Below are 912912 nucleotides of genomic sequence, written 5' to 3'. Positions count from 1 at the left end.
CCGCCCACCAGATCCCGTAAAGCGCTTCCAGATAGCGGGTCGAGTTGCCGGCAAACAGCGCCACCCGGTCGCCCCTGGCGACACCCTTCCCGGTCAGCGCCCCGGCGATCGCTGCCGCCCTTTGCGCAAACTCCGAGTAGGTCGCCCGGCGCTCGGTGCCTTCCAGCAACGCGGGCGCCTCGGGTGTCCGTGCCGCGGTTCGATAAAGCCATTCGGCCGGGTTCATGTCTCTCTCCCCTTTTTCAGCGCACCGGTCCGGTACGGGCCTCGTCCGCCTCCTCGCGAACACGTTGAAAGGCCCCACGCTCGATCCAGGCGAGGAAATGGACGGGTGGCACGTTCCGGACAGGCCGCCCGTCTCCCAAGACGCGGACAAGCCCGCCTCCCGGCCTGTGGCACGGCAACGGGGAGCACTGCTGCAGCACCCCGGCACCCGCTTCCTCGAACTGGATCGGGGCCGTCTTCCTGATGTTTTCGATTTTCGGGAAATCCGGCCGGTCCGATGTGGCCATCAGATACTATCCCGGGCCGGTGGCGGGATATTCCGGCAAAACACGTAACGGGCGGCGGCTATCCGCCGCCGCCCGAAGCGGTTTGCGCTCTTGCCTCGTCTTCCTCGGGGGCGTTTGTCAGCCGAACATCACGCCGGGCAGGAACAACGAGATCTGTGGGAAGAGAAGCAGCAGCAGCACGACGCCGAAAATGGCGATGAAAAAGGGCAGACTTTCACGGACATAGTCCTCGAGCCTGACATTCATCAGGCTGCAGACGGTGTACATGGCCACACCCACGGGCGGGGTCATCGAGCCGAGCGTGACGATGGTCATCATCAGGATGCCGAAATGCACCGGATCGACACCGGCCCGTTCGACCACGGGCACGAGGATCGGCGTCAGCAGCAGCACCAGGATGGTGCTTTCGATGAACAGGCCCGCCAGAAACAGGCCGATGAGGATGACCGCGACGACGACGACCGGATTTGACAGCCCCGACAGCAGCAGGCCGGCAACGTCCTGCGGCACGCGCAGGAAGATAATCGCAAAGCCCAGCATGCCGGACATCAGGATGATCAGCATGATCATGCCGATATCGGACAGGGCGTGATCCAGCCCCTCCTTGAGCCGGTCGAAGGTGATCGCCTTGTGGGCCAGCGTGCCCACCAGCAGCGCATAGACGACCGCGAAGGCGCCGACTTCCGACGGTGTGAAGACGCCGCCCCTGATCGAGATCACCAAGAGGACGGGAAACAGCAGCGCCCATTTCGCGTCCCAGGCAGCGGCTCCAAGAGCCCGCACGGTCGGCGGTTCGGCCTCGGCCGAGACGTAACCGCGCCGGCGCGCCACAATCCAGGCGGCGACCATCAGCAGCGTCATCATCAGGAGGCCCGGCAGGATGCCGGCAAGAAACAGCCGGCCGATCGAGACCTGTCCGACATACCCGTAGAGGATCAGGCCGATCGAAGGCGGGATCGTCGCGGTGATCAGCGAGGACAAGGCGATCACGGCTGCGGAATACCCCGGACCGTAGCCGTTTTTCAGCATCTGCGGACCGACCACGCGGCTCTGCATGGCCGCGTCCGCGACCGCCGAGCCGGACACGCCGCCCATCAGCGTCGACAGGATGATCGAGACCTGGGCAAGCCCGCCGCTCATCCAGCTGACCGCCACATGCGAAAACCGGAACAGCCGCTCCGAGATGCCGCTCTCGTTCATCAGGTGGCCGGCCAGGACGAAGAACGGCACGGCAAGCAGCGGAAAACTCTGGCTGACTGTGGCGATCTTCTGAACCGCAATGGACACCGGCATGATGTCGGAGGTCAGGAAGAAGGTGAAACCGGCCATGCCGATGGCGAAGGCGACAGGCAGACCGACAACCAGAAAAACGAGAAATACGAGCGCGATCAGTCCCATGTCAGGAGGCCCCAACTTCTGTTTCGGTCTTTGTTTCGGTCCCCGTGTCGCCGGTTTGCGGGATTTGCATCCCGTGGCCGCTGCGCTCGAAAACCAGTGTCTCGGTGGATTTCCAGGATTGGACCAGGTTGGCGATGATCGAGGCCGACAGGAGGACACAACCGGCCGGCACGGCGATGGTCACCCAGGCGTAACTGAGCCCGCTGTCACCGAACTGGCGCTCGATGTTCTTCATGGTCAGGCCGTATCCCTTGACCGCGAGCACACCCAGAAATGCGAGGACAATCAGTGCGAGCCCCGTTTCCAGCCACCGGCGCATGCGGAACGGCAGATGCTGCACAAGCAGGTCGACCCCAAGATGGGCGCGCCGGCGCAGGGCACGGGTGGCCCCGATGAAACAAAGCCAGATGAACAGGAGCTGGGCCAGGTCCACCGACCAGATCAGCGGTGTTCCGAAGAACCGCATGACCGCGGCAATGAAGACCAGCCCGGTGATGATCAGAAGAATTGCAGCGCCAAGTATGAATTCGATCCGGCTGTAAAGCTGCAGCATGTTCGCCCTCCCCGGCGCAGCTGGCCCGGACGATGCCGGGCCAGCCTTCTTTTACATTTTGTCTGGCTCAGTTGCCGGCAGCAATGCCGCGAACGGTATCACGCAGTTCGCCATAGCCAAGCTCGTCATAGACCGGTGCGGTTGCCTCGCGGAACGGCGCCGTGTCGATCTCCGTGACCGTGACACCGGATTCTGTCAGTTTGGTCTCGATGGCTGCCAGGCTGTCCCGGGTTCCGTAGGACGCAACGTCACCGGCGGCAAGCGCCTCGTCCCGGAGGATCTTCTGCAGGTCTTCCGGCAGGCTGTTGAACCATTCGGCCGACGTCACCAGCCCGGTGATCAGGTTGATGTGGCCGGTCTTGGTCACGTGCGAGATCACCTCGTCCAGCTTTGCGCCGACAATGGCCGGAAACTGTGCCTCGGCGCCGTCGATGACGTTGGCGCTGAGCGCGGAATAGACTTCTGCCCACGGCAGCGGCGTCGGCGTGGCGCCCATGGCCTTGATGGTGCCCATCCAGACCGGTGCGCCCGGCGTGCGCATGCGGATGCCTTCCAGGTCGGCCGGACCGCCGATCGGCTTGTTGGTCAGGAGATGGCGTTCGCCCTGCCACCAGTTGAAGCTGAGCACCTGCAGGCCGGAGCCCTCGGCCATGTCGTCGACCCAGCCTTCGAAAATGTCGGAGGTGACAACGCGGCGGATGCCGTCATAGCCCGACGCCAGGAACGGCGCCCCCAGAATGCCCATTTCCTTCTGGTAGACGGCCAGACGGCCTCCGTCGACAACCACCGCGACGGGTGCACCGGTGCGGGCCTGCTCCAGGACGTCCTCGTCCGGACCGAGCTGCGAATTCGGGAAAAGCTGGACTGCCAGCCGCCCGTCGGAGGCCTCGACAATCTTGTCGCGCAGTGACTCAAGCCCGGCATAAAGCGGGTCGGAGGTGGCAAGCGCTGTGTTGATGTTGAGCGTGTAGTCCTGTGCCGAAGCGGTGCCGGCCGCCATGATGGCGGCGAGCGAAACCGCAGCGCCCTTGAGTATCCAGTTCATCATTTTTGGTCTCCTCCACTGGTGATGCTGGTTGCGACTATTCGAAATGGTCTGGTTGTTCGGCGGCGATCACGGGAAGATCGTCGACGATCGTGTTCAGGTGGCGCCGCATGGCGGCTTCCGCCTGTCCCGGGTCCCCGGCCCTGATCGCCTCGATCACTGCCGAGTGCTGTTCGATCAGCTTTGCCTTGGGGAATTGCTGGAGAGACAGGTATCTCACCCGGTCGAGCTGCGCCTTCAGCGCCTCGATCACATTCCACGCGTGCGCACGTCCGATGCCATCGGCCAGGCCCCGGTGGAACTGATCGTCCAGTTCGATGAACTCGTGCACATCTTTTGCGCGCTTCTGATGCTCGAGAAGCTGATCAAGCTCGGCAACCTGGCCACGATCGAACTTGGCTGCGGCATGCTTGACCACGTCCGCCTCGATCGCCTCGCGAATGAACCTGGCGTCCTCCACCATCCGGGCGGAAATCCGCGGCACGATGGTTCCCCGCTGCGGGCGCACTTCAAGAAGTCCCTCTTCCGCAAGCCGGATGAACACTTCACGCACGGGCTGCCGGCTGATGTCGAACTCGGAGGCGATCCCCGCCTCTGACAGCCTTGTCCCGGGTTGAAGCTCATTGCGGATGATCCGCCCGCGCAAGATCGAAACCAGCTGCGCACCGATCGGCTCGGTGGTGCTCAATTTCGAAACTGGTTCCGGCGTGACTTGCATCTGAACTCTCCTCTTGTGCACACTGCACCATTCTACCATACTAGTCAACAATCAACACGATCCGTGCTGTCGACCTTGGCGGCGTAACAGGATTGGCAAGGGAGAGAAAGGCAGATGCGCGAAACTTGGCGGTGGTTTGGCTCGAGCGACCCTGTGACGATCGAAAGCCTCAGGCAAACCGGGGTATCCGGCATCGTCTCGGCCCTGCATCACCTGCCGCCGGGCGTCACCTGGCCGGCTGAGGAGATCGCGGCACATCAGGAGAAAATTGCCGGCACGACCGGGTCGCCTACCGGCCTGACCTGGGAGGTGGTCGAGAGCCTGCCCGTCTCGGAGGACATCAAGCGGCAGTCCGGCGCCTGGCGCGATCACGTCGCCGCCTGGAGCGAGAGCCTGGAAAACCTCGCCGCCGCCGGGCTGAACACCATCTGTTACAACTTCATGCCGGTGCTCGACTGGACCCGCACCGCGCTGTATCACCCGCTCCCCGACGGCACGACCTGCATGCGCTTCGACCTCACGGATTTCGCCGTGTTCGACCTGCACGTCCTGCGCCGTCCGGGAGCGGTCCATGCCCCGGACATCGTCGAAAACGCCGCTTGCAGGGCCGCAGGCATGAGCGATGACGCCCTGTCCGCGCTGAGCGGTGCGATCCTGTGCGGCTTACCGGGCGAACCCGAAGGCCTGTCACCCGAAAGGCTTCTGACCCATCTCGAGCTTTACCGGGACATCGGCCCCGACCGTCTGCGCGCCAATCTCACCGACTTTCTGGAACTGGTCGCACCTGTCGCGGAACGCCTCGGTCTGCGCCTGTGCTGCCATCCGGACGATCCGCCCTTCCCGCTTCTCGGACTGCCCCGGATCATGTCATGCGAAGCCGACTACAGGGCCGTCATGGACGCCGTCGATCTGCCCGCCAATGGCATCACGCTGTGTTCGGGGTCGCTTGGTGTACGGCCGGACAACGATCTTCCCGGCATGATGCGGCGCCTTGGCGACAGGGTGCATTTCCTGCACCTGAGAAATGTCCGCCGCGAAACGGAAGGTGTGCCCAATTCCTTCCACGAAAGCGGCCACCTGACCGGCGACGTGGACATGGTCGCGCTGATAGCGGAAGTCCGCGCCGAAGAGGCGCGCCGGCGCATCGCCGGACGTGCCGATGCCGAAATCCCCTTCCGTCCGGATCACGGCCCCGATACGGTGGACGACCGGAAGCGCCTCGGCCAGCCAGGTTATCCCCTGGTCGGCCGTCATGTCGGCCTGGCGGAACTGAGAGGGATCAACGCCGCCCTGGAGCAGTGCGGGCGCGAGCAGCCTCCCGGCACCAGCGGCGGCGAAGCGGCCCGCCGTTTCCCCGCGCACGTCTGATCCGGGCCGGACATCCCGACTGGCCTTACAGCCATATGGTATTATCCGGCCTCTTGCCGTTAGATTTCGGTAAAGACATGCCGGGGGGATCATGGACGAATTGGCGGTGCTTGCATTCGAGAACGCTCCGATAGGACTTGCCTTCACGGAGAACCGGGACATTCGGCGCTGCAATCCAAGGCTTGCGGAGATGTTCGGCCATGCGCCCGAAGACCTCACCGGCGCGTCGCTCTCGATCCTCTATCCCTCTTCGGAAGAGTTTCAGTACATTGGCCGCATCGGCCAGGAGATCATGCGCGGCACCGGACGCTATCGGGACGAGCGCATCATGCGCCGCAAGTGCGGCCAGCTGTTCTGGTGCCGGGTACGCGGCCAGTCGCTCGACCCCGACGCCCCCTTTGCCCGGGCCGTCTGGAGTTTCGCCGATATTTCCGAGGACCGGCCGCTCGCCGAGATGAGCCTGCGCGAACGCCAGGTCGCCAAACTCCTGGCGGAAGGCAACACGACAAAGGAAATCGCCCGCCTGCTCGACCTGTCCCCGCGCACGGTGGAGGTGCACCGGGCCCGCCTGATGAAGAAATTCAGCGCCCGCAACAGCCTGGAGCTCGTCGCCCATATTGCGGGAATTCCTCTTTAGGGCCAGTCTTTCCGGAGTCGCATTCGGGGGAGACTGCAAGATGGACAAATGGGTGCATGACGCGATCGCCAAAATCAACGCGGATGCCCACCGTTCCGCCGACACGCATCTGTTCAAGCTGCACGGCCTGAGCTGTGAAGGTGTCGACATCTACCTGAAGGACGAAAGCACTCATCCGACCGGCAGCCTGAAACACCGCCTCGCCCGCTCCCTGTTCCTCTATGCGCTGTGCAACGGCGGGATCCGGGAGGGCACTCCGGTGATCGAAGCCTCGTCGGGCAGCACGGCGGTATCGGAAGCTTATTTCGCCCAGATGATCGGGGTTCCCTTCATTGCGGTGGTGCCGCGATCAACCGCGCACAGCAAGATCGAGCTGATCCGGCTTTATGGCGGCGAACCGCACTATGTCGGCTCCGCCCCGGAAATGCATGACGCCGCCGCGGCCCTGGCCGCGGAGATGGGCGGCCATTTCATGGACCAGTTCACCTATGCCGAAAGGGCAACCGACTGGCGCGGCAACAACAACATTGCCGAGAGCATCTTCGAGCAGATGGCCTTCGAGCCCCATCCCGTCCCGCGGATGCTGATCATGAGCGCCGGCACCGGCGGCACCTCGGCCACGCTTGGCCGTTTCATCCGCTACCGCGGCCACGACACCGAACTGACCGTGGTCGATCCGGAAAACTCGGTCTTCCACGACGCCTTCCGGACAGGCGACCGCAGCCTTGCCGCCAATTGTTCCAGCCGCATCGAGGGGATCGGCCGGCCGGCGGTCGAGCATTCCTTCCTGCCGGAGGTGATCGACCGGATGATCAAGGTGCCCGACGCGGCCAGCGTCGCCACCATGCTGTGGCTCGAAAGGCTGATCGGCCGCAAGGCAGGCGCTTCCACTGGCACCAATCTCTGGGGCACGCTCAAGATTGCCCGGGAAATGATCGAGCGGGGAGAACGGGGCTCCATCGTCACGGTCATGTGCGACAGCGGCCAGCGCTATCTCGATACCTATTACAACCCGGACTGGGTGGCGGAAAAATTCGGAGATCTTTCGGATTACACCCGGGAGCTGGAAGGTTGGTGCGCATAAACCGGAAGGCAGGGCTTCAACTCAGTAAAGCGTTCTCTTGTAGGTCGCCTCGAGCTCCTCGTCGATCCGGCGCATCTCGTTTTCATCCTCCGGCATGCCGTTGGTCTGGTCCAATATGATCCTTGCAAGACTGGGCATTCCGCCGCGATCCTGAAAATGCTCCGGATCCCAGAGGTGCGAGCGCCGGAACGCCTTGGCGCAATGCAGGAACACCTCGCGCACCTCGACAAGGATGGCAAGCCTGGGCTCGCGCCCTTGAACGCTCAAGTCCGCCAGCAGGTCCGGGGTAGTCACCAGAGTTGCCGTGCCGTTCACACGCAGCGTGTCGTCAAACCCCGGGATGAGGAACAGCAACCCGACATTGGGGTTTGCGATGATGTTGGCAAGACTGTCCAGACGGTTGTTTCCGGGCCGGTCCGGTATCGCCAGCGTCTTGTCGTCCAGGATCCTGACAAAACCGGCCGGATCCCCGCGCGGACTGACATCCGCCTTGCCGTCCATATCCTGCGTGCCAAGGCAGAGGAAAGGGGAACGGCGAATGAAGGCTTGCGCATGCTTGTCGAGCACATCCTGACATTTCTGAACCGCCAGGGGCGTGACCGCCGGAAACAGGCCGCGAAGGGCCTCTTCATCCCCGATGATATGTTCGGGATCAGACTTGTACTCCGTCATGCGATTGCCTCCTCAAAACGCAAACCGGCCCACGCTCGCCTGGGTGATTGCGGATGTATCGCAAGTGTGGGCACATACGGCAAAACCCCGGCATGAAAATATGAGGTACGTACCTCATAGTTAAGTGAATAGCCTCATTTGAGGTTGCAATCAACCCTGAAGAGCAACCTCATGCTCCGGCCCGGCTGCGCGAGGAACCATCCGTGGTTTGTTCGATCGGGCGGATCAGGCCGTGCCGGCATCGCCGATGCCGGGGTCGGAAATCGCGGCCGGACTTCCCGTCTCCCTGCCGCGCGGCTCCCTCCGGGCCGGACTGCCCTCGGCCGGCGGTGTGCCGGCCATGACGCCGAAATTGAACCAGGCGCCGAGTTTCCGGATCAGTTTCGGAGGCCCGTCGACGGTGAGACGGCCACTGTCGACGGCAACGTCGAGCGGCAGGTCGCCGCGATAGATATGGATGAGGTCCGGCAGGCTTGCCGACAGATAGAGATCCGTTTCTCCGCCGGGGTCGGAGACACAAAGGTCCAGGGTACCGTCCTCGCAGACAAACCAGTAGCGCCGTTTGTGCTCCGGCTGGTCGGTGACCGACAGTTTGACGACCCGCCGTGGTGTCCCGAAAACCCCCGGATTGACGGAATATTCCAGGCCCCAGATCAAGAGCCCGAGATCGAGTTCCCCGTCTTCCAGGTCCCGGCGGGTCCAGCGCTGTCCCCATACCGCCAGCGCACCGACCAGTGGCAGGAACTCGGCACCCGCCGCCGTCAGGTGGTAGGTCCAGCTCTTGCCGCTGACACTGCGTTGCCGTTCCACGAGGCCCTCGGCTTCCAGCTGGCGCAGGCGCCTCGTAAGCAAGGTGGCGGACATGTGCGGCACACCGCGATGAATGTCATTGAAGCGGCTGGCGCCCGCCCCGAGGTTGCGCAAGACCAAGGCCGTCCAGCGTTCGCAAAAGATCTCAGCGGCCTTGGCAATCGGGCAGAACTGGCCGTAGCTCTTCATCGGCACCTCCCATGATTGCGCCGATCATACCAGCCCGACCGGAACGCGAATACTCCAGTTCGTGGAGTAGCGCCGGGCGGTGTCCGCGCGCAGGTTGAAGATACAGCGAACATGGAGGACAAAATGGATATTCAGGTCCACGACAATCCGGCAGCCGCGATGTGGGGCAGCACCGGTGCCGCCTATGACGGCATCTCCTTCGGCCTTTCGGACACGATTTCCCATTGCGTGCAGATGCTCTGGCCGCGGCCGGCGGAACGGATCCTGGACATCGGCACAGGCACCGGCTGGGCCGCGCGCCTCGCGGCGCAGCGCGGCGCCAGGGTCACGGGTATCGACATCTCTCCGGGGATGCTTCACGCCGCGGAAAAACTGTCAAAGGGGTTGGATCCCCTGCCGGACTTCCTGAAGGCCCCGGCAGAAGCCCTGCCCTTCGAGGACGGTGAATTCGATGGCCTTGTTTCCACCTACGGGATCATCTTTTCGGGCGTGCCGGACAATGCCATTGCCGAAATGATGCGCGTTCTCAGGCCGGGGGGCCGGTTCGCCCTTGCCACATGGGCGGACGAAACGGAGGGATACATCCCGCGTTTCTTCCGCCTGATCGCCTCTTTTTCAAGTGCGCCGCCTCCCCCGGTCTCGCCCTTCGCATGGGGCAATCCGGACTGGCTGGCCGCGGCCCTTGGCAGGGATTTTGCGATTGCCACCCGGAAGCAGACGACGGTTCTATACGCGCCGGACGCAGAGACGGTGTGGCAGGAATACCTGAAAGGCTTCGGTCCCGTTGCCGCCACCCACGCCTCTCTTGACGGCACGGGACAGGCGGCCTTCAGGGACGCCTTCATGGACATGCACAGGCAATACGCGACAAATGCCGGTCTGGTTGTCCCAAGGCAGGCAGTGCTGGTGAAAGGAACGAGGCTCTGAGGACCGGAAAAGGCTCCCCACAGGCGCAACAAAGGCTGTCAGCTCGCCACGCGCATCCGGAAGCTCTTGTGGGTCATGACGTTGGCGCCGCTTTTCTTGGCCTGATACATGGCCTGGTCGGCACATTTGATCAGGTCTGCCGCGGTATCGGCATCGTCCGGGAAATAGGAAATGCCGATGCTGACACTGATCTGGATCGACTTGCTCTGGATCTCCGTCGGCTTGGAGATTTCGGAATAGATGCGCCGGGCACAGGAGACAACATCGTCCTCGCCGCAATAGTCGCCGATGATGACCGCGAATTCGTCTCCGCCGATCCGGGTGACGATATCGCCGTCCCGGGTGCATCTCTTGATGGTTTCGGCCACAGACTGCAACAGGGCGTCACCCACGGGATGGCCATGGCTGTCGTTGACCGGCTTGAACGTGTTCAGGTCCAGCATCATCAGCGCGAACTTGCGCTGTTCCCGATCCGCGATCCGGACATTGTCCTCCAGGCACTCGCTGAAATGAGCCCTGTTGGAGAGCCCGGTCAGATAGTCGGTCATGGCAAGACGCCTGACTTTTTCTTCGGTCTGCTTCAGCCGCGTGATGTCCGAATGGGTGCCCGACATGCGCAACGCTTTGCCGTCGCCGGTCCATTCGACCACACGGCCGCGGTCCAGCACCCAGACCCAGTTCCCGTCCTTGTGCCGCATGCGGATCTCGCAGTCGTAGGCTTCCTTCTGGCCGGAGAAGACTTCCTCAAGCTTCATCCGGGACTTTTTGACATCGTCCGGATGGGCAAGGCGCTCCCAGGTTGCCGGGGTGACGGGCTCCAGTTCCTCAAGACTGTATCCGACGATGTCCGCCCAGCGATCATTGTAGATTGCTTCGCCGGTCTGAACGTTCCGTTCCCAGGTACCGACATTGGTTCCAAAGATGATTTCCCGAAGCCGCAATTCGGATGACCGTAACTTGCGATGTGCGGCACCGCGTTCCAGCAGCAGGAAGAAGACGGCAACGAGCGAGACACCCAAAGTGACAATCAGAGCCAGCATCCACTGGTTGCTCGCCCGATAGGCGGAGGCCAGCTCCGCACTCTTCCGGTCGACCATCTCCTCAAGACGGTTCTTGTAGTGCCAGAGTTGCTCCTGGCGGTCCACGTCGGCAGAGATGTCGTGCACGATCGAGAGCAAAGCCGGTTCGCCCCGGTAGTTCACTGGTGTCGAATGCACTTCCACGCTGCGCACGGAGCCATCGGCGCGCTTGTGACGGAAGATGAAATAGTTCCGGTTTTCGGATTTCGCCAGCTGGCGCTCCGCCTTCACCTGGTCCGGCGTCAACTGATTGATGTCCTGGATGGCCATGTTCCGCAGGGTGGCTCGGTCGTAGCCGTAAAAAGCCTGCGCCGCCTTGTTGGCGTCGAGGATCGCACCTGTGTCCGGATCGATCAGCAGCATGCTGGCACTGTGATTGAGAAAGGCCTGTGCATAGGACAGGCTTTCCTGTGCGCAGGCAGCGGAAAACTGCAGCAGGAGCACCGAAGAAACCATAGCTATTTTTAACAGTATTTTGCTAAAAATCATGCGTAACCACCGTATTTTTACAAGTAAAAATCGAACTGATTAAATTTCCTGAAACACTATCGAATAAACTCACTTAACGTGACGCAGGGCAATTGCCTGCCGCTGGTTACTCCTGCCTGGGCGTCGCGCCCTATTGCCGACGCAGTCCATCCGTATCGATTTGCTCCCACAATGGAAGGAACGGTATGAAGCGGCGCGTTTTCCTGATCGGTACCGGATTGCTGACATGCGGGAGCATGCTCGGCACTGCGGCCACTCCGGCAAAAGCCATCGGGCAGGAACCTGAACCCTGGGCCGGGAAACTGATTGCCGCCGCTGAAAACCAGATCGGCATCACACTGACCTACGATCCCGCCTATGTCGGACTCGCCTTTCCGAACGGAGACATTCCCAGGGAACGCGGGGTTTGCACCGATGTCGTGATCCGGGCCTACCGGGACGCCTTCGGCTTCGACCTGCAGCGCGCGGTCAACCGGGACATGAAGGCGCATTTTTCCAGATATCCGAAGATATGGGGCCTGAAGGGTCCGGACCGCAACATCGACCACCGGCGCGTGCCAAACCTTCAGACGTTCTTTCGCCGCAAGGGCGCCGCCCTGCCCGTCAGCGACCGTGCGGGTGACTATGTGCCCGGCGACATCGTCTCCCAGATGCTGCCCGGCAACCTTCCCCATATCGCCATCGTCACGCACCGGATGTCCGCCGACGGAGAGCGCCCCATGCTGGTCCACAATATCGGCGCCGGAACACGGCTGGAGGACCGGCTGTTCGATTTCGAGATCACGGGCCGGTACCGGTTCAAGCCGGCATGACAGGTCTTTTCGCGTTCAGCCGTCCGTGAGCGTCATCAGGATATCCGCGTACCAGGCACAATTGAGGCCCAGCGCCTCGTCCAGCACCAGGTCGCGGGTGCCGACATCGAGCCTGGCGGAATGCACACCGAGAAGCTTCCAGGGCAGGTCTCCGGGCAGTCCTTCCAGTTCGCGCGCCCTCAAGACCACCGGTGCGCCGCTGGTGCCGCGATGGGTACGCGCATCGGTCAGGAAGTAGCCGAGCCCCTGGAACCGGAAACCGAAAGACGAGGCGACAACCGCGTGCCGCACCACCGGCATGTGATGCAGCGTGTCGTGAAAGCCCAGCGGAAAGCCGACCACCAGGATGGAACTGCCGATCTCGACGTGATCTTTCGGATCACACAGGTGCTGAGGTCCGAACGCCCTGTAGACAACCGTTTTGTCCAGCACGTCCCGGTCGATTTCAATCACCGCGACGTCGATTTCTCCCGCCGCATCCGTTCCCTGCCGCCAAAGGCTCTCACCGTTGCGATACAGGGGAATGGACAGGTTGACCGCGGCGGCCAGGTTCCGGGCATCGCTGTGCAACTCGATCTCGATCCTGTCGGGAAAGTGTTCACTGGCGGCATCGGCCATGACGTGACGGCTGGTCACCAGAAACAGCCGCTGGCCGCGCTCGAAGAAGAAGCTGCTGGCGGTCGTCAGCAGGGTCTGCCCCTGAAATGTAGAAATCCGCGGCGATGTCAGAAGAACGGGATCGATCATCCGCGCACCCGGCTCACGGCCCAGGACCGGCCTGCTGGTCCGGAAACAGTCATTAGCTGCGGCAATTCATTCTCCAGTTCAGCCGGAAGTCTTGTGGCGACAAACGCTAGAATGAAATGCCCGGCTGGACCAGTCGTTCCCGGTCATATGCGCAAAAGTGAGGCAGACGGACCGGTGCAGCGAGCCGATCAGCAGGCTTTCGGTGAAGATGAGGTCGCCGGACTGCCGGCGGAACGAGACCTGCCGAGCTTCAGTACCAGCGGTCTTCCATGGATGATTTCCTGCGCGCGACGAACTCCGTCAGCCGGTCGGCGATGCCGGGATCCAGTGGCGGCGCCTGGTAGGCGGCAAGCGTCTCCTTCCACGCCCTGTTGGCCCGGGTCGCGGCATCGACCGAGCCGTTTTCCTGCCAGGTCTCGAACGGCGTGTTGTCGGCGGCAGCCGCGTCGAAGAACGCGGTTTCGTAATTGCGCAGGGTATGCGCGCAGCCGAAGAAATGGTTGCCCGGGCCGACTTCGCGGAACGCGTCCAGCGCCAGCGTGTTGTCGTCGACGACAACGCTGCCGAGATAGGTATGCAACGCGCCGCAGAAATCCGCGTCCATCATGAATTTCTCATAGGACATGGACAGCAGGCCATCGAGGAAACCGGCCGAATGCAGGATGAAGTTGGCGCCGCAATGGATCGCCGACAGCATCGACATGGTGCCCTCGTTCATTGCCTGGGCATCCGGCAGTTTCGAAGTGGTGAAGTTGCCGGCGCAGCGCAGCGGCAGAGCGGCACGGCGCGCGAGCTGGCCGACCACCAGCGACCCGGCCGCCGGTTCCGGCGTGCCGAAGGTCGGCGAACCGGAGCGCAGGCTCATCGACGACAGGAAATTGCCGTAGATCACCGGCGCGCCCGGCCGCACCAGCTGGGTCAGGGCGCAGCCGGCCAGTGTTTCCGCATGGGCCTGGGCGATCGCCCCCGCCGTCGTCACCGGCCCCATGGCCCCGCCCAGGATGAACGGCACCAGCACGGTTCCCTGGTTGGCGGCCGCGTAGGCACGCAACACGCTGGTCATGGTGCCGTCCCAGACCAGAGGCGAATTGACGTTCAGGTTGCCCATGATGACGCAGTTGTTTTCGACAAAATCCGCGCCGAACACCATCCGGGCCATCTCGATGGAATCTTCCGCCCGTTCCTGCGCCGTCACCGACCCCAGGAACGGCCTGTCCGACAGGGTGACATGGGCCAGCACCATGTCGAGATGGCGCTTGTTGACCGGCACGTCCACCGGTTCGCAGATCGTGCCGCCGGAATGATGCAGCCAGGACGAGGACTGGGCCATCTTGATGAAATTTCGGAAATCCTCGATGGTGCCGTAGCGCCGCCCCTCGTCGAGATCCATCACGAAAGGGCTGCCATAGGCGGGGGCGAAGACGACGTTGTCACCGCCGATCTCGACGCTGTTGGCCGGATTGCGCGCATGCTGGGTGAACCGGCTCGGCGCGGTTCTCAGGAGTTCGGGGATGAGCCCCTTCGGAAAGCGGACGCGGACACCGTCCAGCTCGGCTCCGGCCCCCTTCCAGAGTGCGAGGCATTCCGGGTCGTCGCGGAACTCGATGCCGATCTCTGCCAGAAGCGTTTCCGCGGTTGCCTCGATGCGCACGAGACTCTCTTCGGAGAGAATGTCGTGGGGTGGCAACTGCCGCACGATATAGGGCCTGCCGAGCGGCGCGACGCTCACCGAACGCTTGGCCCGGCGTCCGGCGCGCCCGCCGCCGCGCCCGCCACGAACCGGTTCACCGACCTCTTCCCGGCTGGAAACATCTGAAACCGCAGCCATAACATCCTCCCAGAGCCATATCCTTTATCGATGCTAGGCGCTGGTTTTCGGTTTGTGACGCTTGAAAATTGTCATGCTTCGCATAAGGTTTGTTCATGGCAAACCTGCGCAGACTGCTGCCCTCCTTTCGCGGACTGGTCGCCTTTGAGGCCGCCGGACGGCTCGGGTCGTTTACCCGGGCGGGCGCCGAACTCGGCATGACCCAGTCGGCTGTCTCCTATTCGATCAAGGCCCTGGAAGAGGAGATCGGCCAGCCGCTGTTCCAGCGCGGTCATCGCGAGGTCCGTCTGACCGGCGCCGGCGACAGGCTGCATGCGGAGGTAACCCGCGGCCTCTACCTGCTGGCGGATGGCGTCCATGCGGTCCGGACCAGGCCGGCGGACGACGTTGTCACCGTCTCGGTCTCCACCGCCTTTGCCACCTTGTGGATCGCTCCGCGCCTTCAACTCCTGCGCACCGACCTTGCCGATATCGAACTGCGCCTGCACACGGCTGACCGGGACCTCGACATCGTTGCCGAGGACATCCCGCTCGGCATTCGCGGCGGCCGGCCGAAGGATTGGCCGGGCTACGCCAGTGCCCGCTTCGAGACGGAAGAGATCATCGCGGTCGCCTCTCCCGCCTATCTGGAAAAACACGGCACGCCGGAGCGGCCGCGGGACCTGCTCGACCATCACCTCGCCCATCTCGACGAGCCCTACCGCTATGCCGCCACCTGGAAAGACTGGCTGCGCTCGGCCGGTGTTCCCGGCACCGACAGGGTGCGCGGCTCACGCGCCAACGAATATGTCGCGGTGGTGCAGATGGCCCTCGACGGCGACGCCATCGCCCTCGGCTGGCGCCACCTGGTCGAAGCCTTCATCGACAATGGCCGTCTGCGGAAAGTCACCGGCCACACCTTCCGGACAGGCAACGGCTATTACGTCGTCTGGCCGAAGGATCGGGAACTGGACGACAATGCCAGGGAGGTCCGCGACTGGATGCTCCGGCAGAACCCGGAGGCTGACGCTTTCAATGACTTGAGCCGGTTGAACGTGATCCAGGACGGCTCCGGCGGGACGCGCTGACGGTCAGCCTGCCGGAACTCTTGCCCCCGCCCATTCGCCTGTGTCGCGCAGGCCGATAATCACTTCCTTGAGAAGGTCCCGGACCGCACCTTGCGCACGAGGCACGGGCCGGCCGGTGCGGGACATGAGGTGGGCGCCGCGCCACAGGCCGGGTGCCGCGATGTGGCTGACGGTGAGCGCGCCCGAGGCGACTTCTTCGCTGACCGCATAAAGCGGCAGGATCGACGGGCCGAAGCCGGCCGCGACCAGGCGCTTGATGTTGTTGAAGGAGTCGATCTCCATGGCGATCTCCGGAGTGAACCCAAGCTCCCGGCAGGTCCGGTCGATCAGCACCCGGAGCCCGTGTGCACCGCTCGGAAGGACCATCGGCTCGCCGTCCAGCGCAGCCAGGTCCAGCGTCTTTGGCGGGGCACTGCCACCGGGCCACAGCACCACCAGTTCCTCCTCCAGGAGGAGATCCGACAGGATATGCGGATCTCCTGACCTGCTGTAGAGCACGGCCAGGTCGACCTTTCCCTCCGACAGCCACTCACCGACGAACCCGCTCATCGCCTCGGTGATGTTGAGCGTGATCCTCGGATAACGCTCGCGCGCGGCCAGGATCAGCGGCAGGGACACCATCGCGCTGATCGTGCCGGGAAAACCGAGACGCACGATCCCGGCCGGGTCGCTGTCCAGATTGCGGATATCGTCCTCGGTGCGGGCCAGGTCATCCAGGATCCCCCGTGCCCGGCGCATCAGCAGGTCACCGGCTTCCGTCGGCCGGACGCCGGAGCGTCCGCGGGTGAGCAGTTTCGTGCCGAGCTGCTCTTCCATGTTTTTCACATGCAGCGACAGGGCCGGCTGGGCCACGTGCAGCCGCTCCGCGGCCCTTGTGAGAGATCCCTGCTCGGCGATTTCCAGAAAGTAGCGCAATTGCCGGAAGTCCATGTGAGCCTCGAAGCGAAATTCGTTTCCATACATTTTCTATATATCAAAGATCCAAAACATATATTTGTTTAATGCCATTCAAACGGCTTAACTGCGGTCAGTTCCCTTCCAGACGAAAAGACGCCATGACCGCCCAGCCAGACACATTTCAGGACATTCGCGACGGCATAAGGGCGCTGTGCGCCGGGTTTCCCGCCGAGTATCACCGCAAGATCGACGAGGCCCGTGGCTATCCGGAAGAGTTCGTTTCCGCCCTCACGAGCGCAGGCTGGATGGCGGCCCTGATCCCGGAAGACTATGGCGGCTCCGGTCTTGGCCTCACAGAAGCGTCGGTGATCATGGAGGAGATCAACCGGGCCGGCGGCAATTCCGGCGCCTGTCACGGGCAGATGTACAACATGACCACGCTGGTCCGGCACGGTTCCGAGGAGCAGCGCCAAAAGTACCTGCCGAAGATCGCCACCGGCGAATTGCGCCTGCAGTCGATGGGCGTCACCGAACCGACCACCGGCACGGACACCACGAAGATCAGGACAACGGCGGTGAAGAAGGGCGACCGCTATGTCGTCAACGGCCAGAAGGTCTGGATCAGCCGGGTGCAGCATTCCGACCTGATGATCCTGCTGGCGCGCACCACACCACTGAAGGACGTCCGGAAAAAGTCCGAGGGCCTGTCGATCTTCCTGGTCGACATCAGGGACGCCATGACGTCCGGCATGGAGGTGCGGCCGATCCCCAACATGGTCAATCACGAGACCAACGAACTCTTCTTCGACAATCTGGAGATCCCGGAGGAGAACCTGATCGGAGAGGAAGGCAGGGGCTTCAAATACATCCTCACAGGCCTCAACGCGGAGCGCACGCTGATCGCCGCCGAATGCATCGGCGACGGCTACTGGTTCACCGACAAGGTCACGGATTACGTGCGCGAACGCGAGGTCTTCGGCCGGCCGATCGGCCAGAACCAGGGCGTGCAGTTCCCGATCGCCGGGGCCTTCATCGAGGTCGAAGCCGCAAACCTGATGCGCTACAGGGCCTGTGAACTCTACGATGCCGGTGCGCCCTGCGGCACGGAGGCCAACATGGCCAAGTATCTGGCCGCCAAGGCCAGCTGGGAAGCCGCCAATGCCTGCCTGCAGTTCCATGGCGGCTTCGGCTTTGCCGCCGAATACGATGTCGAGCGCAAGTTCCGCGAGACCCGCCTCTACCAGGTGGCACCGATCTCCACCAACCTGATCCTCTCCTATGTCGCCGAGCACGTGCTCGGCCTGCCGAGGTCGTTCTGATGGTCTTGCCGCTCGAAGGATTGAAGGTCGTCGCCGTCGAACAGGCGGTCGCCGCTCCCTTTGCCTCTTCGCGCCTTGCCGATGCGGGGGCGCAGGTCATCAAGATCGAGCGCCCCGAAGGTGATTTCGCCCGAGGTTACGACGATGTCGCCAGGGGTCAGTCGAGCTATTTCGTCTGGCTCAACCGGGGCAAGGACAGCGTGACGCTGGATCTGGCCTCGAAGACAGGCAAGGCCGCGCTTGGCGAGCTGATCGCCGAAGCCGATGTCCTGATCCAGAACCTGAAGCCCGGCGCCCTTGCCCGGCTCGGGTTTGATCCCGACAGGCTCACGCGGGAACATCCCCGCCTGATCACCTGCTCCATCAGCGGCTTCGGCGAGAGCGGCCCGATGGCGGACCGCAAGGCCTATGACCTGCTGATCCAGGCAGAAACCGGCCTTTGCTCGATCACCGGCGGACCGAACGAGCCGTCCCGCGTCGGCATTTCCGTCGTCGACATCGCCACCGGCGCCACCGCCTATGCCGCGATCCTGGAAGCCCTGATCCAGCGCGGCATCACCGGCAGGGGCTCTCAGATCTCCGTCTCCATGTTCGACGTGCTCGCCGACTGGTTGACCGTGCCGCTGCTCAACCATGAGGGCGGTCACAGCCCGAAACGGGTCGGGCTGGCCCATCCCTCGATTTCGCCCTATGGCGTTTTCACCGCCAAGGACGGCACGCCGATCCTGATCTCGATCCAGAGCGACCGGGAGTGGCGGACGCTCTGCAGCGACTTCATCGGCCGGCCGGAGCTCGGCACCGATCCCCGCTTTGCCACCAATGTCGCCCGGGTCGGCAACCGGTCCGAGACGGACGGCGCTGTTGCCGAAGCCTTTGCGCGTTATGACGCGGAGACTGCCATCGCGCGCCTGACCCGGGCCGGCATCGCGCTGGCCACCGTCAACGACATGGCGGGCCTCTCCGTCCATCCGCATCTGCGGCGGATCACCGTTGACAGTCCGTGTGGTCCGATCTCCTTCCCTGCCCCTGCCGCGATCTTCAAGGACGCTCCGCGCTCCTATGGCCCGATCCCGGCCCTCACCCCGCTGGAGAGCTGACATGAGCCTCGACATCGACCATCTGCGCGGCTGGATCGGGCGTCAGGACAGCGCCTCGGAAACCTTGAGTCCCGCGCTTGTACGCCAGTTCAACGCCACCTTCGACCGCGCCTCCGGCGAAGACATGGGAGACGTGGCGCCGCTCCTGATCCATTTCTGCCTGGCCCAGCCGAGTGTCCCGACAGCCGAACTCGGCCCGGACGGCCATGCTGCCCGTGGCGGTTTCCTGCCGCCTGTGCCCCTGCCCCGGCGCATGTGGGCAGGGGGCGCCTTCACCTTTTCCGGTGACATCCGGATCGGCGACGAGGTCACGCGGCTGTCGACGGTGAAGGATGTCGTCCTCAAGCAGGGCCGCACCGGCCCGCTCTGCTTCGTCACCGTGGAGCATGCGGTCACCGCCAACGGACGGCCCGTCCTGACGGAACGCCAGGACATCGTCTACCGGGAGTCCCCTGCAAGGGACCAGCCGCCGGCAAAGCCCGCAACCGAGCCGGCGCCACCTGGTGACCGGTCGCAAAGGATCACCCCGTCCGCCGCCTATCTGTTCCGCTATTCCGCCATGACCTTCAATGGTCACCGCATCCATTACGACAAGGATTACGTCCGCGAGGTCGAGGGCTATCCCGGACTGATCGTGCACGGCCCCCTGCAGGCCACCCTGCTCTGCCAGTTCGCCGCCGACCTGAAGGGGCGCCGCCCGGACCGCTTCGGCTTCCGCAGTATCGGCACGATCTTCGACACGGGCGACTTCACCGTGAACGCAAGTGAAGGCGAGAACGGCAGCCTGCGCCTCTGGACCGCCCAGGAAAACGGTCCGGTCGCCATGGAGGCGAGCGCGTCATGGTGACCTCCGTTCAAGCCCCGCTCTTCGTGCCCGCCAACCGGCCCGAACGCTTTGCCAAGGCGGCCTTGAGCGACGCGGATGCGGTCATTCTCGATCTGGAAGACGCGGTTCCAGCAGCAGAAAAGGACAGCGCCCGGGCAAATCTTGCGGCGGATTTCACGGACAAGCCTGTGCTCGTCCGGATTAACGCTGCCGGCACGACGTCCTTTCAGGCGGATGTCGATGCCCTGAAGGCGCTCGACGTCGCTGCGGTCATCCTGCCCAAGGCGGAAGAAACAACAAACGTCACGGCACTCTGGACGGCCCTCGATGGCCGGGTGCCTGTCATCGCCCTGATCGAGACCGCCGCGGGTCTTGCCAATGCCCGCGCGCTGGCGAGCCTGGAAGGCGTTGTGCGCCTTGCCTTCGGGTCGATCGACTATTGCGCCGATCTCGGCTGCGCCCACAAGCGCGAGGTGCTGCTGCCGGTGCGATCCGAACTGGTGCTGGCCTCCAAACTCGCCGGCATTGCCGCCCCGATCGATGGGGTGACTGCGGACCTCGCCGACCCTGAGGCCGCCTACACAGACGCTGCTCATGCCAAGGATCTCGGCATGACCGGCAAGCTCTGCATTCACCCGAAGCAGATCGACGAGGTCCGGCGGGCTTTTGCTCCAACCAAGGCAGAGTGCGATTGGGCCGGCCGCGTTCTGGCCAGCGGCGACGGCGCCGCCACCGTCGACGGCGCAATGGTCGACGAGCCGGTCCGCATCCGGGCACGGGCGATTCTTGCGGCAGCCTCACGGGGAGAAGCGCAATGAGCCTGCCACAGATTGTCCTGATCCCGGGCCTGATGAACGACGCCGATCTCTGGCGCGACCAGATTGCAGGACTGGAAGACATCGCAAGGCCGCGCGTTGCCGACATCACGCGGGGGGACACGCTGGCGGTGCTCGCCGAAATGGTGCTGGCGACCAGCGCCGACACGTTCGCGCTGGCCGGCTTTTCCCTCGGCGGCCTTGTCGCCCAGGAAATCATGCGCCGCGCACCGGAACGCGTCACCCATCTGGCGCTGCTCGACACGACCATGCTGCCGGACACGCCGGAGCGCACCGCCGAGCGCGAAGCCCTCGTCGCCCAGGCGAAGAAACCCGGCCGCTTTCATGGCTTTGGCCGCAAGCTCGCAAGGTCCTACCTTTCACCGGACAACCAGTCCAATCACGTGCTGATCGATCGGGTGCGCGCCATGACCGAACGGCTCGGCCCGGACGTGTTCATCCGCCAGAGCCGGGTCGACCGCCCGGACAGCCGTTCGTCGCTCACCCGGATCAGCTGTCCCACGCTGGTTTTGTGCGGCCGCCACGACGTGTTGACGCCGCCGTCCCTGCACGAGGACATGGCGCGCCGCATTCCCGGCGCGGAGCTGGTCATTCTGGAGGAAAGCGGCCACCTGACGCCGATCGAGGAACCGGAGAAGGTCACGGCAAAGTTGAGACAGCTGCTGGGGCGCACAAGCGCCTCCGGCACCCGAACTGCCGAAGCGGCATCAGAGTCTTGACCGCATTTTCTGAATCAGTTTGCCACCGATTTGAATCAAGCTCTTAACACGCGACTGGACAGCCGACCTGCCGCTCCCCTCAAATCTGCGACAGCAGTACCCCGCCGAGCGCCGAAGCCAGCAGCACCCAGATCAGCCCGAGATGGAAACGCAGCAGCAGGACACCGCACAGGACGGCCAGCACCGGCACGCGCCAGTCGAGGCTGGACATATTCGGCAGCCATAGCGTCAGCCAGCCCCATTGCTCCGACCTGACATCCTGGAAAAAGACGTGCAGCGCGAACCAGACCGACAGGTTGAGGACAACGCCGACCACGGCCGCGATGATCGCGGAGAGCGCGGATTTCAGGCGCGGCTGCGCCGAGATCCACTCGATGTAGGGCGCGCCGGCGAAGATCCAGAGGAAACAGGGCGCGAAGGTCGCCCAGAGCGCCACGAGGCCACCGGCAAGACCGAGCAGCAGGCCGCCATTCTTGGCGGCAGCCAGGAAGCCGACAAACTGCGTCACCAGGATCAGCGGACCGGGTGTGGTCTCGGCAAGGCCCAGACCGTCCATCATCTCGCCGGCGCTGAGCCAGCCCTGGATGGTGACGACATCCTGCGCCATGTAGGCAAGCACCGCGTAGGCACCGCCGAAGGTGACCACGGCGAGCTTGGAAAAGAACCAGCCGAGATCGCTCAGGATGGGCAGGCCGGTCACAGCTTCAAGGAGCGCGAGCGGCCCGAGCCAGATGAGGAGCCAGACGGCAATCGTCTTCAGCGTTCCGGCCAGCGACACGCCGACCGCCACCGGCGCGCCTCCCCCCGCCCCTTTGTGCGCGGCGGAAAACACGGCGCCGAACAGCCCGGCCGCGAGCACGATCAGCGGGAACGGCAAGGCCAGAAAGAAGATCGCCACGAAGGCAAGGCCTGCGATCACCCATTGCCGCCGTTCCGTGAGTGCCCGCCTGGACAGGCGCAGCAGCGCTTCCAGCACCACAATCAGCACGGCGGCCTTGATGCCGAGGAACAGCTGGCTGACCAGCGGCACATTGCCGAAAAGCGCATAGACCGTCGCCAGGACAAAGATCGCCAGCGCCCCGGGCACGACGAACAGGAGACCCGCCAGCAGCCCGCCGGCGGTGCCGCGCAATTTCCAGCCGCAATAGGTCGCAAGCTGCATCGCTTCCGGTCCGGGCAGCAGCATGCAGAAACCGAGCGCGTTGACGTAGCTGCGCTCGGTGAGCCAGCTGGTCTCGTCGACCAGCTTGCGGTGCATCAGCGCGATCTGCGCCGCCGGACCGCCAAAGGACAGCAGGCCGATACCGCCGAAGACGGCAACAAGCCTCTGCCAGGACGAATCCGGTACGCCCCCGGGAGCGGCACCGGGAGCGGCACCGGACATTTCCGGCGCCGTATGCTGATGTGCGGTCACGGCGTCAGCCCTTCCTGCTCGCGGATGGCCAGTCATGGCCTTCCTCTACCGCATCCCGGGCCCAACGGTAATAGGCATCATAGAGAAGCATACCCGCCTCGAGCTGCCTGAGGTCGTCCTTGTACATGCGCGACAGGCCGAGCGAAGCAGCCAGAAGACCCGCCGCTTCGGGGGCAAGGTCATGCCGGTTGGTATCGGCGCCGCGCACGATCGTCGCGAGGCGTTTGAGCGGTTTCGTCGTCAGGCCGAATTCCGCCACCATCGTATCAAAGCTGCAGGTCTCGCCGCGGTGGCTCCAGAAGACATCCTCGACATCGAACGGCGTCGCGCCGTAGCGCTCGGCCACGCCGGTCACTTCCGATGGCGCAACGAACAGAAACCGGGCGGAGGGATCGACAAAGCGCCGGACCAGCCAGGGACAGGCGATCCGGTCGATCTTCGGCCGGTGCCGGGTCACCCAGACGGTCTGACCCTGATCGTTGCGAGCGGGAATGCTGGCAGCCGGCACTCTTGGCAGATCCGCCTCCTTCCACGCTGTCGTTCCACCCTCCAGGACTTCCGCGTCGACGCCGGCGGTGCGCAGAATTGCGGCCGCTCCGGCGCTGAGCTTCAGGCCCTTCCAGCAGACCACGACAACCTTCCGGCCCGCGAGTTTCGGCGCCAGGGCATCGATTTGTCCGAACGGGTGACGAAACGCGGATGGAATGAACCAGGGATCGGCGTCAAAGTCCTCGTCGATGCGCACATCGACAAGGACCGGCGCATCCGGCAGGCCGACAAGACGGTGAAGCTGGGAAACGGTGATCGTATTCGGAGACGGCATGGCGCGTCCTCCCTTGAGCTAGGGGATTCAAGAGCGCTTCGCTCCAACGGGAAGCGCTCCAAGGACACGAAACTTCAGCTGACGCCTCACGGGGTGTTCGCTCGCCCCATGGGGTTTAAGTGCCAAATTGGCCGGGGACTGTCAAGATTGCCGCCAGCGCCCGGTCCATGAGCTGTCCCGCAATCACCCCCGGATCGGATAGCGATCGGGTTCCTCGAACACGTCGATCACCTTGGTACCGGCCTTGATCACCGCACCGTGCTCGGCCCCGCTGGGAATATCGTAGATGGCGCCCGGTCCGAGCGTTTTTGTCTCCCCGGCGATGGTAAACTCGATTTCGCCGCTCAGGACCGTGCCCCATTGCGCCAGGTGCGAATGCGGCGGCAGTACCATGTCCTTCACAAAGTCGAAGAAGACCACGAGCCCCTGGTCCGAACGCACCGCGTAGGATTTCACCACGTCCTCCGGGAACGGGATCTCCAGGGCTGGAAATTTGCGAATGAAGTCTGGCAGTTGCATGGTTTTCTAGCCTCCGGAAAAACGCTCACATCTCCAGTCTGGACCCGTTGACGCTACCCGTTCAAGACATCCTTCACGGTGGTCGCCAGCTGCTTCAGGGTGAACGGCTTGGGCAGGAAGAAGAACTGTTCGCCTTCCGGCAGGTTTTCCTCGAAGGCGTCTTCCGCGTAACCGGAGACGAAGATGATCTTCAGGTCCGGACGGGTCTTGCGCAATTCGACCAGCAGCGTCGGGCCGTCCATTTCCGGCATGACCACATCGGACACCACCAGATCGACCTCGCCATCGGTCTCTTCCATGACCTCCAGCGCCTCGTTGCCGGAACCCGCCTCGTGGACCGTGTAGCCGCGCGAGGCGAGCGCACGGGCGGCGAAGGCACGCACGGCCTCCTCGTCCTCCACCAGAAGGATCGTGGCGGAGCCGGTCAGATCGGTGACCTTTTCCGGTTCGCTTTCCTTCGGCTCCTTCTTTTTCTCCTCGACCACCTGCGGAATGTGCCGCGGCAGGAACAGGCGGAAGGTGGTGCCTGCATCCACTTCGGACGTGCAGAAGATGAAGCCGCCGGTCTGCTTGACGATGCCGTAGACGGTCGACAGGCCCAGGCCCGTGCCCTTGCCGACTTCCTTGGTGGAGAAGAACGGGTCGAAGATCTTCTCCATGACGTCCGGCGGCATGCCGTGGCCGGTGTCCTCGACCTCGACCAGCGTGTATTCGCCCGGAGGCATGCCGCGGGTGTTGTCGAACTGCGTGCTTTCGGCCTCGGTCACGTTGCGCGTGCGGATGGTCAGCCGGCCGCCGTCGGACATGGCGTCGCCCGCATTCACCGCCAGGTTGACGATCACCTGCTCCAGCTGGTTGAGGTCGGCCATGACCGGCCAGAGATCCCGGCCGTGGATCACCTTCAGCTCCACCTTCTCGCCGAGCAGCCGGTCGAGAAGGATGGACAGGTCCGCCAGGACATCGTTGAGTTCCAGCTGCTGCGGCCGCAGCGTCTGGCGGCGCGAGAACGCCAGCAGCTGCCGCACCAGGCCGGCGGCCCTGTTGGCGTTCTGCTTGATGTTCATGATGTCCTGGAAGGACGGGTCGGTCGGACGGTGGCTGGCGAGCAGCAGGTCGGAGAAGCCGATGATCGCGGTCAGGACGTTGTTGAAATCGTGGGCGACGCCGCCGGCGAGCTGGCCGATGGCCTGCATCTTCTGGCTCTGGGCGAACTGCGCTTCCAGCGCGCGCTGCTGCGTGGTTTCCAGCGCGTAGACAATCGCGGCCTCGCCGTCGCCCTCGCCTTCCTGGACCGCGGACACGTAGAAGGTTGCCGAACGCGGGTCGTTGCCTTCCACAAGCGGAATGTCGATCGGCGCGATCTCGCCGATGCCGTTGGCGGCCGCCTGCAGGGACTTCGACAGTTCCTCGCGCCCGCTCTCGGCCACATAGGCTTCGAGCTTGGGCGATTCATCATCCGTATCGACCGCCCCGAACAGCTTCAGGAACGGAGCGTTCGTCCTGAGAACCCGGCCTTCCTTGTCGAGCGATGCAATCGCTATCGGCGTGTTGTTGAAGAAGCGCGCGAACCGGACTTCGGCCGCCCTGAGCGCCTCGGACGCCTCTTCGCCGCGTGACCGGTTCAGCACCAGCGTGCGGCTGTCACCCGGCTGGCCGTTCTCGCCGAAGGGAACCCGGTGCAGAAGCCGTACCGGCAGGCCGCGGCCGTTGCGGGTGACGAAATCGAGATCGAAGGTCTCGCTCTTGACCTCGCCGGCCTGGCCCTTGAGAGAGCGGATCAGCTCGGTTCCGTCGCCGCGCACGATGCTGGACAGGTCGAGGTCGCCGGCATCGAACTGGGCAAGGTCGTAGCCGAGCCAGTCGGCGAGCGTCGCGTTCAGGTAGACAAGCCGGCCCTCGGCGTCACAGGAGAAGAAGCCGGCCGGCGCGTGATCGAGGAAATTGATGACGCGTTGCAGCTCCTGGAACGAGTTTTCCTGCTCTGCCCGGTCGCGGGTGATATCGGCCAGCTGCCAGACCGCCATCGGCTTGCCGCCGCCGCGCTCCCTGGACACCTGGAGCGGACGCACGGAGACCCTGTACCAGCGCGCAGTGCCGTCCGCGCGGCCGAGCGGAAACGGCATGCGGATTTCTTCCTGCGCCCGGCGCCCGTCGCGCATGGCCTGGGACAGGCGGAAAATGGCATCGGCCGCGTCCGGATCGGAGGAGAACACGCGTTCGACCACACGGATGTCGGCGGCGGTTTCCGCGCCGGTCAGATCGGCATAGGCCTTGTTGGCATAGACGAGACGGCCGTCCAGATCCGTGATCAGGGCACCGTCTTCAAGCGTGTCGACAAACGCGGAGGCAAGTGGATTGGCTTCACCGGGACGTGCGGACAGGCGCAGAAATCCTATGGCGCCGGCGAAAAGGCAGAACACGCCGACAACGGCCAGGATTCCGAGCAAGGCAAGGATGAACGGCTGCGCGACTTCGCGATCCATGACCGCAAAGGCAGCAGCCGCGCCGACCAGCAGCAGGGCCAGGCCTATCAGAAGACCTATGTTGCCGGACCGCTCCGGGCGACTGATCATCGGCCCGCTCGGCGCTCCGTCCATGTCATTCATCCATCCTGTCTCCCCGGCGCGATTCGCATTTGAACGGGCCGTACATAAGCATTCTGTGCTTAATAGCCGATTTCAACTGATATGCGACCAAGTCCTGTTGAAATTCACCTGTTATACCAACCGCAATTAATAGGAACCCATCTGACCGCGTTTGGAGACTGTTCGGCAAGGAGCAGATTGCAGATCGATACGGGGTATCGTCCAAAATCTGCGACGCGGCAGAACAGCCTCCAAACGCGGCCTTCGGTGGCCTGTTCCGGCCCGCCGGACGGCGTTGCGCCGCTTGAACGGCCAACCAGGCCGTCCTGCGCAACGCGCCTTGCCGGCAAACCGGAACAACGACATCAGATCGGTTCCTATTAATTGCGGTTGGTATGAGCCCCGGCCGATTGTGCAGAAGCGAATTCCGGGAAAGGTCAGTTCGACCGCCATTTTGCGCGTTTGCGCATGCGGAAGACGAAGCCGATGACCTCCGCAACTGCCTTGTAGTGCTCTTCCGGAACTTCCTGGTCGATATCGACTGTCGCATAAAGTGCCCGGGCAAGTGGCGGATTTTCGACCACCGGCACGTCGTGTTCCTTTGCGATCTCGCGCATTTTGAGCGCAACGGCATCCGTCCCCTTGGCAAGGCACAGGGGCGCGCCCATGCCCTCCTCGTATTTCAGTGCAACAGCAAAGTGGGTCGGGTTGGTCACCACGACGGTTGCCGCCGGAACTGCCGCCATCATGCGCTTGCGCGACCGCTCCATTCTGAGCTGACGGATCTTGCCCTTGACCTGCGGGTCACCTTCCGTCTGCTTGAACTCTTCCTTGATCTCGCGCAGCGACATCTTCTGTTTGTTCCACCACTTGTTCTTCTGGTAGATGAAGTCCGCGGCGGCAACGACCGTCATCACGGCCAGGATGGCTGCAAGACACTGCAGGATCAGCACCCGCGCCTCTTGCAGGATCACGCTCGGATCCGCGAAGATGATGACGTCCGCCTCATCCTTGTGCGGCCACATCACGGCCACCATCACCGCACCGACAATCATGATCTTTGCCATGCCCTTGGCGAAGTTCACCAGACTGTCTGCGGAAAACAGGCGCTTGAAACCGGAGAGCGGCGAGACCTTGGACAGTTTCGGCTTGATGGTCTCCGTCGTGAACAACGGCTGGTGCTGCACAAGATTGCCGGCGACCGCCATGATCACCAGCGCCAGCAACGGCACAGCGACGATGATGGCGACCGATTGCCCGGTGTCGCGCCAAAGAACCCTCAGCGCATGGCCGTCGATGGGCATCTGATGCGCGTGTTCCAGATAGCCTTTCATGAGGTCGCCGAGCGCGGTCGCGGCGCCCGGAGCCAGAATGGCGATCATCAGCGTCGCCCCGGCCAGGGTAAACCAGGTGCTGACTTCCTGCGATTTCGGTACGTCCCCCTTGTCATGCGCTTCCTTCAAGCGCTTTTGCGTGGGGTCCTCGGTTTTCTCCGATTGATCGGTCTCGTCAGCCATTGTGCTGTGTCATCCCACAATGAACTTGCCGAGCGACTCCTGAAAATGCTCCAGATAGAACATCATCAGCGTCGCAACCAGCGCCATGAGAAGGAAAAACCCGATCGCGATGTTCACGGGCATTGCGATGAAGAAGATCTGCATCTGCGGCATCAGCTTGTTCAGCAGGCCGAGGCCGAAATAGAACACCAGACCGACAACGAGGAAGGGTGCGCTCATGCGCACCGCGATCGAAAACACGTGAGCGACCGTTTCCGCCGCATTCTGGGAAAAATCGCCGACGGACGGGGCCATGCCGGGCGGAAAGATCGTGAAGCTGTCATGCAGGGCGGCGATGACCAGGTAATGCGTGTCCGTGACGAACACCAGCGTGATACCCAGGATCGAGAGGAAATTGCCGTAGAGCGCGCCCTGTTGCCCCTCGTTGGCAATGTCGGTCCCCAGCGCGAATGCAAGACCCGACTGGTTGGCCATGACGACGCCGGCAATCTGAAGGACGGCGGTGATCATTTTCCCGCACAGGCCGATGCCGAACCCGATCGCCAGTTCGCCGAACAGCAGCATCGCCAGACGGGGCGCGTTCTCGGTCAGTCCGTCGGGATATTGCGGCGCTGCCACGGGATAGAGCACGAGCGTCAGTGCCAAGGCGATCGTCAGCCTGAAACGTGTCGGGATGGTACTTTCCCCGAGTGCCGGCAGCAGCATGATCATCGTACCGAGCCGTGCAAACATGAGCATGAATGCAGCGGCAACATCGGGCAGGTAATCAAGCTGGATCGTCATGCGTACCGCCGCCCTAGCCGGAGGCCAGGATCATCTCGGTCACGCGCCCCATGAACGACTGGAGCAGCTGCGCCATGAAAGGCAGCGTGATGAGAATGGTAACGAAAATCGCGAGAATCTTCGGCACGAAGACCAGCGTCATTTCCTGGATCTGCGTGAGCGCCTGAAACAGTGCGATCACGACGCCGACAAGCAGACCGACGATCATGATCGGTGATGCCACGAAGATCATGGTCCAGACCGCCTCGCGGGCGACGTCCAAAACCTCACCGCCAGTCATGTCATGCCCCTTTCAAAGGCCCGGTCAGATCGGCATCCGCATGATTTCCTCATAGGCGGAAATGACCCGGTCGCGTACCGCAACCATGGTTTCCAGGGCGATCTCGGTCTCGGCGACCGCGGTCACCACGTCAACGACATCGGCCTTGCCTTCCACCAGCGCCACCGCCTTGTCGTCAGCGACGCGCCCCTTGTCGACGACCGTGCCGACAGCCTCCTGCACCATCTGGCCGAAATCGACCGTTTCCGCCTTCGGAGCGCTGTCCTCCATTGCGCGGGCCTGCTGTTGCAGCTTCGCGGCCATCTGGTAGGCGTTGTTGGCGATCGATGTGGTGGACATGGCTCAGGCTCCCAATTCGGTACTTTTGGCTTACGCGCGCAGGATATCGATCGTCCGCTGCAGCATCTTGCGGGTGGTGTCGATCACGTTCAGGTTGGCCTCGTAGGACCGCTGCGCTTCGCGCATGTCCGTGGTTTCTATGAGGGTGTTGACATTGGGCTGCTTCACGAACCCCTTTTCGTCGGCGGCCGGATGCCCGGGCATGTGCACGGTCTTGAACTCCGTCGTGTCTTCCGCGAGCTTGCCGAGTTCCACCGTGTTTGCCTGGAGCTCCCTGTCAAAATGCGACTTGAAGGTCGGGATCTTGCGCCGGTAAGGGTCCTCGTCGGGCGTCCTGGCCGTCGAGTTCGCATTGGCGATGTTCTCTGCGATCACACGCATGCGCCCGTTTTGGGCCTTCAGTCCGCTCGCGGAGATGAACAGCGATTTGATCAGGTCCATGATCCTAGTCCTTTTTCTTCTGGTCCCAGGTTTCAGACGCTCTTCGACAGGGCCTTGCGGATCAGGCCGAGCCCCTTGGTGTAGAGGGTGGTTGCGGCCTGATAGTCCATCTGGTTGGCGGTGATCTTCATCATCTGCTCTTCCAGGTTGACGCTGTTGCCGCTCGGCGTGATCTCGAACGTTTCATGTTCTTCCGCCTCGACCTTGCCCTGTCCGGAAATCGTCGTCGCGATGTGCCCGGCCTTCGTTGTCGCCGTCTCGAGCCCGAATGACTGCCGCCCGATATGCTCCTGGAAGGAATAGGCCTTCACGTCGCGCGACTGGTAGCCGGGCGTATCGGCGTTGGCGATGTTTTCCGCAAGCACGCCCTGGCGGGCCTGATGCCACTGCATCTTCGATTTCAGCGCCTGGAACAGGGGCAGATCCGTCACGGCCATGCGATTCACCATTCGTTAACCAACCCGGCAATGATTGCCGCCCAAATGGTTAATGATTGGTTAACGCCAAATCTTCGCGTGGGGCGCAAACCGCTCAAAAACCGGTGGAAGGAGAAACTTTCCTTTGCATTTCGCAAAAAGAGCAGTCCCCTCAACGGGCAAATTTTGCCTGCTTCTGTTAACTTTAAGCCCTAGTGAGATTCGAAGCGGCGCGGCAAGAAACAGATGCGGACATTCAGGAAGCCTGAACTCGGCCGCTGCCCGGAAAGGCAAGACTTCAAAGAGTGTTGCGGCTAAGAGACCGCCCCGGGAACATCGGCTGGATTTACTGGGGATAAAGGCGCACCTCCCCAATTGGGGCAAAATGCCGGGATAACCGGCAAGGGCAATCACACCGCATGCGGGGCGGCACGAGGACACGATGTACAACTGGATTGAAACGACATTCAACGTGAGCGGAGGCGTCACGCAGGCCATAGCCGTCATTCTGGCGCTTTCAGTGGTTCTGCTGCTTTTCGGTCTCTTCATTTTCGTCCTCAAGCGCCTCATGGGCGGTCAGACATCGCAGAACCGTAACCGGCAGCCGCGCATAGCCGTGATGGACACCGCGTCCGTCGATACGCGGCGGCGCCTCGTCCTCATTCGGCGCGACAATATCGAGCATCTGCTCCTGGTCGGCGGCCCCAGCGACGTCGTCGTCGAGCAGAACATCATTCGCAACACGCCCCTGACGCAGGCCCGCCCGGGCCACCCGGCGCCAGCCGGTCTCGCAGGCACGGCTCCGGTCAGGGGACCGATGGCACCCGGCCCCGACATTCCGGTGCGACCGGATGATCTCGTCGCCCAGAGCGAGCCCGTGCCGCCGCCGGCCGCACAGGCAAGGCCACCTGCGTCTCCCGCACGGTCGACCCCGTCCATGCAATCGCCGTCCGCTTCGGCCCGGCCACAAACGGCGGAGCCGGATCAGCCCTCCGCCCCGGCATCGCGGGACAGACCCGACCTCGCCTCGCCCGGCCTCAACACGCCGTCGCCTGCAATGGCTCCAGCCGAAGCACCGGTCAAAAGCGCCGATGCCGGAAAGGCCGCGGCAACCGTGCAGGCGGATGCCCCCCATCGCGGTCCCAACCGCGCTGCGGACCTGCTCCGGGCAGCGACCCAGAACGGTTTCGGCAGAAACCCTTCAAAGGCCCCCGCACTCGCCAGGGAAGAAGATCCGAAGCAGGCCGAAAACGCACCTGCTGTGCGTCCCGCCGCCAAGCCCTCAAGCCTGTCCCAGCCGGCGGAGAGCGGAAAACCCGTCTCAAGGCTGAGTTCCCTGGCACGGCCGTTTTCACCGCGCGACCGGCCCTCCTACGGCACGCAATCGATCACGCCGCCCGCGTCCGGCCCCGCCGCCCGCGCCAAGACAGCCTTGCTGAAGCCTCTCGAGAGCCCGCAGCAGCAGAGCAAGGTCGAACCGGTTTTGGCGGCTGCACCGGTCAAGGTCGCGGCAGAGGCAGCCGACCCCGTCACCGGTGCCGAAGTCACTCAAAAAAGCGACTCGCAATCCGAAAGGACATCGATGTCGCCGGCCGTTTCACTGCCTGCCACCGACACCGCGCCGTCAGCAGTATCCGTGGACAACGCCGGCGCGGAAAACGCGGACGGTGAAGAGCTGCCGGCCGCACCCCTCGACGGTCCATCGCAGGCAGGGCAAGGGCAAGTCCACGGGACCGAAGCCTCGACGCCCGACCAGGATGAGCCGGGCAACATGCCGGCCCAGCCGGCCTCGGAGCCGCATCCGGACATAGCCGCCGAAAAATCCCCGGCGCCCGGAATAGAGCTCGACATGAGCGACCTTCTGGAACCCCCTGCCGCCTCGGCCGAAGCGCAGGTGGAAACCGCGGAACCCGCCAGGACCGAAGGAACCGCTCCCGTCCCGGCTCCCCAGGAAACCGAAGCACCGGGGAAAGAACCCGAAGAGCCGCACTCCCCCCTTGGGGATGCCTCCCCCGTTGCTGGAGAAGGTGAGATCAAAAAGACGGTCGAGCCGGTCCGGACAGCTCCGCGGCCGACCACCGGTCTTGGCGACAAGAACCCGATAGAAGATGAGATGGCGAAAATTCTCGATGAATTGGGCGGGCAGCCAAACTGATGTCCCGCGTCGAACGACTTTCGCGTTCCGGCTGGATCATGGGGCTCGCCGCCTTGGCGACAGCGCTTCTTGCCGTTCTGGCCGGACCGGCCGCGGCGCAGGAGATTTCGGTCGGCTTTGGTGATGATGCCAGCCTGACGGAACGCGCCGTTCAGCTTGTCATCCTGCTGACGGTCCTTTCCCTGGCACCGTCGATCCTGATCATGGTGACAAGTTTCACGCGAATTGTGGTCGTCCTGTCGCTGCTGCGATCCGCGATCGGCCTTCAGACCGCCCCACCCAACATGGTCATGGTCAGCCTGGCACTGTTTCTGTCCGCCTTCATCATGATGCCGACGCTCCAGCTGGCCTATAACGAGGGCGTGCAGCCTCTCGTCGACGGCGATATAGAGATCGAACAGGCCTATGAGCGCGTATCCGATCCGTTCCGGAGCTTCATGCTGTCCCAGGTGCGAGAGAAGGATCTGGCCCTGTTTCAGGAACTGTCGGGGCAGGACGCCCCCGAAGGCCCGGAAGACCTTTCCATGGCAACCCTTGTGCCGGCGTTCATGATCTCCGAGCTGCGGCGCGCCTTTGAAATCGGCTTTCTGCTCTATCTTCCCTTTCTGATCATCGATCTGGTGATCGCTTCGGTGCTCATGTCCATGGGCATGATGATGCTGCCACCGGTCGTGATTTCCCTGCCCTTCAAGCTGATCTTTTTCGTTCTCGTCGATGGCTGGAACCTGGTGGCCGGCTCGCTTGTCAAGAGTTTCGGCGGCGGCTGACCGCATCCTCGGAACTCGGAAAAAGTAGAAGAAAATTAAGATCGAACTGTAATAGTTTCGTTTCAACGCGGGATAATTGAATCCCGGAGTAAATAGCGGCAGGTCAGTGTTACGAGATCAACTTGAACAACTCGCCAGGATTAGGGAACCGGAGGCGAGATCGAAGCTCATCCGGACACTCGTCGGCGAATATGCGCGGTCGGAAGACCACGATCCGTCGGAGACGGAACGGGAACTTTTTTCAAGAATTGTCTTGTCCGTGTTCGACCAGCTTGACCGAGCCGCGCGGTACGAGCTGGTGGTCCGCCTGGCCAAGACCGACCGCATCATCCCCGATCTTGCGGACCGCCTCGCACAGGAAGACTACGAGCTCTCGGAACCTGTCATCGAATGTTCTCCGATGATCAGCCAGGGCGCCCTCGACAAGCTGGCCAAGAACGGCGGCAACGACAAGCGCCTGTCCGTGGCGCGCCGCGCGGACCTGACCGAAGAGATCACGGACACGCTGATTGCGCGCGCCAGCCGCAACGTGGTCCATGCCCTGCTCGACAATTTGGAAGCTCCGTTCTCGGTCAAGGGAACCCTCGCGCTGCTGATCTTCGCCAACACGGAAGCCGAGGTTCTTGCCGGCATCGCGCGGCGCGCCATGAAGGATGAAGAGTTCCTGGAAACCCAGATGTATGTTCTGGAGACCAACTGTCCCCTGATCCCGGTCCCTCTCAAGAAGGCATTGGAATCGGGTGACCTGGAACGGCTTGCCAAGTCGATCGACGAACTCCAGCGGGACGGCGACATCGAACTCGACGGCGTGCACTACTCCCGGCATGAGGCCAGCATCCAGATCGCCAATGGCGAATTGTCCTTCGACGCCATCTTGCGCACCTTGTTCGAACAGGACCGCATCGACGCCGCCATCTGGCTGATCAGCCGCAAGATCAACCTTGCGGATGACGTGGTCGCGGACACCCTGAAGTCGGACGCCGACGGCGCAATCATGCGCCTCATGCTGCAGACGGGCATTCACGAAAAGACCTATCGCGACTTCCTGAAGGCCCGCTGCGAGTGGCTCGACCGCAGCACGAGGTCGATCCCCGCACTGGTCATGCGCTACAAGGCCGAACTGAAGAAACCGCGTCAGACCGCGATTCCCGTTACGGAAACCCAGAAGGCCGTCAACTGAAGCGCACACTGACGCCCTTGGGCCTGGAGCGGTTCTCGTGAACCGCTCTAGGTGATGGTCTCATAAATGAAGAAGAAATGGTTTGAGGCGAATTGGTCTTCATCAAGGAACGAAAGCGCAGGAAATGTGGTTCATTTTCAAGCCTTTCGCGACGCTGAGGAAGCCCAATTCGGTCAAATCCGAAGGACATGGAAATGGCTTCACTCCGCGTCGTCAGCGCGCTCGACCGGGCAAAAAGCCCGCTCCACGCACCCTTCCTGGCGGCGTTTCGCCATTTTCCATGCCATTTCGTCTTCATTTATGAGTCCGTCACCTAGCCTGCGACGTCCGGAACAGGTGCGGCGGCGGACTGATCGGGGCTCCGGTCAGGCGACATGTATTGCCTGCGGTATTCCTTCAGGAATGTCTCCAGGGAATCGATGTCGGCGAGGCGATTCGCCACTTCCAGAAACTCGACACCCTGCGCCTCGATCGGGCGGGTCACGATCTCGAAGGCGAGCGCTTCCGAGCTGTCGGCCATCTTGGTCATGTATTTCGTCTGCAGGCGCTCCAGGCTGAGCTGGTCCCCGGCCAGGGAATAGGCAATTGCGGCCCGAAGGATATCGCGGCGTTCCAGTTCATCGAGCGGAATATTGTCGGACCAGCGGGACCCGTGCATGGCTTCCAGCTGCTCGCCGGCATCCCGCCAGCTCTCCGCCGCCCAGAACGTGTCCGCCCGGAGCCGGTCGACATCGGAGCCGCGCATGTTGCGAACCAGCTCGAGCGCCAGGTCGGGACGCCCGCTTTCCGTCAACGCCCGCGCTTCGACAATGTTGCGCTGGCGCTCCAGCGTGGACGGCAGGCTTGCCTGGCGGGTCCGGTTGAGCACCCTCAGCGCTTCGTCCGCCTTGCGGTCCATCAGATAGATGGCGGCTAGGTCCGCCGCAATCTGGGCCCGCGCGGCGCCCTTCAGCCGGTTGTCGACCTGGTGACGCAGCAGCTCGGTTGCCTGATCCAGCAGGTCGACCTCGACGAGCCGCTTGGCCAGAAGCCGTACCATCTCGTCACCCTGTCGCCCGATCGGCGTCATCTCGCGAAAATCGTAATAAAGCGCCAGGGCCTTGACCGGCGGCATTTCGTCGGCCTTGTCGTCCAGGAACAAGGCATTGAACAACCCGTTCATTTCTTCCTGGAGCAGCCGCGTGGTGTCCGCGTCCGGCTCGGCCTGGACGGCGGATTTCATGGCCTCGAACGCTTCCCGGTACTGGCCGCGCTCGGCATGAAGCTGCGCCAGGAAACGCAGGGTCTTCAGCTCGATCTCGTCGCCCCGCCAGGAGGTCGCAAGGCCCGCCAGCCGGTTGATCGTCTCGTCGACGGTCAGTTCGCCGTCACGGTAACGGATCCTCAGGGCCCTGTATTCGGCTTCCGCTGCCCGTGGCCGGTCATCGGACCGCGTCACCAGGTCGAACACCGTCAGCGCTTCCTGGGAGCGCCCGGACGCATCCGCCACGCGCCCGCGCAAAATATCGTAGCGAGCCGCCTGGGCACCGGTCACCTCGGACGGTTCGATTTCTGCCAGAATGCCGTTGGCGACGCCGAAATCATTGACCTCGACCATGGCCTGGGCGGCGGCCAGCTTGAATTCGGTCTGAATGGCCGGCGGGTAGTTGCCCACGACGGCGCGCCCGCGCGGCATGGCAATACGCGCAGCTGTCCAGTTCCCGAGCTTGACGTCCACAAGGGTCTGCCAGACGGCCGCGTCCGGGCTGTTCTTCAGGTCCGGCCGGTTCAGATAGCCGTAGGCCTCGTCGGGCCGGTTCGCCATGGTCTGGGCCGCACCCATCATCAGGTTGAAGGAACTGTCTTCCGCGAGCGCAGGCTCTTCTTCAAGCGCCAGCTTCATCAGCCCCAGCGCCTCCTGGGCAAACTGGTGAGCCAGATAGAACCTGGACAGCGCCATGAGCGGCTTGCGGCGGCGCCCTTCCGGTGCCTTCGACAGCTTGTCCTGAAGTTCCAGTAGCCTGGACCGGTAGGCCCCCGGCCCCTCCGTGCTCAGCGACACGAACTCGACGTAGTTGCCGTCCTCCGGATCGACGATGGAGTTCAGAGCGCCCGTCCCTCCCCTGAGATACTGGTTCGACAGCGCAAGCCCGCCTTCCTTTTCGATGATCACGTCGTCGCCCAGGATCTTCATCTTGACGCCGTCGGCCTTCGACACGATCGCAATGCCCTGGGCCGAACTGAGCGCATCCAGATCGACGAAGCTTTGCGGTTTCAAGAGGCCGCGCGGCGGACCGAAGCCGGTCACCAGCGAAATCGCGTCGCCCACGAACGGGTCGCTGACCTGTCGGATGTTCTGCGGATCCTGATAGAGTACCCTGAGCACGGAGCCTCCATCGCCCCTGACGGTGCGTTCCAGCTGCAAGGGCCTGGACGGTTCCAGGATCAGGTCCCCGATGACCAGCGACCAGGCGTTGCCGTCAACACCCACCGTGGCCAGAACGGGGTCGTTCATGTCGAGACGCAGGATCTGATAGTCGTCGAACTGCTGGACCTCGATGGTCTCCGCGGTCTCGGCAAGCGCCGAAACCATGCCTCTCGTATCGATTGTCGCATCGGTGTCGAACACCAGCCAGATACTGTCGTTGCGGCGGAAAACCGCGCTGGAGACCGGTTCGGAGAACGGGAATACGACGCGCACCGTGTTGCCGATCCGCCGCGCCTCAGCGGAGACAAAATTGCGCACTTCCTGGGCGAAACTCGCCGGCGGCGTTTCCGGAGACACCTGCGTCTGTACCTGATCGCTGCCTCCCTTGGCGCGCCAGGCCTCCTGTTCGACCTTGGGCTGGGACGGCAACTGGATGCCTTCCGGCACACCGCCACTGCCAAGGGACGGCGTGGTCTGGATCTGCACGGGCGACACCGCTCCCGGCTCTTCGGTTTGCGGACCGCTGTCAACCGCCTCGACCGGTTCCAGGGTTGGAATACCGTTGTTGTCAGGAACGGCCGTGTCCTGTGGCCCGTCGATCGGCTGCTGGGACAGGTCGAGCATCGGCGCCTCGCGGACGATCTCTTCCTCCGGCATTGGGTCGCCAAGCGGCATCGCGCCGGGCTCGGCCTGGGCAACGACCAAAGCGTCCTGCATGGGCGGCACGGATGCTGGCCCCTGACCCGCGAAGGCGTCCGCGCCTCCCGGAATTGCGGCCGTCGTCAACTGGTCCTCCGCAAGGCTCCCCTCGGCACCCGGCTGCGGTTTCGTGGACGCGGCCAGTTCAGGCGCAGGAAGCGTTTCGACCGCCGGAGCGGTCGTCGCATCATCAGGGCCTGGCGCGGCGATCACGGTTCCGGCGGGGCCGGTTTCCCTCCGATCGTCCAACTCGCCCGGCGGCCCGGCTGCAATCTGGCCGGGCTTTGTTCGCGGGATCATCGCGGTCTGTTGCTGCGGTTCCGTGCTTGCCCGTCCCGTCTCGGGATCCGGCTCTGCGGACAATGCCGCGGCGTGTTCCGGCCCGCCGGCGCCTGTCGCCGGGGTCTCCGGAGCACGGGCGCCGTCATTTCCGCCTGCCCCGCCGAGCGGAATCACCGTGTAGGCAGGCGATTCATCCGCCTTGGATTCCTTCAGGACGCCACCGCCAACCGTCGTTGTCGCATTGGTCGGCGGCAGGCCGCGCGGGTCCTTGACCTCCCGCGTGTCCCTCAGTCCCGGAGCGGAGATCATGTCCTTGCGGTTTTCGTTGTCGGCGACGGACAGTTCCTTGTTGATCAGCGCGTTGGCGGGATCGTTGACTTCCATGTTTTCCGGCGTCACGTCGATGACATAGGTCTGTTCCTCCCGGAACGCCCGGATATCGACGGAGGGCTCGACCCGCATCAGGAATTTCAGCTTGCCCTGGTCGAGGAAGGAGGTCGCGTCGATGACGCCTTGCGGCAGATGCGCCCTCAGGTGGGCGATGTCGAGCTGCGCCGGGTGATTGAACGTCACCTTGATGATGTCGTTCTCACGCACGAAAGCCGTGTCGAACTTGATCGACCAGTCGAACACAAGCCGCGTGAATGTCGGATGCTCGCCGACATGCAGCGTCACTTCCGGGCCTTCCTGCGCCTTCAGCCGGGCCTGTTCCAGCGCGCGCACCTTGCGCATCGCCTCTTCGGCGCGTTTCGCGAGATCGCGCACGACATCGTCGGGCAGCCCGGGCGGCAGGCCCTGCCAGGTCATCGGCAGAATGTCGACAAACAGTTTTTCACCGGCTTCCAGCGTGTTGATCTGGTACTGGCTTTTCAATGCGAAACGTATGGCGCTGCCGTCCGGGTCGCGCCGCGCAATGGTCACGTAGTCGCCGAGATCCAGCGGCACGTCGTCGACATTGATATCGATCGGCTCCTCGAAGGATATCCGCAGAACACCGCCGGTGATCACCGCGTCGTAGATCGGCAGCAGCGTGCGGTCCTTGAAGGTCAGCACGATGCGGCCGTAGCCTTCTTCCTCGGATACATCCAGCTCGACCGGTTCGAGGGGCTGCGCCCGGGCGGAATCCGCTGCGGCCAGGCCCAAAACCATCAGGCAGACGAATGTCAGGTACACGAACACCAGCCGAACGGCGGCAGGCAGCCGCGACGGAAGGTCCACACCGCCCGCAGGGGCGGTCCGGCAGCTGATCAGAGGTGTCAGGAACGGTCCTGGCAAAGTGTTCTGTCCTTGGGTGACGCCAACGCAATATTATTAGTCAGGTGTTCTTAACGTGCCCTTACGCCATGCCGTCAATTCCGCTCTGTTCCGTCAGTTTGAAGGAATTTTCGGCAGCGTGTCCTGCGCCGGCGCCTGTGCCTGTACCGGCCGCGCCGGCTGGGCGGGCGCGGTGGAGTTGCTGGCGATCGCGACAGTCAGTCTTTCCGCTGCCTCCGGGGACATCTTGGCCAGAACATCCGCCATCTTCCTCGGCTTCATCTGACGAACGACCTTCAGCAGGATCGGCAGGCTCAGCCTGTCGAAGATCCGCGCCGCGTCCTTCGGCTTCATGTTCTCGTACATGGTCACGAGACCGGCGATCTCGTTTTCTTCCTGCTGCTTCTTCTCCTCGACGGCCGCCTCGATCCGCTCTTCCAGCTTCTTCAGCTCTTCGACCTGTTTCTTGATGCGCTCTTCCGTGGCCTGCAGAAGCTTCTCGCGCAGATCCAGCTGGCCTTCCTGCTGCTGCAGGGACTCGCGGCGCTTGCCCAGGCTCTCCAGAACCGCCCGCTCGGCGGCGGATCCGCCGATCTCCAGGCTGTCCGGCAGAACAGGCTGATCCGGAACATCATCGCCGGGCGGTGGCGGCGGCGGCGGTCCGCCGTCTCCATCCGCCATTTCCGGCATGTCCATCGTCTGCTCGTCAGCGCCCGCGGGTGTTTCCTGCGCAATTGCCCCATTGATCGGAAATTCGGCGTTGTCCGGCCCGAGAGTCAGGCCAAGCAGCTTCAGCGCAAGCAAGGCGCTCGCCGAAATTCCAAGCAGTGGCAGCAATCTCACATTCATGCAGCGGCACCATTCCGTTTGCGGAATTGCTCAAGGCGCGCGGTCGCTTCCGCGGCAGCGCTCCGGATATCGGAGGTCCGGCTGCTGCGCCGTCGCTCCGGTTCGACCGCCGGGGCCTGTCGCGCAGGTTCTTCCGGCAAGGGCGCGTAATACTGGGGCTCCAGCGAAGGCTGGGGCGCGTGCATCCCGTTCTGCGGCCCGTTTTGCGGCCCGTTTTGCGGCCCGTTTTGCGGCATGGCTTCACGATGAGGCGACGCCGACCGGGCAGCATCCGCAATCTGCGATATCTTGGTAAAGACTTTCTCTCCCTCACCGAGTTGGGAAGCAAGCGTGTGAGACATGGTTTCCGCTTGCTTAAGACGACTGCCCAAAGTCTTGTCGGCGTTGGCCGCGGTGGTCTTCAGGCCCAGTATCGCGCGCTCGGCGATTTCAGTGGCCGTCATCAGCTCCGAAATCGTGGCCCGCAGCACTTCCTCGTCCGCACGCAGCCGCTGCAGCCTGCGGTTCAGCGTCCAGCAATAGCCGATCGTGATCACGAGCAGGACCGCGACCAGCCCTTCGATGATCATCCCGAGTGGCAAAGTGCTCATTGTTCCCCCATTTCGCTCTGCATGGCTCGCTCGAACGCAGCCAGCGTCATTTTGGGCTTGCGCAAGTTCTTTGCGACCCGGATGGCAATGGAATCCTCCACCTTTCCGAGGGTGCCCTCGGTCAGCGGAACATTGCCGCATTTGATCATCACCGGATCGGTCGGCTCCTTGTCGAACACAAGCGTCTGGCCGACATCCAGACTGAGCACCCGGCCGAGCGGCAGGTATGTTTCGTAAAGAACGGCGTCGATATCGACCTCTGCCGCATGGATCTCGGTTGCCAGGTGCCCTTCCCAGATCGGATCACGGCCGAACTTTTCGCCCATGAACATCTGCAGGAGCAGATCACGGATCGGCTCCAGCGTGGCATAGGGCATCATGATCTCGACCGACCCGCCCCGATCCTCCATGTCGATGCGAAGCTCGACGAGAATGGCCGCATTGGCCGGGCGCGAGATCGCCGCGAAACGCGGGTTCGTCTCGAGACGCTCCAGATTGAAATGCACCGGCGACAGCGGCGCGAAGGCGTGCTCGGCATCCTGCAGGATCAGCGCCACCATCTGCTGCACGAGACCGGTTTCAATGGTCGTGTAGGGACGCCCTTCGACCCGCACGGCTGATGTGCCGCGACCGCCGCCGAGCAGAACGTCGATGATGGAATAGATCAGGCTGGATTCAACGGTAATCAGGCCGAATCCGTCCCATTCCTCGGCCTTGAACACTCCGAGAATGGCCGGCAGCGGGATGGAGTTCAGGTAATCGCCGAAACGGACGGAGCTGATGGAATCCAGTGACACTTCGACGTTGTCGGAGGTGAAGTTGCGCAGGGACGTCGTCGTCAGTCGCACCAGGCGGTCGAAGACGATTTCCAGCATCGGCAGGCGCTCGTAGGAGACCATTGCCGAGTTGATCAGCGCCCGGATACCACTCTGGTCACCCGCGATCGTGTCTTCGATATTGAAGCCCAGGAGGTTGTCGATTTCTTCCTGGTTGAGAACGCGGTCGGCGCCGCGGGTGGCGTTTTCCAGGTCCGGCTCGCTGTCGTCGATCATCGCCGCCCATTGGGCCGCCATGTCGTCGGAACTTCCCGCACCCTGCTCTTCCAGGGCAGCACCCCAGGCCGCGGCGAGATCTTCGTCCTCGTCGCCTCCGGCGCCCTGCTCCGCGAGAGCCGCGCCCCAGGCGTCGGCCATGTCCTCTTCGGACAGATCGTCGTCTTCGTCGTCGATGTCAGCCATTCAGTACCTCACTGTACAAGGATTTCCTTGAACAGGACCCCTTCAACCTTTGCCGGATAGACCGACAGATTGATCCGCCTGAGCAATTCTTCCTTCAAGCGGAACAGACCGGCAGACCCTTCCAGGTCCGCGGGGCGTAATTCGCGCAGATAGATCTGGAACGCATCCAGGATCCGCGGCAGATACGGCTGGATCTGCTCGATCATCGCGCGGTTCTCGACTTCCAGGGCAATCCTGACCTTCAGGTACGTCGTGCGCCCGTCCGTCGCCAGATTGACCGTCATTTCCGGCAGGTCGTAAAACACCACCGGCTTCTGGACGACCTGCGGGGTATCCGCCTCACCGGGCGCCGGCGCCGGTGCGCTGTCGCCCATCATGAAGAAATAATACCCCGCCCCGCCGGCCGCGAGCAGAAGCACCAGCCCAAGGCCGCCAAACAGGAAGAGCTTCTTCCCGCCTAAACCGGCGCCCCCGGCTTCATCGTCGCCGTCTTCGTCGGCTGCGGCGTTTTCGTCTGTCATTCCGCACTCCGCTTACAGCCAGGCGCTCGCGCGCGCCATTTATTACTAAAGAGTTAATGGTTAACGAAAGGTTACCGAACCATTAACGCGAGTCACCGGGCAAAAATTGCCAAGTGGTTAACTTCTGCCGGAAACTCTTGCCGCACGCACCCGTCCCCTTCGGCTTTTACCCAGATTTCCCAAGGATTTAAAAACTGGCACGGCACATGCATTAACCTTAACGAGCCAGCGGATCTGGGGAGATCAGCCGGCTTTTCGGGGAGCATGAAGGGAACCGTTCACCATGGAGAACGCGCAATTAATCGCCTTGTCACGGCAGACTGCCTTGCGAAATCAGCTGGATGTGGTCGCAAACAACATGGCGAACATCAATACGTCCGGCTTCAAGTCAGAAAACCTGCTGTTTGAAGAATACCTGATGCCGATCGCGGAAGCGACCGAATTCCAGTCGCAGGATGAAACGCTGTCCTATGTGCTGGACTACAAGACACACACGGATTTCGATACCGGCAGCTTCAAGCTGACGGGCAACGAACTGGACCTTGCGCTCGAAGGCGAGGGTTTCTTCACCGTGCAGCTGGACGACGGCACACAGGCCTATACGCGCAATGGCGCTTTTCATCTCGATTCGACGGGGCAGCTCGTGACCTCGGAAGGAAGGCCTGTTCTGACCAGCGCAGGCCCCCTGACGTTCACCCGCGAGGATGGTCTGATCGAAATTGCCGAGGACGGCACCATTTCAACCAAGCTGGGTGTACGCGGACAGGTCCAGGTGGTCGCGTTCGAGAACAACCAGGACCTCGAGAAGATCGGCGAGACGCTCTATCTGGGAGAGAACCCGGGAGCGCCGGAGCGTGTGCGCGTGGTTCAGGGCGCCATTGAGCAGTCCAACGTGGACGGCATCTACGAGGTGACCCGGCTGATCGAGATCACCCGCACCTACGAAGCCGTCGCAAAATTCCTGAAAGACTCGGACGAACTGCGCCAGCAGGCGATTTCGTCGCTCGGCCGGTTTCAGGCCTGATCGGCAATAGGGGAACACAGACATGAAAGCACTCCATATTGCCGCGACGGGCATGAAGGCCCAGGAACTGAACGTCGAAGTCATTTCCAACAATGTCGCCAACATGCGCACGACGGGTTTCAAGAAGCAGCGTGCGGACTTCCAGGACCTGCTTTACCAGAACCTGAGACGCATGGGCACGGAGACGTCCGACAACGGCACCATCGTCCCGACCGGCATTCAGATCGGCTCCGGCGTCAAACTGGCCTCGACCACCCGCATCATGTCCCAGGGCTCCCTGGAACAGACGGGCAAGGCCCTGGACGTGGCGATCCGCGGCGAGGGTTTCTTCCAGATCGACTTGCCGGACGGCACCACGGGATACACAAGGGACGGCTCCTTCGAGCGCGATGCGGACGGACAGCTGGTGACGGTCGACGGCTACACCGTCAATCCCGGCATCACGATCCCGGAAACGACCCAGGACATAACGATCTCCAACACCGGCGTCGTTCAGGGTGTCGACCAGGCGGGCAACACGGTCCAGCTCGGCCAGGTCCAGCTCGCCAGGTTCGTCAACAAGGCCGGCCTTGAAGCCATCGGCGACAACCTTTTCCTGGAGACCGACGCCAGCGGCCAGGCCGAGACCGGCAACCCCGGCGACAACGGCTTCGGCTCCGTGCAGCAGTATTTTCTCGAAATGGCCAATGTGGACGCGGTGACGGAAATCGCCGACCTCATTTCGGCCCAGCGCGCCTACGAGATGAATTCGAAAATCATCCAGGCCGCCGACGAGATGTACTCCACGACCACCAACCTTCGCTAAGACTGGTAGGCTCGACATGATCAAACACCTGCTGAAAGCCGCCACCGGCCTGTTGCTGGTGAGCCTTGCCGCCTTCCAGGCGCTGGCGGACGAACGTCCGGTTCTGCGCTCCCAGGTCATGACCCTTTCGGACATCGTGACCATCGGCGACTTTTATTCCAACGCCGGGATGCTGGCAGAAAAGCCGCTGTTCCGGTCTCCCGACATGGGCACTTCCGGAAATGTCTCCGCCACGCTCGTCGCCGAACGCGCCCGCGCCGCCGGCCTGACCGCCGCGGGAACCGACGGGCTCAGGACCGTCGCGGTCTTTCGCGGTGCCACCAGGTTCAATCGCGACCAGCTCGCCGGGCTGGTGCGCAACACACTGGCGGAACGCAATGCCGGGCTTGATCCCGCCAAGCTCGACATCCGCCTTCTGCAGGCGCCGGACCAGGTTCTGGCGGATCCCAAAGTCCACGACCCCATTCGGGTCGACCGGGTCGAGTGGTCCGAGACCAGTGGGCATTTCACATTGCACGCGACGGTCGCCGTCGAAATCGGCACACAGTCGCTGACATTGTCCGGCATCGCCACGGAGATGATCGACGTGGTCGCACTGCTTCAGCCGCTCCGCCGGGGCGACATCCTCAAGGAAGAGGATCTGGACGTGATCCGGCTGGCCCGCAACAAGGTGCCCGCCGGCGCCCTCACCGAAGCGGACGACATCCTCGGCAAGGAAGCGCGCACGAATATCCGCGCCAACGCACCCCTGGCGCGGAGGGACTTCCAGCGCCCGATGCTGGTCGAACGCAGTGAAAAGGTCACGGTCGTCTACGAGATGGCCGGCATGAAACTGACCTCCCGCGCCCAGGCCATGGAAGATGGCGGCAAGGGTGACGTCATCGATGTCAGAAATCTGCAGTCCCGGCGCATCGTTCCGGCGACTGTCTCCTCCCGCGGCCAAGTACGCGTTTATGCCGCCAATCCCATAGTCGCAAGCTTGAACAGCGAGACCGATTAATGCTGAGCACCTTCCCCAGACACCTGTTGGCAAGCATCGCGCTGAGCGCTCTTGTCGCGGGATGCGGCACCGCCGACAAACTCGCCAATGTCGGCCAGCAGCCTACCCTGAACGCGATTCAGGATCCGACAACGACACCTGGTTACCGCCCGGTGCAAATGCCCATGCCCGATCCGGTGCAGGCACATTATAATCCGAATTCCCTGTGGCAATCGGGCAGCCGCGCCTTCTTCAAGGACCAGCGCGCCAGCCAGGTCGGCGACATCCTGACCGTGGTCGTGACCATTGACGACGAGGCGGAATTCGACAACGAGACCGAACGCAGCCGCACCGAAACCAGCGGCGCAGGCGTCGGCGGTGCGCTCGGCACAGCGATCGACACGATCTTCATGCCCGCGAGCACCGCCGCCAGCGACCTCGCCAATGTCGACAGCAACTCCAGTTTCTCAGGTTCCGGCAGCGTAGACCGCAACGAAACCCTGACAACAACCGTTGCCGCCGTGGTGACCCAGGTCCTGCCGAACGGCAACATGGTCATCGAGGGCCGCCAGGAAGTCAGGGTGAACTACGAGGTCCGCGAGCTGATCGTCGCCGGTATCGTCCGGCCGGAAGACATCACCGCCAACAACCGCATCGCCAGCGAGCAGATCGCCGAAGCGCGCATCGGCTATGGCGGCCGCGGCCAGATCACGGACGTCCAGCAGCCCCGCGTCGGCAACCAGGTCCTGGATATCCTGCTGCCGTTCTGATCCCCACCCGATACGGTCCCCCGGCCAAGACCCGGCAACGTGTTCTAGAAGCGTTGCCGGACCTGGCTGACGACGGGCACGGCATCTCGCTCCCCGAGTGCCGTGCCCGTTCTCGTTTTCAAGACGGGGCCAAGCCGGTTAGAACCGACTGGCACACAACTCGGACGAGGACCGCGCCGGCATGACCACCACCCTGATCGTACTCTCCCATCCGGCGCAGACTTCCTTTAACGCCGCCTGGGCGCGCGCGTCCGAAACAGCGTGCCGCTCCTTCGGCGACGACGTGCTCCTGTCCGATCTCTACAGGCTCGGCTTCGATCCGGCCGAACGGGCCGACCACTATCCGCAAGGAACGGCCACGGACCCGTATGACGTCCTGAAAACTCAGCAAGTTGCCTCCGAGACGGACCGCCTGCCTTCTAGGGTTCAAGCCGAAGTGGACAAGCTTCGCGCCGCCGACCGCATCATCTGCCATTTTCCGCTCTGGTGGTTCGCACCGCCCGCGATGCTCAAGGGCTGGTGCGAGCGGGTGCTTGTGAATGGCGGCATGCATGACACCGGCAACCGCTTCGACACCGGCTTTTTCCGCGGCAAATCCGTTCTGTTCTGTGTGAGCACCGGCTCGAAGGCCGCCGAAAGCGCGCATAACGGCAAGGAAGGCGACGTTGAGATGCTGCTCTGGCCGCTGGCCTACACCTTCCGGTATCTGGGCTTTGACGTGTTGCGGCCCCGGGTCGTTCACGGAGTGCACGGCTATCACAAGGACACCGCCAAAGAGGCGCTCGAGAACCGGCTGCGCGGCGAACTGGCTGGGCATGCCGGTGTCCTGTCCCGGTATGCAAGCCTGCCGCGACTGGCGTTCAATGCCGACAGCGATTTCGAGGACGGCCGGTTGCGCGACGGTGTTCCCGGCCAATCGCTTTTCATAAGGCAGAATCCATAGCCCGCTCGCGTGTCTCCATCGCCGGGCAGGGGAAAATCCGCCTGACCTTTTCCGGCATGCCAGGATGAAGTCGGGCCGTTTTGAGCTGGAACGCCCCAGGCTGAAGTGACACTTTGTCGATGGGCAGCGCCGCAGGAACGATCCTGACACCAACGATGCCATTCGCTAATGTGTCGCTACAGCCTGGGCTCAATTGCGATTCTGCGGAGTTTCCATGCGTATCCTGTTCGTTTCCATTGTGTCATGTCTGCTTGTTGCCTCCTCCCCTGCCCTCAGCGCCAGATGCGGCAACGGCCCAGGCGGGTTCGATGCCTGGAAGCAGGCTTTCATCGCCAATTCATCCGGCTACGGTCTCAAGCAGCGGGTCGTGAGGAATGCCCTGCAGAATGTCAGCTACGACCGCAAGGTCGTCCGGCTGGACCGCAACCAGAAGTCCTTCAAGCTGAGCTTCGAGCAGTTCTATGGCAAGCGGGTCAACAACGCGATGATCCGCCGCGCCCGGAAACTCGGCAAGACCTATGCCCGCATCTTCCGGGGCATCGAACGCAAATACGGCGTGCCCGCCCCGATCCTTCTGGCGATCTGGGGCCTGGAAACCAATTTCGGCAGTTTCTCCGGAAACATGTCCGTTCTCCGGTCGCTCGCCACGCTGGCCTATGACTGCCGCCGCTCCAAGTTTTTCACCAACGAACTGGTCAATGCCCTCAAGATCGTGCAGCGCCGGGACATGACACCGGCGGAAATGAAGGGCGCATGGGCCGGCGAAATCGGCCAGACCCAGTTTCTGGCCTCGTCCTACATGAAATACGCGGTCGACTATGACCGCAACGGCCGCCGTGACCTGATCCGATCCATTCCCGACGTGCTTGCGTCCACCGCCAACTACCTCCAGAAGAACGGCTGGCGCCGCGGCCAGGGCTGGGGGCCCGGCACCGCGAACTACAACGTCCTGAAGAAATGGAACAAGGCCAGCGTCTATGTGCAAACCATCTCGGTGATGGCCTCCAGGATCGCGCAGTAGGCACCCTTGACAAAATTGGCCATTGAGGCAGCCTGACCGTCATAAGGTTGCAACAAAAGGGTTTCAAAACCCGCCGGCGGCCATGCGGTCGAACAGGAGCCTCTCATGTCCAGTATCAAAGACGTTTCACTCTCACGGCGCGGCCTGCTGATGGGAGCCGCGGCGACCGGTTTCGCCGCCGCGCTGCATCCCTATTCCGTCCTGGCAAAGGAAGGCACCGCCCATGTCCGGCTGATGGAAACCACCGATCTCCATGTCCACGTGTTTCCCTACGACTATTACGGCGACAAACCGGTCGACACGGCGGGCCTTGCCCGCACCGCCACACTGATCCGCCAGATCCGCGACGAAGCCACCAACTCGGTGCTGGTCGACAATGGCGACTTTCTTCAGGGCAATCCGATGGGCGATTTCATCGCCTATGAACGCGGCATGCGCGAAGGCGACGTCCATCCGGTCATCAAGGGCATGAACGTGCTGAACTTCGATGCCGGAACGCTCGGCAATCACGAGTTCAACTATGGTCTGGACTTCATGATGAAGGTGCTGTCGGGCGCCAATTTCCCGGTCGTCTGCGCCAACCTGGTCAAGGGCACCACGCTCGCCGGCAACGCACGCGACGACAGCCTGTTCCTGAAGCCCTACGTCATCGTCGACAAGGAGATCACCGACGGTGCCGGCAACACGGCTCCCATCAAGATAGGCTTCATCGGCTTCGTGCCGCCCCAGATCATGAACTGGGACCGCCGCCACCTGGAAGGCAATGCCAATGCCCGCGATATCGTTGCGGCGGCCAAGGCCTTCGTTCCGGAAATGCGCGAACAGGGATGCGATCTCGTCATTGCCCTGTCGCACTCCGGCATCGACGCCAACGACTTTTCCGAAAACATGGAAAACGCCTCGCTGCACCTGGCGGCCGTCGACGGCATCGATGCGGTCTTCACCGGCCACCATCACCTGGTCTTTCCCGGCCCCCAGTATGAAGGCCTGCCCGGCATCGACAGCCAGAAAGGCACCCTCTTCGGAAAGCCGGCCGCCATGGGAGGTTTCTGGGGCTCGCATCTGGGTGTCATCGACCTGATGATCGAACGCGACGGCAACGGCTGGCGGGTTGCCAATTTCATGACCGAGGCCCGTCCCATCTACGAGAAGGAAGGCCGCAAGGTGACACCGCTGGTCGACAGCCAGCAGGACGTGCTCGATGCCGTCAGGGAAGACCACGAGGCAACGCTTGAATATGTTCGCCGGCCCGTGGGCAAGACGTCGGCGCCGCTGCATTCCTATTTCGCCCTGGTCGCCGACGACCCGAGCGTCCAGATCGTTTCCAAGGCGCAGACCTGGTATATCGAGCAGATGATGAAGGGCACCGAGTGGGAAGGCCTGCCGATCCTCTCCGCCGCCGCGCCCTTCAAGGCCGGCGGCCGCGGCGGCCCCGCCTATTACACCGACGTGCCGGTCGGCGATGTCGCCATCAAGAACGTCGCCGATCTCTATCTCTATCCGAATACCGTGCGTGCGGTCGCCATCAAGGGCGGCACGGTCAAGGAATGGCTGGAGCGTTCCGCAGGCATCTTCCTTCAGGTCGAACCGGGCAAGGCCGACCAGCCTCTCATCAATCCGGAATTCCCGAGCTACAATTTCGACGTCATCGACGGCATCACCTACGAGATCGACCTGACCCAGCCGTCGAAATACGATTCGAAGGGCGAGCTGATCAACCCGGACGCCAGTCGCATCGTCAAGCTGGAGTTCAACGGCAAGCCGCTGAACTTCGACGACACATTCATCGTGGCCACCAACAACTACCGCGCCGCAGGCGGCGGAAATTTCCCCGGCATCAGCGACGATGTCGTGGTCTTTGTCGGCCCGGACACCAACCGGGATGTGCTGGTGCGCTACATCGTCGAACAGGGCACGATCAACCCCTCCGCCGACGCCAACTGGCGTTTCCGGCCCGTCCCGGAGACCACCGTTCTGTTCGAAACCGGCCCGGGTGGCACCGACCACGCATCGTCCGTCGAAGGTGTGCGGATCGAACCTGCCGGCGACGGCGCCGACGGTTTCGCCCGTTACCGGATCACGCTCTGATTGCGACAGCCGGGAATACACTATGGGGGCCGTTTCTGTTGAGCGGCTCCCAAAACAAAAACCGCAACTTGAGGAAACGCGAATGCGCTTTCTTGACTGACCGGCCGCTTGTTCGAACATGTAGCCGATCCTTCGAGACGGACCTGACGGTCCACCTCAGGATGAGGTTGTTTTGCAGCATCGATTTTGAGCGACATAAAAAAACCTTCCCGCGACGGGGAAGGTTTTCAAAGTGATCTGGACCCGCCTGTTGCCGGCGGATTGGCCGTTTTCTGGAAATCAGTCGTCGCGGTAAACCTTTTCCCGGCGCTCATGCGCTTCCTGGGCTTCGATGGACAGGGTCGCGATCGGCCGTGCCTCGAGGCGCCGCAGGGAGATAGGTTCCCCGGTCTCTTCGCAATAACCGTAGCTTCCGTCGGCGATCCGTTCCAAAGCATCATCGATCTTTGAAATCAGCTTGCGTTGACGGTCCCTGGCCCGCAGCTCGATCGAGCGGTCGGTTTCAGAGGAGGCCCGGTCAGCAAAATCGGGGTGGTTCTGACTTTCCTCCTGAAGGTTGGTGAGCGTTTCCTTGCTCTCCTTCAGGATCTCTTCTTTCCATGCAAGCAGCTTGTTTCGGAAATACTCCCGCTGCCTGTCATTCATGAACGGCTCGTCTTCCGAGGGTCGATATTCAGACTCAATTTCAACCGTCATCGATAGCTCCGGATTACCGTTATGCCGGGCGCAATATATAGGTGGTTCCCTCAGCCGACAACGGTTCATTTCTTAAAAATAGTATCAAGAAAAGTTTATATCTTTCAAATCGTTGCGTAAGTTTCACTTCAATTTTAGACAAACTGCAGCTGTTTCCCTAACCGCTCATTCAGGGAATCGGCCGAGCTTGGCGAGCTCAACTTTGACACGCAATTCAATCTCTTCCAGCACCGAATCGATTCTGGAATCGCCGCTCTGGGGGCGTTTCGAGACCTGCTGGGCCAGCAATTCCAGCCGCTCTTCGGAAACCTGGCCGGCCAGCAGGTCGGTCCGGACGGATTCGAGTGCGTCGAGCAGCTTGTTGCCGTATCTGGCCGCGCGCGACCTGCGTTCGGCGCGCTCATCCACTTCCTGAAGCGCCAGGAGCGCATCCATGCCCTGGATCGATGCACCGCCGGCCGTCTGCGAGGACTGCACCACTTCACTTCCGAGGTCCGGGGCAAACTGCTCGGAACTCGAACTGCTGCCTTTCTTGGCGCTTTTCCCCTGAACGCCGGTGACGGGTTTGTTGCCTGTAATGCGCATGATCGATCTTTCGGTCCGACTGACGGCAATCCTGACGCAAACGAAGGCCTTGCCTGTCAGATTCTGCCGGTAAGGGTAAATGAGTCCTTATCAAGGAGGCAACATTTGCCGGGCAGCAAAAGCAATTCCCCACCCGCCTCAGTCAGTTTTACGTGGATATACCCGTCATTCTACCAGCAAATGGCGCGGAATCCGGGCAATTTGCGGAAAAGACCCGTTGCGACCTTCAAAGTGGCACGACTCTCGCATTGCGCAAGCCGAGACAATTGCACCGGCCTGCATGCCGGATCCTTGAATGGCGGACCAGAAACAGTAATGCGACATTTCAACGACAGGATCTTCAAGAGGTTTGCACGGTTCGTCCTGGCAACGGCGGCCATCGCCCTGTGCGTGTCATCCTTGGCGCCCGCTGCATACGCCGCCTCGCGCATCAAGGACATCGCGGATTTCGAAGGCATTCGGGAAAACCAGCTGATCGGCTACGGCCTGGTCGTTGGCCTGAACGGGACCGGTGACTCGCTGAACAACTCGCCCTTCACGCAGCAGAGCCTTCAGGCCATGTTGGAACGGCTGGGCGTGAACACACGAAACGTCGATCTCAACACCAACACGGTGGCGGCCGTCATGGTGACGGCAAACCTGCCGCCCTTCGCCACACAGGGCACGCGGATCGACGTCAATGTCAGCGCTCTCGGCGATGCGGATTCCCTCCAGGGCGGCACGCTACTGGTCACCCCGCTCGTCGGTGCGGATGGTGAGGTCTACTCCATTGCGCAGGGCTCGGTCGCCATTGGCGGTTTTTCCGCCCAGGCGGACGCGGCTTCGGTGGTGCGCGGTGTGCCGACAGCCGGGCGCATTGCCAATGGCGGCCTTGTGGAGCGCGAGCTTGAGTTCAAGCTTGCCTCGCTGACGACCATGCGTCTGGCGCTGCGCAATCCCGATCTCACCACGGCCCGGCGGGTCGCCCTGTCGATCAACGAACTGATCGGCATGCCGACCGCCGAACCGCTCGATCCGGGAACCGTCCAACTGGAGCTCCCAAGGCAGTATGACGGCAATATCGTCGATCTTCTGACCGACATCGAACAGCTCATTGTCGAACCCGACCTGGCGGCGCGCATCGTCATTGACGAAAACTCCGGCATCATCGTGATGGGCCAGGACGTGAAGGTTTCCATGGTCGCTGTCGCACAGGGCAACCTGACCGTGACAATCGCGGAAACACCGCAGGTGTCTCAGCCCCTGCCCTTCGCCAACGGCCAGACAGAAGTCGTGGATCGTTCCGAGATCACGGTGAACGAAGACGGAAACAAGCTTGCTATCGTTCCAGAGACTGTCACACTCAAGCAGCTTGTCGACGGCCTCAACGCCCTGGGCATCGGGCCGCGCGACATGATCTCCATCCTGCAGGCCATCAAGGCATCCGGTGCCCTGCAGGCCGAAATCGAGGTGCTGTGATGTTGCAACAGATTACACCGCAGATTTCACCGGCATCGGTCCAGACCAGCCCGCAGGACGCCTTGCGCGGTGTCGACCGGACGGACAAGACCGCTGTCCGCGAGGCTGCGGAAGAATTCGAGGCGGTTTTCCTGAACACCATGCTCCAGAACATGTTCACCGGCCTTGAAGACGGCGGTGCCTGGGGTGGCGGAACAGGATCGGATGCCTGGCAAAGCCTTTTGATCGACGAGTATGCTCGTACGATCGCGGAGGCCGGCGGTATCGGTCTTGCCGACAGCGTTGAGCGCGAACTGATCGCATTGCAGGAGGGGGCACAATGACCGCACAACCGAACGCAACCACATTTCCGTTTTCCCTGGAGCGGCCCACAAGCCAACAGGACGCGGAGAACTTCTGTTCCGCCCTGTCCGGCACCATGGAAGCGCTGTTGTCCGTCATAGAGATGGAAACAGATCTCGTCCGGGCGGGTAAACTGAAGGAAGCGGGCGAACTTCAGGCGGACAAGGCCCGCCTGATCCATGAATACACCCGCGGCATGATGACGGCGAAGGAACACGCGGTTGCCCTCGGCAACCTTGCGCCGGCGGCGACCCAGAGCCTTCGGCGTCAGCACGGCGAGTTCCAGCCCGTCCTGCGCATCAATCTGGCGGTGCTTTCCACTGCCCGCGATGTCGCCAACAACATCGTTTCGACGGTGGCCAAGGTGGCCGGCGCCAAGAACGCGACGGCTCCGACGACCTATGGCCGCAATGGTACGGCACCGACCGGACCGCAATCGGCGCGCGGTATTGCCGTCAACCAGTCTCTTTGAGGAAGGCGCGGCAAACCGCTCCTGGCAACGCCAACAATGAAGGCACAGCCCCCGCGGGAAGGTGTCTTTTCCCTTTCCTCCGAAATGCTGCCAATGCTGCCTAATACTGGCTTTCAGGTGCACCGGGACCGAATCAGGAACGGCCGCAGACGGATAGATCCGACACCCTAAAAATCTAATCATTCCGTTAACAGAAGATTCATTCCCTTACGTTATATTCCTCCGTCAACGGGTGTTTGTATCGAGTGACCCGGAGGGAAAGATGTTGGACACGGGATTGGCCCGGCCGCCATCGCCGACGTATACGGCGATCACGCCGGCTACGCGGGCCCCGGAACAGAACGAGTCGTCCGCCAAGACGGATTTGCCGGCCGAAGAGACTGTGACCCCGTCCACCGAGACGGAAACCAGCCAGAGGTCTGCCAACAACGAACGGGATCGGCGTTCGCTGCTGGAGCGGTACACGCCGACCGTCGAGCGTCAGAACGTCATCGACGAAGACAGCGAAAGCCTCGTTTACATCGCAACCAACACGGAAACCGGTCAGGTTGTTCGGCAAATCCCGAGCGAAACCCTGTTGCGTCTGCGCGCCTATGCTGAATCCGTCGATACGGTACAGACACGGCAATTCACGCAATCCATCCGCGTCTAGAGCATTTTCCGATCAATAAGGGTCCTTTGACCGAGACGGTTTGGCGCGGAGGAAACCCTCAGCCGCATCCGGGCGTTCAAGTTCGTTTGAGGCGCAACTCCTCTCGACACAAGATGATTTGTCATCGCGGCATGACGCGAAAGCGGCAAGACCGGGCCCCGGAAGGAACACCTCTCCATCCTCGTCATCCCATGGCTTGACCCACTGCTGTCCGGTTTAACGCGGCTCAGTTACAACAGGTCATTGATTCATTGTCGATATTTACGCTTCTTCTAGTCCGGGACACGCAGTGCCTTACCACTTGCACCCCTCTCCCCCCTGGAGGGGGAGATGTCCGGGAACCGGACAGAGGGGGGCGCAGCGGTTCCTCGTATTCGGAAAAGGCCTTGTATGCTGAGAGGTTGAGCCCCCCCTCTGTCTCCTTCCGGAGACATCTCCCCCTCCAGGGGGGAGACTGGTACAAGCGGCAAAACCTGTTTGCATACAGAGGCTCCTGCTTAACCGGACAGCAGTGGGCTTGACCATGGGATCCATGCCGTTCCGTATCCAATTGCAAGGTCTCGGGACTGTGCGAGGTCACGGCATGGATTGCCGGATCAAGTCCGGCAATGACGAACGAGTGGGGACTCCCGCCCCCTAAGCGATGGACCGCCGGCGTCCTGACACAAGAAATGTCTGCGCGACTTTCCCGGCAACGGCTCCGTCTGCGCGTCCCCTGCCGGGATGTTCTCGTTCGAAGCTGACACCGCCCATCGGCTGTCGTGATCTCAACGCAATCGCTGACCGTTTTGCTGCCTCTGCCGCCAAACTTCCCCCGTCAGCCCCGGCGCAAGTTAACAAACCTGCCCCGATCAACGTCGCCCGGCCCGCAATTCCGGCAGATGCGGCATCATTTTCCTGCCCCTCGTCCGTTCAAGGAATCGAGGCTGCCGTCGCGCCCGTCACCAGGTGTTCCCGCGCAAGCCACTCAAATAAAACGACTTCAACCAAAAACGGAAAAATGTTTATTTACAAGGGTTTACCTCTAGTTAAGGTTAACACGCGCTAACCAAGTTTCTTTAGAATTTGTTTCGGCGATCCGCGCATAGATGTGGGCCGGATCCAGGAAGGATCCTTGTAACTTGTACTCCTAGAAAGGACACATCATGGCTGACATTACTCTGTCCAGCGCGGTTCGTGCGAACCTCAACACCCTTCAGTCCACCGCTTCGTTCATGTCCGACGTCCAGAACAAACTGGCGACCGGTAAGAAAGTGAACTCCGCACTGGACAATCCGAACAGCTTCTTCACGGCTTCCGGCCTGACTTCCCGTGCAAACGACCTGTCCACTCTTCTGGACGACATGGGCCAGTCGGTTCAGACCCTGAAAGCTGCGGATGAAGGCATTTCCAGCATCACCAAGCTGGTTGAGTCTGCCAAGGCGAAAGCCAACCAGGCCCTGCAGACGCAGAGCCAGTACGAGCGCAAGCAGTTTGCGTCCCAGTACAACGAACTTCTGACCCAGATCGAAGACCTGGCGAAGGATGCAGGCTACAAGGGCAAGAACCTTCTGGCCGGCGACGGCAACGACCTGACCACGATCTTCAACGAAGACTCCACGTCCAAGCTGACGATCGACGCGGTCGACTACACCGACTCTTCCCTGTCCACCGGCCTGAACCTCTCGGATCTGGCAGAAGGTCAGGGCGCGACCACTTCCTTCACCCTTCAGGGCGGCAAGACGACCATCACGCTGACCGACGGCACCACGACGCTGAACTCCAGCTCCGCGCTGTCCGACTCCAACGTGATCTCGACCACCACCACCCTGGAATTCGTTGACGCCATCGACAGCCCGAACGCCATCATCTCCGGTTCCGATACCGTGACCGCCGGTGCCACCGTTCAGGACCTGGTCGACAGCCTCAACAGCATTTCCGGTGTTCGTGCAGAGTTCGACGACACCAGCGGTGAGCTGACCATCTACAGTGACCAGGATTTCCACATCTCTGACACTGTCGACACGCACTCCGCAGCCCTGTCCACCTTCGAAGTGGCCGCAACGGCTCTGGCTTCCACCGGCGCCCTGCTGTCTGACACCGGTTCCTTCGCTGTCGGCGACACGCTGACCCTGACGGACGGTAACGGCTTCGAACTGGGTTCGCTGGAAATCGAGGACGACACGTCCGTCGATGACCTGACGAACTTCGTCAACGACTTCCAGGGCGTTTCCGCTTCGTTCAACACCTCTTCGGGCCGTCTGGACATCACCTCTGAAGTTGACCTGTCGCTCACCAGTGACAATGCCGACTTTGCAAGTGATGCATTCACTGCAAACACCACCGGTGTTTCGCTCTCGGCGATCTCCGACAGTGGCTTTGCGACCGATTCCGACATCAACCGCGTTGTTGACCGTCTGAACACGGCTCTCGGCTCGCTGCGGACCCAGGCCTCCGAGTTCGGTACCAACCTCTCCATCGTTGAAAACCGTCAGGACTTCACCAAGAACCTGATCAACACGCTGGAAGAAGGTGCAGGTCTCCTGACCCTGGCCGACACCAACGAAGAAGGTGCAAACCTGCTGGCCCTGCAGACCCGTCAGAGCCTGGCCTCCACCTCGCTGTCCTTCGCGGCACAGGCGGACCAGAACGTTCTGCGGCTCTTCTAAGCCACAAGCGCATCGCGATCATGGGGAAAGCGGGCTTCGGCCCGCTTTTTCTTTTGTCCTTGCCCGGTCCGCGATTCTCGCCGTCAAAGTATTAACGGCGCATATGTGCACGGCGGCGCCTGCGGCCGGAACGCCCTCGCCGGACAGGCTGCCTCCTGCAGCCTTTTTGCCTTCCCTCTCCCGAAAACCGGTTCGAACGCGCCCCGGACGCGCCATCTCGGATTTTTTTTCGCGCGCCTTCCGGCCGGCAACCGGGAAGGCCGGTCATGCGCCACCGAAATGGCTGTTTCCCGCGGCTTCCAGATGGTCCCCGCAACTGCCGGCAATTGACCAGCCAGATATCCGTCACTTTTTACGGTGCCACTTTTCTCATTCCGGACTCCCCCGCCATCCAGATTCCCTCTCGAGATTCCTGGCAAGCCCCGTCTCGGCGTTTACGCTCAGTTAACCCTAAAATTCAAGCGTTTAACCATTGATTAAGGTTAACGAGGAATGATCCTAGGCAACCTGCTCAGGACGAGCAGATGAATTTGTGACCCAGGAAAGGGATAGTCAGATGCAGGATATTACCCTGTCAGCTGCCGTACGGCAGAACCTCCTCACGCTTCAGTCCACCGCGGATCTCATGTCTGGTGTCCAGAACAAACTGGCGACCGGTCTGAAGGTCAACTCCGCCCTGGACAATCCGAACAGCTTCTTCACGGCGTCCGGTCTCAACTCCCGCGCAAACGACCTGTCCACCCTTCTGGACGACATGGGTCAGTCGCTGCAGACCATCAAGGCTGCCGACAAGGGTATCCAGACCATCACGGACCTGGTCGAAACCGCCAAGGCGAAAGCCAACCAGGCGCTGCAGACACAGAGCCAGTACGAGCGCAAGAAATTCACCGAGCAGTATAATGACCTGCTCGAGCAGATCGAAGATGTCGCGAAGGACAGCTCCTACAAGGGCAAGAACCTCCTGGCCGGCGACGGCAACGACCTGACCACGATCTTCAATGAAGATTCCACGTCCAAGCTGACGATCGAGGCGGTCGACTACACCGACACCGCTCTGTCCACCGGCCTGAACCTCTCGGATCTGGCGGAAGGTCAGGGTTCCACGACCTCCTTCACCCTTCAGGGCGGCAAGACGACCATCACGCTGACCGACGGCACCACGACGCTGAACTCCGCGTCCGCCCTGTCGGAATCCAACGTGATCTCGACCACCACCACCCTGGAATTCGTTGACGCCATCGACAGCCCGAACGCCATCATCTCCGGTTCCGATACCGTGACCGCCGGTGCAACCGTTCAGGACCTGGTCGACAGCCTCAACAGCATTTCCGGTGTTCGTGCAGAGTTCGACGACACCAGCGGCGAACTGACCATCTACAGTGACCAGGATTTCCACATCTCTGACACTGTCGACACGCACTCCGCAGCCCTGTCCACCTTCGAAGTGGCCGCAACGGCCCTGGCTTCCACCGGCGCCCTGCTGTCTGACACCGGTTCCTTCGCCGTCGGCGACACGCTGACCCTGACGGACGGCAACGGCTTCGAACTGGGCTCGCTGGAAATCGAGGACGACACCACCGTCGATGACCTTGAAAACTTCATTGACGACTTCAACGGTGTCGAGGCGACCTTCAACGCTTCTTCCGGCCGACTGGACATCACCTCCGACGTCGATCTGGCTCTCACCAGTGACAACTCGGACTTCGCCAGCGACGCCTTCACGGCCAACACCGCAGGCGTGACACTGTCCGCGCTGTCGGACAGCGGCTTCGCGACGGATTCCGACATCAACCGGGTGGTCGACCGTCTCAACACGGCCCTGAGCAACCTCAGGTCCCAGGCCTCCGAATTCGGTACAAACCTGTCCACTGTCGAGATCCGTCAAGATTACACCAAGACGATGATCAATACTTTGCAGGAAGGTGCAGGTCTTCTGACCCTGGCCGATACCAACGAAGAAGGTGCAAACCTGCTGGCTCTGCAGACCCGTCAGCAGCTCGCCTCGACATCCCTGTCCTTCGCCTCCCAGGCCGACCAGACAGTGCTATCCCTCTTCTAATTCTAGGAGAATCAGTCGGACGGCTGATTCACTTGAGAAGACATGGAAACGGCGGACATCGAGTCCGCCGTTTTCGTTTCCAGGCTCGAGGCCTAATTAGGCGTGACAAAATTTCTCTTTATTTTTCAATACGTTAAAAGAAAGCTTTTGGTAACTTTTATTTACGGTAAGTTAACCGGTGCATCAGTGATTAACTTTCCATTTAGATTTACGGCGAGGGCGCGGACTTAACTTGCATGTCCCGCAAAAACCCTCGGCGCGTACTGAACAGGAAAAGCGGTGAAGACTGATGCCTGATATTGTTCTCTCCAGTGCCGTCCGGGACAATCTCCTGTCGCTGAAACAGACGGCGGATTTGCAATCCATCACACAGACCCGGCTGGCGACCGGCCTGAAGGTCAATACGGCTCTCGACAATCCCAACTCCTTCTTCACGGCACAATCGCTGAACGACCGCGCGAGCGATCTCACCAAACTGCTCGACAACATGGGCCAGTCGGTGCAGACGATCCGGGCGGCCGACAAGGGCATCACGTCAATCACCAAGCTGGTCGAATCGGCCAAGGCGATTGCCAACCAGGCGCTGCAGACTTCCAGTGAATACGAGCGCAAGCAGTTCACCAGCCAGTACAACGACCTTCTCGAGCAGATCGAGGACATGGCGCGGGATTCCAGCTACAAGGGCAAGAACCTTCTGGCGGGGGCCGGCAACGAACTGGAAGTCATCTTCAACGAGGACAGCACCTCCAACCTGACAGTCAATCCGGTCGACTTCACCGACACGACACTGGATGACGGCCTCAATCTCGATGATCTTGACGTCGGCGGAACCGGAACCTCCGCGTTCAACCTCTATGGCGGCACCACAACGCTGACCCTGACCGGTCTGCAGGCGTCCTCCAACCTGACGGATCTCGGCGACTGGGCGGCCGGCGATGTTGTCACGGTGACCGATTCCTCCGGAACCACGAGTTTCACCGTGGGAACGGACATCACCACCGTGCAGGATTATGTCGATGCGCTGAACGACCTGAACGGCGTTCACGCAAGTTTCGACGAAGCCACGGACGGCATCACCATCGTCTCGGGTCTGGACAATTCCCTGGCGATCTCGAAGGACAATGCCGGCGGCGGGACCGCGACGGACGGCGGTGCGACCGGCGGAACGACCACCACATTGACGGTGTCACCACTCAGTTCCACGGCGACGCTGATCTCTTCCGGCGGTTTCCAGGCCGGTGACACGATCACCATTACCGACGGCAACGGATTCGAGCCCGCCTCGCTGGAAATCGACGACGAGACGACGGTCAGCGACCTGGTCACCTTTATCGACAACGTCAAGGGGCTCGACGCCACCTTCTCCGGCGGCAGCATTTCCCTCATCGGTGAAGTCTCTTTCGACATTTCCAGCAGCAATGACGACTTCAACCGGATGACGCTTGGCAGCGGCGTGGGCACGGTCGCACTTTCGGCTGCCGCTTCGGAATTCAAGACCGATACGGATATCGACCGGACGCTGCAGGCGATCAACGCGGCACTGGATGAACTCAGATCCGCGGCAAGATCCATGGGTACGGCGCTGTCGACGGTTGAAATCCGCACCGATTTCACCGAAAACCTGATCAACACGCTTGAGGTCGGCGCAGGCGAACTGACCATTGCCGACATGAACGAGGAAGGCGCGAACATGCTGGCCTTGCAGACCCGCCAGCAGCTGTCATCGACGGCTCTGTCGCTTGCAAACCAGGCCGACCAGAGCGTCTTGAGCCTGTTCGGTTAACACCGACGGCAATTATCACTAAAGTGTCGGGGGTAATCGTTAACGCTTTCGTTAACGTTTCATGGCGATACTTACGCGTGGAGGTCACGGAATGGCGCTCAAGGTCGAGCTGAAACCGGGCGAACGGATTATCATCGGGGACAGTGTCATCACCAATGATAACCAGCGGACCCGTCTCTTTATCGAAGGCCAGGCTCCCATTCTGAGAGAAAAGGATATTCTCACGCCGGCCACTGCGGATACGCCAGCCAAACGTGTCTATCTGGCCGTGCAGCTGATGTATCTGTCGACGGATATCGAAAGAATTCAGGAGAATTACTTCACCCTCGTCAACGACATTGTGAAGGCCGCGCCGAGTACGATCCCCTACGTTACAAGGATCAGTAACGCCATCCTAACCGGCGCCTTTTACAAAGCACTGAAAGAAGCACGTAAGCTCATCGAGTATGAAGGGACGCTGATCAGTCATGTACAAACAGGCAGCGCAGGCTTACCAGAAAACGAGCCAGGTGGCAGCGGTGTCACCTCGGGAGCTGGAAGCGAATCTGCTGATGAAAGCCGCAGCCCGGCTTCAGTTGATCAAGGATGAGTGGGAGGAATCTTCGCTCGCCGAAAAGGATGATGTGCTGGTCTATAACCGCAAGCTCTGGACAATTCTGGTAACCTCGGCCACCAGCCAGGAAAGCGAATTGCCTCAGGACATCAAGAACAACATCGCCTCCCTGGGTATTTTCGTCTTCAAGCAGACCATGTCGATCATCACGTCCGACGACAGCAACAAGATCGATGTTCTCATCAACATCAATCGTTCGATTGCCGAAGGATTGCGGTCCAAACCTGCGGAAGCCGAGTAACAACTCCAGACAGTCAGAAAAAAGGCCGGCGCATTCGCGACCGGCCTTTTTTGTGCGTGGTTCCGATGGCTGCGCCGATACCCTGTCCCGGGAAATCAGAGATAGTCGGACAGCGTCAGATTGAAAACGATGGACGACGCCCGGTAGGAGACCTCGATATTGGTCTGCAGCTGCAGGATCTCCGCGGCAACCAGGTCCTGGTCGATCCCCTCGATGTCCGTGATCGTTCCTTCGTAGGTGTTTTTCATCTGGAAGTGACGGTCATCCGTCAGGGACACGGTCCGGTGGGTGATCGCAATGTCGGTGGCAATGTCCACTATGCCGGACTGTTCGACACCGGCCGGCTGCAGGGTGGTTCTGAGGTTGGTCGACAGCGCGTTGTAATATTGCTCGTCGATCTGGGTTCCGCCCGAAAAGTCGGCCGCCACGAAGGCCGCCAGCGACTGAACAAGTTCCTGAAGCGGCGTTTCATTGGCGCGCACGCCGTAATTGACGGTCAGGTTGCTGTCGATCACGGCATTCTTGTCGTTGCGCGGGTCCGTCGTGGTGTCGTTGCGTCCCGTGTACCATTCAACCGTCGTCGATCCGCCCGCCATCAGCGCCGTGGCCGTATCAAAGGGCGGACCGTCGATCCGCTGCGGCTCCTCGCCGTTATAGGTGGTGAAAAACTCTTCGGCGGCCCACTCGTCGGACACGGCCCGCAGAGTTGTCTGCGCCTGTTTTTCGATCTCCGCTTCAAGAGCGTCCCGCAGGTTCTGGGCGGTTTCCTCCAGATCCGCGCCGATCGCGAAGGTGCCTTCGCCTTCAGCGGTCGCCGCGGCGGTGAATTCGATCTCGATCGTGTCCGTGTGATCGGGCGGCAGGGTCAGCTCGAGAGTGATCGTCTCGCCAAGCTCCGGCTGGCCGGTAAACTGGACATCGAAACTGTCGGGATCGGCGGCCAGCGGCCCGGTGACCGTGACATTGGTGAGCGTCGACGTCACCGCGGATATGTCGAAGCCGAAATCGTGAGCTCCGTCCTCGGCAACCGTGAAGGTCGAATCCGTCGGCACCGCCCCCGCATAGTTGGTCACCAGCGCCGATGTGTCCAGGCGTCCGTTTTCGTTGGTGCCCAGATTGGCCGCGGCGAACTCGCTCAGGTAGGTGCGCAGGCCGTCAAGCCCGTTTTCCCCGTCCAGAATCGCATCGATGGTCGCCACCGGGTCGTTGACCGCGTCGGTGCCGCCAAAGACATAGTAGCCGGCGATCTCGGTGTTGAGAATGTTGAGCGTCTCGTTCAGCAGCAACTCGGCCCGTGATTGCGTCTGGGTCTGACCGTCGTCCTGAATGATGAAGTCATTGGTATCGAGCGCCGATTTTGCGTCCTGGCGGATCTCCTCGAGCCTGTCGAGCGACATGCTTCCGGTCTGCAGGTGCAGATCGGCAATGGTGATGGTCTGCTGATAGGTCTCGATCATGCTGACCCTCTGGGTCAGCTGGATATCGAGCAGGCGGCGGTCGCCGATTTCGCCATAGGTCGTTCCGACCTTGCCGCGAGCGAGCTGCGTGGTCTTTTCAGACAGGGTGTCGTTCAGCTGGCCCAATTGCTGGATCAGGTAGGTCCGGGATGTGGTAACTGACGAGACGGGCATGACGCACCTAAACCTTATACGATGTTCAGAAGCTCATCGAAGAGCTCCTTGATGGTCTGCATGACACGCGCATTGGCCGCGTAGGCGTTCTCCAGCTGAACCATGAAGGCGAGTTCGGTATCCAGGTCGACCGCGTAGCTCTCCTCGTAGCGGATCGCCAGGTTCATGGTCAGGGTTTCCTTGGAGTCTGCGTAGGTTGCCGCATCCTCGGCCTGGTTGCCCTGGAAAGCGACGGTCTGGTTGACGAACCCGATCACGCTGCCCTGGAACGGCGTCGAGGAGCTGCCGATGCCCGAGCCCGGGTCGAAATAGGTCTCAGCTGATGTCAGCGCCTCGGAAAGGTACTGTGCCCTTGCCGGATCGTTGGCCGTGTTGGCGGTTGGCGTCGTCTGGTAGTTCACCAGAAGCGCGCTGTCGGCAAGCAGGTCCGGATTGACCGCGATCGCGTTGGCATAGCCCACACGCTGGCCACCGTCCTCCAGGGAATCGGTGAACAGTTCCGGCGCGTCCCGGCTGTCGACGAAAATCGCGAGCCCGAGCCCCTGGTCCGTATGCGCGGTCACCGTGACGTCCGCGGTCAGGCTCTCGACCGTGGTCGGCCCGGTATTGTCGCCCAGGACCCGCAATTCGTCGGAGCCGTTGTTGCTGACCTGCAGCCCGGTTCCGCCCAGCGCGGCGATGATGTTGGTGATATAGGTCGCCGGAGTTCCGCTCGAGATATCAATTCCGTAGACCGTGTCATTCGGATTCGAGGTGGCGCTGTCGTCGAGCGGCAGCAGGGCCGCGTCCTCGACCGCCACCAGCGTCACCGTTTGGGCAATCCCGCCGGTATCGGTGTATTCCACCGTTATGGTGTTGCCGGGCTGCAGGGCGGACACGTCAAGATCGAAACCGTCATCGAGACCGACCGTCACATCGGTGCTTTCCACGGTCACGTTCGAAAAGGCCAGAGAGATCTCCGCCGCGATCGTGTCCAGCTGGGTCTGCGCCTCTGTCAGGATATCGTCCCGCAGCTCTGCCGTCGCAACCATGGCACCGGATCTGGACCCGGCGATCAGGTCATAGGTGGTGCCGCCCTGTGTCGTTACCATCACCGAGTTGCCCGTCTGTCCGGGCTGCAGGGAATGGGTCGGCGAAAAGCTCAGGGTTGCGGCCTGGTTGTCCGCGTAGAGCTGCTGGCCGTCCGCCGTCTGGATGAACAGTGTCTCGTTAGCGCCCTTGGACACGTTGATGTCCAGGTAGGCGGAGAGCTGTTCGATCAGCCGGTCGCGCTCGTCTTCCATGTCTGCGGTCGAAACGCCAGACTGGGACGCCTGCAGGATCGCCTCGTCGATGTCCTCGATGCTGGACAGAAGGCCGTTGACCGCGTCCGTCTGGCTCGCCAGTGCATTGTCGGCCTCCTGGCGAAGATCCGCGATCTGCTCATAGGAGGCATTGAGTTCGCGGGCAAAGGCATCGGCAACCGCGACCACATCGCTCTGGGCGGCATAGTTGCCGGGATCGTTCACCAGGATGGACAGGACCGAGGAAAGTTCGCCGGCCAGGGTCGTCAGGCCGCTCTTGTCGCCGAGCGTGCCGAAAATGTCGTCGAGCCGGTCGGTAAAGTCGGCGATCTGCTTTGCGTAATTCGTGTCTGCAAGGGAATTGAAATAGTCGGCCTGGATCTGCTCGTCCACAATGCGGCGGACTTCCGTCGCGTTCATGCCCGCAACGTTGCCGAGGCCGTCGAAATAGACTTCGGCGGAGATTGTCTTTTTGGAATACCCGGCCGTATCGGCGTTGGCGATGTTCGTCGCCGTCACGTCCAATTGGCGCTGATTGTAGGCGATTCCAAAAACCGCTGTGTTCATGGCACTGGTCAGACCCATAGCGGCTTCTCCTTCCTGTTACGCGACTTGGCCGAAAGCGCCGGCGGGTCGGGACCCGCCGGCTACGCTCTCATTACCGGACCATGTTCAGGGCATCGTCGAGCATCTCGTCCGCGGACGTGACGATCCTCGAGTTGGCCGAATAGGCCTGCTGGGTGATGATCAGCTTGGAAAACTCGTCCGCGATATCCGCGTTCGACAGCTCCAGCTTCTTGGCCAGGATTTGCCCGCCACCGGACAGATCCGGATCGCCGGATGAGGCGGTGGCAGCGAACGCCGCCCCGTCCACACGCTGCAGGTTCTGCTCGGCCTCGAACGTTGCGAGCGGGATCTGGTAGACCGCGCGCTGCTGGTTGTTGGAATAGCTCGCCACCACACGGCCGGCATCGTCCACGGCAACCCCGGTCAATTCACCGGCCGGGTAGCCATCCTGATCAAGCGCAACGGAGCTTGCGGTTCCGTCCGGATCGGAAAACTGCGTCAGCGAGCCGTTGGCGAAGGAGAACTCGACGCTTGCGGCCGTCGTGCTGCCAATGGTCAGGTTGGTGATGGTGAAGCCGTCGCTGGTGCCGTTGACCGCGGTTCCGGTCATGGCACCCGCCGTCAGGGCAGTCATTTCACCGGTGGTATCGAACTCGATATCGCCGACATCATACCAGGCGTCGGTGGCGTCCCCTCCCGTGCTGATATACATCGACCATTCGTCATTCACCGGTCCGACGGAATCGTAGTTCACTGTCTTGGCGTAGCGAACCTCCACATTCATGGCGGTACCATTCTGGTTGTAAATGGTGATCGATCCGCCGGAGATGGAGCTGTCCAGGAAATCCTGCTCGTCGGCGACGGCAATGTTGCCTGTACCGACCCCGACATCCAGCAGCGCCGTGTCTTCGTCCGTGCCGTCATAGTTCGTGGTATCCGGAACGCGGGGCAGGTTCGCCTGATAGTCGACCAGCGTCGTCGCCGATGCGGCCAGCGGCTGGTTCTCGATCTGGATCACCGTAGGATTGTCGCCAATGGCGTTGCCGGTATCCGGATCAAGCGGAAAGCCTTGCAGATAATATCCCGACGCATTGATCAGGTAACCTTCCTTGTCCCGCTCGAAGTCACCGCCACGGGTGTAGTAGGTCTCATCGGCAAAGGTCGTGGAACCGTCAACAACGTCGGACGCCTTGGTAACGACGAAATAGCCTTCGCCGTTGATCGCCATATAGGTGTCCACGTCGACGGACGTGATGTCGCCCTGCACGGTGTTGGTGGCACGGGAGGTGGCGAAGGTCGTTCCGGACACCTGCTGGGCCTGGATGGATCCGCCACCGGAAACGAGATCGGAGAAGGTCGTGTCGAGCCGCTTGAAGCCGGTGGTCTGCGAGTTGGCAACGTTACCGGAAATATTCTCCAGAGCCGTGGCCTGCGCTGCCAGTCCGGAGACGGCCGAGTTGATAGCCCCATAAATACCCATTGTCGGTCCTCTTGATAGATTGGGCACTGCTACGCGGGCTTACGCCCAATGTCGGCCCTACTCCGCAAAGGACGTGCCAATTCGAGGAAAACAAATTTTACCGTTCAATTTCAGATACTTAAAAAAATACCCCGAACAACGGAGGCAAACTTCACCCCGGCAAGCCAGGCTCTGCCGGGCAATTTATTCCCCGCAGGATGGGCAAGACTGTCCCCTTTTGCCGTCCCCGGCTTTGCCTCATTTTATTGGCTTGCGTCTCTGCGCAGGGCCTGCCACCTTGCGCCGGATTGACGAAGGACGGACCGCATATGCGCTTTGAAGGAACTGACAGTTACATTGCCACGGAAGACCTGAGGGTCGCGGTCAATGCCGCGGTTGCCCTCGAACGGCCGCTGCTGGTCAAGGGGGAACCCGGTACGGGCAAGACGGTCCTGGCACAACAGGTGGCCGCCGCCCTGAAGGCTCCGCTGATCGAATGGCATGTCAAATCCACGACCAAGGCACAGCAGGGCCTTTACGAGTATGACGCGGTTTCGCGCCTGCGCGACAGCCAGCTTGGCGATGAACGGGTCCACGACATCAACAACTACATCCGCAAGGGCAAACTCTGGGAAGCCTTCGACGCGCCGGAAAAGCCCGTCCTGCTGATCGACGAGATCGACAAGGCGGATATCGAGTTCCCGAACGATCTTCTTCTGGAGCTCGATCGCATGGAATTCCACGTCTACGAGACCGGGGAGACGGTCAAGGCCAGGCAGCGTCCGGTGGTGATCATCACCTCCAACAACGAAAAAGATCTTCCGGACGCGTTCCTGCGCCGGTGTTTCTTCCATTTCATCAAGTTTCCCGACGCAGACACGATGGCGGAAATCGTGGACGTGCACTTCCCGGGGATCAAGCAGCGCCTGCTGTCGGAAGCCCTTCGGCTGTTCTATGACGTGCGCGACGTGCCCGGCCTGAAGAAGAAGCCGTCCACATCGGAGCTGATCGACTGGATCAAGCTGCTTTTGAACGAGGACGTTGACCCTGAAACACTTCGTCAACAAGATAGCTCCAAGCTGATTCCGCCGCTTCATGGCGCATTGCTCAAGAACGAACAGGATGTCCACCTGTTCGAAAGGCTGGCGTTCATGGCGCGCAGGGAACGGACCTGACTGCACGGGAGACCGTCTTGGGGCGACAAGCCGCAAAATACATCTGCCTCGCCTTTGCGGGCCTGCTTGCCGGCGCCGCCGGGTTTGCGCCGGCCCGGGCGCAAGTGCCGCCTGAAAAGGACGCCGGCTGGCAGAGCGACGTTGACGGGCTGCGCCACTTCACGGGGCTGCGGTGCCCGGACATGATCGGCGCCTTCTACAGGATCAAGGTCATGGAAGGCGACGAGGTCAGCCAGGCCGGCTGCATCTATACCGGCCGCGATGGCATAACCGCCGTTCTGCGCAAGCACCTCGAAGGCACGGGGCGGCGCGAGGCCCTTGCCTTTTCGCGAAACTACAAGACGGCCGGCTTTGAACAGATCAAGCTCAGCGGCGCCGCCGCCTCAGGCATATCCTTCCGCACCCGAAGCTGGACGCCAACCAGCCTGTGTGAAACCCTTTGGTACTTTTCCGGCACCGGGGCCGATTACACGCTCTGGCTCTCCTATACGCTGCCGACGCAGGAAATTGATATCGGCCCCGCGGTCGCAGCCTTCACAGAGGCGCTCGCCAACCAGAACTGACCCAGGCAGCCGGATCGATGCTGCGGGACTTGTCCGCGACCTGCGAAACACTTGGAACCAACCATGCGGCTTCTCCTTCTCAGACATGCCAAATCCGACTGGGGCGACGCCGGTCTTGCCGACGTCGACCGTCCGCTGAACAGCCGTGGCAAGACAGCTGCCGTCAAGATGGCCCGCTACCTCAACGACCAGGGACTGCTGCCCAGTCAAATCCTGTGCTCGACATCGCTGCGGACCAGGGAAACCCTGGCACGGGTCCTCGTCTGCCTGCCGCAGGAAGCGCAGATCCATCTGTTGTCCGACCTCTACAGCCAGAGCGAGGACGATTATCTGGGCCTGATCCGCAAACACGGCGGCCGGGCGCAGAATCTGATGGTGATCGCGCACAACCCGGCCACGGAAGACACGGCGCTGACCCTGGCGGGAACAGGCGATCCGGCGGCCATGGCGGACCTGGGCGAAAAGTACCCCACCGCGGCGCTCGCCGTGATCGATTTCGACATTGCCGACTGGGCCGAACTCCAGCCCGGCACCGGACACCTTGAACGCTTCGTCAAGCCCCGCGATCTGCGCGACGCCAACGGCTGAGCGCAAGGGCATCGCGCCGGCCTCAATTGCACTCTGCCGCTCATGCGCTTACATGAACGCGCTGGAGGCGCAAGTGAACCCACTGACGACACTGACGGAAGAGGCCAGGCTGACCCTGGCCAACCTGGCCGATGCGGCGACCGACCTGACCGTGCCAAGCATCAGGCTGGGCGTCACCGGCCTGGCGCGTGCCGGAAAGACCGTTTTCCTGACCGCACTCGTTCACAATCTGGTCCATGGCGGACGCCTGCCAATGTTCGCGGCGGCGGCCGGGCACCGGATGACCGGGGCACAGCTGCAGCCGCAGCCCGACGACGCTGTGCCGCGCTTCGACTACGAGGCCCATGTCCGCGCATTGGTCAAGGACCGTATCTGGCCGGAGTCCACCCGCCAGGTTTCCGAGTTGCGCCTGACCATCGACTATGAAAGCGCGTCCTACTTCTACCGCAAGCTCGGTCCGGGACGCCTGCATCTCGACCTGATCGACTACCCCGGTGAGTGGCTGCTGGACCTGCCCCTGCTGGGCAAGGACTACGCCACCTTCTCCGCCGAAGCCCTGCGCAATGCCCGGGCCGCGACCAGGACCCAGATTGCCGGGCCCTTCCTGAAGGTCCTGGGCGGACATGATCCGGAGGGTCAGGAAAACGAACCCGCCGCGCAGCAGCTGGCGGCCTGTTTCAAGGAATACCTGGCGGCCTGCCGCGCCGATGCTCACGCACTGTCCATGCTGCCGCCCGGCCGCTTTCTGATGCCCGGCGACCTGGACGGCTCCCCTGCCCTGACATTCGCGCCTCTCGACATCCCCGCCGACGCGCCGCCCGCGCGCGCCGGCACGCTCCGCGCCATGATGGAGCGGCGCTATGAGGCCTACAAGACCCATGTCGTGCGCCCCTTCTTCCGCAATCACTTCGCCCGCCTGGATCGTCAGATCGTGCTTGTCGATGTGCTGCACGCGCTCAATGCCGGGCCTCACGCGGTTGCCGACCTGGAAGTTGCCCTGAGCGAGGTGATCGGCGCCTTTCGCCCGGGCAGGCGCAGCTGGCTGTCCTCGATCCTGACCCGGCGGATCGACCGGATCCTGTTTGCCGCCACCAAGGCCGATCACTTGCACCGCACGGACCATGACCGTCTGGAAGCTATCCTGAAGCGGCTTGTCGCCCGCGCCGAGGACAGGGCCCGTTTCAAGGGCGCCGAGGTGGAGGTGCTGGCCCTGGCCGCCGTGCGCGCCACCCGGGAGGCAACGGTGAAACACCGCGGTGAAGAACTGCCGGCCATCCTTGGCACGCCGTTGCCCGGTGAAAGGCTGAACGGCGACACCTATGACGGAAAATCGGAAATCGCCATGTTTCCCGGTGACTTGCCGCAAGATCCTGAATCACTTTTTGGCGAAGTTGAATCGGTTTCTGAAGACCTTCGACCAAGTTTTCAATCGGCTCAGAGCGAGCTTCAGTTTTTGCGGTTCCGCCCCCCGGAGCTCGACACGACGGCAGAAGGACTGACCCTGTCTTTGCCGCATATCCGGCTGGACCGCGCCCTTGAATTCCTGATCGGAGACCGACTGGCATGACCGGATCCAGACCACCTTCGGGCCGCAAGCCGACGGCCTTCCGGCTCGACGACGCCAAGGTGCGCATGACCGATGACGAAGACCGGATGCCGTCCGCCGGCGAGGCCTTGGTCACCAGGGCCTTTGCGGAGGACGAGGAGCCGCGCCTGCCACGCGCCGCCAGCACGCCGAGAACCGGCATCCGCTTCGGCAGGTGGCTTCTGGTCGGGCTGACGGGTCTGGCATCCCTTGCCGTCGGCCTGGCGGTGGACAGCCTGGTCCGGGACCTGTTTGCCCGCAACGACTGGCTCGGCTGGCTGGCAATTGCCCTGGCCGGAATTGCGGCGCTCGGCCTTCTCGGCCTCGTTGTGCGCGAGATCGCCGGACTGGCGCGCCTTGGAAAGATCGACCACCTGCGCGAAAACCTGAAAGTCGCGGCGGACGCCGACGACGCCAAGGCGGCAACGGCGGGCCTGAAAGACCTGATGGCGCTTTATGCAGACAGGCCGGAAACCGCCCAGGGCCGCAAACTGCTCGGCGGACATATGCGCGAGGTCATTGACGGGCGCGACCTGGTCAAACTGGCGGAGCGGGATCTCCTCGGCCCGCTGGACCTGGAAGCGCGCCGGATCGTCCTCAACAGCGCCAAGCGCGTGTCCGTCGTGACCGCGGTCAGTCCACGCGCGCTGGTGGATCTTCTGATGGTGCTGTTTGAAAATCTCAGGATCATCCGCAGGGTGTCGGCACTGTATGGCGGCCGGCCCGGGACACTGGGTTTTCTGCGCCTGGCCAGGCATGTTGCCGCCCATCTTGCCGTCACCGGCGGCATGGCGGCCGGAGACAGTCTGGCGTCCGAAATTCTCGGCCATGGCCTGGCTGCGCGATTGTCGGCAAGACTGGGTGAAGGCGTCATCAACGGATTGCTGACCGCCCGCATAGGAATCGCCGCCATCTCGGTATGCCGCCCGGCCCCCTTCGTTTCCGGATCGGGTCCGAGCGTGAAGGAATTCATGGTCGAACTCACGTCGCTCGCCAACAAGCAGGAAGCCGAGCAGAACAATTAAGTCGTTGAGATATAAAGATTGAACCTAAGTTTAGCCGCTTTTGCACCTTGTCATATTGCACAAGGCATCAGGACACCGTAGATCTTGTTCGGCAACCGGCTCTCGATACGTCACTTTGACAGGGCCGGCAATAATAACAACGGGGCGGCACAAAGTGAGATCCAGCAGCGACAGGCCGGGCCTGCGGGCCAGCCAGATACGGCGCCAAGCGCTGCTGGCAAGCTGCGCCTTATGGCTCGTCTTGCCGTCTGGCGCGCTGGCCGGTGACATTACCATCCCGTCCGGCACGACAGTCACCACGACACAGACACTGACCGATGTCGGCGACACGGGCACGGTGGACAACGGCGGCGCGATCGACGTCACCGACGAGGACGGTCTGGTTCTCGACAATGACGACCAGACCGCCGTCAACAATGGCGACATCGACGTCGAATATACGGCCGGCCCTTCGCTGGCCGGCATCGGTTCCCTGGGTGCCAACTCGATGATCACCAACAACGGCACCGTCACCGGAACGGGTGGCGACATTTTCGGCATCGTCACGATCAATGACGGTGCGACCATTCTCAACAACGGTACCGTTGACATGTCGGGCGATTTCTCGATCGGGATCGAAATCGACGGCGACAATTCCAGCATCGAGAACGGCGGCACCATTATGACCGACGGATTCCTGTCCGATGGTATCTATGTGTTCGGTGACGACGGCACGGCAACCAACAACGGCACGATCGAAACCAGCGGCGAAGATTCCTTCGGGATCTATTCGGACGGCGCCGCCTCGATGCTCATAAACAACGACACCATCACCACCACCGGCGACTATTCCTACGGCATCGGTGCCGACGGCGACGACGCGACGATCACCAACGACGGTTCGGTTTCCACCGCGGGGGACGAAGCGGACGGCCTGAATGCGTCGGGGGACGATTCCAGCGTCACCAATTCCGGCACGGTGACGACGACGGGAGACGACGCCCACGGCATCGATGCCGACGGAGCCAATGCCGTCGTCCTCAACCGCGGCACGATTACGACCACCAATGACGACGCCACCGGAATTGATTCCGACGGCGGCGCCACCAACGCCGTCATCACCAATAGCGGAACCATCTCCGTGCAGGGCGACAGTGCCCTTGGGATCGAGTCCAAAGGCGACGGCAGCACCATTACCAATTCGGGTTCGATAACCACTGCCGGCAGCGGCGCTCCGGCCATTGGTTCCCAAGGTGACGATTCCACCATCACCAACTCAGGCACTCTTACCACCACCGGCTTCAGTTCCTTCGGCATCGGCGCCCTAGGCGCGCGCGCGGATATTACAAATTCCAGCACGATCACAACCGCGGGTGAAGATTCCGACGGAATCTTCACCTCTGGAGAAGGCGCAACCGTTCGAAACTCAAGCACAATCACCACAACCGGTGAGGATGCCTTCGGTATCGGATCGACGGGGGACGACTCCGAGGTGACCAATACCGGCACGATCGTGACGGAGGGCGAGGATTCCGACGGGGTCAATGCCGACGGCGACAGATCGACGGTTCTGAACTCGAACAAGATCACTACCGGGGGGTTGGACGCGCACGGTATCGATGCCGACGGCGACAACACGAACGTCACCAACAGCGGAACGATTACGACCACCGGGGTCGGCGGCCACGGCATCGACGCCGACGGCAACAATGCGACCATTGCCAACACCGGATCGATCCATACGTCAGGCGCGGAAGCGCATGGCATCAGTGCCACGGGAAGTGGCGCAACCATTTCCAACACCAGCTTCGACACGATTTCCGTGAGCGGCAGCAACAGTTTCGGTATCCAGGTCGACAACGACAACGCCGATGTCAACAATTCCGGCAAGATCACTGCGTCGGGCGAAGACGGCAACGGCGTCGAAGTCACGGGCAACAGTGCAATCGTCACCAACACCGGCACCATCGACAACAGCGGCTCGAGAACCGGCACGCTCGCAGCCTCGGGGCACGGCATTGCCATTGTCGGCGACGACGCGACCGTGACCTCGTCCGGGACGGTGTCCTCCGACAACGGATCGGCCATCTATATCGATGGCGCCAACGCAATGGTAACGCTGCAGGACGGATCCCGGACCGTCGGCATCCTGACCTTCACCGACTCCGCCACTGCCGCCTTCACCTATTCGGGCAACCGGACCGCGATCTTCGGCTTCTCGAGCGTCCCGGGCACACTGGGCACGGGCGATCTGGTCTTTCGGACAAGCGGCAACACTGTCACCTACCTCAATCCGGACAATTTCCAGCTGCAGACCACGGCCCCGACCTTCACGGCGCTGACACGTGAGCTGGCGGATGGCCTTGAGCGGCAAATGGATCTGAACCGCCTTGGAGAAACCGGGTTTGTCGCCACCAACGGTACCCCGGCCGAGACCGTGGCGGACCGTTGGGCGGTCTGGGCAACGCCCTATGGCGGTGTCCTGAATCGCAGTGGCGGTGACGGCTTCGACCACAGGTTCGGCGGCCTGATGGCCGGCGCGGAACGCGGCTTCGCCCCAGATCTGCGCGCCGGCGTGACCGGCGGCTTCTCATTCGGCCAAACCGACAGCGACAACGACATCCATTCCGCGGACACATACAGCGTCTTCGCCGGCGGCTACCTGAACCGGAACTGGCAGGCCACCTTCGCCCAGGTCAGCGTGCTGGGCGGGTACCTGGGCAGCGACGAAGAGGTCACCGTGCTTAACAACATGGTCGCCGGTGGACTGCAGGACCTCTCGATCGATTACGGCTATGTGTTTGTCAGCCCGACCGCGCGCGTCGGCCACGCCTTCGCGTCGGCACAGGGCACATTCACACCCAGTGTGCGGGCGCGCTATTCCGGCCTCTGGCAGACTGGCGACGCCACCGAGACCTCGACCGGCCTGACCGTCTCCGGCCGGTCGCTGAACGTCGTCGAGCTGCGCGGCCAGACCGAATTCGATTTCACACCGATCATCCGGGACAGCGGCGCGTTCCATTTCGGTGTCGCGGCGGGTGTCGACGGCATCTTCACCTTGTCCGACAGCATCGACGGCAACCTCTCCGGAACCGCCCTGAACCTGTCCATCGACAATGACGATACGGTTGTACGCGGCTTCGCCGCCGCAAATGCCGTCTGGCAGACCAATGGCGGCGCCAGTTTCCTGGCCGGCATCGAGGGCGGCTATGACAGTGCCGAAACCCTGTCGGCGACCGTCCGCCTCGGCGGCAAGGTCGCCTTCTGATCCCGGTCTCGTGACGGGATTGACCGGCACCGCCGCTCATTTGCCATCTCGACAGGCCCGAAGGGCGCCGCTACCTTCGCCCCATGTTCATCACCTTTTTCACCGAACTCAAATCCGCAGGCATTCCGGTTTCGCTCCGGGAATACCTGAGCCTGATGGAAGCGCTCGATAAGGATCTCGCGGAGAAGAGCGTCGAGGATTTCTATTATCTCGCGCGCCTCTCGCTGGTGAAGGACGAGAGCAACCTCGACAAGTTCGACCGGGTGTTCGGCCAAGTCTTCAAGGGCCTGGAGCTGATGAGCGACGTGCCTGTGACCGACATTCCGGAAGAGTGGCTGCGCAAGCTTGCCGAAAAACATCTCACGGACGAGGAAAAGGCGCAGATCGAGGCGCTTGGCGGGTTCGAGAAGCTGATGGAGACCCTGCGCGAGCGCCTGAAGGAACAGGAAAAGCGCCACCAGGGCGGCAACAAGTGGATCGGGACGGCCGGCACCTCGCCTTTCGGTGCCTATGGCTACAATCCCGAGGGCGTGCGCATCGGCCAGAAGGAGAGCCGGCACCGCCGCGCGGTCAAGGTCTGGGACAAGCGCGAGTTCAAGGATCTCGACGACACCCAGCTTCTCGGCACCCGCAACATCCAGGTGGCCCTGAAGCGCCTGCGCAACTTTGCCCGCACCGGCGCGGCCGACGAACTGGACCTGGACAACACCATCCGCGCGACCGCGCACAAGGGGCTTCTTGACATCAAGATGCGCCCGGAGCGGCACAACGCGGTGAAGGTATTGCTGTTTTTCGATATCGGCGGTTCGATGGACGATCACATCCGGGTTTGCGAGGAACTGTTTTCAGCGGCACGCTCCGAGTTCAAGGTGATGGAGCATTTCTACTTCCACAATTGCCTTTACGAATATGTCTGGAAGGAGAACCGCCGCCGCCACACCGAACGCATTTCGACCATGGACGTGCTGCACAAGTACCCCGCCGACTACAAGATCATCTTCGTCGGCGACGCCTCCATGAGTCCTTACGAAATCGCCTATCCGGGCGGCTCGGTGGAACACTGGAACGAAGAACCCGGTGCCGCCTGGATGCAGCGGCTGACCGGCCTTTACAAGAGCGCTGTCTGGCTCAACCCCGTGCGTGAACAGCACTGGCACTACACACAGTCCATCCAGATGCTGAACGAGCTGATGGAGGGCCGCATGTTCCCGATGACCGTGGAGGGCCTCACCGAGGCGATGAAGGAACTGGCGCGATAGCGCAGTGTTTTCCGATCGACCGTCCAGGCCAGGAAAATCCGGGCGCGACCGCTGGAGCGCCCGGTTTTCAGGAGAGACGTTCAGGTGCAGGTGGCCGGCCCCAGCCGGTCCAGACAATCAGCTTGGCGATGATCCGGTCACTGCTCGCGGGAAGCCCTTTTTTGACTCAGCGCCCGACAGTAGACCTTCACAACGTCGCTGTCTTTCACGACGCCGGAAGCGGCGGCGAATTGCTGTCCGTGGATCATGCAATAGGACAAATCATACGTACCCGGTGCAACCATCCAGTTGAGCGCGGTATCCTTGTTGCAGTCCTGGACCGGTGTGGCTGCAAGACACACGGCCACATAGGCGGTGTATAGCATGTGCTCTGGTCCTTTTATTTGGCCCCGCCCGGGAAGTGTGCGGTGCAGCAAAATTCGATTGTAAGATAAAAATTGGCGAAGTCGACCCCAGAGCAAAGGAAACTTCAAGAAATCGACAAAAAAACCCTACGTTAGAAAGTCATTTCGAGACATCAAACGATACTACACGTCTGTTTTACGTAATGCGAACCGGTATTTTTTCAATCGTTGATTGAACACCTGAGAAACATTTCAGGCAAAGACAAATCGTGCGCTCACCTGAACGCACGATATCCCTTTGTATCGAAAAGCGATCACCTTCTGGAAGGCCAATTGATTCCCTTGGACCGTCCGGTGATTGAGCAGCCCCGGTCAGCTGCCGCGCAGCACCATCACCGAACAGGGTGCATGCCGCACGATATGGGCGGCGTTGGACCCGACGAAATAGGTCGACAGGCCCGGCTTGTGCGAGGTCATCAGCACCAGGTCGCATCCCGACCGTTCCGCTTCCTCGATCACTTCATGATAGACGGAGCCCATGCGAACGGCCTTGTCCACCGCGCCTTCGGGCGCATCAAGGCCGGCGGCGATCGTGTCGAGGATCTTGGCCGTTTCCTGGAACTCCGCTTCCTGCCAGCCTTCCGGGAGCTGGCTGGCCACGAAGCTCTGAACTTCCGGGCACACTGCCAGAAGATGGATCTTGGCACCATAGTCGCGCGCCATCTGCGACGCCTTGGCGAGCGCGTCTTCGGCAAAGCCGGTTTCGGCCGGATCGACGGGTACGAGGATTTTCTTGAACATCACAGGTCTCCCCAAAATTGGTTCTCACCTGTTTTGGGCCGAGACGGATCTGCTCGCCATGAGAAAGATCAATCGGCTGCGCCGCCGAAATAGCGACCGGGCGTGACCCCGAAGGCCTTCCTGAAGGTCGACACAAAGGCGCTCGGGCCTTCATAGCCAAGCTTGTGCGAGACATCGGAGACGCTTCGCCCCGACGCCAGAAGCTCCAGTGCCCGGAACAGCTTCACCTGCCGGCACCAGGTCCGGTAGCTAAGACCCGTTTCCGCCTTGATCCGCCGCTCGAACGACCGCACGGACGTGGTGCAGCGGTCCGCCGCCTCGCTGAGCGAAGGTATATGCGCCGGACAGCGCACCACGTCCTCACACAGGTTGCGCAGCTTCGGGTCCTGCGGCATGGGCAATTGCAGCGGTGCGGCGGGCAGCAGCTTGAGCTGATCGAGGATAACGGCCGCAATCCGGGCCGCGGGCCCCTCCACTGTTTCGGCACGCGGATAGGACATGAACTCCAGGATCAGCGACCGCAACAGCGTGGTTACCTGCATCACCTGCGGTGTCTGAGGCAAGTCCCGCGTGTGGTCATATTGCACGTAGATGTAGCGCAGTTCCGTATCGGTCAGATAACGGGTCTGGTGGCTGACCCGGGGTGGCAGCCAGACGGCGCGCTCCGGCGGGACAAAATAGGTGCCGAGATCCGTATCGATGGCAATCGATCCCTTGACCACGTGGAACAACTGGGCCGCGTCATGGGCGTGCCAACCGTTGTTCCGGCCCTTCAGCTGCGTGCGCGCATAGCCGATGATCGGCGCGGCAATCGCTTCCTTGGGAAATTCGGCAAGTTCGGGATGAATGCTCATGGGCGCATGGTACCCGGTCCGGTCGGCAAGAGACAACACGTCTGCGCTCTGATTGGCCCCTTCATACCGCGCTCCTCCCAGAACAGCGGCTACAGATCATCAGGTTCGAAAAGTTTCTCGATGGGAAGACCAAACACCCGCGAAATCCTGAAAGCCAGGGGCAGACTTGGATCGTACTTGCCCTTTTCCAGGGCAATGACCGTCTGCCGGCTGACATCGAGCCTCTCCGCCAGATCCGCCTGGGACCAGCCTTGTTGGCCTCTCAAGCTTTTCAGGTGATTGCGCATCAGACCTTCCAGCGCACCGCAACCGTTGCCAGCGACCACATGACGAACAGGAAGGCCGCGTAAAGATTGAGATCCACCGTCAGAAACGCTTCGAGCTTGGCAAGGAAGAAGGCAACCGATACGCCGATCAGAAGCGTGATCGATCCGGCGACAGCCATGATGTGCCGCTCCCGCTCGTCCACCCTGCGGAAGTACCTGACCATGGCCCACAGCGCCAGCAGCATGGGGACCGTTGCCACAAGGGAAACCAGAACATTGATCGCCAGGCCTGGCTTGTCCGGGAGATACTCCCGCGCAAACCAGCTTGCCGCGACAAACAACGCCGTGGCGCCGAGTGTTTCAGCGACATACTGATAGGAAAGCCGGTCGAACCTGTTCATCCTCATCTCCAGCACTCAATCTCCAGCACTCAACGAATGTAAAGCTTACTTTACATTTCACAAAAAGCCCGACATGTAAAGCCTGCTTTACTTTTCGCGCCGGCGCGGTCTCTCCATAGGGTGATGACGCACTGCATCGAACAACAGTATAAATGGCGTGTCAGAGACATATCCTGACAAAACAGCGCTAACACGCAAATCCGTCTTCGGAATAAAAGCGTTGCACAGCGCTGTCGGACTGTTTCTCTTATCTGGCTTTGGAATGACCTACTTCACGCAAAACGCCCATCCGAACGAAATGACAGGCTGGCGCTCGCCGGCGGTTCTCCTGATGATCATGGCAGGCGCCATGCAGCTGTCCTTTGCGGCCTGGTGGAACCTGATGAACAATTTTGCGGTCCAGGAGCTGGATTTCACCGGCCGCGAAATCGGTATCCAGCAATCGATCCGTGAAATTCCCGGGTTCCTGAGCTTCCTCGCGATCTACCTGCTCTTGCTGATGCGCGAGCAGACGCTGGCCTATGTCTCGCTGCTGCTGCTGGGCGTCGGCGTCGCCGTCACCGGCTATTTCCCGACGGCAATGGGCTTTTATGTGACCACCCTGATCATGTCGATCGGGTTCCACTATTACGAGACCATGGCCCAGTCGCTGTCGCTGCAATGGCTGCCCAAGGCAACCGCCGCCGCGAGCATGGGCAAGATCATCTCCGTCGGCGCCTTCGCCCAGCTGGTCGCCTACGGCGTCATTTTCGTGGCCTGGAAGACCTTCGACCTGTCCTTCGCCACGGTCTTTGCCATTGCCGGCGGACTGACCCTGGTGGTGCTCGCCTTCCTGATGATGGCCTATCCGCATTTTCGCGAGGGCGTGCCCCAGCGCAAGAAGCTGGTCCTCAGGAAACGCTACTGGCTTTATTACGCCCTTACCTTCATGGCCGGTGCCCGGCGGCAGATCTTCACGGTGTTCGCCGGCTTCCTGATGGTCGAGCGCTTCGGCTACGACGTCCACGAGGTGGCGCTGTTGTTCCTGTTGAACGGCGGTTTCAACATGTTGCTGGCGCCGAGCATCGGCAAGCTGATCGTCCGCTTCGGTGAGCGCAAGGCCCTGATCCTGGAATATATCGGCCTGATCATCGTTTTTGTCAGCTACGCCTTTGTCACCAATGCGACCCTGGCGGCCGGCCTCTACGTGATCGACCACGCCTTCTTTGCCATCGCGATCGCGATCAAGACCTATTTCCAGAAGATCGCCGACCCGGCGGACATCGCACCGACCGCGGGCGTCGCCTTCACGATCAACCATATCGCGGCGGTGTTCATCCCGGTCCTGTTCGGCCTGATCTGGCTGATCTCCCCGGCGGCCGTCTTCCTGGCCGGTGCCGGCATGGCCGTGATCAGCCTCCTGCTGGCAAGCCTGATCCCGAGCAACCCGGAGGAAGGCCACGAGGTCGACTTCTGGTACCGCAAACCGGCAGCCCAGCCGGCGGAGTGAGACCGTCCCTTCAATCGACCGGCTGCAAATGTGCAAAGGGGCGATCAACCGATCGCCCCTTTTGCGTCAACTGAACTCACCGAACAAAAAAGCCTCATCCTGACAAGGACCGAAGCCTCTCAAACAACATGCAAGGATGGGTCTCGATTTGCTGAAAGTTCTTAGAAAACTTCGGCTTACGCCTGGCGTTCCGGGATGTGCACGACCAGACCGTCCAGCTCGCCGGTGACCTTGATCTGACAGGACAGGCGCGAGGTCGGCTTCACGTCATAGGCGAAGTCGAGCATGTCCTCTTCCATGGGCTCCGGAGACCCCGTCTTGCCGCTCCAGGCATCGTCGACATAGACGTGGCAGGTCGCGCAGGCGCAGGCCCCGCCGCATTCCGCCTCGATGCCCGGCACCATGTTCTTGATGGCGTTTTCCATCACCGTGGAGCCCTCGGCGGCGTCGACTTCGGTTTGATTTCCGTCGGCGGTAACAAATGTGATTTTCGGCATATGTCGCGTCCAAGCCCTGAATTCTGAAGATCTCACGGACCGACATAAAGATTTAGAGCAAAAGGTCAAGGACCGTGCCGTTTCCGCGCGGCAATCTGCCACCGAAACAATCGCAATCAGCTTTCAAGAAGGTCCCGGATATAGGCGTTCACCTCGTCGACCGCCGCCGTGAGACCGCCCGTCTCCGCGTCCGGGTGCGCCGTCATCATCTGTTCCAGGCTTTCGCAGACCACGGCAACCCGTTCCGCTCCGATGGCCCTTGCCGACCCCTTGAGCGTATGCACCAGGTCCAGCCGGACCGAAGTGTCGCTTTCGCTCATCAGCCGGTCCAGCGTGCTGGAGGACTGCGATTTGAACAAATGCAGGACCTGGACCTCAAGATCCCGGTTACCAAGCGTGTTTGTGGCCAGCTGCACCAGATCGATCGGTGCTTCCGGACCGGTCCGACCGGCGACGCGGGCCTGGGACGCATAGGCCATGGGCTGCTCCAAACTGCTCAACTCTTGCCTGACGGCACCCTGCCGCAAGCTCTTGCTGGGCATCAGAGTGAGCCTGAACCGGCAAACACCGGGTTAAGCAGATCGTTCAAACCGGTCGATCACGGCAAAGTCCCCAAAAAATTGAATTCTTGGTTAACGCGTGTTAACGCGGCTTTCGAATCGCGTTTGAAAAAGTCCTTGCGTTTCCGCCGGTTTTTTGAATCGCTAAAATTTTAATGATCTGATTCGCCGTTAACTTTTTTTGTCTTTTTGGCTTGCGGCGAGAACCTTGATGGCGGCAGGCGTGAGCTTGCAGACCAGCCAGTCGGGCTTGATAGGGTTGGAAAACCAAGGCTCTGCCCAGCCTGCGTCGATACACGCCCTGATGGTCCGCGCCGGAATTTCGCGTCCCTGATCATCGAAAAGAGGCAGCTTGCCACCCGGCTGATCGAGCCCCTTCCGCAACCAGCGCTTTTGGGGTGCAGACAATTTACTCGCTTTGAGCGCGGCGGTTACGGTTGCAATTTCAGCGCCTTCCGTTACGTCGCCCCTCTTCGATTCTGGCATTCGGACCGCCCCCTAAGTGACTCACGCTATTGCCGTTTCTTGTTCGTTAGGAGAGATTGTGCCATTACAGTTACTGATGCGGCAAGGTGGGGAGTGTACCGACGAACGAAAAGTTCGCGGTCGGTCAGCGGCGGCCCTCTCTGCGCACAGGTTTTGCCACGCTGTCAGGTGGGCGGCGGGCAACAAGGACGCATCCGGTAGATAACTGTAACAGGCTGCGCCAGCGGCCTGGCATTGATACCGATGTGTAATGAGTACGGATGTGAGGCGACCCCAAATGGCAAATCCGACAAAGGCGAAAGATCCGGCGGAAGCGGCCCTGTCAGCAGTTGAAGAAGCGCTGAAGCTCGATTTCGGCGGCCCTGAGGCTGCGGCATCGGAGCCCGCTGCGCAGTCAAATGCGGCAGAGGCTGAACCGGAACGTCGACCTCAGGCGGAAACACGGGACACGAACAAGCGCGAGGAGCGCCAGTCCCGCCGGCGCGGCCGTGGCGGACGCCCGCCCGCGGCCAATGACGATCGCCGCAACATCGGCAACCTCATCTACGCCTTGCAGCGCCGTCCCTCCTCCGCGCCCTTCTGGGGAGCCCTGGCCTTGAGCGCAGTCTGGGCCGCGCTCGGCAGCAGCCTCTTCATGAGCGCCTTTTCCGACAAGGTTACCTCGTTCACCGATCCCCAGGCCCTGCTCTCCTCTCCGGAGATGATCCTGGCCGCGGTCGGTATCGTCGTGCCGATCATCTTCTTCTTCGTCATGGCCATGATGATCTGGCGCGCGCAAGAAATGCGCATCGTCGCCCGCGGCATGACCGAGGTCGCCCTGCGGCTGGCAGAGCCGGAAGACATGGCCAAGGAAAGCATCCTCAGCGTCGGCCAGGCGATCCGCCGCGAAGTCGCCGCCATGGGTGACGGCATCGAGCGCGCCATCGCCCGCGCCAGCGAGCTGGAAGTGCTCGTCCACAACGAAGTGTCCTCGCTCGAACGGTCCTACAACGACAACGAGCTGAAGATCCGCGCCCTGATCGAGGAACTGGTCAGCCAGCGCGAGTCCATCGTGATGAACGCCGAGCGCGTGCGCGAAACGATTGCCGGCGCACACGAGAATTTCGCCTCCCGCCTGTCCAGCACGTCCGGCGAGCTGGGCAACACGGTCGACCTGGCCACCCAGCGCATGATCGACGCCGTCAACAGCCGCGTCGAGGAACTCACCTCGACCGTCGACAGCCGCATCGAGTCTCTCGGCGCAACCCTGAATGCTTCCGGCAACGAACTGGTCGACAGCCTGACCGTCCGCGCCGAGGACTATGTCGCACGCCTGTCCACCACCGGGAACGACCTTGTCGACAGCCTGTCCGAGACCGGCGCGACCATGTGGGAGACGCTGACGGCCCGTGGCAACGACGTCAACGAGCGCTTTGCCGACACGGCCAACACCTTCGTGGAATCCCTGTCCGCACGCAGCACCGAGATCAACGAAACGCTCACGACCTCGAGCACATCGGTGATCAACACCCTGAGCCAGAAGGCGGACGAGTTCCGCCTGACGCTGGAAAACACCGGCGCCTCGGTCGGCGACATCATCACGGCGCGTGGCGAAGAGATCAACGCCAACCTCTCCCTCACGTCGGGCCGCCTGATCGACACCATCACCTCGCGCACCGAGGATCTGGTCATGACCGTCGACAGCCGGGTCACATCCCTGGACGAGTCGCTGGCGGAAACCGGAAACCGTGTCGTCGAAAGCATTTCCGAAAAAGGCCAGACGGTCACCGACACCATCTCCATCCGCGGCGCGGAAATCGTCGAGACCCTGTCCAGCCGTTCCACGGAAGTTGCCGAGATCCTGCGCGGCACCGGCGAGAGCATCGTGGTCGACCTGTCCTTGCGCGGCGGCGAAATCGCTTCCAAGCTGGACGAGACCGCCGGTTCGCTGACCGAGACCATCTCGGTCCGCGGCGGCGAGCTTGCCGAGAAGTTCGACAACATCTCCGAGCGCATCTACACCGCCATCTCCATCAACGGCAGCGAACTGGACGAGCGTCTGGCAGCCCGCAGCAACGAGATGGCCACCATTCTGGAACAGCAGACCATCGACTTCCGCGATACGCTGGAAAGCGTCTCCGGTCAGTTCTCCGCCAGTCTCGGCGAGCAGACCGGCGCGCTTACCCAGAAACTTGCCGAAACCGGCACCCAGCTTGCCGAGCTCATCGGCAGCCGCGGCGACCGCGTTGCCGGCGACATCAACCAGATCAGCGGCCAGATCGCCGAAACACTGGAAGTCCGCGGCCAGGCACTGCAGGAAGGCCTGTCCTCGCGCCTCACGGAACTGGAGACCATCGTCACGGATCGCGGCGGCCAGCTGATCGATGCCTTCGACACCAAGACCCTGCTCCTGTCCGAAGCACTCGACTCGCGACTTGGCACGCTGGACACCACCTTCGCGGCCCGGATCGACGCCATGGATGCCTCGCTGGGTGACCGTATCAGCACCATGGACACCTCGCTCGAGCAGCGCTTCTCCATGATGGATGCAACGCTCACCGACCGTATCAGCACCATGGATTCCTCGCTGGAACAGCGCTACACCGCCATGGACACCTCGCTGAGCGAGCGGATTTCCACGATGGATTCGTCGCTCGGCAGCCACATCAACACCCTTGATCTGACCCTGGACCAGCGCACCGCCGCCTTCGAGGCAACGCTGGAAGCCCGCACCCAGATCCTGTCGGACGCGATCGAGAACCGCACGACCGGCATCAGCGACGCGCTGGAGGAGAAGACCCGCAACATCACGGATGTTCTCGCGGACCGCTCCGACGCGATCACGCTTCAGCTCGGCCAGCGGATCGAAGCCGCCGGCAACACGCTGGCAGAACGGGCCGAAGACATCGGCAAGTCCCTGTCCGAGCGCGTGGATGGCGCCGCCACGTCCATGGCCGAAAAGGCCGAGCTCCTGTCCGTCTCCATGACCAGCGGCACCGACCGCATCGACGAGACGCTGGATGCCCGGGCCCGCCAGATTTCCGAAACGCTGATCAGCCGCACCAAGGAAATCGCCAAGGCCTTTGTCGACGGCCAGGACGAAATGACATCCGCCCTCGACAACCGTCTCGCGGAAGCCGGCAGCGTGCTCGGCAAGCAGAGCGAACAGCTGACGGAATCCCTTTCCGAACGCATCGCCGAGATCAACGTCTCCCTGGGCGCCAAGGTGTTCGAGGTCGCCGAGACCCTCGACAGCAGGGCCACCCAGCTGGAAACCCTGCTCAACGAGCGTCTTGAAAGCATTTCCGGCACCCTCACCGGTGAGAGCGAGCGCGCCCGTGACATTCTCACGGCCGTGATCTCCGAAGCCGGCGCGACGCTGTCCACCGAAAGCACCCAGTTGCGCGACGTGATCCAGGAGGCCGTCTCCGCGGCCGTCCAGACGCTGGCCGACGAGCGCACCAAGACCGTCGAGATCGTCGACGGTGCCCTCTCCCAGGCCACGGAAAAGCTCACCGGCGAAGGCGATCGCATGCGCCAGATCGTCCTCGGCTCCGTTGGCGAAGCGCGGGGTGTGCTGGTGGGCGAAAGCCAGAAGGCGGCGGACGCGGTCACGGCTGCGATGCAGCAGGCGACCGGCACCATGTCCGGTGAAAGCGACAAGATCCGCGATCTTGTCCTCAGCGCAGTCGGCGATGCCGCCCGCGCGATGGCCGCCGAAAGCGAAAACGCACGCACACTTTACGCTGGCACCCTGGCCGAATTCACCGGTTCGCTGACCGGCGAAAGCGAAAAGGTCCGCAACGAGCTGTCCGGCCTGATCGCCGAAATCTCCGGCAACCTGTCCGCGGAAAGCGAGCAGGCCCGCATGACGCTGGCCAAGACGCTCGAGGAAATCCGCGGTCAGATGTCGAGCGAAGCGGGCATGGTCCGCGCCCGGGTCAACAGCGCGGTGGCCGAAGCCGCCGACCTGCTGGTCGGCCGCGGCAACGAGGTTGCCAACGAGCTGCTTGAAAAGGCCACCAGCCTCAACGAGGCCTTTGGTGCCCGTTCCGGCGAGCTGGCCAAGATCGTCGGCACCGACGGCAACGAACTGGTGAACGCCATCGAGATGCGCGCCAACGACCTGACCGGACGCCTGTCCGAGGTCCACACCGCCATCCTGGAGGCGATCACCGTCAAGGGCCGCGATGTCACCGACACCTTCGCCCATACCGGTCTGGACGCGACCCGTTCGCTGGTCGAGGCCGGCGATCGCATCGTTGCCAGCATCAACGAGCGCAGCGAGCAGGCCACCACCCTGCTGACCGACACCAAGCAGCGCCTGGAGGCGGACGTTACCGAGATCCTCAACAAGATCGAGGAAAGCAACTCCAACCTGCAGGGCATCGTTGCGACGGCCGGCGAGAACCTCACCGAAGTGGAGGGCAACCTGGCCCGCCGCGCCGGAGAATTCCGCTCGGCGGTCGACCGCGCGGTTTCGGAAACCAATTCGACAACGTCGCTGATCACCGAGCAGGTTTCCAACCTGCGCGATGTCACCGACACGACGCTGGCCGACATCCAGAACCTGACCAGCCGCTTCGGCGACCAGTCGGAGGAACTGACCAAGGCCGCCCGGCACCTGGAGGACACCAACCGCTCCGTCGAGGGCCGCGTCGCCGAGCGCCGCACGGCCATCGAGGAAGTCGCCGAAACGCTTCTGTCCAAGACCGAGGCCGTCGACTCGCTCATGCGGTCCTTCACCCAGACCCTGTCGGAAACCCTGGAATCGGCAGACGACAAGGCCCGTGACGCCGCCAACATGCTGTCGGCCGCCGCGGAAGCCGCCTCCAAGCAGGTGGCGGAGCAGTTCGAGTCGATGCGCCTGACCGCCGGCATGGAGGGCCAGAAGGCCCGCGAAGCCATCCGCTCGGCCCAGGACGACATCATCGCGGAAATGTCGCGCACGGTCAGCGACGCCTCCGAGCGCTTCAACGATGCGGCCACCCGCATGCGTGACGTCGCCCGTGAGGTCCATCGCGAGCTGGAAGCGACCCGCAGCGAACTGAAACAGGGCGTCCTGAACCTGCCGGACGAAGCGGAAGAATCCTCCGCAGCGCTGCGCAAGGTGGTCAACGAGCAGATCCGCGCGCTGACCGAATTGTCGGAAATCGTCGCCAAGCAGTCCAACACGCTGGACATCTCCCGGCCGCAGGCCCAGGCAGCGACGGCCAGTGCCGCCCCTGCCCCGCAGCAACCGGCGCCCCAGCCGGCGCCGGCAAGCTATGCCCCGGCCAGTGAGCCGCGGCAGCAGCAGGCGCGCCCGGCCGAGCCCCGCCGCCAGCAGCCCGCTGCGGCTGCACCGGCAGGCGCCTCGGGCGGCAAGGGCTGGGTGGCGGATCTTCTGCGCCGCGCGTCCCGCGACGAGGAAGCCGGTGCGGACACCGACATGAGCCGGACCCCGCTGCAGACGGTGGAAAGCCTCAATTCGCTGTCCGTGGACATTGCCCGTGCCATCGATCACGAGACCTTCGTCGATCTGTGGAACCGCTACCGCAACGGTGAACGGCACGTGTTCACACGCCGCCTCTACACCCTTCAGGGCCAGCAGACCTTCGACGAGATCCGTCAGAAGTACTCCCGCGACCCCGAATTCCGCACGGCGGTGGAACGGTATGTCGCCGACTTCGAACAGCTCCTGGCCCAGGTGGCACGCAACGACCGTGACAACATGCTCGGTCAGACCTACCTGACTTCGGACACCGGCAAGGTCTACACCATGCTGGCCCACGCCAGCGGCCGCCTCGACTAGAGGCGGACTGCAAGGGCACACGAAAAAGGCGGCCCCGGGCCGCCTTTTTTTTGATGGTGGTTCGGATATTCAGCTTCGGGAAGCTCAAACGACGTCGGACACCGCCCCCGATGTCACCCCGGGCGAGCAACGCGAGACCCGGGGCCCACTCGTTTCCAGAGTTCCCTTACCTGGGCACGGCAGTGCCATCACAAGGGCCTCTTCAACAAGCGGCCTTGCGAGTAGGCCCCGGCTCGCGCTGCGCTTGGCCGGGGTGACACCGGGGTTAGGGGACGGGCAAATCCAGCCACTCGGGATTGGAACGCTCGATCAACTGGATCTTCCAGGCGCGGTGCCACTTCTTCAGACGTTTTTCCGTTGCGATCGCTTCGTTGATCTCTTCAAAGCCTTCCGCAAAAACAAGCCTGCCAACCTTGTGCTTTTTCGTGAAGCTCCTGCCTTCGCCGAGGCGGTGTTGCTCGACCCGCCTTGCGAGGTCATTGGTCACGCCGACATAAAGCGTGCCGTTTTTTCGGCTCGCAAGAATGTAAACATAATAGGTCAAGACACACCTTTTGAGTGTATCCATTTCTAAAACACCCTACCCCTGGTGTCACCCCGGGCGAGCATCGCGAGACCCGGGGCCCACTCGTTTCCAGAGCGCCTTGATTTTCGGCGCGGCAGGGTCGCAAATTAGCACCGCTTCAACAAGCGCCCTTTCGAGTGGGCCCAGGCTCCGCGCTGCGCTCGGCCGGGGTGACACCAGAAAGTGCCGCGGAGAACAGCGCTCCACGTCCGGTAAACGCTTGCCCTAGTCACTCACGCCTTCCAGCTCGCCGGCAAGGTTCTCCCGGATGCGCCGGGTTACGGTCAGGAACCCTTCGATCTCCTGTTCCTTGAGCCCGCTCAGCATCCGCTGCTCGACGGCCTTGAGCTTGGGGCCGAGATCCTCATAGACCGCCCTGCCCTCTTCGGACAGCTTCAGCAGAAAGCTGCGTCCGTCGGCGGCGTTGCTCTCGCGCACCAGGAAACCGCGCTCCTCCATGCGTTTCACGGCGCGGCTGACCACCACCTTGTCCATGCTGGATCGCGAGACGATCTCCGTCGCCTGAAGCCCGGACGTGGCCGACCCGAGAATGGCCATGGTGCGCCACTCGGCCGGCATCATGCCGTAGTCGCGTTGATAAACCGCCGACAAGGCACGGGTGACATCGGAATAGAACACGCGCACCAGGTACGGGAAAAAAGTTTCAAGCTCGAAATCGGAGTGCGCTGCATCCTGGTTTTCTCGCGTGTTTTCAAAAGGTTCCGATGTTCCGTTTCCCGGGTCAGTCAGCTTTTTCATCTGGGGTCCATGGTGTCCGTTTGGCTAGGATACGCGATTTTACGATTGACTTGGTTTCAGTTGCAACTATTTTGTTTCAAATGAAACTATCTATGGCGTCACGTTTCTGGCACGGATGATACCGGCAAGAGCGGCCATCATAAACGTTGGGGAGGAGAAACCCTTGAATCAGCTGAAATGTCTTTCCATTCTGGCAGGTGTCGCGGCAGGCGCATTGACCGGGCTGGTCTCGGCCGCAAGCGCGGATGAACTCGTGCTGTCGTCCTGGTTGCCGCCGAAACACCCGATCGTCACGGGTGTGATCGAGCCTTGGGCCGAGCAGGTCGCCGAGGCCACCGAGGGCCGTGTCACGGTGCGCGTCCTACCGAAGCCGGTCGGCTCGCCGCCGGAGCATTTTGACCTTGCCGCCGAAGGCATCGTCGACATCACCTACGGCCTGCACTCCTTCACCAAGGACGACCGTTTCCTGCGCTCGCGCATCGGCCAGTTCTCCTTCATCGCCGACACGGCCACCGAAGGTTCCAAGGCCTATTGGGATGTCTATGCCGGCACGCTGGACGCGCAAGGAGAACACCAGGGCACCAAGCTGCTGGGCCTGTGGGTGCACGGTCCGGGCATGTTCCACAACAACCAGCGCAAGATCGAGACGCCGGAGGACTTCTCCGGCCTGAAGGTCCGCACACCCGGCGGCTACATTGCCGGCCTCGCCCAGGATCTCGACATCATCACCCAGTTCATGGGCCCGGGCGAGGTCTATGAAAAGCTCTCCCGTGGAGTCATTGACGGCGTCACCTTCCCGATGGAAGCGCTGCAGGCGTTCAACCTGACCGACCACATCAAATACTCCATGCGCATCCCGGGCGGCATCTACAACACCTCCTGGTTCATGGTCATGAACGAGGACATCTGGGACGGCATTTCCGAAGAGGACCAGGCTGCCATCGAAGGCGTGTCCGGTGCGGCGCTTGCCGAGCTTGCCGGCAGTGTCTGGGACGGTGCCGACACGCGCGGCGCGGCCTATATCGCTGACAAGGACATCGAGGTCTATGACGCCCCTGCCCCGGTACTCGAGGCCATCAGGGCGCTGGCTGCCAAGCATGAAGCCACCTGGGCCGACGCGGTCCAGAAAACCGGCTTTGACGGCACCGCCGCCCTTGCCGCCTTCCGTGACCAGACCGGCATCCAGCCCTGATCATGCTGTCTCAGCCGCACACGAACGCTCCGGGCCGGATCGCAAGGATCCGGCGCGGGGCCGCCTTTTTGCTCGGTCTTGCCTGCCTGTTGGTGCTGGCCGCGCTGATCGGGCTGACCTGCGTCGACGTCATCGCGCGCTATGCCTTCAACAGCCCGGTCACCGGCGCCTATGAGCTGACCGAGATCCTGCTGGCAACCCTGATCTTCCTCGCCCTGCCGCTGACGACCGCCGCCGGCGAACATATCGAGGTGGAACTGCTGGACGGCATGAAGAGCAGCATCCTCAAGCGGCTCGGTACGATGGCGGCGGCGATCTGCACCATCGGCGTCTTCGCCGTCATCGCGCTGGAAATGGCCGATCATGCCGGCAAGCTGGCCCGCCGCGGCCGGGTAACGGATTCCCTGGAGATCCCGCTCTCGCTGGTCGGCTGGCTTGGCGCGGTATCCTTCGGCCTGTCGGCGCTGGCCGCCCTTTACTTCTTCACCAAACGTTTCCGCGAAAAGGCCTGAGCCCGTGCTTGAAGCTCTGATCGGATTTGGCGCGCTGTTCGCCCTCGTGCTGGTGCGCGTGCCCATTGCCATCGCCATGATCATCGTCGGCACTGCCGGGTTTGCCGCCCTGCGCAACTGGAATGCGGCGCTGAACCTGCTCGGCAATGCCGCGTTCGACACCGGCCTGTCCTTCACCCTTTCGGTGATCCCGCTGTTCATCCTGATGGGCAATCTCCTGACCATTTCCGGGGTCAGCCAATCGCTGTTCTCGACCGCGCATCACTTTCTGCACAGGATGCGCGGCGGCCTTGCCATGGCGTCGATTGTCGCCTGCGGCGGCTTTTCCGCAGTGTGCGGTTCGTCGCTGGCCACCGCCGCCACCATGTCCAAGGTGGCGATGCCGTCCATGCGCGAGGCGGGTTATGCCGACAGCCTCGCCACCGGTTCGATCGCGGCCGGCGGCACGCTCGGCATCCTGATCCCGCCAAGCGTCATCCTGATCATCTACGGCCTTCTGACCGAAGCCGACATCGGCAAGCTGTTCGTCGCCGGCATCATTCCGGGCCTCCTCGGCGTCCTGTTCTACCTCGGCGCCGTCTATGTCACCGTGCGCCTCAAACCGGACCTCGCCCCGCAGGACGCGGAGGACCTGCAGCTCGAAAAGAAGGATGTCTGGGGCGTCCTGGCCGTGGTCGGCCTCTTTGCCATCATCATGATCGGCATCTATGGCGGCTTCTTCACGCCCACCGAAGCCGCGGGCATCGGCGCTGCCGCCGCCCTCCTCATCGCGCTGGTCTCCGGCGGCCTGACCTGGGAGAAGCTTTACACCGCCGGTCTCAACTGCGCCCGCACCACCGCGATGATCTTCGCGATCATCATCGGCGCGGAGGTCTTCTCCAATTTCATCAGCTATGCCGGGGTTCCCGACGCGCTGCTCGCCTTCGTCCAGTCGCTAGACGTCAACGCCTATGTGGTCATTCTCGTGCTGGTGCTGATCTACGTGGTGCTCGGCGCCGTTCTGGAGAGCCTCTCCATGATCCTCCTGACCGTGCCGGTGTTCTTCCCGCTGGTGACCTCGCTCGACTTCGGCACCGGTCTCCTGTCGGACCCCGAGATGGTGCTGATCTGGTTCGGCATTGTCGTCGTGGTGGTGACTGAGATCAGCCTGATCTCGCCGCCCATCGGCCTGAATGTCTTCGTGCTGCGCTCGGTCCTGACCGACGTGCCGCTCCGGACCATGTTTGCCGGCATCCTGCCCTTCTGGCTGGCCGATATCCTGCGGCTCGCGCTTCTGATCGCGGTTCCGGCCCTGTCGCTGCTGCTGGTGTAGGGCGGAGTTTCCGGCTGTCGCCCACGATCACCGGCCATGGACAAGGCAGCCCGCTTCTGCTATATTATCAAGTCATCTGATGACTTGGTGATATGTCGATGCAATCCCTCAACAAGACCAGCCTCACCGACCGCGCTGCCGAAGCAATCCGGAACGAGATCGTCTCAAACCGCTGGCCCGTCGGCGACAAACTGCCCAATGAGGCGCAGCTTTCGCAGCAGCTCTCGATCAGCCGGGGAACCGTACGTGAAGCGGTTCGCATCCTGGTCTCCCAGGGCTACCTGGAAACACGCCAGGGATCCGGAACCTATGTGCTGTCGACGGCGGACGCGACCCGTCCGCTGACCATGGCCCGGCGGGCCGGCCTGCGCGACCAGTTCGAGGCGCGCCTCGCGCTGGACGTGGAAGCGGCAAGGCTCGCGGCTCTGCGCCAGACCCCGGCGGTCATTGCGGAATTGCGTGACCTTCTCGACAGGCGCGGCCATTACGACGGCAGCGACAAGGCCGGTTTCGTCGCCCGGGATTTCGCCTTTCACCAGGCCGTGGTGGCCGCCTCCCGGAACAAGGTTCTCGCGGACATGTACGCATTCTTCTCGACGCTCATCAGCGAAACCATCGAGGCGACGCTGGGAAAGGACCTGCAGGAACCGGACATGGCCGCACACGCGTCGATCATCGACGCCATCGAGACCGGCGACCCAGACAGGGCAGAAGCCGCAGTGCGCCACTTCATGGCACCGGTTCTGCGGGATCTGGAACGGTTGCTCGGCTCATGAGAGAAACAGAACAAATCGATCCGGGCTCCATCGAACTGATCGACGCGGAAGCGGCCGACGCCGTCAGCGTACCCGTGCAGATGCCCGGCACACTTGTCCGCTTCGTGCTCGGTGCAAGTCTCGTCCTGATTGCCTTCAATCTGCGCCCGGTCTTTTCAAGTGCCTCCGCGCTGCTGCCGGAGATAACCGAAAGTTTCGGCCTGTCGGCCGCCGGGACAAGCCTGCTGACGACCTTGCCGGTTGTCTGCATGGGCCTGTTCTCGCCGCTTGCCCCGATCCTGGCGCGCTGGATCGGCACGGAACGCACCCTGCTGGCCGTCGCTTTCCTGCTCGCGCTCGGAACCGGCGCGCGCGGGTTCGGCTCCGTCCCCCTGCTCTTTCTCGGCACGGCCCTCGCCGGGGCCTGTATCGCCGTGGGCAACGTCCTGCTGCCGGGTCTTGTGAAACGGGACTTTCCCGACAAGGCCGCGCTTCTGACCGGCTGGTACACAATGGCCCTTTGCGCGGGCGCTGCCGGCGGCGCCGGCCTGACAATCCCCTTGCAGTCGGTCCTCGACGGTTCTGTCAACGCCGCCCTTGCGGTCTGGGCCCTGCCCGCGCTGCTGGTCGGCATGCTGTGGTTCCCCCAGGTGCTGGCGACACGCAACGTCGCGAAAAGGGACCGCTATGCCGTCAGGGGCATGTGGCGTGACAGGCTGGCCTGGAACGTGACGCTCTTCATGGGCCTGCAGTCCGCGCTCGCCTATTGCGTTTTCGGCTGGCTCGTTCCGATCCTTCGGGCGCGCGGGCTCGACGGCGTCACGGCCGGCGCGATCGTGTCCGTCTCGGTGATGGTCCAGGCGGCTTCCTGCCTGGTCATCCCGCATATTGCGGTGCGCGGCAGGGACCAGCGGCTGATCAATGTGGTTCTCGCAGGTCTCGCCGTTGTCGCTCTCCTGGGCCTGCAGTTCGCACCGCTCTCGACCGTCTGGATCTGGGCCATCCTGCAGGGGGTCGGCCAGGGCGGCCTGATCGCGGTTGCGCTCACGGTGATCGTGCTGAGAACAAAGGACCCGCATGCCGCCGCCCAGCTCTCCGGCATGGCCCAGTGCGTCGGCTACACGCTCGCCGCCATCGGTCCGCTCGTGGTCGGCTTCATCCGTGGCTGGACAGGCAGTTTCGAGTGGAGCGCCGCCCTGTTCGTGGCGCTCGGCCTCGGCGTTGCCGTCAACGGCTGGTACGCGGGACGGGCAATCCATGTCGAGGCTGAGACGGTGAAGATCGGGACCTGAGCCCTCACACGTTCCGCAGTGTCCAGGCTGCCATTTCGCCGAAGACCCGGTCCGCGGAGGCGTTCATGGCTTCCACCGCCTTGTCGACCGCGGTGCTGCCGGACGGGGTTTCGGCCCGGAAGACCTTGGTGGCCACCGTGCGGCCATTGCGATCGTTGACGACGCGGGCGGAGATTTCCACGAGCCCCCGGTCGGTGCCGTCGACCCGAAGTTCGAACGCCCGGATTTCGGTCTGCAGCTGGTAATCGATCAGGAGGCCGTCACCCGGAACGCCGACGCCGCGCAGGCGGCCGGTGTTCTGCAGCGTCTCGACCAGTTTCAGCTGAACCACGTTGGGAAGCGTGTCGGCCCAGGCGCTGTCCGGGAAGTAGCTGTAGACGGGGCCCTTGTCGACGACGGCGATATAGCTGCTGTCGAGTGCCTTCAACGCCCGCGGAGCGGCAACCAGGACCTGGACACGGCTGGACCTGCCGCCAAGTCCGGCGGCATCGGCGGCGCGGACGCTGTAATAGGCCGAAGGTGCGGAACTCGCGCAACCGGAGACGAGCATGCCGAGCCCGAGCGCTCCGAGAACGCCCCGGCGGGTCATGTCTGTGCCTGTCTTCGTCATGCGTCCTTGCCTTCTACGTGTCTTTTGTCATCGCCGGCGCCCACCCCGGTAGGTCGGCACGTCCTCGCCCCCGAAGATGACACGGTTGGGACTGCGTTCGAAACTCTCTGCCGCGCGCTGGATCGAGATCAGCGTGCGGTTGACCTGTCCCAGTGCCGACGTGAAATCGGCCGACCCCTGGGTGGCGAACTTGGAAAGGCCCCCGGCAATGGAATCCGCCCGGCTTTCGAAGGCCACCGCGATCTTGCGGATAGCCTGGGCGGCGAGCGTCGCTTCCTTGATCAGGCCCTCGCCGTCGCCGTCCACCATGGTGGAGACTTTCTCCACCAGGCTTTCCACACGCACGGACGTGGAATTCAGCGTCGCGGTCATCTGCTTGGCATCGGTAATGATCTGGTCGACATCCGGGGTGCGCTGCTGCAGGTTGGCCGTCATCTCCTGGACATTGTCCGCCGCCTTGCGGGCGCTCTCCAGGATCGCCGGGATGCCGTCTTCCGGATTGGCGAGGCCCGAAGCCGCCGTCTCGACCGAGCCGACGATGTTGGCAACCTTTTCCGGGTCGACCGCCTGCATCAGCTCGTTGGCGGTTTCAAGCGTGGTCGCGAAGCGCTCCGCGGCGGCCTGCACATCGGTGATCAATGCCGCGATCCGGTCGTCCTGCCCGCGAACCGTCGCCGAGACCGCCTCGAAATTCTGCACGGTCGACTTGGTGGAGGCGATGATCTCGTTGATCTGGCCCTGTTGCTGGTTGAAGTTGTCGACGATACTGGAAACGTTGTCGACGGTCTTGCCGATGGTCTCCGGGTCGACACTCGCCAGGATTTCGTCGACGCGCACCAACGAGGCATTCATGCCCTCGGTAAAGGTGCTGACGGAAGCAACCACCTGCTCCACTTGCAGCGGATCGATGGCGGCGGCGATTTCCACGCCCCGGCTCATGATCGTGTCGACCTTGGCAACCACGTCACGGCTGCCTTCCAGGATCTCGACGACGGTTCCTTCGCGCTGCTGAATCACTTCGACGATCTGGTTGACACTCTCCATGGTCTGGCTGGTGGAGCTGATCAGCGTGTCGATGTCGCCTGTCCGCTTTTCAAGAACCTCGCCAAGCGCGGCGGCCCCCGCCATGACCTTCTCGATGTCTTCCGGCTTCACCGCTTCGACAATCTTGTGCACGTTGTCGAGGCCTTCGTTGAGGTTCTTGGTGAAGGTTTCCAGTTCCTTGGCGGCGCTCTGCGCATCGGCCATCAACAGGTCGATGTCCTTGCTGGCCTTGCCGAGACTTTCGGAGAACTGGCTGAAATCGTCGACGATTGCGGTCACCTTGTCGGACGGCACCGCAGCCATCAGCCGTTCTCCCTGGTCGACAAGCTTCTCCAGCCGGCCGGACAGACTGGAGAACGCGTCCGATGCCTTGCCGATGCTGGCCATGAAGTCCTTCACACCATCGGAATTGGCGGCCAGCGCATCGGAAAAGGTTTCCGCGTTGTCGATGATCTTGGTGATCGCCGGACTGTTGTCCTTGAGGAGGTCATCGACCGTCTTCATGGTCGAATCGGCGCGTTTCAGGACATCCCGCGCGCCATCGACAATATCGTCGAAAAAGGAACGCTCCGCCTCGATGACCGGTATCTTGCCGTCGTCATGCCCCAGCAGCAGCGGAGAATCGGAGGTGCCGCCCGTCAGGTCCACATAGGCAACGCCCGTCAAGCCGGTAAAGTTCAGGGTTGCCTTGGTGTCCTCGCGCAGCGGGGTGGAAGGCTTGATGCCCACCGTGGCGACCACCTTGGTCGGGTCATCGGGGGCGAAATCGAGTGACTTGACGTCACCGACCTTGATTCCGTTGAACAGTACCTGCCCACCGACCGGCAAGCCGGTCACGGGCCCGGGATAGAGGATCTTCAATTCCACGTTCTGGCGCGATTCCGCGGTCACCGCGAGCCAATATACAAATCCGAACGCGCCGACCAGGATGGCCACCATGAAAGCGCCGATCAGAATGTAGTTCGCCCGGGTTTCCATTCAGTCCAACCTATGCTCGACGCAACGCCCGCTCTCCGCGGAAGTATGACTTGATCCAGGGATCGTCGTTTTTCATCATGTCGTCCAGTGTTCCAATCGCCAGAACATGCTTTTTCCCAAGAACAGCTATGCGATCGCAAATGGAATGCAGGCTGTCGAGGTCATGTGTGACCATATAAACGGTCAATCCGAGAGTCGAACTCAGGTTTGCAATCAGCGAATCAAATGCAGCCGCCCCGATCGGATCGAGACCGGATGTCGGCTCATCCAGAAACACCAAATCCGGATCGAGCGCAAGGGCGCGGGCCAAACTGGCCCGCTTGACCATGCCACCGGAAAGCTCCGAGGGCAGCTTGTCCGCGGCATCCTGGGGCAGACCCACCAGCTCCAGTTTCAGGCTTGCCAGTTCATCCATCAATTGCGGTGACAGCTTCAGGTGCTCGCGCATCGGCACCTGGATGTTCTGCTTGACCGTCAGGGACGAGAACAAGGCGCCCTGCTGGAAGAGGACCCCCCAGCGGCGCTCGATCGCCTTGCGTTCCTTCTGGTTCGCCGTGGACATGTCGTGCCCGAAGACGGAGATGAAGCCGGCGCGCTTGGGCGTCAGGCCGAGAATGGCGCGCATCAGCACGGATTTGCCGGTGCCGGACCCGCCAACGAACCCCAGCACCTCGCCGCGGCGCACGTCGAGGTCCAGATCCTGCAGAATGATCTTCGAACCGAAACCGACCGTGACATTTCGCACGGAAAGCACATGTCCCGCATCATCACCGGTCGCCAGGGGCGCGGCGTCGGGTTGTGTCGCGGAGCTTTCTGTCATCGGATGGCTCAAACTCCAATCGCAGCGAAGAACATGGCAAAAAAGCCGTCAACGACAATCACCAGGAAGATCGCCTTGACCACGGACATGGTCGTGTGCCGGCCGAGCGACTCCGAGGAGCCCTCAACTTTCAGGCCCTCGACACAGGCGATCAGGCCCACGATGAGCGCCATGAACGGCGCTTTTACCAGCCCGACCACCAATGTCTCGATCGTGATCGCGGCCTGCAACTGGGTGAGAAAGGCCGCCGGGGGAATATCCAGGTAGGCCCAGGTAACCAGGCCGGATCCGAACAGCGCCGCAATGTCGGAAATGAAGGTCAGGATCGGCAGCGCGATCATCAGCGCCAGGATCCGCGGCAGCACCAGCACTTCCGTCACGCTCAGGCCGATCACGTGCAAGGCGTCGACTTCCTCCTGCATGCGCATGGACCCCAGTTCCGCCGTGAATGCCGACCCCGACCGGCCCGCGACCATGATGGCCGTCAGGATGACGCCGATTTCGCGCAGGACAAGGATGCCTGCGAGATCGACCACGAAGATGTCAGCGCCGAACTGCCTGAGATAGAAGCCGCCCTGCTGGGAGATGATCGCGCCGATCAGGAAGCTCATCAGGGCGACGATCGGCACCGCGCCGATGCAGCTGCGATCGAACTGCACCGCGATGGAAATGCTGCGCAGGCGCTTTGGCTGCAACAGCACCGTCGACAGGACAAGTCCCAGAGAGCCCAGGATGTGCAGCATCGCGGTGGCGTCCTTGCCGGCATCCACCACTTGCCGGCCGGTCGCTTCCAGAAAGCCCGCAATGGAAAAACCGGAATGCTCCGGCTTCCAGCTGGGCGGGTGATGGTTCTCGATCTCGTCGAAAAGGGACTGGCGCACCGGCGTGACACCGGCCAGACCGACCTTGCGGCCTTCGAATTCCAGGCGTCCCCGCGTCCGGTGAATAAGCCAGGCGCCGCTGGTGTCCAGATGCTCAATTTTCGAGATATCGATGCAGGTCAGGCGTTCCGGGGCAACCTCCAGGCCGGACAGGTCCTTTTCGGCCTCGCCGATGGTGCTCACTGTCCAGTCACCGGCAAGGGACAGGAACTGCCTGTCAGGACCGTCTGCTTCCAGACCAATCGACGGTGCCGTGTTTTTCTCCAAGAATGCCATTCCGGCTGGCTGCCCTCTTGCCGCTGGTTCCTCATCCCCCGTATACCTGATGGAGAAGGTCAATACCAACCGTGATTAAGCATGATTCTGGTTCGAAACCGGAAGCTACCTGAAAGATTTACCATGGAAATTGCCCACCCCTACCTGTTGTTTCTCGGTGATGTTCCCGATGCCCTGGCGGCCAAGACCGCCATCGGCATTGTCGACTGGCGCAAGGACTGGTGCCTGGGCCAGGTCCGCCTGGACGGCTGCGCCGCCGATACCGGACTGGAAGACCTGTCGATCGCCGAAGGTGCCGCCGCCGGCGCGAAGACCTTTATCATCGGTGCGGTCAATGCCGGCGGACGCCTTCCCGAGCACTGGGTCGACTCGGTCGTCGAGGCTCTCAATGCGGGCATGGATGTCGCCTCCGGCCTGCATGTCCGCCTGGCCAGCATTCCCGCCATCAGGGACGCGGCGGAGAGCAACGGCCGCCAGCTGCATGATGTGCGCCACAACAATGAGACCTTTGCCACCGGAAAGGGCACGAAACGGCCGGGCAAGCGCATTCTGGCCGTTGGGACCGATTGTTCCGTCGGCAAGAAATACACCGCGCTTGCCATGGACAAGGCCATGAACGAACGCGGCTACAAGAGCTCCTTCTGCGCAACCGGCCAGACCGGCGTGTTCATTTCCGGGCGCGGTGTCGCGCTGGATGCGGTGGTCGCCGATTTCATCTCCGGCGCAGCGGAGTGGCTGTCTCCGGCAACGGAGGACGATCACTGGCAGATCGTCGAGGGTCAGGGCTCCCTGTTCCACCCGTCCTTTGCCGGTGTCACCCTGGGTCTCCTGCACGGCTCGCAGCCGGATGGCTTCATCGTTTGCCACGAGCCGACCCGCACGAAAATGCGCGGTGTGGAAACGCCCCTGCCGACGATCCAGCAGGTGATCGACATGACCATCCAGTGCGGCAAGCTCACCAATCCGGACATCCGCTGCGTCGGTATTGCCGTCAACACGACCGCGCTCGATGATGACGAGGCGCTGGCCTACCTGGCCAAGGTTGGCGAGAAACACGGCCTGCCGGCAACCGATCCGGTCCGCTACGGCATGGAAGCGATCGTCGACAAGGTGTCCGCCGAGTTCGGCGCACCATGAGCCTTTCGGTTGAGATCGAGGCGGAGCGCTTCGAAATCGCGGGCGGTTTCAGGATCTCCCGCGAAACCCGGACCCATGCCCAGGTCGTGGTCGTCACGCTGCGCGACGGCGGCCATGTCGGCCACGGCGAATGCGTGCCCTATCCCCGTTACGGCGAGACCCTGGAAAGCGTCCAGACACAGATCGGCGAAATCTCGGAACTTCTCAAGGAAGGCCTGTCCCGGGAACAGTTGCTGGAGATCATGCCCGCCGGCGCGGCCCGCAACGCCGTCGATTGCGCCCTGTGGGACCTGGAGGCCAAGCGCACCGGCAAGCGGGCTCACGAGTTGGCCGGCATTGCCACGCTCGCACCGGTCACGACGGCTTTTACCATCAGTGTCGACACGCCCGACGCCATGGCCGAAAAGACGCGTGCGGCCGCGCACCGGCCGTTGCTCAAGATCAAGCTGGCGGGAACGGGCGACGATGCCCGCATCGCCGCCGTGCGCAAGGCCGCCCCCGACAGCACCCTGATTGTCGATGCCAACGAGGCCTGGGACGAGAGCTGTTTCGAGGTCAACATGGCCGCCTGCGAGGCCGCCGGTGTCGCCCTCATCGAACAGCCGCTGCCGTCGAAAAACGACGGTCTTCTCGCGGGCCTCGAGCGGCGCGTGACCCTGTGTGCCGATGAAAGCCTGCACCCGGGCAAGAGCATCGACGGACTGCGTGAGAAATACGACGCGGTCAACATCAAGCTCGACAAGGCCGGCGGACTGACCGCCGCGCTGAAGCTTGTCGAGGATGCGAGAGCCCAGGACCTCAAGGTAATGGTGGGCTGCATGCTCGGCACCTCGCTGGCCATGGCGCCCGCCGTCGTCATCGCGCAAGAGGCCGACTATGTCGACCTCGACGGGCCGCTTCTGCTGGCCGAGGACCGCTCTCCCGGCCTGCGCTTCGAAGGCAGCACCCTCTATCCCCCCGAGCCGGAGCTGTGGGGGTAGGTGTGAAAGCTTCGCAAAGAGACCGAGTTCAGAGATGGAGCCTTATCTGCAAAGACATCAAAGAAGATTTCAACACAGGGCGAACTAAATGTGGTTTTTTTGGCTTGGTGCAAGCATTTTCTCAGTTCCCGTCTTGGATTGGCCCTCCCCGTAGTCTTAAGCGCCGTGCATCCTGATTGAGAAATGGAGTGAAAGGCGAACGCATATCACGACTAAATCGCGTGTACCTATGTCTTTTAAAACGGCGAAATATACTTTAACGTGTTGCAGTGATAGGAACACAATTTTGTTTTGAGAGATAAACCTTGAGCACTCGACCTGAGATTGACCTTATTTCCGAAGCTGAAAGCTCTTCCCCGAATAGATCGGCTACAAAGCTCTTGGAACGAGTATTTGATGACGTGTTGGTTTCGTACAAATCTCAGGCTTATCATAGCGCCTACCACTACCATGTTCGTCTACATGGATATCCTTTGCCCAAAAACCTTTTAGAAAACAGCTTCTATTTACCGCGAACAAAGATCGAGGGTGACCTAAGAAAGCAAATTAATAACAATAACAATATTGTCGTTTTGGGGTGTGAAGGCAGTGGCAAAACCACCTTAATTCACCGAGTGGTGGGCACGTACCAAGATTTCGGTCGTTTTTTGTACGTTGATACAAGTGATCTAGAAGTTCCAGTCGGTGAAGAATTCTTTTTGACTTCGTTACTAAATCGTTTGGTCGAGGCAATTAGCATCTTACTGAATGAGAAAGAAAATCGACAATTTGAAGAATGGATAGTAGCCACGCAAAAAAAAGATAGTTTATCGAGAGCCCGATTTGCAAACGAGAGACCCGAAGAAATATTTCAGAATATCGTATGCTGGCTGAATGTTGTTAAGAATAGAAAACTATACTTTATTTTAGATAATATTGACAGCTTGTCAGTAGACGCCGGTCGAATGGTGTTTGTTTACCTAAATCAATTGAATACCGCACTTGACAAAAAGGCCACCGCTTTGGGCGAAGAAAGGATTTCGCCTCTAAGGTACATCGTGTCCTGCCGAACTACCACGTACCGGCATGTGTCTTCGATATCAACGGGTATGTTTGTCAATTCGAAACCCAAGTTGGTCTTAGCTGAAGACGATACAAGAGATAAGCTAAGCGTCCCAAAACTGATGCATCGGTTTTTAACATTTGAGAACGACTCGGAATTTCAAAAAGTCAGACATGATCCTCAGCAAATTCCCATTTTTCGGCGCGACGCCACTATGCAGGTATCTTTCTCGAATTACGTTGAGACGATAAGTAATTGGTTGCTAAAGTCCGAGAAAGAGGTCAACTCTGTAATTAAGCCGTTTTGCGGCAGATCGATTAGGAGGATGAAAATCTATGGTTTGCGTGCTTACGCAAGTCCCATAATCGCCATGCTATCTTATCTTGAAAAAGAGAACGTCGTAGGAATCACAAAAAACGATCCCAAATACCTTCGTCGTCGATTGCTGGAAAGTCTTTTTGATTTTCGGGTCGCCGGAAATATAGACAATGCCATCTCGGTTGGATTTCCAGTGAACATTTTTAGAGTCGTCTCAGAGGACGATGAGTTCCGTCGAAACCCACTTCTTGGTGTTATAGCCATTGCTCAATTATCCGAGAATTGGGAGGAGTTTGCGGCGGATGACGTTCACTTTGCAAAGTGTATGTACGCCGAACCGTTCGTGAAGAAATTGCGGAAGATAGGATACACAAGCGGCGGCGTTCGTGACTTGTTTGAAACCTTTACTTTAGCTGGAATCTTAAGGGCCGTACCGAGTAGTGGCGTTTTGTTGCAAGGCGACGGCGACAGCCGTGAGCTTCGAGAACAGTATATAGTTGATGACCGCTCCGTTGCTGCATATTTTTCTTTGACATGCTGTGACGACTTAGAGCGTTCAATTCAGTACTTCAATGCTTCCGTTCGGCTAAAATATGGCTGTGGGTATTACTCTAAGTTGGATTCTTTCAAATATGAGTGCCTCCTCAATCTTGTGTTCATCAAAGACATCCTCAAGCGAGAAGAGCAGCTCGCCGAAATGAACAGATCGAGCGGTGTTGCGTTAAAACCATTTTCAAGCCGCTTTAAACCGAAGTTGATTCCCTTCTGGCGACGACGCATTGCACAAGATCGCGAAGATCTCACTGATCGTCGTAGTGGCGGCAGCATTCCAAACCAATCCATGGGAGAGCGGCTACACGTTCAAAATGAACAACTATTCAAAAGTGTCTCAAATCAAATTTCAAAAATAGAGTCAGTGATATAGTGTTTAAGCCGATATTAACCCGTGCTGGTTTGCCGACTGCAGTCAATGAGATATCTCTAGACAAATTCCTGAACGGCTGCCTACTCGGATGTGAAGAGAAATTTGTTTTTCGGGGTCAAGCAGACTCAACTTGGCGTCTCGTTCCTTCGGGCTTTCGTACGAGCACAGGCGACATTGCCTCAGAGACGGAACGAAACTCTCGTATTCGCATGTTTCAAAGTGACGATTTCTTAGCTGAATGCAAAGAACTTCGTATGATCCTGAAGGAGCGCGAAAACGTACGCAGCCTCAAAGGTGCTGACTACAAGCGATTGCAGCTTATGGTAATTGCGCAACACTTTGGTGTTCCGACACCACTCTTGGACTGGACCAAAAGTCCGCTAATCGCAGCATACATGGCGACGAATTTTAGAAGATCGCCTGGAGTGATTGGAATCTATCGGCTTGATCGAAGCACAAATCCTGACGACGTTATTTTCACAGATTATTCTGAAGTATCATTTAATAGAATCCGTTCGCAATTAGGCGGTGTCTCTTGTTTTGGAAAAATGGATGCGGGTAATCTTCAGCTTTCGACAGATACCTTTGAGCAGTACCTCCAAGATAAGAAGTCCGAAATTCGGTCCGGTTCGTTGGATTGTTTCATCTCGAAGGTTGACGTCCGAATTGAAGCTAGCGACTTTTCTCGTCTGAAAGAAGTCTTACGTTCAAATGGTATTTTAACTGATTTGTTGTTCCCGCGAAGTGGCTACTGGAAAGCCCAGTCAATCAGAGAAGCATTCTCACTTTAGCTAGTGACTTTGGAGTGCTACCCCATCCGCCGCCGCAGCATCGGTGTCATCACCAGCGTCGCAAGGGTGCCAATCGCCGCCACCATGGACATCAGGTAGAACGGCCAGTCCGGGTTGAGTTCATAGAGCGCACCGGAAATGCTGAGGCCGATGGCCATCTGGATGCCGACGGATGTGGCAAGGAGGCCCTGGCCGGTTCCGGCCCAGCGGCTCGGCACCACCCGCGCCAGGATCGCGACCGCGCCCAGATGCGCCGCGCCGAAGGACAGGCCGTGCAGGGTCTGCAGCGCCGCCATGGCCGGCAGCGTGCCGGCGAAGGGAAACAGCAGCCAGCGCACGGTTGCCGCCGCCCCTGCGGCCAGCAGGAAGATCGGCGGGTCGAACCGCTGCGCCAGCTTGCCCGCGATGGTGAACAGGGCAATCTCGGCCGCAACACCCGTGGCCCACAGAACTCCGATGGCAAAATCGGGGACATCCATGGCCTGCCAGTAGATCGTTCCGAACCCGTAGAAGGCCGAGTGGCTTGCCTGGTAGAGGCCGAGCACCACAAGCAGCGGCCAGAACCAGACGCTTCGGAATGGTGTGCCCCTGTCCGCGTCCGCCAAATCGGCGTCGGTCGGCTTCGCGCCGCGTTTCTGACGCGGCAGCGACATGGCAACCGCTCCCGTCGCCAGCGAGGCAAGACCCACGGCAACCACCAGCAGCCACGACGTTCCCTCCGAGGCAAGCGTTCCGCCAACGATGCTGGCAACGACGAAGCCTGCCGATCCCCACAAGCGCATCCTGGCATAATCCGCGCCCGTGTTGCGCTGGACATCGAGCGCATAAGCATCGCTGAGCGGCACCACCGGCGCATTCATGACCATGTATCCGACAACGGCAATCGAAAGAAAAACGAGGCCGAAGGGCAGGAAGTAGAGCGCTATGAAAGCGGCTGCCGCCAGTGAGTAGATCAGGATCGACAGGCGCCGCTGGCCGGTCCTGTCGGAGAGGTTCGACAGAATCGGGCTGGCACCGATTCGGGCGATCGTGCCGATCCCCAGGACAAGTCCGATCTCGGTGGCGTCAAGCCCCCGAAACCCCAGGACGACAGGAAAGAACGGCAGAAACAGGCCAACTCCGAAGAAGTGGCTCGCAAACAGGCCGGAGACACGGGCACTAATACTGGACATGTTGACGGACATGAAATCCCGGGCAAGGCGGATTGCTAAAAAGGATGTTAACGATTTTCACCTTACCTTGGAGGAGAAGTTGTCCGTGTTACGGCAACAAACGACCCTTAGGCAAGTTGAGATTCGCGTCCACATGAAAGCGGAAGCTAGACAGGAAGAACCGGAGCTGATCGGCGAAGCCGAGTATCAGACTCTCGAACAGACCCTGATGGAATCCGACCGCGGCCGTCGGTTTCTGAGGGAATTCCTCAATCGCAACAAGACCCCCGAAACCACGGAAATCCTTGGTGCGATTCATCGGCTCGAAAAAGTCGTCACCCGCCAGCGCAAGGTGCCCGATCTCGACAAGATCCGTCTCGATATTGCCGACATGCACGAGGCGATCGAGCGGACCAAGGCCGAGATCGCAAACATCAAGCAGGAAGGCGACGAGAGCAACCGCTTTGTCGATGCCTCCCATGAGCTGGACGCGATTGTCACACAGACCGAAGGCGCCACCCAGTCCATTCTGGAAGCCGCCGAGCAGATCCAGGAAAAAGCCTGGGTCCTGCGCGAAAACGGTGCCGACGACGCGACCTGCGATGATATCGACGCCAAGGCAACCGAAATCTTCATGGCCTGCTCCTTCCAGGATCTGACCGGCCAGCGTACCAACAAGGTCGTTCAGGTGCTGCGTTACCTGGAAAGCCGCATCAACCTGATGATCAACATCTGGGGCATCGAGGAAATGGAGGCCGAAGACACGGCCGGTCCCGTGGACAGCCGTCCGGACGCCCACCTTCTGAACGGTCCGCAGCTCCAGGGCGGTGTTTGCCAGAACAGTGTCGACGAACTGTTTTCCGCCAGTGACGACGTCTTCGACGCCGCGATGAAGGAAACCAGGGCTGACGCCGCTGTCGAACCGCCGGCGGCTGCGGAGACCCACGCGAGCGACGCAGATGTCGATGCCATCATGTCCGGCGGCGACGAGCCGATGGACGCCGCCGCAATCGACGACATGTTCGCGGCCGCGCCGGCCGCGGAAGACGATGCCGCCGCGGACATTGCCGGTTCCGATCCTGACGCGACCATGGACGAGGCTGCCATCGACGACATGTTCGCTTCCGCGCCCTCAGCAGATGCGGAGGAAGCGGCCGTTGAGGACAGCGACCTGGCAGGCGCCGACCCGGACGCAACCCTCGACGAAGCGGCCATCGAGGCCCTGTTCGACAGCGAGGTCGGCACCGACACCGATGAAGCCGAGGCGGAAGCCGACGCGGACTGGGAGCTGACCGAAGAGGCAGCCGAGGAAGACGGAGAAGATCCGCTGGAAAACCTGTCGGAAGCCGAGCGCCAGGCTCTCTTCAACTGAACCTGGTTTTTCGAGTTTTACGGAAGGGCGCTGCCGGCTGGCGGCGCCCTTTCAGTTTGGACGAGCGTCAGCCGCCATTGCGACTGCACAAGACGGCCTTCCGGTCATCCGAAACGCCGGCAGACGGGCTCTGACGATGCGCTCGCACGTTATACCAATCGCAATTAATAGGAACCGATCTGATGTCGTTGTTCCGGTTTGCCGGCAAGGCGCGTTGCGCAGGACGGCCTGGTTGGCCGTTCAAGCGGCGCAACGCCGTCCGGCGGGCCGGAACAGGCCACCGAAGGCCGCGTTTGGAGGCTGTTCTGCCGCGTCGCAGATTTTGGACGATACCCCGTATCGCCCTGCAATCTGCTCCTTGCCGAACAGTCTCCAAACGCGGTCAGATGGGTTCCTATTAAGTGCGGTTGGTATTACCGGTTCAGCGCCGTCATCAGCATCTGGGGATCGATATTGCCACCTGTCAGGACGATCCCGACGGTCTTGTCTTCAAGCGGAAGTTTTCCCGAAAGCAGCGCCGCGAGCGCAACGGCGCCGCCGGGCTCGACGACGAGCTTCAGTTCCGTAAACGCGAACGCAACCGCGGCCAGCGCCTCGTCGTCTGTCACCGTGACGGCTGCGCCGGCCAGTTTGCGCAGGATGGAAAAGCCCAGTTCTCCCGGTGCTTCGGTCAGGAGCGCGTCGCAGACCGATCCGGATTTGACGGCGTTTGTCCGGATGGTCCCGCTTTCCAGGGAGCGCTTGTAGTCGTCGAACAGCGCCGGCTCGGCTGTGTGAAAGCAGGTCCCCGGTGTTTTATGCGCCAGGGCCAGGGCAACGCCGCTGGCCAGTCCGCCGCCGCCGGTACAGGCCAGCACATCGTCGAGCCGGACCCCGAGCGCAGCTGCCTGCGCGGCCAGCTCAAGGCCGACGGTCCCCTGCCCTGCGATCACGCCTGGATCGTTGTAGGGATGGACGAATGTCGCACCGCTCTCGTCGCAAAGCGCGCGGGCTATGACATCCCGGCTTTCGGTTTCCCGGTCATAGGTCACCACCCGGGCTCCGTAGCCCCTGGTGCGCGCCAGCTTGATCTGCGGCGCGTCCTCCGGCATGACGATGGTCGCCGGCATGCCGAGCAGCTTCGCGCTTGCGGCAACCCCCTGGGCATGGTTGCCCGAGGAACAGGCGACAACGCCTCTCGGGCGGTCCTCCGGCGGGATCATGTTCAGGCGGTTGAACGCGCCACGGAACTTGAAGGACCCGCTGCGCTGCAGGTTTTCCGGCTTGAGCAGCACCCGGGCACCGGTGCGTTCATCCAGAAGAGGATGCCTGAGAACAGGAGTCTTCACCGCGTATCCGTCGATGCGCGCGGCAGCCGCCTCGATGTCCTCGATGGAAACGGCAAATCCGGAAGGGTCCGCCGCGCCGGCCGGCATGGCGTGAGATTGGGTATCCGTCATCAGATGTCGCTTTTCAAACCAGACAGTTTTCCTGATGCATCCGCGCTCGAGACGTGCATGGGCACGGCCGGCAGGGACTGCTTTTCGTCCCAAGTGTTTTCACAGGAAAGCTGCGCGATCCAGCAGGATTTTGTGCCGGTGTCAATTTAGCGGAGACAGCGTCGGAAGCGTGAACGCTATTCCGCCGTCAGGAGTTCCGCGGCGAAACCGTGATGGCTGTCCCGTGCCTCGATGCAATTGTCGAGGAACTGGCGCGCACTGGCCGCCCAGGTGTAGTTCATGGCGATCTTGCGGCAATGTTCGCGCGGAATATCCAGCGCCGTTTCGGCCGCTTCCCGAAGGTCTTCGGAAAGAACGCCCGCGCCCGTGTCGCCAATGACATCCAGGGGTCCCATGACGGGAAAGGCCGCCACCGGCACACCGCTGGCCAGCGCTTCCAGCATCACGTTGCCGAATGTGTCGGTCAGCGAGGGAAACACGAACACGTCCGCATCCGAATAATGCCGCGCCAGCTCCTCGCCGGATTTCGAGCCGGTGAACAATACATCCGCATGGTCCCGGCGCAGGCTGTCGAGCTGCGGCCCGTCGCCCACGACGACCTTCGAGCCGGGCAGCTCGAGATCAAGAAACGCCTCGATGTTCTTTTCCACCGAGACCCGGCCGACATACATGAACACGGGCCGCGGCAGATCTGCAGGCAATATGGAGCCCTCGTAGGGCTTGAAGAGCTGTTCATCGACACCGCGCGACCAGCGCATCAGGTTTTCAAAGCCGCGTGCGCGCAGATCCTGCTCCAGTGACCGCGTGGCCACCATGCAACCGTTGCCGGAATTGTGGAACCGGCGCAGCCAGCCATAGGACCAGTTGAGCGGGACCGGCAGCCGGGCCGAGACATATTCGGGAAACCGCGTGTGGTAGCTGGTCGTGAACGGCCGGCCGCTCTTCCTGGCAACGCTTGCCGCCAGCAGGCCGAGCGGCCCTTCCGTGGCAATATGCAGGTGCTCGCAGCCATGGGCTTCGATCCTGCGCCGAACCATGCCGCGATGGGCCAGGGACAGCCGGATTTCGGGATAGGTCGGACAGGGCAGGGTCTTGAAGTCGAGCGGCGAAAGAACCTCTATCCGGATCCCGATTGCCTCAAGCTCTTCGGCGGTGCGTTCCAGCGAGCGGACAACGCCGTTTATCTGCGGACGCCAGGCATCCGTCACGATCAGGATGGAGCTCATGCGGCGATCGACGCTGCCTTGGGCCTGGCCGGAACATCCTTTGCCTGGGTCCTGTCCACCCATCGGATCACCTCAAACGTTCCATCATGGTGCTCGGCAACGGCCGTGCAGCTCTCCACCCAGTCACCCGTGTTAATGTAGTGAATGCCGTTCATGTCGCAATCGGCTGCATGGTGAATGTGGCCGCAGATCACGCCGTCGACGCCTTGCCGGCGCGCTTCCTCGGACAAGGCTTCCTCGAAGCGGCCGATAAAGCTCACGGCGTTCTTGACCTTCAGTTTCGCCCAGGCGGACAGCGACCAGTAGGTCAGGCCGAAGCGGCGGCGAGCGACGTTCAGCCAGGTGTTGACGGTCAATGCCGTCACGTAGGCCTTGTCGCCGAAAAAGGCGAGCCATTTCGCGTGCCGGATGACGACATCGAACTGGTCGCCGTGGATCACCAGGTAGCGCTTGCCGTTCGCGGCCTCGTGCACGATGCTGTCTGCCACTTCCACCCCGCCGAAATGGGTGCCGATGAAGTCGCGCAGAAACTCGTCGTGATTGCCCGGGATGTAGATGACCCGGGCGCCCTTGCGTCCCTTGCGCAGGATCTTCTGGACGACGTCATTGTGCAGCTGCGGCCAGTACCAGGCCTTCTTGAGGCGCCAGCCATCGGCGATGTCCCCGACCAGATAAATGGTCTCGGCGTCATTGTCCTTGAGGAAGTCGAGCAGCAGGTCGGCCTGGCATCCGCGCGTGCCAAGGTGAACATCCGAAAGAAACAAGGCCCGGTAATGCCGCGATGCCTCGGCGGTCGACATAGCATTTCTCCAAATTTCCGTTGGGTCGCTATAGACGCGATTCAGGTATCACTATTATGACAACGGGCCGCAATGCTCCGTCCGGCCGTTTGACAGGACCACGCGCGGGCGCCACATAGGCACGGGCACCACAACGGGAGATCTCTCATGGACCTTGGCCTCAAAGGCAAGAAGGCAATCATCTGCGCGTCCAGCCGCGGGCTGGGCAAGGGCTGCGCCGAGGCTCTGGCCGAAGCCGGCTGCACCATCGTGCTCAACGGGCGCAACGAGGAGGTTCTGGCAGCCACCCGTGCAGCCATCGAGGACCGCTACGGCGTCGCCGTGACGGCCGTTGCGGCCGACGTGTCGACACCCGCGGGGCAGGAAGCGCTGCTGGCGGCCTGTCCGGACCCGGACATTCTCGTCAACAACAACGGCGGCCCGCCGCGCAAGGACTATACCGAACTGGACCGCACAGCGCTGCTGGACGGCGCGATCCAGAATTTCGTCACGCCGATCGAGCTGATCCAGGCGGTCGCGCCGGGCATGCGCGAGAGAGGCTTCGGGCGGATCGTCAACATCACCTCGCTCTCGGTCAAGATGCCGATCGAGGGCCTGGACCTGTCCAGCGGCGCCCGGGCGGGCCTGACCGCGTTCCTGGCCGGCGTCTGCCGCCAGCTCGCCCCGCACGGCATCACGATCAACAATCTCCTGCCAGGCAAGATGGACACCGACCGCCTCAAGGGCGGCTTCACCCGCACTGCCGAACAGACCGGCAGGAGCGTCGACGCGGTTCGCGCCGAACAGGCCGCCGGCATCCCGGCGCAGCGCTTCGGCAACGCCGGGGAATTCGGCCAGACCTGCGCCTTCCTGTGCTCCCGCCACGCCGGCTACATCACCGGCCAGAACATCCTCATGGACGGCGGCCTCTACCCGGCGGCGTTTTGACATCAAACGGCGGTTGAAATTCCAGGACCCGGCGACGGATTTCCGACGGTCGCGCACGAGGTGAATTCCGGGCGGCCTTTCGGCATCCGCCCGACAGCCGCGTCCAGCCAATACTGCTCGCTCCATTCGAAGTCCCGCAGCACATGCCGTGACACACGTCTTCCCGGCAACCGGCCGGGATTGAAGGGCGGTGGACAATCCAACCGGTTTCAAGCGGCCAATCGCGTGAGCGATTTGGTTGCGTGACGGTTTCGGTCTATCATGAGGGTTGAGCCATCTCCCATCGCGACGGGCAAGGGAGCTTTCATTGGTTAGCCGGTACCCGCTTCGAAGCGACCTTGGCGGAGTTGTTCGCATCACCTCGACACGCCTGCGCACGCGCGGAATTCCGCAAGGCGCCGTGGAGCTGATTTCCGCAGCCTCGATCGAGGAAATCCTTGCGGTTGATCATACAAAATACTTTCCGGTGTTGCAGAAGACAGACGGCACGGCCATCGCCAAACCCGCGCCGGGTTTGGGACGGATCCCGCCCGAAACCGTGACCGGTCACTACGATTTTCCCGAGGGATCCTACCTCGCGCTGCGGATCAGGCCGAGGGATCTCGACGGCGTCAGCCTGCCGGCCGACGCGCAGGTTTCCCTGGACCTGAAACTGGCGGAAATGAGCGCTGTCGGCGGCCTTGCCATGCTCGGGCATCCTTACCTGCCGCGCGATCCCGTCAAACTGGGTTCGGATTTCGGCTTGCCCAGGGAGGTCGCCGTCGCCGCGGCCTCGGACCGGTATGCACGTTTCATCGACGCCGAGGCAAGCTGGACGGAGCAGGTGGCGTTCGGGTCCGGGACGATCCGCTTTGTCCAGCCGCCGAAGATGCACACCGACCGGCTGATCGTGACCCTGAGGGACCTGCCGCTGTTGCCGGTCACGATCAACTGGCCCGGCGGCCAAACGGAAATGAAGCCCGGTCTGCTGATCGCGGCGTTGTTCGTCTACCGGTCCGTGCAAGGGGTCCGGCACAGACCCGTAGCCGCTGCCGGTCTCGCGGCGGCACATGCGTCCGAGGTACCTCCCGCCGAACAGGGACCCGACGGCTGGAAGGCCTTTCACCTCGGTGCCGACGTGATTGCACCGCTGAACGATCAGCCCGGCGGTCAGGACTATTACCGGATGCGGACCGTCGCTGCGCCGGTTGCGGGACCCCGGCTGATCGGGGGCGAACCGGAACACTGGCACAGTCCGCCCCTGAAAACCGATGCCACGATTGATCTTTATGTCGCCCAATCCGAGGAATATGACCGCACGCTTGCGGGTGTGACACTGGTTTTTGGCCGCCAGCCCGCCGGCGCGGGTCCAAAGCCCAAGCTGAAGGTCGAGGTCTGGTCCGTGGACCCGGCCCCCGATCAACCGCGCATCGCACCGCTGAATGCACCTGGCAGCGCCCGCGCCCGCGTCCTGCTCGCCACGGAGGTCATCACGCGGGGCGCGCGCACCGCGCTCCTGAGGTTCCGGCGTCCTGCGGCAGCCAACACGCTTGTGGTGCGCTTGACCAACCTTTCCGCCAACGGTTCGCTCTTCGCGCTCGAGCGTCTGACCCTCATGTGCAGTTCCGGGCCCGCCCTTTCGGCGCGGCCGGTCTACAGCCAGCGGGTCGAGACCATGCATTACCGCATTACCGGCCCCGGCCTCGCGGACGATTACGGCCGAATAGGGCCGCGTTCAGCGACGCTGACGGTCGAATACGAAGACGGACGCGGCGGAACCGCGAATTTGTTTCGTGCCGAGAGCCTTCTCGATCTTGTACAGGGCGGCGCACAGCTTTTGGCGAATTCGCGGCAAGCGCACGACACCCGCACGGTGCAAAAGGAACGCTCGGTGGTTCTTCACTCTGACGAGACAAGGGAAACTGGTACGGGGCGGGAAGCCTGGCGCGCCTCGAAAATGGGAGACAAGGTCAAGTGGCCGACGCGGGACCGCCCACAACCTCCCGGGTTCAAGGACAGCCCCCCGGACCCGTTCCAGAGCTTTGGCAGCAGTGAGACCCGCACGCAAACGGAGCTTGTCGGCCACGAGACGGCCGGTCGCGAACTGGCGGCAGTGGGCGGTATTTTGAACATGATCGGGCTTCCTGCCGAACGGATGGGTTTCAGGCAGGCCTATGACGCCAGCGGGACCAATCTGATTGACAACCTGCCGCCGAGGCTCCTCGAAGAAGACGGCGGTCACGCGGTCAGCTGGAACGATGCCTGGGGCGGCATGGCCGGTCTCGACTACATCGGGACGGTCAAGACCTTCTCCTTGCCGGCCTATTACTATCACATCGATGACGTGAGCGACGCGATATCCGGCATCGGCGCGATCGTCGGGTTGCCGGGCGGCATCCAGGCCGCGCTGGAGGACCCGATCGCCGCATCGGGCCAGTTGGCCGGCGAGCTGCAGCCGGTTCTGGAGTACATGGCCGGAGCCGTCGGTGCGACGCTTGGTTCTCTCAGCTTCAGCCTCGGGGGGCAGATGGTTGCCGGAGGGTCTGTTTCGGTCTCTCTCGGCGGCTTCATGCCGTCGTTGTCATCGTCCAGCGCCGAGGGCATGACCGGTTCCGTCGCCAAGACGGCCAATCGCTCGGTTCATTCGCATTCACAAAGCCTGGACACCGGGTTCGATCATACGATGAGCCGGACACGGGTAACGTCGGCGGACACCACACGGCGGGTTGAGATCGAACGGGACGAAGATCAGACCCGGCAGGCACGGCGGCGGGGTGTCGAAGTCCATTGGCAGGGGAAACGAAGCGATATCGTGACCGGGGCTCTGTCCCTGGGGATCGGATTTCCCGCTATTGCCGACGAGGTCTACGACACTCTCGACCGGTTGCTGAGGGTGCGGATCGATCTGGACCCCGACGACGACATCGAAATCGATGTCTGGTTCGACATTTCCGAAACATTGGTCGAGGAGGATATCTGATGCCCGCACCCGCCGCTCCCGCCGCCGCAGGCGGCGTCGCGCAGGCCATTGCCGAGATCATCAAGGCGCTCGGCGAAATCGAGAGCACAACGGGCAAGATGCCCCGCCCGCCGGGAAGCTGACATGCCCCTGCTGCCATTGCCTGTCGCCGTCGATAACCTGATGGAGACCATCGGCACCGCCGCCGACGGCCTCATCGGCGATACCGCGGCGTTTGCCCAGGATGCGTCCGATGTCTTTGCCGGTGCCGTGCAGTCGAGCGCCGCCGAATGGCAAACTTTCATCGAGGGATTGACGGATACGCAGGCCGACGTGATGGCCCGTCTTGTTGAGTACATGGCACGGCTTGCGGTGCTGTCCACCCAGTTGGGGACCGTGCGGAACGCGCTCGCCTCGGGAACACAGCCCGCCGGCATGAGCCCGCCGCAGCTCGTTCGCTCTTCTGTCGAACTGATCGAAGTCGGCGCCTCGCTCCTGGCCGAGATGCGCGATGCCTTCGGCCCCGACGGCATCGACGCGGCGATCCGGGACGCTTCGCCGTTTCTTGCGCGCAAGATGCGCCTTCCGGACCACTGAAGAGGCAGGAGGACGACCCGATGATCATCGACAGCATGGACCTGTCCCCCCGAACCGGACGCCTGTTCAGCCCGGCCGGCCGAATTGACCTTGCTGCCGAGAAACTGGGGACCTTCGGGCCGGTTCCGGAAGGTGTCGTCTATGAAATCAGCGGACTCCACGTCTATTTTGAAATGGCTGACATCGAGGCGCTCCTGGCGACCGGCGACGGGCCGTTGTTTCAGCTTCTGACCCGCAAGGAGATCGTGCCCGGATTGACGCTGGATCCCTACGCGCACCGCATGCACACGATCGCCGGTCGCGAAGACTTCACCGCCGGCAGTCTGAAAGGCGGCCGGATTGAAGCGGTGGACGGGCGCGACGCCCTTTGCGCATTCGACGGCAAGGAACTCGACTGGGTGTCGGCGGTTTACACGCTTCGGCAATCGACCGAGTTTTCCGCAGCCTATTGGGATCTCCTGCCTTCCCGGCACGCGGGCGGGTTTCGTTACATGCTTGCCGTCGACGTCTGGACCTGTGGCGCGGACCCCGCGCCGTCAACCGGCCATCCGGTTGTGCTGGCCCCGGAATGGACCACGCCCGACCAGGCCCGCGCCAATGATGCCGCGGCATGGCCTGAGGACATCACCAGCTACCGTCTGCGCTTTCGCGCGCAAAGCAGCGGTCAGGGACGGCTCTCGGCAAGCTCGCGTCTGGGGCACCGGGACGGTATCAGCCGGGCGCTGCTGCGCTCCGTCACCCTTGCTGAAACGGTCGATCATTCATTCACGTTCCATTCTCTGCTGGAGCTGGCGGCCGCGTCGGTCGACGGCGGCTTTCAGCCACCGCACGGCCCGGCCCGGGGATATTCCGCCGGCATTGCCTATGCCGCGACGCTGGAGGAAGGTGACGGACTGAGCATGAGACTCGGCTCGGCGTTCAGCCCGGACCTGTTTCAGGCCCATCTTGTCGGCGTCGAGCACCAGCGCCCCGGTCACAGGTCCGAGGGATGAGCGAGCCCGAAACATCTACGCCGACGTTCCACGCGGCCGCGCCCACCAAGGAAGGCTGGTTTTTTTTCTACGCAAATTCCGAGATGCTTCCGGAAGATGTGGTCGGCGCGGTCCATATCCGGCCCGGCGTGGATATCGACATGGCCCGCAAAGCCTGGTCGCAGGACGAGATCCAGGCGGCACAGGGCACCTTTGACGGCATGGTGGGGCTGCGTTTCGGCGATGACGGACAATCCCTTGAAGCGGCACGGGCGATGATGTTTGCGATCGAGTTGCGCTCCTACCTGCGCAGCCGTGGCACGCAGGGCGCACCCGCCCCATCCCCATCCCCATCCCCGTCCCCTCCCCGGCCCAACCCTGGTACGGGCACGCGGCGGACAGGGCCGCCGCCCGGCGCGAACGCCACGGAGCGGGCCAAAACCCGGAAACGCGGTCCCGGCCAGACCCGTGCGGGCCGCAGCCCGGGCCACCGGGCGGGCACGCCGCGCGGATCGCAAAAAGGCAAAGACGATGGCGTCCTGGAAAATGACCCGGTCTTTTTCTTCGCCGGGCTCGCGAAAGCGGTGATCGACGGCATCGGTGAACTGGCGTTCATGGCTTACGACGCTGCGGGAACCGGTATCGACAAACTGAGCGACGACTACGAGCACGATTACATCAGTCTGGCCGGCCGGGCGCTGGCGGAACAGAAAATGACCCCGGGTGAATTGATCGAGGGGGCGATCCAGGGCGCAACCGACAGCACCGTCAACATGCTGCTCGGCCTGGCCCGCAAGGACTATTTCGCCTCCGGAATCGAAGCCGCCGGAACCCCGCTGGTGGCAGGTATGACCGCTGGCACGGGCGCGGCGGGTGGGGCCTCGACCCTGACCAAGGTCGGCCGGGCTCTCAAAATTCGGCGATCCGGCAAGACCGGTATTCGCGGAGCCAGGATCGCGACGGAAGAGATGCGTGAAGCGGCTGCGGGTTTTGGCAGATTGAAGGCCGAGGATTGGGGCGACCTTGGCCGCGACCTGGGTCTCGACGCGCCCGGCACCCATGCCGGAAAATTGAAGGGCGCGCCCAAGATGTCCCGTGCCGAGGAAGTCGCCGACGCCGTTCGAGCGGCCCGTGAAATGGGCTGGGTCGACGCCGAAGGCGGCGGGTTGGGATCGGTTGGCGGCGCCCTTCAAAGACACAGCGACGCAGGCGCCGTGCGCAAGGCACTGGACCTCGCCGGCGATCAGTCGGAATCGGCACATCTGGGCGCATCCGTGTTCCTGCGCGGACTGCCGGACTACAAACGGTCACGGGCCTTGACGCAGCTGTTGCCCAAGCCGCTTCATCGCGGCACACGAAAAACCGGAAACCTGCGCGGCTACGACCCCTACTGGAAACGATGGGCGCGACTTCAGCACAGGAAATTGCGCAAGCGCATCACCCTCAAGTCAGCCATGGACGCCGAGTACTCGGCGCTGGAACAGGCCGGAAAGCCCTTCAACCCCAACATGCCCCTGACCGGTCCGGGCTCCGACTGGATGACCCCGCGCCGCCGCGACACGCTGAGTTGGCAGATGACCCGGGAGTATCTTGAAAAGGCCGCCGAAAGCGGTGTCTCGCTGTCTCACAGGGTGAAGACACCGATGAAGCCGCGAGCCCGCAAACGAAAATAGGGAAACCGGCTGCGACAACGCGCGGTCACCGCATGCCCAAAACACCAAAGGCCGGAGCGTGCTCCGGCCTTTGCATACGGTTTCCCGGCACCGTTTTTCAGAACTTGTAGCGCAGGGACGCGGAGATGATGTTGACGTGGCTGTCGACATCGGCGGTGTAGGTCCCGAACGCCGCGTTGAAGTCCTGGTGGTTGCTGTCGATGTTGATCTTGGTCGATTCCGGAATGATGTGGGTGTAGCCCAGATCGAAGGACATGTGCTTGTTGAAATCGTAGCTGGCGCCGGCCGACAGCCACCAGCGATTGTTGTCCGGCAGACGGGTGGAGCGGATCTCCTCGTCGATCGGCGAGATTTCGTAGCCAAGACCGGCCCGGAACGTCAGCTGCTCGTTGAAGTCATATTCACCGCCGAGCGAGAAGAACCAGCCGTCGTCGTAGTTGAAGTGCAGGGTCGTCAGCGCGGCACCGGTCGCGTCGGAGATGGCCCGCGGCGATTTCAGCCGGCTCCAGTTGGTCCACTCGACGGTTCCCAGGACGCGGATCTTGTCGGTGATCTTCTGCTTTGCGGAGATGTTGACCATGTCCGGCGTCACCACGCCGAGGCCGATGGCGCTGGTCACGCCGCCGACGATCAGGTCGCCGTCCAGGTCATGGCCGACGCCGGAGCGGTAGCCGATCCCGATTTCGGTGCCTTCCCAGGGTTTCACCGTCACACCGGCCGTGACACCGAAGCCGATATCGTCCCCCTTGATCTCGTTCGACCGGGGGAAGCCGGCCCCGGAGGTCGCGTCCGCGGATTTCAGGGCGACATCGAGATACTGGACCTGAACGCCGACCGCGATCGCGACCATGTCGTTGACCTGCAGCGCGACGGCCGGATTGACGTTCAGGGAGAACACCGAGGACGAACGGGAGTAGAACTGCGCGGCCCAGTTGAAGTCCGGCTTGGTGGACAGGCCGAAGGGCGCGTTGACGCCGACGCCGAAGATCAGCTTGTCGTTCAGGCGATAGGCCGCATAGGACGCCGGGATCCAGGCATCGGACGCCAGGTCACCGCTGCCGACGGTGGATGTTCCGAAGAAGCCCCCCGAGAGCGTCCCGTTGACATCGGACACCGGGAACAGTCCCGTGTTGTGCGCCTCGACCGTCAGGCCCTGCTGCGCTCCCATCAGCGACGCCGGGTTCCAGAACATCGACGAGATGCCCCCGCCCGTCGTGCCGTACCCGGCAAACGACATGCCCTGATAGTAGGAGCTCTGCTCACGCAGCGCAAAACCACCCGCGTGGGCGGCGCCTGCAACCATTGATAGAGCCACCGCGGTCGTCGCAAATAGAATTGTTTTGTTCTTGGCCCACGCCATAGTGTTTCCTCCCATCCCCTCCCGCAGGGGCTTCATGACAACTATTGACAGTTTTTTCGGAGACCACACCGGGTTTCAATACAATATTGGCAGTGCGCGGCAGGGCGGATAATCATGCTGCAGCGCGAAATGCAAGGTGTTTTTCTGCAATGTTTCTGCGACAAAACACTCAAAGGCAAGATTTCGTCAGATTTCAGGCACGTTTGTCACGTCACCGACACGCACTCACACGATTGCCTAAAAAACAGGCAATTCAGCACAAGGTTTCCGATAACGTAAATTGACCCTGGAGAGTTGCGGCATTGCCACACGTTTCCCTAGGGAACATGGTGAGTTTGTTGGACAAATCGCCGGTGAGCCATCGGTAAAATGCACCAGGATTCGACATCGTTCCTGGCAGCAGAACGCGGCCAGGCAAGTCTTCCTGCGCCGTGAAAAGTGCCGTTTCGGACCGGCTGGGGCGGTACAACCGGGATCGGGTGCGGGGCGCCACCCGCTCCGGCGAAAGACGTTCCCGCGGCACAGCAGGGCGATTGGCGCCGGCCTTGAGGCCGGCAGCCTGACTGCCGGGCGCTGGATCAGCCGTCCCTTGCCGCCATGAAGCGGCGCATGGCGACATCGCTCCACGGCGCCAGGCGCGCGCGTGCCGCCTGGTGGCTCTCGTGGATGCGCCTGGCAAGCGCATCCTTCTCGGCAAATTCGGCCAGCACCTCCGCCGCCGTATCCCTCAGGGCCTCCAGCACCTCCTCGGGATAGGGCAGCACGGTGACGCCGTCCTCTTCCTGAAGCAGCTGCAGCGACCCGGCATTCTCCCAGTCGCTTTCGGCCAGCGCCCGGCCGTTCTCCGCCTTGCAGGCTTCCAGGACGATGGCCTTGAGATCATCGGGCAGGCCGTCCAGCGCCACCTTGTTGAACAGCGCTTCGCCGGTGCCGTTGGGCTCGTGGAACCCGGGCGAATAATAGCTCTTGGCGACCTTGTGGAATCCCATGGCGCGGTCCGACCAGGGCCCGAGAAATTCCGTGGCATCCAGCACGCCGCTTTGCAGGGCCTGGAACAACTCGCCCGGCGGCAGGCTGACCGGGGTCGCGCCGAGACGGCGCATGACCTCGCCGCCAAGCCCCGGCATCCGGATCTTGAGGCCCTTCAGGTCGTCCAGCCCATGGATGTCGCGCTTGAACCAGCCGCCCATCTGGACGCCGGTATTGCCCGCCATGACCGGCTTCAGGCCGAAAGGCGCATAAAGCTCGTCCCAGAGCGCCTGTCCGCCCCCCTGTTCAATCCAGGTGATGTGCTCGTGCGGCAGCAAGCCAAACGGCACCGCGGTGAAATAGACCGATGCCGGGATCTTGCCCTGCCAGAAGAACGACGCCGTGTGCGCCATTTGCGCCGTACCGGCGGACACCGCATCGAAGACGCCGAGCGCGGGCACCAGTTCGCCGGCGGCGAACAGGCGGATGCGCAGCCGGCCGCCGGACATCAGCTGGATCCGCTCGGCGATCCGCCGCGCGGTCACGCCGGGTCCCGGCAGGTTCTTGGGCCAGGAGGTCACCATCTTCCATTCCAGGGTCGCCTGCTCCTGGGCGATCGCGGGCGTTGCCAGGGCCGCCCCCGCGCCTGCGCCCGCCCCCAGAACCGCCCGGCGGCTCAGCGCCTGCGTCTGTCCTGTTTTCTCTTTGCTCATATCACTTGCTCCAGAGCGCGTGAAAATGGTGGACCGGCCCGTGCCCTGCGCCAATCTCGAGCCGGTCGGCAGCGGCGATCGCGGCCTGGATATAGGCCTTGGCCGCCCGGACCGACTGCGCCAGCGTCTGCCTGCCGGCAAGGCCGGCGGCAATGGCAGACGACAGGGTGCAGCCCGTCCCGTGGGTGTTGTCCGTTTCGATCCGCCGGTCCCGAAGCCAGACGGCGGCGCCGTCCCGGTCCAGGAACAGGTCCGCGCTTTCCGGCCCATCGCCGTGCCCGCCCTTGAGAAGCACGGCTTTGGCACCCAGTCCGAGCAGCCGCTCCGCCTGGGCGTGCATCTCCGTCTCGCTGCCGGCGGGACCGGTCTCCAGCATGCGGGCGGCTTCATGAAGGTTCGGCGTGATGATGTCGGCCAGCGGCACCAGCGCGGATATCAGCGTCTCGACCGCGCTGTCGGCCAGGAGCGGATCGCCGGAGGCGGCAACCATGACCGGGTCGAGCACGACCGGCCCGGTGTCATGCGCTTTCAGCCCATCGGCAACCGCCTCGATTGTCGCAACCGTCGACAGCATGCCGATCTTGGTGGCCTTGACCGCAAGGTCCGAATAGACCGCGTCGATCTGCGCGCGGACGAAGTCCGGCGGCACGTCGTGGATCGCGCTGACACCGAGCGTGTTCTGCGCCGTCAGGGCGGTCAGGACGCTGGCACCGAAGACGCCGTTGGCGGAAAAGGTTTTCAGATCGGCCTGTATGCCGGCACCGCCGCCGGAATCAGATCCTGCAATCGTCACCGCTATGGCGGTCATGTGGGTCTCCTCAAGTGAAACAGGGACTGCCGGTTCAGGCCGTTTTCAAACGGATCTCGATATCCCGCAGGCTGAGGCCGTAGAGGGCGTCCAGCAGTTCCGGCACGAAGCTCCCGGGCCCGCCGGAGCGTTCCGCCGCGATCTCTCCGGCAATGTTGAAGACGCTGAGGCCACAGGCGGCCGCCAGCGCCTTGTCGGCCTCCACGGCGGCAAAGGCGGCCAGAACCGCGCCGCCGGCACAGCCGGTCGCGGTGACCCGCCCCATCAGCTTGTGTCCGTTGGAAAGGCAATAGTCCTCGCCCTGGCTTTCGATCTTGTCCTCCGCGCCTGTCACCGCAAACACCGTGCCGGTCGCGATCAGGGCGTCCGCCTGTTCCCGGTCGGGGAACAGGGCCTCCAGTTCGGCCAGGTTAAGCCGCACCAGATCAGGCTGTGCTGCCAGCAGGTCCCGCGCGAACTCGCATCGCAAGGTCGAACGTTCGACAAAGACCGGATCGATACAGACGGGGCGTCCCGCCTTCTGCGCGGCCGCGACCGCAAGCGGGATCGCGCTGCGGCGCGTCTCGTCCAGCGTGCCCAGGTTGACGAGCAGCGCGTCGGACCCGGCGGCAAAGCCCGCGACTTCCTCCGGCGCCAGTGTCATCGACGGCACCGCGCCAAGCGCCAGCAGCACATTTGCAGTGAAATTCTGGGCAACCGCGTTGGTGATGGCATGAACGCGCGGTGTCGTCTGCCGGACCCGCTCCAGCACCGCATGAACGGTTTCCGGAGAAAGGTCCCGTGTCGAGGCCACCAGGGAAAGTGTCATGATCTCAAATCCCTCCGCCGGTATCATCCGGATCAGGTTCAAGGAGTTGGCGGGCCGCCTCTCAGCCCGGACCGGTATGGCCGGGCACCCCCATGAGATGACTTGACTGCTAGCAAGAGGGACATCCGAATGCAAGTCCCGGGGCATTGCGCGCCTCTCCGCGATTGACTGATACGGCGAGATGGGCGATGTCCATGAACACATTTTGATTGAAGCACTGTCCGGAGCACCGCATGACCCCGTTTTTCGTGATGATCAAATGCCAGCTGGGCAAGACCTACCAGGTCGCCAACGCGATCGCCGACGCGGAGATTGCATCCGAGGTCTATTCGACCAGCGGCGACAACGACCTCCTGGTCAAGTTCTACATCGATGACGGCGCCGATATCGGCCATTTCGTCAATGAGAAGGTGCACCCGATCGACGGCATCCAGGACACCAAGACCATCATCACCTTCAAGGCCTTTTGAAACACCTTTCCGGCCACCTCATCCAGGAGGAGCTTTCATGCAGTTTCTGAAATCGACGGCCCTTTGTCTCGGCCTCGCCCTTGCCCCCATGGCAACATCCGTGCCGGTCTCCGCCCAGGGCATGCCGCCGGAACAGATCAAGCAGATCCTTGATCTGACCAAGGCCAACTGGGTTGCCTTCCGCGACTGGCAGGGCCAGGAGCTGGTCTATTTCACCCATCTGGAATCCTGGAAATGCGGCATCGACTACGTTTTCTACGGCATCAATGACGGCCCGATCGACCAGGAATGGCAACTGGATGAATGCGATCCGGACAACCCCAACGCGGTTCTGAAGGACAAGCCCTATATCGAGCGCCCGCCCGGCTCGACCCAGTCGATCAGCGTCCAGCTGATTTTCCCGGACGGCACAAAGAGTGCTGTCGAGCGGTTCGAGTACAAGCCGCAGTAAGCGGTACCGGGCCTTCCGTCCCTGTGCCGCTATGAGCGAGACGGTGTCGAGGCGCGGCGGGATTTGGTGCGGTCGAGGCCGAGGCGGTGCTCGCGGTAGATGACGAAGATCCCCGCCGCGATCACGATCAGCGCGCCGAGCACGACTTCCGGAAGCGGCACTTCGGAAAACACCACCCAGCCGACGATGATTGCCCAGAGCATGTTGACATAGTCGAACGGCGCGATGGTCGACGCGTCGGCATAGCGGTAGCTCTGGGTGAGCAGGATCTGCCCGACCCCGCCCGCCAGTCCGATCAGCACCAGAAGCCCGGCGGTCGGCCAGTCGGGAATGACCCAGGCCTGTCCGGGCAGGACGAGGCCGAGCGGCAGGGTCAGCAGCGACAGCAGGGTTGCCGAACCGGCAAACCAGGTCACGATGGTCGAGGTCCGCTCCGTCTCGCACAGTTTGCGCACGGTGATCATGGCCAGTGCGGCAAAGCCCGCCCCGGTCACCCCGATCAAGGCCCCGAGCGTGGACGGTCCATCGAGATGCCCCTCGCCCAGATGGGGTGAAAGAACCACGAGAATACCGACAAATCCCACACCGACCGCGCTCCAGCGGTAGATCCGGACCGCCTCGCCGAGCAGCAGAAACGCCAGCACGACAACAAAGAGCGGCGTCGCGAAACCGATCGCCGTGGCATCGGGCAACGGCAGCAGGGAGAGCGCGGTAAAGCCGCACACCATCGCCGTCAGGCCGATGGTGGCACGCGTCAGGTGCCCTTTCGGATTGTGCGTCCTGAAGGCAAGACCGAGTTCGCGGCGCATGCCGACCATGATCAGCACCGGAAACAGGCCGAAGAAGTTGCGGGCGAACACGAGCTGTCCGATCGGCACGCTCTCCGCCGCAATTTTCAGTGCCGTCGCCATGACGAAGAACACCAGCGTGGACGCGACCTTCAGCGATATGCCCAGGAGCGGCGCCTGCCGGGTCATGCCCGTCGGCGCGGGCGGACCGGAAAAGCGGGACTTCAGGCTGGAAACCGTCATGGAACAATTCCGTTGGCCGGCACGAGAAGCACGATCCGCGGGACGCCGGGCCGGGTCCCGCGAAGATCACAACACCCGGCGCGCAACCGGGACAACGGCCGTGTCGCACGGCCCGGTCTGTAAAAGACGGATGTCAGGCAGGGTTTGATCAGTAAGGAGCGCCAGTATCGAGGCAACACGCCGCCTTTGCAATGCGCAAGCAGCCCGAATTGACGCTTTTGCGCGCATGTCTGCCTTGTGAAAACGGCACGGCAGTCAAAATCTCTTCACAACATCCTCAATAATCGCGTGCGCTCTCCTAATTGCCGGACGGGCACCTATAATCCTTGGAAATTCCGATTCGAGAGGCAGATCGCCATGTTCCGTTCGTTTTTCAAAACCCGAAAATGGTTCTTGTGGGCCTGGGTGGGCTCCGTGATCATTCTCTGGGTGACCTGGTACAAGGTGCAGCTGGACGTCCGGATCAACGAATGGTTCGGCTCCTTCTACGACACGATCCAGAAGGCCCTGTCCGAACCGGGCACCGTGACCATGGACGAGTACATGGCGGAACTGATGACGTTCTTCTGGATCGCCGCGCTCTATGTCGCCATTGCCGTGGTGCTCGATTTCTTCATCAAGCACTTCATCTTCCGCTGGCGCACCGCCATGAACGACTACTACATGTCGCACTGGCACGTGGTGCGCCATATCGAGGGGGCCTCGCAGCGCGTCCAGGAAGACACGATGCGCTTCGCCCGCATCATGGAAGGCCTGGGCGTGTCCTTCATGCGGTCCATCATGACGCTGATCGCCTTCCTGCCGCTCCTGTGGGAACTCTCCAAGAACGTCACCGAACTTCCCTGGATCGGCCCGGTCGAGCATTCCCTGGTCTATGTCGCCATCCTATCGGCGGCATCTGGAACCGTGCTGCTTGCCGTTGTCGGCTTCAAGCTGCCGGGTCTCGAGTTCAACAACCAGAAGGTCGAGGCGGCCTACCGCAAGGAGCTGGTTTACGGCGAGGACAACGAGGACCGGGCCTCGCCGCCCTCGGTCGTCGAACTGTTCGGACATGTACGCCACAACTATTTCAGGCTGTTCTTCCATTACCTTTATTTCGATGTCGCCAAATGGTCCTACCTGCAGGCCACGGTGCTGGTGCCCTATGTCGCCCTGGCGCCGACAATCGTGTCGGGCGCCTTCACGCTCGGTGTGATGCAGCAGATCGTGCGTGCCTTCGGCCGCGTGGAGAGCTCCTTCCAGTATCTGGTCAACGCCTGGACGACCATCGTCGAGCTGATCTCCGTCTACAAGCGTCTTCGCGCTTTTGAGGAAAACATCTGGGAATATGAACGCGGCGGCGGCGAGCCCGTGCCCCTGCCAGCCGAATAGGTCCGGCAGAGACGAAAAGGGCCGGTGCTGGTGCACCGGCCCTTTTTTGTGCCCGGACGGCGGAAGTGCGAACCGCCTATTTGGCGGCCTGGATCGCTTCCCAGACCCGGAGCGGCGTTGCCGGCATGTCGAGCAGCTCCGTGACCCCTGCCCCGTCCTTCAGCGCCATCTGAACCGCGTTCATGACCGCGGCGCAGCCACCGATGGTCCCGGCCTCGCCCGCGCCCTTGATGCCCATCGCATTGGTCGTGGAGGGAACGTTGCGGGTCTCGAAATGGATGTCCGGCACGTCCTCGGCCCGCAGCAAGCGGTAGTCCAGCAGGGAAGCGGTCAGGAGCTGCCCGTCGTCGTCATAGACCGTCTGTTCGCACAGCGCCTGGCTGATGGCAGAGGCCGCGCCGCCATGGACCTGGCCTGCGAGCAGCAGCGGGTTCACGGTCACGCCGAAATCGTCGACGATGACGTAGTTCACCAAATCGACATCGCCGGTCTCCGGATCGACCTCGACCTCGCAGATATGGGTGCCGTTCGGATAGGTGTTTTCTGTCTGCTTGACCTCTTCGGCCGCGGACAGTGTCTCACCCGCACCGGCCACGATCTCCGCCAGCGTGACCTGCTGATCGGTTCCGACCACCCGGACGACACCGCTGTCCAGTTCCAGGTCCTCGACACCGGCTTCGAGCCGGTCGGCGGCCAGTTCCTTGACCTTCTTGACCAGCGTGCGGCCGGCCTCGCGCACGGACGGCAGGCCGATCGGGATCGACCGGGAGCCACCGGTGCCGCCGCCTTTCCTGACCCGGTCCGTGTCCCCCTGGATGACATTGACATCCTCGATGGTCACGCCGAATTCCTCGGCCACGACCTGGCTGTAGGCGGTTGCGTGGCCCTGGCCGTTGGTCTGGGTGCCGATCAGCAGCGTCAGGCTGCCATTGGCGTCCAGTTCCAGCGTGGCCTCCTCGCTGCCTGCAAAGGCACAGGCCTCGATATAGGAACAGATGCCGATGCCGCGGTATTTTCCCCGTGACGCGCTCTCCTGCTGGCGGGCCTTGAAGCCGGCCCAGTCGGCAACCTCAAGCGCCTTGTCGAGATGCCCGCCAAAATCGCCGGTGTCGTACATCCGGCCGGTCTGGGTGGTGTAGGGCAGCTGATCGGGCCTGATAAAGTTGCGCTTGCGGATCTCGATCGGGCCGAGCCCGGTCTCCTCGCCCGCCTTGTCGATCAGGCGCTCGATCAGGTAGGCCGCCTCCGGCCGGCCGGCGCCGCGGAAGGCATCTGTCGGCACGGTGTGCATGTAGACACCTTCCACCTTCGCAAACACCGCGGGAATGTCGTAGAGACCGGACGTCATCGAGGTTCCGACAAACGGAATGAACGGTCCGAACTGGTGCAGGTAGGCCCCCATGGCCGCCTTGACATGAACCTTCAGCCCGACAATCCGGTTGTCGCCGTCCAGCGCCAGTTCCGCATGGCTGAGATTGTCCCGGCCGTGGGCGTCGGTGACAAAATGCTCCATGCGTTCGCCCGCCCAGCGCACCGCGCGGCCGAGTTCCCTGGCGGCGATCATCGTCAGCGGGTATTCCCGGTAGCAGAACATCTTGGTGCCGAAGCCGCCGCCGACTTCCGGCGTGATCACCTGCAGCCTGTCCTGTTCCAGCCCCAGGATGGAGCAGATGACACCGCGCACACCGTGACCGCCCTGAGTCCCCAGTGTCAGCTTGAACCGTTCCGTTTCCGCGGAGTACTCGGCAACGCAGCCGCGCAGTTCCATGTAATTGGCAACGACACGGTTGTTGACGACGTCAATGGAGACGGTCTTCGCGGCACCGGCAAAGGCCGCGTCCGCCTTGGCCTGATCACCCTGGCCATAGGTGAAGGCGACATTGGAACCGAATTCCGGCCACACCTTCACCGCTTCGGGAGCAAGTGCGTTCTCGATGCCGATGACCGTTTCGAGCGGATCGTAGTCCACCTCGAGCATTTCCGCCGCGTTCTTGGCGGCATTCACGTCATCGGCGACGATGAAGGCGATCGCGTCGCCGACGTAACGCACCTCGTCCGAACACAGCACCGGCTGGTCGGGTGCCTGGAAATCGGAGCCGTCGATCTGCTTGGGCCGGGCCTGGCAGGGCATGATCTTGCCGGCAAGCTCGGCGCCGGTCAGGACCAGATGCACACCGTCCATGGCACGAATGTCGTCGACATTCTCCAGGCTGATCTTCGCATGCGCCATGGCCGAGCGCACGACCACACCGTGGAGGCAGCCCTCCGGCATGTAATCCGCGGTATAGATGCCCTTGCCGGTGATAAGCGCCTGATCTTCCTTGCGGCGCAAAGGTGCGCCAACACCGAATTTCGGAGTGACCATCTGGTTCATGAGAATCTGGACCTGCTTGTTTGGGAAGGAAATCCCGAGACAATCTTCAAGCACCGTGGCGGTGTCTTGCTTCAACATAGTGCGCCGCGGCAACCAACGCCAGAGCGTGCCGCCGCTGTCGACTTCAGATAATACCTTAAATGATCTCGTCCTCGTCGAACAGGGGATCGGCCTCAAGTTGCGAAGTGAGGCTGTCGAGCGTCAGTTCGGCATCGTATTTCTCGCTGACATCCGCGATGTGGAACAGGCCATCGCCTTCGTTGACCACCGGCAGGTTGGTCCGTCCGACCACAAGACCGCCATAGTCCGCGACAACGTTGCGCTCATTCTCGCCGAAGGGGTCGGAAACGATGCCGAGCAGCATCTGCGGTTCGACCACATCGCCGATATACTTGAACGGCCTGAGCAGCCCGCCGGCGGGCGAACGCACCCAGTAGCTCGACTTGGTCAGGATCGAGCGCGCCTTCGGCTTCGTGATGCCTTTGGCGCCGACCATCTTCAGGGATCGCATCACCCGCAGGATACCCGACACGCCGGCGCGAATCGCCATCTCGTCGAACCGGAGCCCCTCACCCGCCTCGAAGACCAGCACATCGGTGCCCCTGGCCTGTGCTGCCTCGCGCAGGGAGCCTTCACGCACTTTCGATGTCAGCACCACCGGCGCGCCGAAGGCCTTGGCCAGGATGAGCGTTTCCGGCCGCGACGGCGACACGCGGATCTGCGGCAGGTTGGTCCGGTGAATGGCAGCCGAATGCAGATCGATACCGTAGTCCGAGCGGTTGACGATCTCTGTCATGAACAGGTTCGCCAGCCGGCCGGCCAGGGAGCCCCGCTGGCTGCCGGGAAAGACCCTGTTGAGGTCGCGCCGGTCCGGCAGGTAGCGCGAATGGTTGAGGAAACCGAAGGCATTGACGATCGGGATGACCAGGACCGTACCTTTCAGTTTTTCAAGTTCCGGCGCCTCGAGCTGCGGCGCCTTCAAAATGCGCCGGGCAATCTCGACGCCAATGACCTCGTCGCCGTGAATGGCCGCGCTGACGAACAGCACCGGCCCGGGACGGCGCCCGTGCAGCACATGGACGGACATGGTCACGGGCGTGTGGTCGGACAGGACACTGACCGGCAGGTCAACGGTGCGCCGTGTGCCCGGGGCGATGGAATGCTCGCCAATGACAAACGGCTTGACGGACGTACTCAACCGCGCCCCTTCGTCTTGGTCTTGCCGACTTGCGCGTTCTTGGCCATGAAGTCGATGATCTTGCCGGCCACGTCTATCCCGGTGGCCTTCTCGACCCCTTCCAGGCCGGGAGAGGAATTCACCTCCATCACCACCGCGCCGTGGTTCGAGCGAAGCATGTCGACGCCGCACACATTGAGCCCCATGGTCTTGGCCGCCCGGACCGCGGTGGACCGTTCTTCCGGGGTGATCTTGATCGCCTTGGCGCTGCCGCCGCGATGCAGGTTGGAGCGGAATTCGCCTTCCGCACCCGTGCGCTTCATCGCGGCAATAACCTTGCCGCCGACAACGAGCGCGCGAATATCCGAACCGCCTGCTTCCTTGATGAATTCCTGAACCAGAATGTTCACGTTGGCACCCCGGAAGGCCTCGATCACCGACTTGGCCGAGCGCTCGGTGTCCGCCAGAACCACACCGATGCCCTGGGTGCCTTCCAGGAGCTTGATCACAACCGGCGCACCGCCGGCGGTCGCCAGGACCTCTTCGGTCTGTTTCGGATCGTGGGCAAAGGTGGTGACCGGCAGTCCGATGCCGTCGCGGGCCAGAAGCTGCATGGAGCGCAGCTTGTCGCGCGAGCGGCCAATGGCCACCGATTCATTCAGCGGGTAGACACCCATCATCTCGAACTGACGCAGCACCGCGAGGCCGTAATAGGTAATGGAGGCGCCGATCCTCGGAATCACCGCGTCGAAACCGGTCAACTTGTTGCCGTTATAAAAAATCTCCGGCCGCCGGGAGGCGATGTTCATGTAACAGCGCAGCGTGTTGATGATCTCCAACTCGTGCCCGCGTTCTTCCGCAGCCTCCTTGAGGCGGCGATGTGAATAGAGCTCGGCGTTGCGTGCCATCATTGCAATTTTCATTGATCTTCGTCCCCTGGTCTCGGTCTTGTGTATGACCGGTGCCTGACATCGATGTTTCAGTGATTTTTGCCGGTTGTCCGGCCTTCAGTGTTTTGTTGCCGGTGCGGGTTTGCCGGCCAGAAAGGACCGTCCGGCATTCACCAGGACATTGTGGCGACGGATCGCTGTCCGTCCCAGGATCATGTCGAATCCCATGTTGGACCGGTCCGCCAGCGAGACATCCACATGCCAATTGTGAAGTCCCAGATGCAGCAGCGTCCTGATCACGATCCTGCTTTCCGGCACACCACTCGTGTTCTTGATATCCCGTTCATCCAGTATCGGCACTTCCACGCGGAAATCGCTGTGATGCCGGGAAGCCGGAACACGGAAACGGACCCACCGCTGCCCGTTCAGGTCGAACACTTCCTGGTCTTCTGCATGCAGCGCGGACGTGCGGGCACCGGTGTCGATCTTCGCACGCATGTCGAAGACGCCCAGTTCCGGCAGACTTACGATTTCACGCCACCCGATGATGTCGGCGGCAATGGCCGGACGCCCCTTCTTAGCCCTTGTCATGCACCGAAATCCTGGCCCTTTCCAATCCGGAATCTGTAGCCTGTCCAATCCGTTCCGGGGAGCATTACACGCCGTACAGTGGAGCGCAATACGGGTTGCAATGCGCACTGTCTCGCGTGCCCAGTCCCCCTTGTTAACGCTTATAGGGGTTCTTTGGTTCCCGGTCGTCCGACAGGCTGCGCCGGGTTTCCCTTGTCAGCTTCTCGATCGCGTCGGCCAGATGTATTTCCTGGATGTTGTAGTCACCGCGCGCGACGCGAATGCGGTGCGCCTCCAGCATGACCTCGCCTATCAACACGCCGGCCGGAGGAACGAACCGGTAGCTGGCCAGCTCGATCAGGAAGCCGAGCGGATCGCGGAAATAGATCGAATCCATGAAGCCGCGGTCCTTCGGGCCGCTGTGCTCGATGCCACGCTCCTCCAGGCGCTCCGCGACCTGGCGGAACGTCGCCTGGCTGACATCCAGCGCCAGATGATGCACGCAGCCTATGGTTTGCGGCGCCGGTTCAGGATCGGGCTTTCGGTCCTCGTTGGTGAAGATCGTGATCAGCCGGCCGTCGCCCGGGTCGAAATAAAGGTGGCTCTGGTTGGCGTCGTCCAGATTGGGCTGCTCGAACACGAACGGCATGCCGAGCACGCCTTCCCAGAAATCGATGGATGTCTGCCGGTCGGCCCCGACCAGCGTGATGTGGTGAATGCCCTGTGTCTGGATCTTTTCCATGTTCCGCCTCCCAGCTCTTTCCAACAAGTATGGCGCGGCTTTGCCGGAAGGCAAACACCAGTGTCAGGACACCGCCCTTCCCTTCTCGGAGAAAAACGCTAATCTTGTTGCAACCGCAACCAACAGCCCCATCCGCGTCTCGCCTCGGCACCGGCTTGCAAGAGCCGCTGCATGCGCTTGCCGTTCGGCCAGGAACATCTATGGACATGCCCACCAAGGACCCGGCCCCTTCCGAGGCCGCGGGAAACCGTCTCCCGCGCAAACTGGCGAGCCTGACGGAACAGCTGCCGTCCAACACCATCGGCGCGCTCTGGATCCTGCTGGCCGCCTTCGGTTTCTCGATCATGGTCACCCTGATCAAGTTGCTCGGCCAGGACCTGTCCGTGTTCCAGATCCTCGTCGTGCGGCAAGGCGTCATGCTGGCCATCGTCGCCCCGAAGATCCTCAGCGGATTGCCGACCTCCCTGGAAACCAAGCGCCCGTGGCTGCAGCTCACCCGTGTCCTGTTCGCGGCAACGGCCATGCTGTGCGGCTTCACCGCCGTCATCGAAATGCCGCTGGCCGACGCAACCGCGATCAGTTTCTCGAAGACCTTCTTCATCACCATCTTCGCGATCTGGCTGCTGGGAGAAACAGTCGGTGTGCACCGCTGGGGCGCAACCATCGTCGGCTTTCTCGGGGTCGTCCTGATGCTGCGTCCGGATGGCGACGGGCTGATCGACCCCTTTGCCCTCCTGGCCATCGCCGGCGCCGCCTGTGCCGGCATGGTGATGATCGTGGTGCGCATGCTGACCCGCACCGACCCTCCGGTCACCATCCTGACCTACCAGGCCTTCGGCGTCGGCCTGATCATGCTGGTCCCGGCGGTCCTGACCTGGCAAACGCCGACGCTCGGTCAATGGGGTCTTCTGGTCGTGATCGGGATCATTTCCTGGGCTGCTCAAATGGCCAATATCCGCGCCTTCAGGGCCGGCGAAGCCACGGCCATCGCCTCGCTCGACTATACCAGGCTGCTCTATGCCACCATCTTCGGCGCGCTGATCTTCAGCCAATGGCCGCGGGTGGAAACGCTTGTTGGCGCCGCCATCATCATCCTGGCATCGATCTACACCGTCCGCCGTGAAGCCAAGCGCGGCCGGGAGCTGGCAAGGGCCTCCGACGGGCGCGGGTACAACAGCTGAGGAAAGTTTCTACCGCTGACTTCAGGCTTTGCGCCCGTGTCCAGGCAAATACCATTGTCATCCCCGCGCAGGCGGGGAACCGGGAAGCCTCATAAACTGCCGGAAATCTCAGGCCCGGCCACCGGGAGGCCTGGGTCCCGGGTCTGCGCTTCGCTCCGCCCGGGATGGCAACTGGAAGCTGGCAAAAAGACGAAACGCGCTCAAATGAGCGCGTCTCCAAAAAAGCCTGGCGGACAATCGACCTCAAGCGCTCCTGACTTCCGCCATCGCCCGTTTCTGCGCCTCTTCCTCGACCAGTTCCTTCTTGGAAAGCTTGCCCACCATGGTCTTGGGCAGTTCGTCGCGGAACTCGTATTCGCGCGGCAGTTCGATGGTCGACAGATGGTCCTTCAGGAAGGCCTTCATCTCCTCGGCGGTCATCGAATAGCCTTCCTTCAGCTTGATGAAGGCTTTCGGGGACTGGCCGCGATACTCGTCCGGCACCGCGATCACGATGGTCTCGTCAACGGCCTCGTGCTGGTAGATCGCTTCCTCGATCACCCGAGGATAGACATTGTATCCCGAACACAGGATCAGGTCCTTGATCCGGTCCACCAGGTAGATGAAGCCGTCCTCGTCGACATAGCCGACGTCGCCTGTATGCAGGTAGCCATCGGCGGTGATGGTTTCCGCCGTGGCGTCGGGCCGCTTCCAGTAACCTTTCATGATCTGGGGCCCGTGCAGCAGCAATTCGCCCTTTTCTCCCGCGGGCACTTCCGTCACCCGGTCCTCGATGCTGACAAAGCGGGCTTTCGTACCCGGAGCAAGACGCCCGATCGATCCCGCACGGCGGCTTTCATCGAGCGGATTGACCGCGGCAACCGGCGAGGATTCCGTCAGGCCGTAGCCCTCCACCAGAAGACAGCCGGTGATCTTCTCGAAATTCTCCTTCACCTCCACCGGCAACGGCGCGCCGCCGGACAGGCAAAGCCGGATGCTGGTGAGATCGTATTTTTTGGCCATGGGCGAATTGTTGATCGCCGTGTAGATGGTCGGAACACCCGGGAACAGGGTCACCTTCTTGCGCACGATCGCGTCCAGCAGCGCCTTCAGCTCGAAACGCGGCTGCAGCACCATCTCCGCACCCAGGATGATCGACAGGTTCTGGGCCACCGTCATGGCAAAGACGTGGAAGAACGGCAGCACGCACAGCATGCGCTCCTCGCCGGGCCTGGCCTTCTCGAAGATGCAGCGCATCTGCTCGATATTGGCCGCCAGGTTCCTGTGTGTCAGCATCGCCCCCTTGGGAACGCCGGTGGTGCCGCCGGTATATTGCAGGACGGCGATCGACTCGTTGACGTCGATCTCGACCGGCTTCGGCCGGTCGCCGCTGGTCTGCAGGTCGTCGAACCGAATATGCGCATCGTCCTTCGGGATGTCGGCCAGTTCCTTGCGCTTGAACAGGCCGAACAACGCCTTCTTGACCGTCGGCAGGCAAAAGCTCATCGGGCAGACAATGATCTTGTCGAGGGTCTTCTCGCGCCGGACGTCCTCAACCTTGTCGTAGATGACCTTCAGATCCATGGTCACCATGATGCGCACGTCGGCGTCGCGCGCCTGGAAGGCGATTTCCCGTTCCACGTAAAGCGGATTGAAGTTGGCGACGGTGCCGCCGACCTTCAGGATCGCGAAATAGAAGATCGTGTAAAAGGGTGTGTTCGGCAGGCAAAGCCCCACATGGACACCGGGGCCCACGCCCATGGCCTGCAATCCGGCGGCGGTCCGGTCGACCAGTTCGCCGATCTCGGCGTAAGTCCAGACCTTGCCCATGAAATCGGCCGCCGGGCGCGCGCCAAAATTTGCTATGGTCGTTTCGAGATACTCGTGCACTGGACGGGGTACAAAACCCGCGTTCCACTCCTCCGCAGTCGTCATAAAGTTCTCCAACGCGTTTTATTGCACTCACTGCGCGGGCGAGCCTTCAACCTGAAATTCCGGAAAGTGCCTCCACACACCTCCTGAAAATCCCTCCCGTCAGGCCCTGGCCGCCAGTGAGGCGTCACCTCTCTGGGTTCCTCCTGACATGACGCAACCTTACGTTCACGTCAACTCGCGACGTTACGACACCCTAGCATTTTTTTGAGACCGCGCCGTCATGCAAATTAGATAAGACAGCCGAAAAGGTTGGCAATAGCATTGCCAAATCAGAAACTTATCGGGGAGATATGCTCACGCGCAGCTAACGCTTCGGCCAGGTCCATCTGGGTGTATCCACACCATCCACAACTGTCTCGCCCAGCTCCTTGCGCAGATCGTAGCGCAGGCAGGCTGGCTCGGCGGCCAGTTCGGAAACCAGCGCCTCGGCATGGGAAACGACGATCACCTGGGTCTTTTGCGCCGCCAATGCAATCAGCCGCGCCAGAGGCTCCAGCAGGGCGGGATGGAGGCTTGTCTCCGGCTCGTTCAGCACGATCAGCGGCGCCGGCCTGGGAGACAGCAACGCCGCGGTCAAAAGAAGATAGCGCAGCGTGCCGTCGGACAGTTCGGTTGCCCGCAGAGGTCTCAGCAAGCCCTTCTGGCGCATCAGCAATTCGAAGTAGCCGTCATTGACGGAGATCTCGATGGCGGCCCCCGGAAAGGCATCGTCAATCGCGTCCGCAAGCTCGCGCTCGTCGCCGATCTCCAGGATGGTCTGCAGGGCGGCGGCAAGATCCCCGCCGTCGCCGCTGAGCACGGGCGTTCTGGTGCCGATTTTCGGAAATCGCGCCGGTGCGTCCCGGTCCGTTCGCAAGTGGTCGTAAAAGCGCCAGGCCCGCATGCGCTCGCGCATCACCAGGAGTTCCAGCCCGTCCTTGGGATCCGCCGCATGGGTCATCATGCTGTCGAAACGGGCGAGATTCTGGAACACCGGGACCCGCTGCCCCTGACCGTTCAGGACCCGCACGGTCGGGCCATTGCGGCCGGCAATCTCGTTGGAGCGCGACAATGCCTCGCCGGCCCACAGCACCTCGGCCTTGATCTCCGGATCCATGGAAAACAGCGAGCGGCCCGCGTCGGCGGGCAGACCGAGATCGATGGCGTAGCCGTAGTCCTCGTCGGCAAAGCCGAGCCTGAGGCTGACCACATTCTTGCGCAGCGTGCCCTGAACCGGCACGTCACCCTTCTTCATCGCCCGCGAAAACGCTTCCGGTCCTGCCCAGAGCGTCGAGTTCAGCCCGCCCTCGGCGGCAAGAGAGGCGATCGCCTGGCCCTGGGCCACCTCGGCCAGCAGCCGGATGGAACGATAGAGACTCGACTTGCCGCTGCCGTTCGCCCCCGTCACCAGAGTGATCCTGTCCAGCGGCAGCACGAGGTCACGCAGGGAGCGGTAGCCGGAAACTGCAAGGGTGAGAATCATGAATTCACTTTGAAACTATGGTAAATTCGGTGGGTTTTTGGCAGAATTGCAGCCTGTGCACGTCAGGCCTCAGACGTGCCCGGGTGGAGTTCGACACCATGTATAGTCCGAAGGAAGCGGAAGAAGATACCCACGCACTCAATCTCGCCATCCTGTTTTTTGCCGTGCTCGCCATTGCCGTCACCCTGTATCTGCACCATGACGGCGCATTGAAATACTGGCTTCTGGAGAATTTCGGCGAGCGGACGACCGGCACAGTTCTGTCGCTGGAACACGCCCCCGACAATGCCCTCGACCTGCAGGCGCGCATGCGCGAGAACCCGCGCAACTACCTGAAGAATTCCAGGAGCTGGATCCACGGCCAGAGGCTGCACATTGAATACAAGCCGGACGGTCCCATTCCACTTCTGCTGACGATGACGCTCCCTGATGACATGGTTGGCAAACCGGTGACGGAGACCCTCCCGGTCTCCTTCCTGCCCATCAATCCGCGTATCGCCTATCCGACCGACTATCTGTCGGACTTCGCACTCGACAGCAAGATCGTGCTCTGGGCGCTTGCCATCGGAGCTTTTCTGCTGATCTTCAGCTATGACGCCATCCTGGCCTGGCTCGGTTTCCGGCGGAACATGCAGCGCTACTAGGCAGCCCCGCTCAAGACCCCTGATCGATCAGCTCGAACCTGTTGACGTCGAAGACACCGAAATCGGTGATTTTCAGGTGCGGGATCACCGGCAGCGGCAGGAAGGCGACCTGCAGGAAGGGTTCGGCCAGCGTGCAGCCGAGATCCTTCGCCGCCGCGCGCAGCTCTTCCAGATGTTCCTTGACCGTCTCGAACGGCTCCAGGCTCATCAGGCCGGCCAGCGGCAGGGCCAGCTCCGCCTTGACCCCGTCCGCATCCGCGACCGCGAAACCGCCCTTCATCGCGATCACCCGGTTGACCGCATGGGCCATGGCATCCTCGTTCGCGCCGACCACACAGATATTGTGGCTGTCGTGACCGACGGAGGAGGCAATCGCGCCGCGCTTCATGCCGAAGCCGTTGACGAAGCCGAGGCCGATATTGCCGGTGCCCTTGTGGCGCTCGACGACGGCGACCTTCAGGACATCCTGGTCGAGATCGGCCAGCGTCTTGCCACCGGTCACCGGCAGGGTGCGCTTCAGGTGTTCGGTGATGATCCGGCCCGGCACCACGCCGATCACGTCGGCCTCGCTGTTGCGGGCCGGAATGTCGAATTTCGCGGCCGTCACCGGCGCAACCTTGACGCTGTCGAGGCCAACCGGGGCGACAATGTTTCTGCGGGCAAAGGCGGCGTCGTCGGCAACGACCCCGCCGCAGATCACCTGCGCGACCCGGCAATCCTCGAAATCGCTCAGGAGCGCGATGTCCGCCCGCTTGCCCGGGGCGATGGCACCCTTGTCCTTCAGCCCGAATGCATTGGCCGCCGACCAGCTGGCGGCCCGGTAGGCATCGAGCGGCCTTGTGCCCTTGGCGATCAGGCGCCGGATCATGCTGTCGAGATGGCCTTCCTCGGCAATATCCAGAGGGTTGCGGTCATCGGTGCACAGCGCCACGAACGCAGAGACGTCCGGCGTCAGGATCGGCGCCAGCGCCTCCAGGTCCTTCGACACCGAGCCCTCGCGCATCAGGATGGTCATGCCCTTGGCGAGCTTTTCGAGTGCCTCTTCGGCCGAGGTCGCCTCATGATCGGTGCGAATGCCTGCGGCGAGATACCCGTTGAGGCCGAGCCCGCCGAGCAGCGGTGCATGGCCGTCGATATGACCGTCCTGGAAGGCGGCCAGCTTGGCGAGCACTTTCGGGTCGCGCGCCAGGACGCCCGGAAAGTTCATGAATTCCGCCAGGCCGATCACCTTGGCATGACCGCGGAAAGGCAACAGGTCCTCGATCTCCAGGCAGGCTCCGGCGGTCTCGAAGGCCGTCGCGGGCACGCAGGAGGACAGGTTGACCCTGAGATCCATCACCGTTTCCAGGGAACTGTCGAGGAAATACCGGATGCCCTCGGCACCGAGGACATTGGCAATCTCGTGCGGATCGCAGATGGCCGTGGTGACCCCGTGCGGCAGGACGCAGCGGTCGAACTCGAACGGCGTGACCAGCGAGGATTCCACATGCAGATGCGTGTCGATGAAGCCCGGCACGGCGGTCAGCCCGCTGCCGTCGATGTTCCGCTCGCCTTCATACCGGCCATGGGTGCCGACAATCCGGTCGCCGACGACGGCAATATCGGTGTCGACGGTGCTGCCGTCGACAACACTGAACAGGCGGACATTCCTGATCACCATGTCGGCGGGTGCCTCGCCTGCGCCCGCTGCGATCGCACGCGCCAGAAACGCTTCATCGTGATTGACCGGCATGCACTCATTCTCCGAATCTTGTTGTGCACCGACAATACAGAGCCGCCTGCATTCCGTAAAAGCCGATTCAGCGTTGACGTCATGTCATGACACAACTTCGGGGACCGGTAAGCTGCCGTTTGAACGGTGGGGCGGAAATCTGTCGGCCGCGCCCTATGTCCTTCGGGAAGCGAGGCGCCTTCCGGCAAAGACCGAAGGCCTGCACTGCTGTGGCAAGCGGAGTCGCAGAGAGTCAATCCCTGCCGCTTCACCTAAAGGAAATACCGTAAGGTAATCGGCATCAATTTTTAATGCTGATTTTTCCTTAAGTCCTTCAGATGCTTACCGCATTACAAAACGGTTTCCTTGCGCCGCAACAGCAAATTGGAATTGACAGATTGGGAGAACACGCGAATAATTTCATCAAGATAAATTATTCCGGATCGCCGCAAACAGATAACAAAGGCGGCCGGAAACGGGAGGAGCGAGAAGGGTGGAGGAACCCCGCAAAAGCGGTCGCGGCTCGAATTCCGCGCAGTTACGGCGCTACAACGAACGCATTGTCCTGCAGATCCTACGGCGCGCAGGCGAAGCTTCCAAGGCGGAACTCGCGCGAACCGTGCAATTGACCAACGCCGCCATCGGAGCGATCATCCAGAACCTGATCGAGGAAGGACTGATCGTCGAGGCCGGCAAGCGGCACGATGGCGGTCGTGGCCAGCCCGCGACGATGCTGCGCCTGGCCCCCGGGGGTGCCTACTCGTTTGGTGTCCGCCTGGACCGGACCAACATGGAAACGGTCCTGATGGATTTCTCCGGCCAGCTGGTCGACCGCCGCCTTCACGACCTGATCCTGCCCGCACCGGAGCAAGCCCTTGAGATTCTGACCGAGGACCTCCGGATCCTGAGGGCCCACCTGAGCGAAGAGGAACAGACCCGTATCACCGGGATCGGATTGGCCCAGCCGTTCAACCTCGGCGCATGGTTGCATGAGCTCGGCCTTCCCGAAGCGGACTTCAAGAAGTGGGACGCATTCGACCTCGCGGAAGCCCTTGAGACCGCAACCGGCCTGCCCGTCTTCAGTGAAAACGACGGCACGGCCGCCGCCGTCGCGGAACTGTTCTACGGCCTCGGCCGTCAGAACGACCACTTCCTCTATCTTTTCCTCGGCCCGGCGATCGGCGGAGGCCTCGTCCTCAAGGGCGATGTCGTTCGCGGCGAGAGCGGCAATGCCGGCGACGTTGCCATGATGCTGGTTCCCCCGAGCAGCCTGCCGACGGCCCCCAGGGCGCGCCACCAATGGGACCTGCTCCTGACGCGGGCGTCGCTCGTCGCCCTTGCCCGGCACATGGCACCGGAGACCTTCGCAAAACTGAACCGGGCCGATCTCCAGAAAGCCGTTGAGGAAGACGCGCCCGAATACAGGGAATGGATGGCCGATTGCGCCCAGGCCCTCGGCATCGCGCTGCGGTCCGCCTATGCGCTTCTCGACGTGCCGCTTGTCGTTTTCGACGGCGACCTCGGCGGCCCCTTTCCGGACGTTTTCAGGACGGCGCTCAAGGAGGTGGTGGAACGCACCGCCCCGGAACGCCGGCAATCGCCCGACATCAAGATCGGCAGTTTCGGCCATGACGCCGGCGCCATCGGCGCGGCCAGCCTGCCGCAATTTTTCAACTTCTCGCCCAGGGCCGCGATCCTGACAGGCGGGAAGGACACCGGACCCGCCGGCGCTGGCAATTCCGAGGACAAAGCCAGCTTTCCGGCACGGGCAGCACGATTGGGGTCACATCTGGCCGCACCCGATCGTCGCACTTGAAATCAAGGCCAGGGAGGAAAACCGCAATGATCCGCAAACTACTCGCGACCGCATCCGTTGTTGCCACCATGGCAGCCGTACCGGCAGCCGCAGCAGATATTTCCGCGTGTCTGATCACCAAGACGGACACCAATCCGTTTTTCGTCAAGATGAAGGAAGGCGCCACCGCCAAGGCTGAAGAACTGGGCATCGAGCTGAAATCCTTTGCCGGCAAGATCGACGGCGACCACGAAACCCAGGTGGCGGCAATCGAAACCTGCATCGCGGACGGCGCAAAGGGCATTCTGCTGACCGCTTCGGACACATCGTCCATCGTGCCGGCCGTGCAGCAGGCTCGCGACAACGGCCTGCTGGTGATCGCACTCGACACGCCGCTGAGCCCGATCGATGCCGCGGACGCAACCTTTGCCACCGACAACTTCCTGGCGGGCGAGCTGATCGGCAAATGGGCAGCAGCAGCCCTCGGCGACGAAGCCGCGAACGCCAAGATCGGCATGCTTGATCTTGCCATCAGCCAGCCCACCGTCGGCGTCTTGCGCGACCAGGGCTTCCTGCAGGGCTTCGGTATCGACCTCGGCGACCCGAAGAAGTGGGGCGATGAAGACGATGCCCGCATCGTCGGCAACGACGTCACCCAGGGCAACGAGGAAGGCGGCCGCCGGGCCATGGAAAATCTCCTGGCCAAGGATCCGATGATCAACGTGGTCTACACGATCAACGAGCCGGCCGCCGCGGGAGCCTACGAGGCCCTGAAGGCCATCGGCCGTGAGAATGACGTCCTCATCGTTTCTGTCGACGGCGGCTGCCCGGGCGTGCAGAATGTCAAGGACGGCGTCATCGGAGCCACCTCTCAGCAATACCCGCTGCTGATGGCATCTCTCGGCATCGAGGCCATCAAGAACTGGGCCGACAATGGCGAGAAGCCGGAGCCGACCCCGGGCAAGGACTTCTTCGACACCGGTGTTGCGCTGGTGACGGACAAGCCGGTTGACGGCGTGGACAGCATTGACACCACCAAGGGCACCGATCTCTGCTGGGGCTAAACCTCGAAATGCATGAGACGGAAGGGGGGCATGGGCAACCTTGCCCCCTTTTTCAAAGTGGTACAGAGGGATAAAACGGGCATGACCTCAGACACCAAAACGGCAGGCGGACAGGTGGATTTCGAATCCGCGGCAGCGTCCGGTCCGCAGGCTGTCGCCTCGTTCGATGAACACCATCATGGGATCGGGCACAAGATCCAGCACACGCTGCATCAGACACCATCGCTGGTTCCGCTGATCGTGCTGCTGCTGTCACTCATTGTCTTCGGCATTCTGCTGGGATCGAAACTGTTCTCGCCATTCGCACTGACGCTGATCCTTCAGCAGGTCCAGATCGTCGGCATCGTCGCCGCCGCGCAAAGCCTTGTCATCCTGACCGCCGGCATCGACCTGTCGGTCGGCGCGATCATGGTGCTGTCTTCCGTGGTCATGGGCCAGTTCACATTCCGCTACGGCCTGCCGGTGGAACTGGCCATCGTCTGCGGCCTCCTGTGCGGCACGCTTTGCGGCTACATCAACGGTTTCCTGGTGGCAATCGTCAAGCTGCCGCCCTTCATCGTGACGCTCGGCATGTGGCAGATCGTTCTGGCGACCAACTTTCTCTATTCGGCCAACGAGACCATCCGGTCCCAGGAAATCTCCGAGCTTGCGCCCCTGCTGCAGTTCTTCGGCAACAAGGTCAATATCGGCGGCGCGATCTTCACCTACGGTGTCATCTTCATGGTGGTACTGATCCTGGTGCTCGCCTATGCGCTCCGGCAGACCGCCTGGGGCCGCCATGTCTATGCCGTAGGCGACGATCCGGAGGCCGCGCAGCTGTCGGGCGTTCAGGTGAAGAAAGTGCAGATCTCGGTCTACATGCTCTCCGGCCTGATCTGCGCCTTTGCCGGCTGGGCCATGATCGGCCGCATCGGCTCGGTCTCGCCGACCACCGGCCAGCTCGCCAACATCGAATCCATCACCGCCGTGGTGATCGGCGGCATCTCGCTCTTCGGCGGACGCGGCTCGGTTCTGGGCACGCTGTTCGGGGCGCTGATCGTCGGTGTGTTCACGCTCAGCCTGCGCCTTCTCGGGGCAGATGCCCAGTGGACCTACCTGCTGATCGGCATTCTCATCATCGGCGCGGTCGCCATCGACCAGTGGATCAGAAAGGTGTCAGTCTGATGGAACCTGTTCTTCAAGCACGCAACCTGATCAAGCGCTACGGCCGTGTCGTGGCCATGGACCAAGCCGATTTCGAGCTCTATCCGGGCGAGATCCTGGCGGTGATCGGCGACAACGGTGCCGGCAAGTCCACCCTGATCAAGGCGCTCAGCGGCGCTGTCCTGCCGGATGACGGCGAGATCCTGCTGGACGGCAAGCCCGTCCGCTTCTCCTCGCCGATCGATGCCCGGGAAGCCGGCATCGAGACGGTCTACCAGACCCTCGCGATGTCGCCGGCCCTCTCGATCACGGACAACATGTTCATGGGCCGGGAGATCCGCAAATCGGGGTTTCGGGGCAACTGGCTGCGGCAGCTCGACCGCAAGAAGATGGAAGAGATCGCCCGCGACAAGCTCAACGAACTCGGGCTGCTCACGATCCAGAACATCAACCAGGCTGTGGAAACGCTTTCGGGCGGTCAGCGCCAGGGGGTGGCGGTTGCCCGGGCGGCGGCCTTCGGCTCCAAGGTGGTGATCATGGACGAACCGACGGCCGCGCTCGGCGTCAAGGAGAGCCGGCGTGTTCTGGAACTGATCAAGGACGTCAGGGCCCGCGGCCTGCCGATCGTCCTGATCAGCCACAACATGCCGCATGTCTTCGAGGTCGCCGACCGGATCCACATTCACCGGCTGGGCAAGCGCGCCTGCGTGATCAAGCCGGCGGACTTCTCCATGTCCGACGCGGTCGCGATCATGACCGGCGCCATGGACCCGCCCGACAGCCTTGCGGCCTGACGAAGAGTCTGAAAAGTTAAATTCAGGCGGTCCGGCCCCGCCGGGCCGCCTCACTCGAACCTGACAACGATTTGGACCATTGATGTATCTGATTTGCGGTGAAGCGCTGTTTGACCTGTTTGGCGAAAACTCCTCCGGCGACAGTGTCGCCTTCGACGCCCGCATCGGTGGCTCGCCCTTCAACGTCGCCATGGGTCTGGCCCGCCTCGGTGAGGACGCCGGCTTCTTCGGCGGCATTTCCAGGGACGCACTCGGGGAAAGACTGGTCCAGAAGTTTCGCAGCGAAGGCGTTTCGGAACGCTATATCCTGAGAACCGACTACCTGACGACCCTGAGCCTGGTGCAGAAGGATGACCAGGGGTCGCCCGCCTACACGTTCTACGGTGCCAACGCCGCCGACCGCATGGTCACCGAAGAGGACCTCCCGGACTTCGACACCCCACCCGCCTATCTCCATATCGGTTCCTACACGGCCCTGGTCGAGCCTGTCTCCAAGGCGCTCAAGGCGCTGATCGCGCGGGAAAAACACCACACGCTGATCTCCTTCGACCCCAACATCCGCCCGACCGTGGTCCCCGACATGGGCCTTTGGCGGCAAAACACCGAGGCTCTGGTGCCCCTTACAGACCTGATCAAGGTCAGCGACGAGGACCTGGAGCTGATCGCCCCCGGCGAGCCTGTCGAGCAAATCGCACGCAAATGGCTCGGCGCCGGCGCCGGGCTTGTGATCGTGACACGGGGTGGCGACGGCGCCACGGCCTTTGCCCCGGGCATTGAAGTGGATTGCCCCGGGATCAAGGTGACCGTAGAAGACACGGTGGGAGCCGGCGACACGTTCCAGGCCGCCCTGCTGGCCGGTTTAAGGCAACTGGGCGTCACGGACCGGACCGCCCTCGACAGGCTTGAAGAAGACGCCCTGCGCCGCCTCGTGGGGTTTGCCGTCAAGGCGGCGGCGATCACCTGTTCACGGCGCGGTGCCGACCTGCCGCGCAGGGCCGAACTGGAAAAAGAATGGGCGGCCTTGAATTGAGGGGCTGACAAGAGAATTAAATCGATTTAAAAGCCTCTCGGACTGGTGCAGTGCAAAAAGACGGCATCAACGAGGTTCCACGGGACAGACACGCTGTTGAGAAGGGATGAAACATGGCGGTACGCGTCATTGAAGTAGATGAATTCGACCTGGTCGTGTTCGGAGCATCCGGAGACCTTGCCCATCGCAAGCTTCTGCCAGCACTTTATCACCGTGACGCCGACGGCCAGATGCCGGAGAATGCGCGCATCATCTGCAGCGCAAGGCGCGACTATTCCGACGACGACTACCGGGACTACGCGAAGAACGCCCTTCAGGAACACGTCAGGGACCTGGACGACGAGCACCTGCAGCAATTCCTCGGGCGCATCCGTTACGTCAAGATCGACGCCGCCTCCGGCGCCGGCTTCGAAGACCTCAAGACAGTTCTGGACGAACGCCCCGACGTCATTCGCGCCTTTTATCTGGCGGTCGGTCCCGATCTCTTCGGCACGATCTGCGAAAATCTCGGCCGTGTCGGCGTGGTCAACGACCATTCCCGCGTGGTCATGGAAAAGCCGATCGGCAAGGACGGCGCGTCCGCAAAGGCGCTCAACGACACCGTCGGTGCGGTCTTCAACGAACACCAGATCTTCCGTATCGACCATTATCTCGGCAAGGAAACCGTGCAGAACCTGATGGCGCTGCGCTTTGCAAATGCCCTGTTCGAGCCGCTCTGGAACGCCGCGCATATCGACCATGTCCAGATCACGGTCGCCGAGTCCCTCGGCACCGGCGGTCGCGCCGGTTATTACAACACGGCCGGTGCCCTGCGCGACATGGTCCAGAACCACATCCTGCAGCTGCTCTGCCTGGTGGCCATGGAACCGCCGGAATCGATGAACGCCGACAGCGTGCGCGACGAAAAACTGAAAGTGCTGAAGGCACTCGCGCCCATCGATGAACAAGGCGCGGAAAAGCTGACCGTACGCGGCCAGTACCGCGCCGGTGCCTCCGCCGGCGGCGCCGTGCCGGGCTACCTGGAAGAGCTCGGCGACGACGAAAGCCGGACAGAAACCTTCGTGGCGCTGAAAGCCGAGATCGCCAACTGGCGGTGGGCCGGTGTGCCCTTTTACCTGCGCACCGGCAAGCGCCTCGCACAGCGGGTTTCCGAAATCGTCGTGCAGTTCCGCCCGATCCCGCATTCGATCTTCGACGAAGAGGCCGGCGTCATCACCGCCAACCGCCTGATCATCCGCCTGCAGCCGGACGAGGGCGTCCAGATGCAGGTGATGATCAAGGACCCGGGCCCCGGCGGCATGCGCCTGCGCCAGGTCCCGCTCGACATGAGCTTCGCCGAGGCCTTCAAGGTGCGCAATCCGGACGCCTACGAGCGCCTGATCATGGACGTGATCCGCGGCAACCAGACCCTGTTCATGCGCCGCGACGAGGTTGACGCAGCCTGGGCCTGGATCGATCCGATCCAGGCGGCCTGGGCCGCCTCCAAGGACACGCCCAAGGGCTACACCGCCGGCACCTGGGGCCCTTCCGCCGCCATCGCCCTGGTGGAGCGCGACGGCCGCACCTGGGCCGAAGACGACGGCGTATGATCAAGGTTCACGGGGCCCGGCCCTGTGAACCTTTTGCCCTCTAAATCGATTAGGTGGCTGCACCGGGCCAATCGCGCCCTATGTGCCGGAGAGAACACCAGCCAAGCCAGCACGGCTAGCAAAGGATTTGAAGCAATGACCATCCAGGATCGCATTGGCGACGTCACCGAACGGATCGTCAAACGCAGCCACGACAGCCGGTCTGTCTATCTGGACCGCATCGGCAAGGCCGCCGACAAGGGCCCGCAGCGCTCGCGCCTGTCCTGCGGCAACCTCGCCCACGGCTTCGCCGCCTGCGGCCTCTCCGACAAGCAGGCCCTTTCCGGCGACGTGGTGCCCAATCTCGGCATCATCACCGCCTATAACGACATGCTCTCGGCGCACCAGCCCTATGAGACCTACCCGGCGCTGATCCGCGACGCCGCCCGCGAAGTCGGCGCGGTCGCCCAGGTCGCCGGCGGCGTGCCGGCCATGTGCGACGGCGTTACCCAGGGCCAGGACGGCATGGAACTGTCGCTGTTCTCGCGCGACATCATCGCCATGGCTGCCGCGGTCGGCCTGTCTCACCAGATGTTCGACGCCGCCGTGTTCCTCGGCATTTGCGACAAGATCGTTCCGGGCCTGGCGATCGCAGCCCTCTCCTTTGGCCACCTGCCGGCGGTGTTCGTGCCTGCCGGCCCGATGACCACCGGCATTTCCAACGACGAGAAATCCAAGATCCGCCAGCTCTACGCCGAGGGCAAGGTCGGGCGTGACGCGCTGCTGGAAAGCGAATCCAAGGCCTATCACTCGCCGGGCACCTGCACCTTCTACGGCACGGCCAATTCCAACCAGATGCTGATGGAGATCATGGGCCTGCACATGCCGGGCGCCTCTTTCGTCAATCCGGGCACACCCCTGCGCGACGCGCTCACCAAGGAAGCCGCCAAGCGCGCCCTGGCCATTTCCGCGCTCGGCAACGAGTTCACGCCCGCCGGCGAGATCATCGACGAGAAAGCCATCGTCAACGGCGTTGTCGGCCTGCACGCCACCGGCGGCTCGACCAATCACACCATGCACCTGGTCGCGATTGCCGCGGCCGCCGGCATCAGGCTGACCTGGGACGACATCTCGGACCTTTCCGACGTGGTGCCGCTGCTTGCCCGCGTCTACCCGAACGGCAAGGCCGACGTGAACCACTTCCAGGCGGCCGGCGGCCTGCAGTTCCTGATCCGCGAGCTGCTCGGTGACGGCTACCTGCACCAGGACGTCAAGACCGTCTTCGGCACGGACCTTTCCGGTTACACGTCGGAAGCGAAACTCGACGCGGACGGCAATGTCCTGCGCCAGGAAGTGCCCGAAACCTCCGGCGACGAAACCGTTCTGGCACCGGTCTCAAAGGCCTTCCAGCCGACCGGCGGCCTGAAGATGCTGACCGGCAACATGGGCAAGGCCGTCATCAAGATCTCTGCCGTGGCCAGGGAGCGTCACGTCATCGAGGCCCCTGCCCGCGTCTTCCACGACCAGAACGACTTCCTGACGGCCTTCAACAACAAGGAACTGACCGGCGACGTCGCCGCCGTCGTCCGCTTCCAGGGCCCGAAGGCGATCGGCATGCCCGAACTGCACAAGCTGACGCCCTGCCTCGGCATCCTGCAGGACCGCGGTCACAAGGTCGCGCTGATCACCGACGGCCGCATGTCCGGCGCGTCCGGCAAGGTCCCGGCGGCCATTCACGTCACGCCGGAAGCCGCCGCCGGCGGACCGATCGCGAAGATCCGCGACGGCGACATGATCCGCGTCGACGCGGTCACGGGGACGCTGGAAGTCCTGGTGGACGAGGCCGAGTTCAACGCCCGCCCGCTTGCCGAAGCCGACCTGAGCGAACACCAGTTCGGCACCGGCCGCGACCTTTTTGCCGCTTTCCGCGGTGCCGTCGGCGCGGCCGACACCGGCGCCCACGTGTTTGGTGCCTGAACGGAACAATTCTAGGAGACGCCTGTGGCCCAGGACATTGAGAAAATCGAGAAAGTGATGTGCGCCGCGCCGGTGATCCCGGTTCTGGTGGTGGAAGACCCGAAAAAGGCGGTGCCGATGGCCGAGGCGCTGGTGCGGGGCGGCCTGCCGGCAATCGAGATTACCTTGCGCACGCCGCACGCGCTGGAAGCCATCAACGCGGTCAACGAACATGTCGAGGGCGCGATTGTCGGCGCGGGCACGGTTCTGGACGCGAAGCAGTATGACGCCGCCGTCTCAGCCGGCTCCCGCTTCATTGTCTCCCCCGGCGCCACCGAGGCCCTGCTCGATGCCGCCGACCAGCACAGCGTGCCGCTGCTTCCCGGTGCGGCAACGGCCTCGGAAGTCATGTTCCTCATGGAACGCGGCTATCGGCGTCTGAAGTTCTTTCCGGCCGAACAGGCCGGCGGCGCGGCCTATCTGAAGTCCCTGTCCTCACCGCTGGCGGCGGCAAAATTCTGCCCGACCGGCGGCGTCTCGCTGGACAAGGCTCCGGACTATCTCAAGCTGCCGAATGTGCTTTGTGTCGGAGGATCCTGGATTGCCGACGCCAAGGCCATTGCGTCTGACGACTGGAGCGGGATCGAGGAACGCGCCCGGGCGGCCGCAGGCCTGAGAGGCTGACGAGACGCAGACAGAGCAGCCGGGTTCGCCTCAGGCGGTCGGCTGCTCTGCCGTGTCTTCACCGCCGTCCTCCACGGGCACGCCGGCATCTTCCTCATCAGCCTCGTCTTCGTGTTCAAGTGTTCTGTGCCAAAGAAGGCGAAGTCCAGCGGATGTTTCATTGCGCCAGGCGAATTCGGCAATCACCGGCTTGTCGAACTTGCTCATGGTCAGCACCACTTCCTCTGGCAGGGACGGCAGGCCTTTCGCCGAGATCTTGCACCCGTTCTTGCCCGCGTCGATGATCGTGCCGGTGATCTCCGTGATGCCGTCAAGATCCGCGATCTTCACGGGAATGCTGACATTGTTGCGCTTTTCGCGGCGCTTGTCGGCGACACTCTTCTCGGCCTTGGCGAAAACCACCGCCGCATCGTTTCCCTTGACCGAGGTGACATGCGCCTTCACCAGCGTGTCGGCCGCCTTCGGCCAGATGGCGATATTCTTGTAGAGCCTGCCAATGTCGACCGAAACCAGCCGGCAGCCCCATTCACTGACGTTGGACACGGTTGCATTGACCACCGCGAGATTGTCGAAATCGACAACGACGACTTCTTCTTCCGCGTCCGGTTGGTCCTGCAGATGGCACAGCCCATGTGATTGTGTTTCCGAATTCATGGAGCCAGATTACCTAGGGGCCGGTTTCAATTCACTTAAGACCAGGCGCACGCGCCGGGCCTTTGCAAGTATTCAATCAGAACAGGGATACGGCGTACACATTGAAATTGCATTTGCCGTTAATTGAAATCGCTCCAATGACGTATGGTTAACTCTGAACGGTATAAGGCACCCTTCGCAGTAATTGCGACTGGTTCCCTAACATCAAACATGGTTCAGATGTGAGGTTCGAAAGCACACGCGGTTCCGTTTCCAGAATTGCGCTCAAGAATACACCTCTTCGACCCCGGAGGAGACTTTGATGACAACCAGATTCGGATTTCCCCTTGCAATCCTTCTTGCAGCCCTGCCCTTTTCAACCAGCGACGCCGAAGAACTCTGCGAAGGTTACGGGCCTCAGACCCCACGTGACATATCCAGCAAGGAAGGCCTGAACGCTGCAACGGTCGCCATCGCCCCGGCCCCCGACAAACTGAACCTGTGCAACATCCACACCCACACCAACGCCGAACACAAGGCTCCCGGTTTTGCCATCTTCGCGGGAGAAGGCGAGCATGGCGGCTACAAGTGCAACGGCACGGAGGAACTGACCGACGCGGAGCTGGCCGAACCCGCGGGCGACGCCTTTCGCGGCGTCAAGCCCGGCGACACGATCGAAGTGCACTGGGTGTTTTCATCCTGCAACATCCAGCCGGGCAAGGGCCTGGGCGCCTGTCTCAGCGACGCCTGCGCCAATCCGCAGCTGCGCGTCGAGGCCCAGTCCTTCCTGGTTGTGAACGATGCCAACGCGCCCAGCTTCCTGGATTTCGTCTATGACGGCAACCTCGTCGACGGTCGGCACCAGCCCAAAGCCCTGCCTGCAGGAACCGGAGACCCGGTCACCTTCATCGGCTCCACCACCGGTCCCAACTTCGATCACGCCGTCTGCTCCCCGCTTCAGGTCACCTGGAGTGTCAGGCCGCAATGCACCAAGTTGGACATCAATTCGCTGCATGCCTGGGCGGAAAAGGGCAATGTCTTCGAGGAAGACCATTCCCATGGTGTGCGCCAGCTGGTGACCGCACCGGAGCTGCTCGCACCGATCACAAACTGACAGGCCGTTGCGGTCGGGAACACCGCCGGATCCCGGTTTCGGCGGTGTTGCACGGAATTTTCTCTCCCCCTTGAAACAAGGCTGTGCTATCTGAGGCCCGACGCTAAAAACAGCGCGAAAACGGCGCTTAAATCGATTTAGGGAACTCGTTCATGGCTCTTGAAGCAGCGTTTGAAGCTCTTACCCGGCAGGCCGACACTTTGCAGAAGACCAATCTGCGCACGCTGTTCGCTGCCGACCCGGACCGGTTCACAACCTTCTCCGCAAGCTTTGACGACCTGCTGCTCGACTATTCCAAATCGAAGATCGACGGCAAGGCCTTCGACCTGCTGCTCGACCTTGCCCGGACCGCGGATGTCGAAGGGCGGCGCGCGGCGATGTTTGCCGGCGAGAAGATCAACGCCACGGAAAACCGCGCAGTCCTGCACACGGCTCTGCGCAACCGCTCCGACCGGCCGGTGATGGTCGACGGCAAGGACGTCATGCCGGACGTGCGCGCCGTGCTCGATGCCATGGCGGACTTTTCCGAGGCGGTCCGGTCCGGAGAGCTGACGTCGTCCAGCGGCGACGCCTTCAGCGACGTGGTCAATATCGGCATCGGCGGATCCGATCTCGGCCCGGTCATGACAACCCTGGCGCTCAGCCCCTATCACGATGGTCCGGAGCTGCATTACGTTTCCAATGTCGATGGCGCCCATATCGCCGACACGCTGGAAAAACTTGATCCCGCGACAACGCTGATCATCGTCGCCTCGAAAACCTTCACCACCATCGAGACCATGACCAACGCGCAGACCGCGCGCAAGTGGATCGCCGATGCCCTGGGAGAGGACGCCGTCGGCGATCATTTTGCGGCCGTTTCCACGGCCCTCGACAAGGTTGCCGCCTTCGGCATCGACGAGGCCCGGGTGTTCGGTTTCTGGGACTGGGTCGGTGGTCGTTACTCCGTCTGGTCCGCCATCGGCCTGCCGCTGATGATCGCCATCGGCCCGGATGCCTTCAGCGACTTCCTGGAAGGCGCCCACGCGATGGACAGCCATTTCGCCGACGCCCCGCTGGAGAAAAACCTGCCGGTGCTGATGGCCCTGATCGGCGTGTGGAACCGCGATTGCCTTGGCCTCGCGTCCCGCGCCGTGCTGCCCTACGACCAGCGCCTGTCGCGCCTGCCAGCCTATCTGCAGCAGCTCGACATGGAATCGAACGGCAAACGCGTGCGAATCGACGGCAGCAGCGCCCCGCAGGAAACCGGTCCGCTGGTCTGGGGCGAGCCGGGCACCAACGGCCAGCATGCCTTCTATCAGCTGCTGCACCAGGGCACGACCGTGATCCCGTGCGAGTTCCTGATCGCGGCCAACGGCCACGAGGATGACCTCAAGCACCATCATGAGCTGTTGATCGCCAATTGCCTGGCGCAGTCCGAAGCCCTGATGCTCGGCCGCACGCTCGACGAGGCCACGGCCCAATTGAAGGCATCCGGGCTTGCCGATGACGAGGCCGGGCGCCTAGCACCGCACAAGGTGTTTCCGGGCGACCGCCCGTCCCTCACGCTGGTCTATGATTCGCTGACCCCCTTCGCACTCGGCCGCCTGATTGCCCTTTACGAACACCGTGTCTTCGTCGAAGGCGTGATCTGGGGCATCAACTCCTTCGACCAGTGGGGCGTGGAACTCGGCAAGGAACTGGCGACAGCCCTGCTGCCGATGGTCAAGGGGGATACGGCCGCAGATACCAAGGACGCCTCGACAAGAGGGCTGCTGCGGGCAATTCGCAGCTGACCTGCCGAACTCCAGCGGCCGGATACGCGTTAACACGTTGGGCAAACGCCTTACTTTTGCCCAACCGGCGCATTCTGTATCTTGATTGAGGATGACTCTGTCCACGCGGGGACGGCCCCGGCCGGTTGTGCGAATTGACACATTGCCCCCGCGTGTAAAGCAGCTTAACCTCGGTGAGACTTTATTCTTTGCAAATTCACCGCGTTAGGCGGAACGGAAGGGAGATACCTTTTATGAAAAAGCTTGTTCTGCTTGCAGCTGTCGGCCTTGCTCTGGCCGGTTGCCAATCCGACAGCTCTCGTGACCGCGCTCTTGTCGGCGGTGGCCTCGGCGCCGCGACAGGTGCTGCCATCGGTGCCGCGGCAACAGGAGATGTCGGCGGTGCGCTCGTCGGCGCAGCCATCGGCGGTGCCGGCGGTGCCATTGTCGGCGGAGCCACCACACCGAAAAACTGCGTCGCGTATGACCGCTACGGCAATCCCTACCGGGTCGCCTGCCCCTAAGACGGTTTGACGGTTTTCCGCGTCGGTCACCAGCCGGAGGAGGAAAACGATGAAAACACGCATCCTGATCACTGCAACGGCGCTCGCCCTCCTGGCGGGTTGCCAATCCGGCGGTCAACAGGGTTCAGCACAGGTCGGAGGCGGCGCGGCAGCACTGCAAAACTGCGTTGCCTACGATCAGAACGGTAATCCTTACCGGGTAGCCTGCCCGTAACCGTGCGGGGCTTGTCCATATCGGTTTCGTGACCGCTGGGAAGAATGTCATGAAGAGACTATATCTGATTGCTGCGGCAGCAGTGTTTCTGGCGGGCTGTCAGTCCGACAGCCAGACGGACCGGGCGCTGGTGGGCGGCGGTCTCGGTGCCGCCACGGGCGCCATCATCGGTGCCGCTGCCGGCAACGGCGCAGGGCCGGCCCTCGCCGGTGCCGCCATCGGTGCTGCCGGTGGCGCGATCGTCGGCGCGGCAACGACGCCGAAAAACTGTGTCGCCTATGACCGCTACGGCAATCCGTACCGGGTCGCTTGCCCTTAAGACTTGCAGATAGCTTCAAGACCGGCAACGGTCCGGGGGAAAGACGTGATGAAGAAATTGTTCCTGGTGGCCGTGGCCGCCGTGCTTCTGGCCGGGTGCCAGTCCAGCAGCTCCCGTGACCGCGCCCTGATCGGCGGCGGTCTTGGGGGAGCGACCGGTGCCATCGTCGGCGCTGCGGCCGGAGCCGGTGCCGGACCGGTCCTCGCCGGCGCCGCCATCGGGGCCGCCGGCGGCGCGCTGATCGGCGCGGCGACGACACCGAAAAACTGCGTCGCCTACGACCAGCGCGGTAATCCCTACCGGGTCGCCTGTCCTTAGGTGACGGCCCCATAAATGAAGACGAAATGGCATGAAAGTGGCGAAACGCCGCCAGGGAGGGTGCGTGGAGCAGGCTTTTCGCCCGGTCAAGCGCGCTGACGGCGCGAAGTGAAGCCAATCCATGTCCCTCGGGTTTGACCGAATTGGGCGTCCTCAGCGTCACGAAAGGCTTGAAAACGAACCACATTTCCTGCGCTTTCGCTCCTTGATGAAGACCAATTCGCCTCAAACCAGTTCATCTTCATTTGTGGGTCCGTCACCTAGGGTCAGCATTGGATAACCAGGTTCCGGTAAGGTTCTGTTAACCATAAAACCCCACCCTTGGCGGTCAGATATTCCGCCAAGGACCGCTCCCATGAGACCTGTCTTCGCCGCAACGCTTCTCGCCGTTTTCCTGGCCGGCTGTGCCAACACGGAAAGCCAGCGTGACCGCATGCTGATCGGCGCGGGCCTTGGCGCGGCCACCGGCGCCACCATCGGTGCGGTCGCGGGATCCACAGTCAACGCCACACTGGCCGGGGCCGCGCTCGGCGCCGTCGGCGGTGGGCTCATCGGCGTGGTCACCACGCCGCGAAATTGTATTGCCCATGATGAATACGGCACGCCTTACAAGGTGCGGTGTCCTTGAATGGCGAACCGACGCCACGCGTGGCGTTTCACAATTTGTAAATTGTGCCGCAAGTAGGCCTGAGGTTTCGTATCAGCGGTACCCTTGAGACCGGTACTTGTCCCGCAGGCGAAGCAATGTCGCTCTTGCCTTGGCTTCCTGCCAGGTGCCGTCTTCGGGAGTACCCAGCTTGCCATCTTCGGCCATCTTGACCAAATCCTGCTCTGCCTTTTGAAGCGCCGTGTATTTCCATGCATCTGGCGGCCTATTGGCACCCTCTCCAGTTGACTGACAACCGGCGAGAAGCGCTACAGGGAAGAGAATTGAAACGATGACCAGAAGGTCTCTCAAGCGTAGTATCATCAAGAAGGAACGCCCTTGCTAAGAGTTGTTCGAGACTCTTCAACACATATCAGATTCTTGCTCGCGCCTGGAACCATCGGCGGCGGTATCGTCGGCGTGCCCCCCCGAAACTGATTTGCCCGCGACCAGGACGGCACGCCCTACAAGGTCAGGTGCCCGTAAGCGCGAGGCTCAAAGCCCTCGCCCCAATGCGGAATCGTCATCTGCGCGCCGCTTGGCGCTCATCAGGAGAGTTTTCCAGACCTTGAACGTTCAAGGACCGCCACCGGTCGTGCTTCGATTGCCCGGCTGATTGCCCGGCTTCAGGGCAATGTGGCCCGTCTCCGCCTCAAATCACGCCGGCCTTCTTCATGTCGGCCATGGTGTTCAAGGCAAACAGGGCGATCCCGAACAGAACAAACGCGGCACCTGTGATCGTCAGAAGAAAACTCCGCTTTTGCCAACCCTGTCCGAGCAGAACAACACCGGCGCCCACGATTGCGGCCAAAATGACTGAAACGAACATGTTTCAACTCCAGTGACATAAAATCCGACATCACTATTTTTGATATAAATTAAGGAAAGGCTTCCAAACCGGACACGCCGCGTCATCGCACCGTTTTTAGATCGGCTCCTCAAGACAGATCTCCCGACCGTATCCTTGGTCCTGGCGGCAGTTACCGCGAGCCTTGGCTTCGACTGCACCCGCATGGGACAGGCATAGCCCCCCTTGAAAGAACAAAAAGCCGGCTCGAGGGCCGGCTTTTCGCATTTCAGGCAACAATGGTCTGCCGATCTCAGGCGGCGGCGCTTTCCTTGGCCTGCTCCAGGGCCACTTTCGGATCGACATAATCGTAGCCGAGAGCCGTCGCCACGGCTTCACAGGTGACCTGCCCGCCGATGACGTTCAGGCCCGGCAGGAAATGCGGGTCGTCGAGCAGCGCCTTCTTGGCGCCCTTGTCGGCCAGCGCCAGCGCGAAAGGCAGCGTGGCGTTGTTGAGCGCGTGGGTGGAAGTCTTCGGCACGGCGCCCGGCATGTTGGCGACGCAGTAATGCACGACCTCGTCGATGATGTAGGTCGGGTCGGAATGGGTGGTCGCCTTGGAGGTCTCGAAGCAGCCGCCCTGGTCGATGGCGACATCCACCAGAACCGAGCCCGGCTTCATGCGGCTGACCAGATCGCGCGACACCAGTTTCGGCGCGGCGGCCCCAGCCACCAGAACGGCGCCCACAACAACATCGGCGTCCAGCACGTATTTCTCCAGCGCCGCCTTGGTCGAATAGACGGTGGTCAGAGCCGGTCCGAAGGTCTGGGCCAGATTGCCGAGCACGGCGGTGTTGCGGTCAAGCACGGTGACGTCCGCGCCGAGGCCGATCGCCATGGTGATGGCGTGGGAACCGACGACACCGCCGCCGATGACGACGACCTTGGCCGGCGCAACACCCGGCACGCCGCCGATCAGGGTGCCGGAGCCGCCCTGGGCCTTTTCCAGTGCCTTGGCGCCGGCGATCACCGCCAGGCGGCCGGCAACCTGGGACATCGGCACCAGAAGCGGCAGGCCGCCGCGGGCATCGACCACGGTTTCATAGGCAATGCAGGTGGCACCGGACTTGACGAGGTCCGCGGTCTGGGCCGCGTCCGGGGCCAGGTGCAGGTAGGTGAAGAGAATGTGGTCCGGGCGCAGCATGGCGCGCTCGACGGCCTGAGGCTCCTTCACCTTGACGATCATGTTGGCCGCGTCGAACACATCCTTGGCGGTCGGCAGGATCTTCGCGCCTGCGGCTTCATAGTCGGCATCGCTGGCACCGATGCCGACGCCGGCATTGGTCTCCACCACGACCTCGTGGCCATGGGCCACCATTTCATGAACACTGTCCGGGGTCAGGCCGACCCGGTATTCATGGTTCTTGATTTCCTTCGGCACACCAATGCGCATGTCCACGTCTCCTCTGGAAGCGTTTTGATTGCCTTTAAGTCTACGCCCGATTGCCTCGCATGTGCTTGCGTTCCCGGGGCCTCCAACGCCATTTAACGCAAGTTTGTTGCGTAAATTGGACAAACACTCAAATTTCTTGCTAGGTATTATCTCAAAGCCAGCAATATGTGCGGTGCAGCATAATGAAACTCGACCGTCTCGACAAAAAGATCCTCAATGTCCTGCAAGCCGACGGCCGCATTGCCAATGCGGATCTCGCCGAAAAGGTGGGCTTGTCCGCGTCCGCCTGCCTGCGCCGCATGCGCGCGCTGGAAGAAGCCGGCATCATCGACAAGTATGTCGCGCTCCTGAACCAGAAGACGCTCGGCCGGCACATGGATGTCTTTGTCGAAATCTCGCTGACTGGCCAGTCCAAGGAGACATTGGAGAATTTCGAACGCGCCGTCGCCCGCTCCGACGAGATCATGGAATGTTTCCTGATGGCGGGCGACGCAGACTATATTCTCAGGCTGTCGGCCCGGGACCCGATCGATTTCGAGCGCATCCACCGCGACCACCTCGCCCAGCTGCCCGGCGTGTTGCGCATGAAGTCCTCCTTCGCCATCCGCCCTATTGTCCGCCGCACGGCGATCCCGCTGGGTCAGGATTGGTAATGAACAACGTATGTCCCCACAAGAAAGAACCGTAGATCTGGAGATGAGGTGTGTCATGCAAGCGTTCTGGATGAGCAAATTCAAAATCTTTGCAATAACGGCAATGCTAAGTCTCACAACATTACCAGTAGCGTCGGAGGACTATGTAGAACTAAGCGATTTTCACAAGAAGTTATTTAAGGATCTCATTGATCAATTAGACGCACCGCCACAGATAGTTAGTTACGTTGAGGAAAACAAATTTCATTTACGTATTAAAAGTTTCGACATGATCCTGAAATACAATCACATTTCACTAACCTCAAATATTGACTGCATAGAAAATCGCTGCTTCACGATTATCTTCCATGTGGATTATAATACCACTGAGAAACCTTGGAAATTTGCGTTGGCCACCTACGCAGTTGATCATTCCGGTCTAGAAGACGAAGTAAGATTCCAAGAAAACCTCGACCCAAACGATTGCGAGCTCCAGTTTCGCGGTGAATGCCTGAGTGTTTTTTCAGACGAATTCCATCCTCCAATTCGTCCAGGCAACGGCCTGGGAAAGCAAGCCGACAATCCGGGTTGAATTCTCGTTAATCTGACAAGGTGCTGGACCACAATCAGCAATCCAAGACGGTCGACGTTGGCCGCAACCCCCGCTATAGTCCGCCTCCATTCAAAGGATTGGCTTTTCAAGGAATCACGTCCGGTGACCCACACGATCACCCGCTTTCTCGACACGACCTACCAGCTTGCCGAATGCCCGACCTGGGATGACAGAAAGAACCGCCTGCTGTGGGCCGACATCCAGGGCCGCACCATTCAGTCGATGGACTGGCAAACCCGCGACATCACCACCTGGCATTTCGACAACGAGGTCGGCTCTTTCGGACTGACGGACGACGACCGGCTGATCGTCAGTGTCTGGGACAGGATCCTGCTGTTCGATCCGGCGACGGAAACAAGCGAGGTCCTTGCCGAAGTCCAGGCGGACGAGCCGCGCACCCGTCTCAATGACGGCAAGGTCGGTCCGGACGGTGCCTTCTGGGTGGGCACCATGGACACCAGTTCGCCGCGCGAACCGATTGCCGGTCTCTACCGCGTCGATGCCAGCGGCGAGGTCGCGGAGATCCGCGACGAGCTGCAGTGTTCCAACGGCCTCGCCTGGACGCCGGACGGAACCTACATGTACCATTCCGACACCTCGCCCGGCTGGATCGAGTATTACGCCTTCGATCCCGCGACCGGAGCGCTCGGCTCCAAGATGCTCTTCGCCCAGCAGACCAACGCGACCGGACGCCCGGACGGGGCCGCTGTCGACACGGACGGCAATTACTGGAGCGCCGGCGTGTCGGCCGGTGTGCTGAACTGCTTCAGCGAGGACGGCAACCTGCTTCACGCCATCAAGCTTCCCGTCGACAAGCCGACCATGCCCTGTTTCTGCGGTCCGGAGCTCGATCACCTGGTGGTCACCAGCATCAAGCAGCCGTCCGACCCGACCGCGGTCGAGCCGGACACGCTGTCCGGCGGGCTGTTCCTGGTGGAAGGACATGGCCGGAAAGGCCTCAAGACCTACCGGTTCGGGTCCTCAGGCGGCTGATCTGTCGAGACGGGACGTGTGCGGGACCGCAGTTTGCCCGAAAGGATGCAGCGGTCCCATGGGAACCAGTCCACCGGGGTTGAGCGCCTTGATCGAATAATATCCGGCCTTGATGTGATCGGGATGCACCGATCCGCCAAAGGCCGGATGCCCATACAACCTCTCGAGATAGCGGCTCAGGAACACATGTTCCCGGATCGTCTTGAGATTGCACTTGAAGAGATCGACATAGGCGAGATCGAAGCGGGCAAGCGTCACGAACAGCCTGATATCGCTTTCAACGATCTCGTTGCCGGTCAGATAGGGCCGCCCGTCCGACAGCCGCGTTTCAAGCGCATCCAGTGTCGCGAACACGTCAACCACCGCTTCCTCGTAGGCGGACTGGCTTTTGGCAAATCCCGCCTTGTAGACGCCGTTGTTGAGCCCCTCATAAAGAAGCTGATTGAGCGCCGCGATCTCCGGACGCAGGGCATCGGGCCGCAAGCTCGGCCCCTCGCCCGTCAGGCTTTCGAAGCCCTTGTCGAAGATGCGCAGGATATCGGCCGATTCGTTGTTGACGATGGTCTGCCTTTTCCTGTCCCAGAGCACGGGGACGGACGCCCGTCCGGAATATCCCGGATCCGCCTTCGTATAGATCTGATGCAGATACTGCGCGCCGGTTTCAGTGTCCGGCCCGGAGGCTCCGGGAAAAGTGCCGAACCGCCATCCCTCGGAACTGAGAACCGGCTCCAGGACCGAAACCGAGACGATGTCCTCCAGCTTCTTCAGGGACCGTGCAATCAGTGTCCGCCCCGCCCAGGGGCAAATGTAGTTGACGAACAGGTGATAGCGCCCCGCCTCCGCCTTTTCGCCCGGCTGGCCTTCCGGCCCCGGCTCACCGGTTGGCGTGATCCAGTTCCGGAAACTGGAGGCCTGCCGGACAAAACGGCCGTTTTCGTCGGACTTCTGAAAAGGATGCCAGTCGGCACTCCACTTGCCATCGATCAGCATGTCGTTCTCCGCTCACAATCAATTGGGTTTCTCGGTGGGACAAGCGCCGGTTCAGGCCGTCGGCTGCAGCCGGGCCGCTTCTGTGCCGCCAAGGCGCAATGCATAGGCGCCGCTGCCGAGAAGTGCCTGAACACCGAGGGCCACTGCCCAGAACGCGGGGAACTCCCAACCGCCGTTGTCATTTGAAAACAACCAGCCGTTCTGGGCGTGAACAAACACGATCGCCCCGATGAGAACGGGCAGGAGCACGAGGCTGACGGCGCGAACGAATACCCCTGCCAACAAAAGCAGCGCACCGGCCACTTCGGCAAAGATGGTCAGATAGGCCAGGAAACCCGGCAGCCCGAGGGACTGGAAGAACCCGGCTGTCCCGGCCGGCGTGAACACGAAAATCTTGAGCCCCGCATGGGCCAGGAACAGCAGGGCGAGGGAAACACGCAGCACGAGCGCTGCATAAGGGGCGGTCCTGGTATCGATCATTTCAATCTCCATCATTCGGAACAAGGTTGTCCTGACGATATAATTGATGAAAATATGCCGATAAATATTCGTATCGAGCACGCTTTGTATCAAAAAAGGATACAATATGAATCTGATCGACAGCATGCGCGCCTTCGCCGCCGTGGTGGACAGCGGGTCTTTCACCCGGGCCGCCGAGAAACTGGCGAGTTCGAAAACGCTGACCAGCAAGAAGGTCCAGGCACTTGAGAACCATCTCGGAACGCGCCTGCTCAACCGCACCACGAGAAGCCTGAGCCTGACCGAGGCCGGCCGGCTGTTCTACGACCGGTGCCAGCCGATCCTCGAGGATGTCCTGGATCTTGAATCGCTGATGCAGAACCAGCTTGCCGCACCGCGCGGACGGCTCGTTGCCACGGCTCCGACGACTTTCGGGGAAATGTACATCGCGCCGCTTCTGCCTGTCTTCGTGCAGCGCTATCCGGACGTCGAAATCGATCTCAGCCTGACCGATCGTCACGTCGACATCGTCGAGGAAGGCTTCGACATGGCGGTTCGCATCGCCGATCTGCCGAGTTCCGCGCTGATCGCCCGAAAGCTCGCTGCCGCGCCGATTCATCTCTGCGCAACGCCGGAGTACCTGGACACCCACGGGCGTCCGGATCATCCCGTCGACCTGGCGCAGCATCCCTGTGTCATCGACACGAATTTCAGCAATCCCAGGGCCTGGCCGTTTCGCGACGGGCCCAAAAAGCTGTCTGTCCCCGTCAAGGGGCCCCTGTCGGTCAACAGCGCAAGGGCGGTCAGGGACAATGCCCTGGCAGGCTGCGGCATTGCGCTTTGTCCGGGTTACATGATCGCGGACGAACGCGAGGACGGCCGGCTCGAAACGGTTCTGGCGGACTACAACGCTTTCGACATCAGCGTCTTTGCGGTCTACAGCTCCAGGCGCAATCTCGCCCCGAAAGTAAGAGCTTTCGTTGATTTTCTGGCAACGGAACTCGCACGGGCAAGCGAACGCTGGTGACAGGCGACGTTGTGTACGGTCCAAAGACCGGTTGGCGTTCTATCATTCCCCTGCGCGGCGGCAGCGTCTGAGTGCCTCGACGATCTGTTCCGCCATCACTCCGGGTACCTGTATCTTGGTCTCCCCGAAAAGGTGTACGACGGCGTGTTCACCGTCTGCGGACTGTTCGTTGTAGATCCGGACCGACTGGTTTTCCGGTATCAGGACCGCCATGGAGCCACCCTCGACACTCAGCAGGATCGACGACGCCACCAGTGTGCAAATCATGTTTCAGCCCTCGCTGGTCGTCTCATTCAACCGTCTTTTGATCCACAGTCCTAGTAACGGCAACCGCGTACCCGGACCGGTTTCCAGACCTGCTGCGCCGGCTGGACCAGGACCTGGCGGCTGACCGTCGTGTAGACGGCCGGTTTCTGCACCCGGTAACTGGAAGCGGGCTGGACCAGAACCTTCTCATTGACCGTGCTGTAAATGGCCGGCTGGCGGACGGCCACCTTCGAGGCCGGCTGGACCAGCACCTGTTGGCTGACAGTCTTGTAGACGGCCGGATTCTGCACCTTGCACAGGATCTTGCGGCCCTTGATCACCCGGTACTCCCAGCCGACGCTGGCCGGCTGCACCAGGACGCGGCTCTGTCGTGTCTGGTAGACCGCCGGGCTGGTTCGATAGCTGACCCTTTCGGGCTGCACCAGCACCCGGCGTTTCTGATAGCCATAGACGGCGGGCTTCTGCACCACGTAGCTGGAAGCCGGCTGAACCAGCACCTTCTGGTGAACCGTCCTGTAGACGGCGGGAACGGTCGCCTGTTCGTAACAGGACAGGGCCCGGCCGCCGGCGACGGCGGAAGAGGCAAGAACCGGTGTAAGAACCAGCGCGGCGGCCGCGCTCCAGAACCTGTGACGCATCGACTTTCCCCCAGTCTGGCGCAGAAAAATGCACTGCACTCCTGACCTTAGGAAAGTTCTCCAGGGGGTTAAAGGGAAAAAGTTAACAATCGTTAACGATTGCCGTGCCGGATCGGGACGCGTGCGGGATCAACCGGCCCTCGACGGTGCCTCGACATCGTCATCGGCCCGTGCACCTGTCTCGTAATCCGTGTCCTCGTTGATGATGTGGCGGGCCTCTTCCGGGATCCAGGCGCCCCAGCGCGGCTGCAACTGATGGTCGACGGACACACGGTCGTCGAAGACGAAACACTCGCCCTTCCACAGGCTCTCGCCTTCCGGCACCTTTTCCAGGTAGTTCAGGATGCCGCCCTCCAGGTGATAGACATCCTTAAAGCCCTGTTTCAGCATCCAGGCCGTGGCCTTCTCGCAGCGGATGCCGCCGGTGCAGAACATCGCCACCTTGGGCTTCGTCTTCAGGGTCTCCTGGCCTTCGACCCAGTCCGGGAATTCCCGGAAGGACTGGGTCTCGGGGTTCAGTGCCCGCTCGAACGTGCCGAAGGCGAATTCATAATCGTTGCGCGTGTCGATCACGACGACATCCGGATCGGCGATCAGGGCGTTCCAGTCCTCCGGCTTGACATATTCGCCGACAATCTCGTTCGGATCGATACCGTCGACGGCGAGCCGTACGATTTCCTGCTTAAGGCGGACCTTCATGCGCTTGAACACATGGCGGTGGGTCCAGGCCTCCTTGTGTGTCAGGTCTTTCAGCCGCGGATCGCTGCGCAAATGCGCCAGAACCTCGCGCACGCCCGCTTCCGGGCCGCAGATGGTGCCGTTGATGCCCTCCGAGGCCAGCAGCAGGCTGCCCCTTACATCGCGCGCCTCACAATAGGCCTTGAGCGGATCGCGCAGCGCGTCGAAGTCATCGAGCGGCGTGAACAGATAGAGGGCGGCAACGAGAAATTCGTTCATCTGGCTTTTCTTTTCCGGGCAAACAACCGGCTGTGACCAGGCGCACGGACGCGTCGTGATCATGATCCGGTCAATTGGCGCCCTCTATACAGCCACAGGTCCCGGACTGCAAAGTCCGCAGTTTCTCGGATCCCGTCACCGCGAGACACTAAAGCGGCACCGGCACGGGCTGAAATGCGGCAGATCCGTCAGCATTTTGGAAACGCGCGTCAAAAATCAGTAAAAATGCTTATATGTCAGAGCATTAGAGTATAAGTATCTTTACATGCTTTATGGATAATTAAGTTCAGGCGGTTAGCTTCTGCCCACGATACCGATTCCGAGCGGGCACCAGCAGGATGACACATTACAAAGTCGCCCCCACGGGGGTGGAGCGGTTCTTCTCCGAACGGGACCTGATTGTCTCGAAGACCGACACGCGTGGACGCATCACCTACGCCAACAATATCTTCCGTGACATTGCCGGTTTTACCGGCAAGGAACTGGAAAACGCACCGCACAGTCTCATCCGCCATCCGGACATGCCGCGCTGCGTGTTCAAGCTGCTCTGGGACACGATCGAGGCAGGCGGCGAGATCTTCGCCTATGTGATCAACATGTCCGCCAACGGCGACCATTACTGGGTCCTTGCCCATGTGACACCGAGTTATGACGGCACAGGAAAGATCATCGGCTATCACTCCAATCGCCGTGTTCCCAACCGGCGGGTCGTCGACGACGTGATCATCCCGCTCTACGCCCAGCTTCTGAAGACGGAGCAGACGGCGGACAACCGCAAGACGGGCATGCAGGCCGGCCACGACCAGCTGGTATCGATCCTTCAGTCAAAAGGCATGGGTTATGACGAGCTCATTCACACTCTATAACGCTGCCCTGGGCGCGGCCCTGGTCGGTCTGGCGGGCGCGGGAGCGGGTCTTGCCGGGCTCGCCGGCTGGACACTCGCCGCTTCACTGCTTTGTTCCCTCACCGTCCTCGGTGCGATCTTTGTCCTGATCGCCGTGCACCGCGCAAGACAGGGGCTCACCGCGGCCACCGAGGTTTGCAGCAGTGTCGGCTGGGGCGACTTCGAGGCCAGGGCCAGGGACTATGTCCATCAGGGCGAAATCCGTGACCTGATGATCGCCATGAACCACATGATCGACCGGACGGACGCCTTCCTGCGCGAGGCAGCCGCATCGATGACGGCCATTCAGAACAACCAGTATTACCGCCGCATCCAGCCGGGCGGCCTCAACGGCAGCTATCTCCAGAACGCAGGCATCATGAACGATGCCATCGAGACGATCAAAGGCCGCGTCGGTGCCTTCCGCCAGTCGACGGACTCCTTCGAAAGCCAGATCGGCCAGATCGCGCAGAGCCTGATGACTTCGGCCGGCAGCATGACCGGAACCGCCGGCGACATGGAAACCTGCGCGGTTTCCAACGCCCGGGTTGTCACCGACATTGCGGACGCGGCATGCGAAACCTCCGACAAGGTCAACGCGGCTGCGGAGGCGGCCGATCACCTCAGTGAGACGACGGCGGAGATCAGCGGCCAGATCGAACGCTCCCTGGAAATCGCCCGGGCCGCCGTTGCCCAGGTCGCCCAGGGTCAGGACAAGGCCAACTCCTTGCGCACCTCCGCGGAAGCCATCGGCGAAATCATCAGCCTGATCTCGTCCATAGCCGACCAGACCAACCTTCTGGCCCTCAACGCCACGATCGAGGCGGCCCGCGCCGGTGAAATGGGCAAGGGTTTTGCCGTCGTTGCCGCCGAAGTCAAGGAACTGGCCACGCAGACCGCCAAGGCCACCCAGGAAATCACCCAGTCCCTGGAAGAGGTCGACAGCGCCAGCCAGGAAACCGCCCGCTCTTTCGACACCGTGTCCAGGACCATCGCGGAGATCGAGGAAATCACGGGCATGATCTCCACGGTTTCCGCCAAACAGGCCGAGGCGACGCAGGCCATCCGGGAAAATGTGGCCCACACGGTCAAATGCACGGAGAAGGTTTCCGGCATAGTCGGGGGCGTTTCCGAAAACGCTGCAACCACCCAGGCCGCGTCGAAGACCGTTTTGGACTCGGCGCAGTCCATGAACGCCAATGCCGGTCAGCTCACAGACGCAGTTGCCGCCTTCTTCCGTTCGCTGAAAAAGGGACCGCTCGAGCAGCAGGATGAAAGCCGGGCCGCCTGAGTGGCGCCCCCGATGCTTCAGACCGTACCGAAACCGCCGCCGCGCCACTCTCCCCGGAATTCGCCCATTTGCGTGCCGGTTGTATCCTCGTCTGCGTATCCGTCTGTTCTCATGTGAAGGATAAAGCTGCACAGGAGCTCGCGTATCTGGGCATCGTAGACCGGATAGCCGTGGTCGATCGCCTTCCTCAGCCAGGTGTCAACCATCCGGATTGCGTCGTCCGTCGGCGTTGCTCTCGAATATGTGGACCTGATGTGGTCCTGCATTTGCTCCGCCCAGTCGCCCGCGCGAGCGCTGGTATAGGTCTGTACACATTGATTTGTGTAGCTCGAGATCTGCTGTTGTGTTCCCGGATTGAGCAAGGGGTCGTAGCGCGGGTTTCTCACAACAACCTTGCCGTCGTCCCGGAACACAGCACCCGGTTCCGCGACGATTTCCAGGCTGGGTTTTGCCCGCGCTGCCTGATTCAGCCTGTTCAGTGCGTGTTTGAGGGGCAACGTTGCCCGGTTGTACTGATCCCGATTCAGAAGCGACTTCATCCCAGCCTCCCAAGGTCAGAATGTCAGAACCACAACCATAACTTCATAATTATGCAGAAGATACAATTTTAAGTATTTCGTTTCCCTCCGGCTGCTCGAAGCCGGTCTGAACGAGGCGGGAAGAAAATCCGGCAGCTTGAAATGCCACTGCCGCCGAGGGGCCTCTCCCTCCTTTGGACAATTGGGGGAGCGACTCTCAGCCCTTATGTTCACAGGAGAAACTCAGGCAAGTCCAACGACCGTCCCGGAGAGTTCCATGTCCATTTTCGGTGATCTGCTGTCGACCATCTTCGAGCGCCGCCCCCTCACCTTTTCCCCGGGCCGGCAAGACACCCGGCCGATGGAGGACCTGATCAGTGCCTTGGTGAGCGCGGCCGGCGAAATCACCGGCCTGTCGGTCGCCACCAGCATCCTGCAGCGCTACCAGGAGATGGACGACGACGGCAAACTGGCCTTCTTCCGGCATCTGGCCGGCGGCATGAACATCGACCCGGACAAGGTCCGCGCGACGCTGGCGGCCTATGAGGCCGATCCGAGCAAGCAGTCCTACCGCGCCTTCATGGCAGCGGTCGAACCGGACCGGCAGGAGCTGATCCGGCGGCTCAACCAGATCCCGGGCGCGACCGAAATGCTGGTGCGCATGCGCGCCGACCTCTTGAGGCTCGGCGCCGGCGACAATGCGTTGCAGGCGCTCGACCAGGACTTCCGTCACCTGTTCCTGTCCTGGTTCAACCGCGGCTTTCTCGTGCTGCGGCCGATCAGTTGGGAAAGCCCGGCCCACATCCTGGAGAAGATCATTGCCTACGAGGCGGTTCACGAGATCGCCAGCTGGGACGACCTGCGCCGCCGGTTGGTGCCGGGCGACCGCCGCTGCTTTGCCTTCTTCCACCCATCCATGCCGGACGAGCCGCTGATCTTCGTCGAGGTGGCCCTGACAGCCGAGGTCCCCGGCTCGATCCAGGCCCTCCTGGCCGAGGACCGGGAGCCGATCACCGCGGAGAAGGCCAGGACCGCGGTGTTCTATTCGATCTCGAACTGCCAGGAAGGCCTGGCGGGTATTTCCTTCGGCAATTCCCTGATCAAGCAGGTTGCCGCGGACCTTTCCAGGGAATTGCCGGGCCTGAAGACCTTCGTCACCCTGTCACCGATCCCGGGTCTGACCAAGTGGCTGGTTGCCGAGGATATTGCCTTTGCCGAGGCCGACGAGAAGCGGCTGCGCCAGCTCGCGGCCCATTACCTCGTGTCTGCCAAGCGTTCGGACGGCCAGCCGCTGGATCCGGTGGCGCGTTTCCATCTGGGCAACGGCGCCCAGGTGCACGCGGTCCATGCCGAGGCCGACACGTCCGAAAAAGGCAGGGTCCAGTCGGCCGGCATGATGGTCAACTACCTTTATGACCTCGGCAAGGTGGCGCAGAACCATGAGCGCTTCGCGACATCGGGCGATATCGCCGCCTCTTCCGAGATCAGGGGACTGGATGCGGCTGCGCGAAAGCAGGATCTCAGGCGGCCGGCCAAGGACGAGGTCTCGGGCTGACGAGACTCTTCCCCGGCGCCAGCGTCACCGCATGCTTTCGGGCAGGAGCTCCGGCCGAGAGGCAGACATCGCGATCCCGCCCGACGGCTTGCGGTTCAGAAAAATGGCGTCAAGACCGCAATCCCTTGCCTTGGCCAGCCCCTGATCCGGTCCCATGACCATCAGCGCGGTTGCCCAGGCATCCGCTTCCATGCAGCTCCCGGACAGAACGGACACCGACAGAAGTCCGTTGTCCACCGGCACGCCGTGCTGCGGATGCATGGTGTGCGACACCATCGTTCCCGAAGCGTTGCGGACCTTCCGGTAATTGCCCGAGGTCGCCACCCCCGCGCTGGCGAGTGCAAGCGTGAAGGCTTCGCTTCGAACGTCCCTCTCCGGGCGCTCCAGCGCCACGGACCACGGCGCACCACCGGGCTTGCAACCCGAGGCGCGCAGCTCGCCATCAATGGAGACCAGGTGGTCGCATAGCCCCCAGCGGGACATCACCCGGCTCAGGCAATCGGCGCCGTAACCCTTTGCGATGCCGCACAGGTCGAGCTGGCCTTCGGACAAACGCCTGAGGCGCCTGCCGTTCCGGTCCAGTTCAACCTCGCGCCTTTGGTGCTGCCAGGTCTCCTTCAGGCGGGCGGCCATCGCCGTGTCGACGGTTTGCCGGTCGGGGCCGAAGCCCCAGGCGGCCACCAGCTCGCCGACAAACGGATCGAAGGCACCGTCGCTTTCCACGCAGATCCTGAGTGCGGCGTGAACCACCTCATAGGTTTCGTCCGGCAGGTCGACCCAGGTGCCGGGCGGTTCCCGGTTGAACCGGCACAGGATCGAATCCCGTTGCCACGGCGACATTTGCAGATCCACCCGGTCGACGGCGGCCTGCAGGTCTGCCCGAAGCGCCGCCTGTTCAACCGGAAGATCCGAATAGAACACCACGCCGTAGCGCGTTCCCATCGTCGCCCCGTTCACGACATGCCGGTCCGGCAAACTGGTCGAGACCGGTGTGGCGGCTGCAAGTTCGATATGCATCAGAAGACGTCCTCCAGATAGCGGCCCTCGGCCCGCAACGCGTTGACGGAAAGGCCCAGCGGCGCAAGCACCTCGCCAAAGGCATCGCGAACACCCTCGGCCATGTCCCTGCCGCCGCAAATCATGACACGTGCGCCGCTCAGAACGGCCCGCCGAAGCTCCCCGGCATCCGCGCGCACACACTCCTGCACATAGGCGCCGCCCGGCACCCGGGAAAAGCTGAACCGGGCCTTGTGCAGCCTGCCGGTCCTGACCAATTCCGCGATTTCGTCCCGGTACAGAAGGTCGCTGTCCGGATCGCGGTTGCCCGCAAACAGATAGACCGGTCTCGACGGGCGGTTGCCGCGCGCCATGCCGACCAGGGGTGCCACGCCGGTACCGGCGCCGACCAGGATCACGGGAGCCTTGCCGCGCGGAAGGTGGAAACGCGGGTTCGGCCTGATGAAACCGGAGATCCGGTCACCGGGCTCGAGGTTGCACAATTGGCCGGAACAGAGCCCCCCCGGCTGTTTGCTGACGGCGATTTCCAGAAAGCCGTCGGGTGAACCGGAGGCAAGCGAATAAAAGCGCGGCACGTCCGAGCCCTTCGGCAGAATGCCGATCAGATCGCCTGCCTTGTATTCCGGAATTTTCCGCTGCCCCCGGCCGCCTGCGGCGGGACGGAAGCGCAGAACGCTTTTTGGCGTCTGGTACGCCTGTCCGTAGTCCTTGCGGCCGAGGCATTCCCAGGTTGTCAGCTCGGGCAGTTCCGTCCTGTGCTCAACCTCCAGGTCGATGCCGGCCACCGCGCCGAAGGCACGGCTCCACGCGGCAAAATCCTGTGCGGATTGCCGGTCGACGGTTGCCATCTCCAGAAGCGGGCGCAGTCCCCTCGCCTTCAGGTCCCGCTCCACCTGCCCTGCGTAGGCGCAATAGGCGGCAAAACCGCGGTCGCCGAAGCCGACGACAGAGAAGCCAAGCGCCGGCCCGGCTTCGAAATTCGCCAACCGGGACTGGAACCCGGTCGCGGAAACCGGTGCGTCGCCGTCGCCATAGGTCGCCGCCAGCACGATCAGCCACCTGGCTTTCGGATAGTTCCTGGCAAGATCGTTCATGGCAGCTGTATGGACGCACAGCCCCTCGGCTTTCAGCGAAGCGTGAAGGCTTCTCGCAAAGCCCCAGGTGGAATTGCCTTCGCTGCCGACGAGGATCACGGTATCGGCGTGTCCGGCCGGATCATTGCCGGCGATCCGGGTGCCTCCTCGCACGCGCACGGTCCAGGAGGCCAGGCCGGAAACGAAGAGGACCGGCACGGCGAGCCCGGACAGGCCGAGAAACAGCGCATACGCCCAGGATCCCTGGCCCGCGTGCAGCGTGAAAGCCAGTTGATAGAGATCTTGCGCGAGCGTGTTTGCGGTAAAGTCCATGGACCTGCCCGTGCCCTGATCGATCCAGCCCGATCCGTCGGCAATTGTCAGGGAAAAGACGTCAAGGGGGTCGCCTTGCGCCGGAAAGGTCAGCTCCCGCAGGCCGGTCACCGGAAGGTCTTGCAAGGCCGGCATGTCGCCCACGACCATGGCCGGACCGCCGGAGGACTGAGGGAAGGCGAAGAAACCGTCTTCCTGCGATGCCCCGATCACGCCGAAAGTGGTCAGCGACATGTAGACGCCGGAAACGGCGAGAAGGCCGATCCCGGCAATCGCGAGCCGTCCCGCATGCACATGAAGGCGCTGCGCAAGGCTTCCCTGCGGCGCCGTCAAGAGGCGATGCCAGCCGCCGCAGCGCCTGGCCAGCAGCAACACACCACCGGCAGCAAGCAGGAGCATCACGGCAGCTCCGGTTCCACTCGCCAACCGGCCCGTCTCGCCGGCAAGAAACGAGCGATGCAGCTCCGTCACTGTCAGGAAGAACGGCGAAGGCGCGTAGGGTCCGAGACTGGCGCCGGTTTGCGGGTCAACCAGATCGGCAGAGATCCCGGTTCCGCCGGCATGATAGACCACGACCGCACCGTCCGCCTTCTGCACGATCCGCTGCGGTTCGGCAAAATGCGCGGCCACGCCGGAGACAAGTCCAGCCACGGTCTGCGTCGGCGCAGCGCCTGATGCCGGCGATGTCAGGCGGGTGAGCACGGGTTCCAGTGACAGGACACTGCCGGTGACGGCCATGACCGTGACCAGGACACCCGCAACAAGGGTGGGCCAGGAGTGCAGGGATCTCAGCATCGCAGTGCTCCGATCCTACATCTTTACCGAAAGCGTGCGGACAAAACCCGAGCCGCCCGCGCTCGCGCCGGGGGCAAGGGGCACCGCCGCGTCGCGCGGCTTGTCGCCCCAGTCCTCGACGGAGGCATCGACCACCACCTGGTAGCCGGCATCGATCAGGGCATCGGCAACATTGGCCCGTACTGTCAGGGTGCGGCCGCTGCCGACGCTGGCACCCGTAAGACCGTCGATCGCGCCGCCCGCGCTCGAAATGCCCCGGGCCCAGCCCTTGAGGTGGCGGTAATATTTGGACTTGCCGCCGGCCACCCAGAGGGTCTGCCGATACCGGCCGGCCCCGTCGACCAGATAGACGGCGAGATAGGCGCCCGGTCCCCGGTAGTCCTTCATGTCCACGGTGACGGTCACGTCCTTTGCCATCGCGGCCCCCGGCGCGATCAGCGCGGTCGAAAGCAGCAGCGCGCAAGCTAAATTCTTCATGGCGAGTTGATCCTCGTTGCGTTAGACGCGACAAGGAAACGGGAGCAAGCTGTCAGGCACCTGAAGGGAATCGGAAAATCCGTTCAGCCCAGTGTCAGGTTTCAGTGTCAGGTTTCAGTGTCGGGTTCCGGTGTCAGGATTCAGTCTCATGTATCCGGCCCGGGGTTCCGGGTCAGGCAACTCCCTGGCAAATTTTAGTCTGGAGGACGGATTGCGGGTCTTGCTGATTGAGGACGATGCCATACTGGGCGAGGCGATCCGGGACCACGTTGTCATGCAGGGCCATGGCGTCGACTGGGTGACACGCCTCGACGAGGCTTCGCTTGCCATCGATGCCGTGCCGTATGAATTGCTGCTGCTCGACCTGAACCTGCCCGACGGGCTGGGCCTGACCTTCCTGAAAACGCTCCGCAAGACCGGCAACGAAGTGCCGGTGATCGTCGTGACCGCCCAGGACCAGGTGGCCATGCGCATCGAGGGCCTCGACAGCGGCGCGGACGACTACCTGGTCAAACCGTTCGACCTTGCCGAACTGCGCGCAAGGCTTTCCGCCGTTGCCCGCCGCTATGCCGGCACGCCCAATCCGGAAGTTCGGATCGGGGACGTCACCGTTGATCTCACCCGCAAACGGGCGGAGCGCGGTGGCAGGCCGGTCGACCTGACCGCGCGCGAATGGGCCGTGCTCGAGCGGCTCCTGCGCCACAGGGGCAGCATCGTCTCCAAGCCGGACATCGAGGAAAGCCTCTATGCGTTCGGCGCCGAGGTGGAGAGCAACACGGTGGAAGTCTATGTCAGCCGCCTGCGCAAGAAGATCGGCGCCGGGGCGATCACAACCGTGCGCGGCCTCGGCTACAAGGCGGACGCATGAAGACGCCCCTTTCCATCACCTGGCGGCTCTCGTTTCTGCTGGGCGGGTCGACCTTGCTTCTGTGGCTCGGTGCCGCCGCCATCGCCATCGTCGTGCTGAAGGCCGAACTGACGGAAACCTTCGACGAGGCGCTCTACCAGAGCGCCTTGCGCCTGCTGCCGCTGGCAGTCCACGACCTCCATGAGCTGGAGGAAGACGAGGCACCGGACGAATACAGGATTCCGGGGCTGGAAGGTGGTGACGGCGCGAATTTCGGATATCTGATCCGCGACCGCCGCGGCCGCACCCGCCTGGCCGCGGGAGATCTGCCGCCGGAAAGCGCCTTCCCCTCGCCCGTGCCGCGGGGATTTTTCGAAATCGACGGTCAGCGCGCCCTGTCCCTGCCCGACGAACGCAAGGGCTTCAGCATTATCCTGGTGGAAACGGGAGATCACCGGCAGGACGTGCTTCTGAGGGCGGCCGGTGCCCTGCTGCTGCCGCTGGCCGCGCTGCTTCCGCTGATCGGTTTCGGCATCTGGGCGACGGTCCGGATCGCCATGCGTCCGGTCGGCAGACTGCGCCGGCAGATCGCCGAACGCGGCGAGAAGAACCTTGCCGACATTCCCGGCGGCGACCACCCGAAGGAACTGGCGCCGATCGCCGAGGAAATCGCCAGCCTGCTGGCGCGCCTGCGTGCCGCGCTTGACGCCGAACGGGCCTTTTCCGCCATGAGCGCCCATGAGCTGCGCACGCCGATCGCCGGCGCGCTCGCCCAGGTGCAGCAGCTCAGGGAAGAACTCGGCGACCTGCCTCAGGACGCCCGCGCGCAATCGGTCGAGGACGCGCTGAAAAAGCTTGCCGCCCTGTCTGAAAAACTGCTTCAGCTGGCCCGGCTGGAGGCCGGCTTTGCGCGTGCCGGCACCCGCACGGACATGATGCCGGTTTTGAAGCTGCTGCTGCGGGAGGCGGGAGACTGCGCGCTCGACCTGAAGCCGTCGGCCGACCTGACCCTTGAGATCAACCCGGATGCGTTCAGCATCCTGGTCACAAATCTTCTGCAAAATGCCCGCGGGCACGGAGGGCCGGACCCCGCGATCACCGTCACGGCCGGACCGGACAAGCGCCTCTCCATCGCCAATTCAGGCCCGGTCGTCGCGCGGGAGACCCTGCACGGACTTGGCCGCAAATTCGTGAGGGGAGAGACATCCGCGCGCGGCACCGGCCTAGGCCTGGCGCTGGTCACGACCATCGCCGAGCAGACCGGCGGCACGGTCGAGCTCAAGTCGCCGCGCAGCGGCCACACCGACGGTTTCGAGGCCATCGTCAGCTGGACATCCGCATGAGGCGCGGTTCAGGCCCCGGCTTCGGCATGGTAGCTGTCGATCAGCTCGACCTCGGATTTTGAGCCCAGGATGACCGAGATCCTTTGGTGGTGCCCCGTCGGCTGCACATCGAGAATGCGCGCCGTCCCGGTCGAGGCCCGGCCGCCGGCCTGTTCGATGATGAAGCCCATAGGATTGGCCTCGTAAAGCAGGCGCAGCTTGCCGCCCATATGGGCATTGTCCGCGTCCTTGGGATATAAAAACACGCCGCCCCGCATCAGGATCCGGTGCACCTCGGCCACCATCGAGGCAGTCCAGCGCATGTTGAAACTCCTGCCGCGCACACCGTTTTCACCCGCGATGCACTCTTCGATATAACGCCGGATCGGCGCGTCCCAGCTGCCGAAGCGCGACGCGTTGATGGCGAACTCGCTGGTTTCTTGCGGCAGCCTCATGTCCGGGAAGGTCAACAGGAATTCCCCGGACCCGATCTTGTGGGTGAAACCGTTGACGCCCTGGCCGGTCGACAGGATCAGCGAGGTCGACGGACCGTAGAGCGCGTAACCCGCGCAGATCTGCCTCGCGCCCTTGAACAGCACCACGTCGTTGGAAAGGTCGGTAATGTCCTCGTCCAGCTCGACCACCGAGAAGATCGACCCCACCGACAGGTTGACATTCAGGTTCGAGGAGCCGTCCAGGGGATCGAAATAGACCAGGTAGTCGCCCTTCTTCGGCGCGTCCTTCAGCCAGATGACGTTGTCGATCTCCTCCGACACCAGCGCGGCGACACGGGCGCAGTTGGAGCAGTGGCTGAGGAAGATGTCATTGGCGATCACATCGAGCTGCTTCTGGGTCTCGCCCTGGATGTTTTCCGTTTCCGCCGCCCCCAGGATATCGAGAAAGGGCCCGTTGCGGATCTGGTGGGCGATGATCCGGCAGGACGTCGCGATGTCCTCGATCAGGAGCATCATGTCCTGCCCCAGGCCGTGCTTCTCCTCTTCCTGAAGCAGAAATTTGCGCAGCGTCTGGCGGTCGATGGTCATGGCGGCAATCCTGTTTGTCCGGTCCTGAATTCCAGGAGCGTTGATCGTGACCCGCCGGCAAGGCGTACCGTCATGAGCGGCGGAAACGCGCATCGGACGGGCCAGGATCAGCACTCCCCGGTATTAGTGCCACAGTTCTATATTGCAGTGCAAAAAGAAAGGCCGGCCCGGGTAAGATCGTTCACCTTTCTGCCTGCGTCCCCTCCTTCGATGTCATCAACTCATTGCGCTCATTTCGTCTCTGATTTTTGCATTTAGGATGACGATGATCTTTCTCATGAGTGCGGAGATGGCTACGATAGGCTTCTTTCCGTTTTCAATAAGCCTTTGATAGAAGGCACTTAACGGTCCTTTTGCTCGCGATCCAGCCAGTGCGGCCATAAAGACGCCTTTGCGAACTTCGGGTCGTCCTCCCCGCATTTTGCGGTAGCCTTTTAGGGTTCCGCTGTCTCTGGGGTGCGGCGCCAGCCCCGCGAGGGAAGCAGCCTGCCTTCGGGTTAGGGTACCCAGCTCTGGCATCGTTGCGAGCAAGGCAATGGCTGTCCGTTCCCCCACACCAGGCAAAGAACAGCAGATCTGCATGCGTCGTGACAGGGTCTGGGAGGAGGCGATCAGGTCTTCGATCTCCTCGTCGATCCGGTCGATTTGCCTCTGCACACAGGCAATGACGGTCTTGAACGATCTCACAAGTCTCCTGTTGTTGGCAGGGGCCTTCAAGCGATTGGTCTCGGCTATCTTGATCGCCATGAGCCCCTCCCGCCGGCTTACCAACGCAGCCAGCTCCCCTTGTGCCTCGTCTTTGGGTTGGAGCAGCGGGAGCTGTTTCCAGCGTTCTTCGCCATATTGAGCAAGTGCCTTGGCATCGATGGCATCGGTTTTTGCCAGCCGGCCGAAAGACTTAATGAACGCCTGGACCTTCAGGGTGTCGGCCCGGTGGCAGGCAACGCCTTGCGCTATCAGCTCACTCACCAGGAGAGCCTCGTGTCCGCCAGTGGGCTCGCACACAACCAGTGCGTCCGGACCAAAAGAGGCGACCAGTTTGGCGATCGCGTCCCGATTGTTGTCGATACTCGTCAGTCTCTGCTGTGTCTGATCAAAGACCACCAAAGTGTCTTTGGAAACATCAATACCGACCACATGGGACGGTGCACATTCAAGAACGCTCATGAAGATGGTATCCTGTTCATGCTTCGGATTGTTTGCGGGCGTGCGACCAGCGGCCCATCCAACTCTCCAAGCGGGAAAAGGAAGCGACAGAGAACCTTGATGACAACGGGTGAAAACCCTATCCCGGCTCGGTCGTCTGTCACTGGTCTCCCGGAATTGCAGTCCGGGAGACCAACCCCACTATAAAACCTCTTCAGACAAACAATCCCGGACGCAGCGCAGCGGAGATCCGGGACCCACTCGCGGATCCGCTTGTCAAAGCATGGCTCGCTTCGTCAAGGGGGTGCCCTCACGCCAAGGCTCTGGAAATGAGTGGGCCCCGGGTCACGCTTCGCTTGCCCGGGGTGACACCAAGGTGTGCCGCATGTCCTCACCGCATTCCTCCACGCCCCACCCGGCAATTCTTGCCGACCTCCCCGGTGGCCTGTGCATATCGTCAAAGGAATCGCCTGGCCAAGTTGCTGCTGTCACGGGTGAAGCGCAGGGTTGAGCTGTTGTATTTCCGCTTTGAGAGGATGCGATGGCAACGCGGGACAAGATGGCGGGCCAGCGGCAGCTGGCTCTGGACGAGCAACCGGAGCGCTCCCTGCCGCCCACCTATGCAAGCTATGAATGGACCGGCGAAGGCCTGAGCGAACGCTCGGGAAGCGACGCCGTCGTCTATGCCTACTGGGACCGTCCCTTTGCCTGCACCCTGCGCCGCCAGCACCGTGAAGCGCAGGACATTCTGCCGGACTGGCCCGTGCTGGATGCGCCCGATTACGGGCGCGTTGCGGGCGACAGGAGTGTGCTTGCCCATCATCCGCGCACGCTTGGAACCGGCATTGCCGCCGGCCCGGGTGCGGAAGCCGCCATCGACGACTATCTGGCCACGCTGCCGCGTTTGCTCACCCGCCTTGCCGCCCCCTTCGGCGCCCAGCAATGGCTGCTGCTCGATCTCTTCCGGCGCTCCGGCGACCTGTGGAAGCTGGTGCACCGCCAGACGGCGCTCGGACGGCTCGGCACCCTGTCCCTGACCCTCGAGCTGTTCTGCGCCGCCGGACGGACGGCGCCGAGGTCGCGGCAGAATTTCGCCGAATTCCTCACCCTCTCGACAAGGGAATTCGTCCTGCACCGCTTTCTCGGCAAACAGCCCGCGCCCGCCCTCCTGGCGAGCCTGGAGCGGTTCCCGCCGGGCACCCGCCTCCTGGACGAAGGCGCGATCAAGTCGGTGGTCGCCCAGGGCACCGGGTCGCCGTCCTCCGACGCCCTTTGCCGGCTCGAGGACAAGCTGACCCGCGCCATCCTGTCCGACACCGGCTGGACGGAGAGGACCGATGTCCATTCCCTGATCGACAAGGGCGTCGCCCTGCCCCGGCTGATCGCGACGATCAATGCCGGCTTGCGCAATCTGACGGCGTCGGAGCGCCCGGCGGCCCTGAGAAGCCTTCGCCAGGTCACCGCGCCCCAGGCGCTGCAATGGTGGCTGGCGCACTGGACCACGCTGGCCAGCCGCAGCCGCGGCTTCCCGGCCCCGCCCATCCCGCCATCGCCCCTGCTGACCCCGCTGGAGACCGCGGCAGCCCTCAGCCAGGAAAGCCGGCGCATGCGCAACGGCATCGACCGGTACCTCGCCGATGTCCTCGCCGGAGACCTTTATTTCTACCATTTCGACGGCGCCCCGGCGGCCACGCTCTGCCTCGCCGCAACCGGCAAGGACGACTGGCTGCTTCTGGACGCGCTCGGAGAAGACGGCACACGGCTTCAGGACGAGGCCTTTCAGGAGATCCTGCCGAGTCTGGTGCCGGGGCAGGCGGTCTCACACGGCTGAACACGCAGCGGAGCCAAACGCATCTTTGCGATGAGTTACCGTTTGAGTTTCAAGAAGGGAAAATGGTGGGTGAGTGGGGGCTCGAACCCCAGACCCGCTGATTAAGAGTCAGCTGCTCTACCAACTGAGCTACACACCCATCAACAGCGATTGACCGCTTAAGATCAGCGGCGCGCCGGATTGCGGGTGTATATACCGCTCCCTTGCCTGGTGCAATGGGTTTTGTGACAAATTTTTCTCAAGACGGCCATGCGGTTAACGCATGTCTTCGGTGAAGAGACCTGTGCGGAACGATTGCACAAATGCAACGCGCCTCACGTAACTTTCAGAAACATCGGCAATGTTTTGCGCAATAAATGAAATTAAGGCTTGACCGGTCCGGGAGGCCTCACTAGGGTGCGCCGCATCAAGCCCGGACGGATGTGACGGGCCTGTGCCGGTCCCGAGGGAAGCTGCAGCAGGATCAACACCTTGCCGGCAGCGCTTTAGACAGGGAACTGCGGGGAGATCCCATCACACGTCCAGGGCCTTTCGGCCTGCAGCATCAAAGGACCGGGACGACATGTCGATGTCGCTCATTCTAATCGTAGTAGGAAAGCGCGCCTCCGCGGCGGGATGATCCCGTTCGGACCAGCTGGCGCGCGACCAAGGCTCCCTGAGGGGCCTTTTTTTGTACCCGCCACCTGACACCGCTTCACACCTCGCGAGCCGGATCTTTGACGCCGCAGACGCCGGGCCGATACCAAATGACGAGAGCCAAGCCTGACACTCCAGGCGAACTGCAAGGACGAAAAGAATGACACGGGAAATGACCGGCGCCGAAATGGTCATCCAGGCGCTGAAAGACCAGGGAGTTGACACGATCTTCGGCTACCCGGGCGGTGCTGTGCTTCCCATTTACGACGAGATCATTCAGCAGGACGGTCTGGAACACATTCTCGTGCGCCACGAACAGGGCGCCGGCCACGCGGCCGAGGGCTATGCCCGCTCCACCGGCAAGCCGGGCGTCGCCCTGGTCACCTCCGGCCCCGGCGCGACCAACATGGTCACCGCGCTGACCGACGCAATGCTGGATTCGATCCCGCTGGTCTGCATTTCCGGCCAGGTGCCGACGCACCTGATCGGCAACGACGCCTTCCAGGAATGCGACACGGTCGGCATCACCCGCCCCTGCACCAAGCACAACTGGCTGGTGCGCGACGTCGACGATCTGGCACGCGTGCTGCACGAGGCCTTCTATGTCGCCACCTCCGGCCGTCCGGGCCCGGTCGTTGTCGACATCCCGAAGGACGTCCAGTTCGCCACCGGCACCTACCAGGGCCCGACGCCGAACCCGGCCTCCGCTCACAAGAGCTACCGCCCGCAGTTGAAGGGCGATGCCCCCGGCATCCGCCAGGCCGTCGAACTGATGGCCGCCGCCAAGAAGCCGGTACTCTATACCGGCGGCGGCGTGATCAATTCCGGCACCCAGGCCTGCCAGCTGCTGCGCGAACTGGTCTCGCTGACCGGCTTTCCGATCACGTCCACGCTGATGGGCCTCGGCGCCTACCCGGCCTCCGGCGACAACTGGCTGGGCATGCTGGGCATGCACGGCACCTATGAAGCCAACATGGCCATGCATGACTGCGACCTGATGGTCTGTATCGGCGCCCGCTTCGACGACCGCATCACCGGCCGCACCGACGCCTTCTCGCCGGGCTCGCGCAAGATCCATATCGACATCGACCCGTCGTCGATCAACAAGACCATCAATGTCGACCTGCCGATCATCGGCGATGTCGGCCATGTGCTGGAGGACCTGGTCCGGATCTGGCGCTCGTCCTCCAAGAAGGCGGATGACAGCGCGATGAAGGCCTGGTGGCAGCAGATCGACAAGTGGCGCGCGCGCAACTCGCTGGCCTACAAGCCCAATGACGACATCATCATGCCGCAATACGCGATCCAGCGGCTCTACGAACTGACCAAGCACCGCAAGACCTTCATCTCCACGGAAGTCGGTCAGCACCAGATGTGGGCGGCCCAGTTCTACGGCTTCGAGGAGCCGAACCGCTGGCTGACCTCGGGCGGCCTCGGCACGATGGGCTACGGCCTGCCGGCGGCGATCGGCGCCCAGACCGCGCACCGCGACGCCCTGTGCGTCGACATTGCCGGCGATGCCTCGATCCTGATGAACATCCAGGAAATGTCGACGGCCGTTCAGTTCGGCCTGCCGGTCAAGGTGTTCATCCTGAACAACCAGTACATGGGCATGGTGCGCCAGTGGCAGCAGCTGCTGCACGGCAACCGCCTGTCCCATTCCTACACCGACAGCCTGCCGGACTTCGTCAAGCTGGCCGAGGCCTATGGCGGTGTCGGTTTCCGGGTGGAGAAGCCGGGCGACCTGGACGGCGCCATCGAGGAGATGATCGCCGTCGACAAGCCGGTCCTGTTCGACTGCCGCGTCGCCAATCTCGCCAACTGTTTCCCGATGATCCCGTCGGGCAAGGCCCACAATGAAATGCTGCTGCCGGACGAAGCCAATGACGAGGCGGTCGCCAACGCGATCAGCGCCGAAGGCAAATCCCTCGTTTAAGCGCCAGGCACAAGGATAGAAAAGTCATGAACGCCCAGAATGTTGATGCGCCTTCCGCCTATTTCCTGGCCGAAGTCAGCAATGAAATCGAAACCCACACGCTATCGCTTCTCGTCGACAACGAACCGGGCGTGCTCGCCCGCGTCATCGGCCTGTTTTCGGGCCGCGGCTACAACATCGACAGCCTGACCGTGTCGGAGACCGAGCACGAGAAGCACCTGTCGCGGATCACCATCGTGACCACCGGCACGCCGATGATCATCGAGCAGATCCGCCACCAGCTCGACCGCCTGGTGCCGGTGCACCGGGTGACCGACCTGACGGTCCGCGCCAAGCGCATCAACCAGGACAAGCCGCTGGAGCGGGAACTGGCCCTGGTGAAGGTCGCCGGCACCGGCGAGAAGCGCCTGGAGGCCCTGCGCCTGGCGGATGCCTTCCGCACCACGGTAATCGACGCCACCACCGAGCATTTCGTCTTCGAGATCACCGGCCGCACCTCCAAGATCGAGCAGTTCATCTCGATCATGAAACCGCTCGGCCTGGTCGAGGTCTCCCGCACCGGCGTCGCCGCCGTGCAGCGCGGGCCGGAGGGGCTTTAAGTCCCTCACCTGTGACGTTTTGAAAGACCCGCCGCAGGGATGCGGCGGGTCTTTTTTTACGTTCGCCGCCTTCTTTGCGTTTGGCACGGCCACAAGTTCAGCGTCATCCTGAGGAGGGCCGACAGGCCCGTCTCGAAGGATCCGCCGCTTGGTTCCGGAGGCAAGTTGCCGCTCCTTCGAGACGCCGCTCACGCGGCTCCTCAGGATGACGCTGTGGTGTGTGGTGAGCTTTTCGGGGTACACACTCTACCTTCTTCTTCAAGGCAAGCGGCCGCGCCTGCATTTGTGGCACCGCCTCCCCCTCCACCGTCATCCCGGCCTTGAGCCGGGACCCAATCCACATGTCCACCAGAGAAGCGGGCGCAAGAGGCAGTGCCTGCCCGCACAGCCTTGCCCCTTCGCACGGCTCTGCAAACGAGTGGGTCCCGGATCTCCGCTGCGCTGCGTCCGGGATTGTTTGTCTGAAGAGGTTTTATAGTGGGGTTGGTCTCCCGGACTGCAATTCCGGGAGACCAGTGACAGACGACCGAGCCGGGATAGGGTTTTCACCCGTTGTCATCAAGGTTCTCTGTCGCTTCCTTTTCCCGCTTGGAGAGTTGGATGGGCCGCTGGTCGCACGCCCGCAAACAATCCGAAGCATGAACAGGATACCATCTTCATGAGCGTTCTTGAATGTGCACCGTCCCATGTGGTCGGTATTGATGTTTCCAAAGACACTTTGGTGGTCTTTGATCAGACACAGCAGAGACTGACGAGTATCGACAACAATCGGGACGCGATCGCCAAACTGGTCGCCTCTTTTGGTCCGGACGCACTGGTTGTGTGCGAGCCCACTGGCGGACACGAGGCTCTCCTGGTGAGTGAGCTGATAGCGCAAGGCGTTGCCTGCCACCGGGCCGACACCCTGAAGGTCCAGGCGTTCATTAAGTCTTTCGGCCGGCTGGCAAAAACCGATGCCATCGATGCCAAGGCACTTGCTCAATATGGCGAAGAACGCTGGAAACAGCTCCCGCTGCTCCAACCCAAAGACGAGGCACAAGGGGAGCTGGCTGCGTTGGTAAGCCGGCGGGAGGGGCTCATGGCGATCAAGATAGCCGAGACCAATCGCTTGAAGGCCCCTGCCAACAACAGGAGACTTGTGAGATCGTTCAAGACCGTCATTGCCTGTGTGCAGAGGCAAATCGACCGGATCGACGAGGAGATCGAAGACCTGATCGCCTCCTCCCAGACCCTGTCACGACGCATGCAGATCTGCTGTTCTTTGCCTGGTGTGGGGGAACGGACAGCCATTGCCTTGCTCGCAACGATGCCAGAGCTGGGTACCCTAACCCGAAGGCAGGCTGCTTCCCTCGCGGGGCTGGCGCCGCACCCCAGAGACAGCGGAACCCTAAAAGGCTACCGCAAAATGCGGGGAGGACGACCCGAAGTTCGCAAAGGCGTCTTTATGGCCGCACTGGCTGGATCGCGAGCAAAAGGACCGTTAAGTGCCTTCTATCAAAGGCTTATTGAAAACGGAAAGAAGCCTATCGTAGCCATCTCCGCACTCATGAGAAAGATCATCGTCATCCTAAATGCAAAAATCAGAGACGAAATGAGCGCAATGAGTTGATGACGCCGGAGTGTGGCAGGCATCCTTGGCAACACCTCTGCTCCGTCCTACATCAAGCGTTCCCAGCCTTTCAGGAGCCGTCCATGCCTTTCGACCTCCCCGCCTATCTCACGCGCATCGGCCTTGAAACCTGCTCTGCCGATCTTGATGGCCTGAGGTCGGTTCAGGCAGCGCAGATCAGCGCGATCCCGTTCGAGAACGTGCTGCCGTTCCTGGGCCAGGTGCCGGAGCTTGGCGCGGACAGTCTCTGGCGGAAACTCGTCGTTGAGCGTTGCGGCGGCTACTGTTTCGAGCTGAATTCGCTGCTTGGCGAAGCACTGGAAGCTCTCGGGTTTTCCGCGCGCCAGGTGCTCGCCCGCGTGCGCCAGGGCGCGGCGGAAGGCGGCGCCCGGTCTCACCTCGCCTTTGTCGTGACTTTGGACGGCGCCGAGTGGCTGGTCGATGCCGGCTTCGGCGGCCAGGCGCCGGCCGAACCGGTCCGGGTCTCGCAAGAGCCCCAGCCGATCCGCGACCAGAGCTACCGCATCCGCTTCGAGGCCGCCTCCGGCGAACATGTGCTGGAGCGCCTGACGGCGGACCGCTGGTTTCCGCTCTATGGCTTCGACCGGGTGGACGTGCGCCGCGCCGATATCGAGGGCGCCAATTTCCTGTGCGCGGCTTCGCCGAAAATGCCCTTCGCCCGGAGCCTGAAATTCTACCGGCTGACGGAGGAAGGCTTCTTCAGTTTCCTGGACGGACGCGCGCGGCTGGTGGGGGACGGCGAGGCCCGCGAGTGGCAGATCCGGGACGCAGAAGAGCTGACGCGGTTCCTGCGCCGGGATCTCGGGCTCGGCTATGATGACGCGGTCCTTCGGGATCTGGCCGGGCGGTTAGAGGACCTGGCCGCCACACCTACCGGCACAGCCTGAGGGATCAGCCGACCAGCCCTCCAATCTTCAAGGCTCCCCATCGCCTCCCCACCACGGTCATCCCGGCCCTGAGCCGGGACCCAATCCACATGTCCACCAGCGAAGCGGGCGCAAGGGGCAATGCCTGTCCGCGCAGCCTTGCCCTTTCCAACGGCTCTGCGAACGAGTGGATCCCGGATCTCCGCTGCGCTGCGTCCGGGATGACGCCGGGGGGGGGGGGGGGGGGGGGGGGGGGTGCTGACGCGGCTCCTCTGGATGAGGTCCGAGTGTGCAGCAAGCACAGACCGCCCTACCGGTAAAACCCCTCGCGCAGGTTCACGCCGTGCTCCAGCCAAGCCTTCAGGGCGCAGAGCATCTGGGTCCAGCCTTCGCAATTGCCGTAGGAGGCCTTCACCGCGCCCGGGGTCTCGCGCCAGCCCTCTTCGCTGATGGTCACCAGCGTGCGGCCGTCCTCGAGCGCTTCGAACGTCATCGTGACGGTGGTGTCGTACCCCGCCGCCTCCGGCATCTTGCCGGTGGAGCTCACCTCGCCCGCTTCATGGGCGGCCCAGCTGAGAACGATTTCCCTGTCCTTTTCGACCCGCGCGACCCTGACGGGGAACCTTCCGGGAAAGTCGGCAAAGTCCCAGTGAACGGTGACGCCGGTCTCCAGCCGTCCGTCCGCGCCGCCGGTGGTGAAATAGGCCGACAGCCTGTCCGGATTGACGACGGCCTCGAACACTTCGGAGACCGGCTTCGCGATCCGGCCCGCGATCCGGAATGATGGCCTGGTCATGCCCCTACCTCGTCTTTCAGTGTTGAGGATCGTTGCTCGGCGCAGGCGACCAGATTGCCGAGATGATGGTTCCAGCCGCCGCGATGATCGTCCAGAAGTCCGGCCTGACGGGGCTCCGGTGCCGCCTGCCAGCCCGAATGGCACATCAGGATCCGGCTGCCTTCCCCCTTCCCGGACAGCGAGAAGCGCACCTGCGTCCCGAAGTCCCAGTCATCGTCGCGCCAGCTCAGGCGCAGCAGCCGCGGCGGTTCGATCTCAAGCACCTTGCCGCGTGTGTGATGCTGCCCCTCCACATCGCGCCAGGGCTCGTGAAACAAACCACCGGGGCGCGGCTCCAGAAGCACGTCCTCTCCCCACCACAGCGCCGGCCGGACGAGTGTCTCCCAAAGCCGGTCCACCGGCGCCTTGCTCGTCCTCTCCAGCCGGATCTCCGGATCGCTCATGACCTGGCACTTTCGCTGCTTCTTGCCTGGACGCATTTAATGTTATAAAAATATAACATGTCAAGCACGGACGATTCGGACAGGATTTTCAAGGCGCTGGCCGATGGCCGGCGGCGGCGCCTGCTCGATCTTCTGAAGGATGCGCCGCAAACCACCGGTGCGCTGTGCGCGGCCTTTCCCGATCTCGACCGCTGCACGGTGATGCAGCACATGAAGGTGCTGGAGGCGGCGGACCTGATCATCGTCCAGCGCAAGGGCCGCGAGCGCTGGAATCATCTCAACGCCCTGCCGATCAAGAAAATTCATGATCGCTGGATCGGCGACTACGCGGAAAATGCCGTCAATTTGCTCGACCGGCTCAAAACCGATCTCGAAACGCCGCCGAATTGAAACCAAACGCTTTTGTTGCGCGCGCGGTCAGGCCTTTCCCTCGTTCAACCCTAGACGCGACACGGCTGAGCGCGTATACGACACGCGCGTCAAAGGCGCTGAATCAGCGCTCTCCACACCAACAGATCAAAAGGCATTCCGCCATGATGCACGGTCTCTCCCGGCCGAAAAACCAGATCCGCTGGCTGCTGCTGGAAGGCATCTCGCCGACCGCGCGCGCGGTTCTTGAAAAGAACGGTTACACCAATGTGGAAGTCCTGGCCGGCGCGCTGGAAAAGGACGCGCTGATCGAGAAGCTGCAGGGCGTACAGATCCTCGGCATCCGCTCGCGCACGCAGGTGACCGAGGAAGTCCTGGAAGCCGCCAAGTCGCTCGTGGCCGTCGGCTGTTTTTCCGTCGGCACCAACCAGGTCGATCTCACCGGCACCCTGACCCGCGGCATTCCGGTCTTCAACGCACCGTTTTCCAACACCCGCTCGGTTGCCGAACTGACGGTCGCCGAGATCGTCATGCTGATGCGCGGTGTCTTCCCGAAATCCTCCGCCGCCCATGAGGGCCGCTGGCTGAAGACGGCCACCGGCTCGCACGAGGTGCGCGGCAAGACGCTCGGCATCATCGGCTACGGCAACATCGGCACGCAGCTCTCCAACCTGGCCGAGGCCATGGGCCTGCGGGTGATCTATTTCGATCTGGTCGACAAGCTGCAGCACGGCAATGTCATCCCGACCGAGAGCCTCGACAGCCTGCTGGAGGCCTCCGACGTCGTCTCGTTGCACGTCCCGGACACCGAAGCGACCCGCAACATGTTCGGCGCCGATGAAATCGCCAAGATGAAGAAGGGCAGTTTTCTCATCAACAACGCCCGTGGCAAGGTGGTCGACATCGACGCCCTCGCCGCCGCGCTGAAATCCGGCCACCTGGCCGGCGCCGCCATCGACGTCTTCCCGGTCGAGCCGAAATCCAACAAGGACGAATTCGTTTCGCCGCTGCGCGGTCTCGACAACGTCATCCTGACGCCCCATGTCGGCGGCTCGACGGAAGAGGCCCAGGACCGGATCGGCGAGGAAGTCTCCAAGCGGCTGGTGGAATATTCCGATGTCGGCTCCACGATCGGCGCGGTCTCCTTCCCGCAGGTGCAACTGCCCAAGGGCACGGAGGCGACGCGCTTCATCCAGGTCCACCACAACGCACCGGGCGCCATGCGCACGCTGAACGACCTGTTCACAAGGCACAACCTCAACATCTTCGCCCAGTACATGCAGTCTCACCAGGACATCGGTTACGTCGTCCTGGACGTCGACAGCCGTGTCGAGGACCCGGTCAGCATCCTGGAAGAGATCCGCGCCCTGCCGAACACCATCCGGGCACGGTTGCTGAACCGGGTGTGAGCGATCAGCCTCGCAGAATAGAAAAGCCCCGGCCATCGGCCGGGGCTTTCACGTTAAGACGCCGAAGCCTGGTCAGGGTCAGGCGACTTTCTTGCCCGACATTGCGTGGACGTCAGCTGCCCCGAGGCGCTGGCCGCCAATGGCCCAGTCACCCTGCTCGACTTCCATGATGCGGACCCAGGTCACCGGGCGCATGGCTTCGCCTTCCACGGCAACCATGGCTTCGGTCACCTTTTCGATCAGGTCGTGCTTCTGTTCGGGGGTGAAAACGTTCTTGATGACATCAATCGTTACGAGAGGCATTTCAAATCTCCTGGTTGGTGTTTCAGCGGTGCAAGCCATGATCGGCTGTCTCCGATGACCAAGAGATACGCCCCCTCTTCCGGCAATGCTTGACGGAGGCATGAATATAACTGACCTTTTCATGAAGATTTTCGGTGAAAGGGGAACATGTGCCGCGAGCCGATGCCTTGGTGTTCACCTTTGACGGATATGAACTGGACGGCGCACGTTTCGAATTGCGCCACAACGGCGAACGTGTGGCGATTGAGCCGCAGGTGCTCTCCCTCCTGCTGCTGCTGGCGGAAAACCGCGACCGGATGGTCAGCAAGGACGAACTGATCGAGCATGTCTGGGACGGACGGATCGTCTCCGAAACCGCGGTGGCTGCGCGGATCAAGGTGGCGCGCAGGGCCGTCGGGGACACCGGCAGCGCGCAAAAAGTCATCCGTACCATCCATGGCAAGGGGTTCCGGTTTGTCGCGGAAACCGGGGTAACCGGTACTCTGGAAAAGCCCCGCCCGGCGAGGTCCGGCCTGATGACCGAAGAGCAGGCCGCCCCGGCAATCGAGGACGTGCTCAAGAGCGCGCGCGACGGGCGGCCATCCATCGCCGTCCTGCCGTTCCAGTATTTTGGCGAACCGGGTCGGCATGAGATTGTGGCGGATGCCCTGCCCGCCGACATCATTGCGGATCTGTCACGCCTGCACTGGCTGTTCGTCATCGCACGCGGATCGAGCTTCCGCTTTCGCGGCCACGATGTGGACCCGCTGTCCATTGGCCGGCAGCTCGGCGTGCGCTACGGCCTCACCGGCACGGTCGAAGTATCGGGCGAAAGCGTCACAATCGGCGTCTCGCTGATCGACATGACCAGCGGCGGCACGATCTGGGTGGAACAATACCGCGGCAACCTGACCGAATTGCACCAGCTCAGGCCGGAAATCGAAAGCCATGTGGTCGCCAGTCTGGCGGTGCAGATCCCGCAGAACGAAGTGCGGATCGCGCGCAGACGCGCTCCGGGAGAACTCGACGCATGGGCGTGCTTCCACCTGGGTCTGGATCACATGTACCGCTTCAATCGGCAGGACAACGCCCGCGCGGCTGCGCTGTTCACACAATCGCTGGAGAGCGACCGCTATTTTTCCGGCGCCATGGGCGGGCTGTCCTTCACGCATTTTCAGTCAGCCTTCATGCGCTTCGGCGAAGACCCCGAGGCGGAGGTGGAACAGGCCCGCACACTGGCTCAGCAGGCCGTGGAGACCGACCGTCTCGATCCCTTTGCCCATTTCAATGTCGGGCGATGTTCCTGGCTCGAAGGACGGCTGGAAGAGTCGATCGCCTGGTTCGACCGGGCGACGAGCCTCAGCCCCAGTTTCGCGCAGGGCGTCTACACACGCGGGCTGGTGAGCGTGATGGCGGGCAAGGCGGATGAGGCCGATACCGATCTCACGCTGGCCCTGGACCTCAGCCCGCTCGACCCGCTCGCCTATGGCATGGTGTCGGCACGCGCGCTGGTGCAATTGCAGCTCGGCAACAGGGACAGGGCACAGGAACTTGCCGTGAAAGCCGCGCTGATGCCCGGCGCACACAAGCATATCGCGCTGATCGCGGCGCTGACCTCGCACCTTGTCGGCAAGGATGCCGACGCACGGCGATGGCTTGCACGGGCGCAACAGGCGGATCCGGCAATCAGCTCGGAAGTTTTCTTCGCGTCTTTCCCCTTTGCCGAGAACAGCGCCCGCGAAACGCTCGAGAAAGGCCTGCGGGACCTGGGGGTCTGAAGCGGCCAGTCCGCTTCCAGCCCCTCACCGCCCCGCCGGCGCGCACCTGATACGGCTCTGTGTCTCCGTCACTTCAGTACCTAACGGTCACCGCATTTGGCCTCCGCACAGGCCGCAACGCCCAGCAGGGCGGCGTCGCTGTCCGTTATGATATGGACCGGCATGTCCATGAGCAGGTGGCTCAGCCGTCCCTTGTCGGTGAACGCGTGCAGGAAGTGCCCCTCTTTCAGCAATTCTGCAATATGGGGCGCAATTCCGCCACCGATGTAGAGCCCTCCGGTCGACAAGGTCTTCAACCCGAGATTACCGGCTTCGGCCCCCAGGGCCGACACGAACATCTCCAGGGTCTTCTCACAAAGGGCGTTTCTTCCCGCGTTCGCCGCAGCTGTTATGACGGCATTGCGATCCTCGGAGGCGGCCAGTTCGTCCGAGAGCCAGCCGGGTTCCTCCATGCGCCGCTCGTCCCGCAAGAATGCGTAGATATTCGCAAGGCCCAGGCCGCTGACAACTCGCTCGACACTGACACGGCCGCCATACTTGCGCCTCAGGTAGCGCAGCAAGTCGATTTCGTCATCGTTGCGGGGCGCAAAGTCCGCATGACTGCCTTCCGAGGGATGCGGCACATGCGCCGTGCCGTCAAAGGTCAGGAAGCTTTCTCCCAGTCCGGTTCCCGCCGCGATCAGGGCCACGGCGCCATGGGGGCGGCTTTCGCCCCCGTTGAGCGTGACCAACTGGCCGGCCATCAGTTTGCAAAGGCCGTGGCCGGCCGCCTCAAGATCATTGACGATGCCGACCTTCCGAAGACCAAGCTCTTCTTGAAGAGCACGTCCGTCGACCGGCCACGCCAGGTTCGCCATCCGGGCCCGGCCTTCGCTGACCGGCCCCGGCACGCCGAACCAGGCGCCTGAAACCGTGGCTCCCCCGAGAAACCGGCGGACCACCTGGGTTAGCCCGTCATACTCCCTGACCGCGAAACGGGCGTCACGTACCGCCCGCAGCCCGCCGTCGCTTTCCCGGTACAAGCCGAGATGGACCTTCGTAGCGCCGATGTCCCCTGCAAGGATCATGTCGATGACTGGCTTTTCTAGGCTGTAGTGAGAAGTTAACGACTGGCATCGTTGGGGTCAGGATCGTTCCTGAACAGGCGGAAAGCGCAAGGAAGTGCAGCGCACTTTCGAGCATTTCCAACGCCTTCAGGGACGATCCTGAACCAACCCCGAAGGGGCCGTCCGAAAATTGCGTCATTTCTGCGTCGCATGTCGTCGGATATACCCCGCATGTCCGTCCTCCATGCTCCTTGAAATGACCCGATTTTCGGGCGGCGCTGCCAATCGGGAATTTGTCACTACAGCCTAGCGTGTCGGCGCTTCGGAGAAGCGCGCGTCCATCGCCGAAAGGCCGTTCGGGTTCGGCTCGGTCAAGGCACCGTAGAGTTCCGGCCGCCGTCCACGCAGCCAGCGCTGCCCCGTGCACTTGTTGAGCAAATCGAGGTCCAGATCGGCGGTCACGATGGCGTCGGCCGCCTCCCAGGTCTCGGCCACAATCCGTCCGTAAGGGTCGAGGATCATGGCGTTGCCGGTCCGAACCTCGTCTTCGTCCTGGCCGATGCCGTTGCTGAAGACCAGAAACATGCCGTTGTCGTGAGCCCGCGACGGCAACCACCTCATGAACCATTCCCGGCCGTTGGGTCCCCGGATCTCCGCTTCCATCGCTTCGGGATCTTCAAGACGCCGTATCCATTTTTCGACGGGAATGCGTTTCATGGCATGCGGGCTCGCGGACTGCCCGCCACCTGCCTGGTGAGGGGCGATCAGCATCTCCGCGCCCAGCAACGCGGTCGCGCGGGCATTTTCGATGATGTTGTTGTCCCAGCAGATCAGGATGCCCGCCCGGATGCCCCAGGGTGTGTCGAAGACCGTATAGGTGTCACCGCTCGACATGAGGCGATGTTCCCAGGCATGCAGTTTACGGTGCCGGTGGATCCGGCCATCGGGCATGCAGACCGCATAGGAATTGTAGAGCCCGCTGTCGTCGCCGAGTTCCAGAAACCCGGCGCCGATCGCCATGCCGAGCTCCCGGGCCAATCGCGCGACAAACGAGATCGCCGGGCCTGCCAGCGGTTCCGCGAGCAGGCGCAATGCCCCTTCATCGAGTTTCGGGACATGCCAATAGCCGCAAATGCACATTTCCGGAAAGGCGACAAGCCGGCTGCCGGCCCGGGCGGCCGAGCGCGAAAGTTGATCAATTCGCTCCAGATTATAGGCCTTGTCGCCCGCCCGATGCTGAAACTGTACGGAAGAAACCCTCAACGTCATCATTCTGCTCCTATGGTTCCAGGTCAGATTGACAGCCGGCAATTCTTTCGTAAAATGAAATTTTCTACGATAAAAAGTCGATTTTGGAATGGAAGTGAAACTGCTGCACGCGTTCGTCGAACTCGCCGAAACCGGTCACTACGGCCGGGCGGCGGAGAAACTGCATGTCACGCAGTCGACGCTTTCCAAGCAGATCAAGGCTCTGGAAGACAGCGTCGGCGGGGCCGTCTTCGAACGTGGGCGGCACGGTGCCTGCCTCACTTCGCTGGGCGAGCTGCTCCTGAAGGAAGCACGCCCCTTTCTCAGGCACGGCGATGAACTTGGCGCAAAGATGCGCGCTGCCATGGCGGGCCGTACAGGTCACCTCACCATTGCCTTCGGCATCTCGACCCTCGCGACCGCGCCTCGCCTGATCACCCGTTTCCGGCAGGCGGTTCCCGATTGCCAGATCACGCTGAACGACATGTCGTCGACCACGCAGCATCAACGCATCCTTGCCGGCCGTCTCGATCTCGGTTTCTGCAGGGCACCGGAAAATACGGACGACCTGTCGTTTGTGCCTGTTCTGACGGAACACCTGGCGCTCGTCGTTCCCCCCGGCACCACCATCCCCCCGCAAGACCGGCTGTTTGAATTGAACGACCTCGGCTTTGTGAAACTGTCGTCCCCGCGCGGACCGGGCCTCGACGCGCAGATCGGTCTCTGGTGCGGGCACAACGGCTTCAAGCCGCGGATCATTCAGCAGGCCGACGACATCCTGACCGTGCATTCCGTCGTCGCCGCCGGGCTGGGAGCAGCCATGCTTCCCTGGCACGGAGCGGCGGCTCTCGGGGGCCGGACGGATCGAAAGAAGCTGGATGGCCCCGCGTCGCATTGGCCGGTGGGCCTGTGCTGGCGGACAAGGGACAGCAATCCGCTGCTGCTCCACTTTGTCGACCATGTCACGCAGGCAACAGACCAGGCACGCGAGCCTGCGTCATGAGTGACCCCGGAAAGGCATCCAGCGGCAAGATGCGCTTCGTGAACCCCCTGCCGTTTGTCACCGACATGGAGCGGTCCAGGCACTTCTACCGCGACATGCTCGGACTTGAGATCATTGCCGATCACGGCAACTTCGTCCTTTTCGCCGGCGGTTTCGCCCTGCATGAGGGAACCTCCCTCCTCGCGGCAACGTACGGGGCCGCGGCGGCAGACAACACTAGGCGCCACGCCGAACAAGAACCGGGGCCCACAGGCTTCGGAAGGAACAATCTGGTTCTCTATTTTGAAGTGGAGGACGAAGACAGCCTGGACGCGGCTTTTGCCCGCCTCCGGGACAGGGTCGACCTCATCCATCCGCTGCGCCGCGAACCCTGGGGAGGCCGTGTCTTCCGGTTCCGCGATCCCGACGGCCACATCATCGAGGTCGGAGAACCGGACGCTCAGGGTGACCTGTCCTGATCGATCATGGTGTTTCAGGCAATCTGATCAGGGAACGGGCACGGACAGGCCCCGTTTCATCCAGGTCCACCAAAACGAACGCGGCGCCATGCGCACGCTGAACGACCTCTTCCCCCGGCACAAGCTCGACATCTTCGTCCGGAACTGCAGTCCCACCATGACGTCGGCTTTGTGGTGCTCGACGTCGACAGCCGCAACGAGGACCCGGTCAGCATCCTGAGGGAGACCCGGGCCTTGCCGAACACCATTAAGGGCACGTTTGCTCAACCGGGTGTGAGGGAACGAAGCTTTTTGCTGAATTGAAAAAACCCGGTGGAGACGCCGGGGCTTTTGTGTCCCGCAATCGGGATCACCAGCCCGATTGGCTTGCGAACCCGCCTCGAAGTGCGACAAGGCCAGTGGTTGCATTCGTCGCCGAGGCTGTCGTTCGTAGGATTTTGGCCCAATCTGCAAAGCTGCCGTTCGTTGCACGACGTGCGAAGGTCATGAAAGGGCGGGAAGTGTGAATTCGCTGCAAGTGCTCGGGGTATGCCTCAGCAGGGCAAAAGCAGCCATTCGTAGACCAAAACACCCTTCCAATCATACTGCGCTCTGCCTGACGCCATAGCCTCGAGTGTTGGCCATCACGTCCGTCTCAGTACCTCTTACACATATCGTCTAACCTGAATGAGGTGCCCAACGCCTGTACCCGCGTCGGATAGATCACCTCTGCAATGCGCAGCACGCAGAGACCAACCTGTGCGGTCATTTTCAGGCTGAAGTCCAGAAGCAGTTGATTGTCATGCAGATATATCGCGAGCCACTGCTTCCCACCGTTAGGCAGGTCAACGATGTCGGAACTCATGGACGCGCCCCGCTCGTTGGGATGCCCTCCATAGTCAATCGTCTGGTCGTAGAGCTGCGTGTATGTGCCGCCCAGTGTAGCATCGGCTGCCGTTAGGTGACGGGACACGGCGCCATGCGTGAATTCCTTCTTCCACTTGTCCTGCTGGCTGCGACTGCGCGGTTCGTGGCGGTCCATCCACCGCTCCCACCGGGCTTGGTCGTTGCCGATGAAATGTCCGTACCCTGCCTGCTCAAGACAGGCTCGGAGCAGCGGCTGCAGCTCGTGTAGCTGCCCTGCCATGACCGCACCCACAGCGGTCAGGTATGCGGAGTGCGCTCGCAGTAGAAACCCCATCGGCAAGAGCGGCTTGGGGTCGATTCCCCCGTTCAGTAGCTTGCGGAACATGCCGTCGATGTCGATTAGATCTCTGACCACAGGCCGCCGATTAGCGAACGTGGCGAACTGGTTCCGGCGAGCAGCGTCGAGGTACTGCGTGAGGGGATCGTTTCCCCATTCGGGAGGAGGCGGTTGAGTGTTCATCGTTTAGCGTAAAATGTAGCGAATTGCATTTATCCGCGGCTCGGATTGCAATCATCCCGGATTTTCGCTCGAACTAAGTGCATCTACCCGGGTTGGTAAACTCACATTAATTGCGAATGAAATCAGATTACTTGCAACGGGATCGCAATCATCCGGATCGGCTCACTGTTGGTCACTGCGATCTAATTTGACCTCTCTTTGACAACGATTTGCGCCCGTTTCACAGCTTCGCGAAACCGCCACTCGTCCGGATTGCCAGTGATAGCATCTTCGAGGTCATGAAACGGTTTCTTTTCGGTTTTGAGCCGGTTCACATCCGCACGGAAGGCGTGCTCAAAGGCCTGTTTGATCTGACCGGCGGGCCAGAGCTTGCTGTCGGCATCCTTGGAGTTGTCAAGCCAAAGCGCCGCGATCAGTGTGTTGATCGCCCCCGTCAGAACCTTAGAAAAGGTTTTGAACTCGTCTGTCACTTCTTCTTGCGACAGCATCCAGACCGGCAGCTTGTCGATTAGCTCTTTCAGATTGAGCCCCAGCCATGTGGACAGCGCCGTGGTCAGGGCAATCAGGCCAACGGGAAACATGACCTCCCCCTGCCAGATCTGCACCGCAAGAACCGGGTTCTCTTTCAACTGGACTTCAGCTGCCGTTGAACACCCCCAGCCAAGAAGGCCTAGAACCAGACAAATCGCAAAGATTGCGCCGCCGCTGAGGCTTGAGAACAACAACCCGAGGCCAAGCACGACGCCGAGAAAAACCGGAACAGATTCCGCAAGGGCTTTCATGGCGGGCCTCAGACGTCGATTTCGAATTCGTGCGCGGGTGTATGCTTGCAGCGGAAGACCACCTTGCCGTCGCGATAGCGCGGTTCCATGGGGCTGGGCGGATCGGTGTCGCTGTCGTCACACATCATCCCGCTTTGCATCATCACGCTTGCCAGCCCCATTACCGCTTGTGCGACAGCCACTGTCACCGCCCCGCCTGACGAGCGTTTGATGACCGCTGTGATGGCCTCTAGCAAGAGATCAGTTGAGTAGTCGGTGTCCGGCTCAAGCTTGGGGAACCGGAAGGTTTCAGCGACTTTGTCGAGGTCAATGGATTTGACCTTGAATTCGTCGGCCATGGGCGCGTCTCCTAAAAATACGCAATTAAAAGTAGAACAAAGATCCTGCAACTCTCAATTTGTGTCAATATTCTGAATGGCCGAGTGACGTTCTGGCAGACGAGGGAATGGGGCATCCGTTGAACCCATGCGCCACAAACTCACGACAAAAATTGCCCAGAGTTTTCTCTCGTTTTTGACTGGATCATCTAAAGCTTCAATTTGTGCAGCGCGCAGGCGCGATGCTGTGATTTGTTGCACCAAGCACCAAGGGCAACATTGGGCCGTTTATGACGACCAGGCACCAGCCAAGTCAGGACTGGAGCGCCGTACCGCGTCAAGGCCGCTTAGAGCTCATTGACCGTTCACAAATGCGGTGCCTTTTCGAACATGCGAACCAAATCAGAGTTGCCAAGGTTCATTCGACCAGCAAGCTCGGCAATGATCGGACACAGATATGGTCTGTCGTTTGCCAAACGGGCGGAGAGATTTTGCCAGCCGCTGTCCGTGTGGATCTGTGCGATAAATTCCCGCCCGGCATCCTCGGCTGCGATTGCCAGTGCGTCGGCTAGCTTCAGCGCATCGGCAAGCTCCGTATGAGACTGAATTCCCGTTCGGTGGTCGTGTGCTTTGATCGCTTCAAGCGCCTCTTCTGGCAATCTGTCTTCTAACCACCTTGCGGTGACAATCCCGTGTAGCTGCCGATTGCTCTTGGTCACATCGTCATCGAGATCGTGACACAGCCCAACGACTTCCCACAGCTCTGCGTTTTGTCGCTTGGTTTCGGCGAGGTTCTTCATCAAATGTGACACGATCTGCGAGTGCCTTGCTTTCCGGCTCCCCGCTAGATGCCTATCCAGTTCGTTTTGCGCCTGAGCAGTGGTCATCATTTGCATAGCCTTCAGCTAAGACAAATTCGAATGGACCCGCAAGAGGCAACAAAGCCCGCATTGCCGGCATCTGGCAGCCAACCGTCTTCGCAGATGCAATGAATGGCGGATCCGGCAGGTTGCGTCGCGGCATCATTTCGTCAGGTGGAGGTCGAGAAAGGGCCGATGCTGCGTCTCCCTCAAACGTCGTTTAAGAGGTGATCTCTTTTATTCTTGAAATGCATTCGTCGATACGACTTGGTAAAAAATCTGAAATGTCTAGTTCTTGTGCACCCACAGTGATCCACATTTTGTCCGATGACGAACTTTCAAAATACAGCAAATCGAGCGATCCTTGCTGCAGATAAAAACGCTTGCCTTTCTTTACATTTTGCGGAGCTCCCCAACGGTAGTCTCCTCTGAAATCCTCCCCAATATTTAGCTTGCTAACAAGTTCGTCGAAAAAAGCAGAGCGACTCTGTTCTAAAGAAAAATTTGGCGAATATTCCGCCTTGATACGGCAAAGAGCCTCTTCTAATTCCTTGATAAATATCAAAAATTCTTCACCAGATACACTGGATCCTTTTCGAAGCTTCATGTTTTGTTCAAATTCTTTTACAGCACTCTCAAACTTCGATAGAAGGCCCTCATATTGTGAAATGATATAAAGAGTTTCATCCTTTTTTTTCGGTGAAAAGCTATCAGGAATTATTGTGACGGGATCTATCTTTACTTCCCTGCCAAACGTGTTTGCCAAAGAAAAATTGTAGCGGCCAAAACTTCGTAGCGCCTGATTTAACGGGATCTTTCGCCAATTTTCTTCCCTTCTAAAGCGTCGAAAATCTACAAGTGCATACACAACGAGAGCCAAAATTGCGACTAGTAAACCTTTCCAGCCAAAAGTAAAAAAGATAGCAAATGGGGTAGCCATCAAAGATATTACTGCTAAAATTTTGGACATGGCTCAACAGCATCATTTGTCTCTGAATTAAGAAAATCAGCAAAGCACATTTGTTTTAAGAGTTTGTATGCGTCATGCCAGTTTAATTCCAATTGCAAGGGCAACTGTCATCAAGTTGGATATTGGTACGAGCAATCGCAACGAATGGTGGCTTCGTCGGGCTGCACCGCAGCATCACATCAGCGTGTGAATGTCGGCTATGGGCCGAAAACTACCGCCGAAATTGTCCCAAAGAAAGTCGGCTCAGGTGCACTGACACCCGCAAGCAGCCAGTCCCCTCGCGTCCCCAATCCGCCCCTCACCGCCCCGCCGACGACAACCTAATATGGCTTTGCGTCTCCGCCACCTCCGGCAAGGACCGGATCTCGTCCAGCGTCTTGTCCAGAAGCTTCAGCGAACGCACCCTGAGCTCCGCGACGAGGTCGAACGCGCCGCTCAAGGTATGGATGTCGGTGATTGCCTCGATGCGGCGGAGCGCGGCCTGGGTGGCGCGGCCGTCGTCGGCGGTGAGGCGGATCAGGGTGAAGGCGCTGATCTGGTGGTCTTCCTCCGATTGGCCGAGCTCGACCGTGAAGCGGTGAATGACCTTCTGATGCTGAAGCCGGTCGATCCGGTTCTGCACCGTGCCGCGCGAGACGCCGAGCCTGTCGGCAAGGTCGGTCGCGGACATCCGTGCGTCCCGGGTCAGAAGGTGCAGCAGGCGGTGGTCGAGATCGTCCATTTCGGGTTTCCAATGCGGACAGATGGGCGGCGGCAATGATTTGTCAATTTGTCATATTATTCCCGATTTGCAAAATTTTCTGCCGTTTTGTTTGACGCCAAATCAGCTCCTAATGGGATCGACAGGCACTTCAGGCGGGAACGGCGACGCGGGCCTGAAGTAGCCGACAGGGGAACCATGAGGCAGGGACAGACCGGGCGGAGTTCCGAACCCTGCCGAGGAGAACAACATGAAGAAAATCGCGGTCCTGGGTCTTGGCAAGGTCGGAGCGCTGGCGGCGCGCCTTTTGCACCAAAGCGGCTTCGAGGTCATCGCCCATGACCAGCACGCCCCGCGCGAGGACCTGCCGTTTGACGTTCAATCGACAGACCTGACGGCCTATGACAGCCTGGAAAAACTCGTTCACGGCGTCGACGCGGTGCTTTCCTGCCTGCCCTATCAGCTCAATGTCGGCGTCGCGACGGCGGCCCATGCCGCCGGCATCCACTATTTCGACCTGACCGAGGACGTGCCGACCACCAGGGCGATTATCGAGATGAGCGCCACCTCAAAAGGCCTGATGGCGCCGCAATGCGGCCTGGCGCCGGGTTTTGTCGGCATTGTCGGCGCCAAGCAGATCGGCGACTTTGACGAATGCCGGTCCTGCCGCATGCGCGTTGGCGCCCTGCCGCAGAACCCGACCGGGCTGATGGGCTATGCCTTCAACTGGTCGCCGGACGGGGTCGTCAACGAATATCTCAACGATTGCGAGGTGATCGAGGACGGCGTGCGCAAATGGGTCTCGCCGATGGAATGGCTGGAGGCCATCTATATCGACGGCATGAAGCTGGAGGCCTTCACCACCTCCGGCGGCCTCGGCACCATGTGCGAGACCTATCTCGGCAAGGTCGCCAATATCGACTACAAGACCATGCGCTATCCCGGACACGCGGCGCTGATGAACTTCTTCTTCCACGAACTCCTGATGCGCGAGCGGCGCCGGGAGGCCGGCGAGATCCTGGTCCATGCCAAGCCGCCCACCGACAACGACGTCGTTTATGTGCATGTCGCCTCCGAAGGCACCATTGACGGGCGTCCGCGCCGCGAGGAATTCGTGCGCGCCTACAAGCCGATCGAGATCGGCGGCAGGAGGCGCACGGCGATTGCCTGGACGACATCGGCCTCCGTCGTCGCCGTCATTGAAATGGTCCGCGACGGCAAGCTTCCCGGCCACGGCTTTCTGCGCCAGGAAGACATCCCGCTGGAAGCGTTCCTGAAGACGCAGACCGGGGCGCTCTACGCGGCAGAGTGAGGGACGACAACACGCCTCTCCCCGTGTCGTCCCGGCCAGCCGAAGCGCAACCACGGGACAAACGTCTCACGGGACTGTCTGTCTGGTGACGTCACGCCCACTGGTGTCCGGTTGGGCAGGATCCTCTGTGCGCAAACAGGCTTCGCCACTTGTTCCAGTCTCCCCCTCCAGGGGCAGGGCAATCGCATTTGGCAAAGCATGGCTCCCTCTCCCTGTGGGAGAGGGTCGGGGTGAGGGAACAAACGCCTGTGACCTGCAGAAAAGTCTGCCCCCTCACCCGGACCTTCGGTCCGACCTCTCCCAGTGGGAGAGGTAAATTTGGCGACTGCGGAGAGGACGTTGGTCAAATGCGATTGCCCTGCCCCTCAAGGGGAGAGAGGGGTGCAAGTGGTAAGGCGCTGCGTGTCCCGGATCGGGAGAAGCGTAAATATCGACAATGAATCAAGGACCTGTTGCAACCGAGCCGCGTTCAACCGGACACCGGTGCGTCACGCCCGGCCACCGTTCCGGCCTCAGGCCTCGACGCGCGGCCCGACCACCCAGTTGCGGCCCTTTTCCTTGGCCTCGTAAAGCCGGCGGTCGGCGGTCCTGAACAGGCCCTCGAGCGTGTCGCTGTCGTCCGGCGCCGAGGAGACGCCGATGCTCACCGTGATCGTTTCCGGCAGGTAGATCTTGCTGAAGCGTTCCATCGCCCTGCGCAGCCGCTCGGCCAGCGAGGTCGCGCCATCGGCCGGCAGTTTCTCGCACAGAAGCACGAATTCCTCGCCGCCGACCCGGTAGAGGTGATCGTCGGTGCGCAGGTTTTGGGTCAGGAGCCGCGCGACGGTCTTCAGCACCTCGTCGCCCGCCTGGTGGCCGTGCCGGTCGTTGACCCGCTTGAAGTGGTCGATATCGATCACCAGCATCGACACCGGCCGGCCTTCCTGAAGGTTCCGGGCCAGGATCTTCGGCGCATTCTCGTCATACTGGCTGCGATCGAGCGCCCCGGTCAGGTGATCCCGGATCGAGGCCTCCAGAAGCTTGTGATAACGCTCCCGGTAGGTCAGCACCTGGAAGACGTCCCGCAAGGGCCGGTTGGTCAGCCAGCCTTTCTCGGTGTCGAAATATTTCAGGTAGACGATGAACAGCACCGTATAGACGGCGGTCGCCACCATCTTGGCGGCCCAGCCGCCGAAGAAGACATGCCCCGGCGCGCCGGACACGTAATGCAGCGCCAGGAAGAACCCGGCCTGGTCGAAGGTCAGCACGACCGCGCCGCAGATCAGGAAGCGCAGGCCCAGATGCCGCCCGAGCCAGTCGCCGAGCCGCTCGTAGAGAACAATGATCAGGATGCTGTCGATGAAGAGCAGGAGCGTGCCCCAGACCATCAGGAGCCCCATCTCGTCGATGAAGGCGAAGTCCGGGCTGTGGCCGTTGGTGACGTCGACCGTCTCGTGGTTCCTGAGGATCATCACCAGGGCAACGATCAGGAAATTGCCGATCAGCAGGCCGTAGATCGGCTGGCGCACCACCAGGGCATCCTCGCGCACATAAAGCAGCAGGATCATCAGCAGCTTGCCGGAGAAGAGCACCGTCGAGCCGGGCGAGACGATGCCGAAAGGCAGCTGGATGTAGAAGACACTGGCGAGATAGGTCTCCAGGAAGTGCATCACGCCCAGCGCGCACATGAACACGCCGATGCCGATCGCCTTGCGCGCCCTGAGCAGGCTCATCATGACGGTGAAATAGACGGCTGCCTGGGCGAACAGGAGAAGGACGTTGGAGGTGGACATCGACATTCCGGAGTTGAGCTCTGACTGCAACGTATGCATTGATTCTGAAAGACACGACACCAAAAACGGTTTCGTGTCCCGGCAACTGGACCCGAGGCGCCCAGCAGCCTTTTAAGGCAAACTTCGCCGCCGGGAAATTCCGCATAACTACTGTACAGGCCCGCAGTCCCCGGCCTCAAGATATGCGCGGTTTTCGTTCGCCCGCAAACAGGGCGTGAAGCACTTTCACCTGCTCTCGCCGTTGCCGGCATCGAGTTCGGGCGGCGTTGCCGGCAACCCGAGGCACCGGACGAAGCCACACAATCGTGATCGCCCGCCAGCCGTTCCCTGCTTGATCGCCCGGTTCGGGCATGTGTCTATGGCCGCCCCCTGGACGATACGGACACGAGACACATGACCCCCAAGGCCTCCGGCCGGATCGACTTCCGCCGGTTGACGGACATCGCCCCCGAAACACTCCTTGCTCACATGTCGGACCCGCGTGTGGGCGAGCACCTGCCGCTGCAGACCTTCACCTGGGACCGCGACATGGTGGCAAAATTCGTGGCCGCCAAGGAAGCCTGCTGGCAGCGTGACGGCCTCGGCCACTGGGCCATTTTCTGCGGCGAACGCTATGTCGGCTGGGGCGGTTTCCAGAAGGAGGGCCCGGAATGGGATTTCGGGCTGGTGCTGACGCCCGACGCCTTCGGCCTGGGCGCCCGCATCGCCCGCCAGGCGCTTGCCTTTGCACGAACCGACGACCGCATTCCTTATGTCACCTTTCTGCTGGCACCCAGCCGAAAGCATTTCGGCGCCCTGGCCAGGATGGGCGCGGAGCGCATCGGCACGGTCGAGCATGCGGGTGCGGAATTTCTGAAATTCCGGCTGGAGACCACCTGAACACCGCCGCCGCTGTGGCAAATTGCGGCCTCGCGGTTTCACAACACCAGGGTCATCATGACCTGTCTGGTTCCCCGCCATCCGGAGCACACCATGTCCACGACGTCCGACAGCTCGCCCGCGGAAACGGATGCCGCCGCAAAAGACCTGCCGGAGGGCAACCTGATCGTCTTTGACGGCATCTGTGTCTTTTGTTCGGGCTTTGCCCGTTTCATGGCGAAACACGACAGAAAGGCCGGTTTCCGGTTTGTCGACGCCCATTCGCCCAAGGGCCGCGCGCTCTATCGGCACCATGGCCTCGATCCGGACCGGATGGAAACCAACATCGTTCTTTTCGAGGGCCGCGCCTACACCAGGATGGCGTCCTTCACGGCTGCGATGCGCAGCCTCGGCTGGCCCTGGCGGGCTCTCACCCTGCTGGACCTTCTGCCCGATGGTCTTGCCAACTGGATCTACGACCGGATCGCCCAGAACCGGTATCGCCTCGGCCGGCGCACCTGCCCGCTGCCCTCAGCCGACCTGAAGGAACGCCTGCTTGACGGATGAAGGCCGCCACGACGCCCTGTTTCGGCAGGCCCTCGGCCCGGATTTCGACGCCTTGCCGGAACCGGTCCGGGCACTGCATCGGGTTCAGGGCAGGCATGTCTGGTCGGGTGAGGCCAGGGTCACGCGCGGCTCTTCTTTCCTGGCCAGGCTGCTCTGCGGGATCTTCGGCTTTCCGCCGCGGGCGGAACGAACGCCGGTCAACGTGACCATCGAACGGTGCGGGGACATCGAAGTCTGGCAGCGCAATTTCGGCGGCAAGCGGTTCGAAACGGTGCTCGGCCTTGCTGGCGCGCCCGGATCCGGTGTGGTCCAGGAACGCTTTGGCCTGATGGCTTTCGACATCTTCCTGGAACGGCAGGACGGCGGCCTCGCCTTCCCGGTCGGCCGCAGCTATCTCCTTAACGTCCCGCTGCCGCGCCGGCTGCTTCCGGTCAGCGAGACTCTGGAATTCGCCGATAACGGACGGTTCCGTTTTGACGTGAAGGTCTCGGTGCCCGGCGCGGGCATGCTCGTCCATTACCGGGGCTGGCTGGAACCTGTCGCCGCCTAGAGACTCCCGTCAGACGGGCAGCCCCCGGATAACACAGACTTCATGAAAGAGCGGGGTTTCTGGGTCCTCGTCGAGGAGAGCCTGCGCGGCGCGCGCCGAAAGCGGCTTCCTGCCGTCCTTGTCGGCAAAGAACGCGCAGACGAAATCGCGCTCGAGACCGGTGCCCTTCAACGCCTCTTCCAGCATGACGAAGAAGGAAATATCGGTTCCGGCGTCCTGGCGCACGATCTGGGAATAGAGTTTTTCCGGCTTGTAACCGCAGGCCTCGAACAGCTGGAACAGGATCGGCACACCGATCCGGCAACCGAAATTCATCACCACCTGGGCGCCTGGTGCCTGTTTGCGCACGCGCTGAAGCAAGGCCTCGTTGAGACCGAGACCGACGGAGTTGAACGGGTAGCTGTCAAAGGCGGCCCAAGGGTAATAATGGGCGATGTGATCATCGGCCTTGTCGTCCGCGCCTTCCGTCAGTTCCACGGATTGCGCTTCGCGGAAGGCGGCCAGGCGCTTGTCGCCGGGGTCGCCGACCTGGGGCAGACAGCCGATGACGACATCCGTCTGCGCGATCTGCGCCATCGCCTCTTCGGTGTCGATCAGGCTGACGGCGCCGCGTATCGGATGGAACAGGTCGGCCTCCTCCGGTGCCAGGCTGCGCACATTGCGTTCTGCCAACTCGACAAGCCTTGGATCAAGGTCGCTGCCCGAGACCAAAGCCGCTTTGCACAGCCGCAACAGGAAAGCGACATTCGTACCGGTGCCGATCCCCACCTCGTAGATCCGCTTGCCCGCAAGGTCTGCGCGTTCCAGTCCCCTCTGGAAGGTTTCGGTCCAGGGGTCGGTCGGATCGAACGCGAAGCTGGGAACCTCCGGCGTCAGGACGTAAGCGGCATCGGGGGCCACCTGGGGCGTTCGGGTGTCCGGTTCTGCTGTTGCAGTCATGCTCTTTCTTTCTGGCCCGGCTGCACATTCGGCAGGATCCGGGCCGGACTGTCATTGTTTTGATAATTCCGCAGGGCACTGCCGGCAGCGGCGTTGCCCTGTCTTTGAAATCCGGTTCAGGAAGGTTACGCCGAAGGCGCCACGAACCGGATGTCCTTGGCCAGGGTGCCCAGGGAAGCCGTCAACCGGTCGCAGTCGCAATCCGCCCCGACCAGAATGTCGATAGGAAGAGCCTTGTCCTCCTGCCCCACCAGCGCCTGCTTGATCCGCAATACGGTCGGCGCTTCCGAAAGGCCGTTGCAATCAATCGCGTTCGAGATCTGCATGTCGTGTCTCCTTGGCTCACACACCCCGTCCCAGGTCGCAACGCGCAACATCAACAAGACGCACGCGGGCTTCACGCTGCGCCTGCAGACACAGCGATCCGGTGCCGGACCTGATTGGAGCGGCTGTTGGCTGCCGGTGAAAACGCTCCGGATGACCGGAAATTCCACCGGAAAGGTGTTTGTCTGGTTGAACCGGCCACCAACGGGTGTGGCCAGCCGGCGGAACCCCTGCCATGAATGACCGGTGCATCAGCGCACCGACCCGGCATGCGGCCCTGCCTGTTACCCCGGCCCGGCGAAACGGTACGCCGTTGAGAACCGGGGTGACGGTCCATGAACGCCGCCCCTTTCAGGATGAAAAGACGGCTCCTGCCACGTGCGGCAGGCTTGTGAATACCAAAATGCTATGCAGCGGACACGGCCCCGTCAAGCACCGGCCCGCTCATATATTAGGCAGGAGTACCAAATAATCATCGATTTTATTGCTGCTTCGCACCATTCACATCAAAGCGCAAAAATGCCCGAAGCACCCCATTTTGCTCGAATAAAACAGTGGCAGACGCTCCGTTTTTCTGGCAGCGCAACACTGCTTTTGATCCGCGCATTCGCCTCTTGGACTCAATCCCTGAAACCGGGATCGAGCCGGTCCGCGAGCCGCATCTGGGCATCCCATTCCAGCACGAGATCGCCGTCGTCGACCGCCATCTGGTCGTATTGCGCCGTCACGTGCCTGGCCAGATCGTCTTCCACCACCAGAGGCGTCAGCCCCATGGCCAGGGTGCTTTCCTGGATCTCGCAGGCCCGGTTCAGATAGAACATGTTGGAAAACATCTGCCCGGCACTTTCCCCGACCGTCAGCAGACCGTGGCTCCGCAAGATCAGCGCGGGATGGGCGCCGAGGCTCTTCGTGATCCGGTCGCGTTCGTCCAGGTCGAGCGCAATCCCCTCGTAGTCGTGATAGCCGGTACGGCCGTAGAATTGCAGGGCGATCTGGTTCAGCGGCAACAGGCCCTCCTCGACACTGGAGACCGCGACACCGGCGCGGGTATGCGTGTGCATCACCCAGGCGGCATCGTGCCGGCTGCGATGGATCGCGCTGTGAATGGTAAAGCCGGCCGGGTTCACCCGGTTGGGACTGTCGCCGACCTTGTTGCCGTCCACATCGATCTTCACCAGGGACGTCGCCGTGATCTCCTCCCACAGGTAGCCATAGGGATTGATCAGGAAATGTCCCGGCTCGTCCGGAACCCGGGCGGTGATGTGGGTGTAGATGAGATCGGTCATCCGGTAATGCGCGGCCAGCCGGTAGCAGGCGGCCAGCTCGACCCGCGCCTCGTATTCCGCCGGGCTCATGCCCGCCAATTTGCCGGCTTCCAGCATCGCTCCACCTCTTGCCTGATCTTGCCCGGCAGCTTGGCGAAATTGCCACGACGACCACCGGACTTTACTCGTTGATATACACCTGTATAACTAAAACAAAAGGGCAAATGCAAATTCCTGTCCCGGGCGGCCGGGAGCCTGGAAGCCGAACCCGGACCAAAAGGACAGCAATGCAAAAGGACAGCCATGCAACGGACTGAAACCATCAGCGGCGTTCTCCTCAGCAGCAACATGGACCTGAAATCCTTCTACGGCCTGGAGACCAGCGGCCGGGACGCGGACGTGCGGCTGTTTGAACCGGAGGAAGTCAGCGACCCGGACGCGATCCGCTTCGCGGTCTGCTGGCTGCCGGACACGGACGCCTTCGCTCCCTATCCCAACCTGCAGATGGCCATGTCGATCGGCGCCGGCGTCGACGCCCTGCTCGGTCACCCGGGCCTGGACGAAACCGCCATGGTGTGCCGGGTGCGCGACCCGCACCAGGCCGAGCTCATGGCAGGTTATACCGCCCATGAAGTGCTGCATGTCCTGCGGGATTTCGCGGCGCTCAAGGAGAGCCAGGACCGGCAGGACTGGGCGCCGCTGCCGATGGCTCCCCCAAGAGACACAACGATCGCCGTTCTGGGCAACGGCACGATGGGCAAGTCGGTCACACGCGCGCTTGCCGCGCTCGGGTTCACGGTGCGGGTTGCCTGCCGGACAATTCCCGACGATCCGCTCGCCGGTGTCGGCTATGTCGCCGGCGCGGATGCCGTGTTGCGGGCCGCCGAGGGCGCGAACATCGTGGTCAACGTCCTGCCCCTGACACAGGCAACCGAGAATATCCTGAACGCCCGCCTGTTCGGCCGGCTTGCCGAGGGCAGCTGGCTGGTGCAGATCGGCCGGGGCGAGCATCTCCACGAGATGGATTTCATGGCGGCACTGGACAGCGGACGCCTCGCCGGTGCCAGCCTCGATGTTTTTCGGCAGGAACCCCTGCCCGCCGATCACCCGTTCTGGAACGACAAGCGCCTGCGCATCACGCCGCATATTGCCAGCGACTCCACGCCGAGCATCGTCCGCGAGCAGGTGCTCACGAGCGCGAAGGAACTTCTGGGCGGGAGCGTCCCGAGCCTCGCCATAGACCGGCGGCGCGGTTACTGAGCCTGCTTGTTATCTATTTGTATAACTAACCTCGAGGCATTTCGAAGACCCGCTATGAGCCGAAAAGACTTCCAGCGCCTGTCCCAGGATTTCCGCCGCAGCAGCCTCATGGAGGCGACGCTGGTCTGTATCGCGCAATACGGACTGACCGGCGCGACGGTCCGGCGGATCACGGAAGAAGCCGGCGTTACACCGGGCATGGTCCGCCATTATTTCGGCAGCAAGAACGAGCTGATCACCAATGCCTACGCCTATCTGGTCGGCCAGCTGACCTCCGGGGCCGGGGAACGGGCGCGGCAGGCGAGCGGCGAATCCGGCCTGCAGCTCCGGCAGTTCCTGCTGGCCAACCTGACCACGCCCAACCTGTCGGAGGACAAGGTCTCGCTCTGGGCGACCTTTATCGGTCGGGTCAAGTACGAACGCGAATTTGCCGACATTCACCGCGAAGGCTACCGGGATTTCCTCAACCTGCTCGAAACCCTGATCGAGCCTGTGCTTCAAGAACACGGCCTGCCCCATGGCGGCGAGGTCTGCCGCCGCCACGCGATTGCACTCAACGGCCTCATTGACGGCCTGTGGATGGAAGGTTCGCTCGATTCCGGGCTCTACAGCCGTGCCATCCTGCCCGGCCTGATCATCGAGGCCGGCGAGCGCCTGCTCGGCCTGCCCGCCGGCAGCCTCGCCGGCCCCGTCACAGCTCCAGACGAACAAGGATGACTCCATGCGTTATGCCGCAATCACCGATCGCCTCGCGGATCTGGGGGGAGAGAAATGGGCCGTGCACAATGCTGCCCGGCAAAAACAGCGGGACGGGACGGAGATCATCGAACTGACCATCGGCGAGCCGGACATTCCGGTCGACCCGGCGCTAATCGAAGCCTGCCACGCCTCCATGCTGAGGGGCCGGACGCATTATTCCAACGGCCGTGGTGAACACGGCCTGCTGGAAGCACTGGTGGAGAAATACCGGCCACGGTTTCCGGAGATCACCACGGACAACATCCTGTGTTTCCCGGGCACCCAGACCGCGCTCTACGCCGTGATCACGGCCTTGGCCGATGCCGGTGAAGGCGTGCTGGTCGGCGATCCCTACTATGCCACCTATGAAGGGGTCATCAGGGCCTCCGGCGCGGTTCTCCAGCCGGTTCCGCTCGGCATCGATACCGGCTTCGTCATGCGCCCCGAGGACCTGGAGAAGGCCGTCACCGGAAACAGCCGCGTGCTTCTGCTCAACACGCCGCACAACCCGACGGGCTCCCTTCTCGACAGGGAGACCATCGCGCAGCTCGGCCGGATCGCCCGGACCCACGACCTCTGGATCGTCTGCGACGAGGTCTATGAAGACCTCATCTTCGACGGCGAGTTCGCCTCGCCGATCGAATTTCAGGACCTGCGGGACCGCACGGTCGTCACCTCGTCGATCTCCAAGACCTTCGCGGCAACCGGCTTTCGCAGCGGCTGGGCCGTCGGGCCGGAAGAGTTCTGCACCCGGCTCCTGCCGATCTCCGAAACCATCCTGTTCGGCAACCAGCCCTTCATCGCCGACATGACCGAGGCCGCCTTGCGCGGCACGTTCGACACCGCCGAGCGCATGCGCAAGAGCTACGCCGCCCGCGCCGGCATGATCGCTGCGGAACTGGCCGGCTGCCCGGCCCTCAAGCCCGGCCGGCCGACCGGCGGCATGTTCATCATGATCGACGTCGCCGCAACGGGCCTTTCCGGCGAACAGTTCGCCTGGAAGCTTCTTGAGGAACAGGGCGTTGCCGTCATGCCCGGAAATTCGTTCGGCGAAAATGCCCCCGACCTGATCCGGGTTGCCCTGACCGTGCCCGATGAGGACCTGCGCGAGGCGATGCGGCGCATTCATACCTTCGCGGACGCCCGCGCGGCGGCCTGAGAGAAGATGGACCGGGACGCGGAAACGGCGCGAAAAACATTGTCTCTAGTGACAATATCCTGTTTGACTTCAAGGGTTTTTGGAACAATCTTGCGATCCTGACCCAACCCCTTCAAGTTTGATCGCAACCGCTTCCACCGGATCCTCAGCCATGTCCGCCGTTTCGCGTCTCTCCGTCAACGTCAATGCCGTCGCCATGTTGCGCAACCGCCGCGACTTGCCCTGGCCGAGCGTGACGGGCCTGGCCGCGATCGCCATGGAAGCCGGGGCCAAGGGCGTCACCGTGCATCCTCGCCCCGACGAGCGCCACATCCGCAAGAGCGACGTCTTCGAACTGTCCGACCTGATCGAGGACCGGTTCCCGAACAAGGAACTGTGCCTGGAAGGCTATCCCGCACCCGACTTCCTGAGGCTCGTCGAGGACGCCCGGCCGGAACAGGTGCTGTTCGTGCCCGACGATCCGGAGCAGACAACCTCCGACCATGGCTGGGATTTTTCCAAGGACACCGGCGCGCTCGAAACGGCGATCGCAGCGGCGAAGGAATGGGCCGTCACGGTGTCTCTGTTCTGCGACCCGGATCCGGCCTCCCCGGAGCATGCTGCCCGTCTCGGCGCGGAACGGATCGAGATCTACACCGGGCCCTATGGCGCCTGTTACGACGACCCGGCCAGGGCGGCCAGGGAACTCGACAAGGTGGTCGCCACCGCGGAAGCCGCACGGGACTGCGGCCTTGGCGTCAATGCCGGCCATGACCTGACGGTCGAGAACATCCCGCCGATGCTGGCCCGCGCGCCCTTCATCCGGGAAATGTCGATCGGCCATGGCTTTACCGCCGACGCGCTGATCCACGGCTTCGCAGGCAGCGTCGCCCGGTTCCGCAAGGCGATGGGCGAGATCTGAATGGACGACAGCTTCACACGTCAGATTTCCTTTCTCCTGGAAACGGACAAGCTGAAGGACGTTCTCCGGCTCAATCACCTTGCGGACGGCAATCGGCGGGAGACCACGGCGGAGCATTGCTGGCACGTCATCCTGCAGACGCTGACCCTCGCGGACCATGCCCCCGCGGGTACCGACATTGCCCATGTGGTGCGCCTGCTCGCGGTGCATGACCTGGTCGAGATCGATGCCGGCGATCACTGGGTGACCGACGACAACCGGGAAGGTGTCAAGGAACGGGAACAGGCTGCCGCCGAGCGCCTGTTCGCCTTGCTGCCGGAGACACAGGCCCGGGAGTTTCACGACCTGTGGCTCGAATTCGAAGCCTGCGAGACAACCGAAGCCCGCTTCGCCAATGCCATGGACGCACTGCATCCGATGGTGCTGGTGTTCGCGTCCGGACAGCCCGACCCGACCCACGAACCGCTGTCCGCGGAAACCATGCGGCGGACCAAGGAGGACCGCCTCGCCCCCTTCCCAACGCTCTGGGCCTATGCACGCGACCTGCTCGACAAGGCCGTTCGCGACGGCCGTCTCCTGCCCTGACATGCGCTTGTAACCTGCCCGGCCAGCCCCGCCTCTGGCCACTTCTTTGAGGATTGCCCGATGCCCGTCGATCTCTGGCTGCTGTTCGTCGCCGTTTCCCTTCTGCCTGCGATCAGTCCCGGCCCCGCCGTCATGCTGGCGCTGTCCAACACGCTGCGCTTCGGCCGCAACGCGACGCTTGCTTCGGCCAGCGGCAACGCGCTCGGCCTGGTGGTGCTCGGCTTTGCCGTCGCGCTCGGCTTCGGCGCAATCATGGCAACCTCGGCCATCGCGTTCACCGTGCTGAAGATCATCGGCGCCGCCTACCTGATCTTTCTCGGGATCAGAATCTGGCGGGACAAGACCACGTTTCAGCTCCAGAACGGTGTTCTGACCGCCCGGAAAAGCGGCTGGAAACTGTTTCTCGAAGCCTTGCTGGTCTCGGTCACCAATCCCAAGGCGATCCTGGTGATCACCGCGCTCTTTCCACAGTTCATGCGCACGGACCGCATCGACCTCGCGGAGATCACGATCCTGTCGGTGACCTACGCGGCGCTCTGCTTTGCCAATCATGCGGCGATCGCCTTTGCCGGCGGCCACATGCGCCGGTTCCTGACCTCTGCCAGGCGGATGCTGTGGGTACGGCGGGTGACCGGCACCCTGTTTGTCGGCTTCGGAACGGCTTTGGCGGCCGCGAGCCGGTAAGGCGGCTCCCAGAGCCTGGCGAATCCGTTAGGCTCGGTCTCCGCCGCCCAACCGGAACCGCAATCCATGCCCGTCTCGCTTCTCACCTTTTGCGGCAGCCTGCGCGCCGCCTCGTCCAACCTGGCTTTGCTGACCGCCGCCGAACGTCTGGCGCCGGAGGGAGTGTCCCTCGAGCGCTATGACGCCGTTGCCGACCTGCCGCATTTCTCGCCGGACCTCGACGCGGACGAGTTGTTGCCGGAACGCGTCCGGGACCTGCGCGACCGGGTCGCGGCAGCCGACGGATTGCTGTTCGCCGCACCGGAATACATGCATTCCCTGCCCGGCAGCTTCAAGAATACGCTCGACTGGATGGTCGGCTGCACCCGCTTTCCCGGCAAGCCGGTGGCCCTTGCCCATGTCAGCGACCGGCACGCTTTCGCGCCCGGCCAGCTGGAAGAGGTGCTCAGGACCATGGCCGCCCGCATCGTGCCCGAGGCATGTTTCAGCTTGGGTCTGGCGACCAACAGACTGACTGCCGAGGAGATCTGCGAGGATGCCCGGAGCTCGGCCCTCATCAGGCAGGCCCTGACAGGGTTCCGCAAGGCCTGCGGCGGCCCCTCCTAAAACTGGAGCGGTGCGTTGTCGGTCACTTCCTTCATGACAAAGAATGTTCGGGTCTGGCGCACGCCCGGAAGCGCGATGAGCTTTTCGCCGTGCAGCTTGTTGAAGTCGGCCATGTCCCGTGCCCGGATCTTGAGGAAATAGTCGAAATCGCCGGCCACCAGATGGCAGTCCAGAATGAAGTCGGCTTTTCGGATGACCTCCTCGAATTCGGCAAAGCTCTGCGGCGTCGAGCGGTCCAGCACCACGCCGACAATGACGAGAGCCGAGCGATCGACCTTGACCGGATCAACCTGTGCCCGCACGCCCTGGACATAGCCATGATCGAACAGCCGCTGTGTCCGCCTGTGGCAGGTTGCAGGGCTCACATTCACCTGCTCGGCAAGATCCGCATTGCTGAGACGGCCATCCGATTGCAAGAGCCTGAGAATTTTCCTGTCAATCCTGTCCAGGTTTTCCGTCATGAAAGATTCTTCCATATTTGCGTTCTATTTCCAAATATCATCTCATCATACAGCACGCAATTCCCTGAAATGAGAGATCTACCACACAAATAAGAGAGCACCTTTCACCCGAATTCTGCAAGGCTCAAGGCGTCATCAATCAACACGGTGTGCTCCATGAACCTCGACAAGTTTGACCGTTATCCGCTCACCTTCGGTCCGACCCCGATTGAACATCTTCCCAGACTGTCCGAGGCACTCGGCGGCAAGGTGGACATCTATGCCAAACGGGACGACTGCAATTCGGGTCTGGCCTTTGGCGGCAACAAGCTGAGAAAGCTGGAATATATCGTGCCGGACGCCCTGGCATCCGGTGCGGACACGCTGGTGTCCATCGGCGGCGTCCAGTCAAATCACACACGCATGGTCGCCGCGACGGCAGCAAAAATCGGCATGAAATGCGTCGTCGTCCAGGAAAAGTGGGTGCCGCATTACGATGCCGTCTATGACCGCGTCGGCAACATCCTGCTGACGCGGCTGATGGGGGCCGACTCCCGCCTGGTGGAGGACGGTTTCGATATCGGCATCAGGCAGAGCTGGGAAGACGCGCTTCAGTCCGTGCGTGACGCCGGCGGCGTTCCCTACGGCATTCCGGCGGGCGCCTCCGTCCACAAATACGGCGGTCTCGGCTATGTCCGCTTTGCCGAGGAGGTCAGGCAGCAGGAACAGGCCATGGGCGTCACCTTCGACTACATCGTCGTTTGCGTGGTGACCGGTTCCACCCAGGCCGGGATGATCGTCGGCTTTGCGGACCAGGACCGGGCAGACCGTGTCATCGGCATCGACGCATCCGGCACGCCTGAGCAAACACGGCAACAGGTCCGGCAGATCGTCGACAGCACGGCGGATCTCGTGGAACTCGGGCGCCCGGTGCAGGACGACGAGATCGTGATCAAGACGGACTATGCCTACCCGGCCTATGGCGTGCCTTCGGAGGAAACCAACGCCGCCATCCGGCTTGCCGCCAAGACCGAAGCGATGATCACCGACCCGGTCTATGAGGGCAAATCCATGCAGGGCATGATTGACCTGATCCGGACGGGAGACATACCGGCCGGTTCAAAGGTCCTCTACGCGCATCTTGGCGGCGCGCCTGCGATCAACGGCTACAGCTACTATTACAAGGACGGCTGAGGAGGCCCCTTCGTCTCTTGCGAAACCGGACAGGACGGGGCGGCGGCGGACAGCAGCCGGCACGCGTGCGGTGCCTCCCCCTCCCGCCAATAACAACCCTGAAAGGCATTCAACCCCCGTTAACACGTCTCGGTATAATTGACTGACGCCGAGGAGGGTCGACATGGAAGCCTTGTTCAATCCGGTTTGCGGCACGATCGGCAGAGGTCGCTGGTGGCTGTTTCAGCTGGTGATTTTTGGTGTCGCGATCGGCGGACTGCTTGCCACGATATTCCTGTTCGCCGACCTCGAGGGGGGAGCAGGCGGCCGCAATCCCATGGAGAATGTCGGCTTGGGCCTGACGGCGCTCGCCATGATCTACATGAACCTGTGCACCTGTCTGAACCGGCTACGCGATTCCGGCCGCAGCGGGTTCTGGTACCTCTCGTTCCTGCTGCCGAGCGTTGGCACGGGCCTGATGGTCTATTTCTGCGGCATCGAGAAAGCGCCGGGCCGGTTCACCTCAGGCAGATCAGATCCCCCCGCACCAGGCCCGGTCTCAGCCGCGCCGGCAGCTTTTTCCGCCCCCGTCCGGCCACAGACGGTGAGACAACGCGAGTTTGGCCGCAGGAACCGCGCGACACGCTAGGTGACGGCCCCTGGGACCTGGCGGCTACCCACGCACCTTGCAATCGAACTCCGTGCCCTGCGGCCAGTCGACCATGGCCTCGTCGCCCTTGATCCAGAAGACGATGCCGAAGTCGCCTTCGTAACGGGCCCCCGATCCGCTCAGCCCCTGGACGACGATTTCCGTGGTGTCGCCCCGCTCCAGCCGGGCCGAGGGCGGTTCCGTCGGATAGAAGGTCGCGACGATCTCGTCCGCCGGATTGCCGTTACAGGTGTAGAACACCGGCGCCTGGCCCTTGATCAGCTGGTAGCGGGCGGTGAGTTCGGCGATGCGGCGCTGATACGTCGCCTTGATGCAGGCAAGCTCATCCTCGCCTTTCCAGCACTCGTCCCGGCCCTTGACCCAGCCGCGCTGGTAGGCCTTCAGGGTGTTCAGTTCCTCCTCCGCACCTGCGTCAAGCGACTTCACCACCTCGGCCGCCTTGCCGTAGACCTCCCCGAGCGTGCGGTCGAGTGCGCCCAGTTCGTCGTTGGAGCAGATCAGCTTTTCGGCGGAACTCTCCGCCTTGGCGCAGTCGAAGGTCGGCTCCGCTGCAAGGGAGACGCCGGACCAAAGCAGACCACCGGCAAGACCGGCAAGGAAAAACCCGAAAACGCGCATGAGAAGATCTCCTGAAAACGGACGGAGTATCAGTCTAAGCGCGAAGGCGTGGCGAGAATTTGATGGTGGCCGGGCAAGGAACGAATAATGAAGTTCAAGTTTCTCAACTTCGTCATCCCATGGTTTAACCCACTGCTGTCCGGTTTAACGCGGCTCAGTTACAACAGGTCATTGATTCATTGTCGATATTTACGCTTCTCCTCGTCCGGGACACGCAGTGCCTTACCACTTGCACCCCTCTCCCCCCTGGAGGGGGAGATGTCCGGGAACCGGACAGAGGGGGGCGCAGCGGTTCCTCGTATTCGGAAAAGGCCTTGTATGCTGAGAGGTTGAGCCCCCCCTCTGTCTCCTTCCGGAGACATCTCCCCCTCCAGGGGGGAGACTGGTACAAGCGGCGAAACCTGTTTGCATACAGAGGCTCCTGCTTAACCGGACAGCAGTGGGTCAAGCCCTGCAATGACGGAGAGTGGAGAAGCAAGTGGTCCGTTTATGGCGCCCTGCCATTGCTTGGGCAGGCAGGAGAAGACCCAAGTCAGTTAAACCACCGTTGCGCCTTTTATGCCGCTTCCGCCCGTTTCATCTTCTGGTGCTCGTCCTCGACCAGGCCGATCTTCCAATAGCCGGAAATGTAGGTGTCGGCCTTCGGCACCCGCCGCTCGTTGTGGAGATGGTCTCTCAGAGCCCGGATCACGGAGCTTTCCCCGGCAATGCAGGTCTGAACGGACCCGGCCGGCCAGTCGAGGGCCTTGACCAGGTCGACCTGGGCGGTTGACGGCCTGTGAACGTCCGGCTGGATCAGCCAGCGGACCTCGATGCCCTGAGGCGCCGTGATCTCGCGGATGTCCTGGTCGGACGGCACTTCGAAAACACACAGCCCCCTGGCTTCCGCGGGCAGCATTTCCAGGGTCGCCTCGACAACCGGCATGGCCGAGAGATCGGCGGCCAGCAGGTACCAGTCGGCATGGAATTCAGTGAGCTTCGGCTGGCTGGGACCGAAGAACCCCAGGAAGGACCCGGGCTTCGCGGCCTGAGCCCAGCGGGTCGCCGGTCCGTTGTCACCATGAGCGACGAAATCGATGTCCAGCTCCAGGCTGTCTGCGCGATAGGCCCGCACGGTGTAGGTGCGCACCGGATGGACCTTTTCCTCCGGCGCGTCGGGTGCGAACCAGGCCTCGAAATCCGCCCGGCTTTCCCCGTCCCGAGGCAGAACAAGCTTGCAATTGGCGCCGTGGTGGCCTTTCGGAAAACCCTCCAGCTCCGGCCCCGCAAACGTGACTCGGATCAGGTTGGGACTGAGATGGAAGGCGGTCTTGACGGTCAGGAACCGGGGACGGCGTTTGGGAAGTCGGGCCACGGGCACCTCTTGAATGCTGACTCAATTATTCAGGATTTAGCATCGCAGGCGCCGGATTTGAAGGGGCAACAGGAGGAAAGGTGGAATTGGGTACGACGACGCATATTTCAGGGTCACCCCCGACAAGCGTAGCCTGATCGGGGACCCGTTGGCTCCCGGAGAAGAGGAGAGATGCGCAGACATTCGGCTCGGCACGGATCAATCGCAACATAGCATTTGCGGAAATGTGGATTGAATCCCGGCTCGGGGCCGGGATGACCGCAGAAGGCGTGGCGAAACCAGACATTAACATTCCGAGCGAAGAGAAATCCGTCCTCGGTCTTGGCATCTGATGCGAAAGCCCGCCGGACGGCGGGCTTTCCGATTCTTCTGAAAGGGCAGCACCCTCAATCCCGGATGATCGGTTCCTTCAGGTCCGACGGATTCTTGTCCTTGATGATGTCCCAGTTGAGCGTCGCCTTGCGGATATAGCCCGGGACGTCTTCCTCGAAGCGCTCCTGAACCTTCAGGGAGTTGTTGAGGTAGAGTTTGCCGTCAACGATGGACCAGGCGTCCGGCACCACCGGCACCTTGAAGCCCATGGCGGCGCCGAAGGCACAGAAGCCGCCATATTGCGGCGCGTATTTGGCCGGGTCGGCGGCGAAGGCATCACGATTTTCCGCGGACGCGAATTTCCAGGTCACGTCGTCATACTCGAACGTGTAGTCGTCGGAGCCGGCAACCGGTTTTCCTTCGGTGAAATAGGCGACCGGGTCGGTGCCGCCGATCGCGGCGCCGCCCTTGGTGAAGGTGGTGATTTCGTCGGCCGAAGCGGAAAAGGCGGCGGCGGAAAACAGGGCTGTCAGGCCCAGAAGAACGGATTTGGACGTATAGAGCGGCATCGACGTCTCCCTTGTGGTGTGAGCGGGCAGGCGCGGCCGGTGCCTCCCTGCACCGCGCTCGACGCCAAGATGTCGCCTGCTGCCGGAGAACACCAATCACCCTTGATCACAGAACTGACAGCAACGGGCGAGCGGAATGTGATGATCGAGACCGTCACATTCCCGGGAGGCCCCGCAACCCTGCCGGATCTCTCGGCGCGACCAGGCCCAGCACCAGGTAGATCGCCGTCTCGACATCCGCCTCGCTGATCGTTTGACCGCGCAACACAACGCCGAAATAGACAAGCCCGAGCAAGAGATCGATCCGGGCCTCCATGTCCGTTTCAAATGGCGTTGCCAGAAAGATCTGGCGCAGGACGAGACGCCGCGCGGCCTCCGCTTCCTCGAGCACAGCCGCCAGCGCGGGCCGGTCCCGGTACGGCACCAGCGCGCGCAGCGCACCGCCGAGCAGGGTCTCCTGAAACGCCCGCACGGTGCCCAGAAGACACTGACGCAGGTCTTCGGCGACGCTGCCGCGTTGCGGCGGGCCCGGATGGGCTGCGGCCAGAGCGCGCCCGACCGCCGCCGCGATCAGGGCTTCCTTGTCCCGGTAACGCCGGTAGACCGCCTGTTTGCTGGTCCGCGCCCGCGCGGCCACGGCAGCGATGGTGGTTGCCTCATAGCCGTTCTGGGAGAGTTCCCGGAGCGCCGCCTCCAGGAGAGCCGTCGTCACCCTGTCGTCCTGCGGCCGGCCGGACATGCCGCCCCTTTCTAATTACGGTTACAATCAGAACCGGAATAACTTCAATTCCGTCCGCCCGCAAGCCGAAGCTCTTGAATTTGCCCGTGGCCGGCCGCAAACAGGTCCGGACCCGTGCGGCTCCGGATCCTTCCGCCGCCCGCACGCACAGCCAGACCAACGGGGACACACATGTCAGTTGATACCGATACGGTGAAACGCGTCGCGCGGCTCGCGCGCATCAGGGTGAGCGAAGAAGACGCCACCCGCATGACCGGCGAGCTGAACGCCATTCTCGGCTTTGTCGAGCAGCTCGACGAGGTCAATATCGACGGTGTCGAGCCGCTGACCTCCGTGGTCGAGCAGACCATGAAGAAGCGCGCGGACGGTGTCACCGACGGCAACAAGGCCGACGACATCACGCTGAACGCCCCGGCCTCGGAAGACAATTTCTTCATGGTGCCGAAAGTCGTCGAATAAGCGGGATTGCCGACGGGATGAGCCAGCAACCGAACGTGGAAATCGCGGTCGAAAGCCCCCTGACTGAGGACATGCGCGCCATGATCCTTGAGCTGAACGCGATCCTTGGCAACCTGACGCCGGAAGAGGCCAATTTCAGCATGAGCGCGGAAGACATGGCCGGCCCTGAAACCACGGTGTTCGTTGCCCGCATTGACGGCAAGGCCGCCGCCTGCGGCGCCCTTCACCGCCACGCTGACGGCACCGGCGAGCTGAAACGCTTCTATGCCCGCCCCGACTACCGGGGGATGGGCCTGGCACGGCGGATCCTCGCTCATGTCACCGACCGCGCCGTCGAGGAAGGCTTCGAGCGGCTCGTACTCGAAACGGGCCACAATTACGATGCCGCCCGGCGACTTTATGAGGCGGCCGGTTTCAGACAATGCGGCCCTGTGCTCGATTATCCCGACAGCCCCTATTCCGTTTTCTATTCCCGGCCGCTCGCGGCCCATCAAGAGACCTGATCCATGACCGATCTGACCAAACTCACCATTGCCGAGGCCCGCGAAGGCCTGAAGAACAAGGACTACACGTCCCTGGAACTGACCGACGCTTTCATCTCCAACATCGAGGCCGCCAACAGCCAGCTCAACGCCTACGTGACCGTCACCGCCGACCAGGCTCGCGAGATGGCAAAGGCCTCCGACGAGAAACTCGCCAAGGGCGAAGGCGGCGCGCTGGAGGGCATTCCGCTGGGCATCAAGGACCTGTTCGCCACCAGGGGCGTGCACACCCAGGCCTGCAGCCACATCCTCGACGGCTTCAAGCCGCCCTATGAATCCACCGTGACCTCGAACCTGTGGGCCGACGGCGCCGTCATGCTCGGCAAGCTCAACATGGACGAGTTCGCCATGGGCTCCTCCAACGAGACCTCCTATTACGGCCCGGTGATCAACCCGTGGCGCAAGCAGGGCTCCAACCAGGACCTGGTACCCGGCGGGTCCTCCGGCGGCTCCGCCTCGGCCGTCGCCGCGCGTATGTGCATGGGTGCGACGGCCACCGATACGGGCGGCTCGATCCGCCAGCCTGCCGCCTTCACCGGCACCGTCGGCATCAAGCCGACCTATGGCCGCTGCTCCCGCTGGGGCGTCGTCGCCTTTGCCTCCTCGCTCGACCAGGCCGGGCCGATCGCCCACACGGTGCGCGACAGCGCGATCCTGCTGAAGTCCATGGCCTCCGTCGACCCGAAGGACACCACCTCCGTCGACATCGAGGTGCCGGACTACGAAGCCGCCATCGGCAAGTCGGTAAAGGGCCTGAAGATCGGCATTCCGGCCGAATACCGCATGGACGGCATGCCGGGCGAGATCAACGAGCTGTGGCAGAAAGGCATTGACTGGCTCAAGGCCGCCGGCGCGGAAATCGTCGACATTTCCATGCCGCACACCAAGTATGCCCTGCCGGCCTATTACATCGTCGCTCCGGCGGAAGCCTCGTCCAACCTCGCCCGCTATGACGGCGTGCGCTACGGCCTGCGCGTGCCGGGCAAGGACATTGTCGAGATGTACGAGAACACCCGCGCCGAAGGCTTCGGCGAGGAGGTCAAGCGCCGCATCCTGATCGGCACCTACGTGCTGTCGGCCGGTTACTATGACGCCTATTACCTCAAGGCCCAGAAAGTGCGCACGCTGATCAAGCGCGACTTCGACCTGGCATGGGAAAACGGGGTCGATGCCATCCTGACCCCGGCAACCCCGTCGGCCGCCTTCGGCGTCGCCGACCAGGACCTGCATTCCGACCCGGTGAAGATGTACCTGAACGACATTTTCACCGTGACCGTGAACATGGCCGGCCTGCCGGGCATCTCCGTGCCCGCCGGTCTCGACAAGTCCGGCCTGCCCCTCGGCCTGCAGCTGATCGGCAAGCCGTTCGACGAAAGCACCCTGTTCCAGGTCGGCCAGGTCATCGAGGACGCCGCCGGCTCCTTCGAACCGGAAAAGTGGTGGGGCTGATCCGCACCTGCCGGCGTTCGGGGCTGGGTTCCCCCCACCCCTGTCCCCTCCCCACAAGGGGGAGGGGGACCAAACGTTTCACCATCGTGGCAAAAGAACTGAACGTGATCTGCCAACTTCATTGATGCGTTCGATTGCAAGCCGCAGCCAGCCCCCTTCCCCCTTGTGGGGAAGGGTTGGGGATGGGGGTAATCGGCGAAGCCGACCCGTTCCCATTCCGATGAGAAGCCGGAGAAAGCCATGCCTGACATTGAAACCCTCGTGATCGGCGCCGGTGTCATCGGACTGGCGATCGGCCGGGCGCTGGCGCTCAAGGGCCGCGAAGTGATGGTGCTGGAGCGGCACGGGCTGATCGGCTCGGAGACCAGCGCCCGCAATTCCGAGGTCATCCATGCCGGAATCTACTATCCACCCGGCAGCCTGAAGGCAAAGCTGTGCCTGCCCGGCAAGCACATGCTCTATGACTTCTGCGCCGACAACGGCATCGCCCATGAGCGCATCGGCAAGCTGATCGTCGCAGGCAACGAGGCGCAACTCCCCGAACTGGAGCGCCTGCACCAGCAGGCCCTGGCGACCGACCTGACGGATCTCGTCTTCTACGACCGCAGGAAACTCGAGGAAATCGAACCGGAACTGGATTGCGCCGGCGCGCTGTGGTCGCCCTCGACCGGCATCATCGACAGCCACGGTCTGATGCTCGCCCTTCAGGGCGGACTGGAAGCCCATGGCGGCCAGGTCGTCCTCAACAGCCGCGTCAAGGAGATCACGCCTGGCCCCGAAGGCTACAGGCTCGTGGTCGAGACCGCGGACGGTGACACCACCGCCCTCACCTGCCGGGAACTGATCGTCTCCGCCGGCCACGGCGCGCCCGGGCTGATGGCGGACCTGCCCGGTGCCAACGCGCCGAAGGCCTATCTGGCCAAGGGCAACTATTTCAAGCTGCAGGGCAAGGCGCCGTTTTCCCGGCTGGTCTATCCGGTGCCAGAACCGGGCGGCTCGGGCGTCCACATCACGCTGGACCTGCAGCACCAGGCCCGTTTCGGCCCGGATGTCGAATGGGTCGAGCACATCGACTACGAGGTCGACCCGTCGCGCGGCGGCAAGTTCTACGCCGCGATCCGCAGCTACTGGCCCGGCCTGCCTGACAAGTCCCTCGTTCCGGACTATTGCGGCTTCCGCCCGAAGATCTCCGCCCCTGGTGAACCCGCAGCGGATTTCCGTATCGACGGGCCGGAGACCCATGGCCTCGAGGGCCTCGTTGCCCTTTACGGCATGGAATCGCCCGGGCTGACATCCTGCCTCGCCATTGCCGACGAGGTCGCAGGCCGTCTTTGAGACCATCTGAATTTTTTTGATTTTTCGGGCAACCATTCGCTGTCTTCGGTGTTTTAGGAAGAGCGAACAGATGCAGCTTTGCTGCGATGCACAGAAATGCCGTTTTTTGGTCTGGATTTCTCCCTAAAATTGCTGCAGTGCACGTGCTCACTCATTCTGTGACCCAAAAAGAACATTAATTTCAACATGGTGGGCTAACGTCGTGATCAATCGACGCGTATTTCTTTCGGCAACAGCGCTTGCCGCCGGAGCCTTGTCCGCGAGCGGGTTCCCGGGCGTCGGCCGGGCCGAGACCTCCTCGCCGCAACCGTCCCAGGCAGAAAGTCCCGAGGGCGAAGCATTCGACTTCGAGTCGCTCGTGACGCGCATGAAAGACAAGGCCGGCAGGGCATACGAGCCGGACGAGGCGTCTCTGCCGGAAGTGCTCGCCAAGCTGACCTATGACCAGCACCGCGCCATCCGGTTCAATCCCGACCGGTCTCTCTGGAAAGATCAGGGCGGCCAATACCGGCTGCAGGCCTTTCACCCCGGCTGGCTGTTCAAGGATCCTGTAGAGCTCTTCGAGATCGTCGACGGCAAGGCCCACCCCCGGCTCTTCACCGGCACGGATTTCATCTATGGCGAACCGCTCGTCCCGTCCGACTTCAAGGACATCGAGATGCCCGGCATTGCCGGCTTCCGCCTGCATCATCCGCTCAACACGCCGGATTATTTCGACGAGCTGATCGTGTTTCTCGGCGCCAGCTATTTCCGGTCCCTCGGCAAGGGCAATGTCTACGGCCTGTCCGCAAGGGGCCTTGCGGTCGACACCGCCATTGCCGGGCCGGAGGAGTTCCCGCGCTTCAACCGGTTCTACCTGGAACGCCCCGCGCGCGGCGCCTCCGAAATGCGGCTTTACGCGGAGCTGGAAAGCGAGCGGGTGACCGGCGCCTACCAGTTCACCATCAAGCCGGGCATCAACACTGTGGTGGAAGTCGATGCGCGTATTTTCCTGCGCGACGATGTCGAGCGGCTGGGCGTCGCCCCGCTGACATCCATGTTCCTGTTCGGTGAAAACGACCGGGTCGGCTTCGACGACTACCGCCCGGAAGTCCATGACAATGACGGTCTTCTGATCCTGCGCCAGAACGGTCAACGCCTGTGGCGGCCCTTGCGCAATCCGGACAGTCTTGCCCTCTCCTTCTTTTCGGAAGACAATCCGGCCGGTTTCGGCCTGCTGCAGCGCGACCGCAGTTTCGATCACTACCAGGACACCGAGGCCAAGTACCAACGCCGCCCATCGCTCTGGATCGAGCCGGTCAACGACTGGGGCAAGGGCCAGGTGATGCTTGCCGAAATTCCGGCAGACAAGGAAATCCACGACAACATCGTTGCCTTCTGGGTTCCTGGCTCCGAAGCCGCCGCCGGGTCCGAGCATCGCTTCGCCTACCGGATGATCTGGGGCCGGGACCCGGAACCGGGAACCGAACTGGCAACAGTGATCACCACAGGCACGGGCCACGGCGGAGCCGCCGCCTCGGACCCTGACCCCAAACTGAGGAAATTCGTTGTCGAATTCGCCGGGCCCTCTCTCTCCGGTCTCGGTGCAGACGCTCCCGTGAAACCCCGCCTGTCGGTTCAAAAGGGAACGGTCAAACACAGTTTCGTCCAGCGGCTCGAAGGCGGCTCCTGGCGGGCGGTGCTCGACATCGAACGGGACGACCAGGAAATTCCGGTCGAATTCATCCTGGCGCTTCAACTGGACGGGACCGACATCACCGAAACCTGGATGTATCAATGGAGTGGGCGCTCATGAACAGGCAGGCAGGGATCCATCCCGGACACCCGTCGCGCGCCGGCGGCATGTCTCACGATTACGACGAAATCCGGACGGTGCTGAACCGTCCGGACCTTTCGGACGAGATCCTGCGCGAGGTACTGGACAGCGGCCGGCACGCTGCTCCCGTTCGCGCCCTGCCTGTGCCGCCGCCGCGCCACGGGCTCGACATGCCTGCCCATGACCTGAACCCGCCGCTTGCCGTTCGGCTGGCGCCCCAGCTGCGCGCGTGGCAGCGGGCTCTGCAGCTGCTGCGCCCCCGGATGAAACGATCTCCCGTCACGGCGCGGAGCCGCTGACATGGACCGGATCGCGTCCATTGCGCTGTCCGCCTTTTTCCGGCGGCTGGCCATGTTCGTCATCGCCCTGTCTCTCACCACCGCGGCGTCCTACATGTTCGCAACGGTGGTCCAGGCCGACGGCTTTGACTGGCTTGACGTGGTCCGGATCACCCTGATGGCGATTGCCGCCTTCTGGCTCGCCTGGGGTGGCTGCATTGCCCTGTTCGGTATCCTGTTTCCGACGGAAGCCAGGCCACGGGTCTCGTCATGTCCCGAGAGCCGCACGGCCATTCTGCTGCCGATCTACAACGAAGCGACAGGACCGGTCTTCGCGCGGCTGGAGGCGATCATGCTGTCCGTCCGCAACTCGCTTGCGAGCGACCGGTTCGACTTCCACGTGCTGTCCGACACGACCCGGCCCGAAATCGCGCAAAAGGAGCTGGCGGCCTATCAGAACCTGCTGGCACGGCTTGGCGCGGGCGGTCATCTTTTCTACCGCCGCCGCGAGACAAACACCGGCCGAAAGGCCGGCAACATCGCGGAGTTTCTGACGACTTCCGGCGGCGCCTACGATTACATGCTGGTGCTGGACGCCGACAGCCTGATGGAAGGCGAGACCATTCTGGAGATGGTCCGGCGCATGGAAGCCGACCCGAAACTCGCTCTCCTGCAGTCGCTGCCGCAGATCATCGGTCTGCAAACCCTTTTTGGCCGATTGCTGCAGTTCGCAACCTCGCTCTACGGCCCCTATTTCGCGCGCGGCCTGGCCTCCGTCCAGGGCCGGGAAGGCACGTTCTGGGGACACAATGCCCTGATCCGCACGCGGGCCTTCGCCGCCGCCTGCGGCATGGCGCCCCTTAACGGAAAACCGCCCTTCGGAGGGCATATCCTCAGCCACGACACCGTCGAGGCCGCGCTTCTGGCGCGCGACGGCTGGACGGTCAGGCTCGACCCGGACCTGACCGGTTCCTACGAGGAAGCCCCGGCCAACATGGTCGACTATGCCAAGCGCGACCGGCGCTGGTGCCAGGGCAACCTGCAGCACAGCCGTATCCTGGCCGCGCCCCGGTTCCGCTTCTGGAGCCGGATTTCCATCCTGCAGGGAATCTTCGCCTACCTGGCCTCGCCGATCTGGCTCATCTTCCTGCTGGCGAGCCTCGCCGCGCCGCTGGTGGCCTCGCCGCCCGTCTATTTCGACGGCCGGTCGCTGTTCCCGGTCTTTCCGCACCCGGAAACCGCGACGGCGCTGGCGCTGCTGTTCGGCCTTGTTGCCCTCCTGATCCTGCCCAAGCTGCTGTTGACGGTCAGGGCGCTGTCAGGCGGCAGCGCCCAAGGCTTCGGCGGTCCCGTCCGCCTGTTCTGCAGCTTCGTGCTCGAGATCCTGCTGACCTCGATCCTCGCGCCGATCCACATGATGTTTCATTGCCGCTCGGTGTTCCAGGTCCTGACAGGCGCCGACAGCGGCTGGCCGGCGGCGGACCGCGACGACGGATCCCTGCCGGTCAGCGCCTCGCTTTCCGCCACATGGTGGATGGTGCTGACAGGCGCAGGCGCCATAGCCTTTTGCCACGAATACGTGCCGGAGCTGTTCTACTGGCTGTTGCCGGTCGCCCTGCCGCTGGTCGCGGCGCCCCTGCTGGTCTTCATGACCGCGTCGGTCAGGCTGGGCCGGGTGACGCAAAAACTCGGACTGTTCGTGGTGCCGACGGATACCAGACCGGTCATCGTCGCCGACGACATGCGCAAGGCGCTGCAGGAGACGGTGATCGCGTGACGTTGAGCGCCGCTACCTTCATCTGAGCAACAGTCCGCTGTCATCCCTGTCAAGCGCAGCGAATGCCAATTGTCCAGCATTAGTAAATCACCTGACAGTTTAGCCATTTGAAGGGCCCGAAGGGCAAGAGTCGAGCACGTCCTTTGAAAGCATGATCTAGTTGCGCAAAGTCTTGCGTGCATCTCAAACAGAAGCTGGCTTTTGGCGCGGTCTAGATCATTGTTCCCTTTGTAACTCACATCAATAATGAAACTGATTGCAGAAACGCTGAAAAGAAGAGCGCACCAAGGGAAAGCCAACCGAGGAAGCCGTATAGCGTTTCCTTTTGCTCACTCTTTTTGCTTCCATTTTCTAGCAGTAGGCTACTCTTGCCTTTTTTGGGGACATGAAAAGGCATTCCAAATCGAAAAAGACCGACTACACCTGCAAAGCCTAGCCAGATCGCAGCAAGTGCGAAGTAGTCAGAAATTGCCATCGTTCAGGTCCCTCAAATTTTATTCTTCTCGTCCAGTCAATACTGGACGCAAGACATCAATCCAAAACCAACCGAAGCCAATCGCAAGCAAAAGGCCAACAGCCATGAGCGCCAGTCCGTGTATATAACCCCACACAATCAGCTGCATATACAAGAGCCATAAGCCGGCAAATCCTAAGGAGAGCGATACGATTGCAATCAGTACTTTTCTCATGTCAGCACCTTACGAGCCGTGCAGAACCATTTCGATTTTCAGCCCTCACGGCCAAAGAATAGCTTGGACAGCATAGCCGAGAACTCGTCAGCTTCGATCGCGTCTGCGATTACTCTGAGAGTTTCAGGAGCTTTTTCCCGAAAGCAGACATGCATATCAATATTGATGTTTTCGACACCTTCCGCCGCAGTCCCGGCGCCTTAATGCACCCGCCCGCTCTCGGCCTCCAGGATGCCGTCGGCATCGAGGCCCGCGATCGGCAGGCGGGTGTCGGAGGGCACGTCACCTGAAAGCTGCAGCGCCAGGTACCGGCCGCAGCACACACGCAGGAAACTGGTGAAGTTGCCGAGATCATGGCCAGCATCGATGCTCTCGTGATGCAGCCTGGTGATCAGCTGGACCACATTCATGCCGTCGCGCCCGGCGATTTCGTCGAGCACCTTCCAGAAAAAGGTCTCCAGGCGCACGGAAGTGACCATGCCGTCGATCCGCAGGGACTTCGTCGTGCTTTCCCAAAGCGCCGGATCCGCATCGATGAACAATTTGCACATGTCGTATCCTCCGGGCTTTCCGTATTTCTGTCTTTTCACACGCTTTTCATGGCGACGGGCACGTATGCCTTCGACACGCATTCAACCTAATCCTCTTCCCCCTTGTGGGGAAGGGTTAGGGTATTCGTAAACGGCGAAGCCGTAACCTTGGCAGAAGCGGTAAAGACCCCCACCCCGATCCCCTCCCCACAAGGGGGAGGAGAAGCACCAGTGGCACCGCCTTCACTACAAACTCCGCCTCATCCCGAGGAAGCGCGTCGGCGCTGCCTCGAAGGATGAGGCTGTGGTTGCAGCAGGTGCTGCTTGCCCTGCCTTACGCCGCCAGCGACCCGGCGGCCTCGCCAGTCAGCACCGCATTGAACTGGGCGAGCCAGGCCGGATGGGCCGGCCAGGCCGGGGCGGTGACCAGATTGCCGTCGGTGACGGCACCGTCGATGGCGATGTCGGCATAGGTCGCACCGGCAAGTTCCACTTCCGGGCGGCAGGCCGGATAGGCCGAGACGGTGCGGCCGTCGATGACCTTGGCCGCGGTCAGGATCTGCGCACCGTGGCAGATCGCGGCGACCGGCTTGCCTTCGGCCATGAAGTGCTCGACCGCGGCCAGAACCCCGGCATCGAGGCGCAGATATTCCGGCGCGCGCCCGCCCGGGATGACCAGCGCGTCATAGGCGGCGACATCGACCTCGGCGAAACTCGCGTTCAGCGTGAAATTGTGGCCGCGTTTTTCGGAATAGGTCTGGTCGCCCTCGAAATCGTGGATGCAGGTGGCGACCGTCTCACCGGCCTTCTTGCCCGGGCAGACCGCGTCGACCGCATGGCCCATGGCCAGCAGCGCCTGGAACGGCACCATGGTCTCGTAGTCCTCGGTGAAGTCACCGGTGATCATCAGGATCTTTTTCGCACTCATGCTCTGTCCTCCAGCTTGGCAAAAAGCGATAGAGGAACGCTAGCAGGCAACGGATCCGAGCGGGTATTAGGCGGGTACTACAGGCGTTAATTGCCAGTTTCCCAAGCTCCAGCGTGACTTTCGGGATCTCGGACGTGCAATACCCTCGGTGTCACCCCGGACAAGCGCAGCGCAGATCCGGGGCCTACTCGCAAATCACCTTGTCAAAGCCGATGATGGTCGGAAAATCCTGGTCGCCACATGCTGTTCTCTCTGGAAACGAGTGGGCCCCGGGTCTCGCGTTGCTCGCCCGGGGTGACACTGAATTTGTGTTAGCGCCATCGCCCTCTCCCCCTGCCATCAACGCGAAATGTACAGAAAGCCGGGTCCCAGGACTCCCGGGCGGCGGCTTTTACGCAAAAAAGGTTGCCGATGAGACATCCTGGGTCTCCGCTTTCGCGGAGATGACAGCGGTGTGCGCGGTCAGGTTTTTCTATTTTTCCTGCAATAGCAGCAGAGAGCTGCCTTTGTCGTGATTGCGAACTCGCATCCGCCGGATTCCGGATCAGCGCACAGCTTGCACTGCGCTCGCCCGGACTGACACCGGAAGGGATGCAGACGAAGGGACGCCAGTCCTTCAGTCCCTGTAATCCGGCTCGCTCCGGTCCAGCTGCCGCTTCCAGTGGTCGAAATGGGCAAAGCCCATGCCCTTGTAGGGCTCCCACTCGGCGGCGGTCTTGGCGGCAAGGTTGTCCGACATGACCGCCAAAGGCCGGCCGGAGCCATAGGCCCTCAGGAGGGTCTCCGCCGCCCGCTCGAAGAAATAGAGATGTTCGAAGGCCTCCGGCACGGTTTCGGCGGCAATGGAGACGCCGTGATTGCCCATCATCAGCACCGGCCTGTCACCAAGGGTCTCGGCAATACGCCGCCCCTCCTCCGCCTCGTCGGCCATGCCGCCGAAGCCGAGATCGACGGCGACCTTGCCGAAGAACCGCGCCGTGTTGAGATCGACCGGCTTCATCGACGGGTCTGCGAGGCAGGCCAGCGCGGTGGCATGCGGCGGATGGACGTGGAACAGCACGCGCGCCTTCGGATTGGTCCGGTGCACCGTGCCGTGAATGCACCAGGCGGACGGGTCCGGCGCGTTTTCCTGCTCCATCACCTCCTCGTCATTGGCGTCGAGCAGAAGAAGGTCGCTGGCGCGGATTTCGGAGAAGTGCCGCCATTTCGGGTTCATCAGGAAGCTGGCGCCATCCTCCGAGACCGCGGCGGAAAAATGATTGCCGACGGATTCGTGCCAGCCGAGCCTGACCGCGATCCGGAACGCGGCCGCGAGATCCTCGCGCAGTGCCTGCTCGCTCTGCCGTTCCGTATTGCCGAAGGCAACCTCCGTAACAACGCTCATTTGAACCGCCCTTCCCCCGACAGGATCCGGTATGTGGAGCGCAATTCGCCCCGGTCCGTGTAGCAGCCGCGCAGGTGCCGGTTGCCGCTGGTGGCCGAATAGGCGGCGCGGCCGTGCACGATGCGGTGATTGTCGAAGACGATACACTCGCCCGCGTTCAACCGGAACCGCATCAGGTACCTGTCGTCGCGCATCATCCTGCCGAACCGGCAGAAGGCCGGATAATAGCGGTCGAGATCTTTCTGCGGCATGTCGAAAATGTCGGCATGGTGCTGGCTGATGGTGACGCCGGAGATGGCGCCGTGCTCGTCCAGTTCGATCACCCGCTGGCGGGCGCGCATGTCGAACGTGTCGTGCTCGCAGTAATAGGGTACGTCGATGTCGACCAGCAGCTCGAAGTCCTCCGGGTACAGCGCCCGGAAATCCTGGGCAACCGCCAGCCCGTCGGCAAAGATCGAGTTGCCGCCTTCCACCGAATTCGCCCGGCAATGCAGGAACTGGACGCCGGGTGCCAGGTCCTCGTCCGGCAGGTCCGTGTGCAACGGCAGCGCCTTGGAGGTGAAGGCGAGATTGGTCGGCTTGATATGGGTCTTGACCTCGAACACCTGGCCGAAATAGCTCGGCCGCACATGGCCGATCAGGCCGGCCGTATCAAGCAGGGCCGCGTCCGTGTCCGGCAGGCCGGTCAAAAGTGCAATCCCGTCGGTCAGCATGGCCCTGGCCCAGTCGCGCACGTTCGTCTTGTCGGCCATCAGGTCGTCATGGGCGAAACGCGCGATCTTGCCGTAATGATCGGCATGCCAGGGCACACGCGGCAGGTTGGCGACATCCGCCCGCTTCTGACCGCTGGAGAATTGCACCAGCCGGTCCAGCGGCATGCGGGTGACGTGGTTGCTGCCGGTCCAGGCAATCTCCAGCGCCCCGTTGGAGATGACCGCGCTGGCGGCTTTCGGCGCCGCGTTCATGCCGAAGACGTCAAACACCCGTTCGCGGGTTTCCGGGTCGAACGAACTCGGGCAATTGTCGCGCAGCCAGTAGTAGTTGAAATAGGCCGTCCGGCCGTCGCCGAGCGGCACGTCGAGGCCGTTTTCCTGAAGCAGCACGCCCGTTTCACCGGTTCCAAGCATGGTCTTGCCTTTAAGTTAAGCCTGCTTTCGCAACGAAATCGAGTTCCAGGGAAAGCGGAAGCGGTTGCAATTCATGTTCTTACGGCAAAATTGCGCTTGTGTCCCTGATTTGAAAAGGCGATAAAAACAGAAGTTAACTTAAGCGTTTGATTAACTTGTGAGATCAACATGCACCGCCTGCCGCCCCTTCGGCTTCTGAGCGTCTTCGAAACCGTGCAGCGCGCCGGCAGCGCCAAGGCGGCGGCCGCCGAGCTCAACGTGTCGCTGTCCGCGGTCAGCCAGGCCTTGAAGCAGCTGGAAGACCATGTCGGCGCCGCTCTGGTCGATCGCAGCACCCGGCCCGCCGGTCTGACCGAGGCCGGTCACATTCTTCTGAAGGCGGTGACCGAGAACCGCGAGCGGCTGACGGGTGCCCTTGACGACATCCGCGCACTGACAGATCCCGGCGGTGCCTCGGTAACCCTTGCCTGCACCATCGGCTTTGCCACCTACTGGCTGATGCCTCGTCTCGAGGCGTTCTATCTCGACCATCCCGATGTCGCGGTGAATGTGCAGACCACCCAGCAGGAAGTCCCCCGCCTCGGTCCGGGCACGGACATCGCCATGCGCTACGGCGACGGCCGCTGGGATGACGGCACGGTCGAGCTGCTGTTTCAGGAGCATGTCGAGCCGGTCTGCGCGCCCTCTTACGTCCGCCGTCTGATGGAGACCGGCGGCAGCCTTGGCTCCGCCTTCCTGATCCACGTGGAGACCAATGACAGGCGCTGGATTTCCTGGCCGGAGTATCTGACCCGCACCGGCCAGAAGGCGGCCGGATCGGCCAAGGGCCTCAGGTTCTCCAACTACGTCCAGGCCAGCCAGGCGGCCCTTTCCGGTCACGGCGTCATGCTCGGCTGGCGTTCGATCACCGGCGACCAGGTCGACAAGGGCCTGCTGATCCCGGCCGGCCTGCCGCCGCTGACGCCGAACAACGCCTATCACGCGGTCCTGTCGCACAAGAGCCGCAACCGGGCAACGGCCGAGGTGGTGGTGAATTGGCTGAAGGAGGCGGCTGGGAGCGGAGGTTGATCAGTCTGCGTTTTCACCATTCAATTCGGCCCTACGCTGTTCCTTCCACGCATTCCAAATATTTAATGCCTCATCCTCATCAAGTGCGGCCGGTGACCAATGTGAGGGCCTCTTCAAATTGTCAGGAAGTATGGTTTCGGCATCACCGAACGCCAACTCAATCTGTTGCTGTGTTAGGTTTTCTGTATCAGATAGGTCAGCAGCAACTAGTGAAGCCAATCGAAAATTGGTTCCTTTCAGATCCGCATTTCTAAAATAAGCTTGTTGAAGATCTGCATATTCGAAATTGGCGTTACCGAGATTTGCATCTTCAAAGTCAGTGCAGATACACTGCGTATGGCTAACGTTAGCATTTTTAAGCGTCGCATTCCCAAAGTTAGAAAAACCTAAAAAAGATGAAGACAAATCTGCATCTTCAATAATAGCGTGTTTCAGCTCGCAATATTCTAAATCAACCTCAAATAGGTTTGCACCTTCTAGAATTGTCTCATTCAATTTTGCGAACCGAAGATCCGCACCTATAATTGTAGAAAAGAACATCAGCGCACCATTAAGATTAGACCCACGTAAATCAGAATAGCTCAACTGCAATGACGTTAAATCAGATTGTTCCAGCTCGTCTCCTGGTCTAGTGAAATCAATCCCTGAAAGTAGCATTCTGTGCGGATGAAGAGAGCCATTTGTAACATGCAACATATCTAGGAATCTTCGCGCCGATAATTCTTCAACCCACTCGATTTTTAAAACAAAATTCTGATCATATGTTTTTTGAAAATGACAAATTGCATTCAAAACTGCAAGCAAAGAACCTGATGCATTACGCTGACGCGCTTCAGCATCCCTCCACGTTCCTTCAATACCGTCAGCATGCGCTGGCAACCCATTCCTAACCACCCAATTCAACAAATCAGTAAGAGAATCCCCTATCCCTGCTACCGTTTCTAATTCCAATAGTCTCACTTCATCTCTCAAAAACTCAATTATTTCACGACTAATTTGCGCAACTCCCGTTCTCTTCAACCATTTTGCAGCTAATTCTTCATTAGGGTCTTCTGAAACTGCCAAAACTGCAGCAACTCGAACAAGAGCACAGGCTGTCAAATATTCTCCGAAGCTTTTATGAATGAACTCAAATCCGGCGTCGCTCCCAATTGTCTCCTTGCGTGTATAGAATTGTAGAGCTACGTTTTTAAGTGACGCGCCTTCAAGACTGGCTAGCTGTTTCTTTTCGCGGCCCGCATGCCAATCTCTTATCGCTTCGAATTTTTCGTCTGACCCGGTTCGCCCTCCTCCATGCCAGATGGCCAAAGCAAGACATTCCATCAAGACGAAAAACTGATCTTGAGTTATTTGCTCATCTCCGCGTGAAGCCCGTTTTTCTGCGTCACGTGAATGAACATCTTCAAAAATCTTACGATATATTACATTCTTGTTTTCTGCGGCTTGGTCTGGTTCTGTGGCATATCCGGACAAGATCAACAGGAAAAAAAGTAATGGCTCGGCTGTAAATGCGTTTAGTTGTTTAACTTCAAGCGCACCAGGCAAAGCAGCTTTTTCCTGCTTTGTGCCTTTGCACCAAATGCACCAAAACTCTGATCGCTGATCTCGATCTACCAAATCGAGTCGATCAATTATCTCCAACTCATCGGCCATACCCATTGATTTTAGATATTGGAGATCTCGCAAGGAGCATAACGGCATCATTTCCAGCAGTACCCTGGAGTTCAAATGAGCGTTGTTTAACGCTATTGATACAGCCCCTGGTCGCCCGGTCACTAAAGCGCATGCGCGGGCTTTACCCCGGTTGACGTCTCGAAGGAAGTTTCGCACCTTCTGAAAGAAGTCGCGGCTAATGTCTTCGTCGAGTTTGGCGTGATTAACCAATTCGTCCAATCCATCAAACACAAAAAGGATCGGTCGTTCGTCAAATTGATCTTGCCACTTGATAGGGTCTTCTCCAAGTCCAACGCCTTCGCGTGCATGCGTCATTTCCGACACTAGGCTGGAACGCAAATCACCGGAAAGATTGAGATGCTGTAGTTCTATGAAACAGACATTGACCCTTTCTTCATGGGCAACATCTGTCGCAAAAATTCGCGCGACCGTGGATTTGCCACTGCCCGGTCCGCCCGACAGAACCCGAAGCGTGTCGTCACTGTCGGTGCCTGCGGTCCTCTCCAGCCAGGTTTTCAAAGCGTCTTCCAGCCAATCGACGTGAACGATGCGTTTGCGCCGCCTGCCAGGCCTGTCGCTTCGGCGCGGGTCCTCTTCCGTCGCGCCCGGGATGTCTTCAATCTCCTCCCAGGCGCAGCGCAAAGGCGTATAGACGCTGCGCACCGTTATGCCGCTGTCCTCTGGCTGGCCGAAGAGGGCCTTGCCGCTGAGTTTCTGTTCGATCCAGTCGTAATGCCGCCGCCATTTCCGCCGCCGCATCAGACCGTCAAAGACCGGGTCGGTTTTCAGCGTCGAGATATAGTCCTGAAACGCGCTGAACCGTTCGTCTGACCAGACCTTGTAAAGGCTAGCCCGGAGACTGAGGTCCAGCTGGTGTTTTAGATCGTCTTCCGAGAAACCCGAAGCGGGTTCCAGGGCGAAGACAATGGCGGGAAAGCGAGGCCGCAGGTATTCTTGGTAGAGCGCCCAGGTGGTTGGCTCTGTCAAGTGTGAGAGGTCGAACGTTTCTGGATTGTCTGGGCTAAACACCGTTTGCAGAAGCCAGGTGGCGTGACTTTCGATCTGATCGGGCGGCGCCATCCGTGCCAGCCGGTTGCGGGTCAGCGCATCGGTGATACTCAGGAAAAAGACGGCCCGCCAAAACATAAAGGCCATCTGTTCCCGGCTCGGGTCTTTTGGCGCATAGGCTTTATATGCATCGTAAAACCCGAAGGCCGTGCCGATCATGTCGCCCTTGATGATCTTGACGGCCGTCTTCGCCAGGGCCTCCACGGCTTTTTTGGACGCCATCTCCGGCGAGGAACAATCGAGCTTGAGCATCTGAAAAGGCCCTAAATCAAACGAATAACTTGACAGTTCAACTCTAAATCACGGCATCAAAAATACACAAATTAATGTTTCAAAATTCGACTGACGTAGCCTCCAAAAGACTTAGCAAGATGGCAAATCACTCACCGCGTGACCACCACCCGTGCGTTGCCGCGGCCGACCTGGCGGACAAGGTTGAACAGCCGCGCGGCGTTTTTCGGATGCAGTCGGATGCAGCCGTGCGAGGCCGGGCGGCCGAGGTTCTTGAGGTCGGTGGTGCCGTGGATGGCGTAGCCGCCGTAGAAGAACACCGAATAGGGCATCGGTGCCCAGTTGTACTTGCGCGAATGCCAGTCGCGCTCCAGCCGCGTCGGACGCCAGCTTCCCGTCGGCGTGCGATAGCCCTTGCGGGCTGTCGACACCGGCCATTTGCCGCGCAGGCGGCCGTCAACATAAAGATAGAGCCGCTGCTCGGACAGGTCGATCTTGGCCGTCACCTGCTGCGCGGCTTCCGCACGGGGAACACCGGCAACAACAAGCGCCAGGAGCAACGGCAGGAATGCAAACCTTTTCCATCTGAACATGTTAAGCCACCCAACGAACTCTTGCGGTTATTATTTTGATTGAAAATGGACACAGAACGATATTCTGAAGGTCCAACCCCGATCAAGGGCAAACCCTGTCGATACTTAACGCAAACGTCAGGGCTCATATGAAATCTGCGGCTCTCCCCGCATGACGCCCGATTTCAAAATGACCTGAAAATCCCTCTTGACCTGCCGCTTCAGCTTTGCCATAACCCGAACCGTACCGTACGGTTCACCAACAATATCCGCTCCACAACCGACCGATCAGACCGACATGCCCGCAGCCGCTTTCGACATTGCAACTTCCCGCCCGGACGCCGCGCCCGAGTTCTCGCCGCGCCAGCAGGTGGTTTTGCAACATGCGCTGACGCTGCTGGTGGAAGGTGGCGAGAAGGCGCTGACGACGGCCGGCCTCGCCCGCACGGCGAGCTGCTCCAAGGAAAGCCTCTACAAGTGGTTCGGCGACCGGGACGGGTTGCTCGCCGCGGTCGTCGCCTTCCAGGCGAGCCAGGTCCAGTTCCCCTCCGAAGCAGGCGCGACCGCAGATGCGGAGACCTTCCGCGCCCATGTCAGTGCCTTTGTCGAAGCGCTGCTCGGAGTGTTGTTCTCGGAAACGTCCCTGGCACTGAACCGGCTCTCCATCGGCCAGAGCAACACCAATTCCAACCGTCTCGGCCAGCTCCTGCTGGTGCGCGGCAAGCACATGATTTCCGCCCGCGCCCGCGCCATGCTCGACAGCGGCCGCCGCCACGGGCTTCTCAAGTTCGACGACTCGGAAGACGCCTACCAGGTGCTTTACGGCCTGGCCATCCGGGACGTTCACATCCGCCTGCTTCTCGGCGAGGCCGCCAGTCCGGCCGAGAAGGATCTCAAATCCCAGGCTGAAACGGCCGTCGACCGCTTTTACCGGCTGTTCGGGGCGTAGGTCCCGCCGCCGGATCCACCGGGGAACACCTCAAACAACAACGACCGGCCGCAGGGCCGGCCCTTGAAAAGACAGACTGCAGACGGGAGAAAGGATACCCCATGCGCGTTTATTACGATCGTGATGCTGATCTCAACCTGATCAAATCCAAGAAAGTCGCCGTCATCGGCTACGGCTCCCAGGGCCGCGCCCATGCCATGAACCTGAAGGACAGCGGCTGCACCGAGATCGCCGTTGCCCTGCGCGAAGGGTCCACCACCGCGCTGAAGGCCGAAGCCGACGGTTTCAAGGTCATGACCGTGGCCGAAGCCGCAGCCTGGGCAGACCTGATGATGATGGCCACCCCGGACGAGCTCCAGGCCGACATCTACAAGGACCACATCGCCGCCAACATCCGCGACGGCGCCGCCATCGCCTTCGCCCACGGCCTCAACGTCCATTTCGGCCTGATCGAGCCGAAGGCATCCGTCGACGTCCTCATGGTCGCGCCGAAGGGTCCGGGCCACACCGTGCGCGGTGAATACCAGAAGGGCGGCGGCGTGCCGTGCCTGGTCGCCGTCCACCAGGACGCCTCCGGCAACGCGCTCGACCTCGGCCTCAGCTACGCCTGCGGCGTCGGCGGCGGTCGCTCGGGTATCATCGAGACCACTTTCCAGGAAGAGTGCGAAACCGACCTCTTCGGCGAACAGGCCGTTCTGTGCGGCGGTCTGGTCGAACTGATCCGCGCCGGGTTCGAAACCCTGGTCGAAGCCGGCTATGCCCCGGAAATGGCCTATTTCGAGTGCCTGCACGAAGTGAAGCTGATCGTCGACCTGATCTACGAAGGCGGCATCGCCAACATGAACTACTCCATCTCCAACACCGCGGAATGGGGTGAATACGTCACCGGCCCGCGCATCGTCACCGACGAGACCAAGGCGGAGATGAAGCGCGTCCTGACCGACATCCAGACCGGCAAGTTCACCTCCGACTGGATGCAGGAATACCGGGCCGGCGCCGCCAAGTTCAAGGCCACCCGCCGTCTCAACGACGCTCACCAGATCGAGGAAGTCGGCGAAAAGCTGCGCGGCATGATGCCGTGGATCAAGTCCAACGCCCTCGTCGACAAGACCAAGAACTAAGCCAAAAGCCCCATCGACCAGACGAAAAGGCCGGGCAACGATGCCCGGCCTATTTGTTCGGCAGCTAAGACGGTCACTGTTGAATGCCCAACCTTTTGAGCGCCGCGATTGCGTGCTGGTTTTCCTTCTCTGCGGACACGATATAGAGCTCTACGGCTTGCTCGTGGTCCTGCGGAACCAGCACACCTTCTTCCAGCAGCTTTGCGAAATAATAGGTGCCGAAGTAATCCTCATTGTCGGCGGCTTCCTTGATCATGCGAAGCCCGGCTTCTTTGTTCTCAGGGACACCGAAACCGTTAATCAGCATCCATCCGACACTAGCAGCACCTCCCGGTAGATCGAGCTCTTTGGCCCTACGAAACAGACGGTTTGCTTCGTGATAGTCACGTTCTACGCCGTTGCCATCGCAATACAGCAGCCCGAGTGAAATCAAGCCGGGAAAGTACTTGCCCTCTATTGATGCCTTGTACAGCCTAGCGGCTTTGAAGTAATTCCTTTCCACGCCAAGTCCATGTTCGAACATTTTGCCCAGTTCATAGTTGGCGACGACACCTCCGCTCTCAACAGACTTCTCAAAATATTTCATCGCCTTGGCATAGTCGGGAGCGCCATTGTTCCTGTTTAGGTAATAGTCTCCAATCATCAAGAAGGCGAAATCCGGAATGGTTTCCGTTGCTTTATGCAAAAGTGCCAAACCTTTTTCTTCGTTTTGTTCGATCCATTCACCTTCGATCAATGCCAGTGCAAGCGTCATTACTGCGCTTGGGTCGCCCGCATCGGCTTGCTTCCTGAGTTCCATGAATGCTTTTTCGACCTTATCCGCTTGGAAGTCCTTGGGATGGTTGACATACAACAACACCAGATTGTGTTCGGTTTCCCGGTTCCCCAGAGCAATCGTTTTTTGAAACCAGCGCTCCGCGGCAAAAAGATCCTGTTCAACGCCAAGGCCAAATTCATAGAAAATTGCTAAATTATGCGCCGCCCCTACATGACCTGCCTCAGCTCCCTGACGAAAACTGTCATAAGCTTTTTTGTAGGAGTGATTTTTTACTGCCGCCGAAAAATGCAACATACCTATTTCATAGAGCGCGTCTAGGTTTCCCGACTCTGCGGCTACTTCATACCAATGAAGCGCTGAAGCAGGATTGTAGTCCTTCACGTCCGCTTGATTGTTGAAATGTTGCGCCAGTCGATAAGCCGCGTAAGAGCTCCCTGCGTCGGCCAAGACCCCAAGAACAACCGGACTGCCGGCAACACTTGCGACCAGGATTGCTGCCAGTATTGCGAGGCAAATGGAAAATCGATAAATGTATGTCAACGCCTGAATACCCAGTCCATTTGGACAAGTTTCACCGCCCAACTGCCTACCAATCTCAGCGAGCACCCGGCGGCTGCAATACACCAGCACTTGCGGCAGATTCCAAGCACATTTACAACCGCGACACAAAAAATATTCTTGAAAATGAATGAGATCTGATCAGCATCTTCCTCGTTGGACAAAATTTTCTTGAAAGCAGATGCCGGGATTGCAACGATTTTTTCCATTACTTCACAGCGTCATTTTCGAGACAGGATGTCTTTTCGGGAGACTGCCCTGATAGATCCGTCGAGACTTTATTTTGCAAATGTGCTTCCGTTGTCGAGCTTTGCCATCTGCTGCCTTGCCGTTGCATTCCAAATCCCCTCGCACAGCCACGAGCTCAGCCGGGCTGTGGCCGGTACCCTATGCACGCCGCCCACCTGTGCTTCGTCCACGACCGGCACCTGCCCTTCCTCACCGCCTAACTGCTACACAACACACTTCTCTTGACGAGGTCAGTTGCCATCGGCATGCCGCCCATCAGCTTGTTCAGCCTTACAGCGGGACCAGTCATGTCATCGCACCGGTTTGTTCCTATTCCCAGCCAGCCCTGCCTCCGCTCACGGCGGACGTAATCCACATCAAACTGGGGACATCTGCCGCCAATCGGGCCGATTTCGCGCCCTCGCCGCAATTCGCAAAGGTGGTAAACAAAAGTTTGCTGACAAACCTCCCATTTTAGTGAAAGTTTTTTTTCCCGAACTAACCGGATAGCAAGACCTGCTTCCGTAAGGTGATACGACGTTTTTCAGAGTTGTGGGCAACGGCCCGGAGATTGCCCTGATGGATCCATCGACGCTCTTTTTTGCAAATGTGCTGCTCCTGTCGATCTTTGCCATCACCTTCCTGGCGATCTCCTTCCAGGTTTCTCCGCGCGGCCACTGGCAGAGCTGGGCCGCTGCCAACGCCTTGCTGGCCGCCGCCCTGCTGTGTTTCGCGCTGGACGCACATGTGCCGGTCCTGGCCGCTTATCTGCTCCCCAACTCCCTGCTGCTGCTCGGCTTTGGATTTCACCTGCGCGCTGCGCGCCAGATCGCGCAACTGCCTTGCAGCCTCTCCAGCCTCCTGGCGCCGTCTGCCGCCTATCTGGTGCTCGCGGCTGCGGCGTTCATGCTGTCCAACTACGCGCTCGCCTACATCGCCTCGAACGTCATCTTCACGATCGTGTCGATCGCAACCATCAGCGCTTATGCGTCCGGGCCGTTTCGCGGCTTGCTGTCGCCGGTCGGACTGATCCTCGCGTTTTTCTTCCTCGGCACCGAAGGCGTCCTGAGAACCGTACACGGCCTTGTCTCCGGCGGACCGCAGGGTCCGGGCATGATCGCCGACATGATCCTCGACATTCACCTGATGTGCGCGCTGGTCTTCGTCACGCTGACCGGAGCGTTCACCCTGGCGCTCTCCTTCGAGCTCGTCGCCCGCCGCAACGAGGAAGCCGCCCGGCGCGACCCGTTGACCGGCGCCTTCAACCGGCGGGAGTTCCAGGCACGCCTGGAAAGCATTCTCGACGGCACGAACCGGGAGGATTTCGGTTTGATCCATTTCGACCTGGACCATTTCAAGCAGGTCAACGACCGCTTCGGTCATGTCGCCGGCGACGAGGCCCTTGTCAGGATCTGCTCGGAAATAAGGGCCCATCTGCGGCAGGACGACTGTTTTGCGCGGCTTGGCGGCGAGGAATTCGCCGTTCTCCTGCCCTGCGTCTCCCGAAACGTCGCCTGCAAGGTGGCCGATCGCCTGCGCGAGCACATTTCAAGTCTGCGTTTCGACTTCGCCCCGGAGGATTTCCGCCTGACCGCCTCTGCCGGCGTCTATCATGGCGACGGCAAGGATCTCGCCTCGGCGGATCTTCTGAAGACGGTCGACAAGGGGCTCTACCAGTCCAAGAAGGCCGGCCGCAACCGTGTCACCATAGCGGACGCGGCCTGACGGACCATCGGCCCGGCCGGCGCTCCGGCGGCCCGATCAGGAATAGGCCTCGATCAGCCGCGTGACTTCCCTGTCGCGTGCGGCTTCGCTCTGCCCGCCCATGACGACCACGACCAGGCGCTTGCCGCCGCGATTGGCCGTGGCCACGAGATTGTAGCCGGACATGCGGATATAGCCGGTCTTCAGACCGTCGACGCCGGCGACCTTGCCGATCAGGTTGTTGGTCGCCCGGAAGGAGCGGCCGTTATAGGAAAACGACTTCGCCCGGTAATAGCTGCCATATTGCGGAAACCGCCGCTTCAGCGCGAGACCGAGCTTGGCCATGTCGCGCGCCGAGGTCACCTGGGACGGATCGGGCAGCCCGGTGGCGTTGACGAACCGGGTCCGCGACAGGCCCAGCGCCCGCGCCTGCTCCGTCATCTGGCGGGCGAAGGCCGCCTCGCTACCGGCAAGGTTTTCGGCAATCGCGAGCGCAACATCATTGGCCGACTTCACGGCCAGCGCACGGGCGGCCTGTTCCACGGTAATGGTGGAGCCTGCCTTCAGACCGATCTTGGCCGGCGGCTCGGCGGCCGCCTTTGCCGACACGGTCAGCGGCGAGGACAGGGAATAGCGTCCCTCGGAAACGGCTTCGAACAGGAGGTAGAGCGTCATCATCTTCGACAGCGACGCGGGATAGCGCGGCGCGTCGGCGTCGACGGCGTAGAGTTCCTCGCCTGTCGCGGCATTCAGGACAAGCGCCGAAAAGCCGCGCTCGACCGCCGTGGCCGGGGCATAGCTGATGACCGGCAGGGAGGCACTTTGAACCGCTGGCGTTGCGGAGGCCGAAGCCGCCGTTGTGGCCGGTCCCTGCGCCGTCTGGCAAGCCGCCAATGCAACGGCCAGAAGCAGGACGGAGCCGCGTTTCAAAGTGGAAATCCAGCGCATTCCAATCCCATCCCGCGTCCGGCGCGCCTCACGGTTTCAGGCGGTAACCGGTCTTGAATATCCAGTGCACCACGGCCAGTGACGCGCCGAGGAAAATCGTGGTTGCCAGCAACGACAGCCACAGGCTGACATCGGCCTGGCCGTAAAAGCTCCAGCGGAACCCGGAAATCAGATAGACGACCGGGTTGACCAGCGTGACCTTCTGCCAGAATTCCGGCAGCATGTTGATGGAATAAAAGCTGCCGCCGAGAAAAGCCAGAGGCGTGACGATCAGGAGCGGCACGAATTGCAGTTTTTCGAAATTGTCCGCCCAGATCCCGATGATGAAACCGAGCAGCGCGAACGTGATCGCCGTCAGCATGAAGAACGCCACCATCCAGAACGGATGCTGGATTTCCAGCGGCACGAAGAAGTTCGCCGTGATCAGGATGATGACGCCGACGATGACAGACTTGGTTGCCGCCGCGCCGACATAGGCAATGGTGATCTCCAGGAAGGACACCGGCGCGGACAGCACCTCGAAGATCGTGCCGGTGAAGCGCGGGAAATAGATGCCGAAGGACGCGTTGGACAGGCTCTGGGTCATCAGCGACAGCATGATCAGTCCCGGCACGATGAAGGCGCCATAGCTGACACCGTCAACTTCCGAAATGCGGGAGCCGATGGCCGCGCCGAAGACGACGAAATAGAGCACCGTGGAGATGACCGGCGAAATCACGCTCTGCATGATCGTGCGCCGGGTGCGGGCCATCTCCGCAACATAGATCGACTTGACTGCCTCGAAATTCATCTGCCCCGTAGCCCCGTCTCAAAGTGCCATCTGCATCCGGGGCAAGGTGCGCCCCGGGATCGAACCGGACGGTGTCCGGCCCACTGTCTCAAATCCCATGCGGGCGTAGAACGGCTCGGCGAACGGATCGGCATCCAGCCCGATCCGGGTCAGCCCGAGGTCCCTGGCGCGGCCGTGCAGCGCATCGAACAGCCTCTGGCCGATCCGTTGACCCTGCCGGTCCGGATCGACGAAACAGGTTTCCAGTTCGCCGGTGACGCCATCGGTCCCGGTTGAAAGCCGGATGCAGCCGACAAGCGCGCCCTCTTCCGTCTCCGCCAGCCAGAAATCATCGTCGAGGATCCAGCTGTCGCGAACCCTCAGTTCCCCGGTACACATCGCCATGAAGGCATCGTCATAGCCGTTGGACTGCTTGGAGCGCATGCACAGGTCCGTGAGCGCATCCCTGTCGCTCAGCTCCGCCCTGCGGATGGTATAGGCAAGGGGCCGTGTCATCGTGCTATCCCTGCCTGACGAGATCGACGAAAATGTCCTCGAGCGAGGACTGGTCGGTCTGGAGGTCCTGGAAGCGCACCCCGGCCTTGGAAAGGTCCGTCAACAGCGACGTTATCCCGGTCCGCTCCGCCTGGCTGTCATAGGTGTAGACCAGGCTTGAGCCCGTGTCCTCCAGGCTGAGGTCATAGCCGGAAAGTGCAGCCGGCACCGCGGCCAGCGGTTCACTCAGATGCAGCCTCAGCAACTTGCGGCCGAGCTTGCGCATCAGTTCCGCCTTGTCCTCCACGAGAATGATCTCGCCCTTGTTGATCACCCCCACCCGGTCGGCCATTTCCTCGGCCTCCTCGATATAGTGGGTGGTCAGGATAATGGTGACGCCCTTCTGCCTCAGCTCGTCGACGATGCGCCACATGTCGTGGCGCAGCTCGACGTCGACACCGGCGGTGGGCTCGTCCAGGAACAGGATCTGCGGCTCATGCGCCAGCGCCTTGGCAACCAGCAGCCGCCGTTTCATGCCACCGGACAGCGCCATGATCGGATTGTCGCGCTTTTCCCAGAGCGTCAGGTCCTTGAGGATACCTTCGACCAGCTCCCGGTTGGGCGGGAGGCCGAACAGGCCGCGGCTGAAAGCGACCGTGTCGCCGACCATCTCGAATGGCGCCGTCGGCATTTCCTGCGGCACCAGCCCGATCAGCTGACGCGCTGCGCGATAGTCCTTCAGCGCATCGTGCCCGCCGACAAAGATGCTGCCGGATGTCGGTGTCACCAGTCCGCAGATCGTGCTGATCAAGGTGGTCTTGCCGGCCCCGTTCGGTCCCAGCAGTGCGAACACCTCGCCCTGGTGGATGTCCAGCGACACGGATTTGAGTGCCTGAAAGCCACCGTCATAGGTCTTTTCCAGGTCGCGTACGGACAATATCGGAGACATCAGATCCAACCGGTTTTGAAAAGGGGTTTTGACCAGACGGGCAAACGGGCGAGCACACTCGCATGTGGGCAGAGCCGCCGCAAGTTGCAAGGCAGGCCGGTCTAAATCGGTTCAGCAATGCCCGTGTGGCAAAAAAACATTGTTTCGGACCGGGAAACAGAGCGTTTTCCGGCCTGCGGCTGGGTTTCGCGAAAAGAACCTCTATCTTTGCGGTAAAGCCAGTCCCGCAAAGGAAACACCATGTCCATTCGTCCCGTCACCCATATCGGCTCGACACAGCCAACCCTGGAAGGGGCCGGTGTCCGGCTCGAGCGTGTCTTCGGCTTCCAGGACCCGGAGATGCTGGATCCGTTCCTGCTGCTCGACGATTTCCGCAACGAGCGGCCGGAGGACTATCTGAAAGGCTTCCCCTGGCATCCGCATCGCGGCATCGAAACCATCACCTATGTGCTGGCGGGAACGGTCGAGCATGGCGACAGCCTGGGCAACACCGGCAATCTCTCCGCAGGCGACGTCCAGTGGATGACCGCGGGCCGGGGCATCATGCACCAGGAAATGCCCAAGGGCGACGACAGCGGCCGCATGCACGGCTTCCAGCTCTGGGCCAACCTGCCCTCCTCGCTCAAGATGACCGAACCGCGCTACCAGGACGTCACCTCGAAGGACATCCCGGTGGTCGTGGACGACGACGGCACCTCCGCCCGGATCATCTGCGGCAGCTTCTGGGGCAAGAACGGCCCGGTCGACGGCATCGCGGCCGATCCGCAATATCTCGACATCCTTGTTCCCGCGGGGAAGAAAAAACGTTTCAAGGTCGACACCTACAAGCAGACCTTCGCCTATGTCTTCGAAGGCTCGGGCAGCTTCGAGGGCGCGTCCGACCCGTTCGGCGTGCTGACGGAAAAGGAGTTCGGCGGCGAGGAACTGAAAATCCGCGACGAAACCGGCAACCGCTCCCTGGTGATCTTCGGTTCCGGCGACGAGATCGTCGTCCAGGCGGGTGACGAGGGCATCCGCTTCCTGCTGGTTTCCGGCGCCCCCATCAAGGAACCCGTCGCCTGGCACGGCCCGATCGTCATGAACACGCGCCAGGAACTGATCCAGGCGGTGAGCGAATTGCAGAACGGCACGTTCATTCGATAGCAGCACTGCCTGCCTTGTAACTTTCACAAAGTCTGGCTAGGGCTGTCCGGAACGCCAACCGTCCGGACCGCCCATGCCGCTCAAACTCCGTCCAGCCGTTGTTTCCGACGCGCCTGCCCTTACCGAGATCCTCCACCGGGCCAAGGCGTCCTGGGGCTATCCGGATCACCTGATGGCGGAGTTTCGCAAACACTGGCAGATTTCCGAAGCGACGATCCGCTCGCTGACCATGACCGTCGCCGAGCGCGGCGGGACCCCGGTGGCCTTTTCCGGCGTCACCAGACAGGACGCCACCACCCTGCTGATCGACTTCCTGTTCGTGCAGCCCGAGCTCCACGGCCAGGGCATCGGCGCGTTGCTGCTGACCCGCGCCGAAGACCGGGCCCGGCAGGAAGGCCTCACCCGGCTGTATCTTGAATCCGATGCCCATGCCGCGCCCTTTTACGAAAGGCGCGGTTTCCGGACGATCGCGACCCGGCCCAGCGAGATGTCCCCTGGCAAGGACATCCCTTTGATGGAAAGGCCGCTGTCTCCCGGCGTGCACAAGGTCAGCGCCCTGAATATCAGGATCTCGAAAACGCCCTGGTCCTTCGAGGCTGCTCATGAACGGGAGATCCTCGACCATTTCGAGGAAGCCAGGAAACGGATCGCGCTTCTGTGGAACGGGCGAACGCTGAAACTGACCGGCTACAGGTTTGAAGACGGCGTTTTCAACGGCACCTGCACGGAATGTTCCTTCGCCGCCTATCTCGCCTGGCGCGACTGGGGCGCCCCCGACAGCTCCGCATTCAACCTGTTCGGCTCCGCGATCCTGCGCGCCGCCGACGGCGCGCTGCTTTACGGTGTCATGTCCGACCGCACGGCCACGGGCGGGATGATCTACCCGCCGGGCGGCAATCTCGACCCGACCGACCTGCAGGCCGACGGCAAGGTGGATGTTGTCGGGGCGATTTACAGGGAACTGGAAGAGGAGACGGGCCTGACCCGCGACGACGTCGAGGCGAGGGATCTGCTGGTCGCTTTTGACGGCCCGCGCATTTCCGTCGGCCTGGTCATGGAACTCGACCGGTCCGCCGAGGATCTTCGGGACGCCATCATGCGCCACTCGACAGCATCGCCGGAACAGGAACTGGCCGATGTCAGGATCATGAGAACCCGCGCGGACCTCGAGGACCCGGCCGTTGTTCCTTATGCACGGGCTGTCGGCCGCTATCTGTTGTCCTGATGGAGCCGATTGTCCGTCCCCAAGACAACAAGGATTTGTTCACCATGTTCGCGCACTAAGCACTGGCAGGACGTGTCCTAACATGCAAAAGTCCGCTCACCCCGCACGGGTATATGGGTAATTCGTGAGAGCATATGCGGTTGGTCCAAACGCGACGGATGCTCTAACAGCTTGCGACCGATCGGTTTTCTGTGTTCGAGCACCACGTTTCGAACGCAGGCCGATCCAGGGAGAAACAAAATATGAGCCGCCGCTACGCGATCCTGGATGTCTTCACCAACACCAGCCTGGCCGGGAACCCCCTGGCGGTGGTTCTGGACTCAGAAGGCCTCAGCGACGCGCAGATGCTGAAAATCGCCGGCGAGTTCAATCTCTCCGAAACGGTCTTTGTGTTTCCCCCGGAAAACCCCGGACATTCCGCCAACATGCGGATCTTCACGCCCAAGATGGAGCTGCCCTTTGCCGGCCACCCGACGGTCGGAACCGCGATCCTGATGGCCAAGGAGCGGTTCGGCGACATCTCCGGAGAGCAGGATGCCGTGGTCGTCCTGAAACAGAAGATCGGCACCGTGCGCTGCGCCGTGATCCTCAGGGAAAACGCGGCCGCCTTCGCCGAATTCGACGTTCCCAGCCTCCCGGAACCCGCAGGCCCGACACACAATGCCGAGCTGATCGCCGCCGCGCTCAACCTGGAACCTTCCGACATCGGCTTCGAGAACCATGCCCCGTCGACCTTTCGTGTCGGTCCGCCCTTTACGTTCGTCCCGGTGCGCGATCTCGATGCCCTTGCCCGCGCCAAGCCTGTCCAGTCCATGTGGAAGGCCGGTTTCGGCAAGAACGGGCACTCGGACGCCTATGTCTATTGCCGGGAAACCCGCTCCCATGACAGCGCCTTTCACGCGCGCCTGTTCGCCCCCGACATGGGCATTCCCGAAGACCCGGCCACCGGGTCCGCCGCGGCCGCCTTTGCAGGTGTTGTCGATTATTACGACGACCTGCCCAACGGCACCCACCACATCCGCATCGAGCAGGGCTTCGAGATGGGCCGGCCGTCCCTGATCGACCTGGAAATCGACATCGAGAACGGCGGAATGCATGCTGTTCGCATCGGCGGCCAGGCAACGCTGGTCGCACGCGGCGAACTGTTTCTCTGACATATCGGCAAGACGGCGGCCCGTCATCGGGGCCGCCGGCTTGCGTGCCGAAGGTCTCAGGCCGCTTCGGACAAGATCTTGGGCGCCGTTGCCGCCCAGGCGGGCAGCGCCTCCAGGCGCAGATACCAGGCCTTCACGTTCGGATAGGCGTCCAGCGGCACCTGCGAGGCCGGGTGCAGGGCAAGAGCCGACGGGCCACCGACTGCGAAATCGACCACGGTCACCGTGTCGCCCAGAATGTAGTCCCTTCCCTCGAGCTGCGCATCCAGAACGGCGGCGAAGCGGTGGAAATTGTCCATCTGCTTTGCGATGATCTCCTGGTCCGGCGCTCCCATTCCAAACTTCGCCTTGGCGATCGTTTCCCAGAGAATGTCGCCCAGAGCCCGGTTGTAGTGCTGCAGTTCCCAGGACATCCAGCGCAGGATCTCGAACCTTGTCTTGGCGTCCGACGGGCAGAAGTCTTCGGCACCGGCCTTGTCGGCCAGGTAGATCATCGTCGGATTGGATTCCCACAGGCTCATGTCGCCGACGACCACCGTCGGCACCTTGCCGTTCGGGTTTGCGGCCCGCAGGTCGTCCCGCTGGTGTTCGCCGGTCGCCAGGTTCAGCCGGATGACATCAACCTCGTCGTAAAGGCCCAGGTGATGAAGCGTTGCCTCCACGCGGCGGCAATTGGGTGAAAGATCCGTCGTAAAGAGTTTCATGTCTGTCTCTCCTGTCATTCGATTGGGCCCGGGCCGGCCGGATCCGGGGAAAAGCCGAGCCGTGTCGCGCGCCACACTTTTACTCAACCAATCAGTTGACTATAATAGCTTCAGATGATAGTCAACCAAAAGGTTCACTTTATATGACTGTGCAGGACATGCCCCAACTCGATGCCACCTTTGCGGCCCTCAGCGACGGCACCCGCCGCGCGATTGTCGCCCGCCTTGCCGACGGCGAAACGCCGCTGTCGGAGCTGGCGGAACCGTTCGACATGTCGCTGACCGCGGTTTCCAAGCACCTGCGGGTGCTGTCGGATGCCGGCCTGGTCGACATCGAGAAACGCGGCCGCACACGCCACTGCCGCCTGCGCGGCGCACCGATCAAGGAAGCCGTCGACTGGCTCGGCAAATACGAGAGCTTCTGGATCGACAGGTTCGACGCTCTCGCCCGACATCTTGCCAATGAGGACAAAGACACATGACCGTTCAACAGCCTTCCCGAGAGTTTCTGAAGTCCGAGCCCGGCATGGAACCGGTCATGGTCGAGGGCCTGTTCCGGGCCTCCCCCGCCCGTGTTTTCCGGGCCTTCACGGAGCCGGACCAGGTCCGCTGCTGGTTCGTGCCGAAGGGGGGCAGCCTGGTCTCGGCGGATATCGACCTGAAGGTCGGCGGCCGCTGGTGTTTCGTCATCGAGAAAACGGAAGACAAGCAGATCCATTTCGAAGGCGAGTACCTTGCGATCGAGGCTCCGAACCGGCTGGAATTCTCGTGGCGTCACGTGCAGGAATTCGCCGACGGTACGCGCGAATCCACCGACAGCTCGAAGGTCACCGTCACCTTTGCGGAGGCCGGCAAGGCGACGGAGGTCAAGCTTCGCCACGAGGCCATCAGGACCGAGGATGCCCGCCGCGGCGTCGGCGGCGGCTGGAACGGCTGCTTCGGCCGGCTGGCGGATCTGGTGGCCGAGTGAAGTGCGGCAGATCTCCTTTGGGACGCGGGCTAGGCACTTGCGCCCTCCTCTGTCCGGAAGAGCAATCGCCTTGTGGCAAAGCCTGCCCCCTCTCCCGGTGGGAGAGGGTTGGGGTGAGGGAACAAACGCCCGAGTAATGCGGCGAGGTCTGCCCCCTCACCCGGACCTTCGGTCCGACCTCTCCCAGTGGGAGAGGTGACTTTGACGACGGCAGACAAGGCGCCGGTCAAATGTGAGTGCCTGGCCTCAAGGAAGAGGAGAGACGTGTGAGGCGCGGCCTTCAGAAAAAGGTTTCGGCCTCGACAAGCTGAAATGCGAGTGGGCCCCGGATCTGCGCTTCGCTTGTCCGGGGTGACACCGGTTCAAACCGAAAGCAGGGAGATTACCATGACCAATCCGAAGATTGTCAGCCGCGAGGACTGGCTGGAGGCACGCAAGGCGTTTCTGGCAAAGGAGAAGGCCTTCACCCGCGAGCGGGACGCCCTTGCGGCCGCACGCAGGGACCTGCCGATGATCATCGTCGACAAGGACTATGTCTTCGACGCACCGGACGGCCAAAAGACCCTCGCCGACCTGTTCGGCCCGCACAGGCAGCTGCTCGTCTACCATTTCATGTTCGGCGAAACCTGGGAGGAAGGCTGCCCGAGCTGTTCCTTCTGGGCGGACAATTACGATGGGCTCGACGTGCATCTGGCCGCGCGCGATACGGCCCTGGTCTCAATCTCCAACGCGCCTCTTCAAAGGCTTGTGGCCTACAAGAATCGCATGGGCTGGAGCTTTGACTGGGTGTCCACGGCCGGCAATGGTTTCGGCGAGGATTTCGGCGTGACCTTCCCGGACAAGCAGGATCCGGCGGGCGAAGGCTACAATTTCACGGGCAGGGTCTTCGGCGAGGAAATGCCGGGTGTCAGCGCGTTCCTGAAGCTCGACGACGGACGCATCGCCCATACCTACTCCACCTACGGGCGCGGCCTCGACATGCTCAACATGGCCTACAACCTCCTCGATCTCACCGCCATGGGACGTCACGAAGACGGCCTGCCCTGGCCGATGGCCTGGCTTCGCAGACGAGACAGGTATGGGGTGGAGGGGTGAGCCCTCCACCATCTTTTCGGCCGCACTTCATTGTCCAGGAGCTTGAGTGGAGTTTTCGCCACATCTGCAAGCTCCGCAAAAGCCGGTTGCATCATTCTTCAACCTGACTTATGAACAGAACCCGTTAACCGTCGGGTCACGCTTTTGCGCCACCCTTGACGGTAGACAGAATTGAAGACGACCAAAGGCCCAAGTCGAAACCATGATCGCGGCACGCGACATTTCCGGTTCTTCTGCGACCGCGCTGACCCAGCGCGGCGGCCTCATCCTACTTGGCGATCTCCTCCTTCTTAGATGCCCCTGAGCGTCGGCTGTTCCGCGTGATTTTCTACGGAACGGGCACTTAGGGGAGAGTTTTCAATAACCGCATCACGACAATCGGATCGCGCCTCTCAAGCCCAAACCGTTTCACGGCGCCGATCCAAGCCAGGGACGAAACATCATGACGACCACGCCCGAGAAGGACCAGATCCGGATCTTCGACACCACCTTGCGCGACGGCGAGCAGTCGCCCGGCGCCTCCATGACGCTGGAAGAAAAGCTGCAGATTGCAGAAATCCTCGACGACATGGGTGTCGACATCATCGAAGCCGGCTTTCCGATCGCCTCCAACGGCGACTTCGAAGCCGTCAGCGAAATCGCCCGCCGGTCGAAGAACTCGGTCATTGCCGGTCTGGCCCGCGCCATCCATGCGGATATCGACCGGTGCGGCGAAGCGGTGAAACACGCCGGGAAAGGCCGTATCCACACCTTCGTGTCGACCTCGCCGATCCATCTGAAATTCCAGATGAACAAGACCGAGGAACAGGTCCTGGACATCATCACCGACACGGTGACCCGTTCACGCAACCTGATCGACGATGTCGAATGGTCCGCCATGGACGCCACCCGCACGCCGATCGACTACCTGTGCCGCTGCGTGGAGGCCGCCATCAAGTGCGGTGCCACCACCATCAACCTGCCGGACACGGTCGGCTACGCGACCCCGGACGAATACAAGACCATGTTCGAACAGATCCGCGAGCGCGTGCCGGACAGCGACAAGGCCATCTTCTCCGTACACTGCCACGACGACCTGGGCCTGGCGGTCGCCAACTCGCTGGCCGGTGTCGCCGGCGGCGCACGCCAGATCGAGTGCACCATCAACGGCCTCGGGGAACGCGCCGGCAACGCGGCCCTGGAAGAGATCGTCATGGCGATCCGCACCCGCGGCGACATCCTGCCCTACGCCACCCAGATCGATCCGAGCTTCATGGTGCGCGCTTCCAAGATGGTGGCCGGTGCCTCCGGCTTCGCCGTCCAGTACAACAAGGCGATCGTCGGCAAGAACGCCTTTGCCCACGAGAGCGGCATCCACCAGGACGGCATGCTGAAGAACGCCGAGACCTACGAGATCATGCGTCCGGAAGATGTCGGCGTGAAAGCCACATCGCTGGTCATGGGCAAGCATTCCGGCCGTCACGCCTTCCGCGACAAGCTCAAGGAACTGGGCTTCGAGCTGGGCGACAACGCCCTGCAGGACGCCTTCCGCCGTTTCAAGGACCTGGCCGACCGCAAGAAGCATGTCTATGACGAGGACATCGAGGCGCTGGTCGAGGACGAGATCAACATCCTGGGCGAAAGCACCAAGGTGATCGCGCTCACCGTCATTGCCGGCACCGGCGGCCCGCAGAAGGCCATCCTGACCATGGATGTGAACGGCCAGCACATCACCAAGGAAGCCACCGGCGACGGTCCGGTCGATGCCACCTTCAACGCCATCAAGGACATCGTGCCGCATGAGGCGACCCTGTCGCTCTACCAGGTACATGCGGTCACCGAGGGCACCGACGCGCAGGCGGAGGTTTCCGTCCGCCTGGAGGCCGACGGCCGCATCGCCAACGGCAAGGGTGCCGACACGGACACTCTGGTCGCTTCGGCCCGCGCTTACGTTTCCGCCATGAACAAGCTGGCCCTGCGCCAGCAGACCGGCAACCCGGGCGCCCTGCAGGCAGTGTAATACGCCGCCCTTCCCGTCTTGCACGGCAGACCCCTGGAACAGACCTCATCGCTGGATCCGTTCCGGGGGTTTTCTGTTTTCGGCTCTGAATTCAAGATTTCGCAAATAGAGAAATTTGCCGCCTTACATCTCAGGTAAAGAGGCAAGTTGGCTTGTGAAAAGGAAAAGTACAATCAGCCCCAAAGACATGAACAAGAATTAACAGTTAATTTCTATTTCTGAAGTTTTCTTCCTCTTGAAAAAAACTCCGGCGATGAGCAAGTGAATTGTTACCAGTTGGTGGCAAGTTCTCGAGCCGCCGTCATATGCCGATACGACTGCCTAAACGAAGGATATATGTACCACCCGGCCACCGGGTGGCAGATTGGACGCCATCAGGTGTTTTTACGTCCGGGCCGCAGGATGCCCATGCTTTGGCGGAATCGGACGACATGACCCCCGCCTGATTGGCGCGTCGGAAGCGAACCGGACGTCCCGTAAAGAGCCTGCCCTCCACCAGCAGGCTCAACCAAACCCGAACGTGGAGAACAACCATGCCCCCGCATTCTCACCGTCACAACGCGCCTGCTGCAAGACGGACCGTTTTTTACCTGGTCCCGTCCGGCAGCCCGTCCGCGACGACCGACAATGTCGGGGCCTTTCTGCGCCTCGGAGAATATTCCGACGTGGAACACAGGGTTTTCGATCACGGCCACCAGGACGACCTGTTTCCTGCGCAGCATATTTCCGATGAAGGCGACGACAGTTCCGTCTACACCAATGCCGCGGGCGGCTCCGAAGGCATCATGATGTCCTGCGACGGCCGCATCCTGGTCAGGGCGGCGGAGAAAATGTACCTGGAATCGGGCGACTATCACCAGAAGACCAACGGCGATCACACGCTTGATGTCGATGGCGACCTGAAGACCACGGCCGAGAAAAAATACGATCTGAGCACCGAAAAAGGCGACATGACCATCACCAGCGCCAGCAAGCTGAAGGTCACCTGCCAGAAGGAAGAGCGCAAGATCAAGGACAAGTCCGAGCACACCTACGACAAGTGGCACCTGATCAAATACAAGGACTCCTACGAGAGCCACAAATACGGCTGGGACTTCAACAGCATCTATGGCTTCAACATGACCTCCTACTACGGCGGCATCATGGAATCCGTTTATGGCGTGCGCATGCAGTTCGACAAGTTCAACTTCTTTTCCGACTGGGTGTGCCTGAACTGGAAAGGCACCCAGATAGATCTCAAGGCCATCGTCATGAAAAAGGTGACGGCAAAATTCGGATCCACCGACTGCACGGCCGAATGGAACCAGATCATGGTTGGCCTGGAGAGCTTGAAAGTCGAAAACAGCCAGATGAAGGGCATGTGCAGCAACCTTCAGGTCGAGACCGTCCAGGCCGATCTGAAAAGTTCCGGCTGTGATGTCAAACTCGGCAACCTCACCTGCTACGTCTGACCCGGTTCCGCCCCAGGGGTACCGACTTCATGGCCGGATGACAAAGCGCTAACAGCCGGCATCCGGCCCAAAGACAACACACGGTGAGAGAGCAACTTGCCAGCAATCATAAAACCATCGCGGATCTCGGTGGCTCACCAGACGGAGCCCTCCCGGAATGGTGCGCTGACCACCGTCTCCGCCCATGCCCTGTTTGATTTTTCAGACCCGAAGCGCTTCCTCACGGAACAGGCGCTTTGGCCGATGGTGGTCGAACAAATGCCAAATGGGGCCATTTTCGACAAGGGACAGCTGAAACCGAAAGCGGAGCTGATCATCGCCGGCTGCGCGCTCTCGCCTGGAGACACTCCCGTCGAGGGCATTGAAGTATCCGCCCGGTTCGGATCGTTTCACAAGCGCCTGGCCGTCTTCGGCGACCGCTTCTGGCAAATGACCGATCAGGGCGTGAAGATGAGCCGGCCGGTGCCGTTCCTGAAGATGCCGATCGGCGACTGCCAGGCCTTTGGCGGACAGTCCTTTCCGCAAAACCCGCGCGGCAAGGGCTTTGGCGCGCGGCAACTGGTCGACGCCGGCTATGACGCGCCGCTGCCGAATGTGGAGGATCCCGCGCGGCTCATCAAATCGCTCGACGATCAGCCGCGCCCGGCCCATTTCGGGCCGATCCCGGCCGACGACCCGGCCCGCCTGAGATATCTGGGCACCTATGACCAGCATTGGATCGACAACGTCTCTCCGCTCAAGCCTGAGGACTTCAATCCGCTTTATCACTGCGACGCACCGCTGGAGCAGCGTTTCGACACGTTCTTTGAAGGCGGCGAAAGCTTTATGATCACCGGCATGTCGCGCGGCGCGGCATCGGTCGGTGGCGTGCTCCCGCGCCTCGTCGCCCGTTGCTTTTACAAGTTGGCGCGGAACATCGACCTCGTGGAAACCGACATGCGCTGCGACACGGTCACCCTGTTCCCGAATGTCGAGAAGGCGGTGCTCACCTTCCGCGGCCTGATCCGCGGCAGCAACCGTTTCGCCGAGGACATCGAAACACTGATGCTGGCGTTCGAGGAGACCGACGCTCCCCGCCGGGACGGCGTCTACTACGCGGATGTCTTTCAAAAGCGCACGTCCAAGGACGACGCATACAAATATGCGCTTGCCGATTACCAGCTGATGCCGATGGTCGACGCCGCGATCCTGAGCGCCAGGCGGCAGGCCAAACTGGACAAGGCGGCCGCGGATCGCCAGAAATTCCAGGACAATCAGACCTGGGCCACCCGCAAGATGCTGGAAGACGAGGGCATTCCCCCCGATCTGCTGCCGGATCGGGACACCAGCATCCTCGACGACCTTCCGCTTGTTCCCCAGCCGACCCAGGAAGAGCTGGAGAATGGCGACCTCGATATCGCCATGCTGCTCGACGACATCCAGGCGGTGGAAGATGCGCTGCTGGAAAAGCGGGACCGGGAAATGGTCAAGGCCGAGCTGCAGCGCAGGGCGGTGCTTGCCGTGACACCGCCGGATCGTCTGCAGCCGAACATGAAGACACCGATTGCAGACGACGAGCTGATGGCCCGGTATCCCGATATCGAGCTCGACCCCGAACTGGCCCGGGGTCTGGAGCAGATCAGGACCGATCTGGCGGTGGTCGAGGAGCAAAAGACCGGTCTGCCGGCCGCTGCGGATGAAGGCGACGGTTCTGCGGCCCTCGGCCGCCTCGATGAGCTTTTCGGCGCGGACGAAGAAGCCGTCGAAACCGCCTACCGAAAGGCCGTTGCCCGGGCGCTGCGGCAGCCGGAAGGCAGCCTTCTGGCCGAATTTCGCAAGGCCGTCGAAGAGATGGATCTTTCGGGCCTTGCCCATGCCGTGCCGGAAGATACCGAAGATACCCCAGCCGAGGCTCTCGGCAGCGAGGACACTCCGCCGAAAACGATGCTGACCGAGCGCCTGGAAAAGGAAGCCGCTCAATCCGGTTCGCCGATTGTCCGGAAGGACACGTTCGGCGACATGCTGGACGAGCTGATGGCGCATGTCGACAGCGCCGAGACGGAAGGGAACCAGCCGCCGGCGCCCCGTCCGCCGTCCGAGGCCGCCCCGACCTCCATCGACATGGTGATGGACCGGCTTGAGGAAGCCCAGGCAACCGTCGACGACAGCATGGTGATGGCGCGCCAGCACGCGCCGACAGCGCTGTTCCCGATCGAGCCGCTGCCGGACGGCGTCGCGCTGCGCCTTGGTACGCTCGTGACGGAGAAGCTCAGGGAGCGGCATGATTTCAAGGGGGCCGACCTGGCCGGCGCCGATCTGCGCGGCGCCGATTTCAGCGGCCGGGATCTCTCCGAGACCTTTTTCGAACAGGCCGACCTGACCGGCGCCCGCTTTGCCGGCTGCAACCTGACGGGCGCCGTCTTCACCGGAGCGACCCTCGACAAGGCCGATTTTTCCGGCGCCGATCTCACCCACGCCAATCTCAGCAAGGTCAGCGCCAGGGAACTGCGCCTCGACAAGGCACTCCTGCGCGATCTGCACATTTTTCAGTCCGACTTCTCGCAGTCGGCCGGCAGCCAGGTCACGCTGGAGCAGGTGCGTTTCATCGAGACGACACTGGTCGGACTTCGCCTCAAGCAAAGCCGCGTAACCGATTGCCAGTTTCTCTCCGGACGCGCGGACGGATTTGCCGCGACCGCATCGAAACTTCAGCGAAACATGTTCGTGATGCTGTCCATGGCGGGCATGGAATTCTCGTCAAGCGATCTGGAACGTGTCGCTTTCATCGAAGTGAACGCGCCCGGGGCGGATTGCCGGAACGGCATATGGAACTCTGTCGGCTTCATGGGCGCATGCGACCTGACCGGATCCAGGTTCGATGCGCTTGAGGCCACGGATAGCTCCTTCAACATGGCGAAGATGGCGGAAAGCTGCTTTCTGCGGGCCAAGGGAAAAACCTGTTTCTTCAATACCTGCGACCTGGAGGCCAATGACTTCAGGCTCGCCTCGTTCAAGAATTCCCTGTTCGGACGCTCGAATTTCACGGGCAGCGATTTCTTTGGCGCCAACCTGTTCATGGCGGCCATGACCGGCGTCGACCTGCGTCATTGTTCCATGCGTGCCGCCAATCTTTATGCCGCCGATCTTATGGATGCCAAACTGGCTGCCTGCGACTTTTCCGGCGCCAATCTCGGCCTGACACTGCTGGAGCAACCCACCCATGCTTAAGGCAGACAGGAAACCGGTGAGCCGGGAAGACGTTCTGGCGTTCCGGGACCACGAACAGCCGGTCATACTGCGGATCGCCACCGGACACTCCTTTGCCGGAGAGGACCTGTCCGGGATCCGCTTCATCGAATGCGATCTCTCCGGCTGCGATTTTTCCGGAACGGATCTCGGTAACGCCCAGTTCGTTTCCTGCAAGCTGACGCAGGCCAGGTTCAACGGGTCGAACCTGAAAAACACCCAGATTATCCGCTGCGACATGAGCGGCACCGAGATGCGCGAGACAAAGGTCGAGCGGCTGCAGATCGTCGGCGGCGATGCCAGCAACAGCAGCTTTGCAGGCAGCACGTTCAGCGATTTGTCCGTGGCGCAGCCGAAGCTCGCCAATGCCGATTTCTCCGGCACGACATTCGACCGCGCCGCCCTGCTCGCCCCCGATATCAGGAACGCGACATTCGCGGATGCGGTCCTGTCGAATTTCATGCTCACCGAAGCCGACCTGCGCCCCGTCGACATCACCGGTGCCCAAATCGACATCGCGCTGTTTGCGGATGCAAACCTGTCGGGCCTCGACCTTGCCGGCCAGTCCTGGCAGCATTGCACCTTCTACCAGGGCAGCTTCAAGGGCACCCTCATGGACGGCGCCAACCTGACCGCTTCCGTCTTTGCCGAATGTGATTTCGAGGGCGCCAGCCTCACGGGCGTGACGGCAAACACCACCTGCTTCACCAAGTGCCGGCTGGACGGGGTCGACCTTTCGGGCGGCCAGTTCACCATGGCCAACTTCGCCGGTGCAGGCCTGTCGGGCGCCCGCTTCACCAGCTCCCAGCTGTTTTCGGCCGTGTTCCTGGAAGCCGATTGCCGGGCCGTCCTGCTGGACCGCTGCGATCTGCGCCAGACGGAGTTTTCCCACGCGGACCTGTCCGGGGCCAATCTCGGCGCAAGCCACTTCTTCAATACCAAGTTCCACGGCGCCAAAATCGAGAAAACTGTGATGCTCGGCACAGCCGGCAGCCGGATCGAGACCGACACTGAACGCCTGAAAGCGGAACTGTACAATCCGGACAAGATCGCCCTCCACAGCGATTTGCCGATCAACAAGGGGGCAGCCTGATGTGCTTTGTCAATTCACAGGGTCCGTTGCCCGGTCTGGATTTTTCGGTTCCCGACATCTACCTGCAAACGACACCGGCCGGCCCCGTGCCGGTTCCGCTGTTCTCCATGGGCTACCGGTCCACCGAAATCCCGACCTGTTTCCGCACCTATGCCCAGTGCACGCCCGTGCACAACATGACCAGCGTCGCCCCCGTGACGGTCAGCGGCCCCGGCCCCGGCGTCGTCTCCGCCATGGTCTGCTCCAACAGCCGCAACATCATTGGATCGTTCAAGCTCTTCTTCCAGTGCATGCCGGCGACCCGCGCCCTCGTGAACCCGACGGCCCAGAACGGCCTGTCCCCGAATTCCGTCGGCACCACCCTGGTTCCCTCGCAGGTCCGCCTTTTAAGCCTTACCTGAAGGCCGTGGCAGCCCGGATCTGATATGATAACGCAGCAACGCGAAACGGTAAGCCGAGCATGATGGTGAAGAAAGACACAAACACAGAGGCCCTGGTCAACACGACTTCCAACCCTGCGCCGGCGGCAAACGGCCTCGACACCGGAACCGTCAAGGCCTTGGTGACGGAGCAGGAAGCCATGGTGACGCTGGCGGACGGGGACCAGATCCACGCGGTTCAGGCGACCAGTTGCCTGCTCGCACCGGTGATCGGCGACACCGTTCTTGTCTTTCGCGGCCCGGACCAGTCCTTCATGCTGTCGGTCCTGACCAGGAACGCGGACGTAACGGCCGAGATCGGCGTGACCGGAGCCAAGGATGTGGCATTGAAGACGGACGGCCGCCTGGCGCTGTCCGCGCCTGATGTCCAGGTCAGCGCCCGCCGGATGACGATCCTGACCGACAGCCTGATGCAGACCGGCAAGAAGCTGGTGAGCAATTTCAGCCGGTCGCTAGAAACCTATGTCGACAAGATGCTGAACGCGCGCACGATCACCACCACGGCACAGAGCCGGAGCAGCGCCATCAAGGAGACCGAGACGCTGAAGGCCGGCATCCTGGTTCAGAACATCGACAGCATCGCCACCCAGAACAGCGAAATCTCGATGATCACGGCGGAAGAGGACGTTCGCCTCGACGGCAAGCGCGTCAGCGTTGGTTAGGCACTGTTGAATGCTCCTGGTGGATGACAGGCTGAAGGCAGCCCATGACCATGCCGCAGCTGGCCGGCACGACAATGCGGCGCTGCTTTACGAAAGCATTCTGGACCTGTCTCCGGGCCATCCGGAGGCGCTCTGCGGACTGATCGAATCCCGGCTTGCCCATGGCGACATGGAGGCCGCGCAGGCGCTTATGGCCAATGCGACAGCCAGCAGCGAGCGGGATCCCGGCTTTCTGACGCTGGCCGCCAGGATCGCCCTGTTGAACGACGACAGCCGCCAGGCGGAACAGCTCACGGAGCGTGCGCTGGCGCTTGACCCGCTTCATGTTCAGGCCGCCCTGCTCAAGGCCGAGTTCCTGGCCGCGACCGGGGAGCTTGCCGAGGTCGAGGACCTCCTGAACGGGATTCGCGCCCGCAAGAGCGACCCGGATCTGCTGCTCGGCATCGCCCGTCTCTATTTTGCCCACGGGCTGCTTGGCCCGGCACTGGTGAACGTGCAGGAAGGGCTCGACCTGGCACCGGACAATGCCGCCCTCAATGCCCTGGCAGGCCGGATCCTCACCGCACTCGGCGACCATGGCAAGGCGGCGCCTTTCCTGGAAACCGCGCATCTGCAGTTTCCTGCCAATCCGGATCACCTGATCGCCCTGGCGAACAACGCCGCCGCCACCGGACAGCTCACGGAAGCCCTGAGATATGCGGAGCGGGCCCGGACCCTCTTCCCCGACCTCATGCCCGCCTGGCTCTGTTACATCAAGGTCAAGGCCAACCGCGGCGAGGCCACGGACGCGCTGCGCGCATTTGCGCCGGTCGCCAAATCCGCGAAAGACCGGACCGACGCGATCCTGACCCTGGGCACCGCCTATGCTCTTGCCGGAGAACCGGACAAGACCTTGCAGCTACTGGAACCGCTCCTGGCGGAAACGGCGCAGCTCAAGCCTCCAGAAAAGGCCCGGCTCTTCGGTGTCCTGAGGGACGCCTACCTCTCCACCGGTCAGATCGACAAGGTTCCGGATCTGGCCGGCCCGTCCCTCCACCCCGGCGACGGCGACCTGAACAGAACGCTTGAAACGGCTGCCATGGTGATCGACCCGGACCTCGGCAATCTTGAATTCATGGTCCTGGCCCGTTTTCTCGGCGCAACGGGACGGGGTCTGTCGACACCCGTTGCAGGCTCCTCCGCAATCTCTGGGCTGCCCCGCCTGTTCGGGTATGACACCTATTTGCCCAATGACGCTCCCGGCTCGACCGAGACCCTGCCGGAGATTTCGGGCGGCTTTCCCGTGTCGCAGCTTCTCGGCCTGCCGGCGCAGGTGAGAGGCGGGCTCACCGGCAAGGTTCCCTATCTGCCGGTGCGAGAAGACCTGCGCGAACGCTGGCTGGATGCCCTTGCCGAATTTCCCCGCCCCTGGATCGGCCTTGCCTGGAACGAGACCGCACCGGGCCTGACGCTGGAACCGCTTCTGTCGGCGCTGCCGATGCTGCCCGGCACCCTGGTCAGCACGGTCTGGGACCACAGCAGGACCCAGTTGAGCGGCAGAAACGGGATCATCGACGCCGGCCGGCATATCCGCCAGCTTGAAGACCTCGCAGCGCTTCTGAGCGTCCTGGATCTTGTCATCGCCCCCGATGGCATGGTGCTGCATGCAGCCGGTGCGGCCGGCACTCCGGGACTGGCACTCATCGCACATGTGCCGCCCTGGTACTGGTACGCCGAAGACGGCAGGAGCCTCTGGTATCCAAGCCTGGAGGTAATTCGCGCGCCCCATTCCGGACATTGGGCGATGCTGCTGCCGGACATGGCTGAGCAGATAGGCACTTCTCTGCGGAACCGGCTTGACCCGACCGGTTTGCCGGAGTCCTGAAAAAAGCAGCGCTGCCGGGAAAGGCAGCCCGCGGCAGCTGACACAGATCAGATAGCCGGTGACGCCGCATGGACAGAACAGCTCGGTCTCCAACACGGGCTTGATCGCAACAGATGTCTTTCAAAAAAAAGAGGGCCGTGGCTGATCACGACCCCCTATCATTGCCCGATCGATTTTGGTTCCCGGGGCGCCGGCTAGGCGCTCATCAAATAGGACTGCATGGAGGGGCTGAGCTGCTGGAACACGTCTGCCTGCATGCCCTCGATCACCTTGCTTTCACGATGATAGAAGCCGGCTTCCAGAACGACATCCCGCATGGTGCGATTGTCGGTGCGCACCACCGCAACAAGGTGCGAGAAATAGGTGTTTTCGAAGAACCAGTCCGAAAGCGCAAGGAAAAGCCGCTTCGGCAGATCCGGATCGTTGTCCAGGACATCATTGCGCAGGCAGTAATTGACGCTGATCTCGGAGGTTTCCGCAAGCGGCGTGAATCCCGCCCAGCCAAGAAAATCGCCTTCCGGCGACACGGCTTTCCATTTCGCAAAGCCATGATCGTTCTGGTGCTTGAGCGCGGAGCGCACCAGCTCGGCTGCATCGACCACCGTGCAATTGGTGGAGTATTCGGAACACTGGTTTCCAAACGGGTCGGAATGAAGGCCCTTCACGAGATTGATATCGCTGGGCGAAAAAGGGACAAGCCGCACTGCGCCGCATTCGAGGTAAATCGTCTGCACCGTGTCCTCCCGTTTTAGAATTCCTGTTTGCCGGTTCTATGCTGAATCGACAATTGCTGTAGCCGGGATCCATGTAACCCTGAATTGTGCCAACCCGATGGCAGACCAAAGTATAGGTACAAATTCCGAAAAAATAAATTCGTATTTCCAACGAGTTAATGAGATACCCGGCGCTGCACCGCACACCCCAGAGGTTGATGCCTTCCGGTCAGCAAATCTTCAGAAACTTTTCCAGATTGATTTTGTCCGACGGATCAACCCGTTGCCAGTCACTCATCTGGTTGCGAAACCAGGTCTCCTGACGCTTTGCGTATTGCCGCGTTGCAACAGTCAGCCTGTGGAGCGTTTCTGCATAATCGGCCGTTTCCGCCAGAAACGCGGCGATTTCCGGTACGCCGATGGCCCGCATGGCCGGAAGTTTGTCTGAAAGTCCCAGTGCGAGCAAGGCGCGGACCTCCGCGATGCCTTCATCCGCCAGCATCAATTTCGCGCGCTGCGCGATCCGCTCGTGCAGCCAGGGCCGCGGTGGCGCCAGGACGATTTTCAGGCACCGGTCCGGCGCCAGCAGAGGCGACGACTGGTGCTCCTGCTGCCAGCGGGCAAGCGGCCTGCCGGTGGCCATCAGCACCTCCAGGGCACGGGCCAGGCGTTGCGGGTCGGCAAGATCTCGGGCCGCCTGCGGATCCCCGAGATCAAAAATCGCCTGTCTGAGCCCGTCGAGATCCTGCCGGTCGGCCATTTCCCTGGCCTTGGCGCGCACCTCCACGGGAATGTCCGGCAACTCTGCGAACCCTTCCGTCAGTCCCTTGAAATAGAGCCCGGTTCCGCCGACAAGGATCGGCAGCCGGCCGTTGTCCCGGGCCATGTCGAGCTCGCGTTCGGCCAGGCGCAGCCAGGCGCCGGTCGAGGAGGCAGTCGACGCCGGCAGGATGCCGTAGAGCCGGTGGGGAACTTGTGCCTCCTCGTCGCTGCCCGGACGCGCGCTCACCAGCCTGAGATCCTTGTAAAGCTGCATGGAATCGGCATTGATGATGACGCCGTTCATCGTTTTTGCCAGGTCCAGCGCCAGGGCGGACTTGCCGCTGGCGGTTGGCCCGGCTATCAGGATGGCGCGATTGCCCGAAGCCATGATCCCGTCTTTATCCAAGGAACCGTCCATGTCGCTTGTTGCCACTCTGGTGTCCACTCCTACTGCGCCCGCGGTCGACGCGGAGTTGATCGGCCGGGCATCGGACGCGCTCGGCGTATCCGGCACGGCGACCGTACTGATGTCCGGTGTCGCCGCGGATATCCGCTTTGACGGGTGCGACGCAAGCACCGCCGACAATATTCTGCGCGAAATCGTCGGAAATGCCCGCGTGGATGTCTTTGTGCAACCGGAAGCCGGCCGCCGCAAGCGCCTGCTGATCGCGGACATGGATTCCACCATGATCCGCCAGGAATGCATCGACGAACTCGCCGCCGAACTCGGCCTGAAGGACCGGATCGCCGCGATCACCGAACGGGCGATGCGCGGAGAGATCGAATTCGAACCGGCCCTGCTAGAGCGCGTCGGCCTTTTGGCGGGCCTTCCCGTTTCGGCCATCGACACGGTTCTGAGCAACCGCATCCAGCTGATGCCGGGTGGACGCACGCTGGTGCAGACGATGAAGGCGAACGGCGCCTATTGTGCCCTGGTCTCCGGAGGGTTTACCCATTTCACCAAGGCCGTCGCCAACATGATCGGCTTCGACGAGAACCAGGCCAACACGCTGCTTGAGGCGGATGGCAAGCTGACCGGCAAGGTCGGACAGCCCATATTGGGCCGGGAAGCCAAACGGGCCCGCCTGGAGTATCTCGTTGCCGAGAAAGGTCTTGCCTTCGAGGAAACCCTGGCCGTCGGCGACGGCGCCAATGACCTTTCCATGATCGAACGCGCCGGCACCGGTGTCGCCTACCGCGCCAAGCCCGCTGTCGCGGAAGCCGCCGACATCCGGGTCGACCACGGCGACCTCACGGCGCTGCTTTACCTGCAGGGCTATGCGGAAAGCGACTTCGTTCTGAGCTGACCCTGAACGAAACGAAGGGTCGGGTCGGACCGCACCGCATAACGGCTCGGAGACAAAACAGCCGCCGAGCTGCCTCCCCAACCCCGGGCGATGGCGGCACAAAACAGGGGCATCAACCTGAGGAGGACCGTCAGGTCCGTCTCGAAGGATGACGGTTGAAGGTGGGGATTTGTTACAAGAAAGGCGCCGTTACCGGCGCCTTTCTCATGTCATTCTGCCAGCTGGGCGGCTTACTCGTCCTCGATCCGGACCGGTACGAAGCGGACATCGCCGGTCGGGTTGGACAGAAGCAGCAGCGCCGAACGGCGGTTGTCTTTTTTCAGCTTCTCGATCTGCGCCTCGACATCGGCCGGCGTCTCCACGGGTTCCTGGGCGACTTCCTTGATGACATCGCCCGCCATGACCCGCTTTTCCTCGGCGGATGAGCCGGGCGTGACTTCCGTGACGACCACACCGGTCACGTCCTCGTCGATGGAGAACTGTTCTCGCAGGCTGTCGTCGAGTTCCGCGAGCATCATGCCGAGAACTTCGCTCTTCTCCGCAGGTTTGTCTTCGGGCTCGCCTTCCGTGGTTTCACTGGCTTCGGTCACCTCGTTTTCCAACAGGCGCTCGAGGGTCACGGTGATGTTGACTTCCTCGCCCTTGCGCAGGACGACGACTTCGACTTCCTTGCCGATGTCGGTTTCGGCGACCATGCGCGGCAGTTCCCGCATGGTTTCGACCTCGTTGCCGTCGAACTTGATGATCACGTCACCCGGCTCGATCTCCGCCTTCGCCGCAGGACCATCCTCGGTCACGCCGGCGACCAGCGCGCCCATGGCCTCATCCATGTCCAGGCTGAGGGCGATTTCGTCGGTGACTTCCTGGATGCGCACGCCGAGCCAGCCACGGCGGGTTTCGCCATACTCGCGCAGCTGCTCGATCACGTTCATCGCCGTCTTGGCCGGGATCGCGAAACCGATGCCGATCGAGCCGCCGGACGGCGAGATGATCGCCGTGTTGATGCCGACCACGTTGCCTTGCATGTCAAACAGCGGGCCACCGGAATTGCCCCGGTTGATGGACGCGTCCGTCTGGATGAAGTTGTCATAGGGTCCGGAATTGATGTCGCGGTTGCGCGCCGACACGATGCCGACCGTCACCGTGCCGCCAAGGCCGAACGGGTTGCCGATGGCCATCACCCAGTCCCCGACGCGGATCGCGTCGCTGTCGCCGAAATTGACGTCCTTGAGCGGTGTCTCCGGCTCGACTTTCAGGACCGCCAGGTCGGTCTTTTCATCGGTGCCGATGATTTCCGCCCGGAGCTTGGTGCCGTCATTGAAGTTCGCGGTGATCTCGTCCGCACCTTCGATGACGTGGTTGTTGGTGATGATGATGCCTTCCTTGCCGTCCACGACAAAGCCGGAGCCGAGCGACTGAACCCGCCGCGGCTGATCGTTGTCCCGGTTCTGGCGATTGAAGAACTCCTCGAAGAACTCCTGGAACGGCGAGCCGTCCGGCACTTCCGGCATCGGAACCGACCGCCGCCCCTGAACGGTCTGGGCCGTGGAAATGTTCACCACGGCATCGCCGAGTTCCTCCGCCAGGTCGGCGACGGACACCGGGCCTTGTGCATGGGCCACGTCGACAGGCTGAAACACAACCATTCCGCCAAGCAGGATACCCGCCGCAGCAGCTGCGACCCGGGTCATCCGACGGCGAACAAAATCTGGAGCCATAGGGCTTTCTCCTCATCCCGGCCGGGTGGACCGCCAGCCAATGTGTTCCACGGCCGGCAGCCGATGGGTTATTACTTACTGGTCCTGAACCAGAATATAGAACGGGCGGGACGTTTTTGCGCCTCCCGCCCGAAAACTTTTCGTTATCCGCGAATGATCCACACAAGAAATACGCCGATCACCGCGGCAAGCAGGCCGGTCACCCGCAAGGTCTGGTCCGATGTGTCCATCACGCTGCGCATGATGGCCTTCATGCCACCGGGCACAAGTGCGTAGAGCACACCCTCAAGCACGAGCACCAGACCCAGCGCCGTTACCAGTTCGCTCATTGAGCGGCGAGCGACGGCGACCGGTCGGAGACACCCTGGCTGCCATTGCCGTCGGCAGCCGGCGGGAGCACGCCTGACGGATCCTTGAAGAACCGGAAGAAGCTGGAATCCGGTGACAGGACGAGGCTTGTATCTCCTGCCTGGAGCCCGGCTTCATAGGCCTGCATGGACCGGTAGAAAGCGAAGAACTCCGGATCGGCTCCGAAAGCCTCCGCGAAGATCTTGTTCCGCTCGGCATCGCCGTCACCACGGGTGATTTCAGAATCCCGCCTTGCTTCCGCGACAAGGACCGTGGCGTCACGGTCTGCACGCGAACGGATCCGGCGGGCGACTTCCTCACCCTGTGCGCGGATTTCGGTCGCTTCCCGCTGACGTTCCGTCTGCATCCGGGCGTAAATCGCCTGGGAGTTGGCATCCGGCAGGTCGGCGCGGCGGATCTTCACATCGATCACCTCGATGCCGAGTTCTTCCGCATTGGCGCTGACGTCACGGCGGATCGCCTCCATAACACCGGAGCGGTCGTCACGCACAAGCGCCACGAAACTGGTCCGGCCGAGTTCCGAACGCAGCGACGACTGCAGCAACGTCGACAGGCGCCGGTTGGCGGTCTGGACGTTCGAGACGCGCTGGTAGAAGAGCACCGGGTTGGAGATCCTGTACCTTGCGAACGCGTCCACAACGAGCCGTTTCTTGTCCGAGGAGATCGGCTCCAGAGGCGGCATGTTCAGGTTGAGGACACGCTTGTCCATGTAGACCACGTTCTCCACGAACGGGTACTTGAGATAAAAACCGGGTGTGGTCTTCGGCTCCTCGACGATCCGGCCGAGCCGCAGGACCAGGGCCTGCTGGGTCGGATTGACGATGTAGATCGACATGTAGCCAAGCACGGCCACGACGATCAGGATGATTGCGAGAATTCCGCTACGCATGATCAATTTCCTCCGGTCCGTGCCGTCGCGGCGGCGCCGCCGCGCGGGTTCAGGTCATTGAGCGGCAGGAACGGCAGCACGCCAGATCCGGAGGACTCGCTGTCAATGATGATCTTGTTGTTGGAGCCAAGAACCTTTTCCAGGGTCTCCAGGTAAAGGCGCTCACGGGTCACGTCCGGAGCATTCTTGTACTGTTCGTAGATCTTGGTGAAACGCTGGGACTGACCGGTCGCCTCCGCGATCGTCTGCTCCTTGTAGGCGTTGGCTGCTTCAAGAACGCGAGCCGCTTCACCGCGCGCTTCCGGAACGATCCGGTTGGCATAGGCTTCCGCCTCGTTTCGAATACGTTCCTGATCGGCACGGGCCGCCTGGACGTCACGGAACGCGTCGATGACCTGGGAGGGCGGGTCAACGCGCTGCATCTGCACTTCGGCGACCTCGACGCCCGCACGGTAGGTGTCCAGCGTCGCCTGCATCAGGGTGACGACGTCGTTCTGGATGGCCACGCGGTTTTCCGTCAGGATGGCGTCGATGTTGGAACTGCCGACGACTTCGCGCATCGCGCTCTCGGCGACAGCCTTCACGGTGCCTTCCGGATCCTGGATGTTGAACAGGTAGTCGCTGATGCCTTCGCGGGTGTTCTTGATACGCCACAGGACCTTGAAGCCGACATCGACGATGTTCTCGTCACCCGTCAGCATCAGGCTTTCTTCCGGCACGTCGCGCGCACGCACGACGCCGGAGCCGCTGACGGTTTCATCGACCCCGACCGTGGTTTCACGCTGCTGTTCGACCTTGGGCTTGTAGACTTCACCGACCGGGTAGGGCCAGTTGTAGTTGAGGCCCGGAGGCGTCTGATCGGTCACTTCACCGAGCACGAGCTCGACACCGACCTCACCTTCGTCGACGACATAGAAACCGGTCGCCAGCCAACCGATCACGACGACACCAAAGACAATCAGGACACCGATGGTGCCGAGACCGCCGCCGCCACCGCCCGGGAGAACGGTGCGCATGCGGTCCTGCGTGCGTTTGAGGAGCTCTTCCAGGTCCGGCGGGTTGTTGCCGCCCCTGTTCGGACCGCCTCCGCCCCAGGGACCGTTGTTGTTTCCGCCGCCGCCCCAGGGACCGCCGCCGTTTCCGCCACCCTTCCAGGGGCCACCGCCGCCTGACTGATTGCTCCAAGGCATCAAAAATTCCTTCTTCGAGATCCGGCGGAACCCGCCGGACATGGGCATTCGCCCGTTCTGACTCATGGTTGGTTATAGGGAGGTTACCGACCGCTTTCAACGGATAGACCGGCGCCGGAACCTCCTAAAACCCATATGATTTCCCGCGCCGGAGGTGGGTCCTGAAACGGTCACTGTCAAGCCCCGGCGCACATTTGGCCGCACTCTGCCAAAGAGCCTGCCCGAATATCAGGGCCGGATCATGTCGATATGCGGAATTCCGTCCTCCACAAAGGCTTCGGAAACGGTCTCGAATCCGAGCGAGCAGTAGAAGTCTTCAAGGTAGGCCTGTGCACGAACATGGATCCTGCAACCCGGGGCCATTTCACGGGCCTTGTCTATGCCCGCCTGCATCATGGCCCGGCCGAGACCCGAGCCACGGGCTTCGGGCGCGATCACAACACGTCCGATCCGCGCGGTGCTCACCTCCGGCTCGACAAAGATTCGGATGGCCCCCGTTACGGCTTGCGTCGCCGGGTCCTGGATCAGGTAATGCAGCGCCTGCGGATCCTTGCCATCGATATCGGCATAAAACGATGCCTGCTCCAGGATGAAAACATCCTGCCGCAGTTTCAGCAGGCCATAGAGCTGCTGAAGGCTGAGTTGGTCGAAGGCCGCCCATTGGGCAGTCATTGCATCTGGAATGGTCATCGCGTCCGGGTCACGTCCCATCCGCCTTGCGGCGATAGCTGACAAAGGTGAAATCCGCGCTGTCGCGCTCCGTGCGCGCGCCCGGCACCCGGGACGTTTCCTGCCAGACCTGCGGGCTGATTTCGGGAAACCGCGTGTCGCCCGATGGCGCCGCATCGACCTCGGTAATTTCAAGCCGGTCGGCCCGGGGCATGGCCTGGGCGTAGATCTGGCCACCGCCGATGCACATGATTTCGCCGACGCCGAGATCTGCCGCAAGAGCCGCTCCGCGCTCAAGAGCCGCGTCGAAGGACAGCGCACGCTCGGCTCCCTCCGGTGCGTAGCCGGGATCGCGCGAGATCACGATATGCGGCCGTCCGGGAAGCGGCTTGCCGCCGAAGGACAGGAACGTCTTGCGTCCCATGATCACGGGTCTGCCGAGCGTGAGGCTCTTGAAATGTTTCAGGTCGGACGACAGCCTCCAGGGCATGTCATTGTCCGCGCCGATGATCCCGTTGCGTGCCACGGCGGCGATCAAGACGAGTTCGGGCAAGCAGTCCTCCGAATCCGGTTTTCTTTCCTCAACGGGCCTCCTAGCATGAATTTGAAGCGCGATGGCAGTGCATGCGATTTTCTTTTGGCCCTGCTGTCGGTTTTTGCCGGTCTGGAACGTCCTGGAAAGGTGATCACGAACTGAAGGGAGTATTGCAACCCATGTCGGACTTGATGGACACCGTTCTGATCGAACGCACCCGTTCGTTCATTCCCGATGGCAATGTCGAGCAGAAACGCATGTTCGGCGGCACCTGTTTCATGGTCAACGGCAACATGCTGGTCTGCGTGTCGAAACGCGGTCTCATGGCCCGCGTCGGCAAGGACCAGGAAGCCGCGGCCCTGTCGAAACCGCACGCCTCGCAATGCCGGCCGACCGGTCGGCCGATGCCCGGCTTCATCCGGATCGAGCCGGACGGCATCGAGACGGACGAGGATCTGAAGGACTGGGTCGAGATGGCCCGGACCTACGTCTGCGCCCTGCCGCCCAAGGCCGCGAAGCCGAAAAAGACAAGAACCGGAAAGGCCGCCCGATGACATCCGCCGGATTTCAGTCGGAGACCTTCCGCTTCCTGGAAGACCTCGCCGCCAACAATTCCAGGGACTGGTTCGAAGCCCACAAGGCGGACTACCAGCGGTTTGTCAAGAAACCGGCCGACGCGTTCCGGCCCGCGCTTCTGCATGCGCTTGAAGAGGTCACCGGACACGCCCTTGCCTCCAAGCAGTTTCGCATCAACCGGGACCTCCGGTTCTCTAAGGACAAGACGCCCTACAACACCCACATCCGCATGGCCTTCTGGCCGAGCGGTGCCACCTTCGCAGGCAAGGAAGCGCAGCCACCCGGATTCTTCCTGTCCGTCGAACGCGATCACCTGCGTTTCGGGACCGGCTGCATGGCCTTCTCCAAAGCGGTTCTTGGCGCTTACCTGCACGCCCTCGAGACAGGCGACGGCGAAACGATCGCGGGTTTGCTAACGGACCTGGAAAGGCAGGGTTTCGAGATTTCCGAACCGGATCTTGCCAGGATCCCGCGCGGTTTCCCAAAGGATCATCCTCACGCGGAGCTGGCCAGGCACAAGGGCCTGGCCGTCTGGAAGTCGCTTCCGGACACCAAGGCGGTTCTCGGCGACGGGGCTGTCGCGACACTGGTGGAAAGCTGGGCGCCGAGCCTGCCCTTCTGGAAATACTTTCTGAGCCTGCAGGAAAAAGCTTGATCCAAAGCGCTTTGAAACCTATCACCTCGGCATGCTCCCACGACCATGAGACGAGATTCGATGGTGTCCCCAAAAGACCTTGCAAAGCGCTTCCCCGATGATTTCCAGTTTGGCGTGGCGACCGCCGCCTACCAGATCGAGGGCGCTGTGGCCGAGGACGGCCGCAAACCGAGTATCTGGGACGCGTTTTCGAAGATGCCGGGCCGGGTCTACAAGGGCCACACGGGTGACGTCGCCTGCGACCATTATCATCGCTGGGAAGACGATCTCGACCTGATCCGGTCACTGGGCGTCGACGCCTACCGCTTCTCGATTGCCTGGCCGCGCATCCTGCCGGACGGCCGTGGCCAGGTGAACGAAAAGGGGCTCGACTTCTACGACCGCCTGATCGACGGCATGGTCGCCCGCGGCCTCAAGGTCTACCCGACGCTGTACCACTGGGACCTGCCCCTGATGCTGGCGGGTGACGGCGGCTGGACGGCGCGCAGCACGGCGGAGGCCTTTGCCGACTATGCCGCAATCGTGGTCCGGCGGCTCGGCGACCGCATGGACGCGCTGGCGACCATCAACGAACCCTGGTGCATTTGCCACCTCAGCCATCTCTACGGCATCCATGCGCCCGGCGAAAAGAGCCCGGAGGCATTTGCCGCCGCCGTTCATACGCTGAATCTCGCCCACGGCCTCGGTGTTCAGGCCGCCCGCTCTGAACGCGCCGACCTGCCGATGGGCATCGTGCTCAATGCCTATTCCATCTATCCGGCCACCGACCGGCCGGAAGACAAGGCCGCCGCGCAGCGGGCCTTCACGTTCCACAACGGGGTTTTCTTCGAGCCGCTCTTCGAAGGTGCCTATCCGGCGGACTTCCTGACGGCCTTCGGCACCTCGATGGACATTCGCGAAGGAGACCTGGACACGATCAGCCAGCCGCTGGACTGGTGGGGCCTGAATTACTACACCCCCTGGCGGGTGCGCGAGGACAGCGACCTGGAGGCGGACTATCCGCAAGCCGTGGCGGTGCCGCCGAATGAAGCTGTTCCCGTGACGGATATCGGCTGGGAGGTCTTTTCGCCAGGCCTTTCCGATCTCCTCAAGGACCTCCACGCGCGCTATTCCCTGCCCGACTGCTACATCACCGAGAACGGTGCCTGCTACAATGACGAGCCCGTTGACGGCGTCATCGACGACAAGGGCCGGATCGACTATCTCGCCGCGCATTTCGGCGCGATTGCCGACGCCCGCGAGGCCGGCGTGCCGGTCCGCGGCTATTTCCTGTGGAGCCTGATGGACAATTTCGAATGGGCCGAAGGTTACCGGATGCGCTTCGGCATCGTCCATGTCGACTATGACAGCCAGGTGCGCACCCCCAAGGCCAGCGCGCTCTGGTATCGGGCGTTGCTGGTGGCGCGGTAGGTTTGGCCGGACTAAGGCATCCTGCAGCGTCTGCACCCAATTCAGCGTCATGCTGAGGAGCTGCGTTAGCGGCGTCTCGAAGGACGACCGCTTGCTCTGTTGCCAGGCAGGCGCCTGAAGCCGCTCCTTCGAGACGGACCTGTCGGTCCTCCTCAGGATGACGGCGGAGTGTGTGGAGAGGCCGTTCTGCAGGTTTGCCGCAAAGGCATATCTTTTTTGAGCCGGCCCCTCCTTCAGCGTCATCCTGAGGAGCCGCGTTAGCGGCGTCTCGAAGGACGAGCTGCTTGCTCTGGTGCCTGAGGCCACTCCTTCGAGACGCGCGCTAGCGCGCTCCTCAGGATGACGACGGAGTTTGTGGCAGATTCAGTCACACCCTGACCAGGTTCGCCAGGATGATCTCGCTCCACACCCTGGTCGGCGGGATCCAGGCGTTCCAGTTGTTGTAGTTGCCGGAAAAGATGACGGCGGCCACGTCCGCCTTCGGGCACAGGAACAGCCGCTGGCCGCCATTGCCGAAACCGGCGAACCAGGGCACCGGCCCGCCGAGCGCCGGGACCGGCGCCTGACCGCAGAACCAGAAATAGCCGTAATCCGGCCCCTCCCCCGTCGCGATCACCGGCCTCAGGGAGGCCGTCAGCCAGGCTTCGGGAACGATCCGGTGGTCCTGCCAGAGCCCGTTGCCCAGTACCAGACGACCGATCTTCAGCAGATCCGGCGCGCTCAAGCGCAGGCCGGAAGCCGGGGAATGGGTTCCGTCCGGACCGGCGGCCCATTCGAAGGTTTCGATGCCGAGCGGTGAAAACAACCTCTCGCGTGCGAAATCCGGCAGTTTTCTGCCCGTGCCGCGCTGCAGGATCTCGCCGACCAGCGCTGTCGCGCCGCCGCTGTAGATCCAGCGCGCGCCCGGCTCGGCCACAAAGGGGCGCTCCAGGATATAGCGGTAGCGGTCCGGTGCCATTTCCATGGCAATCTCGCTGTTTTCCGGATCGGTATAGGGACGGGTTTCGTCCCACTCCATGCCGAGCGTCATGGTCAGCGCGTGTTCGATCGTCAATTGCTGTCTTTGCGGATCGGCGGCGAGATCCGGATAGTCCGGAAACAGGTCGAGGATCGGCGTGTCGAGACGCGGCACCTCGCCCCGTTCCAGGGCAATCCCGTAAAGCAGGCTGACGATGCTTTTCGATACCGAGCGCAGGTCGTGCAGCGTGTCCGCGGCGAAGGACACGTCACCGATGGACCGGCCCCAGTTCTCATCCGGGCCGCTGCCGTAACTTTCCAGGACCGTCTCGCCGCCCCTCTCCGCCAGCACCACATGCAGGTGCGGCAACAGACCGGCCTCGGCGCCTGCGCAGAGCCTGCGGCCGATCGACGTGTCAAAGCCGCGCCGCTCGGCGGCGAGCGCATGCGGTGAAAGGGAAAGCCCGCCAGATGAAACCATTGCCTGAAATTCCTGAAGTCAAATCCGGAAGTAGAGTGCGCAGTCTCGCGCCGAATTGCGAATGTTTTTTGACCAATTGCAAGCAGTTTCCATCTTGACCTTCCCCCAACTGGAACCATCATGAGTCCTGAAGGCGGCGGCAAAGGCACTCCGGGAGTTCAATGGTGAATCGCAGATCGTTTCTGAAAACGTCCTTGGCCGGATGTGCCGCAACATTGCTGCCGAAGTTTTCCCTGGCAAAAACCACGGACGGTGTCCTGGAGCTGACCGCGCAAAAGGGCCAGGCCCGGCTCTATGGCGAGGACGGCGGCCTCTCCGACCTGTGGCTCTACAACGGCAAGCTGCCGGGTCCGGAAATCCGGGTGAAACGCGGTGAGCGCGTTCGGGTCCGGTTCCGCAACCAACTGGACGAACCGACCTCCGTGCACTGGCACGGCATCCGCATCGACAATGCCATGGACGGCGTCGCCGGCCTGACCCAGGCGCCGGTGGAGCCCGGGGAAAGTTTCGACTACGATTTCATCGCGCCCGACGCCGGCACCTACTGGTACCACGCCCACACGATGAGCTGGAACCAGGTGCCACGCGGCCTTGCCGGCCCGCTGATCGTCGAGGAAGACGAACAGCTGTTCGATCTGGAACGCGACATCACGCTGATGCTGAGCGACTGGCGCCTGGATGAAGACGGTACCCTGGAAACCGCCAGCTTCGGTGCCATGCATGACTTCTCCCATGCCGGACGGCTGGGCAACTGGCTGACGATCAACGGCGTCTCCATGCCGGAGATCCCGCTGCAGCAGGGGCGCTGGCACCGCATCCGCCTGATCAATTCGTCCGCGTCCCGGGTGCTGGATCTGGCCCCGTCCCGCTTCGGTGCCAAGGTGATCGCCCTGGACGGCCAACCCTTCGAGACCCCGCGCGACATGGACGGCACGCTGCAGCTTGCCCCGGCGCAGCGGATGGATCTTGTCATGCGACCCGGGGAAACAGGGGACATTCCCTTCGAGACCATGACCGGCAAGCCGTTCACCTTCGCCACCTTCAAGGTCGGCGACGGCAAGGGAGACGACCTTCCACTGAAACAGCCCGCGATCAACAGGCTGCCGGAACCTGACCTGGAGGCCGCCTGGGAGATCCCGCTGCTGATGGCGGGCGGAGCCATGGGGGGCATGCGTTCGATGATGGACGGCCGCACGCGGGAAGAACTCAACCAGATGATGCAGGACGGCCTGTTCTGGGTCCTTAACGGCAAGGCCGGCATGGGCGACGAGCCGATGTTCAAGGCCAGCCGCGGCGACACCATCCTCATCGAAAGCCGCAACGACACCGCCTTTGCCCATGCCATGCATCTGCACGGACATCATTTCCGTGTGCTGGAACGCAACGGCAAAAACCTGGAGCATCCGGACTGGCGGGACACCTTCACCACGGTGCCGGAGGAAACGGTCAAGATCGCCTTCGTCGCCGACAATCCCGGCAAGTGGCTGCTCCATTGCCACATGCTGGGCCATGCGGCCTCGGGCATGACGACCTGGTTCGAGGTGGCTTAGGCAATCTCCGGGATCACACCGCGATCGGCGCCGCGATGTGCGGGTGCGGGTCGTAACCGGTGAGCTCGAAATCCTCGAATTTGAACGCGAACAGATCCGTCACATCCGGATTGATCTTCATTTCCGGCAAAGCGCGCGGTGTGCGGGTCAGCTGCTCGCGCGCCTGGTCAAAATGGTTGGAATAGAGGTGGGCGTCGCCGAATGTGTGCACGAAGTCTCCCGGTTTCAGGCCGGTGACCTGGGCGACCATCATGGTCAGCAACGCATAGGAGGCGATGTTGAAGGGCACGCCCAGGAACACATCCGCCGAGCGCTGGTAGAGCTGGCAGGAGAGCCTGCCGTCGGCGACATAGAACTGGAACAGGGAATGGCAGGGTGGCAGGGCCATTTCGTCGACCAGCGCCGGGTTCCAGGCCGAGACGATCAGCCGGCGACTTTCCGGATTGGTGCGGATCATGGTGAGCAGATTGGCGATCTGATCAATGGAGCGGCCATCCGGCGCCGGCCAGGAGCGCCACTGGTAGCCGTAGACCGGACCGAGTTCGCCGTTCTCGTCGGCCCAGTCGTCCCAGATCCTGACGCCGTGCTCCTTCAGGTAACGGATGTTGGTGTCACCGGCGAGGAACCAGAGCAGCTCGTGAATGATCGATCTCAGGTGCAGCTTCTTGGTCGTGACCACCGGAAAGCCTGCCGACAGGTCGAAGCGCATCTGATGGCCGAAAATGGAGCGCGTGCCCGTGCCGGTGCGGTCGCCCCGGTCGACGCCCTCCTCCAGGATTTTCGACAGGAGATCGAGATACTGCTGCACGTGAGAGGCCTCTGCTCGCCGGGTTTCTGCTGTTGGGGTTAATGTGGCAGATTTTCGTAAAAACACAGCCCTTGGCGCCGACTTTCCCCAGCTTGCGTCCGCCTTTGTGGATCAATCCGCCGTGAGCCGGCAAACAGGAGCGAAAAGCGAAAGCCCCTTTCAATTCAAACGCAGAACCCCTATATCAGGCGTGCTGGTTCGCCAGCTATGGCAATAAACTGTCAGTGCAATAAACCTATCGGACCCGGGGGCGGTACCCGGCGCCTCCACCCAAGCCCATGAGGCTTAAGCTTTTGGAACCTCATGGGTTTCGGCGGGGGCGAAATAGGATCGACGAGGGCGTAAAGACTGTGCTTTTGCTCGGCATTGTACCACCGTTATCGGGCTGTTCTAATAGTTGCAAATGACAACTATGCTATGGACAACGCTGTCGCAGCGTAATGCTGCGCCGGTAGTCCACTAAGTCCTGTTGGGTAGCACCATCGGGCGGGGTTCGGAGGCACCTGGCAACAGAAGCCTCCACTGATCTTTCCACTTTTTTCAAGTGTCCTAGTTTGTTCCGGTAGGCACACAGCAAATCCGGAGCGAAGCGGCACATTAATCTGGGTTCACCGGGAAAAGAGCCTTTTCTTTTTGATCCCGTCCCGTCAATGTGCTGCAGAGAGACAACATTCCCAGCGAGATTCGATCAATACTGATGTCTGAAGACCTTCTGCGATACGACATTCTGATCCAGGACGCGCTGCGTGGCGCGGTCAAGAAAATCCTTGCCGAAGTCGGACGCACCGGGCTGCCCGGGGACCATCACTTTTATATCGCCTTCGACACCAATGCCCCCGGGGTGCGCATTTCCCAGCGCCTGAAAGAGCGCTACCCGCAGGAAATGACCATCGTGCTGCAACACCAGTTCTGGGACCTTGCCATCGGTGAGCACGCCTTCGAGGTCGGCCTGTCCTTCGGCGGCGTTCCGGAAAAGCTGCTGGTCCCCTTCTCGGCCATCAAGGGCTTCTTCGATCCTTCCGTCCAGTTTGCCCTGGAGTTCGATCCGGGCAAGACGGCCGAGGAACTTCCCGAGGAGCTCCTGGAAGCCGTGGAAGAGCTCGCCAAGGCCGAGCAGGAGCATGCGGACAGCCAGTCCAAGGCCGGCGACCAGGACGACAGCAAGGAAGCGGCCAGCGCGGCCCCCGACAACACGGACGACGTAACCACCAAGACACCTGCCGGCGAGGGCGGCGGCGAAGTGGTTTCGCTGGACGCGTTCCGCAAGAAGACCTGATCCGAAGGCACTTTTCGGGAGAGACCCATGAGCGCGGAGATCATCAATCTGCGCATGGCGCGCAAACACAAGCAACGTCAGGACAAGGACAAGGCCGCGGAAGACAACCGCCGCAAGTTCGGCCGAACCAAGGCCGAACGTGAGGCCGCCCGCAAGCGGCGGGAGGACCTTGAACACCACGTCGACGGTCACAAGCTGGGCCAGGATGATCCGTCCGGCAACGACACCGGCAGCTGAAGTCTGATGGCGCTGATCAAACGCTCCCTCTCCCTGCACGGCCACCGCACAAGCCTTGCCCTCGAACCCGAATTCTGGGACGTCGTTGACGGGTTTGTTGCCTCGGAGAGGCGGTCCCTGGCGGGGCTGATCGCCGAAATCGACGACAACCGCGATCCGGACGATCCGTTGTCGTCGGCGGTCAGGGTCTGGGCGTTGAAGCGGGTAAAAACATCAGCAATGAACTGAACCGGAGCCTACTGTGCCCCGGGCAGCACCAGCGGTCCGCCGACATCCTGGGTGATCAGGTCACCGATGGAAACGGGCGGCTCGAGCGGGGGCAGGCTGTTGGCCGGTTTGGCGGCCGGCGCCGCCGCCGGGGCTGATATGGCATCCGCGCCGGGTGTTTCCAGAAGCGCCCGGATGCGATCCGCAAACGGTTCGGCCGGTTCGGCAGGTACCACGCTGCCCTGTTGGCTAGGCTCCGGTTTGGCCGGCACCTCGGTGGTGACCGCCGCTGTATCAGCCGCCGGTGCGCTTTCTTGCGGCAAAGCCGAATTCTCCTGCTCCTCCTGAGCGGGATCGGCATTGCCGGACTGTTCTTCCTCGAGACGCAGGCGCTCTTCCTCGGCCTTGCGCGCCGCCTCTTCGGCCAGGCGCACGCGGCGGGCTTCCGCTTCCCTCTGCCGTTTCAGTTCGCGCATCAGGCGGTCCCGCTCCAGGATTTCCGCCTGCAGCTTTTCCACCCGCTCAACCTCCTGTTCGAAGGCGCGCAGGGTCAGGTAGGCGGTGAACGGCGCGATGTCTACCCGACGGGCGGGCACGTCGACCGGCCCCTGGAACAGCAGCCCGACCTGGGGTTCCGCCCCGGTGACCGCGTCCTCGCCGGGATCGACCTTCAGCGAGAAGTCCGCATCCAGATCATATGTGCCGAGATCCACCTCGGCCGACCCGAAGATTTCGGCACGCTCGGAATCGACCACCACATTGCGGGCACTGAGGCGTCCGCCGACCATGGTCAGCGTGCCGTCGACACGCTGGAACGGCAGGCTGCCCGCGGCCATGTGACTGACAAAGACTTCGCGGATCTTGTCATCGGCCAGTTCCAGTCCCGCGTCCACGGCCCGGGTCACCAGCGGGAAGGCCTGCGGATTGAGGCCCCGGAACTCGCCGTTTTCCATGACGAACGTGCCACCGCCGGTGAGCCCGGTCACGATGGCGGAGATCGACCGGCCGGCACCTTCGAATTCCAGGAACAGGTCGAGCGTGCCGGAAGCGACCGCCCGGCCGCTCGGCCGCCAGGCGACCTGGCGCAGATCGGCGCCGTCGAGCTTGACCCGTCCCGAAGCCGCCGCCTCCGCCTCCGTGCGGCGGATCGACAGACTGCCTTCCAGGCTGCCACCGGCAAACGCGCCTGAAAGCCCGTCCAGACGCAACAGGGTGGGTGACAGGCGCAGCTCGGCGCGCGGCCCGGTCACTTCGGTTTCCTCGTCAAGGCGCAACCGGTCGGCCTCGAAGGCCAGCGTGACATCGACGCCGTCCATAAGCGGCGCTCCAAACGGCGCAACCGGCCAGATGCTGGAACCGTCCCCCGCCCCGAACCACTGGTCTGGGCCAAGCACAAGTTCGGTCAGGCCGCGCAAATCGGCCTGATTGACGGAAAGTTCACCGGAAAAGCGGCGGTTGCGTTCTCCGGGTGCTGGCTCCAGGTCCCCTTCCAGGCGGGCCTTGAAGCGGGTTTCACCAACCTCGCCTTCGGCTCTGGAAATGGCGAGCGCACTGCCGACCCCTTCCAGATCGACGGAAAGCTCTGCGGGGATCGTGCCGGTCATGACGGGCATGACCCGCCCGGCCATCAGCGCCAGCGGTGCGAGATCTCCGGTTTGTGCCTTGAGCGCCAGGCGGTATTCAGGCTCTGCGTCCTCGGCAAGTGTCAGGGAACCGGAGCCGTCAAGCCGCGTGTCCCCCACGGCCGCGGCCAGTTCGACGGACAGCCCCTCTTCGGGCCTGCCGGATGCGGAGAGCGACAACTGTCCCGTTCCCGCCGTCTCCACCGGGATCACGTCAAGGCCAAGCTGCTGCAGCATCTTGCCGCCATCGGGGCCTTTGAGGGCGAGCGACAGGTCGATATCGGCGGCATGCCAATCATCGACACGCCCCTTCAGGGCCGCCTGCAGCGCGGTTTCCGCCCCGCCCGCCGTGCCGTCAAGGCGCAGGGACATGTCCGTTGCATCAGCGGCGGCGGCCGCCTTCAGCTCCGCATCGAATTTCGCGGGAACAAGGCTGGCCGCGGCCTTTTCCAGCCGCTCGGCGAACACCGTTTCCGGAAAGAGACTGCCGGTCAGCGCCACAAGCCCTGACAGGTCCCTGGCGTCAAGCGTCCCGGCAACGGCCCCTTCGGGTGCCGAGAACAGGTTGCGGATGTCACCGGAAACATCCAGCCGGGCACCGGCCAGGTCATCGGCGAACAGGCGGTCGATGCGCACGCCGCCATCGGAATATTCCGCCTCCAGCGTCAGCCCCTCGCCCTCGACGCCGCGCGCGACGACTTCCCGTGCGCGCAGGCGGACGGATACATCCAGCCCGGTCGGATCCTGCGTGTTGCCCGCGGCATTGCGCTCGGGCCGGATCAGGGCGGCAAGTCCCTCGACCTGGTCGAGATCAAGACGGTCCGCGTCAAGGCTGAGCGAAAACACCGAATTGCCGTTGCGCGGCTTGCGATAGGCCATGCCGCCGCGCGCCTCGGCGCCGGCAAGCGTGACACGCAGATTGTCCAGCGCCGCCCCTTCCGGCACGAGGTTCAGCCGGCCTTCCACGGACACCGGTTCCATGGTGCTGACGCCGATATCCTTCTGGCGCCACCAGCCCAGGAGCGAGCCCGGCTGGTCGGAACTGACCGAAACGGCGCCGCGATAGGTCATGGCCGGCTTCAGTCCGAGATCGCCCTGGGTCGCGACGGTGGTGCGCCCGGGCAGACGCCCCGCCAGCCGGGCGATACGCCAGCCGCCCAGCATGGTTTCCAGGTCAAGCCGCACATTCTGGATGATGCCGCCCCCGGCTACCAGCGCCGGCACATCCATCGATATCGCGCCGTCGATGGACGGCAGCGGTACGGCGCGCAGGGCCGCGATCAGTTGCGCACCGGCGGATTCAATGTCGACCGGCGCCTGGGGACCGCCGCCTAGCAGCCTGTCGAGATCGATCTGCTTTGACTTGGCCCGGACCACAAACCGCTTGTCGCCCGCATAGACGAGGTCGGCATTGCCGCTCATGCTCAGGCGCCGGTCCTCCGGACCATAGCGGAACTCGAACTCCGGGACGGACACTTCGGCGATGTCGGCGGCAAACGTGCCTTCCGCCAGCCAGATGTTCTCTGCATCCTCCTCCAGGGCGACGGAGGCAATGCCAAAGTCGCCTTCGAAAGCCGGCGCCGCGTCGACTTCCTGCAGCACGCCGTCAAATGTGAAATTGACCGGCATGTCGGTCGGTGTGACTTCACCCTTGATACGTATGCCGGTCTCGTCCCGCGCCTGCCCCGTCGCAAGGCTCACCATGTAGGGCGCGTCATTCAGCGTCAGGCTGCCCGATGCCTTGAACGGCCCGGCCAGCGTGCGGGCGGAAACCGACAGATTGCCGTTGTCGATCCGGTGGGTTTCACCCGACCTGGCATCCACGATCGTCAGGGCGCCGTCACGGATCGACACCTTTTCAAAGGCAAGGTCCTGCGGCGCGAGCTTGGCCAGGGCGCCATCCGACGTCATCGCTGTCAGCCAGTCCAGCCGGCCGTCCTCGTCCAGCGCAAGCGACAGGTGCGGACGATCCAGTTCCATTTCGAGGACCCGGATCTCGCCTTTCAGGAGCGGCGGAAGCTCTATGCGCATGTCGAATTTGGAGACCACCAGAAGCGGGTCCTCCGCTTCCCCGACACGAACATCGGAAAAACTGATCGAGGGCGCCGGCAGCAACCGCAGATCGGCCTCTCCCAGAACGGTCACCCGATGTCCGAGCGCACGCTCCGCGTAGGTCTCGAAAGTGGAGCGGTAATTCGTCCAGTCGATAAAATACGGCCCCACCAGTGCTGCCACCAGCACCAGGATCACGGTTATTCCCAAAGTGATGTAGACGGAGTTCAGGCCTTGTCTCCTTGTTCTCCAAAGTCACCGGAAATCAGACCGGATAGCTGTACCTGATGACTGCTGCACTGCAAATACGGAATTGTTTCCGGCAGGCAACCTGTCGCAACTCGACCGGAGGTCAGCCGGATCGAGCTTGCCGGTCTGATTCGATACAATATCACGACTGCGGCAGGATCTTGCCGGGATTCATAATATTGTGGGGATCCAGGGCCTGCTTGACCGCCCGCATGACCTCCAGTGCCTCGCCGTGTTCACGCGCCATGTATTTCTGTTTTCCCTGCCCGACGCCATGTTCGCCTGTGCAGGTGCCGCCCATGTCGATGGCCCGGAGCGACAGGCGTTCGACAAATTTCTCGGTCCGGTGCTTTTCCTCCGGATCGTCCAGATTCACCAGGACCTGGACGTGAAAATTGCCGTCGCCGACATGTCCGACGATGGGAGCCAGGAACCCCTCCGCGCGAATATCCTCGGCGGTTTCGGCAACACAATCCGCCAGGCGCGAGATCGGTACGCACACATCCGTGACCATGATATCGGCGTCCGGTTTGAGTGCCTTGCCGGCCCAGTAGGCGTCGTGACGCGCCGTCCAAAGACGGGTCCGGTCCTCCGCGGCCGTTGCCCATTCGAACGGACCGCCGCCGAACTCCTCGGCAATCGAGGAAAACATCTCCGACTGCTCGCGCACACTGGCTTCGGAACCATGGAACTCGAGAAACAGGGTCGGCGTCTCCGCCAGGCCGAGCTTCGAATAGATGTTGCAACCGCGGATCTGAACCTCGTCGAGAAGCTCGATACGGGCCACCGGCAGCCCCATCTGGATGGTGGTGCTGACCGCGTTGCAGGCCGAGGCGACATCCGGGAACGGGCAGATCCCGCCGGAGATCGCTTCCGGCTGGCCATGCAGGCGCAGGGTGAGTTCCGTGATCACGCCGAGTGTCCCCTCGGACCCGACAAAGAGGCGGGTGAGGTCGTAGCCGGCCGACGACTTTTTCGCGCGCCCTCCTGTCTTGATGATGCGTCCGTCCGCGGTCACCACGGTCAGTCCGAGCACCGCGTCCTTCATGGTGCCGTAGCGCACCGCGTTGGTGCCGGAGGCTCGGGTCGCGGCCATGCCGCCCAGCGACGCGTCGGCGCCGGGATCGATGGGAAAGAACAGGCCCGTGTCGCGGATGTAACTGTTCAACTGCTTGCGCGTGACGCCGGCCTGAACCCGGCAATCGAGGTCGGCCGCATTCACCTCAAGAACCGCATTCATCCGAGACAGGTCAATCGACACGCCCCCGAACGGCGCGTTGACATGGCCTTCCAGGGAGGAGCCGGCACCGAAGGCGATGACAGGCACCCCGGCATGCGCGCAGATCTTCACGGCATCCGCCACATCCTCGGTCGATTCGGCAAAAACGACCGCTTCGGGCGGCTGGTTCTTCAGCCAGGTGGTGGTGTGCCCGTGCTGTTCGCGCAGCGCCGCGGACGTGGAGCAGCGGTTGGCGAACCTGTCCTTCAGCTGGGAGATAACGGCGGCAATCCCGCTTTTTCCATCAACGGTTTGGGTGTTGTCCGTCGTCGTCGCCAATTCCGGCATTTTCTGTCCTCCAGAGCGCACGGCTTTGGCTGTGCGGTCAAAATCTGAATATGTTAGCGCGAGCCCGAAAGGTCAAAGCCAAACCGGGCACCGACGCTCAACGTTCTGATACCACCCGGAGGAAATGTATGACAGAGACCTGGAAGCCGGAACCCGTCGAAAGCAGCCTGATGACGGTCAGGTCGGACTGGATTGACTATAACGGCCACCTGAACATGGCCTACTACAATGTGCTCTTCGACACGGCTGTCGATGAGGTTTTCAACCGTCTGGGACTCGGTCCGGACTATGTCAAAACCCGTGGGGCCTCGTATTTCAGCGCCGAGGTCCATGTCTGCTACGTGCGTGAACTGAGCGAAGGCATGCCGGTGATCGCGACGCTGCAACTCATCGATTTCGACGGCAAACGGGCCCATTTCTACCAGGAACTGCGCCACGCGGAAGAGCGGTGGCTGTCGGCGACCTCAGAGCAGATGAGCCTTCACGTCGACATGAACGCCCGCAAGGTGGCGCCCTGGCCCGAAGACATCCTGGCGAACCTGACAGCGCTCGGGAAAGCCCATGCAGGCCTGCCCCGTCCGGAACGCGCTGGCCGGCATATCGAAATCCGGAAAAAGGGCTGATTGCGCGGTCAAACCGGCGCAAAACCATGTGAACAGGCCGGCTTGCCCGATCGCCGGCCTGTTCTTTCGAACCGACTCGGGCACAATGGCTTCCACAGCAAACCGCACACCGCACGTGACCGATGCGCAAGATACTGCAAACAGCCGCACAGCTTCCCTCCATCCTCGTCAGCTGGATCACACCGAATGTGCGCCAATACCGCTCGAGCCGGCTGCATGTCGTCTGGGGGCTGTCCATCTTTGTCGGGGCGCTGGTTGCCCTGGCCGCCATTGCTTTCCGCACGGCGATCGGCCTTGTCCAGTGGCCCTGGCTGCAAACGACGACGGAACGCACCTGGCAGGCGGCCGCCGAACAGCCCTGGTGGGTGATTCTGCTGGCGCCGGCTGTCGGCGGACTGCTGGTCGGCTGGATCCTGCACAAGTTCCACCCCCAGCAGCGCGCCGGCGGTGTCGCCGACGTCATCGAGGCAAGGGCCTATGGCGGGCGCGGCCTGCCGCTGAAGTCCGGCCTTTGGTCGGCCCTCGTGACCACCCTGTCGCTCGGAAGCGGCGCGAGCGCCGGTCGCGAAGGGCCCGTCGTGCATCTCGGCGCGACGCTCGGAACCGCGGTCTGCAGCTATTTCCACCTGCCCGATTCCGCCCGGCGCATCCTGCTTGGCTGTGCGGTCGCCAGTGGCGTCTCGGCCTCGTTCAACGCCCCCATCGCGGGTGTGCTGTTCGCCCATGAAGTGATCCTCGGCCACTATGCCGTCTCGGCCTTCGTGCCGATCGTTCTGGCCTCGGTGATGGGAACACTTCTCTCGCGGCTCTGGTTCGGCGATGTCGCCGCCTTCGAGATCCCGCAATACGAGATCACATCCTATCTGGAGATCCCAGCCTTTGCCTTGCTGGGACTGACCTGCGCGGCGGTTGCCATCCTGTTTCAGTTTGCCCTGATCGGCACGGACTGGACCGCCCGCAACATCACCATGCCGCTCTGGCTGAGGCCGGTGATCGGCGGCCTGGCGGTCGGAGCGCTTGGTATCTTCTTTCCCGGCATTCTGGGCGTGGGCTATGAGGCAACGGACCTTGCCCTGAAACATTCCCTGCCGATCACTACCCTGCTGACGCTTCTCGTCGTCAAGACGGCGGCCACCGCGATCACGCTCGCCTCGCGTTTCGGCGGCGGCATCTTTTCCCCGTCGCTCTACATCGGCGCCATGACGGGAGGCGCGTTCGGACTGATCGCCGCATCCGTCTTTCCGGAAATGGCTTCCAGCCACGGCCTCTACGCCATCCTGGGCATGGGCGCCGTTGCGGCCGCCGTCCTGGGCGCGCCGTTTTCGACAACCGTGATCGTGTTCGAGCTGACCGGTGGCTATGCCCTGTCCATCGCCCTTCTCCTGGCCGTGTCGATTGCGACGGGCCTCACGCAGGCGGTCCACGGAAAATCATATTTCCACTGGCAGCTCGGCATGCGGGGCTGTTTCGTCAATGAAGGGGTTCACCAGTTCCTGAGCGAAACCGTGAAAGTGCGCGACTTCATGGATCCGCCGCCGGACGCCGAGGAAGACCGTGCTTTCAATCCGGGCGAGGACGGCCCCTATCTGCATGACACGGACACGCTGGAAAGCGCGCTGAAAAGCTTTGACAGTTGCGGCAGGGCGGCCCTTCCCGTGGTCGCCAAGGGCGACGCAAGCCGGATCATCGGGATAGCCCGCCACGTCCGCGGGCTGCGGTACTTCAATGCCGCCCTGATCAACGCGACCAAGGAAGAACATCACTAGAGCATGTCGCGATTATTTGGGTTCATTTGATGGCGCAAAACGGTTCACTCGGCAAGGTGCGTCGCGCAGCGCGATGCAATGCATCAGGCAAGCGGCGCAACGCTGACGATGGGCCGTTTCGCGCCACCCGGATAGGTGCGAAACTCTTGGCGTTGGCCCTAGAATGGGCCGGACAATTTTGGCCACCTGCGTCGTTGGCTTGCCCTTGTGGTGGGCGGCACCACGGCGCGCAAACCGCCTCGCCGGTGACCAAAATTGTCTCGGTCAAATGAACCCAAATAAACGCGACATGCTCTAGGCTGTCCGGTCCCGGCTCCCCCGTCAGAACCTTGACGGTTCGGTTGCGGGGATCTTGCCGGCATACTTGTGCGACGTCCGGCCTTTCAGTCGTTTTTCAAGATCTTTTTGCGCCATGTGTATCCGGGCCTGCCGTCCTTTCAGCCCCGGCAGGTTGAACGGGTCAAGGCCGGTCCAGGGCAGGAAGGGATTTCTGCGAAGCGACCCGTAGAGCCCCACCCTGACGGACGGTTGCGTGCTCGTGGCCCGGGCGTGAAACCCGTGGGTGTCAGCGACAACCAGGGTGTTTCCCGGCACCGCGAACCGGACGGGTTCCGGATAATTCAGCCGGCCCAGTTCACTGGCCGGAAGCCGGAACGAACCGCCCGCGTGATGGCTGTTTTTCGCCGTCGAAGCCGCCAGGCTCTGCTCGCGTTCCCAGTCCAGCCTTTCCCGTGTCAGCTTGTGCGAACCGGGAATGTAGCTGAACGGCCCCGAGGCATCGTCGATGTCATAGAGAAACAGCCAGCACTTGGCCGTCGGGTGGAACGTATCGGAGTGAAAGGCCGTTTGCGGGTCCGCCTTCTGCTTTCCGTCCGGATTGGTCATCACGATGTGCAGATACATCAGCGGGTCGCCGTTAGAGGACCCGACATAGCGCAAACCGTTCTGGATCTGCTGGTGCCAGACGGCGGCTCTCAGGAAAGGGAGGTCTTGCAAGACGGAAGGCGGAAGGGGAATGAAGCGCGTCACCGCATTGCCCTGCCGCATGTCCCAGGCGTGGAAACGCGTTGTTTCGATTTCCCGGCGAACGCCTTCCAGGTCCGTTTCCGTCAACAGGCCGGGCGAGGCGATGAAACCGTCGCGCTGATACGCAAGCCGGTCTTCCTCGCTGACAAGATGTTCCAGGCGCTTGCGCCGGCTATCCGCGAGTTTTTCTGCCAGCTTGATGCGTTTGACATGCAGTCCCGCTTCATTCAGCCGTCGGCTGCCGATCAGAGGATTGTTGCGAAAGGACTTGGCTCCGCTGGCCAGTTCCGCCGCGTATAATGGCATCTTGAGAACATCAACCGTGCGCATTCAAACCTCGAAGCAATTCGTTACGAGACCCATGTCCACCGGGGAACCGGCAACCAAAGGCTCTGCGCTTTCTTCTAAATCTCTTTTGTCGCCTGTTCCAGCCAGATCCGTTCCCTTGCGCCGACCAGCGGACCGATTTCCGCCCGCACGCGCTCATGATACCGGTTCAGCCAGTCCCGTTCCGGCCCCGTCAGGAGCGCAGGCTCGACAAGACGCAGGTCCATCGGTACGAGCGTGATCGTCTCGAAGCCGAGCATCGGCCGCTCGCCGCCCGGAATGTCGCGCGCTTCGGTCACGATTTCCAGGTTCTCAAGGCGAATGCCGTATTCGCCGGCCGGATAGTAACCGGGCTCATTGGACAGGATCATGCCGGGTTTCAGCGGCACCGTGCCTGTCTTGGCGATGCGCTGCGGACCTTCGTGGACGCTCAGATATGCCCCGACGCCATGCCCGGTACCGTGGTCGAAGTCGAGCCCGGCCTTCCAGAGATCGATCCGGGCAAGCGTGTCGAGTTGCGCACCGGTCGTTCCGGCGGGAAATTTCGCGATCGAGATCGCGATATGCCCTTTCAGCACCAACGTGAAGTGCCGTTTCATCTCCGCGCTCACCTCGCCGACCGCGATGGTGCGCGTGATATCCGTGGTCCCATCCTCATATTGCGCGCCGCTGTCGATCAGGAACGGCTTGCCGACCGGGATCTTCAGGTTGCTGGTCCGGCTGACCCGGTAGTGGCAGATCGCACCGTTCGGGCCCGCTCCTGAAATCGTGTCAAAGGAGATGTCCTTCAGGACGCCGGTCTGCCTCCGGAACTCCTCCAGTTTTTCCGCGGCGCCGATCTCGTCCAGATCCCCCTTCGGGGCAACCTCGTCAAACCAGCACAGGAAGTTCACATAAGCCGCCGCGTCGCGAATATGGGCCTCACGCGCGCCCTTGAGCTCGATCTCGTTCTTGATCGCCTTGGGCAGAAGCACGGGGTCCTGGGCTTCGACCAGGGTTCCCCCGGCACCGGTGATCGCGTCGGCGATGCCGATCCCGGCGAGCGCAGGATCGATCAGGACTCGTGCGCCGGCCTCCCCGAACGCCTTCAGCCCAGGCATGAAACCGTCGGATTCACCCAGGTCGGCCAGGTCCGACAGGGCGTCGCGTACGGAATTGGAAAGCTTGCGGCCATCGATATAGAGCGCCGGCTTGCCCTCGCGGGGCACCGTCGCAAAGGAAAGCGGCAACGGCGTGTGGTTGACGTCGGAACCGCGGATATTGAACAACCAGGCGATGGAGTCGGGCTGCGTCAGCACACAGGCATCGGCTTTCTTGTCGCCAAGTGCGGCCTGGATCTCGGCGATCTTGTCCTGCGCATCGCGGCCGGCAAGAGTAACGGGATAGAGCGAGACGTCTCCGAGCGGAGGCTCCGGACGATCGTCCCAGACATCGTCGACGGGATTGTCGCCAAGCGTCACCAGCTCTGCGCCTGCGTCCCGGCAGACCTCTCGAAGGCGGCGAACCTCTCGCACGGTGTGCAACATGGCATCGATGCCGAGTTTCTGGCCCGGTTCGAGATGTTCGGCCAGCCAGTCCGTGACCGGTTCATTGATCAGATGGCGCGCCGGGAACACGTCCAGGTCGACCTGCTCGCGCACCTGGATGGTGTAACGCCCGTCCACGAAGATCGCCGCAGCGTTGCCGAGCACCGCCGCCATGCCGGCCGATCCGGTAAACCCGGTGAGCCATTGCAGCCGGCAGTCATGCGGCGGCACGTATTCGCCCTGGTGGGCGTCGGCACGCGGCACGAGAAAGCCGTCAAGGCCGCGGCGGGCCAGTTCGGTCCTGAGAAGCGCTGCATGCGGCGCTCCGCAGGAAGGATCGCTGAGATCGTCGAAAGTCTGGAACATGCGCTGCACGGTAATTTGGCCGCAAGCCGGGATCAAGACGGATAATTATTCCGGATCAACCTCTTCAACGAAAACAGGCATTCCGGATATCGCAGCGCAACAAGTCATTTCGCATATGCGAAGAGTGCAAGGCTGTCATGCGTCTGGAGGCCTACCGGAGAAGGGCGGGAAGGCGCATATAAGGAGCACACAAGAACAAAGACGTTTCTCCCTAGGGAAGCTCTTAAACTTCAAATGGGATAGATCACGATGACCCTGAAAACGACCACTTCGACCCGCGCCGGCAGCACTTTCATGCGCCGTGCATTCGACCGCATGATTGAAGCCCGTTCGGCCCAGGCCCGCCGTTATGTCAACGGCTACCTGCTGTCTCTGGACGATGCCACCCTGGCGGCGCACGGCTATGACCGCGACCAGTTGGAACGCGAAGGCTCCACGACCCGCGGTTTCTAAGGGGCTCAGGACGTTTTACGACGAAAACACTGTGCACTGGAAAAGGCCCGCCGCTTCAAGCGGCGGGCCTTTTCGTTTGTTGCCAACTCGCTCCGTCATTCCGGGTGTCTGCAGCGTCGCTGCACTTGTCCGGAATGACCGACCGAGGACTTTTTCACGCCCTTCTCACGCCGCCTTGCGGCCGCGCACCAGCGTCAGCGTCAGCCAGCCGTCCTTTTCACGGCGCCGGTCCAAAACAAATCCCTGGCAGCGATAGGCGAACAGGATTCGCGGACCGTCCTCGACCCTGAGGCCGGACAGGACGAGCGTCGCCGTTCGCGTCATGTGTTCTCCGATGGACCTGGACATCCTCATGAGCGGCCGCGCCAGGATGTTGGCGATCACCAGGTCGAACGGCCCGTAGACCCGGAACCGCCGGTCTTCCATGCCGTTTGCGGTAAATCCCTTCACCAGGTGGGACGCGCCGTTGAGCCGGGCGTTTTCCAACGCCGTCTGTGTCGCGACCGGATCGATGTCGGTCGCCAGCACGCTCTGGCGGCCCTTCAAGGCAGCCGCGATGGCCAGAACACCCGTGCCCGTCCCCAGATCCAGGATCCTGTCATATTCGCGCAGGGACAACAGCCGGTCGATTTCCTCCAGGCAGCCTGCTGTGGTGCCGTGATGCCCTGTGCCGAAGGCCAGCGCCGCCTCGATTTCCAGGCCGATGGCACCCGGGACGACCTTGTCCCGGTCATGGCCGCCATGAACGATGAACCGGCCGGCCCGGACCGGTTTCAGGCCTTCCAGGCTCTTTTCCACCCAGTTGATATCCGGCAGCTCCTCGGCTTCCAAAGGGGCTGCGAAAGCGTCGGCCCCCACCCGGTCGCGCACAAGGGTGGCCGCTTCGTCCGGTTTCATGCCGAACAGCAGAATCTCGGCCGACCAGATTCGACCGTCCGGCGACGCCTCGTAGATGGTTACCGGATTGCCGTCATCCTCGAAGGCGCGCTCCAGGATTTCGGAAATCCGTTTGGCTTCCAGTTCTTCGGCTGTGATCCGCACCCGGATGGTATTCATGACCGCAATTGCTTTCGCTTGTTGGCTTCAAAGCGTGCGGTATAACGGCAAGACGGTCAGCAAACCAGCGTCTTGAGGTCAAAAGGCTGGGCAAATCGGCGCCGCGCCCCATTTCTACATCCAGCAGAAAGGAACAGTGCCATGTCGCCCCTCCCACCCCTTGCCCGGCTTTGCAGGAGCTTGCGCCCGGCCGTGCTTGCCTTGTTCGGTCTTGCTGTCCTGATGTCGCCTGTTTCATCCGCTCCCGACAGGGAGCCCCTGTTCGAGGCCCTGAAAAACGCCCCGAACGAGCTTGAAGCAGAAAAAATCGAGAACGAGATCTGGAAATCCTGGCTGGAATCCGCACCGACACCCGAAATTCAGGCCAAGCTCGAGCAGGCTATGGAACGGCGAAACGTCTATGACTTCCAGGGTGCAAGGGACTTGCTCGACGAGGTCATTGCGGAAGCGCCGGACTATTCCGAAGGCTGGAACCAGCGTGCCTACGTGCTGTTTCTCCAGGGCAATTACGAAGCCAGCCTGGAAGACATCGAGCGGGCGCTGGAACTTGAACCGCGCCATTTCGGCGCCCTCTCCGGCAAGGCCATGATCTTCATGACCCTTGGCCGCGTGAAACTCGGGCAAAAGGCCCTGCGCGAAGCTGTCGAAATCCACCCCTATCTGAAGGAACGCAACATGCTGATCCAGCCCAGTGGCGTGGATCTTTAGTCGGCCACCTTCGGGTGGCCGGTTCCTGTCAATTCATCGGTTCAATGCCGCTCGACGAAGCTGTCGATGACCTTTTTCACCCCGGCCTTCTCAAAATCGATGGTCAGCTTGTTGCCCTCGATCGACTTGATCGCGCCATAGCCGAACTTGATGTGGAAGACCCGTTCGCCAAGGGAATAGTCCGACGGGGTGTCACTGACCGACTTGGCCACCAGCTCGCCCTCAATGGTCAGCGGGCCCTGGCGTTTCTGGCGCGCGGACTGGTAGCCGCGTCCGCCGCCGTCCGAAAAGCCGTCCGAGGACTTGCGGTTGCGCTGTGCCCGCTTCCAGCCCGGTGTCGAATAGCTGCCGCCTTCGAAGGGATCGTGGCTGTCGAAACGCGAGGGGCCATAGCCGCCACCGGCATAGCCGCCGTAATTGGAGGACGGCTCGGCGATCTCGACATGATCGGGCGGCAATTCGTCCAGGAAACGTGACGGCACGGTCGATTGCCAGAGCCCGTGAATGCGCCGGTTGGAGGCGAAATAGAGCTTGGCGCGCTTCTTGGCACGGGTGATGCCGACATAGGCCAGCCTGCGTTCCTCTTCGAGGCCGGCCCGGCCGCTCTCGTCCAGGGCACGCTGATGGGGAAAGAGCCCCTCTTCCCAGCCAGGCAGGAACACCGTGTCGAATTCCAGGCCCTTGGCGGAATGCAGCGTCATGATCGAGACCGCATCGCTGGCATCGGCGCTGTCCCGGTCCATGACCAGCGAAATATGCTCCAGGAACCCGGCAAGGGACTCGAACTCCTCCATGGAGCGGATCAGTTCCTTCAGGTTGTCGAGCCGGCCCGGCGCTTCCGCCGACCGGTCCAGGCGCCACATTTCCGTGTAGCCGCTTTCATCCAGGATGATTTCGGCAAGTTCGGTGTGCTTGATCTGGTCGAGCTGACGGCGCCAGCGCTCGAAATTGTCGAGCACGGTCTTGAGCGCATTGCGCGGTTTGGGCTTGAGCTCTTCGGTATCGATCAGTTGCGCGGCCGCCTGCATCAGCGGAATACGCTCGGCGCGGGCAAGGCCATGCACCAGTTTCAGCGTGGCATCACCAAGACCGCGCTTGGGCGTGTTGACGATGCGCTCGAACGCCAGATCGTCGGCCGGTTGCGCGACACAGCGGAAATAGGCCATGGCATCGCGGATCTCCATGCGCTCATAGAAGCGCGGACCGCCGATGACGCGGTAGTTCAGGCCGAGCGTGACGAAACGGTCTTCGAACTCGCGCATCTGGAAGGAAGCGCGTACCAGCACCGCGATCTCGTTGAGCGCGTGGCCCTTGGACTGCAGCGCCTCGATCTCGTCGCCAATGGTGCGGGCTTCCTCTTCCGAGTCCCAGACCGAGGCGACCGAAACCAGGTCGTGATCCGGTTCGTCGAAATCGGTGAACAGCGTCTTGCCGAGCCGGCCCTCATTGAAGGCGATCAGGTGGGAAGCGGCGGCCAGAATGTGGCTGGTCGAGCGGTAGTTCCGTTCCAGCCGGATTACTTCCGCGCCCTTGAAGTCGTGCTCGAAGCGCAGGATGTTGTCGACCTCCGCCCCGCGCCAGCCGTAGATCGACTGGTCGTCATCGCCGACACAGCAGACATTCGGATTGCCCTGGGCGAGCAGCCGCAGCCACAGATACTGGGCGATGTTGGTGTCCTGGTATTCGTCGACCAGCATGTAGCGGAAGCGGCGCTGATAGTCCTTCAGCACATCCGGGTGGGTCTTGAACAGCGTGATGACATGCAGGAGCAGGTCGCCGAAGTCAGCCGCGTTCAGGATCGACAGGCGCTCCTGGTATTCCTCGTAGAGCCTGCGGCCCTTGCCGTTGGCGAAGGCCCGCGCCTCGCCTTCCGGAACGTCCTTCGGCGTCCACGCCCGGTTCTTCCAGCTGTCGAGCATGCCGGCGAAGGCCTTTGCCGTCCAGCGCTTGTCGTCCAGCCCCTCGGCCTGGATAATCTGCTTGATCAGCCGGATCTGGTCGTCGGTGTCGAGGATCGAGAACGAGGATTTCAGGCCGACCAGCTCGGCGTGTTTCCGGAGGATCTTGACGCAGATCGAGTGGAACGTGCCGAGCCAGGCCATGCCCTCGACATTGCCGCCGACAAAAGCGGCAATACGCTCCTTCATCTCGCGCGCGGCCTTGTTGGTGAAGGTCACCGACAGAATTTCCGACGGCCGTGCCAGCCCGGTCGCAAGGATGTGGGCGATGCGTGTGGTCAGCACCCGGGTCTTGCCGGTTCCCGCACCGGCCAGCACCAGGACGGGACCTTCCGTGGTTTTCACGGCCAGCCGCTGTTCAGGGTTGAGACCGGTCAGATAATCCGGCGCCCGCCGCGCCGCCATGGCCCGCGCGGCAATCCCCCCCTGCGGGCGCTCGGGCACTGGCGCGGGCTCGGCCCGTGTCCCGACAGGCTGAAAGGGATCGTCAAATGGATCGTCGTACCCGTCCGGGTCGGTCATGGTTTACTGGTCCGGTGTATCTTGAGCGCTCTTGGAAAAGAACAATATAGCAACAAAGCGGCGCTGGCGAGGCGGGATCAGGGGATTTGGTGGGGACAAAAAACCCGTTTTCCGGCCTTTACGGCACCATACCGGTGACAGCCCCGGACAGAGCGGTCTCAAGAACAGCCTGCAATCCGGCAACATCCCCGACATCATCCTGCCGTGTTCCGATCCGCCCGTCAGGCCGAATCCACATCGCACAGCGCTCGATGATGCCAAGGCGATTATGGGCTTTCAACTCCAGATCCGTCAGGAGGACAGCAGGCTCATGGCCGAGGACGGTCCTGGCTGCGGCACCTTCGATGCTCCTGGCAACGACGCGGAGCGAAAGGCGCTCCCCGGATGATCGGCAAAGCTCGATCGCCGACCTGACAAGCCGTTCCGCTTCCACGCCGCCATCGCCGATGAACAGTAGGATGGTCTGCCCGACCGAACCAAGATGGCCTGTCAGGTATCCGTTCTGACCATCCACGCCGGACACCCGGACATCCGTGGGCAACAGTTCGCCCGGGCCCGGCCCGAACTCGGGCCTGGGACCGGCGACCGCCGGGCTCTCGCCATAAGTTCCCAGAACGGCCTCGTACCCCGTGCCGCCATTTGCAAGATAATGTGTGAGCGTCACGGCAAACCTGCGGAATGCCCGGGACCGTTCAGCCGGGTCCGCAATGGAGAAAAGATCGTCATTTTGCTGGCTGAGAGCGATTGCCGCCTCCGCGGCGGGGCGTCGCTCGCTCTCATAGGTGTCGAGCAGCTCGTCGCCGGCCTCGCCCTTGACCGCCGCGGCCAGTTTCCAGCCCAGATTGAGTGCGTCCTGGATACCGCTGTTCATTCCAAGGCCGCCGCTTGGTGACATGGCATGGGCGGCGTCTCCCGCAAGGAACAGCCGTCCCTGGCGGAACCTCTGCGCCAGTTTCGCCACGCTGTGGAACGCAGTGTCGTTCAGGGCGGGCCCCAGGTGCACGGATGGCAGATGCTCACGGAAGAAGTCCCTGATCCTGCCCCAGCTGTCCGAACTCGGCCCGGCGGACAACGAATAGATCCGGAAGACTTCCCTGGTTCTATACACCGCAACAAGAAGAGATTCGAAATACAATATCCCCTGCGTGTCCCTGTAGGGCCATCCCTCGATCTGGACGTCCAGGACGTGCCAGTACAGTGAGCGCTCGTGCCCCTCAAAACCGATACCCGCATCCCGCCGCAGCGAACTGTGGACACCGTCGCAGGCGATCAACCAACCGGTTTCAACATTCTCCTCGCGCCCTGCCCGGTTCTTGAGCGTAGCGCAAACCCCGTTTTCCGATTGAACGAAGCCTGTCAGATCAAGGCCCCGTTCCACAACGGCTCCGAGCGCTTCCAGCCTGGCCGTCAGAAGCGGCACCAGCCGGTCTTCACCCAGATTCATGTGCCACGGCCAGCGCTCGCTTGGCGACATGGCGGTTGCCAGGATCCGGCCTTCGAAGGAGTAGGACATCGCTTCGACCGGAATGCCTTCGTCAAGAAGCTGTTCAAGAAGGCCCATCCGTTCGGCAGCGACAAGGGTGGAGGGTTTCAGAACAAAGGCGCGCGGGTTTGCCGGCGGAAGCGGATCCCGGTCGACAACGCGGATCCGGATGCCGCGGCGGGCAAGTTCAATGCCGAGGGCAAGACCTGTCGGGCCGGCTCCACAAATGAGAACATCCGTCAATCTTGACCTCCAGCTTCGACACCTCGCAACGACATGCAGTCAAGGGCGATATCCCCGTAAGGAGCTCACGCCCCGACAAGCTCGAACCAGTCGTCCTCGGAAATCACCTCGATTTCCAGTTCCTGGGCCTTCTTCAATTTGGAGCCGGCACCCGGACCGGCGACCACGAGATCGGTCTTTTTCGACACGGATCCTGAGGTCTTGGCGCCGAAGCGTTCGGCCATGGCCTTGGCCTCGTCCCGCGTCATGCGTTCAAGTGAACCGGTAAACACAACGGTCTTGCCAGCGACCGGCGACCCGGAGGCGTCGATCTTTTCCGGGTCCTTCGGACGGACTTCGGCAAGCAACGCGTCGAGCTGATCACGGTTATGCTGTTCGGCGAAGAATTCCACCAGCGCCTCGGCGACGATATGGCCAATGCCGTCAATGTCGTTGAGCTCCGCAAAGGCCTCGCCGGCCTCGTCCTGGGCGGCCTGCATGGCCTTGTAGAAGGCGTCCCAGGACCCATAGGCGCGCGCCAGAAGCTTGGCGTTGCCCTCGCCGACATGGCGGATGCCGAGCGCGAAGATGAAGCGGTGCAGGTCGATGTCGCGGCGGGCGTTGATCGCCTCGAACAGGTTCTTCGCCGAAACCGCCCCCCAGCCCTCGCGGTTGCGCAGCTTGGTCAGGGAGCGCTTGTCGCGCTCCTCCAGCGTGAAGATGTCCGCCGGGGCCATCACCAGGCCGTCCTGGTAGAACGCATCGACCTGCTTGTCGCCGAAGCCCTCGATGTCGAAGGCATTGCGGGAAACGAAGTGTTTCAGCTTCTCGGTCGCCTGGGCCGGGCAGATCAGGCCACCGGTGCAACGGCGCACCGCATCCCTGCGGCCGGTCTTTTCGTTTTCCTCGCGCACCGCGTGGCTGCCGCAGGCCGGGCAGACGGTCGGGAATTCGAAAGGCTCCGCCCCCTCCGGGCGCTTGTCCAGATCGATATCGACGATCTGCGGAATGACGTCGCCGGCGCGCTGGATCTTAACCGTGTCGCCGACCCTCAGATCCTTGCCGCCGCGGATCGGCTCGCCGTCCTGGCCGATGCCCTTGATATAGTCCTCGTTGTGCAGGGTCGCGTTGGAGACGACCACGCCGCCCACTGTAATCGGTTCGAGCTTGGCGACCGGCGTCAGCGCGCCGGTGCGGCCGACCTGGATCTCGATGTCGTTGAGGATGGTGTAGGCCTGTTCGGCCGGGAACTTGTGCGCGATCGCCCAGCGGGGCGAGCGGGAAACAAAACCCAGCCGTTCCTGCAGGTCGAGCCGGTCGACCTTGTAGACGACGCCGTCAATGTCGTAGTCGAGCCGGGCCCGGCTTTCCTCGATGCCGTGATAGATCCCGAGCAGCTCCTCGACGCTGTCGCAGCGCTTCATCAGCGGATTGACCTGGAACCCCCAGGCCTCCAGCCGCTTGACCATGCCGAACTGGGTGTCTTCCGGCAATGCGCTCATCTCGCCCCAGGCATAGGCGAAGAACCGCAAGGGCCGGGAGGCGGTGATTTCCGATTTCAACTGGCGCAGGGACCCGGCGGCGGCATTGCGCGGATTGGCGAAAACCTTGCCGCCATTGGCGGCCATGCGCTCGTTCAGAGCCTGGAAGTCCTTGTGCGCCATATAGACTTCACCGCGCACTTCCACGACCTCCGGCACCGCTCCATTGAGCTTCACCGGAATGTCCTTGATGGTGCGGGCATTGGCGGTGACGTTTTCACCCGTGGTGCCGTCACCGCGGGTGGCGGCATGCACCAGCGCGCCGTTTTCATAGCGCAGCGACAGGGACAGACCGTCGATCTTCGGTTCCGCGGTCACCGCCAGAACACCCTGCAGCGGATCGAATTTCAGGAAACGCCGGACACGGCCGACAAAGTCCTGGACATCCGCGTCATCAAAGGCGTTGTCGAGCGACAGCATCGGCACCCTGTGGGTGATCTTGCCGAAACCCGAGGCCGGGGCCGCGCCGACATTCGCGGACGGGCCGTCGGCGAGGATCAGGTTCGGGAACCGGGCCTCGATGGCGGAATTGCGCCGGCGCAGGGCGTCATAATCCGCGTCGGAAATGACTGGCGCGTCTTCCTGGTGATAGCGCCGGTCGTGTTCGGCGATCTCCGCCGCCAGCCGTTTCAACTCCGCCTGCGCTTCCTCCTGGGTCAGCGCGGCAACATCAATCTGGGCGGTCGAAGTGTCGGTCATGATCTCTTCACGGAATGTGTCAGCGGCAGGCACCGATTTGAACACCGGTCTCATCCCGATAGCGGAACCGGGAGACGTGCTCAAGAGTTGATACCACAGACCGGCATCGATTCACGCTGCCGATGGTATGCAATGAAGGAGACAAAAATGGCCTACGATGACCACAAGCGCTACCAAGACAAGGCCGCGTTCAGCAGCGCGGGCTGGTTTGTCGCCGGAGGCCTGGCCATGGCCCTCATTGCCGGTGCCTTGCTCTACACGGAAGGCTATTTCCAGGAAGACAACGACCTCAGCATCGAGCTGAATGTGCCGAACCTCAATGCAGACAAGATCCCGCTGCCGGAAACGCCGGACCAGCCGATCGTTCCCAACGAGGGCAACTGATCGGCGCCAGACAGATTTGAGGAAGGTATTTGCAAGGCGGAGGCTACAGCTTCCGCCTTTGTTGCGTTCCGTCCCTACTCCGCCGCGGTCAGCAGCCTGCGCGCCGCGGCCCGGGCTTCCTCGGTGATGACACTGCCGGCCAGCATGCGGGCGATTTCCTCGCTGCGATGGTCTTCATCGATGCGCTGGACGCGGGTTGCGACCCGGTCGGGTTTCAGGGCTTCCTTGGCGATCAGGAAATGGCCTTCCGCGCGGGCAGCCACCTGCGGCGCATGGGTCACGGTGAGCACCTGGACGCTCGCGGCCAGCCGTGCCAGGCGCAGGCCGATCGCCTCGGCGACCGCACCGCCGACGCCAGTGTCAATTTCGTCAAAGACCAATGTCGGCGCCGAGCCCTTGTCCGCAAGGGACACTTTCAACGCCAGCAGGAACCGGGAGAGTTCGCCGCCCGAGGCGACCTTCATCATCGGCCCCGGTTTGGTGCCCGGGTTGGTCTGCACATGGAATTCCAGCTGATCGATACCGCTGCGACCCGGGCTGTCGGGATTGCTCTCCATTTCGACAATGAACTTCGCACGTTCCAGCTTGAGGTCTGGCAGTTCCTTTTCAACGGCCTTTTCCAGCGCCTTCGCGGTCTTTCGGCGTTTCTCCGACAGGGCGGCCGCTTTCTTGTCATAGGTGCCGCGCGCCTTGGCCGCGGCCTCGGCCAGAGCCGCCAGCTTGTCCTCACCCGCGTCAAGATCGGCGAGATCCCCGGCCATGCGCTCGCACAGGGGCGCAAGATCCTCGACGGGAACGGAGTATTTTCGCGAGGCCGCGCGCAGCGCGAACAGGCGCTCCTCGACGCTTTCCAGTTCACGCGGGTCGAATTCCGTTTCACGCAGTGCGCTTTCCAGCCCGCCCCGTGTCTCCTCCAGGTGGTCCAGAGCCTCGGCGAGCGAGCGTACCGGCTGCCCAAGAAGCTGTGGCACCTGGTCGGCCTTGCGCTCCAGCCGACGCAGCAAGCTGGCCAGCTCGGGGATCGGCGACGCGGAGCCGTTGAGGGTTTCAAAGGCCTCGTTCAGATCTCCCGCGATCTTCTCCACGGCCATCATGTCGGTGCGGCGCGCGGCAAGCTCCTCCTCTTCGCCGGGCTGCGGCTTCAGGCCGGACAGTTCCTCGACAGACGCCTTGAGATAGTCTGCCTCGTTGCGGGCCGCCTCGATCCGGCGTTCATGGTCGACCACCGCCTTTTCGGCTGCCTTGAAGGCGGCATACGCGGTTGCCACGGCCTCCACGTCGCCTGTCAGCCCCCCGAACACATCGATCAGCGTCCGGTGGCTTTCCGGATCGACCAGCGCGCGGTCGTCATGCTGGCCGTGAATTTCCACCAGCAAGGCCCCAGCCTGGCGCAACAGTCCCGCGCTGACCGGCTGATCGTTGACAAAGGCCCGCGTGCGGCCATCGGCGGTCTGGATCCGGCGCAGGATGATGTCGCCGTCATCGTCGACGTCGTTTTCCCGAAGAAACAGGCGCACCGGATGATCGCCGGCAACGTCGAAGACTGCGGTCACCTGGCCCTGCGCTTCGCCGTGACGGACCAGATCCGCATCGCCGCGCGCCCCGAGCGCCAGCGAAAGGGAATCGAGAAGGATGGATTTGCCCGCGCCGGTCTCGCCTGTCAGGACCGACATACCGGCGGCAAAATTAAGATCAAGTCGGTCGATCAGGACGATGTCACGGATAGACAGCGTGACCAGCATGAAGGGAAGCTCCTTAAAGTTCGGCCCACCATATAGGAGGACCGAGACGTCTTGAAAGAGCCTGTTTGGGCATTTCAACCTCATTTATGAGGCTGAAAGCCAATATCAGATTTTAAGGGTCAGATGCTCTTGAAGGCGCGGCTGATCCAGCTGCCGCTGTCTTCCGACGGCTCGTAGCCGCCCTTGTTCAGCAGCGAATAGGCGTCCTTGTACCACTGGCTGTCCGGGTAGTTGTGCCCGAGCACCGCGGCCGCCGTCTGGGCCTCGTTGACAACGCCAAGCGCGTAATAGGCTTCCGTCAGGCGGAACAGCGCCTCTTCCACATGGCGCGTGGTCTGGTAGTCGACGACCACCGTCTTGAAGCGGTTGATGCCGGCAATGTAGTTGCGCTTTTTCAGATAGTAGCGGCCGACCTGCATTTCCTTGCCGCCGAGCTGGTCCTCGACAATACGCAGTTTCTGCTCCGCATCCGGAACGTATTCGGATTCCGGATAGCGCTGGATAAGCTCGGCAAAAGCGGACGCGGCCTTGCGGGTCACGGCCTGGTCCCGGGTAATGTCCGGCATCTGACGGAAGAAACTCTGCCCTGCCAGATAAAGCATGTAGGCGGAGCTCTCATCTCCCGGATACAGCGTTACGAACCGCCGTGCGGCTGTGACCGTTTCCGTGTATTTGCCGCGCGAGTAGTTCAGGAACGCAAGGTTGACCAGCGACTTCTTGGAATATTCCGAATAGGGATAAAGCTTGTCCAGCTCTTCGAACTTTTCGGTCGAATCGCGCAGTTTGCCCTGCGCACGCAACGCCAAGCCTTCATTGAAAAGCACTTCCGGCGGCGTGTCGTTGAGCGCAAGTTCGTCCAGATCGTCCTTGCCGCCACAGGCAGCAAGCGCAATCGGCGCTGCCAGAATGGCCATCCTGAGGAAAATCTTCATGCGATTGGTTCCGCTCACTTCAGAACCGGTGTCCATTCCGTTCACGCCTATGCTCCCGGACCGTCCGGCCCCACAGGCCACGCGCTGGCGGCCTTTATATTTCGTCGACAGGAGTGTTTAGCGGACTTTGCCTGCCCCCGTCACGTCCTGATCGGCCATGTGACGTTTTTTTTGAGCAATTTTATGGCAACAGCGTCATTTACGGCTGCATTCCGCAAAATTGAAAACAGCAACCTGGGGCGTGCGACGTACTTTCCCCGCTCAGGAGACGTCCGGACCGAAGGCCGCTGCGGCCGCAAGCCCACCCTTGTCGACCTGACCGACCTGCCGGAAGGCAGGGGCTTCGACAATCTCGAAACTGCCCGGATCTTCGAACAGCTTGACCAGGACCGCGTGATTCATCTTGTGACCGCCCTTGTAGGAGCGGTAAAGACCGAGGATCGGCAGACCGGCCAGGGCGAGATCGCCGACCGCGTCCAGCGCCTTGTGACGCGCGAATTCATCCGGCCAACGGGTGCCTTCCGGATTCAGGACCTTGTCCTCGGCAATCGCCACGGAATTCTCCAGCGACGAGCCGAGCGCAAACCCCATCTTCCAGAGCTGCTCGACATCCTTTACGTAACCAAAGGTGCGCGCGCGCGCGAGTTCATCCCGGAAAACACCGGGGGTCATGTCGTCGGTAAATTGCTGGCGGCCGATCAGTGGCGTGTCGAAATCGATGGTGATGTCGAACTTCGTGCCCTGATAGGGATGCAGCTCGCACCAGGCGCTGCCATTGTCGACGCGCACGGTCTTCTTGATCTTGAGATACCGGCGGCCACGATCCAGCTTCTTCAGGCCGACCTGCTCGATCGCCTCGACAAAAACGGCACTGCTGCCGTCCATGATCGGCATTTCCGGTCCGTCGATCTCGACGATCAGATTGTCGACCCCCATGCCGAACAGGGCAGCCATGAGGTGTTCGACGGTGGCAACGCCGTCTTTTGCAGGATCGCCCAGGACCGTGCAAAGTGCTGTCTGCGTGACCTTGTTCCAGAGTGCAGGAAGTTCAGCGGAGTCTTCCTGGTCGGTGCGGGTGAACACAATCCCCACACCAGCTTCGGCAGGTACCAAGGTGATCGACGCCGGTTTGCCCGAATGAACGCCCACTCCGGTCAGGGTCACCTGATCGGCAAGCGTTGTCTGTCGGTCAACATGTGTGGTCATAAAGCCCTGCCCTTCCGCTGAACGGGGCGTAAATGTCCGTGGATTCGAGGAAACGAGGTTACGGACTTTTAACGATCCCGCGTTGGCTGGAACATAGTCCCGTTCCTTCGGCGAGCGAAATAAAGCTTTATTACGGTTTGTAACGATTCACAGGCAGGCAAGGGATTGAAGAATAACAGGAAATCAGTGCCGTTACGGAAACAGCCCGAAGCGTGAGCTTCGGGCTGCGGCGATCAGGGAAGAAGATCGCGTCTCGAATCAGTTGGCCTGGCGGCGCAGGAACGCCGGAATTTCCAACTGCTCGTCATCGCTTGCGCTGACCGGCTTGGGTGCGGCGCGGCCGGTACCGTCCAGCTGGCCCGTAGCCCCTTGCGCGGCAGGGCGCTGCTGCGGCGCACGCGGCGCGGGCTGCTGCATCTGCGGTGCCGGACGGGCAACGGGTGCGGACACCTCCTGCTCGTCTTCCTCCTCACGGCGGCCCAGGCCGCTGGCGAGCCGGCGCAGAAGCCCCATCGGACGACGATCCTCGTCATCGTGGTCCTCTTCGTCATATCCGGCAACCGGGGCTGCCGTTTGCGGCTGCGCAGGTGCGGCAGGCTGCTGTGCTCCGGCCGTCGTCTGCTGGGCCCGGATCTCCCGCTGCGCGATCGGCGGAAAATCTTCCACCCTCGGCATGCGCGGCGACGGCGAATGCTCTTCGGCGACCGGCGGGATGTAAGGCTGGCTGACCGGTGCGTCCTCGACCTGCTTGGCCGGGGTTTCATCCTCGATGTCCATCATCGGACCCTTGGCAGCCAGTGCGCTGCTAGAGGGTTGCACCCGCTTGATTTCCACATCCGGATCGCTGGCAACGGAAACCGGCTGCGGGTCCGGAATGGCGAGTTCCTTCTCGAGGTTGGCGACGGCCTTGGCGGCCGCGTCCTGCGCGTTGGCCTTTTCGAGAGCCGGTACCGGCTTCGTCGTGGCGATTTCAGGTGTCCGCGGAACTGCCTGTGTTTCCGGCTTCAGAGGCTGTGCTGCAGAGGCTGGAAACGGAGCGGCCGCAAGACCTTCCTCCCTGTCAATGCCGGTGGCAACGACAGAGACGCGGATGATACCGTCCAGGGTTTCGTCGAAGGTCGCGCCCAGGATGATGTTGGCATCGGCATCCACTTCCTCGCGGATGCGGGTCGCAGCTTCGTCGACCTCGAACAGCGTCAGATCGTTGCCGCCGGTGATCGAGATCAGGAGGCCCTTGGCACCCTTCATGGAGGATTCGTCGAGCAGCGGATTTGCAATGGCCGCTTCGGCCGCCTGCTGCGCGCGCTTCTCGCCACTGGCTTCGCCGGTGCCCATCATCGCCTTGCCCATGCCACGCATCACGGAGCGGACGTCGGCAAAGTCGAGGTTGATGAGACCTTCCTTCACCATCAGGTCGGTGATGCAGGCAACGCCCGAATACAGCACCTGGTCGGCCATCGCGAAGGCATCCGCGAACGTCGTCTGTGCATTTGCAATCCGGAACAGGTTCTGGTTCGGAATGACGATCAGCGTATCGACATTGCGCTGCAGCTCGTCGATGCCGCTGTCGGCGATCCGCATGCGGCGGGCGCCTTCGAACTGGAACGGCTTCGTCACCACGCCGACGGTCAGGATGCCCTGCTCGCGCGCGGCCCGGGCGATGACCGGGGCCGCACCGGTGCCGGTGCCCCCGCCCATGCCGGCGGTGATGAACACCATGTGCGAACCGGACAGGTGGTCGTTGATTTCGTCGATCACTTCCTCGGCCGCGGCAGAGCCGACTTCTGGCTGAGACCCGGCGCCGAGACCTTCCGTGACGGCGACGCCCATCTGGACGAGCCGGTCGGACTGGTTCATCGCCAGTGCCTGGGCATCCGTGTTGGCGCAAACGAAGTCGCACCCCTGGAGGCCTGCAGTGATCATGTTATTGACGGCGTTTCCGCCCGCGCCGCCGACGCCGAAGACCGTAATGCGCGGCTTCAGCTCCTGAATGTCGGGCATCTTCAGGTTGATGGTCATATTATCCTCGCGACCCACTGGCGCCCCCGATACGGGAGAACCCTCTTCTTCCCTAAGTTCCTCTGCCGAGATCGGCAGCTCAATTTCCTGGATGTCGTCTTCTTGGCTCATGTCGTCAGAAGCTTTCCCTGATCCATTGGCCCACACGGGCCAGGTAACCAGATTGCCCGCCCCACCCCGACCGACGGTTCTTGTGTTCGAACTGTTCGATCTGGGCGACCTGCGGATAAATCAAGAGACCAACCGCGGCGGCGAATGCCGGACCCTTGGCGGCCTCGGGAAGACCGGCGACGCCTAGTGGCCGGCCAAGACGGACGTTGCGCCCCAGGATGTGACGCGCAACTTCTCCAAGACCCGTGAGCTGACTTGCACCCCCGGTCAGCACGATCTGCTTGCCCACGCGTCCGGCAAATCCGGACGCCGTCAGCCGATCTCTCACGAGTTCGAGGATTTCTTCCACGCGCGGACGGATGACCCGGGTCAGCGCCGAGCGCGGGATCTGGTTGGGCAGGTCGCTGTCGCTTTCCAGCGGCGGCACCGTGAGCAGGTCACGGTCGTCCGAACTGGAGGCCAGCGGCGAGCCATAAAGGGTTTTCAGGCGTTCCGCGTCCTGGAGACGGGTCGCAAAGGCACGCGCGATATCCATGGTGACGTGATTGCCGCCCACGGCGATCGCATCGAGATGCACCATGTGGCCGTCGACAAAGACCGACAGCGTGGTGGTGCCGCCTCCCATGTCGATACAGGCCACACCCAGCTCGGCCTCGTCGTCGACAATCGTCGACAGGCCGCTGGCAAAGGGTGTTGCCACCATGGTCTCGACATGCAGATGGCCACGGTTGATGCACAGTTCCAGATTGCGGACCGGCGGGACTTCCGCGGACACCACCTGCATCTCCACGCCGAGCTTGTGCCCCATCATGCCGCGCGGATCGCGAATGCCCCGGCTTCCGTCCAGCGAATAGGAGATCGGCAGCGCGTGCGTCACCGCCCGGCCCTCGGTGACCGAATGGCTGGACCCGGCGGACAGGACACGCTGGATATCGGCTTCCGACACGCTGTCACCGGCGAGCGGCACGTTGGCGCTGTAGATCTCGCTCTGCAGCCGGCCGCAGCTGACATTGGCGATCAGCGACTCGACCGTGACGCCGGCCATGCGCTCCGCGCTGTCGACGGCCAGGCGGATGGCATGTTCCGCCGCATCCATGTCGACCACGACGCCGGACTTGATGCCGCGCGAACGCTGGTAGCCGTACCCGAGAACCTCGACCTTGTGAGACCGGCTGGACAGGACGGTCTTGTCCTCCCGCGGCACCAGTTTGGCGATCAGGCAGCAGATCTTGGTCGATCCGACATCGAGCACAGACATGATGACGGCACGCCGGCTCGGCAGCGGGCGCATCTTGGGAAGATAGAGATGGGATCCGGAACGGCTCATGTATCCCGCTCCTTTTTCCCTGCCCGGCCCTGCCCCCCGGTCATGATCTTGCGCTCTTCGGCCGCTTCGTCGGACAGGCGCACCGTGACCCGGTCGGCCAGCCGCATGTCGATGGCTACGATATCGCGCGACAGCAGGCCGCTTTCCTCATCCATTTTCACAAGATCGGCCAATGCCGCATCGATATTGTCCTCAGGCAGCCGGATCGAGATGCCGTTTTCAAGTTGCAGGTCCCAGCGCCGGTCCGAGATCAGGAACGCGGCGCGCACGCGCGGGCGCAGTTCCGGAACCGTTTCCAGTGCGATGTTGATTTCCGAGGCGCGGCGCTGTGCGCCATGATTGACCACCAGCAGCAGGTTCGCGTAGCGGCCGTCGACCTCGTCCGTGATGACGTCGCCTGATTCGTTGACGATCGAGACCAGATCGCCCCGTTGCCACAGGACATAGGGAACGCGTTCCTCGATATTGATCTGCAGCGTGCTCGGATAGAGTTTCATCACCGAGGCGTTCTTCACCCAGGCCATCTGGCTGAGGCGGTCCCGGGCGCCGGCCGCATCGAACAACGCCAATGACGTACCTTCGTGGATCTCGAGCGCTTCGAGGATCTGGAATTCGTTGATTTCGCGCTGTCCGGAAAGCTTCACCGCCTCGATGCCGAAGCCGGCCGCCGACAGCAATGCATCGGACACAAGGCGGCCATGCCCCCCTATGACTATTCCATAACCAATTGTTAAGGTTAAGAATCCCAGCGCAGCAGCAGACCCGGTCCAGCGCGGAAGATCGGCAAGCCGTCCGGCGGAGCGCCAGACCGGCTGACGATGCAAACGCGCGACGCCGCGCCCGCGCGGGGCCAGTTCGGCCTCAAGCGGGGTCAGCAAATCCCGGTTCTGTTTGCGTGCTAACGACAGCAACTCGCGTCCTCAACCATCCAACTCACCAGGTCCTTGAAGCTCATTCCCTTATGGGCCGCCATTTCGGGCACAAGAGAGGTCGGCGTCATGCCTGGCTGCGTGTTCACTTCGAGGCAGATCAGGTTTCCGGACCCGTCTTCGCGTTCATCGAATCGGAAGTCGGCCCGGGAAACACCGCGGCATCCCAACGCCTGATGCGCCTTCACCGCTAGTGTCTCTATGGTTTGGTAAACAATCGGTGAAATTTTTGCAGGAAGAATGTGTTTTGAACCGCCTTGTGCATATTTTGCATCGTAATCGTAGAAGCCATGCCCCAACGGCACGATGTCGATGACCCCGAGGGCCCGGTCATCCATGACGGCACAGGTCAGTTCCCGCCCCGCGATGAATTTCTCGCACATCAGGACATCGGGGTAAGGCCAGTCCGCCCGACCCAGCTCCTGGGGCGGAAACTCTTGATCTTCCTTGACAATCAGCACCCCGAAGCTCGATCCCTCATTGATCGGTTTCAGGACATAGGGCGGCGCCATCGGGTGTTCGCGCCGGATGTCGTGGCGGTTCACGACAAGGTGTTCGGCCACCGGAATTCCGGCCGCCTGCATCACCGCCTTGGCCTTCACCTTGTTCATGGCAAGGCTCGAAGCCATCACTCCGGAATGCGTATAGGGGATGTTAAGAAACTCTAATATTCCCTGAACGCAGCCGTCCTCGCCAAAGGGGCCGTGCAGCGCGTTGAAGGCCACATCCGGCTTCAGTTTCTCAAGAACCGAGGACACGTTCCGGTCCACATCGATGCGCGTGACCTTGTATCCGGCCTCTTCCAGAGCGTCGGCGCAGCCCTTGCCGCTTGCAAGAGAGACCGGGCGCTCGTTGACCCAGCCGCCCATCAGAACGGCGACGTGTTTTCCGGCCATCTACGCAGCCTCCCCTTTTTCCCCAAGAAACGGTTCAATCGCGCCTTCCGGCCCGAACGCCCCCAGACGCTTGATTTCCCATTCCAGGCGGATACCGCTGTGTTTGAGCACGCGCGCGCGCACGGTTTCCCCCAGAAGCTCCAGGTCGTGACCGCGGGCATTGCCCGTGTTGATCATGAAATTGCAGTGCATGTCCGACATCTGCGCGCCGCCGACGGTGAGGCCGCGGCAACCGGCGGCGTCGACTTCCTTCCAGGCGGAGGTGCCGGGCGGATTCTTGAAGGTCGATCCGCCGGTCTTTTCGCGGATCGGCTGGGCCTTTTCCCGGTGCGCCACCACATCCGCCATTTCCCGGCGAATGGACGCCTCGGCCTGCGGCACGCCCTCAAACACGGCAGAGGTGAATATCAGGTCCCCGGACGCGTCGGAATGCCGGTAGGCATAGCCCATGTCGGCGTTGCTCAGAACATGGCGCTTGCCGTCCCGATCGATGGCCGTCAGCTCGACCATGCGTTCGCGGGTTTCCGTGCCATGGGCACCGGCATTCATCCTGAGCGCACCGCCAAGCCCGCCCGGAATGCCGGTGTAAAACGCAAATCCTCCCAGCCCCGCCTTCGCGGCTGCTTCGGCAAGGCGCTTGTCCGGCACCGCCGCACCGGCTCGCAGCCGGTTGCCGCCGATTTCCTCGACCGCGCCGAACCCCTTCGCGCTCAGCCGGATGACAACGCCCTCGAGACCGCCGTCACGAACGAGCAGGTTGGACCCAAGACCGACCGGCAGCACCGGGACCTCGTTGGGCAGTTTTTCCAGGAAGGCTGCCAGATCGTCTTCGTCAGCGGGCTGAAACATCAGCTGGGCCGGCCCGCCGGTGCGGAACCAGGTGACCGCCGCCAGCGGCTGGTTGGCGGTCAGGCGGCCGCGAACGCCCTCTGCGAGATCCGGATACCTCTCCAGCAGGTCGGGAAACCCCATGCGCCGTCTCCTTCAGAGCTCTTCGAGTTGTTTCGGCAGAGCATAGGCCCATTGGGTGATGTTGCCCGCGCCCAGGCACACGACGAAGTCCCCGGGTTCCGCAATCTCCTTGATCAGGGGAGCAATTTCCTCAGGTCCCTCGATGGCCTGCACGTTGCGGTGTCCGCGTGTCTTCATGCCCGACACCAGGTCGGTGTGCAGGGCGCCTTCAATCGGTTGTTCGCCGGCGGGATAGACCGGGGCGATGATCACGTTGTCCGCATCGTTGAAGCAGTTCGAAAAATCGTCGAACAGGCTGTGCAGGCGGCTGTAGCGGTGTGGCTGCATGACCGCGATGACCTTGCCCCTGGTCGACTCGCGCGCGGCATGCAGGACGGCCCGGATCTCCACCGGATGATGGCCGTAGTCGTCGAAGATCTGAACGCCGTTGACCGTGCCGGTATGGGTGAAACGCCGCTTGACGCCGCCAAAGCCGGAAATGCCCTTCTTGATCTCTTCCGGACCGACGCCCAGCTGCGCGGCCACCGCGATCGCAGCGGTGGCGTTCGAAACATTGTGCAGGCCGGGCATGGGCAGCACGAGATCCTCAAGTTCCGTGACTTCCTGGCTGCGCCTGTCGCGGATGGTTACGGAAAAGGTCGACTTGCCGCCATCCATCGAGACATCCGTGAACCGCACGTCCGCCTGCGGATTGGTGCCGTAGGTCACCACCCTCTTGTCCTCGATGGTCCCGATCATCGTCTGGACTTCGGGATGATCAAGGCACATCACGGCAAAGCCGTAGAAAGGCACGTTCTCCACGAATTGCAGGAAGGCGGCGCGCACACCGGCAAAGTCGCCATAGTGATCCAGGTGTTCCGGATCGATGTTGGTGACGATGGCGATGTCCGCCGGCAACTTGATGAAGGTGCCGTCGCTTTCATCGGCTTCGACAACCATCCAGTCACCCTCGCCCATGCGGGCATTGGTGCCGTAGGAATTGATGATGCCGCCGTTGATCACCGTCGGGTCGAGACCGCCGGCATCGAGCAGCGCCGCGACCATGGAGGTCGTCGTCGTCTTGCCGTGGGTGCCTCCGACCGCGATTGCCTGCTTGAAACGCATCAGTTCGGCCAGCATCTCCGCACGGCGCACCACCGGGATGAGCCTCTCTCGCGCGGCAACCAGTTCCGGATTGTCCTTCTTGATCGCCGAGGACACCACAAGTACCTCGGCGTCGCCAAGATTTTCCGCGGCGTGGCCGACCGTCACCTTGATGCCGTGCGCGCGCAGGCGCTGGACATTGGCGTTTTCCGCCATATCCGACCCCTGGACTTCGTAGCCGAGGGTCTTCAGCACTTCGGCAATGCCGCTCATGCCGATGCCGCCTATCCCGACAAAGTGAACCGGTCCGATATCCTGCGGCATCTTCATGGCCGTTCTCCTTCTTGAAGGGCAATCTTTTCAACGAGGTCCGCCAGGCGTTTCACCGCGTCGGGCCGTCCGACACTTCGCGCATTCCTGGCCGCGTCCTTGAGCATCTCCGGCGCGTTCATGAACCGGACGATCTCCTTGGCCAGCCGTTCGGGATGCAGGTCCGCCTGCCGGATCGGCCAGGCACCACCGACCTTTTCCAGCACCTTGGCATTCGCCGCCTGGTCCTGGTCTATCGCTCCCGGAAGCGGCACGAGGATGGACGGCCGGCCCAGCACGCCGAGTTCGCTGACGGAGGACGCCCCGGAACGGCACAGCACCAGATGCGCATGGGCGATACGCTGCGGCATGTCCTGGAAGAACGGCGCGCATTCGGCCTGGACACCGAGCGTGTCATACGCCTCCTGCACCCGCTCCATGTCCTCGGGCCGGCACTGCTGCACGATCTGCAGGCGTTTCCGCAAGTCCGGTGGCAACTTTTCGACAGCAGGCGGCAACAGATCGGAGAAGAAACGTGCTCCCTGCGAACCGCCGAATACCAGCAGCCGGAACGGCCCACCGGACTCCGGCGTCGAATAGAAGATCTCCGAGGCGTTCAGGACCGCGTCGCGGACCGGATTGCCGGTTTCCACCAGCTTCGCCGTCAGGTCCGAGGGAAGGTCGTCCATCGGCACGCTGGTCGCGATCGCGTCGACGCCCTTGGCGAGCAGCTTGTTGGCCCGCCCCATGACGCCGTTGGCCTCGTGCAGGATCGATGGCGTGCCTGTCAGGCGCGCGGCAAACATCGGCGGAAAGGTCGGGTAGCCGCCGAAACCGGCGACGACATCCGGCTTCAGCTGTCTGATGACCTTGCGGGCCTGGACCGTTCCCCAGAGCAGTTTCAGCCCCGTCTTCGCCAGCAGCAGCGGATTGCGGCCGCGGATGGTTTCCGAGGCGATGATGTGCACTTTGCGGGCCGGAAAGGCGCTGCCGTATTTGTCGGCCCGCTCGTCCGTCGCCAGTTCCACCGTCCAGCCGCGCCGGATCAGTTCGCTGGCCAGCGCCTGTGCGGGAAAGAGGTGGCCGCCTGTGCCGCCGGCTGTCAGTAATACAGTCTTGTTCATGAAACCGGGTACGGACTTACATTAGGGATGAGGGGGACAGCCGGCTCACGGTCACGACGTCGCCGCGTGACGGCTGTGGCCGCCGGCGCGTGAGCGCCAGGATCGCACCTGCCGTCATCGCGGAGGAGAGCAGCGACGACCCGCCATAGGAAATGAAGGGCAGGGTCATGCCCTTGGAAGGCATCAGGTGAAGGTTCACGGCCAGATTGATCGTGGCCTGAAGACCGAACAGCACCACCAGCCCCGCGGTTGCCAGGCGGCTGAAGGCATCCTGGTCCCGGCTGGCGTGCTTGAGCCCGCGCAACACGATGAAGGCGAAGATCGACACCACGAGCAGGCAGACGATCACGCCGAACTCCTCCCCCACAACGGCAAAGATGAAGTCGGTGTGGCTGTCCGGCAGGATCCGCTTCACGGTTCCCTCCCCGGGCCCGCGCCCGAACCAGCCGCCGGCGAGGAAGGAGTCCCGGGCAGTATCGACCTGGTAGGTATCGCCGGAGGTCGGATCCAGGAACCGGTCGACCCGGTTGGTGACGTGCGGCAGGAAGGCATAGGCCGCCAACAGGCCGGCAATGCCCACCAGCCCGAGCGCCATGATGATGATCCAGGAAATGCCGTTGAGGAAAAACAGCCCTGCCCAGACCAGCCCAAGCAGCATGGTCTGGCCGAAATCCGGCTGGGCGATCAAGAGGGCCGCACAGATGGCAAAGAGCACGAAGGCAAAGAGGACGCCGGGAACTTCGCGGCGCCGGCCGCTTTCCGACAACAGGAAGGCAATCAGGATCACGAATGCCGGCTTGAGGAATTCCGAAGGCTGCAGGGAAAATCCCGCAATGTAGATCCAGCGCCGCGCACCCTTTGCCTCGAACCCCAGAAACAGGGTCGCGATCATCAGGATCAGCGATACGGTGAACACAATCAGGGCGGCGCGGCGGACCATGCGCGGTGTCATCAGGGAAGCCGCCAGCATGATGACGATGCCCGGCACCAGGAACATCGCCTGCCGCTTGACGAAAAAGAGCGTCTCGACGCCGAGGCGCTCGGCCACCGGCGGACTTGCCGCGAAGGACAGGACCACGCCGCCGACCATCAGAAGTCCGAAGGCCGCAAGCAGATAGTGGTCCACTGTCCATAGCCATTCGGCAAAGCGGCTGCGATCGGCGCGCGATACCATCTTACGCTACCTCCTCCTGCGTGAGTGCATCAGGCAAGGCACGCACCGCATCTACAAAAGCAGCGCCCCGCAGTTCGAAATTCGGGAACTGGTCGAAACTCGCACAGGCGGGAGACAACAGGATGGCGATTTCCTCGGCACCATCCTCCGCCGCCTCGCCGGCCGCGTCCTTGACCGCCTGCACCAGAGTGCCGCTGATCGTGTGCGGCACCCGGCCTTCGAGCGTCTTGGCAAAATCCCGCGCGGCCTCGCCGATGAGAAAGGCCTTCGCGATCTTCGGGAAATACTCGTCGAGCGAGGAGATCCCGCCCGACTTGGCACGGCCGCCGGCAATCCAGTAGATCCGGTCGAAACTGGACAGCGCCCGGGCAGCCGCGTCCGCATTGGTCGCCTTGCTGTCGTTGATGAACAGCACCCGCCCTTGCCTGGACACCACTTCCATCCGGTGATGCAGCCCCGGGAAACTGGCCAAGGCAGCGGCAATTTTCGCCGCCGGCAGCTCCAGTGCCCGCAGCGCGGCGAAGGCGGCGGCCGCGTTCTGGCCGTTATGATCGCCGCGCAGACTGTCGATCCCGCCGAGAAGCGCCACTTCCGACTGCGCTCCGTCATGGGCCTCGATCAACCGGCCGTGGCGGGCATAGATGCCGTCGGTCAGCTCCCGTTCGCCGGCAATGCGGCAGACCGGCTTGCGCGCCAGTTCGAGCCTGTCGGCAATGGCCGAGGACAACCTGTCGTCCACGCCGACGACCGCCACCTTGGACCCGGCCACCAGGCGTTCCTTGATGGCGGCGTACTGGTCCATCGTGCCGTGGCGGTCGAGATGGTCCGGCGACAGGTTCATGTGAATGCCGACGGTCGGATCGAGCGTCGGTGCCAGGTCGATCTGGTAGGACGAACACTCGATCACGTAGTGCCGGCCCGGCTGCGGCGGCTCCAGCTCCAGGACCGGCGTGCCGATATTGCCGCCCATCTGCGTGTCGAGGCCGAGTTCCGTCAAGAGATGGCTCACCAGCGCGGTCGTCGTCGACTTGCCGTTGGTCCCGGTGATCGCGATCAGCGGCGCTGCCGGGCAGAGCTTGCGGCGTTCACGGCAGAACAGTTCCACGTCGCCGATAATCTCAACCCCGGCTTCCCTGGCAAGGTCAACCGTCCAGTGCGGTGCCGGATGGGTCAGCGGCACGCCGGGCGCCAGCACGAGGGCCGTCACGGAAGCCCAGTCCAGATCCCGCAGGTCCTGCGTTGACAGGCCTTCGCCCGCCGCCTGTTTCACCCGGTCTTCGCTGTCGTCGAAACACACCACATCCGCCCCGCCGGCCGCAAGCGCCCGTGCGGTCGCAAGGCCTGAACCACCCAGTCCGAACAGGGCGACCTTCTGGTTCTCGAATGTGGTGACCGGGATCATCGCTTACCTCAGCTTCAAGGTGGCAAGGCCGAGCAGGGCCAGAACGACGGAAATGATCCAGAACCGGATCACGACCTGGCTTTCGGTCCAGCCCATGATCTCGAAATGGTGGTGGATCGGCGCCATCCGGAACACCCGCTTGCCGGTCAGCCGGAAGGAGATCACCTGTACGATCACGGACACGGCCTCCAGCACGAACAGCCCACCGATGATCGCAAGCACGACTTCATGCTTGGTGGCAACCGCGATGGCCCCGATCATGCCGCCGAGAGCCAGCGAGCCCGTGTCCCCCATGAAGATGGCGGCGGGCGGCGCGTTGAACCACAGGAAGCCGAGGCCCGCGCCGATGACCGCACCGCAGATCACCGCAAGTTCGCCGGTGCCGGCGACGTGGTGGATCTGCAGGTAATTCGCGAAGACCGCGTTGCCGGAAAGATAGGCGATCAGGCCGAAGGAAGCGCAGGCAATCATCACCGGCACGATCGCCAGGCCGTCGAGGCCGTCCGTGAGGTTGACCGCATTGCCGGCGCCGACCATGACGAAAGCCGCAAAGGGGATGAAGACCAGCCCGAGATTGAGCGTGAACTCCTTCAGGAAGGGAAACGTGATGGCTTCGGAGAATTCAGAGGTATCCAGGAGCGTGACCGCGAAGGCGGCGGACGCCGCGATGATGAATTCCAGCCCGAGCCGTGCCTTGCCGCCGAACCCCTTGTGTGAGGATTTGGTCACCTTCAGATAGTCGTCATAGAAGCCGATGCTGCCGAACCCGAGCGTGACGGCGATGACCACCCATACATAAGGGTTCGACAGATCCGACCACAACAGCGCGGCCACGAGCGCGCCGGACAGGATCATCAGCCCGCCCATCGTCGGCGTGCCCTTCTTGGTCAGAAGATGGCTTTCCGGCCCGTCCGACCGGATCGGCTGCCCGTGACCCTGTCGGATCCGCAGGCTTGCAATGATTTTCGGTCCGAACAGAAAGACGAAAAACAGCGCAGTCATGATCGCGCCGCCGGTCCGGAAGGTGATGTACCGGAAAACGTTCAGTGCCGAAACCTGATCCGCGAATTGCCCCAAAAAGTAAAACATCAAGTGCCCCTCATGCCGCTGCGGTGTCATCCACAGGCGGGTATTCCTTCTTCAGGGCCTCGACAAGCGGGCCCATGCGGGTTCCAAGCGATCCCTTGACCATAACAACATCACCGGCCCTGACATCGTTCAAAAGGACCTCTTCCAGATCTTTTGCGTCCTCGCAGTAGTGGCCGCGAAGATCATGCGGCAGGTCCTGCCAGAGCGCGCGCATGTGTGGCCCGGCGCAGTAGACGGCGTCAATGTCGGCATCGGTGATCGGCTGCAGCAGCTCCGCATGCAGACGGTCGGCGTCGGCTCCCAGCTCGCGCATGTCGCCGATCACCGCGATCCGGCGTCCGGGACGGGTCACGGGCGCTTCTCCGAGCACAGCCAGCGCGGCACGCATGGACGCCGGATTGGCGTTGTAGCTTTCGTCGATCAGGTTGAGCTCGCCGTTTTGCACGGGCAGGCGGGAAACTTCCCCCCGGCCCTTCGGAGCCCGCATGGTATCGAGGGCAAGACCGGCCATGGCGAGATCGCCCCCAAGGTCGGAAACTGCCGTCAGAACCGCGAGGCTGTTCTTGACGTGATGCTTGCCGGGCGCGCCGATCTTGTAGGTGATCTCCTGGCCCAGGATGGACGCATCCACACTGGAGCCCGCCGGATAGCTGACCACTTTCTGTGTATGGCTGTCGGCGGCCGGATTCTCCCCGAAGGTGTGGATCGTGGCGATGCCCTTCGTTGCCGCCAGGAATTTCAGGAGATCGAACTGAAGGTTGTCCCTGTTCAGAACGGCAATGCCACCGGGTTCCAGACCGTCGAAGATCTCCGCCTTGGCCTTGGCGATCTGCTCGACACTGTCGAAGAATTCCAGATGCACCGGCTGGACCGTGGTGATGATCGCCACGTGCGGACGCACCATCTTGACCAGCGGCGTGATCTCGCCGGCATGGTTCATGCCGATTTCAAAGACACCAAAGTCGGTATCGGCAGGCATGCGCGCCAGCGTCAGCGGCACCCCCCAGTGATTGTTGAAGGACGCGACGGAGGCATGCACCTTGCCCGAGGGCTCCAGCGTCAGCCGCAGGGCCTCCTTGGTTCCGGTCTTGCCGACGGAACCGGTGACCGCGACAATGCGCGCGCCCGTGCGTTCGCGCGCGGCAATGCCAAGATTGCGCAGCGCCTCGAGCGGATCCTCCACCACCACGTAGCGACCGTCTTCCGGCAGGTCCCCGATGCGGCTTTCGGCGACCAGCGCCAGGGAAGCACCGGCGTCCAGCGCCGCGGCGACATAGTCGTGACCGTCGAGCCGGTCGCCCTTGATGGCGACGAAGGCGTCGCCGGGCTCCAGCGTGCGGCTGTCGATGGATATTCCGGTAATCTCAGCGCCAGCGTCGCCCTTGATGCTGCCGCCGGCAGCGTCAACAAAGGCATCCAGGGTCCAAAGCGGGTCGCTCATGTGTTTCCTTCAAGGCTGATGGCGCGCGTGACGGCATCGTGATCGGAAAAGGGAATCACTGTGTCGCCAACAATCTGGCCCGTTTCGTGACCCTTTCCGGCAACACACAGGATATCGCCCTGCCGCAGGCGGCGGACGCCTTCGGCGATCGCTTCGAAGCGGTCGCCGATCTCCAGCGCCTCGGGCGCGCCGCTCAGCACCGCCTTGCGGATCGTGGCGGGGTCTTCGGAGCGCGGGTTGTCATCGGTGACGATGACGAGATCCGCATGCCGCGCCGCCGCCGCGCCCATGAGTTCGCGCTTGCCGGGATCGCGGTCTCCGCCGGCGCCGACGATGACGGACAGCTTGCCTTGCGCGAACGGTCTCAAGGCAGACAGTGCGTTGTCCAGGGCGTCGGGCTTGTGGGCATAGTCGACAAAGACCAGACCGCCCTGCCCGGTTCTACCCGCCAGCTCCAGCCGGCCCGGCGCCCCCTTCAGGTTTTCCATCGCGCGCATCACGGCACCCGTGTCCAGACCCGCCGCCATCGCGAGACCGGCCGCGATCAGCGCGTTGGAGACCTGGAACCGTCCGATCAGGGGCAGGGTCACCTTGTATTCGCCGCGCGCGGTCTGCAGCGTCAGCTCCTGTCCCGCACCTGACGGACGCAACCCGGTCAGCTTCAGGTCCTTGCCGGTTTCGCCGACGCTCAGGACCGGAAGACCGCGCTCTTGCGCCACAGCCAGCACCCGGTCGGCATATTTCTCGCCGGGATCGACGACCACGGTGCCGCCCGAAGGCAGGAGCTCGGAGAAAAGCCGCAGCTTGGCCTTCAGATAATCCTCGACGGTCGGATGGTAATCCATGTGGTCGCGGCCAAGATTGGTGAATGCCGCCGCGGTCAGGCGGACGCCGTCGAGCCGGTATTGATCCAAACCGTGCGAAGACGCCTCCAGGGCCGCATGGTTGACCCCTTCCTCCTCCAGCGCCGCCAGCTGTTCGTGCAGGAAGACCGGATCCGGGGTAGTCAGTCCGCCGTAGCTTTCACCATTCGGCTTGACGATGCCGAGCGTGCCGAGGCTTGCCGCGGGATGACCGGCGGACTGGAAGATCTGACGCACGAAATGGGCGACGGACGTCTTGCCGGCTGTTCCGGTGACCGCGACGACCGTGTCCGGCTGCGCGCCGTAGAACCGTGCCGCCATCCGGGCAAACGCCTGGCGCGGTTCAGCCGCACCGAGAACAACGACACCAGGCGGGCAGGCAGCCCGGACGCCGTCAACGGCCTCGTCCGCGCACAAGATGGCAATGGCCCCGGCCGCTGCAGCGTCCGGGGCGAATTTCGTACCGTCGACAGAAGCCCCCTTGAAGGAGGCGAACAGAAAGCCGGGCCGGACCTTGCGGCTGTCCGCCGTGAGCCCCGCGATTTTCAGACCCTTTGCCGTGTCCGGCACGGAAAGGCCGGCGGCCAGATATTCAAGATCCATCTCTTCCGATCATCTTTATGCGTCGTCTTGTTCTTGAACCTTGCGTCACCGGTATTCGGCTGCGACCCCGCCGGCGACACAAGTCCGTCACGTCTCCTTAATAGGAAATCTCGATTGGTTCATCCCCCTTCCCGAACCTCGGCATCACTCCGAGCATCGGTGCGGACCTGCGGATGATCGCCGCGGTGGTCGGCGCGGCATTGAGACCGGCGGTCGCGCCGATGCCGGCCCGCTCCGGTTTCGGCTCGTCAATCACCACCAGAACCACGTAGCGCGGGTCATCCATCGGGAAGGCCGACAGGAACGAATTTCGGCGCTTGTTGCTGACGTAGCGACCGTTCTCGATCTTTTCCGCGGTGCCGGTCTTGCCGCCCACCGTGTAGCCAGGCACGTCCGACCGGCGGCCGGATCCCGACAGGACATTGAGGCGGAACAGGTAGCGCATCATGCGACTCGTTTCCGGAGAAACGACCTGTTTGCCAAGGCTTTGAACCTCATCCTGACTGCGCGGCAGGAATGTCGGCGGCAACAGGGTGCCGCCATTGACCAGCGCGGCGGCGGCAACAGCCGTCTGCATCGGCGTCACCGAGATACCGTGCCCGAAGGATATGGTCATGGCCGCCAGCTCGTTCCATTTCGGCGGCAGCAGCGGCGCGGCATTCTCCGGCAGTTCCGTCTTCAGCCGGTCCGTCAGATGCAACCGGCCAAGGAACTCCTTCTGGCGGGCAATCCCGGTCGCCAGCATCATCTTCGCCGTGCCGATATTCGACGAATAGATGAAGATTTCCGGAACGGAGAGAATGCGGTTTTTCCCGTGGAAATCGGTGATCGTGCGGCCCGCGGCCCTGATCGGGCGGGTCGCGTCGAAGCTGTCATTGATCGAAACGGACCCCGAATCCAGCGCCATGGCAGTGGTGAAGGTCTTGAAGACGGAGCCCATTTCAAAGACGCCGCCGGTCGCCCGGTTCAGCCGGTCCTTCTCCAGCGCCTGGGACCGGTCGTTCGGGTCATAGTCCGGCAGCGAGGACATGGCGACCACTTCGCCGGTCTTCGCATCGAGCACGATGCCGGCCGCCGCGATCGCCTTGTAGCGTTCCATCGCCTTGACCAGTTCGTCGCGCACGACGTGCTGTACCCGCAGGTCGACCGAGAGACGGACCGGCTCCATGGACCGGTCGGCGGTGAAGCCGAGGGACTGCAGGTCGGCCAGCCAGCTGTCGTCGATGTATTTCTCGATCCCGGCCAGTCCCTGATTGTCGACATTCACCGAGCCGACAATGTGACCCGCGGTCGGGCCACCCGGATAAAAGCGCTGGTTCTCGGACAGGAAACCGATGCCCGGCAGGCCGAGGTTGTGAACGTCTTCGGCCTGTTTCCGGGTCATTTCCCGCTTCAGCCAGACAAAACCGGCACCGCTTTCCAGACGACGGCGCACAAGCCCCTCGTCCAGTTCGGGCAGCACGCGGACAAGCCCTTCAAGAGCCTCGTCGACGTCCAGGATGCGGCGCGGCTCGGCGTATAGGGACGCGGTCTTGATATCGGTCGCCAGGATCTCGCCATTGCGGTCGATCAGGTCTGGCCGTGAAGCCGACACGGAGTCCTGCGCCGAGATGAAAGCCCCTGACGTCGCCTCTTCCATCTGCGCCAGCATGACCAGCCGGCCGGCAATGGCCACATAGACGCAGGCAAAGGCCAGCATCGCCACATAGACGCGTGACTTGACCGCGCTCGAGGAAACGGAGCCCCGCACCGCTCTCGGCTGGGCTCTCCGCACCTGAAGGAAACTTGCCGGTTCGCTTACCATGGTCATGACCGGATCCTCACTGAATAACCGCCGACGAGCCGGCATAGCCGCCCATCTGATTGCCGCCGATCGGCTCCAGCATCACCGGACGCGCCGGAAGGTCTTCCGGCGTCACGATCTGTTTCACGTCGAGCGGTTCCAGCAGGAGATAGTCGTTGTAGCGCGCGACCAGGGACTGCAGCCGGTCCGGCTTGTTGAGCAGGCTCCATTCCGCTTTCAGGTGGCGGATGGCATCGCGTTCCTCGTCGATCCGACGCTGGAGCTCGGCAACCTTCTCGGCCGACTTTGTCGCCGCAAGCTTCATGTCGTATACGGTCGCGGCGCCGATCACGACCGCCAGAATGAACAGGATGTTCAGCGTTCGAACCATTTTCAGCCCCCTAATCCATGAAAGTCCGCAAGACGCGGCACGCCCGCCTCATGGATGTCCAGTTTGCGTGCCGGCGCCTCGGTCCGCCGCCCGGCCCGAAGCTTCGCGGAGCGCGCCCGCGGATTGATATCCGTTTCACCGGCAGCCGCCTCGACCGCCTTGCGCGTCAGCATTTCGAAAGTCGCCGGCGGAACCTCTTCCTCCGGCATGTGCCGCGACCCGCCGCCACGGGTCCGCGTACGATCCTGGAAGAACCGCTTGACGATCCGGTCCTCCAGGGAATGGAAACTCACCAGCACCAGGCGCCCGCCCGGCTTCAGGATGCGTTCCGCCGCACCCAGCGCCTCGGCGGCCTGGTGCAATTCGCCGTTCACATAGATCCTGAGCGCCTGGAAAGTCCGGGTCGCCGGATGGATCTGCGCCTTTTTCGGTGACCGGCCCAGAACCTTCTCGATCAGGTTGGCCAGCTCCAGAGTGCGGGTGAAGGGCTTTTCCTGGCGCGCACGCTCGATCGCATGCGCCACGGATGCCGCCCGCTTTTCCTCGCCGAGCAGGCCGATCACGCGGATCAGGTCCTTGACGGGCAGCTCGTTGACCACGTCCGCGGCGGACGGACCTGCCTGTTCCATGCGCATGTCGAGCGGGCCATCGCGCAGGAAGGAAAATCCCCGTTCAGCCTCGTCAAGCTGCATGGAGGACACACCGAGATCGAGAACCACGCCGTCGACGCCGTCAAATCCGCTGGCCCTTGCATGCCGCTCCAGTTCCGCGAACTGGCCGGGCACCAGGATCAGGTTGCCGGCGGCTTCGCGGACAAGGTCCTGGCCGCCTGCGATTGCATCCGGGTCCCGGTCGATACCGATCACCTTCGCGCCTTGCGCGAGAATGCCGCGGGAATAACCGCCGGCGCCGAACGTACCGTCGATGATCACCTCGCCCGGCTGCGGCGCAAGCCAATGGAGAACCTCCGTCAGGAGAACCGGCACATGGCGCTCGGGTCCGCCAGCGGCAGAAGCAGCGTCTCTGTCGCCGAGCGCCATCATACCGGCTCTCCCTGAGAGGGTGCGGGGACCTGCCCCGACAACATCGCGAGTGCGCGCCTTTGGGCCTCTGCGCGGTACTCGCGAAACTTCTCCGGCTCCCAGATCTGGAACTTGTAGTTCATGCCGACGAAAGTGACCTGGTCGGTGAGACCGGTGTGATCGCGGATCATGTCGGAAATGGTCATGCGGCCATCCCCGTCGATCCGGGGGTTTTCACTGGCACCGAACAGCGCCACGGCGAGAGCATCGTGATCCGGAGACAGCTTTGCAAAGGCCTCCGAGCGCTTGTTGATCTCGGCCAGCAGGTCATTGCCGCCCGCGTCGACCGCGGCGCAATGAGGTGAAGCGATGCAATAAAGACCGTCAAATCCATCTCTCGCCAGAACCGCACGGAAGGGCGCCGGGATCGACACGCGACCCTTGGCATCCAGCCGGTTGGTAAAGTGAGAAACAAAGCCGGCCATCAATCCCCTCGAAACGGGTCCCCACCCGCCTAAATCCAAAGGAGCACCCTGCATTCAGCCAAATGCCGACAAGGCGCCCCACCCCTTTAAGACCGATCAGCTTGCGAACCGCTCTCCAGCCACGGCCGGCGGCGCACCGATCGAAAACCCGACGAATGAAAGAAAGGCCGGCGACTTGCCGGGACATGCAATTTGCGAAAGCGGCAATTGCCGAGCCGTTAAACCGATGTCCCAAGCCCTATTGAAATGGGCCTGCACTCCCCATTCTGGGTTCTTATGGGATACCATGGGATTTCATGGGCGGTCAATGGAATCTCATGGATTCCGGCTCGATTTGATCGCACACGACCCCGTCGAGCGACCTTATGACGAACATACTTAATGAACCCTTGACACAAATGAAGAATCGGATTCGCAGGAATACGGAGGTTTTCACAATTCAGGCCGGATGAAGCGGCAAAATATGCCTAGTTGCAAAGACTTGTGGAGAATGACAAGGCCCGTCGCCGCGCGGTGCTCCCGGCGGCACATGGCACGCCCCTACCGCCCACATCCGGGCGGAGCAAAGCGCGAGCTGAAATGAAATGAGTGGGATAGAGACCGGATGCCCCAGGCAGAAACGCCGCGGAAGCGCGCGGCGTTTCTCCGTCCAAAGGCCTTGTGCCCTTGCACTTACACAAGCAGATCCTGGTTGCCGAGAGCGGCCAGCTGGTCTGCGACGCCGCCGCCTTCGGTGACGACCGCGTTCCAGGTCGCGGCTGTCAGATTGGCAATAGACAGGTCCTCCGCCTGCAGGCCTTCCAGCAGGTAGCCATGGCCGCCATTGTTCTCCACGGTGATCAGGAGATCCCCGCCCGACTCCTCAAGGGTGACATCAGATACCGACAGGTTGCCGAAGTCGAGAATGTCCTCGGCCGGATCGAAGTTCCGGACCGCAAAAACGCGGCCCCAATCCCAGGTAACCTGAACCGTGTCGGCTCCGGATCCCAGGACAATGTCGTCATCGATTGCCGACGGCACCACGGGATCTTCCGGCGTGTCGGGCACTTCGGGGTCGGGAGACACCCCCGCTCCCTCGCGCACCTGGTAGCCGTCCGTCGTCTCGCCCGGAGGCGCCTCCGGGGTCAGGAGGGCTTCACGCGACACCAGGGAGACATCGTTCTGGTCGAACCCGAAGGGGGCTTCCAGATTGTCCTCCATGACCTGGTCATGGTGAAATTCCAGGTTTCCCGCAACCAGGTCCGCCTTGGAGACGCCGCTGAACAGGAACCCCTGCCCGCTCGGCAGCGTACTGATCATCATGCCGTCCGGCGTGTCCTCCACGCTCAGGCGCTCGCGCGTGCCGAAATAGAGGAAGCTGATCTTCTGCGTCGCCGGGTCGAAACCGTCGATCACCTCGAAGGCACCGTATTCATGGGACCGTATATAGACCGTGTCCGCCTCACGAGGACCGGCACCCGTTTCCCAGGACAGGATCCCGCCAAGGTCCTGGCGCAGATGCTCGTTGCCGACAATGCCGAAATTCTCGATCGCAAGATCGGAGAGCAGGACTCCTTGCAGGATCTGCATGTCCGGGCCCCAGGGATTGTCGATCACGGGCTCGCCGGCAGGCGTCATGGTCAGGATCAGCCCGTGCACCGAGGCGTTGCCGAAGTCGATCTGGTCAGCAGCCGGGTTGAAGCCGACAATGTCGTCGGCGCCGAATTCCGCCGCCCAGGTGACCCCGCCAAGATCACTTGCACCGGTCGGCACCGGCGGATTGGAGCCGTCGCTGTCATAGATGACGTCAAAACCACCTGTTTCGGGTGTGACCACGGCCGTGCCGAGCAATGTCGCGACCTCGTTGAGCGCGGATTGCTCGGCCACCATGAAGTTGTTCATGGAAAGCTCCGACACGTCCACGCCGACAAGCACCGTTTCGCTGGCAATTTCGCCGGTTGCGGTCAGAACGCGGATCGTCAGACCGGCAGACACATCAGCGAGCGTCTCCGGATAGTCCGCGAATTCCAGCCGCTCCGCGATGACACCGGCTTCCAGATGCACCATGTCGGTGGCCGGATTGAAATCAGCAATCACGCGGGACGGGCTCTCCGGCGTGATCAGGATCATTTGCGGGCTGTCCGGCGCGTCCGGTGTGTCGGGTTCATCCGGCTCATCAGGAGTGTCCGGTTCGTCCGGCGTATCGGGCGTTGCGGGCCCGGCACCGACCAGTGCCAGCACTTCAGCCGCCGCGCCGCTGTCCAGAATGGTGAAATTGGCTTCGCTCAGATCCGGGAGCCGGACGCCTGCCAGGGTCGTGGTCTGGTTGTTGGAGGGAACGGCAAACATCACGCCCACCGCCGTTTCGGTGACCTCCAGATCGGCCGCACCGATCCAGTCGATGAAGATGGTGCCCGTTGCCGGGTCGAAACCGGTCACGACCTCGTCCTGACCCCAAGCCCAGGTGATCACCACATCGGCATCGGCTGCGCCGACCCCGGCAGAGCCGTTGCCACCATTGCTGCCCGGATTGACAGTGCCGGGCAGGCCGTCACCGTCCGGTGTGCCGAGGCCTTCGTCACCGGTCAGGCGGTCTTCGTAAAAGGCGATCTGCTCGGCAATCGACGGTGCGTCGTAGCCGCCGAACTGGCCGATATATTGCAGGATCGAGGTGCCGTATTCATCGGTGCTGACCGCGCCGTTCTGGAGCAGTGTCGCCGTGCCCCAGGCACCGCGCAGATGCGCCGCAGCCAGGATACCCGTCAGCGTCAGCTCCACGGTGACCGTCTGGCCGTTCTGGGTGTAGCCGGCCGTCTGGCCAATGAAGTCGTTCAGGGATTGGCCGCTGCCTGCCAGCTGGCCCTCGAGGACCTGCAGATTGTAGCCGAAGGCCTCCTGGATCGCGACGGTCTGCGCCTCCTTGGTCATGAAGTCCTCGAGGGACTCCACGCCGTTCTTGCCGGTCCAGGTGCCATTCCAGGCATTGGTCGCTGCGCCATTGCCGTAGAAGACGTCGGCGTCGTAATAGCCGAGATCGATCAGCAGCGCCTCGCCGAACTGGAAACCGACAAATCCGAGCGAATTCATCGACCGGTAGGCCATTGCCTCCCATTCGCCGTCGCTCAATTCGGACCAGCTGGAATAGCCCGGATAACGGGCCTGGACCGGCCCGCCGGCCCATTGGTCCAGTTGCCAGTCCTGGATGATGCCGGCGTTGTACCGGTCGCGGTCCCACCCCGATTCAAAGGCCAGCAGAGCCGCCATGAAATCCTCGAACGTACCATCCATCTTTCCATCCCACCTTGTTTTGTGAAGAACAAGGCAAGGCTAGGCAGGCAGACGGCCCGAAAAATGGACGCCAGATTAAACTTTCAAGGTAATACTGTGGCAGAAATACCTATTTTCGCCCGATTTACTTGAGTGAATTGATTCAGGAATAATAAAACACACGACCCGCCGATTTCTTCCGCCAAATCAGCCGCGGTTCAACCAAAAAGCCCGGCACGTTGCGTTTCGCGCGGTGACTCTCCGAAGCGTTGTTTGTAGGCGACTGAGAAGCGGCCGAAATGCCTGTGGGCCGAGGCTTCCGCGATATCGGCGACCGGGCGGTTGCTCCCCTCCGCCTGCAGCAGGTGCCGTGCGTAGGCCAGGCGCATGTCGTGCAGGTAATGCACGGGCCCGGTTCCGAACTCCCGCTTGAACAGGAGTTGCAGGTTGCGCGGCGTGGTCCGGGCATGGGTGCAAATATCGAGCAGGCTGAGGTCTTCCAGGAACCGTTCACTGATCAGTTGCAAGGCCCTTTTGAGAATGGCGGGTGCCGCGCGCGGATCGGGCCGCTCCAGCAGGGCGGACACCGTATTTGGCTGGCACTCCAGGAGGGAAACGATCAGGCTTTCCTCCAGGGCCCGTTGCCGGTCATCCTGTGCCGCGCCGAATACAAGCCCGTCTTCAGCGGCGCCGAACACGCCGCGCAGCCTGCGTGCCCAGGCCGCCGGGCCAGGCTTTTCCAGATCGAAACCGGAAGCGAAGCGAACCGAACCGACCGGAACGCCCGTCAGCCGCCTTGCCACGTCCCGCATGAAGCCCTGCTCGACCTGCAGCAGCACCTGTTCGCAGCCCGTGTGCCAGCGCATCCTGGTGTGCCGGTCGGGGTTGAGGATGCTCGCCATCCTCGTGGTGGAGGCAACCTGGCGGCACCCATTTGCGATCTCTGCCGTCCCCCTGATCGGGATCTGGATCAGGTAGAACGCGGTCAGTTCGCCCGGATCGATGGTCACGTCGGCGCCGTAGCGAATGTAGTTGAGCGATAGCTGCCTGCCGGGCACCCGGTTCTGGCAGGCGTCGAAGCGGTCGAGCGCGGATCCACGGTCGAGGCCGTGACTGCAGAAATGCGCGGCCACGATCTGGCGGGCTTCGTCGACATCACTCGTTTCGAAACATCGGAACCGGTCGAGCGGTGATCTGCGGTCTGCCAGCGTCTCCATGGGGAAAGCATGCCGCCGTTGCGACAATCTCGCAAGCGCCCGGCCCCCTTCACCTGCGGCATTTGACTGCACCGGCGCAGGAAATTTCGTTTTCCGGATAAAACTTTTTCTGCATGCCCGCTTAGCCTTTCGCCGTCATCCGAAAAGCATGAGGGGAACAAAAATGCAGAACGGAGCAGGCATCACCGCGGCAGACGCGGGCCTCGACAACATCAGCTGGAACGTGGTCGGACACACCTACACGCCCAAGCTGCTCAGCGGCAACGCCTTCGTCTGGCACGCCGTCATTCCGGCCGAAACGTTTGTGCCGCCGCATATCCATCCGACCCAGGACGAGTGGATCGTCATGCTGGAGGGCGAGCTGGAAGTGGAAATGGGCGGCACGGTCCACAAGGCCGGCCCCGGCGACACCGTGCGCATGCCCATGGGCGAGGCCCACGGCATCTTCAACCGGTCCGGCAAGACGGCGACCTGCGTCTTCGGCGTCGCCCCCAGCCGCAAGCTGTTCGATCTCTTCGGCGCACTCGACGGCGTCACGGATCCGGCGGAACTGGTGCGCCTGTCGGCGCTCCACGAGGTCGATTTCCTGCCGCCGCCCGACCAGGCCTGAGCGCGCGGCACCAAGAGGAGACATTTCATGACGAAACGCAAGACTGTCGCCGTGATCGGCGGCGGCGTGAGCGGACTTGCGGCCGCCAAAGCCTTCGACGAACGCGGACACCGCGTTCTCGGCATCGAACGCAGCCACGATTTCGGCGGCGTCTGGGAACCCTCACGCTCCTATCCGGACGTGCAGACCCAGTCGCCGAAGGATCTCTACCGCTTCACCGACCTTGCCATGCCGGAGGACTATCCGGAATGGCCGAAGGGACCACAGGTCCATTCCTATCTGCATGCCTACGCGAAGAAGCACAATCTGGCGCGGCTCTACCGGCTCAACACCAACGTGGTCTCGATGAACCGCCGGGCGGACGGCCAGCCGGGCTGGTCCCTGACGCTGGAGGCCGCCGGCAGGACATGGGTGGAGGATGTCGACTTCGTCGCCATCTGCACCGGACAGTTTTCCGAAAAGAACATCATCAGCCATCCGGGCCAGGAGGAGTTCGTGGCAGCAGGCGGCCAGGTGATGCACAGCTCGGAATACACCGATCCCTCCCTTGCTCAAGGCAAGCACGTGGTCGTGCTCGGCGGGTCGAAATCGGCGACCGACCTGGTGGTCAATGCCGCCAGGAACGGTGCGAAATCCGTGACCATGGTCTACCGCGAACCCGTCTGGCGGGTGCCCTATTTCGTCGGCGGCATCAATTTCAAGCGGCTCCTTTACATGCGCGCCCAGGAGCAGCAGTTCAACGGCTGGGGCGGCAGTGCGCTCGGCAAGGCGGTCCACACCGCCTTCAAGCCGCTGATCTGGGCGAATTTCCGTGGCCTGGAAACCCTGCTGAAACTCCAGCTCAAGCTGAAGAAATGGGACATGGTGCCCGATGTCCCCATCGAAAAGGACGCGTCCTGCTCGCTGCCGATCGTCACACCGGGCCTGTTCGAAGGGTTCGAGAGCGGCAAGATCAAGCCGGTCCGGGGCACCTTCAAGGCCTACGAGCCGGGCCATGTCGTGCTGTCGACCGGTGAAAGGATCCCCTGCGACCTGGCCGCGCTCGCCGTCGGCTGGAAACTGGGCATTCCCTATCTCGCGCAAGAATACCGCGACAAGCTGATCGAGGCGGACGGGCAGTACCGGGTCTATCGGCTGACTGTGAACCCCGACTTGCCCGACATGGGCTTCGTCGGCTTCAATTCCAGTTTCTGCACGGTGCTGTCGGCCGAGATGATCGCCAACTGGCTGGTGCGCTACGCCGACGGCCAGCTTGCCAACCAGCCCAGCGCCGCGCAGATGCGGAAAAACATCGAGGATATGCTGCGCTGGCGGCGTCAGGAGCGTCCGGCGGCCAAGGTCTATGGCGGGCTCTGCTCCGCGCCGTTCCACTTCCGGCATTTCGACGAACTGCTGGCCGACATGGGGGCAACGAAACGCAAGCGAGCCAACCCGCTTGCGGAGCAGTTCTCCTATCCGAATGCGGACGCCTATGGAAGCTTCCTGCAAAGCACGCCGCAATATGCGGCGGGCTGAGACAGGAAAAAAAGCCAGCCGGCCTGTAAGCCGGGTTCTGTATGGCCCGGCCAGATACGAGATCCGGCACGGACGCGACAGCCATTCATCTGGGACGCCTGTTGCCAGACGCCTCACGCAACCAACCCGGACAGCGGGCCTGGAAACCGGCCTGGCCCGGATCGCTCCAGGCCGTGCTGTCCCTATTCGGTCTTGCTCCCGGTGGGGTTTACCATGCCGCCGCTGTTGCCAGTTGCGCGGTGGGCTCTTACCCCACCCTTTCACCCTTACCCCGGGCAGGTCTTTCGACCTGGCCGGGGCGGTTTGCTTTCTGTGGCACTTTCCCTAAGGTCGCCCTCGCCGGGCGTTACCCGGCACCGTGTTCCCATGGAGCCCGGACTTTCCTCCCCCGCGGCCTTTCGGCACTTGCGGCAGCGGCTGTCCGGCCGACTGGCGCCTGCGGACTTAAGTGCGTTTGCCTGTGAGGTCAAGCAACACCGCCCAGGCGGTCACCGCTTTCCATGGAAACCAAGGGGCAGGAACTATGACGCTTTCAGCACCCGGTAGGCCAATTCGGGCCAGAGCCGGTGCAGAGAGAACAGTTTTCCGACACGTCCAAGGCGGATGTCGTCAGCCCCCTGGTCGAGACCGGCCACGATCCTTGTTGCGGCCTCGGAGGCCGACAGGGCCTTGTCGCCGCGCCCGGCGGCCATTCGGGTCAGGATCAGGTCCGGCACCACATCCGTGACACCGATTCCGCTCCCCTCCAGCTGGTAGCGCAGGCCCCGGGCGAAATTCGACACGCCCGCCTTGGTCGCGCAATAGACCGGTGCCGATTTCTTCGGGACCCTGGAGAGCGCCGACGAAACGAACGCCACCCGCGCGGAGCCCGCCTGTCTGAGCAACGGCAGGAGGTCGATGGTCAGTTCGATCGGCGCCGTCAGGTTGACCGCCAGCTCGGTCTCGATTTTCTCCGCCAGCGTGCAGCCGCCCAGAAAGTCATGAGCATATTGCACAGCGGCGTTGTGAATCAGGAGGTCGATGGGCTGGTCGAGCTCGTGCAGCCGGTCCACCAGCAGCTTGCGGCCGGCCGCGGCGGCCAGGTCCGCGCAGACAGGCACGACCCCGGCAAAGAGCGCACGCACCTCCTCCAACGCGTTTTCCGTCCGCCCGCAGATGACGACGCGATGCCCGCGCTCGCTGTATAGCCGGGTGAGTTCCCGGCCCAGGCCGATCGCGCCTCCGGTGATCACGATGGTTTTTCCGCTCATGCTTGTGTTTCCCGTTTTCAGTCGGGAAGGTCCTAGCGGCCCGGACCGATGCCGCGCATTAACCCGGGTTAAGAACGCCATGGCCCGCGCGACGGGCCCTGATCCGGGACAGGGCCACAGGCGTGATGCCCAGGTAGGAGGCGATGTGGTATTGCGGCACGTGCAGGGCGATCTCCGGAAAGTCGGTCAGGAACGCTTCGTAGCGAGCCATTGCGCTGTCCAGCAAAAACGACGCTTCACGCCGCTCCTTCTTCAGGGCCAGTTGCGTGATGAACCCGTTGACCAGCCGCTCCCAGACGATGTCGGTTTCCTTCAACTGCCGTGCCAATTCCATGGGATAGGTCACGAACACACAGTCTTCGAGCGCTTCGGTGAAAAAGGGTGACGGGCTGCCTTCCAGAAAGGATCCAAGGCTGGTGACCACGCTCCCGGAAGCCACGAAGTTCTTGTTGAACTCCTTGCCATCCGGCGTCAGGTAATAGAAACGGACGAGGCCGCGGACGACGAAATAGAGTGTATTTGGCACCTCTCCCGCCGCGAACAGGCGTCTGCCGGCCGCGTGCGGCACGACACTTGCGTGTTCCAGGAGCCGCTCGGCAGAGTCCCGCGGAACGCCACGCCCCGATAGCCAATCGGCAAACTCGCCGAGAACCGCCCCCTCCGACATCGCGTCCGATTGTGGAACCGCTCCCTTCACTGCGCTGTCCAGCCTCCATCGATCGGCAGGGAGATCCCGGTCACATTGTGTGCGAGCGGACTTGCGAGCCAGATGATCGCTTCCCCGATTTCCGAAGGATCCGACAAGCGCATACTCGGCTGTTTTTCGGAAAGGAGGCTGGCAATCCCCTTGTCGCGATCTCCACCGAACTCCTCCGCCCGCGCCTCGACTTGCGGCCGGATCAGTTCGGTCTCGGTCCACCCGGGGCATATGCAGTTCACCGTGACACCACCACTGTCCCTGCTGCCGGCCGCGGCATATTCGAGGGCGGCAACCTTGGACAGGCCCACCAGTCCAAATTTCGAAGCGACATACGGCGCCTTGTTTACCGAAGCCACCAGCCCGTGCACGGACGCAATGTTGATAACACGGCCGTAGCCACGCTCCGCCATGCCCGGCAGGGCCCGCCTCATGGTGTGGAACGCCGCACTCAGGTTGACCGAGAGGATGGCGTCCCATGTGACCTGCGGCATCTTGGCGATCGGCGCGGTCTGCTGAATGCCGGCGTTGTTGACGAGAATATCGGGCCCGCCCCATTGCTCGACTTTTTCCATCATCGCGTCGATGGCATATGGATCGCGGAGATCGGTCTCAAAAAACCGCGTTTCGGGGGCACCCGCAGCCTTGACGGCCGCCAGCGCGCGCGCCTTGTCCTCAGCCGACGCGAGTCCGTGGACCGCGACCCGGCAACCGGCCTCGGCAAGTTTCAGAGCAATCGCCAGGCCGATCCCCTGAACCGAACCTGTTACAAGAGCGGTACGCCCCTTCAAGTTTCCATTGGCCATTTCGTCCCCCTCGCTCCGGGCTTGGCTCCCGGCTTGTCCAGTCGTGCATGTGTCAATTGCATGCCGGGTGTGCCCCGGCCGTCAAGTGACGAACCCCCTCAAGCTGTTCCGGGAGTGGAAAACCTTGAAACCGCGGGCCCATGCCGCGCGGCAGCCCGACCATTCACGCAAGACATTCCGAAAATAATACCTAAGGGAAATCACCTATACCAAAAAGAGACTCCTAAAAAATGACAGGTATAAAACTGCTTATTAGTTTTTTTTGAGTATTAAACCAAGATTAATCTCAAGATGCCAAGTTTAGCTCCACAATCAATGGAGCACACAATGGCCCGATGGCGTGTCTTTTTCCCCGCCCTGTTGCTGAGCGTTTCTGCGTTTGCCGCAGAACCGGCACCGGATCCCAAATCCGTGATTACGGAAGATGCGATCAAGACGGTTGGCGCATGGCTGTCCAACCCGATCGTCGCGCTCTCGATCAATACCCAGAATGACCTGCGCGGCTCCCTGTCCCAGGCGGATATTGACGCACTTGACAAGCAATGGCGCAGCGAACGGGAAGCGTCCGACAAGCCCCTGATTTCCGCGACACTCTCCGCCCCGCTGTCCGTTTACCTGCTCCGCGTTCAGGCCGGATCGCTCGGGCTTTATCCGGAAATATTCGTGATGGATGCCAATGGCCTGAATGTCGGGCAAAGTTCGATCACAAGCGACTATTGGCAGGGCGACGAAGGCAAGTTCCAGAAAACCTTCCCCAACGGAGCGGACGCTGTCTTCATCGATGAAGCGGAATGGGATGAAGACAGGAAGATCTGGCGCGCCCAGGTCAACATGACCGTTACGGATCCGGATACCGGAAAGCCGATCGGCGCCGCCACAATTGAGTTCAACCTGACCGAACTCATGCGCCGCCAAGGCCCGCATTCTTGAGAAGAAGAACCATGTTCAACAACATCTCTGTCAGCAAAAAAATCGCCGCGGGTTTCCTGACCCTTGCCCTGATTGGCGCCGTCGCCGGCGGTGTCAGCGCGTACCAGACCCACTCGGCTCTTCAGGAAGTCAAGACAGCCAGCGCCCTGTCCGATCTCAGCGCGGAAACCGCGACGCTCACGGAGCGGATCGCGGGACAGGCACTTGCCGTCAAGTCCTTTCTGCTGACCGGGAACCGGGACCTGCTGACAAAATCCGAAAACCTGAATGGCGAAATCCAGGATCAATTTGCCGAGGTCGATGCCCAGGTCAAGGCAAGCGTTCCGGAATTCAGCGATCACGTCGCGGCTCTGAAGAGCAGCTGGGAAACGTGGCATTCCAGGATTGCGCAAAGGCAGATCGAACTGATGCGCACCCCGGAAACGGTCGACATGGCAAGGGCCATCGACCTGACGCCGGACAGTTCCGGACTTCTGGCGGCCGTGCAACAGAAAAGCAATGAACTTGCTGCAGCGGTTGGCGCGGAACGCGAGCAATCCATGATCGCCCAGAACGCTGCCATGAACACGGTTCAGGTCGTTGCCATCGCCAGTGCTCTCGTGCTGGCCGTGCTGGCCGCCATTCTCGGTTTCATCAATCACGTTGCCGTTTCGGCCCCCCTTTCGCGTCTTGCGACCGTTACGGAAAAACTCGCCACGGGAGATACCTCACAGAGCATCGAAACCGGCACGCGCGGCGACGAAATCGGACTGTTCGGCAAGGCGCTCGCCGTTTTCCGTGACAACCTGATCCGCACCAAGGAACTTGAAGAGGCCGCAGCGGCCGAACGGGAAAACGCCGAGCGGATGAAGCGCGAGGAAATGGAAAAAGTCGCCAACGAGTTCGAATCCACCGTTCTCAACATCTGCAACAGCATGATCTCGAGGCTGGATGAACTTCACGGTTCCGCCGGATCGCTCTCGACCATCGCCAACAACACCACGGAGCAGGCGCTGTCCGTTTCCGCGGCGGCCGAGCAGGCCACCACCAACGTCAACACCGTCGCGAGCGCAACGGAGGAACTGTCCGCCTCCATCCGTGCGATCACGGAACAGGTCAGGTCCTCCTCGGAAATCGCCCAGGCCGCCGAGACGGAGGTGGGACGCTCCAACGATGCCGTGGAGACCGTGCAGCAGGTGGTCTCCCGCATCGGCGATGTCACGAAGCTGATTACCGATATTGCGGAACAGACCAATCTTCTGGCCCTGAACGCGACCATCGAGGCCGCCCGTGCCGGGGAAGCGGGCAAGGGATTTGCGGTCGTGGCGTCCGAAGTCAAGGCCCTGGCCGAACAGACGTCGAAGGCAACCGAAGAGATCGACCGTCAGATCAGTGAAATGCGCCAGGCGGCCGACGCGTCCACGGAAGCAACCGGGTCCGTCGCCGGAATGGTCCAGAAGATCTCGGAAAACACCATGGCCATGTCGGAGGCCGCCGAGGAGCAGAACCAGGCAACCACCGAAATTGCAAGCAGTGTTTCCGAAGCCGCTCAGGGAACCGAGGGCGTGTCCCGGTCCATCTCGGAAGTCAGCACGGCCGCCGGCGAGACCGCAAGCCTGAGCACCGAAATGAACAGCGCCGTCAGCGAATTGCACGACCAGTCCAACACGCTTCGCGTCGCCATGCAGGACTTCCTGACCAAGGTGCGGGCGGCCTGATCCCGCACTGAATGAACGGATCACGGGGCCGGGATGGTAAGTCATCCCGGCCCCGTTCGTTTTTCAGCCGCGTCGCCGAACCACTGTCCGTTATCCCGTGACATGCCGCGGCAGGAGAGCCGCCAGGGCATCGGCACCCCGGTCGATCTGGTCCCTGGTGGCTCCGGCAAACCCGACAATGAGTCCCGCCTTGCGGGTTTCACCCAGATAGCAATTGCTCAGGGCGGACACCGCGAATCCCTTCTCCTGCATGGCTTTGGCGACGGCAATATCGTCGACGGGCTCACGAAAGGTCATGGCAACCTGGACATTGCCTGTCGGTGGCACGACTTCGAGCTGGTTGCCCAGGCGCCGCTTGAACACGTCGACAAGCAGGCTCCCGCGCTCCTGGTAGATTTCGCGGATCTGCTTGAGATGTTTCCGATAGGCGCCGCTGTCCATGAACCAGGCCAGCGCCGCCTGCGCCTGCACATTGGCCGAGCACCCCATGTTGCGCATGAGCTGCGTCAAGGGGGCCGCCAGATGCTTGGGAACGACACAATAGGCGATCCGCAATCCCGGCAGCAGGCTCTTGGAGAAGGTGCCCAGATAGATTGCCTGCCCTTCTTCGACAAGGCCGTAGAGTGCGGCGACGGGCCTGCCGGAAAACAGGAATTCGCTGTCGTAGTCGTCCTCCAGGATCACCGCACCGGCCGCCCGTGCCGCCTTCAGGAGAGCAAGCCGGCGGGAAAGGGGCATGCGAACGCCCAACGGATATTGATGAGACGGCGTGACATAGATCATTTTTGGCGACGGCAAACCGGCCGCCATTGATGACGCATCCGCCCCCTCGCCGTCCGTCGGCAAGGGCCTGATCTTCAGGTCCGCACCATGGAACGCCGTCCGTGCTCCCAGATACCCCGGATCCTCGAGCCAGACCTCGTCGCCGGGATCGGTGAGCACCTGCACCAGAAGAGCCAGGCTTGCCTGCGTGGCACTGGTGATCAGAATCTGTTCCGGCGTGGCGCGCACGCCCCGTTCGGAGGCGAGACGGCTCACGATCTGCTGTTTGAGGATCTCAAGACCGCTGTAGTTGTGGTACAGCAGGTCGTTGCTGCGCTCGTGCCTCGCTGCGCGCCGCAGGCATCTCGCCCACTCCTCATAGGGAAAGCTGTCCAGGGCCGGGGCGCCCGGTTGCAAGGCGCCGGGTTTCAGGTACCAGCCCTCACCGCGCAAATTGGCGGATATCAGCCGCCCCCGCTTCGAAAGTGCGGGACCGGCGGCACTGGTTGCCGCGACCGTCCCGGCTCCCTCCGGAAGCAGGCCTTCCGCGATCCGCGGGGCAGCACCGCCCCGGATCGTAATGACACCTTCAGCCTGCAAAAGGTCATAGGCGGTGTTGACGGTGTTCCTGGCGACTTCCAGCGACTCCGCCAGCCGCCGTGTCGACGGCAGCCTGGTGCCCGACGGCAAAAGCCCCGCACGCACCGCCTCGCGAAAACCACGGTAAATCTGCTCGGTAAGCGGCACGTCACCTGACCTGTCGAGGGTCAGAATGCCTTCCGGCGCAACTGGATCTGTCATTTTTTCAAAACCGGCTCTTTCATGGAACCAATTTATCGCCGAAACAGCAAAGCACAAGTCAGATACCCGAGCGGAGACAGTCATGTCCTCAATTGAAAAGCGGCAGACAGCGGACCTGCCGCGTTATGCGAAGATCCGGCAAATGAGACGGGGGAACTATGACCGCAGCCTCGCCTATGAAATCCTGGATGCGGGCATGGTTGCGCATGTCGGTTTCATTCACGAAAACCGGCCCATGGTCATTCCCATGGCCTATGCGCGGATCGACGACCAACTCTTCATCCATGGCGCGAGCTCCACGCGGATCGTCAAGGCCAATGGCGGCGGCGTGCCGGCCTGTCTGGAAGTGACCATGATCGACGGGTTTGTGGTCGCCCGTTCCGGCTTCCACCATTCGGTGAACTATCGCTGCGCCATCGCGCACGGGACTGCCCGTGTGGTCGAAGACCCGGACTTGCAAACCAGGGCCCTGGCCGCGATCACCGATCATCTTCTGCCGGGCCGCTGGGACGAATGCCGGCAGATGACGGCCACGGAGCTCAAGGCGACCGGCGTGCTGGTCTTCGACATCGAGCATATCAGCACCAAGGTGCGCACCGGAGGCCCGGTGGACGACAAGGAGGACCTCGGGACGGATGTCTGGGCCGGCGTCGTGCCCGTTGTCACCGCACTTGGCCAGCCTCTCGCCGCTCCGGACGTTCCGGAGAAGACGCCGGTTCCGGCGTCTGTTCCCGCTGCGCGCAGGAAATTCGCCTGAGCGGCGAGGTCACGCAGGCAACAAAAAACCCCGCTGGAACTCCAGCGGGGTTTTCCGGCCCACGACACGGACCGCCTTTTGTCGTTGTCAGCGGGAAGCCAGGATCCGCTTGACCTTGGAGCAGTAGCGCCGGCTCACCGGGTTCATGCGCTTGGCGTAGTGACCGGCATTGTAGCGCAGGATGGTGCCGCAAAGATCACCGCCTGCGCGCTTGTGCGCACCGGCAAGATATTTCATGCCCCATTCCAGGTTGGTTGCCGGATCGTAGAGGGCCCGGGTGGAGCCACGATAGCCGATGCCCCGCGCCGTCGCCGGCTTGATCTGCATCAGCCCGACTTCACCGGCGCTGCCACGTGCACCCGGATTGAAGTTGCTCTCAACTTCAACAACCGCCTTGGCGATCTTGACCGGCACACCGTGCTTGGCCGCGGCCTTTCGGATCAGCGACACGTATTTGTCGTTGCTGACGGCCTGGGAGCGCTTGCTCGCAGACCTGGAGTTCTTGGCCGATGCCTTGCGCGTCACAGCTGCCGTTTTCGAATTTTTGGCAGGCTTGGCCTGCTTGTCGGCATCAATGACATGCAGGATCGGTTCATTGCCGGTTCCGACCGACCGTTTCTCGTCGGCTGCCTCGGCCTGTTTGCTCGTGTCGATCACGTGCAGGATCGGATCGGATCCTGATCCAACCGCCATGGCCGCCGGTGCGGCAAGCGTCGTTGCATAGGCGAAAAGGCAAAGCGCCCCAGTCAGTTTGTTCAATGACCGTAACATTCAGTCCAGCCCTTTTTGGTTTTGGTTACGTTGAAGTCGGGGCGGAGAAATGACGGAGCTATGGGACGAAAATGGGCGCTATACAATCACGAATTATTTCAATTTATTACAGAACATTACCGGAATTTCATGCGAATAACTGTCAGAAACTGTAGTTTATGGCGAAATAAGGCAGGCAATTTGACGATTGATGGGCCCTCCCGAGAAAGACTGTGGCCCCTGCCGGCAAATCATTCGACGAATATGTTGCAGTGCGGGAACAAAATCTCCGGACCGTGCGTATTCACGGCCAGCTGTTAGCGGAATACCGACAGCACAAGGCGGCAATCCGGGCCGGCAACAGGCGCAGAAGTCGACAGACCGCATTTGCTGACTAAGACCGGGACCCCAGAGTCGGCAGACTTCTGAGCAGGGTGTTCAGCGTCTCGATGGTGGATTCGTCGACGACTCCATCGACCTTCTCCTGCCGGAAATGCCGTTGAAACGCGGTTACGACCTGCCGGGTCCTGAGATCGAAATTGCCGTTGATATCGATTTCGTAGCCATACAGTGCCAGCATGGACTGCAAAGCCTCCACCGGCTGGCCGGCATCACCTTCCTGCATCAGGACCCCTCCGCCCAGCGGAAAGGGCTCAACCCACAGACCGATCCCTGCCGCCGCCAGCCGGCCCCATGGAAACAGCTCGCCCGGGTCGTCCTTGCGGTCCGGGGCGATGTCGGAATGTGCGAGGACCATCCACGGATGAATGCCGTGGCGGTCGCAGATGTCGCGCACAAGCGCGATAACGGCTTCAACCTGCGCGTCCGGAAACGCACGGTAGCCGTGTTCATGGCCCGGATTGACAATTTCGACGCCGATGGAGCGGGAGTTGACATCGCTCTCGCCCTTCCAGAAGCTCCGCCCGCAATGCCAGGCCCGGCGCGACTCTGGAACGCATTGCAGGATGGATCCGTCCTCGTCGACGAAATAATGGGCCGAGACTTCCGTGCGCGGGTCGCACAGTCTTCGAAGCGCTTCTTCCGCGGTCGGCATGCCCGTGTAGTGAAGGACAACCATGTCGATCGGTGCGCCCTGGGCCCGCTGGCCATGATTGGGCGAAGGATGAATTCTCGCTTTTACGCCCGTATCGGTCGCTACGCTCATAGGCCTCTTTCCGCACAGATCTTTGCCCAGGCTTCGTTCAGTGCGGCCAGACGATCATTGGCGATCCGGACGAACTCCTCCGGAACACCCCGCGCAATCAGCCGGTCAGGATGGGTTTCCTGGACCTCGCGCCGGTAATGGGCCTTCAGTTCCGCATCACCGGCCTCCGGCCCCAGGCCCAGCACCTCGTACGGATTTCCGTCCTTGCGCACATGCCTGGCCAAAACCTTCGCGAATTCGCGATCGTCGATCCCGAAGACCTCGGCCACCTTCGAAAGGTAGCCTATTTCGCTTTCGTGGACGACTCCGTCAGCTTTCGCAATGTGAAAAAGGCCATCCAGGATGTCGAACAGGGTCTTCCGGTCGTAGGGAAACAGATCCGCAAGTTTCTTGGCATAGACGTCAAAGCCGGCAATATCCTCCTGAGCCAGGTTGAACAGACGGGCAACATTGCGCTCTTCATTGGGCGGAACGTCAAACAGCTCCCGGAAGGCCAGAATTTCGTCGGTGGTCACCACGCCGTCGGCCTTTGCCATCTTTGCGGACAAGGCAATCATTGCCACCGTGAAGCCGACGCTGCTGGTTCCTTCCGGCCGCGCAAGCACAAGCTGCACCAGACGATCCACCATCTGGGCGCCACCGGTTCCGATCGAGCTTACAATAGCCCCGAGATTGCTCCAGACACTCACAAATCAGCTCCATCCGGGCCGCGTGGAAAATCAGGCAGGCGCCTGCCGTGAACACCGTGAATCATCAATTGCCTAGACTTTTATCGGGCTGTCTTGGGTTTGACTAGGCCGCAGCGTGTCTTCCACCAGGCTCCCAGGGACCTGTCCGGCAGTCCTGAACGCCTTCCGGACCCTCGAATTTAAGCCGCGATTCATGATGGTTAAAGGAATTAGACCTACCTTCTTCGGACATGTGTTCGCAAAATGGCGCCTCACCGGATGGCAATCCCCCTGGTCAGAAGCAACATTGTTATTTTTTTCATATCCATGTCGCTGGTCCTGATGCTGGCGCTGGGAGTTTTCGCGAGCAACCGCCTGTTGACCCATTGGCTGGTCGTCAGGGGACTTGAACAGGACTTTCTGGCCCATGAAACAGCGCTGGACGAAGCACTGCATGCCGCGGCAAGCCGGGCGGCACCTCTGCAGAGCGTACCCGGACTGCGTCTGACGCACGACAGGGATGAGCAAGCGGCTTTCCCCCGGCAGGAGCTCGACGCCCTGAAAGCCCTGTTCAACCGGAAGAACGAGATGTCGGCGATCGTGGATGCCGCCATGGTCCTCCCGTCGGGCGGGACCGACAAGCACCCTGGCGCCACGCCCCTGGAGGACATCCCCTGGAACAAGACCGGCCTGCTGCGTTCACCTAAAACTGTTGCCCTCGCGAATGCGGCCTTGAACGAGGGCAAACCGCTTGTGGCGATCCCGGACATGACCCTATTGGGCACATTTGGCCCCAATGCGCTCGTTGCCTATCGGCCGGCAGAAGCGGAGGCAAATTTCCCGGGCCTGCTGCTGCTGGTGACCCAACGCGACATACTGATCAGCCTGAGGCCGCTGGTCTGGTCGATCAGCGCGGCAATCGGCGTTCTCTGTCTGGTCTCGTTTGTCTTTGCGGGGATCCTGCTCTGGATGCGGTTCTACGACCAGGTCCGCACCAATCGCGACATACAGTTTCTGGCCCATCATGACACGCTCACCGGCCTGCCGAACAGGGCGGTCTTCAATGCCCGGCTGACGGAAGCCCTTCGGCTGGCCCAGGCAAAGGCTTCCAATATCGGCGTCATGCTGATTGACGTCGACAAGTTCAAGGACATCAACGACACCCACGGCCACGGCATCGGCGATGTGTTTCTTCAGATCGTCGGCGAACGCTTGAAGGCCGTGTTTGGCAACCACCTTGTTGCCCGGCTGTCCGGCGACGAATTCGCGGTCATGCTGACCTCCGTTTCCGATCCGGGCCGAATGACCCGGCTTGCCGCGGACATGATCGCGGCAACCGACGCCCCCTGCACGATCGACGGCAAGGACATCAAGATCTCGCTGTCCATCGGCATTGCGCGCGCGACGGACGGGTCCTGGCGCGCTTCACGTCTTTTGCATTGCGCAGACCTGGCTCTTTATCGAGCAAAACACAGCGGGCGTTCGACCTTCTCCTGGTACACGCCCGGCCTTGACGCGGAAGCTCAGAAACGCAAGGAAATCGAGGAAGGTCTGGTCAAGGCGCTCAAGTTCGACCAGTTCAAGCTCCTCTATCAGCCGCAATATGCCCTGAAGGACGGAACCCTCAAAGGCTATGAGGCCCTGATCCGCTGGAACCACCCGACAAAGGGCATGGTCCGGCCGGATGTTTTCATTCCGATCGCGGAAGACACCGGGCTCATAGAGGAAATCGGGACATGGGTACTCAACCATGCCTGTTTCGAGGCCGCGCTCTGGCCGGACACAAGCCGCCGCGTCGCGGTCAATGTCTCACCGGCCCAGTTCATCGCGGGTGAGACCCAAAAACGCGTGGCCCAGGCCCTGCAGACCTCCGGGCTCGATCCACATAGGCTTGAAATCGAGATCACCGAAAGCCTGCTGATCTCCAACACCGAAGCCGTGATCGAGACGCTCAGGCAGATCCGGGACATGGGTGTTTCGATCGCCATGGACGATTTCGGCACCGGATATTCGTCCCTGAGCTATCTGAGCCTGTTCCCTTTCGACAAGATCAAGATCGACAAGACATTCATTCACAATCTTGGCAAGGATACGAGCACGGATGCCATCGTGACATCGATCGTCGGCCTCGGCCGCTCTCTTGACGTCACGATCACCGCGGAGGGGGTGGAAACCGAGGCACAGGCAATCCTCTTGAGCGCTGCCGGCTGTGATCTGGTGCAGGGTTACATGTTCGGCAAACCCGATTCCGTTGCCAAACACGAAAACGCCTATCCGGTTTTTCCGCTGAACACCTCCGGAGGCCGCTGGTTTCCGCAACTTGGAAACGCGTCCAAAACGGTGACCACGCCGCCAAAGATCAAGCTTGCCCCAAAGCTCGCCCAAGGCGCCAGGGCCATGGGCGAAGAGCCGGACCAGGGCTCCGTCGGCAAGGAGGCTTCCCCGGAAGCCGGAGCACCTGCTCCCTTCAGATCGACAGGCTGAGCCGAGCAGACGTCAATTGCTTGCCTCGAGGACGGATTCGCGCGCCTCCTGCTGCTTCAGGCGATCCGCCTTGCGTTCCGAATAACGGTCGACCAGATGCTCGGACCGGCCGCGCACCAGAAGCGTGAATTTCATCAGCTCTTCCATGACATCCACGACACGATCATAGAGCGCGGATGGCTTCATGCGGCCGTCGTCCTCGAATTCCTGGTAGGCCTTGGGCACCGAAGACTGGTTGGGAACGGTCACCATGCGCATCCAGCGACCGAGGACACGCATCTGGTTGACGGCATTGAAGGACTGCGACCCGCCCGAAACCTGCATCAGCGCGAGTGTCTTTCCCTGCGTCGGACGAATGGCGCCGACGCTGAGCGGGATCCAGTCGATCTGCGATTTCATCACGCCCGTCATGGCTCCGTGCCGTTCCGGGGAGCACCAGACCTGACCTTCTGACCAGGCACACATTTCCCGCAGTTCCACGACCTTGGGATGGTCGGCGCCGGTGTCGTCCGGCAAAGGCAGTCCCGCAGGGTCGAAGATCCGCGTCTCCGCTCCGAAGGCCTCAAGAAGGCGCTGTGCCTCGAGAACCAGAAAGCGGCTGTAGGACCGTTCGCGCAAGGATCCGTACAGCAACAGGATGCGCGGCGGATGGGAAAGATCGTCCGGTGCCTGCACACGTTCGCCGGTTATCGGCCGCAGGTCCTCCGGGGAAACATTCCTCAGGCCGCTCAGATCCAATTCTGCGTCACCCATTTGCAGACCCTGAAGCGACGACCTCGCCGTCTTCCTTGGTGAAGGAACCGATATCGCCCGGCAGGAGATCCATGACCCTTTCAGACGGCCGGCACAGGCGCACGCCCTTGTCCGAGACAACGATCGGCCGGTTGATCAGGATGGGATGCTCCACCATGAAGTCGATCAGCTCGTCGTCCGACCATTTGTCCTCGCCAAGTCCCAGGTCGTCGTAGGGCGTCCCCTTCTGCCTCAGCAAATCGCGCACGGAAATCCCCATGCGGCCGATCAGGTCGACCAGCTCGTCCCGGCCTGGAGGTGTCTTCAGGTATTCGATGACCTTCGGTTCCTCGCCGGTCCTGCGGATCATTTCCAGCGTGTTGCGGGACGTGCCGCATTTGGGATTGTGGTAGATGGTGATGGTCATGGTTGTGTCCTGTCTAAAGCCCGCAGGCTTGGAAAATACGTCTGATGGGAAGCCGCAAACAGCGGGATTGTTGCCACAGCAGTCCTCGACCAAAAAGGCGAGCAGATGCCTCATCCTCTCATGGTCGACCGCATAGTGGATGTGCCGTCCGTCCCTGCGTGTGCTGAGCAAACCGGCACGTTCCAGGGTCGTCAGATGAAACGACATGCGGGTCGGAGGAATATCGAGGCGCTCGGCGATGGTTCCGGACGGCATGCCCCGCGGTCCCGCGCTCATCAGCAACCGGAACGCCGACAGACGATCATCCTGTGCGAGCGCGCCGAGCACGGCAATGGCATCCTGATCCTTCATAATTCGATACTACAAGAAATCTTGTAGCATACAACGCAAAAAGGATGCCCCGCACTCGAACGGCTACATGGCGGCAGCGGCCCTGGCGGCCTGGTCGTAATTGCCGGAAACAAGACGCAGCGTCGCGGCCAGCCTGGACAATTCGCCCTCATCAAGGCCCAGCGCCTTCATCGGCTTCACCAGAAGGGCTTCCCGCAGGCGCCTGTATTCCAGGCAGGCCGTTTCCCCCTCAGACGTGATTTCCGCGGTCTTTTCCTTGCCCCGGCGCCCGGACGAAATCAGTCCCGCCTTTTCAAGCTTCTTCAGGGCGTAGGTCACCGTGTGGGTGTCCTCGATGTTGAGCACCAGGCAGATGTCGGACAGGGTCTTGGCGCGGCCCCGATGATTGACCGAATGCAGCACAAGCACATCAAGCGGGCCCAGGCCTTCCGAGCCGCTGGCTGCCATGCAACGCACCATCCAGCGGTGATAGGCATTGACCATCATCGTCACGGCGAACTCGATCTCCGAGAGCGCCGGCATGGCACCGGATGCCAGGTGCGCGGCCGAGACGACAGGACCGATGGGAAGTTCGGCATTCTTTTCCGTCTTGTCGGTCACATCCAGTCTCCAGAACGATTGGCGAAACCACCCGGCACATGCGCTCCGTTTGGATTGCACGTGCCAGGCGGACATTCAAGTTCAGAGCACTTAGTCCGGACCGAGGCCGAACGCAAGTTGCGCTATCCGCCCTGCATGGCCTGCGGAAGCCAGAGGGCCAGATCCGGGAACGCCACGATCAGCACAATAGCCACGATCATCAGCAGGAAGAATGGCAGGGCCATCTTCGCGACCTTGAAGATGTTGTACCCGGTCATGCCCTGCAAAACGAACAGGTTGAAGCCGACCGGCGGCGTGATCTGGCTCATTTCCACCACCAGAACCAGGTAGATGCCGAACCAGATCAGGTCCATGCCGGCCTGCTCGACCATGGGCAGGATGACCGAGGTGGTCAGAACCACGACCGAGATTCCATCCAGGAAGCAGCCCAGCACGACGAAGAACAGCGTCAGCGCGATCAGCAACGCGTAGGGCGAAAGGTTCATGGAGCCGATCCAGGCCGCCAGTTCCCGCGGGATGCCGGTATAGCCCATGGCCACGGTCAGGAAAGCCGCTCCGGCCAGGATGAACGCGATCATGCAGGAGGTTCGGGTTGCGCCCATCAGCGCTTCCGTAAAGCTCTGCCGGTTGAGTGTACCGCTCGCCCAGGAAAGCAGCAGGGACAGCATCACGCCGATGGCGGCAGCCTCGGTCGGCGAGGCAAGCCCGGCATAGATGGATCCGATGATGCCGATGATCAGGCCAATGACCGGAAGCAGCCGCAGGGTCGCCCGGAGCCTTGCCCCATAGGGCATGGTGTCTTCCTGCGCGGGCATCTTCTGCCTGTTCAAGAGGGCCCAGATCGCAACATAGCCCATGAAGAGAACACACAGCATAGCACCGGGCAGAACACCGGCCATGAACAAACGTGCGATCGACTGCTCGGTTGCCGCGCCGTAGACGATCAGGATGATCGACGGCGGGATCAGCAGGCCCAGCGTGCCCGATCCCGCGAGCGTGCCGATCGCCATGCGCTCGTCATAACCGCGTTGCTTCAGTTCCGGCAGCGACATGCGGCCGATGGTGGCGGTCGTGGCCGCCGACGAACCGGAAACGGCCGCAAAGATGCCGCAACCGAGAATGTTCACGTGGAGCAGCCGGCCCGGCAGATTGCGCATCCATGGCGACAGGCCGGCGAACATGTCCTCCGACAGACGTGACCGGAACAGGATCTCGCCCATCCAGATGAACATCGGCAGGGCCGTCAGGTCCCAGGAATTGGCGGCTCCCCAGACCGTGGTGGCCATGACGGTGCCGGCGGGCACGGAAACCAGCAAGATCATCGCAGCCAGCGCAACGGAGAAAAGTGCCACGGCTACCCAGATCCCGGTGGCCAGCGCCGCCAGCATTCCCAGACCCAGCAATATGGCGATCACAGAGAGGTCCATTATTCTTTCCCCTCGATCGCGTCGGCCTTGACGACCGTTTCGAAACTCGGTTCCCGACCAGTCAGCGCAACGATCAGATCATCGAGCAGGGAAATGGTGAAGACCAGCAGTCCGAGGGTCATCACCGCTTGCGGGTAGACCAATGGAACAGGAATGACGCCGTAGGACGTTTCGCTGAACTTGTAGCTGTCGAGTGCAAGCTGAGCCGCGTTCCAAGTGAAAAACGACGCCAGTGCAAAGGCGATCGCAATTACCCAGATGTTGAGAAGGCGCGCCACCCCGGCGGGAACCGCCTGAAGCAGCATGGACACGCGAATGTGGTCGTTGTTGCGCAGCGTTCCCGCCAGAGCCAGAAAGGACGCCCCGACAAGCAGGAAACCGGCGATTTCGGCAAGCGATGGCACCTGAAACCTGAACGGTTCAAGCCCCGCAGATGTCATCAGGTAATCGACAATACGACCGAGCACCTGCAGCGCTACGAGCGTGGCGATGATTAGCAGACAGCATGCGGCAAGGGCCGTGGCCGCCTGATAGAGAGTATTCAAAGCCTTTCGCATCGGCTTCCCCCACCGGTATGAGCAAGTTTTATGTGTAGTTGATCGTTCGACCGGTCCGCAATCGCCTGCCGTCGGGGCAGCGCATGCATCGTCCTTCACCAGCGGCGGTCGTAGGCCTTCAGGCAGGTGGCGAAGGTCCCGGGATGACCGAAGAAACGCCTTTTGTCATCCACCTTGCACGCGGTCCTGAGACTGCCGCCAGGTAGTTTGGTCCGGGTCACGCTTGCTTTCAGCAACTGATAAGAAGACGCCGGGCATTTGGCCCGGCGTCGTTGTTTCAGTTCTTGTAGGCTTCGAGGACGGCCGCGCCGGTATCGCCGGCTTCGGCCTGCCACTCGGCGGCCATGGTTTCACCGATAGCCGCAAGTTCCTCGATCAGCTTGCTGGACGGCTGGACGACAGTGATGCCGTTTTCGGCCAGAACTTCCGTCTTCGACTTGGTTTCCACCTTGGAGGCTTCCCAACCGCGCTTTTCAGCAGTTGCCGCAGCTTCGAGAACGGCCGCTTTTTCCGCATCGCTCAGGGCATCGAAGGCGGACTTGTTGACGAACACCATGTTTTTCGGCAGCCAGGCCTGCGTGTCGTGATAGTGGCTCACAAAGTCCCATGCCTTGGAGTTGGCACCGGTGGAAGGCGAGGTAATCATGGCATCGACACGACCGGTCGAGAAAGCGGTCGGAATGTCCGGGGCTTCGATCTGAGCCGTCACGCCGCCGGCAAGAATGGCCAGGCGCTCGGTTGCCGCGTTGTAGGCGCGGATCTTCAGACCGCTGAGGTCACCGATTTCGGAAACCTCCTTCTTGGCATAGATGCCCTGGGGCGGCCACGGCACGGAGTAGAGAAGCTGAAGGCCCTGTTCGCCGAGCTTTTCTTCCATGGCCGGTTTGGCTGCCTGGTAGAGCTTCCAGGCCTGGTCGTAGGAGGGCGCCAGGAACGGCACGGAGTCGACGCCGAAGACAGGGTCTTCGTTGGAGAGGCGCGACACGAGCACTTCGCCGATCGGCGCGAGGCCCTTGCGCACGGCATTCTTGATTTCAGGATGCTTGAACAGCGAGCCGGCGGAATGAATCTGGATCACCAGGGAACCGCCCGTCTTTTCCTTCACTTCGTCAGCGAAGGCGGCGATGTTCTGGGTATGGAAGTTGCCGTCACCATAGGGAGTCGGCATGTCCCACTTGGTTTCGGCGGATGCAGCGGTAAAGCCTGCGAGGCTGAAGGCGGCGGCAGCTGCCAGGCTCAGGCCGGCGCGGGTCAGAATACGTGATTGCAGCATGATAGTCTCCTCTAGGAAGCGGGTCTTGCCCGTCGGGATGCGCCTCCAGGTGCGTTCTTTCGGCCCCTTTGGGAGCGCATCTTCGAAAAGAGTAGACTCAAAATCCGAAAACATCAACAATTTATCGATAAATTGTGATTATAGCTTTCTCTACGAAAGTTTCTTTCTTCTGTCCGGGTCATTGGCTAGCGTTTGCGCAACCAGGCGGAGGGACGGGAATTGCGGAAACATGATCTAGAGGGGTTTCGGGCCAGGCACATGGTCCCTGTTCTGCTCCTGCTACTCCTGCTGATTGTTGCCGCCCTGCTCAGAGTGCACGACCTCGACCGGACCAGCCTCTGGTATGACGAGGCCGTCAGCTGGAGCCAGTCCAGCGGGAGTTTCGGCGCGCTGTTGAGATCCGTTGCCGGAGACAACTATCCGCCGCTGCACAATGTCCTCCTCTGGGCATCCATGCCGGTGCTGGGTGACAGCGAAACCGCTCTCCGGCTGCCGTCTGCTGTGCTCGGTGTCGCCGCCGTATTGCTGATGTATCCCATCGGCATGATGCTGGCCGGACGACCCGCCGGGTTGCTGGCCACCGCGCTGCTCGCGGTCTCTCCGTTCCACATCTGGTATTCGACCGAAGCGCGCATGTATGCGCTGCTGGCGGCAACCGGCCTGTTCTTTCTTCTGGCGACGCTGAAGGTGCTGCAGCATCCTTCCGGCCGCTGGCTGCTTGCACTCGTGGTCGCCGGGGCGTTGTTTCTCTACAGCCATATCTATGCCCTGCTGGGATTTGCCCCGGTGGGACTGGTCTGCGCCGGCATCGTATTCCTGGATTTCCTCCGCAAGAAACCGATCCGGGGGTCAAATGCGTTCCGGGCATGCCTTGCCATGGCCGGCAGCACGCTCCTGTTTGTTCCCTGGCTGATCATATTGGCGAACCGTGCGCGCTCGGTCGCGGAGGAAGGCTTCTGGATCGCCTATCCGGATCTTCCTTTCCTGAAAGGGATGGTGTTCAGCATATCCGGATCTCTGACCCTGTTCTGGCTTCTGTCGGCGATGGCGCTCGTCTGCCTGCTGGCGCTCCTGCCGCGCAAAGACAAGGATAGCGCCACCACCTTCATGCGCCAGGCAAACCTCGTGTGCGCCGCCTATGCTCTCGGCCCGCCGCTACTCGCCTATCTCTATTCCGTCCTCGTTCAGCCAATCCTGTTCGACCGCTACCTGATTGCCGCCTGGCCGGGCCTTCTGCTGCTGGCCGCCGCGGTTGCGCAGCGCCTTCACCCGGTATTCGCGCCAATCGCCGTGCTGGCGGCAGCCGTGTTCCTGTCCTATCCGGAACTCAGGTTCACACTGACGGAAAAGATCCGGCCCGAGTGGCGCCTGATTGTCGAGGACTACAAGTCAATCCGTCAGCCGGAGGACCGTCTGGTGCTCTACAAGGGGTTTGCGGCACCTGCCCTCGCCTATTACCTGCGCGACCCGGAGGCGTTCACGGCAGCCACAAGACGCGAAGACCTGAACAATGCTGCTTCGCGGGATCACTGGCTTCTGATCGTTCACAGCAATGAAGAGGAAACCGCTTCGGCGATCGAGGCCTTCAATGCGGACGAGGGCAGCCCCGTTGCGCAGCGATTCGGCTGGGGAGCAAGCGGGCTGAGGCTGCTAAAGCGGACAACGGCATACTGACGCCTGCGGCTTTAGAGACCGGATTCCCACCACGAAATCGACGCCATTCGCGCGGTGAAACAGGAAGGGCTCCCGTTCATCGGATCCCTGGCAGCCTGACACAAGCCCCCCAAGTTTCGCGATTTCCCTTTGTTCTCAGTGCCATATGGTATCGCTCCGGCTGATAAAAAGTTCGAATAACCGGGTATTCAGATTTTTTCATCGACATTTTATCGATAAAATGTCAGCATAATGCCATCTGTTATCAAAAACACGCAGCACCGGCGGAGAATCTCGTATTCCTCCAAGTCGGCAATATCAGAGGGAAGATCATGACAGCCAAGTGGGATTTCTGGGTCGACCGGGGTGGCACCTTTACCGACATTGTTGGCCGGGCACCGGACGGAACCCTTCATCCGCACAAGGTTCTTTCCGAAAACCCGGAAGCCTACCGGGACGCCGCCATTCAGGGCGTGCGCGAACTGCTGGGCGTTGAAAAAGGCGCACCGATCCCCTCCGACAAGGTCGCGACAGTCAAGATGGGCACAACGGTGGCAACCAATGCCCTGCTGGAACGCAAGGGTGAGCGCACCGCTCTTTTCATCACGAGAGGGTTCCGGGACGCTCTTGAAATCGGCTACCAGGCCCGGCCGCATATCTTTGCCAAGGAAATCATCAAGCCGGAACTGCTGTACGAAAGCGTCCATGAAATATCCGAACGCGTTCGCACCGACGGTACGGTGGAAACAACGCTCGACCAGTCCCAGGCGCGCACCGAGATGCAGGCAGCCTGGGACAACGGCATCCGTTCGATCGCCATCGTGCTGATGCACGCCTACGCCTATCCGGTCCACGAACAGGCCCTGAAACAGATCGCCGAGGAGATCGGCTTCCCGCAGATCTCGGTCTCACACGAGGTCTCGCCGCTGATGAAGCTGGTCGGGCGTGGAGACACGACGGTGGTCGATGCCTATCTCTCGCCGATCTTGCGACGCTACGTGGACCAGGTCCAGGAGGAACTGGGCGAAGGCCCGCGGCTGATGTTCATGCAGTCCTCCGGCGGCCTTACCGCGGCGGATCTCTTTCAGGGCAAGGACGCCATCCTGTCCGGGCCGGCCGGCGGTGTCGTCGGGGCGGTTGAAACCTCGCGCATGGCGGGCTTCAACAAGATCATCGGCTTCGACATGGGGGGCACGTCGACCGATGTCTGCCACTTCGATGGTGAATATGAACGCGCCTTCGAAACGGAAGTCGCCGGCGTGCGCATGCGCGCCCCGATGATGATGATCCACACGGTCGCGGCAGGCGGCGGCTCGATCCTGCATTATGCCGACGGCCGTTTCCAGGTCGGTCCGGACTCTGCGGGAGCCAATCCGGGGCCCGCCTGCTACCGCCGCGGCGGCCCGTTGACCGTTACCGACGCCAACCTGATGACCGGCAAACTGGTGCCGGAGTTCTTCCCGAAAATCTTCGGTCCCAACCAGGATGAAGCACTCGATGGCGAGATCGTCCGCAAGCGTTTCACCGATCTCGCCATGCGAATCGGCGACGGTCGGACGCCGGAGGAAGTCGCCGACGGTTTTCTGAAGATCGCGGTTGAGAACATGGCCAATGCCATCAAGAAGATCTCGGTCCAGCGCGGCTACGACGTAACCGAATATGCCCTCACCTGCTTCGGCGGGGCCGGCGGCCAGACCGGTTGCCAGGTGGCCGACAGCCTCGGCATGAAGACCGTGATCCTGCATCCCTTCTCCGGCATCCTGTCGGCCTACGGCATGGGCCTGGCCGATATCCGGGCGGACCGTCAGAAGGCCGTGGTCAAGACCTTGACCGAGGACCTGCTGCCGGAGCTCGCCGCCTTGCGCAAGGAACTCGCCGCGCAGACGGAAGCGGAACTCGAGAAACAGGCAATTCCGGAAAGCACCCGCCGGACGACGGCAACCGCACACCTTCGCTATGACGGCACCGATACACCCTTGCCGGTGCCGCTCGGTTCGGTCGCCGAAATGCGCGGAGCGTTCGAAAAGGCACACAAGAAGCAATTCGGCTTTGCCTATGACAACAAGCCGGTGGTCGTCGAAGCCCTGGAAGTGGAAACAGCCGGTGGCGGAGCCGGTCTCACCGAACCGGATCTGACGCTGGCCTCCAGCAATCCGTCCCCGGTCACGTCGACCAGCGTTTATTCCGACGGCGGCTGGCACAAGGCAGGCGTTTTCAAGCGAGAAAGCCTGAAACCCGGCATGAAGGTGACCGGCCCGGCGGTGATCATCGAACCGCACGCGACCATTGCCGTCGAAGACGGCTGGCAGGCGGAAATCAATGCCAAGGATCATGTCATCCTGAAGCGCATCGTGCCGCTGAAGCGCACCGAGGCCATCGGCACCCATGCCGATCCGGTGATGCTGGAGGTGTTCAACAACCTGTTCATGTCGATCGCCGAACAGATGGGCGTGACGCTGCAGAACACGGCCTACTCGGTCAATATCAAGGAACGGCTCGATTTCTCCTGCGCCGTCTTTGACGCCGGTGGCGCCCTGGTTGCCAACGCGCCGCATATGCCGGTGCATCTCGGCTCCATGGACCGCTCGGTGGAAACGGTGATCAAGCTCAACGAGGGCAAGATCAAGCCGGGCGATGTCTTTGCGCTGAACGCACCTTACAACGGCGGCACGCACCTGCCGGACATCACGGTGGTCTCTCCGGTGTTCGATGATGACGGCAAGGAGATCCTGTTCTGGTCCGCGTCACGCGGTCACCACGCCGATGTCGGCGGCTCCGCACCGGGCTCCATGACGCCACGCGCGACCACGGTCGACGAGGAAGGGGTGCTCTTCGACAATTTCAAGATTGTCGATCAGGGACGGTTCCGCGAGCAGGAACTGGTCGAGCTCCTGACCAATCACCCCTACCCGGCCCGGAACCCTCACCAGAATGTCGCCGACCTGTCCGCCCAGATCGCGGCCAATGAGAAGGGCATTCAGGAATTGCGCAAGATGGTCGGCCATTTCGGTCTGGATGTGGTCCAGGCCTATATGGGCCACGTTCAGGACAATGCCGAGGAAAGTGTCCGGCGCGTGATCGAGGCGCTGAAGGACTCCGAATATGAGTACCCGACCGACCAGGGCTCCGTAATCAAGGTCAGGATCACGGTCGACAAGGACAAGCGCGAAGCGACGGTCGACTTCACCGGCACCTCGAACGTGAAGCCGAACAACTTCAATGCTCCCGAACCGGTGACCCGCGCCGCGATCCTCTATTGCTTCCGCGTCATGGTGGACGGCGACATACCGATGAATGCCGGCTGCCTGAAGCCGATCAACATCGTCATTCCGCAGGACTGCATGCTGCGGCCGTCCTACCCTGCAGCCGTCGTTGCCGGCAACGTGGAAACCTCCCAGCATGTCACCAACGCGGTCTTTGCAGCTCTTGGCGCCATGGCAAATGCCCAGGGAACGATGAACAACCTGACCTTTGGCAACGACACCTATCAATATTACGAGACCATCTGCTCCGGCTCACCGGCCGGCCCGGGATTCAACGGCACGGATGGTGTCCACACCCATATGACCAACTCCCGGCTGACGGATCCCGAAGTTCTGGAGTTCCGCTTCCCGGTGCTGCTGGAAGATTTCCATATCCGCAAGGGATCCGGTGGCAAGGGCAAATGGTCAGCCGGGGACGGCACAAGACGGACGCTTCGTTTTCTGGAGAAGATGGACTGCGCCATCCTGGCGTCCCACCGTACGGTTCCGCCAAAGGGTCTCGACGGAGGCGGTGACGGTGAACTGGGCCGCACTGAAGTCCGCAGGCGGGATGGACGGGTTGAAGAGCTCGAAGGCTGTGACCAGACCATCCTGGAAGCCGGAGAGGCGGTAACCGTCATCACGCCGACGGCCGGTGGCTGGGGAACGGCCGGCTCCTGATTTTCAGGAAAGGTCAAAACGAAAAAGCCGCGCCTGCAAGCGCGGCTTTTTGCAATCTTGAGCCAGAAACCTACATCGCTTCACGCCGGCTGGTCGAGGACAGGCGATCCGCCGGCAGCTTGAAACAGGTTACATCTGCAGATGTGAATAGACACCCTGACATTTCTACCTAAGCGCGAATTATTTAATCTTCAAAGGGACCATATTTACCAATTCTTCAACCAGATCACACCTAAACTCAACTCAACGATGTAGGGAGGTCGTCCAGAAACACCGTACTCTCGGGAAATCTAAAATGACCATGTCAAATCCGATTGCGACCTCCGTCGCGGGCAAGATCCTCGCACTGGTTGCTTTCTTGTCTCTGGGCCTGGTGATCGTGGCCCTGGTCGCCGTTTTTCAGATGAATGCGATCGGCAAGGAACTTGCCAACATCGCGGAAAAAGACATTCCCCTCACGGAAGCGATCAGCCATGTGACCAATCACCAGCTGGAACAGGCCGCGCTCGTCGAGAGAATCATGCGTCTCGCTGGCGTGCATTCGGACGATGAAGCAGATGCCATCCAGTCGTTGAGGACCAGCTTGAAGAAACTGGAATCCCAGGTCGGTGACGAAATTCTGAAAGCCGAGGAACTGGCTCGAAATGCTCTCGACCAGTCCACTTCTGAAGGGGAACGCCGGGAATTTCTCAAGACCGTCGAACAGCTCAAGCGCATCGAAGCCGAATATGCGCAATACGAGGCTCACGTCGACGAAATCCTGCAACACGTTTCGGAAAATGATCTCGTTTCCGCCGGTCGATTGCTTCTCCAGCTGGAAGAGGAACAGGAACGACTTGATCACGAGCTTGTGGCCTTGCTGGAGGAGATCGAACGGTTCACACTCAGTGCCGCATTGACAGCCGAAACCCATGAGAAGCAAGCCTTTCAACAGATCGTCTTCTCAGCCATTGCAACCTTCGTCCTTTGCGGACTGGGAGCCATCCTGTTCTCGCGTTTCATGATTTCCAAACCGCTTGACCAGGTTGCCGGTGGATTGCTGGAACTGGCCAAGGGCAACACGGATGTTGAAGTCCGTGTCCATTCGAGAGACGAAATCGGTAAGGTTGCCGGTGCCTTCGAAACCTTTCGCCTGAACACGATCGAAATGAAACGCTTGCAGGATCAGGCACGCGAAGAGGAATTGCAGGCGGAAGTGGACCGCAGGGATACCCGGCTTAGACTGGCAGACCAGTTGGAAGGCCTGTTGATGACGAGCTGCGACTCGGCCGTGAAAGCCCTGGAGGATCTTGCGGAGGGGGCAGATCAGCTTGCGCGGAACAGCCGGGAAACAGAGGAGCGTTCCCACACGGTTGCCGCCGCTGCGAACCAGGCCAGCGCCTGCGTTCAATCCGTCGCCTCGGCTTCTGAGGAACTGGCAAGTTCCATCCAGGAAATCAGCCGTCAGGTTTCGCTGGCCAACACATCAACAGAACAAACGTCCCAGCAGGCCGGAGCATCCAGTGACACCGTCGGCACACTTTCGACCTCTGCCGAAGAAATAAACGAAGTGCTGAAGCTCATAAGTGACATTGCCGCGCAGACAAACCTGCTCGCCTTGAACGCAACCATAGAAGCTGCAAGAGCAGGTGAGGCCGGCAAGGGATTCGCGGTGGTTGCCTCAGAGGTCAAGGCACTCGCGACCCAGACCGGCCATGCTACCGACCAGATCGGGTCGCAGCTGAGCGGCGTGCAATCGGGCGCCGTGAGCTGTTCCCAATCGATCATGACAGTTGTCAAATCCATGTCCGACATCCGGGAGCAGATTTCGGGAATTGCCTCCGCCATCGAGGAACAGAACGCGGTCACGTCCGAAATAGCCAAGAACGCGAATGAAGTTGCCCTGGGCAGTGCGGATATTTCGGTGAATATCGCCGAAGTCAACAAGGCCGCCCAAACGTCTGGTGACAAGGTCAGGGACGTTGTTGACCAGATCCAGAACGTCTCCACACAGATCAGTACGATCCGGGTGGGACTGGACGATTTCCTGGGGCACTTGCGCGCCGCATGACCTGTTTGCCCCCGGGCCCGACGCACCGGCGCTTGTGGCGGGTGCTACGTCAAGATTGCCCGCAGGAATGTTCACACCTGTAGAAATCCGGACAGATCAAGTTTTAAAATCTGAAGACAACAATAACAGGTTGTATAAAAAAACAAATCACACCCGGAAAGAAAAGAATATTCAAAGAAAAATATCTATTTCTTGAGCCAGGCAATTGTCGCTGGCAAGATCCATACGTAAGAACTCAGACGGCTCTTGTTTTTCAGTTGGATAGGTCAACGCTCATAAATGATACCGACACAGACCAAAAAACAGGAAGAAACAGCCAGACAGCTGGACACAATGCTGAACAGCCACAGGAACTGGGTCTACCGCCTGAACAAGACGCTGATATGCGGTCTTGAACCCACACGGGAAATGATTGCCACCGACGCGCATATGCATTGTACGTTGGGAAACTGGCTGGAAACGCGTGCAAGAAAGCTCGATATCGACCCGGAAACACTGGAACACCTGATCAGCCTGCACAAAAGTGTCCATGACCTGGCCCGCAAAATGGCGACGACTGTCCAGGACGGCGCAACAATCGACGTACACCTCTACGATGAATTCTTGTCCTCGTCCGAGCGTTTTGTAGTCCTTATGGAATCTGCCTACGACGCGTTGGTCGCTTCGATCAACGCCACGGATCCCCTGACGGGAGCGGAAAACAGGTCACTGATGACCGTTCGTCTTGAGGAACGAAGACGTGTGGCAACCACCAGGAACAGACGGGCATGGGTCATCATGATCGACCTCGACCATTTCAAGTCAGTCAATGATGACCATGGCCACGAAGTTGGTGACCGTGTCCTGAAAGGGTTTGCCGCTTTGGTCAGGGATCATATCCGTGATGATGATCTGTTCTTCCGCTACGGCGGTGAAGAATTCCTGCTGTGCATTAGCGGTGTCAGCCAACCCACCGTCACGCGCGTCGCCGAGCGGCTTCGAAAAGCCTGCGCCGGAAGGATTTACAACATCAAGAACGACCTGAACCTGTCGGTGACCGCTTCGTTCGGCATCGCCGAACTGGCCGTACATGAACAGGTCGCCGACGCTATCAACGCCGCTGACACAGCGATGTATGCCGCCAAAAAGGCAGGTCGTAACCGGATCGTGTTCGACCGCGCCGGAGAAACCGTTACATAGGCGGATTGCCGCCTTCAAAGCGCTGCTGCACACCGCCTAATCAGGCATGCCTCGCAGGAATTGCAGGACCTCGTGTCCTTCAATGGCATGACATTCGATCGCCACCACGGCGGGCGTCAAACGCCGAAGGACCTTCGGAGATGCGTTCTGGACGCGAAGGACGCCACTCTCCACCAGATCGAGCACATCTTTCCGATTCCTCCGAAGCCCCCGAACCAGAACCTTGTCGAGCCGGACACGCGCAAGATCCGGATTGCGGATAACAAGCAGGATCGGACAGTTCTCCGCTCCTGAATTGGGGATACTCTTCCTGGTCAGGGTGAAATCACCGTCAGGCGACGCCCAGCCGCCCCCACCTTTGAAAGGCGCGCGCGCGATACGCTCGGCGTATTCGGGATCGTTGGAGTGCAGGGCGCGAAAATCCCGAGATGTCATGCTGCTGACTGGCCTGCGTTCAAAGATCGAACGATTCCAGGATTTGCGGCATATCCTGCAGCTGTAGACGAGCCAGGCATCCAGCCTGCTGCCATTGGCATTGAGCCGAAATCTACCTGTTGAAACAAACGATCGAGTTGTAGCGCAGCGTGCGCATGGACGAAGAATTGCGGGCGGAGCGGAACAGCGAATGGTCCACTCGACGTTGAAAAGGGACGACATGCCAATGGCCTTCCGGAAAAGGAAGTCCGTCAACGGGCTGCCGGGACGGTCCTCCCGACGGGTGAGACCACGGGAAGACACTCAGTCTGGCTGACTGAAAACAAGAGAGGCGTATCGGAAAGGTCAGATACGGTTTGGCCAAGCCACACCGGTCCCGATCCGCCACCATGACGAACAAGTCAGATCAAGCATTTGGAGAAATGCCGGGTGGGATCGAAGACCGGTCAGCGCGTAGGCAATTCAATTGTCCTGATTGAAATCAAGAATCATGCTTACCCGCCGGCAATGTGCGGGGCAAGTGACGATGCCGCTTCCAGACGACCTGTCGAAACTTTTCGGTCAGTTGTTGCGCGCTTGCAAGGCAAGCGCGACCAGAGTTGGTCGCAGATCTTGCGGATCCGTCAGTCGCTCTGAAAACCACAGCCGTTTGGTACGGTCTCCAGCAACAAGATCCAGCCCATCAGGATCAAGACAGGCCAGTCGCCAGTTGGCGCTTCCGGCCTTGAGCAACACCTCTGCATAAAGCCTGACGGCTTCGCCATGGTCTTCGTTCATATGGGCCACGGCGCCGTCCTCCATGGCGGCCCATTGCTCGAGATCAGCGACGGGCGTGAGCAGGTCCGACTGTTCGAGCGCAAACGCCTTGCCAAAACCGCCATTCAGGCTTGCCCGGTTGAGCTCCAGCCGAAAAAAGGCAAAGTCGCCGAAGTCGACATAGAGTTCAGCCTTGGGATGACGCGCCAGATAGCGTCTACGCACCCGGGTGTGATCTTTGCTGCCTCGCTCGATTTGCCGCGCTTCGCAGAAAAGCGACACTCTTGGATGAGCAAGCGGATCGCCCTTTCCCGGTTCCCCGACAAGCAGGGAACAGGCTGGCGTTTCCTTGATGGCAGCCGTATGGCCCGACAGGGTGCTTGTAAGAATGACCGGTGTCCCGTCAAGATCCGTGGCGACCGCAACCCGGCTGGCGAGAGGATCCCCGCTCCCTGCTTCAATGGCGGCAAGCGCCCCGAAACGGGCAGCGCGGACAAGGCCTTTGGCCAATTGGCGTGCCTGGTCGTCCGTCGGACGAATAACCGATTTTGGTTCCTGCCTGTCTTCACCCGGGTTTGACACAAGGGCCTCCGATCGCGTTGCCATTTCAAGGTCCGGCTAGGTTTGTCCGAACCGTGCCGAGCCCACAAGAGAAATCTGAACGAGAGATGAACGGCAATCTCAGAACCGGTTCAGGGCGCATGTGTGATCTTCACATCATCAGCTACGGCGCCACTTGAAAGGCGCGGCCCAATGGAGAGAGAACCGATGAACATCACCAGCAAACGCCTCATTGCAGCGGCACTGACAGGCGCTCTTCTACTTCCGACGGTCGCAACCGCCGAGGCAGGTCCACGGCATGGTTGGAACGATCGGGGCGACAATCAGCATTACCATCGCAAACATCGCAAGCACCGCCGTCACAAAAACAATGACAATCTCGGCGCCGCCGTTGCGGCAGGCGTCATCGGACTGGCTGCCGGCGCAATCCTTCTTGGAGCGACCAGTCAGCCGACTTATGCGGGGCCGCCACCTGCGAACTACTATCCTCCGGCTCCCTATCCCGGCCGCATCGACGGTCCTGTTGGCTATCAGCCATGGAGTCCGGCCTGGTACCAGTATTGCTCCTCGAGATACCGGTCCTTCAACCCGTCCACCGGCACTTTCACGACCTATAGCGGCGTCCAGAAATTCTGCCAGTAAGGTCAGCCACGTTTGGACATGAGCCCCGTGACCTCGCGGCGCCAGGCAACAGATCAGCCGAACTGGTCCCCTGCTTGTCGCCGCGTTTTTTCCGGACTAGTCCGCCATCGTCTCGATGGAAGCAAACCCTTCCGGCGCAGCGCCCGCATCAAAGGGCGTTTCGACCTCAATGACCTTGTCAGGATAGAAGCCGTTGAACCGCGTGCGCAAGGAAAGGCTGTAGGCCCCGATATGGCCGATTTCGATCCAGTCACCGGTATCGACGGTTTCCGGCAGCCAGAACGGACGAGAGAGAATATCGACGCTGTCACAGGTCGCGCCGCACACCTTGAACGGTACGATCTCATCCGGTCGGCCGGAGCGGGTCTTGCGGGCCGGATCCGGAATGAAGCGTGCGGGCAAGGTGATCTTGCCAGTCCAGCTGTCCGACAATGATGCCCAGATGCCATCGTTGATATAGAGGCGGCGCCCCTTCTTCAGAAGCACCCGCACAATCAACGAGATCGACCTCGCCACGATCACCCTTCCCGGCTCGGCGACAAGTGGCAGAGTGTCAAACTCCCAGTCCGCAATATCGGCCTTCAGCTGCCCCATCAACTCTTCGAGTGAGGGCATTTCGCGCACCTTGCGGCGAGGATCGTGACCATAGACGGCAGGAAAACCGCCGCCGACATCCAGTTCGACGATCGGCACTCCTGCGCGCGACCGGATCCAGTCCGCGGAAGCAAGGGCACGTTCGTAGGTTTCGGGTTCCTCGACTTGGCTGCCGACGTGAAAACACAATCCGCATCTGAAACCGATACGGTGGATCCGTTGCAGCAGTTCCACCGCATGTCCCGGCGCAGCTCCGAATTTCTTGGACAATTCGTAGGCTGCATGGCCCTTGGTCGCAATTCGGACGAACAAGGTGATCTTGCCTGGATCGATGTCCAGCGCGCGAACGATGCGCAGGATCTTGGCGACCTCGTCTTCATGATCGAGGGAAAGTGTCCGGATCCGATAGTCTTCCAGCGCCAGCCTGATGTCGGATTGTGCCTTGATCGGATGCATGTAGAGCATCTCCGCTTTCGGAGCAGCCTGGCGCACCGCGGCGAACTCCGCCGGCGAGGCAACATCAAAACAACCGATCCCGGCATCCGCGAGCGTTTTGAGAACAAACGGCTCTCCGTTCGTCTTCACGGCGTAAGCCGTTTTCCCTGGAAACAGGCTTTGAAACTGTTGTGCATCCTGCTTCAGAACTTCGGGGCGGAAGCAGTAGACAGGCTGATCCGGACGAAGATCGAGAGCAGCCTCAACGGCGGTTTCGTAGCGTTCCATGCGCAGCCTGTCATTTGGAGTCAGTGCCTCAAGGGAACAATCTTCAGGATAAATTGCAAGGTGAGATAAGTTTATTGGCAGATAAGATATGTGCAGTCACGGCCATGGCAACCGGTATCGAGATGGATGTGGGACTTGTGGTTGGGATCTGCATTCGGGCCGAGCACCGTTGGAAATCGATTACAGGCCGCGGCGTGAATTGCTTCCAGGAAGCGGCCCTTCGCTGTGTCTCCGGACCAATCGTCCCTTATTGAAACTCTGGATCCGTCACGAAACTCAAAATGGGAAATATCCAGTGCCGTGCCCAGGGCATGTTCGGACAGTTTGCCGTCAGGCAGGTTGTTTCGGCGGCGGCACTGGTATCCCGGTCCACTGCCGATCCCGGACAATTCGCTGTCCAGATGTTTCACAGCTGCCGGAACGACATCCTGCAGCAGCCATTTCGTGACCGTGCGGGCAAAATCACAGGAGACGATGACAGATGCAGGCAAGGTCACCTCGATCCGTCCCTCTACAACACTTCTGAAAGCAACCGGTTCCGCGATACCGCAGGCCTCGTCATCGAGCAGGCTGCCTTCGAGCCCACCCGTGAAAGGCTCCTTGTGCACGATCCTGGCGCCAGGTATGACACATGCCGCTTTCGACGCCGGACCCTGCCTAGGGAGCACGGGGTCAACTGACGGAACCGGCGGCTTTTGTCGGGGAACGTCCACGCCCGCGATGAAGGGCACAGGCCGGCTCGGGACCAGCGGCTCGGCAGTGGGAACAGGTTCCGCGGCACTTGCGGACAGTGTCAGCAGGCAAAGGCCGGTCAGCCAGATACCGTATCTCAAGTCGCGTTTTTGCATCCGGTCCCGTCCGTGTAGCCGTCCTGCTCGACATGATTGAACATTCGGCAGACCGGGTCTATCGTTTCCCCGCAATTCGAAGGGACAGCACATGACACTTGAGCTCTATCTCGCGTATGTCGCGGCCACGCTTGTCGTATTGGCCATCCCCGGTCCCACGATCATGCTTGTGGTCAGCTATGCGCTCACCCAGGGGCGCAAATCCGCCTTCGCCAGCGTGATGGGCGTCGGTCTTGGGGATGCGACGGCGGCGACGGCCTCTCTCATGGGCTTGGGAGCGATCCTGGCTGCGTCCGCGACTGCGTTCAGTGTTCTGAAGTGGATCGGCGCCGCTTATCTGGTTTGGCTCGGGATCAAGTTGTGGCGCAGCCGTCCAATGGCGCTTGGCCCGCAACAGGTGGCTGACATACCTGCGAAGAAGATATTCTGGCATGCCTATGTTGTCACGGCATTGAATCCGAAGGGCATTGTGTTCTTCATGGCATTCCTGCCGCACTTCATTGCACCGCAGGCACCGGTCATTCCGCAATTGACCTTGCTGGGCACCACCTTCGTGGTACTTGGAATTGTCAATGCCGCCTTCTATGCACTCGCCGCGGCGGCTCTTGGACAGAAACTGCGCAGCCCGTCGCTTCTGAGGCTGGTCAACAAGATCGGCGGGGCCTTTCTCGTGTCTGCAGCCGCAATGACCGCGACTTTGCAGCGTAGCGCGGGGTGAGCCAACTCAGCGGCTGGACGCAAACGGAATGTTCTTTTTCGACGAGGCCGCTTCTGCGGGGGCCTTGCCGCTTCCGGTGTTCAGTCCGAAAACACCGCTGGAATTCTTGAGCGTCTCGAGTGAGCGCTTGGCCCCCTCTTCACTCAGGGCGGAATAACGCTGGATGGCGGCGTTCAGCTCAAGCCCTCCCATCCGAAGCCGGCGCGCCCGCATGGTCAACACGTCCTTGTAGGCGTCGGATGTAACGCCATTGGCCTTGCAGAGAATGATCAGCGGCTTGTCGCTTTTGCTGAACAACAACTGGGAGACGGCCGCCGGCGGCAGTTCACTCACCTTGGCCAGCAGCATGCCGAGTTCCGCGGTCCGATCGGCTCTTGCGAACATGGTGACCGCATCATCGATCTTCGTTTTCTTGTTGATCACGTCCTTGATGAGGGCATTGGACTGTTCCCGTGCCTCTTCAAGCTTGTGCGCACGTGCGGCAACTTCGGTCGCGGCACGTTCGGCCAGCAATTGAACAAGTGTATTGTCCGCCCCCAGAGAGCTGATCCGTTCTTTCAGTTCTTCGGTCAAAAACGGTAGCAGGGCCTGTGCGGCTTCTTCCGGCAAGTCCGGGCGATTGATCAGCGCGGCCTGGATCTTCTCGTTGGAACGGGCTTTTTCGACCAGCTTCAAAAACGAACTGTCAGCGAATTGGGCGCCCTTGTTCTCAGCGACCTTGCTCAATACGGCGCTGTCGCCCCTGTCGACAAGAACCGTTGTGACCGCCACATCAACGGTTTCGCGCCCTGCGATCGCGCCAAGATGTTCCATTGATGCGGAAGAGGCAATCGCCACAAGGTCATCCGAAGTCAGGGCGGGCGACTTTTCCAGGACAGGTTCGGCAACCGTGATCATGTCGTTGGCCAGCTTGACCATCAACTCGCGCGGTGCGTCTTTTTCCCGGCACACGCGCTTGGACAGAATGATCCGGGTTTCCTCCTCCAGCTGCCCCAGAACCTTCAGCACGATGTCCCCGAACAACAGGCTGATCTGCTCGTCCCGATCATCGCCGGAATTCACAAAAAGATCCGTGAGCGCGCCAACAAGGCTCTTGCGGCCTGCGGCACTGGGATCCCTTGCCAAGTCGGCAAGTTTCGCAAGGTTGATCATTGACACTCCGGCGCGCTGATCGCGTGACCTTGGAATGTATCAGCAGGCCCTTAACATTCACCTACTACAGGACGAGGGCGTTCAGGAAGCGGCAAGGCCGGACAGCCACCGGGATCACCCGCATCCATCGGAACGACGGCGACCTGAACATGGGTTCTGTCAAATTTAGCCGGAGAAAAATTGTCGCACGGCGCCAAAGGCACGTTTCTTTTGGGATCAATACCTTACTTAACAAACCCTCAAAAAACACAACCAGTGACTGCACGGCATCGCTGCGTTGCAGCATCTTTTTCGCTTCGTTTCACGAAAAGGCTGACATAGTATCGCCCGGTCAGAAAGAGGTGATCGGGAGTGGAAAAATGACTCTTGCGCGGAACCTGAATATGATTGCCTTTCTCGCAGCCTTTGCTTTTTTGGCTGCAATAGTTGTTGGCGTCATCTGACGCTAACCGGAAAACGGCAAGAAAACAGACCTGCTGTCCTGCAAGCGGGCTATAAAAATCAACAATCAGAGTAAAACTTGCAATGAGCCTGCCGCACCAGAAGGTGCGGGAGGGTAATTGTTGTCATGCAGTTCCAAGTTTCACACGTCACAGGCAATTCGCGCCTGCAGGATCAGTTTGACCTTACGGATTTTTACCGGCTCGGAAAATCGCAGCAATACGCAATCAGAAATTGCAGGCGGTGTCGGTGATGCCCCGCTGGCGTCGGAACCCGGATATATTACATCCCTGTTCCGACATCTGCCTCAGGCTGCAAGCTGCAGCGTTTCTGCCAAAGCCAACTCTCGTTTGGCTGGGTCCATCATCAGTTGGTCGGCGGCGACAAATGTCACATCCGAAATACCGATGAAACCGAGCACGTGTCTGAGGTAATTCGATGCGAAGTCGATTTCGGATCCCACTTTCGTGCCTCCGGACGCAACAATCACATAAGCCTTCTTGTCCTTCAACAGTCCTTCAGGACCGTTCTCCGTGTACCGAAAAGTCTCCCGGGCACGGGCAACAAGGTCGATCCAGGCCTTGAGCGCCGCCGGCACGGAAAAATTATAGATCGGTGTCCCAATGACAATTGTGTCCGCAGCCTTCAGTTCGGACACGAGTGTATCGGACAGAGCCAGTTTCATACGCTGCTCGGCGCTTCGATCCGCTGTATCCGTGAAGTTGGCGCCGACCCAATCCTCGTCGAGAAACGGCAATCCTTGCGAAACATCCCGGCTGATCACCTTGGCGTCCCGGGACTTCGCCAAGAGCCGTGTTACCAGGGTCTCGGTCAACTCACGTGTCACCGAGCCGGCCTTGCGCGCCGACGCGTTGATCTGAAGGATTGCGGTTACCGGGTTGCTCATCATTCACTCCATCCAGTTCCAACCGAAGACCGGTCATTGTTCATGATGAAGAGGTAATTTCACCATATACGATCAACTAGCCTTGTAATTGTGAACAGTGTGTCACCATCAGGCTCTTCCCGATCATCGCAAGGCCGAACCGGCCACAGGTTTCGGCAGTATCGCCAGGGCCAACCTAGCCGCCCCACTTGAAACCTGACAAAAGCCTGTAGAGACCGGCAAGGGCCAACGCGCCGACGATTGTGTTGATGATCTTTCCCTTGACGCTTGATGTCCCTCGCCGCAAGTCCCTGAGAAAATGCATGTCCTTTTGCGCTTCCAGCGGATGTTCGGTATCGACACCGAGCGCGCGCAGCACTTCGCGTGCCGCTTCCCGCCCGCCTTCTTTTCCGCTCTTGAGCGCGAGCGCGCGCAACTCGTTTTCAGTCACGTTGTTCCCTCGAAAATTCGGATTTGATCGTGTCGTACCACCGGGAGCATCTGCTCACCCTTGCATTTGCGCGACCGAGAGCCTGATCCGTCCGGATCAGCGCCACATCCAGGGGTTCTCCCGCGCGGACCCGTGATGTTTCCCGTTTCCGGCAGTCAACGGGATAGTCGGGCAAAAACGCGGAGGCTGCCAAAAGGCCGGTTTTCCGCCCCGCCTGCTGCAGCCGGCTGTCAGCGGTCGCGCAGGCGCTCAACAAGGTCAGGATGAACAACACAATTGTCCTCGACTGCCGAAACATAATGTTCCAACTCCTCAACGGCGGCTTCGGCTTGCGCGTTGGCCTTATCGATTTCGGTTTGAAGCTGACGTTTGGCGCTATCCGACACCCTGTTGCGACGCTTGAGCTCGCTCAGTTCCACACGGATCGCGGTCAGTTCCGCATTTGCGATATATTCCGCGACGGCCCGGCGGACCGCGCTCGATCTGTCGATCGTGTGCCAGACAAGAAAGCCGCCCAGAACGGCGGCCACGGCAAGCAGGACACAGGATGTTCGGCTTCGCAGCAGCAGGCTGATCATGTCAGTCCCTCCAGGCACAGCCTGTGTTCCCCCCGGCGCCGGTTGATCAGGCCGCGAAGAGTTCGCCCACCGGCCTTGTTGAACCAGGCCGCGGCATCGCATGCCCCCTTCAGATCGCCGAGATCGAGACGACGCCGCGCGGTTGAGCGGCAAAAGGCCCCGACGCCGATATTGTAGGTCAGGCTGACAAACGCGACATAGGACTTGGCAGGCAGAGCATCCGGCCGTTTCAGGCAGCGGCGCATGCCCGCTTCGTGCCGCTTGAGTGAAACAAGCAGCATGCGGTCACAATCGGACTTGTTGTACGTGTCCCCCAGCCGGACGCCACGCGTCTCCCCGTAGCAAACGGTCGGAATGCCGACCACATCCCTGTACGCAGTCAGCCGAAGGCCCTCCCAACTACCGACGAGCGCAATTGCTGCCGCTCCGACCACCCCCGCAAGGCGCGTCTTACGTCCCATGGTCCAGATCCTTTTGAACGAGAATCCGGGCGACGACGGCACCGGTCGTTGCCAACGCGGAAACCAGGGCCAGTTGCCCCGGAGCCAGCACCCCACCCAAATGCGGCGAGACCGCTTCAACCGCACTCAAGAGTGCAGCCAGCCCCATCAAGCGCACACTCCAGGCCCAGCGCAGAACCTGCCGCCAATCCTTGATAAATTTCATGAAACCTCCACAACCATAAAAAAAACCGCCTCGGAGGGCGGTTTTTGCGAAATGAACTAGATAAAAGGCCCGTCTTAAACCTTATGGTTTAATCAACACTCCGGACCCAGTAGGAATGGTCAGAACCGAACAACCTTTGGATGCGGCAAATTCATTCCACATTTCATACTGCTCTTCGTTTGACTGAAATGCGTAGTCATCGATAAGAACGATAGCAGATTGAGAAAGCCGGTCCCAAAGTTCCGTGATCACTTCTTTCTCATATTTGGCGTGATTTAGATCGACAGATAGATAAGCGATCTTTTTGATTGGCGCTTGCTCAAGAGTTCCTGGAAGAGCGCCTTTTATTAGTTTTGCGTTGGGAAATGGCGAGAAATTTTTCTTAGCAATATCGAAGCAATCAAAATAGACTTCATTCTGCTTCTTGATCATCTCCCTGCCATCGTCTGGTATCCCATCGAATGTATCAAACAGATAAAAACTCCTGGGAATTTGTTCAAAATTCAGGCTGTGGCAAATTGTCAGCGATAGAAGTCCAAGGAAGACTCCGCATTCCACGAAGTCACCATCAAGCGTCAGTCCATGTTTCGCTGCCCAGACCGCAGTGTGCGCTCTCCAACGAATGTCTTTATAGCGACCTCCCCAAGCAGGTCTGTTTCCCTCAACAGCCTTTTCCCAGGCTTTGGAAAACTCTTCATCTTCCATAAAGGATAGGTTCTTCTTCCGGACGCCTATGTTGTCGCCAACATATTCAAATTGCTCGGCCTTTTTAGACTTAATCTTCTTCTTGATTGTGCGGCCAATCCCGAATGCCATAGACGCCTCTTTCGCTCTGCGGTGGTTCATCGCGACATAGCACTTCGAGACAAGTTCCGAAATAAATTTTTGAGTTCAACCTCGCAAGCTAGAGATGTTTGTATTCCAATAAATCTCATCGCGCTGCCCGAATAATAATACTGAACAACTTAAACAAATAGAATCCAGAAACAGTACTCAACAAATTGAATTTCAATAATATTAAGAAACCCTAGTATATATTGCGTATGATTCTGACAGCAGACCGTTTGAACGATATGTGCCAGTTAACGCAGAACCTTTAGGTCCAGAATGAGTATTGTCCACGTACTGGTCATTGTCACCACCATAGATATATATTGTCCTACTGGAACGCCTGTCAGGCCTTGAGCCAAACGCAGCAGGCAAAGTATGCCCAATCGGAAAATTTGTTGTGCTGGTGCTCGTGTCGGAAGAGACCAGAGCAACCCTGTGCTGGCCGCCGTCGTTCTCTTCCAGGACAAAACTGTTCGAACTGTCATCCCAACCGAAACTCCGCCACTGGTTGGAATTGTCGTCGTAGAAATAGTGCCAGCTGTCGCCACCACCGTTTTTTCCGCTGTACATGTTCCCGTGGACGGAGAGGTTGCTGGTCACCGTATAGCTGCCCGACATGGTGTCGGACGTATCGGCACGAACGAATTGCGAACTGTCCAGGCCGTCGAGCGTGCCCGCATTGTAGCTCGTGGACCCCGCCGGTCCCTGTGGCCCCTGCGGCCCGGTGGCGCCGATCGCTCCCGTGTCGCCTTTTGACGACAGCAGACCCCAGTCTTCCGTCGAAGTGCTCGGGTTCTTGCCTGTATTGACTGTCAGCGAGATATAGGATGACCCGTTGTAGGTAACCGTCTCGTCGGAATTGTAGGTCACGCTCGAGGACCACATGCCTCGATACACCAGTCCTGGGTCGCCCTGCGGTCCCTGGGGACCTTGTGCACCTGTCGGGCCTTGCGCACCGGTGTCGCCCTTGGGTCCCTGAAGCCCCTCGGGTCCCTGCCCGCCTTGGGGACCTTCGGGTCCCTGCAGGCCCTGCTGCCCTTGAAGGCCTCGCTCGCCCCTGGATGCAACCAGGTCCCATTCCGCGGCCGAAACATCAGGCTGAACTCCCGTATGACCGGCCTGGCAGATGAAATAGGACCCGTCGTGGAACACCGTGTCGCGCGCCGCATAGGCGATTGAACTCGTCCACGTCCCGCGATGGTTCAGACCGATCGGACCGGCAGGCCCCTGAAGGCCCTGAGGTCCCTGAAGGCCTTGCGGGCCGCGTCCGAAAGGAACGCCGGCCGACCAGGTTCCCACTTCGTTGGACAGCTTGAAATAGACGGTTCCGGTTTCCACGTCGAGGAAGGAGAAATTGGCGGGTTCCGCGTTGTAGGCGGCCCGATCGGCCGTCAGGCCGGAAGCGTCGGGGTCAAACGACTTGCCGATCGGACCTTCCGCACCCTGGGGCCCCTGGATGCCGATCGGTCCCTGGGCTCCCGTCGGGCCGGCCGGACCTTCGGGTCCTCTCGGGCCTTCTGGTCCCTGCAATCCGGTCGGGCCTCTCGGGCCTTCGTAGCCGACAGGACCGCGCTCTCCCTGCGGCCCCTGCGGCCCCTCCGGCCCCTGCGCCCCGGCGGGTCCCACCGGCCCCTGGTCGCCGAGCGGGCCTTTGGGCCCCTGTATCCCGGGAAGTGACGCGATCTCGAGCACCTGCTGCAATGTCGGCAGATCGTTGTTGTCCGCCGCCTCGAGACCGTTCACGATCCGACGGCCTTCCAGGTCGTAGCCGCCGTTCTTGTCGAGCAATGCGCGGGTGGCGACAGACTGCATGTTGATGGCCGTCCGGTCCATGGCCCTTTCCATCACCGCGGGGTCGATCTCCCCGCCCGCCAGGCTGTAGGGCTGCTGGAAATCACTGACGAGAAGTACAGTAAGCATCTCCCCCGGCTGCACGGCTCCCGCGTCGAAGAAAACCGTGCCGGCGGCGAAGTCGCCCCCAGTGAAGAACCAGTTCCCAGGGTCCTGCTGGTACACCCAGACCTCGGTGTTGCCGTCGAGATCCGTATGAACGACTTCAAGGTTGGTCTGGTCGACGAACTGAAACGGCAAGTCGACACGGTCCGTCACGCCGTCGCCCAAAATCTGGACGCGGCCTTCCGATAAAGCTGCGATTGTCATGAATTGACCTATGTCTGGCTGATGCCGGCGAGCCCTGCCGCCCGAACCGCCGCCAGCAATGACGGAAGCGCGATCGCATTCGAGACCCTGCCGGCCAGAAATATCTTGATGTTCTAAGTGAGTTCTCTCGTGAACCGTCAACCGGCCTGGCCAGAGGGCAGCCTCGTCGCCATGCGCTCAAGAAGATCAACCGGTTCGACGGGCGGCAGTCGGCCGGCCTGGCGTCCGGATGCCAGCTGATCCATGACAGCGGCTCTCACCGCCGGATCGTTCACCTTGGCGAGTTTTACTGACGCCTCATCCGGTCCCAGTCCCTGCACTTCCGTCAGGATTCGCCATTTTGCAAGTTCATCCCACAACCGTCCTCCGAACCGTCCGCCGCGGAGGGAAACCGGATCGATTTCACTGGCCACCGCCAGCTTTTCAAAACCGTTTCGTACGCTGTCAGGTTCGCGGCTGCGCAATTGCATCAACAGACCGGCAGAATAGGCGTCCGGCAGCAAAGCCTTGTTTCGCAGGAGTGACCGGGCGATCCGATCCGGATCGCCCCCCTTCGCGGTCAAGCGGCTGAAAGCACGGTCTGCAAATACCTGGTCCGACTTGGAATTGGGATCGCCATGCGCCGGTTCTTGCACCCAGTCCAGTGCAGCCAGGCTGGCTTCCTCCTTGCGAACCTGCCTGTCCAGCAGGTCCAGAAAGTGTTTTTTGCGGGAGGGCGCCAGATATCGGCTCGCATGAATGACTTCCGGGTCGAAGCCACTTCCTTCAGCGGCAATCCGATCCGCGATTTCCTCGCTTTCTCGGATTTCCTCGACGGCCATCTCGTCACGTGCGGATCCCAAAAGACGTGCTCGCGCTCGCGACGACAGGCCTTGCATCTTGCCGCGCATTTCCTGCCCGGCCGGGAACGCCAGTGCCTGCGACGCCAGGGGATCGGTTCCATCGCCTGAACTGCCTTCGTCTAGCAGCGCAAGAACTTGCTCGGGCGGGAGCGTCTTTGCCCAGCTTTCAACAAGCATGTCTGTGCTGGTGTGAAGCAGCCTCCTCCGTTCGTCCTCGGGCAAGGGCGAATGCTCCACAAGCTCTGCAATCGACCCAAGCGCCGTTTCTAGCGCACCCGGATTTTGTTCGATTTCCGCTGCCTGCGCCTGCGCGGTTTCTGCGATGCCGGCACGGAAATACTTGAGGGTCTCTGCATATTCGAGCGCTGCGAACCGGTCCGCATAAAGGTCACGCTGCGTTTCGAGATCCTTTGCAAGCCGTGCCTGAAGCCGTTTCGGCTGGGCGACGATAACTTGCTCGCCGTCCTGCTTGAAATGCGCAAGCATGGTTTCGGTAAAGCCGGCTGCGCCGGGCTGGAGCGCCTGCCGCTCGGTCGTTTCTTTCTGCTTGAGACCGGCATCCAACTGGCGGACCGCCCTGCTCACTTCCAGACGGTCAATCTGTTCCTGCCGCCTGCGCAGCAATTGCCCCAGCTGGCCCGCCTGCCCGGCTGATTGCCGGATCTGCCGTCCCAGGGTTTCCGTGGCGGCGCCGACAGCGGTATCAGCGACAACCGGAGGCCTTCGAACCTCCGGCAGGGTGCCCGTTCCACTGAATTTTACAAGTCTAGCCAAGAGAGTTCACCCTGTCTGTCAGCGGATGGATGCGGCGCTGCTATAGAAGGCATTGCCGAGTGTCGTCGCTGCGCTTGTAAGGCCACCCAGGATCGCACTTCGAGCGCCGATCCGGCCCGCGGCACGATGTGACTGCGCCCGTTCCCGCGCCGTCGCGGCTTCGAAGGTGAGGTTGCCCCGTTCGCCTTCCGCCCGATAGCGTATGGCCTCGATATTCTGGGCGGCTTCATGCGCATTGTCGTTCAGGACGTCCGTCAGCGATCCGGATTCGGAAAGACCGCGTTCCGCGCCCGAAGCACGATTGTTGCCCAGCACGCGGGCATAGTGTTCCAGCGTGCGTCCGCGCTCGTAGGAAGCGCGTGCCTGGTTGACTTCACGCTGGCGCTCGGCGAATTCGGCGCGACGCTCTTCTGCCTTTGCGTTCGCGTCGGCCTGCTGCCGGATGCCGCTTGCCTGGGTGGCAGCCCCGGCGAGAGAGCCGGCGACGGAAACCGCCGCCAGAATTGCAGGATGGCACATAGTCAAGGTTCCCCGTCTCGGCCGAAATTGATGGCCAGAATGGTTGATGGTTTGCCGCCGCCGGCTTCCAGCGTAAGCTGTCCGCCATCTTCCCAGCGTGTCTCGACCGCCTGGTCGAGAACCCCGCTGCGCAGCGGAGCAGGTTCGCCCGACGGATCACCCGCGCGATATTGGACCAGCTGATCCAGGTAGGTTTCCTCCGCCCCCGCCTTCAGCGTTCCCGTGTCCAGCACCGCGATACGGCAGGTGTCGGCCCGCAGTTTCCGGCCCAAGGAAGCACCGTCCTGCGAAGCCACAGGATAGGGCAACGTCCTGGCCCGGGCTCGAACATCCAGGCCAACGAGGATCTTGGTTGCCACCTGCCCGTTGGGAAGACCGGCCTCGCCACCGGTTACGGTGGTGCGATAGTCGGTTCCGTCGGCATAGAGGATCACGTCCTCGCCCTCCAGGTAGCCGAGCCCTGAAAGGGTATTGGCGGGAGCTCCTTCATATTTCGAGGCGCAATCGAGATGCCAGGCGTCCGCGATGTCATCACCCGCGAACGGTGTCTGCATGATTTCGATATACCGCCGGGTCTGGCCGTTGATCGTTCGTTTGACAATCATCCAGACCTCGTCTGACAGCTCGCCGGAGAGATCCGCCATGCATTCGACCTGGCCGCCGAAATCATGACGATGCATGCCATAGACCTGTTGCTGGCGCTCGTAGGTGAAACCTATTCCACGCCCGGAACGGTCCCAAAGCCAGATAATGCTGTCCGGGTATTGCTGGTAACAGGCACCGACGATGCCTGTTCTGAAAAGATGCGACTGAACTTCGCTCACCGATTGCGACACCCGCCCGTCGGCGGCGTAGTCATAGGCCATTTCGCGCATGTCGGTGCCGTAGGCTCCGAAATACAGCAGAACGGATCCGACCTTGATCGGGTTGACGCTGTTCGCCCCGAAATTGGTTTCCGGCCGCTGATCGACATTTTCCGGGCCATATGGATCCTGCTCCGTTGCCTTGCCGACAGCGCGAACCGCGCGGGATGTGCCGACAATCAGGTCATTGTCGTCCACGAGCCACTGGATCCGGTTGACCTGACCGGACAGGATGGCCGCGGTCACCGCGTCAGAGGCCTGGAGAGTATGGGAGACGGAGAAATTCGTGTAATCCTCGGTCTGGCTCTCCCAGATTTTCTGCGGTTCCTCGCGGGTTCCCGCAAAGGCCAGCCGGCTCTTGTGCCAGCCGATGGTTTCCGGCCAGCCGGACGTGCCGGACCAGGCACCAAGCCGCCAGGATGTCTGGGCTTTCAGGTCGAGCAGCGCCTGCCCGTAGAGCCGGACATTGACCCGTGTCGTCGACACCACGCTGGTGATCTTGAACCAGCGCCAGAAGCCATCGGAGCCGCGAAACCGGATATGGCGGCCGGTATCTGAGAACTGGAAGCCGGTTCCCCCGTTGATCCCGTCTGTGCCGGAGGCCGTCAGGCTGAACGAAGTCTGGTCGTCGCCGGCCTGATGGAAGACGATCTGCCCGATCGCCGAATTGTCGCCGTTGGCCCCGCCTCCCTGGCTGAAACTCAGCCGGTAGTGGGTGTAGGCGGTCTCATTGTGAAATGCATATTGCCGCCACTCGTTTGACGCCCAGGTGTCCTGCCCCTCCTGTGTATCCAGGACCGTCCAGTTCAATCCGTCGCCGGAAGCCTCGATGTTCCATTGCCAGGGCATGTCGTCATTCTGGCTGTTGTCGTTCGGCGCCTGCAGCATGTAGGCGTCGATCACGACAGCGTTCGGAAACTCGTATTGCACCCACCCGGTGGCGCCGCTGGAAAGCACCACCTTGCCCGACGACCGGTCGAACACTTTCCAGGCCGACGTGCTGTTGTTGAAGGCGGTGACGGTTCCGGTCGGGGCCGTGTTCGACGTCATGTCGGGCACGGGATTGCCAAGACCGGAGGGTTTCAGGTTCGTTGGCGAGATGTTCACGTCCAGATAGGGACCGTCCTTGAACTCCATGGGCTCCAGGGTCCAGGTGGTTTCTCCCAATCGCTTCAATGCATGTGGGGCCGCCCCGCCTCCTGTAATGAACAGTGTGTCGGTTGACTGCACGACCTTGAGGCCCGGCAGGTCCGAAACGCTGTAGGGAGTGGCGACTTCAACGCTTCCGACGCGGCCGGACCGTGTATAGACCCTGAAATAATGGTCGCCGAATTCGAGCATGTAATACTGGCCGTTGCCGAATTCGAACGGGATCAGCCAGCCGGCATCCGCGCTTTGTTTCATCTGGCCGACGAACTTTGTGCCGCCACGCCGGCGCAGCCCGCCCCGCTTGAGCGTGACAAAGTTTTCACACTCCGCGAGCGAGGACCGGAACAGTTCCAGATCGGAGCGATAGATCAGCTCGGGATCCAGTTCGCCCCGGCTGAAAGTGGCTTGAAGGTGATAGCTCATCGGTCGGTGATAATGTCCAGGTCAATCATCGGCAGGGGTGTCCCCTGCTTGGCATCTGCGGCTCCGGCCCTGTCAAAGGCTTCCCCCGCGGCTTGCTGCAAGGCTTCCGCGCGGCTGTTCTTGCCGGTGATGGCATGGGCACAACCGGCGGCCAGGAAGAGCGAAAATCCGTGCACGAAAAGCGGTGAAAGCTCCGCCTCTCGCACGACCCTGCGGACGAACCGCAAGGGAAAGGGCGGCGCCTGGTTGCTCAGGATCCTTTGTCCGGCCACCTCGAAGGGGATCAGCGTGCCCCCCACCTCACCGTTCACGCTTTGCAACGGCATGCGCAGGCAGGAGGCGGGTTTCTTGTATTGGTAGGCCCAACGGAAAGGAGGTCTGACTGTCTCTGCAGGCAACCAGGTCAGTTCCATGGCAAAATCCCAGTCATGCATGGCAAGATAGGCATCGCGGTGAGCCGCATAGTGATTGCGGAACCATCGTGACGCGACGGAGGAAAAGTCGAAATCGCGAATGGGCGCTTCCTTCAGATGCGCAAGCGCCAGATTCGCCATTTCAACGGGTGTGTTGACGGTGCCGGACATGAGACCTCTCTGGTTGGAATGGCTCAGGCCGCGGGCGGCAAGGCGGGGCCGTTTTCATAGGCTTCGAGTGCCTCGACGGCATCGGCCTTGGTCGCCGCGCGCACGCCGGCATAATCCGCGGCCATGACCTGCTGGGTTTTCCAGTGTTCCTTGCGCCATCCCCTCGGCAACGGTCGGGGAGCCGTGAGCGGGGCCGCCGGTGCCGAGCCGCCGTCTTCGGCTTTCTGTTTCCGGTTCCAGTCGGCGCACATGGCATCTGAAAGACGAAGCACATTGGTGTCTGCATCGAGGGTCTGGTTGCCGAAACGGCTCCAGAAATCCCGGTTATGGTTGGCTTCCAGTTGTTTCAGGTGCCGTACCCTGCGTTCGGACAGCTCGGTCATTGTGTTCTCCAGAAAAGAAAAAGGCAGCCGAAGCTGCCTGGGATCACTGAAATTGGGTCTGGGGTCTCTTCCGGCTCAGATGTTCACCTTCAGACAGGCAAGCTTGACATTCTTCCGGTTGTACTTGCGGTCCCAATTGGCCGCATCGCGCAGTTCCGCGAGGGTCGCGCCCTGTGACTTGGCGAGCACGGCACCGGTAAAGTCCATGCCGGCCGGATGGATCAGCTCATGACGGCGCGTGGTCAGGTAATCCGCCCCGCCTCCATTGCCGATATCGGGATCCCGGGTGATTTCCGTACCCTCGTTGCCGTAGATGGTCGGCCGGTTCGGCACCTCGTCGATATGCATGAAGGCACCAGGCGCGAACAGGAAGCACGAATACTCGTCTGAGTTGGCACCCGTGGCCACCGGCATCATTTCCGAATGCACCACCATCATGCCCGCGTAGTAAGGCACCTCGAACGGGGCCTCGGACGGCTTCTTGAACTCGATCTTCTCGTCGTCCAGCAGGGTCCCGTAGACGAAACTGTGCATGGCGATCGCGCGCAGGTCGTCCAGGTTCTCACCCATGGTCAACCGGGCCCGGTTGATCGCCTGGTAGCTGATCCGGTTCGCGGCGGTCGGCGATCCCACGTCGGAATAGATCGAGTAGACCATGTCGCCGCTGTCATTGGCGACATTGTCGGCAATGACGCCTTCGGCAGTCGCAATGATCCGTTCTTCCTTGCGCCGTCCCCAATAGGCGCCGATCCGTTCGGCAACCCGGTTCATGGCGCTGTCGCCGCGCCCCGTGGCCGCGTAGCTGGCAACGGTCTTGGCGCCGTATTTCTTGGCCAGGCGATGCTTGTAGGCCTTCATGTCGCTGGCCGTGATCTTGGACACCGCGATCTTGCTGTCGCTGTCATCGATCACCGTCGGTTCCGCGTCGTCCAGATCCTCCCAGTAGGGCACTTCGATCTGGTTGCCGCCTGTCTTGAAGCGCTTGGCGATCTCCGGCGCCGGCGCCGCCAGGATGCCGGATTTTTCCAGAAGGATCAGTTTTGCCGGCTTGTTCTCCGCCATGTAGGGCGTAAAAACGCGCGGCACGACGATGTCTGAAATTGTAGAAGTCATTGTATTTCCTTCGGTAAAAAATGTTTGATAGTGAGAGCCCACGACGGGTTCGCGGCGACCGTGATGCGTCTGGAGCGCACTTCGGCATCGACCGGTCCAAGGCAAGCGTGTTCGGCCGGTTACTCCCAATCCGGCTGTTCACAATCTGATGGGATGTCTTTGAAAGAAGGCTCTTTTCAGAGCCTGAAAAGAGCCGGGTTACGGCCGGCGGCAGCAATCAGCCGCTTGGCCAGTACCGGACTGGTTTCCAGCAATTCGGCTTGCATTTTCAGGTTGGGCCGTTTCAGGTCGAACGGATTTGCTGTGCGTGCGCCTGTCCGCAACGAGGACACGCTCTTCGTGCCCCGTCTCGGATCGGCTGTGACTTCGCCTCCTGATGGACCAGCGTCCAGCGCATGCGATGCGTCTGATGAAGGCTGCGTTTTGTCCGTTTTTCCTGATGGACGCTGATCAAACGGCGTTTCCCCTTGCGTGTCGGGAGCGTCAGGGGTTCGCCGCAGCGGGGGAGCCTGCCCCGGAGCCCGGCCCGGTCCCGGGTTCTCGACACCATCCCTTGCGGGATTGGTTACTTTTTCCCCGGGTCGGATTAGTCCGTCCGTGTCGCCCAGCAGATTGCTTGTGAACCCGGGCACGGGTTTGACAAATTCGTGTTTCGGTGAATTCAGCAACTGCTGCGGTTGAATTCCAAATGACCTCAGGATTGTTCCGGCGAAGCTGTTGCTGTTCTGGATATCGACCTTGTAATCGAGATCACGGGCATTAACGCCTTCCATGACCTTTCTTGCCCTGCCCTTGAAGCTTTCAATCTCCTCCGGCGTGCCGATAACGATCGTTGTCTGGTTGACGACCTTGTCGCCCATCACGGGATAAAAGGTCAGATAACCTTTGATCGTATCCCTGGAATTCCAGGGCATGCCGATGCTTTTGGCGCGGCCGTTTCTGTCGGTCGCAAGGCCGTTCAATTCCCAGATCTGGGCACCGGTCTCATCATGTCCGGTAATGACAAGATGCGACGCAAGTCCAAAAAGCTTGTATTCACCTATTCGTATCGAGTGTTTGGATTCATCAGTCAAAAACAATACCTACCTCGGGTCAGGCCTCATTAATTTGATTGAAATGGCGCAACACACGGCGATGAGCTGCAAGGAAAAGCGTGACAAGCGGGCTTCCTGCCCGGTTGAGCGGTTTGACGCAGCAGGTCGAAGCCGTTTTTGCGTCCCCACGGGATAGGATGAATTTGCCCGGCAACGTCGTTGCAAATCTTTGCAATCCGGACGGTTTGCTGCAGACTTGCGCCTCGTATCCGATCAAATTCATCCCCACCATTTCATTCAAATTGGTGGGTCCTGACCCTATATCTTGTCGACCCAACCGGTCTTTTCACAATACCATTCAGGTGCGGAAACCAGGGCCGATTCCATTCCCTTTCGGCTGAGACACAGCTCATTGCTTGCCGATACACGTTGTTTATATGTGTAATCTGGAAGCTCCGGTGTACCGATCAGTCTGCTGAGAAATTTGTCCGCCCATTCCAGCTTCACGGTAAAATCCAGGTTTCCGGTGGTTTCACACTGCCGCATCACTTGAAAGAATGCGTCATAGAGACCAGCCATCTCTGCAGCGTCCGCTCCCGTCAGGCTGAGATCCCTGACGACAACCAGCTGATCCATGACTTCACCGGCGGCGCAGGTACTCGGGGCGCCCACACCGGTCGCTTGCACAGGCGCACCAGGTGCAAGGATGGCAGCAAGCAAAAGCATCACGCCCAGCAATTTCTCCAGAAACCGATTTGCGCTCACAAGGTCCTCCATTGAGTGATCAATTCACCAGCAACATGTTCCCTTTATGTTCCAAGATCAACCATAAACTGTCAAGCGCCTGAGCCAGATGATCTCTGATTGCATCACAGCCGAAAGAGCCCGGGATCCCGACCGGCGGACAGGATAAGCCTCCGGGCCTGCGCAGGATTGCGTTCCAGCAAGTCGGATTGCCTCTTGAGATCTGGATTTCCCGTTTCAAACGGATTTGCATCTGTGTCCATGCTGGCGATGCCATCCAGGCTGTCTTCCGCAAACGCCCGGTCGTGGATAAAGGCCAGCAGCTTGACGGCTCTCGGATCAGACACCTGTTGCAGACCGTCACCGTCCGCTTGTGTCAGGGCTCCCCTCCCGACGAACCAGTCGGTCAGATCGACACCAGCGGACTTGAGACCGGTCAGCGCCCGGTCAGCTCTTGCAACGAGGTTCTCGTAGCCATCGCTCCCTGGCTCGCCATATTCTCCGACAAGCGCCTTGTGAGCCCGCTCGACAGCCTCGTCCCGGGCAGCACTTGCCTTTCCCGCGGCGGCCTGTTGCTCGGTATAGTGATCGGACATTTTGCCAAGCCAGCGGTCATGCAGTTTTTGCGCGGCTGATGGGGGAAGGCCGGCCTCCTGAAACCAGCCGCTGACTTCTTCCGCAAAGGCCTGATCATAGGGGAATGCGTCAGGCAGCGTATCCGGCATTTTGAACCGGTAGCCGTCTTGCGGCGTCCAGCGTGTGGCAAGTTCGCCATAGAACGCTTCCATTTCCTCCGGGCTGGCCGTTTCACCCGGAACGAGCACCGATTGTGCCAATTGCTCCTGCAGGCCGCGATAACCGTCGATCACGCTATTTGCGCTCTCCCAGCCGTTTTCGGCGGCAAACGCCAGATTGTCTTCGCTCACGCCAGCCAGGAGGGTCTGCGTTTCCAATCCGGTACCGCTCCCTTCTGCGGACTGACCGTCTTGCATTTCATCCATTCTCAAACGTCCTCATTGGTATCGAACTCCGGGAGTGTTTCCAGCCGCGCCGCTTCCTGCAGGGCGGCATGTTCCTCAGGAGACACTCGGATCATCGACAGGATCCGCGCAAAGAGTGCTTTGCGCCCATCGAGATAGCCCCCTGCGCGAACGCCAAGTTCAACGGGGGCGGCCTGGTAGATCCCGCATTCCGCGGCGAGGTCCGCCAGCACCAGCTCACCGTCGGGGCACAAAAAAACGGACCGATAGGCCCGTTCAACCACTGCAGGTCTCTGCTTGCGCCGCCACGCGGCGCGCTTGAGGCTACGCCAGATCATTGCCACCCCCGTTCTGTCCCTGAAGGGCCTTCAGCATGGGCGCGCCGTCCTTTGCCATGCGCGCCAGGCTTTCAGCGGAGGCGATCTGCTGCTGCTGTGAAGCCTGGGCCGCCCGCTCCGACCGCAGCGCCTCGACTTCCTCCGGTCGGCGCTTCAGTTTCGCCGGCAGGCCGAGTGCCCGCCTGGTCAGGTCGTATTCCGCGTCGCGGTCGTGCAGATCCAGGATGGATGGATCCGCGGCGGTGGCCACACCCAGGTAGTCCTGGAACCCCATGATGGCCTCGAAATGCCCGGCCTCGCGCATTTGGTCGATCGGTGCCGTCGACGTCAGCGTGATGTCCCCCTCCAGAACGGTCTCGGGCGGTTCCAGCGGCGAACCGGTTGCAAATGCACCGCGTCGCCCGAGAATGCCGATTTCCCGCTCGAACAGGTTTTCGTTCCCCGCGAGGATATTGGTGGAGAACGGTCCGATCATGTCCGCCATTTCCTTGCGGCGAATATTGGTTTCCGTCGCCGTACGGCCATTGCCATCCAGCAATGTCTGCCAGAGGTCGCCATAAAGCCCGACACGGAGCTTTTCCCGGATGTTCTCGATCTGGCTGTCGGCTGCGCCCGGATTGACCGTTTCGATCATCGGGCGAAACAGTGGTCTGCCCTGTTCGTCGATCAGCCCCGGATTGGTTCGCCCCGGGTTGAGGTCGAGCTGACGCTCTTCGCGGTGCGTTGCGATCGGCGGGCGCACGGCCTGCGAACTGGCGATCAGGCCATCCCGAGCCAGCCCCTGCAGGCTCTTGATGTCGCTCATCAGCTTGGCCTGCGGCGGGGAGCCGTAAGGCGAAAGCCCGTCCCGGTCCCAGCGGCTGATCACAAGCGGATATTCGAAGAAACCTCCCCTGCGGCAGATATGCCCGCTCTCTTCCTCGAAATGCACGCTTTCGAAGCTGGATTTCCGCAAGTCCGCCGCACTGGCATGTCCGCCCTCGCGCAGGAAACAGGCCTGCACGAAGACATGCTCGTTGGTTTTCCGTTTCGGGTCCTCGGCATCTTCCTTCACCCGCCGCGAAACCTTGCCATTATATTCCTTCACCGCCTGCCAGGCAGACAGCCTGCGAACCCGAAAGAAGCCGCAATCGTTCCCCTGGGCGTCAACGAGCAGGAAGATCTCGTAGAGCGGCACATAACGATAATGCACCGGCGTCCGGATATCGGCGAGATTGCCTTCGTTTTCGACCGGATAGAGCACGCCGGTGCCGAGTTTCACCGTGGACAGGATCCTCGATCGGTTGGCCAGCGCGAAACCGGACCGGCCCGAATAGCGCACACGAAACAGATGATCGCGAACGAGCTCGAAGAACTCCTCGTCCGCCTGAGTCGGCGGTGGCGCAAACGGATCACCAAACCCGACCCCGTGCCAGGGGAACCCCTCGGGCATGGTCAGCGAACCGACACCGGAGGCCAGGCGGTCGAGCAGCCAGACCGCCGTCGGATCGTACAGCTTGCGCGACCGTTCCCTGGCCGCCGATTGTCGGAACGCGCTCATGCCGTTCGCAGCGGCGACACCCGAAGGCCGGTTGAAGGCACGCTCCATGTCCGGCGCCGTGTAGGTCACGTAGTCCTGCCAGTCCGCCTCGACCCACTGCCGCTCCGCACGGGCGGCCTGCAGTTCCGATTTCAGGTCGTCAACGACACCCATCAGGCCCGTCCCAGGAGCGTTACACCGGGACGCGAGGCGGTGCCGAAATCGGCGACACCCAGCGGGCTGGTCAGGTTTGTTGCCCGCGAACCATAGGCGGCCGCCCGGCGACGGCGGCTGTTTTCCTGCAGGTTCCTTGCCTGCCTCTGCGGATCGGGTTCCCGCGGTGGCGGCGGCGTCGGTTCCGGGGCCGGCTGCTTTGAGCCGCCCCCACCAAACATGCACATGAATAGCTCCTTTCGAATTTGACTGCCCACGCAAAAACGCGCCCGTTCCGGTGCCGGAGCTTGCCGCTCCTGCACCGGGACAAAAGGTGGTTTCTGTTTCTGGGACTTGGCAGTTCCCGGGCCCGTTCAACGCCGGTCGAATGCGGGTCGGGCCCTATCGGGCACACGTTTCCAAGATAACGTTATGCGTTTGTTTTTAGGCCTGTTTTGACGAAACGTCCAGCATGAGAAATTGTCTGAAGGTGTTGTTTAGAATGAAGTTTCTCAAAACCAATTGGCAAACAAGGGGCACTGGCCCAACTCTCCTTGAGCGCGCTGGCGACATTGATTTCAGGAACCATCTGCCGGTTGTCAATGCGTCGCGGCGGTATCGGCCCGTTCCCCGCCACCGGTCTGCGTCATCTGATGCGCCGGAATTCGGTCCGGCTTCCGGGTAATCGCGGTCCCGGTTTTGCTGATCCTCGCCTGAAAGGTCTCACTCAGGAGATGGCGGACGCCTTGGTCGTCGTCATAGGACAAGGTCATACGCGGACCATACCCGGCTTCGTCGGTCCAACCCTTCCGCCAGTCACGTCCTGTATTTTCATTCGGCGACAAATACCACCTGGCTGCATCGATACCGTGGGAAGCCAGGTGAGCCTGCACCGCCTTGGTCAGGTAGCCGTGCCCGTCGCGATCCAGGTCCGGATACACGTTTTCAGCCGGATGCTTGATCACGATACCGTCCGCTTCGGGTGCAAAAGCCGACGTGTCCCACGTCTGAGCGAAACGTTCGACGGCCAGGCTGGCCGCGGCTTCCCGGTCACCGCCCATCTGCAGAAGGCTCTCTTCATGGAGTGCATTGAAGTCCCTGAGGGCCTCGGCTTCTTCCTCCGGCGTCGCCCCCAGCTGCCTGTACCGGTCATAGGATGTTTTCCGGCCGAGGTCTTTGCCGGTGTCGCCTGCCGGCGCCTGCTCCCGCACGCCTTCAAAGCCCGTTGCCAAGGCATCAGCTTTTCCGGACGGAATGGGCATACCGGGCGCCACCTCCGTTTCCGGACCGCCCCCGGTTGAAAACCCAGAAGGCAAGATCGGGTCAGAGCCCGCGATCGATGGCCAATTTGTCAAGGGAACAGCCGTCTGTTCGTTGCCGGCAACGGTCATCGAGGTCAGGGATCCCGTGAGCAGGTCAGCGGATGCATCCTCTTCCACGCCCCTGGCAAACGCGCCGTCCGGATGGTTGATGGCGCTCCGCAAGCCGTTAAGTTTCTGACCGATCTCCGCGTCACCGGAACTGTTGCCGAAGACCCGGTCGATGGCACTGCCAACAACACCGACCATCGCATCCCGCCCGCCGACATAGGTCGCGAACGCATCCGAGCGTTCAACGTCCCTAGCAATGCCAGCCATTTCCTGGATCGCCCTGTTCTCGGGATAGGCCTCGCCGTATAGCTGGGTCAGCGCGACAATATCATCGATATTCCCCAGGACATCCCACGCCTTCTTGAGGGCTCCGACGGGTGTCAATGTTACCGCAAGATCCACACCTACATCTGCTGCAAGCGACTTCAGATCGTCCTCGGTGAATTCCAGCCCCAACTCGCCCGCCGCTTGCACGAAGGAAACATTTCGTTCCTCGGCCCGTGCCTGAACCATGGAAATGACGGGAACGGCGGCAAGCCCGAGAACAGCAACCGGCGCGCCTTTGCGGGCCAGCTTTGAGAAACGCCCTCCAATCCGCCGCAATCGAGCCGTTTCCTGGAGTATTTGAGCCTGTTTGTAGCTCTCCGGAAACGCAAGTGTCCCCTGGCGAAACCCTTTTGCATCGCCAAAGCCTTCTTGCCATTTGTCTCGGATGTTCATGAATTGTTCTTCAGAGAGGTTGAGATCGGGGTCAACGACCAGCTCCCCCATCAGCTTTTTCATGGTCGTGAAGCGGAAGTCGGTATCGACGATCCTGGCGTGGGTGCCGGCGTCGGCGTTCCATTTCGCCCTGTTTCGGTTTTCGTAAAAATCCTTGTCCCGCGAGATGACCTCGAAATCATAGTCCGGGTTCAGCGCCATGAATTTGCGCGCACTCATGTCCCACCGTTCGGCGCCGCCTCTCTTTGTATGGCGTTTGCCGTTTGGATCATAAATGTCTTCTTCATCTGGAAGAACGGGGTCGACGCGCAAAATGCGCCCGTCTTGCCGCAAGTCCGCAATCCACGCGTCAAAGGCCGCCCGGTTGTCCCCCTTGTACCAGGCGCCGTTTCTGAGTTCGGTATGGGTGTCTTCGCTGAAGAAAAAATAGTCTCCACGCTTCACGACGGCCGAAAGACCCTCAAAGCCGGAATATTTCACGATCGCATCGACCTGCGAGGCATCGAGAACAACAACCTTCGGCTTCATTGGTCAGGGTCCTCCGCGAAGGAGATCAGTTTGGAAAGCTTGCTCTTGGCAAAGTCTCTTGTTTGCTCGGATCGCAGGGAGGGAAGCTGCCCGGTTTCGACGTATTTCAGCAGCCACTCGCCGTAGAGCAGTTTTGCGGAGTCAAACGGGACCCGCGTTTTCATTCCGTACCAGAAGACGAACTTGAAAAGCGTGTCCGTGGCATCTGTCGGATTGTTGTCCCAGAACGCATCGGCTTCCTGGTCGAGTTCGGGGTGCTCATCAAGAAATTTTTCCCATGCGACGATCCTTGTCACCGCCTGGTGCAGCTCTTCGTGCCGCTGCATCAATTCACCGACATGCAACACGGTTTCAAAGGGCAGCTTGGGAGACGGTTTCGCACCATATTCCCCGAAATAGGCTTTGCCTTCCTCGGTCCTTTCGAAGGCCGCCAGCTCCTCGCGCCAGCCTGAAATATCTTCAAAGTCTGCCATTGTTTCCTTCCTGAAACCCGACCAATATGTTCATGAATTGTTCCTAGACGGAACTGTGCACGATTAATTCTGCTGCTGCAACTTGAAGCAGAGGATTTCCATTCGATTGCAACGCCCCGGACAAGCGCGCAAGGAATGCCGAGGCGATCTCTGGTGCGAACATCCCCGGGCCCGGTGCGCCCTTCCGGCCCCATGGAGGGATCCGGCCAAGGCCGGCCGGATCCTTTCGACTTGAACCGCGTCCCGCTGGCTGCCAACCCCACCCCTCTCAGTCCATGCCGGTGGCAAGGTCGAAACCTTCGTCGACCCACCCGGTTATGCCGCCGGCCATGATCTTGACCGGACGCCCGAGTTCCGCCAGCCGGAGTGCCCCCCGGGCCGCGCCATTGCAATGCGGTCCGGCGCAGTAGGTCACGAACAGGGTGTCTTCGGACCACTTGGCCAGCTTGGACCGGATAATCTTGCCATGCGGCAGATTGACCGCGCCGGGCACATGCCCCTTCTCGAACAGCGCAGGGCCTCTGACGTCCAGAAGCACGAAACCCGGCTCGCCGGACAGCGCGTCATGCACGTCCCAGCAATCGGTCTCGAAAGTGAATTCCGAAGCAAAATGCTCCATCGCAAGATCGCTCGGGGCTGCTGGTATCTTGGTAACATTGTTGGTCATTGGATGCTCCTTCGAACCCGATCTGACCTGCCTGGAACCCAGTTGGCAATTGGCATGGAAGACGCTATACGTAAAAATCATGCCAAATTCTTCTGCCTCAGCACATTGCCCTGCCACCGCGCTGACCGGACCGCTGGTGGTCGCGCTTGTCTATGACGGCCTGTGCACCTTCGAGTTCGGCATCACCGCGGAGATTTTCGGACTGCCCAGACCCGAATTCGGGGCAGACTGGTACCGTTTCGCCAGCTGTGCGATCGAAGACGGACCGCTGCGCGCCCAGGGCGGATTGCGCGTCTTCGCCGATCACGAGCCTGCGGTGATCGACCAGGCCGACATCATCGTTGTCCCGGGCTGGCGCGGCGCCGAGTCCGAAGTGCCGGCCCATCTCATAGAGACGCTTCGCCGAGCCCATCGGCGCGGTGCCCAACTCCTGTCCATCTGCTCCGGCGCCTTTGTTCTCGCAGCCACCGGCCTCCTCGACGGGTGTTCGGCGACCACACATTGGCGCTACGCCGAAAAACTGCGCACCCGCTTTCCCGACGTCACCGTCGACGAGACCTCCCTGTATCGCCTGGAAGACCGCATCCACACATCCGCCGGCAGCGCGGCAGGTATCGATCTAATGCTCGAGATCATCCGCCGGCACTACGGAGCGGACAAGGCCAACCGCGTGGCCAGGCGTCTTGTCGTTCCCTCCCATCGGGCCGGCGGCCAGTCCCAGTTTCTGGAACGCCCTGTCGCCTGTCGCACAGGAAATCCCATCGCGTCACTGCTTGAAGAGGTGCGTGGCCGCCTCGCGGAAGACTGGACCGTTGAACGCCTGGCCGCGCAATGCCCCATGAGCCCGCGCACGTTTCAGCGCCGGTTTTCGGAGGCCACGGGCATGTCGCCGGGCGACTGGCTCACCTGGGAACGGGTCGAGGCCGCCAAGGATGTTCTGACCACCGGGCAGGACGGCATGGAGACCGTCGCGGCCCTGGTCGGTTTTGGCAGCGCCCATGCCTTGCGTCACCATTTTCGCCAGAAACTGGGGCTTAGCCCAACCGAATATCGCGGCTTGTTCAAGAAGGAGTAGCCCGACCGGATCTGGCTGCGAAACGTAACGCAAGGTAATCGTCAACTTTCCCGAAACGGGAAATGTTGCTAGGATCTCCCTGACTTTTGCTGGCTTTCCCTTTCCGGGGAAGGAAAGTCAAATCTGACGAGGGGACAGATATGCCAGACAAAAAATTCCATGTTATTCTTATTCGACCGTCCAAATATGACGACAATGGCTATCCGATCCATTGGCACAAGACTTCCATTCCCGCGAATTCTCTTTCCTGTCTCTCCGGCATCTCACTGGATTGCAAGCAGCGTCAGGTACTTGGCCCGAATGTGGACATCGTCATCCATGCATATGACGAAGGCAACACGCGCATTCGCCCCCAAAAGATCATCGACGAGATCCGGGACAGCGGCGCCGGCGCACTGATCTGTTTCACCGGCGTGCAGAGCAACCAGTTCCCGCGTGCCGTCGACCTGGCTAAGCCGTTTCTCGATGCCGGCCTGCCCGTCTCCATCGGCGGATTTCACGTCACCGGCTGCATGGCGATGCTGTCAGAGATGCCCGCCGAGATGCGCGACGCACTCGATCTTGGCGTTTCCTTTTTCCTCGGCGAGGCGGAAGGCGGCCGTTTTGACCCGGTCTTGCGCGACGCCTATGCCGGTCAGCTGAAGCCGGTCTATGACCACACCAGGGACCTGCCTTCCCTGCCCGGCCAGCCGGTCCCGGTGGTCGACAGGGAACAGGTCAAGCGGTCCACACTCGGTTACGGCAGCTTCGATCTCGGCCGTGGCTGTCCGTTCGAGTGCAGCTTCTGCTGCATCATCAATGTACAGGGCCGCGGCAGCCGCTTCCGCTCCACCGAGGACCTGGAAAAGATCATCAGGGACCATGCCGCGATTGGCGTCACCAAGTTTTTCGTCACCGACGACAACTTTGCCCGCAACCGCAACTGGGAAGCGTTTCTGGACACGCTCATTCACCTCCGCGAGGAGCAAGGCCTGAAGTTCACCCTGATCATCCAGGTGGACACGCTGTGCCACAAGATCCCGAATTTCATCGACAAATGCGTCCGGGCCGGCGTCGACCAGGTCTTTATCGGACTTGAAAACATCAACCCCGACAATCTCGCCGGTTCCAAGAAACGCCAGAACAAGATCACCGACTATCGGGAAATGTTCCTGGCCTGGAAAAAACACCCGGTAATCCTGACCGCCGGCTATATCATCGGCTTTCCGAACGACACGCGCGACTCCGTCCTGCACGACATTGACGTCATCAAGCGCGAACTGGCGGTCGACATCCTGTCCCTGTCGATCCTGACGCCCTTGCCTGGCTCGGAAGATCACAAGAAGGCCGTCGATGCCGGCACATGGATGCATCCGGACCTGAACCGCTACGATCTCACCCACAGCGTCATTCGACACCCGAATTTCCCCGGCAACGCCCTGGATGAACTCTATCTGGAAGCCTGGACACGCTTCTATTCACCGGACCATTGCCATACAATCCTGCGCCGTGCCGCGGCACTGGGCAGCAACAAGAAGATCGCCACGATGAACCGGTTGCTCGTCTATGGCACTGCCGCCCGACTGCACAATGTCTTCTCTCTCGATGGCGGTTTCCTGCGCCTGAAATACAGGCGCGACCGCCGACCAGGCATGAAACTCGAAAACCCGTTGCTCTTCTACCCGGCCTATTATGCCGCAACTTTCCGCAACATCCTGGTGCTCGCGATCAAGCGGTGGCGTTTCCAGAGTTTCATCAGGAAGCTCTGGGCCGATCCGAAACGGTTCGATTACACCGACGCGGCCATTGTCCCGGTCGGCACCGGCGACTTCGAAACCTTCGAACTCTACACCGCCACCCGGGGCGGCAAGGAAGCTGTTGCCAGCCATCGCAAGATGGAAGGCATCAAGAAACGGGCCAAGGCAAGGGTGGCGGCAAGCGCTTGAGGCGCTTCCGCATTCACTCCCATGACGCCTTGCGACCGTCCTGGCCAGACGCGCCGGGACACCCTGTTGTTTCCGTCACTGCATGTCTGCGCACCCAAGCATAGATCCAGAAATCCTCGCCGCCGCGTCCATAGGACCTGAGCAACCCCTCCCGCCTTGCCCCCAGGGCCTCGATCCAGCGATGGGCGATGTCATGGTCTTTCAGGGTTATCACCTGCAGCCGCCGGCAGTCCCGTTCGATCCGGGACCTGAACCCGAGGACATGCCGGGTCAGCTGCGGCACGCAGCGGCGGAACCTGTCCGTCCCGAACGCCCAGGCCTGCCAGTGCTCCGGATCGAAAGCCGACGCACGGCTGAAACCGAACGCGGCTGCCGGCTGGCCGTCATACCAGACCGACCAGGCCATGCCGGGCACGGCTGTTTCCACGGCACAGACCCCGAGCGCGCGGGTATCCCAGTGTTTCCAAAGGCAGGCAATTTCCCGAAAATCCTCGGCACGCATATTGGCGGCAATATAACTGGCGTCGCGCACGCACAGCTCCCTGATCAGAAGCCGGCGAGCGGATCGTCCATTGGCACGACACTGCGGCGCGTCTCGGTTTTCAGAACTTTTTTCAAGTCCGCCCGGTCTTTCCATCCCCATGCCTCGACAATGGCATCGGCCTCGTCCGGAGACGCGCCGAGCCTTTCCTTGATGTCTTCCTTGCTCTCGATCAGGATCTTGCCGCCCTTCATCTTCCAGCGATGGGCCGTCAGCTGTGCCTTGACGGTGGCGGAGCGCTTGATGGCGAGCCCGGCTCCGCTCTTCGGGTGCAGCGCCTCGCGCAACCGCCAGTAAAGCTGGGCCCTGAGATTATAGAAGGGAATGCGGCTGTCCTTCGCGCATTCGCCGGACTGGCCGGAAAAGACGCATTTTTCAACCGGGATGCCATTCTCCCTGGAGAGAAACCCGACCGTGTCTCCTCCCCAGCCGCCTGTACAGTCCACCACGATCAGGGCATTGTCCCTGCGTTCGCGGATGATCAGGGCACCGACATCCGAGCCGTCCCTTGTGTCGGCCCCCTTGCGGACGATGCTCTGTTCAAAACGCCGGCCATGCAGGGGTTGAAGCACCGTCTTGTCCTTGCCGCCCTGGGCGACGTCCACCGCAAGCACGTCCATCGGCCGGTCCTTGTCGAGACCCGCGTCATATCGCTGAAACGCAAGGTCCACCCACTCCGAGGGGATCACCTGCCAGTCATGGTCCCGGCGTGCTGCCAGGAAATTCCCGGTCTTCAGCGCGGTGCGCATGGGTTCGGGCATCTGGTCGAGCTGCGCATCATAGGCCGCCCCCAGATACCTGTTGTCCTGCCGCCTGGCCGGAATGAAGGTGCGGCTCTTCGGCGTGCGCATGTCCCCCTCGATCTCGACCGGTTCCGGTCCCTCCACCCAGACGGTGCGGATGGCATCGCCGTCGTCAATGAAAACCGCCCAGAGCAATTCCCCCGGCTTCACCGTTCCAAAAAGTGGATGCAGCGGATCGAGCCAGGGTCCGAACCAGTCGCTCAGGAACTCGCCCTGCCCGCCGATCGGAGGATTGGTGGCGATCAGGCCACGGCACCGCTGGCCTTGGCGCGTCGAGCGCAGCCAGCCCAGCACGAAGATGATCTTGCGCGGGTCCATCTGCGCGCCCTCGTCGAAGGCCTTCAGGTCATGGTCCCGGCCCTGCCAGTCGTCCTCCGATCCGGGCAACCCGAGATGCCCGAATTCGATCATGCGTTCATCCGGGCCGATCCATCTTGGCGGGTTGCCGGAAATCTTGCCCATGCCCGCCTCCCGCATCAGGCTGTTCATGCGTTCGATCAGACCTTTGAGCGATTTCAGGGATTGCCGGAAGATCGCCGCCTTGTGATGGGCAAACAGGGACAATCCGGCGATCAGGTCGGTCTTGCCGCCCCCCGCCGCTCCGCCATAAAGCGTCAGGTCCGCTTGGCTGAAATAGCCTTCTGTTTGCGGGCCGGGCTGCGGCCGCCAGACCTCGAACTGGTCCAGAACACCGGCTTCGTCCAATTGTTTTTGTAAGGATACGCGTTTCGGCGCGTCCAGCTCATCGATTGCTTGGATCAGGGTTTCCAGGGCTGTTGCCATCGATCGGCATTTCCTCGCGTGAAAGCAGGGCCATCACACCCAGGGCAATTTCCTCCGGGCTGCGCGGCTTGAGGGTTTCTATTTCCGTTGCGTCACCCGGCCCACCCAGGATGTTCCAGGCCTCGACTTCTGAACGGTCGCGCCATCCCGCCCGGTTTTTCATGTTGAAACTCCAGGCACTGGCGTTGAATTTGGGCAGATCTCCCTTGGCGCCTTCCTTGCCGATCCGCTCCCATTCCAGCAGCCCCTGGCGGAAGGCCGCCTCGATCTTCACGGCCGGAAAGTCTTGCGGAAACTGCTCGGCGTAATACCGGATGGTCCTACGATCCGCGGCAGGGAAACTGTCGATTGAATATCCGGCCGCTATGTGGGCGCAAAAATCGTTGCAGGCCCGGGCCCGGTCCTGCGGGGTCGGCCACAAACGCGCGGCTTCACCATCGCTGCATTGAGACATTCTTTCACCTTGATGACGGGACATGGCCTGCCGGCCCAGCCCAAGGGAGCACGGCCTAAGTGAGCCCGGCCAATGGGAGCCCGGCCCAATTGAGTCCGGCCCAATTGAGTTCTGCCCAATTGAGTTCTGCCCAATTGAGTTTGGCTGGACTTTTTCTCGGATGCTGGAACAGTCACCCCTGGGGAACGCGTACCAGATGTCGGCCGCACATCCCCAAGGTGCCTTGATAAGTCCTGTTATAAGCCGTTTTTGCCGAAGAGATCCAGCCCGCGAACTGGACTGAACCTGTTGTTTAGACAAGGAAATATTGATTTCTTCACGGCATCAGACAGTTGCACGAACAAGGCCTTGAGCGCCTGTCGTAAATTTTTTTGCCGACGCGAATTCTTGACCCGTGCGGCCCTTGGAAAACTCTGTCCAAAACGCCAGAGGCGGCATGTACCGCCCGGCGCGAGGCTCTGCAGAATCCTTCGAGGAAGAAGAACTGGATGCGCCGCTGACAGAGGAGACCCTCGCCATCCTGATCCTCCGTCATGCACCTGATCGGCCTTCCACCTTTCCCGCCTCCACCATCTTCTGTGCTTCGGGTCAGCAGAACGGTGCGTACGGGCTGACAGAGTTCGGCATGGACGGGATCGCCTCGGTGATCACCGGGGTTTCCGCGCGGGCCAGCGGCCCGCGCGGACAACACGTTCAGATTTTGCCTAGAACGGAATCGTGACGTTGAGGGTTGCGCCATAGGATCGGAAGTCGTCCGTGCCGATCCCGTCAAAAAAGCCTTCACCGGAGATCCTTATGCCCCGGCCTGGCACCAGCAGCCCCGCCCCGGCTTCCAGTCTGGCACGCAGATCCTCGTCCGAGGAGGCCAACGTCGCATCGGTCGGGGTCGCATCCTGAAGCTTGTTGAAATCATAGATGCCGGAAAGGGACAGGAACGGCGAGAACAGCAGATCGTTCAACTGAAGGTCCCACGACACTTTCGGACCGAATTCCAGCCTGCCGAGATCGAAATCCTGTGATGGAATCAGGCGCCCGAGCGTGTCTGTGTAGCTTTCCTGTTCTTCGTAATAATAGGTGATCCGGGCGAACGGGCTGACACGGGTCGTTTCGTTCAGCTTGAAGTCGCCCGTCAATCCGCCTTGCAGCAGGAAACGCTGTGTTCTGAAATCGTCTTCGAACAGTCCCAGCGCATTCACGCTGTTATAGGATTGTCCGTAGGTCACAATTCCATCCAGATAGAAATTCTGGTGCACGCGCAGGACGCCATAAGGCCCGGCCATCCAGCCAACTCCGTTCGCGGAAGTGTTGGCGCTCCCATTGTTTTCTTCGGTAACGTCAAGCTGCCCCATAAGGCCGACGACGGCCCGGTCCTTGTACCGGTAATCGACACCGGCAAAAAGCAGGCCCGTGTGACTGTCGCTGTTGTTGTTGTTCGTGATCGCGAAGGTACCCTGCGCCCAGAAGTCCCAGCCGGACTGATACGAAGAGCCCGTCGCGGCTGTGGGAGCATCGCCATTGGTTCCGCTCAGGATTGCCAGCGTGTCTTCTTCGGCAACCTGGGGCGCGACCGCGGTGTAACTCATGGTTCCTGTTGAGGAGAAGCTGTCGAAGGCAGCGTATCTGTCCGGCGCCGCCACGCCCGGCTGACGGTCACCGGCATCGGCCGTCGCCTCGGCTGCCCCGCTGCCTGCCCCTCTCCGGATTGAGTTGGCAAACGCCCTGAGAGAAAACTGGAAATTTCCCGATTGCGAATAGGGCGTGACGTTGAAGTTGAAACCGTTGCGGCCCGACTGCTGGCCGAACGGTCCGCTTGTCAGGCGCGAGACGATGTCCGGCTGACCGGACACAATCGTGTTGGCGCGGTTGGTCACGAAGGAAGCAATCACTTCCTTGGTCTTCTGGATATCGGCCTCTGAATCGCGCTCGTTGGTAAGCGAGAAGGACACGCTCGTCAGGCCGGAGGCGCTGGCCGTCACCGAATAGGGGGTCAGGGATCCGCTTCCGCCATAGGATGACGCGGTGGAATTGGCCGTCATTGCCGAACTGCTCGCCGTGCCGTCGCCTGCGGTCGTCACCGTTTCGGACGTCGTTCCCGTGCTTGCGAAGGTGAGCGAAGCCCCGGTGGAGGGCGCGGTGAAGGTCACGTCCACACCGGCAACGCCGTTGCCGTTGTTGTCTGTCACCGTGGCGACCAGAACAGAGCCAAACTGGGTATTGATTTCCGTCGCCTGCCCCGAACCCGAAGTCGCGCTGAGGCCGGAAGCGGAGCTCATGGAACTGCCGCTGACGGTGATGTTGAACGGGTTCTCGTCCGCGTCGTCATTGACGAAGTTGAAGTCGAACCCGAAGCTCCCTGCGGCTGTTGTCGTGTAATCCACTTCCAGCGTTGCGGTACCTCCACCGCTGGAGACGCTGGTGGAGCTCAGAGTGAAGCTGTTCACCGTCGCGTTGGTCGTGCTGGTGACATTGGCGCCAACTGTCGGCGTCGTGACGGAAAGCGCGCCCGTGCCGTTGTTGGTGATCGTATAGGTGATCGTGGAAGAGACACCCGGCGAGACAGATCCGGAAACCGTGTCGGTACCGCCATCGGCGATCGAGCCGCTTTCGGAAGAGGATACATCGATTTCCGGCGTTCCCGCGCTGGTTCCGCTGACCAGGATGTCATAGGTGCCCTCGTCGGCGTCGTCGCTGATGATGTCGAGTTCGAACGAAAACGCCCCGACCGCCGTGGTCGTGTACAGAACCGTGAAAGTCGTCGTAGCGCTCCCGGCGAGGGAACTGGATCCGGGCGCGGAAATGGAATCGACAGTAACGTTGCTGGCCGCGGAACCGGTCGGTGTCCCGGTGATCGTCAGGGTCGCTGTACCCGTGTTCTCGATCGTGTAGGTCAGTGTCTGCTGCACACCGATCGTGACACTGCCCTGGCTGTCCGTGCCGCCATCGGCAATCGAGTTGCCGGCCGGCCGCTGCACGTCGATCTCGGGCGACGACACGGTCAGCGTATCGGCGGACGTGCCGGAATTGCCCAGGCTGGACGTCAGATCACCCGTTGTATTCACATAGGCACCGTCGCTGGAGGCGGTCACGTCGACATCTACCGCACAGGTCGAACCAGCGCCGACGGTGCCGCCGGTGTAACTGACCACGCCTGATCCGCTGACCGCTGTAAGTGTACCGCCGGTGCAGGTCGTCGACGCGTTCGCCGGTGTCTCCACTGTGACACCCGCCGGCAAATTGTCCGTGAAGTCGAGCGATGTAGCGGCGGAGGCATTGGCCGTGTTGTCGATTGTGAAGGTGACCGTCGATGTTCCGCCGATCACGATCGTGTCCGGGGCGAAGGCCTGGGAAAAGGTCGGAACAGAGGTTGCTGTCCCGCTAACAGTGAAGTTGTAAGGGTTCTCGTCGCTGTCGTCGTTCACGAATGACAGGTTGAAGGAGAAGGCACCGGCTGCCGTCGGCGTGTATTGAACTGTGAAGGTCTCGGTTCCACCGCTTGGCGCAACCGTTGTGCTCGACGGCGCACCAATGGAATTGACCGTCACATTCGTAAGGCTGGAAGACGTCGCCGTGGCGATCGTCAGGTCATCCGTACCCGAGTTGGTCACCGTGAACGTTAGCGTCAGGGCCGAACCCGCGGCCTGGCTGCCTTGCGCCAGCGTGCCGCCGTCCGCCACCGCACCTTGCCCCTGCCCGGTTTCGGACACCGAGATTTCAGGGGTGCCCGTCGCTGTCCCGCTGACGGTGAAATTATACGGGTTTTCATCGGAATCGTCGTTCACGAACGACAGGTCAAAGGAAAAGGCCCCGGCAATGGTCGGCGTGTATTGAACTGTAAAGGTCTCGGTGCCGCCACTCGGCGAAACCGTCGTGCTCGATGGCGCACCGATAGAGTTGACCGTCACGTTTGTCAGGGACGAAGAGGTCGCCGTGGCGATGGTCAGGTCATCCGTGCCCGAGTTGGTCACCGTGAAGGTCAGCGTCAGCGCCGAACCGGCCGCCTGGCTGCCTTGCGCCAGCGTGCCGCCATCGGCCACCGCACCCTGGCCCTGGCCGGTTTCAGCCACAGAAATCTCGGGAGTTCCTGTCGCCGTGCCGCTGACCGTGAAATTATAGGGGTTCTCGTCACTGTCGTCGTTCACGAAGGAAAGATCGAACGAGAAAGCTCCGGCAACGGTCGGCGTATACTGGACCGTGAAGGTTTCCGTGCCGCCACTCGGCGAAACCGTCGTGCTCGACGGCGCGCCGATGGAATTGACCGTCACGTTTGTCAGGGACGAAGAGGTCGCCGTGGCGATGGTCAGGTCATCCGTGCCCGAGTTGGTCACCGTGAAGGTCAGCGTCAGGGCCGAACCGGCCGCCTGGCTGCCTTGCGCCAGCGTGCCGCCGTCCGCCACCGCACCCTGGCCCTGGCCGGTTTCAGCCACAGAGATCTCGGGTGTTCCCGTCGCTGTCCCGCTGACGGTGAAATTATACGGGTTTTCATCGCTGTCGTCGTTCACGAACGACAGATCGAATGAAAACGCCCCGGCAATGGTCGGCGTGTATTGAACTGTGAAGGTTTCCGTGCCGCCACTCGGCGAAACCGTCGTGCTCGATGGCGCACCAATGGAATTGACCGTCACGTTTGTCAGGGACGAAGAGGTCGCCGTGGCGATCGTCAGGTCATCCGTGCCCGAGTTGGTCACCGTGAACGTTAGCGTCAGGGCCGAACCCGCGGCCTGGCTGCCTTGCGCCAGCGTGCCGCCATCGGCCACCGCACCTTGCCCCTGGCCGGTTTCAGCCACAGAGATTTCCGGCGTTCCCGTCGCCGTGCCGCTGACCGTAAAATTGTAGGGATTCTCGTCGCTGTCGTCATTCACGAACGACAGGTCGAATGAAAACGCGCCTGCAATGGTCGGCGTATACTGGACCGTAAAGGTTTCCGTGCCGCCACTCGGCGAAACCGTCGTGCTCGACGGCGCGCCGATCGAATTGACCGTCACGTTTGTCAGGGACGAGGACGTGGCCGTTGCAATCGTCAGGTCATCCGTGCCCGAGTTTGTCACCGTGAACGTCAAGGTCAGGGCCGAGCCGGCGGTCTGGCTGCCTTGCGCCAGCGTGCCGCCATCGGCCACCGCACCCTGGCCCTGGCCGGTTTCAGCCACAGAGATTTCCGGCGTTCCCGTCGCCGTGCCGCTGACCGTGAAGTTGTAGGGATTCTCGTCGCTGTCGTCATTCACGAACGACAGGTCGAATGAAAACGCCCCTGCAATGGTCGGCGTATACTGGACCGTAAAGGTCTCGGTTCCGCCTCCGGACGAGACGGTCGTGCTGGACGGTGCACCGATGGAATTGACCGTCACATTCGTCAGGCTGGAAGACGTCGCCGTGGCAATTGTCAGATCCGCATCACCGGAGTTGGTAACGGTAAAGGTCAGCGTCAGGGCCGACCCGGCGGTCTGTGAGCCCTGTGCCAACGTGCCGCCATCTGCAACCGCCCCTTGGCCTTGACCGGTTTCCGCAACCGCTATTTCAGGCTGGGAGCCGACCGATCCCGAACCGAAACTGACCACGTTCGACCCGGCGGCCTTGACGACGTTCAACTCGACGGGATCGCTGCCGTCAAAAGTTGCGTTGAAAGTAAAGTTACAGGCATCGGCCGTGAAACATTCCACATCGTAGAACGGATCCGCACTGACAACGGACGGGTATGTCCCGGTGAAGCTCACGCTGGTCACTCTGGTATTGTCGACGTAAAATGTGATTCCGTTGCCGCTGACGGTATCGTTGAGAACGATGATTTCTTCAAGCGCCCCGTTTTTCACGCATGCAGGTGCGTCGAGATCGATATCGGCCTGGTCGCCGTCACTCAGGGTAAATCCGCACGTGATGTCCGCCGCCTGAACCGGTGCACCGGTCAATAACAGCGCAAATGCAAAAAGGCAGAACGGTAATACGGTCAGGAGACGACGCAACACATCAGCCTCGCATGTTCTCGATCGAATAACATCTCCGGAAAGCCACTCCCCCCTCCGGCTCGGCACCCCTGGGCCGGCCGGTCATTGCAACCATCGACAGCACTAACGCTAAGAAACCCAACCGTAAAGCGAGAACGAAAAGATTCCCTAGAGTTGTAAATTTTTCTCATTCATGTTGCCGTCACACAACAATAGATTGAAGCCGAGAACGCTTTGCCTTAATTCAATTTCCGCCTTCTATAGAGATACTTGACTGGTATCTTTGCATTTTTTTTCAAAAATCGATTTCGATTTTCGCTCCGACTGGCCACTCAAGCACCAACGGAAAAAAATGAAATATTGGATTCTCGATTTCGGAACAACGACAATTTCAAGACAAATTGAGACAAATAACAATGTTGTGAAAAAAAGATTCTGACTAATTCTTACAATTTGCAAAAAATTACACCCTTCGCGCCATGAGACCCTTTTGAGTTGCATATGATGCAAATAACATCCTAGTGTGAAGCGATTGCAATTTGCATCGACACAAGTTCAGGGGGGAGGAATGTCGGAACCGTTTCTCGCGGAAATCAGACTGATCGGCTTTAATTTCGCGCCTCGCGGATGGGCCTTTTGCGACGGTCAGATCCTGCCAATCAACCAGAATCAGTCGCTCTACAGCCTATTGGGAACGACCTATGGCGGAGATGGGCGGACGAGTTTCGCGCTCCCCGACCTGCGCAGCCGCACACCGATCCACCGCAGCAGCGGCCATTCGCTCGGACAGAAGAGCGGAGCCGAAACGGTAACACTGACGGCGGCGCAAATTCCGGCCCATACCCACGCGGTCAAGGCTAGCTCGCTGGCCGGCAACTCCAACCAGCCGATGGGAAGGGTGCTCGCGGCCCCCTCCTCGGCGGCCAACCTGACCTACCGCGCACCCGAGGCTGCAACGTCAACCCCCATGCGCTCCGGAACCGTGAGCAATGCCGGCGGAAGCCAGGCGCACAACAACATGCAGCCTTACCTCACCGTCAATTTCTGCATCGCCCTGCAAGGGCTCTTCCCGTCCCGCAACTAGAGAGGCGTCCCATGTCTGAACCTTTCGTGGGCGAAATCCGCATGTTTGCCGGAAACTTCGCTCCCCGCGGCTGGGCCTTCTGTGACGGTCAGCTGCTCGCGGTGTCTCAAAACGACGCCTTGTTTTCCCTCCTCGGCACCATCTACGGCGGTGACGGACGCACGACCTTCGGCCTCCCGGACATGCGCGGACGATTGCCCCTGCATGCGGGCACGGGCCCGGGCCTCAGCCCCAGGCGGCTCGGCAGCAAGGGCGGTGCCGAGAAGGAAACCCTGACGACAAACCAGATGGCAAGCCACGGACACACCTTCAATGCCAACACGGCGGTGGCGGACGAAACTGCGCCCCAGGGGCGCGTGCCCGCTGAAGTGGCCGGCTACCGGTTTTACAGGGCGCAGGACCCGACGGAGAGCTTTTCCAGTGTGGCAATCGCCAATACCGGCGGCAGCCGGTCGCACACCAATCTCATGCCCGCAATATGCGTCAATTTCATTATCGCATTGGTCGGCATCTATCCGAGCCGGCACTAGGAGGCAGACATGTCGGAACCCTTTGTTGCAGAAATCCGCATCTTTGCCGGAAACTTCGCCCCTCGCGGCTGGGCATTCTGCGATGGACAACTCTTGCCCATTGCCCAGAACACCGCTCTCTTTTCGCTGATCGGCACCACCTATGGCGGCGACGGTCGATCCACCACGGCCCTGCCGGACATGGAGGGCCGCGCGCCCATGCACCCGGGTCGCGGCCCGGGCCTGACCAGCCGCCGTCTCGGTGAAAAAACAGGTGTCGAGACCGTGACCCTGACGGAAGCCCAACTCCCCAGCCACTCCCATACGATGCGGGGCGCCGGGGCGAGCGGGTCAACCGCGACCCCGGGGACGACAACAGCCTTCGCCGAAGGTTTCCCGACCCAGACCTACCAGAACACGACAAACACGGATCTGGTCGATCTGGCGAGCGAAGCCCTATCCGTTACAGGCGGCAGTCAGGCGCATGACAATGTTCAACCCTTTCTGGTGCTGAATTTCATCATTGCGCTTGTCGGCCTCTACCCGTCGCGCAGCTAGCCCCGCCATGCTTCGTCGCGAGGGCCGCCTCGGCCCTCCCGGGTGAGACACGTAGAGCTGAAGGACACAAGGCAATGTCAGCTGAAGACACCATTCCTGAGGAATTTGAAGGCGTCGTCACGACGGCACCAAGCTTTTTCCGGATCTTTTTCGCCGCCATCACGCCCGGCGGCGCCCTGGAATACAAGGAACAGACGCAGGAAAACGGAGGTTATGCCGCCGATTTCACGCAACTTACCCAGACGACTTTCAAGCCGGCGCCGCTCAACGCGTCCAGCACCCAGGAAGGCTATGTCGCGCTGCTCGCGGCCGACGGCACCACGGGCAACCTGACCTACATCCGGGAAAGCCGGAATGAGGACGCACCCGAGCGATTTGCCCCCCCTCAGGATCTCGGCAAGCCGGACGGCGTGCCGGATTTCCTCGACACGGTGTTGATCAACGGCGTCACCGGCCGGCAGAACGTGTTTGTTACAAGCTCCGCGGCAGGCAATGCCATCTGGTGGAAATTCCAGAACGTCAACACCGTCAAGAAGGAAACCGTCACTGTGGTTCCGCCGGGCACAGAAACCCCGGTCGAAATTACAGTGCCTGTGGAAGTCCCGCCAAGCCAGCCCTGGGCTGACTGGCAACAGCTTCCTGGCGGCCTGTGCAGCATCACGGCCTGCCAGAACGCCGATGGGCGGATCATCCTGGCGGGCATCAATGCCGACAGCGTGCCCTATATGAACATGCAGTCCAGCGACCGCCCGCTCCTGCCGGAAGGCTGGCTCGGCTGGAAGGATATCGCCGGTGGCCTGTCAGGGTTCGAACAGCTGGTCTGCGGCATTGACGGCAACGCGCTGGTACATGTCTTTGCCCGGATAGGCAGCAAGATTTACATTATGTCCCAAACCGAAGTGGGGGCATATGACTTCACCGGCTGGGCCTTGTTTGCGTCCTTCGACGCTCCTGTTCAGACCATGACCGTTTCCGTCTCTTCAAACGACGGCCTCTATCTGGCGGCCCAGGTCGGCTCGGGAGCAGACAGCCCGGTCTATGCCAAATACCAGACCGGAGGCGCGGACAACAATTGGTCTGCACCTCAGATCATTGCCCATGTGGCCAATGACAGCGCGCTCGTCCTTCAACCCAACGCTGACACAACTCTCAGCCTGTTCGCGCTCGAAACCGGCACCGGCGACGCTGCTGTTTTGAACCAGATTTCGCTCGCGCACTGGTCGGCCGCCTGGACGCCGCTCGGGGGGCCGCTCGCGGCAATCGCCCTCACCCAGGACGTCACGCCCAATCCGTCATGACGAGCCTCATGGCCAATGTCCGGACGGTCACAACAGACCTGCCGCCGCGCACCCGCGCGGCGGCGGTCGGCATTTCGTACCGGCCGATGACCGAAAATGACCTGCCATTCCTTGCGGCCCTCTACAGGTCGACGCGGGAAGCCGAGTTGGCGCGGGTCCCCTGGTCGGAAACCGAAAAGCATAATTTCATCGGCATGCAGTTCCAGGCACAGCACAGGCACTATCAGGAGCACTATCCGGACGCCCTCTGGCTGGTGGTCGAACGGAGCGACACGCCGATCGGACGCTTGTACCTGGAACGCTGGACCAGCGAACATCGCATTATCGACATCGCGCTGATGCCGGAGGCTCGGGGTCAGGGCACCGGCCGGGCCATCCTGGAAGACCTGATCGACGAGGCCGCCTCGGCCGGCAAGCCCCTCAGCATCCACGTCGAAAAGGAGAATCCGGCGATGCGGCTGTATCTCCGTCTTGGGTTCAGGAAGCTGGAGGACAAGGGGGTTTACGACCTGATGGCGCATCCCTGCACCTGACAGCCGCCCATGCAGGTGGCGCTTCGCTCAGGTAAACACCGCCTCATACTGAATGCCCGCATCCTTCTCCGCGACGGGTACGAGAAAGTAGTCCTGTTCGCCCAGGTCTGCCTGAAACAGCGTATAGATCGACTGCTCGAGCACGGGTTCGGACGGCCCCTGCCAGAGCAGTGAAAACGCGCCCCCCTCGCGTTCGCCCGACCCCATCGCCTTCACCTCGACCAGCGACAACTCCAATGCCGCCGCGGTTGTCCGGACCTCGAAAGCCGCGTCCACCAGTTTCTCGAAATCCTGGATGGTCAAGGTTTTGATGTCCGTCATGAGTGTCTCCAAAGATACGGTAGCGCCAGCCGGATCGGGCGATCCAAAAAAAAGTTGTAAAGCAGATAAGCTTCAACCGCAAAAGGCTTTTCTGTAAGACAGCCGGCTTCCCGCAGCGCCGTGCGGCCAGGGATCAGAGCGGAGCGCGCAGTCGCGTCAGGGAACCGCGCACGCCGTTTTCGAGGCCGACCCACACCCGCAGAAGGCGTCAGGGCGCCTGCGGGTCTACAAGGTCCGGAGAAGCCTGGACCCGTTCAGCCAGCGTCTTGAGAACGGCCCTGTTCCGGCTGGTCACCGTCGACCGTTTCCAGCCGTACTTGTCACAGATACGGCTGAATTTTCCGGCTCCCGCCTTGCACATGACCTCGAACTGGAGCGCGCGTCGCGCCTCCGGGTCCTCAACAAGAGAAAACCAGGTGATCGCCTCCTCTGCCCGGCTGATCTCCCGGGGCGAATACGTTCGCTGGCGTCTGGCGGTCTTGCGGCGATAATCGGGCCAGGCGGCTAGAACAGCTTTCGGGCCGTCCCGTTTGCCGGTCGCCGCAATCACATCGACGGCTTCAATGAGCCGGTCCATCACGATCTGAGGGGGATTTGCCGTCATGTGCACTCCTTGGACAACACGCTGCGGCGCCCGGCGGGAAACCGTGCTGCCGCATGGGGTGGATAGCTTTCGATGAAAAGAGAGGCAGTTCGCCGGCCTAATTGGACCGGCCGCCCTGCTGCTTGAGATACCCCTCTTCCCACAGGCCGTAATAGTCGGCCTGCGGAGGATAGGGATTGTCTTCCCGCGACTTGCCGGCCCTGCAGGCCTCTGCGCCGCGTTCCAGGGCGTGCAACTGTGCCTTGGTGAGATAACCGTTCATCCTGCCGAACCCCAATACCCTGAAATATTCGCCCCTTGCCAATCCACCGCACGGCACCCCGAAATAGCGGAGCGCCGATCGTCCGACACGCAATACAGCCGAAGATTGACAAGTGCAGTGTAATCAACCGGATTTGTCTGACAACCGGTTTCATGCCGCCTGCCCCTGAAAGCCACCACCCATTTGCCGATCGAGTTCATAAGACAGGAGCACCGACATGGTCACCGTCGGCGCGGCTGGATTGAGGCTCTTGGCGACCGTCAACAGGGCCTGGAGGTCAATCCTGTCGAAATGGTCCAGGAACCCCTGCCGGTCGACCCAATCCGGTTTGTTCAGCACCAGCCAGGAGACCGCGGTGAAACAGGGCGCCGACCAGTTGCCGCGATTTTCCGCCGTGTTGATCAGGCCGAACACCAGGCGCAGGTGATCCGGGCCATGCTTTTTCAGCAGAGTCTGGCAGGTGCGCCGCGCCTTGGACTGGTGACGCCCTTCGGTGCGCCGCGTGTGGGCGATGAAATGCACACCGTACTCCGCCGCGATCCGGTCGACCAATGCGCCTGACGCCATTACACCACCCCCTGTTTGCCGGCCTGCGGTTTGCGCAGCGTGGCGAAAGCCTCTTCGGCGCGCTCGCGGGCCGACCTGGGTTTATGTTCACTTTTTGTTCCAATTTTTTCATATCCGGTACTCCGTCCGGGCCTGCCCCGCGGAGAAACGGATAATCCGCTGCGCGGCGACGGTCTCTGGTCCTGTCCCTGCTTCAGCTGCCGCAGTTCCAGGGTGAGCAACCGGTTGCGGGCCTTTTCAAGCGCGAAGTCGTCCTCCAACCGGGAGCCGGGCCGTTCCGCACGAATCCGGCACTGGGCAACCTTCGCACGGGCCGCATCGATTTCGTCCTTGTAGTCTCTCACCAAAAACCCTCCTGCACCTTGCACTGCTGCAGCACAGCCCTGTCGGTCTTTGTCCGCACCCTGTTTGCGGGGATCCGTTCGGTTTCCATTGTCGCTCCCACACTGTTACTTTCGACAGACTCATTCGTACGCTTTTTGCGTACATCAGTCAACGTGGACTCCATATAAAATTGATGCTAATACGTACGAGAATGTCTCACTGGATCAATCGCGCCATGGATACGAATGCACAACCCGTCGTATCGGGTCAGCTGGTGGAGCTGAAGGACCGCAGTGGCCTGTCGATCCGTGCGATCGCCCGGGCAATGGGTTATCAGAACGCGTCCTCGATTCAGAGATATTTCAGCTCCGACTACGTCAAACCGGCTCTGCCGTCGGACTTCGTGGCCAAGCTGCTGCCCGTTCTGGTCGGCAGGGGTGACCGGCCGATCACCCGTGAGGAGGTTCTTGCCCTTGCCCCCACGGCCCTGACCGATCTGGAAGCCGCAAGCGCGCCGATCCGGGCGGCCACCGCACTCGATCTCAAGGGCCAGGTGGCGGCAGGCCTATGGATGGAAGCAGGCCTGTTCGAAACAGACGCTATCAGCAGCACCACAATCGCGGGTGATCTGCGTTTTCCGAGCAGAAGCCAATACCTGTTGGAAATCAATGGGGAAAGCCTCAACCGCATCGCTCGCGACGGCGATTTCATCCTGTGTCTCGACTACCTTGAGGCCGGAATAGAAATCAAGTCCGGCGACCTCGCCGTGGTGGAACGCTCGCGCGACGGCGGTCACACGATCGAGCGCACCGCCAAGCGCATCGTCCGCCGGAACGGCATGATCGAGCTGCAGCCTGAATCCGACGACCCGCGGTTTCAGGAACCCGTCATCTTCAACGAACATGACGAGGAAGCCACCGAAGTCCGCATCATTGCCAAGATCCTGAGCGTCATCCGCCAGATTGACTAGAACCATCCCGGTCGGCGCGCCTGCAACGGCCTCCCTTCCGCAGGTCGATCATCCCCCGCCGATAGCCCGGGCTGGCTTTCAATAGTATTTTTTGCCTTTTGCCGAACGTTCCGGCGCTTGGTTTTCCGGATACGCATTCAGGATCCAGACCATACGCAAAACTTGCATCATACGTATTTTGCGTATATATTCTTCCGGCTATTTGGGAGACTGTTTATGAGTTTGAACCTCGACAGGACATTCTATTCCGTCATTTGCGATCTTGGAAAATGCCTTTACACGCCAGAAACGGATCTTGCGGACATGAACCTCGGCCGGATCATCAGGGATGTTCAGGCCGGCCAGCTGGAAGACGTGCGCGCCGTGCTGGAATTCAATCCCGCGGAAGGTTGGTGCAACGACGTTACCGACGATGTCCTCTCGGCCGCGTTCCCGGAAGAGGACGACGCGCAGGAAACCGGCTGGTCGGACTACGGGGGCGAACGGCTGGATGGTCGTCTCACCGGCGTTTCCGTCCGGGTTGCCGCCTGAGTGTCGGCCCGGCGGGCTGAAACAGGCCGGGCCGGCATCCGGGATCACGTCCTGTGGGCGCGCGGCGGCTGGCCGAATTCCTGGCGGTAGGCCCGCGTCATGGCGCTGGCATTGTGATAGCCGCAGCGTTCGGCGATTTCCGCGATGCCGAGCGTGGTCAGCTCGACCAGACGCCGCGCCTCGCGCAGGCGGATCGCCTTGTAGACGGCAAGTGGCGTCATGTTCATCTCACTGCGAAACTTCTCTTCAAGCGAACGCTGATCCACTTTCAGCTGACGGGCAAGCGCCCGGATCGGCATGGGGTCCTCGATCGTGCGCCGCATCAGCGCCGTGGCGCTGCGCACCAGCGCATCCGCCGACAGCCGCTGGTAGGGATCATGCAGGTCGAGCTTGTCGCCATGCATGAACAGCGCGGCGACCTCAAGCGCGAACATCGGGCTGTGATGCCGCTTGATCAGGTCGAGCGCCAGCTCGAACGTGGTCGAGGCCCCTCCGCAAGTGCAGATGTCGCCGTCCAGAACGAAGCGGGCTTCAACCGCGTCGACGTCCGGAAAGCGTTCGGCAAACCCGCTGAACTCGTCCCAGTGCAGCGTCGCCTTGCGCCCGTCCAGCAAACCGGCGGCGGCCAGCAGCCAGGCCCCCATGTCCATGCCGACCAGGGTTTTGAACCGCTGCCGCGCGGCCCTCAACAACCGGACCATTCGCGGACCGGCATGGTCCCGGAACCCGTAGCTCGGCATGACGAACAGGAAATCCCCCCGAGGGTCCGCTTCGTCCCAGGAGGATGTTGCCACGGGAAGGCCGCTGGAGGAGGTCACCGTGCCGCCGTCCAGGCTGATATGTTGCCAGGAATAGAGCGGCCTGCGCGCGATAGAATTGGCCGCGCGGAAAGGTTCGATCGCATTGGCCAGGCAATGGTTCGAGAAGCTCTCGAACAGGAGCACACTGATCGTCCTGTTACCTGTAGATTTTTGCGAAAGCTGCATGAATTCTGACCAAAACAGCATGGTGGCACCCCGCAACTTGTCTCACTCTCCAAGCAAAGAGGCAAGAGGAGGTCCCGATGCAGTTTGGTCTGACCGAGGAGCAGGAGATGATCGTCTCCACGGTCCGCTCCTTCGTGGAAAACGAGATCTATCCGCACGAGGACATGGTCGAAAAAAACGGCCAGGTGCCGGCGGAACTCGGCGAGGAGATCAAGCGGAAATGCATCGATCTCGGGTTCTATGCCTGCAATTTCCCCGAAGAGGTGGGCGGCGCAGGTCTGAGCCATCTCGACTTCACGCTGGTTGAACGCGAGCTCGGCCGCGGTTCAATGGCCCTCAACCACTTTTTCGGGCGGCCGCAAAACATCCTGATGGCCTGTGAAGGCGACCAGCGTGACCGGTACCTGCTGCCGGCCGTGCGCGGCGAGAAGATGGATGCGCTTGCCATGACCGAGCCCGATGCCGGCTCCGACGTGCGCGGCATGAAATGCCAGGCCGTCCGCGAGGGCGGCGATTGGGTCCTCAACGGGTCCAAGCACTTCATTTCCGGCGCGGAACACGCGGATTTTTTCATCGTCTTTGTCGCAACCGGAGTGGATGACACACCCAAGGGACCGAAGAAGCGTATCACCTGTTTCCTGGTCGACCGCGGTACACCGGGCTTCGAGGTCCGGGACGGCTACAAGTCCGTCAGCCATCGCGGCTACAAGAACTGCATTCTTTATTTCGACAATTGCCGGCTGCCGGACGCCCAGGTTCTGGGAGAGGTCGATGGCGGCTTTGAGGTCATGAACGAATGGCTCTATGCCACGCGGATCACGATTGCCGCCATGAGTGTCGGCCGTGCCCGCCGCTGCTTCGACTACGCGGTGAACTACGCGGCGGAACGCAAGCAGTTCGGCCAGGCGATTGCAAGGTTTCAGGGTGTCAGCTTCCAGGTCGCCGACATGATCACCGAGATTGATGCCGCAGACTGGCTGACGCTTGCCAGTGCCTGGCGGCTCGACCAGGGCCTGCCCGCCAACCGGGAGATCGCCAGTGCCAAGGTCTACGCCTCGGAAATGCTGGCCAGGGTCACGGACACGACCCTGCAGATCTTCGGCGGCATGGGCCTGATGGACGACTTCCCGATCGAACGATTCTGGCGCGACGCCCGCGTGGAACGCATCTGGGACGGCACCAGCGAAATCCAGCGCCACATCATCAGCCGCGACATCTTCCGCCCGCTCGGGGCCTGATCCATGCGCTCCCTGGAACGATTGCTGCGGCCGAAATCCATCGCCGTCATCGGTGGCGGCACCTGGTGCCGGAACGTCATCGGTGAATGCCGCAAGGCGGGCTTTGACGGTGCGCTCTGGCCGGTCCACCCGAGCCGGGACGAGATCGGCGGGGTCAAGGCTTTGCGCTCCGTGGAAGACCTGCCGTCCGCCCCTGACGCGGTTTTCGTCGGCGTCAACCGCAACGCCACCATCGACGTCGTTGGCATCCTTGCCCGCCTTGGTGCGGGCGGGGCGATCTGCTTCGCCTCGGGCTTCAGCGAAGCCACCCGTGAACTTTCCGACGGCGCGGATCTGCAGGCGGCCCTGGTCGACGCTGCCGGGGACATGCCCATCCTTGGCCCCAACTGCTACGGCTTTCTCAATGCCCTGGACGGCGCGGCCCTCTGGCCGGACCAGCATGGTCTGACCCCGGTTTCGCGCGGCGTCGCGATCATCGCCCAGTCCTCGAACATCGCCCTCAATCTGACCATGCAGACCCGTGGTCTGCCGATCGCCTATCTGATGACCGCAGGCAACCAGGCGCAGACGGGCCTGTCGGTCATCGGCAACGCGCTTCTCGACGACGACCGGGTAACCGCCATCGGCCTCTACATCGAGGGCCTTGATGACCTTGCGGCGTTCCAGGCCTTTGCCCGCCGGGCGCACGCACTCGGCAAGCCGGTCGTTGCCCTGAAGATCGGTCGCTCGGAAGCCTCGCAGGCTGCAACCGTATCGCACACCGCCTCGCTGGCCGGCAGCACGGCCGGCTCCGACGCCCTGTTCAGACGCCTCGGCATTGCCCGGGTCGGCAGCCTGCCGGCGCTCCTTGAAACCTTGAAGCTGATGCATGTCGCCGGGCCGCTCGCCAGCGCCAACATCGCGTCGATGTCCTGTTCGGGCGGCGAAGCCAGCCTGATCGCCGACACCGCCGTTGGCCGCGATGTGACCTTTCCGCCGCTGACGGCACCCCAGCGGACGGCTCTGGCCGAGGCGCTTGGCCCCAGGGTCGCCCTCGCCAATCCGCTCGACTACCATACCTACATATGGGGCGACGAAGCCGCCATGAGCCGGTGCTACACGGCCATGATGCAAGGCGACATTTCCCTCGGCCTCGTGATCCTGGACATCCCCCGCCAGGACCGCTGTGCCGCGGATGCCTGGCTGATGGTGTTCGATGCGGTCGAGGCCGCCCAGAAGGCCACCGGCAAGCAGATGGCCATCCTGAGCTCCCTGCCCGAATTGATGCCCGAGGCGATCGCCACCGACCTCATGAGCCGGGGCATCGTCCCGCTCTGCGGTTTTGACGAGGCCCTCACATCCATCGAAGCCGCCGCCCTTCTTGGAAAGCCGTTGTCGCCGGCCCCGGTTCACTTGCCCGGTACGGTCAGCAATCCACGCCGGCTTGAAGAGATGGAGGCGAAGGCCCTGCTGCAACGCTACGGTTTGCGGATCCCGGCAAGCCGGTCCGCAGGCACTCCCGAAGCCGCCGCCCGTGCCGCAGAGAAGATCGGCTTCCCGGTGGTTCTCAAGGGCATGGGCATTGCACACAAGACCGAAGCCGGCGCCGTCGTGCTCAACCTCGCGTCCGCCTGCGAGGTTCATCGGGCCGCCGACACCATGCCGGCAAACGGTTTCCTCATCGAGCAGATGATCTCCGGAACGCTTGTCGAACTGCTGGTTGGCATCGTCCGCGACCCCGCCCACGGCTATGTGCTGACGCTCGCGGCCGGCGGCACGTTGACCGAGCTTCTGGAGGACAGCGCCTCGCTGATCGTTCCCGTCGACGAGCCTGACATCCTGCGGGCGCTCGAAAGCCTGAGGATCGGCCGTGTGCTCAAGGGCTATCGCGGACAGCCGGCTTGCGACGAGAGTGCGATCGTCGCTGCCGTGCTGGCGGTCCAGGACCTTGCTCTCGGCGCGCCGGTCGAGGAAGTTGAAATCAATCCCCTGCTCTGCGGCAGGGACTTTGCAATCGCCGCCGACGCGCTGGTGAGACTGGGAGGAAACTGATGGAAAATCCCATCAAGACCGAAAGACGCGGTCACATTCTGGCCGTTACGCTGGACAGGCCCAAGGCCAATGCCATTGACCTCGCCACCAGCCGGATCATGGGCGACGTCTTCACCGGCTTCCGCGATGACCCGGAGCTTCGGGTCGCCATCATCACGGGCGCGGGCGAGAAATTCTTCTGCCCCGGCTGGGATCTGAAGGCGGCCGCGGATGGCGACGCCGTCGACGGCGATTACGGCAAGGGCGGTTTCGGCGGCCTGCAGGAGCTGCGCGGTCTCAACAAGCCGGTCATCGCTGCCGTCAACGGCATCTGCTGCGGTGGCGGGCTGGAACTGGCGCTCTCCGCGGACATCATCCTGGCAGCAGACCATGCCACGTTCGCCTTGCCGGAAATCCGCTCAGGCACCGTTGCGGACGCCGCCACGCTCAAGCTGCCGAAACGCATCCCCTATCACATCGCCCTGGAAATGCTGTTCACCGGACGCTGGCTCGAGGTGGAGGAAGCCGCCCGCTGGGGCTTCGTCAATCATGTCTATCCGGTCGCAGACCTGATGACGGAGGCCTGGAAACTGGCAGAACTACTCGCCTCCGGCCCACCGCTTGTCTATGCGGCGATCAAGGAAATCGTGCGCGAGGCCGAGGACATGAAATTCCAGGACGCTCTCAACCGCATCACCGGGAGCCAGTTTCAGACGGTGGAAACGCTCTACCGCTCGGAGGACCAGAAGGAAGGCGCGCGCGCCTTCGCCGAAAAACGCGATCCGGTCTGGAAAGGCCGCTAGATCATCCTGCGTGCGCTTGAACGCAGACAAGATGATCTGCCACTTAAAACACAATCAGCTTTTGGCAGTTCAATCGCTTTCGAGTGAATTGCCGCTGATTTAGGAGTTTAAAAATGCCCCTTCAAATGAACCGCGACGTCTTCATCACCTGTGCCGTCACCGGCTCCGGCGGCACCCAGGCCAAGTCCCCCCACGTGCCGCGCAGCCCGAAGGAAATCGCCGACAGCGCCATCGACGCCGCAAAGGCGGGCGCCGCCATCGTCCACTGCCATGTGCGCGACCCGGAAACCGGCGCTCCGTCCCGCCGCCTGGACTATTACCGCGAAGTCACCGACCGCATCCGCGATGCGGATGTCGACGTGGTTCTGAACCTCACCGCAGGCATGGGCGGCGACATCACCTTCGGGTCCACCGAAGCCCCGCTCCCGGTCAATCAAGGCGGCACCGACATGGTCGGCGCCACCGAGCGCATGGCCCATGTGCGCGAATGCCTGCCGGAAATCTGCACGCTCGACTGCGGCACCATGAATTTCGCCGAGGCCGACTATGTCATGACCAACACCCCCGGGATGCTGCGTGCCATGGGCTCCATGATGACGGAACTCGGCGTCAAGCCGGAAATCGAGGCCTTCGACACCGGGCATCTCTGGTTCGCCAAGCAGCTGGTCAAGGAAGGCACCCTCGCCTCTCCGGCACTGGTGCAGCTGTGCATGGGCGTGCCCTGGGGCGCCCCGAACGACCTCAACACCTTCATGGCCATGGTCAACAACATTCCGGATGACTGGGCCTGGTCGGCCTTCAGCCTCGGCCGCGACCAGATGCCCTATGCGGCGGCAGCCATCCTGGCAGGCGGCAACGTCCGTGTCGGGCTGGAAGACAACATCTTCCTCGAAAAGGGCGTTCTCGCCACCAACGCCCAGCTGGTCGAAAAGGCGGTCGGCGTGATCGAGGGCATGGGGGCGAAGATCGCCGGGCCGGAAGCCGTGCGCGAGCGGCTTGGCCTGACCAAGCGCGCTCCGGGAACGGCCTGATCATGAGCCGGAAGGTCCTCGTCACGGCAGGTGCCTCGGGCATCGGCCGCGCCATTGCCGAGCGGTTTCTCGGCGAGGGCGACGAAGTCGCCATCTGCGATGCCGACCCTGCTGCCGTGACTGCATTTTCCGATGCCCACCCGCAGGCCGTCTCGGCCGTGGCCGATGTCACCTCCGATGCGGACATGTCTGCCTTTCTGGATGATCTTGAGCGGCGCTGGGCCGGCGTGGACGTGGTCTGCGCCAACGCCGGCACCGGCGGGCCCGCCGGGGCGATCGAGACGCTGGATTATGGCGAATGGCAGCGGTGCCTGGCGACCAATGTCCACGGTGCCTTCCTCACCTGCCGCTGGGCCGCAGGCGTGATGAAGGCCCAGGGCCACGGCCTGATCGTGCTGACCTCCTCGACCGCGGGCCTTCACGGCTATCCGTTCCGCTCCCCCTACGCCTCTGCCAAATGGGCCATTATCGGCCTGACCAAGACCCTCGCCATGGAACTTGGTCCCCACGGCATCCGTGTCAACGCGGTCTGTCCCGGCGCGGTTGAAGGCGAGCGCATGGACCGTGTCGTTGCCATGGAAGCCAGGGCGCGCGGCCAGACCGAAGAGGCCATTCGCGAGAGCTACGTCAAGGGCGTCTCGCTCAGGACCTGGGTCACCGCCCGGGATGTCGCAAACAGCATCCACTTCCTGGCGTCCGAAGCCGGCGCCCGGATTTCTGGACAGATACTGGCCATAGACGGCCACACGGAGACACTCGCACCATGACCCAAAAGGCATGTATCGTCGGCGGCGGCGTGATCGGCGGCGGCTGGGCCGCGCGCTTTCTTCTGAACGGCTGGGACGTTGCCGTCTTCGATCCGGACCCTGAAGCGGAGCGCAAGATCGGCGAGGTCATCGCCAATGCCCGCCGCAGCCTGCCATCCCTTTATGACAAGTGTCTGCCCGTCGAAGGCACGCTGACATTCCACGCCGACCTGGCCGAGGCGGCAAATGGCGCTGACTGGATCCAGGAAAGCGTTCCGGAACGGCTGGAGCTGAAACACAAGGTGCTCGGCAGCCTGACCGGGCTCGCCTCCGAGACCACCGTCATAGGCTCCTCGACCTCCGGCTTCAAGCCGTCGGAACTGAATGCCGACGGCGCGCGCGCCCTCGTCGCCCACCCGTTCAACCCGGTCTACCTGCTGCCGTTGGTCGAGCTGGTCGGCGATGCCGGTGAAACGGCGCGCGCCGCGGACATCCTGCGGTCAATCGGCATGTTCCCGCTGACAGTGCGCAAGGAAATCGACGCCCATATCGCCGACCGGTTCCTGGAAGCGGTCTGGCGCGAGGCCCTCTGGCTGGTCAAGGACGGCATCGCCACGACAGAAGAAATCGACGAGGCCATCCGCATGGGCTTCGGCCTCCGCTGGGCGCAGATGGGCCTCTTCGAGACCTACCGGATTGCCGGCGGCGAAGCCGGCATGAAGCATTTCATGGCCCAGTTCGGCCCCTGCCTCTCCTGGCCCTGGACCAAGCTGATGGACGTGCCGGAATTCACCGAGGAGCTGGTCGACCTGATCGCGGGCCAGTCGGACGCCCAGTCCGGACATCTTTCGATCCGCGACCTGGAGCGGCTGCGTGACGACAACCTGGTCGGCATGATGCGCGCCCTTAAGAAAAGCGGTAGCGGTGCCGGCGGTGTTCTCGTTCGCCACGAAAAGGCCTTGCCGAACCCGGAACCGGCGGAGCTGCCGGTCACGATGGACCGCCAGATCCCGCAAAGCTGGACGGACTACAACAACCACATGAACGAGGCCCATTACCTGGAAGCCGGCGCCGCCGCCACCGACCGCTTCATGGAACTGATCGGCGCGGATGCCGATTACATCGCCTCAGGCAAGAGCTACTTCACCGTGGAGAACCACCTGCGCTACCTGGACGAGCTGAAGGCCGGCGAGCGCCTGACCATCTCCACCCAGGTGCTCCAGGGCGAAGGCAAGAAGATGAAGCTGTTCCACTTCCTGAAGAAAGGTGACGGCGCCGTCGCTGCCACCATGGAGACCATGCTGCTTCATGTCGACCTGACCACCCGCGCCAGCTGCCCGCCGGAAGCTGAAGTCGAGGCAAGGCTCACCGCGTTTGCCCAAGCCCACGCCGATCTGCCGCCACCTGACGGCGCGGGCCGGGCCGTCGGTCAACGGGGTTAGGCTCACGGTTCTCGTGGACACGGCAAGCCCCGCCTCCTGAAGAAGGAGCGGGGCATCGGCAACCGGTCCTGGAACGGATCGGCTGGATTGGCTTATTCCGTCTCTGTCTGGCCGTCCTCCGGCCCAATGCCTTCGGCGGCAGGCGCAACGGTCTCCAAAATCGGGGCTTCGACAGCCTGTACCGCGACTGGAGCTGTTTCAGGCTCTGCAGGCGGAGCTTCGACCGCCGCGGCGACGGGGGCCTCGAGTTCGGCGGGGGCCTGCGCGGCTGCGGGAGCCTGCTGAACGATCGCCGGCTGGTCCGGTTGGGTCGATGCATCTGTTCCGGCTGCGGCCGCAGCCTGTTCCGGAAGATTGCCGAAACCATCGGCCTGCCCGTCCGTTCCGCCCTCCGGGCTCGCGCTGTTGCGGACACTCTCCCGCAGATTGCCGAACCGGTCGCGTTCGGATTGACCGCGGCCATCGAGCTGTTCCTGGAACAGCTGCTCCGGTGCGTCCTGCCGGTAGTCTGCGAAAAGCTCCAGCCGTTCTGCCACATAGGGCGACAGGCAATCCTTGCGTGGCCCGTGATAGGGCTGGAAGGTGTTGTCGCTTCGGCGATAGGACCTGTAGCGGTCGTAACACCAGGCAAGGTGCGGGTTGTTGCCGTTATAGGCCCGCCGGTACACTTTCTGGCGCACCGGTCTGTGGCTCTGGTAACCACCCCACGAATTCCCGCTGCCATAGCCGTATCCGCCGGCCAGCGACGGAGCGGAAGATGCGAGGCCTGCCGTCGCTGCGACCATGACCAGGGCCAGCGTCGTTGCCATCTTTTTGGCGATCATCTTGATAGTCCTTTCAATCCGGTCCGGATCGGGGCACACGCCCGCATGGCCCGGCAGGGCACACGGTTGCTCCCGTCCGGGTGAGCTTGCGGAATGGCAATGCCGGAAACCGGGTGGTGGAGGCGTGTTGCGCCTGTATCCGAGAGGAAGGAGAGACGCGGGCCTTTAAAACAGACCCGCGCTGTCGAAGGAGATCGGCCGGCTTAGCGGGCGATATAGGGGGACCAGCACTGGGCGCGCGGACCGCTATAGGGCTGGTAGGTATTGTCGTAGGTGTTGTAGGTCCGGAAGCGGCCCTGGCACCAATCGACATGCTGATGCCAGATGCGGTCCTGGATGTGGGCGAACGGGCGGTTGACGATGACCTTCTTGACAACATGGCCTTTGTTGTAGGAGCCGTGGCCGTAGCCGTAACCGCCTGCGGAAGCGGTGCTCACACCGGTTGCGGCAACGGTCGCGGTAATGACGGCCAGGGCGGCAGTTTTCAAAATGGTCTTGCGAAACATGAGTTGAATTCCTTCTTGGGTTTTCGGTATCGGCGGTAATTTCGTCCGCCGATGACCTATACCTAGGAAGGAACGCGGCCCTGCACCTGTGACGCGCGGCACGCGGCAAACAAGGTGTCACAATGTCTGGCTCTCCACCCCGGCCAACACAAGAACGCTTGAAGCCTTCGGGCGGTGACCTGTCCACGCATATTGCCCTCCCCGGAGGAGGCTCCTCTGCGCATCTTGGGAGAGTGTCGGCACGGTATTCAGTCTGCTGGATCCAAAAGCCCGGCTTCCGGTGAATTGCTCACCCCCGCCGGCAGCCCTCCACGACGATTTCACTCACCATAGGCGAGCGCTTCCAGACGATCCCGGTCCTTTATGATCAGCCAGCCGCTCTGGAGATTGATCAGCTCCGCCTTTTGCCATTTGCGCAGGCACCGGTTCACGTTTTCCCGGGAATTGCCGATCATGTCGGCAAGTTCGGACTGGGACTGGGACAATTTCGATGCCGGCCTCTCCTCGGAGGCGGGCGCCGCCACCGTCAGCCGGAGCAACAGCTTGGCGAGCCGCACCGGCAGATCCAGGAAGGCAATATCGATCATGCGCTCATCGGAACGGCGCACCCTTTGGCACAGCAATTCGATCAGCTTGATCGACAGGCCCGGATTGCGCTGCAGGACATCGAGCAGGGCGCGCCGTTCGAGCACGACAAGCGTGCAGTTGGTCAGGGCCTTGACGCTCGCCGACCGCTCCTTGCCGTCAAGCATGGCGATTTCACCGAAGACATCGCCGGCCTGGAGGTCGTTCAAGGTGACTTCCCGGTCGCTGGGTGTGAACATGGTCACGCGCACAGTGCCCTCTGCAATCGCCATCATGCTTTGCCCGGGCTCTCCCATCGTGAAGATGGTGTCGCCCGCGGTAAACCGCTTGATATAGGAGAAATTCGCCAGGTCCTGACGGGTCTGGTCGTCGAGCGCGTCGAAAATGAAGCTTTTGCTGAGCAGCTTTTCTTTTTTAAGGTCTCCGTCAGCGTTCATTTTCTTTTCGCTCCGCAACATTTTGACAATACAACGCTAGTGACAACGGTCACACTCATTAAGCTGGAATTTCTGATGTATCAGGAATCCGGGGGCGATTGAAAAGCCTAATTTGGGAAATTGACGATGAAAAAACTTGAAATTTTCACGATCCTCTCCCTGCTCACGGCCCTGGCGACACAACCGCTGGCGGCACAGACGTTGAGCGGATGCAGTAAAACGGATCTGCAGGACCCGCCTCGCAGTGTCTATCAATGCGCCGGCGGCATAACGCTGGAAGCGGAGGCCGCGACGGCGCTGGGCATTGTCGAACGCGAGCCCGACGACCGGCCGACGGATGTCGAGGTTTCCACCGACGGCCTCTATATCGAAGTCACACCCGGAAGCGGTCCCTTCCAGGTCCGGACGCCGCATGCCATCGCCGCCGTGCGGGGAACCGTCTATGTCGTGGACGTGACCGACACCATGACCGCGGTTTTCGTGCGCGAGGGTGAAGTCAGCGTCTCGCACACAGACGGGTCCGATGCCGTGCTTCTGACACCCGGTCTCGGGGTCGAGGTCTCACCCGGCGAACCGCTCGAAACCAGGCGCTGGCCGGCGCAACGGGTCAACAACCTCTTGAACCGCTTTGGACGATGAAACTCAATTTGCCTGCCGCAATTGTCGCGCTGGCGCTGGGAGTTGGCATTCTCTGGACGGGATCGCTCGTGCGCACCCACCTGGCCGGCAGCGCCAGCGTGGTCGACCGGTTCGAGACCGTTCTGCTGGATCTCCGGATTGCACTGGTGGGGGAAAGGCCCGCGCCGGAAGACCTTGTCATCGTGGCCATCGATGACAGGACCATCGATGCCATCGGTCCCTATCCCCTGCCCAGGGACAGGCTGGCGGAGCTGATCACCCGGATCGGCGCTGCCGGCGCGAGGGCCCTCGCAGTCGATATTCTGCTGTTCGGCTCGTCCGACCCCGCGGCGGATGGATCGTTGGCTGAAGCGCTGGGTGCCTTGCCCACGGTGATCGCCGGCGCCGGGCAGATCAACGAGGAAACCGCTTCGCAAAACGCTGTCCCGCTTGTACGCACGCAGCTTTCGCCCACACCGCAAATCGCGAAGGTCACTTCGGTCGGCTTGGCGAACATCGCCGCGGATATCGGCGGGACACCGCGTCATGTACCAATGCTGTTTCTGACGGAAACAGGTCTTCAACCTTCGTTTGCCCTTCAGGCCGCCGGTCTGTTTGAAGGCGGCGCGGCGCATGTGACCGAAGGGGGGCTTCGCTTCGGAAGCCGGACCTTGCCCACGGACCTGGGTTGGCATCTTGCGCTCAACTATTATGGCCCGGCCGGCACCATTCCGACCGTCAGCGCCGGAGACCTCCTGCAGGCGGTGCCTGGACACACCGGCGATCCGGAGAACCTTCTGAGCGGCCGCATGGTGGTGCTCGGCGTGACCGCCACCGCTGTCGGCGACCGGTTCTCCACACCCTTCGACCCGGTCATGCCCGGCGCGGAAGTCCAGGCAACCGGTATTGCCAATCTCCTGGACGGTGCACCGCTGGTTCGCGACGCCTGGACCAGGCGGTTCGACGCTGCCGCCGCCGTCTTCATCACCCTTTGCGCCATGCTCGCGGTCATCCTGCTGCCCCTGGCACCAGCCTCGGTGTTCTATCTGCTCCTTCTCACCACATGGCTCGGCGTCTGCATCTTCTTCTTTTCAGGCGGCACCTGGCTGAACGCCGCCCTTCCCTTCGCCGCCAGCCTGCCTCCCGTCGTCGGGCTCATCATCACCCGGCAGGTCGCCGACCGGATCCAGTCGCGCCGACATTTGCAGGCACAGGAGGCCTTGAGCCGGTTCCAGTCCCCAAGGCTGGCCCGCCGGATCGCCGAGAACCCGTCCTTTCTGGCAACGCCCAGGGAACAGACCGCAGCCATCCTGTTTGTCGACCTCTCAGGATACACCAGCCTCAGCGAACGCCTCGGCGCCGCGAAGACGCGGGACTTCCTGAAGGAATTCCACACCATCGTGGTTGACGTGGTCAGCGGCAGGGACGGTGTCGTGCTCGATTTCATGGGCGATGGCGCCATGCTCGGTTTTGGCATTCCTGAAGAAGACGGCACGGACCCGGTCCAGGCGATCCACTGTGCTTTCGAACTGGAAAAGGAAATCACCGCCTGGCTGGAATCCACCGGCCGCAAGGCCGACATAACCACAGTCCGGGTCGGCGCGCATATCGGCAAGGTCGTGCTGTCGCGCCTCGGCCATGACAGCCAACAGCAGATCGCCGCGACGGGTGACTGTGTCAATGTCGCCAGCCGGTTGCTGGAGGTCGCCAAGGACCATGCGGCCTCCATCGTCGTGTCGTCGGACCTGCTTCAGGCGGCAGACCCAGTCGGCGGATTGGGCTGCGACGTGCCGCGAATGGCAACGGTTGTCATCAGGGGCCGCCGGCAGGACATGCAGGTCGGTCTCTGGAAATCCGGCGAAGCCGCCACTGAGGCGAAGAAGAACACCTGACCGACTCAAACAAGGAATTCGAACATGAAGAGACAGGCACTCCTGGGAGCCTTATCCGTCGTTGCGGTCTCGCTTCTGTTTGCCCGCCCACCTGTCGCCGATGCCACTTTACCGCCACCGCCGGAACGACCGGTCGTTGTGATCCCCGGCATCATGGGTTCGAAACTGTGCCGGATCGAAGAGGATGGCAACCGGACTGTGATCTGGGGAACGCTCGACTCGATTCTGCGGTTTTCGGACCTCAGGCTGGATGACCGGGCAGAGCCGACAGGGTCCTGCGGCCTTATCCGGGAAATGTCCTATCTCGGCCTCTATACCCAGGAGATCTATCGCCCGATTTTGGAACGGCTCAAGGCGGCGGGATACCGGGAAGGAAGCACGCTGCTGACCTTCGATTACGACTGGCGTCAAAGCGTCTTTGACAATGCGGCCCGGTTCAAGATGTTTCTCGAGCGCTCCGTACCGAAGGATGCCAAGGTCGATATTGTCGCCCACAGCATGGGCGGTCTTGTCGCCAGGGCATTCATCCTTCAAGAAGACGGTGCCCGCAGGGTCAACAGCCTGATCACAGCCGGCTCGCCGCTCCGCGGGTCCGTGCGCATCTTTGAGATGCTGGAACGAGGCTGGGGTGATGCAAGTGTCGTCGTCGGCGGTGTGGAGGACTTCCGCCGGATCATGCTCAGCTTCCCCTCCATCTTCGACCTCATGCCTTCCTATGAAGGCTGTTGCGAGGGCGATTTCCTGGCGACACAGGCTTTCGACGTCGCCCGGGAAGACGCCTGGACCAAGCTGAACTGGGACGGCGTCGACCCCGCCAGCCTGCCCGATCTGGTGGAAGTGAAGCGCCGCCGCACGGCCCTTGTCGACCTTGCGGAAACACCTTTGCCGGCCGGCATCGGTGAAGCCCTGGTTGTCGGCGTAGACCAGCACACTACCAGCAGCTACCGGTTGACCTCCGGCGAGGGCCCGGCTCGGCTGGACTATGAAACAAGTTGGAATGGCGACGGGACGGTCATGACAGACAGCGCCCTGCTGCCGGACCGGATCACTTTCCGCACAAGCTTCGCCTCGCACGGCACAATCCTCAACGAGGCCTCTGTCCAGGACTTCATTCTGACAGCCTTGAAGAAGGGCGCAGAACAGGCCGTCATGGAAGTGCCGGAGCGAGAGCGCTCCGGCATTCTGACAGCGCTGGGCCACGCCGTCGAACTGGTCGGTGTTGATCTGGTGACGGATCAGCCGCTTTACCGGGCCGGCACCCGGGCCCGCGCGATCGTTCACATCCGGCTTGGCGATGTCGTCCCGCTCGATCCGGCCCGTTTCGACCTGCGTCTCATCCGGCCGGACGGCACGGTCGTCCCCCTGCCCCTGTCACCAGACCCTGCTCAGGCCGCGCCAAACCGGCCCGAGGAACAGGCGTTTTCGACCGGTTTTGAAACCGGAGACCAGACCGGCGAACTCAAGCTCACCCTGTCGCTCGAAGACACCAACGGCACCCCGCGGGTAGTCACCCAATCGGTTCCCGTTGTCGCGCGGTGATCGCCTGTCGTGGTGAAAGCAACGCGGCCTGGTCAAAATGGCAAGGTGGCATCACCGTGATAACGGGGCCAGGAGACCTCTCTCCGTTTCGCAGTTCCGGCATGACATCAACAGGGCATGGGCTTGCTTCGGCGGCACGCCGGCAAAGAAAAACGGCCGGCATCCGAAGATGCCGGCCGCGCGATGTTCCGGAGCCTGGCAGGACAGGCTTACAGCATCCGGAACAGCGTCTTGTCCCTGCGGATGACATGGTGAAACAGCACCGCGCCGAGATGGAGACCCAGAAGGCCGAGCAGGATCCAGGCGCTCCACGCGTGAATTGACGACAACGTCCAGGCAATGTCGGGGCTCTTGCCGAGTGGACTCCAGATCTCGACGAGACCGAACCACTTCAGCGGAAAGCCATGCGCGTTGGTCGCCAGGAACCCGGAGACCGGCATCAGGATCAGGAAGGCATAGAGCAGTCCGTGAACGCCTGTTGCGGCCAGCCGTTCATGCAACGGCCCTTCCGCTTCGGGTGACCGCGCCAGGAGCTTGTTGCCCACCCGGATCAGCATCAGCCACAGCACCAGGAACCCGAACCCCTCGTGCAGCAGATAGAAATCCATGACCACGTCTTTTTTTGCAAAGCCGATCATCAGCCCGAGCGGCCAGGTTACAAGAACGAGCGCAGCCACCGCCCAGTGAAGCAGGCGCGCCGGGCCGCCGTGACGGGCAACTGGTTGCGCGGGATCCGCATAGAAACTTTCCTGGGTGTCGGTCATCGAGGTTTCGGACATGGGAAGCCCCCTTCGGTCGGTCCGTTGAAGTGAAGTCGTCAAAGCGCGAACACCAGCCGTTAGCCCGGCCTGTTGTCCTTGCCCTTTTTGGAGGTCCGGCAAATCCAGTCATTGAGCTCCTGCCGCGACATCGGACCGTCTTCGCCCGGCGGAACGACCACGTCCAGCAGGCTGAACTCGTCGCGGGAGACACGCAGCTGCTCGCGGGCCTTGCGGATCATGCAGCCGAGACTGCCCAGCCCGGACCGGACTTTCGAAGCGGCACGTTTACCGGTCTTGGGAACGGGAGCGGCGGTCTCGTGTCCGCGCGAAGTGAAATCTGGTTCGGTCAGTCTGGCAATCATGGCGCTTCCGCTCCGGCATCTGTGTTTCTGCTGGGATCTGTGCGTCCCCGATGAGAGACAGATAGATCGGGGCCGCGTTGCCTGCCTGTGACGCCCGGCACTGCCAAAACGGAGAGCAATGCTGTTTAAGGCTGTGTCAGCCGGTTGATGCGATCTGCGTACCGTTGTTTTCGGGACCGTTGCAAGACTAAATGGACCGGCACGGTACAGGGAGGCAGTCAGTGACATCGGAGTTTTCCGGAAAAACCATTCTCGTTACGGGGGCTGCCAGCGGCTTTGGCAGGCTGCTGTCCGAACGGCTGGCGGCTTTCGGAGCCAACCTCGTTCTCGGCGACATCGACACGGCAGGGCTCAATGCGCTGGCCGCAAACCTGCGCGGCTCCACCGAGCTTCTGCGCTGCGATGTCTCCCAGGAAGAGGAAGTTCAAACCCTCTGCCAACGGGCAGGAGATGCGTTTGGCGGTCTCGACATCGCCGTCAACAATGCCGGCTTCGCACCACCCATGACGAGTCTTCTGGAAACCACCGAAGACGATCTGGACCGGTGTTTCGCCGTCAATACGAAAGGTGTCTTCTTCGGCATGAAACACCAGATTCCGCTGATGCTGGAGCATGGTGGCGCCATCTTGAACGTCGCCTCGGTCGCCGGCCTCAACGCCGCTCCGAAACTCGCCGCCTACGCGGCCTCGAAACACGCCGTTGTCGGCCTGACCAAAACCGCGGCCGCCGAATTCGCCCGGCGGGACATCCGCGTCAACGCAATTTGTCCGTTCTTCAGTCCGACGCCGCTCATGACAGATAGCGGCTTCGCGGACCGTGAGGCGTTTCTGGCGTCCGGCGTCCCCATGAAACGCCTCGGCAACCCCGAGGAAATCGTCGAGACCATGCTGTCGATCCTGCGCCCGGCCAACACCTATCTGACCGGCCAGGCGATTGCCGTCGATGGAGGGGTCCTGGCGCTCTGAACACTGTTACGGCCGTCGGACCGCCTGTGTGAGACATCCCGGTTCTGACAATCCCTTGATTACGAACTGCAACCAGTATGAACATAAAACCAAGTACTCAACCAACAAATCTCGCAAACTACCAATAACAAAGCTACCTACGGATTGACTGGTTCAATAGAGAAACTCACTATTCAATATTTATCGAAACAACACTCAGAAAAATTAAAAAAATTTGGACAATGCCGACCATCGGGAGGAACGATTTATTTCCATCTGGCCTCCCGGAAATGCCGATTTAAAAGGTAGGACGACATGGCAATTGTAATTCGAAGTGGCGGATCGAAGTCCGCCCAGCAACGCTACAAATCAAGTATCGAGGCAGTGCTGATGGAGGTCCGGCAAACGCGGACCGGAAGGATCGTTCTTGACCGGCTTGCCCGCGCTCCGTTCGATGTGATCGTGGAACCGAACCTGGCAGCAGATGGTTTCGACAATGCTATGGAAAATGCGGCGAGCCACGTTCATTCCGGCAACAACGACCTTGGGAAATCCGCAAGAGGATCACGGTCGATGGTGGAATTTTCCCCGGGCCGGGTCGGCAAGAAACAGCTGTTCGGCGCCCCCCACGAATTCCTTATCCATGAATTGAGCCACAGCTTGCGCACCGTCTACGGGGCCAGCCGGTTGACCAAGTCCGGAGACCTTCTGCCGATGAGCGGGGACTTCGGCAATGTCGAGGAATTCTTCGCCACGATGGTCACGTCCGTGCACTCGTCCGAACTGGGCAGAGCGATTTTCGGAAATCATGGCAACTGGAAGCTCCCTTCCGTGGACCACCTGCGCAAGCCGCCCTTCGACCGGCGCCTGCGGGAGTTCAATGTCAGCATGCCCGACTTCTGCAAGGAAATGAGCACGATTTCTCCCAAGACGGCGCCGTTCAACCCGTTTCGGGATATCTCGATCCTGCCCTGATGGTCTCCCGTACAGGAGACCGGGTCATGCCGGATGGCATCTCCGTCAGCCCGTCACCTGGCGTGTCCGTTTCATCAAACGGACCGTCTCTTCAGTTGAGGTCCTTGAGCAGCCGCCCGTGCTTGCGCGTCTGTTCAACGACAGCGCCGAAGGTGTCATGGCCAAGTGACGAGAGGATCGGCAGCAACCTGCACAGGGCCTCGGCCGTGGCATAGGCGTCGCCGAGGGCCGTATGCCTGAGCCCGGCTGGAATGGTGACCCCAAGACGGGCACACAACGCGTCAAGGGTATGCTCTTCATTGGTGCCGAACACCACGGCCGACAGGAGCACCGTATCCAGGATCGGATGATCGAAGGACAGGCCGGCCCGTCTGCCATGCTTCTGCAGGAAAGCCATGTCGAACGGAGCATTGTGGGCCACGATAACGGCATCGTGGGCAAAGTCGTGAAACTGCGCAACCGCTGTGGCCGGATCCGGTGCATCGGCCACCATCTCGTCGAAGATCCCGTGAACCTTCGTTGAAGCCGGCGGGATCGGACGGCCCGGATTGACCAGCTGGTCCAGCACCTCTCCCTCCACGAGCCGGCCGTTGACAACGCGGACGGCACCGATCTGAACGATCTCGTCCTTGTTCGGCATCAGCCCGGTCGTTTCCGTGTCGAACACGGCGAAGGTCAGGTCCTTCAGGGGAATCTTCATGAGCGCGCGTTCGCTGCTACGCTCCGACAAGTCGAAATCGTAAATGAGCGGCCGGGAGGCTTCCGGCGACATCCTCGCACCAGCGTCGTCGATCAGGATCATGTAGCCGGATGCTTCGCTGAGTTTCTTGAGACGCAGCTGAAACTCCAACCTGTCACGTGTCCCGCTCACCCTGACATCGATCTCCTTACGGCTACCATCAAGCTGGTGAAAAGCCTCAAGCAGTTCGGTTTCAGAAAAATAGTCGAAGATCGATGCACTCAGTCTCGGCACCTGCACCTGGCCGAGAATGTCCGCGGCCTGCCCGTCATAAAGCATGATACGGTGAGCTGGGCTCACCAGAACGATCGCGACCGGGATCTCCGTCAGGAGAAGGGCCAGATGCGCACGTTCGGCCATCAGGCGCGACGTTTCCCTGGCCGCGGGGCCGTCTGCTTCACCCGAAATCTGCGACAGCCGCCCGGTCACCGCCTGCAATGCCGGCGCAAGATCACCGAGATAGCGCGCTTCCTCAAGATCGAGGCCGGGTGCCGCGTCGGCATGCGCGCGGGTACGCATTGCCGCCGCCAACCGGTTGATCGGCTTGGCAACGTTTTCGTCGAAGAGGAGCCAGACCCCCGCCAGGATCGCCAGCAGACCGAAGCTGGAGAGAACGCCGGCAAACAGGAAGCCGGACAAAATGTCGGTCTCACCGGTTCGCCTGTAGCCGAAATAGAGCGCCGCCAGAACAACGCAGCCGCTTGCGGCGGCAACGCCGGCAAACATCAGGAAGATACGAAGCCGCAGGTTGAAGCCGGTCAGCATCACCCCGCCCCGCAAATCGTGGAAACGATGGCATCCTTATCGGAAACAGGTGTCCAGGTGATCCCTTTGACGGCGCCATCAGCCTCGAAACTGACACCATCGACCAGGGCAGCGCGTCGCAGCTCTACGCAATCCGCGATCACGGGCAGTTTGTTGACCGGCGACCAGCGTCCGAAGAAATAGGCGTCGACCAGACGCAACCCAGGTTGCTCCGGATGGGTCTGAAGCGAGGCCATGTCGATCGCGACAAATCGTTCGACAAATGGCACGACATAGGTCCACGGACGGTAGAAAGCCCTGCTTTCAACGGTTTGGGCAACGACCACACTTTCGGGCAACGTCTGCCGGGTCCGGTCATACCAGCCGTATTCACTGGCGATTGTGGTCAAAAGCATGGCCGCACCGGCGGCAACAGGCGCGAACCAGCGCGGCAGCCGCCCTCCCAATAACCGGTTGAGCAGCATAACCAGCCCGGCGCCCGCCACACCGGCAACCAGCGTTGCGATCAGTTCCACGAACATCGTTTCCTCCCGGCAGTTTCGACCCGCGGCTCCAACGCTGGCCTCTGCCTGTTTCAATCAGCTCAGCATGCCTCGTCCATGCCCCACCGCCGATTGCATCGTCTTGACCACAACAAAGGCGTCCCGCAAATGGCTCCGCTCGAAATCCGAAAGACTGGAGGGCTGCAGGAAATTGTCCGGTGCGGATCCGTGTTTCACCAGGTTCGCCTGATGCAGTAGGCGGGTTTCGGCAATGAGGTCATAGGCATCCAGAAGATCGCCAGCGCCCGACAGGCTGAGCTGCCCCCTCTCACGCGCTTCTTCCAGGCGAGCCCTTGTGTTGACCTCGCCGATCTGCCCGCGCAAGGCATAGATACGCGCGAGATCGACCACCGGCACCACGCCGTTGTGTTTCAGGTCCAGCGTGTTCTTGTTTTCCCCCGAGCGGATGGTTGCCAGGCCGCGCAGAAGATTGAGCGGAGGTGTGTGTTTCAGCGAATTGCTGATCATGTGGGCCACGAAAATCGAGTTTTCGCTTGCCGCTTTCAGCGTCTCCCCTTGCAGATCCTGAAAGAGGCTCTTGTCGCCACCGATAGGCCTGAGGTCAAACATCACCGAGCTGAGCATCTGGGCTTCCGGATTTGGCTTGGCAATCCAGCCGTCAAAATAGCTCTTCCAGACAGCGACCGGCTGGCACCAGCGCGGATTGGTAGCCATCATCTCCCCGGGGCAATAGACATAGCCACAGGTATTGAGGCCATCCGAAACGAACCGGGCCAGGTCGGCGAAATAGCCGGTCCTGTCTTCCGGCCTGACCTCGTCATCCAGGAAAAGGCAATTGTCCTGATCGCTGACGCCGGTCTGTTCCTGCCGGCCTTGCGATCCGCAGGCGAGCCACAGATACGGCACGGGCGGCGGCCCGAGCTTCTCCTCGGCGAGCACCAGCAGGCGGCGGGTTGCCGTGTCGGCAATGTCTGTAATGAGCCGGGTCACCACTTCGTGCCGGCTGCCACCGGCCACCAGCTGCACCAGCAGCCTGGGGATCCGGGCCGTGACCTTGGCAATCTCTTCCGCATTGCCACAGCGGGAAATCTCGGCAACCAGCTCTGCGGAACTGATGGCCTGGAAGGCGGTCAGATCGGTCTGCGTGACAATGCCCGCCAACCGGCCTCCTTCGACAATGGGCACATGCCCGATCCGCCTTTCCATCATCAGATGCAACAGGTCGGACCCGATCGCGTTCGGGGTCAGGGTAACCGGATCGGCCGTCATGATGTCCCCGACAATCGTGTCCGAAGGGCGGCCTTCTGCGAGGACCTTCCCCGACAGATCCCGGATCGTGACGATCCCGACCAGCCCGCCGTCCTTGTCCAGCACACATAGTGAGGACACGTGATTGTCGCGCATCACCTGTGCCGCCTGCTGAACCGGGTCGTCAGGCCGGCAGGTGAGCGGAGACGTCGACATCAGCGTCTTTGCACGCGTCAGCGCCAGCTCATTGCCGCTCGCCTGCGTCTTGCGGGCCCGGTCGAAGAAGCGCGCCACGCAATGCTGCGTCGCGATCAGGTCGTGGAACACGTCGGGCGGCACCACCAGCAGCGTTGTATCCTCGCTGGTACGCGCCGAGGTGACCGCAATGCCGTCCAGCATCAGGCCGCGTTCGCCGAAACTGTTGCGTTGACGGAGCTGGCTGAGAACCTCGCCGTTTTCGTCCCGGATCTCGACAGCTCCCTCGAAAATCAGGAACAGCCCTTTCAACCGGTCACCGAGATCGTAAACGACCATGTCTTGCGCCAGCCGCCAGGCTTCGATCCGACGCGACAACACTTCCTGTGCCGCCTCGGGCATCGCATCATAGGGATGCACGGATTTCAGGAACTGCAGGATCTGATCGGATGACAGGGGCATTTGGCTGACCTGGCTGTTAAAACCGAAAGATCCTGCCCGGTATAGACCGGGCAGGACAAGTCTGGGAGGTTGGGGGAGCCGTCAGCCGCCTCCCCCTTGAGCTTGCGTCAGTGCGCCTGGGCAGCGCTTGCGCCGCGCGGAACCCGGACACTTTCAACCAGGTCCTTGATCTCCTGCGGTGTTTCCTTGGTCATGCCGGAGACAACATATGCCACCACGAAGTTGACCAGGGCTCCGACCGCGCCGAACGATGTCGACTTGATGGTGCCGAGCAGCGGGTCCGCGTCGGTGAAGCTGTTGGTGTCCGGAATGAAGAACCAACCCTTGTGCAGGAAGATGTAGACAAGGGTCACGACCAGGCCCGCCAGCATGCCGGAGACAGCGCCGGTGTTGTTGATGCGGGTCGAGAAGATCCCCATCATCAGCGCGGGGAAGATCGACGCCGCCGCCAGCCCGAAGGCGAGCGCCACCGTCTGCGCCGCAAAGCCCGGGGGATTGAGCCCCAGATAGGTGGCGACGCCGATGGCGACCGCCATCGCGATCCTTGCGGACAGAAGTTCTTTCTTTTCCGAGATGCCCGGATTGATCGCACCCTTGATGAGATCGTGGGACACGGCCGACGAGATCGCCAGGAGCAGGCCCGCCGCGGTCGACAGGGCGGCCGCGAGGCCGCCGGCGGCGACCAGACCGATCACCCAGCCGGGCAGGTTGGCGATTTCGGGGTTGGCCAGGACGAGAATGTCACGGTTGAAGTTGGTGAGCTCGTTGCCTTCCCAGCCTTTCTCCGCCGCCTTGGCCTGCATGGTTTCGGACTTGTCGTTGTAATACTGGATCTTGCCGTCGCCGTTCTTGTCTTCCCAGCCGAGAAGACCGGTTTTCTGCCAGGTTTCCATCCAGTCGTAGCGGGCATCGTTCTCGATCATTTCCACCGAGACCGCGTCGCCGTCCGTGCCGTTGGGCCACATCATGTCGGTGATGTTGAGGCGGGCCATCGCACCGACGGCCGGCGCCGTGATGTAGAGCAGCGCGATGAACACCAGGGCCCAGCCGGCCGACCAGCGTGCGTCGGAGACCTTCGGAACGGTGAAGAAGCGCATGATCACGTGCGGCAGGCCTGCGGTGCCGATCATCAGCGACAGGGTGAACAGCACCATGTTGAAGGTGTCGCCGTGGTGAGCGGTATAGGAGGCAAAGCCGAGCTCGGTGACCACCTGGTCGAGTTTGGCCAGCAGCGGCTCGCCGCTCGCAACATCCGTACCGAAAAGGCCGAGACCCGGGATCGGGTTGCCGGTGAGCTGCAGCGAAATGAACACGGCCGGGATCGTGTAGGCGGTGATCAGCACCACATACTGGGCGACCTGGGTGTAGGTCACGCCCTTCATGCCGCCGAACACCGCATAGGCGAACACCACACAGGCACCGATCAGCAGGCCGGTGGTGTTGTCGACTTCCAGGAACCGGCCGAACGCGACGCCGACGCCGGTCATCTGGCCGATCACGTAGGTCGTCGAGGCGACGATCAGGCAGATGACGGCCACGATGCGGGCAGTCGGGCTGTAGAAGCGATCGCCGATGAACTCCGAAACGGTGTACTTGCCGAACTTGCGCAGGTAGGGCGCAAGCAGCAGCGCCAGCAGCACGTAGCCGCCGGTCCAGCCCATCAGGTAGGTGGAATTGTCATAGCCGGTGAAGGCGATCAGACCGGCCATGGAGATGAAGGAGGCCGCCGACATCCAGTCCGCGGCGGTCGCCATGCCGTTGGTGACCGGATGAACGCCGCGTCCGGCGGCGTAGAACTCGGAGGTCGAGCCCGCCCGGGCCCAGATCGCGATGCCGATATAGAGCGCGAACGACGCGCCCACGAACAGCAGGTTGATAGTGAACTGATCCATCTTGCCCGGTCCTTACTCTTCGTCGACGCCGTGTTCGCGGTCGAGCCTGTTCATGCGCCAGGCGTAGAAAAAAATGATCGCCAGGAAGACGATGATCGAACCCTGCTGGGCGAACCAGAAGCCCAGGTCGGTTCCGCCCACGCTGATGCCGCTGAGCAGCGGACGCAGCAGAATGCCGAAGCCGAACGAGACCAGCGCCCAAATAATGAGGCTGACGACGATGATGCGCATATTGGCCGACCAATATGCGTTGTTGGATGGTTTTTCGGACATGCAGTCTCCTCCGCCCTAACCCGTTACCACCAGTCAGGCACGACTTTGCTCACGGCCTGATTGCTGCAACGCAGTGTAGTAACAGCGAAGTCCACCCGTTCAAGACTACTTATGTATGCCCTACTTCCGTATAGCGATACTCAAGTCTATAGTCACATTGGATACTGCATAGGTATTTCCCCTAAGGGGCAGGAGTAAAAAACTCCCTGAAATCAGTCCATCAAGCCCAAGAACTTCAGATCTCCGGACTGGCTTTACGGTATACGACAATAATTCGGAACAAAAACGGACCATCGGAAAGACCGAAATTGCCGAGAATTCGATCTTGTCCATATCCGTTCTAGGGAAATGGTTTTGAGAAGGATTTGTCGCACTTGGCCGGACGGACAGTAAAACTGGCCATGGTCTTCGCTTCCACTCGTCTTTTAGGCGAAACGCGTCACGGCAAGGACAACTCCACTGGTGTCCGGTTAAGCAGGAGCCTCTGTGCGCAAACAGGCTTTGCCGCTTGTTCCAGCCTCCCCCAGGAGGCAGGGCAATCGCATTTGGCAGAGCATGGCTCCCTCTCCCGGTGGGAGAGGGTTGGGGTGAGGGAACAAACGCCTGAAAACAGAAAAAAGTCTGCCCCCTCACCCGGACATTAGGTCCGACCTCTCCCAATGGGAGAGGTAAATTTGGCGACTGCGGGCAGGATCAACGTACAAGTTGCTGCCTCCCGTAGAGGAGCAGCATGCCGATGATGACCATGCCGAACACCACCTGTCTGAAAGTGTCCGCGGGCAGGTCCAGTCCGGCCTGTGCGAAAAAACGCTGTGGCTGGACCACCGAAAGCATCGACTGCAGGATCGTGATCAGGATGACACCGGCAACGGTGCCGACATATTTCCCCCGGCCTCCCAGAACATTGGTCCCGCCAAGTATGACGGCCGCGATTGTCGGCAGCAGATAGGGATCTCCCATGGCCTGATAGGAGCGATTGGCCCATCCGGCCAGAAGAATGCCTGTCATGGCGGCACAGGCACCGGACAGGATGAAACAGATCAGGATCACTTTTCGCGTGTCGACACCGCTCAGGAAGACCGCGCGCTCCTGGTTTCCGATTGCATAGATCCGGCGGCCCAGGGTCGTGCGGTTCAGCATGTACATGATTGCCGCGCCCAGGACGATCCAGATCAACAGGGGATTGGGAACGCCCGGGACAAGATGGCCGACCGCCAGCTCCCGCATGAAGGGCGTTGCCCGGTCCTGGGGCGCAAAGCCGCCGGTGTGATACACCATCAACCCTTGTGCGACCGCATTCACGCCAAGCGTGAAAATCATGGCAGGTGCCCGCAGGTAGGCAACACCCAGCCCGTTGACGGTGCCAATCAGCGCACCGCAGAAAACACCGAAGGGAACCGCCAGCGTTATTCCCCACTCCGGACCGAAGAAACCGGTGGCACCGGTTGCCATCATGGCCCCCACGGCAATGCTCCACGGGATGGACAGGTCGATATATCCCAGCAGAATGACCAGCATCACGCCGGACGCAACGACGCCCAGAAAGGACGCCGTGTGCAATTGCTGCAGCAGGTATTGGGGCGACAGGAAAGCCGGTTCGGCAATGGCGCCGATCACGAGGAGAATGACGATACAGGCGAACGCGATCAGCGTTGCACGATCGAACTGTTTCAGGATGACGTTTGCAGCGTCCATGAGCGTGCCCTACCGATACAGGTCAAGTTTGTTTTTGATCCGCAACACGCGCAGCGATCCCAGGCTGACGGCAACCAGCAGAACGATGCCGACGAAGAGCGGCTGCAAGACGGGATTGATGTCGAACACGATCAGAAGATCGCCGACGGTCCGCATGACGAACGCACCGAAGATCGAGCCGATGGCACTTCCCACGCCGCCGAAAAGCGAGGTGCCGCCGATCACGACGGCACCGATGGAATTGAGCGTGTAATCGTTGGCGATCGATATCTTCGCGGCACCCGAATAGGTGATCGCGGTCAACAGCAGCCCGGCGATTGCCGCGAACAGGCCCGACAGGGCATAGGCAAGGATTTTCGCCCGGTCGACCGGTACACCGGACATGTAGGCTGCCTGTTCCGAAGAACCGATCGCGAAAGCGGCCCGGCCAAGCACCGAGCGGCGATAGGGAACCCAGATGAACAGGACGACAGCCAGGAGAAGCAACACCGAATGGGGTATCGCGTGGGTCGAGCGCGTCATGAAGTCAGCCAGTTCGAAATTCACCGATCCTCCTGGCTGGGGACGGATCGCCAGGGAAATGCCGAAATAGACGGCGCCCATCGCCAGGGTCACGATCAGCGGCTGCAGGCGGCCGTAAACGATGATGGCGCCATTGGTGGCACCACACAGCAACCCCACCAGGAGAACTCCGACAATGCCGAAAGCGGTCGAGACGGGATCGCCGGTGACGATCGTCGATGCCAGACAGTTGGACAAGACGAAGATCGCGCCGACGGACAGGTCAAGGCCGCCAGTCAGGACCGGCAATGTCTGGGCCATGGCAACCAGCGCCAGGAGTGCCCCCTTGTTCGCCGACGTGTTGATCACGTTGGCGGTCAGTCCGACGGGCTGTTGCCAGCCGTAGACGGCGAACATCGCGGAGAAGATCAGCACGGCAAACAGGATGCCGCGCTGCGCCTGCGAAAGGTGCAGCCTGAACACGCCCTGAAGGTAGCGTGTCTCTTCGGCTGTTGACTGGGTAAACAGGCTCATAGTGCGGCCTCCCGCGTGTGTGCAGCCATTGAGGTTTCATCGGCACCGGCAGGAAGGTTCAAGGCAGCCGACACGAGGTTCTTTTCGTTCAGGTCACTGCCGCTGAGTGTGCTGACAACCGCGCCGTCATACATGACCAGCACCCGGTCGCAGCATCCGATCAGCTCGTCGTAGTCGGTCGAGTAGAACAGGATTGCGGCGCCGTCCGAAGCGAGCTTCTGGAGAAGCTGGTAGATTTCCTGCTTGGTTCCGACATCGATACCCCGTGTGGGATCGTTAAGCAGAATGATGCGCGGCTTGGTCATCAGCCATTTGCCGATAACCACTTTCTGCTGATTTCCGCCTGACAGGGCGCCAACAGGACCATCGATGCCGTCCGCCTTGATCTTGAGCAGTTCGACAATCTCGTCGATGGCATTTTCTTCAGCGCGCAGGTCGACAATTCCGAAACGGCTGACCTTCTCGACCGCCGCAAAGGAAAGGTTCTCGCGAACCGTCATCGGCAGCATCAGGCCCTCGTGCTTGCGATCCTCCGGCACCAACGCGATGCCGAATGCGTCGGATTTTGCCTGTTGCGGGCTTTTCAGTGGGGCCGACCGGCCATCGATTTCGATTGACCCGCTCGCACCGATCAGCGTGCCGAACAGACCGAGCAGCAACTGGCGCTGCCCCTGCCCGTCAAGGCCGCCGAGTCCGACGATTTCGCCGGGGCAGATGTCGAGATCGATACCCTTGAGTTCGTTGCCCCAGCTAAAGTCGCGCATCCTGAGGATCGGTGCCACGCCGGACTTCCCGCCCGCCTTGCCGGGGAAGACACTGTCGTATTCCCGGCCGATCATCATTTCGACGATGGCATTGTCCGACTTGCTGCCGGCCTTGAAGGTTTCCACCTTGCGGCCGTTTCGGTAGACCGTGCACATGTCCGCCAATTCGGCGATCTCGTGCATGCGGTGGGAAATGTAGATGATCGCCATGCCTTCGGCGCGCAACCGATGCAGCATGCTGAAGACCTTCTCGACATCGGCAGCGGTCAATGCGGATGTCGCCTCGTCGAGAATGAGGATTTTGGGTTTGCGGGCGAGGGCCTTGGCGATTTCCACCATCTGCCTGCGCGACAGTGACAGGTCCTTGACCGTTGCCCGGGGATCGATGGTCTCGCCACCAACCCGGGCAAGCGCTTCCTCCGCGATGCGCCGCTGGGCACGATAGTCGATCAGCCCGAAACGGCCGGGCGGACGGGTGATGCTGATATTGTCGGCAACCGTCAGCTCGGGCAGCAGGGAAAGCTCCTGGAAGATGCATGAAATTCCGGCATCGTTCGCTTCCTGCGGATTGGAGAAACAAACCGGCTCCCCATCCAGTTCGATCGTGCCGGAATCCGGCTGAACCACGCCCGACAGAACCTTGATGAGCGTCGATTTTCCGGCACCGTTTTCGCCAAGAAGCGCGTGGATCGATCCTGGCCGGACCTCGAAATCCACGTCCTGGAGCGCCCGCACACCGCCATAGCGCTTCGAAATGCCCGTCATGCGCAACAGCGCTGATATTTCCGTGACCGTCACTTTGCCATCCCCAACCAGAGCAGTGTTCGCCGGCGACCGGAACGTCGCCGGCGAAACTGCATTTTCAGGCCTCAATTGTTCTTGCCATCCTGCGCCGCGATTTCCTCTGTGGTGAAACCGATGTTGCAGGCCGGGAAATTGTTGCCGGTGAAGGCACTGCCCGGCAGGTCCGGAAAGACCTCGACACCTTCTTCGTATGGTGAGAAGGAGAACGAGGTCGGCAACGCGATCTGCTGCGGAATGACTTCCCCCTTGAGCGCCGCCAGGGCAACCTTGATCGTCACGGCGGATTGCGCGGGGCCGGTGCCACCGGACTGACATTCCATGCCCTTGTCGTGATATTCGTTGCACAGGAGACGGAAGGCGTTTTCATCCTCGCCCACGACGGGAACGATGAATTTGCCGGCATCGATCATTGCCTGTGCCGCCCCTTGCGAACCGGCCTCGACATAAATGCCGTCGAACATGCCCCCCGCCGCGATCGCGTCTGCTGTCACTTTCTGGGCGTCGCCCGGGTTCCAGTTGCCGACAACTTCGGTCACGTTGAATTTGCGTCCGGTGTCTTCAAGCGCCGCGTGAAAGCCTTCCGCGCGTGCAATATCGACCGGCTGGCCCGCAGGACCACGCACGAACAGCAGATCGGCCTCGTCGCCGCCGGTCTTGCCCGCAAGGAATTCACCGGCCTTGTAGCCAATGCCCTTCTGGTCGACATTGATCTGGACGTTCATCGGATCGTCGATGACATTGTCGAAGCTGAGCACGATGACGCCGGCTTCATTGGCTTTGCGCACGACGCCGCCGAAGGCCGCCGTGTTGTTGGCATTCACGATAATGGCGTCGAATTCCTGATCGATGAAGTTGTTCGCCGCGGCAATCTGGGCGGCGATGTCCTCCCCGACGGAGATCACCTTGAACTCCTCGATATCGGCCGCGACCTCGTCCTGTTCGGCATAGGCCTTTGCCACGGCAATCATCTGCACGCGCCAGTCATTGGCGATGAAGCCGTTTACCAGGGCAATCTTGAAGGGCCCTTCGCGTGCCGGCCACTGGAAGTACTTGGTGTCGCTCGAGACAGATGCGAAGCAGTCAGGATCGGCGCCAGGACCGGAAACGGTTTCAGGCGCCGCAACGGCCATCTGGGCAGTCAGCGCCAATACCGCGGCGGCAGTCGGCAATTTCAGTATTTTCTTCATGACATTCCTCCCTTGAGACGCGCCTTCGTTCGTTTCGTTGGCAGGACGGCGCCTTCCTGCCTCCATTTTTCAGGGCGCCTTGCGCCCTCGGTTTCAGCGGGAGCCCTCCAACTCGTCGCTGAAATTCCGGAAACCGATCATGAGGTGGTTGCGCAGCTGAAACTGGAAGCCGAGGCGGTCCCTGGCCGCGAGCGCCGCGATGACCTTCTCGTGCTCGAGACAGGTTTCGGTCTCGAAGGTCCTGCGGGTCTTGCCAAGTTGCATGATCCGCAGGATCACGGGCTTCATCACGTTGTAGACATCGAGAATGGCCGCGTTGTCGAGAATGCTGATCAGGCGGACGTGAAACGAAAAATCGACCTCCGAGGCTTCGGCGATATCGTCGATCTGCCTCAATCCGGCATTGATGCGGCGCAGGTCCACGATGTCGCTCTCCTGAAGCCTGTCGAGGATCTGTTCCGCGGACCCGACTTCAAGCAGATCGCGAAATGCCTGCACGTCACTGAACGTCTTCCGGGACACTTCCATCGTGTTGAAGGAAAACAGCTCGAACGCGCGCGACATCCGGTTGTCGGTGATGGTCGCTCCGACCTTGGGCCTGACTTCGACCAGTCCGTAGGCTTTCAGGATCCGCATCGCCTCGCGCACCGTATTGCGGCCTGCGCCGAACCGTTCACACAGCTCCCGTTCGGTCGGCAGACTGTCGCCAACCTTCATTCCGCCCTTTGTAATGAGACCGCGGATCTGTTCGACCATCACGTCAACGGCAGACCCGCCGATTGACGGCACGCCGGCGGAAGACGTCTCTAAATCCGATTGCGAGCCCATGCCTGCCTCATCGATTAATATTATTAGTAATATTATTTTGTTGGGCCAATTCTTGAATTACTCAATAAACGTTGTCAACGGCATTCCATCCATCGCCCTAAGGGATTCAAAATTTATCTCTTATTTTCTGATGCTTAGATGAAAACAAAGAGCTTCCGGCATTAACGGCAGAAAGGTTCCAAGAGATCATTTGTCCCATGAAATGCGTATTTGCGGTGTTTTGGACGACGGGCCGCCAGCAGGAAAGCTCCGCAGTCCGATGGTCTCGACCGGCATTGCGGACCTTCAACGCTCGCCACGATGTTTCAAGCTGACTTCGGGTTCGGCCCCGATCACCCGGCCCCTGCCGGACGGCGATGACCACGCCCATATCCCGAAGGAACGACCCGGCGGCAACTTCTTGCTTGGCGTAGGCGGAGCGACAACGATCCGCCGCGGCATTGTCACAGACACTGTTTTTGACAATGCCATCCTGCCGTTCGGCGCGGCATGCCGGGGGAATGGGCATGAGGATTTCCCGGCCAACGCTCGAGCCGGCTCGATACTCTGCGGCTTCCGGCCGTTATCTGACCGGGCGCAGCGGCGGCAACCGGTTTTCAAAGATAGAGGATTTCACGATCGATGTGTGCGTTTCGGCGCGCTCGTGGAAAGGCAGCAAGATGTCGTCCAGCTCGGCCACGTCGGCAAGGGCCAGGCGCGTGACATAGCAGTCGTCCCCGGTGACACGATCGCAGGACATGAAGCGGGGCTGTTCCTCGATCATCCGTTCGACCACATGAAGCTGCCCGCTGCGCGGCTTGATCCGGACCAGCGCCTGGATCGTATAGCCGAGCGCACGCAAATTGATCTTCGCACCGAAACCGGCGACATACCCCTGGTCGCGCAGATTGCGGAGGCGCTCACCGACAGCAGGACCGGACAAGTCGACCTCCTTGCCGATATCCGCAAGGCTCATGCGCCCATCGGCTTCGAGGATCTCGATGATCCGGCAGTCCGTCTGATCCAGCGTTTTCGACATGAAGGCAACCACCTCTCAACAGTTTTGATCTGAAGGCGATTTGTGCGAAACACCATCACCACCGCAGGGACAGAAGCCTAGGCCCGCCCTAAAATCCTGTCAAACAAGCACAGGAGTTTCCGATGAACATTCAACGAATTGCAGCCTTCAGCCAGGGATCGGCAGGAGGCAATCCCGCCGGGGTCGTCTTGCTTGAGGAAAGCGCCGACGAAAGGGACATGGCCCGCATCGCGGCCGAAGTCGGCTATTCGGAGACGGCCTTTGCGGTTCCGCAGGACGACACCGGCAAGACCTGGCGTGTCCGCTACTTCTCGCCCGAATCCGAGGTCCCCTTCTGCGGGCATGCGACCATCGCCCTTGGCGCGGCATTGGGACAGCATGGCGGCCCCGGCACTTTCGCCCTGACCCTGAACAATGCGTCGATCTCGGTCGAGACCCGGGAGACCCCGGACGGCATGCTCGCAACGCTGCAGTCCCCGCCGACGCGGAGCCAGGCCCTCTCGGAGGAGGAACGCAAGGAGGCCTTGTCATTGTTCGGTCTGGAGGAAGAGGATCTCGACCCGCGCCTTGCACCGGCACGCATTCATGGCGGCGCGGATCACATCGTGCTGCCCCTGAAGGACCGCGCCCGCCTCGCCGCCATGACCTACGATCTCGACCAGGGCCGCGCCGTCATGCGCCGCCATGGGCTCGTCACGATAATGCTGGTCTTTATCGACGCGGATCAGGCCTTTGTCGCGCGAAATGCCTTCGCCTCCGGCGGCGTGCTCGAAGACCCGGCGACCGGTGCCGCGGCGGCCGCCTTTGCAGGCTATCTTCGTGATACCGGCTGGCCGCATGGCGGCAGTTTCACCATTCGTCAGGGCGAGGACATGGGCAGCCCTTCGCTGATCAAGGTGGAGCTGACGGAAACGAAGGGGGCGCCGGTCCGTGTTTCCGGTGGAACCCGCGAAATCGGCTGACGCCACCCGGATTGGGACAGATCACAGGACACGAGGCATCAGGCATACAGTTGCGCCTGATGCCTCGTGTCGTTCCGGGTTCTATCCCACGATCAGCTGTTTCAGCTGAAGTGCCTCGTATTCCAGCTCCGTCAGCCGATAGTTCACCACGTCGCCGATGGTGATGATGCCGACCAGGCCGTCATCCTCGACAACCGGCAGGTGGCGGAAGCGGCCGTCCGTCATCTTGCGCAAGACCGTGATCAGGGCGTCTTCGGGATGGCAGACCTCGACGGCGGTGGTCATGATGTCCTCGACCTTTTGCGGCAGCGTCTGGCCGGGAGTTTCGGCAAGCCGGCGCACGATGTCGCGTTCGGACAGGATGCCTTGCAGCTTGCCTTCGGAATCCTTCACCACCACGGCGCCGATCCGCTTGTCGCGAAGCATCACGACCGCTTCATGCAGCGTGTTCTGCGGGCGGAGTGAATAAACATCCGATCCCTTTTGATCGAGGATCTTCCGCACGGTCGCGGTTTCATGCTTGAGATTCGTGTCGGGAGTCTGGCTATGCGTGGTAGCGTGCATCTTGTCTTTTCGGCTGGGCGCCTGATAAGAGCTTGGCATGAAAGTGGCTCCTTACTGAATGACCGCCTCGGGCAGTAAGACACAGCTTAACCGAAACTGGTCAGCCTAAGGAACTCTCCAAATTGGCAGAACTATTTCTGACGCCCCTGACCGCGACGATATTCTTCGTGCTCGCCTGCCTGGCGGGCTACCAGTATCGCCGTGTCTGGGTGAAGGAAGGGCCGCGCTGGCAATTGTGGCTGTTCGGCGTGATCGCGGGCGCCTGCCTGGCGCTCGTCGCCTTCATTCCGGTGACCGCGCCAGGTTAGCCGGCACGGTTCTCCTGAGCTTCCATCTCGGAAAGCATCTTGCGGGCCCGCGGACAGGCAAGGCGTTCCCGCAGCGGACTATTGGGATCGATTTCCTTGTTGCAGACCAGGCAATGATCCGCGTCGGCGATCGCGTTCAGCCCACCGCAGCTGCCCTTGATGGTCCGGCCGGAAAAGATCACGCCGACCGCCATCCCGACGATGACGGTCAACAAAAGCGCGAAAGCCAGAACAAAGGTCAGCACGGTTTCGGTCCGTTCGGGTTAGGCCTGAAGGGCAGCAAACGTGTTGCTGGAGGTCGTCACGAAGCCTTTTTCGCCCGCATCGGCATGCCGGTCAATGAACAGAACGGCGAGGTCACGCTGATTTGCGATCTCGAGACCGCGCTCCGTCCCATGTACGAGCAAGGCTGTGGCCCAGGCATCGGCGAGCATGGCATTTTCCGCCAGCACGGTCACCGAAGCGGTCCGGTGGGTGATCGGCCGGCCGGTCTTCGCGTCGATAATGTGCGAATACCGCACGCCGTCCTGCTCGAAATAGTTCCGGTAGTCGCCCGACGTTGCCATGCCCAGGTTGGAGGCGCTGGCGACCTGATAGGCCTGACGGTTGCGGGCATCGGGGGATTCGATGCCGATCTGCCAGTCGAGACCGTCGGCATTGTGGCCGGACACATAGAGGTCGCCGCCAATCTCGACCATGAAGTCATTCAAGCCAAAGCCTTTGACCGCATGTGCCATCTGGTCGATGCCATAGCCCTTGCCGATGGACGGCAGGTAGATCTCGGTATCGGGACGGCTCTTGCGCAGCTGTGTCCCGCTCACTTCCAGACCATGGCTCTGTCCTGCGGCCGTCACCGCCGCGGCCAGCTTGTCCGCTGCGGGTGCGTCATGCCTGCGGCCGCCTTTGGCGCCGAAGCCCCAGGCCTCGATCACCGGGCCGAGGGTGATATCGAACTGGCCATCGCTTGCCAGGTGAACGTCCTTGGCCGCGCTGACGACCCTGGCAAGGTCCTTCGAGACGGTCATCGGCTGGGTCGAGGCATGAGCGTTGAACCGCGACACTTCGGAAGAAGCGTCCCAGTTGGACATCTGCGCGTTGACTTTCAGCAGGCTGTTTTCGATCGCCTGACGCAGGGCGGCCTTGTCCACGATCCGATCATGGTCTAGAGCCGTGACCGAATAACTCGTTCCCATCGTCGACCCTGAGAGTTCGATCACGTCCGCGCCGCCTTTGCAGGCAGCCACAGTGAGCGACATCAGGATGAAACTCCGCCGGGAGAATTTAATGTTAGTTGGCACGATACCAGCCTCCGATCGATCACCTGCGACTTGCGCCGCCATTCAGTCGCGCTTTTCATTGGTTCCGATGTCTGATTCAACAAAAAAATGTCACAAATTGGCAAATTAGTTCTTTTTCGCGGCGCAAAAACGTAGGATACGGCGTTTTGTCGAAATCTGGAGGCCAGATGCGTGCAAAGCTTTAAGCTCAAAAAAGGTCTTGATCTACCGGTGCTGGGGGCACCTGTGCAGGAGATCAAAGAGACCCGGGACACAGAAACCGTAGCGGTGCTGGCCGCGGACTATGTCGGCCTGAAACCGAGACTGGTGGTCCAGGAAGGCGATGTCGTCGGCCTCGGCGCCCCTTTGTTTTTCCACAAGGACACACCGGATGTGATGATCACCGCGCCGGCTTCCGGCCGCGTCAAGGCGATCAACCGTGGTGCACGCCGTGTCCTGATCAGCGTCGAGATCGAAGTCGACAAGGACGCCGCCGCACCCCTGGATTTCTCCGGCATCGGCGATACCACCACTGCATCGGGTCTCGTGGAGCGCCTGTGCGCGTCCGGCCTGTGGACGTCTTTCCGCACCCGCCCCTATTCCAAGGTGCCCGACCCGGAAACCCGTGCCGCAGCCATCTTCGTCAACGCCATGGACACCGAACCGCTGTCGCCCGATCCGGCCGTGATCCTTGCTGACAGCGCCGAGGATTTCACACGGGGCCTTGAAGCGGTCGCCTCGCTCAGCGGCGGCAAGACCTATCTGTGCCACGAAACCGGCGCGGCCATTCCGGGCCGCGATGTTGCCGGGATCGAGACCGCGGACTTCTCCGGCCCGCATCCGGCAGGCCTCGCCGGCACTCATATCCATTTTCTCGAAGCACCCGGCGCCACGAAGACCGTCTGGACCATCGGCTACCAGGACGTCATCGCCATCGGCCGCCTGCTTCAGAGCGGCCAATACGACCCGGCAAGGGTGATCGCCCTCTCCGGTCCCCGTTGCGCCAGGCCGCGCCTGATCCGCACGGTCGCAGGCGCTTCCATGGAAGAGCTTTCCCGGGGTGAGATCGAGGGCGACGCACCGGTGCGTCTCATATCGGGGTCGATCCTCAGCGGCCGGCTCGGCGAGGGATCGAGCGCCTATCTCGGTCGCTACGCCCGCCAGCTCACCCTCATCGAGGAAGACCGCAAGCAGATCCCCCTGGGCTGGATCCGCCCGATGGCCTCCAAATTCGCGGTCCAGCCCGTGCTCGGTTCCGCGTTTTCCAAAAAACTCTATGCCCTGACCTCGAACCTGAACGGCGGCCGGCGGGCCATGGTGCCGCTCGGCACGTTCGAGGAGCTGATGCCGCAGGATTTCCTGCCGACACAGCTGCTTCGCGCAATGCTGGTGATGGACACGGACCAGGCCCAGGCGCTCGGCGCGCTGGAACTGGACGAAGAAGACCTGGGCCTGGTTGGTTTCGCCTGCCCGGCCAAATATGAATACGGCATGGCGCTGCGCGACTGCCTCACCAAAATTGAGAAGGAGGGCTGATCTTGGGCCTTCGCAACTTCTTCGACCGTACCGAGCCTTATTTCGTAAAAGGCGGCAAATACGAAAAGCTCTTCCCCGTCTACGAGATGGTGGAAAGCTTCATCTACACACCGAAAGCGGTCACAACCGCCGCGCCGCATGCCCGTTCCTATGTCGACATGAAGCGGATCATGACCTACGTGGTCATCGCCACGATCCCCTGCATCCTGGTCGGGCTCTACAATGTCGGTTTCCAGGTGAATTCGGCCATCGCGGTTCACGGCGCTTCCGGATGGCGCGCCTGGATCATCGAGGCCTTCGGCATCGGCTTCGATCCGGCCAATCCCTTCGCCAACTTCATGCACGGGCTACTCTATTTCCTGCCGATCTACATCACCACGCTGGTGGTCGGCGGCATCTGGGAAGTGATCTTCGCAACCGTGCGCGGCCATGAGGTCAACGAGGGCTTCCTCGTCACCTCCATGCTCTACGCCCTGATCCTGCCGCCCTCGGCTCCGCTCTGGCAGGTCGCCCTCGGCATCTCCTTCGGCGTCGTCATCGGCAAGGAAGTCTTCGGCGGCACGGGCAAGAACTTCCTCAACCCCGCCCTCACCGGCCGTGCCTTCCTCTATTTCGCCTATCCGGCACAGATGTCCGGCGACACGATCTGGACACCGGTGGACGGGTTCTCCGGCGCGACCGCGCTGTCCATCGGCGCGTCCGACGGCTACCAGCAGCTCGCGGCCCACGGCGTCACCTGGATGGACGCCTTTGTCGGTATCCTTCAGGGCAGCATTGGCGAAACCTCGGCCCTCGCCTGCCTGATCGGCCTGGCCTTCCTGCTTGTCACCAAGATCGCCAACTGGCGCCTGGTGGTCGGCTGTCTGGCCGGGATGATCGCGTTTTCGACGCTGCTCAACCTGATCGGCTCGGACACCAACCCGATGTTTGCCATGCCGTGGTACTGGCACCTGGTGATTGGCGGTTATGCCTTTGGCCTCGCCTTCATGGTCACAGAACCGGTCTCGGCCTCGCACACCAATCTCGGCCGCTACATCTATGGCGCCCTGATCGGCTTCATGGTGGTGATGATCCGCGTCATCAACCCGGCTTTCCCGGAAGGCATGATGCTGGCCATTCTCTTCGGTAACGTTTTTGCACCCTTGATCGACTATTTCGTGGTGCAGGCAAACATCAAGCGCAGGGCGAAGCGAAATGCCTGAAGACAGCGGAAACAACAGCAACAAGGGCTTCATCCGGCGCTTCCTGGATCTGCCGCCGGATTCCGTGCCCAAGACCATCTTCGTCGCCGTGTCGCTTTGTCTGGTCGCCTCGATGATCGTGTCGGCGGCGGCCGTCGCGTTGCGTCCCGTCCAGGAGATCAACAAGCTCCGCGACAAGCAGATCAACATCCTGCAGGTTGCCGGCCGCTATGACCCGCAGGAAAACGTCACCCAGGCGTTCTCGCAGTTCGAACCTCATGTCCTCGAACTGGCCACCGGCAAATTCACGGACCGGTTCGACCCGGCAACCTTCGATGAACGCGCCGCGGCGGACGATCCGGCGACCTCGGTCGCACTGGAGGACGACCCGGCCTCGATCGGCCGCAAGTCCGAATTCGTCACCGTCTACCTGCTGCGCAAGGACGACGGCAGCCTCGACAAGGTGATCCTGCCGATCCACGGCTACGGTCTGTGGTCGACGCTTTACGGTTTCATCGCCCTGGAAGCGAATGGCAACGACATTTACGGGCTTCAATTCTACAGCCACGCGGAAACGCCGGGTCTCGGCGCGGAAGTCGACAATCCCCGCTGGAAGGCGCTCTGGCGCGGCAAGAAACTGACGGATGACAGCGGCGACCTCCTGATCACCGTAGCAAAATCCGCCCCTCCTCAGGGCGAGGAGTATCACGTCGACGCGCTGGCCGGAGCCACCCTGACATCGCGCGGTGTCGACAATCTGGTCAGGTTCTGGATGGGGGAAAACGGCTTTGGCCCGTTCCTGGACAACCTCAAAGCGGGAGAAATCTGATGGCGCAGACCAAAAGAGAAATGCTTATCGATCCGTTGGTCGATAACAACCCGATCACTCTGCAGGTCCTGGGTATCTGTTCGGCCCTTGCCGTCACCTCGTCACTGAAGGTTGCCTTCGTCATGGCCGTCGCGGTGACGCTGGTCACCGCCTTCTCGTCCATGTTCATCTCGATCCTGCGCAACCAGATCCCTGGCGCCATCCGGATCATCGTGCAAATGGTGATCATCGCCTCGCTGGTGATCCTGGTGGACCAGATCCTCAAGGCCTATGCCTACGAGATCTCGAAGACCCTGTCGGTCTTTGTCGGCCTGATCATCACCAACTGCATCGTGATGGGCCGGGCGGAGGCCTTCGCCATGAAGAACCCGCCGATCCCCTCCTTCATCGACGGCATCGGCAACGGCCTCGGCTACGGCCTGATCCTGATGCTGGTCGGCGTGATCCGCGAGTTGCTGGGCTCCGGCAGCCTGTTCGGCATCACCGTTCTGCCGACCGTCAACAATGGCGGCTGGTATCTCCCCAACGGTCTGCTTTTGCTGCCGCCCTCGGCCTTCTTCATCATCGGCCTCTTGATCTGGGCGTTCCGGACCTGGAAACCGGAACAGGTCGAAGAGCGTGAGTACAAGATCCAGACGGTGGAGGCGCATTGATGGAACAGCTGATTTCCCTCGCCGTCAAAGCGGTCTTCGTCGAGAACCTGGCGCTGTCCTTCTTTCTGGGCATGTGCACGTTCATCGCCGTTTCGAAAAAGATCTCGACCGCCATCGGCCTCGGCATTTCCGTGATGATCGTGCAGGCCATCACCGTGCCGGCCAACAACCTGATCCTGACCTACCTGCTGGCGCCGGGCGCGCTTTCCTGGGCGGGTTTCAGCGATGTCGACCTGACCTTCCTCGGCCTGATCTCCTATATCGGCGTGATCGCGGCACTGGTTCAGATCCTGGAAATGGTGCTCGATAAGTATTTCCCGCCGCTCTACAACGCGCTGGGCGTGTTCCTGCCGCTGATCACCGTGAACTGCGCCATCCTGGGCGGCTCCCTGTTCATGGTGGAACGGGACTACAATTTCCCGGAAGCCGTCACCTATGGCGTTTCCTCCGGCTTCGGCTGGGCGCTGGCAATCACCGCCATGGCCGGCGTGCGCGAGAAGCTGAAATATTCGGACATCCCGGAAGGCCTGCAGGGCCTGGGCATCACCTTTATCACCGCAGGTCTGATGGCCCTGGCCTTCATGTCCTTCAGCGGCGTCAAACTGTAACGGGAGCGCCCAGTGACCACATTTGGACTAGGCATACTTCTCTTTACCCTGATCGTGCTCGGCCTCGTCACGATCATTCTCGCGGCCCGCTCGAAGCTCGTCTCGGTCGGCAACGTCAATATCAGCATCAACGGCGAGAAGACCATTTCGGTCCCGGCGGGCGGCAAGCTGCTGCAGACGCTGGCCGAACAGAAGCTGTTCGTGCCCTCGGCCTGTGGCGGCGGCGGCACCTGCGCCCAGTGCCGGGTGAAGATCTTCTCCGGCGGCGGCTCGATCCTGCCGACCGAGGAAAGCCATATCACCAAGCGCGAGGCCGCCTGCGGCGACCGCCTGTCCTGCCAGGTTGCCGTGAAGCAGGACATGGAGATCGAGGTTCCCGAGGAGGTCTTCGGCGTCAAGAAATGGGAGTGCACCGTCCGTTCCAACGAGAACGTCGCCACCTTCATCAAGGCGCTGGTGCTGGAACTGCCCGAGGGCGAGAACGTCAATTTCCGCGCCGGCGGCTATATCCAGATCGAGGCCCCCGCGCACAAGCTCAAATACACCGACTTCGATGTCGAGGACGAGTATCGCGGCGACTGGGACCGCTTCAATCTGTGGCAGTATGCATCCACGGTCAGCGAACCGGTCGAGCGCGCCTATTCCATGGCGAACTACCCGGAGGAAAAGGGCATCATCATGCTCAACGTCCGCGTCGCCTCGCCGCCTCCGGGCACGGAGGGCATTCCTCCGGGCAAGATGTCGAGCTACATCTTCAACCTGAAGCCCGGAGACAAGGTCACGATTTCCGGTCCCTTCGGCGAATTCTTCGCACGCGACACCGACAAGGAAATGGTGTTCATCGGCGGCGGCGCCGGCATGGCGCCGATGCGCAGCCACATCTTCGACCAGCTGAAAAGGCTTCATTCCAAGCGCAAGATCAGCTTCTGGTATGGTGCCCGTTCAAAGCGCGAGATGTTCTTCGTCGAGGATTTCGACCAGCTCGCCGCGGAAAACGAGAATTTCGAGTGGCACGTGGCCCTGTCCGACGCGCTGCCGGAGGACGACTGGACCGGCTATACCGGCTTCATCCACAACGTGCTCTACGAGGAATACCTCAAGGACCACCCGGCTCCGGAAGACTGCGAGTTCTACATGTGCGGCCCGCCCATCATGAACCAGTCCGTGATCAACATGCTGCTTGATCTCGGCGTCGACCGCGAGGACATCATGCTCGACGACTTCGGTGGCTGACGGGACAAGGTCCTGAAACACCCGTTTGCAGGAAGCCCGGCACCGGTTCAAAACCGGGCCGGGCTTTTTCATGGATATGACGCCGGCAAGCCTGTCAGCGCGGCAAGGCGCCGACGGCATTCCCCCAAGTGTTGCCGAGAGCTCAGGAGAAACTTGTTCGACGGACGACATGTTCGGCTCACCAGCGACCAAGCCTCATGGTCGGCAGTATGGTCGAACCCGGTCGTGGTTCACCAAACCGGGCATCCGCCACCACGCGCTTTCCAATACCGTTTTGATGACAGAAAATGGCGGTGAGGGACTGACCACCCAGGCGCCCGCAGACCTTATCATCCGGAACAACTTCTCAATCCCCTTGCCCGACCTGAGGACGTTGGAAAAACAATGACGCGATTTTCAGCCTGGAATGTCTTCAGAAACGGGCTCTCCGGTCAGAAGGGATGGAGCCGGCAATGGCGCGATCCCGAGCCGAAGCCCCACTATGACGTCGTCATCGTCGGCGGCGGGCTGCACGGGCTCGCCACTGCCTATTATCTTGCAGCCAACCACGGCGTAAAAAACATCGCCGTCCTGGAAAAAGGCTGGCTGGGCGGCGGCAATGCCGGTCGCAACACGACGATCGTCCGCTCGAACTATTTTCGCCCGGGCAATCGCGAGTTCTATGAGCATTCCCTGAAGCTCTGGGAAAATCTCAGCCATGAGCTGAACTACAATGTCATGTTCAGCCAGCGCTCCCACATCTCCCTGCTGCACAGCCCGGGCGCGATCGATGCCGCCGCGCGCAATTACAACATCATGCGCAGGACAGGCACGCCGGATGCGGAAATCTGGGACCTGGCCAGGCTGAAACGCGCGGTCCCGCATCTGAACTATTCCCCGACGGCACGCTTCCCGATCATGGGCGCGGCCGTCCAGAAACGCGCCGGCACCGCACGGCACGACGCGGTCGCCTGGGGCTATGCCAGGGGCGCCGACACACGCGGTGTCGACATTCTCCAGCAATGCGAAGTTCAGGGCATCACCCGCGAGGGCGACGCCGTTAGTGCGGTGGAAACCTCACGTGGTACGATCCGGGCCGGCAAGGTAGCCTTTGCCGTGGCCGGCAGCACCTCGCGGCTCTGGACCATGGCCGGACTCGGCAGATTGCCGATTGAGTCGCACAAGCTGCAGGCCTTCGTCTCCGAGCCTCTCAAGCCCCTGCTCGATCAGGTCGTGGTCTTCGGCATCGGTGGATCGCATTTCTACATTTCGCAATCGGACAAGGGCGGCATGGTCTTCGGCGGCGACCTTGACTGGTACAAGTCCTATGCCCAGCGCGGCAACCTGCCCATCGTCCAGGACACGGCCGAGGCCGCGATGTCGATCCTGCCCTGCCTCGGCCGGGTCAAGCTGCTACGCCACTGGTCGGGCCTGGTCGACATGTCGATGGACGGCACGCATTTCATCTGCAAGACGCCGCTCGACAATCTCTACCTGAATGCCGGCTGGAACTACGGCGGCTTCAAGGCGACCCCGGCCTCGGGCTGGTATTTCGCCGACCTGATCGCCAATGACAGGCCCCACGACAAGATCCGCAATTTCGATCTGAAACGGTTCGAGCGCGGCCTCCAGATCGACGAACGGGGCGCCGGCCCCGACCCGAAGCTGCACGGATAGGGAAAGCAAGTATGATCCGAATTAATTGCCCTTTCTGCGGCACGCGAGACCACAGCGAATTCACCTATGGCGGTGACGGCTCGATCGACTATCCGGCGCTCGATGCGCCGAAGGAAGACTGGCACGACGCGGTGTTCCTGCGGGACAACATCTGCGGCGTGCAGCTTGAAACCTGGCACCATGTCCATGGCTGCCGCATGTGGCTGAAGATCGAACGCGACACGCTGACCCACGAGATCCATTCCGTCCGGCCCGCCCACCCGGGTCTCGCAGCCGCCCTTGGCACCGAACACGGGGTAGGCAAATGACCGTGCGGCGCCTGGACACCGGTGGCCGGATCGACCGCTCCACCGAGATTACCTTCCACTGGGACGGCAAGGCCTTGAGCGGTTTTGCCGGCGACACGCTCGCCTCCGCCCTGATGGCGAACGGCGAACAGGTTCTTGGACGCAGCTTCAAGTATCATCGTCCTCGCGGGATCATGTCGGCCGGCGTCGAGGAATCCGGTGCCATCGTCACGGTGGGCGAAGGCGTGCGCCGTGAGCCGAACGTCAAGGCAACGCTGCAGGAGCTCCACGAGGGCCTGAAGGCATCGGGGCAGAACGCCTGGCCGAATGTGCGGTTCGATCTTGGCGCCGTGAACGGTCTCTTCAGTCGGTTCTTCGCCGCCGGTTTCTACTACAAGACCTTCATGGGCCTGCCCCCGTTCGAATGGGGCCATGGCACCGGCCTCTGGATGCAGTATGAAAAACTGATCCGCAAGGCGGCCGGCATGGGCACCGCCTCACGCGACGCCGACCCGGATGCCTATGACCACGCCCATGGCTTCTGCGACGTCCTCGTGGTCGGCTCCGGTCCCGCCGGCCTGAACGCGGCGCTGACCGCGGCCGAGGCAGGCCGCGACGTGCTGCTGGTCGAACAGGATTTCGAACTCGGCGGCGACTACCTGAACGATCCCGCGACCGAAGCCCGGCGCAGCGAACGGGTTGCCGCCCTGGAAAAGGCCGGTGCCCGGATCATGCCGCGCACGACCGCCTTCGGCCTCTACGACGACGGCACGGCCGGTCTCCTGGAAAAGGTCACCGATCACCAATCGCAGCCCGACCCGCACCTGCCACGCCAGCGTTTCTGGACGGTACGGGCGGGTGCGACCATCCTTGCAACAGGGGCGCTTGAACGCTCGGTCGCCTTTGGCAACAACGACCGGCCCGGCATCATGACGGCGGCATCGGCCCGTGCCTATCTCAACCGCTACGGTATCCTTCCGGGCGAGCGGATCGTGATCGCCACGAACAATGACAGTGTCTACGGCACGGCAGCCGAACTCGCCCGCGTCGGCGCAGATGTGACGGTTGCCGACAACCGGTCGGAACGGGCTGCCGAGGCACCGGCAGGTGTCACGGTCCGGGCTGGCGTTGTGCCGCTCAAGGCCCTTGGCAGGTCCGATGTCCGGGGTATCGCGCTTGCGCGTGATGCCGGCGGCCACTGGCAACCGGCGGAGAAGCTCGACTGCGACCTGCTGCTGGTCTCCGGAGGCTGGTCGCCGGTGGTGAACCTGTCCTCGCACCGCGGCGCGAAGCCGGTCTGGAGTGCCGACCAGGCCTGTTTCCTGCCCGGTGAGACCGGCGAGCCGATCTGTCATGCAGGCTCCGCCGCAGGCATCTGGAGCCGCGAAGCCTGCGAATCCTCCGGTGTTGCCGCGGCCCGCAAGGCGATGGGCCAGGAAAGCGACAGCAATGCCCTCGGCGGCTGGTTGACGCCGATCAAGCCGCTTTACGAGGTCCGTCTTCCGAACCGGCACGCAAAGGCCTTTGTCGATTTCCAGCACGATGTCACCGGCGATGATGTCCGGCTCGCCCACCAGGAAGGCTTTGTCTCGGTCGAGCACCTGAAGCGCTACACCACGCTCGGCATGGCGACCGACCAGGGCAAGATGGGCAATATCATCGGCCTGGCGCTGATGGCCGATGCGCTCGGCAAGGACATCCCGGATGTCGGCACCACCCGCTTCCGCCCGCCCTATACGCCGGTTGCGATCGGCGCGCTCTCCGGCCGCAACGTTGCCGGTCACTTCAAACCCTTGCGGCGCACGCCGCTGCATGACTGGAACTTGCAGCACGGCGCGACCATGACCGAGGCCGGTCTCTGGCACCGGCCCTGGTATTTTGCCAGGTCAGGCGAGACCATCGACGAGGCGTATGTGCGCGAGGCGGCCACCGTCCGCGAGACGGTCGGCATCTGCGATGTCAGCTCCCTCGGCAAGATCGCCGTTCAGGGACCCGACGCGGCGGAGTTCCTCAACCGGGTCTACACCAACGGTTTTGCGAAGCTGCCCGTCGGCAAGGCACGCTACGGCATCATGCTGCGCGACGACGGCATGGTCATGGATGACGGCACCACCTGGCGGCTCGGCGAGACCGAGTTCCTGACCACCACCACCACGGCCAACGCCGGCAAGGTGATGGTCTGGTTCGACGAGCTGCTGCAGACCCGCTGGACCGATCTGAAGGTGCATGTCAGTTCCGTGTCGGATCAATGGGCGGGTGTCTCCATCGCCGGACCGAAGTCCCGCGAGACAATCGCCGCCTGCCTTGAAGCCGGCGATGACATTTCCAACGAGGCTCTGCCCTTCATGGGGGTCGCCCGGGTGACGCTCATGAGCGGCGTCGAAGCCCTGATCGCCCGGATCAGCTTCTCGGGCGAGCGGGCTTACGAGCTTTATGTACCCGCCGCCCAGGGCGAAGCCATGATGGACATGCTCTGGCCGGCGGCCGAGGCGCTTGGCGGATGTCTTTATGGCATGGAAGCGCTGGGCACGCTCAGGATCGAGAAGGGCCATGTCACCGGCGTCGAACTGGACGGCCGCGTAACCATCGACGATGCCGGCCTCGGCAAGATGGCCTCGACAAGGAAGTCCTTCATCGGCAGCGCCCTGCGTCAGCGGCCGGAACTCCTGCGCGGCGACCGGCCGCAACTGGTCGGCATCTTCCCCAAGGACCGCGGCCAGCGTTTCAAGGGGGGCTCCATCCTGTGCCAACCGGGAGAAAATTCCGGCTTCGGCGATGGCTGGATCACGGCGGTCACCCACTCGCCCGCACTCGGCCACTGGATCGGTCTCGGCTACATCTCCGGAGGTGCAGGTGCCTGGCAAGACAAGCCGCTGATCGCAAGTGACCCGACCCGTTCGGGTGATATCGAGGTGGAAATCGTGTCACCCCACATGTTCGATCCGGAAGGAGTGAGAATGCATGGCTAAGGCAAGATCCGCCCTGAAAGGCCATCTGGTGCCCGGCCATTTCGGACGGGAGGGCACCACCGGCGTCACCCTGTCGGAGGTCGGCTCATTTTGCCTCGTCCAGGTGTCCGCCTGGCCGGAGAGCCTGCGGTCGGTCGGCAAGGAGGCCGCCCGTCTGGCCGGTTGCGGCGAAGCGCCGGGCCCGGGACAAGCGACGGCCGGGGCGAACGGAACCCTGTTGCGTATCGAACCGTTGAAATGGTGGCTGATCAGCCGGCAGGCACCGTCTTCCCAGCTCTCCCTGACCGCGGGGGACGGCGCCGTTCTGGACCTGTCATCGTCCAGAACGTGGGTAACCTTGAGCGGCGCCGATGCCGCCGGTCTGCTCAACCGCTTCCTGCCGCTCGACCTGTCGGACAGGGCCTTTCCGCCCGGCTCCAGCGCCTCCACGGCCTTTCACCACATCGGCGTCACGCTCTGGCCCGACGATGAAGGCTTCAACCTCCTCCTGCCCCGCAGCTTCGCGGCCTCGCTCTGGGAGATGCTGACGGAAAGCGCCGCACAATTCGGTTACGAAATCAGGTCGGCATAGAGAGAGTCGGGAGAAGCCTCGCGTAGCAGGATGTCACGAGAGGTCACCAGATGTTTCCCGCCGCACGCCATATCGGGAAAGGTGTCAGGGAATTCGGTCCGCGCTGTCAGATCGTCATGGTGACCTTGTACGTCCCTGCCGCCTGGGGCTGGTTCCGATCCAGGATCTGCTGCAGCCGCGAGGTGCTTTCGATCACTTTCATGCCCTCTTGCGAGAACGTGCCGGCGTTGAACGCATGCTGGGACAGGAGCGGATTGGTCAGCGCCTGAGAAAAGGCATCAAGCGCGACCATTCTCCCGATCAAGGGCGGAACGGCGGAACGAGGCGCCACGTCTTCCGCAAACAGGCCGACAAACAGTTCGACGTTGTCAACCGAGTCCTTGTAGAGGCGCGACAACGCCTTGATCCTGCGGGGATCCCCCGTGATCTGCTCGAACGTCTTGACACGGCCATAGCCGAAGGCCTCCCGGTAGTCGTTGTAGCTGGCCAGATGGTTGGCGCGTCCCTGCTGCACCGACGCCAGTTCGACGGATACAAGAAAGTCGGGTGTGTTCATCAACCCAATGTTCCAGGCCTTTTGCTGACTGGCGCTCTCCATGGCCTTGCCCAGCCCGATGCCTGTCAGGTGGCTGTTGTCGTAGATGAACTGCTCCCCGGCGACGGATTTGCCCGCGACCTTGAAATAGTCGGGTGTCAGGCTGTGCCAGCGGTAAAGCAGGTTGAACTCGATCGGTATCCAGTTCGGCTTGTTCCACTCCGCCTTCCAGCACACGGAGGGATCCGCGCTGAGCTGAAAATAATACGGCGAGATGTGGTTGATATATTCCTCCACGACGATCTTGATCAGCAATGCGATGTTGATATTCCGAGCGGTCTGGAAAACCCGCTCGTCGTCCCAGCTCGGATGCGCCTTTTCCAGGATCCCGCACAACCGGTTGTGCTCGCGAAGGAAGAGCGTCGTCAGCATGGCCGTGTATGGGGTCGTGTTGGCGCGTTCGCCCGCGAAGGCAAAAATGTGCTGCCGGATCGCGTCGGCGCGCTCCTTGCCTTCGTTGCGTTCCACGGTTTCAAGAAATTCCTTGAGGCGCAGCGGCGGCAACAGGTCCTTGAATGCCGGCTTGACCTTGCCGTTTGCCCCGAAATACCGGGGAGCATATTCCTCGCCGGTGTCGGGATCCGTTTCCGATTTGAGGCGCCCCTTGCGCCCTGTCTCTTCCAGCTTCAGACGAATGGCGTCGCTATGCGCACGGTTGAGCCCGTAAAGCGTGTTGAAGTCGATATGGTGGGACGTATGTGTCTTGCGGTTCTGGTAAATCCGCTTGCCGTCAACTTCAACGAAATCATCCGACGACGTCATCAGAAAGCCGTCGGTGAACCATTGCGCGAAGGAGAGAAACAGCACACTGCTGTCTTCCGAGAGCGTTTCTTCGCCTTCTTTCACCTCGTAGAGTTCACGAAGGTCCTCAAGCGGCGGCAGATCCTTGAGGTCCTTCTGCGGAAGATGCCGCTTGAACCAGTCCCTGTCCGTCATCGACTCCCAGGATGTATAGCCCGCCATCGGTTTGTCGACGTCCCCGTGCACGGCCATCGAACTGTAGGGCGACGGACGGGAGCGCGCGCGCATCACCGCGCTGTTGATGATGTAGGTGTTGACGAGGCGGCGCAGCGGCCCGATCGCCATGACGATCTTCCAAAGCCAGGGAAAGTGGCTGAGGACGTAGGCTTGCAGACGGTTGGTAAACCCGTCGGCGCTCTGGTCGCGAGGCGGATGGTCGCGAAGGGGTCTTGTCATGGGGCAGTCCTCGGCTTGATGAGATGGAATGGCTGCGCTTGGTCCGGTCAGTTGTTCTGGGGGCGCTGCGAAGCCGCACGCACCGCGCGCGCGCCCGGATAGACGAGTGCACGGGCATGCCCGAGCGAGGCATACTGGTCCGGCGACGTGGCCAGCGGGATGCGGATGCAGTGCGGGCTTCGGTTCGGGTTCATGTCGAGCCGGCTCACCACCTCGTTGTCGAGGATCGGTTCGTCGATCTCGATCTCGCACAGGTCCAGCCAGGGAAACTGGCCCTCGTTCCAGGCGCGGGCCGGGTTCAGCACCTCGTGATGGGGATGGACGTCTTCGGGCTCAGGATGCACCTGTCCTTGAAGGACATAGCGGACCTCGGAATTCTGCACCTGGTAGATCCAGTCCTGGCGGAGAAAATCGGGGGCCCGGGGATCATCGGGCAGCGGGTCCATCGAAGGCGCCCCGTTTGCGCGAAAGTCCTTGCGCGGCAAACCACGCTCCGGACCGCGATCTCCCGGAATGAGCCGGAACCGGATGTAGGAGCGCACACCGCTCCGGTCATGGAACTCGAAACACTGCCAGGTGTGGTAGCGGCTGTTCAGGAACGAACCGCGGATCCGGTAGGCCTCGATCAGTTCCGGCTCCATCATGATGCCCTGTTTGACCAGGTCCTTGCGCTGCTCCGCGCTGGCATGAACGAAGGTGCTGAAATCCCGGATGGTGCGCACGAAGAGCTGGCGCCCCGCATTCATGAGAATATCCAGCACACCCGGCCCCTCGTATCCTTTGTCCTCGTCGAAGAACTTGAGCGACGCGGCGACGCCGTCGCGGGCACGATCGTCCTCCCTGGCTCCGGGCGAGGAGTGCCGCAGGACGACCGGCAGGGTCCGGCCTGCAACAAAGAAATCGTTCTCCGGAAACCCCTCCGGCACAATGAACCGGGCCCGTCCCCGGCCCGCGGCGCCATAGGTGTGTGTGCCGCGGCCGCGCTTGGTGTGGGACAGGTAGCCGAACGTCCGCGACAGCGTGTCGAGCACCTCCTTGAAATCGTCGTCGATGCCTTCCCGCAATTCGGCCTCGGAGAGCCGGAGGTTCTCTCTGCCCTGGGCCGACATTTTCGCACGCTCTTCCTGGCTGGCCACATAGACCGCCTTCCTGATCTCGTTGACCTGGCCGACCGGCCGGTGGTCGGCAAGGCTTTGCCAGGGCGAGTAGCGCAACTTCTCCCCGAACGACCTCCTCTCGGGGGTGTCGAAGGTTTGCGGCGGGATCGTGATGCTCGCAACGGTGACGAAAGGCAGGTCCCACTCGACGGTTGGATTGTCGATGACGCCGTTGTCCGCGTCCGGATGGATCTGGACCTGAAAGTCGAACATCACCGGCTCGGAGCCCTCGGCTAGACGGTCGGCCATGCGTTCGCGCAGGTAGTCATGCGTCGGCCCTGCGACGACGTCCTCCGCCTCATCCGACGGCACCACACGGTAGCGGCAGGCAGCCTGTCCGGGGGCACTGCCGAAGGCATACGGCACCTGGCTCCAGTAGCGGCTCTTCACCGGGTTTTCCTGGATCTGTTGCCGGAACCCCTGCAGAACCGCCAGGTCCTGCGGATGGGTCTTCATCAGGTAGGCGATGAATTCCTCCGGGGGCTTTCCCCTCGGCGCACTCTGGGCGAAATCCTTCATGAACAGCACATAGTCGGCCGCCGTGCGGATGAAGAACACCGGATTGTCCGCCAGCACGAAATCCTGCTCGCCGTCGGCCGCTCCTGGCAGGGCCGCTTCGCCGGGGACGTCCAGAAGCTTGATCGCCATGCCGTGAATATCCGGCTGACGATCGTCCTTCTGGGCCCCGTTCGAAAACCGGATATGGGCGTTATATCTGGAGGGCGTGCGGAACAGTCCGACCCTGAGCGCCTCGTCGATCCCGTCGAGAACCTCGAATTCCGCCTCCAGGCAGCCATGCATCTTGAAGTGCTGCCCCCGCAGGTGCGGTTGGGTCGCTCTCATCATGGCGATCTGGATATTGAGGACGGCCTGGATGTCTGGTTCGATGGTGCTCATCATGGTCTCGCTCGGTTTCAGCGGCAGTCGGGAAGGTGTGTTTCGGATGGCATTCTCACGGGTCCCGCTCACAGGGTCTTGAGATATTCAAGAAGGTCTTCGAACGCGCCGGAGTGTTCCGGTGCCGACCAGTCGAGGCGCAGCAGCTTTCCGTCGACGACAAGGTTCCGGTCATGCCCCCGGTTCGTCCAGCCGTCCCGGGACGTGTCGTGCACCGAAACCGTCGGGTAGCGGGCCTTCAGCTCATCGAGCCGTTCCGCTTCCCAGGTCCAGCCGAGTGCCGTCTCGTCATAGGAAATGGCGCCGCGCAGGAAATTCACCGGCCGGTCGCCGGGCTTCAGCAACTGGGCGAGAGTCGGCACCGAGCCGTTGTGAAGATAGGGAGCCCGCGCCCAGATGCCGTCGAGGGGCGGCGCCAGATATCCCTGGTTGGCGACTTCGGTCGTGTCGCGCAGAATCCGGTAGTCCGGCGTAACGCAGGGCCTCGTTTCCCGGCCGTCCCGGTCGAGATAGGTAAAGTCGGGGTCGTGGCAGGCCGCCTTGAATGCGGACAGGAACACCTGTGCTCCCGCGGGGTTCAGCACCTGGGCGCGGTTCATGTCCGACCCGATTTCCGGGTAGCGCCGATTGTTGCGCGGCCGGTGGCACGTACCGCAATTGTCCGCAAAAAGAGCTTCCCCCCTGGCCGCCTTTTCAAGGTCGACATCGAACGGGTAGGGCGCCGGCGGCAGGCCCAGCAGGTACTCGGCGACAATCGCGGCATTCATCAGGTCGACATCCTCGGGCCTGCCGATGATCGGCAGCTGCGCCGCGATGTTTCTCCAGAACCGTTCCAGCACACTGCCATCCCATTGCCCGGTGGCCCTGTCGGCCTGGTTCCATACGGACGGGGCGTCGGTCACCGTTGCGAAACGTGGCAAGGCCTCCGGCAAGGGACCGGTGAGCAGATCCTCGAGCTTGCCCTCACCTGCCGCTTTCATGGCAAGCAGGTCGGCCAGAAGGTCGCCGCTTCCGTCCGACTGGCCCGCGCTGTGTCCGGCCAGCCCCGGCGACTTTTCTCCCTGTCCGTAACTGGAGCCCGGACGCGTCTGAAGCACGACGGCGGCGGAACGCACGGCGGAACTCCGGGCAAGTCCCTCCAGAAAACGCACGGCATTCTGCGCAAAGATCGCGCGCTGGACGGCATCGACACGGTTGACGTCGCTTGGCTCGATCTGCGGCAGACCCTTCGCGAAATAGCCTTCCGGCTTGGCGGCCGCCAGTTCGAGCAGGGCTTTTGTTGTCTGCCCGGGGGCCTCGATCGTTCCGATCTGGTCCGGCGACAGGTATCCGCTGCGCAGCGACGAAAACGCCCCCCGCCACTTGCGCACGTCGAATTGCGTGTTCGGGGCGCCTTCCAGGACGAGCCGCTCCTCGCCGAGGTCGACCTGACCGGTGTGGCAGGCGCCGCAGGCAAGCGTCACGAAAAGCGGTTGGGCGATCGAATAGTCGATTTCACCGACAGGGTTGCCCTGTGCATCCACCGGGCGGCCCTGGCTGCCGGTGATCCCGAGTCCGCGCGGCAGGATCCTGTCCGGAAAATCCGGATCCCGGAACAGTCCGAAACGTGCGAACCGCTCTTCGGGTCCCCCCCAGATTTCCGGTGCAAGATCCGGCAGGAGTTTCATCAGGACGAGAGGGGCTCCGACGAACCCGTTGCCCGCGTTGACGAACCACGCATGCCCGATCGGATCGGCCAGTTTCGCCCGGCCGATATCCGCCTTGCACTGGTCCCGCAGTTGTGTCCACCGAAGGTCCGGATTCGCTTCCAGCGCTTGTGCGAGCGCCACGCGGGACGAACACGTCACCTCTGCTTTCACCTGCGGGGACACAAGGGCCGCCATGGCCGTCAGCAACACCGCCAGTGCGGCGACGCGTGCCTGCTCAAACAGATTGTAGGCCATGACCTTCCTCCCTTGAACGTCATCGGATGGCTTTGCATCCGGATACCGGTTTGCAGTCTCGATCCTGCCTGGAGCGAAACCGGCACTTTTCGTTTTGGCGCTTGTTCAAATCAGAACGGGGCCACCGCGCGCACCGGCAAGCGGTTGACGGCGGAACCTGCCCTCAGGCCAGGCTGATCGCCCTGCTGATCGTGTCGTGGAACCGGTCCGCGATCCTGGAAAAGCCGGAATTCGTGGCATGGATCTCGTCGTTCCAGTCGCTGACGTTGGGCAGCGCGCCCCGGCAGTTCACGACCCAGATCCTCGTCTTTGAGGACTGCCCCGCCAGACTGGTCAGCATGAAGTAGAGCTCGTCCACCAGGTACTTGATGATGTCGCGCCGGAGGGTGTGATCCGTGATGCCACGGCTGTCCAGCGGCTCTCCGAGCCATTCGTTGTTCGCCGCGTAGCTCGGGTCGCGCCTGTCGTCCGGTCCGAAAGGATACGGAAACGCATAGTCGTAGCCGTGGATGATGATCGGCAGCCTGGCGAAATCCGGATCGGACCTCACATCGGAAATCATCTTGCGATAGGCTTTTCTAAGAAAATCCAGCCGGTCTTCCAGAGCCCCGTGATTGATGTGCCCCTGCACGTCGTTCACGTCTCCGTTGAAAGGGCGCACGAGTTCAAACAGCGCCGCCACGCCGGTCTGCGGGTCTTCGCCGATGATATCGTTGCCGGCGGCCGAGAACAGAAATGCCCGGACGTGCTGCCTGACCTCGCCCAGGGCGCTCATGTATTCATAGCCGCCGCTTTCGGCCGGTCCATGCACCATGTTCTGAGCGGTGTCTCCCGCCGCCCCGACCGAATAGATGCGGTACCTCGACCCCAGCTGGTCGATGACTTCCTTGATGAGCACCGGAAACTGGAACCAGCTGTCGCCTTCGGACACGAGGACGGGAAGCGTCTCGTCCGAGTTCAGACGGTTCATGAAGACACGCCGCCGGCGCCAGCGCGCAAGACCGTTGCCGATGCCCATGGCACTTTCAAGCTCTTGCATGCCATCGCCCATATCGACCTTTTCCGGGTCGGGCGCCAACTTGAAGTCGAAACCTCCGGAGCCACGCACGACCCTGGAATAGGCCAGGATCTTTTCGTCGCTCGAATTCAGGTCTGACATCATCTCAAAATATTTGGCCAAGGAAATTTTTTGCACTGTCACCTCCACCTAAAGACAGTCAAATAAATAAATGCGATCTATACGTTCAATATAAAACTTTTTTAACCCATGCCTTTAGGGAATGCAATCAGTGATATTGTTGCCTTGCCCCAGGAACCTTCAAGGCGAAAACACGCGACCTGCCGGCCGAATTGCACGCAGGCAATCGACAACCCGTTCGGCACGAGGTTGCAACCCATGTCTCCGGTACAAACTGTCACCTATGTCTCCGGATCGGACAAAACAGGAAAAATGGTGGGCCCGGAGGGACTCGAACCCCCAACCAATCCGTTATGAGCGGACGGCTCTAACCAATTGAGCTACAGGCCCACGGCAGGGCCGCCCGTGGCGGAGCCTGCGCTGTTTTCCCTATACCATGGCGGGAAAGCTGGGCAAGGGATTTGCGGCGGCAGGCGCAAAAAGGTCTGGAAAGAGGGGCGCCGCCGCGGCTTTAGCGGCAACGGGACGGCAAAAACGGTTCCGTTCACGTGCCGCATGCGCTCTAAATGGGGCGTTGCCCCACCTGCCGCACCCCGGAGCCCGCATGCGATCGCCGCTTCTGTCCGTTACGATGAGTGTCCTGCTTGTGTGCATGATCGGCTGGTTGCTGGTGGTTGGCCGCTCCCTGATCCTGCCCTTCGTGATCGCGCTGATCGTCTGGTACATGATCAACGCGCTTGCCCATGCCATCCGCGCGATCCCGATCGGCCGCTGGCATTTGCCGGGCTTTGTCTCCTTCACGCTGGCGCTGCTGGTGATCTTCACCGCGGCAACCATGGTGCTGGACATCGTCACGGTGAACCTGACCCAGCTGGCCCAGGACGCACCCACCTACCAGAAGCGCCTCGAGGAACTGTTCGACCAGATCTCTTCCCATCTGGATCTCAACGACCCGATCGAACTGCAGGACCTGTTGCCGGACTCCGTCGTGCCACGCATGGTCACGGCCGGCGCCAGCCTGGTCACCACCCTGGCCGGCTCGGCCAGCCTGGTCTTCATCTACATTCTCTTCCTGGTGCTCGAGCAATCGACCTTCGACCGCAAGTTCGAGCGCCTGTTCGCATCGCCGGACCGCGCCGAGGCCGCGTTTGCCATGCGCGCGGAGATCAACCGCTCGATCATGCATTATTTCTCGATCAAGACCGCGGTCTCCGTCGCCACCGGAGCGCTTACCAGCCTGGTGCTGATCGTGATCGGCCTGCCCTACGCGGCGCTGTTCGGCTTCATCGCCTTCCTGCTGAACTACATCCCGACCATCGGCTCGCTGATCGGCGTGATCTTTCCGAGCCTGCTGGCAATCGTCTATTACGACAATCTGGGGCCGTTCATCGCGATCGCGACAGGTCTCGGCCTGATCCAGTTCGCCATCGGCAACCTGATCGAGCCGCGGCTGATGGGCTCGAACCTCAACCTCTCCGGCCTGGTGATCATGCTGTCGCTGGCCTTCTGGGGCGCGATATGGGGCGTTGTCGGCATGGTCCTGTGCGTTCCGCTCACCGTGATGATCGTGATCGTCTGCGCCCGTTTCGACGGCGCGCGGCCGATCGCCGTGCTCTTGTCCCAGACCGGCGAGGTCGGCCCGCTGCCGGCGGAAAAATCGCCGGCGAACTGAGACGGCCTGCCAACCAGTGTTACGGGATCCGCCCCTGCGGATGAGGTCACGCCCTGCCGGTCCCGTCGGAAGGCAAGACCTTCGTTTGAAGAGGTGCAGAACCGTGAACGCCCGGCACCGGCGACAGGCAACGCTCGCGTTGGATGATCCAGGTCAATGCACCCGAGCTCGCGCTCCGGCGAAATCGAGACTTGGTCTCAACAGTCAACGAATTGCCATGCGCCGTATTCTTGTAACGCTGTCTTGCCTGCTGCCGCTCGCCCTCGGTGCGGCCGGCGCGGCGTTCCCCCAGAGCACGGCTGAAACCGTCTTCTGGGACAGCATCAGGAACAGCTCCGATCCGGCCGACCTGAAGGCCTACCTGAGAGCCTACCCGGAAGGCCGGTGGGCACCACTCGCGCAGACCAGGCTTGATGAACTCGATCGCCCCGCCGCCGGCGGCGGCGAAGGGCCGGTGACGGCTTGCGATCTTTGGACGTCCCATCCGGCGGACGCACGGAAGGTCTCCGCAGGTGTCGAGTTCGACTGGATCGATGCGGACAGGGCAATTCGGGCGTGCGAAGAGGCGGTCGCCCGCTATCCCGGCGTCCTGCGGTTCCGGTTTCAGCTGGGGCGTGCCAAGGTGAGGGCGAAGCAGGAAGACGAGGGCAACCGCCTGATCCGCTCGGCCGCGGACGACGGCTATCCCGTGGCAATGCTTCTCGTCGGATTCAACAACCGCTTCGGGCAAACCGTGCCGCAGAACACGACCGAAGCCTTGCGCTGGTTTGAAAAGGCCGCCGATGCCGGCAATCCGATGGCAGCCACGGTCCTCGGCACTCTCTATCTCGAAGACAGGGAAATTCCGAGGAACCTCGGCAAGGCCCTTCACTGGCATCTGAAAGCCGCCAACGCCGGCGAGGCCCAGGCGATGTACAATCTCGGCTTCATGTACCTGAACGGCGACGGCGTATCCAGGGACACCGCAAAGGGCATCGCCTGGCTGCGCAAGTCCGCCGAGAACGGCTACGCCAACGCCGCCCTTGAACTGGCGGACATGTACGAAAACGGCCGACATGTCAGAAAGGACCTCCGGGAAGCCCTCGATTGGTACCTCGGGGCTGCGGACGGCGGTGCGCCCTTCGCCAGTTACCGGCTTTCGGACCTGTTCCGGCAGGGAGCAGGCATCTCCCGGGACGACAGGGCCGCCGCCGAATTTCTCTTTCAGGCGATCGAGGACGGTTACGTGATCATGCCCGAGCAACTGGCGGCGGACGCGCGCGGCTGGAGTATCGCCTTTCGACGGGCGCTCCAGGAGGCGCTGAAGCGGGAAGGCTTCTACGAAGGCGCCATCGACGGCAGTTTCGGGCCGCAGACACGGCAAGCGATCCAGGCACTTTACGACGCCGGCTTCGCGGACACCGGCCGGGACCTGCCGGGCGACACCGACAACAGGCCGATGCAAGTCAACATCCCGGAGCTGAACGTCTTTTCGCGACCGAGCGTCACCGCAAACCGGCTGGGATCCCTTGTCTCGGGAGATCCGGTGACGGCCCGTCGCTGGACGCGCGATCACAATGGAGACCGCTGGGCACGCATTTGCGGCTACCGCTTCTGCGGATGGAGCGCTGCGGAGTTTCTGGTCGACCTGCCCGCAGCACCGGCAGATTCTCAACCACAGCAGAGCGCCCGGCCCGAGGCGGTCACGGAACCGGAGGTCGCGCCACAGCCTTCGCCTGAGGCACCGCCCGATCCTGAGGAAGGCCTGGGTACGCTGGATTGACAGGGCAAGCAAGCGGGAGGAATCTGATGTTGTTGCGGGCCCTCAAGCCAAGGATTGCAGCGTGTTTCATCGCCAAGGCCCTCGTTCTTGGCATGGGTGCGTCCGGCATCCTCCCGGTCTCCGCTGCCCCGGTGACCGAATATATCGAGCCGCTGCGCGCACAACATGCAGGACTGGTACGGCTCAACACCTTGCTGGATGAAATGGTCGCCGGCGAACGCCTGCAGAACATGGATGCGTGCAAACGGGACCCGGCCATCGACGCCGCGATCATCGGCCGGGGTCTGCATGTGCAAACACGGGAATTCTATGAGCTCCTGCGTGCCTACCGGACGTCCCGGACGCGGCGTGGCCTGACCGAGGAACTGGATCTCATCGGACAGAACGGCAAGCTGATCGATAAAATGCTCGACAAGCACCGCAATCTGAAGGGCGTGAAGTTGCCGCCTATCCCGGATGAAGGCAAGGAGCGGATCCGCCGGGAAATTCGAAAGGCGGTTCTCGACTATGTCGAACGCAAACTCTCGGGAAAGCTGGAAAGCCGGGGCCTGAAGGACCTTCTCACGAGCCGGAGCTGGCAGGAACTGCACGACAAGGCGGTATTTCATGTCGAACGCAGGATCCGCGAGGAGATCGAAGAGGAAACCGAACGGATCTTCGGCCTTCGGTTTCACGACGAAAAATCTGCCATCAGCGCCCTGCGCCGTCATGCAAGACGCAAGGTTGAACAGGCTGTTGCAAAACTCCTGGTCAAGATCACGTCCAATGAAATCCTGCTCGAATTCGCCGGAGCAAAAATACTGGAATGGCTGGAAAACGACATCTGGCCGAGGATCCGGGAAGGCCTCAGGCACAAGGGCCACCTGGAGGAGCGGACCGTTCGCTCGAAGGCCACACTCGAAGCCGCCGCCCTGCGTCTCCAGGGCCATGCCGGCAGCGCGCGGCTGGACGACGTGCGCGGATCGCTGCAGGCCGCCGCAGCGGCGGTCCATGCCACCCGCTACCTGCAGCGCGACCTTGTCCGTGCCGGCCGCGCCGACCTGAAAGCCGACCTGGATGGTGCGATCGCCGCTCTCGACCACCGGATGCTGCGAACGGAAGAACGCTTTCTCCTGCAATGGGAAGAAGACATCGGCTCCCTGGAAGATCTTGAACTGGTTCTGAGGGACGCGGTGAACGACCTGCAGAAGATCACGGGCCGCAATCCCGACGGCACCCCCGGACCGGCCAGCGCCTTCTTTGTGGTCAAGGTCGCGGGTTCGGGTTTCATCCCGCACTGGGCCGGCGGAAGCTACGAAGTCACCGGATCCGATCAATTCGTTTTCGAGTTGAAGCGGGACGAGGATCTTCAGGGCAAGCTCGGCACCTACCTTTCCTCGATCATGTTCGACGTCTGCGAGATCAGGAATCCCGGCGGCATGATCGCCAAAAACGCCAGACCCGGGATCTGGAATGCCGGACCGCAGCTCTCCGTGGTCTGCGGCCCCTTTTTCGACACCGTCCACATCGACAAGTCCATGATCTTCTCCCAATGGAAGAACCTTCGCGATGATGCCCCTTCCCTGGGAGAGCTGAAAGAGAGGGCGGGCTGTGAGTAGATCCGGCAACCGTCTAACGGCCCATCCGGACCGCAGGGGCCGCGTCGCACCCCTCGCATGCGCCATGCTTGTTTTCGTGGCCGCCCCGATCGCGCCGTCGTTCGCACAGGACATCGGCGATCCCTGGCTGGACTCCTTGCGCGGCGCAACCGGTACCGTGATCGGCGACCTCAACCCACGCTTTGACGACGGCCCGTCTTCGTCAAGCGCACCGCCGGGCGACGCGGCGCCCGGCACCGTCAATCCCTCGGACCGCGAGACGGCCCGCCTGATCCGGGAGTGGATCGACATTGCGGAGCCGCCGCAAAACGTCACCGAAGGGGCCCGGCTCCACTATACCTATGGCGGCAACATGGTCGGCACGACCGCCGACGGCGGCATCATCGCCTCGCCTCATGAATCCGGTGCATTCGATCCCGTTTTCCTTTGGCAGAACCGGCGCGGCCTCGATTCAGTCGATCACTGCACCATGGAGGAGTATGTCGTCGCCAGGCTTGCGGAGGAACCGGTCGATGGTTGCCGCGGACGCTACCGGCCAGGAGGTCCCGTCGCCGGCAACGGTAATGACGCATCCGGCGACACTGGAGACCGAATAGAGGATGCGATCTCCGCCTGCCGGTTCGACGAGGCCAGGACGCTGATCGACGCCATCGGCGACGGCTCGGTTCGAGCGCGCCTCGAACGCCGGTACACCGAGGCCCATGAACGGGAAGAAAAAACGAAGGCGCTCTTCGCCGAGGGCGACGCAGCATACCGGAATTGCGATTTCGACGAGGCTTCTGAAAGCCTCGACAAGGCGGCAGCCAACACGAACTGCGACAGGTACCGCACACGGATCGCACAAGCCGCGAGCAAGGTCGCCGCGGCTCAGGCGCACGAGGAAAAGACAAGGGCGCTCTTTTCGGAAGCCGACCGCCTGTTCAGGCAAAACGACTTCGAGACCGCGCGCTCCCGGCTCGAGACTGCCAGAGCTCATACCAGGTGCCAACGTTATGTCACCCGGATCGACGAGGCTCTTGGAAAGGTGGTCGAACGCATCGCCCAGGCGCCCCCCGCCTCCCCTCCGCCCGTCGAGGCACCCGCTCCGCCTGCGCCGGCAGTCTCCGCGGGAGCGGACTATTTCATCGGCGTGTGGGCAATGTCGCCGACGGCCTGTTCCGGCCCCTACAAGCCAAGGCCGCGTGACAACAGCGAAACAGCCGGCTCGATCGCGGGAGCGATCGAACAGGGCGTCGAACAGGGCCTCGAGATTGCCGCACACGCCCTGAGGTACGAATTCAGGTCTAACGGCGTCTTCTACGTTCGAGACATTCGCCAGCCGAACTCCCGCTTCGTGCCCTTTGCCGACTGGAGCGTCCGCGGCGATGTCATGACCTTTCACACCTACGACGATGATGAAACCGACACAGCTAGAATTCTTCGGAAACTTCCGGACCGTTTCGAGATAGACAGCGAAGTGGAAGGTGAGAACGCTTCTTTCTACCGCTGTACGGAAGAGCCGAACTGACATCCCTTTGCGGCTTGCTGTTCCGTTACGGTTTCCCGGGTCTTCTGGCGGTCCTCCGAGACGTCAAACCGGGCCGTTTATCGCGATCTCAACGGGTTCGGCACGTTCCGGTTCGCCATCGGCGACCCGAGGAGACCTGCCAAACCCAACCGGGAGATCTCCCATCACGGTTGAATTCCCGCGCCGGCCACCCCATCAAGAGACAAGGCCTTCGCCTGAAGGGAGGCCGGATCATGAATGCCGAGTGAACGGCCGGGTCATCACCACGCCGCATTCACCGCAGAGGATCCGGCATTGAATTTAGATTTTGCATCAAGGATGACGTCTCCATGAAAGTCCGCTATTTCCTCCCCGTTCCGCTGCTGCGCAAGGCTGTTCTGGCCGCGGGCCTGAGTGCAGCCCTGGTTGGCGCCGGACCGGTTGCTGGTCCGGCCGCCGCGCAAGACACCGCGGCACCAGCCGGCAGCATCACCATGGAAGGCCGCGGCACCGTCGCGGTTGCCCCCGACATGGCCGTCATTTCCGCCAGCGTCGTCACCACCGGAGACAATGCCGCGGACGCGCTCGCCGGCAACAGCGCTGCGGTCGCCAAGGTGATCGAGGCGATCAAGAGTGAAGGCATCGTGGCGAAGGACATTCAGACCAGAGGCTTCGGCATCTACCCGCGCTACGATCACACCAAATCCAGTGGCCGCCAGCCGGACATTACCGGCTACGAGATCCGCAACGGCGTTGAGGTCAAGGTCCGGGACCTTGCCAAGCTCGGCGCGCTGCTGACGCTGACCGTGGAAAACGGTGCGAACGCGGTCGACGGCATCCGCTTCGAAGTCAGCGACCCGGAAGAGAAACTGGACGAAGCCCGCCAGAAGGCCGTCGCCGCAGCCCGCCACAAGGCGGAAATCTTTGCCGCCGCCGCCGGTGTCGACCTTGGCACGATCGTCTCGATCACCGAAACCGGCGTTGAAATGCCGCGTCCGGTGATGATGCGGGCCGAAGGCCTGATGATGGCCAAGGCGAGCCCGGTGCCGGTCGAGGCCGGCGAGGAGGTCATCGGAGCGAATGTGACCATCCGCTGGTCTCTGAAGTAAAACGTCCCCGCGAGAGGTCCCGTGTCACCCGGCGGGAAGTCCGCCGGGTGACATGGGCCAGGCTGTAGTGCGTTCCTGTCGAAAACAGGTCAATGGCGGGTTGGCGTCGCCTCTCCGCAATCGCAGGCCAGGGGCCGGCCATGCGGGCAGTCACAGCTTCCGGTACCAGACCTGCATGGGCTTCCCGGTCTCTTCCGTCTCGCCGACATCCAGCCATGGAAACGTCACGATGGCGCCTGTGAGTTTCTCGTAGCCGCGCTTGCGCCAGAAGGGATCGAGCGGTGCGTAGTCCGCCGGCCGCATGGGATGGTCGTCCGGGCGGATCACTGCGCAAAAGACGGCTTCGTCAAATCCGAGCGCGCGCGCGTGAGCCTCACGTTCCTCGAAAAATCGATGACCGAGTCCCTGGCCGCGATAAGCCGGATCGAGCACCGACTCGGCCATGTAGAAGATCTTTCCGACATCAAGGCCGCGCGCTTGGAGCGGTGCCCGGAATTCCTCCAGCCCTTCGCCGAGCGGCTCGCCCGTTGCCGCGCCCACCAGCCGGGTGCCATCAAAGGCCCCCACGATGACGGCTCCGTCCGTGTCGGCATAGCGCTGAAGGTACTTGGCCTCATAGGCGCGTGTGCCCTGGTAAAGATACGGCCACGCACGGAACACGGAAATCCTGAGGCCGGCAAGGTCGTCAAGAGCATGTCTCAGGTCTTCGCCTGTCAGGCGTCGGATGTCGATCGGCATGTCGCGGGCCCCTCCTGATCTATTGGTGACGCGACGGATGGTGGCACGCCCCGCCCGCCGGAGGACCCCGCCTTGCCACATTTTCATGGATGATGCCATTGACGTCGACGCGATGCCGACCTTCCCATACCGATCACGCGGTGCCGGAGCGGCCCTTCATAACGGCTCCGGTCATGATGCATTCGATCTCCGTGGCCCAACCCGGGATCGGGATGACATGGCGTCAACCCGCCGGATCCTCCTTCCACATCAAGGCAAAGCCGTTACAAGCTGTTACCAATTCGTACAAAATCCGAATTCATTCATCCGCGCGAACATGACAGGATCGTCGGGCATATCTTTCCAGAGCAAGGAGCCAGAGGTCGCCATGTCCCGGACCCAGCCCGTTTCCTACAGCCCGCTCCACATCATCCTGCATTGGGTTATCGCGGCGCTCATCCTGTTTCAGATCATCTTCGGTGAAAGCATGGAAGCGCTTGAGCGGGCCCTGCGCAACGGGGGCACGCCTGATGCCGGTGTCTCGTTCATGGGCAACGCGCATATCTGGGTCGGTATTGCGATCCTGGCACTGACCGCCGTCAGACTGCTTGTGCTGGCAATCCACGGTATCCCGTCACCGCTGCCCTCTTCCAGGCTGCAGGAGCTTGCTTCCAGGGCGGTTCATGGCCTGCTCTATCTGGCCATGATCCTTGCTCCGGTCACCGGTCTGCTCGCATGGTATGGTGGCATCCACACCTTCGAGGAACTGCACGAACTCGCTAAACCGCTCTTTATCGTGCTGGTGGCGCTGCACACGCTGGGCGCACTCTATCACCACGTTGCGTTGAAGGACGGCAGCCTCACGCGCATGTTCTCGACGCGGACACGATAAGGGCGTCAGTCCCTTGCCTCCAGCCAGACCCGCGCAGCTTCCATATCTTTCCGGACGACCCCCTCGGCCAGTTTCTGCCCGACAACCGCCCCGAACTTGTAGCCGTGCCCCGAACAGGCCGACACCACCGTGACCTTGCCGTCGGTTTTGACGAAGAAATGCTCGTCAGCGGTAAAGGTGTAGGCGCAGGTGACGACGTCGTCGACACGGTACTCGCCGATCCGGGCAAAGGGCGGTGAGAAATAGTCGCGCAGGGTTTTCCCCTCGCCGGCCTTGGCGATGCGGTCCTGGTCCGGAGCAGCCTTGTATTTGTGGATGCCGGCACCGAACTTGAGGCCGGTACCGGCCACCGGCGGCAGGATGTAGCCGTCGACCGGCCCGCCCGGATCGAGGATCGCCGGCGCGCGTTCCCAGGCTTCGCGCAGGTCCGCGGGCGGTGTCAGGTAGACGACAGCGGTGCGGTAGGTGGTCAGGCTGATGTCGAGCCTCGGGAACAGGCCCAGCGTCCAGGCGCCCGCGGTCACGATGACATGATCCGCGGACAGGACCGACCCGTCACCCAGTGTCACGGAACCGGACGCGGCATCGACCGCGGTCACGCGGGCGTTTTCGCGCACATCCGCACCGGCCGCCACCAGCCAGTCCCTCAGACCGGCAGCGATCTTCTTGCACAGGAGCACTCCACCTTCCGTGCTGGCTGCGGCATAGCGGATGGTCGCCGGATCCACGAACGGGTAACGGGCCGCCGCCTCTTCCGGCGTCAGGTCCTCGAACGGATAGCCGCCCTCGATCAGACCGTCCCGGTAGACATCGCCGCCATCACCTTCCTGTTGCGACATCAGCAGAAAGCCGGTTTCCGCCAGATGTTTCTCCCCCAGGTCCGCCCACATCGCGTCCCAGGCATCATAGGCATCGCCGATGCGGCGCTGATACCCGCCCTGGCCGCCATAGGCCCGGCGGATGATGCGGTGCTGGTCGCCTGACGCGGACAGCGGATTCGGGATCGGTCCCTGCTCCAGAAGCGTGACCGGAACACCCCGTTTGGTCAGGGCCCAGGCGGTGGAAAGGCCGGAAATACCGGCGCCGACAATCAAAACAGTCATGGGAATCGTCCTGCGGTATGAACCGGCAGACTATCGCTCTCGCATGGCCACGCAAGATATCTTGCACGGTGCTCAGCGCATGACGGATATGTGGTTCCGGTTGCCGCCCGGAAACCAGCCGCTAACCCGCGCGGATATACCTTTGCGGCGTTCGCTTGTGAACGTGAGGGAATGGCATGCTGGACACAGACAATCCGGGCCGGGACATCCTGGCGCAGAAGCGGCTCTCGGACTATCCCGACTGGGGCTACCTGCTGCGGGAAATCTACGAGACCTATCGTCACCTGTCCTCCGGTGGCAGCGACAAGATCCGCGCCCACCAGCGGGCCGTGCGCGAGGCGATCAGCCGGGTCAAGAAATCCAACGCCGAGGTCCGATTCGATGCCCCGGCGCACAAGCCGGTGACCGCTCATCTGAGGCGCGCGCTGGACGAAGGCAAGCAGGAACGCACCGTGCCGCTGATCCGGTCCGTTGAAAGCGTGCAGGAACACCTGATCTGGCAATATGGCTACGAGAAGGTCCCGCGCGGGCTGGACAGGACTTATGCCTATGCCGAGATCTGCGGTCCCAACGGCCCGGTCCTGACCACCGAAATCATTCTGGGCCTGGTGCTGTTCGCGCCGGGCTGCACCTATCCGGCACACGCCCACAGCGGGATCTCGGAAAGTTATATCTGCCTTTCAGGAGCGGTCTCGGAAAACCACCAGGGGGTCTATGCCCCCGGCTCGATGATCTTCAATCCTCCGGAGCACACGCACAGGATCACCGTTTCCAAGACCGAACCGGCCCTGCTTGCCTATGCCTGGATCGGCCCGCAGGACCGCCTCGCCAACCAGAAGATGGTGTTCAGCCGCAAGCGGGGGTGAGCTTGCGCTCCGTTTCCCGATTCGTCATTCGGGACGCGTGCAGCGAAGCTGCGCGGCGGTCCGGACCCCAGCGGATCGGCGAGAGCGAAAGCGAACACCGAAATCCTCCACCCCTCACTCGGCCGCGGCCCTCCGGCCGACGATCTCGCGCCGGATCGTCACCTCGGCCTGTTCCAGCCGGCCGTCAATACCGACCCAGGCCGGTTCGCCGATCAGTTTCTCGCAGTCGATGCCGAGAGCCGGAAAGGTCAATCCCATCGAGTGAGCCACCGCGACCCGGTCGCCGGGCTTCGGATTGAGGCCGCACCGGACCGCGCGCGTGCCCATTTTCAGGTGGTGGGCAATGTCCCATTCCTGCACCTCACCGTCATGGCGGGTGACCACCCAGCAATGCATGTCCTCGCAGCAGCCGTTCTTTTCCTTCGGAAAGAAATAGCCGGTGACATAGCCCGCTTCAAAGCCCGCGGCGCGCAGGGACGCGATCAGGTAGGTGTTGATGTCCACACAGGAACCTTCGGTCAGGCCGCAGGCGAGATAGGGCACTTCCTCCCGGCCGTCATTGAAGCGCACCTCCGGATGCGCATAGCGGAATTTCTCCGCCGCGGCATTGACAAGCGCCTGGATGGCGGCCCGTCCGTCGGGCTGGGCATCGGCAATGTTGATGGCATCGAACACCAGCTCCTGCGCCGCATTCGTATAGCGGTTCCGGTGCGGGCGAAACAGCTCCTCCGGATATCCCGGACCGCCCTCCAGGAAACTGTAGCGGATCTCGACGGGTTGCCCCGGCTCCGTCGTCACCAGGGCGGAGATCTGTCCTGTTGCACTCTCCCCGGTGAGGGTGAATTGCCCGCCCGCCACCTCGAAACCAACCGGCAGCTGATGCGGCGTCGGCAGGCCGACCGGCACAAGCAGCCTGCCTGTTTGAGCTTCCTGCGGTGCGACGGTGACCGTGACGTTGGTGCGCATCATCCGTTCCTTACACTGCCAGCTGGAAGATCAGGCCAGAGAGCACAGCGCCGACGAAGCCCAGTCCGAGATAGGTGGCAAAGACCCGCGGCTTGACCAGCGACCAGACAGCGGCCATCGCCGGGATGGAACTGACCGCACCCGCGATCATGAAGGCCATGGCCGCGCCCGCGCTCATGCCCTGGTCCATCAGGCCGGCGAGCAGGGGCGGCGCGACGTAACTGTTGAGATAGGCGGGCATGCCCACCAGCGCGGAAATCACGATGGACCCGAGTCCCTCGCCGCCGACCACGGTGGCGATCAGGTCGGCCGGCACATAGGTCACCAGCGCGGCTTCCAGCACATAGGCCAGCGCCAGCCACTTCACCAGGAACAGCGTATTGGCCTTCAGCTCCGCGCCGAACTTTTCCCTGCGGTCAATTTCGCGCCAGAACTGCCAGACCGGCCGACCGGTCTTGGGCGACGCGCCGCAGCCGCAGCCACCGACGGAAGATCCGGTCTTCACCGGATTGGCGAAGACACCCGTGCGCAGCAACAACGAAACCAGGAAGCCGCCGAACAGCCCCAACCCGACCGCAAAGACGGCCTTGCCGATGGCAAACGGCCAGCCGAGCGCTCCCGCCGTGATCAGCAGCGTCGGCGGATCGATCAGCGGCGACGACAGCCAGAACGCCATGATGGCGGAAAGCGGAGCCCCGACCGCCAGCAACCCGGCAATGAAGGGAATGACCTCGCAGGAGCAGAACGGCGCCAAACCACCGAACAGAGCCGCGAGAACAATCGCCTGGGTCTCGCGCCCCTCGAAGGCCTTGCCGACATAGGCCTCGGCCCCGGACGCCTTCAGCCAGGCAATCAATGCGACCGCAAAGGCGATATAGGGCAGCGTGCCCCCGAAGGCCTTGACCGCAAAAACGACAAACGGAACGAATTGCGCCCGGTCGAACAGCAGCACCAGCACAGGCCCGGCAAGCACGATGGTCCAGGTCGAGAACAGATAGTCCCTGCCCGGGAAGCTCTTCCAGGACCATTTCGGTTCCGGGGCCGTGCAGCAACCGGTCTTCGGCGCGCAGCAGCTCGCGCCTGATGGTTCCAGATTGTTCAGCGCATCAGTCATGAACCCGCTCCTTTCGCGTCCGGCCCGGCAGCGCCGTTTTCGTCGGCGCAGCATTCCTTGAGGATGTATCCGGCGAGATCCTCCAGATGGTCGAAGGCGGCCCGGTTGAACACCGACCGGCCGTCCTTTTCCTGGAGAACAAGACCGGCGGAGGCGAGGAATTTCAGGTGATGCGCCAGGGTCGAGGCCGCCATGCCGGTCCGGGACTGGATATCCCCCACCGTCAGACCGCCCTGCCCCGCCTTGACCAGGGTCAGCACCACCTGCAGCCGGGCTTCCGAGCCCAGCGCCGCGAAACCTTGCGCCGCAATTTCCAGATCCATTCGCGCCTCACAAATATAACTACATTTCTAGTTATATAGTTTTTTTAGGCGCTGTCAAATGACACTTTCTGATTGCCAGGCCGAACTCCCGGGAAATGTCGGGCAAGTGGCATGCCCCTCACTTCGAATAGAACCGCTTACGAGGATAGCCTCGACACGCTCTCCAGCATCATCCCGGCCTTGAGCCGGGACCCACTCGCAAAGCCGCTAGCCCAAGCCTAAGCGAGTTCTCTCAAACATCCCCGCTTCCTCTCTGCAAACGAGTAGGCCCCGGGTCTTCGCTGCGCTGCGCCCGGGGTGACATCGGAGCTCTCGCCGCGCGAAAGCTTGTCCGGAATGACGGAACAGAGCGAATAAGGCCCCTACTCACACCGCCACGAACCGCAGCACGCTCTCCGAGACATCACCCTTCAGCGCCGCCTGGCCGGCCTCGCCTTGAAGCTCCGGCCCGAACAGCATTGAGAAGGTGGTGGCGTTGGAGACGTTGAAGAAGCTCATCGCGGAGATCAGCCAGTGAATGCGCAAGGGAGCCAGCCCTTTGCGGAAAACGCCCGCAGCGACACCCTTGCGATAGACAAGTTCGATCTGTGAAATCGCCGCCTCATTGAGGCTCTTGATCTTTGCCGACTGCTCCAGGTAGCGGCCGTGATGGATGTTCTCGATCATGACGAGACGAATGAAGGCCGGGTTGTTGCGATGGTGATCGAAGGTGAACTCCACCAGCCGCGCCAGCGCGTCCCTGGGGCCGAGATGCTCAAGGTCCAGCTGTTCCTCGCCCTGGCGCACCTTCTTGTAGGCTGATTCCAGCGCCCTCAGGTACAGCGTCTCCTTGTCCCCGAAATAGTAGTAGATCATGCGCTTGGACGTGCGGGTCTTGGCGGCGATTTCGTCCATGCGCGCGCCTGACAGTCCGTTGGTGGCAAATTCCTCCAGCGCAACGGCCAGGATATTGGCCTTCACTCCTTCCGGATCCTGCTTCCAGCGGGCACGCGCTGAACTTTTTTCGGATCGCTCTGACTCATTGATCGACATGCCTTTTTTCTAGCTCAGCTTGGCGTTCCGCGCCACCCCAATTTAACCGTCTGGTACATTTCGCTTGACGGAATTAACTGACTGGTACATTTTGACCCCAAGGAGACGCGATCTCCATTGGCAACACCCCTTTGAAGGGGCGGACAAAAAAGGTTTCTGGGAGGAGCCTGGGTGAAGGCAGACGGCAACATCTTGCTGGCCGGTTTGATCGGACGCGGCATCGCGCGCTCCCGAACACCGGAAATGCACATGAGCGAAGCGGCCGCTCAGGACATGCGCGGCGTCTATCGCATCATCGATGTCGACACGTTTCCCGCGAACCGCCAAAACCTGGAAGTCATTGTGCAGGCAGCGGAAATGACCGGTTTCTGCGGTCTCAACGTCACTTACCCCTTCAAGATGGAAGTGATCCCTTTCCTCGACCAGCTGTCGCAGAACGCTGCGGCAGTCGGGTCGGTCAACACCATCGTCTTCCGGGACGGCAAGCGGATCGGCCACAACACCGACCTGTGGGGCTTCGCGGAGAGTTTCCGGCAAAACATGCCGGACGCGTCCCTGGAGACGGTGTTTCTGATCGGCGCGGGCGGCGCGGGCGTGGCTGTTGCCCATGCCCTGGCGGATTGCGGCGCCCGCCGCCTCAGGATCTTCGATCTCGATCCGGCACGCCGCGACCAGCTTGCGGCCCAGGTCCGGGAAAATCGGCCGGGTGTCTTCGTCGAGACGGTGGCCGCGATTGACGAAACTGCGACCGACGGTCTGTCGGGCCTGGTCAATGCCAGCCCCGTCGGCATGGCCAAGACGCCGGGAACGCCATTCCCGCTCCCTCTTCTGCGGCCCGACTTGTGGGTCGCCGACATTGTCTATTTCCCGCTGGAAACGGAATTGCTGGCGGGCGCGAGAAAGCTTGGATGCCGTGTCCTGCCCGGATCGGGCATGGCGGTCTTCCAGGCCGTACGGGCCTTTGAGCTCTTTACCGGTCGGCGAGCCGACCCGGATCGGATGAAGGCGGCCTTCGATGCCTTCGACACCAGACCGCAGGCAACTGTGGATGCCTAAACGCAATCGGGAGGATATCATGCGTTTCAATTTCTCTACCCTGGCAGCAACTGCCGTACTCACGCTCGGCCTCGCCGCCACGGCCCAGGCCCAGACCATCCGCGTCGCCCATGTCGACCCGGATGAGTGGACCGCGTCCAAGAAGGGTGCCGCCGCCCACATCTTCAAGAACATCGTCGAAGGGGAAACCGACCTGACGGTCGAGTTGTTCCCGGCCGGAGCGCTCGGCAACGAGGACGAACTGGTCGCCCAGGCCCAGGACAACCTGACCCAGGTCGTACTGGTCTCCGGCGCCATGTCCAAGGCCTGCCCGGCGGCAGCCGTCCTGGACATTCCCTACACCTTCTCCTCGGCCACCCTTGCCTGGGACGTTCTCGACGGTGACTTCGGCGACGCACTGGCCGAGCACTGCCTTGCCCAGACCGGCCTCAGGACGCTCGCCTATGGCGAGACCGGCTTCCGCAACTTCACCAACGGCACCCGCGAGATCCGCTCTCCTGCCGATATGGAAGGCCTGAAATTCCGCGTCCAGCCGATTCCGCTCTACGTGGAAATGGTCAAGGGCCTTGGCGGTGAACCGACCCCAATCGCCTGGACTGAACTGCCGAACGCACTCTCCACCGGCGTTGTCGACGGCCAGGAAAACCCTGTCGGCGTGATCTACAACAACGGCCTGCACAAGCTGCAGAAATACATGACCCTTGACGGCCACGTCTATGCCGCCGACTTCATCCTGATCTCTGACGAGTTCTTCCAGTCGCTCAGCCCGGCCGAGCAGGCCGTGGTCGCCCGCGCCGCACGTGTTGCCGGCAACATGGGCCGCTCCATCCAGCAGTGGAGCACAGCGGACGGCGTCAACAAGGTCCAGGCCGAAGGCATGCAGGTCTATTCCCCGACCGCCGACGAAATCGCGGCCTTTGCCGAAAAGGCACAGCCGGCCGTGGTTGAATACCTGCGCGGAGAACTGGGCGAGGATGCCGTCTGGATCGACCGCCTTCAGGAAGCTGTCGCTTCCGAGAGCCAGTAACCCCAAACACGGTCTCCCGGACCCGGCGCGGCCCGGGAGACTGCCAGGGCCAAAGACATGAAAACGCTCAATGCACTTGCCGGACGCCTGTTCGCGTTCGGCGCCGGACTTTCGATGGCTCTTGTCTTCGCCATCATCTTCGTCAATTCGCTGCGGCGTTACACGGTCGGCCAGTCGGTTGCCTGGGGCGAGGAACTGCCGATCTACCTGACCATCTATGGTGTCATGTTCGGCCTGGCTCTGGCTTATCTCCAGGACAGGCACATCCGCTTCACCATCCTGACCGATTTCCTGCCTGAAGCCGCGAGAGACAGGCTCTTTGCCGCCGTTGATCTTGTGAGCTGCATCACCGGCATCGCGCTTGCCTTTTCCGGTCATGCCTTTGCGGTTCGCCGCGGCCATATCGACGCCTCGGGCCTCAAATCCGCCGGCAACTGGCTGGTCGACACAACCGGCATTGAAACCCTCATCTGGGTCTCGAAGGTCGGCACCTGGCAATATGCCATCACAATCGGCGGCGTGCTCCTGGCCGTTGCGGCCTTTCTGAAATTCATCGAGAGGATCACGTCCTCCAGGGCGGTGCCGGCATGATCTACGCTGTTCTTCTTATCGGCCTTGCCACCGGCGTTCCGATCGCCCTTGCCATCATCGCCGCCCTGCTGGTCTTCATGGGCACGGGCGAAGCCCCCTATTCCCTGCGTGTGGTCGCCACCGAAATGTTCAAGGGAATGAACTCCTTTCCCCTGCTGGCCATTCCGCTCTTCGTGCTGGCAGGCGAGGTCATGAACGAAAGCGGCATCACCGGCCGCATCATCGCCTTCGCAAACGTTCTTGTCGGGCGCCTGCGCGCCGGCCTCGCCCTGGTCAACATCTGGGCCTCGGTGATCTTCGCCGGTCTCTCCGGCTCCGCCGTCGCCGACACGTCCGCCATCGGCCGGGTGTTCATTCCCGAAATGGAGAAACACGGCTATTCGCGCCCCTTCGCGGCGGCGCTGACCGCGGCCTCCTCGGTGATCGGTCCGATCATCCCGCCGTCGATCCCGGTGATCATCTATGCCCTGATCGTCTCTGGCGTCTCCGTGCCTGCGCTGTTTCTCGCCGGCATCATCCCCGGCATCCTGCTGGCGATCTTCCTGTCGGGTTTTGTCATGCTCACCGTCAAGATCGACCATGGGGATCAGGCCGATGACCTTGTTCACGAACCGGCCAGCAAGGCGCTTCTCGGCGGCATCCTGCCGCTGTTGATGCCCGTCTTCGTGGTGGGCTCGATCCTGCTCGGCATCGTCACGCCGACGGAAGCCGCCAGCTTCGCCGTCGCCTATGCGCTGTTTCTCGGCATCTTCGTCTATCGCAACATCAGGCTCTCGGCCCTCCCGCGGCTCTTTGCCGAAGCCATGCGCGACAGCGCTGTCATCCTGATCATCATTGCCGCCGTATCCGCCGCCAACTGGCTGCTCACCTACAACCGCGTGCCCAACATGCTGACCGACTGGGTGCTGACCAATGTCGACAGCCAGACGGCCTTCTTGCTCGCAACGATCCTGCTGTTCCTGTTTGTCGGCCTGTTCCTGGAAGGCATCGCCGCCATGCTGGTGCTGGTACCGATCCTGCATCCGATCGCGGTCGGCCTCGGCATTGACCCGGTCCATTTCGGCATCCTGGTGATCTTCAACCTGATGATCGGCCTGATCACCCCGCCTCTCGGACTCTGCCTCTTTGTCGCAGAGGGCATCGCACAGGTGGGCATGGCCCGGCTGACAGCCGCGATCCTGCCGTTCTTCGCGGTTGAAGTGCTGGTTCTCCTGATCCTCACTTTCGTACCGGAGACGGTGATCTGGCTGCCAAGGGTGATGGGCTACTAGCCCGAGAAAGAGGTCCTCATGAAAACCGCCATCGCCACCGTCTCCATCGCAGGCGACCTCGCCGAGAAACTCAGCGCCATCGCAGCCGCCGGTTTCGACGGCGTCGAGATCTTCGAAAACGACTTCCTCGCTTTCGACCGCAGTCCGAAGGAAGTCGGCCAACTGGTGCGTGACCACGGCCTGGAGATCTCCCTGTTCCAGCCCTTCCGCGATTTCGAGGGCATGCCGGAACCGCAACGGACGCGGACCTTCGAACGGGCGAAGCGGAAATTCGACCTGATGCAGGAGATGGGCGCGGACCTGGTCCTGATCTGCTCGAGCGTGTCTCCGATCGCGCTCGGCGGCATCGACCGTGCCGCCGACGATCTTCGCGAACTGGGCGATCTGGCCGCCGGATACGGCATCCGCATCGGCTATGAGGCGCTGGCCTGGGGCCGCTTCATCAATGATCACCGCGACGCCTGGGAAATCGTCCGGCGGGCCGACCATGCCAATGTCGGCCTGATCCTGGATTCCTTCCACACACTCGCGCGCAAGACCGACCCGGACACGATCCGGGCCATCCCCGGCGACAAGATCTTCTTCGTCCAGCTGGCCGACGCGCCGGCCTTCAACATGGACCTGCTCTACTGGAGCCGCCATTTCCGCAACATGCCCGGCGAAGGCGATCTCGACGTCACCGGCTTCATGCGCGCGGTCGCGGCAACTGGATATGACGGCGTGCTGTCTCTGGAAATCTTCAACGACCAGTTCCGCGGCGGTTCGCCGAAATCCATCGCCGTCGACGGATACCGCTCCCTGCTCTACCTGATGGACCAGGTGCGGCGGACAGAGCCCGGTGTCAAGATTCCCGTGCCGGACATGCCGGAGCGTGTCCCTGTCGGCGGCATTGAATATGTTGAATTCGCCGCTGACCGGAAGGAAGCCGGGGACCTGACGGCCATGCTGTCGACGCTTGGGTTCCGGAAGGCGGGCCGGCACGTCTCCAAGGACGTGGAACTGTGGCGCCAGGGCGGGATCAACATTGTCATCAACACCGATCCCGGCGGTTTCGCGCACGCATCCTATATTTCCCATGGCACCAATGTCTGCGACATCGGCCTGAAGGTGGCCGATGCGGAAGCGACCGTCGCCCGTGCGGAAAGCCTCGGCGCCAAGACTTTTGAACAACCGGTCGGCCCGGGCGAGCTGAAGATCCCGGCGATCCGGGCCCTTGGCGGCAGCGTGCTCCATTTCATCGACGGCAGCCGGGAGCTCTCACAGGTCTGGGAGACGGAGTTCATGCGCGTTGAGGAAGGCTCGGGGACGACGGATGCCGGCCTCACCCGGATCGACCACATCGCCGAGACGATGAACTATGACGAGATGCTGACCTGGCTGTTGTTCTACCGGTCGATCTTCAACACCGACAAGACCCCCATGGTCGATGTCATCGATCCGGCGGGACTGGTGCGCAGCCAGGCGATCGAGAACGCGGACGGCACCTTGCGCATCACGCTGAACGGCGCTGAAAACCGCAAGACGCTTGCCGGACATTTCATCCAGGAAGGTTTCGGCTCCGGTGTCCAGCACATTGCGTTCGAGACCACCGACATCTTCGAAACCTTCAAGGCGCTCAAGGCCAACGGTTTCACCCCGCTCGCCATATCGCCCAATTACTACGATGATCTCGACGCCCGGTTCGGCCTCGAGGAACAGTTTCTCGAGGCGCTGAAATCTTCCGGCATTCTCTATGACCGGGACGAAAGCGGCGAATATTTCCAGCTCTACAGCCCGACCTACGGCGAAGGGTTCTTCTTCGAGATCGTCGAACGGAGGGGCGGCTACAAGGGCTATGGCGCCGCAAACGCGCAGTTCCGCATCGCAGCCCAGAAACGCCATTTCCGGGCCAGGGGCATGCCGGTGCGCTGATATGCTTTGAAAAAAGCGGCCCGGTACGAAACACGGTCATGCGGTTACCCGCAACCGTCGGCCGTGTTCGTACCGGGCGCATTTCCGGAGCTCTCGCCGGCAAGCGGTGGGCTTTGCCGGTTCAGTCAAGCAACGGAAATAAGGTGGGAGAGCGGCCACGTCCCGCCTGTAAGAACCAGGAGCCCTGGCCCCGGCAAGGTACGCGTTCGGTGCCGCGTCTCCGGATGTGCGGCGCCCGAAATACCTCCTGCAGACGAATTCGCAAGCGCAAAAAAAGCCTGTAGGATTTCAACTCGCCAAACCGGGGAGTATCCAGGGGGACAACATGCGCAAACCTGTCAAGGTGCACACGCCCAACGAGGTTGACGAGCGCCGGCTGCTGCGCGCCAGACTGTTGATCCATTTGCACGCGACCATCACCAGGATCCTGATGGATATCTCTCCGGGCCTGACGCTCGACGAAATGCTGGTGCGCGAGGCGGTGTATCTCGCCGACTACAAATCCGAGGAATGCGACCTGGAATATGTCGCGAGAAACGTCGGGATTTCAATGACTTCTGCCACGCGAAAACTGGCGAAGCTGGTCCGGATGGGTTTGATCGAGAAAACCAGGCGCGGCCGGAAGTTCGTCTATGGCACGCCACAGAAATATCTGGGAGCCCGCTACGAATACGAGGACGGCCGTCCGGTCATCGACAACGCAATCGATGAAGTCATCGGTCTCGTGGACAAGTTGGTGCGGTAAGCGAACTCACCAGAAAAGTGAGTTCGCCGCTGGCCCTGCAAAGTCCCGGCCCGCCTTATTGGCAGCATCCTGAAGCTGCCGCCGCGTTCGCCCCGCAGCAGCCGGCAGACGTGCCGCTCGCCATCGCCATGTCCAGCGCGGGCTTGCAATGCGCACGGGTGTTGCGCAGTGCGACGACGATCCGGCCGTCCCGCAGTTCCGGCGTCGCGAGCTGGTAGATCCGCTTGCCCCTGTTGCCGTGATCGAACTCGACCTGCAACGGAACACTGCCCAGGCCTGTTACCCTGGCCATGCTCTGTTTCAGGATTGCCGCGAACTTGCCGGCCTGCATGTGTCCGCCGCCCTCGCCATCCAGCAGCTGCAGCGTTGCCTCCGTCCAGTTGGACAGGCGCGCACCACAATCGATCCCGGTCACGTGCGCGAGCTTGAGCTCGGTGACATGATAGCCGTCGCCGATATCGCCCTGGTCGGTCGAAAATACCAGGGGCGCTTCGCCCGGCAGGTCTTCAAGGGTTTCCAGCAGGGTTTCGCAGGTCATGATCCATCCTTTCATTTCAAAATTAGTTGAAATATCTTGATGACACAAAACCGAATTCATTTCAAGAAAGTTTGAAATATGACTGAAGCCGATGCCCTGGCGGCGCTGTCCGCGATCTCCAGCCAGACACGTCTGCGGATTCTCAAGAAGCTCGTCGTGGCCGGCCCGGACGGTCTGACGGCCGGTGAAATCGCGGCGGATGTCGGCGCCACGCCGTCGCGGGCTTCCTTCCACCTGTCAAACCTCGCAGAGGCCGGGCTGGTAACGTCAAGCCGCCAATCGCGGCAGATTACGTACCGGGTCGATTTCGAGGCGATGGGCGGTCTGATCCGGTTTCTTCTGGAGGACTGCTGCAACAACAATGCAACAGTCCGGGCCTGCTGCCAGCCGGGTAGCACATGCTGACTCTCACAACCACCTTATGCCCGACCGGTCGGCAACTCCGCACCGCAGCATGCTGTCAGAAAACTTTTGCAAAAAAATTAGACTTTACAAAACAATAACTTGAACTCGCTTCCTGTCGAAAATAACACCCATTCTCCTTGCCTGCTGTTGTAATGACTCAGGCGTTTGTTAAGGTCCCGCCACCTTATGGCCGATGGGCGCGCCCTGTCTGCCGGACCGGATCGACACAGATCAATCGACCGGTTCATTCGCGGCCACCATGAGCTGCTGCGGCGCGCCTCTTGCCAAATGGTCCGGCACCCGGCCCTTCGCGCAAAGGGCTGTCTGAACACCGTCCCGTGCACCGCTGCACAATTTCGCCGGGCCTGAAACTGAACAGTTCCGAACCACGCCGCCCTAAACCTGGGCGGTGCATGAGCGCGTGCGCTCTTCGGCTCATAACGAGCCGGTTAAACCGACCACAAGGGAGAATGAATCCATGCAGGCACAGCAGTTGGCGACAAATGCCGAGTTGCAACTGGACGAGCAGGCGTATGGTCAGGATCCGATCGCGGACCGTGAAACGGACCTTTATCGCGGCGAGTACATCATGTCCTTCGTCGAGAAATGGGACGAGCTGATCGACTGGGACGCCCGGGCCGACAGCGAGGGCCAGTTCTTCATGGACGTCCTGCGTGCCCGTGGCAAGGAGACCGTCCTGGACGTGGCCACCGGCACCGGTTTCCACTCTGTCCGCCTGACCAGGGCCGGCTTCAACGTCACCTCCGCCGACGGCTCGGCCGCCATGCTCGCCAAGGCCTTCGAGAACGGTCAGAAGCGCGGCATGATCCTGAAAACCGTGCAGGCCGACTGGCGTTGGCTCAACCGCGACATCCAGGGCAAGTACGACGCCATCATCTGTCTCGGCAATTCCTTCACGCACCTGCATGACGAGAAGGACCGCCGCCGGGCGCTGGCCGAGTTCTACGCGGCCCTGAAACACGACGGGATCCTGATCATCGACCAGCGCAACTACGACGCCATGCTCGACAACAAGGACTATTCCAACAAGCACAAGTACTACTATGCCGGCAAGAAGGTGAAGGCCGAGCCGGACTACCTGGACGAAGGTCTCGCCCGCTTCAAGTACAGCTTCCCGGACGGCGCCGAATACACGCTCAACATGTGCCCCGTGCGCAAGAACTATATGCGCCAGCTCCTGTCGGAAGCCGGTTTCGAACGCGTCCGCACCTATGGCGATTTCCAGGAAACCTTTGCCGAGACCGACCCCGACTTCTTCATTCACATCGCGGAAAAATCCAGCCTGCACCTGGTGCGCTGGGGCGGTGCGCAAGCAGAGGACGGCAAGCAGGACATCCGCGAGGTCGCCGAGACCTATTACGACAGCGACGATGCCGACACGTTCTACAGCGTGGTCTGGGGTGGCCAGGATCTTCACATCGGCCTCTATGACACCACCAGCAACATCCGCGAAGCCTCCGACCTGACCATCGACGAAATGGTCAGGATGCTGCCGAACCTAGATGACAGCGCCAAGGTGCTCGACATCGGCTCGGGATACGGCGGCGCCATGCGCAAGGTGGTCAAGGAGACCGGTTGTGAAGCCGTCTGCCTGAACATTTCCGATGTCCAGAACGACACCAACCGCCACCGCAACGTCCAGCAGGGCTTTAAGGACAAGATCCGCGTCGTGCATGGTGTCTTCGAGGACATTCCGGAAAAATCGGAAAGTTTCGAGGTCGTCTGGAGCCAGGATGCGATCCTGCACTCCGACCAGCGCGATCAGGTCCTGAAGGAAGTCCACCGGGTGCTGAAGCCGGGCGGCCATTTCATCTTCACCGATCCGATGCAGGCCGACGATGCCGACCCCCAGGCGCTGCAGCCGGTTTACGACCGCCTGCAGCTCAACAGCCTTGGGTCCTTCCGCTTCTACCGCGAAGCGGCACAGGCGCTCGGTTTCGAGATCACCGAACAGCGCGACATGACCAACCAGCTTCGCAACCACTATAACCGGGTTCGCGAGGAACTGCTGGCCAACTACGACAAGCTGCGCTCGGAAGGTGCTTCGGTGGAGTATCTCGACAAGATGACCGCGGGCCTCAAGAACTGGGTCGACAGTGCCGATGCCGGCCAGCTCGCCTGGGGCATCCAGATGTTCCGCAAGCCCGAGTGACACCCTTGAACGGACACCGCCTCGAACGGGGCGGTGTCCGGCCTTTCCCGACAACCCGGCTTTTCCCCTTCCCAACAACAAGGAGTGCGCAATGACGCAGAAATCCTGGCTGTTCACCAGTGAATCCGTTTCCGAGGGCCATCCTGACAAGGTCTGCGACCGGATTTCCGATACCATCCTGGACGCCTTCCTCGCCGAAGAGCCCAATGCCCGCGTCGCCTGCGAGACGCTGACCACGACCAATCACGTCACCGTCGCCGGTGAAGTGCGCGGTCCGCAAAAGGTGCTCGACAGCGTCGAGGACCTGGTGCGCGAGGCCGTCAGGGACATCGGCTACGAGCAGGACGGTTTCCACTGGAAGACCATGGAAGTGGTCAACCGCCTTCACCAGCAGTCCGCGGACATCGCCATGGGCGTTGACGAAGGCGACAAGGGGGAAGAAGGCGCCGGCGACCAGGGCATCATGTTCGGTTACGCCTGCAACGAGACCGAAGAGCTGATGCCGGCTCCGATCCTGCTGTCGCACAAGATCCTGCGCACCATGGCCGAGGCCCGCAAGTCCGGCAAGGAACCGCGCCTTCAGCCCGATTCCAAGAGCCAGGTGACGCTCCGCTACGAGAACGGCAAACCCACCGGCATCGACGCGGTCGTCGTCTCCACGCAGCATGGCGAAAATGTCAGCCAGGAAGAGGTCCGCGAAGCGGTCCTGCCGTTCATCCTGCACGCCCTGCCGGTGGGCTGGACGGTTCCCGAAAACCGCATCTTTATCAACCCGACGGGACGCTTCGTCATCGGCGGCCCGGACGGAGACGCCGGCCTGACCGGCCGCAAGATCATCGTCGACACCTATGGCGGCGCGGCACCGCATGGCGGCGGCGCCTTCTCCGGCAAGGATCCGACCAAGGTCGACCGCTCCGCCGCCTATGCCTCGCGCTATCTGGCCAAGAACGTTGTCGCCGCGGGTCTCGCGGACAAATGCCTGATCCAGCTCGCCTATGCCATCGGCGTTCCGGAGCCGGTCGCGGTTTATGTCGACACCCAGGGCACCGGCAAGGTGGACGAAGTTGCCCTCGGCAAGACCCTGCGCGACATGGTGCGCCTGACACCGCGCGGCATCCGTGAACAGCTCGGCCTGACCAAACCGGTCTATGCCCGCACCGCCGCCTATGGCCATTTCGGCCGCGCACCGGATGCCGACGGCGGCTTCGGCTGGGAAAAGACGGACATCGCCGACGACCTCGCCAGCCACTTCGGCGCCCGCGCCGACGCGGCCGAGTGAACTGACCATGACCCCCGGCGCGGCCTGTGCCGGGGGTTTCTTCACTCGGGCCTAAGGTCAGGACTCATTAATTTGATTGAAATGGCGCAACAAACGGCGATGAGCTGCAAGGAAAAGCGCGATAAGCGGGCTTCCTGCCCGGTTGAGCGGTGTGACGCAGCAGATCGAAGCCGTTTTTGCCTCCGTCCGGGATAGGGTGAATTTGCCCGGCAACGTCGTTGCAAATCTTTGGAAACCGGACGGTTTCCTGCAGTTTTGCGCCTCGTATCCGAACAAATTCATCCCTACCATTTCAATCAAATTAATAGGCCCTGACCCTAGAACCGCTCCACATGCGGCCTGAGTTCAACCTCGTTGGTCCAGGCGCTGCGGTGCTGGTTGGCCATGGCCAGATAGGTTTCGGCAATCGCATCCGGGTGCAGGGTCTTTTCCGGATCGTCATGAGGCGCTCCGCGGGCCGGGTTGTGGATCGCTCCGTCGATGACGAAATGCACCACGTGGATGCCCTTGGGGTGCAGTTCCCGAGCCAGTGACTGGCAAAGGCCGCGCAGGGCGAACTTGCCCATGGCGAACGGAGCCGATTGCGCAAATCCCTTGATCCCGGCAGACGCACCGGTAAAGAGCATCGTCCCCTCGCCCTTCGGTTCCATCCGTTTTGCCGCCTCGCGGGCGACGAGGAACGCCCCAAAGGCCGTCACGTCGAGTGCAGCGTGAACGGCCGCCGGATCCAGCTCGGCAACCGGCCCGCGCACGCGGCCGCTCGGATTGTAGACAACCAGGTCCGGCGTCGCCCCGTCCTTGTCGAGAGCCTCGAACAAGGCCGCGACACTATCCGTCTCCGAAGCATCGCAGGCATGCGCCTTCGCACCAGTTTCCGCGCACAGGTCGGCCAGCTTGCCGGGATCGCGCGCCGCCAATGCAACGTCGTAGCCATTGCCGGCAAAAAGCCGCGCCAGCGAGGCACTGAGCCCCGCCCCCGCGCCGACGATGAGAGCGTTCCTTGTCATGTTGCAGCTCCTGTATAAACGGGTTTCAGCATGGTCATCAGCTGGGCCTGGATCGGCGCGACGGCCTCGTTGACCGCGCTTACCCCCATGTCGTGACCGACCTGCGTACGGATCGGCCGCGGCGCCGCCATCTCGACGAGGCTGGCGACCGCCACCGCGACATTGTTGGCGTCCGTGAGCTTTTCACCCTGTTCGAACATGCCCTGGAACATGCCGAGCAGCCTGTCACGCCCCCGGGAGAGATCGCCGTACTGCCCGACGGTCTCCGCGTCGGCCGGTGCCGGCGCGGTTGCCACAAGCTCGGTGCCGTGCCCGCTCGGTTCGACCAGAACCGATTCAATGCCGAATGGCTCCAGTTCGTAGTGCAGTGCCTCGCAATAGGCTTCCATCGCCCATTTGCTGGAACAATAGAGACCGAAATACGGCATGCCGAAACGGCCGGCCGCCGAACTCAGGCTGATCACCAGTCCGGTCTTGCGCTGCCTCATCGCCGGAAGAACCGCCCGGTTCATGCGCATGATGCCATAGACATTGACATCGAACAGGTCCCTGGCCTGTTCCAGCGTGAACCCTTCCGTGAGGCCGACCGGCATGACCCCCGCATTGTTGACAAGGACATCGATCGGACGCTGCGCCTCGATCCGCGCAACGGCCCCTAGAACGCTGGCGTCATCGGTCACATCAAGCTCCACGGGCAGGACCGTCCCCGGCCGGGAAGCCGCATGTGCGGCAAGCGCCTCGGCAGCCGCGCGATTGCGTGTATCAAGGTCGCGCATGCCCGCGAAGACCGTGTGTCCCCGATCGATCAGCTCCTTGGCGGTCAACAGGCCGATGCCCCGGCTCGCACCGGTGATCAGGACGGTTTTGGAAGACTCCATACTCAACTTCCTTCGTTCTTGAAGATTGTGCGCATAAACAGCGCCAGGGGTTCGTCGCTGCGGCTGGCCTTCATTCTGGTCAGCGCGCCGCTCCACGAATTCATCAGCCAGTCGGCAGCCTCCTCGTGAGAAAGATGCCCCAGCCCGATCCGCGACAGATCGGCCTGCCGCAGGCACGAGCACAGTTCCCGGGTGAGATTCTGCCAGTGGCGGTCAAGTTCGGCCTGGAAGGCGGGCCGGCCGCCGGCAAGTTCGGTCGACAGGTTGCACATCAGGCAGCCTTGTGCGTAACCGCGCTCCCTCATCATTGCGCGGGCCCCTTCAAAAAAGGCCTTCAACCGGTCGAGCGGATCGAGGGAGGTATCGGAAAAACAATCCCGGGCAAAGGCGAGTTGCTGCTCGTGATAGTGCTGCGCAACCGCGATCCCGAAGTCTTCCTTGGTGTCGAAGTAGTGGTAGAACGACCCTTTCGGCACGCCGCATTCCTTCAGCACGTCATTGATGCCGATCCCGTCGAAGCTGTTTCGCCGGATCAGGGTCATGCCCGCCTCCAGAAGGCGGTCTCTTGCCGCCTCGTAGGCAGCATCGTTGCGAATGCGCGCCATTCCTCTCACCCTCTCTGCCAAATCCAACCCCCGCAGCGGCACCGCCCGCTTGCATACAAGCGGCTCGCGGCCCCGCCTTTTTTGCGTGCATGCAGCTCTCGGTCCGGCCGTTCTTTCCGGTGGTCCCGGGAAGGGGCCGCCACCAGCCGGCCCAAGTCCCTTCCTCTGCCTCAAATTAAAAATAGACCGGTCTAATATTTATCGTCAACACCATCGGCTTCACAGATGCGTGTGCAACCCGAAAGCCGACAGCCCAGGCTAGCTCGGCTGCCTTTCCGGCAACAAAAAACCCCGCGCTTTCGCACGGGGCCTTGATGAAACGCTAAGGGATCGAACAGCTTCGGCGACCCGCGCAAGGAAGGTGCGCTCAGGCCTCTTCGGGCATTTTCTCGCCACTTCCTTCCTTCACCTGGTCGATCCAGTTCTGAAGATTGTAATAGGTGGTGATGCGGGCGATCTTGCCATCGCGGATCTCGAAGAAGCTGCCGGCCGGTAGCTTGTAGGTCTGGCCCCGGGCTTCCGGCAGGCCCGTATCGGTGTCGATATAGCTGCCGTTGACGACAAACTCGGCTGCCGCCCGCGTGCCGTCCTCGTTGACGAACAACTCGATATCGGTGAGCCGCTCCTTGTAGCAGCGGGTCATGTGGACGTTGAAGGACCAGAACTTGTCCTTGCCGACACGCCGTTCGCCCTGGTTGACATCATGGATCAGATCGTCGGCCACCAGGCTTTCCATCTTCTTGGTGTCGCCAGCATTGAAGGCTGCGAAATAGGTATCGATCAGAAACCGGGACTGCTTGTTGGGCATGGATCCTCGCTGCGGCAAGCTGCAATTTGGCGGCGAGTGTGCCTGTGAGCCGAACCTTGCGCAAGAGGGAGAGAGGATTGCGGTTTACGGTTCTTCACCGAAACCGCTTCAAAAACAGACGGACTCCCGTCAGCCGGATCTCCGCCCAGCCCCTGATCGTCCTCCTTCAGACATCTCACCAGCCTGATTGACGTCCCCGCACCAAGGCCACGAAACCTTTGCCCGGCCCTGCCATCGCCTTTAAAGTTTCCAAACTGCAACACACTGTTACTCAAAAGCACCATTTTAGTTCTATCGCTAAATTGCCAGTTGCAAGCACCCCCGGTTTGGCGTTATCACCTCTTCACCGGTCACCTCACCGGAGCAGACATTGATGGTCGGCCATTTTCGCCACCCGCATGATCCGGCCCTGCCGCTTCATGTCCGCATGCTGCCTCGGAAGATCGGACTGTCGCGCATGAAGTTCAACGGTTGAACGCCGGGCACTGTAGCCCGGAGGCAACAGGTTCGACTCCTGTGATGTGCTCCACGGATAGCTCAGTTGGATAGAGCATCGGACATTTAATCCGACGGTCGCGGGTTCGACTCCCGTTCCACCTCCCGGTTAACACCCGGACTGGCCTGATACGCCAGCAGCTTTCCAAGCTGTCTCAAATGCGGGCCCTGAAGAGTGCTTGCGGAAATGAGTGGGGATATCGCTTTGGCGCGTCTCTCTCATGGATGCCAGGCCGCCTCGCCCGGCCTTCGGTGAAGGCTGCGCCGCGATTGCGCCGGAACCGCCTGATTTCGATCGGGCGCGCCTCGCCCTTTCGCCGCCAGTCCCTCTGGCCCAAGGTCCGACGGGAGACCTCGTGCTCTCTTCAGGTCTCAAAGATTTTGATTTTTCGCCCCGGCGGCTCCATGGGAGTAGCCGGATCCCTCAACCTCCAACCGACATCAACCCGAAGAAAGGAACCCAAGTGCCTTAGCACCAAGGAAGGATTATCGACATGACGACTTTTCTCGACAAGATCCGCGGTCGCACCCGCGTAGTGATTTCTGAAACCGAACGGGCCCTGCACATCTGCAAGGGCGAGCTCCGGGGCATTCTCGGACCGGGGGAGCACAGCCTGACAAACGGCCGCGGTACCCTGGTGGTCGAGCGCCACGCCCTGGCGGGTGTAGAGTTTCGGTCGACCTTCGAGAAGGCGCTGTTCGATAAGCTTCCGCAGGTTGCTGACCATCATCTGACGGTGATCCGCACCAACCCGGGCGAAGTGGCCGTCGTGGAACGGGACAACCGGATCCACACCGTGCTTGGCCCGGACCAGCGGTATGTGGTCTGGACGGACGCTGGCCCCTGGACCTGGACGACCATCGACGTGGACGCTGAGCCGGAGCTGCCGCAGAAGCTGAAGCGCCGGCTGACCGATGCCGGTCAGACCCGGCAGATCGAGACCGCAACGGTCGCCGAAGGCCAGGTCGCCCTGCTGTTCACCGACAGCGTCCTGACCAGGGTGCTCGAACCGGGTGTCTACGCATTCTGGAAGGCGGGCCAGAGCGTGACCAAGAAGGTCATCGACATGAAGCGTCAGGCGCTCGACGTCACCGGCCAGGAAGTGCTGACCCTCGACCGCGTCACCATCCGGATCAACCTTTCCGCGGACTACCGCGTGGTCGATCCGGTGAAGGCAGCGACCGAGGTCAAGGACTTCGCCGATACGCTCTACCGGGCGCTGCAGCTTGTGTTCCGCAAGCAGCTCGGCGCGCTGAAGCTTGACCAGATCCTTGAACGAAAGGGTGAGGTCAACGCGGAAGCGGCCACAAAGATCCGGGCCGACATGGCGGAAATCGGCGTCGAGATCTCCGATATCGTCCTGAAGGATGTGATCCTGCCGGGCGAAATGCGCGAGATCCTCAACAAGGTGGTGACGGCGGAAAAGGAAGCCGAAGCCAACGTGATCCGGCGCCGGGAAGAAACGAACGCAACCCGTTCGCTTCTGAACACGGCCAAGGTCATGGCCGAAAACCCGGTCATGCTGCGGCTGAAGGAGCTGGAGGCGCTCGAAGCCATTGCCGGCAAGGTGGACCGCCTGACGGTCCACAACGGGACCGGCGGGCTGATGAACGACCTCGTCCGGCTGCGCGACAACAGCGCCGAGTGAAGACGGGACGGCGCGGGGACACCCGCGCCGTTTCCGTTTACGGTCTAACAAACCCGGTGTTGGCTCCAAACTGCAGCGTCATCCTGAGGAGGACCGCCAGGTCCGTCTCGAAGGATCGGAAACTTGTTCTTGAGCGCGCCGCCCACCCTTCGAGACAGCGCTGACGCGCTTCCTCAGGATGACGAGGTGATTGGGGTGGCGGATGACCAAATCCTTTGTCGTCCCGCATACGCGGCGCGGCGCTATATTTCATTACGATTGCCTTTGCACCTTTCAAGAAAAGACAATGAAAACAGACATAAAGATTTCCAAACGCCTGTCTCTCTGGCTGCGACATCAGCCGGCGGACGCGGGGCTTGTGCTTACTGGCGACGGCTGGGCAAGCGTCCCCGAGATCCTGAACGCCTTCGAGCGCAAAGGCCTTGCCTGCACCCGCGAGCAGTTGCAGCGGGTGGTCGACACCAACGACAAGAAGCGCTTCGAGCTTTCCGGAGACGGCACCAGGATCCGTGCCCGCCAGGGCCATTCCGTGGCGATCGACCTGGGCCTTGCCCCGCTCGCGCCGCCGCAATACCTGTTCCACGGCACCGCCACAAGATTTCTGTCGCCGATCCTGAAGGACGGCCTGAAGCCCATGAACCGGCACCACGTGCATTTGTCCGCGGACACTGCCACCGCGACCAGGGTCGGCTCCCGCCACGGCAAACCGGCCATCCTGAATGTGGCGGCCGGGTCCATGCACGCCGCCGGGCATGTCTTCTTCCGGACTGAAAACGGGGTCTGGCTGGTCGAACACGTTCCGCCGGCCTTTCTGGAACTGGTGCAAAGCTGAGATCGGCTATTTTTTATGCAACCGCTTCCGGCTCCTCCAGCCCGCGCGTCAGCCGCTTGATCACGGCGGAGGTCAGCACGGCGTCCTCGCCGTTCTTCAACAGCGTCAACGCCATCTTTTTCTCGCAGAAGGCTGCCAGCGGATCCGGCAGGCCGGAAAGGTCTTCGCCGCCCTCCGCATCGACCGCCAGCAGCGCCTCGGCGAGCTCCGGATCGCGTGTCAGCTCGTCGGCAACCGCCGGATAACATTGTTCCAGGATGGTCCAGCGGGTCAGCACGTCATAATCGAGCGCCTGACGCTCCAGGATCGCGGTGGCGACCGCCATGCCGAAGGCATTGATGATCCGCTTGATGCCGCGAGGATTGTCGGGCAGCAGCTCAAGATAGCGGAACAGGAAATGCTCCGCTTCCTTGCGCGCGGTTTTGGAGGTCGTGTATTCCAGCGCCAGCGCCGCCTGGTAGGCCGGATTGTCCTTCGCCTCGCCCGAGGACAGGGTTCTGACCGTCTCGTGGGTGAGCCCCTCGGGCTGGGACGAGCGGATGACACCGCGAAAATTTTCCACTTCGCGGTCTTCGGCAGCCTCGGCCTCTTCCGAGACGGCGTCGTCTGCAACGGGCTCCGCCGCTTCTGCGGCAACCGCAGGCCGCACGCCGGCCGGAGCGCTCTCGCCGGCAAGCCCGAGCCGCGCCTCAAGATACCGCTTTTTCCACGCCGCCATGCCCGGCAGCGGCACGTTGAACTGGAAGATCTTTTCCAGGAACTGGTAGCCGAGCGGCTGTGTCCGGTCCGCCGTCTTCTCGCAGAAGCTCGGATATTTGTCCTCGAAACTGGTCTTGATCCAGAACTTGTCCGCCGCGATCACGTAAGCGACTTTCCGGTGCCGGAAGGAGGTTTGCAGCCCTTCCAGAAATTCGACCACGAACTCGTTCTGGCAACGGTCGAGATCGTCGACGAAGATGCAAACCGGCGCATCCGCCGCCTCGATCATGTCCCGGAAGAGAACGGACAGTTTCTCAAGCGGATCACTGGCATAGTCGTGGTAGAGGGTCGCGCTTTTCGTGGAGCCGAAGAACACCTTGCGGGAATAGAGCGTCGCCGCCGTGATCACGGCAAGCACGCCGCCGACACCGCTGAGGATGCTCTTGGCGATATCGCCGCTGCCCGACCAGATCAGTGTCAGCACCAGCGACACGACCAGGAGCCCCGCCAGATAGGGCGGCGCTTCGGCCCTGAGCTGCCAGGCGCGCCACTCATGCCGCACCTCAGCGGCCCGCGTGCGGCGTCGCTGTTCGCTCAAGCGGTCCGACAGCTGGCTTTTCAGCGTCTTCAGGAAGGGCCACCAGGGCGGCCGCCGGTGTTCGTGCTGCCAGGCATTGAAATCGATCACCACCCAGCGCTTGCCTTCGGGCAGGTCCTCCGCCTCCAGGAACCCTTTCATGAAATGCAGGACCGTGGTCTTGCCCGCGCCCCAGGGCGCATGAAGGTTCACCGCCAGCCCGTCCGGCCCGCCGCCCTCATGCAGTTCGCCGATCCTGGTTGCCAGAACCTCGGCAAAGCGCTTGCGGCCAAGCTCGTCCTTGCGTGCATATTGGTCGAACTGGACGGAAACCTCGATCTTGGCGGGCGCTTGACCGGTCGCGCCAGGATCACCGCCCTCCGTCCGGGCTCCCTCGTCCTCAAGGCCTGCAAGCGTGCGGCCCTCGTCGGCCTCGAACGGACCTTCCTCGCCGTCATCCGCCTGGGACGACAACTGTCCTTCATCGACAATCTCGATGTCTTCCAGGGCCTCGACCGGTTCGCCCTTCAGCAGCCGGTCGATATCCTCCCAGACGGCCTCCGCGCTGCGATCCTCGGTTATGGCCCAGAATTCGTCCGGCTGGGACGCGATGGCGATATCCCTCCCTTCCCCGAAGGCACTGCGGGACTCGTCGCCCTCGAAGGGAACAAGCTCCTGGTACCAGCTGGCGATGATCTGCCCCGCAGCGGTCTTGATCCACTCGCTGTTTACAAACGCGTCGAAGGCACGATAAGCCCAGTCGGGCTGATTGGCGGCAAACTCCTTCGACCGCATTTCCTCCGGCCATAGCGGCTGGCGGATCAGTTCATCCGGCTTCATGCCGCCGAGGAGGCGCTGGCAGTCTGATGAGACGGTGCCGATCAGTTCAATCTGTATCTCCACAATGTCTGTATCATTTGGTAGAGCAGCTGCAGAGCCAGAGGCAGCCGTGGAAGCAGCTGCCGCAGCTGCAGCTGCGGCTCTGGCTGCAACTGTTTCGTCTCGCGCAGCTGCGCGCGCAGAAGAAGCTGCTCGCGCTGCAGCCACAGCCGCGGAAGCGTCCGACGTTGAAGCTTCGGTGTAAGCAGCGAAATCAGTCGCCACATATCCAAGCGCCGAATCTATTTCTTTCGATGAGTACTTGCGCGCCGCCCAAGAGATAAAACATGCACGGAAGGTCACCAAAAGCAGATTACTTACAAGACCATCAGGTAAATTGTTGTGAAGGTTCACCACACTCAGTGTGGCCGGAAACCCACGCAAAGCCACCCGAATAGCAACCACCTGCGCCCATTCAGGCGGCTTTTCTGCCAGAAACCTGCCGACATCATCCGGCTGTTCAAACGTCAGAGAGTCCACAGCGTCCGCCCCCAATTCCGGCCGACGACCAGCTTGGCAAGCCAACCCGCCGACGGCAACCACAAATTGGCACAACTCGGATACAACCACCCGCGCACAACAGACGCCCCTGCAGACACAGAGGGGGCTGCTGCGCATTGCTCCCTCCTCCTTCCGGGTCATCCCGGACCCGATCCGGGATCCACTCGTTGCCAGAGCCCTGATGCGTCTTTCCGGAAGAGGCGCGAGGCCCGAAGTCCCAGGACACGCCACCTTGTGCGGCGCGGCCAATGGATCCCGGCGCAAGGCCGGGATGCCCCAGGAGGCGGCACGAGAAGGCGTTTGAATGGGTTCATTCCGCTCAAGAACAGGTCGCTCAGGCAGCCCCCCCCAATAGGGAAGGTCCCACCCACGGCCTCATCCTGAGGAGGACTGCCAGGTCCGTCTCGAAGCTTGTGCCCGCGAAAGCGGGTAGGTCAGCCACTTGCTCCGGAGCATGTAATCCATCCTTCGAGACAGCGCTAACGCGCTTCCTCAGGATGACGACAGGGGTGAAAGCGCAGTCGTTGCTGAATTAAGAAATATTTTCCTTTCTTTATTTCCCGTCCCAGCATATAAAAATAAAAGACTTTCCTTATCGAGGTTGCCATGTCCGTCGTTTCGCCAGCGCGCGTGCCCGCCAGCCCGTCCCTGTTCGCGCCCGAACGCGCTGCCGGCACGCTGGCGCTGATGCTCGGCGTCGGCTCCCATGCGATCAACGGCTTTGTTACCACCGCCGTGCTGCCGGACATCATCCGCGACCTCGGCGGGCAGGACCGGGCCTTCTGGGTGTTTTCCTCCTTCGAGATGATGGCAATCCTGGCCGGTTGCCTGACCGGCGCCGCCAAGGTGCGTTTCAGCGCCCGCCTGCCCTTCCTGCTGGCAACGCTGCTTTTGGCCGGCGGCTCGGTGCTTGCCGGTCTGTCGACCTCCCTGGAAGGCCTGATCGCCGGGCGCGCGCTACAAGGTTTCGGCGAAGGCATGATCATCGCCCCCTGTTATGCGCTGATCCCCGATCTCTTCCCGCAGGTTCTGGTGCCGCGGGTGTTTGCCATGCTGGCCGGGGTCTGGGCGATGGCGGCCGGGTTCGGGCCGGTTTCCGCGGGCCTGCTGGCGGACCTGTGGTCGTGGCGCGCCGCGTTTCTGATCAACCTGCCTTTGGTGTTGCTCCTGTTCATCCTGATGAACACCGCCCTGCCCTCGCATGCCGCACGGCCTGCGCCGGACAACGTCACGACAGGCAGAAGCGGCCGTTTCGGCCTGCGGCTTCTGCTGCTCGTCGTCAGCATCTTCCTCCTGACCGTGATCGGAGAGCTGCACGAACCATTGCCCCTGGCGCTGACAACGCTCGCCGGTCTCGCCGTTGCCGGCCTTCTCTTCAAGGTCGATGCCGGCAGCGCCAGGCGGCTCTTCCCCAGGGACGCTTTCCGGCTACGGACCATGATCGGCCTCGGCACCTGGATCGTCATCCTGATCTCGGTCGCCGCGGCGGTCCGCGCCATCTTCGTAACCACCATCGGGCAGGTTCTTTGGGGCCTCAGCGTCACCGAGGCCAGCTATGTCACCGCCCTGCTTGCCCTGTCCTGGTCGGTCTTTGCCTTGATATCCTCGCGCGCGCCCACCAGACAGCGCGAACTGGCCTATCTCGGAACCGGACCGTTCCTGGTTGCCGGCGGGCTCGGCCTGACGGCAATCGCCATTGACGTTGATGACCTGTGGGTGTTTGCCGCGGCGTCCATCGTCACGGGCGCCGGTCACGGCCTGTGCAACCAGATCCTGTTGCGCTCGCTTATGTATTCCGCGGACGGCGAAGACCGGAACCTTGTCTCCGGCATCCTGCCGACCATCTCCTCCGCGGGCATTGCCATCGGCGGCGGCCTGACCGGCCTGCTGGCGATCATGACCGGACTGGTCGCGCCGGGCGACACGGCCCTGCTCGGCAAGGAGGCGGTGATCCGGTCGGGAGCCTCGGTGTTCTACATCAATGCCGCGCTCACATTGCTCCCGGCCTTCGCGATGCTGGTCCTGCGCCGCCGGCTGATGCGGCAGGAGGTCTCCGATCCCTGATCCCGACGCCAGCAGGATGGTGGTCATCACCGTCTTCCCGACGACCACTTTGGCTGGTCGCAGGTTCTCAGCGAATAGTCGCTCCAGACCAAAATCAATCTCGCCCAATTGAGCGCAACCCCACTTGCAGTCACTTTCACTACAGTTGAAGTGGCTCGGTAAGACTGGACATGCGGCTTTCTCGGATACCGAAAGGTAATCTGTTGCAAAATAGCAACGCCGGCACCGGAACCTTCCGGAGACAAGGAACCACACCCTTCATAAGCGCATCGGTTGCAGGAAGTGACTTGTATCCTGCCCGAAAATTGGCATATTAACGAAAAATTAAGCAAAACTCGGCTGAGCCAACATTTTAAGTTATTGAGAAGCAAGATTTTTTTGAGTACTCACCTTCAGATCAAGCGATTTCAGAACCAGCTGGGCTCACAACCCCCGGGTTTACCTTGCGGAATCAGTCTGCTCACAATTGACCGCACGCAGACGCGCCCATGAGTAAAAATATCAATCCTTTCCCGAACGCTTTTTCAGCGGTCGCCGACTTCGGCGCCGAAAGTCGTAAAAGTGTTTTTCATACTCCCGCCGATCGCATTCTTGGCCACGAAGCCCCGGACGCACTCTTTCGCGGGTCGAATGACGCTTTCCCGGCGGCCAATGGCGGCGGCGACAATCTGCATGGCGATGCCGCCGCGGAAGCCATGTCTGGCGACAGTCCCGAAGGTGAAGGCGACCGGCTCAGCGGCGGCAACAGCACCGTGCGGGAAGGCCGTGGCGGCAAATTTCTTCGCCATCGCAAGGCGGGAAATGACACACCGCGCGGTGTCAGCGACACCCTGATTTTCACGGCCGGCGAGGACAAGACGACGGCGGGCCGGGGCGCTTGCCCCTTCCTGCTCCGTGACCTCGCCTCCGTGACCGCAAACCACTTCGATTTCTTTCAGAGGAGCAGCGCGACGAGACTGTATGTGGCCCCCGAAACGGGCAGCGACCACCCGCAATCTCGGCTGAGATAAAAGATGTGCAACTTCTGTAGCCCGGATTCTCTTGGCTGCTTTGACCGGGATATGGTCATCGGAGCCCAGAACACGACGGAAAATGCCGGTATTTTTGAGGCGACGGGCGTTACGGACAATGACCGGACCGGCGATAACAATATCGATGGCCTCCTGATTGGCACCAAGTGGAACAGCACCAATCTGACCTTCTCGTTCCCGGATTCGTCGACCTACTACAACACGCCCTACGAGATTTATCCCGGCGGTTATGACGACGGATATGTCGACAATTTCGTCGAGATGAACGCCTATTGGAAGGGCGCGATCCGGATCGCTCTCGATCATTTCGCCTCGGTATCCGGTCTGACCTTCACGGAAGTTTCATCAACCACGCAGGCGGACCTGGTCTTTGCCCAGACCACGGACGCCAGCCTGCCGACGGCCAGTGGACGGTTTCCGGGCTGGAACAACCAGGGCCATGCCTGGTTCCAGCAATACAATTATGCCGGCCGCCCGGAGCATGGCACATACACGTCGCACACCATTCTTCATGAAATCGGCCACACGCTTGGCCTGGCACACGGCCATTCTCCCGACAGCATTACGTCAGTTCCTGGCGTTGCCATGGATTATGATCGCGATTCGATGGAATTCTCGGTCATGACCTACCGGTCCTATGTCGGGCATTCCCTGACCGGTTACACCAACGAGTATTACGGCTTCGCCCAGACGCTGATGCAGTATGACATCGCGGCGCTGCAGCAGCTTTACGGCGCCAATTACGCTTTCAACAGCGCCGACACCACCTATCACTTCTCGCCTGTCACGGGTCAGATGTTTGTCAACGGCACGGCGCAGGCGGACGGCCCCAGCGAAAACATCTTCCGGACGATCTGGGACGGTGGCGGCAACGACACCTACGATTTCAGCAACTACAGGCCCCAGCTTCTGATTGATCTGGAGCCCGGAGGCTGGTCAGAGCTGGACTCCCAGAACGCACTTCTGGGTTCCGGAGCGGTTGCCTGGGGCAACGTATTCAACGCCCAGCTCCATGACAATGATCTGCGTTCGATCATCGAAAACGCGATCGGCGGCCAGACCCACGACAGGATCTTCGGCAACCAAGTCAGCAACATGCTGGAGGGCCGGAATGGCAACGACCTGCTCTACGGCCGTGCCGGCAACGACACGCTGTTTGGCGGTGCCGGCAATGACACGTTGCGCGGCGGCTCCGGAACCGACCGGATTGATGGTGGTAGTGGCTTCGATATTGCCGATTATCTGAATTCCGCCGCCGGGATCTTCGTCAATCTCAGCAGCAGCCGGACAGAAAGCGGTGGCGACGCGCAGGGCGACAAGCTGGTCCGGATTGAGGGCGTCTGGGGGTCGCACCACGACGACGTCATCACGGGCTCGGCAGCGTCCAACAGACTGGAAGGCGCCGGCGGCAACGACTGGCTTGCCGGCTGGCACGGTGTTGACACCTTGCGCGGCGGCGCCGGCAACGATTTCCTGCGCGGCGGTGAAGACAATGACCGGCTGGATGGTGGCGACGGCAATGACACCGCCGATTACGCACAGTCGAAGTCGAGCGTTTTCGTAAATCTTGCAGACAGCCGCGTGGAACGAGGCGGTTCGGCCGAGGGCGACCGCCTGATCAGCATCGAGAACATCAATGGATCCAGTTTCAGCGACGTACTTGACGGCGACGGCAATGACAATTTCATTTTCGGCGCCGCTGGAAGTGACATCATTCGCGGGGGCGGCGGAAACGACACCCTTGAAGGCGGACTGTCCAATGACGTTATTGCCGGAGGCACAGGCATAGACACGGCCATCTACGAAGCCTCCTCCGCCTTCGTATTCATCAACCTGTCAGACAACAGGACGGAAAGCGGCGGCGAGGCCCAGGGCGACAAGTTGGTCTCAATCGAGAACATCGTCGGTTCTTCCCATGATGACGTGATCACCGGTGACGCCAATGCCAATACCATTGAGGGTGGGGCAGGCAACGACATGCTGTATGGCTGGCACGGCGACGACATTTTGCGCGGAGGTGCGGGCAATGATGTGATCCGGGGCGGTTTCGGCGGGGACATGATTTACGGAGATGCGGGCAACGACACCGTGGACTATCAGCAGTCCAACGCCTCCGTCACCGTCAACCTGACCAGTTCCTCGACCCTTACGGGAGGCTCGGCACAGGGTGACCGGCTTTACGGTATCGAGAATATTATCGGTTCCGCGCATACCGACTACCTGACCGGCGACAATGGCGCCAATGTCATCGACGGAGGCGGCGGAGACGACACTCTCAGGGGACTTGGTGGTGCCGACACGTTTCGCTTTACGACCACCGGCAGCCACAAACTCATTATGGATTTCCAGAAAGGCGTCGACGTCGTCGAAATCACGATCGGCGCCGACGCGTTTTCCGACCTTGTCATTGCCGACTATTACGGCGAAGCCATGGTGATTTATGCAGGTGGCAGCATTCTCCTGAGCACGCTGACGCAAGCCCAGGTTACCGCAGACGATTTCATATTCACCTGATGCAACAGGACAGGCGCTCCGCGACGCCTGTCCATTTCACCAAAAGCCTTTAGGCCGCCAGACCGCATCGGAGGCGATCCGGGCACATCCGCCTTAGCAGATCCCAGGTATCGCCAGATCTCCGCTCCAACCGCCGGCTTTGCCGCAACTCGGCGGCCAGGACCGGACCCTGACGATCACTCCAGAGCGCTCCCACGCTCTCACCCCCTCACGTTCACGATCACGACGCGTCCGTTTCCGACGGGACCATATCCAGGGGCAATGTTTTGACATTCCGTTGGCGGCGGCTTGGAAAGCGCTCTTGGGTCCGTCACCTAGCGCCCTGAGACTTCGTTGCCGATCTTGAAGGCAAAGCTTTCGACCCGCGTGACATCGCTGTTGGTCTCGCACCGGAAAGAGAGATCAAACCAGCGTCCCAGGCTCTTGAACGCAACTCCGCGCAAGTCGACGACTGTGCCCGATACCCTTCGCGGCACCGGAAAACTCTCCGGTGGAACCGCGCTCACCGCGGAAAGCTGCCTTTCCAGTTCCGACACGCACAACAGCTTCAGACGCTCATTGGCACTCAAGCCGCGCATCGCGGAAAGGACGCGCGGATCCTCGTTCGAAAACAACTCCCGCGCTGCCTGCATGCCCGCCGGCCGACCGGAATTGCCGGTTTCCCGCGGTGCCTGCCTTCGACCGGAATCAGCCCGGCGCGCCGGTTTGGGCGCAGGCGTTGTATTTGTCGCAATCGGCCCGACAATGCCGAAATCCTCGGCCGGTTCCTCGCCGTCGGGACCTGTATCGACCTCCGCACCGGTGCCCGCGGTTTCTTGCGTTGTGTCCTCTTCCGATGCCGCTTCGGGTTCCGGGACAGCGGTATCATCCGCGAGCTCGGTGGGGGCAGCTTCGTCCTGGTCTTCGCCAGTCTCTTCCCCGGTCTCTTCTTCAGCCTCTTCCGGGACAGCCGGCTCGCCGGCTTCCGTCTCGTCGGTCGCGACGTCCTCGGAAGGAGCAGCCTCATCCGGCGCGCTCTCGGCGGTATCCTGGCCAGGCTCTTCCTCTTCGGGCGGTGTCTCTTCAGCGATCTCCTGATCAGCTTCAGCCGTCTCCGGTGGCGTGTCCTCGGCGGTCTCCTGCGGCCCGCTGTCCTCCTCGCCGAATTCCTCCACGGACGGCAGGATGGCCGTTTCCGCCGGAGGCTCGGCTTCGGCAGGCTCCTGGGGAGCGGGCGGAGGAGGTGGCGGTGGAGGAGGAGGTGGCGGTGGTGTTTCTTCCCCCTCCTCCTGCTGTTCTTCCGGCTGTTCTTCCAGCTGTTCTTCCGGGGGCGGCTCCGGCGTTTCCGGTTCGGGCTCGGCCTGTTCCGGTTCGGAAAACGGCACCAGGGTCACCTCGATGGGCGTTTCCTCGGGCTCCGGCAGCAATTCCACGACATCCGTGAAGAGATAAAGCGCGAGAAGGCCATGCAGCAGCAACGAGAGGCCGAAGCCCCAGCCGAAGTGCAGCTTGTCGCTGAACCGGTCGTCATCCATGGGCCGGTCCCTATCCGCGATTATGGCCAAAACAATGTCCCTGGTTCGAAGCCGTCCGTCGCGAGGACGCATCATGGACCAAAAAACCCGGCGTCGCCGCCGGGTTTTTCACTATCAATTCCGCAATCGGTCTCGAACCAGCCCTCAGCTGTCGAGGAACGAGCGCAGCTTGCGGCTCCGGCTCGGATGCTTCAGCTTCCTGAGCGCCTTGGCCTCGATCTGGCGAATACGTTCGCGCGTGACCGAGAACTGCTGGCCGACTTCTTCCAGTGTGTGATCGGTGTTCATGCCGATGCCGAAACGCATCCTGAGGACGCGTTCCTCGCGCGGCGTCAGCGACGCCAGGACGCGGGTCGTGGTTTCGCGCAGGTTCGACTGGATGGCCGCATCGATCGGTAGGACCGCGTTCTTGTCCTCGATGAAATCTCCGAGATGGGAATCTTCCTCGTCGCCGATCGGCGTTTCGAGCGAGATCGGCTCCTTGGCGATCTTCAGGACCTTGCGGACCTTCTCAAGCGGCATCTGCAGCTTCTCGGCAAGCTCTTCCGGTGTCGGCTCGCGGCCGATCTCGTGCAGCATCTGGCGCGAGGTCCGGACGATCTTGTTGATCGTCTCGATCATGTGCACCGGAATACGGATCGTGCGGGCCTGGTCGGCGATCGAACGGGTGATCGCCTGCCGGATCCACCAGGTCGCATAGGTGGAGAACTTGTAGCCGCGCCGGTATTCGAACTTGTCGACCGCCTTCATCAGGCCGATGTTGCCCTCCTGGATCAGGTCCAGGAACTGCAGGCCGCGGTTGGTGTATTTCTTGGCGATGGAAATCACGAGACGCAGGTTGGCCTCGACCATTTCCTTCTTGGCGATGCGTGCTTCGCGCTCGCCCTTCTGCACCATGGCGACGATGCGGCGGAACTCGGTGATCTCGAGGCCCGTCTCCGTGGCCAGCGTCTGGATTTCCTGACGCAGTTCGCGGACGGTTTCCTTTTCCTTGGCGATGAAGTTCTTCCAGCCGCGGGTGGACAGGTTGGCGACCTTGCGCAGCCAGTTCGGATCGAGTTCGGCGCCCTGATACTGTTTCAGGAAGTCGGTGCGGTCGACATTGTAGCTGTCGGCCAGGCGCAGCAGACGGCCTTCATAGCCCATCAGGCGCTTGTTGATGTCGTAGAGCTGGGCCACCAGGGCATCGATACGGTTCTGGTTGAGCGACAGGCTCTTCACATCGACGATGATGTCTTCTTTCAGCTTCTTGTAGCGGCGCTCCTGGCTCGGCGACAGGGTCTTGTTGGCCAGCTTGTTTTCCACCAGCTGGTCCTGCAGGCGGCGAAGCTTCTTGTAGTTGTCGGCGATGTTGTCGAAGGTTTCCAGGACGCCGGGTTTCAGCTCGGCTTCCATGGCGGAGAGGGAGACGTTGGATTCGAACTCGTCGTCATCGTCCTCGCCGTCTTCGTCGCCTTCCTCGTTCTCGGTGTCCTCGGAAGCGCCTTCCGTTTTCTCGGCAGGCGTGCCGGCCGCCGGGGCAACGTCGTCATTGGCAACCGCGGGACCTGCCTTGGCATCCGGGCCGGCATAGGTTGCTTCCAGATCGATGATGTCGCGCAGCAGAACCTGGGCTTCGTTCAGCTCGTCGCGCCAGATGATGATGGCCTGGAAAGTCAGCGGGCTTTCGCACAGGCCGGCGATCATCGCCTCGCGGCCTGCCTCGATGCGCTTGGCAATCGCGATCTCGCCCTCGCGGGACAGCAATTCCACCGATCCCATCTCGCGCAGATACATGCGCACCGGATCGTCCGTTCGGTCAGCCGGTTCCTTGGTGGTGGTGGTCTTGGCAACGGCAGTGGTGGTGGCCGCGACCAGTTCACCGCCATCGACCTCTTCCGGACCGTCCTCGGCTTCGTCGGAATCGATCACGTTGATGCCCATGTCAGAGAGCATCGACATGGTGTCCTCGATCTTTTCCGAAGACACCTGCTCGGAGGGCAGAACCTCGTTGAGCTCGTCATAGGTGACATAACCGCGCTTCTTGGCGGCTTTGATCATCTTTTTGACAGCTGCATCCGACAGGTCCAGGAGAGGACCGTCAGGGCCGTCCGTGCTCTGTTCCTGAGTGTCGTCTGCTTGTGTCGCTTTGGCTACCATATCGTGCTCCAGTTCGTGGCCGCTTTGGCCACGCCGCGCCCATAGTTTGGCTTCAACCCAATGTGTTCTCAGCGCGCCAGCTTTTCATCAGCGGCGGCGTCCGGAAGAATCATTGCGGATAGGTTTGTAAGCCGTGTCCCTTAAGTCCCAATTAACCGTACACTTTTCGACATTGACAAATATCAGCATCAACGCAGCACACGGTCTTTATTGTCCACATTCGAAGAACGAATGCCGAAGTGGTGTTCAAACGGGTTGCAGCTTGATTAAGACTATTGCCGCAAGCAGGCTCATAAGGCTGCGGCGCGATAAAGGCTGCAAAGGTTCTATTTAGCTCGGCACACACGATTCGCAAGTGTGATTCGTCACAGGTCAATCGGAAAATGCGTTTTTTGAGCGATCCGAGGCCTCAAAACGTCCCGGGAAGGCCCCGCAAGTCTGTCTGCGCTATGAAACCTGCTGTGCCACAGCCGCCACGGGAGGCGCGGTCCGGATCTTCTTGGCGCGCTCCGCGAGGTCGCCCTCGTCACGCGCGCATTCCTCCCGCCGGCGGCTCAGGTCCTGGGTCAGCGCCTGGATGCGCGACCAGGAATGCTCGTCGAGCTGTTCGTCCGCAAGCGCGAGTTCCCCGGCCAGTTCCTCCTCAAGGGCGTTCAACTCGAGCACATCCAGGAAATGGAGGAACGCGGCCTCTATGAAATCCTCCGGCGGATTGGATTTGAGCAGCGGGAAACGGTGGATCAACGCGGAGAATTCCGCCCCCTTTTGCTCCTGAAGCCCGATGGTCTCCAGCATCATCTCGTACATGATGTCGCGGAGCGGCTCGTCGAAGGCGCTGGTCAGGTCGGCAATCGGCGTCGCCTCCAGATCGTCGACGATGCGGCACAGCACGTCCCGCAACTGGCGGTGCAGCTCGTTGGAAAAGGGCAATCTGGAGAACCGCTCGAAATTCCGGTCGAGAAGATGCGGAAACCGCATGCTCACGCCGAGCACCAGGCGTTCGGTCCCGAAATCGTCGCTGGCGGCCACCCGTTCGCGGGCCGCGCCAAGCGAAGTGACGGTGTCCGCCCCCTTGTTGCCGCCTTTCCGATTCTGACGGGCCTGTTCGAAAAACAGGTTCGAAAGCTTGAACTTGAGATCAAGCTGGTAGCGGCGGCGCACGCGTTCGTCACGGATGGTGCCGATCAGATCGTCAAAGCGCTTTTCCAGCGCGGCCTTTCGCTCCGGCGTGTCGAGACGGGCAACCGAGATTTCCCGGTCCCAGACCACATCGAACAGCGACTTGGCCCTGGAGACTTCCGCATGGAACCCTTCAACACCGCGCTGCTTGACGAGATCATCCGGATCCATGCCATCCGGAAGAAAGCAGAACTGGAATGAATAGCCGCTTTTAAGCACCGGAAAAATCCGGTCGATCGCCCTGTGCGCCGCCGAGATCCCGGCCGCGTCTCCATCAAAGCAGATCACCGGTTCGGGCGCGAATTTCCAGAGGCGCAGCACCTGGTCCTCGGTGAAGGCGGTGCCCAGCGAGGCAACCACGTGGCGGATACCGGCCTGCCACAGGGCAATCGCATCAAGATACCCTTCGACCACCACCGCCTCGCCCGACTTGAAGGCAGGCTCGCGCGCCCGGTGGGCGTTGAACAGCATGACGCCCTTGTGAAACAGCGGCGTTTCAGGAGAATTGAGATATTTCGGCTGTCCCTCCGGGGACAGCGTCCGCCCGCCAAAGGCAACCACCCGGCCGCGGTCGTCCTGGATCGGGATCATCAGCCGGCCGCGAAACCGGTCATAGGACGGACGGCCGTCGTCTGGCTTGATAATCAGCCCGGCCTCGATCATCGCCGCCTCGGGGATCTCGCGCGCGGCCAGATAGGATTTCAGCGCATCGCGGCTGTCGGGCGCAAAACCGAACCGGAATTCCCTGAGGGTTTCGGCAGAAAGGCCTCGCTTGCCGCAATAGGCCCTGGCCGCCTCCCCGCGCGGCCCCGCATATTCGTTCTGAAAAAACTGCGCGGCCATTTCGCAGATATCCGCCAGGCCCGCCCGTTTCTTCTCCCGCCTTGCCGCCTGCGGGTCGGGTGCCGGCAACGCCACCCCCGCCTGGTCCGCCAGCCGCTCGACCGCCTCCGGGAAGCTCAGGCCTTCGGTTTCGCAGACGAACGTGAAGTGGTCCCCCGAGGCACCGCAGCCGAAACACTTGTAGCGGTTGCGCCGGTCATCGACGTGAAAACTCGGACTTTTTTCCTGATGGAACGGACAGCAGGCCCAATAGTCGCCCTTGCCCGGCTGGGTCTTGCGCCGGTCCCAGCTCACCCGGCGCCCGACGAGATCCGACAGGGTCAGGCGGGCGCGAATTTCATCAAGTAGGCGCGGTTCGAAACGCATGAAACACAAACAGCCCGGAGTTCAGTGAAAATGCCAAGGCGCGGGGCCTCACGTAAGGCGGCACCGTCAGCCTGTCAAAATAGAGTGTCTTCAGGCGGGATGCCAGTGGCAGCACGCACTCCGTATCCCGGACTGGAAAGCCTGTGAACAAACCATCATTGGCAAAGGGGCTCAGGTGTCGCCGGTACCCTCGGACCCGTTTCCGGTCTTGTCGTTGCCGTCGGTCCGCAACATGTCCTTGACGACACAGGATGCCTGGACGAAATCCATCTGCCCCGGATAGCGGGTTTTCAGTTCGCTCATGCAGCGGCCGATGTCGCGCAGGCCTTGCGCGTCGATCTCCTTGACCGTTTCCTCGCAGATGGTGCGCACTTCGTCTTCGCTCAACTGGACCGGCAGGAATTCGCGGATGATGTCCTGCTCGGTGCGCTCCTGTTCCGCGAGGTCGAGCTGCCCGCCGCTTTCGAATTCAACCGCGGACGCTTCCCGTTGCCGGATCATCTTCTGAAGGATTTCAACCACTTCAATCTCGTTGACGCCGTCCTTGCCGTTTTCACGGGCCGCCGCCTCGCGGTCCTTGACAGCGGTCTGGACCAGACGCAGCGTCGCGCAGCGGCGCTTGTCACCATTGTCCTGAGCCGCCTTCAAGGCCACGTTGATTCTCTCGCGCATTGCTGTGCGCATGGTTCACCCCACCCCTGCCGTGCTGAGGAGCGACGCATTTCGGCGCCCGTTCCCTCACCCAGTCAAGCTATTGATTTTTAAAGATCTTTTTTCAGAGGATCAATATTGACGATCCAAGCCGCTTCCCATAGAGTCCCGCGCTTAATGCAGACGGCTTATGCAGGCTCGAAAGCCTGCGCCAGACGCCTTTCCTGCAGCGCATGATGTCACCAACAAGATCTGGAAACAAGACATGACGACTGCAGACGCATGGTCAGAGACCCCGGCGACCGCCCTGCTTGTGCTATCCGACGGCAGCATTATCGAGGGACAGGGCCTCGGCGCCACGGGCCAAGCCGTTGGTGAGATTTGCTTTAACACGGCCATGACCGGTTATCAGGAGATCCTGACCGACCCGTCCTATTCCGGACAGATCATCACCTTCACATTTCCGCATATCGGCAATGTCGGCACCAACGACGAGGACATCGAGACGGTCAACATGGCGGCCGACAGCGGCATCCGCGGCGTCGTGCTGGCCGCCGCGATCACCGAACCGGCCAACTACCGCGCTGCCAAACATCTCGATGCCTGGCTGAAAAGCCGCAACATGATCGGCATCAGCGGCATCGACACACGCGCCCTGACCGCCCTGATCCGGGAAAAGGGCGTGCCCAACGGTGTCATTGCCCATGCTCCGGACGGCAAATTCGACATCGAGGCCCTCAAGGCGGCCGCTGCCAACTGGCCGGGACTGGTCGGCATGGACCTCGCGAAGGACGCCTCCACCACCCAGTCCCATCCCTGGTCGCAGACCACCTGGAAGTGGGATCAGGGCTACGGCGAAGCATCAGGCGGCACCTTCAAGGTCGTTGCCATCGACTACGGCATCAAGCGCAACATCCTGCGCCTGCTGGCCGATGCCGGTTGCGACGTGATGGTTCTGCCGGCAACCGCGAGCGCGGAAGACGTTCTCGCTCACAAGCCCGACGGTGTCTTCCTGTCCAACGGTCCCGGCGACCCGGCCGCCACCGGCAGTTACGCCGTCGACATGATCCGCAAGGTTGTCGACAGCGGGGTGCCGACCTTCGGCATCTGCCTCGGGCACCAGATGCTGGCGCTGGCTCTTGGCGGCAAGACCGTGAAAATGCACCAGGGTCATCATGGTGCAAACCACCCGGTCTTCGACCACACCACCGGCAAGGTCGAAATCACCTCCATGAACCATGGCTTTGCGGTCGATGCTGACAGCCTGCCCGGCAATGTCGAGCAGACACATGTATCGTTGTTCGATGGATCCAACTGCGGCCTGGCCATGAAGGACAAGCCGGTCTTTTCCGTGCAGTATCACCCTGAAGCTTCACCGGGACCGCGTGACAGTCACTACCTGTTCAAACGCTTCACCGAGCTGATGGAAAGTGCCCGCCAGGGCTGACAGCCCGGATATGGCACCCGAACATCTACACCCTTCGCGCCGGCCTTGTGCCGGCGCTTTTTTGTCTGGCGAATGCTGCTCCAACATCGTCGGCCAGAACCATGCTGACATCACTGAAACCGGTTCGGCAGGGCACAGGCCGCCCCGCGCGACACGGAACATCGCTCCAGACCTGCGGCGCCTGCCCCGGATCGGCATCCGGAACAAAGCGCATTGGAACGGTCATAAAGGCCCTCGCAACAAAGTCTGAATATGAAATTGATACACATTTTCCCAAACCGGAGCGTTCCGAACCGCCGCATCCGGGAGAAGTTGAACCACGGCCGACCGCAGTTCGGCAACGCTACGGCCTGCTTTAGGGGATGGGCATCCTCCGGGAGAGGTCAGGATATGCCATGGCCCAGGACCGTGCCGGGCGCCGTCATTGCCCAGTTCCCGGATCGCCACGGAACCTGCAAACACAAAAAACCCGGCATGGAAACCATGCCGGGCCTTTTTAAGCGCACTGAGAAACGGTTCAGCCGACCAGTTGGTCGAACGCACTCAGAATCTGTTCGACTTCGGCAATCTGCTCGTCAAGCATCTGCTTCTGCTCGACCAGTATGTCCTGCTGTGCACGGCAGATTTCCTGAAGTTCCTTGTACTGGTCGTCGCGTTTGGTGCTGCCTTCGACCAGCTTGATCACCCGTCGGATCTCGGCAAGCGTCAGGCCGATCTTCTTGGCCTGCAGGATCACCCGCATCCGCGACACGTCCCGCGCTCCGTAGAACCGGCGAGCCCCCTTGCGCACCGGATTGAGAAGTCCTTTCTCCTCATAGAAGCGCAGGGTGCGGAGCGTGACATCGAACCGCTCCGACATTTCGGAAATCGCCAGAGCGCGATCTTCGAGAACCACTTCCTGTCCCGGACCAGCTATGTCCGGAACCACGACCATTTTGGTTGCTACATTGTTCATTCTGTTAAGCCCGATCTTGTCTTTCTTGTTCCAAGTCTGGCTGGGTCTTGCAGTACTCCCGACCTTCCGGTCCCACCTCCGGTCAATCGGGTCCCACTAGCACGGCAAAACAGCTTCCGCAGCTTGAAGCGCAATGCTTGTCGCTTGAGAAGCCCCCGGCACAAAACTCATAGGAGACTAAGCACCAGTCTAATACACCGGATCGACAGTTAAAATCCACGAAAAAATTGGATTTGCTGAATATTTTCCGCAGAAGATTCAGTCTTGTGAAAAATAAATCCTGAATCGACGCAAAATGAACACAGAACCGGGAATGTTCAATTGAAAGAAATAGAGCCATTACCCAAACAAATATTAATTATCGATAATCTGAACCTAATAAATAGACATTTACAAATTCAGGATTTCCCATGCAAGTTTTCTTAACTTCACGGCAACCCACAACGGAAAATTACTTAAACTTCCTTTTCATTACCCTGACAATTATTACAGGTAACCATTATGCCTAAGGCACTTGGCACAGCAAATTGATACACTCCACCCGCAAGTTGCCGTCAAAACCTTGCGCGGGGCAGCCGGCGCCTGAACCGAACACGGGTGCCAACACCCTCAGCCAGCCGAGATAACATTTTTGACTGTTCGGTCAAGTTTTATCGGAAAGTCAGCCGTTCAACGGCCCACAAGAAGAGCACATTGTGCACTTCTTGATTGACAATTCAGCGGCCAGGTTATTTTTGTCAGGGAAACGGTACGTGCGCTGCAACACGCGGCGGAACGAAACCAAGCTGTTCCGGAATAAGAAAAAATGGCCGATTCGAAACCCAAAGACACCGCGCCCGGCATGACACCGCAACAATTCCGTCACTGGCGGCGTGCACTCGGCCTGAAACAGAAGGATGCCGCGGAGCGGCTAGGCCTGAAGAAACGCATGATCCAGTATTACGAGAAGGGCAATCGCGACGGAAGACCCGTTGAAATTCCCAAATCCATACGCCTGGCCTGCTTCGCGCTGTCGAACGGCATTGGCGACTTTGACGGTCAAACCACCGTTCCGCTTCCTTCTGAATCCAAAGAGAGCGAATAAAGTCGCAATTCTGCTCCGGAAAACGTCGTCAACCGGTCCGGGCGGGGTTCCCTAGCGCGCCGCTTTTCCCTATAAGACGCGCTCAGCCAACATTGTCATTCACCTCAAGTCCGAGTCAGACCGAATAACGGCACCCGTTATCCGGACTGGCCGCTGCGAGCCGCGAGCCGAGATGCCCAAACGCACAGATATCTCTTCCATCCTGATCATTGGTGCCGGTCCTATTGTCATTGGGCAGGCCTGCGAATTTGACTATTCCGGCACCCAGGCCTGCAAGGCACTGCGCGAAGAAGGGTATCGCATCATCCTGGTGAACTCGAACCCGGCGACGATCATGACCGACCCGGATCTCGCCGACGCCACCTATATCGAGCCGATCACGCCCGAACTTGTCGCCAAGATCATCGAAAAAGAACGCCCAGACGCCCTGCTGCCGACCATGGGCGGCCAGACCGCCCTCAATTGCGCACTGGACCTTCAGGAGATGGGCGTTCTTGAAAAATTCGGTGTCGAGATGATCGGTGCCCGCGCCGATGTCATTGAAAAGGCAGAGGACCGGGAAAAGTTCCGCGCCGCCATGGATGCGATCGGTCTCGAGAACCCGCGCGCGGCGATCGCCTCCTCCCCGGCCATTCGCAACGAGCAGGGCAAGATCGCCGGATATGACCGCAACGCCGGTTATCTGGAAGCCATGCGCGCGCTCGACGAGATCGGCCTGCCGGCCATCATCCGCCCCGCCTTCACGCTGGGCGGCACCGGCGGCGGCGTCGCTTACAACCGCGAGGAATACGAGACCATCGTGCGCTCCGGTATCGATGCCTCCCCGGTCGGCCAGGTGCTGATCGACGAAAGCCTGCTCGGCTGGAAGGAATATGAAATGGAAGTGGTCCGCGACAAGGCGGACAACTGCATCATCATCTGCTCCATCGAAAACGTCGACCCGATGGGCGTGCACACGGGTGATTCCATTACCGTCGCGCCGGCGCTGACCTTGACCGACAAGGAATACCAGATCATGCGCGACGCCTCGATCGCCGTCTTGCGCGAGATCGGTGTCGAGACCGGCGGGTCCAACGTTCAGTTCGCGGTCAATCCGGAGAACGGCCGCCTCGTCGTGATCGAGATGAACCCCCGCGTGTCGCGCTCCTCCGCGCTTGCATCGAAGGCAACCGGTTTCCCGATCGCCAAGATCGCCGCCAAGCTCGCGGTCGGCTATACCCTGGACGAGCTGGAGAACGACATCACCGGCGGCGCCACGCCCGCCTCGTTCGAACCGAGCATCGACTACGTGGTCACCAAGATCCCGCGCTTTGCCTTCGAAAAGTTCCCGGGATCGGAACCCACGCTCACCACGGCAATGAAGTCGGTCGGGGAAGTCATGGCCATCGGCCGGACCTTCAACGAAAGCCTGCAGAAGGCCCTGCGCGGCCTCGAGACCGGCCTGAACGGCCTCGACGAGACAGAGATCCCGGGCCTCGACCAGGGCGACGATCGCAATGCCCTGCGCGCGGCGGTCTCCACGGCGACACCGACCAGGCTCCTGAGCGTTGCACAGGCCATGCGCCTCGGCATGAGTGTTGAGGAAGTCCACCAGGCCAGCGGCATCAACACCTGGTTCCTGGAACAGATGGCCGACATCCTGGCGATGGAAGCAAAGGTACGCAATATCGGCCTGCCGCGGGACGCGGCCAATCTGCGCAAGCTGAAATCGATGGGCTTCTCGGATGCCCGCCTGGCTAGCCTTGCCGGCAAGGAGGAAAGCGACGTGGCCCGGCTGCGCGCGGATCTCGGCGTTCATCCGGTCTACAAGCGGATCGACACCTGCGCGGCCGAATTCGCCTCGCCGACGGCCTATATGTATTCAACCTACGAGGCTCCGTTCATGGGGGCGCCGGCCTGTGAGTCCGATCCGTCCGACAGGAAGAAAGTTGTCATTCTGGGCGGCGGTCCCAACCGGATCGGCCAGGGCATCGAGTTCGACTATTGCTGCTGCCACGCGGCCTTTGCCCTGGATGATGCCGGGTACGAGACCATCATGGTCAACTGCAACCCGGAAACCGTCTCCACCGACTATGACACGTCCGACCGGCTCTATTTCGAGCCGCTGACGGCGGAGGATGTTCTGGAGATCATCCGCAAGGAACAGGAAAACGGCACGTTGCATGGTGTCATCGTTCAGTTCGGCGGCCAGACACCGCTGAAGCTGGCTCAGGCACTTGTCAAGGCAAACGTCCCGATCCTGGGCACGTCCCCGGACATGATCGATCTTGCCGAGGACCGCGACCGGTTCCAGAAGCTCCTGATCAAGCTCGACCTGAAGCAGCCTGAAAACGGCATCGCCTATTCGGTCGAACAGGGCCGCCTGATCGCCGGCCAGCTCGGCCTGCCCCTGGTCGTGCGCCCGTCCTACGTGCTCGGCGGCCGCGCCATGCAGATCATCCGCGACGAGGAAGCGCTCAACTCCTACCTGCTTGGCACCCTGCCGGAACTGGTGCCCGCGGAAGTGCGCGCCAAGTATCCGAACGACAAGACCGGCCAGATCAACACGGTGCTCGGCACCAACCCGCTGCTGTTCGACCGCTATCTCGATGGCGCCATCGAGGTCGATGTCGATGCGCTTTGCGACGGCAAGGACGTCTTTGTCTGCGGCATCATGGAACACATCGAGGAAGCCGGCATCCACTCCGGCGACAGTGCCTGTTCACTGCCGCCCTTCTCGCTCGGCGAGGACATGCTGGACGAACTCAAGCGCCAGACACGGGCCCTTGCCCTGGCGCTGGAGGTCGGCGGCCTGATGAACGTGCAATATGCCATCAAGGGGGGCGAGATCTACGTGCTCGAGGTCAATCCCCGCGCGTCCCGGACCGTCCCCTTTGTCGCCAAGACCATCGGTGTGCCGGTTGCCAAGATTGCCAGCCGGATCATGGCAGGTGAAAGCCTGGCCTCTTTCGGCCTCAGCGACCGCAAGTTCGACCATATCGCCGTCAAGGAAGCCGTGTTCCCGTTTGCGCGTTTCCCCGGTGTCGATACCATTCTCGGTCCGGAAATGCGGTCCACAGGCGAGGTCATGGGTCTCGACACCGCCTTCGGCAAGGCCTTTGCCAAGTCGCAGATCGGCTGCGGCACGGGTGTTCCCAGCGAAGGCACGGTCTTCGTCTCCATGCGCGACGAGGACAAGGCAGGCGTGATCGACGCGGTGCGCAGCCTGGAATCGGCCGGGTTCCGGATCATCGCCACGGGCGGGACCCAGAAATTCCTCGAGGAAAAAGGCATCGCGGTGCAGAAGATCAACAAGGTGCTTGAAGGCCGGCCGCATATCGTCGATGCTATCAAGAACGGTGAGGTTCAGCTCGTCTTCAATACAACCGAAGGTGCGCAGGCCATCTCCGACAGCCGGTCGATGCGCCGGGCAGCTCTTCTGAACAAGGTGCCGTACTACACCACCCTGGCAGGATCGGTTGCTGCGGCGAAAGGCATTGCCGCCCACAAAGCGGGGAGCCTTGAAGTAAGACCTTTACAATCCTACTTCGGCTAAGGCTAATATACTCATTGACCGGCCGGGAAAGCGCGCCTTTCCCGGCTTGGTTTGTTTTTGTTAAAGCGCGGTCCTTGAAGAAGAGCAAGATAAGGACCCAATAAGTTGAAGGTCTGAGACCCATGGAAAAAGTTCCGATGACCTCCGCCGGTTACAAAATGCTTCAGGATGAACTGAAGGAACGTACCGCGGCTGAGCGTCCGCGCATCGTCGATGCCATTGCAGAAGCACGCGCGCATGGCGACCTGTCGGAAAACGCCGAATACCATGCGGCCAAGGAAGCACAGAGCCTGAACGAGGGCCGGATTGCTGAACTGGAAGACAAGCTGTCGCGAGCGGAAGTGATCGACGTGACCAAGCTCGACGGCGACACCGTCAAATTCGGCGCGACCGTGTCCCTGATTGACGAGGATACGGAAGAAGAAAAGAAATACATGATCGTTGGGGACGTTGAATCCGACGTGAAACACAACAAGGTCTCGATTTCGTCTCCCATCGCCCGCGCCCTGATCGGCAAGTCGGTCGGCGACAGCGTCGAAGTGGCGGCACCCGGCGGCGCGCGCTCCTACGAGATCGTCGAAGTCCAGTTCATCTGATCGGCCAAACGGCCCAAAAGACATCGCTTAAGCCTTTGACCCGAGCCTGCTGACCGCTAAGGTGGCAACCGGTTCGAGTTGGAGGTTGGCGATGGTATTCCATACAATCGCGATTTGGTTGCTCATTCTGTCGGTCCCCCTTTGGGCTTACCGCTGGGTGCTTTTCTCAAAGCTGAACGGCCAGGAACGCACTGTTTTCAAGAGAATTGTCCGCAAAAGGCACGAAAGCGCGTTCAAGTTCGGTGCGCGCATCTTCGGCTTCCTCCTGGCGCTGGTGGTGGGCGTGCTGGTCCTTGTCTACGGGCTGGGCTTCTTGAAGCAGGGGGCGGTAAATGTTGTCCCATACAAGGACGTCATCAAGAACCGCCTGTACTCCGGCGTCGAACCGATTGACCAGACCCTGAACACCATCCACTACGAACAGCCGCTGCCCGTCGCCATCGTCATCACGTGCTTTATACTGAGCGTGGTCTTTACCCTCGTATCCGCAGCCATCAGGGACATCTCCCTTCTCCGGCGATTGCGCCGGAAACTGGAACGTGTCGGCAAGGAAACGGGGGACAGGAAGCCGGCCTAGCAGCCGCGCTCCGGAGCCGTCCGGTTCAGTCGATCGGCACCACCGGCTCGTCCTTGGTCCGTCGGATCGTCAGGGCCGTGCGCACACTGTCGACGTTTGGCGCAGCGGTCAGTTCCCGGATGATGAAGTTCTGGAAAGTCTGCAGGTCCGGCGAAACGCATTTCAGGAGAAAGTCGACTTCGCCGGACAGCATGTAGCTCTCGCGAACAAGCGGCCATTTCTCCACCGTCTGCTCAAAGGCGATCAGGTCGGCCTCCGTCTGGCTGTGCAACCCCACCATCGCAAAGGCGGTGACATCGTAGCCAAGCTGCTTTTCGTCGAGCAGCGTGCGATATCCCAGAATGAGCCCGGCCTCTTCAAGAGCACGGACGCGGCGGAGACAGGGTGGAGCGGAAATACCGACCCGGCGGGCCAGCTCCACATTGGTCATGCGACCATCTGCCTGCAATTCTTTCAGAATCTGCCAATCGATGGCATCGAGCCGCGCTTTCAAACCTGTCTCCTTTAAGCTGCGCCTTGGGCCTTCAGGTTCGGACCAAGATGTGGATGGTTCATCCGGACCGCATCGGCACCTTGCGGGATCAGAGAAACCCACGCTAACGTGTGTTGCCGGTGCCGAGTTATGATTTTTTGCGCGTTTGTGCAAGACTATAACAAAATTGCGCACGATTTCGAAAGATTACGATAGGGGAAGTTCTCCGGACATGCCGAAGCCACGGGAGACCGCCCCGTCAACCGTCTGGGTCCTGACCGATGGCAAGGCCGGCGATCTGGCGCAATGTATCGGTGTTGCGGAAGCCCTTGCCAGCCCATTCGAGACCCGGCAAGTCGCCCCCCGTCCACCCTTTTCCTGGTGGCTGCCGTTCGGACCGACCGATCCGCGTGAATGGGAAAGCCGGCCGGGCAGCCCGATCGCCCCGCCCTATCCGGACATCGCCATTGCCTCCGGCCGGCGGGCCGCAGGCTACCTGCGCCGGATCAAGCGCCTATCAAACGGCCGGACATTCACCGTGTTCCTCAAGGATCCGAGGACCGGCCCGGATGCCGCCGATCTCATCTGGGTGCCGGAACATGACAAGCTGCGCGGCCGCAATGTCCTGGTGACGCCGAGCTCTCCCCACAGGTTTTCCGCCGCAAAGCTCAAAGGTCTGCGTGCAGAAAGAGTGCCGGAGATCGATCGCCTGAAAACACCGCGCGTGGCCGTGCTCGTCGGCGGCGACAGCCGTCATCACAGGTTTACCGAAGACGACCAGCACCGGCTCCTGAACGGGCTGCGCACCCTGGGACAGGATGAGGGGGCGTCCCTGATGATCACGTCGTCACGCCGGACACCCGCTGCCCTTGCCTACGGGCTTTCGAGCCTGGCCAAGTCGGGCGGCCATCTCTACTGGAGCGGCAGGGACCCCAACCCGCTCGGGCATTACCTGGCAAAGGCGGACGCGATCATTGCCACGGCCGATTCCACCAACATGATCGGCGAGGCCACGGCGACCGGGAAACCCGTTCATGTGTTCCATCCAAGCGGCGGTCACGACAAGATCACCCGGTTTTTGGGGACTTTGGAACGGATCGGCGCAGTTCACCCCTTCCCAGGCCCGCTGAAAACCACTACCTACGAGCCGATAGATGCCACGCCCGTGATCGCGGACCGTATCCTTGCGGATTACGCGGCCTTGCGGCGGCAACAAGGACAGGAGCCCTAGCAACGGGCCACCGGTCGCAGGAACCGGACGAAAACACAGGAAAAGGTGCGCCCATGAGCACGGAACACAGCAAACTTCTGATCATCGGCTCCGGCCCCGCCGGCTACACCGCGGCGATCTATGCCGCCCGTGCAATGATCGAACCGACGCTGGTTGCCGGCATTCAGCCGGGTGGTCAGCTGACCATCACCACCGATGTCGAGAACTATCCCGGTTTCGCAGACCCCGTCATGGGCCCCTGGCTGATGGAGCAGATGCAGAAACAGGCGGAAAACGTCGGCACCAGGATCGTCTATGACACGATCACCAAGGCGGATCTGTCCCAGCGCCCGTTCCGTCTCGAAGCCGACAGCGGCACCGTGTTCACCGCCGATACGCTGGTGATCGCCACCGGCGCGCAGGCCCGCTGGCTTGGCCTGCCTTCCGAACAGGACCTCATGGGGGCCGGTGTCTCGGCCTGCGCAACCTGCGACGGCTTTTTCTACCGCAACAAGGAAGTGGTCGTGGTCGGCGGCGGCAACACGGCGGTTGAAGAGGCGCTCTACCTTGCCAATCTCGCTTCCAAGGTGACCCTGGTGCACAGGCGCGACAGCCTGCGTTCGGAAAAGATCCTGCAGGACCGGCTGTTCCAGAATCCGAAGATCGAGGTTGTCTGGGACAGCCAGGTCGACGAGATCCTGGGCGGCGGCATGCCCAAGGCGGTCACCGGCGTGCGCCTGAAAAACACCAAGACCGGGGAGCTGTCGGAACTTTCCACAGATGGTGTCTTCATCGCCATCGGCCATGCGCCGTCGGTGGAACTGTTCAAGGATCAGCTCACGCTGAAGCCGAACGGATACCTGGAAACCGCGCCGGATTCGACCAAGACCTCGATCCCGGGTGTGTTCGCGGCAGGCGACGTGACCGACGACATTTACCGCCAGGCGGTTACGGCTGCGGGCATGGGCTGCATGGCGGCGCTTGAAGCTGAGAAGTTTCTGGCCGAACATGAAGCCGCCACGACCAAACAGGCAGCCGAATAAGGCTGCCTGCAACGTCCTGCGGAGGGGCTCGCATGGATTGGGACAAATTGCGCATCTTTCATGCGGCTGCGCAGGCCGGCAGCTTTACGCATGCCGGCGACACGCTGCACATGAGCCAGTCCGCGGTCAGCCGGCAGGTCAGCGCTCTCGAGCATGACCTCGGCGTGCCCCTGTTTCACCGCCACGCGCGCGGTCTGCTCCTGACCGAACAGGGCGAACTGCTCTACCGCACCGCCAGCGACGTGCTGATGAAGCTCGAGGCCGTGCAGTCGAGCCTGACCGACAGCAAGGAAAAGCCGTCCGGAGCCTTGCGCGTCACGACCACCGTCGGGCTTGGCTCCACATGGCTGACCTCCCGTATCAAGGCCTTCATTGATCTCTATCCCGATGTCGACCTGCATCTGATCTTCGACGATGACGAACTCGATCTGGGCATGCGCGAAGCCGATGTCGCCATCCGTCTGCGCCAGCCGACCCAGCCGGACCTGATCCAGCGCAAGCTCTTCACCGTGCATTTTCATGTCTACGCCGCGCCTGAATATCTTCAGCGCTTCGGCGCGCCGGTCTCCATCGAGGATCTCGACAATCACCGCATCGTCGCCTTTGGAGAACAGGCGCCCGCGTATCTGCGTTCCATGAACTGGCTGGAAACCGCAGGCCGGGTCGCCACAAGCCCGCGCCGGTCGGTGCTGAAAGCCAACAACCTCGTCGCGATCAAGCGGGCGGTGCAGAGCGGTGTCGGCATTGCCATGCTGCCGGACTATATCATCGACAAGTCGACCAACCTGGTGCCGGTCATGACGGACCAGGAAGACAAGGTGCCCTCTTTCGACACCTATTTTGTCTATCCCTCGGAACTGAAGAACACCGCCCGTGTCACCGCTTTCCGGGAATTCCTGCTGACCAACGCGGAAAACTGGGTGTATTGAGACAGGCACCGGCAACCGCGCCTTGCCCAAAATTTACCCAGAAAAAAAAGCGCCCACAAAGCAGGCAGGCCCGTTCCCTGCAGGAAATCAAAACTTTTTTTCGCCGTCTTAGAAGAATTTTGCACGGAAACGCCAATAACTTCACATGATCAAGGTATTGGAAAAAAACATGTTTCCCGGAACCTTCTGACCGGAAAGTCAAGCAATGCACAAAATGCATAGCAGGTGTGCGGCACTGCCTCTTGTTTAATCGGCTTGTGCACCGCATATAAGCATCACTGTTGGTCACACGGACATCACGTCCTCCTCCCAGTGATGTTCAGACCAGCTGTTCCCCTCTGGAAGGTGATTCCACTGTTTTCAGTGAATCAAAATAAACTGCCGGGTCCTTAAAGACCCGGCTCTTTTTTTGCCCAGTTCATATTGCGGCGCAATAATCGCCGCCAGGCGCTACATGAACAGCTGCTCGCCCTTCATGTCCTTGTAGAGATGCGCCACCTGCTCCTCGTATCCATTGTAGAGCAACGTCTCGCGGCTCTCGTTGGTTCCAAGAATTCTCTCGGAGGATTGCGGCCAGCGCGGATGCGGCACGGCCGGGTTCACATTGGCCCAGAAGCCATATTCCTTCGCCTGGATTTCTTCCCAGAAGCTGACCGGACGCTGATCGGTGAAGGTGATCTTCACGATCGACTTGATGCATTTGAAACCGTATTTCCACGGCGTCACCAGGCGCACGGGTGCCCCGAACTGTTTGGCGAGCGGTTTTCCGTAAACACCGGTTGCCAGGAAGGCCAGCTCGTTGGTCGCCTCTTCGATCGTCAGCCCCTCCACATAGGGCCAGGGATACCAGGACTGCTTCTGGCCGCTGGCGACCGAGGGGTCGTGGAAGGTTTCGAAGCGCAGGTATTTTGCTCCGTTCTGGGGACCCGCCAGCTTGACGAGGTCCGCGAGCGCGAACCCGGACCACGGCACGGACATCGACCAGGCCTCGACGCAGCGGTGCCGGTAGAGCCGCTCTTCCAGCGGCATCTTCACCAGCAGGTCGTCGATATCGATCGTCTGCGGATTGTCGATCATGCCGTCGAGCGTTACCGTCCAGGGGCGGATCTTGAGATCCTGGGCCGCCGGCCAGATCTGCTTGTGAGAGCCGAATTCATAGAAATTGTTGTATTTGGAGGCAACATCCTCGGCGGTCAGGGGCCGGTCGAGCTGATAGGCTTCATTGCGCTTGACCGGATAAAGCCCCGCGCTCGGGTCTTCCTCGGCAAAGGCAGGGCGCAGCCCGAGGCCGCTTCCGACAAGCGCGCCGCCCCCGGCAAGACCTGCCAGGATCTGCCGACGGTTCAGGAACACGGCTTCCGGTGTTGCCTCTCGTTCGGGAAGGTCCCAGCTGCGTCTTTTCAAGATGTTCATGCTCTCACTCCGTTTGTCCCGAAGGAAACCGGAATCGGCCTTCAATGGCAAATAACGCCCTGGTGACCGGCAGCAACGAAATGGTGAAGTCCCTCGCCCCCGACGACGGGAGGGGCATTTTGCCCCTCCCGTTTCCTGCCGGCAGCCTTTCACTCAAGCCGCCTGCTTGCCGGACCTCTGCAGGGCCTGGTCGGCCGCCTTGCCGGAGAGTTCGGCCATGTGGTCGAACTCCGAGGTGTAGCTCGCGACCCCGGCCGTGGCCGAGCGCAGCTCGACGATCAGGTCGCCGATCTCCGCTTCCGGCATCAAGGCCTGCACCTCGTCCCAGCCGGGCCAGTCGGGCCGGGCATCGAACCCGAGGAGTTGTCCGCGCCGCGCGGACACGATGGCGTTGACCTTGGCCGTGGCATCGCTCGGGCAGGCGACCACCACCTTGTGGATCGGCTCCAGCAGGACCGGCTTGCAGTCCGGCAAGCCTTCGCGGATGGCCAGGATCCCGGCCATCTTGAAAGCCTGGTCGGAACTGTCGACCGAGTGATACGAGCCATCCGTCAGGCAGACGGACACATCGACCACCGGAAAGCCGAGGGGCCCCTGGCCCAGGGCGTCCAGAACGCCGTCACGGACCGAGGGGATATACTGCTTGGGCACCACGCCACCGGTGATGGTGTCGGTAAACTGGACCCCCTCCCCGCGCGGCAAAGGCCCGATCTCCAGCACGACGTCCCCGAACTGGCCGTGCCCTCCGGATTGCTTCTTGTGGCGGCCCCGCACCTTGGTACCCGACCGGATGGTCTCAGCGTAGGGCACATGCGGCTTGTGCGCCGCTATGTCGAGACCATACTTGCCGGCAAGCCGTTCCTGAGCGACCCGCAGATGCATCTCGCCCTGCCCCGCCAGAAGGGTTTCCGCGGTGGTCTGGTTCTGGCTGACGATCAGCGAGGGGTCTTCTTCGGCAAGCTTCGTCAGCGCCGAGGACAGACGCACCTCGTCCTTTCTCTGTGTTGCCGCGATGGCTGTCGCCAGCACCGGACTGCGCGGTCCGTTCTCCTGCGTACCGGCGGCCCCGCCGGCCTCAAGATAGAGAAGATCACCCGTCCTGACGTCATCGAGCCGGCCGAGACCCACCAGGTCGCCCTTGCCGGCGGTCGCGATCTTGCTCGCGTGCTGTCCGAAAATCGAAAACAGCCCGGATACCTTGATTTCCTGGTCCCCGTTCAGGAACAGGCTGTCGCCGTCGGAGACAGTGCCCTCCAGGATCCGGGCGATGGACAGCTTGCCGCCATGCTGGGTATGCAGCGTCTTGATCACCTGGAGCGCAGTCCGGTTCCCGCCATCGAGAATGCGGCGCGACAAAAGGTCAACTCCGGGAACCTCGTGGCGCAGGGCCTTCAGGAGGCGGCTGACACCATTGCCATGCTCGGCGGATCCGAAAAACACCGGACAGATCAACCCGTCGCGCATTTCGTTCACCAGGTCCGAAAACACCTGATCCCGGTCGGGTGCAATATCCTCAAGAAGAGCTTCCATCAGATCGTCGTCATGATCGGCCAGATGCTCGAGCATGGTGAAGCGGGCCTCATGCTCGCGGGTCCGGTCCGCGTCGGACATGTCGATCTGCGTGCTCTCTTCCTTCTCGTGATAGACATGTGCCCGTTCGAGGGCCAGGTCGATGAAGCCGGTCGCCTGGCCGTCTTCCCAGATCGGAATCTGTCGAAGCACCAGCGGCACGGCGGAAGCCGGTTGCAACACGCCAAGCACATCGCGCACGCGCCGCGTGCTCTTGTCGATCTTGTTCAAAAACAAAACCCGCGGGATGGCGCGGGCTTCTAGGGCTTTCAGGATCAGCTGCAAGGCGGGAACCTTGCGCTCGTCGTCCTCCGCGACAACCACCGCCAGATCCACGCCGCTCAGCGCTCCGTCCATTTCGCTCAGGAATTCAACCGATCCCGGACAGTCGACAAAGACGAACCGGTCCCCCAGAAAATCCGCATCCGCAACATTCACCTCCACGCTCATGCCATGCGCACGCGCTTCCGGGGACCCGTCACCCACCGTGTTGCCGTCGGAGACGGATCCCTGCCTGGCGACCTTGTCCGTGCGTGCGAGCAACGCTTCCAGCAAGCTGGTCTTGCCGCTGCCGAACGGTCCCACAAGGGCGATGCAGCGCGGCGCGCCGCCGGCAGAACTTCCCTTTCCATTTGTCGTGATTGCCATACTGAGCCTCCCGTTTGCTCGAGGATAACCTCGTGACAACGCGGCTCGGCCGGCGAAAAGAACGGGTGACCGAAGGACTTGCCCAGCGGCTCAGCCCGCTCCAAAGACGCGGGCCCGCCGCGTCTCGCCCGGATGGGATCGAAGGCCTGTGATCCGGCACCTCGGTGCCTTGAAACCGCATAGACGGCCTTGCGACCAGGGGCGGTCATTCATGGTCGCGCCGATGCCTGTCCGAACGCAAGGGAAACTTACGCGGCAGCGCAGCAATTCGGGAAAGTGCATGAAGGTTCCCGCGTCAATGGAATGGACACCAATCGACGACGCGCTAATGTTCTAGGCATGACATTCGCCTCGTTGAAGGACACAATCATGAGACGTCTCCGGCCATTGATGACCGCTGTCCTCCTGTCGGCGTACCTGGTCGCCCCGTCTGCCGGGCAGACCAACACCCTGCGCGGCCTGTCGGATTCCACCCCCAACAGGCTTCCTTCCGCCCAGCAGCAACTCAACCAAAACCTCAATCGCCAACAGTCGGACTTCTCGACCCGGCAGCAGATCGACAGTTCGAACCGGCTTAACCGGACAGACCAGATCAACCGGCTCAACACCCAGCCACGCAGCAGCGACTCGCCATGCGCCGGCGCCAATGAATCCTGCCGGGAAGCGGAAGAATAGCCTCCGGCGTGAAACTCGGTTTCAACGGACCGCCGCCACTCCGGGCTGCCTGACCGTCCGGCCGCAAACTCCTCAGATCAATACGTGTCGTTGCAATTCGAGGGCGGAGCGCGCTCGAAAGAGCGCCTGCACATGTTAAGGGCAACATTGGCAAAAATTTGCGCATTTCTTTCGACAAAATTCTCAATATTATTTTCGAGATTTTTTTCTCATTCGTTTTCGACAATTTTTATCTTAAGAAAACAGGCACTTATACCAAATGCTTCAAGAAAGTAATTTCTTGGCACAGCGTTTGCGATCCAGGATTTCGACAACGTACCAACACAGTCGCATCTCGGCCGCCTCGCCCCGTTCAATCAGGTCCGACCAAAACGGTTTTCCCCGTTCCTGTCGAAAGGGAGCCTGCAGGCCGGCTGACCAGCGCAATTTGATTTCTGGGAGCTTGCCTCATGTTAACCGCCCAAAGCGGACCTCGCCTCGAAGCCCTTCTCGCGGATTTCCAACCGGACTTTGAGTTCACGCCGCCGCCGCTCTTCCCCGAGGAGGAGTTTTCCGAAAGGCTCCGGCGCATCCGGCGCGAAGCTGTCATCGCCGGTCACGACGTGCTCGTTGTCCACACCGACATGATCGGCTGGTTCCACACGTCCAACGCCTATCTGCGCTACATCTGCGACTGGATGAGAGAAGGCGTCCTGATCATTCCCACCGACAGCGACAAAGACCTCACGCTGCTGTCCTTCTTCACCCAGTCGGTCGTTCTCCCCCCTGCGGGCGAGCCTTTTCTGGTCGACCGGATCCTGCAGATCGGCGCCATCGGACGCGAATATTCGGACAGGCCCGGCTCTTCGGACGTCAAGACGGCCGAAGCCTGCGCCAAGGTGCTATCGGATCTTGGCCTGTCGAAGGGACAGATCGGCTGCATAGGTGATCCGGCAGGCACGGTTTTCTTCAAGACGCTTGAGGATCTCCTGCCCAAGACCGGCCTTGTAAAGGATCATGCCATTGTCGACCGGATGCTGCGGGTGGCCTCGCCCAGGGAAAGGGACATGTTCCGGGCGGCCGCCCAGCTCATCTCGATCGGCCTGCAGGCGGCATATCATGTCACGCGGCCCGGGGTTACCGACGCCGAAATCTATGCGGCCTTCACCTACGCGCAACTGGCCCGCGGCGGCGAGACCGGCGACGGCTACCAGATCGGAGTCAACGAATACGGCACGCATTGCGGCAAACCCTACGGCCGCAAGGTGCGCGCCGGCGACCTGATCAACCTGTACATCTCGAATGTGACCTATCGCGGATACAATGCCCAGGCGGCCCGCATGATCGGCGTGGGAAACCTCACGAAACGACAGGAAGACATTCTCGCGGTCTGCACCGAGGGCGTGAAACGGGCGGAAAAACTGATCCGGCCGGGCACCCTGGTCCGTGATGTCAACAATGCAGCCTTCGAACCCTATATCGAGTTCGGCCTGCTGGACTCCGCCGAAGCCAGAACCATGCCCTACAACTGGTCTCCCGGGCCCGACGGCGGGCCAATCCCGGTTCCGCGCCTGGAGGTTCCAGACAGCGACTGGGAGGCGCAGGGGGGCCGGCTGAGGCATGTCTACCCGGCGACCGATGGTCCTCACAATCCCAATCTCGGACATTCGGTCGGCATGGCCGGCTCTCGCACGAGCTACAATATCTCGTCCCACAATTACGCCCGGCTGGAGGAAGGCATGGTCTTTGTGCTTCACACCCAATGGCTGGAAGCCCAGTCGGCCGGCTGCAATGTCGGGGACTGTTACCTGGTCACCGCCGACGGCTTTGAGAACCTCAGCCGGCACACGCCTTTGGAAACACACCGGATCGCGGCGGACTGAACCCCTTGCATGCCGTCCCGCACAGCTTGCGCCCGCCTGGTTTCATGCGGGTGCCGGCAGCCGCCGGTCAGCTCGCCGAGTAGGACTTGAGCACATTGACGAAGCTGTCCAGGTCTCCGTGGTTGGGGGTCAGGCGCACGCGTCCTTCAAGATCCGCAAGATGTTCTTCCATCAGTCTTTGAGCGTTTTCCAGGTCGCGGTTTCTGATGGCCGTCAGAATGTTCCGGTGATCGCCGCAATTGTCGCGCGGCTGGACCTTGTAAAGCTCGTTGACCAGAGCTACGCGTGCCAACACCTTGCCCAGCATCTCGGTCAGGACATCGTTTTTTCCAAGTTTCGCGAGCTCTATGTGAAACTGCGGCGCCTGACCAAATCTTGCTTCTCCGCCATCCGTATTGTCCGGAAGGTGCGCTTCCTCCTCGTTCAGCTGCTCCAGGCGATCGAGGCCCTCGGCATCCGCACGTTCGACGACGAGCGCGAGAATGTCGCGCTCCAGCGCATAGCGTGCTTCGAAAAGCTGTCTGGCTTCCGTCACGGACGGCTCGGCGACAAAGGCCCCCCGGTTCCGTTTGCGTTCCACAAGCCTGTCACGCTGGAGGATGTCGAGCGCTCCGCGGACGACTGTCCGGCTGACACCGAAATGATCGGCCACGACATCATCCAGGATCTTTGACCCGGGCTTCAACGCTCCCCCGCTGATCGCGGTTGCCAGCGTGTTGCAGATCCGGACGACCACCTCTTCGGCATCATCGGCGCGACCGCCTGCTGCCGGCGTGTTACGGGCTTTCAACTTGCTGGCAGCGCGGGTTCGCTTGGCCATCGTCAGATCTCCGATTCTCAAAAATTGAGTGCACAGATAGCGCAAACTTTCCTGCTCATAAATAGGGCAACGTGTCGAAAATTATGCGCATTTCATCTCGACAAGTTTGTCGATAAAAGTCTCGAAACTTTTTTCGAGTTCAAAATTACCAGAATAAATCGTTCTTGTCCAACAGGTTATGAGAAAAACTCCTCAAAGAAAAAATATTGGCACGCAGATTGCGAATCAATCGCCATGTACCATTCATCAAACAGGCTGTACGTGCAAAACGGAACAAACGCCCTCGCGGTCCGGGGACTGACCCACTACTACGGCAACACCGCTGCCGTGGAGGATGTAAGCTTCGAGGTGGCAGCCGGGGAAGTGACGGCTCTCCTTGGGCCGAGTGGATGTGGCAAGACCACTGTTCTCAGGGCAATCGCCGGTCTTTTACCGGTCAAGCCAGGTGTCATCAGCCTGGCCGGCAAGGACCTGGCACCGCTTTCCGGCCGCGCGCGCGGCATCGGCATGGTGTTTCAGAACTATGCCCTGTTTCCCCACCTGACCGTTGCCGAAAACATTGCCTATCCGCTGACCTGTCATGGCTGGTCAAAGGCCCGCAGACGAAGCCGTGTCGCCGAGCTCCTGTCGACTGTCCAGCTGGAGGGCTTTGAACGACGCCTGCCTCGCGAACTTTCGGGAGGCCAGCAACAAAGGGTCGCCGTTGCCCGGGCGATCGCTGTGGACCCCGCCCTCCTGCTCCTGGACGAACCCTTCGCGGCCCTGGACCGGGCGCTCCGGATGGACTTGCAGATGGAGCTTGTCCGGCTGCAGCGGACCCTCGGCATCACCACGCTGATCGTGACCCACGACCAGGAAGAGGCCCAGTCGCTCGCCAGCCAGATCGTTCTCATGAACAAGGGGAACGTCGAACAGATCGGCTCGCCGTCGGAGGTCTATGACGACCCGTCAAGCCTTTTCGTGAACGGCTTCATGGGCCACGCCAGCTTTCTCAAGGCCAAAGTGGCGTCGCGTCCGCATGAAAACGCCGTCCTGACGCTTTCGACGGGTGAAACGCTGCAACTCTCGCGCCCCCTGTCCATGGTCTCTGGCTCCGACGTGGTGGCAACCGCCCGGCCCGAAGGGGCGACCCTGTCTTCAACAGCAGCGGAAAACAGCCTGAAGGCGGTGCTGCTGATGAGCATCCCGCATGGCCCCAACGTCATTCACAACCTTGCCCTGCAAGACGGCACGGAAATCAAGGTTGTCGAAGCCCGTGACACATCGAAGGTCACCGGCCCTGCCTCGGCTTCGGTCTTCGTCACGTTCGACGTCCAGAAGCTACATGTCTTTCCGGCTCCCGAGAAGCATCAAGACTTTCCGGCCGGTTTCCAACCGAAAACCTGAAGGAGAATGCGCATGTCTGTCCTCAATAACAAACGCCGGCATCTCGGCAAACTTGCAGCCGGAGCTCTCGCGCTGACACTGTTTGCCGGACAGGCGATGGCCGAGGGGTCGATCGTCGTCGCAAACTTCCCGAACAACTGGGAAGACGCATACCGCAAGGTCATCAAGCCCATCCTGGCCGAGCAGGAGATCGATCTGACGATCGCGCCCGCCCTGACCACGCTCCAGATCGGCAACACGCTTGCGGCGAAAAAGGCCGGCGCACCGCCCCCTTACGACGCGCTTCTCCTGTCTCCGGGTGACACGGCTGTCGCAATCGACAACGACCTGATCATGAAGATCGATCCGTCGAAGCTGAAGAACTGGGACAAGCTGGACCCGATGTTCCAGACCGAATACGGCCCGGTCGTCACCGTGGAATTCTGCGGCATCGGCTACAATCCGGATCTGGTTCCCGCCCCCTCCGGCTACAAGGTTCTCTTCGAGGATCCGGCCTACAAGGGCCTTGTCTCGCTGGGAGGCCTGTCCAACACCGAGATCATGGCTTTCAGCGAGATCGCGCGGATATTCGGTGACGGTCCCCTCGACATGGACGCGGTCTTCGAACTCATCAAGGAAAAGAAGGATCACCTGGGTCCGTTTGTCGACACGACGACACACCAGATGACCATGTTCCAGCAGAACGAGATCGGTGTCTTCATGGCCTGCACCAACAACGTCGCCAAGCTGCAGTCGCTTGGTGTCAACGCAGAGTTCGTGGCGCCGGAAACCGGCATGCCGGCCGTGCCTGTGGTGATCCACATGACCAAGGGCAATGCGGATCCGGACGCGGTCTATGCCTATATGGACGCGGCGATCTCCGCCCAGGCGCAGAGTGAACTGACGGCGCCTCCCGTCGAACTGTTCCCGACCAACAGCGATGTCGAGCTCACCGACAGCATCAAGCGCTTCGTCACCAAGGACAAGGTCGGATCCTTCGTCTATCTCGACTGGGTTTCGGTCGCCAAGAACCGGGATGAGTGGACCAAGGCATACGATCGCGCCGTGAAACAATGATCCAGTCGCTCAAGACAGGCGGTCTGCCGTTCCTGATACCGATGTTGCTGCTGTCCTTTGGCGTCTTCATCGTGCCGTTCGGAGTGCTGACCGCCTACAGTCTGACTGCCGGAGAGGCCCCTGGCCTCTTCGGCAACTACATCGTTTTCTTTTCCGATTCCTTCAATGTCAGGGTCGTGCTCGACACCATCAAGCTGGCGGTGCTGGTCACGGTAGGCGTGACAATCGCGGGAACGCCGATCGCTCTTGTCTACTGGCACGGCAGCCCGCTGGTCCGCCAGACCGTGATCTTCCTGACCTTGCTGCCGCTGCTGACCAGCAATGTGGTCCGGACATTCGCCTGGATCGTGTTGCTCGGCCGTGAAGGCCCCTTGGTCGCGATGACCAACGCCCTTGGCATCACCGAGGCGCCAACCACGTTCATGTTCACCGAAGCCGGCCTCATTCTCGCGCAGACGCAGATCGAACTGCCGCTTCTGGTCCTGCCTTTGATCGCGGTCCTCTCGCGCGTTGATCCGCGCCTCGTGGAAGCAGCCCAGGTCGCCGGGGCCGGTCCCTGGCGGATCCTCGCAACGGTGCTCCTGCCGCTGTCCCTGCCCGGCTATATCGCGGGCTGGATCCTGTGCTTTGCCAGCGCCACGACAAATTTCGTGACCCAGACGTCAATCGGCGGTGCAAGGCAAATCTATCTGCCGCAGTTCGTCTATCGCGAAGTCAGCACCCTGTTCGACTGGCCCAGCGCGGCGGCCATTTCGCTCATTCTCGTCATCTCAACCGGAAGCGTCATGCTCGCCCTTGCCATGCTGGCGCGCCATCCGAGGCTTGTTGGACATGTCTGAATCCCGGAACCTGAGAACCTCCTCGCTCTCCTACGGCGCTTTCGTCGTCGGCGGAGGCGGCCTGTGCCTGATTTTCCTGATCGCCCCCGTGGTCGTCGCGATCCTGCTGTCCTTCACCTCCGGAAAGACACTGCAATTTCCGCCCCCGGGACTGTCCTTGCAGTGGTACGAAAGACTGATCGACCCGGTCCTGTCCGAACGAATCCACGTCGCAGCCTGGAATTCGACGAAAATCGCCCTGCTGGCGGTGTCGCTGTCTGCGCTGGTCACGGTTCCCGCGAGTTACGGGATGGTCCGGATCCGCACCCGGCTCGCAAACGGCCTCGAGCCCTTCCTGCTTGCTCCCCTGGTGCTGCCGAGCCTCGTCTTCGGCATCGCCCTGCTGATCACCGCCTCGCTCCTGGGGTTCCGGCCGTCTGTGCTTCTGGTCGTGGTCAGCCATCTTGTCGTGTTCGGACCACTGATGTTCCGCACCACCGCCGGGATCGCGGGACGCCTCGATCCGGGCCTGGAGGAAGCCTCGATGCTCCTGGGGGCGTCGCGGTTCGCGACCTTCCGGCGCATCGTCCTGCCATTGCTGGTTCCCGGTGTGCTCGCCGGTGCCTTTCTGATTTTCGTGCAATCGCTCGACAACGTGTCCATGACGCTGTTTCTGGCACCGCCGGGGACATCGGTCTTGCCGCTTCGCATGTACGCCATGCTCGAACAGGAACTCGACCCCAGGATCGCCGCCATTTCCGGTGTCCTGATCATCGTCTCCTTCATCGCGCTCGTCGCGGTCCAGAGATTTGCCCCGTTGCTTCGCGACAGGGACGACACCGGGAGCAACGCGGATGAGTAGCGCGCCATCTCCCCTTGTGAAGGACGCCAGGACGCTGACCCTCGCGGGAGGCCTCGCCGTCCTCGAGGCCGCCATTCGAGAGGCGGAGCGGATCGGGCAGCCGATGTGCATCTCGGTGGTCGACACCGGCGGCAACCTGCTGGCCTTCGGGCGCATGGACGGGTCCAAGGCCTTGTCCGAGATCTCCACCAAAAACAAGGCGGTCACCGCCGCCCTGTCGAACGAGCCCACGGGCGGCGCCCACGCGGATGTCGAACTGCAGGTGACGCTCGCGCAGGAGAACAAGTGGACGAACCTGATCGGCGGCCTTCCGATCCGCGTCGACGGCTACGTGCTGGGCGCCGTCGCCTCGGGTTCGGGAACCGGAACGCAGGACCTTGCGGTTGCCCGGGCCGGCGCCGCGGCGATCGAAGGGGCGGACATGTTCGAGGACTTCGTTCCCATGGGCGCAGAGGACACGGGCATTATCCGGGGCAGTCATCCTGAAAAAGTGCGCGGGTGAGCCGGTGGGGCTGTCGGAACAGGAGCGCTCACCCGGCGCCGCGCAGATCGCGGCACGCGTGAGAGCCGGAACCCTGTCCGCGCGCCAGGCAACCCGGGACGCACTTGCCAGGATCGAAACCCTTGATGCGTCCCTGAACGCCTTCTGCGCCCTGGATCCCGAAGCGGCCCTGGAACAGGCCGACGCCGTGGACGATCGCCTGGCGGCCGGAGACCCGGCCGGTCTCCTGGCTGGTGTCCCGGTGGCGGTCAAGGACCTGATCGCAACCCGGGGACTGCCAACGACCTTCGGCTCGCCGCTATACGCGGAGCACATCCCGGACGAGGACGATGTTGTCGTGGAACGCCTGCGGCAGGCAGGCGCGGTCATCATCGGCAAGACCAACACTTCCGAATTCGGCTACGGCGCGGTCGGACACAATCCGGTTTTTCCCACGACCCGCAACCCCTGGAACCCCGGGAAGACACCCGGCGGTTCGAGTGCGGGGTCGGCCGTGGCTGTCGCCAGCGGGATGGTGCCCCTCGCCCTGGGAAGCGACGGCGGCGGCTCCGTCCGCATCCCGGCGGCCCTGACGGGGACCGTCGGCTTCAAACCCTCCTGGGGGCGCCTGCCGCTCTATCCGGGATGCCGCGACGAAACAATGCCCGGAGCGTCGGGCTGGGAAGCGCTTGAGCATATCGGACCGCTGACCCGCACCATCGCGGATGCCGCCCTCGCCATGACGGCTCTGTGCGGCCCTTCTTGCAAGGACCGTCACTCCGTCCCCCTGGAGGATATCGACTGGTCGGACTTGTCGTCCCCGCATCTGCCGGAGGCCCGGCTGGCCTTCACACCTGACCTCGGGTTCGCAAAGGTCGATCCCGAGGTGGCCGCCATGGCCGAAAGGGCGGCGCGGGATCTGGCTGATGCCCTCGACTGCCAACTGGACCTCGCATCGCCCGGGACCGGCGATACCCAGCCGGCCTTCGAAGCGCTGGTCGCACTCGATACCGACCGCAAGGGTCTGACCGACATGGCCCGTCAGTCAGACCACAGGTTTGGATCTCCGCTCCGCGACCTTCTCGAAAGGGAGTGGACCGCGGACGAGTTCACCTCGGCCATTCTTGAACGCAAGCGCATCGCGAACGCGATGTGGCGCTTCATGGCAACCAGAAACTTCCTGCTGACCCCGAGTGTCGCGGTCGGCGCGTTTGGGCTGGATGTCGACGGACCGGCGGCAATTGCGGGCACCCAGGTCCCGGCAACGGCCTGGACCCCGTTTTCCCCCCTCGCCAACCTGACCGGCCAACCCGCCGTCTCCGTACCCGCGGGTTTCACGGCCGAAGGCCTGCCGGTCGGCTTGCAGATCATCGGCCGGCATCTGGATGACATCGGAGTGCTGCGCGCCGCCGCGGCCCTCGAGCGTGTCCGTCCGTGGTCTCACCAATGGCCAACCTGAGAATTCGGCATCAGGCCGGTTGCCGCCATGCCCGTCCCGGGGCAGGTTCACCGGAAGGCAGCTGGATCGGTCCCTAGTTGATCCGCTCCAGGGTCAGCTTGCTCACCCCGAGGGTCAGATTGGTGCCGGTCTGGCTTTCCAGGCTGAACGGATTCAGCGCGATGGAGCGGTCGAACCCGCCGATCAGTGCGTTCGCCTTGATCCCGGCACCGACGCTGGCTCCGGCGGTCAGGCCGCCATAGGTCCCGGCAAGCAGGCCCGGCTTGCGGTTGGCGGACGGCGCCAGGACGCCCCAGACCAGCGTGCCGCTGTCGGTCTTGCCGATATCCAGACCGTAATCGCGCACCTTGCCGCGGTAATATTCCACGGCGCCGCCGTCGGCCGGGTCAAAGCTGCATCCGAGGGTCGCCGAAGACCCGACGATGAAGCTGTGCTCGCCTTCCACAAGGCATTTGAGCGTACCGATCTCGACCGTCGGGCTCTCATCCGAGGCAAGTACCGGCGCCGCTGTGGTGAAGAGGAAAGCGGCAAGGACTGGTTTCAGAAATCGCATGTCAGGAAACTCCCGGTCTGAAAGGCAAGGCGAACCGTCGGCGCGTTCCACCTTGCCTTGATATGGTCCGTCATCACGTCAAAATCACGGCAACGGCGCTTTCAGGCGGACAGTTCCACGTGTTGGGGCGCGCCGGATACGCCTGGCGCAAGCAGGACTGCTGCGGCTGTGTCGTCCAGCCAGCGGGCCAGCAGCAAGCGCCGGCCGATAATCAGCACAGTGAGTGTCGCCACGACCGGCAGAAGCGCCCTGCCCGGCACCGCCAGCGCCCAGGCCGCCCCCGCAGCGGACACGCAGATCATCGACAGCGAGAGGCGCGTCCGAAGCCGTGCCGCGAGTTCCGGGACACCGGCAAAGCCGGCAGGCGTAAACAGCGTCAGCGCCACACCGACAAGCGTCACCGTCAACAGCACGGCGCCATGGGAATAGGGCACCAGCAGTTCGGCAATGCTCCTGTCGCCGAACCGGAACATGCCGACAATCAGCGGCGTGACAACAAGCATGTGGCAATTGACGCCGAGCAGCACCGGATGCATGCGTCCCTTCAGGATCCGGAAAACGGCAAGAACGGCAAACGCAAGGCCGCAGCCGATCCATCCGGCGAGTTCCAGATCCCCCGACTGCCGCCAAGTCAGGATGAACGCAATCGACGGCAGGCCCTCGAGAACTTCAAGAATGATCCGGGTTTGACGGGAACTGGCCATGCGGGGTCCTGAGACGCTTTTCGGGAGGATTAGAGTACGGATTCATAAAGACCGGCTCCGCGCGTGTAAACAGGAAGCGCTCAACACATGCGTGTCCCGGGGAGGTTTCCCCAGCCGACACATGGACGCTCTGACCAAAAAAAGGGCGGCCGAAGCCGCCCTTTTTCGAACCACCTGAGGTCCGGTTCTATTTCAGATTGCCGCAAAAGCGCTGGATACGGGTGCAGGCTTCTTCCAGAGCTTCGGTGGAGGTCGCGTAGGAAATCCGGAAATTCGGGCCGAGGCCGAAGGCCGAGCCGTGGACGACGGCGACGCCTTCGGCTTCCAGAAGTTCCGAAACAAAGTCCTCGTCGCTCTCGATCACCTTGCCGGAAGGAGCCGTCTTGCCGATCGTGCCGGCGCAGGACGGGAACACGTAGAACGCACCTTCGGGAACCGGGCAGCTGATGCCGCTTGCCTGGTTCAGCATGGAAACCACCAGATCGCGGCGGCCCTTGAAGATCTCGTTGTTCTTCGGAATGAAATCCTGGGTGCCGTTCAGGGCCTCGACCGCCGCCCACTGGGCGATGGAGCACGGGTTGGAGGTCGACTGGGACTGCACCTTGGCCATGGCCTTGATGAGATCCGCCGGGCCACCGGCGTAGCCGATGCGCCAGCCGGTCATTGCATAGGCCTTGGAGACACCGTTGACGGTCAGCGTGCGCTCGTAGAGCGACGGCTCGACCTGGGCCGGCGTGGTGAACCGGAAGTCGTCATAGACCAGGTGCTCGTACATGTCGTCGGTCATGATCCAGACCTGCGGATGCCTCTTGAGGACCTCGCAGAGCGCCTTCAGCTCGACCTCGGTGTAAGCGGCACCGGACGGGTTGGACGGCGAGTTGAAGATCAGCCACTTGGTGCGCGACGTGATCGCCGCCTCGAGCGAGTCCGGCGTGATCTTGAAGGTCGACTTGTCGGCTTCCACGATCACCGGCTCGCCGCCGGCCAGGAGAACCATGTCCGGGTAGCTCACCCAGTAGGGTGTCGGGATGATGACCTCGTCGCCCGGGTTCAGCGTCGCGATCAGGGCGTTGTAGAGCACCTGCTTGCCGCCGGTTCCGACGGTGATCTGGTTGGTCGCGTAGGTGAGGCCGTTTTCCCGCTTGAACTTCTCGACGATGGCGGCTTTCAGCTCCGGAATGCCGTCGACGGCGGTGTACTTGGTCTTGCCGTCGTTGATTGCCGCGATCGCGGCCGCCTTGATGTTGTCCGGGGTGTCGAAATCCGGCTCGCCAGCACCCAGGCCGATAACGTCGCGGCCTGCGGCTTTCAGCTCGCGTGCCTTGTTGGTGACGGCGATGGTCGCAGAAGGTTGTACACGCGCCAATGCGTCAGCAAGAAAGCCCATAATGTCCTCCAGGGGAAACGGGAATAACAGCGCGCGGACCGTAGATCCGTGCGCTGCGGAAAACAAGAGCCTGTCGCGCCATGCAGGACAATATTGCGTAGATTAGCTGCCAAAACTGGTGTTCGCACCGAGCCGTCGGCAGCATTTCGTCACTCCCAGTCTTAGTCATACGTGGAAAGAACGACTTACGCATGTCGATGATTGATCACAAGGCAAACTGCGAAGACGAAAAACGGACAGACAAAGATGTTCTTAAACACGAAGTTGACGCGGCGGGTCTTCGAAAGCAAGCCTACGACAACAGACGTATTTCAGCCTGGAGACGAGAGGTATGAACGGACGCTCTTCTGCCTGATCCAAAGCACCTGGCCCTGCCTCAGCTCCGCAATCGCGGCCTTTGGCTTGACGCAAAGGACGCCCAGGCCTCATAGTAATTAAGACAATATCTTCATTTGTCTCTAAGCTTATCTTTGCAAGCGTAACGGGGGAACGCATGCGCTATTTTCTTTTCGTTCTCTGTTTTTTCCTGACCGTTTTCAGTTTCTTTTCGCCAGCAACTGCGCAAGACAAGCGGGTCGCCCTTGTAGTCGGCAACAGCAGCTACAGACACGCCGCACCGCTGGACAATCCAATCAATGACGCCAACCTGATTGCAAACAAGCTGACGGACCTTGGTTTCCAGGTGCATTTGGTCCGCGACGCAAGTTTCTCAGGTTTTACGGACGCGCTCAGGGCATTTGAAGAGGACTTGCAGTCCGCCTCGACCGGCATGTTCTATTTCGCCGGGCACGGCATGCAGTTTCGTGAAGAGAATTACCTTTTGTCGACCGACGCAAAGATCATTGACCAGCAAGACGTCGTCACCAGCGGTAAGAACCTGAACAGCATCATCCAGATGATGGAAGCACGCGTGCCTTTGAGCCTCGTCTTCATCGACGCCTGCCGGAACAATCCGTTTGCTGACAATCTCCGAAAGAAGCTTGCCAGCAGAGCCCGCGCCCTGGGGCTCAATCGGGGTCTGGCCGTGCCGGAAAGAACCGCCAATTCTCTTGTCGCCTTTGCCACGAAACCAAACGAAGTTGCCTTGGACGGCGACAGCGACAATTCCCCCTTCACCATCGCGCTGGCCAAACACATCACTACCCCGAACATCGAAGTTTCGACCATGTTGAAGCGGGTGACGCGCGACGTTCTTGATCTCACCGGTCAAAAACAGCGGCCTGAAGTGGTCGCGTCGATGTCCTCAGAATTCTATTTCTTTCATAACAGCGCGCTGATTGCCCCGGTGGTCACCTATGACAATGACGTCGAACGGGAGGCCGCTGCGACGCTGGCGCTGAGGGAAGCGGTCGGCAACAACACCATCTTGGGTTATCGCACCATCATTGAGCGCTTTCCCAAAACGATGGCGTCCGACGTTGCCGATAAATTACTGAAGGATCTTCAGAAACAGACGATAGAACAGGGCCAGGCCGCGCAGTCGCAGCAGGGCAGCGACTTGTCTGTGTCGACACAGACCCTGCTTGACCGCATCGGCGAGGCGAGCCGCACCGGCGCAACCGTCACCGTTGCCAGCGCGTCTCCTGAACAAATCGAAAGAGGGCTCGGCCTCGGGGCCGAAGGCTACAAAAAGGTTCAGGCCGCGTTGAACATGCTGGGCCACGATGCCGGCACGGCGGACGGGGTTTTCGGAACAAAGTCCCGGTCGGCGATGCGTGAATTCCAAGTCGCGTCCAGGATCGAGGACACCGGCTTTATCGACCAGGAGACCTTGGTCCAGTTGATCCGCGTTTTTGAAGAAACACCAAAGGCGTATGATGGGATCTGGGCCCTGGAAGTTCACCGCTTCAATCCCCATCCTGAAGACCCGTACCAGATCAATGGTAGAACCCTGCTCTCATCGGCGCGGCTTAGGTTTCGCGAAGACCAGTTTTTTCTTTTGGACTGGAAGAACTATGCCGGGGAGTCGCGCAACGATGACAGAAACCCATTTGCCAATTTCAGGGGCGTGGTCTCGAATGGCAACAAGCTAAGCATGCGCCTGGAAGCGGACTTCCTGTTCCAGAAAAAGAAAACCAGAACTGTCGAAATCAGGGGAACCATGCCGCAGTTTGTGGCTTACGATTCTCGGTTGAATTTCAACGGGCCGCGCCTGGAACGTGTTGGCCCGAAAGACGAAACCTGGGTTCGCCTCGAACTAAAGCGGCTACCGCCTGAAAACCAACAGTGACAGTTGGCGTCGACGCAGTGCTTGATGCCTGCTCACATGCGAGTTTCCAGGATCAGTTTCGGCTCTTTCGTATCCTCGTCGATCAGGCTGCACTTGAACCGCTTCTTTTTGGTCTGACCGTTGAGGATCGTTACCGGCACCGACACGGGCACATCCGCCCCCTGCTTGGCCGAACTCAGCAGCTCCGTATAGTTGCTCGGATGCAGCAAGGTTTCGGTGATCGGCTTGCTGTCGATGACTTCCGGGGTCAGATGATAGGTCTTCATGGCGGCGGCATTCGCGGCAATGATCATGCGCGACTTGCCGTTGACCACGAGAATAGGCGAGCTGCACGCCTCGAACACCTTGGAAAAATCGACATCGCCGCCCATGTGGCCGGCGGAAAACAGCACGCCGCCCACGGTGCCGCCGATGCGGAAATACATGGCATCATATTTGAGATCGATGCTGTCACCGCTTGCAAGCAGGAACTTGCCACGGCCAGTCGCGCTCGCGCGGCGTGTCAGCGAAGCCAATGCCAGGGAGACGATTGTCCGGCCGACGCGGCCCTGGATATGGGCAATATTGCGCCCGAGGATAAGACGGGCATCCTCGATCTGGAAGGTTTTCAGAAACCCGTTGCTGGCGAAACGCACATAACCGAAATTGTCGACCAGAAGCACCACCCGGGTGGACGAGGCGACAAAATGCTGCAGGATCGGCGCCAGGCCGAGTGCGACCCGGCCCGGATTGTCGTCGTTTTCGCCGATCGACGGAAAACAGATGGCAAGGACGCGGCCGTCCGGCAACTCGTAGCGGTAGGAAACGATCGGAATACCGGGGATGCGATGGTCGGGGCCGCCGCCGACGTCGAACGGTCCGGCCTGGCCCTCGCGAATGGCGCCCTGCACCAGATGCAGGATTGTCTTGCGGTCTTCGGGAGACAGGTGGCGCAGCGCCTGGTTGGACGGCGCTTCCTGGAGATCCTTGACCTCGCTGTTGAAATTCTGCGAGCCGACTTCGTGCCAGATAATCGTCTTCTTTGCGATATCGGCAATGAAAAACTGAAGGCCCGCCAGCGACAATGCCGGCAGCTCTCCCTCCGCTTTTTGCGGTATATCCGGCTGAGCCGCAGTGTCTTTGGGCTTTTCAGCCATGGCGCTCTGCGCTGCGTTGATTGTCATTCAAAGCCTGATCTGTTTGAAACGGCATTCCCTGCCAGCAAGTATCCTTGCCAAATGCAAACAAACACTAAAATCGCGCTTTAAAATCCCTGACCACTGTCAATTCCTGCGAGAGATTACCAGTAGATTTTAATTAAAATTGGAATTGTTATTGACAGTTCCGACAGGGATGCACGGCGGACACTTCCAGATTGCTTTTACAATACAACCATTTCGATGGCCCGCCCGGATGACCATTGCTTTGCCTGGCGTCAGGACCCAAGCGACACGCCGCCTGCCGCCCGGTTTTTTGGATACATGGCCGCAGGGAAATCGCGAACGCCGCAAAAAGGTCATGAAAACACACGGCGCATGTCCAATTCACGTCCGCGTGCCGGCGCAATTGCAACCGACATTGAAACCGTCCAAAGCGGATGGAGGTTCCCATGGAAGAGCACAAGACCGACCGGCAGCCGCAATCGTCTCAGAACACAAGCTTCCCACCGGCTTTGCTGTTCATGATTTCGGCGGGCCTCCTGATGCTGATGTCCGCAATGGATCCGTCCCTGGCCCTGCCATTGGTGGCCTTCGCGGCCATGGCGGCCGTGACCCGTTTGCTGGGACAGCGTCTTTACAAGGACCTGACCGGGGCCTCCGGACAGGTCAACTGACCAGCGCTTCCCTCAGGATGCCAATTGGTTTCAACAGGTTGAACTCGCAGATATCATCATGTCCCGCGCCGATAACACAAAGCCTCGCAAGCCTTCTTCGCACAAGACCGACCTGCATGAGGCTCGCCCGCTGCTCCAGGCCATTTTCCTGGGCATTGTCCTGGCGAGTGCTCTCGTGGCCGCGGCGGCCATGGCAACCCCTCGGGACATGGGCGGCACGTCCCCTCAGTCCCCGGCGGTGCAGAGCAGCCTGCCCACTTCACGCGGCGGATAACGGCACCGGCTTCGTTCGACAGGCGTTGCCCTTGGAACGACGGTCCCGGACATACCGTGACAAAGCCTGAGGCCCGGCACCTGCGCATCGCACATGTGCCAGGCCCCAAGTGCCCGGTCCGCCCCCGGATTGGTACACGCTGCGCTGGCCGTGTCTGTCGCGGCCCCTGTCTGTCGCGGCCAAAGGCAAACGACCCGTCATATAAACCAGGTCCCACCTCAACCGCGATGCGGCTCCGGCGCATCGTGTTCTGATTGCCTTTGATCCCGCTCAAGGACAGGCAAGTGTTTGTCGGACAAGTAAAGCAACATGGCGCAACGCCCGCAAGTCAGATGACGCGGCGGCGGTGACGCCGCGCCGCGGATTAACCGGCAGCCCGTTTACGGCCGTTGAATTCCGGGGATAACCTGGGGAAAGCCCCGCCTGCAGCGGAGAGGGAAATCGCAACATGACCATTGCCAACGGCCAAAAGTGGATCGATAAAGAAAAAACCGGTTTGTCGGAGGCAGCAATGGACATCAACCTCACACTTTCTGCGGACACGATCCGCCTGCTCGCGCAAAAAGCAAGGGCCGTGGCGTCCTCCCTCGGGGACAGCTTCGAGGACGGCCACGAGGGCGATGTGGAATTCGATGCCGACTCCCTGGAGGAAGGCCACAACCACGATGGTCTCGCCGAGGAGGAAAACGACGACCTTTCCGACGAGGAACTGCGCGAACTGATCGAAGACCTCAATGTCGACGAATCCGCGGAACTTGTGGCGATCACCTGGATCGGTCGCGGTGATTTCGATGCGGAAGATTTCGACCAGGCAGTGGAGGAAGCCCGCGAACGCGCGGTCGGCCCCACCGCCAAGTATCTTCTCGGCATGCCAATGCTGGCGGACTACCTGGAAGCCGGACTCGACTCCCTGGATCTCTGACCCCGCATTTTCTCAGATTTTTCATCAGGTTCGGAAAGGTCAACCGATGCCGGCAAACTTTGCCGCTTCCTCCACAAGTTGACGCTTTCCTTGGGAAAACCGGTTAGGAACTGATTTACCATCTTTCCGCCGCCGGGCATTTGCCGCAGTCTTGCCCTGCTTTTGGTTGGGATCGGGAGAGCGCTGCATCGATGGCGATGCACACAGGCTGCTCTCTCGAAATGGGAAAGTTCAGCGGTTTGCCGGTCGGGTTCGACAGGGAGCCTGCTGATCACAGGAGTTTAAGGGCAATGCTGCAAGACCCGGCGAACCAGGATGTGTTTTCAGCCCATCGTCCGTCACCCTGGCCATTCGTGGGTGGCATGATCGCCGCCACGGCCTTGATTACGGCGCTGGTTGTCGCGTTCGGCAGCTAGCTCTATCCCTAACGGAATACCTCTTCCTGCACCGGGCTCACGACTTGCCGGCCCGCGGACCTGGTTTCCATCGGAAAGAACCTTGGATGCCTACAACGCGTCTGGCCGTGATCGATCTCGCCCGCGGCCTCGCTGTTGTCGCCATGGCGGTCTATCACCTGTCCTGGGATCTGTCCTGGTTCAGTCTGGTTGACTGGCCGGTCGCGCAAGGGCCTGGCTGGCGGCTGTTTGCCGGGTCGATTGCCGGCAGCTTCCTGTTTCTGGCCGGTGTCAGTCTTGACCTCGCCCACCACAACGGCATTCGCTGGCAGGCCTTCTGGCGACGCCTTGCCATGATCATCGCGGCGGCCGCGGCCGTGTCTCTTGCGACCTATTTCGCCTTCGGCAGCAGCTTCGTCCGGTTCGGCATCCTGCATTGCATCGCGCTGTCCAGCCTCATCGCGCTGGGGTTTGTGCGCTTGCCGCTGTGGAGCGTCCTTGCAGCCTCCGCGGTGTTTCTGACCCTCCCCCTTTGGGGCGCCTCGCACGCGTTCGACGGCGAAGTCTGGTTGTGGACCGGTCTCGGCACCCCGACTTTCGGCAGCGTGGATTACGTGCCGGTGGCACCGTGGACCGGCGTAACGCTGGCGGGCCTGGCACTGTCCCGCGCCTTTCGGGTCCTGAAGACCTGGCAAGGGCTCTCGCGGTTCAGCTTCTCCAGCAGGATCGGCCGGGTTACACGCCTGGCCGGCCGGCATTCGCTCGCCATCTATCTCCTGCACCAGCCGGTGCTTTACGGATTGGTCTGGATTGCCGTGCAGGCAAGCCCCGCGGCGGATCGGGTCGGCGCCGCTTTTGTCAGCAACTGCACGGCGGCCTGCCAGGAGACATATGACAGGCCTGAAATGTGCGAGAGCGCCTGCGGCTGCACGCTGGAACGGCTGAAAGAGGACGGCATCTGGACCGATCTGACCGCACAACCGGACAACGCGTCCCTGCGCAACCGGCTGAACACCCGATACGCCCAGTGCCTTGCCGATCCGGAACAGCCTCCCGCGGTCAATTGAGCATGTCCTGCAGGCGACGCAGCGCCCTGTCGTGCCGCGCGGCCGCAAACGGCCTGTAGATCTCTTCTTCGCGCCCCGCCGCCAGCTGTTCCAGAGCCCAACAGGCCGATACCGCGTCGCATTTCGCCTTCATCACCTCAAGCCGTGCCGGGGTCGGACACAGGGCTCCCGCCGCGCGGTATCCTTCAAGAAGGTGACCTTCCCGGTCCCCGGTGAAACCGTGTTCCAGGATGGCGTAAGCGAGGTCCCAGGCCGGATCCGCCATGGCGGAATATTCCCAGTCGATCAGCCAGAGCCTGTCTGCCGTGGCAAGGAAATTGCCAGGGGACGGGTCCCCGTGACTTGGCACCCGGACGAGCGTTTCCTCACCGCCCCCGGCATCTACGAGCGCGCGCTCCAGCAACGCGAAGTCCCGCAGCAACCCGGGTTGGCCGGACAGGCTTTGGCGTTGCGTCGCCAGAACCGCGTCCGGGCTGAGCACGTCCTGAAACACGGCGCCCGAGGCATGCAAACGACCAAGCACCGCTCCGATCCGCCATGCCAGGTTCGCCGGCGGCCGGTCCGCGACGATGAGGGCCCGGGTCAACAGAATGCCGCTCGACACATCGCAGAAGAGGGCAGGTACTGCCAGGTCAAGTTCCACCGCAAGCTTCAGATTATGCGCCTCGGCCATCCGGTTGACGGTGCCGGCACTGCCTGGCGCCGGCAGACGCAGGAAAAAGTCTCCTAGCTCCGCTTGCAGCCGGAAGACCCGGTTGGTCAGGCCCGGCTGCAACACGGCGGCGTGCGGCTCGCCGCACAGGTCCTTCAGCTGTGGAAATGCCCGGAACGCCTCAACAAGTTCGGCGGCGGCGACATCTGGTGTTTCGGAGGTGAGCTGTGGCACAAGCGGACAGGGACCCGGGACAAGACCGAAAGGAGAGAGGTGACCATGACGAATGTTCCCTCGCCGCATATCATCATTACCTACTGCCGCCAATGCAACTGGCTGCTCCGCTCGGCCTGGATGGCCCAGGAAATCCTGTCCACATTCTCTGAAGAGACCGGTGCCGTGACGCTCGTTCCCGGAACCGGCGGTGTCTTCACCATCACCTGCGACACCAACACTGTCTGGGACCGCACCACGGATGGCGGGTTTCCGGAAGCCAAGATCCTCAAGCAAAGGCTGCGCGATCTGTTGTGGCCCGACAGGGACCTGGGACACAGCGACAGGCCCAAGCCGGGGAAATGAGTCCTGCACACCCAAACCATTCTTAAACATGTGCGGGGATACAATCGGTGCGTGGATACAATCCCGGCCAGGCGAATCGCCTGACAAGACGAAAGGACTGTCCCATGAGCCGCGCTTTGTCCGCACTTCTTGCGGGACTAATCTTGTGCACGGGAACAGGACCGGCCACGACGCTCGAGAATACCCAATCGAGGGTTGTCGTATACACGGAAGACTACAAACCGCTCTATTTTCAGGATGAAACCGGCCGGATACAGGGCACCGCCACCGAGTTTCTCCGGCAAATCGCCGGCAATGCCGGTATCGAGCTGGAACTGCACATCCGTCCGTTCAAGCGCGGCCTGAACGCCGTACGGAACAACGCCGACCATTGTTTCCTGGCGCTTTGGCGCACCGCCTCGCGAGAACCTGATTTCACGTGGGTCGGTCCCCTGGAAACGGACGGATATGGATTGTTTGCGCTCAAGGACAGCGACATCAGCCTGTCCACCGTGGAGGACAGCTTCGCCTTTGCCACCGGCGCCGTTGCCGGCTGGACAAGCACCGAGGAACTGCAAAGGGCCGGGCATGACAAGCTTGTGCTCGTCGATCAGGACGGGCTCAACGTCAACATGCTGAAAATGGGCCACACCAAGCTCTGGCTGGGCGGACTGATCTCCGCCCCCTACGTCGCCGCGCAGCACGGTGTTGAAATCAGGAATGTGCTCACGATGCAGGAAGTGGAGCTGTCGCTTGCCTGCAATCCGCGCATCAGTCGGCACCTCACGGACCGCCTGCAAGCCTCGCTCCAGGAGTACAGGAAGCGTGTTCCGGTCAGGAACCCAAAGAAACTGACACAGTAGTTCGGCCTGAAACGTCCGGCGCGCACGAGATGAACGAACACCTGCGGGCCTTGACGGCATGGCCCCGCATCCGGCCACGGCCTTTGCCGCAACGTAAGCAGAAACAGCGAATTAACTTCGCCACCCACCTGCATTCAAGTCACATCTAGAATATAGACTTAAATTTGTACAATTTGCCCAACAAATATACAAGTTACCGCTTACATTTAGCGCAGATATCCTTTGGATCTTCTTAATAGTTTCACGGCAGACTGATGGCATCGATCCAGCGTCCGGAGCATCAGAATGACGTTCGCCAAGCTTCCATTCAGGAAGACAAACAAACAGGTTTCCGCCAGCACGCCTGCCCGTGCCGGCATCCCGGCACGCCAACGCCCGTTTCTGGACTGGCCGATCAAGACGCAGCTTCAAATCGGTTTCGGTGCAATGTTGCTCTGTGCGCTCGGCGTGGGCGCCGGAGGCCTGATCGCCGGCTCCCAGGTCAAAAACTCGGTGACAACGGCCAAGGCGGCCAACGAGCTGCTCGGCAGCGTGCCGCAACTGCAAATTCATGCCCAGACCTTTGCAAGTGACGGCAGCAGCACTGCCGCCAATGCCGTCCAGGGTGAAATCGCATCAATCGCGGACGAAAGCCGACAGCTTGCCGAAGGTCAGCCTCAGGTCGCGGCGGATCTCGCGGACATTGTCTCCGGACTGGAAAACAGTTTCGCGCGCCTGCGTCAGACCCGGCGGGACCGTGACGCCGCAGCCGACGACCTGGATGCCCTGACCAGTGGCCTCGTCGAGACCACCAACCAGGCATTCGAGGAATACAAGAAACTTGCCGCCTACCGCTCCGCCCTCGCGATCACCAATGAAGGCAAGATGAACGACCTGTCCAAGGTGGCGCCCCGCCTCAGTGACATGCGCATCGCGACCATCGTGCTGGCGCAGGAAGCCGAGGCCTTTGCTTCCGATCCGGACAAGTCTCTCGCCAAGACGCTCGAAGACCGGGTCAAGGACCTGGACAAGGATGCCAAGGCGGTACGCCGGACGGTCAAGACCGACACGCTCAAGTCCGATGTCAAGAAGCTGACCAAGGCCTCCAAAGCCTATGCAAAGCTGCTGAAAAACCACCTGAAGTCTCCGGAAGGCGACGCCTGGACCAAGAGCCTCCAACCGGCCACACAGGAGCTCGTCACGCTCGCCGACGCCATCATCAAGGGGGCGGAGGAACCGATCGACGCCCTGACGCAGGAGCTGCGCGACTTCGACAAGGCGACGGCGGACATTGCCCTCCTGTCGAACTATACGCAGAGCTTCGCCCGCGGCGTCCTGGGCGTGCGCAGCGCCTATGCCGATTTCCTGAACACCTCTTCCGAAGACGCTTCAGGGGCCTTTCAGCTCTATCTCGATGATGCCCTGACGGAACTCGGCAACCTGGAGACCGTGCGCACCGCGGCCGGCAAGAACACTTCGGACAAGGCGCTCACCGATCTCCTGAACGGCCCGCTCAAGACCCTTGTCACCGCCGGGAACGAGGACCTGCCGAAGCTCGAGACGGCCTTCGGCACCGTCATGACGGCAACGTCCACCCTGCACGCCAGCCAGCACGATTTTGCGGCCGCCGCCGCCTCGCTCACTGAACAGGCCGAGGCCATCAGCGCTTTGTCCGGCGAGACTGCGGTGTCCAGTGCCGCTGCGGCCCAGACGCAGATCTCCCTGACCCTGGCGCTGGCCCTTGCCCTTGGCATCGCCTTTGTCGTGATCCTGTCCGGCGCAATCATCCGGCCGATCCGCAGCCTGACCGGCGCCATGCTCAAACTGAAGGACGGCGAGACGGATCTCGAGCTTCCCGCTGCCGCCCGCAAGGACGAGATCGGCCACATGGCAAAGGCGGTCGCAACCTTCTGTGACCGCGAGCGGGAACGCATGCGCCTGGAAGCGGAGACCGAGGCCAGCCAGGAAGAGGTACGCCGGCGCCAGGATACGGTTGATGCGCTCGTCGCCGATTTCCGCCAGGACATCAAGGCCGCACTCGACACCGTGACCGGCAACATGCATCAGCTCGACAACACGGCCGAGCAACTCTCCGAAATCGCCCGCACCACAACCGGCCGCAGCGAGGATGTCAGCACAGCCTCCAGCCAGGCCAGCCAGAACGTCCAGACAATTGCCGCGGCCACCGAGGAACTGACCGCGTCGGTCCAGGAAGTCGGCCGTCAGGTCGGCGACACGCTCAGCCGGGTCGAGGAAGTGGCCGGAGCCACCAAGACCTCCAACGACCAGATCCGCGGCCTGTCCGCCGCAGCGGAACGCATCGGCGCCGTGGTTCAGCTGATCCAGGAGATCGCCGAACAGACCAACCTGCTGGCACTCAACGCCACCATCGAGGCGGCGCGCGCCGGCGAAGCCGGCAAGGGGTTCGCGGTCGTCGCTTCGGAAGTCAAGTCGCTTGCCGGCCAGACCGCCAAGGCAACCGACGAGATCTCCAGCCAGGTGCGCGAGATCCAGCAGGCCACCAATGGTGCGGTCGAGGCGATCAGCGGGATCATGGGCATGATGGATGCGGTCAACGAGACAGCCGCCGCCATGGCCAGTTCCGTCAAGCAGCAGGCCGACGCCACCGCGGAAATCTCCAGCGGCGTTTCCCAGGCCGCGGACCAGACCGCCAGCGTGTCGGACAATATCGGCGACCTGTCGCAAGGCTCGAGCGAGACCAGCCAGTCGGCCAGGGCGGTGGAAGACATCGCCGGCGCCGCCACCAGCCAGCTGGCCGAGGTCACCACCCGCATCGACCGCTTCCTGAAGGATGTGGCGGCGGCCTGAGCCGCCACACGTCTCACCCGGACTGAAGTCAGGCGGTTGAGGCCGCCTGGCCGTCCCGCATCTCGAACACCTCCCGCGCCGCGTTGAGACCGTTGATCGCTGCCGGCAGCCCGCCATAGACAGCCATCTGCCAGATCGCCTCGACAATCTCGGTCCGGCCGGCGCCGGCCGCCAGCGTGTGCTCTATGTTGATCTTGAGCTGCGGGCCCGTCTGGCCGCCCAGCACCGTCAGGGCGGCTATGGTGCATAATTGCCGGGTTTTCAGATCCAGGCCCGGCCGGGCGTAGTGACGGCCATAGGCCCACTCGATCAGGCTTTCGCTGAACTCCGGCAAGAGATCGTCGTAGCGGTCCGAGAGGACCTTCTCCAGATCGGGATTAAGCTTCTGCGTCAGCGCGCGGCCGCGTTCCAGGGCTGTGCTCATGGGTCGGTTTTTCCTGTCTGGACGGCGCACCGTGTTCGGTCCGGGCGCAGGTTTCGAAGGCGGGATCAACGGTCTCACCCGCTTCCATCCTTCTGTAGAGATCGATTTTATCGTCCAGAACAGCCAGCATCTCGGTGAGCCTGCCGATATCGCCTGCAACCTTGTGCCGGTGCGTTTCGAGCATTTCCCGGCGTTCGGTCAGCGACGCGGCGCCTTTGCCGCGCAGCTCCGCATAGCGCAGCCGGTCCCTGATGCCCATGCCGGTGGATTTCAACCGGTCAAGGAAATCGATCCACCTGAGGATCGTCGCATCGTAGACCCGCCGCCCGCCGCCATCCCGCAAGGGACGCGGTAGAAGGCCGATCTTTTCGTAGTAGCGCAGGGTGTCGGTGCTGAGCCCCGACCTTTCGGCAAGGTCGCCAATCTTCATCTACTGACTGTCTCCGAACGGAACGATTTCCGTCACCTACCGGCTGGAGTGCACTCCAGGTCAAGCAAAAAAAACGGCCGGCGGAGAGACCGCCGGCCGAAGGGAAATACTCGCAGGGAGCAATGTCCGGTTTTTCGACCCGACCTGACGAAGCGCCAGACCTGATCCCGGCTTATCGCTGCCGGCTGGCCCTCGTCAGGCGAACCACCAGCGCTCGACGGCCCGGAAGCCGTCAAGGGTCCAGTTGGCGGCAACTTTCTCCGGATGCTGGACCTTCTCGTTGTGCGCCATCACATAGCTGGCGAACATCGGAATGATCACGCCGCCATCGGTCCGTACCAGGTTCTGCATTTCGCGGTACATGTCCGCGCGCTTGGTTTCGTCCAGCTCGGAACGGGCCGTCTTCAGCAACTCGTTGAAGCGGGCGTTCTCCCAGTAGGTGTCGTTCCACGGTGCACCCGACGCATAGGCCACGGAGAACATCCAGTCTTCCGTCGGACGTCCGCCCCAGTACACCGCGCAGAACGGCTTTTTCATCCAGACATCCGACCAGTAACCGTCATTCGGCTCGCGCACGGGCTTGATGTTGATGCCGGCCTTCTCCGCACTGTTGGAGAAAAGCACCGCCGCGTCGACCGCGCCGCCAAAGGCCGCTTCGGCCGCTGACAGGCTCACGTCGAGGGAATCGAGACCGGCCTGCTTGAGATAGTATTTCGACTTGTCCGGATCGTAGGTGGTCTGTTCCAGGTCGTCCGCGAAGAAACGGTTCGACGGGCTGATAGGATGGTCGTTGCCGACCGCGCCGTAGCCGAACAGGATCTTGTCGACGAGTTCCTGGCGATCGACGCCGTATTTGAGGGCCATGCGTACATTGTTGTCGTTGAACGGTGCGGCACGGGTGTCCATCGCGAAGGTGTAGTGCTGCGTGCCCGTGGTCGACAGGATCGTCACGTTCGGCGACCGCTTGAAAAGGCCGACGGTCTTCAGGTCCACCTGGTCGATGACATCCACGTTGCCGGTCAGGAGCGCCGACTGGCGTGCTGCCGGGTCGACGATGGTCAGCAGCTTGACGTCGTCGAAATGGGCCCGGTCGGTCTTCCAGTAGTTCGGGTTCCTGGTCAGCTCGGCAATGACGCCCGGCTCGTAGTTGGTCACCTTGTAGGGGCCGCAACCGTCGCTGCTGGTCGGGTCGATCTTGCCGTCGGAGGATTTCATGATCGGCAGGTGATAGTCGCTGACCACGAACGGGAAGTCGGCATTGCCCGCTTCCAGCGTGAACACGACACTGTCGCCGTCGACGCTGATATCCTTGATCGGATCGACGAACGGCTTGGCCGCCGAGGTGCTGTTCTCGCCACGGTGATAGTTTATCGAGGCCACCACGTCTTCCGGCTTGACCGTGCCGCCACTGTGATACTCGATGCCCTGGCGGATCTTGAAGGTCCAGACGGTGGCGTCGGGAGACGCTTCCCAGCTTTCCGCCACTTCGCCGATCAGACTACCATCCGGGGTGATTTCGATGAGGTAACCGTGGCGGGACGTGGCGAACACCTGCACGAAGACATTGTCCCAGGTGCCCGGATCGTAGTTTTCGCTGGTGTTGCCGGCGGCAATCCCGACCCTGAAGGTGCCGCCCTTCTTGGGCTGCGCGGCCGCCGGACCGACACCGAACTGGCTGGCAAACGCGGTTGCGCCAATGGCGGCGGTGCCCTGAAGAATACTGCGCCGAGAAACGCCGGATTGCAGGATCGGCTTGTTGTGGTTTCTCATTTTCATGTCCCCTCTTTGTGTTTCAGATGCGAAATTGACGCAATGGAACGCGCATGCGCGTAAGAATCTGCCCTGAACGCCTCGACGCCCTGCCAGTAGGTCTCCAGCAGCAGGACGTCTGTTTTTCATACTATGACGTTTTTGATTGATCGCTCAATTAAAAAAAAGCTAACACTCCTGCAGACACGTCTTTCCGTGAGTGGAGGTGCAGCATGGCGAAGCGCAAGAACATCCTGATCCTGATGGTGGACCAGTTGAACGGGACCCTGTTTCCCGATGGTCCGGCCGATTTTCTTCATGCGCCGAACCTGAAGAAGCTGGCCGGGCGTTCCGTGCGATTCGAAAACACCTACACGGCGTCGCCACTCTGCGCGCCGGGCCGTGCCAGCTTCATGTCCGGCCAGTTACCGCGCCGCACCGGCGTCTATGACAACGCCGCCGAATTCGCCTCCGACATCCCGACCTATGCCCACCACCTGCGGCGCGCGGGCTACACCACCTGCCTGTCGGGCAAGATGCATTTCGTCGGCCCGGACCAGATGCATGGCTTCGAGGAACGCCTGACTACCGACATCTACCCGGCCGATTTCGGCTGGACGCCGGATTACCGCAAGCCGGGCGAGCGCATCGACTGGTGGTATCACAACATGGGCTCGGTCACCGGGGCCGGGGTTGCCGAGATTTCCAACCAGATGGAATATGACGACGATGTCGCCTTCCAGGCGGTGCGCAAGCTGCACGACTATGGCCGCGGCAAATACGACCGCCCCTTCTGCCTGACCGTCAGCTTCACCCATCCGCACGATCCTTACGTGGCGCGGAAGAAATACTGGGATCTCTACGAGGACTGCGAACACCTGCTGCCGCCGGTTCCGGCCATGGACTATGACGACCACGACCCGCATTCGAAGCGCATCTTCGATGCCAACGACTGGCGCAACTTCGACATCACCGAGGACAATATCCGCCGCTCACGCCGCGCCTATTTCGCCAACATCTCCTACCTGGACGACAAGATCGGCGAGATCCTGCACGCGCTGGACGCCATGCATCTGGCCGACGACACCACCATCCTGTTCGTGTCCGACCACGGCGACATGCTCGGCGAACGCGGCCTGTGGTTCAAGATGTCCTTCTTCGAGGGATCCTCGCGCGTGCCGCTGATGGTGTGCGACAAGGACCTTTCCCCCGCGCACATCTCCACCCCGGTCTCGACGCTCGACGTGCTGCCGACGGTCTGCGACCTCGGCGGCATCGACATGAGCGAGATCATGCCCTGGACAGACGGCATGTCGCTGGTGCCGTTGGCGAACGGCACGGCACGCACCGAACCCGTGCTGATGGAATATGCCGCCGAAGCCTCCTATGCGCCGCTGGTGGCGATCCGCCAGGGCCCGTGGAAATACACCCATTGCGAGCTCGACCCGCCGCAGCTGTTCAATCTCGACGAGGACCCGCACGAGCTCAGGAACCTGGCCGCCGACCCGGCCCATGCCGACACCGCCGTCAGGTTTGCCGAGATCACGGGCCGGAAATGGGACATGAGCGCCTATGACGCCGAGGTCCGCCAATCCCAGGCAAGACGCTGGATCGTCTACGAGGCCCTCAGGAACGGCGCCTATTTCCCCTGGGACTACCAGCCCCTGCAACAGGCCTCCGAGCGCTACATGCGCAACCACATGGACCTCAACGTGGTCGAGGAAAGCCAGCGGTATCCGAGGGGCGATTGAGGGGAGTAGGTTTTCAAAGAACCGCGTTTGACTGCAAACGGTTATCGGATAGGTTGAATTCGGCAGCAAATTCAACGGTCAATTCGGTTCATGGCAAACGCGGTTTTCTACCATAAACCAGACAGCATCTATGATGATGATCCGGCCACGCGGTATCATTTCCCCAAAAGCTATCTTTCAAGGGTTCAGCAAACTCTGGGAGACTGGATTGTCTACTACGGACCGTTGCCCCGCAGCAAAGGTCGCTTTTACACGGCGATTGCCCGCACGACACACATAAGTCCAGATCCGAATGATCCGGACCGTTTCTATGTTTTCCTTGAGGATTATATCGATTTCGACAGCCCGGTTTCCTACACCGACAACGGTGGTTACGAGAAAAAACTGTTTCGGCCTGACGGCAGGCCAAATGGCGGGCGCACCCAACAAGCGGTTCGAATTGTCGAACCGGAGGAAATAGGTGCGATAACATACGCGGGCCTGTCGGAAGTCGACCCTTGGCCTGCCCGCGTTGATACCCCGGACAAGTCAGATCTACCGGAAGGATTCTCCGATCAGGATCAGGTCCAACTGCCTGATATGTTCGCGGAACGGAACCGGCAAACCATCATTTTGTCCCGTCCGTTTCGAGATGCAAAGTTCCGACAGCACATTCGCCAACTCTATGATCGCACCTGCGCCTTTACCGGACTGCGGCTGATCAATGGCCGTGGGCGTCCCGAAGTGGAAGCAGCGCACATCATTCCTGTCGAAAAAGGCGGTAATGATTCCGTCCAGAACGGCATTGCCCTCTCCGGAACAGTTCACTGGATGTTTGACAGAGGCCTGCTAGGTCTCTCCGATCATTATGAAATACTCGCCTCCAGACACCTCAACTACGACGTCGCCCACCTTCTGAACAAGGATCGCAAAGCGTTGGTACCTTCTGATCCAACGAAAAGGCCTCATCCGCGATATCTGGACTGGCACCGGAGCAACGTTTTCAAGAGTTGAAATGCGCTCGACAGGACCGCTTTCCTCGAAGAGACTAGGCTGTAGTGACAAGTTAACGATTGGCAGCGCCGCCCGAAAACTGGGTCCATTCAAGGAGCATGGCGGAAGGACATGCGGGGCATATTCGACGACATGCAACGCTGAAAGGACCCAGTTTTCGGGCGGCCCGTTTGGGTTGGTCCGGGATCGTCCCTGAAGGCGTTGGAAATGCCCGAAAGAGCGCTGCACTTCCTTGCGCTTTCCGCCTGTTCAGGAACGATCCTGACCCCAACGATGCCAGTCGTAAATTTGTAACTACGGCCTGACGTTTCGCCTACGGATATCTGGACCTCGACATGCTTCGCCACGTTCTCCTCCCTCTCCTCCTGTGCCTTGCCCTTCCGGCAAGCGCCCTTGCCCAGTCCTACAATGTCGAGGCGGGGCCGATCTGGAACAACGCGGATGCGCAGAACAAGTGTCCGGGGGTGTGCAGCGGTCTGGGAGCCAACTGGAACGGTCAGTGGCACACGACGAAACAGGGGCAGATGTCGGTCTGCTCCTGCGAAAAGGCCAGCCCGGGCCGCAACATCGAGGCCGGACCGATCTGGAACAATGCAGACGCCCAAAACAAGTGCCCGGGCGTCTGCTATGGCAACGGCCTCAGCTGGTCGGGCCAGTGGCACACCACCATCCAGGGGCAGATGTCGGTTTGCGAGTGCCGCTGACGAGACAACCTACTTGGTGCAGCCATTCACGTCGGCCGCACAGTAGAAGCCGTCCGTGGAATTGCCGCAGCAATAGGTGAAGCCGGGCGAGTTGCAATACTTGTTCGACGAGCCGCAACGGCCTGCGAGCTGGATCAGCGGCGCGGCGTCCGTCTTGTCTCCCTGAACGATGTCCTGACCGGAAATCCGCGGCGACATGTTCGGCAGGGCAGGCACTTCAAGATCCCGCTGCAGGCTGGCCAGAACAATTTTCGCGGCTGTCAGGTCAGGTTGATTTGCAGCACCGAACGGATCGGCCGCAGCCGGCAATGCACAGCCAAGCGCTGCCAGAAACGTGATGGTTTTCGTCAAGGCTCTGATGGTCATCTTTCGCCTCCTCCGCGCAAGATGATGCAGGGTTTCTGCTATTTTGAACGCCTTGAAGAATATCACGAAATGGCTGCCGATCCCATTGGGGAAAAAACGCAGCACTCATAAGCTGCGCCCGGCACGCGCACGCGTGAACCGGGCAGACCGCGCGCCCCGCGTGTCAGCTCCTGGAGAACAGGCCATGGCCCTCCGGCAAGGGCTGACCGCTCGCTGTCGCCTCGCTCTCGATCAGGCGCAACAGCGCCCGTCTGCTCGCCTCGAAATCCGCGGCCACGCCGCCTTCGGCCATGACCAGCCGCTCGAGCCCGAACCCGCCGACTTCGAACCCGACGGCCCGCCGGTCCAGCGGCGTGATGCTGACCTCTCCGATCTCCAGGTATCCCTGCAGGGGATAGGCCAGATCGTCCGGTTCGGTGCCCGGCAGCGGGTAATGCAGGCTGACCGTTTCGAAGGCAGGCTGCGCCGGATGTCCCGGCGGCGCGAAATAGCCGGACCCGTCGCCCGCCGCCATGGCCTCCTTCCGGTCACGCTGGACTATCCGGCCGGCGCGCACCAGCTCGTGCCGGTCGCGATAGGGACCGAAGGCTTCGGTCGACACGAACACCAGCCGGGCCGGATCCAGGTTGCGCTGTTCCACGAGCCAGGTCAGCAGCTGGCCGAACAGGGCGCCGGGCTCCGCGGGTTCCGACACGCGCAAACCGCAGATGGTGAACAGGGCCAGGACGCCCGGGGTGCCGGCCCCCTCGGCATCTTCCACCCGTGCCGCGGGCTGTACGAACAGGCTTTTGCCGGCAACGGGTTCCGGCCGGGTCTCGTCATACCGCAACCCGCCATTGAAGCTTTGACCCGAAATCATCCCGAGTGGATCGGTCCAGGCATAGCCGATCGCGCCGAAATGATCCGTGAACGCTGCGGCAAGCGTCGCCGCCGTCGGTGCCGCGGCGCGGGCGTGTCGCGTCAGCGCCAGTCCGGCGGCACCGGTCATCGTCATCGAAAGCAGGGTTCTTCGGGAAACGGCCATGTCGAGCCTCCTGGCTGGTTTCAATCACGGCCCCATCTTGCGCCGCCAACCGCCGGTTGAACAGGGGAACGCTGGCACAAATACGCGCATGTGGCGACACAGGAAGTGCCGGGAAAATTATTTGATTGCCCCTGACAACCGGACAAATTTCCGCCGCAATCCGGGCGCTAATTTCGCTGCAGCAGGGTCAAGCGCGTCCCGCGTAAGCCACTCACCAGGCAATGCTTTCGGCAATCCCCCCAAGGGACAGCAAGGCACCAGATGGATAGAGAACCCAAGCCGTCATGACGATCCGGTCATGGCCGCGACACCTCTGCATTCCAACATCTTTTATCCCTGAAAGGATATCTGCCATGGCCCTTCGCGGCTTTGTACTTGGTGCTGCCTTCCTCGCCGCCGGCCTGCTGCCGGCCGCCGCCGACAGCGTGACCTCCACCGTCCATCACTGGGATGCGGACACCCGAACGCTCGTGCTGGACGACATGTCCCAGTTCCAGGGCATTTCCGAAGACGTTTTCGTCCCGGAAGACCTGAGCGCCGGCGAAACCGTCACCATCACCTTTGAAGGTGCCGAGGACGGCGTCGAGTCCATCCTGGCCATCGAGGTCCAGCCGTAACAGGCAAATGCCTGCCGGCGCATCCACCTGGAGGAGATCTGCAAATGCGCAACTGGCTTGTCGCGCTGATGTCGGCCGCCGTGATGATCACACTGCCCCTGATCAGCCCGGCCCCGGCCCGCGCCGATGAAGCCGCAGGAACAATCCTGTCCATCGACGCCCGGAACGGATTGTTCACGCTTGAGGACGGCACCGAATTCCAGCTGGCCGGCGATATCGGCCCGGAGCAGCTGGTGATCGGAATGGAGGTCCTGGTCACCTACGCCACGACGGAGACCGGCGACCTCTACGCCACCGCGCTCGAGATCCTGGACTAGGACCAGGACCCAACCCCATCGATCCGCTCTCCGGAACCCCGTCGGCTCCGGAGGCACTGTCCAACTTTCCATCGGCCCGCGTCCCACCCGAGGGCACGGACTCACAAAATTGTACCTTCAGGTCGCTCGAAAAAGGACTGAAAACAAGGCGCAAGAGTGAAGGAAGCCTGGCTGGCTTTCAAACTCTTGCAACGCAGATTGCAGTCCTTTTTCGAGCGATCCGGAGGACATCAATCGGACATCGAACAGCTTCGTCAAAGCCATTGCGCCATGCACCAGCATGGCACTTCAGACTTTTCCTTGCTGTTCAATGTCCGATTAACGCCTGATGGCACAATTTTGTGAGTCCGTGCCCTCACTTTGCGGGCCGATCTTTTTCTCCCTTCAGGCTTGTGCCCGGCAGACTTCCTGACAGCCTTGTGTCAGGAGACTGACAGGAAGTGCGACAAAGCGGAACAAAGCCGCAACCACCCCCTTTCCTCACGCGCGCAACCGGACCATATTGCGCCCATGAGCAAGCGCCAGAACACCTCAGGGCCAAAATCCCCTTCCGACGATCCTTCCGCAGACGGCTTCGGCGAAGCCCCTCAGAAACCGCTCTCCGGCACGCCCCTGTCCGGCTCGATCAGCGACTGGGCCGCCGAGATCTCCGAGGAAGCCGAAAGGCCCGCGCCGAAACAGGCAGCAAAGAACGCTGGCAGGGGAAAAGGGCCCCCTGAGCAAAGCGAAGGCAAGGCCAAGCGGCCGCCGGCCGTTCAGGCCGCCCCCGCGGAGGCCAGGGCGAAGCCCGGAACGGCCGCGAGCGCGAAGAAATCCGCGAGTGCAAAAAAGGAAAAACCGACCAAATCCTCCCGCGGCACCTCCATCGGCAAGGCCGACAGCGCCCGGGAACGCGCCTCCGGCGGGCTCAACCCGGTGGCCGGTCTCGACATGACGCTGGAGGAGGCGGAGAAGCTCGAGGCCGAGCTCAAGGAACACAAGAAGGCCAACAAGAAGAAGGCCAGGGAATCGAAATTCGGCGAACTGACCGGCAACCAGGGCGCCACCGCCACGGTGGAGGCCCTGTCCGCGCTGATCGAAAGCGGCAATCCGCTGCACAAGAACGGCGAATTGTGGGTGCCGCACCGGCCCGAGCGTCCGGAGAAATCCGAGGGCGGCGTGCCGATCGTGCTGAAATCCGAGTACGAGCCCAAGGGCGACCAGCCGACCGCCATCGCCGACCTTGTCGAGGGCATGAACAGCGGCGAGCAGACCCAGGTGCTGCTCGGCGTCACCGGCTCGGGCAAGACCTATACGATGGCGCAGGTGATCTCGCAGACCCAGCGCCCGGCGCTGATCCTGGCACCGAACAAGACCCTGGCCGCCCAGCTCTACGGCGAGTTCAAGTCCTTCTTCCCGGACAACGCGGTCGAGTATTTCGTCTCCTACTACGACTACTACCAGCCCGAAGCCTATGTGCCGCGCACGGACACCTATATCGAGAAGGAAAGCTCGATCAACGAGCAGATCGACCGCATGCGCCACTCGGCCACGCGCGCGCTGCTGGAGCGCGACGACGTCATCATCGTCGCCTCGGTGTCCTGCATCTACGGTATCGGCTCGGTCGAGACCTACACCGCCATGACCTTCGCCATCGAGGTCGGCGAGCGCATGGACCAGCGCCAGCTGATCGCCGACCTGGTGGCCCTGCAATACAAGCGCAACGACGCCGCCTTCCAGCGCGGCACCTTCCGGGTGCGCGGCGACACGATCGAGCTGTTCCCGGCCCACTACGAGGACACCGCCTGGCGCATTTCCATGTTCGGCGACGAGATCGAGGCGATCACCGAGTTCGACCCGCTGACCGGGCAGAAATCCGGCGAGCTGAAAAGCGTCAAGATCTACGCCAACTCGCACTATGTCACGCCCAAGCCGACCCTGAACCAGGCGATCAAGTCGATCAAGGACGAGCTGAAGCACCGGCTGGAGGAACTGAACAATCACGGCCGCCTGCTGGAGGCGCAGCGCCTGGAACAGCGCACCATGTTCGACCTGGAGATGCTGGAGGCCACCGGCTCCTGCCAGGGCATCGAGAACTATTCGCGCTATCTCACCGGCCGCAAGCCGGGCGAGCCGCCCCCCACCCTGTTCGAATACCTGCCCGACAACACCATCGTCTTCGCCGACGAGAGCCACGTCACCATTCCGCAGATCGGCGCCATGTACCGGGGCGACTTCCGCCGCAAGGCGACGCTGGCCGAATACGGCTTCCGCCTCCCGTCCTGCATGGACAACCGGCCGCTGCGCTTCGAGGAATGGAACGCCATGCGGCCGCAGTCGATCGCGGTCTCGGCGACGCCCGGCTCCTGGGAGATGGACCAGTCCGGCGGTGTCTTCGCCGAGCAGGTCATCCGCCCGACCGGGCTGATCGACCCGCCGGTCGACATCCGCCCGGCCACCAGCCAGGTCGACGATCTCCTCGGCGAGGTGCGCGAGGTCGCAAGCAAGGGCTACCGCACCCTTGTGACCACGCTGACCAAGCGCATGGCCGAGGACCTGACCGAATACCTGCACGAGAACGGCGTGCGCGTGCGCTACATGCATTCCGACATCGACACGCTGGAACGCATCGAGATCCTGCGCGACCTGCGCCTCGGCGCCTTCGACGTGCTGGTCGGCATCAACCTGCTGCGCGAGGGCCTCGACATTCCCGAATGCGCCCTGGTCGCCATTCTCGACGCCGACAAGGAGGGTTTCCTGCGCTCCGAAACCTCGCTGATCCAGACCATCGGCCGCGCGGCCCGTAACGTCGACGGCAAGGTCATCCTCTATGCCGACCACATGACCGGCTCCATGGAACGGGCGATCGCCGAGACCAACCGCCGCCGCGAGAAGCAGCTCGCCTACAACGCCGAACACGGCATCACCCCGGAAAGTGTCAAGCGCAACATTGCCGACATTCTCGACAGCGTCTACGAGCAGGACCACGTCACGGTCGATGCCGGCTTCGCCGAGGAAGGCTCGCTGGTCGGCCACAACCTGGCCGCCCATATCGAGAGCCTGGAAAAACAGATGCGCGACGCCGCCGCCGATCTCGACTTCGAGACCGCCGCGCGCCTGCGCGACGAGATCAAGCGTCTCCAGGAAACGGAACTCGCCGTCGCCGACGACGCCATGGCCCGCCAGTCCGACGTCGACAGCAAGTCCGGCGGCTACAAGGGCGACCGCAAATTCGGCGCCGGCGGCACCAAGGAGGGCGCGTCCGGCAAGAAGAAACTCACCGCCCGCGACAAGGCCCGCGCCGCCAAAGACAAGAATGCCCTCCCCGCCCCGAGCGCCAAGGTGCGCAAGAACACGCTCGACGAAATGACGGTCGGCCGCACCGAAGTGCCGCTGGGGTCGGACGATCCGAAGCCGGTGGTGCGGGGCAAGATCGGCGCGGGATCCTATGAGGATCCGGCGGAGGAAAAACGGCGGCGCGGCCGGCCGAAGAAGAGTGGACGGCCGGGGCGGTAGGCTTCTATTGAAGCGCACAAATATCACGGGTTGCACTTCCAATGATTCTCTTCGATACTTTTAGTGGAAAGAGAAAAGTTGAAGACAATGCTAAATTACATATCTCTAAATAACTTTCGCGCTTATAGACAGCAGAGATTCGATTTTTCAAAAATAAATATTTTTATGGGCGCAAATAACACAGGTAAATCTTCTGCGTTGAGCGCCATTAACCTGCTAGCGCAGACTATACAAAATAGAAGATCAGCCGATAGCCCTATTGTACTGAATGGTGTCCACGAAACACTCGGCACATACACAGACACTGTGTCAGGGAATAACCCAAGAACAAAAATGGGGTTGGATTTTGGATTTAATGGATTTGATGCTTCATTCGAAGTAAAATACAGGACACAAAGAAGAGAAATTGAACTTACAAGGTTCTCTCTCAGCAGAGACAATCGGGAAATTTATAGATACTCAGTTAGAAAGGACTCATTTGATAAAAAGATATTTGGAAAATCGATCGAAACCATCATTCCAGGGGTAAAAAAGGGACGCCCCAATATTAATTGGTTCTGGCCGTATGAATCCGAACTATATTTCGCACGGTCTAGATACGAGGAACTCCCAGAAAACAAATTGCTAGTTGATGCCGGCAGAACATTGATGACCGCTGAACGCAGGTTGTTTGAACTATTTTCAAATTTTGATTCGTTGAGCCCATTTCGAACCCAGCCAGAGCGCGCCTACCTATATTCAGGTGAAGCGCCTGAAACTGTTGGCAGAAATGGAGACCACGGAATCTTACTTATTGCTAACGACTCCTCTAAAAGAGGTTCGCAACAAATTGGAATTTTACAACACATCAATGAATGGTTTCAAGTAACTGGTATTGCAAAGGGCATCAAAGTAAAAAGTCTAACGCCAAGACACTTCGAAATATGCATCATTGATTTTAACGGTGGAGAGCACAATATATGCGACGTCGGTTTTGGATGCAGCCAAGTTCTTCCTGTCCTAACTGGGGGATTGAACCTATTTTTAAGGGGGAAGCAAAAAAGAAGGCGCGCTCAACCTATGTTTGTCGTGCAAGAGCCTGAGATTCACTTGCATCCAAATGCGCAAGCTGCACTTGGGTCTTATTTTGTAGGCTTAAGTAACTTGGGCGGGCAAATTTTTATTGAAACTCACAGTGACCATCTCGTGCTTCGTATTGCACGGCATATTGCGAGAAAAGAATTACGAAAAGAAGATGTCGCAATATACTTCATCGAAGACAACAGAGGGGAAAAAGAGATAAATCGAATTGAATTTGACGATGATGGAGCATTTTCCCCCTCTTGGCCCGGCGGCTTTCTCCCTCAACGCAAGTCAGAAAGCTTGGCACTCGCAAAAGATCGGATTTCAGAAACAAAACAAGAAATGAAACAACTAGAGTTTCCATATCTTGAGAAGACAGAACAATGAAATTTGGAATCGATGCCAATTTCTTTAAGTATTTCATTGACGAACACGTAGCTGATGAATTGGGCTCGTTTGCAAAATGTTTCACTAAGGTGGAAGATCATGGAAAGATTGTTACAGATGATGATGACTATATCTTACATGAATGGAAGGAATGCACCGGAACACATGCAAATGAATTCGCTGAAGAATGGATAGCGGAGAAACTTGCTCAAAACATCATAGTAAGAACGAAAAGCTCTGGCTGCCCGCAGACGAAAAGAGAAGCAACAAACTTGGGCATGCCAAAAAAAGATGCAAAAATACTATCAATTTATAAAGATATTGGAACCGATTACATTCTATCGGAAGATATAGATTTCTTTTGTCCTCAGGCAAAAAAATTGAAGAATGCACAAAAACAAAAAATAAAAGCCGACCGCACGGGGCCAATCTGCAAGTATGCGGAAAAGAAGATAGGTATAATAATATGCGATTGCAATTATTTCTTAGAGCTTGAGCTTCACTAAATTATGTTGATTATTGCGTAGTGTGAATTGGATGTACTGAAACAGTATTGACCTGACAGTCTCCGCTCGTCGAGGCGGGTTATGCGGCTTTGGTTCTGGGTGGCGTTTTCTCCTTCTTCTGCTGGATTTTGGGCAGGCCGTCCTTGAAGGCCTGGGCCGGGGTTCTACCGTTCATGTTGCGGCCCTGATGCGGGCGCCTGGTATTGTAGTGGACAAGGTATGCGTCGAGAACCGTCTGCATCTCCTCCACGCTCTCGAACCATGTTCGCCTGCCTTCAACGCGGAAATGCTCGTCCAGAAGCGTGCGGTGAAAGCGCTCGACAATGCCGTTCGATTGCGGCCGCTTGACCTTGGTGGTGCGATGCTCGATCTCCTCCAGTTGCAGGAACAGCTCGTATGGATGACGGTCCGGCCGACCGCAGAATTCCCGACCGTTGTCGGACAGCACCACCTCGATCCTGGCGTTGGCCGCCTCGAAGGTTGGCAAAACGTCGTTGTTCAGGATGTGAACCGCGGTGATCGGCAGTTTCGAGGTATAGAGCCGTGCCCAGGCATGACGGGAGTGGCAGTCGATGGCGCTTTGCAGATAGATCTTGCCGACGCCCTTCAAGGTGCCGACGAAGAAAGTGTCCACGGCCACAAGACTGCCCGTGTGAGGGGCTTCGATGTGGCGTTCCCTGAACTCCGGCGAGAACCGCTCCAACAGGCGGATCTGTTCATCCGACAGGTCTATTTTGCGCTCCGCAGTCGCCTTTTCCAGGCGCAGCAGGCGCTCGTGCTTGGTCAAGAGGCCATGGCGCTGCCAGACCCCGCGCACACCGCCGGAGGAGACCTGAAGCCCCTTCAGCCGCAGTTCCTGTTCCACGCGCAGGGCACCGTGGCAGGGGTGCTCAAGGGCATGGTCGAGAACCGCCGCCTCGATCTCTTCGCTCACCCGGTTCGGGTGCGGTCCCTTCGCGCCCGGCAGGCGGTCGACGAGGCCGTCGGCGCCATAGGTCTGGAAGTTGCGCCTGATCTCGTAGAACTGCTGGCGCGAGTAGCCCATCAGCCGGCAGGCCTTCGAAACGTTGTCCAGATCCTTTGCAAGATCGAGCAGGGAAAGCTTGCGACGTGCTATCTTGTCCTTCGTGGTCATGTTGTCTCCGTTGGGTTGATGAGTGTTGTGGTGACTTCATCTAACCCGCCAACGGAGCGACATGGCCATACCTTCGTCAGGACGCGCCCGACTCTTGCGGTCGCGCGTCCATCAAAATGGCCGAACTGTCAGGTGATTACTAAAGCAGGACAAATTGGAGACTGTCACATGCGCGCCATCCTGGCCATTCTGGGTGCCATCGTCGGCGCCGTCGTCGGATATTTCGGCGCATTTTTTACCGCCTATCCGATCTTCGTCGCCATCGAGGGCAGGGATATGAATGGCGGCATTGCCATGGGGGTCGCGGTGACCGTCGGGCCGCTGATGGCGATCGTCACGGCGATCCTCTCCCTGTTCCTGGTGCTGAAGCTGGTCAAGCCGAAGGCCCGGCCGGAGCCGGTGCCCGATCCGAACGAGGACCCGGACGAAAAGTACTTCCGCCCGCCCCCCGGCAAGAGCCCCGGCCCGGACACCCAGACGCTGGTCGCCGTCGGTGTGGTTGCCGTGCTGATCATCTCCGGGGTGATCTGGCTGAACGGGTAGGGGGACTTTTCCGGAACCTTTCCGGGCTGTCCCAAGGGGCACTGCTGCGCCTTTTCCAAGCCCCACAGAAACCAATGGATCCCTGATTTGCGCTTCGCTTGCCAGGGATGATTGCCGGGGAAAAGGCACGCCTTCACCCTCCGGGTCATCAACTCATTGCGCTCATTTCGTCTCTGATTTTTGCATTTAGGATGACGATGATCTTTCTCATGAGTGCGGAGATGGCTACGATAGGCTTCTTTCCGTTTTCAATAAGCCTTTGATAGAAGGCACTTAACGGTCCTTTTGCTCGCGATCCAGCCAGTGCGGCCATAAAGACGCCTTTGCGAACTTCGGGTCGTCCTCCCCGCATTTTGCGGTAGCCTTTTAGGGTTCCGCTGTCTCTGGGGTGCGGCGCCAGCCCCGCGAGGGAAGCAGCCTGCCTTCGGGTTAGGGTACCCAGCTCTGGCATCGTTGCGAGCAAGGCAATGGCTGTCCGTTCCCCCACACCAGGCAAAGAACAGCAGATCTGCATGCGTCGTGACAGGGTCTGGGAGGAGGCGATCAGGTCTTCGATCTCCTCGTCGATCCGGTCGATTTGCCTCTGCACACAGGCAATGACGGTCTTGAACGATCTCACAAGTCTCCTGTTGTTGGCAGGGGCCTTCAAGCGATTGGTCTCGGCTATCTTGATCGCCATGAGCCCCTCCCGCCGGCTTACCAACGCAGCCAGCTCCCCTTGTGCCTCGTCTTTGGGTTGGAGCAGCGGGAGCTGTTTCCAGCGTTCTTCGCCATATTGAGCAAGTGCCTTGGCATCGATGGCATCGGTTTTTGCCAGCCGGCCGAAAGACTTAATGAACGCCTGGACCTTCAGGGTGTCGGCCCGGTGGCAGGCAACGCCTTGCGCTATCAGCTCACTCACCAGGAGAGCCTCGTGTCCGCCAGTGGGCTCGCACACAACCAGTGCGTCCGGACCAAAAGAGGCGACCAGTTTGGCGATCGCGTCCCGATTGTTGTCGATACTCGTCAGTCTCTGCTGTGTCTGATCAAAGACCACCAAAGTGTCTTTGGAAACATCAATACCGACCACATGGGACGGTGCACATTCAAGAACGCTCATGAAGATGGTATCCTGTTCATGCTTCGGATTGTTTGCGGGCGTGCGACCAGCGGCCCATCCAACTCTCCAAGCGGGAAAAGGAAGCGACAGAGAACCTTGATGACAACGGGTGAAAACCCTATCCCGGCTCGGTCGTCTGTCACTGGTCTCCCGGAATTGCAGTCCGGGAGACCAACCCCACTATAAAACCTCTTCAGACAAACAATCCCGGCCATGAGCCCCAATCCACATCACAGCTCGCCTGGAAATCGGGAAAGGCCACTGGCGATCAGCATCGTCCTGCCTTTCCCATAGGCTACAGGAGCCAATGGATCCCCGATCTGCGCTCCGCTTGTCGGGGATGACCAGCGGGGGTTTGGGCGCGGTCTAATCAACTTTGACTTGCACAATAATACGATAGGCGTCAGAAGAGCTGCATGGCGTTTTTCGTCTATGTTCTGGCCAGCCGGCAGCGAGGAACGCTTTATGTCGGCGTGACCAACAATCTGTCTTTGCGGGTCTACCAGCACCGGGACGGTTCCGGCAGCGGGTTCACCCGGCGCTACAAGGTGACCCGGCTGGTTTATTACGAAACCCATGAGGTACCGGAAGAGGCAATCGCCCGTGAGAAGCGCCTCAAACGCTGGCCACGTGCCTGGAAAATCCAGGCCATCGAGCAATTCAATCCGGATTGGCGGGATCTTTACGAGGACTTGAACCGGTAGATGGCCCGCGGCGAAACCGGAAGTTTTGCCGAGGGAAATGGCACGTCTTCATCCCAAACTCGGAGTCATCCCGGCCATGAGCCGGGATCCAATCCGCCTCTCAGCCCGCCAGAAAATCGGGAAAGGGCGATGCCGATCCACACCGCCCTGCCCCTTTCAAGAGCCTCGGGAGCCAATGGATCCCCGATCTGCGCTGCGCTTGTCGGGGATGACTGCCAGGAAAAAGGCGCAACCGGTATCCACCCACTGAGTCATCCCGGCCCCGACCCGGGACCCGATCCACATCACAGCCCGCCTGGAAGTCGGGAAAAGGCACAGCCAAGCCACACCGCCCTGCCCCTTTCAAGAGCCTCGGCAACCAATGGGTCCCCGATCGCGCTTTGCGTGTCGGGGATGACCGCCGAAGCGTAGGGTATGTGCCGGTGCCCATACCGGATCCTTTTGACCCTAGATCCCCTTGAACAGCACCCCGGCGGCCAGCACGGCCCAGGAGCCGATCAGCAGGTGGATTGTGGAGACGCCGATGCTCGGGACGGCGATGCCGAGCATCGGCAGGACCGCGACGACGAACAGCGCCAGGGAAATCAGGAAAACGATGAAGGATGGGGGTGTCAGTCGCATGAAGGCCTCCGTGAAAATCTTTGTCGTTCGACCCGCCCTGCCCGTTGCCCGTGGACCGGACGGATCTTTTCAATCTCGTGCCGTCCCGGAATCGTCCTGCCCGGCCGGTCCGGCGCGGCCACATGAGCCGCGGCCCCGGGAATTGTCAATGCGAGAAGTGACAGTGCCGGCAGGATGGTGCCTGTGGCGGATCAATGCCGTCTTGCCGTTCGCCGCCCGGAGACACCGGCAGGCGCTCCCGCGGCCAGGCCGCGAACCCGCGCGCCCTTTTGAAAAAATCAGAACACCCAGCCGGTGGAGATCCAGGTGATTTCGTCGCCATTGACATAGATGCCGATCTGCGCCGGGGCCTCGGCATCTTCCTCGGCATAGAACCACAGATGGGCGTCGCTGCCGTCGCCGGTCTTGAAATAATAGCCGGCGCCTTCGTTCACCGGATCGCGCAGGTCGGCGGGCGAGAAGTGCTGGTCAAAGCGGCCATGCACCAGGATCCCGCCGTCTTTCGGGCAGAGTTCCAGCAGGCGCGTCCCGGCGTCGCTCACCACAAGGCCCGACGGTCCGTCGTCGAATTCCACGTAGTCTTCCAGATCCCGCAGGGACAGGACCTCGCCGTCCGCCGGACAGACCGGCGGTTCGGCCGCCGTCTGCAGCGGTTCCTGCCGGGTCAGCTGGACATGCACCGACAGCGTGCCCTCGGTATAGGGCAGCTGCTTGTTGGCCGTCTTGGTGCGCACGAAATTGGTGATGTCGATCAGCGCCTCGGTGAGGCGGACACTGTCCTTTGCGGTCAGAACGGCCGAAAAAGCCTCCATGAACGGGCTGTTGTCACCGTCTCCGTCGAGCGCCTGGTGGTCAGGCTGGGCCGAATAGACCACCATCAGGTCCCGGAGCTGGTGATTGACCCGGGCCAGGCCCTTGGAATCGCTCTTGAAGCCCCTGGCGAGCGCACGGGTGGCGGCGAAAGGATTGTCGCGGCAGGCATCGACAATGAGGAGCTTGACCCCGGTCGTTGCCGACAGCGCGTCCAGAAATTCCTCCATCCTGATTGCCGTCTGCTCGAACTGTTCCTTCGTGGCGGCGCCGGTGTCGGTCGGCAGGAGGTAATTGACATTGTTGGCCTGCACGCCGTGGCCGGCATAAAAGATCGCGGCGATCTCCGCATCGGCGGCCCTGGTCTTGAACTCCGCCAGGGCGGCGCGCATCGTCGCCGCATCGGCATCCAGCACCACGACGGTGTCGAAGCCGAGCGCCGCAAAGGTGCGCGCGGCAAGATCGGCATCGTGCGTTGGATTGTCGAGCGGCGTGACGTCCTGGTAGGCCGAGTTGCCGATAATCAGTGCGGTGCTGGCGGCCCGGGCGGCGCTAACGGTGCAAAGAGCGACGATGAGGGGCAGAAGGAGACGAACAAGAACCGGTTTCATGAGCACCACGCTTTTGGTTTCGCTTTTGTCCACGAACCCGCAGTCTACACGGAAATCCACGCCCTCGCCGCAAAATGACCTTTGGTCAGGACTACGCCGGTCCCCACAAGGTATTCATTGACACCGCCGGATCCCACGCCATTGTTACTAATAGTAATTTCGTTCAAGACGCGAACCGGCCAACGGTTCCACGAACAGGATCTGGCGGTGCCCGCAGGGAACTGTCCGGGAAAGAGGGTGCTTATGCGATTTGTTTTACCACTGGCCGTTCTGGGGCTGGCGTCGAGCCAGGCGTCGGCCGAACTGACCGCCACGGACTTCGGCGACTGGTCGGTCTCCTGCAACGCCAAGAACTACTGCATCGCCGAAACGGACGGCGATGCCTCCAATGGCGAAGCGTTCCGGCTGAAGATCGAGCGCGGCGCCAAGGCGGAAAGCGAGGTCTATGTCACCTTCGACCCGACCACGGAGCTTTCCGTCGGGCTGCCGGCACGCATCGAGATCGAGAGCCTGGAAGAGGACAATTACGGCTATTTCGGCAAGGTCTCCAAGGTCTACAAGGGCAACGAGATGACCTTTGGCGGTTCGGCGGACCGCGACCTCATGGAAAAGTTGCGCATGGGCGAGGACGCGGCGATCCAGATCGAGTTCGGCGGTGCCACCGGCACGCTGACCTACGAGGTCTCGCTGAAGGGCATCACCCATGCGCTCCTGAAGATCGACTCCGAACAGGGCCGCATCGGCCGCACTGACGCCATTGTCGCCTGGGGCGGGCTGCCGGCGGACGCCGACGCCGCCATCGCGGCCCCTTCCGTTGCATCGGCGCCCGAGGCTGCGCCCCCTCCTGCTCCGGCCCCCGACACGGCATCAGACACGGCGTCGACCGCGCCGGTGGACGACCTGCCGCCGCCGATCATGCCGTCCCAGGAGACCAACAACAGCGGCATCGATCGCGGGCCGCAGGGCCAGGTCTATGAGCTCAGCGAGATTCCGGACGAGATCCAGATGATGGGCTTCCGCGCCCTGAACTGTCAGCTCGAGGAAACCGTGCCGGCCTTCGGCGCGCACTATTTTGCGGAAGGTGACGTGGAAACCTGGATCGTGCCGTGCCAGATGGCCGACGCCAACGTGCCCTTCTACATGGCGACCCATATTCCCTTTAACCCGTCCCTCGACGAATGGAAGGAATTCGAGACCCCGCCGGGCTTCAACCAGCCGAACCACGCCCTGGTCAACAACCTCTTCTATGACCCGTCGAGCGGCCAGGTCACCGGCACCACCTATTTTTCGCCCAACTATGATTGCGGCGCGTTCGAGCGCCACGAGGTGGAGGCAGAAAGCGGCAACTACGTCCTGATAGAATATCTGGAAAAGTCCGACTGCGACGGCGTCACAGGCCCGCCCGAGGGCTGGCCGCTCAGCTGGACCATCGACGAGATGGGGGGCTGAGAGCGGTTAGCCTGACTATAGGACAACGGTAACGGGGCGAAGACATCGCCCCACTCGCGGCGTCATCCCGGCCCTGAGCCGGGACCCAATCCACGTCGCCAGTCGGGCGGACACCAGGAACGGGCAAAGCCGATCCGAACCACACTGCCCCTTCCACAAGTCACGGCAACCAATGGGTCCCCGATCGCGCTGCGCGCGTCGGGGATGACCACTGAGGAGTTGGCCAGCGCTGCGGTCCCTTGATCCGGCGTTGCCGACCGCCCCTCACTCCCCGAACAGACCGTAAAACGTCGCGCATTGCAGCACCATCACGCCGTTCATGGTCCGGGCGTTCATGTCGACGACGATTTCCGCATAGGCGTCCTTCGAACCGATGATGTATTCCAGTTCCGTCTTGCAGGCGTCGAGGCCGCCATCGGACTCGATCAGGATATCGCTGCTCCCGCCCGAGGACTGCAGGTTCAACGTCATCGCCGCCGGGTTCTCGTCGGCATGCGGGGCCAGGGTGATCGACTGGATGTCCTGGCCGGCGATCCGGTAGGTCAGGAACTGCTGATAGGCGGATGCCGGGGCACTGCCCAGCGCAAGACAGAGCAGGATCGGGACAATCGGGAACTGCATGAAATCCTCCGGGAAGGGCACCGAAAAGCGCATTTGAACAAGGCCCTATTTCTGCGCGCGCCAGCGGCCACGTCAACCTGGCACCGGCGTCAGCCGCAGTAATTGCAGTTGGAATAACTGCCGCAGTCGAAACCCGTGCCGTCGTAACAGGTGCAGTCGCAATGGTTCAGATAGGGGTAACCGGGCGGGCAGCAGGTCTGGCCGATGTCATTGCAGTAGTAGGTGATGCAATCCAGGTAGCCCGCGCCATAGGTGGCGGCACAGTCACCGCAATCGGCCCTGGCGCGTGCCGTCAGGCCGATCGATGCCACCGCCGCCAGGCCGGCATAGCGCAGAACCAGCACTGCGAAGCCGCGTCGCGTAAGCCCCTCGCCCGGGCCGCCTGCCGGAATCGGCAGCACCGCATGCTCACCGACCGGGACAATGCGCCCATGCGCAGCGCGGGCAACCATTCGGGCCCGGCGGACGGCATAGCTGGCAACATGGGCGAGGCTCAGCACGGCGAAGACACCTCCCGCCAGACCCAGTATCGCAGTTGGCAAGGCCCCGCCCCCCGCGACCGCCGACAGGACCGCTCCGCCAAAACAGGAGACAGCTGCCCACAAGGCAACGCGCATGCAAGCCGGACAGCGGCCGAATTTTCGGCTCCAAAATTCACGTATTCGAGATAAGTTCATCTTGGCGGACCTCCTTAATCGGAACCAACCAACTATCGAACAATGAGCGAATTTGAGAAAAATATCAATTGCGCACAGTAACAGTACGTATATATGCTTCGCGGAATACAAGTAATTTCGCGCCAAAGATACAGGAAAGCCATCTTGCAACGTGCCCAACCGGACCGGTACCGGCCGAAGACGGCCGGGCACCTGAAGCGTTCGCACGGCCCCGGGGATTAACCATAGAAGCAAATCCCTTAAAATCCCGGGGATATCTGTCTTTTTGGGGTAACACTTCACAATGTATTCTGGCGCCGGTTCGCGCTGAGTCGTTGAAACCCCCGGGCCTTATGGGTTAATAAAGGGTAAAGGTATTGCGTATCTCTCGCCGGGCGGCGCCGGCGTGAAAGTCAGGAGACAGGAATGGGCATTTTCTCGAAATCCTCGCGACCGGGCGAAGGCCAGGAACAGCGGGTCGAGACCGGGGCGGAGGCAGGCAGCACGCAGGACGCCGTTGAGACGTCCGAGAAGACCAATGTCGAGCATCTCTCGCCCTTTGCCCTGAGAATGCAGGAAAAGATGAATCAGCTGGACGGGCTGAAGTCCCGTATCGGCGGGCTCAACCAGACCTTCGAGCAGATGGAGGCCTTCGCCGCGGAAAGCCAGACCTCGATCCGCATGATGTCGGAATTCCTGGAAGTTTCCCGCGCAAGCGTCGAAACCGAGGTCCGGCTGAAATCCGAGAATGCCAAGATCTCCACCGACCTGCTCGACGCCGAGCACAAGGTCAAGACGCTGACGACCCAGCTCGAGGACGCGCAGGCGGAAGTCCATTCGCTGCGCAAGCGCGCGACCGAGACCCGCACGGCCCTGGAAACGGCGCGCAACGACATCGTCTCGATCCGCGACAACAACAAGAAGGTCAACGAGGAATACCGGCTGCAAAGCGCCAAGCTGGTCGAGGCCAACTCCCAGGTGTCCGACCTCAGCGGCCAGCTCAACGACCTGAAGGCCAAGTTCGAAACCCTGGAAAAACACGCGGAAGGCCTGGGCTCCGACCTGGAAGCCGTGCGGCACCGGGAAAAGGAACTGCAGCAGAACCTCTCCGAAAGCGCAAAGCTGCTGGAGGACGAGGTCCGCAAGAACAACCAGAGCACCAGCGAACTGGAATCGGTGAAACGCGAACTGGTCGAGTTCCGCAATGACAATATCGACCTGAAATCCCATCTGGACGTGTCCAGCCAGGAGCTGGTCTACGCCAAGTCCCGCCTCGAGGAAGAGCAGCGCAAGCACGACAACGAGGTCTACGCGCTCAACGCGGAAATCGAGAACCTGTCCTCGCAGCGCCGCATCGGCGCCCAGTCGCTGCAGGAAATGGCCCGCGAGAATTCCACGCTGAAGGAACGCAACCGCGACCTGATCAAGCGCATGCAGGAAATCGAACACCTGCTCGACAGCGCCCAGAAGAACCACGAGAAGGACCGCAACGAGCTGATGGCGACCACCGCCAAGCTGCGAGAGGTCAACCTGCGCTACAACTCGGCCCTGACGGACCTCAACCACCAGCGCAACCAAAACCAGAAATTCGCCGACAACCTGGAAGACCTCATCGAGGAAAACAAGCGCCTGCAGCGCTACAAGATCCAGGTGGACACCGCCAACGAGCAGATCGTCCAGCTCAAGTCCGTCATTGCCAACTACCAGATGGCGATGGAAGGCCGGGGACCGGCCGAGGAACTCGGTCTGACCGAAAGCAGCGACCCGGCGGCGGAACTCGGCATCACCGAACCCCTGTCGGCGGAACTCGATCCGATGGACATCGACACCCTCACCTCGGACGGCGATGATGACAACGGTCCGGACGATGACGCTCCGGGCGGCGGCGACGACAAGATCGTCAAGCTGCGCGACTGACCCGTGCCCCCGGCCGGGTGTGATCCGTCCGGCACCCGAATGTTCGTCAAGACGGCCCCGGCTATCAGTCCGGGGCTGTTGTTTTCTGCATCCGGCCCTGCCCGAAACACCGCATTCCAGGCCTGAAAACCGCAACCCCAGCCCAAATAAACGCGATCAAGATGCCAGCCCGGTTCCCATGACAACGCTCGTGACACAGGTTACTGCCGCCATCCTGCTGCTCCTGCTGGCCCCGTTCATGATCGCGCTGGCCCTGCTGGTCTGGGTCGTTGACCGCCAGTCTCCGCTCTATCTCGCCGGCCGGACAGGCAAGGACGGGCGGGCCTTCCGGATGGTGAAGTACCGCAGCATGCGCAACGGCAAGACCCTGGAACCCGCGATCACGGCGGTCGGCGACGCCCGCGTGACGGCGCTCGGCCGCATCCTGCGCAACACCAAGATCGATGAACTGCCGCAGCTGATCAACATCTTGCGCGGCGACATGGCGTTTTTCGGCCCCCGTCCCGAAGATCCGGGCATCGTGGACCGGTGTTACAATGAAAGAATGCGCCGGTCGCTGGATTTCAAGCCGGGCCTGTTCAGTCCCGGAACACTGTGGGCGCTGGAAAACTTCCGGAAACTGGAGGGGGCCGAGGACCTGGAAACCGCTTATGCCCGCGATATCCTGCCAAAGCGTCTGGTGATCGACACGGCCTATTTCAGGCGCCCGTCAGCGGGCGCCAACCTGCGCCTGGCACTGGCGACGATGGCAGTCCTGGTCAAGCGGATCGGATCGCCCCGTTACCGCGAATGACGCCGTTCAACCAAGTTCGGTTTCCAGGAAAGCGCAGATCCGGGCAGCATCTTCCGGTCGAAGGCCCATGTGCACGGGCAGACGGACCAGGCGAGCCCAGCTTGAGGAGGCTCCCGGACAGCTGGCGGCATCGATGTGTCCGGCATACCGGGACAAATGCAAGGGCTTGTAATGCGATTGCAGGCCGAGCCCACGCCTGTCGCTTCCCGCCAGCACCCGCCGGGCACCCTCCCGGTCGGGACACAGGAAGGCAAAGCTGTAGCCGTTTGCCCGCGTCGCCGCGTCCGGGCGCAGGATGTCCACCGGAAGACGGCTCAGGCGCTTCTCGTAATAGGCCCAGATCGCCCGGCACTTGAGCAGGATTTCGCTGGCATGCCGGAGCTGGCCGTAGAGCAGAGCCGCGTTGAGATCCGGCATCTCGAAGCTCGAGGAAACGGAAGTCCATTCGTAATGGCTGACTTCCTTGCGGGCAAAGGCGGGATAATTGGTTCCACGTGCCAGCAGTTCCTCGATCCGGTCCTTCAGCACCGGATCATCGCTGTTCAGCACCAGCGCCCCGCCGTGCCCGCTGCTGATGATCTTGGTTTCGTGGAAGGAAAAGGCAGCGAAGAGGCCCGCCGTTCCAACGGCCCGGCCGTCCTGTGTTGCCCCATAGGCCTGGGCAGCATCCTCGAGAATGACGACACCGCGTCTTTCGCACAGGGCCCGGATTTCCGTCATCGGGGCTGCCGCGCCGCCATAATGAACCACCACAACGGCCCGGGTCCTGCTGGTGAACCTGGCCTCCAGCGTCTCCGCCGTCACCATCATGGTCGCCGGATCGGTGTCGGCCAGAATGATCCGGGCGCCCATGCGCGCGAACGCGGTTGCCGTTGCGCAAAACGTGAAGGACGGCACGACGACTTCGTCCTCCGGGCCGAGATCAAGCGCCAGGGCGGCAATTTCGAGCGCGGACGTACAGGAATTGGTCAGGAACACCCGGTCATGGCCGACATGCGCCCCGACAAGCGCCCGCGCCTTGCTGGAAAAACCGCCACCTGCGCGCAGGTGTTTGCTGGCGAGCGCCGCGGCGACCGCATCATGGGTGGCTGGCGGCACATGGGCGGCATGGAAGCGGATCGGCTGCCCTGCCGACATGTCCGGCCTCATTCGGCCCTCGTGCGCAGATGCTCGGGCTGCCGCCGGGCACGGGCACCGAGTTCCGCGCAGATCGCGCGCAGTTCCCGGTCCACGGAGCTTTTCTGCCGGTAGCCGAGACCCCGGATGCCGGTATCGTCGATGCGATAGGCCACGTCGTTCCGGATCCGGTCCCGCACATAGTGAAGCCCCGTGTTCTTTCCCGTCGCCGCGAACACAAGCCGGGCCACGTCAAGCACGGAAAGGTCCTCCTCGCCGGAAATGTTGAAGACACGAAGCGGATCGGTCCCGGACGTGTTCAGGGCAAGACCGATCGCCGCGGCAAGATCGCCGACGGGCAGGAACGTTCTTTCCTGCCTGCCGGTGCCTTCGATCGTCAGGCGCTGTCCTTTCAGCGCCCGCATGACAAAACGCGGGAACAGTTTTTCCGCATGCTGACCGGTTCCGACGGCATTGGTCGGTCGCAGGATCGTGGCGTTCAGGCCGTCTTGCGCCGCCATCATCACCGCCTCTTCCGCCATGGCCTTCGAGCTGGCATAGGGCGACGTCGGACGCAGCGGAGCGGTTTCCCGGACATCGTCCGTCACCGCGCCATAAACCTCGTCCGTGCTGACATGGATGAAATGCTTCACGCCGGCCTCAAGGGCACCTTTCAGCAGGGTCTCGGTTCCGGTCACATTCACGTCAAAGAAGAGTTCCGGGTCGGCGAAGGAACGCGGCACGTGCGTTTCCGCCGCGAGATGGATGACGGCATCGGCTTCGTGAAGCGCCGCGGCCACGTCGATCCTGGAACGGATATCACCGCGCAGGACAGGCAGGTCCCCGGCTTCGCTGGCCGGGGCAAGCCTGCGGAAATCCGCGGCATAGGAGACGCTGTCCAGGATGACGGTTTCCGCAACATGCGCCATGCGGCTGACCTGCTTGAAGACGCGGGCTCCAATAAAGCCGAGGCCGCCGGTCACAACGACCTTGCGAAAGGAAATGTCTTGTTTCGGTGCAACTGACTTTGCGCATTGTTTCATATTGGCACAATTCCCGATCAATACAGCATTTGATTGCATTATCAGCAGAATTCGTGCCAGCCCGTGCCGGGACTGCGAACGGGCCCCCTGCCTGTCCGGCCTCCAGGACAAAGCCCAGCGGACATCCTGGATCGGAGGGCGGCCCGGACGACATCAAGAAATGGGAAACGCGGATACCGTCACTCGGGCTCGACGGTGAATTGCAACGGGTAGCCGAGCTTGCCGGCCGCATCGATCGCGCGGGTCGCCTTGGTTTCGGCGACATCCCGGGGATAGACGGAGACGACGCAGGCCCCCTTCTGGTGTGCGGTCAGCATGACCACTTCCGCCTGGGCCATGTCCAGCCGGAATTCCGCCTTCAGGATCAACACCACGAACTCACGCGGCGTGTAGTCGTCATTGAGCAGAATGACCTTGTACAGCTTTGGCCGAGCGGTCTTGGTCTTCTGCTTAAGCTTCGGTTTCAGATCGATGTCACTCATAACACTGGCCCGGGAAGCGCGAGGCGCGCATTGTCACGTGTCTGGGGTCAGGACCCAAGAATTTGGATTTACCGGAATTGCCATCCGGTCTGGTTCTCGCGGATCCTGCGCGAAGTGCCGCCACGTCGTGGCCGCCGGAAATGTTCCGCGGGATCCTTGTTGCCATCAGTATACCGCATCGCGAAATCGAAGAAAACATCACGGTGCCCCGGACAGGGTCCCGCCAATCCGCGGCGGACCTTGCCGCGTATTCTTCCCGGACTGACTGGAAACACGACCCTCGGAGGACACCATGGCTATATCTCGCAGGCCTGTCACAATCGCCAAGAGACCGGCGGCTGTTGCGGCGCTGGCGCTGTTGATGGCAGCTGCAAGCCCCCTTGCCCCCGCACGGGCGGATCTCGCCGCCGCGGCGCGATCCGTGCCTTCCGCCGAACTGGTCGGCAAGGGACGCATGACATATCTCGGCTTCAAGGTGTTCGACGCCGAGCTTTACGCGCCGGGCGGAACCTATCGCGCCTCGGCCCCCTTCGCCCTGAAGCTCACCTACCTGCGCAATTTCAAGGGCGAGGCGATTGCGGAAAGCTCGGTCGACGAAATCCGGCGGCAGGGGAGTGCCTCGAAGAGCCAGCTGGCCGCATGGGAACGGCAGATGCGGGCGATCTTTCCCAACGTCGCGAAGGGCCAATCCCTGACCGGGGTCCGCATGTCGAACGGAAGCACGGTATTTTACGCCGGTAACCGCAAGCTCGGAACGATTTCCGATCCGGCCTTCACCGAAAGGTTCTTCGCAATCTGGCTCGGCAACCGGACCCGGAACCCGCAACTCAGGGCGCGGCTGGTCGGAGCCGGTACGTGACCCTGACCACGGGGGACACAAGCGCAGTGCCGCCGTCCCCTTCCCGACGGGAACCGGGCTATCCTGACGGCGTACCCGGCATGGACACGGAGGGATCACCGGTCCCGCTTTCGGCGCGCAACCTCGCGGCCTATGCGGCCATGGCCTTTCCGCTTGCGTTTGCAGGGCTGCCGATCTACCTGCACGCGCCGGATTTCTATGCCGTGACCCTGCAGCAATCCATTGCCTCCCTCGGGGCGGTGCTTTTGCTGCTGCGCCTTGTCGACGCACTCCAGGATCCGGTCATCGGAAGCCTGAGCGACCGGTTCCATCACTGGCGTGCGCTCATCCTGGCAGCCGGGGCGATGCTCCTGGGACTGGGCTTCTGGATGCTGTTTCATCCTGTCCCCGGCCTGCCGCTGGTCTGGTTCGCCGTCTCCGTCTTCATCTGCACCACAGGGTTTTCGGTGGTCTCGATCAACTTCCAGGCCCTGGGCGGCCTCTGGAAAAGCCGGTCGGCCGATCGCACACGCATCACCGGGACCCGGGAAGCCGCCGGGCTGGTCGGGTTGCTGGTCGCCGCGGTCGTGCCGCCGGTCCTGACGCAATCCGTCGGGCCCGAGCGCGCCTTTCACTGGCTGGCACTCGGCTATCTGCCCTTGCTCGCCCTGGCCTGCTGGCTGTTCGTGCGCTGGATGCGCGGCGCACCGCTTCACCTTCCTCAAAACGGACAAGTGGCAAATGGATGGGGCCGCTTGTTGCGCCATCCCTGGCGCATGCGGTTCTTCGCGCTCGTTGGCATCAATACCTTCGCCAGCGCAATTCCCGCCGTCCTGGTGCTGTTTTTCATACGCGACCGGCTTGGCGCGGAGGCCTATACAGGCCTGTTTCTCCTGATCTATTTCCTTTCCGGCGCCCTTTCCATGCCGCTCTGGAGCCGTCTGGCGGACAGGTTCGGCAAGATCCGGGCCTGGCAGGCGTCGCTTGCCGCCGCGATCCTCACCTTCTGCTGGGCGGCTCTTCTGCAGCAGGGCGACATCACCGCCTACGCGCTGGTCTGCGCATTCTCCGGCCTGGCCCTTGGTGCCGACCTTGCCCTGCCGCCGGCAATCCTGGCCGACCATATCGATGCCGACAACCGCCAGGGCGACGCTTCGCGGCTGTTTTCGATCATGGCCTTCCTGTCGAAATCGGCCCTTGCACTGGCAACCGGGCTCGCGCTGCCCCTGCTGGGCCTGTTCGGGTACCATCCCGGCACGGACATGTCCGCCGATCTGAATGTCCTTCTGAGTGCCATCTACGCCGGGCTGCCCTGCATTTTGAAACTTCTGGCGCTGATCGGCCTGATCCGGTTCGAAAAAGACCTTGCTCCTACCTGTTTGACCGTGTGAGCCTGAGCGCACTGCCACTCCCGAACGGGTTTGTTTCATGACTGTCCGACCGCCCAGCCTCAACAGCATCTCCGACAAGGATCCCCTTGCAGCCGCCCTGGAACAGGAAATCTTCAACGAGAAGGCCGCCACGCTTGCCCGGCTGAACAAGAAGCTGGAACAGGCACTGGAGAAACTGGCGGCGGCCGGCGCCGACACTGAACCGGACCGCGAGCGCTTGCAGCACAGTCTGGCGGAAGCCGGTGAAGCCCTGTGGCATGTGACCATTCAGCGGGAGCTTTGCGGCTTGCGCGAACACCGTGCCTTTTATGACTTCCTGGGCGTTCCCAAGGCGGTGCGGCTTCGTATGGGGCCCGCTTCAAGCCTCGGGAAATCTGCCATGTCCCAAAAAACATGATGCCTGTGATGACCATCACTTCTTTGTTGATGGCCTCATCCTAGGAAAAGGAACCGGTTGCATCTTGCATGCACCAGTGGTTTTTTCTGGGGGCTTTTATAAAGATGAGTTATTTACAGTCGCAATTGGCGAGCTATGTGAGACAGCTATGGCTCGCTGGCGCAAAGGCATGTGCCCGGCGCCACATACACAACAACGCCAGGCGCAAAACGGTCATGATGAGCAGGAAGCCCCGTCAGCTTAACTTCGCCACCCGGATATTGACGGCTTGCCTGCTCTTTGCAGTGCTGGCCAGCCCCGTGACCTTGCCGCTGGTCACCGCCAGCCCCGCCGAGGCCCAGTCGGTGCGCACCGTGCCTGAAGGCAACCGCTACCGGTCCCAGCCGAGAATTCCGTTCGCGTCCTCGCGCCGCACCTCGGCATCGAAATCCTCCTATGACGCAAAGTTCGACAAGGTCCTGGCCGTCCTGAAGCGCGACCGGCGCCTGATGGGGTCGATCAAGCGCATTGCCTCCAAATACGGCATCGACCCGATCCATATCGTCGGTGCCATTGTCGGCGAGCACACCTACAATTACGACACGCTCGACAGTGCCCAGTCCTACTACGTCAAGGCCCTGTCCTATGCCGGGATCCGGTTCGACTTCGAACTCAACGGCGAGCATGTCGACACTTTCGTCCAGCGGCCGCAATTCGACCGCTGCCGCAAGGACCACATTCAAAAGAGCAGCGACAGGCGCTGGTCCTGTTACGAAAATGTCTGGAACAGCAAGTTCCGGGGCCGCAAGGTCGAGGGCGTGCGCTACCCGAAGAAGAACTTCAACGAGGCCTTCTTCCAGCCGCTCTTCTCGGGTCAGAGTTTCGGTCTTGGCCAATTGAGCCCGCTCACCGTCCTGAAGATGACCGACCGTGTGGCGCGCCAGAGCAGCTACAGGAAACTGGAGGCCTCCAATCCCAAGGAAGTCTACAAGGCCACGATGGATCCGAACATCTCGCTGCACTACATGGCCGCGATCATCCAGGACGCCATCGCAGCCTACAAGTCGGTCGGCAAGGTCGATATTTCCAAGAACCCCGGCCTCACCGCAACGCTCTACAATCTCGGTGATCCCTGGAGCCGCGCCGCGAAGTTCCGCCGCAGTGGCCAGAGCTGGCCGCGCGAGAACTATTACGGCTGGCTGGTCAATGACCGGATCGACGACCTGCAGGCGTTGTTCTGACAGCCAGGCCTTTGAGGACTTAGGTCAGAAACGGGTTGGTCTCGCGTTCCTGGCCAATGGTTGACGCCTGGCCGTGTCCCGGCAGGAAGGCGACATCGTCACCGAGCGGAAGCAGTTTTTCCTTGATGGAGCTGATGAGGGCGGCGTGATCGCCACCCGGCAGATCGGTGCGTCCGATCGACCCGGCAAACAGGACATCCCCGGAAATCGCGAAACGCAGCTCCCGGTCGAAGAAGACCAGATGGCCGGGGGAATGCCCCGGGCAGTGCAGAACCTCGAAGGACCGTCCGGCTATCTCCACCGTGTCGCCCTCGACCATCCAGCGGTCCGGTGTCACCGGCCTGACGCCGTCAACGCCGAACTGGGCTGCCTGCTCGGCAACCCGGTCGATCAGCGGCTTGTCCGCCTCATGCGGGCCTTCAACCGGCACCTTGAGGGCTTCAGCCAGGTCGGCGGCACCGCCGACATGGTCGATATGACCATGAGTCAGCACGATTTTCTCGACCGTGACACCCTGCTTTTGAATGGCAGCCTGGATCCGGTCGATATCTCCACCCGGGTCAACGACCGCCGCGCGCATCGTGGCGGGATCCCAGATCAGCGAGCAGTTCTGCTGGAATGCGGACACCACGATGACCATGACCTGGATCGGCGGCATGTCGCCGCTGCCTTCCTTCTGGTCGTCCATGCCGGCATTTTCGTTTTCCTGCGGCATGACCGCCTCCTCATCGCAGCGCCCGGGCAGGGTATTCACGCCACCCCTGTAACAAATACGGGACAACGCCACCCGGTTTCGTGTTTCTGTTCACTAGCGGCTTCACCTTGCCGCGTGCATTTCGTACAAGATGATTGGGCCTGTGAGAAGATGCCAGACACAATCGGGTAGCCGGAGCTGATGAAGCCAAGACTGTTGACATTGCTGATCTCCGCCAGCGCGGCATTCCTGACCGCCGTTGGCGCGATGGCGCAGCCCGGGAGAACGGTGCCAAGTTTCGATAGCTGGACGGTCGACTGCGGCAATACCGGCGTCTGCTTTGCGTCCTCCTTCACCCGCAGCCAATCCGTCTGGGTCGATCTGCGCATCGTGCGCGACTGGCACGCGGAAGCCCAGCCGCTGGTGCGCCTGACCACCAACACCGAACTGCCCAAGGAAGGCACCTTGAAGTTCGAGGTGGACGGCAAGGCGATCGAAGCCCTGCCGATAGAGCAGTTGCGGGAAATGCAGTCGGCGGTCAATCCGCCGGCGGGTTTTCGCCCGCTCGGAGGCGAAGGCTTCTGGTATCCGACCGGCCCTGCCACGCTCACGCTTCTGGAAGCCATGCGCTCCGGGGCGGAACTGACGATCCGGCTGCCGGCGGCCAACGGAGCCGACCCTGTTGGCGTGCCCGTCCCCCTGCAGGGACTGAAAGCAAGCCTGCTGTGGCTCGACAACCGGCAGGAACGGACCGGGACGGTCTCCGCGATCGTGGCCCCGGGCACGGAGCCGGCCAAGGACGCGCCTCACGCCGTCGCGCTGATGAGTGCCGACCAGTTGCCGCCGGAAGTCGCCGCCGTTTGGTCCGCCAACCGGCTGTGTTCCGAAATCGATCCGACCATCTTCGCCAGCCTGAACGCGGTCAGGGTGCCGCTGGCCGAAGGCGCATCCCTCTACATCATTCCCTGCGGCGCACCGACCGCCTATAACAGCCCCTATGTGTCCGTGCTGTCCGGCAAGGACGGCGCGGCCCGCCAGGTCCATGTTGCGCGCATGTCCGAAAAGGGTCCGATTGCAACGGACCTCATCTACAACGCAAAGTGGATCCCCGCGGATCAGCAGCTTGTCAGCTACTTCAAGGGCTCCGGTGTCGGCGAATGCGGCTTGTGGAACCGTTGGGTCTGGAACGGCACCGGGCTGGTGCTGCTGGAAGAGGCAACCAGAACGACATGTGACGGTACGGAACCTGACTTGTCCAACTGGTCAAGTACCTGGCCGCCCAAAAACGCGTCGAATTAGAGCTTTTGCCAAGGATTTTCTTGCGATTTCCGCTTTCCCGACCTTATGATGATGACGCAGCGGTTGGAGTGGGATGCGGCAGGATTGCTTCGACCCGCTCCTGGAGTGTTGACGGACGTACAGGCTGCGTCCGGGTGAAGTGACTCGACTGTGAAGGCGGGTGAGATTGGTCGTTATGTGCCGGGTTGGCACGGAAATTAGGGTGATTTGGTAATGCACGATGGCGATTCGGACCGGCGGTCGCGTGGTCGGCGCGGCGGCAAGCGCGAGTTTGGCGGTCCGCAAGACTTCGGCAGTGATTTTGGCGGAAGCGATTTCGGTGGTGATTTTGGCGGTGGCCGGGATGGCGGCTACCGGGGTGGTCGCAATAACGATTTTGGTGGCGGCTACGGCCGCGACGATAACAGGGATGGTGGCCGCGGCGGATATGGCGGCGGTCGCAGTGGCGGCTATGGCGGAGACCGCGAAGGCGGTTACGGCGGCGGTCGTGGTGGCGGCTACGGTGGTGACCGCGAAGGCGGTTACGGTGGCGGTCGCGGCGGCGGCTACGGCGGCGGTCGCAGTGGCGGTTACGGTCAACGCGAAGGCGGTGGTGGCTATGGCCAGCGTGAAGGCGGCGGTGGTTATGGCCAGCGTGAAGGCGGCGGCGGCTATGGCCAGCGTGAAGGCGGCGGCGGCTACGGCCAGCGTGAAGGTGGCGGCGGCTACGGCCAGCGTGAAGGCGGTGGCGGTTACGGCCAGCAACGTCCGCGACGCGACGGCCCTCCGGTGGAGCGCGGTCCACGTCAATCCGGAACGGTGAAGTTCTTCAAGTCCGACAAGGGCTTTGGATTCATCACTCCGGATGAGGGCGATGCGGATGTGTTCGTACACATTTCTGCCGTTGAACGCTCCGGCCTTTCCTCGCTCGACAGCGGCATGAGGATTTCCTTTGAAACCGAGCCCGACCGGCGCGGCAAGGGACCGAAAGCCGTCAATCTGCAGATCCTCGAAGAGGATGGCGGCGACGCAGCCCCGGACAGCCCTCCGGCTGAAGACTGACACCGGTCGGCACGCCTTTCGCCAGGGCGTATGAATGACCTGATTTTCAGGGCGCGGCAGTGGTCGCGCCCTTGTTTTATTTCAGCCCCCTTGTCATTTCAGATCCCCGGCGAGACTTTTCAGCACCGGCCCAACCGCCTATAAGGCAGCTCCCTTTCTCTTCCAGGTAGTCTCATGGCTTCAGATCAGCGCTCTTCTCCGACCGTCCGCCCGTTTCTGCCGGGCGATCTCAGTGCCCTCCTGACCATGAACAATGCGGCGGTTCCGGCGGTCAGCGACCTCACGGCGGAGGCGTTTCTCGACCTGATCAACGGCGCTCTTGTCTGTCTCGTGGCCGAAGCCGACGGCGAACCGGCCGGTTTTCTGCTCTGCCTCGGCCACGGTGTCGACTATGACAGCCCCAACTATGTCTGGCTGAGCGAGCGTTTCACCGACTTCGCCTATACCGACCGGATCTGTGTGGATGAGACCATGCGCGGCCGCAAGCTTGGCGACGCTCTCTATGGCGCACTTTTTCAGCGATACGCCGGAACCGGCAAGGTCTTTCTGTGCGAGGTCAACGAGCGCCCCCCCAATCCGGGATCGCTGCGGTTTCACAAGCGCCTGGGCTTTGAAGAAGTCGGCAAGGCCGACCACGGCGACAAGGCGGTTGTCTACCTGAAACGGGCAGCCCAGCCGGCTGGCCAGGCGAAACCATGAACTACCGGCACGCCTATCATGCGGGCAATATCGGCGATGTACTGAAACACATCGTTCTGGCGCGTCTGATCTCCTATTTCCAGCGCAAGGACAAGGCGTTCCGGATCCTCGACACACATGCAGGCATCGGGGTCTACGACCTGGCGTCGGAGGAAACCCGGAAGACAGGCGAATGGCAACAGGGCATCGCCAAGGTTCTCGACGCCGATATGCCGGCACCGGTCGCAGAGCTGCTCGAGCCCTGGCTTGATGTCGTGCGGGCCCTCAACCCGGAGGGCGGTCTCAGGATCTATCCCGGGTCCCCGGAAGTCGCGCGCCGGCTCCTGCGCAAGAACGATCGTCTCACGCTGACCGAACTTCATCCGCAGGACTTCAGGATGCTGTCGGAGCACTTCGCCGGCGATCATCAGGTCAAGGCCATCCATCTTGACGGCTGGCTGGCAATGGGCAGCTTTCTGCCCCCCAAGGAAAAGCGCGGTCTGGTCCTGATCGATCCTGCCTTCGAGGTGACGGACGAATTCACGCGAATGGGTGAAGCGATCCTGAAGGCGTACAGGAAATGGCCGGGGGGAACCTATGCGCTCTGGTATCCCCTCAAGGACGCACGGGCCATCCGAAGGATGCATGACAGTTTCGCAGATGCCGGCGTGAAGGACGTCCTGGCACTGGAACTGACTGTCGGCAAGAGCGGCCCGGACACCCGCATGCTTGGCTCCGGAATGACCCTGATCAATCCGCCCTATACACTGGCCGACGAGATGCGGCTGGTGCTGCCGTGGCTCACGGACGTCTTGCACCAGGGACCGGGCGCCGGCTGGACCGTGACACAGCTTATCGGCGAATAAAGGCCGACCCGGCCACTTTTGCCGGGATGTAAGCTTGACCTTGAGGACAGCCTCCCCCATCGTCTCCCTTACTGTTTGCCTTCCGGAGTTTCCGCCGTGCGTATTGCCCGTTTTGTCCGCTTGATCCTGTCGGCCCTGACCTTGTTCGCAAGCGTCTCCGCGCCTGCCATGGCCGAGGAGTATCGCGTGTATTTCTCGTTCTCCGGCGAGAAACGGTTGCCGGACTGCACCGCGGCCTCGGTGAAAAGCGCGGTCGCAGGGTCGATCGCCCGGGCGAACAAGGAGTATTACGGCGGCCGCACCATTATGAGTGTCGACGAGATCAACGAAGTCAGTTACCGCGCCAATGGCGTCAGCCCGGTGGCGCGCCGCTATTGCCGCGGCAAGGCAAGCCTGTCCGACGGCAGCCTTCACTCGGTCCACTACATGGTCGAGGAGCATGCCGGATTTGTCGGTCTCAGCTGGAATGTCGAAGCCTGTCTCTCTCCGCTCGACAAGTGGCGTGTCTATGGTGCCCATTGCAGCACCGTGCGCCCGCACTGACACTGATCCCCGGAAAGGTCTTCAAATGGCGCCGGTGTTCCGCTTCTGGCAATGTTGCGCCGTGCTGCTGGCTGCCCTGACGTTCCAGCAGGCCCGGGCCGACGAGCCCGGAAAGTTTGACTTCTACGTGCTTGCCCTGTCCTGGTCGCCGACCTATTGCAAACAGGAAGGCGAGGATGCAAGCCGCCATCAATGCGATGTCCGCAACCCGTTTCGCTTCATCGTTCATGGCCTATGGCCGCAATACGAGCGCGGGTTTCCGGAAAGCTGCCCCGGCGCGCCGCAGCGCATCGACCGTCAAATCGCCGTCTCCATGGAAGACATCATGCCGAGCCACAATCTCGTCTTCCACGAATGGCGCAAGCACGGCACCTGTTCCGGCCTGTCCCCGGAAGCCTATTTCCAACTGACCCGCGCAGCCTTCGAGAAGATCATCATTCCCGGAGCCTTCCGCACGCTCGACAAGCGCGGCAAGGCATCGCCCGCCACCGTGGAAAAGGCGTTCCGCCTGGCCAATCCGGGCTTGAACGAGGACGCCATGGCGGTCACATGCGACCGCGGAGAACTCGAGGAAGTCCGGATCTGCCTGACCAGGGACCTGGAGTTCCGCACCTGCCGGCAGGTCGACAGGTCCGGCTGCCGGGCCGGCAGTCTTTCCGTTCCCCCGCCCCGCGCGCGCTAGATCAGCAGCCGGGGCTTTACCCGCCCTTCCGTTCTGGAGTTCGGACCATGATGAAACTGCGCTCGTCGCCCGCCTCGCCCTTTGGCCGCAAGGTGAAGCTTGCCCTGGCAATCCTCGGCCTCAAGGGTCGCGTCGAAGTCGAGGACGCCAACACCGCCGACCCGTCCGACAGCCTGCGCAGCCAGAACCCGCTCGGCAAGATCCCGGCGCTGATCCTGGAAAACGGCGATGTTCTCTATGACAGTGCCGTCATCCTCGAGTATCTCGATTTCGTGGCCGGCGGCGGCAAGCTGTTCCCTGAAGGGGAAGCGCGTTTTGCCGTGCTGCGCGACCAGACCCTGGCCGACGGCGTGATGGACGCGGCCATTCTCAGGATCTACGAAAAGCGCTTCAAGGAACCGAAATACCGGGATCCGGCCTGGGATGCCTACCAGGCGGCCAAGATGGAGCGCGGCCTGGCCTATTTCGAGGCCAATGTTCCGGCCGCACCCGGCACCGCAGCGGATATTGACGCCGGCACGCTGACCCTGGCCTGTGCCCTTGGGTATCTCGACCTGCGGTTTGGGGACAGTAACTGGCGCGCCGATCATCCAAAGCTCGCTGCCTGGCTGGATGCATTCGAGGCAGCTGTCCCCGCCTATGCCGACACGAGGCAACCACCGGCGCCTGTTCCGGACAACGCGCCTGCCGTACTCAAGTAGTCCAACTGCATCCTTGGCCGTAGCCGCGGGCAAGGGTGCAGAGCAATCTACGCGTCGCAAGTCACTTGATAGTCACCGCCGATTGGCCAGTTGAGGCCACAGGTTATCCCACCGTCGACCCGGATTGTCTGACCGGTCAGAAAGGCGCTTGCCGGTGAGGCGAGAAAAATCGCCGCCCCGACAAGGTCCTCGACACTGCCCATGCGGCCGAGAGGCGTGACGGTACGGTTCCAGGACTGCAGGTTCGGATCCGCCCACAGCTTTCTCGTGAGTTCGGTCAATATGAAACCCGGCGCAAGGCCATTCACACGGACGCCTTGCGCGCCCCATTCCAGGGCCAATGCGCGTGTCATGCTGGAGAGCCCCGCCTTCGACATGCTGTAGGGAGCGATCTGCGTCAGCGGCTTGGAAGAGGTGAGGCTGTCCACGTTTACAATGCAGCCTTCTCCCCGGCCGATCATGTGCCGGCCGACGGCCTGCGCCATGAAGAACGCGCCACGCAGGTTGATATCCATGATCGCATCGAACTCTTCCGGGGAATAATCGACCGCCGGCTTGCGGATGTTCACGCCGGCGCAATTGATCAGCGTATCGATCCGCCCGAATTCGGCCACCACGTCGTCGACGCATGTCTGTATGGTGGCAGGATCCGCAACGTCGCAACATGCATGGGTCATGCGCTCCGGTGATCCCTCGGCACTCCCGCAGGCTTCCCGCAAGGACGTCTCGTCGCGGCCCGTGATTATGACGCGGGCGCCGCGTTCGGCAAAAGCCAAGGCAACGGCAAGACCGATCCCCCTGGACCCTCCCGAAACCAGCACGGTCTTGCCGGATACATCGAAAAGCGTGTCTGCCACCCTGGTCTCCTTGCAAGTCTTGTCCGGATTGGAACCGTGCGGATGATCCGCGGCACGGTTCAGTGACTGTCGCGCGGCATCATGTGCCGGATCCGTCGGTAAGATATCGCCATTTCCAGACAGCCCCCGTCCGCCAGTTGACCGACATTGGCACGATACAATTCCTGCCAGGGGGTCTGGTTCACCAGCTCGGGGGGCGACCACCCTTCTCGCCTGGCGGTCCATTCCTCGCCATCGACCAGGGCGTTGAGCGTACGATTGTTGAGATCCAGGCGAACCCTGTCCCCGTTCCTGAGATATGCCAGTCCGCCACCGATCGCGGCTTCCGGCGAAGCGTTGAGAATGGACGGGCTTTCCGAGGTGCCGGACTGCCTGCCGTCACCGACGGTCGGCAAGTGCGCAATCCCTTCCTGTATCAATCTGTCGGGCGGTTGCATGTTCACGACTTCGGCCGACCCCGGGAAACCGATGCACCCGGTTCCCCGGATGAACAGGATACAGTTTTCGTCGATGCCCAGATCCGGATCGTTCAGCGTTGCATGGTAGTGCTCCGGACCGTCGAAAACGATGGCACGCGCCTCGAAAACGTTTTCCGAACCCGGCTTGTTCAGGTAACGCTGCCGGAACTCCCCGGAAATCACGCTGGTTTTCAAAAGGGCGGAATCGAACAGGTTGCCGCTCAGAACCATGAAACCGGCATTTTCCCGCAACGGGTCGGCCACGCTCGCGATCACTTCGTGATCAACGCTTCTGGTCCCCTCGAGATTCTCGGCGAGGGTCTTGCCTGTCACCGTCATCGAGTTCCCGTTCAGCAATCCTTCAACCAGCAGCTCCCCCATGACCGCGGGAATTCCGCCTGCCCGGAAGAACCGTTCGCCCAGATACCTGCCTGCGGGCTGCATGTTGACCAAAAGCGGCAGCTTGAGGCCCTGATCCTGCCAGTCCTGGATGTTCAGCTCCACGCCTGCGTGGCGTGCCACGGCTTGCAGATGAGGGGGGGCATTGGTGGAACCGCCGATTGCCGTTGCAACCCGGATTGCATTCTCGAATGCCTCGCGCGTCAGGACCTTCGAAGGGGTGAGATCCTCGTCAACCATGGCCACGATGCGCTTGCCGGTTTCATACGCCATACCCATCCGTTCGCGAAACGGTGCGGGAATGGCGGCGCAGCCCGGCAGGCTCATGCCGAGCGCCTCGGCCAGGGCATTCATCGTGCTGGCCGTGCCCATCGTGTTGCAATGCCCCAGCGAAGGCGCCGATGCGCAGGCGCGGCTGATGAACTCGTCATAGTCGATGACCCCTTCGGCAAGCAGACGCCGGCTCTCCCAGATGATCGTTCCCGAACCGGCGAGTTCACCTCGCCACCACCCGTCCAGCATCGGCCCTCCGGACAGAACGATCGCGGGCAGGTCCACCGTCGCCGCTCCCATCAGCATTGCGGGCGTTGTCTTGTCGCATCCGGTGGTCAGGACAACGCCATCCAGCGGGTATCCGTGCAAGACCTCGACCAGTCCCAGATAGGCAAGATTGCGGTCCAGCGCGGCCGTCGGCCGCTTGCCGTTCTCGTGGAGCGGATGCACCGGAAACTCTATCGGAATGCCGCCGCCATCACGAATTCCGGCCTTGATCCTCTCCGCGAGCAAAAGATGGATCTTGTTGCACGGGGCGAGTTCGGAACCGGACTGGGCAATTCCGATGACAGGACGACCCGACTGAAGCTCTTCCGGCGTAAAGCCGTTGTTCTGGTAGCGCTCAAGATAAAGGGCGGTCATCCCCGGATTGTTGGGATTGTTGAACCATTCCTGTGACCGCAACCTGGACTTGGCCAGATACTTAGAGCGATAGTCGTCCATTGCCTGTTGCCCCTGTCATTCGCCGGACGCCTTGGATGTCTCTTCCTCGGCAAACACGATCCTGATGTTGTCTATGGCGCGCCGCAGATGATCTTTCATCTCCAGTGATACCCGCTCCTTGTCGCGCTGTTTCAGCCCCTCGACGATCCGGCCATGGTCGATCATTGCCTTGTCGCGGGCGGCCCGATGCCTTGCGGACAGAAAACGGACGCGCCACAGGCGCGAGTGGTACTGCCTGTGGGTCTTGATCAGCGACGGGTTCTTGGTCGCCGCGACAATCGCTTCGTGAAACGACATGTCGATCTGGAAAAACTTGATCTGGTCGGGTTCCTGCACATTGGCGAGCATCATCTGGTGCTTGGCTTCGATCTCGTCGATTTCCTGCTGGGTTGCCTCCTCGCAGGCACACTCGCCCGCCAGTCCCTCCAGCGCGGACTGCACCAGCAGCAGGTGGCTCACCTCGACAAAGGACGGATTTGCCACAACCGGGCTCTTGGAAGGTGACATTTCAACCAGACCTTCGGCCTCGAGAACCAGCAGCCCTTCTCGCAAGGGAGTGCGGCTGACGCCCAGGGCGGCGGCGGTTTCACGCTCCGGAATGTTCTTCCCGGGAGTCAGGTGCCCAAGCAGGATCTGCTGACGAAGAACGTCTGCAATCCGCTCCCCCAGCCGCTGTCGGGGAAGAGACGGAAAACTGGTCGTGGTCTGTTGTTTCGGCGACACGGTCATTACTCGGCAAAAGTTTCGGATCTTCAGCTTCTACACCAAATCTCCCGGCTCGGCATTTGCACTTGGCATACCAGACAAATCTTATTTGGTATACCAAATATTGACATATTAGTTTGACCACTTTATCCATTTCCTGCGGCAAGCCGGTCAACGACTGCGAAAAGCAGCAATTGCCGCTGTTCCTCTGGAGGAACGTCGTGAAACAGGGAGGAAAGACATGAAAATCTTCAGCCTGGTGGCAGCCGCCACCTTGTCCGCAGGACTTGCAACGGCCGCATCGGCAGCCGAATTCAACCTGCGCATGCAGACCCACTACTCGGCCGAGGCCGTATCAGGCCAGTTGGCTCAGGAATTCATAGACAATATCGAACGCATGTCCGGCGGACGTGTCGAGATCGAGATGTTCTGGTCCTCTGCTGTTGTCGCCACGGTCGAAGGCTTCGACGCGGCCGCCACCGGTGTCCTGGACGGCGAGATGCATGGTGGTGCCTACCTGACCGGCAAGAACCCGGCCTTCCAGTTCGTGGGGGACCCGATGGGCGGTTACGACACGCCCTGGGAGCTCTACAGTTTCTACTATTTCGGCGGGGGCGAAGAAGCTGCCAACGCCCTCTACGAGGCGAACAACATGCACCTCGTGGGCTGGTGGACCGGCGGCCAGGAATCCATGTCGTCTTCCAAGCCGATCGCCGGCCCCGCAGATCTGAAGGACTGGAAGTTCCGCTCGCCTCCAGGTCTGGAGACCGAGATTTTCGCGGAACTCGGAGCATCGCCGATCGTCATCGACTTCACCGAAGTCTTCACGTCCCTGGAAACCGGCATCATCGACGGGGCGGATGCCTCCAGCCTGGCCAACAATGTCGGGCTGGGCCTCTATGACATCGTCGGTCATGCCACCTACCCGGGTTTCCATTCCATGCCGGTGGACCACGTCACCTTCAATCTCGACGTCTGGAACAGCTTCCCGGACGACATCAAGGCGATGTTCGAGACGGCCGCCCAGGCTCTTGCCCTCCAGACCGCGATGCGGATCAACATCGCCAACGAGGAAGCGGCCTCCATGCTGCGCGAAAAAGGCGTGACGCTCTACAACTGGTCCCCCGAAGACCGTGCGGAATTCCGTGCGGGCGCCCAGCGCGCCTGGGACGGCTGGGCGGAAAAGACACCGGAAGCCAAGGCTCTGGTCGAAGCGCACCGCAAGTTCCTGCGCCGGATCGGCAAGATCGATTAGGTTCCGCAATTTGCCCAAGTGAGACCCTGCGAGCCCTACGGGGCTCGTTTTGCTCTCCGTAACGTTCACTGCAAGGGGGCACCGTGGCTGCTCGAACGGATAGCGTGTGGCTGGGATCCGCCAGGAAACCGGTCAAGTTCATCATGTGGGCCAGCGCATGCGGAACCTGCATCCTGGCAATCTGGCTGGCCCTGGGAACGCTGTTTCTCGGTTCCGACACCAACATGAAACAGTTTCTCGCACCGGGGGACGCACCTGCCGTGCTCTGGACCCTGGTCCTGGCAGCCGTCGCCCTGTTGTCGGCGAGCATCTACATGTCGGACCGGCGTGGCGTGATCGAACCGGCCCCTTCCGGCTTCTTCGACATCGTCAGCCTTGTATGCGCGCGCCTGTCCATGCTGGCGACCGCCGGCATCGTCCTCGTCATGTTTTTAGAGGTCGTGTCCCGTTACGTGTTCGAAAAGCCGACACTGTGGGCGAACGAATTGTCCCTGTGGATCGCCGGGTTCGTCTTCCTCTTCTCCGGCCTCTACGCCATGCAGCAGCGCAGTCACATCCGCATTTTCATCATCTATGACCTGTTCCCCCGCTGGCTCCAGAAGCTGTCCGACATTCTGTCCGTGCTCCTGATCTGGGCCTTCACCCTCCTCCTGATCTGGGGCGGATACAACGAGGCAGTCGCCAAGTTCTTCCGTTGGGAAACCTTCGGCACCGCCTGGGACCCGCCGATTCCGGCCACCATCAAGCCCGCCATCCTGATCATCGTACTCCTGGTCGCCGTTCAGGCGCTTTCGAACCTTCTGGCCGACTGGAACAAGCAACCGGAAGTTCACCTGCCGGTGGACGATATCGACGCTCACGAGATCGAACTCATACGCAAGAACATCGGGGACTAGCAGGATGGACATCGGAACCATTTCTCTTCTCCTGCTGCTGGGCCTGTTTCTCCTGCTCGCCCTGGGCATGCCGCTGGGCTTCGCCTCGGCGACGCTCGCAGGTGCGGTTCTCCTGATGAAATTCGGGCCGGACCTGCTTTTCCGGGACTTCGGACGAGGACCGCTTGCCGTCCTCGGTCAGGCGATCTACCGGCAAATGACGAATTACGTCCTGATCTCGATACCGCTGTTCATCTTCATGGCCGCCCTTCTGGAACGCAGCGGCATCGCCAAGGACATGTACTCCTCGCTCAATGTCTGGCTGAGCCGGACCCGGGGCGGCATTGCCATCGTGACGTCGATCATGGCCGTGATCATGGCGGCCATGTCCGGCATCATCGGCGGCGAGGTCGTGCTTCTGGGCCTGATCGCACTGCCGCAGATGCTCCGCCTTGGCTACAACCAGAACCTCGCGATCGGCACGATATGCGCCAGCGGTTCGCTCGGCACCATGATCCCCCCGTCCATCGTGCTGATTTTCTACGGCCTGGTCACGGAAACCTCGATCAAGTCGCTGTTTACCGCGTCCTTTCTGCCGGGTTTCATGCTCGCGTCCTTCTTCCTGGTCTATATCGTTGTGCGAACGCGTTTGAACCCGGACCAGGCCCCACTCCCCGCCCCGAACCCCGACGATCCGCCTGGCTGGGAAAAGGCGAAGCTGTTTGCCGGTTTCCTGACGGTGATCATTGTTGCGACCACGGCCGTGCTTCTTGTCCGCACGCTGTTTTTCACGGCGACCGGTGCAAATGCCGTCAAGGAGGGCGTCGACCCGATACTCTGGGGCATGGTGTCGGATCTTCCGTATCAGGCCGGCGTCTTGGTGATCGGTTTCGCGTTGACGGTCTTCGGCTTCGGTCGGGAGACCATCCGCCGGGGATGGCAGATGGGCAAGGGGCTCGTTGCTCCCCTCGTCGTTATCGGCGTTGTTCTGGGATCGATCTATGGCGGCATCACCGGCATCACCGAAGCCGCGGCCATGGGCGTGATCGCGGTGTTCGTGATTTCGCTCCTGCGGGGAGAAATGAGCACCGACGTTCTGGTCGATTCCCTGATGCGCACCATGAAGTCCACCGGAACGATCATCTGGGTGACCATCGGCGCGGCAGCCCTGGCGTCCGCATACACGCTTGTCGGCGGACCGACCTATGTGGCCAATCTGATCGTGGGAGCCGAGCTGCCGACAATGGGCATCATCCTCGTGATGATGCTTGTGTTCCTGATCATGGGCATGTTCATGGACTGGGTCGGCATCGTTCTGCTGATCATGCCCGTTTTCCTGCCGATCGTCATGGCATTGCCGGCCGATGAACTCGGTTTCTTCGGCCAGGTGGACCCAAGGCATGTCGCAATCTGGTTCGGTGTTGTCTTCACCATGAACATGCAGGTCAGCTTTCTGTCGCCCCCCTTCGGCCCCGCCGCCTTCTACCTGAAGTCGGTCGCTCCTGCCCACATTTCGCTGACCGACATTTTCAAGGGGTTTCTGCCCTTCATCGGCATTCAACTGCTGGCTCTGCTGGTGCTGTTGTCCTGGCCCAATCTTGTTTCGGTCTTCCTGTGATGGGCCGTTGCCGATTTCAGGGTTCCATGCGGATTGACTGAAAAAAGGCCCGGCACCTGAGGTGCCGGGCCCGTTTTCCGATGATCCCGGGAACCGGTCAGAACTTGTAACCGAGACCCATGCGAATCTGGGAATTGTTGAACTCGGAGCTGACCCCGGTTCCGTTCAGGTTGAAGTCCTGGCTGCCGAAATCCTGGTAGACATATTCCAGGCGGGCGCTGAGATTGTCGGTGATCGCCGCTTCGCCGCCGGCACCCGCGGTCCAGCCGAGCGCGGTCTTGCTGTCACTATCGCCATTCCCGGAAAGCTCCAGATCGGCCAGCGCCAGACCACCGGCACCATAGACCAGATAACGGTCGAAGCTGTAGCCGACGCGTGCGCGGATATTGGAATTCCAGTCAGACTTGGATTCCACGTTGATGCCGCCATTGGTGCGTGATTCCTGCAGGTCCGTGAGGCTGAAATCGGCTTCCGCGCCGACAACAACATTCGGCGTCACCTGGAAATTGTAGCCCGTGTAAAGGCCGCCACCAAAACCATTGGCACTGGTGCTCAGGCTGGTGCCACCCGACTGATTGTCGAAATGACCGAAATTCCAGCCGAGATTGCCACCGACATAGATGCCGGTCCAGTCAATGCTCTGCTGCGGAGCCGGAACCGCCTCATAGGCCGGTGCCGGAGACTGCGGCAGATCCGCTGCGAGCACCGGCGCGGTTGCGGCCGATGCGGCGGTCAGTGCCATGCCAGCAAGTGCAAGACGTTTCATGAGAGATACTCCAGATCCACATTACTCATTCTGAATTGACCGGTTTCCACGCCGGCCAGTTGCGAGTCGGACGAGCTAGGCCGCGTCCTCACTCTCCCCCTGTCAGGAGATATGGAGAGCGTTTGTGGCGGATCGGAATTGAGACTTGGGAGATTTGGTGACCAATGACGGCAACATTCTGGCAGGTTGAATAGCCCGTTAAGGCCATTGCAATTTGCATTCGGCGTCGCCATCTGGCGCTAGGAAAGATCCTTGTCACCGGCTTTCCCCGAACCAATCTATTGCGTATAAGGCGCCCAACAGGAGTTGGGGCACCAGCCATACGCCGTGCACACCGACCACATCAGACCGGAACCGGAACTCATAAATGCTGTTTGACTACATAAGCCTCGCAGGCGGACTTGTTGTGCTGATTATTGCCGGCGATGTCCTTGTCAGAGGTTCGGTCGGAGTCGCGCAGCGTCTTGGAATTCCCAATCTTGTCATCGGCTTGACCATTGTAGCTTTCGGCACTTCAGCCCCGGAACTGGTTATCTCCCTGAAGGCGGCCCTCGAGGGTGCCGGCGGAATCGCCATCGGCAATGTCGTCGGATCGAACATCGCCAATGTTCTGCTGGTCCTGGGCATGCCCGCCCTGATCGCGGCAACGCCCTGCGGTGAAGCAGGCGCAACACGCAACGCGCTCTACATGGTGGCCGTGACCTTTGTCTTTATCGGCCTGTGTTTTTTCACCCCGATCGGCTTGCCGGCCGGCCTTGTCCTTCTGGTTCTGCTCGGCATATTCTTGGGGGCCTCGACAATGGTTGCCCAGAAGCACCGCAAGGAGCAGAAAGCCATTGCCGCGGCGGCCGCAGGCGCGGATGTCGCCGCGATCAGCTGCGACAGTGATGGAGACGACGGCCTGGACGAAGTCGAGGACGTTCCCGATTCCATCTGGATCGCTCTGGTCTATATCGGTCTGGGACTTGTCGGACTGCCGCTCGGCGCGCATTTCACGATCTCCGGCGCAACCTCCATCGCCACGGCCTGGGGTGTCAGCGAAGCCGTCATCGGTCTGACGGTCATCGCCCTCGGCACGTCTCTTCCCGAACTGGCCACCACCGTGATGGCGGCAATCCGCCAGCACGGTGCGGTCGCCATCGGCAACGTCATCGGCTCGAACATCTTCAACCTGCTCGCCATTATCGGGATCACGGCTGTCGTCGTCCCGATCGATGTGCCCCAGGAGGTGCTGAAGCTGGACATCTGGGTCATGCTGGCCTGCGCACTCCTGCTGACGGCGCTGGCCGGTTTCCGCGTCTGTCTCGGCCGTATCTCCGGTTTTGCCATGACCGCCGCCTATGCGCTTTACATCGCCACCGTCTACATGCTCGGCCATACCGCCTGAATCGGATCCGGGCAGCCGGCGGCAACCTGCCCCTTTCCTGAAAGCCGATTGGCGCTTAAATAGCTGGCATGCAGGACACCGCTGATTCCCGACATGAAGATGCCCCGAAGGACGGGGAAGACCCCCGTGCCGTGCGCAAGGGCGTCGATGTCATCGCCGACGAGGTCAAGCGCCTGCCCAACGGGCCGGGCGTCTACCGCATGCTCGACGAGAACGGTGAGGTCCTCTATGTCGGCAAGGCCCGCAGCCTCAAGAAGCGGGTGACCAGCTACACCAGGCTTCAGGGCCAGTCGAACCGGATCATCCGCATGATCCTGGCAACGGCGGCAATGGAATTCGTCGTCACCCAGACCGAACCCGAAGCCCTGCTGCTGGAAGCCAACCTGATCAAGCGCCTGCGCCCGCGCTTCAATGTGCTGTTGCGCGACGACAAGTCGTTTCCCTATATCCTGGTCACCGGCGACCATGCCTCCCCGGCCATCGTCAAGCACCGCGGTGCCCGCAAGCGCAAGGGCGCCTATTTCGGACCCTTCGCCTCGGCCGGCGCGGTGGACCGGACGATCAACGCCCTGCAAAAAGCCTTCCTCATCCGGACCTGTTCGGACAGCTATTACGAGAACCGCACACGGCCCTGCCTTCAATACCAGATCAAGCGCTGCGCCGGCCCTTGCACCGGCGAGATCGATCCGGAGGATTATGCCGGGCTCGTCTCCGAGGCCAAGGCGTTCCTGTCCGGCCGCAGCCAGCTGATCAAGAAGCAGCTCGCCGAACAGATGGAAACGGCCTCGGCCGATCTGGAATTCGAACGCGCCGCCATCTATCGTGACCGCCTGTCCGCCCTGTCGCACATCCAGGCCCATCAGGGCATCAATCCGCAGTCGGTCGAGGAGGCCGATGTCTTTGCAATCCACCAGGAGGGCGGCCAGACCTGTGTCCAGGTGTTCTTTTTCCGGACCGGGCAGAACTGGGGCAACCGGGCCTATTTTCCCAAGGCGGACAAATCGCTTGAGGAAGCCGACATTCTGGAAAGCTTCCTGGCCCAGTTCTACGACGACAAACCTTCGCCAAGGCAGATCCTGCTGTCCCACGAACTCGCGGAGCAGGACCTGCTCGCCGAGGCCCTGAGCGAACGGGCCGGCCGCAAGGTGGAGGTCTCGAGGCCCAAACGCGGCGAGAAGAAGGAACTGGTGGACCACGCGCTCACGAACGCACGCGAAGCACTTGGCCGCCGGCTCGCGGAGACCTCCAGTCAGGCCCGCCTTCTCAAGGGCGTTGCCGAGGCCTTCGACCTTGCCGCGCCGCCGCGCCGGATCGAGGTCTATGACAACTCCCACATCATGGGCACCAACGCGGTCGGCGGCATGATCGTTGCCGGAATTGAAGGCTTCACCAAGGGCCAGTACCGCAAGTTCAACATCAAGTCCGAGGACCTCGTCCCGGGCGACGATTACGGCATGATGCGCGAAGTGCTGACGCGGCGCTTCTCACGGCTCTTGAAGGAACACGCCCGCTCCCCGGAGCCCGCCTCTGGCGGGGAAGCCGGAGACCCGGACGCCGACGACACAGACGGCACTGGGGCAGACGTGGCAGCCGCCACGGACATGCCGGCATGGCCCGACCTTGTCCTGATCGACGGCGGCCAGGGGCAGTTGACCGCCGCACGAGAAACGCTCGAGGAACTCGGCATCACCGACGTGCCCCTGGTGGGCATCGCCAAGGGGCCGGACCGGGATGCGGGCCGCGAGAAATTCTTCATTCCCGGCCGGCAATCCTTCATGCTGCCGGAGCGCGATCCGGTCCTCTATTTTGTCCAGAGACTGCGCGACGAGGCCCACCGTTTCGCCATCGGCAGCCACCGGGCCCGGCGCAAGAAGGACATCGTCCGCAACCCGCTGGACGAAATCGCCGGCATCGGTCCGACCCGCAAGAAGGCCCTGCTCAACCATTTCGGCACCGCCAAGGCCGTATCGAAGGCAGGCGTCGACGATCTGGCCGCCGTTCCCGGCATTTCCGAGGCCATTGCCAAACTGGTCTACGACCATTTCCACGAGTGATCTTGTCTCACACCGGAGCCGACATGTTTCCAAGTTCACTGGGTGAAGCGCTGAAATGCATCGAGACCGGCGATTTCGGCATGGCGCTCGATATCCTTACGGACCTGAAGGCGGCCAACCCGAAGGACCCGCAGGTCAATTACTGGCTCGGCATGGTGTTTCTGTCGATGGGCCAGCCTGGAACGGCGATCGACCATCTTCAGGCCGCCGCCAAGGTGGCCAAGAAGGAAGCGCAAGTTTTCGCGACCCTTGCCGATGCCTGCATTGCCGCCTCCCGCCCGGAAGAGGCCCTGCCGCATGCCCGCAAGGCCACAGCGCTCGACCCCAAATCCGAATTCGCACATCGCATCCTCGGTGATGCCTACGCCCGGTCGCGCCGGCCGGTCATGGCCGAACATGCCTATGAAAACGCCCTCAGGCTCAATCCCGCCTCCGCGGGATGCCATCTTGCCCTGTCCCGCTTGAAAATTTCTGTCGGGGACATGGCAGAAGCCGGGCGGCACTTCCGCAAGGCGTTCGAACTCGCCCCGGACGATCCGTCGGTCCTGATCAGTGCGCGGGATATCCCGGAAGAGGACCTCAAGAAGAAGGCCCTGGAGCGCATTGACGCCCTGCTGGGCGACCCGAACACACCGATCCCGCGAACGGACCGCGCCCAGCTTGCCTTCACGGCCGGAAAGATCTGCGATGACGCGGGCGACTACCCGAGGGCCTTCCATTTTCTGGACACCCACCGCTCGAATCTCTACGGCCCCTATGACGCCGCTCGTGAGGAGGCCTTCTTCAACAGGTTTCAGGACGTCTTCACGCCGGATTTCTTTGCAAGCCGCAAGGATTTCGCCCTGTCGAGCGACCGCCCGGTCTTTGTCTTCGGCATGCCCCGCTCGGGCACGAGCCTCGTGGAATCCATCCTCTCCGCCCATCCGAAGACGGCCGGCGCCGGCGAACTGTCCTTCTTCGAGAACCAGGTGACGGCCCTGTGCGGCCCCGAAAGGGACGAAGCCTTTTTCACGGCCGCCTTGAACCTCGGGAAAAAGGATGCCCACAAGATCGGCCGCAAATATCTCGCCGTTCTGGAAACCTATGGCAGGAAAAACGCGCGCGTCGTCGACAAGCTGCCGCAGAATTTCGAACATCTCTGGCTGCTCGCCCTGCTGTTTCCGAAAGCCGCCTTCATCCATGCCAGCCGCAACCCGGCAGACACCTGCGTCTCGATCTACATGACGCCGCTTTCCGAACGGCACACCTACAACCGGTCGCAGGAATCGCTGGCCCATTATTATGGTCTTTACCGCAATCTGATGGCCCACTGGCAGACCGCCTTGCCGGTCGACATAAGGCACCAGTCCTACGAGGCACTCGTGCATGATCCGGACACGGAGCGGCGCGCGCTGGTCGAACATGCCGGACTTCCCTGGGACGACGCCTGCAGCCGGCACGAACGCAACGAAGCCCAGGTGTTCACCTTCAGCATGACCCAGGTCCGCCAGCCGATCTATACCGGCGCTGTCAACCGGTTTGAAAAATACAGGGACCACATTCAGCCGCTTCTGGACGGACTTGCGCAAAGCTGACGGGGCTGCCCGGTTTGCATTGTAGGTCCGGCTTGCTAAAAATCTAACCTGTCCCTACGTCATCCACGCTTTGCATGGACGGCGCAACAGGTCGGAGCAAGTTGTGCAACCAAGCCCACTCGACCAGGCCTTCTCCATGATCGCCGCCGGAAAGCTCAACGAAGCCCATATTCAGCCTCTGCTGACCGCCCTTGGGGACAAGACTGCCTGACCTTCGGCCTAAGACTGACACAGAGCTGCCTGTGCATGCTATGCACTGTGACTTCTTGACGTTTCGAGGGACCCGAAAGGCCGGACATGCTGTTCAGGACAAAACCAAGACCACGCTCCCTGTTCGGGTCGCTCCTTTCCTTGATGGGCTGGTGTGGCAGTCTCGGCGCGATCGGTGTCTCGGCAATGGGCCTTTCCGCGTTTCTCGCGCCGGATTACTGGCTGGCCGACAACATGAGCTTTTTCCTGCGGCAGTTTCTGGCCGCAGGCCTCGCCGGTTGTCTGGGCGGCGCGCTCGGGTTTCTTGTCCATCACCGGCTTCGGCTGGTCTATCGTCTTGTCTGGGGTCTTGCGGTCATTGCCCTGATCGCGCTTGCCGGGCTGACCGGTGCACGCACGATGGCCAACACCAAGCCGCTCGGGCCGCTTGCAGCGGGTGACCGGCCCCTCAAGATCATCTCGATCAATCTCGAGCACCTGTTTCTGGGCGACAAGGTTCTGCAGGCTTTTCTCGAAAAGGAAAAACCAGACGTCGTCGTCCTGCAGGAGGTGCTGTGGTGGCTGCAGGAACGGCGCTGGCAGCGCCTCGGCCTGCCCGTCGGCGGCGCTGGAAAAAACGGCTTCCCGGAATACCTCAAAGTCGGAGACCTCGGTGGCCTTGCGATCTATTCGCGCTTTCCGATCCTGAGTTCGGAAGAACGTGTCATCCAGGGCGAGCTCCCCCCTGGCGCCAATGTCTACTACGACGCCGACAGGGAGCTGCTGTCCCTGACGCTCGACACCGGCAAGGCACCGTTTCATCTCCTGGTGATCCATCCGGACAGTCCGCGCACGGAAGCCCGCTGGCAGAACAAGCGACGCTATTTCGACGAGGTCGACGGCATCCTCGACACGCTGAAAGCGGAAAACGGTGCCAACATGCTGGCGATCGGCGACTGGAACAGCGCTCCCTGGTCGGCCCGGTTCCAGGAAACGCTGGAGAGAAACGGCCTCAAGACCGCTTATCCGGACGGCTGGCCACAAACCACCCGTTTCTTCTACGACTACCGCCTGCACTGGATTTTGGGGGCGCCTGTCGACCAGTTCGCCGTCTCGAAGGACCTGCAGGTGGTCGATGTGTCCCTCGGCCCGGACATCGGTTCCGACCACTTGCCGCTCATCGTCGAGGTCGGTCAGACAAAATCACCCGAAAATTGAATGATTGCCTGTGACTTCAACCGGAAAGTGTTTGAGCCCTCCCCCCGATTTTTGAAGACTGCAGGAACTTCAACGACCGATTCCCGCGACGATCCGCATGGCCAAGCTCTATTTCAACTATTCCTCGATGAACGCCGGCAAGTCGACCGTGCTGCTGCAGGCCGCCTATAACTACAAGGAGCGCGGCATGACCACGCTGCTCCTGATCGCCTCCTTTGACGACCGGGCGGGAAAGGGCAGGATCGCCTCCAGGATCGGACTGGCGGCCGACGCGGACGTGTTCTCGTCCGAGGACAATGTCTACGACCATATCGTGCGGGCCCGGGAAGCCGGCAAGATCGACGCGGTCCTGGTGGACGAGGCCCAGTTCCTGACCGAGACCCAGGTCTGGCAACTGGCGAAGGTTGCCGACGAGCTGCGCATTCCCGTGATGTGCTTCGGCTTGCGCACCGACTTCCAGGGCAAGCTCTTTCCCGGCAGCGCCGCCCTGCTGGCACTGGCCGACAACCTGAAGGAAATCAAGACGATCTGCTGGTGCGGACGCAAGGCCACCATGGTCGCCCGTCTCGACGCCGAGGGGCGGATCGTCGAGGAAGGCGATCAGGTCGTCATCGGCGGCAACGAAACCTATGTTTCCCTGTGCCGCAACCACTGGAGCCGGCGCGCGCTGGGCTAGGTTCGGCAAAAACGAAGCAAGCACTCGTTCACCTGAAGGCGGCGGCAGTTTCGGGGAGCCAGAGCGCAATCTGCGGCACCAGGAACACCAGGGCGACCAGGATCAACTGGGCGATGACGAAAGGCAGAACGCCCAAGTATATCGAACCGAGGCTGACCCGCGGCGCCATCCCTTTGATCACGAAGACATTCATTCCGATCGGCGGCGTGATCAAGCCGAGTTCCGCCACCATGACCACGATGATGCCGAACCAGACGCCATCAAAGCCCAGCCCGGTTACTATCGGAAAAAAAATCGGCACGGTGAGCAGGATCATCGCCAGCGCGTCGAGAAAGCAGCCGAGCACCAGATACATCAAGAGGATGATGGCCATGATCGCCATGGCGTGCATGTCCAGCCCCGACACGAAACTGCCCAATGCGCCGGCAAGGCCGGAAAAAATCGTCAGGTTGTTCAGCGTGATCGCACCGATCAGCACGGTGAAGATCATGGCGCTGGTCTGAACTGTTTCCAGCAGCGATCCGATGATCGTGGACCGGGTGAGCCGCCCACGCAATGCAGCGATGCCAAAAGCGCCCACGGCACCGATACCGGCCGCCTCTGTCGGCGTGAAAACGCCGAGATATATGCCGCCGATCACGATGACAAACAGCAGGACGATCGCCCAGGTGCGGCCCAAAGTCGCGAACTTTTCGCTCCACGAGGTCTTTTCCCCGGCGGGGCCGAGGTCCGGCCGCAGGTGAGTAATCAGCGCGATCACGAGCATGAAACCGAGAACGGTCAGGAGACCGGGCAGCACTCCTGCGATGAACAAATCTCCGATGGAGGTTTCGGTCAGGATGCCGTACAGCACGAGGATCACCGATGGCGGGATCAGGATACCGATCACTCCGCCCGACGCGACGGCGCCGGTGGCCAGGCTATCGGAATATTTATGGCGCTCCATCTCGGGCAAGGCTACGCGCGACATGGTGGCCGCCGTGGCCAGAGACGAGCCGCAGATTGCCGCGAAGGCTCCACAGGCCCCGACGGTCGCGATGGCCAGCCCGCCGCGAAACCGGCCGAGCCAGGCGTTGAAAACGCCATAAAGCTCACGGCTCAGCCCTGAACGCGCGGCCACCGCGCCCATCAGCACAAAGAGTGGCACGATCGAGAGTTCGTAGGTTACAACTGTGGAATAGACCGTGGTCGCAAACAGCGAAACCGCGGCATTTGTGCCGATGAGCGCGGCGGTGCCGCCAAGACCTGCCAGCGCCATCGCGATGCCGATGGGGATCGTCAGGATGAGCATCAGGCCAAGGGCACAGAACGACAGGATGCCGATGGTAATGGGGTCCACGGATCAGCCTTCCTCTTGCCCGGCCGGTGCCCGGAAGAAGTGCACGGCGGCCGCGAGCGCCGCGACGGTGGCGCCGGCGCTCATAAGATAGACAACTGGATAGACTGGCAGGCCCAGGATCTGGGTATAAAGCCCGTCACGCAGGCTCTGCCCGGCCTTGTCCAAGGTCTTCCACGCGATCAGAGCGAAGAAGACGATCGATGTCAGGTCGGCCAGCAGATCCAGCACCTTGCGCAGGCGCGGGGAGACGACCTGGGTCAAGAGGTCGACCCGGATATGCCCGCGGTTATAAGTCGTCAGCGCGAGGCCAAAAGCAATCGACAACCCCATCAGAAGTTCGATCGTCTCGACCGCGAAGGTCAACGGTGAATTGAAGACGTAGCGGCCGATCACGTCGATGACCATCAGCAGGGTCACCCCGACCAGGGCGGCACCCGAGGTGAACGCGAGCCAGTAGCACAAGCGTTTGATATATCTATGCATTACATCGCCCTCGCTTGCCGAACCGCATGCAAAACGGGCGGCGTTGCACGCTGCCCGTTCCGATCAGTCTGACATCAGCTTTTGTATTTCTCGATCGTGGCCTTGAGATCGGTCAGCAGCGCGGCGCCGTCATAGCCCCGCTCATTCGCCAGCTTGACCCAGTCGTCCTCGACGAAGGCCACCTTTTCCGCCCATCTCGCCAGTTCCGCGCCCTCCAGGGCCGAAATCGTGGCGCCATTGTCGATGGCGGCCTGTTTACCGATCGCATCGGCCTCGTCTCCCCAGCTTTTGCCGAGAATCTGCGCCCCCTTAACACCCCCGATCTCGCTCAGCACCTGCTTGTGCTCATCGGGCAGGGCATCCCACTTGGCGCGGTTCATGATTACCGCAAAGAATGTCGTGTAGAGCCCGCCGGGGATCTCGAGGTGATTGTTTACCAGTTCATAAAGCCGGAAGCCCTTGACCGCTTCCCAGGGGAACAGGGCAGCGTCGGCAACGCCCTTCTGCAAGGCCTCATAGGCCTGGCTGGCCGGCATGGCGACAGGCGCCGCTCCTAGCGCTTCGGCGATCCGAACGCCGCCGCCGCCGACACGAACCTTGACGTTCTGCAGGTCTTCGAGAGTGTGGATCGGCTCCTTGGAATGCAGCACACCCGGTCCATGCACGAAGATTGTCAGGACCTTGACGTCCTTGAACTCGGCATCAAACCCGATATTGCGCTCGTACCAATCGAAGGCCGCCATCGAGCCGACTTCGGCGTTGGGAGACAGGAACGGCATCTCGATGCCGCGGGCAACCTCGAACGGGCCGGGCGTATAGGCCGCAACATGATAGGCGAGGTCGGCTGCACCGTCGCGGACGATGTTATATTGCTCCGGCGGCGGCGCGATCGGTGCCGGGTCGATGGCAATCTTCAAACTGCCGTCCGATGCCTTGTCAATCGCGTCAATCCAGCGCGGAAACGCCACCGAGGTCAGATGGTGCGTTGGCGGCAGCCAGGTCCCCATGCGCAGGTTGGAGTTCGCCGCCAGCGCCGCCATCGGCTTGAAGCCGACAACCGATATGCCCGCGGCCGACGCCGCCTTTAAAAATGATCTGCGTTTCAAGTTCCTTCCTCCCTTTTTTGTTTTGGCAAACGAAAGCGCCCTTTGCACGCAAGGCGATAAACATCTCCGTTCACTTCCCTGGGCAACAGCGCGCCGGGTTTGTATTCCGGCTCGTTGCCCCTGAGCATTGCACTTCCATGAAAACGCCCGACATTTACCTATCCGGCGGTCCAGGCGACCGGCATCGTCAACGGTCCACGGAACGCCCAGCCTCCGAAGGTCGTTTCACCGGCAAGGCGAAGATCCTTCAGCCGCGCAAAGATCATCGGCAGCGCAATATCGCCGATCAGGCACCGCGACGCCCACGCCCCGGCGCAGTAATGCGGACCGGCGCCGAAAGCGATTGAGCCGGTCGCATCTCGGGTGATGTCGAACACGTCCGGCCGGGTGAAGACGCTTTCGTCGCGGTTGCCTGCCCCAAACATCAGAAAAACGCGGTCGCCGGGCTCCAGCGCGACGCCGTGCAATTCGTGGTGTTGTGCCACTCTGCGGGGAGACATGCCCACCGGCGAAATCCAGCGGGCATATTCTTCGAAGGCATCCCGCCAGGTCACGTCACCATCGACTACCATCCGCAACTGCTCCGGATGGGTCAAAAGCGCCCAGGTCAGGCCCGAGATAACGTCGCGCGGTTCGTTCTGCCCACCCGAGATCGCGAGTTTCACGTTCGCCCGATACTGCTTTTCGCTCAGACCTGCCTGAAGATGGACCGACAAGAGGGAATGGTCCGGGTTTTCGGTCAACACCGGCACCATCTCGTCGATATATCGGTCGATCGCCGCCGTGCAATCGTTACAACGCGCCTCGACGTCGGGGTTGCCGGCGTAGTTGGCGCATCCGTCCATCATGCCCTGGCTGACACGATCCATCTCGCGCCACGGGATTTGCGTCAGTCCGGTGATCACCTTCAGCGCCTCGGCCGAAATGCGCATGGCGATATCACGAACCATGTCGGCTTCGCCTTTCGGCGCGATATCCTCGAGGATCACTGTGGTCAGCTCCTCGAACATGCCCCGCCAGACCGTCTTGACCGTCTTCGGCGATACGGTTGGAAAGATCGCCTTGCGCTCGGCCATATGGTCGGCGCCGTCCTTGCGCATCATGTTCTGACCCATGAGCTTGGTCATTAGGCCGTCGGGCTGGTCGGACGAGAAGATTTCGATCTTCTTTTCGTTTTCGAAAATATCGTTCCGCCGCGTCATCAGGATCGCCCCCAACTGCGGCACGAACACCGCTGGACTTTTGACGCGCATGCGTTTCAGGTCCGGATAGGGATCATGCCAGAACGCTTCCGGATCAATGTTGTAGACGGGTGCATTGGACATCGGTGCATGCATTCCTGCTCAATTGTTGACATGACAACACGGCACGAGTTGACTTGTCAACGCACGGTCTGTGCAGTATCCGTTGGCATCTCCAGAAAGGTGGCTGATTCATTGTCTGACTCTCCGGAATTGCCCGATGAAATGTTCCTTGTGGACCTCGACGAGACGGAGGCGCCAAGCCATGGAACGACACTCAGTTTTTCCCGCGCGACGACCGTTCTGCTCACCTTCGCCGCAAACCGTTTCACCCGCAAAGCGGCGCAGCATTACCGGAAACAATTCGGCATCGGCGTCATGGACTGGCGCATGTTGGTGATGCTGACCCGCGCGCCCGGTTGCAACGTGGCCCATGCCAGCAAGACAATGGGTATAGACAAGGCGGCCGTGAGCCGAAGCCTGGCACGGCTCGAGAATTCCGGACTGGCTGCCTCCACCGTCAACACGCCCGACGAACGCCGGCGCGACTGGCGCCTCACCAAACGCGGCCACGATCTTCATGACCGCATTCTCAAAGCCTCGCTCAAACAGCAGAAAGCGCTGCTGGAAGGGTTCACGCCCCTGGAGGTCGAGCAGTTCAATGGCTTTCTCAGGTGCTGCCTGAAAAACCTCGATAGCGCGTCTTGATTGACGCCGCCGGTCGGGCAGGCCGCGATGCCAGGCGGCAGGCGACCCGGCTGCCGGTCAACCGGAAGAAGCTGTGTCCGGTGCCGAGCTTCGAAGGCGCGCCCGGCTGGGAGGAGCCGGAGGTTGGGCAGATGTCCGGGTCCGTGGCCAGGCAGCGGGAAAAGGAACACCGCCGGTTCGCTGCTTGGACGGGGACAAGGTGCGCCACAATACATCCGATGCTACCCTCCCGCGTCCCGGGACGTGCGGCCGCCAACGTCCCCGGGCATCCCGAACCGGAGCAGTCCGGCGTGCTCTGAACAGGAGGGAAGAGTTCATGATCCCCGATGTCGTTCGTCCGATTGCCGTTCTTGTCTTGATTTGCGGTCTTGCCGGCAATGTTCTTGCCGGGCCGGCGGAAGATGCGCAAGCCGCCTATGACCGCGGAGACTACGGCGCTGCCGCGGAGTTGTGGAACACCCTCGCCGCGGACGGTGATGCCGAAGCCCAGGTCAAACTCGGCAGGCTCTATTTCGAGGGCAAAGGCGTTCCCAGGGATTTCGGCAAGGTTGCCGAGCTGCTCCGGATGGCAGCCGGTCAGGACGACGTTTCCGCCCTGACGGGGCTTGGCTATCTCTACCAGAAGGGTCTCGGCGTTCCTCAAGACCTCGACAAGGCGCTTGAGCTGACGCGGCAGGCAGCGGACCGGGGAGATGCCAAGGCCCGGCACAATCTCGGAATGATCTACCTGGAAGGTGCCGGCGTCCCGCGCGACGCGGCGCAGGCGGCGGAATGGTTCCGGATGGCCGCCGAGCAGGGCAACGCCACTTCGCAGCGCAATCTCGGCGTACTCTATCTGGAGGGTGACGGCGTATCCCAGGACAATGCCGAAGCCGCCAGGTGGATGCGCATGGCGGCGGATCAAGGCCACCCGCGCGCACTCTATCTCATGGGGCTGTTCCACGAAAAAGGGATCGGCGTCAACCAAGATGCCGCCAGTGCCGCCAATTGGTACCGCAAGGCCGCCGACGCAGGCGATAACCAGGCCCAGAACAATCTGGGGCTCCTCCATGTCAACGGGTCCGGCGTTGCTCAGGACTTTGCGATGGCCGCGGAGCTTTTTTCCAAGGCGGCGGAACAGGGGAACCTGCATGCCCTGAACAACCTCGCGACGCTCTATCGCAACGGCACAGGTGTTCCACAGGACAAGGTCCGGGCCATCGAACTCTACCGCAAGGCGGCCGAACAAGGCGACGCAACGGCCGGGCGCAACCTGAAAAACCTCATCGGCGAAGGCGACGACCCGCAGGCGGCGGACTGAGCCTCCCTCACGCCTGCTCCGGTTGTCCCCGCCAGTCATTGCCCCATATTCCCGACGATCGTGCCGCCCGCGCGGCGTTGGTGCCGTTGCGGAGCGGAAACTTTCAATCGTTGAGGGGACATCCATGCATCTGAAAACTGTACTTGCGACCTCGATGCTGTTCGCGACACCCGCTCTCGCCGGGGACGTCGCCTACGAGGTCGATGGCGAACAGTTCACCGGCTACTTCGCCGAGGCAAGCGATCCGAAGGGCCTCGTCCTGATCGTTCATGACTGGGACGGCATGACCGACTACGAACGCAAGCGCGCGGACATGCTCGCCGAGATGGGATACAACGCCTTCGCTCTCGACATGTTCGGAAACGACACGCCGACCGAGACGGTGGATCACCGGCGGGCCGCGACCGGCGCGCTCTACCAGGACCGCGAGCGCATGCGCGCGCTCTTGCAGGCCGGCATTGCCCAGGCCACGGAACAATCCGGAGACGGGCAGATGGTCGTGATGGGCTACTGCTTCGGCGGCGCGGTAACGCTGGAAATGGCCCGCAGCGACATGGCCGGTCAGGCCAACGGCTATGCCACGTTCCATGGCGGGCTCTCGACACCGGAAGGCCAGTCCTGGGATGGCGATGAACCGCCCCTGCTGGTGCTCCATGGCGGTGCGGACACGTCCATCACGATGGAAGACGTCGCTTCGCTCGCGAACGAGCTTGAGGCAGCGGGCAACACCTATTCGATCGAAGTCTATTCCAAGGCGCCCCACGCCTTCACCGTGTTCGGTTCGAACCGGTACCAGGAGCGTGCGGATACCGCCAGCTGGGATGCCTTTTCCGATTTTCTGGCCGAACGCTTCCCCGGCTGAATCGCATTTTCAATGAAGAAGCCCCGCGGTCGAACGCATCGCGGGGCTTTTCCGTCTGCCCCCTGTGCCTTTGTCACTTCTTTCTTCTGACGCCATCCCCCTTGATGCCCCCCGCCTGCGCTCGTAAAAGGAACAGGAGAAACGGATAGAGGCACCAGATGCTCGGCAAGATTTTCAAATCGCTGTTTTCATCCTCCGGAGACGGTACGAAAAGCGCCTCGAAGGCCGCCCCGATCGATTACAACGGCTTTCAGATCGTCGCGGAACCCCAGCAGAACAACGGCCAGTGGCAGGTGTCCGGCCGGATCGAGAAGCAGGACGGCGAGACGAAAAAGGTGCATACCTTCATTCGCGCGGATACGCTGCCGGAAGAAAGCGCGGCAGCCACCGAGATGATCCGCAAGGCCAAAATGATGATTGACCAGATGGGCGATAGCCTATTCGATTGACACGACCCGCGGAAATGCCTCTCCGTGCGCGTCACGACCTTCAGACGCACGGGGATTTCAGGATTTCCCTGCCCGAGGGCTCGCGCGAAAGACACCAGGCTGTTCCGCCTCTGCCTGCAATCCGAAAGCCGACATGAAACGCAATATTGTTCTGAGCCTGCCCAATCTTCTGACCTATGGGCGTATTCTGGCGGTTCCGGCTGTCGCCTTCTGCTTTTACTTTGAGGGCACCACGCCCCGGTGGATCGCGCTCGGACTGTTCGTCGTCGCCGCGATCACGGATTTTTTCGACGGTTATCTGGCCCGCGCCTGGCAGCAGCAATCCGCACTCGGACGCATGCTCGACCCGATCGCCGACAAGCTGCTCGTCTCGGTGAGCCTGCTGATGCTGGCCGGTGACGGCACCATCGGCGGCTGGTCGATGATCGCGGCGATCATCATCCTGTGCCGCGAGATCCTGGTGTCCGGCCTGCGCGAATTCCTGGCCGAGTTGCAGGTCTCCGTACCGGTCACCCAGCTCGCCAAGTGGAAGACCACCGTGCAGCTGGTCGCCATCGCCTTCCTGCTGGCCGGGCCGGCGGGCGACACGGTGTTCGCCTACACAACGGATATCGGCCTGGTCGCGCTTTGGCTCGCCGCCATCCTGACCCTATATACGGGCTATGACTATTTCCGCGCCGGCATCGGCCACCTGATCACCGAATAGGCCGGCTGTCCGCCGTTGAAACCCCACCACCGGGAGGTCTGATGAACATCCGCTATTTTGCCTGGGTCCGCGAACGGGTCGGTGTCGAGGAAGAGACGATCGAGGTGCCGGCTTCCGTCGCCACCGTCGCAGACCTGATCGCCCATCTGAAATCCCTCGACGACAATCATGCGGCCGCCTTCGAGGAAGAAGACGCCATCCGTGTCGCGCTGGACCAGATGCATGTGGAACCCGACGAAGTGCTGGGCAATGCCCGGGAAGTTGCCTTCTTCCCGCCGATGACAGGCGGCTGACCCATGCCTGTTGCCCCCCATGTTCGCGTCCAGGCGGAGGACTTCAATGCCGAGGCCGAGGCCAGGCGCCTGACCGAAGGGCGCAAGGATGTCGGTGCCCTGGTCAGCTTCACGGGCCTGTGCCGGGACGAGGCCGGAACGCTCGAGGCACTGGAACTGGAACATTATCCGGGCATGGCCGAGGCCGAACTCACCCGGATCGCGGAACAGGCCGCGGACCGCTGGCCCTTGACCGGGCTGACGGTTATCCACCGTTTCGGCAAGATCCGTCCGGGAGAGGACATCGTGCTTGTCGTCGCCGCCTCGGCGCACCGCAGGGCGGCATTCGAGGCTGCCGATTTCCTGATGGACTACCTGAAAACCCGGGCTCCCTTCTGGAAAAAGGAGCACCTGGCCCAGGGGGGCACGGCCACCTGGGTCGAAGCCAAGGCCGATGACGACAAGGATGCCGCACGCTGGACCTGAGCCGCGCAAGCCTTTAGACTGGCACCATTGCGGCGCCTTGGCCGACCAGCTTTCCCTTCCTTGACTTTTGCGGCTCCACCATAGCCGTGCCTTCGAATTGGTCCGACCCCGTGAAACACGATAGCGATTCCCCCGACGCCGCCGCCCAGCCGGCCGCGAGCCAGACGCGTTCCGGCGACTCAAGCGAAGTCCTGCGCGAACCCGGCATCCCCTTTGCGGAATTTGTCACCATCATCGCCATGATCATGGCGCTCAACGCCATGGCGATCGACGTGATGCTGCCGGCGCTGCCGGCCATCGGCGACGCGCTCGACATCATCGAGGAGAACAACCGCCAGCTGATCCTGCTGTCCTATCTGGTCGGTTTCGGCGGCGCGCAACTTTTCTTCGGCCCCGTGACCGACGCGCTGGGGCGGCGCAGCATTCTTGTCGGCGGGCTCGCGCTTTACAGCCTGGCGAGCATCGGCGCCATTTTCGCCATGGACCTGGAAACGCTGCTGATCGCCCGGGTCCTGCAGGGCATCGGCTGTGCCGCCGCCCGCGTCTCCGCGCTCTCCATCGTCAGGGACTGTTACACCGGGCGGCGCATGGGCAAGGTCATGTCGCTGGTGATGATGGTGTTCATGGCCGTTCCCGTCGTCGCGCCGTCCATCGGCCAGGCGCTCCTGCTGATTGCAGGCTGGCACTGGATATTCGCACTTCTGCTGTTTTCCGGATTGACCATGATGATCTGGTCGGCCGTGCGCATGCCGGAAACCCTGGTCATCGAAAAACGGCGGCCCATGGTGCTGTCGACCATCACCAGCGCCTACTGGACGGCGGTGACCACGCGCGTCAGCCTGGGCTACATGGTCGGCACCGCCTTCATCTTCGGAGGCCTGTTTTCCTTCCTGGCCATGTCGCAACAGATCTTCGTCGACATTTTCGGTCTCGGAACCCTGTTTCCGATCGTTTTCGCCGCCATTGCCATCACCATGGCGATCGCTTCCTTCACCAATGCCCAACTGGTGGAAGCCATCGGCATGCGCCGGCTGTCACACGGCGCCGCGGTGATCTACACCGGCCTCGGAATTCTGGTCTGGTTGCTGTCCGCGCTCGATATGGAAAACTTCTGGGTGTTCATGGTCCTGGCGACCCTGATCATGACCAGCTTCGGCTTCCTCGGCGCGAACTTCAACGCCATGGCCATGGAACCGCTCGGGGCCATTGCCGGCACGGCCTCCTCCGTCATCGGCACGGTCTCGACGCTCGGCGGCGCGATCCTCGGTTACGTCATGGGCCAGCTCTTCGACGGAACCACCCAGCCGCTCGGCCTCGCCTACACGGTGTATGGCCTCGCGGCCATCGGCTGCATTCTCTATGCCGAGCGCGGTCGCATGTTCCATGCGCTCCACGACAAGCCGTCCCATGAATGACCAAAAGACGGGCCGTGGCCCGTCTTCCTTTTTTACGAACTTGCCTCCCTCACCCGACCTCGATCCCGATCTTGCCGACAAAGCCCTTTTCCAGGAATGCTTCCTGCGCCTTGCGCAGATCCTTGAGCGGGTAGGTCGCGGAAACAACCGGCCGGATCTCGCCCGCCTCGATGTAGCCGACCAGGTCGGTGAAGATGGTGTCCGGCTGATAGGTACTGCCCAGAAGCGTCAGGTCGCGCAGGTAGAGCGTACGCAGGTCGAGTTCGACGATCGGGCCGGCAATCGCACCGGAAGTCACGTAGCGGCACCGGTCGACCAGGGCCTCGATCAGGTCGCCCCAGCGCGCACCGCCCACCAGGTCGAGCACCACATCGAAGCGGCGCTCGGGATACGCTTCGTCCCTGACCAGCGTTTCGTCGGCGCCCAGCGCTTTCAGCTCAGGCGCCTTGGACGCGCTGGTCACCGCCGTTACATGCGCCCCGCGCCGTTTGGCCAGCTGGATCGCGGCGGACCCGACCCCGCCTGAGGCTCCGGTGATCAGAACGCGTTCGGCTCCGACGCCCGCACGCTGGATCATGCCTTCGGCTGTTGAAAACGCGCAGGGAAACGTCGCCAGCTCGACATCGCTCAGTTTCGAGTTCACGGCAATCGCGTCCTGCGACCCGATCTTCGTATATTCGGCGAAGCCACCGTCACACTCGGATCCGAAGGTCCATACCTCGAAATCGTCGCCGCCCGTTTTCCTGGTTTGCATCGTCCGCACAAGGACCCGCTCGCCGATACGGGCCTCCGGAACGCCCTCCCCGACAGCAACAATCTCGCCGCAACAATCCGCCCCCTGAATGCGCGGGAAGCTCAGCGGCTTGCCGGACCAGCTTCCGTCAACGCCGTTTCCGGGCTCATGGCCGCCAACGGCCGCCGAGGCCGTGTCGCCGCGCACGGTCTTGGAATACCAGCCGGTGCGGGTGTTGACATCCGTGTTGTTCACCGAAGCGGCTCCGACCCTGATCAGCACCTCGCCCGGCCCAGGCCTTGGCACGGCCAGATCGTCCCGCCACGCCAGCCTGTCCAGTCCGCCGTGGCCGGTCAGCACCATGCCGCACATCTCGTCGGGAAATGTCATCTCGCCCTCATGTAGAATGATCATTCTACCCACTCATGTAGAACGATCATTCTACATGAGCAAGCATTCCGACCACGGCGACCGGAATAGCAGCTGATTGACGGCGGGCTTCCTAAGGAATAGCGACCCGGACGCGAGACAAAAAAAGGCGGGCCTGAGCCCGCCTTTGTACTTAACTCGAGACTTGCCGAATGGCTTATCCGGCAGCGGCCTGCAAAGCAGGCGCGTCCGGCCGCACCGCGGCGTCATAGTCTTCCATCAGGGTCTTGATGATCTCGCCGACCTCGTAGCTGTTGCCCGCAATCTCGGAGACCGGCGTGACTTCCGCCGCCGTTCCGGTGACGAAGCACTGCTCGAAATCGCCAAGTTCCTCCGGCTGGATCACCCGTTCGATCACCTCGATGCCGCGGTCGCGGGCAAGGCCGATCACCGTGCGGCGGGTGATCCCGTCCAGAAAACAGTCCGGGGTCGGCGTGTGGATCTTGCCGTCCCGGACGAAGAACACGTTGGCACCGGTGGCCTCTGCCACCTGGCCGCGCCAGTCCAGCATCAGGGCATCGGTATAGCCCCTGGATTCCGCTGCGTGTTTGGAAATGGTGCAGATCATGTAGAGGCCGGCAGCCTTGGCCTTGTAGGGCGCCGTTTTCGGATCCGGCCGGCGGTATTCCGCAAGATCGAGGCGAATGCCCTTCAACCGTTCTTCCGGCTTGAAATAGCTCGGCCACTCCCAGGCTGCGATCGCAAGATGAATGGTGTTTTTCTGCGCTGAAATTCCCATCATCTCGCTGCCGCGCCAGGCGACCGGGCGGATATAGGCGTCGGTCAGGTTCATGCGCGCCAGCGTTTCCTCCTTGGCGGCGTTGATCTGTTCCGCCGTCCAGGGAATCTCGAAGCCCAGCATCCGGCCTGAAGCCAGGAGGCGGTCGGTATGTTCTTCCGACTTGAAAATGCGCCCGCCATAGGCCCGTTCGCCTTCGAAGACGCTGCTGCCGTAATGCAGTCCGTGGCTCAGGACATGCAGTTTCGCTTCCGACCAGGGCACGAAGGTACCATCGTACCAGATATCACCACTGAGCTGGTCAAAAGGCGTTCCAGCCATTTTTCTTCTCCCGCGCTCCTTGAGCGCTTATCGTTTTCAGATCTACAGAGGCGAATATCGCCAAAGACTTGCGTCTTTTTTCACCGCTGTATTTTTTGCACAGCACGCCAACTATCGGTATCCTGATGACCGCGACGAACCTGATCGGATTCGTTTATCATCTGATGCGTTAAAATGCACCTGATGGACCGATCATTTCGTTCACGACCATATAGAAGTAACAATCGACCAGAATTAAGTCAATATGACTGACATAAATTTCAAACCGGCGCCGTCTCCTTTCAAGCGGAACACGGCCGACACCGGACCGGAGCGGACAACGGAGGATCGCGACGCGGCCCTGCCCTATGATCTGATCGAACTCCTGTTTTTTGCCTACCGCGACTTCACGCGCGACCCGGACGACGTCCTCGCTGAATATGAGTTCGGCCGGGCCCACCACCGCGTGCTTCATTTCGTGGAGCGAAATCCGGGGATCATGGTTACCGACCTGCTCGGAATTCTGCGCATCACCAAGCAAAGCCTTGGCCGTGTCCTGAAACAGCTCGTCGATGCCGGTGTCATCGAGCAGCGCGAAGGTCACCACGACCGGCGCCAGCGGCTGCTTTACACCACGGAACAGGGACACGCGCTCGCTGTGGATCTGGCACGCCTGCAGCAAAAACGCCTTGAACGCGCCCTAATTGGGTTGCCAGATGGCAGCGACGAGATTATCCGCAGGTTTCTTCTGCAAATGATCGACCCGGAAATGCGGCCCGAAATCGTTCAATTGCTCCGCAGTTCCTTTGATCTGAAGGATTGAGACCCGCGCGGCCGGACAAGGACAGATTTGACGCGATGAACGCCCAGGTGCCTGACGACAACGCCAACCACATTCTTCTCGTGGACGACGACAAGCGGATCAGGGATCTTCTTTCAAGGCTCCTGAAAGACAACGGCTACAGGGTCAGTACGGCAGCCAACGCGGCCGATGCCCGTACCTGCCTTACCGGACTGGAGTTCGACCTGCTCATCCTGGACGTCATGATGCCGGGCGAGACGGGTCTGCAGCTCGCCGCCTCGCTGCGGCAGACGTCGGAAGTGCCCATCCTGATGCTCACGGCGCGCTCCGAGGCTCCGGACCGGATTGCCGGGCTGGAGGCAGGGGTCGACGATTACCTCTCCAAACCTTTCGAACCACGCGAGCTGATGTTGCGCATCGCCGCCATCTTGCGCAGAGGCAACCAGCAGCCTGTGCTGGCAAGCGAGGAAATCCGCTTTGGTCCGTTCTGTTTCAACGCCTCGCGGGGCGAATTGAAAAACGGCGACAGCATGGTTCGCCTGACCGATCGCGAAAAGCAGATCCTCGCCATTTTCGCCGAGCAGCCCGGGGCAACCGTGCCCCGTCACAAGATCGTCGGTGACGACAGCGGCCTCGGCGAACGAACCGTGGATGTCCAGATCAACCGTCTCAGGCGGAAGATCGAAACGGATCCGGGAAATCCGATCTACCTTCAAACAGTCCGCGGTATCGGCTACAGGCTCGCATGCGACTGACCGGCCCCCGAAAGGCGGATTTCGAAGCCTTTTCCGAAAGGCATGGCCTGTCGGCCAGGTTGAAAGCGCTTGCCGGACCGGTCAAACCGCTCACCCACGTCTACAAGGCCGTCTCCAGGATCATGTACAGGGTGATGCCGAAAGGCCTGTTCACCCGCACATTCCTGATCATCGTCGCTCCGATCGTGATCCTTCAGTCGGTGCTGGTGTTCGTGTTCATGGAGCGGCACTACCAGCTGGTCTCGCAGCGCATGTCGGAGGCCGTGGTCCGCGAGATTGCCGCCGTCGTCTACGTCCTTGAGAACTACCCGCACGACGACGAATACACCCGGGTCGAGGAGCTTGCCTCGCGGGCGCTCGGCATGTCCATGACCATCATGCCGCTCGAGCCGCTTCCACCACCGGCCCCAAAGCCCTTTTTCGATGTCATTGACCAGGAACTGAGCAAGGCGATCAGCCAGAAGATCGGCAAACCGTTCTGGATCGACACGGTCGGCCGGTCCCGCTTCGTGGAGATCCGCATCCAGCTGGAGGATTCGATCCTGCGGATCTTCACCCGGCGCAGCCAGACCTATGCCTCAAATTCGCACATTTTCCTGGTCTGGATGTTTTCGACCTCCGCGGTACTGGTGATCATCGCGCTGTTGTTCCTGCGCAACCAGATCCGGCCGATCGTGCGCCTCGCCAATGCGGCCGAAGCCTTCGGCAGGGGCCGCCCGGTCGAGAACTTCCGGGCCAGCGGGGCCCGCGAAGTTCGCCGGGCCAGCCTGGCCTTTATCGACATGCGCCGCCGCATCGAGCGCCAGATCGAACAGCGCACGACCATGCTCGCCGGGGTCAGCCATGACCTTCGCACCATTCTCACCCGCCTGAGGCTGCAGCTCACGTTTCTTGCAGAGACGCCGGAACGCGAAGCCATGCGCAAGGACGTGGACGAAATGAGCCACATGCTGGAAGACTACCTTGCCTTTGCCAGCGGCGACGGTGACGAGGACATCCAGCAGACCGACATGGCCCTGCTTCTGGAAGAGCTGGAGGAAGAAGCTGAGATTTCCGGCCATGACCTCAAGACCCGCTATGACGGTCCGCCCGAGATCGAGCTGAAACGGCTGTCGATGAAACGCTGCCTGTCCAACCTGATCACCAATGGTTTCAAATACGGCAGCAGCGTTGAACTTGCCGGCACGCTTAAGAGCGGCGATTGGCTGGAGATCACGGTGGACGATGACGGCCCCGGGATTCCGGAAGACCAGCGCGAACTCGCCTTCCGCGCCTTCCATCGGCTGGATCTTGCCCGGAACATGGACGAATCCGGCAGCGGCCTCGGCCTCGCCATCGCCCGCGACATCGCCCGTGGCCATGGCGGCGATCTATACCTGGAAGACAGTCCTCTCGGCGGCCTCAGGGCCCGGATCCGGATCCCGGCCTGACCCGCGGGGCCGGAAGTGTGAGGCAAACCGAAGGGACGTCCCGACACTCCAACGACCGCCGTCGGCTCATCGCGCGCTTGACGCCTGAATGCAGAACATCGCGTGTCAGAAGCCTCAGGTCCCTTTGACAGGGCCACAGGTGCAGGACCGATGGTGCCCGGCGCAGATCATTCCAGAGAAATCAACATGTTGGGTCCGGGGAGTCCTCACATCAGGGACTGCGACGCCGTTTTCACATTTCGTGTGGCGGCATCGATTTGCGCCGTGGCGGAGGATATCGACTGCATATTTGTCGTGATCATTTCCACACCCTGCGCCGCAGACTGCATGTTGGACGAAATGTCGTTGGTGACAGCCGTCTGCTCTTCCACGGCGGATGCGATGCTCGAAGCAATGTCACCGATATTGTTGATCACGGCCATGATGGATTCGATCGCCTTGACGGCCTGTCCGGTCGTTTCCTGCATCGTGCCAATCTGGCTGGAGATTTCTTCGGTTGCCTTGCTGGTTTGAGACGCCAGGTTTTTCACCTCGGACGCAACCACGGCGAACCCCTTGCCGGCCTCTCCTGCTCTCGCAGCTTCAATCGTGGCGTTCAAGGCCAGCAAATTGGTCTGGTCCGCGATGCCGTCGATCAGCTCTATCACCGAGCCGATCGTCTTTGCATCCTCCGAGAGACCCGACATGATTTTGCCTGAGCGTTCAGCTTCACCGACCGCGTCCTGGGAAACGCCAAGCGCCGTTTGCACCTGTCGACTGATTTCCTGAATGGACGCCACCAGTTCTTCCGCGGCCGCGGCAACCGTCTGAACGCTTGAGGAGGTTTGTTCCGACGCCGATGCGGAGTTGGTGGCCTGTTGTGTCGCATTGGAAATCGCGTCTGCGATTTCCGTGAGGTCCTTGTCGATACGTTGCTGCACTTCCAGCCGGCGTTGGCGCTCCCTGACCTGTTCGGTTCTGTCTGTCGCGAACTTCACAACCTTGAAGGGGCGGCCGGAGGCATCCAGGATCGGATTGTATGTCGCCTGAATCCAGACCTCCCTCCCGCCTTTGCCTACGCGTTTGAATTCGTCGGACTGGAACTTGCCGGCCGCAAGGTCGTCCCAGAAGCGGCGGTACTCCTGGCTGGTCTTGTATTCCGGCTCGACGAACATGCTGTGGTGCTTCCCGACAACTTCTTCACGCGTATAGCCCATCGCGGAAAGGAAATTTTCGTTTGCGTCCAGGATGGTCCCGTCGAGGTCAAAATGAATGACCGCCTGGGACTTGTTGATCGCGTCCAGCTGGCCTTCAAAGTCGGCGTTGCGTTTCTTCTGCTCGGTTATATCGGTGGCGATCTTGACCACCTTTATGACCTTGCCGGCGGAATTGAGCACCGGATTGTAGGACGCCTGGATCCAGACCTCCTGCCCCCCCTTGCCCAAACGCAGGAATTCCGCCGCCTGAAACTTACCGGCGTTCAGGTCCCTCCAGAAATGCCTGTATTCATCGCTGTCTGCATATTCCGGATCCACGAACATCCGGTGATGCTTGCCTTGGACTTCGTCCAGGTCATATCCCATTGCATTGAGGAAATTTTCGTTTGCCGACAGAATCGTTCCGTCGGGTTTGAATTCGATCATTGCCTGGGAACGGCTAAAAGCGTCCAAGGTGGCCTGGCGAGAGTTGTTCACGATCTGGAACATTCCTAATTCCCTCAAAATATGCGACTTTTAATAAGTTACGCCACGTGATGTTAAGGGAAAATTACTTTAGGTGAAGATTTTAAGTATAAACGATATATTATTCATTGCGCACATCATATTTACACTCACCCCCCCTAAGGGGAAACCCTAAAATGTAAGTATTAAAAGGAAACCATCACCACGAACGCAATTTGAAGTTGTGATATCCGTATCGATACTTACATTACATCATCTGATTGGCGACTTGGCGTAAATTGTCAAATTTTCTACATAAAACAACAAGTTAAAAGCATTCGCCGTTAACGTTTCGTTGTTGAATGGCGCCTCTACGGTCGACCGTTTCAAACAATTCGATTTGCTGGAAACTTCCAACGGCAACGAAAGCGATTGAGGGGCCGTCTCAACGCTTGCTTGGCGGTTCGGAGGGGTACTCCGGGTCAAGGACCCCCTCCCGGCTTTGTCCTGACAGGCGACAAGGTATCAGACGAGAGGGCCGTTCCCGCTCACCTGGAAATCCGGCATCACAAACCCCGGCTGAACTTGGTTGACAAAGGCTACGTTGGCGATGCCGCGCGTCAAATCAGCCTGCTGGCTGACATCTGTCGTGCCGTTCGGCCGAAGTCAAACCGCAGGGATGCAATTCCAAGCGACCTCGGGCCCCAGAAAGACCGGATCCGTGTCGAGAAGATGTTCAACAAGGTGAACCAGCTCCGCGGGATCGCCACAGGTACGACAAAACCAAAGCATCTGTTGCGGCTTTCCCGTATCTGGCGGCCCCATGCGGGTGGTTGCACGACCTTGTCAGTATAGCCTAGTAGAGCCGTCCGCCGATGGGCACGTCCTTGTCCGGTGTCAGCAGCACGACTTCACCGTCGTCATCGGGCACACCCAGCGTCAGCACCTCGGACATCACCGGGCCGATCTGGCGCGGCGGAAAATTGACGACCGCCATCACCAGCTTCCCGACCAGGGTCTCCGGCGTGTAGTGTCTGGTGATCTGTGCGGATGTCTTCTTGATGCCGATATCCGGTCCGAAATCGATTTTCATCTTGTAGGCCGGCTTGCGCGCCTCGGGAAATTCCTCGGCCTCGACGACTTTGCCGACCCGTACATCCACTTTCAGGAAATCGTCAAAACTGATCTGATCGCTCACGGAAACATCCTCTTGTTTGGCGAGCGACAATGGCCGGTCGGATCAGGCGGCGCAAGCTGCGACCGGGAGGCTGAGCGGAAATGACGGACGAGTGTGGCAATCACGCACCCGCGGGTGCTTCATCTTCATATCCTGCATCTGCATCGTGCTCCCCGCGCCGATCCTTCCAGCGCTTTCCGCCGCGAGAAGCCTTTTTCAGGAACGAGCGCACCCCCTTGGCAATTCCTTCGACGCCTTTCAGGCGCTTCATGAAATCCGATCCCTTGTCCAGTTCCCTGTCGAGCCGCGCCATGGTGCGCGGCATGCCTTCGTCTTCCTCGTCGAGCCAGACGCCGACGACACGGCCGAAGGCAATCGCCAGTCCCTGGGCGACGATCGTCGCCTTGACGCCGGAGACGTCGATCCCGGCTGCAATCAGCATCCATTTCTGGGATCGGACCTCAAGGCTGTTGAGGTCGAGCGCAAGGGCGGGATCACCCGCCGCGGCCCGGTGCAGGGCGCGCACGGCCTCCTTGTGCCCGGCAAGGGCGTCGATGCGGGTCATCAGGATATCGAACAGGCGGTCGCGCGGTGGCTGGTCGCCCATGTCCTCGTCGCGCTCGTCGAGCACGGCGGTGTCGATCTTTTCCAGAAAGGCCGCCACCAGCTTCAGCTTCGAGCTGTAGGCGCTGCGCATGTCCGAAAGCTTGACCTTGGCGGTCTCCGCGATCAGTGGCAGCGAAACATCCTCGTAGGGGTGGTCGGCAAGCAGATCCAGAAAGGTCTGCAGGATCTTCTGCTTGGTTTTCGCGGTTGCCATATCCGGGTCTCCAACCTGTTGAACACCCTCAACATAGGAGCCCGTTCACGCGGCGGAAAGGGGGACTTTCCGCCGCAGACCCCGGTTTGGCGTCTATTCGGCCAGTTCGCGGGCCCGTTTGACCGCCGCCGCGACGGCCTCGGTCATGACCGGCTGAAGACCCTCGGCATGCATGAGGACATCGAGTGCCGCGGCCGTGGTACCGTTGGGGCTGGTCACGTTCTGCCGGAGCGTGGCCGGGTGTTCCCCCGACTGGTGCATCAGTTCGCCGGCGCCGCACACCGTGGCAACCGCCAATTCGTGCGCCAGCTCCTCGGGAAGTCCGGCCGCCCGGCCCGCTTCGCTGAGCGCTTCGGCCATGTAGAACACATAGGCAGGGCCGGAACCGCTGACCCCGGTCACCAGGTCGATCTGGTCTTCGCTGTCAAGCCACACCACCTTGCCGACGGACGACAGCAGACTGCCGACTTCCTGCCTCTGCTCCGCAGTGACCTGCCGGGTCGGGAAGACCGCGGTGATCCCGCGCTTGACCATGGCCGGCGTGTTCGGCATGCAGCGGCACACCGGCACCTCGCCGAAATAGTCATGAAACTTGGCAACAGGCGTGCCGGCGGCAACCGACATGACCAGAGTGTCCGGCGCGACCACCGGTTTCAGACCCGGCAGAACCGCATCCATCATCTGGGGTTTCACCGCCACCAGCACGATCGCGGGCCGCAGATCCCCGGGGACCGAGGTCACATGTCGGATACCGTAGCGTTTCAAAAGGGCGTCCATCTCTTCGGACAGACGCGGATCACTGACCACGATGGCGGCGGGATCAATCCCTTCCGCCATCCAGCCCGACAGCATGGCCCCGCCCATCTTGCCGGCTCCGACAAGAAGGAAGGGACGCTCCTTGGAAAATATCATGCTTCTCCTGCGGTTTCGAACAAGGCCGTACTCAACGCCTCGGAGGCCGAATGGCCCGCCCAGACGACGAATTGGAAGGCTTGATAGAAACGTTCGCAGTTTTCAAGGGCATTTGTGAGCATGGCCTCGATTTGTGCGGAAGAGGCTTCCGCACCGCCCGTCAAAAGCAGGGACTGGCGGAACATGACCACGTTTTCCTTGCTCCACAGGTCGAAGTGGCCCATCCAGAGCTGCTCGTTGACCAGGGCCAGCAGGCGCAGAACTTCCGTCTTGCGCAATTCGGTGACCTTGAGGTCGAAGGCACAGGCCAGATGGAGAGCCTCGACCTCTTCCATCCAGGAGAAGGACACGTGATAGTCGCACCAGCTTCCTTCAAGGGAGATGGTGATCTCGTCCTCGTCCGACCGTTCAAAGGTCCAGTCGTTCAAGGCAGCGACAGTCTCGATTGTATCGACGGGATTGCCAGGTCGCTCGAACTCGATCTCGATGAGGCTCATGTGCCTACTCCCCTTTCGAGCCGGGGGCCGAATACCCGATCAGGATAACCGGGCGGGCCGCCGGGAAATGTCCCATGCCGGAGGAGCAACACGCACCTTTGATGGCCCTTTCGCGAACCGGTTCCGTCTTGCTCCGACGAATCCCTGTTAACTTCGAGTATAGGAGCAGGAATGATTTAAGGGATACATACCAGCCCCTCCGCAAAAGCCGAAACTTGTGGACGACTCAGCAAGAAAATTAGCCAATCTGCTCAAAAACACTGCAATTCAGCCACGTTTAAACGTCGCATTTCTGTCATCAACAATTAACAGAAATTGCTCACAACAGCGTCACCCGGCTGGTTCAGGCGTCTCCGGCAGCTTCCGAACCCGGATTTTCCAGTTTCTCGAGGCGCGATTCGAGGTCGTCGATCCTGTCGAGCGCACGCACGGCCATCTCTTTCACGGCCTCGTGCTCCTCACGGGACACCACATCCATCTCGGACAGGAAGCGCTCCGCCTGGGCGCGGAAAGCTGTTTCGACCTCGCGGCGGGCACCCTGGGCAACACCGGCGGCGTCGGTCATCAGCTTGGCAAAATCATCGAGAAGACGGTTCGGGCCTTGGGTCATCGGACCCTCCTTGATCGGAAACAGAAACGGATCAAAGACAGGTATGGGGGATTGGCGGCAACTTCAAGAACCAATTCCGCCGCACCCTGCGTGCCGATCCGCCTGCTTGACGGGGGCGGCAAGATCCGCCAAGCGTTGCGCGGGTCTGTCGTCCCGTGTCCGCGCTCGCTCTAGAAGGTTCCATCGTGCTCCCCCTTTCGGTTTTGCCGTTTCCGTCCATTGAACCGGAGATCTTCGTTCTCGGGCCGTATGACCTGAACGGGTTCGTTCTGGGCCCCTTCGCGCTGCGCTGGTACGCCCTTGCCTATATCGTCGGCATCCTGCTGGCCTGGCGCTACATGCTCCGGCTGGTGCGCAATGACCGGCTCTGGGGAGGGTCGGCCCGGCCGACACAGCTCGACATCGACGACTTCGTGCTCTGGGGTACGCTCGGCATCATCCTGGGCGGCCGGCTCGGCTATGTCCTGTTCTACAATCCGGCCTTCTACCTGGCCAATCCGGCGGAGGCCCTGGCCATCTGGGACGGCGGCATGTCGTTCCATGGCGGCTTCACCGGAACCGTCATCGCCATGGTCCTGTTCGCCTGGAAACGCGGACTGTCCGTCTGGACCCTGTTCGATCTCGCCGGCTGCGCCGCCCCGATCGGCCTGTTCTTCGGCCGGATCGCCAATTTCATCAATTCCGAACTCTGGGGCCGCCCCAGCGACGTGCCCTGGGCGGTGATCTTTCCGAATGGCGGACCGGAGCCGCGCCATCCGAGCCAGCTCTACGAGGCCGCCCTGGAAGGCATCCTCCTGTTCTTGGTGCTGCGCCTGCTCAGCCACCGGTTCGCGCTGCTGCAGAAGCGCGGCTTTCTGGCCGGCGCGTTCGCCTTCGGCTATGGCATCGCGCGCTCCATCGCCGAGTTCTACCGGGTGCCGGACGCCCATATCGGCTATCTGAGCGGCTTTCTGACAATGGGCATTCTGCTGTCCCTGCCGATGATCCTGGCCGGGCTCGCCGCCATGATCTGGTCGGCCCGCCGCCCCGTGGAGACGGGAACGGCGTGACCGGGCTGAAGGACAGGATCAAGGCGCGCATCGCCGCGCAGGGGCCGCTCACGGTGGCCGAATACATGGCCACCTGCCTGGGCGATCCCGACGAGGGCTATTACACGACACGCGACCCCTTCGGAGAGAAGGGCGATTTCATCACTGCCCCGGAAGTCAGCCAGATGTTCGGCGAACTGGTCGGCGCCGCGTGCCTGTCGGCCTGGGAAGCGCTCGGCCGACCGGAACGGTTCGAGCTGGTCGAACTCGGTCCCGGGCGCGGCACGCTGATGGCCGATCTCCTGCGCGTCGCGGCACTGCGCCCGGCCTTTGTCGACGCCGCCCGGCTCAACCTGGTCGAAACCAGCCCGCACCTGAGACAGGTCCAGACCGAGACGCTGCAGGCATCCCCCCTCAAGCCGCATTTTTGCGAACGTTTCGCAGACGTGCCCGACGGTCCCATGATATTGGTCGCCAACGAGTTCTTCGATGCGCTGCCGATTCACCAGTTCATGCGCACGCCGGAAGGCTGGCGGGAACGATGCATCGGACTGTCGGCGGAAGGTCACCTGACCTTCGGGGCAGGCACGGCCCGCCTGCCGGAGGCCGCGATTCCCGCCTCGATCGCGTCTGCACCTGCGGGAGCGATTTGTGAAACCCAACCCGCGGCCAACGCCATTGCCGAAGACATCGGCCGGCGGATCGCGGATCACGGCGGCGCGGCCCTGATCATCGACTACGGCTACCTGAAGACCGCGCCCGGCGACACGCTGCAGGCGCTTTACAGGCACGCTTTCGACCCCGTGCTGGCGCATCCGGGCGACGCCGATCTCACCGCCCATGTCAATTTCGAGGCCTTAGCGGCAGCGGCGGTGTCGGCGGGCGCCACCGCCCTTCCCCCGTTGACCCAGGGCGACTTTCTGCTGCGGTCAGGCCTGCTGGAACGGGCCGGCGCGCTCGGCGCGGGCAAGTCCCACGGCGAACAGGAAGCGATCCGCGACGCCGTCGAACGGCTCGCCGCCCCGGACCGGATGGGAGATCTCTTCAAGGTCCTGGCCCTGACAAGTTCTGGATTAGCGTTTCCACCGTTTGACAGCGCGCGCTGAACCCCCAAGGATCAGTCGCCGCGTTTTCAGTTATCCCCGTGCAGGAGCCTTCATGAAACTAGAAGCCGATGTCTTGAACCTGGAAAGCCTTGCCCATGGCTTCTTCACACGTCAGGGCGGCGTTTCCGATGGCATCTATGCCTCGCTCAATATCGGCCTCGGTTCGGACGACACCCGTCACAGCGTTCTGGAAAACCGCAAGCGGGTTGCCGACAGCCTTGGCGTTGCAAGCTCCCGGCTGGTGTCCCCCTACCAGATACATTCCGCGGACGTGATAACGGTCAGCGCGCCTTTCGAAGACGGAGCGAACCGGAAGGCGGACGCGCTTGTTTCGGCAACGCCGGGACTCGCGCTTGGCGTTGCCACGGCCGATTGCGGGCCCGTGCTTTTTGCCGACCCGGACGCCGGTGTCATCGGCGCGGCCCATTCCGGATGGAAGGGCGCGGTCAACGGCGTTCTCCAGAACACCGTTGCCGCCATGGAAGCCCTTGGTGCCGAGAGAAACCGGATCATCGCCGTTCTCGGCCCGACGATCTCGCAAAAGGCCTATGAGGTCGGTCCGGAATTCCAGCAGCGGTTCATGGAGGAGGACACCGGAAACGAGCGATTTTTCATTCCCTCCGAAACACCGGGCCATTTCATGTTCGATCTTCCCGCCTTCATCACGGCGCGGCTCGAAGCGCTCGGACTGCAGACCGTCGCCGACCTCGGCCTGTGCACCTATGCAGACGAAGAGCGCTTCTATTCCTACCGCCGCACCACCCATCGCCGGGAACCGGATTACGGCCGCCAGATCAGCGCAATCGCTCTCACATAGGACCCCGCCATGGCTCTTCACTTTTCAGAGGCAGAATTCGCCAGCCGTTTCGACAGGCTCAAGGCGGTCATGGAGACCGAAAAGCTCGACGCCATGCTGCTCTTTGCACAGGAAAGCATGTACTGGCTGACCGGCTACGACACCTTCGGCTTCTGCTTCTTCCAGTGCCTCGTGGTCACCAGCGACGGCCGCAAGGTGCTCCTGACCCGCTCGGCGGACGAGCGGCAGGCCAAGCACACCTCCAACATCGAGGACATCCGGATCTGGATCGACCGCGGCTCCGCCAGCCCCGTGGGCCAGCTCAAGGAATTGCTGTTCGACATGGACCTGCTCGGCAGCCGGCTGGGGATCGAGTACGACACCCACGGCATGACCGGCAAGATCGCTCTCCAGATCAACGGCGAGCTGTCCAGTTTCGCCGACATCAGCGACGCCTCGCCGCTTGTTCCCGAGCTGCGCACCGTCAAGAGCGACGAGGAAATCGCCTATGTGCGCAAGGCGGCCGAACTGGGCGACAAGGCCTATTACGCCGCCCTCGACGAAATCCGCCCCGGTGCCGACGAGGGCCGTATCCTGGCCGCCATGCAGGGAACGATTTTCGAAGGCGGCGGCGACTATCCCGGCAACGAGTTCATCATCGGGTCCGGCAGGGACGCGCTCTTGTGCCGGTACAAGGCCGGGCGCCGCAATCTATCGGACCAGGACCAGATCACCCTGGAATGGGCGGGGTGCTACCGGCACTACCACGCCGCCCTGATGCGCACCGTCGTCATCGGCACACCGACCGACCGCCATCACGAGATGTACACGGCCGCCCGCGAAGCGCTCGCCGCCGTGGAAACCCAGCTCGTGCCGGGGCGGACCTTCGGAGACGTGTTCGACGCCCACGCGGAGCGCATGGACCACCACGGCATGATGCCTCACCGGCTGAACGCCTGCGGCTATTCCCTCGGCGCAAGGTTCACGCCGAGCTGGATGGACATGCCGATGGCCTACAAGGCAAACCCGGCCGAAGTGAAACCGAGCATGGTCATCTTCATGCACATGATCCTGATGGACTCGATCTCCGGAACCGCCATGACGCTCGGCCAGACCTACCTGACCACCACCGGCGCCCCGGAAAGCTTATCCACGCTGCCTCTCGACCTGCCGGTCAAGTCAGGCTAAACCATTTGCAACATTGCGGCCCGGCTTGTTTGAGTCTCTTTTTTCGGCGGCTGCAGCCAACTTGAAACTGACCACGAGAGCCAGGCCTGCGCATGCGAAATCCGTCCAGACCGAAATCGTCCCTTTCCCTACGCCTTCTGGCAATTGTCCTGGCAACGGCGGGTCTCGTCGCCTGCCAGGCCGCCCCGCAGCCTCCCGGACCGATCGCAACGACGGTGACGGCTCCCTCCATTTCCGGGCAGGTGGACCCGGAAGCCGGCGTTACGCTGGCCTTCGAACCCTTTACCGGAGCTCCGGGCAACATTGCCGACGAACTGTCCGAGTTCATTGGCGCGGAAGCCCGCAAGCAGGGCATCACGCTGGTCCGCCGGGTCGGCGCGGCCGCCACCTACCGCGTCAACGGCTACCTGTCGGCCACCGGCCAACCGTCCAACGGCACCGTGTTCTACGTCTTCGACATCGTGGATGGCAGCGGCCGTCGCCTGAAGCGAATCTCCGGTACCGAAGACACGGGCGGCGCATCCGGCGACCCCTGGCAGGCGGTCGGATCCGGCACCCTGTCTCGGATCGCCAATCGCTCGATGGTGGAAATCAAGGCCTGGCTCAACCGATAATGAACTGCCTGGCCAGGGAATTACGGCAAAGCGTCATAAAAAATTGAAAAAAGCGGCGGTTTGTCCAGAACGGCTGTTGTCGTTCCGTTGCTTGGTTGTTACAACGCCGCCGCCTGCCGAGGGATCCCGTCAGGGGCTCACGGCGTCCGGCACTTGACTTACGACATAGGCCCTTTCCGCGTGTTTGCTTTGGTTCGCCGCCAGCTGCAAGCCCGGTGTCGCACCAGAAGGACTTGCGGCTCATGAAGATCGTCGCGGGCAATTCCAACCGAGCCCTGGCTGAGGAAATATCCAAATATCTGGATGCCCCTCTGGCCAAATGCCAGGTCCGGCGGTTTGCCGACCAGGAAATCTTCGTAGAAATCCAGGAAAACGTGCGCGGTGAAGACGTCTTCGTCGTGCAATCGACCAGCTACCCCGCCAATGACCACCTGATGGAGCTGCTCATCATCATCGATGCGCTCCGCCGGTCGTCGGCCCGCCGCATCACCGCCGTGATCCCCTATTTCGGCTATGCCCGCCAGGACCGCCGGGCTTCCGGCCGGACACCGATCTCGGCCAAGCTGGTCTCCAACCTGATCACCGAGGCCGGTGCGGACCGCGTCCTGACGATGGACCTGCACGCAGGACAGATCCAGGGCTTCTTCGACATTCCGACGGACAACCTGTTCGCCGCGCCGGTCATGACCCGCGACGTCAAGGAGCGTTACGCCACCGACAACGTCATGGTCGTGTCGCCCGATGTCGGCGGCGTGGTCCGGGCCCGCGCGCTCGCCAAGCGCATCGAGGCACCGCTTTCCATCGTCGACAAGCGCCGCGACAAGCCTGGAGAGTCGGAAGTCATGAACATCATCGGCGATGTGAACGGCTATGATTGCATCCTCGTCGATGACATCGTCGACAGCGGCGGCACCCTGTGCAATGCCGCCGAGGCCCTTCTGTCCAAGGGCGCCAAGTCGGTGACCGCCTATATCACCCATGGCGTCCTGTCCGGCGGTGCCGTTGCCCGCGTCACCTCGTCCAAGCTCAAGGAACTGGTGATCACCAACTCCATCGAGCCGACCGCCGCCATCACCGCCGCCGCCAACATCCGGGCCATCTCGATCGCCCCGCTGATCGGCGAAGCGATCAACCGCACGGCCCTGGAAAAATCGGTCTCGAGCCTCTTCAACTGAGATTGACGCTAGAGCATTTCAAAAGCGCCGGCCCGTCCGGCGCTTTTTTGTTTTGCGCGGAGATGACCCTGTGGAGGTGTTGCGGCCTTTGAACCGCGAAACGCGAGAAGGGCGTCCAGTCACGTAACCTGCCACCCAAAAATTTTCCCATTTGATCAAAAAATCAGCCTTTCACCACCCTGCCCAGCTTGTGGGCACGCATATTTTGTGTTCAAATTTTTCCGCAAAATACTTCCGAGGGATTTCAGATGCTCAGCTCAAAACCGTTTTCCAGGGTCCGCAGGACCCTGCTCTCGGCCGCCCTGGCCGTCACAGTCACCGCCGGTCTCGGCCATGTGTCCGCAGAGGCCGCCGACCCGATCAAGGTTGCCGCGATCTACACCGTCCCGGTTGAACAGCAGTGGGTCAGCCGCATCGACAAGGCACTGAAAGCCGCCCAGGAGCGCGGCGAAATCACCTATACCTTCTCCGAAAACGTCGCCAATACCGACTATGAGCGCGTCATGCGCGAATATGCCGAACAGGGCATGGATCTCGTGGTCGGCGAAGCCTTCGCCGTGGAGCGTGCGGCCCGCAAGGTGGCCGCCGAATATCCGGAAACAGCCTTCCTGATGGGCTCCTCCTTCGGCCCGGCCAAGCCGAATTTCGCCGTCTTCGACAACTGGATCCATGAGCCGAGCTATCTCTCGGGCATGATCGCCGGCGCCACCACCAAGTCCAACGTGATCGGCATGGTCGGCGGCTACGCCATTCCGGAAGTCAACCGCCTCATGAACGCCTTCATGGACGGCGCCCTGTCCGTGAATCCGGACGTGAAGTTCCTCGTGACCTTCATCAACTCCTGGTACGACCCGCCCAAGGCCAAGGAATCCGCCTTCGCGATGATCGACAAGGGCGCCGACATTCTCTACGCGGAACGTTTCGGCGTCTCTGATGCGGCCAAGGAAAAGGGTATCCTTGCCATCGGCAACGTTATCGACACTGCCGGCGACTACCCGGGCACGATCCTGTCTTCTGCCCTGTGGCATATGGAACCGACCATCGACAAGGCGGTTGCCGCTGTTGTCGACGGCAGCTTCGAGCCGGCCGATTACGGCCCCTACAGCTTCATGTCCTATGGCGGCGGCAGCTTCATCGTCGACGAAAGCCTGGCACCGGCCGACGCGGTCGCGGCGACCAAGGAAAAGGAACAGGAAATCCTCGATGGCCTGTTCCGCGTCAACGTCAATGACAGCGAACCGAAATCCACCATGTGATGGTGTCTGCCGGCGGCCGGGAAACTGATTTCCGGCCGCCGGTCCTTCCCTGCCGCGCGACAGGCGTGGTCCCAAGAACCCGATTTCCGGAGCTCCGCATGACGGAACCCGTTGAGGAGGACGGCATCGTTCTCCGGCTGGACGGCATCACCAAGCGGTTCGGTGCCCTGACCGCCAATGGCGACGTTTCCCTCGACCTCAGCCGGGGCGAGATCCTGGCCCTGCTGGGGGAAAACGGCGCCGGCAAGACCACCCTGATGAACATCCTGTTCGGCCACTACGTTGCCGACGAGGGACGCGTCCTTGTCAATGACGGCGGCGGCAGGCTGGTCGAGCTTGAGCCCGGATCCCCGCATGCCGCGCTGGAGACCGGCATCGGCATGGTCCACCAGCATTTCACGCTTGCCGAAAACCTCAGCGCGCTCGACAACATCCTGCTTGGAACCGAGAGCCTGGCAGCGCTCGCCTCCTCCCGTGCACCGGCGAGGAAAAAGCTGGAAGAGCTGATGGCCCGCTCGGGCCTGACCGTGTCGCTGGACACCCGTATTTCCCAACTCTCCGTCGGCGAGAAGCAGCGGGTCGAAATCCTGAAGGCGCTTTACCGCGACGCCCGTGTGCTTGTCCTGGATGAGCCGACCGCCGTGCTGACGCCCCAGGAAAGCGAAACCCTGTTCGCGACCTTGAAGAAACTCGCCGAAGACGGCCTCGGCATCATCTTCATCTCGCACAAGCTGGCCGAGGTGGTCGCCTCCTCCCACCGGGTTGCGGTGCTGCGCGGCGGCCGCAAGGTCGCGGATCTTGCCACCGCGGAGTGCGACCAGCGCAGGCTCGCCGAACTGATGGTCGGCCACGAGATCGTCGAGACCGTGCGCACGCCCGGCGCGCCCGGCGCTTCCCTGTTCGTTCTGAAGCGCGTCAGCGCCGGACACGGCCGTGACGCGCTGCACGGTGTCGATCTCGATCTCAAGTCCGGCGAAATTCTCGGCATTGCCGGTGTATCCGGCAACGGCCAGACCACCCTCGCCCGCGTCATTTCGGGCCTTGAAACACTGACATCCGGCACGGCGACCCTTGAGACCACGCCGCTCAGCCATGCCGGTGCGCGGACAATGATCGACAGCGGCCTTGCCCGCATTCCCGAGGACCGCCATCACGACGGCATCGTCGGCGCGATGAACGTTACCGAGAACCTCGCCATCGAGACCATCCGAAAACCGGAAAACCAGCGTTTCGGCCTGCTCAGGTTTGCCGCCATGCGCGAACGGGCAAGGCAGCTGATCAAGGCCTATGACATCCGCTGCCAGAGCGAGGACAGCCCGGCGCGTCTGCTGTCGGGGGGCAACATCCAGAAGATCGTGCTGGCGCGCACCCTCGAATCCGAACCGAAGGTCGTGCTCGCGGCCCAGCCCTCGCGCGGGCTCGATGTCGGCGCCACCTTCGACGTGCACCAGCGCCTGCTCGCCGCGCGCGATCGCGGCGCCGGCGTTATCCTCATTTCGGAAGACCTGGACGAACTCATGCGCCTGTCCGACCGCATCGCCGTGATCCATCGCGGCCATCTCTCGGCCGCCGAGGCAACCGAAGCCCTCGACCGCGGCACGCTGGGCCTTCGAATGGCCGGGCACGGCGGGGAGGAAGCCGCATGATCCGCTTCGAGCCGAGAGGCCCCGTCCCCGTTTCGCGCATGCTGGCCGTGTCGGTCGCGGCCGCTGTCGCCGCGCTCGTTCTCGCCGCCATTCCCATGGCCTTCGCGGGCCTCTCCGTCTTCGGCGCCTATGGCCTGATGGCCAAGGGCGCGTTCGGTTCTGTTTTCGCCTTCACCGAGATGCTGACCCGGGCCACACCCCTGATCCTGACCGGGCTCGCCGCCGCGGTCGCCTTCAAGGCGAAGCTCTGGAACATCGGCGCGGAAGGACAGCTCTATGCGGGGGCGCTTGCCGCCGTCGCGGTCGGCACCGGGCTGGTGTCCGGTCCTTCCTATGTGCTCATCCCGCTCGTCGTGCTGGCAGGGGCCCTGGCCGGCGGCCTGGTCATGCTTGGCCCGACGCTCCTGAAGACCCGTCTCGGGGTCGACGAGGTGGTCACCACGCTGCTGCTCAACTTTGTCATCCTGCTGTTCGTGCAGATGATGCTGGAAGGCCCGATGCAGGACCCGATGGGCATGGGCTGGCCGCAATCCGAACCGATCCTCGACGAGGCCGCCCTGCCCAAGCTGATGGCAAGGATGCGCATTCACTGGGGTCTCGTTCTCGCTCTCGCCGCTTCGCTCGGGATCTGGTTCCTGCTCAAGCGCACCGTCTGGGGATTTGAAATCCGGGCCGTCGGCGAAAACGCCGCCGCCGCGCGCCATGCCGGCATCCCGGTCACCGCGACCTTCGTGCGCGTCGGCCTGCTCTCCGGCGCGCTTGCCGGTCTGGCCGGTGTCGGCGAAGTCGCCGGTTTGAAGGGATACCTCACCGCGGACCTGTCGCCCGGTTTCGGCTATTCGGGCATCGTCGTGGCGATGCTGGCCGGTCTCTCGCCGGTCGGCGTCGTGCTGGCCGCGCTGTTCATTGCCAGTATTTTCGTCGGTGCCGATTCCATGTCCCGCGCCACCGGTGTTTCCAACTATCTCGCCGACCTCATCGTCGCGATGGCGCTGCTCTGCGTGCTGGTATCAGGCCTGTTCCTGAGGTTCAGGATCCGCCTTGTCGGCGGCCCGGCCGCGAAGGAGGCCGCCGAATGACCGAGATCCTCGACATCCTCGTCTCGGCGAATTTCTGGGCGGCCGCGCTCAGGATCGCCACTCCACTGATCTTCGGCGTCATCGGCGCCCTCGTCTGCGAACGCGCCGGGGTTCTGAACCTCGGCATCGAGGGCATCTTCACCGCTGGCGCCATGGCGGGCTGGATGGCCGTCTGGCTCGGCGCGGGTCTCTGGGGCGGCGTTCTGGTCGCGGCCATGGCGGGCGCCTTTTTCGGGCTGATCCACGCGGTCCTGACCGTGCCGCTCGGCCTCTCCCAGCACGTGTCGGGCATCGGCGTGACCCTCTTTGCCACGTCGCTCAGTTATTTCATCTACCGGACCGCCCTGCCGGACGTTTCCTCGCCGCCGCGCATCGAGGCGTTCCAGCCGCTGGACATCCCGGTCCTCAGCGACCTGCCGTTCATCGGCCCGGCCCTGTTCCAGCAAACGGCGCTGACATTCCTGGCCCTGGCCCTGGTGATCGCAACCGCCTACGTGCTCTACCGCACACCGCTCGGCCTGGCGATCCAGGCGGTCGGCGACAATCCGGCGGCCGTCGAATCCCAGGGCCTGTCCGTCTATGCCATCCGCATGGGCACGGTTGTCGCGGGATCGGCGATCATGGCGCTTGGCGGCGCCTTCCTGACCATGTCCGCGTTTGACGCCTTCTTCTTCGGCATGGTCAACGGCCGCGGCTGGATCTGCATCGCGCTGACCGTGTTCGCCTCCTGGCGGCCCGGCAAGGCCCTGATCGGCGCGCTCCTGTTCGGCGCCTTCGACGCCTTCCAGGTCCGTCTGCAGACCGAGGTCGGCAGTTTCATCCCGGGCCAGGTGTTCCTGATGATGCCCTATCTTCTGTCCATCGCCGCGCTCATTGTGGTGGCCCGCAAGGCCGACTATCCGCGCGCGCTTCTGGTACCCTATTTCCGCGGCCAACGCTGAGACATCCAAAATGAGCTTCGACCTTCTGATCAAGAACGCCAATCTGCCCGACGGCCGGCACGGCCTCGACATCGCCTGCAAGGACGGCCGGATCGCGGCGGTCGAAGCCGGGATCGATGCGGAGGCCGGCCAGGTGATCGACGCCGGTGGCAAGCTCGTCTCGCCGCCCTTCGTCGACAGCCATTTCCACATGGATGCCACGCTGTCCCTTGGCCTGCCGCGCATGAACCGCAGCGGCACGCTCCTGGAAGGCATTGCGCTCTGGGGAGAATTGAAGGAGATCCTGACCGTCGAGGCGGTTGTCGAACGGGCGCTCAGATACTGCGACCTCGCGGCCTCGCAAGGGCTGCTGGCGATCCGCTCCCATGTCGATGTCTGCGACGACCGCCTGACCGGGGTCAAGGGCCTGCTGGAGGTGCGCGACAGGGTGAAGGACTATATCGACCTGCAACTCGTCGCCTTTCCGCAGGACGGTCTCTACCGCTCCCCCAATGCGGAGAAGAACCTTCTGACCGCCCTCGACATGGGCGTCGACATTGTCGGCGGCATCCCGCATTTCGAGCGCACCATGCAGGATGGCGCAAGGTCCGTCGCACGGCTGTGCGAAATCGCCGCCGAGCGCGGCTTGATGGTCGACATGCATTGCGACGAGACCGACGACCCGATGTCCCGCCATATCGAGACCCTGGCCTTCGAGACCCAGCGGCTCGGGCTTCAGGGCCGGGTCGCCGGTTCGCACCTGACCTCCATGCACTCCATGGACAATTACTACGTCTCAAAGCTGCTGCCGCTGATCGCGGAAGCGGAAATTCACGCGATCGCCAACCCCTTGATCAACATCACGCTGCAGGGCCGTCATGACAGCTATCCGAAACGGCGCGGCCAGACCCGCGTGCCGGAACTGCGGTCCCACGGCGTCAACGTGGCCTTCGGCCATGATTGCGTGATGGATCCCTGGTACTCCATGGGCTCCGGCGACATGCTCGAGGTGGCTTCTATGGGGCTGCATGTGGCCCAGATGACCAGCCGCGAGGCGATCCGCTACTGCTTCGACTGTGTGACCGCACATCCGGCCAGGGCCATGGGGCTCGAGGGCTATGGACTGGAAAAGGGCTGCAAGGCGGACTTCGTTCTCTTGCAGGCCGAAAACCCGATCGAGGCGATCCGCCTGAAGGCAACACGCCTGGCGGTCGTCAAGGGCGGCAGCGTCATTGCCACAACACCGGCGCGGGAAGCGAAGCTCTCCCTGCCCGGGCGGCCCGGGACGGTCGATCCGGCGGCCTATGCCCCGCATGAAGGATGAAGCGAACCGGTCGTCCGATCCGGTCCGGCCGAGGGTCTCCAGGCAAGTCCGGCCAAAGGCGGCCGGACCGGTTTTCAGGCGGCGGAGACCGCGTTCAGGAACCGGTCCACGGTCCCGCGAAGCGTGTTGGTCCGGTCCGTGACATGGGTGGAGGCCGACAGGACCTTCCCGGCTGACGAACTGGTCACCTGAGCCTTTTCCGAGATTGTCGTGATGTTGCGGGTGACTTCCTGCGTCCCCTTGGCAGCTTCCTGAACATTGCCGGAAATCTCGTTGGTCGCAGCCCCTTGCTGTTCAACCGCCGCAGAGATCGTGCCGGTATATTCGTCCACCTGGCTCATCGTTTCCGTGATACCGGCAATGGCAGCGACCGCTTCCTTGGTGGCAGCCTGCACCTCGGCGATCTGGCCCTCGATTTCCTCGGTTGCCTTTGCCGTCTGGGTCGCCAGTTCCTTGACCTCGGACGCAACGACGGCAAAGCCGCGGCCGGCGTCTCCCGCGCGTGCCGCCTCGATGGTGGCATTCAGGGCCAGCAAATTGGTCTGCTCGGCAATGGCGGAAATCAGGTTGACCACATCCCCGATCCGCTGCGCGGCATCGGCCAGGCCCTCGATCTTGCTGTTGGTCTGGACCGCGGCTCTCGATGCCTCCTGAACGATCTCGGCGGTCGACAGCACCTGGCGGCGGATCTCCTGGATCGAGGCGGACAATTCCTCCGAGGCGGATGCAACGGTCTGCACGTTGGTGGATGCCTGTTCGGACGCTGCCGAGGCACTTGAGGCATCGCCCGCCGTTTCGTCGGCCAGACCGTTCATTTCCTCGGCGGCCTGCCGCATCTGTTCGCTGTTGCCTTGCACGGCGTCCAGCATCTCCGTCACTTCGGACCTGAATCCGGCAATCAGCTCAGCCACCTGGGCCGCCTGTTTTGCCTGGGCGGACGCAACCTCTTGCTGCTCCGTTTCCAGCCGTTCGCGCTCAAGCGCATTCTCGCGGAAGACTTCAACCGTCGCTGCCATGGCGCCGATTTCGTCAACCGCCTTCTGGGCCGGTACCTCGACCGTGGTGTCGCCCTCGGCCAGTCGGCCCATCACCTGACCAAGACGCATGATCCGGCCGGACAGGCTGCGTGCCATCAGCACACCGACGACACCGGCCGTGGCGGCGCAGGCGATCGCGATCGCAAGGATCCAGCTCCTGAGCGATGTGAGCGGTGCAAGCACTTCCCCGGCGGCCTGAACCACGACGAGCGCGTAGCGGTTGCCCAGGGCCGAGAACGGCACCATCGCGGCAAAGACATCCTCACCGCCGTAATTCGCAAGTCGCTGGAAGTCGGCACCGTCCGACATCACCGACATCACCTCGGGGGCGTCCATGCCCTCTGCCAGCAGTTCGGAAACGTCCGGGGTCCGCCCGCTGTCGTTGATGACGAGCCCGTCTTCGTTGAGAAGAAAGATATTGCCTGTTTCGCCAAGCCCGGCGTAGTTGCCGAGAAGGGCATTCAGCTTGTTGACGGGTGTCTGGTAGGCGACCATGCCGATGGTCTTGGAGCCGACCTGCACCGGCGCCATCCAGAAGCCGGACGGCTGCCCGTCGGCACCCGGGTAGCGCACGGGATCAAAGCTCAACAGCTCTGTTGCGCTGTTGGAGGACAATTGCTGATAGCCCTTGGCCAACGGCGTCCCGGCCCAGCCGTCAGACTGGACGTTGACTGCGAAATCCGAACGTTTGCGGACGCTGTAGATAATGTCCCCAGCCAGATTGATCAGCAGGATGTCCGGGTGATCATTCGCGTCGGCATAGTCCCGCAGGGAACTGTGGTGCTTCGCATGCGCCTTGTCGTAAGGCTTGCGTCCGGCCTTGACGAGCTGGTCCCGTTCGTTCGGCGGATGCGGATTGTCGGTGACATAGATTTTCGTCAGCGTGTCGGCGGCCTTGTCCCCGTATTTGGACCAGGCCTTGTCAAAGTCACTGAACGCGGCACGCAGGGCCTTGCCTTGAACATGCGCGCCGATGGCGACTTCCTTGCTCCGGTAGAATTCCGCCAGGTTGTCGCGGCGGCTTTCCGCGAGTGCTGTCAATCGCTGCTCCGCCTGACCGCGAACCGTGTTGGCTCCGGACATGTAGCTGGCAAGCCCGACCCCGCCAGAGCACAAAAGCGCTATGCCAAGGACCAGGGCTGGAAGTTTCACGGAAACCTTCAAGGCATCCTCCCGGAAGATGCGGGAAAGAAAGTCTTTCCCGCCGTTATTGCTGATTAAAGATTGTCGACGTTGACACCGAAGGTGACTGCACCGATGACATTGCCGCTGTCGGGATCCACGACGGGAACGCTGACCTGGCTCTGCAGGGTCTGCGTGCTTTCGTCTTCTTCCAGTTCACTGATGTGAACAGAGCCCTTGCCGGCGGAATAGGTCTCCTGCCATTTGGCCTCATCGCCCTGCCAGTAGTCGGATGTCACGTCGCTCTGGCCGACATTCAAACCCTTGGCATCCATGACGAAGATCTCGGTGAAGAGTCCTCCGCTCGCCTCCTGGACGTCGGCCAGATAGACGGACAGCGGCTTCTCCAGGACTTCGTCGATGAACGGCTGATCGACTGAATCGGCTTCGGCGCGCCACTTGCCGTCCAGTTCGTCGATCTTCGCCTGATCGTAGGAACCGGTGATCTCGTTTTGTGCGTTGACCGCACTGACAACTTCTCCGGCACTGGCGATCTCGGCAATCTGGCCTGCAGCGAGGTTCTTCAACTCGCTCTCGAATTCATTCGCAGCTGCCGCTCCGACAAAGAAGAACGAAATTGCCGCGGTTCGGATCAAATATTTCATGTCTCACTCCCAGGTGTTTCCTCTATGGAAGGCTCACAGGAGTCGATTAAGATTATGTATATACAGATCAACAGGATACTGTTTACAACCAGCACGTGAAAGTAAAATCACTAGATATGTCAATAATTACAATATTAAATCAAGTTTAGAACAGGATTAACTTTACAAATTCGCGCGAGCGGAGAACTCAACGAACTCTCCGCCCGCACAGGATCAATGCAGTTTGCCCGGCAGGCTGAGATCGCCGGAGGCGACATCGAACACATCGGTGACACACAGCAATGGGGCGTGCACGTTCCGATTCACGCGCAAGGCGGACGTAACGCCGTCATATTTCAGGCCTTCGACCTGCCCCTCATCGGCGAAGGCCACATTGATGGTGATTTCCTCGGCCGCCAGAACCGGTGAATAGCCGGGGCTGTCGATATAGATCGGCAGGCCGGGCCAGGTCGCCGGCATTTTCGGCGTGGCCCCGTCCGGAATGTCCCGGACCGAGAGGGCGCCGGGACCACAGGCCTCGTTCGGGGTCAGCACCACCCAGTGGGAATGCCACCGGGCACCATCGTTCTTGAGATCGCCGTCGCCGTCCTCGTCAAACAGCGGTGTGTCATCGAAGTCCGGATGGCTGGTCGCCACCAGCGCCAGGATCCCTTCCCCGCCTTCAAAGCCGACCGTGTCCGGTGCAAGCGAGGTCGGCCAGACATAGGACTGGACGGGTGCCCCCGCGAGGGCGCCCTGCGGTTCCGGCACCGTTTCACCTGCCGTGCCGCTCAGGGTCATGTGGAATGTCACCACCCGTCCCTCGCGGTGCACATGGGCAGCCAGGATATCGAAATTCGGATCGATTTCCGGATTTTCCGCAGACAGGACAGCGCCTTTCTGGTTTTGGGCATGGCCGCCATCCGCCAGGGCGACTGTGGGCAGGACGGTGATCAGAAGACTTCCAAGAATTGACTTCAGCATGGGTGTTCTCCCTGTTTGAGACCAATCTCTATTAGTAGCGAGTCGAAACTATTGCAAGTTTAATTTCGACTCGCTACAAAAGCAGCATGACCGACACCCAGACCATCCGCGACCTGATCGACCGGCTGACGCGCCTCAACGCGTCGGAGGAATGGAACGGGCCGCTGAACCCGTCGCAATTCGCCGCGCTCAGCTATCTGGCGCGCGCCAACCGGTTTTCACGCGCGCCATCCCATGTGGCCGATTTTCTCGCCACCACGCGGGGCACCGCCTCGCAAACGCTGAAGGCGCTTGCCCGCAAGGCGTTCATTGCCGAAGCGCGGTCGGAATCCGACAAGCGCAGCATCCGCTACGACGTCACCAGGGAGGGGCAGGATCTCCTGAAGGAGACCTCGGAGCTGGAAAGTGCCGTGGACACGCTACCGCCGGAGATCACCGAGAGCCTTGCCGCATCGCTGAAGGCGCTTGTGCTGGCCCTGCTGCAACAGCGCGGCGGCCGTTCCTTCGGACTGTGCCGCACCTGCCGGCATCACGAAAGGACCGCCGCGGGTGGTCATTGCCGCCTGCTTGACGTATCCCTCAAGCCGCACGAAGCCTCCCAGCTCTGCCACGAGCACACTCCCGGACAGGAAACAGCCCCATGAGCGAAACAGCCCGCATTCTGGACCTTTATGTCGGTTCTCCCGCGCATCGCTGGGAAGGAAAGGAACCCTCGGCAATCGGCAAGACACGGGTGGACGGTCCTGTCGAGGTCACGCGGACCGGCCTCAAGGGAGACCGGCAGGCCGACACGGCTGTCCACGGCGGGCCGGAAATGGCTCTCCATCACTATCCGTCCGAGCACCACGACCACTGGCGCACCGCCTTCCCGGACCTGGCGGAGATCTACCGGCCCGGCGGTTTCGGCGAGAACCTCTCCTCGGAAGGGTTCACCGAAAAAGACCTGTGCATCGGCGACATTTTCAGCGCCGGCGCCGCGCGCCTGCAGATATCGCAGGGCCGCCAGCCCTGCTGGAAGCTGAACCTGCACACCGGCAATCCGGCCCAGGCGGCCTCCTTCCAGAAAACCGGCAGGACCGGCTGGTATTTCCGCGTGCTGGAGGAAGGCACCCTCCGGGCCGGCGACACCTTGTCCCTTGTCGAGCGTCCCTGTCCGGACTGGAACCTGCGCGAGGTGATCCTGGCCCGGTTCAATCCCCGCCTCGACTCCTCCGTTGCCAAGGCCCTGTCGCAACTGGAGGTCCTCACCGCCTCCTGGCGGGCCGCCTTTGCAAGGAAGGTCGACCCCGATTTCAGGGAAGACCCGTCTGCCAGACTGCAGGGATGAACCTCACTTCGGCTTCAGCGTCAGCGCATTGGAGACAGCAAGGTCCAGCCAGGCATCGAGAGCCTCGTCGCTCGCGTCATCGTCGCCGACAAAGAACAGACCGCTCATCACGCGGCCGCCCTGCACCATGGGCGCCGCGCCCGGCAAAGCGCTTCCCTTGTCGTGGTTGTTCTTGCCGACCCGGAAGATGAACCTGCGCTCGCCCTCCTTGGTGCGGTCTGCGCCGCAGATCATGTGGCCGTTGAGCAGGAAACACATGCCGCCCATCATGCGTTTTTCCGCCAGCCCGGACCTGTTCCCCAGATGGCTGCGCAGACGGTCGTTCAAGTCCTCATCGATTGCCATTGTTTCCTGTGTCCTTCGCCTGCCGGGTCCTGTAATACTTTCCCGGGAAACGGCTACGGTCAACCGAAAGGTTCACCATTTGAGTGCCACGCATATCTCATGTGGCCGTATGCGGACATTGTCGCGGAGTTTGGCCATTTCCCGCTTGCACTTTCGCCGCTGTTTCAGTATACCCCGCACGCGCCTGCACCCCTGGAGGAGGCGCTCATGGACCGATCCCGGACAACTTGACGCTTCTGGCACGGTGGTTCGCCGGTCCGATATCTATACACTCGAAGGAGTTTTGCCATGGCTGCCAGCTATGAGCTGAAGGCGTCGGCACGGGACCGGGTGGGCAAGGGGGCCGCACGGGCACTGCGTCGCGAAGGCCTTCTCCCCGCCGTGATCTACGGCGACAAGAAACCGGCCCTGCCGATCACCATCCCGGTGAAGGAAACCACGCTGACCCTGCACAAGGGCGGCTTCACCGCGCAGATCGGTACCATCGACATCGATGGTGAAAAGCATCAGGTTATCGCCAAGGACTACCAGCTGCACCCGGTGCGCGACGATGTCCTGCACGTTGACTTTCTCCGCGTTGCCAAGGGCTCGACCCTGACCGTCGAAATTCCGGTCCACTTCCTCAACGAGGAAACCTGCCCGGGCCTCAAGAAGGGCGGCGTTCTGAACGTTGTGCGCCACACGGTTGAAATGACCGTTCCGGCCGACAGCATTCCGGAAGCCCTCGAACTGGATCTGGCCGAAGCCGATCTGGGCGACAGCCTGCACGTCTCCCTGATCAAGCTGCCGAAGGGCTGCGAACCGACCATCACCGATCGTGATTTCACCATCGCAACGATCGCTGCACCGGCCGGCCTGAAAGACACCGACGAAGGCGAAGAAGAAGAAGCGACCGAAGAAGGTGGCGAAGAAGCCGCAAGCGAATAAGCTTCACGTCTGCTATAAAAACAAGGGAGGCGGTTGCCGCCTCCCCCGAACTTCAGAGCAGCCGCGTCAGGCTGCTTTTTCGTTTCAGGATCCGGTCTTCAAGGTGAGTCATGAAACTGATCGTCGGCCTCGGAAATCCCGGTGCAAGATACGCAGGCAACCGGCACAATATCGGCTTCATGGCCGTCGATGAGATCCATCGCTGCCATCCGGGCTTCCAGCCATGGCGCGCGCGCTTTCAGGGACAGGTGTCCGAGGGCCGCCTCGGTTCGGAAAAGGTCCTGCTCCTGAAACCCGGCACCTACATGAACGAATCCGGCCGCGCGGTCGGCGAGGCCATGCGCTTCTTCAAGCTGGAGCCGGAGGATATCGTCGTGCTCTATGACGAGCTCGACCTGCCGCCGGCCAAATTCCGCATGAAGAAAGGTGGCGGCCATGGCGGCCACAACGGTCTCAGGTCGATCTCTGCCCATATCGGCGCGGACTACCGGCGCCTGCGCCTCGGCATCGGCCATCCGGGCGACAAGAAGCTGGTGTCCAACTACGTGCTGGGCGACTTCGCCAAGGTGGACCGGGACTGGCTCGAGCCGCTTCTGACCGAGATCGCCGACCAGGCCGGTCTGCTGGCCGAGGGCAAGGACAGCCAGTTCGCCAACAAGCTGACCCTGGCTCTGGAGCCTGAAAAGGCCCAGCGAAAGCAGAAGGCTCCTACGGACAAGACCACCGCCGGCGCACCTGCACAAAAGGCCGCATCAACCAAGCCCAAGGGCCAGAGCCACATCCGCCAGGCCCGTCAGGCGAAGCCCGTCAACGTGCCGAAATCCGGCCCCATGGCCGACATGCTGAAGAGACTCCTTGGCGGCGGCAAGGACTAGGTTGGGGCCTCATTCAGCACAATGCGATTACGATTGATGCGAGCGCTAGTGCGGCGTCCCTGGGTCACGACAGCGGCTGCACATTGATGATCTCCACCCGCCGGTTGCGTCCGCTGTCCGGGTTTGCCGGGTCGACCGGGCGGCTTTCGCCATACCCGACCGGAACCAGGCGGTCCCGCGGGATGCTGTAAAACGCCGCCAGGAACTCGGCCACCATGAAGGCGCGGCGGTTGGAGAGATCCAGATTGTAGGCCGACGTCCCGCGCAGGTCCGTATGGCCGGCGATCTGGAAGCGCATGTTCCTCAGCCGCGGGTCCCTCAGTGCCTCGCCAAGCGCCTGCAGGGTCAGAATGCCGTCATTTGTGAGCGAGGCGCTGTCGAATTCGAAATTGACCGTCAGGTTGATGCGCGGCAGCTCGGCTTCCGGTGGCAGCTGGCCCTGGATATTGATGCCGCGGAACGGATGCGGTTCCGCCTTGCGGAACGAGCGGACCTTCGAACCGCCTCCCTGCGGCAGCAGGGCCCGGATGATCTCCTCGCTGGTGACATTTTGCGCCGCTGCTGGCTGCACAAGCGAAACCACAACGCCAAGTACGGAAGCCAGGGTCAACAGGACGGCAAGGGTTTTTCTCGATAACGGCATGTCGGCGTCCTCACTCGGCCCGGATTGTCAGGTGCAGCACGGCGGCTGAAATCTCGCGTGGCAGACGGGTCCCGTCCGGCCGTTCGGCAAGGCCCGCCCTCAGGGCGGTCAGGAAATAGCGGTCGTTGGCAATGCCGCTGCCCTCTTCCGCGCTGACCGGCATGGTGAACTGGCCACCGCCTTCGCCTTCCAGCGCCTCCAGCTGGGACACCGGACTGTGGGCCGCGATCACCACAATGGCCTCGGCCCCGGCCGGTGGTTGTACCGTGAAGGTCTGGCGGCCCTGACGGCCGTCGCCATAGACAAAACTCTCGCCGAATGGCACCTGCCGGCGGACCGGACCGCGCCGCGGCAGCAGATTGACCACGGTGCCGTCCGCCTGCAGGTAGACGATATAGAGGAACGAGGCGAAGTCTGGCGCCGTCACCTCGAAAGCCAGCGAGTCGCCATAGGCCAGGTCGGCACTGCCACCAAGGAGGCGGATGCGCGGCCTGGAGGGTTCGGCCAGCGGCCGGTCCAGCGTCTTGAGCACCTCGCAGACCGGCCAGGGTCGGACATTGACCTTCCGGATCTGCTCTTCCGGAAATTCCGAACGCAGCTTGAGAAGGGCCGCCTGGCTGCTGACGAATCCACTGACCAGGGGCAAGCCGTCCGGCGTGTCCTCGCTGACATAGAGACTGCTGCAGGCGTCACCCCTGAACGCCACCTGGTTGTCACGGTCCGTGCGGGTGATCCCGGGAACCGGTCGCGGCGGATCGATCCTTGTGCGCATCACCGACGCATTGCGCAGATCGGCCCGTGCCGCGTCATAGCTGATCCAGCCATACCCGTCTCCGGCCCAATAGGGCCCCCAGGAATTCTGCACCAGGAAAGCCTGGCGGCGTTCGTCATAGCCGACCAGCACCATCTGGTGACCGCCGGCCGCGCCCCCATTCGGCCCATGCGAGCCCCGGTAGATCTCGCCGGCCTTCAGATACTGCAACGTGACCCCGTCGGGCGTACGCGCCGAGGGCACCACCGCCATCATCCGGAAGCCGGCCGCGACCGGATGCCCCTTGGCAAGCTGCTGCTTGATGGCATCCAGGTCCCGGTTGCTGACGGGCCGCCTGTCGCGCTCGACGACGTAGATGAACTGGAAATCGCGAATGCGGAACCGGTCCGGAGGCGCCGATGGCCGCTCCACCCGTTCCGAGCACATGGCAATATCCGGTATGGCGTCGAGATCGGGCGCGCCCTGCCCCTTGAAATAGGACAAGGCGTAAAAGGCATGACTGCCCGCGTTTTCACAGGTTTCACCCTTGTCGCGGATCTGGGAATGGAGAAAGGCCGGGCTCGGTGTGAAGGCGCGGCTGCCAGGCGAGACATTGTTCTCAAGGGCGGCGTAATAGCCGCGGATGGCATAGCCGATGGCATAGGAAACACAACTGCCGTGAATCTGCAGCAAAGGTGGCGGCATCATGGGCGACAGGTCGATGGCGTCGGGTATGTAGGCCCGGGTCACCTCCGCCCGGCCGACAGTGTCGAGCAGGGCCGGATCGATGGACGTGTCGCCGTAGAGCCCGGTCAGCGATCCCGGATCGAAGGACTGTGCCCGGGCTCCTCTTTCGAGGAGACCCTGGCCAAGGCAGACCATGAGCACGAGGGCGACGGCCGACCGGAACCTCCGGACGCCGGACTTCCTGAGACTGGAAACCATCCCGTTTCAATTCCCAATACAAATCGCCCAAAACACCGGCGCGAGTATAGCCGATCCCGGATCGGAGGAAAGCGTTCATCCGGTTTCATTGCGCCTGGCCCGCGCCCCGGCGGTTCTGTCCCGGCAATCTGTTGCCGTTGCATGCGCCTCAACCCCGCGCAAAGCCTTGACCTGTCCGTTGCGCTCGGGCATGAAGCGCGGCAACAGTTTCAGACCAACCGAAAGCGAACTCCCATGGGTTTCCAGTGCGGCATTGTCGGACTGCCGAATGTCGGCAAGTCCACGCTCTTCAACGCGCTCACCAAGACCGCAGCCGCCCAGGCTGCCAACTATCCCTTCTGCACCATCGAGCCGAACACCGGCGAGGTAGCCGTCCCCGATCCGCGCCTTTACGCCATCCGCGAAGTCGCCGGATCCAAGGAAGTCATCCCGACCCGCATCACATTCGTGGACATTGCCGGCCTGGTGCGCGGCGCGTCCAAGGGCGAAGGTCTCGGCAACCAGTTCCTGGCCAATATCCGCGAAGTCGACGCCATCGCCCATGTGCTGCGCTGCTTCGAGGATGACGACATCACCCATGTCGACGGCGCCATCGACCCGATTGCCGACGCGGAGACGGTCGAGACCGAGCTGATGGTCGCGGACATGGAAAGCCTGGAGCGGCGCATCGCGCCCCTGAAGAAGAAGGCGACCGGTGGCGACAAGGAAGCCAAGGCGGTCCTGCCGATCATGGAAGCGGCGCTGGCCCTCCTCCAGGACGGCAAGCCGGCACGCATGCTCGAAACCTCGGACGCGGAAGAGGCCAGGATCCTGAAGGGCCTGAACCTTCTGACCGCAAAGCCGGTCCTCTATGTCTGCAATGTCGACGAAGCGTCCGCGGCCGAGGGCAATGCCCTGTCTGAAAAAGTGGCAGCCAAGGCGAAAGAGGAAGGTGCGATCGCCGTCGTGATCTCCGCGGCCATCGAGGCGGAAATCTCCCAGCTCGACAAGGAAGAACAGGAAGAATTCCTGGAAACGATCGGCCTGGAAGAGCCCGGCCTCGACCGCATGATCCGTGCCGGCTACGACCTGCTCGGCCTGATCACCTATTTCACCGCCGGACCGAAGGAAACCCGCGCCTGGACCATCACCGAGGGCACCAAGGCGCCGGGAGCGGCCGGCGTGATCCATACGGATTTCGAACGCGGCTTCATCCGCGCGCAGACGATTGCCTATGACGACTATGTCGGCCTTGGCGGCGAAAGCGCCGCGAAGGAAGCCGGCAAGGCCCGTGACGAAGGCAAGGAATACATCGTCAAGGACGGCGACGTGCTCCTGTTCAAGTTCAACACCTGACCTGATCGGCCGCACGCGGGTTCACCCCGCGTGCGGCCGGGCGCATTGCTGGATTTGCCCCGAACGCTTCCGCCCTGCCACTGAAACGGAAGCTAAACACATGTTCCCTAAATTCCTCGGACAGAGGAACTGGACGTCCGGGGGAGAAGTATCATGGGGTCGGCCGCTGACAACAAAATCCGCAAGATCGTTGCGGGCACCGTCGGGAACACGCTCGAGTGGTACGACTTTGCCGTCTATGGCTATCTCGCCCCGATCATAGCGCACCAGTTCTTCCCCAGCAGCAGTCCTACTGTCAGCCTGATCAGCACCTTCGGCGTGTTTGCCGCCGGGTTCCTGATGCGTCCCATTGGCAGTCTCCTGCTTGGTCATGTCGCCGACAGGCTCGGGCGCAGCAGGGCGCTGCTGATTTCCGTCGCCCTGATGGCCATTCCCACGACGCTGATCGCCTTCCTGCCGACCTACGACCAGATCGGTATTCTGGCGCCGCTCGCCCTCACGCTGCTCCGGCTTTTGCAGGGCCTGTCCGTCGGTGGCGAATACACCGGATCCTCGGTCTATCTCTATGAAATCTCGCCCCGGGACCGGCGGTGTTTCGTCGTCTCCTGGGCGTTGGTCGGGGCCGTTTTCGGCGTATTGCTCGGCTCGGGTGTTGCGGCCCTCGCCACCAGTCTCCTGCCCGCCGACGATCTCGGCAGCTGGGGCTGGCGCATCCCCTTCGGTTTCGGCCTGCTGGTCGGCCTGACCGGTTTCCTGATCCGCAGCAGCACCAAGGGCGACGACACCGACCTGCCGCCCTCGCCGCATGATCCGGTGAGCGTTCCCGTCGGCGAAGTGCTGCGCAACCACCGGCCCGCGCTTTTCAGAACCATCGCCTGCAACATCCTGAACGGCGTCGGCTTCTACCTGACCTTCGTTTACCTGACGTCCTACCTGGTGGCTTACGTCCACCTGAGCGAAAGCCGGGCGCTCACCATCAACACCAGCGTCATGGTGATCTTCATGCTGATGCTGCCCGTGGTCGGCTACCTGGCGGACAAGACCAGCCGAAAGGCCCTGATGCTGATCGGTTCGGGCGGCGTCACCCTGTTCGGCCTGCCGCTCTTCTGGCTGATCCATCACGAAAACCCGGTGATGATTATCCTGGGCCAGCTTGGCCTGGCCGCCGTCCTGTCGTGTTTCTTCGCCCCCCTGATGGCGACCATGATCTCCCAGTTCCCGCGCTCCGTGCGGGTGACCGGCTATTCCCTCGGCTACAACATTCCGCTGGCCCTGTTCGGCGGCACGGCGCCCCTTGTCGCCACCTTCCTGATCGAGAAATCGCACCTGCAGCTTGCCCCCGCCTTCTACCTGGTCGCCGCCGGGATCCTGACATTCGTCGTGGTCTGGACCATGCCCGACACCGACGGTTACGATGACTGACCAAGGCCCAGTGGGGAAAGCGACAGATGAAGACCATTCTGCTGACCGGTTTCGAAGCCTTCGGCACGACGCCGGTCAATCCGGCCGAACAGGTTGCCAGGCGCCTCGACGGTGAAAGCATCGCCGGCGCCGTAATCGTCTCGCGCATCGTTCCGAACACGTTTTTCGTCTGCATCGACGCGGTCCGGGACGCATTGCGGGACACGGGCGCCGATGCCGTTGTCATGCTGGGCGAATTCGGTGGCCGGGCGACCGTCTCCGTCGAACGTTTCGCGTTCAATTTCAACGACAGCACCCGATACGGCCTGAAAGACAATGCCGGCGTTGCCCTCCAGGGCGAACCGACCGTGCCGGGCGGTCCGCTCGCCTATCAGAGCACCCTGCCCGTCCGTGCCATGGTCACGGCCATGCGCGAAGGCGGCGTTCCGGCGGACATATCGGACGCGCCTGGTACCTTCTGCTGCAACCATCTCTTTTACGGCGTCCTGCATCACCTGGCCGGGTCCGGCCAGCCGGTCCCCGCGGGCTGGATCCACCTGCCCCACCTTCCCGAGGTCGCCGCGCTGGAGCACAATCTCGGCGCGCCGAGCATGTCGGTGGCGACCGCGGCAAAGGGTCTGCGCCTGGCACTCACCGCGCTCGTGAACCATCCGCAGGACAGCAACGCCCCGGTTTCCGGACGGCTCCAGGTCTAGGATGCATTCCGGGCAGCAAGTCCCTCGACAGCCCGAGGGGGAACGCTCTAAAAGCGTGACCTCGCCAATTCAAGAAGGTGCCGCCGCCATGCAGACCGTCATTCCGGCTCCCCAACCCGTCATCCTGCCCGTAAACAAGAGCCAAACGGGCTTTCCCGTCCGCAGGGTCTATTGCGTCGGGCGCAACTATGCCGCCCACGCTGTCGAGATGGGCCATGATCCCGACCGCGAGGCGCCGTTCTTTTTCCAGAAGAACCCGGACAACCTGGACCCCTCAGGGACCTTCCCCTATCCGCCCATGACCGGCGACGTCCACCACGAGATCGAGCTCGCGGTGTTTTTGAAATCCGGAGGGAGCAACATCGCGGTCGAGAACGCCCTGGACCGTGTCTATGGCTTTGCCGTCTCCCTCGACATGACCCGCCGCGACCTGCAGGCGGAAGCGAAAAAGGCCGGACGCCCCTGGGAAGCCGCGAAAGCCTTCGAACGCTCCGCACCGATCGGCCCGGTCGTTGCGGCCGCCGGTTGCGGCTTTCTCAGCGAAGGCCGGATCGCGCTTTCCGTCAATGGCGACACCCGCCAGGAAGGCGATCTCAACCAGATGATCTGGAAGGTGCCGGAAGTCATTTCGAAACTGTCCGAGCTGTTCCGGCTCGATGCCGGCGACGTCATTCTGACCGGCACACCGTCCGGAGTCGGACCGGTCATGCGCGGAGACAGGCTCGAGGCGACGGTGGAGGGATTACCGGGGCTGGTCGTCAGCGTGGTCTAGCCACCAGGAGGCCGGCGAAGGCGCCTGTGCAATCGCCGGCCTTGAGATTGAACCTGTCTCATGGTCAGGTGGCACAACCAGCCCCTGCACCGGAGCCTGCCAACCGTGACGTTCGACCAAACCGCTTTGTTCCTGCTTTTCGGCGCCGTCTTCGCGCTTCTGGTCTGGGGCCGGATCCGCTTCGACCTCGTTGCTTTCGGCGCGCTGATTCTCGGGGCCCTGCTCGGGCTTGTGCCGTCCGATCAGATCTTTTCCGGCTTCGGGCACTCGGCCGTCATCATCATCGCGCTCGTACTGATCGTCTCCCGGGGGTTGATGAATTCCGGCGCGGTGGAACTGGTGGCGGCGCGTCTGCTGTCCGCATCCAACGGCCTTGCGCGGCATGTCGGCCTGATGTCGGTCGTCGGCGCCGGCCTTTCGGGCATCATCAACAACGTCGCCGCCCTCGCCCTCCTGATGCCGCTTGACCTGGAGGCCGCCAGGAAAGCGGGCCGGTCTCCCGGCCTGTCCCTGATGCCCCTGTCCTTCGCAACGATCCTGGGCGGCATGATCACCCTGATCGGCACGCCCCCCAACATCGTGATCGCGGAATACCGCTCGGATGCCCTCGGCAGCCCCTTCACCATGTTCGACTTCGCGCCCGTCGGCCTGGTGGTCGCGGTCTGCGGCATCGCCTTCGTCACGCTGATCGGCTGGCGCCTGCTGCCCGGTCATTTCCGCCAGAAGCCGGCAGAGGACGGTTTCGCGGAGAGCCTCTATTCGGCGGAACTGAAGCTCGGCGACATCCCCGAGGACAAGCCGATGACGGTCGGAGATCTCTATCCGGTTGCCGAGGAGAAGGATGTCGCGATCATCGGCCTGATCCGCAACGGCCGCCGGATCCGAGGCTTTGCCCGGCGCGAGCCCCTGAAGAGTGGCGACTACCTGTTTGTCGAGGGCGACCCGAAGGCGATTGAAGCCTTCATGGGCACCGCCAAGCTGGAATTCGCCGGCTCCGAACGGCACAAGGGCGGCATCACCGGCAACGCGCTGACCCTGACCGAAGCGATCGCGCCCGACAGCGCCCGCATCGTCGGCCAGTCCGCCTTCCAGACCCGGCTGCTCTACGGCCAGGGCGTCACGCTGCTGGGCATTTCCCGCCAGGGCCGCCGCATCCAGAAGCGTGTCCGCCACGAGATCATTCGCGCCGGCGACGTGCTCCTGCTGCTCGGCACGCCGGACCGGCTGGAAAGCGCCAGCAACTGGCTCGGCGTACTGCCACTGGAAGGCCGCAGCACCGGTGTGATCCAGCGCAACAAGGCCTGGCTCGCGATTGCCGGTTTCGTGCTCGCCATTGCCGCCGCCGTCACGGGTTTCGCCTATCTGCCGGTCGCGCTTGCAGCCTGCGTGGTCTTTTATGCCGCCAGCGGTCTTGTCAGCGGCACGGAAGTCTACCAGTCGGTGGAATGGAAGGTGATCGTGCTGCTCGGCTCGCTGATCCCTCTCGGCCAGGCCTTCGAGCAGGCCGGCAACGCCCAGCTGATCGCGGACGGCATCACCACGCTGACCGCCGGAGCGCCGGCCTGGGTCACGCTTTCCGTCCTGATGATCGTCACCATGACCCTGTCCGACTTTTTGAACAACGTCGCGACCTGCCTGATCGCGGCGCCGATATCCGTCCAGATCGCCAATTCGCTCGGTGTCAACCCGGATCCGTTCCTGATGGGGGTTGCCGTGGCCGCCTCCTGCGCCTTCCTGACGCCGATCGGACACAAGAACAACACCATCATCATGGGCCCGGGCGGATACCGCTTCGGTGACTATTGGCGGATCGGCCTGCCCCTGGAGATCCTGGTGCTGGCCGTCGCCATTCCCGCGATCCTGGTATTCTGGCCGCTTTGACCTGAAAACCTGCGGGTCAGGCGGCCCTGTCCGCGCCCAGCCCCGCACACAGTTCGGCGACAAGCTCATCGACCTGCCTCTCGGCCTGTGCAATCGAGGCCTTCAGGCGTTCGTCCGCGAATTCGTCGAACTCGACGGCAATGGACCGGACATCGGTCACGCCGATATAGGCAAAGGGCGTTTTGACACCCCGTTCCACATGGTTCTGCGCCTCGAGCCGCTCCCCGGGGCCGTAACCGAAATCGCCGCGCGAGGACAGCAGCACCAGTGTCTTTCCCGCCGGCACCATGGGCCAGTACGGGGCGCCGGGCCGGCTCCTGTCGAAGCCGAAGGTCCGGCCCACGCGAACGACATTGTCGATATAGGCCTTGAACTGCGCCGGAGCGCCGAAATTATACATCGGCACGCCCGCCACGATGATATCCGCCGAGAGGAGTTCGTCGACCAGCCGGTCGCTCTCCGCGAGCACCTCGTGCATCCATGGCTCGCGATCTTCCTGCCTTGTGAAGGCGGCGTGGATCCACTTGCCGGTGACGGGCGCGGGACTGTTCGCTCCAACATCCCTGTAGATCACGTTGTCCGAAGGCCGACCGGCGCTCCAGGTATTTATGAACCGGCGCGTCAGCCGCCGGCTGTGCGAACCGAACCGGTGTTCGTCCGAGCCGCCGGTTCGGGCACTGGAATCGATGTGCAGCAATGTGGCCATGAAGTATCTCCTTCTGTTTCGCACGGGAAATCGAATAATCTGAACTCATCTGTTACTCGGCAGATGTTGTTGCGCCTCTTCGAGATAGTGGCTAGTTTCAGACGAGGCAAAATCGAATTCCTCAGCCTTTAAATGAATGAGATTCATCTATGGCCGCTCTTCCGCCGCTTGCCGCGCTACGCGCCTTCGAAGCTGCCGCCCGTCATTTGAGCTTCAAGCACGCAGCTGCGGAACTTGGTGTCACGCCAACGGCGGTGAGCCATCAGATCAGGCTGCTGGAGGAAACGGTCGGCACCAGGCTGTTCGTCAGGAAACCGCGCCAGGTCCGGCTGACCGAAGCGGGCAACAGGCTGTTCCCGGTGTTCCACGATGCCTTTTCCGCCATGTCGGATGTTCTCGGCGAAGTCCGGCGAAATGTTGCCCGCCAAGCCGTTACGGTGTCGACAACGACGGCCTTTGCAACGGGATGGCTGGTGCCGAGAACCCTTGGCTTCAACCTGATCCATCCGGACATCACATTGCGCATCCAGCCGGACGAAACGGTCGTGGACCTGCATTCCGGTGCAGCCGATTGCGCGATCCGCTACGGAGGGGCCCCGTTTCCCAGCCTGATCTGCGAGCATCTGACAGAAGACCGGTTCCTGCCGGTCTGCAGCCCGAAACTTGATGTCCGCACGCCGGAAGACCTGAAACGCCAGACCCTGCTTCATTCCGTCTGGCACAAGCAGGACGCGTTCACACCGTCATGGCAGAAATGGTGCCTGCGCGCCGGCCTTGACGGTGTCGATACGACTGCAGGCACTGTCCTGACCACCGACAGTCATGTTATCCAGTCGGCAATTGCCGGCCAGGGCGTGGCGCTGCTGGGCACAGTCCTCGTGCAGGAAGCGCTCGAAAATGGCCTGCTGACGCAACCGTTCGGTCCGGAGCTGGAAGGCAATGCCTACTACTTTGTCTATCCGGCCCAAAGGGCGAAGGATATGAAGATCCAGGCCATCCGCGAATGGCTGTTTGCGGAAATGCCCCCAACCGCCGGCACCTGACCACCCCGGCAACGGCCTGCATTCACCTATTGAGACACAGGGACAAGTTCATGACCACTCCGAAGAGACTTCTGTTCACCGGCGGCTCCGGCAAGGCCGGCAAGCATGTCGTGCCCTACCTGCTGGACCGTGGCCACCGGGTGGTCAATGTCGATCTGACCCCGCTCGATCATCCGGGTGTCGACAACCTGACCGCCGATATCACGTCCTCGGGCGAGATGTTCAACGTGATGACCAGCTACGCCAATTTCGACGAGCTGGAACCCGGAACAGGCGTGCCCGCCTTCGATGCCGTAGTCCATTTTGCCGCCGTGCCGCGGATCCTGATCCATCCGGACAACGAGACTTTCGAGGTCAATGCCGTCGGCACCTACAACGTTATCGAGGCGGCGGTGAAACTGGGCATCCGCAAGATCATCATCGCCTCGTCGGAAACCACCTATGGCGTGTGTTTCGCCGACGGTGTCGTCGATCCGAAGGTGCTGCCGGTCGAAGAGGATTACGATGTCGATCCGATGGACAGCTACGGTCTGTCGAAGGTCGTCAACGAACAGACCGCCCGCGCCTTCCAGCGGCGCTCGGGCTTCGACATCTACGCGCTCCGGATCGGCAATGTCATCGAGCCGCACGAGTATGACCGCTTCCCGGACTTTTTCGCCAATCCCGCTCAGCGCCGCAGGAACATCTTCTGTTACATCGACGCCCGGGACCTTGGCCAGATCGTCGATCTTTGCCTTGCAAGGGACGGGCTCGGCTACCAGGTCTTCAATGCCGGCAACGACACCAATTCCGTCGACATTCCCAACGAGGAGATCCTGAAACGGTTCTTTCCGAACGTGCCGCTCTCCCGGGACCTTGGCGAACACGAGGCGCTTTTCTCCAATCGCAAGATCCGCGAGGTCCTGGGCTTCAAGGAGGAACATGACTGGCGCAAATACGTGAAGGTCTGAAACTGGCAACGGACGGAAGCCGGGGAACAATTAAATTTACTTCCGCCTTCGCTGAGACTAGGGTCAGGACTCATTAATTGATTGAAATGGCGCAACAAACGGCGATGAGCTGCGAGGAAAAGCGCGAAAAGCGGGCTTCCTGCCCGGTTGAGCGGTTTGACGCAGCAGATCGAAGCCGTTTTTGCGTCCCTACGGGATAGGGTGAATTTGCCCGGCAACGTCGTTGCAAATCTTTGAAAACCGGACGGTTTCCTGCAGATTTGCGCCTCGTATCCGAACAAATTCATCCCTACCATTTCATTCAATGAGTGAGTCCTGACCCTAGCTTCTGGGCGCTCAGTAACTGTCTGGGCAGTGGTCTGCCTTGGGGGAGAGATGATGAACGTTCTGAAGTCGGCCGCCATCGGCCTCATTGTTTTCACGACCGGCACCGCCGCGCTCGCACAGGGAACCGGTTCGCAAGGGTTCTTCCAGATCTACAACAATACCGAAAACAACATCGTGGTCGGCTTCTACACCAATGACGGCAGCGGCTGGTCCGACAACTGGTTGTCCGACATTCTCGAGCCCGGAGAGAACGCTACCGCGGAATTCACGGCCGATACCGGCAATTGTGAACAGACATTCCAGGTCGGCTGGCTCGGCGAAGACGACAGTGAAGTGCTCGACGATCCCATCGACATCGACATCTGCGCGGCCAGCAACGTCTACATGGACGACAACGAGATCTACTACGACTGACCGTCGCCCACACAATTTGCCCCGGAAACGTGGACGCACCCCTTTTCCAACCCCGTTCATTCACCATCCGGTTTCATGTCCGACCTCATCCACTTCGAAGATCTTGCGCCCGGCCAGGAATATGACCTGGGCGCGCTCACCGTTACCAAAGACGACATCATCGAGTTCGCGGAGGAATTCGATCCGCAGCCATTCCATCTGGACGAAGCGGCCGGCAAGGCCTCGATCCTGGGCGGCCTCGCCGCATCGGGCTGGCACACCGCCTCTCTGGTGATGCGCCTGCTGGCAACGGGTTTTCTGAACAAGACGGCGGGCCGCGGCTCGCCGGGTATAAACGAGCTTCAATGGAAACGTCCGGTGTTTCCCGGCGACACGCTGACGGCGAAAGCAGAAGTGCTGGAGACGAAGGCGATGCGCTCGAAGCCGGATCTCGGCATCGCATCCGTGCGCGTCACCGCCACAAACCAGCATGGCGTGGAGGTGCTCAAATGGGAAAACCCGATCCTGTTCGCCAGGCGGGAGGCTGCACCATGACAGCGTTTTTCGAGGACATCGAGATCGGTGACACGCTGGAGCTCGGCGACCACACCTTCACGCGCGAAGACATCATCCGCTTTGCCGGGAAATATGATCCGCAGCCGTTCCATCTCAGCGAGGAAGCCGCTGCCAAGACCCACTTCGGCCGTCTGTGCGCGTCCGGGTGGCACACGGCATCGATCTTCATGAAGCTCTGGGTTGCCGCCCACAAGGCGGTCCATGACGCCGCGCTCGCGGAAGGCCGGACACCTGCCCGCCTCGGACCGTCTCCAGGGTTCAAGGACCTGAAATGGATCAAGCCCGTCTATGTCGGCGACCGCCTCAGCTACCGCCGCGTGGTCACCGGCAAGACCGAGAGCCGCAGCCGCCCCGACTGGGGCCTCGTCCATTCCGACATGCTTGCCGTCAACCAGGACGGCAAGCTGGTGTTCTCCTTCAAGGGCACGGTGTTCGTGGAAAGGAAGCGTCAGGCGGGATCCGGAGCGGACTGACGCGTGACCGCCGCACGGACCGGATAGAAACCCGAAGGTGGCGGCGGCACTTGAAACAACAGGAAAACGGCCACCGCAATCAGCAGCCGCTCCACACCGCGGCGTTTTCGAACAGGATAGAACGCGGTCAGCAGTCCGGCTGCGTCGGACGCCTGCGAGGCCGGAACCTGGAGGGCCACCCCGCCCCAGGCGATCATCTTGTCCCACGAAACGGACGCAATGGCGTCACCCCGTGTCCCAATCTGGAGACCGGCCGCCCTCAGCATCGAGACGGCGAGCGTCCACTCCAGCGGACCATAGGCCCGGCCGACAGTGACAAGATCGTTGCCGGGCGCTGCCCCGTGTTCCTGTCGCTCGTCCTCACCCATCCGCCTCTTGCCCTTGCCACCGATGGTCGATGGCAAGGTGGTTCTCCCTGCCATACTTCCTTTCAAGTGGCCGAATGCTATTCCGGCTTGTGCCCATGAACAAGCATGGTCATGCCCGGGATCATCGGTTCCACCGCGATATTGGTGAACCCGGCGGCTTCCATCAGGCCGGCAACATAGGAACTCGTGATCGAGCGGGCTTCCGGGTTGAAGGCGGTATGCTGCAATTGCCAGAGCGCGGCCAGTTTCGGCCCTTCGCGATTCTCGTCCACCATGAAGTCATGCACCATGAAATCGCCGCCCGGGGTCAGCACCTCGAAGGCCTTGCGCACCAGTCCGGGGATGGACGTGCCCGGCACGCCGGAAAACAGGTAGGACATCAGCACAGCGTCCGCGCTGTCCGGCCAGGGATCCTTCAGGGCGTTGCCCGGCTTGTAGGAAATCCGGCTCTCGAGTTCTTCCTCGGCGATGAATTCCTCGCCCACCCTGGCGACATTCGGAAAGTCCAGGATGGTCGAACGCAGGCCGGGATAGGCCTTGCACAGCGAGATCGAGAACGCGCCGGTGCCGCCGCCGACATCGAGTAGGGTCTTCGCCGCAGACAGGTCGACCAGTTTGGCCAGCCCCCGTCCCGGCCCGAGCGAGCCGGAATGCTGCGAACGTGAATAGAGCCGCGCTTCCTTCGGGTCGCTGAACCAGTCCTCGTAGGAGGCCACCTGGTCCTTGTCGAGCGTGTCCGTCAGGGCCTCGTTGAGCTGCGTCAGGAACGGATACATCTGCTTGTCGATCTGGAAGCGCAGATAGTCGCCGAAGTCATACTTGCGGCCCTTGACCAGAAAGGCCTCGGCGGCCGCCGAATTGGTGAAGCCGTCGCCTTCCTTGCGCACCAGCCCGAGGCTGGTCAGGGCGGTCAGAAGCGTTGTTGCCCGATCGACATCGAGGTCGCTTTGCTTGGCAACTTCTGCCGGAGACAAGGTCTTTTCTGAAAGAACGGAAAACAAATCGACATGAAGTGCAGAAAAAAGGGCCTTGGACCCCATGAAACCGAAAGCAATGTCAGAAATTTCCTCAGCCGTTTCCAGAGACTTGGCTTCGGTCATAAATTATCCTCCTAAAGTATTCTGAGCAACAAATGCACAGGAATTTCCCGATTTGGGAAATGTTCTTGGGAGTGATCAATTATAACTATTGTGCGACGCAATGCAAATAGGCGAAAGGCTTACAAACGCTTCCCTGTGGGCAATCAAAGGCAAGCGGGTGCCACAAAAACAACCTCATCCTGAGGAGCGCGTTTGCGCACGTCTCGAAGGATCGGTCGCGTGTTCCCGCTCCAGTGGCCGATCCTTCGAGACGGGCCTTTGGCCCTCCTCAGGATGAGGTCAGTGGGTAGAGCAAGTCAGCGGTTTGATGAAGCAATCCGCAACAGGTGACCTCAAAGACTGCGGGAAAACAGCACTTCGTCGCGGATCTCGATACCGTAGTCGCCGCGCAGCGGGATCTCCGGCTTCTTTTCCCGTTCCGCGTCGATCACGCCTTGCGCGATCCGCTCCAGGCGGAAGCCGCGGCGCTGGTAAAAGCGAAAGGCGTCGAGATTGTCGTTGGAGGTCCTCACCGTCAGCCGGCCGATGCCACTCGCACGGGCGTCGTCGACAACGGCGTTGAGCAACAAGGTTCCGGTACCACCCCAGCGGTTGAGAGAATCGAGCGTGAGGATTTCCCACTCGTGCTCACGCTTGATCAGGGTGACGAGGCCGACCAGCTCGCTGCCCTCGTAGGCAACAAAACCCGGCAGGCTCGACGCATCGATGGTCTCGCCGTCGAGCAGCATTTCCGGACCGGCCCAACGCTCTGCCAGGAGCTGATAGACGGCATCCTTGTCGTCCTCGGTTATCCGGCGTGTGACGATGCTCATGATTTGCCCTCATCGATGAAGTAGGCGGGATGCCAGCGGCGTCCGCGCCTGCCAACGCGCCCGCTCAAGTTCCGGGTCGACATGTTCTTCTTCCGGATAGCCGACGCATAGATAAGCCACGAGCCGCCATCCTGCGTCAACCTGCAGGATCCGCGTGACCTTTTCAGGATCCAGGATCGACACCCATCCGACCCCGACGCCCTCCGCCCGGGCCGCAAGCCAGAATGTGTGGATCATGCTGACGGTGGAATAGGCCAGCGTCTCGGGCATGGTCATGCGCCCGAGACCATGGCCCTGTTCCGGATCCTCGTCGCTGAAAACGGCCAGATGCACGGGCGCTTCCTTCAGCCCCGCCAGCTTGAGCTGGCGGTACAAAAGAGCCTTGTCGCTGTCGTAGGTCCGGGCGGCGGCTTCGTTCTCGGCCTCGAAGGTCGACACGATCTCGGAGCGTTTACCGGCGCTCTCGACCTTCACGATCCGCCAGGGCTGGCTGTTGCCGACCGAGGGGGCCAGGTCGGCCAGCTCCAGCAGATGGTCCAGCATGCCCTCGGGCAGTTTTTCTTCCCTGAAGCGGCGGACATCCCGCCGCCATTTCAGCAATGTCTCGAAATCGGTCCGGAATCTCTCGGAAAAATCCGGTTTTCCGGCGCCCTCCCCGGCTCCTCCCGTCATGGCGGATCAGTGTCCCGGAAACTCGACCAGCGTGCGCACCGGCACGTTGAGAGCTTCCAGTTTCTTCCGCCCTCCGAGGTCCGGCAGGTCGACGATGAAAACGGCGGCTTCGATATTGGCGCCCATGGATCTCAGCAACTTGCAGGCGGCCTCGGCGGTGCCGCCGGTCGCGATCAGGTCGTCGACCAGGATGACGCTGTCGCCGGGACGTATCGCATCCTTGTGCATTTCCATCTCGTCGAGACCGTATTCCAGGGAATAGGCGATGCGCACGGTTTCGTGCGGCAGCTTGCCCTTCTTGCGGATCGGCACGAAACCGGCCGACAGCTGATGCGCGACTGCACCGCCCAGAATGAAGCCGCGCGCCTCGATCCCAGCAATCTGGTCGACCTTGGATCCCGCCCAGGGCTGCACAAGCGCGTCGACCGCCCGGCGGAAGGAGCGTGCATTGCCCAGAAGGGTCGTGATGTCCCGAAACAGGATGCCGTCTTTCGGATAATCCTTGATCGTGCGAATGGAGCTGATCAATTCATCCTGGATCGTCTGTTCGGTCATCACTTTTCTTTCTATTTGAAGCATTCCACCTTCGGCCCCGGCCGGAGGTTATACCAAGTTTCCTCAAGCGGTCGAAGCCTATTCAAACTGTCGGAGAAGGTTACTCCCGGTTCAGTACCCGCCCGGCCACCGCATCGAGCCTTGCAACCAGCACCGGGTCGAACTTGTCCGGCGCGGTCAGGAACGCGAACTCGAGCGCCGTGTCCGAGCCGGCCGGACAGGACTGGTAGTCCTTGGGCAGGTCGCGTGCCACGCGTGCGACGAGCCGCTGCGCGTTTTCGGCATTCTCGTGCAGCACCTTGATGATCGCCTGGATGTCGACCTCGCCGTGGTCCGGATGCCAGCTGTCATAGTCCGTGACCATGGCAACGGTCGCGTAGCAGATCTCTGCCTCGCGGGCGAGCTTGGCTTCCGGCATGTTGGTCATGCCGATCACGTCGCAGCCCCAGGACCGGTAAAGCCGGCTTTCGGCCAGGGAGGAGAATTGGGGGCCTTCCATCGCCAGATAGGTACCGCCCTTTGCATAGGCGAGGCCTTCGGCTTCGGCGGCAGCGGCAACAGCGTCCACCAGCTTCGGGCTGACGGGGGTCGCCATGGACACATGGGCGACGCAGCCGGTCCCGAAAAAGCTCTTCTCGCGGGCGATGGTGCGGTCGATGAACTGGTCCACCAGCACGAAGGTTCCCGGCGCGTGTTCTTCCTTCAGCGAACCGCAGGCAGACACCGACAGGAGATCGGTCACGCCGCAGCGCTTCATCACGTCGATGTTGGCGCGATAGTTGATCGTGGTCGGCGAATAGACGTGGCCACGGCCGTGCCGCGGCAGGAAAACGATCTTCAGGCCGTTGATGGTGCCGGTGCGCACCTGGTCGGACGGCGTGCCCCAGGGGCTCTCGACGGTGATCCACTCGGCATTTTCCAACCCGGGAAGGTCGTAGATGCCGGACCCGCCGATAACGCCCAAAACTGCTTCTGCCATGTCCGCTCCCAATCGTCTGAACAGCCTGCCGCGTCATCCCATGTTCGGATCGGCGCAGGCAAGGTTTATTTCAACTGATCCGCAATCGCGTCAAGACCGGCCCGGGCACATTGGGCCTCGTTTTCACTGCCACCTCCTCCGGCCACGCCGATAGCCCCGAGCAGCTCTCCGGCCCCCGTAACAATGGGGAGCCCCCCGCCAAGCGGCACCACCCCCGGCATGGCGGCAAGCGCGGCGCCGCCGCCCCCCGCGGCAAGCTGCTCCAGCTCAGACGTCGGCAGGTTGAAGGAGGCAGCCGTCCAGGCCTTGCGCCTTGCTGCCTCGCCGACATGTGCACCGCCCATGTTGTTGCGCAGGGTGACCTGTTCGACGCCAAAACGATCGACCACGGAGGCCCCGGCCTGGTATCCGGCCTCGTTGCAGACCTCCACGGCGCGCAACGCCGCGCGCATGGCAAGCTGAAGATCCAGAACCTCGACCGCATGCGTTGCAGCCGATTGGGAATGGACGGGTGCGGGAAGAAGAACTAGTGCCAGAAATATGAGGGCACGGCGCATTGCATCACCTCGGAAAAGAAAAAGCCGCCGGAACAACCGGCGGCTTTCATCATGCACTGTAACGGCGATCAATCAATGCTCAACATTGCGCCAAAGTTTCTTCTTGGTGAAGTAGAGCAAGCCTGCGAAGACGATCAGGAAGACCATGACGCGGAAGCCGATCTTCTTGCGCTCTTCCAGGTGCGGCTCGGCGGCCCACATCATGAACGCGGCAACGTCCTTGGCATACTGGTCAACCGTCATCGGCGTACCGTCGGTATATTCTACAGCTTCATCAAAGAGGGGTGGCGGCATACCGATCGGACCACCGGTCAGGTGCTCATGCGCACATTCTTCAGCCGTAACCGACCCGCCGAGGAAAGCCGGGTTGTAGTTGCCGGAAAAGTCTTCGCCGAGGCAAGCCGGATTTTCTTCCGGATAGCTGGTCAGAAGCGTGTAGATGTAGTCAGGACCATTCTCCTGGTACTGGGTGAAGGCGTCGAACACGAACCACGGGAAGCCGCGATGTGCTGCGCGCGCCTTGGCCAGCAGGGAGAAGTCCGGCGGATAGGCGCCGCCATTGGATGCGCGCGCTGCCTGCTCGTTCGCGAACGGCGGCGGGAACTTGTCCGCCAGGATGGCAGCTCGCTCATACATTTCGCCATCCTCATCCGGTCCGTCGATAACGGTATATTCGGATGCGATCTGCTTGGCCTGCTCTTCAGTGAAGCTCGGCCCGCCTTCTTCGGCCAGGTTGCGGAAGGCAACCAGGCGAAGACCGTGACAGCTCTGGCAAGAGTTTTGGTAAACCTTGAAGCCGCGCTGCAGCTGGCCGCGGTCATAGAAGCCGAACGGACCCGAGAAGGACCACTGCTGGCGATCGATATGCGGAGCCTCGCCGGCAGCCAGGGCCGGGGTCGCGACAGCGACAAGCGCCACCGCAGCGAAGTTACGAACCATTTTGATCATGGTGCTCATTGTCTCAATTAACTCCTGATCCGGGTCGCGTTACTTCGTTTCCGGTGCGGCAGCCGCACCGACCGGTTTGCCGGAACCACCCTTCAGCACCGCCTCGGAGATCGATGCCGGCAGCGGCTTCGGCTTCTCGAGGAAACCGAGCATCGGCAGGATGATCAGGAAGTGTGCAAAATAGTAGACCGTGAAGATCCGGGACAAGATGACGTAGATACCTTCCGCCGGCATCGCGCCGAGATAGCCGAGCGCTACGCAGACCAGAGCGAAGATCCAGAAGAACTGCTTGAACAGCGGGCGGTAGGTGCCGGAACGGACCTTGGAGGTATCCAGCCAGGGCAGGATGAACAGGACCGCGATGGCGCCGAACATGGCGACAACGCCACCGAGCTTGTCCGGAACCGCACGCAGGATCGCGTAGAACGGCAGGAAGTACCATTCCGGAACGATATGCGCCGGGGTCACCAGCGGGTTGGCCTCGATGTAGTTGTCCGGATGGCCCATGTAGTTGGGCAGGTAGAAGGCGAACCAGGCGAAAGGGATCATGAACACGATGATCGCGAACAGGTCCTTCATCGTGTAGTACGGATGAAACGGTAACGTGTCCTGCTTGGTCTTCGGCTGAACGCCGGTCGGGTTGTTGTTGCCCGTGGTGTGGAACGCCCACACGTGCAGGATGACAACGCCGAAGATCATGAACGGCAGCAGGTAGTGCAGCGAGAAGAACCGGTTCAGGGTCGGGTTGTCGACCGAGAAGCCGCCCCACAGCCAGGTGCGGATCTCTTCACCGACCAGCGGGATCGCCGAGAACAGGTTGGTGATCACCGTCGCGCCCCAGAAGGACATCTGGCCCCACGGCAGCACGTAGCCCATGAAGGCGGTGCCCATCATGATCAGGAAGATAATCACGCCGAGGATCCAGGAAATCTCGCGCGGAGCCTTGTAGGATCCGTAGTAGAGACCGCGGAAAATGTGGATATAGACGGCGATGAAGAACATCGATGCGCCGTTGGAGTGCAGGTAGCGCAGCATCCAGCCGAAGTTCACGTCGCGCATGATGTGCTCGACGCTGTCGAAGGCCGACGCGGTGCTTGCCGTGTAGTGCATCGCCAGAACGATGCCCGTGATAATCTGCGCGATCAGCACGAAAAAGAGGATGCCGCCGAAGGTCCACCAGTAGTTCAGGTTCTTCGGCGTCGGGAAATCAACGAAGGAACCGCGAACGAGCGAAATGACCGGCAGGCGGCTTTCCAGCCACTTTGCCGCAGCGCTCTGCGGTACGTAGTTTGAATGTCCAGCCATGGCTGTCTCCTAAAAATCTATGCCGTTAGCCGATCTTGATCGTCGAGTCGCTGACGAACTCGAGCGGCGGAATCAGCAAATTCTCGGGAGCCGGGCCCTTACGGATACGGCCGGCGGTATCATAGTGAGAGCCGTGACAGGGGCAGAACCAGCCGCCGAAGTCGCCGGCATCACCGAGCGGCACACAGCCCAGGTGGGTGCAGACACCGACCTGAACGAGCCATTTCTCGTTGCCTTCGACACCGCGGTTGGCGTCGGTTGCCTCGGCATCGGCCGGCAGATTGGCATTTCGCGCATTCTGGTCCGGCAGATCGGCGACCGGAACCGCCTTGGCTTCTTCCACTTCCGTTTCTGTACGGTTGCGGATGAAGACCGGCTTACCGCGCCATTTGACTGTAATTGACTGCCCCTCTTCCACGGCAGACACATCGACCTCGATGGAAGCCAGTGCCAGTGCGGAGGCATCCGGGTTCATCTGATCGATGAAGGGCCATGCCAGCGCGCCAGCGCCCACTGCGCCCATGGCGCCGGTCGCAATATAGAGGAAATCGCGGCGGGTCGGTTCCGCCTGATCCGTATGTGCCAAGGTCGCGTCCTCTCGAAACCTGTTCTACCTGTACCGATAGCCCGTATCAGGTCCGGGCCGTCCTTTGTGGCAAAGGATAGGCAGAACCATGTCGGGCTCAACGGTGACCGGGTGCGGCGAAACTCCGCACCGGCCAAGCGGCTTGTCTTTTTGCACCCTTCGAAACGCTTGTCCAGTTCAACAAAGGCACCAAAACGCATATGTCGCAGGCAAAACCACAGCCGCGCCGCTTTTCTGCCCTTTTTTGGGGAACAAGCGCAAGACCGGAATTCAACTGAATCCCGGTCTTGCGGTCTTTTTCATGCGTCAGGCGGCCTCAACAGAGGACAGGAAGCCTCCGGACTGGTGCTGCCAGAGCTGGGCATAAAGGCCGTTCAGGTCCAGAAGTTCCTGGTGCGAGCCCTGCTCGATGATTCGACCCTTGTCCATGACGATCAGCCGATCCATGGCCGCGATCGTCGACAGCCTGTGCGCGATCGCGATCACGGTCTTGCCCTGCATCAGGTCGAACAGACTTTCCTGGATGGCGAGCTCGACTTCTGAATCGAGCGCGGACGTCGCCTCGTCGAGAACCAGGATCGGCGCATCCTTCAACAGCACCCGGGCAATGGCGATTCTCTGGCGCTGGCCGCCGGAAAGCTTAACGCCCCGCTCGCCCACATGGGCATCCAGCCCGGCACGGCCGTTGAGATCGCTCAGCTCCCGGACGAAATCCAGGGCATGTGCCTTTGCTAGGGCCGCCTCAACTTCCTCGCGGCTGACGTCGGGCTTGCCATAGGCGACGTTCTCGAAGATCGAGCGATGCAGCAGGGACGTGTCCTGCGTCACCACGCCCACATTCGCGCGGATGTCGTCCTGGCGCACACCGGCGATGTCCTGGCCGTCGACCAGGATGCGGCCGCTTTCCAGGTCGTAGAACCGCAGCAGGAGGTTGACCAGCGTGGACTTGCCCGCCCCCGAGCGGCCGATCAGGCCGATCTTCTCGCCCGGCCGGATGGCAAGATCCAGTTCCTCGATCACACCCGACTGTTTGCCGTAATGGAAGCTGATGTTCTCGAACCGGATCTCCCCGCTCGGCACGGCGAGAGCGCGTGCACCCGGCACGTCGACAACATCCCGTTCCCGCGAGATGGTGTTGATGCCGTCCTGAACCGTGCCGATGTTTTCAAACAGGCCCGAGACCTCCCACAGGATCCATTGCGACATCCCCTGGAACCTGAGCACCAGCGCAACGGCCACCGCGATTTCCCCGGTAGACACCTGCCCGGCCTGCCAGAGACCGATCGACATGGATCCGACCGAGAACAGGAGCGCCATGTTGAGGGTCGTCAGGGTAATGTTCATTCCCGAAACCAGCCGCATCTGCAGGAAAACCGTTTTCAGGAAGGCCATCATCGACCCCTTGGCGTAATCCTCCTCGCGCTCCGCGTGAGAGAACAGCTTCACCGTCGAGATGTTGGTATAGGCATCGACCACGTGTCCGGTCATGAGCGAGCGGGCATCCGCCTGCTCCCTGGACACGTTCTTCAGGCGCGGAATGAAGATCCGCATGGTCACCAGGTAACAGGCAAACCAGGCCAGGAACGGAATGACGAAGTAGAGGCTCGCCTCCGCGACGACAAACAGGGCTGCAACGAAATAGACCGCCACATAGACAAGAATGTCCGCGATCCGGGTGATGACCTCCCGGACCGCCAGCGCGGTCTGCATGAGCTTGTTGGCGATCCGCCCCGCAAAGTCGTTCTGGTAGAACGAGATGCTCTGACGCAGCAGGTAGCGATGCACCCTCCAGCGTACCGACATGGGATAGGTGGCCATCAGGCCCTGATGGAACAGCATCTCCCAGAACGCGGCGAACAGCGGCAGGACCACCAGCACCACAAGCCCCATCCAGAGCAGCTGCTTCCAGTTGTCCTGGAAGAAGGTCTCCGCGTTTTCCGTGCCGAGCCAGGTGACCAGCTCCCCCAGGAACGTGAAAATCGTGACTTCCAGGACAGCGATGATCGCCCCCAGGACGGAAACCCCGGCCAGGATCGGCCATACGGGCTTGGTGTAGTACCAGCAGAAGGCCCAGAAGCCCTTCGGCGGCACGTCCAGCTCAGTATTCTCGAACGGATCTACGAGTTTTTCGAACCGGTCAAACATGATTACCTCTCAGGCCCGGCCAATCGTAACACGGCAAGATGGGCCGCGGCGTCTTTGCGCCGGTACGATCGGGACTTCGGGCGAACTATTCGGCCAGACGCGAACAGGAACAGACTGGCGACAAAACTTGTGACGGCCAGGGCCAGGACGAAGGTGCCCCAGAAAAGCGCGCTGAAATGTTCGGCGAACACAGCCGCGGGAACCAGTCTCCCCGCGATTTCCAGGGCCTCGATCCGGCTCAGGTTGTAGACAAACACCGGGATATAGAACGTCACGGCAAGCGCGAAGGTGACCGCCAGGAACACCAGGACAGCCAGGACGGCCTGCCGCACGCGGCGGAAGCCCCCTGGACTGGGTTCTTGCGGCAATGGCACCTCGAAATCCGGACGGTCTGCCAGCGCAGCCAGGTCCGGTGAATATTGGACTGACATCGGATCTTCTCCGAAAGGGGATCATAGTGATTTGGTGACGACAGACAGGCGCGGACACGCGTGCAGCCGGAACGGACGGCTTGAGCCGGTCACCGCAAAATCTGGAACAGGAATGAAGGCTGGCGGCCTCCTAGCGGAGGCGGACAGAGATCCTCGGGCAACCTGTGAGGGCGGCATATGGGTGGATCATGCAACGATCAATCATGTAGCCCTCCTGGTTGCGCGGCCGGGTGGCCGCCGGGGAAAAAAGGGCCGACCGGTATCAGTCGACTGCGCGTGTTGGTACCTGCTTTTTAGGAGCTTGAAAAGATCAATTGCGACACTTAGCGGCACGCAACCATGAACTGTTGCCCATCGGCCACAGATACCATGACGCGCCTTCCACACCCCACAGGCCCTAGTTGATCATTTCCTGCAATTCGAATTCCCGCATGTGCATCTCCGCCTTGCGCGGGGGGAGCGGTTCGGAAATCAGCTTGCCCTGGATCCGGGTGCAACCGAATTCCTTGAGCAGGGCCGCCTGGCCGGGGCCTTCAACACCGGAAGCAACGATTTCCAGCCCGAGATTGCCCGCAAGGCGGATCACCGACTTGACCAGCTGCCGCTTGTTGTCTTCGCTTTCGATCCCCGCCACCAGGGTCGGCGAGATCTTGAGCAGATCCGCTTCCATGTGAATCAGTTGCCCGGCGCCGCCATGCCCGCCACCGAACTGGTCGAGCGCGATCCGGCATCCGGCATTTGACAATTCGTTGACGGCAGCCATCAACCCGTCCGGTTCGTCGAACCTGACGATCTTCTCGTCCAGTTCGACGACAAGGTCGCCCGGTGAAAGCGCCGCCTCTTCACACATCTGCACGACGTGATCCGTAAATCCGGGCAATCGCAGGCTTGCACCGGTCAGGTTGACCGACATGAAGAACGGATTGTTGGCGCCGTCCCGCAGCCGCTTCACTTCCGCCAGCCCGCGGCGCAGCGCAAAACGCTCGACCCGGGCGATGCGCCGGGCGTCTTCCTGATGCAGCAACAGCTTCACCGGATCGACCAATCCCTCGCTCGGATGCAGCCAGCGTGCCGCCACCTCGTAGCCGACGATCCGCCGTTCCTTGAGGCAATATTGAGGTTCCATCAACAGGCTCAGGTCGCCTGTTTCGAGGTCCTGGTCCAGTCGCGCCAGGATCTGGCGTCTCTGGCGATGCGCGGCACCAAGCGCCTCGGTGTACCATGTCAGCTGGCTGCGTCCGGATTTCTTCGCCGCGTAAAGCGCGATGTCGGCCTGGTTGATCAGCTCGGAGGCGCTCGATTTCGATGGATCCGCCAGCACGAGCCCGACGCTGCCGCCCGCCCGAAGGTCCTGGTGGTCCACCTTGACCGGTCTTGCCAGGCCTTCCAGAATCTGGTTGCCGAGACATTCCATCTGCTCGGACCCGGCGGGATCCGCGACAACGGCGATGAATTCGTCACCGCCGACACGCGCCACCAGCCCCTTGTTGTCAAGCACCGACCGCATGACATTGGCGACGTGCCGAAGCACTGCGTCGCCGGCTCCATGGCCGTAGCTGTCGTTGATGTCCTTGAAGTGGTCCAGGTCGACGTGAAGAATGCCGATCTGACCGGAATTCTCCTGCGCCGAAGCGACCTTGTCCTGGAGATAGGCAGACAGGCGCGCACGATTGGCAACACCCGTCAGGTCGTCATGTTCAGCCTGGTATTTCAACCGGTTGCGGGCATCTTCCAGTTCCTTGACGTGTTCCACCTGTGTGGTCACGTCCCGGCAGATGAGGATGATCTTGGTCTCCTCTTCCGTTATCCCGTCAACCACCGCGAAGGTGAGCTGATTCCAGAAGTACTCGCCGTTCTTGCGCTTGTTGAGGATGAGTTCCTCGGTGCCGGACTGAAATTTGCTGAGGTCGTACCTGAAATTGGTGATTTCCTCCGGCGCGATCTGGTTTTCCGGGGTGAGGACAAATTCCTGCGGCCGCCGTCCCCGGATTTCCTCGGCACTGAAGCCCGTGATGCGGGAATAGGCCGGATTGCTCCATTCGATGTGGCCGTAGATATCCTGCATCACAAGCCCTTCGTGGGCGTGTTCCACGACCAGTTTCAAAATGGCGGTGTCGTTGCCGAATTCCGATTTCTGCGTGGAGCCGCTCCCGGAATACCGGGCACGCACGCCGCAATAGACAATGACCGGCACCGCCAATACGGCCGCAAGGCAGATCAGCACGTATTCAAAAGGCAAAGTCGCCAAGTAGTCTGCCATTCCCGGACATCAACTCAGGTTATGATCGGACGCAATCTTACCCAATCAATTCTGAAACAATCTCTAAACAGGAAAAACTAATTTATGAATATTGATATTTTTACCAATACTCAGAATAGGTCGGCAGAAAACCGAAATCAGGCTGCCCGAACACTTTGCAAGAACTGTCGCACCTGTTCCTGCAGGCTGTTCGAAAGCGCGCCGAGCTCGGTCGCGGCACCGTGCATTTCACCGGTCGCGGAACGGCTGGTCTCCATGACTTCGCTCAATGTCTCGACATTGTTCGCGGCAAGTTCCGAACTGGTCCGCGCGGTCTGTGCGCTGCTGCTGATCTCGTGCGTGGCCGCCGACTGCTCTTCGACGGCATCCCGGATTTTTCCGGAAATCTCGCTCACCCGGCCGATCGTTTCCGCGATCGAGCGGATGGCCGTTTCCGAAAGTTCGGCCACTTCCTGCACGGAGGCCACCTGGGCGGATATGTCGTCGGTGGCCCTGGTCGTTTGTTCCGCCAGGGCCTTGACCTCGTTTGCAACCACCGCAAAACCACGGCCGGCATCGCCGGCTCGCGCCGCCTCGATTGTGGCATTCAAGGCCAGGAGGTTGGTCTGGCTCGCGATCTGGCTGATCAGTTCAACGATCTCGCCGATCGCCCGGCCTGTGTCGGAAAGCCGACCGACAATCTCGTCGGTCTTGCGGGCTTCCTCCACCGCCACGCTGGCGATGTCGGTCGCCTGGTCGACATCTTCCCGGACGCGGTTCAGGGAGCCGGACAACCTGTCCGCGGACCCCGTGACGATCTCGACCGAACTGCTGGTGTCGGAGGTGGCCCTGTGGACTTCGGCAACAGCCTGGAGCGACGAATTCACCGCGCCGTTGAGATGAGAGGAATTGGTCTCCACGCTCTCGGCCGCCTTTGACAGGGCGGACACTACGCCGATAACGGATTTTTCAAAATCGTCGGCAACGTCCTGCATCAGCGCCTTGCGCTCCTCGCTGAGCGCTTCCTGGTGGGCGACGTCCTGACGGGCCTGTTCCCTGGCGCGCTCGGCCAGGTTGGTGCGGAAGGCAATCACGGAACGGGCAATGTTTCCGATTTCATCACGGCGCTGCGCGCCCTCGATCTCGATATCGAGATTGCCTTCGGACAGCTTGTCGAGGCCGCTTTGCAACCGTGTCAGCGGACGCGCGAGGCCCACGGCCAGGACCACGGCCAGACCGAGGAACGCGAGGCCGACCGGAGAGACCACAAGCCCGATGGTCACCATCTGGTCGAGGATCAACCCGTCAATCTGGTCTGCAACATTGCCCGACAGGAATTCCCCGGCCCCCTCCGGGGTTCCCAATTTCTGCATGAATGCCTGGCGGAAGGTGTAAAATGCGAATGCCGTTCCCGCCATCATGATGGCGGCCGCGCTCAGCACCATGGCAATAAATCGGCCTTTGATCGAAAGCGTCACGCTATTTCCCCGGTAATCCCTGAGTTCCGGGACAAACCACAGCCATCGGTTCGCTCTCCGGTGACCAACAGATAGCCATATGCTCGTAAAAATTCGGTAACGCCAACCCTCGGGAAAAATACTTAGCCTGCCTGTTCAGGCAACCAGCCGCGTCAGGCTGTATCCCAGCGTGGCGGACAAGGCCGACAGGAAGGTTCCCCAGGCCACATCCACCGCCACAACGAGGACCGGCCAGTCCTTCAAGGTGGCGTAATTGGTGACGTCATAGGTGGCATAGGTGAAGAAACCGAACAGGGCGCCATAGAGAACGGCGGTGGCGAAGCTCTCGCCGCGCAATGCCGGCGCAACCGCGAAAACCACGATCCCGACAACATACAAGACATAAAAGACGGCCGCCGCCGCCAGGTTCGGCTTGTCCATGAGCAGGTGGCCGATCTGGTCGCGGTAGAACCGCGTGGCCACATGCGAAAGCCAGACATAGTCGACCGCAAGAAACACGATGGCGGTGGAAAGATAGGCGGTAATGAGCTTGAGCATGATTTCCTCTTGGAGGGAATTCCACATGATCTACGCCCGGACGCCATTGACGGATCATGGGGCCGGAACATGGGGCCGGATCAGGACGGACGGGCGTCCGGCAGGCTCGGCCGGCCGGCACATTGTCATGCCGGTTCCGCATTCGCCTTCAGGAACCCGCCGGACTGGCGATGCCAAAGCTGCGCGTAAAGTCCGTTGGTATCGTCGAGCAGCTGCTCGTGTGTTCCTTCCTGGACGATGCGTCCCCCGTCCATGACGATCAGGCGGTCCATCGCCGCAATGGTCGACAGCCTGTGCGCTATCGCGATCACGGTCTTTCCGGACATCAGGCTCTGCAGGTTGTCCTGGATCGCGGCCTCGACTTCCGAATCGAGCGCCGATGTCGCCTCGTCCAGAACCAGGATCGGCGCATTTTTCAAAAGCACGCGCGCGATGGCGATGCGCTGGCGCTGGCCACCGGACAGTTTCACCCCCCGCTCGCCGACAAAGGCATCAAGGCCGGTTCGGCCACGCCTGTCCTCCAGTCGCTCGATGAACTCGAGCGCGTGGGCCTTGCGCACGGCTTCCAGCAGCTCTTCCTCGCTCGCGGCAGTCCGGCCATACAGGATATTCTCGCGGATCGAGCGGTGCAGCAGCGACGGGTCCTGGGTCACCATGCCGATGGACCGGCGCAGGCTCTCCTGGGTGACCGACCGGATATCCTGTCCATCGATGGCAACCCGGCCGCTCTCGACATCGAAAAACCGGAGAAGCAGGCTCGTAAGCGTGGTCTTGCCGGCTCCCGACGGCCCGACGATCCCGACCCGCTCTCCCGGGCTGATCGACAGGTTCAGGTGATCGATGACGCCACCCGCCTTGCCATAGTGGAAGCGGATGTTCTCGAAGGCGACCGCGCCCTGCGTCACGGCCAGCTCCGGCGCGTTCTCGGCGTCGGTCAGCGAGATCGGCTTGACCACGGTCTCCATGCTGTCCTGCATGGAACCGAAATGGCGGAACAGGCCGTTCAGCTGGTTGAACAACCGGTTGAGCAGGATATTCAGCCGCAGGATCAGGCTGAGCGCGAAGGCGACGTGACCGGTGCTGATGGCGCCATCCTGCCAGATACGCAGTGCCAGGGCCGTGATCGCGACTATGAGCAGCCCGTTGAGAAACGACATGACCATCCGGATGGTGGTCAGGAGACGGGTGAATTGCCTCAGCTTTCCGATGAAGCCCTCGACGGCGGCCCGGGCACCCTGGTTTTCTTCCCGGGCCGATCCGAACAGCTTGACCGACTGGATATTGGTATAGGTGTCGACCAGCCGTCCGGTCACGCCGGAGTAGGAATTGGCGACCTCCTTGGCGGCCTGCCTCACACGCGGCACGAAGACCCGGGCCGTCACTGCAAAACAGCACAACCAGAGACCGACCAGCAGACCAAGGCGCAGGTCGAGCTCGGCGATCAGCACAAGCGTGGTGACGGCGTAGACGACGATGAACCAGACGACCTGAAGTAGATTGGTCATGAAATCGCCGGTGGACATGCCCGACTGCATGACTTTTTGCGCCAGCCGCCCGGCCAGGTCGTCCTGGAAATAGCCGAGGCTCTGCTTCATGACCCGCTGGTGGCATTGCCAGCGAACGAGGTTGAAAAAGCCCGGCACCACCGTTTGCTCCTCCACCAGCGCCATCAGCGAGTTTGTGAGGGCCCGCACCACAAGCACGACAAAGGCCATGAAGAGCAGCGTTGCCGCATGATCGCTGAAGAAGGTCTCCCGATTGCCCTTTTCCAGGAGGTCGACCAGATCACCGAGAAAATTGAAGATGGCCACCTCGACGAAGGCAGCCGCGCCCCCCAGCAGCAGCATGGCGGCAAACGGCCAGCGCACCTGGGAAACGAAATAAAACAGAAACGCGCCCCCGCCGCGGGGCATGTCGGCAGTTGGCGGGGCCCGGAAGGGATCAATCCAGGTTTCGAAAAGGCGGAATAACGGGGACACGTGCGTCTCCATGGAGGCTGGAGCGAATCTTCTGCCTATCCTACGCACCTGTCCGCCGGTTGGCCCACCCCAAATGAAACGCGTTTTGCGGGTCGGGCCAATTGGGGACACCCCTGGGCGCGTGCGCTTCCGCTTTGCACTCCCCAGGGACTTCTGGTACGCCCTCACCGGCTCACGAATGCAGGACGACATGCCCGACATTGCACTGTACCAACCCGATATCCCGCAGAACACCGGAACAATCCTGCGCCTTGCGGCCTGCATGAGCGTCAGGGTGCACCTTGTTGAGCCGGCCGGTTTCCCGATCTCCGACAGCGCCCTGAAACGTGCGGGCATGGACTATCTTGAACGTGCCGCAATGACCCGTCACACGTCGTTTGACGCCTTCGAGGCCTGGCGGAAGCCGCTGGGCCGGCGGCTGGTTCTGCTGACCACCAGGGCCACGCAACCCTATGTCGATTTCAGCTTTTCCGAAGACGACATCCTGCTGATGGGCCGGGAAGGCGCCGGGGTGCCGGAGACCGTGCATGCGGGCGCCGATGCCCGCCTGACCATCCCGATGGCTGAGGACATGCGCTCCGTCAATGTGGCCGTTGCCGTCGGCATGGCGCTCGGCGAAGCCTTGCGGCAAACAGGCACATTCCCTAGAAGCACTGGTTAGTATTCTTGAAGGCACCGCATGTGCGGGTCCGCTTTTTCAGATTAGGACGATGTCATGAACCCACCTTCGCCGGAAAATCGCGGCGGTCCTGTCCCGGACGGCATTGAAGACAAGAAAACGGACGCCCCGGCCTGGTTCCGGGAGCTGCGCGACAGGATCTGCAAGTCCTTCGAGGACCTTGAAGACGAGATCGGCACCCTGTCGGGCCCGCTCGCCGACCAGCCGGCCGGGCGGTTCGAACGCACCCCCTGGGAGCGTACGGACAGCACCGGGGAGAAGGGCGGTGGTGGCGTCATGTCGATGATGCATGGCCGCGTGTTCGAGAAGGTCGGCGTGCATATCTCGACGGTCCATGGCGAATTCTCTCCCGAGTTTCGCGGCCAGATCCCCGGCGCCAACGAGGATCCGCGATTCTGGGCGTCCGGCATCAGCCTGATCGCGCACCCGCAAAATCCGCATGTGCCGGCGGTGCACATGAACACCCGGATGGTGGTCACCACCCGTCAATGGTTCGGCGGCGGCGCAGACCTGACGCCTGTCCTGGACGCCAGGCGCACGCAGGACGACCCGGACACGCGCACCTTTCACGGTGCCATGCGCAAGGCCTGCGACGCCCATGAGGTCGCGGATTACGATGCCTACAAGGCCTGGTGCGACGACTATTTCTTCCTGAAGCACCGCAACGAGCCACGCGGCATTGGCGGGATTTTCTACGACTATCTCAACAGCGGCGACTGGAACGCGGATTTTGCCTTTACCAGGGATGTCGGCCTGGCCTTTCTGGAGGTCTATCCGGAGCTGGTGCGCCGCAATTTCGAGAAACCCTGGACGAAAGCGGACCGTGAGGAGCAACTGGTCCGGCGGGGCCGGTATGTCGAATACAACCTGCTCTACGACCGGGGCACCATCTTCGGGCTGAAGACCGGAGGCAACGTCGCCTCGATCCTTTCATCCATGCCCCCCGTGGTGAAGTGGCCCTGACCTAGCCTGCGGCTCTGCCGCCAACCGGGCCGGTCGCCCGGCTGACCTCGCCGAAGCCGCGGTCGAGAACCATGCGCGCGAACTGGTCGACCATGTCCTGGTCCAGCTTCCTGCCCATTTGTTTCAGCGTATCGATGGCAACCCGGGCCGGCAGGCCTTCCTTGTAGGCACGCGTCTCCGTCAGCGCCGTGAAAATGTCGCAGATCGTCATCAGCCGGACCTTCGGCGAGATCCGTGAGGCCTTGAGGCCGTCGGGATAGCCCGACCCGTCGAGAAATTCGTGGTGCTGGATCGCCATCTTCTTGATATCGATCGCCACCTCGAGCCTCGGCTTGAGAATTTCCCGGCCGAATTGCGGATGCTTGTCGATGATGGCACGCTCTTCCGGCGTGAGCTTGTCGGCCTTGTCGAGAATGGTCAGCGGGATCCGCATCTTGCCGATATCATGCAACAGGCCGCCGGCGATGACCTCCACGCAATCGGCTTCTTTCCAACCCAGATGGCGCGCGAACAGACCCGCGATCCCGCATACCATAAGCGAATGGCAGTAGGTGCCGCTGTGATGCGACTGCACGGCCTCCATCCAGGGCCCAATTCCGTCGAGCGAAAGCGCCGCAAGGATTTCCTTGGCGCTCTCGTTCATGAGATTGATCTGGATATTCGAGCCGTCGGTGGCCGACAGAACCATGCTTTCCAGGAAGGCGTTGCCCTTTCGGTAGGCCTCAAGTGTCTTGGACGGAACCGACCTGGGCACAGTGGCCATCGGATCGAAACCGACCTTGGACTTGATGGTGCGCACGAGCAGCGACAGGGGCGTATCGCGCTCCAGCGGCTCGGTCTTGCCCAGCGCGGACGCCTGGATGACCTCACGGCGGTTTTTCCGGGAGACAAGACAGAAGACGGGTATTTCGGCGATGGTGTCCCAGGAGTTCTTCAGGGCGGTCAGTCCGGCATCCGTCGCGTCCAGCAATTCGACGACGGCAACCTGCGCTGCACCAACGGTTCTCTTGGAGACCTTGGCCATGTCGACCAGACGCGCAGGAAAAAAGAAAGGCAGTTTCCTGACCGGCGAGTCGAGTGGAAGCGGTCCGTCCGATATCAGAACAATTTCCATTCCTGTCCTCGCCAGTTGTCCCTCAAGGAGGACACAGGGGTCCGAAGGTTAGGTGACGGTCTCATAAATGAAGATGAAATGGTTTGAGGCGAATTGGTCTTCATCAAGGAGCGAAAGCGCAGGAAATGCGGTTCATTTTCAAGCCTTTCGCGACGCCGAGGAAGCCCAATTCGGTCAAATCCGAAGGACATGGAAATGGCTTCACTCCGCGTCGTCAGCGCGCTTGACCGGGCGAAAAGCCCGCTCCACGCACCCTTCCTGGCGGTGTTTCGCCATTTTCCATGCCATTTCATCTTCAATTATGAGTCCGCCACCTAGGCTACCGCACTCAAAATACACTTAAAGATGTGCCGCAAAGCCGCCTAACATTTGCTTAAAATCAAGCGTCTGCAAGCCGTATCAGGGCGTCTTTGTTCATGCTGAAACCGCTCTCGCGCCATTTTGCCTCGAGTTGCTTGAGCAGATCGCCCAGCGCGGGTCCGGGCTTGTGCCCGGTAGCTATCAGGTCCGCCCCCTTGAGCGGAAACTCGGGCACCGGCACCTGGCGAAGCCGGGACAACAAGGCTTCCTGGGGACCGTCCTCGGCCCTCCTCTGCCCGCGCAGGCCGGCCCAAAAGGCCAGCAGGCCGTCAATGGCTCCCTGCCGGCCGAATTCGTAAACCAGTGCCGGGGCGTCCGGTAGGTCCTTGGCCTGACGCAACCGTTTCAATGCCGCCCAGGCCGTTCTCATTCTGCTCCGTTCGGCATTGGACAGTCTAAAACGGTCGCAGATCCGTTCCAGATCCTCGCGCACGAACCCGCCCAGCACCACGAGACCCAGTTCGGGATCGGTCACCTCCAACGCAAAGGGTTCCAGGCCGCGCAAGGCTGAATAGTCCTCGATGCGCGCCAGCCCGCCCGTGGCGATTTCCCAAAGGCCGCAGTCGTTCATCATGCGAAGCGCCGGACCGGCGAGCGGCGCCCTCAGCAGGCGACGCATCTCATGGCCGATACGCTCGGCCGACAAGTGGCGCAGCCCGTCCCGCTGGCGCAGGCAGGCCCCCAGCCCCTCCGCATCCATGTCGCCCTGTCCGTAGGCCGCGTATATCCGGAAGAACCGCAGGATCCGCAGATAGTCCTCCTGGATGCGCCTGTCCGGCGCGCCGATGAACCGGACCCGCCGCGCCAGGCAGTCCTCCAGCCCGCCGAGCGGATCGTGCAGGTGACCGAAGCGGTCGACATAAAGCGCGTTCAAGGTGAAATCCCGGCGCTCCGCGTCCCGGGTCCAGTCCCGGCCGAAAACCACGCGCGCCTGTCGCCCGAAGGTTTCCACGTCCTCGCGCAAGGTTGTGACTTCATAGGGGAACCCGCCGCTGAGGACGGTCACGGTGCCGTGGTCAAGTCCCGTTCCGACCGGTTTCAACCCGGCAGCACGCGCGCGCTGCATCACCGTTTCGGGCGGCGCCGTAGTCGCGATGTCGACGTCCGGAACCGGATGCCCGAGCAAGGTGTTGCGGACGGCCCCGCCGACAACGCGGGCCTGGTCGCCCTCTTGTTCGATAGCCGCGAAAACCGCCTGGATCCCGTCTGTTCTCAGCCAGTCGGCCTGCCCGAGAATATGGTCGACATCCGCTGTCATGGCCTCATTCGTACCGGCCTGGAACAAACACGCCGTCGCGCATATGCGAAGGAATGAAATCGGCCCCTTCCGGGCTTCTCGTGAGAGTCGCCATGCCGATAAGTCCCGCGATGACGAAGACAAGACCGCACAGGGTCAGCCAGGCGATGGGCCCGCGCGACCAGCGTTCCGGATGATTGCTCTTCTTGCTGAGCCAGAGCCACAGCGCATATCCGAAGAAGGGGAGCAAAAACAGGAAAAGGTGAGCCAGAAAAACTCGAAACATCAGCGATAGACCGTGTCATACAGTGAGCGGATGATCCCCGCGGTGACGCCCCAGATATAGCGTTCACCATAGGGCATGGCGTAGAAATAACGTCGTTTGCCCTGCCATTCGCGGCTGAGCTTCTGGTGGTTCGCCGGATCCATGAGGAACTGGAGCGGCACCTCGAAAACGGCTTCCACCTCGTCCGGGTTGGCGCGGAACAGGGCTTCGGAGCGGATCACGCCGACAACCGGGACGACCCGGTAGCCGGACCCGGTCAGGTAGGGGGCAAGGCTGCCGAGCGGCTCGACCTGAGCCGGCGGCAGGCCGATTTCCTCGTCGGCTTCGCGAAGCGCGGCTTCCACCGGACCACTGTCGGTCGGGTCGACCTTGCCGCCGGGAAAGGCAACCTGGCCGGCATGCGATTTCAGGTGACCGGTCCGCTGCGTCAGCACCACGTTGGGCCCGTCGCTCCGCTCCTGAATGCCGATCAGGACGGCCGCGTCGCGTGGCGGTCCCTCCCATCGGGCATAGGGCCCCATGTCCGGATTGAGAACATGATCGCCCGTGTCCGGGACTGCAGCGCGGCCCGAAGCTTCCGCAAGCCGCATCCGCAAATGCTGCCTCCAGTCGGTCTCCAGGATACTGTGGTTCATGAGCGGGACGGTCATGCGGCCGGGTCAACGGGTTTCTGTTCAAGCATCATGCACTCACTCCGATACGTCCAGCAGGTCCGGACTGACAGCAAAAAACTGCCCTCCGCTCCAGATACCCGTTTCGCTACCATCCTCTTTGCCGCGTTCTTCCATCAGCTCCGCCAGTTGATACATGAGGGCCCGCGTAAACAGCGCTTCCAGCCGTCCCCTGACATGAACATAGGGTTTCAATCCGCCGCTGTCCGGTTCTTTTTCAAACCGGATCGGATGGTCCCGGCCGGCTTGGACCAGATCCCCCAGATTCGTGCGCAAGGTAATTTGCCGGTTCTCCGCCTCCCCCTCGACGGCCATTTCGACGGCAAGCAGCGGCGCATCCTCGACGGTGATGCCGATTTTCTCCACGGGCGTGACCAGGTAGTGCCGGCCGTCCTCGTCCTTGCGCAACACGGAAGCGAACAGCTTGACCAGCGGCAGCCGCCCGATCGGTGACCCCAGATAGTACCAGGTGCCGTCGCGGGCGATGCGGATATCGAGGTCGCCGCAGAAAGGAGGATTCCATTTTTCCACCGGCGGCGGAGCCTTGCCGCCGGCATCCGCCCGGCTCATCAGGGCCTGAAGGCCTGCCGGCATCGCGGATATCTCTGCCATCGATCTTTCGTCCTTCCGCCCAACGTGTTGACTGACCACCGGGATTTTTGACAAGCCCTTGTCCCTCACGATCATTTGCCTTCCCCGTCCCGCAAGGGGATGCCAAACCTTTTCCCCAGAGCATGGAAAGAATCTTGGACCTTTCCACTGTATGGCGCACAATTGCGCCTTATGTACTGATTTATATGGTGTCAGACTGCAAGATAGGCAGCAACCACGCACCCGGGCCGATGGTCCGCCACACGTGTCTGGCAGCCGACAGGAACTTACGGGAAAGGTGATTCATGAGCGTTGTTTCCCCCTCCAGCCCCAGCGAGGAAGATCTCGCCGCCGTTGCTGAAAATGCCGAACGTGCCGTAAGCCGGATCTCCGACGCAAAGACAGACATAGCCCGAATCATCTTCGGTCAGGAAACCGTCGTCGAGCAGTCCCTCGTCACCATTTTGGCGGGCGGCCACGGCCTGCTTGTCGGCGTTCCCGGGCTCGCCAAGACCAAGCTCGTGGAAACGCTTGGAACCGTGCTCGGCCTGGATGCCCGCCGCATCCAGTTCACCCCCGACCTGATGCCGTCCGACATTCTCGGCGCGGAAGTGATGGAACAAAGCGCCGAAGGCGGCCGCTCCTTCCGCTTCATCCCCGGCCCGGTCTTCTCCCAGCTCTTGATGGCCGACGAAATCAACCGCGCCAGCCCGCGGACGCAGTCGGCGTTGCTGCAGGCAATGCAGGAATATCACGTCACCGTGGCCGGGCACCCGCACGACCTGCCCCGGCCCTTTCATGTGCTCGCCACCCAGAACCCGCTTGAGCAGGAAGGCACCTATCCGCTCCCCGAAGCCCAGCTCGACCGCTTTCTGATGCAGATCGACGTGCATTATCCGGACCTGGACGCCGAGCGGCGCATTCTTCTGGAGACAACGGGCGCCGACCAGGCCACGGCCCAGGTCGCGATGTCCGCGGAAGAACTGATGGAGTACCAGCAACTTGTGCGGCGCATGCCGGTCGGGGAATCGGTGATCGAGGCGATCCTTCAACTCGTGCGCTCCGCCCGTCCCGACGAAAGCGATGCCGCGTCCGACATCACCAAGCTGATCGCCTGGGGCCCGGGCCCGCGCGCCAGCCAGGCGCTGATGCTCACGGTACGTGCCCGTGCGCTGGTCGACGGCCGTCTTGCGCCCTCCGTGGACGATGTACTGGCGCTGGCGGAACCGGTTCTCCAGCACCGCATGGCACTGACCTTCGCGGCCCGCGCCGACGGGCACACGGTGCGGGACGTCATCCGCCGGGTGAAGGCGCAGATCGCCTGAGCCCGTTTCAAGCCCACTCAGGAGCCCCTCCCATGGATCCAAGCAGCTCGAAAGCCGGCATCGACCCGCAGACCTGGCCGAATGTGATCGGCGAGGCAAGGTCGGTTGCCGACGCGCTGCCCGATCTCCTGGTCGAGGCCAGTCATGTCGCCAGCTCGATCATCGCCGGCTGGCACGGCCGCCGGCGCGCGGGGCCCGGAGAGAGCTTCTGGCAGTTCCGGCCTTTCTACATGGGCGAACCCGCCAAGCGCATCGACTGGCGCCGCTCCGCACGCGACGACCATCTCTATGTGCGCGAGCGCGAATGGGAAGCGGCCCATACCGTCTGGCTGTGGGCCGACCTGTCGCCGTCCATGGTGTTCCGGTCCCGTCTTGCCGAGGTGAGCAAGCGCGACCGGTCGATCGTCCTGATGCTGGCGCTTGCCGACATGCTGGCGGAAACCGGGGAACGTATCGGCCTGCCCGGCCTGACCAGGCCCTTTTCGGACCGCAGGGCCGCGGAGCGTCTCGCCGATGCACTGACGCACCTGTCTTCGCCGGTCGCCCTTCCGGACACCGCGTCGATCAAGCGGTTCGCCGATGTGGTGCTGGTCTCCGACTTCCTGGACCCGCTGGAAGACATAGCCGCCTGGGTTTCCCGCGTGGCCGGCACCGGTGCCAAGGGCCACCTGGTCCAGGTGCTCGACCCGATCGAGGAGACCTTTCCCTTCGACGGGCGTGTGGAATTCACCGACCCTGAACTGGGCGTGCGCCTGACCGCCGGCCGCGCCGAGAACTGGCGCGAGGACTACCAGAACAGGCTCGAGGCTCACCGGTCGGAACTGCGGGACATGGCGCGCAAGGCGGGCTGGACCTATGTTCTCCATCATACGGACCGGCCGGCATCGGAGCCGCTGCTGGTCCTGCACAGTGCGCTCTCCGGCGCGCAGGACGTGATGCAGAAGGGAGGCGTGTAAGCCGTGTTTGCAGGTCTGCCCCTGACATTTACCGCGCCCTGGATCCTGACGGCACTCGCACTGCTTCCGGTGATCTGGTGGCTGTTGCGGCTGACCCCGCCCCGTCCGCGCGAGATCCGGTTTCCGCCGACGCGTCTTCTGCTCGACATCGACCAGCACGAGGAAACCCCGCAACGCAGTCCCTGGTGGCTGACCCTGTTGCGCCTGTTGCTTGCGGCGATCCTGATCATCGCGCTCGCAGGCCCGGTCTGGCGTTCCGCCGCCCCCCTCGAGACGGGAGACGGTGTGCTCTGGGTGCTGATGGACAACGGCTGGACCTCTTCAAAGAGCTGGGATGCGCAGGTCAGGGCCGCCGAACAGATCCTCACAGCCGCCGAACAGGACGGGCAGCCGCTGCTGTTCGCGGCAACTGCCGAAGGTCCCGGCCAGAGCTTTGCCCCTGAATCGGCAACCACCGCCCTGGAAAAACTGCGCGCCCTCGAACCCCGCCCCTATGCGCCGCGCCGCGCCGAGTTGAGCCTCGGCCTGCGCAAGGCCGCCCAGAAGGCGCCTCCTGGCGCAGTCATCTGGCTGTCGGACGGGACCCGCACAAATGAAACTTTCCTGGCCGATCTTGCCGACATTGCCGGAACCGCGCCGGTCACCGTGTTCACGGGCCTCGACACGCCCATGGGGCTGAAGGACCTTAACAACGACGCGGAGGCGCTGACCCTCAAGGTTGTCCGGCATCCGGATCAGGAAGTCGGGACGGCAACGGTGCAGGCACTGGATCTGAAAGGTCTTGTCCTCGGGGACGTACAGGCGGTTTTTGATGCCGGCGCGACCGAAACCGAGGCCCGGTTCGAGTTGCCGAGCGAACTGCGGAACGACATCGCCCGGGTGGAGATTTCGGGAGAGGCTGCGGCAGGTGCCGTACAGCTTGTCGACGACAGCTGGCGCCGCCGGACGGTCGGCCTGATCTCCGGTCAGTCGGGCGATCTCGACCAGCCGCTGTTGTCGCCGGTCTACTACCTGGAACGGGCCCTGGTGCCCTTTTCCGATATCCGCCGTCCGCGCGAAAGCGACATCGCCGAAGCCGTGCCATCGCTCATCGACCAGGGCATATCGGTCCTGGTCCTGGCCGATGTCGGCCGCCTTCCGGATAGCACAACCCGGATCCTGCGCGACTGGGTCGAGAATGGCGGCATGCTCGTGCGCTTCGCCGGTCCGAGGACGGCCGGCGGCAGCGATGACCTCATCCCGGTGCGCCTGCGCGCCGGTGACCGTTCGCTCGGCGGCTCGCTCAGCTGGAAACAGCCGCAGCATCTTGCGGACTTCCCGGACGGATCCCCCTTTGCCGGGCTGAAGGTTCCCGCGGAAGTCGCCGTGACGCGCCAGGTCCTGGCGGAACCGACCTCCGACCTGCCGGACCGGACCTGGGCCATGCTGGAGGACGGCACCCCGCTCGTCACCGCCGCCCCGATCGGTGCCGGCACGGTTGTCCTGTTCCACGTCACGGCCGATTCCTCCTGGTCCAACCTGCCGCTCTCGGGCGTGTTCCTGAACATGCTGCGCCGGATCCTGGCGGTTTCCAATGTCGCCGCCGCTGCCGAAACCGAGGAAGACGGCACCCCGGCCAAGAGCGTCCTGCCGCCGCTCAGGCTGCTGGACGGGTTCGGCAGGTTCGGTCCGCCGCCGGTCGAAGTCACGCCCGTGAGCGCGTCGGACTTTCGCGAAGCCAGTGCCAGCCGCAGGACGCCCCCTGGTCTCTACGGCACGGAGGACGGCTTCCGGGCGCTCAACCTCATGCGCAGCGAAGACACCCTGGAGCCGCTGGATCTGACGGAACTGGGCGATGCCCTGGTCGAAACACCCTATCCGACCGCCGAACCGCTGGACCTGAGATCCACCTTCTTCACGCTGGCCTTCCTGTTGATGGTCGTCGACGCGATCGCCGTCTTTCTCCTTGCCGGCGGTCTCAGCCGGATCGGCTATCGCGGCCGCAACGTCAACGCGGCGTTCGCCGCTCTCCTGGCGCTTTCGCTTCTTGCCCTGCCAGGCGCGCAGGACGCAAGGGCACAGTCGACCAGCGACGAATTGCGGGCACTTGAATCGACCCTGGACACCAGTCTCGCCTACGTGCTGACGGGAAATCCGGAAATCGACGACGCCAGCGCGGCCGGCCTTGCCGGTCTGTCGCAATTCCTGGCCGAGCGCACCGCGCTCGAGCCGGGCGCCCCCAGCGCAATCGATATTGCCCGGGACGAACTCGCCTTCTATTCCCTGCTCTACTGGCCGATCGATCCCGCAATGGACAAGCCGAGCGACCAGACCATCGCCCGCATCGATACCTTCATGCGAAACGGCGGCACCATCCTGTTCGACACCCGGGATCACATCAACGCCTCGGCCACCGGATTTGGTTCCACCCCGGCCACGCTCAAGCTGCGCGAGATCCTGGAAGACCTCGACGTGCCGCCGCTCGAACCGGTCCCCCCCGATCATGTCCTGACGAAGGCATTCTATCTGCTGGACACTTTCCCGGGCCGCTATGCCACAAGCCCACTCTGGGTCGAAAGCCTGGAAGAGATCGCCGCCCGCGGAGACCGTCCGGTGCGCGCGGGCGACGGCGTCTCCCCGATCCTGATCACCGGCAACGATTTCGCCGCCGCCTGGGCGATCACCGACCAGGGTGAATTCATGTATCCGACGGTGCCCAACAACCCGTTGCAGCGCGACTTCGCCTTCCGCTCCGGCGTCAACATCGTCATGTATAGCCTGACCGGAAACTACAAGGCCGATCAGGTCCACATTCCCGCCCTGCTCGAACGGCTCGGGCAGTGACACATATGGAGCATTGATGGTCTGGTCCCTCTCGTTCGACCCGCTGCTGCCTCTCTGGGCCCTTGTCGCCGGAGCTGTCATAACGCTGCTGCTCACCGGGCTGTCCGGCTACCTGAACCTGCGAGGCTGGCTGCTCCGGTCCCTCACCATGGTTCTGCTCCTGCTCGCGCTCGCCAATCCGGCGGTGGAACACGAAGACAGGGAACCCCTGACAAGCGTGGTCGCGGTTGTGGTCGACAAGAGCCAGAGCCAGCGGCTGGACGGCCGGCAGGAGACCACGGAAGCTGCCGCGGAAGAGATCCGGCAGCGCATCGGGGCGTTGAGCGGCTTCGACCTGCGTGTCCTGGAGGCCCGCAACTCGGGCTCGGGTGACGGCACCCAGGTGTTCCAGACCTTGTCCAACGGGCTTGCGGACGTGCCGCCGGAGCGGGTCGGCGGCGCAATCATCATCACCGACGGCCAGATCCACGACATCCCCGACAACGCGGAGGCGCTCGGCTTCGATGCTCCCGTGCACGGCCTGATCACCGGCCGGCTGGAAGAACGTGACCGCCGCATCGTGCTGGAAAAGGCGCCGCGTTTCGGTCTGGTCGGTTCCGAGCAGACCGTGAGCCTTACCGTCGTAGACCAGGGCCAGGGCACGGGCCCGGGTGACCAGGTACGCCTGACGGTCAAGCGTGACGGCGATGTCGTCACCGAACGTGTTGCCCGCACGGGGGTGAAGATCGACATTCCCGTCGAAATCGCCCATGGCGGCGACAACATCTTCGAATTCGAGGCCGAACCGCTTCCCCAGGAACTGACGCACCTCAACAACCGGGCCGTGGTCACGATCGACGGCATACGGGAAAACCTCCGGGTTCTGCTGGTCTCCGGGTCGCCCCATGCCGGCGAGCGCACCTGGCGCAACCTGCTGAAGTCCGACGCCTCGGTCGATCTGGTCCATTTCACCATCCTGCGCCCGCCTGAAAAGCAGGACGGCACACCGATCAACCAGCTGTCGCTGATCGCCTTTCCGACACGCGAACTGTTTTCCGTCAAGATCGACGAGTTCGACCTGATCATCTTCGACCGCTATGTGCGCCGCGGCGTCCTGCCGATGCTCTATTTCGACAACATCGCCCGCTACGTGCGCGAGGGTGGCGCGGTTCTTCTGGCAGGCGGCCCGGACTACGCGGAAGGCGGCAGTCTCTACCGCACGCCGCTGGCGCCGATCCTGCCCGCCCGGCCGACCGGAACGATCCTCGAACAACCCTTCCACGCGACCCTGGCCCGTCTCGGCGAACGGCACCCGGTGACCCGGGGCCTGCCCGGTTCGGAGCAGGATCCGCCGGCATGGAGCCGCTGGTTCCGCGCGGTGGATACCGAAATCGATGCCGGCCATGCACTGATGTCAGGTCCCAGCGACACCCCTCTTCTCGTCCTGAACCGCGAGGGCGAGGGCCGTGTCGCCATGCTCTTGTCGGATCATGTCTGGCTGTGGGCCCGCGGCTACGAGGGCGGCGGACCGCACGTACCGCTGCTGCGCCGCCTTGCCCATTGGCTGATGCAGGAACCGGACCTTGAGGAAGAAGCGCTGAACGTGTCCTTGCGCGGCCCGGAACTGGTGATCGAACGGCAGACCCTGGGAGAAAGCGTCGACGAAGTTACGGTCATCTCGCCGACGGAAGACCGTTCGCAGGTGACGCTGAGCGAACAGGAGCCCGGCCTGTGGCGCGGAAGCCTCCCGGTCACCGAGACCGGCCTGTTTTCCGTCTCGGAGGGCGACATGAGCGCTCTCATTCATGTCGGCCCGCAAAACCCGCGCGAATATACCGACGTGCTGTCGACCGCCGCACCGCTGGCACCGCTCAGCGAGGCCACCGGCGGTTCCTCGGAGCGTCTGCGCGACATCGGCGGCGACATGAACGTGCCCCGGGTCGTTTCCATGCGCCAGTCCGCCAGCTATGCCGGCAATGGCTGGATCGGCCTCAAATCCACCGAGGCGAGCGTGCTGAACGGCATCGACCGCTACCCGCTGATGATCGGTCTCTTCGGCCTGGCCCTCCTGCTCGGCGCCCTGTCCCTGACCTGGTACCGCGAAGGTCGCTGACAAGCTGACGACACAATGAAGAGAGTTTCCGCATGAATGGGCCCGTCCCAACAGATACTGCGCATGAGCAGGAAAAAGGGCGCGTTGCTCTCTGGTTGGACCCTGAAGACATGGCCTGGCTGTCTAGGATTTGCCGCTGTCCGGAAGACGCTTCGGAGAGCGAGAAGGAAAGGTGCGCCCGTGTACGGTTTCGCGCAAACGCCGCTTTGCACAAGGCAGGACTAAGAGACTGATCCGGAGCCTTTTCCCAATCTACGGTGCCTACCACAAAGCCCGGATTGTTGAGGTATCTCTATGCAAGCAAAGGAGTTATCCGCTGATGATCGGCCTCCTCGGCCTTACCCCGCTGCTCGGCGCGCTGTCGCTGACCAGGTACCGCGAAGGGCGGTAGGGTTGGAGGATGGAGCTTGCAGCCGATCCTTCGAGGCGCGCGCAAGCGCGCTCCTCAGGATGACGATGAATGTGTTGAAGTAGCCTTGCTGTTTACTCACAGCGTCATCCTGAGGAGGCCGTCAGGCCGTCTCGAAGGATCGGCCGCTTGTTTTGGCAGGCCTCACACCGGCGCTGAGTTCCTAGCCGCCGGCCCCGCCATGCACAGCGCCGGACGGCATGTCGCCGTCATTCAACAGCGCCACCAGAAGCCGGGCCGGATCGACCGGGCCCGGCAGGCTGATCCGGCCGAAGGGAACCTGCTGAAACCCGAAGGGGCTGTAGTAAGGCGCGTCTCCGACCAGCAGCACAACCCGGTCCCCGGCCGCGGCGGCCGCTTCCATTGCCGTGCGCATCAGCGCCTTGCCGAGCCCCCGGTTCTTGAAATCCGGCGACACGGTCAGCGGCCCGAGCAGCAGGGCGTCGCTGTCGCCGATCCGGATCGGCGACAGCCGGATCGACCCGGCAACCTTCTCTCCGGCAAGCCCGACAAACGACAGATCCGCGCGGTGAGGCACGTTCTCACGGATACGGAAAGCCGTCCGGGCAAAGCGCCCCGGGCCGAAAGCCTCGGCCTGCAGCGCCTCGATGGCGTCGTTGTCGGAGATTTGTTCGGGCCTGATGACCCATGTCGTCTGTTTCATTTGGCGAGATCCAGCAAGCAGTCTTTTTGAAAAAGCGCGCCTGCCGGAGACCCGGACAGAACGATCGAAAGATCCGGGATCAGGTCAGCCGCGACGGCGCGGACGAGAAATGTCTCGTCGGCTGGTTCGTCGTCGGAGTGTCAGACCTGCGGTCATGAATCCCAGTCTCTTGCATCCTGCCGGGCACAATTTCGGACCGGCAAATCTTCAGTGAGACGAAGCGGTTACCACGTGGCGCCCTGTCCGGTCCAGCGTTTTTTGCCGCTTCCGCATGGACATTGATTGTTCAGCCAGTCCGAACAGTGCATTCAGTTGATTGATTTACCGGGTTTCCGCACAACCTTTTAGGGCGAGACAACAAGGGAGAGCCTGATGGGATTGCTGGTCGACGGCGTCTGGAAAGATCAATGGTATGACACGAAATCCACCGGTGGCCGGTTTGTCCGCAAGGACGCCGCGTTCCGCAACTGGATCACGGCGGACGGTTCCGCCGGCCCGACCGGGAAGGCCGGTTTCAAGGCGGAAAGCGGGCGCTACCACCTGTTCGTCTCCTATGCCTGCCCCTGGGCGCATCGCACCATGGTCTTCCGCAAGTTGAAGGGCCTGGGAGACATGATCACGCTGTCCGCCGTCCAGCCGCTGATGCTGGAGAACGGCTGGGAGTTTGCGGAAATCGATCCGGTGACCGGTGCCAAATATGCCTGGCACATCTATGCCAGGGCCGATCCCAAATACACGGGCCGTGCAACAGTGCCGATCCTCTGGGACAAGCGTGAGGAAACCATCGTCAGCAATGAATCCGCCGAGATCATCCGCATGTTCAATTCAGCCTTTGACGGCCTGACGGGATCTTCGCTCGACTTCTATCCCGAGGACTTGCGCGCGGACATCGATGCGGTCAACGAGCGCGTCTACCACACCGTCAACAACGGCGTTTACAAATCCGGCTTCGCGACCACCCAGGAAGCCTACGAGGAAGCCGTCACGGCCCTGTTCGAAACGCTGGATGATCTGGATGACCTTCTGTCGGCCCAGCGCTATCTTGTCGGCGACCGTCTGACCGAGGCCGATTGGCGCCTGTTCACGACGCTGGTGCGCTTCGACCCGGTCTATGTCGGTCACTTCAAGTGCAACATCCGCCGAATCGAGGACTATCCGAACCTCTCCAACTTCCTGCGCGAGCTCTACCAGGTGCCGGGAGTTGCCGATACGGTCGACATGGCAACCATCAAGCAGCACTATTACGGATCGCATGAAAGCGTGAACCCGACCCGGATCGTGCCGGTCGGCCCGGATCTCGACCTGACACGCCCGCACAACCGCGACAGGTTCAAGGCAGCGGCCTGAGCGGAAGTCAAAACGCGACGGCCGCCAGGTACCGAACCTCGTTTTCCAACGTCACCCCGGCCGGGCGCAGCGCGAGCCGGGTGACGATGGAAAAGCCGTGCTGGCTCCTCACCACCTGTCCGTCGGAAACGCCCCGGACCGGAATTCGGCCAGCCGCCGGGCCGTCGCCTTGCTGAGCTCGTCCGGCATGGCATGGCTTTCGAAAAAGGCCGCCTCGACAATCTCCGCATTCGGCCTCAGGAAGGTGTCCGCCTCGACCCAGCTTTCCAGGTGAAACAGGCCGACATGGTCGCGGCCCGTGGCTTCCTCGTTGAGATAGACATTGAGCAACCGCGGCGGCGCGCTTGCGGCAACACCCGCCTCCTCCAGAACCTCGCGCCGCGCCGCTTCGACCATAGTCTCGCCCCGGTCCACACCACCGCCCGGCAGATACCAGCCGGAGAGATAACTGTGCCGCACCAGCAGCACCCTTTTGGCACCGTCTTCCACGATCACGCGGACGCCGAGCGTGTAGGGATTGCGGACGAGACCAGCCTGCTGAATCAGGCGGCGTGTCCAGGGCTTGGGCAGGAACGACAATAACTTCAACATAATCCGTAAGATACCCGGCGCGAACTGTGGCTAAGCCTTTATTAACCCATGCAATCCCCGCAGGGCAGCCCCGTATTAATAACGCTCCTCCTTTGGGCATCGCCTGCCTATATACCGTGCAACAAGATGATTTCGAAGGCAGCCTCCGTGGCCAGCCCGCCGCTTATGAAGGAAAACACCATGTTGAACGCACTTTTCGGCAAACGCCGCCGCAACCGTAGCCACTACCAGTGGAAGCCCGCCCTCGACCTGACCAACCCGCGTGTCGCGGCAACCCTGATCACGTTCCCGACCAACTAAGGCCGGCGAAGGATCTGAACGGAGAAGGCAAAATGTTCGGATTTGTAAATGTTGTTGGCGCGACGTTGCGCGAAACCACGCGCTCCGCGGACAACCGCTCGCAAAAAGCCCCGAAGGCTGCAAAGACGGTCAAGCAGGTCAAGTAACCCGCACAGATCCCCCGCAAAAGGGCGCTGCGTTTTCGAACGCGGCGCCCTTTGCATTTTGCACCGTCCCCAACGCGGTCCCGGCGGGAAATCGCCGCAAGCGGCACGAACGGATTGCGCGGCGACGGGAACCTGCCTATCAACGGGCATGTTCACTCTTGCGCATATCTCCGATCCCCATCTCGGTCCCCTGCCTGATCCGAAGCTCCTGCAGCTGTTTTCAAAGCGCCTGCTCGGCTATCTCAACTGGCAGCGAAACCGCTCCAAGATCATGGGGGCCAATTATCTGGAACAGCTTGTCGAGGACATGCGTGCAAAGGCGCCGGACCACATCGCCGTCACCGGCGATCTGGTCAACATCGCCCTGCCGCTGGAAATCGCCGGGGCACGTACCTGGCTGGAAGAGGTCGGCGAACCGCAAAACGTCTCCGTGGTTCCGGGAAACCACGACGCCTATGTGCCAGGGGCTGTGCGCCGGGCGCGCGCGGCCTGGTGGCCCTATATGTGCGGCGACGGCGCCGAGGAGGCCCCGACGGTCGGCACCAAATCCGAAGCCACCTTTCCCTATGTCCGCAAGCGCGGCGACATTGCCCTGGTTGGCGTCACCACCGGCCGCGCAAGCGCGCCCTGGTTCGCCACCGGCCGGGTCGGCAGCGCGCAGAGCAAGCGGCTAAGGGCGGTTCTGGAAGACCTCGGCGGCGAAGGCCTGTTCCGGGTGGTGATGCTGCACCACCCCCCTTTCAAGCACGCCACGCACTGGCACAAACGCCTCTCCGACGCGTCGCGGGTGCGCGCGGTCGTCAAACGCGCCGGCGCCGAGCTGATCCTGCACGGGCACACCCATATCGACAGTTTCGAAAGCATCGAAGGGCCCGACGGTCCGGTCCCCGTGGTCGGCGTGCCTTCCGCCACAAGCGCGCCGGGCGGCAAGAAGCCGGCCGCCCGCTACAACCTGTTCAGGATCGAAAAGTCCAATGACAGCTGGACCTGCCGCATGGAGGAACACGGCTTCCAGGAGCCGAATGAGCCTGTGAAGCTTCTGGCGGAGCGGGATGTTAAAGTTCCGATGTGAGCCGGCAACCCGGTTTCCCAGCCCTAGTGTGCTTCTGATGTCAGCCAAATGATTTTTTGCGACAACCGATAAAAAATCGGTGTCACCCCGTGCGCGTGAAACGAGACCCGGGGTCCACTCACTTCCAGAGCGTTGGAAAAAAGGCGCGCACTGCCCAAGACCCCGTCCACCGCTTCAGCAAGCTGCACTGAGAGTGGTCCCCGGATCTGCGCTCCGCTTGTCCGGGGTGACATTCGGGTGCTGGAAAATTCAGTTGGTTAAAGCGGGTTGGCGAACCAGGCGAAGGCGACCAGGCCGACGATCCCCAGGGCAAGGCCGATGCCGAACGCGCCCGTGACCGCCAGCCAGGGCGTGCGGTTTTCGCGGACGCGGACAACCTGGCTGTCGAGAGCCACCTGGCGCAGCCGGTTGTTGAGCCAGTCTCCTTCCAGCGCCTTTTCCCGTTCCAGCACACGCTCGGCGATGTATTCGGTCAGGCAGTCCGCCATGTCGTCGATATTGGCCGTTTCCAGGATGACCACGCGCCCGAGCCGCGTATCCTTCAGGAACCGGTAGGTGCGCCGGTCGCCGCCGACGGCGACATGGCTGGTGGCGTCGATCCACAGGCGCGGAGTCGATCCGGAAATGATCTGGAGGGAAAACTGGTCGTCCTCTTCCGGGATCTCCTTGAAGACGTCCTTGAGTTCGTCCGCGAGCATGTCGAGACGCGCCCGCTCGGTATCCTGGAGTTCCACCACCACATCCGAGCGCTCGACCTCTCCGAGCTGAACCTTGCGGATCGCATCGCGCAGGGAACGCATGCGGGTGTGGGGGACAACGTTATCCTGCATTTCAGACATGAGGCGCCCGACTCCGTTTCACTCACTTGGTCAATAGAGTCTTAACCGACTCTTGCCGGGGCGGAACAGGCGCGGGTCTCAACTTCACCCGCTATCCACCGGCGATCCCGACATGGTTAACGAAGATTAAGGCTTTTTTTACCCTGAGGCCAGCAAGGCGGCACTGGCCTCGCCCCCTGATCATGGGTTATGCAAAACAAGTCGCGCTTTTCCGGGAGACCTGATCATGAATGTGGACGGCAAGAAATATCGCACGATCTGGCTCGCGGAGGATGGCGGTTCGGTGGAAATCATCGACCAGACCAAGTTTCCCCATGTCTTCGAGATCGCAAAACTGCACACGATGGAGGACGCGGCCCACGCGATCCGCGTCATGCAGGTGCGCGGTGCCCCGCTGATCGGGGCAACCGCCGCCTATGGCGTGGCGCTGGCCATGCGCGCCGATCCCTCCGATGCCAGCCTGCATGCCGCCTGCTCCGTCTTGCTGGAAACCCGCCCGACGGCGGTCAACCTGCACTGGGCCCTCGACAAGGCCCGCAAGTCGCTCATGCAGGTCCCGCCGGAAAACCGTGAGGCGGCGGCCTTTGCCCTTGCCAACGACATCTGCGACGAGGACATCGCCATCAACATGTCCATCGGCATGCACGGCATGGAGCTGATCGCCGCGATCGCCCGCCTGAAACGCGACGGCGAACCGGTCAACATCCTGACCCATTGCAATGCCGGCTGGCTGGCAACGGTCGACTGGGGCACGGCCACGGCGCCGATCTACATGTCCCATGACGGCGGCATCCCGGTCCATGTCTGGGTCGACGAGACCCGCCCGCGCAACCAGGGCGCCTTCCTAACCGCCTGGGAACTCGGCCATCACGGCGTGCCGCACACCGTCGTCGTCGACAATGCCGGCGGCCACCTGATGCAGCATGGCGAGGTCGACATCGTCATCACCGGCACCGACCGCACCACGGCCACCGGCGATGTCTGCAACAAGATCGGCACTTACCTAAAAGCGCTCGCCGCCAGGGACAACAACGTGCCCTTCTACGTTGCCTTGCCTTCGCCGACCATAGACTTCTCCTTGTCCGACGGCGTCAGGGAGATCCCGATCGAGGAGCGCGGCGGCGAGGAAGTCAGCCACATGACCGGCCGCACGGCGGACGGCGCCATCGAAACCATCGAGATCGTCGCCGAGGGCTCCGAGGTCGGCAACCCGGCCTTCGACGTCACCCCGGCCCGCCTCGTCACCGGCCTGATCACCGAACGCGGCGTTCTCGAAGCCAACCGCAAATCGATAGCCGACGCGTTTCCGGAACGGGTCAAGATGAGTGCCTGATCCGGACCGTCCTTGCCGAACCGCTTGAGCCATGCACGATCAGCTCGGCGATGAGACCAAGGTCGGAAGGCTGCTGCCCCCACCAACGTCATCCCGAGCAGCCGCAAAGCGGCGTCTCGAAGGAGCGGCCGCACACTTCAGGACAAGCGGTCCCTCCTTCGAGACGCCTGTCTGCGCCAAGCTCCTGAGGATGACGTCAGGTGTCGAGGCAACGCTGTCGCTTCGCGACTTACCCGATCACCGGCACATGCGGTGCCCGGTCCCGGCCAAGAAGCCCCTTCAGCCGCGGGTCGTCGGCCACCTCGATGGCGCGTTTATACGGTTTGAAGCCGCAGGACTGGTAGAAGTGGATCGCCTGCGGGCTGTCGCCGGTGCAGGTGTGCAGCCACAGGCGCTTGGTCTCAGGCCGGGCCCAGGCCATGTCCACCGCCTGCCCCATCAGCCAGCGGCCCAACCCACCGCCGATGGCCCCCGGCACCAGTCCGAAATAGGCAACGACGGGCTCTTCCGGGTTGGCATAGTCCAGTTCCAGAGTGCCGACAGGCTTGCCGTCCTTCATCGGCAGGAACAGTTCGCGCGCCGGCTCGCTCAAGGTCTTCGCCAGAACGGCTTCGTCCTGCTCCAGGCGGCTGAACCAGATCCAGTCCTCGCCGATCTCCCGGAACAGCTTGCGGTATGCCGCGACATCCGGATCCGTCCAGCGTTCCAGCGAGACGTCGCTGCGCGGCGGTGCCAGCGGTTTTTCCGGCGCTTGCAGCATTTCAAGATAGGTGACAACGAAGGCGATTTTCCCGTTCGGAACCTCTGTATAGCCATCCAGATTAAGCACCTGTGTCACCCTTGTTTCTCCATTCTCGAATTGCCTGGGAAGGGCCATAGCAGCCGCACGCCACCACACCAAGGGGCGAATGGCGTATTGCGGATGGTTAACGGCCTGTTAACCACGATTTGGGAGACTGGATCCGTATCCAGGAAAGATGCAGCCATGCCAAAAGTCGGAAACTACGTCCAGCGCGACTACCACAAACGCTTCAGCTCGCAGCGGAAATCGACCTGGTCCGACTACAACAAGGCCTGGGCCAAGCGGCGTCAGGCCTCGGCGCAGAAAATGCAGGAACTGCGCAATCTTGCGAGCACTTTCAACACCATCGGCGTGCAGGCCTCACAGGCCAACACTGTGTTCGTGATGCAGAACCAGGGCCGGGTCGGTGCCTATGCCAACCAGACGGCCGCGATGGCGCGCATCAACGTTCTGGTGTGAAAACCGCCCGCAGGATCATCGCCACCTTCCCTAGCGTTAAAATTTCTCGGATCCGGACACCCCGTTAACCGTTTGGTCATACTTACGGGCGCTATGCTGGCGCAGTCTTTTGAAAAGGCGCTCACATGGCGAAAATTGGGAATTATGTCCACAGGGACACCTATAGCCGCTTCCGCTCACAACGAAAGCCCTCCTGGTCGGATTACAACAAGGCATGGACCAAGCGCCGGCAGGCGTCGGCCAAGCGCCTGGATAAGCTGAACGCGCTGGCCTATACCATGCAGGTGGTCAACACACAGGCTTCGCAGGCCAACACCCTGTTCGTCTTGCAGAACCAGGGACGGCTCGGGCATTACGGCAACCAGACCGCGGCCATGGCCCGGATCAACGTGGTCGTCTGAGCGCACGCTCCTCCTGACCAACGGCGAAACGTCTGCCTCAGATCGATCCGATCGTCTTCAGCTTGATGCGCGGATGGACTTCCGCCTGGCTCATGATGGTGGTGTGCGCCCGGAACCGCTCGACGATGGAGCGCACGAAGGGCCGTGTCTGCGGCGAGGTCAGCAGCACCGGCACCTCACCCTGCTGGGCCGCCTCCTCGAAGGAGTCGCGCACGCGGCCGACGAATTCCTGCAGCTTGCTCGGCTGCATCGCAAGTTGGCGGTCGTCGCCTTCACCGACAATTGCCTCCAGGAAGGCCTGTTCCCATTGCGGCGACAAGGCGATCAGCGGCAGGTAGCCGCCGGGTGACAGGTTGGCCGCGCAGATCTGGCGGCCAAGGCGCGTGCGTACGTGTTCGGCGATGGTGTCGGTGTTGCGGGTCATGCCCGTGGCTTCCGAAACGCCTTCCAGGATGGTGCCCAGGTCGCGCACCGAGATACGCTCGTTGAGCAGGGTCTGCAGCACCCGCTGGACGCCGGAAACGGTGATCTGCGACGGGATCAGGTCTTCCACCAGCTTGGCCTGTTCGCCCTGCAGTTCCTTCAGCAGCTTCTGGACGTCGCCATAGGTCAGAAGCTCGCTGATATTGGCCTTGATGGTTTCCGTCAGGTGGGTCGACAGGACCGTGGCCGGATCGACCACGGTATAGCCGCGCAAGGAAGCATCCTCGCGGTACTGGGCCTCGACCCAGGTGGCCGGCAGGCCGAAGGTCGGTTCGGTCGTGTGCGTGCCCGGCAGTTTCACCTGTCCACCGGCCGGATCCATCACCATGAAATGGTTCGGATAGAGCACACCGCGCCCGGCCTCGACCTCCTTGACCTTGATGACGTAGTCGTTGGCGCCGAGCTGGATATTGTCGAGGATGCGCACGGGCGGCATGATCACGCCCATGTCGCCGGCGACCTGGCGGCGCAGGGCCTTGATCTGCTCCGTCAGGACATCTCCCTCGCTGGTGGCCTTGCCGTTGATCAGCGGCAGCAGCGCGTAGCCGAGCTCGATCCGCAGCTCGTCCATTTTCAGCGCATCCGTGATCGGCGGCTCCGGCGGCGGCTTCGGCGCGGCCTCGATCGCCTTGACCTGCGCGGCCTTGGCCTTCTCCTGTTTCTTGGTCGAGCTCACCTTGTAGGCCAGATAGCCCGCGAGGCCCGCCAGGGCGAAGAAGGGGATCATCGGCATGCCCGGCAGCAGGGCCAGGATGACCATCACCACCGCGGACATGCCGAGCGCTTTCGGGTAGCCGGTGAACTGGCTGGCCAGCGCCTTGTCGGCGGCGCCGTGAACCCCCGCCTTGGAGACCAGCAGGCCGGCTGCGGTCGACACGATCAGGGCCGGGATCTGGGAAACCAGACCGTCGCCGATCGTCAGCAGCGTGTAGTTGTTGGCCGCTTCCGAGAAGGACAGCTCCATCTGGGCAACGCCGATGAAAATGCCGCCGAGAATGTTGATGAAGGTGATCAGCAGGCCGGCGATGGCATCGCCGCGCACGAATTTCGAGGCACCGTCCATCGCTCCGAAAAAGGAACTTTCGTCCTCCAGCGCCTTGCGCCGCGACTTGGCCTCGGCCTCATCGATCAGGCCTGCGGAGAGATCGGCGTCGATCGCCATCTGCTTGCCCGGCATGGCATCCAGGGTGAAGCGGGCCGCCACTTCGGCAATACGGCCGGAACCCTTGGTGATGACGACGAAGTTCACGATCACCAGGATCGCGAAGACAATGATCCCGATGACGAAATTGCCGCCCATGACAAGGTTGCCGAAGGACTGGATGACGTTGCCGGCAGCCGCCGTGCCTTCGTGGCCATTGGACAGGATCAGGCGCGTCGAGGCGATGTTGAGACCGAGCCTCAGCATGGTCGCGATCAGCAGAACCGTCGGGAAGGACGAGAATTCCAGCGGTTTCTGGATGAACAGCCCGGTCATCAGGATCATGACCGAGAAAATGATCGACACTGCCAGGAACGTGTCCAGCATCACCGGCGGCATCGGCAGGATCAGCAGGGTCAGGATCACCAGAATACCGGTCGCAAGGCCGATATCGCCCTTGCGCAGCGTATCGATCAGCTCCTGCATGCTGGGCAGGCCGGACAGGCCGGCGCCGGCCTGTGGAGCCGTCGCCTGCTGTTCAGGAGCGCTCCCTTCCGGGGCGCCTGGTCCGCCTTGTCCGCCTGCTGCCGTGTCCGACATTCCGCTTGCCGTTCCTCACCTGCGCCGACCGTTCAATTTCCGGCGGCGCTGTCGTCTGTTGTGCCCTGCAGGGCCGGTTTCCTCAGGCGCGGGCTTCGCCCGGCCCCGGCACGCTGATGCCTTCATCGGTATATTGATTCAGCTTGTTGCGCAGCGTGCGGATCGAGATACCCAGAATTTTCGCAGCGTGGGTCCGGTTGCCCAGGCAATGGTCCAGCGTGTCCAGGATGAGATCGCGTTCCACGTCGGCCACCGTGCGCCCGACAAAGGACCGGGTGACGGCTTCCGCCGTTTGCGCCGCCCGTTCGGCGGGGCTCCCGGTTCCGGCCAGGGGAGAGCCGTCGGGCATGCGGATCGCCTCCACGCCGATTTCCTCTCCGTTCGCCAGCAGGACCGCCCGGTGCATGGTGTTTTCCAGCTCGCGCACATTGCCCGGCCAGGGATTTGACATCAGCGCCTGGCGGGCCTCAGCCGCAAGCGGCCTGACCGGCACGCCGTTGGCCTCCGAATAGTGTTTGATGAAGAACTGGGCGAGTTCCATGATGTCTGCCGGCCGCTCACGCAACGCCGGCAGCTTCAGATTGACCACGTTCAGGCGGAACAGCAGGTCCTCGCGGAACTGGCCCTGCCGCACGCTCTCCGCAAGATCCCGGTTGGAGGTCGCCAGGATGCGGATATTCACCGGCACCGGGCGCGTGCCGCCGACCCGGTCGATCACCCGTTCCTGCAAGGCCCGCAGCAGCTTGGCCTGAAGGCGCACGTCCATTTCCGAAATTTCGTCGAGAAGCAGCGTGCCGCCGTCCGCTTCCTCGAACTTGCCGATACGGCGCGCCACGGCGCCCGTGAAGGCCCCTTTCTCGTGGCCGAACAATTCGGATTCCAGCAGATGTTCCGGGATGGCGGCGCAGTTGATCGAGATGAAAGGTTTGGAAGCCCGGTTGGAGCATTTGTGCACGTGGCGGGCGATCACCTCCTTGCCGGTGCCCGATTCCCCGGTGATCAGCACGGACGCTTCGGAAGGCGCAACCTGCTCGGCCAGCTTGACCACCGTGGCCATGGTGTCGTCGCGGTAGATCAGGTCACCGCGTTCCTGCGCAACGGCAGCCAGAACCGCCGCGATCATCTCCGGATCCGGCGGCAGCGGGATGTATTCCTTGGCACCGGCCCGAATGGCAGAGACGGCAGCCTGCGCGTCGGTCTCGATGCCGCAGGCCACGACCGGGACATGAACCCTTTCGTCCTGGAGTTTCTGGATCAGGCCGGCAATGTCGAGATGCACCTCGACCATCAGGAGATCGGCGCCCCGGCCGGACCTGAGAACCTTCAACGCGCCTTCGATGTCATCCGCATGGGTGACCTGCGCCCCGCTCTGCATGGCGATTTTCGAAGCCGTGGTCAGTTGGCCGCCGAGGGTTCCGACAATTAACAGACGCATCCGCGTGTCTTCCTATCGATCCGTCTTGATGATTTCCGTCATGGTCACGCCGAGCTTGTCTTCCACAAGGACGACTTCACCACGCGCGACCAGCCGGTCATTCACATAAATATCGATGGCCTCGCCGACCTTCCGGTCAAGCTCGAGAACGGTGCCCGAGGCCAGCTTGAGCAGGTCCGAGACATGCATGCGCGAATGGCCGAGCACCGCCGATATCCGGACCGGGACATCGAACACGGCTTCCAGGTCGGCAGCGGACTGCGGTTCGCGCACCTCGCCTTCGCCGAGGGAGCGCTCGGGCGCTTCCAGCTCGTCAAGCGGGATATTGGTTTCCTGTTCGTCGCTCATACGTCAGTGTCCTTTTCCGCCGACGCGCCGGACGGATTTCCGCGTTTCTCTGAACTGCGCGCCCGCAAGTAGGCACGGATACTCGCATCGATTTCGGTTTCGAGTGCCTTCCGGTTCCGCCGGATGCCGCCATCCGCCCACTCGATATGACAGTCGCCGCGCGCGATCTCGGGTTCTCCGAGCAGGACCAGCCGTCCCTCGAACCCCTTCTCGTGAACGATGGGGTCCACCTGGGCCTTGAGGGCCTCCAGGTCCTTCTCCGCGATACGGATGACAAGATGCGGCGCCTTGCGCAGCGGTCCCAGGCATTCTGACACCAAAGCCACCGTCTCGGCCAGCGGCTGGCGTGCAATCAGGTGGGCGCACAGCCGTCTAGCCACAAGAAAAGCAAGACTGACGGCATCCTTCTCGCGGGCTGCCTGGATATCGTCCAGCGATTGCAGGACATTGCCGACGGCCGCCACGAGCTGACCAACTTCCGCGGTCAGGAGGGTCTCCTGTTTGGTCTGCAAATCCTGCAAGGCCTTGACCCGGCCTTCCTCGAACGCCTGCGCCCTGGCCTCCTTCAGGAGCTTCTTGTGCTCAGCCACCGGAATCATCGGGATTTCCGGTTCGCTCGGGGCAACCTCTTCCGGCTCTTCCGGCTCGGAGAAGTCGACGTTGAACAGAAATTTCGACGGGTTGGTCATGCTGCCCATTCTGTTGTAGCTACCTGCCGATTGCCTCATCAGTAGATAATTTCATCCTCGCCCTTGGACTTGGAAATCATGATCTCGCCCTTCGCCGCAAGATCCTTAGCCTTGTTCACCATGCTGGTCTGGGCCTCGTCCACGTCACGCAGGCGCACGGGTCCGAGAGCGTCCATGTCGTCCAGCAGAAGCTTGGCCGCACGCGAGGACATGTTGCCGAAGAAGAATTCGCGCGCATTGTCGGTCGATCCCTTGAGCGCAATCGCCAGCTGATCCTTTTCCACGTGCCGGAGCAGCGTCTGCGCGCTGGCCGCGTCGAGCTTCAGCAGATCGTCGAAGGTGAACATCAGCGTCTTGATCCGGTCGGCCGCCTCGCGGTTGTCCTCTTCGAGCGCCGCCAGGAACCGGGCCTCGGTCTGGCGGTCGAAATTGTTGAAGATCTCCGCCATCATCTCGTGGCTGTCGCGCCGGGACGTGTTGGTCAGGTTCGACATGAATTCGACCCGGAGCGTCTGCTCGACCTTTTCCAGGACTTCCTTCTGGACCGCGTCCATGCGCAGCATCCGGCTGACGACTTCCAGCGCAAGCTCTTCCGGCAGGATGCCGAGCACTCGGGCGGCATGGTCGGAATTGATCTTCGACAGCACCACGGCCACGGTCTGCGGGTATTCGTTCTTCAGGTAGTTGGCGAGCACGTTCTCCTGCACGTTGGAGAGCTTCTCCCACATGTTGCGTCCGGCCGGTCCCCGGATCTCCTCCATGATGATGTTGACCTTGTCTCCCGGCAGGAAGCTGGCCAGAAGCCGCTCGGTCGCATCGACGTTCCCGGTCAGGGCTCCCTTGGAGCTGACACGGCGGACGAAATCCTTGAACAGGTCCTCGAGCATGTTCGGCGTGACCGGACCCAGATTGGCCATGGCGGCCGACACCTGGCGCACCTCGATTTCGTCCAGCTTGGCCCAGATCGGCGAGCCGTGCTCCTCGCCGAGCGCCAGCAGAAGAACCGCCGCGCGCTCGGCGCCCTTCAGTTCGCGTTCTTCGTGGTCCGCGCTGACCTGGAGCTGTTGCTGGAGTTGATCGCTAACCATCAGGCCGCCTGCTCATCCAGCCAGCCGCGGACGATGTTCACCGCTTCCGTCGGATGATCCTTGATCATGCCCCCCACCTTGGCAATGGAGCTTGCCTGCATCGCGCCTTCCTGCTTGGCCTGTTCAAGCCATTCGATAACGAATTCCTCCTCTTCCGGTTCGTCCTGCGGCACCTCGGTCTCGACCACCAGCGTGCCATCCGGTCCGATCATCAGCTCCTGCGGCTGCTTTTCTTCCGGTGTCACGATCCGGCGCAGCAGCGGGCGGACGACGAACAGGAGCAGCAGCAGCGCGATCAGGAACAAGACCCCCAGTTCCGCGAAGCGGATGATGTCGTCGCGCGTGAACTCGAACAGCCCGTCGCTCTCCGCCAGCAGGTCATCCTGCGGCGGCAGCGCGAATTGAAGGTTCACCACTTCAACCGTGTCGCCGCGCGCGGCATCGAAACCGACCGCCGAGCGGACCAGGACCGCGATCCGGTCCAGCGTCTCCTGGGACCGCGGCGTATAGACATTGCCGCCGTCGTCGCCCGGCTGGTAGGTGCCGTCCACCAGAACCGCGACCGACAGCCGCTTGACCTGGCCGGCCTCGACGATCTCGGTGCGGGTCGACTTGGAAATCTCGTAGTTGGTGATTTCCTCGATCAGCGTCGCGGTATCCCGGCCACCTTCCTCGCCCTGTCCGCCTTCCTGGTTCGGCAGCTGGTTGCCGACCGTGACCTGCCCGTTCCGGGACACGGAGGAGCTGGCCTCTTCCTTGGACTGCGTGGAGCGAACCACCTGCCCTTCCGGATCGAAGGTTTCGGTCGTCTCGGTCAGGCGGTTGTAGTCGACCTCCGCATTGACCCTGACGCGGGCCCGTCCGGGACCGACCACCGAATTCAGGATTTCCTCGATCTGGTTGCGCAAGCGGCTCTCGACGGCCACGGTCCGCTCCTGAAGAGAGGCGGAGACCATGCCGTCCTCGTCGTTGCCGACGCCGGAGGCCAGCAGCCGGCCGCTTTCGTCGACGATCGACACCCGGTCCGGGTCCAGCCCGTCAACCGCGGTGGCCACCAGGTGCTGCACCGCGCGGATTTCGCCGGGTCCGAGCGCACCGCGCACATTCAGCACGATGGAAGCCGACGGCGGACGGCGGTCCCGCTGGAACAGCTGCCGCTCGGGGATCACCAGGTGAACGCGTGCCGCACGGATCCGGTCCAGCGACCCGATGGTCCGGGAGAGTTCGCCTTCCATGGCGCGCAGGTGATTGATGTTCTGGACGAAGCTGGTGGCTCCCAGCGTGTCGGTCCGGTCGAAGATCTCGTAACCGATCGAGCCGCCCGTCGGCAGGCCTTCCGCCGCCAGCTGCATCCTCAGCCGGGCCACCTGTTCCCTCGGAACCAGGATGGTCGACCCTTCGCGCTTCAGCTCGAACTGCACGCCCTGGCCTTCCAGCTGGGTGACGATGGCCGCGCTGTCTTCCAGCGTGAGCTCATTGTAGAGCGTTGTCATCTGGGGAGCCGTGACGCGGAAGATGATGAACGCAAACACGCCGATCAGGATCGCGGCAACCGCGCCCATTGCGGCGATACGCGCCGGTCCCAGTGTTTTTATGAATTCAGTCAATCCGTTCACGAATGCCCGCCCGCATCTGAAACATGCCTTGAATCCGTTATTGTTGGAGTCGGCTCGGCATGCCACACCTTCGATGGGCAAAATTTGCCGCCCTGAGGGTTAACAAGAGGTTAACAAACTCTTTACCACTCTACCGGATCGGCAGTTTCCTGCGGTTTCTTATAATGCAAAACGCAACTGAGGTGGGGAAAAACTGCCGACCTTATTAATTTTTGGATAAGTTCCCCAAAGGTCATGCGGCACCCTGCCATCGCCGGCGGTGAACGGAACCGCGCACGGGGACAGTGACCACCAGCAAGGTGGGCGAACCGCTTCACTCAAGGATAAAAAAGAAAAAAGGCCGGCAAAAGCCGACCCCCTCGAAGACGCAGCCGCGGCCGCGCCTCATGTCCAAATGTGTCCGGTCAGTTCCGGTATTGCTGGACCCGGGTTGCGCGCAATCCGGCCAACCCGTGTTTCTCGATGGAACTTTGCCAGGAGAGGAATTCCTCAACCGTCAAAGTGTATCTTTGACAGGCCTCTTCGAGGGACAACAGTCCCCCTCGAACGGCCGCCACCACTTCCGCCTTTCGGCGAATGACCCACCGCTTCGTTGAAGTCGGCGGCAGGTCCGCAATGGTAAGCGGGCTTCCGTCGGGGCCGATAACATATTTTACACGCGAACGAATCTGTTCGGTCATTGTACTCTCACACTAACCATGACCAAGGTTCATTGGAGACTACAAGATGACGCTTAACAAACGACTAAAGCAAAGTTGTGATTTTATTAACTATAAAATCGAAATTTAGTGAATGATATTTAGGAAAATACAAATCTTAACACTCAATTTGTAAATAGATATATTAGAGTTTGTTAACCATAATGCTTAACCCGTGCATTTTGCGAGGCAATTCGATCTCCCTGCCAAATTGCGGCCCCACCGTCCACCCCTGTATTCAGGCCAAACGACCGGCAAAAAAACAGGCCCCGGAAAGGATCCGGGGCCTATGCATCAAACGCTCGGCGGGAAATGGGTCAGGACGGCCGGGCGACCGAGGTCACGGAATCGACCGGAAACTCCTGATTGCCCACCCTCAGGACCGGCTCGCCACTCGACCAGTCCACCTGGTCGACAATGCCCGACACCGTGGTGCGCACGGTTTCGGGACGGCTGGAAGCGTCTTTCATGTCGAACGAAATGGTATAGAGACCGTCGACGGCCTGCTGTCCGCTGTCGGTACGCCCGTCCCAGCTGAAGGTGCCGCTGCCGGCATCGAGCTCGATATCGCCGCTATAGACGATGGCGCCGCTCGAATTGCGGATCTCGAAGCTTCCCGTTGCTTCCTCGGTGATATCGTAGGCCCAGCTCGCCTGGCTGCCGGTCAGGGTCGTCGTGGACGCATCCGCCGTGACCTCGTTGCCGATATAGCTGACGTAACTCAGGCTCTGGTTGGCCTGCAGCGTGGCCATGATGTCTTCAAGGTTCTGGTTCTGCTTGATCGCCTGTTCGACATTCGAATATTGCACCAGCTGATTGGTATATTCGGCCGAGTCCAGCGGGTCGAGCGGGTCCTGGTTCTGGATCTGCGTCGTCAGAATGCTCAGGAACAGCTCGTAGTCGGCTATCAGGCCCGCGGTGCTGTTGGCGGCATCGCTCTGGGTGGCCGTTGACGTTGCTGAGGAAATAGTGGTCATGCATCACTCCCGGGACGGGTCCCGTCCCTTCTATACTTTCATGTCCAGACCGCCGCGCTGCGCGGCAAGCATCAGACGGACCCGGTCGGTCATCTCCGGCTCCGTTTCAGCATCAACTTCGGAACCGCTGCCGCCAGGGCCGGCCGGCTGCTCCCGGTCACCCTGGCCCGAGGCAAATTCCTGTCCGCCGTCCTGCTTCAGCGAAAATTGCAGGTTGTCGCTGTCCGGGTTCAGCCCGGCGGCTTCCAGGGCCCGCTCCAGTCCCCGCTGATCCCGCAGGAACATGTCCAGGGTTTCGGGCCGGTCCACGATCAGGTGCGCCTGCACGCTGCCGTCGGCACCGACACGCATGTTGACCTCGACCCGGCCGAGTTCCGGCGGATCGAAGCGCATCTGGAAATGGGTCTGGCCGTTTTTCAGGTTGCGGGCAATTTCAGCCGCGACCTGGGTCGCCACATGGGCGGATTGGGTCTGGTTCGGTGTCTGCAGGCTTTCGGTCCGGACCGCGCCATGCAGGTCGCCCCCGCGTACGGTCGCCGAGGTGAACTCGGTTGCCGCTCCCGGCTCGAGGTCCGAAAGCGGAACCTCCCCGTCATCGGGGATCACCGCGGCGGCAAGCGCGGCCGCTGCAACAGGGGCAGCCCCTGCGCCAGGGGCCGCTGTCCGCCCGCCGGGCTCCGGCCCGGCATTCGCCGCGGCGTTACCGGCGGCACTGCCGCCGCCCGTCTTGACCTGGGCCTGTGAAACAGTCGCCTCCGCGCCCGGTTTGTTGAGCAGGCTCACCGTTTCCGGATCAAGCTCCGCCGGCAACGCTTCGCCGGAGGACACCGTCAATGGCACGTCCGTGGCCGTGCCCACGAGCTGCGCGGGCACGGCGGTGACCGCCTGCTGCCCGCCCGCGGCAGGTGTGGCCTGTTTGCCTGTGGCGGTCGTGGCGGCCCCGGCGGGCTGCATCACGGCCTGACCGGTCACCTGGGCGTCCGGAACGTCAACGGCAGGAGACGGCACCGGCCCGTTTTGTACCGAAGCCTGTTGAGAGGCGGCCGCGGACGTCGTGCCTTCCGGCAAGGTCACCGGAAGCTCCGCCGCGGGCGCGGCAACGGGCACGGCGCTCTCAAGCTGGGCGGCACCGGGCTGGACCGGCGCGGTTGCTGCCCTCGCGGCTCCGGCACCCGCCTGCACCACCGGCGCAAGCGGCGCGGCGGCCCGGTTCTGGGCCACCGGAGCGGCCTGCGGCGCCGGCGCACGGAATTCTTGCGGCAATTCGTTTTGCCAGCGCCGCCCCGGCGACGTCACGACCGGTCCGGCCGCCTCATCGGGAATGGCCGGTCCGTCCTTGCCCTGCCCTGCCGCGGCTGCCCTCTGCAATCCATTGGCCGCATTCGCGTTGGCGACGTCCGGCGGCACCGGCGCCTGGCCGCCGGGCTGCCCCGGCGCCATGCCATGCGGAACACCATTCACCGTTGCCCCGGAGCCGGAAGCGGCAGCCTCCGGCGGGACGGCGCCCGGCACGGCTCCGCTGCTCTCGGCCATCCCGGCAGGAGGCGCGGGCACAAGCTCCGGCGCAACCGGTACAGGCACGGCTCCGGCCAGCGCCGCCTCGGCAGTTTCCTGGGCGGACTGGTCAGCCTCGCCCTCAATCGCACCGTCAAGCGCGCCCTGAAGCGGCAATTGCGGATCGGCACCGGCCACGGCCAGGCTTGCCGCTGCCCCGGACCCCTCTGCGGGCACAACAACAGGCGCCTCCACCGGGGGCTGCGCAATCGCGACCGGTTCGCCCACCAGGGCCTTCAGAGCCTCGATCGCCTCATCGGCCGCGCCAGACGGCACCGCCGCCTTGAATCCGGAGACCGGCCGAACAGCGTCCTGCTGCCCCTGGCCGGTGGCAACCTTCAGCTCCTCGGCAAAGACAGTCCCGCCCGCTCCCGGAAGGGCAGCTCCGGCGGCATCGGCAGCCGCGCCCGCACCGAAAGCGCCTCCGGCACCAGCGGCCAGCGCCCCGGCCGATACATCCGTTGTCAGTCCAAATGGCAGCACATTTGCCCCCAGATCTGCGCCCGTAGCGTCGGGCAGATTTCGTCACAGGACATAAAGCAAACATCGGGCCAACCGGAGCAGACCGGAAAACCCGTTGACTTCATTGACAAAAAATCAGAACCGCAGACTTAAGCCCCTCCGGCCGGGCGGCAAGGATTGCCGGTCGGGCAAAGCGTGCCTGCCATGCAGGGCGGGCAATTGGCACCGGGCGCCCTTATCTGTATAGTGCCGCCAACTTTGAAACAGGCCTTGAGATCGGCGCCTGTCCCCGCTCCATGCGGCGGACCTGGAGGACACATGCCTCCGGCGTGCGAAATCGGCCAGGACTTCTGGAAGCTTGAGAAATGCGAAACAGTCTGGATCTGCCCGGCCGCCCGGAGGATACGCGTGTCGTCGTCGCCATGTCCGGCGGCGTCGACAGCTCGGTCGTGGCCGCGTTGATGAAGGCGGAAGGCTATGACGTCATCGGCGTCACCCTGCAGCTTTACGACCATGGCGCCGCCGTCGCCAAGGCCAAGTCCTGTTGCGCCGGCGTCGACATTCACGATGCCCGCCGCGCGGCGGAAAAGATCAGCATCCCCCATTACGTGCTCGACTATGAAAGCCGTTTCAAGGAACAGGTCATGGACCGGTTCGCCGACAGCTACATTGCCGGCGAGACCCCGATCCCATGCGTCTCCTGCAACCAGACGGTCAAGTTCACCGACCTTTTGAAGACCGCGAAGGATCTCGGCGCGGACGCGCTGGCGACCGGTCACTACGTGCGCTCCTCCCAGAAGGGCAACAAGCGCGGGCTCTACCGCCCGGCGGATCTCGACCGCGACCAGAGCTACTTCCTGTTCGCCACCACCCAGGAGCAGCTCGATTTCGTCCGCTTCCCGCTCGGCGGCATGCCCAAGGCGAAGGTGCGCGAACTCGCCGCCGAATTCGGCCTGTCGGTTGCCAACAAGCCGGACAGCCAGGACATCTGCTTCGTGCCCAATGGCGATTATGCCGAGGTGATCCGCAAGCTGCGCCCCAACGCCGCCGAACCGGGCGAGATCGTCCACATGGACGGCCGCGTTCTGGGGCGGCACGAAGGCATCATCCATTATACGATCGGCCAGCGCCGCGGCCTGGGTGTCGCCACCGGCGAGCCGCTTTACGTGGTCCGTCTCGATCCGGAGGAACGCCGCGTCGTGGTCGGCCCGCGCGAGGCCCTTGCGACCCGCACCATCCTGCTGCGTGACATGAACTGGATCGGCGACCAGCCGCTGGACGAGGGCGACGAGATCGAGCTCTTCGCCAAGGTCCGCTCGACCCGGCCGCCCGCACCGGCCTCCTTGCGCATCCTGAACGGCAAGGCCTTTGTCGACCTCAGCCAGGGCGAGACGGGCGTCGCGCCGGGCCAGGCCTGCGTCTTCTTCGATTCAGACGACGACACCGCCCGTGTGCTCGGCGGCGGCTGGATCCACAAGACCGAGCGCACCGGCACCTGGACGATCGATTTTCCACAGGCCGAAAGCCCGGTTTCCGCCGCCTGAGGCTTGTCCCAAAACTTTGCGCGCGGGCGCGGATTCAACGCTTGACGCCCGCCCGCCGCCTCACTATAAGCACCCCACATTGCGCGGGTCGCCAAGGCCCGGACGCCTTGGATGGCGGAGTAGCTCAGCTGGTTAGAGCAGCGGAATCATAATCCGCGTGTCGGGGGTTCAAGTCCCTCCTCCGCTACCATTTCCTGAATTGTCCGATCCGGAGACAATGCAGATTTCCCGACTGCGCTCGTCTGCTCTGACTTCCCACAGCCACCGATAGATACTGTAGCGCGCAAGTTCGTTTGGCAAATCGCGCAACTTCATTTGGCACCCGTTTTTTTGCGCGATTGTAGCTTTATCGATGCTTTATTCCGCGTTGATTAGCCCGCTTTCTTTGAGCCTTAATTTGGGTTCGAAGGGATTGTACGGCTCAGGGCTCACAAACCACCAGCAGATCTCTTTTAAACGACTAACTGTCATTGCCAGGTTGGTCCTATATGGCAATGCCTATGTTCCCTGAAAACCGACATTCGATGGTCGCCGCCGCCCTCGCTTCAGACGCGCACACGACTGCACAATGTTACGGCCGCGTGTACAAGCAATCCGATTGCATCATGTGGCCTTACACTGCTTGCGGATCGCCTCAGTGTGGTCGGCATCAGCTGCCGCCATCAGCTCGAGAAGCGCGGCGTTCGCATCCCGCGTCTCCTCAATCGTCATCGAGGAATGCGAGATAAGATCATCGAGGCTGTCAGAGTGTGACTCCACCTGGATCAAGCGGTCCAAGGCCTTGATACGGACGTCATCGATATCGGGATACTTCTTTGTCAGAGTTTCGAGCTTCTGTAGCAGTGGGTGGCTTCCGGGAACCTTAAAGGCGAGAAACACGTCCAGAACCCTCCGGATCACATTGGGCATCATGAACCAGTAATCTGAGTATCCGGCACCGGCTGCTTCGAACTGAAGCATTTTGTGGCACAGGAAGTGGTATTCGGAGTCGTAAGCAGAAAGCTGAGATGGCAGTTTAACAATGCGGGCGCTCCTGGCGCCTGAGCCCTCAGGTATTGAAACATCAAGGAAAAGCAACGCTGCCGTCGGAGGGTCGGCCTTGGCCGGGTTCCGCCAAGCTTTTTTGAATTCGTTCATACAGTTCTGATTGTGGGTCAGAATGAATAGTTGTGCTGCCCCGGTCAGGCGCGAGCGAATTAGCGAACAGGCATAATTCATGGCCTTGGTGTCGAGGCTTGAGATCGGATCGTCGATGACCAGGATCAGGTCTTTGAGCGCTCGTCCGTCAGCCTCCAACGATGAAATGAAGTAGCAGAGCGCGATAGCAGTCTTCTCGCCTTCGCTGGGCGCTCCTTTGACAATCTTGTTGTGGCGATGCAGCTCGTACCCCTCGTCGGCCGCGAATATCGTCAGTTCACCGTGGCCTAGGTACGCGCGAACAAGCTTTGTTATTTGATCGGCGGCAGGGCCATGTGTTCGCACCTTCGCGCTGAGTTCAGCAATATGACCTTCCAGCTTCTCAATCTCATTACCGGCAGAGCTGACCCGTCCGTTCGCTTCCTCAAGCGTCTTCTTGAGCACAGCGTAATTGTCATGCCCTTCGGCAAGATAATGCTTCTTGATGGCATCTCGGGCATCGTCCTGGCGTCTCGCAAAATGCGTGGAAGCTTCGTTGTGCTCGCGAATAACGGCATTCTGCACTTCGATGGCCTCTTCTATGTCTTTGCATCCTGCAGCGATCTCGTCGGACCCAAGTAGATTATGCTTCACAGCAATGGTTGGCTGCTCCAAGCGAGCGGCCAAAATTCGGGACGCTTCCTCGATTAGAGGGACAAGTCTCTTCAGACAGCTGTCTGTGTGCTGGCGAGCAGCAGTGTACTGCTCTTGAAGCTGCAATTCGAGTTCGGCGGTCTTAGGCCAGTCGCCCGCAGCGGACCTGATCCCGGTCAGAAGTGCCCACGCTCTAGCGTTCGCGTCTTTCAAGTCTGAAAGTAGCTTCGAGAGGCGGTCGTCCAGCGCCTGAGCGAGTTTCTGTTTCCGGGCGTCGCTGATTGGGTTTCCGCAAAGCAGACAGGTCTCGAGGCTGTTCCCACTGTGATAATCTTGGCCAATCTTCAGCCAGGGAACCATCGAAGGGTGGTTTTCCATTTCATCCAGCACCACCGTCCCGATACTAAGTTCCGCGAAATGCCGTGCGCCTTCCACCGTTTTGCGGACGCCCTCAACGTCTACGGCAATGGCTCCCAAAGGAGGCGGCGGCGCTGAGAGGCGGGCTACTTCAACCAGTGCAGCAAGGGCTTCTTGCTCCAACCTTGAACTCTCGTCATATGGAAGTTTTTCGTAGTCCTTCACCAGCTGTCCGGCCTCGTACCTGCGATTGCCCAGATGCAGTGAGCCTGCTATCAGCTTGGCTCGCTCCGTGCGGTAGCTCTTAAGCGCCTTTTCCCGCTCGCTAGCGATGTTGTTTTCCGAATCCCGTAACCGCTTCTTCTCCTCAAGTGCCTGCTGCGCCCTACGACGTGCAGCCACAAGATCGGACTGCTCTTCGCTGATATAGAAGATCGACGATGCTCGACCTTCCTGCCACTGCAGATTCCGAGCGATGAAGTCCTCATTGAAGACGCAAATACGGCTCTCAAGACCATTTAGCGCGCTTGGCGCCTTGAACGTTACATCGTCATCAAGCGCAATCTCAAAGCTGCAACCAACCGGCAGATCTTCTTGAATTTTGCCCGTCTCAAGGCAGGCAAAGACTCTCGACAATGTGCTCTTGCCAGACCCATTGAACCCGTAAACGAGATTAAATCGGCGGAATGGCGGGATGTCTTCTTGGGCGGTCTTGTCGGCCAAAATACCGACGCCCGCTAACGTCTTTATCTTTGAGATTGTAGCCATGCCCGAGCCCTTCTTGCATATTCTGCACCGGTGCCTTCATCTAATGCTCGAGCGTATCAAAGTGCGTCGTGGTTGAAATCCCCTTTGAAGTACACGCTAAAGATTTTTGTCTCTGGCTTCATCCTCGCCAGTTGGTGCCCGATAGCCATCGTTCGCTTTTCACGATCTCGATTATCTCCTGTTTGTGCAAGCGAAACAGGATTCTCCGACTAGCCCTAGGAAGTTTAGAAAAACCGTTGATTGTTCTTCTGAAAACTCGGTCGGTCTCTGTCTCGGGTCTCCCCCCGTCAAGCAATGTCAACGCGTCCTTGATCGTTGCTGCTTCCGGCTCGTCTCCGGTTACGAGATCCATGACTTTGCCCTGAATCTCGGGATCAAGACGACCGAGCGCTCTGAGGTCAGCTTGCACCTCGGCGAACTGCGTCCCTTTCAGGCGCTCACGAGTCGTCGGTGACAAGGCATCGAAAACCTGGACTGCGAACCTAATGGAGCGTTCGGACAGCCCGGTGGTTTCTGCAGCGTTTTTACAGAAGGCAAAGATTGCCATTTGATTTTCGTCTTTGTTTTTAAACCGTTGGCTTTTTCGATCACCTCCACGCCGGGCACTTGGATGAAGATCCTCGTAGACCCGCTTCAGCTCGCTCAGAGCCTCGCATCTTTCCAGTGCGTTGAAGTTCTTGCGGCCGAGGTTCTCCAGGATTTCGTGCAGACGTATTTCGTCAGCGGAGTGCTCGGATGACGGTTCCAGTACCCTGGCATTGATCTCTCGCCATCTGGCAAGCTTTGCCGCGGTGAAACGATGAGCGCCTGCGACCAGCGTATAGCGTTTGCCGTTCTCAACCACGTCGATTGGGGTCTTCTGCCCCATCTCCTTAAACATGTCTCGAAGGCATTCTGCCCAGTCCTGATCGACCTCCCGAATTCGGTCCTCGGGGATATCGATTTGGGATAGTTTAATGGGTTGATAAACGCGCAAATCGGGCCTCATGGTTTGAGAACAGCAACTGGTGTTGGCCAAGGAAGCACGGTGGTATTCCTGGTCGTGAACCGGGAAAGGGTTTGTGCTCCTCCTGTCCGGAGTGGTTTAAGGAAACGGCTATCAGGGATTGAAATTTCAGGTCTTCGTTTTGGGAAACAGCATTTGATCAGGATTTTACATACTGCCGACGTCCATCTCGATTCGCCACTCAAGTCGCTCGCGCTGCGCGACGAAGGTCTGCAGAGCACTGTTCAAACGGCAACCAGGACTGCGTTCACGCGGCTTGTCGACTTTGCTTTGGCCGAGGGTGTCTCCGCGCTCCTGATCGCAGGCGATCTCTTTGACGGTGCTGAGCGAAGCGCCAAGACAGCCGCATTTCTGACCGGCCAGTTGGATCGACTGAAGCAAGCCGACATTCCCGTCTTTTACATCAAGGGCAACCACGACGCTGAGAACCCGCTGACCGGTGAAGTCAGTCTACCGGAAAACGTGTATGTCTTCGACGGTCGTGGCGGCCGGCATCAATTGGGCGAGACGAACATCTGGATCTACGGCGTAAGCTTTAGCGGTCGGCAAGCGCCCGATAGCCTGTTGCCAAAATTCGGCTCGCCAGAACCTGACGCAATCAATATCGCGATGCTCCACACATCCCTTGCCGGCAGCCAGGGGCACGACACCTACGCCCCCTGCTCTGTCGCAGAACTGTCAGCCATGGGGTTCGATTACTGGGCGCTCGGACACGTGCATAAGCGCCAGGTCCATTCCAGCGCTCCCTGGATTGTCATGGCAGGAATTCCGCAAGGACGCGACATCGGCGAGGCAGGACCGAAATCCGCAACATTGCTGTCGATCGAAGACAAGTCCATTTCGGTCTCCGAGGTTCCGACATCAGCTGCTGAGTTTCTGGAGCTCAAGGTCGACATTGGTGGCTGCGAGACGGACGATGAAATTCGCAGTCATGTCCGTCAGCAATTGCAGGGAGTAGCAGAAAACCTTGTAGCAGATGTCGGACTTATCCGGCTCACAGTGGCAGGTCAGACAGATCGCAAATGGCAGGTGTTGCGGGACCAGGATGCCTGGACAGAGGTGACCGCTGAGCTTGCTCGCAGCACCGATCGGCTTTGGATCGAAAAGACCAAATTTAACCTCTCCGAAAAGGCGGAGGGATCTGATTCCAAATCAGCCGTTGGTGAACTTGAAGCGTTGATGGCAGAGATCAGCAAAGAGCCTGCGAACGCCGCAACGATGCGCGACCTGCTGGACACTCTCGTCAACGAGATACCAACTGCTCGCAGAGCTCAGCTTTTGCCGAATGAAGAGGCTGCCGAACAGCTGTTGCGTTCACTGTCCGAAGACGGCGCCGAAAGCATCCTTGCCGCCATGAAGGGCGCAAGCGAATGATCCGCCTTCAGAAACTCAATCTCGATTTCTTCGGCCACTTCACCGGCAAGTCCTACGACTTCGGCGCCAAACCCGGTGAATCCGACTTCCATGTGATCTACGGACCGAACGAGACCGGCAAGACGACCACTATGGAAGCTTTCCTGCGCCTACTTTACGGCTTCCCTCATCAGGACCGATACGACTTTCTTCATCAGCGCAAAAACCTGCGCGTGTCCGGCGTCTTGGATGTCGACGGCACACAGCTCCCGCTCACCAGACTGTCCACCCGAGATCCGTCTCTTCGCGATGCCAATGACACGCCCTTGCCGGAAACGACACTCGCCGCTCACTTGGGCGGATTGTCAGAAACAGACTACCGGCACCTGCTCTGTCTTGATGACGAAACGATCGAAAAGGGCGGCGAAGAGATTGTCAGCAGCAAGGGTGACATCGGCCGCCTTCTGTTCTCGGCAGCGGCGGGCGTCAGCAACCTGACAGCTGTCCTTGACCAGTTTCGGGCCATAGCCGACGGGATCTACCGCAAACGTGCCACCTCTACCGAGATGGCGCGGCTGAAGCGAGAGCTGGCGGAGATCGAGCGAGAAATCAGGGAAACGGATGTTCCAGTCAGCGCCTACAAGAAGCTGAAACAGGCCTTGGAAGCTGCGCAGGCCGAAGAGGCAAGCGCCCGAAAGGAACGCAGTGCGTTGCTGACTTCAAAGGCAGATTTTGAGGCCTTTAAAGCTGCATTGCCGAAGCTCGACGAGATCGACACTCTCGAGGAAGACCTGACAGATTACGCAGACTATCCGAAACACCTGGATGTGAATCCGGAGGAGCTAGTGACGCTTCTGACGGAGCAAAACAGGCACCGCGCAGACAAAGACCGGATTGACCAGGAGCTTACCGAGTTACGCGAGCAGCTGCTTCAATTGGAACGCCATCCAGAACACCTGTCACTCGCGGGTGATCTGGAGCAACTTGATGTTCTGCATAAGCGTGACTCATTGGCGAATTTGGACCTCGATAAGCGTCGCAAAACTCTGTCTGACATTCAGCAAGACATGAGCCGGGCTGCAAGGGACCTAGATGCACCCGAGACCATAGACCCAAAGACGTTGGTGCTTTCGCCTGGACAGATGGGGCAGTTGGAAGCAGCCAGGGACAATCTCCGAACCTCCACCCGCGACATCGCCAAACTCGAAAAGGAAATCGAAGGTCTACAGGAGCGTCTGGAGATCGCTGAACAGGAATTGGCTGAGTTCCAGAGCGACAATCCAACCGCTGTCCTCGTAGGCCCGATCCTAACCCGCTATTCGATCGACAGTCTTGCGCCGCGTTACGCCTCGGCCCGCCAGGCTGTTCGCTCTGCAAGGACTGCCCGAGAGGACGCTCTGTCCGCGCTAACAGTTTCCGGGCAGGTATTTGATGCGATTCCACCGGCGGCAATCTCTTCTGATGAAGCCGAAGAGCTCTCAGAGAACTATCGCACCTTCCAGGATCAACGCTCCAAACTCTCCGACCGCCGCGAAGATCTAAAGGCAGATCTAATAGCCGCGGAACACCGCATTTCCGCTATCAAGTCAGGTGCAGGCGTCGTGGATGACGCCACAGCGCAGGCAGCAAAAGAGAAACGCGATCAGCTATGGGCAGCCCATAAATCCACGCTTGACCTCTCGTCTGCCAGCACCTTCGAAACAGCTATGCAGAAGGTCGACCAGGTATCGGAAGCACGCCTGGATCATGCGACCGAACTCGGCCGGCTACGAGCCGAAGAGCACAGGCAAAGTGAAATTGAAACCGAGCTGTCCTCTGCAAAGGAACGCCTTGCCAAGCTGGACGAAGAGCTGGCCGGAGTAAGCGAAACCGTAGACGGCTACGCCGGCCGCTGCGGCTTAAGCATCACGCTCAGCGCAGAGATATTTTCAGTGTGGGTTGGAAAGCTCGAAGCAGCCATCCAAGCCGACACAAATTGCAAACGCCTTGAGAAAGAACACCAGACGACGCTCTCGGACGCCCAGCGCGCAATCGCAGAGCTGCAAGACGCAATGGGACTTGAGACCGAGGATTTCGACACCTTGATTGTTGAGGCGCGAGCGCGACAGAAAGAAGAGCGTGCTCATGACGAAAAGCGCAAGGCAGCATTCGAAGTTTGCAAGAGACTGAAAGCCGAGCTCATGCGCCAACGCCAGGCCATGAGCAACCTGCAAGTGAACCATGAAGGACATCAGAAAACCTGGTCCGCGATGATATCCGAATTCTTCGAATCTGCCCTGACCGCGGACGTGGTGATCCAGTCACTTGAACCCCTTCGAGAGCTTCGGGAATTGGAAGGCCGCCGAGTTGGTGCTGAGCGCCAGGTCCAGTCGATGGAGAAAGACCAGAAGGATTTCGCGCGAGAGATGGCACGCCTGGCAAAGGCTGTGGGTTCCGACGCTTCTTTGCCTCCGCTGGAAATCTTCAAAGCCCTTCAGAAAATGTCCCTGGCGGCCAGCGACGCGGAGCAACAGTTCAACTCACTGTCTAAGGACATCCAGACGGCAGAGGATGCTTTGAACGAGACCGCACAAGAACTCGAAGATATCGACAGAAAAGCCGCGGATTTGGCTGCGATATTCCCGGCTCGCGTTCCAACGGACACGCTGCAAGACCTGCGCAAGGCGATTGGCGAAGCCCAAGACGTGATCAAAAAACGAGCGCGTTTAACGGACCTCTGTAACTCCATTCGCTCAGACCTATCGGTTCCCGACATTGAAGCCGCGAAGGCCAAACTCGAAGGACAGACCCTAACCGAGCTGAATGCATCAATGATGGCGGTCGAGGACGACCTGTTAGCGATTGAGAAACGGCTTGAAACCTCGATCGAACAGCGCACGTCGGCCCAAAAAGATCTCTCTGCCGTGACCGGCGAAGCCGACGTCGCCAGCTTGATCGAGCGAAAGGCTACGCTGGAAATTGAAATCGAAGAGGCCGCGTTGTCATATCTCAAAACGACGTTCGGGCTGCAGCTGGCAGAAGAAGCCATTCGCCGTTACCGGGACAGCCATCGAAGCGGCATGATGGACGCCACCGAAAAGGCGTTCGCGGATCTCACCAATGGGGCCTATACCCGCCTAGAAACTCGACCAGAAGGTTCCTCTGAAATCTTGCTGGCAATCGACGCATCCGGAATAGCCAAACAGGCAAACGACCTGTCGAAGGGCACACGCTTCCAGCTATTCCTCGCTCTTCGAGCTGCCGCCTACGAGCAGCTTTCCAGCCAGGGAGTTTGCCTGCCATTTTTCTGTGACGACGTTTTTGAAACCTTCGACGAAGACAGAACCCGGTCTGCTTGCAAGGTCATGGAAAAGATCGGCCGGACAGGTCAGGCGATATATCTGACACACCATCGTCATGTCGTGGACATCGCCAGAGAGGTGTGTGGGGACAGGGTGGCAGTTCATGAGCTGTGAGGGGATCAGTTGCTTGCAGATTACGCCCGAACTTCAGCGAAAATTGCCAACGCAGCATTTTTAAATACTGCATCGCAACTAAATCATTCGCAACTCTAATGGAACTAACAAGACATAGTTACATCTACCAAGCCTACGATATGAATTGATTTTAGAGTTTCGAGCCAGCGCGCTTTTCTGACATGAAATGACAAATTCTTCTGCGCAGTTCATTGACCCTCAAGGAAATTGCTCTCTAGAGTTGATTTAGCAGTTGAGGAGGGCCCAATGATTGAGCGACCAGATTTTCTAAAATGGGGTGATCCCGCCCGCCTATTTCCTATCGTCGCAGACTCAAGCCGAGAACAACGGATAACTTCGATTTTGCTCGCGGTCATGACGCAAGTTCCCGCGCTTGCGGCTGAGCTCCTCGGTACGGCGGGTATTCGGATCGGGGTACGTTCAAGAGTTGAAGCTTTTACCGAAGTTGTATTAATAGAAGAGAGCGAAGCGAAGAACCGTCCCGATGGCTTAGTTGTAGTAACAACGGGGAAGTCAAAGTGGAGCGCGCTTATCGAAGCAAAGATAGGCAAATCAGACCTCGAACCCGAACAAGTTCAACGCTATATTGAGATGGCACGCGACAACGGCATTGACGCTGTCATCACGATCTCCAACCAATTTGTGACCCGCGCAGATCACTCCCCGGTCCAGATGTCAAAAGTGCTTCTACGGAAGGTAGGCCTCTACCACTGGTCATGGATGAGCATTGTCACAGCATGCAAAATCTTACAGCATCAACAAAGTATTGAGGACACGGAGCAGGCCTTCTTGCTTCGTGAACTATTGCGCTACCTCGAAGACCCAAGAACCGGAGTCGAACGCTTCAGCCAAATGGGAGCCGATTGGAAGGACTTGACGCAGCGGATAAACAACGGTGCTTCACTTAAGAAGAGTGATGACGACGTAGCGAATGCAATCGGATGCTGGATAGAGGAAGAGCGGGATCTTTGCCTTCAATTATCTCGTCACGTTGGTCAGACCGTTGAGACGATGATGGAGCGAAAATACAGAATTGACCCTGCGGCCAGAATAAAAGCGTCAATCGCAGCCTTGATTGACTGCCCAATCCTAAAGTCAACTTACCGAGTACCCGACTGCGCCGGAGACATCGAAGTAGCTGCCAACCTTCAGCTCAGGACAATATCTGTGAGTATGAAAGTCAAAGCTCCGTTAGACAAGAAATCGACAAAGGCTAGAACCAACTGGCTACTGAAGATGCTGAAGCAGGATGACCCTCGCATTTTGGTATCAGCGCACTGGCCCGGTCGGGCTGCGCCGACACAAAAGCCGCTCGAGATGCTTCACAAGGATCCAGAATTGATTCAGACTGACAATCCCACCCTAGCTCCACATTCGTTCGAGATAACTTTGGTCGATAGCACCGGCAAGAGGTTCGGTGGACGACGCACGTTTATCGAAGATGTAGAGGCCATCGTCCCGGCTTTCTATGACCTGGTGGGCCAGAATCTTAGAGCTTGGCAACCGGCACCGCCGCGTCCGGTGAAATCAAAGCTCGATGAAGCTTTAACCGAAGTAGTGGAACAAGAGGTCGAACCTAGCACTGAACCGCCTGAGCAAACAGACTAAGGCCAGCCCAGAACTAATTCGCGAGCTTAGAACTCTTGATGTGAAATTTCGTTAATTTCCGAGGTTGGAAAATCATTTCGATGAAGCCTGTGTTCGCATTTTAATATCTGCTTTATTTGTGTTCTAACAGGGCAGTCAAAAACCGTAACTTCTGATTGAAATAGCTGTGACTACGAAAACTCGTTGGCTACGCGACCTAAAGCGTTTCCTGCCTCTTAAAAGCCAGTTTGTCCTAACAGGCAATGTCCGTGACTTGCAGGCATACCCAATTGCGCCGGATACCGTAGCACCACTGCCGCTGGCCCTAGCCCTTGATCATGAGTTACGGGCGTGCGGATATCGCGATGTCCTGCTGTTTTCTCCCATGTCTGGGTTCGAAACTCCAGGTGGGATAGACAGCGCAGATCTCCAACAGGCGTTGCAAAACACGGGTCTGGGTTCTGAAAACCCAAGAGGTATGGGACTAGACGTTCTCGCTCAGGTGCTTCCGACTTTCAGCGCCTCGAATGGCGAACCGGCCGCACTGATCATAGACTTTGCTTCCCGTCTCACAAACAGGTCGGATACCCTGACACTTCAAGAGCATGCGCTCTTTACGACGGCTCAAATTGCTTGCCACCGCGCCTCTTCCAGACCCTTCGGGCCAAACCGACAACCGTACTATAATACCATTATTTGGGTGGTCGATCGTGAGTCCGATTTACCCGACTGGTTTACGCTCGATAATCCGAGACTTCGAACAATCCCGATCTCGCCACCTGACGGCCACACTCGCGCCTCGCTGTCCCGCACGCTTCTGAGGAGCCTTCCTGAGGCAGAGAAAACACCCACTTCTGTTTTTGAAAAGTCTGCTGATGCCTTCGTTAGCCTGACCGAAGGATTACTACTCACGGACATGAACGCCATCGTACAATTGGGCCGAAACGAAGACCTACGCGTCGACGAGATCGCTGCTGCAGTGAGACGCTATAAGGTTGGCGTAACGGACGATCCGTGGAAAAGACTCGACCGCAACAAAATAACCAATGCCGAACACTTCATCCGCTCTCGGGTAAAGGGGCAGGAGCACGCCATTGCCCATATGCTTGACATCATCAAGCGAGCGGTTACAGGGATTGGTCGGTCACCTACAAACGGTCGTCCGCGTGGTGTCGCGTTTTTCGCGGGCCCCACTGGCGTAGGAAAGACTGAGCTTGCGAAGACAATCACAAGCCTTCTTTTTGGGGACGAGACGGCTTACATCCGCTTCGATATGTCGGAGTTCAGTGCAGAACATGCAGACCAACGATTGTTGGGTGCGCCTCCCGGATACGTGGGATATGACGCTGGCGGTGAGCTTACAAATGCGATGCGGGAAAAGCCCTTCAGCATAGTCCTGTTTGACGAAATCGAAAAAGCCCATCCACGCATCCTCGACAAATTTCTACAGATACTCGACGATGGTGTGTTGACCTCCGGACGTGGCGACCGAGTTTATTTCTCTGAGGCCGTTATCATCTTCACCTCGAACCTCGGCATCTACCGCACTGAAGCAACTGGAGCACGAACACTAAACGTTTCCGCGGATCAAGAACATGAAGTCGTCGCAGCCAAGGTTCGGGAGGAAATAGAAAATCACTTCAAATTGTCACTCAACCGCCCAGAGATACTTAATCGCATCGGCGAAAACATAATAGTCTTTGACTTCATTCGACGGGATATAGCGGAACAGATTTTTCGCAGCATGGTCGACAGCCTATTGCAAAGCACTGTTGCAGCAGGTTTCAAGGTTTCATTACACGAAGACGCCGAACAAAAATTGCGCAATCTGTGCATCCAGGACCTGTCCAACGGCGGCCGAGGTATCCGCAATATGATAGAGACCCATCTTGCCAATCCATTGTCACGAGCGCTTTTTGACTCCGGTGAAGCCGCGGGAACTTTCAGGATCGAAAGCGTCGTCCCGGGCCCAGTCACAACCATAGAGCTCGTGCGAGAATAGCTTCCCATGAGGGCCGTTTCCATATCTCGTCTCCACTTTCCGGTAACGACGCTGGGCCCCGGCAGTCGCATCGGAATTTGGTTCCAAGGCTGCTCAATTCGATGCCATGGTTGCATATCTGCCGATACTTGGGCGGCAGGGCGGGGTCAAACGACAGTGACGGAGATTATGCGGGCGATAGAACGCTGGCTGCCTGAGGCAAACGGCATTACGATCTCCGGAGGCGAGCCTTTCGACCAGTGTGAAGCTCTGCAAGAACTACTGATTGCCATCAAGGCTGCCACAGCCGCTAACGTATTGCTTTATTCCGGCTACAAAATCGAAGAGATCTCTGCAAAGGTTTCGCGGATGGCCGGCCTGATAGACGCACTAATATCAGACCCATACCTCGTCGACGCCCCGCAGACGCTTGCACTGCGCGGTAGCGACAATCAACGTCTACATCTCCTAACCTCTGTTGGCCAAGAAGCATTCGCCCAGTATCAGCGGAAACTTACGGCCGAAGACCGCAGTTTAGATCTGATGATGGACGGAGACGGAACAGTCTGGTTCGTAGGTATTCCCGGCAGGGAAGATTTCAAGCGGTTGTCCGCTGCATTATCCCGACACAACCATCAATTAATGACTTCGCAGGACTGTTCGAAGGAAACGGCAGAAGAGAAAAGCCGATGATCAGACTTTGTCCAAATTGTCATACCGAACGTCCACTGAGCGAATTTTATTGTCAGGGGACCGTTGATAGCGGCGCGACCTGCAATTGGGATCTGACATCGGTTTCAGTAAAAGAAGCAGGCGGGCTCCATCGCGCTACTCCCATTACTTCGCTAAGTTCCCAGCCTCCTCTTGCCTCCAATACCGCGACATGTCCGAACGGTCACCTAGTCGACGACGGTGACATTATCTGCATGACCTGTGGGTCAGAATTAGACATCGGCTCTACTCCAATAGAGCCTACAAAAGAAGAGGAACCTGAAAACACGGCTCTTGTCGCAACGGATGTGACGGAGATTTGTGGCTGGCGGGTTGAGTCTCAACTACAGCCGACCGGCGCTGTCCAGCAACGCTATCTCGCGATCAAGAATGAAACGGAACAGCGTGGAATCTTGACCATATTTGCCGATGGTTCAGAGCCTGACACAGCGGTCTATGATGCTATTAGCAGCTTATCCGAGGACCACCTGCCTCAGATTTACGAAGTCGGCAGATGGAATGATCGGGCATACGAAATAGTGGAGGAGATAACCGAAGGAAGTCTTGTCGAGGTCAGCTTCGACGGATCGAATCTCGAAGTATTAAGAACGATCGTGTTTGAAATTGGCAAGGCACTTGGCTCCTTTTCCCAAGGGGGACTGCGTCATCGCGATATCCGCCCGGCAAACGTCCTAATTCGCACCGCCAAACCACTAGATTTGGTAATCACGGGTTTTGGCTCAGCTCGTCTGTCAGACTATGACCTAGATGTCGTCGCGCCGCTTGAGACGACGCAGTACATGGCACCGGAAACTATCGCTGGCGGCGTGGCCGCGTCCTCCGATTGGTGGAGTCTCGGAATGATCATTCTCGAGATCATCACAGACGGGGCTTGCTTCGATGGTGTCAATCCTCAAGCGTTCCTGATCCACGTCCTCACAAACGGAGTCGAAATTCCAGAAGGATTGGATCCTTCAGTTGCACAGCTTTTGAAAGGCCTCCTAGCTAGAGACCATCGAGAACGGTGGCAATGGCAAGAGGTGCGTGCTTGGCTTGCCGGGGAGTATGTTGCCTTACCTCGGTCGGAAACGGCGCAGACTGACTCGAACGGAACCACACCGATATATCTGGCTGGAAAGCCTTTTTACAAGGCTAGCGCGTACGCGCTAGCTGCGGCTGAGCCTGGTAACTGGGACGAGGCGCGCGATCAGGCAATGCGCGGCGTCATCGCCGCGTGGACTGAAGACGCAGGTTTCGATGGTGCAATGCAGTCGGCAATACGGCGCCTTGCTCACACCGAAGGCCTCTCTGACGACTTGAGGCTTTCGATAGCTCTAAAGATACTGCATCCGGCGATGCCGCTCATAGTAAAAGGAAACATTGTCACGCCGGGCTGGCTACTTGATCACCCAATTGATGGTACCGAGCTAATCTTCGGGCCGTCAGTTGAATTTCTTGCGCGCCTAGATGCAGAGGAGTGGCTGCAGCGAATGAAGGAGCGCGGACTATCGGTCCGCGAAAAGGCTCGCCATTTTTCCATTGCGCTAAATGAAGATGACCTGCAGATTCACCTGCTGTCGAGCTCAAAAGCCAGACTCGCAACGCTTTGGGCCGAGCGACGTCGGATACTCCCCGATACCGACCATCCCGGACTGAATTCCCTGATCGAGAGGCGGCAGACCACAGATGAGGACTTCATTCTTCTACTATCTGCTGACGTAGGACAGTTCCGGTCGGTAGACGACATTCTCGATGAGGCCTCAAGAACTGCCGATCGAGCAAGTTTGGCTACATTCAATCAAGAACAAGCGCGTGAATGGCTTTCTCTGTCTAGAAGGGACTTGCAGGCGCTAATTGATGATCGACTCGCAGGATTTGCTCGATGTGGAATTGAGAGAATCGACGAGTGGGCGGACCAATTTCGACTGGATCGCCGAATCAGCCTTGACCGATCACTTGTTTTGCTTTCGGTACCTTACCATGAGTGGAAAGAGCCACCGAAACAGAATTACGTAGCAACACTGCTTGAATACTTCTCGAAGAAGATTTCCGGCAGCATCCTGCGCGGTCCACTTACGAGGATGTCAATTGGTAAGACCACACCACGAGTCGATCTAACGGAGCTCGGAACTGAGAGGCGCCCTGCCGCTGCTCTTTTGGAACACATCCTTGCCCGGTCTGATCGAGTAGAGGAGTTGGACCCTACAGCCTTCGGCCTGTCCGAAACGCTTGAGCGTCGATTGCGCGCACTGCGCAGTCATGCAACGCTCTATAAGCGCGACACTGGGATCGATGGATTATACATGGGCTTCCCATTCCTGATCCACCGCGATGATCGCCGGAAAGCAAAGATCGCACCGATACTCTTGTGGCCAGTCAAGGTCGTTCCACAAGTCGGCAATCGCGGCCACGCGACCATTGCGTTCGACCGAGACCGAGACGAGGTACGCCTAAACCCGGCTTTTGAAGGCATGATCGGTATGGATGCCTCGCGAAAGTGGCAAGAAGCAGCGAATGATCTTCTTGGCAGGTCTACGCTCACCGCTGCAGATGTCGTCGACGGATTTGGCGGGCTAGCAAACATCGAAGAACGAACGCTCGCTAAACTTCCTGGAAGAGATACCGATACGGATATCGGCCACGATGTCATCGCTTGCTCAGCAGTATTCTTCCACATGGCCTATATGGGACAAGCCATCGTTGAGGATTTACGCCAACTAAAAAGTAGGCAGCTTAATGACAGTGCTCTGCAGACAGCGCTCAAGCTTACTGAAGCTGTTTCCCTTAATTCGTCGTCTAAAAAGCCTCCAGAACTAGACCGCTTTTTTACCGTGGCCAGCGATCCCTCGCAGGAAGCTGCTGTTCTCGAGGCCCGCAGTGCGCCCGGTCTTCTTATCGAAGGACCACCCGGCACAGGGAAGAGCCAGACTATTGTCAATATGGTTGCTGACGCAATTGGTAGGAAAAAAAGTCTGCTCATCGTCTGCCAAAAACAGGCCGCGCTCGAAGTCGTGAAGAAACGGCTAGAAGCTGAGGGGCTCCAAGACAGGATATTCATGGTCTCAGACGTAAACCGCGACCGCGAACCGATCATCCATGCTCTTCGAGCGCAGCTCGAGGCCCATTATGAGTTGCAGGCCAATCAGAAGTGGAAGCGCGATCGCCAGAATCTTGCGCTAAAGATTGAGGCAGTTGAAGAAGATCTCAACAAGCATCATGAAGCGCTCCATCGCACGGACGAACGCATTGGCCTGTCATACCGCGAGCTTTTGGGCAACTTAATCGAGATCGAAGGACAAAGGGCACCACTTGAAGTCCCAGCCCTTAGACGTTTGCTTGGTCAGCTTACTCCCGTCGAGATTGAAGCACTATCGGAGATGTGCGCTCCACACGCCAGACACTGGCTGCCGGCCAAGTTCGAGAATAACCCGCTTTCAGTGCTTAAACAGTTCAACGCGGACCCAGCCAATATTGGCGCATTCGATGATGACTTTAATTCGTTCGTGGCAAGCGAAAAGGAGCGTAATGCTGTCCTCGAAAGGACAGCAGACGCGCTCTCACTGAACAATCCCGAGCCTTACCGTAGCTGGTACGCCGAAAATGACAGGAGTTTTGTAGAGCTGGAGGACCAAGAGCGCGCCCAATTGGCTCAGTGGTACCGACTTTGTGAACGCAGTGAGAACACAAGTAAAGCGATACAGGCAACCGCAAGGCTCGCCACTCTAAATGACTTGCTTGGATCGATAGGCGACAACGAACCTGCGGAAGACTACCGCAAGCTCTCAATCGAACTCTCCGATCAAGAGCTGGATAGATGGGCCACTATAGCCGCGGCGTTGAACAAGCCGACATCTTTCATTGATGTCATCAATCCTTTCAGATGGTCAAAGAGAAGAAAGCTCAAAGTCTTCCTGAAAGAAGCCGGTCTTAATCCTCCCGACACTGCCCAATTTGATGCTGCTCTCCGTTGGGAGCAACGTCTACGCCCGCTGCGGCGCGATTTAGTCGAAGCTTTAGAACCGTTCGGAGAAGATTCCCTAGTTACCGACCTATCGAGATCCGTCAAGCTCGCAGGAATCGCTTCACATAGCGCGCAGTCCATATCGAACGTGCAAGCCGTCGCAGACAAAGTAGCTTCCTTTCCGTCACAATCCGAATTGGAGAAAGCCGTCGCGACGGCGTCCTTACCTGCATATGAACGACTTCGTGACAGCGCTGAACTCGCATTCGAGCGCTACGAGGCCAAGCAGTTCAGTCGTGCGGCCCTGGAAAACGTGTCTCAGTGGTTTGATGAAGACTGGGTTGCAGCAAGGCTTAAAGCAATCGAAGCAGACGACGACAACGTGACTGCGCTCTCGTCTATAGCCCGCGAACGGCCGACATTGGAGGCCTTTCAGCGTTTTCGTATTCGCGCGAACGCCATATCCCCCGAAGGTTTCAAGATTTTCGAGCAACTCCGCCCCTTGGAATTCGAACTATCGGCGCTCCGGTTGGATCAACTCGAAGACGAAGTTCGCAAAATAGTCAAGCGAGAAGCGATGCTATCTTGGAAGTCTCGGCTCGAGAGTGAGGACCCTCGCTTGCTCTATGAGACCTCTGAACTCGCGGCGAAAATCCGCTCCGTCGAAGAGGCGGAACTCGGTATGCGTAAGGCCAATCGCAATATGTTGACGCAGGGCGTCGACCCAGCCCGGATATCTTCTGCACGCGAATGGGAAAGCATTACCAGACTGCGTGGCCAGCGTGCGCAGCGCCTGCGCGAAATATTGGAAAAAGGGCCCGATCTCGGCCTTATGGAACTACGTCCAGTTTGGCTGATGAACCCTGATGTCGCCAGCCGCGTCCTGCCACTTCGCAAGTCGATGTTCGACACCGTAATATATGACGAAGCTTCGCAGATGCCGGTCGAATATGCTTTGCCGACGCTTTTCCGCGGCGAGATCGTTATTATCAGCGGCGACGAGAAGCAGATGCCACCGACTGCCTTCTTCGCAAGCAAGGTTGAGAACGACGAAGCTGACGTTTTCGACGGCGAAGAACTTGATGAAGACGCAACTGAAGTTGAACGCGAGACATTCAACGAGACCTGGAACAGACGCGAGATTAAAGATTGTCCGGATTTGCTCCAGTTAGGCAAGTCGGTCCTGCCAACTACAACGCTTCAAATACACTACCGTTCCAGCTACCGCGAACTTATCAGCTTCTCCAACAGCTCTTTCTATAATAACAAACTCAACGTCCCCGTGAGGCACCCAGATGAGGAGATATTGCGCGCCAAACCAATCGAGGTGATCAGGGCAGACGGCATTTACTATAATCAAACCAATGACATCGAGGCACGTCGCGTCGTCGACGTACTAGCCGAAATCTGGCGAAGGCCCGAAAGTAGACCGACAATCGGTGTCGTAACATTTAACCGTAAGCAAGCCGACCTGATTGAGGACGTCCTAGAGGAACGGGCCGAAGAAGACAGTGTATTTAGGAACACCCTCGCTCGAGAACGTGATCGCGTTGAAAACGGAGAGGATGTCGGGTTCTTCGTCAAAAACGTCGAAAACGTTCAGGGAGACGAGCGCGACTATATCATCTTCTCCTCCACGTTCGGTAGAAACGCTCAAGGCAGCTTCCGCAGAAACTTCGGTGTGCTTGGACAAAAGGGGGGGGAACGGCGATTGAACGTCGCCGTTACTAGAGCACGCATGAAGGTTGTGATGGTGACTTCGATGCCGATTGAAGACATCTCTGATATGATAAGCAGCCGTCGCACTCCCGCGTCAGCGCGCGACTACCTACAGGGCTACCTGGAGTATGCGCGCTCGATGTCCGAGGGCGAGTTTCATAGGGGTCGCAACCTCCTGGAGCGCATGGTTATCGAAAGGGTGAGCGCGCGCTCCGTCGCAAATGACGGGTTAGACGGCTTTACTGCTTCGGTCGCCGCCTACCTTGACACGCTGGGAGTGAAAACGGACCAGATTAACGATGGCAGCGCCTTCGGCCTAGACTTCGCTGTAGAGAATCCGCGCACTGGTCTCTACGGGCTCGGTATCGAGTGCGACGCGCCAAGGCACCATATTCTCGAAAGCGCTCGTGCCAGGGAAATCTGGCGACCGTCCGTACTCAAGAGATCGATACCTGTAATCCACCGCGTGTCTTCACAGGGTTGGTACCATAACCGTGATGAAGAAAGAGATCGACTGAAGGCGGTTGTTGAGGCCACGATTTTTCAGGAGGCAGCCGAATGAGCGGACCCAAGGTCGTCAGAATCGTTACACGCGAAGAAATCGTCGCGACATGCCTCGGCCAGATAGCCGCATTGGAGGCGGCATACGAACAATGGAGGTTGGTGGGCGAAAGGAACGACATCCTCGATGAAACAGACGTAGAGCAGGCAAGAGACCGTATCAAGGCGATGCGAACATTACTCGCGACCGATAAGTTTACCGAGCTGCAGAAGCAGGTGCCGGCCGAGATCAGTTTTCTGGAATCGGACATGGAGCGACGGATCGAACTAGCAGCTGCGAGAGAGGCCAATGCCCGTCGGGAAGACAGACGCCGTATCAATGCTGCCGAAGCACTCGCTGCGGCTCTTTCAGCTAAGGGCGTTCCAATCCCGACGGAGTTGACCCAACCTGAGAAATTTTCTTCGGATGCTCTCCAGGCTGCAATTCGCGTTGGTTTCTCCGCGCTGGCTCCGGATTTCGAAGACCCAGTTGTGACTGAAAGTCAACGCGAACTCGCGTCGCGCTTGGGTGCCGGCGCAGCTCGTTTAACATTATCGGATTGGCTTGCTGGCCAAACGACGACGGACCGAGATATCCCTGCACTGCAAGCAATAGAACGCCGCTTCGAGGAATTGCGTGCACTTGATCCAGAGGTTGCGGAGCCTTTCGCCGAACGCATCGATCGACTTCAATTTGAAACCGAAAGTCGTCGGAAACTATTGATTGACAGCCTAAACCTCGACATCGCAAGCGCACGCAGCGATGCGGAAAAGAAAGCAAATTTGCTTGCAGAAATCAGGAGAACTCAATCCGAGCTTCGAGCTACGGGTACCTCAATTGCAGAAGCCAAAATTGTTGAAATCTCCGCAGCGCTTGGCAGGCTGACCGATATAGACAGCCTGAACTCACTTCTCTCGGTTTGCAAAGAAACGCTCGCATTTATCAGGAACGAACAAGCCGAGGTACATCGAAGGCGAGCTATCCTGGGTGGATTGGCCGACCTGGGGTATGAGGTCAAGGAAGGTATGGAGACAGCCTGGGTCAACGATGGGCGTGTAGTTATGAAGAGTACCAAGTCACCGGGTTACGGCGTCGAACTAGGCGGCGATCCCGCTAAACGGATGCAGTTGCGCACGGTCGGATTTAAAAACAGTTTCACTCCAAGAAACACGCAGCAAGACATCGCAGCCGAAACTCAATTCTGCAGTGACTTTAAGTTGCTTCAAGAGCGCCTAGCGGAGGACGGAAGTGCGCTATCGATAGTGAAGGCCTTGGGTGTTGGCACGACGCCGGTTAAGTCTATTGAGATTAGTGGCGAGGACACGGAGGCTATTGAGGCTCCCGTAGCTAGGTCTCACAATCAAGGAGGAAACTCCTAATTGCCTGTTGATGGAAATGCGCCACGTCCAGGCGTACAGCATTAGTAGAGACCAACCGATGGCGCATTTTTATCTAGACGACAGCAAGCATCACACACGAGGATTTTCCCTCGCGGCCTTCGCCATTTGTGAAACCGACCCACAGGCCGAACTAACCTCTGTTTTGCGTGAAAACGGGTTTGACCCATCTGTTTACGAGTTCAAGTCGTCTGCGCCGATTAAAGACAATCCCGGCCAACAGAGACTCCGTAATCACCTAAAATGGTTTATTCGGAGAAACTGCAAGATCGCTGTCTGCGTCGTCGAAGGGGACGGAAACATTGGTCCCGCTTCCCTACGTTTGCTTCAAAAAGCTATCGCGCACAAACGATTCAAAGGTCAGCGACACGAGGTCTATTTTGACCAAGGACTGTTTTCTTCAAGGCAAACGGCGCAGAGAATTGCAAGCGAGTGCGTGGGCCTGGAAAAATGCAGTTTTCATTTCGAGCAGGATTCAAGGTCCGTTGCGGGCATTCAAGTTGCTGATCTGGTCGCCCACTTATGCGGGACACTGCTTTTGGATGCGCTGGGGCATATCGATAAGAAGGTGAAGATCAAGAATTCAGGCTATCCGCAAGACCTGGATATCGAGTTGGGTTTCGAACTTTGGGCCGACTTACGCTATGAATTTTTGAGCGTAGCCAAGCCAAATCCTGACGATGAGTTTGATATGTCAGTTGTCGCTGTAGAGCCTCACGGCCTGTTCATTCACGAGAGCGTTGGTGAACCGGTTGCGGAAGCTGCGCGCAAGCGATTTGGCGAAATGTATCTCGGCTGCATCCACTGAGTTTGGCAGCGGCCGCCCGGTCGGGTGATCACGCTTAACGCAAATCCACCAATCGGATCACGGCCAGCGCGCTATCACCATAAGGCGGCTCGCACTGACCTTGTCCGGAGAAACTTCGCACCAATGGTCTTACGCGGCCTTCTTCCCCGCCCTCAACTTCGCCCGCATCCGAAACGCCGTCCTCTCCGACACTCCAGCCTTCCGCGCCGCCTGCCGCGCACTCACCCCATTCTCCAGCTCGGTGATCAGCACCCGCCGCGCCTGCGCCATCGGCCCGGTCGCTCCCAGAGGGATCACGATGTGCCGCGCACCGGCTTCCCGATGCTCTGCCGACAGCGTCCGGAAATACTCACAGATCAGATCCGCCGCCTCACGTCCGACCGTTTGCACCAGCCAGTGATCATCCTGGGCGTGTGCCGGTATGTTGATCCTGGTCCCGCCCACCTGATCGGCTATGGCCAGCGCTGCCGGGATACCGGCAACGTCTGCGATTTCACCAAGGACACCAGGAAGAAGGTCATCGTGCATCGGACGGGCTCCGTTCTGACTGAGGGAAGCCGCAAACGGGGCGGTCCCGATTGCGATGCCAGAACGTTAGCGGACGGATGACAGTTGTCAGGGCTGACGAACGTCAGCCATAGCCGATGAATTCACGAATTTGGGAGTGACTTGACCGTATCAGACCGGATTTCAGGGTGCCAGATGACAATTGCAGTTGAGGTCGGGGAACAGGATCAAAATTAAACAGGCATTAAACAGCACAGAGCGCTTTCAAAAAACTTCATAGGGCATTGAGCCTCCAGACTCTCAAACGGCCTCTACGGCGATTTTTCGTAGGGTATGGTCTGAGGGCACCATGTCTTCTTTTGTTCGGTATTTGCCAGGACAAAAAATTCGAGGCATCTTTTGATGCGTGGCGGCGCAAAATCGATGGTGCCGGTCAACTGCGACCGCGAGGGGTCACGTCCTCCCGTCACTTACCTTCCCCATCATCTTCTGGAACAGCTCGCCCTGACTGTCATCGGCACTGCGATGGCGTGCCCGCATCCTGAATGCTGCCCGTTCCGAGACCCCGGCTCGCCGGGCTGCTTCCCTTGCACTTGTGCCGGCGTCCAGTTCCCGGGCCAATCGCCGGCGGGCTTTTGCCAGGCAACCGGTCGGACCGCGGGGAATGATCACATGACAGGCACCGCTTTCCTGGCCATCGGGTCTTAATATGCGGAAGTGGTCGCAGATCCTGTCAGCCGCGTCCCGGCCAACGGTCTCCACCAGCCAATGCTGATCATGTGCCCGTGCGGGGATGGAGACCCGCGTGCCGCCGACCCGCTCGGCAATGGCCAGGGCAGCCGACAGCCCGACGATCCTGGCGAGATCGCCGAGCAGACCCGGGAGCTCATCATTCACCGCTGACACGTCCTGAGCAAAGTGCCGAGGGCGTTCATCGCAGATATCCAGTCGGCGGATGTTTGCTGAGACACGTCGGTGTGTCCGCTGCGCTCAAGAAGATAGGCCGTCAGAGTGCTGACTGGCGTGCGATCCCGTTTGACCAGTTCCGACCAAATGTGACTGCACACCTGGAAGCGGTGGTCGTTGTGAAGAGCCGGCTGGTTCTGATCCCGGATGAAGAGATCAGGGTTGCCGGTTTCCCTGCGGATCCAGAGTTTCAGGGCATCGATTGCTTTGTTGGCATCTTGTGGATCCTGCAGGAACCGGTGATGGTCCAGTCCGGTCTGGCGGCGCAGGAATGCGACCATCGCCTTGTCGGACTTGTTGTCGACGACCCCGAGATTATAGCCGGCAATCCAGAGCGCCTGCAGCTTCTTGGCATAAGACCCGGCGACCGTCTGACCGACTTGCTTGGGCGCAATCGCCTCTAGAGCAGAAATCACCTTTAGCTGCTCGACCTCACTCATGCCTTTGGAAGACCGCTTGCCAGTCTCCCGTTCAAGGATGTCGCGATAAGTGTCGTCGTCGAGCCGGGCTTTGGATTTCAGGACATGGATCTTGGCGAGTGCGGTCATCGGCTCTCTCCCTGGCGTTTGGCATCGACTTCGGTTGCGATCGCGTCGAGTTCCAGCAGGGCGGCATCGGCAAGCTTGAGATAGCGATCTTGGCTTTTCTCCCAGTGGAGCCGTGTGTCGACTTCCTGAACCAGGTGATCGTCGATCGGTGTGCGGGTGACCGGCATGTGCTCAAGCGTCATGGTTTCAGCGACGTCCTCTGGAAAGGCAGTCTTGAACAGCGCAAAGGCTATGCGTTCGCGGTAACTCATGGGCTCAATCCTTTTAGGGCAATGGAATCCGGTGGGGCTGACCGGCGACACCAGCATCGCCGAGCGGCTCAGGTTTGCGCCGGGCTTGAAGTTCATGTTTCAGAAGATCGGTGGTCGCCTGCTGCAATTGCCTGGTCAGATCGGGCCGGCAGTGCAGGCGGTAGCGGGCCCGATCGGCCTTGCGCAAAAGATGATCACGCCGTTCGCGCAAAGCCTTGGTCTCACGCAACTCAGAAGCTTCCGGGTTGGCGAGGCGAGACATTTCTATGCGGCCTTGGCCAGATCGATGGTGATCGCCTGCCAGTCCGCGTCCGGCTGGTCCCGCCGGTAGAAACGCACATAGCTCTTGGAGCCAGTGATCCGCATGGCATCTTTCAGAGCCGTCATCGCCCGCTGCCAGCGCGCATCCTCGATCTCCAGCCGCATCAGCATGAAGATCTCTGATTTGTTGATCTGACCTTCCTTGTCGGTGTTGAAGGCGCGGGTGACGATGGAGCGGATTTCCGGGCGGCTGTCAGCGGCCCATTCATTCAGGCATTCGTCGATCAGGCTCTTGGCGATCTGGATCTCCGGGCCGAAGTCGATGAAGTCGGAGACCTGCACCTGGACCTTCCGGCAACCGTCGACAGTCTGGAAGGTGGTGTTGCCTTTCTTGCCACCCTTCTGGGAGTCGTATTCCTGGGCAAGCAGTGCGGTCAGGCTCAGGAGATCGGCAAAGGTGTGATTGCGGAAGCGGCTGATCTGCGCGGACAGCTCTTCAGCAAAGCCGACAATCTTGCGCACGGTCTCGTCTTCCAGCTTGTGCTGGGGTTTGACGTTTTCCAGCGGCACCAGGTTGCCTTTGGCATCGCGCATATAGGACTGGCCGTTGATCATCTCGACGCCGTCAGCTGGCTCAGACATTGCCTTGTTCGGGGAAACTTCCATGTTCAAAGTCCTTTTGCAGTCTCGTTAAACGCAAAACAAAAAGGCTTAAGCCGCGCCGTCGTCGTCGACGTAGCTCGGCGGAATTGGGGCGGCCCTCTCAGAAACCCCGGCCGGAATGGGCCGGCGGGCGATCGGGAACAGCGCGATCTTCGGATCGGACAGATCGATGACCACCGGCCGCTGGACGCGGGAGTTCTCCAGGTGCCGAGCAATGGAAGTACACTCGTCAAGAACCTTCTCGACCTTGGCCGTGGTTTGTGCGGAAAGGGTCAGCGCGCCCCATTCATCTTTCCACTCGTTCAGCTGGCGCGAGAGCATGCGCAGATCAGTGCTAAGCATCGTGAGATCCTTTCAGGCGGGAGTGCGGGCAGCCGTTCCGGCAGGCGCGGTAGACTTTGGATCGGGTCGAGTTGGTGACGGCGCGGGGTTTGGCTTGCCAGTCGAGGCAAATGTGCCGGCCGATCCCACCGAGGACCGGACAGTCGACGGTTGAGCCCATCAAAGCTCCCCTTACCTTCTCCTCGACCTTCGTGAGATCCCCCGGATATTTGTTGCCAAGCGTCTGGCTGATGGTGGTCGGCGAATAGCCAAGCCGCTGCGCGCAGGCATTCAGGCCCTTGGCCGATGCCAGCCGGGCAAGCTCGGCAATCCAGTCAGGTGGTGAGCCGTCCCATGCAGCTTCCGCCTTTTGAACCATGGTCGAGGAAGTGCTCATGCGGCGCACTCCTCTGCCAAAGGAGCGCCCATGATCTCCTTACGGTTTGGGTCGTAGACCATCTTGGTCTTCAGGATTTTGGGCGGGTTCGGACCGGTGTTCATGGAGGGCTTCAGCCGCCATATGCCCTGCACCTTGTTGCTGCTTTCCCGCAGCACCTGCAGGTATCCGGCCCGGTTCAGATGAGTCACATACCTCTTTGCCGTTTCGCGCGGGATCTCGACGTCCGGCGTTGAGGCGGTGACAGCCAGCTCAATGAGCGAGAAGCCGGGAAGTGCCCGCATTGCATTCCAAATCTGAAGCTGGGCGAGCCCTTGCTTGCCAAGCGTGCCATCCCGGTTGACGACCGGTGCCAGGGCCTGGCGCTTGATCAGTCGATAGACGTTGTAGAGCGAGTGTCCGGCTCCACGATTGACCTGGACCCGCTGTTCGAGCATTTCCAGAAAACCAGCTGCATGAAGCCGCTTGATGTAGTCGGCGACCGCGTAGTCGTCCCGGTCGTTCGAGCGCAGGGCCACTTCATGCATGGTGAAGGGCTTGTTGTCCTTGCCGAGATCCTTGATCACGCTCCAATAGTGATCGTGGCCGCGGTAAATCGGCTTGCCGCTCGTGACCTTCAGTTCCATCTGGATCGGCATCACGCAGCCCTCCGAATGCGGCGCGGCGGTTCGCCGGTGAAGAACCATCCCTGTTCAAAGGAGCCCGCGGAAAAGCTGTCTTCGCCGGTGCTGCGGGCGTGTTCGAGGATCCGGTTCAGATTGACGTGAATGCGCCGGGCCTTGCCGGCGGATTTCTCGACAAGCAGGTCAACCAGGTCATCGGAGATGGAAAGCGCAGGACAGAACAGGTTCGCCAGGGCACGGGCATCCTCGTGATCGCACGGCTCTGCCGGCACCCAGTCCAGGACCCGATTGTGAACCCGTTCCACCTGGAGGATTTTCCCCGGCAGCTGCTCTTCTCCGATCAGCACGATCGGTGCCTGACTGTGCTCGTGGATTTCTCGGACAAGCTCCAGCATGCCCTTGTCGGCCAGCTTGTCTGCCTCATCGATGATTAGGGGTCGGTTGAAGTCATCACCGAGCGCCATGATGGCGCATTCGCTCATATGGGCGATTGTGCCGCGGGGCTCCTGGTTGGCTTCCCGCAGAATGTTTTGCAGGAGGGATTTCTTGGTCCAGCTGTCGCCAACCTCGACCCGAAGCGCGCCGGTGATGTTCTGGACATAAAGCGCGGCGTAGGTCTTGCCGTAGCCGGAATAGCCGTGGAAGACACCAAGGCCCGGCAAATGCGGCCCGCGGGAGCGCAGGGTTTCGACAAGGGTCAGGCAGCGGGCAACGTTCTTGAGCGCGGCCAGTCCGCCCGCGCTTGGCACACGATTGACTGCAGGATCTGCATTCGTCATTCTTCAGTCCTTCAAACTTGAATGTCAGGCCTCGGAAGGTGCAGCTTTCGGGGCCTTTCTCTTGCCCAGGCCTACGCGGGCGGTACACGGCCTTCGCGGCTTTGATCCTCCTGCCAGAGAAGGTTCCGCGCTCGATATTCAGGGCCGGCCTGATATCCGGTGAGCCAGAGAGCGTCCTGATCACTTAAGGACTCGCCCTTGGTGATCCGCGCCTCGAAGCGCTTGGCGCGACCAAAACGATCTTCTGCAGTTTCTTTCTGTCGGATGGGCTGCACCTTGGCTGAGCGAGCGGATGAAGTGCCCAGCTGAGCCATCATCTTCTGCTCGGCTTCAGACAGCGGCTTGGGTGCGCGCTTTGCCTTCACGGCAGCCGCAGCCTGTGTTTTTGCCGTCTCATGTTTTTCGGTGAGTTTCGGGAAGCTCAGGATGTCGGCGTTGGACTGGTAGGCAGCGCGCTGTGCTTCGGCAACGGTGCGCGGCGTGATCAATCGCTTCTGTTTGCGAATGTCGGCGAGCGCGCCATCTTCAAGCGCTTTTTGTTTGGCGCGGACCTGAGCGATTGTTGCAGCCGGGTCGAGACCAGCAAGCGCCGGGTTGACCGCCTGGCCGAGATAGGTTTCTCCATCGGGCTCAAAGAGCCAGACCCGGCCGAGATCTTCAAGGTCGTGGCGGACAAGAACATCCCGGCCGGGCATGACATCGCCGGTGTAATAGAATTCACCGTCGATCCGAATGCCCTGATTGGTGACACGGCGCTTGCCATCCTGGCCGGCGACCGGCGCCAGCAGAACGTCGAGAGCTGCCAGATCTCCGACAGCCCGAATGGGCCCGGACCAGCGGGCAGCGACTTCAAACGGCGTCTTGCGCTTCAGGCCTTCATGCGGTGTGTGAGCGTATTGCTCCTCAGCCCATCGATCCGCTTCGCGTTGCAGCTCCAATGCGGAAAGCGTGACGTTGAAGAGCTTGGCATCGTCCGTGCCGAGCCGCGCTGAGAACGCCTTGCGCGCTTCGATGATTTTGCGGTCAGCAACCGAATGGCCGACAAACCCGGGAAGGGTTGCGGCGCAATCGCGCTGGAAGGTGCCTATCACCCGCTCGACTGTTCCCTTTTGCTCAGGCGAATAGGGCGCCGAAAAATCCTGCTCGATGCCAAGGGCATCCAGCAACCGAACCGTTGCATGGGCGGCAAAATCCGAGCCGTTGTCGGTCTTGATCAGTTCCGGCACGCCCCAGGCAATGAGGCATTTGCGGATCAAGAGGCCAACGGCGGAGGCCCGCGGCGTGCTGGTGACGAGAATGATGGTGCGCCGGGAATAAAGATCGATCGCAACATAGATGTTCATGCGCCCGTCCGTGGTCATGACATCGGAGGGCGAGGCATCGATCTCCCAGCGCTCGTTGAGCCGATCGACACGGTTGGCGCCGGAAGCCGCAAACCGGACCCTGGACTTGTAAGCGTCTGGGTCGGTGATCTTGAGCAGCGCGTTTCTGTCCTGCTCTTTCCAGGTTTTAAGAGCGTTTTGAAACGTCCTTAAAGGCGGCATTTTCTTGCGGACCTGCCCCTTGGCCGTTTCCACCAGAACCGTTTCGCCGAACTTCGCGATCGCCGTGGTGCGAATATGTTTGGCGCTGAGAAACTGGTTGGAGACATAGAGCGCCAGGCAGTAGGCCCGCAGCTGCCCACCTTCGGCCGTGTCGAGAACGCCTGTCCCTTTTCGCGCCTTGGAAGGATCGTGCGCCAGCCGGTTGATGTCTGTGCGCATGTCCTTGCGCCAGCGGGCAAGCGTGCGACCGGAGAGGCGTTTGACCAGGTGCCTGACCCATTCGGGTACCGGAACCTTACCGTCTTCATAGAGCTCCGCGAAGAGATCATCAGACGGACTTGTGGTCAGCTCGCAGCTTCTCTTGAACCGATCGGCGACTTTCAACACGACCAGCTTGGCGTCGCGCGTGTTGCGCTCTCGCGTGGTCAGGTTCCGGCTGGTTTCTGTGCAATAGTCTTGTTGCTCGATCAGCACAAAGGTAGCGGCATAATCGAGCCGCTGCGTATGGGGCAGAAGGTTCATGTGGTACTCAAGCCCACCGCCCCCTTCCCTGCCTTCGCGCTTGCGGGCAAGCCGGCTATCCGCCCAGTGTTCGCGCGCTGCAATCAGCTGTACACCACGCTTTGACGTCGGAAAGCCTTCCAGCCTGAGGTCAGCGATTTCCTGCGCGGTCAGCCAGAGTTTCATTTGGCACTCCGGATCTGCATCTGGAGTGTTTTCTTGCGTGTCGCGACCATGCGCTCATGGTCTTCGATCAACGCCAGCTCAATGACGTTCTCGTATTTGCGCGGAACAACCGCCATGTCGAAATCTTCAGCGATGAACCCGAGTAGCTCGGTTTTGCCCGTCGCATGGATCAGCGCAAGAAAGCGTTCGACCGTGATGTTGTTTCCGGTCTTTGCTTCCGAGGCGTAGGCCTCCAACATGTCCTTGGTGACCTTGTGCCCAAGCCGTTCGCTCATGAGACCGGCAACCGTCACCCGGTCCTTGCCGCATTCTTTGAGGGCCTTGGCGATTGCGCGGCTGATCCGCGACGCCAACCGGTTACCGGAGATCGTTCCCGGCTCGAACCCCACCGACACTTTTGGCGGCTTCCAGCCGGTGAACATGTCGATGGTGAAATCATCGCGCGGGGTCTTTCTAGCCATCGAGCCAGCCCTCCCGTTTGACCAGCTCGACGATCTCCTTGCGGTGGAGCTTGAAGACCACCATCCGGCTTGCTCTCGGGAGCTTGCTGAGATTGTCGCACGCGGATCGCAACACCCGATCGGTGGCGGTTTCCGGGTCGCGGCCGTCGAGTATCAGCAACGCGTCACCGATGGTTCTGGCTTTAGGGAGCTCACCCAGGATGAGGTCCAGGACCTTCGCCTGGACTTCGGGGGCGAGATCCGAGAGCGCTTTCAGGTCGGATTGTTTTTCGGCGAAAGGCGTGCCTTTGAGGCGTTCGCGAGTTTGCTGGGAGAGGCCGTGAAAAATGGCAACCGCAATCTGAACAGATCGTGTTGTGAGCCCAGTGGTTTCTGCCGCTGAAGAACAGAACGAAAAAATTTCGTTCTGATTTTTCCGTTTATTTCTAGCAACTTGGCTTTTTCGGTCTCCGCCATTCTTGCTGTCAGGATGCAGTGCTTCATAGACCCGCTTCAGTTCGCTCAGCGCTTCGCACCGCTCAAGAGCGTTGAGGTCCTTGCGCCCGAGGTTTTCCAGGATCTCGTGAAGGCGCAGTTCGTCGGCAGCGTGTTCGGTCGATGGTTCCAGGATGCGAGCTTCGATCTCGCGCCACTTGGCGCGTTTGGCGGCTTCCAACCGGTGGGCGCCCGCAACTAGAAAAAAGCGTTTGCCGTTCGCAACAACATCGATGGGTGTTTTCTGACCGACCTCAGCGAACATGCCGGCAAGGCAATCGGCCCAATCCGGGTCCACGTCCCGAAGCCGTCCGTCCGGGATATCGATCAAGGAGATTTTGATGGACTGATACGCGCTCACGTCAGACCTCTAGATATTCTGAGAAAAGAAACCGGGCGCAGGCGCCTCTGCGGTCTCACGGACCGCCCGGCAAGGTGGCGTAGAAGAAGGATGTCCGGAGTGCGGCGGCTATCTGTGCCCGTCGTCTCGTCGATCTTGGACATTGGGACCGAGCTCAGGCCGCTTTCTTGTCCGGCGCCGCCCGCCCTTTCTGGCTAGCGCGCAAGTTCTCGTATTTGCTAGAAAGGATTCGAGCGGTCCTAATGGGATACCGATCAGGCCACAGGTCTTTCAGCGGCGTTTCCAGAAACTCTGAAATCGACGCCTCGGCCTTGCGCACTGGACGGGTCCACACGTGGGAAAAGCTATTCGGGGTCATCCTGGCCAGCTCGGCCAGCTTTGCCAGCGTCATGCCTTGGCGATGAAGCTCGGCCTTGATGGAATGCTTGTCCCATCCGTTCGGGGGAACCTGATCCGGCTTTGCCATGAGGTGCCTCTCTTAAGCTGAAAGCGGCGTGTTGCAGCAGGCCGTTTTCTTGGGATTTGTTGTGACAACTCGGCGCGAAGGTTCGAGCCGATAAGATAGGAATAAAGCACGTATGAGCTTTTGTAAAGCACATATGTGTTTTATAACGTGAGCTATTGGCTAGACCAGAGAGCGAGCCGAAAACCCAACTAGGCAAAAGACTGCGAGAATTGCGCAGTTCTCTTGACTTTCTTGAGGCAAAGGACGTTGCCAAAGCGGTCGGAGTGAGCCTGACTGCGCTTTACAATTACGAGAGAGGGGAGCGGGAGCCGATGGCATCCACCTTGTCCGCGTACGCGGATAAGTTCGGGGTGAGCTCGCGTTGGCTCCTTACAGGCGAAGGAGAGATGTTCGCCGATGCAGTGAAAATCCCGGCCAGCCAAGATCTTCGAAAAATCAATCTATCCGTTTTCAGCCAGGTCGGCCTTCTGGTCATAAAAGTCTACAAGGACGAAAGCGTGAAGCTCCCGGCTGACGTTCTTCTGCACGAACAAGCCAGCGCATATAACGCCCTGATCGAACGGGCTGAAAACCCGTCGGACACCGAAGAATTGCTTAGCTTAATTCCATGGCTCGAAGCTCGCCTCAGAAAATCCCTCAAGGCCACGACCGTCGCACCAGGAACCGGGAAAAAGCACGCTTGATAGCTGGGTTCTCGGGCGCTCATGCGCCTTTGGTGCTCAATTAGGAATTCCGATAATTCTGAGTTATCGCAACTACCATTTTCGCGCCCCGAAAAGGCTGTTCCAGATATTGTAAAGCCACTGAATGTGCGCACGCTAGACGTGCGACATTTTTTCAATGACCGCATTCCATTGAAGACGCTGCGTGAGGCCAAGTCTGCAACCTGAAAGTGAAGTCGGGTTGCTTGTTAAAGGTTACAATATCGTTAATATCCCGCCCGCAACCGGAAAGAGGCGTCCGGGTTGTGGGAACTAAAGATGCCGAGGCAATGTCTTCGGTGGAAGAGCCGTCCTGGAAAATGCGAGGCGGCGCTGAATGGGGGCGAAGGTGTGAGGGGCGACAGCGATCTCTCCGATGGGGTGACGGGCAGGCATTTTGGGCAGGCGCCTGTTCAGGCGGAAGCCACTGCATACGAAAAAGCAGCGGTTTCGGAGACACCACAACGCACCAGCGTGAAACTCCGGCTGGCGGACGGTTCGGAGAGCGATTGCCGGGCCGGAATCCATCTCGCGCGGGAAGCTGATACCCATTTTCTTATTTTCCGCCGCCTGAGAAAAGGTGTATTTCTTCAACGTTTCATTTTAACAAATGTAGAAAATGAACTCTTCGAAAGAAATGGAATTTTCTCATGAGAAAAATAAGACTTACAAAATGGAATTACATAATTTTTGTTGCCATGTGGTTTTTGTACATTATTTCGAAGATATTCGGCACCGAATCGAGGCTTGAGAGCAAGGCTTTAATGGCACTTATATTTCTGACAATAGTATATGCAGTAGTTTTCTTATTAGGCTTCAAAAAAGAAGACGAATAATTGTGTGAAATATGTGTATCAAAATTTTATATAAATCAATTTTGATACAACCAAATAGAAACAACTTAAAACTTCTTACAAAAGTGTTTTGAGTTATTATTTTCAGGGGCTGAGATGCTTGAGAATTTTTGGGCTTCGGGAACGACGGTTCGTCGGGTGGATGATGCGTTTGGCGGTGGTCAAATCGTTTGGACTGATAGAGGAATACATGTCCGAAATCCGTATTTAAACGACAGACCCTCTCTTTTCTCTTCAGAAAATGTGATGGATGCCATTGGCAGACTTCATGAATATTGGAAAAGTGACTATGGAAACGCGATTGCACTAGCCGGTGGACTAATAGACGACATTTCCAGTACGAAAATTGCCGGCAGAATTGCTGGTAGGCTGGCACCGGCTGTTGACGTATATTTTCGATACAACGATGAAGATGGCTTAACACTAAAGGACGGGATTGCAGTTGTAGGAAGTGTGGCCGCAGGCGCGGCCGCAGGGGTCGCTATAGCAGGGACTGTAGCTACATCAACTGCTGTACTTTTGCCAGCATTTACCGCAGCCGCAGTCGGCGTTGTAGTATCGTATGCCATTGATGCGCTTCCGATACCTAACTTGCCAGAAGCTCCGCCGCCGTCCTTCCCTCATAACAGAATTGGGTTTCAAGGGATTAACCCAGCGACGGCTTATGTTCCCACAGTAGTTGTCGAGACATCCTCACCGACCGCGCCAGACATTTATGGCGATGGGTCTCAAGGACTCGGAAGTACTTTTTCCTCAAGTGGGGTCTATGCTGGAACTTCGAGCAGTAAATACCGGGACGTTTATCAGGAGTATATTGATGGAAATGGTAATCGAGTAATTGAAAAAGTCGTCGCAAAGACCAAGTACAGCATTTCAATGGAAAGAACGACCATCGCACCTGATGGTAGTGTAACAAAGGAGCGATTTCCAAACTCTAAGGTCGAAGATGCTGCAGTGGTGCTGGAGCAAATGCGGGGCACCGCAAATTACGTTGATGTTACAGAGGAAGGCGCCGCAATCGCCGGACTGGTCGGTCGGCACGTGTCACAGCGCTGGATTGAAGGCGCCCTGAAAAATGACTACTCCAGCGACCAGATCGTCAACGGTGTCAGATTGGGCGCAGATGACCACTCTACCGCAAGGGCGGCTTCAGATAGGGTAACTCCAGCAGCACAATCTCAATCAAACAAAGGATATGGCTGGTTTGGCAGTAATGGACCCGGCGACGGTTCCATAGCATTGGGAACTGGTGGCGCTACCGAATATTATTCCCCCCCCGAACCTCGCGCTTCACGGGAAAATGGCGGCGGCGACCGAGGCGATACCAACCCCGGGTATGAGCGAAACAATGGTGGCCTATCTGTGTCAGCCAACAATGACCGTGACTACGGCAACTGGGAGCGCTCGCACGGTGACAGTTACAAAGACCGTGGAGATGGCGGCAGCTCCTATGGCGACATAGACGCTGGAACCGGTGTTCCTCCAATCATTCTCGACCTCGACGGCGACGGCCTTGAGGTCACCGCGCTGGACCGCTCGACCGTGTTCCTCGACACCGGCGGCGACGGGTTTCTGCATCGCACGGCCTGGGCCGGCGAAGGCGACGGGGTTTTGTATTTCGACCCGGACGGGCGCGATGAGATCACCGAAAAGCGCCAGTTCGTCTTCACCGAGTGGGACCCGACGGCGACCAGCGACCTGGAAGCGCTGGCCTCGGTGTTTGATTCAAACGGCGACGGCGTCCTGAACGCGTCCGACACGGATTTTGCAAAATTCAAGGTGATGGTCACCCTGGCGGACGGCTCGACCGTGTCCAAGACGCTTGCCGAGCTCGGCATCACCGCGATCGACCTGACGGCGGATGCGACCAATATCGAGCTTTCCGACGGTTCGGTCATCACCGGCAAGACCACCTTCACCCGCGCCGACGGCACGACCGGCACGGTCGGCGATGTGCTGCTGGCCTCTGAAGCCCAGGGCCACCGGGTGGAACAGGTGGAAACTGTAGATGGGTCCGGCACCCGCAGCCTGACCACCACCGCCTATGCCACGGACGGCAGCAAGGCTTATGAGATCGTCTCCGAAGTCAGCGCCGACGGGCTTTCCATCACCAACCGCTATGACGATGATGGCGACGGGGTGGTCGACCGGATCCAGACCATCGACACGGTGATCGAGGCCGATGGCAGCCGCACGGAAATGGAACAGAATTTTTCCGGCGCGGACGACGCCTCGGCCGTTCTGACCTCGCGCACGCAGACCCAAAAGCTGGTGAACACGGCGAGCGGCGAGATCGATGCGGAATCGACCGAAATCATCTCCCGGGATTCAACGGGCGGCAACTGGTTCGACCAGCGCGAAACCCGCTCCTTCTCGAACGGCAGCCTGACGGTTCTGGTCGAAAACCTGGCCCAGGACGGCTCGGTCATTACCAGCCGCAGCGAGACGGTCTCTGCCGATGGCTCGACCCGCATTGACGGCCTGGACGCCGATGGCGACGGTGCCGCCGACACCATCGAGACCCACCAGGTCGACAAACACGCCGATGACAGCCGCACGGAAACCGTGACGGTGAGCAACCAGGACGGCTCGCTGCGCTCCAAAACGATCGAAGAGGTCGAGGCCGACAACCGCTCCAAGGTGATCACAAGGGATCTCAACGGCGACGGCCAGATCGACCAGCGCGAGATCCTGGACATCACCGTGACGCCGGCGGGCGGCAGCACGTCGCGGCTGGAAATCCGCAACGGCGACGGCTCGCTGAAATCGGCGTCCACGACCGTCACCTCCGACGACGCGCTCACCAGGACCACGGAGCTTGACCGGGACGGCGATGGCGACATCGACCTCAAAACGGTGGATGCCACCACGATCAACGCCGATGGCAGCCGCGAGCGGATCGTGACGGAGACTAACGGCGACGGCTCGATCCGCGCCATGCGCAAGGAAAGCCTCGACGCGGACAAGGTCGGCCAGGAGGTTTTTGTCGATCTCGATCAGAACGGGAGTTTCGAGGCCGACGAGAAAGTGTCTTCCGTCGTGGTCGATGCTGCCACCCAGGAGCGAACCGCCACCCAGTGGACACGTTCCGCGGATGGGTCGGTCCTGGCAAAAACAACGAGCGTGACCTCGGCGGACGGCCTGACCACGGCCAGCGAGAGCGATCTCGACGGCGATGGCGACAAGGATCTTCTGGTCAGCGACGTCACGGTGCAGAACGGTGACGGCTCGTCCACCCGCACGGTGACGACGGCGAACGGGGACACTTCCCTGCGCGGCATCCTGGAGACGACAACCAGCGCCGACGGCTTGACCCGGACCGTACGCGAGGATGTTAACGGCGACGGTGCCTTTGACAAGAAAACCGTCAATTCTCTGGTGCTGGAAGCCGATGGCGGCACCACCCACACCGCCTCGGCCTTTGCCGGTGATGAGACGACGCTGCTGTCCGAGACCGTCACCACCCAAAGCGCCGACCGGCGCACCACCACCGTGACCATCGACCGGGACGGCGACGGCGCGATCGACAGCACGTCGGTGCGCGTCAAGGGCACGGATGGCGCGGTGACCCAGACGGTGACCCAGACGGCGGCGGACGGCACGGTTCTGGGGGAAACGGTCAGCACCGTCAGCGCCAATGGCCTGAAGACCTCGACAGCGACGGATCTCGATGGCGACCAGGCCGCCGACGGGGTCACCTACTCCGAAACCACCCTGAACGCGGATGGCAGCCGCACGACCGTGCAGAGCGCGGAAAACGCGGACGGGTCGCTCAAGAGATCTTCGGTGTCAACCGTCAGCGACGACGGCCTCACAACGGTGAGCAAGACCGATGCGGACGGCAACGGCACCCATGAGCGCGTCGTCACCGACAAAACCGTTCTTGACGCCGATGGCGGCACCACCCGCACCATCGAGACCCGCTCGCAATCCGGCCAGCTTCTGGGCCGCAGCCAGACCGAGGTGAGCGACGACAGTCTGGTGACGGTCCAGAGGATCGACCGGGACGGCGACGGCACCTTTGACCTCGTCGAGACCTCGACGACCGTGCTGCAGGCCGATGGCGGCACGGTGACGACGACCGAGACCCGTGAGGGCGGGGTTCTGCGCGCCAGCACCACCGAGACAATCTCCGACAATGGCCGCGCCCGCGTCACCGAAAGCGACGTCAATGGCGACGGCAAGACTGACACCCGGATCACGCAGTCGGTGGCCGACAGCGGCGTTGCGACGGACCATGTTCAGCACAAGGCCGCCGATGGCAGCGTTCAGAACCAGATCCGCACGGTCACCAGCGCCGACGGCCTGACATCCACCACCTATCGGGACACGGACGGGAACGGCGCTTACGAGACCCGCTCGGAATCCGTCCGGGTTCTGAACCCGGACGGCTCGGTGACCACCACGGCGAGCCTCAAGGCCGAGAACGGTGCGTTGCAGAGCGAGACGGTCGAAACCGTTACCGATGACGGGCTGAAAACCACGCGCGTCCAGGATTTCGACGGTGACGGCAACACGGACGAAACCTCCGTCCGCGAGGCGGCGATTGCCGATGACGGCACCATCACCACCACAGAGACGGTGACCGCCCGCAACGGCGACACGCTGATGAGCTCCGTTGAAACTGTCAGCGGTGACGGCCGCTCTTCCTCGCTCGCCGTCGATGCCGACGGCAATGGCTTCAACGACACCGTGACAAGCACAACACTCGGCGATGACGGCGCCACCACGACCACGGCGTCGGCCTATTCGAAGACCGGTGACCTGATCTCCCAGACCGTCGCAACGGACAGCGGCAACGGGCTGGAACGCACGGTGGCCTTCGACCTCGACGGCAACGGCACCGCCGAGCGCAGCCTGAGCGAGGTTACCGAGATCGCGGCCGACGGCACCACCACCCGGACGGTGACCCATGAGACCGGTTCCGGCCGGCTGCTGGCCCGCGAAGAGGTGACCAGCTCGGATGACGGCCTCAGCGTGACAACCGCGCTCGATCTTGACGGGCAAGGCGGCAATGACTTTGTCACCACCCGGACCACCAGCTTCGGTCCAGACGGCTCGACCAGCGAGAGCTGGGTGACCTTCGGCCCGGGCGGAGAGAAAGGCAGCGCGGAACGCGTTACCAGCGCAGATGGACTGGAGGTGAGCGTCAGCAGCGACCTGGACGGTGACGGCGACATCGACCGGGACACCACGCTGGAGACCGGCGCCACCGGCGGCAGCACCGAAACCAGCCTTTTCTACGGTGACGGCACCGACCTGCAGCGCTCCGAGACCACCGTCACCAGCGCGGACGGACGCCAGCGCACCACGACCCTGGACCAGGACGGCAACGGCAACACCGACCTGAAGGTTCAGACAGACATCGACCTCAGCGGCAACGAGACCACCACCTGGACGGAATTTGCCGAAAACGGCACCACCACCGAGGCGATCATCACGCGCCAGGCCAATGCCAACGGCACCAGCGACATCTACCGCCTGGACACCGATGGCGACGGCAGCACCGACATCAGCCGCGAGACCACGATCTCATATGACAATGCCGGCAACGAGATCCGCGTCTTTGAGGAAAAGGAAGGCCCTGCCGGCGTGCTCGGCTTCAAGTCCACCACGGTGACCTCGGCCAACGGCTTGCGCTCGACGACGGAGACCGACAGCGACGGCGATGGCGAGATCGATACGCGCGCGGAGACCGAGACGGTCTTCAACGCGGACGGCTCCTCCACGACCACCAGCCGCGACTGGCACGAGGACGGCGGCGACCTGCGCTCCAGCTACAGCGAAACCGTCAGCGCCGACGGGCGCACGGTCACTGAAACCTTCGACTTTGACGGTGACAGCGTCACCGACAAGTCCCGCGTGACAACGACCGCCGCCGACGGGTCAACACTGATGGTCGAGACCGGTTATGGCGAGAACGGCGCCCAGAGAAGCGCCGTGACGACAACCTCCTCCGACGGTCTCACCACCACGGTTCAGCGTGACGGCGTCACCCAGACCATCACCCGGTCCGAGCTCGGCAATGGCAGCTACGACTGGGACAACGGCAAGTCCGGCGCGGACCATGTCACCGTCGCCCACAAGGTCGATGCCGCCGGCATCGAGACCTGGGAGATGACCTCCGGCGAAAACGGCACCCTGACGACGGTGAGCCAGCGCTTCGATGCCGCGGCCAAGGCACAGCTTCTGGTCGAGGCGGCCCGGCTCTATGACGCCGTGCTCGACCGCGACATGGACGCCTCGGAGATCGAGGTGCTGGTGCAGCATGCCGAGCATGGCCGGCTGAACCTTGCAAACCTGGCCGACGCGCTGCTGACGACGGACGAATATGCCACCCGCTACGGCACGCTGTCGGATGCGGGCTTCGTCTCCCGGGCCTACCAGAACACGTTCGGCCGCGAACCGACGATCAAGGAACTCGGCCAGCACCTGGCCGAGCTTGACGCCGGCACCAGCAAGGCCGCGATCGTGGCCGAGCTTTCCGAAAACACCGAACATATCGTGGTCGGCAACGGCCATGGCGAGACCAAGAATTACGACGTGTTCCTGATCGACGTGGTCGAGGAAGACGACCACCGCGCCTCCTATGGCATCGACGGCGTCGATGTCGCCAGCGACGAAGCCAAGGTGGAGATCGGCGGTGATGGCGCCGACACGCTCACCAGCTCGGGCGATGACGCGCTCTTCGGCGAAGGCGGCAATGATTCGCTTTATGGATCATCAGGCAGTGATTTGCTTGTAGGTGGACTGGGCAACGACGGCCTGAGAGGGGGGCATGGCGGCGACACCTATGTCTTCAACCGCGGCGATGGCGATGATGTCATCATCGACGAAGGCAGCGATATCTCGACGGGCGCCAACGATCCGGCAACATCCGGCACCACGTCCGGCGGAAGCACCGGCTCCCCTGATGGCGGCGATTCCGGCACCACCGGCACGGTTGACGACAATTATGGCTCCTGGTCGCCGTGGCGAACCGACAGCGCAACAACGGGCGTCGAGGGCGGCTACTATTACGGCTATGACGGCTACCGCTCCTACGAGATCGATACCCTGCGCTTCGGTGAAGGCATCGAGCTGGACGACCTGAAATTCAGCCGCACGGGAGATCATCTCAAGATCGAATTCTATGCTGAGAGCGCGGCGGATGCTGCTGACGCCGCAGCCAAGGGGCTGGGAGCGCTTACTGGCTCCCTGACGCTGAGATACTGGTTCTCCGATTCAAGCATGCGCATCGAACGCCTGGCATTCGACGATGGCGACAGCTACTGGATCGGGCATCTCAATCGGGCGCGTCCATTTAGCAACGCTGTCGATGACAAAACAGGCTTTGACAGTGACAATGAGATTTCCTTAGCCCGGGACGGCGACGACACCATACGCGGCGGCGACGGACACGACATGCTCTTGGGAGGAGAAGGTCGTGACAAGCTCTATGGTCAGTCTGGCAACGATCTTCTTCTCGGCGGCGCCGGTGATGATTGGCTCTATGGCGGCGAAGGCAACGACATCCTCGACGCCGGCGCAACCGACGGCAGCTGGCAGTATCTGTACGGCTTCGAGGGGGACGACACGTACATCTACAAAAAGGAAAACGGCAAGGTCTTCATCAGCATTGAGGAAAACGCGTCACGGGGCGATGACACGGTTGTCTTTGAAGATTTGACACTGGCTGATGTCACTTTCGACACATACCAATATACCACGAGCAATGGTCTTGCGTTGAGGTTCCGGTGGAGTGACGGCTCTGAGGCAGGAGAATTACGTGTTGCCGACATGGGGCAGCACATCGAACGGTTCGAGTTTGCCGATGGCAGTGCGCTCAGCAAGGTTATCCTTCGTGAAGACGGGCGATACCAGCTGTACGGTGCAGCCAATGCGGATGGTACCCGTTATGTCGTTGGAACCGAAATGGACGACTATGTCTTCGGCGGTTCAGGCGATGACGTGCTGGATGCTGGGGGGACAGCTGGTGGCTGGCAGTACGCCCGCGGCGACGCAGGTAACGACACCTACATTTACAGCAAGGCAACCGGCCGACTGTTCGTGAATTACCACGAGGGTGAAAACGACGGCACGGATGTGGTGCGCTTTACCGATCTGACGCTTTCAGACATCACTTTCTCGACGACCGACTACACGGTCAACAATCCAACCAGCTTGGACAAGATTGCCCTCCGATTCCTTTGGAACGACGGCGTAAACAGTGGGGAATTCCGTGTTGCCGACATGGGGCAGCACATTGAGCGGTTCGAGTTTGCTGACGGCAGTGCGCTCAGTAAAGTTATCCTTCGTGAAGACGGGCGGGTTCAGCTCTACGGTGCAGCCAATGCGGATGGTACCCGTTATGTCGTTGGGAGCGAAAAGGATGACTTTGTTTACGGCGGTTCAGGCGATGACGTGCTGGATGCAGGTGGGACAGCGGGTGGTTGGCAGTATGCTTACGGCGACGCAGGCAACGATACCTACGTCTACAGCAAGGCAACCGGCCGGCTGTTCATAAACTACCGGGAGGGTGAAAACGACGGCACGGATGTGGTGAGCTTTTCTGATCTGTCGCTTTCCGACATCACTTTCTCGACGACGGATTACACCATCAACAACCCTTCCAGTTTGGACAAGATAGCCCTCCGGTTCCTTTGGAACGACGGCGTAAACAGTGGGGAATTCCGGGTTGCCGACATGGGGCAGCACATTGAGCGGTTCGAGTTTGCCGATGGCAGTGCGCTCAGCAAAGTTATCCTTCGTGAAGACGGGCGGGTTCAGCTCTACGGTGCAGCCAATGCGGATGGTACCCGTTATGTCGTTGGGAGCGAAAAGGATGACTTTGTTTACGGCGGTTCAGGCGATGACGTGCTGGATGCAGGTGGGACAGCGGGTGGTTGGCAGTATGCTTACGGCGACGCAGGCAACGATACCTACGTCTACAGCAAGGCAACCGGCCGGCTGTTCATAAACTACCGGGAGGGTGAAAACGACGGCACGGATGTGGTGAGCTTTTCTGATCTGTCGCTTTCCGACATCACTTTCTCGACGACGGATTACACCATCAACAACCCTTCCAGTTTGGACAAGATAGCCCTCCGGTTCCTTTGGAACGACGGCGTAAACAGTGGGGAATTCCGGGTTGCCGATATGGGGCAGCACATCGAGCGGTTCGAGTTTGCCGACGGGACGACGCTGGGCAAGATCCATCTGGACAGCTACAACCGTGTTGTGCTGAGTGGCACGGTAGACGCTGATTACATTATGGCCGATGCCTTCAGCCTCGGCGACGGTGCAGGCCGTTTTACTGACGACCGAGTGGTTCGCGCTGGCGCTGGTGATGATACGATTGAGACGGGCGCCAGTGACTATGCAGATTGGCAAAATCTATATGGTCAAGCCGGCGACGACACTTATGTGATCGGGTCTGACGCGGGCTCTGTGTTCCTGTATCACGATGCCGAGGTTGCGGGAGGGGGAACGGACACGATCCGTTTCAAGGACCTGAGCCTGTCGGATCTGACCGTATCGACCCACGATTACGGCGCAAGCAACAACAATGGTGTCAGTCTCGTCCTGAGTTGGGACGCGGAAGGCGACCGGGCGGCGGGCCGGTTGCACATAGCCAATGGCGGCGATCAGTTCGAGCGGTTCGAATTCGCCGACGGGACAGTTGTTGACGAGATCAGGCTGGACAGTTCAGGCCGTGTGCTTGTGAACGGTACGTCCGGCGACGACTACATTCGGGTCGGAGCACTTAGCCCTGGTGATGGGACCGGCCGGTTTACGGATGATAACCGAGTTTATGCAGGTGCAGGCAACGACACACTCGAGACGAGCACCAGCGATTATGCGGACTGGCAGCATCTTTACGGTCAGGCCGGTGACGACACCTATGTGATTGGGTCGGACGGCGGCTCGATGATTATCGATCATACGAGCGAACTGGTCGATGGCGGCATGGACACGGTCCGGTTCAAGGACCTGACGCTGTCGGACCTGACGATTTCCTATCGCACTTATTACAACGCCAACGGCGTCGCCTTGAGATTTGAGTGGCAGGACGAAGGAAGTCGCCCCGCGGGTCAACTTCAAATTGCCAATGGCGGCGACCAGATCGAGCGGTTCGAGTTTGCGGATGGAACTGTTGTTGACGAGATCAGGCTGGACAGTTCAGGCCGTGTGCTTGTGAACGGTACGTCCGGCGACGACTACATTCGGGTCGGAGCACTTAGCCCTGGTGATGGGACCGGCCGGTTTACAGATGATAATCGAGTTTATGCAGGTGCAGGCAACGACACACTCGAGACGAGCACCAGCGATAATGCGGACTGGCAGCATCTTTACGGTCAGGCCGGTGACGACACCTATGTGATCGGGTCCGACGGCGGCTCGATGATCATCGATCATACGGGTGAAAAGGCCGATGGCGGCATGGACACGGTACGGTTCAAGGACCTGACGCTGTCGGACCTGACGATCTCGTACCACACGCATCTGAACGACAATGGCGATGCGCTGAAATTTGAATGGCAAGCGTCAGAGAACCGGCCTTCGGGCCGGTTTGATATTGCCAATGGCGGGGACGAGATCGAACGGTTCGAGTTTGCCGACGGGACCAACCTTAGCAAGATCGAGATTGATGGGTTGGGACGTGCGGTTCTCCATGGAACAGACGAGGCCGATTACATTCGCGCCAGTGCGCTGAGCACGGGGGGCGAGAATGGACGTTATGCGGATGACAATGTCGTATGGGCCGGCGCTGGTAACGATGTGCTTGAGACCGGTTCAAGCGACTGGGCGGACTATCAAGTGCTGGGCGGACAAGCAGGCGACGATACCTATCTGATCGGATCAGACGCTGGCTCTGTCATCATCGATTACAGATCGGAAGTTTCCGGAGGCGGCACGGACACAATCCGCTTCAAGGATCTGAACCTCTCGGATCTGACCGTTTCCACCTACGACCATGGCAACGCCAACGGGGAATCGCTGGTTCTGGGATGGGAGGCTGAAGGCGCACGCCCTAAGGGTCAATTATATGTGGCCAATGGTGGGGACGAGATCGAGCAATACAAGTTCGCCGATGGGACCGGCCTGAGCGCGATCAACATTCAGACAGATGGGTCGATCGAACTCTTTGGCACATCGGCGAATGATCGTATTTCCGGAACGACGACCGTGGACCACCTCACCGGTGGCGCCGGATCCGACACCTTCGTCTTTTCTGACGGTCACGGCAACGATACCATCACCGACTTCTCGGATGGCGATGACCTGATCCAGATCGACGGCGGTGCGTTCAGCTTCGCGGATCTTGTTCTGGAGACTTCCGGAGACGATGCGCTGGTGCATTTCGGGTCGAGTGTGATCACCCTGGAAAGTGTTCTCGTGTCCGACCTCGACCAGAGCGACTTCCTGTTCACCTGACCGCGCGATGCTCAGGCGTTCAGGATCTGGTCATGGAACTGCATGCCTCGGTCCAAAGCAGGTCCGGGGCGTGGTTCACTTTCATAAGACAGCCACAACGTGACGTGCCTTGAGCGCCGACTGCCTGCCTTGGAGGTTTGCAGATCAGGGTTCCCACCTGGGGAGGGGGGTCATCCAGCTCCGAGTTCCAAGGCACGGCAAATTTCAGCTCTTCTTGCCAAGGTGGGAACACCTTCCAGATAACGCATTTTGGTTCCCACCTTGAATATGCCCTGTGACTCCCATGCAGTAAGAAGCAGTTGCCACCTTGAGCAACTCATCGATGAGCGCAAACTTGCCTAAAATGGCGGAATACTGCCGTTTCCTTGAAGGTGCCAGCTCGTTACGAATTTTACGTTTCAGTTGCTACCTTGAACTTGCACGGTGTTTGTTTTCATTGCGCTTTTTCAAATAGCACAAATCGCCATCCCGCTAATTGCAGTATTTTTCGCCAAGTGAGGTTGCGCACCGGCTTTCACATGGACCTTTCAAATACAGCAGAAAACCGCCAAAAACCGTTCGATCCCGCGTAATCCCGGAAATGCCATATGTGCCAAGTGTTCTTGCGCGTTACACAAAACCCGCAAGCTCATTTGGCCTCCTGACCGAGCTCCTTGCTCCGGGCCGTTCAAGCGCAGGATCCGGGAAAACAGGCTTGATGGCGTGGCTCCCGGACATTCACGCACCTTTGGTGCCCATTCGGGAATTGCGATAATTCTGAGTTGACGGACCTACTGATCCACCTGGGCAAGCGTATCGGCCCGTTCAATCGCAGAAATCAGCGAATTATCCGATACCTTCGTGTAGATCTCGGTAGTGGCGATGCTTGCATGCCCCAAGAGACGCTGAACAATCCTGATATCCACTCCTTCTTCGATAAGCAGCGTCGCCGCGGAGTGCCGGAATTGATGCGGCGTTAAATGCGGTTCGATGAGGAGCGTTTTCGAGATGGTCCGCAAACGTTTCCTGAATGCCGGCGCAGTCAGAGGCTTGCCTCTGGAGTTCAAGAACAACGGGGCGTTGGCACCGTCCGTTCGAATTCTCCCATCCCAATGGACCCGGAAATCGCGAAGCAGTCGGTGGTTGGTCACATACACCGTGCGCTCCCTGTTGCCCTTGCCCCTGACCCGGATCCGGGACCCCGCACCATTTACATCCCGAGCCAGCAGGTTAGTAACCTCCCCTACCCGCATACCGGTCACCAGGAGCAACCGCGCGACAAGGCCGGTTACCTGTTCGGAACTCTTTTGTGTGGAGGAGGCCAGGCTATGGTCGACGTTGGTTTCGGCCAGGTGTTTCGATGACTTGAAGACCGAGTTTAATGTCTGACGGTCGACCGGCCGAGGGAGGCGCCGCGGTATCTTGAGATCCAATCTGAGACCATCAAACGGTGACGCTGAAACGTTTTCTCGCTCGCACAACCACCTGAAATACGAACGGAGCGTTACCATACGCCTGCGGATCGTCGATGGGCTGGCGTCTTCATTTTCCCGCAAATGCTTTTGATAGCAGATGATTTGTTCATGTGATGGCCAGGCACCCAGGCTCAATGAACTGGCGAACTTCTGAAATGCCTTCAGGTCCTGGCGATAGGCGCGAAGCGAGTGCTGGCTCAGACCCAGTTGCTCCCGGCAGTAGGTCTCGAATTCGTCATATAGGATGCGGATCATGTTTCCCCTCAGATGCCTCCAGGGCGCGAACATGCTCCGATCGCGGAACGAACTCGTCGCGCCAGCAGCATGAAGTGCGCGCGAAGGAGTAAAAAACTGCTTTAAAAACAATCGAATAAACTTTTTAGTTGTAGCCCGCAAAGCCACGTTATACTTGTTTGATTGTATCCGTTTTAGAATTGCAATTTACTGGCGATGCCAGAGTTACGATAACTGGGAATTATGCAGCCCTGGGACGTCATCAATTTTTTAAAACTTGTCCGGTTCGATACGAGCCTGCTGACGGCTTGCATCATATTTGTTCCTTACCTCTACAAAGGTTTGACCGTTCTCCATGCAGCACAAAAAGCTTTGCCGATTTTACTAACGAGCATGTGCTGCTTTGTTCTAAATGATATCCACGATCTAGAGAAGGATCGAATAAACCACCCAACTCGGCCGCTGCCTACAGGTTCGATATCTGAGCGCAGTGCAATGGGCATTTATTTTCTACTTCTCGCTCTCACTCTGTCATCAATTCTATCTTTTGTTGAACAAGATAAATATTACATATATTTGCTATGCCTGATTATTTTCACAAATTATGATCACGTTGTGAGTGATTTTCCATATTTAAAGAACTTCTATGTAGCTACAGCAAGCGTTCTACCAATACTTATTCTCCGGCCCTCTGAATTTAGCTTCACAATTATTGACAACGTAGCCTTAGCGATGATGTTCTTCATCTTTGGGCGCGAGCTTCTCATGGATCTTCAGGACTTGTTGGGTGACGGGCAAACATTTGTTCGGAGTTTGGGAGAAAAGTCATCCGCCAGCATTGGTTTTGGTTCTCAGTTTATTGCCATATTGCTACTTGCTGCTATCGCAGAGGGGGCAATTCATTGGGCGGTTATTGCATTTTTATTTGCGAGCTATATTTTACATATATTTCTATGGCATCGGTTAAAATTCCGTCCAGTAATCATCCATGCGATGAAAGCCCAAGCAATTGCTGGATTGGCATTCTTACTTCAGTAGGACGCCTACAATCATCAGAACTATAGTGATCGCTATTGGGAGATCGCTAAGGCTTGCTTTTAGTCTATATCTCAATTCATCTTTTGATGTCTTGTCATATTCAATAATATAACTAAGGCGCTCGTAATCTGACAGCTTTTCATCTCTTAACTGTTCTTTAATTCGATCAACCTGCCGATCTATCGATCTTGCATATAGGGTCTTCAGTACCGTTCGAGGGTAAAAATTGAATAATGCAACAACGGGAATTGCTATAATCGCTGGAAGTAATAGCGCTAACCGAATGTTTTCTCCTAATGGAGAGTCATATTTGAACGGACCGTAATATTGGCTCATCACGACAGCAAAGACGAAAATGGCAGTTATTGTTGAGATCGAGTTCACGTAAGTAGCTATTATCCCGAGTTTATCTTCTTTAAAGATGTCCTCTTCGACTGGTATTTTCTCAATCGCATGTAACATCTGTGCAATATAAAAGAGCTTTCGACCCACATAGACGCCCAAGCCATATTCAAGACAACAAAACGCAATAAGAAAGGCTTCAGGTAAGCCATCAAAAGGAAATTTTGCAAACTTAAATATAAAGAATCCTATTGCAATGAAAATGGTTGCAAACGAGGCCGATCTACTGGCGGACAAAAACCGTCTTTTGTATTCGCCATATTCGGTCTCCAAAAGTAGTTTTTCGCTAAACGTGTTGTCTATGAGGTTCGGAATCCAATTTTGACTATTATAGATGAGAATAGCCGCACTAAACACTAAGCCACCTGAAATAGCAAAATTAAAAGAGCTGAAGAAAGCGTTGGCATAAGCATTGGCAGAAGTAGCTCCAACGATCGGCCACAATATCAAGGCGGTAGTGCATCCAAAAAGCACACTTACCCCGAACCCATAGAAAATGTGGTTCATCAGGAAAAACAGGTGGCGAGATGTGTTCATAATTCCCAGTTATCGTAACTTCAGTTCCGGAAAACCCCGGATTTCAGAAAACAGCTGCTGACCTGCTCCCCCGAATGTCCGCAATCACAAGTCGGCTCTGGTCACGGGTTGGAGTGCTACCCAACGTGCCCCCAGGAAGGGCTAGAGTTTTCCGGACCAAATCAGGAACACGGGCTGGCTGCGTGTTCTGATTTCATGAGATCCACCGGCACTTTGTTGCCGATGGCACCGTGAGGTCTGTGTTCATTGTAGTCCTTGCGCCAATCCTCCAACTTTTCGGTCGCATCCGCAAGGCTCAGGAACCAGTGTGCATTCAGGCACTCCGCCCTGAAACGGCCGTTGAAGGCCTCAATGAAGGCGTTGTCCGTCGGTTTCCCAGGCCTGGAGAAGTCAAGCGTGACGCCCCTTCTATAGGCCCACAGATCGAGATCCCGAGAGATGAACTCGGAGCCCTGATCGACCCGGATCGTCTTCGGATAGCCAATCCGGGTGCAGACAGTTTCCAGCGTTCTCACCACATCCTCGCCACGGTAACTGAAGCGCGGATCAAGCGCCGGCACATAGCGGGAGAACGTGTCGATCACCGTCAGAACGCGGATCTTCCGACCGGTTGCGAGCTGATCATGCACGAAATCCATGGCCCAGACATCATTCGGACCCACGGCTTCCTGGCGATCTTCCCGAAGCTTCGCCTTCACTCGGCGCTTGGGATGCTTGTTCCTCAGTTGCAGGCCCAACTCGTTGTAGATCCGCCGTGTTTTCTTCATGTTGATCACCCAGCCTTCCCGAAGCAGCAATACATGCACCCGCCGGTAACCGAACCGGACGCGCGTCTGGCAAATCTCCCTGATACGCTGTTCCAAAGCGGCCTGGCCGGGCCGACGGGATCTGTAACGGTAGGTCGTCGGGTCAAGCCGGATCACCGCGCACGCACGGCGAATGGACACCGACCAGTCCGACCGCATCTCGTCGACCAGCGTTCTCTTCCGGGCAGGCCTCAGAGCTTTCGTTTGACAATGTCCTGAAGCATCTCCTTGTCGAGCGACAGGTCCGCGACGATCTTCTTCAGCCGGGCATTCTCCTGCTCAAGCTCCCGAAGACGCTTCATCTCCGACGGCATCAAACCCGCGTATTTCTTCCGCCAGTTGAAATAGGTCGCCTGGCTGATGCCAGCTTCACGGCAGATCTCCGCAACCGGAACACCTTCTTCCCCACGCTTGACGATGAACGCCTTCTGCGCATCAGAAAACTTCGATGCCTTCATCAATTCCGCTCCTTCCTCAGCCAGGAAAATCGTCGCGGAAAACTCTAACCCAAATCGAGGGAATTTAGCGGGGGCACATCAGGGTGGAGTGCTACCCAACGTGCTACCGAAGCGGCTCGCAAGTTCCGACACGGTCTCCCGCCCTTGCAGGACGGCTGTCGCCTTGAACTCCGCTGAATGCCGCTTGCGTTTCGCCATCTCTGATCTCCGTCTATTTGAAGACCAACGGACAACAAATCGCAGCTTGCTTCAGCGTCCGACGTTCGGAGGCAGCGCAGCCGGCACCGGTTCCTGATCCGGTCCGGAACAGGGCAGCCCGGCCCGGGTACGTGCCGGGCAGCACTCCAATGCATCGGTTTTGAAACCGGAAAAAGCCAGGGACAAGCAGCTCAACAGCTTGCCGATCAGCCCGCAACCCCAGAGACGCCTCCCGCCACCTGGAAGGGTATAATTCACTTGCGCACCTGTTTTCCATTCACTAGGGTGGTAGAATTGACATATAAATAGCGCGACACCAGACCGAACAGGAAGCGTGATTACAATGGATGACTTCTTATTCGCAAAAGGATAGCTAGTTGTTCTTCCTGCCAGCCTTGTATTATTTTATAATTGCTTGCTTCCTCGTTTTTGTTCTGTTTTTCTGGTTTATCAACTCGGTTGGCCCGGGAGCGGCTTTTCTGGGGCTCTTTGTCGGCGTGGCCATATTCACCATGATCGCGCTCGGTTCCTGGGGCTGGCTCATTCAAAACCTTGCGCTTGCCGCACTGGCCCTGTTTGCCTTTGTCCGAAACACAGGCAGGCCCCTGAGGAAAGTTCCCTCGATCCTGTTCCTGCTGGTGATCATACCGTCAGCGGCAGCCTGCCTGGTTTCACGGCAAACACTGGCGGATCCGGACAGCCTTTTCTGCGTTCCTGTCAATCTGGTTGGCGTGGGCGGCAGTTTGATCCTTGGCTTCCTGTTCGCCTGCCTGTGCCGTCAACCTTTGAAAACATTCGGACAACTGGACGAAGCCGACGAAACGCCGTCGTGACATTGCCTGGTGTCTCGGCTCCTCTTTCAATCCCGCAGGCCCAGGATTTGTAATGAGACCGATTGTATTTTTGCTTTTTCTTTGTTCTGCACCGTCTGCACTTGCCAGAATGGATCCAGGACCTCCGCCATGGTTTTGCCATCCCGTCACTGTGTGCGACAGCAACAACCTGTGTGTGTCGGTCTACGGACCTCCAATGGGGTTTAATCTGCGTGCGATCGAGAACCAGAAGAACAAATTCGTCCTGCAGGGGCTTTATGGCAATGAACAGCTTGCAGCGGTTTTTTCCTCGCGGGAGGAGGCTCGGCTTTTTGTCAAAACAGACAACTCGGCAGAGCGAGCCACAATCATCCTAATTCCGAACAACAAAGTTGCAGATGCCCGCAGCTTCTGGGCACACAGTACCGACTCCCACGGTACTGGTGAACGCTTCTTAAGCCCAGAACACTTGCTTATTGCCTGCGGAAGTATCCCAAAAAAATAGATCCGCTGCCGACCAGAAGTCTGGAAGTCTCAAACCAGACCAGGTGGGGTGAAAACGCCGCTTACGCTGAAGGTGCTCGAGGCCGAGAATGCGAAGCTCAAAAAGCTTTTGGCTGAGGCCATGCTCGACAATACCATGCTGAAGGACGTCGCTTCAAAAAAATGGGAACGCCCGGCGCAAACCGGTAGTGGTCTAAATCCGAGGCGATATTCGTATGCAGACCTTATCTGACAACCAGCCGATCAAGCGTGTCGGTCAAGCTGTCTTTGATTTCAGCCAGCTCGTTCCACATCACGTCGTAAAATTCCGCATCAATCATGACGGAGCCCTCGTAGCGAATTCTGAAGTAACAACGACGATATACAGGTTCATCGTTGCTGCGGAACTTGAACTTGCTCCTGCGGAACGAGGGTTCTTCACTCAATAGATTGCAGATGACAAAAGCGTTTGCGTTGGATGGATCCCCATCTTCCTGAAAATAGAAATAGTCCGTATTGCTCTTCGGATAGTGCGAAAGACGCAGGACCGTTTCACCTGTTGAACGATCCCGCAAAGCCGTCGTGGCGGGAACTGAGTTCCGGTCCAGCCCCAATGTCGCATCAAGGATGAATTTGTCCAGGTTCCTGTTCGGCTTTTCATTGTAAACAAATATGACTCGAGAAATTTTTCCGGTTTTTTCTTCAATCTCATTTTCGATTGTTTGAACATCATTCAGATAGAGTTCACTCTCGCCAACCAAGAATTCACGTGGTGCCGAATGGCGGCCGAAACCTTCGCAATATCTGAAGCTCAACGGACCAATTTTCGCAATCTTGCTCTCAATTTCCGGGGCAAACGGACAGACCGTATCGTCTCTGTCCTGAGCATAGCCGGGACTGGGATCAGCCATGGGCAGAAAGAGCAAGGCGCAAAAGACGATAAGTTTTCTCATTCCAGACAGAGCCTCGTCAATTTTTCCAATTAATTCGCGCTATGGCGGTTGTAATCCATGATGCAACCGGATTATAGCGGATTGCACATGGTCAATGATCAACAATTTATTGATGTGGGGCAAAATGTTTGTTTTCAACAATGATCATATCGCGGAACTCAACGCACGAATTAATGGCGGAGAATATAACGGTACGACCTACCCAGCGAACGTTTCGTCCTTTTACGCGCGCGTCGTTGAGATTTTGCAGGAAGCTGTGGATGCCGGCGAAACCGTACCCGCCAACGTTCACCGCTGGTTTGCCGTTGCCCGGGATGTCAACGCTGGTATTGGTGCCTACTCGGATTTCATCCGAAACTACACTGCGGCGCAAATAGAGATCCGTGTAGGCTATTCACCATCCGATATTTCAAACATCTTGCAAAAAGCGTCCGACGATATCGGCCGAGCTGTGTTCAGCGACATTCTGGCAAATGAGAACCGTCTGCCCACGCTGGATCAGATCGGTGAAAACGATGCCACGGAGACGATCGATACAATTGTAGAATCCGTTTCCGATCTGGTGAACCCAACCGCGATCTGGTCGGGAAATATCCTGTTTCCGGCCCTCGGGGTCAGCCGCTTCTTTTATGAAGAAATCATCCCTGACAAAGCAGATACCTACGAACTGTTGACGGCGGCAAAAGCTGCGCTGGAAGCAGGGTCGAATCTTGCGTTCGCCGTTACAAGTCTGGTTGATCTCATTTCCGGTCCGTTCCGATCAGACATCGATACGAGTCAAGCATTGTCGGTGTTGGTTGATGCGCAAAACTTTTTTAACGACGCATATGGCGGCAGTCTTCTCAACCTCGCCACGGATGAGATTGTGTTGGACCGTGAGGGAGAGCACAACACCGAAATGGCTGGAAGCTCCAAGTCCGAAATTATCCACGGAGCGGCTGGCGACGATACCATTGTGAGTTCAGCTGGCAATGACATTCTCGATGGTGGCGAGGGGATCGATACTGCCGACTACTCCAACGCTGAAAACGGCCTCGACATCGCGATCAAGAACGAGCCGGGAGAAGGTGTGGAATATACCGCCTCGGTCGTCGGTTCAGGCATAGACGCACTTTTCAATATCGAGAAACTCATCGGTTCGGGTCACAATGATCAGGTCATTGTCCGAAGCCTTCCCGCGCATCTGGAAAGTCTCGACGCAGGAGAGGGAGACGAAGATCTGCTCTCAACATTCTATCTCGGTTTTGAGGGGAATGGTGTCGAGCTGGATGCAGTTGGCGGCACTTTGAGCACTGGCGACAGTCAGATTGAGATAGCGAATTTTGAGAAATTCGAAGGAACCAATCAAGACGATACTTTCGTTCTCGATGCGGCGACGACAAAAGAAGTCAGTGGCCGTTCAGGAGAAAAAGACAAAGCAGACTTTTCCCAAAGCACTGAGGCTTTGACAGGCCAGGTAACCATAAAGGGAATTGAGGAAATCGTTGGAACGTCTTTCGGCGACGTAATCACCACCGGCGACGAGAACAACATAATCGATGGTTTTGGCGGAACAGACACACTGGAAGCCGGTGCCGGAAACGATGAGTATGTTTCGGACGGCGAAGACACAATCACGGACAGCACCGGCGATGACACCTACCGGATTGACGGAGACGGCACAACGCTCTCTGACGGGGACGGCGAAGGCACCGTCTATTTTGGCGGCCTCAAACTCACCGGCGGGGAAAAGAAGGCCGATGAAAGCGGCTGCGGCAACGACCATGAGAGCGACGACAAGAACGAGTATGAGGGCTCCAGCGGCGAGATCTACAAGAAGTCCGGTTCGGGTCTGACCGTCACCTACAACGGCAGCACGCTGACCATCAAAAACTGGAAGGACGGGCAGCTCGGGATCAAGCTCGACGAGGAGGATCCCAAGGACGGCAGCCCCTGCGATCCGTCCCCGGACAATTACGGCTCTCCGCTGGTGCTTGATCTGGACGGGGACGGGATCGAGCTGCTTTCCCTTGAAGAGTCCGGCGCCTATTTCGACATCGACAAGGACGGCGTGAGGGAGCGCACCGGTTGGGTCCGGGCCGACGACGGCCTGTTGACCCTCGACCGGAACGGCAACGGCACGATCGACGACGCGGGCGAACTGTTCGGATACGGCGAAACCTATCCAAGGTCGCGGGATCATCTGGGCGGAAGCGTATTCGACGGTCCGGGCGGGATCGACATCCGCTATGACAGCGGGTTTGCGCAACTTGCCGATTTCGATCTGAACCTCGACGGTGTTATCGACCAGAATGATGGCGTCTACAGCAGTTTGCGCATCTGGCAGGACCTGGACGGCGACGGCGTTTCCGACGAAGGCGAATTCACGACCCTTGCCGAACAGGGCGTGACCTCGATTTCCCTGACCGCCGAAGCGGTCTCGGAAGACAACAACGGAAACCTTGTCACGGACCGGGGCACTTTCGAAGGCGCGAACGGCACCGGCGAAATTTCCGATGTCTGGTTCAGGTTCAACCAGTACGATTCCAAATACGAGGTTCCGGAGGATCTCGATCCGGCCATTGCCGCGCTTCCCGATCTGAATGGCGCCGGCAGCGTCAAGCCGCTGCACCTGGCCATGTCGGAACAGCCGGAGCTGCGGGCGCTGGTCGAGGATTTTGTCTCCCTCCAGGGCTCCGATCTCTCGCAGGCGAGCGCGCTGGCGGAACAAATTCTTTATGCCTGGGCCGGTGTGAGCAACGAGGACACCGCCACCGGACGGGGCCGGTTTGCCGACCGGCGCGCCGTGGAAGTGATCGAGGCCTTTTCCGACACGTCCTTCGCGCAGTGGAGCGGCAGCGTTCCGCGCCCCTATGCGGGCGCCGTCCTCAACGACCAGTTCAACGCCATTCTCCAGGCCACGACGGCTCAGCTCTTTGCGCAATCGCCGATCGGCCAGGAGCTGTTTCCGGAGTTGACCTTCGAGAACAACCATTTCCTCATTCTTGCCGAAAACACCAATGCGTCCGACGTCCTGCAGCGGTTGAGCGACAGCGCGCCCGGCGACGTTTTCGAGGCCCTCGCCCATTACCAGGCCGGCATCCGTATCCTGGACATGATCTATCTCTCCTTTGCCGACGTGGCTCTGGCGGGGGACGAAGGAGCCGGCTACCGGGCCGACGCGGAAGCGTTGCTTGCCAGTGCGGGCATCGATCTGTCCTACGAGGATCTTGTCGCGGCGCGTGTCGGCTCCGGCGGAGACGACAGCTTCCTGACCGAGTCCTTTGCCGGCAACCAGTACGGCGACAAGACCCCGGTCGTTTCCGGCGGTGCGGGCGACGATGCCATCGTGCTCGGCGGAAACAAGCAGATCCTGTTCTGGGGCGCCGGACAGGGAACCGATACCGTCACGCTCGACCCGTTCAGCCAGCAGGGCTGGGACACGACACCGCGCGTCGAACTGCGTCTCGCCAATCTGAACCGCTCGGAAATCAGCTTCTCCCGCATCGAGAACGCCCTGACGACGGACGCGGCGATCAAGATCGATGCCACCGGCGAAATGCTGATCATCCGCGGGCTTCTGGAAGGGACCGCGTCGGGCGTCATCCGCTTCGCGGACGGCGAGGAAGTTTCCTTTGCCGATTTCGCGGACGAAATCGCCGCGCTTGCAGAAACGGGCACGGACGGCAATGACCTGATCATCCAGGTGGGAACATCGGCGCTCGATGGCGGTGCCGGCAACGATATCCTGCAAGGCGCGGCAAGGGATACCGACTACAAATTCGGCATCGGATCCGGCCGGGACGTCATCCAGGATACCGCCGACGGCGTCAACAGGGTCCTCTTCGGGGAGGGCGTCACGCCGGGCGACCTGACATTCACACGGTCCGGCGGGTGGTTCGACACGCTGGAAATCACGATCAACGGGACCGGCGACACCCTGATTATCCGGAACCAGTATGACGGCTCGTCCCCGATTGTTTCCGCCTTTGTCTTCGAAGACGGAACGACCCTGACACCGGATGATCTTGCAGTCCTTTTCCAGACGCCGACGGATGCGGACGACCAGGTTTTCGGCACAACCGGCGCGGATTATCTCGGCAACGAAGGCACGCTCGGAAACGATACCTTCCGGGGCCTCGACGGCGGCGACACCTATTTCTTCGAGGCCGGAAGCGGCCAGGACACGATCGAAGACCTCGGCTCCGACGCGACCACGACGGATGCAAACGGCAACGTGCGGGTCCGCGATGAGGATGTCGTTGAGATCGAATACGACCTCGGCGAACTGACGATCACCTATGACGACCGGAAAATCGTGTTCCTGCACGAGGCCAGCGGCGATCAGCTGACGGTCATGAGAACATTCGGCAAGATCGAGACCTTCAACTTCGGGGACGCCTACGGCTTTTCCGAAAACGATGTGCTCACCTATGCGGATTCGGGCGGGACGGATGGCGCGATCCTCGGAACGGCCGACGCAGACGTCCTGGACGGCACGGAAGAGGACGATGTGATCCTGGGGCTTTCCGGGGACGACACGCTTTCGGGTCTCGGCGGCAACGACCGGATTGACGGCGGCGATGGCGAAGACACCGTGAACGGTGGCGAAGGCAACGACATACTCCTCGGCGGCTCCGGCTTCGATATCCTGAACGGTGGAGACGGCGACGATATTCTCGACGGTGGTGACCGCGGCGACACCTCGTCGTCCCTCCGGGCCGCCAACGAACTCCATGGCGGCGCCGGGAACGATCAGCTCTACGGCGGCTGGCGGAACGACACCCTGTCCGGCGGCGAAGGCAATGACCTGATCTTCGGCGATTATGGCTCCGACATCATGGAGGGCGGCGAAGGCGACGACGTGATCGTCGACAATGACGGCAGCGCCACCTACTGTTATGCCGCCGGTGACGGCCATGATCTCATCTTCAACGACAATGCCTATTCAAGCGATCACGACGTCATTGAATTCGATGCGTCGATATCCGTTTCCGACGTCTCGTTCAGCTTCGTCTACATGGACGGCAGCGTCTACACCGACAATTGGCAATTCGAAAACCCGGCCTGGGGGATCAAGGCGACCTTCCAGCAGGGCGGATCGATCAGCTTCGCCGGCGGTTACGGCGACGACATCGGCGGTGTGGATGCGCTTGAATTTGCGGACGGAACCACATTGAACGTCTCGTCCATCGCCGCGGATCTTCGGATCGGAACGGATGCGGATCAGGTGATCGTCGGCGCGTCTGACCGGAGTGACGATCTCTTCGATGGCGGCAAGGGCGACGATGTCTTTTACGGCAACAGAGGCGACCAGGCCTATTTCTTCGACGCGGGCGACGGGCACGACGTCATCCATGCAAATCTCGAAGAATACAATTCCACGAGCATCAGCTTCGGCGACGGCATTACCTTTGACAGCCTTTCCTTCAGCCGAAGCGGCGAGAACGGTCAGGATCTGGTGATCACGCTGGACACCGGCGACAGCATCACCATCGTCAACCAATATGTGTCCATGCAAGATACCGACTATGGCACGGATGCCGGGCTGAAGGTGCTCTCCTATGTCGACCAGCTGTTTTTCAGCGACGGCACCAGCCGGGCGCTTGCCGCGGAAAACATCGCCGAAATCACCAATACCGGCACCGACGGCAACGACAATCAGGTCGGAACGGGTCTGGAAGACATCTTCGCGCCGACGGCGGGAGACGATGTTCTTGCCGGCGGGCATGGCAGCGACATTTACGGCTTCGAAATCGGCGCCGGCCACGACGAGATCGTCGAGACATCCGACGGTCTGCTCTACACCCCGGACACCTATGAGTTCGAAGGCGGGCCGATGGATCTTTCGCTGTTGCGCGAGACCGACACCCTGTTCTTCGGCGACGGCATTTCCGTCTCGGACCTGACGTTCACGGCCGTCGGCAATAGCCTGGCCGATCTCGAAATCACCATCATCGGTACCGGCGACAAGATGCTGATCAGGGATCAGCTTATGCCGGACGCCAACTGGGGACGGATGAGCAAGGAATTCGACCCGTTTGCGTTCCCTCCGGGAACGGACAATCCGAGCCTCGGGGAGTACGGCGAGGTCACGCAGGAATACTGGAACCACTTCGCCGCGGCCGACTTCGGCGCGGACGCGCTGTTCCAGGCGGGCATCGAGGTGTTCACCTTCGCGGACGGGACCAGCCTGACGCGTTCGGAAGTCGCGGCTCTGGTCAGCAACATCGAAAATGACGGCGACAACAACATCCGGACGGACGATACCGGCGGCGTCCTCGATGGCGGCAGCGGCAATGACCATCTGTCGGGCGGCACGGGGAACGACACCTACATCTTCGAGCTGGGGGCCGACAGCGACATTGCCGAAGACAGGGGCGGGTTCGACACGATCCAGTTCGGTGACGGCATCACCGCCGAACGCCTGGCCTTCCGGCGGGTCGGCGAGGACTCGAACGATCTGCTGATCGAGATTGGCGGCGAGGCCGTCAACACGCTTCTGATCGAAGGGCAATTCGCCGGTGACGGCCGTGAGATCGAGCAGTTCAAGACGGCTGACGGCAGTGTCTTCACCAGCCTCCAGATCCGCCAGAGCCTGCTTGCTGAAGCGGTCACGTCCGGGTCGGATCTCGTCATCGGCTTTGAAAACAATGATCTGATCGATGCCCGCGAAGGCGACGACACGATCGAACTGCGCGGCGGTGACGATGTGGTCGACGGCGGCGCGGGCCGGGACGTTGCCGTGTTCCGCGGACACCGGTCGGATTACACCATCGAGACCGACGGCGCGTGGACCGTCGTGACGGACACAACGGGCCGGGACGGTGTCAACCGCCTGGTCAACGTCGAGAAATTGGTCTTCGCCGATGAAGACGGCGGCGAACAGGCGGTCGTGGATCTGACGCCGAACCTTGCCCCGATCGCGAACGATATCGAGGTGAGCGGCCTGGAGGACACGGTCCTGATCCTCAACCCGAAATACGTCACCGACCAGGTCGACGATCCGGACGGGGACGCCGTCACGCTGGTCAGCGTCGGCAATGCCTCTTCCGGTTCCGTGGAACTCGACGAGGCCGGCCGGATCGTCTATCGGCCGGACGCGGACGTGAACGGAGCCGTGGAGTTTGAATACACGGTCGTTGACAAGGACGGCGCCGAAGCCATCGGCCGGGTCACCGTTGATCTTACCGCCCTGAACGACGGGCCCGCCGCTTCCGATGACCAGGTAGCCGGCGTTGAAGACCAGGTGCTGCTGCTCGATCCCGCCAGCCTGCTGGCCAACGATCTCGACATTGACGGCGATGTCCTGTCGGTCGTCGCGGTCGCATCGCCGGATGCGGATGTCTCCCTGACCGCGGAAGGCCAGATCCGCATTGCGGCGCCGGAAAACTTCTCGGGCCTTATCGAGTTCGACTACACGGTGTCGGACGGCGTGAAGACCGATACCGCCCGTGTCCAGGTGAATATCGAGGCCGTCAATGACGCTCCCGTGGCCGGCACGCCGATCAGCGACCAGACCTATGTCGCCAGCAACGCGTTTGTCTTCTTTGTCCCGTTGTCGGCCTTCAGTGACGTGGACGGCGACGACCTCTCGTTGTCGGCGTCTCTTGCGGATGGGGCCGCGCTTCCGGACTGGCTGACCTTCGATCAGGATACCGGCGTGTTTCTTGGCGAGGCTCCCGAAGACTTTGCAGGGGCGCTCGACGTCGTCGTCACTGCCAGCGACGGCTCCGAAACCGCGCAATCCGGGTTCAGTCTCACGATCGAACCGGCAAATGTTGCTCCCGTGGTTGCCAGCGCGATCATCGATCAGTCGGTCGACGAGGACACCGCCTGGTCCTTCGTGGTGCCGGACGGAACGTTCAGCGACGATGACGGCGATATCCTGTCCTATCGCGCGACGCTTGCCGACGGCTCGGACCTTCCGGCCTGGCTTGGCTTCGATGCGGACACGCGAACGTTTTCCGGTACGCCGCCACAGGACTTCAACGGGTCGCTCGACCTGAGGGTCGTCGCGTCCGACGGCGAGTTCGAGACGGAAGACACGTTCGTCCTGAACATCACCCCCGTGAACGACGCCCCCATCGTCGTGAACGGGATCGATCATCAGTTCAGTTCGGAAGACGAGGACATCAACTTCACAATTCCCGCTGACACATTCGCGGATGTCGACGGGGACGCCTTGACACTGTCGGCGACCATGAACGGCGGTTCGCCGCTGCCGGACTGGCTCGACTTCGACCCCGCGACGGCCACGTTCTCGGGAACGCCGCCACAGGAATACCGCGACAGCACACTGATTGTCACGGTGTCCGCAACGGCGACGGACCCAGATGGTGCGAGCGTCAGCGACACGTTCTCCTTCGCGATCACCACGGTCAATGACGCTCCCGTCCTGGCAGCCCCGCTGGAAGACCGGAGTGTTGCCGAGGACCAGGCGGTCGAATTCGCGGTTCCCGCCGACAGCTTCACCGACATTGACGATGCTGAATTGTCCTTCACCGCGAGGCTTGCCGATGGATCGGCCTTGCCGGCCTGGTTGGCCTTTGACGGCGAGACGCGCGCGTTCTCCGGCACACTGCCGCAGGATTTCAACGGGCCCCTGGACGTAACGGTCACGGCAACGGATGGCGAATTCGAGATCAGCGACACGTTCACGCTGGAGATCACGCCCGTGAACGACGCTCCTGTCGTGGCCAACGCGCTTGCCGACCGCAGCGTTGTCGAGGACACGGCGATCGCTTTCACGCTGCCGCAGAACGCATTTGCCGATGTGGATGGCGATGCCCTTGTGCTGTCGGCCTCGCAGGCGGATGGATCGTCCCTGCCGGCATGGCTCGCCTTTGATGCCGGCTCCCGGTCCTTCACCGGAACGCCGCCTCAGGATTTCAATGGATCCCTGGAGGTCAGGGTGACGGCATCCGATGGTGAGCTGGAAGCGAGCGATACCTTTACGCTTGAGATAACAGCGGAAAACGACGCGCCTGTTGCTGTAAATCCGATCGGCGATCAGACGTCCGCGGAGGACGCCGCCATCAGTTTCGCGGTGCCGGGTGACGCCTTCACGGATGTCGATGGCGATGACCTGGTGCTGTCGGCCTCACTGGCCGACGGGTCCTCGCTACCGGCCTGGCTGACCTTTGATGCGGACACGCGCACCTTCTCCGGCACGCCGCCGCAAGACTTCAATGGTGCTTTCGATGTGACGGTCACGGCGTCGGACGGTGCCCTGGAAGCGAGCGACACGTTCACTCTGGAAATTTCTCCGGTCAACGATGCCCCGTTGCTGGTCAACGCGCTGGAGGATCAGAGCTTCGACGAGGATACGGAGATTTCCTTCACGCTTCCGCAAGACGCCTTTTCGGATGTCGACGGGGACAGCCTGGTGTTTGCGGCAAGTCTCGAGGACGGCTCGCCGTTGCCGGACTGGCTGGCCTTTGACGCCGAAACCCGGTCCTTTGCCGGAACGCCGCCGGAAAACCTGAACGGAAGCCTGAATGTAACCGTAACGGCATCCGACGGCAGTCTTCAGGTCAGCGACAGCTTCACCCTCGACATCGCTCCGGTCAACGATGCGCCGGTTGCCGTTGGAGAGGGCGGTTTTGTCGTTGGTTCGGGAACCGCGGTCACCTTCGCCGCCGAAGGTCTTCTCGCCAATGACATCGATATTGACGGGGATGCGCTGACGATCACGTCGGTCACCAGCACCTCCGGCAATGCCACCGTGGAAATCGATGCGGACGGCAACGTGGTTTACACCGCCTCCGACGGCTTCCAGGGGGAGGACAGCTTCGAATACACCATCAGTGACGGTGAGCTGACCGCGACCGCAACGGTCAGTCTGCTTGTCGAGGCGGACGACCCCTACGAGGGCTGGACGCAAGGCACCGACGGTGACGACTGGATGTTCGGGGATCTTTGGTCGCCCAACCAGATCTATGGCGCCGGCGGCAACGACATCATCATCGGTGGCCTGAACGGAGACCAGCTTGCAGGCGGATCGGGAAGCGACCGGCTTTGGGGGCTTCTCGGCGACGACGACCTGCAAGGAAACGATGGCGACGATCAGCTCTATGGCGGCTTCGGCAGCGACACGCTTTCCGGAGGCGCCGGCAATGACAGGCTGTGGGGTGGCTGGGGACGCGACAATTTTGTGTATGCGACCGGCGGCGGCAGCGACACCATCATGGACTTCGAGACAGGCTTGAACTGGGGCTGGTTCCGCTCGCGCGGCGATTCAATTTCGATCGACGTCAACGGCATTAACAGCTTCGACGACCTGATGGCCACGGCGTCGCAAGACGGCCGGAACGTCGTTTTCGATTTCGGCAACGGAGACGAACTGGTGCTCGCGCATACGCGTCTGGCCGCACTCGACAAGGATGCCTTCACCTTCTACTAGGGCCCACTTCGCCGGCGCACCGGTTTCGGTGCGCCGGCGACCTCAACAACCATTTGCCTTTCCGGAATTGAACCGCGCCCATGCCCGAACGTATCGATCAATCCGGCAGCAATCCGTTGGCAGATGCAATCAGGCGGTCGCGGGCAACGTTCGCGGCCGTCGGCGTGTTTTCCTGCGCCGTCAATATCCTGATGCTGACCGGTCCGCTGTTCATGCTCCAGGTCTATGACCGGGTGCTCGCGAGCCGTTCGGTTCCGACACTCGTCGCGCTTTTTGCGCTGGTGGCCGCTCTCTATCTCTTCCTGGGGACTTTCGATCTCATCCGGACCAGGGCCTTGTCGCGGATCGGATACCGGCTCGATGTTCAACTGTCGGCTCTCGCCAACAAGATCTGGATCTTTTCGGGACTGGCAAAAGGCAGGATCAAATCCCGGCCCATAAACGATCTGAGTACATTGCGTCAGTTCCTGTGTTCGAACGGGCTGCCGTCGCTCTTCGATCTGCCCTGGGTGCCCTTCTATCTGGCGATTGTCTACCTGTTGCATGTGTGGCTGGGATTGCTGGCAACGGCCGGCGCGGTGGTGGTGATTTCAGCGACAATCGTCAACGAATTCATCACCCGCAAACCGATTGGCGAAGCGTCCGGCTGGGAGCTCAGGGACGCGGTCTTTGCTGATGGCGGCAACCGGAACGCCGAGGCAATTGTCGCCATGGGGATGACAAGCCGGGTCACGGAACATTGGCAGAAACTCCGCACCGTGGCCCTGGCCAGGGCCCAGGAAGGCGGTGGACGGTCCGAGGTCATCACGGCGTTGACCAAGGCGGTGCGCATGCTTGTTCAATCCGGCATGCTGGCCCTGGGTGCCTATCTCGCGATCTACCAGGAAATATCGCCCGGAACGATGATCGCCGCATCCATACTCGGCGGCCGTGCCCTGGCGCCGGTCGATGCCGCCGTAGCCAACTGGAAGAACTTCATTCGTTCCCGTCAGGCCTACGGCAGATTGTCGGCGCTCATGGCGCGTGGCAATGATCGGCACGAACCTGTTCAACTGCCGGTTCCGAAGGGACGTCTGTCGGTTTCGAACCTGGTCAAACTCTCGCCTGCCGCGGACGCCGGTCAGACCGACCGGCGCCCGATCCTGCAGGGCCTTCATTTCGATCTGGAGCCGGGCGACGGCCTGGGCGTGATCGGACCAAGTGCCTCCGGCAAAAGCTCGCTCGCGCGGCTCCTGGTCGGCGTATGGATGCCCGACAAGGGCTCCGTGCGGCTGGACGGGGCCGCATTCGACCAATGGGACCGGGACGAACTCGGCAAATATATCGGTTACCTGCCGCAATCGATGGAGCTTTTGCCGGGGACAATCCGGCAGAACATTGCCCGCTTCGACGAGGAGGTCACGGATGAAGATGTCGTTGCGGCGGCGAAACTCGCCGCTGTGCACGATCTGATCCTTGCCTTGCCGGACGGGTATTCAACCGACCTTTCAAACGGAATGCAGGTGCTGTCCGGCGGCCAGGTGCAACGGATCGGTCTTGCCCGCGCCGTGTTGAGAACACCGCCCCTGGTCGTGCTGGACGAACCCAACTCCAATCTCGACACCGACGGCGACGAGGCGTTGAGCGGTGCGATCGCGGCGTTACGAAACGCGGGGAGCTGTGTTGTCGTCATGGCGCACAGACCCAGCGCCATTGACGCGGTCAACAAGGTCCTCATGCTTCGGAACGGCCAGCAGGTTGAATTCGGAGACAAGCAGGACGTGCTTCAGAAAGTCATCCGGCCAAGTCTGCCACAAGGCGAGCAAGCTCCGGCGCGCCCCGGGGCCGGCACCAGGAAGGTCCTGAAACCAACGTCCAGGAAGCGGGCATAGCGGAACATGGGGATGCACCAGTCCAGCGATACCGAGGTCAAGACGTCCACCGGCCGAATTGTGGGTACCGGGCTGGCGCTCATTTTGTTTCTGTTTGTCGCCGGCGGAGCATGGGCTGCCTTCACCAACCTTTCGGGAGCCGTCATCGCCACGGGGCAGGTCGTTGTCCTCGGAAAACCCAAAACCGTCCAGCATCTGGACGGCGGCATCGTGGACAGGATCCGGGTCGATGACGGAGACCGTGTCGAAAAGGGCGACCTGCTCATCCGTCTCGACGACACCTTGCTGAAGGCAAATCTCAAGATCTACGAGAACCGGTTGCGGGAAGGTGTCGCGCAGCGCGCGAGACTTGTCGCCGAACGGGACGAATTGAACGCGGTCCGGTGGGATGACGGCATTCTGGAACTCCTGGAGGTCGACATCATTCCCGCGGTGAAGACGGGACAGCGGAAACTCTTCGAGGCCCGGCGCATCACCCGGGAAGGGCAGATTTCACAGCTGCGGGAGAAAGTCCATCAATTCGAGAACCAGATCGCCGGGATGGAGGCGCTCAAGACATCCAAGCGCACCCAGCTCGGTTTTCTGGACCAGGAACTCGACAGCATCCGCACCCTGAATGAAAAGGGGCTGTCGCCCAAGTCGCAGTTGATGGCGCTTGAGCGGCAACGGGAAGACATTATCGGGCAGATCGCGGAGAGAGACGCGGAGCTCGCCCGCATCCAGAATGCGATCAGCGAAACCGAAATCCAGATCCTGCAAATTGAAAGGGAGTTCCGGCAAACGGTGCTGACCGAACTGCGTCAGGTCGAACAGGAAGTCAACGACATGACGCAGCAGCTCCATGCGACGCTGGAGCAGCTCAGCAGGGTTGAAATCACGGCACCGGTTGCCGGGATTGTCCATGAACTCAGTGTCTTTACCATCGGCGGTGTCATCGGTCCGGGGGATCCGGTCCTGCAACTCATCCCTCAGGACGGTCACTTCGAGATTGAGGCCAATGTCGAGCCGCAATTCGTCGACGAAATCCATGCGGGACAACTGTCGAAGCTGCGCTTCTCCGCCTTCAATCAACGAACAACGCCCGAGATTGACGGTTCCGTGAAGACCGTGTCTCCCAACGTTGTGGTGAACGAGCAGACGGGGCAATCCTTCTACAAGGTGCGGATCGCGATTCCGGAGACCGAGCTAGCCCGGCTCAACGGCCACACGCTGATTTCCGGCATGCCCGTCGAAGCATTCATCAGGACCAAGGACCGCACCGCGCTCAATTACCTGACGAAGCCGTTGATGGACCAGATCAACCGGGCCTTTCGGGAGGAATGACCCAGGTTCGCGCGGTCTCTGTTGCAAACTTTGAATTTGGGCGGATTTCGGCCTCTACCGATGCATCCTGCTCGAACCTTGTTGCGTTCAACGGCTGGCAAAGCAAACGGTGGCAACGTATCTCCGGTCATGGCGGGCGTCGCTCGCGGGATGAGGTGGAGCGATGGGCCTGGACAACCGATTCCTACGTCAAGTCAATCGCTTAAGCTACTTCCGCAAACCTTTCAAGCCGCCGCCTGAACAAGACGGGTTGCATCATGTCGTGACTCGAGCGCCGTTTTAAAGTGAATGAGATATGCTATCCTGTCGTGATCGATGCTGACGAGCGTGAAGGACGAGATGACAAGGGTCTTGATAGTTGATGATCACCCGCTGTTCAGCGAAGCACTTCTGGGAGCCCTCAGGAACGTGCTTCCCACGGTCGAAATGGTTGACGCAACGAGCGTTGGATCGGCGATCGAGATCCTTGAAGCGGACAAGAGTTTCGACCTGCTCCTTCTGGACCTCAACATCCCGGACGCGGACGGGTTCAGCGGTCTGATGCGGATCCGGGGCCTGTTTCCGCGGCTTCCCGTTGTCGTCGTCTCGGGTCATGACGATCCCAGGGTCATCGAGGAAGCGCTGACCTACGGGATCGGCGGCTTTATTCCGAAATCCAGCAGCAAGAAGGACCTTGCCGAAGCCGTCAAGGTGGTCATGGACGGAGACGTCTATCTGCCGGACGACTACAAACCGCAGGAGCCGACGGGAGAGGATCTCGAACGCAAGGATATCATTGCCCGCATCGCAACGCTGACCCCGCAGCAGCAGCGCGTTCTGCAGATGATGCGCGCCGGCCTTCTCAACAAGCAGATCGCCTACGAACTCGATATCGGCATAACCACCGTCAAGGCGCATGTGTCGGAAATCCTGCGCAAACTGAATGTCTACAGCCGCACAAAGGCGGTGATTGAAGTCTCCCGGCTAGACGCCGAAAACCTTCTGGAAGCCGACGAGAGCCACCGGCGCGCTCCGACCGACACCTGAACCGCGGCGAAACCGGATGAACCGCCGCCCTGCGGTCAGACCGGCGGGGGCGCAGGCCCCGTCCGGCGCGGCGACAGCAGACTGGCCATCAGCGATCGCAGTTCCGCGGGCTTTACCGGCTTGTACATCAGCTCCGCGTTCAGTTCGCCTGCCTTGTGTGTCAGGTCGTCATCCGGATCGGCCGTGATGAAGATCACCGGCATGGACTGCTCCGGCCCGGTCAGAACCGCTTCCACGATCTCCGTGCCGAGATCGCCATTGTCCAGGTGCTGGTCGGCCAGGACAACGTCGGGCCGCCAGGTTTCGTCGGCGAGGATCTCGTCGACTTCCTGGCGCTGACTGGCGATACGGACGGAGCACTGCCAGCGCCAAAGCAGGGATTCCATGGCCTGGATGCCCGCCGGGTCATTCTCCAGCAGCAGAACGCGTGCGCCGGCGAGGGTATTGGCCGGCAACCGCAACGCCGCGGGCGCCGGGCCGGTCTGCTCGGCGGTGCCGGCCTCCGCAAGCGGGACATAGAGGGAAAAGCGGGAGCCTTTCCCCGACGACGAGCTGACCGTGAGCTCGTGACCGAGCGCCGTGGCCATGCGCTGAACGATGGAGAGTCCGAGCCCCAGGCCGCCGCAGATGTTTTTCTGAACCGATTTGGGCTGCCGGCCGCGATAGAATTCCTCGAAAACGTGGCGAAGCCCTTCCTCCGAAATGCCGATCCCGGTGTCGACAACGTCGATCCGCAGCCGGTCGCCGCGTTTGCGCGTTCCAACCAGGACACCGCCGGTGGGCGTATAATTGACGGCATTGGAAATGATGTTCTGGAGGATCCGTCTCAGCATCGTCCGGTCGGACAGGACCTGGTGCCGGGAAAACCTGAAGCGAATGCGCAATCTGCGCTCGGCGGCAAAGGCTTCGAAATCGTCGCGAAGTCCGTTCAACATGTCGGCGAGCGGGAGCGGGCGGACCTCCGGCACCATGACACCGCTGTCGAGCTTGGAAATGTCGAGCAGTGTCTTGAGCAGTTCGTCCATGGTGGCAAGCGCGTTTTCGACCTGGGCGGCAAGGGCGCGGCCCTCCCCCGTGGTCTGCAGGTCGGCCAGGGTCGAAATCGACAGGCTCGCGGCGTTGAGTGGCTGCAGAATGTCGTGGCTGGCCGCGGCGAGAAAGCGCGTCTTGGAAATGTTGGCCTGTTCCGCGGCTTCCTTGGCGGTGTTGAGTTCCTGGTTGGTATGTTCCAGCCGGCGCAGGGCAAAGGCCAGTTCGTCGGTCTTCTGGCGGACCTGCTTTTCCAGGCCAATGGCCGTTTGAAAAAGCGAAAAGGAGCTGCCCTGCTGGTCCATCGACCGCTCCACCCGCTCCATCAGCGCGGCATTTATCCGCTTCAGCTTTTCGACTTCGCTCAAGGCCATATCGTCAATCCGCCGGTCCGGGTCCGAATGCAATGCCCGTCAGGGTCTGGTTTAGGTGCATGGAGCGGAACTGTTCGCCGTAGGTGCAAAAACCGGAAACATTATACTCCCGGTAAAGCGCGGAAAGTGCGGAAAAGCTCTGACGGTTCTGGGCATCCAGCCGTCTCAGCACGCAGTCGAAGCCCAACAATACGTCGATGCCGCCGAGGTCCTCCTCGATTTCCCGCAATTTCTCGCCGGTGGATTCCACCATTCCCATCGGCTGGGCGATGGTCAGCACGATGCCGTCGTCGATGGCACAGAAAAACGACAGGGAACCGTCGGGATTAAGCTTCTGGATGGAGCGGCAATAATAGTCGCCACCGACCCGGACAACGACGGGGTGGGAAGCGAAACTCATCGGTCCGAGCGATTCCGGATCGATACCGATCGCCTCCGCGTAGGCTTTTGCCGCCGGCTCCGCGTTCAACTCCGTGACCGTCCGGCTGTCGGGATCCGACGCGGTCACGACCAGCTTGTGACTCGTGGGCACGAAATTGTCGGTCTTGAACACCCGGAAGGGCACTTCGCTGTGCATGAAAATGACGATGGCCGCGTCGGTCGCGACCCGTCCGTTCATGATGAGACTGGTTTCCCGGAAACGCAGGTTGTCGCCTGCGGATCCGCCGATCAGAGGAATGTTGTTGAGGCTCCAGTAGAGCGCCGAGGTGAAGGCCTCCTCGGCACGCGAAAGGCCGTCTATCAACAGAACGGAGAAAATGGACGGCGCGTCGTTCTCCAGCCCTTCCTCGAAGTCCCGGCGGGTGTCGCTGATCCGCGCCACGACGTCGTCCATGGAGCAGGTGGAGATATTCTCGATCAGAATCGCGGACGCCTGGAACCTGTCGTTCGGAAACAGGATGGCGATAATCTGACCTTCGCTATAGCCGGCAGGGGTGATTTCTCCTGCGGTCGAACTGCCGACGTATTTCAGCCAGGGGGCGTGTTTGCGCAACGCCGCCACCAGCGCTTCCGGTTCAAAGCTTTCCTGACAGAAGTATATCGAAGCCAGCGATGCCTCGGCCTCCTTCGCTGCGGCAGCGAGATCATCGGCGAAGTCTTCCACGGACAGTTCGCTTCCGAACACAACGACAATGCCGCAGGAATATGTCCTGCGTTCACATTTCAAATCCGGTTGCTCCTCCCATTGGCGATCGACAGACCGCCTAAGCAGTATTCATTTTGGTCAAAAAGGATGCAACGGTTTTATACCCTCCCCGAAAGACAGATCACCGGAAGCCGCGTTGCGAGACGGCGCCGCGGCGGCGCAAGTGCCGGCCGGCGTTCGGGCTTCCGCGGGCGCTACTGCGCGGCGAGCGTCTTCATGCGCCTGTACATGGTCGCACGGCTGATCCCGAGGTCTCGGGCTGCCTCCGCGACATTTCCTTTCGACCGGGCCAGCGCCCGCTGGACTTCGCCGCGGATGGCGGACTTGAAGTCGGACCGGTGGCGCCGTCCCGTGAGCACGTCGCTGGCAGGACACGGTGTTCCGTGCCAGGCGGCCGGCAGCTTGTAGAGCCGCCGTGCCGCGCGCGTCGCGCCAACGATGAGATCGTCCTCATTGATCGCGAAAAGAACAGGTCCGCCTTTGTAGCCCGCCTCCCCGACGACAATCCTGGCATCCGGATAGGCCGCATGGAACAGCTCGGCCTCGATCTGGCGGGCCGCGTCGCTGACGGCAACGGCGATCACGCGGGCGAAGGCAATGGTCAGGTCGGATCGGCAGCTCGAGACATCGAGTGCGCCCGCCAGACGGCCACGGGAATCGAAAATCGGCGCGTCGATGCAGCTCAGATCGGTGTTACGTTTGTAGAAATGCTGATTGCGATGGATCATGATCGGCTGTTTCTCGGCAAGGCAGGTACCGATACCGTTGGTTCCTTCGGTCTCCTCGCGCCAGACGCTGCCCGGGCTCAAGCCGATATTGTCGAACTCCTTCCGGTCGCCGGTCTTGCAGCGCATTTCGCAGACGACGCCGTCGGCATCGCTCAGGGCAACACAGCAGCCGGGATCGCCGACAACCGAGAACAGCCGTCCGATAACGGGCCGGGCAATAGCAAGGATGTCGTCGATCTGTCCCCGCGCGCAGTTCAGTTCCGCCCCCGACAGGGCATCGGGCCGCACACTCGTTTCCGGTCTGAGACCGTGATAGTGAAGCGACCGCCACCACGACGCGGCAATGGGCGATTGCGCGGCCCTGGCCGATCCGGTTACGCTGTAGACAAAGTCGGCGTGATTGCCTGCCACGCCCCCGATGGATACCGCCATCTTCTCCTCCCGGTCTGCGAAGACACCGGCCTTGCCGGCCCCCGCCACGATACACGGTGGGGCCGGCAGCCCGGTTCCGACAAAACGCGCACTCAAGGTGCGCGTTTCGGTCCCTTCGTGCGATCAGTTCGCGGACGCAAGCTGTTTCGGCAGCTTGAAGGTCCAGACCATCCCGCCCTGATTGAGGTAGTTCACCTTCTTGGCGACTTCGCCGCCCCAGAGCGGAACCGCGCCCCCCCAGCCGGACACGATCGACACGAATTGCTCGCCGTCCTGTTCCCAGGTCACCGGCTGGCCGACGATGCCGGAGCCCGTCTGGAAGGACCACAGGACCTCGCCGGTTTCGTCATCAAGGGCGAGGAACTTGCCTTCCGGGGTCCCGGTGAACACCAGTCCGCCCGCCGTCGTCATGACGCCGGCCCACAACGGCGCGCCGTTCTTGTATTCCCACTTGATCTCACCGGTATTCGGATCGATCGCCTTCAGCGAGCCGATGTGATCCTCGAACAGCGGCTTGATGGTAAAGCCGGCTCCAAGATAGGCCGCGCCTTTCTTGTAGTTGATCGGCTCGTTCCAGATGTCCATGCCCCACTCGTTGGACGGAACGTAGAAATTGCCCGTTCGATTGCTGTAGGCCATCGGCATCCAGTTCTTGCCGCCGAGGAACGACGGCACGGCGAAGACGACCTCGCCTTTCTTGCCGTCGGCCGCGCCGGAGGGATTGCCGGGCCGGTTGCTTTCGACATAGATCGGGCGGCCGTTTTTATCGATGCCCTCGGCCCAGGAGATCTTCTTGACGAACGGATAGGCGTTCACGAACGCGCCGTCCTCCCGGTTGAGCACGTAGAAGAACCCGTTCCGGTCGGCCGTAGCGAAACGCTTGTTGCCGTCCCTGTCGACGAAGGCAACAACCTCGTTCACACCGTCGAAATCCCAGCCTTCCCGCGGGGTCGTCTGGAAATGCCACTTGATTTCGCCGTTGTCCGGGTTGATGCCGAGACGCGACGCGGCGTAGAGATTGTCGCCGGCATTGCCTTCCACGGGTTCGCCGGCATTGCGCAGCCAGCTGTTCCAGGGTGCCGGGTTGCCGGCGCCGAACACAAGCGTGTCCGTGTCGGCGTCATAGGACCCGCCGAGCCAGGTTGCCCCACCGCCGGTTTTCCAGAGATCCCCGGGCCAGGTCGCGTTCAGCGTCCCGGTCATGGTGCTTTCCTCGCCCTTGAACGTGCCCATGTGACCTTCGATCACCGGACGGGTCCAGACAAGTTCGCCGGTCTCCGCGTCGCGCGCCTGCACTTCGCCGACAATACCGAACTCGCCGCCGGAATTGCCGGTGATGACCAGCCCTTTCACGATCAGCGGCGCGGCGGTGTAGGAATAGCCTTCCTTGTAGTTGGCGATTTTCTTGCGCCACACCACATCGCCGGTTTTCAGGTCCAGCGCGACGATGCGGGCGTCGAGCGTGCCGAAATAGATCTTGTCGCCGTAAATCGCGGCGCCGCGGTTGATCACGTCGCAGCAGGGCAGGATCCCCTCGGGCAGACGGGCATCGTACTGCCAGAGTTCCTCACCGGTTTTCACGTCGATCGCATAGAGCCGCGAATACGATCCGGTGATGTACATGACGCCGTCATAGATCAGCGGCTGGCTTTCCTGACCGCGCTGCTTTTCGCCGCCGAGCGAGAACGCCCAGACGGGCACGAGATTGGCGACATTGTCCTTGTTGAGGGTCTCCAGCGGGCTGTAGCGCTGCAGATGCCGGCCCATCCCGTTGGTAACGACTTGCGAAGTATTGGTCTGGTCGTTGGCCAGATCTTCTTCCGTGACGCCCGCCAGTGCCGTGCTCGTCGCGAGCAGACTGACAGTCACTGTCATCAAATATCGGCGCATGTGCTTCCTCCCTGCGCTGTCCGGTACCGGTCGCGATCTGAAAAGACAGAGGCGGCCGTTCTGAAAACTTTCAAGAACAGGCTGCCGGGGGTATTGCACTTAGGTACCAATTTTGACGCTCCCGGTGTGACACCGGAACGGCCGCACGGCCCGGCCGGCTGGCGAAATGATCAGAAAATTTCTTTTGACTCAATAACTTAAGCCACCAGCACCTCTCCCGGAAATTGAAGTCCAGCATGTTCGCGAAGAATTTTCTCCTTCCTAAGTCCAATTCCCGGCCGGCGCGGGGGTGTTAGCCTGAATGCCCCGCACTCCCCGCGATCCGCGCCCCGGCCTGCAGCCCTGGCTGAGGTGCGCGATGACGGGAGCCGCGTTCGTCCTTTGCACGGCAACAGAACTGTTCCGATGCAATCGCGGGGTGTGCGGGACTGCAATACCGGGAGGAAATCATGCGTTCGACAGTCGTTTTGGGAGCCTTTCTGGCGCTCCTTGCCACATGTGCCACGGCGTTCTCCGAGACACCCGTTCTCCGCATCGCCGTCCTGAAATTCGGTACGGTGAACTGGGAACTGGACACCATCAAACATCACCAGCTCGATACCGCTCGCGGTTTTGACCTGGAAGTGAACGGTGTTGCCGGAGGTGCTGCCGCCAAGATCGCCCTGCAGGGGGGAGAAGCGGACATCATCGTTTCCGACTGGCTGTGGGTGGCGCGGCAGAGGGCAGCCGGCAAGGACTTCGTCTTTCTGCCTTATTCGAAATCGGTCGGCGGCCTGCTTGTTTCCGGGGACAGTCCCGCGAAAAGCCTGGCCGACATCAAGGGCGGCAGGATCGGCATCGCGGGCGGTCCGCTCGACAAGAGCTGGCTCATATTGAACGCCTACACCATGAAAACGCACGGCTTCGATCTCGCCGGTTCGACGGAACAGGTCTTCGGTGCCCCTCCCCTGATCTACAAGACGGCCCTCGCCGGGGATCTCGACGGTGCTATCAACTTCTGGCATTTCGCAGCCAAGATGAAGGCCGGCGGCATGCGCGAGCTGGTATCGGTCGCTCAGGCAGCGGAGTCCCTGGGTCTTGATCCCGACATGCCTCTGCTTGGTTATGTGTTCGACGGCGCCCTGCTGCGCGACAATCCGGACCTTGTGCAGGGATTTGCGCAGGCATCGCGGGCGGCAAAGGATATCCTGGCCCGGGACGACGCGGAATGGGACCGTCTGCGCGAGCTCATGAAGGCGAAAACCGATGCCCAGTTCGAGGCCCTCAAGGCGGGTTTCCGGCAGGGAATCCCCGCGCCCGGACCGGTCGACGAAACCTCGGCGCGACGCATGTTCGACCTGGTCGTCGAACTGACGGGCGAAGAACTGGTCGGCAAGGCAAAGGCGCTGCCCGACGGTGTTTTCGTTCACTTCGGAAGCTGACGCCGCGCCGGCCGCTGCGGCCGAAGCCGGAAAAACCGGAATGGAGTGTTTCATGGCCGGATTGAACCATGACAGGCAAGGGTGTTCGGCTGTTCCGGTGCTGTCGCTGTCGCTGAAATCCTTCTGTTACGGCCGCACGCCCGTCCTGGGAAAGATCGACCTCGAGATCCGGCCGGGAGAAACGGTCGCGATCACGGGGCCGTCGGGTATCGGAAAAACCACCCTCTTGCGCATCCTGTGCGGGCTGGAGAGCAGCTGCGCGTGTCGACGCTCCGTACCGCAGCGGATCGGGATGGTGTTCCAGGAACCCACGCTGCTGCCCTGGCGTACCGCGCTGGAAAACCTTTGCCTGACCGCCGGCACGGGCAGGAGCGAAGCGCTCGAGGCGCTCGCGGAGGTCGGACTGCAAGGGCGTGAGGCATTGTTTCCCGGTCAGCTTTCGCTCGGTCAGCAGCGCCGTCTGGCGCTGGCGCGCGCCTTTGCGGTGGCACCGCAGGTCCTGTTTCTCGACGAGCCGTTCGTCTCGCTGGATCCGGCGATGGCGGACGAGATGATGTCCCTGTTTCTCAGGCTCCGGACGAACCATTCTCCGGCCACCGTACTTGTCACCCACAGCGAAGACGAAGCGGACCGCCTGGCCTCGCGCATTCTCAGGCTTGACGGGAGTCCGGCCGTGGTGGTCGACGAGCGCCAAACGGGGTCCCGGCACCTGAAGCTGTGTGCATCCGGAAAGATGACATAGGGAGCCCCTTGCCCGCCGGTTTTTCTACCGCTTCCGCCGCATCATGCCGCGCGCCGGATCATATCCCCACAAGGCCAGGAGCATGAACAGGGCGGCGACGACAATGGTCCAGAAAAGGGCCGCGCCGTTCCATCGGGCATTAAGTGCGAAGCGGATCAGCTCGACGGCGTGGGTGAATGGATTGACTGCGCAGATGTCACGCAACAGGCGTGAACTTTCAGCCATCTTCCAGAGCGGGTAGAGGGCGGTGGACAGAAAGAACATCGGAAAGATCACGAAGTTCATGACGCCGGCGAAATTCTCAAGCTGTCTGATCAGCGACGAGAGGGCCAGGCCGAGCGCGCCGAGCATGAGGCCCGCGACCAGCAGGGCGGGCAAGGACGCCAAGTAGCCCTGCCAGGGCATCCTGATGCCGAAAGCCGCGGCAACAGCCAGGAAGGTCGCCACCTGCAGGATCGAGATGACGCTGCCCGCCAGAAGTTTGCAGAACAAGAGCCACCAGCGCGGCAAGGGGCTGGTCAGCAGCAGGCGCATCGACCCCATCTCCCTGTCATAAACCAGCGAGAGCGAGGACTGCATGCCGTTGAAGAGTAGGATCATGCCGCACAGGCCGGGAACGATATAGGTCTGGTAGGTGATATAGGTCTGGTATGGCGGCGTGATCGACAGTCCGAGCGCCGCCCGAAATCCGGCGGCAAACACCAGAAGCCAGTCAAGTGGACGGACCAGTGCCGCGATCAGGCGCCCCCGCTGCCGCAGGAATCTGAAAAGTTCACGTCGTGTGATGGCGTTGAGCGCGATCAGCCAGGTCATGACTCCGGGGCCGCGGTGACCTGAAGGAAATAGTCCGGAAGTGATCGATCGCCGGTCAGGTCCGAGGCCACGCCATCGGCAAGAATGTGTCCCTGGTGCAGGATGACAAGCTGGTCGTGGGCCCGGACCTCATCCGTCAGGTGTGTGGCCCAAAGAACGGTCAGGCCGTCACTGGCGGACAGATCGTGGACATGGTCGGTCAGCGAAGCCCGGGAGGCGGTGTCGAGACCGGCGGTCGGCTCGTCCAGCAGCAATACGGAGGGGCCGTGGATGAGCGCACGGGCGATTTCAGCACGGCGCCGGTGGCCGCCGTTGAGGTCACGGGCGCGTTCGTCGGCGCGCTCCCTCATGCCGAGGCACTCCAGGGCCCTGTCGATCGGCATGCCCGCCTGGCGACCGGAAAGACCGTGAAGCGCAGCAAAGTACTGAAGATTGTTCTTTACCGTCAGATCGAGATCGAGTGTGGTCTGCTGGAAGACCACACCTATTTCGGCAAGCGCCTTTCTGGGAGTCTCGGCAAGGTCATGGCCGGCAACGCGAATCCGCCCCTTAGATGTCGTGAAGAGGTGGGTGAGCAGTCCGAACAGGGTCGACTTGCCTGCGCCGTTGGGGCCCAGGAGCGCGCAAAAGCGCCCCGGTTCGGCACGAAAGCTCACATTGTCCAGGGCCCGCTTCGCGCCGTAGGAATAGGAGATACCGGATACCGACAGACCGCTCACTTGATCGAGATCTCCTCACGCTGCGTGACACCGGCAGAGCCCACAGGAAGCGGAAGGGTCAGCAGTTTCTTCACAGGTCCCTCCCGGGTTTCAGGGCCGCAGGGCGGCTCCCCAGGGAAAACGGCCCACCTTGACGGTCTTGACGGCTTCGCGCGCGGCGACATCGATGATGGTCACGTCGCCCGACACGCCGTTGGTGGTGAACAACAGCGACTTGTCCGGCGAGAATGCCATGTGCCAGACGCGGCGCCCGACCAGGATGTAGTTTTCGACCTCGTAGGTCCGCGCGTTGACGACCGCGACATGGTTGGCCGGACCAAGCGCCACGAAGACATGGCTGCCGTCGGCCGAGAATTCGAACCCGACCGGCTGGATCCGGTCCCGGTAAATGCCGTCGATCTCGAAATGGATCTTGGCGACCTCGGCCTGGTCGGCGGTCCTGAAGACCGTCACCGTTCCTCCGATTTCCGAACTCACCCACAATTGCGCGCCGTCCTGCGTGAATTCGGCATGGCGCGGACGGGAGTCAACCAGGGTGTTGGCGAACAATTCATGGGTGGCCGTGTCGATCCAGTGGGCCATGTTGGTTGTTTCGGACGTCGTGATCGCGACCTTGCCGTCCGGAGACACGGCCATGCCTTCCGGCTCGATGCCCACGTCGATCTGGGCAACAACCTTCCGTGTTTCCGTGTCGACAACGGTGGTGATCGCGTCGTCCTCATTGGCAATATAAAGATGCCGGTTGTCGGGATGGAGCACGAATTGCTCCGGGTCCTCGCCGGACGGAAGGTCATGCAGGATCTTGCCGGTGACCGGGTCCAGGACCTGCACGGTGTCGCTGTCCGAGGCGCAGACATAGACGCGTTTGAAATCCTTTGAAAAGGTGATGCCGCGGGGCCGCTCGCCGGTTGCGATCGTCCGGGTCACTTCCAGCGTATCGATGTCGATCACGCTGATCGTGTCGTCCTTCTCGTTCGTGACCCAGATTTCCGCCGAACCGGCCGGAGAGGCTGTAAAGAGCAGCAGGGCTGCCGCAAGTCGTAGCATGGTTTAATCCTCGAATGCCCGGCAGGCGCTTTCGGGCCGGTCAAGCCCGAGCGTGTCAAGTTCGGTCCGCTGATGCATGAACCCCTCCAGCGGCGCGAGTGCCGCCAGCGCGCGGGGGTGCACGATGGGGATCGGCTGGCGCAGCTGACCGTTCCAGGACCGGTAGGTCATCGGGCGTCCCTTGAAGCCGGCCAGCTCGAATTTTTCAGAGAGGATGTAGTCGCGCAACCGCGCGGCTTCACCTGAACCGGTCCGCGTGACAGCCTCGCCGATCGTGCGGATGGCGGCCCAGGCGGCATAGTCCTTCGACCGCATGGACCGGCCTGCGGACGTCTCGAAGCGCTGCTGCATCTGAGCCGCCCCCCATTGTTCGACGACGGGGGACCAGGTCACGGCCGTCAGGCCTTCCGAACCGGCAACTGGGCGCGGTTCCCAGGTGTTGTAGAGAACATAGCGTCCGAAATCGCCAATCTCGTCGGCTATCAGGAGAACGTCATGGTCGCCCAGCTCCTGGGTGAGAAGAGGAACCTCCTGAGCGGCATTCCGCCTCATGTCGGCGTCGTAGGCCCAGGTCCTCTCGGCAGACATCTCAAGGCCGAACTTGGTGGCCGACCGCTTCAGGGCCGCCGCATATTCCGTGTCCTTCGGGTGCATTCCGGCAATCAGCGCGAGGTCGTCCCATCTCTTGCGGACAAGAAACTGGATGAGCGCGTCGGTCCGCATCGACGTGGACGGCAGCGTATGAAAGACATTGCCGCGGCAGTCGGCATCGCGAAGCCGCGCTTCGGGAGCCGCGATATTGAAGATCAGGGCACCCTCGGCCGCCGGCAGGTCCGCAACGGCCAGAAGATCGCCGGCCGGCGCATCGATGATGAGAAACCGGGACTTGGCCAGCGCCTCGTTTGCGGCTTCGGTGATGTCCGACCCGGGGGGGAGCGACGTCACGCCGAGTTCATAGGTCTGGCCCAGAAACGAACCGGTGGTCCGGTTGTCGTTCAGCCCGACCCGGGCGCCCGCGAGACCAAGATCATCGGGCTCCTCATCGAGATTGGACAAGGTGGGGGGCGCGTCGATTTCCTGCCGCAGATACTGAACATGCACCTCGACGGCGGCGGCTGTTTCCACCGCCAGAATCGCGAACAGACACAAGGTGATCCTAAGCATGGCTTCCTCCGGGAAAAAGCCTTGCAACGAATCGGCAGGAGGAAAATTGCACTAAGGTACAAGGCGCGGTCTTGGCACCAAAGTACAGTACCGCTCATGGCCCGATGACCGGATGATCGACCGCGACGAGAGCTTGATTATGCCTGTTTCGGGAGGAGAACCATGGCTAACACGCGCACCCGACTGTCTTTCACCCTGGCGGGGCTTATTGCCGCCACCGGCCTGGCATTCGCACATGGCGATGTCACACCACAGCCGGTCAACACCGATGCCCTTCCGGATGTCGGCGAGGAGTGGCTGACGGAGAACCCTTACCGGAACATGGGGCCGGAAGTCTGGCAGACCGCGATCGATATCGGCGGATCTGCCTTCAACCAGAACTGCGCCCGCTGCCACGGCCTCGGCGCGGTGTCCGGCGGCCTGGCGCCCGATCTGCGCTATCTCGAGGCGGAAGAATTCGGCGATGAATGGTTCGCCGAGCGTTTCCAGTTCGGTTACACGCAGAACGGCACGACCAAGATGCCGGCTTTTGGCGAACTGCTCGGCCAGAAGGCGGCCTGGGCAATCCGGACCTATGTCGAGACCCGTCCCGACGAGGGCGCGCTGGACGATCACATGCCCCGGCTGAAGGAATTGCGCGACCTGCTGGAGACATGGGCCGAAAACGGTGACGGCAGCGCCGACCAGGAAGCCGTGACAACGGAGCTCGCCGAAATCGCCAGCAAGATCGAGACCGGTTCCGGTGCGCCCAAGGCCGACAGCATTGCCTACCGGGCGTCGAAAAACATCGACGGAACGCCGGCGTCCTACAAGGCCGCTGCGGAAATTCTGACCGTGGGCCTGTCCGCTGCCGAATGAGGACACGATGCGACGCGTGGTTTCAATTCTGACGGCGCTTGCGGTCAGCCTTGCTCTTGGCGGGACGGCCCTTGCGCGCTGCGAAGGCTATACACCCGGTCCCAAGCCGCAAAACACCGGACGGGATGTCGTCGGCAAGGACCTGGATGCGATCCGCGACCGCGGATTTCTCGAGTTCGCGGTCTACCAGGATTTTCCGCCCTATTCCTATCGGGAGGGCGGAAAGGCCAGGGGGGTCGATATCGAGATCGGCCGCTTGATCGCGGACGAACTCGGCATCGAGGCCCGGTTCAATTTCGTACCCGCCGGCGAGAACCTGGATGCAGACCTGCGCAACAATGTCTGGAAAGGCCCCATCATCGGTGGCCGGGTGTCCAACGTCATGCTGCATGTGCCCTATGACAGTGAATTTGCCTGCCGCGTCGAGCAGGTCGTGTTCACGGGCCAGTACTACGACGAGGCGGTCGCGATCGCCTACCGCAAGGACGTTTATGAAGACGAACCGCCGGTCCCGGCCTTTTTCAGGTTCGACAGCGTCGGTGTCGAGAACGATTCCATCGCCGATTTCTATCTGTCGTCCCTGGCCGGTGGACAGCTTAACCGGAACATAACCCGCTATCCTTCCACCGTGGCGGCAATGGCCGCGCTGGTTGCCGGCGATGTCAAGGCGGTGATGGGCCCCAAGGCCCAGCTTGAATTCGGCCTGAACCAGGAAACCGGCATTCACCAGCCGCCCTTGCCGGGCTTCGCAACCGGCAGCTGGACCGTCGGCGTTGCGGTGAATTTCCGCTACCGCCCCCTGGCCTATGCCGTCGACGATGCCATCCGCGCCGGTCTGGAGAGCGGACGGATCGAGAAGATCTTTGCCGGTTACGGTCTGAGTTTCACAAGTCCCGAACGCTGAAGCGGCACTACGTCCGAATCGTCACCAGATCACCGTCCGGGTCGATCAGCGTGATCCGCCGCACACCCGGCAGGCGGGACACGATCCGGCGGACCGATCCAAGATCGGCATGGCAAAGCGCGGTGGACAGACCGTCGGCGATTGTGGCCGATGTTGCCTCGACACTCACCGTCGACCAGACCGGCTTGCCGCCGGCCGGGTTCAGGATATGCGTTTCCCGTCCGGCGAGCTTCAGGGCCCCCGGGCTTGACGTGGCAAGCGCCAGGCCGGTCAGTGTCCGCGTGGTGACCAGGCCGTGCAGCGGATCCGACACGCCGAGGCGCCACGGGCCGCCGAGCGCGGCGAACTCACCGATGTTGACGAGCACTTCGGCCGCACCCTTGCGTTTCAGGAGGGCCCTGATCCGGTCCGTGGCATAGCCTTGCGCAATGCCGTTGAAGGTCACTTCCTGACCGGGCGCAAGTCGGACGCGCGCGGCCTCGCGGCGGATCCGCGACCAGCCGATCAGGCCCCGGGCCCGTGATACGCCGCGGCCATCGGCAAGGGCCCGCCACAGCGGCTGGACCGTCGGATCGAACAGACCGCCGGTCGCATGATGCATCCGGTCCACCGCTGCCAGCAGATGATGGAAGCGCGGGTCCGTTTCCACGAGCGCTCCCTGCCGATTGAGCCGGGACAGGGACGAGGCCGGATCGAACAGGTTGAAGAGGCGTTCGATCTCCACCAGTTCCCGTTCGGCGTGCTTCAGGACATCGCCAGCCCAGATCCGGGGGCCATAAAGCGTGATTTCGGCGTCGGCACCAAGGGCGCGCGCCCGCCAGCGGACAGGGACGGTCATGGCAGCCGCCGGATCGGTCAGCAGCATTGCGGTCAGGGTCAAAAAGCGCCGTCTGGTGATCATCGGCCCGCCACCTTGCCCGCGCCGTTGCGCGCCGCCAGAACAAGGGGCACGCATTGTCCGGGATCGTCATGGATCTTGACGCAATCCATGCACTGGAAACACTCCGAATAGTCCACCGCTCCGGCGGGGCTGATCGCTCCGTATTTGCAGCGCACGCGGCAAAGCTGGCAGGGATCGCCGCAGGCATTGCGCCGGGCGATCCAGTCGCGCCCGCGCACAAGGCCGCCGATGGCCATGACGGCGCCGAGCGGACAGACATACCGGCAGAACCCCTTGAACGTGAACGCCCCCAGAAGGATCCAGAATGCGGCATAGGCGACAAAGGGCCATTCGCGCGCGAAGACCACCGTGATCGCGGTCTTGAACGGTTCGACTTCCGCCGCCGTGTCGAGTTTCCCGGGCGAGACCAGGACCGTTGCGATCAACAGCGCCAGAACGGCATATTTGAGCTTTTTCAGCCGGGCGTCCCATTTGCGGGAAGGCTCCAGTTGCGGCAAACGCAGGATGCGGCCGGCGTGGTGGGCAAATTCCTGCAGGGCCCCGAAGGGACACAGCCAGCCGCAGAAGAACCCGCGCCCCCACAGCACGAACCCGGCAACGGTCGCACACCAGATCAACAGCGAAAACGGATCGTAGAGCAGAAACGCGAAACTGCCCCCGTCGATCGCGGTGCGCAGGGTGCCGAGCACGGTCACGACGGACAGCTGCCCCTGCCCCCACCAGCCGACGAAACCGAGCACGAACACAAGGACCGCCAGGCGGACCGGCGTAAAGTGTTTCAGGGCGGCCAGTCTGCCGGGCCAGACCAGCAGCAAGGCCATCAGGCCCGCAAGAAACACCGCGAGTGCAACAAGATCCGGCGCGCGGCCGCGGATCGCTTCCAGCCACGCAGGCGCGGGAGCGGCGCCCCCGGAGCGCAGGAAAAAACGGCCGTCCGTCTTGTGGATGGCGGCAAGTGAGGCGGTGCCCAGCTCGGGCTGGAAGGCGCCATGCGCCCGGACCGCCTGAACCTTCAACGTCCATTCGCGTGTCGGATCGAAGCCGAGCCTGCGGTCCGTTCGAAGGATCATGACCGTTCCGTCCCGGAGCGCTTCGGGAACATCCGCTGCGAACTCGACCAGAAGATCCGCGTCGCGCAGCGCCACCGGCAACCCGTCCTGTTCCGCCGACAACAGGTCCGGCGCGGTGTTGCGGACAAAGCTTTCGGAGACAAGGCCGTGCCGGCCCGTATCGACGACCAGGATCGGTTCGTCGTCCGGAAAGACCGACCGGAAGTTCTGGAGCTCGTCGTAGCTGTCCTGCGACAGGAGGGCCCTCGCGATGGCGGGTGGGCCGAGGTCGGCCAGCCACAGATCGAGATAGACTTCGTCCGGCGCCTCGCGGGCGGCAGGATCGTCGTCCTCCCACAGGGTGCCGGCAAATTCGGCCTCCACTTCGCGGTTGAGAACCGTGAGACGCGTCACCAGCCCTGTCTCCACAAGCGTCCGCCAGTCAAGCGCTTCGTCATGGTCCGGGTCGGGATAGGCCGGCGGCCCCGCCGACATGCCACGCATCTTTTCCCGGGCGACGGCAAGGGCCGCCGCAAGAATGCTCTCATGCGCGATGCGGACGCTGGCCGTCGCCTTTGTGACGCCGTCGAGATAGACCAGTTCGCCGCCCGATTGCCCCTTGCCGTATGGGGTTCCGACAACAAGAGGCGACTGGAGGGAGTGGCCGCGGTATTGTTCGAGAAATTTGCGGAAGGGCGCCTCCCCAAGCCCGGAAACGAACACGGGCTCGTTCTGGGAAATAAGCTGCACATCCAGGAAGCGGCCGTCGAGATCCAGCATCACCAGCATGTTGATCGGCGCGCCGGAAAAGCCGGGCAGAGGGGCAAGCTGTCCGGTTTCCAGGACGAAACCGGCCGGAGCCCCGCCCGAATTCAGGAGTGTCCGGACACCCTTGTCGTTGACGGGGTCTCCGACGGAAAAGGGCGGCATCACGAAGGCCGCCAGTTCCTCTTCCGTCAGGCCCTGCGCACGCGTTGACGCCGCAGCCAGCAGCAGGGTGGCCGCGATCAGAAAAATCCGCAGGGTGTGCTGAAATCCTCCCATTGTCCGGCGAGCATACCGGCAGGATTTTCGGCCCAGTATTGTACCAAAGTCCGGACCCGCCGATGCCCGATCCGGCTTATCATCGGGACGATTGCAACACGTTTGACCTGGAGACGATGGCGGTGCGGTTGAGAGGGACGGAAGACAGTGGCTTGCCGGATGGCGCCGTTCTGGCGCTGTCGCTGGCCGGCCTTGTCGCGGGCTGGATGCTGCTGTCGTGGCTCGTCGGCGACGAGAGCGTTCTCGCCGGCCCCGTCGCCGTCTGGTCCGTGATTGTCGACCAGATCCGGTCCGGCGAAATGACGTTTCATACGATGACAACATTCGGCCGGGTCTGTGCCGCGTTTTTCCTGTCCATGACCATGGGAACACTGCTCGGCATCACCCTTGGGCTGATGCCGCGCGTGAACCGCTGGGTCGACCCCTGGGTGATCTTTTTCCTCAACCTGCCGGCCCTGGTTGTCATCGTGCTGTGTTACCTGTGGATCGGGCTCAATGAGGCCGCCGCGATCGTGGCTGTCTCGATCAACAAGACCGCGATGGTGGCGGTGACAATCCGCGAGGGTGTCCGCTCGATGGATCCCAAGATCGCGGACATGGCCAACGTCTATCGCATGGGCCTTGGGATGCGCTGCCGTCATGTCTGGCTGCCGCAATTGGCACCGTTTTTTTCCGCGGGCGTGCGCAACGGCCTGGCAGTCATCTGGAAGATCGTCCTCGTGGTCGAGTTTCTTGGCCGGCCTGACGGGGTCGGCTTCATGATCCATCTCTATTTCCAGCTCTTCGACATAGCCCATGTGCTCGCCTATTCGCTGGTCTTCGTCGCCATCATGCTGGTCATCGAGCACGTGCTGGTACAGCCCTGGGAATCCCGCGCGGCACGCTGGCGCGTTCGGAGTTCATAGGGACAGGGCTCCTTCATTTGATTGAGATGGCGCAACAAACCGGCTCGGTCAAATGACCCCAATTGATCGGAAAACGCTCCAGGAAAAACGCGACAAGCGGGCTTCCTGCCCGGCAACGTCGTTGCAAATCCTTGCAGGCCTGGTTGACCGGTCAAGCATCGCAACGCCGTCCGGCGAGCCGAAACGGGCCATCCGATCGGCATCCGATTGTTGAGGTTGGTCTGGGTAGCCCCGCTTCTACCCTTCGCTATCGATCACAACACGGACCAGTTCAGCCTGCCGCTTGACGCCGACCTTCTCGAATATGCGTGTCAGGTGTGTGCGTGCCGTGTTGATGGAAATGCCGCACCGGCCCGCGGCGGCCGACCGTCCGTCGCCCTTCAGCATCTCGAGCGTAAGCGCCGCTTCCGTGGGTGTCAGGCCAAACCGTTGTTGCAAGCCCTGCCGCCGGGCCGACAGGGAAATTTCGCGATGATTGAAAATGAGTTTCGCCACGGCCCGGCGCCCCACCGGATTATGGTTTTCTGCCCGGCAGGGCAGTATTTCAAGCTCAATGGGAGGTTGGCCGGACGGGCGCTCCAACTGGATCGGCTTTGTGCTGTAGAGCGCCAGACTGCCCTTGGCAAGCGATTGAAGAACGGTCCTGAAACGCAAATCCGCCTTGTCATCACACAGCCGGACGACACCATTTTCTAGTTTGAAAACGGTGCTGCTTCGCATCAGGTCTTCGCTCGTACCGTCTACATGGAGGCAGTGCCCGTCCTGATCAACCACAATCGATCCTGCATGGTCCGGCTGGCGGGATTGCTCCAACACGATCCGCTGGAGTTCGAGTTGATGGAACCGGCGGCCGATGGCAACAGCCTTGGCCACATGCGGGGCAAGAAGTGCCGCGGTTTGATAAGCCTCGTCACTGATAAAGTCCCGGTGTGTCGGCGGCTGCAAAACGAGACTGGAAAAGGCGTTCCCCCTCGTGAACAGGCTGGCCGCCAACCGGTCGGCACCAAGGCCTGAATGCCGCCAGAAATCGTTGTAGAAGGCACTTGCCATAAACTTGTCCCTGCCGGTATCGGCCAGGGTGGTGATATGTCCTGCGGGGGACCTTGTCGCGGTTTCGGCGGTCGGGTCGTGCTGCCACCAGCAGTCGTTATAGGCCACTGCAACATCAGGATCGGACCGTGGCGACAGGACAGACGAAAAGGCAGTTTCGGGATCAACGACGACAAGTGCCGCATTTTCCATGCGACAGGCATCGGCAAAGCTGCACAGCAAGTCCGGCCATTGCTCGGCATCCAGCGACGCGTCGTAAATCCAGCCGATCATTTTGAAGGCATCTTCGGTGTTCATTGTCACGGTCAATCCCCTGGTGCGACCAGGGACGATATTGAACAAAGACGATCACCGCTTACCCCACGCGGGGTAATTTGCGCCTCCCCCCCCCCGATATCAGAGCGACATTCTGCCGTGAACAACAAATGCCCACAGGATCAGGAACACTCCCAGAACGCATGCGGCAATATTGGTCCAGGTGAATTCATTTTCTATCACGGCGTAATTCGGGTTCTCCGGATTGACATAGGCCGTAAGTGTATCGCCGGGCTCAAACTGGAGCACATCTTTCGGGGTATCGTAGCTATAGCTGTACCGGTCTGATTGATACCCTTGACCTTCATGTTGGTAGCTGTAGTGAATTTGATAGCCCTGATTCAACCGACCGCCTGAATTCGTTACCTCTATTTTGGCGGTTTTGACGACGGTTGCCACAACCGGAACGGTATAATTCCCCTCATAGAAATGATACATGGCCCTGAAGCCGATGAACGACAGTGCCAGGCCAAGGCAGAAAAAAACCATGATGAACGGATTGGTGAAAAATGTCGTGAAATAGGTCTTCAAGCCCTTCATTTCTTTCGCCTTAAAGCTCGGCAAGTGTCGCCTTCTACAGAGGTGATCTGGATCAGATCGCCCGGATTCGCTCGGTTGTTGTTGCTATCCGGTGCCGGACTGCAAAGATCCTCTTGGCCCCAATGACGGGACAAGGCGCTTGCAGCCTGTCCTGAAAAGCTGCCCCTGGACCTGCGCAGTCTGCTACCGCTTCTGGAAAAGGCTGACCGCACCGCCCAGCAGCGACCCCTCGCCGGTTTGATTGCCGCCATCGGAGGGTGCGTTTTCCAGAATGCGATCGGCCAGGCGCGAGAATGGCAGGGATTGCAGCCAGACGCGGCCGTGTCCCTGCAAGGTCGCCAGAAACAGGCCCTCGCCGCCGAACAGCATCGATTTCAGGTTGCCTGCCCGCTCGATCGAATAGTCAATGCCGTCTTCGAATGCGACAAGGCAGCCGGTGTCCACGCGCAGTTTCCCGCCCTTGAGGTCTTTCTCAATGACCGTGCCGCCGGCATGCACAAAGGCCAATCCGTCGCCCTCCAGCTTCTGCAGCACAAATCCTTCCCCGCCGAACAGGCCCGCTCCGATCTTCTTGTGAAAGGCCGCTGCCAAGCGGGTGCCGAAAGCCGCGCAAAGGAAGGCGTCCTTCTGGCAAAGCAGCGGCTTGCCAAGGCTGCCAAGATCAATTGGTACGATCCGTCCCGGATAGGCCGCACCAAAGGCAACCCGTGAACGATCATTTCCCTGATGCGTGAAATGGGTCAGGAACAATGATTCCTGGGTAAACACCCGCATCGCCGCCCCGCCCAGCTTGTTCAACAGCCCCTGATCGGGATTGGAACCGTCTCCCATCTTCGTCTCGAAGGTGATGCCCTCCTCCATGAAGACCATGGCACCGGCCTCGGCAATCACGGTCTCACCGGGATCCAGCTCGATTTCGACAAATTGCAGGTCACCGCCATGGACGGTGTAATCGATCTCGTGGCTGCTCTTCATCACGTTACCTTTTCAGACGACTTGCCCGGCAAACTGGGGTCAGGACTCATGAATTTGATTGAAATGGGTCCCGACCCTAGACAAGCAAACCCGGCAGCGCATGCGACGTTTGTGTGATGTCCGATCACCTCGCTTGCTGTAGCCTTGCCCACCGGAATTGTCGAATTCCGCCTTTTTGAAACTGCAATGAATGACCTCCAACCCGGCTGGAGCGGCTAATGTCTCAGGCAACGACACAAAAGACCAACGGCACCGCCCCGGCGGACGCCGCCAAGGTCCTGCGCTATTTCAGCTATTTCCTCTACGTCGTCGCGTTCCTGTTATGCATAGCCCTTGCTTTCACGAGTTTTGACGCCATTCGCATGGCGGTTTCCGGTGTCACCGGACAGGCAACTGTTCTCAATTTGCGCGAGGACACCTATCGCACGATGCGCACCTACGGCGGCGGCAGCGGCACGGTCGTGGATTCCAGTTTGCGAACCGACTATTACGTCACCTACTCGTTTGAAGCCGATGGCCGGAAACATCAGCAGGAACGCCGGGTCTCCGAATCCTTTTACAAGGATCTCGCCAGGGGCAAGACAATTTCCGTTCGCTATCTCCCCGGCTCAATTGAAGAAAATCACATTGACCGCGTATGGGTTACCTGGAGCATTTTTGGGCCAGCGCTGTTGGCCATCGTTTTTTTGGGGTGCGGATATCTTTTTCAGCGCGTTGCAAAAATCGCCGGTCGAGGTCAATCGAAACCAGCAGCGTAATGTGTTGAGCCGGAAGGATTTGGCCGCAATTTGTCGAAGTCGCGACAACGTCCGGCTGGTGGCTGTTGCGACCACGAGAGGACAAGCGGGAAACATCATCGCGCCTGTGGTTATTGATCCTTTTGCTGCCGGGCGCATGCCTCTGCGCGCCCATCCACCTCACATTTTTCCGTCATAATTCTCAGCAAAGCCGGGCAACCGACCGGTGAAGTCGTACGGTCCGGCGCGGGCTTGCCGAGGCTCCTTGAAGTCTCTCAGAACCATCGCGGCCAACTCTCTTTGGTCTCCGGCTCGAAAATGTGGTAATCGCCGGCAAAACAGCATCGGGCCAGCAAAACAACACTAGGAATGCACCATTGAGCGACGTGAGCGTAGCGGCTGCGACAGACCGCATCTACCAGTCCCTGCAGGCGGACAATGAGGACATTGACCGGCATATCGCGGACCTCAAGTCCGCATTGAAGCGCGAGAGCTTGAAAGAGGCCGTCCTGGATCCGGCCAGGCTCGTCCAGAACAACCGGTCCGGCCGCAAGCTCCTGCAGGCCTACTTTCGCCAGCGCGGCGTGAAGGTCACATTCGCGTCTTCGTGACGCGAGGCCGCCACAGGACCGCCGACGGCCTGATCCAGGTCCAATCGACCCCAGTGTCGGGGGGGGGCAGGTAGAAACCTGATCAAACTCTCAAGGGTTCAAATTGCAATTCCGGTCGCTTGCCAGACTTGCTAACATGCGTCTGTTGGTTCCTTCACAATTCGGAGGCGGTTTGCAAAAGCCCGGGCCATGACGACCATCCGGTACTCCAATCGCGTCAATTGCCGCTCCGAATATGGCGGTCAAAGGCAGGACGCGTGCGCTCAGTCCCCCCTCCCCATTGTAACCAGGCATTTGCAAAATCTCGCAGTCTGTCTGCCTTTTCTCGTTTTCCTGGCGTTTCCCCAACTGGCCACGGCGCAGGACATTATCGATGGCGTCTGCGTCGCGTTCTGCGAAGATTATGTTCCACCGCCCTCCGATGACGACACGATCGTCGAAGACGACTTCTACACGACCCCGCGGGGACACGGCTGGTTTTGCGAGGCCCGCGCACCGGACGGCTCCTGGGGCTGGGGAGAGTCTCCGAGCAAGTCCAATGCGCGAAACTATGCGCTTTCCGAATGCGGCAGACACGCCAGAAACTGCAGCATCACCTTCTGCAGGCAGGGCGGTGGCAAGGGGTATTCGCCGAACAGAAAAACCGGCAAGCCCAACACCGGCAAAGGCAAACTGAAACCGAGCATCAGCCAGCAAAAGAAGATCCGCGAGCAGAAACAACTGTCCGAATGGCGCCGGCGCGCCACGGCAGAAAACAAGAAATGCCTGGCCGCATTTGATGAAAGCTACTGGACGGACGACAGCGTTTCCACGTTGATGCGCCACTGCGCAGCCGCCCTTGAATACTGCAGGAAAGGCCGCGCGGGCTGCAAGGTCCATACCTGGAACCTGAACCGTGCAGAAACCATCAAGGCGGAGCATGAGAAACGGTTTTCGGATGCCGTCAGGCTCTATGACGCCGCCCTCGACCTGTGTGGCCATGACGACGACTGCGCGAATGTCGGGAACTTCAAACAGCTGGCGGGAATGCGTTCCAACCTCCTGAGCAAGAGGGAAACTGCGGAAGGCAAGGCCGAACTGATGAGGCAGGCCGAAGCCAGTGAAGGCCGGATCGCAGATGCGGCCAGATCAAGCCAGGACACGTCGGCAAGCCCGACGAGTTCGGGACTGAACTTCATGGACCCGGTCGCTGTCGTTCCGAGCGCTAAAGCGAATTACCTCCTCGACGCTCTCCAGAGCGGAGATGGCGACTGGGACAAAAGCATTCGTGACCTGGAAGCCGTGCTGGAGATAGACCCCGACAACAGGAGTGCACGCGACGCCCTGATCTATCTGCACGGCCTGCACAAGGGGCAACTGGCGGTATCGAAGCTGAACAATGTGCGCTACCGGCAAGGGGTCGACGCCTGGATGAACGGCGACTACAAGGCCGCCGCCCGTCACCTTGGCGAAAGCTACGCCGCAGACCCCAGTGACTATGGCTCTCTGGAAGCCTATGGTCTCGTTTCCGGACTGGCTCAAACCGAGGCTTATCTCGACTGGTCCCGCGACTGCGGGGCCATCAACTGCCCGCCTCCGGATCCCCTTGCGTATCCGAAGGAATTCGCGTCGATCCTGAACAGTCCGGCCTACCGTTTGCTCGACGAGACTGACCGCAGGAAACTGGCCGACATCCAAGGAATGCCGGGCAAGTCCGGCGCGTCTTTGGAACAAGAGGCGGCGCTCCACTACGTCGAGGGTCTTGGCGCCTGGGACGACTTCAGGCAAAGGGTGCTGGAGCAGGCGGAAAAAACCGAAAACACGGACAGCATGGTCGATGCCTATATCCGCCTGGCGAATGGCGACTACGACGGCGCTCTCGATATCCTGGGCGCGATCTCCTGGGATGATGACGCCGCGACATTCGCCTATTTTCATGCCCGAGGACTGGCGAAGGGCTACGATTCCACTCCATCCTTCCTCACGTCCGGGGACAACGAAACACGCCTCGAAGCCGTCTGGCGCGACCTGCAGGAAACCCGCCTCGCGGCGGAGAACCTCAATCGGCACGACCCGGAGCTTCGCCCGCCATGGCAGGTGATTGGTGAGCGCCTGCGCGCCGAGGAGCGGGACGCCTGGGCTGAGTTTCTGACCGATCCCTTTGCTGCCGGAGCCGATCTGGCGGGGTCACCGCGATAGGAGAACCAGCCATGCGCGCGCTGCCGGTCATTCTCGCTGCATTTTTCCTGGGGCTTGTCACTTCGATCCCGGCAAGGGCGGAATTCAGCGATTGGAAGGCTCTCTACCAAAAAAGCATCGAGGCTGCCCAGAACGGCGATTTCGAAACGGCCATAAAGGGGCTCGATCGCGTCCAGGAAGAGACCGGGCCAAACCCTGCCGTGGTCTTCAATCTGGCCCTGGCAAACGCGAAAGCCGGAAACCTGATCAAGTCGGCGATGCTGTTCCGCCTGTACCTTGTGATGATGCCGGAGGCGCCCAACGCACAGGCCGTCAGAGACGAGATTGCACGGGTCGATCAGGAGATCGCCAAGGGGGAAACGGAACTCTTCAGACGCGCGCTCGCTGCCGCAGCCGAGTTTCCGGACATGCCTGAGGATCCGCAAAGCTTCCAGGATCCAAAGAAAGTGTCACTTTTCAAGTCGATAGAGTGGCGCGCCCGGGAGGTGGGCAACAAGATCATCGTTGAAGAGGCACGCAAACGGGCGCGAGAGGCGGCCGATGCCGTCGGATATGACTACAGCCCGTCGGAACGGGACCATCTGTTCCGCGACAACCTTGACGATGTCGGCGACATCATTGCCATCATCGAAGACCATGAACGATACGAAGACCCGAAGGATTTCTGGAAAAGCCTGCAGGCAGGCGTGATCGACCTGGGGCACTATTTCCCACACATCGCGGGCACCTGGCTTCCGGCTGTTCCTGCCGCGACATTTGCCGACGATGAGTACCGTCGCAACGATCTGGTCCGACTTGCTCTTTCGGCAGGGCGGAACGACCCGTTCGCACGCGAGCAGCGTTGGCACAAGAACATCGTATACCTCACGGAAAATGATCTCAGGGACAAGGTCCTGGACGGCCGGCCACAGTCGGAGTGGAAGGCGCTGGCGGAAGAAATCCTCGCGCACGACCCCGGCAGCCCGGAAGCCTGGGCTGCGCTGTCGTCGTCAAAAAAGGCGCTCAAACATATCCTTGAAACCGGCGGCAATCCGTTCAACCCGCTGGGACAGTGGTATGACACCCTCACCGTCGCCCGCATGTCGCTGATGGTCGGCAACTTTGACGGAATAAGGCGCTCGCGCAATCAGGTCGTGAAACTGTCGGGAAAGGAAAATGATTTTGCAGGCATGACCGACCTGCTCCATCACACCGCCAAGGGCAACATCGGGGCCGCCCTCTCCCAGATCGCCAAACGCGATCACGACTGGGGCGACGGCTGGCAGAACTCGATCGACATTCAATTCGCACGGACGGCGAAGACGGCGGCCGTTTTCCTGATTGAAAAAGGCGCTTTCGAGGATGCACGAAAAATGCTGGCGGAGGGCGTTCTAGCCCGAGAAGTGCCTCCCCTTCTGGCGCGCATTGCCGACAAGCTGGAGGCCGAGGGCAAGACGGGAGAAGCGGACGCCCTCCGGACAGACGCGGAGGATCTCGCGGCAGAAATCCGTGGCAACTGGAAGCCTGCGTCCGACAAACACCTGAAAGCCGTTCAGCGCTGGCAAACCGCGGGCAAGAATTATGGATTTGCGTCCGATAATGTCGGGAGCATCGAACGAAACGTGGCATCAGCGCTCGATACCGAACACTGTTACTCCGACACCAAGGCGGAATGCATCATCAACTCGCTCTATTTCTCGGCCAAGGCCTGGGGTGATGCCAGAATGACCATCCGTTCGCTGGAGAAGATCGATCCGGAAACAGCCGTCTGGCTGGATCCCCAGCAAAGGCTGGCGCTCAAGCACAAGCGCGAGGCAGCTTGGCGGGCGGCTCAGTCCCTCGCCGCCGACTACAAGGCTCAAAACCGCAAGACCGCGCCGGGGCAAAGCCGGCAGGAGGCAGAAGAGGCGGAACGGTTGATGGAGCTTGCCGGAAGTCAGCCGGCAGGAGACCGGGCCGGACGTCTCAAGACCTACACGCGCGCGGCGGACCTCAAAAGCACCGCGGCAATCATTGCGCTGATCGACCTTTACGACCCCGCGCAAGACGATCTGTCCGAGTGGGAGGTCATGGATCACGTGGCAGACGGTCTGGAGCGCGGCGACGAGGTTGTCTACGAGCGTGTCATCTCCGGTTTCAGGACCTGGCCGGAACCGCTGCGAAAGGAGCTGCAATCGCTGTTGCACGATGCCAGCTACTACGACGGCACCATAGACGGGATCATGGGACCGAACACCAGAAGGGCAATCGACGAGTATTTTGGCAAGTCGTGACGGCGTCGGTCTGGCCGGACACCAAGGGACATGCCTTGCGCAGCCAGGGTTGCGGCCGAAGATCCGGCCGGACGCGCCGGATGGGCGCCGGTCTTCTTGCAAGCGCCCGTGCAGGCCGTTTTACCGCCAACTTTCAGGGTCCGCTCGCGCGCTCCGGCTTTTCCCGTCCCGCATTCGCCCCATCGCCGGCAAGCTGTCTTACCCCTTGTCGGGAAGAACCGGCCTCAGAAACTGCCGGTCGTAACGGCGTATGCACCCGGTTCGCCGCGCGAAGTCATAGGCTTCCTGACAATCGGGATCGGACATGCTCCGCTCCCGGTAGTCTTCGTATGCGGCGAGCGAGGGGAAGGAAAACAGGGTCACCGCCAGATCATTCGCGCTTTCATGGGGCAGGAAATAACCGTGATGCGTGCCGCCGAACCTGGCCACCAGGGGCATCCACATCCTTGCGTAGGTTTCGAACTCGGCAACCTTGTCCGGATCGATCTCGTACCGGACGTAACAACTGATCATGGCATATTCCCTGTTTAATCAAAGACCGAGCCGAAGCCGACGTGGCGCGGGGCCGCCGAAACCTGTTCGCTCCATCCCGGCTGCTCCTCGGAAAAGATATTGTCGAGTTCGGCGACCTCGGGTTCCGCGTTCAACGCGCCCGCCGGCACGATGCAGGTGCTGCCATCGCCCGTGACATACGGAAGCGCGCCGCCGCACCGGCTGCAGAAGGCTTTCGTGAAGTCCCGTTCCGGATGGCGGAACTCGCGCACCTGGTCCGCTCCCTCCAGAAACACCAGGGTCTCCGCCCGCCCGAGAAGGTTCGACGCATGCGCCGAACCGGTGGTCTTGCGGCATTGCGCACAATGGCACAGCAGGAGCTTGTCGAACCGGTTCTCGATTTGAAAGCTCACCTGACCGCACAGGCACCCGCCTTGAATGGTCTCAGGTTGCGTGTTCGCACCGGCCGTGTCTGCGGTATCGGATTGGGTCATGATTTTGCTCCTGCCCGCCCTATGGATGATATCCGGCATCCACATGTCGGGTCCTGATGATTGCGTGACAAGGGGACGAACCGAGATTTTCAATCGTATCGCGAGAGCCCCGCTGATGATGAAAGATCGCCCCCGGAAAACCTTGCGCAAAGCCGCACAGGTTGCCTCGGCTGTCCGTGCGGCACAGCAGCGCCAAGTGCCTGTTACCACAGTCCGTCAATTCGGCCTCGACAGTCCGGCCTTGCCGATCATCCTGCCCTGTTCGACCTCGTGATGCGCCCTTGCCAGGGAGGAGACGTCCATCGGACCAAAGGACCGGGTCAGGACATGCCGTATCCTGCCGGACCCGATCAACGCGCTCAGGTCGTCGAGGATGTCGCCTTGCCGGGTCATCGTTTCCGTTTGGAAAAAGGACGGAGTGAACATCAGCTGGTAGTGGATGCTGGCGCTTTTCACCATGAACAGGTCAAGATCGAGCCTGGCCTTCGTGCTGGACAGCAGGCAGACGGCTCCCTCCGGCGCAACAAGATCGCTCATGAGCTGCCAATAGGGAAGATTGTCGCTGCAATTCAGAATGTAGGGAACGACATCCAGTCCCAGATCCCGAAGCTGCTTTTTCAGGTCCCCGCTGTGATCGATGACATGATGGGCTCCCAAATCCAGGCACCAGTCCCTGGAGTGAGGCCTCGATGCGGTGGCAATCACGGTGCACGAAGACAGTTGCCGCGCGAACTGGATGGCCATGGACCCCACCCCCCCCGCTCCGCCGATGATGAGAAGCGCCGGTTGGGCTCCGTGCCGGACCTCCGGTATTTTCAGCTTCTCGAAAAGGGCTTCCCAGGCCGCGAGTGTCGTCAACGGCAGGCTCGCCGCCTGTTCATCCGTCAGGCCCACGGGCTTGTGACCGGTGATACGTTCATCGACGAGCACATATTCCGCATAACACCCGGGCCGGCTGACGTCTCCCGCGGCGATCACCTTGTCGCCGACCGCAAATCTGCCGACATCGCTGCCGGTTGCCACGACCGTCCCGCAGAAATCCCACCCCAGGATCAGCGGGTCCTCGAGACGCCCCTTGACGGCATTGCGATCCTTGACGTCGGTGGGATTGACCGCAATCGCGTCGACACGCACGAGAAGATCCCGCCCCTTAGCCTCCGGGACCGGCCTGTCCACGCGAACAAAGCAGTCGGGGTGGTTTGCCGGGAGGGCCTCGAAGACCGCAAATGCCTTCATCTGGTCCATTGTTGTCATCCTTGAAACTTGAAAGGCGCAACCGGCCGGCCACAACACGCTGCTCGCTGCGGCGGCCGATTGCCTTCGTCCGGAGCCCGGACCTGTTGTTCCGTGAAATCCGCCGGGCTTTAGTTGATCCCCGGCGAGACGTGTTCCGCGACCTGCCGGTGGGTGGCAAACCAGACGCCATCATGGGAGGCGATGTGCTTGAGAAGCTCTTCCAGAATGAAAATTCGGGACCGGCGGCCAATGATCTGCGGGTGCAAGGTGATCGTGTAGCTCGACCCCTCCGCATAGGCCCGGTCGAACTCGTCAACATACATGTCCAGCACATCGCGCGCCGGCGTATGCGCCGGGCTGAGACCGTGCAGAAGCGGCCAGTCATTCAGCAGCCAGCTTACCGGAAGTTCCACCACGTCCAGGGGCTTGCCGGCCGCCACGAGCTGATAGGGATTGTCATCCGCCATCAGGGAACTGTCATAGAGGAGGTCAAGTTCCTGGAGGATTGCCATCGTGTCCGGCGTGACTTGCCACATGGGAGCGCGGTAGCCGACAGGCCGCGTGCCGGTGGCCGCCTCGATGGTGCTCAGGGCCTTGCGGGCGGCAGCGAGTTCGGCTTCCAGGGGAACCGCCTGGCTTGGCGCGTGGATCCAGCCGTGCAGACCGATTTCGTGGATGCCGGGCGCGGTTATCTTGCCGACGATCTCCGGATGGCTCTCGAAATTTGCCCCCGGGATGAAGAAGGACGCCGGAACATCGTACCTGGCCAGTGCTGCAAGCACCCTGTCCAGGCCCGCACGGGCGCCATATTCTCCCTCGGCGTACTGACCCGGCCCCGGGTTGGGCTGCAGACCGACAACATGCGCGGCCTCGAAGTCGGCATCGAAGGAAAACATCACGGCGACTTTCGCTCCGCCCGGCCAGCTTTGCGGCTTGAGCGATTGTCCGGCCCGGACCCCGCCGATCGTCGAATGCAAGGCTTCTCCCGTCAGTTCCCAGGGCGCCACCTGCGTTTCCTGGGCATGGGCCTGTACCGGCATCACGGCAAGTGCCGTGGCGACGAGATACGCATAGGGGTTCACATACGGCAGTGACTTTGCCATCTGGTATTTCCTTTCGGAGTTGGAGATTTACTGGATCTGAAGTGCGATTTTGCCGAAATGGCTCTGCTGCAAGAGCCGCGCATAGGCCTTGCCGGCATCCTCGAACGGAAATGTCTCGGCATCCATGATCGGACGAAGGCGGTTCCTGTCGTAGAATGCAATCACGTCATGCAGCATCTGCGTGTTGCCGACATAAACGCCATCGACCGACAGGGACTTGAACAATATGCTGGTCGGGTCGGCGTGACCGTCGACGCCGGCAAGGACACCGACACACGAAATGCGTCCGCCGAAGGCGGCGGCGTTCATTGACTTCTGGAACGTTTGCGCACCGCCGACCTCAACGATGATATCCGCTCCTTTTCCGTCGGTCAGACGCAGGACTTCCTTGTCCCACTCTTCTGTCTCGCGGTAATTGATCACATGGTCGGCGCCGACCCGGTGCAGCAGCTGCGCCTTTTCCGCGCTTCCCGTTGTCGCAATGACCGTTGCACCCTTTGCCTTTGCGATCTGCAGTGCGAACATGGAAACACCGCCGGTCCCGAGGGTCAGGACCGTGTGTTCTTCCGTTACCGGCCCTTTTTCACACAAGGCATGCCAGGCGGTCACGCCGGCGCAGGGAAACGCTGCGGCTTCGGCATAACTCATTGAATCGGGTATCCTGACCAGCGCTTGTTCCGGCAGACAGACATATTCCGCAAGCATTCCGGTCAGTTCACGTCCAAGCGACTTCTCGTCGCCCGCCGGCTCGCCCGTTTCCCAATCCGGAAAAAAGGACGGGACGACCCTGTCCCCCGGCTGCAGGTTTCGGACACCCGGACCGACGCCGACAACCTTGCCGGCGCCATCCGACAGCGGCACGTAGTCCGCATCGCCGTTGTTCAGCGGCAACCAGCCGAGAGCCAGCACCAGATCCTTGTAGTTGAGCGTGGCCGCCTTGACCTTGACGACCACATCCGTGTCCCCGCGCGGAACCGGAACGGCTCCCTCTCTGAGCTGGAGGTTTTCGATACTTCCGACGGGATCGAGCACATAATAGCGCATGCATCTGCACCTTTCGTTGTTGGTGCGATACAGCTAGCGTCCCCGGTGTTGACAAAAAAGATACGGATTTGTCACTCTTCCGGTTCCAAAAAGTTGACAGCGAGAAACACCCCTTGAACACCAAGCTTCATCTGGTCCGCACCCTGATTGCCGCCGTGGAGGGCGGCAGCATTGCTGCCGGCGCGCGGGCGCTGAACATGACCCGCAGCGCCGCCAGCAAGAACATCGCTTTGCTCGAACAGGCCGTCGGCACGCCCCTTCTCCTGCGCAACACGCGCAGCATCGCCCTGACGGAGGCCGGTGAGATCTATGTCCGGGGCATGCGCACCGTGCTCTCGGAAATCGAAAATGTGGAAAGCGAGGTTTCCGCCTTTTCCGCCGAGCCTGCCGGCGTCCTGACGATTGAGTCATCCGTGCTTTTCGGCCGCTTTTTTCTGACGCCCGTGATCCACCGGTATCTGGAAAAACACCCGAAAATGACCGTGGATCTGCGCCTCAGCGATGGCCGCGCCGATGTGACTTCGGGCGAAGTCGATATCTATTTCCGCAGCGGGCGTATCCGGCACCAGGACATGATCGCGACCAAGCTCATGGACATCCGCTTCAGGACGGTTGCTTCACCGGACTATTTCAAGGATCAGACATTTCCGGACACTGTCGACGACCTTGGCCGGTTCAATTGCCTGAATTTCCGGTTTCCGTCCGATCACTCGGTGTTCCAGTGGCGTTTCAAGACCGACGCGGACATCATCTACCGTCGGTTCACCGGCAATTTCCTGTCGACGGATACCGAGGAAATCCTGAAACTCGTACTGGCCGGTCACGGAATTTCCCAGCTGCCCAACCAGCTCGTGGACCCCTACCTTGCGAGCGGTGATCTCATCGAACTGTTCGAGGAAAAGGTGTTCGTGTCCAACTCGCTGCACATGTGTCTTCAAAGGAGCAGGCGCAACGATGCCAAGCTCCTGAGTTTCCGGACCTTTCTGAAAGACCGTTTGAAGGAAGTCGCCGCTCAGCGCGATGCCGCGACACCGGCAATTGGCGGCTGGCTTCTGCGAGCTTGAACAGCCCTCGCCGGACCAGCTCTCAGCACGTCACCTTTTCAGGGCTTCATTCGTTTCCAGTAGGTCATTCCCAAACCAACGGAGTACGGACTTATGGAAGCTGACACCAAGGCGATCGTTCACGAAACCCAGTTGCCGGACCTGATGACACATCTCGGCCAGACACATGCCCTCATGGCGGAAAAGGGGCTGCCCCCTTCCCTCTCGCATCTCATCGAGCTGCGGATCTCCCAGATCAACGAATGCGCCTACTGCGTGAAGATGCATAGCCGCGACGCCAGACGGGATGGCGAGACCAGTGAGCGTCTGGACCGGTTGGCGGCGTGGAAACATGTTTCCGATTTCAGCGCAGCGGAAAAGGCCGCCTTTGCCTGGGCCGAGGCACTGACCTATCTGGACCGCGATGCGGATTACGCCTCTTTGAGGGGCAATCTGCGCAAGCACTATTCCGACGAAATGATCTCCCTCATGACGACCTGTGTCGGCATGATCAACCTCTGGAATCGCGTCCAGATCTCGAAATACTAAAGAGAGAGGCAGCGCCATCCGGCGCTGCTGATGCGGGTTGTTCATTCCATCGATCCTGAAGCTGATTAGGTTTGGTCACCAACCAGTCTCAGATCTTCAATGCGAGTGAACAACCTTTTTGGATTCCACACCTAGCCCCGTGACCGAAATCTCGAAGATTGTTGAAGGCTGCGAGCGTCGTCCAGCTGGCCAGCCCCCGAGCAGCAGGATGTAGGTAAGGTCGTGAACAGGGTAAGTAGTCATGACTTATGCAACACCTTGTTTCTGAGTTCTAGCCAGCCTTCGACATTGACATGAAATAACAAAATCCCTTTTATGATCTAAGTTGTATTTCCAAAAAATACTCGACACAGACATGCTCAAATTAACTGCAGTTTTTTCATCATTCCTAGCGTTCACCTTTCTTCTTGGCTGTTCACAAGATGATAACTCATATGTAAAAATGGAGAATTTTACTGTAGGAAGCAAGCCTTTTTCCAATAAAAATTTAGACAGAGTATGTATCTATCCAGACGGAACAAAGCTTCCAAAGAATACAGGAACAGATTCAACTGCTCCTTATGGAAAAATAACAATTATTGAGCATAAAAACGAGGATATTGTCGTAACGTTTGCAGACAACGACGTACTAAATCACGACTACCCCATAAAACTTGGAACGCCACACTGCTTTGAAAGGCCGGACGATATCGTCGTAAAGCAAGGCGATGGGATCCTATTGTTAGCAACGGATTAAGAGAAATGGCGGATGAAAATGACATTTCACCTCACCACGGATGGGATGACCACAGGGAACAAAACGAATTTTATACGCAGCGAATGAAGGAAGCGCTTCTTGAAGCGAATATTGTCGTTACTGCAGCCGAAATGAATGCAGTTAAACACGCAGCAGTATCTGCCATTGTCGCCGATGTAAAAGGACAAAATACTGCGTGGGGCGCAGGGCATGATCTGGAAATATACACTATGTATAGTGATGATTATCAAAAAGATTTGTTAAACAATTTTCTCGGGCGTGAAATACAAAAGCATATCCCGACATGGCTGCTACAGAATACTACCAAGCGATGGCTCAGCTTGCTAAAAGCGGATATTTGCATATTTCACCAAGAACTCTTGAAGAAGAATACTACAATATTTTTCTTCAACGAGCTTTAACTCAGATTGATGAACGCGGCCTTCTGACAAAAAAATTAGAGAAATGCTTCCTCGCAGGCACAATGGTTGACATGTGGCCAGTTGAGGCGGGTTTGAAGCCGGCGGCAGACGGCCTGTATGACGAGGAAGAAGTCCGGGCGAAGATCTGGCAGAAACCAATTGAAGAAGTGACTGCGAACGATTGGGTGCTGTCATTCGACCAGGACGGCAACCTAAAACCTGGACGGGTTAAGAAGACCTTCGAGAACGAAGCCAAAAACATCCTGGATTTCCATGGCACGTTCGTTACCCCGGCACACGTCTATTACTGCGCTGGCGGTACGTACGAGGGCAAGTTTGTCCCGCTCATCGACATTCTGCGGGATGATGGTGTTGTCCAGCATGCGGATGGCTCACTCATCAGAGCATCCACCGGCTGCGAGGTTGGCTCTGAAGACGACAAGCCGCTCTGGGCGTTCATGCTGTATGAAGACAAAAATGGCATGGAGCGAGTCCGCGAAAAGAGGCAATTGCGTCTGGGTACGCGCTGGATGATGCCAAACGGCAAACACTTTTCCATGCGCGAATATATGGAAGGCTGCGGCATCGAGCTTGTCGAGTCCGGCGAGCTTGAAGGCTATGTGCGTTTCAAGAAAACAGGTCTGACAACGGTGTTTGCGTGGACGCTTTCTGACACGCTGCCAAATCCGGAAGACTTTGTGCTGAGACGATCACAGACAACGCTTGAGGATATTTACAGGGCCTCGGAGTGGGAGAGCGTCCATCCGCAAATGCCTGCGCCTGTGACAATGGATAGCGGGCCGGTTCAACCGCTCTCCGTTCAGCAGTTCGACGACATGCCCCGGAACAATCCGATTGGTTTTCAGAACAACTCCCCCTCAAGTGAATTGAAGCTGAACCGGAAGGCCCGCAAGGCGGAAGCGGCCCGGCAACGGAAGATCAAGAAATCCCGCCAGAAGGCGGACAAGGCCATGGGCACGCTGCACTGATTGATGATCGCGATGACGGTGGGCACATTGCCCGCCGTTCATCATAGCGTGTGCATAGGTCATGATTTATCGCTCCGGTCGGATTGTGGAGGGGGGCAGGGCACGAAAGGCAAAGAAAAACGCGGTGGCCGGCGCGCCAAGGAACACGAGGCACATCCAGAAGGCAGCGGATGAGATGCCCTGCAGTCCACCCGGTTCGACCAGGCCGGTTGCATTGACGACGAGGCCGACCAGTGCCGACCCCACAGCGGTCGCAAAGAGCTGCACGGTGGTGATCGCCCCGGCGGCAAGGTCTCCCTCTCCGGTTGGCGAGGCCTTGTAGATACGTGTCGTCAGATGCGGCCAGCAAAAGCCGATGCCGAACCCGACCAGCGTCAGTCCGAGGCATACGGCCAGCAAGGCGGGCAGCGCGCCTTCATGGCTTGGCAGCGGGCCAAGCTGGATTGCCAGTCCGAGGAAGCTGAAGAAAGCCCCTTGAAGGATCGTGTTTTGAGCGCGCTTGCCCGTAAAGCCGGCGGATACTGCCGAGCCGAGCGTCCACCCCAATGCCATCAACGCGCCCATATAGCCGGCCGCCAGCGGCGTCTGGCCATGCAGGTGCTGCAGGAAAAAGGGAATGAAAGCCTCCGGCTGCATGCCGATCATCAGGAACCCGACGCACAGGTACAACGCACCGAGTTCGGAGGAAAACTTGAGTGCGCCGCTTGGCAGAAGCCGGGCCGACGAGCGCTTTTCCGCATAGGCCGCCACGCCCATGAACACCAGGCAGGCAAGCAAGGTCGTCAGGAGATTTTCCGGACTTGGCGACAGGCTGGCCAGGGAGACGGTGACGACAGTCGCCACCATCAGCAGCAACTGGAGTGCGGGAACCGGCGCCTGGACCTCCCTGCGACCGGTGTCATTGTCCAGATTCGCCGCGCTCAGCAATGCAAACAGGAACGTTGCCGGAAGCAGTGAAAAGAAGGCGAGCCGCCACTGGCCGATCTCGGCAAAGAAGCCACCCAGAGCCGGTCCGAGCAGTGTCGCGACACCCCACATCAAGGTGATCAGGCCGATGGCGATCGGCCAGAGCCGTTCCGGGTAGACCGCCCGGATGACGGTATAGGCGAGCGCGTAAAGCAGCCCGCCGCCCGCGCCCTGAACGGCTCGTCCGGCATTCAGGACACCAATGGTGTCGGCGGCACCGCACAGGAGTGTTCCGGCCGAGAAGATGCCGAAAGCAACGAGATAGGCATGTCTGGAACCGACGGCATTTTTCAGCCTGGAGGTCAGGGCCGCGCTGACAATGGAGGCGACAACGAACAGCGTGGTGCTCCAGGCGTAATAGGTCAGCCCGCCGATCTCCTTCACGACCGAGGGAAGGATCGTCGTCGATACAAAGACATTCAGAGCGTGCAGAACAACCCCTCCCCCCAGGATGACGGAGAAGGGAAGATGCTCTCGAGCCGCAAGATCCAGCCACCTGGGTGGCTGTGCTCCGGTTTCGGTTTTCATTGGGAAGTCTTCCTTCTGGCAAGAAACGTTCTGGTTCGGTCCTAGAACGATTGACCAGGCCAGAAGGTGACCAGGGCGGACAACAATTTGACCGGTCCCGGTCGTGGCAGAAGGAACCTGCGGGCCACCGGAAAGGCGTTGCCGCAGTCAGGCCCGGATCGCTCCGGCCTCAATTGACCCGGAGATCTCCGGTGCGCGTCAGCGTGAAACTTTGTGACAGGAACCGCGCGATTTTACCGGGATGCCGGACAACAAAGATGTGGGCGATCTTGCCGTCCTGATCGAAGCCGAAGGTCACGATTGCATGATTGTCCCTGCCCTCCCGGAGGAGGAGTCCAAGGCCGCTGTTCGTGGCGACGACCGTCATCGTCATCGCATGCCAGGCGCCCTGCAAGACATCGCCGATGAAGGACATCACGGAGGAACGTCCAATTACCGGATCTCTTGCAGCGGTGACGCTGCCACCGCTGTCGGCACGGAAATCGACATCCTCGCTGAGCGCCGCAGCCAGGTCTTCCAGCTCGCCTGTGCGCACGGCCGTTTCGAACAGGTGCAGGAACTGCTTCTGCTGTTCCCGGCTCGGCGAAAACCTGACATTTTCACGCGAAACCATCTTTCGCGCACGGGACGCCAGCTTCCTGCAATTCAACTCGTTGATCTGCAGGGTGTCGGCAATGTCCTTGAACGGAACTCCAAATATGTCGTGGAGGAGATAGGCTGCCCGCTCTTTCGGGGTCAGCCGTTCAAGCAGCAGCAGGAAGGCAGTTGTCAGGCTCGAGGCGATATCAATCTGTTCATCCAGATCAGGTGCGTGCTGGACAAGCAACTGGTCCGGCAACCAGGGCCCCACATATTCGGTCCTTTGGACGCGCGCCGAGCCGAGGATGTCCAGACACCTGTTGGTGCAGACCGTCACCAGCCAGCCATCGGGTTCGGCGATCTTCGAATGGTCCGCGACAAGCCATTTCGCGGCAGTGTCCTGCACGACGTCTTCCGCGTCTGCTGATGACCCGAGCAATCTGTAGGCAATGCCCATGAGGCGCGGCCGCGCTGTTTCAAACGTCTTCTGTTTCGCAACAAGATCCATGCCGGTTCGTCCCAGGAAGTGAAGCTCTGCCGTAAAGACGAAACAAAAGCCCCGATCGTGACATCTCAGCGGAAAAAGAATGCGTCTCGGGTGGCATTTGCAACCTTCGGCCCCTACCTGTGGCGATCCCTGCAGTTTTTTCTATTTGCCGCAATGCAGGCGAAGTCACATTCCGACGATCCCGATCGTCTAATCGCTGACCGGTCGCCACCGGCCCTCCTCCTACTACCGAGGCATGAATGAACAACGTCCCTGACACCGCTCAACCGCCAAGGAACGAAGGTGACTGCGTGAATATTCGCCATTCCGAACGTACCCTGAAGGTCCTGACCGAACTCGCCCGCGTCACTGCAATCCACCTCCGCGGCATGTCAGGGGGCACCGATCCCGATCGCAATCTCGCCAGGCAGATGGCGCACGATCTCGAGAAGGCGCTTGGCGATCTGCACGCGCGCGCACTCGGCGGCAGACGTTCGGTACGCGGCCTCCGCTTCGCACCGCAGGTTTTTTCCCACCCTGCAGCCAGCGGCATGCAGGACCTTCACGACGCGGCCCTGGATGCGTTTTCCTGTGTGAACTGGACCGAGTTCTATGACGAGGATGACTGGAGCCGCCCCTTCCTGTCGGCCTTTGCCAACGGGGAAGGCATCGGGCCGGACGGCGTGCTCCAGAACAGCGAGGTCATCCTCGGACTTTTCCTCCAGGGACCGGACACGACTTACCCTGTCCATGCCCATCCGGCCACTGAGTTTTACATTCCGGTGACCGGGCAGGCAGAGTTTCAGGTCGGAGACGACCGGCCATTTGTCCTCAAACGCCCCGGCGACATCTCGCTGCACCACCGGAACGACATGCACTCGATACGGACCGGAGAACAGCCGTTGTTTGCCGTGTTCGGCTGGTTTGGCGAAATCTCCAAGCCGAGCTGGTACCTGCCGGATACTCCGGAAGACGTCACGGAGAAAAGATACCCGACGATTGCAAAAGGCTGATGCCGGAAGAAAGCGGAGCGATGTCCCGGCTGGTGGCCGGGCCTTCCAGGAGGCTGCTTTAGGGAGCACAGGCACGCTGACGGCGATGGACGCTTACCGGTCCTGCGCGACCGACCGGCGGAACAGAAGCAGGCTGACCGACAAGAGCGCGGCGCCGAGCAGCGCCATCGCCAGGAACTCGGGCCAGACCGTCTCGATCCCCGCTCCCTTGTAGACGATCGCCTGGCTGCACGACATGAAATGACGCGACGGCAGGATCAGCGTCGCGACCTGAAGCCAGGCCGGCTGGCCCTCGATCGGGGTTTCCCCGCCGGACAGCATGAGCATCGGCAGCACCGTCAGCATCACCAGCAGCGCGAATTGCGCCATCGACCGGGCCAGTGTCGCCAGGAAGACCCCGAGGGCTGTCGCGGTGAAGAGAAAGAGCGCCGTACTGGCCAGGAACAACATCCTCGACCCCGCGATGGCAACGCCGAGAAATCCTTCCAGCACGAAGGTCAGGGCGACCACCGTGGCCACGAGCACCACGGCGGCATTCGCCCAGATCTTGGCGGCCGCGATGTCGAAGGGCGCGATCGGCATGGCGAGCAGGTGCTCGATCGTCCCGTGCTCGCGTTCGCGGATCATGGCCGCGCCCGTCAGGATGGTCGTCAGCCACATGATCTGGCCGATGAGCGAGACGATGCTTGCGAACTGCACCGTGTCACCGTTCGGATTGAACGCGGTGTGGATCACGAGGTTGATGGGCTCGTGCTGCACGAGATCGGCGCCGATCGCGAACCGGCGGATCTCCGCACCCAGGATATTCGTTATGTAGCTCGACCCGATGCCGGCCTGCTCCATCGCGGTGGCATCGATCAGCACCTGGATCTCGGGGGCGTGCCCCGCACGGACGTCTTTCTCGAAGCCGGGCGGCACCGACACGACAAAGAGAAACCGGCCGGCGTCCATTTGCGCGGCGCCACTGCCGGGCTCGATCTGGATAACGGGCTGGAATTCGGGTGGGAAAAACGCGGCCGCAAGCGAGCGCGAAAGCGGCGAGTTGTCCTCGTCGGCAAAGGCGATCGACGCGTTGTTGACCGACGTCGACACCCCGGTCGCCTCCATGACCGGCGCGAGGGAGAACGAATAGACCAGCAGCGCCATCATGACCCAGTCGCGCCGGAGGCTCATGATTTCCTTGAGGCCCAGCCAGAAAATGCGCCGCGCCCTGTGCATCTCAACGCTCCTGTGCGCGCAGCAGGAGCGCTGCCATCAGGGTGAACGCCGGTCCGAAACAGGCAAGCGCCAGAATGTCGGGCAGGAGCGCATTCCAGTCGAGCCCCTTGGTAAAGGCGCCCACGTTCAGATGCAGGAAATAGGAAGACGGCCAGAGCGAGCCGATGGTCTGGGCGGCGGGCTCCAGGGTGGAAACCGGCTGCAGCAGGCCGGAGAACTGAATGGTCGGCACGATGGACGCGATGGCGGTGGCAAAGACGGCGGCGACCTGGCTGGACGTCAGGGTGGCGATCAGCAGCCCGAAGGATGTCGTCGCCCAGACGTAAAGAAACGCACCGATGGCCAGCGGCACCGGATTGCCCTTCAGGGGCACGCCGAAGACGACGATGGTCATCGCCGAGAGCAGGAGGAAATTTGCGAAAGCAATCACGACATAGGGCGCCTGCTTGCCGATCAGGAATTCCAGCCTGGTCGTCGGTGTGACGTAGAAATTCGTGACCGACCCGAGTTCGCGCTCGCGCGCAACGCTGACCGCCGTGAGGATTGCAGGCAGCATGATGAGCAAGATCGCGGGCATGCCAGGGGCCATGGCGGCAATGCTCTCGAAACTCTGGTTATAGCGGAAACGGGGTTCGATCCGCGCAAGCTGCACCTGCCTCTCCCCTGTCTCGCGCGCAAAAACATCGAGGAAGCTTCGGTGCAGTCCGGCAACGTACCCCGCCACCGTTTCCCCCTTGAAGGGAACGGCTCCATCGACCGTCGTCAGCACCTCGGTCTGCTCGCCCGCGCGCAGCTTGCGTCCGAATTCCGGTGGCAGCTCGACGATGACGGCAGCGGTGCCGTCGGTGAGGCGGCGATGGCCCTCTTCGACCGAGGAGAGCGGCGGCGTGGGCCTGAAGTAGCGTGAGCCTTCGATCTCGGAAACATAGGCGCGGCTCTCCGGTCCCTGCGACAGGTCCAGCACCGCAAAATCCAGCTCCTCGATATCAAGCGAAATGCCGAAGCAGAACACCAGCATCAGGAGCGCCGAGCCGAGGAACGCGAAGGCGAGCCGGACCGGGTCGCGCAGCACTTCGACGGTTTCGCGACGGGCATAGGCCGCAATCCGTCCGAGACCGCCACCCGACCGGGCGCTTCCTGTCCTGGCAGGCACATCCGGCGCGATGACGGGAGCCGGCGGCTCCTCTGCCTCGAGTGCCGCGATGAAGGCTTCTTCCAGGCTCTCCACGTCTGCATCCGACGCCAGCTCGGAGGGCGCGCCCATGGCAAGGACACGGCCCGCATGCATGAGCGAGACCCGATCACAGCGTTCCGCCTCCGTCATGAAATGCGTCGACACAAAGATTGTCACGCCGTCACGCCTCGACAGTTCGATCAGCAATGCCCAGAAGGCGTCACGTGCCTCCGGATCCACGCCGGATGTCGGCTCGTCAAGGATCAGCACGCGCGGGCGATGGAGCACCGCGACGGCAAGCGACAGGCGCTGCTTGATGCCGAGCGGCAAGGCATCGGCAAGGGTGTCGAGATGCGCTTCAAGCCCGAAACGGTCGGTCAGCTCGGCGATGCGTTCATCCTTGTCCGCGAGCTCGAAGATCCTTGCGTGAAGACGCAGGTTCTGGCGCACCGTCAGCTCGCCGTAGAGCGAAAAGGCCTGGCTCATGTAGCCGATGTCCCGCCGTGTTTCACTCTTGCCGGCGTCGACCGGCTTGCCGAACAGCCGCGCTTCGCCCCCGCTCGCCGGAAGGAGGCCGGTCAGCATCTTCATCGTTGTCGACTTGCCGCAGCCGTTAGACCCCAGGAACCCGAAGATTTCGCCCTTGTGGATCGCGAAATCGACCCTGTCGACGGCGGTGAAGTCGCCGAAGCGCCGCGTGAGATCCCGTGCGACAATGACCGGCGGGGCACCATCCTCGGGAAGCGGCGGAACGGTGACAGGCCGCTCCGATGCGCCGGTCTCGCGCAACCCCCGATACGCGGCCTCGAGGGTTTCCGCCTCGCCCTTGAGAGCGGCCGGGCTGCCTTCGAAGAGCGCGCGTCCTGCATCCATGGCAACGATCCAGTCGAACTGTTCCGCTTCCTCCATGTAGGCCGTGGAGACCAGAACGCTGAGGCCGGGACTGTGTGCCCTGATCGCGTCCATCAGCGCCCAGAATTGCCTGCGCGAGAGCGGGTCCACGCCGGTGGTCGGTTCGTCCAGAACGAGCAGTTTTGGATCGTGGATCAATGCGCAGCAGAGGCCGAGCTTCTGCTTCATGCCTCCCGAAAGCTTGCCCATGAGCCTGTCCTCGAAGGGAGCGAGGCCTGTCGCCGACAAGAGCGCCGCAATGCGCACGTCGCGTTCTTCAGCGCCCTGACCGAAGAGACGCGAAAAAAACTCCAGATTCTCACGAACCGACAGCTCGGAATAGAGGTTCCTGCCGAGCCCTTGCGGCATGAAGGCGATGGCCGGGCAGACGCGGCGCCGGTGCGCCGGATCCGCGATCGGGCCGCCCAGAACATCGATCTCTCCGGCCTGCAGCGCCTTTGCCCCGGCCAGCAATCCAAGCAAGGTCGATTTCCCGACGCCGTCCGGCCCGATGAGCCCGACAAGGCGTCCCGCGGGCAGCTCAAGCGACAGGTCATCCAGCGCCACGCGCCTGCCATACCGATGCGTCACGGCGGCAATTCGAATGGGCGGGGCTTTCGCACCGCTTGTCATTCGAACAGCTCGGGCGGAATGCGCCGGTCCAATGCCTCGGGCCAGACGGCATTGCCATCCACACGCACGACAGCGATCCCGCGCAGGCCGGTTTTCACATGTTGGATCCGTCCGGCGACAAGGTCCGGCGGTATGCGGACGCGAACGCGGAAGACGAGCTTTTCGCGCTCCTCAAGCGTTTCAACCTGCTTGGGCGTGAACTGGGCTTCGGGAGAAACGAAGGTCACCGCGGCGGGGATTGCGTAATCGGGCAACACGTCGAGCACGATCCGCGCCTCGGCGCCGATCGGCAGGAGCCCGGCATCGCGTGCCGGCAGGAACACGTCCATGTAGACGTTTTCCAGGCTGAGGAGCGTCAGGATCGGCCCGCCCGCCTGGACCACTTCGCCCGGTTCCGCCAGGCGATAGAGCACGCGCCCCGGCTGCGGGGCAAAGAGCTTGCTGTCGCTGATCTGGGTTGCGATCCGGCGGGCCTCGGCTTCCGCTGCGGCGATCTGGCTTTCGCCGGTTGCCACCCGCGCCTTGGCGGCGCCCAGCACCGCTTCGGCCACGTGAACCGCGGTTTCCCGCTCGTCGAAGATGGCCTGGGAAATGTGTTCGCTCACCAGCAGCGTTCGCGCACGCTCAAGTTCATGTTTGGTGAGACGGAGTTCGCTCTGACGCTGCAGGACGACGGCTTCGGCCTCGGCCTTCGTCTGGCGTGCCAGCGCAACCTCGGCTTTCGCCCGGTCGAGGGCCGCCTTGAGCTCGTCCGTATCCATCTCGACGAGCACGGCGTCCTTTTCGACGAGGCTGCCCTCGGCAGCCAGCACCTGGTCGACACGTCCCGCAATCTTTGGCGCGATCTCGACCTGCTCGGCCTCAAGCCGCCCGTTGCCCTGAACGAAGCCCGCGGGCAGGCCATTGCGGTCTTGCAGTATCACAAGATATGCAAGACTACCCCCGAGGATGAGGAGGACAGCTGCCGCAAGCGCAATAAGGGTGCCTTTCATATCGGAGCCCGTCGGGTTCTTGAAAACGTTTCTCACCCTGGCCGATATGACAGGGATTGACATTGCGTTGCATCAAGATGCCGCCGTCGCGTTTGGGTGGCAGGCCGCAGCATCTTTCCGTCTATTAACCAGGCTCCGCAAATTGCCCGGCTCAGCCGCGCGGAGCAAGATCCGCACGCTCTGATTGGCGAAAAATTCCGCGACACCAGCTCGAATGGCACTCCGGCACTTGATTGGCTATGATCGACACCCCGGGGCCGGAATGGCCGGAAAAATCAAGGCTTCTCCGGCGCGCATCGGTCTGTGACGCGATGACAGAACCGATGCGGCTCATGCACCGTAGATGAACAGGAACCGCTCTTGCGGGTTTGAGCCGAGGGAAGGCATTGCTCAGGAAACGAACTCTATTCATGCGCAGATCCGTTCATGTCCACATTTGCCTTGTCTTGTTCCCGGTGCTGTTCCTGGCAGCCTGCGCCTCGCTGAATCCGGACTATCCCCGTTCCCGGACGGTTTCCTTCTCCAGCTACGAGAACAGCTATCTTGGCCGCCTTTATCTGCGCGATGAAATCAACCATCCGGGACGGTCGGGTGTTTCACTGGTCAGAACCGGACGCAATGCCTTTGCCATTCGCATTGCAATGACCGAACTGGCGGAACACAGCCTCGACCTTCAATATTACATCTGGGATGCGGACCAGAGCGGTCGCATTCTCGCCCGGGCCCTTCTCAGGAGCGCGGACCGGGGCGTACGTGTGCGCCTGCTGATAGATGACCTGAATGTCGGCGGGCGCGACAAAATCCTGGCAAGCCTGGATGCACATCCGAACATTGAAATCAGGCTGTTCAATCCTTTTGCCCGGCGCAAGGCGCGTGTGTTCAACCTGATAGGAGATTTTGACCGGCTGAACCACCGGATGCACAACAAGCTGATGGTCGCCGACAATGCGCTGGCCCTGCTCGGCGGGCGCAACATCGGCGATCATTACTTCGATGTCTCGGAGGATTCGAACTACCGGGATCTCGATATCGCCGCGGCAGGGCCCGTCGTGCGCGATGCCTCGAGGGTCTTCGACTATTTCTGGAACAAGGAGTGGTCGGTTCCCGTCGGCGCCACCGTGACCAAGACGTTTGACGACAACAATCTGCAATTCGCTCGTGACCGGCTCGAACAGACCATAAATGCCGAAGGCTACCCCTATCCCGTGAACCGGAAAGTCGCGGAAATTCGCCGGACCATGTCTTCCCTGAAAAACGACTTCACCTGGGCCCCGACCCATGTTGTCTGGGACGACCCGGCGGATTTCATTTCCAGCGAGAGCGGGGGAAGGATCCTGAGTGCCCTGTCGGGCAAGCTGGATCGTCTTGAAAGCGAGCTTGTGATGGAGAACGCCTACTTCGTCCCCACGCAAGCCGGCGCCGACAGGCTGAAGGAACTCAGCGAGCGTGGTGTCGATGTTCGCATTCTCACCAACTCGCTGGCCTCGAACGACGTGGTTGCCGTTCATGCGGGTTACTCCAGATACCGCAAGGAATTGCTGGAGGCGGGCATTGGACTCTACGAGGTCAGGGCGGACTCGGCGAAGGTCCAGCAGACCTTCATTTCGACCGAGTCGAAGGCCGGGTTGCACACCAAGGCCGCGGTCTTCGACGGCAATTCCCTGTTTGTCGGCAGCTTCAACCTCGACCCGCGCTCGGCCAACCTCAACACCGAGATCGGCCTTTATGTCGAAAGCCGTGTCCTGGCACGCCAGTTGAAGGCCTTCATGGATGAAGGGGTTTTGCCGGGAAACAGCTATCGGCTCGAACTGGATGAAACCGGCAGGCTGCTCTGGACGACCGAGGAAGACGGTCAGGTCGTGACCTACACATCGGACCCGGGATCGTCGCTGGGGCAGCGCATTTCATCAGGCCTTATCGGCAGTCTTCCGATCGAGGGCCAGTTGTAGCCTAAAAGACGCGTTCCCCGGTGCTATTTCCACTGCTCACCGCAATAATGCGGGCCTGCCGTCGGCAGTTCCACGTTGCAGTTGGCCTCGCCCTCCGCCCTGATCGGGTAGAGGTAGGGGGACTTGTTGCCGAAGGAATCCCGGGTGGCAAAAAAGGTCCAGTTGACGAACCGCTTCGAATTCACGCTGTCTCCCCCCTGATTGCCGCCAAGCAGCGTGAACCCGCTGTAATCGCCGGCGTCGATGTCCCCCCGTGGGTTGGACGGCAGGTCGCCCACCTTGTCGAGAAAGGCAACGTGATCGAAACCGTCCTTGTTGTGTTCCATCACGATGACACAGCCTCTTCTCGGTTCGCTCAGGGCCTCGAAACGCCAGCGCCGCGTCTGCTTGAAGGAAAAGGCACCGGCGCTGCCGGTGTGGCTGTAGCCGGCCCTGTGCAGACAGTAATTGACGAACGCGGCGCACCAGTGGCGATTGTTGATCTTGAGCTTCTGCCGGTCGCTGAGCTTCCACGCCTCACCGCCCATATAGGGGCAGGCCTCGAAATAGCCCTCGTCGACCCGCGTATCGCCTTCCACGATCGCGTTTTCGTCGTCGTTCACCCAGTTGGACGTCTGTTCGCTCAGGGCAATCGCCATCCAGGGCGCCTCGAAGTTGAGCGGTTCCACGGACACCGCGCGGAGCGGTGATTTTTTCGGAGCCGTTTTCGGCACCCAACCCGGCAGCGGCAGCACCTTCAACACCAACCGGGCCTCGCCGCTCATCCGGCGCCAGGTATCCGGTCCCAGCATGCCGTCGTCCTTGAGCCTCTTGGCTTTCTGGAACTGCGCGACATACTGGCTGAAGTCTTCCCGCGACACGGCACCGTTGGATATGCCCAGGACACGGCACACGCCCGACCAGTGGGTGGACCAGCCGACCCGGCGGCCGCGCTTCTGGTTGTATCGCCCGGCCTTGTCGGCCTCCTGCCGGGTCAAAATGGCGGGAATTGCTGCCCCTGCCCCCTCCTGTGCGGGTCCGGAGGCTGGAGTATCTTGTATCGCCATGGCTTCACTCTTGCGCTGATGGAAGGGGCTGAGCACAACGTCAACGATACCACTCGCCGGAAAAAAGTTTACCTAGCGGAAATTGTATCGGCATCGATCGGCCGGAAGGGGCCTACCGCGGTGCAAGTGTTGCAATCAGTTCGTTCACCACATGCGCCATTTCCATGCCGGCGGCGAAATTGAACTGGTTGATGGCAATGAAGACGCCAACATTCCGGCTCGGCGCGAATGCGAGATAGCTGAACACCCCGTCCGCCCCGCCGGCCTTTTGCAGGATCAGCGGCCGGTCGCCCTCGGGCATCATGACGACCCAGCCGAGCCCGATCGCATCCATGTGCCCGCTTTCGTCCATCCCGTAGACCGGCGCAAGGCCGTCCCGCTTCAGCCAGGCCGCGTGGCTCAGCAGGCGGGCTTCCCGCCCCTCCTCGCCGAAACGGTCCAGATTCCAGGCGAGATAGCGCAGCATGTCTTCCGCTGTGGTGTAGATGCGTGACGCACCATACCGGTTGGGGGCCGGAGCAGGCGGTTTCATCTCGTCGCCGTTCCAGTCGTAGCCGGTCATCGTGTTTGCACCCTCCGGCCGGCCGTACCCGGTGTTTTGCATGCCGAGCGGATCGAGCACCCGTTCACGCAAATAGGCCGTGTAGGGCTGCTGCGCGGCGCCTTCCAGCGCCAGCGCGAGAACATCAAACCCGACATTGGAATAGAGCACGCCGGTTCCGGGTGCATAGAGCAGGGGCAGGCTGTCCAGATTGGCGGGAAAGGTCCTTGTGTCGCCCCCGTCCCGATTCTCGACCGGAAACAGGTCACGCTGCAGGCCGCCCGAATGGGTCACAATGTCGATCAGCCGGATTTCGCGCCCCTCGTGATCGGGCAATCCGTTCAGATCCGCGTTCCACTTGCTGGCCGGATCGGTCAGCCCAACCGTGCCGTCGGCCGCCAGATGCGCCAGTGCAAGCCCGGTCAGGGTCTTCGTGATGGAACCGACCCCGATGCGCGTTCCGGCGTCCGGTGCCCGTCCGCTGCCCTTGGCGATTTCGCCAAAACCATAAACCGCGGTCTCGCCGTCCCGGATCACTCCGATGACCAGGCCCGGCACCTTGCTATCGAGGAAAAAAATCTGACCGGTGAATTCCACCGTGTTGTCAAGGAGCGGCTGGTCGGCCCTCACGGACAATGTGGCGGCGAACAGGACAAGTACAGCGGTGAGAATTCTCATCGGACACCCCTTTGCAAGAACTTGAGACAGGGCAGACGTTTCAGGCTAGCGCCTCGTGCGGAGCAGCGCAAACCCGGGCCAAGCCGCCGGCACACGAACCGGGACAACATCCCGGCTGCCTGGATGCCTCTTTCCGGTGATTGCCGCCTTTTGCGCGGTTACAGGCCACAAGCAGGCGTGCGTGAGCTTGCCGCAAGATTTTTCGGCGACCGCCCCCTGAAAATTTCCCATTCAGAATCAGAAAGTTCCACCGGTTTTCCCCCACGCCCGAGCGTCCCGTAGAGCGGCCGCCCGCCGACAGCGAACAGAAAGGCCTTGCGTTATTCGAACAGGAGGAAGCATACTATGCGGAACACTATTCCGCATAGTGGAATTCGGGAGGAGCAAACATGAAATTCCTGGCAGCAGCGGCGCTTGGCGCCCTGATCGGTTCCGTGTCGGTGGCACAGGCCGAAACAACTCTGATCCTCGGGGAAGCCGGCCCCAATCGCGGCGCGCGCGCCGCAGCCCTGAACTGGTTCGCCGAAAAGGCGAGCGAGCTCTCCAGCGACGATCTGAAATTTGACATCCAGTGGGGCGGCGCCCTGTTCAAGGCCGGCGCGGCCCTGAACGGGGTCGCAGACGGGGTCGCGGACCTGGGCACCATCATCTCGGTCTATTTCCCCCAGGAAATGGTCGCCTACGGCATCGCCGACCTGCCTCTGAAGAACGATGACGCCTGGGTGGGCATGAAGGCGACCAACGACCTCATGCGCAACAACGAGGCGATCAGGCAGAACCTCGCCGACATGAACCTGGTCTATATCGGCACCTTCACGACCTCCGCGGTTCATATCGGCTGCAAGGGCACGGCAATCCGGTCCGTTGACGATATCAGCGGCCTGAAGGTCCGCGGCGTCGGTGCTTACGGCGACACGTTCAAGGACATGGGAGCGAACCTCGTGCCCATGTCCATCTACGACGCCTACCAGGGTCTCGACAGCGGTCTGCTCGACTGCTCGCAGGGCTACAGCTACGCAACCGCCGCACTGAAGCAGCACGAGGTGATCGACAGCTACACCCTGCTCAACTGGGGACAGGTCGGTGCGCTCGGCATCCTGATGAACAAGGATGTCTATGACAGCCTGTCGCCTGAAGCACAGGAAGCCCTGGCGGCGGCCGGTGACGGCATCGCGGACGAACTTGGCCGCCTGATCACCGCCGATAATGAAAAAGCCATCGAAACGATGAAGGCGGCCGGGGTCGAGGTGATCGAATTGCCCGAATCCGATCGCGCCAAGCTGGTCGAGGGCGGTGGCACCTACGTCAATGCCTGGATCGAGCGTGCGGATGCCGCCGGCCTGGACGGTGCCGGACTCCTGAACGACTACAAGGCCCTGATCGCCAAATACGAAGCCGAGCGTGACGAACAGGGATATCCCTGGACGCGCTGACGCCGGCCGGCCCCGCCTTCGGGCGGGGCCGATTTCCCTGATCCCCTTTTCCTTGCCAGTGGTGTTGCCATGCTTCGCCGGATCGAGCGTCTGCTCGTCGACCTGTCCATTGTCTCCGTCCTGGGGCTCGGCCTGCTGATCACCGCCAACGTGGTCCTGCGCGCGGCCTTCAATTCGGGCATTCCCGATTCAACGGTTGTCGTTGCCGAACTGATGGTGGCGGCCGTGGTCCTGCCACTCGCGGCCACCACGGCGAACCGGGCCCATATCGCGGTAGAGTTCGTCGCCAACCAGCTGCCGCCCCGCGTCGGCGACGGCCTGATCGTGTTCGGTTCGGTATTCGGTCTGATTGCGCTGACGCCGCTCATCTATGCGGGCTGGCGGGAAGCTGCACACGCCCTTGAAGCCGGGTCCTTCTTCTTCGGCGAACTGCATCTGCCCAAATGGCCCGGACGCGTGATCTTTCTTGCGGGCATGGTGTTTTGCTGGTTGCGCCTGCTGGTGATGGTAGTCGACGACATCCGGACACTTCGTTCCGGCGGCCGCCTCTCGGCCGACAAGACAGACGAGGCCGCCTGATGGACGGGACCCTGGTCGGCCTGTGTGCCTTTGCCGCCCTGATCGTGCTTCTGGGCCTGCGTGTTCCGATTGCCTTCGCCCTTGCCGGCGTCGCGGCGGCGGGCACGTTCGTGATGTTCGCCTTCAGGACCGGAACCTTCATGCCGGAGCGCGCAATCCGCCCGACATCGAGCCTCGTCTATTCCAACAGTTTCGACCTGATCCACAGCTACGATCTTTCCATGATCCCGCTGTTCGTCGCTCTGGGGCACATCGCCTACAGGGCCGAGATCACCACCCGGATCTACCACGCCGCCCGCGTCTGGCTGGCCGCCATTCCCGGCGGCGTCGCAATGGCATCCGTGGTCGGCTGCGGCGGGTTTTCCGCCATCACGGGATCGTCCATCGCCTGCGCCTCGACCATGGGCCGGATCTGCGCCCCGGAAATGCTGCGCATGGGCTACGACAAGCGCCTGGCCACCGCATCCGTGGCCGCGGGCGGCACGCTTGGCAGCCTGATACCGCCGTCGGTTCTCTTCATCATTTACGGCATCTTCACCGAAACATCGATCTCCTCGCTCTTCCTTGCCGGTATCATCCCGGGGATCATATCCCTGCTGGGCTTCGTCCTGGTGATCTGGATCTGGGTGATGCGCGACCCGTCGGCGGCCCCGGTTCACGAGGCCGCCGTCACCCGCGCGGCACGCCTCCAGGCAGCCATCGAGGCCTGGCCCGCGGTCCTGCTGTTCGTCATCATCGTCGCCGGCATCTATGGCGGCATCTTCACGGCCACGGAGGCAGCCGCGGTCTGCGTCTCCGTCGCGCTGCTGATCGGCTTTCTTCAACGCCGCCTGACCATGCGATCCGTTGTCGAGGCCCTGCGGGAAACCGTCATCCAGACCACGTCGATTTTCATAATCGCCGCAGGCGCCAAGATCTTTGTCGCCTTTGTTGCCCTGACCGGCGTTGCCGGCGACATCGTCACCGCCGTGCAGCAGGCCGAGTTGAACGTTGTCGTTTTGATGCTCGCGGTTGCCGCGATCTACCTTCTGCTCGGCATGTTTCTCGACCCGATCGGGATCATGGTGCTGACCCTGCCGCTCCTCGTTCCCCTGATCGAGGGCTACGGCCTCGACCTCATCTGGTTCGGCGTTGTCGTCATCAAGCTCCTGGAAATCGGACTGATCACGCCGCCGGTCGGGCTCAACGTCTTCGTCATCGGCTCGGTGGTCGGCCGCCAGGTGCCGATTGACCGCATCTTCTCGGGCATCCTCCGGTTTCTGTATATCGATGTCGTGGTGCTGGCCCTCATCATGGCATTCCCGATACTGTCGCTTCTGATCCCGAATTCAATGTGAGAATGACCATGGACCAGACGCCTGCCTCGACCGACCGCCGCTTCGCCACCACCCTCGCCCGGGGGCTCACGGTCCTGCGCGCCTTCCGGGCGTCGGACGACGGTCTGGGCAACGCCGAGATTTCCGAGCGCACCGGCCTTCCCAAAAGCACCGTCTCGCGGCTCACGTTCACATTGCAGTCCCTGGGATATCTGACCCATGCCCGCCGGCATGACCGCTATCGCCCCGGCCCGGCCTTGCTGGCCCTCGGGAACGTCGCGCAGGCGTCGATTTCCTTTGTCGACATTTCCGGCCCGATCATGCAGCGGCTGGCGGATGAAACCGGCACCCTCGCCCTGCTGCTGGTGCGCGACGAATCCAAGCTGCTGATCGTCAAGACATGGCGGCCGCGCGGCGTCTCCTCGCTCTGGCTGGAAGTCGGCCACAGGGTGCCGGTCAGAGGCTCGTCCTCGGGCCATGCACTTCTGGCGGCACTGTCGCAGGAGCTCTTTGAGAAAACCGTCGCCGATGCCGGCGGCGACCGCGGTCTCACGATGGAAAGCGCGGTGGCGATCCGCGACGACGCCTATGGCCAGCTGGTCGCACGCGGGTTTTCCATCACACCGCCCGAAGACTATTTCGCAACAACCATCCACGCCGTTTCCAAACCGTTTTCAACCCGGGACCTCGCCGAGCCCGTGATCTTCACCTGCGGGGCCATGCCCCAGGACCTGAGCGTGGAACGCATGGAAACGGAAGTCGGCCCGAAGCTCAACGATGCGGTCAAGGAACTGGAACGGATGATGGGCCAGCCGCCTTCGATGACAGTCCGCCGCGACTAGACGATTTCACCAGGGAACAGGGACAGAATGACGGAAATTGTACGCTACGAACGACAAGGCACCATCGCGGTCGTCACGATTGCCAATCCTCCGGTCAACGCGCTCGGGCAAGCGGTCCGGCAGGGCCTGTGGGAGGCGTTCGACCGCTTTGCCGGGGACGATGCCGCCGTTGCCCTGATTGTCGGCGAGGGGAAACTCTTCATCGGGGGAGCGGACATTTCGGAATTCGGAAAACCGCCCCTTGAACCCTTTCTTCCCGATGTCTGCACACATATCGAAAGCAGCCGCAAACCGGTGGTCGCGGCCGTCCACGGCCCCGCCCTCGGCGGCGGCTGCGAAATCGCGCTCGGAGCCCATTACCGCCTGGCGACGAAAGATGCGCGTTTCGGTTTTCCGGAGGTCAAGCTCGGCCTTGTACCCGGCGCCGGCGGCTCCCAGCGCATGCCCCGTCTGACCGGTGTGGCGCCGGCGCTCGCGATGATGCCCGCCGGCGGTTCGATTTCTGCGCAGGAGGCATTGGAAATCGGTCTGGTGGACCGTGTTGCCGATGGCGACGTGCGCACGGCCGGCCTCGCCTTTGCCAGGGAGATTGCGGAAAAGGGGGCTCCCGTCCGCAGGGTCAGCGAGCTGCCCAACCCGCAATTCGACGAAGGCGCCTTTGCGGAGGCCCGCGCCGTCTGGAAGAAAAAGGCCCGCGGTGAAATTGCCCCGCTCAAGGCGATCGATGTTGTCGAAGCCTCGACACGCCTGCCATTCGCCGAAGGCATGGCCGAGGAACGGCGGTGCTTTCTGGACCTTCTGGACACGCCGCAACGCGCCGGGCTTATCCATGCGTTTTTCAACGACCGGAAGGTCGCAAAGCTGCCCGACCTGGAAGGCGTGGCGCCGCGCACCCTTGCCCATGTCGGGGTGATCGGCGGCGGCACCATGGGGGCCGGCATTGCGACCTCGTGCCTGCTTGCGGGACTGTCCGTGACATTGCTCGAACGGGACGATGCCGCGGCGGACAAGGCCCGCTCGACCATCTCGGCCAATCTCGCAGCCGCCGTGAAACGCGGCAAGCTTGCGGAGAGCAGACTTGAGCCCGCCCTGGCGGCACTCGCGACAGTGACGGATTATGCCGCGCTCGGCGCGGCCGATCTGGCCATCGAGGCTGTCTTCGAGGACATGGCCGTCAAGAAGGAGGTGTTTACCTCTCTCGACGCGGTGATGAAACCGGGCGCCATCCTGGCCACCAACACCTCCTATCTCGACGTCAATGAAATTGCCGGCGCCACGGCCCGCCCCGGCGATGTCATCGGGCTGCATTTCTTCTCGCCGGCCCATGTCATGAAGCTGCTGGAAGTCGTTGTTGCCGACAGCACGGCAGCCGATGTCACGGCAACCGCCTTTGCCCTTGCCAGACGCCTCGGCAAGGTCGCCGTCAGGTCCGGTGTCTGCGACGGCTTTATCGGCAACCGCATTCTGTCCACCTACCGCGGTGCGGCGGACCGGATGATCCTGGAAGGCACGTCGCCCTGGGACATCGACACGGCCATCAGGGATTTCGGGCTGCCGATGGGACCGTTCGAGATGGGCGATCTCGCCGGGCTCGACATCAACTACATGACCCGTCAGCGCAAGGCGGCGACCCGTGACCCCCGCGACATCGTCCCCACCTGGGGCGACGAGATGTACCACAAGGGCTGGCTCGGGCGGAAAACCGGGCGCGGCTACTACACCTATCAGGACGGCAAGGCGTCACCGAACAAGGACGTGGAGCCGCTTCTGGAAGAAGCCCGCAAAGGGCACCGGCAACGCCCCCTCGGCCCGGACGAAATCGTGCGCCGCTACATGGCAGCGATGGTCAACGAGGCCGCCAGGGTGGTCGAGGAAGGCATCGCCCGCCGTCCGCTCGATGTCGATGTGACGCTTCTCTATGGCTACGGCTTTCCCCGGTGGCGCGGCGGGCCGATGCTCTGGGCAGACACGCAGGGACTGGCAGGACTGTTGGACGACATCAGGTCCTGGGAAACAGACGATCCCTATTTCTGGCAACCCGCACCGCTCCTGGTCCGGCTGGTCGAGGAAGGGCGGACCTTCTCCGATCTCAACAGGGAAGACGCGCAATGACCCGGGCCGTCATCGTTTCCACCGCCCGCACGGCGATCGGCAAGGCCGCGCGCGGCGCCTTCAACCGCACCCACGGCGTCACCATGGCCGGCCACATTGCCCGCCATGCCGTCGACCGGGCCGGGATCGACCCGGTCCTGCTGGAAGATTCCATCTGGGGAACCGGCTATCCCGAACACGTCACCGGAGGCAACCTCGGTCGGCAGGCCGTGGTCCGGGCCGGTCTTCCGGTCGATGTCGCCGGCACCACGGTCAACCGCTTCTGCGCCTCGGGCCTTCAGGCCATTGCCATGGGCGGCCAGATGATCGCGGCCGAAGGTGCCAGGGCCGTCCTTGTCGGCGGAGCGGAAAGCATCTCCCTCAACCAGCCGGTACCGCGCCTCTCGCGCGAGCCCTGGATCGAGGCAAACAGGCCCGACCTCTACATGACCATGATCGATACCGCCGACACGGTTGCGTCGCGTTACGGCATCAGCCGCGAGGACCAGGACGCACTGGCCCTCAAATCGCAGCAGCGGACCGCCGCCGCACAGGAGGCGGACCTGTTTCGGGACGAGATCGTGCCGATTGACGTCACAAAGGCCGTCACCGACAAGGCCACCGGCGACGTCACGTATCAGGACGTGACCATCTCCAGGGATGAATGCAACCGGCCGTCGACCACCCTTGAGGGGCTCGCGGGGCTGCCGCCGGTCATGGGCGACGGCAAGTTCGTCACCGCCGGCAATGCCTCCCAGCTTTCAGACGGCGCCGCCGCTCTGGTGATGGTGGATGAACGCGAAGCGGAAAAGGCCGGCCTGAAACCGCTCGGCCGCTATCTCGGCTATGCCGTTGCCGGGTGCGAGCCGGACGAGATGGGGATCGGTCCCGTCTTCGCGGTGCCGCGCCTGCTGGAACGTCATGGCCTGACGGTGGATGACATCGACCTGTGGGAGCTGAACGAGGCGTTCGCAAGCCAGGTCCTTTATTGCCGCGACCGGCTCGGCATCGACGACACGAAACTCAACGTCAACGGCGGCTCCATTTCCATTGGCCATCCTTTCGGCATGACCGGAGCGCGCATGACCGGACACCTGCTGCTCGAAGGCCGGCGCCGGCAGGCGAAGCTCGGTGTCGTCACCATGTGTGTCGGCGGCGGGCAAGGCGCCGCGGGCCTGTTTGAAATTTTCGGAGACTAGTCATGGACCTCAACTTCACGGACGAACAGACGGGTTTCCGCGACGAGGTGCGCGCCTTTCTGGACCGCGAACTGCCGCCAAGACTTTCCGAGAAGGTCTCCCGCGGCAAGCGCCTTACAAAGGCCGACTACGAGGAATGGCATGCCATCCTGAACGCGCGCGGCTGGCTCGGCGTCACCTGGCCGAAGGAGCATGGCGGCACGGGCTGGGATGCGGTCCGGCGCCATATCTTCGAGGAAGAAACGACCCGGGCGCACGCGCCCCGGATCCTGCCCTTCGGCCTTGCCATGCTCGGGCCGGTGCTGATGAAATTCGGCAGTGACGCCCAGAAGTCCCATTACCTGCCGCGCATCCTGAACGGTGACGACTGGTGGTGCCAGGGCTATTCGGAGCCGGGCGCCGGATCAGATCTCGCCAACGTGCAGACGACCGCGGAACGCAGCGGAGACCACTACATCGTCAACGGGCAGAAGACCTGGACGACCCTCGGCCAGTACGCCAACAAGATTTTCTGCCTCGTGCGCACGTCCAGGGAAGGCAAGCCCCAGCAGGGCATCAGCTTCCTGCTGATCGACATGGACAGCCCGGGCATCGAGGTGCGCCCGATCGTCCTGATCGACGGCGAGCCGGAGGTGAATGAAGTCTGGTTCACCAATGTGAAGGTGCCCGTGTCCAACCTTGTCGGCGAGGAAAACAGGGGCTGGACCTACGCCAAGTACCTTCTGACCCATGAACGCACCAACATCGCCGGCGTCGGCTATGCGCAGGCTGGCCTGACCACCTTGAAGCGCATCGCGGGCGAACAGATGCAGGGCGGCGCACCGTTGATGTCGAACCCGTTCTTCGCGGCCAAGGTCGCCCAGGTCGAGATCGACCTGATGGCGATGGCGACGACCAACCTGCGGACGATTGCGGCCGCCAGCAACGGCCAGGCCCCCGGCGCGGAAAGCTCCATGCTCAAGATCAAGGGCACGGTGATCCGCCAGCAGATCAATGCCCTCGCCCGCCAGGCCGTCGGCCCCTATGCCGCGCCGTTCGTTTCCGAAGCGCTGGAGGACGGTTCGAACGTGGAACCGGTTGGACCCGACTACGCCCTGCCCGCCAGCCAGGCCTATTTCAACAACCGGAAACTCTCGATCTACGGCGGCTCCAACGAAGTGCAGCGCCAGATCATTTCCAAGGCGATCCTGGAGCTCTGAAATGGATTTCAAACTGACCGAAGAACGCCAGATGCTGCAGGACGGCCTCAGGCGCTACCTGGCTGCCAATGTCACGCCTGAAGGCATCCGCCAGACGGATGAAAACGGGACAGGTCTCGACACCGCGCTGTGGCAGGGCCTCACCGACATGGGACTGCCCGGCGCGATGCTGCCCGAAGAACACGGAGGCTTCGGCGGCGGCGGCTTCGATATCATGGTGGTCTTCGAGGAACTGGGCCGTGCGGGTGCCGTGACGCCGCTTATCGAAACCGCGGTGCTCGCCGGCGGTCTTCTCGGCGAGGCCGGACGGACCGAAGAGGTCGGTGACATCATCGACGGACGCCTGGTTGCATTTGCCCATGGCGAACCGGCCTCGCGCTACGATCTCAACCGCGTCCAGACGCGCGCGGAGCGGACCGGCGACGGCTGGCACCTCACCGGCCGCAAGGCCGTTGTCCACCACGCCTCTGCCGCCGACACCCTGGTGGTGTCCGCCCGCACCTCCGGCGACGCCGACGCGGAAGCCGGCATCTCCCTGTTCCTGGTCCCCGCGGACGCAGTCCAGCTGCGGGACTATCCGGTATATGGCGGCGGGCATGCCGCCGAAGTGGCGCTGGACTGCAGTGTTCCCGCCGCGGCCCTCGTCGCGGAGGAAGGCAAGGCCTTCCCGATGATCGAACGCGCCAATGCGCGCGCGGCGGCCGCGCAGTGCGCGGAGGCCCTCGGCCTGATGGAAACCATCAAGTCGCTGACGGTCGACTATTTGCGCCAGCGCCGCCAGTTCGGCCAGCCGATCGGCAAGTTCCAGGCGCTGCAGCATCGCATGGCCGACATGTTGATCGAAATCGAACAGGCACGCAGTGCCGTGATCAATCTTTGCGGTCATCTGGCGTCCGGCGCCGGCGAGCGCGAACTGCATGTGTCGGCCACCAAGAACCTGATCGGGCGCGTGGGCAAGCTCGTCGCGGAAGAAGCGATCCAGATGCATGGCGGCATCGGCATGACACAGGAATACGCCCTGGGTCACTTTGCAAAGCGGCTGACCATGGTCGATCACCGCTTCGGGGACACGGATTTCCACCTTGAGCGATTCATCAGGCTTTCCGCCGCATGATCGAGATCATAGAGGCAGAAACCGGCGCCCAGAAGACACTCGGATACGTTCTGGAAATCGGCCACGAGGACGGCAGTGCACGTTGCCGTCTTGATGTCACGGAAGCGCACTCGAACCGGCACGGTGTCCTTCACGGAGGGATCGCGACCACGATCCTGGACAATGCCATGGGAGCGACCTCGTCCCTGACCGTCGACCCAAAGGGCCGCACGCCTTTCCTGACGATCTCAATGTCCACGCAGTTCCAGGCACCCGCCCATGCCGGCAAGCGGGTGACGGCGACTGCCAGGGTGACCGGTGGCGGCCGGGCCCTTCTGTACCTGGAAGCGACCCTGGTCGACGAGGACGACCGGCTGATCGCGACCTCGATCGGCGTCTTCAAACGCGCCCGCACATCCCGCACGGAGGAAGGGCGATGACATTTGCCCGCATTCACGAGCTTGTCGAACAGCACCTGTCCTTGCGCCCGGACGCACCCGCGATCAAGGACTGTGACGGCACGCTCTACAGCTGGCGGCAATACCACGGCCTGATTGCCGAGGCCGAGGCGCTGTTGCGCAGCCACGGGGCGGCACCGAACGAGCGCGTGCTGGTGGTGGCGGAAAACTGTCTCGCCGTCCCGGTCCTGATGATGGCCTGCTCGCGCATCGGCGCCTGGGCCGTGCCCGTCAATGCGCGCATGTCGACGGCCGAAATCGCGCGGATCACCGCTCATGCGAAGCCCGTACTCACCTTCTACACGTCGAATGTCAGCAAGGAAGCCGCCGCCCACGCGGGTGACGCGGCCGGAATCGCGCCCGGAATCACAACAGGGTTCGGTGCCCTGCACATCGCTGCGGGCTCGAGCGACCCGGAGCCCCTGCCCGAGACCTCGTCGCCCCCGGCACTGCTTCTCTACACCACGGGAACAACCGGCGATCCGAAGGGCGTGATGCTGAGCCACGCCAATCTCGTCTTTGCGGCCATCGCCTCGTCCGAGCTGCGTGGCCTCGGCCCGCAGGATCATGTCTACGGCGCCCTGCCGCTGACCCATGTCTTCGGTGTCGCCTCCATGCTGATGGCCTCGGCCTATACCGGGGCCATGGTTGAACTGGTGACACGGTTCGTGCCTGCCGACCTGTTTCATGCATTGCGATCCGGAACCACCGTAATGCCGGCGGTCCCGCAGATGCATGCGCTGCTGATGGCCCATGCCGAGGCGCAGGGCCTGAAGAAACTCGGATCGGAAACCCTGCGATACGTGTCTTCCGGCGCGGCCCCGCTCGATCCGGCCTGGAAACGCAAGGCGGAAGCCTTTTACGGTCTGCCGCTTCAGAACGGTTACGGCATGACGGAAACGACGGCGGGTGTCTGCGGCACACGAAACCGGATCGGGGATCCGGATATCAGTGTCGGCTCACCCTTGCGGGGCGTCGAACTGAAGCTGGACCTTGATGTCGGCGAAGATGCCGAAGTCGGCGAAATCCTGACCCGCGGCCCTCAGGTGATGCTGGGCTACTTTCGAAACCCCGCGGCAACCGCCGCGATGATGACCGATGACGGCTTCCTGCGAACCGGCGATCTCGGAAAGTGGGACGACCAGGGCCGGCTACATGTCGTTGGGCGCTCGAAGGAACTCATCATCCGTTCCGGTTTCAACGTCTATCCGCCGGAAGTGGAGGCCGCGCTGAACGATCACCCGGCGGTGGTCCAGTCGGCGGTTGTCGGCCGCCGGGTGAATGGCGACGAGGAAGTGGTGGCCTTCGTGCAGCCCTCCCAGGACGGAGCCGTGACCGAAGACGACCTGCGCGCCTACGTTTCCACACGGCTTGCCGGGTACAAGCGTCCATCGCGGATCCTTGTCGTCGAGGCGCTCCCGGTGGCGGCCACCGGCAAGATCCTGAAGCACCGCCTGCTGACGCATTTTTCCGGCCTTCTGAAAACCGAAGAGTGACGGGCTTTCGTGAAATCGGCAAGGTCCGATTTCCCTGCCCGTCGAGCGACTTCTGGGCTAATACCAACCGCACTTAATAGGAACCCATCTGACCGCGTTTGGAGACTGTTCGGCAAGGAGCAGATTGCAGGGCGATACGGGGTATCGTCCAAAATCTGCGACGCGGCAGAACAGCCTCCAAACGCGGCCTTCGGTGGCCTGTTCCGGCCCGCCGGACGGCGTTGCGCCGCTTGAACGGCCAACCAGGCCGTCCTGCGCAACGCGCCTTGCCGGCAAACCGGAACAATGACATCAGATCGGTTCCCATTAATTGCGGTTGGTATAACGTTGCCGCATGCGCGCAGTCTCTCGTGACCGTGGCGCGCCTGTAGCGAACAACCGGAGTGCCGTCAGTCCATGGCCGATACGCTGAAGTTCCAGACCAAGTGCCATGCGTGCCCGCTGCGCGAAAAGCAGACCTTCCGCCCGTTCGAGGACAAGGAACTGAATTTCGTCGCGAAATTCAAGACCGGCGAACTCAAGGTCGAGGCCGGCTCGACCATCGTGCTGGAGGACAACAAGACCCCGCACCTTTACACGATCCTGGAAGGCTGGGCGTTCAGGCACAAGTCGCTTCCGGACGGCAGGCGCCACGTCCTGAATTTCGCCCTGCCCGGTGACCTGGTCGGCCTGCAACTGGCGATCCTGAACGAGATGCAGCACACGGTGACGGCGCTGACAGACACGACCCTGTGCGTCTTTCAGCGGGACAAGGTCTGGTCGGTGTTCAAGGAATATCCGGCGCTCGCCTATTCGATGACCTGGATGGCCTCGCGCGAGGAACAGATGATCGACGGTCACCTGCTGAGCCTCGGCCAGCGCAACGCGCTCGAGCGTCTCGCCTATCTGGTGCTCCATCTGCACGACCGGGCGGAAAGCGTTGGATATGCGCGCAACCACACCCTGGATGCCCCGTTCACCCAGGCGCATTTCGCGGAGGCGCTCGGCATCACGCCCGTTCACGTCAGCCGGACTCTCAAGAAGATGCAGGCCCGCAACCTGATCAGCTGGAAGAAGGACCGCCTGCAGATCCTCAACCGGGAAAAGCTTGAAGCGGTCGCGTCCTATGAACGTGACGACAGGACCCGGCGCCCGCTCATCTAGACGGGATGCCAGTCATGTCAGGCGCACGCCGGCGGCCGCTTGCGGTTCAGATCCGGGAAAGCAGACTGGCAATCTGGTCCTTGGTGTAGGGCTTGCTCAGAATTGTATGGTTCCGGAAAATCTCGGGCATCGATTCCATGTCGCCATAGCCGCTGGCGAAGACGAAGCGGGTGCCACGGTCGAGCAGGAGTTCAGCGAATTTCAGACTGGTATCATCGCCCATCTTGACGTCAAGGATCACGAAATTGTAGAGCTCGCGCGCGATTGTCTCGATGCCTTCGGACAGGCTGGTCAGGACCTTGACGGGCATGAATCCGAGTTCCTCCAGCATCGTCTGGGTATCCAGGGCAATGATCGGATTGTCCTCGACAATCAGGGCCGCGCCAAGCGCTCCCTTCAGGGGCATATCAGTTGAAGAAATCATGGAAGCGCTCTTGGGCGGACTGAATATAGAGCCCTGATCTTACACGCTTTATCTGCGCCCGCATTAACATAGGTTATCCCGCCGCAGCCTATTTTCGCAAACGTCCCGACAGTGTCGGCGCGCTTCGTAATTCCGGCCGGTTTCCGCAAATGGCGGACCGTGGTTTCCGGGCACGGCAAACCTGTTTCTCGAACAACCGGCACCCGGCGATCAAATTGGTAACCGGATTCTTTGCGTTGCCGCTCAAAAGAGAAACAGTGTTCGAAAAAATTTGAAACTTATTCTTGTTACAAACGTTTACGAGGCGGAGGTAACGACATGATTACTTTTCGAAAACGCATTCTTGCCGCAGGTGCTCCCATTGTTATGGGAACGGTCTTCCTGGCGACGGCTCTCGGAGCCGCCGAGACCCTCACGGAGGATGCTGAAAAGCCATCTACCGACAAAACCGCCATCTCCGTCGCGGAAGACGCAGTGAAAGGCGGGAAAGGCGACCTGAAAATGGATCTCGCCGATGCCCGCAGCCGCCCGATGCGGTGTGTATCCGGCGACGGCGTAACCACCTGCACCGGCTGGCCCGTTGCCGCCGACATGATCGCCTACAACAACTGATCCTGACCCTGGACACGACTGACAAAAAGATCGCCCCCCTCGGGGCGATTTTTTTGTGCCGTTAGGCCGGGCAATCCCGCATCATCCCGGTGCGGACGACACGGTTATCAGCTCGATCAGGGACGCGGCGACAAGCAACAAAGGGACCGCTACAAAACCGCCGACCGGGCCCCACAGCCAGATCCAGAACGCGATGGTGAGAAACACGGCAAAGGGATTGAGCGTCATCGTCCGCCCGAGAACGGTCGGCGTGACGAACTGGGCCTCGATCAGGTTCAGTCCGAGATAGACAAGTGGCGGGGTCAGGACAGCCGGAACCGTGTTGCCCGTTGCAAGACCGACGCCGGCCAGCACCACCACCATGAGCGCCGGTCCGACGTAGATGACATAGTTCAGCATGCCGGCCAGCAGGCCCCACAAGAGGGGAGACGGCACATCCAGCAGCCAAAACACCAGGGCAACGGAAGCTCCAAGACCGAGATTGATGAGCGTGATCGACAGGAGATAGGTTGAAAGCCTCTCCTCTATCGTGCGGAAAGCCGCAGAGATGAACTTCCGCCCCTCCCGGTCACCCGACAGGCCGAGCGCCGACCGGCGGAGATAGGGCCGTGTCAGGATGAAAAAATAGAGGCTTGCCAGGAACAGGATGACCTGCGCCACAAAGGCCGGTGCGAAATAGAACACGCTTTCGACAGGGGACGTCTCCTCAACGCTTACCTTGACCTCGTCCGCACCGCCCATGACATTTCGCAGTTCCTCCTGAAGACTGCTGAGCGAAGCAAAGAACCCTTGCCAGCTGATCAGCTGGGCCTGAAGCCGCGCCCAGATCAGCGGCAACCTGTCGAGCCAGTCGGACAACGGCACGACGAAGGCTGCCCCGGCCGTGAAGATCAGCAGGATGAACAGCAGCACCATGGAAGCCGCGGATATCCAGGACGGCACACCCAACCGTGCCAGCCGGTCGGCGGCCGGGCCGAAAATCGACCCGACGACGATCGACAGGCAGACAGGAGCGAAAATGACCTGGCCGACGTTGAGCGCCGCGATCACGGCGATGGCGCACAGGATCACCAGGGCGCCCCGAACAATCTGGTCAGGCACGCCCGGGTACGGCCGAAGGCCTCCTTGAGCGGTCGCGGCGGCAGGCCTGCCGGTCGTAATATCTGCCTGTGGTGTCATCGGGATCTCCTCCCGCCCATTGCCTGGGGCCGGCGCACGTCAGGCGTCGTCATCGCCCGGTCCCTGGGCGGCCATGTAGGCCAACCCGCCAATCGCGGCCGCGACGAGCAGGCTTTTCGAACGGGCTAGCTGCGGCAAGACGGAAACCGCGGCAGCGGCCGCAAGCCGTTGCCCGGCCTGCCTGCGCGCGTTGCGTCTCTTGTCACGGTGCCTGAGAATGGCAAGGACACAAAGCGCCAGAGCGCCGACCACCACCATCGCGGCAGCGATCAGGAGCGCAGCCGGCCCCGCCCCAAAGACGGGAGCAAGATACGCCCCCGCGGCGACAAGAGCCGCCAGATAGGCCGTGGCAAAGCAAATCCCCGCAAACACCATCAGCGCGGTGTTGCGCTTGGCGCGGCGGTACAGGCCCCGCATGTCACGGGAAGCCGCGGAAAGCGCAAGAGGGACGGCGCGCATCAGCATCAGCGGCGCACCAGTGCCGCGACCAGGAAACCGACGCCTGCGGCAATGCCGAGCGCCTGCAGCGGATGCCGGCGGACTTCCGACGTCAACGCCCGTTCGTAACCCTTCAGTTCGGTTGTCAGATCGTTGAGGGCGTCCTGGGACATTCTGGTCAGGTCCTGACCGGCGGAACTTGCCCGTTCCTTGTACTCGTCCGACTTGCCCGCACCGTATTTCTTCAGCGAGCCGGCCAGCGCGGCGATGTCCTCGCGGATGCGTTCGATATCATTCTCGATCTCGCTTGCACTGACATGATCGTTTGCGGGTTTCGCGGAAGCTGATGTAGCGGTCTTGGCAGTTGCCATCGTAACGCTCCAATGGTTCGGGTTCGTAACACTCCCGGAATGCGGGAGGACATGGAAAAACGGCGACCGGCCGCGTCCTGTCAGGAGGCGGCGGCGCCCGAGCCGCAATGGGGTGCGGCTCGCCCGGTAAACCGCTCGGGGCCGAAATGGTTCCCGTCTTTTTTTGCCGGCTCCCCGCTCGGACTTCGGTCACTAGCCTGCCTGGCGCCGGAAAATGATGTCATTGGCTCCCTCAAGACCAGCTGCATCGCCACGCGAAACCGTGCGCACGCAGCGTTCGCGAAGCCACAGGCCGGTTCAATCGCCGGCCATCTTGCCCTGCGCCTCCGGAGAGGACACGGGGGTCGCGGCTTCCTTTTCCAAGGTGTTGAAAAAGAAGTTCTGTTTTGCGCCGGAACGATTCCAGTTCACGAAACTTTACACAACGTAACGCAGATCACCTTGCCAACCGAAGGAGGCACAGATGAACGAACAACGCTCAAATCGCCCGGCGGAGCGGGTCCGGCAGGGAGAACGCGGACGTCCCGTCCTCGCCATTCTGCTGACAAGTCTCGCGCTGGTGGCCGTCGCGTTTGTCGGTCTCAGCCTGCTTCAGACGGCCGGTATGGACTTCTCGATCGGGGCCATCGATGGCACCGGTCAGGCAGCCGACCTCACGCAGTAACCCTCGCCACCACAAACCGGAAAGGAACATTCACATGTCCAGTGTCCTGACGATCGAAACACCCCGGACAGACACCGTGCAAACCGGCATTGACGAAGAGGTTCGCGAACAGCTGGCCAAGCATCTGTCGGTCATTCTGGCGGAAACCTACATGCTGACCATCAAGTCGCACCTTTACCACTGGAACGTGGTCGGGCCGATGTTCAAGCCGATACACGATCTGACGGAAGAACATTACGAGGATCTCTTTGCCGCCACGGACGAGCTTGCCGAACGCATCAGGGCCCTCGGCCACCGCGCCCCGGTCAACGTCCAGGACGGCAGCCTGAACCTGACCGTCACCTTGCCGGCCGGGGGCATGCCCGACGCCCGGGACATGATCCGGGACCTTGTCCAGAGCCACGAAATCATCTCGGCCGAAATGCGCGACATGGCCCGCTATGCCGGCGCCCATGGCGACCTGGTGACGGAGGATCTGCTGACCGCACGGATCACGTTCCACGAGAAGGCGGCCTGGATGCTGCGGGCCCTGGTCACCGACTGATGCGGCAGCGCCACCGGTTGCCTGCCGCACGGCGCGGCGGGCAACTTGTCCCTGAACGAGAAACCAGCACGGCGGAACGATGGTGAGCGTACCACAGAGATTTGCGGGCTTTCGGTCTGCATCGAGCGTTCTGGCTGACCCCGGACTTTCACGCACCCAGAAAAAGGCCGCCCTACTGTCCTGGCGCGAGGCCCTGAACCGTCAGACGCCCGCATCCGGCAAGGAAAAGGCAAACCGGGCGCGGATCCTCAAGGATATCGGCCAGGCCCTGGTGTCGCTCGAAAAGAGCGGACAAGCATCGGACGAATGGAAACACCGCAGCCGCCGGCGCCTGAACACCGGCGGCTGAACTTCTCCGGCAGGAGCCTTTTCAGGAAACCAGGTGCCTCGACGGGAATTCGATGACGCAGCGAAGTCCTTCCGGCGAGAAGTCTATGTTCACGTCTCCGTCCAGGGAGGGACCGACCAGACGCTCAAGCAGCATGCGGCCGAACCCGTTCCGCTTCGGCGGCACCACTTCCGGACCGTTGGTTTCCGTCCAGGTCAGCCGGATGTTCTCTCCCACCTGTTCCCAAGAGACGGTCAACCTGCCATCGACGACCGACAGGGCACCATACTTGGCGGCATTGGTCGTCAGCTCGTGAAGCGCGAGCCCCATGTTCTGGGCCGCATCCGCCGTGATGGCGCGCGTTTCACCGCGAACCTCGATCTGCGGGCTGCCGGGATCGATGGATTGGCCGAGATGGGTCAGAACCAGTTCACGCAGGTCCGCGCCGTACCAGGATTGCGAGACCAGCAGGTCGTGGCTGGCCGCCATGGCCTGAAGACGTGCGGAAAAGCTCTCGACGAACTCCTCGGTATTGTCCGATTTCGCCGCCGTCTGGCGCGCCATCGCCTGAATCACGGCAAGAAGGTTCTTCGACCTGTGGGTCAGCTCACGCATCACGAGATGCATTTGCCTTTCGTTTTCCCGCTTGTGGGTCATGTCGACCGCGGTCCCGAGCACACCCGTCACCCTGCCTTCCCGATCCTTGGCGGGATCGAGCCTGACATTGTAGCTCTTGGGTGTTCCGTCCATGTCGATATCGACTTCCAGAACGGTGCTTTCCCCTGTCTCCATGAGCTTCTGTTTCGCGGGGATCAGCTTCAGCTGGTCTTCCTCTGAAAACAGGTCCCGGTCGGTCTTGCCGACGAAATGCTCCACATCCAGGCCCGGCGGCGGGTTGACCACATGCAGGTAGGTCAGGTCCCGGTCCTGTTCGAACACGGTGATCAACGACCCGTCGAGCGCCTTTTCGAACCGCTTGTTGGCTTCGGCCAGTTGCGTCGCCATCGACGCGAGGCGGATTTCGTAAAGGTTCTTTTCCGTCATGTCGACGGCTGTGCACAGAACACCGTCGACCGCGCCTGACCTGTCGGTCGTGGGGTGAATGATGAGATCGAGGAACTGGGTGCCCGTTTCCTCGTTGTCGATGGCGATATAGGTGGAAGCGGAGTCTCCGGTTTCCATCACCTGCCGTTTCAGCGCGACAACATCCTCCGCCGTTTCACGGCCGAGCACGTCCGCGTCCGTCTTGCCGATGACCTCCGCCGGTTCGAAGCCAAAACGCGGATTGTGGATCCAGGTGTAGCGAAGGTCCCTGTCCTGGGAGAAAACCGAAATGTTCGACCCGGTCAACGCGGTTTCGAACCGGTCATTGATGCGGTCGAGCTCCCCCCGGCTCCTGCCGACTTCCGAATTCAGCTGCTGGTTCTCTGCTTGCAGCAGCTCGTTGGCCCTCTCCAGGTCCTGCAATGAGGGAATGGCCAGCAACTTGGGGAACATTTGCCAGACGACCACCGCGGTCACGATGGAAACACCGGCGGTCACCACCTTCACCAGGCCCTGTGCGCCGTAAGCCGGCCACCAAAGCGTCAAAAGAGCGGTCAGGTGTGTGACAGCGCAGGCCAGGATGAAGGCGATGAACAGGTAGCCGATCTTTCGGCTGTTGCCCTGGATGTCCGGCCGTTTTCGAAGAAACGTCAGCATGGCGACCGGAATGGCGATATAGGCCAGGGCGATCAGCCCGTCCGAGATCGCATGCATGGCAACCAGGTCCGGTCGCCAGAGAAGGCAGTAGCCGTGCGGCATGAAGGACGCCGCTCCGAACAGGTAGTGCAAAAGTTCAGTCATGCGTTGCCGGCTCCATCATCCGGAAATCAGAAACGGTAACGGCCGGCGTTTGAGCGCCTGTCCCCTCGGATTGTCCTTGGGAAATCGATCGCGGCACGTTGGCCTATTTTTGGAACTTTCCCGCGCCCCAACCGTTTCCATCATGTCTGTAAACAAAGGAGTTTGAGACTGATGAATTGGGACCAAATCGAAGGAAACTGGAAAGAGTTCAAGGGCAAGGCGGTTGCCAATTGGGGCAAGCTGACGGAAGACGAGCTTGACCGCGTGCAAGGCCGCCGCACGGAACTGGCCGGACTGCTCCAGCAGAAATACGGCAAGACCCGCGAAGAGGCCGAGAAGGAAATCGACGCCTGGATGGCACGTCACTGAGCAAGGGAAGCGGGGCCTCCCCGCCGTCTCCCGCGTTCCGTCGCCCGGTGCCTGGAGCACCGGGCACGGCCACCGGCACATGACCGGCCTGCCGACCCTTTCCACGATCCGCCCCACGAACGATACCCCCGCTCAGGCAGCCACGGCATCGCTTCCCTTGAAGAACAGCGCCTGGCTGATGCCGGCTTTCACGGTGTTGGGGTTGAACGGCTTGGTGATCAGGAAGGTCGGCTCCGGCCGCTCCCCCGTCAGCAGGCGCTCGGGGAAGGACGTGATGAAGATCACCGGCACGGTCATCTCCGCAAGTATTTCCTTCACGGCGTCGATGCCGGACGAACCGTCGGCCAGCTGAATGTCGGCCAGGACCAGTCCGGGAGGATTGGATTTCGCCGCGGCAATCGCAGCCGACGCCGTCCGGGCGACCGACGTGACCCCGTGCCCGAGGGATTCGACGATATGCTCGAGATCCATGGAAATAAGGGGTTCGTCCTCGATAATGAGCACATCCGTCTTGGTCTGGCGGTCGATCTCGTCGATCGCGTCCTTGATCAGGCGGGACACGTCGTCCTCGCTCCGCTCGATGATGCGGGCGGTCTCGGGAATTGAAAATCCCTCAAGCGTCGACAACAACAGTGTCTGGCGGCTTTCCGGTGCCATTGAAGCAAGACGCTGCTGGGCGGTCTGTTCAAAGATGGACGTCGCTCCGTCATCTCCCGCGGGAGGAACCACCGTCGCATTCCAGAGAACATGGAACAGCCGGTACAGTCCGATCTTCACGCCATCGCCGGTGTCGATGATCGAGGGATCCGCCACCAGGGCCTGAAGACAGGCACGGACATAGGCGTCGCCGCTCTTCTGCGTTCCGGACAGGGCCCTTGCATAACGACGCAGGTAAGGCAGGAGAGGTGCAATTTCCTGGGAAAGGCTAATGGACATTCAATTCTTCCTCGATGTGGCACAGCCAGGCTGCAGTCGTCTACGGAGCAGCAGAAGCTGCCGCAGTAACAAGGAAATGCGTTGATCAAAAAAAAGTTCCATACTGCCGGAACTTTTTTTTCGCTGCCGCGTTTACGCCACAAATCCCGGTTCGTGACCCACAAGAGTTTTAGGAATTCGCCATGGCAAGCAAGACCTTACCAGACCGGCCCGACTCCGGTTTCGGTATTATAAAGCCGACAGCCTCAGCCAGGACAAAGGAAGACTGGATCGGAAACCAGCTGAAAAAAGTTTATGACGAAGCGCTGTCTGAAGACATTCCGGACGACATGCTCGAGCTTTTGTCGGCTCTGGACGACGGCGAACCCGAGGACCAGGGCTCCGACGAGGAGGCCGCCGAATGACCGGTGCACAGTTCAAGCAGGACCTGGTCGAGGCCATTCCGCGATTGCGCGCCTTCGCCCGCTCCATCAGCGGCGACAGGGACCGTGCCGACGATCTCGTCCAGGAAACGCTCGCCAAGGCGATCGCAAACAAGGACAAGTTCGCCGAGGGCACGAACCTGATCGCCTGGCTGATCACCATATTGCGCAACCAGTATTACTCCGTCGGGCGAAAGCTGCAGCGCGAAGTCGCCGACCCCGATGGCGAGCATGCCGCGACCCTGGAAAGCAAACCCCAGCAGGCCGGCCATCTCGAGCTCAAGGATTTCATGAGCGCCCTTCAGGTCCTGCCCGACGATCAACGCGAAGCGCTGATCCTGATCGGGGCCAGCGGATTTTCCTACGAGGAGGCGGCGGACATTCTCGGCGTCAAGGTGGGTACGGTGAAAAGCCGGGTGTCCCGCGCACGCTTGCGGCTCGAAGAGCTGTTGAACGGCCAGGAGGACTTCGAGCGCTCGGACGTCGCCGTCGCGGAGTCGGCAGCCCTGATCCACGACGCCCTCACCCTCTGATCCCTTCGGGCACGGGCTGTCGGCGCCCTCCTGATTTCGGGCGCGCCGCCTCACCGCGGACCAGATCCCTTCCCGGGTCCGGTTTCTCCAGTCCTGTGTATCCGGGATACGCTCCAACCGGCGGAAGACTCCAATGCCACTGGCTTACCAGGACGATGTCAGGGAACAGGCACTCTACAGGCTGATCAAGGGCTTTCTGTTCATTCCGGTATGCATCGCCCTGCTGGGCGCCGCGCTCGCTTTCCTGACCCTTTACATCGACAAACTCGGGCTTCTGTCGAACCTGTTCGACATGTTCGGATACGACTCGATCAGCGTGGACGGCGCCAGGTCGGTCCTGTCGACGATTGCCGGCGCGATGATGTCGGTGATCAGCCTCGTCTATTCGCTGACCCTTGTTGTGTTCACGCTTGCCGCCGGCAACATATCGCCGCGCCTGCTGGAAACCTTTGCCAGCAACCGAACCACCCAGATCACCATCGGTCTGCTCGGGGCAACCTTCCTGTACGCCCTGTTTGTCCTGTTTGTTGTCGAAGACGGGCGCGAGGTCCGTTTCTCGGTCGGAATGTCCATTATACTGGCGGCAACCAGCTTTTTCTGGCTGGTGTATTTCGTCAATGACGTTGCAGGTCGCATCCGCGTGGATGCCGAGATCGGCCGCATTCAGACCTCCCTGCGCAACTCCATAGACATGCTGCTCGCAAGCGAGCCGCGTGAACAGCCAAACGACCGCGACGGGATTCCCGACCTTCCGGTGAGCTCCGTTCCCGCCAGCCGCAGCGGCTATGTCACGCTGATCGACAGCGAACGCCTGTCCGCATTTGCGCGGCATATCGAGGGGTTCGTCGAGGTCCTGGTGCTGCCGGGCACATTTGTCATTGAAGGAATGCCGATTGCCGAAATCAGGACCAGGGCCGAAGAACCCGACCTTGAGGATCTCCACCTTGCCTTCAAGGTCAGCAAGGCCCGGGCTCCGGAAGGGGATGTCCAGTTCTCGGTGCACCTGATGGTCGAGATTGCCTTGCGCGCCCTGTCCCCCGGCATCAACGATTCCTACACGGCCATGAGCGCGATCGATCATCTTTCCGCGAGTTTTGCCCGGATCCTGCAGCGGGGCGCCCCTTCCGCGCTGGTCTGCGACGAGGACGGCGCGCCGCGGGTCTGGCTCAACCTTCTGGAAGTGAATGATATCGTGAACACCGCCATGCGGCCGCTGCGGCAGTCGGCCAGGACCAACATCCTGGTGCTGGATCATCTGGTCCAGGCGCTCGGCAAGATGGCGCATGTCTGCAGACAGGAGCATTTGCCCCTGATCAGGCAGCAATTGCTGGAGATTGCCATGGACGCCAAACAGGCCGTCCGGAGCAAGCCGGACAGGGCCCAACTGGCACGTCGCATATACCTGGCGCGCCAGGTGATCATGAACAAGTCAAAATAAAAAGAGCGCCTTCCGGCGCCCTTTCCCGTCAGGTCCTGCGGCCCCGGATCGCATGCATGACCGCCGAGATCAGGAACAGGGCGATCGCCACGAAGAAGATCAGCTTGGCAATCGAAACGGCGGTTCCGGCAATACCGCCAAAACCGAGAACGGCCGCAACCAGCGCAACAACCAGGAAAAGAATAGCCCAGGAAAGCATCGTTACCTCCAATATCAACATCACGATGAGGCAACGCCAGAAAAAGAAAATAGTTCCACGGATTTGCAAGATTTTTTTCTCGACGTTTTCCCAAAAACATTTTCCAGGAAACGGAACCAATCCGGCCTCCACTTCGTTTCCGTGACAGGTCTCAACCGGAGGTTAGTCATGGAATATGGAATTCTGGGTTTGCTGGTTCTCATCCTGGATATTTTTGCAGTGATCAAGATCCTGGGCAGCGGAGCGTCCACCGGAGCCAAGATCCTCTGGGTCCTCGGCATCCTGATCTTCCCCATCGTCGGCTTCATCGTCTGGCTCCTCGCCGGACCGAAAAGCTCGGGGCGCCTGGCGTAATACATCTAAAATCCAGAGACTTTCGAGATTTTATTGGAACCATCCAGAATTGAGAAAGTTTACCAAGCGCATCCAAAGAATCGAATAAATATTCGAAAGGATAAATATTATGATCCGCACCCTTCTTACAACAACCGCTGTTGCAACCATGATCGCGACTGGCGCGCTTGCCGACAGCAGCTCTGCCACGAAGGTCGAAACGGAAGCGGCGACTGCAATGCCCGATGGGGTCTACGAATTCGAGTTCCACACGCTTTCGCCGGACGCCACCTCGGGGATCCTCGCCTCCAACCTGATCGGCAAGGCCGTCATGAACGGTGATAACGATCAGGCCGAAGCGATTGGCGACATCAACGACGTCATTATCACGCGGGACGGCGGCGTCCGCGCCGTGATCGTCGGTGTCGGCGGGTTCCTCGGAATTGGCGAGAAAGACGTTGCCCTCGACATGAGCCGCCTGTCCTTCATGACGAAAGGCGACGACCGACTGGAGATCGTCAGCGACGTTTCGCGCGATGAGCTGGACCAGGCAAACGCATTCAAGCGCCCGGACTACATCCCGGACTGGATGAACGCCGAAACGGTTCGCGAAGAGATGGACAAGATTTCCGAGAGCGCCAGGACAACCTATGAAGTGGTACGCGAGGAAGCCATCGCTCCGGCCAAGAAGGGTCTCGACGAGACCGTCAGCAGCGCCTGGACGGCTGAAAAAACCCGCGTCAATGCCCGCACGGTTTCGACGGAAGCGCTGATCGGTGCGGAAGTCTATACCGGCAAGGACCGCAACATCGGCGAGGTCTCGCAGGTTCTGATCGGCGAAGACGGCAAGGCCGAGGCTGTTGTGATCGATGTCGGCGGTTTTCTCGGATTTGGCGAAAAACCCGTGGCCGTCTCCTTCGACAGCCTGAAGATGTTCGAATCCGGCAACGGCGCCCTGATTGTCACGGCTCCCTTCTCCAAGGAGCAGCTTGAGAACGCGAAGACGTTCGAGCCGGCAGAATACAAGGAAAGCCCGGAGAGCGTCATCCTGAAGGGGTAATCTTCGTTCAGCGAGCGGACTGGCAGTCAGCTCGTTGAACCGACCCGCTGAGACTGAATCCGGCCCGCGGAGCTTTGCTTCGCGGGCCTTTCCTGTCCCCACTTTGGACACCTCTTGCCACGGCATCGACACCTCCCGAAAAACGGAAAGTGTTACCTATGTGTCCGGAACGTTTTGTCACCTATGTCTCAGGTCGGGCAGGCAGCAGCAGCCAGCAAACTCTTCCAAGGCCTTGCCGCCGCATCACATCCCCACATGTGCCCCATCTCCCGGCCGCACCACACCGGGATTGCGAGCCTCGACGACCAGACCATTATTCCCCGAACTGCGCTGCGCCTGCGCCTGCGACTGCGGATACGCCCGGCCATTGCGAGACTTGCCAGAAATGGAACAGGCCACAAAGCCCCGCAGAAGCCACTCCAGCATGAAGTTCACGCTATCTACCTTACCTATTTTTTTTGAGAGACCCGGTCCGGCTCTGTTGCCCTGAAAGTGTTCCCTCCGGAGGGCAAGACAGAAAGGAAGGGGAATATCATCGGGAGGATCTGGGCAGTTCCAGGCAGGCAAGTATCGGGGGCCTTGACGGCTTCCCGTGCCTGCCCTGTCAGAGCGGTTGGATGCGGTTGGGTATGATGTCGCGGTCCCGCTCACGGGCGACGGCCTCGGCTTCGTTCAAGTCCGGGCGGCCACTCGGGTTGTTCGCAACCACGCAAAAGAAAAGGGCCGGCAGTGCCGGCCCTCGTTCCTTCCTTTGGCGCTAGTCTCAACTGACGCCTTTCAAGGTCAGTCGGCTCACGCCAAGCGTGATGTTCGTGCCGGTCTGGCTTTCCAGACTGACCGGATTGAGCGCGATCGACTTGTCGAACCCGCCGACCAGGGCATTTGCCTTTACTCCGGCGCCAAGGCTGACACCGGCAGTCACGCCGCCATAGGTCCCCTCAAGCGCACCACGCTCCATGTCCGCACTCGGGGCCACGACGCCCCAGACGAGGGTCGCATCTTCCGTGACGCCGATGTCGAGACCGAAATCGGAAACGGTTCCGGTATAATAGGCAACCTTGTCACCGTCGGCCGGATTGTAGGTGCACGCCAGCGTCGCCTTGGAACCGACGACAAAATTGGTCTCTTCTTCAACGGCGCAAGTCAGCGTGCCGATTTTCACGCCCGCCCCCTTGTCTTCCGCGAGCGCGTTGGCGGCGAACAGGGCTGTGCCGGAAAGTGCCAGGGCAAGTGTTGCGAAGCGTTTCATCGAAATCTCCTCGTTTTTCATGCTGGCCGGGCCGGATTGCACGGCAATCCGCCGGCCGGACTCCGCCTCACCCGGCGAGGGTGCGACGGACTGAACGGCAAACGGAGTTGAAGGCGGAGAGTTCCAAAGAAAAATTTCTATCATCGCGGTCCGGCAAGCACCGGCACACGCGACGACGCGCGGCAACGGAAGTCGTCCGGTGCCATTCACCTGCGGATACGACGGAGATCGAACAGGCAGAATGTCTGCCGCCACATCGGGTCGAGCTTTTTCGCTGTTCCAGGCAAAAGCTGCCTTCCGCGACAGATCTTCACTTGAGAAAAATCTTGCCCTCCACGATGTTGCCCCTGCCGAAAAACTCCAGCGTGTCAAAGCTGTAGTTCCTGGCCAGGAACAACCCCCGGCCGTTTGGCCTGTCGTAGGCGACCTCGTTGTTCAAGTACTGTCGAAAGTTGAAGCCCGGACCCTGATCGGTGACCCTCAGAAGGATCACCTCCGGCTCAACGGAGAAGTCCGCGGTCACCCGGCGGTTCCTGTAGGGCTCGCGCTCCTGGCGGCCTGCCACCTCGCTCTCGAACTGGTCGTTCAGGAGCAGTTCGCTTTTCAAGTCCATCGAGATCTCGAGATTGCCATGCTCGATGGCATTGCTCAGCAATTCCCAGAACCCCATTGAAGCTTTTTCCGGGCAGACGGTGTTGAGACCGAGCATGGCAGAAAGGCGTTCGGCCTCGCCATGGGTACTGAGCTCGAAGGTTCCCCGAAGCAACCGACCGAAGGACGAGGAGGATCGAGAGACATACTTCTTGATGCCTTCGGCATCGGGCAACCGGGCACTGTCCGTCCCCTTTTTTTCGACGAGGCCCAGTGCACGCTTGTCAGAAACACTCATCGTCAATTGCTCCCGGTAAATCTCTTGAAAATTCAACGCAAACAATTGTCACGTCATCGCTGAAAGCCTTCGTTTCGCCGCAAGTGAGCCGGGCAAGGACCGCATCGATGTAAGCCTTGCAGGAGGTCTCCTCCGGTTGAGCGCTCAAAAATCCGGCGAGGCCGTCATAGTCGAAGATCGAGTCGGGCGGATCCGGCGTTTCGATGAGGGCATCGCTATAGAGGAACAGCCGGCTTCCTTCCATGAAATCCAGTGATTGATCCATGTAATCGGACTTGCAGCGCAGCCCGAGGGGAAAACCGGTTCCATCGAGCGTCACGAACCCACCGTTCCCGCCCCCCGTTTTCAAAAGGGCGGGGGGAGCACCTGCTGAAGAGAAGGTCATCTGCCGGCTTCTGAAGTCGATGATTGCACAGAACATAGTGGCGAACTGTCCGACGGGAAGGATCTCGTGCAAAAAGCCGTTCAGTTCCGCCAGGAAATTCGACGGCACATCAATCGCGTCGCAGCTGTTGAAAAAGCCCTGGAACCTGAAAGTGTTAAGCGCAGATCCGACACCATGCCCGGAAAAGTCCAGAAGATAGACAAACAGCTGGTCCGGTCCGAGTTTCCGCATACCCCAGAGGTCTCCGCCAAGACCGATCGAGGCCTCGTAGTGGGAGGCAAGCTCCACCGGCATGCTGTCGATCACGGATCGTATCAGGTCCTCGCCGGGCAACAGGTCCACTTGCATGGACCGGGCAAGATCGATTTCGTCCGCGACCCGTTCCTTGTATTCCTTCAATCTCTTGATCAGATGGCTGCGTTCCAGGTGGACGTGAAGTCGTCCGGCCAGTTCAAGATGATAGACCGGCTTGCCGATCAGGTCTGTCGCGCCGGCCTCGAATACCTTGATCCGCTCCTCGAGTTTCTCGAGGCCGGTCAGGACGAGGATCGGGATGTCGGACAAGGACCCGTCCGACCGGATCCTGCGGCACAGCTCGAAGCCGTCCATGACGGGCATGTGAAGGTCCGTCAGGATGAGATCAGGCTGCCATTCCGTCATGATCTGCAAGGCCGCCTGGCCGTTTTCGGCCGACCGGATCTGACGCAGTCCGTAATGGGTCAGGAAACGGCTGATCAGGGCAAGAACGACGGAACTGTCCTCGACTATGAGAATCCTGCTGTTTGCATAATCCGCGAGGTGGTTCTCAACCGCCCTTGACTGTTGCTCCTGCAGCTTCCTGTAAATACCTGCCGCTCGGGCCATTCAAGCCTCTTCCAGGGTCAGGATCTTGTCGAATTTTCCGAGTTTCATGAGAGCATCCACGTGCCCCTTCGCGCCGCGGATCACCAGCGTCCAGCCATTGGACTGCCCTTCCTCATGCGCAACAACGAACATTCCGAGACCGGACGAATCGATGGAATTGAGCTGCGACAGATCGAAGACGCAGGTCTTTGCCCCGGACGCGGTCACCTGCTTCAGGAGTTCCCTGAATGCCTTGTGATCCGAAAAAGCCAGCCGTTCAGCTATCCTGGCGTGAAAGGTCGTTCCGTCCTGCGTTGTCGTCAGGTTCATGCGGGTTCCTCCCGTTGTTGGAGCGGGTGCGCAATCAGGCACGGACAGGCACGTTGTCCCTGACCGGCTCGTTGTTTGCCCCCCGCCCTAAAAGAGCTCGATTTCATCATCGTTCTCGAAATCCACCTTGGCGCCGGCACCGTGTGCCGGCGCTGCCGCGGCCGGTTGTCCGGGTCCGTTCTGCTCCGCCTTGCCGGCCTCCTCGCATGCGACAGCGGTGACACCGCCATTGAGCATCATGCCGGGCTGGAAACGTGCCTCGAAGCGCTGGGAAATCTCATTCAGGCTGAAACTGCCGATCAGGCGTTCCCGGAAGGCGGGGTCCTGCCGCTCCGCCGCGTCGTCACCGGCAATCCCGAGTTCCTGGGCATCCGCCTCCAGGACATCGAACGAACTGGAAATGACATCGAGCGCGTTGTTGACGTTCTCAAAAATCTGTTTGGTCCTGTCGTGAAACTGCATGCCGACGACGGCCATCGAGATGTCCCGCGATATTTCCTGCGATGCAGCAGCCGAATGGGCAAGGACCTCGGAAACCTGCTCATTTTGCGAAATCAGCCGGTCAACCATCGAGTTGAAACCGGCGTTGATCTCCAGGTTTTGCTCGGACAGGTCCATCGTGGCGATTTCTTCCACGAGCTGGTAGGCACCGCGCAACCCGGTCGAGATGGAGTTGATCTGCGCCTTGAGATCCGTCGAGAGAGTCTCGACGGTCTTTGCAAGTTCACGCACTTCGTTGGCCACAACGGAGAACCCGCGGCCCGCCTCTCCGGCCCGGGATGCCTCGATCTTGGCATTCAGCGCCAGAAGGTTGGTCTGGCTGTTGATTTTCTCGATCTTGCCGACGCTTTCCTCGACATGCACCAGTTCGTCGTTGATATCGTTGAGCTTGTAGACCATCGACATTCCGCGCGATGAAAGCTGCACGATCTTTTCGATCAATTCCGCCAGGATGTCCTTCAGGCCGGACGCCAGATCTGCAACGTTGCGCGGCTTGCCGTCGATGACGACTTCCTGCGAAAGCGTCGCAAGATTGCCGATTTGCTCCGCCTGTTCCCTCGAACGGGTCGAAATGTTCTGAAAGCTGGAAGTGACGCCCTCGATGTTTGTGTCGATCAATGCACAGGCACGATCGATCTCCTCCATCAATCCGTTCAGGGCCGTCTGCTGATCGGCGGACAGGTCCAGACTGGTTTTGAGCAGTCGGAAAAGAAGCTCATAGCTCCCCGAATCCACACCGGCGCCACCTAACGCAGGGGAATTTAAGGTATCGACACCATCCTCGATGTCTTCGATTTCGTCGGCTCTCTGTAACATCCTGAAAAAGTATCGCTATCTGGTTGATAATAGGTGTATTCGCGCCATCTAGATATTTATACGAGTATAAAAATCAGACACGAATGGATTTTCCTTTCTGCGCAATGCAGATATCGAGAACTTTTCGGGGAATTTGCCGCAGAGGAAGCTGCTCCATAACCGCTCCCATTTCCTCGGCTATTCTTGGCATCCCATAAACAACGCAACTCGCTTCGTTCTGACCCAGCGTGTATGCTCCTGCGTTGCGCATTGCCAGCAGCCCCTTGGCACCGTCCTTGCCCATGCCCGTGAGAATGACGCCCACAGCGTTTTTTCCCACGCACTCGGCAACCGACTGGAACAGCACATCCACCGAGGGGCAGTGTCCGGACACGCGCTCCTGGCCGCCGATCCTGCAGATATAATTGGCACCGCTCTTTGCCACCCGAAGATGCATGTCGCCGGGAGCGATATAGGCGTGACCAGGCAGTATCCTCGCGCCATCGCTGGCTTCGACGACGCTGATCGCGCACAGGCCATTCAGCCGGTTCGCGAAACTCCTGGTAAAGGACGCCGGCATGTGCTGCGTAACGACAATCGCGGGACTGTCCGGCGGCAGGACGGGCAGCACGCTTGAAAGTGCCTCTACCCCGCCCGTGGAGGCTCCGATGGCAATGACGGCTTCCGTGGAAGCGAATGCCGGCGACGACGACAGTCTCTGCCCCGCCCTGCCCGGACGGTCATCCAGGCTTCTGACCCGTGCGGTTGCAGCCATCTTGACCTTCTCGATGACCTCCAGATACTTCTCCGAGAGGCCGTGCTGCAGGTCCTGTGTCGGCTTGGCGACGCAGTCGACCGCACCGATCTCCATTGCATGCAGCGTCGCGTCCGCCCCCTGCTGCGTCAGCGACGAAATCATGACGACAGGCATCGGGCGCAGCCTCATGATCTTTTTCAGGAATTCGATGCCGTCCATCTTCGGCATTTCGATATCCAGGGTGATGACATCGGGGTTGAGCGTCTTGATCATCTCCCGGGCGACATAGGGGTCCTGAGCGGCGCCAAGAACCTCGATGCCCGGGTCGCCGGACAGGATTTCGGTCAGCAGCTTTCGCATAAGCGCCGAGTCGTCGACAATCAGAACCCGCACTGGTTTTCGCAACGTGGTGCCTCCCTAATCGAACAGCTCGATGTCGCCCTCGATCTCGGAATGCGCGAGATGCGAGATGTATTTGCGCTCCGCCTTCACAACGCTTTCATCCACGTTGTGCCGCAGCAGCAGCCGGTGCACGCGTCCCGTTGCGGGGCAATAGTGGATCCGGCGCCCCCTCGAACCTCCAAAGTCCTGGGCCGCGACGCGCAATCCTTCCTTCTCCAGGTATTTCAGCGTGAATTCGGCGTTTTTCTTCCCGACCAGGGAAACGCCGTCATAGAGGCTGGAACCTCCGAACAGCTTGATTTCGAGCTCGTGCCGCTTGCAACCGGACTTCAGCACCGTGTTGACCAGCGCTTCCATGGCGTAATTGCCATAGCGCAGGGATGCACTGACGCCGCTCCACTCCCCGGTTTCGTGTTCCGGCAGCATGAAGTGATTCATGCCGCCGAACCCCGTGCGCGGGTTTCGGATGCAGGCCGCCACACATGACCCCAGAACCGTGACGATGATCTCGTCCCGGGCGGCAGTGGCGTAGGACCCTCCGGGCAAGATGCGCATGTAATAGCTGTGAAGCTTGCGATTGTAGGTCCGCACGACATGGGGGCCCTGCGCGATCGGCTCCTGGCTGCGCGGCAGCGACTGCCCGCTTCCATTCACGCGTTTGTTCGCGCCCGCGTTCATGAGCCGCTCCTGCGATAGATGGTCCGGCCATTGAGTTGAAACGCGCCCGCCGTGTCGAGCAGGGTCTCCGAATGCCCGATATAGAGCCAGCCGCCGGGCTTGAGCATCTTTGCGTAGCGCGCGATCAGCCTGGTCTTTGTCTCCTCGTCGAAATAGATCATCACGTTTCGGCAGAATATGGCATCGAACGGGCCCTTCATTGGCCAGGGCTTGAGGAGATTCAGCTGCTTGAAGGTGATGAGCTGCCGCAGCGCATTGCCCGCAACCGCCTGTGACCGGTCATCCGTGAGGGTAAAGAAACGTTTCCTGTACTGGGCAGGAACATTTTCCAGATCACCTTTGGGATAGGTGCCGGACTTGCCCTTTGCGACCATTGCCGTGTCCAGATCGGTTGCCAGGATCTTGGCGTCCCAGGCGCCGAGACGCGGGAGGCGCGCCAGCAAGGTCATCGCGATGGAGTAGGGTTCCTCGCCGGACGAGCAGCCCGCAGACCAGATCCGCAGGCGCCTGTCACCGGTCTTGTCTCCCCGCAGGACCGTCTCCGCCAATGCGGTGTCCGCCAGATGATCGAAATGATGGCTCTCGCGAAAGAACTTGGTGAGATTTGTCGTGATCGCGTTGATGAAGACACCGCTCTCGGCGGCCCCGCCCTCACCCTCGAGCAGCCGGCAATAGTCGGCGAACGACTTGAGGCCCAGCTCGCGCAGCCGGCGCGCCAGCCGCGAATAGACCATGTTTATCTTGTGATCCTTGAGAACAATGCCCGTCTGGTCATAGACAATGGAAGACAGATACCTGAATTCCTTCATCGTGAAGGGAAATTCCTTCTGGGCAGTATCTTGGGCTGCTTGTGCAGGCATGTACGCACGTGTCCGGAAAAGCTTCAGTCGCCCGGCGGAATGCCGGGCGATCGTTTGTTGGGGTCACTTTTGGGACGTCAGGATCAGAATTCCTTCCAGTCGTCGTCCTCGTCAAAGGCCGACTGGATTTCCGCCTGCATGCTGGCAACCGCGCCTCCGCCGGCAACCTTGCGCATCTGCATGGCCGGGGCGTTGGCGACCACGCGCTTCGCCGGCCGGGCCTCGGCCGGCGCCCCCGACCCGCCGGCCTGATCGACGTTGAAGAAGGACATCCGCTTGTGCATGTTGCCGGCCTGATCCTGGAGCATCCGGCAAGCCGCCGCGTTTTCCTCGACCAGGGCGGAGTTCTGCTGGGTCATCTCGTCCATCTGGCTGATGGCCTTGTTGATCTCTTCCACGCCGGTTGCCTGTTCGGTGCTGGCTGCGGCGATTTCCGACACGATGTCGGTCACCCGCTTGACGGAGTCGACGATTTCGGTCAGCGATTTGCCGGCATCGTTCACCAGCGTGACACCGTCGCGCACCTGTGAGCCGCTCTCCACGATCAGGGACTTGATGTCCTTGGCGGCTTCCGACGAGCGCTGCGCAAGCGACCGCACCTCCGATGCGACGACGGCAAAGCCCTTGCCCGCATCACCCGCGCGCGCCGCTTCCACCGCTGCGTTCAGGGCCAGCAGATTTGTCTGGAAGGCAATCTCGTCGATCACCCCGGTGATGTCCGAGATCTTCTGGGAGGACGCCTCGATCTCCGACATTGCCGTGACCGCCTTGCCGACGACCTGGCCGCCGTCCGACGCGACCGTACGGGCACTGATGGCAAGCTGGTTGGCCTGCTGGGCATTGTCGGCGTTCTGCTTGATCGTCGAGGCGATCTCTTCCATCGACGCCGCGGTTTCCTCGAGGTTGGAAGCCTGTTGTTCGGTGCGCTGCGACAGGTCGTTGGTGCCGGTCGTGATTTCGGTGGCCGCGTTGCGCACTTCGCTCGCGCTGACCGTGACTTCCGTGACAATCTCGCTCAGGCGCTCGGCGGTTTCATTGAGCGCGTTCTTCAGATCTTCGAAACGCCCGGAGTAGGACTTGGTGATGCGGCTGTTCAGGTCGCCTTCCGCAATGGCCCCGAGGTTCTCGTTGACGTCGACCAGCGCCTGGCCGGTGGTTTCACACAACCTGTTCATGGCTTCGGCAAGGTTGCGCATGAAACCTTCCTTGCCTTCAAGAGGAATGCGCTCGTCGAAATCGCCGTTCACCGCGGCGTTGACCATGGTGTTGATTTCGTCCTCGACGGCACGCTCCTGCGTCACGTCCTTCCACTCGACAACCGAGCCGAGCCGGTTGCCGTCGCTGTCCAGGACAGGATTGGCGATCAGGTCGAACTTGCGGCCCGCAACGGCAATGCTGGTTTGGTAAGTGGAGGACAGCCGCTCAAGCATGCCGCGCTGGTGAGCCGGGTTCTTGTGGAAGATGTCGATGTTCGAACCGATCAGCTTCTTGGTGTCGAACTGGCTCAGTTCCTTGCGCAGATCGGCCTCGGCGTCATGCATCATCTCCGTGACGCTGTCGTTCATGTAGACGATGTTGAAGTTGTTGTCGGCCACCATGACATTCGTGGTGCAATTGTCGAGCGCCACCTTGATGCGCATGTTGTTTTCGAACGCGACCTTCATTTCGCGTTCCTGCGCCTCTTCCTTGGTACGGTCCGCCCACTCGACCACGGTGCCGAGGCGGTTGCCTCCCTCGTCGAGGACCGGGTTCGCGATCAGGTCGAACGAACGGCCGGCGATCTTGATATTGGTCTTGTAGGTCGACGACAGGCTCTCCAGCATGGACCGCTGGTGCGCCGGGTTCTTGTGGAAGACGTCGATATTGGCACCCAGCAGCTTTCTGGTGTCGAACTGGGTCAGTTCCTTGCGCAGATCCTCTTCAGCATCCTGCAACATGTCGACGACGCTGTCGTTCATGTAGACGATGTTGAAGCTGTTGTCGGCGACCATGACATTGGTCGAGCAGTTGTCGAGCGCAACCTTGAGACGCAAATTGTCCTGGAAGCTGGCCTCCGACTGGATCTGCTCGGTAATGTCGGACGCGAACTTGACGACCTTGTAGGGTTTGCCGTCCGCGTCGAGGATCGGGTTGTAGGAGGCCTGGATCCAGATGAGGTTGCCATCCTTGCCGATGCGCTTGTATTTGCCGGCATCGAATTCGCCCCGGCCGAGTTTTTCCCAGAACAGCTTGTATTCCGAGCTGGTCCGCTCTTCCGGATCGACGAACATGGAATGATGGCGGCCACGGATCTCGTCGATGGAATAGCCGACCGTGTTCAGGAAGTTCTCGTTTGCGTCCAGGATATTTCCGGTCAGGTCGAACTCGATGACAGCCTGCGCCTTGTTGATGGCGTCGATCTGGCCCCTGTAATCCAGGTGCTGCCTGTTCAGCGCGTTGATTTCGGTCGTGTCTGTCCACTCAAGAACAAACCCTGCCAGATCGCCCTTGTCATCCGTGGTGCCGGTTGCACGGACTGAAAAGTCGGCCGATCCCGCTGAAGTGTCAAAGCTATGTGCCTTGCCTGCCGGGCTCGAGAGCAACTGCCGTACGCTGCCCGGATCCCGGAAGAACATCTCCACGTTCTGGCCAATGACATTTCCTGCGCTGAAGCCAGGGCTGATTTCCTGAAAATCTCCGGAGCGTTTCAGAAGCAATTCCTCGGCAGCCGGGTTCATATGCTCGATCACCAGCGTGCGATCGACAAACATCAGCGGCGTCCGGATATGCTCCAGAGCCTTGGCTGCGCTGAAGGCAAACCCGGTCTCGTTCTTGTTCAGTTTCCGAAAAAAGTTCATTGGAGAGTTCCTCTCAGGAGTTCTCTGGCCGAGACACAGCCGCGTTGAAGCATGGCGATTGGAGCAAGGCCCTATTCGATTGCGGTTACGCGTGCTCCGGACTAAGCGGCGAGTTCGGCGGACGAAGATGTCTCGCCGCGATGAAAGAGTTTCTCGAGTGAAAGCAGGACGACCATGCTTTCCTCGACGGTGATGATGCCCGACAGGAATTCCGCCGCAGTGATGCGTTCCATGTCCGGCACCGGCCGGATCTGGTCTTCATTGACGGTGAGAATGTCGGAAACGGCATCCACGAGCAGACCGATGGTCCGCTCCTGCACGCTCGCGATAATGACCACGTGATACGGTGTCGTCTTTGTTCGCCCCATGCCGAACCGGCATCGCAAGTCAAAGGTCGGCACGATCGTCCCGCGCAAATTCAGAACGCCGAGATTGTATTCCGGCTGGTTCGGCAATGGCGCGGTCGCCGTCCAGCCCTTGATTTCGCGGACCGCCATGATGTCGATCGCAAATTCCTCGTCGCCTACCTTGAAGCTGATGAACTGTTGTATGTTCCTGCTCTCGACGGGCGATGCTTCTCGGGACACCTCGTCCTGCAGGGGATTATCGATCTGCTCGCTCATAAATGTCTCCCTACTAGAGAAATCAAACGGTTATCGGCAGCTGCCGGCCTTCCGGATCTGTCGTGGGCGCCGACACATGCGCATTCTGGCCATTGCCTTGTGCCTCTTCGGCAAGCTGTTCCGTCTGGGCTGCGGACGACGGCCGCCAAAGTTCGCCGCTGGCGGCGGGCATCGTCTTCAACTGTTCGATGTCCAGGATCAGCGCCACCCGGCCGTCGCCCAGAATCGTCGCGCCGGAAACGCCCGGTACCGGATCGAAGTTCTCCTGAATGCTCTTGATGACGACCTGCTGCTGTCCGATCAGTTCATCGACGAGAAGTCCGACCTTGCCGCCATTCGCGGTTTCCGTGACGACGACGAGGCCCCGGCGCGGATCTGTCACCGCGTCCTTGATGTTGAACAGGTGGTGCACCCGGATCAGGCGAATGTACTCGCCCCGCATGGAGACGACTTCGCCCCCGCCTGCGAGCGCACGGATCTGTTCTCCCTGAGGCCGGAAACTCTCGATGATGCTGGCAAGCGGCAGAATGTATTTCTCGGACCCGATGGCGACCAGCATTCCGTCCAGAACAGCAAGAGAGAGAGGGATCGTCAGCGTGAAGCAGGTTCCCTTTCCTTGCGTCGAATGCAGCGATATCCGCCCTCCGAGCTTGTTGATGTTGCGCCGGACCACATCCATTCCGACACCACGGCCGGACACATCGGTCACCGAGCCCGCAGTGGAAAATCCGGGTGCGAAGATGAGTTCCTCGATCTCTTCATCCGTGAGTTTGGCGTCCTCGGAGACGATGCCCTTGCTGATGGCCTTCTTCAGCAGGGCCTCCTTGTTGATGCCGGCGCCATTGTCGATGACCTGGATGATGATGTTGCCGCCCGCATGACGCGCCGAGAGCTTGATCTTGCCCATGGGCTGTTTGCCGGCAGCCTCGCGCTCCTCCGGCGTTTCTATGCCGTGATCGATCGCGTTGCGGATCATGTGGGTGAGCGGGTCGGCCAGCTCCTCGATAACGGTCTTGTCGACTTCGGTCTGCTCACCTTCCGTCAGCAGGCGAACCTGCTTGTTCACCTTGGCGGCGACCTCACGCACGAGGCGGGGCATTCTCGAAAACACCGACTTTACGGGCTGCATGCGGATGGCCATCACGCATTCCTGAAGTTCCCGGATAACCCGGGTCATGTCTTCGTTGTTCTGGTTCGACTGGAAATCGGCTCCCGAGTTCAGGTTCAGCTGCGATTGCATGGAATGCGCGATCACCAGCTCCCCGACAACGTTGACCAGCCGGTCGACACGGTCGAGATCGACACGGATCGAACTGACGCCGCCGGACTGTGGCGCGGCCTTGGAGCTGACGGTCTTCGCGGGCCGTTCTTCAGCCGGTTGCACCGACGGTGCGGCGCCATCGGTCGCAGGCGCATCGTCTGCCGCCGGCGCCGCATTGTCCGTCACGGCCGGCGCTTCGACCGACGGGGCCGGATCCGCGTCCCGTGTCCCGGCGGCCGTTGCGTCCTGGTCCTCTTCCCGCGGCTCGGGCTCGGCCGCCACCGCAGAGATTGCAAGTTCGCAATCGTCTTCAACAAACTCGAAAACTTCCCGGACCTCGTCGAGGCTCTTGTCGGTGGTCAGTGTCACACGCCAGCGCAGATAGGCGTCTTCCGGCTCCATGACCCTGAGACCGGGCAGACGGTCCGTGAAACACTCGATCTGCAGATCACCCAGCCCCTTGAGTTCCCGGATCAGCAGAAGCGGTTCGTTGGCATGACGGAAAAGCTCCGTCCTGGGCGCGAAATCGATTACATAGACGGTTGTATCCGGCTGCCTGTCGGGTTCCTCGCCGCCGCCGTCACTGTCGCAACCCTGCGCCGCCACCGGTGTGATGACGGATTCCAGGCCGTCGACCTGCGCCAGAAGCAGATCGATCTCGACACTGACTTCCGAGCCATAATCCTTGCTGCGCTCCTCTCCGGAACGCGCGGCTTCAACCAGGCCTGCAAGGATATCTCCGGCGTGGATCAGAACCGTTGCGACCGCGGCGGTCTGCTGAACGAGTCCGTCGCGCATCCTGTCCAGGAGCGCTTCATAGCGGTGCGCGAATTCGACAAGCTGGGTGAAACCGAACGCGCCGGCGCCGGCCTTGATGGAGTGAACGGCGCGGAAGATCGCATTCAGGGCTTCCGAGTCGGCCGTTTCCGCCTGCATCTCGTTGAGACGCTCCTCCAGATCAACCAGCAACTCGGCGCATTCGTCAAAGAATGTCGCCTTGAACTGGGCAAGATTATCTGGAGTGAAGGACGACCCGGTCATGCGTGAATTCTCCAATCCCGATTACGGGCAGACTTTGTTGACGACCTGGACGAGCTTGTCCGGGGTGAAAGGCTTGACGATCCAACCCGTTGCACCGGCGGCCTTGCCCTCTGCCTTCTTGGCGTCGCCGCCTTCGGTGGTCAGCACCAGGATTGGCACGCCCCTATGGTTGCTTCCGCCGCGCACGCGCTTGACGAGGGTCACGCCGTCCATGTTCGGCATGTTGATATCGGTGATGATCAGGTCGACTTTCGTGCTGTCCAGAAGTGACAGCGCCTGAACCCCGTCCTGGGCTTCGACAACATCAAACCCAACGCCACTCAGAGTGAAACGGACCATGTCGCGCATGGTCTTGGAATCATCGACGGTCAAAACCTTCTTGCTCATTATGACTTGCTCCACTCCGCATATTGGCTACTCAATCCGAGATCTTCGAAGGCCGACTGGAAGACAGATGATGAACCGGTCAGCACCAGACGACGCTTTTCCCCCGCCAGTTCAGCAGCCGCTGCAAGCAGGACCTGAACCGCGGGTGTGCCGATCCGCTCGACCTTTCCGGCGTCGATTTGAATTTCGCTCTGCTCGGAAAGCGCCCCGGCCAGGCATTCGCGAAGCTTTGGAACCGACTCAAGGTCGAGTATCTCGGGTAGTTCCACCTCAGTTGACATTTTTGATTGCCGCCCCCGTTTCCAGCCTACGCAGAATTACGAAGCTTCAATCAAGTATTCTTACGGAAAGTTCCTTCAAGACTGTTAAAGTATTCAATTGTTTATGGTTTACAATTCGTTAATTCGAGGGCTGAAACTTGGAGTCTATCGAAGAATTAGCGACAGATTCCCATTATTCTTTGAAAAAAGCTCGGCAATTATATCTATTGTAAATTATTACAATATTTTATATTCGTTTTTCATTGATCTAAACTTGTATGCCGCTAGGTCATCTTTTGATCCCGATCCAGGCTCTTCAACCAAGGAGGTTGCAGACTGGAGTTTGCAAGCAACTTCAAAGACTTGCACGCATAGGTGTAAAATATTCACGTATTTCGCGAATTTCACAGCTTCCGATAGATTTTACCGGTTTCGCGATTGAGCGGCCGTTTCGTTGCCTGAAGACCCGAAATCACGTCGAACAGGTGGATAACCGACATTTTTTAAGAGCCCACCTGCCTGCCGAGGCCAGGCAGGCCGATTCGGCGTGCGGTGAGCCGACAGGATCCGCGTCCAACCGGCTTCTTGGTCCGGTCTGACCGGCATGTCTCACCGTTCGGCATCGGCCCACAAGTGCGCCTGTGGTCCCGAAAGGACGGATCCATCCTCAACCGGGCGCCGCGATCGTGCCGAGCCTGTGCAGCAACGACCGGCCTCGAAGGAAAGGACCTTCTTAAGGACAATTTTCCAAGGCAGGATGGGAGTATCGGATCAGGGCTGCGTCTCGGACAAGGAGCCGATCGAGGCAAGCAACTGCCACGCCCCTTCACCCGACATGTTGTAGGGCTGAAAAGTGCTGCTTACCGAGCACTTCAGGATCTCATCCCGGCGCAGAACGCTTTCCCCCACATAGGCCATGCGCCACTTCTCGAATTTCCTGCAGTCGATGGTCCGGTAGTCCAGTATTGCCGGATCGTCGTGGCGGTCGTCGCGAAGAATGGTGCGGTACAGGAAGTTGACGCTCTCCCGCCCACCCTCGAGGCACTGCAGAAAATAGCTGCTGTTGAACAGGAGCACGCCCGTGACATCCAGCCTTTCGTTGTTCTTGCGCGCCTTCTCAAGGATCACTCTCAAGGCGTCTTCGTCGATGTTCCTCGCCCGACTGGCATAGATCAAGCTCGTCAAATACATCTCTGCTGCCCCCCTCTTGCGGTCACCGCCCTGTTTCGGGCTCCCTTCATCACTTGTGACTCGAACTCATGCCGCAAGCAGGTAATCGTCCTCTTCAAGCTGCTGTTCAAAGGCAATCCCGAACCCGTTCTCGCTTTCGCGGACAATCTTGCCGCCGATTGCGCGCGTGCCACCGAAAATCAGGGTGACATCGTCCTCGATGGCCATGTTCTCGAGCTTCGAAATCTGCGCGCCCGACACGCTGATATCGATCAGCGTTGCGACATGCTGGTTGCCGCGGGCGTCTTCCACGCTCACTGGGCCCTTTCCGGGAACGCGCAACGCCAGTCGGCGGTCTTCGACATCCTCGGTCACGGCTTTCAGGAAGGTTTCAACATCGCTGGCAAGGCCCTTGCTGGTTTCAGCGACCATGAAAGTCGCCGTGTTCACGGTCCCGGCCTCGCCGCGCGTCTGCTGAATGGCAGCTGCGACATCGTTCATGTTGGTCGCCGCGACACCGGTACCGGACGCCGCGTCCTGCGCGGATTGTGCGATATCCTGCGTCGAGACATGCTGCTCCTCGACAGCCCCGGCGACAACCGTGGTCAGAGAACGGACTTCGCCTACACGCGCCCCGATATTCTCAATCGAACTCACGGCGCGGCGAACGGAATCCTGGACTTCTTCAATCTGGCTGGAAATTTCGTCCGTGGCCTTGGAGGTCTGCTCCGCGAGCTCCTTCACCTCCGACGCAACGACCGCAAATCCGCGCCCCAGTTCCCCCGCGCGCGCCGCTTCGATCGTCGCATTGAGCGCAAGAAGGTTGGTCTGTTCCGCGATGTCGCGGATCAGGCTGACGACACCACCGATGCGCTCTGCGACCTCCGACAGGGCCATGACATTCCGGTTCGCATCGGCGGCTTCCTCGACCGTGCGGTCCACCAGGACGCTGGTACTCTCCGTCTGCTTGGCGATCTCCTGAACGGTCGATGTCAATTGTTCCGTTGCCGTCGCAACGGAGGTCACGCTCTGCGAAGCGGTCGAAGTGGATTCACTTGCAGCCGACGACTGCCGAAACGACTGTTCCGCAAGTTCGTCAAGCGCCGACGAACTCTGCCTCATCAGCTCCATCTGTCCGGCGACCATCTCCAGCCTGCTCGTCATGGCCGACCTGAATTTGGAAATGACCTCGTCCAGATGGGCCTGGCGGCGGCGTTCCCGTCCGCGTTCGCTTTGGTTCATCTTTTCAAGATGCGACCGGGCCACGGCGTTTTCCTTGAAAATCGCGACCGTGCGGAACATCTCACCGATTTCGTCGCCCCGATTTTCCGTGGGCAACTTGACGTCCAGCTTGCCGTCGGCCAGCGACATCATCGCCTGGGCAATGCGCTTGATCGGCCTCGTGATCGACCGGGCGCTGAGGACGCCGACCAGGGTTGCGACCGCGAGAAGGGCCAGACCGGTGAGCAGCATCCGGTTCCGCATGGTGACGAGCGTGCGCGAGGCTTCCTCGACACTTTCGACTGCCAGTACGACGAACCGGGAGCCGAGAAAATCCATGGCGGCCCCTTCGATCGCATACTCCGCTCCACCTCCAATCGCGGCAGTGCCGGATGCCGTACCGGTGTCAAGCGAGGCGTCTATCAGAGGCAGTTCGAGTCGTGTCTGGAGGATGTCCGCTTCCTCGGAAGTGGTCTTCGAGCTGCTTCGAAGCAGCCCGTCCTGCCCGACCAGAATGAGCTCGCCGGTCTCGCCAAGGCCCAGTTCCTGAGCCATGATGAGGTTGATCCTGTCGATGGGCAGCTGATAGGCAAGCACGCCCGCCACCTTGCCCTGGCCATCGACGATGGCCTTTGCGACAAAGCTTGCAGGAGCGTCGCCGCTTGGGCCGTATCTGTTGAAGTCGCGAAAGACGGGCCGGTCCGGGCTTGCCATCGCTTCGCGGAAGACCTTCCCGAGATCCGTGTCCGCCCATTGGCCGCCTCCGGCGGCAAAGTTGGTGGCGAAATCGAGCTCCTTGAAGACGCTGTAGACCAGGTCGCCGTTCGGATTGAACAGAAAGACGTCGTAGTACCCCCTGTCTTCGTGCAGCTTGCGGAACCAGGGATGATACTTCAGATGAGCCTGATCATAGCCGGAGCCTGTTTGGGCAGCGTCGAGCTTCTGCTTTTCGCCGGCCGGGTGCGGATTGTTCTCAATGTAGGCCTCGCGAAGTTCCACACTCGGTTGCCCACCGAGTTCCGACCAGAATTGCCAGGTCGCGGCGAACTCCTTCGCAGCGGACACGGTTCCGGGATGCTGTGAGACCAGCTCCAGGTCAGTCTGAATTCCTGCAAGATAAGCTTCCAGGTCCGACTTGCCGGCATCAATCGCGGTCTGGAGACGATCCTGGATAATCTCGTTGAGGCTTTCGCGCGACGTGAAATAACTGGCGACACCAACGGCCGCACTCGCGACGGCCACCAGGCCGACAACCAGGAACTGGACCTTGGCCGATAATCCGATTTTCTTGAGCAAGTTCCCCAACCTTAACCAAACCTGACTTGATAGGGCATTTCCACCCCATCAACCTTCGTAAGGAAAGCTGTAGATTTTATGAACAGAACACCTCCACAACACCAAATAACGCTACGGAATTTCAACATAACATCAAGATTTCAAAAACAGATATCCGCTACACGAAAGAAAACAACTAATAATTTATAACAATAAAAAGTCGCAGAATCAGGAAAAAACATTGACAAATGCGACATGTCAGGAAGCCTTCAAACCGGCGATATCCGCGCCAATCCGGCCCCTGCATCCACCAGACCGTCCGCTGTCGACGCCCTGCCCCGGACTGTATGCCCCGGAACTATCCCAGACTTGCGAAACACTCGGAAAAACGGTCGGGATCCGGCGTGATCCCGGTAAAGAGTTCAAATGCGCGCACGGCCTGGAAGACCGCCATGCCGGCACCCCCCATGACCAGGCATCCTCTGTCTTGCGCCGCTTTGAGGAGTTCGGTTTCGAGGGGGAAATAGATGACGTCGGCGACCCACATGGAGGGACACAGCAAGTCCAGCGGAAAGGGTGTCCCCGGAAGCTTGTCCATGCCGACAGGCGTCGCGTTGATCAGGCCATCGATGTCACGGCTTGCTTCGGCCAGGTCATTGGCAAGGGAGGCCGCTCCGGGTCCTTTTTGCCGGCAGACCGCGTCCGCAACGGCAGCGGCCTTCGCCGGATCCTTGTCATGGATGCGCAAGTGCTCCGCGCCGTTCTCCATCATGGCGAAGGCAGCGGCGACACCGGCTCCTCCGGCACCGACAAGCAGGACCCTTCGCCTTGGGACACCCGGCAGGGCGCGGCGGAAGCTCTCGGCAAAGCCCCATAGATCGGTGTTGTGGCCAACCCGCTTTCCCTCCGCGAACACAACCGTGTTGACCGCGCCGATGGCCCTGGCGTTCTCGGACAGCTCGTCCAGATGCTCCATCACCTCCAGCTTGAACGGATACGTCACGTTCAAGCCCGAAAACCCGCAAACCTCGGCAGATCGCAGGATCTCTGCCAGCGGCGGCGGCCGGGCTCCCATTTCGCCCGTGTCAAACAGGCGGTACACCAGGCGGATACCGTTGGCCGCCCCTTCCGCCTCATGCATGGCCGGGGTCCGCGACCTCTGGATACCGCTGCCGACGAGGCCTGCGAGAATTGTCCGGGGCGTCCCAAGCGGCTGCTGACCGGCAATCATCCCGGATACCCGAACACGCGCGGCAGCCACAAGATGAGATCCGGCACCAGGATCAGCGTAACAAGGGCCGCAATGAGCACGGCCAGGAACGCCCAGATCTCGCCAATGATCTCCTGCAGCGGAATCCGGCTCACCGCATTGATGACGAAGAGCAGGATCCCGTAGGGCGGCGTGATCAGGCCAATCATGCAATTCACGACGGCGACCACGCCGAAGTGGATGAGATCTATGCCCAGCTCGCGGCAGGTCGGCAGAAACAGGGGAATGATCACGAGAATGATGGTGGTCGCGTCGAGGACACATCCGAGCGCGAGCAACAGCAGGTTCACCCCGAGCAGGAACACGATGGGCGAAACATCAAGGCCGGTCAGCATTCCCGCCAGCTGGTTCGGTATGTTTTCCGAGGCAACGATGTAATTGAGGATGAGCGCGCCTCCGATCACCAGCCCCACGGCGGCTGACGAGCGGGCACTTTCAACAAGGATCTTGTAGAGCGCCCCGGCGGTCAGGGCCCTGTAGAACACCCCGGCCAGTAGCAGGGCATAGGCGGCGGCAACCGCTGCCGCTTCCGTCGGCGTGGTCACCCCGCCATAGATTCCGTAGAGCAGGATGGCCGGCATCAGCAGGGCCGGAAACGCATTGAGCGTGTGCAGCGGCAAGTCCCCCAGGGGGACCGGGTCTTCATGAGCGAACCCGCGCCGGGTGGAAATGACCGTATTCATCCCCATGATCACCGCGCCCATGAGGACACCGGGAACGATCCCGCCCAGAAACAGGTAGCCGATGGACTGGTTCGAGACCAGCGCGTAGAGGACCATGGGAATGGACGGCGGAATGATCGGGCCGATGGTTGCCGACGCGGCGGTGATGGCAGCCGCGTAGCCGCGGGTGTAGTGGCCGCTCCGGGTCATCATTTCGATGATGATCTTGCCGATGCCGGCCGCATCGGCAACGGCCGAACCCGACATCCCGGAAAAGATCAGGGAGGCGACCACGTTGACATGGCCCAGTCCGCCGCGAAACCGGCCCACTGTTGCGACGCAGAACCGCAGCAATCTCTCCGAAATCGTTCCGGCGTTCATGATGTTCGCGGCCACGATGAACAGCGGCACCGCCAGGAGCACGAAGCTCTCGTAGAGACCGGCGAGGATCTGTTCACCGGAAAGGGCGATGTCCTGCCCGGCAACAGCCAGGTAGACAAGCGATCCCACCAGGATCGAATAGGCGATGGGCGTGCCGATTGCGGCCAGCAGGAAAAGTGTCAGGAGGCACAGGGCCAGCTGCAGGCTCATCCTTCCTCCCCCACGTGAATTTCATGGGCATCCGTGGGGGCGCCGTGGCGCAGGACATGAAAGAAGGTCCACGCGTATCGCAGGGCCACGACCACAAGGAAAATCGCGTAGATCGAATAGATCGTGCGCATGGGGATCTTCAAGGTGGCGCTCTTCTTGATCTTCAGAAAATCGATCCAGTCCCATGTCGGCAGGAACGACCAGGCAAGGGCCAGCGCGACACAGAAAGCCGACACCAGCGCCATGACCTTTCGCGGCCCGGGCGGAACGGAAAGATAAAGTATGTCGAAGCTGACGTGATCGCGTTCGCGGACAATGAAGGCATTCCCGAAAAAGACGATCCAGACCCAGAGCACCAGGCACAGTTCCAGTGTCCAGCCGAAGGGTTGCTCCATCACGTAGCGCGAGAAGATCTGCAACAGGAAGGTCAGGAACATCACACCGAGCATGGCGGCCGCAACCGCTTCGCCGACTTTCATTCCCCATCTGGACAACAAGGCCATCTCTCTCCTCCCCCGATACCCTTTTGCAGCTGGGCCCCAGTTTGCTTCGTTCCCATCGGCAAGGTCAAAGGCAGCGTGTCTCTCGAGCGATTTTCAGGAACGGCATGTGTTTTCCGGCATTGGTGAAACGTGGTGGCGAGAGACCGGATTGCACCGCAGCGTGCTGCAGCGAACGGGTGCTCCGGCAGTCATGACCCGGTGACCGACCAGGCGACGGCTCCGGGGAGAATGTCCAGGACATCCCCTCCGGTGTTGAACCGTTGCCACCGCCTGATCGTGTTTCGGGCCTAGTGTGGTAAATTTGAAAACCACACTAGAAACATAGACTTGCTAGTCACCCTTTTGAATCTGAAGTTCGTTCAGAGCAAGCCGGGAAATGAGACGAACTTCAGATTCGGGTGACTAGTTCCCCAGGGCGTTGATCTTTTCCAGCAGGCCGTCGGGCCAGTTGGCGGCGTAATCGCTTTCCAGGTACATGCCCTGCACGCGATCGCGGAACGCGGCAACATCGGGCTCATAGATCTCCATGCCCTGTTCCTTCAGGAAGGAAACGAGATCCTCTTCCTTTTTCAGCTGGGCCTGCCGTCCGGCTTCGGCGGCGTCATCGGCAGCCTTCTGCACGGCCGCCTGCTGCTCCGGTGTCAGCCCATCCCACACAGCCTTGGAAATGGCGATGTAGTTCAGGTCGACCAGATGGGACGTCAGGATGATCTGGTTGGTGACTTCGTAGAATTTCGCGTCGACCACCGTCGGCAGCGGATTGTCCTGACCGTCGACCGCACCGGTCTGCAGGGCGGTGTAGACCTCGGTGAACGCCATCGGCGTCGGGTTCGCGCCCAGTGCCTTGCCCAGGAACTGCCACGCGTCCGTTCCCGGCATGCGCAGGTTCACCCCGGCAAGATCGTCCGGTGTCATGACCGTGAGTTCATCCTTGCCCTGCCGCAGGTTGACCTGCCGGCGGCCGAGATACATGACCGACAGCAGCTTCACCCCGAGCTCATCCTCAACCTTCTGCTTGAAGGGTTCCATCAGCGCATCGTTGAAGACCGCCACCTGGTGCGCGGCATCCTGATGGACATAACCGGCGGTGAAGATCGAAAACTCGGGAAAGAACACGGCCAGTTCCTGTGCGGACGTGATCGACATTTCCAGATTGCCGCGCGCGATGGCTTCGAGTTCCGTTCCCTGCTTGAACAGTGTCGCATTCCAGTGCGGCTCGAATTCCGCGAACTCGGCGACGGCGGGTCCGAAGACTTCCGTCATTGCAACGGCGCGCTGATCGGTTGCCGAAGCCGGAGCCGACAGGCGCAGCTTAACCTTGTCTTCAGCGTTTGCCGCAGTGATGCCGAAACTGGATGCCGAGATGGTGAGAGCCGCGGCTGTCGCAACGAATGCGCGGCGGTTCAGATATTTTTTCATTTGGTTCCTCCCATATGCGGTTAGCCGGCGAAACCGCAGCCGACCACTCCACTTCAATCCTTTGCACACGATCAACCCGATTTCAACATACGTTCTCTATTATGTAGGCTATTATGAAATCAGCTCGGATTGCTTTCTGTCCCGGTTGGCAATGCTGTGTTCGACACCACCGAGAATGTGGGTTTCAAGGATTTTTGCCGCCGTGGCGGCATCATGTGACAGCGCGGCGTCGAAGAGCATCTTGTGTTCCCTGGCGGCCTCATCACCGCGGAAGGTCAGGGTAAGCATCTGATAGCGAAGGTACTTGTCGAAAACCGCTCCATGGGTTTCGAGCAGCGCCCGTGAGCCGCAACCGGTTATCAGCGCGCGGTGGAACTGCCAATCGGCGTTTTTCCAGCGTTCCCGCACGGTGGTTTCCCCGGCCAGCATCTTCTTCTCCAGAACCTGCAGCTTGTGATAGGCCGCCGCAACGCCGGCCTCCCAGTCCAGGTCCCCCAGCTCAAAGGACCGTTTCAGGGCATGGCTTTCGAGCAGGATCCGCAATTCGGCGAGTTCCCGAAGATCGTCATCGGAGACGGGTGCGACCTCGAAGCCTTTCTGCCCTTCGGCAACGACAAAGCCGTCCGAGGTCAGGCGGTTGAGGATCTCCCGGAGCGTGGTCACGCTGACGCCGTAGCGCTTCCGGAGCGGCTCGAGCCGCATCCGCTCACTCGGCTTCAGCTGTCCGAAAATGATGTCGTTCCGGATATTCCGATACACGCTGTCCCCAACCGTATCGCTTCCTGTTGCCTCGATCATTCCTGCTCCTGCGCGGCCCTTGACGGTTTGCATTTATAGGATATTTTGCGAAATATAAGAAATTAGAAAACGTCGCCCCATCGACAGATATCTAGCCGCAAACCCGCCGACATGTAACCTTCCACATCGAGGATCTCGAGACATGACCTCCGCAGTGTTCGTCCTGAACGGCCCGAACCTCAATCTCCTGGGCAAGCGTCAGCCGCACATATACGGAACGGAAACCCTCGCCGATGTGGAGGAGCAATGCCGCGAACAGGCCGCCGCACACGGCCTTGCCATCCGCTTTCACCAATCGAACTGGGAAGGCCAGATCATCGACTGGATCCACGAGGCACGCGACGCGGGCAGCGCGATCATCATCAATCCCGGCGCGTTCACGCACACGTCGGTGGCCATTCTTGACGCATTGAATGCCTTCGACGGCCCGGTTTTCGAGGTCCATATCTCGAACGTGCACAAACGCGAGAGCTTCCGTCACCATTCCTATGTGTCCCTGCGCGCGGACGGCGTCATCGCCGGCTTCGGAACACAGGGCTATCTGCTCGCCCTGCAGCGGGCCGCCAACCGGATCGAAGCTGCAAGGGCGCAGACGGACACGGCCTGATGGGTGGCCGGGCGTCTATTGCCGTCGCCGGCGCCGGCCTGATCGGCAAGCGCCATATCGAGGCAATCGACGCCGTCCCGGAAACCCGGCTTGCCGCCATCGTAGATCCCGCAGAGCCCGCGCGGGAGCTGGCCGGGCAACTGGATGTGCCCTGGTATCCGGACCTGCAGGCGCTGTTCCCGGCAGCAAGACCGGACGGCGTCATCCTGGCAACCCCCAACCGGCTGCATGTCGACAATGCCCTGGACTGTATCGCGGCGGGGATTCCCGCGCTCGTGGAAAAGCCCCTGGCCGCGGATCTGTGCGGCGCCCGGCAACTTGCCGAAACCTCGGAGACCTCGGGCGTGCCGCTGCTCGTCGGCCATCACCGCCGGCACAACCCGTTGATCGCGGCAGCCAAGGCAAAGCTGCAAGAAGGGTTGCTGGGCACGATCGTCACGGTCCACGGCATGTTCTGGCTGTTCAAGCCCGACGACTATTTCGATGTCGAATGGCGCCGGCAGTCCGGCGCCGGTCCCGTGCTCGTCAATCTCATTCACGACATCGACCTGCTGCGCCACCTGGTCGGCGAGGTTGTCAGCGTGCAGGCACAAAAGGCCGGTCACGTCCGAGGATTTCCGGTCGAGGAAAGCTGCGCGATCCTGCTGCGTTTCGACAACGGCGCCCTCGGCACGGTCAACGTCACCGACACAGCGGTCGCTCCCTGGAGCTGGGAGCTGACGGCGGGCGAGAATCCCGCCTATCCCGCCACCGGCCAATCCTGTTATTTCATCGGCGGGACGCAGGGCTCGATGGAGCTGCCGAACTTGAAGGTCTGGACCAATCCGGACAAACGCAGCTGGTGGGAGCCGATTTCAGCAACCCGCTTTCCCCGGTCCGGTGGGGATCCGCTGGTTCGCCAGATCCGCCATTTCGCCGCCGTTATCAGGGGACACGAACCCCCGCTTGTTCCCGCGCGCGAGGGATTGAGGTCGATGCAAGTGATCGACGCGATCCAGAAATCGGCACAGTCCGGAGACAGCGTCATGCTTACGCATGACGACCCTGCAGCGTAAACGCTTCCTCGCGACAGCCTGCTACAGCCTGCGCAACCAGTTTTGCAGGTCCCGCTCCGCGCTCTCCAGGCTTTCGGCATTGATGGCGCGCAGGTTCAGGGCGCGGGTGATCGCGCGCGTGCGCTTGTTGATGGCGAAATCCGCGGTACCGACTTCGATACTGTCGACGCCGAGCTTGTCGTAGAGCGACAGCAGCCGGTTCTGGACGGTGCGCAGCGAAAGCCCCTGTCTCCTGGCGATCAACTTGTCCGACAGGCCGAGCGCCATGTCCATCAGCACCGCATATTCACTGTCTGTCAGGGTGTCGTGGGTGCGAACCTGGCGTTGCTGCACCCGGTGGATCTCCTGGTCCACGATGATCTGGGACTCCAGGAAAACGGCCCGCAAGGCCAGCTGGAGCCTGTCGCGGGTCGCCGTCTTCAGGACATAGCCGTAGGAGGACTCGTTCGGGACAATCCTGGCAATGCCCCGCATATAGGCCTCGTCCGAATAGTTCGACCAGAACAGGATGCGGGTTTGCGGTCGTTCCCGCCAGATGGTGCGCGCCGCGTCTATCCCGTTCCGCTCCTTCATCTGGAGGTCCATGACGACGGCTGGTATGGCATGTTTTCGCGCCAGCAACTCCCCCTCGATGCCGTTGACGGCACGAAGGATCTCGTCGACTTCCGGCAGCGCCTGGCGCAGGGCCTCGCTCAGGAATTCGGCGTGGAATTGATCGTCCTCGACGAGAAGGACCTTCATGCAAGTTCCTCCCATCCGCCTTTGGCCGCAACTGTGTCTTCGGGCTCCGCGGGCAAGGGCAGCCTGACGCTGATCCGTGTCCCCTCATTGCTCGACATGCTGAAATCCGCCGCAACCAGGCGCGCGCGCGTGCGCATGTGGGCGATACCGCCGGTCGCCTTCGTTGCCTGCCGTCCGGGCCGGGAGCCCGTCACCCCCCGTCCGTTGTCCGCGACGACCATCTGCAACTGGTCATTCCGGTTCGAGATCGTCACGCTGATCCGGTCCGCTCCCGAATGCCGCGCCGCATTGTTGAGGGCTTCCTGGGCAATCCGGAAGAGGGATATCCGTGTGGTGGAATCGAGACGGTCGATCAGGCCGCCGCTGTCGTCGACAACCTGCAAGGTGGTGGATTCCACATCTTCCACGGCGCGCTCCAGGTGAATTCTGAGCGCATGCGCGAAGCCGAACATGTCCAGAAGGCTCGGCACCGCCGTGTCGATGATGCCGCGCAGATCCTGGATGCAGTCCTGGATGCTGGCGATCACGCGGGCCTTGTCGTCGGCGGTGTTCGCCTTTTCCAGATCGCGCATGATCCGGGTGAGGTCCGCCAGGGTCTGATCGTGAAGATCCATGCCGATGCGCTGGCGTTCCTGCTCCAGCACGCGCGTCAGCTCCAGGGCGCCCTGCCGCAACCCCTCTTCCCGCGCCTGCGCCTCCGCCCGGATGACGGCGGATTGCTTGGCCTTCTCATTCGCCCGGAGCGAATAGAAATAGGGCGCGAGGACATCGGCGATCTGGCGGACCCTTTCCACGGTCTCCATGTCGTAGATACCCGCGGTCCGCGACGAACAGTTCAGGGCGCCGATTGTGCGTCCGAGCACCTTCATCGCGACATTCACGCGGCTGCGCAGCTTGTGCTTGATGATGGGCTGCGCCAGCGCGCCCTCATAGGTGTAACGCGGATCGTCGACCGCGTTGTCGGTCAGCATGAAATCTGTCTGGCCCAGCAGGATGCTGCGCACGGGCGAGATCGCGACCGGTGTCCGTGACAGGCTCCAGCGCGTTCTCAGGCCAACCTCGTAGCTGGTGTTCCAGGTGACGTTGTCATCCACCAGACAGACATCGAGATGATCGATCGGCAGCAGGTTCTCGATTTCCGCCTTCACGGATCGAAGCGCGGCCCGTATCTCGACCTGCCCGGCAAGATGGCTCGATATGCGCAGCAGCGAGACGAGCGGATTTGGTTCGCCCGTTTCTCTCTTGTTGTCAGCTTCCTGTCGCATGGCAACAACAAGCTCCTCCCTTTGTTGGTGCCAGTGTGAGGTAAGCCCCCCTGCTCGGCAAGTCATCAGTGTGGTTTCCAGGCGCATCGCAGTTGCGGGAACCCGCAACTGCGATGCGCGTGTATGGCTTTACCGCCCCAATGCGACCACGCACTCTTCGGGCAGGACGCGTTGGGAGAACCGTGTCCGCTATGGAACGGCGCCTTCAGCGCCAGGGAGGAAACATGAACACCAAGGCAAAGCTCCTGGGGGCCGCCGCGCTTTTCGCGGTTGTCATTCCGGGCCATTCGATCGCCGACACGGCGGACAAGCGTATTGCACTTTCCAACAATTACGCCGGCAATTCCTGGCGTCAGGCCATGCTGTCGAGCTGGGCGAAGGTCGCCGACAAGGCGGTGGAGGACGGCGTTGTCGCGGAAGCCGACGCCTTCACGACATCGGAGAACCAGGCGACGGAACAGGCCGCCCAGATCCAGAACATGATCCTGCAGGGCTATGACGCGATTGTCCTCAACGCGGCCTCGCCGACGGCCCTCAACGGCGCCGTCAAGGAAGCCTGTGACGCCGGCATCACCGTCGTTTCCTTCGACGGCATCGTCACCGAGCCCTGCGCCTGGCGCATCGCGGTGGACTTCAAGGAAATGGGCCGGCAGCAGGTGGAATACCTGGCCTCCCGCCTGCCGGATGGCGGCAATCTGCTTGAGATCCGTGGACTGGCCGGCGTCTTCGTCGACGACGAGATCCACGCCGGTATCGAACAGGGCGTATCGGAATTTCCGAAATTCGAAATCGTCGGGTCCGTTCATGGCGACTGGGCACAGGACGTCGCCCAGAAGGCGGTTGCCGGCATTCTGCCCAGCCTTCCGGAAATCGTTGGTGTCGTGACCCAGGGCGGTGACGGCTATGGCGCCGCGCAGGCCATCAAGGCCGCGAACCGGGACATCCCGATCATCGTCATGGGCAACCGCCAGGACGAGATGAAATGGTGGGCCGAAGCGCGGGATGCCAACGGCTATGAAACCCTGTCGCTGTCCATCGCGCCGGGTGTCGGAACGCTGGCGTTCTGGGTCGCCCAGCAGATTCTCGACGGCGCGGACGTTCCCAAGGACCTGACGGTTCCGTTCCTGAAGGTGACGCAGGACACGCTCGATGAAACCCTGGCCGCAACGCCGGAAGGGTCCGTCGCGAATGTCGAATACAGCCTGGACGATGCCAAGGCCGTGATTGCGGACGCCAACTGAGGGAGAAGCGCCATTGCAATCGGCAACCAGCGCCGGTGACTTGACACCGGATGTCCCGCTGGTGGCCCTGTCCGGCGCGTGTGTGCATTTCGGTGCCGTGCGCGCGCTGGACGGGGTCAGCTTGTCCATCGGCCCCGGAGAATGCGTCGGGCTGATCGGTCACAACGGGGCAGGCAAATCCACTGCGGTCAATGTCATCAACGGCGGCCTGACACCGACGGCAGGAAGCGTGACCTATACCCTGCCCGACGGCCGGACCGGAACGGGGACCGCCACGGCGCGTGCCTGCGGGATCCGCAGCGTGTTCCAGGAACTGTCTCTCTGCCCGAACCTCACTGTTCTGGAGAATCTCCGAATACCGCATCGCGACCTGACCGGACCCGGCTGGCGTTCCAGGGCCGGGGCCCGCATTTCCGCCGCCCTCGACGAGATCTTTCCGGGGCATCGCATCGAACCGGGCATGACCGTGGGCGACCTCACGCTGGCGGAAAGGCAGATGGTCGAAATCGCGGCCGGCTTTGCCAAGGACAGCACACCTGCCCGGCTGGTCATCCTGGACGAACCGACCTCCTCGCTCGACGCCGCCATTGCCCGCCAGCTGCTCGCGCATGTGCGCCGGTTCTGCGCAGGCGGCGGCGCGGTCATGTTCATCTCGCACATGCTCGGCGAAGTCTTCGAGGTGGCGACACGCATCGACGTGATGAAAGACGGAAAGATCATCGCCAGCAAACCGGCCGGGGATTTCACGCAGCAAGGCCTGATCGACGCCATGGGTCACGTGGCCAGCGAGGCGGGGCAAGGCCGAACCGCCGCCGGCACGGCCGAAAATCTTGGAACGGAAGTCCTGAACACACCTGAGGGACTGTCGGCGAGACAGGGCGAAATCGTCGGACTGGCGGGCCTCGCGGGACACGGCCAGGCGGAAGCCCTGGCAAGGTTCTTCATGTCCCGCTCGGGAAGTTACCAACAGGTCAAGAACCCCGAAGTGGCCTTCGTTGCCGGAGACCGCGGCCGGGACGGCGTCCTGCCGCTCTGGTCGATCCTGCGCAATCTCACGCTGACCCACCTGCCCCGCCTGGCCAGGCGCAGCCTTGTCGACACACGGGCCGAACGCGAGCTCGGTGCGACATGGAAGGCGAAAATCGGCATCAGAACGGAAAACATGGACAATCCCATCCTGTCGCTGTCCGGCGGCAATCAGCAGAAGGCGCTGTTTGCGCGCGCCCTCGCGTCAACCGCCCCCATCGTCGTGATGGACGACCCGATGCGCGGTGTCGATGTCGGCACCAAACGCGAGGCCTATGACCTGATCCGCGCGGAAGCCGCAAGCGGGCGTACCTTCCTCTGGTATTCGACCGAGACCGACGAGGTCTGCCAGTGCGACCGGGTGTTCGTGTTCCGCAACGGACGCATTTCCGCCGAACTGACCGGCACCGACATCACAGAGGAGAACATCCTGTCGGCCTCCTTCGAGATGCAGGAGGCCGTCCAGTGAGCGGCAGATACAGGATCCTGCTCCCCGTCCTGTCGCTTGCTGTGCTGCTTGCGGCGGTCTTCTATCTCCAGCCCCGGGCCATGAGCTATTTCGGGCTCAACCTGCTCTTCAACCTCGCGGTTCCAATCGCGCTGGCAACGATCGCCCAGATGATGATCATCATGGTCAATGACATCGACCTGTCCATCGGCACGTTTGTCAGCTTCGTGGCCTGCGTCACCGCGACCTATGTCAACGAGGCGCCCCTGACCGGCGGCCTGATCCTGCTGGCCTCCATACTCGGCTACGCGGCGCTTGGAGCGCTGATCCACATCCGGCAGCTGCCCGCGATCGTCGTGACGCTCGGCATGTCCTTTGTCTGGGGCGGGCTTGCCGTGCTGATCCTGCCGTCTCCGGGTGGCGGCGCCCCCGAGTGGATCCGGTCCCTGATGACGGTCAAGCCGCCCTTCGTGCCGATGGCCGTCGTCGCCTGCATACTCATTGCCGGCGTCACCCACCTGCTGATCATGCGCTCGGCAACGGGCACCCTGCTCAGGGCCGTCGGCGGCAATGCGCAGGCCGTCTCCAGGTCCGGCTGGTCGGTGACCAGGCTGAAGGCCGGTGCCTATGCGCTCGCCGGGCTGTTCGGCGTATTGGCGGGGATGAGCCTCGTCGGGCTGACGACCTCGGCCGACGCCAACATCGCGCTGCGCTACACGCTTCTGTCGATCGCCGGCGTCATCCTGGGCGGCGGCGAGTTCACCGGGGGCAAGGTGTCCCCCGTCGGTGCCGTGATCGGCGCCCTGACGCTTGCGCTCGCGGGCAGCTTCCTGTCGTTCATGCGCCTGTCCCCCGACTGGCAGATCGGGGCGCAGGGGGCCATCCTCATCCTCGTGCTGGCCGTCCGGCTGATTTTCTCGCGCGGAGGAAAGACCTGGAAAGGAGCAAAAAGTGGCTAATCCCGTGATTGCATCACTGCGCTCCATGCCGCAACGGCCCTGGTTCTGGGCCTTTGCCGCCAGCGCGCTCGCCTTCGTCGCGACCATCTACCTGACAGACGGCCGCGGCAGCGGGGAGCTCCTGTCGGCGGCACTGACATTCGCCTCCTTCTCCGCGATTGTCGGAATTGGCCAGATGTTCGTGATCACGCTCGGGCCGGGCAATGTCGACCTCTCCATTCCGGCAACGATGACCCTGTCCGGAACCCTGTCCCTGAAATTCATGGACGGGCTCACGGCGCTTGCCCTGCCGGGCCTGGGGATCGCCTTGCTGGTCGGGCTGTTCGCCGGCACCATCAACTACCTGCTGATCAGGCTGTTGCGGATCCCGCCGATCATCGCGACGCTGTCGGCCTCCTTCCTCTACCAGTCCCTGGCGATCTGGTCGAACCGGGGCCTCAGGATCAAGCCTCCAGAGCTGCTGGCCGACTTCACCACCGGGTCCTTTGCCGGCATACCGAACATGACCTATGTCGGCGTGCTGATCGCCGTGGCCGGCTGGATTGTTCTTGAAAAGACGATCTTCGGCCGGTGGCTGTCGGCCTTCGGACAGAACACGCGCGCGGCCAGGCTGAGCGGCGTACCTGTCGAGACGGTCAGGGCCGCGACCTATGTCTGCTCGGCCGTGCTTGCGTCCTTCACCGGGTATCTCCTGGCGAGTTTCTCCGGCGGCGCCGCGCTGAACATGGGCACGGAGTACCTGCTCATCTCGATTGCTGTCGTGGTGATCGGCGGCAGTTCCATAGCAGGCGGAAGTTCGAACGTTCCCGGGATCTGGGGCGGGTCCCTGCTGATGTTCCTCGTCGTCTCGATGCTGAATTCCTACGGTCTTGGCGCGGGCGTGCGCCTCATCATGACCGGAACCATCATCATCGCAATTGTTGCCGCCGCATCCGGAAAAGGACGAGCCGCATGACCCAGATTTCCTCAATTTACCAGATCGACGATCCGAGGTTCCGGAACCTGGTCCAGAAAAACGCACGTCTGCACCAGATCGCCACCGGCTTTGAATGGACAGAGGGACCGGTCTGGTTCGCCGACCATCAGCACCTGTTCTTTTCCGACATACCGGCCAACCGGATGATGCGCCTGACGCTCGACGGACAGGTCAGCCTGTTTCGCTATCCCTCCGACTACAGCAACGGCAACACCCGGGACCGGCAGGGACGGCTGGTGACCTGCCAGCACGGCACCCGTTCAGTGACCCGGACCGAACCGGACGGCACGCTGACGGTGCTGGCCGACCGGCACGACGGCGGGCGCCTCAATTCTCCCAACGATGTCGTGGTGCAATCGAACGGCGCGGTCTGGTTCACGGACCCGACCTACGGGATTCTCAGCGACTACGAGGGCTATCAGGCCGATCCCGAGCAGAAAACACACAATGTCTTCCGCATCGACCCGCAAACAGGTGACGTCGAGGCCATGATCACGGATTTTGTCCAGCCCAACGGACTTGCCTTTTCGCCGGACGAGAAGATCCTCTATGTGGCGGAGTCCGGTTCCAGCCACGATGCCGGCGTTCCGTCCGTCATTCGCGCTTTCGGGCTGGACGAGAACGGCCGGATACAGTCGGACGAACCCTTCGCGACAATAGACAGGGGATTGCCGGACGGCATGCGCGTCGATACGGCCGGGCACGTGTGGAGCTCGGCGGCGGACGGTATCCATTGCTTTCATCCCGACGGCACGCGGCTTGGCAAGATCCTGGTACCGGAAGTCGTCGCGAACCTCTGCTTTGGCGGCACGCGGGGAAACCGCCTGTTCATCACCGCAACCACGTCGATCTACATGATTGCCGTGAATGCAAAATCCGCGGTTTGAACCTCCACCTTGCCCCCTTAAGGTGCCGGAAAGCTGAACTCGGAGGACTGTTCCCTTGAAGGCACTTGTCTGCACTGAGCCCGGAAGACTTGAATACCGAGAGGTCGGGGCGCCCGAGCGCAAGCCGGAACATGTTCTTGTGCGCCCGCGCCGCGTCGGCATTTGCGGAACGGACTATCACATCTACGAAGGCGCGCACCCGTTCCTTCAATATCCGCGCGTCATGGGCCACGAACTCGCGGTCGAGATCCTGGAGGTCCCGGCGAACAGCGGGTTCGCTACCGGGGAAATCTGTGCGGTCAATCCGTACATCTCGTGCGATGACTGCCACGCCTGCCGAGCCGGAAAACCGAACTGCTGCATGAACATCTCGGTCCTTGGCGTTCACAGCGACGGCGGCATGGCGGAGCGCATGTCTCTTCCGGCAAAAAACATCCTCAAGGCCCCCGGCCTGACGGTGGATGCGTGCGCCTGTGTCGAGTTCCTGGCGATCGGTGCACATGCGGTCAGGAGAGCCGGAATAGGCGCAAACGCAAAAGTGCTGGTGGTCGGAGCGGGGCCGATCGGCCTTGGAGCCGCGCTGTTCGCACGGATCGCCGGCGGCAATCCTGTGCTTCTGGACCTCGACAGGGACCGGGCACTCTCGGCCAGCGCGATTGCCGGCACGGATTATCTGCGCTGCACTGACGGGGAAAGCCCGCTCGACGCAATGCGTGCGCTCACAAACGGAGACGGCTTCGACATCGTTCTGGACGCAACGGGAAACGCCAAGGCCATCGAAGGAAGCTTCGATTTCGTCGCCCATGGCGGGCATCTTGTCCTGATCAGCGTCGTCAATTCCAGGGTGTCGTTTTCAGACCCTGATTTTCATCGCAGGGAGATGACATTGTCGGGCAGCAGGAACGCGACCTCGGAGGATTTCGAGCATGTCATCCGGAGTATTAGGCAAGGTCTGGTGCCCGTCGGAGAACTCATCACCCACCGAACGTGTCTCGCGGAAGCCGCCACCAATCTTCCCCATTGGGCGAAGGCCAAGGAGGGCCTGATCAAGGCGGTCATCGAACTGGACTGACAACACCATCCCCCGCTTGTAAGCGGAACCCGCGAAGCTAGACCTCCGCGGCCTGCATCCGCGCGGCGACCCGTGCGACCGAGTTGCGCTCGACCAGCGGACACTCGACCTTGATCTGGGCCGGTCCCGCCTGAACGCCGTTGGCGCTGTCCAGCAGCAGTTCGAGCGCGATTTCCCCCATCTCGTAGTGAGGCAGCACCAGCGTCGACAGGGGCGGGTGCATGTTCTTGGAAATTTCCCGGTTGTCAAAGCCGATGATGGCGATGTCCTCGGGCACACGCAGGCCCCGTTCCTTCAGGGCGTCGTAGCACCCGAGCGCCATGAGATCGTTGGCGCAGAAGATGGCGTCGGGCGGCACGGCCAGGTCCATCAGGGCATGGGTGTGCTCGTAGCCGGAGAGCGGTTCCCAGTTGCCCGGCCTGACCAGCGTGCTGTCGAAGGGAATGTCGTTGCTGGAAAGGGCCTGCCGGTAGCCCTTGAGCCGGTCACGGGACGCATCCACGCCCTGCTGGCCGTTGATGAGTCCGATCCGGCTGTAGCCCGCCTTGATGAGGTGTTCGGTTGCCATCCGTCCGCCGATCACATCACCCGGCACGACCGAAGGCAGGGACCGGTCGGTATTGTAGCAGTTCAGCAAGACGACACGCTGGTCGTCAAAGGCGGACGGCATGTCAACGCGCCGCGTCAGGATGGTGCCGTAGACAATCCCGAGCAACGGCAGGCGGCTCATCTGGTTGATGATCATCTGCTCGGTTTCGACATCGCCGTGGCTGACCGCAAGGCTGACATGTATGCCGAACTCGAAGGCCTTGTCGCGAACCCCTTCGAAGGCAAGAGCCATCCAGGGGTCGGTCGTGATCTCGTCCGCGATGAAGACGATGTTGGAGCGGTCCTCCGGCGCGGACTTGGCGCCCCGGCGCACCAGCTTGTAGCCAAGCTCCCTGGCAACATCCTGAACCTTCTTGCGGGTCGCATCGCTGAGCTTCGCACCCGGACTTCCGTTCAGCACCAGCGACACGGTTGCCTGGGAAACACCGGCCATCGCCGCCACGTCCATCATGGTGGGACGTCTGTTCGTGCTGAGCCGGCGCTTCTTCGTCATGCTTGTTCTTTATTTCCTAGTCATTGGCAGCCAGCCGCCTGAAACGGCGAATGACTATCGGGATTGAAACGCAAAATCAACAAGACCATGGTTGTCCTTACGCTGCTGAGACGCGGTACGGTTCACGTTTCAATCAGCCGTGCGCAAGTTCCTGATCCGGTCGAACGCCACCGCGAGGATGATGAAGGAACCGATGAACATGCCCTGCCAGAAGGTGGAAATCCCCAATAGGATGAGGGAGTTGCGGATGACCTCGATCAGGAGAGCTCCAATCACCGCTCCAAGGGCGGTCCCCTGCCCGCCGGCCAGGTTGGCTCCCCCGATGACCGCGGCGGCGATGACGGTCAGTTCCATTCCCTGCCCGAGATTCGTCGTCACGCTGCCGAGCCAACCCGCCATCAGGATACCGGCCACCCCGGCGGTCAGGGCCGAGAACATGTAAATCGACACCTTGATTCGCTTGACGGGTATGCCGGTCAGAACCGCTGCCTGTTCGTTGCCGCCGATGGCGAAAACATACTGGCCCCACCGCGTCCACCTGTAGGCGATGCTCATGAAGGCGGCCAGGAACCCCAGCACGTAGATGGGATGCGGCAGCCCGAGGGTCGACCCGCCGCCGACCCACAACAGCAGATCGTGGTCCGGCCCGAACTCCCAGATCATCTTGTTGTTGGACAGGACCATTGCCAGGGACCTTGCCGCGGACAGCATCCCGAGCGTGACAACAAAGGCCGGCATGCCGAGATAGGCGATCAGCAGTCCGTTGACCAGCCCGACCGCAAGCGCGGCGGCAAGGGCCGCGAGAGCGGAAATCCAGAACGGGTTGTCGGCCGCCATCAGAACGCTGATGACCATGGCCGCAAGGACCACGGTCGAGCCGACGGAAAGGTCGATGCCGCCCGAGGCGATGACCGTGGTCATGCCGATCGCGATCAGGCCGACGAATGCGAAGTTGCGCGTGACATTGAAGAGATTGCGCTGGGTGGCGAAGGAATCCGTCATGAGCGTCAGGGCGACGCAGGCCAGCACGGCCGCGACCAGGACCCAGAACACCTGCGAACCGAGCACCCTGGATAGCGGTGTATGGTGCTGGCTGTGTCCGATAACCTGTTCAAGGGTTGTCATCCGTCGATCCTTTCTCAGGCCGTTTCAATCGCGCCGGTAATCAGGCCGGTCACTTCTTCCGGGGAACTCTCCGCCGCAGGCTTGCAGGCCACAAGCGTGCCGCGCCGCAGGACGGCGACCCTGTCGCACACCGCGAACACGTCCGGCATCCGGTGGCTGATCAGGACGACGCTGATGCCCTGGCCGCTCAGACGCTTGATCAGGTCGAGCACCTCTGCGACCTGGCGCACGGAGATGGCGGCGGTCGGTTCGTCCATCATCACGATCTTGGCGTTGGAGAGCAGCGTGCGGGCGATCGCGACCGCCTGCCTTTGCCCTCCGGACATCTTGCGGACCAGGTCCCGGGGCCGGGTCTCGGACTTCAGGATGGCAAAGAGTTCACCCGAACGTTTGTGCATGGAGGCATAGTCGATCAGCGGAATGCCGCCCCACTTTCGGCGTGGCTCGCGCCCGAGAAAGACGTTGGACGCCGCCGACAGGTTGTCGCAAAGGGCCAGGTCCTGGTAGACCACTTCGATCCCTTCCCTCTGCGCGTCGCGCGGCCTGTGAAAATCCACCGTCACATCGTCGATGGTAATGCTGCCATGGCTGGGCCTGAAGTTGCCGCCGACTATCTTCACCAGAGTGGATTTGCCCGCGCCGTTGTCCCCCATCAGTCCCAGAACCTCACCGGGTGCGATTTCAAGGGAAACCTCGTTCAGAGCCTGGATGGCCCCGAAGTTTTTCGAGATCCCCGACAGCCTTAGCCTCGACATTCCTTCATTTCCTCCCATTCGGCCCCGGCTCTCCGGCCCGGACCTTAACACCCCCACGGCGCCTCCAGGCGGGTCACCGGAACCGGAAGCCACGTCGCACCGCCGCGCTGGCCGGCCTTTTCACTTCTTGACTAATTAATATTAGTTAATATTATTCATGAAAAGCAAGAGGGAGGTACGATGAGGCTTCTGGTCACAGGATCCACAGGCAAGGTGGGACAGAATTTTCTGCCTGCATTTCTCGCTTCGGACACCTTCCGGACCTGGAGCGTCGTGGCGCTTTGCAACAACCGCGTGATCGATGAAAACGACCGGGTCCGCGTCGTGAAGGGATCGATCAACGATCCCGAAACCGTCCGGGACGCTCTGACCGGGGTCACGCATGTGCTGCACATGGCGGCGGTGAAGGAATCTCCCGATCTTGCGATCGATGTTTCGGTGAAGGGCATGTTCCTGCTGCTGGAACATTTCCGGCAGCTCGAAGGCGCAAAGCAGTTCATCCTGGTTGGCGGCGACTGCTCGGTCGGGCACATGTTCCAGCCCTACCAGGGTCCCGTCACCGAACAGTCGGCCCGCAAGGCCTACCCGGGATGCTACGCGCTGACGAAGGTCCTCGAAGAGGTGATGCTCGAGCAGTACCAGCACCAATACGACCTGAACGGCTGCGTGCTGCGGGCGCCCTGGATCATGGAAAAGGACGACTTCAAATATGCGCTGTCCTTCGGGCCGGACCAGTTCGGCGGCCCGCCCTGGCCCGAACTCGTCTCTGGGGAGGCGCTGCGGACTTACGCCGGCGCGGACCATGTCCCCCTGCTGCTGGACCGTGACGGCAAGCCCTTGCGCCGGAATTTCGTTCACGTGAGCGATCTCGTCTCGGCAATCCTGGCCGCCCTCGACAATCCCGCCGCCAGGCAGCAGCTGTTCAACATCTCCATGAACGAGCCCGTCGATTACGGAAAGGCGGCCCGGCACCTCGCCGAAACGCGATCCTACCGGATCGCGGAAATACCGACGGATTTTCACAGCAACTGGCTGGTCAACGCCAAGGCGCGCCAGACACTGGACTGGGAACCGTCAACGGATCTCGAGGCTCTTGTCGAAGGAGCCTGGAACTACAGAAGGGACGCAAAAGATCCCCGCAAAATCTGGTACCCGGGGTAATCGCTCCAGGGCCAGTCAGACAGAAGGGAGTGAACACATGAGGAATAAATTATTGTTGCTGGGCACCGCCGTGGTGATGGCACTGCAGGTCGGTTCCGGCGTGGCGGCCGACAAGAAGACCCTGGCCATCGTGGTCAAGGGGCTCGACAACCCGTTCTTCGAGCAGATCAATCTGGGCTGCAAGAAATGGATGTCGGAAAACGCGGACAGCGAATACGAGTGCCTCTACACGGGCCCCGCGTCTTCCGCCGACGAAGCCGGTGAAGTCCAGATCGTGGATGACCTTCTGACCCGCGGCGTGGCGGCAATCGCCATTTCGCCATCCAACGCCCCGGCCATGGCAAACCGCATTCGGCAGATCGCACCGAGCGTGCCCGTCATGACGGTCGACGCCGACTTCCTCGCGGAAGACCGCGACCTGCGCAAGACCTATCTGGGCACCGACAACTATCTCATGGGCGTCAAGATGGCTGAAGAAGCCGCCGCGCTGAAACCGGCGGGCGGCACGGTCTGCCTGCAGCTGGGCAACGTGGCCGCTGACAACATCAACGCACGCGCCCAGGGTTTCCGCGACACCGCGGCAGGTGAAAAGGGCATTGACCGCCTGACCGGCCAGAACGGCTGGACGGAAATCGAGGGTTGCCCGGTCTTTACCAATGACCAGGCGGACCTCGCCAACCAGCAGATGGCGGACACATTCGTCGCCAACCCGGATCTGGATGCCTTCATCCTGATCGGCGGCTGGGCCCAGTTCGCGCCGCAGGCCTACACCCAGGTCACCGACCAGGTGATGGACAAGCTCCAGTCCAAGGACCTGATCATCATCGCCGGCGACACGCTGCCGCCGCAGACCAAGGCCTTCCGGGACGGCAGGAGCCATGCCCAGGTCGGTCAGCGCCCGTTCGAGATGGGCTACAAGGCACCGGACGTGATGATCAAGCTCATCAACGGCGAAGCCGTCGATGATCCGCTGTTCACGGGTCTGGATGTCTGCAACCAGGAAGATCCGGGCTTCTGCGCCGACAACTGATCAACCGACCTCTCCACTAACCGCCGGATTCCCGCATTGGTCCGGCGGTCTTTTTTCGGCCCGCGGCCATGCGCGGCGGATGTCTCACATCCGCAGGATCCGGTCCTGCCTCTGAAACCACGAAGGCCATGGGCCGGCCGCGGGCCGGCCACGGTCCACACCACGGACCACCGCCCCGGCAAGGTGCCGACAGGCAGGCGGAGACCACCGTCCAGGCACTCCGGACCAGCTGCAAAAGACGGCCATCCGGCGGCTACCGGCCTTCCCTACCCGGCTTGCGATCGGACGCAGGGGCACTCTTCCCGGCCCCACCATTCGCCAGCTGAATAAAAAACTTGATAATATTAGCTAATAATATTACTTATATACTTGTTTGGAGGGTGGCTGCACGCCACCCAAAGACAGGGAGGAAAAATTGAACATACGGAAAACCCTTTGCGTGGCCGCTGTTGCCGCGCTCACCTCTTCCGCTGCCTTCGCCCAGGACAAGCCCGAGCTGGCCTTTGTCGTGAACGCGGCCTCGGATTTCTGGAAACTTGCGGAAGCAGGCGTCAATGCGGCTCAGGCCGAGCTGCCGGACTATGACCTGCAGTTCCGGTATCCGGCCCAAGGCACCGCAGCGCTTCAAAATGCGCTGATGGACGACCTCGTCGCGGCCGGTACGGACGCCATCATGATCTCGTCCGTGGATCCGAAGACATCGATTGACGCATTCAACCGCATCGCGAGCCAGGTGCCGTTGTTCACCACCGACAGCGATGCGCCGGAAAGCAACCGCATTGCCTATCTCGGATCCTCGAACACCCTTGCCGGAAACCAGGCCGGTGAGATTGCCGTCAAGGCTCTGCCGAACGGCGCGAAATGCATGGGCTTTGTCGGTTTCCTCGGGGCGGACAATGCCAAGGAACGCATCGCCGGGTTCAAGGAGGTCGCGGGTCCGAAGGGTATCGAGCTGGTCGATGTCCGCGGTGACGATGTCGATTTCGCCAAGGCGAGATCGAATGTCGACGACGTCCTCGCCGCGAACCCGGACATCGACTGCATGGTCGGCTTCTATTCCTACAACCCGCCCAAGATCTACGAAGCGCTTCGGGCGGCCGGCAAGCTGGGTGAGATCACAGTGATCGCCTTCGACGAAGACCCGATCACCCTCGGCGCGATCCGCGAAGGCAGCTTCGCCGGAACCGTTGTCCAGGATCCCTATCAATGGGGATACCAGGGCATGCACCTGATGGCCGATTTCCTGGAAGGCGACAAGTCCGGCATACCCGAGAACGGCTTGATCATCGTTCCCACGAAAATCATCGATGCGTCGAACGTGGATCCTTTCGAAAAGGAACTCAAGGAGCGCATCGGAGGCTGAACCACCCGTGGGGCTGGTGGGGCTGACGGCTGCACGGACCGCATTGCGCGGCTCGTGCAGCCGGATAATTTCGTCGAGGCGTAGTTTGATCGTGCATTCCGGAAAACAAAGGATTTCCCTCGAGCTTCTGGGCGTTACCAAGGTTTATCCTGGTGTGGTCGCCCTTGAAGACGTTCACCTGCAGATTTCAGGCGGCGAAATCGTCGGCCTGATCGGCGAGAACGGCGCGGGAAAGTCCACGCTCATGAAGGTTCTGGGCGGCATGGTGCCACCCGATGGCGGAACCATCCATATCGATGGAGAAGAGGTGGAGGACCTCACGCCCGCCGGCGCGGCCGATCTCGGCATCGCCTTTGTCCACCAGGAACTGAACCCGTTCTCCAATCTCGACGTCAGCGCGAACGTGCTTCTCGGCCGTGAGATCACGACAGGGCCGCTGCGTCTTCTGGACCGGAAGGCGATGTCCGAGAAGGTTGCCCCGATCCTGAAGATGCTCGGCACGCGCTTCGGCCCCGACGACCCGGTCGCGGACCTGTCTCTGGCCGACCAGCAACTCCTGGAAATCGCCCGCGCACTGTCCATGAATGCCCGCCTCGTCATCCTCGACGAGCCGACCTCGAGCCTCACGCTTTCGGAAACCGAACGGTTGCTGGAAGTCATGGGCCAATTACGCGACCGCGGCGTCGCGATCCTGTTCATCTCCCACCGCCTGTCCGAAGTCGAGGACATCGCCGACCGGGTCATCTGCCTGCGTGACGGAAAGAATGCGGGAGAACTGATCAGGTCGGAAATCCACCGGGACGAGATGGTGCGCCTGATGATCGGACGCGACCTGCGGCAATTCTACGAAAAGACCGACCACGGCGTCGGCGCTCCCGTCCTGGAGCTGCGCGGCGTCAGAACGGCCGCCTTTCCGGATGTCGAAGTCGATCTCGAGCTTCATGCCGGAGAGATCCTGGGACTGGCGGGGCTGGTCGGCGCCGGACGGACCGACCTGGCACTGACGGTTTTCGGAATCGACCCGGCGCTCGGAGGCACGATCCACCTGAACGGAGAAGTGCTGGCGCCCAATAGCGTGAAGGCATCGATTGACGCCGGCATTTCGCTTGTTCCGGAAGACCGCAAGGAACAGGGGCTTCTGCTCGACTTCACGATTTCCGAGAACATCTCCCTGCCCTGTCTCGACCGGCTGTCCCGCCACGGCTTCGTGGACCGGATACGGGAAAGCGAACTCGCCGAACATTCCAGGTCGAGCCTCACGATCAAGACGACGTCGCTGTCGCGCGCCGCCGCCGAACTGTCGGGCGGCAACCAGCAGAAGGTTGTTCTGGCCAAATGGCTGGCCATGAACCCGAAGGTCATCATTTTCGACGAGCCGACGCGGGGGATCGATGTCGGCGCCAAGGCGGAGGTCTACCACCTCATGCAGGAGCTCGCCGATGCCGGGGTCGCGATCCTGATGATCTCCAGTGACATGGAAGAGGTCATCGGCGTTTCCGGGCGGGTAGCCGTCATGCATGGCGGCAGGATCACGGGGATTTTGAAATCCGACGAACTGACGGAGGAAAGCATCCTCCGGCTGGCCGTCGGCTAGGCAAGCTGGGGAACAGGAATGCAGAAAAAGGATATCGGACTGGCCGTCCTCGTACTGGTTGTCGGAGCCGTGGTGGCGATGATCAATCCGAGGTTCCTGTCCCCGATCAACCTGGCGAACACCGCCAACCTGATCGGTCTCTTCGGCCTGTTTTCGCTCGCCGAGGCCTTCGTGATCGTGACGGCCGGCATCGAGCTTTCGGTCGGCTCCGTCATTGCCCTGCTCGGCGTGATCTTCGTCGACCTGATCGTCACGCAGAACGTGCCATGGCCTCTCGCCGCCATGATCGTGCTGATGCTAGGCGCCGTCTTCGGACTGCTGCACGGCTGGCTGATAACGAAGCTCGGCCTGCAGCCTTTCATCGTGACCCTGTGCGGGCTCCTGATCTACCGCGGCATCGCCCGTTTCTACACCAAGGACGGAACCGCCGGATTTTCCTTCGGCGACGAGTTTCCGGTCCTGGAATGGCTGGTGTCCGGACGGACAGGCGGGGTTCCGCATTCGATCATCGCCTTTTCGATCATTGCCGTCATTGCCTGGTTCGTTCTGCACCGGACCGTCTTCGGTCGGCATCTCTACGCGGTGGGAAAGAACGCGGAAGCGGCCCGCTACACAGGCATCAACACGCAGCGCGTGATCGTGCTGGCCTACGTGATCTGCGCCGTTCTGACGGGTCTCGCGGCGATCTTCTTTGCCATGTACACCCGTTCCATCCATCCGGCCTCGCACGGCAACTTCTACGAACTCTACGCCATCGCCGCCGCGGTCCTCGGCGGGTTCTCGCTGCGCGGCGGCGAAGGATCGATCTTCGGCGTTGTCCTCGGCGTCGTGCTGCTGCAGATGCTGCAGAACCTGGTGAACCTGCTCGGGATCCCCTCATCGCTGAATTTCGCGGTCATGGGAAGCGTCATCCTGATCGGCGTCATTGCCGATACCCAGATCGCCAAGCACCGGAAAGCCCGGCAAAAGGCCAATGAATTGTCCAGGATCGCCTGGCCGAAGCTGAAGACGGAGTCGGAAACGGAGGGGGCCTGACCGCGACCACGAGGTGCTGATGATTGCCTCCGACGGAAGACACGAGCGAGCCTGCGGACAGTTTGGCCGCGACCTGGTTCAGGCGCCTTCAAAGGCCATGCTGATCAGGCCAAGTCCGAGTTTGCGCCGGTCATCACTGACACCGCACTCGAAAGGTGACCGGGGGGCGTCGATCTGAAAGGTGACCCAGACCTGCTCCGCCTGCGCGGCGGATGGATACGGACAGGTTAGTGTCCGGGGCTGGCCCTTGTCGCCGTCCCCAAACGTCCAGTCCGCGCATTTGTGTCCGTTCACGAGAACGCCGATCGACATGGCCGGTTCTTGTGGCGGCAGAAAGAGCCGGAGTTTGAAGCGGATGGTTGACGGCGGCTTCTCGCATTCGGGTCTGCGCGCAAGGACCGTCGCAGTTGAGGCTTCGCTCCACACCCCCCATTTCTCGCGCCTGGAAAATCCTTCCACCAGCCGGCCCGTGGACCCGCCGGCAAGGCTTGAAAAGTCGATCTCCTCGCCGCATTCCGGAGCCTCGACACCGAGTCGTGCCGTCTTCAGATCCGCCGTCAGCCTTTCACGCTCAACCAGCCATGGCCACTCCCGGCTTACCCTGGGAGACCAGGTCTGGATATATCCCGAGAGCTCGGCAAAACTGGTGGAACGCGGCTCAGCCCCGTTCTCCCGCTGGATCTGCCGGTACAGATCTTCAATGGTGTCCAGCCAGGTTTCCTGGTCGGCCTCTGTTCTGACGAACGCGGTAATTTCCGCCAGCGTGCCGGCATCATACCGATCGATTTCGGCCAGGACATTGTCCGCATCGAGGCGCTTTGAAAAACATCCCAGGCCGAAATTCCTGAGGCGCCACTCCCGCATGTTTTCAGGTGTGACAAGCCCTGCGAGCCCGCGCCCGTCACACACGATGACCGCCCGTCCAGCCGACATGGCTTCGAGGGCACTGAGGGCGGACGTGAACACCAGATCATAACCGGCAAGCTCGGTTTCCGGAGAGGAGATCACCTTGCCAACCGCGGCGCCGACAACGTCAAGTTCGATGTTGCGGCGCTCGCAAGCCTGCCTGATCGCCGGAAGATGTTCCGTATTCTTTGCAAATGCCAATGCCTTGCGCGGTACGGGAGCCGGATCGGGTCCGGGCTGGAACCGTTCCATGTCCACGGCATTTAAAAGAAGGGATATTTCCGAGGGCTCGCGTCCTTCATAGGTGCTGAAGCGCTGGGCGACAGTTGTGTCGACCGCGCACACCCTGCGGATCGAACCGAAGCGGGGCGCCATGTCGTGCCAGGCAATGAAGTCATGGGCAACGAAGATCGCGGGCACGTCCGGATACTTGCTCACGGCCGCCGCCACCGTCGGTGTGTGATGTCCGTGGATAATGTCCACCGGCGCAGTAAGCTTCTCGATATCGGTGATGACGGGAACGGATGCCCGTTGAAGCTCGTCTGCGATAGGACCGCTCGAATCTCGCGTGTAGACGATCGGCCGGTGTCCACGCCGTCGCAGCCCGAGGGCCAGGTCTCTCGCAACGATCTCCGTACCGGTACGGCCGGACAATGTGATGTTGGTGATCAGTACAGAAAGACCGTCATTCTCCCCGCCGGATGGTCGCCGCTGGAAAACCCGTTTCATTTTTACCATTGAAAGATTCGTTCTTCTCAGATTTACAGTGTCTTATCTTGATCACATCGCACGCAATTGCAAAGACCATGACCATCGAACGGCCAATCCTGCCTTTCGTCTGAAACTTTGTATTTCCGGTTGGCCTGGGGGGAGTAAAATCGCAATGTCCGAAGAGTTGAGCAGGCGTTTCCCCGGTGTTCGGTTCTACAATGCCGGTCTGACGGAAGTTCAGGACAACGTGAGCATCGGCACGGGCAGCCGTGTCGGATCCATGACCCTGATACACCAGGATGCCCAGGTGGGCAGCGGCACGACAATCGGGTCCCATTGCAACATCTGCAAATGTGTCATCGGGGACAACGTCTCCATTCAGACCGGGTGCCATATCACCAGGGGGGTCGTCATCGAGGATGACGTCTTTGTCGGGCCCCGCGTTGTCACGCTGAACGACAAGCTCAAGGGGGGAGACATGGTTTATCCCTACATAGAAAAAGGGGCCCGTATCGGCGGAGGCAGCACGATCCTCCCGGGTGTCCGCATCGGAGCCGGGGCGCTGGTGGGAGCCGGCAGCGTTGTCACCAGGGACGTTGCTCCTAACACGCTTGTCCTGGGCAATCCGGCAAGACCGGTGAAGCGTCTCGACGAGAGCCAGAACTAATCCCCTCGCACGGCAGGACTTCACAATGGATGGGCTGATACTGAACCTCGCCCCGACGGGGATGGTCCCCACCAGGTCAATGAACCCGAACCTTCCGGTTACACCGGACCAGATCATTGCCGACTGCTGCAAATGCGTCGATCTCGGCGCGTCCATCCTGCACATTCACGCAAGGGATGAGTCGGGGGTCCCCACCTTTCGACGCGACATCTATGCCCGGATCATCGAGGGCATTCGCGAGAACAAGCCCGAAGCCATCATCTGTGTCTCCCTGAGCGGCAGGCACTTTCAGGACTTTGCCGATCGAAGCGATCCTCTGCTTCTGCGCGGCGACCTGAAACCGGACATGGCCAGCCTGACCCTGTCCTCCCTCAATTTCGCTCGGCAAGCCAGTGTCAACGAACCCGACATGGTCCGCAGACTGGCCGAGACCATGGCAGAAGCCGGCATCCGCCCGGAACTGGAAGTGTTTGACCTCGGAATGGTGAATTACGCCAAGTACCTGATCGACAGAGGCCTGATTGAACCTCCCTTCTATTTCAACTTCCTGCTGGGAAATGTGTCTTCGTGCCAACTGGATCCGCTGCACCTGGGCGCCCTTGCCGCTTCCCTGCCTGAAAAGTCCGTCTGGGCCTGCGGTGGTATCGGTGACAGCCAGCTTGCCGCCAACACCCTCGGGATACTGCATGGCAACGGTGTGCGTGTGGGGCTGGAGGACTACCTGTGGATGGACAGGCAGCGCACCGAGCTGGCGTCGAATGCCGGGATGGTCAAACGCATAACGGAACTGGCAACGCTGCTCGAGCGTTCTTTTGAGCCTGCTCCTGTGGTACGTAAAGCTCTGGGACTGGCCTGACCAGGGTACGGGAATTGGATTGGTCTTCATGTATCACGCACGCCGGCAAGATCTTTTGCACAGAGCCGCTGGCTGGGTTTTCGGACATGCATGTGACGGTGCTGGAATGAAGAATGAATAAGCTTACCGACCAGGAGACGCCTTCCGGGCAGTTCAAGGTCGCGCTAGTGGGCATGGGAAATATGGGGCAGCGCCACGCACGCGCGTTCGGAACACTTCCGAATGTGGTTCTGGTCGGCGCAGTGGATACCGATCCGGCGAAAATGACCCTGATCTCCGAGCTTGGCCTGAGGTGCTTTGCCCGGGTCGAGGACATTCAGATGCTGGCGGATGCGGTCGTCGTGGCCACTCCTGCCGAAACACATGCCCGCATCGCGGTCCCGTTTCTTGAACAAGGTATCCACTGCCTCATTGAAAAACCCATCGCGCTCACCGAACGGGACGCGGTGTCGATGATGGCAGCGGCGGAAGAAAGCGGAGCAATGCTGGCCGTCGGCCATAGCGAACGGTTCAACCGGCGGCTGAAGCAGGCCCTGGAGCAGCTGGACGGGGAGGCACAGCGCGTCGAAGTCGTCCGGACATCCTGCCCGGCACCGTCGCACGCCGGTGCGGATGTCGTGCAAGACCTTATGGTCCATGACCTTGACTGGATCCTGCGCCTTGAAACCTCTCCGGTGAGGACACTGAGAGTGCATGACCATGCGGCGGATGCCACGGGGCTTCGCCAGGTTGATTGTTTTCTGGGTTTCGACAAGAGGTCTTATGAACTTCGCGTCTCTCATGTGAAGGGAGACCGGCAAAGAAGCGTCCGGATTTCACGCCCGGGGCATGCCGACCTGCACTATGACCTGACGCGTCAGGAACCCGCGGTCGGCGCGGACCCTCTTGAGCGTCAGGCCGCCGAATTCGTTCGTTTCTGCAAGGGCACTCCCTCGACCATTGCTTCGGGCGCGCATGCGGTCAACGTCCTCGCACTGGTCGAACGTGTCCGCAAGCTTTGCCAGGAGCACCCGCACGCAGTTCAGATGACATGAGCGCTTCCAGAACTGTCCCGTTCTACGGCCTTGCCGAGGAATGGTCGGAGATCAAGGATGAAACCCTGGCGCGCATTTCCGCCGTGCTCGATCATGGCAGGTTCGTCCAGGGCCCGGAGATCGAAGAGCTCGAGGAACAAATCTCCAGGGATCTTGGTGCGCGCCACGTTCTGACCTGCGCGTCCGGCACCGCGGCCCTGCTGATGTCAATGATGGCACTCGGCATCCGCAAGGGCGATGAAGTCATCATACCGTCTTTCACCTTCGCGGCACCGGCGGAATGCGCCTTGCTTCTCGGGGCAAGGCCGGTTCTGGTGGATGTCGACTACCCGACGGGTCTCGTCAGCGTGGATTCGGTGAGGTCATCGATTACCGTCAGAACCAGGGCAATCGTCGCCGTTTCGCTTTTCGGTCTGGTTCCCGATTTCCACCGTCTTGCCGCCATCGCGCAGGAGCACGGACTTCCTCTTATCGAGGATGCCGCCCAGAGCTACGGAGCGCAATGGCGCGGCAAGGCGAGCGGAACCCTCGGCCACATCAACTGTCTCAGTTTTTTCCCGACAAAGGTACTGGGCGGTGCGGGCGACGGCGGGGCGGTCGTCACGGACGATTCCGATCTGGCGGACACGATTCGCAAGATCCGGAACCATGGTCAGGACACCCGGAACGATCACGCCCTCGTAGGGGTCAACGGGCGCATGAGCACGATTGCCGCCGCCGCGTTGCTTGTCCGCCACAAATATCTGGAAGCTGCGCTCGCAAAACGCAGAACACTTGGCCGGACATACGATGCAATTTTCACGGACGAACGGTTTTCCGGTGCGCTCTCGTTTCGCAAACCGGGCGAGGAAACGCTGCCGGCACGTTCCCAATACGCCATTGCGGTTCCGGACCGGGACCGGATCCGCCGGGCAATGTCGGAGGATGGCGTGCAAACGGCCGTCTATTACCCCAAGCCACTCCACCTGCAACCGGCGTTTCAGACAGCTTCACGCGCGCGTTCGCTCGCCAATTCCGAAAAGCTGGCTCAAGACATTCTGGCTCTGCCGATACATCCGCGTCTGACGTCCCGGGACCTGGAACATGTCTCGAATGTGCTCGCGAAGAGTGTCTGACGGCCGGCGATCCCGGGCGCCGGGTTTACCGGACCGCATGCGCGGTCGACCCTTCGCAGGGGCCGAGCGCGGTTTCAAGAGCAGACCAGTGTTCGTGCCAACGCGGCGCACGATAGCTCTCGAGTCTTTTCAGCTGTCTTGCCCGCTGCGGTGAATTCGCTTCGTTGTATGACAGGATCGTTTCCCGCCAGGTCGTGAAATCCAGCGGATGAATATAGTCCGGCACGTCCTGCCCGGCTTCATGAAGAACGGGAATGTCGGAACATATGACCGGAACCCCCATGCTCAGCGCTTCCACCACCGGCATCCCCCACCCTTCCACGAAGGAAGGAAACAGCAGAGCCCTTGCGCTTTTCAGAATACCCGAGACCGTCTGGTCCGACACTCCCGACAGCTCGATGACATGATCCCGCACCGCAGGACACCTGTCGAGCATGTGAATGATGTTCTCGTTTTCCCAGCCCCTCCGGCCGATGACGAAAAGTTTCGGCATGTTGGGGGTCCGGCTTTCGACAAGGTCTCGCCAGAGGTTGAGAATCAGGAGGTGGTTCTTTCTGGGTTCGATCGTCCCGAGCATGACGAAGTGGTTCGGGCCTTTGGCGGGGCCGGCATCCGGACACTCAGACAGGAACTTGTCCTCCACCCCGATCAGCGCAACATCGCTCCGTGGTTGTGGCCAGTTTCGTCCGCTGAAATAGGCGTTGATCGTTTTTTGCGTTTCGCTTGAGTTGACGATCAGGAACGGTCTGAATTCCGCGATTGTCTGCATGCGCTTGTGGTGGGCGGATACCGTGTCCGCCCTGACATATTCCGGAAAAAGAATGGGAATGATGTCGTGAATGAAAAACACGAAATCGGCACGGTATTCCGATCTCAGCTCGAAAAAGAGGTCCCTTGAGCCCAGTCCGTGATGCGACGTGTTCACCAGGGTTATTCTTGAATGCAGGTATCGGTCGAGGACTTCAGCCAGCTTCGGCTCGAAATGCGACCTGCTCTCCCGCCAGGCCTTCCGAAGCTTTCCTGCGGCGGTCAGATTGCCGGCCAGCTGCGACATGCGGCCAATGCCTTTTCGAAGAACCCCCATGCCGGCATGCAGAGCCTTTCCAAGCCGGGTCAGAAAGCCGAAGACGGAAACTCTCGAAACGCAGACCAGGACAACAGGAAACTTTATGAAAGCCGGAAAATGCAGGAACCAAAGCAGGGAATCGGGAACATAGGGTTCAAGGTCCTTGGTCATGACAAATTTCACCCTGTCGGAATAGGAGAGATCAAACAGGAATTCGATGTCCTCCTTGCGAAACCCGTTGCTCCGGCGCCCCTCTTCGGAAGGGTCGGCACCAAACCCAAATCTGGGAGCCGCAAATTTCGGAACCTTTGTCCTGGTTTCCTGAAGAGACTTTCCGGATATCCACCTGTCCCACAGGTTATTGATGGCCTTGCCTGCGTCTCTGGAGCCGTAGAGATACATTTTACCATGCTGCTGGACGACAAAAACGCATTTGTCCCCGAACCTGTCGCTCAGATATTTCGCATAACGAATATCGACGCGATCAATTCCCGTTGCCGTCGCTTCGTTGAACCTGCTGACGAGGCGGGACATGTCGAACAGAATGATACCTTCCGTCTTCGACATCTTACCGGCCCCATTTCTGGTTCAGGGAATATTTGAGCGCATCATCGGCAATCGTGGGCAACGTCTGCGAGAAGTCGGCTTTCCCCGAGACCAGGTACTCCCAGTATTCAAATTGCAGGATGTCGCGCGGCGCCGGGGCGTATGCAACAGGGTCCTGCTGCTCGCCCCTCAAGTCGAACAGGTCCCTTGTCGGAAGGATGCGTTCCGCAGACCTGCCAAAATACCTGGCCTCGTGAATCGCGCTTGAGGAGAAACCGGTAACAAGCGACAGTTCACGGCAAGACAGCAGGTCGTAGACATTTGCGTCTATCAATTCGCAGCCGCCGATCTTCGAGATGACGTCCTCGACGCTTGTCCTGTCTTTGCGATGAGGATGAAACTTGTAATAGACCTTGCTGTAGCTCCGGCGCAGATCGATCAACGAGGCCTCGAGTTCCTCCAGCCCGTAGACACCACCATTGCAAATCAGGCTCGCGTCCACCTCGATCTGCCCGAGAAACAGCGCCGATCCGGCACTTGGCCTGTCGTTTCTGAACACACGGGCGCTTCTGGCCGCGCACAGGCGGGCAAAATCAAAAAAGACATCATCAGGAACCCGCGCCTTCATTGCACGCTGCTGGAGCCCCTGTTCATTTGAACGGATCCCGAAGACGTAGTCGTTCAGATATCTGACGGGGTGGATCGACAGATCCACGAACGTCACGTTCTCCTGGTTGAACAGGTTGATCAGGTAAGGAGGAAGTTCAAATCCGACGACGAAACTGTCCTTGAAATAGTCGGCAAGTCTGCTTTGAAATTCCGGCTCAAGGGTGGACTCGTAAAACGACGCCCAAGCCTGCGATGAAACCGGCCTGCCCAATGTCTCGAAAAAGAAAAGGCGATTGATCCTGGAATTGATTTCTTCGCCGCTAAATTTTTCACTCTGGACGCCCAGAAGACTCTCTAAAAATCCCGAGAACAACACATGCAACCAGTCTATATTGATTGATTGAGGGCTTCTGAAATGATCGGATGATCTATCATCTATCTTGTAGATATCAGAAGTGAAAATAATTTTATTAATCATTCAACTAAGACGCCTTTTCAGATACAAATTATCTGCCAAGTTATACTGAGAAGAGAAGGGCGTATTTTCAGAGCTAACCCGACCTCCAAATCGAGCACACCAAGTGCTTTACAAGGCGGGACTGGGCTGGTCCATGCATTTTTCGATGCCCCGGATTTGACGAGACTCTACATGGCGCAACAATCCGCACCGGTCAATGAACCCTGCGGAAGGACGTCAGCCCAGATGCATGGGGGCGAGCGTGGGGGTTCCTTCACCAAATGGTTGCCGGGGGCGATGTCCGGACAACCTCGCGGTCTGGACAGGACGGCCGCTCCCGGCGCCCGTTCGAGCAAGGCAATGGGGGCGAACGCAGCTCCGGCTGCCTGATGGCCGGCTGCGCCGCCGCGTGCTCGGGCGACGCGCACAAGGCCAAGTGCGGGTCAGGTCGCGATCAAGGACCGGGGTCGAGCGTCCCTGGTCCTGCCCAGGCGCCTTGCCGTCACAAAGACGAGACCGACCAGGCCGATCATCGCGGCCAGCCAGGAAAGGGAGGACGCCGGGTGGTCTGCCACCGTCCCTGCCTGAAAGGCGATCGTGGCGGCCGCATAGGCAATGACCGTGGTCCAGCTCGCCGCGAAAACGGCCCACCAGGCGCCGATTTCCCGGGCGATTGCGGACAAGGTCGCCACGCAGGGAATGTAGAGCAGAACCGCGATCATGTAGGCGAATGCCGCCGCCTGCCCGCCGAACCGGGCCGACATTTCCGAAAACACGGAGACAGAAACCTCCTGTTCGGCGGCAGCCGCTTCGAAACTCGAAATGTCTCCGACATCCATGCCGAGCGGGTCCAGAAGCGTCCCGGCCAGGGCGGCAGCCGACGCTCCGAGGGAGAGCAGCGTATTTCGGGCGGTTTCTAGCGGCTGCGGCGCCGCATGTTCGTCTCCCGTCTCGGCGGCGTAAAGCGCCTGGAGCGTTCCGACCACCGTTTCCTTGGCAAACATGCCCGTGAACAGGCCGACCGTGGCCGGCCAGTTGTCTTCGCTGACGCCCATCGGCTCCAGAACGGGCGTGACCTGTCTCGCGGTCAGCGCGAGGACGGATGTTCCGCTGTCCTCGTTGCCGAAACTGCCGTCCGGAGCAACGGAGTTGAGGAATGTCAGGACCGCGACCACGATCAGGATCGTCTTGCCCGCTTCGGCAACGAACTGACGGATCCGGGCCCAGCACAGGCGCAGAACTCTTCGTGGCGGCGGCATCTGGTAGACGGGCAATTCCATCGCAAGCGGCCGGGGTTGCTTCAATGTCAGGCGCGGCGCCAGCATCCAGCCCGTGAACAGGGCCGCGGCGATGCCGATGAGATAGAGCGCGAAGACGACATTCTGTCCGCCGACCGGGAAGAAGGCGGCGGCAAAAAGGGCATAGACCGGCAACCGGGCGCCGCAGGACATGAAAGGTGCCATCATCGAGGTCAGGATCCGCTCCGCGCGCGTGTCCAGCGTACGGGTCGCCAGCACGGCCGGGATGGTGCAGCCGAAACCGAGCACAAGCGGCAGGAAGGCGCGGCCGGACAGGCCGAGGCGGCGCATCAGCCGGTCGGCGACCACGGCCGCGCGTGTCATGTATCCGCTCTCCTCCAGAAAGATCTGGCACAGGAACAGGAACCCGACGACGGGCACAAACGTACCGACGGTCTGGATTCCGGTGCCGATCGACCCTACCGCCACATCCAGGACACTTCCGGACAATCCCGCCCGGTAGAGCGCAAGCGCTGGCAATTCGACGAAGACAGCCTGGCCGAGGCCGTCGAAAAGCTCGATGAACACTCCCGACACGTTGATGGTGAGGAAGAACAGCAGATACATCACACCCAGGAACAGCAAGGGTCCCCAAACGGCGGACAGCGCGAACCTGTCGAAACGGTCGGACAGAAACCGTCTGCCGACCGGGGGCGGCATGTCCAGTTGCCTTGCAAGCGCTGCCGCCCTGGTGAGCGGCCCGTCCGTCAGGTACCGGTCAAGCGGAAGGCCGTCGACGGGTCCGGCTTCCAGGATCAACCGGTCCCGGAGGTCCAGGACCTCCTGTCCGGCACGCCTCTCGCTCAGCCAGTCACGCTCCAGAAGACGGCGTGCCGCGGCAACGGTGTTGGCGGTCTCGTAGGCAGGCAGACCGCCAAGCGTTTCGCGCATGCGCTCCAGGGCCCGCCGGACAGAAACCGGCGCGGTTTCGTCCGGACCTGGGACGGCGTCGCCTCCCTGCCTCAGGCAGGTGACAAGCCTGGAACGCAGCTCTTCAAGCCCGGAAGACGTCCGCCCGGACACCGGGATGACCGGAAGTTTCAATTCATCGGCCAGGACGGCCGCGGCCGAAGTGACCGCGGCGGAGGGCCAGCAGTCAGCCTTTGTCAGCACGGCCACGACCGGAACGCCGTTGTCCCTCGCCTGCAGCAGCATGGACAGACCACGGTGCGGGGCTGACAGGTCGACGGCGACAATCAGGGCGTCATGAGGCGCGTTGACGAGTGCGTCGCGGGCAACCCGCTCATCGACACGTTCGGCCTCCGGCGCCGACAGGTTGGATATGCCCGGCAGGTCGATGAATTCGACGGCCAGTCCGCCGATCTCTGCCGTGCCGCTCTTGCGGTCCACGGTAACCCCCGGCCAGTTGCCGATCGACTGCCTCGAGCCGGTCAGCATGTTGAACAGCGTCGATTTTCCGGAGTTCGCCGGTCCGAGAAGAAAGACACGATATTGCGCCGGGGCGCAGGGCAGCAGATCCCGGCGAACGCAGCCGGGCGCGGCACAGCTCGAGCAGCCCATCAGCCTTCCTCCCCGAGAGGATCGCAACCGCAACCGCAGCCACAGGGTTTCAGTACCACACCGGCGGCGAGATCGGCGCCGATCGCGGTGCGGATCTCGCCGCAGGCCACGATACGCGGGCGCGAACCTTCGCCGCGCAGCAGCCTGACCACGATGTCAGGAGCCAGACCGGCCGACAGCAGGTCCAGTGTCGCGTGCCGCGTTTCACCGAGGGAGGCGACATGATAGGGCCTGCCGGGCTCGGCGGCGGCCAGGGTCAGAACCGTGTCTCCGGGAACAGACCGAGGCTCCGGTTCTCCGCAGACCTTCGTCGTGACGTCAAAAGCGCTTTGCGGCATTTCGAAACTCTCCTTGATCGGATGGAGACGGCAGGTGGCCGGCCGATGCTCCCGGAGCCGGGCAGGCCTCCAGGCAGGGCCTGTCGCGCCACGGGCTGGGACGGCCTGTCTCGGGACGGCTGAGAATGAAGGCCGCGGCGGCGGCCATGCAGACAAATTGCACGGCCAGAACCACGAGCGGCACGGCCAGAACGAGACTGAGCGCGAAAACGCCGGCCATCATCGCGACCGCCAGAAGCTTGAACCTCGGGGCGATGGCGCCGTTGACGCGCCAGTCGGCGATTGCAGAGCCGAACAAGGCACTGCGTTCCAGCCGCTGTTGCAGGCCCGGCGCGCTTTTGCCGAAGGCAAAGGCGGCAAGCAGAACGAACGGCGTCGTCGGCAGAACCGGCAAAGCCACCCCAAGGCCACCCAGTCCAAGCGCGAGAATACCCAGCGTCAGCCAGGCGGCGCGCTGCACCGGCGGTGCGATCCGTCTGATAGCTCTCGTCAAGGAAACGCCCTCTTAACTGGACTATTTTCCTCATGTTTATCCAGCGGCTGGCCTCCCGGTCTTGATTTTCGTCAAGCCCGGAAACTTTTTGAGAATGATTTTCAGTTGCAGGTCCGGATCGAGCCGTTTGCCTGATTGTCCGACGGCCCTTGCCAGCGTCTCAAGCGCTCACCCGGGTCGAACCCCGCTGTGGCAAGCGCGCGCGCCGCGATCTGCCGGACCATGTCCTCCAGGTTTGCCAGGCCCGCATAGAACGGCGGTACGGGCGGAGACACGATTGCTCCCATGCGCGTCACCTTGAGCATGGCTTCCAGATGCCCCTCGTGAAGCGGCGCCTCCCGGGCAACCAGAACAAGCCGACGGCGCTCCTTCAGCGTGACATCCGCCGCGCGCGCTAGCAGACCTTCCCCCGTTCCGAAAGCGATCGCGGCGAGGCTTCGCATGGAGCAGGGAACCACCAGCATCGCATCGACCGGATAGGAGCCGCTTGCGACCGGTGCCGCGAGATCCCCGGATCCATGGCAGCACGTGGCAAGGGCGGCCACCTTGTCCCGGGCACCCCGGCCCAGTTCAAGCTCGAGCGTGCGTTCGGCGCCTTCGGTGACGATGACATGCCGTTCGATGCCGAGGTCGGCAAGCATTCCGAGAAGTTCAAGCGCAATACAGGCACCGGAGGCACCTGAAATGCCGACGATCACACGATCATGCCGTGTCATGCAGCCATGTCTCCTTCCCGTCGCATTTTGCCAGCGCTGCAAGAAGCGCGTCCGCCCGCTGTTCCATCGCCTCGGGCATGACAAGTTTGCCGGCAAAGGGACGCGCGGTTTCCGCCCCGATCTTGGTGGTTGCGTCGATCCCCAGTTTGCCGCCGAGGCCGATCCTCGGGCTGGCGAAATCCAGCTGGTCTACGGGTGTCCCGGAGAGCGTCAGAAGATCGCGTTCCGGATCCGAGCGCGTCGCGACCGCCCACATCACCTCGTCCCAGTTCCTGATGTCGATATCCGGATCAACCGCGATCACATATTTGGTCATGGAGAATTGCGGCAGCAGCGACCAGAAGCCCATCATCGCCCGGCGCGCCTGCCCCGGGTAGGACTTGTCGATCTTGAGGATGGCAAACCGGTAGGAACAGGTCGCCGGAGGCAGATGAATGTCGAGGATCTCGGGGACGGCCTGTTGCAGGATCGGGCGGAACATGTCCGTCATGGCCTCCCCGATCACCGACGGCTCGTCCGGCGCCCGTCCGGTAAAGGTGGACAGGTAGACCGCGTCCTCGCGCATCCGCATCGCCTTCAGGCGGAACAGGGGATATTCGGCTGCATCGTTGTAGTAGCCGGTGTGATCACCGAAGGGGCCTTCGAGCGCGGTCTCGCCCGGCGTGATTTCCCCTTCCAGCACGATTTCGGCACTGACGGGCACATGCATGTCGATGGTAGCGCACGGGCTCAGCCGTGTTGCCGTGCCGTTGAAGATGCCCGCAAGCGCCAGTTCGCTGACATTGCCCGGCGCCGGGATCACGGCCGACAGCAATGTCGCGGGATCACATCCGATCATGACCGCCACGGGCATGACCTTGCCGGCTTCCCGCCACTGACGGCAGTGCAGAGCCCCTCCGCGGAACGGCAGCCACCTGACAATGGCGGCATCCGGCCCCAGCACCTGCATCCGGTAGACGCCGAGATTGTAGCTCTTCGGATCGTCGCCCCCTGGGGGACGGGTGATGACGACACCCCATGTGATCAGCGGACCGGCATCGCCAGGCCAGCAGGTCTGCACAGGCAGCCCTGTCAGGTCCGGAGCGGCGTCCATCAGGTCCTTGTTGCGGCCCTGACGCTTCGGCCGCGCGTTGAGGCCCGCCTTTGCCACGGGAGCGAGTTGAAGGGCTTCGCGCATTGAGGCGGGAGGCTGAGGAGAGCGCAGTGCGGCGAGGAACCTGCCGAGGGCGGGCAGGTTTTCCGGCTTCAACCCGAGACCGTTGGCCACCCTCTCGCGGGTTCCGAACAGGTTCAGCAGCAACGGCGCGGCAAACGGTGGCCTCCCGGCGCGGTACGGCGCGTCAATTTGAAGCGCGGGACCGGTTCGGGCGATGACCTTCCTGTGCAGGGCCGTCGCCTCAAGGTGCAGGTCGACCGGCTGAGAAAGGCGCCGAAGCCCGTTTCCGGCCTCCAGAAAGCCAAGGAAATCGCTCAGTTTTGCAAAGGGGGGAAGGTCTCGGCCGGTCATTGGGGGTGGCGGGAGCCAGGTCTCCTGAAGGTGTTCTGCCCGGGAACGCCGGTGCAGTTTCCATCCGTGTCCCCCGGGGCCCGCGCCCGGTCCTTGACAAAGATCAAGTATGGCGGGGTCCGGATCGAAATACGGTCCGGCATCGAAAGTGAGACCGACATGCCAAGACCTGCTTCCGCCCACAGCCTGCCTCCCCTTGTTTCCGATCTGGTCGCGCCTTTGCCGCGACGGCCGATCGAAGTGCTTCTGTCCGAAATGGTCAGACGCCTGACCACCCGGCGGCCTGATCTTCTGCGCCGGCTCGGGTCGGTGGCCAATGTGCCCATTGCGGTCTCGCCGGATGATCTGCCGCATGCCTTCCTGATTACCCTGGGCCCGGAAAGACCGTCGGTCAGGATCTGCGACAAGGACCGGATCTCATCCGCGGAAGCGGTTGTCCGCGCGCCCCTGCTTGACCTGCTTGGTGTGCTCGACGGCACCTATGACGGGGACGCCCTGTTCTTTTCCCGGGACCTGCGCATAGAGGGCAAGACCGAGTTTGTGCTGGCGCTGCGCAACACGCTCGAGGAGGCGGACCTGACACCGGGAGAATTCATCGGCCTGTCAGGCAGCCATGCCCGCTGGGTGAACGATGTCGGCGCCAGGATGCTCGGAACGGCCCGGCAGGTCATCGCGCGTTCAAACGGCGCCTCGACATTGAGCGGCGGAGGCCACTGATGCCTGCCTCCCCCATGGAACTCGTCTGTCCGGCCGGAACGCCTGCGGCCCTTCGCGCGGCCGCCGACGCAGGCGCGGACGCGATCTATTGCGGCTTTGCCAACGAGACCAACGCACGGAATTTCCCGGGCCTGAATTTTTCATCGGACGAACTCACGGCGGGTGTCTCATATGCGCATGCCCGCGGAGCGAAGGTTCTGGTGGCCATCAACACCTTCGCCCGGGCCGGCGACATCGGCATCTGGCGGCGTGCCGTCGACGACGCGGCAGCCTGCGGCGCCGATGCGGTGATCGCGGCCGACATCGCCGTTCTCGATCATGCGGCCACGCGCCATCCGGACCTGCGTCTTCATCTGTCCGTCCAGGCCGCGGCAAATACGCCGGAGGCCATCCGGTTCTATTCCGAAACCTTCGGAGTTCGGCGCGTTGTCCTTCCACGGGTCCTGACCGTGCCGGAGATCGCCGCGCTCAACAGGGACATCGGCGTGGAGACGGAAGTCTTCGTCTTCGGCGGACTTTGCGTGATGACGGAGGGCCGCTGCGCGCTGTCGTCCTTCGCGACCGGCAAGTCGCCCAATCTCACGGGGGTCTGCTCTCCGCCCGAAGACGTCGACTACCGGGAGGACACGTCCGGCAACCTGCTGGCGCGCCTCGGCGGCTTTACCATCGACAGCTTCGAAGCCGGGCAGGCAGCCGGGTATCCGACGCTGTGCAAGGGCCGGTTCTCGGCCATGGGAAAGACCGGCCACCTGTTCGAGGACCCCGTCAGCCTGAATGCCTTCGAATTGCTCGCCGACCTGTCGAAAGCCGGCGTGACGGCCCTCAAGATCGAAGGCCGACAACGCGGCAAGGCCTACATATCCGGTGTGGTCAAGGCATTCCGCCAGGCCGTCGACAGCCTGTCGGGCGGTGCGGATCCGACGGCGGCGATCGCGGCACTCAAGTCCTTTTCCGAAGGCGGACAGCAGACCGCCGGTTCCTACAAGAAGACATGGCGGTGAACGATGCGGGACCTTTCCAGGATTGAACTTGCGCTCGGCCCCTGTCTCTTCAACTGGTCCTCGGAGCGCCTGACTGATTTCTACAAACGTATCGCCGCTGAAGCGGACATCGACCGCGTCTACCTGGGAGAGGTCGTCTGCGGCAAACGCATGCCTTTCACCGATGCCATCTGGCCGGACGTGATCGAAACCCTGACCCGGGCCGGCAAGGAAGTGGTGCTGTCGAGCCTGGCGCAGCCTGTCAACAAGCGGGAAAGGGAGATCCTCCGGCAGCAGGCCGGATACGACATGGCGATTGAAATCAACGACATGTCGATGATCCCCGCCAGATGCGGCACGGCCTTCACCGCCGGGCCGTTCCTCAATGTCTATAACGAGGCCACCCTGGCGTTCCTGGCGGACCGGGGGGCCTCGAGATGGTGCCCGCCGGTCGAACTGCCGCTGGCTTCGATCGGCAGGATATCCGCGCTTGTGCCGGAGGTTGCCATCGAACTGTTCGCTTTCGGCAGACTTCCGCTGGCGCTTTCCTCCCGTTGCTATCACGCCAGGGCCCATGGTTTGCGGAAGGATTCCTGCCAGTTCATTTGCGACCGGGATCCGGACGGCATGGATGTCGCTACCCTGGACGGCCGCCGGTTTCTGGCAGCCAACGGCATTCAGACCCTGTCCGGCTCCGTTCACTTTTCCGGCGTTGCAAGCGGCCAGTTGCGGGCAATGGGGATCGGCAGTGTGCGCCTGTCGCCCCATACGGTCGACATGGTCGAGGTCAGCCGGGACTTTCGCCGTTTCCTTGACGGCGGGTCCGACGCGGAAGAGCTCGCCGCGAACCTGAGTGCACGGGATCTGCCCGGCCCCCTGTGCAACGGTTACCTTTCCGGAGACGCAGGATGGACGACAAAAGCACTCCCGGTCTAGGAGCCGGGCCACCGGACCGGTCCGAGCCGGTTTCCGATGTCGTTGAGCAGATCCACCGCGAATTGCAGCGTCTGGACATGCCCTGCACCTGCAAGGACCAGCTTGACCGCACCATCATTGCCATCGAGGCCTGGCGGAAACTGAAGCTGCGCAAGGACCTGAGCGACAACATTGAACGGGAATATGCCCAATTGGTGTCCGGCCTCGCATTTCTCGGCGACCTCGCCCGGATCGGCCAATCGACGCTGTCGCCGCAAGAGATGGACGATCATGCGGAAAGCCTCAAATTCCTGGCGGACCTCGCGGACAGATGTGCCCGGCAGCTGAACGAACTTGCCAGGACATGTGAACGGGACTGAAGCACCAGGCCCGGACCGGCAGCCGACATTCATATTTCCGACCCGGCTTGACGATGGTCAAGAGGATCGCCCGCGGATGCGGCCAGCATGGGACGGCTGTTCCGGCGGCAAGCCGGGACCTGTCCGACAGCAGTTCATCCTTCGAGAGGCAAGTCATGGCCATGACGCGTTCAACCCCTTTTCTCCCTGCGCGCCTCAATATTCCGACGGTGCTGACCGCCGGGTTCCGGTTCTTCTTTCTGTCCGCCGGCCTCTTTTCCGTGTTCGCCATGTTTGCCTGGACGGTCTGGCTCGGTGTCCACGCGGCCGGCGGCACATTCGTGTCTGCACCCATGTCCATGGCACCGCATCTGTGGCATGCCCATGAAATGATGTTCGGCTATACGGTCGCCGTGATCGCGGGTTTCTTCGTAACGGCCGTGCCGAACTGGACGGGAACGAAGGAGGCCGGCGCCGTGTTCGTGACGGTCAGTGGCACGGTCTGGGTCGCGGGCCGCCTGGCGGTCTGGTTTTCCGCAAGCCTCGACCCGCTGCTTGTTGCCGCGATCGATCTGGCCTTCATCCCGATCCTCTCCACCGCAGTGCTGGGTCGTCTGGCCAGAAAGTCCCAGGCCCGCAACATGGTGTTCCTCGGACTGTTGACGGCGCTTTTTACCGGCAACCTGATGATGCACCTGGAGTGGACCGGCTGGACCGGTGACGGCGCTGCGGCAGGTGTCCGGCTGGGTATCTTCACCAGCGCAGCCATGATCGCGATCATCGGCGGCCGGGTTGTGCCCGCCTTCACCCGCAATGCGTTGCTGCGCGCCGGCCATGAAGGCCCCCTGCCCCGGTCCCGCCTATGGCTGGACAGGGCGGGAATCCTGTTCTCACTGCTGGCGGCGCTCGCCTGTCTGCCCCTTGTTCCGCCGGTTCTGCTTGGAGGTCTCAGCGTTGTGGCGGGTCTGCTGGCCCTGTTCCGCCTTGTCGGCTGGAAGGGCTGGGCGACCTACAGGGACCCCATTCTCTGGATCCTGCACGCCGCGTTCTTCCTGCTGGGATCCGGTTACCTCGCCTATGGCCTGTCGGTGCTCACCGGAGCGTTGCCGGAAACGGCTGCATTGCATGTTCTTTCCGCCGGTGCGATCGGCAGCATGACGCTCGCCATGATGACCCGTGCCTCTCTCGGACATGCCGGACGGGCGCTGAAAGTGTCCCCGCCGATCGTGTGTGCCTATGCGGCGGTTATTGCTGCCGGTCTCCTGCGCGCCTTCGCGACGCCGTTGTTCGGGTATTTCGAGACGATGCTCCTGTCCGGCGGTCTCTGGACCCTTGGCTTCGCACTCTTCATCCTGGTTTATTTCCCAATTCTGACCACGCCCCGAAAAGCAAAATAATTGAGATAAAACAGGGCACTCCGTCACACGGGGTGCCCATTTTCGTTGGTCCGGGAATCTATTTTCCCATGCTTGACAATCGTCAAGACATCCCGCTGCGCGAGGGTCGAAAACTACCCCCCAGGAGAAAACACTGGATTTCTTGGAGCGTGTCTCGTGGGTCGGCCCCGTCACATTTATCAGATTGCCCTTGTCTGCATCGCCATGCTTTCTGCACTGGCGTTCACGTCTGCGGTGCTTGCGGACGATGCGCTGGTTTCCCGGTTCCTGAGCAAAGTCGAGGCCGGTGACCTGGTGCCCGGTGCCGACGCCTTCGGACCCATCAGGGACGATGCGGCTGTCGTGCCGGCGCTCAAGGGCGGCGACACAATCGGCTGGGTCTATCTCACCTCCGACTTCGTCTCGACGACGGGCTATTCCGGCAAACCGATCCATACGCTCGTCGGCGTGGACGAGAATGCGGTGATCACCGGCGTCCGGCTGGTCAAGCACTCCGAACCCATCGTCCTGATCGGCATCCCGGAGAGCAAGATCCGCGCGGTCACCGAAGGCTATGCCGGTCTCGACCTGAAGGTGGAAGCCGAAAGCGGTGGCTCGGCGCACGACCTCGACATCATTTCGGGCGCCACAGTGACCATCATGGTGATCGACGATTCCATCGTCCGCTCCGGGCTCAAGGTGGCCCGGGCTCTGGGTCTCGGCGGCCTGAAACAGGAAAAGGCGGACACCGGCCCCCGGATGGTTGTCGACACCGGCAAGATGGACATCCAGGACTGGATGACGATGACGGGCGACGGCTCGGTCCGCCGGATGTCGCTCGACGTTGCCCAGATCAACGACGCTTTCGCCCAACAGGGTGACGCGCGCGCCATTGCGCGGCCGGAAGACGGACCCGAGACCGACAGCTTCGTCGACATGTACCTCGCGCTCGCCGACGTGCCCTCCATCGGCCTGTCGCTGCTCGGCGAGGCCGAATTTGCCAATCTGCAGAAGCGTCTTAAAGAAGGCGAGCACGCACTCCTGGTGATGGGACGCGGTCGCTATTCGTTCAAGGGATCGGGTTATGTCCGCGGCGGTATCTTCGACCGGATCCAGCTGATCCAGGATGATGTCTCGGTGCGCTTCCATGACCGGCAGCAGACCCGGGTCGGCGAGATCGCCGCGGCGGGTGCCCCGGCCTTCACGGAGATGGACCTTTTCATCATCCCGGCGGATTCTGACTTCGACCCGGCGAAGGAATTCAGGCTGCAACTGCTCGTGCAGCGGGCCGTCGGACCGATCGACAAGGTCTTCCTGACCTTCGATCTCGGTTACCGGCTGCCGGCCGCCTATTTGCGGTCCGAAACACCGGTGGACGCCGTTGAAACAAACACAACCGGCGAAGACGCCCAGGCGGAAGAAAAAGCGGCCGTCCAGCAGCTCTGGAAGCGGATCTGGAACGACCGCAAGGCCGACATTCTGGTGCTCGCCGGCGCCATCGGCGTGCTGACCCTGGTGTTCTTCTTCCAGATGCAGGTCACCCGCAACGAGCGTTTCACCTTCTGGTTCCGGATCGGTTTCCTGACCTTCACGCTGGTCTGGCTCGGCTGGATGGAAAACGCCCAGCTGTCGGTGGTCAACGTGCTGGCCTTCTTCTCCGCCCTTACCAGCGACTTCAGCTGGGACGCGTTCCTGATGGATCCGCTGGTGTTCCTGCTGTGGTTCTCCGTCGCCGCGGCCCTGCTGTTCTGGGGACGCGGCGCCTATTGCGGCTGGCTGTGCCCGTTCGGTGCCTTGCAGGAACTGACCAACCGTCTGGCGAAGCTCTGCCGCATTCCGCAGATCGAGGTGCCCTGGGGCCTGCACGAGCGCTTGTGGCCGCTCAAGTACATGATCTTCCTGGGCCTGTTCGGACTGTCGCTCTATTCGCTGGACACGGCGGAGCACTATGCCGAGGTGGAACCGTTCAAGACGGCCATCATCCTGAAATTCCAGCGCGCCTGGCCGTTTGTGCTCTTTGCCGTCGCGTTGCTGGCCGCGGGACTGTTCATCGAGCGGTTCTACTGCCGTTACCTGTGCCCGCTCGGCGCGGCCCTCGCCATCCCGGCGCGGCTGAGGATGTTCGACTGGCTGAAGCGCTATCGCGAGTGCGGCAACCCCTGCAACCGCTGCGCCAAGGAATGCATGGTCCAGGCCATTCATCCCGAAGGCAACATCAATCCCAACGAGTGCCTGAACTGCCTGCATTGCCAGGTTCTCTATCAGCACGACCAGAAATGTCCCGTCTGCATCAAGAAGCTCGCGAAACGCAAGCGCTTCGAGGTGCAGACCGGGCTCCGCAAACCGGAACCGGACGCCAAACCGGCGACATCGGTCCCGGCCGAATAACCTTCACCAGGCAAACGAAGGAGAAATGCCATGAAGGAGTATGAAGAAAAACAGGGTGTGTCCCGCCGTGATCTGTTGGGCGGCACCGCCAAGACCGCGGTCGTCGCCGGCATGGGCGCCGTCGCCGTCGCCGGCGCAAACCCGGCCTTTGCCCAGGAGGGCCATCAGAAGTTCGAATTGTCGCCGGGTGAACTGGACGAATACTACGGCTTCTGGTCCTCCGGCCAGAGCGGCGAGCTGCGCATTCTGGGCGTGCCGTCGATGCGCGAGCTGATGCGTGTGCCCGTGTTCAACCGCTGCTCCGCCACCGGCTGGGGCCAGACCAACGAGTCGCTGAAGATCCTGACGGAGGGTCTCCTGCCTGAAACCAAGGCCTTCCTCGCCGCCCAGGGCAAGGTGACCTACGACAATGGCGACCTGCACCATCCGCACATGTCGTTCACCGACGGCACCTATGACGGGCGCTACATCTTCGCCAACGACAAGGCCAACACCCGCGTCGCCCGCATCGACTGCACCACGATGAAATGCGACAAGATCATCGAGATCCCGAACGCGCATGACATCCACGGCATGCGGCCGCAGAAATATCCGCGCACGGGCTACATCTTCGCCAACGGCGAACATGAGGCGCCGCTCGTGAACGACGGCAAGATCCTGGACGACCCGTCCCAGTATTCCTGCATCTTCACTGCCATTGACGGCGACGAGATGAAGGTCGCCTGGCAGGTGATCGTCTCCGGCAACCTGGACAACACCGACGCCGACTACCAGGGCAAATACGCCTTCTCGACCAGCTACAACTCCGAAATGGGCATGAACCTGGCCGAGATGACCGAAAGCGAACTGGACCACTGCGTCGTCTTCAACATCAAGGCGATCGAGGAGGCTGTCGCCGCCGGCAACTACCAGGAGCTCAACGGCGTGCCGGTCGTCGATGGCCGCAAGGACGCGAACTCCCAGTTCACGCGCTACATCCCGATCCCCAACAGCCCGCATGGCTGCAACGCGGCTCCGGACAAGAAGCACATCGTCATCAACGGCAAACTGTCGCCGACGGTGTCGATCATCGACGTGACCAAGGTGGACGCGCTGTTCTCCGACAATGCCGATCCGCGGTCCGCGGTCGTCGGTGAGCCGCAACTGGGTCTCGGCCCACTGCATACGGCCTTCGACGGCCAGGGCAACGCCTTCACGACGCTCTTCCTGGACAGCCAGGTGGTGAAGTGGAACGTCGACAAGGCCATCCGTGCCTATGCCGGGGAAGATGTCGACCCGATCATCTCCAAGGTCGATGTGCATTACCAGCCGGGCCACAACTCCACCTCCATGGGCGAGACCGCGGAAGCGGACGGCAAGTGGCTGATCTCCATGAACAAGTTCTCCAAGGACCGGTTCCTGAATGTCGGCCCCCTGAAACCGGAAAACGAACAGCTGATCGACATTTCCGGCGATGACATGAAGGTGGTTCATGACGGGCCGACCTTTGCCGAACCGCATGACAGCATCATCGTGCACCGCTCGAAGGTGAACCCGGCCATCGTCTGGGACCGCAACAACCCGGTCTTCGACGATGCCAAGAAACAGGCCGAGGCCGACGGCGTCGATCTGGAATACGCAGCGGACGTGATCCGCGACGGCAACAAGGTGCGCGTCTACATGCACTCCGCCGCCCCCACTTTCAGCCTTGAGAAATTCACGGTGAAGCAGGGCGACGAAGTGACCGTCTACGTCACCAACATCGACGATATCGACGATCTGACCCACGGCTTCTGCCTGTCCAACTACGGACTTGCCATGGAAGTCGGCCCCCAGGCGACCGCGTCGGTAACCTTCGTCGCGGAACGCCCCGGCGTGCACTGGTACTACTGCCAGTGGTTCTGCCATGCCCTGCACATGGAAATGCGCGGGCGGATGTTCGTCGAACCAAGGAACGCCTGATCATGCGACGCGCCCTTTCCCGGCTGACCGGATTGTCCACCCTCCTTGCGGCAAGCCTGACCCTTTGCGGGCCGCTTGCCGCAAGGGACTGGTCCGTACCGGCCGAAAAGGGCGCGTTGCAGGACGTTCTGACGAAAGCGCAGGCCGGGGACGTACTCCGGCTTGCTCCCGGAACCCACGAAGGCCCCATCCTCCTTGACCGGCCCCTGACACTGGACGGCGCGGGCAAGGCCCGCATCGTCGCGCAAGGTCTGGGCAGCGTGGTCACGGTGACCGTGCCCGATGCGGTGGTCGAAGGCCTGATCCTCACCGGATCCGGCCTGTCGCAGGAAACGCTCGATGCCGGCGTGAAACTGACCAAGACCGCCCACAATGCCGTCGTGCGGAACAACAGGATCCTGGACAACCTCACGGGTGTCGATGTTCATGGCGCGAGGAACGCCCTTGTCGCGAACAACCTGATCGAGGGACGCCGGGATCTGCGCCCGAACGAGCGCGGCAACGGCATCTATGTCTGGAATGCCCCCGGCCTCATCGCCGAGTTCAACACGATCCGCTACGGCCGGGACGGCATCTTCGTCAACACCAGCCCAGGGGACACGTTCCGCAACAACAGGTTCGAGGACCTGCGTTTCGCCGTTCACTACATGCACGGCAACAGCGGCACGATCGAAAACAACGTCTCGAAAGGCAATGACATCGGCTACGCGCTGATGTTCTCGGACCGTCTGGTGGTGCGCAACAACATTTCCGTCGAAGACCGCGATCACGGGCTGATGCTGAACTACGCCAACCGGGCGGACATCTCCGGGAACCAGGTCCGCGGCGGCGGCGAGAAGTGCCTGTTCATGTACAACGCCAACAGGAACAAGGTCACCGGCAACCGTTTCGAAGGCTGTCCGATCGGCATTCATTTCACCGCCGGCTCCGCCGACAACGCCTTTCAGGGCAACGCCTTCATCGGCAACCGGACCCAGGTGAAGTATGTCGGCAGCCGCCAGCTCGACTGGAGCACCGGCGGGCGCGGCAATTTCTGGAGTGACCATCCGGCCTTCGACATGAACGGCGACGGCATCGCCGATACCGCCTACCGGCCGAACGACATGGTCGACCAGGTCCTGTGGACCCAGCCCTCTGCCAAACTGCTGATCGGCAGCCCTGCGGTGCAGCTGCTGCGGTGGACCCAGTCCCAGTTTCCCGCCCTGTTGCCGGGCGGCATCGTCGACAACGCACCGCTGATGCATCCACCGGAGCGCCGGTTGCCAAATTCGGGAGTCCAAGGATGACCACCCCTCTTCTCACCGTTAAGGACATCTGCAAGACCTTTTCCGGCTTCAGGGCCGTCAATGAGGTCTCGTTCGAACTGAACCCGGGCGAACGGGTCGCACTGCTGGGCCACAACGGTGCCGGCAAGACCACGCTGTTCAAGATCGTTCTGGGCTTCCTGAAACGCGATGCCGGCGAGGTGTCCGTTCTGGGAGCCGAGCCGGGCAGCCGCGCGGCGCGATCCGGCACGGCCTATCTGCCTGAATCGGTCGCCTTCCCGGCCTCCCTTACGGGCAGGGAAGTGCTGACCTTCTACGCAAGGCTCAAGGGCGAACGCCCCGCTCTTGCGATGCCCCTGCTGGAAAGGGTCGGACTGGTGGAAGCTGCGGCGCGTCGGGTCGGAACCTATTCGAAAGGCATGCGCCAGCGCCTCGGTCTTGCCCAGGCCCTGATCGGCCACCCCCGGCTCGTCCTGCTTGACGAACCCACCACCGGGCTCGACCCGATCTCGCGGCAGAATGTCTACGAGCTGATCGGCGAGATCGCGGACCAGGGCACGACGGTGCTGCTGTCGTCCCATGCCCTTACCGAGCTGGAAGCCCGGACGGACCGTATCCTCATCCTGTCGAAAGGCCGGCTGGTTGCGGACGACGTGCTCAGCCGTCTGCGGGCCCGGGCAGGCCTGCCGATCCGGTTGAAGGTCTGGACCAGGCCCGAAGATCTGGCGCAGGTTTCCGAACGTCTTGGCGGTGGCCGCATGAACGGCCGCTCGGTCGAACTCGACTGCAGCGCCGATGACAAGATCCGTGCGTTGTCGGCAATCAGCGCGCTCGGCAACCTTGTCGAGGATGTCGACGTGCATGCACCGAGCCTCGACGAGGTCTACCGGCACTTCTCCAACACGGCGCAACAGGAGGTCTGACCGATGCTCACCAGAATTCTCACGATCGCCGGTCAGGAAATCCGCATCGGCATCCGCAACAGGTGGATCCTGCTCGCGGCCATCATCCTGGCGGTTTTCTCGCTCGCGCTCGCGCTGTTGGGCTCCGCCCCCGCCGGCACGCTCGGCGTCGACCGTCTGACCATCACCGTCGCCTCGCTGGCGAGCCTGTCCGTCTATCTGGTGCCCTTGATCGCATTGCTGCTCGCCTTCGACGCGATTTGCGGCGAGATGGAACGCGGAACGCTGCTGATGACGCTGTCCTGCCCGATTTCACGGTCCGAATTCCTGATCGGCAAGGCCGTTGGCCACACGTTTGTCCTGGTATTCGCACTCGTTGCCGGCTACGGGCTGACCGCCGGACTGCTGCTGTTCCTGGGCGGCGGGTCCCTGACCGGTCTCCTCGACTTCGCCCGCCTGATCGGAACATCCGTTGTTCTCGGAATCTGTTTCCTGGCGACCGGTTACGTGCTGAGTTCATTGACCCGGCAGTCGAGAACAGCCGCCGCGGCGTCCATAGCCGCCTGGCTCGTGATGGTGGTCCTTTACGACCTTGCCCTTCTCGGTGCGCTGGTCGCCAATCCAAGCGGCGTCTTCGCCTCCGGGGTGTTTCCCTATGCCGTCCTGGTCAATCCGGCCGATGCCTTCCGCCTGTTCAACCTGGCCGCACTCGGCGCCAGTGACCTGGTGGGTGGAATGGCCGGCGTGGCGGACACTCTTCCCTTCGACCCGGCCCTGGCCCTCGTGTCGCTGATATGTTTCGCCGGCATCGCCCTGACCGGGTCCGCCCTGCTCATCCGGAGGATAACACCATGAAACCCTGGGCCATCGCCATCTCCGCCTTCTGCGTCACGGTTCTGGCCGGCTGCCAGGAAGAGGTTCAGATCGCGAAGCCGGCAGCCGTCGACCTGACGCCGGAAGCGGCTGGGCATTACTGCCAGATGACCGTCCTGGAACACACCGGTCCAAAGGCGCAGATCCATCTCACGGGCAATCCCAATCCCTTCTGGTTCACGCAGGTCAGGGACGCGGTCGCCTTCACGCTTTCTCCTGAAGAACCGAAAAACATCGCCGCGATCTATGTCAACGACATGGGCAAGGCGGAAAGCTGGGACCAACCCGGCGCCGACAACTGGATCGACGCCGACACGGCCTGGTTTGTCACAGGCAGCTCGATGACCGGTGGCATGGGCGCCCCCGAAGCGATCCCGTTCGGCAATGCGGATGCGGCCACGGCCTTCGCGGCCGACAATGGCGGCAGCGTGGTGCGTTTCAAGGAGATTCCCGAAAGCTACGTGTTCGGATCCGTCGAAATGTCGGCAATGGAACCGCTTCCCGTCTCCGGACAGGGAGAGGCCAGACAATGAGACAGTCCAGTTCAAAGCAGGGACGGCTCACCCGTCGGCGTTTCCTGACAATTTGTGCCGCCGCGGTCCCGGGCCTCTCGCTCTCCACGATAGCGGCACAGGCTCTCGGCACCGCCCGACTGCATCGCTGGCGCGGCATTGCGCTTGGCGCAGGCGCGGAGATCAATCTGGTGCATCATGATGCGGCGCAGGCGCAAGACCTGTTTGCAGGCATCGAGACGGAAATCCGCAGGCTCGAGGCCATCTTCAGCCTGTACCGACCCGAAAGCGAGCTGGTCAGGCTGAACGCTCATGGCCGGCTCCCGGCGCCTTCCCCGGAACTGCTGGACCTGCTGAGCCTCTGCCGGAGCATGCAGGCCGCCACCGGCGGCGCCTTTGACCCGACGGTTCAACCGCTCTGGGACCATTATGCCCGCCGGGCCGCCGGTGCTCCGGCAGAGGATTTCGAGGCCGCGCGGCAGGCATGCGGTTTCAGGCATGTCTCGGTTCAGCCGGAAGAAATCAGCTTTACAAGGCCCGGCATGGCAATGACCCTCAATGGCATTGCGCAAGGGTTTGTCACCGACAGGATCACGGATTTCATGGCAGCGCATGGCTGCCGTGACATGGTGGTCGACATCGGCGAGATTGCCGCACGGGGTGCGGCACCGGGCGAAACCTTGGGTGGTGACACCGGCTGGCCCGTCACGCTGTGTCCCGATCCGAACCATCCGGACGGACGCACCGACATTCGCCTCGACCGCGCCGCCGTTGCCAGTTCGGCAAGGCAAGGCACGACCTTCGATCAGGCAGGCACCCGATCGCACATTCTCGACCCGGTGACGGGACTGCCGGTCGACAGCGGCCTTGCCGGCGCAAGTGTGCTGGCGCAAAGCGCGGCTGTCGCCGACGGCCTGTCAACGGCGGCACTGGTCTGCGGGGAACACCGTCTTGCCTCTGCCCTCGACCGGTTTTCCGCCGCCAGGGCCTTCGTTGTGCGCGATGACGGCTCCTGCGGCTGGATCGAGAGCTGAGTGTTTGCAAGACGGGACAGAAGCGGTTGCCGGACCGAACGGCCCGGCCGGCCGCCATCCCCGGGGAATATTCAGGGATTTGCCGTGGCGATTGCGGCGATCCAGGTGAGTAACAACAGGACCGCCGTTCTGAATCCCAGGGCAACGACCGTTCGGATTTCATATGCTCCGCCCTGCAGCACATGCAGCGAAAAGGCCGACAATACCACAACGGTGCCCGTCACGAGCGCGAGGAAAACACGATAGGCCCATCGTTTGCGCCGAAGCAGGCCGAGGCCGGCAAGGACGTAACCGAACCCCGCAAGAAAATTGAACCAGAGCACGAAGCTGACCACGTTCCCCGCAAGCTGAAGAGCTTGCTCACCTCCGAACAGCACAAGGCCACCGGAGACGACGGTCAGCAGTCCGAACACGATGGCAACGCCCCCGGCGAGGCGGCGGATCGCTTGATACCTGTGCCTATCATTCATCAGACGTCCTTCCGTTCACTTTCCGGTCCCGTCGGCCTCATCCATCAGCCGCCGCACCCATCTGGCGGCCAGCCAGGCTGCGGGAATACCGAGGGGAATGCTGATCCAGATGGCCGAGACCGGCGACAGGGCCGTCAGGCCGAGCGCCTGCCCCATCAGGCCGAGCATGAACAGGTTGATGGCGACGGCGGCCGCGGTGAACGGATAAAGCACGATCCACAACGTGCGCATCGGCCAGCCTTTTTCGATATCGGTCATGCCGCCAGCATCCTGTGTGCCGCAAGTTCCAGAGCATGCGCGATCAATTCCGGGACGAAGTGGGCGTTCCCCAGAGGCTCCATGCGCAACCCCTTGAAATCCGCCCGGTCGAGAGCCTGCGGAACGTCGTCGCGGACATGCCCGCCGGTGCCCGCAAAAAACGGCAGTGCGAGGGTGCGCAGGCCTCGGCCTCCCGCGACATCCTCCAGGTGCGGTGCCTGCTCCAGGAAGCCGACATCGATCCGGACCGATGGCAGCCACGAGGCCAGGGCCTCCGCGAAGTCGAGGGAGCATCGCCCGGCGGCGGAGCCGGTCGCGGAGCCATGCGCCGCCAGGAGGACTTCATACCCGTGTGCGCCCCAGCCCGCGTGGTCCGCCGCAGTCTGCAGCAACTGCGCCGTCAGCGCGGGCAGGTCGGGATGAACGCCGAGGGCGGGCAACTGCCGCGCGCCCGTTTTTTTCAGTCGGCCGGCAAGCGCGGTTTTCGTGAACCAGCCCTCAGCCATGAAAACCGGAAAAACAACCGGTTCAGGCCCCGCCGCATCCAGTGCACGTTCAAGACGGCCGGGCGCGGCCAGCGTGGCAGAGCGGATTTGCCAGTCCGGAAGGAATTCGCGGACCCTCTGGGCGAGTGCGCGCAAATGCGCCTCACCTGCCTGCGCGTTCGACGGCTGTCCATGCGATACGATGATCGCGTCAATGGCTTGTTCCTTCCGAGAACGTGATCTTGTTCCAGACATTGTATTTCCCCGAGGGTTTGCGCATGGGCAGGCGCCGGACCTCTTCAAGTGTCCGGGCGTCATAGACGATCACCGCGCCATCGTCCTCCCAGACGGAGACGACGGCGTAACGGCCATCCCTGGTGAACTCGACATGGGCCACCGTTGCGCCTTCGACGGGGCGCAGGGTCTTGACGATCTCAAGGCTCTGCTTGTCGATGACATGCATCGCGTCCCTGTTCGGTCCAAAAAAGACGTCCGACCAGAAATAGGGCGTGTTTTCGTGGCTCCTGAGGAAAAAGCCGGGGCCTTCCGTCCGGATCGTGGCCACCCGTTCCCAGGTCTTCGTGTCGATGATCGAAAGCTTGCCTTCCTTCAGATGCGGCGTGGCCATCACCCGGCGCCCGTCCCGGTCCCAGCTGATGCCCGAACCCAGATGCGGCATGCCTTCGAGCGGAAGTTCGGCGATTTCCCGGCCGACATTAAGATTGACCACCACACCGCGACTGCCGTCGCGCGCGGCGCCAACCAGGTTCCGGTAGTCATCGTCGAAAAAGAAATCGTCCAGCGGCTCGGCGATCTCGATGCGCCGGCGGGCGAACAGGCCTTCGGAAGAAGGAAGCGCTTCGACCATGCCCTTTTCCCGGCTGTGCACGAAGCCCTCATAGACAGGGTCCGCATCCGGATCGGTAGCAACCTCCCAGATTTCCGGGGCATCCTTGAGCGCGAGAATGAAGCTCTTGCGGTGCGGGGCCTGGTAGACAGCGGAAACCCGGCTTGCCGTTCCGTCCTTCGCCCTGATCTCCATCACCCTGGCGACGGACAGGTCGTCGGTCGACAGGATGGTCAGGGACATGGGCAGGTAGTTGGCCACGGCAAGCCACTTGCCGTCATGGCTGATGGCGATGTTCCGGCTGTTCAGGCCCGCACGGATCCGGCCAACTTCCTCAAGCGCATATAGGTCATATTTCTGAACCCAGCCGTCGCGGGACATGATGAAGACATAGCGGCCATCGGGCGTGAATTTCGGCCCGCCATGAACCGCGAACGGCGTGGCGAAGCGATCCAGCGTCTCGAACGTATCTCCGTCCAGAACGCTGACATGATGATCGCCGGTTTCGACCACCAGGGTGATGTTCATGGGATCGGACGCCCAAAGGGGTGTTTCGGCCGGCCGGTAATCCTCGTTGAGCACAAGGCTTGCCTCGATGTCGTCTTCGCGCCATTGCGGAACGCTCTCAAGCGGCTGCTTGAGGAACGCCGACAGCGCCTCGATCCGGTCCGCGGAAAGCGCTTCCCCGAACGCGGGCATCTGTGTCGCCTCGCGGCCGTCGCGGATGACCGTGATCAGGTTGGGGCCACGCATGCGCCCGAGGGTTTGCGGAATGAGGGCCGGACCTATGCCGCCCAACCGGTTTTCACCGTGGCACTCACGGCAATTGTCGGCATAGTCCTCCGCCGGTCCCGCCGAAGCGGACGCCGTCAGAAGCAACAGCACGCTAAGCGAAGCGATGAGCCGGATCATGGCGCTTTCCTCGGAACGGAGTGACGACAAGACGCTCGCTGCCCGGATGGTCGAGACCGATCTCGGCGTCGGAGAGATAACAGGCGGGATCTTCCGCCCAGGGGTCGCCGGTCAGCTGCAGGGCCCGGATGCGCGTATTGCCGCCGCACACGTCCTGAAGGGCACAGGCGCCGCAACGGCCCTTGAGCGGCCGTGGCCGTGTCCTGAGCTGCGCGAGCATCGGGTCCGCGCCGGTCCACAATTCGGAAAACGGGGTCTCCTGAACCCGGCCGATCGTGTAGTCGGACCAGTAGGTGTCCGGATGAACCCGGCCAAGAGTGTCAATATTGGCGACACCGAGACCGGAGGAATTACCGCCCCAGGCCGCCAGATGCTCGCGAACGTGGTCGGCTGTGGCGTCACCGAAACCCTCACGGACCCAATTGAGGAAATAGACCGCGTCCGCGTCATTGTTGCCCGTTACGATATCGAGGGGCCGCCCGCCGCTGGCACCCTGCCAGGCCCGGTCGAGCAACAGGTCGAGCGCCCAGCGAGAACGCCTGTGCTCGGCATCCTCGCCGCGATGCTTGTCCCCCCGGCCCGCGTAGACCAGATGCGACAGGTAGAACTTGTCGACGCCTTCATCGTCGCACAGGCGCAGAAGGTCCGGCAGGCACTCGTGGTTGCCCTCGGTCAGGGTGAAGCGCAATCCCACCTTGATGCCGCGGGCCTTGCATTCGCGCACGCCGCGCAGGGCGGAGACGTAAGCGCCTTCAACGCCCCGGAACCAGTCGTTGGTCGCGCCGATGCCGTCGATCGAGATGCCGACATAGTCGAAGCCGATTTCCGCGACCCGGTCGGCGGTGTCGCCATGCAGTTTCGTGCCGTTCGTCGACAACGCCAGCATGCGGACCAGCTTGCGGGCCCTTGCGGCGATCTCGAAGACATCCTTGCGATCGAGAGGCTCGCCGCCGGACAGGATCAGGGCGGGAATGCCGAACCGGCCGAGATCCTCGAGCGTTTGCATGGCCTGGTCGTGGCTCAACTCGCCCGGGAAATCGACATCGGCGGAGACCGTGTAGCAGTGGCGGCATTTCAGGTTGCAGCGCCGGGTCAGGTTCCAGATGACCACCGGCTTCACCGCTCCGGTCCCCCTGCGGGTCCGGACCGGGGTCGGATCCGTGATCTGGTGCATGTATTCTGACAGACGAAACATGGGTCAACCTTCCTTTGCGCGCAGACGCAAGCCGGTTTTCTTCAAGATGCGCTTGGAAAAAAGGATGTCCGAACCGTGACAGGCCTCCCCCAGAAGCGCGGCGATGTCCGCGCGCTTGGCCTGGACTTCCTCGCGGCTCGCACCGTGCACCATGGCGAAGAGATTGTAGGGCCAGTCCGGCAACGCCCTCGGCCGGCGGTAGCTGTGGGAGACGAATGGCAGGGCACCGACCCGTTCTCCGAGTGCATCGACTAGGCCGTCGTCGACATCCCAGACCGTCATGCCGTTTGCGGTCATGCCGAGCCGGTAATGGTTCGGCGCCGCGCCGATGCGCCGGATAATGCCCCGGTCCTTGAGATGTTTCAGCCGGTCGATCACTTCCGCTTCGGAAATGCCGAGCGTTTCGGCCAGAACCGCGAACGGCGCGGGCACCAGAGGCAACCCCGCCTGGGTGGCCTCGATCAGGGTTCGGTCGGTCGGATCCATGGTCATGCGTTCACCCGAAAACCTATGAAGAACTCGCGTTCCTTGGGAAACAGCAGAACCTCAAGGCCCGTCTCGCGTTCAATCGAGGCCGCTGTCGACGCAATCGTCGCCCGGCTCTCCGTCGCCAGCACGAACCACATGTTCAGCCGGTGTTCCCTTTCATAGTTATGCGCAACCTCCGGGTGGGCATTGACTTTGGTTAAGACCTCCTCGAAGCGCTCCTGCGGAACGGCCATGGCGCACAGGCAGAAGGCACCGCCCAGCGCTTCGGCATCGAAAAACGGCCCGAACCGCGTCAGTAGCCCATCGTCGCGCAGGCGTCTGACCCGGTTCACGACCTCCTGTTCGCTCAGCTCCATTTCCGCCGCGAGAACGGCAAACGGGTGCGACGTCAGCGGCAGGTCGTCCTGAAGCCGGTTGATCAGGCGACGGTCCAGCTCGGACAGGTCATAGGTCATGCGGCAGCTCCCCGGCTTGAGATCAAGGCTCCGGTCTGCTTGAAGCAGCGGCTCGAGAACAGGACTTCACGCTGGACGCCGTCCAGCTCCGGCAGACCGGAGGCCTTGTGAAGGGTCTCCAGGGCCGTCTGCCGGTTGCGGGCATGGATCATGCAGTAAAGGCGATAGGGCCAGACGCCTTCCACGGGACGGCGTTCATAACAAAGCGTGATGCCGGGCAGTTTCGCCAGGGCCGGGCCCGCGGCATCGATCCGCTTCGACTCGATATCCCAAACGACCATGGCGTTGGAGCGCCAGCCAAGAGCCCGGTGCCGGACAATGACCCCGAAGCGCGAAATGATCCCGGCCTCCCGAAGATCCGCAATTCTGGACAGGACCTGTTCCTCCGTCCGTCCCAGGCTGTCCGCGATCCTGAGATACGGCCGCCTGCAAAGCGGCAATCCAAAAGTGAGCGCCTGCAAGATATCGTTGTCACCCTCTTGCAGGCGCTCAAGGCGGACCGGCCGGGGCACAGGTGGCCGGTCCGAAGATCCGTCAAGCCGGAATCCGAGGTCGATGTTGAAAGGACGTACGAGCCGCAGGTCGAGAACCTGAAGGCCGGTGTCCCGCCGGATGCTGTCCAGGACCCGGTCGACGAATGCGCGGTCGGGGCCCGTCGCGACGAACCAGAGGTTCCAGAGGTTTTCCCGCTCGTAGGAATGATTGATCCCCGGCTGGCTGCCGACGATCCGGGCAACCTCCTCGAGATCTTCAGCCGGAGCACTCAGCGCGGCCAGCGTGCTGGCCGACACCGTGTTGGGTGCACAAGTCGCTCCGACACGGCTGATCCGCCCCTCTGCCAGCATCTTTTGCAGACGCTGCAACACCATGTCTTCGCCGCAGCCGGTGTGCGACCCCATTTCCTCAAAGGGCCGGCTGACCAGGGGCAGCTCCCGCTGCCAGTTGTCCAGGAGATCGAGGTCGATGGGATCGAGGAGAGACTGCATCGCTCAAAGCCCCGTCCTGTGTGCCCGCGCGGTGAAGAAAATGCCGGAGGGACTCTCCGCCTCGATCTCGCCGCGTTTTTCGAAAGTCCTGGTGTCGTAGACCATCACCTTCCCGGCATCGCGTACCGAGATCCAGACCTCGTGTCCGCGGGCGGTAAATTCCATGTGCAGCACGGCCGGTCCCGGCTTGAACTCGTGCACGACCTTTTTGGTCAGCGTATCGATCACCTGGATTGTGTCGTTGAGCGGATGGGCGAAATTCACCCAGACATGACGGCCGTCCGGACGCGCCATCGCGAAAACCGGCTGTCCATGTGTCTTGGTCCGCCCGGTTTCGGCAAGCGTGTCGCCGTCGATCCACAGCACTTCGTGATGCCCGACGGCCGGAAGAACGAATTCCCGGCCGGCCCTCGCCCAGCCTTCCAGGTGCGGCATCTTGTAGACAGGCAATTCCTCTTCGCCGCGGCCGTATTCGGGCAGAACGCGGATGGGCTTTGGATCAGGATCCCACAGATCGAGCGCCGTCAGGCCGTCCTCGCCGAACAGGCCGGTGATATAGAGACGACCGTCGCCGGTGATCAGCGCATCATAGGGATTGGTCCCCATGTCCTCGATCCTGGTGACGTCCGGCGTGCCGCCGGAAAGATCGGCGATCCAGGTTTCACCTGCATCCCACAGTGTGAACACGAAGCGCCGGCCGGGCGCGTCCACGAGACCGATGGTCTTCGACCCGGTCGGGATGTCCGCCACCGGTTGCAGCGTGCCGGCATCGAAGATCCGGACGCCACCCGGTTCGTAATTGGAGACGGCGACCAGAGTGCCGTCATCTGAAATGGCGCCGCCGATGGCATTGCCGGCCTGGACGATGCGGCGGTCGATCCGTTGTTCCACCAGGTCGACCTTGGTCAGGCCGCCATCCCGGCCGAAGACATAGGCAAATCGCTCGTCCGGCGAATAGACCAGGCTTGCATGGGACAGGTCACCGAGACCCTCGATGCGTGTCAGGACGGCGTGGTCCGACTGGTCGACAAGAAGCAGGGAGCCCGTGGCACGTTCCACGACAAGTCCGAGATCGCCGGTCGCAACAACGGATTGCGCCTGAACCGGGGCGGACAGAAGGACGGCCAGAACGGCACCGCATAGCCACTTCATTTGATGTCTCCCTTCAACAGATATTCGGCAATTCTTCTGGCATCGGCCTCGCTGATCAGCGGGCGCCAGGGCGGCATGGCGGTTTTCGGGATGCCGTCCAGAACCACCGTGGACAGAGTGTCGACGTCATAATGTGCAAGCGCCTCGGGCCTGATGTCCGGCCCCAGCCCGCCCTTCAGCGTCATGCCGTGGCAGGAACCGCAGTCCTGATGAACGAGACTGACCAGCACCTGCGGTGGGCTGCTTTCCGCGGCCAGGGCCAGGCTCGTGATCGCCAGGAGGCAAAAGGCGACGGTCAGAAGCAGCTTAAGCATGGGCCAGCTTTCCGGCTGTCTCCCGGCTCGCGCCAGCCAGCAGCATGTCGACGGCATTTGCCGGCCATTCCGTGCTCAGGGTGACAACCTCGCCGATCACAAACAGCACCGGCGCCTTCAAGCCCGCATCGCGCACATCCAGCGCGACCTGTCCAAGCTCGGAAAACAGCCTTTTTTCACGTGGTGTCGTGGCGTTCGCTATCGCCATGACCGGCGTCGCCTCGCTGAACCCTTCGGCAACAAGGCGCATGGCGATCTGGCCGATATTGGCGACACCCATATAGACGACCAGGGTGGTCTCTTCGCTGGCCAGGCTCTTCCAGTCGAGATCCAGGACACCATTGGCCTGCCGGTGGCCGGTCACATAGCGCACGCCGGTCGCAAGGCCGCGGTGGGTGAGCGGAACGCCGCTGGACGCGGAGGCGCCCTGCGCAGCCGTGATGCCGGGGACATATTCCACCGCGACTCCCGCGGCGGCAAGTTGCGCCGCTTCCTCGGATCCCCGTCCGAAAATGAGCGGATCGCCGCCTTTCAAACGGGCAACAGTCTTGCCCTCCAGGGCCAGACCGACAAGAATTTCGTTGATGAGATCCTGAGGTACCGGATGGTTGTCCGGCGATTTTCCAACCGGAATTTTTTCAGCGTCGGCCGGAACCAGCGCCATGACTTCCGGCGAAACCAGCCGGTCATAAACCACCGAGTCGGCCTCCTGAAGCAAGCGCAGTGCCTTCAGGGTCAGAAGTTCCGGATCCCCGGGGCCCGCACCAATCAGATAAACTTTACCTGGCTGTTTCATCGTGAACTCCTGCCGATGGGAAAATGCAAGGAAACGGAGGGGCGTTGACCGCCCCTCCGAAGGAAACGTCAGTAGACGTCGGCGCGGGTGTTGTAGACGTTGAACTTGCCGGTCGGCGTGATCAGGCGCTCGTCCTTGATCACCTGCTTCAGTTCCAGCGTCTTGTCGTCGACGACGACGATCGCGCTTTCAAGCTCCTTGCCGTTCCAGACCGAGAACCACACTTCCGTACCATCCCGGTTGAACTCGGGCTGCACGACGCGCGGCTGGCCTTCGGGAATACCGGCCCATTCCGCGATCGGAAGGGTGACGTATTCCGGATCCGCGTCGGTATCGTCCGTCAGTTTCGAGATATCGAAAACGGCGACCGAACCGGAGATTTCGGCTTCCGGGTTGAGCGGAGCGTCGACATAAAGGTGGGTCGAGTTCGGATGGGTCTTGATGAACAGCGAACCACCACCCAGGGCATAGAAACTGTCGACCAGTTTCCAGGCCTGGTCCGGGTGTCCTTCCGGATCCGTGCCGATCAGGGCCACGCTGTCATCGCCAAGGTGCGACGTTGCCCAGACCGGACCGAATGCGGGGTGCACGAAGTTGGCGCCACGTCCCGGATGCGGTGTCTGGCCCTCGGTTTCCACCAGGCCGACAAGCTTGTCTTCCTTGGTGTCCACGATCGCGATCTTGCCGCGGGCATTGGCGGCCACGAGGAAGTAGCGCTTCGTGCTGTCGAATCCGCCGTCATGCAGGAAACGTTCAGCCTCGATCTCGGTGGTCTTGAGGTTCTTCAGGTCCGTGTAGTCGACCAGCAGGATCTTGCCGGTTTCCTTCACGTTGACGATGAACTCCGGCTTGTAGTGCGAAGCCACGATGGAGGCGACGCGGGGCTCGGGGTGGTAGGTCTGTTCGTCAAAGATGTTGCCGCGGGTCGAGACGATTTTCTTCGGCTCGAGCGTTTCGCCATCCATGATCACGTATTGCGGCGGCCAGTAGGAACCGGCGATCGCATACTTGTCTTCCCAGCCTTTAAACTTCGAGGTTTCGATCGAGCGGGCCTCTGAACCGACCTTGATTTCGGCAACGGTTGCCGGGTGTTCCATCCACAGGTCGATCATGTTGACCTTGGCGTCGCGGCCGATCACGAAGAGATAGCGTCCCGAAGCCGAGATCCGGCTGATATGCACCGCGTAACCGGTGTCGATCACTTCCTTGATTTCATATGTACCCGCGTCGATCAGGGCGATCTGGCCGCTGTCACGCAATGTGACCGACATCAGGTTGTCCAGGTCGATGTCGTTCATCTGCTTGGTCGGCCGGTCTTCCGGTTTCACCAGAACCTTCCAGCTTTCCTTCATTTCGGGCATGCCGAATTCGGGCGGAGCCGGCGGATCGAGCAGCACGTAACGCGCCATGAGATCGACATCGGCTTCAGAGAGTTCTCCGGAGGTGCCCCAGTTGGGCATACCGGCCGGCGATCCGTAGGTGATGAAGTCTCTCAGGTGCTCGTAGCCGAGATCCCGGGTGATGTCCGGAGTCAGCGGTTTGCCGGTGGCACCCTTGCGCAGCACGCCATGGCAACCGGCGCAACGTTCGAAATAGATCTTGGATCCCTTTTGAAACTCTTCGGCCGTTATCACGGGGTCACCCGCCTTGCGGCCCGGAATTTCGACCTTGATGGTTCCAAGGGTCGTCATGCTCGGTTCGTAAGCGGCAGCGGGCGTATCGCCGTGACTGGCAGGCTTGTCCTGTGCCCAGGCGCCGCCTGTGGCAAGGGCAAGGGTCATAGCCGCGCCTGCAAGCAGCGCGTACCTGACTGCGGTCTTCTGGCTTTTCATTGCGGAATTCTCCGTTGGCTGGTGAGGCGACGCTCACGTTGGACCGCACCGGTCTTCGCTGCCTTGACTTTTGTTAAGGTCCGTTTCCGGTCCCTGCGGCACTTTGGCCGCATCGGATCGGGACCATTTTCATGCGCCTTTTTCACCTCCTTCTGATTGGTCTCTTGTTGCTGGCGGAGCCTTGTCTCGCCACGGGACTGACCGGCGAATCCATTTCGCCGGCCGTTCCCGATGCGCGCCTTGCCGCGGAGTTGTTTCAAAGCGCGGAGCCGGTGACGGTTGTCAGGGACGAAACGGGAGTGCCTTCCTGGACCGTCTTCAAGGACGGACGGATGATCGGCGCCATAGGGTCGACCTGGGAAATCGCCGGATCGATCGGCTATTCCGGGCGCCCGCTCGATGTGCTGGTTGCCATCGGACTTGATGCCAGGATCGCCGGTGCGCGGCTGATGCAGCATAACGAACCGGTTCTGACGCTGGGTCTCTCCGACGAGGACATCGCCCGGTATGTCGATGCCTATGCGGGAGTGGATCTGCGGGCGGAGCGCGCATCCATGCTTGAACCGCAGAGCGATTTGCCGGATGTGATCGCGCGTGCCACGGTCTCGACCGGCGTCATTCGCGACGGAATTTTGCGAACCGCGCACACGCTCTCGGTTGCACGCGAGCTTGTCGGCGGAAGCGGCGTCGACCGGTTGGGGTTTGAACCGGCCGACTGGCCCTCCCTTCTTGCCAGCGGAACCCTTGTGCAGAAGCGTGTCACCATGGACGAGGCGGCGGCCGCCCTGCGCGGCGCGAAGGTGCCCGTGGCGCCGGGACCCGGGAATTTTCTCGATCTCTACACCGGCATCATCGACCCTCCGACCGTTGGGCGCAATTTGCTGGGCCAGCACCTTTATACCAGCGTGATCGGCTCGCTCGGACCGGGCGACACGGCGCTCGCGGTCCTGTCCGGCGGACTTCATTCGCACCGCGGCACGAAATGGCGCCGCAGCGGCGCCTTCGACAGGCTCACCATTGTCCAGGGGACGACCCGCGTCGTTCCGAAGGAGGCCGACTATATCTTCGTCAAGAAGCTGAGCATCGACAACGCACCGCAACTGAAGGAAATGAGCGTCTTCCGGATCGGACCCGAGATCGACGCGACAAAGCCCTTCCGGATCGAGGTGACGGCGGAACGCCCCGGGGCGGGCGGCACTGCCGCCACCATGGTTGTCAGTGCCGACTATACGCTGCCCAAGGCGTTCCACGCGGTGCCTCCTATGGAGACCGAACCGCTCTGGCGCGAGATCTGGACCGCCAAAATGCCGGCCACGGTATTTGTCGCGATGATGCTGGTCGCGCTGGCGCTTGTGCTGCTGTTCCAGGAAAGCATCGTCCGCCGCAAGAAACTCTGGCTCGTCGGTCGGCTGGGATTTCTGTCCGTCACGCTGCTTGTTTTGGGTTGGGGGTTGAACGGCCAACTTTCCGTCGTGCAGGTCGTGGCTTTCATTCATTCGCTGCTGACCGGTTTCCGGTGGGAGACCTTTCTGATCGAGCCGGTGATCTTCCTGCTGTGGTCTTTCGTTGCCCTGTGCCTGTTGTTCTGGGGACGGGGCGTTTACTGCGGCTGGCTGTGTCCCTTCGGTGCCCTGCAGGAGTTGCTCAATTTTGCCGCCCAGCGGCTGGGCGTCAAACAGATCGCCGTGCCGCAGGCGCTGCACGAACGGCTCTGGATGATCAAATACACGGCTTTCGTCGCCATTCTGGCGCTGTCGTTCTATTCCATGCACGATGCCCTGGTTCTGGCGGAGATAGAGCCGTTCAAAACGGCGATTTCGCTGCGCATGATCCGCGCCTGGCCGTTCGTTCTCTTCGTCGTCGCGATCCTCGCCGCCGGTCTTTTTATCGAACGGTTCTATTGCCGGTATCTTTGCCCGCTTGGTGCGGCGCTCGCCATTCCGGCCAAGTTGAAGATCTTCGACTGGCTGCACCGGCGCTCGCAATGCGGCAGGGAATGCCGGCTGTGCGAGACCAAATGCACCGTCGGCGCGATCGATCCGATCGGTCGCATCAATCCCAACGAATGCGTGCTGTGCCTGCGCTGCCAGGTGATTTTTAACGATCCCACCACCTGTACGATCCTGAAAAGGCGGGTGCGCCCGACGGCACAGCCCTCCACTGCGGCCGCGTCAAAGGGAGACAAGCCATGATAAGCCGCCGCCGCTTTCTGACCATAGCCGCCGCTGCTGCGGTCGCCTCGCCCTCCAGGGCCGCCGAAAACGTCAGCTGGCAGGGACGGGCGATGGGCACGTCGGCGCGTGTCGTTCTGACCGGCACCGACCAAAGCTCCGCGCGACGCCTCTTCAGGAAAATCGAGCGACTGCTCGCCCGGGTGGAGACGCGTTTTTCGCTCCATACCGAGTCCGGACTTGTGCGTCTCAACCGCACCGGGCGTTGGCCCTGGCCCGATCCCGATGTTCTGGCGCTCTTCCGCCTGGCCGCACAGGTGCACGCGGCAACGGTTGGTGCCTTCGATCCGACGATCCAGCCGCTGTGGCAGGCGACTGCCACCGGCGGGGATATTGACGCCGCGCGCAAGCTTGTCGGCTGGCGGGACGTGGTTTTGTCGGAACAGGAAATACGGCTGGCGCGTCCCGGCATGGCGGTGACATTCAATGGCATCGCGCAAGGCCATGCCGCCGATCAGGTCGCCACGCTGTTGAGGCAGGCAGGCTACAGGGACGTCCTGGTGGACATCGGCGAGATCAACGCCATGGGCCGGCGACCGGACGGGAAAGCGTGGCAAGCGGCCATCGCACTGCCGGACGGCAGGACCGTCGGCGCGGCGGCCCTGCAAGACAGGGCGCTCGCCGTGTCTTCCCCTGCCGGAACGCTGATCGGGCCAGGCGCGGCGCATGGTCATATCCTCGATCCGGCGGGAAGAGGACAGCGATGGCAGATCAGTGCCGTCACCGCGCCGTCCGCCGCCCTTGCCGACGCCCTGTCGACGGCCTTTTGTGTCATGGAACGGGCTGAAATCGATGCCGCCCTCACTGTCTTTCCGGATGCCAGGATTGCAGCTCTCGGCTGACAGCAGCGAAATTTCCGACCAGTTGACTTTTGTTAAGGAGTCCCGCCTGCCGCTCGCCGATGGTTCATCCACCATCAATGGCTACGAAAAGGGGGTCGGTCGCCATGCGCGAAGTCATGACCAAAAGCATGGCCCGAAACATATTTTATGGCGGGTCACTGTTCTTCATCATCATCTTTGTAGGTTTGTCTGTTCACAGCCATCTCTACATCACCAGCACTTCAACCAACGCGAGCACGCTGACCGACAGTGTTGCCGCAGGCAAACATGTCTGGGAAGAAAACGCCTGCATCAACTGCCACACGATTCTGGGCGAAGGTGCCTATTTCGCGCCGGAGGTCGGCAACGTCATGACCCGTTGGGGCGTCATCGACGATCCGGAGCTGGCC

At 61.5% G+C, this 912912-nt stretch carries 826 protein-coding genes, 5 tRNA genes, 2 other RNA genes, 2 pseudogenes and 1 riboswitch (2 of these 836 cut by a window edge); of the genes and pseudogenes, 410 read left to right on the top strand and 425 right to left on the bottom strand.

The features are described 5' to 3' along the window. The 6 genes from O6760_RS18410 to O6760_RS18385 all read right to left on the bottom strand — a co-directional run. Window positions 1-226: the 5' portion of an AMP-binding protein gene (locus tag O6760_RS18410; RefSeq protein WP_269581168.1), read on the bottom strand. Its footprint begins 1304 nt before the window's first position; only the first 226 of its 1530 coding nucleotides appear in the window; its start codon is at window positions 224-226; the stop codon falls past the left edge of the window. Between the two features lie 16 nt (window positions 227-242). Beyond that, window positions 243-512 carry a hypothetical protein gene (locus O6760_RS18405; RefSeq protein ID WP_269581167.1) on the bottom strand — a complete coding sequence of 90 codons (270 nt, stop codon included), beginning with the start codon at window positions 510-512 and terminating at the stop codon, window positions 243-245. A gap of 117 nt (window positions 513-629) precedes the next feature. Further along, window positions 630-1910, bottom strand: coding sequence for a TRAP transporter large permease (locus tag O6760_RS18400; protein ID WP_269581166.1), 1281 nt, complete (start codon window positions 1908-1910; stop codon window positions 630-632). A 1-nt stretch (window position 1911) separates the two neighbouring features. After that, window positions 1912-2463: a TRAP transporter small permease gene (locus tag O6760_RS18395; RefSeq protein WP_269581165.1), complete on the bottom strand. Its 552-nt coding sequence runs from the start codon at window positions 2461-2463 to the stop codon at window positions 1912-1914. Between the two features lie 67 nt (window positions 2464-2530). Then, window positions 2531-3511, bottom strand: a complete 981-nt coding sequence (locus tag O6760_RS18390) for a C4-dicarboxylate TRAP transporter substrate-binding protein (RefSeq protein WP_269581164.1) — start codon at window positions 3509-3511, stop codon at window positions 2531-2533. 34 nt (window positions 3512-3545) lie between these two features. Then, a complete protein-coding gene (locus tag O6760_RS18385; RefSeq protein ID WP_269581163.1) occupies window positions 3546-4226 on the bottom strand; it encodes a GntR family transcriptional regulator in 681 nt (226 codons plus the stop codon). 114 nt (window positions 4227-4340) lie between these two features. Here O6760_RS18385 and uxuA point away from each other — a divergent pair, with 114 nt between their 5' ends. The 3 genes from uxuA (at window position 4341) to O6760_RS18370 (ending at window position 7315) form a co-directional block, all read left to right on the top strand. Then, a complete protein-coding gene (uxuA, locus tag O6760_RS18380; RefSeq protein WP_269581162.1) occupies window positions 4341-5594 on the top strand; it encodes a mannonate dehydratase in 1254 nt (417 codons plus the stop codon). Window positions 5595-5685: 91 nt separating this feature from the next. Next, on the top strand, window positions 5686-6231 hold the full coding sequence (locus O6760_RS18375) for a LuxR C-terminal-related transcriptional regulator (RefSeq protein WP_269581161.1): 546 nt from the start codon (window positions 5686-5688) through the stop codon (window positions 6229-6231). Between the two features lie 40 nt (window positions 6232-6271). Next, window positions 6272-7315 (top strand): PLP-dependent cysteine synthase family protein, encoded by a 1044-nt coding sequence (locus tag O6760_RS18370; RefSeq protein WP_269581160.1) that lies wholly within the window; start codon window positions 6272-6274, stop codon window positions 7313-7315. Window positions 7316-7336: 21 nt separating this feature from the next. Here O6760_RS18370 and O6760_RS18365 read toward each other — a convergent pair whose 3' ends face one another. Then, window positions 7337-7987: a pyridoxamine 5'-phosphate oxidase family protein gene (locus O6760_RS18365; protein ID WP_269581159.1), complete on the bottom strand. Its 651-nt coding sequence runs from the start codon at window positions 7985-7987 to the stop codon at window positions 7337-7339. 225 nt (window positions 7988-8212) lie between these two features. Then, entirely contained in the window at window positions 8213-8986 is a 774-nt protein-coding gene (locus O6760_RS18360) for a winged helix-turn-helix transcriptional regulator (RefSeq protein WP_269581158.1), read from the bottom strand. Window positions 8987-9109: 123 nt separating this feature from the next. Between O6760_RS18360 and O6760_RS18355 the strand changes: the two genes are divergently transcribed. Then, window positions 9110-9913 (top strand): class I SAM-dependent methyltransferase, encoded by an 804-nt coding sequence (locus O6760_RS18355; RefSeq protein WP_269581157.1) that lies wholly within the window; start codon window positions 9110-9112, stop codon window positions 9911-9913. Between the two features lie 38 nt (window positions 9914-9951). Here O6760_RS18355 and O6760_RS18350 read toward each other — a convergent pair whose 3' ends face one another. After that, window positions 9952-11448 (bottom strand): sensor domain-containing diguanylate cyclase, encoded by a 1497-nt coding sequence (locus O6760_RS18350; RefSeq protein WP_269581156.1) that lies wholly within the window; start codon window positions 11446-11448, stop codon window positions 9952-9954. Between the two features lie 218 nt (window positions 11449-11666). Between O6760_RS18350 and O6760_RS18345 the strand changes: the two genes are divergently transcribed. Next, entirely contained in the window at window positions 11667-12293 is a 627-nt protein-coding gene (locus O6760_RS18345; protein ID WP_269581155.1) for a DUF1287 domain-containing protein, read from the top strand. 15 nt (window positions 12294-12308) lie between these two features. On the opposite strand, the gene O6760_RS18340 is transcribed toward O6760_RS18345, so the two are convergent. Beyond that, window positions 12309-13040: a S1 family peptidase gene (locus O6760_RS18340; protein WP_269581154.1), complete on the bottom strand. Its 732-nt coding sequence runs from the start codon at window positions 13038-13040 to the stop codon at window positions 12309-12311. 250 nt (window positions 13041-13290) lie between these two features. Further along, complete coding sequence (locus O6760_RS18335; protein ID WP_269581153.1) at window positions 13291-14868, bottom strand: trimethylamine methyltransferase family protein; 1578 nt, start codon at window positions 14866-14868, stop codon at window positions 13291-13293. Between the two features lie 95 nt (window positions 14869-14963). Here O6760_RS18335 and O6760_RS18330 point away from each other — a divergent pair, with 95 nt between their 5' ends. After that, window positions 14964-15935, top strand: a complete 972-nt coding sequence (locus O6760_RS18330) for a LysR substrate-binding domain-containing protein (RefSeq protein ID WP_269581152.1) — start codon at window positions 14964-14966, stop codon at window positions 15933-15935. 3 nt (window positions 15936-15938) lie between these two features. Here the strand turns inward: O6760_RS18330 and O6760_RS18325 are convergent, their stop codons facing one another. Next, complete coding sequence (locus O6760_RS18325; protein ID WP_269581151.1) at window positions 15939-16898, bottom strand: LysR family transcriptional regulator; 960 nt, start codon at window positions 16896-16898, stop codon at window positions 15939-15941. 92 nt (window positions 16899-16990) lie between these two features. Between O6760_RS18325 and O6760_RS18320 the strand changes: the two genes are divergently transcribed. Genes O6760_RS18320 through O6760_RS18300 form a run of 5 tightly spaced genes read left to right on the top strand, consistent with a single transcriptional unit; the run spans window position 16991 to window position 21629 of the window. Beyond that, window positions 16991-18151 carry an acyl-CoA dehydrogenase family protein gene (locus O6760_RS18320; protein ID WP_269581150.1) on the top strand — a complete coding sequence of 387 codons (1161 nt, stop codon included), beginning with the start codon at window positions 16991-16993 and terminating at the stop codon, window positions 18149-18151. Next, a complete protein-coding gene (locus O6760_RS18315) occupies window positions 18151-19248 on the top strand; it encodes a CaiB/BaiF CoA transferase family protein (RefSeq protein WP_269581149.1) in 1098 nt (365 codons plus the stop codon). The genes O6760_RS18320 and O6760_RS18315 overlap by 1 nt, the downstream gene beginning before the upstream one ends. 1 nt (window position 19249) lies before the next feature. Next, window positions 19250-20095, top strand: a complete 846-nt coding sequence (locus O6760_RS18310; protein ID WP_269581148.1) for an FAS1-like dehydratase domain-containing protein — start codon at window positions 19250-19252, stop codon at window positions 20093-20095. Beyond that, complete coding sequence (locus tag O6760_RS18305) at window positions 20089-20892, top strand: HpcH/HpaI aldolase/citrate lyase family protein (RefSeq protein WP_269581147.1); 804 nt, start codon at window positions 20089-20091, stop codon at window positions 20890-20892. Before O6760_RS18310 ends, O6760_RS18305 begins: the two co-directional genes overlap by 7 nt. After that, window positions 20889-21629 carry an alpha/beta fold hydrolase gene (locus O6760_RS18300; protein ID WP_269581146.1) on the top strand — a complete coding sequence of 247 codons (741 nt, stop codon included), beginning with the start codon at window positions 20889-20891 and terminating at the stop codon, window positions 21627-21629. Before O6760_RS18305 ends, O6760_RS18300 begins: the two co-directional genes overlap by 4 nt. A 79-nt stretch (window positions 21630-21708) precedes the next feature. Here O6760_RS18300 and chrA read toward each other — a convergent pair whose 3' ends face one another. The 10 genes from chrA to flgB all read right to left on the bottom strand — a co-directional run bounded on the left by chrA (window position 21709) and on the right by flgB (window position 30767). Beyond that, a complete protein-coding gene (gene chrA, locus O6760_RS18295; RefSeq protein ID WP_442969932.1) occupies window positions 21709-23013 on the bottom strand; it encodes a chromate efflux transporter in 1305 nt (434 codons plus the stop codon). 34 nt (window positions 23014-23047) lie between these two features. After that, on the bottom strand, window positions 23048-23866 hold the full coding sequence (locus O6760_RS18290) for a sulfurtransferase/chromate resistance protein (protein WP_269581144.1): 819 nt from the start codon (window positions 23864-23866) through the stop codon (window positions 23048-23050). Window positions 23867-24049: 183 nt separating this feature from the next. Beyond that, entirely contained in the window at window positions 24050-24385 is a 336-nt protein-coding gene (locus O6760_RS18285) for a cupin domain-containing protein (RefSeq protein WP_269581143.1), read from the bottom strand. Window positions 24386-24438: 53 nt separating this feature from the next. Beyond that, window positions 24439-26991 (bottom strand): cell cycle histidine kinase CckA, encoded by a 2553-nt coding sequence (gene cckA, locus O6760_RS18280; RefSeq protein WP_269581142.1) that lies wholly within the window; start codon window positions 26989-26991, stop codon window positions 24439-24441. 416 nt (window positions 26992-27407) lie between these two features. Beyond that, window positions 27408-28487, bottom strand: coding sequence for a flagellar biosynthesis protein FlhB (gene flhB / locus O6760_RS18275; protein ID WP_269581141.1), 1080 nt, complete (start codon window positions 28485-28487; stop codon window positions 27408-27410). A gap of 9 nt (window positions 28488-28496) precedes the next feature. Further along, window positions 28497-29270, bottom strand: coding sequence for a flagellar biosynthetic protein FliR (gene fliR / locus O6760_RS18270; protein ID WP_269581140.1), 774 nt, complete (start codon window positions 29268-29270; stop codon window positions 28497-28499). Window positions 29271-29283: 13 nt separating this feature from the next. Then, a complete protein-coding gene (fliQ, locus tag O6760_RS18265) occupies window positions 29284-29550 on the bottom strand; it encodes a flagellar biosynthesis protein FliQ (RefSeq protein WP_269581139.1) in 267 nt (88 codons plus the stop codon). A 24-nt stretch (window positions 29551-29574) separates the two neighbouring features. Then, window positions 29575-29889, bottom strand: a complete 315-nt coding sequence (locus O6760_RS18260) for a flagellar hook-basal body complex protein FliE (RefSeq protein WP_269581138.1) — start codon at window positions 29887-29889, stop codon at window positions 29575-29577. A gap of 30 nt (window positions 29890-29919) precedes the next feature. Next, window positions 29920-30330 carry a flagellar basal body rod protein FlgC gene (gene flgC, locus O6760_RS18255; protein WP_269581137.1) on the bottom strand — a complete coding sequence of 137 codons (411 nt, stop codon included), beginning with the start codon at window positions 30328-30330 and terminating at the stop codon, window positions 29920-29922. A gap of 32 nt (window positions 30331-30362) precedes the next feature. Further along, window positions 30363-30767 carry a flagellar basal body rod protein FlgB gene (gene flgB, locus O6760_RS18250; RefSeq protein ID WP_269581136.1) on the bottom strand — a complete coding sequence of 135 codons (405 nt, stop codon included), beginning with the start codon at window positions 30765-30767 and terminating at the stop codon, window positions 30363-30365. Window positions 30768-31188: 421 nt separating this feature from the next. On the opposite strand from flgB, the gene O6760_RS18245 reads away from it, so the two are divergent. The 4 genes from O6760_RS18245 to O6760_RS18230 all read left to right on the top strand — a co-directional run bounded on the left by O6760_RS18245 (window position 31189) and on the right by O6760_RS18230 (window position 35165). Then, window positions 31189-32901, top strand: coding sequence for a flagellar biosynthetic protein FliO (locus tag O6760_RS18245; protein ID WP_269581135.1), 1713 nt, complete (start codon window positions 31189-31191; stop codon window positions 32899-32901). Continuing rightward, window positions 32901-33668, top strand: a complete 768-nt coding sequence (gene fliP, locus O6760_RS18240) for a flagellar type III secretion system pore protein FliP (protein ID WP_442969804.1) — start codon at window positions 32901-32903, stop codon at window positions 33666-33668. The genes O6760_RS18245 and fliP overlap by 1 nt, the downstream gene beginning before the upstream one ends. 259 nt (window positions 33669-33927) lie before the next feature. Then, complete coding sequence (locus O6760_RS18235) at window positions 33928-34848, top strand: DUF2336 domain-containing protein (RefSeq protein ID WP_269586303.1); 921 nt, start codon at window positions 33928-33930, stop codon at window positions 34846-34848. Window positions 34849-35042: 194 nt separating this feature from the next. Then, entirely contained in the window at window positions 35043-35165 is a 123-nt protein-coding gene (locus O6760_RS18230; protein ID WP_269581134.1) for a hypothetical protein, read from the top strand. On the opposite strand, the gene O6760_RS18225 is transcribed toward O6760_RS18230, so the two are convergent. The 5 genes from O6760_RS18225 to O6760_RS18205 form a co-directional block, all read right to left on the bottom strand. Continuing rightward, window positions 35162-39385 (bottom strand): hypothetical protein, encoded by a 4224-nt coding sequence (locus tag O6760_RS18225; protein WP_442969931.1) that lies wholly within the window; start codon window positions 39383-39385, stop codon window positions 35162-35164. The genes O6760_RS18230 and O6760_RS18225 overlap by 4 nt on opposite strands. Before the next feature lie 219 nt (window positions 39386-39604). Beyond that, window positions 39605-40339 (bottom strand): MotE family protein, encoded by a 735-nt coding sequence (locus tag O6760_RS18220; protein WP_269581132.1) that lies wholly within the window; start codon window positions 40337-40339, stop codon window positions 39605-39607. Beyond that, window positions 40336-40929 (bottom strand): DUF6468 domain-containing protein, encoded by a 594-nt coding sequence (locus tag O6760_RS18215; protein ID WP_269581131.1) that lies wholly within the window; start codon window positions 40927-40929, stop codon window positions 40336-40338. The genes O6760_RS18220 and O6760_RS18215 overlap by 4 nt, the downstream gene beginning before the upstream one ends. Next, window positions 40926-42122: a flagellar motor switch protein FliM gene (gene fliM, locus O6760_RS18210; protein ID WP_269586302.1), complete on the bottom strand. Its 1197-nt coding sequence runs from the start codon at window positions 42120-42122 to the stop codon at window positions 40926-40928. The genes O6760_RS18215 and fliM overlap by 4 nt, the downstream gene beginning before the upstream one ends. 53 nt (window positions 42123-42175) lie before the next feature. Next, window positions 42176-42688: a flagellar basal body-associated FliL family protein gene (locus tag O6760_RS18205; RefSeq protein WP_269581130.1), complete on the bottom strand. Its 513-nt coding sequence runs from the start codon at window positions 42686-42688 to the stop codon at window positions 42176-42178. A gap of 283 nt (window positions 42689-42971) precedes the next feature. Between O6760_RS18205 and flgF the strand changes: the two genes are divergently transcribed. The 7 genes from flgF (at window position 42972) to O6760_RS18170 (ending at window position 50318) form a co-directional block, all read left to right on the top strand. Then, a complete protein-coding gene (gene flgF / locus O6760_RS18200; protein ID WP_442969803.1) occupies window positions 42972-43712 on the top strand; it encodes a flagellar basal-body rod protein FlgF in 741 nt (246 codons plus the stop codon). Between the two features lie 22 nt (window positions 43713-43734). Next, entirely contained in the window at window positions 43735-44517 is a 783-nt protein-coding gene (gene flgG / locus O6760_RS18195; RefSeq protein ID WP_269581128.1) for a flagellar basal-body rod protein FlgG, read from the top strand. 16 nt (window positions 44518-44533) lie between these two features. Beyond that, window positions 44534-45517, top strand: coding sequence for a flagellar basal body P-ring formation chaperone FlgA (gene flgA / locus O6760_RS18190; RefSeq protein ID WP_269581127.1), 984 nt, complete (start codon window positions 44534-44536; stop codon window positions 45515-45517). Beyond that, entirely contained in the window at window positions 45517-46266 is a 750-nt protein-coding gene (flgH, locus tag O6760_RS18185; RefSeq protein WP_269581126.1) for a flagellar basal body L-ring protein FlgH, read from the top strand. Before flgA ends, flgH begins: the two co-directional genes overlap by 1 nt. Window positions 46267-46447: 181 nt before the next feature. Continuing rightward, complete coding sequence (locus O6760_RS18180) at window positions 46448-47209, top strand: NAD(P)H-dependent oxidoreductase (RefSeq protein ID WP_269581125.1); 762 nt, start codon at window positions 46448-46450, stop codon at window positions 47207-47209. Between the two features lie 214 nt (window positions 47210-47423). After that, window positions 47424-48230, top strand: coding sequence for a lytic murein transglycosylase (locus tag O6760_RS18175; protein ID WP_269581124.1), 807 nt, complete (start codon window positions 47424-47426; stop codon window positions 48228-48230). Between the two features lie 105 nt (window positions 48231-48335). Next, a complete protein-coding gene (locus tag O6760_RS18170; RefSeq protein ID WP_269581123.1) occupies window positions 48336-50318 on the top strand; it encodes a bifunctional 2',3'-cyclic-nucleotide 2'-phosphodiesterase/3'-nucleotidase in 1983 nt (660 codons plus the stop codon). A 279-nt stretch (window positions 50319-50597) separates the two neighbouring features. Here the strand turns inward: O6760_RS18170 and dksA are convergent, their stop codons facing one another. Next, a complete protein-coding gene (dksA, locus tag O6760_RS18165; RefSeq protein WP_248157695.1) occupies window positions 50598-51014 on the bottom strand; it encodes an RNA polymerase-binding protein DksA in 417 nt (138 codons plus the stop codon). Window positions 51015-51179: 165 nt separating this feature from the next. Next, window positions 51180-51599 carry a flagellar assembly protein FliX gene (locus O6760_RS18160; protein WP_269581122.1) on the bottom strand — a complete coding sequence of 140 codons (420 nt, stop codon included), beginning with the start codon at window positions 51597-51599 and terminating at the stop codon, window positions 51180-51182. Between the two features lie 315 nt (window positions 51600-51914). Here O6760_RS18160 and O6760_RS18155 point away from each other — a divergent pair, with 315 nt between their 5' ends. From O6760_RS18155 to flaF, 9 genes are all read left to right on the top strand, one after another. Beyond that, complete coding sequence (locus O6760_RS18155) at window positions 51915-53057, top strand: flagellar basal body P-ring protein FlgI (RefSeq protein ID WP_269581121.1); 1143 nt, start codon at window positions 51915-51917, stop codon at window positions 53055-53057. Continuing rightward, window positions 53057-53380: a rod-binding protein gene (locus O6760_RS18150; RefSeq protein WP_269581120.1), complete on the top strand. Its 324-nt coding sequence runs from the start codon at window positions 53057-53059 to the stop codon at window positions 53378-53380. Before O6760_RS18155 ends, O6760_RS18150 begins: the two co-directional genes overlap by 1 nt. Continuing rightward, window positions 53377-53871, top strand: a complete 495-nt coding sequence (locus O6760_RS18145; RefSeq protein WP_269581119.1) for a flagellar protein FlgN — start codon at window positions 53377-53379, stop codon at window positions 53869-53871. The genes O6760_RS18150 and O6760_RS18145 overlap by 4 nt, the downstream gene beginning before the upstream one ends. Before the next feature lie 262 nt (window positions 53872-54133). Then, window positions 54134-54523, top strand: a complete 390-nt coding sequence (locus tag O6760_RS18140) for a flagellar protein FlaG (RefSeq protein ID WP_269581118.1) — start codon at window positions 54134-54136, stop codon at window positions 54521-54523. Window positions 54524-55668: 1145 nt separating this feature from the next. Further along, a complete protein-coding gene (locus tag O6760_RS18135) occupies window positions 55669-57171 on the top strand; it encodes a flagellin N-terminal helical domain-containing protein (RefSeq protein ID WP_269581117.1) in 1503 nt (500 codons plus the stop codon). 556 nt (window positions 57172-57727) lie between these two features. Further along, window positions 57728-59230: a flagellin N-terminal helical domain-containing protein gene (locus O6760_RS18130; protein WP_269581116.1), complete on the top strand. Its 1503-nt coding sequence runs from the start codon at window positions 57728-57730 to the stop codon at window positions 59228-59230. 289 nt (window positions 59231-59519) lie between these two features. Beyond that, a complete protein-coding gene (locus tag O6760_RS18125; RefSeq protein ID WP_269581115.1) occupies window positions 59520-61013 on the top strand; it encodes a flagellin N-terminal helical domain-containing protein in 1494 nt (497 codons plus the stop codon). A gap of 91 nt (window positions 61014-61104) precedes the next feature. Further along, window positions 61105-61602 carry a flagellar biosynthesis repressor FlbT gene (flbT, locus tag O6760_RS18120; protein WP_269581114.1) on the top strand — a complete coding sequence of 166 codons (498 nt, stop codon included), beginning with the start codon at window positions 61105-61107 and terminating at the stop codon, window positions 61600-61602. Further along, the gene (gene flaF / locus O6760_RS18115; protein WP_269581113.1) at window positions 61523-61867 is read left to right on the top strand and encodes a flagellar biosynthesis regulator FlaF; all 345 of its coding nucleotides are present in this window, start codon (window positions 61523-61525) and stop codon (window positions 61865-61867) included. The genes flbT and flaF overlap by 80 nt, the downstream gene beginning before the upstream one ends. Window positions 61868-61962: 95 nt before the next feature. Here flaF and O6760_RS18110 read toward each other — a convergent pair whose 3' ends face one another. The 3 genes from O6760_RS18110 to O6760_RS18100 all read right to left on the bottom strand — a co-directional run bounded on the left by O6760_RS18110 (window position 61963) and on the right by O6760_RS18100 (window position 66828). Then, entirely contained in the window at window positions 61963-63498 is a 1536-nt protein-coding gene (locus O6760_RS18110; RefSeq protein WP_269581112.1) for a flagellar protein, read from the bottom strand. Between the two features lie 14 nt (window positions 63499-63512). Next, a complete protein-coding gene (flgK, locus tag O6760_RS18105) occupies window positions 63513-65366 on the bottom strand; it encodes a flagellar hook-associated protein FlgK (RefSeq protein WP_269581111.1) in 1854 nt (617 codons plus the stop codon). 73 nt (window positions 65367-65439) lie between these two features. Then, the gene (locus O6760_RS18100; RefSeq protein ID WP_269581110.1) at window positions 65440-66828 is read right to left on the bottom strand and encodes a flagellar hook protein FlgE; all 1389 of its coding nucleotides are present in this window, start codon (window positions 66826-66828) and stop codon (window positions 65440-65442) included. A 308-nt stretch (window positions 66829-67136) separates the two neighbouring features. On the opposite strand from O6760_RS18100, the gene O6760_RS18095 reads away from it, so the two are divergent. From O6760_RS18095 to O6760_RS18065, 7 genes are all read left to right on the top strand, one after another. Continuing rightward, on the top strand, window positions 67137-67982 hold the full coding sequence (locus O6760_RS18095) for an AAA family ATPase (RefSeq protein ID WP_269581109.1): 846 nt from the start codon (window positions 67137-67139) through the stop codon (window positions 67980-67982). A 17-nt stretch (window positions 67983-67999) separates the two neighbouring features. Next, a complete protein-coding gene (locus tag O6760_RS18090; RefSeq protein ID WP_269581108.1) occupies window positions 68000-68545 on the top strand; it encodes a hypothetical protein in 546 nt (181 codons plus the stop codon). Between the two features lie 63 nt (window positions 68546-68608). Beyond that, window positions 68609-69133: a SixA phosphatase family protein gene (locus tag O6760_RS18085; RefSeq protein ID WP_269581107.1), complete on the top strand. Its 525-nt coding sequence runs from the start codon at window positions 68609-68611 to the stop codon at window positions 69131-69133. A 52-nt stretch (window positions 69134-69185) separates the two neighbouring features. Next, window positions 69186-70700, top strand: coding sequence for a YcjX family protein (locus tag O6760_RS18080; protein ID WP_442969802.1), 1515 nt, complete (start codon window positions 69186-69188; stop codon window positions 70698-70700). Next, complete coding sequence (locus O6760_RS18075; RefSeq protein ID WP_269581105.1) at window positions 70697-71743, top strand: YcjF family protein; 1047 nt, start codon at window positions 70697-70699, stop codon at window positions 71741-71743. Before O6760_RS18080 ends, O6760_RS18075 begins: the two co-directional genes overlap by 4 nt. Before the next feature lie 154 nt (window positions 71744-71897). Further along, complete coding sequence (locus O6760_RS18070) at window positions 71898-74990, top strand: beta strand repeat-containing protein (protein WP_269581104.1); 3093 nt, start codon at window positions 71898-71900, stop codon at window positions 74988-74990. A gap of 83 nt (window positions 74991-75073) precedes the next feature. After that, a complete protein-coding gene (locus tag O6760_RS18065) occupies window positions 75074-76249 on the top strand; it encodes a vWA domain-containing protein (protein ID WP_269581103.1) in 1176 nt (391 codons plus the stop codon). Between the two features lie 137 nt (window positions 76250-76386). Here the strand turns inward: O6760_RS18065 and O6760_RS18060 are convergent, their stop codons facing one another. The 5 genes from O6760_RS18060 to O6760_RS18040 form a co-directional block, all read right to left on the bottom strand. Continuing rightward, window positions 76387-76614: a hypothetical protein gene (locus tag O6760_RS18060; RefSeq protein WP_269581102.1), complete on the bottom strand. Its 228-nt coding sequence runs from the start codon at window positions 76612-76614 to the stop codon at window positions 76387-76389. Between the two features lie 351 nt (window positions 76615-76965). Then, window positions 76966-77394 carry a universal stress protein gene (locus O6760_RS18055; protein ID WP_269581101.1) on the bottom strand — a complete coding sequence of 143 codons (429 nt, stop codon included), beginning with the start codon at window positions 77392-77394 and terminating at the stop codon, window positions 76966-76968. A gap of 68 nt (window positions 77395-77462) precedes the next feature. After that, window positions 77463-78248: an AraC family transcriptional regulator gene (locus tag O6760_RS18050; protein WP_269581100.1), complete on the bottom strand. Its 786-nt coding sequence runs from the start codon at window positions 78246-78248 to the stop codon at window positions 77463-77465. An 89-nt stretch (window positions 78249-78337) separates the two neighbouring features. Next, window positions 78338-78535 (bottom strand): helix-turn-helix transcriptional regulator, encoded by a 198-nt coding sequence (locus O6760_RS18045; RefSeq protein WP_269581099.1) that lies wholly within the window; start codon window positions 78533-78535, stop codon window positions 78338-78340. Further along, window positions 78535-78915 (bottom strand): hypothetical protein, encoded by a 381-nt coding sequence (locus O6760_RS18040; protein WP_269581098.1) that lies wholly within the window; start codon window positions 78913-78915, stop codon window positions 78535-78537. The genes O6760_RS18045 and O6760_RS18040 overlap by 1 nt, the downstream gene beginning before the upstream one ends. A gap of 262 nt (window positions 78916-79177) precedes the next feature. Here O6760_RS18040 and O6760_RS18035 point away from each other — a divergent pair, with 262 nt between their 5' ends. Further along, a complete protein-coding gene (locus O6760_RS18035) occupies window positions 79178-80404 on the top strand; it encodes an MFS transporter (RefSeq protein ID WP_269581097.1) in 1227 nt (408 codons plus the stop codon). 176 nt (window positions 80405-80580) lie between these two features. Here the strand turns inward: O6760_RS18035 and O6760_RS18030 are convergent, their stop codons facing one another. From O6760_RS18030 to O6760_RS18020, 3 genes are all read right to left on the bottom strand, one after another. Next, window positions 80581-80901, bottom strand: coding sequence for a 2Fe-2S iron-sulfur cluster-binding protein (locus O6760_RS18030; protein ID WP_269581096.1), 321 nt, complete (start codon window positions 80899-80901; stop codon window positions 80581-80583). 116 nt (window positions 80902-81017) lie between these two features. Next, the gene (locus O6760_RS18025) at window positions 81018-81380 is read right to left on the bottom strand and encodes an Hpt domain-containing protein (protein WP_269581095.1); all 363 of its coding nucleotides are present in this window, start codon (window positions 81378-81380) and stop codon (window positions 81018-81020) included. Window positions 81381-81632: 252 nt separating this feature from the next. After that, window positions 81633-81947, bottom strand: coding sequence for a hypothetical protein (locus tag O6760_RS18020; protein ID WP_269581094.1), 315 nt, complete (start codon window positions 81945-81947; stop codon window positions 81633-81635). Window positions 81948-82224: 277 nt separating this feature from the next. Here O6760_RS18020 and O6760_RS18015 point away from each other — a divergent pair, with 277 nt between their 5' ends. Next, on the top strand, window positions 82225-87720 hold the full coding sequence (locus tag O6760_RS18015) for an antitoxin (protein WP_269581093.1): 5496 nt from the start codon (window positions 82225-82227) through the stop codon (window positions 87718-87720). Window positions 87721-87985: 265 nt separating this feature from the next. Here the strand turns inward: O6760_RS18015 and O6760_RS18010 are convergent, their stop codons facing one another. Beyond that, window positions 87986-88264: a GIY-YIG nuclease family protein gene (locus O6760_RS18010; protein WP_332306197.1), complete on the bottom strand. Its 279-nt coding sequence runs from the start codon at window positions 88262-88264 to the stop codon at window positions 87986-87988. Window positions 88265-88510: 246 nt separating this feature from the next. Continuing rightward, window positions 88511-89044 carry a MarR family winged helix-turn-helix transcriptional regulator gene (locus tag O6760_RS18005; protein WP_269581091.1) on the bottom strand — a complete coding sequence of 178 codons (534 nt, stop codon included), beginning with the start codon at window positions 89042-89044 and terminating at the stop codon, window positions 88511-88513. A 163-nt stretch (window positions 89045-89207) separates the two neighbouring features. On the opposite strand from O6760_RS18005, the gene O6760_RS18000 reads away from it, so the two are divergent. The 5 genes from O6760_RS18000 (at window position 89208) to O6760_RS17980 (ending at window position 94107) form a co-directional block, all read left to right on the top strand. Beyond that, a complete protein-coding gene (locus O6760_RS18000) occupies window positions 89208-90236 on the top strand; it encodes a TRAP transporter substrate-binding protein (protein WP_269581090.1) in 1029 nt (342 codons plus the stop codon). A gap of 2 nt (window positions 90237-90238) precedes the next feature. Further along, a complete protein-coding gene (locus O6760_RS17995) occupies window positions 90239-90748 on the top strand; it encodes a TRAP transporter small permease (protein WP_269581089.1) in 510 nt (169 codons plus the stop codon). Between the two features lie 4 nt (window positions 90749-90752). After that, window positions 90753-92060 (top strand): TRAP transporter large permease, encoded by a 1308-nt coding sequence (locus O6760_RS17990; RefSeq protein ID WP_269581088.1) that lies wholly within the window; start codon window positions 90753-90755, stop codon window positions 92058-92060. A 98-nt stretch (window positions 92061-92158) separates the two neighbouring features. Beyond that, the gene (locus O6760_RS17985; RefSeq protein WP_269586301.1) at window positions 92159-92836 is read left to right on the top strand and encodes a FadR/GntR family transcriptional regulator; all 678 of its coding nucleotides are present in this window, start codon (window positions 92159-92161) and stop codon (window positions 92834-92836) included. Further along, entirely contained in the window at window positions 92833-94107 is a 1275-nt protein-coding gene (locus tag O6760_RS17980) for a CynX/NimT family MFS transporter (RefSeq protein ID WP_442969801.1), read from the top strand. The genes O6760_RS17985 and O6760_RS17980 overlap by 4 nt, the downstream gene beginning before the upstream one ends. A 4-nt stretch (window positions 94108-94111) precedes the next feature. On the opposite strand, the gene O6760_RS17975 is transcribed toward O6760_RS17980, so the two are convergent. From O6760_RS17975 to O6760_RS17960, 4 genes are read right to left on the bottom strand one after another with little or no spacing between them, the layout of a single operon-like run. Next, window positions 94112-94717 carry an ABC-type transport auxiliary lipoprotein family protein gene (locus O6760_RS17975; RefSeq protein ID WP_269581087.1) on the bottom strand — a complete coding sequence of 202 codons (606 nt, stop codon included), beginning with the start codon at window positions 94715-94717 and terminating at the stop codon, window positions 94112-94114. A gap of 27 nt (window positions 94718-94744) precedes the next feature. Further along, a complete protein-coding gene (locus O6760_RS17970) occupies window positions 94745-96739 on the bottom strand; it encodes an MlaD family protein (RefSeq protein ID WP_269581086.1) in 1995 nt (664 codons plus the stop codon). A 10-nt stretch (window positions 96740-96749) separates the two neighbouring features. Then, window positions 96750-97559, bottom strand: coding sequence for an ABC transporter ATP-binding protein (locus O6760_RS17965; RefSeq protein WP_269581085.1), 810 nt, complete (start codon window positions 97557-97559; stop codon window positions 96750-96752). A gap of 8 nt (window positions 97560-97567) precedes the next feature. Continuing rightward, window positions 97568-98716, bottom strand: coding sequence for an ABC transporter permease (locus O6760_RS17960; RefSeq protein WP_269581084.1), 1149 nt, complete (start codon window positions 98714-98716; stop codon window positions 97568-97570). 123 nt (window positions 98717-98839) lie between these two features. Here O6760_RS17960 and dgcN point away from each other — a divergent pair, with 123 nt between their 5' ends. From dgcN to O6760_RS17940, 4 genes are all read left to right on the top strand, one after another. Next, window positions 98840-99853, top strand: coding sequence for an N-acetyltransferase DgcN (gene dgcN, locus O6760_RS17955; protein ID WP_269581083.1), 1014 nt, complete (start codon window positions 98840-98842; stop codon window positions 99851-99853). Then, the gene (gene dgcA, locus O6760_RS17950) at window positions 99850-100833 is read left to right on the top strand and encodes an N-acetyl-D-Glu racemase DgcA (RefSeq protein WP_269581082.1); all 984 of its coding nucleotides are present in this window, start codon (window positions 99850-99852) and stop codon (window positions 100831-100833) included. The genes dgcN and dgcA overlap by 4 nt, the downstream gene beginning before the upstream one ends. 305 nt (window positions 100834-101138) lie before the next feature. Then, a complete protein-coding gene (locus O6760_RS17945) occupies window positions 101139-103118 on the top strand; it encodes a hypothetical protein (RefSeq protein WP_269581081.1) in 1980 nt (659 codons plus the stop codon). Next, entirely contained in the window at window positions 103118-103909 is a 792-nt protein-coding gene (locus O6760_RS17940; RefSeq protein ID WP_269581080.1) for an FRG domain-containing protein, read from the top strand. The genes O6760_RS17945 and O6760_RS17940 overlap by 1 nt, the downstream gene beginning before the upstream one ends. 17 nt (window positions 103910-103926) lie before the next feature. On the opposite strand, the gene O6760_RS17935 is transcribed toward O6760_RS17940, so the two are convergent. Continuing rightward, on the bottom strand, window positions 103927-105081 hold the full coding sequence (locus O6760_RS17935) for an MFS transporter (protein ID WP_269581079.1): 1155 nt from the start codon (window positions 105079-105081) through the stop codon (window positions 103927-103929). A 133-nt stretch (window positions 105082-105214) separates the two neighbouring features. Here O6760_RS17935 and O6760_RS17930 point away from each other — a divergent pair, with 133 nt between their 5' ends. Further along, window positions 105215-106432, top strand: a complete 1218-nt coding sequence (locus O6760_RS17930; RefSeq protein WP_269581078.1) for a protein phosphatase CheZ — start codon at window positions 105215-105217, stop codon at window positions 106430-106432. Window positions 106433-106845: 413 nt separating this feature from the next. Here the strand turns inward: O6760_RS17930 and O6760_RS17925 are convergent, their stop codons facing one another. The 3 genes from O6760_RS17925 to O6760_RS17915 form a co-directional block, all read right to left on the bottom strand. Then, window positions 106846-107871 carry a threonine ammonia-lyase gene (locus O6760_RS17925; RefSeq protein ID WP_442969800.1) on the bottom strand — a complete coding sequence of 342 codons (1026 nt, stop codon included), beginning with the start codon at window positions 107869-107871 and terminating at the stop codon, window positions 106846-106848. 176 nt (window positions 107872-108047) lie between these two features. After that, window positions 108048-109097, bottom strand: coding sequence for a glycosyltransferase family 4 protein (locus O6760_RS17920; RefSeq protein WP_269581077.1), 1050 nt, complete (start codon window positions 109095-109097; stop codon window positions 108048-108050). Continuing rightward, window positions 109094-109897, bottom strand: coding sequence for a UDP-2,3-diacylglucosamine diphosphatase (locus O6760_RS17915; RefSeq protein ID WP_269581076.1), 804 nt, complete (start codon window positions 109895-109897; stop codon window positions 109094-109096). Before O6760_RS17915 ends, O6760_RS17920 begins: the two co-directional genes overlap by 4 nt. Before the next feature lie 147 nt (window positions 109898-110044). Here O6760_RS17915 and O6760_RS17910 point away from each other — a divergent pair, with 147 nt between their 5' ends. The 6 genes from O6760_RS17910 to O6760_RS17885 all read left to right on the top strand — a co-directional run bounded on the left by O6760_RS17910 (window position 110045) and on the right by O6760_RS17885 (window position 117003). After that, window positions 110045-110824: an SDR family oxidoreductase gene (locus O6760_RS17910; RefSeq protein ID WP_269581075.1), complete on the top strand. Its 780-nt coding sequence runs from the start codon at window positions 110045-110047 to the stop codon at window positions 110822-110824. A 307-nt stretch (window positions 110825-111131) separates the two neighbouring features. Beyond that, complete coding sequence (locus O6760_RS17905; RefSeq protein ID WP_269581074.1) at window positions 111132-113783, top strand: hypothetical protein; 2652 nt, start codon at window positions 111132-111134, stop codon at window positions 113781-113783. After that, entirely contained in the window at window positions 113783-113905 is a 123-nt protein-coding gene (locus O6760_RS17900) for a hypothetical protein (protein WP_269581073.1), read from the top strand. Before O6760_RS17905 ends, O6760_RS17900 begins: the two co-directional genes overlap by 1 nt. A gap of 1 nt (window position 113906) precedes the next feature. Then, the gene (locus tag O6760_RS17895; RefSeq protein ID WP_269581072.1) at window positions 113907-114359 is read left to right on the top strand and encodes a hypothetical protein; all 453 of its coding nucleotides are present in this window, start codon (window positions 113907-113909) and stop codon (window positions 114357-114359) included. A 20-nt stretch (window positions 114360-114379) separates the two neighbouring features. Next, a complete protein-coding gene (locus O6760_RS17890; RefSeq protein WP_269581071.1) occupies window positions 114380-115351 on the top strand; it encodes a hypothetical protein in 972 nt (323 codons plus the stop codon). After that, window positions 115348-117003, top strand: coding sequence for a hypothetical protein (locus O6760_RS17885; RefSeq protein ID WP_269581070.1), 1656 nt, complete (start codon window positions 115348-115350; stop codon window positions 117001-117003). Before O6760_RS17890 ends, O6760_RS17885 begins: the two co-directional genes overlap by 4 nt. A 97-nt stretch (window positions 117004-117100) precedes the next feature. Here O6760_RS17885 and O6760_RS17880 read toward each other — a convergent pair whose 3' ends face one another. From O6760_RS17880 to O6760_RS17865, 4 genes are all read right to left on the bottom strand, one after another. Further along, window positions 117101-118306, bottom strand: a complete 1206-nt coding sequence (locus O6760_RS17880; protein WP_269581069.1) for an OmpP1/FadL family transporter — start codon at window positions 118304-118306, stop codon at window positions 117101-117103. 635 nt (window positions 118307-118941) lie between these two features. Continuing rightward, on the bottom strand, window positions 118942-120045 hold the full coding sequence (locus tag O6760_RS17875) for a TRAP transporter substrate-binding protein (RefSeq protein ID WP_269581068.1): 1104 nt from the start codon (window positions 120043-120045) through the stop codon (window positions 118942-118944). A 1-nt stretch (window position 120046) separates the two neighbouring features. Further along, window positions 120047-120853: a bifunctional hydroxymethylpyrimidine kinase/phosphomethylpyrimidine kinase gene (thiD, locus tag O6760_RS17870; protein ID WP_269581067.1), complete on the bottom strand. Its 807-nt coding sequence runs from the start codon at window positions 120851-120853 to the stop codon at window positions 120047-120049. A gap of 34 nt (window positions 120854-120887) precedes the next feature. Then, window positions 120888-121661 carry a hydroxyethylthiazole kinase gene (locus tag O6760_RS17865; RefSeq protein WP_269581066.1) on the bottom strand — a complete coding sequence of 258 codons (774 nt, stop codon included), beginning with the start codon at window positions 121659-121661 and terminating at the stop codon, window positions 120888-120890. Continuing rightward, window positions 121653-121763: riboswitch (TPP riboswitch) on the bottom strand. It overlaps the preceding gene by 9 nt. Window positions 121764-121894: 131 nt before the next feature. On the opposite strand from O6760_RS17865, the gene O6760_RS17860 reads away from it, so the two are divergent. Together O6760_RS17860 and O6760_RS17855 are read left to right on the top strand one after the other, a co-directional pair. Then, window positions 121895-122131 carry an Lrp/AsnC ligand binding domain-containing protein gene (locus O6760_RS17860; protein ID WP_269581065.1) on the top strand — a complete coding sequence of 79 codons (237 nt, stop codon included), beginning with the start codon at window positions 121895-121897 and terminating at the stop codon, window positions 122129-122131. Window positions 122132-122168: 37 nt separating this feature from the next. Beyond that, window positions 122169-122582: a hypothetical protein gene (locus O6760_RS17855; protein ID WP_269581064.1), complete on the top strand. Its 414-nt coding sequence runs from the start codon at window positions 122169-122171 to the stop codon at window positions 122580-122582. A gap of 29 nt (window positions 122583-122611) precedes the next feature. On the opposite strand, the gene O6760_RS17850 is transcribed toward O6760_RS17855, so the two are convergent. After that, window positions 122612-123613: a DMT family transporter gene (locus O6760_RS17850; RefSeq protein WP_269581063.1), complete on the bottom strand. Its 1002-nt coding sequence runs from the start codon at window positions 123611-123613 to the stop codon at window positions 122612-122614. A gap of 357 nt (window positions 123614-123970) precedes the next feature. Between O6760_RS17850 and sbmA the strand changes: the two genes are divergently transcribed. Beyond that, window positions 123971-124984 (top strand): peptide antibiotic transporter SbmA, encoded by a 1014-nt coding sequence (gene sbmA, locus O6760_RS17845; RefSeq protein WP_269581062.1) that lies wholly within the window; start codon window positions 123971-123973, stop codon window positions 124982-124984. Window positions 124985-125060: 76 nt separating this feature from the next. On the opposite strand, the gene O6760_RS17840 is transcribed toward sbmA, so the two are convergent. The 5 genes from O6760_RS17840 to O6760_RS17820 all read right to left on the bottom strand — a co-directional run bounded on the left by O6760_RS17840 (window position 125061) and on the right by O6760_RS17820 (window position 130737). Next, window positions 125061-127358, bottom strand: a complete 2298-nt coding sequence (locus O6760_RS17840) for a xanthine dehydrogenase family protein molybdopterin-binding subunit (RefSeq protein ID WP_269586298.1) — start codon at window positions 127356-127358, stop codon at window positions 125061-125063. Window positions 127359-127494: 136 nt separating this feature from the next. Further along, on the bottom strand, window positions 127495-128556 hold the full coding sequence (locus tag O6760_RS17835; RefSeq protein ID WP_269581061.1) for a succinylglutamate desuccinylase/aspartoacylase family protein: 1062 nt from the start codon (window positions 128554-128556) through the stop codon (window positions 127495-127497). Beyond that, window positions 128553-129458: a 30S ribosomal protein S6--L-glutamate ligase gene (gene rimK, locus O6760_RS17830; RefSeq protein WP_269581060.1), complete on the bottom strand. Its 906-nt coding sequence runs from the start codon at window positions 129456-129458 to the stop codon at window positions 128553-128555. Before rimK ends, O6760_RS17835 begins: the two co-directional genes overlap by 4 nt. Window positions 129459-129542: 84 nt before the next feature. After that, the gene (locus O6760_RS17825; protein ID WP_269581059.1) at window positions 129543-130016 is read right to left on the bottom strand and encodes an ATP-dependent zinc protease family protein; all 474 of its coding nucleotides are present in this window, start codon (window positions 130014-130016) and stop codon (window positions 129543-129545) included. Window positions 130017-130149: 133 nt separating this feature from the next. Continuing rightward, on the bottom strand, window positions 130150-130737 hold the full coding sequence (locus O6760_RS17820) for a VOC family protein (RefSeq protein WP_269581058.1): 588 nt from the start codon (window positions 130735-130737) through the stop codon (window positions 130150-130152). Window positions 130738-130937: 200 nt separating this feature from the next. Here O6760_RS17820 and O6760_RS17815 point away from each other — a divergent pair, with 200 nt between their 5' ends. Next, on the top strand, window positions 130938-131918 hold the full coding sequence (locus O6760_RS17815) for a DMT family transporter (protein ID WP_269581057.1): 981 nt from the start codon (window positions 130938-130940) through the stop codon (window positions 131916-131918). Window positions 131919-132161: 243 nt separating this feature from the next. On the opposite strand, the gene O6760_RS17810 is transcribed toward O6760_RS17815, so the two are convergent. Together O6760_RS17810 and O6760_RS17805 are read right to left on the bottom strand one after the other, a co-directional pair. Continuing rightward, window positions 132162-133832 (bottom strand): long-chain-fatty-acid--CoA ligase, encoded by a 1671-nt coding sequence (locus O6760_RS17810; RefSeq protein ID WP_269581056.1) that lies wholly within the window; start codon window positions 133830-133832, stop codon window positions 132162-132164. Window positions 133833-134136: 304 nt separating this feature from the next. Next, window positions 134137-135294, bottom strand: coding sequence for an AAA family ATPase (locus O6760_RS17805; protein WP_269581055.1), 1158 nt, complete (start codon window positions 135292-135294; stop codon window positions 134137-134139). Window positions 135295-135392: 98 nt separating this feature from the next. On the opposite strand from O6760_RS17805, the gene O6760_RS17800 reads away from it, so the two are divergent. Continuing rightward, window positions 135393-135938, top strand: a complete 546-nt coding sequence (locus O6760_RS17800) for a hypothetical protein (protein ID WP_269581054.1) — start codon at window positions 135393-135395, stop codon at window positions 135936-135938. Window positions 135939-135948: 10 nt separating this feature from the next. On the opposite strand, the gene ade is transcribed toward O6760_RS17800, so the two are convergent. Then, window positions 135949-137670: an adenine deaminase gene (gene ade / locus O6760_RS17795; RefSeq protein WP_269581053.1), complete on the bottom strand. Its 1722-nt coding sequence runs from the start codon at window positions 137668-137670 to the stop codon at window positions 135949-135951. A gap of 472 nt (window positions 137671-138142) precedes the next feature. Here ade and O6760_RS17790 point away from each other — a divergent pair, with 472 nt between their 5' ends. From O6760_RS17790 to eda, 8 genes are all read left to right on the top strand, one after another. After that, entirely contained in the window at window positions 138143-139465 is a 1323-nt protein-coding gene (locus O6760_RS17790; protein WP_269581052.1) for an ROK family transcriptional regulator, read from the top strand. Between the two features lie 26 nt (window positions 139466-139491). Beyond that, window positions 139492-140508 carry a sugar ABC transporter substrate-binding protein gene (locus O6760_RS17785; RefSeq protein ID WP_269581051.1) on the top strand — a complete coding sequence of 339 codons (1017 nt, stop codon included), beginning with the start codon at window positions 139492-139494 and terminating at the stop codon, window positions 140506-140508. 81 nt (window positions 140509-140589) lie between these two features. Further along, a complete protein-coding gene (locus O6760_RS17780) occupies window positions 140590-141672 on the top strand; it encodes an ABC transporter permease (RefSeq protein WP_269581050.1) in 1083 nt (360 codons plus the stop codon). Further along, complete coding sequence (locus O6760_RS17775; protein WP_269581049.1) at window positions 141672-142445, top strand: ATP-binding cassette domain-containing protein; 774 nt, start codon at window positions 141672-141674, stop codon at window positions 142443-142445. Before O6760_RS17780 ends, O6760_RS17775 begins: the two co-directional genes overlap by 1 nt. 82 nt (window positions 142446-142527) lie before the next feature. Then, complete coding sequence (locus tag O6760_RS17770) at window positions 142528-143475, top strand: carbohydrate kinase family protein (RefSeq protein WP_269581048.1); 948 nt, start codon at window positions 142528-142530, stop codon at window positions 143473-143475. Window positions 143476-143588: 113 nt separating this feature from the next. Next, window positions 143589-145064, top strand: coding sequence for a glucose-6-phosphate dehydrogenase (zwf, locus tag O6760_RS17765; protein WP_269581047.1), 1476 nt, complete (start codon window positions 143589-143591; stop codon window positions 145062-145064). A 135-nt stretch (window positions 145065-145199) separates the two neighbouring features. Continuing rightward, window positions 145200-147020: a phosphogluconate dehydratase gene (gene edd, locus O6760_RS17760; protein ID WP_269581046.1), complete on the top strand. Its 1821-nt coding sequence runs from the start codon at window positions 145200-145202 to the stop codon at window positions 147018-147020. 57 nt (window positions 147021-147077) lie between these two features. Then, window positions 147078-147683, top strand: a complete 606-nt coding sequence (gene eda / locus O6760_RS17755) for a bifunctional 4-hydroxy-2-oxoglutarate aldolase/2-dehydro-3-deoxy-phosphogluconate aldolase (RefSeq protein ID WP_442969930.1) — start codon at window positions 147078-147080, stop codon at window positions 147681-147683. 30 nt (window positions 147684-147713) lie between these two features. On the opposite strand, the gene O6760_RS17750 is transcribed toward eda, so the two are convergent. After that, window positions 147714-148337: a PilZ domain-containing protein gene (locus tag O6760_RS17750; protein WP_269581044.1), complete on the bottom strand. Its 624-nt coding sequence runs from the start codon at window positions 148335-148337 to the stop codon at window positions 147714-147716. A 301-nt stretch (window positions 148338-148638) separates the two neighbouring features. Here O6760_RS17750 and O6760_RS17745 point away from each other — a divergent pair, with 301 nt between their 5' ends. The 7 genes from O6760_RS17745 to O6760_RS17715 all read left to right on the top strand — a co-directional run bounded on the left by O6760_RS17745 (window position 148639) and on the right by O6760_RS17715 (window position 153187). After that, the gene (locus tag O6760_RS17745) at window positions 148639-149430 is read left to right on the top strand and encodes a delta-class carbonic anhydrase (RefSeq protein ID WP_269581043.1); all 792 of its coding nucleotides are present in this window, start codon (window positions 148639-148641) and stop codon (window positions 149428-149430) included. Window positions 149431-149582: 152 nt separating this feature from the next. After that, window positions 149583-151205, top strand: a complete 1623-nt coding sequence (gene pgi, locus O6760_RS17740; protein ID WP_269581042.1) for a glucose-6-phosphate isomerase — start codon at window positions 149583-149585, stop codon at window positions 151203-151205. Between the two features lie 233 nt (window positions 151206-151438). Further along, window positions 151439-151708, top strand: a complete 270-nt coding sequence (locus O6760_RS17735) for a glycine zipper domain-containing protein (RefSeq protein ID WP_269581041.1) — start codon at window positions 151439-151441, stop codon at window positions 151706-151708. Between the two features lie 49 nt (window positions 151709-151757). After that, complete coding sequence (locus O6760_RS17730) at window positions 151758-151922, top strand: lipoprotein (protein ID WP_269581040.1); 165 nt, start codon at window positions 151758-151760, stop codon at window positions 151920-151922. 49 nt (window positions 151923-151971) lie between these two features. Next, window positions 151972-152241, top strand: coding sequence for a bacteriocin (locus O6760_RS17725; protein WP_269581039.1), 270 nt, complete (start codon window positions 151972-151974; stop codon window positions 152239-152241). 48 nt (window positions 152242-152289) lie between these two features. Next, window positions 152290-152559 carry a lipoprotein gene (locus O6760_RS17720; protein WP_269581038.1) on the top strand — a complete coding sequence of 90 codons (270 nt, stop codon included), beginning with the start codon at window positions 152290-152292 and terminating at the stop codon, window positions 152557-152559. Between the two features lie 355 nt (window positions 152560-152914). Beyond that, window positions 152915-153187 carry a glycine zipper domain-containing protein gene (locus O6760_RS17715; protein WP_269581037.1) on the top strand — a complete coding sequence of 91 codons (273 nt, stop codon included), beginning with the start codon at window positions 152915-152917 and terminating at the stop codon, window positions 153185-153187. A 72-nt stretch (window positions 153188-153259) separates the two neighbouring features. On the opposite strand, the gene O6760_RS17710 is transcribed toward O6760_RS17715, so the two are convergent. The 3 genes from O6760_RS17710 to ald form a co-directional block, all read right to left on the bottom strand. Then, a complete protein-coding gene (locus O6760_RS17710) occupies window positions 153260-153517 on the bottom strand; it encodes a hypothetical protein (RefSeq protein ID WP_269581036.1) in 258 nt (85 codons plus the stop codon). 340 nt (window positions 153518-153857) lie between these two features. Next, window positions 153858-154034 (bottom strand): hypothetical protein, encoded by a 177-nt coding sequence (locus O6760_RS17705; protein ID WP_269581035.1) that lies wholly within the window; start codon window positions 154032-154034, stop codon window positions 153858-153860. A 271-nt stretch (window positions 154035-154305) separates the two neighbouring features. After that, window positions 154306-155445, bottom strand: a complete 1140-nt coding sequence (ald, locus tag O6760_RS17700) for an alanine dehydrogenase (RefSeq protein ID WP_269581034.1) — start codon at window positions 155443-155445, stop codon at window positions 154306-154308. Window positions 155446-155627: 182 nt separating this feature from the next. Here ald and O6760_RS17695 point away from each other — a divergent pair, with 182 nt between their 5' ends. The 3 genes from O6760_RS17695 (at window position 155628) to O6760_RS17685 (ending at window position 157683) form a co-directional block, all read left to right on the top strand. After that, window positions 155628-156098, top strand: coding sequence for an Lrp/AsnC family transcriptional regulator (locus O6760_RS17695; RefSeq protein ID WP_269581033.1), 471 nt, complete (start codon window positions 155628-155630; stop codon window positions 156096-156098). A 55-nt stretch (window positions 156099-156153) separates the two neighbouring features. Continuing rightward, window positions 156154-156669, top strand: coding sequence for a hypothetical protein (locus O6760_RS17690; RefSeq protein WP_269581032.1), 516 nt, complete (start codon window positions 156154-156156; stop codon window positions 156667-156669). Between the two features lie 123 nt (window positions 156670-156792). Beyond that, the gene (locus O6760_RS17685) at window positions 156793-157683 is read left to right on the top strand and encodes an SMP-30/gluconolactonase/LRE family protein (RefSeq protein ID WP_269581031.1); all 891 of its coding nucleotides are present in this window, start codon (window positions 156793-156795) and stop codon (window positions 157681-157683) included. On the opposite strand, the gene O6760_RS17680 is transcribed toward O6760_RS17685, so the two are convergent. Then, window positions 157672-158673 (bottom strand): glutathione S-transferase family protein, encoded by a 1002-nt coding sequence (locus O6760_RS17680; RefSeq protein WP_269581030.1) that lies wholly within the window; start codon window positions 158671-158673, stop codon window positions 157672-157674. The genes O6760_RS17685 and O6760_RS17680 overlap by 12 nt on opposite strands. A gap of 51 nt (window positions 158674-158724) precedes the next feature. Further along, entirely contained in the window at window positions 158725-159153 is a 429-nt protein-coding gene (locus tag O6760_RS17675) for a DoxX family protein (protein ID WP_269586297.1), read from the bottom strand. 106 nt (window positions 159154-159259) lie between these two features. Here O6760_RS17675 and O6760_RS17670 point away from each other — a divergent pair, with 106 nt between their 5' ends. After that, window positions 159260-160159, top strand: a complete 900-nt coding sequence (locus O6760_RS17670) for a LysR family transcriptional regulator (protein WP_269581029.1) — start codon at window positions 159260-159262, stop codon at window positions 160157-160159. A gap of 42 nt (window positions 160160-160201) precedes the next feature. Here the strand turns inward: O6760_RS17670 and O6760_RS17665 are convergent, their stop codons facing one another. The 3 genes from O6760_RS17665 to trhO form a co-directional block, all read right to left on the bottom strand. Continuing rightward, the gene (locus O6760_RS17665; protein WP_269581028.1) at window positions 160202-160426 is read right to left on the bottom strand and encodes a hypothetical protein; all 225 of its coding nucleotides are present in this window, start codon (window positions 160424-160426) and stop codon (window positions 160202-160204) included. A 50-nt stretch (window positions 160427-160476) separates the two neighbouring features. Then, window positions 160477-161064, bottom strand: coding sequence for a hypothetical protein (locus O6760_RS17660; protein WP_269581027.1), 588 nt, complete (start codon window positions 161062-161064; stop codon window positions 160477-160479). A gap of 129 nt (window positions 161065-161193) precedes the next feature. Next, complete coding sequence (gene trhO / locus O6760_RS17655) at window positions 161194-162021, bottom strand: oxygen-dependent tRNA uridine(34) hydroxylase TrhO (protein ID WP_269581026.1); 828 nt, start codon at window positions 162019-162021, stop codon at window positions 161194-161196. A gap of 338 nt (window positions 162022-162359) precedes the next feature. On the opposite strand from trhO, the gene O6760_RS17650 reads away from it, so the two are divergent. Then, on the top strand, window positions 162360-162887 hold the full coding sequence (locus O6760_RS17650) for a PAS domain-containing protein (protein WP_269581025.1): 528 nt from the start codon (window positions 162360-162362) through the stop codon (window positions 162885-162887). Beyond that, window positions 162862-164196, top strand: a complete 1335-nt coding sequence (locus tag O6760_RS17645; protein ID WP_269581024.1) for a methyl-accepting chemotaxis protein — start codon at window positions 162862-162864, stop codon at window positions 164194-164196. The genes O6760_RS17650 and O6760_RS17645 overlap by 26 nt, the downstream gene beginning before the upstream one ends. 17 nt (window positions 164197-164213) lie before the next feature. On the opposite strand, the gene O6760_RS17640 is transcribed toward O6760_RS17645, so the two are convergent. Beyond that, window positions 164214-164735 (bottom strand): hypothetical protein, encoded by a 522-nt coding sequence (locus O6760_RS17640; protein WP_269581023.1) that lies wholly within the window; start codon window positions 164733-164735, stop codon window positions 164214-164216. 256 nt (window positions 164736-164991) lie between these two features. Here O6760_RS17640 and O6760_RS17635 point away from each other — a divergent pair, with 256 nt between their 5' ends. Then, window positions 164992-166269 carry a malonyl-CoA decarboxylase gene (locus O6760_RS17635; protein ID WP_269581022.1) on the top strand — a complete coding sequence of 426 codons (1278 nt, stop codon included), beginning with the start codon at window positions 164992-164994 and terminating at the stop codon, window positions 166267-166269. A 24-nt stretch (window positions 166270-166293) separates the two neighbouring features. On the opposite strand, the gene O6760_RS17630 is transcribed toward O6760_RS17635, so the two are convergent. Genes O6760_RS17630 through O6760_RS17620 form a run of 3 tightly spaced genes read right to left on the bottom strand, consistent with a single transcriptional unit; the run spans window position 166294 to window position 169964 of the window. Further along, complete coding sequence (locus tag O6760_RS17630) at window positions 166294-167286, bottom strand: FAD:protein FMN transferase (RefSeq protein WP_269581021.1); 993 nt, start codon at window positions 167284-167286, stop codon at window positions 166294-166296. After that, window positions 167286-169487 (bottom strand): PepSY domain-containing protein, encoded by a 2202-nt coding sequence (locus tag O6760_RS17625; RefSeq protein WP_269581020.1) that lies wholly within the window; start codon window positions 169485-169487, stop codon window positions 167286-167288. The genes O6760_RS17630 and O6760_RS17625 overlap by 1 nt, the downstream gene beginning before the upstream one ends. 15 nt (window positions 169488-169502) lie before the next feature. After that, on the bottom strand, window positions 169503-169964 hold the full coding sequence (locus O6760_RS17620; RefSeq protein WP_269581019.1) for a DUF2271 domain-containing protein: 462 nt from the start codon (window positions 169962-169964) through the stop codon (window positions 169503-169505). Window positions 169965-170175: 211 nt separating this feature from the next. On the opposite strand from O6760_RS17620, the gene O6760_RS17615 reads away from it, so the two are divergent. Together O6760_RS17615 and O6760_RS17610 are read left to right on the top strand one after the other, a co-directional pair. Further along, on the top strand, window positions 170176-170832 hold the full coding sequence (locus O6760_RS17615; protein WP_269581018.1) for a response regulator: 657 nt from the start codon (window positions 170176-170178) through the stop codon (window positions 170830-170832). Continuing rightward, window positions 170829-172154 carry a sensor histidine kinase gene (locus O6760_RS17610; protein WP_269581017.1) on the top strand — a complete coding sequence of 442 codons (1326 nt, stop codon included), beginning with the start codon at window positions 170829-170831 and terminating at the stop codon, window positions 172152-172154. Before O6760_RS17615 ends, O6760_RS17610 begins: the two co-directional genes overlap by 4 nt. A gap of 8 nt (window positions 172155-172162) precedes the next feature. Here the strand turns inward: O6760_RS17610 and O6760_RS17605 are convergent, their stop codons facing one another. Continuing rightward, window positions 172163-173176: a class 1 fructose-bisphosphatase gene (locus tag O6760_RS17605; RefSeq protein ID WP_269581016.1), complete on the bottom strand. Its 1014-nt coding sequence runs from the start codon at window positions 173174-173176 to the stop codon at window positions 172163-172165. A gap of 216 nt (window positions 173177-173392) precedes the next feature. Then, on the bottom strand, window positions 173393-174343 hold the full coding sequence (locus O6760_RS17600; protein WP_269580683.1) for an IS110 family transposase: 951 nt from the start codon (window positions 174341-174343) through the stop codon (window positions 173393-173395). Window positions 174344-174863: 520 nt separating this feature from the next. Between O6760_RS17600 and O6760_RS17595 the strand changes: the two genes are divergently transcribed. Continuing rightward, a complete protein-coding gene (locus O6760_RS17595) occupies window positions 174864-176153 on the top strand; it encodes a hypothetical protein (RefSeq protein ID WP_269581015.1) in 1290 nt (429 codons plus the stop codon). Between the two features lie 63 nt (window positions 176154-176216). Here the strand turns inward: O6760_RS17595 and O6760_RS17590 are convergent. Then, a tRNA-Lys gene (locus O6760_RS17590) sits at window positions 176217-176292 on the bottom strand. A gap of 657 nt (window positions 176293-176949) precedes the next feature. Between O6760_RS17590 and O6760_RS17585 the strand changes: the two genes are divergently transcribed. From O6760_RS17585 to O6760_RS17570, 4 genes are all read left to right on the top strand, one after another. Beyond that, a complete protein-coding gene (locus O6760_RS17585; protein ID WP_269581014.1) occupies window positions 176950-178725 on the top strand; it encodes an acetolactate synthase 3 large subunit in 1776 nt (591 codons plus the stop codon). Window positions 178726-178751: 26 nt separating this feature from the next. Beyond that, on the top strand, window positions 178752-179324 hold the full coding sequence (gene ilvN / locus O6760_RS17580) for an acetolactate synthase small subunit (protein WP_248157397.1): 573 nt from the start codon (window positions 178752-178754) through the stop codon (window positions 179322-179324). Between the two features lie 658 nt (window positions 179325-179982). Continuing rightward, window positions 179983-180933, top strand: a complete 951-nt coding sequence (locus O6760_RS17575) for an IS110 family transposase (RefSeq protein ID WP_269580683.1) — start codon at window positions 179983-179985, stop codon at window positions 180931-180933. 83 nt (window positions 180934-181016) lie between these two features. Further along, window positions 181017-181841: an arylamine N-acetyltransferase family protein gene (locus tag O6760_RS17570; protein ID WP_269581013.1), complete on the top strand. Its 825-nt coding sequence runs from the start codon at window positions 181017-181019 to the stop codon at window positions 181839-181841. 289 nt (window positions 181842-182130) lie between these two features. On the opposite strand, the gene O6760_RS17565 is transcribed toward O6760_RS17570, so the two are convergent. Together O6760_RS17565 and O6760_RS17560 are read right to left on the bottom strand one after the other, a co-directional pair. Next, on the bottom strand, window positions 182131-182616 hold the full coding sequence (locus O6760_RS17565) for an SRPBCC family protein (RefSeq protein ID WP_269581012.1): 486 nt from the start codon (window positions 182614-182616) through the stop codon (window positions 182131-182133). Continuing rightward, on the bottom strand, window positions 182613-183059 hold the full coding sequence (locus tag O6760_RS17560; RefSeq protein ID WP_269581011.1) for an SRPBCC family protein: 447 nt from the start codon (window positions 183057-183059) through the stop codon (window positions 182613-182615). The genes O6760_RS17565 and O6760_RS17560 overlap by 4 nt, the downstream gene beginning before the upstream one ends. A 57-nt stretch (window positions 183060-183116) precedes the next feature. Between O6760_RS17560 and O6760_RS17555 the strand changes: the two genes are divergently transcribed. Both O6760_RS17555 and serA read left to right on the top strand, forming a co-directional pair. After that, entirely contained in the window at window positions 183117-183449 is a 333-nt protein-coding gene (locus tag O6760_RS17555) for an ArsR/SmtB family transcription factor (protein ID WP_269581010.1), read from the top strand. A gap of 143 nt (window positions 183450-183592) precedes the next feature. Next, window positions 183593-184837, top strand: coding sequence for a phosphoglycerate dehydrogenase (gene serA / locus O6760_RS17550; RefSeq protein WP_269581009.1), 1245 nt, complete (start codon window positions 183593-183595; stop codon window positions 184835-184837). A 78-nt stretch (window positions 184838-184915) separates the two neighbouring features. On the opposite strand, the gene O6760_RS17545 is transcribed toward serA, so the two are convergent. Further along, window positions 184916-185140, bottom strand: coding sequence for a tautomerase family protein (locus O6760_RS17545; RefSeq protein ID WP_269581008.1), 225 nt, complete (start codon window positions 185138-185140; stop codon window positions 184916-184918). Window positions 185141-185274: 134 nt separating this feature from the next. On the opposite strand from O6760_RS17545, the gene O6760_RS17540 reads away from it, so the two are divergent. After that, a complete protein-coding gene (locus O6760_RS17540) occupies window positions 185275-186897 on the top strand; it encodes a winged helix-turn-helix domain-containing protein (RefSeq protein WP_269581007.1) in 1623 nt (540 codons plus the stop codon). 80 nt (window positions 186898-186977) lie between these two features. On the opposite strand, the gene glk is transcribed toward O6760_RS17540, so the two are convergent. Both glk and O6760_RS17530 read right to left on the bottom strand, forming a co-directional pair. Beyond that, entirely contained in the window at window positions 186978-187964 is a 987-nt protein-coding gene (gene glk / locus O6760_RS17535) for a glucokinase (RefSeq protein WP_269581006.1), read from the bottom strand. A gap of 285 nt (window positions 187965-188249) precedes the next feature. After that, entirely contained in the window at window positions 188250-189212 is a 963-nt protein-coding gene (locus O6760_RS17530) for a nitrilase family protein (protein WP_332306231.1), read from the bottom strand. 88 nt (window positions 189213-189300) lie between these two features. Between O6760_RS17530 and O6760_RS17525 the strand changes: the two genes are divergently transcribed. Both O6760_RS17525 and O6760_RS17520 read left to right on the top strand, forming a co-directional pair. Further along, window positions 189301-190194, top strand: a complete 894-nt coding sequence (locus O6760_RS17525) for a LysR family transcriptional regulator (RefSeq protein ID WP_269581004.1) — start codon at window positions 189301-189303, stop codon at window positions 190192-190194. A gap of 29 nt (window positions 190195-190223) precedes the next feature. After that, window positions 190224-190652: a VOC family protein gene (locus tag O6760_RS17520; RefSeq protein ID WP_269586296.1), complete on the top strand. Its 429-nt coding sequence runs from the start codon at window positions 190224-190226 to the stop codon at window positions 190650-190652. Window positions 190653-191286: 634 nt separating this feature from the next. Here the strand turns inward: O6760_RS17520 and O6760_RS17515 are convergent. The 6 genes from O6760_RS17515 to O6760_RS17490 form a co-directional block, all read right to left on the bottom strand. Then, window positions 191287-192018 carry a hypothetical protein gene (locus tag O6760_RS17515; RefSeq protein WP_269581003.1) on the bottom strand — a complete coding sequence of 244 codons (732 nt, stop codon included), beginning with the start codon at window positions 192016-192018 and terminating at the stop codon, window positions 191287-191289. A 182-nt stretch (window positions 192019-192200) separates the two neighbouring features. Next, a complete protein-coding gene (locus O6760_RS17510; protein WP_269581002.1) occupies window positions 192201-192800 on the bottom strand; it encodes a hypothetical protein in 600 nt (199 codons plus the stop codon). 8 nt (window positions 192801-192808) lie between these two features. Further along, complete coding sequence (locus tag O6760_RS17505; RefSeq protein WP_269581001.1) at window positions 192809-193138, bottom strand: hypothetical protein; 330 nt, start codon at window positions 193136-193138, stop codon at window positions 192809-192811. Between the two features lie 344 nt (window positions 193139-193482). Then, the gene (locus tag O6760_RS17500; RefSeq protein ID WP_269581000.1) at window positions 193483-194007 is read right to left on the bottom strand and encodes an HD domain-containing protein; all 525 of its coding nucleotides are present in this window, start codon (window positions 194005-194007) and stop codon (window positions 193483-193485) included. Between the two features lie 190 nt (window positions 194008-194197). After that, entirely contained in the window at window positions 194198-194947 is a 750-nt protein-coding gene (locus tag O6760_RS17495) for a hypothetical protein (protein WP_269580999.1), read from the bottom strand. Window positions 194948-195245: 298 nt separating this feature from the next. Beyond that, window positions 195246-195668: an Lrp/AsnC family transcriptional regulator gene (locus O6760_RS17490; RefSeq protein ID WP_269580998.1), complete on the bottom strand. Its 423-nt coding sequence runs from the start codon at window positions 195666-195668 to the stop codon at window positions 195246-195248. 229 nt (window positions 195669-195897) lie between these two features. Between O6760_RS17490 and O6760_RS17485 the strand changes: the two genes are divergently transcribed. Continuing rightward, complete coding sequence (locus O6760_RS17485) at window positions 195898-196959, top strand: saccharopine dehydrogenase family protein (RefSeq protein ID WP_269580997.1); 1062 nt, start codon at window positions 195898-195900, stop codon at window positions 196957-196959. Window positions 196960-197471: 512 nt separating this feature from the next. Here O6760_RS17485 and O6760_RS17480 read toward each other — a convergent pair. Next, the gene (locus O6760_RS17480; protein ID WP_269580996.1) at window positions 197472-198731 is read right to left on the bottom strand and encodes a GGDEF domain-containing protein; all 1260 of its coding nucleotides are present in this window, start codon (window positions 198729-198731) and stop codon (window positions 197472-197474) included. A 393-nt stretch (window positions 198732-199124) separates the two neighbouring features. On the opposite strand from O6760_RS17480, the gene O6760_RS17475 reads away from it, so the two are divergent. From O6760_RS17475 to O6760_RS17465, 3 genes are all read left to right on the top strand, one after another. Continuing rightward, a complete protein-coding gene (locus O6760_RS17475; RefSeq protein ID WP_269580995.1) occupies window positions 199125-199610 on the top strand; it encodes a GNAT family N-acetyltransferase in 486 nt (161 codons plus the stop codon). A gap of 93 nt (window positions 199611-199703) precedes the next feature. After that, window positions 199704-200156: a thiol-disulfide oxidoreductase DCC family protein gene (locus O6760_RS17470; RefSeq protein WP_269580994.1), complete on the top strand. Its 453-nt coding sequence runs from the start codon at window positions 199704-199706 to the stop codon at window positions 200154-200156. Continuing rightward, window positions 200146-200706, top strand: a complete 561-nt coding sequence (locus O6760_RS17465; protein WP_269580993.1) for a DUF4166 domain-containing protein — start codon at window positions 200146-200148, stop codon at window positions 200704-200706. Before O6760_RS17470 ends, O6760_RS17465 begins: the two co-directional genes overlap by 11 nt. Before the next feature lie 9 nt (window positions 200707-200715). On the opposite strand, the gene O6760_RS17460 is transcribed toward O6760_RS17465, so the two are convergent. The 3 genes from O6760_RS17460 to O6760_RS17450 all read right to left on the bottom strand — a co-directional run bounded on the left by O6760_RS17460 (window position 200716) and on the right by O6760_RS17450 (window position 203324). After that, window positions 200716-201645 (bottom strand): hypothetical protein, encoded by a 930-nt coding sequence (locus O6760_RS17460; RefSeq protein WP_269580992.1) that lies wholly within the window; start codon window positions 201643-201645, stop codon window positions 200716-200718. Between the two features lie 125 nt (window positions 201646-201770). After that, on the bottom strand, window positions 201771-201971 hold the full coding sequence (locus O6760_RS17455) for a hypothetical protein (RefSeq protein WP_269580991.1): 201 nt from the start codon (window positions 201969-201971) through the stop codon (window positions 201771-201773). A 618-nt stretch (window positions 201972-202589) separates the two neighbouring features. After that, entirely contained in the window at window positions 202590-203324 is a 735-nt protein-coding gene (locus O6760_RS17450) for a class II aldolase/adducin family protein (protein WP_269586295.1), read from the bottom strand. Between the two features lie 213 nt (window positions 203325-203537). Here O6760_RS17450 and O6760_RS17445 point away from each other — a divergent pair, with 213 nt between their 5' ends. From O6760_RS17445 to O6760_RS17415, 7 genes are all read left to right on the top strand, one after another. After that, window positions 203538-204494, top strand: a complete 957-nt coding sequence (locus O6760_RS17445; protein ID WP_269580990.1) for an NAD(P)-dependent oxidoreductase — start codon at window positions 203538-203540, stop codon at window positions 204492-204494. A gap of 54 nt (window positions 204495-204548) precedes the next feature. After that, window positions 204549-205211: a TetR family transcriptional regulator C-terminal domain-containing protein gene (locus O6760_RS17440; protein ID WP_269580989.1), complete on the top strand. Its 663-nt coding sequence runs from the start codon at window positions 204549-204551 to the stop codon at window positions 205209-205211. A gap of 4 nt (window positions 205212-205215) precedes the next feature. Further along, the gene (locus O6760_RS17435) at window positions 205216-206391 is read left to right on the top strand and encodes a pyridoxal phosphate-dependent aminotransferase (RefSeq protein WP_269580988.1); all 1176 of its coding nucleotides are present in this window, start codon (window positions 205216-205218) and stop codon (window positions 206389-206391) included. A gap of 151 nt (window positions 206392-206542) precedes the next feature. Beyond that, a complete protein-coding gene (locus O6760_RS17430; protein ID WP_269580987.1) occupies window positions 206543-207292 on the top strand; it encodes a pyridoxine 5'-phosphate synthase in 750 nt (249 codons plus the stop codon). Then, on the top strand, window positions 207293-207877 hold the full coding sequence (locus tag O6760_RS17425; protein ID WP_269580986.1) for an HD domain-containing protein: 585 nt from the start codon (window positions 207293-207295) through the stop codon (window positions 207875-207877). It abuts the gene before it with no gap. A 60-nt stretch (window positions 207878-207937) separates the two neighbouring features. Further along, window positions 207938-208561, top strand: coding sequence for a LysE family translocator (locus O6760_RS17420; RefSeq protein ID WP_269580985.1), 624 nt, complete (start codon window positions 207938-207940; stop codon window positions 208559-208561). Window positions 208562-208627: 66 nt separating this feature from the next. Further along, window positions 208628-209167, top strand: coding sequence for an NADPH-dependent FMN reductase (locus O6760_RS17415; RefSeq protein WP_269580984.1), 540 nt, complete (start codon window positions 208628-208630; stop codon window positions 209165-209167). Here the strand turns inward: O6760_RS17415 and O6760_RS17410 are convergent. Next, window positions 209164-209628 (bottom strand): Lrp/AsnC family transcriptional regulator, encoded by a 465-nt coding sequence (locus tag O6760_RS17410; protein WP_269580983.1) that lies wholly within the window; start codon window positions 209626-209628, stop codon window positions 209164-209166. The two genes, O6760_RS17415 and O6760_RS17410, sit on opposite strands and share 4 nt — an antisense overlap. Before the next feature lie 156 nt (window positions 209629-209784). Here O6760_RS17410 and O6760_RS17405 point away from each other — a divergent pair, with 156 nt between their 5' ends. Beyond that, entirely contained in the window at window positions 209785-210801 is a 1017-nt protein-coding gene (locus tag O6760_RS17405; protein ID WP_269580982.1) for a 1-aminocyclopropane-1-carboxylate deaminase, read from the top strand. 163 nt (window positions 210802-210964) lie between these two features. After that, window positions 210965-211429 carry a DUF805 domain-containing protein gene (locus O6760_RS17400; RefSeq protein ID WP_269580981.1) on the top strand — a complete coding sequence of 155 codons (465 nt, stop codon included), beginning with the start codon at window positions 210965-210967 and terminating at the stop codon, window positions 211427-211429. Window positions 211430-211453: 24 nt separating this feature from the next. Here O6760_RS17400 and O6760_RS17395 read toward each other — a convergent pair whose 3' ends face one another. The 4 genes from O6760_RS17395 to O6760_RS17380 all read right to left on the bottom strand — a co-directional run bounded on the left by O6760_RS17395 (window position 211454) and on the right by O6760_RS17380 (window position 215042). Beyond that, entirely contained in the window at window positions 211454-212068 is a 615-nt protein-coding gene (locus tag O6760_RS17395) for an MliC family protein (RefSeq protein WP_269580980.1), read from the bottom strand. 556 nt (window positions 212069-212624) lie between these two features. Then, on the bottom strand, window positions 212625-213422 hold the full coding sequence (locus tag O6760_RS17390) for a siderophore-interacting protein (protein WP_269580979.1): 798 nt from the start codon (window positions 213420-213422) through the stop codon (window positions 212625-212627). 386 nt (window positions 213423-213808) lie between these two features. Next, window positions 213809-214303 carry a YHS domain-containing (seleno)protein gene (locus O6760_RS17385; RefSeq protein WP_269580978.1) on the bottom strand — a complete coding sequence of 165 codons (495 nt, stop codon included), beginning with the start codon at window positions 214301-214303 and terminating at the stop codon, window positions 213809-213811. 154 nt (window positions 214304-214457) lie between these two features. Then, window positions 214458-215042 carry a TetR/AcrR family transcriptional regulator gene (locus O6760_RS17380; protein WP_269580977.1) on the bottom strand — a complete coding sequence of 195 codons (585 nt, stop codon included), beginning with the start codon at window positions 215040-215042 and terminating at the stop codon, window positions 214458-214460. Window positions 215043-215213: 171 nt separating this feature from the next. On the opposite strand from O6760_RS17380, the gene gatC reads away from it, so the two are divergent. The 7 genes from gatC (at window position 215214) to mdoH (ending at window position 222698) form a co-directional block, all read left to right on the top strand. Beyond that, window positions 215214-215501 (top strand): Asp-tRNA(Asn)/Glu-tRNA(Gln) amidotransferase subunit GatC, encoded by a 288-nt coding sequence (gatC, locus tag O6760_RS17375; protein WP_269580976.1) that lies wholly within the window; start codon window positions 215214-215216, stop codon window positions 215499-215501. Between the two features lie 17 nt (window positions 215502-215518). Beyond that, window positions 215519-216004, top strand: a complete 486-nt coding sequence (locus O6760_RS17370; RefSeq protein WP_269580975.1) for a GNAT family N-acetyltransferase — start codon at window positions 215519-215521, stop codon at window positions 216002-216004. Between the two features lie 3 nt (window positions 216005-216007). Continuing rightward, entirely contained in the window at window positions 216008-217492 is a 1485-nt protein-coding gene (gene gatA / locus O6760_RS17365) for an Asp-tRNA(Asn)/Glu-tRNA(Gln) amidotransferase subunit GatA (RefSeq protein WP_269580974.1), read from the top strand. Between the two features lie 240 nt (window positions 217493-217732). Further along, the gene (locus O6760_RS17360; protein WP_269580973.1) at window positions 217733-218827 is read left to right on the top strand and encodes an NAD(P)/FAD-dependent oxidoreductase; all 1095 of its coding nucleotides are present in this window, start codon (window positions 217733-217735) and stop codon (window positions 218825-218827) included. 202 nt (window positions 218828-219029) lie between these two features. After that, window positions 219030-220622, top strand: a complete 1593-nt coding sequence (locus tag O6760_RS17355; protein WP_269580972.1) for a glucan biosynthesis protein — start codon at window positions 219030-219032, stop codon at window positions 220620-220622. Further along, on the top strand, window positions 220619-220942 hold the full coding sequence (locus O6760_RS17350) for a hypothetical protein (RefSeq protein ID WP_269580971.1): 324 nt from the start codon (window positions 220619-220621) through the stop codon (window positions 220940-220942). The genes O6760_RS17355 and O6760_RS17350 overlap by 4 nt, the downstream gene beginning before the upstream one ends. Window position 220943: 1 nt before the next feature. Then, the gene (gene mdoH / locus O6760_RS17345) at window positions 220944-222698 is read left to right on the top strand and encodes a glucans biosynthesis glucosyltransferase MdoH (RefSeq protein WP_269580970.1); all 1755 of its coding nucleotides are present in this window, start codon (window positions 220944-220946) and stop codon (window positions 222696-222698) included. 235 nt (window positions 222699-222933) lie between these two features. Here mdoH and O6760_RS17340 read toward each other — a convergent pair whose 3' ends face one another. The 6 genes from O6760_RS17340 to O6760_RS17315 form a co-directional block, all read right to left on the bottom strand. Continuing rightward, window positions 222934-223173 (bottom strand): hypothetical protein, encoded by a 240-nt coding sequence (locus O6760_RS17340; RefSeq protein WP_269580969.1) that lies wholly within the window; start codon window positions 223171-223173, stop codon window positions 222934-222936. A 19-nt stretch (window positions 223174-223192) separates the two neighbouring features. Beyond that, entirely contained in the window at window positions 223193-223387 is a 195-nt protein-coding gene (locus O6760_RS17335; RefSeq protein WP_269580968.1) for a hypothetical protein, read from the bottom strand. 200 nt (window positions 223388-223587) lie between these two features. After that, window positions 223588-223938 carry a ribbon-helix-helix domain-containing protein gene (locus O6760_RS17330; RefSeq protein WP_269580967.1) on the bottom strand — a complete coding sequence of 117 codons (351 nt, stop codon included), beginning with the start codon at window positions 223936-223938 and terminating at the stop codon, window positions 223588-223590. A gap of 313 nt (window positions 223939-224251) precedes the next feature. Then, a complete protein-coding gene (locus O6760_RS17325) occupies window positions 224252-224845 on the bottom strand; it encodes a DJ-1/PfpI family protein (protein WP_269580966.1) in 594 nt (197 codons plus the stop codon). Between the two features lie 616 nt (window positions 224846-225461). Further along, window positions 225462-226229 (bottom strand): class II aldolase/adducin family protein, encoded by a 768-nt coding sequence (locus tag O6760_RS17320; RefSeq protein ID WP_269580965.1) that lies wholly within the window; start codon window positions 226227-226229, stop codon window positions 225462-225464. Beyond that, window positions 226226-227356, bottom strand: a complete 1131-nt coding sequence (locus O6760_RS17315) for a TauD/TfdA family dioxygenase (RefSeq protein WP_269580964.1) — start codon at window positions 227354-227356, stop codon at window positions 226226-226228. Before O6760_RS17315 ends, O6760_RS17320 begins: the two co-directional genes overlap by 4 nt. Window positions 227357-227524: 168 nt before the next feature. Between O6760_RS17315 and O6760_RS17310 the strand changes: the two genes are divergently transcribed. Beyond that, on the top strand, window positions 227525-228424 hold the full coding sequence (locus O6760_RS17310; RefSeq protein WP_269580963.1) for a LysR substrate-binding domain-containing protein: 900 nt from the start codon (window positions 227525-227527) through the stop codon (window positions 228422-228424). Here O6760_RS17310 and O6760_RS17305 read toward each other — a convergent pair whose 3' ends face one another. Both O6760_RS17305 and O6760_RS17300 read right to left on the bottom strand, forming a co-directional pair. Next, entirely contained in the window at window positions 228425-231418 is a 2994-nt protein-coding gene (locus O6760_RS17305) for a pentapeptide repeat-containing protein (RefSeq protein ID WP_269580962.1), read from the bottom strand. 131 nt (window positions 231419-231549) lie between these two features. Continuing rightward, a complete protein-coding gene (locus O6760_RS17300; protein WP_269580961.1) occupies window positions 231550-231990 on the bottom strand; it encodes a L,D-transpeptidase in 441 nt (146 codons plus the stop codon). Between the two features lie 277 nt (window positions 231991-232267). Here O6760_RS17300 and O6760_RS17295 point away from each other — a divergent pair, with 277 nt between their 5' ends. After that, complete coding sequence (locus O6760_RS17295) at window positions 232268-232918, top strand: TetR/AcrR family transcriptional regulator (RefSeq protein WP_269580960.1); 651 nt, start codon at window positions 232268-232270, stop codon at window positions 232916-232918. A gap of 101 nt (window positions 232919-233019) precedes the next feature. Beyond that, on the top strand, window positions 233020-234039 hold the full coding sequence (gene ilvC, locus O6760_RS17290; RefSeq protein WP_269580959.1) for a ketol-acid reductoisomerase: 1020 nt from the start codon (window positions 233020-233022) through the stop codon (window positions 234037-234039). Window positions 234040-234112: 73 nt separating this feature from the next. Here the strand turns inward: ilvC and O6760_RS17285 are convergent, their stop codons facing one another. Next, complete coding sequence (locus O6760_RS17285) at window positions 234113-235447, bottom strand: tetratricopeptide repeat protein (RefSeq protein ID WP_269580958.1); 1335 nt, start codon at window positions 235445-235447, stop codon at window positions 234113-234115. A 735-nt stretch (window positions 235448-236182) separates the two neighbouring features. Here O6760_RS17285 and O6760_RS17280 point away from each other — a divergent pair. Continuing rightward, window positions 236183-237328, top strand: a complete 1146-nt coding sequence (locus O6760_RS17280; RefSeq protein WP_269580957.1) for a GGDEF domain-containing protein — start codon at window positions 236183-236185, stop codon at window positions 237326-237328. Between the two features lie 36 nt (window positions 237329-237364). On the opposite strand, the gene O6760_RS17275 is transcribed toward O6760_RS17280, so the two are convergent. Genes O6760_RS17275 through O6760_RS17260 form a run of 4 tightly spaced genes read right to left on the bottom strand, consistent with a single transcriptional unit; the run spans window position 237365 to window position 240468 of the window. Further along, the gene (locus O6760_RS17275) at window positions 237365-238255 is read right to left on the bottom strand and encodes a D-alanyl-D-alanine carboxypeptidase family protein (protein WP_269580956.1); all 891 of its coding nucleotides are present in this window, start codon (window positions 238253-238255) and stop codon (window positions 237365-237367) included. 28 nt (window positions 238256-238283) lie between these two features. Continuing rightward, the gene (locus O6760_RS17270; protein WP_269580955.1) at window positions 238284-239045 is read right to left on the bottom strand and encodes an ABC transporter permease; all 762 of its coding nucleotides are present in this window, start codon (window positions 239043-239045) and stop codon (window positions 238284-238286) included. An 18-nt stretch (window positions 239046-239063) separates the two neighbouring features. After that, window positions 239064-239540 carry a GNAT family N-acetyltransferase gene (locus tag O6760_RS17265; RefSeq protein WP_269580954.1) on the bottom strand — a complete coding sequence of 159 codons (477 nt, stop codon included), beginning with the start codon at window positions 239538-239540 and terminating at the stop codon, window positions 239064-239066. Between the two features lie 4 nt (window positions 239541-239544). Next, entirely contained in the window at window positions 239545-240468 is a 924-nt protein-coding gene (locus tag O6760_RS17260) for an ABC transporter ATP-binding protein (RefSeq protein WP_269580953.1), read from the bottom strand. Between the two features lie 240 nt (window positions 240469-240708). On the opposite strand from O6760_RS17260, the gene O6760_RS17255 reads away from it, so the two are divergent. The 3 genes from O6760_RS17255 (at window position 240709) to O6760_RS17245 (ending at window position 243990) form a co-directional block, all read left to right on the top strand. Then, window positions 240709-241611 (top strand): pirin family protein, encoded by a 903-nt coding sequence (locus O6760_RS17255; protein WP_269580952.1) that lies wholly within the window; start codon window positions 240709-240711, stop codon window positions 241609-241611. Between the two features lie 73 nt (window positions 241612-241684). Further along, a complete protein-coding gene (locus O6760_RS17250) occupies window positions 241685-242836 on the top strand; it encodes a bifunctional GNAT family N-acetyltransferase/NUDIX hydrolase (protein WP_269580951.1) in 1152 nt (383 codons plus the stop codon). A 242-nt stretch (window positions 242837-243078) separates the two neighbouring features. Further along, complete coding sequence (locus O6760_RS17245) at window positions 243079-243990, top strand: PhzF family phenazine biosynthesis protein (RefSeq protein ID WP_269580950.1); 912 nt, start codon at window positions 243079-243081, stop codon at window positions 243988-243990. A 56-nt stretch (window positions 243991-244046) separates the two neighbouring features. Here O6760_RS17245 and O6760_RS17240 read toward each other — a convergent pair whose 3' ends face one another. Further along, entirely contained in the window at window positions 244047-244694 is a 648-nt protein-coding gene (locus tag O6760_RS17240) for a glutathione S-transferase family protein (protein ID WP_269580949.1), read from the bottom strand. 158 nt (window positions 244695-244852) lie between these two features. Here O6760_RS17240 and O6760_RS17235 point away from each other — a divergent pair, with 158 nt between their 5' ends. The 10 genes from O6760_RS17235 (at window position 244853) to O6760_RS17190 (ending at window position 257493) form a co-directional block, all read left to right on the top strand. Further along, complete coding sequence (locus tag O6760_RS17235) at window positions 244853-245176, top strand: ArsR/SmtB family transcription factor (RefSeq protein ID WP_442969929.1); 324 nt, start codon at window positions 244853-244855, stop codon at window positions 245174-245176. Continuing rightward, window positions 245173-245664, top strand: coding sequence for an SRPBCC family protein (locus O6760_RS17230; protein ID WP_269580947.1), 492 nt, complete (start codon window positions 245173-245175; stop codon window positions 245662-245664). The genes O6760_RS17235 and O6760_RS17230 overlap by 4 nt, the downstream gene beginning before the upstream one ends. A 387-nt stretch (window positions 245665-246051) precedes the next feature. After that, window positions 246052-246759, top strand: a complete 708-nt coding sequence (locus O6760_RS17225; RefSeq protein WP_269580946.1) for a DUF899 domain-containing protein — start codon at window positions 246052-246054, stop codon at window positions 246757-246759. A 442-nt stretch (window positions 246760-247201) separates the two neighbouring features. Further along, window positions 247202-248758, top strand: a complete 1557-nt coding sequence (locus O6760_RS17220; protein ID WP_269580945.1) for a 2-isopropylmalate synthase — start codon at window positions 247202-247204, stop codon at window positions 248756-248758. Window positions 248759-249291: 533 nt separating this feature from the next. Next, window positions 249292-250209, top strand: a complete 918-nt coding sequence (locus tag O6760_RS17215; RefSeq protein WP_269580944.1) for a hypothetical protein — start codon at window positions 249292-249294, stop codon at window positions 250207-250209. 96 nt (window positions 250210-250305) lie between these two features. Next, on the top strand, window positions 250306-253416 hold the full coding sequence (locus tag O6760_RS17210; protein ID WP_269580943.1) for a DUF2169 domain-containing protein: 3111 nt from the start codon (window positions 250306-250308) through the stop codon (window positions 253414-253416). Continuing rightward, on the top strand, window positions 253409-254527 hold the full coding sequence (locus O6760_RS17205) for a pentapeptide repeat-containing protein (protein ID WP_269580942.1): 1119 nt from the start codon (window positions 253409-253411) through the stop codon (window positions 254525-254527). The genes O6760_RS17210 and O6760_RS17205 overlap by 8 nt, the downstream gene beginning before the upstream one ends. Further along, window positions 254527-254928: a PAAR-like domain-containing protein gene (locus O6760_RS17200; RefSeq protein ID WP_269580941.1), complete on the top strand. Its 402-nt coding sequence runs from the start codon at window positions 254527-254529 to the stop codon at window positions 254926-254928. The genes O6760_RS17205 and O6760_RS17200 overlap by 1 nt, the downstream gene beginning before the upstream one ends. Before the next feature lie 59 nt (window positions 254929-254987). Beyond that, window positions 254988-255629, top strand: coding sequence for a DUF3540 domain-containing protein (locus tag O6760_RS17195; RefSeq protein WP_269580940.1), 642 nt, complete (start codon window positions 254988-254990; stop codon window positions 255627-255629). 10 nt (window positions 255630-255639) lie between these two features. After that, complete coding sequence (locus tag O6760_RS17190) at window positions 255640-257493, top strand: tetratricopeptide repeat protein (RefSeq protein WP_269580939.1); 1854 nt, start codon at window positions 255640-255642, stop codon at window positions 257491-257493. A 194-nt stretch (window positions 257494-257687) separates the two neighbouring features. On the opposite strand, the gene O6760_RS17185 is transcribed toward O6760_RS17190, so the two are convergent. Both O6760_RS17185 and miaA read right to left on the bottom strand, forming a co-directional pair. Next, a complete protein-coding gene (locus tag O6760_RS17185; RefSeq protein ID WP_269580938.1) occupies window positions 257688-258227 on the bottom strand; it encodes a GNAT family N-acetyltransferase in 540 nt (179 codons plus the stop codon). A gap of 208 nt (window positions 258228-258435) precedes the next feature. Next, entirely contained in the window at window positions 258436-259356 is a 921-nt protein-coding gene (miaA, locus tag O6760_RS17180) for a tRNA (adenosine(37)-N6)-dimethylallyltransferase MiaA (RefSeq protein WP_269580937.1), read from the bottom strand. 28 nt (window positions 259357-259384) lie between these two features. Between miaA and serB the strand changes: the two genes are divergently transcribed. Next, window positions 259385-260275: a phosphoserine phosphatase SerB gene (gene serB, locus O6760_RS17175; RefSeq protein ID WP_269580936.1), complete on the top strand. Its 891-nt coding sequence runs from the start codon at window positions 259385-259387 to the stop codon at window positions 260273-260275. 230 nt (window positions 260276-260505) lie between these two features. Here serB and O6760_RS17170 read toward each other — a convergent pair whose 3' ends face one another. The 6 genes from O6760_RS17170 to O6760_RS17145 all read right to left on the bottom strand — a co-directional run bounded on the left by O6760_RS17170 (window position 260506) and on the right by O6760_RS17145 (window position 265663). Beyond that, the gene (locus O6760_RS17170; protein WP_269580935.1) at window positions 260506-261993 is read right to left on the bottom strand and encodes a Do family serine endopeptidase; all 1488 of its coding nucleotides are present in this window, start codon (window positions 261991-261993) and stop codon (window positions 260506-260508) included. A gap of 143 nt (window positions 261994-262136) precedes the next feature. Continuing rightward, on the bottom strand, window positions 262137-262322 hold the full coding sequence (locus O6760_RS17165) for a DUF2065 domain-containing protein (RefSeq protein WP_269580934.1): 186 nt from the start codon (window positions 262320-262322) through the stop codon (window positions 262137-262139). Then, window positions 262319-263251 carry a protease modulator HflC gene (gene hflC / locus O6760_RS17160; RefSeq protein WP_269580933.1) on the bottom strand — a complete coding sequence of 311 codons (933 nt, stop codon included), beginning with the start codon at window positions 263249-263251 and terminating at the stop codon, window positions 262319-262321. The genes O6760_RS17165 and hflC overlap by 4 nt, the downstream gene beginning before the upstream one ends. Window positions 263252-263253: 2 nt before the next feature. Continuing rightward, window positions 263254-264441: an FtsH protease activity modulator HflK gene (hflK, locus tag O6760_RS17155; RefSeq protein ID WP_269580932.1), complete on the bottom strand. Its 1188-nt coding sequence runs from the start codon at window positions 264439-264441 to the stop codon at window positions 263254-263256. 228 nt (window positions 264442-264669) lie between these two features. Further along, on the bottom strand, window positions 264670-265131 hold the full coding sequence (locus O6760_RS17150) for a GNAT family N-acetyltransferase (RefSeq protein ID WP_269580931.1): 462 nt from the start codon (window positions 265129-265131) through the stop codon (window positions 264670-264672). 10 nt (window positions 265132-265141) lie between these two features. Further along, the gene (locus O6760_RS17145) at window positions 265142-265663 is read right to left on the bottom strand and encodes a dihydrofolate reductase (protein ID WP_269580930.1); all 522 of its coding nucleotides are present in this window, start codon (window positions 265661-265663) and stop codon (window positions 265142-265144) included. A gap of 161 nt (window positions 265664-265824) precedes the next feature. Between O6760_RS17145 and O6760_RS17140 the strand changes: the two genes are divergently transcribed. From O6760_RS17140 to O6760_RS17130, 3 genes are read left to right on the top strand one after another with little or no spacing between them, the layout of a single operon-like run. Next, the gene (locus O6760_RS17140; protein WP_269580929.1) at window positions 265825-266199 is read left to right on the top strand and encodes a TfoX/Sxy family protein; all 375 of its coding nucleotides are present in this window, start codon (window positions 265825-265827) and stop codon (window positions 266197-266199) included. Then, window positions 266196-266876: a DUF2461 domain-containing protein gene (locus tag O6760_RS17135; protein WP_269580928.1), complete on the top strand. Its 681-nt coding sequence runs from the start codon at window positions 266196-266198 to the stop codon at window positions 266874-266876. The genes O6760_RS17140 and O6760_RS17135 overlap by 4 nt, the downstream gene beginning before the upstream one ends. A 60-nt stretch (window positions 266877-266936) precedes the next feature. After that, window positions 266937-268286, top strand: coding sequence for a GH1 family beta-glucosidase (locus O6760_RS17130; protein WP_269580927.1), 1350 nt, complete (start codon window positions 266937-266939; stop codon window positions 268284-268286). A 367-nt stretch (window positions 268287-268653) separates the two neighbouring features. On the opposite strand, the gene O6760_RS17125 is transcribed toward O6760_RS17130, so the two are convergent. Then, on the bottom strand, window positions 268654-269724 hold the full coding sequence (locus O6760_RS17125; RefSeq protein WP_269580926.1) for a serine hydrolase domain-containing protein: 1071 nt from the start codon (window positions 269722-269724) through the stop codon (window positions 268654-268656). Window positions 269725-269885: 161 nt separating this feature from the next. Here O6760_RS17125 and O6760_RS17120 point away from each other — a divergent pair, with 161 nt between their 5' ends. Continuing rightward, window positions 269886-271274 (top strand): multicopper oxidase domain-containing protein, encoded by a 1389-nt coding sequence (locus O6760_RS17120; RefSeq protein WP_442969799.1) that lies wholly within the window; start codon window positions 269886-269888, stop codon window positions 271272-271274. Between the two features lie 13 nt (window positions 271275-271287). On the opposite strand, the gene O6760_RS17115 is transcribed toward O6760_RS17120, so the two are convergent. Further along, window positions 271288-272082 (bottom strand): thymidylate synthase, encoded by a 795-nt coding sequence (locus O6760_RS17115; protein WP_269580924.1) that lies wholly within the window; start codon window positions 272080-272082, stop codon window positions 271288-271290. 153 nt (window positions 272083-272235) lie between these two features. Here O6760_RS17115 and ssrA point away from each other — a divergent pair. The 4 genes from ssrA (at window position 272236) to O6760_RS17095 (ending at window position 273823) form a co-directional block, all read left to right on the top strand. Then, window positions 272236-272606: a transfer-messenger RNA gene (gene ssrA, locus O6760_RS17110) on the top strand. A 173-nt stretch (window positions 272607-272779) separates the two neighbouring features. Beyond that, window positions 272780-273358, top strand: coding sequence for an SspB family protein (locus O6760_RS17105; protein WP_269580923.1), 579 nt, complete (start codon window positions 272780-272782; stop codon window positions 273356-273358). Between the two features lie 27 nt (window positions 273359-273385). Next, on the top strand, window positions 273386-273595 hold the full coding sequence (locus tag O6760_RS17100; RefSeq protein WP_269580922.1) for a DUF4169 family protein: 210 nt from the start codon (window positions 273386-273388) through the stop codon (window positions 273593-273595). Between the two features lie 6 nt (window positions 273596-273601). Next, complete coding sequence (locus tag O6760_RS17095; RefSeq protein WP_269580921.1) at window positions 273602-273823, top strand: ribbon-helix-helix domain-containing protein; 222 nt, start codon at window positions 273602-273604, stop codon at window positions 273821-273823. Window positions 273824-273831: 8 nt separating this feature from the next. On the opposite strand, the gene O6760_RS17090 is transcribed toward O6760_RS17095, so the two are convergent. Then, window positions 273832-277674: an AsmA family protein gene (locus O6760_RS17090; RefSeq protein ID WP_442969798.1), complete on the bottom strand. Its 3843-nt coding sequence runs from the start codon at window positions 277672-277674 to the stop codon at window positions 273832-273834. Between the two features lie 193 nt (window positions 277675-277867). After that, window positions 277868-279292 carry an FAD-binding oxidoreductase gene (locus tag O6760_RS17085; protein ID WP_269580919.1) on the bottom strand — a complete coding sequence of 475 codons (1425 nt, stop codon included), beginning with the start codon at window positions 279290-279292 and terminating at the stop codon, window positions 277868-277870. Window positions 279293-279420: 128 nt separating this feature from the next. Here O6760_RS17085 and O6760_RS17080 point away from each other — a divergent pair, with 128 nt between their 5' ends. Further along, a complete protein-coding gene (locus O6760_RS17080) occupies window positions 279421-279915 on the top strand; it encodes a thioesterase family protein (protein WP_269580918.1) in 495 nt (164 codons plus the stop codon). Window positions 279916-280037: 122 nt separating this feature from the next. Continuing rightward, entirely contained in the window at window positions 280038-281681 is a 1644-nt protein-coding gene (locus O6760_RS17075) for a chloride channel protein (protein ID WP_269580917.1), read from the top strand. 321 nt (window positions 281682-282002) lie between these two features. On the opposite strand, the gene O6760_RS17070 is transcribed toward O6760_RS17075, so the two are convergent. Together O6760_RS17070 and O6760_RS17065 are read right to left on the bottom strand one after the other, a co-directional pair. After that, window positions 282003-283037 carry a phytanoyl-CoA dioxygenase family protein gene (locus tag O6760_RS17070; RefSeq protein WP_269580916.1) on the bottom strand — a complete coding sequence of 345 codons (1035 nt, stop codon included), beginning with the start codon at window positions 283035-283037 and terminating at the stop codon, window positions 282003-282005. A gap of 74 nt (window positions 283038-283111) precedes the next feature. Then, entirely contained in the window at window positions 283112-284926 is a 1815-nt protein-coding gene (locus tag O6760_RS17065) for an aminopeptidase P family protein (protein WP_269580915.1), read from the bottom strand. A 249-nt stretch (window positions 284927-285175) separates the two neighbouring features. Between O6760_RS17065 and O6760_RS17060 the strand changes: the two genes are divergently transcribed. After that, the gene (locus O6760_RS17060) at window positions 285176-285379 is read left to right on the top strand and encodes a hypothetical protein (protein ID WP_269580914.1); all 204 of its coding nucleotides are present in this window, start codon (window positions 285176-285178) and stop codon (window positions 285377-285379) included. A gap of 165 nt (window positions 285380-285544) precedes the next feature. On the opposite strand, the gene O6760_RS17055 is transcribed toward O6760_RS17060, so the two are convergent. Continuing rightward, complete coding sequence (locus tag O6760_RS17055) at window positions 285545-286435, bottom strand: 50S ribosomal protein L11 methyltransferase (RefSeq protein ID WP_269580913.1); 891 nt, start codon at window positions 286433-286435, stop codon at window positions 285545-285547. Window positions 286436-286576: 141 nt separating this feature from the next. Here O6760_RS17055 and O6760_RS17050 point away from each other — a divergent pair, with 141 nt between their 5' ends. Continuing rightward, complete coding sequence (locus tag O6760_RS17050; protein ID WP_269580912.1) at window positions 286577-287143, top strand: tetratricopeptide repeat protein; 567 nt, start codon at window positions 286577-286579, stop codon at window positions 287141-287143. Between the two features lie 41 nt (window positions 287144-287184). Here the strand turns inward: O6760_RS17050 and O6760_RS17045 are convergent, their stop codons facing one another. The 3 genes from O6760_RS17045 to ligA all read right to left on the bottom strand — a co-directional run bounded on the left by O6760_RS17045 (window position 287185) and on the right by ligA (window position 293568). Next, window positions 287185-289623, bottom strand: coding sequence for an ATP-dependent helicase (locus tag O6760_RS17045; protein WP_269580911.1), 2439 nt, complete (start codon window positions 289621-289623; stop codon window positions 287185-287187). Between the two features lie 118 nt (window positions 289624-289741). Then, window positions 289742-291349 (bottom strand): FAD-dependent monooxygenase, encoded by a 1608-nt coding sequence (locus O6760_RS17040; protein ID WP_269580910.1) that lies wholly within the window; start codon window positions 291347-291349, stop codon window positions 289742-289744. A 65-nt stretch (window positions 291350-291414) separates the two neighbouring features. Then, on the bottom strand, window positions 291415-293568 hold the full coding sequence (gene ligA / locus O6760_RS17035) for an NAD-dependent DNA ligase LigA (RefSeq protein WP_269580909.1): 2154 nt from the start codon (window positions 293566-293568) through the stop codon (window positions 291415-291417). Between the two features lie 147 nt (window positions 293569-293715). Between ligA and O6760_RS17030 the strand changes: the two genes are divergently transcribed. After that, entirely contained in the window at window positions 293716-293952 is a 237-nt protein-coding gene (locus O6760_RS17030) for a hypothetical protein (RefSeq protein ID WP_269580908.1), read from the top strand. 74 nt (window positions 293953-294026) lie between these two features. Here O6760_RS17030 and recN read toward each other — a convergent pair whose 3' ends face one another. The 21 genes from recN to O6760_RS16925 all read right to left on the bottom strand — a co-directional run bounded on the left by recN (window position 294027) and on the right by O6760_RS16925 (window position 321318). Further along, window positions 294027-295694: a DNA repair protein RecN gene (recN, locus tag O6760_RS17025; RefSeq protein WP_269580907.1), complete on the bottom strand. Its 1668-nt coding sequence runs from the start codon at window positions 295692-295694 to the stop codon at window positions 294027-294029. A gap of 119 nt (window positions 295695-295813) precedes the next feature. Then, window positions 295814-296626: an outer membrane protein assembly factor BamD gene (locus tag O6760_RS17020; protein WP_269580906.1), complete on the bottom strand. Its 813-nt coding sequence runs from the start codon at window positions 296624-296626 to the stop codon at window positions 295814-295816. 261 nt (window positions 296627-296887) lie between these two features. Next, window positions 296888-297832 carry a UDP-3-O-acyl-N-acetylglucosamine deacetylase gene (gene lpxC / locus O6760_RS17015; protein WP_269580905.1) on the bottom strand — a complete coding sequence of 315 codons (945 nt, stop codon included), beginning with the start codon at window positions 297830-297832 and terminating at the stop codon, window positions 296888-296890. Between the two features lie 258 nt (window positions 297833-298090). Next, a complete protein-coding gene (gene ftsZ, locus O6760_RS17010) occupies window positions 298091-299851 on the bottom strand; it encodes a cell division protein FtsZ (RefSeq protein WP_269580904.1) in 1761 nt (586 codons plus the stop codon). Window positions 299852-299966: 115 nt separating this feature from the next. After that, the gene (gene ftsA / locus O6760_RS17005; protein WP_269580903.1) at window positions 299967-301289 is read right to left on the bottom strand and encodes a cell division protein FtsA; all 1323 of its coding nucleotides are present in this window, start codon (window positions 301287-301289) and stop codon (window positions 299967-299969) included. Further along, the gene (locus O6760_RS17000; RefSeq protein ID WP_269580902.1) at window positions 301286-301978 is read right to left on the bottom strand and encodes a cell division protein FtsQ/DivIB; all 693 of its coding nucleotides are present in this window, start codon (window positions 301976-301978) and stop codon (window positions 301286-301288) included. Before O6760_RS17000 ends, ftsA begins: the two co-directional genes overlap by 4 nt. Before the next feature lie 209 nt (window positions 301979-302187). Continuing rightward, window positions 302188-303114, bottom strand: a complete 927-nt coding sequence (locus O6760_RS16995) for a D-alanine--D-alanine ligase (protein WP_269580901.1) — start codon at window positions 303112-303114, stop codon at window positions 302188-302190. Beyond that, window positions 303115-304086: a UDP-N-acetylmuramate dehydrogenase gene (murB, locus tag O6760_RS16990; protein WP_269580900.1), complete on the bottom strand. Its 972-nt coding sequence runs from the start codon at window positions 304084-304086 to the stop codon at window positions 303115-303117. Window positions 304087-304098: 12 nt separating this feature from the next. Then, window positions 304099-305499 carry a UDP-N-acetylmuramate--L-alanine ligase gene (gene murC / locus O6760_RS16985; protein WP_269580899.1) on the bottom strand — a complete coding sequence of 467 codons (1401 nt, stop codon included), beginning with the start codon at window positions 305497-305499 and terminating at the stop codon, window positions 304099-304101. Next, window positions 305496-306602, bottom strand: coding sequence for an undecaprenyldiphospho-muramoylpentapeptide beta-N-acetylglucosaminyltransferase (murG, locus tag O6760_RS16980; protein WP_269580898.1), 1107 nt, complete (start codon window positions 306600-306602; stop codon window positions 305496-305498). Before murG ends, murC begins: the two co-directional genes overlap by 4 nt. 16 nt (window positions 306603-306618) lie before the next feature. Continuing rightward, window positions 306619-307776, bottom strand: a complete 1158-nt coding sequence (gene ftsW, locus O6760_RS16975; protein WP_269580897.1) for a putative lipid II flippase FtsW — start codon at window positions 307774-307776, stop codon at window positions 306619-306621. A gap of 1 nt (window position 307777) precedes the next feature. After that, window positions 307778-309178, bottom strand: coding sequence for a UDP-N-acetylmuramoyl-L-alanine--D-glutamate ligase (murD, locus tag O6760_RS16970; RefSeq protein WP_269580896.1), 1401 nt, complete (start codon window positions 309176-309178; stop codon window positions 307778-307780). Window positions 309179-309181: 3 nt separating this feature from the next. Further along, window positions 309182-310267 (bottom strand): phospho-N-acetylmuramoyl-pentapeptide-transferase, encoded by a 1086-nt coding sequence (mraY, locus tag O6760_RS16965; RefSeq protein WP_269580895.1) that lies wholly within the window; start codon window positions 310265-310267, stop codon window positions 309182-309184. 10 nt (window positions 310268-310277) lie between these two features. After that, window positions 310278-311708, bottom strand: a complete 1431-nt coding sequence (locus O6760_RS16960) for a UDP-N-acetylmuramoylalanyl-D-glutamyl-2,6-diaminopimelate--D-alanyl-D-alanine ligase (protein WP_269580894.1) — start codon at window positions 311706-311708, stop codon at window positions 310278-310280. Then, a complete protein-coding gene (locus tag O6760_RS16955) occupies window positions 311705-313174 on the bottom strand; it encodes a UDP-N-acetylmuramoyl-L-alanyl-D-glutamate--2,6-diaminopimelate ligase (RefSeq protein ID WP_269580893.1) in 1470 nt (489 codons plus the stop codon). The genes O6760_RS16960 and O6760_RS16955 overlap by 4 nt, the downstream gene beginning before the upstream one ends. A gap of 97 nt (window positions 313175-313271) precedes the next feature. After that, on the bottom strand, window positions 313272-314984 hold the full coding sequence (locus O6760_RS16950) for a peptidoglycan D,D-transpeptidase FtsI family protein (protein ID WP_269580892.1): 1713 nt from the start codon (window positions 314982-314984) through the stop codon (window positions 313272-313274). Window positions 314985-314994: 10 nt separating this feature from the next. After that, window positions 314995-315348 (bottom strand): cell division protein FtsL, encoded by a 354-nt coding sequence (ftsL, locus tag O6760_RS16945; protein ID WP_269580891.1) that lies wholly within the window; start codon window positions 315346-315348, stop codon window positions 314995-314997. 2 nt (window positions 315349-315350) lie between these two features. Next, window positions 315351-316391, bottom strand: coding sequence for a 16S rRNA (cytosine(1402)-N(4))-methyltransferase RsmH (gene rsmH, locus O6760_RS16940; RefSeq protein ID WP_269580890.1), 1041 nt, complete (start codon window positions 316389-316391; stop codon window positions 315351-315353). Next, window positions 316388-316855, bottom strand: coding sequence for a division/cell wall cluster transcriptional repressor MraZ (locus tag O6760_RS16935; RefSeq protein ID WP_269580889.1), 468 nt, complete (start codon window positions 316853-316855; stop codon window positions 316388-316390). The genes rsmH and O6760_RS16935 overlap by 4 nt, the downstream gene beginning before the upstream one ends. Window positions 316856-317527: 672 nt before the next feature. Next, on the bottom strand, window positions 317528-320122 hold the full coding sequence (locus tag O6760_RS16930; protein ID WP_269580888.1) for a hypothetical protein: 2595 nt from the start codon (window positions 320120-320122) through the stop codon (window positions 317528-317530). Between the two features lie 197 nt (window positions 320123-320319). Then, window positions 320320-321318 carry an AraC family transcriptional regulator gene (locus tag O6760_RS16925; protein ID WP_269580887.1) on the bottom strand — a complete coding sequence of 333 codons (999 nt, stop codon included), beginning with the start codon at window positions 321316-321318 and terminating at the stop codon, window positions 320320-320322. Window positions 321319-321481: 163 nt separating this feature from the next. Between O6760_RS16925 and O6760_RS16920 the strand changes: the two genes are divergently transcribed. Together O6760_RS16920 and O6760_RS16915 are read left to right on the top strand one after the other, a co-directional pair. Further along, window positions 321482-321928: a cupin domain-containing protein gene (locus tag O6760_RS16920; protein WP_269580886.1), complete on the top strand. Its 447-nt coding sequence runs from the start codon at window positions 321482-321484 to the stop codon at window positions 321926-321928. Between the two features lie 27 nt (window positions 321929-321955). Next, window positions 321956-323443, top strand: a complete 1488-nt coding sequence (locus tag O6760_RS16915) for a flavin-containing monooxygenase (RefSeq protein ID WP_269580885.1) — start codon at window positions 321956-321958, stop codon at window positions 323441-323443. A gap of 10 nt (window positions 323444-323453) precedes the next feature. Here the strand turns inward: O6760_RS16915 and rnpB are convergent. The 4 genes from rnpB to O6760_RS16895 all read right to left on the bottom strand — a co-directional run bounded on the left by rnpB (window position 323454) and on the right by O6760_RS16895 (window position 326196). Further along, window positions 323454-323876: RNase P RNA component class A (gene rnpB / locus O6760_RS16910), an RNA gene on the bottom strand. Window positions 323877-323964: 88 nt separating this feature from the next. Next, window positions 323965-324693: an SDR family NAD(P)-dependent oxidoreductase gene (locus O6760_RS16905; protein ID WP_269580884.1), complete on the bottom strand. Its 729-nt coding sequence runs from the start codon at window positions 324691-324693 to the stop codon at window positions 323965-323967. A gap of 58 nt (window positions 324694-324751) precedes the next feature. Continuing rightward, window positions 324752-325390, bottom strand: coding sequence for a Crp/Fnr family transcriptional regulator (locus O6760_RS16900; protein WP_269580883.1), 639 nt, complete (start codon window positions 325388-325390; stop codon window positions 324752-324754). Further along, a complete protein-coding gene (locus tag O6760_RS16895) occupies window positions 325387-326196 on the bottom strand; it encodes a 3-hydroxybutyrate dehydrogenase (protein ID WP_269580882.1) in 810 nt (269 codons plus the stop codon). The genes O6760_RS16900 and O6760_RS16895 overlap by 4 nt, the downstream gene beginning before the upstream one ends. Before the next feature lie 327 nt (window positions 326197-326523). Between O6760_RS16895 and O6760_RS16890 the strand changes: the two genes are divergently transcribed. Further along, window positions 326524-327126, top strand: a complete 603-nt coding sequence (locus O6760_RS16890) for a hypothetical protein (RefSeq protein WP_269580881.1) — start codon at window positions 326524-326526, stop codon at window positions 327124-327126. 11 nt (window positions 327127-327137) lie between these two features. Further along, entirely contained in the window at window positions 327138-328823 is a 1686-nt protein-coding gene (locus O6760_RS16885) for a methyl-accepting chemotaxis protein (RefSeq protein ID WP_269580880.1), read from the top strand. A 90-nt stretch (window positions 328824-328913) separates the two neighbouring features. On the opposite strand, the gene pdxR is transcribed toward O6760_RS16885, so the two are convergent. After that, window positions 328914-330386: a MocR-like pyridoxine biosynthesis transcription factor PdxR gene (gene pdxR / locus O6760_RS16880; protein ID WP_269580879.1), complete on the bottom strand. Its 1473-nt coding sequence runs from the start codon at window positions 330384-330386 to the stop codon at window positions 328914-328916. An 82-nt stretch (window positions 330387-330468) separates the two neighbouring features. Here pdxR and O6760_RS16875 point away from each other — a divergent pair, with 82 nt between their 5' ends. Further along, window positions 330469-331143 (top strand): pyridoxamine 5'-phosphate oxidase family protein, encoded by a 675-nt coding sequence (locus O6760_RS16875; protein WP_269580878.1) that lies wholly within the window; start codon window positions 330469-330471, stop codon window positions 331141-331143. 87 nt (window positions 331144-331230) lie between these two features. Here O6760_RS16875 and O6760_RS16870 read toward each other — a convergent pair whose 3' ends face one another. The 3 genes from O6760_RS16870 to O6760_RS16860 all read right to left on the bottom strand — a co-directional run bounded on the left by O6760_RS16870 (window position 331231) and on the right by O6760_RS16860 (window position 333747). Continuing rightward, the gene (locus tag O6760_RS16870) at window positions 331231-331836 is read right to left on the bottom strand and encodes a lytic transglycosylase domain-containing protein (RefSeq protein WP_269586294.1); all 606 of its coding nucleotides are present in this window, start codon (window positions 331834-331836) and stop codon (window positions 331231-331233) included. Between the two features lie 451 nt (window positions 331837-332287). Further along, window positions 332288-333058, bottom strand: coding sequence for an N-acetylmuramoyl-L-alanine amidase (locus O6760_RS16865; RefSeq protein ID WP_269580877.1), 771 nt, complete (start codon window positions 333056-333058; stop codon window positions 332288-332290). Further along, window positions 333055-333747, bottom strand: coding sequence for a molecular chaperone DjiA (locus tag O6760_RS16860; protein WP_269580876.1), 693 nt, complete (start codon window positions 333745-333747; stop codon window positions 333055-333057). The genes O6760_RS16865 and O6760_RS16860 overlap by 4 nt, the downstream gene beginning before the upstream one ends. Before the next feature lie 258 nt (window positions 333748-334005). Here O6760_RS16860 and O6760_RS16855 point away from each other — a divergent pair, with 258 nt between their 5' ends. Then, window positions 334006-336210, top strand: coding sequence for a putative bifunctional diguanylate cyclase/phosphodiesterase (locus O6760_RS16855; RefSeq protein ID WP_269580875.1), 2205 nt, complete (start codon window positions 334006-334008; stop codon window positions 336208-336210). 12 nt (window positions 336211-336222) lie between these two features. On the opposite strand, the gene arsH is transcribed toward O6760_RS16855, so the two are convergent. The 7 genes and pseudogenes from arsH to O6760_RS16820 all read right to left on the bottom strand — a co-directional run bounded on the left by arsH (window position 336223) and on the right by O6760_RS16820 (window position 341577). Continuing rightward, on the bottom strand, window positions 336223-336963 hold the full coding sequence (gene arsH / locus O6760_RS16850; RefSeq protein WP_269580874.1) for an arsenical resistance protein ArsH: 741 nt from the start codon (window positions 336961-336963) through the stop codon (window positions 336223-336225). Continuing rightward, window positions 336956-337369 (bottom strand): arsenate reductase (glutaredoxin), encoded by a 414-nt coding sequence (arsC, locus tag O6760_RS16845; RefSeq protein ID WP_269586293.1) that lies wholly within the window; start codon window positions 337367-337369, stop codon window positions 336956-336958. Before arsC ends, arsH begins: the two co-directional genes overlap by 8 nt. A gap of 159 nt (window positions 337370-337528) precedes the next feature. Beyond that, window positions 337529-337645: pseudogene (locus tag O6760_RS16840) on the bottom strand (winged helix-turn-helix domain-containing protein); the annotation flags it as partial. 138 nt (window positions 337646-337783) lie between these two features. Further along, the gene (locus O6760_RS16835; RefSeq protein WP_442969928.1) at window positions 337784-338242 is read right to left on the bottom strand and encodes a winged helix DNA-binding protein; all 459 of its coding nucleotides are present in this window, start codon (window positions 338240-338242) and stop codon (window positions 337784-337786) included. A 200-nt stretch (window positions 338243-338442) separates the two neighbouring features. Next, on the bottom strand, window positions 338443-339747 hold the full coding sequence (locus O6760_RS16830) for a TRAP transporter large permease (RefSeq protein WP_269580872.1): 1305 nt from the start codon (window positions 339745-339747) through the stop codon (window positions 338443-338445). Beyond that, on the bottom strand, window positions 339747-340304 hold the full coding sequence (locus O6760_RS16825; protein ID WP_269580871.1) for a TRAP transporter small permease: 558 nt from the start codon (window positions 340302-340304) through the stop codon (window positions 339747-339749). The genes O6760_RS16830 and O6760_RS16825 overlap by 1 nt, the downstream gene beginning before the upstream one ends. A 277-nt stretch (window positions 340305-340581) precedes the next feature. Continuing rightward, window positions 340582-341577, bottom strand: coding sequence for a TRAP transporter substrate-binding protein (locus tag O6760_RS16820; RefSeq protein ID WP_269580870.1), 996 nt, complete (start codon window positions 341575-341577; stop codon window positions 340582-340584). Between the two features lie 258 nt (window positions 341578-341835). Here O6760_RS16820 and O6760_RS16815 point away from each other — a divergent pair, with 258 nt between their 5' ends. The 4 genes from O6760_RS16815 (at window position 341836) to O6760_RS16800 (ending at window position 350382) form a co-directional block, all read left to right on the top strand. Continuing rightward, complete coding sequence (locus O6760_RS16815; protein ID WP_269580869.1) at window positions 341836-343251, top strand: glycosyltransferase family 39 protein; 1416 nt, start codon at window positions 341836-341838, stop codon at window positions 343249-343251. 311 nt (window positions 343252-343562) lie between these two features. Beyond that, window positions 343563-347153, top strand: coding sequence for a hydantoinase B/oxoprolinase family protein (locus tag O6760_RS16810; RefSeq protein ID WP_269580868.1), 3591 nt, complete (start codon window positions 343563-343565; stop codon window positions 347151-347153). 295 nt (window positions 347154-347448) lie between these two features. Beyond that, window positions 347449-349203, top strand: a complete 1755-nt coding sequence (locus O6760_RS16805; protein WP_269580867.1) for a methyl-accepting chemotaxis protein — start codon at window positions 347449-347451, stop codon at window positions 349201-349203. A 279-nt stretch (window positions 349204-349482) separates the two neighbouring features. Beyond that, entirely contained in the window at window positions 349483-350382 is a 900-nt protein-coding gene (locus O6760_RS16800; RefSeq protein ID WP_269580866.1) for a diguanylate cyclase, read from the top strand. A 36-nt stretch (window positions 350383-350418) separates the two neighbouring features. Here O6760_RS16800 and O6760_RS16795 read toward each other — a convergent pair whose 3' ends face one another. Both O6760_RS16795 and O6760_RS16790 read right to left on the bottom strand, forming a co-directional pair. Then, window positions 350419-351039, bottom strand: coding sequence for a DUF1062 domain-containing protein (locus tag O6760_RS16795; RefSeq protein WP_269580865.1), 621 nt, complete (start codon window positions 351037-351039; stop codon window positions 350419-350421). A 339-nt stretch (window positions 351040-351378) separates the two neighbouring features. Continuing rightward, window positions 351379-352179, bottom strand: coding sequence for a HugZ family pyridoxamine 5'-phosphate oxidase (locus tag O6760_RS16790; protein ID WP_269580864.1), 801 nt, complete (start codon window positions 352177-352179; stop codon window positions 351379-351381). A 162-nt stretch (window positions 352180-352341) separates the two neighbouring features. On the opposite strand from O6760_RS16790, the gene O6760_RS16785 reads away from it, so the two are divergent. Beyond that, window positions 352342-352776, top strand: a complete 435-nt coding sequence (locus O6760_RS16785) for a BA14K family protein (protein WP_269580863.1) — start codon at window positions 352342-352344, stop codon at window positions 352774-352776. A gap of 96 nt (window positions 352777-352872) precedes the next feature. On the opposite strand, the gene O6760_RS16780 is transcribed toward O6760_RS16785, so the two are convergent. Together O6760_RS16780 and O6760_RS16775 are read right to left on the bottom strand one after the other, a co-directional pair. Beyond that, window positions 352873-354093: an alanine racemase gene (locus O6760_RS16780; RefSeq protein ID WP_269580862.1), complete on the bottom strand. Its 1221-nt coding sequence runs from the start codon at window positions 354091-354093 to the stop codon at window positions 352873-352875. Window positions 354094-354164: 71 nt separating this feature from the next. Then, on the bottom strand, window positions 354165-354941 hold the full coding sequence (locus tag O6760_RS16775) for an extensin-like domain-containing protein (RefSeq protein ID WP_269580861.1): 777 nt from the start codon (window positions 354939-354941) through the stop codon (window positions 354165-354167). Between the two features lie 91 nt (window positions 354942-355032). On the opposite strand from O6760_RS16775, the gene O6760_RS16770 reads away from it, so the two are divergent. Beyond that, window positions 355033-355659, top strand: coding sequence for a LysE family translocator (locus tag O6760_RS16770; protein WP_269580860.1), 627 nt, complete (start codon window positions 355033-355035; stop codon window positions 355657-355659). A 6-nt stretch (window positions 355660-355665) separates the two neighbouring features. Here O6760_RS16770 and O6760_RS16765 read toward each other — a convergent pair whose 3' ends face one another. Beyond that, the gene (locus O6760_RS16765) at window positions 355666-356811 is read right to left on the bottom strand and encodes a DUF2336 domain-containing protein (protein WP_269580859.1); all 1146 of its coding nucleotides are present in this window, start codon (window positions 356809-356811) and stop codon (window positions 355666-355668) included. A 149-nt stretch (window positions 356812-356960) separates the two neighbouring features. On the opposite strand from O6760_RS16765, the gene O6760_RS16760 reads away from it, so the two are divergent. Continuing rightward, entirely contained in the window at window positions 356961-357254 is a 294-nt protein-coding gene (locus O6760_RS16760; RefSeq protein ID WP_269580858.1) for a hypothetical protein, read from the top strand. A 305-nt stretch (window positions 357255-357559) separates the two neighbouring features. Here the strand turns inward: O6760_RS16760 and O6760_RS16755 are convergent, their stop codons facing one another. The 23 genes from O6760_RS16755 to O6760_RS16645 form a co-directional block, all read right to left on the bottom strand. Then, the gene (locus O6760_RS16755; RefSeq protein WP_269580857.1) at window positions 357560-358162 is read right to left on the bottom strand and encodes an FMN-dependent NADH-azoreductase; all 603 of its coding nucleotides are present in this window, start codon (window positions 358160-358162) and stop codon (window positions 357560-357562) included. A 172-nt stretch (window positions 358163-358334) separates the two neighbouring features. Beyond that, the gene (locus O6760_RS16750; RefSeq protein ID WP_269580856.1) at window positions 358335-358589 is read right to left on the bottom strand and encodes a hypothetical protein; all 255 of its coding nucleotides are present in this window, start codon (window positions 358587-358589) and stop codon (window positions 358335-358337) included. Between the two features lie 230 nt (window positions 358590-358819). Beyond that, window positions 358820-359167: a hypothetical protein gene (locus tag O6760_RS16745; protein ID WP_269580855.1), complete on the bottom strand. Its 348-nt coding sequence runs from the start codon at window positions 359165-359167 to the stop codon at window positions 358820-358822. Then, window positions 359164-359628 (bottom strand): lysozyme, encoded by a 465-nt coding sequence (locus O6760_RS16740; RefSeq protein WP_269580854.1) that lies wholly within the window; start codon window positions 359626-359628, stop codon window positions 359164-359166. The genes O6760_RS16745 and O6760_RS16740 overlap by 4 nt, the downstream gene beginning before the upstream one ends. Further along, on the bottom strand, window positions 359618-359833 hold the full coding sequence (locus tag O6760_RS16735; RefSeq protein ID WP_269580853.1) for a DUF7940 domain-containing protein: 216 nt from the start codon (window positions 359831-359833) through the stop codon (window positions 359618-359620). The genes O6760_RS16740 and O6760_RS16735 overlap by 11 nt, the downstream gene beginning before the upstream one ends. A gap of 81 nt (window positions 359834-359914) precedes the next feature. After that, window positions 359915-360649 carry a TylF/MycF/NovP-related O-methyltransferase gene (locus O6760_RS16730; protein WP_269580852.1) on the bottom strand — a complete coding sequence of 245 codons (735 nt, stop codon included), beginning with the start codon at window positions 360647-360649 and terminating at the stop codon, window positions 359915-359917. Window positions 360650-360850: 201 nt separating this feature from the next. Next, the gene (locus tag O6760_RS16725; RefSeq protein WP_269580851.1) at window positions 360851-362824 is read right to left on the bottom strand and encodes a hypothetical protein; all 1974 of its coding nucleotides are present in this window, start codon (window positions 362822-362824) and stop codon (window positions 360851-360853) included. A gap of 137 nt (window positions 362825-362961) precedes the next feature. After that, on the bottom strand, window positions 362962-364440 hold the full coding sequence (locus O6760_RS16720) for a hypothetical protein (RefSeq protein WP_269580850.1): 1479 nt from the start codon (window positions 364438-364440) through the stop codon (window positions 362962-362964). Window positions 364441-364458: 18 nt separating this feature from the next. Then, entirely contained in the window at window positions 364459-364959 is a 501-nt protein-coding gene (locus O6760_RS16715; protein WP_269580849.1) for a virion core protein, T7 gp14 family, read from the bottom strand. A 2-nt stretch (window positions 364960-364961) separates the two neighbouring features. Continuing rightward, window positions 364962-367394 (bottom strand): hypothetical protein, encoded by a 2433-nt coding sequence (locus O6760_RS16710; protein WP_269580848.1) that lies wholly within the window; start codon window positions 367392-367394, stop codon window positions 364962-364964. Further along, the gene (locus O6760_RS16705) at window positions 367391-367978 is read right to left on the bottom strand and encodes a hypothetical protein (protein WP_269580847.1); all 588 of its coding nucleotides are present in this window, start codon (window positions 367976-367978) and stop codon (window positions 367391-367393) included. The genes O6760_RS16710 and O6760_RS16705 overlap by 4 nt, the downstream gene beginning before the upstream one ends. A 23-nt stretch (window positions 367979-368001) precedes the next feature. After that, on the bottom strand, window positions 368002-368361 hold the full coding sequence (locus tag O6760_RS16700; protein WP_269580846.1) for a hypothetical protein: 360 nt from the start codon (window positions 368359-368361) through the stop codon (window positions 368002-368004). 75 nt (window positions 368362-368436) lie between these two features. Continuing rightward, window positions 368437-369474 carry a hypothetical protein gene (locus O6760_RS16695; protein WP_269580845.1) on the bottom strand — a complete coding sequence of 346 codons (1038 nt, stop codon included), beginning with the start codon at window positions 369472-369474 and terminating at the stop codon, window positions 368437-368439. 176 nt (window positions 369475-369650) lie between these two features. Further along, a complete protein-coding gene (locus O6760_RS16690) occupies window positions 369651-370334 on the bottom strand; it encodes a hypothetical protein (protein ID WP_269580844.1) in 684 nt (227 codons plus the stop codon). Window positions 370335-370566: 232 nt separating this feature from the next. Next, a complete protein-coding gene (locus O6760_RS16685; RefSeq protein WP_269580843.1) occupies window positions 370567-370809 on the bottom strand; it encodes a hypothetical protein in 243 nt (80 codons plus the stop codon). Window positions 370810-370826: 17 nt separating this feature from the next. Further along, a complete protein-coding gene (locus O6760_RS16680; RefSeq protein ID WP_269580842.1) occupies window positions 370827-371273 on the bottom strand; it encodes a hypothetical protein in 447 nt (148 codons plus the stop codon). A 104-nt stretch (window positions 371274-371377) separates the two neighbouring features. Then, window positions 371378-372253, bottom strand: coding sequence for a hypothetical protein (locus O6760_RS16675; protein ID WP_269580841.1), 876 nt, complete (start codon window positions 372251-372253; stop codon window positions 371378-371380). 2 nt (window positions 372254-372255) lie between these two features. Further along, complete coding sequence (locus O6760_RS16670) at window positions 372256-372570, bottom strand: Bbp19 family protein (protein WP_269580840.1); 315 nt, start codon at window positions 372568-372570, stop codon at window positions 372256-372258. After that, window positions 372557-374263, bottom strand: coding sequence for a portal protein (locus O6760_RS16665; protein ID WP_269580839.1), 1707 nt, complete (start codon window positions 374261-374263; stop codon window positions 372557-372559). The genes O6760_RS16670 and O6760_RS16665 overlap by 14 nt, the downstream gene beginning before the upstream one ends. Further along, complete coding sequence (locus O6760_RS16660; protein WP_269580838.1) at window positions 374263-374490, bottom strand: hypothetical protein; 228 nt, start codon at window positions 374488-374490, stop codon at window positions 374263-374265. Before O6760_RS16660 ends, O6760_RS16665 begins: the two co-directional genes overlap by 1 nt. Before the next feature lie 351 nt (window positions 374491-374841). Then, complete coding sequence (locus O6760_RS16655) at window positions 374842-376860, bottom strand: hypothetical protein (protein WP_269580837.1); 2019 nt, start codon at window positions 376858-376860, stop codon at window positions 374842-374844. Continuing rightward, window positions 376857-377333 (bottom strand): hypothetical protein, encoded by a 477-nt coding sequence (locus O6760_RS16650; protein WP_269580836.1) that lies wholly within the window; start codon window positions 377331-377333, stop codon window positions 376857-376859. The genes O6760_RS16655 and O6760_RS16650 overlap by 4 nt, the downstream gene beginning before the upstream one ends. Window positions 377334-377601: 268 nt before the next feature. Further along, window positions 377602-378000 carry a rhodanese-like domain-containing protein gene (locus tag O6760_RS16645; protein WP_269580835.1) on the bottom strand — a complete coding sequence of 133 codons (399 nt, stop codon included), beginning with the start codon at window positions 377998-378000 and terminating at the stop codon, window positions 377602-377604. A 79-nt stretch (window positions 378001-378079) separates the two neighbouring features. Here O6760_RS16645 and ftrA point away from each other — a divergent pair, with 79 nt between their 5' ends. Both ftrA and O6760_RS16635 read left to right on the top strand, forming a co-directional pair. After that, window positions 378080-379075, top strand: a complete 996-nt coding sequence (gene ftrA, locus O6760_RS16640; RefSeq protein WP_269580834.1) for a transcriptional regulator FtrA — start codon at window positions 378080-378082, stop codon at window positions 379073-379075. Between the two features lie 140 nt (window positions 379076-379215). Next, window positions 379216-381000: a B12-binding domain-containing radical SAM protein gene (locus O6760_RS16635; protein ID WP_269580833.1), complete on the top strand. Its 1785-nt coding sequence runs from the start codon at window positions 379216-379218 to the stop codon at window positions 380998-381000. 13 nt (window positions 381001-381013) lie between these two features. On the opposite strand, the gene O6760_RS16630 is transcribed toward O6760_RS16635, so the two are convergent. The 3 genes from O6760_RS16630 to O6760_RS16620 are packed head-to-tail and all read right to left on the bottom strand — an operon-like array spanning window position 381014 to window position 383581. Continuing rightward, the gene (locus tag O6760_RS16630) at window positions 381014-381532 is read right to left on the bottom strand and encodes a hypothetical protein (RefSeq protein ID WP_269580832.1); all 519 of its coding nucleotides are present in this window, start codon (window positions 381530-381532) and stop codon (window positions 381014-381016) included. A 14-nt stretch (window positions 381533-381546) separates the two neighbouring features. Next, window positions 381547-383127, bottom strand: coding sequence for a hypothetical protein (locus O6760_RS16625; protein WP_269580831.1), 1581 nt, complete (start codon window positions 383125-383127; stop codon window positions 381547-381549). Continuing rightward, window positions 383087-383581 (bottom strand): hypothetical protein, encoded by a 495-nt coding sequence (locus O6760_RS16620; RefSeq protein WP_269580830.1) that lies wholly within the window; start codon window positions 383579-383581, stop codon window positions 383087-383089. Before O6760_RS16620 ends, O6760_RS16625 begins: the two co-directional genes overlap by 41 nt. Window positions 383582-384017: 436 nt before the next feature. Here O6760_RS16620 and O6760_RS16615 point away from each other — a divergent pair, with 436 nt between their 5' ends. After that, the gene (locus O6760_RS16615; RefSeq protein ID WP_269580829.1) at window positions 384018-384302 is read left to right on the top strand and encodes a hypothetical protein; all 285 of its coding nucleotides are present in this window, start codon (window positions 384018-384020) and stop codon (window positions 384300-384302) included. On the opposite strand, the gene O6760_RS16610 is transcribed toward O6760_RS16615, so the two are convergent. Further along, on the bottom strand, window positions 384286-389538 hold the full coding sequence (locus O6760_RS16610) for a choice-of-anchor D domain-containing protein (RefSeq protein ID WP_269580828.1): 5253 nt from the start codon (window positions 389536-389538) through the stop codon (window positions 384286-384288). The two genes, O6760_RS16615 and O6760_RS16610, sit on opposite strands and share 17 nt — an antisense overlap. 547 nt (window positions 389539-390085) lie before the next feature. Between O6760_RS16610 and O6760_RS16605 the strand changes: the two genes are divergently transcribed. From O6760_RS16605 to O6760_RS16585, 5 genes are all read left to right on the top strand, one after another. Then, window positions 390086-390601 carry a phage tail protein gene (locus tag O6760_RS16605; protein ID WP_269580827.1) on the top strand — a complete coding sequence of 172 codons (516 nt, stop codon included), beginning with the start codon at window positions 390086-390088 and terminating at the stop codon, window positions 390599-390601. Window positions 390602-390612: 11 nt separating this feature from the next. Further along, window positions 390613-391131: a phage tail protein gene (locus O6760_RS16600; protein WP_269580826.1), complete on the top strand. Its 519-nt coding sequence runs from the start codon at window positions 390613-390615 to the stop codon at window positions 391129-391131. Between the two features lie 9 nt (window positions 391132-391140). Then, entirely contained in the window at window positions 391141-391668 is a 528-nt protein-coding gene (locus O6760_RS16595) for a phage tail protein (protein WP_269580825.1), read from the top strand. 74 nt (window positions 391669-391742) lie between these two features. After that, window positions 391743-392966 (top strand): hypothetical protein, encoded by a 1224-nt coding sequence (locus O6760_RS16590; protein WP_269580824.1) that lies wholly within the window; start codon window positions 391743-391745, stop codon window positions 392964-392966. An 8-nt stretch (window positions 392967-392974) separates the two neighbouring features. Then, window positions 392975-393499 carry a GNAT family N-acetyltransferase gene (locus O6760_RS16585; protein WP_269580823.1) on the top strand — a complete coding sequence of 175 codons (525 nt, stop codon included), beginning with the start codon at window positions 392975-392977 and terminating at the stop codon, window positions 393497-393499. Between the two features lie 27 nt (window positions 393500-393526). Here the strand turns inward: O6760_RS16585 and O6760_RS16580 are convergent, their stop codons facing one another. From O6760_RS16580 to O6760_RS16560, 5 genes are all read right to left on the bottom strand, one after another. Then, window positions 393527-393820, bottom strand: coding sequence for a DUF6916 family protein (locus tag O6760_RS16580; protein WP_269580822.1), 294 nt, complete (start codon window positions 393818-393820; stop codon window positions 393527-393529). 208 nt (window positions 393821-394028) lie between these two features. Beyond that, the gene (locus O6760_RS16575; protein WP_269580821.1) at window positions 394029-394424 is read right to left on the bottom strand and encodes a DUF6362 family protein; all 396 of its coding nucleotides are present in this window, start codon (window positions 394422-394424) and stop codon (window positions 394029-394031) included. A gap of 97 nt (window positions 394425-394521) precedes the next feature. After that, window positions 394522-394686 carry a ribosome modulation factor gene (locus O6760_RS16570; RefSeq protein ID WP_269580820.1) on the bottom strand — a complete coding sequence of 55 codons (165 nt, stop codon included), beginning with the start codon at window positions 394684-394686 and terminating at the stop codon, window positions 394522-394524. 150 nt (window positions 394687-394836) lie between these two features. After that, window positions 394837-395253, bottom strand: coding sequence for a hypothetical protein (locus tag O6760_RS16565; RefSeq protein WP_269580819.1), 417 nt, complete (start codon window positions 395251-395253; stop codon window positions 394837-394839). Beyond that, window positions 395253-395597 (bottom strand): hypothetical protein, encoded by a 345-nt coding sequence (locus O6760_RS16560; RefSeq protein WP_269580818.1) that lies wholly within the window; start codon window positions 395595-395597, stop codon window positions 395253-395255. The genes O6760_RS16565 and O6760_RS16560 overlap by 1 nt, the downstream gene beginning before the upstream one ends. 215 nt (window positions 395598-395812) lie before the next feature. On the opposite strand from O6760_RS16560, the gene O6760_RS16555 reads away from it, so the two are divergent. Together O6760_RS16555 and O6760_RS16550 are read left to right on the top strand one after the other, a co-directional pair. Next, the gene (locus O6760_RS16555; protein ID WP_269580817.1) at window positions 395813-396547 is read left to right on the top strand and encodes a LexA family protein; all 735 of its coding nucleotides are present in this window, start codon (window positions 395813-395815) and stop codon (window positions 396545-396547) included. A 216-nt stretch (window positions 396548-396763) separates the two neighbouring features. Beyond that, the gene (locus tag O6760_RS16550) at window positions 396764-397078 is read left to right on the top strand and encodes a hypothetical protein (RefSeq protein WP_269580816.1); all 315 of its coding nucleotides are present in this window, start codon (window positions 396764-396766) and stop codon (window positions 397076-397078) included. 44 nt (window positions 397079-397122) lie between these two features. Here the strand turns inward: O6760_RS16550 and O6760_RS16545 are convergent, their stop codons facing one another. After that, window positions 397123-398085, bottom strand: coding sequence for a GlxA family transcriptional regulator (locus tag O6760_RS16545; protein WP_269580815.1), 963 nt, complete (start codon window positions 398083-398085; stop codon window positions 397123-397125). Window positions 398086-398141: 56 nt separating this feature from the next. On the opposite strand from O6760_RS16545, the gene O6760_RS16540 reads away from it, so the two are divergent. The 6 genes from O6760_RS16540 to O6760_RS16515 all read left to right on the top strand — a co-directional run bounded on the left by O6760_RS16540 (window position 398142) and on the right by O6760_RS16515 (window position 405334). Further along, complete coding sequence (locus O6760_RS16540) at window positions 398142-399302, top strand: acyl-CoA dehydrogenase family protein (protein WP_269580814.1); 1161 nt, start codon at window positions 398142-398144, stop codon at window positions 399300-399302. Between the two features lie 3 nt (window positions 399303-399305). Further along, window positions 399306-401333 (top strand): acetate--CoA ligase family protein, encoded by a 2028-nt coding sequence (locus O6760_RS16535; RefSeq protein ID WP_269580813.1) that lies wholly within the window; start codon window positions 399306-399308, stop codon window positions 401331-401333. Next, window positions 401333-402115, top strand: a complete 783-nt coding sequence (locus O6760_RS16530) for a carnitinyl-CoA dehydratase (RefSeq protein WP_269580812.1) — start codon at window positions 401333-401335, stop codon at window positions 402113-402115. Before O6760_RS16535 ends, O6760_RS16530 begins: the two co-directional genes overlap by 1 nt. Window positions 402116-402228: 113 nt before the next feature. After that, window positions 402229-403146 carry a 3-keto-5-aminohexanoate cleavage protein gene (locus O6760_RS16525; RefSeq protein ID WP_269580811.1) on the top strand — a complete coding sequence of 306 codons (918 nt, stop codon included), beginning with the start codon at window positions 402229-402231 and terminating at the stop codon, window positions 403144-403146. Between the two features lie 2 nt (window positions 403147-403148). Then, window positions 403149-403913, top strand: coding sequence for an SDR family oxidoreductase (locus O6760_RS16520; RefSeq protein ID WP_269580810.1), 765 nt, complete (start codon window positions 403149-403151; stop codon window positions 403911-403913). Then, the gene (locus O6760_RS16515; RefSeq protein WP_269580809.1) at window positions 403910-405334 is read left to right on the top strand and encodes a carnitine 3-dehydrogenase; all 1425 of its coding nucleotides are present in this window, start codon (window positions 403910-403912) and stop codon (window positions 405332-405334) included. Before O6760_RS16520 ends, O6760_RS16515 begins: the two co-directional genes overlap by 4 nt. A gap of 92 nt (window positions 405335-405426) precedes the next feature. Here O6760_RS16515 and O6760_RS33375 read toward each other — a convergent pair whose 3' ends face one another. The 3 genes and pseudogenes from O6760_RS33375 to O6760_RS16500 all read right to left on the bottom strand — a co-directional run bounded on the left by O6760_RS33375 (window position 405427) and on the right by O6760_RS16500 (window position 407686). Further along, entirely contained in the window at window positions 405427-406158 is a 732-nt protein-coding gene (locus tag O6760_RS33375) for a BA14K family protein (RefSeq protein ID WP_332306196.1), read from the bottom strand. Window positions 406159-406361: 203 nt separating this feature from the next. Then, window positions 406362-406472 (bottom strand): annotated as a pseudogene (locus tag O6760_RS16505) (BA14K family protein); the annotation flags it as partial. A gap of 512 nt (window positions 406473-406984) precedes the next feature. Next, entirely contained in the window at window positions 406985-407686 is a 702-nt protein-coding gene (locus tag O6760_RS16500) for a Crp/Fnr family transcriptional regulator (RefSeq protein ID WP_269580808.1), read from the bottom strand. A 126-nt stretch (window positions 407687-407812) separates the two neighbouring features. On the opposite strand from O6760_RS16500, the gene O6760_RS16495 reads away from it, so the two are divergent. The 3 genes from O6760_RS16495 to O6760_RS16485 are packed head-to-tail and all read left to right on the top strand — an operon-like array spanning window position 407813 to window position 411735. After that, a complete protein-coding gene (locus O6760_RS16495) occupies window positions 407813-408325 on the top strand; it encodes a FecR family protein (protein WP_269580807.1) in 513 nt (170 codons plus the stop codon). Beyond that, window positions 408322-410196, top strand: a complete 1875-nt coding sequence (locus tag O6760_RS16490; protein WP_269580806.1) for a CHASE2 domain-containing protein — start codon at window positions 408322-408324, stop codon at window positions 410194-410196. The genes O6760_RS16495 and O6760_RS16490 overlap by 4 nt, the downstream gene beginning before the upstream one ends. 24 nt (window positions 410197-410220) lie before the next feature. Continuing rightward, window positions 410221-411735: an esterase/lipase family protein gene (locus tag O6760_RS16485; protein ID WP_269580805.1), complete on the top strand. Its 1515-nt coding sequence runs from the start codon at window positions 410221-410223 to the stop codon at window positions 411733-411735. A gap of 209 nt (window positions 411736-411944) precedes the next feature. Here the strand turns inward: O6760_RS16485 and O6760_RS16480 are convergent, their stop codons facing one another. Next, window positions 411945-412514 carry a cytochrome b gene (locus tag O6760_RS16480; RefSeq protein ID WP_269580804.1) on the bottom strand — a complete coding sequence of 190 codons (570 nt, stop codon included), beginning with the start codon at window positions 412512-412514 and terminating at the stop codon, window positions 411945-411947. A gap of 59 nt (window positions 412515-412573) precedes the next feature. Next, window positions 412574-412858 carry a hypothetical protein gene (locus O6760_RS16475; RefSeq protein ID WP_269580803.1) on the bottom strand — a complete coding sequence of 95 codons (285 nt, stop codon included), beginning with the start codon at window positions 412856-412858 and terminating at the stop codon, window positions 412574-412576. Between the two features lie 221 nt (window positions 412859-413079). Between O6760_RS16475 and O6760_RS16470 the strand changes: the two genes are divergently transcribed. Both O6760_RS16470 and O6760_RS16465 read left to right on the top strand, forming a co-directional pair. Further along, window positions 413080-413823, top strand: a complete 744-nt coding sequence (locus tag O6760_RS16470; protein ID WP_269580802.1) for an SDR family NAD(P)-dependent oxidoreductase — start codon at window positions 413080-413082, stop codon at window positions 413821-413823. Window positions 413824-414117: 294 nt separating this feature from the next. Beyond that, window positions 414118-414777, top strand: a complete 660-nt coding sequence (locus O6760_RS16465; RefSeq protein ID WP_269580801.1) for a hypothetical protein — start codon at window positions 414118-414120, stop codon at window positions 414775-414777. A 91-nt stretch (window positions 414778-414868) separates the two neighbouring features. Here the strand turns inward: O6760_RS16465 and O6760_RS16460 are convergent, their stop codons facing one another. The 12 genes from O6760_RS16460 to O6760_RS16405 all read right to left on the bottom strand — a co-directional run bounded on the left by O6760_RS16460 (window position 414869) and on the right by O6760_RS16405 (window position 428185). After that, complete coding sequence (locus O6760_RS16460) at window positions 414869-416281, bottom strand: 3'-5' exonuclease (RefSeq protein ID WP_269580800.1); 1413 nt, start codon at window positions 416279-416281, stop codon at window positions 414869-414871. Beyond that, window positions 416281-416802: a hypothetical protein gene (locus O6760_RS16455; protein WP_269580799.1), complete on the bottom strand. Its 522-nt coding sequence runs from the start codon at window positions 416800-416802 to the stop codon at window positions 416281-416283. Before O6760_RS16455 ends, O6760_RS16460 begins: the two co-directional genes overlap by 1 nt. Before the next feature lie 57 nt (window positions 416803-416859). Beyond that, window positions 416860-418689 (bottom strand): DUF294 nucleotidyltransferase-like domain-containing protein, encoded by a 1830-nt coding sequence (locus O6760_RS16450; protein WP_269580798.1) that lies wholly within the window; start codon window positions 418687-418689, stop codon window positions 416860-416862. 107 nt (window positions 418690-418796) lie between these two features. Next, window positions 418797-420581, bottom strand: a complete 1785-nt coding sequence (locus O6760_RS16445; protein WP_269580797.1) for a sodium:solute symporter family protein — start codon at window positions 420579-420581, stop codon at window positions 418797-418799. A gap of 12 nt (window positions 420582-420593) precedes the next feature. Next, on the bottom strand, window positions 420594-420854 hold the full coding sequence (locus O6760_RS16440; RefSeq protein WP_269580796.1) for a DUF4212 domain-containing protein: 261 nt from the start codon (window positions 420852-420854) through the stop codon (window positions 420594-420596). A gap of 693 nt (window positions 420855-421547) precedes the next feature. After that, window positions 421548-422549 (bottom strand): ABC transporter permease, encoded by a 1002-nt coding sequence (locus tag O6760_RS16435; protein WP_269580795.1) that lies wholly within the window; start codon window positions 422547-422549, stop codon window positions 421548-421550. 9 nt (window positions 422550-422558) lie between these two features. Beyond that, entirely contained in the window at window positions 422559-423584 is a 1026-nt protein-coding gene (locus O6760_RS16430) for an ABC transporter permease (protein WP_269580794.1), read from the bottom strand. Then, window positions 423581-425113: a sugar ABC transporter ATP-binding protein gene (locus O6760_RS16425; protein ID WP_269586292.1), complete on the bottom strand. Its 1533-nt coding sequence runs from the start codon at window positions 425111-425113 to the stop codon at window positions 423581-423583. The genes O6760_RS16430 and O6760_RS16425 overlap by 4 nt, the downstream gene beginning before the upstream one ends. Before the next feature lie 104 nt (window positions 425114-425217). Then, the gene (locus O6760_RS16420; RefSeq protein WP_269580793.1) at window positions 425218-426339 is read right to left on the bottom strand and encodes a substrate-binding domain-containing protein; all 1122 of its coding nucleotides are present in this window, start codon (window positions 426337-426339) and stop codon (window positions 425218-425220) included. Window positions 426340-426432: 93 nt separating this feature from the next. Next, window positions 426433-427167 (bottom strand): FadR/GntR family transcriptional regulator, encoded by a 735-nt coding sequence (locus O6760_RS16415; RefSeq protein WP_269580792.1) that lies wholly within the window; start codon window positions 427165-427167, stop codon window positions 426433-426435. 106 nt (window positions 427168-427273) lie between these two features. Beyond that, window positions 427274-427675: a hypothetical protein gene (locus O6760_RS16410; protein ID WP_269580791.1), complete on the bottom strand. Its 402-nt coding sequence runs from the start codon at window positions 427673-427675 to the stop codon at window positions 427274-427276. A gap of 54 nt (window positions 427676-427729) precedes the next feature. Next, the gene (locus O6760_RS16405; RefSeq protein WP_269580790.1) at window positions 427730-428185 is read right to left on the bottom strand and encodes an Lrp/AsnC family transcriptional regulator; all 456 of its coding nucleotides are present in this window, start codon (window positions 428183-428185) and stop codon (window positions 427730-427732) included. Window positions 428186-428307: 122 nt separating this feature from the next. Between O6760_RS16405 and O6760_RS16400 the strand changes: the two genes are divergently transcribed. After that, a complete protein-coding gene (locus tag O6760_RS16400) occupies window positions 428308-429147 on the top strand; it encodes a PhzF family phenazine biosynthesis protein (RefSeq protein ID WP_269580789.1) in 840 nt (279 codons plus the stop codon). Between the two features lie 81 nt (window positions 429148-429228). On the opposite strand, the gene O6760_RS16395 is transcribed toward O6760_RS16400, so the two are convergent. After that, complete coding sequence (locus O6760_RS16395; protein WP_269580788.1) at window positions 429229-429750, bottom strand: CBS domain-containing protein; 522 nt, start codon at window positions 429748-429750, stop codon at window positions 429229-429231. A gap of 83 nt (window positions 429751-429833) precedes the next feature. Here O6760_RS16395 and O6760_RS16390 point away from each other — a divergent pair, with 83 nt between their 5' ends. Beyond that, a complete protein-coding gene (locus O6760_RS16390) occupies window positions 429834-430019 on the top strand; it encodes a hypothetical protein (protein WP_269580787.1) in 186 nt (61 codons plus the stop codon). On the opposite strand, the gene nqrM is transcribed toward O6760_RS16390, so the two are convergent. After that, a complete protein-coding gene (nqrM, locus tag O6760_RS16385) occupies window positions 430016-430264 on the bottom strand; it encodes a (Na+)-NQR maturation NqrM (protein ID WP_269580786.1) in 249 nt (82 codons plus the stop codon). The genes O6760_RS16390 and nqrM overlap by 4 nt on opposite strands. A gap of 18 nt (window positions 430265-430282) precedes the next feature. Continuing rightward, complete coding sequence (locus O6760_RS16380) at window positions 430283-431275, bottom strand: FAD:protein FMN transferase (protein ID WP_269580785.1); 993 nt, start codon at window positions 431273-431275, stop codon at window positions 430283-430285. A gap of 267 nt (window positions 431276-431542) precedes the next feature. Here O6760_RS16380 and O6760_RS16375 point away from each other — a divergent pair, with 267 nt between their 5' ends. The 11 genes from O6760_RS16375 to O6760_RS16325 all read left to right on the top strand — a co-directional run bounded on the left by O6760_RS16375 (window position 431543) and on the right by O6760_RS16325 (window position 442819). Further along, the gene (locus O6760_RS16375) at window positions 431543-432832 is read left to right on the top strand and encodes a Na(+)-translocating NADH-quinone reductase subunit A (protein WP_269580784.1); all 1290 of its coding nucleotides are present in this window, start codon (window positions 431543-431545) and stop codon (window positions 432830-432832) included. Window positions 432833-432834: 2 nt separating this feature from the next. Next, entirely contained in the window at window positions 432835-434034 is a 1200-nt protein-coding gene (locus O6760_RS16370; RefSeq protein ID WP_269580783.1) for an NADH:ubiquinone reductase (Na(+)-transporting) subunit B, read from the top strand. Further along, entirely contained in the window at window positions 434027-434842 is an 816-nt protein-coding gene (locus O6760_RS16365; protein ID WP_269580782.1) for a Na(+)-translocating NADH-quinone reductase subunit C, read from the top strand. Before O6760_RS16370 ends, O6760_RS16365 begins: the two co-directional genes overlap by 8 nt. Beyond that, window positions 434842-435495, top strand: a complete 654-nt coding sequence (locus tag O6760_RS16360; RefSeq protein WP_269580781.1) for an NADH:ubiquinone reductase (Na(+)-transporting) subunit D — start codon at window positions 434842-434844, stop codon at window positions 435493-435495. Before O6760_RS16365 ends, O6760_RS16360 begins: the two co-directional genes overlap by 1 nt. Further along, on the top strand, window positions 435495-436103 hold the full coding sequence (gene nqrE / locus O6760_RS16355) for an NADH:ubiquinone reductase (Na(+)-transporting) subunit E (RefSeq protein ID WP_269580780.1): 609 nt from the start codon (window positions 435495-435497) through the stop codon (window positions 436101-436103). Before O6760_RS16360 ends, nqrE begins: the two co-directional genes overlap by 1 nt. 12 nt (window positions 436104-436115) lie before the next feature. Further along, window positions 436116-437336 carry an NADH:ubiquinone reductase (Na(+)-transporting) subunit F gene (nqrF, locus tag O6760_RS16350; protein ID WP_269580779.1) on the top strand — a complete coding sequence of 407 codons (1221 nt, stop codon included), beginning with the start codon at window positions 436116-436118 and terminating at the stop codon, window positions 437334-437336. Window positions 437337-437406: 70 nt separating this feature from the next. Beyond that, window positions 437407-437724: a hypothetical protein gene (locus tag O6760_RS16345; protein ID WP_269580778.1), complete on the top strand. Its 318-nt coding sequence runs from the start codon at window positions 437407-437409 to the stop codon at window positions 437722-437724. Further along, entirely contained in the window at window positions 437721-438992 is a 1272-nt protein-coding gene (locus O6760_RS16340) for a sarcosine oxidase subunit beta family protein (protein WP_269580777.1), read from the top strand. Before O6760_RS16345 ends, O6760_RS16340 begins: the two co-directional genes overlap by 4 nt. Window positions 438993-439003: 11 nt before the next feature. Further along, window positions 439004-439300: a sarcosine oxidase subunit delta gene (locus tag O6760_RS16335; RefSeq protein ID WP_269580776.1), complete on the top strand. Its 297-nt coding sequence runs from the start codon at window positions 439004-439006 to the stop codon at window positions 439298-439300. Next, on the top strand, window positions 439297-442248 hold the full coding sequence (locus O6760_RS16330; RefSeq protein ID WP_269580775.1) for a sarcosine oxidase subunit alpha family protein: 2952 nt from the start codon (window positions 439297-439299) through the stop codon (window positions 442246-442248). Before O6760_RS16335 ends, O6760_RS16330 begins: the two co-directional genes overlap by 4 nt. Further along, window positions 442241-442819, top strand: a complete 579-nt coding sequence (locus O6760_RS16325) for a sarcosine oxidase subunit gamma (protein WP_269580774.1) — start codon at window positions 442241-442243, stop codon at window positions 442817-442819. Before O6760_RS16330 ends, O6760_RS16325 begins: the two co-directional genes overlap by 8 nt. A gap of 106 nt (window positions 442820-442925) precedes the next feature. Here the strand turns inward: O6760_RS16325 and O6760_RS16320 are convergent, their stop codons facing one another. The 5 genes from O6760_RS16320 to O6760_RS16300 all read right to left on the bottom strand — a co-directional run bounded on the left by O6760_RS16320 (window position 442926) and on the right by O6760_RS16300 (window position 450136). Continuing rightward, window positions 442926-444611: a peroxidase family protein gene (locus tag O6760_RS16320; protein ID WP_269580773.1), complete on the bottom strand. Its 1686-nt coding sequence runs from the start codon at window positions 444609-444611 to the stop codon at window positions 442926-442928. Window positions 444612-444658: 47 nt separating this feature from the next. Then, complete coding sequence (locus tag O6760_RS16315) at window positions 444659-446668, bottom strand: catalase (protein WP_269580772.1); 2010 nt, start codon at window positions 446666-446668, stop codon at window positions 444659-444661. 65 nt (window positions 446669-446733) lie between these two features. After that, window positions 446734-448608, bottom strand: a complete 1875-nt coding sequence (locus O6760_RS16310; RefSeq protein ID WP_269580771.1) for a hypothetical protein — start codon at window positions 448606-448608, stop codon at window positions 446734-446736. Window positions 448609-448771: 163 nt separating this feature from the next. After that, the gene (locus O6760_RS16305) at window positions 448772-449788 is read right to left on the bottom strand and encodes a hypothetical protein (protein WP_269580770.1); all 1017 of its coding nucleotides are present in this window, start codon (window positions 449786-449788) and stop codon (window positions 448772-448774) included. 271 nt (window positions 449789-450059) lie between these two features. Then, a tRNA-Ile gene (locus tag O6760_RS16300) sits at window positions 450060-450136 on the bottom strand. Window positions 450137-450350: 214 nt separating this feature from the next. Here O6760_RS16300 and O6760_RS16295 point away from each other — a divergent pair. The 5 genes from O6760_RS16295 to O6760_RS16275 all read left to right on the top strand — a co-directional run bounded on the left by O6760_RS16295 (window position 450351) and on the right by O6760_RS16275 (window position 457373). Then, window positions 450351-451418: an AI-2E family transporter gene (locus tag O6760_RS16295; protein WP_269580769.1), complete on the top strand. Its 1068-nt coding sequence runs from the start codon at window positions 450351-450353 to the stop codon at window positions 451416-451418. Between the two features lie 217 nt (window positions 451419-451635). Further along, the gene (locus tag O6760_RS16290) at window positions 451636-453180 is read left to right on the top strand and encodes a peptidoglycan-binding protein (RefSeq protein ID WP_269580768.1); all 1545 of its coding nucleotides are present in this window, start codon (window positions 451636-451638) and stop codon (window positions 453178-453180) included. A 26-nt stretch (window positions 453181-453206) separates the two neighbouring features. Then, complete coding sequence (locus O6760_RS16285) at window positions 453207-454778, top strand: hypothetical protein (RefSeq protein ID WP_269580767.1); 1572 nt, start codon at window positions 453207-453209, stop codon at window positions 454776-454778. A gap of 64 nt (window positions 454779-454842) precedes the next feature. Then, complete coding sequence (locus O6760_RS16280) at window positions 454843-456285, top strand: hypothetical protein (protein ID WP_269580766.1); 1443 nt, start codon at window positions 454843-454845, stop codon at window positions 456283-456285. Window positions 456286-456614: 329 nt separating this feature from the next. Further along, complete coding sequence (locus O6760_RS16275; protein WP_269580765.1) at window positions 456615-457373, top strand: SIMPL domain-containing protein; 759 nt, start codon at window positions 456615-456617, stop codon at window positions 457371-457373. Window positions 457374-457523: 150 nt separating this feature from the next. Here the strand turns inward: O6760_RS16275 and O6760_RS16270 are convergent, their stop codons facing one another. Next, complete coding sequence (locus O6760_RS16270) at window positions 457524-458111, bottom strand: GNAT family N-acetyltransferase (protein ID WP_269580764.1); 588 nt, start codon at window positions 458109-458111, stop codon at window positions 457524-457526. Window positions 458112-458478: 367 nt separating this feature from the next. On the opposite strand from O6760_RS16270, the gene O6760_RS16265 reads away from it, so the two are divergent. After that, window positions 458479-458982, top strand: a complete 504-nt coding sequence (locus tag O6760_RS16265; protein WP_269580763.1) for a cytochrome b — start codon at window positions 458479-458481, stop codon at window positions 458980-458982. Between the two features lie 5 nt (window positions 458983-458987). On the opposite strand, the gene O6760_RS16260 is transcribed toward O6760_RS16265, so the two are convergent. Beyond that, window positions 458988-460085 (bottom strand): NAD(P)/FAD-dependent oxidoreductase, encoded by a 1098-nt coding sequence (locus O6760_RS16260; protein ID WP_269580762.1) that lies wholly within the window; start codon window positions 460083-460085, stop codon window positions 458988-458990. Window positions 460086-460261: 176 nt separating this feature from the next. Between O6760_RS16260 and O6760_RS16255 the strand changes: the two genes are divergently transcribed. After that, on the top strand, window positions 460262-460951 hold the full coding sequence (locus tag O6760_RS16255) for a dimethylsulfonioproprionate lyase family protein (protein ID WP_269580761.1): 690 nt from the start codon (window positions 460262-460264) through the stop codon (window positions 460949-460951). 114 nt (window positions 460952-461065) lie between these two features. Here the strand turns inward: O6760_RS16255 and O6760_RS16250 are convergent, their stop codons facing one another. The 4 genes from O6760_RS16250 to O6760_RS16235 form a co-directional block, all read right to left on the bottom strand. Beyond that, entirely contained in the window at window positions 461066-461920 is an 855-nt protein-coding gene (locus O6760_RS16250) for a transglutaminase-like domain-containing protein (RefSeq protein WP_269580760.1), read from the bottom strand. 7 nt (window positions 461921-461927) lie between these two features. Beyond that, a complete protein-coding gene (locus tag O6760_RS16245) occupies window positions 461928-463031 on the bottom strand; it encodes a permease (RefSeq protein ID WP_269580759.1) in 1104 nt (367 codons plus the stop codon). After that, window positions 463028-463354 carry an ArsR/SmtB family transcription factor gene (locus tag O6760_RS16240; RefSeq protein WP_269580758.1) on the bottom strand — a complete coding sequence of 109 codons (327 nt, stop codon included), beginning with the start codon at window positions 463352-463354 and terminating at the stop codon, window positions 463028-463030. Before O6760_RS16240 ends, O6760_RS16245 begins: the two co-directional genes overlap by 4 nt. A gap of 366 nt (window positions 463355-463720) precedes the next feature. Beyond that, complete coding sequence (locus O6760_RS16235) at window positions 463721-464386, bottom strand: TetR/AcrR family transcriptional regulator (protein ID WP_269580757.1); 666 nt, start codon at window positions 464384-464386, stop codon at window positions 463721-463723. 171 nt (window positions 464387-464557) lie between these two features. Between O6760_RS16235 and O6760_RS16230 the strand changes: the two genes are divergently transcribed. The 6 genes from O6760_RS16230 to O6760_RS16205 all read left to right on the top strand — a co-directional run bounded on the left by O6760_RS16230 (window position 464558) and on the right by O6760_RS16205 (window position 470987). Beyond that, window positions 464558-465442 (top strand): shikimate dehydrogenase, encoded by an 885-nt coding sequence (locus O6760_RS16230; protein WP_269580756.1) that lies wholly within the window; start codon window positions 464558-464560, stop codon window positions 465440-465442. Window positions 465443-465461: 19 nt separating this feature from the next. Next, a complete protein-coding gene (locus O6760_RS16225; protein ID WP_269580755.1) occupies window positions 465462-466469 on the top strand; it encodes a DctP family TRAP transporter solute-binding subunit in 1008 nt (335 codons plus the stop codon). 57 nt (window positions 466470-466526) lie between these two features. Then, on the top strand, window positions 466527-467060 hold the full coding sequence (locus O6760_RS16220) for a TRAP transporter small permease (RefSeq protein ID WP_269580754.1): 534 nt from the start codon (window positions 466527-466529) through the stop codon (window positions 467058-467060). After that, window positions 467057-468331 (top strand): TRAP transporter large permease, encoded by a 1275-nt coding sequence (locus O6760_RS16215; protein ID WP_269580753.1) that lies wholly within the window; start codon window positions 467057-467059, stop codon window positions 468329-468331. The genes O6760_RS16220 and O6760_RS16215 overlap by 4 nt, the downstream gene beginning before the upstream one ends. A gap of 18 nt (window positions 468332-468349) precedes the next feature. Beyond that, window positions 468350-470242 carry a bifunctional sugar phosphate isomerase/epimerase/4-hydroxyphenylpyruvate dioxygenase family protein gene (locus O6760_RS16210; RefSeq protein ID WP_269580752.1) on the top strand — a complete coding sequence of 631 codons (1893 nt, stop codon included), beginning with the start codon at window positions 468350-468352 and terminating at the stop codon, window positions 470240-470242. A 325-nt stretch (window positions 470243-470567) separates the two neighbouring features. Beyond that, complete coding sequence (locus tag O6760_RS16205; protein ID WP_269580751.1) at window positions 470568-470987, top strand: hypothetical protein; 420 nt, start codon at window positions 470568-470570, stop codon at window positions 470985-470987. 55 nt (window positions 470988-471042) lie between these two features. Here the strand turns inward: O6760_RS16205 and O6760_RS16200 are convergent, their stop codons facing one another. Next, on the bottom strand, window positions 471043-471525 hold the full coding sequence (locus O6760_RS16200; RefSeq protein WP_269580750.1) for a DUF6428 family protein: 483 nt from the start codon (window positions 471523-471525) through the stop codon (window positions 471043-471045). A 78-nt stretch (window positions 471526-471603) separates the two neighbouring features. Between O6760_RS16200 and O6760_RS16195 the strand changes: the two genes are divergently transcribed. The 3 genes from O6760_RS16195 to metK all read left to right on the top strand — a co-directional run bounded on the left by O6760_RS16195 (window position 471604) and on the right by metK (window position 475382). Then, complete coding sequence (locus O6760_RS16195) at window positions 471604-471930, top strand: ArsR/SmtB family transcription factor (protein WP_269580749.1); 327 nt, start codon at window positions 471604-471606, stop codon at window positions 471928-471930. 478 nt (window positions 471931-472408) lie between these two features. Further along, window positions 472409-474103 (top strand): glycine/sarcosine N-methyltransferase, encoded by a 1695-nt coding sequence (locus O6760_RS16190; protein ID WP_269580748.1) that lies wholly within the window; start codon window positions 472409-472411, stop codon window positions 474101-474103. A gap of 91 nt (window positions 474104-474194) precedes the next feature. After that, window positions 474195-475382, top strand: coding sequence for a methionine adenosyltransferase (gene metK, locus O6760_RS16185; protein ID WP_269580747.1), 1188 nt, complete (start codon window positions 474195-474197; stop codon window positions 475380-475382). A 317-nt stretch (window positions 475383-475699) separates the two neighbouring features. On the opposite strand, the gene O6760_RS16180 is transcribed toward metK, so the two are convergent. The 4 genes from O6760_RS16180 to O6760_RS16165 form a co-directional block, all read right to left on the bottom strand. Continuing rightward, window positions 475700-476389 carry an SDR family NAD(P)-dependent oxidoreductase gene (locus O6760_RS16180; RefSeq protein WP_269580746.1) on the bottom strand — a complete coding sequence of 230 codons (690 nt, stop codon included), beginning with the start codon at window positions 476387-476389 and terminating at the stop codon, window positions 475700-475702. Further along, window positions 476386-477267 carry an SDR family oxidoreductase gene (locus tag O6760_RS16175; protein ID WP_269580745.1) on the bottom strand — a complete coding sequence of 294 codons (882 nt, stop codon included), beginning with the start codon at window positions 477265-477267 and terminating at the stop codon, window positions 476386-476388. The genes O6760_RS16180 and O6760_RS16175 overlap by 4 nt, the downstream gene beginning before the upstream one ends. 2 nt (window positions 477268-477269) lie before the next feature. Then, the gene (locus tag O6760_RS16170) at window positions 477270-477872 is read right to left on the bottom strand and encodes a TetR/AcrR family transcriptional regulator (protein WP_269580744.1); all 603 of its coding nucleotides are present in this window, start codon (window positions 477870-477872) and stop codon (window positions 477270-477272) included. A gap of 367 nt (window positions 477873-478239) precedes the next feature. Next, on the bottom strand, window positions 478240-478680 hold the full coding sequence (locus tag O6760_RS16165; protein WP_269580743.1) for a ketosteroid isomerase-related protein: 441 nt from the start codon (window positions 478678-478680) through the stop codon (window positions 478240-478242). A gap of 453 nt (window positions 478681-479133) precedes the next feature. Between O6760_RS16165 and O6760_RS16160 the strand changes: the two genes are divergently transcribed. The 4 genes from O6760_RS16160 (at window position 479134) to O6760_RS16145 (ending at window position 481656) form a co-directional block, all read left to right on the top strand. Next, window positions 479134-479209, top strand: a tRNA-Gln gene (locus O6760_RS16160). 1 nt (window position 479210) lies between these two features. Then, window positions 479211-479276 (top strand) — tRNA-Lys (locus O6760_RS16155). 393 nt (window positions 479277-479669) lie between these two features. Beyond that, window positions 479670-480824 (top strand): slipin family protein, encoded by a 1155-nt coding sequence (locus O6760_RS16150; RefSeq protein WP_269580742.1) that lies wholly within the window; start codon window positions 479670-479672, stop codon window positions 480822-480824. Between the two features lie 286 nt (window positions 480825-481110). Next, window positions 481111-481656, top strand: a complete 546-nt coding sequence (locus O6760_RS16145; RefSeq protein ID WP_269580741.1) for an RNA 2'-phosphotransferase — start codon at window positions 481111-481113, stop codon at window positions 481654-481656. 13 nt (window positions 481657-481669) lie between these two features. Here the strand turns inward: O6760_RS16145 and O6760_RS16140 are convergent, their stop codons facing one another. Then, on the bottom strand, window positions 481670-483835 hold the full coding sequence (locus O6760_RS16140) for a KAP family P-loop NTPase fold protein (RefSeq protein WP_269580740.1): 2166 nt from the start codon (window positions 483833-483835) through the stop codon (window positions 481670-481672). Window positions 483836-484918: 1083 nt separating this feature from the next. Between O6760_RS16140 and O6760_RS16135 the strand changes: the two genes are divergently transcribed. The 3 genes from O6760_RS16135 to O6760_RS16125 all read left to right on the top strand — a co-directional run bounded on the left by O6760_RS16135 (window position 484919) and on the right by O6760_RS16125 (window position 489921). Continuing rightward, entirely contained in the window at window positions 484919-486376 is a 1458-nt protein-coding gene (locus O6760_RS16135) for an MFS transporter (RefSeq protein ID WP_269580739.1), read from the top strand. Between the two features lie 488 nt (window positions 486377-486864). After that, a complete protein-coding gene (locus tag O6760_RS16130; protein WP_269580738.1) occupies window positions 486865-487386 on the top strand; it encodes a hypothetical protein in 522 nt (173 codons plus the stop codon). Window positions 487387-487437: 51 nt separating this feature from the next. After that, the gene (locus tag O6760_RS16125; RefSeq protein ID WP_269580737.1) at window positions 487438-489921 is read left to right on the top strand and encodes a M10 family metallopeptidase C-terminal domain-containing protein; all 2484 of its coding nucleotides are present in this window, start codon (window positions 487438-487440) and stop codon (window positions 489919-489921) included. A gap of 314 nt (window positions 489922-490235) precedes the next feature. On the opposite strand, the gene O6760_RS16120 is transcribed toward O6760_RS16125, so the two are convergent. The 4 genes from O6760_RS16120 to O6760_RS16105 form a co-directional block, all read right to left on the bottom strand. Further along, window positions 490236-491435, bottom strand: coding sequence for a DUF930 domain-containing protein (locus O6760_RS16120; protein ID WP_269580736.1), 1200 nt, complete (start codon window positions 491433-491435; stop codon window positions 490236-490238). A 144-nt stretch (window positions 491436-491579) separates the two neighbouring features. Continuing rightward, the gene (gene rpoD, locus O6760_RS16115; RefSeq protein WP_269580735.1) at window positions 491580-493574 is read right to left on the bottom strand and encodes an RNA polymerase sigma factor RpoD; all 1995 of its coding nucleotides are present in this window, start codon (window positions 493572-493574) and stop codon (window positions 491580-491582) included. Between the two features lie 447 nt (window positions 493575-494021). Beyond that, window positions 494022-495962, bottom strand: a complete 1941-nt coding sequence (dnaG, locus tag O6760_RS16110) for a DNA primase (RefSeq protein WP_269580734.1) — start codon at window positions 495960-495962, stop codon at window positions 494022-494024. A gap of 171 nt (window positions 495963-496133) precedes the next feature. After that, the gene (locus tag O6760_RS16105; protein ID WP_269586291.1) at window positions 496134-496634 is read right to left on the bottom strand and encodes a GatB/YqeY domain-containing protein; all 501 of its coding nucleotides are present in this window, start codon (window positions 496632-496634) and stop codon (window positions 496134-496136) included. Window positions 496635-496878: 244 nt separating this feature from the next. On the opposite strand from O6760_RS16105, the gene carA reads away from it, so the two are divergent. Further along, window positions 496879-498060: a glutamine-hydrolyzing carbamoyl-phosphate synthase small subunit gene (carA, locus tag O6760_RS16100; RefSeq protein WP_269580733.1), complete on the top strand. Its 1182-nt coding sequence runs from the start codon at window positions 496879-496881 to the stop codon at window positions 498058-498060. Between the two features lie 517 nt (window positions 498061-498577). Here the strand turns inward: carA and O6760_RS16095 are convergent. After that, complete coding sequence (locus O6760_RS16095; RefSeq protein ID WP_269580732.1) at window positions 498578-499015, bottom strand: MerR family transcriptional regulator; 438 nt, start codon at window positions 499013-499015, stop codon at window positions 498578-498580. 805 nt (window positions 499016-499820) lie between these two features. On the opposite strand from O6760_RS16095, the gene O6760_RS16090 reads away from it, so the two are divergent. The 4 genes from O6760_RS16090 to O6760_RS16075 all read left to right on the top strand — a co-directional run bounded on the left by O6760_RS16090 (window position 499821) and on the right by O6760_RS16075 (window position 504807). Further along, window positions 499821-500099 (top strand): helix-turn-helix domain-containing protein, encoded by a 279-nt coding sequence (locus tag O6760_RS16090; RefSeq protein WP_269580731.1) that lies wholly within the window; start codon window positions 499821-499823, stop codon window positions 500097-500099. A 172-nt stretch (window positions 500100-500271) separates the two neighbouring features. Continuing rightward, on the top strand, window positions 500272-503634 hold the full coding sequence (carB, locus tag O6760_RS16085; RefSeq protein WP_269580730.1) for a carbamoyl-phosphate synthase large subunit: 3363 nt from the start codon (window positions 500272-500274) through the stop codon (window positions 503632-503634). Window positions 503635-503756: 122 nt separating this feature from the next. Then, on the top strand, window positions 503757-504230 hold the full coding sequence (gene greA, locus O6760_RS16080; protein ID WP_269580729.1) for a transcription elongation factor GreA: 474 nt from the start codon (window positions 503757-503759) through the stop codon (window positions 504228-504230). Window positions 504231-504321: 91 nt separating this feature from the next. Beyond that, entirely contained in the window at window positions 504322-504807 is a 486-nt protein-coding gene (locus O6760_RS16075) for a hypothetical protein (protein WP_269580728.1), read from the top strand. A 25-nt stretch (window positions 504808-504832) separates the two neighbouring features. On the opposite strand, the gene O6760_RS16070 is transcribed toward O6760_RS16075, so the two are convergent. Then, window positions 504833-505300 (bottom strand): Lrp/AsnC family transcriptional regulator, encoded by a 468-nt coding sequence (locus O6760_RS16070; protein ID WP_269580727.1) that lies wholly within the window; start codon window positions 505298-505300, stop codon window positions 504833-504835. Between the two features lie 211 nt (window positions 505301-505511). Between O6760_RS16070 and O6760_RS16065 the strand changes: the two genes are divergently transcribed. Genes O6760_RS16065 through O6760_RS16055 form a run of 3 tightly spaced genes read left to right on the top strand, consistent with a single transcriptional unit; the run spans window position 505512 to window position 508461 of the window. Then, window positions 505512-506510, top strand: a complete 999-nt coding sequence (locus O6760_RS16065; protein ID WP_269580726.1) for a mitochondrial fission ELM1 family protein — start codon at window positions 505512-505514, stop codon at window positions 506508-506510. A 53-nt stretch (window positions 506511-506563) separates the two neighbouring features. Next, the gene (trxB, locus tag O6760_RS16060; protein ID WP_269580725.1) at window positions 506564-507532 is read left to right on the top strand and encodes a thioredoxin-disulfide reductase; all 969 of its coding nucleotides are present in this window, start codon (window positions 506564-506566) and stop codon (window positions 507530-507532) included. Window positions 507533-507564: 32 nt separating this feature from the next. Beyond that, window positions 507565-508461: a LysR family transcriptional regulator gene (locus O6760_RS16055; protein ID WP_269580724.1), complete on the top strand. Its 897-nt coding sequence runs from the start codon at window positions 507565-507567 to the stop codon at window positions 508459-508461. Between the two features lie 450 nt (window positions 508462-508911). Here O6760_RS16055 and msrP read toward each other — a convergent pair whose 3' ends face one another. Both msrP and O6760_RS16045 read right to left on the bottom strand, forming a co-directional pair. Beyond that, complete coding sequence (msrP, locus tag O6760_RS16050) at window positions 508912-509874, bottom strand: protein-methionine-sulfoxide reductase catalytic subunit MsrP (RefSeq protein WP_269580723.1); 963 nt, start codon at window positions 509872-509874, stop codon at window positions 508912-508914. Between the two features lie 153 nt (window positions 509875-510027). After that, entirely contained in the window at window positions 510028-512091 is a 2064-nt protein-coding gene (locus O6760_RS16045) for an elongation factor G (protein WP_269580722.1), read from the bottom strand. A 369-nt stretch (window positions 512092-512460) separates the two neighbouring features. Between O6760_RS16045 and O6760_RS16040 the strand changes: the two genes are divergently transcribed. Both O6760_RS16040 and O6760_RS16035 read left to right on the top strand, forming a co-directional pair. Then, window positions 512461-512766, top strand: a complete 306-nt coding sequence (locus O6760_RS16040; RefSeq protein WP_269580721.1) for a hypothetical protein — start codon at window positions 512461-512463, stop codon at window positions 512764-512766. Between the two features lie 449 nt (window positions 512767-513215). Beyond that, the gene (locus tag O6760_RS16035; RefSeq protein WP_269580720.1) at window positions 513216-514628 is read left to right on the top strand and encodes a M24 family metallopeptidase; all 1413 of its coding nucleotides are present in this window, start codon (window positions 513216-513218) and stop codon (window positions 514626-514628) included. Window positions 514629-514695: 67 nt separating this feature from the next. Here O6760_RS16035 and O6760_RS16030 read toward each other — a convergent pair whose 3' ends face one another. Next, complete coding sequence (locus O6760_RS16030) at window positions 514696-515448, bottom strand: GntR family transcriptional regulator (RefSeq protein ID WP_269580719.1); 753 nt, start codon at window positions 515446-515448, stop codon at window positions 514696-514698. Between the two features lie 261 nt (window positions 515449-515709). On the opposite strand from O6760_RS16030, the gene O6760_RS16025 reads away from it, so the two are divergent. From O6760_RS16025 to O6760_RS16000, 6 genes are read left to right on the top strand one after another with little or no spacing between them, the layout of a single operon-like run. Beyond that, on the top strand, window positions 515710-516834 hold the full coding sequence (locus tag O6760_RS16025; RefSeq protein ID WP_269580718.1) for an ABC transporter ATP-binding protein: 1125 nt from the start codon (window positions 515710-515712) through the stop codon (window positions 516832-516834). A gap of 12 nt (window positions 516835-516846) precedes the next feature. Next, entirely contained in the window at window positions 516847-517890 is a 1044-nt protein-coding gene (locus tag O6760_RS16020; RefSeq protein ID WP_269580717.1) for an extracellular solute-binding protein, read from the top strand. Next, window positions 517887-518729 carry an ABC transporter permease gene (locus tag O6760_RS16015; protein ID WP_269580716.1) on the top strand — a complete coding sequence of 281 codons (843 nt, stop codon included), beginning with the start codon at window positions 517887-517889 and terminating at the stop codon, window positions 518727-518729. Before O6760_RS16020 ends, O6760_RS16015 begins: the two co-directional genes overlap by 4 nt. After that, the gene (locus O6760_RS16010) at window positions 518722-519570 is read left to right on the top strand and encodes an ABC transporter permease (protein ID WP_269580715.1); all 849 of its coding nucleotides are present in this window, start codon (window positions 518722-518724) and stop codon (window positions 519568-519570) included. Before O6760_RS16015 ends, O6760_RS16010 begins: the two co-directional genes overlap by 8 nt. Continuing rightward, entirely contained in the window at window positions 519563-520072 is a 510-nt protein-coding gene (locus tag O6760_RS16005; protein ID WP_269580714.1) for a GlcG/HbpS family heme-binding protein, read from the top strand. Before O6760_RS16010 ends, O6760_RS16005 begins: the two co-directional genes overlap by 8 nt. A gap of 4 nt (window positions 520073-520076) precedes the next feature. Then, window positions 520077-521510 (top strand): amidase, encoded by a 1434-nt coding sequence (locus tag O6760_RS16000; RefSeq protein WP_269580713.1) that lies wholly within the window; start codon window positions 520077-520079, stop codon window positions 521508-521510. Between the two features lie 73 nt (window positions 521511-521583). Here O6760_RS16000 and O6760_RS15995 read toward each other — a convergent pair whose 3' ends face one another. The 3 genes from O6760_RS15995 to O6760_RS15985 form a co-directional block, all read right to left on the bottom strand. Continuing rightward, window positions 521584-522063, bottom strand: coding sequence for a DUF992 domain-containing protein (locus O6760_RS15995; RefSeq protein ID WP_269580712.1), 480 nt, complete (start codon window positions 522061-522063; stop codon window positions 521584-521586). 101 nt (window positions 522064-522164) lie between these two features. Next, complete coding sequence (locus tag O6760_RS15990) at window positions 522165-522767, bottom strand: hypothetical protein (RefSeq protein WP_269580711.1); 603 nt, start codon at window positions 522765-522767, stop codon at window positions 522165-522167. A gap of 187 nt (window positions 522768-522954) precedes the next feature. After that, window positions 522955-524154, bottom strand: coding sequence for a pyridoxal phosphate-dependent aminotransferase (locus O6760_RS15985; RefSeq protein WP_269580710.1), 1200 nt, complete (start codon window positions 524152-524154; stop codon window positions 522955-522957). 493 nt (window positions 524155-524647) lie between these two features. Between O6760_RS15985 and O6760_RS15980 the strand changes: the two genes are divergently transcribed. Further along, window positions 524648-526384 (top strand): caspase family protein, encoded by a 1737-nt coding sequence (locus O6760_RS15980; RefSeq protein WP_269580709.1) that lies wholly within the window; start codon window positions 524648-524650, stop codon window positions 526382-526384. 32 nt (window positions 526385-526416) lie between these two features. On the opposite strand, the gene O6760_RS15975 is transcribed toward O6760_RS15980, so the two are convergent. Beyond that, window positions 526417-527547, bottom strand: a complete 1131-nt coding sequence (locus tag O6760_RS15975) for a hypothetical protein (RefSeq protein ID WP_269580708.1) — start codon at window positions 527545-527547, stop codon at window positions 526417-526419. A 425-nt stretch (window positions 527548-527972) separates the two neighbouring features. On the opposite strand from O6760_RS15975, the gene O6760_RS15970 reads away from it, so the two are divergent. The 5 genes from O6760_RS15970 (at window position 527973) to O6760_RS15950 (ending at window position 530855) form a co-directional block, all read left to right on the top strand. After that, the gene (locus O6760_RS15970) at window positions 527973-528197 is read left to right on the top strand and encodes a hypothetical protein (protein WP_269580707.1); all 225 of its coding nucleotides are present in this window, start codon (window positions 527973-527975) and stop codon (window positions 528195-528197) included. 58 nt (window positions 528198-528255) lie between these two features. Further along, window positions 528256-528471: a hypothetical protein gene (locus O6760_RS15965; RefSeq protein WP_269580706.1), complete on the top strand. Its 216-nt coding sequence runs from the start codon at window positions 528256-528258 to the stop codon at window positions 528469-528471. A gap of 511 nt (window positions 528472-528982) precedes the next feature. After that, window positions 528983-529393 (top strand): DUF3775 domain-containing protein, encoded by a 411-nt coding sequence (locus O6760_RS15960; RefSeq protein WP_269580705.1) that lies wholly within the window; start codon window positions 528983-528985, stop codon window positions 529391-529393. A gap of 191 nt (window positions 529394-529584) precedes the next feature. Further along, the gene (locus O6760_RS15955) at window positions 529585-529809 is read left to right on the top strand and encodes a hypothetical protein (protein WP_269580704.1); all 225 of its coding nucleotides are present in this window, start codon (window positions 529585-529587) and stop codon (window positions 529807-529809) included. A gap of 86 nt (window positions 529810-529895) precedes the next feature. Continuing rightward, a complete protein-coding gene (locus tag O6760_RS15950; RefSeq protein WP_269580703.1) occupies window positions 529896-530855 on the top strand; it encodes a DUF1624 domain-containing protein in 960 nt (319 codons plus the stop codon). Here O6760_RS15950 and O6760_RS15945 read toward each other — a convergent pair. Next, entirely contained in the window at window positions 530848-531741 is an 894-nt protein-coding gene (locus tag O6760_RS15945; RefSeq protein ID WP_269580702.1) for a choline/ethanolamine kinase family protein, read from the bottom strand. The genes O6760_RS15950 and O6760_RS15945 overlap by 8 nt on opposite strands. Before the next feature lie 45 nt (window positions 531742-531786). Here O6760_RS15945 and O6760_RS15940 point away from each other — a divergent pair, with 45 nt between their 5' ends. The 3 genes from O6760_RS15940 to O6760_RS15930 all read left to right on the top strand — a co-directional run bounded on the left by O6760_RS15940 (window position 531787) and on the right by O6760_RS15930 (window position 535736). Then, window positions 531787-532086, top strand: coding sequence for a SelT/SelW/SelH family protein (locus tag O6760_RS15940; RefSeq protein ID WP_269580701.1), 300 nt, complete (start codon window positions 531787-531789; stop codon window positions 532084-532086). 104 nt (window positions 532087-532190) lie between these two features. Further along, the gene (locus tag O6760_RS15935) at window positions 532191-532928 is read left to right on the top strand and encodes a substrate-binding periplasmic protein (RefSeq protein WP_269580700.1); all 738 of its coding nucleotides are present in this window, start codon (window positions 532191-532193) and stop codon (window positions 532926-532928) included. A 285-nt stretch (window positions 532929-533213) separates the two neighbouring features. Beyond that, window positions 533214-535736: a methyl-accepting chemotaxis protein gene (locus O6760_RS15930; protein ID WP_269580699.1), complete on the top strand. Its 2523-nt coding sequence runs from the start codon at window positions 533214-533216 to the stop codon at window positions 535734-535736. Between the two features lie 28 nt (window positions 535737-535764). On the opposite strand, the gene O6760_RS15925 is transcribed toward O6760_RS15930, so the two are convergent. From O6760_RS15925 to O6760_RS15915, 3 genes are all read right to left on the bottom strand, one after another. Next, window positions 535765-536160, bottom strand: coding sequence for a carboxymuconolactone decarboxylase family protein (locus O6760_RS15925; protein ID WP_269580698.1), 396 nt, complete (start codon window positions 536158-536160; stop codon window positions 535765-535767). Continuing rightward, the gene (locus O6760_RS15920) at window positions 536114-536590 is read right to left on the bottom strand and encodes a MerR family transcriptional regulator (RefSeq protein ID WP_269580697.1); all 477 of its coding nucleotides are present in this window, start codon (window positions 536588-536590) and stop codon (window positions 536114-536116) included. Before O6760_RS15920 ends, O6760_RS15925 begins: the two co-directional genes overlap by 47 nt. Before the next feature lie 195 nt (window positions 536591-536785). Then, window positions 536786-538366, bottom strand: coding sequence for an ABC transporter substrate-binding protein (locus tag O6760_RS15915; protein ID WP_269580696.1), 1581 nt, complete (start codon window positions 538364-538366; stop codon window positions 536786-536788). A 206-nt stretch (window positions 538367-538572) separates the two neighbouring features. Between O6760_RS15915 and betC the strand changes: the two genes are divergently transcribed. The 3 genes from betC to O6760_RS15900 all read left to right on the top strand — a co-directional run bounded on the left by betC (window position 538573) and on the right by O6760_RS15900 (window position 541787). Further along, entirely contained in the window at window positions 538573-540090 is a 1518-nt protein-coding gene (gene betC / locus O6760_RS15910) for a choline-sulfatase (RefSeq protein ID WP_269580695.1), read from the top strand. Between the two features lie 90 nt (window positions 540091-540180). Then, window positions 540181-541083: an HNH endonuclease gene (locus O6760_RS15905; protein WP_269580694.1), complete on the top strand. Its 903-nt coding sequence runs from the start codon at window positions 540181-540183 to the stop codon at window positions 541081-541083. Between the two features lie 335 nt (window positions 541084-541418). Beyond that, on the top strand, window positions 541419-541787 hold the full coding sequence (locus O6760_RS15900) for a mannan-binding lectin (protein ID WP_269580693.1): 369 nt from the start codon (window positions 541419-541421) through the stop codon (window positions 541785-541787). Between the two features lie 9 nt (window positions 541788-541796). Here the strand turns inward: O6760_RS15900 and O6760_RS15895 are convergent, their stop codons facing one another. Further along, on the bottom strand, window positions 541797-542153 hold the full coding sequence (locus tag O6760_RS15895) for a hypothetical protein (protein WP_269580692.1): 357 nt from the start codon (window positions 542151-542153) through the stop codon (window positions 541797-541799). A gap of 163 nt (window positions 542154-542316) precedes the next feature. Beyond that, window positions 542317-543177 carry a hypothetical protein gene (locus tag O6760_RS15890; RefSeq protein WP_269580691.1) on the bottom strand — a complete coding sequence of 287 codons (861 nt, stop codon included), beginning with the start codon at window positions 543175-543177 and terminating at the stop codon, window positions 542317-542319. Between the two features lie 353 nt (window positions 543178-543530). Between O6760_RS15890 and O6760_RS15885 the strand changes: the two genes are divergently transcribed. From O6760_RS15885 to O6760_RS15865, 5 genes are all read left to right on the top strand, one after another. Continuing rightward, window positions 543531-543794 carry a hypothetical protein gene (locus O6760_RS15885; protein WP_269580690.1) on the top strand — a complete coding sequence of 88 codons (264 nt, stop codon included), beginning with the start codon at window positions 543531-543533 and terminating at the stop codon, window positions 543792-543794. Window positions 543795-543838: 44 nt separating this feature from the next. Next, complete coding sequence (locus O6760_RS15880; RefSeq protein ID WP_269580689.1) at window positions 543839-544111, top strand: DUF1344 domain-containing protein; 273 nt, start codon at window positions 543839-543841, stop codon at window positions 544109-544111. A 510-nt stretch (window positions 544112-544621) separates the two neighbouring features. Continuing rightward, window positions 544622-547606, top strand: coding sequence for an excinuclease ABC subunit UvrB (gene uvrB, locus O6760_RS15875; protein ID WP_269580688.1), 2985 nt, complete (start codon window positions 544622-544624; stop codon window positions 547604-547606). 87 nt (window positions 547607-547693) lie between these two features. Beyond that, complete coding sequence (locus O6760_RS15870; protein ID WP_269580687.1) at window positions 547694-549055, top strand: AAA family ATPase; 1362 nt, start codon at window positions 547694-547696, stop codon at window positions 549053-549055. Next, entirely contained in the window at window positions 549052-549561 is a 510-nt protein-coding gene (locus O6760_RS15865; protein WP_269580686.1) for a hypothetical protein, read from the top strand. The genes O6760_RS15870 and O6760_RS15865 overlap by 4 nt, the downstream gene beginning before the upstream one ends. Before the next feature lie 79 nt (window positions 549562-549640). Here O6760_RS15865 and O6760_RS15860 read toward each other — a convergent pair whose 3' ends face one another. Then, entirely contained in the window at window positions 549641-550696 is a 1056-nt protein-coding gene (locus O6760_RS15860; protein WP_269580685.1) for an IS481 family transposase, read from the bottom strand. A gap of 168 nt (window positions 550697-550864) precedes the next feature. Here O6760_RS15860 and O6760_RS15855 point away from each other — a divergent pair, with 168 nt between their 5' ends. Further along, entirely contained in the window at window positions 550865-551239 is a 375-nt protein-coding gene (locus tag O6760_RS15855) for a hypothetical protein (protein ID WP_269580684.1), read from the top strand. Between the two features lie 148 nt (window positions 551240-551387). Here the strand turns inward: O6760_RS15855 and O6760_RS15850 are convergent, their stop codons facing one another. Continuing rightward, entirely contained in the window at window positions 551388-552338 is a 951-nt protein-coding gene (locus tag O6760_RS15850; RefSeq protein ID WP_269580683.1) for an IS110 family transposase, read from the bottom strand. Between the two features lie 416 nt (window positions 552339-552754). Between O6760_RS15850 and O6760_RS15845 the strand changes: the two genes are divergently transcribed. Beyond that, window positions 552755-553042 (top strand): GIY-YIG nuclease family protein, encoded by a 288-nt coding sequence (locus O6760_RS15845; protein WP_269580682.1) that lies wholly within the window; start codon window positions 552755-552757, stop codon window positions 553040-553042. A gap of 447 nt (window positions 553043-553489) precedes the next feature. Here O6760_RS15845 and O6760_RS15840 read toward each other — a convergent pair whose 3' ends face one another. Then, window positions 553490-553663, bottom strand: coding sequence for a hypothetical protein (locus O6760_RS15840; protein WP_269580681.1), 174 nt, complete (start codon window positions 553661-553663; stop codon window positions 553490-553492). A 278-nt stretch (window positions 553664-553941) separates the two neighbouring features. Then, a complete protein-coding gene (locus O6760_RS15835) occupies window positions 553942-555084 on the bottom strand; it encodes a caspase family protein (RefSeq protein ID WP_269580680.1) in 1143 nt (380 codons plus the stop codon). Window positions 555085-555327: 243 nt separating this feature from the next. Between O6760_RS15835 and O6760_RS15830 the strand changes: the two genes are divergently transcribed. After that, the gene (locus O6760_RS15830; RefSeq protein ID WP_269580679.1) at window positions 555328-556533 is read left to right on the top strand and encodes a DUF1176 domain-containing protein; all 1206 of its coding nucleotides are present in this window, start codon (window positions 555328-555330) and stop codon (window positions 556531-556533) included. 264 nt (window positions 556534-556797) lie between these two features. Here the strand turns inward: O6760_RS15830 and O6760_RS15825 are convergent, their stop codons facing one another. Continuing rightward, complete coding sequence (locus O6760_RS15825) at window positions 556798-557154, bottom strand: hypothetical protein (protein ID WP_269580678.1); 357 nt, start codon at window positions 557152-557154, stop codon at window positions 556798-556800. Between the two features lie 89 nt (window positions 557155-557243). Continuing rightward, a complete protein-coding gene (locus O6760_RS15820) occupies window positions 557244-557696 on the bottom strand; it encodes a hypothetical protein (protein ID WP_269580677.1) in 453 nt (150 codons plus the stop codon). 540 nt (window positions 557697-558236) lie between these two features. On the opposite strand from O6760_RS15820, the gene O6760_RS15815 reads away from it, so the two are divergent. Next, window positions 558237-559727 (top strand): hypothetical protein, encoded by a 1491-nt coding sequence (locus tag O6760_RS15815; protein ID WP_269580676.1) that lies wholly within the window; start codon window positions 558237-558239, stop codon window positions 559725-559727. A gap of 190 nt (window positions 559728-559917) precedes the next feature. Then, complete coding sequence (locus O6760_RS15810; RefSeq protein ID WP_269580675.1) at window positions 559918-560520, top strand: sugar transferase; 603 nt, start codon at window positions 559918-559920, stop codon at window positions 560518-560520. A 6-nt stretch (window positions 560521-560526) separates the two neighbouring features. Here O6760_RS15810 and O6760_RS15805 read toward each other — a convergent pair whose 3' ends face one another. The 3 genes from O6760_RS15805 to clpS all read right to left on the bottom strand — a co-directional run bounded on the left by O6760_RS15805 (window position 560527) and on the right by clpS (window position 563161). Next, complete coding sequence (locus tag O6760_RS15805) at window positions 560527-561657, bottom strand: aminotransferase class V-fold PLP-dependent enzyme (RefSeq protein ID WP_269580674.1); 1131 nt, start codon at window positions 561655-561657, stop codon at window positions 560527-560529. An 8-nt stretch (window positions 561658-561665) separates the two neighbouring features. Then, a complete protein-coding gene (locus O6760_RS15800; RefSeq protein WP_269580673.1) occupies window positions 561666-562679 on the bottom strand; it encodes an NAD-dependent epimerase/dehydratase family protein in 1014 nt (337 codons plus the stop codon). Between the two features lie 179 nt (window positions 562680-562858). Next, window positions 562859-563161, bottom strand: a complete 303-nt coding sequence (clpS, locus tag O6760_RS15795; RefSeq protein WP_269580672.1) for an ATP-dependent Clp protease adapter ClpS — start codon at window positions 563159-563161, stop codon at window positions 562859-562861. A 292-nt stretch (window positions 563162-563453) separates the two neighbouring features. On the opposite strand from clpS, the gene O6760_RS15790 reads away from it, so the two are divergent. The 4 genes from O6760_RS15790 (at window position 563454) to O6760_RS15775 (ending at window position 567007) form a co-directional block, all read left to right on the top strand. Then, a complete protein-coding gene (locus tag O6760_RS15790; protein WP_269580671.1) occupies window positions 563454-564020 on the top strand; it encodes a chalcone isomerase family protein in 567 nt (188 codons plus the stop codon). Further along, window positions 564017-565390 carry an MFS transporter gene (locus O6760_RS15785; protein ID WP_269580670.1) on the top strand — a complete coding sequence of 458 codons (1374 nt, stop codon included), beginning with the start codon at window positions 564017-564019 and terminating at the stop codon, window positions 565388-565390. The genes O6760_RS15790 and O6760_RS15785 overlap by 4 nt, the downstream gene beginning before the upstream one ends. 37 nt (window positions 565391-565427) lie before the next feature. Further along, the gene (locus O6760_RS15780) at window positions 565428-565787 is read left to right on the top strand and encodes a DUF6665 family protein (protein WP_269580669.1); all 360 of its coding nucleotides are present in this window, start codon (window positions 565428-565430) and stop codon (window positions 565785-565787) included. 215 nt (window positions 565788-566002) lie between these two features. Beyond that, entirely contained in the window at window positions 566003-567007 is a 1005-nt protein-coding gene (locus tag O6760_RS15775; RefSeq protein WP_269580668.1) for a DUF1402 family protein, read from the top strand. A 19-nt stretch (window positions 567008-567026) separates the two neighbouring features. Here the strand turns inward: O6760_RS15775 and O6760_RS15770 are convergent, their stop codons facing one another. After that, window positions 567027-567665, bottom strand: coding sequence for an MBL fold metallo-hydrolase (locus tag O6760_RS15770; RefSeq protein ID WP_269586290.1), 639 nt, complete (start codon window positions 567663-567665; stop codon window positions 567027-567029). Window positions 567666-567902: 237 nt separating this feature from the next. On the opposite strand from O6760_RS15770, the gene O6760_RS15765 reads away from it, so the two are divergent. From O6760_RS15765 to O6760_RS15735, 7 genes are all read left to right on the top strand, one after another. Beyond that, window positions 567903-569000 carry a DUF1176 domain-containing protein gene (locus O6760_RS15765; RefSeq protein WP_269580667.1) on the top strand — a complete coding sequence of 366 codons (1098 nt, stop codon included), beginning with the start codon at window positions 567903-567905 and terminating at the stop codon, window positions 568998-569000. Between the two features lie 213 nt (window positions 569001-569213). Continuing rightward, on the top strand, window positions 569214-570041 hold the full coding sequence (locus tag O6760_RS15760) for a cold-shock protein (protein ID WP_269580666.1): 828 nt from the start codon (window positions 569214-569216) through the stop codon (window positions 570039-570041). 174 nt (window positions 570042-570215) lie between these two features. Further along, window positions 570216-570740 carry a GNAT family N-acetyltransferase gene (locus O6760_RS15755; RefSeq protein WP_269580665.1) on the top strand — a complete coding sequence of 175 codons (525 nt, stop codon included), beginning with the start codon at window positions 570216-570218 and terminating at the stop codon, window positions 570738-570740. Then, on the top strand, window positions 570737-571585 hold the full coding sequence (locus tag O6760_RS15750) for a 23S rRNA (adenine(2030)-N(6))-methyltransferase RlmJ (protein WP_269580664.1): 849 nt from the start codon (window positions 570737-570739) through the stop codon (window positions 571583-571585). The genes O6760_RS15755 and O6760_RS15750 overlap by 4 nt, the downstream gene beginning before the upstream one ends. 96 nt (window positions 571586-571681) lie before the next feature. After that, window positions 571682-572128, top strand: coding sequence for a cytoplasmic protein (locus O6760_RS15745; protein ID WP_269580663.1), 447 nt, complete (start codon window positions 571682-571684; stop codon window positions 572126-572128). Window positions 572129-572153: 25 nt separating this feature from the next. Further along, window positions 572154-572810 carry a ribonuclease T2 family protein gene (locus O6760_RS15740; protein WP_269580662.1) on the top strand — a complete coding sequence of 219 codons (657 nt, stop codon included), beginning with the start codon at window positions 572154-572156 and terminating at the stop codon, window positions 572808-572810. Window positions 572811-572857: 47 nt separating this feature from the next. Next, window positions 572858-573511, top strand: coding sequence for a glutathione S-transferase family protein (locus O6760_RS15735; RefSeq protein WP_269580661.1), 654 nt, complete (start codon window positions 572858-572860; stop codon window positions 573509-573511). 47 nt (window positions 573512-573558) lie between these two features. On the opposite strand, the gene O6760_RS15730 is transcribed toward O6760_RS15735, so the two are convergent. Genes O6760_RS15730 through O6760_RS15720 form a run of 3 tightly spaced genes read right to left on the bottom strand, consistent with a single transcriptional unit; the run spans window position 573559 to window position 576944 of the window. Then, window positions 573559-574368 (bottom strand): SDR family NAD(P)-dependent oxidoreductase, encoded by an 810-nt coding sequence (locus O6760_RS15730; protein WP_269580660.1) that lies wholly within the window; start codon window positions 574366-574368, stop codon window positions 573559-573561. 59 nt (window positions 574369-574427) lie between these two features. Further along, window positions 574428-576221: an IlvD/Edd family dehydratase gene (locus tag O6760_RS15725; RefSeq protein ID WP_269580659.1), complete on the bottom strand. Its 1794-nt coding sequence runs from the start codon at window positions 576219-576221 to the stop codon at window positions 574428-574430. Between the two features lie 15 nt (window positions 576222-576236). Then, on the bottom strand, window positions 576237-576944 hold the full coding sequence (locus tag O6760_RS15720; RefSeq protein WP_269580658.1) for a GntR family transcriptional regulator: 708 nt from the start codon (window positions 576942-576944) through the stop codon (window positions 576237-576239). 223 nt (window positions 576945-577167) lie between these two features. Here O6760_RS15720 and O6760_RS15715 point away from each other — a divergent pair, with 223 nt between their 5' ends. The 3 genes from O6760_RS15715 to O6760_RS15705 all read left to right on the top strand — a co-directional run bounded on the left by O6760_RS15715 (window position 577168) and on the right by O6760_RS15705 (window position 580674). After that, window positions 577168-578181, top strand: a complete 1014-nt coding sequence (locus tag O6760_RS15715; protein ID WP_269580657.1) for a TRAP transporter substrate-binding protein — start codon at window positions 577168-577170, stop codon at window positions 578179-578181. Between the two features lie 83 nt (window positions 578182-578264). Beyond that, window positions 578265-579077: a TRAP transporter small permease subunit gene (locus tag O6760_RS15710; protein WP_269580656.1), complete on the top strand. Its 813-nt coding sequence runs from the start codon at window positions 578265-578267 to the stop codon at window positions 579075-579077. 4 nt (window positions 579078-579081) lie between these two features. Beyond that, window positions 579082-580674 (top strand): TRAP transporter large permease, encoded by a 1593-nt coding sequence (locus O6760_RS15705; RefSeq protein WP_269580655.1) that lies wholly within the window; start codon window positions 579082-579084, stop codon window positions 580672-580674. A 97-nt stretch (window positions 580675-580771) separates the two neighbouring features. Here the strand turns inward: O6760_RS15705 and O6760_RS15700 are convergent, their stop codons facing one another. Continuing rightward, a complete protein-coding gene (locus O6760_RS15700) occupies window positions 580772-581440 on the bottom strand; it encodes an outer membrane protein (protein WP_269580654.1) in 669 nt (222 codons plus the stop codon). 367 nt (window positions 581441-581807) lie between these two features. On the opposite strand from O6760_RS15700, the gene O6760_RS15695 reads away from it, so the two are divergent. The 5 genes from O6760_RS15695 to O6760_RS15675 all read left to right on the top strand — a co-directional run bounded on the left by O6760_RS15695 (window position 581808) and on the right by O6760_RS15675 (window position 588538). After that, on the top strand, window positions 581808-582827 hold the full coding sequence (locus tag O6760_RS15695; RefSeq protein ID WP_269580653.1) for a calcium/sodium antiporter: 1020 nt from the start codon (window positions 581808-581810) through the stop codon (window positions 582825-582827). Between the two features lie 68 nt (window positions 582828-582895). Continuing rightward, complete coding sequence (gene uvrC / locus O6760_RS15690; RefSeq protein ID WP_269580652.1) at window positions 582896-584881, top strand: excinuclease ABC subunit UvrC; 1986 nt, start codon at window positions 582896-582898, stop codon at window positions 584879-584881. A gap of 23 nt (window positions 584882-584904) precedes the next feature. After that, entirely contained in the window at window positions 584905-586455 is a 1551-nt protein-coding gene (locus tag O6760_RS15685) for a tetratricopeptide repeat-containing sulfotransferase family protein (protein WP_269580651.1), read from the top strand. A 297-nt stretch (window positions 586456-586752) separates the two neighbouring features. After that, entirely contained in the window at window positions 586753-587862 is a 1110-nt protein-coding gene (locus O6760_RS15680) for an endonuclease/exonuclease/phosphatase family protein (protein WP_269580650.1), read from the top strand. A 97-nt stretch (window positions 587863-587959) separates the two neighbouring features. After that, the gene (locus O6760_RS15675; RefSeq protein ID WP_269580649.1) at window positions 587960-588538 is read left to right on the top strand and encodes a thymidine kinase; all 579 of its coding nucleotides are present in this window, start codon (window positions 587960-587962) and stop codon (window positions 588536-588538) included. Window positions 588539-588566: 28 nt separating this feature from the next. Here O6760_RS15675 and O6760_RS15670 read toward each other — a convergent pair whose 3' ends face one another. The 4 genes from O6760_RS15670 to O6760_RS15655 form a co-directional block, all read right to left on the bottom strand. After that, a complete protein-coding gene (locus tag O6760_RS15670; RefSeq protein ID WP_269580648.1) occupies window positions 588567-589829 on the bottom strand; it encodes a TRAP transporter large permease in 1263 nt (420 codons plus the stop codon). A gap of 51 nt (window positions 589830-589880) precedes the next feature. Continuing rightward, the gene (locus O6760_RS15665) at window positions 589881-590360 is read right to left on the bottom strand and encodes a TRAP transporter small permease (protein WP_269580647.1); all 480 of its coding nucleotides are present in this window, start codon (window positions 590358-590360) and stop codon (window positions 589881-589883) included. A gap of 74 nt (window positions 590361-590434) precedes the next feature. Next, window positions 590435-591466 (bottom strand): TRAP transporter substrate-binding protein, encoded by a 1032-nt coding sequence (locus tag O6760_RS15660; RefSeq protein WP_269580646.1) that lies wholly within the window; start codon window positions 591464-591466, stop codon window positions 590435-590437. A gap of 158 nt (window positions 591467-591624) precedes the next feature. Next, a complete protein-coding gene (locus tag O6760_RS15655; RefSeq protein WP_269580645.1) occupies window positions 591625-592791 on the bottom strand; it encodes a cytochrome P450 in 1167 nt (388 codons plus the stop codon). 141 nt (window positions 592792-592932) lie between these two features. On the opposite strand from O6760_RS15655, the gene O6760_RS15650 reads away from it, so the two are divergent. The 8 genes from O6760_RS15650 to O6760_RS15615 all read left to right on the top strand — a co-directional run bounded on the left by O6760_RS15650 (window position 592933) and on the right by O6760_RS15615 (window position 598905). Next, the gene (locus O6760_RS15650) at window positions 592933-593415 is read left to right on the top strand and encodes a MarR family winged helix-turn-helix transcriptional regulator (RefSeq protein WP_269580644.1); all 483 of its coding nucleotides are present in this window, start codon (window positions 592933-592935) and stop codon (window positions 593413-593415) included. A 316-nt stretch (window positions 593416-593731) separates the two neighbouring features. Continuing rightward, entirely contained in the window at window positions 593732-594715 is a 984-nt protein-coding gene (locus O6760_RS15645; RefSeq protein WP_269580643.1) for a tetratricopeptide repeat protein, read from the top strand. A 124-nt stretch (window positions 594716-594839) separates the two neighbouring features. After that, window positions 594840-595577, top strand: coding sequence for a dienelactone hydrolase family protein (locus O6760_RS15640; RefSeq protein WP_269580642.1), 738 nt, complete (start codon window positions 594840-594842; stop codon window positions 595575-595577). A gap of 158 nt (window positions 595578-595735) precedes the next feature. Further along, window positions 595736-596026: an HlyU family transcriptional regulator gene (locus tag O6760_RS15635; protein ID WP_269580641.1), complete on the top strand. Its 291-nt coding sequence runs from the start codon at window positions 595736-595738 to the stop codon at window positions 596024-596026. Window positions 596027-596159: 133 nt separating this feature from the next. Beyond that, window positions 596160-596732 (top strand): CDP-diacylglycerol--glycerol-3-phosphate 3-phosphatidyltransferase, encoded by a 573-nt coding sequence (gene pgsA, locus O6760_RS15630; protein WP_269580640.1) that lies wholly within the window; start codon window positions 596160-596162, stop codon window positions 596730-596732. Between the two features lie 41 nt (window positions 596733-596773). Then, a complete protein-coding gene (gene moaD, locus O6760_RS15625) occupies window positions 596774-597025 on the top strand; it encodes a molybdopterin converting factor subunit 1 (protein WP_269580639.1) in 252 nt (83 codons plus the stop codon). A gap of 3 nt (window positions 597026-597028) precedes the next feature. Next, the gene (locus tag O6760_RS15620; RefSeq protein WP_269580638.1) at window positions 597029-597490 is read left to right on the top strand and encodes a molybdenum cofactor biosynthesis protein MoaE; all 462 of its coding nucleotides are present in this window, start codon (window positions 597029-597031) and stop codon (window positions 597488-597490) included. Window positions 597491-597600: 110 nt separating this feature from the next. Then, window positions 597601-598905, top strand: coding sequence for a multidrug effflux MFS transporter (locus O6760_RS15615; RefSeq protein WP_442969797.1), 1305 nt, complete (start codon window positions 597601-597603; stop codon window positions 598903-598905). A 49-nt stretch (window positions 598906-598954) separates the two neighbouring features. Here O6760_RS15615 and O6760_RS15610 read toward each other — a convergent pair whose 3' ends face one another. Then, on the bottom strand, window positions 598955-600052 hold the full coding sequence (locus O6760_RS15610) for an alcohol dehydrogenase family protein (protein WP_269580637.1): 1098 nt from the start codon (window positions 600050-600052) through the stop codon (window positions 598955-598957). A 172-nt stretch (window positions 600053-600224) separates the two neighbouring features. Further along, on the bottom strand, window positions 600225-601127 hold the full coding sequence (locus O6760_RS15605; RefSeq protein WP_269580636.1) for a branched-chain amino acid aminotransferase: 903 nt from the start codon (window positions 601125-601127) through the stop codon (window positions 600225-600227). 244 nt (window positions 601128-601371) lie between these two features. Between O6760_RS15605 and O6760_RS15600 the strand changes: the two genes are divergently transcribed. From O6760_RS15600 to O6760_RS15590, 3 genes are read left to right on the top strand one after another with little or no spacing between them, the layout of a single operon-like run. Then, window positions 601372-601929: a MarR family winged helix-turn-helix transcriptional regulator gene (locus tag O6760_RS15600; RefSeq protein ID WP_269580635.1), complete on the top strand. Its 558-nt coding sequence runs from the start codon at window positions 601372-601374 to the stop codon at window positions 601927-601929. A 35-nt stretch (window positions 601930-601964) separates the two neighbouring features. Next, entirely contained in the window at window positions 601965-602663 is a 699-nt protein-coding gene (locus tag O6760_RS15595) for a response regulator (protein ID WP_269580634.1), read from the top strand. Beyond that, complete coding sequence (locus O6760_RS15590; protein ID WP_442969796.1) at window positions 602654-604093, top strand: ATP-binding protein; 1440 nt, start codon at window positions 602654-602656, stop codon at window positions 604091-604093. The genes O6760_RS15595 and O6760_RS15590 overlap by 10 nt, the downstream gene beginning before the upstream one ends. Window positions 604094-604299: 206 nt before the next feature. Here the strand turns inward: O6760_RS15590 and O6760_RS15585 are convergent, their stop codons facing one another. The 6 genes from O6760_RS15585 to O6760_RS15560 all read right to left on the bottom strand — a co-directional run bounded on the left by O6760_RS15585 (window position 604300) and on the right by O6760_RS15560 (window position 609749). Then, window positions 604300-605778, bottom strand: a complete 1479-nt coding sequence (locus tag O6760_RS15585) for a methyl-accepting chemotaxis protein (protein WP_269580633.1) — start codon at window positions 605776-605778, stop codon at window positions 604300-604302. 811 nt (window positions 605779-606589) lie between these two features. Continuing rightward, window positions 606590-606931, bottom strand: coding sequence for a tRNA-binding protein (locus O6760_RS15580; RefSeq protein ID WP_269580632.1), 342 nt, complete (start codon window positions 606929-606931; stop codon window positions 606590-606592). A 100-nt stretch (window positions 606932-607031) separates the two neighbouring features. Continuing rightward, a complete protein-coding gene (locus tag O6760_RS15575; RefSeq protein WP_269580631.1) occupies window positions 607032-607730 on the bottom strand; it encodes a TetR/AcrR family transcriptional regulator in 699 nt (232 codons plus the stop codon). Between the two features lie 93 nt (window positions 607731-607823). Next, entirely contained in the window at window positions 607824-608642 is an 819-nt protein-coding gene (gene proC, locus O6760_RS15570; protein WP_269580630.1) for a pyrroline-5-carboxylate reductase, read from the bottom strand. After that, a complete protein-coding gene (locus tag O6760_RS15565) occupies window positions 608639-609139 on the bottom strand; it encodes a YbjN domain-containing protein (RefSeq protein ID WP_269580629.1) in 501 nt (166 codons plus the stop codon). The genes proC and O6760_RS15565 overlap by 4 nt, the downstream gene beginning before the upstream one ends. A gap of 343 nt (window positions 609140-609482) precedes the next feature. Further along, window positions 609483-609749, bottom strand: coding sequence for an accessory factor UbiK family protein (locus tag O6760_RS15560; protein ID WP_269580628.1), 267 nt, complete (start codon window positions 609747-609749; stop codon window positions 609483-609485). A 185-nt stretch (window positions 609750-609934) separates the two neighbouring features. Here O6760_RS15560 and lgt point away from each other — a divergent pair, with 185 nt between their 5' ends. The 11 genes from lgt to O6760_RS15505 all read left to right on the top strand — a co-directional run bounded on the left by lgt (window position 609935) and on the right by O6760_RS15505 (window position 621881). After that, window positions 609935-610798, top strand: coding sequence for a prolipoprotein diacylglyceryl transferase (gene lgt, locus O6760_RS15555; RefSeq protein ID WP_442969795.1), 864 nt, complete (start codon window positions 609935-609937; stop codon window positions 610796-610798). Then, window positions 610795-611883 (top strand): class I SAM-dependent methyltransferase, encoded by a 1089-nt coding sequence (locus O6760_RS15550; protein WP_269580627.1) that lies wholly within the window; start codon window positions 610795-610797, stop codon window positions 611881-611883. Before lgt ends, O6760_RS15550 begins: the two co-directional genes overlap by 4 nt. Before the next feature lie 52 nt (window positions 611884-611935). Beyond that, the gene (gene pgeF / locus O6760_RS15545; RefSeq protein ID WP_269580626.1) at window positions 611936-612700 is read left to right on the top strand and encodes a peptidoglycan editing factor PgeF; all 765 of its coding nucleotides are present in this window, start codon (window positions 611936-611938) and stop codon (window positions 612698-612700) included. Window positions 612701-612709: 9 nt separating this feature from the next. Next, a complete protein-coding gene (locus O6760_RS15540) occupies window positions 612710-613867 on the top strand; it encodes a M24 family metallopeptidase (RefSeq protein WP_269580625.1) in 1158 nt (385 codons plus the stop codon). A 92-nt stretch (window positions 613868-613959) separates the two neighbouring features. Beyond that, window positions 613960-614481 carry a hypothetical protein gene (locus tag O6760_RS15535; RefSeq protein WP_269580624.1) on the top strand — a complete coding sequence of 174 codons (522 nt, stop codon included), beginning with the start codon at window positions 613960-613962 and terminating at the stop codon, window positions 614479-614481. A 242-nt stretch (window positions 614482-614723) separates the two neighbouring features. After that, entirely contained in the window at window positions 614724-615656 is a 933-nt protein-coding gene (locus tag O6760_RS15530; protein WP_269580623.1) for a ribose-phosphate pyrophosphokinase, read from the top strand. 248 nt (window positions 615657-615904) lie between these two features. After that, window positions 615905-616912, top strand: a complete 1008-nt coding sequence (locus O6760_RS15525) for a BMP family protein (protein ID WP_269580622.1) — start codon at window positions 615905-615907, stop codon at window positions 616910-616912. 98 nt (window positions 616913-617010) lie between these two features. Continuing rightward, a complete protein-coding gene (locus O6760_RS15520; protein WP_269580621.1) occupies window positions 617011-618558 on the top strand; it encodes an ABC transporter ATP-binding protein in 1548 nt (515 codons plus the stop codon). Next, window positions 618555-619637 carry an ABC transporter permease gene (locus O6760_RS15515; RefSeq protein ID WP_269580620.1) on the top strand — a complete coding sequence of 361 codons (1083 nt, stop codon included), beginning with the start codon at window positions 618555-618557 and terminating at the stop codon, window positions 619635-619637. The genes O6760_RS15520 and O6760_RS15515 overlap by 4 nt, the downstream gene beginning before the upstream one ends. After that, a complete protein-coding gene (locus O6760_RS15510) occupies window positions 619634-620578 on the top strand; it encodes an ABC transporter permease (RefSeq protein WP_269580619.1) in 945 nt (314 codons plus the stop codon). The genes O6760_RS15515 and O6760_RS15510 overlap by 4 nt, the downstream gene beginning before the upstream one ends. A 10-nt stretch (window positions 620579-620588) precedes the next feature. Beyond that, complete coding sequence (locus O6760_RS15505; protein ID WP_269580618.1) at window positions 620589-621881, top strand: amidohydrolase family protein; 1293 nt, start codon at window positions 620589-620591, stop codon at window positions 621879-621881. A gap of 74 nt (window positions 621882-621955) precedes the next feature. On the opposite strand, the gene O6760_RS15500 is transcribed toward O6760_RS15505, so the two are convergent. The 3 genes from O6760_RS15500 to O6760_RS15490 form a co-directional block, all read right to left on the bottom strand. Further along, the gene (locus tag O6760_RS15500) at window positions 621956-624070 is read right to left on the bottom strand and encodes a methyl-accepting chemotaxis protein (protein WP_269580617.1); all 2115 of its coding nucleotides are present in this window, start codon (window positions 624068-624070) and stop codon (window positions 621956-621958) included. Window positions 624071-624135: 65 nt separating this feature from the next. Beyond that, complete coding sequence (locus O6760_RS15495; RefSeq protein ID WP_269580616.1) at window positions 624136-624705, bottom strand: PDC sensor domain-containing protein; 570 nt, start codon at window positions 624703-624705, stop codon at window positions 624136-624138. 213 nt (window positions 624706-624918) lie between these two features. Beyond that, window positions 624919-625668, bottom strand: coding sequence for a hypothetical protein (locus O6760_RS15490; RefSeq protein ID WP_269580615.1), 750 nt, complete (start codon window positions 625666-625668; stop codon window positions 624919-624921). 86 nt (window positions 625669-625754) lie between these two features. On the opposite strand from O6760_RS15490, the gene O6760_RS15485 reads away from it, so the two are divergent. Next, complete coding sequence (locus O6760_RS15485) at window positions 625755-626312, top strand: MarR family winged helix-turn-helix transcriptional regulator (RefSeq protein ID WP_269580614.1); 558 nt, start codon at window positions 625755-625757, stop codon at window positions 626310-626312. Continuing rightward, the gene (locus tag O6760_RS15480) at window positions 626309-626995 is read left to right on the top strand and encodes an MOSC domain-containing protein (RefSeq protein WP_269580613.1); all 687 of its coding nucleotides are present in this window, start codon (window positions 626309-626311) and stop codon (window positions 626993-626995) included. The genes O6760_RS15485 and O6760_RS15480 overlap by 4 nt, the downstream gene beginning before the upstream one ends. Window positions 626996-626998: 3 nt before the next feature. Here the strand turns inward: O6760_RS15480 and O6760_RS15475 are convergent, their stop codons facing one another. Then, window positions 626999-627340 carry an RNA methyltransferase gene (locus O6760_RS15475; protein ID WP_269580612.1) on the bottom strand — a complete coding sequence of 114 codons (342 nt, stop codon included), beginning with the start codon at window positions 627338-627340 and terminating at the stop codon, window positions 626999-627001. Window positions 627341-627628: 288 nt separating this feature from the next. Here O6760_RS15475 and O6760_RS15470 point away from each other — a divergent pair, with 288 nt between their 5' ends. Beyond that, window positions 627629-628267, top strand: a complete 639-nt coding sequence (locus O6760_RS15470) for a 50S ribosomal protein L25/general stress protein Ctc (protein WP_269580611.1) — start codon at window positions 627629-627631, stop codon at window positions 628265-628267. A gap of 110 nt (window positions 628268-628377) precedes the next feature. After that, window positions 628378-629142 carry an aminoacyl-tRNA hydrolase gene (gene pth, locus O6760_RS15465; protein ID WP_269580610.1) on the top strand — a complete coding sequence of 255 codons (765 nt, stop codon included), beginning with the start codon at window positions 628378-628380 and terminating at the stop codon, window positions 629140-629142. A 64-nt stretch (window positions 629143-629206) separates the two neighbouring features. Here the strand turns inward: pth and O6760_RS15460 are convergent, their stop codons facing one another. Both O6760_RS15460 and O6760_RS15455 read right to left on the bottom strand, forming a co-directional pair. Further along, a complete protein-coding gene (locus O6760_RS15460) occupies window positions 629207-629785 on the bottom strand; it encodes an OmpA family protein (RefSeq protein ID WP_269580609.1) in 579 nt (192 codons plus the stop codon). Window positions 629786-629795: 10 nt separating this feature from the next. Then, on the bottom strand, window positions 629796-631481 hold the full coding sequence (locus tag O6760_RS15455; protein ID WP_269580608.1) for a DUF4384 domain-containing protein: 1686 nt from the start codon (window positions 631479-631481) through the stop codon (window positions 629796-629798). 234 nt (window positions 631482-631715) lie between these two features. Here O6760_RS15455 and ychF point away from each other — a divergent pair, with 234 nt between their 5' ends. From ychF to O6760_RS15430, 5 genes are all read left to right on the top strand, one after another. After that, window positions 631716-632816: a redox-regulated ATPase YchF gene (ychF, locus tag O6760_RS15450; RefSeq protein ID WP_269586286.1), complete on the top strand. Its 1101-nt coding sequence runs from the start codon at window positions 631716-631718 to the stop codon at window positions 632814-632816. Window positions 632817-632969: 153 nt separating this feature from the next. Further along, complete coding sequence (locus O6760_RS15445) at window positions 632970-634238, top strand: MFS transporter (RefSeq protein ID WP_269580607.1); 1269 nt, start codon at window positions 632970-632972, stop codon at window positions 634236-634238. Between the two features lie 26 nt (window positions 634239-634264). After that, a complete protein-coding gene (gene pcp, locus O6760_RS15440) occupies window positions 634265-634933 on the top strand; it encodes a pyroglutamyl-peptidase I (RefSeq protein ID WP_269580606.1) in 669 nt (222 codons plus the stop codon). A gap of 88 nt (window positions 634934-635021) precedes the next feature. Beyond that, window positions 635022-635705: a fumarylacetoacetate hydrolase family protein gene (locus O6760_RS15435; RefSeq protein WP_269586285.1), complete on the top strand. Its 684-nt coding sequence runs from the start codon at window positions 635022-635024 to the stop codon at window positions 635703-635705. Between the two features lie 105 nt (window positions 635706-635810). Beyond that, a complete protein-coding gene (locus O6760_RS15430; protein WP_269580605.1) occupies window positions 635811-637586 on the top strand; it encodes an SLC13 family permease in 1776 nt (591 codons plus the stop codon). 16 nt (window positions 637587-637602) lie between these two features. Here O6760_RS15430 and O6760_RS15425 read toward each other — a convergent pair whose 3' ends face one another. Then, complete coding sequence (locus tag O6760_RS15425) at window positions 637603-638292, bottom strand: FMN-dependent NADH-azoreductase (RefSeq protein ID WP_269580604.1); 690 nt, start codon at window positions 638290-638292, stop codon at window positions 637603-637605. Between the two features lie 149 nt (window positions 638293-638441). Here O6760_RS15425 and O6760_RS15420 point away from each other — a divergent pair, with 149 nt between their 5' ends. From O6760_RS15420 to O6760_RS15400, 5 genes are all read left to right on the top strand, one after another. After that, window positions 638442-639335 carry a LysR substrate-binding domain-containing protein gene (locus tag O6760_RS15420; protein WP_269580603.1) on the top strand — a complete coding sequence of 298 codons (894 nt, stop codon included), beginning with the start codon at window positions 638442-638444 and terminating at the stop codon, window positions 639333-639335. Between the two features lie 50 nt (window positions 639336-639385). Further along, complete coding sequence (locus O6760_RS15415; RefSeq protein WP_269580602.1) at window positions 639386-640285, top strand: NAD-dependent epimerase/dehydratase family protein; 900 nt, start codon at window positions 639386-639388, stop codon at window positions 640283-640285. 375 nt (window positions 640286-640660) lie between these two features. Continuing rightward, window positions 640661-641026, top strand: a complete 366-nt coding sequence (locus tag O6760_RS15410) for a hypothetical protein (protein ID WP_269580601.1) — start codon at window positions 640661-640663, stop codon at window positions 641024-641026. Window positions 641027-641101: 75 nt separating this feature from the next. Then, a complete protein-coding gene (locus O6760_RS15405; protein ID WP_269580600.1) occupies window positions 641102-641560 on the top strand; it encodes a MaoC family dehydratase in 459 nt (152 codons plus the stop codon). Further along, the gene (locus tag O6760_RS15400) at window positions 641557-642054 is read left to right on the top strand and encodes a MaoC family dehydratase (RefSeq protein ID WP_269580599.1); all 498 of its coding nucleotides are present in this window, start codon (window positions 641557-641559) and stop codon (window positions 642052-642054) included. Before O6760_RS15405 ends, O6760_RS15400 begins: the two co-directional genes overlap by 4 nt. Here the strand turns inward: O6760_RS15400 and O6760_RS15395 are convergent. From O6760_RS15395 to O6760_RS15320, 16 genes are all read right to left on the bottom strand, one after another. Further along, window positions 642030-642476: a hypothetical protein gene (locus tag O6760_RS15395; RefSeq protein ID WP_269580598.1), complete on the bottom strand. Its 447-nt coding sequence runs from the start codon at window positions 642474-642476 to the stop codon at window positions 642030-642032. The genes O6760_RS15400 and O6760_RS15395 overlap by 25 nt on opposite strands. 23 nt (window positions 642477-642499) lie before the next feature. After that, entirely contained in the window at window positions 642500-643522 is a 1023-nt protein-coding gene (locus tag O6760_RS15390) for a methyltransferase (RefSeq protein WP_269580597.1), read from the bottom strand. A gap of 332 nt (window positions 643523-643854) precedes the next feature. Further along, window positions 643855-644334: a GNAT family N-acetyltransferase gene (locus tag O6760_RS15385; protein ID WP_269580596.1), complete on the bottom strand. Its 480-nt coding sequence runs from the start codon at window positions 644332-644334 to the stop codon at window positions 643855-643857. 9 nt (window positions 644335-644343) lie between these two features. Continuing rightward, window positions 644344-645006, bottom strand: coding sequence for a 5,6-dimethylbenzimidazole synthase (gene bluB / locus O6760_RS15380; protein WP_269580595.1), 663 nt, complete (start codon window positions 645004-645006; stop codon window positions 644344-644346). Window positions 645007-645012: 6 nt separating this feature from the next. Continuing rightward, the gene (locus O6760_RS15375) at window positions 645013-645561 is read right to left on the bottom strand and encodes an adenine phosphoribosyltransferase (RefSeq protein WP_269580594.1); all 549 of its coding nucleotides are present in this window, start codon (window positions 645559-645561) and stop codon (window positions 645013-645015) included. A 100-nt stretch (window positions 645562-645661) separates the two neighbouring features. Beyond that, window positions 645662-646540 carry an S-methyl-5'-thioadenosine phosphorylase gene (locus O6760_RS15370; protein ID WP_269580593.1) on the bottom strand — a complete coding sequence of 293 codons (879 nt, stop codon included), beginning with the start codon at window positions 646538-646540 and terminating at the stop codon, window positions 645662-645664. 65 nt (window positions 646541-646605) lie between these two features. Beyond that, window positions 646606-647097 carry a GlcG/HbpS family heme-binding protein gene (locus tag O6760_RS15365; RefSeq protein ID WP_269580592.1) on the bottom strand — a complete coding sequence of 164 codons (492 nt, stop codon included), beginning with the start codon at window positions 647095-647097 and terminating at the stop codon, window positions 646606-646608. Window positions 647098-647169: 72 nt separating this feature from the next. Then, a complete protein-coding gene (locus O6760_RS15360) occupies window positions 647170-648054 on the bottom strand; it encodes a cytochrome c1 (RefSeq protein WP_269580591.1) in 885 nt (294 codons plus the stop codon). Between the two features lie 30 nt (window positions 648055-648084). Continuing rightward, window positions 648085-649350, bottom strand: coding sequence for a cytochrome b (locus tag O6760_RS15355; protein WP_269580590.1), 1266 nt, complete (start codon window positions 649348-649350; stop codon window positions 648085-648087). A gap of 25 nt (window positions 649351-649375) precedes the next feature. Then, window positions 649376-649936, bottom strand: coding sequence for a ubiquinol-cytochrome c reductase iron-sulfur subunit (gene petA, locus O6760_RS15350; protein ID WP_269580589.1), 561 nt, complete (start codon window positions 649934-649936; stop codon window positions 649376-649378). Between the two features lie 306 nt (window positions 649937-650242). Beyond that, window positions 650243-652081, bottom strand: a complete 1839-nt coding sequence (locus O6760_RS15345) for an ABC transporter ATP-binding protein (RefSeq protein ID WP_269580588.1) — start codon at window positions 652079-652081, stop codon at window positions 650243-650245. Between the two features lie 2 nt (window positions 652082-652083). Then, window positions 652084-652512 carry a hypothetical protein gene (locus O6760_RS15340; protein WP_269580587.1) on the bottom strand — a complete coding sequence of 143 codons (429 nt, stop codon included), beginning with the start codon at window positions 652510-652512 and terminating at the stop codon, window positions 652084-652086. A gap of 397 nt (window positions 652513-652909) precedes the next feature. Next, window positions 652910-654772, bottom strand: coding sequence for a putative bifunctional diguanylate cyclase/phosphodiesterase (locus tag O6760_RS15335; protein ID WP_269580586.1), 1863 nt, complete (start codon window positions 654770-654772; stop codon window positions 652910-652912). A 137-nt stretch (window positions 654773-654909) separates the two neighbouring features. Beyond that, window positions 654910-656229: a methyl-accepting chemotaxis protein gene (locus tag O6760_RS15330; protein WP_269580585.1), complete on the bottom strand. Its 1320-nt coding sequence runs from the start codon at window positions 656227-656229 to the stop codon at window positions 654910-654912. Window positions 656230-656364: 135 nt separating this feature from the next. After that, entirely contained in the window at window positions 656365-656766 is a 402-nt protein-coding gene (locus O6760_RS15325; RefSeq protein WP_269580584.1) for a DUF2177 family protein, read from the bottom strand. 125 nt (window positions 656767-656891) lie between these two features. Beyond that, window positions 656892-658757 carry an ABC transporter ATP-binding protein gene (locus O6760_RS15320; protein ID WP_269580583.1) on the bottom strand — a complete coding sequence of 622 codons (1866 nt, stop codon included), beginning with the start codon at window positions 658755-658757 and terminating at the stop codon, window positions 656892-656894. 178 nt (window positions 658758-658935) lie between these two features. On the opposite strand from O6760_RS15320, the gene O6760_RS15315 reads away from it, so the two are divergent. Both O6760_RS15315 and hemF read left to right on the top strand, forming a co-directional pair. After that, entirely contained in the window at window positions 658936-659406 is a 471-nt protein-coding gene (locus O6760_RS15315) for a tRNA (cytidine(34)-2'-O)-methyltransferase (RefSeq protein ID WP_269580582.1), read from the top strand. Window positions 659407-659460: 54 nt separating this feature from the next. Continuing rightward, complete coding sequence (hemF, locus tag O6760_RS15310) at window positions 659461-660387, top strand: oxygen-dependent coproporphyrinogen oxidase (protein ID WP_269580581.1); 927 nt, start codon at window positions 659461-659463, stop codon at window positions 660385-660387. A 1-nt stretch (window position 660388) separates the two neighbouring features. Here hemF and O6760_RS15305 read toward each other — a convergent pair whose 3' ends face one another. The 5 genes from O6760_RS15305 to O6760_RS15285 all read right to left on the bottom strand — a co-directional run bounded on the left by O6760_RS15305 (window position 660389) and on the right by O6760_RS15285 (window position 664667). Beyond that, the gene (locus O6760_RS15305) at window positions 660389-661501 is read right to left on the bottom strand and encodes an HD-GYP domain-containing protein (protein ID WP_269580580.1); all 1113 of its coding nucleotides are present in this window, start codon (window positions 661499-661501) and stop codon (window positions 660389-660391) included. Between the two features lie 379 nt (window positions 661502-661880). Next, the gene (locus O6760_RS15300) at window positions 661881-663119 is read right to left on the bottom strand and encodes a CCA tRNA nucleotidyltransferase (RefSeq protein ID WP_269580579.1); all 1239 of its coding nucleotides are present in this window, start codon (window positions 663117-663119) and stop codon (window positions 661881-661883) included. Window positions 663120-663123: 4 nt separating this feature from the next. Beyond that, window positions 663124-663384: a DUF6111 family protein gene (locus O6760_RS15295; RefSeq protein WP_269580578.1), complete on the bottom strand. Its 261-nt coding sequence runs from the start codon at window positions 663382-663384 to the stop codon at window positions 663124-663126. Continuing rightward, entirely contained in the window at window positions 663384-664019 is a 636-nt protein-coding gene (locus O6760_RS15290; protein ID WP_269580577.1) for a CoA pyrophosphatase, read from the bottom strand. Before O6760_RS15290 ends, O6760_RS15295 begins: the two co-directional genes overlap by 1 nt. 54 nt (window positions 664020-664073) lie before the next feature. Then, the gene (locus tag O6760_RS15285; protein WP_269580576.1) at window positions 664074-664667 is read right to left on the bottom strand and encodes a DUF1285 domain-containing protein; all 594 of its coding nucleotides are present in this window, start codon (window positions 664665-664667) and stop codon (window positions 664074-664076) included. Between the two features lie 284 nt (window positions 664668-664951). Here O6760_RS15285 and O6760_RS15280 point away from each other — a divergent pair, with 284 nt between their 5' ends. The 4 genes from O6760_RS15280 to O6760_RS15265 are packed head-to-tail and all read left to right on the top strand — an operon-like array spanning window position 664952 to window position 671842. Then, window positions 664952-665971, top strand: a complete 1020-nt coding sequence (locus O6760_RS15280) for an AAA family ATPase (protein ID WP_269580575.1) — start codon at window positions 664952-664954, stop codon at window positions 665969-665971. 32 nt (window positions 665972-666003) lie between these two features. Beyond that, on the top strand, window positions 666004-666927 hold the full coding sequence (locus O6760_RS15275) for a DUF58 domain-containing protein (RefSeq protein WP_269580574.1): 924 nt from the start codon (window positions 666004-666006) through the stop codon (window positions 666925-666927). A gap of 3 nt (window positions 666928-666930) precedes the next feature. After that, window positions 666931-669750, top strand: coding sequence for a DUF4159 domain-containing protein (locus tag O6760_RS15270; RefSeq protein WP_269580573.1), 2820 nt, complete (start codon window positions 666931-666933; stop codon window positions 669748-669750). Window positions 669751-669766: 16 nt separating this feature from the next. Continuing rightward, complete coding sequence (locus O6760_RS15265) at window positions 669767-671842, top strand: hypothetical protein (protein WP_269580572.1); 2076 nt, start codon at window positions 669767-669769, stop codon at window positions 671840-671842. 572 nt (window positions 671843-672414) lie between these two features. On the opposite strand, the gene O6760_RS15260 is transcribed toward O6760_RS15265, so the two are convergent. After that, window positions 672415-672915, bottom strand: coding sequence for a GNAT family N-acetyltransferase (locus tag O6760_RS15260; protein WP_269580571.1), 501 nt, complete (start codon window positions 672913-672915; stop codon window positions 672415-672417). Window positions 672916-673287: 372 nt separating this feature from the next. Here O6760_RS15260 and O6760_RS15255 point away from each other — a divergent pair, with 372 nt between their 5' ends. Further along, entirely contained in the window at window positions 673288-674262 is a 975-nt protein-coding gene (locus O6760_RS15255; protein ID WP_269580570.1) for a glutathione S-transferase family protein, read from the top strand. A gap of 108 nt (window positions 674263-674370) precedes the next feature. Here the strand turns inward: O6760_RS15255 and O6760_RS15250 are convergent, their stop codons facing one another. Then, complete coding sequence (locus O6760_RS15250; protein ID WP_269580569.1) at window positions 674371-674853, bottom strand: NUDIX domain-containing protein; 483 nt, start codon at window positions 674851-674853, stop codon at window positions 674371-674373. Window positions 674854-675447: 594 nt separating this feature from the next. On the opposite strand from O6760_RS15250, the gene O6760_RS15245 reads away from it, so the two are divergent. Beyond that, window positions 675448-676371 (top strand): metallophosphoesterase family protein, encoded by a 924-nt coding sequence (locus O6760_RS15245; protein ID WP_269580568.1) that lies wholly within the window; start codon window positions 675448-675450, stop codon window positions 676369-676371. A 257-nt stretch (window positions 676372-676628) separates the two neighbouring features. Here the strand turns inward: O6760_RS15245 and O6760_RS15240 are convergent, their stop codons facing one another. Continuing rightward, window positions 676629-677210, bottom strand: a complete 582-nt coding sequence (locus O6760_RS15240) for a hypothetical protein (protein WP_269580567.1) — start codon at window positions 677208-677210, stop codon at window positions 676629-676631. 226 nt (window positions 677211-677436) lie between these two features. On the opposite strand from O6760_RS15240, the gene mtnA reads away from it, so the two are divergent. Further along, the gene (gene mtnA / locus O6760_RS15235; protein ID WP_269580566.1) at window positions 677437-678543 is read left to right on the top strand and encodes an S-methyl-5-thioribose-1-phosphate isomerase; all 1107 of its coding nucleotides are present in this window, start codon (window positions 677437-677439) and stop codon (window positions 678541-678543) included. Window positions 678544-678772: 229 nt separating this feature from the next. On the opposite strand, the gene O6760_RS15230 is transcribed toward mtnA, so the two are convergent. Beyond that, on the bottom strand, window positions 678773-679381 hold the full coding sequence (locus tag O6760_RS15230; protein WP_269580565.1) for a GNAT family N-acetyltransferase: 609 nt from the start codon (window positions 679379-679381) through the stop codon (window positions 678773-678775). 147 nt (window positions 679382-679528) lie between these two features. Here O6760_RS15230 and O6760_RS15225 point away from each other — a divergent pair, with 147 nt between their 5' ends. Further along, window positions 679529-679804 (top strand): flagellar biosynthesis protein, encoded by a 276-nt coding sequence (locus tag O6760_RS15225; protein ID WP_269580564.1) that lies wholly within the window; start codon window positions 679529-679531, stop codon window positions 679802-679804. 125 nt (window positions 679805-679929) lie between these two features. Beyond that, window positions 679930-680205 carry a flagellar biosynthesis protein gene (locus tag O6760_RS15220; protein ID WP_269580563.1) on the top strand — a complete coding sequence of 92 codons (276 nt, stop codon included), beginning with the start codon at window positions 679930-679932 and terminating at the stop codon, window positions 680203-680205. Between the two features lie 37 nt (window positions 680206-680242). On the opposite strand, the gene flhA is transcribed toward O6760_RS15220, so the two are convergent. The 9 genes from flhA to O6760_RS15175 form a co-directional block, all read right to left on the bottom strand. Continuing rightward, window positions 680243-682429 (bottom strand): flagellar biosynthesis protein FlhA, encoded by a 2187-nt coding sequence (gene flhA / locus O6760_RS15215; protein ID WP_269580562.1) that lies wholly within the window; start codon window positions 682427-682429, stop codon window positions 680243-680245. A gap of 82 nt (window positions 682430-682511) precedes the next feature. Next, window positions 682512-683864, bottom strand: a complete 1353-nt coding sequence (flbD, locus tag O6760_RS15210; RefSeq protein WP_269580561.1) for a sigma-54-dependent transcriptional regulator FlbD — start codon at window positions 683862-683864, stop codon at window positions 682512-682514. Between the two features lie 12 nt (window positions 683865-683876). Continuing rightward, window positions 683877-684212 carry a flagellar motor switch protein FliN gene (gene fliN, locus O6760_RS15205; RefSeq protein WP_269580560.1) on the bottom strand — a complete coding sequence of 112 codons (336 nt, stop codon included), beginning with the start codon at window positions 684210-684212 and terminating at the stop codon, window positions 683877-683879. Beyond that, entirely contained in the window at window positions 684209-684910 is a 702-nt protein-coding gene (locus O6760_RS15200) for a FliH/SctL family protein (RefSeq protein ID WP_269580559.1), read from the bottom strand. The genes fliN and O6760_RS15200 overlap by 4 nt, the downstream gene beginning before the upstream one ends. Before the next feature lie 29 nt (window positions 684911-684939). After that, window positions 684940-685989, bottom strand: coding sequence for a flagellar motor switch protein FliG (gene fliG / locus O6760_RS15195; RefSeq protein ID WP_269580558.1), 1050 nt, complete (start codon window positions 685987-685989; stop codon window positions 684940-684942). Beyond that, the gene (gene fliF / locus O6760_RS15190) at window positions 685989-687605 is read right to left on the bottom strand and encodes a flagellar basal-body MS-ring/collar protein FliF (RefSeq protein WP_269580557.1); all 1617 of its coding nucleotides are present in this window, start codon (window positions 687603-687605) and stop codon (window positions 685989-685991) included. Before fliF ends, fliG begins: the two co-directional genes overlap by 1 nt. A 404-nt stretch (window positions 687606-688009) precedes the next feature. Continuing rightward, window positions 688010-688285, bottom strand: coding sequence for a CtrA inhibitor SciP (gene sciP / locus O6760_RS15185; RefSeq protein WP_068412649.1), 276 nt, complete (start codon window positions 688283-688285; stop codon window positions 688010-688012). Window positions 688286-688620: 335 nt separating this feature from the next. After that, window positions 688621-689280 carry a flagellar hook assembly protein FlgD gene (locus O6760_RS15180; protein ID WP_269580556.1) on the bottom strand — a complete coding sequence of 220 codons (660 nt, stop codon included), beginning with the start codon at window positions 689278-689280 and terminating at the stop codon, window positions 688621-688623. A 30-nt stretch (window positions 689281-689310) separates the two neighbouring features. Next, window positions 689311-691317, bottom strand: coding sequence for a flagellar hook-length control protein FliK (locus O6760_RS15175; protein ID WP_269580555.1), 2007 nt, complete (start codon window positions 691315-691317; stop codon window positions 689311-689313). Between the two features lie 344 nt (window positions 691318-691661). Between O6760_RS15175 and mnmA the strand changes: the two genes are divergently transcribed. Both mnmA and O6760_RS15165 read left to right on the top strand, forming a co-directional pair. Next, window positions 691662-692840 (top strand): tRNA 2-thiouridine(34) synthase MnmA, encoded by a 1179-nt coding sequence (mnmA, locus tag O6760_RS15170; protein ID WP_269580554.1) that lies wholly within the window; start codon window positions 691662-691664, stop codon window positions 692838-692840. A 113-nt stretch (window positions 692841-692953) separates the two neighbouring features. Further along, window positions 692954-693030, top strand: a tRNA-Met gene (locus O6760_RS15165). Window positions 693031-693443: 413 nt separating this feature from the next. On the opposite strand, the gene O6760_RS15160 is transcribed toward O6760_RS15165, so the two are convergent. After that, entirely contained in the window at window positions 693444-695735 is a 2292-nt protein-coding gene (locus O6760_RS15160) for an AAA family ATPase (protein WP_269580553.1), read from the bottom strand. A gap of 118 nt (window positions 695736-695853) precedes the next feature. Further along, window positions 695854-696711, bottom strand: a complete 858-nt coding sequence (locus tag O6760_RS15155) for a ParB N-terminal domain-containing protein (RefSeq protein ID WP_269580552.1) — start codon at window positions 696709-696711, stop codon at window positions 695854-695856. 51 nt (window positions 696712-696762) lie between these two features. Here O6760_RS15155 and O6760_RS15150 point away from each other — a divergent pair, with 51 nt between their 5' ends. The 8 genes from O6760_RS15150 (at window position 696763) to O6760_RS15115 (ending at window position 714275) form a co-directional block, all read left to right on the top strand. Continuing rightward, window positions 696763-698115: a metallophosphoesterase family protein gene (locus tag O6760_RS15150; RefSeq protein ID WP_269580551.1), complete on the top strand. Its 1353-nt coding sequence runs from the start codon at window positions 696763-696765 to the stop codon at window positions 698113-698115. Then, entirely contained in the window at window positions 698112-701549 is a 3438-nt protein-coding gene (locus O6760_RS15145) for an AAA family ATPase (RefSeq protein WP_269580550.1), read from the top strand. Before O6760_RS15150 ends, O6760_RS15145 begins: the two co-directional genes overlap by 4 nt. Before the next feature lie 267 nt (window positions 701550-701816). Continuing rightward, on the top strand, window positions 701817-703178 hold the full coding sequence (locus tag O6760_RS15140; RefSeq protein ID WP_269586191.1) for a hypothetical protein: 1362 nt from the start codon (window positions 701817-701819) through the stop codon (window positions 703176-703178). A gap of 166 nt (window positions 703179-703344) precedes the next feature. Continuing rightward, window positions 703345-705159, top strand: coding sequence for an AAA family ATPase (locus O6760_RS15135; protein WP_269586190.1), 1815 nt, complete (start codon window positions 703345-703347; stop codon window positions 705157-705159). 6 nt (window positions 705160-705165) lie between these two features. Then, entirely contained in the window at window positions 705166-705831 is a 666-nt protein-coding gene (locus tag O6760_RS15130) for a 4Fe-4S single cluster domain-containing protein (RefSeq protein WP_269586189.1), read from the top strand. Continuing rightward, window positions 705828-712091: a protein kinase domain-containing protein gene (locus tag O6760_RS15125; protein WP_269586188.1), complete on the top strand. Its 6264-nt coding sequence runs from the start codon at window positions 705828-705830 to the stop codon at window positions 712089-712091. The genes O6760_RS15130 and O6760_RS15125 overlap by 4 nt, the downstream gene beginning before the upstream one ends. Further along, window positions 712088-713449 carry a hypothetical protein gene (locus tag O6760_RS15120; protein ID WP_269586187.1) on the top strand — a complete coding sequence of 454 codons (1362 nt, stop codon included), beginning with the start codon at window positions 712088-712090 and terminating at the stop codon, window positions 713447-713449. The genes O6760_RS15125 and O6760_RS15120 overlap by 4 nt, the downstream gene beginning before the upstream one ends. A 58-nt stretch (window positions 713450-713507) precedes the next feature. Next, complete coding sequence (locus O6760_RS15115; RefSeq protein WP_269586186.1) at window positions 713508-714275, top strand: DUF3800 domain-containing protein; 768 nt, start codon at window positions 713508-713510, stop codon at window positions 714273-714275. 129 nt (window positions 714276-714404) lie between these two features. Here the strand turns inward: O6760_RS15115 and O6760_RS15110 are convergent, their stop codons facing one another. The 14 genes from O6760_RS15110 to O6760_RS15045 form a co-directional block, all read right to left on the bottom strand. Beyond that, the gene (locus O6760_RS15110) at window positions 714405-714803 is read right to left on the bottom strand and encodes a hypothetical protein (RefSeq protein ID WP_269586185.1); all 399 of its coding nucleotides are present in this window, start codon (window positions 714801-714803) and stop codon (window positions 714405-714407) included. A gap of 432 nt (window positions 714804-715235) precedes the next feature. Further along, window positions 715236-715679, bottom strand: a complete 444-nt coding sequence (locus tag O6760_RS15105; RefSeq protein ID WP_269586184.1) for a hypothetical protein — start codon at window positions 715677-715679, stop codon at window positions 715236-715238. Then, a complete protein-coding gene (locus tag O6760_RS15100) occupies window positions 715676-716296 on the bottom strand; it encodes a regulatory protein GemA (RefSeq protein ID WP_269586183.1) in 621 nt (206 codons plus the stop codon). The genes O6760_RS15105 and O6760_RS15100 overlap by 4 nt, the downstream gene beginning before the upstream one ends. Next, on the bottom strand, window positions 716293-716547 hold the full coding sequence (locus tag O6760_RS15095; protein WP_269586182.1) for a hypothetical protein: 255 nt from the start codon (window positions 716545-716547) through the stop codon (window positions 716293-716295). The genes O6760_RS15100 and O6760_RS15095 overlap by 4 nt, the downstream gene beginning before the upstream one ends. A gap of 13 nt (window positions 716548-716560) precedes the next feature. Next, entirely contained in the window at window positions 716561-716809 is a 249-nt protein-coding gene (locus O6760_RS15090) for a gas vesicle protein V (RefSeq protein ID WP_269586181.1), read from the bottom strand. Between the two features lie 2 nt (window positions 716810-716811). Next, entirely contained in the window at window positions 716812-717450 is a 639-nt protein-coding gene (locus tag O6760_RS15085) for a DUF3164 family protein (protein WP_269586180.1), read from the bottom strand. Between the two features lie 69 nt (window positions 717451-717519). Then, entirely contained in the window at window positions 717520-717813 is a 294-nt protein-coding gene (locus O6760_RS15080) for a hypothetical protein (protein WP_269586179.1), read from the bottom strand. Beyond that, window positions 717806-718189 carry a transcriptional regulator gene (locus tag O6760_RS15075; RefSeq protein WP_269586178.1) on the bottom strand — a complete coding sequence of 128 codons (384 nt, stop codon included), beginning with the start codon at window positions 718187-718189 and terminating at the stop codon, window positions 717806-717808. The genes O6760_RS15080 and O6760_RS15075 overlap by 8 nt, the downstream gene beginning before the upstream one ends. Further along, window positions 718186-718827: a hypothetical protein gene (locus O6760_RS15070; protein WP_269586284.1), complete on the bottom strand. Its 642-nt coding sequence runs from the start codon at window positions 718825-718827 to the stop codon at window positions 718186-718188. The genes O6760_RS15075 and O6760_RS15070 overlap by 4 nt, the downstream gene beginning before the upstream one ends. Then, a complete protein-coding gene (locus tag O6760_RS15065; protein ID WP_269586177.1) occupies window positions 718827-719591 on the bottom strand; it encodes an AAA family ATPase in 765 nt (254 codons plus the stop codon). The genes O6760_RS15070 and O6760_RS15065 overlap by 1 nt, the downstream gene beginning before the upstream one ends. Window positions 719592-719662: 71 nt before the next feature. Then, on the bottom strand, window positions 719663-721822 hold the full coding sequence (locus O6760_RS15060; protein WP_269586176.1) for a DDE-type integrase/transposase/recombinase: 2160 nt from the start codon (window positions 721820-721822) through the stop codon (window positions 719663-719665). After that, a complete protein-coding gene (locus O6760_RS15055) occupies window positions 721819-722283 on the bottom strand; it encodes a hypothetical protein (RefSeq protein WP_040441437.1) in 465 nt (154 codons plus the stop codon). The genes O6760_RS15060 and O6760_RS15055 overlap by 4 nt, the downstream gene beginning before the upstream one ends. Further along, on the bottom strand, window positions 722276-723118 hold the full coding sequence (locus O6760_RS15050; RefSeq protein ID WP_269586175.1) for a ParB N-terminal domain-containing protein: 843 nt from the start codon (window positions 723116-723118) through the stop codon (window positions 722276-722278). The genes O6760_RS15055 and O6760_RS15050 overlap by 8 nt, the downstream gene beginning before the upstream one ends. A gap of 154 nt (window positions 723119-723272) precedes the next feature. Next, a complete protein-coding gene (locus tag O6760_RS15045) occupies window positions 723273-723584 on the bottom strand; it encodes a helix-turn-helix domain-containing protein (protein ID WP_269586174.1) in 312 nt (103 codons plus the stop codon). Between the two features lie 155 nt (window positions 723585-723739). Here O6760_RS15045 and O6760_RS15040 point away from each other — a divergent pair, with 155 nt between their 5' ends. The 3 genes from O6760_RS15040 (at window position 723740) to O6760_RS15030 (ending at window position 736557) form a co-directional block, all read left to right on the top strand. After that, on the top strand, window positions 723740-724267 hold the full coding sequence (locus O6760_RS15040; protein ID WP_332306227.1) for a helix-turn-helix domain-containing protein: 528 nt from the start codon (window positions 723740-723742) through the stop codon (window positions 724265-724267). Between the two features lie 369 nt (window positions 724268-724636). Beyond that, a complete protein-coding gene (locus O6760_RS15035) occupies window positions 724637-724939 on the top strand; it encodes a hypothetical protein (RefSeq protein ID WP_269586172.1) in 303 nt (100 codons plus the stop codon). Window positions 724940-726501: 1562 nt separating this feature from the next. Next, entirely contained in the window at window positions 726502-736557 is a 10056-nt protein-coding gene (locus O6760_RS15030; protein WP_269586171.1) for a DUF4214 domain-containing protein, read from the top strand. A 770-nt stretch (window positions 736558-737327) separates the two neighbouring features. Here O6760_RS15030 and O6760_RS15025 read toward each other — a convergent pair. Further along, on the bottom strand, window positions 737328-738266 hold the full coding sequence (locus O6760_RS15025; RefSeq protein ID WP_269586170.1) for a tyrosine-type recombinase/integrase: 939 nt from the start codon (window positions 738264-738266) through the stop codon (window positions 737328-737330). A 222-nt stretch (window positions 738267-738488) separates the two neighbouring features. Here O6760_RS15025 and O6760_RS15020 point away from each other — a divergent pair, with 222 nt between their 5' ends. After that, window positions 738489-739283 (top strand): UbiA family prenyltransferase, encoded by a 795-nt coding sequence (locus tag O6760_RS15020; protein ID WP_269586169.1) that lies wholly within the window; start codon window positions 738489-738491, stop codon window positions 739281-739283. Here the strand turns inward: O6760_RS15020 and O6760_RS15015 are convergent. Together O6760_RS15015 and O6760_RS15010 are read right to left on the bottom strand one after the other, a co-directional pair. Beyond that, window positions 739272-740192, bottom strand: coding sequence for a hypothetical protein (locus tag O6760_RS15015; RefSeq protein ID WP_269586168.1), 921 nt, complete (start codon window positions 740190-740192; stop codon window positions 739272-739274). The two genes, O6760_RS15020 and O6760_RS15015, sit on opposite strands and share 12 nt — an antisense overlap. A 191-nt stretch (window positions 740193-740383) precedes the next feature. After that, window positions 740384-741486, bottom strand: a protein-coding gene (locus tag O6760_RS15010; RefSeq protein ID WP_269581172.1) for an IS3 family transposase whose coding sequence is annotated in 2 segments (ribosomal slippage) — window positions 740384-741225 and window positions 741225-741486 — 1104 coding nt in all. Because the reading frame shifts where the segments join, the coding sequence is not laid out codon by codon here. Between the two features lie 695 nt (window positions 741487-742181). Between O6760_RS15010 and O6760_RS15005 the strand changes: the two genes are divergently transcribed. Genes O6760_RS15005 through O6760_RS33455 form a run of 3 tightly spaced genes read left to right on the top strand, consistent with a single transcriptional unit; the run spans window position 742182 to window position 743232 of the window. Then, a complete protein-coding gene (locus O6760_RS15005) occupies window positions 742182-742517 on the top strand; it encodes a hypothetical protein (RefSeq protein WP_269586167.1) in 336 nt (111 codons plus the stop codon). A 52-nt stretch (window positions 742518-742569) separates the two neighbouring features. Further along, a complete protein-coding gene (locus O6760_RS15000; RefSeq protein WP_269586166.1) occupies window positions 742570-743001 on the top strand; it encodes a hypothetical protein in 432 nt (143 codons plus the stop codon). A 48-nt stretch (window positions 743002-743049) separates the two neighbouring features. Beyond that, entirely contained in the window at window positions 743050-743232 is a 183-nt protein-coding gene (locus O6760_RS33455) for a hypothetical protein (RefSeq protein ID WP_442969950.1), read from the top strand. Here the strand turns inward: O6760_RS33455 and O6760_RS14990 are convergent. Beyond that, window positions 743225-743932: a hypothetical protein gene (locus O6760_RS14990; protein ID WP_269586165.1), complete on the bottom strand. Its 708-nt coding sequence runs from the start codon at window positions 743930-743932 to the stop codon at window positions 743225-743227. The genes O6760_RS33455 and O6760_RS14990 overlap by 8 nt on opposite strands. 124 nt (window positions 743933-744056) lie before the next feature. Between O6760_RS14990 and O6760_RS14985 the strand changes: the two genes are divergently transcribed. The 4 genes from O6760_RS14985 to O6760_RS14970 all read left to right on the top strand — a co-directional run bounded on the left by O6760_RS14985 (window position 744057) and on the right by O6760_RS14970 (window position 758536). After that, window positions 744057-754316, top strand: coding sequence for a putative Ig domain-containing protein (locus O6760_RS14985; protein ID WP_269586164.1), 10260 nt, complete (start codon window positions 744057-744059; stop codon window positions 754314-754316). An 80-nt stretch (window positions 754317-754396) separates the two neighbouring features. Next, window positions 754397-756187, top strand: coding sequence for a type I secretion system permease/ATPase (locus O6760_RS14980; protein WP_269586163.1), 1791 nt, complete (start codon window positions 754397-754399; stop codon window positions 756185-756187). 12 nt (window positions 756188-756199) lie between these two features. After that, window positions 756200-757510: an HlyD family type I secretion periplasmic adaptor subunit gene (locus O6760_RS14975; RefSeq protein ID WP_269586162.1), complete on the top strand. Its 1311-nt coding sequence runs from the start codon at window positions 756200-756202 to the stop codon at window positions 757508-757510. A gap of 315 nt (window positions 757511-757825) precedes the next feature. Beyond that, complete coding sequence (locus tag O6760_RS14970) at window positions 757826-758536, top strand: response regulator (protein WP_269586161.1); 711 nt, start codon at window positions 757826-757828, stop codon at window positions 758534-758536. Between the two features lie 35 nt (window positions 758537-758571). Here O6760_RS14970 and O6760_RS14965 read toward each other — a convergent pair whose 3' ends face one another. From O6760_RS14965 to O6760_RS14950, 4 genes are all read right to left on the bottom strand, one after another. Next, window positions 758572-759933, bottom strand: a complete 1362-nt coding sequence (locus O6760_RS14965) for a hybrid sensor histidine kinase/response regulator (RefSeq protein WP_269586160.1) — start codon at window positions 759931-759933, stop codon at window positions 758572-758574. Window positions 759934-759943: 10 nt separating this feature from the next. Continuing rightward, window positions 759944-761107, bottom strand: a complete 1164-nt coding sequence (locus tag O6760_RS14960) for an FIST N-terminal domain-containing protein (protein ID WP_269586159.1) — start codon at window positions 761105-761107, stop codon at window positions 759944-759946. A gap of 173 nt (window positions 761108-761280) precedes the next feature. Beyond that, entirely contained in the window at window positions 761281-762246 is a 966-nt protein-coding gene (locus O6760_RS14955) for a GAF domain-containing protein (RefSeq protein ID WP_269586158.1), read from the bottom strand. A gap of 123 nt (window positions 762247-762369) precedes the next feature. Beyond that, window positions 762370-764136, bottom strand: coding sequence for a PQQ-dependent methanol/ethanol family dehydrogenase (locus tag O6760_RS14950; protein ID WP_269586157.1), 1767 nt, complete (start codon window positions 764134-764136; stop codon window positions 762370-762372). Window positions 764137-764585: 449 nt separating this feature from the next. Here O6760_RS14950 and O6760_RS14945 point away from each other — a divergent pair, with 449 nt between their 5' ends. Beyond that, a complete protein-coding gene (locus O6760_RS14945) occupies window positions 764586-765557 on the top strand; it encodes an ABC transporter substrate-binding protein (protein WP_269586156.1) in 972 nt (323 codons plus the stop codon). Window positions 765558-765609: 52 nt separating this feature from the next. After that, window positions 765610-766299 (top strand): ABC transporter ATP-binding protein, encoded by a 690-nt coding sequence (locus O6760_RS14940; protein ID WP_269586155.1) that lies wholly within the window; start codon window positions 765610-765612, stop codon window positions 766297-766299. A gap of 24 nt (window positions 766300-766323) precedes the next feature. Here O6760_RS14940 and O6760_RS14935 read toward each other — a convergent pair whose 3' ends face one another. From O6760_RS14935 to O6760_RS14920, 4 genes are all read right to left on the bottom strand, one after another. Next, window positions 766324-767112: an ABC transporter permease gene (locus O6760_RS14935; RefSeq protein WP_269586154.1), complete on the bottom strand. Its 789-nt coding sequence runs from the start codon at window positions 767110-767112 to the stop codon at window positions 766324-766326. Further along, on the bottom strand, window positions 767109-767831 hold the full coding sequence (locus O6760_RS14930; RefSeq protein WP_269586153.1) for an ABC transporter ATP-binding protein: 723 nt from the start codon (window positions 767829-767831) through the stop codon (window positions 767109-767111). Before O6760_RS14930 ends, O6760_RS14935 begins: the two co-directional genes overlap by 4 nt. A gap of 90 nt (window positions 767832-767921) precedes the next feature. Next, on the bottom strand, window positions 767922-768878 hold the full coding sequence (locus O6760_RS14925) for a YVTN family beta-propeller repeat protein (RefSeq protein WP_269586152.1): 957 nt from the start codon (window positions 768876-768878) through the stop codon (window positions 767922-767924). A 3-nt stretch (window positions 768879-768881) separates the two neighbouring features. Further along, on the bottom strand, window positions 768882-770042 hold the full coding sequence (locus O6760_RS14920) for an ABC transporter substrate-binding protein (RefSeq protein WP_269586151.1): 1161 nt from the start codon (window positions 770040-770042) through the stop codon (window positions 768882-768884). Window positions 770043-770204: 162 nt separating this feature from the next. Here O6760_RS14920 and pedF point away from each other — a divergent pair, with 162 nt between their 5' ends. Both pedF and O6760_RS14910 read left to right on the top strand, forming a co-directional pair. Next, entirely contained in the window at window positions 770205-770900 is a 696-nt protein-coding gene (gene pedF, locus O6760_RS14915) for a cytochrome c-550 PedF (RefSeq protein ID WP_269586150.1), read from the top strand. Between the two features lie 7 nt (window positions 770901-770907). Beyond that, window positions 770908-771804, top strand: coding sequence for a transporter substrate-binding domain-containing protein (locus O6760_RS14910; RefSeq protein ID WP_269586149.1), 897 nt, complete (start codon window positions 770908-770910; stop codon window positions 771802-771804). Between the two features lie 7 nt (window positions 771805-771811). On the opposite strand, the gene O6760_RS14905 is transcribed toward O6760_RS14910, so the two are convergent. Next, window positions 771812-772705, bottom strand: a complete 894-nt coding sequence (locus O6760_RS14905) for an FAD:protein FMN transferase (protein ID WP_269586148.1) — start codon at window positions 772703-772705, stop codon at window positions 771812-771814. After that, window positions 772702-774798 carry a 4Fe-4S binding protein gene (locus O6760_RS14900; RefSeq protein WP_269586147.1) on the bottom strand — a complete coding sequence of 699 codons (2097 nt, stop codon included), beginning with the start codon at window positions 774796-774798 and terminating at the stop codon, window positions 772702-772704. Before O6760_RS14900 ends, O6760_RS14905 begins: the two co-directional genes overlap by 4 nt. Before the next feature lie 116 nt (window positions 774799-774914). On the opposite strand from O6760_RS14900, the gene O6760_RS14895 reads away from it, so the two are divergent. Beyond that, window positions 774915-775703: an ABC transporter permease gene (locus tag O6760_RS14895; RefSeq protein WP_269586283.1), complete on the top strand. Its 789-nt coding sequence runs from the start codon at window positions 774915-774917 to the stop codon at window positions 775701-775703. 237 nt (window positions 775704-775940) lie between these two features. Here O6760_RS14895 and O6760_RS14890 read toward each other — a convergent pair whose 3' ends face one another. The 3 genes from O6760_RS14890 to O6760_RS14880 all read right to left on the bottom strand — a co-directional run bounded on the left by O6760_RS14890 (window position 775941) and on the right by O6760_RS14880 (window position 778583). Next, complete coding sequence (locus tag O6760_RS14890; RefSeq protein WP_442969905.1) at window positions 775941-777056, bottom strand: helix-turn-helix transcriptional regulator; 1116 nt, start codon at window positions 777054-777056, stop codon at window positions 775941-775943. A 93-nt stretch (window positions 777057-777149) separates the two neighbouring features. Continuing rightward, window positions 777150-777632 carry a DUF3592 domain-containing protein gene (locus tag O6760_RS14885; protein WP_269586146.1) on the bottom strand — a complete coding sequence of 161 codons (483 nt, stop codon included), beginning with the start codon at window positions 777630-777632 and terminating at the stop codon, window positions 777150-777152. A gap of 159 nt (window positions 777633-777791) precedes the next feature. Next, window positions 777792-778583: a TIGR00266 family protein gene (locus O6760_RS14880; RefSeq protein WP_269586145.1), complete on the bottom strand. Its 792-nt coding sequence runs from the start codon at window positions 778581-778583 to the stop codon at window positions 777792-777794. A 218-nt stretch (window positions 778584-778801) separates the two neighbouring features. Between O6760_RS14880 and O6760_RS14875 the strand changes: the two genes are divergently transcribed. The 4 genes from O6760_RS14875 to O6760_RS14860 all read left to right on the top strand — a co-directional run bounded on the left by O6760_RS14875 (window position 778802) and on the right by O6760_RS14860 (window position 784361). Continuing rightward, the gene (locus O6760_RS14875; RefSeq protein WP_269586144.1) at window positions 778802-779341 is read left to right on the top strand and encodes a DUF3592 domain-containing protein; all 540 of its coding nucleotides are present in this window, start codon (window positions 778802-778804) and stop codon (window positions 779339-779341) included. A gap of 356 nt (window positions 779342-779697) precedes the next feature. After that, on the top strand, window positions 779698-779931 hold the full coding sequence (locus O6760_RS14870) for a hypothetical protein (RefSeq protein ID WP_269586143.1): 234 nt from the start codon (window positions 779698-779700) through the stop codon (window positions 779929-779931). A 294-nt stretch (window positions 779932-780225) separates the two neighbouring features. Then, window positions 780226-782109: a tetratricopeptide repeat protein gene (locus O6760_RS14865; protein ID WP_269586142.1), complete on the top strand. Its 1884-nt coding sequence runs from the start codon at window positions 780226-780228 to the stop codon at window positions 782107-782109. 11 nt (window positions 782110-782120) lie between these two features. Then, entirely contained in the window at window positions 782121-784361 is a 2241-nt protein-coding gene (locus O6760_RS14860; protein WP_269586141.1) for a peptidoglycan-binding domain-containing protein, read from the top strand. Between the two features lie 198 nt (window positions 784362-784559). Here O6760_RS14860 and O6760_RS14855 read toward each other — a convergent pair whose 3' ends face one another. The 5 genes from O6760_RS14855 to O6760_RS14835 form a co-directional block, all read right to left on the bottom strand. Continuing rightward, on the bottom strand, window positions 784560-784874 hold the full coding sequence (locus O6760_RS14855; RefSeq protein ID WP_269586140.1) for an NIPSNAP family protein: 315 nt from the start codon (window positions 784872-784874) through the stop codon (window positions 784560-784562). 14 nt (window positions 784875-784888) lie between these two features. Further along, the gene (locus O6760_RS14850; RefSeq protein WP_269586139.1) at window positions 784889-785347 is read right to left on the bottom strand and encodes a GFA family protein; all 459 of its coding nucleotides are present in this window, start codon (window positions 785345-785347) and stop codon (window positions 784889-784891) included. A 216-nt stretch (window positions 785348-785563) separates the two neighbouring features. Continuing rightward, window positions 785564-786592: a zinc-binding alcohol dehydrogenase family protein gene (locus O6760_RS14845; protein WP_269586138.1), complete on the bottom strand. Its 1029-nt coding sequence runs from the start codon at window positions 786590-786592 to the stop codon at window positions 785564-785566. Between the two features lie 119 nt (window positions 786593-786711). Then, window positions 786712-787686 (bottom strand): polysaccharide deacetylase family protein, encoded by a 975-nt coding sequence (locus tag O6760_RS14840; protein ID WP_269586137.1) that lies wholly within the window; start codon window positions 787684-787686, stop codon window positions 786712-786714. Window positions 787687-787713: 27 nt separating this feature from the next. Continuing rightward, window positions 787714-788730: a zinc-dependent alcohol dehydrogenase family protein gene (locus O6760_RS14835; protein WP_269586136.1), complete on the bottom strand. Its 1017-nt coding sequence runs from the start codon at window positions 788728-788730 to the stop codon at window positions 787714-787716. Window positions 788731-788843: 113 nt separating this feature from the next. Here O6760_RS14835 and O6760_RS14830 point away from each other — a divergent pair, with 113 nt between their 5' ends. The 5 genes from O6760_RS14830 to O6760_RS14810 all read left to right on the top strand — a co-directional run bounded on the left by O6760_RS14830 (window position 788844) and on the right by O6760_RS14810 (window position 792469). Next, entirely contained in the window at window positions 788844-789794 is a 951-nt protein-coding gene (locus O6760_RS14830; RefSeq protein ID WP_269586135.1) for a LysR family transcriptional regulator, read from the top strand. A 93-nt stretch (window positions 789795-789887) separates the two neighbouring features. Beyond that, window positions 789888-790322 (top strand): carboxymuconolactone decarboxylase family protein, encoded by a 435-nt coding sequence (locus tag O6760_RS14825; RefSeq protein WP_269586134.1) that lies wholly within the window; start codon window positions 789888-789890, stop codon window positions 790320-790322. Between the two features lie 355 nt (window positions 790323-790677). Then, window positions 790678-791058: a hypothetical protein gene (locus O6760_RS14820; protein ID WP_269586133.1), complete on the top strand. Its 381-nt coding sequence runs from the start codon at window positions 790678-790680 to the stop codon at window positions 791056-791058. A 5-nt stretch (window positions 791059-791063) separates the two neighbouring features. Then, on the top strand, window positions 791064-791480 hold the full coding sequence (locus O6760_RS14815) for a hypothetical protein (RefSeq protein WP_269586132.1): 417 nt from the start codon (window positions 791064-791066) through the stop codon (window positions 791478-791480). Further along, window positions 791390-792469, top strand: a complete 1080-nt coding sequence (locus tag O6760_RS14810) for a hypothetical protein (protein WP_269586131.1) — start codon at window positions 791390-791392, stop codon at window positions 792467-792469. The genes O6760_RS14815 and O6760_RS14810 overlap by 91 nt, the downstream gene beginning before the upstream one ends. Before the next feature lie 66 nt (window positions 792470-792535). On the opposite strand, the gene O6760_RS14805 is transcribed toward O6760_RS14810, so the two are convergent. Beyond that, window positions 792536-793963: an MFS transporter gene (locus O6760_RS14805; protein ID WP_269586130.1), complete on the bottom strand. Its 1428-nt coding sequence runs from the start codon at window positions 793961-793963 to the stop codon at window positions 792536-792538. Between the two features lie 169 nt (window positions 793964-794132). Further along, on the bottom strand, window positions 794133-795050 hold the full coding sequence (sigJ, locus tag O6760_RS14800) for an RNA polymerase sigma factor SigJ (protein WP_269586129.1): 918 nt from the start codon (window positions 795048-795050) through the stop codon (window positions 794133-794135). Between the two features lie 290 nt (window positions 795051-795340). On the opposite strand from sigJ, the gene O6760_RS14795 reads away from it, so the two are divergent. Then, window positions 795341-796042 carry a dimethylsulfonioproprionate lyase family protein gene (locus tag O6760_RS14795; RefSeq protein ID WP_269586128.1) on the top strand — a complete coding sequence of 234 codons (702 nt, stop codon included), beginning with the start codon at window positions 795341-795343 and terminating at the stop codon, window positions 796040-796042. Window positions 796043-796135: 93 nt separating this feature from the next. Here O6760_RS14795 and O6760_RS14790 read toward each other — a convergent pair whose 3' ends face one another. From O6760_RS14790 to O6760_RS14780, 3 genes are read right to left on the bottom strand one after another with little or no spacing between them, the layout of a single operon-like run. After that, on the bottom strand, window positions 796136-797260 hold the full coding sequence (locus O6760_RS14790) for an ABC transporter permease (protein WP_269586127.1): 1125 nt from the start codon (window positions 797258-797260) through the stop codon (window positions 796136-796138). Window position 797261: 1 nt separating this feature from the next. After that, window positions 797262-799958, bottom strand: a complete 2697-nt coding sequence (gene rbbA / locus O6760_RS14785) for a ribosome-associated ATPase/putative transporter RbbA (protein ID WP_269586126.1) — start codon at window positions 799956-799958, stop codon at window positions 797262-797264. Continuing rightward, window positions 799955-800881 carry an HlyD family secretion protein gene (locus tag O6760_RS14780; protein ID WP_269586125.1) on the bottom strand — a complete coding sequence of 309 codons (927 nt, stop codon included), beginning with the start codon at window positions 800879-800881 and terminating at the stop codon, window positions 799955-799957. Before O6760_RS14780 ends, rbbA begins: the two co-directional genes overlap by 4 nt. 479 nt (window positions 800882-801360) lie before the next feature. Here O6760_RS14780 and O6760_RS14775 point away from each other — a divergent pair, with 479 nt between their 5' ends. After that, complete coding sequence (locus O6760_RS14775) at window positions 801361-802899, top strand: phospholipase D family protein (RefSeq protein ID WP_269586124.1); 1539 nt, start codon at window positions 801361-801363, stop codon at window positions 802897-802899. A 23-nt stretch (window positions 802900-802922) separates the two neighbouring features. Here O6760_RS14775 and O6760_RS14770 read toward each other — a convergent pair whose 3' ends face one another. Both O6760_RS14770 and ampH read right to left on the bottom strand, forming a co-directional pair. Next, window positions 802923-803945: a CHAP domain-containing protein gene (locus O6760_RS14770; RefSeq protein WP_269586123.1), complete on the bottom strand. Its 1023-nt coding sequence runs from the start codon at window positions 803943-803945 to the stop codon at window positions 802923-802925. Window positions 803946-804057: 112 nt separating this feature from the next. Beyond that, window positions 804058-805164, bottom strand: a complete 1107-nt coding sequence (gene ampH, locus O6760_RS14765; RefSeq protein ID WP_269586122.1) for a D-alanyl-D-alanine-carboxypeptidase/endopeptidase AmpH — start codon at window positions 805162-805164, stop codon at window positions 804058-804060. Between the two features lie 389 nt (window positions 805165-805553). Between ampH and O6760_RS14760 the strand changes: the two genes are divergently transcribed. The 11 genes from O6760_RS14760 to O6760_RS14710 all read left to right on the top strand — a co-directional run bounded on the left by O6760_RS14760 (window position 805554) and on the right by O6760_RS14710 (window position 818013). Further along, window positions 805554-806597 (top strand): C4-dicarboxylate TRAP transporter substrate-binding protein, encoded by a 1044-nt coding sequence (locus O6760_RS14760; protein WP_269586121.1) that lies wholly within the window; start codon window positions 805554-805556, stop codon window positions 806595-806597. A gap of 69 nt (window positions 806598-806666) precedes the next feature. Beyond that, entirely contained in the window at window positions 806667-807176 is a 510-nt protein-coding gene (locus O6760_RS14755) for a TRAP transporter small permease (protein WP_269586120.1), read from the top strand. Next, a complete protein-coding gene (locus O6760_RS14750; protein ID WP_269586119.1) occupies window positions 807176-808513 on the top strand; it encodes a TRAP transporter large permease in 1338 nt (445 codons plus the stop codon). The genes O6760_RS14755 and O6760_RS14750 overlap by 1 nt, the downstream gene beginning before the upstream one ends. Before the next feature lie 8 nt (window positions 808514-808521). Further along, entirely contained in the window at window positions 808522-809334 is an 813-nt protein-coding gene (locus O6760_RS14745; protein ID WP_269586118.1) for an IclR family transcriptional regulator, read from the top strand. Between the two features lie 27 nt (window positions 809335-809361). Continuing rightward, a complete protein-coding gene (locus O6760_RS14740; protein WP_269586117.1) occupies window positions 809362-811446 on the top strand; it encodes a 3-hydroxyacyl-CoA dehydrogenase NAD-binding domain-containing protein in 2085 nt (694 codons plus the stop codon). Continuing rightward, a complete protein-coding gene (locus O6760_RS14735) occupies window positions 811443-812624 on the top strand; it encodes an acetyl-CoA C-acyltransferase (protein ID WP_269586116.1) in 1182 nt (393 codons plus the stop codon). Before O6760_RS14740 ends, O6760_RS14735 begins: the two co-directional genes overlap by 4 nt. A 2-nt stretch (window positions 812625-812626) precedes the next feature. Continuing rightward, complete coding sequence (locus O6760_RS14730) at window positions 812627-813823, top strand: acyl-CoA dehydrogenase family protein (protein ID WP_269586115.1); 1197 nt, start codon at window positions 812627-812629, stop codon at window positions 813821-813823. Window position 813824: 1 nt separating this feature from the next. Continuing rightward, the gene (locus tag O6760_RS14725) at window positions 813825-814937 is read left to right on the top strand and encodes an acyl-CoA dehydrogenase family protein (protein ID WP_269586114.1); all 1113 of its coding nucleotides are present in this window, start codon (window positions 813825-813827) and stop codon (window positions 814935-814937) included. After that, window positions 814934-815356: a PaaI family thioesterase gene (locus O6760_RS14720; RefSeq protein ID WP_269586113.1), complete on the top strand. Its 423-nt coding sequence runs from the start codon at window positions 814934-814936 to the stop codon at window positions 815354-815356. Before O6760_RS14725 ends, O6760_RS14720 begins: the two co-directional genes overlap by 4 nt. Continuing rightward, window positions 815353-816870, top strand: a complete 1518-nt coding sequence (locus O6760_RS14715) for a class I adenylate-forming enzyme family protein (protein ID WP_269586112.1) — start codon at window positions 815353-815355, stop codon at window positions 816868-816870. The genes O6760_RS14720 and O6760_RS14715 overlap by 4 nt, the downstream gene beginning before the upstream one ends. A gap of 396 nt (window positions 816871-817266) precedes the next feature. After that, window positions 817267-818013, top strand: coding sequence for a Crp/Fnr family transcriptional regulator (locus O6760_RS14710; protein WP_269586111.1), 747 nt, complete (start codon window positions 817267-817269; stop codon window positions 818011-818013). A gap of 46 nt (window positions 818014-818059) precedes the next feature. On the opposite strand, the gene O6760_RS14705 is transcribed toward O6760_RS14710, so the two are convergent. Continuing rightward, window positions 818060-818437 (bottom strand): response regulator, encoded by a 378-nt coding sequence (locus O6760_RS14705; RefSeq protein ID WP_269586110.1) that lies wholly within the window; start codon window positions 818435-818437, stop codon window positions 818060-818062. Window positions 818438-818755: 318 nt separating this feature from the next. On the opposite strand from O6760_RS14705, the gene O6760_RS14700 reads away from it, so the two are divergent. After that, window positions 818756-819049 carry a hypothetical protein gene (locus tag O6760_RS14700; protein WP_269586109.1) on the top strand — a complete coding sequence of 98 codons (294 nt, stop codon included), beginning with the start codon at window positions 818756-818758 and terminating at the stop codon, window positions 819047-819049. 81 nt (window positions 819050-819130) lie between these two features. On the opposite strand, the gene O6760_RS14695 is transcribed toward O6760_RS14700, so the two are convergent. Genes O6760_RS14695 through O6760_RS14685 form a run of 3 tightly spaced genes read right to left on the bottom strand, consistent with a single transcriptional unit; the run spans window position 819131 to window position 821037 of the window. After that, window positions 819131-820228 (bottom strand): AI-2E family transporter, encoded by a 1098-nt coding sequence (locus O6760_RS14695; RefSeq protein ID WP_269586108.1) that lies wholly within the window; start codon window positions 820226-820228, stop codon window positions 819131-819133. A gap of 39 nt (window positions 820229-820267) precedes the next feature. After that, a complete protein-coding gene (locus tag O6760_RS14690) occupies window positions 820268-820693 on the bottom strand; it encodes a hypothetical protein (protein WP_269586107.1) in 426 nt (141 codons plus the stop codon). After that, complete coding sequence (locus tag O6760_RS14685) at window positions 820693-821037, bottom strand: DUF883 family protein (RefSeq protein WP_269586106.1); 345 nt, start codon at window positions 821035-821037, stop codon at window positions 820693-820695. The genes O6760_RS14690 and O6760_RS14685 overlap by 1 nt, the downstream gene beginning before the upstream one ends. Before the next feature lie 463 nt (window positions 821038-821500). Between O6760_RS14685 and O6760_RS14680 the strand changes: the two genes are divergently transcribed. The 3 genes from O6760_RS14680 to O6760_RS14670 all read left to right on the top strand — a co-directional run bounded on the left by O6760_RS14680 (window position 821501) and on the right by O6760_RS14670 (window position 822594). Continuing rightward, entirely contained in the window at window positions 821501-821701 is a 201-nt protein-coding gene (locus O6760_RS14680) for a hypothetical protein (protein WP_269586105.1), read from the top strand. Window positions 821702-821735: 34 nt separating this feature from the next. After that, entirely contained in the window at window positions 821736-822245 is a 510-nt protein-coding gene (locus O6760_RS14675; protein WP_269586104.1) for a Dps family protein, read from the top strand. Window positions 822246-822324: 79 nt separating this feature from the next. After that, on the top strand, window positions 822325-822594 hold the full coding sequence (locus tag O6760_RS14670; protein WP_269586103.1) for a hypothetical protein: 270 nt from the start codon (window positions 822325-822327) through the stop codon (window positions 822592-822594). A gap of 21 nt (window positions 822595-822615) precedes the next feature. Here O6760_RS14670 and O6760_RS14665 read toward each other — a convergent pair whose 3' ends face one another. Next, the gene (locus tag O6760_RS14665; RefSeq protein WP_269586102.1) at window positions 822616-824418 is read right to left on the bottom strand and encodes a sensor histidine kinase; all 1803 of its coding nucleotides are present in this window, start codon (window positions 824416-824418) and stop codon (window positions 822616-822618) included. Between the two features lie 171 nt (window positions 824419-824589). On the opposite strand from O6760_RS14665, the gene O6760_RS14660 reads away from it, so the two are divergent. Then, window positions 824590-824787, top strand: a complete 198-nt coding sequence (locus O6760_RS14660; RefSeq protein WP_269586101.1) for a CsbD family protein — start codon at window positions 824590-824592, stop codon at window positions 824785-824787. A gap of 132 nt (window positions 824788-824919) precedes the next feature. Here the strand turns inward: O6760_RS14660 and O6760_RS14655 are convergent, their stop codons facing one another. Then, entirely contained in the window at window positions 824920-825717 is a 798-nt protein-coding gene (locus O6760_RS14655; protein ID WP_269586281.1) for a response regulator, read from the bottom strand. Window positions 825718-825905: 188 nt separating this feature from the next. Here O6760_RS14655 and O6760_RS14650 point away from each other — a divergent pair, with 188 nt between their 5' ends. From O6760_RS14650 to O6760_RS14640, 3 genes are all read left to right on the top strand, one after another. Continuing rightward, entirely contained in the window at window positions 825906-826127 is a 222-nt protein-coding gene (locus tag O6760_RS14650) for a NepR family anti-sigma factor (protein ID WP_269586100.1), read from the top strand. Further along, the gene (locus O6760_RS14645; protein WP_269586099.1) at window positions 826124-826678 is read left to right on the top strand and encodes a sigma-70 family RNA polymerase sigma factor; all 555 of its coding nucleotides are present in this window, start codon (window positions 826124-826126) and stop codon (window positions 826676-826678) included. Before O6760_RS14650 ends, O6760_RS14645 begins: the two co-directional genes overlap by 4 nt. A gap of 133 nt (window positions 826679-826811) precedes the next feature. Then, window positions 826812-828116: a DUF2254 domain-containing protein gene (locus O6760_RS14640; RefSeq protein ID WP_269586098.1), complete on the top strand. Its 1305-nt coding sequence runs from the start codon at window positions 826812-826814 to the stop codon at window positions 828114-828116. A gap of 28 nt (window positions 828117-828144) precedes the next feature. On the opposite strand, the gene O6760_RS14635 is transcribed toward O6760_RS14640, so the two are convergent. Further along, window positions 828145-828315 carry a DUF1328 domain-containing protein gene (locus O6760_RS14635; protein ID WP_269586097.1) on the bottom strand — a complete coding sequence of 57 codons (171 nt, stop codon included), beginning with the start codon at window positions 828313-828315 and terminating at the stop codon, window positions 828145-828147. Between the two features lie 168 nt (window positions 828316-828483). Between O6760_RS14635 and O6760_RS14630 the strand changes: the two genes are divergently transcribed. Together O6760_RS14630 and O6760_RS14625 are read left to right on the top strand one after the other, a co-directional pair. Beyond that, window positions 828484-828669, top strand: coding sequence for a PLD nuclease N-terminal domain-containing protein (locus tag O6760_RS14630; RefSeq protein ID WP_269586096.1), 186 nt, complete (start codon window positions 828484-828486; stop codon window positions 828667-828669). A gap of 109 nt (window positions 828670-828778) precedes the next feature. Further along, entirely contained in the window at window positions 828779-829708 is a 930-nt protein-coding gene (locus O6760_RS14625) for a PRC-barrel domain-containing protein (RefSeq protein WP_269586095.1), read from the top strand. A gap of 763 nt (window positions 829709-830471) precedes the next feature. On the opposite strand, the gene O6760_RS14620 is transcribed toward O6760_RS14625, so the two are convergent. The 20 genes from O6760_RS14620 to O6760_RS14525 form a co-directional block, all read right to left on the bottom strand. Further along, entirely contained in the window at window positions 830472-830957 is a 486-nt protein-coding gene (locus tag O6760_RS14620; RefSeq protein WP_269586094.1) for a DUF992 domain-containing protein, read from the bottom strand. A 310-nt stretch (window positions 830958-831267) separates the two neighbouring features. After that, on the bottom strand, window positions 831268-831846 hold the full coding sequence (locus O6760_RS14615) for an ATP-binding protein (protein ID WP_269586093.1): 579 nt from the start codon (window positions 831844-831846) through the stop codon (window positions 831268-831270). Continuing rightward, on the bottom strand, window positions 831833-833095 hold the full coding sequence (locus O6760_RS14610) for a PP2C family protein-serine/threonine phosphatase (protein ID WP_269586092.1): 1263 nt from the start codon (window positions 833093-833095) through the stop codon (window positions 831833-831835). The genes O6760_RS14615 and O6760_RS14610 overlap by 14 nt, the downstream gene beginning before the upstream one ends. Next, on the bottom strand, window positions 833096-833404 hold the full coding sequence (locus tag O6760_RS14605; RefSeq protein WP_269586091.1) for an STAS domain-containing protein: 309 nt from the start codon (window positions 833402-833404) through the stop codon (window positions 833096-833098). 87 nt (window positions 833405-833491) lie between these two features. Then, window positions 833492-834721 carry a methyl-accepting chemotaxis protein gene (locus tag O6760_RS14600; RefSeq protein WP_269586090.1) on the bottom strand — a complete coding sequence of 410 codons (1230 nt, stop codon included), beginning with the start codon at window positions 834719-834721 and terminating at the stop codon, window positions 833492-833494. Window positions 834722-834794: 73 nt separating this feature from the next. Then, on the bottom strand, window positions 834795-835817 hold the full coding sequence (locus tag O6760_RS14595) for a protein-glutamate methylesterase/protein-glutamine glutaminase (protein ID WP_269586280.1): 1023 nt from the start codon (window positions 835815-835817) through the stop codon (window positions 834795-834797). A 57-nt stretch (window positions 835818-835874) separates the two neighbouring features. After that, window positions 835875-836537, bottom strand: a complete 663-nt coding sequence (locus O6760_RS14590) for a chemoreceptor glutamine deamidase CheD (protein ID WP_269586089.1) — start codon at window positions 836535-836537, stop codon at window positions 835875-835877. Beyond that, the gene (locus tag O6760_RS14585) at window positions 836534-837397 is read right to left on the bottom strand and encodes a CheR family methyltransferase (protein WP_269586088.1); all 864 of its coding nucleotides are present in this window, start codon (window positions 837395-837397) and stop codon (window positions 836534-836536) included. Before O6760_RS14585 ends, O6760_RS14590 begins: the two co-directional genes overlap by 4 nt. A gap of 83 nt (window positions 837398-837480) precedes the next feature. Next, window positions 837481-840234: a methyl-accepting chemotaxis protein gene (locus tag O6760_RS14580; RefSeq protein WP_269586087.1), complete on the bottom strand. Its 2754-nt coding sequence runs from the start codon at window positions 840232-840234 to the stop codon at window positions 837481-837483. A gap of 101 nt (window positions 840235-840335) precedes the next feature. After that, entirely contained in the window at window positions 840336-840857 is a 522-nt protein-coding gene (locus tag O6760_RS14575; protein ID WP_269586086.1) for a chemotaxis protein CheW, read from the bottom strand. Between the two features lie 22 nt (window positions 840858-840879). Beyond that, window positions 840880-843159, bottom strand: coding sequence for a chemotaxis protein CheA (locus O6760_RS14570; protein WP_269586085.1), 2280 nt, complete (start codon window positions 843157-843159; stop codon window positions 840880-840882). 21 nt (window positions 843160-843180) lie between these two features. Next, the gene (locus O6760_RS14565) at window positions 843181-843546 is read right to left on the bottom strand and encodes a response regulator (protein WP_269586084.1); all 366 of its coding nucleotides are present in this window, start codon (window positions 843544-843546) and stop codon (window positions 843181-843183) included. After that, on the bottom strand, window positions 843546-843827 hold the full coding sequence (locus O6760_RS14560) for an STAS domain-containing protein (protein ID WP_269586083.1): 282 nt from the start codon (window positions 843825-843827) through the stop codon (window positions 843546-843548). The genes O6760_RS14565 and O6760_RS14560 overlap by 1 nt, the downstream gene beginning before the upstream one ends. A 750-nt stretch (window positions 843828-844577) precedes the next feature. Beyond that, window positions 844578-844997 carry a BLUF domain-containing protein gene (locus O6760_RS14555; protein ID WP_269586082.1) on the bottom strand — a complete coding sequence of 140 codons (420 nt, stop codon included), beginning with the start codon at window positions 844995-844997 and terminating at the stop codon, window positions 844578-844580. Between the two features lie 66 nt (window positions 844998-845063). Next, window positions 845064-847493 carry a methyl-accepting chemotaxis protein gene (locus tag O6760_RS14550; protein WP_269586081.1) on the bottom strand — a complete coding sequence of 810 codons (2430 nt, stop codon included), beginning with the start codon at window positions 847491-847493 and terminating at the stop codon, window positions 845064-845066. A gap of 337 nt (window positions 847494-847830) precedes the next feature. Continuing rightward, a complete protein-coding gene (locus tag O6760_RS14545) occupies window positions 847831-848703 on the bottom strand; it encodes a shikimate dehydrogenase (RefSeq protein WP_269586080.1) in 873 nt (290 codons plus the stop codon). Then, window positions 848700-849995 carry a TRAP transporter large permease gene (locus tag O6760_RS14540; protein ID WP_269586079.1) on the bottom strand — a complete coding sequence of 432 codons (1296 nt, stop codon included), beginning with the start codon at window positions 849993-849995 and terminating at the stop codon, window positions 848700-848702. Before O6760_RS14540 ends, O6760_RS14545 begins: the two co-directional genes overlap by 4 nt. Continuing rightward, window positions 849992-850498 (bottom strand): TRAP transporter small permease, encoded by a 507-nt coding sequence (locus O6760_RS14535; RefSeq protein WP_269586078.1) that lies wholly within the window; start codon window positions 850496-850498, stop codon window positions 849992-849994. Before O6760_RS14535 ends, O6760_RS14540 begins: the two co-directional genes overlap by 4 nt. Before the next feature lie 402 nt (window positions 850499-850900). Beyond that, the gene (locus tag O6760_RS14530) at window positions 850901-851917 is read right to left on the bottom strand and encodes a sialic acid TRAP transporter substrate-binding protein SiaP (RefSeq protein WP_269586077.1); all 1017 of its coding nucleotides are present in this window, start codon (window positions 851915-851917) and stop codon (window positions 850901-850903) included. Between the two features lie 111 nt (window positions 851918-852028). Continuing rightward, window positions 852029-852715 carry a GntR family transcriptional regulator gene (locus O6760_RS14525; RefSeq protein WP_269586076.1) on the bottom strand — a complete coding sequence of 229 codons (687 nt, stop codon included), beginning with the start codon at window positions 852713-852715 and terminating at the stop codon, window positions 852029-852031. Window positions 852716-852857: 142 nt separating this feature from the next. Between O6760_RS14525 and aroQ the strand changes: the two genes are divergently transcribed. Together aroQ and O6760_RS14515 are read left to right on the top strand one after the other, a co-directional pair. Further along, window positions 852858-853322, top strand: a complete 465-nt coding sequence (gene aroQ / locus O6760_RS14520) for a type II 3-dehydroquinate dehydratase (RefSeq protein ID WP_269586075.1) — start codon at window positions 852858-852860, stop codon at window positions 853320-853322. After that, complete coding sequence (locus O6760_RS14515) at window positions 853322-854377, top strand: Gfo/Idh/MocA family protein (protein ID WP_269586074.1); 1056 nt, start codon at window positions 853322-853324, stop codon at window positions 854375-854377. The genes aroQ and O6760_RS14515 overlap by 1 nt, the downstream gene beginning before the upstream one ends. 21 nt (window positions 854378-854398) lie before the next feature. Here the strand turns inward: O6760_RS14515 and O6760_RS14510 are convergent, their stop codons facing one another. Both O6760_RS14510 and O6760_RS14505 read right to left on the bottom strand, forming a co-directional pair. Next, complete coding sequence (locus O6760_RS14510) at window positions 854399-855118, bottom strand: response regulator transcription factor (RefSeq protein ID WP_269586073.1); 720 nt, start codon at window positions 855116-855118, stop codon at window positions 854399-854401. Next, window positions 855115-856383, bottom strand: a complete 1269-nt coding sequence (locus O6760_RS14505) for a GAF domain-containing sensor histidine kinase (protein WP_269586072.1) — start codon at window positions 856381-856383, stop codon at window positions 855115-855117. Before O6760_RS14505 ends, O6760_RS14510 begins: the two co-directional genes overlap by 4 nt. 224 nt (window positions 856384-856607) lie before the next feature. Between O6760_RS14505 and O6760_RS14500 the strand changes: the two genes are divergently transcribed. Genes O6760_RS14500 through O6760_RS14475 form a run of 6 tightly spaced genes read left to right on the top strand, consistent with a single transcriptional unit; the run spans window position 856608 to window position 862992 of the window. Next, window positions 856608-857624 (top strand): ABC transporter substrate-binding protein, encoded by a 1017-nt coding sequence (locus O6760_RS14500; RefSeq protein WP_269586071.1) that lies wholly within the window; start codon window positions 856608-856610, stop codon window positions 857622-857624. A 13-nt stretch (window positions 857625-857637) separates the two neighbouring features. Then, window positions 857638-859119 carry a sugar ABC transporter ATP-binding protein gene (locus O6760_RS14495; protein WP_269586070.1) on the top strand — a complete coding sequence of 494 codons (1482 nt, stop codon included), beginning with the start codon at window positions 857638-857640 and terminating at the stop codon, window positions 859117-859119. Continuing rightward, the gene (locus tag O6760_RS14490; RefSeq protein ID WP_269586069.1) at window positions 859116-860057 is read left to right on the top strand and encodes an ABC transporter permease; all 942 of its coding nucleotides are present in this window, start codon (window positions 859116-859118) and stop codon (window positions 860055-860057) included. Before O6760_RS14495 ends, O6760_RS14490 begins: the two co-directional genes overlap by 4 nt. A 7-nt stretch (window positions 860058-860064) precedes the next feature. Beyond that, complete coding sequence (locus O6760_RS14485) at window positions 860065-861012, top strand: ABC transporter permease (RefSeq protein ID WP_442969927.1); 948 nt, start codon at window positions 860065-860067, stop codon at window positions 861010-861012. Then, window positions 861009-861920 (top strand): SMP-30/gluconolactonase/LRE family protein, encoded by a 912-nt coding sequence (locus O6760_RS14480; RefSeq protein ID WP_269586068.1) that lies wholly within the window; start codon window positions 861009-861011, stop codon window positions 861918-861920. Before O6760_RS14485 ends, O6760_RS14480 begins: the two co-directional genes overlap by 4 nt. Window positions 861921-861975: 55 nt before the next feature. Next, complete coding sequence (locus O6760_RS14475) at window positions 861976-862992, top strand: zinc-binding alcohol dehydrogenase family protein (protein WP_269586067.1); 1017 nt, start codon at window positions 861976-861978, stop codon at window positions 862990-862992. Window positions 862993-863029: 37 nt separating this feature from the next. On the opposite strand, the gene O6760_RS14470 is transcribed toward O6760_RS14475, so the two are convergent. From O6760_RS14470 to O6760_RS14460, 3 genes are all read right to left on the bottom strand, one after another. After that, window positions 863030-864094, bottom strand: coding sequence for a LacI family DNA-binding transcriptional regulator (locus O6760_RS14470; RefSeq protein ID WP_269586066.1), 1065 nt, complete (start codon window positions 864092-864094; stop codon window positions 863030-863032). 129 nt (window positions 864095-864223) lie between these two features. Then, window positions 864224-865219 (bottom strand): ABC transporter permease, encoded by a 996-nt coding sequence (locus O6760_RS14465; RefSeq protein WP_269586065.1) that lies wholly within the window; start codon window positions 865217-865219, stop codon window positions 864224-864226. A gap of 14 nt (window positions 865220-865233) precedes the next feature. Next, a complete protein-coding gene (locus O6760_RS14460) occupies window positions 865234-865974 on the bottom strand; it encodes an ATP-binding cassette domain-containing protein (RefSeq protein WP_269586064.1) in 741 nt (246 codons plus the stop codon). Between the two features lie 180 nt (window positions 865975-866154). Here O6760_RS14460 and O6760_RS14455 point away from each other — a divergent pair, with 180 nt between their 5' ends. The 5 genes from O6760_RS14455 to O6760_RS14435 all read left to right on the top strand — a co-directional run bounded on the left by O6760_RS14455 (window position 866155) and on the right by O6760_RS14435 (window position 872157). Further along, complete coding sequence (locus tag O6760_RS14455; protein ID WP_269586063.1) at window positions 866155-867135, top strand: NAD-dependent epimerase/dehydratase family protein; 981 nt, start codon at window positions 866155-866157, stop codon at window positions 867133-867135. Window positions 867136-867172: 37 nt separating this feature from the next. Continuing rightward, entirely contained in the window at window positions 867173-868165 is a 993-nt protein-coding gene (locus tag O6760_RS14450) for a substrate-binding domain-containing protein (RefSeq protein WP_269586062.1), read from the top strand. 415 nt (window positions 868166-868580) lie between these two features. Beyond that, a complete protein-coding gene (locus O6760_RS14445) occupies window positions 868581-869528 on the top strand; it encodes a sugar-binding protein (protein WP_269586061.1) in 948 nt (315 codons plus the stop codon). A 91-nt stretch (window positions 869529-869619) separates the two neighbouring features. Next, window positions 869620-871122, top strand: a complete 1503-nt coding sequence (locus O6760_RS14440; RefSeq protein ID WP_269586060.1) for a sugar ABC transporter ATP-binding protein — start codon at window positions 869620-869622, stop codon at window positions 871120-871122. 18 nt (window positions 871123-871140) lie between these two features. Further along, the gene (locus tag O6760_RS14435; protein WP_269586059.1) at window positions 871141-872157 is read left to right on the top strand and encodes an ABC transporter permease; all 1017 of its coding nucleotides are present in this window, start codon (window positions 871141-871143) and stop codon (window positions 872155-872157) included. A 78-nt stretch (window positions 872158-872235) separates the two neighbouring features. On the opposite strand, the gene O6760_RS14430 is transcribed toward O6760_RS14435, so the two are convergent. After that, on the bottom strand, window positions 872236-873801 hold the full coding sequence (locus tag O6760_RS14430) for a glycosyltransferase (protein ID WP_269586058.1): 1566 nt from the start codon (window positions 873799-873801) through the stop codon (window positions 872236-872238). A gap of 145 nt (window positions 873802-873946) precedes the next feature. On the opposite strand from O6760_RS14430, the gene O6760_RS14425 reads away from it, so the two are divergent. The 4 genes from O6760_RS14425 to O6760_RS14410 all read left to right on the top strand — a co-directional run bounded on the left by O6760_RS14425 (window position 873947) and on the right by O6760_RS14410 (window position 877446). After that, window positions 873947-874441 (top strand): acyltransferase, encoded by a 495-nt coding sequence (locus O6760_RS14425; RefSeq protein ID WP_269586057.1) that lies wholly within the window; start codon window positions 873947-873949, stop codon window positions 874439-874441. Between the two features lie 25 nt (window positions 874442-874466). Further along, the gene (locus O6760_RS14420) at window positions 874467-875297 is read left to right on the top strand and encodes a 3-keto-5-aminohexanoate cleavage protein (protein ID WP_269586056.1); all 831 of its coding nucleotides are present in this window, start codon (window positions 874467-874469) and stop codon (window positions 875295-875297) included. 113 nt (window positions 875298-875410) lie between these two features. Then, window positions 875411-876331 carry a Gfo/Idh/MocA family protein gene (locus tag O6760_RS14415; protein ID WP_269586055.1) on the top strand — a complete coding sequence of 307 codons (921 nt, stop codon included), beginning with the start codon at window positions 875411-875413 and terminating at the stop codon, window positions 876329-876331. After that, window positions 876328-877446, top strand: coding sequence for a DegT/DnrJ/EryC1/StrS family aminotransferase (locus O6760_RS14410; RefSeq protein WP_269586054.1), 1119 nt, complete (start codon window positions 876328-876330; stop codon window positions 877444-877446). Before O6760_RS14415 ends, O6760_RS14410 begins: the two co-directional genes overlap by 4 nt. 25 nt (window positions 877447-877471) lie before the next feature. Here the strand turns inward: O6760_RS14410 and O6760_RS14405 are convergent, their stop codons facing one another. From O6760_RS14405 to O6760_RS14375, 7 genes are all read right to left on the bottom strand, one after another. Continuing rightward, the gene (locus O6760_RS14405; protein WP_269586053.1) at window positions 877472-879079 is read right to left on the bottom strand and encodes a glycosyltransferase family 4 protein; all 1608 of its coding nucleotides are present in this window, start codon (window positions 879077-879079) and stop codon (window positions 877472-877474) included. Window position 879080: 1 nt separating this feature from the next. Next, window positions 879081-880145, bottom strand: coding sequence for a hypothetical protein (locus O6760_RS14400; RefSeq protein WP_269586052.1), 1065 nt, complete (start codon window positions 880143-880145; stop codon window positions 879081-879083). A 422-nt stretch (window positions 880146-880567) separates the two neighbouring features. Next, window positions 880568-882943 carry a ferrous iron transport protein B gene (feoB, locus tag O6760_RS14395; protein WP_269586051.1) on the bottom strand — a complete coding sequence of 792 codons (2376 nt, stop codon included), beginning with the start codon at window positions 882941-882943 and terminating at the stop codon, window positions 880568-880570. Continuing rightward, window positions 882943-883281 carry a ferrous iron transport protein A gene (locus O6760_RS14390; RefSeq protein WP_269586050.1) on the bottom strand — a complete coding sequence of 113 codons (339 nt, stop codon included), beginning with the start codon at window positions 883279-883281 and terminating at the stop codon, window positions 882943-882945. The genes feoB and O6760_RS14390 overlap by 1 nt, the downstream gene beginning before the upstream one ends. Continuing rightward, the gene (locus O6760_RS14385; protein WP_269586049.1) at window positions 883262-883774 is read right to left on the bottom strand and encodes a YbaN family protein; all 513 of its coding nucleotides are present in this window, start codon (window positions 883772-883774) and stop codon (window positions 883262-883264) included. Before O6760_RS14385 ends, O6760_RS14390 begins: the two co-directional genes overlap by 20 nt. A gap of 101 nt (window positions 883775-883875) precedes the next feature. Beyond that, on the bottom strand, window positions 883876-884490 hold the full coding sequence (locus O6760_RS14380; RefSeq protein ID WP_269586048.1) for a UbiX family flavin prenyltransferase: 615 nt from the start codon (window positions 884488-884490) through the stop codon (window positions 883876-883878). Beyond that, on the bottom strand, window positions 884477-885997 hold the full coding sequence (locus tag O6760_RS14375) for a UbiD family decarboxylase (RefSeq protein WP_269586047.1): 1521 nt from the start codon (window positions 885995-885997) through the stop codon (window positions 884477-884479). The genes O6760_RS14380 and O6760_RS14375 overlap by 14 nt, the downstream gene beginning before the upstream one ends. 159 nt (window positions 885998-886156) lie before the next feature. On the opposite strand from O6760_RS14375, the gene ubiT reads away from it, so the two are divergent. The 12 genes from ubiT to O6760_RS14315 all read left to right on the top strand — a co-directional run bounded on the left by ubiT (window position 886157) and on the right by O6760_RS14315 (window position 899259). After that, window positions 886157-886714 carry a ubiquinone anaerobic biosynthesis accessory factor UbiT gene (gene ubiT, locus O6760_RS14370; protein ID WP_269586046.1) on the top strand — a complete coding sequence of 186 codons (558 nt, stop codon included), beginning with the start codon at window positions 886157-886159 and terminating at the stop codon, window positions 886712-886714. A 14-nt stretch (window positions 886715-886728) separates the two neighbouring features. Beyond that, window positions 886729-887715, top strand: coding sequence for a ubiquinone anaerobic biosynthesis protein UbiU (gene ubiU, locus O6760_RS14365; protein ID WP_269586278.1), 987 nt, complete (start codon window positions 886729-886731; stop codon window positions 887713-887715). A gap of 3 nt (window positions 887716-887718) precedes the next feature. After that, window positions 887719-888630, top strand: a complete 912-nt coding sequence (gene ubiV / locus O6760_RS14360) for a ubiquinone anaerobic biosynthesis protein UbiV (RefSeq protein WP_269586045.1) — start codon at window positions 887719-887721, stop codon at window positions 888628-888630. Next, window positions 888603-888989 carry a hypothetical protein gene (locus tag O6760_RS14355; RefSeq protein ID WP_269586044.1) on the top strand — a complete coding sequence of 129 codons (387 nt, stop codon included), beginning with the start codon at window positions 888603-888605 and terminating at the stop codon, window positions 888987-888989. The genes ubiV and O6760_RS14355 overlap by 28 nt, the downstream gene beginning before the upstream one ends. A gap of 155 nt (window positions 888990-889144) precedes the next feature. Further along, complete coding sequence (locus tag O6760_RS14350) at window positions 889145-890365, top strand: NnrS family protein (RefSeq protein ID WP_269586043.1); 1221 nt, start codon at window positions 889145-889147, stop codon at window positions 890363-890365. Window positions 890366-890569: 204 nt separating this feature from the next. After that, entirely contained in the window at window positions 890570-892732 is a 2163-nt protein-coding gene (locus tag O6760_RS14345) for a 4Fe-4S binding protein (RefSeq protein ID WP_442969926.1), read from the top strand. Between the two features lie 30 nt (window positions 892733-892762). Then, window positions 892763-894673, top strand: a complete 1911-nt coding sequence (gene nosZ, locus O6760_RS14340; RefSeq protein ID WP_269586041.1) for a TAT-dependent nitrous-oxide reductase — start codon at window positions 892763-892765, stop codon at window positions 894671-894673. 2 nt (window positions 894674-894675) lie between these two features. Continuing rightward, entirely contained in the window at window positions 894676-895959 is a 1284-nt protein-coding gene (locus O6760_RS14335) for a nitrous oxide reductase family maturation protein NosD (protein ID WP_269586040.1), read from the top strand. Beyond that, window positions 895956-896861, top strand: coding sequence for an ABC transporter ATP-binding protein (locus O6760_RS14330; protein ID WP_269586039.1), 906 nt, complete (start codon window positions 895956-895958; stop codon window positions 896859-896861). Before O6760_RS14335 ends, O6760_RS14330 begins: the two co-directional genes overlap by 4 nt. 3 nt (window positions 896862-896864) lie before the next feature. Further along, window positions 896865-897695: an ABC transporter permease gene (locus O6760_RS14325; RefSeq protein WP_269586038.1), complete on the top strand. Its 831-nt coding sequence runs from the start codon at window positions 896865-896867 to the stop codon at window positions 897693-897695. Beyond that, window positions 897692-898246, top strand: a complete 555-nt coding sequence (locus tag O6760_RS14320; RefSeq protein WP_269586037.1) for a nitrous oxide reductase accessory protein NosL — start codon at window positions 897692-897694, stop codon at window positions 898244-898246. Before O6760_RS14325 ends, O6760_RS14320 begins: the two co-directional genes overlap by 4 nt. Then, entirely contained in the window at window positions 898243-899259 is a 1017-nt protein-coding gene (locus tag O6760_RS14315; protein WP_269586036.1) for an FAD:protein FMN transferase, read from the top strand. The genes O6760_RS14320 and O6760_RS14315 overlap by 4 nt, the downstream gene beginning before the upstream one ends. A 71-nt stretch (window positions 899260-899330) precedes the next feature. Here the strand turns inward: O6760_RS14315 and O6760_RS14310 are convergent, their stop codons facing one another. The 12 genes from O6760_RS14310 to O6760_RS14255 form a co-directional block, all read right to left on the bottom strand. Further along, a complete protein-coding gene (locus O6760_RS14310) occupies window positions 899331-899729 on the bottom strand; it encodes a hypothetical protein (RefSeq protein WP_269586035.1) in 399 nt (132 codons plus the stop codon). A gap of 15 nt (window positions 899730-899744) precedes the next feature. Next, window positions 899745-899987, bottom strand: a complete 243-nt coding sequence (locus O6760_RS14305; RefSeq protein WP_269586034.1) for a hypothetical protein — start codon at window positions 899985-899987, stop codon at window positions 899745-899747. Then, entirely contained in the window at window positions 899984-900727 is a 744-nt protein-coding gene (locus O6760_RS14300; RefSeq protein ID WP_269586033.1) for a sirohydrochlorin chelatase, read from the bottom strand. Before O6760_RS14300 ends, O6760_RS14305 begins: the two co-directional genes overlap by 4 nt. Then, window positions 900684-902231: a nitrite reductase gene (locus O6760_RS14295; protein WP_269586032.1), complete on the bottom strand. Its 1548-nt coding sequence runs from the start codon at window positions 902229-902231 to the stop codon at window positions 900684-900686. The genes O6760_RS14300 and O6760_RS14295 overlap by 44 nt, the downstream gene beginning before the upstream one ends. Beyond that, window positions 902206-903426, bottom strand: a complete 1221-nt coding sequence (gene nirJ / locus O6760_RS14290; RefSeq protein ID WP_269586031.1) for a heme d1 biosynthesis radical SAM protein NirJ — start codon at window positions 903424-903426, stop codon at window positions 902206-902208. The genes O6760_RS14295 and nirJ overlap by 26 nt, the downstream gene beginning before the upstream one ends. 3 nt (window positions 903427-903429) lie before the next feature. Further along, a complete protein-coding gene (gene ahbB / locus O6760_RS14285; protein WP_269586030.1) occupies window positions 903430-903918 on the bottom strand; it encodes a siroheme decarboxylase subunit beta in 489 nt (162 codons plus the stop codon). Then, window positions 903915-904370 (bottom strand): Lrp/AsnC family transcriptional regulator, encoded by a 456-nt coding sequence (locus O6760_RS14280; RefSeq protein WP_269586029.1) that lies wholly within the window; start codon window positions 904368-904370, stop codon window positions 903915-903917. Before O6760_RS14280 ends, ahbB (O6760_RS14285) begins: the two co-directional genes overlap by 4 nt. After that, complete coding sequence (gene ahbB / locus O6760_RS14275; RefSeq protein ID WP_269586028.1) at window positions 904367-905356, bottom strand: siroheme decarboxylase subunit beta; 990 nt, start codon at window positions 905354-905356, stop codon at window positions 904367-904369. The genes O6760_RS14280 and ahbB (O6760_RS14275) overlap by 4 nt, the downstream gene beginning before the upstream one ends. Window positions 905357-905359: 3 nt before the next feature. After that, window positions 905360-906508, bottom strand: coding sequence for a cytochrome D1 domain-containing protein (locus tag O6760_RS14270; RefSeq protein WP_269586027.1), 1149 nt, complete (start codon window positions 906506-906508; stop codon window positions 905360-905362). Then, a complete protein-coding gene (locus tag O6760_RS14265; RefSeq protein WP_269586026.1) occupies window positions 906505-906822 on the bottom strand; it encodes a c-type cytochrome in 318 nt (105 codons plus the stop codon). The genes O6760_RS14270 and O6760_RS14265 overlap by 4 nt, the downstream gene beginning before the upstream one ends. Further along, window positions 906815-907618 (bottom strand): uroporphyrinogen-III C-methyltransferase, encoded by an 804-nt coding sequence (gene cobA, locus O6760_RS14260; protein ID WP_269586025.1) that lies wholly within the window; start codon window positions 907616-907618, stop codon window positions 906815-906817. The genes O6760_RS14265 and cobA overlap by 8 nt, the downstream gene beginning before the upstream one ends. Before the next feature lie 68 nt (window positions 907619-907686). Then, window positions 907687-909450, bottom strand: a complete 1764-nt coding sequence (locus tag O6760_RS14255) for a nitrite reductase (RefSeq protein ID WP_269586024.1) — start codon at window positions 909448-909450, stop codon at window positions 907687-907689. 131 nt (window positions 909451-909581) lie between these two features. On the opposite strand from O6760_RS14255, the gene O6760_RS14250 reads away from it, so the two are divergent. From O6760_RS14250 to O6760_RS14240, 3 genes are all read left to right on the top strand, one after another. Then, window positions 909582-911642: a NosR/NirI family protein gene (locus tag O6760_RS14250; RefSeq protein ID WP_269586023.1), complete on the top strand. Its 2061-nt coding sequence runs from the start codon at window positions 909582-909584 to the stop codon at window positions 911640-911642. Then, window positions 911639-912523, top strand: coding sequence for an FAD:protein FMN transferase (locus tag O6760_RS14245; protein WP_269586022.1), 885 nt, complete (start codon window positions 911639-911641; stop codon window positions 912521-912523). The genes O6760_RS14250 and O6760_RS14245 overlap by 4 nt, the downstream gene beginning before the upstream one ends. Window positions 912524-912627: 104 nt before the next feature. Further along, on the top strand, window positions 912628-912912 hold the 5' portion of the coding sequence (locus O6760_RS14240) for a c-type cytochrome (protein WP_269586021.1). The gene runs 168 nt beyond the window's last position; the window shows 285 of its 453 coding nt (coding positions 1-285); the start codon lies at window positions 912628-912630; its stop codon lies beyond the right edge, outside the window.

Source organism: Roseibium sp. Sym1 (assembly GCF_027359675.1).
Taxonomy (GTDB): domain Bacteria; phylum Pseudomonadota; class Alphaproteobacteria; order Rhizobiales; family Stappiaceae; genus Roseibium.
The sequence above is the reverse complement of the archived record's forward strand: the minus strand, read 5'-3'. Positions and strand labels throughout refer to the sequence as shown.

What these genes read in the sequence shown, in the direction of transcription:
- O6760_RS16715 (WP_269580849.1), bottom strand. Translation starts at nt 364,959, where the DNA reads ATGTGCCATCCTGCAATTCTGGCGGCGGTTTCCGTCGCCGGCTCTCTC.
- O6760_RS14255 (WP_269586024.1), bottom strand. Translation starts at nt 909,450, where the DNA reads ATGAAAAGCCAGAAGACCGCAGTCAGGTACGCGCTGCTTGCAGGCGCG.
- O6760_RS15145 (WP_269580550.1), top strand. Translation starts at nt 698,112, where the DNA reads ATGATCCGCCTTCAGAAACTCAATCTCGATTTCTTCGGCCACTTCACC.
- O6760_RS16335 (WP_269580776.1), top strand. Translation starts at nt 439,004, where the DNA reads ATGATCCGAATTAATTGCCCTTTCTGCGGCACGCGAGACCACAGCGAA.
- O6760_RS16450 (WP_269580798.1), bottom strand. Translation starts at nt 418,689, where the DNA reads ATGCCCCTGTCATCCGATCAGATCCTGCAGTTCCTGAAATCCGTGCAT.
- O6760_RS15680 (WP_269580650.1), top strand. Translation starts at nt 586,753, where the DNA reads ATGCTGTTCAGGACAAAACCAAGACCACGCTCCCTGTTCGGGTCGCTC.
- ftsL (WP_269580891.1), bottom strand. Translation starts at nt 315,348, where the DNA reads ATGGTTCGAACGCTGAACATCCTGTTCATTCTGGCGGTCGTGATCGGC.
- O6760_RS16710 (WP_269580848.1), bottom strand. Translation starts at nt 367,394, where the DNA reads ATGAGCTATCACCTTCAAGCCACTTTCAGCCGGGGCGAACTGGATCCC.
- O6760_RS15100 (WP_269586183.1), bottom strand. Translation starts at nt 716,296, where the DNA reads ATGACCGCACTCGCCAAGATCCATGTCCTGAAATCCAAAGCCCGGCTC.
- O6760_RS14350 (WP_269586043.1), top strand. Translation starts at nt 889,145, where the DNA reads ATGGCCATGACGCGTTCAACCCCTTTTCTCCCTGCGCGCCTCAATATT.
- O6760_RS15340 (WP_269580587.1), bottom strand. Translation starts at nt 652,512, where the DNA reads ATGTCAGTCCAATATTCACCGGACCTGGCTGCGCTGGCAGACCGTCCG.
- O6760_RS16745 (WP_269580855.1), bottom strand. Translation starts at nt 359,167, where the DNA reads ATGATCAGCCTGCTGCTGCGAAGCCGAACATCCTGTGTCCTGCTTGCC.
- O6760_RS16210 (WP_269580752.1), top strand. Translation starts at nt 468,350, where the DNA reads ATGAAAACCGCCATCGCCACCGTCTCCATCGCAGGCGACCTCGCCGAG.
- dgcN (WP_269581083.1), top strand. Translation starts at nt 98,840, where the DNA reads ATGGAAATTGCCCACCCCTACCTGTTGTTTCTCGGTGATGTTCCCGAT.
- O6760_RS16240 (WP_269580758.1), bottom strand. Translation starts at nt 463,354, where the DNA reads ATGGATCTGGAAATTGCGGCGCAAGGTTTCGCGGCGCTGGGCTCGGAA.
- O6760_RS14635 (WP_269586097.1), bottom strand. Translation starts at nt 828,315, where the DNA reads ATGCTTTCCTGGGCTATTCTTTTCCTGGTTGTTGCGCTGGTTGCGGCC.
- O6760_RS14980 (WP_269586163.1), top strand. Translation starts at nt 754,397, where the DNA reads ATGCCCGAACGTATCGATCAATCCGGCAGCAATCCGTTGGCAGATGCA.
- fliQ (WP_269581139.1), bottom strand. Translation starts at nt 29,550, where the DNA reads ATGACTGGCGGTGAGGTTTTGGACGTCGCCCGCGAGGCGGTCTGGACC.
- O6760_RS17050 (WP_269580912.1), top strand. Translation starts at nt 286,577, where the DNA reads ATGTCGCCCCTCCCACCCCTTGCCCGGCTTTGCAGGAGCTTGCGCCCG.
- O6760_RS15295 (WP_269580578.1), bottom strand. Translation starts at nt 663,384, where the DNA reads ATGTTTCGAGTTTTTCTGGCTCACCTTTTCCTGTTTTTGCTCCCCTTC.
- O6760_RS15695 (WP_269580653.1), top strand. Translation starts at nt 581,808, where the DNA reads ATGCTGTTTGACTACATAAGCCTCGCAGGCGGACTTGTTGTGCTGATT.
- O6760_RS15840 (WP_269580681.1), bottom strand. Translation starts at nt 553,663, where the DNA reads ATGCGACTGACACCCCCATCCTTCATCGTTTTCCTGATTTCCCTGGCG.
- fliR (WP_269581140.1), bottom strand. Translation starts at nt 29,270, where the DNA reads ATGACGATCCAGCTTGATTACCTGCCCGATGTTGCCGCTGCATTCATG.
- O6760_RS16905 (WP_269580884.1), bottom strand. Translation starts at nt 324,693, where the DNA reads ATGAGCGGAAAAACCATCGTGATCACCGGAGGCGCGATCGGCCTGGGC.
- O6760_RS14700 (WP_269586109.1), top strand. Translation starts at nt 818,756, where the DNA reads ATGATTACTTTTCGAAAACGCATTCTTGCCGCAGGTGCTCCCATTGTT.
- mdoH (WP_269580970.1), top strand. Translation starts at nt 220,944, where the DNA reads ATGGACCGGATCGCGTCCATTGCGCTGTCCGCCTTTTTCCGGCGGCTG.
- O6760_RS17330 (WP_269580967.1), bottom strand. Translation starts at nt 223,938, where the DNA reads ATGTGCAAATTGTTCATCGATGCGGATCCGGCGCTTTGGGAAAGCACG.
- O6760_RS15860 (WP_269580685.1), bottom strand. Translation starts at nt 550,696, where the DNA reads ATGACCACGAAGGACAAGATAGCACGTCGCAAGCTTTCCCTGCTCGAT.
- O6760_RS15600 (WP_269580635.1), top strand. Translation starts at nt 601,372, where the DNA reads ATGACTGACATAAATTTCAAACCGGCGCCGTCTCCTTTCAAGCGGAAC.
- O6760_RS17605 (WP_269581016.1), bottom strand. Translation starts at nt 173,176, where the DNA reads ATGACCATCGACCGCCAGACGCTGCGCAAATTTCTGCTTCAGGAAGAG.
- O6760_RS15400 (WP_269580599.1), top strand. Translation starts at nt 641,557, where the DNA reads ATGACAGCGTTTTTCGAGGACATCGAGATCGGTGACACGCTGGAGCTC.
- hemF (WP_269580581.1), top strand. Translation starts at nt 659,461, where the DNA reads ATGAACCCACCTTCGCCGGAAAATCGCGGCGGTCCTGTCCCGGACGGC.
- O6760_RS14715 (WP_269586112.1), top strand. Translation starts at nt 815,353, where the DNA reads ATGACATTTGCCCGCATTCACGAGCTTGTCGAACAGCACCTGTCCTTG.
- O6760_RS18345 (WP_269581155.1), top strand. Translation starts at nt 11,667, where the DNA reads ATGAAGCGGCGCGTTTTCCTGATCGGTACCGGATTGCTGACATGCGGG.
- O6760_RS17060 (WP_269580914.1), top strand. Translation starts at nt 285,176, where the DNA reads ATGACCCTGAAAACGACCACTTCGACCCGCGCCGGCAGCACTTTCATG.
- O6760_RS17340 (WP_269580969.1), bottom strand. Translation starts at nt 223,173, where the DNA reads ATGGCAATTTCTGACTACTTCGCACTTGCTGCGATCTGGCTAGGCTTT.
- O6760_RS17810 (WP_269581056.1), bottom strand. Translation starts at nt 133,832, where the DNA reads ATGACGACTGCGGAGGAGTGGAACGCGGGTTTTGTACCCCGTCCAGTG.
- O6760_RS17140 (WP_269580929.1), top strand. Translation starts at nt 265,825, where the DNA reads ATGTCGGACTTGATGGACACCGTTCTGATCGAACGCACCCGTTCGTTC.
- O6760_RS16235 (WP_269580757.1), bottom strand. Translation starts at nt 464,386, where the DNA reads ATGTCGATCAATGAGTCAGAGCGATCCGAAAAAAGTTCAGCGCGTGCC.
- O6760_RS17095 (WP_269580921.1), top strand. Translation starts at nt 273,602, where the DNA reads ATGGCGCTGATCAAACGCTCCCTCTCCCTGCACGGCCACCGCACAAGC.
- O6760_RS15725 (WP_269580659.1), bottom strand. Translation starts at nt 576,221, where the DNA reads ATGGACGACTATCGCTCTAAGTATCTGGCCAAGTCCAGGTTGCGGTCA.
- O6760_RS16730 (WP_269580852.1), bottom strand. Translation starts at nt 360,649, where the DNA reads ATGGCATTCGGGATTGGCCGCACAATCAAGAAGAAGATTAAGTCTAAA.
- O6760_RS17840 (WP_269586298.1), bottom strand. Translation starts at nt 127,358, where the DNA reads ATGAACCAGATGGTCACTCCGAAATTCGGTGTTGGCGCACCTTTGCGC.
- O6760_RS16440 (WP_269580796.1), bottom strand. Translation starts at nt 420,854, where the DNA reads ATGTCCGAAAAACCATCCAACAACGCATATTGGTCGGCCAATATGCGC.
- O6760_RS15180 (WP_269580556.1), bottom strand. Translation starts at nt 689,280, where the DNA reads ATGACCACTATTTCCTCAGCAACGTCAACGGCCACCCAGAGCGATGCC.
- O6760_RS14845 (WP_269586138.1), bottom strand. Translation starts at nt 786,592, where the DNA reads ATGGACCAGATGAAGGCATTTGCGGTCTTCGAGGCCCTCCCGGCAAAC.
- eda (WP_442969930.1), top strand. Translation starts at nt 147,078, where the DNA reads ATGTGCGCCGCGCCGGTGATCCCGGTTCTGGTGGTGGAAGACCCGAAA.
- O6760_RS14910 (WP_269586149.1), top strand. Translation starts at nt 770,908, where the DNA reads ATGCGACGCGTGGTTTCAATTCTGACGGCGCTTGCGGTCAGCCTTGCT.
- ligA (WP_269580909.1), bottom strand. Translation starts at nt 293,568, where the DNA reads ATGACCGACACTTCGACCGCCCAGATTGATGTTGCCGCGCTGACCCAG.
- O6760_RS16045 (WP_269580722.1), bottom strand. Translation starts at nt 512,091, where the DNA reads ATGGCAATCACGACAAATGGAAAGGGAAGTTCTGCCGGCGGCGCGCCG.
- O6760_RS14335 (WP_269586040.1), top strand. Translation starts at nt 894,676, where the DNA reads ATGCGACGCGCCCTTTCCCGGCTGACCGGATTGTCCACCCTCCTTGCG.
- O6760_RS15025 (WP_269586170.1), bottom strand. Translation starts at nt 738,266, where the DNA reads ATGATCCGCATCCTATATGACGAATTCGAGACCTACTGCCGGGAGCAA.
- O6760_RS14295 (WP_269586032.1), bottom strand. Translation starts at nt 902,231, where the DNA reads ATGATCCGGCTCATCGCTTCGCTTAGCGTGCTGTTGCTTCTGACGGCG.
- O6760_RS15250 (WP_269580569.1), bottom strand. Translation starts at nt 674,853, where the DNA reads ATGTTGAAGTTATTGTCGTTCCTGCCCAAGCCCTGGACACGCCGCCTG.
- O6760_RS14605 (WP_269586091.1), bottom strand. Translation starts at nt 833,404, where the DNA reads ATGAACCTGACGACAACGCAGGACGGAACGACCTTTCACGCCAGGATA.
- O6760_RS16525 (WP_269580811.1), top strand. Translation starts at nt 402,229, where the DNA reads ATGCCCCTTCAAATGAACCGCGACGTCTTCATCACCTGTGCCGTCACC.
- O6760_RS16810 (WP_269580868.1), top strand. Translation starts at nt 343,563, where the DNA reads ATGACAGCCAAGTGGGATTTCTGGGTCGACCGGGGTGGCACCTTTACC.
- O6760_RS17315 (WP_269580964.1), bottom strand. Translation starts at nt 227,356, where the DNA reads ATGCTTGGAACCGGTGAAACGGGCGTGCTGCTTCAGGAAAACGGCCTC.
- rbbA (WP_269586126.1), bottom strand. Translation starts at nt 799,958, where the DNA reads ATGACAAGCGGTGCGAAAGCCCCGCCCATTCGAATTGCCGCCGTGACG.
- O6760_RS18395 (WP_269581165.1), bottom strand. Translation starts at nt 2,463, where the DNA reads ATGCTGCAGCTTTACAGCCGGATCGAATTCATACTTGGCGCTGCAATT.
- O6760_RS15915 (WP_269580696.1), bottom strand. Translation starts at nt 538,366, where the DNA reads ATGAAAATGAGAAACCACAACAAGCCGATCCTGCAATCCGGCGTTTCT.
- flgB (WP_269581136.1), bottom strand. Translation starts at nt 30,767, where the DNA reads ATGGCCGTGACGGATCTGCCCCTGTTCCAGGCGCTGAAATCGAAGATG.
- O6760_RS15515 (WP_269580620.1), top strand. Translation starts at nt 618,555, where the DNA reads ATGATCCGCTTCGAGCCGAGAGGCCCCGTCCCCGTTTCGCGCATGCTG.
- O6760_RS17960 (WP_269581084.1), bottom strand. Translation starts at nt 98,716, where the DNA reads ATGGCATTCTTGGAGAAAAACACGGCACCGTCGATTGGTCTGGAAGCA.
- O6760_RS15830 (WP_269580679.1), top strand. Translation starts at nt 555,328, where the DNA reads ATGCGATTTGTTTTACCACTGGCCGTTCTGGGGCTGGCGTCGAGCCAG.
- O6760_RS15355 (WP_269580590.1), bottom strand. Translation starts at nt 649,350, where the DNA reads ATGGCTGGACATTCAAACTACGTACCGCAGAGCGCTGCGGCAAAGTGG.
- O6760_RS14640 (WP_269586098.1), top strand. Translation starts at nt 826,812, where the DNA reads ATGCCACTGGCTTACCAGGACGATGTCAGGGAACAGGCACTCTACAGG.
- O6760_RS17075 (WP_269580917.1), top strand. Translation starts at nt 280,038, where the DNA reads ATGCGCAAGATACTGCAAACAGCCGCACAGCTTCCCTCCATCCTCGTC.
- O6760_RS14820 (WP_269586133.1), top strand. Translation starts at nt 790,678, where the DNA reads ATGCTCAAATTAACTGCAGTTTTTTCATCATTCCTAGCGTTCACCTTT.
- O6760_RS18340 (WP_269581154.1), bottom strand. Translation starts at nt 13,040, where the DNA reads ATGATCGATCCCGTTCTTCTGACATCGCCGCGGATTTCTACATTTCAG.
- O6760_RS18155 (WP_269581121.1), top strand. Translation starts at nt 51,915, where the DNA reads ATGCGACATTTCAACGACAGGATCTTCAAGAGGTTTGCACGGTTCGTC.
- feoB (WP_269586051.1), bottom strand. Translation starts at nt 882,943, where the DNA reads ATGGGCTGCTCGAGCTGTGCCGCGCCCGGCTGCGTTCGCCGGGATCTG.
- O6760_RS18180 (WP_269581125.1), top strand. Translation starts at nt 46,448, where the DNA reads ATGACCACCACCCTGATCGTACTCTCCCATCCGGCGCAGACTTCCTTT.
- O6760_RS17275 (WP_269580956.1), bottom strand. Translation starts at nt 238,255, where the DNA reads ATGCGCTGGATTTCCACTTTGAAACGCGGCTCCGTCCTGCTTCTGGCC.
- chrA (WP_442969932.1), bottom strand. Translation starts at nt 23,013, where the DNA reads ATGTCCGGTGCCGCTCCCGGTGCCGCTCCCGGGGGCGTACCGGATTCG.
- O6760_RS14665 (WP_269586102.1), bottom strand. Translation starts at nt 824,418, where the DNA reads ATGACTGAACTTTTGCACTACCTGTTCGGAGCGGCGTCCTTCATGCCG.
- ilvN (WP_248157397.1), top strand. Translation starts at nt 178,752, where the DNA reads ATGAACGCCCAGAATGTTGATGCGCCTTCCGCCTATTTCCTGGCCGAA.
- O6760_RS15865 (WP_269580686.1), top strand. Translation starts at nt 549,052, where the DNA reads ATGAAATTTGGAATCGATGCCAATTTCTTTAAGTATTTCATTGACGAA.
- O6760_RS17395 (WP_269580980.1), bottom strand. Translation starts at nt 212,068, where the DNA reads ATGCGCGTTTTCGGGTTTTTCCTTGCCGGTCTTGCCGGTGGTCTGCTT.
- O6760_RS17400 (WP_269580981.1), top strand. Translation starts at nt 210,965, where the DNA reads ATGGAAGCCTTGTTCAATCCGGTTTGCGGCACGATCGGCAGAGGTCGC.
- O6760_RS17410 (WP_269580983.1), bottom strand. Translation starts at nt 209,628, where the DNA reads ATGACGGAAAACCTGGACAGGATTGACAGGAAAATTCTCAGGCTCTTG.
- O6760_RS17785 (WP_269581051.1), top strand. Translation starts at nt 139,492, where the DNA reads ATGATCCGCAAACTACTCGCGACCGCATCCGTTGTTGCCACCATGGCA.
- O6760_RS14725 (WP_269586114.1), top strand. Translation starts at nt 813,825, where the DNA reads ATGGATTTCAAACTGACCGAAGAACGCCAGATGCTGCAGGACGGCCTC.
- O6760_RS16010 (WP_269580715.1), top strand. Translation starts at nt 518,722, where the DNA reads ATGTCTGAATCCCGGAACCTGAGAACCTCCTCGCTCTCCTACGGCGCT.
- O6760_RS15120 (WP_269586187.1), top strand. Translation starts at nt 712,088, where the DNA reads ATGAGCGGACCCAAGGTCGTCAGAATCGTTACACGCGAAGAAATCGTC.
- O6760_RS17430 (WP_269580987.1), top strand. Translation starts at nt 206,543, where the DNA reads ATGTCCGCCGTTTCGCGTCTCTCCGTCAACGTCAATGCCGTCGCCATG.
- O6760_RS15260 (WP_269580571.1), bottom strand. Translation starts at nt 672,915, where the DNA reads ATGAAACAGACGACATGGGTCATCAGGCCCGAACAAATCTCCGACAAC.
- O6760_RS15265 (WP_269580572.1), top strand. Translation starts at nt 669,767, where the DNA reads ATGGTCTGGTCCCTCTCGTTCGACCCGCTGCTGCCTCTCTGGGCCCTT.
- O6760_RS14810 (WP_269586131.1), top strand. Translation starts at nt 791,390, where the DNA reads ATGGCTCAGCTTGCTAAAAGCGGATATTTGCATATTTCACCAAGAACT.
- O6760_RS17045 (WP_269580911.1), bottom strand. Translation starts at nt 289,623, where the DNA reads ATGACCGACCCGGACGGGTACGACGATCCATTTGACGATCCCTTTCAG.
- O6760_RS17130 (WP_269580927.1), top strand. Translation starts at nt 266,937, where the DNA reads ATGGTGTCCCCAAAAGACCTTGCAAAGCGCTTCCCCGATGATTTCCAG.
- murB (WP_269580900.1), bottom strand. Translation starts at nt 304,086, where the DNA reads ATGGGGTTTCCCGACCTGCTGGAGAGGTATCCGGATCTCGCAGAGGGC.
- O6760_RS17405 (WP_269580982.1), top strand. Translation starts at nt 209,785, where the DNA reads ATGAACCTCGACAAGTTTGACCGTTATCCGCTCACCTTCGGTCCGACC.
- O6760_RS16515 (WP_269580809.1), top strand. Translation starts at nt 403,910, where the DNA reads ATGACCCAAAAGGCATGTATCGTCGGCGGCGGCGTGATCGGCGGCGGC.
- O6760_RS16400 (WP_269580789.1), top strand. Translation starts at nt 428,308, where the DNA reads ATGAACATTCAACGAATTGCAGCCTTCAGCCAGGGATCGGCAGGAGGC.
- O6760_RS17065 (WP_269580915.1), bottom strand. Translation starts at nt 284,926, where the DNA reads ATGTTCCAGACTTTCGACGATCTCAGCGATCCTTCCTGCGGAGCGCCG.
- pth (WP_269580610.1), top strand. Translation starts at nt 628,378, where the DNA reads ATGAAACTGATCGTCGGCCTCGGAAATCCCGGTGCAAGATACGCAGGC.
- O6760_RS16465 (WP_269580801.1), top strand. Translation starts at nt 414,118, where the DNA reads ATGGCAATTGTAATTCGAAGTGGCGGATCGAAGTCCGCCCAGCAACGC.
- O6760_RS17440 (WP_269580989.1), top strand. Translation starts at nt 204,549, where the DNA reads ATGAGCCGAAAAGACTTCCAGCGCCTGTCCCAGGATTTCCGCCGCAGC.
- O6760_RS15200 (WP_269580559.1), bottom strand. Translation starts at nt 684,910, where the DNA reads ATGGGCAGCATGACCAACCCGTCGAAATTTCTGTTCAACGTCGACTTC.
- O6760_RS14630 (WP_269586096.1), top strand. Translation starts at nt 828,484, where the DNA reads ATGGAATATGGAATTCTGGGTTTGCTGGTTCTCATCCTGGATATTTTT.
- ubiT (WP_269586046.1), top strand. Translation starts at nt 886,157, where the DNA reads ATGCCAAGACCTGCTTCCGCCCACAGCCTGCCTCCCCTTGTTTCCGAT.
- O6760_RS18160 (WP_269581122.1), bottom strand. Translation starts at nt 51,599, where the DNA reads ATGCGCATTACAGGCAACAAACCCGTCACCGGCGTTCAGGGGAAAAGC.
- O6760_RS17585 (WP_269581014.1), top strand. Translation starts at nt 176,950, where the DNA reads ATGACACGGGAAATGACCGGCGCCGAAATGGTCATCCAGGCGCTGAAA.
- ftrA (WP_269580834.1), top strand. Translation starts at nt 378,080, where the DNA reads ATGCCAAATTCTTCTGCCTCAGCACATTGCCCTGCCACCGCGCTGACC.
- O6760_RS17800 (WP_269581054.1), top strand. Translation starts at nt 135,393, where the DNA reads ATGTATAGTCCGAAGGAAGCGGAAGAAGATACCCACGCACTCAATCTC.
- O6760_RS18350 (WP_269581156.1), bottom strand. Translation starts at nt 11,448, where the DNA reads ATGGTTTCTTCGGTGCTCCTGCTGCAGTTTTCCGCTGCCTGCGCACAG.
- gatC (WP_269580976.1), top strand. Translation starts at nt 215,214, where the DNA reads ATGTCAGTTGATACCGATACGGTGAAACGCGTCGCGCGGCTCGCGCGC.
- O6760_RS15410 (WP_269580601.1), top strand. Translation starts at nt 640,661, where the DNA reads ATGATGAACGTTCTGAAGTCGGCCGCCATCGGCCTCATTGTTTTCACG.
- O6760_RS15365 (WP_269580592.1), bottom strand. Translation starts at nt 647,097, where the DNA reads ATGCGCCGTGCCCTCATATTTCTGGCACTAGTTCTTCTTCCCGCACCC.
- fliN (WP_269580560.1), bottom strand. Translation starts at nt 684,212, where the DNA reads ATGAGCGACGAACAGGAAACCAATATCCCGCTTGACGAGCTGGAAGCG.
- O6760_RS16795 (WP_269580865.1), bottom strand. Translation starts at nt 351,039, where the DNA reads ATGTCGTCCCTTTTCAACGTCGAGTGGACCATTCGCTGTTCCGCTCCG.
- serB (WP_269580936.1), top strand. Translation starts at nt 259,385, where the DNA reads ATGTCGCTTGTTGCCACTCTGGTGTCCACTCCTACTGCGCCCGCGGTC.
- O6760_RS15800 (WP_269580673.1), bottom strand. Translation starts at nt 562,679, where the DNA reads ATGAAACAATGCGCAAAGTCAGTTGCACCGAAACAAGACATTTCCTTT.
- O6760_RS14545 (WP_269586080.1), bottom strand. Translation starts at nt 848,703, where the DNA reads ATGATTGCCGGTCAGCAGCCGCTTGGGACGCCCCGGACAATTCTCGCA.
- dgcA (WP_269581082.1), top strand. Translation starts at nt 99,850, where the DNA reads ATGAGCCTTTCGGTTGAGATCGAGGCGGAGCGCTTCGAAATCGCGGGC.
- O6760_RS15590 (WP_442969796.1), top strand. Translation starts at nt 602,654, where the DNA reads ATGCGACTGACCGGCCCCCGAAAGGCGGATTTCGAAGCCTTTTCCGAA.
- clpS (WP_269580672.1), bottom strand. Translation starts at nt 563,161, where the DNA reads ATGAGTGACATCGATCTGAAACCGAAGCTTAAGCAGAAGACCAAGACC.
- O6760_RS14850 (WP_269586139.1), bottom strand. Translation starts at nt 785,347, where the DNA reads ATGACCCAATCCGATACCGCAGACACGGCCGGTGCGAACACGCAACCT.
- O6760_RS15325 (WP_269580584.1), bottom strand. Translation starts at nt 656,766, where the DNA reads ATGCTCAAGCTCATTACCGCCTATCTTTCCACCGCCATCGTGTTTCTT.
- O6760_RS15285 (WP_269580576.1), bottom strand. Translation starts at nt 664,667, where the DNA reads ATGGCAGAGATATCCGCGATGCCGGCAGGCCTTCAGGCCCTGATGAGC.
- sciP (WP_068412649.1), bottom strand. Translation starts at nt 688,285, where the DNA reads ATGACCGAACAGATTCGTTCGCGTGTAAAATATGTTATCGGCCCCGAC.
- O6760_RS15335 (WP_269580586.1), bottom strand. Translation starts at nt 654,772, where the DNA reads ATGGCAGACTACTTGGCGACTTTGCCTTTTGAATACGTGCTGATCTGC.
- O6760_RS17900 (WP_269581073.1), top strand. Translation starts at nt 113,783, where the DNA reads ATGCCCGCACCCGCCGCTCCCGCCGCCGCAGGCGGCGTCGCGCAGGCC.
- O6760_RS17335 (WP_269580968.1), bottom strand. Translation starts at nt 223,387, where the DNA reads ATGAGAAAAGTACTGATTGCAATCGTATCGCTCTCCTTAGGATTTGCC.
- ald (WP_269581034.1), bottom strand. Translation starts at nt 155,445, where the DNA reads ATGCGCATTGGTGTGCCGAAGGAAATCAAGAACCATGAATACCGGGTC.
- O6760_RS17215 (WP_269580944.1), top strand. Translation starts at nt 249,292, where the DNA reads ATGCCCCCGCATTCTCACCGTCACAACGCGCCTGCTGCAAGACGGACC.
- O6760_RS15665 (WP_269580647.1), bottom strand. Translation starts at nt 590,360, where the DNA reads ATGCATAGATATATCAAACGCTTGTGCTACTGGCTCGCGTTCACCTCG.
- O6760_RS14875 (WP_269586144.1), top strand. Translation starts at nt 778,802, where the DNA reads ATGTCTCAGGCAACGACACAAAAGACCAACGGCACCGCCCCGGCGGAC.
- O6760_RS17730 (WP_269581040.1), top strand. Translation starts at nt 151,758, where the DNA reads ATGAAAACACGCATCCTGATCACTGCAACGGCGCTCGCCCTCCTGGCG.
- O6760_RS17190 (WP_269580939.1), top strand. Translation starts at nt 255,640, where the DNA reads ATGCTCCTGGTGGATGACAGGCTGAAGGCAGCCCATGACCATGCCGCA.
- O6760_RS17120 (WP_442969799.1), top strand. Translation starts at nt 269,886, where the DNA reads ATGGTGAATCGCAGATCGTTTCTGAAAACGTCCTTGGCCGGATGTGCC.
- O6760_RS17055 (WP_269580913.1), bottom strand. Translation starts at nt 286,435, where the DNA reads ATGAATACCATCCGGGTGCGGATCACAGCCGAAGAACTGGAAGCCAAA.
- O6760_RS16480 (WP_269580804.1), bottom strand. Translation starts at nt 412,514, where the DNA reads ATGTCCGAAACCTCGATGACCGACACCCAGGAAAGTTTCTATGCGGAT.
- O6760_RS17270 (WP_269580955.1), bottom strand. Translation starts at nt 239,045, where the DNA reads ATGAATTTCGAGGCAGTCAAGTCGATCTATGTTGCGGAGATGGCCCGC.
- O6760_RS16290 (WP_269580768.1), top strand. Translation starts at nt 451,636, where the DNA reads ATGCGCCGTATTCTTGTAACGCTGTCTTGCCTGCTGCCGCTCGCCCTC.
- O6760_RS15275 (WP_269580574.1), top strand. Translation starts at nt 666,004, where the DNA reads ATGGATCCAAGCAGCTCGAAAGCCGGCATCGACCCGCAGACCTGGCCG.
- msrP (WP_269580723.1), bottom strand. Translation starts at nt 509,874, where the DNA reads ATGAACATCTTGAAAAGACGCAGCTGGGACCTTCCCGAACGAGAGGCA.
- O6760_RS15320 (WP_269580583.1), bottom strand. Translation starts at nt 658,757, where the DNA reads ATGGAGACGCACGTGTCCCCGTTATTCCGCCTTTTCGAAACCTGGATT.
- O6760_RS17455 (WP_269580991.1), bottom strand. Translation starts at nt 201,971, where the DNA reads ATGCAGATCTCGAACGCGATTGATTGCAACGGCCTTTCGGAAGCGCCG.
- O6760_RS16310 (WP_269580771.1), bottom strand. Translation starts at nt 448,608, where the DNA reads ATGGCCTACAATCTGTTTGAGCAGGCACGCGTCGCCGCACTGGCGGTG.
- O6760_RS16090 (WP_269580731.1), top strand. Translation starts at nt 499,821, where the DNA reads ATGGCCGATTCGAAACCCAAAGACACCGCGCCCGGCATGACACCGCAA.
- O6760_RS15115 (WP_269586186.1), top strand. Translation starts at nt 713,508, where the DNA reads ATGGCGCATTTTTATCTAGACGACAGCAAGCATCACACACGAGGATTT.
- O6760_RS14705 (WP_269586110.1), bottom strand. Translation starts at nt 818,437, where the DNA reads ATGATTTCTTCAACTGATATGCCCCTGAAGGGAGCGCTTGGCGCGGCC.
- O6760_RS17805 (WP_269581055.1), bottom strand. Translation starts at nt 135,294, where the DNA reads ATGATTCTCACCCTTGCAGTTTCCGGCTACCGCTCCCTGCGTGACCTC.
- O6760_RS16055 (WP_269580724.1), top strand. Translation starts at nt 507,565, where the DNA reads ATGGATTGGGACAAATTGCGCATCTTTCATGCGGCTGCGCAGGCCGGC.
- O6760_RS16165 (WP_269580743.1), bottom strand. Translation starts at nt 478,680, where the DNA reads ATGCCCAACAAGCAGTCCCGGTTTCTGATCGATACCTATTTCGCAGCC.
- O6760_RS14955 (WP_269586158.1), bottom strand. Translation starts at nt 762,246, where the DNA reads ATGGCGGTATCCATCGGGGGCGTGGCAGGCAATCACGCCGACTTTGTC.
- O6760_RS17460 (WP_269580992.1), bottom strand. Translation starts at nt 201,645, where the DNA reads ATGACTGCAACAGCAGAACCGGACACCCGAACGCCCCAGGTGGCCCCC.
- O6760_RS15890 (WP_269580691.1), bottom strand. Translation starts at nt 543,177, where the DNA reads ATGGCCGTTTCCCGAAGAACCCTGCTTTCGATGACGATGACCGGTGCC.
- O6760_RS15790 (WP_269580671.1), top strand. Translation starts at nt 563,454, where the DNA reads ATGGCTATATCTCGCAGGCCTGTCACAATCGCCAAGAGACCGGCGGCT.
- O6760_RS17895 (WP_269581072.1), top strand. Translation starts at nt 113,907, where the DNA reads ATGCCCCTGCTGCCATTGCCTGTCGCCGTCGATAACCTGATGGAGACC.
- O6760_RS17745 (WP_269581043.1), top strand. Translation starts at nt 148,639, where the DNA reads ATGACAACCAGATTCGGATTTCCCCTTGCAATCCTTCTTGCAGCCCTG.
- O6760_RS15575 (WP_269580631.1), bottom strand. Translation starts at nt 607,730, where the DNA reads ATGGCAACCGCGAAAACCAAGCAGAAGATCCTGCAGACCTTTCTGGAT.
- moaD (WP_269580639.1), top strand. Translation starts at nt 596,774, where the DNA reads ATGAACATCCGCTATTTTGCCTGGGTCCGCGAACGGGTCGGTGTCGAG.
- metK (WP_269580747.1), top strand. Translation starts at nt 474,195, where the DNA reads ATGACGCAGAAATCCTGGCTGTTCACCAGTGAATCCGTTTCCGAGGGC.
- O6760_RS14900 (WP_269586147.1), bottom strand. Translation starts at nt 774,798, where the DNA reads ATGGGAGGATTTCAGCACACCCTGCGGATTTTTCTGATCGCGGCCACC.
- O6760_RS15280 (WP_269580575.1), top strand. Translation starts at nt 664,952, where the DNA reads ATGAGCGTTGTTTCCCCCTCCAGCCCCAGCGAGGAAGATCTCGCCGCC.
- O6760_RS16340 (WP_269580777.1), top strand. Translation starts at nt 437,721, where the DNA reads ATGACGCGATTTTCAGCCTGGAATGTCTTCAGAAACGGGCTCTCCGGT.
- O6760_RS16325 (WP_269580774.1), top strand. Translation starts at nt 442,241, where the DNA reads ATGGCTAAGGCAAGATCCGCCCTGAAAGGCCATCTGGTGCCCGGCCAT.
- O6760_RS15520 (WP_269580621.1), top strand. Translation starts at nt 617,011, where the DNA reads ATGACGGAACCCGTTGAGGAGGACGGCATCGTTCTCCGGCTGGACGGC.
- O6760_RS18100 (WP_269581110.1), bottom strand. Translation starts at nt 66,828, where the DNA reads ATGGGTATTTATGGGGCTATCAACTCGGCCGTCTCCGGACTGGCAGCG.
- O6760_RS17665 (WP_269581028.1), bottom strand. Translation starts at nt 160,426, where the DNA reads ATGATTTGCACACTGGTGGCGTCGTCGATCCTGCTGAGTGTCGAGGGT.
- O6760_RS15095 (WP_269586182.1), bottom strand. Translation starts at nt 716,547, where the DNA reads ATGAGTTACCGCGAACGCATAGCCTTTGCGCTGTTCAAGACTGCCTTT.
- O6760_RS14575 (WP_269586086.1), bottom strand. Translation starts at nt 840,857, where the DNA reads ATGAGCGAGCAGATCGATAATCCCCTGCAGGACGAGGTGTCCCGAGAA.
- O6760_RS16815 (WP_269580869.1), top strand. Translation starts at nt 341,836, where the DNA reads ATGGTCCCTGTTCTGCTCCTGCTACTCCTGCTGATTGTTGCCGCCCTG.
- flhA (WP_269580562.1), bottom strand. Translation starts at nt 682,429, where the DNA reads ATGTCGGACACGGCAGCAGGCGGACAAGGCGGACCAGGCGCCCCGGAA.
- O6760_RS18035 (WP_269581097.1), top strand. Translation starts at nt 79,178, where the DNA reads ATGACCTACTTCACGCAAAACGCCCATCCGAACGAAATGACAGGCTGG.
- O6760_RS16020 (WP_269580717.1), top strand. Translation starts at nt 516,847, where the DNA reads ATGTCTGTCCTCAATAACAAACGCCGGCATCTCGGCAAACTTGCAGCC.
- carB (WP_269580730.1), top strand. Translation starts at nt 500,272, where the DNA reads ATGCCCAAACGCACAGATATCTCTTCCATCCTGATCATTGGTGCCGGT.
- O6760_RS14660 (WP_269586101.1), top strand. Translation starts at nt 824,590, where the DNA reads ATGAATTGGGACCAAATCGAAGGAAACTGGAAAGAGTTCAAGGGCAAG.
- O6760_RS16950 (WP_269580892.1), bottom strand. Translation starts at nt 314,984, where the DNA reads ATGACCATGGTAAGCGAACCGGCAAGTTTCCTTCAGGTGCGGAGAGCC.
- O6760_RS16575 (WP_269580821.1), bottom strand. Translation starts at nt 394,424, where the DNA reads ATGACGGCAAATCCCCCTCAGATCGTGATGGACCGGCTCATTGAAGCC.
- O6760_RS17865 (WP_269581066.1), bottom strand. Translation starts at nt 121,661, where the DNA reads ATGACACTTTCCCTGGTGGCCTCGACACGGGACCTTTCTCCGGAAACC.
- O6760_RS14840 (WP_269586137.1), bottom strand. Translation starts at nt 787,686, where the DNA reads ATGGCAAAGTCACTGCCGTATGTGAACCCCTATGCGTATCTCGTCGCC.
- rpoD (WP_269580735.1), bottom strand. Translation starts at nt 493,574, where the DNA reads ATGGTAGCCAAAGCGACACAAGCAGACGACACTCAGGAACAGAGCACG.
- O6760_RS14420 (WP_269586056.1), top strand. Translation starts at nt 874,467, where the DNA reads ATGGATGGGCTGATACTGAACCTCGCCCCGACGGGGATGGTCCCCACC.
- O6760_RS14300 (WP_269586033.1), bottom strand. Translation starts at nt 900,727, where the DNA reads ATGTCTGGAACAAGATCACGTTCTCGGAAGGAACAAGCCATTGACGCG.
- O6760_RS15670 (WP_269580648.1), bottom strand. Translation starts at nt 589,829, where the DNA reads ATGCTCATCCTGACGATCCCCATCGGCATCGCGATGGCGCTGGCAGGT.
- O6760_RS14315 (WP_269586036.1), top strand. Translation starts at nt 898,243, where the DNA reads ATGAGACAGTCCAGTTCAAAGCAGGGACGGCTCACCCGTCGGCGTTTC.
- O6760_RS14685 (WP_269586106.1), bottom strand. Translation starts at nt 821,037, where the DNA reads ATGGCAACTGCCAAGACCGCTACATCAGCTTCCGCGAAACCCGCAAAC.
- O6760_RS18305 (WP_269581147.1), top strand. Translation starts at nt 20,089, where the DNA reads ATGGTGACCTCCGTTCAAGCCCCGCTCTTCGTGCCCGCCAACCGGCCC.
- O6760_RS14675 (WP_269586104.1), top strand. Translation starts at nt 821,736, where the DNA reads ATGTCCAGTGTCCTGACGATCGAAACACCCCGGACAGACACCGTGCAA.
- O6760_RS16540 (WP_269580814.1), top strand. Translation starts at nt 398,142, where the DNA reads ATGCAGTTTGGTCTGACCGAGGAGCAGGAGATGATCGTCTCCACGGTC.
- O6760_RS16780 (WP_269580862.1), bottom strand. Translation starts at nt 354,093, where the DNA reads ATGGAACGCTACGAAACCGCCGTTGAGGCTGCTCTCGATCTTCGTCCG.
- O6760_RS16725 (WP_269580851.1), bottom strand. Translation starts at nt 362,824, where the DNA reads ATGACAATCGCAGCTTTATCGGAAGGCCGCGTCCAGATTTTGGGCGAC.
- O6760_RS14570 (WP_269586085.1), bottom strand. Translation starts at nt 843,159, where the DNA reads ATGACCGGGTCGTCCTTCACTCCAGATAATCTTGCCCAGTTCAAGGCG.
- O6760_RS15715 (WP_269580657.1), top strand. Translation starts at nt 577,168, where the DNA reads ATGAAAATCTTCAGCCTGGTGGCAGCCGCCACCTTGTCCGCAGGACTT.
- O6760_RS14585 (WP_269586088.1), bottom strand. Translation starts at nt 837,397, where the DNA reads ATGCCTGCACAAGCAGCCCAAGATACTGCCCAGAAGGAATTTCCCTTC.
- O6760_RS17150 (WP_269580931.1), bottom strand. Translation starts at nt 265,131, where the DNA reads ATGACCATTCCAGATGCAATGACTGCCCAATGGGCGGCCTTCGACCAA.
- O6760_RS17630 (WP_269581021.1), bottom strand. Translation starts at nt 167,286, where the DNA reads ATGCATATCGAACTTGCAGCCGCCACACCGGTCTCGACCAGTTTGCCG.
- O6760_RS14625 (WP_269586095.1), top strand. Translation starts at nt 828,779, where the DNA reads ATGATCCGCACCCTTCTTACAACAACCGCTGTTGCAACCATGATCGCG.
- O6760_RS15940 (WP_269580701.1), top strand. Translation starts at nt 531,787, where the DNA reads ATGACGAATGTTCCCTCGCCGCATATCATCATTACCTACTGCCGCCAA.
- O6760_RS17350 (WP_269580971.1), top strand. Translation starts at nt 220,619, where the DNA reads ATGAACAGGCAGGCAGGGATCCATCCCGGACACCCGTCGCGCGCCGGC.
- O6760_RS15760 (WP_269580666.1), top strand. Translation starts at nt 569,214, where the DNA reads ATGCACGATGGCGATTCGGACCGGCGGTCGCGTGGTCGGCGCGGCGGC.
- O6760_RS18290 (WP_269581144.1), bottom strand. Translation starts at nt 23,866, where the DNA reads ATGCCGTCTCCGAATACGATCACCGTTTCCCAGCTTCACCGTCTTGTC.
- uxuA (WP_269581162.1), top strand. Translation starts at nt 4,341, where the DNA reads ATGCGCGAAACTTGGCGGTGGTTTGGCTCGAGCGACCCTGTGACGATC.
- O6760_RS15920 (WP_269580697.1), bottom strand. Translation starts at nt 536,590, where the DNA reads ATGAAGATTGGCGACCTTGCCGAAAGGTCGGGGCTCAGCACCGACACC.
- O6760_RS15460 (WP_269580609.1), bottom strand. Translation starts at nt 629,785, where the DNA reads ATGCCGTTATCGAGAAAAACCCTTGCCGTCCTGTTGACCCTGGCTTCC.
- O6760_RS16145 (WP_269580741.1), top strand. Translation starts at nt 481,111, where the DNA reads ATGAAAACAGACATAAAGATTTCCAAACGCCTGTCTCTCTGGCTGCGA.
- O6760_RS16875 (WP_269580878.1), top strand. Translation starts at nt 330,469, where the DNA reads ATGTCCTCAATTGAAAAGCGGCAGACAGCGGACCTGCCGCGTTATGCG.
- O6760_RS16205 (WP_269580751.1), top strand. Translation starts at nt 470,568, where the DNA reads ATGCGCAAACCTGTCAAGGTGCACACGCCCAACGAGGTTGACGAGCGC.
- O6760_RS15805 (WP_269580674.1), bottom strand. Translation starts at nt 561,657, where the DNA reads ATGTCGGCAGGGCAGCCGATCCGCTTCCATGCCGCCCATGTGCCGCCA.
- O6760_RS14425 (WP_269586057.1), top strand. Translation starts at nt 873,947, where the DNA reads ATGTCCGAAGAGTTGAGCAGGCGTTTCCCCGGTGTTCGGTTCTACAAT.
- O6760_RS17750 (WP_269581044.1), bottom strand. Translation starts at nt 148,337, where the DNA reads ATGAATTCGGAAACACAATCACATGGGCTGTGCCATCTGCAGGACCAA.
- O6760_RS14905 (WP_269586148.1), bottom strand. Translation starts at nt 772,705, where the DNA reads ATGATCACCAGACGGCGCTTTTTGACCCTGACCGCAATGCTGCTGACC.
- trxB (WP_269580725.1), top strand. Translation starts at nt 506,564, where the DNA reads ATGAGCACGGAACACAGCAAACTTCTGATCATCGGCTCCGGCCCCGCC.
- O6760_RS16660 (WP_269580838.1), bottom strand. Translation starts at nt 374,490, where the DNA reads ATGTGCATGTTTGGTGGGGGCGGCTCAAAGCAGCCGGCCCCGGAACCG.
- O6760_RS17995 (WP_269581089.1), top strand. Translation starts at nt 90,239, where the DNA reads ATGCTGTCTCAGCCGCACACGAACGCTCCGGGCCGGATCGCAAGGATC.
- nirJ (WP_269586031.1), bottom strand. Translation starts at nt 903,426, where the DNA reads ATGTTTCGTCTGTCAGAATACATGCACCAGATCACGGATCCGACCCCG.
- uvrC (WP_269580652.1), top strand. Translation starts at nt 582,896, where the DNA reads ATGCAGGACACCGCTGATTCCCGACATGAAGATGCCCCGAAGGACGGG.
- gatA (WP_269580974.1), top strand. Translation starts at nt 216,008, where the DNA reads ATGACCGATCTGACCAAACTCACCATTGCCGAGGCCCGCGAAGGCCTG.
- O6760_RS16595 (WP_269580825.1), top strand. Translation starts at nt 391,141, where the DNA reads ATGTCGGAACCCTTTGTTGCAGAAATCCGCATCTTTGCCGGAAACTTC.
- O6760_RS15125 (WP_269586188.1), top strand. Translation starts at nt 705,828, where the DNA reads ATGATCAGACTTTGTCCAAATTGTCATACCGAACGTCCACTGAGCGAA.
- O6760_RS15470 (WP_269580611.1), top strand. Translation starts at nt 627,629, where the DNA reads ATGGCTGCCAGCTATGAGCTGAAGGCGTCGGCACGGGACCGGGTGGGC.
- O6760_RS17975 (WP_269581087.1), bottom strand. Translation starts at nt 94,717, where the DNA reads ATGACGAAGACAGGCACAGACATGACCCGCCGGGGCGTTCTCGGAGCG.
- O6760_RS18170 (WP_269581123.1), top strand. Translation starts at nt 48,336, where the DNA reads ATGTCCAGTATCAAAGACGTTTCACTCTCACGGCGCGGCCTGCTGATG.
- O6760_RS16490 (WP_269580806.1), top strand. Translation starts at nt 408,322, where the DNA reads ATGAAACTCAATTTGCCTGCCGCAATTGTCGCGCTGGCGCTGGGAGTT.
- O6760_RS14505 (WP_269586072.1), bottom strand. Translation starts at nt 856,383, where the DNA reads ATGCGACAGGAAGCTGACAACAAGAGAGAAACGGGCGAACCAAATCCG.
- O6760_RS16295 (WP_269580769.1), top strand. Translation starts at nt 450,351, where the DNA reads ATGCGATCGCCGCTTCTGTCCGTTACGATGAGTGTCCTGCTTGTGTGC.
- O6760_RS16735 (WP_269580853.1), bottom strand. Translation starts at nt 359,833, where the DNA reads ATGAAATTTATCAAGGATTGGCGGCAGGTTCTGCGCTGGGCCTGGAGT.
- O6760_RS15845 (WP_269580682.1), top strand. Translation starts at nt 552,755, where the DNA reads ATGGCGTTTTTCGTCTATGTTCTGGCCAGCCGGCAGCGAGGAACGCTT.
- O6760_RS16225 (WP_269580755.1), top strand. Translation starts at nt 465,462, where the DNA reads ATGCGTTTCAATTTCTCTACCCTGGCAGCAACTGCCGTACTCACGCTC.
- O6760_RS17500 (WP_269581000.1), bottom strand. Translation starts at nt 194,007, where the DNA reads ATGATGACCACTGCTCAGGCGCAAAACGAACTGGATAGGCATCTAGCG.
- lpxC (WP_269580905.1), bottom strand. Translation starts at nt 297,832, where the DNA reads ATGACCACACATGTTGACCGACAGACAACGCTTGCCGATCAGGTGACC.
- O6760_RS17610 (WP_269581017.1), top strand. Translation starts at nt 170,829, where the DNA reads ATGAAGACGCCCCTTTCCATCACCTGGCGGCTCTCGTTTCTGCTGGGC.
- O6760_RS15110 (WP_269586185.1), bottom strand. Translation starts at nt 714,803, where the DNA reads ATGCACGATGACCTTCTTCCTGGTGTCCTTGGTGAAATCGCAGACGTT.
- uvrB (WP_269580688.1), top strand. Translation starts at nt 544,622, where the DNA reads ATGAGCAAGCGCCAGAACACCTCAGGGCCAAAATCCCCTTCCGACGAT.
- O6760_RS15955 (WP_269580704.1), top strand. Translation starts at nt 529,585, where the DNA reads ATGGCGATGCACACAGGCTGCTCTCTCGAAATGGGAAAGTTCAGCGGT.
- O6760_RS14515 (WP_269586074.1), top strand. Translation starts at nt 853,322, where the DNA reads ATGGGTGGCCGGGCGTCTATTGCCGTCGCCGGCGCCGGCCTGATCGGC.
- trhO (WP_269581026.1), bottom strand. Translation starts at nt 162,021, where the DNA reads ATGAACGAATTTCTCGTTGCCGCCCTCTATCTGTTCACGCCGCTCGAT.
- O6760_RS15535 (WP_269580624.1), top strand. Translation starts at nt 613,960, where the DNA reads ATGCGAAATCCGTCCAGACCGAAATCGTCCCTTTCCCTACGCCTTCTG.
- O6760_RS18205 (WP_269581130.1), bottom strand. Translation starts at nt 42,688, where the DNA reads ATGACAGACGAAAACGCCGCAGCCGACGAAGACGGCGACGATGAAGCC.
- O6760_RS16755 (WP_269580857.1), bottom strand. Translation starts at nt 358,162, where the DNA reads ATGATGAGCAACCCGGTAACCGCAATCCTTCAGATCAACGCGTCGGCG.
- flgA (WP_269581127.1), top strand. Translation starts at nt 44,534, where the DNA reads ATGATCAAACACCTGCTGAAAGCCGCCACCGGCCTGTTGCTGGTGAGC.
- O6760_RS14755 (WP_269586120.1), top strand. Translation starts at nt 806,667, where the DNA reads ATGCTTCGCCGGATCGAGCGTCTGCTCGTCGACCTGTCCATTGTCTCC.
- O6760_RS16855 (WP_269580875.1), top strand. Translation starts at nt 334,006, where the DNA reads ATGGCAATCCCCCTGGTCAGAAGCAACATTGTTATTTTTTTCATATCC.
- nqrE (WP_269580780.1), top strand. Translation starts at nt 435,495, where the DNA reads ATGGAACAGCTGATTTCCCTCGCCGTCAAAGCGGTCTTCGTCGAGAAC.
- O6760_RS15705 (WP_269580655.1), top strand. Translation starts at nt 579,082, where the DNA reads ATGGACATCGGAACCATTTCTCTTCTCCTGCTGCTGGGCCTGTTTCTC.
- O6760_RS14530 (WP_269586077.1), bottom strand. Translation starts at nt 851,917, where the DNA reads ATGAAAAAATATCTGAACCGCCGCGCATTCGTTGCGACAGCCGCGGCT.
- sigJ (WP_269586129.1), bottom strand. Translation starts at nt 795,050, where the DNA reads ATGGATCTTGTTGCGAAACAGAAGACGTTTGAAACAGCGCGGCCGCGC.
- bluB (WP_269580595.1), bottom strand. Translation starts at nt 645,006, where the DNA reads ATGACGGGAGGAGCCGGGGAGGGCGCCGGAAAACCGGATTTTTCCGAG.
- O6760_RS17860 (WP_269581065.1), top strand. Translation starts at nt 121,895, where the DNA reads ATGACCCCGTTTTTCGTGATGATCAAATGCCAGCTGGGCAAGACCTAC.
- O6760_RS14945 (WP_269586156.1), top strand. Translation starts at nt 764,586, where the DNA reads ATGCGTTCGACAGTCGTTTTGGGAGCCTTTCTGGCGCTCCTTGCCACA.
- O6760_RS16645 (WP_269580835.1), bottom strand. Translation starts at nt 378,000, where the DNA reads ATGACCAACAATGTTACCAAGATACCAGCAGCCCCGAGCGATCTTGCG.
- O6760_RS16620 (WP_269580830.1), bottom strand. Translation starts at nt 383,581, where the DNA reads ATGTCTCAATGCAGCGATGGTGAAGCCGCGCGTTTGTGGCCGACCCCG.
- O6760_RS16415 (WP_269580792.1), bottom strand. Translation starts at nt 427,167, where the DNA reads ATGGGCTCGCAATCGGATTTAGAGACGTCTTCCGCCGGCGTGCCGTCA.
- nosZ (WP_269586041.1), top strand. Translation starts at nt 892,763, where the DNA reads ATGAAGGAGTATGAAGAAAAACAGGGTGTGTCCCGCCGTGATCTGTTG.
- O6760_RS15390 (WP_269580597.1), bottom strand. Translation starts at nt 643,522, where the DNA reads ATGACCGAAGCCAAGTCTCTGGAAACGGCTGAGGAAATTTCTGACATT.
- O6760_RS15735 (WP_269580661.1), top strand. Translation starts at nt 572,858, where the DNA reads ATGATGAAACTGCGCTCGTCGCCCGCCTCGCCCTTTGGCCGCAAGGTG.
- O6760_RS16065 (WP_269580726.1), top strand. Translation starts at nt 505,512, where the DNA reads ATGCCGAAGCCACGGGAGACCGCCCCGTCAACCGTCTGGGTCCTGACC.
- O6760_RS16180 (WP_269580746.1), bottom strand. Translation starts at nt 476,389, where the DNA reads ATGACAAGGAACGCTCTCATCGTCGGCGCGGGGGCGGGGCTCAGTGCC.
- O6760_RS14720 (WP_269586113.1), top strand. Translation starts at nt 814,934, where the DNA reads ATGATCGAGATCATAGAGGCAGAAACCGGCGCCCAGAAGACACTCGGA.
- O6760_RS17885 (WP_269581070.1), top strand. Translation starts at nt 115,348, where the DNA reads ATGAGCGAGCCCGAAACATCTACGCCGACGTTCCACGCGGCCGCGCCC.
- O6760_RS17855 (WP_269581064.1), top strand. Translation starts at nt 122,169, where the DNA reads ATGCAGTTTCTGAAATCGACGGCCCTTTGTCTCGGCCTCGCCCTTGCC.
- O6760_RS17295 (WP_269580960.1), top strand. Translation starts at nt 232,268, where the DNA reads ATGCCCGCAGCCGCTTTCGACATTGCAACTTCCCGCCCGGACGCCGCG.
- O6760_RS17695 (WP_269581033.1), top strand. Translation starts at nt 155,628, where the DNA reads ATGAAACTCGACCGTCTCGACAAAAAGATCCTCAATGTCCTGCAAGCC.
- O6760_RS14410 (WP_269586054.1), top strand. Translation starts at nt 876,328, where the DNA reads ATGAGCGCTTCCAGAACTGTCCCGTTCTACGGCCTTGCCGAGGAATGG.
- O6760_RS16005 (WP_269580714.1), top strand. Translation starts at nt 519,563, where the DNA reads ATGAGTAGCGCGCCATCTCCCCTTGTGAAGGACGCCAGGACGCTGACC.
- O6760_RS17260 (WP_269580953.1), bottom strand. Translation starts at nt 240,468, where the DNA reads ATGTCTCCGATATTGTCCGTACGCGACCTGGAAAAGACCTATGACGGT.
- O6760_RS17250 (WP_269580951.1), top strand. Translation starts at nt 241,685, where the DNA reads ATGCCGCTCAAACTCCGTCCAGCCGTTGTTTCCGACGCGCCTGCCCTT.
- O6760_RS18060 (WP_269581102.1), bottom strand. Translation starts at nt 76,614, where the DNA reads ATGCTATACACCGCCTATGTGGCCGTGTGTCTTGCAGCCACACCGGTC.
- O6760_RS15965 (WP_269580706.1), top strand. Translation starts at nt 528,256, where the DNA reads ATGTCCCGCGCCGATAACACAAAGCCTCGCAAGCCTTCTTCGCACAAG.
- O6760_RS14500 (WP_269586071.1), top strand. Translation starts at nt 856,608, where the DNA reads ATGAACACCAAGGCAAAGCTCCTGGGGGCCGCCGCGCTTTTCGCGGTT.
- O6760_RS18110 (WP_269581112.1), bottom strand. Translation starts at nt 63,498, where the DNA reads ATGCCCGTCTCGTCAGTTACCACATCCCGGACCTACCTGATCCAGCAA.
- O6760_RS18335 (WP_269581153.1), bottom strand. Translation starts at nt 14,868, where the DNA reads ATGGCTGCGGTTTCAGATGTTTCCAGCCGGGAAGAGGTCGGTGAACCG.
- O6760_RS17815 (WP_269581057.1), top strand. Translation starts at nt 130,938, where the DNA reads ATGGACATGCCCACCAAGGACCCGGCCCCTTCCGAGGCCGCGGGAAAC.
- O6760_RS15305 (WP_269580580.1), bottom strand. Translation starts at nt 661,501, where the DNA reads ATGGAAATTGTTCTGATATCGGACGGACCGCTTCCACTCGACTCGCCG.
- O6760_RS16665 (WP_269580839.1), bottom strand. Translation starts at nt 374,263, where the DNA reads ATGGGTGTCGTTGACGACCTGAAATCGGAACTGCAGGCCGCCCGTGCG.
- O6760_RS16760 (WP_269580858.1), top strand. Translation starts at nt 356,961, where the DNA reads ATGGGTTCTGTCAAATTTAGCCGGAGAAAAATTGTCGCACGGCGCCAA.
- O6760_RS18285 (WP_269581143.1), bottom strand. Translation starts at nt 24,385, where the DNA reads ATGCAACTGCCAGACTTCATTCGCAAATTTCCAGCCCTGGAGATCCCG.
- O6760_RS17725 (WP_269581039.1), top strand. Translation starts at nt 151,972, where the DNA reads ATGAAGAGACTATATCTGATTGCTGCGGCAGCAGTGTTTCTGGCGGGC.
- O6760_RS15360 (WP_269580591.1), bottom strand. Translation starts at nt 648,054, where the DNA reads ATGAGCACCATGATCAAAATGGTTCGTAACTTCGCTGCGGTGGCGCTT.
- O6760_RS18085 (WP_269581107.1), top strand. Translation starts at nt 68,609, where the DNA reads ATGCGGCTTCTCCTTCTCAGACATGCCAAATCCGACTGGGGCGACGCC.
- O6760_RS16695 (WP_269580845.1), bottom strand. Translation starts at nt 369,474, where the DNA reads ATGACTTCTACAATTTCAGACATCGTCGTGCCGCGCGTTTTTACGCCC.
- O6760_RS17920 (WP_269581077.1), bottom strand. Translation starts at nt 109,097, where the DNA reads ATGAGCTCCATCCTGATCGTGACGGATGCCTGGCGTCCGCAGATAAAC.
- O6760_RS16835 (WP_442969928.1), bottom strand. Translation starts at nt 338,242, where the DNA reads ATGCCGGCGCTCTCGGAGATCGAGTTCGCCGTGACGATGATGGTCAAT.
- O6760_RS15655 (WP_269580645.1), bottom strand. Translation starts at nt 592,791, where the DNA reads ATGTCCAATGCACCCGTCTACAACATTGATCCGGAAGCGTTCTGGCAT.
- O6760_RS15900 (WP_269580693.1), top strand. Translation starts at nt 541,419, where the DNA reads ATGCTTCGCCACGTTCTCCTCCCTCTCCTCCTGTGCCTTGCCCTTCCG.
- pcp (WP_269580606.1), top strand. Translation starts at nt 634,265, where the DNA reads ATGAAGACCATTCTGCTGACCGGTTTCGAAGCCTTCGGCACGACGCCG.
- O6760_RS17600 (WP_269580683.1), bottom strand. Translation starts at nt 174,343, where the DNA reads ATGAGCGTTCTTGAATGTGCACCGTCCCATGTGGTCGGTATTGATGTT.
- arsC (WP_269586293.1), bottom strand. Translation starts at nt 337,369, where the DNA reads ATGACCATCACCATCTACCACAATCCCAAATGCGGCACGTCCCGCAAC.
- O6760_RS14325 (WP_269586038.1), top strand. Translation starts at nt 896,865, where the DNA reads ATGCTCACCAGAATTCTCACGATCGCCGGTCAGGAAATCCGCATCGGC.
- O6760_RS16130 (WP_269580738.1), top strand. Translation starts at nt 486,865, where the DNA reads ATGAGTAAAAATATCAATCCTTTCCCGAACGCTTTTTCAGCGGTCGCC.
- O6760_RS16605 (WP_269580827.1), top strand. Translation starts at nt 390,086, where the DNA reads ATGTCGGAACCGTTTCTCGCGGAAATCAGACTGATCGGCTTTAATTTC.
- O6760_RS17530 (WP_332306231.1), bottom strand. Translation starts at nt 189,212, where the DNA reads ATGACGTTGAGGGTTTCTTCCGTACAGTTTCAGCATCGGGCGGGCGAC.
- O6760_RS15645 (WP_269580643.1), top strand. Translation starts at nt 593,732, where the DNA reads ATGATCCCCGATGTCGTTCGTCCGATTGCCGTTCTTGTCTTGATTTGC.
- pgsA (WP_269580640.1), top strand. Translation starts at nt 596,160, where the DNA reads ATGAAACGCAATATTGTTCTGAGCCTGCCCAATCTTCTGACCTATGGG.
- O6760_RS18325 (WP_269581151.1), bottom strand. Translation starts at nt 16,898, where the DNA reads ATGTATGGAAACGAATTTCGCTTCGAGGCTCACATGGACTTCCGGCAA.
- O6760_RS17435 (WP_269580988.1), top strand. Translation starts at nt 205,216, where the DNA reads ATGCGTTATGCCGCAATCACCGATCGCCTCGCGGATCTGGGGGGAGAG.
- O6760_RS18220 (WP_269581132.1), bottom strand. Translation starts at nt 40,339, where the DNA reads ATGAATGTGAGATTGCTGCCACTGCTTGGAATTTCGGCGAGCGCCTTG.
- O6760_RS17780 (WP_269581050.1), top strand. Translation starts at nt 140,590, where the DNA reads ATGACCTCAGACACCAAAACGGCAGGCGGACAGGTGGATTTCGAATCC.
- O6760_RS14450 (WP_269586062.1), top strand. Translation starts at nt 867,173, where the DNA reads ATGAGGAATAAATTATTGTTGCTGGGCACCGCCGTGGTGATGGCACTG.
- O6760_RS17470 (WP_269580994.1), top strand. Translation starts at nt 199,704, where the DNA reads ATGTCCACGACGTCCGACAGCTCGCCCGCGGAAACGGATGCCGCCGCA.
- O6760_RS15850 (WP_269580683.1), bottom strand. Translation starts at nt 552,338, where the DNA reads ATGAGCGTTCTTGAATGTGCACCGTCCCATGTGGTCGGTATTGATGTT.
- O6760_RS15510 (WP_269580619.1), top strand. Translation starts at nt 619,634, where the DNA reads ATGACCGAGATCCTCGACATCCTCGTCTCGGCGAATTTCTGGGCGGCC.
- O6760_RS17650 (WP_269581025.1), top strand. Translation starts at nt 162,360, where the DNA reads ATGACACATTACAAAGTCGCCCCCACGGGGGTGGAGCGGTTCTTCTCC.
- O6760_RS14750 (WP_269586119.1), top strand. Translation starts at nt 807,176, where the DNA reads ATGGACGGGACCCTGGTCGGCCTGTGTGCCTTTGCCGCCCTGATCGTG.
- O6760_RS17635 (WP_269581022.1), top strand. Translation starts at nt 164,992, where the DNA reads ATGTCCATTTTCGGTGATCTGCTGTCGACCATCTTCGAGCGCCGCCCC.
- O6760_RS17225 (WP_269580946.1), top strand. Translation starts at nt 246,052, where the DNA reads ATGACCAATCCGAAGATTGTCAGCCGCGAGGACTGGCTGGAGGCACGC.
- sbmA (WP_269581062.1), top strand. Translation starts at nt 123,971, where the DNA reads ATGTTCCGTTCGTTTTTCAAAACCCGAAAATGGTTCTTGTGGGCCTGG.
- O6760_RS15855 (WP_269580684.1), top strand. Translation starts at nt 550,865, where the DNA reads ATGCGCGCCATCCTGGCCATTCTGGGTGCCATCGTCGGCGCCGTCGTC.
- O6760_RS16955 (WP_269580893.1), bottom strand. Translation starts at nt 313,174, where the DNA reads ATGGATCTTGAATATCTGGCCGCCGGCCTTTCCGTGCCGGACACGGCA.
- O6760_RS18055 (WP_269581101.1), bottom strand. Translation starts at nt 77,394, where the DNA reads ATGTTCAAGAAAATCCTCGTACCCGTCGATCCGGCCGAAACCGGCTTT.
- O6760_RS15960 (WP_269580705.1), top strand. Translation starts at nt 528,983, where the DNA reads ATGGACATCAACCTCACACTTTCTGCGGACACGATCCGCCTGCTCGCG.
- O6760_RS16625 (WP_269580831.1), bottom strand. Translation starts at nt 383,127, where the DNA reads ATGGCAACAGCCCTGGAAACCCTGATCCAAGCAATCGATGAGCTGGAC.
- O6760_RS15895 (WP_269580692.1), bottom strand. Translation starts at nt 542,153, where the DNA reads ATGACCATCAGAGCCTTGACGAAAACCATCACGTTTCTGGCAGCGCTT.
- O6760_RS16705 (WP_269580847.1), bottom strand. Translation starts at nt 367,978, where the DNA reads ATGTCCGGCACCGTCAACACACCCGTTGAAATGGCGAATCTGGCGCTT.
- O6760_RS16410 (WP_269580791.1), bottom strand. Translation starts at nt 427,675, where the DNA reads ATGCCCATTCCCCCGGCATGCCGCGCCGAACGGCAGGATGGCATTGTC.
- O6760_RS17420 (WP_269580985.1), top strand. Translation starts at nt 207,938, where the DNA reads ATGCCCGTCGATCTCTGGCTGCTGTTCGTCGCCGTTTCCCTTCTGCCT.
- O6760_RS15595 (WP_269580634.1), top strand. Translation starts at nt 601,965, where the DNA reads ATGAACGCCCAGGTGCCTGACGACAACGCCAACCACATTCTTCTCGTG.
- O6760_RS15420 (WP_269580603.1), top strand. Translation starts at nt 638,442, where the DNA reads ATGGCCGCTCTTCCGCCGCTTGCCGCGCTACGCGCCTTCGAAGCTGCC.
- O6760_RS18015 (WP_269581093.1), top strand. Translation starts at nt 82,225, where the DNA reads ATGGCAAATCCGACAAAGGCGAAAGATCCGGCGGAAGCGGCCCTGTCA.
- O6760_RS14470 (WP_269586066.1), bottom strand. Translation starts at nt 864,094, where the DNA reads ATGACGAAGAAGCGCCGGCTCAGCACGAACAGACGTCCCACCATGATG.
- O6760_RS16690 (WP_269580844.1), bottom strand. Translation starts at nt 370,334, where the DNA reads ATGGGCGACAAGGTCGTCAACCAGACAACGATCGTTATCGGCACGCCG.
- O6760_RS14320 (WP_269586037.1), top strand. Translation starts at nt 897,692, where the DNA reads ATGAAACCCTGGGCCATCGCCATCTCCGCCTTCTGCGTCACGGTTCTG.
- O6760_RS16535 (WP_269580813.1), top strand. Translation starts at nt 399,306, where the DNA reads ATGCGCTCCCTGGAACGATTGCTGCGGCCGAAATCCATCGCCGTCATC.
- O6760_RS17925 (WP_442969800.1), bottom strand. Translation starts at nt 107,871, where the DNA reads ATGACGGATACCCAATCTCACGCCATGCCGGCCGGCGCGGCGGACCCT.
- O6760_RS14600 (WP_269586090.1), bottom strand. Translation starts at nt 834,721, where the DNA reads ATGTTACAGAGAGCCGACGAAATCGAAGACATCGAGGATGGTGTCGAT.
- O6760_RS15315 (WP_269580582.1), top strand. Translation starts at nt 658,936, where the DNA reads ATGCCCGACATTGCACTGTACCAACCCGATATCCCGCAGAACACCGGA.
- O6760_RS17030 (WP_269580908.1), top strand. Translation starts at nt 293,716, where the DNA reads ATGGCCTACGATGACCACAAGCGCTACCAAGACAAGGCCGCGTTCAGC.
- fliP (WP_442969804.1), top strand. Translation starts at nt 32,901, where the DNA reads ATGTCCCGCGTCGAACGACTTTCGCGTTCCGGCTGGATCATGGGGCTC.
- greA (WP_269580729.1), top strand. Translation starts at nt 503,757, where the DNA reads ATGGAAAAAGTTCCGATGACCTCCGCCGGTTACAAAATGCTTCAGGAT.
- O6760_RS17980 (WP_442969801.1), top strand. Translation starts at nt 92,833, where the DNA reads ATGAGAGAAACAGAACAAATCGATCCGGGCTCCATCGAACTGATCGAC.
- O6760_RS16830 (WP_269580872.1), bottom strand. Translation starts at nt 339,747, where the DNA reads ATGGACCTCTCTGTGATCGCCATATTGCTGGGTCTGGGAATGCTGGCG.
- O6760_RS15740 (WP_269580662.1), top strand. Translation starts at nt 572,154, where the DNA reads ATGGCGCCGGTGTTCCGCTTCTGGCAATGTTGCGCCGTGCTGCTGGCT.
- O6760_RS18370 (WP_269581160.1), top strand. Translation starts at nt 6,272, where the DNA reads ATGGACAAATGGGTGCATGACGCGATCGCCAAAATCAACGCGGATGCC.
- O6760_RS16255 (WP_269580761.1), top strand. Translation starts at nt 460,262, where the DNA reads ATGCTGGACACAGACAATCCGGGCCGGGACATCCTGGCGCAGAAGCGG.
- O6760_RS16805 (WP_269580867.1), top strand. Translation starts at nt 347,449, where the DNA reads ATGACCATGTCAAATCCGATTGCGACCTCCGTCGCGGGCAAGATCCTC.
- O6760_RS16655 (WP_269580837.1), bottom strand. Translation starts at nt 376,860, where the DNA reads ATGAAGCCGAAGGTTGTTGTTCTCGATGCCTCGCAGGTCGATGCGATC.
- flgG (WP_269581128.1), top strand. Translation starts at nt 43,735, where the DNA reads ATGAAAGCACTCCATATTGCCGCGACGGGCATGAAGGCCCAGGAACTG.
- O6760_RS16555 (WP_269580817.1), top strand. Translation starts at nt 395,813, where the DNA reads ATGGATACGAATGCACAACCCGTCGTATCGGGTCAGCTGGTGGAGCTG.
- O6760_RS15925 (WP_269580698.1), bottom strand. Translation starts at nt 536,160, where the DNA reads ATGAGCACAGCCCTGGAACGCGGCCGCGCGCTGACGCAGAAGCTTAAT.
- O6760_RS15930 (WP_269580699.1), top strand. Translation starts at nt 533,214, where the DNA reads ATGACGTTCGCCAAGCTTCCATTCAGGAAGACAAACAAACAGGTTTCC.
- O6760_RS16015 (WP_269580716.1), top strand. Translation starts at nt 517,887, where the DNA reads ATGATCCAGTCGCTCAAGACAGGCGGTCTGCCGTTCCTGATACCGATG.
- O6760_RS16315 (WP_269580772.1), bottom strand. Translation starts at nt 446,668, where the DNA reads ATGATGAGCACCATCGAACCAGACATCCAGGCCGTCCTCAATATCCAG.
- O6760_RS15950 (WP_269580703.1), top strand. Translation starts at nt 529,896, where the DNA reads ATGCCTACAACGCGTCTGGCCGTGATCGATCTCGCCCGCGGCCTCGCT.
- O6760_RS16420 (WP_269580793.1), bottom strand. Translation starts at nt 426,339, where the DNA reads ATGAAGAAAATACTGAAATTGCCGACTGCCGCCGCGGTATTGGCGCTG.
- O6760_RS18225 (WP_442969931.1), bottom strand. Translation starts at nt 39,385, where the DNA reads ATGGTTTTGGGCCTGGCCGCAGCGGATTCCGCCCGGGCGCAGCCCCTC.
- O6760_RS17625 (WP_269581020.1), bottom strand. Translation starts at nt 169,487, where the DNA reads ATGCTGAGATCCCTGCACTCCTGGCCCACCCTTGTTGCGGGTGTCCTG.
- O6760_RS17080 (WP_269580918.1), top strand. Translation starts at nt 279,421, where the DNA reads ATGACAGAGACCTGGAAGCCGGAACCCGTCGAAAGCAGCCTGATGACG.
- O6760_RS16800 (WP_269580866.1), top strand. Translation starts at nt 349,483, where the DNA reads ATGATACCGACACAGACCAAAAAACAGGAAGAAACAGCCAGACAGCTG.
- O6760_RS15560 (WP_269580628.1), bottom strand. Translation starts at nt 609,749, where the DNA reads ATGACCCAAGGCCCGAACCGTCTTCTCGATGATTTTGCCAAGCTGATG.
- recN (WP_269580907.1), bottom strand. Translation starts at nt 295,694, where the DNA reads ATGCTGGTCACGCTGTCTATCCGTGACATCGTCCTGATCGACCGACTT.
- flgH (WP_269581126.1), top strand. Translation starts at nt 45,517, where the DNA reads ATGCTGAGCACCTTCCCCAGACACCTGTTGGCAAGCATCGCGCTGAGC.
- O6760_RS16330 (WP_269580775.1), top strand. Translation starts at nt 439,297, where the DNA reads ATGACCGTGCGGCGCCTGGACACCGGTGGCCGGATCGACCGCTCCACC.
- O6760_RS15565 (WP_269580629.1), bottom strand. Translation starts at nt 609,139, where the DNA reads ATGAGCCTCATCGAGATCGAGTTCGAGCGACCTGGCAATCCCGTCGAT.
- O6760_RS14835 (WP_269586136.1), bottom strand. Translation starts at nt 788,730, where the DNA reads ATGCGCTATTATGTGCTCGATCCCGTCGGAAGTATCGAAAACCTCCAG.
- O6760_RS14560 (WP_269586083.1), bottom strand. Translation starts at nt 843,827, where the DNA reads ATGTCAACTGAGGTGGAACTACCCGAGATACTCGACCTTGAGTCGGTT.
- O6760_RS17265 (WP_269580954.1), bottom strand. Translation starts at nt 239,540, where the DNA reads ATGACACGGCCCCTTGCCTATACCATCCGCAGGGCGGAGCTGAGCGAC.
- O6760_RS17085 (WP_269580919.1), bottom strand. Translation starts at nt 279,292, where the DNA reads ATGCCGGAATTGGCGACGACGACGGACAACACCCAAACCGTTGATGGA.
- O6760_RS18005 (WP_269581091.1), bottom strand. Translation starts at nt 89,044, where the DNA reads ATGAAAAAGCTGACTGACCCGGGAAACGGAACATCGGAACCTTTTGAA.
- O6760_RS14645 (WP_269586099.1), top strand. Translation starts at nt 826,124, where the DNA reads ATGACCGGTGCACAGTTCAAGCAGGACCTGGTCGAGGCCATTCCGCGA.
- O6760_RS15525 (WP_269580622.1), top strand. Translation starts at nt 615,905, where the DNA reads ATGCTCAGCTCAAAACCGTTTTCCAGGGTCCGCAGGACCCTGCTCTCG.
- O6760_RS16345 (WP_269580778.1), top strand. Translation starts at nt 437,407, where the DNA reads ATGGATATGACGCCGGCAAGCCTGTCAGCGCGGCAAGGCGCCGACGGC.
- glk (WP_269581006.1), bottom strand. Translation starts at nt 187,964, where the DNA reads ATGATCCTTGCAGGGGACATCGGCGCTACGAAGGTCCATCTCGGCTTG.
- O6760_RS16150 (WP_269580742.1), top strand. Translation starts at nt 479,670, where the DNA reads ATGACGACTTTTCTCGACAAGATCCGCGGTCGCACCCGCGTAGTGATT.
- O6760_RS16765 (WP_269580859.1), bottom strand. Translation starts at nt 356,811, where the DNA reads ATGATCAACCTTGCGAAACTTGCCGACTTGGCAAGGGATCCCAGTGCC.
- O6760_RS17620 (WP_269581019.1), bottom strand. Translation starts at nt 169,964, where the DNA reads ATGAAGAATTTAGCTTGCGCGCTGCTGCTTTCGACCGCGCTGATCGCG.
- O6760_RS16245 (WP_269580759.1), bottom strand. Translation starts at nt 463,031, where the DNA reads ATGACTGATGCGCTGAACAATCTGGAACCATCAGGCGCGAGCTGCTGC.
- O6760_RS16865 (WP_269580877.1), bottom strand. Translation starts at nt 333,058, where the DNA reads ATGAGCGTAGCGACCGATACGGGCGTAAAAGCGAGAATTCATCCTTCG.
- O6760_RS14950 (WP_269586157.1), bottom strand. Translation starts at nt 764,136, where the DNA reads ATGCGCCGATATTTGATGACAGTGACTGTCAGTCTGCTCGCGACGAGC.
- O6760_RS18390 (WP_269581164.1), bottom strand. Translation starts at nt 3,511, where the DNA reads ATGATGAACTGGATACTCAAGGGCGCTGCGGTTTCGCTCGCCGCCATC.
- O6760_RS16570 (WP_269580820.1), bottom strand. Translation starts at nt 394,686, where the DNA reads ATGAACGGTTATCTCACCAAGGCACAGTTGCACGCCCTGGAACGCGGC.
- hflC (WP_269580933.1), bottom strand. Translation starts at nt 263,251, where the DNA reads ATGCGTAGCGGAATTCTCGCAATCATCCTGATCGTCGTGGCCGTGCTT.
- O6760_RS14405 (WP_269586053.1), bottom strand. Translation starts at nt 879,079, where the DNA reads ATGTCGAAGACGGAAGGTATCATTCTGTTCGACATGTCCCGCCTCGTC.
- O6760_RS17255 (WP_269580952.1), top strand. Translation starts at nt 240,709, where the DNA reads ATGTCCATTCGTCCCGTCACCCATATCGGCTCGACACAGCCAACCCTG.
- flbD (WP_269580561.1), bottom strand. Translation starts at nt 683,864, where the DNA reads ATGCGTCTGTTAATTGTCGGAACCCTCGGCGGCCAACTGACCACGGCT.
- ubiV (WP_269586045.1), top strand. Translation starts at nt 887,719, where the DNA reads ATGCGGGACCTTTCCAGGATTGAACTTGCGCTCGGCCCCTGTCTCTTC.
- serA (WP_269581009.1), top strand. Translation starts at nt 183,593, where the DNA reads ATGATGCACGGTCTCTCCCGGCCGAAAAACCAGATCCGCTGGCTGCTG.
- O6760_RS15445 (WP_269580607.1), top strand. Translation starts at nt 632,970, where the DNA reads ATGGGGTCGGCCGCTGACAACAAAATCCGCAAGATCGTTGCGGGCACC.
- O6760_RS14670 (WP_269586103.1), top strand. Translation starts at nt 822,325, where the DNA reads ATGGTGAGCGTACCACAGAGATTTGCGGGCTTTCGGTCTGCATCGAGC.
- O6760_RS16670 (WP_269580840.1), bottom strand. Translation starts at nt 372,570, where the DNA reads ATGATCTGGCGTAGCCTCAAGCGCGCCGCGTGGCGGCGCAAGCAGAGA.
- O6760_RS14535 (WP_269586078.1), bottom strand. Translation starts at nt 850,498, where the DNA reads ATGGCCTTGTTGTCCAGATGGGGAATGAAAGTCGGCGAAGCGGTTGCG.
- dksA (WP_248157695.1), bottom strand. Translation starts at nt 51,014, where the DNA reads ATGACGGTTGAAATTGAGTCTGAATATCGACCCTCGGAAGACGAGCCG.
- O6760_RS17485 (WP_269580997.1), top strand. Translation starts at nt 195,898, where the DNA reads ATGAAGAAAATCGCGGTCCTGGGTCTTGGCAAGGTCGGAGCGCTGGCG.
- O6760_RS17875 (WP_269581068.1), bottom strand. Translation starts at nt 120,045, where the DNA reads ATGAGCAAAGAGAAAACAGGACAGACGCAGGCGCTGAGCCGCCGGGCG.
- O6760_RS16260 (WP_269580762.1), bottom strand. Translation starts at nt 460,085, where the DNA reads ATGACTGTTTTGATTGTCGGCGCCGGTATTTCCGGCCTTTCCACCGCC.
- O6760_RS15765 (WP_269580667.1), top strand. Translation starts at nt 567,903, where the DNA reads ATGAAGCCAAGACTGTTGACATTGCTGATCTCCGCCAGCGCGGCATTC.
- O6760_RS15480 (WP_269580613.1), top strand. Translation starts at nt 626,309, where the DNA reads ATGAGCGAAACAGCCCGCATTCTGGACCTTTATGTCGGTTCTCCCGCG.
- O6760_RS17675 (WP_269586297.1), bottom strand. Translation starts at nt 159,153, where the DNA reads ATGATCGATACCAGGACCGCCCCTTATGCAGCGCTCGTGCTGCGTGTT.
- O6760_RS14920 (WP_269586151.1), bottom strand. Translation starts at nt 770,042, where the DNA reads ATGCTTAGGATCACCTTGTGTCTGTTCGCGATTCTGGCGGTGGAAACA.
- O6760_RS15835 (WP_269580680.1), bottom strand. Translation starts at nt 555,084, where the DNA reads ATGAAACCGGTTCTTGTTCGTCTCCTTCTGCCCCTCATCGTCGCTCTT.
- O6760_RS14680 (WP_269586105.1), top strand. Translation starts at nt 821,501, where the DNA reads ATGAACGAACAACGCTCAAATCGCCCGGCGGAGCGGGTCCGGCAGGGA.
- O6760_RS17915 (WP_269581076.1), bottom strand. Translation starts at nt 109,897, where the DNA reads ATGTCGACCGCCGAGGCATCGCGGCATTACCGGGCCTTGTTTCTTTCG.
- O6760_RS16285 (WP_269580767.1), top strand. Translation starts at nt 453,207, where the DNA reads ATGTTGTTGCGGGCCCTCAAGCCAAGGATTGCAGCGTGTTTCATCGCC.
- O6760_RS14815 (WP_269586132.1), top strand. Translation starts at nt 791,064, where the DNA reads ATGGCGGATGAAAATGACATTTCACCTCACCACGGATGGGATGACCAC.
- O6760_RS17105 (WP_269580923.1), top strand. Translation starts at nt 272,780, where the DNA reads ATGTCTGAAGACCTTCTGCGATACGACATTCTGATCCAGGACGCGCTG.
- O6760_RS16785 (WP_269580863.1), top strand. Translation starts at nt 352,342, where the DNA reads ATGAACATCACCAGCAAACGCCTCATTGCAGCGGCACTGACAGGCGCT.
- O6760_RS16170 (WP_269580744.1), bottom strand. Translation starts at nt 477,872, where the DNA reads ATGGCGCGCATTCGCAACGATGCTGCCTACGAGGCGGCAAGAGACCGC.
- O6760_RS14825 (WP_269586134.1), top strand. Translation starts at nt 789,888, where the DNA reads ATGGAAGCTGACACCAAGGCGATCGTTCACGAAACCCAGTTGCCGGAC.
- murC (WP_269580899.1), bottom strand. Translation starts at nt 305,499, where the DNA reads ATGAAGATGCCGCAGGATATCGGACCGGTTCACTTTGTCGGGATAGGC.
- O6760_RS16775 (WP_269580861.1), bottom strand. Translation starts at nt 354,941, where the DNA reads ATGCAAAAACGCGACTTGAGATACGGTATCTGGCTGACCGGCCTTTGC.
- flgF (WP_442969803.1), top strand. Translation starts at nt 42,972, where the DNA reads ATGGAGAACGCGCAATTAATCGCCTTGTCACGGCAGACTGCCTTGCGA.
- ftsW (WP_269580897.1), bottom strand. Translation starts at nt 307,776, where the DNA reads ATGGTATCGCGCGCCGATCGCAGCCGCTTTGCCGAATGGCTATGGACA.
- O6760_RS17480 (WP_269580996.1), bottom strand. Translation starts at nt 198,731, where the DNA reads ATGTCCACCTCCAACGTCCTTCTCCTGTTCGCCCAGGCAGCCGTCTAT.
- O6760_RS16960 (WP_269580894.1), bottom strand. Translation starts at nt 311,708, where the DNA reads ATGAGCGACCCGCTTTGGACCCTGGATGCCTTTGTTGACGCTGCCGGC.
- O6760_RS15060 (WP_269586176.1), bottom strand. Translation starts at nt 721,822, where the DNA reads ATGAAACTCTGGCTGACCGCGCAGGAAATCGCTGACCTCAGGCTGGAA.
- O6760_RS14465 (WP_269586065.1), bottom strand. Translation starts at nt 865,219, where the DNA reads ATGACAACCCTTGAACAGGTTATCGGACACAGCCAGCACCATACACCG.
- O6760_RS14990 (WP_269586165.1), bottom strand. Translation starts at nt 743,932, where the DNA reads ATGAGAAAACTTATCGTCTTTTGCGCCTTGCTCTTTCTGCCCATGGCT.
- O6760_RS17370 (WP_269580975.1), top strand. Translation starts at nt 215,519, where the DNA reads ATGAGCCAGCAACCGAACGTGGAAATCGCGGTCGAAAGCCCCCTGACT.
- O6760_RS14975 (WP_269586162.1), top strand. Translation starts at nt 756,200, where the DNA reads ATGCACCAGTCCAGCGATACCGAGGTCAAGACGTCCACCGGCCGAATT.
- O6760_RS15540 (WP_269580625.1), top strand. Translation starts at nt 612,710, where the DNA reads ATGGCTCTTCACTTTTCAGAGGCAGAATTCGCCAGCCGTTTCGACAGG.
- O6760_RS15485 (WP_269580614.1), top strand. Translation starts at nt 625,755, where the DNA reads ATGACCGACACCCAGACCATCCGCGACCTGATCGACCGGCTGACGCGC.
- O6760_RS17020 (WP_269580906.1), bottom strand. Translation starts at nt 296,626, where the DNA reads ATGAAGATTTTCCTCAGGATGGCCATTCTGGCAGCGCCGATTGCGCTT.
- O6760_RS18050 (WP_269581100.1), bottom strand. Translation starts at nt 78,248, where the DNA reads ATGAGCATTCATCCCGAACTTGCCGAATTTCCCAAGGAAGCGATTGCC.
- O6760_RS14245 (WP_269586022.1), top strand. Translation starts at nt 911,639, where the DNA reads ATGATAAGCCGCCGCCGCTTTCTGACCATAGCCGCCGCTGCTGCGGTC.
- O6760_RS16915 (WP_269580885.1), top strand. Translation starts at nt 321,956, where the DNA reads ATGACGAAACGCAAGACTGTCGCCGTGATCGGCGGCGGCGTGAGCGGA.
- ahbB (WP_269586028.1), bottom strand. Translation starts at nt 905,356, where the DNA reads ATGCAGTCTCTCCTCGATCCCATCGACCTCGATCTCCTGGACAACTGG.
- pedF (WP_269586150.1), top strand. Translation starts at nt 770,205, where the DNA reads ATGGCTAACACGCGCACCCGACTGTCTTTCACCCTGGCGGGGCTTATT.
- O6760_RS14610 (WP_269586092.1), bottom strand. Translation starts at nt 833,095, where the DNA reads ATGGCCCGAGCGGCAGGTATTTACAGGAAGCTGCAGGAGCAACAGTCA.
- O6760_RS15975 (WP_269580708.1), bottom strand. Translation starts at nt 527,547, where the DNA reads ATGACAATCAACGCAGCGCAGAGCGCCATGGCTGAAAAGCCCAAAGAC.
- O6760_RS16395 (WP_269580788.1), bottom strand. Translation starts at nt 429,750, where the DNA reads ATGCCAAGCTCTTATCAGGCGCCCAGCCGAAAAGACAAGATGCACGCT.
- O6760_RS16430 (WP_269580794.1), bottom strand. Translation starts at nt 423,584, where the DNA reads ATGAGCCTGTTTACCCAGTCAACAGCCGAAGAGACACGCTACCTTCAG.
- arsH (WP_269580874.1), bottom strand. Translation starts at nt 336,963, where the DNA reads ATGGGTGACGCAGAATTGGATCTGAGCGGCCTGAGGAATGTTTCCCCG.
- O6760_RS15870 (WP_269580687.1), top strand. Translation starts at nt 547,694, where the DNA reads ATGCTAAATTACATATCTCTAAATAACTTTCGCGCTTATAGACAGCAG.
- O6760_RS15085 (WP_269586180.1), bottom strand. Translation starts at nt 717,450, where the DNA reads ATGTCTGAGCCAGCTGACGGCGTCGAGATGATCAACGGCCAGTCCTAT.
- O6760_RS14895 (WP_269586283.1), top strand. Translation starts at nt 774,915, where the DNA reads ATGGCGGTGCGGTTGAGAGGGACGGAAGACAGTGGCTTGCCGGATGGC.
- O6760_RS18140 (WP_269581118.1), top strand. Translation starts at nt 54,134, where the DNA reads ATGTTGGACACGGGATTGGCCCGGCCGCCATCGCCGACGTATACGGCG.
- O6760_RS15160 (WP_269580553.1), bottom strand. Translation starts at nt 695,735, where the DNA reads ATGGCTACAATCTCAAAGATAAAGACGTTAGCGGGCGTCGGTATTTTG.
- O6760_RS14555 (WP_269586082.1), bottom strand. Translation starts at nt 844,997, where the DNA reads ATGTATTTGACGAGCTTGATCTATGCCAGTCGGGCGAGGAACATCGAC.
- O6760_RS15780 (WP_269580669.1), top strand. Translation starts at nt 565,428, where the DNA reads ATGACTGTCCGACCGCCCAGCCTCAACAGCATCTCCGACAAGGATCCC.
- O6760_RS14690 (WP_269586107.1), bottom strand. Translation starts at nt 820,693, where the DNA reads ATGCTGATGCGCGCCGTCCCTCTTGCGCTTTCCGCGGCTTCCCGTGAC.
- O6760_RS15935 (WP_269580700.1), top strand. Translation starts at nt 532,191, where the DNA reads ATGAGCCGCGCTTTGTCCGCACTTCTTGCGGGACTAATCTTGTGCACG.
- O6760_RS17490 (WP_269580998.1), bottom strand. Translation starts at nt 195,668, where the DNA reads ATGGACGATCTCGACCACCGCCTGCTGCACCTTCTGACCCGGGACGCA.
- O6760_RS16995 (WP_269580901.1), bottom strand. Translation starts at nt 303,114, where the DNA reads ATGGCCGGAAAACACGTCGCCGTTCTGATGGGCGGCTGGGTCAACGAG.
- O6760_RS16135 (WP_269580739.1), top strand. Translation starts at nt 484,919, where the DNA reads ATGTCCGTCGTTTCGCCAGCGCGCGTGCCCGCCAGCCCGTCCCTGTTC.
- O6760_RS17135 (WP_269580928.1), top strand. Translation starts at nt 266,196, where the DNA reads ATGACATCCGCCGGATTTCAGTCGGAGACCTTCCGCTTCCTGGAAGAC.
- O6760_RS14925 (WP_269586152.1), bottom strand. Translation starts at nt 768,878, where the DNA reads ATGCTACGACTTGCGGCAGCCCTGCTGCTCTTTACAGCCTCTCCGGCC.
- O6760_RS16190 (WP_269580748.1), top strand. Translation starts at nt 472,409, where the DNA reads ATGCAGGCACAGCAGTTGGCGACAAATGCCGAGTTGCAACTGGACGAG.
- O6760_RS14460 (WP_269586064.1), bottom strand. Translation starts at nt 865,974, where the DNA reads ATGTCGAGGCTAAGGCTGTCGGGGATCTCGAAAAACTTCGGGGCCATC.
- O6760_RS15240 (WP_269580567.1), bottom strand. Translation starts at nt 677,210, where the DNA reads ATGTCTGAAATGCAGGATAACGTTGTCCCCCACACCCGCATGCGTTCC.
- ftsZ (WP_269580904.1), bottom strand. Translation starts at nt 299,851, where the DNA reads ATGACCATCAACCTGAAGATGCCCGACATTCAGGAGCTGAAGCCGCGC.
- O6760_RS15490 (WP_269580615.1), bottom strand. Translation starts at nt 625,668, where the DNA reads ATGCTGAAGTCAATTCTTGGAAGTCTTCTGATCACCGTCCTGCCCACA.
- O6760_RS16870 (WP_269586294.1), bottom strand. Translation starts at nt 331,836, where the DNA reads ATGGCGGTTGGATCAGGATCCGATCCGATCCTGCACGTGATCGACACG.
- O6760_RS15130 (WP_269586189.1), top strand. Translation starts at nt 705,166, where the DNA reads ATGAGGGCCGTTTCCATATCTCGTCTCCACTTTCCGGTAACGACGCTG.
- O6760_RS15080 (WP_269586179.1), bottom strand. Translation starts at nt 717,813, where the DNA reads ATGCTTAGCACTGATCTGCGCATGCTCTCGCGCCAGCTGAACGAGTGG.
- O6760_RS17595 (WP_269581015.1), top strand. Translation starts at nt 174,864, where the DNA reads ATGGCAACGCGGGACAAGATGGCGGGCCAGCGGCAGCTGGCTCTGGAC.
- O6760_RS18245 (WP_269581135.1), top strand. Translation starts at nt 31,189, where the DNA reads ATGTACAACTGGATTGAAACGACATTCAACGTGAGCGGAGGCGTCACG.
- O6760_RS18310 (WP_269581148.1), top strand. Translation starts at nt 19,250, where the DNA reads ATGAGCCTCGACATCGACCATCTGCGCGGCTGGATCGGGCGTCAGGAC.
- O6760_RS18230 (WP_269581134.1), top strand. Translation starts at nt 35,043, where the DNA reads ATGGCTTCACTCCGCGTCGTCAGCGCGCTCGACCGGGCAAAAAGCCCG.
- O6760_RS18375 (WP_269581161.1), top strand. Translation starts at nt 5,686, where the DNA reads ATGGACGAATTGGCGGTGCTTGCATTCGAGAACGCTCCGATAGGACTT.
- O6760_RS17705 (WP_269581035.1), bottom strand. Translation starts at nt 154,034, where the DNA reads ATGTTCGTTTCAGTCATTTTGGCCGCAATCGTGGGCGCCGGTGTTGTT.
- O6760_RS14310 (WP_269586035.1), bottom strand. Translation starts at nt 899,729, where the DNA reads ATGAATGATAGGCACAGGTATCAAGCGATCCGCCGCCTCGCCGGGGGC.
- O6760_RS15220 (WP_269580563.1), top strand. Translation starts at nt 679,930, where the DNA reads ATGGCGAAAATTGGGAATTATGTCCACAGGGACACCTATAGCCGCTTC.
- mnmA (WP_269580554.1), top strand. Translation starts at nt 691,662, where the DNA reads ATGCGAAACAGTCTGGATCTGCCCGGCCGCCCGGAGGATACGCGTGTC.
- mtnA (WP_269580566.1), top strand. Translation starts at nt 677,437, where the DNA reads ATGAATGTGGACGGCAAGAAATATCGCACGATCTGGCTCGCGGAGGAT.
- O6760_RS16435 (WP_269580795.1), bottom strand. Translation starts at nt 422,549, where the DNA reads ATGGACGCTGCAAACGTCATCCTGAAACAGTTCGATCGTGCAACGCTG.
- edd (WP_269581046.1), top strand. Translation starts at nt 145,200, where the DNA reads ATGACCATCCAGGATCGCATTGGCGACGTCACCGAACGGATCGTCAAA.
- flbT (WP_269581114.1), top strand. Translation starts at nt 61,105, where the DNA reads ATGGCGCTCAAGGTCGAGCTGAAACCGGGCGAACGGATTATCATCGGG.
- O6760_RS16585 (WP_269580823.1), top strand. Translation starts at nt 392,975, where the DNA reads ATGGCCAATGTCCGGACGGTCACAACAGACCTGCCGCCGCGCACCCGC.
- O6760_RS18075 (WP_269581105.1), top strand. Translation starts at nt 70,697, where the DNA reads ATGACCGGATCCAGACCACCTTCGGGCCGCAAGCCGACGGCCTTCCGG.
- O6760_RS14375 (WP_269586047.1), bottom strand. Translation starts at nt 885,997, where the DNA reads ATGACCGGCCGAGACCTTCCCCCCTTTGCAAAACTGAGCGATTTCCTT.
- O6760_RS16740 (WP_269580854.1), bottom strand. Translation starts at nt 359,628, where the DNA reads ATGGGACGTAAGACGCGCCTTGCGGGGGTGGTCGGAGCGGCAGCAATT.
- O6760_RS33375 (WP_332306196.1), bottom strand. Translation starts at nt 406,158, where the DNA reads ATGATCGCCAAAAAGATGGCAACGACGCTGGCCCTGGTCATGGTCGCA.
- O6760_RS15395 (WP_269580598.1), bottom strand. Translation starts at nt 642,476, where the DNA reads ATGGCAGGGAGAACCACCTTGCCATCGACCATCGGTGGCAAGGGCAAG.
- O6760_RS16455 (WP_269580799.1), bottom strand. Translation starts at nt 416,802, where the DNA reads ATGTTCGTGGAACTGATCGCAACGCTGGTTGCCGGTGTGGCGGGCGCC.
- O6760_RS14415 (WP_269586055.1), top strand. Translation starts at nt 875,411, where the DNA reads ATGAATAAGCTTACCGACCAGGAGACGCCTTCCGGGCAGTTCAAGGTC.
- O6760_RS14540 (WP_269586079.1), bottom strand. Translation starts at nt 849,995, where the DNA reads ATGAGCCTGCAGCTGGCCCTGTGCCTCCTGACACTTTTCCTGCTGGCC.
- cobA (WP_269586025.1), bottom strand. Translation starts at nt 907,618, where the DNA reads ATGAAACAGCCAGGTAAAGTTTATCTGATTGGTGCGGGCCCCGGGGAT.
- O6760_RS14390 (WP_269586050.1), bottom strand. Translation starts at nt 883,281, where the DNA reads ATGCCGCAAAGCGCTTTTGACGTCACGACGAAGGTCTGCGGAGAACCG.
- O6760_RS14855 (WP_269586140.1), bottom strand. Translation starts at nt 784,874, where the DNA reads ATGATCAGTTGTTACGTCCGGTACGAGATCGATCCGGACAAGGTTGCC.
- murG (WP_269580898.1), bottom strand. Translation starts at nt 306,602, where the DNA reads ATGAACAAGACTGTATTACTGACAGCCGGCGGCACAGGCGGCCACCTC.
- O6760_RS17640 (WP_269581023.1), bottom strand. Translation starts at nt 164,735, where the DNA reads ATGAAGTCGCTTCTGAATCGGGATCAGTACAACCGGGCAACGTTGCCC.
- mraY (WP_269580895.1), bottom strand. Translation starts at nt 310,267, where the DNA reads ATGTTTTACTTTTTGGGGCAATTCGCGGATCAGGTTTCGGCACTGAAC.
- O6760_RS17310 (WP_269580963.1), top strand. Translation starts at nt 227,525, where the DNA reads ATGCACCGCCTGCCGCCCCTTCGGCTTCTGAGCGTCTTCGAAACCGTG.
- O6760_RS14650 (WP_269586100.1), top strand. Translation starts at nt 825,906, where the DNA reads ATGGCAAGCAAGACCTTACCAGACCGGCCCGACTCCGGTTTCGGTATT.
- O6760_RS15405 (WP_269580600.1), top strand. Translation starts at nt 641,102, where the DNA reads ATGTCCGACCTCATCCACTTCGAAGATCTTGCGCCCGGCCAGGAATAT.
- cckA (WP_269581142.1), bottom strand. Translation starts at nt 26,991, where the DNA reads ATGAATGACATGGACGGAGCGCCGAGCGGGCCGATGATCAGTCGCCCG.
- O6760_RS14745 (WP_269586118.1), top strand. Translation starts at nt 808,522, where the DNA reads ATGGACCAGACGCCTGCCTCGACCGACCGCCGCTTCGCCACCACCCTC.
- O6760_RS16890 (WP_269580881.1), top strand. Translation starts at nt 326,524, where the DNA reads ATGGCCCGATGGCGTGTCTTTTTCCCCGCCCTGTTGCTGAGCGTTTCT.
- O6760_RS16925 (WP_269580887.1), bottom strand. Translation starts at nt 321,318, where the DNA reads ATGGAGACGCTGGCAGACCGCAGATCACCGCTCGACCGGTTCCGATGT.
- O6760_RS16495 (WP_269580807.1), top strand. Translation starts at nt 407,813, where the DNA reads ATGAAAAAACTTGAAATTTTCACGATCCTCTCCCTGCTCACGGCCCTG.
- O6760_RS15225 (WP_269580564.1), top strand. Translation starts at nt 679,529, where the DNA reads ATGCCAAAAGTCGGAAACTACGTCCAGCGCGACTACCACAAACGCTTC.
- O6760_RS14305 (WP_269586034.1), bottom strand. Translation starts at nt 899,987, where the DNA reads ATGACCGATATCGAAAAAGGCTGGCCGATGCGCACGTTGTGGATCGTG.
- O6760_RS17575 (WP_269580683.1), top strand. Translation starts at nt 179,983, where the DNA reads ATGAGCGTTCTTGAATGTGCACCGTCCCATGTGGTCGGTATTGATGTT.
- O6760_RS18095 (WP_269581109.1), top strand. Translation starts at nt 67,137, where the DNA reads ATGCGCTTTGAAGGAACTGACAGTTACATTGCCACGGAAGACCTGAGG.
- O6760_RS15700 (WP_269580654.1), bottom strand. Translation starts at nt 581,440, where the DNA reads ATGAAACGTCTTGCACTTGCTGGCATGGCACTGACCGCCGCATCGGCC.
- O6760_RS17970 (WP_269581086.1), bottom strand. Translation starts at nt 96,739, where the DNA reads ATGGAAACCCGGGCGAACTACATTCTGATCGGCGCTTTCATGGTGGCC.
- O6760_RS14860 (WP_269586141.1), top strand. Translation starts at nt 782,121, where the DNA reads ATGCGCGCGCTGCCGGTCATTCTCGCTGCATTTTTCCTGGGGCTTGTC.
- O6760_RS17100 (WP_269580922.1), top strand. Translation starts at nt 273,386, where the DNA reads ATGAGCGCGGAGATCATCAATCTGCGCATGGCGCGCAAACACAAGCAA.
- O6760_RS14695 (WP_269586108.1), bottom strand. Translation starts at nt 820,228, where the DNA reads ATGACACCACAGGCAGATATTACGACCGGCAGGCCTGCCGCCGCGACC.
- O6760_RS18385 (WP_269581163.1), bottom strand. Translation starts at nt 4,226, where the DNA reads ATGCAAGTCACGCCGGAACCAGTTTCGAAATTGAGCACCACCGAGCCG.
- hflK (WP_269580932.1), bottom strand. Translation starts at nt 264,441, where the DNA reads ATGCCTTGGAGCAATCAGTCAGGCGGCGGTGGCCCCTGGAAGGGTGGC.
- O6760_RS14250 (WP_269586023.1), top strand. Translation starts at nt 909,582, where the DNA reads ATGCGCCTTTTTCACCTCCTTCTGATTGGTCTCTTGTTGCTGGCGGAG.
- O6760_RS14270 (WP_269586027.1), bottom strand. Translation starts at nt 906,508, where the DNA reads ATGAAGTGGCTATGCGGTGCCGTTCTGGCCGTCCTTCTGTCCGCCCCG.
- ampH (WP_269586122.1), bottom strand. Translation starts at nt 805,164, where the DNA reads ATGAGAATTCTCACCGCTGTACTTGTCCTGTTCGCCGCCACATTGTCC.
- O6760_RS15905 (WP_269580694.1), top strand. Translation starts at nt 540,181, where the DNA reads ATGGCAAACGCGGTTTTCTACCATAAACCAGACAGCATCTATGATGAT.
- O6760_RS17415 (WP_269580984.1), top strand. Translation starts at nt 208,628, where the DNA reads ATGCCCGTCTCGCTTCTCACCTTTTGCGGCAGCCTGCGCGCCGCCTCG.
- O6760_RS14480 (WP_269586068.1), top strand. Translation starts at nt 861,009, where the DNA reads ATGACCCAGATTTCCTCAATTTACCAGATCGACGATCCGAGGTTCCGG.
- O6760_RS16405 (WP_269580790.1), bottom strand. Translation starts at nt 428,185, where the DNA reads ATGTCGAAAACGCTGGATCAGACGGACTGCCGGATCATCGAGATCCTC.
- O6760_RS16040 (WP_269580721.1), top strand. Translation starts at nt 512,461, where the DNA reads ATGAGACGTCTCCGGCCATTGATGACCGCTGTCCTCCTGTCGGCGTAC.
- O6760_RS16095 (WP_269580732.1), bottom strand. Translation starts at nt 499,015, where the DNA reads ATGAACAATGTAGCAACCAAAATGGTCGTGGTTCCGGACATAGCTGGT.
- O6760_RS14590 (WP_269586089.1), bottom strand. Translation starts at nt 836,537, where the DNA reads ATGAACGCGGGCGCGAACAAACGCGTGAATGGAAGCGGGCAGTCGCTG.
- O6760_RS17720 (WP_269581038.1), top strand. Translation starts at nt 152,290, where the DNA reads ATGAAGAAATTGTTCCTGGTGGCCGTGGCCGCCGTGCTTCTGGCCGGG.
- O6760_RS17515 (WP_269581003.1), bottom strand. Translation starts at nt 192,018, where the DNA reads ATGAACACTCAACCGCCTCCTCCCGAATGGGGAAACGATCCCCTCACG.
- ubiU (WP_269586278.1), top strand. Translation starts at nt 886,729, where the DNA reads ATGGAACTCGTCTGTCCGGCCGGAACGCCTGCGGCCCTTCGCGCGGCC.
- O6760_RS17450 (WP_269586295.1), bottom strand. Translation starts at nt 203,324, where the DNA reads ATGAGCCCGGCGGAATACGAGGCGCGGGTCGAGCTGGCCGCCTGCTAC.
- O6760_RS14355 (WP_269586044.1), top strand. Translation starts at nt 888,603, where the DNA reads ATGGACGACAAAAGCACTCCCGGTCTAGGAGCCGGGCCACCGGACCGG.
- O6760_RS16425 (WP_269586292.1), bottom strand. Translation starts at nt 425,113, where the DNA reads ATGACGGGCATTTCGAAGCGCTATGGCGGTGTGCGGGCGCTCCAGGAC.
- O6760_RS17300 (WP_269580961.1), bottom strand. Translation starts at nt 231,990, where the DNA reads ATGTTCAGATGGAAAAGGTTTGCATTCCTGCCGTTGCTCCTGGCGCTT.
- O6760_RS18215 (WP_269581131.1), bottom strand. Translation starts at nt 40,929, where the DNA reads ATGAGCACTTTGCCACTCGGGATGATCATCGAAGGGCTGGTCGCGGTC.
- O6760_RS15880 (WP_269580689.1), top strand. Translation starts at nt 543,839, where the DNA reads ATGCGCAACTGGCTTGTCGCGCTGATGTCGGCCGCCGTGATGATCACA.
- O6760_RS17425 (WP_269580986.1), top strand. Translation starts at nt 207,293, where the DNA reads ATGGACGACAGCTTCACACGTCAGATTTCCTTTCTCCTGGAAACGGAC.
- proC (WP_269580630.1), bottom strand. Translation starts at nt 608,642, where the DNA reads ATGATATTTTCCAAGGAGCGTCCCTTCCTTCTTGTCGGAGCCGGCAAG.
- O6760_RS18130 (WP_269581116.1), top strand. Translation starts at nt 57,728, where the DNA reads ATGCAGGATATTACCCTGTCAGCTGCCGTACGGCAGAACCTCCTCACG.
- O6760_RS15635 (WP_269580641.1), top strand. Translation starts at nt 595,736, where the DNA reads ATGCTCGGCAAGATTTTCAAATCGCTGTTTTCATCCTCCGGAGACGGT.
- O6760_RS16075 (WP_269580728.1), top strand. Translation starts at nt 504,322, where the DNA reads ATGGTATTCCATACAATCGCGATTTGGTTGCTCATTCTGTCGGTCCCC.
- O6760_RS16935 (WP_269580889.1), bottom strand. Translation starts at nt 316,855, where the DNA reads ATGGCCGGCTTTGTTTCTCACTTTACCAACCGGCTGGATGCCAAGGGT.
- O6760_RS16635 (WP_269580833.1), top strand. Translation starts at nt 379,216, where the DNA reads ATGCCAGACAAAAAATTCCATGTTATTCTTATTCGACCGTCCAAATAT.
- O6760_RS17125 (WP_269580926.1), bottom strand. Translation starts at nt 269,724, where the DNA reads ATGGTTTCATCTGGCGGGCTTTCCCTTTCACCGCATGCGCTCGCCGCC.
- O6760_RS18065 (WP_269581103.1), top strand. Translation starts at nt 75,074, where the DNA reads ATGTTCATCACCTTTTTCACCGAACTCAAATCCGCAGGCATTCCGGTT.
- O6760_RS18355 (WP_269581157.1), top strand. Translation starts at nt 9,110, where the DNA reads ATGGATATTCAGGTCCACGACAATCCGGCAGCCGCGATGTGGGGCAGC.
- fliM (WP_269586302.1), bottom strand. Translation starts at nt 42,122, where the DNA reads ATGGCCGACGCCTGGGGCGCGGCTCTCGCGGAGCAGGGCGCCGGAGGC.
- O6760_RS14615 (WP_269586093.1), bottom strand. Translation starts at nt 831,846, where the DNA reads ATGAGTGTTTCTGACAAGCGTGCACTGGGCCTCGTCGAAAAAAAGGGG.
- O6760_RS15620 (WP_269580638.1), top strand. Translation starts at nt 597,029, where the DNA reads ATGCCTGTTGCCCCCCATGTTCGCGTCCAGGCGGAGGACTTCAATGCC.
- O6760_RS17200 (WP_269580941.1), top strand. Translation starts at nt 254,527, where the DNA reads ATGTGCTTTGTCAATTCACAGGGTCCGTTGCCCGGTCTGGATTTTTCG.
- O6760_RS14565 (WP_269586084.1), bottom strand. Translation starts at nt 843,546, where the DNA reads ATGAGCAAGAAGGTTTTGACCGTCGATGATTCCAAGACCATGCGCGAC.
- O6760_RS18175 (WP_269581124.1), top strand. Translation starts at nt 47,424, where the DNA reads ATGCGTATCCTGTTCGTTTCCATTGTGTCATGTCTGCTTGTTGCCTCC.
- pdxR (WP_269580879.1), bottom strand. Translation starts at nt 330,386, where the DNA reads ATGACAGATCCAGTTGCGCCGGAAGGCATTCTGACCCTCGACAGGTCA.
- O6760_RS18365 (WP_269581159.1), bottom strand. Translation starts at nt 7,987, where the DNA reads ATGACGGAGTACAAGTCTGATCCCGAACATATCATCGGGGATGAAGAG.
- O6760_RS14770 (WP_269586123.1), bottom strand. Translation starts at nt 803,945, where the DNA reads ATGGCGATACAAGATACTCCAGCCTCCGGACCCGCACAGGAGGGGGCA.
- O6760_RS16270 (WP_269580764.1), bottom strand. Translation starts at nt 458,111, where the DNA reads ATGCCGATCGACATCCGACGCCTGACAGGCGAAGACCTGAGACATGCT.
- O6760_RS15990 (WP_269580711.1), bottom strand. Translation starts at nt 522,767, where the DNA reads ATGGCCAGTTCCCGTCAAACCCGGATCATTCTTGAAGTTCTCGAGGGC.
- O6760_RS16500 (WP_269580808.1), bottom strand. Translation starts at nt 407,686, where the DNA reads ATGAACGCTGACGGAGACCTTAAAAAAGAAAAGCTGCTCAGCAAAAGC.
- O6760_RS18405 (WP_269581167.1), bottom strand. Translation starts at nt 512, where the DNA reads ATGGCCACATCGGACCGGCCGGATTTCCCGAAAATCGAAAACATCAGG.
- O6760_RS16275 (WP_269580765.1), top strand. Translation starts at nt 456,615, where the DNA reads ATGAAAGTCCGCTATTTCCTCCCCGTTCCGCTGCTGCGCAAGGCTGTT.
- O6760_RS14510 (WP_269586073.1), bottom strand. Translation starts at nt 855,118, where the DNA reads ATGAAGGTCCTTCTCGTCGAGGACGATCAATTCCACGCCGAATTCCTG.
- O6760_RS14265 (WP_269586026.1), bottom strand. Translation starts at nt 906,822, where the DNA reads ATGCTTAAGCTGCTTCTGACCGTCGCCTTTTGCCTCCTGGCGATCACG.
- O6760_RS17935 (WP_269581079.1), bottom strand. Translation starts at nt 105,081, where the DNA reads ATGTCCAGTATTAGTGCCCGTGTCTCCGGCCTGTTTGCGAGCCACTTC.
- O6760_RS17505 (WP_269581001.1), bottom strand. Translation starts at nt 193,138, where the DNA reads ATGGCCGACGAATTCAAGGTCAAATCCATTGACCTCGACAAAGTCGCT.
- O6760_RS15640 (WP_269580642.1), top strand. Translation starts at nt 594,840, where the DNA reads ATGCATCTGAAAACTGTACTTGCGACCTCGATGCTGTTCGCGACACCC.
- O6760_RS17240 (WP_269580949.1), bottom strand. Translation starts at nt 244,694, where the DNA reads ATGAAACTCTTTACGACGGATCTTTCACCCAATTGCCGCCGCGTGGAG.
- O6760_RS16445 (WP_269580797.1), bottom strand. Translation starts at nt 420,581, where the DNA reads ATGGATCAGTTCACTATCAACCTGCTGTTCGTGGGCGCGTCGTTCGCG.
- aroQ (WP_269586075.1), top strand. Translation starts at nt 852,858, where the DNA reads ATGACCTCCGCAGTGTTCGTCCTGAACGGCCCGAACCTCAATCTCCTG.
- O6760_RS16590 (WP_269580824.1), top strand. Translation starts at nt 391,743, where the DNA reads ATGTCAGCTGAAGACACCATTCCTGAGGAATTTGAAGGCGTCGTCACG.
- O6760_RS17495 (WP_269580999.1), bottom strand. Translation starts at nt 194,947, where the DNA reads ATGTCCAAAATTTTAGCAGTAATATCTTTGATGGCTACCCCATTTGCT.
- O6760_RS17205 (WP_269580942.1), top strand. Translation starts at nt 253,409, where the DNA reads ATGCTTAAGGCAGACAGGAAACCGGTGAGCCGGGAAGACGTTCTGGCG.
- O6760_RS17165 (WP_269580934.1), bottom strand. Translation starts at nt 262,322, where the DNA reads ATGAGCGAACTGGTAACGGCGCTGGGTCTGGTGCTCGTGCTTGAGGGT.
- O6760_RS18025 (WP_269581095.1), bottom strand. Translation starts at nt 81,380, where the DNA reads ATGGCCTATGCGTCCCAGGCCCGCGTCGCCGGTCGGACCGGTCCGGAA.
- pgeF (WP_269580626.1), top strand. Translation starts at nt 611,936, where the DNA reads ATGAAACTAGAAGCCGATGTCTTGAACCTGGAAAGCCTTGCCCATGGC.
- O6760_RS17965 (WP_269581085.1), bottom strand. Translation starts at nt 97,559, where the DNA reads ATGACAGAAAGCTCCGCGACACAACCCGACGCCGCGCCCCTGGCGACC.
- O6760_RS15425 (WP_269580604.1), bottom strand. Translation starts at nt 638,292, where the DNA reads ATGGCCACATTGCTGCACATCGATTCCAGTGCCCGAACCGGCGGCTCG.
- O6760_RS14985 (WP_269586164.1), top strand. Translation starts at nt 744,057, where the DNA reads ATGTTTGTTTTCAACAATGATCATATCGCGGAACTCAACGCACGAATT.
- O6760_RS15885 (WP_269580690.1), top strand. Translation starts at nt 543,531, where the DNA reads ATGGCCCTTCGCGGCTTTGTACTTGGTGCTGCCTTCCTCGCCGCCGGC.
- O6760_RS16580 (WP_269580822.1), bottom strand. Translation starts at nt 393,820, where the DNA reads ATGACGGACATCAAAACCTTGACCATCCAGGATTTCGAGAAACTGGTG.
- O6760_RS17555 (WP_269581010.1), top strand. Translation starts at nt 183,117, where the DNA reads ATGTCAAGCACGGACGATTCGGACAGGATTTTCAAGGCGCTGGCCGAT.
- O6760_RS17525 (WP_269581004.1), top strand. Translation starts at nt 189,301, where the DNA reads ATGGAAGTGAAACTGCTGCACGCGTTCGTCGAACTCGCCGAAACCGGT.
- O6760_RS17680 (WP_269581030.1), bottom strand. Translation starts at nt 158,673, where the DNA reads ATGCTGATCGATGGCAAGTGGAGTGCCGACTGGCATCCTTTTCAGAAG.
- O6760_RS14455 (WP_269586063.1), top strand. Translation starts at nt 866,155, where the DNA reads ATGAGGCTTCTGGTCACAGGATCCACAGGCAAGGTGGGACAGAATTTT.
- O6760_RS17360 (WP_269580973.1), top strand. Translation starts at nt 217,733, where the DNA reads ATGCCTGACATTGAAACCCTCGTGATCGGCGCCGGTGTCATCGGACTG.
- O6760_RS16920 (WP_269580886.1), top strand. Translation starts at nt 321,482, where the DNA reads ATGCAGAACGGAGCAGGCATCACCGCGGCAGACGCGGGCCTCGACAAC.
- O6760_RS14940 (WP_269586155.1), top strand. Translation starts at nt 765,610, where the DNA reads ATGGCCGGATTGAACCATGACAGGCAAGGGTGTTCGGCTGTTCCGGTG.
- flhB (WP_269581141.1), bottom strand. Translation starts at nt 28,487, where the DNA reads ATGGCTGACGAGACCGATCAATCGGAGAAAACCGAGGACCCCACGCAA.
- O6760_RS18315 (WP_269581149.1), top strand. Translation starts at nt 18,151, where the DNA reads ATGGTCTTGCCGCTCGAAGGATTGAAGGTCGTCGCCGTCGAACAGGCG.
- O6760_RS15505 (WP_269580618.1), top strand. Translation starts at nt 620,589, where the DNA reads ATGAGCTTCGACCTTCTGATCAAGAACGCCAATCTGCCCGACGGCCGG.
- O6760_RS16530 (WP_269580812.1), top strand. Translation starts at nt 401,333, where the DNA reads ATGGAAAATCCCATCAAGACCGAAAGACGCGGTCACATTCTGGCCGTT.
- fliG (WP_269580558.1), bottom strand. Translation starts at nt 685,989, where the DNA reads ATGGTTAGCGATCAACTCCAGCAACAGCTCCAGGTCAGCGCGGACCAC.
- O6760_RS17570 (WP_269581013.1), top strand. Translation starts at nt 181,017, where the DNA reads ATGCCTTTCGACCTCCCCGCCTATCTCACGCGCATCGGCCTTGAAACC.
- O6760_RS14710 (WP_269586111.1), top strand. Translation starts at nt 817,267, where the DNA reads ATGGCCGATACGCTGAAGTTCCAGACCAAGTGCCATGCGTGCCCGCTG.
- O6760_RS14580 (WP_269586087.1), bottom strand. Translation starts at nt 840,234, where the DNA reads ATGAACTTTTTTCGGAAACTGAACAAGAACGAGACCGGGTTTGCCTTC.
- O6760_RS17825 (WP_269581059.1), bottom strand. Translation starts at nt 130,016, where the DNA reads ATGACAAGGGCTAAGAAGGGGCGTCCGGCCATTGCCGCCGACATCATC.
- O6760_RS15980 (WP_269580709.1), top strand. Translation starts at nt 524,648, where the DNA reads ATGCGCTATTTTCTTTTCGTTCTCTGTTTTTTCCTGACCGTTTTCAGT.
- O6760_RS15370 (WP_269580593.1), bottom strand. Translation starts at nt 646,540, where the DNA reads ATGGCAGAAGCAGTTTTGGGCGTTATCGGCGGGTCCGGCATCTACGAC.
- O6760_RS14345 (WP_442969926.1), top strand. Translation starts at nt 890,570, where the DNA reads ATGCTTTCTGCACTGGCGTTCACGTCTGCGGTGCTTGCGGACGATGCG.
- O6760_RS15770 (WP_269586290.1), bottom strand. Translation starts at nt 567,665, where the DNA reads ATGCCGCCGATCCAGGTCATGGTCATCGTGGTGTCCGCATTCCAGCAG.
- O6760_RS14880 (WP_269586145.1), bottom strand. Translation starts at nt 778,583, where the DNA reads ATGAAGAGCAGCCACGAGATCGATTACACCGTCCATGGCGGTGACCTG.
- O6760_RS16030 (WP_269580719.1), bottom strand. Translation starts at nt 515,448, where the DNA reads ATGGCCAAGCGAACCCGCGCTGCCAGCAAGTTGAAAGCCCGTAACACG.
- O6760_RS16520 (WP_269580810.1), top strand. Translation starts at nt 403,149, where the DNA reads ATGAGCCGGAAGGTCCTCGTCACGGCAGGTGCCTCGGGCATCGGCCGC.
- O6760_RS18260 (WP_269581138.1), bottom strand. Translation starts at nt 29,889, where the DNA reads ATGTCCACCACATCGATCGCCAACAACGCCTACCAGATGGCCGCGAAG.
- O6760_RS17325 (WP_269580966.1), bottom strand. Translation starts at nt 224,845, where the DNA reads ATGAGTGCGAAAAAGATCCTGATGATCACCGGTGACTTCACCGAGGAC.
- O6760_RS15245 (WP_269580568.1), top strand. Translation starts at nt 675,448, where the DNA reads ATGTTCACTCTTGCGCATATCTCCGATCCCCATCTCGGTCCCCTGCCT.
- O6760_RS16280 (WP_269580766.1), top strand. Translation starts at nt 454,843, where the DNA reads ATGCTTGTTTTCGTGGCCGCCCCGATCGCGCCGTCGTTCGCACAGGAC.
- O6760_RS15585 (WP_269580633.1), bottom strand. Translation starts at nt 605,778, where the DNA reads ATGTTCCAGATCGTGAACAACTCTCGCCAGGCCACCTTGGACGCTTTT.
- O6760_RS15020 (WP_269586169.1), top strand. Translation starts at nt 738,489, where the DNA reads ATGCAGCCCTGGGACGTCATCAATTTTTTAAAACTTGTCCGGTTCGAT.
- O6760_RS15435 (WP_269586285.1), top strand. Translation starts at nt 635,022, where the DNA reads ATGCAGACCGTCATTCCGGCTCCCCAACCCGTCATCCTGCCCGTAAAC.
- O6760_RS16930 (WP_269580888.1), bottom strand. Translation starts at nt 320,122, where the DNA reads ATGGATGGTACGTTCGAGGATTTCATGGCGGCTCTGCTGGCCTTTGAA.
- ftsA (WP_269580903.1), bottom strand. Translation starts at nt 301,289, where the DNA reads ATGAGCCGTTCCGGATCCCATCTCTATCTTCCCAAGATGCGCCCGCTG.
- O6760_RS15290 (WP_269580577.1), bottom strand. Translation starts at nt 664,019, where the DNA reads ATGAACCACAGTATCCTGGAGACCGACTGGAGGCAGCATTTGCGGATG.
- O6760_RS15610 (WP_269580637.1), bottom strand. Translation starts at nt 600,052, where the DNA reads ATGATCATTCTACATGAGGGCGAGATGACATTTCCCGACGAGATGTGC.
- O6760_RS17560 (WP_269581011.1), bottom strand. Translation starts at nt 183,059, where the DNA reads ATGAGCGATCCGGAGATCCGGCTGGAGAGGACGAGCAAGGCGCCGGTG.
- O6760_RS16460 (WP_269580800.1), bottom strand. Translation starts at nt 416,281, where the DNA reads ATGCTGACCGGCTTCAACCTGCGGCTTCGTATCTTCCTGATGTTTGCC.
- O6760_RS15000 (WP_269586166.1), top strand. Translation starts at nt 742,570, where the DNA reads ATGAGACCGATTGTATTTTTGCTTTTTCTTTGTTCTGCACCGTCTGCA.
- ilvC (WP_269580959.1), top strand. Translation starts at nt 233,020, where the DNA reads ATGCGCGTTTATTACGATCGTGATGCTGATCTCAACCTGATCAAATCC.
- O6760_RS15685 (WP_269580651.1), top strand. Translation starts at nt 584,905, where the DNA reads ATGTTTCCAAGTTCACTGGGTGAAGCGCTGAAATGCATCGAGACCGGC.
- O6760_RS15070 (WP_269586284.1), bottom strand. Translation starts at nt 718,827, where the DNA reads ATGCCGATCCAGATGGAACTGAAGGTCACGAGCGGCAAGCCGATTTAC.
- O6760_RS16365 (WP_269580782.1), top strand. Translation starts at nt 434,027, where the DNA reads ATGCCTGAAGACAGCGGAAACAACAGCAACAAGGGCTTCATCCGGCGC.
- O6760_RS15375 (WP_269580594.1), bottom strand. Translation starts at nt 645,561, where the DNA reads ATGACCGAACAGACGATCCAGGATGAATTGATCAGCTCCATTCGCACG.
- O6760_RS18045 (WP_269581099.1), bottom strand. Translation starts at nt 78,535, where the DNA reads ATGCGCAATCACCTGAAAAGCTTGAGAGGCCAACAAGGCTGGTCCCAG.
- O6760_RS16885 (WP_269580880.1), top strand. Translation starts at nt 327,138, where the DNA reads ATGTTCAACAACATCTCTGTCAGCAAAAAAATCGCCGCGGGTTTCCTG.
- O6760_RS16565 (WP_269580819.1), bottom strand. Translation starts at nt 395,253, where the DNA reads ATGGCGTCAGGCGCATTGGTCGACCGGATCGCGGCGGAGTACGGTGTG.
- O6760_RS17890 (WP_269581071.1), top strand. Translation starts at nt 114,380, where the DNA reads ATGATCATCGACAGCATGGACCTGTCCCCCCGAACCGGACGCCTGTTC.
- O6760_RS16825 (WP_269580871.1), bottom strand. Translation starts at nt 340,304, where the DNA reads ATGCGAAAGGCTTTGAATACTCTCTATCAGGCGGCCACGGCCCTTGCC.
- O6760_RS17170 (WP_269580935.1), bottom strand. Translation starts at nt 261,993, where the DNA reads ATGGCTCCAGATTTTGTTCGCCGTCGGATGACCCGGGTCGCAGCTGCT.
- O6760_RS18360 (WP_269581158.1), bottom strand. Translation starts at nt 8,986, where the DNA reads ATGAAGAGCTACGGCCAGTTCTGCCCGATTGCCAAGGCCGCTGAGATC.
- ychF (WP_269586286.1), top strand. Translation starts at nt 631,716, where the DNA reads ATGGGTTTCCAGTGCGGCATTGTCGGACTGCCGAATGTCGGCAAGTCC.
- O6760_RS17520 (WP_269586296.1), top strand. Translation starts at nt 190,224, where the DNA reads ATGCGCTTCGTGAACCCCCTGCCGTTTGTCACCGACATGGAGCGGTCC.
- O6760_RS15995 (WP_269580712.1), bottom strand. Translation starts at nt 522,063, where the DNA reads ATGCGATTTCTGAAACCAGTCCTTGCCGCTTTCCTCTTCACCACAGCG.
- betC (WP_269580695.1), top strand. Translation starts at nt 538,573, where the DNA reads ATGGCGAAGCGCAAGAACATCCTGATCCTGATGGTGGACCAGTTGAAC.
- O6760_RS17910 (WP_269581075.1), top strand. Translation starts at nt 110,045, where the DNA reads ATGGACCTTGGCCTCAAAGGCAAGAAGGCAATCATCTGCGCGTCCAGC.
- O6760_RS17305 (WP_269580962.1), bottom strand. Translation starts at nt 231,418, where the DNA reads ATGCTCAAGCTCGATTGTTCCTCGCCGGAGATGGCGTCCAAAAAAGCC.
- O6760_RS15750 (WP_269580664.1), top strand. Translation starts at nt 570,737, where the DNA reads ATGAACTACCGGCACGCCTATCATGCGGGCAATATCGGCGATGTACTG.
- O6760_RS17320 (WP_269580965.1), bottom strand. Translation starts at nt 226,229, where the DNA reads ATGAGCGTTGTTACGGAGGTTGCCTTCGGCAATACGGAACGGCAGAGC.
- O6760_RS17775 (WP_269581049.1), top strand. Translation starts at nt 141,672, where the DNA reads ATGGAACCTGTTCTTCAAGCACGCAACCTGATCAAGCGCTACGGCCGT.
- O6760_RS16770 (WP_269580860.1), top strand. Translation starts at nt 355,033, where the DNA reads ATGACACTTGAGCTCTATCTCGCGTATGTCGCGGCCACGCTTGTCGTA.
- O6760_RS16545 (WP_269580815.1), bottom strand. Translation starts at nt 398,085, where the DNA reads ATGCTGTTTTGGTCAGAATTCATGCAGCTTTCGCAAAAATCTACAGGT.
- O6760_RS18040 (WP_269581098.1), bottom strand. Translation starts at nt 78,915, where the DNA reads ATGAACAGGTTCGACCGGCTTTCCTATCAGTATGTCGCTGAAACACTC.
- O6760_RS15970 (WP_269580707.1), top strand. Translation starts at nt 527,973, where the DNA reads ATGGAAGAGCACAAGACCGACCGGCAGCCGCAATCGTCTCAGAACACA.
- murD (WP_269580896.1), bottom strand. Translation starts at nt 309,178, where the DNA reads ATGATCCCGGTCACCACATTCGAGAACCAGAAGGTCGCCCTGTTCGGA.
- O6760_RS15775 (WP_269580668.1), top strand. Translation starts at nt 566,003, where the DNA reads ATGATGAGCAGGAAGCCCCGTCAGCTTAACTTCGCCACCCGGATATTG.
- O6760_RS14760 (WP_269586121.1), top strand. Translation starts at nt 805,554, where the DNA reads ATGAAATTCCTGGCAGCAGCGGCGCTTGGCGCCCTGATCGGTTCCGTG.
- dnaG (WP_269580734.1), bottom strand. Translation starts at nt 495,962, where the DNA reads ATGCGTTTCGAACCGCGCCTACTTGATGAAATTCGCGCCCGCCTGACC.
- O6760_RS16120 (WP_269580736.1), bottom strand. Translation starts at nt 491,435, where the DNA reads ATGGATGACGACCGGTTCAGCGACAAGCTGCACTTCGGCTGGGGCTTC.
- O6760_RS14775 (WP_269586124.1), top strand. Translation starts at nt 801,361, where the DNA reads ATGCGCAGATCCGTTCATGTCCACATTTGCCTTGTCTTGTTCCCGGTG.
- O6760_RS15065 (WP_269586177.1), bottom strand. Translation starts at nt 719,591, where the DNA reads ATGACGAATGCAGATCCTGCAGTCAATCGTGTGCCAAGCGCGGGCGGA.
- O6760_RS15300 (WP_269580579.1), bottom strand. Translation starts at nt 663,119, where the DNA reads ATGACAGCGGATGTCGACCATATTCTCGGGCAGGCCGACTGGCTGAGA.
- O6760_RS17820 (WP_269581058.1), bottom strand. Translation starts at nt 130,737, where the DNA reads ATGGAAAAGATCCAGACACAGGGCATTCACCACATCACGCTGGTCGGG.
- O6760_RS15455 (WP_269580608.1), bottom strand. Translation starts at nt 631,481, where the DNA reads ATGGTTTCCAGTCTCAGGAAGTCCGGCGTCCGGAGGTTCCGGTCGGCC.
- O6760_RS17195 (WP_269580940.1), top strand. Translation starts at nt 254,988, where the DNA reads ATGATGGTGAAGAAAGACACAAACACAGAGGCCCTGGTCAACACGACT.
- O6760_RS18080 (WP_442969802.1), top strand. Translation starts at nt 69,186, where the DNA reads ATGAACGCGCTGGAGGCGCAAGTGAACCCACTGACGACACTGACGGAA.
- O6760_RS16475 (WP_269580803.1), bottom strand. Translation starts at nt 412,858, where the DNA reads ATGATTGCCAGACTGACCGAACCAGATTTCACTTCGCGCGGACACGAG.
- O6760_RS17660 (WP_269581027.1), bottom strand. Translation starts at nt 161,064, where the DNA reads ATGCGTCACAGGTTCTGGAGCGCGGCCGCCGCGCTGGTTCTTACACCG.
- O6760_RS17445 (WP_269580990.1), top strand. Translation starts at nt 203,538, where the DNA reads ATGCAACGGACTGAAACCATCAGCGGCGTTCTCCTCAGCAGCAACATG.
- O6760_RS18150 (WP_269581120.1), top strand. Translation starts at nt 53,057, where the DNA reads ATGTTGCAACAGATTACACCGCAGATTTCACCGGCATCGGTCCAGACC.
- O6760_RS17545 (WP_269581008.1), bottom strand. Translation starts at nt 185,140, where the DNA reads ATGCCTCTCGTAACGATTGATGTCATCAAGAACGTTTTCACCCCCGAA.
- O6760_RS17930 (WP_269581078.1), top strand. Translation starts at nt 105,215, where the DNA reads ATGAAAGCGGAAGCTAGACAGGAAGAACCGGAGCTGATCGGCGAAGCC.
- O6760_RS17070 (WP_269580916.1), bottom strand. Translation starts at nt 283,037, where the DNA reads ATGCGCACGGTTGATGTTCTCAAGATGCCATTATACGCGGCGGAACTG.
- O6760_RS16895 (WP_269580882.1), bottom strand. Translation starts at nt 326,196, where the DNA reads ATGGCCAATGGAAACTTGAAGGGGCGTACCGCTCTTGTAACAGGTTCG.
- O6760_RS14400 (WP_269586052.1), bottom strand. Translation starts at nt 880,145, where the DNA reads ATGATTAATAAAATTATTTTCACTTCTGATATCTACAAGATAGATGAT.
- O6760_RS15495 (WP_269580616.1), bottom strand. Translation starts at nt 624,705, where the DNA reads ATGAAATATTTGATCCGAACCGCGGCAATTTCGTTCTTCTTTGTCGGA.
- O6760_RS17770 (WP_269581048.1), top strand. Translation starts at nt 142,528, where the DNA reads ATGTATCTGATTTGCGGTGAAGCGCTGTTTGACCTGTTTGGCGAAAAC.
- O6760_RS17380 (WP_269580977.1), bottom strand. Translation starts at nt 215,042, where the DNA reads ATGTCCGGCCGGCCGCAGGACGACAGGGTGACGACGGCTCTCCTGGAG.
- O6760_RS17280 (WP_269580957.1), top strand. Translation starts at nt 236,183, where the DNA reads ATGGATCCATCGACGCTCTTTTTTGCAAATGTGCTGCTCCTGTCGATC.
- O6760_RS16550 (WP_269580816.1), top strand. Translation starts at nt 396,764, where the DNA reads ATGAGTTTGAACCTCGACAGGACATTCTATTCCGTCATTTGCGATCTT.
- O6760_RS18320 (WP_269581150.1), top strand. Translation starts at nt 16,991, where the DNA reads ATGACCGCCCAGCCAGACACATTTCAGGACATTCGCGACGGCATAAGG.
- O6760_RS15755 (WP_269580665.1), top strand. Translation starts at nt 570,216, where the DNA reads ATGGCTTCAGATCAGCGCTCTTCTCCGACCGTCCGCCCGTTTCTGCCG.
- O6760_RS17235 (WP_442969929.1), top strand. Translation starts at nt 244,853, where the DNA reads ATGCCCCAACTCGATGCCACCTTTGCGGCCCTCAGCGACGGCACCCGC.
- O6760_RS14380 (WP_269586048.1), bottom strand. Translation starts at nt 884,490, where the DNA reads ATGACACGGCATGATCGTGTGATCGTCGGCATTTCAGGTGCCTCCGGT.
- carA (WP_269580733.1), top strand. Translation starts at nt 496,879, where the DNA reads ATGACGACTGCAGACGCATGGTCAGAGACCCCGGCGACCGCCCTGCTT.
- O6760_RS14805 (WP_269586130.1), bottom strand. Translation starts at nt 793,963, where the DNA reads ATGAAAACCGAAACCGGAGCACAGCCACCCAGGTGGCTGGATCTTGCG.
- thiD (WP_269581067.1), bottom strand. Translation starts at nt 120,853, where the DNA reads ATGACCGCCATAGCGGTGACGATTGCAGGATCTGATTCCGGCGGCGGT.
- O6760_RS17220 (WP_269580945.1), top strand. Translation starts at nt 247,202, where the DNA reads ATGACGACCACGCCCGAGAAGGACCAGATCCGGATCTTCGACACCACC.
- O6760_RS16250 (WP_269580760.1), bottom strand. Translation starts at nt 461,920, where the DNA reads ATGATGCGCACCAACGTCACGGTCACCGTCGCACCGCAGGAAGCTCAA.
- rimK (WP_269581060.1), bottom strand. Translation starts at nt 129,458, where the DNA reads ATGAAAATTGCAATGATGGCACGCAACGCCGAGCTCTATTCACATCGC.
- O6760_RS17985 (WP_269586301.1), top strand. Translation starts at nt 92,159, where the DNA reads ATGCAATCCCTCAACAAGACCAGCCTCACCGACCGCGCTGCCGAAGCA.
- pgi (WP_269581042.1), top strand. Translation starts at nt 149,583, where the DNA reads ATGGCTCTTGAAGCAGCGTTTGAAGCTCTTACCCGGCAGGCCGACACT.
- O6760_RS16360 (WP_269580781.1), top strand. Translation starts at nt 434,842, where the DNA reads ATGGCGCAGACCAAAAGAGAAATGCTTATCGATCCGTTGGTCGATAAC.
- O6760_RS17690 (WP_269581032.1), top strand. Translation starts at nt 156,154, where the DNA reads ATGCAAGCGTTCTGGATGAGCAAATTCAAAATCTTTGCAATAACGGCA.
- O6760_RS17475 (WP_269580995.1), top strand. Translation starts at nt 199,125, where the DNA reads ATGACCCCCAAGGCCTCCGGCCGGATCGACTTCCGCCGGTTGACGGAC.
- O6760_RS16485 (WP_269580805.1), top strand. Translation starts at nt 410,221, where the DNA reads ATGAAGAGACAGGCACTCCTGGGAGCCTTATCCGTCGTTGCGGTCTCG.
- flgK (WP_269581111.1), bottom strand. Translation starts at nt 65,366, where the DNA reads ATGGGTCTGACCAGTGCCATGAACACAGCGGTTTTTGGAATCGCCTAC.
- rsmH (WP_269580890.1), bottom strand. Translation starts at nt 316,391, where the DNA reads ATGATGGCGCTCGGCGACAGAGACGCTGCTTCTGCCGCTGGCGGACCC.
- O6760_RS14595 (WP_269586280.1), bottom strand. Translation starts at nt 835,817, where the DNA reads ATGCGAAAGCTGCTGACCGAAATCCTGTCCGGCGACCCGGGCATCGAG.
- O6760_RS16320 (WP_269580773.1), bottom strand. Translation starts at nt 444,611, where the DNA reads ATGACAAGACCCCTTCGCGACCATCCGCCTCGCGACCAGAGCGCCGAC.
- O6760_RS18145 (WP_269581119.1), top strand. Translation starts at nt 53,377, where the DNA reads ATGACCGCACAACCGAACGCAACCACATTTCCGTTTTCCCTGGAGCGG.
- O6760_RS16175 (WP_269580745.1), bottom strand. Translation starts at nt 477,267, where the DNA reads ATGGAGTCTTCCAAAACCGTCCTGATCACCGGTGCGAGCCGGGGCATC.
- O6760_RS14790 (WP_269586127.1), bottom strand. Translation starts at nt 797,260, where the DNA reads ATGCACAGGGCGCGGCGCATTTTCTGGCTGGGCCTCAAGGAAATCATG.
- O6760_RS14280 (WP_269586029.1), bottom strand. Translation starts at nt 904,370, where the DNA reads ATGACCTATGACCTGTCCGAGCTGGACCGTCGCCTGATCAACCGGCTT.
- O6760_RS15825 (WP_269580678.1), bottom strand. Translation starts at nt 557,154, where the DNA reads ATGCAGTTCCCGATTGTCCCGATCCTGCTCTGTCTTGCGCTGGGCAGT.
- O6760_RS16600 (WP_269580826.1), top strand. Translation starts at nt 390,613, where the DNA reads ATGTCTGAACCTTTCGTGGGCGAAATCCGCATGTTTGCCGGAAACTTC.
- O6760_RS16200 (WP_269580750.1), bottom strand. Translation starts at nt 471,525, where the DNA reads ATGACCTGCGAAACCCTGCTGGAAACCCTTGAAGACCTGCCGGGCGAA.
- O6760_RS14740 (WP_269586117.1), top strand. Translation starts at nt 809,362, where the DNA reads ATGACGGAAATTGTACGCTACGAACGACAAGGCACCATCGCGGTCGTC.
- ahbB (WP_269586030.1), bottom strand. Translation starts at nt 903,918, where the DNA reads ATGACCATGGATCCGACCGACCGAACCCTGATCGAGGCCACCCAGGCG.
- O6760_RS14430 (WP_269586058.1), bottom strand. Translation starts at nt 873,801, where the DNA reads ATGGTAAAAATGAAACGGGTTTTCCAGCGGCGACCATCCGGCGGGGAG.
- O6760_RS17850 (WP_269581063.1), bottom strand. Translation starts at nt 123,613, where the DNA reads ATGACGGTTTCCAGCCTGAAGTCCCGCTTTTCCGGTCCGCCCGCGCCG.
- O6760_RS17510 (WP_269581002.1), bottom strand. Translation starts at nt 192,800, where the DNA reads ATGAAAGCCCTTGCGGAATCTGTTCCGGTTTTTCTCGGCGTCGTGCTT.
- O6760_RS16790 (WP_269580864.1), bottom strand. Translation starts at nt 352,179, where the DNA reads ATGGCAACGCGATCGGAGGCCCTTGTGTCAAACCCGGGTGAAGACAGG.
- O6760_RS18300 (WP_269581146.1), top strand. Translation starts at nt 20,889, where the DNA reads ATGAGCCTGCCACAGATTGTCCTGATCCCGGGCCTGATGAACGACGCC.
- O6760_RS14730 (WP_269586115.1), top strand. Translation starts at nt 812,627, where the DNA reads ATGGACCTCAACTTCACGGACGAACAGACGGGTTTCCGCGACGAGGTG.
- O6760_RS15815 (WP_269580676.1), top strand. Translation starts at nt 558,237, where the DNA reads ATGGGCATTTTCTCGAAATCCTCGCGACCGGGCGAAGGCCAGGAACAG.
- O6760_RS16265 (WP_269580763.1), top strand. Translation starts at nt 458,479, where the DNA reads ATGTCCCGGACCCAGCCCGTTTCCTACAGCCCGCTCCACATCATCCTG.
- ade (WP_269581053.1), bottom strand. Translation starts at nt 137,670, where the DNA reads ATGCCGGTCAATCACGATGAAGCGTTTCTGGCGCGTGCGATCGCAGCG.
- O6760_RS14435 (WP_269586059.1), top strand. Translation starts at nt 871,141, where the DNA reads ATGCAGAAAAAGGATATCGGACTGGCCGTCCTCGTACTGGTTGTCGGA.
- O6760_RS17385 (WP_269580978.1), bottom strand. Translation starts at nt 214,303, where the DNA reads ATGCCGCTCTATACGTCCAAATCCGTTCTTCTGGGCCTGACAGCCCTG.
- O6760_RS15015 (WP_269586168.1), bottom strand. Translation starts at nt 740,192, where the DNA reads ATGAACCACATTTTCTATGGGTTCGGGGTAAGTGTGCTTTTTGGATGC.
- O6760_RS15675 (WP_269580649.1), top strand. Translation starts at nt 587,960, where the DNA reads ATGGCCAAGCTCTATTTCAACTATTCCTCGATGAACGCCGGCAAGTCG.
- O6760_RS18020 (WP_269581094.1), bottom strand. Translation starts at nt 81,947, where the DNA reads ATGCCAGAATCGAAGAGGGGCGACGTAACGGAAGGCGCTGAAATTGCA.
- O6760_RS18135 (WP_269581117.1), top strand. Translation starts at nt 55,669, where the DNA reads ATGGCTGACATTACTCTGTCCAGCGCGGTTCGTGCGAACCTCAACACC.
- O6760_RS15605 (WP_269580636.1), bottom strand. Translation starts at nt 601,127, where the DNA reads ATGGCTGGAACGCCTTTTGACCAGCTCAGTGGTGATATCTGGTACGAT.
- O6760_RS18125 (WP_269581115.1), top strand. Translation starts at nt 59,520, where the DNA reads ATGCCTGATATTGTTCTCTCCAGTGCCGTCCGGGACAATCTCCTGTCG.
- O6760_RS18330 (WP_269581152.1), top strand. Translation starts at nt 14,964, where the DNA reads ATGGCAAACCTGCGCAGACTGCTGCCCTCCTTTCGCGGACTGGTCGCC.
- O6760_RS15140 (WP_269586191.1), top strand. Translation starts at nt 701,817, where the DNA reads ATGATTGAGCGACCAGATTTTCTAAAATGGGGTGATCCCGCCCGCCTA.
- O6760_RS14620 (WP_269586094.1), bottom strand. Translation starts at nt 830,957, where the DNA reads ATGAAACGCTTCGCAACACTTGCCCTGGCACTTTCCGGCACAGCCCTG.
- miaA (WP_269580937.1), bottom strand. Translation starts at nt 259,356, where the DNA reads ATGGCTTCGGGCAATCGCGCCATCCTGATAGCCGGGCCAACCGCCAGC.
- O6760_RS15530 (WP_269580623.1), top strand. Translation starts at nt 614,724, where the DNA reads ATGAAGATCGTCGCGGGCAATTCCAACCGAGCCCTGGCTGAGGAAATA.
- O6760_RS17715 (WP_269581037.1), top strand. Translation starts at nt 152,915, where the DNA reads ATGAGACCTGTCTTCGCCGCAACGCTTCTCGCCGTTTTCCTGGCCGGC.
- O6760_RS16650 (WP_269580836.1), bottom strand. Translation starts at nt 377,333, where the DNA reads ATGGCAGACTTTGAAGATATTTCAGGCTGGCGCGAGGAGCTGGCGGCC.
- O6760_RS14935 (WP_269586154.1), bottom strand. Translation starts at nt 767,112, where the DNA reads ATGACCTGGCTGATCGCGCTCAACGCCATCACACGACGTGAACTTTTC.
- O6760_RS16220 (WP_269580754.1), top strand. Translation starts at nt 466,527, where the DNA reads ATGAAAACGCTCAATGCACTTGCCGGACGCCTGTTCGCGTTCGGCGCC.
- O6760_RS18030 (WP_269581096.1), bottom strand. Translation starts at nt 80,901, where the DNA reads ATGCCGAAAATCACATTTGTTACCGCCGACGGAAATCAAACCGAAGTC.
- O6760_RS17230 (WP_269580947.1), top strand. Translation starts at nt 245,173, where the DNA reads ATGACCGTTCAACAGCCTTCCCGAGAGTTTCTGAAGTCCGAGCCCGGC.
- flgC (WP_269581137.1), bottom strand. Translation starts at nt 30,330, where the DNA reads ATGGACCTGATCAAATCGCTGTTCATCTCCGCGAGCGGACTGAAGGCC.
- O6760_RS17645 (WP_269581024.1), top strand. Translation starts at nt 162,862, where the DNA reads ATGACGAGCTCATTCACACTCTATAACGCTGCCCTGGGCGCGGCCCTG.
- O6760_RS15075 (WP_269586178.1), bottom strand. Translation starts at nt 718,189, where the DNA reads ATGAGCACTTCCTCGACCATGGTTCAAAAGGCGGAAGCTGCATGGGAC.
- O6760_RS15345 (WP_269580588.1), bottom strand. Translation starts at nt 652,081, where the DNA reads ATGTTTGACCGGTTCGAAAAACTCGTAGATCCGTTCGAGAATACTGAG.
- O6760_RS18400 (WP_269581166.1), bottom strand. Translation starts at nt 1,910, where the DNA reads ATGGGACTGATCGCGCTCGTATTTCTCGTTTTTCTGGTTGTCGGTCTG.
- O6760_RS16215 (WP_269580753.1), top strand. Translation starts at nt 467,057, where the DNA reads ATGATCTACGCTGTTCTTCTTATCGGCCTTGCCACCGGCGTTCCGATC.
- O6760_RS16195 (WP_269580749.1), top strand. Translation starts at nt 471,604, where the DNA reads ATGACTGAAGCCGATGCCCTGGCGGCGCTGTCCGCGATCTCCAGCCAG.
- O6760_RS16820 (WP_269580870.1), bottom strand. Translation starts at nt 341,577, where the DNA reads ATGCTGCAATCACGTATTCTGACCCGCGCCGGCCTGAGCCTGGCAGCT.
- O6760_RS17245 (WP_269580950.1), top strand. Translation starts at nt 243,079, where the DNA reads ATGAGCCGCCGCTACGCGATCCTGGATGTCTTCACCAACACCAGCCTG.
- O6760_RS14525 (WP_269586076.1), bottom strand. Translation starts at nt 852,715, where the DNA reads ATGATCGAGGCAACAGGAAGCGATACGGTTGGGGACAGCGTGTATCGG.
- O6760_RS17880 (WP_269581069.1), bottom strand. Translation starts at nt 118,306, where the DNA reads ATGGTTGCAGGCGCCGCCCACGCGGGTGGTTTTGCGCTGCGTGAGCAG.
- O6760_RS14735 (WP_269586116.1), top strand. Translation starts at nt 811,443, where the DNA reads ATGACCCGGGCCGTCATCGTTTCCACCGCCCGCACGGCGATCGGCAAG.
- O6760_RS17670 (WP_269581029.1), top strand. Translation starts at nt 159,260, where the DNA reads ATGAATCTGATCGACAGCATGCGCGCCTTCGCCGCCGTGGTGGACAGC.
- O6760_RS15985 (WP_269580710.1), bottom strand. Translation starts at nt 524,154, where the DNA reads ATGGGCTTTCTTGCTGACGCATTGGCGCGTGTACAACCTTCTGCGACC.
- zwf (WP_269581047.1), top strand. Translation starts at nt 143,589, where the DNA reads ATGGCGGTACGCGTCATTGAAGTAGATGAATTCGACCTGGTCGTGTTC.
- O6760_RS15255 (WP_269580570.1), top strand. Translation starts at nt 673,288, where the DNA reads ATGGGATTGCTGGTCGACGGCGTCTGGAAAGATCAATGGTATGACACG.
- O6760_RS15385 (WP_269580596.1), bottom strand. Translation starts at nt 644,334, where the DNA reads ATGAGCATCGTCACACGCCGGATAACCGAGGACGACAAGGATGCCGTC.
- O6760_RS16675 (WP_269580841.1), bottom strand. Translation starts at nt 372,253, where the DNA reads ATGGATGAAATGCAAGACGGTCAGTCCGCAGAAGGGAGCGGTACCGGA.
- O6760_RS16380 (WP_269580785.1), bottom strand. Translation starts at nt 431,275, where the DNA reads ATGTCGCTCACTGTGGCTGCCTGCAAAGGCGGCGCGGACGTGATCGAA.
- O6760_RS15055 (WP_040441437.1), bottom strand. Translation starts at nt 722,283, where the DNA reads ATGGCTAGAAAGACCCCGCGCGATGATTTCACCATCGACATGTTCACC.
- O6760_RS15045 (WP_269586174.1), bottom strand. Translation starts at nt 723,584, where the DNA reads ATGGCAAAGCCGGATCAGGTTCCCCCGAACGGATGGGACAAGCATTCC.
- O6760_RS17735 (WP_269581041.1), top strand. Translation starts at nt 151,439, where the DNA reads ATGAAAAAGCTTGTTCTGCTTGCAGCTGTCGGCCTTGCTCTGGCCGGT.
- O6760_RS14330 (WP_269586039.1), top strand. Translation starts at nt 895,956, where the DNA reads ATGACCACCCCTCTTCTCACCGTTAAGGACATCTGCAAGACCTTTTCC.
- O6760_RS16035 (WP_269580720.1), top strand. Translation starts at nt 513,216, where the DNA reads ATGTTAACCGCCCAAAGCGGACCTCGCCTCGAAGCCCTTCTCGCGGAT.
- O6760_RS16700 (WP_269580846.1), bottom strand. Translation starts at nt 368,361, where the DNA reads ATGACCGAGCTGTCCGAACGCAGGGTACGGCACCTGAAACAACTGGAA.
- O6760_RS14970 (WP_269586161.1), top strand. Translation starts at nt 757,826, where the DNA reads ATGCTGACGAGCGTGAAGGACGAGATGACAAGGGTCTTGATAGTTGAT.
- O6760_RS15415 (WP_269580602.1), top strand. Translation starts at nt 639,386, where the DNA reads ATGACCACTCCGAAGAGACTTCTGTTCACCGGCGGCTCCGGCAAGGCC.
- O6760_RS16105 (WP_269586291.1), bottom strand. Translation starts at nt 496,634, where the DNA reads ATGCGCGAGAGAATCAACGTGGCCTTGAAGGCGGCTCAGGACAATGGT.
- O6760_RS15650 (WP_269580644.1), top strand. Translation starts at nt 592,933, where the DNA reads ATGTTCCTTGTGGACCTCGACGAGACGGAGGCGCCAAGCCATGGAACG.
- O6760_RS16125 (WP_269580737.1), top strand. Translation starts at nt 487,438, where the DNA reads ATGGTCATCGGAGCCCAGAACACGACGGAAAATGCCGGTATTTTTGAG.
- O6760_RS15475 (WP_269580612.1), bottom strand. Translation starts at nt 627,340, where the DNA reads ATGGCAATCGATGAGGACTTGAACGACCGTCTGCGCAGCCATCTGGGG.
- O6760_RS16615 (WP_269580829.1), top strand. Translation starts at nt 384,018, where the DNA reads ATGTACCGCCCGGCGCGAGGCTCTGCAGAATCCTTCGAGGAAGAAGAA.
- O6760_RS17565 (WP_269581012.1), bottom strand. Translation starts at nt 182,616, where the DNA reads ATGACCAGGCCATCATTCCGGATCGCGGGCCGGATCGCGAAGCCGGTC.
- O6760_RS15090 (WP_269586181.1), bottom strand. Translation starts at nt 716,809, where the DNA reads ATGTCTCGCCTCGCCAACCCGGAAGCTTCTGAGTTGCGTGAGACCAAG.